870 protein-coding genes, 13 tRNA genes, 3 rRNA genes, 1 other RNA gene, 10 pseudogenes, 1 riboswitch and 2 other annotated features (2 of these 900 only partly in view) are annotated in these 922,746 nt (G+C 55.8%); of the genes and pseudogenes, 505 read left to right on the top strand and 392 right to left on the bottom strand.

Features of this window, described 5'->3' with window-relative positions:
- From metH to rluF, 5 genes and pseudogenes are all read left to right on the top strand, one after another.
- Positions 1–499, top strand: the end of a protein-coding gene (gene metH / locus ACT3IC_RS08375) for a methionine synthase (RefSeq protein ID WP_473477117.1). It extends 3,185 nt beyond the left edge of the window; the window shows 499 of its 3,684 coding nt (coding positions 3,186–3,684); its start codon lies off the left edge, out of view; its stop codon occupies positions 497–499.
- A gap of 228 nt (positions 500–727) precedes the next feature.
- Positions 728–2,359: a Na/Pi cotransporter family protein gene (locus ACT3IC_RS08370; RefSeq protein ID WP_156653716.1), complete on the top strand. Its 1,632-nt coding sequence runs from the start codon at positions 728–730 to the stop codon at positions 2,357–2,359.
- Between the two features lie 168 nt (positions 2,360–2,527).
- Positions 2,528–2,825: pseudogene (locus tag ACT3IC_RS08365) on the top strand (type II toxin-antitoxin system RelE/ParE family toxin).
- Positions 2,822–3,160: a helix-turn-helix domain-containing protein gene (locus tag ACT3IC_RS08360; RefSeq protein WP_103177826.1), complete on the top strand. Its 339-nt coding sequence runs from the start codon at positions 2,822–2,824 to the stop codon at positions 3,158–3,160. Before ACT3IC_RS08365 ends, ACT3IC_RS08360 begins: the two are co-directional and overlap by 4 nt.
- Before the next feature lie 51 nt (positions 3,161–3,211).
- Entirely contained in the window at positions 3,212–4,087 is an 876-nt protein-coding gene (gene rluF, locus ACT3IC_RS08355; protein WP_103177827.1) for a 23S rRNA pseudouridine(2604) synthase RluF, read from the top strand.
- Here the strand turns inward: rluF and ACT3IC_RS08350 are convergent, their stop codons facing one another.
- The 3 genes from ACT3IC_RS08350 to rtcR all read right to left on the bottom strand — a co-directional run bounded on the left by ACT3IC_RS08350 (position 4,088) and on the right by rtcR (position 7,059).
- Positions 4,088–4,360 carry a YjbD family protein gene (locus ACT3IC_RS08350; RefSeq protein ID WP_103177828.1) on the bottom strand — a complete coding sequence of 91 codons (273 nt, stop codon included), beginning with the start codon at positions 4,358–4,360 and terminating at the stop codon, positions 4,088–4,090. It lies immediately after the preceding gene.
- A gap of 62 nt (positions 4,361–4,422) precedes the next feature.
- Positions 4,423–5,367 (bottom strand): ketopantoate/pantoate/pantothenate transporter PanS, encoded by a 945-nt coding sequence (panS, locus tag ACT3IC_RS08345; RefSeq protein WP_159340276.1) that lies wholly within the window; start codon positions 5,365–5,367, stop codon positions 4,423–4,425.
- A 111-nt stretch (positions 5,368–5,478) separates the two neighbouring features.
- A complete protein-coding gene (rtcR, locus tag ACT3IC_RS08340) occupies positions 5,479–7,059 on the bottom strand; it encodes an RNA repair transcriptional activator RtcR (protein WP_103177830.1) in 1,581 nt (526 codons plus the stop codon).
- A 221-nt stretch (positions 7,060–7,280) separates the two neighbouring features.
- On the opposite strand from rtcR, the gene ACT3IC_RS08335 reads away from it, so the two are divergent.
- Positions 7,281–8,507 (top strand): RtcB family protein, encoded by a 1,227-nt coding sequence (locus ACT3IC_RS08335; RefSeq protein WP_103177831.1) that lies wholly within the window; start codon positions 7,281–7,283, stop codon positions 8,505–8,507.
- A 5-nt stretch (positions 8,508–8,512) separates the two neighbouring features.
- Positions 8,513–9,301: a nucleotidyltransferase domain-containing protein gene (locus tag ACT3IC_RS08330; RefSeq protein ID WP_473477111.1), complete on the top strand. Its 789-nt coding sequence runs from the start codon at positions 8,513–8,515 to the stop codon at positions 9,299–9,301.
- A gap of 32 nt (positions 9,302–9,333) precedes the next feature.
- Here the strand turns inward: ACT3IC_RS08330 and lysC are convergent, their stop codons facing one another.
- Positions 9,334–10,683 (bottom strand): lysine-sensitive aspartokinase 3, encoded by a 1,350-nt coding sequence (lysC, locus tag ACT3IC_RS08325; RefSeq protein ID WP_114388200.1) that lies wholly within the window; start codon positions 10,681–10,683, stop codon positions 9,334–9,336.
- 304 nt (positions 10,684–10,987) lie between these two features.
- Between lysC and pgi the strand changes: the two genes are divergently transcribed.
- Positions 10,988–12,637: a glucose-6-phosphate isomerase gene (pgi, locus tag ACT3IC_RS08320; RefSeq protein ID WP_156653718.1), complete on the top strand. Its 1,650-nt coding sequence runs from the start codon at positions 10,988–10,990 to the stop codon at positions 12,635–12,637.
- 176 nt (positions 12,638–12,813) lie between these two features.
- Complete coding sequence (gene psiE, locus ACT3IC_RS08315; protein ID WP_103825384.1) at positions 12,814–13,224, top strand: phosphate-starvation-inducible protein PsiE; 411 nt, start codon at positions 12,814–12,816, stop codon at positions 13,222–13,224.
- Between the two features lie 94 nt (positions 13,225–13,318).
- Here psiE and malG read toward each other — a convergent pair whose 3' ends face one another.
- The 3 genes from malG to malE form a co-directional block, all read right to left on the bottom strand.
- Positions 13,319–14,209, bottom strand: a complete 891-nt coding sequence (gene malG, locus ACT3IC_RS08310) for a maltose ABC transporter permease MalG (protein WP_032615951.1) — start codon at positions 14,207–14,209, stop codon at positions 13,319–13,321.
- Positions 14,210–14,223: 14 nt separating this feature from the next.
- Positions 14,224–15,768 (bottom strand): maltose ABC transporter permease MalF, encoded by a 1,545-nt coding sequence (gene malF / locus ACT3IC_RS08305; RefSeq protein ID WP_103177836.1) that lies wholly within the window; start codon positions 15,766–15,768, stop codon positions 14,224–14,226.
- Between the two features lie 117 nt (positions 15,769–15,885).
- Positions 15,886–17,076: a maltose/maltodextrin ABC transporter substrate-binding protein MalE gene (gene malE, locus ACT3IC_RS08300; RefSeq protein WP_139156313.1), complete on the bottom strand. Its 1,191-nt coding sequence runs from the start codon at positions 17,074–17,076 to the stop codon at positions 15,886–15,888.
- Positions 17,077–17,446: 370 nt separating this feature from the next.
- Here malE and malK point away from each other — a divergent pair, with 370 nt between their 5' ends.
- The 5 genes from malK to ubiA all read left to right on the top strand — a co-directional run bounded on the left by malK (position 17,447) and on the right by ubiA (position 22,573).
- The gene (gene malK / locus ACT3IC_RS08295; RefSeq protein WP_103825387.1) at positions 17,447–18,556 is read left to right on the top strand and encodes a maltose/maltodextrin ABC transporter ATP-binding protein MalK; all 1,110 of its coding nucleotides are present in this window, start codon (positions 17,447–17,449) and stop codon (positions 18,554–18,556) included.
- 71 nt (positions 18,557–18,627) lie between these two features.
- Positions 18,628–19,935, top strand: coding sequence for a maltoporin (locus ACT3IC_RS08290; RefSeq protein ID WP_103181013.1), 1,308 nt, complete (start codon positions 18,628–18,630; stop codon positions 19,933–19,935).
- A 113-nt stretch (positions 19,936–20,048) separates the two neighbouring features.
- Positions 20,049–21,011: a maltose operon protein MalM gene (gene malM / locus ACT3IC_RS08285; protein WP_159340272.1), complete on the top strand. Its 963-nt coding sequence runs from the start codon at positions 20,049–20,051 to the stop codon at positions 21,009–21,011.
- A 182-nt stretch (positions 21,012–21,193) separates the two neighbouring features.
- Positions 21,194–21,691, top strand: coding sequence for a chorismate lyase (ubiC, locus tag ACT3IC_RS08280; protein WP_156653720.1), 498 nt, complete (start codon positions 21,194–21,196; stop codon positions 21,689–21,691).
- A gap of 12 nt (positions 21,692–21,703) precedes the next feature.
- Positions 21,704–22,573: a 4-hydroxybenzoate octaprenyltransferase gene (ubiA, locus tag ACT3IC_RS08275; RefSeq protein WP_159340271.1), complete on the top strand. Its 870-nt coding sequence runs from the start codon at positions 21,704–21,706 to the stop codon at positions 22,571–22,573.
- A gap of 93 nt (positions 22,574–22,666) precedes the next feature.
- Here the strand turns inward: ubiA and plsB are convergent, their stop codons facing one another.
- Positions 22,667–25,087, bottom strand: a complete 2,421-nt coding sequence (gene plsB, locus ACT3IC_RS08270; protein ID WP_103177842.1) for a glycerol-3-phosphate 1-O-acyltransferase PlsB — start codon at positions 25,085–25,087, stop codon at positions 22,667–22,669.
- 155 nt (positions 25,088–25,242) lie between these two features.
- On the opposite strand from plsB, the gene ACT3IC_RS08265 reads away from it, so the two are divergent.
- The 4 genes from ACT3IC_RS08265 (at position 25,243) to ACT3IC_RS08250 (ending at position 28,063) form a co-directional block, all read left to right on the top strand.
- Entirely contained in the window at positions 25,243–25,611 is a 369-nt protein-coding gene (locus ACT3IC_RS08265; RefSeq protein WP_103177843.1) for a diacylglycerol kinase, read from the top strand.
- Positions 25,612–25,720: 109 nt separating this feature from the next.
- Complete coding sequence (gene lexA, locus ACT3IC_RS08260; RefSeq protein WP_103825393.1) at positions 25,721–26,329, top strand: transcriptional repressor LexA; 609 nt, start codon at positions 25,721–25,723, stop codon at positions 26,327–26,329.
- A 63-nt stretch (positions 26,330–26,392) separates the two neighbouring features.
- The gene (gene dinF, locus ACT3IC_RS08255; RefSeq protein WP_420193180.1) at positions 26,393–27,712 is read left to right on the top strand and encodes an MATE family efflux transporter DinF; all 1,320 of its coding nucleotides are present in this window, start codon (positions 26,393–26,395) and stop codon (positions 27,710–27,712) included.
- Positions 27,713–27,853: 141 nt separating this feature from the next.
- Entirely contained in the window at positions 27,854–28,063 is a 210-nt protein-coding gene (locus ACT3IC_RS08250) for a CsbD family protein (RefSeq protein ID WP_103177846.1), read from the top strand.
- A gap of 68 nt (positions 28,064–28,131) precedes the next feature.
- Here the strand turns inward: ACT3IC_RS08250 and zur are convergent, their stop codons facing one another.
- The gene (zur, locus tag ACT3IC_RS08245; protein ID WP_039031935.1) at positions 28,132–28,647 is read right to left on the bottom strand and encodes a zinc uptake transcriptional repressor Zur; all 516 of its coding nucleotides are present in this window, start codon (positions 28,645–28,647) and stop codon (positions 28,132–28,134) included.
- 112 nt (positions 28,648–28,759) lie between these two features.
- On the opposite strand from zur, the gene ACT3IC_RS08240 reads away from it, so the two are divergent.
- The 4 genes from ACT3IC_RS08240 to pspG all read left to right on the top strand — a co-directional run bounded on the left by ACT3IC_RS08240 (position 28,760) and on the right by pspG (position 32,183).
- Positions 28,760–29,248: a cupin domain-containing protein gene (locus ACT3IC_RS08240; protein ID WP_180209705.1), complete on the top strand. Its 489-nt coding sequence runs from the start codon at positions 28,760–28,762 to the stop codon at positions 29,246–29,248.
- Positions 29,249–29,412: 164 nt separating this feature from the next.
- A complete protein-coding gene (locus tag ACT3IC_RS08235) occupies positions 29,413–30,723 on the top strand; it encodes a conjugal transfer protein TraF (RefSeq protein WP_159340269.1) in 1,311 nt (436 codons plus the stop codon).
- An 80-nt stretch (positions 30,724–30,803) separates the two neighbouring features.
- Positions 30,804–31,799: a tRNA dihydrouridine(20/20a) synthase DusA gene (gene dusA / locus ACT3IC_RS08230; RefSeq protein WP_103177849.1), complete on the top strand. Its 996-nt coding sequence runs from the start codon at positions 30,804–30,806 to the stop codon at positions 31,797–31,799.
- Positions 31,800–31,940: 141 nt separating this feature from the next.
- A complete protein-coding gene (gene pspG / locus ACT3IC_RS08225) occupies positions 31,941–32,183 on the top strand; it encodes an envelope stress response protein PspG (RefSeq protein ID WP_039031939.1) in 243 nt (80 codons plus the stop codon).
- A gap of 187 nt (positions 32,184–32,370) precedes the next feature.
- On the opposite strand, the gene ACT3IC_RS08220 is transcribed toward pspG, so the two are convergent.
- Positions 32,371–33,354 (bottom strand): quinone oxidoreductase, encoded by a 984-nt coding sequence (locus ACT3IC_RS08220; RefSeq protein WP_103177850.1) that lies wholly within the window; start codon positions 33,352–33,354, stop codon positions 32,371–32,373.
- A 71-nt stretch (positions 33,355–33,425) separates the two neighbouring features.
- On the opposite strand from ACT3IC_RS08220, the gene dnaB reads away from it, so the two are divergent.
- From dnaB to ACT3IC_RS08190, 6 genes are all read left to right on the top strand, one after another.
- Complete coding sequence (dnaB, locus tag ACT3IC_RS08215) at positions 33,426–34,838, top strand: replicative DNA helicase (RefSeq protein WP_103177851.1); 1,413 nt, start codon at positions 33,426–33,428, stop codon at positions 34,836–34,838.
- Positions 34,839–34,869: 31 nt separating this feature from the next.
- Positions 34,870–35,949 (top strand): alanine racemase, encoded by a 1,080-nt coding sequence (gene alr / locus ACT3IC_RS08210; RefSeq protein WP_473477100.1) that lies wholly within the window; start codon positions 34,870–34,872, stop codon positions 35,947–35,949.
- A 328-nt stretch (positions 35,950–36,277) separates the two neighbouring features.
- Positions 36,278–37,471, top strand: a complete 1,194-nt coding sequence (tyrB, locus tag ACT3IC_RS08205; protein ID WP_473477097.1) for an aromatic amino acid transaminase — start codon at positions 36,278–36,280, stop codon at positions 37,469–37,471.
- A gap of 194 nt (positions 37,472–37,665) precedes the next feature.
- A complete protein-coding gene (aphA, locus tag ACT3IC_RS08200; protein ID WP_420193182.1) occupies positions 37,666–38,376 on the top strand; it encodes an acid phosphatase AphA in 711 nt (236 codons plus the stop codon).
- A gap of 114 nt (positions 38,377–38,490) precedes the next feature.
- Positions 38,491–38,907: a secondary thiamine-phosphate synthase enzyme YjbQ gene (locus ACT3IC_RS08195; RefSeq protein ID WP_473477095.1), complete on the top strand. Its 417-nt coding sequence runs from the start codon at positions 38,491–38,493 to the stop codon at positions 38,905–38,907.
- A 2-nt stretch (positions 38,908–38,909) separates the two neighbouring features.
- Positions 38,910–39,263 carry an MmcQ/YjbR family DNA-binding protein gene (locus ACT3IC_RS08190; protein ID WP_103177856.1) on the top strand — a complete coding sequence of 118 codons (354 nt, stop codon included), beginning with the start codon at positions 38,910–38,912 and terminating at the stop codon, positions 39,261–39,263.
- On the opposite strand, the gene uvrA is transcribed toward ACT3IC_RS08190, so the two are convergent.
- Entirely contained in the window at positions 39,264–42,089 is a 2,826-nt protein-coding gene (gene uvrA, locus ACT3IC_RS08185; protein ID WP_159340265.1) for an excinuclease ABC subunit UvrA, read from the bottom strand.
- Between the two features lie 251 nt (positions 42,090–42,340).
- Here uvrA and ssb1 point away from each other — a divergent pair, with 251 nt between their 5' ends.
- Positions 42,341–42,868, top strand: coding sequence for a single-stranded DNA-binding protein SSB1 (gene ssb1, locus ACT3IC_RS08180; protein WP_103177858.1), 528 nt, complete (start codon positions 42,341–42,343; stop codon positions 42,866–42,868).
- Between the two features lie 71 nt (positions 42,869–42,939).
- On the opposite strand, the gene ACT3IC_RS08175 is transcribed toward ssb1, so the two are convergent.
- The gene (locus ACT3IC_RS08175; protein ID WP_159340264.1) at positions 42,940–43,833 is read right to left on the bottom strand and encodes a LysR family transcriptional regulator; all 894 of its coding nucleotides are present in this window, start codon (positions 43,831–43,833) and stop codon (positions 42,940–42,942) included.
- Positions 43,834–43,931: 98 nt separating this feature from the next.
- On the opposite strand from ACT3IC_RS08175, the gene ACT3IC_RS08170 reads away from it, so the two are divergent.
- Positions 43,932–44,654, top strand: a complete 723-nt coding sequence (locus ACT3IC_RS08170) for an SDR family oxidoreductase (RefSeq protein WP_159340263.1) — start codon at positions 43,932–43,934, stop codon at positions 44,652–44,654.
- Between the two features lie 210 nt (positions 44,655–44,864).
- Positions 44,865–45,074 (top strand): YdgH/BhsA/McbA family protein, encoded by a 210-nt coding sequence (locus ACT3IC_RS08165; protein WP_159340262.1) that lies wholly within the window; start codon positions 44,865–44,867, stop codon positions 45,072–45,074.
- Positions 45,075–45,126: 52 nt separating this feature from the next.
- On the opposite strand, the gene ACT3IC_RS08160 is transcribed toward ACT3IC_RS08165, so the two are convergent.
- From ACT3IC_RS08160 to ACT3IC_RS08150, 3 genes are all read right to left on the bottom strand, one after another.
- Positions 45,127–45,873 carry an SDR family oxidoreductase gene (locus ACT3IC_RS08160; protein ID WP_156653728.1) on the bottom strand — a complete coding sequence of 249 codons (747 nt, stop codon included), beginning with the start codon at positions 45,871–45,873 and terminating at the stop codon, positions 45,127–45,129.
- 101 nt (positions 45,874–45,974) lie between these two features.
- On the bottom strand, positions 45,975–46,856 hold the full coding sequence (locus ACT3IC_RS08155) for a helix-turn-helix domain-containing protein (RefSeq protein WP_103177863.1): 882 nt from the start codon (positions 46,854–46,856) through the stop codon (positions 45,975–45,977).
- Positions 46,857–46,865: 9 nt separating this feature from the next.
- Complete coding sequence (locus tag ACT3IC_RS08150; RefSeq protein WP_259935564.1) at positions 46,866–47,510, bottom strand: NADPH-dependent F420 reductase; 645 nt, start codon at positions 47,508–47,510, stop codon at positions 46,866–46,868.
- A gap of 69 nt (positions 47,511–47,579) precedes the next feature.
- Here ACT3IC_RS08150 and ACT3IC_RS08145 point away from each other — a divergent pair, with 69 nt between their 5' ends.
- Positions 47,580–48,479: a LysR family transcriptional regulator gene (locus ACT3IC_RS08145; RefSeq protein WP_156653731.1), complete on the top strand. Its 900-nt coding sequence runs from the start codon at positions 47,580–47,582 to the stop codon at positions 48,477–48,479.
- 78 nt (positions 48,480–48,557) lie between these two features.
- On the opposite strand, the gene ACT3IC_RS08140 is transcribed toward ACT3IC_RS08145, so the two are convergent.
- A complete protein-coding gene (locus tag ACT3IC_RS08140) occupies positions 48,558–48,839 on the bottom strand; it encodes a YjcB family protein (RefSeq protein ID WP_103177866.1) in 282 nt (93 codons plus the stop codon).
- A 549-nt stretch (positions 48,840–49,388) separates the two neighbouring features.
- On the opposite strand from ACT3IC_RS08140, the gene ACT3IC_RS08135 reads away from it, so the two are divergent.
- Together ACT3IC_RS08135 and ACT3IC_RS08130 are read left to right on the top strand one after the other, a co-directional pair.
- Positions 49,389–50,792, top strand: a complete 1,404-nt coding sequence (locus ACT3IC_RS08135) for a sensor domain-containing diguanylate cyclase (protein ID WP_103177867.1) — start codon at positions 49,389–49,391, stop codon at positions 50,790–50,792.
- 339 nt (positions 50,793–51,131) lie between these two features.
- On the top strand, positions 51,132–52,718 hold the full coding sequence (locus tag ACT3IC_RS08130) for an EAL domain-containing protein (RefSeq protein ID WP_159340261.1): 1,587 nt from the start codon (positions 51,132–51,134) through the stop codon (positions 52,716–52,718).
- On the opposite strand, the gene soxS is transcribed toward ACT3IC_RS08130, so the two are convergent.
- The gene (gene soxS / locus ACT3IC_RS08125; RefSeq protein ID WP_103177869.1) at positions 52,715–53,041 is read right to left on the bottom strand and encodes a superoxide response transcriptional regulator SoxS; all 327 of its coding nucleotides are present in this window, start codon (positions 53,039–53,041) and stop codon (positions 52,715–52,717) included. The two genes, ACT3IC_RS08130 and soxS, sit on opposite strands and share 4 nt — an antisense overlap.
- A 98-nt stretch (positions 53,042–53,139) precedes the next feature.
- Here soxS and soxR point away from each other — a divergent pair, with 98 nt between their 5' ends.
- From soxR to ACT3IC_RS08105, 4 genes are all read left to right on the top strand, one after another.
- A complete protein-coding gene (gene soxR / locus ACT3IC_RS08120) occupies positions 53,140–53,598 on the top strand; it encodes a redox-sensitive transcriptional activator SoxR (RefSeq protein ID WP_103177870.1) in 459 nt (152 codons plus the stop codon).
- 274 nt (positions 53,599–53,872) lie between these two features.
- Positions 53,873–54,544 (top strand): glutathione S-transferase family protein, encoded by a 672-nt coding sequence (locus tag ACT3IC_RS08115; RefSeq protein WP_159340260.1) that lies wholly within the window; start codon positions 53,873–53,875, stop codon positions 54,542–54,544.
- 298 nt (positions 54,545–54,842) lie between these two features.
- A complete protein-coding gene (gene ghxP / locus ACT3IC_RS08110) occupies positions 54,843–56,192 on the top strand; it encodes a guanine/hypoxanthine transporter GhxP (protein WP_103177872.1) in 1,350 nt (449 codons plus the stop codon).
- Positions 56,193–56,343: 151 nt separating this feature from the next.
- The gene (locus tag ACT3IC_RS08105; protein WP_156653734.1) at positions 56,344–57,990 is read left to right on the top strand and encodes a Na+/H+ antiporter; all 1,647 of its coding nucleotides are present in this window, start codon (positions 56,344–56,346) and stop codon (positions 57,988–57,990) included.
- A 78-nt stretch (positions 57,991–58,068) separates the two neighbouring features.
- Here the strand turns inward: ACT3IC_RS08105 and ACT3IC_RS08100 are convergent, their stop codons facing one another.
- Positions 58,069–58,953, bottom strand: a complete 885-nt coding sequence (locus tag ACT3IC_RS08100) for a LysR family transcriptional regulator (protein WP_103177874.1) — start codon at positions 58,951–58,953, stop codon at positions 58,069–58,071.
- Positions 58,954–59,054: 101 nt separating this feature from the next.
- Here ACT3IC_RS08100 and ACT3IC_RS08095 point away from each other — a divergent pair, with 101 nt between their 5' ends.
- Both ACT3IC_RS08095 and ACT3IC_RS08090 read left to right on the top strand, forming a co-directional pair.
- Entirely contained in the window at positions 59,055–59,465 is a 411-nt protein-coding gene (locus ACT3IC_RS08095) for a CidA/LrgA family protein (protein ID WP_103177875.1), read from the top strand.
- On the top strand, positions 59,458–60,147 hold the full coding sequence (locus ACT3IC_RS08090; RefSeq protein ID WP_114316142.1) for an LrgB family protein: 690 nt from the start codon (positions 59,458–59,460) through the stop codon (positions 60,145–60,147). The genes ACT3IC_RS08095 and ACT3IC_RS08090 overlap by 8 nt, the downstream gene beginning before the upstream one ends.
- 52 nt (positions 60,148–60,199) lie before the next feature.
- On the opposite strand, the gene ACT3IC_RS08085 is transcribed toward ACT3IC_RS08090, so the two are convergent.
- Positions 60,200–61,477 carry an ABC transporter substrate-binding protein gene (locus tag ACT3IC_RS08085; protein ID WP_420193184.1) on the bottom strand — a complete coding sequence of 426 codons (1,278 nt, stop codon included), beginning with the start codon at positions 61,475–61,477 and terminating at the stop codon, positions 60,200–60,202.
- A 107-nt stretch (positions 61,478–61,584) separates the two neighbouring features.
- On the bottom strand, positions 61,585–62,880 hold the full coding sequence (locus ACT3IC_RS08080) for a Gfo/Idh/MocA family protein (protein WP_473477084.1): 1,296 nt from the start codon (positions 62,878–62,880) through the stop codon (positions 61,585–61,587).
- A gap of 45 nt (positions 62,881–62,925) precedes the next feature.
- On the opposite strand from ACT3IC_RS08080, the gene ACT3IC_RS08075 reads away from it, so the two are divergent.
- Positions 62,926–64,503: a hypothetical protein gene (locus ACT3IC_RS08075; RefSeq protein WP_156653736.1), complete on the top strand. Its 1,578-nt coding sequence runs from the start codon at positions 62,926–62,928 to the stop codon at positions 64,501–64,503.
- Between the two features lie 210 nt (positions 64,504–64,713).
- On the opposite strand, the gene actP is transcribed toward ACT3IC_RS08075, so the two are convergent.
- The 3 genes from actP to acs form a co-directional block, all read right to left on the bottom strand.
- Entirely contained in the window at positions 64,714–66,363 is a 1,650-nt protein-coding gene (actP, locus tag ACT3IC_RS08070) for a cation/acetate symporter ActP (protein ID WP_103177880.1), read from the bottom strand.
- Entirely contained in the window at positions 66,360–66,674 is a 315-nt protein-coding gene (locus tag ACT3IC_RS08065) for a DUF485 domain-containing protein (RefSeq protein WP_103177881.1), read from the bottom strand. The genes actP and ACT3IC_RS08065 overlap by 4 nt, the downstream gene beginning before the upstream one ends.
- A 132-nt stretch (positions 66,675–66,806) precedes the next feature.
- Positions 66,807–68,765, bottom strand: coding sequence for an acetate--CoA ligase (gene acs / locus ACT3IC_RS08060; RefSeq protein ID WP_103177882.1), 1,959 nt, complete (start codon positions 68,763–68,765; stop codon positions 66,807–66,809).
- 420 nt (positions 68,766–69,185) lie between these two features.
- Between acs and gltP the strand changes: the two genes are divergently transcribed.
- Positions 69,186–70,499 carry a glutamate/aspartate:proton symporter GltP gene (gene gltP, locus ACT3IC_RS08055; RefSeq protein WP_103177883.1) on the top strand — a complete coding sequence of 438 codons (1,314 nt, stop codon included), beginning with the start codon at positions 69,186–69,188 and terminating at the stop codon, positions 70,497–70,499.
- Between the two features lie 76 nt (positions 70,500–70,575).
- On the opposite strand, the gene ACT3IC_RS08050 is transcribed toward gltP, so the two are convergent.
- From ACT3IC_RS08050 to fdhF, 3 genes are all read right to left on the bottom strand, one after another.
- Entirely contained in the window at positions 70,576–71,250 is a 675-nt protein-coding gene (locus ACT3IC_RS08050) for a tetratricopeptide repeat protein (RefSeq protein WP_159340258.1), read from the bottom strand.
- Between the two features lie 117 nt (positions 71,251–71,367).
- Positions 71,368–71,520, bottom strand: a complete 153-nt coding sequence (locus ACT3IC_RS08045) for a Hok/Gef family protein (RefSeq protein ID WP_103177885.1) — start codon at positions 71,518–71,520, stop codon at positions 71,368–71,370.
- A gap of 323 nt (positions 71,521–71,843) precedes the next feature.
- Positions 71,844–73,991 (bottom strand): formate dehydrogenase subunit alpha, encoded by a 2,148-nt coding sequence (gene fdhF, locus ACT3IC_RS08040; RefSeq protein ID WP_473477078.1) that lies wholly within the window; start codon positions 73,989–73,991, stop codon positions 71,844–71,846.
- Here fdhF and ACT3IC_RS08035 point away from each other — a divergent pair.
- Together ACT3IC_RS08035 and ACT3IC_RS08030 are read left to right on the top strand one after the other, a co-directional pair.
- Positions 73,975–74,181 (top strand): hypothetical protein, encoded by a 207-nt coding sequence (locus tag ACT3IC_RS08035; RefSeq protein WP_269775963.1) that lies wholly within the window; start codon positions 73,975–73,977, stop codon positions 74,179–74,181. The two genes, fdhF and ACT3IC_RS08035, sit on opposite strands and share 17 nt — an antisense overlap.
- Before the next feature lie 75 nt (positions 74,182–74,256).
- Complete coding sequence (locus ACT3IC_RS08030; protein ID WP_103177887.1) at positions 74,257–74,991, top strand: response regulator; 735 nt, start codon at positions 74,257–74,259, stop codon at positions 74,989–74,991.
- Here the strand turns inward: ACT3IC_RS08030 and ACT3IC_RS08025 are convergent.
- From ACT3IC_RS08025 to ACT3IC_RS08000, 6 genes are read right to left on the bottom strand one after another with little or no spacing between them, the layout of a single operon-like run.
- Entirely contained in the window at positions 74,988–76,001 is a 1,014-nt protein-coding gene (locus ACT3IC_RS08025) for a carbohydrate kinase family protein (protein ID WP_473478896.1), read from the bottom strand. The genes ACT3IC_RS08030 and ACT3IC_RS08025 overlap by 4 nt on opposite strands.
- Positions 75,998–76,858, bottom strand: coding sequence for a ketose 1,6-bisphosphate aldolase (locus ACT3IC_RS08020; protein ID WP_103825421.1), 861 nt, complete (start codon positions 76,856–76,858; stop codon positions 75,998–76,000). Before ACT3IC_RS08020 ends, ACT3IC_RS08025 begins: the two co-directional genes overlap by 4 nt.
- Positions 76,859–76,867: 9 nt before the next feature.
- Positions 76,868–77,554: a D-lyxose/D-mannose isomerase gene (locus tag ACT3IC_RS08015; RefSeq protein ID WP_103177890.1), complete on the bottom strand. Its 687-nt coding sequence runs from the start codon at positions 77,552–77,554 to the stop codon at positions 76,868–76,870.
- 54 nt (positions 77,555–77,608) lie between these two features.
- Positions 77,609–78,550 carry an ABC transporter substrate-binding protein gene (locus tag ACT3IC_RS08010; RefSeq protein ID WP_103177891.1) on the bottom strand — a complete coding sequence of 314 codons (942 nt, stop codon included), beginning with the start codon at positions 78,548–78,550 and terminating at the stop codon, positions 77,609–77,611.
- Between the two features lie 32 nt (positions 78,551–78,582).
- Positions 78,583–79,578 carry an ABC transporter permease subunit gene (locus ACT3IC_RS08005; RefSeq protein WP_103177892.1) on the bottom strand — a complete coding sequence of 332 codons (996 nt, stop codon included), beginning with the start codon at positions 79,576–79,578 and terminating at the stop codon, positions 78,583–78,585.
- Complete coding sequence (locus tag ACT3IC_RS08000; RefSeq protein ID WP_156653742.1) at positions 79,575–81,095, bottom strand: sugar ABC transporter ATP-binding protein; 1,521 nt, start codon at positions 81,093–81,095, stop codon at positions 79,575–79,577. The genes ACT3IC_RS08005 and ACT3IC_RS08000 overlap by 4 nt, the downstream gene beginning before the upstream one ends.
- Before the next feature lie 130 nt (positions 81,096–81,225).
- Here ACT3IC_RS08000 and ACT3IC_RS07995 point away from each other — a divergent pair, with 130 nt between their 5' ends.
- The 3 genes from ACT3IC_RS07995 to yjdP all read left to right on the top strand — a co-directional run bounded on the left by ACT3IC_RS07995 (position 81,226) and on the right by yjdP (position 84,643).
- Positions 81,226–83,517, top strand: coding sequence for an ATP-binding protein (locus ACT3IC_RS07995; RefSeq protein ID WP_156653743.1), 2,292 nt, complete (start codon positions 81,226–81,228; stop codon positions 83,515–83,517).
- Between the two features lie 100 nt (positions 83,518–83,617).
- A complete protein-coding gene (locus ACT3IC_RS07990) occupies positions 83,618–84,250 on the top strand; it encodes a GNAT family N-acetyltransferase (protein WP_156653744.1) in 633 nt (210 codons plus the stop codon).
- 69 nt (positions 84,251–84,319) lie between these two features.
- A complete protein-coding gene (gene yjdP, locus ACT3IC_RS07985; protein ID WP_103177896.1) occupies positions 84,320–84,643 on the top strand; it encodes a DDRRRQL repeat protein YjdP in 324 nt (107 codons plus the stop codon).
- An 87-nt stretch (positions 84,644–84,730) separates the two neighbouring features.
- Here yjdP and phnP read toward each other — a convergent pair whose 3' ends face one another.
- The 15 genes from phnP to ACT3IC_RS07910 all read right to left on the bottom strand — a co-directional run bounded on the left by phnP (position 84,731) and on the right by ACT3IC_RS07910 (position 96,085).
- Positions 84,731–85,489 carry a phosphonate metabolism protein PhnP gene (gene phnP, locus ACT3IC_RS07980; protein ID WP_159340254.1) on the bottom strand — a complete coding sequence of 253 codons (759 nt, stop codon included), beginning with the start codon at positions 85,487–85,489 and terminating at the stop codon, positions 84,731–84,733.
- Between the two features lie 9 nt (positions 85,490–85,498).
- The gene (gene phnO, locus ACT3IC_RS07975) at positions 85,499–85,933 is read right to left on the bottom strand and encodes an aminoalkylphosphonate N-acetyltransferase (RefSeq protein ID WP_473477072.1); all 435 of its coding nucleotides are present in this window, start codon (positions 85,931–85,933) and stop codon (positions 85,499–85,501) included.
- Entirely contained in the window at positions 85,920–86,477 is a 558-nt protein-coding gene (gene phnN / locus ACT3IC_RS07970) for a ribose 1,5-bisphosphokinase (protein ID WP_103177899.1), read from the bottom strand. The genes phnO and phnN overlap by 14 nt, the downstream gene beginning before the upstream one ends.
- On the bottom strand, positions 86,474–87,610 hold the full coding sequence (gene phnM, locus ACT3IC_RS07965) for an alpha-D-ribose 1-methylphosphonate 5-triphosphate diphosphatase (protein WP_473477070.1): 1,137 nt from the start codon (positions 87,608–87,610) through the stop codon (positions 86,474–86,476). The genes phnN and phnM overlap by 4 nt, the downstream gene beginning before the upstream one ends.
- Entirely contained in the window at positions 87,607–88,287 is a 681-nt protein-coding gene (phnL, locus tag ACT3IC_RS07960) for a phosphonate C-P lyase system protein PhnL (protein ID WP_420193188.1), read from the bottom strand. Before phnL ends, phnM begins: the two co-directional genes overlap by 4 nt.
- Positions 88,288–88,442: 155 nt before the next feature.
- Positions 88,443–89,198 (bottom strand): phosphonate C-P lyase system protein PhnK, encoded by a 756-nt coding sequence (gene phnK / locus ACT3IC_RS07955; protein WP_156653748.1) that lies wholly within the window; start codon positions 89,196–89,198, stop codon positions 88,443–88,445.
- Entirely contained in the window at positions 89,195–90,040 is an 846-nt protein-coding gene (phnJ, locus tag ACT3IC_RS07950; RefSeq protein WP_103177903.1) for an alpha-D-ribose 1-methylphosphonate 5-phosphate C-P-lyase PhnJ, read from the bottom strand. The genes phnK and phnJ overlap by 4 nt, the downstream gene beginning before the upstream one ends.
- Complete coding sequence (locus tag ACT3IC_RS07945) at positions 90,033–91,097, bottom strand: carbon-phosphorus lyase complex subunit (RefSeq protein WP_473477066.1); 1,065 nt, start codon at positions 91,095–91,097, stop codon at positions 90,033–90,035. The genes phnJ and ACT3IC_RS07945 overlap by 8 nt, the downstream gene beginning before the upstream one ends.
- On the bottom strand, positions 91,097–91,681 hold the full coding sequence (gene phnH, locus ACT3IC_RS07940; protein WP_103177905.1) for a phosphonate C-P lyase system protein PhnH: 585 nt from the start codon (positions 91,679–91,681) through the stop codon (positions 91,097–91,099). The genes ACT3IC_RS07945 and phnH overlap by 1 nt, the downstream gene beginning before the upstream one ends.
- Positions 91,678–92,130 (bottom strand): phosphonate C-P lyase system protein PhnG, encoded by a 453-nt coding sequence (phnG, locus tag ACT3IC_RS07935; protein WP_103177906.1) that lies wholly within the window; start codon positions 92,128–92,130, stop codon positions 91,678–91,680. Before phnG ends, phnH begins: the two co-directional genes overlap by 4 nt.
- Positions 92,131–92,856 carry a phosphonate metabolism transcriptional regulator PhnF gene (phnF, locus tag ACT3IC_RS07930; RefSeq protein WP_103177907.1) on the bottom strand — a complete coding sequence of 242 codons (726 nt, stop codon included), beginning with the start codon at positions 92,854–92,856 and terminating at the stop codon, positions 92,131–92,133.
- 20 nt (positions 92,857–92,876) lie between these two features.
- A complete protein-coding gene (gene phnE, locus ACT3IC_RS07925; protein ID WP_473477062.1) occupies positions 92,877–93,656 on the bottom strand; it encodes a phosphonate ABC transporter, permease protein PhnE in 780 nt (259 codons plus the stop codon).
- Positions 93,657–93,706: 50 nt separating this feature from the next.
- Positions 93,707–94,723 carry a phosphonate ABC transporter substrate-binding protein gene (gene phnD, locus ACT3IC_RS07920; RefSeq protein WP_159340248.1) on the bottom strand — a complete coding sequence of 339 codons (1,017 nt, stop codon included), beginning with the start codon at positions 94,721–94,723 and terminating at the stop codon, positions 93,707–93,709.
- Between the two features lie 23 nt (positions 94,724–94,746).
- Positions 94,747–95,535, bottom strand: coding sequence for a phosphonate ABC transporter ATP-binding protein (gene phnC / locus ACT3IC_RS07915; protein WP_103177910.1), 789 nt, complete (start codon positions 95,533–95,535; stop codon positions 94,747–94,749).
- Between the two features lie 214 nt (positions 95,536–95,749).
- Positions 95,750–96,085, bottom strand: a complete 336-nt coding sequence (locus ACT3IC_RS07910; RefSeq protein ID WP_156653751.1) for a zinc ribbon domain-containing protein YjdM — start codon at positions 96,083–96,085, stop codon at positions 95,750–95,752.
- 591 nt (positions 96,086–96,676) lie between these two features.
- Here ACT3IC_RS07910 and crfC point away from each other — a divergent pair.
- Positions 96,677–99,034 (top strand): clamp-binding protein CrfC, encoded by a 2,358-nt coding sequence (gene crfC / locus ACT3IC_RS07905; protein WP_156653752.1) that lies wholly within the window; start codon positions 96,677–96,679, stop codon positions 99,032–99,034.
- Complete coding sequence (locus tag ACT3IC_RS07900) at positions 99,031–99,909, top strand: diguanylate cyclase regulator RdcB family protein (protein ID WP_473477057.1); 879 nt, start codon at positions 99,031–99,033, stop codon at positions 99,907–99,909. Before crfC ends, ACT3IC_RS07900 begins: the two co-directional genes overlap by 4 nt.
- Before the next feature lie 433 nt (positions 99,910–100,342).
- Here ACT3IC_RS07900 and kdgT read toward each other — a convergent pair whose 3' ends face one another.
- A complete protein-coding gene (kdgT, locus tag ACT3IC_RS07895) occupies positions 100,343–101,338 on the bottom strand; it encodes a 2-keto-3-deoxygluconate transporter (RefSeq protein WP_156655428.1) in 996 nt (331 codons plus the stop codon).
- Positions 101,339–101,995: 657 nt separating this feature from the next.
- Between kdgT and proP the strand changes: the two genes are divergently transcribed.
- The 11 genes from proP (at position 101,996) to ACT3IC_RS07840 (ending at position 115,593) form a co-directional block, all read left to right on the top strand.
- Entirely contained in the window at positions 101,996–103,498 is a 1,503-nt protein-coding gene (gene proP / locus ACT3IC_RS07890) for a glycine betaine/L-proline transporter ProP (protein ID WP_103177915.1), read from the top strand.
- 404 nt (positions 103,499–103,902) lie between these two features.
- Complete coding sequence (locus ACT3IC_RS07885; RefSeq protein ID WP_159340247.1) at positions 103,903–105,318, top strand: undecaprenyl-phosphate glucose phosphotransferase; 1,416 nt, start codon at positions 103,903–103,905, stop codon at positions 105,316–105,318.
- Positions 105,308–106,594, top strand: a complete 1,287-nt coding sequence (locus ACT3IC_RS07880; RefSeq protein WP_473477053.1) for an outer membrane beta-barrel protein — start codon at positions 105,308–105,310, stop codon at positions 106,592–106,594. Before ACT3IC_RS07885 ends, ACT3IC_RS07880 begins: the two co-directional genes overlap by 11 nt.
- A 1-nt stretch (position 106,595) precedes the next feature.
- Complete coding sequence (locus ACT3IC_RS07875) at positions 106,596–107,153, top strand: polysaccharide biosynthesis/export family protein (RefSeq protein WP_103825453.1); 558 nt, start codon at positions 106,596–106,598, stop codon at positions 107,151–107,153.
- Between the two features lie 2 nt (positions 107,154–107,155).
- Positions 107,156–109,282, top strand: coding sequence for a GumC family protein (locus ACT3IC_RS07870; protein ID WP_159340245.1), 2,127 nt, complete (start codon positions 107,156–107,158; stop codon positions 109,280–109,282).
- Entirely contained in the window at positions 109,279–110,490 is a 1,212-nt protein-coding gene (locus tag ACT3IC_RS07865) for a lipopolysaccharide biosynthesis protein (protein ID WP_473477048.1), read from the top strand. Before ACT3IC_RS07870 ends, ACT3IC_RS07865 begins: the two co-directional genes overlap by 4 nt.
- Positions 110,487–111,863 carry a capsular biosynthesis protein gene (locus ACT3IC_RS07860; protein WP_473477045.1) on the top strand — a complete coding sequence of 459 codons (1,377 nt, stop codon included), beginning with the start codon at positions 110,487–110,489 and terminating at the stop codon, positions 111,861–111,863. Before ACT3IC_RS07865 ends, ACT3IC_RS07860 begins: the two co-directional genes overlap by 4 nt.
- A complete protein-coding gene (locus ACT3IC_RS07855; protein ID WP_103177922.1) occupies positions 111,860–112,858 on the top strand; it encodes a glycosyltransferase family 2 protein in 999 nt (332 codons plus the stop codon). Before ACT3IC_RS07860 ends, ACT3IC_RS07855 begins: the two co-directional genes overlap by 4 nt.
- Positions 112,858–114,069, top strand: coding sequence for a glycosyltransferase family 4 protein (locus ACT3IC_RS07850; protein WP_473477042.1), 1,212 nt, complete (start codon positions 112,858–112,860; stop codon positions 114,067–114,069). Before ACT3IC_RS07855 ends, ACT3IC_RS07850 begins: the two co-directional genes overlap by 1 nt.
- A 1-nt stretch (position 114,070) precedes the next feature.
- Positions 114,071–115,183: a glycosyltransferase family 4 protein gene (locus tag ACT3IC_RS07845; protein ID WP_103177924.1), complete on the top strand. Its 1,113-nt coding sequence runs from the start codon at positions 114,071–114,073 to the stop codon at positions 115,181–115,183.
- A 2-nt stretch (positions 115,184–115,185) separates the two neighbouring features.
- Positions 115,186–115,593, top strand: a complete 408-nt coding sequence (locus ACT3IC_RS07840; RefSeq protein WP_103177925.1) for a hypothetical protein — start codon at positions 115,186–115,188, stop codon at positions 115,591–115,593.
- A 40-nt stretch (positions 115,594–115,633) separates the two neighbouring features.
- Here the strand turns inward: ACT3IC_RS07840 and galE are convergent, their stop codons facing one another.
- A complete protein-coding gene (galE, locus tag ACT3IC_RS07835; protein WP_214421521.1) occupies positions 115,634–116,650 on the bottom strand; it encodes a UDP-glucose 4-epimerase GalE in 1,017 nt (338 codons plus the stop codon).
- A gap of 120 nt (positions 116,651–116,770) precedes the next feature.
- Positions 116,771–117,697: a glucosamine inositolphosphorylceramide transferase family protein gene (locus ACT3IC_RS07830; RefSeq protein ID WP_103177927.1), complete on the bottom strand. Its 927-nt coding sequence runs from the start codon at positions 117,695–117,697 to the stop codon at positions 116,771–116,773.
- 230 nt (positions 117,698–117,927) lie between these two features.
- Here ACT3IC_RS07830 and ACT3IC_RS07825 point away from each other — a divergent pair, with 230 nt between their 5' ends.
- Positions 117,928–119,352 carry a DUF4832 domain-containing protein gene (locus ACT3IC_RS07825; RefSeq protein ID WP_473477038.1) on the top strand — a complete coding sequence of 475 codons (1,425 nt, stop codon included), beginning with the start codon at positions 117,928–117,930 and terminating at the stop codon, positions 119,350–119,352.
- A gap of 231 nt (positions 119,353–119,583) precedes the next feature.
- Here the strand turns inward: ACT3IC_RS07825 and ACT3IC_RS07820 are convergent.
- Positions 119,584–119,659 (bottom strand) — tRNA-Phe (locus ACT3IC_RS07820).
- 172 nt (positions 119,660–119,831) lie between these two features.
- Between ACT3IC_RS07820 and ACT3IC_RS07815 the strand changes: the two genes are divergently transcribed.
- On the top strand, positions 119,832–120,674 hold the full coding sequence (locus tag ACT3IC_RS07815; protein WP_103177929.1) for an AraC family transcriptional regulator: 843 nt from the start codon (positions 119,832–119,834) through the stop codon (positions 120,672–120,674).
- Positions 120,675–120,710: 36 nt separating this feature from the next.
- Positions 120,711–121,301: a LysE family translocator gene (locus tag ACT3IC_RS07810; protein WP_473477034.1), complete on the top strand. Its 591-nt coding sequence runs from the start codon at positions 120,711–120,713 to the stop codon at positions 121,299–121,301.
- On the opposite strand, the gene ACT3IC_RS07805 is transcribed toward ACT3IC_RS07810, so the two are convergent.
- The 5 genes from ACT3IC_RS07805 to aspA form a co-directional block, all read right to left on the bottom strand.
- Entirely contained in the window at positions 121,298–121,873 is a 576-nt protein-coding gene (locus ACT3IC_RS07805; protein ID WP_103177931.1) for a transcriptional regulator, read from the bottom strand. The two genes, ACT3IC_RS07810 and ACT3IC_RS07805, sit on opposite strands and share 4 nt — an antisense overlap.
- Before the next feature lie 47 nt (positions 121,874–121,920).
- Entirely contained in the window at positions 121,921–123,624 is a 1,704-nt protein-coding gene (locus ACT3IC_RS07800) for a protein-disulfide reductase DsbD (RefSeq protein WP_473477031.1), read from the bottom strand.
- Positions 123,600–123,923: a divalent cation tolerance protein CutA gene (cutA, locus tag ACT3IC_RS07795; protein WP_103177933.1), complete on the bottom strand. Its 324-nt coding sequence runs from the start codon at positions 123,921–123,923 to the stop codon at positions 123,600–123,602. Before cutA ends, ACT3IC_RS07800 begins: the two co-directional genes overlap by 25 nt.
- A 112-nt stretch (positions 123,924–124,035) precedes the next feature.
- Entirely contained in the window at positions 124,036–125,337 is a 1,302-nt protein-coding gene (locus ACT3IC_RS07790) for an anaerobic C4-dicarboxylate transporter (RefSeq protein WP_103791334.1), read from the bottom strand.
- Between the two features lie 114 nt (positions 125,338–125,451).
- Positions 125,452–126,888, bottom strand: a complete 1,437-nt coding sequence (aspA, locus tag ACT3IC_RS07785; protein ID WP_103177934.1) for an aspartate ammonia-lyase — start codon at positions 126,886–126,888, stop codon at positions 125,452–125,454.
- A gap of 335 nt (positions 126,889–127,223) precedes the next feature.
- Between aspA and ACT3IC_RS07780 the strand changes: the two genes are divergently transcribed.
- Entirely contained in the window at positions 127,224–127,694 is a 471-nt protein-coding gene (locus ACT3IC_RS07780) for an FxsA family protein (RefSeq protein ID WP_103177935.1), read from the top strand.
- A gap of 89 nt (positions 127,695–127,783) precedes the next feature.
- Here ACT3IC_RS07780 and yjeH read toward each other — a convergent pair whose 3' ends face one another.
- Complete coding sequence (gene yjeH / locus ACT3IC_RS07775; RefSeq protein WP_103177936.1) at positions 127,784–129,022, bottom strand: L-methionine/branched-chain amino acid transporter; 1,239 nt, start codon at positions 129,020–129,022, stop codon at positions 127,784–127,786.
- Positions 129,023–129,199: 177 nt separating this feature from the next.
- Here yjeH and ACT3IC_RS07770 point away from each other — a divergent pair, with 177 nt between their 5' ends.
- From ACT3IC_RS07770 to ACT3IC_RS07760, 3 genes are all read left to right on the top strand, one after another.
- Entirely contained in the window at positions 129,200–129,493 is a 294-nt protein-coding gene (locus ACT3IC_RS07770) for a co-chaperone GroES (protein ID WP_032616151.1), read from the top strand.
- A 44-nt stretch (positions 129,494–129,537) separates the two neighbouring features.
- Positions 129,538–131,184, top strand: a complete 1,647-nt coding sequence (gene groL, locus ACT3IC_RS07765; protein ID WP_156653763.1) for a chaperonin GroEL — start codon at positions 129,538–129,540, stop codon at positions 131,182–131,184.
- 137 nt (positions 131,185–131,321) lie between these two features.
- A complete protein-coding gene (locus tag ACT3IC_RS07760) occupies positions 131,322–131,675 on the top strand; it encodes a DUF4156 domain-containing protein (RefSeq protein ID WP_103177938.1) in 354 nt (117 codons plus the stop codon).
- Between the two features lie 51 nt (positions 131,676–131,726).
- On the opposite strand, the gene yjeJ is transcribed toward ACT3IC_RS07760, so the two are convergent.
- The 8 genes from yjeJ to ACT3IC_RS07720 all read right to left on the bottom strand — a co-directional run bounded on the left by yjeJ (position 131,727) and on the right by ACT3IC_RS07720 (position 141,608).
- Positions 131,727–132,590 carry a YjeJ family protein gene (gene yjeJ / locus ACT3IC_RS07755; RefSeq protein ID WP_103177939.1) on the bottom strand — a complete coding sequence of 288 codons (864 nt, stop codon included), beginning with the start codon at positions 132,588–132,590 and terminating at the stop codon, positions 131,727–131,729.
- 20 nt (positions 132,591–132,610) lie between these two features.
- Entirely contained in the window at positions 132,611–134,734 is a 2,124-nt protein-coding gene (locus ACT3IC_RS07750) for a peptidase domain-containing ABC transporter (RefSeq protein WP_473477025.1), read from the bottom strand.
- Positions 134,727–136,013 (bottom strand): HlyD family secretion protein, encoded by a 1,287-nt coding sequence (locus ACT3IC_RS07745; protein WP_156655429.1) that lies wholly within the window; start codon positions 136,011–136,013, stop codon positions 134,727–134,729. Before ACT3IC_RS07745 ends, ACT3IC_RS07750 begins: the two co-directional genes overlap by 8 nt.
- A 105-nt stretch (positions 136,014–136,118) precedes the next feature.
- Positions 136,119–136,484, bottom strand: coding sequence for a hypothetical protein (locus tag ACT3IC_RS07740; protein WP_103177942.1), 366 nt, complete (start codon positions 136,482–136,484; stop codon positions 136,119–136,121).
- A 191-nt stretch (positions 136,485–136,675) separates the two neighbouring features.
- Positions 136,676–137,692: a fimbrial protein gene (locus ACT3IC_RS07735; protein ID WP_103181015.1), complete on the bottom strand. Its 1,017-nt coding sequence runs from the start codon at positions 137,690–137,692 to the stop codon at positions 136,676–136,678.
- A 23-nt stretch (positions 137,693–137,715) separates the two neighbouring features.
- Positions 137,716–140,265 (bottom strand): fimbria/pilus outer membrane usher protein, encoded by a 2,550-nt coding sequence (locus tag ACT3IC_RS07730; protein WP_159340238.1) that lies wholly within the window; start codon positions 140,263–140,265, stop codon positions 137,716–137,718.
- A gap of 30 nt (positions 140,266–140,295) precedes the next feature.
- Complete coding sequence (locus ACT3IC_RS07725; RefSeq protein ID WP_159340237.1) at positions 140,296–140,982, bottom strand: fimbrial biogenesis chaperone; 687 nt, start codon at positions 140,980–140,982, stop codon at positions 140,296–140,298.
- Between the two features lie 56 nt (positions 140,983–141,038).
- Positions 141,039–141,608 carry a fimbrial protein gene (locus tag ACT3IC_RS07720; RefSeq protein WP_103177945.1) on the bottom strand — a complete coding sequence of 190 codons (570 nt, stop codon included), beginning with the start codon at positions 141,606–141,608 and terminating at the stop codon, positions 141,039–141,041.
- 485 nt (positions 141,609–142,093) lie between these two features.
- Here ACT3IC_RS07720 and ACT3IC_RS07715 point away from each other — a divergent pair, with 485 nt between their 5' ends.
- Positions 142,094–142,657 carry a winged helix-turn-helix domain-containing protein gene (locus ACT3IC_RS07715; RefSeq protein ID WP_159340235.1) on the top strand — a complete coding sequence of 188 codons (564 nt, stop codon included), beginning with the start codon at positions 142,094–142,096 and terminating at the stop codon, positions 142,655–142,657.
- Positions 142,658–143,019: 362 nt separating this feature from the next.
- Here ACT3IC_RS07715 and epmB read toward each other — a convergent pair whose 3' ends face one another.
- Positions 143,020–144,051 carry an EF-P beta-lysylation protein EpmB gene (epmB, locus tag ACT3IC_RS07710; protein WP_103177947.1) on the bottom strand — a complete coding sequence of 344 codons (1,032 nt, stop codon included), beginning with the start codon at positions 144,049–144,051 and terminating at the stop codon, positions 143,020–143,022.
- 40 nt (positions 144,052–144,091) lie between these two features.
- Between epmB and efp the strand changes: the two genes are divergently transcribed.
- From efp to ecnB, 3 genes are all read left to right on the top strand, one after another.
- Entirely contained in the window at positions 144,092–144,658 is a 567-nt protein-coding gene (gene efp, locus ACT3IC_RS07705) for an elongation factor P (RefSeq protein WP_103822981.1), read from the top strand.
- A gap of 93 nt (positions 144,659–144,751) precedes the next feature.
- Entirely contained in the window at positions 144,752–144,856 is a 105-nt protein-coding gene (locus ACT3IC_RS07700; protein WP_371816544.1) for an entericidin A/B family lipoprotein, read from the top strand.
- Positions 144,857–144,962: 106 nt separating this feature from the next.
- Positions 144,963–145,109, top strand: a complete 147-nt coding sequence (gene ecnB / locus ACT3IC_RS07695) for a lipoprotein toxin entericidin B (protein ID WP_103177950.1) — start codon at positions 144,963–144,965, stop codon at positions 145,107–145,109.
- A 65-nt stretch (positions 145,110–145,174) separates the two neighbouring features.
- Here ecnB and ACT3IC_RS07690 read toward each other — a convergent pair whose 3' ends face one another.
- A complete protein-coding gene (locus ACT3IC_RS07690) occupies positions 145,175–145,762 on the bottom strand; it encodes a helix-turn-helix transcriptional regulator (protein ID WP_159340233.1) in 588 nt (195 codons plus the stop codon).
- 271 nt (positions 145,763–146,033) lie between these two features.
- Between ACT3IC_RS07690 and sugE the strand changes: the two genes are divergently transcribed.
- Positions 146,034–146,351 carry a quaternary ammonium compound efflux SMR transporter SugE gene (sugE, locus tag ACT3IC_RS07685; RefSeq protein WP_014882209.1) on the top strand — a complete coding sequence of 106 codons (318 nt, stop codon included), beginning with the start codon at positions 146,034–146,036 and terminating at the stop codon, positions 146,349–146,351.
- Here the strand turns inward: sugE and ACT3IC_RS07680 are convergent.
- The 5 genes from ACT3IC_RS07680 to frdA form a co-directional block, all read right to left on the bottom strand.
- Positions 146,348–146,878 (bottom strand): lipocalin family protein, encoded by a 531-nt coding sequence (locus ACT3IC_RS07680; RefSeq protein ID WP_103177952.1) that lies wholly within the window; start codon positions 146,876–146,878, stop codon positions 146,348–146,350. The two genes, sugE and ACT3IC_RS07680, sit on opposite strands and share 4 nt — an antisense overlap.
- Before the next feature lie 87 nt (positions 146,879–146,965).
- Entirely contained in the window at positions 146,966–147,325 is a 360-nt protein-coding gene (frdD, locus tag ACT3IC_RS07675) for a fumarate reductase subunit FrdD (protein WP_103177953.1), read from the bottom strand.
- Positions 147,326–147,335: 10 nt separating this feature from the next.
- Positions 147,336–147,731, bottom strand: a complete 396-nt coding sequence (gene frdC, locus ACT3IC_RS07670; RefSeq protein ID WP_103177954.1) for a fumarate reductase subunit FrdC — start codon at positions 147,729–147,731, stop codon at positions 147,336–147,338.
- Positions 147,732–147,741: 10 nt separating this feature from the next.
- A complete protein-coding gene (locus tag ACT3IC_RS07665) occupies positions 147,742–148,476 on the bottom strand; it encodes a succinate dehydrogenase/fumarate reductase iron-sulfur subunit (protein WP_103177955.1) in 735 nt (244 codons plus the stop codon).
- Positions 148,469–150,259, bottom strand: coding sequence for a fumarate reductase (quinol) flavoprotein subunit (frdA, locus tag ACT3IC_RS07660; RefSeq protein ID WP_103177956.1), 1,791 nt, complete (start codon positions 150,257–150,259; stop codon positions 148,469–148,471). Before frdA ends, ACT3IC_RS07665 begins: the two co-directional genes overlap by 8 nt.
- Positions 150,260–150,568: 309 nt before the next feature.
- Between frdA and epmA the strand changes: the two genes are divergently transcribed.
- Positions 150,569–151,546, top strand: coding sequence for an elongation factor P--(R)-beta-lysine ligase (gene epmA / locus ACT3IC_RS07655; protein ID WP_103177957.1), 978 nt, complete (start codon positions 150,569–150,571; stop codon positions 151,544–151,546).
- Positions 151,547–151,631: 85 nt separating this feature from the next.
- On the opposite strand, the gene mscM is transcribed toward epmA, so the two are convergent.
- From mscM to rsgA, 3 genes are all read right to left on the bottom strand, one after another.
- Positions 151,632–154,955, bottom strand: coding sequence for a miniconductance mechanosensitive channel MscM (gene mscM / locus ACT3IC_RS07650; protein ID WP_103177958.1), 3,324 nt, complete (start codon positions 154,953–154,955; stop codon positions 151,632–151,634).
- 17 nt (positions 154,956–154,972) lie between these two features.
- Positions 154,973–155,941, bottom strand: coding sequence for an archaetidylserine decarboxylase (asd, locus tag ACT3IC_RS07645; protein ID WP_220435207.1), 969 nt, complete (start codon positions 155,939–155,941; stop codon positions 154,973–154,975).
- A 98-nt stretch (positions 155,942–156,039) separates the two neighbouring features.
- Complete coding sequence (rsgA, locus tag ACT3IC_RS07640; protein WP_168191995.1) at positions 156,040–157,092, bottom strand: small ribosomal subunit biogenesis GTPase RsgA; 1,053 nt, start codon at positions 157,090–157,092, stop codon at positions 156,040–156,042.
- Between the two features lie 107 nt (positions 157,093–157,199).
- Between rsgA and orn the strand changes: the two genes are divergently transcribed.
- The 4 genes from orn (at position 157,200) to ACT3IC_RS07620 (ending at position 158,345) form a co-directional block, all read left to right on the top strand.
- Complete coding sequence (gene orn / locus ACT3IC_RS07635) at positions 157,200–157,745, top strand: oligoribonuclease (RefSeq protein WP_039028434.1); 546 nt, start codon at positions 157,200–157,202, stop codon at positions 157,743–157,745.
- A gap of 189 nt (positions 157,746–157,934) precedes the next feature.
- Positions 157,935–158,010: transfer RNA gene (locus ACT3IC_RS07630), tRNA-Gly, on the top strand.
- A 151-nt stretch (positions 158,011–158,161) separates the two neighbouring features.
- Positions 158,162–158,237 (top strand) — tRNA-Gly (locus ACT3IC_RS07625).
- A 32-nt stretch (positions 158,238–158,269) separates the two neighbouring features.
- A tRNA-Gly gene (locus ACT3IC_RS07620) sits at positions 158,270–158,345 on the top strand.
- Positions 158,346–158,615: 270 nt separating this feature from the next.
- Here ACT3IC_RS07620 and queG read toward each other — a convergent pair.
- Positions 158,616–159,755, bottom strand: coding sequence for a tRNA epoxyqueuosine(34) reductase QueG (queG, locus tag ACT3IC_RS07615; protein ID WP_103177961.1), 1,140 nt, complete (start codon positions 159,753–159,755; stop codon positions 158,616–158,618).
- Here queG and nnr point away from each other — a divergent pair.
- The 9 genes from nnr to hflC all read left to right on the top strand — a co-directional run bounded on the left by nnr (position 159,754) and on the right by hflC (position 170,014).
- Complete coding sequence (nnr, locus tag ACT3IC_RS07610; RefSeq protein WP_420193194.1) at positions 159,754–161,280, top strand: bifunctional ADP-dependent NAD(P)H-hydrate dehydratase/NAD(P)H-hydrate epimerase; 1,527 nt, start codon at positions 159,754–159,756, stop codon at positions 161,278–161,280. The two genes, queG and nnr, sit on opposite strands and share 2 nt — an antisense overlap.
- Positions 161,273–161,734, top strand: a complete 462-nt coding sequence (gene tsaE / locus ACT3IC_RS07605) for a tRNA (adenosine(37)-N6)-threonylcarbamoyltransferase complex ATPase subunit type 1 TsaE (protein WP_103177963.1) — start codon at positions 161,273–161,275, stop codon at positions 161,732–161,734. Before nnr ends, tsaE begins: the two co-directional genes overlap by 8 nt.
- 16 nt (positions 161,735–161,750) lie before the next feature.
- A complete protein-coding gene (gene amiB / locus ACT3IC_RS07600) occupies positions 161,751–163,085 on the top strand; it encodes an N-acetylmuramoyl-L-alanine amidase AmiB (RefSeq protein ID WP_263951581.1) in 1,335 nt (444 codons plus the stop codon).
- 9 nt (positions 163,086–163,094) lie between these two features.
- Entirely contained in the window at positions 163,095–164,942 is a 1,848-nt protein-coding gene (mutL, locus tag ACT3IC_RS07595; RefSeq protein ID WP_473477013.1) for a DNA mismatch repair endonuclease MutL, read from the top strand.
- Positions 164,935–165,885 carry a tRNA (adenosine(37)-N6)-dimethylallyltransferase MiaA gene (gene miaA / locus ACT3IC_RS07590; protein WP_103177966.1) on the top strand — a complete coding sequence of 317 codons (951 nt, stop codon included), beginning with the start codon at positions 164,935–164,937 and terminating at the stop codon, positions 165,883–165,885. The genes mutL and miaA overlap by 8 nt, the downstream gene beginning before the upstream one ends.
- Positions 165,886–165,970: 85 nt before the next feature.
- Positions 165,971–166,279: an RNA chaperone Hfq gene (gene hfq / locus ACT3IC_RS07585; RefSeq protein ID WP_032616179.1), complete on the top strand. Its 309-nt coding sequence runs from the start codon at positions 165,971–165,973 to the stop codon at positions 166,277–166,279.
- A gap of 77 nt (positions 166,280–166,356) precedes the next feature.
- On the top strand, positions 166,357–167,637 hold the full coding sequence (gene hflX, locus ACT3IC_RS07580) for a ribosome rescue GTPase HflX (protein WP_103177967.1): 1,281 nt from the start codon (positions 166,357–166,359) through the stop codon (positions 167,635–167,637).
- 116 nt (positions 167,638–167,753) lie between these two features.
- Positions 167,754–169,010: an FtsH protease activity modulator HflK gene (hflK, locus tag ACT3IC_RS07575; protein WP_103177968.1), complete on the top strand. Its 1,257-nt coding sequence runs from the start codon at positions 167,754–167,756 to the stop codon at positions 169,008–169,010.
- Between the two features lie 2 nt (positions 169,011–169,012).
- Complete coding sequence (gene hflC, locus ACT3IC_RS07570; RefSeq protein ID WP_103177969.1) at positions 169,013–170,014, top strand: protease modulator HflC; 1,002 nt, start codon at positions 169,013–169,015, stop codon at positions 170,012–170,014.
- Positions 170,015–170,055: 41 nt separating this feature from the next.
- On the opposite strand, the gene ACT3IC_RS07565 is transcribed toward hflC, so the two are convergent.
- Positions 170,056–170,346, bottom strand: a complete 291-nt coding sequence (locus ACT3IC_RS07565; protein ID WP_103177970.1) for a hypothetical protein — start codon at positions 170,344–170,346, stop codon at positions 170,056–170,058.
- A 360-nt stretch (positions 170,347–170,706) separates the two neighbouring features.
- On the opposite strand from ACT3IC_RS07565, the gene ACT3IC_RS07560 reads away from it, so the two are divergent.
- The 4 genes from ACT3IC_RS07560 (at position 170,707) to rlmB (ending at position 175,908) form a co-directional block, all read left to right on the top strand.
- A complete protein-coding gene (locus ACT3IC_RS07560) occupies positions 170,707–172,005 on the top strand; it encodes an adenylosuccinate synthase (RefSeq protein WP_039028486.1) in 1,299 nt (432 codons plus the stop codon).
- 201 nt (positions 172,006–172,206) lie between these two features.
- Positions 172,207–172,632 carry a nitric oxide-sensing transcriptional repressor NsrR gene (gene nsrR, locus ACT3IC_RS07555; protein ID WP_032616184.1) on the top strand — a complete coding sequence of 142 codons (426 nt, stop codon included), beginning with the start codon at positions 172,207–172,209 and terminating at the stop codon, positions 172,630–172,632.
- A gap of 38 nt (positions 172,633–172,670) precedes the next feature.
- Positions 172,671–175,112, top strand: a complete 2,442-nt coding sequence (gene rnr / locus ACT3IC_RS07550; RefSeq protein ID WP_156653768.1) for a ribonuclease R — start codon at positions 172,671–172,673, stop codon at positions 175,110–175,112.
- A 64-nt stretch (positions 175,113–175,176) separates the two neighbouring features.
- Positions 175,177–175,908: a 23S rRNA (guanosine(2251)-2'-O)-methyltransferase RlmB gene (gene rlmB / locus ACT3IC_RS07545; RefSeq protein WP_039028446.1), complete on the top strand. Its 732-nt coding sequence runs from the start codon at positions 175,177–175,179 to the stop codon at positions 175,906–175,908.
- 87 nt (positions 175,909–175,995) lie between these two features.
- Here rlmB and ACT3IC_RS07540 read toward each other — a convergent pair whose 3' ends face one another.
- Positions 175,996–177,285: an MFS transporter gene (locus ACT3IC_RS07540; RefSeq protein ID WP_103177972.1), complete on the bottom strand. Its 1,290-nt coding sequence runs from the start codon at positions 177,283–177,285 to the stop codon at positions 175,996–175,998.
- Positions 177,286–177,467: 182 nt separating this feature from the next.
- On the opposite strand from ACT3IC_RS07540, the gene ACT3IC_RS07535 reads away from it, so the two are divergent.
- Complete coding sequence (locus ACT3IC_RS07535) at positions 177,468–179,090, top strand: isovaleryl-CoA dehydrogenase (RefSeq protein WP_159340438.1); 1,623 nt, start codon at positions 177,468–177,470, stop codon at positions 179,088–179,090.
- Between the two features lie 3 nt (positions 179,091–179,093).
- On the opposite strand, the gene ACT3IC_RS07530 is transcribed toward ACT3IC_RS07535, so the two are convergent.
- From ACT3IC_RS07530 to bsmA, 3 genes are all read right to left on the bottom strand, one after another.
- Complete coding sequence (locus ACT3IC_RS07530) at positions 179,094–181,019, bottom strand: methyl-accepting chemotaxis protein (protein WP_159340439.1); 1,926 nt, start codon at positions 181,017–181,019, stop codon at positions 179,094–179,096.
- Between the two features lie 171 nt (positions 181,020–181,190).
- Positions 181,191–181,478 carry a DUF1471 family protease activator YjfN gene (gene yjfN, locus ACT3IC_RS07525; RefSeq protein ID WP_103177975.1) on the bottom strand — a complete coding sequence of 96 codons (288 nt, stop codon included), beginning with the start codon at positions 181,476–181,478 and terminating at the stop codon, positions 181,191–181,193.
- 134 nt (positions 181,479–181,612) lie between these two features.
- A complete protein-coding gene (bsmA, locus tag ACT3IC_RS07520) occupies positions 181,613–181,942 on the bottom strand; it encodes a biofilm peroxide resistance protein BsmA (RefSeq protein ID WP_159340440.1) in 330 nt (109 codons plus the stop codon).
- A 138-nt stretch (positions 181,943–182,080) separates the two neighbouring features.
- On the opposite strand from bsmA, the gene yjfP reads away from it, so the two are divergent.
- A complete protein-coding gene (gene yjfP / locus ACT3IC_RS07515; RefSeq protein WP_103177976.1) occupies positions 182,081–182,812 on the top strand; it encodes an esterase in 732 nt (243 codons plus the stop codon).
- Here the strand turns inward: yjfP and ulaR are convergent.
- Together ulaR and ulaG are read right to left on the bottom strand one after the other, a co-directional pair.
- Positions 182,809–183,564, bottom strand: a complete 756-nt coding sequence (gene ulaR, locus ACT3IC_RS07510) for an HTH-type transcriptional regulator UlaR (protein WP_103177977.1) — start codon at positions 183,562–183,564, stop codon at positions 182,809–182,811. The two genes, yjfP and ulaR, sit on opposite strands and share 4 nt — an antisense overlap.
- A gap of 108 nt (positions 183,565–183,672) precedes the next feature.
- Entirely contained in the window at positions 183,673–184,737 is a 1,065-nt protein-coding gene (ulaG, locus tag ACT3IC_RS07505) for an L-ascorbate 6-phosphate lactonase (protein WP_159340441.1), read from the bottom strand.
- Between the two features lie 354 nt (positions 184,738–185,091).
- Here ulaG and ulaA point away from each other — a divergent pair, with 354 nt between their 5' ends.
- Genes ulaA through ACT3IC_RS07475 form a run of 6 tightly spaced genes read left to right on the top strand, consistent with a single transcriptional unit; the run spans position 185,092 to position 189,501 of the window.
- Positions 185,092–186,492, top strand: a complete 1,401-nt coding sequence (gene ulaA, locus ACT3IC_RS07500) for a PTS ascorbate transporter subunit IIC (protein ID WP_103177979.1) — start codon at positions 185,092–185,094, stop codon at positions 186,490–186,492.
- Positions 186,493–186,504: 12 nt separating this feature from the next.
- Positions 186,505–186,810 (top strand): PTS ascorbate transporter subunit IIB, encoded by a 306-nt coding sequence (ulaB, locus tag ACT3IC_RS07495; RefSeq protein ID WP_103177980.1) that lies wholly within the window; start codon positions 186,505–186,507, stop codon positions 186,808–186,810.
- Positions 186,811–186,820: 10 nt separating this feature from the next.
- Complete coding sequence (ulaC, locus tag ACT3IC_RS07490; RefSeq protein ID WP_159340442.1) at positions 186,821–187,288, top strand: PTS ascorbate transporter subunit IIA; 468 nt, start codon at positions 186,821–186,823, stop codon at positions 187,286–187,288.
- 13 nt (positions 187,289–187,301) lie between these two features.
- On the top strand, positions 187,302–187,952 hold the full coding sequence (locus ACT3IC_RS07485; RefSeq protein WP_103177982.1) for a 3-keto-L-gulonate-6-phosphate decarboxylase UlaD: 651 nt from the start codon (positions 187,302–187,304) through the stop codon (positions 187,950–187,952).
- A gap of 9 nt (positions 187,953–187,961) precedes the next feature.
- The gene (locus ACT3IC_RS07480) at positions 187,962–188,828 is read left to right on the top strand and encodes an L-ribulose-5-phosphate 3-epimerase (RefSeq protein ID WP_159340443.1); all 867 of its coding nucleotides are present in this window, start codon (positions 187,962–187,964) and stop codon (positions 188,826–188,828) included.
- Positions 188,815–189,501, top strand: coding sequence for an L-ribulose-5-phosphate 4-epimerase (locus ACT3IC_RS07475; RefSeq protein WP_103177984.1), 687 nt, complete (start codon positions 188,815–188,817; stop codon positions 189,499–189,501). Before ACT3IC_RS07480 ends, ACT3IC_RS07475 begins: the two co-directional genes overlap by 14 nt.
- Before the next feature lie 85 nt (positions 189,502–189,586).
- On the opposite strand, the gene yjfY is transcribed toward ACT3IC_RS07475, so the two are convergent.
- On the bottom strand, positions 189,587–189,862 hold the full coding sequence (gene yjfY, locus ACT3IC_RS07470) for a DUF1471 family protein YjfY (protein WP_103177985.1): 276 nt from the start codon (positions 189,860–189,862) through the stop codon (positions 189,587–189,589).
- 344 nt (positions 189,863–190,206) lie between these two features.
- Here yjfY and rpsF point away from each other — a divergent pair, with 344 nt between their 5' ends.
- The 5 genes from rpsF to ACT3IC_RS07445 all read left to right on the top strand — a co-directional run bounded on the left by rpsF (position 190,207) and on the right by ACT3IC_RS07445 (position 192,741).
- Positions 190,207–190,602, top strand: a complete 396-nt coding sequence (rpsF, locus tag ACT3IC_RS07465; RefSeq protein ID WP_103177986.1) for a 30S ribosomal protein S6 — start codon at positions 190,207–190,209, stop codon at positions 190,600–190,602.
- A gap of 6 nt (positions 190,603–190,608) precedes the next feature.
- Entirely contained in the window at positions 190,609–190,923 is a 315-nt protein-coding gene (gene priB / locus ACT3IC_RS07460; RefSeq protein ID WP_103177987.1) for a primosomal replication protein N, read from the top strand.
- A 4-nt stretch (positions 190,924–190,927) separates the two neighbouring features.
- Positions 190,928–191,155: a 30S ribosomal protein S18 gene (gene rpsR / locus ACT3IC_RS07455; protein ID WP_000135199.1), complete on the top strand. Its 228-nt coding sequence runs from the start codon at positions 190,928–190,930 to the stop codon at positions 191,153–191,155.
- A gap of 41 nt (positions 191,156–191,196) precedes the next feature.
- Positions 191,197–191,646 (top strand): 50S ribosomal protein L9, encoded by a 450-nt coding sequence (gene rplI, locus ACT3IC_RS07450; protein WP_103177988.1) that lies wholly within the window; start codon positions 191,197–191,199, stop codon positions 191,644–191,646.
- 153 nt (positions 191,647–191,799) lie between these two features.
- Positions 191,800–192,741, top strand: coding sequence for a DMT family transporter (locus ACT3IC_RS07445; RefSeq protein ID WP_159340444.1), 942 nt, complete (start codon positions 191,800–191,802; stop codon positions 192,739–192,741).
- Positions 192,742–192,764: 23 nt separating this feature from the next.
- Here the strand turns inward: ACT3IC_RS07445 and ACT3IC_RS07440 are convergent, their stop codons facing one another.
- Positions 192,765–193,406, bottom strand: a complete 642-nt coding sequence (locus ACT3IC_RS07440; protein WP_473477000.1) for a LysM-like peptidoglycan-binding domain-containing protein — start codon at positions 193,404–193,406, stop codon at positions 192,765–192,767.
- A 231-nt stretch (positions 193,407–193,637) separates the two neighbouring features.
- Between ACT3IC_RS07440 and fklB the strand changes: the two genes are divergently transcribed.
- Complete coding sequence (gene fklB / locus ACT3IC_RS07435) at positions 193,638–194,258, top strand: FKBP-type peptidyl-prolyl cis-trans isomerase (protein WP_168191996.1); 621 nt, start codon at positions 193,638–193,640, stop codon at positions 194,256–194,258.
- Between the two features lie 308 nt (positions 194,259–194,566).
- Positions 194,567–195,976, top strand: coding sequence for a D-serine/D-alanine/glycine transporter (gene cycA, locus ACT3IC_RS07430; RefSeq protein WP_103177992.1), 1,410 nt, complete (start codon positions 194,567–194,569; stop codon positions 195,974–195,976).
- A 90-nt stretch (positions 195,977–196,066) separates the two neighbouring features.
- Here cycA and ytfE read toward each other — a convergent pair whose 3' ends face one another.
- On the bottom strand, positions 196,067–196,729 hold the full coding sequence (ytfE, locus tag ACT3IC_RS07425) for an iron-sulfur cluster repair protein YtfE (protein ID WP_103177993.1): 663 nt from the start codon (positions 196,727–196,729) through the stop codon (positions 196,067–196,069).
- Between the two features lie 244 nt (positions 196,730–196,973).
- Between ytfE and ACT3IC_RS07420 the strand changes: the two genes are divergently transcribed.
- On the top strand, positions 196,974–198,623 hold the full coding sequence (locus ACT3IC_RS07420) for a methyl-accepting chemotaxis protein (protein WP_473476997.1): 1,650 nt from the start codon (positions 196,974–196,976) through the stop codon (positions 198,621–198,623).
- A gap of 86 nt (positions 198,624–198,709) precedes the next feature.
- Here the strand turns inward: ACT3IC_RS07420 and ACT3IC_RS07415 are convergent, their stop codons facing one another.
- The 3 genes from ACT3IC_RS07415 to ACT3IC_RS07405 form a co-directional block, all read right to left on the bottom strand.
- On the bottom strand, positions 198,710–199,675 hold the full coding sequence (locus tag ACT3IC_RS07415) for a DMT family transporter (RefSeq protein WP_159340446.1): 966 nt from the start codon (positions 199,673–199,675) through the stop codon (positions 198,710–198,712).
- Between the two features lie 75 nt (positions 199,676–199,750).
- Positions 199,751–200,575, bottom strand: a complete 825-nt coding sequence (locus tag ACT3IC_RS07410; protein ID WP_103177996.1) for an AraC family transcriptional regulator — start codon at positions 200,573–200,575, stop codon at positions 199,751–199,753.
- Between the two features lie 81 nt (positions 200,576–200,656).
- The gene (locus ACT3IC_RS07405) at positions 200,657–201,505 is read right to left on the bottom strand and encodes an SDR family oxidoreductase (protein ID WP_159340447.1); all 849 of its coding nucleotides are present in this window, start codon (positions 201,503–201,505) and stop codon (positions 200,657–200,659) included.
- 89 nt (positions 201,506–201,594) lie between these two features.
- Here ACT3IC_RS07405 and ACT3IC_RS07400 point away from each other — a divergent pair, with 89 nt between their 5' ends.
- Positions 201,595–201,975, top strand: a complete 381-nt coding sequence (locus tag ACT3IC_RS07400) for a winged helix-turn-helix transcriptional regulator (RefSeq protein WP_201304753.1) — start codon at positions 201,595–201,597, stop codon at positions 201,973–201,975.
- 118 nt (positions 201,976–202,093) lie between these two features.
- Here ACT3IC_RS07400 and ACT3IC_RS07395 read toward each other — a convergent pair whose 3' ends face one another.
- Positions 202,094–204,037: a bifunctional 2',3'-cyclic-nucleotide 2'-phosphodiesterase/3'-nucleotidase gene (locus ACT3IC_RS07395; RefSeq protein ID WP_103177999.1), complete on the bottom strand. Its 1,944-nt coding sequence runs from the start codon at positions 204,035–204,037 to the stop codon at positions 202,094–202,096.
- A gap of 191 nt (positions 204,038–204,228) precedes the next feature.
- Here ACT3IC_RS07395 and cysQ point away from each other — a divergent pair, with 191 nt between their 5' ends.
- Positions 204,229–204,969, top strand: coding sequence for a 3'(2'),5'-bisphosphate nucleotidase CysQ (gene cysQ, locus ACT3IC_RS07390; RefSeq protein WP_103178000.1), 741 nt, complete (start codon positions 204,229–204,231; stop codon positions 204,967–204,969).
- On the opposite strand, the gene ACT3IC_RS07385 is transcribed toward cysQ, so the two are convergent.
- Positions 204,963–205,520: a YtfJ family protein gene (locus ACT3IC_RS07385; protein ID WP_103178001.1), complete on the bottom strand. Its 558-nt coding sequence runs from the start codon at positions 205,518–205,520 to the stop codon at positions 204,963–204,965. The two genes, cysQ and ACT3IC_RS07385, sit on opposite strands and share 7 nt — an antisense overlap.
- 329 nt (positions 205,521–205,849) lie before the next feature.
- On the opposite strand from ACT3IC_RS07385, the gene ACT3IC_RS07380 reads away from it, so the two are divergent.
- Positions 205,850–206,056 carry a DUF1107 domain-containing protein gene (locus ACT3IC_RS07380; RefSeq protein WP_032616223.1) on the top strand — a complete coding sequence of 69 codons (207 nt, stop codon included), beginning with the start codon at positions 205,850–205,852 and terminating at the stop codon, positions 206,054–206,056.
- A gap of 58 nt (positions 206,057–206,114) precedes the next feature.
- On the opposite strand, the gene paeA is transcribed toward ACT3IC_RS07380, so the two are convergent.
- Both paeA and msrA read right to left on the bottom strand, forming a co-directional pair.
- Positions 206,115–207,452 (bottom strand): polyamine export protein PaeA, encoded by a 1,338-nt coding sequence (gene paeA / locus ACT3IC_RS07375; RefSeq protein WP_103178002.1) that lies wholly within the window; start codon positions 207,450–207,452, stop codon positions 206,115–206,117.
- Positions 207,453–207,640: 188 nt separating this feature from the next.
- Positions 207,641–208,282 carry a peptide-methionine (S)-S-oxide reductase MsrA gene (gene msrA / locus ACT3IC_RS07370; protein ID WP_103178003.1) on the bottom strand — a complete coding sequence of 214 codons (642 nt, stop codon included), beginning with the start codon at positions 208,280–208,282 and terminating at the stop codon, positions 207,641–207,643.
- 223 nt (positions 208,283–208,505) lie between these two features.
- Here msrA and tamA point away from each other — a divergent pair, with 223 nt between their 5' ends.
- From tamA to ACT3IC_RS07355, 3 genes are read left to right on the top strand one after another with little or no spacing between them, the layout of a single operon-like run.
- Positions 208,506–210,239: an autotransporter assembly complex protein TamA gene (tamA, locus tag ACT3IC_RS07365; RefSeq protein ID WP_103178004.1), complete on the top strand. Its 1,734-nt coding sequence runs from the start codon at positions 208,506–208,508 to the stop codon at positions 210,237–210,239.
- Complete coding sequence (gene tamB, locus ACT3IC_RS07360; RefSeq protein WP_473476987.1) at positions 210,236–214,012, top strand: autotransporter assembly complex protein TamB; 3,777 nt, start codon at positions 210,236–210,238, stop codon at positions 214,010–214,012. Before tamA ends, tamB begins: the two co-directional genes overlap by 4 nt.
- Positions 214,013–214,014: 2 nt before the next feature.
- The gene (locus ACT3IC_RS07355; RefSeq protein ID WP_039028479.1) at positions 214,015–214,359 is read left to right on the top strand and encodes a gamma-glutamylcyclotransferase family protein; all 345 of its coding nucleotides are present in this window, start codon (positions 214,015–214,017) and stop codon (positions 214,357–214,359) included.
- Positions 214,360–214,505: 146 nt separating this feature from the next.
- On the opposite strand, the gene ppa is transcribed toward ACT3IC_RS07355, so the two are convergent.
- Positions 214,506–215,033 carry an inorganic diphosphatase gene (ppa, locus tag ACT3IC_RS07350; RefSeq protein ID WP_103178006.1) on the bottom strand — a complete coding sequence of 176 codons (528 nt, stop codon included), beginning with the start codon at positions 215,031–215,033 and terminating at the stop codon, positions 214,506–214,508.
- Positions 215,034–215,341: 308 nt separating this feature from the next.
- Between ppa and ytfQ the strand changes: the two genes are divergently transcribed.
- From ytfQ to ACT3IC_RS07325, 5 genes are all read left to right on the top strand, one after another.
- Positions 215,342–216,298, top strand: a complete 957-nt coding sequence (gene ytfQ / locus ACT3IC_RS07345) for a galactofuranose ABC transporter, galactofuranose-binding protein YtfQ (RefSeq protein WP_103178007.1) — start codon at positions 215,342–215,344, stop codon at positions 216,296–216,298.
- A gap of 103 nt (positions 216,299–216,401) precedes the next feature.
- A complete protein-coding gene (gene ytfR / locus ACT3IC_RS07340) occupies positions 216,402–217,904 on the top strand; it encodes a galactofuranose ABC transporter, ATP-binding protein YtfR (RefSeq protein WP_473476983.1) in 1,503 nt (500 codons plus the stop codon).
- Between the two features lie 10 nt (positions 217,905–217,914).
- Positions 217,915–218,940, top strand: coding sequence for a galactofuranose ABC transporter, ATP-binding protein YtfT (gene ytfT / locus ACT3IC_RS07335; protein ID WP_168191997.1), 1,026 nt, complete (start codon positions 217,915–217,917; stop codon positions 218,938–218,940).
- On the top strand, positions 218,927–219,925 hold the full coding sequence (yjfF, locus tag ACT3IC_RS07330; RefSeq protein WP_103178010.1) for a galactofuranose ABC transporter, permease protein YjfF: 999 nt from the start codon (positions 218,927–218,929) through the stop codon (positions 219,923–219,925). The genes ytfT and yjfF overlap by 14 nt, the downstream gene beginning before the upstream one ends.
- A gap of 93 nt (positions 219,926–220,018) precedes the next feature.
- Positions 220,019–221,587, top strand: coding sequence for a methyl-accepting chemotaxis protein (locus ACT3IC_RS07325; RefSeq protein ID WP_159340450.1), 1,569 nt, complete (start codon positions 220,019–220,021; stop codon positions 221,585–221,587).
- Here the strand turns inward: ACT3IC_RS07325 and ACT3IC_RS07320 are convergent.
- Both ACT3IC_RS07320 and fbp read right to left on the bottom strand, forming a co-directional pair.
- Positions 221,562–221,915, bottom strand: coding sequence for a helix-turn-helix domain-containing protein (locus ACT3IC_RS07320; RefSeq protein WP_103178012.1), 354 nt, complete (start codon positions 221,913–221,915; stop codon positions 221,562–221,564). The two genes, ACT3IC_RS07325 and ACT3IC_RS07320, sit on opposite strands and share 26 nt — an antisense overlap.
- 159 nt (positions 221,916–222,074) lie before the next feature.
- Entirely contained in the window at positions 222,075–223,073 is a 999-nt protein-coding gene (gene fbp / locus ACT3IC_RS07315; protein ID WP_103178013.1) for a class 1 fructose-bisphosphatase, read from the bottom strand.
- Between the two features lie 179 nt (positions 223,074–223,252).
- Here fbp and mpl point away from each other — a divergent pair, with 179 nt between their 5' ends.
- Entirely contained in the window at positions 223,253–224,626 is a 1,374-nt protein-coding gene (gene mpl, locus ACT3IC_RS07310; protein WP_103178014.1) for a UDP-N-acetylmuramate:L-alanyl-gamma-D-glutamyl-meso-diaminopimelate ligase, read from the top strand.
- Between the two features lie 90 nt (positions 224,627–224,716).
- Here mpl and yjgA read toward each other — a convergent pair whose 3' ends face one another.
- A complete protein-coding gene (gene yjgA, locus ACT3IC_RS07305; protein ID WP_103178015.1) occupies positions 224,717–225,268 on the bottom strand; it encodes a ribosome biogenesis factor YjgA in 552 nt (183 codons plus the stop codon).
- A gap of 95 nt (positions 225,269–225,363) precedes the next feature.
- Here yjgA and pmbA point away from each other — a divergent pair, with 95 nt between their 5' ends.
- Complete coding sequence (gene pmbA / locus ACT3IC_RS07300) at positions 225,364–226,716, top strand: metalloprotease PmbA (protein ID WP_159340451.1); 1,353 nt, start codon at positions 225,364–225,366, stop codon at positions 226,714–226,716.
- Positions 226,717–226,941: 225 nt separating this feature from the next.
- Entirely contained in the window at positions 226,942–227,325 is a 384-nt protein-coding gene (cybC, locus tag ACT3IC_RS07295; RefSeq protein ID WP_103178017.1) for a cytochrome b562, read from the top strand.
- Positions 227,326–227,393: 68 nt separating this feature from the next.
- Here cybC and ACT3IC_RS07290 read toward each other — a convergent pair whose 3' ends face one another.
- Positions 227,394–227,480 (bottom strand): Hok/Gef family protein, encoded by an 87-nt coding sequence (locus ACT3IC_RS07290; RefSeq protein ID WP_236570691.1) that lies wholly within the window; start codon positions 227,478–227,480, stop codon positions 227,394–227,396.
- Positions 227,481–227,681: 201 nt separating this feature from the next.
- Here ACT3IC_RS07290 and ACT3IC_RS07285 point away from each other — a divergent pair.
- From ACT3IC_RS07285 to ACT3IC_RS07235, 11 genes are all read left to right on the top strand, one after another.
- A protein-coding gene (locus ACT3IC_RS07285) for an IS3 family transposase (protein ID WP_159340452.1) occupies positions 227,682–229,051 on the top strand; the annotation gives its coding sequence in 2 pieces (ribosomal slippage) (positions 227,682–228,165 and positions 228,165–229,051; 1,371 coding nt in all).
- Positions 229,052–229,989: 938 nt separating this feature from the next.
- On the top strand, positions 229,990–230,220 hold the full coding sequence (locus ACT3IC_RS07280; protein WP_159340453.1) for a hypothetical protein: 231 nt from the start codon (positions 229,990–229,992) through the stop codon (positions 230,218–230,220).
- A 66-nt stretch (positions 230,221–230,286) separates the two neighbouring features.
- Positions 230,287–232,947, top strand: a complete 2,661-nt coding sequence (locus ACT3IC_RS07275; protein ID WP_473476973.1) for a YadA C-terminal domain-containing protein — start codon at positions 230,287–230,289, stop codon at positions 232,945–232,947.
- A 95-nt stretch (positions 232,948–233,042) separates the two neighbouring features.
- Entirely contained in the window at positions 233,043–233,423 is a 381-nt protein-coding gene (locus tag ACT3IC_RS07270) for a hypothetical protein (RefSeq protein WP_159340455.1), read from the top strand.
- Positions 233,424–233,435: 12 nt separating this feature from the next.
- Entirely contained in the window at positions 233,436–233,687 is a 252-nt protein-coding gene (locus tag ACT3IC_RS07265) for a membrane lipoprotein lipid attachment site-containing protein (protein WP_473476970.1), read from the top strand.
- A gap of 6 nt (positions 233,688–233,693) precedes the next feature.
- Positions 233,694–234,137 carry a hypothetical protein gene (locus tag ACT3IC_RS07260; protein WP_473476967.1) on the top strand — a complete coding sequence of 148 codons (444 nt, stop codon included), beginning with the start codon at positions 233,694–233,696 and terminating at the stop codon, positions 234,135–234,137.
- 175 nt (positions 234,138–234,312) lie between these two features.
- Complete coding sequence (locus ACT3IC_RS07255; protein WP_263951561.1) at positions 234,313–234,654, top strand: hypothetical protein; 342 nt, start codon at positions 234,313–234,315, stop codon at positions 234,652–234,654.
- A gap of 75 nt (positions 234,655–234,729) precedes the next feature.
- Positions 234,730–235,158, top strand: a complete 429-nt coding sequence (locus ACT3IC_RS07250) for a hypothetical protein (protein ID WP_159340459.1) — start codon at positions 234,730–234,732, stop codon at positions 235,156–235,158.
- A gap of 197 nt (positions 235,159–235,355) precedes the next feature.
- Complete coding sequence (locus ACT3IC_RS07245) at positions 235,356–235,616, top strand: hypothetical protein (RefSeq protein WP_159340460.1); 261 nt, start codon at positions 235,356–235,358, stop codon at positions 235,614–235,616.
- A gap of 118 nt (positions 235,617–235,734) precedes the next feature.
- Positions 235,735–236,121 (top strand): hypothetical protein, encoded by a 387-nt coding sequence (locus ACT3IC_RS07240; protein ID WP_159340461.1) that lies wholly within the window; start codon positions 235,735–235,737, stop codon positions 236,119–236,121.
- A gap of 9 nt (positions 236,122–236,130) precedes the next feature.
- Entirely contained in the window at positions 236,131–236,565 is a 435-nt protein-coding gene (locus ACT3IC_RS07235; RefSeq protein ID WP_159340462.1) for a hypothetical protein, read from the top strand.
- Positions 236,566–236,710: 145 nt separating this feature from the next.
- On the opposite strand, the gene ACT3IC_RS07230 is transcribed toward ACT3IC_RS07235, so the two are convergent.
- Together ACT3IC_RS07230 and vapB are read right to left on the bottom strand one after the other, a co-directional pair.
- Complete coding sequence (locus tag ACT3IC_RS07230; protein WP_103178020.1) at positions 236,711–237,127, bottom strand: PIN domain-containing protein; 417 nt, start codon at positions 237,125–237,127, stop codon at positions 236,711–236,713.
- Positions 237,124–237,354, bottom strand: coding sequence for a type II toxin-antitoxin system VapB family antitoxin (gene vapB, locus ACT3IC_RS07225; protein ID WP_021314452.1), 231 nt, complete (start codon positions 237,352–237,354; stop codon positions 237,124–237,126). Before vapB ends, ACT3IC_RS07230 begins: the two co-directional genes overlap by 4 nt.
- 110 nt (positions 237,355–237,464) lie before the next feature.
- Here vapB and ACT3IC_RS07220 point away from each other — a divergent pair.
- Positions 237,465–237,694 (top strand): annotated as a pseudogene (locus ACT3IC_RS07220) (IS3 family transposase); the annotation flags it as partial.
- Positions 237,695–238,266: 572 nt separating this feature from the next.
- On the opposite strand, the gene ACT3IC_RS07215 reads toward ACT3IC_RS07220, so the two are convergent.
- Positions 238,267–238,782: a hypothetical protein gene (locus ACT3IC_RS07215; protein ID WP_032664851.1), complete on the bottom strand. Its 516-nt coding sequence runs from the start codon at positions 238,780–238,782 to the stop codon at positions 238,267–238,269.
- A 145-nt stretch (positions 238,783–238,927) separates the two neighbouring features.
- Between ACT3IC_RS07215 and ACT3IC_RS07210 the strand changes: the two are divergent.
- The 14 genes and pseudogenes from ACT3IC_RS07210 to ACT3IC_RS07145 all read left to right on the top strand — a co-directional run.
- Positions 238,928–239,974 (top strand): annotated as a pseudogene (locus ACT3IC_RS07210) (arsenic transporter); the annotation flags it as partial.
- Positions 239,975–239,986: 12 nt separating this feature from the next.
- On the top strand, positions 239,987–240,412 hold the full coding sequence (gene arsC, locus ACT3IC_RS07205; protein ID WP_103178021.1) for a glutaredoxin-dependent arsenate reductase: 426 nt from the start codon (positions 239,987–239,989) through the stop codon (positions 240,410–240,412).
- A gap of 466 nt (positions 240,413–240,878) precedes the next feature.
- Positions 240,879–241,217: a glycine dehydrogenase gene (locus tag ACT3IC_RS07200; protein WP_103178022.1), complete on the top strand. Its 339-nt coding sequence runs from the start codon at positions 240,879–240,881 to the stop codon at positions 241,215–241,217.
- 10 nt (positions 241,218–241,227) lie between these two features.
- Positions 241,228–241,590 (top strand): SFCGS family glycine-rich protein, encoded by a 363-nt coding sequence (locus ACT3IC_RS07195; protein ID WP_006179053.1) that lies wholly within the window; start codon positions 241,228–241,230, stop codon positions 241,588–241,590.
- Between the two features lie 2 nt (positions 241,591–241,592).
- Positions 241,593–241,892 carry a DUF4312 family protein gene (locus ACT3IC_RS07190; RefSeq protein ID WP_006810338.1) on the top strand — a complete coding sequence of 100 codons (300 nt, stop codon included), beginning with the start codon at positions 241,593–241,595 and terminating at the stop codon, positions 241,890–241,892.
- Between the two features lie 22 nt (positions 241,893–241,914).
- The gene (locus ACT3IC_RS07185) at positions 241,915–242,691 is read left to right on the top strand and encodes a DUF4311 domain-containing protein (protein WP_039030609.1); all 777 of its coding nucleotides are present in this window, start codon (positions 241,915–241,917) and stop codon (positions 242,689–242,691) included.
- Positions 242,692–242,704: 13 nt separating this feature from the next.
- Positions 242,705–243,346, top strand: coding sequence for a DUF4310 family protein (locus ACT3IC_RS07180; RefSeq protein ID WP_103178023.1), 642 nt, complete (start codon positions 242,705–242,707; stop codon positions 243,344–243,346).
- Positions 243,347–243,388: 42 nt separating this feature from the next.
- Positions 243,389–244,522, top strand: a complete 1,134-nt coding sequence (locus ACT3IC_RS07175; protein WP_159340186.1) for an amidohydrolase/deacetylase family metallohydrolase — start codon at positions 243,389–243,391, stop codon at positions 244,520–244,522.
- Positions 244,506–245,624 carry a DgaE family pyridoxal phosphate-dependent ammonia lyase gene (locus ACT3IC_RS07170; RefSeq protein ID WP_159340185.1) on the top strand — a complete coding sequence of 373 codons (1,119 nt, stop codon included), beginning with the start codon at positions 244,506–244,508 and terminating at the stop codon, positions 245,622–245,624. The genes ACT3IC_RS07175 and ACT3IC_RS07170 overlap by 17 nt, the downstream gene beginning before the upstream one ends.
- The gene (gene dagF, locus ACT3IC_RS07165) at positions 245,621–246,361 is read left to right on the top strand and encodes a 2-dehydro-3-deoxy-phosphogluconate aldolase (RefSeq protein ID WP_103178026.1); all 741 of its coding nucleotides are present in this window, start codon (positions 245,621–245,623) and stop codon (positions 246,359–246,361) included. The genes ACT3IC_RS07170 and dagF overlap by 4 nt, the downstream gene beginning before the upstream one ends.
- A 54-nt stretch (positions 246,362–246,415) precedes the next feature.
- Positions 246,416–247,552, top strand: coding sequence for a lactonase family protein (locus ACT3IC_RS07160; protein WP_325941315.1), 1,137 nt, complete (start codon positions 246,416–246,418; stop codon positions 247,550–247,552).
- Between the two features lie 19 nt (positions 247,553–247,571).
- Positions 247,572–249,482, top strand: a complete 1,911-nt coding sequence (locus ACT3IC_RS07155) for a BglG family transcription antiterminator (protein ID WP_473476948.1) — start codon at positions 247,572–247,574, stop codon at positions 249,480–249,482.
- A gap of 77 nt (positions 249,483–249,559) precedes the next feature.
- Entirely contained in the window at positions 249,560–249,802 is a 243-nt protein-coding gene (locus ACT3IC_RS07150) for a type II toxin-antitoxin system RelB/DinJ family antitoxin (RefSeq protein ID WP_103178029.1), read from the top strand.
- Entirely contained in the window at positions 249,792–250,076 is a 285-nt protein-coding gene (locus ACT3IC_RS07145; protein WP_103178030.1) for a type II toxin-antitoxin system RelE family toxin, read from the top strand. Before ACT3IC_RS07150 ends, ACT3IC_RS07145 begins: the two co-directional genes overlap by 11 nt.
- Before the next feature lie 3 nt (positions 250,077–250,079).
- Here the strand turns inward: ACT3IC_RS07145 and nrdG are convergent, their stop codons facing one another.
- From nrdG to treR, 5 genes are all read right to left on the bottom strand, one after another.
- On the bottom strand, positions 250,080–250,544 hold the full coding sequence (gene nrdG / locus ACT3IC_RS07140) for an anaerobic ribonucleoside-triphosphate reductase-activating protein (RefSeq protein WP_180210231.1): 465 nt from the start codon (positions 250,542–250,544) through the stop codon (positions 250,080–250,082).
- A gap of 106 nt (positions 250,545–250,650) precedes the next feature.
- Positions 250,651–252,789 (bottom strand): anaerobic ribonucleoside-triphosphate reductase, encoded by a 2,139-nt coding sequence (gene nrdD, locus ACT3IC_RS07135; protein ID WP_473476943.1) that lies wholly within the window; start codon positions 252,787–252,789, stop codon positions 250,651–250,653.
- A 370-nt stretch (positions 252,790–253,159) separates the two neighbouring features.
- Positions 253,160–254,815: an alpha,alpha-phosphotrehalase gene (treC, locus tag ACT3IC_RS07130; RefSeq protein ID WP_159340181.1), complete on the bottom strand. Its 1,656-nt coding sequence runs from the start codon at positions 254,813–254,815 to the stop codon at positions 253,160–253,162.
- 50 nt (positions 254,816–254,865) lie between these two features.
- Positions 254,866–256,284 (bottom strand): PTS trehalose transporter subunit IIBC, encoded by a 1,419-nt coding sequence (treB, locus tag ACT3IC_RS07125; protein WP_473478890.1) that lies wholly within the window; start codon positions 256,282–256,284, stop codon positions 254,866–254,868.
- Between the two features lie 129 nt (positions 256,285–256,413).
- Positions 256,414–257,361: a trehalose operon repressor TreR gene (gene treR, locus ACT3IC_RS07120; protein WP_159340180.1), complete on the bottom strand. Its 948-nt coding sequence runs from the start codon at positions 257,359–257,361 to the stop codon at positions 256,414–256,416.
- Positions 257,362–257,749: 388 nt separating this feature from the next.
- Here treR and mgtA point away from each other — a divergent pair, with 388 nt between their 5' ends.
- Both mgtA and ACT3IC_RS07110 read left to right on the top strand, forming a co-directional pair.
- A complete protein-coding gene (gene mgtA, locus ACT3IC_RS07115; protein WP_159340179.1) occupies positions 257,750–260,452 on the top strand; it encodes a magnesium-translocating P-type ATPase in 2,703 nt (900 codons plus the stop codon).
- A gap of 155 nt (positions 260,453–260,607) precedes the next feature.
- On the top strand, positions 260,608–262,992 hold the full coding sequence (locus tag ACT3IC_RS07110; protein WP_473476938.1) for a beta-N-acetylhexosaminidase: 2,385 nt from the start codon (positions 260,608–260,610) through the stop codon (positions 262,990–262,992).
- A 142-nt stretch (positions 262,993–263,134) separates the two neighbouring features.
- Here the strand turns inward: ACT3IC_RS07110 and gbpA are convergent, their stop codons facing one another.
- The 5 genes from gbpA to ACT3IC_RS07085 all read right to left on the bottom strand — a co-directional run bounded on the left by gbpA (position 263,135) and on the right by ACT3IC_RS07085 (position 266,768).
- Positions 263,135–264,583 carry an N-acetylglucosamine-binding protein GbpA gene (gbpA, locus tag ACT3IC_RS07105; RefSeq protein WP_159340177.1) on the bottom strand — a complete coding sequence of 483 codons (1,449 nt, stop codon included), beginning with the start codon at positions 264,581–264,583 and terminating at the stop codon, positions 263,135–263,137.
- 184 nt (positions 264,584–264,767) lie between these two features.
- The gene (gene ridA, locus ACT3IC_RS07100; RefSeq protein WP_103178039.1) at positions 264,768–265,154 is read right to left on the bottom strand and encodes a 2-iminobutanoate/2-iminopropanoate deaminase; all 387 of its coding nucleotides are present in this window, start codon (positions 265,152–265,154) and stop codon (positions 264,768–264,770) included.
- 68 nt (positions 265,155–265,222) lie between these two features.
- The gene (pyrI, locus tag ACT3IC_RS07095; RefSeq protein WP_039030593.1) at positions 265,223–265,684 is read right to left on the bottom strand and encodes an aspartate carbamoyltransferase regulatory subunit; all 462 of its coding nucleotides are present in this window, start codon (positions 265,682–265,684) and stop codon (positions 265,223–265,225) included.
- A 12-nt stretch (positions 265,685–265,696) separates the two neighbouring features.
- Positions 265,697–266,629 (bottom strand): aspartate carbamoyltransferase, encoded by a 933-nt coding sequence (gene pyrB, locus ACT3IC_RS07090; protein WP_473476933.1) that lies wholly within the window; start codon positions 266,627–266,629, stop codon positions 265,697–265,699.
- A gap of 34 nt (positions 266,630–266,663) precedes the next feature.
- Entirely contained in the window at positions 266,664–266,768 is a 105-nt protein-coding gene (locus tag ACT3IC_RS07085; RefSeq protein ID WP_103178041.1) for a pyrBI operon leader peptide, read from the bottom strand.
- A 203-nt stretch (positions 266,769–266,971) separates the two neighbouring features.
- Here ACT3IC_RS07085 and ACT3IC_RS07080 point away from each other — a divergent pair, with 203 nt between their 5' ends.
- From ACT3IC_RS07080 to ACT3IC_RS07060, 5 genes are all read left to right on the top strand, one after another.
- Positions 266,972–267,424: a YhcH/YjgK/YiaL family protein gene (locus ACT3IC_RS07080; protein ID WP_103178042.1), complete on the top strand. Its 453-nt coding sequence runs from the start codon at positions 266,972–266,974 to the stop codon at positions 267,422–267,424.
- 188 nt (positions 267,425–267,612) lie between these two features.
- The gene (locus ACT3IC_RS07075) at positions 267,613–268,521 is read left to right on the top strand and encodes a dihydrodipicolinate synthase family protein (RefSeq protein WP_473476929.1); all 909 of its coding nucleotides are present in this window, start codon (positions 267,613–267,615) and stop codon (positions 268,519–268,521) included.
- Positions 268,522–268,535: 14 nt separating this feature from the next.
- The gene (locus tag ACT3IC_RS07070; RefSeq protein ID WP_473476925.1) at positions 268,536–270,503 is read left to right on the top strand and encodes a YjhG/YagF family D-xylonate dehydratase; all 1,968 of its coding nucleotides are present in this window, start codon (positions 268,536–268,538) and stop codon (positions 270,501–270,503) included.
- A 239-nt stretch (positions 270,504–270,742) separates the two neighbouring features.
- Positions 270,743–272,125 carry a glycoside-pentoside-hexuronide (GPH):cation symporter gene (locus ACT3IC_RS07065; protein ID WP_473476922.1) on the top strand — a complete coding sequence of 461 codons (1,383 nt, stop codon included), beginning with the start codon at positions 270,743–270,745 and terminating at the stop codon, positions 272,123–272,125.
- Positions 272,126–272,137: 12 nt separating this feature from the next.
- Entirely contained in the window at positions 272,138–273,751 is a 1,614-nt protein-coding gene (locus ACT3IC_RS07060) for a glycoside hydrolase family 43 protein (RefSeq protein ID WP_473476918.1), read from the top strand.
- A gap of 4 nt (positions 273,752–273,755) precedes the next feature.
- Here ACT3IC_RS07060 and ACT3IC_RS07055 read toward each other — a convergent pair whose 3' ends face one another.
- Positions 273,756–274,514, bottom strand: a complete 759-nt coding sequence (locus tag ACT3IC_RS07055; protein WP_473476914.1) for an IclR family transcriptional regulator — start codon at positions 274,512–274,514, stop codon at positions 273,756–273,758.
- Positions 274,515–274,767: 253 nt separating this feature from the next.
- Here ACT3IC_RS07055 and ACT3IC_RS07050 point away from each other — a divergent pair, with 253 nt between their 5' ends.
- Positions 274,768–275,127: a hypothetical protein gene (locus ACT3IC_RS07050; protein ID WP_473476911.1), complete on the top strand. Its 360-nt coding sequence runs from the start codon at positions 274,768–274,770 to the stop codon at positions 275,125–275,127.
- Between the two features lie 64 nt (positions 275,128–275,191).
- On the opposite strand, the gene argF is transcribed toward ACT3IC_RS07050, so the two are convergent.
- Together argF and argL are read right to left on the bottom strand one after the other, a co-directional pair.
- Positions 275,192–276,196 (bottom strand): ornithine carbamoyltransferase, encoded by a 1,005-nt coding sequence (gene argF, locus ACT3IC_RS07045; RefSeq protein ID WP_473476908.1) that lies wholly within the window; start codon positions 276,194–276,196, stop codon positions 275,192–275,194.
- The gene (gene argL, locus ACT3IC_RS07040; protein WP_473476905.1) at positions 276,166–276,471 is read right to left on the bottom strand and encodes a putative translational regulatory protein ArgL; all 306 of its coding nucleotides are present in this window, start codon (positions 276,469–276,471) and stop codon (positions 276,166–276,168) included. Before argL ends, argF begins: the two co-directional genes overlap by 31 nt.
- Here argL and rraB point away from each other — a divergent pair.
- The 5 genes from rraB to ACT3IC_RS07015 all read left to right on the top strand — a co-directional run bounded on the left by rraB (position 276,361) and on the right by ACT3IC_RS07015 (position 280,003).
- Complete coding sequence (gene rraB / locus ACT3IC_RS07035) at positions 276,361–276,783, top strand: ribonuclease E inhibitor RraB (protein ID WP_103178050.1); 423 nt, start codon at positions 276,361–276,363, stop codon at positions 276,781–276,783. The genes argL and rraB overlap by 111 nt on opposite strands.
- Positions 276,784–276,825: 42 nt before the next feature.
- Entirely contained in the window at positions 276,826–277,584 is a 759-nt protein-coding gene (gene miaE / locus ACT3IC_RS07030; RefSeq protein WP_473476900.1) for a tRNA isopentenyl-2-thiomethyl-A-37 hydroxylase MiaE, read from the top strand.
- A 34-nt stretch (positions 277,585–277,618) separates the two neighbouring features.
- On the top strand, positions 277,619–278,350 hold the full coding sequence (locus ACT3IC_RS07025; protein ID WP_473476897.1) for a topoisomerase II: 732 nt from the start codon (positions 277,619–277,621) through the stop codon (positions 278,348–278,350).
- Between the two features lie 104 nt (positions 278,351–278,454).
- A tRNA-Leu gene (locus ACT3IC_RS07020) sits at positions 278,455–278,539 on the top strand.
- Positions 278,540–278,737: 198 nt separating this feature from the next.
- Positions 278,738–280,003 carry a tyrosine-type recombinase/integrase gene (locus ACT3IC_RS07015; protein ID WP_473476894.1) on the top strand — a complete coding sequence of 422 codons (1,266 nt, stop codon included), beginning with the start codon at positions 278,738–278,740 and terminating at the stop codon, positions 280,001–280,003.
- A gap of 309 nt (positions 280,004–280,312) precedes the next feature.
- On the opposite strand, the gene ACT3IC_RS07010 is transcribed toward ACT3IC_RS07015, so the two are convergent.
- From ACT3IC_RS07010 to ACT3IC_RS07000, 3 genes are read right to left on the bottom strand one after another with little or no spacing between them, the layout of a single operon-like run.
- Complete coding sequence (locus ACT3IC_RS07010; protein WP_473476891.1) at positions 280,313–281,578, bottom strand: restriction endonuclease subunit S; 1,266 nt, start codon at positions 281,576–281,578, stop codon at positions 280,313–280,315.
- Entirely contained in the window at positions 281,571–283,205 is a 1,635-nt protein-coding gene (locus tag ACT3IC_RS07005) for an HsdM family class I SAM-dependent methyltransferase (RefSeq protein WP_473476888.1), read from the bottom strand. The genes ACT3IC_RS07010 and ACT3IC_RS07005 overlap by 8 nt, the downstream gene beginning before the upstream one ends.
- Positions 283,199–286,297, bottom strand: coding sequence for a type I restriction endonuclease subunit R (locus ACT3IC_RS07000; RefSeq protein ID WP_473476885.1), 3,099 nt, complete (start codon positions 286,295–286,297; stop codon positions 283,199–283,201). The genes ACT3IC_RS07005 and ACT3IC_RS07000 overlap by 7 nt, the downstream gene beginning before the upstream one ends.
- A gap of 482 nt (positions 286,298–286,779) precedes the next feature.
- Here ACT3IC_RS07000 and ACT3IC_RS06995 point away from each other — a divergent pair.
- The 3 genes and pseudogenes from ACT3IC_RS06995 (at position 286,780) to ACT3IC_RS06985 (ending at position 288,739) form a co-directional block, all read left to right on the top strand.
- Positions 286,780–286,971 (top strand): annotated as a pseudogene (locus ACT3IC_RS06995) (DUF987 family protein).
- A gap of 25 nt (positions 286,972–286,996) precedes the next feature.
- A pseudogene (locus tag ACT3IC_RS06990) lies at positions 286,997–287,335 on the top strand (type IV toxin-antitoxin system YeeU family antitoxin).
- Positions 287,336–287,671: 336 nt separating this feature from the next.
- On the top strand, positions 287,672–288,739 hold the full coding sequence (locus ACT3IC_RS06985) for a beta family protein (RefSeq protein ID WP_473476881.1): 1,068 nt from the start codon (positions 287,672–287,674) through the stop codon (positions 288,737–288,739).
- On the opposite strand, the gene ACT3IC_RS06980 is transcribed toward ACT3IC_RS06985, so the two are convergent.
- A complete protein-coding gene (locus tag ACT3IC_RS06980) occupies positions 288,729–289,301 on the bottom strand; it encodes a sce7726 family protein (protein ID WP_473476878.1) in 573 nt (190 codons plus the stop codon). The genes ACT3IC_RS06985 and ACT3IC_RS06980 overlap by 11 nt on opposite strands.
- A 377-nt stretch (positions 289,302–289,678) precedes the next feature.
- Complete coding sequence (locus ACT3IC_RS06975) at positions 289,679–290,551, bottom strand: phosphorothioated DNA-binding restriction endonuclease (protein ID WP_473478887.1); 873 nt, start codon at positions 290,549–290,551, stop codon at positions 289,679–289,681.
- Between the two features lie 527 nt (positions 290,552–291,078).
- Between ACT3IC_RS06975 and ACT3IC_RS06970 the strand changes: the two genes are divergently transcribed.
- Positions 291,079–292,749 (top strand): DnaJ-like cysteine-rich domain-containing protein, encoded by a 1,671-nt coding sequence (locus tag ACT3IC_RS06970; protein ID WP_473476875.1) that lies wholly within the window; start codon positions 291,079–291,081, stop codon positions 292,747–292,749.
- Positions 292,750–292,824: 75 nt separating this feature from the next.
- Here the strand turns inward: ACT3IC_RS06970 and symE are convergent, their stop codons facing one another.
- Entirely contained in the window at positions 292,825–293,157 is a 333-nt protein-coding gene (gene symE / locus ACT3IC_RS06965) for an endoribonuclease SymE (protein ID WP_473476873.1), read from the bottom strand.
- Positions 293,158–293,376: 219 nt separating this feature from the next.
- Between symE and ACT3IC_RS06960 the strand changes: the two genes are divergently transcribed.
- Positions 293,377–293,709, top strand: a complete 333-nt coding sequence (locus ACT3IC_RS06960; protein WP_473476870.1) for a DUF1493 family protein — start codon at positions 293,377–293,379, stop codon at positions 293,707–293,709.
- A gap of 150 nt (positions 293,710–293,859) precedes the next feature.
- Positions 293,860–294,198: a helix-turn-helix domain-containing protein gene (locus ACT3IC_RS06955; protein ID WP_473476867.1), complete on the top strand. Its 339-nt coding sequence runs from the start codon at positions 293,860–293,862 to the stop codon at positions 294,196–294,198.
- 92 nt (positions 294,199–294,290) lie between these two features.
- Here ACT3IC_RS06955 and csiR read toward each other — a convergent pair whose 3' ends face one another.
- From csiR to glaH, 5 genes are read right to left on the bottom strand one after another with little or no spacing between them, the layout of a single operon-like run.
- On the bottom strand, positions 294,291–294,959 hold the full coding sequence (csiR, locus tag ACT3IC_RS06950) for a DNA-binding transcriptional regulator CsiR (RefSeq protein ID WP_473476864.1): 669 nt from the start codon (positions 294,957–294,959) through the stop codon (positions 294,291–294,293).
- A gap of 45 nt (positions 294,960–295,004) precedes the next feature.
- A complete protein-coding gene (gabT, locus tag ACT3IC_RS06945) occupies positions 295,005–296,288 on the bottom strand; it encodes a 4-aminobutyrate--2-oxoglutarate transaminase (protein ID WP_473476862.1) in 1,284 nt (427 codons plus the stop codon).
- A 17-nt stretch (positions 296,289–296,305) separates the two neighbouring features.
- Positions 296,306–297,754 carry an NADP-dependent succinate-semialdehyde dehydrogenase gene (gabD, locus tag ACT3IC_RS06940; protein ID WP_473476859.1) on the bottom strand — a complete coding sequence of 483 codons (1,449 nt, stop codon included), beginning with the start codon at positions 297,752–297,754 and terminating at the stop codon, positions 296,306–296,308.
- A gap of 23 nt (positions 297,755–297,777) precedes the next feature.
- The gene (gene lhgO / locus ACT3IC_RS06935; RefSeq protein ID WP_325941350.1) at positions 297,778–299,046 is read right to left on the bottom strand and encodes an L-2-hydroxyglutarate oxidase; all 1,269 of its coding nucleotides are present in this window, start codon (positions 299,044–299,046) and stop codon (positions 297,778–297,780) included.
- Positions 299,047–299,057: 11 nt separating this feature from the next.
- On the bottom strand, positions 299,058–300,035 hold the full coding sequence (gene glaH, locus ACT3IC_RS06930; protein ID WP_473476856.1) for a glutarate dioxygenase GlaH: 978 nt from the start codon (positions 300,033–300,035) through the stop codon (positions 299,058–299,060).
- Between the two features lie 347 nt (positions 300,036–300,382).
- Between glaH and ACT3IC_RS06925 the strand changes: the two genes are divergently transcribed.
- On the top strand, positions 300,383–301,864 hold the full coding sequence (locus ACT3IC_RS06925; RefSeq protein ID WP_473476854.1) for an APC family permease: 1,482 nt from the start codon (positions 300,383–300,385) through the stop codon (positions 301,862–301,864).
- 33 nt (positions 301,865–301,897) lie between these two features.
- Positions 301,898–303,322, top strand: a complete 1,425-nt coding sequence (patD, locus tag ACT3IC_RS06920; RefSeq protein WP_473476851.1) for an aminobutyraldehyde dehydrogenase — start codon at positions 301,898–301,900, stop codon at positions 303,320–303,322.
- 96 nt (positions 303,323–303,418) lie between these two features.
- Here the strand turns inward: patD and mcrC are convergent, their stop codons facing one another.
- Positions 303,419–304,522, bottom strand: a complete 1,104-nt coding sequence (mcrC, locus tag ACT3IC_RS06915) for a 5-methylcytosine-specific restriction endonuclease system specificity protein McrC (protein ID WP_473476848.1) — start codon at positions 304,520–304,522, stop codon at positions 303,419–303,421.
- Positions 304,519–306,414, bottom strand: coding sequence for an AAA family ATPase (locus ACT3IC_RS06910; protein WP_159340146.1), 1,896 nt, complete (start codon positions 306,412–306,414; stop codon positions 304,519–304,521). The genes mcrC and ACT3IC_RS06910 overlap by 4 nt, the downstream gene beginning before the upstream one ends.
- 180 nt (positions 306,415–306,594) lie before the next feature.
- Between ACT3IC_RS06910 and ACT3IC_RS06905 the strand changes: the two genes are divergently transcribed.
- The 5 genes from ACT3IC_RS06905 to ACT3IC_RS06885 all read left to right on the top strand — a co-directional run bounded on the left by ACT3IC_RS06905 (position 306,595) and on the right by ACT3IC_RS06885 (position 309,073).
- On the top strand, positions 306,595–306,879 hold the full coding sequence (locus ACT3IC_RS06905) for a hypothetical protein (RefSeq protein ID WP_103178076.1): 285 nt from the start codon (positions 306,595–306,597) through the stop codon (positions 306,877–306,879).
- Positions 306,880–306,890: 11 nt separating this feature from the next.
- Positions 306,891–307,286, top strand: a complete 396-nt coding sequence (locus tag ACT3IC_RS06900; protein ID WP_103178077.1) for a hypothetical protein — start codon at positions 306,891–306,893, stop codon at positions 307,284–307,286.
- A 232-nt stretch (positions 307,287–307,518) separates the two neighbouring features.
- Entirely contained in the window at positions 307,519–308,217 is a 699-nt protein-coding gene (locus tag ACT3IC_RS06895; RefSeq protein WP_159340145.1) for a hypothetical protein, read from the top strand.
- Complete coding sequence (locus tag ACT3IC_RS06890) at positions 308,214–308,642, top strand: hypothetical protein (protein ID WP_233210514.1); 429 nt, start codon at positions 308,214–308,216, stop codon at positions 308,640–308,642. Before ACT3IC_RS06895 ends, ACT3IC_RS06890 begins: the two co-directional genes overlap by 4 nt.
- Positions 308,643–308,647: 5 nt before the next feature.
- On the top strand, positions 308,648–309,073 hold the full coding sequence (locus ACT3IC_RS06885; RefSeq protein WP_473476843.1) for a FosA8 family fosfomycin resistance glutathione transferase: 426 nt from the start codon (positions 308,648–308,650) through the stop codon (positions 309,071–309,073).
- 45 nt (positions 309,074–309,118) lie between these two features.
- Here the strand turns inward: ACT3IC_RS06885 and ACT3IC_RS06880 are convergent, their stop codons facing one another.
- Genes ACT3IC_RS06880 through ACT3IC_RS06865 form a run of 4 tightly spaced genes read right to left on the bottom strand, consistent with a single transcriptional unit; the run spans position 309,119 to position 313,865 of the window.
- Positions 309,119–309,940, bottom strand: a complete 822-nt coding sequence (locus ACT3IC_RS06880) for an alpha/beta fold hydrolase (RefSeq protein ID WP_473476841.1) — start codon at positions 309,938–309,940, stop codon at positions 309,119–309,121.
- 30 nt (positions 309,941–309,970) lie between these two features.
- Entirely contained in the window at positions 309,971–311,581 is a 1,611-nt protein-coding gene (locus ACT3IC_RS06875) for an MFS transporter (protein ID WP_473476839.1), read from the bottom strand.
- Positions 311,578–311,988, bottom strand: a complete 411-nt coding sequence (locus ACT3IC_RS06870; protein ID WP_114317152.1) for a DoxX family protein — start codon at positions 311,986–311,988, stop codon at positions 311,578–311,580. Before ACT3IC_RS06870 ends, ACT3IC_RS06875 begins: the two co-directional genes overlap by 4 nt.
- Positions 311,989–311,993: 5 nt before the next feature.
- Positions 311,994–313,865, bottom strand: coding sequence for an amidohydrolase (locus tag ACT3IC_RS06865; protein WP_336998115.1), 1,872 nt, complete (start codon positions 313,863–313,865; stop codon positions 311,994–311,996).
- A gap of 234 nt (positions 313,866–314,099) precedes the next feature.
- Between ACT3IC_RS06865 and ACT3IC_RS06860 the strand changes: the two genes are divergently transcribed.
- The 5 genes from ACT3IC_RS06860 to ACT3IC_RS06840 are packed head-to-tail and all read left to right on the top strand — an operon-like array spanning position 314,100 to position 321,372.
- Positions 314,100–314,792: a hydrolase gene (locus ACT3IC_RS06860; protein ID WP_103823317.1), complete on the top strand. Its 693-nt coding sequence runs from the start codon at positions 314,100–314,102 to the stop codon at positions 314,790–314,792.
- A gap of 59 nt (positions 314,793–314,851) precedes the next feature.
- Complete coding sequence (locus ACT3IC_RS06855) at positions 314,852–315,061, top strand: DUF1427 family protein (RefSeq protein ID WP_032616311.1); 210 nt, start codon at positions 314,852–314,854, stop codon at positions 315,059–315,061.
- Positions 315,058–315,315, top strand: a complete 258-nt coding sequence (locus ACT3IC_RS06850; protein WP_159340140.1) for a DUF1427 family protein — start codon at positions 315,058–315,060, stop codon at positions 315,313–315,315. The genes ACT3IC_RS06855 and ACT3IC_RS06850 overlap by 4 nt, the downstream gene beginning before the upstream one ends.
- A gap of 26 nt (positions 315,316–315,341) precedes the next feature.
- Positions 315,342–315,710, top strand: coding sequence for a response regulator (locus ACT3IC_RS06845; RefSeq protein WP_159340139.1), 369 nt, complete (start codon positions 315,342–315,344; stop codon positions 315,708–315,710).
- A 58-nt stretch (positions 315,711–315,768) separates the two neighbouring features.
- Positions 315,769–321,372 carry a trifunctional serine/threonine-protein kinase/ATP-binding protein/sensor histidine kinase gene (locus tag ACT3IC_RS06840; protein WP_473476833.1) on the top strand — a complete coding sequence of 1,868 codons (5,604 nt, stop codon included), beginning with the start codon at positions 315,769–315,771 and terminating at the stop codon, positions 321,370–321,372.
- On the opposite strand, the gene ACT3IC_RS06835 is transcribed toward ACT3IC_RS06840, so the two are convergent.
- The 4 genes from ACT3IC_RS06835 to ACT3IC_RS06820 all read right to left on the bottom strand — a co-directional run bounded on the left by ACT3IC_RS06835 (position 321,364) and on the right by ACT3IC_RS06820 (position 324,068).
- Complete coding sequence (locus ACT3IC_RS06835) at positions 321,364–321,981, bottom strand: response regulator transcription factor (protein WP_039030554.1); 618 nt, start codon at positions 321,979–321,981, stop codon at positions 321,364–321,366. The genes ACT3IC_RS06840 and ACT3IC_RS06835 overlap by 9 nt on opposite strands.
- A 386-nt stretch (positions 321,982–322,367) precedes the next feature.
- The gene (locus ACT3IC_RS06830) at positions 322,368–322,754 is read right to left on the bottom strand and encodes a VOC family protein (protein ID WP_103178083.1); all 387 of its coding nucleotides are present in this window, start codon (positions 322,752–322,754) and stop codon (positions 322,368–322,370) included.
- Between the two features lies 1 nt (position 322,755).
- Positions 322,756–323,913: an MFS transporter gene (locus tag ACT3IC_RS06825; RefSeq protein WP_473476829.1), complete on the bottom strand. Its 1,158-nt coding sequence runs from the start codon at positions 323,911–323,913 to the stop codon at positions 322,756–322,758.
- Complete coding sequence (locus ACT3IC_RS06820) at positions 323,910–324,068, bottom strand: hypothetical protein (protein ID WP_473476825.1); 159 nt, start codon at positions 324,066–324,068, stop codon at positions 323,910–323,912. Before ACT3IC_RS06820 ends, ACT3IC_RS06825 begins: the two co-directional genes overlap by 4 nt.
- 98 nt (positions 324,069–324,166) lie before the next feature.
- On the opposite strand from ACT3IC_RS06820, the gene ACT3IC_RS06815 reads away from it, so the two are divergent.
- On the top strand, positions 324,167–324,937 hold the full coding sequence (locus ACT3IC_RS06815; RefSeq protein ID WP_473476823.1) for a DeoR/GlpR family DNA-binding transcription regulator: 771 nt from the start codon (positions 324,167–324,169) through the stop codon (positions 324,935–324,937).
- Here the strand turns inward: ACT3IC_RS06815 and ACT3IC_RS06810 are convergent.
- Positions 324,934–325,230, bottom strand: coding sequence for a hypothetical protein (locus ACT3IC_RS06810; protein WP_103178086.1), 297 nt, complete (start codon positions 325,228–325,230; stop codon positions 324,934–324,936). The genes ACT3IC_RS06815 and ACT3IC_RS06810 overlap by 4 nt on opposite strands.
- A gap of 208 nt (positions 325,231–325,438) precedes the next feature.
- Between ACT3IC_RS06810 and ACT3IC_RS06805 the strand changes: the two genes are divergently transcribed.
- Positions 325,439–326,560 carry a ribosomal protein uL16 3-hydroxylase gene (locus tag ACT3IC_RS06805; RefSeq protein ID WP_473476820.1) on the top strand — a complete coding sequence of 374 codons (1,122 nt, stop codon included), beginning with the start codon at positions 325,439–325,441 and terminating at the stop codon, positions 326,558–326,560.
- A 41-nt stretch (positions 326,561–326,601) separates the two neighbouring features.
- On the opposite strand, the gene ACT3IC_RS06800 is transcribed toward ACT3IC_RS06805, so the two are convergent.
- A complete protein-coding gene (locus ACT3IC_RS06800) occupies positions 326,602–326,787 on the bottom strand; it encodes a DUF2767 domain-containing protein (RefSeq protein ID WP_103181021.1) in 186 nt (61 codons plus the stop codon).
- Positions 326,788–326,997: 210 nt separating this feature from the next.
- Here ACT3IC_RS06800 and ACT3IC_RS06795 point away from each other — a divergent pair, with 210 nt between their 5' ends.
- From ACT3IC_RS06795 to foxA, 3 genes are all read left to right on the top strand, one after another.
- On the top strand, positions 326,998–327,231 hold the full coding sequence (locus tag ACT3IC_RS06795; protein ID WP_103178088.1) for a DUF2171 domain-containing protein: 234 nt from the start codon (positions 326,998–327,000) through the stop codon (positions 327,229–327,231).
- A 137-nt stretch (positions 327,232–327,368) separates the two neighbouring features.
- Positions 327,369–328,349, top strand: coding sequence for a helix-turn-helix domain-containing protein (locus tag ACT3IC_RS06790; RefSeq protein WP_473476815.1), 981 nt, complete (start codon positions 327,369–327,371; stop codon positions 328,347–328,349).
- A 120-nt stretch (positions 328,350–328,469) separates the two neighbouring features.
- Positions 328,470–330,578 (top strand): ferrioxamine B receptor FoxA, encoded by a 2,109-nt coding sequence (gene foxA, locus ACT3IC_RS06785; protein WP_103178090.1) that lies wholly within the window; start codon positions 328,470–328,472, stop codon positions 330,576–330,578.
- Between the two features lie 102 nt (positions 330,579–330,680).
- Here foxA and ACT3IC_RS06780 read toward each other — a convergent pair whose 3' ends face one another.
- Positions 330,681–332,096 (bottom strand): aminotransferase-like domain-containing protein, encoded by a 1,416-nt coding sequence (locus ACT3IC_RS06780; protein WP_156653831.1) that lies wholly within the window; start codon positions 332,094–332,096, stop codon positions 330,681–330,683.
- A 176-nt stretch (positions 332,097–332,272) separates the two neighbouring features.
- Here ACT3IC_RS06780 and ACT3IC_RS06775 point away from each other — a divergent pair, with 176 nt between their 5' ends.
- Positions 332,273–332,434: a DUF1127 domain-containing protein gene (locus tag ACT3IC_RS06775; protein WP_103178092.1), complete on the top strand. Its 162-nt coding sequence runs from the start codon at positions 332,273–332,275 to the stop codon at positions 332,432–332,434.
- A gap of 94 nt (positions 332,435–332,528) precedes the next feature.
- On the opposite strand, the gene pdxR is transcribed toward ACT3IC_RS06775, so the two are convergent.
- Entirely contained in the window at positions 332,529–333,920 is a 1,392-nt protein-coding gene (gene pdxR / locus ACT3IC_RS06770; RefSeq protein WP_473476811.1) for a MocR-like pyridoxine biosynthesis transcription factor PdxR, read from the bottom strand.
- Between the two features lie 100 nt (positions 333,921–334,020).
- Here pdxR and ACT3IC_RS06765 point away from each other — a divergent pair, with 100 nt between their 5' ends.
- Positions 334,021–334,500 (top strand): carboxymuconolactone decarboxylase family protein, encoded by a 480-nt coding sequence (locus tag ACT3IC_RS06765; protein ID WP_103178094.1) that lies wholly within the window; start codon positions 334,021–334,023, stop codon positions 334,498–334,500.
- Here ACT3IC_RS06765 and ACT3IC_RS06760 read toward each other — a convergent pair.
- Positions 334,487–335,389 (bottom strand): LysR family transcriptional regulator, encoded by a 903-nt coding sequence (locus tag ACT3IC_RS06760; protein ID WP_263951505.1) that lies wholly within the window; start codon positions 335,387–335,389, stop codon positions 334,487–334,489. The two genes, ACT3IC_RS06765 and ACT3IC_RS06760, sit on opposite strands and share 14 nt — an antisense overlap.
- Before the next feature lie 100 nt (positions 335,390–335,489).
- Between ACT3IC_RS06760 and ACT3IC_RS06755 the strand changes: the two genes are divergently transcribed.
- From ACT3IC_RS06755 to ACT3IC_RS06740, 4 genes are all read left to right on the top strand, one after another.
- On the top strand, positions 335,490–336,905 hold the full coding sequence (locus ACT3IC_RS06755) for an aldehyde dehydrogenase family protein (protein ID WP_473476807.1): 1,416 nt from the start codon (positions 335,490–335,492) through the stop codon (positions 336,903–336,905).
- 237 nt (positions 336,906–337,142) lie between these two features.
- Positions 337,143–337,466, top strand: a complete 324-nt coding sequence (locus tag ACT3IC_RS06750) for an antibiotic biosynthesis monooxygenase family protein (protein ID WP_290503554.1) — start codon at positions 337,143–337,145, stop codon at positions 337,464–337,466.
- Positions 337,459–337,854, top strand: a complete 396-nt coding sequence (locus ACT3IC_RS06745) for an amino acid-binding protein (protein WP_473476804.1) — start codon at positions 337,459–337,461, stop codon at positions 337,852–337,854. Before ACT3IC_RS06750 ends, ACT3IC_RS06745 begins: the two co-directional genes overlap by 8 nt.
- Positions 337,829–338,524 carry an ArsR/SmtB family transcription factor gene (locus tag ACT3IC_RS06740; protein ID WP_473476802.1) on the top strand — a complete coding sequence of 232 codons (696 nt, stop codon included), beginning with the start codon at positions 337,829–337,831 and terminating at the stop codon, positions 338,522–338,524. Before ACT3IC_RS06745 ends, ACT3IC_RS06740 begins: the two co-directional genes overlap by 26 nt.
- A gap of 74 nt (positions 338,525–338,598) precedes the next feature.
- Here ACT3IC_RS06740 and ACT3IC_RS06735 read toward each other — a convergent pair whose 3' ends face one another.
- Entirely contained in the window at positions 338,599–342,711 is a 4,113-nt protein-coding gene (locus ACT3IC_RS06735; protein WP_473476799.1) for an autotransporter outer membrane beta-barrel domain-containing protein, read from the bottom strand.
- Positions 342,712–343,101: 390 nt separating this feature from the next.
- Between ACT3IC_RS06735 and ACT3IC_RS06730 the strand changes: the two genes are divergently transcribed.
- From ACT3IC_RS06730 to bglB, 7 genes are all read left to right on the top strand, one after another.
- Positions 343,102–343,665: a helix-turn-helix transcriptional regulator gene (locus ACT3IC_RS06730; RefSeq protein ID WP_180209908.1), complete on the top strand. Its 564-nt coding sequence runs from the start codon at positions 343,102–343,104 to the stop codon at positions 343,663–343,665.
- Between the two features lie 190 nt (positions 343,666–343,855).
- Positions 343,856–344,323: a MarR family winged helix-turn-helix transcriptional regulator gene (locus ACT3IC_RS06725; RefSeq protein ID WP_103178102.1), complete on the top strand. Its 468-nt coding sequence runs from the start codon at positions 343,856–343,858 to the stop codon at positions 344,321–344,323.
- On the top strand, positions 344,323–345,390 hold the full coding sequence (locus ACT3IC_RS06720; RefSeq protein WP_473478884.1) for an HlyD family secretion protein: 1,068 nt from the start codon (positions 344,323–344,325) through the stop codon (positions 345,388–345,390). Before ACT3IC_RS06725 ends, ACT3IC_RS06720 begins: the two co-directional genes overlap by 1 nt.
- Positions 345,391–345,392: 2 nt before the next feature.
- Complete coding sequence (locus ACT3IC_RS06715; protein WP_103823107.1) at positions 345,393–346,472, top strand: DUF2955 domain-containing protein; 1,080 nt, start codon at positions 345,393–345,395, stop codon at positions 346,470–346,472.
- Between the two features lie 84 nt (positions 346,473–346,556).
- The gene (locus tag ACT3IC_RS06710; RefSeq protein WP_473476795.1) at positions 346,557–348,230 is read left to right on the top strand and encodes a hypothetical protein; all 1,674 of its coding nucleotides are present in this window, start codon (positions 346,557–346,559) and stop codon (positions 348,228–348,230) included.
- A gap of 230 nt (positions 348,231–348,460) precedes the next feature.
- On the top strand, positions 348,461–349,537 hold the full coding sequence (locus ACT3IC_RS06705; protein WP_473476793.1) for a PA14 domain-containing protein: 1,077 nt from the start codon (positions 348,461–348,463) through the stop codon (positions 349,535–349,537).
- Positions 349,534–350,607 carry a beta-galactosidase BglB gene (gene bglB / locus ACT3IC_RS06700; protein WP_473476790.1) on the top strand — a complete coding sequence of 358 codons (1,074 nt, stop codon included), beginning with the start codon at positions 349,534–349,536 and terminating at the stop codon, positions 350,605–350,607. Before ACT3IC_RS06705 ends, bglB begins: the two co-directional genes overlap by 4 nt.
- Positions 350,608–350,637: 30 nt before the next feature.
- On the opposite strand, the gene ACT3IC_RS06695 is transcribed toward bglB, so the two are convergent.
- The 3 genes from ACT3IC_RS06695 to ACT3IC_RS06685 form a co-directional block, all read right to left on the bottom strand.
- The gene (locus ACT3IC_RS06695; RefSeq protein ID WP_263951496.1) at positions 350,638–351,918 is read right to left on the bottom strand and encodes a DUF445 domain-containing protein; all 1,281 of its coding nucleotides are present in this window, start codon (positions 351,916–351,918) and stop codon (positions 350,638–350,640) included.
- 145 nt (positions 351,919–352,063) lie between these two features.
- Positions 352,064–352,708 (bottom strand): LysE family translocator, encoded by a 645-nt coding sequence (locus ACT3IC_RS06690; RefSeq protein ID WP_103178109.1) that lies wholly within the window; start codon positions 352,706–352,708, stop codon positions 352,064–352,066.
- A gap of 47 nt (positions 352,709–352,755) precedes the next feature.
- On the bottom strand, positions 352,756–353,499 hold the full coding sequence (locus ACT3IC_RS06685) for an AraC family transcriptional regulator (protein WP_263951494.1): 744 nt from the start codon (positions 353,497–353,499) through the stop codon (positions 352,756–352,758).
- A 185-nt stretch (positions 353,500–353,684) separates the two neighbouring features.
- Here ACT3IC_RS06685 and ACT3IC_RS06680 point away from each other — a divergent pair, with 185 nt between their 5' ends.
- From ACT3IC_RS06680 to ACT3IC_RS06665, 4 genes are all read left to right on the top strand, one after another.
- Positions 353,685–354,077, top strand: a complete 393-nt coding sequence (locus ACT3IC_RS06680; RefSeq protein WP_103178111.1) for a polymorphic toxin type 44 domain-containing protein — start codon at positions 353,685–353,687, stop codon at positions 354,075–354,077.
- The gene (locus ACT3IC_RS06675) at positions 354,055–354,477 is read left to right on the top strand and encodes a hypothetical protein (protein WP_103178112.1); all 423 of its coding nucleotides are present in this window, start codon (positions 354,055–354,057) and stop codon (positions 354,475–354,477) included. The genes ACT3IC_RS06680 and ACT3IC_RS06675 overlap by 23 nt, the downstream gene beginning before the upstream one ends.
- Before the next feature lie 11 nt (positions 354,478–354,488).
- A complete protein-coding gene (locus ACT3IC_RS06670; RefSeq protein ID WP_473476784.1) occupies positions 354,489–354,662 on the top strand; it encodes a hypothetical protein in 174 nt (57 codons plus the stop codon).
- A 564-nt stretch (positions 354,663–355,226) separates the two neighbouring features.
- Positions 355,227–356,597, top strand: a complete 1,371-nt coding sequence (locus ACT3IC_RS06665) for an NAD-dependent succinate-semialdehyde dehydrogenase (protein ID WP_290503546.1) — start codon at positions 355,227–355,229, stop codon at positions 356,595–356,597.
- Between the two features lie 63 nt (positions 356,598–356,660).
- Here ACT3IC_RS06665 and ACT3IC_RS06660 read toward each other — a convergent pair whose 3' ends face one another.
- A complete protein-coding gene (locus tag ACT3IC_RS06660) occupies positions 356,661–357,206 on the bottom strand; it encodes a YfaZ family outer membrane protein (protein WP_103823123.1) in 546 nt (181 codons plus the stop codon).
- Positions 357,207–357,690: 484 nt separating this feature from the next.
- On the opposite strand from ACT3IC_RS06660, the gene ACT3IC_RS06655 reads away from it, so the two are divergent.
- Positions 357,691–358,455, top strand: a complete 765-nt coding sequence (locus ACT3IC_RS06655; RefSeq protein WP_214421591.1) for a hypothetical protein — start codon at positions 357,691–357,693, stop codon at positions 358,453–358,455.
- Between the two features lie 35 nt (positions 358,456–358,490).
- Here the strand turns inward: ACT3IC_RS06655 and yjiA are convergent, their stop codons facing one another.
- The 37 genes and pseudogenes from yjiA to hpaG all read right to left on the bottom strand — a co-directional run bounded on the left by yjiA (position 358,491) and on the right by hpaG (position 401,929).
- On the bottom strand, positions 358,491–359,444 hold the full coding sequence (yjiA, locus tag ACT3IC_RS06650) for a GTPase (RefSeq protein WP_103178117.1): 954 nt from the start codon (positions 359,442–359,444) through the stop codon (positions 358,491–358,493).
- Positions 359,445–359,454: 10 nt separating this feature from the next.
- Positions 359,455–359,658: a YbdD/YjiX family protein gene (locus ACT3IC_RS06645; RefSeq protein WP_032616354.1), complete on the bottom strand. Its 204-nt coding sequence runs from the start codon at positions 359,656–359,658 to the stop codon at positions 359,455–359,457.
- Positions 359,659–359,754: 96 nt separating this feature from the next.
- On the bottom strand, positions 359,755–361,908 hold the full coding sequence (locus ACT3IC_RS06640) for a carbon starvation CstA family protein (protein ID WP_473476779.1): 2,154 nt from the start codon (positions 361,906–361,908) through the stop codon (positions 359,755–359,757).
- 212 nt (positions 361,909–362,120) lie between these two features.
- Positions 362,121–362,390, bottom strand: coding sequence for a YkgJ family cysteine cluster protein (locus tag ACT3IC_RS06635; protein ID WP_473476776.1), 270 nt, complete (start codon positions 362,388–362,390; stop codon positions 362,121–362,123).
- Positions 362,387–363,958, bottom strand: a complete 1,572-nt coding sequence (locus ACT3IC_RS06630; protein WP_473476774.1) for a cobalamin adenosyltransferase — start codon at positions 363,956–363,958, stop codon at positions 362,387–362,389. Before ACT3IC_RS06630 ends, ACT3IC_RS06635 begins: the two co-directional genes overlap by 4 nt.
- 46 nt (positions 363,959–364,004) lie before the next feature.
- Complete coding sequence (locus ACT3IC_RS06625) at positions 364,005–365,087, bottom strand: chemotaxis protein (RefSeq protein WP_103823129.1); 1,083 nt, start codon at positions 365,085–365,087, stop codon at positions 364,005–364,007.
- A 43-nt stretch (positions 365,088–365,130) separates the two neighbouring features.
- Positions 365,131–366,030, bottom strand: coding sequence for a helix-turn-helix transcriptional regulator (locus tag ACT3IC_RS06620; protein ID WP_290503544.1), 900 nt, complete (start codon positions 366,028–366,030; stop codon positions 365,131–365,133).
- Positions 366,031–366,234: 204 nt separating this feature from the next.
- Positions 366,235–367,482 (bottom strand): capsule biosynthesis protein, encoded by a 1,248-nt coding sequence (locus ACT3IC_RS06615; protein ID WP_313228236.1) that lies wholly within the window; start codon positions 367,480–367,482, stop codon positions 366,235–366,237.
- 85 nt (positions 367,483–367,567) lie between these two features.
- Positions 367,568–369,571, bottom strand: coding sequence for a capsular polysaccharide biosynthesis protein (locus ACT3IC_RS06610; protein ID WP_290503542.1), 2,004 nt, complete (start codon positions 369,569–369,571; stop codon positions 367,568–367,570).
- A 50-nt stretch (positions 369,572–369,621) separates the two neighbouring features.
- The gene (gene rfbC, locus ACT3IC_RS06605; RefSeq protein WP_032175613.1) at positions 369,622–370,170 is read right to left on the bottom strand and encodes a dTDP-4-dehydrorhamnose 3,5-epimerase; all 549 of its coding nucleotides are present in this window, start codon (positions 370,168–370,170) and stop codon (positions 369,622–369,624) included.
- A 52-nt stretch (positions 370,171–370,222) separates the two neighbouring features.
- Positions 370,223–371,095: a glucose-1-phosphate thymidylyltransferase RfbA gene (rfbA, locus tag ACT3IC_RS06600; protein ID WP_059308801.1), complete on the bottom strand. Its 873-nt coding sequence runs from the start codon at positions 371,093–371,095 to the stop codon at positions 370,223–370,225.
- A gap of 147 nt (positions 371,096–371,242) precedes the next feature.
- Positions 371,243–372,130: a dTDP-4-dehydrorhamnose reductase gene (rfbD, locus tag ACT3IC_RS06595; protein WP_313228238.1), complete on the bottom strand. Its 888-nt coding sequence runs from the start codon at positions 372,128–372,130 to the stop codon at positions 371,243–371,245.
- Positions 372,130–373,215 (bottom strand): dTDP-glucose 4,6-dehydratase, encoded by a 1,086-nt coding sequence (gene rfbB / locus ACT3IC_RS06590; protein WP_313228240.1) that lies wholly within the window; start codon positions 373,213–373,215, stop codon positions 372,130–372,132. Before rfbB ends, rfbD begins: the two co-directional genes overlap by 1 nt.
- Before the next feature lie 145 nt (positions 373,216–373,360).
- A complete protein-coding gene (locus ACT3IC_RS06585) occupies positions 373,361–374,383 on the bottom strand; it encodes a glycosyltransferase family protein (protein WP_420193249.1) in 1,023 nt (340 codons plus the stop codon).
- Complete coding sequence (locus ACT3IC_RS06580) at positions 374,371–376,380, bottom strand: glycosyltransferase family 2 protein (protein ID WP_473476765.1); 2,010 nt, start codon at positions 376,378–376,380, stop codon at positions 374,371–374,373. The genes ACT3IC_RS06585 and ACT3IC_RS06580 overlap by 13 nt, the downstream gene beginning before the upstream one ends.
- A 67-nt stretch (positions 376,381–376,447) precedes the next feature.
- Positions 376,448–377,356 carry a glycosyltransferase family 2 protein gene (locus ACT3IC_RS06575; RefSeq protein WP_473476762.1) on the bottom strand — a complete coding sequence of 303 codons (909 nt, stop codon included), beginning with the start codon at positions 377,354–377,356 and terminating at the stop codon, positions 376,448–376,450.
- Positions 377,357–377,442: 86 nt separating this feature from the next.
- Positions 377,443–378,609 (bottom strand): nucleotide sugar dehydrogenase, encoded by a 1,167-nt coding sequence (locus tag ACT3IC_RS06570; RefSeq protein WP_473476759.1) that lies wholly within the window; start codon positions 378,607–378,609, stop codon positions 377,443–377,445.
- Positions 378,606–379,430, bottom strand: a complete 825-nt coding sequence (locus ACT3IC_RS06565) for a glycosyltransferase family 2 protein (RefSeq protein ID WP_473476757.1) — start codon at positions 379,428–379,430, stop codon at positions 378,606–378,608. Before ACT3IC_RS06565 ends, ACT3IC_RS06570 begins: the two co-directional genes overlap by 4 nt.
- Before the next feature lie 67 nt (positions 379,431–379,497).
- Positions 379,498–382,794, bottom strand: a complete 3,297-nt coding sequence (locus ACT3IC_RS06560) for a glycosyltransferase (RefSeq protein WP_473476754.1) — start codon at positions 382,792–382,794, stop codon at positions 379,498–379,500.
- Between the two features lie 15 nt (positions 382,795–382,809).
- Positions 382,810–384,162: a hypothetical protein gene (locus tag ACT3IC_RS06555; RefSeq protein WP_473476751.1), complete on the bottom strand. Its 1,353-nt coding sequence runs from the start codon at positions 384,160–384,162 to the stop codon at positions 382,810–382,812.
- Positions 384,163–384,388: 226 nt separating this feature from the next.
- A complete protein-coding gene (locus tag ACT3IC_RS06550) occupies positions 384,389–385,591 on the bottom strand; it encodes a sugar transporter (RefSeq protein ID WP_473476749.1) in 1,203 nt (400 codons plus the stop codon).
- 12 nt (positions 385,592–385,603) lie between these two features.
- The gene (locus ACT3IC_RS06545; RefSeq protein WP_180209934.1) at positions 385,604–386,254 is read right to left on the bottom strand and encodes an ATP-binding cassette domain-containing protein; all 651 of its coding nucleotides are present in this window, start codon (positions 386,252–386,254) and stop codon (positions 385,604–385,606) included.
- 11 nt (positions 386,255–386,265) lie between these two features.
- Positions 386,266–387,009, bottom strand: coding sequence for an ABC transporter permease (locus tag ACT3IC_RS06540; RefSeq protein WP_473476745.1), 744 nt, complete (start codon positions 387,007–387,009; stop codon positions 386,266–386,268).
- Between the two features lie 111 nt (positions 387,010–387,120).
- The gene (locus ACT3IC_RS06535; protein WP_016240555.1) at positions 387,121–388,884 is read right to left on the bottom strand and encodes a polysaccharide biosynthesis/export family protein; all 1,764 of its coding nucleotides are present in this window, start codon (positions 388,882–388,884) and stop codon (positions 387,121–387,123) included.
- Between the two features lie 17 nt (positions 388,885–388,901).
- The gene (locus ACT3IC_RS06530) at positions 388,902–389,276 is read right to left on the bottom strand and encodes a hypothetical protein (RefSeq protein ID WP_032180729.1); all 375 of its coding nucleotides are present in this window, start codon (positions 389,274–389,276) and stop codon (positions 388,902–388,904) included.
- Between the two features lie 483 nt (positions 389,277–389,759).
- Positions 389,760–390,272: a 4-hydroxyphenylacetate 3-monooxygenase reductase subunit gene (locus ACT3IC_RS06525; protein ID WP_103178136.1), complete on the bottom strand. Its 513-nt coding sequence runs from the start codon at positions 390,270–390,272 to the stop codon at positions 389,760–389,762.
- A 17-nt stretch (positions 390,273–390,289) separates the two neighbouring features.
- Positions 390,290–391,852 (bottom strand): 4-hydroxyphenylacetate 3-monooxygenase, oxygenase component, encoded by a 1,563-nt coding sequence (hpaB, locus tag ACT3IC_RS06520; RefSeq protein ID WP_039030502.1) that lies wholly within the window; start codon positions 391,850–391,852, stop codon positions 390,290–390,292.
- Positions 391,853–392,083: 231 nt separating this feature from the next.
- Positions 392,084–393,002, bottom strand: a pseudogene (locus ACT3IC_RS06515) (nucleotidyl transferase AbiEii/AbiGii toxin family protein).
- A complete protein-coding gene (locus ACT3IC_RS06510; RefSeq protein WP_103178139.1) occupies positions 392,995–393,768 on the bottom strand; it encodes a type IV toxin-antitoxin system AbiEi family antitoxin in 774 nt (257 codons plus the stop codon). Before ACT3IC_RS06510 ends, ACT3IC_RS06515 begins: the two are co-directional and overlap by 8 nt.
- A gap of 101 nt (positions 393,769–393,869) precedes the next feature.
- On the bottom strand, positions 393,870–394,760 hold the full coding sequence (hpaA, locus tag ACT3IC_RS06505; protein WP_473476740.1) for a 4-hydroxyphenylacetate catabolism regulatory protein HpaA: 891 nt from the start codon (positions 394,758–394,760) through the stop codon (positions 393,870–393,872).
- 9 nt (positions 394,761–394,769) lie between these two features.
- Positions 394,770–396,116, bottom strand: coding sequence for a 4-hydroxyphenylacetate permease (gene hpaX, locus ACT3IC_RS06500; RefSeq protein ID WP_473476738.1), 1,347 nt, complete (start codon positions 396,114–396,116; stop codon positions 394,770–394,772).
- Between the two features lie 17 nt (positions 396,117–396,133).
- Positions 396,134–396,931 (bottom strand): 4-hydroxy-2-oxoheptanedioate aldolase, encoded by a 798-nt coding sequence (gene hpaI, locus ACT3IC_RS06495; protein WP_313228264.1) that lies wholly within the window; start codon positions 396,929–396,931, stop codon positions 396,134–396,136.
- Between the two features lie 10 nt (positions 396,932–396,941).
- Positions 396,942–397,745 (bottom strand): 2-oxo-hept-4-ene-1,7-dioate hydratase, encoded by an 804-nt coding sequence (gene hpaH, locus ACT3IC_RS06490; RefSeq protein WP_313228286.1) that lies wholly within the window; start codon positions 397,743–397,745, stop codon positions 396,942–396,944.
- Between the two features lie 200 nt (positions 397,746–397,945).
- Complete coding sequence (locus ACT3IC_RS06485; RefSeq protein WP_269776061.1) at positions 397,946–398,326, bottom strand: 5-carboxymethyl-2-hydroxymuconate Delta-isomerase; 381 nt, start codon at positions 398,324–398,326, stop codon at positions 397,946–397,948.
- 9 nt (positions 398,327–398,335) lie between these two features.
- Complete coding sequence (hpaD, locus tag ACT3IC_RS06480; RefSeq protein WP_180209944.1) at positions 398,336–399,187, bottom strand: 3,4-dihydroxyphenylacetate 2,3-dioxygenase; 852 nt, start codon at positions 399,185–399,187, stop codon at positions 398,336–398,338.
- Position 399,188: 1 nt separating this feature from the next.
- Positions 399,189–400,655 (bottom strand): 5-carboxymethyl-2-hydroxymuconate semialdehyde dehydrogenase, encoded by a 1,467-nt coding sequence (gene hpaE, locus ACT3IC_RS06475; protein ID WP_290503530.1) that lies wholly within the window; start codon positions 400,653–400,655, stop codon positions 399,189–399,191.
- Complete coding sequence (gene hpaG / locus ACT3IC_RS06470; protein ID WP_473476732.1) at positions 400,655–401,929, bottom strand: 4-hydroxyphenylacetate degradation bifunctional isomerase/decarboxylase; 1,275 nt, start codon at positions 401,927–401,929, stop codon at positions 400,655–400,657. The genes hpaE and hpaG overlap by 1 nt, the downstream gene beginning before the upstream one ends.
- 272 nt (positions 401,930–402,201) lie before the next feature.
- Between hpaG and hpaR the strand changes: the two genes are divergently transcribed.
- Complete coding sequence (hpaR, locus tag ACT3IC_RS06465) at positions 402,202–402,642, top strand: homoprotocatechuate degradation operon regulator HpaR (RefSeq protein WP_473476729.1); 441 nt, start codon at positions 402,202–402,204, stop codon at positions 402,640–402,642.
- Between the two features lie 85 nt (positions 402,643–402,727).
- Entirely contained in the window at positions 402,728–404,392 is a 1,665-nt protein-coding gene (gene tsr, locus ACT3IC_RS06460; protein ID WP_473476726.1) for a methyl-accepting chemotaxis protein, read from the top strand.
- Positions 404,393–404,504: 112 nt separating this feature from the next.
- Here tsr and ACT3IC_RS06455 read toward each other — a convergent pair whose 3' ends face one another.
- Together ACT3IC_RS06455 and ACT3IC_RS06450 are read right to left on the bottom strand one after the other, a co-directional pair.
- On the bottom strand, positions 404,505–405,866 hold the full coding sequence (locus tag ACT3IC_RS06455; protein WP_473476724.1) for an MFS transporter: 1,362 nt from the start codon (positions 405,864–405,866) through the stop codon (positions 404,505–404,507).
- A 207-nt stretch (positions 405,867–406,073) separates the two neighbouring features.
- The gene (locus tag ACT3IC_RS06450) at positions 406,074–406,988 is read right to left on the bottom strand and encodes a GntR family transcriptional regulator (protein ID WP_103178151.1); all 915 of its coding nucleotides are present in this window, start codon (positions 406,986–406,988) and stop codon (positions 406,074–406,076) included.
- 148 nt (positions 406,989–407,136) lie between these two features.
- Here ACT3IC_RS06450 and ACT3IC_RS06445 point away from each other — a divergent pair, with 148 nt between their 5' ends.
- Positions 407,137–408,159, top strand: coding sequence for a zinc-binding alcohol dehydrogenase family protein (locus ACT3IC_RS06445; protein ID WP_156653882.1), 1,023 nt, complete (start codon positions 407,137–407,139; stop codon positions 408,157–408,159).
- Positions 408,160–408,238: 79 nt separating this feature from the next.
- On the opposite strand, the gene opgB is transcribed toward ACT3IC_RS06445, so the two are convergent.
- The 8 genes from opgB to ACT3IC_RS06405 all read right to left on the bottom strand — a co-directional run bounded on the left by opgB (position 408,239) and on the right by ACT3IC_RS06405 (position 415,131).
- Entirely contained in the window at positions 408,239–410,530 is a 2,292-nt protein-coding gene (opgB, locus tag ACT3IC_RS06440) for a phosphatidylglycerol--membrane-oligosaccharide glycerophosphotransferase (protein ID WP_103181024.1), read from the bottom strand.
- Positions 410,531–410,745: 215 nt separating this feature from the next.
- Positions 410,746–411,255: a YjjA family protein gene (locus ACT3IC_RS06435; protein WP_263951463.1), complete on the bottom strand. Its 510-nt coding sequence runs from the start codon at positions 411,253–411,255 to the stop codon at positions 410,746–410,748.
- A gap of 83 nt (positions 411,256–411,338) precedes the next feature.
- Positions 411,339–412,076: a DNA replication protein DnaC gene (dnaC, locus tag ACT3IC_RS06430; RefSeq protein WP_103178153.1), complete on the bottom strand. Its 738-nt coding sequence runs from the start codon at positions 412,074–412,076 to the stop codon at positions 411,339–411,341.
- Complete coding sequence (gene dnaT, locus ACT3IC_RS06425) at positions 412,073–412,618, bottom strand: primosomal protein DnaT (RefSeq protein WP_103178154.1); 546 nt, start codon at positions 412,616–412,618, stop codon at positions 412,073–412,075. The genes dnaC and dnaT overlap by 4 nt, the downstream gene beginning before the upstream one ends.
- Positions 412,619–412,723: 105 nt before the next feature.
- The gene (locus ACT3IC_RS06420; protein ID WP_103178155.1) at positions 412,724–413,152 is read right to left on the bottom strand and encodes an organic hydroperoxide resistance protein; all 429 of its coding nucleotides are present in this window, start codon (positions 413,150–413,152) and stop codon (positions 412,724–412,726) included.
- A 30-nt stretch (positions 413,153–413,182) separates the two neighbouring features.
- The gene (locus tag ACT3IC_RS06415; protein ID WP_156653884.1) at positions 413,183–413,824 is read right to left on the bottom strand and encodes a TetR family transcriptional regulator; all 642 of its coding nucleotides are present in this window, start codon (positions 413,822–413,824) and stop codon (positions 413,183–413,185) included.
- 66 nt (positions 413,825–413,890) lie between these two features.
- Positions 413,891–414,364, bottom strand: a complete 474-nt coding sequence (locus tag ACT3IC_RS06410) for a threonine/serine exporter (protein ID WP_103178157.1) — start codon at positions 414,362–414,364, stop codon at positions 413,891–413,893.
- Positions 414,355–415,131: a threonine/serine exporter family protein gene (locus ACT3IC_RS06405; RefSeq protein ID WP_103178158.1), complete on the bottom strand. Its 777-nt coding sequence runs from the start codon at positions 415,129–415,131 to the stop codon at positions 414,355–414,357. The genes ACT3IC_RS06410 and ACT3IC_RS06405 overlap by 10 nt, the downstream gene beginning before the upstream one ends.
- 435 nt (positions 415,132–415,566) lie before the next feature.
- Here ACT3IC_RS06405 and ACT3IC_RS06400 point away from each other — a divergent pair, with 435 nt between their 5' ends.
- Positions 415,567–416,298, top strand: coding sequence for a helix-turn-helix transcriptional regulator (locus tag ACT3IC_RS06400; protein WP_103181025.1), 732 nt, complete (start codon positions 415,567–415,569; stop codon positions 416,296–416,298).
- Positions 416,298–416,933, top strand: coding sequence for a DNA-binding transcriptional activator BglJ (gene bglJ / locus ACT3IC_RS06395; protein WP_103178159.1), 636 nt, complete (start codon positions 416,298–416,300; stop codon positions 416,931–416,933). The genes ACT3IC_RS06400 and bglJ overlap by 1 nt, the downstream gene beginning before the upstream one ends.
- 41 nt (positions 416,934–416,974) lie before the next feature.
- Here bglJ and ACT3IC_RS06390 read toward each other — a convergent pair whose 3' ends face one another.
- Positions 416,975–417,433, bottom strand: a complete 459-nt coding sequence (locus tag ACT3IC_RS06390; RefSeq protein WP_156653886.1) for a YbaK/EbsC family protein — start codon at positions 417,431–417,433, stop codon at positions 416,975–416,977.
- Between the two features lie 328 nt (positions 417,434–417,761).
- Between ACT3IC_RS06390 and ACT3IC_RS06385 the strand changes: the two genes are divergently transcribed.
- Positions 417,762–419,105 (top strand): PTS sugar transporter subunit IIC, encoded by a 1,344-nt coding sequence (locus ACT3IC_RS06385; protein WP_103178161.1) that lies wholly within the window; start codon positions 417,762–417,764, stop codon positions 419,103–419,105.
- A 55-nt stretch (positions 419,106–419,160) separates the two neighbouring features.
- On the opposite strand, the gene fhuF is transcribed toward ACT3IC_RS06385, so the two are convergent.
- The gene (gene fhuF, locus ACT3IC_RS06380) at positions 419,161–419,949 is read right to left on the bottom strand and encodes a siderophore-iron reductase FhuF (RefSeq protein ID WP_313228273.1); all 789 of its coding nucleotides are present in this window, start codon (positions 419,947–419,949) and stop codon (positions 419,161–419,163) included.
- 156 nt (positions 419,950–420,105) lie between these two features.
- On the opposite strand from fhuF, the gene ACT3IC_RS06375 reads away from it, so the two are divergent.
- Complete coding sequence (locus tag ACT3IC_RS06375) at positions 420,106–420,336, top strand: DUF1435 domain-containing protein (RefSeq protein ID WP_103178163.1); 231 nt, start codon at positions 420,106–420,108, stop codon at positions 420,334–420,336.
- Between the two features lie 39 nt (positions 420,337–420,375).
- On the opposite strand, the gene ACT3IC_RS06370 is transcribed toward ACT3IC_RS06375, so the two are convergent.
- The 4 genes from ACT3IC_RS06370 to rsmC all read right to left on the bottom strand — a co-directional run bounded on the left by ACT3IC_RS06370 (position 420,376) and on the right by rsmC (position 421,865).
- Positions 420,376–420,461, bottom strand: a tRNA-Leu gene (locus ACT3IC_RS06370).
- Between the two features lie 31 nt (positions 420,462–420,492).
- A tRNA-Leu gene (locus ACT3IC_RS06365) sits at positions 420,493–420,579 on the bottom strand.
- Between the two features lie 29 nt (positions 420,580–420,608).
- Positions 420,609–420,695: transfer RNA gene (locus ACT3IC_RS06360), tRNA-Leu, on the bottom strand.
- Positions 420,696–420,836: 141 nt separating this feature from the next.
- The gene (gene rsmC / locus ACT3IC_RS06355; protein WP_103178164.1) at positions 420,837–421,865 is read right to left on the bottom strand and encodes a 16S rRNA (guanine(1207)-N(2))-methyltransferase RsmC; all 1,029 of its coding nucleotides are present in this window, start codon (positions 421,863–421,865) and stop codon (positions 420,837–420,839) included.
- Between the two features lie 102 nt (positions 421,866–421,967).
- Here rsmC and ACT3IC_RS06350 point away from each other — a divergent pair, with 102 nt between their 5' ends.
- The 8 genes from ACT3IC_RS06350 (at position 421,968) to ACT3IC_RS06315 (ending at position 428,376) form a co-directional block, all read left to right on the top strand.
- On the top strand, positions 421,968–422,381 hold the full coding sequence (locus tag ACT3IC_RS06350) for a DNA polymerase III subunit psi (RefSeq protein WP_103178165.1): 414 nt from the start codon (positions 421,968–421,970) through the stop codon (positions 422,379–422,381).
- Positions 422,350–422,793 carry a ribosomal protein S18-alanine N-acetyltransferase gene (gene rimI / locus ACT3IC_RS06345; RefSeq protein ID WP_313228274.1) on the top strand — a complete coding sequence of 148 codons (444 nt, stop codon included), beginning with the start codon at positions 422,350–422,352 and terminating at the stop codon, positions 422,791–422,793. The genes ACT3IC_RS06350 and rimI overlap by 32 nt, the downstream gene beginning before the upstream one ends.
- Before the next feature lie 18 nt (positions 422,794–422,811).
- Complete coding sequence (gene yjjG / locus ACT3IC_RS06340) at positions 422,812–423,489, top strand: pyrimidine 5'-nucleotidase (protein ID WP_103178167.1); 678 nt, start codon at positions 422,812–422,814, stop codon at positions 423,487–423,489.
- Positions 423,490–423,579: 90 nt separating this feature from the next.
- On the top strand, positions 423,580–425,169 hold the full coding sequence (prfC, locus tag ACT3IC_RS06335) for a peptide chain release factor 3 (RefSeq protein WP_103178168.1): 1,590 nt from the start codon (positions 423,580–423,582) through the stop codon (positions 425,167–425,169).
- A gap of 304 nt (positions 425,170–425,473) precedes the next feature.
- Positions 425,474–426,091: a molecular chaperone OsmY gene (gene osmY, locus ACT3IC_RS06330; RefSeq protein WP_103178169.1), complete on the top strand. Its 618-nt coding sequence runs from the start codon at positions 425,474–425,476 to the stop codon at positions 426,089–426,091.
- 126 nt (positions 426,092–426,217) lie between these two features.
- A complete protein-coding gene (locus tag ACT3IC_RS06325; RefSeq protein ID WP_002887716.1) occupies positions 426,218–426,379 on the top strand; it encodes a DUF1328 domain-containing protein in 162 nt (53 codons plus the stop codon).
- A gap of 147 nt (positions 426,380–426,526) precedes the next feature.
- A complete protein-coding gene (locus tag ACT3IC_RS06320) occupies positions 426,527–427,597 on the top strand; it encodes a patatin-like phospholipase family protein (protein WP_103178171.1) in 1,071 nt (356 codons plus the stop codon).
- Positions 427,594–428,376, top strand: a complete 783-nt coding sequence (locus tag ACT3IC_RS06315) for a TatD family hydrolase (protein ID WP_103178172.1) — start codon at positions 427,594–427,596, stop codon at positions 428,374–428,376. Before ACT3IC_RS06320 ends, ACT3IC_RS06315 begins: the two co-directional genes overlap by 4 nt.
- Here ACT3IC_RS06315 and ACT3IC_RS06310 read toward each other — a convergent pair.
- Together ACT3IC_RS06310 and ACT3IC_RS06305 are read right to left on the bottom strand one after the other, a co-directional pair.
- Positions 428,371–429,231 carry a YjjW family glycine radical enzyme activase gene (locus ACT3IC_RS06310; RefSeq protein ID WP_473476710.1) on the bottom strand — a complete coding sequence of 287 codons (861 nt, stop codon included), beginning with the start codon at positions 429,229–429,231 and terminating at the stop codon, positions 428,371–428,373. The two genes, ACT3IC_RS06315 and ACT3IC_RS06310, sit on opposite strands and share 6 nt — an antisense overlap.
- Entirely contained in the window at positions 429,203–430,753 is a 1,551-nt protein-coding gene (locus tag ACT3IC_RS06305; protein WP_180209058.1) for a YjjI family glycine radical enzyme, read from the bottom strand. Before ACT3IC_RS06305 ends, ACT3IC_RS06310 begins: the two co-directional genes overlap by 29 nt.
- A 261-nt stretch (positions 430,754–431,014) precedes the next feature.
- Between ACT3IC_RS06305 and deoC the strand changes: the two genes are divergently transcribed.
- From deoC to yjjJ, 5 genes are all read left to right on the top strand, one after another.
- Complete coding sequence (deoC, locus tag ACT3IC_RS06300) at positions 431,015–431,794, top strand: deoxyribose-phosphate aldolase (RefSeq protein ID WP_168192000.1); 780 nt, start codon at positions 431,015–431,017, stop codon at positions 431,792–431,794.
- 124 nt (positions 431,795–431,918) lie between these two features.
- Positions 431,919–433,241, top strand: a complete 1,323-nt coding sequence (gene deoA / locus ACT3IC_RS06295; RefSeq protein ID WP_473476707.1) for a thymidine phosphorylase — start codon at positions 431,919–431,921, stop codon at positions 433,239–433,241.
- A 51-nt stretch (positions 433,242–433,292) separates the two neighbouring features.
- A complete protein-coding gene (deoB, locus tag ACT3IC_RS06290; protein WP_473476704.1) occupies positions 433,293–434,516 on the top strand; it encodes a phosphopentomutase in 1,224 nt (407 codons plus the stop codon).
- A gap of 105 nt (positions 434,517–434,621) precedes the next feature.
- Positions 434,622–435,344, top strand: a complete 723-nt coding sequence (gene deoD, locus ACT3IC_RS06285; RefSeq protein ID WP_103178178.1) for a purine-nucleoside phosphorylase — start codon at positions 434,622–434,624, stop codon at positions 435,342–435,344.
- A 135-nt stretch (positions 435,345–435,479) separates the two neighbouring features.
- Positions 435,480–436,808, top strand: coding sequence for a type II toxin-antitoxin system HipA family toxin YjjJ (gene yjjJ / locus ACT3IC_RS06280; protein ID WP_473476701.1), 1,329 nt, complete (start codon positions 435,480–435,482; stop codon positions 436,806–436,808).
- Positions 436,809–436,878: 70 nt separating this feature from the next.
- Here yjjJ and lplA read toward each other — a convergent pair whose 3' ends face one another.
- Together lplA and ACT3IC_RS06270 are read right to left on the bottom strand one after the other, a co-directional pair.
- Positions 436,879–437,895: a lipoate--protein ligase LplA gene (lplA, locus tag ACT3IC_RS06275; RefSeq protein WP_103178180.1), complete on the bottom strand. Its 1,017-nt coding sequence runs from the start codon at positions 437,893–437,895 to the stop codon at positions 436,879–436,881.
- Between the two features lie 35 nt (positions 437,896–437,930).
- Positions 437,931–438,578, bottom strand: coding sequence for a YtjB family periplasmic protein (locus ACT3IC_RS06270; protein WP_103178181.1), 648 nt, complete (start codon positions 438,576–438,578; stop codon positions 437,931–437,933).
- Between the two features lie 122 nt (positions 438,579–438,700).
- On the opposite strand from ACT3IC_RS06270, the gene serB reads away from it, so the two are divergent.
- From serB to nadR, 3 genes are read left to right on the top strand one after another with little or no spacing between them, the layout of a single operon-like run.
- Positions 438,701–439,669: a phosphoserine phosphatase gene (serB, locus tag ACT3IC_RS06265; RefSeq protein WP_103178182.1), complete on the top strand. Its 969-nt coding sequence runs from the start codon at positions 438,701–438,703 to the stop codon at positions 439,667–439,669.
- An 11-nt stretch (positions 439,670–439,680) separates the two neighbouring features.
- Positions 439,681–441,066, top strand: a complete 1,386-nt coding sequence (radA, locus tag ACT3IC_RS06260) for a DNA repair protein RadA (protein ID WP_103823183.1) — start codon at positions 439,681–439,683, stop codon at positions 441,064–441,066.
- A 35-nt stretch (positions 441,067–441,101) separates the two neighbouring features.
- Positions 441,102–442,334: a multifunctional transcriptional regulator/nicotinamide-nucleotide adenylyltransferase/ribosylnicotinamide kinase NadR gene (nadR, locus tag ACT3IC_RS06255; protein WP_103178184.1), complete on the top strand. Its 1,233-nt coding sequence runs from the start codon at positions 441,102–441,104 to the stop codon at positions 442,332–442,334.
- Between the two features lie 107 nt (positions 442,335–442,441).
- Here nadR and ettA read toward each other — a convergent pair whose 3' ends face one another.
- Entirely contained in the window at positions 442,442–444,109 is a 1,668-nt protein-coding gene (gene ettA, locus ACT3IC_RS06250) for an energy-dependent translational throttle protein EttA (protein ID WP_103178185.1), read from the bottom strand.
- Positions 444,110–444,329: 220 nt separating this feature from the next.
- Here ettA and sltY point away from each other — a divergent pair, with 220 nt between their 5' ends.
- Both sltY and trpR read left to right on the top strand, forming a co-directional pair.
- Positions 444,330–446,267, top strand: coding sequence for a murein transglycosylase (gene sltY / locus ACT3IC_RS06245; RefSeq protein WP_473476697.1), 1,938 nt, complete (start codon positions 444,330–444,332; stop codon positions 446,265–446,267).
- A gap of 55 nt (positions 446,268–446,322) precedes the next feature.
- On the top strand, positions 446,323–446,649 hold the full coding sequence (gene trpR, locus ACT3IC_RS06240; protein WP_103178187.1) for a trp operon repressor: 327 nt from the start codon (positions 446,323–446,325) through the stop codon (positions 446,647–446,649).
- Between the two features lie 60 nt (positions 446,650–446,709).
- On the opposite strand, the gene yjjX is transcribed toward trpR, so the two are convergent.
- Entirely contained in the window at positions 446,710–447,225 is a 516-nt protein-coding gene (gene yjjX / locus ACT3IC_RS06235) for an inosine/xanthosine triphosphatase (RefSeq protein ID WP_263951372.1), read from the bottom strand.
- 49 nt (positions 447,226–447,274) lie between these two features.
- On the opposite strand from yjjX, the gene gpmB reads away from it, so the two are divergent.
- Positions 447,275–447,922: a 2,3-diphosphoglycerate-dependent phosphoglycerate mutase GpmB gene (gene gpmB, locus ACT3IC_RS06230; protein ID WP_103178188.1), complete on the top strand. Its 648-nt coding sequence runs from the start codon at positions 447,275–447,277 to the stop codon at positions 447,920–447,922.
- Here gpmB and robA read toward each other — a convergent pair.
- Positions 447,919–448,788: an MDR efflux pump AcrAB transcriptional activator RobA gene (gene robA / locus ACT3IC_RS06225; RefSeq protein ID WP_103178189.1), complete on the bottom strand. Its 870-nt coding sequence runs from the start codon at positions 448,786–448,788 to the stop codon at positions 447,919–447,921. The two genes, gpmB and robA, sit on opposite strands and share 4 nt — an antisense overlap.
- 212 nt (positions 448,789–449,000) lie before the next feature.
- On the opposite strand from robA, the gene creA reads away from it, so the two are divergent.
- The 4 genes from creA to creD are packed head-to-tail and all read left to right on the top strand — an operon-like array spanning position 449,001 to position 453,007.
- Positions 449,001–449,471: a protein CreA gene (gene creA / locus ACT3IC_RS06220; RefSeq protein ID WP_103178190.1), complete on the top strand. Its 471-nt coding sequence runs from the start codon at positions 449,001–449,003 to the stop codon at positions 449,469–449,471.
- A gap of 14 nt (positions 449,472–449,485) precedes the next feature.
- Positions 449,486–450,175, top strand: a complete 690-nt coding sequence (creB, locus tag ACT3IC_RS06215) for a two-component system response regulator CreB (RefSeq protein WP_420193261.1) — start codon at positions 449,486–449,488, stop codon at positions 450,173–450,175.
- The gene (creC, locus tag ACT3IC_RS06210) at positions 450,175–451,599 is read left to right on the top strand and encodes a two-component system sensor histidine kinase CreC (RefSeq protein WP_103178192.1); all 1,425 of its coding nucleotides are present in this window, start codon (positions 450,175–450,177) and stop codon (positions 451,597–451,599) included. Before creB ends, creC begins: the two co-directional genes overlap by 1 nt.
- A 58-nt stretch (positions 451,600–451,657) precedes the next feature.
- Positions 451,658–453,007: a cell envelope integrity protein CreD gene (creD, locus tag ACT3IC_RS06205; RefSeq protein WP_103178193.1), complete on the top strand. Its 1,350-nt coding sequence runs from the start codon at positions 451,658–451,660 to the stop codon at positions 453,005–453,007.
- A gap of 45 nt (positions 453,008–453,052) precedes the next feature.
- Here creD and arcA read toward each other — a convergent pair whose 3' ends face one another.
- The gene (gene arcA, locus ACT3IC_RS06200; protein WP_039030451.1) at positions 453,053–453,769 is read right to left on the bottom strand and encodes a two-component system response regulator ArcA; all 717 of its coding nucleotides are present in this window, start codon (positions 453,767–453,769) and stop codon (positions 453,053–453,055) included.
- A gap of 95 nt (positions 453,770–453,864) precedes the next feature.
- On the opposite strand from arcA, the gene yjjY reads away from it, so the two are divergent.
- The 7 genes from yjjY to ACT3IC_RS06165 all read left to right on the top strand — a co-directional run bounded on the left by yjjY (position 453,865) and on the right by ACT3IC_RS06165 (position 460,720).
- Complete coding sequence (yjjY, locus tag ACT3IC_RS06195; RefSeq protein WP_001541509.1) at positions 453,865–454,005, top strand: YjjY family protein; 141 nt, start codon at positions 453,865–453,867, stop codon at positions 454,003–454,005.
- A gap of 399 nt (positions 454,006–454,404) precedes the next feature.
- Positions 454,405–455,091, top strand: a complete 687-nt coding sequence (locus ACT3IC_RS06190; RefSeq protein WP_103178194.1) for a tRNA/rRNA methyltransferase — start codon at positions 454,405–454,407, stop codon at positions 455,089–455,091.
- A 212-nt stretch (positions 455,092–455,303) separates the two neighbouring features.
- Positions 455,304–455,372 carry a thr operon leader peptide gene (gene thrL / locus ACT3IC_RS06185; RefSeq protein WP_103181027.1) on the top strand — a complete coding sequence of 23 codons (69 nt, stop codon included), beginning with the start codon at positions 455,304–455,306 and terminating at the stop codon, positions 455,370–455,372.
- Positions 455,311–455,429, top strand: a sequence feature (Thr leader region). (Overlaps the previous gene by 62 nt.)
- 25 nt (positions 455,430–455,454) lie before the next feature.
- Positions 455,455–457,917 carry a bifunctional aspartate kinase/homoserine dehydrogenase I gene (gene thrA, locus ACT3IC_RS06180; RefSeq protein ID WP_156653894.1) on the top strand — a complete coding sequence of 821 codons (2,463 nt, stop codon included), beginning with the start codon at positions 455,455–455,457 and terminating at the stop codon, positions 457,915–457,917.
- A gap of 1 nt (position 457,918) precedes the next feature.
- Positions 457,919–458,848, top strand: a complete 930-nt coding sequence (gene thrB, locus ACT3IC_RS06175) for a homoserine kinase (protein ID WP_103178196.1) — start codon at positions 457,919–457,921, stop codon at positions 458,846–458,848.
- A 3-nt stretch (positions 458,849–458,851) separates the two neighbouring features.
- Complete coding sequence (gene thrC, locus ACT3IC_RS06170; protein WP_103178197.1) at positions 458,852–460,138, top strand: threonine synthase; 1,287 nt, start codon at positions 458,852–458,854, stop codon at positions 460,136–460,138.
- Between the two features lie 294 nt (positions 460,139–460,432).
- Positions 460,433–460,720, top strand: a complete 288-nt coding sequence (locus ACT3IC_RS06165) for a DUF2502 domain-containing protein (RefSeq protein ID WP_103178198.1) — start codon at positions 460,433–460,435, stop codon at positions 460,718–460,720.
- A 30-nt stretch (positions 460,721–460,750) separates the two neighbouring features.
- Here ACT3IC_RS06165 and yaaA read toward each other — a convergent pair whose 3' ends face one another.
- Positions 460,751–461,524, bottom strand: a complete 774-nt coding sequence (gene yaaA, locus ACT3IC_RS06160; protein WP_103178199.1) for a peroxide stress protein YaaA — start codon at positions 461,522–461,524, stop codon at positions 460,751–460,753.
- Positions 461,525–461,590: 66 nt separating this feature from the next.
- On the bottom strand, positions 461,591–463,021 hold the full coding sequence (locus ACT3IC_RS06155; protein ID WP_103178200.1) for an alanine/glycine:cation symporter family protein: 1,431 nt from the start codon (positions 463,019–463,021) through the stop codon (positions 461,591–461,593).
- Positions 463,022–463,282: 261 nt separating this feature from the next.
- Here ACT3IC_RS06155 and tal point away from each other — a divergent pair, with 261 nt between their 5' ends.
- The 3 genes from tal (at position 463,283) to ACT3IC_RS06140 (ending at position 466,348) form a co-directional block, all read left to right on the top strand.
- Positions 463,283–464,236 carry a transaldolase gene (gene tal / locus ACT3IC_RS06150; RefSeq protein ID WP_103178201.1) on the top strand — a complete coding sequence of 318 codons (954 nt, stop codon included), beginning with the start codon at positions 463,283–463,285 and terminating at the stop codon, positions 464,234–464,236.
- A 111-nt stretch (positions 464,237–464,347) separates the two neighbouring features.
- Positions 464,348–464,935 carry a molybdopterin adenylyltransferase gene (gene mog, locus ACT3IC_RS06145; protein ID WP_103178202.1) on the top strand — a complete coding sequence of 196 codons (588 nt, stop codon included), beginning with the start codon at positions 464,348–464,350 and terminating at the stop codon, positions 464,933–464,935.
- A 123-nt stretch (positions 464,936–465,058) separates the two neighbouring features.
- Entirely contained in the window at positions 465,059–466,348 is a 1,290-nt protein-coding gene (locus ACT3IC_RS06140) for an MFS transporter (protein ID WP_156653895.1), read from the top strand.
- 27 nt (positions 466,349–466,375) lie between these two features.
- Here the strand turns inward: ACT3IC_RS06140 and ACT3IC_RS06135 are convergent, their stop codons facing one another.
- The 4 genes from ACT3IC_RS06135 to satP form a co-directional block, all read right to left on the bottom strand.
- Positions 466,376–467,512, bottom strand: coding sequence for an ABC transporter substrate-binding protein (locus tag ACT3IC_RS06135; RefSeq protein ID WP_159340005.1), 1,137 nt, complete (start codon positions 467,510–467,512; stop codon positions 466,376–466,378).
- Positions 467,513–467,529: 17 nt separating this feature from the next.
- A complete protein-coding gene (locus ACT3IC_RS06130; protein ID WP_103178205.1) occupies positions 467,530–468,306 on the bottom strand; it encodes an ABC transporter ATP-binding protein in 777 nt (258 codons plus the stop codon).
- Positions 468,303–469,376, bottom strand: coding sequence for a FecCD family ABC transporter permease (locus tag ACT3IC_RS06125; protein WP_103178206.1), 1,074 nt, complete (start codon positions 469,374–469,376; stop codon positions 468,303–468,305). Before ACT3IC_RS06125 ends, ACT3IC_RS06130 begins: the two co-directional genes overlap by 4 nt.
- A gap of 249 nt (positions 469,377–469,625) precedes the next feature.
- Entirely contained in the window at positions 469,626–470,195 is a 570-nt protein-coding gene (gene satP, locus ACT3IC_RS06120; RefSeq protein ID WP_103178207.1) for an acetate uptake transporter, read from the bottom strand.
- 296 nt (positions 470,196–470,491) lie between these two features.
- Here satP and dnaK point away from each other — a divergent pair, with 296 nt between their 5' ends.
- From dnaK to nhaR, 4 genes are all read left to right on the top strand, one after another.
- A complete protein-coding gene (dnaK, locus tag ACT3IC_RS06115) occupies positions 470,492–472,411 on the top strand; it encodes a molecular chaperone DnaK (RefSeq protein WP_103178208.1) in 1,920 nt (639 codons plus the stop codon).
- An 86-nt stretch (positions 472,412–472,497) separates the two neighbouring features.
- Positions 472,498–473,631, top strand: coding sequence for a molecular chaperone DnaJ (dnaJ, locus tag ACT3IC_RS06110; protein ID WP_103178209.1), 1,134 nt, complete (start codon positions 472,498–472,500; stop codon positions 473,629–473,631).
- 172 nt (positions 473,632–473,803) lie between these two features.
- Positions 473,804–474,979, top strand: coding sequence for a Na+/H+ antiporter NhaA (gene nhaA / locus ACT3IC_RS06105; RefSeq protein ID WP_159340004.1), 1,176 nt, complete (start codon positions 473,804–473,806; stop codon positions 474,977–474,979).
- A gap of 59 nt (positions 474,980–475,038) precedes the next feature.
- Positions 475,039–475,938 (top strand): transcriptional activator NhaR, encoded by a 900-nt coding sequence (gene nhaR / locus ACT3IC_RS06100; protein WP_103178211.1) that lies wholly within the window; start codon positions 475,039–475,041, stop codon positions 475,936–475,938.
- Positions 475,939–475,997: 59 nt separating this feature from the next.
- Here the strand turns inward: nhaR and rpsT are convergent, their stop codons facing one another.
- Positions 475,998–476,261, bottom strand: a complete 264-nt coding sequence (gene rpsT / locus ACT3IC_RS06095; protein ID WP_008502037.1) for a 30S ribosomal protein S20 — start codon at positions 476,259–476,261, stop codon at positions 475,998–476,000.
- Between the two features lie 154 nt (positions 476,262–476,415).
- On the opposite strand from rpsT, the pseudogene ACT3IC_RS06090 reads away from it, so the two are divergent.
- The 6 genes and pseudogenes from ACT3IC_RS06090 to ispH all read left to right on the top strand — a co-directional run bounded on the left by ACT3IC_RS06090 (position 476,416) and on the right by ispH (position 482,374).
- A pseudogene (locus ACT3IC_RS06090) lies at positions 476,416–476,583 on the top strand (DUF2575 domain-containing protein).
- A 7-nt stretch (positions 476,584–476,590) separates the two neighbouring features.
- Positions 476,591–477,529 carry a bifunctional riboflavin kinase/FAD synthetase gene (ribF, locus tag ACT3IC_RS06085; RefSeq protein WP_103823205.1) on the top strand — a complete coding sequence of 313 codons (939 nt, stop codon included), beginning with the start codon at positions 476,591–476,593 and terminating at the stop codon, positions 477,527–477,529.
- 33 nt (positions 477,530–477,562) lie between these two features.
- Complete coding sequence (gene ileS, locus ACT3IC_RS06080; protein WP_473476673.1) at positions 477,563–480,379, top strand: isoleucine--tRNA ligase; 2,817 nt, start codon at positions 477,563–477,565, stop codon at positions 480,377–480,379.
- A complete protein-coding gene (lspA, locus tag ACT3IC_RS06075; protein WP_420193265.1) occupies positions 480,379–480,879 on the top strand; it encodes a signal peptidase II in 501 nt (166 codons plus the stop codon). Before ileS ends, lspA begins: the two co-directional genes overlap by 1 nt.
- 93 nt (positions 480,880–480,972) lie before the next feature.
- Positions 480,973–481,422, top strand: a complete 450-nt coding sequence (gene fkpB / locus ACT3IC_RS06070; RefSeq protein ID WP_103178216.1) for an FKBP-type peptidyl-prolyl cis-trans isomerase — start codon at positions 480,973–480,975, stop codon at positions 481,420–481,422.
- Between the two features lies 1 nt (position 481,423).
- Entirely contained in the window at positions 481,424–482,374 is a 951-nt protein-coding gene (gene ispH, locus ACT3IC_RS06065) for a 4-hydroxy-3-methylbut-2-enyl diphosphate reductase (RefSeq protein WP_028015471.1), read from the top strand.
- A 19-nt stretch (positions 482,375–482,393) separates the two neighbouring features.
- Here ispH and ACT3IC_RS06060 read toward each other — a convergent pair whose 3' ends face one another.
- Entirely contained in the window at positions 482,394–483,296 is a 903-nt protein-coding gene (locus ACT3IC_RS06060; RefSeq protein WP_156653899.1) for a LysR family transcriptional regulator, read from the bottom strand.
- A gap of 92 nt (positions 483,297–483,388) precedes the next feature.
- On the opposite strand from ACT3IC_RS06060, the gene ACT3IC_RS06055 reads away from it, so the two are divergent.
- A complete protein-coding gene (locus ACT3IC_RS06055; RefSeq protein ID WP_473476668.1) occupies positions 483,389–484,030 on the top strand; it encodes an alanyl-tRNA editing protein in 642 nt (213 codons plus the stop codon).
- Between the two features lie 203 nt (positions 484,031–484,233).
- A complete protein-coding gene (locus ACT3IC_RS06050; protein ID WP_103178219.1) occupies positions 484,234–485,004 on the top strand; it encodes a glucose-6-phosphate isomerase family protein in 771 nt (256 codons plus the stop codon).
- Positions 485,005–485,032: 28 nt separating this feature from the next.
- On the opposite strand, the gene ACT3IC_RS06045 is transcribed toward ACT3IC_RS06050, so the two are convergent.
- Genes ACT3IC_RS06045 through ACT3IC_RS06025 form a run of 5 tightly spaced genes read right to left on the bottom strand, consistent with a single transcriptional unit; the run spans position 485,033 to position 489,334 of the window.
- Positions 485,033–485,851, bottom strand: a complete 819-nt coding sequence (locus ACT3IC_RS06045) for a PTS system mannose/fructose/sorbose family transporter subunit IID (protein ID WP_103178220.1) — start codon at positions 485,849–485,851, stop codon at positions 485,033–485,035.
- The gene (locus ACT3IC_RS06040) at positions 485,851–486,648 is read right to left on the bottom strand and encodes a PTS mannose/fructose/sorbose/N-acetylgalactosamine transporter subunit IIC (protein WP_460645972.1); all 798 of its coding nucleotides are present in this window, start codon (positions 486,646–486,648) and stop codon (positions 485,851–485,853) included. Before ACT3IC_RS06040 ends, ACT3IC_RS06045 begins: the two co-directional genes overlap by 1 nt.
- Positions 486,649–486,658: 10 nt before the next feature.
- The gene (locus ACT3IC_RS06035; protein ID WP_103178222.1) at positions 486,659–487,153 is read right to left on the bottom strand and encodes a PTS sugar transporter subunit IIB; all 495 of its coding nucleotides are present in this window, start codon (positions 487,151–487,153) and stop codon (positions 486,659–486,661) included.
- 10 nt (positions 487,154–487,163) lie between these two features.
- On the bottom strand, positions 487,164–487,592 hold the full coding sequence (locus tag ACT3IC_RS06030; protein WP_103178223.1) for a PTS sugar transporter subunit IIA: 429 nt from the start codon (positions 487,590–487,592) through the stop codon (positions 487,164–487,166).
- A 2-nt stretch (positions 487,593–487,594) separates the two neighbouring features.
- Complete coding sequence (locus ACT3IC_RS06025; RefSeq protein WP_473476664.1) at positions 487,595–489,334, bottom strand: class I mannose-6-phosphate isomerase; 1,740 nt, start codon at positions 489,332–489,334, stop codon at positions 487,595–487,597.
- A 183-nt stretch (positions 489,335–489,517) separates the two neighbouring features.
- Here ACT3IC_RS06025 and ACT3IC_RS06020 point away from each other — a divergent pair, with 183 nt between their 5' ends.
- From ACT3IC_RS06020 to ACT3IC_RS06000, 5 genes are all read left to right on the top strand, one after another.
- A complete protein-coding gene (locus ACT3IC_RS06020) occupies positions 489,518–490,525 on the top strand; it encodes a LacI family DNA-binding transcriptional regulator (protein ID WP_159339997.1) in 1,008 nt (335 codons plus the stop codon).
- A 133-nt stretch (positions 490,526–490,658) separates the two neighbouring features.
- A complete protein-coding gene (dapB, locus tag ACT3IC_RS06015; protein WP_103178226.1) occupies positions 490,659–491,480 on the top strand; it encodes a 4-hydroxy-tetrahydrodipicolinate reductase in 822 nt (273 codons plus the stop codon).
- A gap of 455 nt (positions 491,481–491,935) precedes the next feature.
- Positions 491,936–493,084: a glutamine-hydrolyzing carbamoyl-phosphate synthase small subunit gene (carA, locus tag ACT3IC_RS06010; protein WP_103178227.1), complete on the top strand. Its 1,149-nt coding sequence runs from the start codon at positions 491,936–491,938 to the stop codon at positions 493,082–493,084.
- A gap of 18 nt (positions 493,085–493,102) precedes the next feature.
- A complete protein-coding gene (gene carB / locus ACT3IC_RS06005; protein WP_159339996.1) occupies positions 493,103–496,327 on the top strand; it encodes a carbamoyl-phosphate synthase large subunit in 3,225 nt (1,074 codons plus the stop codon).
- Positions 496,328–496,515: 188 nt separating this feature from the next.
- Complete coding sequence (locus ACT3IC_RS06000; RefSeq protein ID WP_103178229.1) at positions 496,516–496,749, top strand: YgdI/YgdR family lipoprotein; 234 nt, start codon at positions 496,516–496,518, stop codon at positions 496,747–496,749.
- Between the two features lie 51 nt (positions 496,750–496,800).
- Here ACT3IC_RS06000 and ACT3IC_RS05995 read toward each other — a convergent pair whose 3' ends face one another.
- A complete protein-coding gene (locus tag ACT3IC_RS05995) occupies positions 496,801–499,278 on the bottom strand; it encodes an autotransporter family protein (protein ID WP_236560481.1) in 2,478 nt (825 codons plus the stop codon).
- 190 nt (positions 499,279–499,468) lie between these two features.
- Here ACT3IC_RS05995 and ACT3IC_RS05990 point away from each other — a divergent pair, with 190 nt between their 5' ends.
- The 4 genes from ACT3IC_RS05990 (at position 499,469) to folA (ending at position 503,018) form a co-directional block, all read left to right on the top strand.
- Positions 499,469–499,639, top strand: a complete 171-nt coding sequence (locus ACT3IC_RS05990; protein ID WP_231736585.1) for a hypothetical protein — start codon at positions 499,469–499,471, stop codon at positions 499,637–499,639.
- Between the two features lie 396 nt (positions 499,640–500,035).
- The gene (gene kefF / locus ACT3IC_RS05985; protein ID WP_103178231.1) at positions 500,036–500,566 is read left to right on the top strand and encodes a glutathione-regulated potassium-efflux system oxidoreductase KefF; all 531 of its coding nucleotides are present in this window, start codon (positions 500,036–500,038) and stop codon (positions 500,564–500,566) included.
- Positions 500,559–502,424, top strand: coding sequence for a glutathione-regulated potassium-efflux system protein KefC (gene kefC, locus ACT3IC_RS05980; RefSeq protein ID WP_103178232.1), 1,866 nt, complete (start codon positions 500,559–500,561; stop codon positions 502,422–502,424). Before kefF ends, kefC begins: the two co-directional genes overlap by 8 nt.
- A gap of 114 nt (positions 502,425–502,538) precedes the next feature.
- Positions 502,539–503,018 carry a type 3 dihydrofolate reductase gene (gene folA, locus ACT3IC_RS05975; protein WP_103178233.1) on the top strand — a complete coding sequence of 160 codons (480 nt, stop codon included), beginning with the start codon at positions 502,539–502,541 and terminating at the stop codon, positions 503,016–503,018.
- A gap of 44 nt (positions 503,019–503,062) precedes the next feature.
- On the opposite strand, the gene apaH is transcribed toward folA, so the two are convergent.
- The 6 genes from apaH to lptD are packed head-to-tail and all read right to left on the bottom strand — an operon-like array spanning position 503,063 to position 509,793.
- Positions 503,063–503,911, bottom strand: coding sequence for a bis(5'-nucleosyl)-tetraphosphatase (symmetrical) ApaH (apaH, locus tag ACT3IC_RS05970; protein ID WP_156653904.1), 849 nt, complete (start codon positions 503,909–503,911; stop codon positions 503,063–503,065).
- A gap of 2 nt (positions 503,912–503,913) precedes the next feature.
- Positions 503,914–504,291, bottom strand: a complete 378-nt coding sequence (apaG, locus tag ACT3IC_RS05965) for a Co2+/Mg2+ efflux protein ApaG (RefSeq protein WP_103178235.1) — start codon at positions 504,289–504,291, stop codon at positions 503,914–503,916.
- 3 nt (positions 504,292–504,294) lie between these two features.
- The gene (gene rsmA, locus ACT3IC_RS05960; protein ID WP_103178236.1) at positions 504,295–505,116 is read right to left on the bottom strand and encodes a 16S rRNA (adenine(1518)-N(6)/adenine(1519)-N(6))-dimethyltransferase RsmA; all 822 of its coding nucleotides are present in this window, start codon (positions 505,114–505,116) and stop codon (positions 504,295–504,297) included.
- Positions 505,113–506,099 carry a 4-hydroxythreonine-4-phosphate dehydrogenase PdxA gene (gene pdxA, locus ACT3IC_RS05955; protein WP_156653905.1) on the bottom strand — a complete coding sequence of 329 codons (987 nt, stop codon included), beginning with the start codon at positions 506,097–506,099 and terminating at the stop codon, positions 505,113–505,115. Before pdxA ends, rsmA begins: the two co-directional genes overlap by 4 nt.
- The gene (gene surA / locus ACT3IC_RS05950; RefSeq protein ID WP_103178238.1) at positions 506,099–507,385 is read right to left on the bottom strand and encodes a peptidylprolyl isomerase SurA; all 1,287 of its coding nucleotides are present in this window, start codon (positions 507,383–507,385) and stop codon (positions 506,099–506,101) included. Before surA ends, pdxA begins: the two co-directional genes overlap by 1 nt.
- A gap of 53 nt (positions 507,386–507,438) precedes the next feature.
- Positions 507,439–509,793, bottom strand: coding sequence for an LPS assembly protein LptD (gene lptD / locus ACT3IC_RS05945; protein WP_103178239.1), 2,355 nt, complete (start codon positions 509,791–509,793; stop codon positions 507,439–507,441).
- Positions 509,794–510,033: 240 nt separating this feature from the next.
- On the opposite strand from lptD, the gene djlA reads away from it, so the two are divergent.
- Positions 510,034–510,852, top strand: coding sequence for a co-chaperone DjlA (djlA, locus tag ACT3IC_RS05940; RefSeq protein WP_103178240.1), 819 nt, complete (start codon positions 510,034–510,036; stop codon positions 510,850–510,852).
- Positions 510,853–510,896: 44 nt separating this feature from the next.
- Here djlA and rluA read toward each other — a convergent pair whose 3' ends face one another.
- The 6 genes from rluA to araB form a co-directional block, all read right to left on the bottom strand.
- Entirely contained in the window at positions 510,897–511,556 is a 660-nt protein-coding gene (gene rluA / locus ACT3IC_RS05935) for a bifunctional tRNA pseudouridine(32) synthase/23S rRNA pseudouridine(746) synthase RluA (protein WP_156653907.1), read from the bottom strand.
- A gap of 12 nt (positions 511,557–511,568) precedes the next feature.
- Positions 511,569–514,475 (bottom strand): RNA polymerase-associated protein RapA, encoded by a 2,907-nt coding sequence (gene rapA / locus ACT3IC_RS05930; protein ID WP_114387961.1) that lies wholly within the window; start codon positions 514,473–514,475, stop codon positions 511,569–511,571.
- Between the two features lie 129 nt (positions 514,476–514,604).
- Entirely contained in the window at positions 514,605–516,962 is a 2,358-nt protein-coding gene (gene polB, locus ACT3IC_RS05925; RefSeq protein WP_159339994.1) for a DNA polymerase II, read from the bottom strand.
- 154 nt (positions 516,963–517,116) lie between these two features.
- Positions 517,117–517,812 carry an L-ribulose-5-phosphate 4-epimerase gene (araD, locus tag ACT3IC_RS05920; RefSeq protein WP_114315908.1) on the bottom strand — a complete coding sequence of 232 codons (696 nt, stop codon included), beginning with the start codon at positions 517,810–517,812 and terminating at the stop codon, positions 517,117–517,119.
- A 51-nt stretch (positions 517,813–517,863) separates the two neighbouring features.
- Positions 517,864–519,366, bottom strand: a complete 1,503-nt coding sequence (araA, locus tag ACT3IC_RS05915) for an L-arabinose isomerase (RefSeq protein WP_159339993.1) — start codon at positions 519,364–519,366, stop codon at positions 517,864–517,866.
- A gap of 10 nt (positions 519,367–519,376) precedes the next feature.
- Positions 519,377–521,086 carry a ribulokinase gene (gene araB / locus ACT3IC_RS05910; protein WP_159339992.1) on the bottom strand — a complete coding sequence of 570 codons (1,710 nt, stop codon included), beginning with the start codon at positions 521,084–521,086 and terminating at the stop codon, positions 519,377–519,379.
- A 335-nt stretch (positions 521,087–521,421) separates the two neighbouring features.
- Here araB and araC point away from each other — a divergent pair, with 335 nt between their 5' ends.
- Both araC and ACT3IC_RS05900 read left to right on the top strand, forming a co-directional pair.
- Positions 521,422–522,267, top strand: a complete 846-nt coding sequence (gene araC / locus ACT3IC_RS05905; protein ID WP_103823228.1) for an arabinose operon transcriptional regulator AraC — start codon at positions 521,422–521,424, stop codon at positions 522,265–522,267.
- Positions 522,268–522,396: 129 nt separating this feature from the next.
- Complete coding sequence (locus tag ACT3IC_RS05900; protein WP_103178247.1) at positions 522,397–523,164, top strand: DedA family protein; 768 nt, start codon at positions 522,397–522,399, stop codon at positions 523,162–523,164.
- Positions 523,165–523,170: 6 nt separating this feature from the next.
- Here the strand turns inward: ACT3IC_RS05900 and thiQ are convergent, their stop codons facing one another.
- From thiQ to sgrR, 4 genes are all read right to left on the bottom strand, one after another.
- Positions 523,171–523,866 carry a thiamine ABC transporter ATP-binding protein ThiQ gene (gene thiQ, locus ACT3IC_RS05895; protein ID WP_180209032.1) on the bottom strand — a complete coding sequence of 232 codons (696 nt, stop codon included), beginning with the start codon at positions 523,864–523,866 and terminating at the stop codon, positions 523,171–523,173.
- Entirely contained in the window at positions 523,850–525,460 is a 1,611-nt protein-coding gene (thiP, locus tag ACT3IC_RS05890; protein ID WP_180209031.1) for a thiamine/thiamine pyrophosphate ABC transporter permease ThiP, read from the bottom strand. Before thiP ends, thiQ begins: the two co-directional genes overlap by 17 nt.
- Positions 525,436–526,419, bottom strand: a complete 984-nt coding sequence (gene thiB / locus ACT3IC_RS05885) for a thiamine ABC transporter substrate binding subunit (protein ID WP_103178250.1) — start codon at positions 526,417–526,419, stop codon at positions 525,436–525,438. Before thiB ends, thiP begins: the two co-directional genes overlap by 25 nt.
- A 34-nt stretch (positions 526,420–526,453) precedes the next feature.
- Positions 526,454–526,553, bottom strand: a riboswitch (TPP riboswitch).
- Between the two features lie 36 nt (positions 526,554–526,589).
- A complete protein-coding gene (gene sgrR, locus ACT3IC_RS05880) occupies positions 526,590–528,245 on the bottom strand; it encodes an HTH-type transcriptional regulator SgrR (RefSeq protein WP_103178251.1) in 1,656 nt (551 codons plus the stop codon).
- Between the two features lie 87 nt (positions 528,246–528,332).
- On the opposite strand from sgrR, the gene sgrT reads away from it, so the two are divergent.
- Positions 528,333–528,485, top strand: coding sequence for a glucose uptake inhibitor SgrT (gene sgrT, locus ACT3IC_RS05875; RefSeq protein WP_103178252.1), 153 nt, complete (start codon positions 528,333–528,335; stop codon positions 528,483–528,485).
- 101 nt (positions 528,486–528,586) lie between these two features.
- Positions 528,587–529,765 (top strand): sugar efflux transporter, encoded by a 1,179-nt coding sequence (locus ACT3IC_RS05870; RefSeq protein WP_103178253.1) that lies wholly within the window; start codon positions 528,587–528,589, stop codon positions 529,763–529,765.
- Between the two features lie 45 nt (positions 529,766–529,810).
- Here the strand turns inward: ACT3IC_RS05870 and leuD are convergent, their stop codons facing one another.
- The 5 genes from leuD to leuL all read right to left on the bottom strand — a co-directional run bounded on the left by leuD (position 529,811) and on the right by leuL (position 534,672).
- Positions 529,811–530,416, bottom strand: a complete 606-nt coding sequence (gene leuD / locus ACT3IC_RS05865) for a 3-isopropylmalate dehydratase small subunit (RefSeq protein ID WP_103178254.1) — start codon at positions 530,414–530,416, stop codon at positions 529,811–529,813.
- A gap of 10 nt (positions 530,417–530,426) precedes the next feature.
- A complete protein-coding gene (gene leuC, locus ACT3IC_RS05860; protein WP_103823236.1) occupies positions 530,427–531,827 on the bottom strand; it encodes a 3-isopropylmalate dehydratase large subunit in 1,401 nt (466 codons plus the stop codon).
- Between the two features lie 2 nt (positions 531,828–531,829).
- On the bottom strand, positions 531,830–532,921 hold the full coding sequence (gene leuB, locus ACT3IC_RS05855) for a 3-isopropylmalate dehydrogenase (RefSeq protein WP_103178256.1): 1,092 nt from the start codon (positions 532,919–532,921) through the stop codon (positions 531,830–531,832).
- Entirely contained in the window at positions 532,921–534,492 is a 1,572-nt protein-coding gene (leuA, locus tag ACT3IC_RS05850; protein ID WP_103178257.1) for a 2-isopropylmalate synthase, read from the bottom strand. The genes leuB and leuA overlap by 1 nt, the downstream gene beginning before the upstream one ends.
- 93 nt (positions 534,493–534,585) lie before the next feature.
- Entirely contained in the window at positions 534,586–534,672 is an 87-nt protein-coding gene (gene leuL / locus ACT3IC_RS05845) for a leu operon leader peptide (protein WP_103178258.1), read from the bottom strand.
- 635 nt (positions 534,673–535,307) lie between these two features.
- On the opposite strand from leuL, the gene leuO reads away from it, so the two are divergent.
- The 23 genes from leuO to mutT all read left to right on the top strand — a co-directional run bounded on the left by leuO (position 535,308) and on the right by mutT (position 562,455).
- Positions 535,308–536,252: a transcriptional regulator LeuO gene (gene leuO / locus ACT3IC_RS05840; RefSeq protein WP_103178259.1), complete on the top strand. Its 945-nt coding sequence runs from the start codon at positions 535,308–535,310 to the stop codon at positions 536,250–536,252.
- Positions 536,253–536,637: 385 nt separating this feature from the next.
- A complete protein-coding gene (gene ilvI / locus ACT3IC_RS05835; RefSeq protein ID WP_180209026.1) occupies positions 536,638–538,362 on the top strand; it encodes an acetolactate synthase 3 large subunit in 1,725 nt (574 codons plus the stop codon).
- Positions 538,362–538,853, top strand: coding sequence for an acetolactate synthase small subunit (gene ilvN, locus ACT3IC_RS05830; protein ID WP_032616525.1), 492 nt, complete (start codon positions 538,362–538,364; stop codon positions 538,851–538,853). The genes ilvI and ilvN overlap by 1 nt, the downstream gene beginning before the upstream one ends.
- 179 nt (positions 538,854–539,032) lie before the next feature.
- Entirely contained in the window at positions 539,033–540,037 is a 1,005-nt protein-coding gene (cra, locus tag ACT3IC_RS05825) for a catabolite repressor/activator (protein ID WP_103178261.1), read from the top strand.
- A gap of 598 nt (positions 540,038–540,635) precedes the next feature.
- Entirely contained in the window at positions 540,636–541,094 is a 459-nt protein-coding gene (gene mraZ, locus ACT3IC_RS05820; protein WP_103178262.1) for a division/cell wall cluster transcriptional repressor MraZ, read from the top strand.
- Between the two features lie 2 nt (positions 541,095–541,096).
- Positions 541,097–542,038 carry a 16S rRNA (cytosine(1402)-N(4))-methyltransferase RsmH gene (rsmH, locus tag ACT3IC_RS05815; protein WP_103178263.1) on the top strand — a complete coding sequence of 314 codons (942 nt, stop codon included), beginning with the start codon at positions 541,097–541,099 and terminating at the stop codon, positions 542,036–542,038.
- Positions 542,035–542,400: a cell division protein FtsL gene (ftsL, locus tag ACT3IC_RS05810; RefSeq protein WP_103178264.1), complete on the top strand. Its 366-nt coding sequence runs from the start codon at positions 542,035–542,037 to the stop codon at positions 542,398–542,400. Before rsmH ends, ftsL begins: the two co-directional genes overlap by 4 nt.
- Before the next feature lie 15 nt (positions 542,401–542,415).
- Positions 542,416–544,182, top strand: coding sequence for a peptidoglycan glycosyltransferase FtsI (locus ACT3IC_RS05805; RefSeq protein WP_473476650.1), 1,767 nt, complete (start codon positions 542,416–542,418; stop codon positions 544,180–544,182).
- On the top strand, positions 544,169–545,656 hold the full coding sequence (gene murE, locus ACT3IC_RS05800; RefSeq protein WP_103178266.1) for a UDP-N-acetylmuramoyl-L-alanyl-D-glutamate--2,6-diaminopimelate ligase: 1,488 nt from the start codon (positions 544,169–544,171) through the stop codon (positions 545,654–545,656). Before ACT3IC_RS05805 ends, murE begins: the two co-directional genes overlap by 14 nt.
- On the top strand, positions 545,653–547,011 hold the full coding sequence (gene murF, locus ACT3IC_RS05795) for a UDP-N-acetylmuramoyl-tripeptide--D-alanyl-D-alanine ligase (RefSeq protein WP_156653914.1): 1,359 nt from the start codon (positions 545,653–545,655) through the stop codon (positions 547,009–547,011). Before murE ends, murF begins: the two co-directional genes overlap by 4 nt.
- Positions 547,005–548,087, top strand: coding sequence for a phospho-N-acetylmuramoyl-pentapeptide-transferase (gene mraY / locus ACT3IC_RS05790; protein WP_103178268.1), 1,083 nt, complete (start codon positions 547,005–547,007; stop codon positions 548,085–548,087). The genes murF and mraY overlap by 7 nt, the downstream gene beginning before the upstream one ends.
- A 2-nt stretch (positions 548,088–548,089) precedes the next feature.
- Positions 548,090–549,406: a UDP-N-acetylmuramoyl-L-alanine--D-glutamate ligase gene (murD, locus tag ACT3IC_RS05785; protein WP_103178269.1), complete on the top strand. Its 1,317-nt coding sequence runs from the start codon at positions 548,090–548,092 to the stop codon at positions 549,404–549,406.
- A complete protein-coding gene (ftsW, locus tag ACT3IC_RS05780; RefSeq protein ID WP_039030375.1) occupies positions 549,406–550,650 on the top strand; it encodes a cell division protein FtsW in 1,245 nt (414 codons plus the stop codon). Before murD ends, ftsW begins: the two co-directional genes overlap by 1 nt.
- The gene (gene murG, locus ACT3IC_RS05775; protein WP_103823248.1) at positions 550,647–551,711 is read left to right on the top strand and encodes an undecaprenyldiphospho-muramoylpentapeptide beta-N-acetylglucosaminyltransferase; all 1,065 of its coding nucleotides are present in this window, start codon (positions 550,647–550,649) and stop codon (positions 551,709–551,711) included. The genes ftsW and murG overlap by 4 nt, the downstream gene beginning before the upstream one ends.
- Positions 551,712–551,770: 59 nt before the next feature.
- Positions 551,771–553,246, top strand: a complete 1,476-nt coding sequence (gene murC, locus ACT3IC_RS05770) for a UDP-N-acetylmuramate--L-alanine ligase (protein ID WP_214421618.1) — start codon at positions 551,771–551,773, stop codon at positions 553,244–553,246.
- Positions 553,239–554,159, top strand: coding sequence for a D-alanine--D-alanine ligase (locus tag ACT3IC_RS05765; protein ID WP_103178272.1), 921 nt, complete (start codon positions 553,239–553,241; stop codon positions 554,157–554,159). Before murC ends, ACT3IC_RS05765 begins: the two co-directional genes overlap by 8 nt.
- Position 554,160: 1 nt before the next feature.
- Complete coding sequence (ftsQ, locus tag ACT3IC_RS05760; RefSeq protein ID WP_103178273.1) at positions 554,161–554,994, top strand: cell division protein FtsQ; 834 nt, start codon at positions 554,161–554,163, stop codon at positions 554,992–554,994.
- Positions 554,995–554,996: 2 nt separating this feature from the next.
- Entirely contained in the window at positions 554,997–556,253 is a 1,257-nt protein-coding gene (gene ftsA / locus ACT3IC_RS05755; RefSeq protein ID WP_103178274.1) for a cell division protein FtsA, read from the top strand.
- A gap of 63 nt (positions 556,254–556,316) precedes the next feature.
- Positions 556,317–557,468, top strand: a complete 1,152-nt coding sequence (gene ftsZ / locus ACT3IC_RS05750; RefSeq protein ID WP_103178275.1) for a cell division protein FtsZ — start codon at positions 556,317–556,319, stop codon at positions 557,466–557,468.
- Between the two features lie 101 nt (positions 557,469–557,569).
- Positions 557,570–558,487 carry a UDP-3-O-acyl-N-acetylglucosamine deacetylase gene (gene lpxC / locus ACT3IC_RS05745; RefSeq protein ID WP_103178276.1) on the top strand — a complete coding sequence of 306 codons (918 nt, stop codon included), beginning with the start codon at positions 557,570–557,572 and terminating at the stop codon, positions 558,485–558,487.
- A 251-nt stretch (positions 558,488–558,738) separates the two neighbouring features.
- Complete coding sequence (secM, locus tag ACT3IC_RS05740; RefSeq protein WP_139156317.1) at positions 558,739–559,242, top strand: secA translation cis-regulator SecM; 504 nt, start codon at positions 558,739–558,741, stop codon at positions 559,240–559,242.
- Positions 559,243–559,302: 60 nt separating this feature from the next.
- On the top strand, positions 559,303–562,008 hold the full coding sequence (gene secA / locus ACT3IC_RS05735) for a preprotein translocase subunit SecA (RefSeq protein ID WP_103178277.1): 2,706 nt from the start codon (positions 559,303–559,305) through the stop codon (positions 562,006–562,008).
- 57 nt (positions 562,009–562,065) lie between these two features.
- Positions 562,066–562,455 (top strand): 8-oxo-dGTP diphosphatase MutT, encoded by a 390-nt coding sequence (gene mutT, locus ACT3IC_RS05730; RefSeq protein ID WP_103178278.1) that lies wholly within the window; start codon positions 562,066–562,068, stop codon positions 562,453–562,455.
- A gap of 38 nt (positions 562,456–562,493) precedes the next feature.
- On the opposite strand, the gene yacG is transcribed toward mutT, so the two are convergent.
- From yacG to coaE, 3 genes are read right to left on the bottom strand one after another with little or no spacing between them, the layout of a single operon-like run.
- Positions 562,494–562,688: a DNA gyrase inhibitor YacG gene (gene yacG / locus ACT3IC_RS05725; protein WP_103178279.1), complete on the bottom strand. Its 195-nt coding sequence runs from the start codon at positions 562,686–562,688 to the stop codon at positions 562,494–562,496.
- A gap of 9 nt (positions 562,689–562,697) precedes the next feature.
- Entirely contained in the window at positions 562,698–563,441 is a 744-nt protein-coding gene (gene zapD, locus ACT3IC_RS05720) for a cell division protein ZapD (RefSeq protein WP_103178280.1), read from the bottom strand.
- Positions 563,441–564,052: a dephospho-CoA kinase gene (coaE, locus tag ACT3IC_RS05715; RefSeq protein WP_103178281.1), complete on the bottom strand. Its 612-nt coding sequence runs from the start codon at positions 564,050–564,052 to the stop codon at positions 563,441–563,443. Before coaE ends, zapD begins: the two co-directional genes overlap by 1 nt.
- A 235-nt stretch (positions 564,053–564,287) precedes the next feature.
- Here coaE and ACT3IC_RS05710 point away from each other — a divergent pair, with 235 nt between their 5' ends.
- Positions 564,288–565,331, top strand: coding sequence for a GMP reductase (locus ACT3IC_RS05710; RefSeq protein ID WP_103178282.1), 1,044 nt, complete (start codon positions 564,288–564,290; stop codon positions 565,329–565,331).
- Positions 565,332–565,362: 31 nt separating this feature from the next.
- Here ACT3IC_RS05710 and hofC read toward each other — a convergent pair whose 3' ends face one another.
- The 4 genes from hofC to nadC form a co-directional block, all read right to left on the bottom strand.
- Complete coding sequence (gene hofC / locus ACT3IC_RS05705) at positions 565,363–566,559, bottom strand: protein transport protein HofC (protein ID WP_103178283.1); 1,197 nt, start codon at positions 566,557–566,559, stop codon at positions 565,363–565,365.
- Positions 566,549–567,934, bottom strand: a complete 1,386-nt coding sequence (gene gspE / locus ACT3IC_RS05700; RefSeq protein WP_103178284.1) for a type II secretion system protein GspE — start codon at positions 567,932–567,934, stop codon at positions 566,549–566,551. The genes hofC and gspE overlap by 11 nt, the downstream gene beginning before the upstream one ends.
- Positions 567,931–568,383: a prepilin peptidase-dependent pilin gene (gene ppdD, locus ACT3IC_RS05695; protein WP_156653917.1), complete on the bottom strand. Its 453-nt coding sequence runs from the start codon at positions 568,381–568,383 to the stop codon at positions 567,931–567,933. Before ppdD ends, gspE begins: the two co-directional genes overlap by 4 nt.
- 183 nt (positions 568,384–568,566) lie before the next feature.
- Positions 568,567–569,460, bottom strand: a complete 894-nt coding sequence (gene nadC, locus ACT3IC_RS05690; protein ID WP_103823262.1) for a carboxylating nicotinate-nucleotide diphosphorylase — start codon at positions 569,458–569,460, stop codon at positions 568,567–568,569.
- 87 nt (positions 569,461–569,547) lie between these two features.
- Between nadC and ampD the strand changes: the two genes are divergently transcribed.
- Together ampD and ampE are read left to right on the top strand one after the other, a co-directional pair.
- The gene (ampD, locus tag ACT3IC_RS05685) at positions 569,548–570,111 is read left to right on the top strand and encodes a 1,6-anhydro-N-acetylmuramyl-L-alanine amidase AmpD (protein ID WP_103178287.1); all 564 of its coding nucleotides are present in this window, start codon (positions 569,548–569,550) and stop codon (positions 570,109–570,111) included.
- Positions 570,108–570,962, top strand: coding sequence for a beta-lactamase regulator AmpE (ampE, locus tag ACT3IC_RS05680; protein WP_420193281.1), 855 nt, complete (start codon positions 570,108–570,110; stop codon positions 570,960–570,962). The genes ampD and ampE overlap by 4 nt, the downstream gene beginning before the upstream one ends.
- Before the next feature lie 18 nt (positions 570,963–570,980).
- Here ampE and ACT3IC_RS05675 read toward each other — a convergent pair whose 3' ends face one another.
- From ACT3IC_RS05675 to aroP, 3 genes are all read right to left on the bottom strand, one after another.
- Positions 570,981–571,931, bottom strand: a complete 951-nt coding sequence (locus tag ACT3IC_RS05675) for a glycoside hydrolase family 43 protein (protein WP_103178289.1) — start codon at positions 571,929–571,931, stop codon at positions 570,981–570,983.
- Positions 571,932–571,941: 10 nt separating this feature from the next.
- Positions 571,942–573,339: a glycoside-pentoside-hexuronide (GPH):cation symporter gene (locus tag ACT3IC_RS05670; RefSeq protein WP_103178290.1), complete on the bottom strand. Its 1,398-nt coding sequence runs from the start codon at positions 573,337–573,339 to the stop codon at positions 571,942–571,944.
- Between the two features lie 160 nt (positions 573,340–573,499).
- Complete coding sequence (gene aroP / locus ACT3IC_RS05665) at positions 573,500–574,870, bottom strand: aromatic amino acid transporter AroP (protein ID WP_139156318.1); 1,371 nt, start codon at positions 574,868–574,870, stop codon at positions 573,500–573,502.
- Positions 574,871–575,408: 538 nt separating this feature from the next.
- Between aroP and pdhR the strand changes: the two genes are divergently transcribed.
- The 5 genes from pdhR to ACT3IC_RS05640 all read left to right on the top strand — a co-directional run bounded on the left by pdhR (position 575,409) and on the right by ACT3IC_RS05640 (position 583,006).
- Positions 575,409–576,173, top strand: coding sequence for a pyruvate dehydrogenase complex transcriptional repressor PdhR (gene pdhR, locus ACT3IC_RS05660; RefSeq protein ID WP_039030352.1), 765 nt, complete (start codon positions 575,409–575,411; stop codon positions 576,171–576,173).
- 121 nt (positions 576,174–576,294) lie between these two features.
- The gene (aceE, locus tag ACT3IC_RS05655) at positions 576,295–578,958 is read left to right on the top strand and encodes a pyruvate dehydrogenase (acetyl-transferring), homodimeric type (protein WP_473476637.1); all 2,664 of its coding nucleotides are present in this window, start codon (positions 576,295–576,297) and stop codon (positions 578,956–578,958) included.
- Between the two features lie 14 nt (positions 578,959–578,972).
- Positions 578,973–580,871: a pyruvate dehydrogenase complex dihydrolipoyllysine-residue acetyltransferase gene (aceF, locus tag ACT3IC_RS05650; RefSeq protein ID WP_473476634.1), complete on the top strand. Its 1,899-nt coding sequence runs from the start codon at positions 578,973–578,975 to the stop codon at positions 580,869–580,871.
- A 199-nt stretch (positions 580,872–581,070) separates the two neighbouring features.
- Positions 581,071–582,495: a dihydrolipoyl dehydrogenase gene (gene lpdA, locus ACT3IC_RS05645; protein ID WP_103178294.1), complete on the top strand. Its 1,425-nt coding sequence runs from the start codon at positions 581,071–581,073 to the stop codon at positions 582,493–582,495.
- Positions 582,496–582,721: 226 nt separating this feature from the next.
- On the top strand, positions 582,722–583,006 hold the full coding sequence (locus ACT3IC_RS05640; protein ID WP_103178295.1) for a hypothetical protein: 285 nt from the start codon (positions 582,722–582,724) through the stop codon (positions 583,004–583,006).
- Between the two features lie 87 nt (positions 583,007–583,093).
- Here the strand turns inward: ACT3IC_RS05640 and ACT3IC_RS05635 are convergent.
- A pseudogene (locus tag ACT3IC_RS05635) lies at positions 583,094–583,885 on the bottom strand (DUF2950 family protein).
- A 10-nt stretch (positions 583,886–583,895) separates the two neighbouring features.
- The gene (locus tag ACT3IC_RS05630) at positions 583,896–585,401 is read right to left on the bottom strand and encodes a DUF3300 domain-containing protein (RefSeq protein ID WP_473476631.1); all 1,506 of its coding nucleotides are present in this window, start codon (positions 585,399–585,401) and stop codon (positions 583,896–583,898) included.
- Between the two features lie 314 nt (positions 585,402–585,715).
- Between ACT3IC_RS05630 and acnB the strand changes: the two genes are divergently transcribed.
- Positions 585,716–588,313 (top strand): bifunctional aconitate hydratase 2/2-methylisocitrate dehydratase, encoded by a 2,598-nt coding sequence (gene acnB, locus ACT3IC_RS05625; protein ID WP_473476628.1) that lies wholly within the window; start codon positions 585,716–585,718, stop codon positions 588,311–588,313.
- A gap of 157 nt (positions 588,314–588,470) precedes the next feature.
- Positions 588,471–588,833 carry a protein YacL gene (gene yacL, locus ACT3IC_RS05620; RefSeq protein ID WP_103178299.1) on the top strand — a complete coding sequence of 121 codons (363 nt, stop codon included), beginning with the start codon at positions 588,471–588,473 and terminating at the stop codon, positions 588,831–588,833.
- A 30-nt stretch (positions 588,834–588,863) separates the two neighbouring features.
- On the opposite strand, the gene speD is transcribed toward yacL, so the two are convergent.
- The 3 genes from speD to ACT3IC_RS05605 all read right to left on the bottom strand — a co-directional run bounded on the left by speD (position 588,864) and on the right by ACT3IC_RS05605 (position 590,979).
- Complete coding sequence (speD, locus tag ACT3IC_RS05615; RefSeq protein WP_103181029.1) at positions 588,864–589,658, bottom strand: adenosylmethionine decarboxylase; 795 nt, start codon at positions 589,656–589,658, stop codon at positions 588,864–588,866.
- Positions 589,659–589,663: 5 nt separating this feature from the next.
- A complete protein-coding gene (gene speE, locus ACT3IC_RS05610) occupies positions 589,664–590,521 on the bottom strand; it encodes a polyamine aminopropyltransferase (RefSeq protein ID WP_103178300.1) in 858 nt (285 codons plus the stop codon).
- 110 nt (positions 590,522–590,631) lie between these two features.
- On the bottom strand, positions 590,632–590,979 hold the full coding sequence (locus ACT3IC_RS05605) for a YacC family pilotin-like protein (protein ID WP_103178301.1): 348 nt from the start codon (positions 590,977–590,979) through the stop codon (positions 590,632–590,634).
- A gap of 145 nt (positions 590,980–591,124) precedes the next feature.
- Here ACT3IC_RS05605 and cueO point away from each other — a divergent pair, with 145 nt between their 5' ends.
- Positions 591,125–592,678: a multicopper oxidase CueO gene (gene cueO, locus ACT3IC_RS05600; protein ID WP_420193285.1), complete on the top strand. Its 1,554-nt coding sequence runs from the start codon at positions 591,125–591,127 to the stop codon at positions 592,676–592,678.
- 91 nt (positions 592,679–592,769) lie between these two features.
- Here the strand turns inward: cueO and ACT3IC_RS05595 are convergent, their stop codons facing one another.
- Complete coding sequence (locus tag ACT3IC_RS05595) at positions 592,770–595,157, bottom strand: glucose/quinate/shikimate family membrane-bound PQQ-dependent dehydrogenase (RefSeq protein ID WP_103178303.1); 2,388 nt, start codon at positions 595,155–595,157, stop codon at positions 592,770–592,772.
- A gap of 205 nt (positions 595,158–595,362) precedes the next feature.
- Here ACT3IC_RS05595 and hpt point away from each other — a divergent pair, with 205 nt between their 5' ends.
- Positions 595,363–595,899 (top strand): hypoxanthine phosphoribosyltransferase, encoded by a 537-nt coding sequence (gene hpt / locus ACT3IC_RS05590; RefSeq protein ID WP_103178304.1) that lies wholly within the window; start codon positions 595,363–595,365, stop codon positions 595,897–595,899.
- 76 nt (positions 595,900–595,975) lie between these two features.
- On the opposite strand, the gene can is transcribed toward hpt, so the two are convergent.
- Positions 595,976–596,638, bottom strand: coding sequence for a carbonate dehydratase (gene can, locus ACT3IC_RS05585; protein WP_103178305.1), 663 nt, complete (start codon positions 596,636–596,638; stop codon positions 595,976–595,978).
- A 107-nt stretch (positions 596,639–596,745) separates the two neighbouring features.
- Between can and ACT3IC_RS05580 the strand changes: the two genes are divergently transcribed.
- From ACT3IC_RS05580 to ACT3IC_RS05565, 4 genes are all read left to right on the top strand, one after another.
- Positions 596,746–597,672, top strand: coding sequence for an ABC transporter ATP-binding protein (locus tag ACT3IC_RS05580; RefSeq protein ID WP_103178306.1), 927 nt, complete (start codon positions 596,746–596,748; stop codon positions 597,670–597,672).
- The gene (locus ACT3IC_RS05575) at positions 597,669–598,439 is read left to right on the top strand and encodes an ABC transporter permease (protein WP_103178307.1); all 771 of its coding nucleotides are present in this window, start codon (positions 597,669–597,671) and stop codon (positions 598,437–598,439) included. The genes ACT3IC_RS05580 and ACT3IC_RS05575 overlap by 4 nt, the downstream gene beginning before the upstream one ends.
- Positions 598,440–598,544: 105 nt before the next feature.
- A complete protein-coding gene (locus ACT3IC_RS05570) occupies positions 598,545–598,985 on the top strand; it encodes a PTS sugar transporter subunit IIA (RefSeq protein WP_473476622.1) in 441 nt (146 codons plus the stop codon).
- Positions 598,986–599,047: 62 nt separating this feature from the next.
- The gene (locus ACT3IC_RS05565; protein WP_473476619.1) at positions 599,048–600,295 is read left to right on the top strand and encodes a polysaccharide deacetylase family protein; all 1,248 of its coding nucleotides are present in this window, start codon (positions 599,048–599,050) and stop codon (positions 600,293–600,295) included.
- Positions 600,296–600,297: 2 nt separating this feature from the next.
- Here ACT3IC_RS05565 and panD read toward each other — a convergent pair whose 3' ends face one another.
- From panD to thpR, 9 genes are all read right to left on the bottom strand, one after another.
- A complete protein-coding gene (panD, locus tag ACT3IC_RS05560) occupies positions 600,298–600,678 on the bottom strand; it encodes an aspartate 1-decarboxylase (RefSeq protein WP_032616579.1) in 381 nt (126 codons plus the stop codon).
- 85 nt (positions 600,679–600,763) lie between these two features.
- Entirely contained in the window at positions 600,764–601,618 is an 855-nt protein-coding gene (panC, locus tag ACT3IC_RS05555; protein ID WP_103823278.1) for a pantoate--beta-alanine ligase, read from the bottom strand.
- An 11-nt stretch (positions 601,619–601,629) separates the two neighbouring features.
- A complete protein-coding gene (panB, locus tag ACT3IC_RS05550) occupies positions 601,630–602,421 on the bottom strand; it encodes a 3-methyl-2-oxobutanoate hydroxymethyltransferase (RefSeq protein WP_159339975.1) in 792 nt (263 codons plus the stop codon).
- A gap of 122 nt (positions 602,422–602,543) precedes the next feature.
- Entirely contained in the window at positions 602,544–603,023 is a 480-nt protein-coding gene (gene folK / locus ACT3IC_RS05545) for a 2-amino-4-hydroxy-6-hydroxymethyldihydropteridine diphosphokinase (RefSeq protein WP_159339974.1), read from the bottom strand.
- A complete protein-coding gene (pcnB, locus tag ACT3IC_RS05540; RefSeq protein WP_210405546.1) occupies positions 603,020–604,417 on the bottom strand; it encodes a polynucleotide adenylyltransferase PcnB in 1,398 nt (465 codons plus the stop codon). The genes folK and pcnB overlap by 4 nt, the downstream gene beginning before the upstream one ends.
- A 53-nt stretch (positions 604,418–604,470) precedes the next feature.
- Positions 604,471–605,358 (bottom strand): tRNA glutamyl-Q(34) synthetase GluQRS, encoded by an 888-nt coding sequence (gene gluQRS / locus ACT3IC_RS05535; protein WP_103178314.1) that lies wholly within the window; start codon positions 605,356–605,358, stop codon positions 604,471–604,473.
- A gap of 72 nt (positions 605,359–605,430) precedes the next feature.
- On the bottom strand, positions 605,431–605,886 hold the full coding sequence (gene dksA, locus ACT3IC_RS05530; RefSeq protein ID WP_012016093.1) for an RNA polymerase-binding protein DksA: 456 nt from the start codon (positions 605,884–605,886) through the stop codon (positions 605,431–605,433).
- Between the two features lie 177 nt (positions 605,887–606,063).
- Complete coding sequence (sfsA, locus tag ACT3IC_RS05525) at positions 606,064–606,768, bottom strand: DNA/RNA nuclease SfsA (protein ID WP_159339972.1); 705 nt, start codon at positions 606,766–606,768, stop codon at positions 606,064–606,066.
- A 12-nt stretch (positions 606,769–606,780) separates the two neighbouring features.
- Entirely contained in the window at positions 606,781–607,311 is a 531-nt protein-coding gene (gene thpR, locus ACT3IC_RS05520; protein WP_103178316.1) for an RNA 2',3'-cyclic phosphodiesterase, read from the bottom strand.
- Between the two features lie 73 nt (positions 607,312–607,384).
- On the opposite strand from thpR, the gene hrpB reads away from it, so the two are divergent.
- The 6 genes from hrpB to fhuB all read left to right on the top strand — a co-directional run bounded on the left by hrpB (position 607,385) and on the right by fhuB (position 618,650).
- Entirely contained in the window at positions 607,385–609,814 is a 2,430-nt protein-coding gene (hrpB, locus tag ACT3IC_RS05515) for an ATP-dependent helicase HrpB (RefSeq protein WP_473476614.1), read from the top strand.
- Between the two features lie 112 nt (positions 609,815–609,926).
- Complete coding sequence (gene mrcB, locus ACT3IC_RS05510) at positions 609,927–612,446, top strand: bifunctional glycosyl transferase/transpeptidase (protein WP_473476611.1); 2,520 nt, start codon at positions 609,927–609,929, stop codon at positions 612,444–612,446.
- Positions 612,447–612,682: 236 nt separating this feature from the next.
- Positions 612,683–614,932 (top strand): ferrichrome porin FhuA, encoded by a 2,250-nt coding sequence (gene fhuA, locus ACT3IC_RS05505; RefSeq protein ID WP_103178319.1) that lies wholly within the window; start codon positions 612,683–612,685, stop codon positions 614,930–614,932.
- A gap of 54 nt (positions 614,933–614,986) precedes the next feature.
- Positions 614,987–615,784: a Fe3+-hydroxamate ABC transporter ATP-binding protein FhuC gene (gene fhuC, locus ACT3IC_RS05500; protein WP_103823288.1), complete on the top strand. Its 798-nt coding sequence runs from the start codon at positions 614,987–614,989 to the stop codon at positions 615,782–615,784.
- Positions 615,784–616,671: a Fe(3+)-hydroxamate ABC transporter substrate-binding protein FhuD gene (gene fhuD / locus ACT3IC_RS05495; protein ID WP_409201130.1), complete on the top strand. Its 888-nt coding sequence runs from the start codon at positions 615,784–615,786 to the stop codon at positions 616,669–616,671. Before fhuC ends, fhuD begins: the two co-directional genes overlap by 1 nt.
- Positions 616,668–618,650 (top strand): Fe(3+)-hydroxamate ABC transporter permease FhuB, encoded by a 1,983-nt coding sequence (fhuB, locus tag ACT3IC_RS05490; RefSeq protein WP_473476608.1) that lies wholly within the window; start codon positions 616,668–616,670, stop codon positions 618,648–618,650. Before fhuD ends, fhuB begins: the two co-directional genes overlap by 4 nt.
- A 94-nt stretch (positions 618,651–618,744) precedes the next feature.
- On the opposite strand, the gene hemL is transcribed toward fhuB, so the two are convergent.
- A complete protein-coding gene (gene hemL / locus ACT3IC_RS05485; protein WP_156653932.1) occupies positions 618,745–620,025 on the bottom strand; it encodes a glutamate-1-semialdehyde 2,1-aminomutase in 1,281 nt (426 codons plus the stop codon).
- Between the two features lie 177 nt (positions 620,026–620,202).
- Here hemL and clcA point away from each other — a divergent pair, with 177 nt between their 5' ends.
- Together clcA and erpA are read left to right on the top strand one after the other, a co-directional pair.
- Positions 620,203–621,579, top strand: coding sequence for a H(+)/Cl(-) exchange transporter ClcA (clcA, locus tag ACT3IC_RS05480; RefSeq protein WP_103178324.1), 1,377 nt, complete (start codon positions 620,203–620,205; stop codon positions 621,577–621,579).
- Positions 621,580–621,658: 79 nt separating this feature from the next.
- Positions 621,659–622,003 (top strand): iron-sulfur cluster insertion protein ErpA, encoded by a 345-nt coding sequence (erpA, locus tag ACT3IC_RS05475; protein WP_039030319.1) that lies wholly within the window; start codon positions 621,659–621,661, stop codon positions 622,001–622,003.
- 40 nt (positions 622,004–622,043) lie between these two features.
- On the opposite strand, the gene ACT3IC_RS05470 is transcribed toward erpA, so the two are convergent.
- The 3 genes from ACT3IC_RS05470 to mtnN are packed head-to-tail and all read right to left on the bottom strand — an operon-like array spanning position 622,044 to position 624,175.
- Entirely contained in the window at positions 622,044–622,667 is a 624-nt protein-coding gene (locus tag ACT3IC_RS05470; protein WP_103178325.1) for a TRIC cation channel family protein, read from the bottom strand.
- A 16-nt stretch (positions 622,668–622,683) separates the two neighbouring features.
- Positions 622,684–623,484 carry a vitamin B12 ABC transporter substrate-binding protein BtuF gene (btuF, locus tag ACT3IC_RS05465; RefSeq protein ID WP_336997809.1) on the bottom strand — a complete coding sequence of 267 codons (801 nt, stop codon included), beginning with the start codon at positions 623,482–623,484 and terminating at the stop codon, positions 622,684–622,686.
- Positions 623,477–624,175 (bottom strand): 5'-methylthioadenosine/S-adenosylhomocysteine nucleosidase, encoded by a 699-nt coding sequence (mtnN, locus tag ACT3IC_RS05460; protein ID WP_473476603.1) that lies wholly within the window; start codon positions 624,173–624,175, stop codon positions 623,477–623,479. The genes btuF and mtnN overlap by 8 nt, the downstream gene beginning before the upstream one ends.
- An 82-nt stretch (positions 624,176–624,257) precedes the next feature.
- Here mtnN and dgt point away from each other — a divergent pair, with 82 nt between their 5' ends.
- From dgt to cdaR, 3 genes are all read left to right on the top strand, one after another.
- A complete protein-coding gene (gene dgt / locus ACT3IC_RS05455; protein ID WP_103178328.1) occupies positions 624,258–625,772 on the top strand; it encodes a dGTPase in 1,515 nt (504 codons plus the stop codon).
- 130 nt (positions 625,773–625,902) lie between these two features.
- Positions 625,903–627,330, top strand: a complete 1,428-nt coding sequence (degP, locus tag ACT3IC_RS05450; RefSeq protein WP_103178329.1) for a serine endoprotease DegP — start codon at positions 625,903–625,905, stop codon at positions 627,328–627,330.
- A gap of 159 nt (positions 627,331–627,489) precedes the next feature.
- Entirely contained in the window at positions 627,490–628,647 is a 1,158-nt protein-coding gene (gene cdaR / locus ACT3IC_RS05445) for a DNA-binding transcriptional regulator CdaR (protein ID WP_103178330.1), read from the top strand.
- Between the two features lie 91 nt (positions 628,648–628,738).
- On the opposite strand, the gene ACT3IC_RS05440 is transcribed toward cdaR, so the two are convergent.
- From ACT3IC_RS05440 to map, 4 genes are all read right to left on the bottom strand, one after another.
- Complete coding sequence (locus tag ACT3IC_RS05440; RefSeq protein WP_032616607.1) at positions 628,739–629,128, bottom strand: DUF3461 family protein; 390 nt, start codon at positions 629,126–629,128, stop codon at positions 628,739–628,741.
- 111 nt (positions 629,129–629,239) lie between these two features.
- Positions 629,240–630,064, bottom strand: a complete 825-nt coding sequence (dapD, locus tag ACT3IC_RS05435) for a 2,3,4,5-tetrahydropyridine-2,6-dicarboxylate N-succinyltransferase (protein WP_008501915.1) — start codon at positions 630,062–630,064, stop codon at positions 629,240–629,242.
- A gap of 30 nt (positions 630,065–630,094) precedes the next feature.
- Complete coding sequence (gene glnD / locus ACT3IC_RS05430) at positions 630,095–632,770, bottom strand: bifunctional uridylyltransferase/uridylyl-removing protein GlnD (RefSeq protein ID WP_156653936.1); 2,676 nt, start codon at positions 632,768–632,770, stop codon at positions 630,095–630,097.
- 62 nt (positions 632,771–632,832) lie between these two features.
- Positions 632,833–633,627 carry a type I methionyl aminopeptidase gene (gene map / locus ACT3IC_RS05425; RefSeq protein WP_103178331.1) on the bottom strand — a complete coding sequence of 265 codons (795 nt, stop codon included), beginning with the start codon at positions 633,625–633,627 and terminating at the stop codon, positions 632,833–632,835.
- A 321-nt stretch (positions 633,628–633,948) separates the two neighbouring features.
- Here map and rpsB point away from each other — a divergent pair, with 321 nt between their 5' ends.
- The 20 genes from rpsB (at position 633,949) to tilS (ending at position 657,426) form a co-directional block, all read left to right on the top strand.
- A complete protein-coding gene (gene rpsB / locus ACT3IC_RS05420) occupies positions 633,949–634,674 on the top strand; it encodes a 30S ribosomal protein S2 (protein ID WP_103178332.1) in 726 nt (241 codons plus the stop codon).
- Between the two features lie 117 nt (positions 634,675–634,791).
- Positions 634,792–635,643 (top strand): translation elongation factor Ts, encoded by an 852-nt coding sequence (gene tsf / locus ACT3IC_RS05415; protein WP_103178333.1) that lies wholly within the window; start codon positions 634,792–634,794, stop codon positions 635,641–635,643.
- 149 nt (positions 635,644–635,792) lie between these two features.
- Complete coding sequence (gene pyrH, locus ACT3IC_RS05410) at positions 635,793–636,518, top strand: UMP kinase (RefSeq protein ID WP_032616613.1); 726 nt, start codon at positions 635,793–635,795, stop codon at positions 636,516–636,518.
- Between the two features lie 168 nt (positions 636,519–636,686).
- The gene (frr, locus tag ACT3IC_RS05405) at positions 636,687–637,244 is read left to right on the top strand and encodes a ribosome recycling factor (protein ID WP_103178334.1); all 558 of its coding nucleotides are present in this window, start codon (positions 636,687–636,689) and stop codon (positions 637,242–637,244) included.
- Positions 637,245–637,336: 92 nt separating this feature from the next.
- Positions 637,337–638,536, top strand: coding sequence for a 1-deoxy-D-xylulose-5-phosphate reductoisomerase (gene ispC / locus ACT3IC_RS05400; protein ID WP_103178335.1), 1,200 nt, complete (start codon positions 637,337–637,339; stop codon positions 638,534–638,536).
- Positions 638,537–638,721: 185 nt separating this feature from the next.
- On the top strand, positions 638,722–639,480 hold the full coding sequence (gene ispU, locus ACT3IC_RS05395; RefSeq protein ID WP_159339965.1) for a (2E,6E)-farnesyl-diphosphate-specific ditrans,polycis-undecaprenyl-diphosphate synthase: 759 nt from the start codon (positions 638,722–638,724) through the stop codon (positions 639,478–639,480).
- Positions 639,481–639,492: 12 nt separating this feature from the next.
- Complete coding sequence (gene cdsA / locus ACT3IC_RS05390; protein ID WP_039030306.1) at positions 639,493–640,350, top strand: phosphatidate cytidylyltransferase; 858 nt, start codon at positions 639,493–639,495, stop codon at positions 640,348–640,350.
- An 11-nt stretch (positions 640,351–640,361) separates the two neighbouring features.
- A complete protein-coding gene (rseP, locus tag ACT3IC_RS05385; RefSeq protein ID WP_103178338.1) occupies positions 640,362–641,714 on the top strand; it encodes a sigma E protease regulator RseP in 1,353 nt (450 codons plus the stop codon).
- A gap of 29 nt (positions 641,715–641,743) precedes the next feature.
- Entirely contained in the window at positions 641,744–644,161 is a 2,418-nt protein-coding gene (bamA, locus tag ACT3IC_RS05380; protein WP_103178339.1) for an outer membrane protein assembly factor BamA, read from the top strand.
- A 118-nt stretch (positions 644,162–644,279) separates the two neighbouring features.
- A complete protein-coding gene (gene skp / locus ACT3IC_RS05375) occupies positions 644,280–644,774 on the top strand; it encodes a molecular chaperone Skp (protein ID WP_103178340.1) in 495 nt (164 codons plus the stop codon).
- A gap of 3 nt (positions 644,775–644,777) precedes the next feature.
- The gene (lpxD, locus tag ACT3IC_RS05370) at positions 644,778–645,803 is read left to right on the top strand and encodes a UDP-3-O-(3-hydroxymyristoyl)glucosamine N-acyltransferase (RefSeq protein ID WP_103823301.1); all 1,026 of its coding nucleotides are present in this window, start codon (positions 644,778–644,780) and stop codon (positions 645,801–645,803) included.
- Between the two features lie 102 nt (positions 645,804–645,905).
- Positions 645,906–646,361, top strand: a complete 456-nt coding sequence (gene fabZ, locus ACT3IC_RS05365; protein WP_007373234.1) for a 3-hydroxyacyl-ACP dehydratase FabZ — start codon at positions 645,906–645,908, stop codon at positions 646,359–646,361.
- Between the two features lie 3 nt (positions 646,362–646,364).
- Complete coding sequence (gene lpxA / locus ACT3IC_RS05360) at positions 646,365–647,153, top strand: acyl-ACP--UDP-N-acetylglucosamine O-acyltransferase (RefSeq protein ID WP_103178342.1); 789 nt, start codon at positions 646,365–646,367, stop codon at positions 647,151–647,153.
- Positions 647,153–648,301, top strand: coding sequence for a lipid-A-disaccharide synthase (lpxB, locus tag ACT3IC_RS05355; RefSeq protein WP_103178343.1), 1,149 nt, complete (start codon positions 647,153–647,155; stop codon positions 648,299–648,301). The genes lpxA and lpxB overlap by 1 nt, the downstream gene beginning before the upstream one ends.
- A complete protein-coding gene (gene rnhB / locus ACT3IC_RS05350) occupies positions 648,298–648,894 on the top strand; it encodes a ribonuclease HII (protein ID WP_103178344.1) in 597 nt (198 codons plus the stop codon). The genes lpxB and rnhB overlap by 4 nt, the downstream gene beginning before the upstream one ends.
- 34 nt (positions 648,895–648,928) lie before the next feature.
- Entirely contained in the window at positions 648,929–652,411 is a 3,483-nt protein-coding gene (gene dnaE, locus ACT3IC_RS05345; protein WP_159339964.1) for a DNA polymerase III subunit alpha, read from the top strand.
- Between the two features lie 12 nt (positions 652,412–652,423).
- Complete coding sequence (gene accA, locus ACT3IC_RS05340; RefSeq protein ID WP_103178346.1) at positions 652,424–653,383, top strand: acetyl-CoA carboxylase carboxyl transferase subunit alpha; 960 nt, start codon at positions 652,424–652,426, stop codon at positions 653,381–653,383.
- Between the two features lie 100 nt (positions 653,384–653,483).
- Entirely contained in the window at positions 653,484–655,622 is a 2,139-nt protein-coding gene (locus ACT3IC_RS05335; RefSeq protein ID WP_103178347.1) for a lysine decarboxylase LdcC, read from the top strand.
- A gap of 59 nt (positions 655,623–655,681) precedes the next feature.
- Complete coding sequence (locus ACT3IC_RS05330) at positions 655,682–656,071, top strand: VOC family protein (protein ID WP_103178348.1); 390 nt, start codon at positions 655,682–655,684, stop codon at positions 656,069–656,071.
- A 62-nt stretch (positions 656,072–656,133) separates the two neighbouring features.
- Positions 656,134–657,426, top strand: a complete 1,293-nt coding sequence (tilS, locus tag ACT3IC_RS05325; protein WP_473476591.1) for a tRNA lysidine(34) synthetase TilS — start codon at positions 656,134–656,136, stop codon at positions 657,424–657,426.
- 28 nt (positions 657,427–657,454) lie between these two features.
- Here tilS and rof read toward each other — a convergent pair whose 3' ends face one another.
- Together rof and ACT3IC_RS05315 are read right to left on the bottom strand one after the other, a co-directional pair.
- Entirely contained in the window at positions 657,455–657,715 is a 261-nt protein-coding gene (rof, locus tag ACT3IC_RS05320; RefSeq protein WP_103178350.1) for a Rho-binding antiterminator, read from the bottom strand.
- Complete coding sequence (locus tag ACT3IC_RS05315; RefSeq protein ID WP_103178351.1) at positions 657,702–657,902, bottom strand: YaeP family protein; 201 nt, start codon at positions 657,900–657,902, stop codon at positions 657,702–657,704. The genes rof and ACT3IC_RS05315 overlap by 14 nt, the downstream gene beginning before the upstream one ends.
- A 198-nt stretch (positions 657,903–658,100) precedes the next feature.
- Between ACT3IC_RS05315 and ACT3IC_RS05310 the strand changes: the two genes are divergently transcribed.
- Genes ACT3IC_RS05310 through nlpE form a run of 3 tightly spaced genes read left to right on the top strand, consistent with a single transcriptional unit; the run spans position 658,101 to position 659,798 of the window.
- On the top strand, positions 658,101–658,646 hold the full coding sequence (locus tag ACT3IC_RS05310; RefSeq protein WP_473476587.1) for a YaeQ family protein: 546 nt from the start codon (positions 658,101–658,103) through the stop codon (positions 658,644–658,646).
- Entirely contained in the window at positions 658,643–659,065 is a 423-nt protein-coding gene (gene arfB / locus ACT3IC_RS05305; protein ID WP_159339962.1) for an alternative ribosome rescue aminoacyl-tRNA hydrolase ArfB, read from the top strand. The genes ACT3IC_RS05310 and arfB overlap by 4 nt, the downstream gene beginning before the upstream one ends.
- 34 nt (positions 659,066–659,099) lie before the next feature.
- Positions 659,100–659,798, top strand: a complete 699-nt coding sequence (nlpE, locus tag ACT3IC_RS05300; RefSeq protein WP_156653939.1) for an envelope stress response activation lipoprotein NlpE — start codon at positions 659,100–659,102, stop codon at positions 659,796–659,798.
- Between the two features lie 34 nt (positions 659,799–659,832).
- On the opposite strand, the gene ACT3IC_RS05295 is transcribed toward nlpE, so the two are convergent.
- The 7 genes from ACT3IC_RS05295 to metN form a co-directional block, all read right to left on the bottom strand.
- Entirely contained in the window at positions 659,833–660,657 is an 825-nt protein-coding gene (locus ACT3IC_RS05295; RefSeq protein ID WP_263951323.1) for a YaeF family permuted papain-like enzyme, read from the bottom strand.
- Positions 660,658–660,713: 56 nt separating this feature from the next.
- Positions 660,714–662,432: a proline--tRNA ligase gene (gene proS / locus ACT3IC_RS05290; RefSeq protein WP_103178356.1), complete on the bottom strand. Its 1,719-nt coding sequence runs from the start codon at positions 662,430–662,432 to the stop codon at positions 660,714–660,716.
- Between the two features lie 111 nt (positions 662,433–662,543).
- Positions 662,544–663,251, bottom strand: coding sequence for a tRNA (N6-threonylcarbamoyladenosine(37)-N6)-methyltransferase TrmO (gene tsaA, locus ACT3IC_RS05285; protein ID WP_103178357.1), 708 nt, complete (start codon positions 663,249–663,251; stop codon positions 662,544–662,546).
- Positions 663,248–663,652, bottom strand: coding sequence for an Rcs stress response system protein RcsF (rcsF, locus tag ACT3IC_RS05280; protein WP_103178358.1), 405 nt, complete (start codon positions 663,650–663,652; stop codon positions 663,248–663,250). Before rcsF ends, tsaA begins: the two co-directional genes overlap by 4 nt.
- A 107-nt stretch (positions 663,653–663,759) precedes the next feature.
- Positions 663,760–664,575 (bottom strand): methionine ABC transporter substrate-binding lipoprotein MetQ, encoded by an 816-nt coding sequence (gene metQ, locus ACT3IC_RS05275; protein ID WP_039030286.1) that lies wholly within the window; start codon positions 664,573–664,575, stop codon positions 663,760–663,762.
- A gap of 39 nt (positions 664,576–664,614) precedes the next feature.
- Positions 664,615–665,268 carry a methionine ABC transporter permease MetI gene (locus tag ACT3IC_RS05270; protein ID WP_039030285.1) on the bottom strand — a complete coding sequence of 218 codons (654 nt, stop codon included), beginning with the start codon at positions 665,266–665,268 and terminating at the stop codon, positions 664,615–664,617.
- Positions 665,261–666,292 carry a methionine ABC transporter ATP-binding protein MetN gene (gene metN / locus ACT3IC_RS05265; protein ID WP_103178359.1) on the bottom strand — a complete coding sequence of 344 codons (1,032 nt, stop codon included), beginning with the start codon at positions 666,290–666,292 and terminating at the stop codon, positions 665,261–665,263. Before metN ends, ACT3IC_RS05270 begins: the two co-directional genes overlap by 8 nt.
- A gap of 187 nt (positions 666,293–666,479) precedes the next feature.
- On the opposite strand from metN, the gene gmhB reads away from it, so the two are divergent.
- From gmhB to dkgB, 8 genes are all read left to right on the top strand, one after another.
- Entirely contained in the window at positions 666,480–667,046 is a 567-nt protein-coding gene (gmhB, locus tag ACT3IC_RS05260; protein ID WP_473476579.1) for a D-glycero-beta-D-manno-heptose 1,7-bisphosphate 7-phosphatase, read from the top strand.
- 365 nt (positions 667,047–667,411) lie between these two features.
- A 16S ribosomal RNA gene (locus ACT3IC_RS05255) occupies positions 667,412–668,951 on the top strand.
- Positions 668,952–669,021: 70 nt separating this feature from the next.
- Positions 669,022–669,098, top strand: a tRNA-Ile gene (locus ACT3IC_RS05250).
- 105 nt (positions 669,099–669,203) lie between these two features.
- Positions 669,204–669,279, top strand: a tRNA-Ala gene (locus ACT3IC_RS05245).
- A gap of 196 nt (positions 669,280–669,475) precedes the next feature.
- Positions 669,476–672,379: ribosomal RNA gene (locus ACT3IC_RS05240) — 23S ribosomal RNA — on the top strand.
- Between the two features lie 196 nt (positions 672,380–672,575).
- Positions 672,576–672,691 (top strand): 5S ribosomal RNA (rrf, locus tag ACT3IC_RS05235).
- The 16S, 23S and 5S rRNA genes sit together here with 3 tRNA genes alongside, the layout of an rRNA operon.
- Before the next feature lie 55 nt (positions 672,692–672,746).
- Positions 672,747–672,823, top strand: a tRNA-Asp gene (locus tag ACT3IC_RS05230).
- A 164-nt stretch (positions 672,824–672,987) separates the two neighbouring features.
- Positions 672,988–673,791 (top strand): 2,5-didehydrogluconate reductase DkgB, encoded by an 804-nt coding sequence (dkgB, locus tag ACT3IC_RS05225; RefSeq protein WP_103178361.1) that lies wholly within the window; start codon positions 672,988–672,990, stop codon positions 673,789–673,791.
- A gap of 1 nt (position 673,792) precedes the next feature.
- Here the strand turns inward: dkgB and yafC are convergent.
- Positions 673,793–674,724, bottom strand: a pseudogene (gene yafC, locus ACT3IC_RS05220) (DNA-binding transcriptional regulator YafC).
- 104 nt (positions 674,725–674,828) lie between these two features.
- Here yafC and ACT3IC_RS05215 point away from each other — a divergent pair.
- The 3 genes from ACT3IC_RS05215 (at position 674,829) to ACT3IC_RS05205 (ending at position 677,810) form a co-directional block, all read left to right on the top strand.
- Positions 674,829–676,004, top strand: a complete 1,176-nt coding sequence (locus ACT3IC_RS05215; RefSeq protein WP_159339669.1) for an MFS transporter — start codon at positions 674,829–674,831, stop codon at positions 676,002–676,004.
- A 158-nt stretch (positions 676,005–676,162) separates the two neighbouring features.
- Complete coding sequence (locus ACT3IC_RS05210; RefSeq protein ID WP_039032074.1) at positions 676,163–676,963, top strand: endonuclease/exonuclease/phosphatase family protein; 801 nt, start codon at positions 676,163–676,165, stop codon at positions 676,961–676,963.
- A 76-nt stretch (positions 676,964–677,039) separates the two neighbouring features.
- Complete coding sequence (locus tag ACT3IC_RS05205; protein WP_159339670.1) at positions 677,040–677,810, top strand: class I SAM-dependent methyltransferase; 771 nt, start codon at positions 677,040–677,042, stop codon at positions 677,808–677,810.
- A 52-nt stretch (positions 677,811–677,862) separates the two neighbouring features.
- On the opposite strand, the gene mltD is transcribed toward ACT3IC_RS05205, so the two are convergent.
- Together mltD and gloB are read right to left on the bottom strand one after the other, a co-directional pair.
- Complete coding sequence (mltD, locus tag ACT3IC_RS05200; RefSeq protein ID WP_103178365.1) at positions 677,863–679,230, bottom strand: murein transglycosylase D; 1,368 nt, start codon at positions 679,228–679,230, stop codon at positions 677,863–677,865.
- Positions 679,231–679,301: 71 nt separating this feature from the next.
- Entirely contained in the window at positions 679,302–680,057 is a 756-nt protein-coding gene (gloB, locus tag ACT3IC_RS05195) for a hydroxyacylglutathione hydrolase (RefSeq protein ID WP_159339671.1), read from the bottom strand.
- Positions 680,058–680,089: 32 nt separating this feature from the next.
- Here gloB and ACT3IC_RS05190 point away from each other — a divergent pair, with 32 nt between their 5' ends.
- Positions 680,090–680,806, top strand: coding sequence for a class I SAM-dependent methyltransferase (locus ACT3IC_RS05190; protein ID WP_159339672.1), 717 nt, complete (start codon positions 680,090–680,092; stop codon positions 680,804–680,806).
- Here ACT3IC_RS05190 and rnhA read toward each other — a convergent pair whose 3' ends face one another.
- Entirely contained in the window at positions 680,807–681,274 is a 468-nt protein-coding gene (rnhA, locus tag ACT3IC_RS05185) for a ribonuclease HI (RefSeq protein WP_473476573.1), read from the bottom strand.
- 145 nt (positions 681,275–681,419) lie between these two features.
- On the opposite strand from rnhA, the gene dnaQ reads away from it, so the two are divergent.
- The 3 genes from dnaQ (at position 681,420) to ACT3IC_RS05170 (ending at position 683,304) form a co-directional block, all read left to right on the top strand.
- Positions 681,420–682,163 (top strand): DNA polymerase III subunit epsilon, encoded by a 744-nt coding sequence (gene dnaQ / locus ACT3IC_RS05180; RefSeq protein WP_156653947.1) that lies wholly within the window; start codon positions 681,420–681,422, stop codon positions 682,161–682,163.
- A gap of 130 nt (positions 682,164–682,293) precedes the next feature.
- Positions 682,294–682,370 (top strand) — tRNA-Asp (locus tag ACT3IC_RS05175).
- Between the two features lie 406 nt (positions 682,371–682,776).
- Positions 682,777–683,304, top strand: a complete 528-nt coding sequence (locus ACT3IC_RS05170) for a cytochrome b (protein ID WP_156653948.1) — start codon at positions 682,777–682,779, stop codon at positions 683,302–683,304.
- A gap of 110 nt (positions 683,305–683,414) precedes the next feature.
- Here ACT3IC_RS05170 and ACT3IC_RS05165 read toward each other — a convergent pair whose 3' ends face one another.
- Positions 683,415–684,185 (bottom strand): amidohydrolase, encoded by a 771-nt coding sequence (locus ACT3IC_RS05165; protein ID WP_103178371.1) that lies wholly within the window; start codon positions 684,183–684,185, stop codon positions 683,415–683,417.
- A 110-nt stretch (positions 684,186–684,295) separates the two neighbouring features.
- Positions 684,296–686,740, bottom strand: coding sequence for an acyl-CoA dehydrogenase FadE (fadE, locus tag ACT3IC_RS05160; RefSeq protein ID WP_156653949.1), 2,445 nt, complete (start codon positions 686,738–686,740; stop codon positions 684,296–684,298).
- Positions 686,741–686,978: 238 nt separating this feature from the next.
- On the opposite strand from fadE, the gene lpcA reads away from it, so the two are divergent.
- On the top strand, positions 686,979–687,557 hold the full coding sequence (gene lpcA, locus ACT3IC_RS05155; protein ID WP_103178373.1) for a D-sedoheptulose 7-phosphate isomerase: 579 nt from the start codon (positions 686,979–686,981) through the stop codon (positions 687,555–687,557).
- A 46-nt stretch (positions 687,558–687,603) separates the two neighbouring features.
- On the top strand, positions 687,604–688,371 hold the full coding sequence (locus ACT3IC_RS05150) for a class II glutamine amidotransferase (protein ID WP_103178374.1): 768 nt from the start codon (positions 687,604–687,606) through the stop codon (positions 688,369–688,371).
- On the opposite strand, the gene dpaA is transcribed toward ACT3IC_RS05150, so the two are convergent.
- The gene (dpaA, locus tag ACT3IC_RS05145) at positions 688,342–689,082 is read right to left on the bottom strand and encodes a peptidoglycan meso-diaminopimelic acid protein amidase (RefSeq protein ID WP_103178375.1); all 741 of its coding nucleotides are present in this window, start codon (positions 689,080–689,082) and stop codon (positions 688,342–688,344) included. The genes ACT3IC_RS05150 and dpaA overlap by 30 nt on opposite strands.
- A 424-nt stretch (positions 689,083–689,506) precedes the next feature.
- Between dpaA and ACT3IC_RS05140 the strand changes: the two genes are divergently transcribed.
- The 7 genes from ACT3IC_RS05140 to nqrM are packed head-to-tail and all read left to right on the top strand — an operon-like array spanning position 689,507 to position 695,563.
- A complete protein-coding gene (locus ACT3IC_RS05140; RefSeq protein WP_159339673.1) occupies positions 689,507–690,850 on the top strand; it encodes a Na(+)-translocating NADH-quinone reductase subunit A in 1,344 nt (447 codons plus the stop codon).
- A 3-nt stretch (positions 690,851–690,853) separates the two neighbouring features.
- Positions 690,854–692,092, top strand: coding sequence for an NADH:ubiquinone reductase (Na(+)-transporting) subunit B (locus ACT3IC_RS05135; RefSeq protein WP_156653952.1), 1,239 nt, complete (start codon positions 690,854–690,856; stop codon positions 692,090–692,092).
- Positions 692,085–692,879: a Na(+)-translocating NADH-quinone reductase subunit C gene (locus ACT3IC_RS05130; RefSeq protein WP_159339674.1), complete on the top strand. Its 795-nt coding sequence runs from the start codon at positions 692,085–692,087 to the stop codon at positions 692,877–692,879. The genes ACT3IC_RS05135 and ACT3IC_RS05130 overlap by 8 nt, the downstream gene beginning before the upstream one ends.
- The gene (locus ACT3IC_RS05125; protein WP_103178379.1) at positions 692,872–693,510 is read left to right on the top strand and encodes an NADH:ubiquinone reductase (Na(+)-transporting) subunit D; all 639 of its coding nucleotides are present in this window, start codon (positions 692,872–692,874) and stop codon (positions 693,508–693,510) included. Before ACT3IC_RS05130 ends, ACT3IC_RS05125 begins: the two co-directional genes overlap by 8 nt.
- Before the next feature lie 6 nt (positions 693,511–693,516).
- A complete protein-coding gene (gene nqrE / locus ACT3IC_RS05120; protein ID WP_103178380.1) occupies positions 693,517–694,113 on the top strand; it encodes an NADH:ubiquinone reductase (Na(+)-transporting) subunit E in 597 nt (198 codons plus the stop codon).
- Between the two features lie 11 nt (positions 694,114–694,124).
- Positions 694,125–695,348 (top strand): NADH:ubiquinone reductase (Na(+)-transporting) subunit F, encoded by a 1,224-nt coding sequence (nqrF, locus tag ACT3IC_RS05115; protein WP_103178381.1) that lies wholly within the window; start codon positions 694,125–694,127, stop codon positions 695,346–695,348.
- The gene (gene nqrM / locus ACT3IC_RS05110) at positions 695,348–695,563 is read left to right on the top strand and encodes a (Na+)-NQR maturation NqrM (RefSeq protein ID WP_168192001.1); all 216 of its coding nucleotides are present in this window, start codon (positions 695,348–695,350) and stop codon (positions 695,561–695,563) included. The genes nqrF and nqrM overlap by 1 nt, the downstream gene beginning before the upstream one ends.
- A 32-nt stretch (positions 695,564–695,595) precedes the next feature.
- Here nqrM and ACT3IC_RS05105 read toward each other — a convergent pair whose 3' ends face one another.
- Positions 695,596–696,441: a glycerophosphodiester phosphodiesterase family protein gene (locus ACT3IC_RS05105; RefSeq protein ID WP_159339675.1), complete on the bottom strand. Its 846-nt coding sequence runs from the start codon at positions 696,439–696,441 to the stop codon at positions 695,596–695,598.
- 159 nt (positions 696,442–696,600) lie between these two features.
- On the opposite strand from ACT3IC_RS05105, the gene dinB reads away from it, so the two are divergent.
- Entirely contained in the window at positions 696,601–697,659 is a 1,059-nt protein-coding gene (gene dinB, locus ACT3IC_RS05100) for a DNA polymerase IV (RefSeq protein WP_156653954.1), read from the top strand.
- A 139-nt stretch (positions 697,660–697,798) separates the two neighbouring features.
- On the opposite strand, the gene pepD is transcribed toward dinB, so the two are convergent.
- Positions 697,799–699,256 (bottom strand): cytosol nonspecific dipeptidase, encoded by a 1,458-nt coding sequence (gene pepD / locus ACT3IC_RS05095; protein ID WP_473476558.1) that lies wholly within the window; start codon positions 699,254–699,256, stop codon positions 697,799–697,801.
- Positions 699,257–699,516: 260 nt separating this feature from the next.
- On the opposite strand from pepD, the gene gpt reads away from it, so the two are divergent.
- From gpt to crl, 3 genes are all read left to right on the top strand, one after another.
- On the top strand, positions 699,517–699,975 hold the full coding sequence (gene gpt, locus ACT3IC_RS05090; protein ID WP_032616685.1) for a xanthine phosphoribosyltransferase: 459 nt from the start codon (positions 699,517–699,519) through the stop codon (positions 699,973–699,975).
- A 97-nt stretch (positions 699,976–700,072) separates the two neighbouring features.
- Positions 700,073–701,317 (top strand): esterase FrsA, encoded by a 1,245-nt coding sequence (frsA, locus tag ACT3IC_RS05085; protein WP_103178386.1) that lies wholly within the window; start codon positions 700,073–700,075, stop codon positions 701,315–701,317.
- A 57-nt stretch (positions 701,318–701,374) separates the two neighbouring features.
- Positions 701,375–701,776 carry a sigma factor-binding protein Crl gene (gene crl, locus ACT3IC_RS05080; RefSeq protein ID WP_103178387.1) on the top strand — a complete coding sequence of 134 codons (402 nt, stop codon included), beginning with the start codon at positions 701,375–701,377 and terminating at the stop codon, positions 701,774–701,776.
- Between the two features lie 62 nt (positions 701,777–701,838).
- Here the strand turns inward: crl and phoE are convergent, their stop codons facing one another.
- Positions 701,839–702,891, bottom strand: a complete 1,053-nt coding sequence (phoE, locus tag ACT3IC_RS05075) for a phosphoporin PhoE (RefSeq protein ID WP_156653956.1) — start codon at positions 702,889–702,891, stop codon at positions 701,839–701,841.
- A 302-nt stretch (positions 702,892–703,193) separates the two neighbouring features.
- On the opposite strand from phoE, the gene proB reads away from it, so the two are divergent.
- Complete coding sequence (proB, locus tag ACT3IC_RS05070; RefSeq protein WP_103178389.1) at positions 703,194–704,297, top strand: glutamate 5-kinase; 1,104 nt, start codon at positions 703,194–703,196, stop codon at positions 704,295–704,297.
- Between the two features lie 10 nt (positions 704,298–704,307).
- Complete coding sequence (gene proA, locus ACT3IC_RS05065; RefSeq protein ID WP_420193615.1) at positions 704,308–705,561, top strand: glutamate-5-semialdehyde dehydrogenase; 1,254 nt, start codon at positions 704,308–704,310, stop codon at positions 705,559–705,561.
- A gap of 18 nt (positions 705,562–705,579) precedes the next feature.
- Here the strand turns inward: proA and ACT3IC_RS05060 are convergent, their stop codons facing one another.
- The gene (locus ACT3IC_RS05060; protein ID WP_290554660.1) at positions 705,580–708,228 is read right to left on the bottom strand and encodes a bifunctional diguanylate cyclase/phosphodiesterase; all 2,649 of its coding nucleotides are present in this window, start codon (positions 708,226–708,228) and stop codon (positions 705,580–705,582) included.
- Positions 708,229–708,523: 295 nt separating this feature from the next.
- On the opposite strand from ACT3IC_RS05060, the gene ACT3IC_RS05055 reads away from it, so the two are divergent.
- Positions 708,524–708,599: transfer RNA gene (locus ACT3IC_RS05055), tRNA-Thr, on the top strand.
- A 14-nt stretch (positions 708,600–708,613) separates the two neighbouring features.
- On the opposite strand, the gene ACT3IC_RS05050 is transcribed toward ACT3IC_RS05055, so the two are convergent.
- The 23 genes from ACT3IC_RS05050 to ACT3IC_RS04940 form a co-directional block, all read right to left on the bottom strand.
- On the bottom strand, positions 708,614–709,732 hold the full coding sequence (locus tag ACT3IC_RS05050) for a tyrosine-type recombinase/integrase (protein WP_230431521.1): 1,119 nt from the start codon (positions 709,730–709,732) through the stop codon (positions 708,614–708,616).
- A complete protein-coding gene (locus ACT3IC_RS05045) occupies positions 709,654–710,004 on the bottom strand; it encodes a helix-turn-helix domain-containing protein (protein ID WP_072204100.1) in 351 nt (116 codons plus the stop codon). Before ACT3IC_RS05045 ends, ACT3IC_RS05050 begins: the two co-directional genes overlap by 79 nt.
- 11 nt (positions 710,005–710,015) lie before the next feature.
- Positions 710,016–710,258: a hypothetical protein gene (locus ACT3IC_RS05040; RefSeq protein WP_473476551.1), complete on the bottom strand. Its 243-nt coding sequence runs from the start codon at positions 710,256–710,258 to the stop codon at positions 710,016–710,018.
- Positions 710,259–710,365: 107 nt separating this feature from the next.
- Positions 710,366–710,557, bottom strand: coding sequence for a DUF551 domain-containing protein (locus ACT3IC_RS05035; protein ID WP_439903993.1), 192 nt, complete (start codon positions 710,555–710,557; stop codon positions 710,366–710,368).
- 9 nt (positions 710,558–710,566) lie between these two features.
- On the bottom strand, positions 710,567–710,806 hold the full coding sequence (locus ACT3IC_RS05030; RefSeq protein ID WP_473476548.1) for a DUF4222 domain-containing protein: 240 nt from the start codon (positions 710,804–710,806) through the stop codon (positions 710,567–710,569).
- Positions 710,769–711,161 (bottom strand): hypothetical protein, encoded by a 393-nt coding sequence (locus ACT3IC_RS05025; protein WP_473476546.1) that lies wholly within the window; start codon positions 711,159–711,161, stop codon positions 710,769–710,771. Before ACT3IC_RS05025 ends, ACT3IC_RS05030 begins: the two co-directional genes overlap by 38 nt.
- A complete protein-coding gene (locus tag ACT3IC_RS05020) occupies positions 711,161–711,379 on the bottom strand; it encodes a TraR/DksA family transcriptional regulator (protein ID WP_473476543.1) in 219 nt (72 codons plus the stop codon). Before ACT3IC_RS05020 ends, ACT3IC_RS05025 begins: the two co-directional genes overlap by 1 nt.
- A 270-nt stretch (positions 711,380–711,649) precedes the next feature.
- Entirely contained in the window at positions 711,650–712,771 is a 1,122-nt protein-coding gene (locus ACT3IC_RS05015) for a DNA-methyltransferase (RefSeq protein ID WP_473476540.1), read from the bottom strand.
- Positions 712,768–712,947, bottom strand: coding sequence for a hypothetical protein (locus tag ACT3IC_RS05010; RefSeq protein WP_473476538.1), 180 nt, complete (start codon positions 712,945–712,947; stop codon positions 712,768–712,770). Before ACT3IC_RS05010 ends, ACT3IC_RS05015 begins: the two co-directional genes overlap by 4 nt.
- Positions 712,944–713,273 (bottom strand): hypothetical protein, encoded by a 330-nt coding sequence (locus ACT3IC_RS05005; protein ID WP_473476535.1) that lies wholly within the window; start codon positions 713,271–713,273, stop codon positions 712,944–712,946. The genes ACT3IC_RS05010 and ACT3IC_RS05005 overlap by 4 nt, the downstream gene beginning before the upstream one ends.
- A 61-nt stretch (positions 713,274–713,334) precedes the next feature.
- Positions 713,335–713,886 carry a 3'-5' exonuclease gene (locus tag ACT3IC_RS05000; RefSeq protein WP_473476533.1) on the bottom strand — a complete coding sequence of 184 codons (552 nt, stop codon included), beginning with the start codon at positions 713,884–713,886 and terminating at the stop codon, positions 713,335–713,337.
- 76 nt (positions 713,887–713,962) lie between these two features.
- On the bottom strand, positions 713,963–714,556 hold the full coding sequence (locus tag ACT3IC_RS04995) for a DUF669 domain-containing protein (protein WP_473476530.1): 594 nt from the start codon (positions 714,554–714,556) through the stop codon (positions 713,963–713,965).
- On the bottom strand, positions 714,553–715,233 hold the full coding sequence (locus ACT3IC_RS04990; protein ID WP_473476527.1) for a DEAD/DEAH box helicase family protein: 681 nt from the start codon (positions 715,231–715,233) through the stop codon (positions 714,553–714,555). Before ACT3IC_RS04990 ends, ACT3IC_RS04995 begins: the two co-directional genes overlap by 4 nt.
- A complete protein-coding gene (locus tag ACT3IC_RS04985) occupies positions 715,215–715,385 on the bottom strand; it encodes a hypothetical protein (protein ID WP_473476524.1) in 171 nt (56 codons plus the stop codon). The genes ACT3IC_RS04990 and ACT3IC_RS04985 overlap by 19 nt, the downstream gene beginning before the upstream one ends.
- Entirely contained in the window at positions 715,382–715,567 is a 186-nt protein-coding gene (locus tag ACT3IC_RS04980) for a hypothetical protein (protein WP_150870685.1), read from the bottom strand. The genes ACT3IC_RS04985 and ACT3IC_RS04980 overlap by 4 nt, the downstream gene beginning before the upstream one ends.
- A 73-nt stretch (positions 715,568–715,640) precedes the next feature.
- A complete protein-coding gene (locus tag ACT3IC_RS04975; protein ID WP_473476520.1) occupies positions 715,641–715,952 on the bottom strand; it encodes a hypothetical protein in 312 nt (103 codons plus the stop codon).
- Between the two features lie 10 nt (positions 715,953–715,962).
- A complete protein-coding gene (locus ACT3IC_RS04970) occupies positions 715,963–716,169 on the bottom strand; it encodes a cell division inhibitor protein (RefSeq protein WP_310825376.1) in 207 nt (68 codons plus the stop codon).
- Entirely contained in the window at positions 716,166–716,393 is a 228-nt protein-coding gene (locus tag ACT3IC_RS04965) for a hypothetical protein (protein ID WP_473476517.1), read from the bottom strand. The genes ACT3IC_RS04970 and ACT3IC_RS04965 overlap by 4 nt, the downstream gene beginning before the upstream one ends.
- Positions 716,394–716,547: 154 nt before the next feature.
- Positions 716,548–716,862, bottom strand: a complete 315-nt coding sequence (locus ACT3IC_RS04960; protein WP_473476514.1) for a hypothetical protein — start codon at positions 716,860–716,862, stop codon at positions 716,548–716,550.
- A 49-nt stretch (positions 716,863–716,911) separates the two neighbouring features.
- Positions 716,912–717,235, bottom strand: a complete 324-nt coding sequence (locus ACT3IC_RS04955) for a hypothetical protein (RefSeq protein WP_473476512.1) — start codon at positions 717,233–717,235, stop codon at positions 716,912–716,914.
- Between the two features lie 117 nt (positions 717,236–717,352).
- Positions 717,353–717,517, bottom strand: a complete 165-nt coding sequence (locus ACT3IC_RS04950; RefSeq protein WP_473476509.1) for a hypothetical protein — start codon at positions 717,515–717,517, stop codon at positions 717,353–717,355.
- An 8-nt stretch (positions 717,518–717,525) separates the two neighbouring features.
- Positions 717,526–717,852 (bottom strand): antitermination protein N, encoded by a 327-nt coding sequence (locus tag ACT3IC_RS04945; protein ID WP_473476507.1) that lies wholly within the window; start codon positions 717,850–717,852, stop codon positions 717,526–717,528.
- A 379-nt stretch (positions 717,853–718,231) separates the two neighbouring features.
- Positions 718,232–718,894: a LexA family protein gene (locus ACT3IC_RS04940; RefSeq protein ID WP_312077159.1), complete on the bottom strand. Its 663-nt coding sequence runs from the start codon at positions 718,892–718,894 to the stop codon at positions 718,232–718,234.
- Between the two features lie 118 nt (positions 718,895–719,012).
- On the opposite strand from ACT3IC_RS04940, the gene ACT3IC_RS04935 reads away from it, so the two are divergent.
- The 29 genes and pseudogenes from ACT3IC_RS04935 to ACT3IC_RS04795 all read left to right on the top strand — a co-directional run bounded on the left by ACT3IC_RS04935 (position 719,013) and on the right by ACT3IC_RS04795 (position 735,826).
- A complete protein-coding gene (locus ACT3IC_RS04935) occupies positions 719,013–719,228 on the top strand; it encodes a helix-turn-helix transcriptional regulator (protein WP_312077158.1) in 216 nt (71 codons plus the stop codon).
- A 120-nt stretch (positions 719,229–719,348) separates the two neighbouring features.
- Positions 719,349–719,888 (top strand): toxin YdaT domain-containing protein, encoded by a 540-nt coding sequence (locus ACT3IC_RS04930; protein WP_473476503.1) that lies wholly within the window; start codon positions 719,349–719,351, stop codon positions 719,886–719,888.
- Between the two features lie 88 nt (positions 719,889–719,976).
- Positions 719,977–720,144: a hypothetical protein gene (locus ACT3IC_RS04925; RefSeq protein ID WP_247866714.1), complete on the top strand. Its 168-nt coding sequence runs from the start codon at positions 719,977–719,979 to the stop codon at positions 720,142–720,144.
- A pseudogene (locus ACT3IC_RS04920) lies at positions 720,131–720,460 on the top strand (replication protein); the annotation flags it as partial. The gene ACT3IC_RS04925 and the pseudogene ACT3IC_RS04920, both read left to right, overlap by 14 nt.
- Entirely contained in the window at positions 720,449–721,255 is an 807-nt protein-coding gene (locus tag ACT3IC_RS04915; RefSeq protein ID WP_473478878.1) for a GIY-YIG nuclease family protein, read from the top strand. The pseudogene ACT3IC_RS04920 and the gene ACT3IC_RS04915, both read left to right, overlap by 12 nt.
- Entirely contained in the window at positions 721,252–722,616 is a 1,365-nt protein-coding gene (locus tag ACT3IC_RS04910) for a replicative DNA helicase (RefSeq protein ID WP_473476500.1), read from the top strand. Before ACT3IC_RS04915 ends, ACT3IC_RS04910 begins: the two co-directional genes overlap by 4 nt.
- A complete protein-coding gene (locus ACT3IC_RS04905; RefSeq protein ID WP_473476498.1) occupies positions 722,613–722,945 on the top strand; it encodes a DUF7740 domain-containing protein in 333 nt (110 codons plus the stop codon). The genes ACT3IC_RS04910 and ACT3IC_RS04905 overlap by 4 nt, the downstream gene beginning before the upstream one ends.
- The gene (locus ACT3IC_RS04900; protein WP_473476496.1) at positions 722,942–723,139 is read left to right on the top strand and encodes a hypothetical protein; all 198 of its coding nucleotides are present in this window, start codon (positions 722,942–722,944) and stop codon (positions 723,137–723,139) included. The genes ACT3IC_RS04905 and ACT3IC_RS04900 overlap by 4 nt, the downstream gene beginning before the upstream one ends.
- An 11-nt stretch (positions 723,140–723,150) precedes the next feature.
- Complete coding sequence (locus ACT3IC_RS04895; RefSeq protein WP_473476495.1) at positions 723,151–723,591, top strand: hypothetical protein; 441 nt, start codon at positions 723,151–723,153, stop codon at positions 723,589–723,591.
- A 4-nt stretch (positions 723,592–723,595) separates the two neighbouring features.
- Positions 723,596–723,946, top strand: a complete 351-nt coding sequence (locus tag ACT3IC_RS04890) for a hypothetical protein (RefSeq protein ID WP_473476493.1) — start codon at positions 723,596–723,598, stop codon at positions 723,944–723,946.
- Between the two features lie 3 nt (positions 723,947–723,949).
- A complete protein-coding gene (locus tag ACT3IC_RS04885) occupies positions 723,950–724,816 on the top strand; it encodes a DUF551 domain-containing protein (RefSeq protein ID WP_473476490.1) in 867 nt (288 codons plus the stop codon).
- A 742-nt stretch (positions 724,817–725,558) separates the two neighbouring features.
- The gene (locus ACT3IC_RS04880; protein WP_156238563.1) at positions 725,559–726,014 is read left to right on the top strand and encodes a YbcN family protein; all 456 of its coding nucleotides are present in this window, start codon (positions 725,559–725,561) and stop codon (positions 726,012–726,014) included.
- Positions 726,015–726,023: 9 nt separating this feature from the next.
- Entirely contained in the window at positions 726,024–726,485 is a 462-nt protein-coding gene (locus ACT3IC_RS04875) for a hypothetical protein (RefSeq protein WP_310825362.1), read from the top strand.
- The gene (locus tag ACT3IC_RS04870; RefSeq protein WP_164539916.1) at positions 726,482–726,592 is read left to right on the top strand and encodes a hypothetical protein; all 111 of its coding nucleotides are present in this window, start codon (positions 726,482–726,484) and stop codon (positions 726,590–726,592) included. The genes ACT3IC_RS04875 and ACT3IC_RS04870 overlap by 4 nt, the downstream gene beginning before the upstream one ends.
- A complete protein-coding gene (locus tag ACT3IC_RS04865; protein ID WP_473476486.1) occupies positions 726,592–727,281 on the top strand; it encodes a bacteriophage antitermination protein Q in 690 nt (229 codons plus the stop codon). The genes ACT3IC_RS04870 and ACT3IC_RS04865 overlap by 1 nt, the downstream gene beginning before the upstream one ends.
- A gap of 251 nt (positions 727,282–727,532) precedes the next feature.
- Positions 727,533–727,913, top strand: coding sequence for a hypothetical protein (locus tag ACT3IC_RS04860; protein WP_032612193.1), 381 nt, complete (start codon positions 727,533–727,535; stop codon positions 727,911–727,913).
- The gene (locus ACT3IC_RS04855) at positions 727,903–728,187 is read left to right on the top strand and encodes a hypothetical protein (RefSeq protein ID WP_473476482.1); all 285 of its coding nucleotides are present in this window, start codon (positions 727,903–727,905) and stop codon (positions 728,185–728,187) included. Before ACT3IC_RS04860 ends, ACT3IC_RS04855 begins: the two co-directional genes overlap by 11 nt.
- Positions 728,184–728,651, top strand: a complete 468-nt coding sequence (locus tag ACT3IC_RS04850) for a lysozyme (RefSeq protein WP_473476479.1) — start codon at positions 728,184–728,186, stop codon at positions 728,649–728,651. The genes ACT3IC_RS04855 and ACT3IC_RS04850 overlap by 4 nt, the downstream gene beginning before the upstream one ends.
- Entirely contained in the window at positions 728,651–728,905 is a 255-nt protein-coding gene (locus ACT3IC_RS04845; protein WP_250366121.1) for a hypothetical protein, read from the top strand. The genes ACT3IC_RS04850 and ACT3IC_RS04845 overlap by 1 nt, the downstream gene beginning before the upstream one ends.
- The gene (locus ACT3IC_RS04840; RefSeq protein ID WP_473476475.1) at positions 728,902–729,171 is read left to right on the top strand and encodes a hypothetical protein; all 270 of its coding nucleotides are present in this window, start codon (positions 728,902–728,904) and stop codon (positions 729,169–729,171) included. The genes ACT3IC_RS04845 and ACT3IC_RS04840 overlap by 4 nt, the downstream gene beginning before the upstream one ends.
- Positions 729,172–729,318: 147 nt before the next feature.
- Entirely contained in the window at positions 729,319–729,492 is a 174-nt protein-coding gene (locus tag ACT3IC_RS04835; protein WP_156107301.1) for a hypothetical protein, read from the top strand.
- Between the two features lie 328 nt (positions 729,493–729,820).
- A complete protein-coding gene (locus ACT3IC_RS04830; RefSeq protein WP_473476470.1) occupies positions 729,821–730,345 on the top strand; it encodes a Rha family transcriptional regulator in 525 nt (174 codons plus the stop codon).
- Positions 730,346–730,486: 141 nt separating this feature from the next.
- The gene (locus tag ACT3IC_RS04825) at positions 730,487–730,765 is read left to right on the top strand and encodes a PP2C family serine/threonine-protein phosphatase (protein ID WP_182014230.1); all 279 of its coding nucleotides are present in this window, start codon (positions 730,487–730,489) and stop codon (positions 730,763–730,765) included.
- A gap of 97 nt (positions 730,766–730,862) precedes the next feature.
- Positions 730,863–731,042, top strand: coding sequence for a hypothetical protein (locus ACT3IC_RS04820; RefSeq protein WP_023294176.1), 180 nt, complete (start codon positions 730,863–730,865; stop codon positions 731,040–731,042).
- 11 nt (positions 731,043–731,053) lie between these two features.
- On the top strand, positions 731,054–731,692 hold the full coding sequence (locus ACT3IC_RS04815; protein ID WP_473476464.1) for a putative metallopeptidase: 639 nt from the start codon (positions 731,054–731,056) through the stop codon (positions 731,690–731,692).
- A 30-nt stretch (positions 731,693–731,722) separates the two neighbouring features.
- The gene (locus tag ACT3IC_RS04810) at positions 731,723–732,178 is read left to right on the top strand and encodes a DUF2280 domain-containing protein (protein WP_058647147.1); all 456 of its coding nucleotides are present in this window, start codon (positions 731,723–731,725) and stop codon (positions 732,176–732,178) included.
- Positions 732,175–733,407, top strand: a complete 1,233-nt coding sequence (locus ACT3IC_RS04805) for a PBSX family phage terminase large subunit (protein ID WP_473476460.1) — start codon at positions 732,175–732,177, stop codon at positions 733,405–733,407. The genes ACT3IC_RS04810 and ACT3IC_RS04805 overlap by 4 nt, the downstream gene beginning before the upstream one ends.
- Before the next feature lie 12 nt (positions 733,408–733,419).
- On the top strand, positions 733,420–734,889 hold the full coding sequence (locus ACT3IC_RS04800) for a DUF1073 domain-containing protein (protein ID WP_473476458.1): 1,470 nt from the start codon (positions 733,420–733,422) through the stop codon (positions 734,887–734,889).
- Positions 734,816–735,826 carry a phage minor head protein gene (locus ACT3IC_RS04795; RefSeq protein ID WP_473476455.1) on the top strand — a complete coding sequence of 337 codons (1,011 nt, stop codon included), beginning with the start codon at positions 734,816–734,818 and terminating at the stop codon, positions 735,824–735,826. The genes ACT3IC_RS04800 and ACT3IC_RS04795 overlap by 74 nt, the downstream gene beginning before the upstream one ends.
- On the opposite strand, the gene ACT3IC_RS04790 is transcribed toward ACT3IC_RS04795, so the two are convergent.
- Entirely contained in the window at positions 735,827–736,171 is a 345-nt protein-coding gene (locus ACT3IC_RS04790; protein ID WP_273946219.1) for a Rap1a/Tai family immunity protein, read from the bottom strand.
- 23 nt (positions 736,172–736,194) lie between these two features.
- Here ACT3IC_RS04790 and ACT3IC_RS04785 point away from each other — a divergent pair, with 23 nt between their 5' ends.
- From ACT3IC_RS04785 to ACT3IC_RS04735, 11 genes are all read left to right on the top strand, one after another.
- A complete protein-coding gene (locus tag ACT3IC_RS04785; RefSeq protein ID WP_473476450.1) occupies positions 736,195–737,556 on the top strand; it encodes a DUF2213 domain-containing protein in 1,362 nt (453 codons plus the stop codon).
- The gene (locus ACT3IC_RS04780; protein WP_085451680.1) at positions 737,556–738,017 is read left to right on the top strand and encodes a hypothetical protein; all 462 of its coding nucleotides are present in this window, start codon (positions 737,556–737,558) and stop codon (positions 738,015–738,017) included. The genes ACT3IC_RS04785 and ACT3IC_RS04780 overlap by 1 nt, the downstream gene beginning before the upstream one ends.
- Positions 738,014–739,069 carry a major capsid protein gene (locus ACT3IC_RS04775; protein WP_307762950.1) on the top strand — a complete coding sequence of 352 codons (1,056 nt, stop codon included), beginning with the start codon at positions 738,014–738,016 and terminating at the stop codon, positions 739,067–739,069. Before ACT3IC_RS04780 ends, ACT3IC_RS04775 begins: the two co-directional genes overlap by 4 nt.
- A 32-nt stretch (positions 739,070–739,101) precedes the next feature.
- Positions 739,102–739,335, top strand: coding sequence for a hypothetical protein (locus tag ACT3IC_RS04770; protein WP_473476445.1), 234 nt, complete (start codon positions 739,102–739,104; stop codon positions 739,333–739,335).
- Positions 739,336–739,411: 76 nt separating this feature from the next.
- Positions 739,412–739,792, top strand: a complete 381-nt coding sequence (locus ACT3IC_RS04765) for a DUF7370 family protein (protein ID WP_404347168.1) — start codon at positions 739,412–739,414, stop codon at positions 739,790–739,792.
- 166 nt (positions 739,793–739,958) lie between these two features.
- Positions 739,959–740,465, top strand: a complete 507-nt coding sequence (locus tag ACT3IC_RS04760) for an HNH endonuclease signature motif containing protein (RefSeq protein WP_473476441.1) — start codon at positions 739,959–739,961, stop codon at positions 740,463–740,465.
- Positions 740,462–740,818, top strand: a complete 357-nt coding sequence (locus tag ACT3IC_RS04755; RefSeq protein ID WP_473476438.1) for a hypothetical protein — start codon at positions 740,462–740,464, stop codon at positions 740,816–740,818. The genes ACT3IC_RS04760 and ACT3IC_RS04755 overlap by 4 nt, the downstream gene beginning before the upstream one ends.
- A 1-nt stretch (position 740,819) precedes the next feature.
- On the top strand, positions 740,820–741,188 hold the full coding sequence (locus ACT3IC_RS04750; RefSeq protein ID WP_473476435.1) for an HK97 gp10 family phage protein: 369 nt from the start codon (positions 740,820–740,822) through the stop codon (positions 741,186–741,188).
- A complete protein-coding gene (locus ACT3IC_RS04745) occupies positions 741,185–741,568 on the top strand; it encodes a phage tail termination protein (RefSeq protein ID WP_088902282.1) in 384 nt (127 codons plus the stop codon). The genes ACT3IC_RS04750 and ACT3IC_RS04745 overlap by 4 nt, the downstream gene beginning before the upstream one ends.
- A gap of 65 nt (positions 741,569–741,633) precedes the next feature.
- A complete protein-coding gene (locus ACT3IC_RS04740) occupies positions 741,634–742,377 on the top strand; it encodes an Ig-like domain-containing protein (RefSeq protein ID WP_473476431.1) in 744 nt (247 codons plus the stop codon).
- Between the two features lie 73 nt (positions 742,378–742,450).
- On the top strand, positions 742,451–743,122 hold the full coding sequence (locus ACT3IC_RS04735; RefSeq protein WP_473476428.1) for a DUF6246 family protein: 672 nt from the start codon (positions 742,451–742,453) through the stop codon (positions 743,120–743,122).
- Here the strand turns inward: ACT3IC_RS04735 and ACT3IC_RS04730 are convergent, their stop codons facing one another.
- Positions 743,123–743,548 (bottom strand): Arc family DNA-binding protein, encoded by a 426-nt coding sequence (locus ACT3IC_RS04730; protein WP_473476424.1) that lies wholly within the window; start codon positions 743,546–743,548, stop codon positions 743,123–743,125. It lies immediately after the preceding gene.
- Between the two features lie 105 nt (positions 743,549–743,653).
- Between ACT3IC_RS04730 and ACT3IC_RS04725 the strand changes: the two genes are divergently transcribed.
- The 14 genes from ACT3IC_RS04725 to ACT3IC_RS04660 all read left to right on the top strand — a co-directional run bounded on the left by ACT3IC_RS04725 (position 743,654) and on the right by ACT3IC_RS04660 (position 756,393).
- A complete protein-coding gene (locus tag ACT3IC_RS04725; RefSeq protein ID WP_174209129.1) occupies positions 743,654–743,812 on the top strand; it encodes a hypothetical protein in 159 nt (52 codons plus the stop codon).
- Positions 743,802–744,527 (top strand): P22AR C-terminal domain-containing protein, encoded by a 726-nt coding sequence (locus ACT3IC_RS04720; RefSeq protein WP_473476420.1) that lies wholly within the window; start codon positions 743,802–743,804, stop codon positions 744,525–744,527. The genes ACT3IC_RS04725 and ACT3IC_RS04720 overlap by 11 nt, the downstream gene beginning before the upstream one ends.
- An 80-nt stretch (positions 744,528–744,607) precedes the next feature.
- Positions 744,608–745,360, top strand: coding sequence for a Rha family transcriptional regulator (locus ACT3IC_RS04715; protein WP_473476417.1), 753 nt, complete (start codon positions 744,608–744,610; stop codon positions 745,358–745,360).
- 10 nt (positions 745,361–745,370) lie between these two features.
- Positions 745,371–745,625: a hypothetical protein gene (locus ACT3IC_RS04710; protein WP_473476413.1), complete on the top strand. Its 255-nt coding sequence runs from the start codon at positions 745,371–745,373 to the stop codon at positions 745,623–745,625.
- A gap of 144 nt (positions 745,626–745,769) precedes the next feature.
- Positions 745,770–746,132, top strand: a complete 363-nt coding sequence (locus ACT3IC_RS04705; RefSeq protein ID WP_473476410.1) for a hypothetical protein — start codon at positions 745,770–745,772, stop codon at positions 746,130–746,132.
- A gap of 56 nt (positions 746,133–746,188) precedes the next feature.
- Positions 746,189–748,588, top strand: a complete 2,400-nt coding sequence (locus ACT3IC_RS04700; protein ID WP_473476409.1) for a tape measure protein — start codon at positions 746,189–746,191, stop codon at positions 748,586–748,588.
- A gap of 9 nt (positions 748,589–748,597) precedes the next feature.
- A complete protein-coding gene (locus ACT3IC_RS04695) occupies positions 748,598–749,068 on the top strand; it encodes a hypothetical protein (protein WP_032612143.1) in 471 nt (156 codons plus the stop codon).
- Positions 749,065–749,553, top strand: coding sequence for a DUF1833 family protein (locus ACT3IC_RS04690; RefSeq protein WP_473476406.1), 489 nt, complete (start codon positions 749,065–749,067; stop codon positions 749,551–749,553). Before ACT3IC_RS04695 ends, ACT3IC_RS04690 begins: the two co-directional genes overlap by 4 nt.
- Positions 749,554–749,562: 9 nt before the next feature.
- The gene (locus ACT3IC_RS04685; RefSeq protein WP_473476403.1) at positions 749,563–749,943 is read left to right on the top strand and encodes a nitrite transporter; all 381 of its coding nucleotides are present in this window, start codon (positions 749,563–749,565) and stop codon (positions 749,941–749,943) included.
- Positions 749,940–753,023: a host specificity factor TipJ family phage tail protein gene (locus ACT3IC_RS04680; RefSeq protein ID WP_473476400.1), complete on the top strand. Its 3,084-nt coding sequence runs from the start codon at positions 749,940–749,942 to the stop codon at positions 753,021–753,023. The genes ACT3IC_RS04685 and ACT3IC_RS04680 overlap by 4 nt, the downstream gene beginning before the upstream one ends.
- Before the next feature lie 57 nt (positions 753,024–753,080).
- Positions 753,081–755,459: a tail fiber domain-containing protein gene (locus tag ACT3IC_RS04675; protein WP_473476397.1), complete on the top strand. Its 2,379-nt coding sequence runs from the start codon at positions 753,081–753,083 to the stop codon at positions 755,457–755,459.
- Positions 755,452–755,745 (top strand): hypothetical protein, encoded by a 294-nt coding sequence (locus ACT3IC_RS04670; RefSeq protein ID WP_473476394.1) that lies wholly within the window; start codon positions 755,452–755,454, stop codon positions 755,743–755,745. The genes ACT3IC_RS04675 and ACT3IC_RS04670 overlap by 8 nt, the downstream gene beginning before the upstream one ends.
- Before the next feature lie 91 nt (positions 755,746–755,836).
- Entirely contained in the window at positions 755,837–756,076 is a 240-nt protein-coding gene (locus ACT3IC_RS04665) for a hypothetical protein (RefSeq protein ID WP_103179173.1), read from the top strand.
- Positions 756,076–756,393 carry a hypothetical protein gene (locus ACT3IC_RS04660; protein WP_473476391.1) on the top strand — a complete coding sequence of 106 codons (318 nt, stop codon included), beginning with the start codon at positions 756,076–756,078 and terminating at the stop codon, positions 756,391–756,393. Before ACT3IC_RS04665 ends, ACT3IC_RS04660 begins: the two co-directional genes overlap by 1 nt.
- A 373-nt stretch (positions 756,394–756,766) precedes the next feature.
- Here the strand turns inward: ACT3IC_RS04660 and ACT3IC_RS04655 are convergent, their stop codons facing one another.
- The 7 genes from ACT3IC_RS04655 to ACT3IC_RS04625 form a co-directional block, all read right to left on the bottom strand.
- Entirely contained in the window at positions 756,767–757,873 is a 1,107-nt protein-coding gene (locus ACT3IC_RS04655; RefSeq protein ID WP_103178391.1) for a PTS fructose transporter subunit IIC, read from the bottom strand.
- A 41-nt stretch (positions 757,874–757,914) separates the two neighbouring features.
- On the bottom strand, positions 757,915–758,226 hold the full coding sequence (locus ACT3IC_RS04650; RefSeq protein WP_103178392.1) for a PTS fructose transporter subunit IIB: 312 nt from the start codon (positions 758,224–758,226) through the stop codon (positions 757,915–757,917).
- Between the two features lie 71 nt (positions 758,227–758,297).
- Complete coding sequence (locus ACT3IC_RS04645; RefSeq protein ID WP_214421643.1) at positions 758,298–758,768, bottom strand: PTS sugar transporter subunit IIA; 471 nt, start codon at positions 758,766–758,768, stop codon at positions 758,298–758,300.
- A gap of 190 nt (positions 758,769–758,958) precedes the next feature.
- Entirely contained in the window at positions 758,959–759,636 is a 678-nt protein-coding gene (gene alsE, locus ACT3IC_RS04640; RefSeq protein ID WP_103178394.1) for a D-allulose 6-phosphate 3-epimerase, read from the bottom strand.
- Positions 759,637–759,657: 21 nt separating this feature from the next.
- Positions 759,658–760,920, bottom strand: a complete 1,263-nt coding sequence (locus ACT3IC_RS04635) for a PTS ascorbate transporter subunit IIC (RefSeq protein ID WP_103178395.1) — start codon at positions 760,918–760,920, stop codon at positions 759,658–759,660.
- Between the two features lie 31 nt (positions 760,921–760,951).
- The gene (locus ACT3IC_RS04630) at positions 760,952–761,218 is read right to left on the bottom strand and encodes a PTS sugar transporter subunit IIB (RefSeq protein WP_103178396.1); all 267 of its coding nucleotides are present in this window, start codon (positions 761,216–761,218) and stop codon (positions 760,952–760,954) included.
- Between the two features lie 10 nt (positions 761,219–761,228).
- On the bottom strand, positions 761,229–761,669 hold the full coding sequence (locus tag ACT3IC_RS04625) for a PTS sugar transporter subunit IIA (RefSeq protein ID WP_103178397.1): 441 nt from the start codon (positions 761,667–761,669) through the stop codon (positions 761,229–761,231).
- Positions 761,670–761,891: 222 nt separating this feature from the next.
- On the opposite strand from ACT3IC_RS04625, the gene ACT3IC_RS04620 reads away from it, so the two are divergent.
- On the top strand, positions 761,892–762,944 hold the full coding sequence (locus ACT3IC_RS04620; protein WP_103178398.1) for a LacI family DNA-binding transcriptional regulator: 1,053 nt from the start codon (positions 761,892–761,894) through the stop codon (positions 762,942–762,944).
- A 116-nt stretch (positions 762,945–763,060) separates the two neighbouring features.
- On the opposite strand, the gene ACT3IC_RS04615 is transcribed toward ACT3IC_RS04620, so the two are convergent.
- The 6 genes from ACT3IC_RS04615 to uxaC form a co-directional block, all read right to left on the bottom strand.
- Positions 763,061–763,972, bottom strand: a complete 912-nt coding sequence (locus tag ACT3IC_RS04615) for an XdhC family protein (RefSeq protein WP_103178399.1) — start codon at positions 763,970–763,972, stop codon at positions 763,061–763,063.
- A gap of 9 nt (positions 763,973–763,981) precedes the next feature.
- Positions 763,982–766,180, bottom strand: coding sequence for an aldehyde oxidoreductase molybdenum-binding subunit PaoC (paoC, locus tag ACT3IC_RS04610; RefSeq protein ID WP_420193618.1), 2,199 nt, complete (start codon positions 766,178–766,180; stop codon positions 763,982–763,984).
- Complete coding sequence (locus tag ACT3IC_RS04605) at positions 766,177–767,133, bottom strand: FAD binding domain-containing protein (protein ID WP_156653962.1); 957 nt, start codon at positions 767,131–767,133, stop codon at positions 766,177–766,179. Before ACT3IC_RS04605 ends, paoC begins: the two co-directional genes overlap by 4 nt.
- Positions 767,130–767,819: an aldehyde dehydrogenase iron-sulfur subunit PaoA gene (paoA, locus tag ACT3IC_RS04600; protein ID WP_159339683.1), complete on the bottom strand. Its 690-nt coding sequence runs from the start codon at positions 767,817–767,819 to the stop codon at positions 767,130–767,132. Before paoA ends, ACT3IC_RS04605 begins: the two co-directional genes overlap by 4 nt.
- A gap of 180 nt (positions 767,820–767,999) precedes the next feature.
- Positions 768,000–769,547, bottom strand: coding sequence for an MFS transporter (locus ACT3IC_RS04595; protein WP_159339684.1), 1,548 nt, complete (start codon positions 769,545–769,547; stop codon positions 768,000–768,002).
- A gap of 14 nt (positions 769,548–769,561) precedes the next feature.
- Positions 769,562–770,977, bottom strand: coding sequence for a glucuronate isomerase (gene uxaC, locus ACT3IC_RS04590; protein ID WP_473476379.1), 1,416 nt, complete (start codon positions 770,975–770,977; stop codon positions 769,562–769,564).
- Between the two features lie 463 nt (positions 770,978–771,440).
- On the opposite strand from uxaC, the gene uxuA reads away from it, so the two are divergent.
- On the top strand, positions 771,441–772,514 hold the full coding sequence (uxuA, locus tag ACT3IC_RS04585; protein ID WP_473476376.1) for a mannonate dehydratase: 1,074 nt from the start codon (positions 771,441–771,443) through the stop codon (positions 772,512–772,514).
- 110 nt (positions 772,515–772,624) lie between these two features.
- Here the strand turns inward: uxuA and ACT3IC_RS04580 are convergent, their stop codons facing one another.
- Entirely contained in the window at positions 772,625–774,448 is a 1,824-nt protein-coding gene (locus ACT3IC_RS04580) for a glycoside hydrolase family 15 protein (RefSeq protein WP_420193620.1), read from the bottom strand.
- Between the two features lie 150 nt (positions 774,449–774,598).
- Positions 774,599–774,937 (bottom strand): DUF1294 domain-containing protein, encoded by a 339-nt coding sequence (locus ACT3IC_RS04575; protein ID WP_103178406.1) that lies wholly within the window; start codon positions 774,935–774,937, stop codon positions 774,599–774,601.
- 446 nt (positions 774,938–775,383) lie between these two features.
- On the opposite strand from ACT3IC_RS04575, the gene ACT3IC_RS04570 reads away from it, so the two are divergent.
- Positions 775,384–775,656: a hypothetical protein gene (locus ACT3IC_RS04570; RefSeq protein ID WP_103181033.1), complete on the top strand. Its 273-nt coding sequence runs from the start codon at positions 775,384–775,386 to the stop codon at positions 775,654–775,656.
- A 110-nt stretch (positions 775,657–775,766) separates the two neighbouring features.
- Here ACT3IC_RS04570 and ACT3IC_RS04565 read toward each other — a convergent pair whose 3' ends face one another.
- The 3 genes from ACT3IC_RS04565 to ACT3IC_RS04555 all read right to left on the bottom strand — a co-directional run bounded on the left by ACT3IC_RS04565 (position 775,767) and on the right by ACT3IC_RS04555 (position 780,532).
- Positions 775,767–777,452 carry a DUF262 domain-containing protein gene (locus ACT3IC_RS04565; RefSeq protein ID WP_156653967.1) on the bottom strand — a complete coding sequence of 562 codons (1,686 nt, stop codon included), beginning with the start codon at positions 777,450–777,452 and terminating at the stop codon, positions 775,767–775,769.
- Between the two features lie 171 nt (positions 777,453–777,623).
- Positions 777,624–779,408, bottom strand: coding sequence for a diguanylate cyclase (locus ACT3IC_RS04560; protein ID WP_103178408.1), 1,785 nt, complete (start codon positions 779,406–779,408; stop codon positions 777,624–777,626).
- 14 nt (positions 779,409–779,422) lie between these two features.
- Complete coding sequence (locus ACT3IC_RS04555; RefSeq protein ID WP_103178409.1) at positions 779,423–780,532, bottom strand: AI-2E family transporter; 1,110 nt, start codon at positions 780,530–780,532, stop codon at positions 779,423–779,425.
- 475 nt (positions 780,533–781,007) lie between these two features.
- Here ACT3IC_RS04555 and mmuP point away from each other — a divergent pair, with 475 nt between their 5' ends.
- Positions 781,008–782,405 (top strand): S-methylmethionine permease, encoded by a 1,398-nt coding sequence (mmuP, locus tag ACT3IC_RS04550; RefSeq protein WP_473476370.1) that lies wholly within the window; start codon positions 781,008–781,010, stop codon positions 782,403–782,405.
- Positions 782,392–783,324: a homocysteine S-methyltransferase gene (gene mmuM, locus ACT3IC_RS04545; protein WP_420193622.1), complete on the top strand. Its 933-nt coding sequence runs from the start codon at positions 782,392–782,394 to the stop codon at positions 783,322–783,324. The genes mmuP and mmuM overlap by 14 nt, the downstream gene beginning before the upstream one ends.
- 274 nt (positions 783,325–783,598) lie before the next feature.
- Here mmuM and ACT3IC_RS04540 read toward each other — a convergent pair whose 3' ends face one another.
- From ACT3IC_RS04540 to ACT3IC_RS04495, 10 genes are all read right to left on the bottom strand, one after another.
- Complete coding sequence (locus tag ACT3IC_RS04540) at positions 783,599–784,099, bottom strand: Hcp family type VI secretion system effector (protein ID WP_103178412.1); 501 nt, start codon at positions 784,097–784,099, stop codon at positions 783,599–783,601.
- A gap of 2 nt (positions 784,100–784,101) precedes the next feature.
- A complete protein-coding gene (locus ACT3IC_RS04535; protein ID WP_159339691.1) occupies positions 784,102–784,434 on the bottom strand; it encodes a putative T6SS immunity periplasmic lipoprotein in 333 nt (110 codons plus the stop codon).
- The gene (locus ACT3IC_RS04530) at positions 784,431–784,994 is read right to left on the bottom strand and encodes a type IV secretion protein Rhs (protein WP_103178413.1); all 564 of its coding nucleotides are present in this window, start codon (positions 784,992–784,994) and stop codon (positions 784,431–784,433) included. Before ACT3IC_RS04530 ends, ACT3IC_RS04535 begins: the two co-directional genes overlap by 4 nt.
- Positions 784,995–785,160: 166 nt before the next feature.
- On the bottom strand, positions 785,161–785,475 hold the full coding sequence (locus ACT3IC_RS04525; RefSeq protein WP_139156320.1) for a hypothetical protein: 315 nt from the start codon (positions 785,473–785,475) through the stop codon (positions 785,161–785,163).
- 11 nt (positions 785,476–785,486) lie between these two features.
- On the bottom strand, positions 785,487–786,533 hold the full coding sequence (gene fbpC, locus ACT3IC_RS04520; RefSeq protein ID WP_103178415.1) for a ferric ABC transporter ATP-binding protein: 1,047 nt from the start codon (positions 786,531–786,533) through the stop codon (positions 785,487–785,489).
- A 4-nt stretch (positions 786,534–786,537) separates the two neighbouring features.
- Positions 786,538–788,616, bottom strand: coding sequence for an ABC transporter permease (locus ACT3IC_RS04515; RefSeq protein WP_473476361.1), 2,079 nt, complete (start codon positions 788,614–788,616; stop codon positions 786,538–786,540).
- 63 nt (positions 788,617–788,679) lie between these two features.
- The gene (locus ACT3IC_RS04510) at positions 788,680–789,711 is read right to left on the bottom strand and encodes an ABC transporter substrate-binding protein (protein ID WP_032616757.1); all 1,032 of its coding nucleotides are present in this window, start codon (positions 789,709–789,711) and stop codon (positions 788,680–788,682) included.
- Positions 789,712–789,724: 13 nt separating this feature from the next.
- Entirely contained in the window at positions 789,725–791,026 is a 1,302-nt protein-coding gene (gene uhpC, locus ACT3IC_RS04505; RefSeq protein ID WP_156653971.1) for an MFS transporter family glucose-6-phosphate receptor UhpC, read from the bottom strand.
- 85 nt (positions 791,027–791,111) lie between these two features.
- Positions 791,112–792,653: an MASE1 domain-containing sensor histidine kinase gene (locus ACT3IC_RS04500; RefSeq protein WP_156653972.1), complete on the bottom strand. Its 1,542-nt coding sequence runs from the start codon at positions 792,651–792,653 to the stop codon at positions 791,112–791,114.
- On the bottom strand, positions 792,653–793,282 hold the full coding sequence (locus ACT3IC_RS04495; protein ID WP_156653973.1) for a response regulator transcription factor: 630 nt from the start codon (positions 793,280–793,282) through the stop codon (positions 792,653–792,655). Before ACT3IC_RS04495 ends, ACT3IC_RS04500 begins: the two co-directional genes overlap by 1 nt.
- A 395-nt stretch (positions 793,283–793,677) precedes the next feature.
- Between ACT3IC_RS04495 and tauA the strand changes: the two genes are divergently transcribed.
- The 4 genes from tauA to tauD are packed head-to-tail and all read left to right on the top strand — an operon-like array spanning position 793,678 to position 797,072.
- Positions 793,678–794,640, top strand: a complete 963-nt coding sequence (gene tauA / locus ACT3IC_RS04490; RefSeq protein ID WP_180210286.1) for a taurine ABC transporter substrate-binding protein — start codon at positions 793,678–793,680, stop codon at positions 794,638–794,640.
- 10 nt (positions 794,641–794,650) lie between these two features.
- Entirely contained in the window at positions 794,651–795,418 is a 768-nt protein-coding gene (gene tauB / locus ACT3IC_RS04485) for a taurine ABC transporter ATP-binding subunit (protein ID WP_156653975.1), read from the top strand.
- Positions 795,415–796,242, top strand: coding sequence for a taurine ABC transporter permease TauC (gene tauC / locus ACT3IC_RS04480; protein WP_103178422.1), 828 nt, complete (start codon positions 795,415–795,417; stop codon positions 796,240–796,242). The genes tauB and tauC overlap by 4 nt, the downstream gene beginning before the upstream one ends.
- Positions 796,239–797,072, top strand: coding sequence for a taurine dioxygenase (gene tauD, locus ACT3IC_RS04475; protein ID WP_473476353.1), 834 nt, complete (start codon positions 796,239–796,241; stop codon positions 797,070–797,072). Before tauC ends, tauD begins: the two co-directional genes overlap by 4 nt.
- Positions 797,073–797,116: 44 nt before the next feature.
- Here tauD and olsF read toward each other — a convergent pair whose 3' ends face one another.
- Together olsF and hemB are read right to left on the bottom strand one after the other, a co-directional pair.
- On the bottom strand, positions 797,117–798,805 hold the full coding sequence (olsF, locus tag ACT3IC_RS04470) for a bifunctional ornithine lipid synthase OlsF (RefSeq protein ID WP_473476351.1): 1,689 nt from the start codon (positions 798,803–798,805) through the stop codon (positions 797,117–797,119).
- A 127-nt stretch (positions 798,806–798,932) separates the two neighbouring features.
- Complete coding sequence (hemB, locus tag ACT3IC_RS04465; RefSeq protein WP_103178425.1) at positions 798,933–799,907, bottom strand: porphobilinogen synthase; 975 nt, start codon at positions 799,905–799,907, stop codon at positions 798,933–798,935.
- A 525-nt stretch (positions 799,908–800,432) separates the two neighbouring features.
- Here hemB and ACT3IC_RS04460 point away from each other — a divergent pair.
- Positions 800,433–803,207 carry an autotransporter outer membrane beta-barrel domain-containing protein gene (locus ACT3IC_RS04460; protein WP_420193632.1) on the top strand — a complete coding sequence of 925 codons (2,775 nt, stop codon included), beginning with the start codon at positions 800,433–800,435 and terminating at the stop codon, positions 803,205–803,207.
- A gap of 67 nt (positions 803,208–803,274) precedes the next feature.
- Entirely contained in the window at positions 803,275–803,901 is a 627-nt protein-coding gene (locus ACT3IC_RS04455) for a helix-turn-helix domain-containing protein (protein WP_156653979.1), read from the top strand.
- A 2-nt stretch (positions 803,902–803,903) separates the two neighbouring features.
- On the opposite strand, the gene ampH is transcribed toward ACT3IC_RS04455, so the two are convergent.
- A complete protein-coding gene (gene ampH, locus ACT3IC_RS04450) occupies positions 803,904–805,061 on the bottom strand; it encodes a D-alanyl-D-alanine-carboxypeptidase/endopeptidase AmpH (protein ID WP_473476347.1) in 1,158 nt (385 codons plus the stop codon).
- Positions 805,062–805,347: 286 nt separating this feature from the next.
- Between ampH and sbmA the strand changes: the two genes are divergently transcribed.
- Positions 805,348–806,568, top strand: a complete 1,221-nt coding sequence (gene sbmA, locus ACT3IC_RS04445; protein ID WP_159339700.1) for a peptide antibiotic transporter SbmA — start codon at positions 805,348–805,350, stop codon at positions 806,566–806,568.
- A gap of 14 nt (positions 806,569–806,582) precedes the next feature.
- Positions 806,583–807,683: a DUF1615 domain-containing protein gene (locus ACT3IC_RS04440; RefSeq protein WP_103178430.1), complete on the top strand. Its 1,101-nt coding sequence runs from the start codon at positions 806,583–806,585 to the stop codon at positions 807,681–807,683.
- On the opposite strand, the gene ACT3IC_RS04435 is transcribed toward ACT3IC_RS04440, so the two are convergent.
- Positions 807,680–807,982: a DUF2755 family protein gene (locus tag ACT3IC_RS04435; protein ID WP_103824002.1), complete on the bottom strand. Its 303-nt coding sequence runs from the start codon at positions 807,980–807,982 to the stop codon at positions 807,680–807,682. The genes ACT3IC_RS04440 and ACT3IC_RS04435 overlap by 4 nt on opposite strands.
- A gap of 246 nt (positions 807,983–808,228) precedes the next feature.
- Here ACT3IC_RS04435 and ACT3IC_RS04430 point away from each other — a divergent pair, with 246 nt between their 5' ends.
- Complete coding sequence (locus ACT3IC_RS04430; RefSeq protein WP_039031465.1) at positions 808,229–808,447, top strand: DUF2754 domain-containing protein; 219 nt, start codon at positions 808,229–808,231, stop codon at positions 808,445–808,447.
- Here ACT3IC_RS04430 and ddlA read toward each other — a convergent pair.
- Positions 808,444–809,544 (bottom strand): D-alanine--D-alanine ligase, encoded by a 1,101-nt coding sequence (ddlA, locus tag ACT3IC_RS04425; RefSeq protein WP_156655435.1) that lies wholly within the window; start codon positions 809,542–809,544, stop codon positions 808,444–808,446. The two genes, ACT3IC_RS04430 and ddlA, sit on opposite strands and share 4 nt — an antisense overlap.
- Positions 809,545–809,650: 106 nt before the next feature.
- Here ddlA and ACT3IC_RS04420 point away from each other — a divergent pair, with 106 nt between their 5' ends.
- From ACT3IC_RS04420 to adrA, 5 genes are all read left to right on the top strand, one after another.
- Entirely contained in the window at positions 809,651–810,370 is a 720-nt protein-coding gene (locus ACT3IC_RS04420) for an extensin-like domain-containing protein (RefSeq protein WP_159339701.1), read from the top strand.
- Between the two features lie 133 nt (positions 810,371–810,503).
- A complete protein-coding gene (locus ACT3IC_RS04415) occupies positions 810,504–811,712 on the top strand; it encodes a multidrug efflux MFS transporter (RefSeq protein WP_103178434.1) in 1,209 nt (402 codons plus the stop codon).
- 243 nt (positions 811,713–811,955) lie between these two features.
- Entirely contained in the window at positions 811,956–812,216 is a 261-nt protein-coding gene (gene iraP, locus ACT3IC_RS04410; RefSeq protein WP_103178435.1) for an anti-adapter protein IraP, read from the top strand.
- Positions 812,217–812,563: 347 nt separating this feature from the next.
- Entirely contained in the window at positions 812,564–812,884 is a 321-nt protein-coding gene (psiF, locus tag ACT3IC_RS04405; protein WP_103178436.1) for a phosphate starvation-inducible protein PsiF, read from the top strand.
- Between the two features lie 90 nt (positions 812,885–812,974).
- A complete protein-coding gene (gene adrA, locus ACT3IC_RS04400; protein ID WP_290554741.1) occupies positions 812,975–814,090 on the top strand; it encodes a diguanylate cyclase AdrA in 1,116 nt (371 codons plus the stop codon).
- 14 nt (positions 814,091–814,104) lie between these two features.
- Here adrA and proC read toward each other — a convergent pair whose 3' ends face one another.
- Complete coding sequence (gene proC / locus ACT3IC_RS04395) at positions 814,105–814,914, bottom strand: pyrroline-5-carboxylate reductase (RefSeq protein WP_103178437.1); 810 nt, start codon at positions 814,912–814,914, stop codon at positions 814,105–814,107.
- A gap of 86 nt (positions 814,915–815,000) precedes the next feature.
- On the opposite strand from proC, the gene ACT3IC_RS04390 reads away from it, so the two are divergent.
- The 5 genes from ACT3IC_RS04390 to ppnP all read left to right on the top strand — a co-directional run bounded on the left by ACT3IC_RS04390 (position 815,001) and on the right by ppnP (position 817,761).
- Positions 815,001–815,459, top strand: a complete 459-nt coding sequence (locus ACT3IC_RS04390) for a YaiI/YqxD family protein (protein WP_103178438.1) — start codon at positions 815,001–815,003, stop codon at positions 815,457–815,459.
- A gap of 273 nt (positions 815,460–815,732) precedes the next feature.
- The gene (gene aroL / locus ACT3IC_RS04385) at positions 815,733–816,257 is read left to right on the top strand and encodes a shikimate kinase AroL (protein WP_473476335.1); all 525 of its coding nucleotides are present in this window, start codon (positions 815,733–815,735) and stop codon (positions 816,255–816,257) included.
- A 51-nt stretch (positions 816,258–816,308) separates the two neighbouring features.
- Positions 816,309–816,500: a protein YaiA gene (gene yaiA, locus ACT3IC_RS04380; protein ID WP_103178440.1), complete on the top strand. Its 192-nt coding sequence runs from the start codon at positions 816,309–816,311 to the stop codon at positions 816,498–816,500.
- Between the two features lie 226 nt (positions 816,501–816,726).
- Positions 816,727–817,404, top strand: a complete 678-nt coding sequence (locus ACT3IC_RS04375; RefSeq protein ID WP_103178441.1) for an AroM family protein — start codon at positions 816,727–816,729, stop codon at positions 817,402–817,404.
- A gap of 72 nt (positions 817,405–817,476) precedes the next feature.
- A complete protein-coding gene (gene ppnP, locus ACT3IC_RS04370; protein WP_103178442.1) occupies positions 817,477–817,761 on the top strand; it encodes a pyrimidine/purine nucleoside phosphorylase in 285 nt (94 codons plus the stop codon).
- Between the two features lie 45 nt (positions 817,762–817,806).
- Here ppnP and rdgC read toward each other — a convergent pair whose 3' ends face one another.
- Entirely contained in the window at positions 817,807–818,718 is a 912-nt protein-coding gene (rdgC, locus tag ACT3IC_RS04365) for a recombination-associated protein RdgC (protein WP_156653981.1), read from the bottom strand.
- A 124-nt stretch (positions 818,719–818,842) separates the two neighbouring features.
- Between rdgC and mak the strand changes: the two genes are divergently transcribed.
- Positions 818,843–819,748, top strand: coding sequence for a fructokinase (mak, locus tag ACT3IC_RS04360; RefSeq protein ID WP_168192002.1), 906 nt, complete (start codon positions 818,843–818,845; stop codon positions 819,746–819,748).
- A gap of 36 nt (positions 819,749–819,784) precedes the next feature.
- Here the strand turns inward: mak and sbcC are convergent, their stop codons facing one another.
- Both sbcC and sbcD read right to left on the bottom strand, forming a co-directional pair.
- The gene (gene sbcC, locus ACT3IC_RS04355; protein WP_473476330.1) at positions 819,785–822,916 is read right to left on the bottom strand and encodes an exonuclease subunit SbcC; all 3,132 of its coding nucleotides are present in this window, start codon (positions 822,914–822,916) and stop codon (positions 819,785–819,787) included.
- Positions 822,913–824,118 (bottom strand): exonuclease subunit SbcD, encoded by a 1,206-nt coding sequence (gene sbcD / locus ACT3IC_RS04350; RefSeq protein WP_103178445.1) that lies wholly within the window; start codon positions 824,116–824,118, stop codon positions 822,913–822,915. The genes sbcC and sbcD overlap by 4 nt, the downstream gene beginning before the upstream one ends.
- Positions 824,119–824,312: 194 nt before the next feature.
- Here sbcD and phoB point away from each other — a divergent pair, with 194 nt between their 5' ends.
- The 7 genes from phoB to ACT3IC_RS04315 all read left to right on the top strand — a co-directional run bounded on the left by phoB (position 824,313) and on the right by ACT3IC_RS04315 (position 835,544).
- Entirely contained in the window at positions 824,313–825,002 is a 690-nt protein-coding gene (gene phoB, locus ACT3IC_RS04345; protein ID WP_039031479.1) for a phosphate response regulator transcription factor PhoB, read from the top strand.
- A gap of 21 nt (positions 825,003–825,023) precedes the next feature.
- Entirely contained in the window at positions 825,024–826,319 is a 1,296-nt protein-coding gene (gene phoR, locus ACT3IC_RS04340) for a phosphate regulon sensor histidine kinase PhoR (protein WP_103178446.1), read from the top strand.
- Positions 826,320–826,728: 409 nt separating this feature from the next.
- Positions 826,729–828,048 (top strand): branched-chain amino acid transporter carrier protein BrnQ, encoded by a 1,320-nt coding sequence (gene brnQ / locus ACT3IC_RS04335; RefSeq protein WP_103178447.1) that lies wholly within the window; start codon positions 826,729–826,731, stop codon positions 828,046–828,048.
- 78 nt (positions 828,049–828,126) lie between these two features.
- Complete coding sequence (gene proY / locus ACT3IC_RS04330) at positions 828,127–829,500, top strand: proline-specific permease ProY (RefSeq protein WP_103178448.1); 1,374 nt, start codon at positions 828,127–828,129, stop codon at positions 829,498–829,500.
- Positions 829,501–829,631: 131 nt separating this feature from the next.
- Entirely contained in the window at positions 829,632–831,449 is a 1,818-nt protein-coding gene (malZ, locus tag ACT3IC_RS04325) for a maltodextrin glucosidase (protein ID WP_103178449.1), read from the top strand.
- 91 nt (positions 831,450–831,540) lie between these two features.
- Positions 831,541–834,162, top strand: a complete 2,622-nt coding sequence (locus ACT3IC_RS04320; protein ID WP_420193635.1) for a DUF2339 domain-containing protein — start codon at positions 831,541–831,543, stop codon at positions 834,160–834,162.
- Positions 834,159–835,544, top strand: a complete 1,386-nt coding sequence (locus ACT3IC_RS04315) for a DUF3999 family protein (RefSeq protein ID WP_473476324.1) — start codon at positions 834,159–834,161, stop codon at positions 835,542–835,544. Before ACT3IC_RS04320 ends, ACT3IC_RS04315 begins: the two co-directional genes overlap by 4 nt.
- 43 nt (positions 835,545–835,587) lie before the next feature.
- Here the strand turns inward: ACT3IC_RS04315 and ACT3IC_RS04310 are convergent, their stop codons facing one another.
- Both ACT3IC_RS04310 and acpH read right to left on the bottom strand, forming a co-directional pair.
- Entirely contained in the window at positions 835,588–836,190 is a 603-nt protein-coding gene (locus ACT3IC_RS04310; protein WP_040076949.1) for a peroxiredoxin, read from the bottom strand.
- Between the two features lie 127 nt (positions 836,191–836,317).
- Complete coding sequence (gene acpH / locus ACT3IC_RS04305) at positions 836,318–836,899, bottom strand: ACP phosphodiesterase (protein ID WP_103178453.1); 582 nt, start codon at positions 836,897–836,899, stop codon at positions 836,318–836,320.
- Between the two features lie 92 nt (positions 836,900–836,991).
- Here acpH and queA point away from each other — a divergent pair, with 92 nt between their 5' ends.
- The 7 genes from queA (at position 836,992) to ACT3IC_RS04270 (ending at position 843,656) form a co-directional block, all read left to right on the top strand.
- The gene (queA, locus tag ACT3IC_RS04300; RefSeq protein WP_156653987.1) at positions 836,992–838,062 is read left to right on the top strand and encodes a tRNA preQ1(34) S-adenosylmethionine ribosyltransferase-isomerase QueA; all 1,071 of its coding nucleotides are present in this window, start codon (positions 836,992–836,994) and stop codon (positions 838,060–838,062) included.
- Positions 838,063–838,115: 53 nt separating this feature from the next.
- The gene (gene tgt / locus ACT3IC_RS04295; protein ID WP_103178455.1) at positions 838,116–839,243 is read left to right on the top strand and encodes a tRNA guanosine(34) transglycosylase Tgt; all 1,128 of its coding nucleotides are present in this window, start codon (positions 838,116–838,118) and stop codon (positions 839,241–839,243) included.
- Positions 839,244–839,265: 22 nt separating this feature from the next.
- The gene (gene yajC, locus ACT3IC_RS04290; RefSeq protein WP_032616800.1) at positions 839,266–839,598 is read left to right on the top strand and encodes a preprotein translocase subunit YajC; all 333 of its coding nucleotides are present in this window, start codon (positions 839,266–839,268) and stop codon (positions 839,596–839,598) included.
- Between the two features lie 25 nt (positions 839,599–839,623).
- On the top strand, positions 839,624–841,471 hold the full coding sequence (secD, locus tag ACT3IC_RS04285) for a protein translocase subunit SecD (RefSeq protein ID WP_103178456.1): 1,848 nt from the start codon (positions 839,624–839,626) through the stop codon (positions 841,469–841,471).
- A 10-nt stretch (positions 841,472–841,481) separates the two neighbouring features.
- Complete coding sequence (gene secF / locus ACT3IC_RS04280) at positions 841,482–842,453, top strand: protein translocase subunit SecF (RefSeq protein ID WP_156653988.1); 972 nt, start codon at positions 841,482–841,484, stop codon at positions 842,451–842,453.
- Positions 842,454–842,595: 142 nt separating this feature from the next.
- Positions 842,596–842,961 (top strand): VOC family protein, encoded by a 366-nt coding sequence (locus ACT3IC_RS04275; RefSeq protein WP_156653989.1) that lies wholly within the window; start codon positions 842,596–842,598, stop codon positions 842,959–842,961.
- 14 nt (positions 842,962–842,975) lie between these two features.
- Complete coding sequence (locus ACT3IC_RS04270; protein ID WP_156653990.1) at positions 842,976–843,656, top strand: helix-turn-helix transcriptional regulator; 681 nt, start codon at positions 842,976–842,978, stop codon at positions 843,654–843,656.
- A gap of 123 nt (positions 843,657–843,779) precedes the next feature.
- Here ACT3IC_RS04270 and ACT3IC_RS04265 read toward each other — a convergent pair whose 3' ends face one another.
- Entirely contained in the window at positions 843,780–844,664 is an 885-nt protein-coding gene (locus ACT3IC_RS04265) for a nucleoside-specific channel-forming protein Tsx (RefSeq protein ID WP_103178460.1), read from the bottom strand.
- A gap of 261 nt (positions 844,665–844,925) precedes the next feature.
- Positions 844,926–845,465 (bottom strand): SadB/YajI family lipoprotein, encoded by a 540-nt coding sequence (locus tag ACT3IC_RS04260; protein ID WP_103178461.1) that lies wholly within the window; start codon positions 845,463–845,465, stop codon positions 844,926–844,928.
- Between the two features lie 153 nt (positions 845,466–845,618).
- Here ACT3IC_RS04260 and nrdR point away from each other — a divergent pair, with 153 nt between their 5' ends.
- The 5 genes from nrdR (at position 845,619) to thiL (ending at position 849,228) form a co-directional block, all read left to right on the top strand.
- Entirely contained in the window at positions 845,619–846,068 is a 450-nt protein-coding gene (gene nrdR / locus ACT3IC_RS04255) for a transcriptional regulator NrdR (protein ID WP_103178462.1), read from the top strand.
- Positions 846,069–846,072: 4 nt separating this feature from the next.
- The gene (ribD, locus tag ACT3IC_RS04250; RefSeq protein ID WP_156653991.1) at positions 846,073–847,176 is read left to right on the top strand and encodes a bifunctional diaminohydroxyphosphoribosylaminopyrimidine deaminase/5-amino-6-(5-phosphoribosylamino)uracil reductase RibD; all 1,104 of its coding nucleotides are present in this window, start codon (positions 846,073–846,075) and stop codon (positions 847,174–847,176) included.
- Positions 847,177–847,266: 90 nt separating this feature from the next.
- Positions 847,267–847,737, top strand: coding sequence for a 6,7-dimethyl-8-ribityllumazine synthase (gene ribH, locus ACT3IC_RS04245; RefSeq protein ID WP_039032362.1), 471 nt, complete (start codon positions 847,267–847,269; stop codon positions 847,735–847,737).
- Positions 847,738–847,758: 21 nt separating this feature from the next.
- Complete coding sequence (gene nusB / locus ACT3IC_RS04240; protein ID WP_032616814.1) at positions 847,759–848,178, top strand: transcription antitermination factor NusB; 420 nt, start codon at positions 847,759–847,761, stop codon at positions 848,176–848,178.
- 78 nt (positions 848,179–848,256) lie between these two features.
- Positions 848,257–849,228, top strand: a complete 972-nt coding sequence (gene thiL, locus ACT3IC_RS04235; protein ID WP_103178464.1) for a thiamine-phosphate kinase — start codon at positions 848,257–848,259, stop codon at positions 849,226–849,228.
- A 62-nt stretch (positions 849,229–849,290) separates the two neighbouring features.
- Here the strand turns inward: thiL and ACT3IC_RS04230 are convergent, their stop codons facing one another.
- The 4 genes from ACT3IC_RS04230 to xseB form a co-directional block, all read right to left on the bottom strand.
- Positions 849,291–850,265, bottom strand: a complete 975-nt coding sequence (locus tag ACT3IC_RS04230; RefSeq protein ID WP_156653993.1) for an aldo/keto reductase — start codon at positions 850,263–850,265, stop codon at positions 849,291–849,293.
- Between the two features lie 65 nt (positions 850,266–850,330).
- Positions 850,331–852,193 carry a 1-deoxy-D-xylulose-5-phosphate synthase gene (dxs, locus tag ACT3IC_RS04225; protein WP_103178466.1) on the bottom strand — a complete coding sequence of 621 codons (1,863 nt, stop codon included), beginning with the start codon at positions 852,191–852,193 and terminating at the stop codon, positions 850,331–850,333.
- Between the two features lie 24 nt (positions 852,194–852,217).
- On the bottom strand, positions 852,218–853,117 hold the full coding sequence (ispA, locus tag ACT3IC_RS04220; protein WP_263951277.1) for a (2E,6E)-farnesyl diphosphate synthase: 900 nt from the start codon (positions 853,115–853,117) through the stop codon (positions 852,218–852,220).
- Positions 853,118–853,360, bottom strand: a complete 243-nt coding sequence (gene xseB, locus ACT3IC_RS04215; protein WP_032616819.1) for an exodeoxyribonuclease VII small subunit — start codon at positions 853,358–853,360, stop codon at positions 853,118–853,120.
- A gap of 193 nt (positions 853,361–853,553) precedes the next feature.
- On the opposite strand from xseB, the gene thiI reads away from it, so the two are divergent.
- Positions 853,554–855,002 carry a tRNA uracil 4-sulfurtransferase ThiI gene (gene thiI / locus ACT3IC_RS04210; protein ID WP_103178468.1) on the top strand — a complete coding sequence of 483 codons (1,449 nt, stop codon included), beginning with the start codon at positions 853,554–853,556 and terminating at the stop codon, positions 855,000–855,002.
- Between the two features lie 83 nt (positions 855,003–855,085).
- On the opposite strand, the gene yajL is transcribed toward thiI, so the two are convergent.
- Together yajL and panE are read right to left on the bottom strand one after the other, a co-directional pair.
- Complete coding sequence (yajL, locus tag ACT3IC_RS04205; protein WP_103178469.1) at positions 855,086–855,679, bottom strand: protein deglycase YajL; 594 nt, start codon at positions 855,677–855,679, stop codon at positions 855,086–855,088.
- Positions 855,642–856,553 carry a 2-dehydropantoate 2-reductase gene (panE, locus tag ACT3IC_RS04200; RefSeq protein WP_263951275.1) on the bottom strand — a complete coding sequence of 304 codons (912 nt, stop codon included), beginning with the start codon at positions 856,551–856,553 and terminating at the stop codon, positions 855,642–855,644. Before panE ends, yajL begins: the two co-directional genes overlap by 38 nt.
- A 129-nt stretch (positions 856,554–856,682) precedes the next feature.
- Here panE and ACT3IC_RS04195 point away from each other — a divergent pair, with 129 nt between their 5' ends.
- Positions 856,683–857,174, top strand: coding sequence for a YajQ family cyclic di-GMP-binding protein (locus tag ACT3IC_RS04195; protein ID WP_103178471.1), 492 nt, complete (start codon positions 856,683–856,685; stop codon positions 857,172–857,174).
- Between the two features lie 29 nt (positions 857,175–857,203).
- Here ACT3IC_RS04195 and ACT3IC_RS04190 read toward each other — a convergent pair whose 3' ends face one another.
- From ACT3IC_RS04190 to ACT3IC_RS04150, 9 genes are all read right to left on the bottom strand, one after another.
- Positions 857,204–858,565: an MFS transporter gene (locus ACT3IC_RS04190; protein WP_103178472.1), complete on the bottom strand. Its 1,362-nt coding sequence runs from the start codon at positions 858,563–858,565 to the stop codon at positions 857,204–857,206.
- A 226-nt stretch (positions 858,566–858,791) separates the two neighbouring features.
- Positions 858,792–859,124 (bottom strand): hypothetical protein, encoded by a 333-nt coding sequence (locus ACT3IC_RS04185; protein WP_473476303.1) that lies wholly within the window; start codon positions 859,122–859,124, stop codon positions 858,792–858,794.
- Positions 859,125–859,366: 242 nt separating this feature from the next.
- Positions 859,367–860,254, bottom strand: coding sequence for a heme o synthase (cyoE, locus tag ACT3IC_RS04180; protein WP_103178474.1), 888 nt, complete (start codon positions 860,252–860,254; stop codon positions 859,367–859,369).
- Positions 860,255–860,265: 11 nt separating this feature from the next.
- Positions 860,266–860,592, bottom strand: a complete 327-nt coding sequence (locus tag ACT3IC_RS04175) for a cytochrome o ubiquinol oxidase subunit IV (RefSeq protein WP_103178475.1) — start codon at positions 860,590–860,592, stop codon at positions 860,266–860,268.
- Positions 860,592–861,206: a cytochrome o ubiquinol oxidase subunit III gene (locus ACT3IC_RS04170; protein WP_103178476.1), complete on the bottom strand. Its 615-nt coding sequence runs from the start codon at positions 861,204–861,206 to the stop codon at positions 860,592–860,594. The genes ACT3IC_RS04175 and ACT3IC_RS04170 overlap by 1 nt, the downstream gene beginning before the upstream one ends.
- Positions 861,196–863,187: a cytochrome o ubiquinol oxidase subunit I gene (gene cyoB / locus ACT3IC_RS04165; RefSeq protein WP_156653998.1), complete on the bottom strand. Its 1,992-nt coding sequence runs from the start codon at positions 863,185–863,187 to the stop codon at positions 861,196–861,198. Before cyoB ends, ACT3IC_RS04170 begins: the two co-directional genes overlap by 11 nt.
- A gap of 16 nt (positions 863,188–863,203) precedes the next feature.
- Positions 863,204–864,151: a cytochrome o ubiquinol oxidase subunit II gene (gene cyoA, locus ACT3IC_RS04160; RefSeq protein ID WP_103178478.1), complete on the bottom strand. Its 948-nt coding sequence runs from the start codon at positions 864,149–864,151 to the stop codon at positions 863,204–863,206.
- Between the two features lie 477 nt (positions 864,152–864,628).
- A complete protein-coding gene (ampG, locus tag ACT3IC_RS04155; protein ID WP_214421672.1) occupies positions 864,629–866,104 on the bottom strand; it encodes a muropeptide MFS transporter AmpG in 1,476 nt (491 codons plus the stop codon).
- 43 nt (positions 866,105–866,147) lie between these two features.
- Positions 866,148–866,726, bottom strand: a complete 579-nt coding sequence (locus tag ACT3IC_RS04150; protein WP_103178480.1) for a lipoprotein — start codon at positions 866,724–866,726, stop codon at positions 866,148–866,150.
- A 304-nt stretch (positions 866,727–867,030) separates the two neighbouring features.
- Here ACT3IC_RS04150 and bolA point away from each other — a divergent pair, with 304 nt between their 5' ends.
- The 9 genes from bolA (at position 867,031) to fadM (ending at position 877,388) form a co-directional block, all read left to right on the top strand.
- Positions 867,031–867,348: a transcriptional regulator BolA gene (gene bolA, locus ACT3IC_RS04145; RefSeq protein WP_039032378.1), complete on the top strand. Its 318-nt coding sequence runs from the start codon at positions 867,031–867,033 to the stop codon at positions 867,346–867,348.
- Between the two features lie 331 nt (positions 867,349–867,679).
- Positions 867,680–868,978: a trigger factor gene (gene tig / locus ACT3IC_RS04140; RefSeq protein WP_103178481.1), complete on the top strand. Its 1,299-nt coding sequence runs from the start codon at positions 867,680–867,682 to the stop codon at positions 868,976–868,978.
- A gap of 260 nt (positions 868,979–869,238) precedes the next feature.
- A complete protein-coding gene (clpP, locus tag ACT3IC_RS04135; protein WP_032616835.1) occupies positions 869,239–869,862 on the top strand; it encodes an ATP-dependent Clp endopeptidase proteolytic subunit ClpP in 624 nt (207 codons plus the stop codon).
- A gap of 127 nt (positions 869,863–869,989) precedes the next feature.
- Positions 869,990–871,264, top strand: coding sequence for an ATP-dependent protease ATP-binding subunit ClpX (gene clpX / locus ACT3IC_RS04130; protein ID WP_103178482.1), 1,275 nt, complete (start codon positions 869,990–869,992; stop codon positions 871,262–871,264).
- Between the two features lie 184 nt (positions 871,265–871,448).
- Positions 871,449–873,803 carry an endopeptidase La gene (gene lon, locus ACT3IC_RS04125; RefSeq protein ID WP_103178483.1) on the top strand — a complete coding sequence of 785 codons (2,355 nt, stop codon included), beginning with the start codon at positions 871,449–871,451 and terminating at the stop codon, positions 873,801–873,803.
- Positions 873,804–874,013: 210 nt separating this feature from the next.
- A complete protein-coding gene (gene hupB, locus ACT3IC_RS04120; protein ID WP_002444653.1) occupies positions 874,014–874,286 on the top strand; it encodes a nucleoid-associated protein HU-beta in 273 nt (90 codons plus the stop codon).
- A gap of 200 nt (positions 874,287–874,486) precedes the next feature.
- Complete coding sequence (gene ppiD, locus ACT3IC_RS04115) at positions 874,487–876,358, top strand: peptidylprolyl isomerase (protein WP_156654000.1); 1,872 nt, start codon at positions 874,487–874,489, stop codon at positions 876,356–876,358.
- Between the two features lie 148 nt (positions 876,359–876,506).
- Positions 876,507–876,893, top strand: coding sequence for a helix-hairpin-helix domain-containing protein (locus ACT3IC_RS04110; RefSeq protein ID WP_103178485.1), 387 nt, complete (start codon positions 876,507–876,509; stop codon positions 876,891–876,893).
- A gap of 96 nt (positions 876,894–876,989) precedes the next feature.
- A complete protein-coding gene (fadM, locus tag ACT3IC_RS04105) occupies positions 876,990–877,388 on the top strand; it encodes a long-chain acyl-CoA thioesterase FadM (protein ID WP_103178486.1) in 399 nt (132 codons plus the stop codon).
- A gap of 52 nt (positions 877,389–877,440) precedes the next feature.
- On the opposite strand, the gene queC is transcribed toward fadM, so the two are convergent.
- Positions 877,441–878,136 carry a 7-cyano-7-deazaguanine synthase QueC gene (queC, locus tag ACT3IC_RS04100; protein ID WP_103178487.1) on the bottom strand — a complete coding sequence of 232 codons (696 nt, stop codon included), beginning with the start codon at positions 878,134–878,136 and terminating at the stop codon, positions 877,441–877,443.
- A gap of 66 nt (positions 878,137–878,202) precedes the next feature.
- The gene (locus ACT3IC_RS04095; protein WP_156654001.1) at positions 878,203–879,903 is read right to left on the bottom strand and encodes an SgrR family transcriptional regulator; all 1,701 of its coding nucleotides are present in this window, start codon (positions 879,901–879,903) and stop codon (positions 878,203–878,205) included.
- A 100-nt stretch (positions 879,904–880,003) separates the two neighbouring features.
- On the opposite strand from ACT3IC_RS04095, the gene cof reads away from it, so the two are divergent.
- Positions 880,004–880,822, top strand: a complete 819-nt coding sequence (gene cof, locus ACT3IC_RS04090) for an HMP-PP phosphatase (protein WP_473476294.1) — start codon at positions 880,004–880,006, stop codon at positions 880,820–880,822.
- 40 nt (positions 880,823–880,862) lie between these two features.
- Here cof and ACT3IC_RS04085 read toward each other — a convergent pair whose 3' ends face one another.
- Positions 880,863–881,909: a PLP-dependent cysteine synthase family protein gene (locus tag ACT3IC_RS04085; protein ID WP_103178490.1), complete on the bottom strand. Its 1,047-nt coding sequence runs from the start codon at positions 881,907–881,909 to the stop codon at positions 880,863–880,865.
- 115 nt (positions 881,910–882,024) lie between these two features.
- Here ACT3IC_RS04085 and ACT3IC_RS04080 point away from each other — a divergent pair, with 115 nt between their 5' ends.
- The 5 genes from ACT3IC_RS04080 to amtB all read left to right on the top strand — a co-directional run bounded on the left by ACT3IC_RS04080 (position 882,025) and on the right by amtB (position 887,912).
- Positions 882,025–882,483 carry an Lrp/AsnC family transcriptional regulator gene (locus ACT3IC_RS04080; protein ID WP_168192003.1) on the top strand — a complete coding sequence of 153 codons (459 nt, stop codon included), beginning with the start codon at positions 882,025–882,027 and terminating at the stop codon, positions 882,481–882,483.
- A 30-nt stretch (positions 882,484–882,513) separates the two neighbouring features.
- Positions 882,514–884,286 carry a SmdA family multidrug ABC transporter permease/ATP-binding protein gene (locus ACT3IC_RS04075; protein WP_473476290.1) on the top strand — a complete coding sequence of 591 codons (1,773 nt, stop codon included), beginning with the start codon at positions 882,514–882,516 and terminating at the stop codon, positions 884,284–884,286.
- Positions 884,279–886,057, top strand: coding sequence for a SmdB family multidrug efflux ABC transporter permease/ATP-binding protein (locus tag ACT3IC_RS04070; protein WP_159339715.1), 1,779 nt, complete (start codon positions 884,279–884,281; stop codon positions 886,055–886,057). Before ACT3IC_RS04075 ends, ACT3IC_RS04070 begins: the two co-directional genes overlap by 8 nt.
- A 196-nt stretch (positions 886,058–886,253) precedes the next feature.
- Complete coding sequence (gene glnK, locus ACT3IC_RS04065) at positions 886,254–886,592, top strand: P-II family nitrogen regulator (RefSeq protein ID WP_103178493.1); 339 nt, start codon at positions 886,254–886,256, stop codon at positions 886,590–886,592.
- Positions 886,593–886,625: 33 nt separating this feature from the next.
- A complete protein-coding gene (gene amtB, locus ACT3IC_RS04060) occupies positions 886,626–887,912 on the top strand; it encodes an ammonium transporter AmtB (protein WP_032616850.1) in 1,287 nt (428 codons plus the stop codon).
- A gap of 96 nt (positions 887,913–888,008) precedes the next feature.
- Here the strand turns inward: amtB and tesB are convergent, their stop codons facing one another.
- The gene (tesB, locus tag ACT3IC_RS04055; protein ID WP_103178494.1) at positions 888,009–888,869 is read right to left on the bottom strand and encodes an acyl-CoA thioesterase II; all 861 of its coding nucleotides are present in this window, start codon (positions 888,867–888,869) and stop codon (positions 888,009–888,011) included.
- A 208-nt stretch (positions 888,870–889,077) separates the two neighbouring features.
- Here tesB and ACT3IC_RS04050 point away from each other — a divergent pair, with 208 nt between their 5' ends.
- On the top strand, positions 889,078–889,647 hold the full coding sequence (locus ACT3IC_RS04050) for a YbaY family lipoprotein (RefSeq protein WP_103178495.1): 570 nt from the start codon (positions 889,078–889,080) through the stop codon (positions 889,645–889,647).
- A 33-nt stretch (positions 889,648–889,680) separates the two neighbouring features.
- Here the strand turns inward: ACT3IC_RS04050 and ACT3IC_RS04045 are convergent, their stop codons facing one another.
- Positions 889,681–889,992 (bottom strand): MGMT family protein, encoded by a 312-nt coding sequence (locus ACT3IC_RS04045; RefSeq protein ID WP_103824055.1) that lies wholly within the window; start codon positions 889,990–889,992, stop codon positions 889,681–889,683.
- 178 nt (positions 889,993–890,170) lie between these two features.
- Here ACT3IC_RS04045 and ffs point away from each other — a divergent pair.
- The 3 genes from ffs to ACT3IC_RS04030 all read left to right on the top strand — a co-directional run bounded on the left by ffs (position 890,171) and on the right by ACT3IC_RS04030 (position 891,004).
- An RNA gene (gene ffs / locus ACT3IC_RS04040) (signal recognition particle sRNA small type) lies at positions 890,171–890,267 on the top strand.
- 270 nt (positions 890,268–890,537) lie between these two features.
- Positions 890,538–890,789, top strand: a complete 252-nt coding sequence (locus tag ACT3IC_RS04035; RefSeq protein WP_039032396.1) for a hypothetical protein — start codon at positions 890,538–890,540, stop codon at positions 890,787–890,789.
- Positions 890,786–891,004 carry a hypothetical protein gene (locus ACT3IC_RS04030; protein WP_032616855.1) on the top strand — a complete coding sequence of 73 codons (219 nt, stop codon included), beginning with the start codon at positions 890,786–890,788 and terminating at the stop codon, positions 891,002–891,004. Before ACT3IC_RS04035 ends, ACT3IC_RS04030 begins: the two co-directional genes overlap by 4 nt.
- Positions 891,005–891,146: 142 nt before the next feature.
- On the opposite strand, the gene yczR is transcribed toward ACT3IC_RS04030, so the two are convergent.
- Positions 891,147–892,568, bottom strand: coding sequence for a MocR-like transcription factor YczR (gene yczR, locus ACT3IC_RS04025; protein ID WP_325941686.1), 1,422 nt, complete (start codon positions 892,566–892,568; stop codon positions 891,147–891,149).
- 84 nt (positions 892,569–892,652) lie between these two features.
- On the opposite strand from yczR, the gene yczE reads away from it, so the two are divergent.
- From yczE to ACT3IC_RS04005, 4 genes are all read left to right on the top strand, one after another.
- Entirely contained in the window at positions 892,653–893,261 is a 609-nt protein-coding gene (gene yczE, locus ACT3IC_RS04020; RefSeq protein ID WP_103178497.1) for a membrane protein YczE, read from the top strand.
- 76 nt (positions 893,262–893,337) lie between these two features.
- Positions 893,338–894,411, top strand: coding sequence for a LacI family DNA-binding transcriptional regulator (locus ACT3IC_RS04015; RefSeq protein WP_159339719.1), 1,074 nt, complete (start codon positions 893,338–893,340; stop codon positions 894,409–894,411).
- A 104-nt stretch (positions 894,412–894,515) separates the two neighbouring features.
- Positions 894,516–897,602: a beta-galactosidase gene (locus ACT3IC_RS04010; RefSeq protein WP_420193642.1), complete on the top strand. Its 3,087-nt coding sequence runs from the start codon at positions 894,516–894,518 to the stop codon at positions 897,600–897,602.
- Between the two features lie 59 nt (positions 897,603–897,661).
- A complete protein-coding gene (locus tag ACT3IC_RS04005) occupies positions 897,662–898,015 on the top strand; it encodes a DUF1428 domain-containing protein (protein WP_103178500.1) in 354 nt (117 codons plus the stop codon).
- A gap of 32 nt (positions 898,016–898,047) precedes the next feature.
- Here ACT3IC_RS04005 and ACT3IC_RS04000 read toward each other — a convergent pair whose 3' ends face one another.
- Positions 898,048–899,616 carry an EAL domain-containing protein gene (locus ACT3IC_RS04000; RefSeq protein ID WP_473476284.1) on the bottom strand — a complete coding sequence of 523 codons (1,569 nt, stop codon included), beginning with the start codon at positions 899,614–899,616 and terminating at the stop codon, positions 898,048–898,050.
- Positions 899,617–899,873: 257 nt separating this feature from the next.
- Between ACT3IC_RS04000 and ykgO the strand changes: the two genes are divergently transcribed.
- Complete coding sequence (ykgO, locus tag ACT3IC_RS03995; RefSeq protein WP_003859006.1) at positions 899,874–900,014, top strand: type B 50S ribosomal protein L36; 141 nt, start codon at positions 899,874–899,876, stop codon at positions 900,012–900,014.
- Between the two features lie 49 nt (positions 900,015–900,063).
- Here ykgO and ACT3IC_RS03990 read toward each other — a convergent pair whose 3' ends face one another.
- From ACT3IC_RS03990 to acrA, 5 genes are all read right to left on the bottom strand, one after another.
- Entirely contained in the window at positions 900,064–900,528 is a 465-nt protein-coding gene (locus ACT3IC_RS03990; RefSeq protein ID WP_156654006.1) for a YlaC family protein, read from the bottom strand.
- A gap of 263 nt (positions 900,529–900,791) precedes the next feature.
- A complete protein-coding gene (locus ACT3IC_RS03985) occupies positions 900,792–901,010 on the bottom strand; it encodes an HHA domain-containing protein (protein ID WP_032616864.1) in 219 nt (72 codons plus the stop codon).
- An 8-nt stretch (positions 901,011–901,018) separates the two neighbouring features.
- Positions 901,019–901,411 (bottom strand): Hha toxicity modulator TomB, encoded by a 393-nt coding sequence (gene tomB, locus ACT3IC_RS03980; protein WP_180208997.1) that lies wholly within the window; start codon positions 901,409–901,411, stop codon positions 901,019–901,021.
- A gap of 489 nt (positions 901,412–901,900) precedes the next feature.
- The gene (gene acrB, locus ACT3IC_RS03975; RefSeq protein WP_103178504.1) at positions 901,901–905,041 is read right to left on the bottom strand and encodes a multidrug efflux RND transporter permease subunit AcrB; all 3,141 of its coding nucleotides are present in this window, start codon (positions 905,039–905,041) and stop codon (positions 901,901–901,903) included.
- Positions 905,042–905,063: 22 nt separating this feature from the next.
- Complete coding sequence (gene acrA / locus ACT3IC_RS03970) at positions 905,064–906,257, bottom strand: multidrug efflux RND transporter periplasmic adaptor subunit AcrA (RefSeq protein ID WP_156654007.1); 1,194 nt, start codon at positions 906,255–906,257, stop codon at positions 905,064–905,066.
- Between the two features lie 142 nt (positions 906,258–906,399).
- Between acrA and acrR the strand changes: the two genes are divergently transcribed.
- Together acrR and mscK are read left to right on the top strand one after the other, a co-directional pair.
- Positions 906,400–907,053, top strand: coding sequence for a multidrug efflux transporter transcriptional repressor AcrR (gene acrR, locus ACT3IC_RS03965; protein WP_103178506.1), 654 nt, complete (start codon positions 906,400–906,402; stop codon positions 907,051–907,053).
- Between the two features lie 110 nt (positions 907,054–907,163).
- A complete protein-coding gene (gene mscK, locus ACT3IC_RS03960; RefSeq protein WP_473476279.1) occupies positions 907,164–910,511 on the top strand; it encodes a mechanosensitive channel MscK in 3,348 nt (1,115 codons plus the stop codon).
- Positions 910,512–910,540: 29 nt separating this feature from the next.
- On the opposite strand, the gene rsmS is transcribed toward mscK, so the two are convergent.
- Together rsmS and priC are read right to left on the bottom strand one after the other, a co-directional pair.
- Complete coding sequence (gene rsmS, locus ACT3IC_RS03955) at positions 910,541–910,699, bottom strand: pleiotropic regulatory protein RsmS (RefSeq protein WP_103178508.1); 159 nt, start codon at positions 910,697–910,699, stop codon at positions 910,541–910,543.
- Between the two features lie 12 nt (positions 910,700–910,711).
- On the bottom strand, positions 910,712–911,239 hold the full coding sequence (priC, locus tag ACT3IC_RS03950; protein WP_473476276.1) for a primosomal replication protein N'': 528 nt from the start codon (positions 911,237–911,239) through the stop codon (positions 910,712–910,714).
- A 50-nt stretch (positions 911,240–911,289) separates the two neighbouring features.
- On the opposite strand from priC, the gene ACT3IC_RS03945 reads away from it, so the two are divergent.
- The 9 genes from ACT3IC_RS03945 to ACT3IC_RS03905 all read left to right on the top strand — a co-directional run bounded on the left by ACT3IC_RS03945 (position 911,290) and on the right by ACT3IC_RS03905 (position 920,648).
- The gene (locus ACT3IC_RS03945; RefSeq protein WP_103178510.1) at positions 911,290–911,658 is read left to right on the top strand and encodes a DUF454 family protein; all 369 of its coding nucleotides are present in this window, start codon (positions 911,290–911,292) and stop codon (positions 911,656–911,658) included.
- Between the two features lie 152 nt (positions 911,659–911,810).
- Positions 911,811–912,362: an adenine phosphoribosyltransferase gene (gene apt / locus ACT3IC_RS03940; RefSeq protein WP_010428187.1), complete on the top strand. Its 552-nt coding sequence runs from the start codon at positions 911,811–911,813 to the stop codon at positions 912,360–912,362.
- A gap of 89 nt (positions 912,363–912,451) precedes the next feature.
- Positions 912,452–914,380 carry a DNA polymerase III subunit gamma/tau gene (gene dnaX, locus ACT3IC_RS03935; RefSeq protein ID WP_103178511.1) on the top strand — a complete coding sequence of 643 codons (1,929 nt, stop codon included), beginning with the start codon at positions 912,452–912,454 and terminating at the stop codon, positions 914,378–914,380.
- Positions 913,710–913,774, top strand: a sequence feature (DnaX frameshifting element). (Overlaps the previous gene by 65 nt.)
- Before the next feature lie 53 nt (positions 914,381–914,433).
- On the top strand, positions 914,434–914,766 hold the full coding sequence (locus tag ACT3IC_RS03930; protein ID WP_014882811.1) for a YbaB/EbfC family nucleoid-associated protein: 333 nt from the start codon (positions 914,434–914,436) through the stop codon (positions 914,764–914,766).
- Positions 914,766–915,371 (top strand): recombination mediator RecR, encoded by a 606-nt coding sequence (gene recR, locus ACT3IC_RS03925; RefSeq protein WP_103178512.1) that lies wholly within the window; start codon positions 914,766–914,768, stop codon positions 915,369–915,371. The genes ACT3IC_RS03930 and recR overlap by 1 nt, the downstream gene beginning before the upstream one ends.
- Positions 915,372–915,482: 111 nt before the next feature.
- Complete coding sequence (gene htpG / locus ACT3IC_RS03920) at positions 915,483–917,357, top strand: molecular chaperone HtpG (protein WP_103178513.1); 1,875 nt, start codon at positions 915,483–915,485, stop codon at positions 917,355–917,357.
- 179 nt (positions 917,358–917,536) lie between these two features.
- Entirely contained in the window at positions 917,537–918,181 is a 645-nt protein-coding gene (gene adk, locus ACT3IC_RS03915; protein WP_103178514.1) for an adenylate kinase, read from the top strand.
- Positions 918,182–918,318: 137 nt separating this feature from the next.
- A complete protein-coding gene (hemH, locus tag ACT3IC_RS03910) occupies positions 918,319–919,281 on the top strand; it encodes a ferrochelatase (RefSeq protein WP_103178515.1) in 963 nt (320 codons plus the stop codon).
- A gap of 62 nt (positions 919,282–919,343) precedes the next feature.
- Positions 919,344–920,648, top strand: coding sequence for an inosine/guanosine kinase (locus ACT3IC_RS03905; protein ID WP_103178516.1), 1,305 nt, complete (start codon positions 919,344–919,346; stop codon positions 920,646–920,648).
- 76 nt (positions 920,649–920,724) lie between these two features.
- Here ACT3IC_RS03905 and ybaL read toward each other — a convergent pair whose 3' ends face one another.
- Entirely contained in the window at positions 920,725–922,389 is a 1,665-nt protein-coding gene (gene ybaL / locus ACT3IC_RS03900) for a YbaL family putative K(+) efflux transporter (RefSeq protein WP_103178517.1), read from the bottom strand.
- 233 nt (positions 922,390–922,622) lie between these two features.
- Positions 922,623–922,746, bottom strand: partial view of an MFS transporter gene (locus ACT3IC_RS03895; RefSeq protein ID WP_159339724.1) — the end only. It continues 1,082 nt past the right edge of the window; only the last 124 of its 1,206 coding nucleotides appear in the window; its start codon lies beyond the right edge, outside the window; its stop codon occupies positions 922,623–922,625.

The following is a 922,746-nucleotide window of genomic DNA, read 5'->3' as shown; positions in this document are numbered from 1 at the left end:
CGTGACCGGCGGGCTGGAGGAGGACGCGCTGGCGGATGCCTACGAAGCGCAGCATGATGATTACAACAAAATCATGATCAAAGCGATTGCCGACCGTCTGGCAGAGGCTTTTGCGGAATACCTGCACGAGCGGGTGCGTAAGGTGCACTGGGGTTACGCGCCTACTGAGAATCTCAGCAATGAGGATCTGATCCGCGAGAACTACCAGGGGATCCGTCCGGCGCCAGGCTACCCGGCCTGCCCGGAGCATACCGAGAAAGGCACTATCTGGCAGCTTCTGGATGTCGAAACCCATACCGGCATGAAGCTCACCGAGTCCTTCGCCATGTGGCCGGGTGCATCGGTTTCCGGCTGGTACTTCAGTCACCCTGACAGCAAATACTTCGCCGTGGCGCAGATCCAGCGTGACCAGGTGGAAGATTATGCCCTGCGTAAAGGGATGAGCGTGGCGGAGGTGGAGCGCTGGTTAGCGCCAAACCTCGGCTACGACGCCGACTGACCTGACTGCGCCGCCGACGGTCAGGGCCCGGCTCACGTCACGTTTCCTTACAACAAACAGGGCACCCAATGGGTGCCCTGTCTCTTTCTTACATTTAAGCCCTTATACTGGAAGAAGGCTCAGCGATCCGCGCCACAACGTAGGCCGGATAAGGCGTAGCCGCCATCCGGCAATACCGCGCGCAATGAGCCTCAGGACAACGCATAACGAAAAGGAGAACCTGTATCCGTGCTGACTCTGCTACATCTGCTTTCTGCCGTGGCGTTGCTGGTCTGGGGCACCCATATTGTCCGTACCGGCGTAATGCGCGTTTTTGGCGCCCGCTTACGTACCGTTCTCAGCCGCAGCGTTGAGAAAAAGCCGCTCGCGTTCTGCGCAGGCATTGGCGTCACCGCGCTGGTGCAAAGCAGTAATGCCACCACCATGCTGGTCACCTCGTTTGTGGCCCAGGATCTGGTGGCGCTGACGCCTGCGCTGGTGATTGTTCTCGGTGCCGATGTAGGGACCGCGCTGATGGCGCGGGTATTGACCTTTGATCTCTCCTGGCTGTCGCCGCTGCTGATCTTTATCGGCGTGATATTTTTCCTTGGCCGTAAGCAGACCCGGGCCGGACAGCTGGGGCGCGTGGGGATCGGCCTTGGGCTGATTCTGCTGGCCCTGGAGCTGATCGTTCAGGCCGTCACCCCCATTACGCAGGCGAGCGGCGTCCAGGTTATCTTCGCTTCGCTGACCGGCGACATCATGCTGGATGCGTTGATTGGTGCGGTGTTTGCGCTTATCAGCTACTCCAGCCTGGCGGCGGTACTGTTAACCGCGACCCTGACCGCGGCGGGGATCATCTCCTTCCCGGTCGCCCTCTGTCTGGTGATTGGTGCGAACCTTGGCTCCGGCCTGCTGGCGGTACTAAACAACAGCGCCGCCAATGCCGCAGCGCGCCGCGTAGCGCTTGGCAGTCTGCTGTTTAAGCTGGTGGGAAGCCTGATTATTCTGCCGTTCGTTAAGCCGCTGGCGGACCTGATGGATAACCTGTCGCTGCCGGAATCGGAGATGGTCATCTACTTCCACGTCTTCTATAACCTGGTGCGCTGCGTGGCGATGGTGCCCTTTGCTGGGCCAATGGCGCGCTTCTGTGAACGTATCATCCGTGATGAACCGGAGCTTGATACCCGTCTGAAACCGAAACATCTTGATACCAGCGCGCTGGATACCCCGGCGCTGGCACTGGCCAATGCCGCCCGCGAAACGCTGCGCATGGGCGATGCAATGGAGTTAATGCTGGAGGGGCTGAAAAAGGTGGTGCATGGCGAGCCGCGGGAAGAGAAAGCGCTGCGTAAACTCGCCGACGATATCAACGTGCTCTATACCGCCATCAAACTCTATCTGGCGCGGATGCCAAAAGATGAGCTGGCGGAAGAGGAGTCCCGCCGCTGGGCGGAGATCATCGAAATGTCGCTCAACCTGGAGCAGGCCTCCGATATCGTCGAGCGCATGGGGAGCGAAATCGCCGACAAATCGCTGGCGGCCCGCCGGGCATTCTCCCTGGAAGGGGTTAAAGAGCTGGATGCACTGCACGATCAGCTGCTCGCTAACCTTAAGCTGGCGATGTCGGTCTTTTTCTCCGGCGACGTACCCAGCGCCCGCCGTCTGCGCCGTAATAAACACCGGTTCCGTATTCTCAACCGTCGCTATTCCCACGCGCACGTTGACCGTCTGCACCAGCAGAACGTGCAAAGCATTGAGACCAGCTCCCTGCACCTGGGGCTGCTTGGCGACATGAAGCGCCTTAACTCCCTGTTCTGCGCGGTGGCTTACAGCGTCATGGAGCAGCCGGATGAGGACGATGATCGGGATGAGTATTGATCTGGAAAGCGCCTCGCAGAACGGAGCGGCGAGGCGTGAGTAAACACATCGCCTGGTTTAATGTTATGCCATGGATGATATGTATAAAATTTTATACAGGGATGTGTTATGCTGCCAGAAAGACCGACCCTGCGCCCGATAGCCTAGGTAGGGAGTGCGTTCGATGATTTGCTCTGTTTTCCCGAAGAGGTCCGCCGGGAGGCTGGCTATCAGTTGCACCGCCTGCAGGCAGGGTTAGAGGCGGCAGACTGGAAGCCAATGACAGAGATTGGCAGAGGCGTGGAAGAAGTCAGATTGCGCAGTAGTTCAGGGGCTTACCGTATCCTCTACCTGGCCCGTTTTGAAGAGGCTGTTTATATCCTGCACTGTTTTATAAAAAAAAATCCGACGTACATCCGAGCACGATAAGCGTATCGCGAAAGCGCGTTTTCAGAGCGTAATGGAGGAGCTAAGGAGTGGAAAATGAGTCAGGCCATTGATTGTAAAATTCGCCATATCACCCCTACAGAGGCAAATATTTTTGCCGAACTCGGCTTTAACGAGCATGAATCTAAACATCTGCAGGAGGATGCCCAGAAAGAAGTCGAACAACTGTTGCTGCTTAAACGACAGCTGATGCAAGAAATTTCAGCATGGATTGCTGAGCATAACCTTCGTCAGGCGGACGCCGCGGAGAAGCTCAATGTCTCACGACCGCGTGTGTCAGATGTCGTGAATCTTAAAACCAGCAAGTTTACTCTTGATACCCTGGTGATGATGCTCAGCAAACTTGGGAAACCTGTCTCAGTGACGGTAGGCTGATCTTTTTACCAGCCGAAACCTAAGGTATATTTCGCCTCTACAGGAGAAATTATGCTGCCAACTCAATCCACCCGATTAAACAAATACATTAGCGAGAGCGGGATCTGCTCGCGCCGCGAGGCTGATCGTTACATCGAACAGGGCAACGTGTTTATCAACGGTAAACGCGCCACCATTGGCGATCAGGTCGTTCCTGGCGATGTGGTCAAAGTGAATGGTCAAACGATCGAGCCCCGTAACGCAGAAGACCTGGTGTTTATCGCGCTGAATAAACCGGTTGGCATTGTCAGTACCACGGAAGATGGCGAGCGTGACAACATCGTGGATTTCGTCAACCACAGCAGCCGTATCTTCCCGATTGGCCGCCTGGACAAAGACTCCCAGGGGTTGATTTTCCTCACCAACCACGGCGATCTGGTGAACAAGATCCTGCGTGCCGGTAACGACCACGAAAAAGAGTACATCGTCACGGTTAACAAACCGGTGACGGACGACTTTATCCGCGGCATGGGGGCAGGCGTTCCGATCCTCGGCACGGTGACGAAAAAGTGCAAGGTGAAGAAAGAGGCGCCGTTCGCGTTCCGCATTACCCTGGTTCAGGGGTTAAACCGGCAGATCCGCCGCATGTGCGAATATTTCGGTTACGACGTGACGAAGCTGGAACGTACGCGCATCATGAACGTCAGCCTCTCCGGCATCCCGCTGGGCGAGTGGCGCGATCTGACCGATGATGAACTGATTGAGCTCTTTAAGCTGATTGAGAATTCATCCTCGGAAGCAAAACCCAAAGCCAAAGCCAAACCGAAAACCCAGGGCATCAAACGCCCGGTGGTTAAGGCTCCGCAATCGGAAGAGAAAAGCCGGGCGAAGCCTGCCGGAAACGGAAAGCGCTTTACGTCGCCAGGCCGTAAAAAGAAAGGGCGCTAATCAGCGCCTTCCACGGGTTGGGGTATTCGCCGACCAGGAAAACGTCGCCTCTTTATCTACTTTATAAGCCTGCTCTTTTCGAAGTTTGCGGGCTTTTTTGGCATCCAGCTCACGCTGCGCCATCAGTTTGTCGATGTACTCTTTTTTGAGGTGATTGGTTTCGGCGTTGGTCAGCAGACGGCCATGGGCGATACGCGCGCGGTCGAGCAGAGTTTTCAGTTCGCGCTGCTCGCTTTCCGTCATCTCTTTCTGGGTCAATCTTGGTGTGGACATACCTGAAGCCTCCTGTGAAAGAGGCTTCAGTGTAAAGCATGCCTTCGCTGCGGCGAAGTGAATTAACCTTCCTTCACCACATCGCTTTTCTTTTGTCCCTCGAGCGGCTTACCCGACCAGTAACCCGCCAGCAGCGAGCCGGAAAGGTTATGCCATACCGAGAAGAGCGCGCCCGGCAGCGCAGCCAGCGGCGAGAAGTAAATTTTGCCGAGGGCCGCGGCCAGGCCGGAGTTCTGCATCCCCACTTCAATCGCCAGCGTGCGGCAGGTGGATTCGTCAAAGCCGAACAGCTTCCCGCCCCAGTAGCCGCCCATCAGGCCAATAATGTTGTGCAGCACCACGGCGATAATCACCACAAAACCGACAGAGGCAATATGCGCCGCAGAACCGGCGACCACGGCGCTGATGATCGCCAGAATGCAGACCATGGAAAACGCCGGCAGGTACGGCTCAACGGCTTTCACCAGCCGTGGGAACAGATGATGAATCACCAGCCCCAGCGCAATCGGGATCACCACGATTTGCAGAATGCTCAGCAGCATTCCCATCACATCCACCTGAATGTGGGCATCCACATACAGACGGGTCAGCAGTGGAGTGGCGACCACGCCAACCAGGGTGGAGACGGAGGAGATAGTCACCGACAGCGCCACATCTCCTTTCGCCAGATAGATCATCACGTTGGAGGCGGTACCGCTGGCCACGCTGCCCACCAGCACCATCCCGGCGGAGAGGTCTGGCGGCATCTTAAAGGCGATAGCGAGCGCCCATGCTGCCAGGGGCATCACCAGATAGTGCAGAAAGATCCCCGCCGCGACCGGGGCGGGACGTGACAGGACGCGTTTAAAATCGTCGATTTTCAGGTGCACGCCCATGCCGAACATAATCAGCATCAGCAACGTAGTGACCCACGGGCCGACAGGGGTAAACGTGGTGGGCGTATAATAGGCTATAACAGAGAGCAGCAGCGCCCATAGCGGGAACAGCCGGGTGATGGCGGATAACATACAGATTCCTTGCGATTTGTTGTGTTGTGTCGTTATTAAAAAAGCCGGGATCGAGCCCGGCTTAGAGGTATTGTTTATCGTGCTAAGTAATTTTGTTCAATCAAATAATATTCATGATCGCTGACGTACGCTCTCCCAGCTCAGGCCAAAGCGGGCCAGATATTTGCGGAGCCTGTCGGCATCGTTAGGATTCGCTTTTTTCAAACGCGAGACGGCAAAAAGTTCGCGTCCGGCCTCAGACAAGGAGGCACTGCGGCGACATACCTCCAGCACGGTTTCCAGTTGACGCAAATCGAAAAGGTCGATCGCCATTTCTGCCGTAGCCGGTAGCGAAACAGCCTGCCAGTCACTAAGCAGACGGGCAATTTCCTCCTCAACCAATGCCAGCGTGATGCGACCCTGCTCGGCAAGCGTGGCCATTCGCGCCACAGAAGAGCCCAGTTCACGAAAGTTACCGCGCCATAACGCCTGCGGAGAGTCAGCAAAACGCAGATAGCGCTCGCGCGCCTCTTTGTCGAAGCGAACCTGAGATTGTGCTTCGGTCGCAAAGCGTTGCAGTTCGTACTCCACGTTGGGGGCGATATCTTCCCGGCGCTGCGCCAGGCCGGGCAGGGCAAAACTCCACATATTGATACGGGCGTAGAGATCTTCGCGAAAACGACCTTCCGCCACCCACTGGCGCATATCCCGGTGCGTGCCGGCAATCAGCTGAAAATCGCTCCTGACCTCTTTATCGGAGCCAAACGGGAAGAAGGTTTTTTCTTCGATAGCTTTTAACAGCATGGCCTGTTCATCGAGACCCAGTTCGGCAATCTCATCTAAGAACAGCACGCCGCCGTCGGCCTCACGCAGCAGCCCGGCGCGGGCGGCGACTGCCCCGGTAAATGCCCCTTTAACATGGCCAAAAAGAGTCGACATGGCGTTGTCGCCCCGCAGCGTAGCGCAGTTTACCGCCACCAGCCTGCCGGAAAGCTGATGACGAGATTGCTTAAGCTGGTAAATACGATTGGCGAGAAACGATTTTCCGGCCCCCGTTGGGCCAGTCAGCAGGAGAGGAGCGGTTGAGCGCAGCGCCACACGCTCAATCTGATCGATCAGGGCGTTGAAGGTGGCATTGCGGGTATCAATCCCGGCTTTCAGGAACGAAACGGATTCCTGCTGTTCACGCTGAAAGCGGCTGGTCAATGTGGCATAACGGCTTAAATCCAGGTCGATGATCGAATAACGTCCGACGGGGACGGCCTCTTCTGGCGCCTCCCTGCTGGCAGGGCCGGTCTGGATCAGGCTGGCGGGGAGATACCGCGCTTCGGTCAGCAAAAACCAGCAAATCTGCGCCACGTGCGTGCCGGTGGTGATATGGACCAGGTACTCTTCATGTTCGGTGTCAAACTGATAGTGTGTGGCGAAGTCGAGGAAGGCGGCGTAGACCTCTTCAAAATCCCAGGGATCGGCTATGGTGACGGGACATGCGCGCACGGTGGTATGTGGGGAAAGCTGGCTGATATCTTCCGTTATCTGTTCCGCCATCCCCCGGTCCTGCGGCTGGTGGAGTAGTTCAAGCCTGTCGACGGGGAGATCGGGCTGCAGACAAAGTGCGACCGTTGGGCGCCATTTACGTAAGCGGTTAGCCCGCTTGCCGCGCTTATCCATCACCGTACCCAGTACCCCAATAACCACTCGCCGCTTTTTCATGTTTATCCTGAAAGATAAAAACTGATATTGAAAGATAAAAATATTCTGTGGATTAAGCAATGTCCGTGAAGGGCTTCTAAGTTAATTTCAGTTTAATCAATGAGATATATTTAATCGGTGCTGGCTGTACCTTTTGGCACGCTTCTGGCAATACCTGTTACTAACAGACAAAGTAAATGGGTTGGCCGTGAAAGTTTCAGGCGACCCTGAGGGTGAGTACCATGAAACAGACTGATTTTGATGTTTTAAGCGCGCAGCACAGCGCACCGGTAAAAATGTGGACGCACGGGGTGCCCGTTGAGCCAGAGGCGCGCGAACAGTTGCTCAATACCGCAAAGATGCCGTTTATTTTTAAGCATCTGGCGGTGATGCCGGATGTGCATCTCGGAAAAGGCTCCACCATTGGCAGCGTAATCCCCACTAAAGGGGCGATCATTCCCGCGGCGGTGGGGGTGGATATTGGTTGCGGGATGATTGCCGTGCGGACATCTCTGCTGGCAGGCGATCTGCCGGATAACCTTCACGGACTGCGCAGCGCCATTGAACAGGCGGTGCCGCACGGGCGGACCAACACTCGCTCCCGTCGCGACAAGGGAGCATGGGCAAAGACGCCGGATGAGGTGGATAACCACTGGGCCCGGCTGGCGCCGCGCTTCAAACGGCTGACGGATAAATATCCGCAACTGCTGAAAACCAATAACCATCAGCATCTGGGGACGCTGGGCACCGGGAACCACTTTATCGAGATCTGCCTGGATGAGCAGCAACGCGTCTGGGTCATGCTGCACAGCGGTTCGCGTGGCGTGGGCAATGCCATCGGCAACGTGTTTATCACGCTGGCGCAGAAGGATATGCAGCAGCATATTGCCAACCTGCCTGACAGAAACCTGGCCTATTTCCAGGAGGGGAGCCGGCACTATAACGACTACATCGAAGCCGTGGAGTGGGCACAGGATTTTGCGCGCCATAACCGCGAGGTGATGATGTCCCGCGTGCTGGCCGCGCTCTCGCGCATTGTGCCAAAGCCTTTCCTCACGCAGCAGGAGGCGGTGAATTGCCATCACAACTATGTCCAGAAAGAGCGTCATTTTGGTGAAGAGGTTCTGGTGACGCGCAAAGGGGCGGTGTCGGCGCAGAAGGGCGAGATGGGGATCATCCCCGGGTCGATGGGGGCGAAAAGCTTTATCGTGCGCGGCCTGGGCAATGAAGAGAGCTTCTGCTCCTGCAGTCATGGGGCAGGGCGGGTGATGAGCCGCACGGCGGCCAAAAAACGCTTCACCGTTGCCGATCAGGTTCGTGCCACGGCCCACGTCGAGTGCAGAAAAGACAGCGAGGTCATCGATGAGATCCCGATGGCCTATAAAGATATCGATGCCGTCATGGCGGCGCAGGCGTCGCTGGTCGAAATCGTCCATACCTTGCGCCAGGTGGTCTGTGTAAAAGGATAAAAGAGATGGCTGATAACGATGTAGATGCCGCCATGCGCGAGCGCGTGCGGCAGCAACTTAACGAGATAGAGCAACGGTTCAATGTGTCCGTGCTGTACGCCTGTGAGTCGGGCAGCCGGGGCTGGGGCTTTGCGTCGCCGGACAGCGATTATGACGTGCGCTTCCTGTATGTGCATAAACCTGACTGGTATTTGCGCGTCGAACCGCAGCGGGATGTGATCGAGCTGCCCATAGACGACGAACTGGACATAAGCGGCTGGGAGTGGCGCAAGGCGCTGGGTTTGCTGAAAGCGGCCAACCCCACGCTTATCGAGTGGCTGGATTCGCCGGTGGTCTATCAGCAGAGCGATACGGTAATCACGGAGCTGCGCGCGCAGGTACCCGCCTGGTTTTCACCCGTGCGTGCGCGCTGGCACTACTACTCTATGGCGCGTAAAAACTTCCGCGGTTATTTACAGAGCGAAGAGGTGCGGCTGAAGAAGTACTTTTACGTCCTGCGTCCGCTGCTGGCAGTGCGGTGGGTGGAGGCCGGAAAAGGGATGCCGCCGATGCGTTTCGCTGAACTGCTGGCGGGAAGCGAGCTTGATGCGCCATTACGTCAGGAAATCGATGCCCTGCTGGCAATAAAACAGCGTGCCGGGGAAGCGCAATATGGCTCCAGACGCCCTTTACTGCACGCTTTCATCACCCAGGAGCTGGCGCGGGGCGAAAACCCGCCCACGCTGCCGGACAGCCGTCATGGCAAGGTAGCCTCGCTGGATGCGCTGCTGATGAGAACGGTGCTGGCAGGATAAAAAAAGGGCCCGGTTGTCCGGGCCCTTTTTTGTTATTCAAACAAGTTATGATGCAGTTTCTGCACGACCTGCTCGGCTTCATGGCCTGGTACCAGGAAGCAGAGGTTGTAGCTGGATGCGCCATAGCAAATCATGCGGATGTTAAACGGATCCAGCACGCCAAACACCTCTTTGCCCACGCCGCTGGCGCGGGACAGCTCGTTACCGATGATCGCCACCAGGGCGAGATCTTCTTCCACCTCGACGCGGCACAGCTCAGAGAGCTCCATCAGCAGAGATTGCGTCAGCAGGGTATCGCCGGTGGAGGTTGAGCCGGTGGTGTCCAGCGTCAGGGCGATGTTCACCTCTGAGGTGGTGACCAGATCAACCGAGATGCTGTGGCGCGCCAGAATGCTGAATACCTCGGCCAGGAAGCCGCGGGAGTGCAGCATGCTCAGGCTGTGCAGGGTCAGCAGGGTCTGTTTGCGACGCAGGGCGATGGCGCGGAACAGCGGTGGGTTTTCGGTGGTGTTGCACACCATGGTGCCGCCCGCTTTTGGATCCTTGCTGGAGCCGACGAACACAGGAATATCGCTGCGCACTGCCGGCAGTAATGTCGCCGGGTGCAGCACTTTCGCGCCGAAGGTCGCCATCTCGGCGGCCTCTTCAAAGGCAATCTCGTCAATACGTTTTGCCGCCGGCACCACGCGCGGGTCGGTGGTGTAAATGCCCGGCACGTCCGTCCAGATATCCACGCGGGAGGCGCGCAGCGCCTCGCCCAGCAGGGCTGCGGTGTAGTCGCTGCCGCCACGGCCCAGCGTGGTGGTGCGGCCTTTGGCTTCGCTACCGATAAAGCCCTGGGTAATGACAATCCCCTCCGCCAGGCGCGGCGCCAGCTGTTGGGTGGTTAGCTCGGCAATGGCCTCAATATCCGGCTCGGCACGGCCAAAGCGATCGCTGGTGCGCAGCACTTTACGCACGTCAAACCACTGCGACTGAACGTTACGCTCGCGCAGCACTTCGACAAACAGCAGGGTCGACATCAGCTCACCGTGGCTGACCAGCTCGTCGGTCAGGGCGGTGGAGGTGGCCAGAGAGGCGGCTTCGGCCAGGGTGATGATATTTTCCAGCAGGCGCTCAATCTCTTCGCTGATGACGCTCGGATCGCGCAGACGGCTAAGGATATCGAACTGAATTTTGTGCAGCGCTTCCAGCTTCGCCTGGCGCTCGCTCGCTTCCAGCCCTTCTGCCAGGGCTACCAGCAGATTAGTGACGCCCGCCGAAGCGGACAACACCACCAGCCGGGTATTCGGATCGGCCAGCACCACATCGGCGCTGCGGTTCATGGCATCAAAATCGGCCACGCTGGTACCGCCAAACTTGGCGACAACAAAACTCGTCATAACAACCTCGTGTCAGGGAAGGAAAAAAGCGACCATGGCACAAGGACAAAATAGTTTTATCGGTGCAGGCGCAAATACCGTGTGTATAAATAAAATGTGCAGGGGATCCTGTCAACGCTGGGATTATGCGGATTTTTCATGCTGCATTCCATATGAGAAACAGGACTTATAACAGCTATACTTTTGGAGCTTTTGCACTGCACTTGATGCAAGCCAGGCCAATGGCATAAAAACCATCACAATTTTTAGCGGCAGAGGCTACAATCGACCGAGGTCACAATTCTCAATTCAGAAGAGTATTGCTATGAAAAATATCAACCCAACGCAGACTGCAGCCTGGCAGGCATTACAGAAACACTTTGATGAGATGAAAGACGTTACTATCGCGGAGCTGTTCGCGAAAGACGGCGATCGTTTCAATAAGTTCTCCGCGACGTTTGACGATCAGATGCTGGTCGATTTTTCCAAAAACCGCATCACTGAAGAGACGCTGGCAAAACTGCAGGATCTGGCGAAAGAGACCGATCTGAGCGGTGCCATCAAGTCCATGTTCTCTGGCGAGAAGATCAACCGTACTGAAGATCGCGCCGTACTGCATGTTGCACTGCGTAACCGTAGCAATACTCCAATCATCGTTGACGGCAAAGATGTGATGCCTGAAGTGAACGCCGTGCTGGAAAAGATGAAAACCTTCTCGGAAGCAATCATCTCAGGTCAGTGGAAAGGCTACACCGGCAAACCGATCACCGATGTGGTGAATATTGGTATCGGCGGCTCCGACCTTGGCCCATTCATGGTGACCGAAGCGCTGCGCCCGTACAAAAACCACCTCAACATGCACTTTGTCTCTAACGTCGATGGTACTCACATCGCCGAAGTGCTGAAAAAAGTGAACCCGGAAAGCACCCTGTTCCTGGTGGCGTCCAAAACCTTCACCACCCAGGAAACCATGACCAACGCCCACAGCGCGCGCGACTGGTTCCTGCAGAGTGCCGGTGACGAGCAGCACGTGGCGAAACACTTCGCGGCGCTCTCCACCAACGCTAAAGCGGTCGGCGAGTTCGGCATCGACACTGCCAACATGTTCGAGTTCTGGGACTGGGTTGGCGGTCGTTACTCCCTGTGGTCCGCTATCGGTCTGTCCATCATCCTCTCCGTGGGCTACGACAACTTTGTTGAGCTGCTCTCCGGCGCGCATGCGATGGACAAACATTTCTCTACCACTCCGGCGGAGAAAAACCTGCCGGTACTGCTGGCGCTGATCGGTATCTGGTACAACAACTTCTTTGGTGCAGAAACCGAAGCGATCCTGCCGTACGACCAGTACATGCACCGTTTCGCAGCCTACTTCCAGCAGGGCAACATGGAATCCAACGGTAAATACGTTGACCGTAACGGCAACGCCGTGGATTACCAGACCGGCCCAATCATCTGGGGTGAGCCAGGCACCAACGGCCAGCACGCGTTCTACCAGCTGATCCACCAGGGCACCAAAATGGTACCGTGCGATTTCATCGCCCCGGCTATCACTCATAACCCGCTGTCTGACCACCATCCGAAGCTGCTGTCGAACTTCTTCGCGCAGACCGAAGCGCTGGCGTTCGGTAAAGCGCGTGACGTGGTTGAGCAGGAGTATCGCGATCAGGGTAAAGATCCGGCGACCCTGGATCACGTGGTGCCGTTCAAAGTGTTCGAAGGCAACCGTCCAACTAACTCCATCCTGCTGCGTGAGATCACCCCGTTCAGCCTGGGCGCGCTGATTGCCCTGTATGAGCACAAAATCTTCACCCAGGGCGCGATCCTGAACATCTTCACCTTTGACCAGTGGGGCGTTGAGCTGGGCAAACAGCTGGCTAACCGCATCCTGCCTGAGCTGGGTGACAATCAGGATATTAGCAGCCACGACAGCTCTACCAACGGTCTGATTAACCGTTATAAAGCCTGGCGCGCATAATTCTGCTGCGGTCTGTCTGCCCGGTGGCGCTACGCTTACCGGGCCTACAAAACCCCCGTAGGCCGGGCAAACGGAGTGCCGCCCGGCAGATCTGCACAAAATATAAACAAAAAATATAGATCCCCGTCACATTTTTGCGTTATACAGGAATCTCGTCCCGGAGAATGAGGTGCTGTATGACATCCCTGACTCGCCCGCGTGTTGAGTTTATCTCAACCATTCTGCAGACCGTGCTGAACCTGGGTCTGCTGAGCCTTGGCCTGATCCTGGTCGTCTTCCTCGGTAAAGAGACGGTGCATCTGGCTGATGTGCTTTTCGCCCCTGAGCAAACCAGCAAATACGAGCTGGTTGAAGGGCTGGTGGTTTACTTTCTCTACTTCGAATTTATCGCCCTGATCGTCAAGTACTTTCAGTCTGGCTTTCACTTCCCGCTGCGCTACTTTGTCTACATTGGTATCACCGCGATTGTGCGACTGATCATCGTCGATCATAAATCGCCCCTCGACGTGCTGCTCTACTCGGCGGCTATCCTGCTGCTGGTGGTCACCCTCTGGCTGTGCAACTCGAAGCGACTGAAGCGGGAATAAAAAAAGGGCGGCCCGAGGGCCGCCGAAAACAGTCACAAGTTTGGATCAAGACATCAAGGCAAAGTTGAGGGTTGCAGTGGAATAACAATGAAACTTAACCTTTCACGCCTCCCGCGGTCAGGCCGTTCACCAGCCAGCGCTGGGCCAGCAGGAAGACGACGGTGATCGGGATAGCGGAGAGGACAGCGGCTGCGGCAAAGTCGCCCCACAGATAGTTTTGCGGGTTGAGGTATTGCTGCATCCCTACCGCCAGGGTGTAGCTGTTCACATCACGCAGCAGCAGTGAGGCGACCGGCACTTCGGTGATGGCGGCGATAAACGACAGAATAAAGACCACCGCCAGAATCGGCACGGAGAGCGGCAGCAGCACCAGACGGAACGCCTGCCACGGGGTGGCGCCATCCAGCGACGCGGCCTCTTCCAGCGAGTTGTCGATGGTTTCGAAATAGCCTTTGATGGTCCAGACGTGCAGCGCGATCCCGCCGAGGTAGGCGAAAATCACCCCACCGTGGGTGTTCAGACCGATAAACGGCACATACTGGCCGAGGCGGTCAAACAAGGCGTACAGCGCCACCAGGGACAGGACCGCCGGGAACATCTGGAAAATCAGCATCCCTTTCAGCAGCGTCGCTTTCCCTTTGAAGCGCATACGGGCAAAGGCGTAGGCGCAGGTGGTGGAGAGCGTCACGATACCGATCGCGGTGATGGTGGCGACTTTCACCGAGTTCCACAGCCACAGCAGCACCGGGAACGGCGGCGGGGTGACGCGGCCATCAGCATGTTCCACGCTGAAGCCCAACGCTAACTTCCAGTGCTCCCAGGAGATTTGCTCCGGGATCAGGCTACCGGTGGCGAAGTTACCCGAACGCAGGGAGATGGCGATAACCATCAGCAGCGGGAACATGATTGCCGCGATAAAAATCAGCAGACCCAGGTGGGTGATCAGTAAACGTAATTTCTGCGATTTGGGTTGGACCATAGCCATTTTCAGTACCCTCCTTAGTCAAACTTCATGCGGGTTGCTTTCAGGTTCACGATTGCCAGCGCGCCCACCAGCAGGAAGATCAGGGTGGCAATCGCTGCCGCCAGACCGAAGTCCTGACCACCGCCGCCTTCGAAGGCGATGCGGTAGGTGTAGCTCACGAGCAGGTCGGTATAACCGGCTGGCGTAGTGGTGCCGAGACGGTCCGGGCCACCGTTGGTCAACAGCTGAATCAACACGAAGTTGTTAAAGTTAAAGGCGAAGCTGGCAATCATCAGCGGCGTCAGCGGCTTGATCAGCAGCGGGAGCGTAATCTTAAAGAAGTTCTGGAACGGGGTGGCTCCGTCCATGGCCGACGCTTCATACAGGTCATCCGGGATCGCCTTCAGCAGCCCCATGCACAGGATCATCATGTACGGATAGCCGAGCCAGGTGTTGACGATGATGATCATGCTGCGGGCGGTAGTCGGGTCGCTGAACCACGCCGGTTTGATACCAAACAGGCTGCTCAGCATCATGTTGATTTCACCAAAGCTCTGGTTGAACAGCCCTTTGAAAATCAGAATCGAAATGAACGACGGTACGGCGTAGGGCAGGATCAGCAGGACGCGGTAAATCGCTTTGCCTTTCAGGGCTTCCCACTGCACCAGGCAGGCCAGCACCATGCCAACGGCCACGGTCAGGATCACGGTCAGTATCGAGAAGACCACGGTCCAGACAAAGATGGCGAAGAACGGTTTCTGAATGCCTTCGTCGGTAAAGACGCGGGTAAAGTTATCCCAGCCGATGGTGACGGTATAGCCCGGGCTGAGCTTATCGTCGCCCCAGGTGCCGTCAGCATTCACGGACTGGTAGAAGCCGACGTCGTTATTCGGGCGGTACTTCACGCCGGTCTGGTTGTTGGTGAGCGTGCTGTCATCGCCCAGCGTGTACAGCGGGCGGGTGCCGGAGAACTGGCGCAGCGAGCTCATAATGACTTTGCTTTCGTCCGGCAGCTCAGCGGTAATCTGGGTCAGCGCCTGACGGTTCTGGGTGATGACGCGCAGGTTGGCGCGTTCCCCTTCCGGCAGGGCATCAGCTTCTTTCAGGGCCAGTTTCTGCTCGCCGCCAAATTTAAAGGCGTCGGAGACGTAATATTTGCCTGCGGCATCGTCGGTCAGCGCCAGCTTCCATTCGTCACCTGCGGGATAGAGACCAAAGTTAAAGGTCTTACCGGCCTGATAGGAACGATCCATCAGTACCTGCTGGGCGCGCTCCTGGGCGAGCTGGTTGGTGCTGCTGTAGTTGGTGAAAGCGATGGCGATGGTGCAAATAAGCGGGAACAGGACAAACAGCCCCATCCCGGCAACGCCTGGATAGACATAGCGCCAGGCGTAGGCTTTGCGGTTAGCAAAAATATAGAGGCCGACCGAGCTTAAAATCAGCGTCATGGCGGCAAACAGGTACTCCCCCTGGGCGTACATCAAAACAATAAGGTAACCCACCAGCAAACCCAGCAGACCAATCACTGACCATTTCAGCGTGTCGCTTTGCCACCAGTGTTTCTTTTTAACGACATCCATGGGGATCTTCCTCTACAACTGTGAAAACTTATTGTCAGGTGGCGCTCCGCTTACCTGACCTACGGCTCAAACCGTAGTTGTAGGGCGGGTAAGCGAAGCGCCACCCGCCGCTTTTACTTACTTAGTGATACGACCCTGAGCATCTTTCAGCGCAGCATCCACAGTCTGACGACCGCTGGCGGCGTTGATCACCGCGGTACGGGTGGCGTACCAGAAGGCAGCCATCTGCGGGATGTTAGGCATGATTTCGCCCTTCTCGGCGTTGCTCATGGTGGCGGCGATACGTGGATCTTTCGCCAGCTGCTCCTGGAAGGATTTCAGCGCGACGGCGCCCAGCGGTTTGTCCTTGTTCACTTCGTCCAGACCCTGATCGGTCAGCAGGTAGTTTTCGAGGAACTCTTTCGCCAGCTCTTTGTTCGGGCTGGCGGCGTTGATACCGGCACTCAGCACGCCAACGAACGGTTTAGACGGCTTGCCTTTGAAGGTTGGCAGCACCGCGACGCCGTAGTTGATTTTGCTCTTGTCGATGTTGGACCACGCCCACGGACCGTTGATGGTCATCGCGGTTTCACCCTTGTTGAAGGCCGCTTCGGCGATGGAGTAATCGGTATCCGCGTTCATCTGTTTGTTCTTGATCAGGTCAACCAGGAAGGTCAGACCCGCTTTCGCGCCCGCGTTGTCCACGCCGACGTCTTTCACGTCGTATTTGCCGTTTTCAAACTTGAACGCATAACCGCCGTCGGCTGCAATCAGCGGCCAGGTGAAGTACGGCTCTTGCAGGTTGAACATCAGCGCGCTCTTACCTTTCGCCTTCAGCTCTTTATCCAGCGCCGGGATCTCTTCCCAGGTTTTTGGCGGGTTCGGTACGAGGTCTTTGTTGTAGATCAGGGAGAGCGATTCAACCGCAACCGGGTAAGCGATCAGCTTGCCGTTGTAGCGCACGGCGTCCCAGGTGAACGGGAACAGCTTGTCCTGGAAGGCTTTATCCGGGGAGATCTCGGCCAGCAGGCCAGACTGAGCATAGCCGCCGAAACGGTCATGGGCCCAGAAGATAATGTCAGGGCCGTCGCCGGTTGCAGCAACCTGTGGGAATTTCTCTTCCAGCTTGTCCGGGTGTTCAACGGTGACTTTAATGCCGGTATCTTTCTCGAATTTTTTACCCACTTCAGCCAGGCCGTTATAGCCTTTGTCGCCGTTAATCCAGATTACCAGCTTACCTTCTTCAATTTTGGCGAGCGCAGGTGCGGAAATCATCATTGCTGCAAGGGCGGACAATGCGAAAACGCGTGCGCCAGTCTTGATATTCATATCTGCCATCCTTTTTGGTGATGTGCTGTGGATACATTGAGGTGGTTCAACGTCGCTCAGTCTCCTTATTTGACATCCTCTTTCCATCCTCCTGGCCCCTACGCCCCACCCCCTCTTTATGTGATCTGCGTTGCATAAATTTCAGTTATGTGTCCTGGCGCACACAAAAGAGCGATGAATTTTGCCGGTGACATCACGAATTTTGCCTCCGCCCCCGGGGGGCGCTGGCGGAGTCCACTCTCTCATCCTCCCGCCTCCTCCCCCATAAAAAAGGCTGGGGGTGGAGGATTCGCGAAATGCCCCGATACCGCATAGTCAGCCCATATTGAATGTTTCTGTTGATGACAGGCTGTAACGAAGGGAGTAGGGCATGGCGAGCGTAGAACTGCGTAACGTAACGAAAGCCTGGGGTGACGTGGTGGTATCGAAAGATATCAATCTCGATATCCAGGAAGGTGAATTCGTGGTTTTTGTTGGCCCGTCAGGCTGCGGTAAATCCACGCTGCTGCGTATGATTGCCGGTCTGGAAACCATCACCAGCGGCGATCTGATGATTGGCGATACCCGCATGAACGATATTCCGCCTGCGGAGCGTGGCGTCGGGATGGTCTTCCAGTCCTATGCGCTTTATCCCCACCTCTCCGTTGCCGAGAACATGTCGTTCGGCCTCAAGCTGGCGGGCGCCAAAAAAGAGACCATCAACCAGCGCGTGACCCAGGTTGCAGAAGTGTTGCAACTGGCGCATCTGCTGGACCGTAAGCCGAAGGCCCTGTCCGGTGGTCAGCGCCAGCGCGTGGCGATTGGCCGTACGCTGGTGGCAGAGCCGCGCGTGTTCCTGCTCGATGAGCCGCTGTCGAACCTCGACGCCGCGCTGCGCGTGCAGATGCGTATTGAGATTTCCCGTCTGCACAAGCGTCTTGGTCGCACCATGATTTACGTCACCCACGATCAGGTCGAAGCGATGACTCTCGCCGACAAGATTGTGGTGCTGGATGCCGGTCGCGTGGCGCAGGTGGGTAAACCGCTGGAGCTCTATCACTACCCGGCAGACCGCTTTGTTGCGGGCTTTATTGGCTCGCCAAAGATGAACTTCTTGCCGGTAAAAGTCACCGCCACTGCCATCGATCAGGTTCAGGTTGAGCTGCCGAACCGCCAGCAGGTGTGGCTGCCGGTAGACAGCGTAAACGTCAACGTGGGGGCCAACATGTCCCTCGGGATCCGTCCTGAACATCTGCTGCCAAGCCACATCGCTGATGTGACCCTGGAGGGCGAGGTTCAGGTGGTTGAGCAGTTAGGTCACGAAACACAGATTCATATCCAGATCCCAGCCATTCGTCAGAACCTGGTCTACCGCCAGAACGACGTGGTGTTGGTAAAAGAGGGTGCCACATTCGCTATCGGCTTGCCGCCAGAGCGCTGCCATCTGTTCCGTGAGGATGGCACCGCATGTCGTCGGCTGCATCAAGAGCCCGGCGTTTAAGCAATCCCAATAATAAGCACGAAACCATCAGGTGAAGTGTTCAAAGAAAAGCAATGATCTCAGGAGATAGAATAATGATTACTCTGCGCAAAGTCCCTCTGGCACTCGCCATTGCGGCAGGCATCCTGTCTGCCCAGGCCGGCGCTGTAGACTTCAAAGGTTATGCTCGTTCTGGCATTGGCTGGACCGGGAGTGGTGGCGAACAACAGTGTTTCCAGGCAACAGGTGCACAGAGCAAATACCGTCTTGGTAACGAATGTGAAACCTATGCCGAACTGAAACTGGGTCAGGAAGTGTGGAAAGAGGGCGACAAGAGCTTCTACTTCGACACCAACGTAGCCTACTCTGTTTCTCAGCAGAACGACTGGGAATCAACCAGCCCGGCCTTCCGCGAAGCTAACGTGCAGGGTAAAAACCTGATTGAATGGCTGCCAGGTTCCACTATCTGGGCCGGTAAGCGCTTCTATCAGCGTCATGACGTTCACATGATCGACTTCTACTACTGGGATATCTCCGGTCCTGGTGCAGGTATCGAAAACATCGATCTGGGCTTCGGTAAACTCTCTCTGGCAGCGACCCGTTCTTCTGAGTCCGGCGGCTCTTCTGCATTTGCCGACTTCGATGCAAATGGCGACCGTATTTACGACAATATCGTACCAAACGATGTCTTTGACGTTCGTTTAGCCGGTATGGAAATCAACCCAGGCGGTACGCTGGAGCTGGGCGTTGACTACGGTCACACCAACATTCCTGACGACTACTACCTGCAGCCTGGCGCCTCTAAAGATGGCTGGATGTTCACCGCTGAACATACTCAGAGCATGCTGAAAGGCTTTAACAAGTTTGTTGTTCAGTACGCAACAGACTCCATGACTTCTAACGGTAAAGGTATTCCGCAGGGTGCGAGCCTGAACAACGACGGCTCCATGATCCGCGTTCTTGACCACGGTGCTGTCACCCTGGCTGACCAGTGGGATCTGATGTACGTCGGTATGTACCAGAACATCGACCTGGACAATAACAACGGTACCGAGTGGTGGACCGTCGGTGTTCGTCCGATGTTCAAATGGACGCCAATCATGTCCACCTTGCTGGAAGTGGGCTACGACAACGTCAAATCTCAGAAAACTGACGACACCAACAGCCAGTACAAAATCACCCTGGCCCAACAGTGGCAGGCTGGCGACAGCATCTGGTCCCGTCCGGCTATCCGCGTCTTCGCAACCTACGCCAAGTGGGATGAGAAATGGGGTTACGCGAACAATGGCGATGCAGGCTACACCTCTGGCGTAGCGTACAACGACACCTCCGCGAAAACCTTCAGCCGTGGCGACAACGATGAGTGGACCTTCGGTGCCCAGATGGAGATCTGGTGGTAAGTCGTAACACCTGATGTATTGACCTAAAAGAGGGGCGCAAGCCCCTCTCTTCATAGGGTGCTGCGCGCTATTGCCTGGCCACCGCAGTGCTAACGCAATCTGAGGTAAACATAATGAAAATGAAAAAAAGTCTCGTCGCGCTGTGCCTCTCCGCAGGTCTGCTGGCAGGAGCTCCTGCCATCACGCTTGCGAACGTCAATTTCGTCCCACAAAACACCAGCGCTGCGCCTGCGGTTCCGGCAGCCGCGCTGCAACAGCTGGTCTGGACGCCTGTCGATCAGTCCAAAACCCAGACCACCCAACTTTCTACCGGCGGCCAGACCTTAAACGTGGCGGGGATCGCCGGCCCGGTGGCGGCGTACAGTGTGCCGGCTAATATCGGCGAAATCACCCTGACGCTGACAAGCGTGGTGGAGAAACAGACCAGCGTATTTGCACCGAACGTGCTGATTCTGGATCAGAACCTGACGCCGTCTGCCTACTTCCCAAGCGAATACTTCACCTACCAGGAGCCGGGCGTAATGAGCGCCGATCGTCTGGAAGGGGTCATGCGCCTGACGCCAGCCCTGGGTCAGCAGAAACTGTACGTCCTGGTCTTTACCACCGACAAAGATCTGCAGCAAACCACCAAACTGATCGATCCGGCGAAAGCCTATGCCAAAGGCACCGGCAACGCCGTACCGGATATTCCGGACCCGATTGCCCGTCATGTGACGGATGGCCAGCTGAAGCTGAAAGTCTCCACTAACAGCACCTCCAGCGTGCTGGTCGGTCCGCTGTTTGGCTCCTCCGGTCCTGGCCCGGTCACCGTAGGCAATACCGCGGCACCGGTCTATGCTGCGCCAGCGGTTGCACCTGCTGCGGCTCCGGCTGCCGCGCCAGCCGTTGCCCCGGCCCCGGCGAAGAAGAGCGAGCCGGTACTGACCGATACCGAAGCCTATTTTAATCAGGCCATTAAGCAGGCAGTCGCAAAAGGTGATGTCGATAAAGCGCTGAAACTGCTGGATGAAGCAGAGCGTTTAGGCTCGACCACTGCCCGTTCCACCTTTATCAGCAGTGTAAAAGGCAAGGGGTGACCGTCTCCCCACAATGCTGATTTTGTCAGTAGTTTGGTGCGCCCCTGTGGGCGCACTTTTTTTTGTGATTTACACCGCTGTTGCATCTCTGTTGCGATAATGTTCGCTAACTCACGTTTGCCCGCCCCCAGTAGGCGTTTCTGCGATACAATAGCTTTACGTTATGTATCGGAGAGACTGGCATGTCACACCCCGCGCTTTTGCTCCTGCGTGCGCTGCGTTATTTTGACGAAATCCCTGCGCTGGAACCGGAGCAGCTCGACTGGCTGCTGCTGGAAGATTCCATGACTAAACGTTTTGAGCAGCAGGGCAAGAACGTCACCGTTACCCTCATTCAGGAGGGATTCGTCACGCCTGACGCGGTGGCGGATGAGCTGCCATTATTGCCGAAAGAGGCGCGCTACTGGCTGCGGGAGATCCTGCTCTGTGCCGACGGCGAGCCGTGGCTGGCCGGACGCACGGTGGTGCCAGAGTCCACCCTTACCGGGCCGGAGATGGCGCTGCAGCAGATGGGCAAAACCCCGCTGGGACGCTATCTGTTCACCTCCTCCGAGCTGACCCGCGATTTTATTGAAATTGGACGCGATGCCGGATTATGGGGACGCCGTTCCCGCTTGCGCTTAAGTGGAAAACCCTTAATGCTGACCGAGCTGTTTTTACCGGCGTCACCGTTGTACTAAGAGGAAGAGAAAATGGAGTGGAGTCTGACGCAGAACAAGCTGCTGGCGTACCACCGCCTGATGCGAACGGATAAGCCGATCGGTGCGCTACTGCTGCTGTGGCCGACCCTGTGGGCGCTGTGGGTTGCAACCCCCGGGCTGCCGCCGCTGTGGATCCTGGCGGTATTTGTGGCGGGTGTCTGGCTGATGCGAGCCGCGGGCTGTGTGGTTAACGATTATGCCGATCGCAAATTTGACGGCCACGTGAAACGCACCGCGAATCGTCCGCTGCCGAGCGGTGATGTCACGGAGAAAGAGGCGCGGACGCTGTTTGTGGTGCTGGTCCTGCTCTCGTTCCTGCTGGTGTTGACCCTCAACACCATGACCATCCTGCTCTCCGTGGCAGCGCTGGCCCTGGCCTGGGTCTACCCGTTTATGAAGCGCTATACCCATCTGCCCCAGGTGGTGCTGGGCGCCGCCTTTGGCTGGTCGATCCCCATGGCCTTTGCCGCCGTCAGCGAAAGTGTGCCGCTGAGCTGCTGGCTGATGTTCCTGGCCAATATCCTCTGGGCGGTGGCCTACGATACCCAGTACGCGATGGTTGACCGCGACGATGATCTGAAGATTGGCATTAAATCGACGGCCATTCTGTTTGGTCGTCAGGACAAGCTGATCATTGGGATTTTGCAGGTCGCGGTGTTGGCACTGATGATGGCAATTGGTTACCTGAACCAGCTGAACGGGGCATTTTACGGGGCGGTTGCGGCGGCGGGTGTGCTCTTTATCTACCAGCAAAAGCTCATTGCCAACCGCGAACGCGAGGCCTGTTTTAAAGCGTTTCTGAACAATAACTACGTTGGTCTGGTGTTGTTTGTCGGGTTAGCGATTAGCTATTGGGCATAAAAAAGCCGGGTGGTGGCTTCGCCTTACCCGGCCTACGATTTGGCAGAATATGTAGGCCGGGTAAGCGTTAGCGCCACCCGGCTTTTTTACGCACTATTCTCCCTGCGTCGCGCTCTCAATCGTTAAGCGCACGTCAGAGGTGATCAGCTCTGCCAGCATCTGGTAAACCTTCATCGTCTCTTCCGGCTCGGCATCACCGCTGTCACTGATATAACCCTCATCACGTAGCGTCAATACCAGCGAACTGAAGACCGCTTTGTCGAAGAACTCCGGCGCGTTGATACCGTGCAGCATCGACAGACGCTGGGCCAGAGTACGGCTCTCTTTCTCCAGCGTACCGCGGTTGATCGACGGGTTGGCGCTCAGCAGCCAGAAGGTGATGGCGTAGCGCTGCACAGTCTCGCGCGCACCCGCCGCCAGCAGCTGTAGCGTGCGTGAGCGGGACGGGTTGATCACCAGAACGTCCTCTTTCTGCGTCATCAGCCCCTGGCGGACCAGCTCTTCAGTATGCTTATCCAGCACCTCTGCCAGCTCGTCGCTGTTCCAGCGCAGGAACAACTCGGCTTTCAGCATCGGGTAGAGAGCGGTGACATGCTCCAGCAGCGCCTGACGGCTGATCTGGCGATGCTGGGTCACGATGGCGGCCATCAGCGAAGGCAGCATCAGCATATGCGCGATGTTATTGCGGTAGTAGGTCATCAGCACCGCCTGCTCGCGCGGCAGAATGATGATATCGCCGATCGTGTCTTTCTCGACCTCGAACTTGTTCATCTGCAATGCGTGATCGATGAGCTCGCTGGCGCTGGCCGTCGGCACCGTGGCATCGGCGGCGTAGGGCACGTTGCGCATCAGGTTCAGGTAGCAGTCGATCTGCTCGGTCAACTGCTCGCGGGTGAGCGAGCGCTGGCGTGAGGCAAGCAGGGCGGTACAGCACAGGTTCATAGCGTTCGCCGCCCCGGCGTTGTTAATGCGCACCATCAGATCGGCAGCAATGGCGTTCACCGTCGGCGTCAGCCAGGCCGGACGCACCGCTTCGATCGGATCGATGGACTCACGCCACTCCGGTACACGGTGGTTGAGGTAGGTCATCAGCGGCATCGGCTCGCCGAAGTTAACATACCCCTGGCCGAGGTTACGCAGCTTGCTCAAACCACGCAGCATCTGCAGCAGGCTCTCTTTCTCTTTGGTGGCGCCGCGCAGCTCTTTGGCGTAGGTGCCCACTTCCATCACGTGCTCGTAACCGATGTAGATCGGCACCAGGGTGATAGGACGCGTACCGCCGCGCAGCATCGCCTGGATAGTCATCGACAGGGTGCCGGTCTTCGGATCGAGCAAACGCCCGGTACGGGAACGGCCACCCTCCACAAAGTACTCGACGGAATAGCCGCGGCTGAACAGCTCGCCCAGATATTCACGGAAGACGGTGGAGTAGAGCTTGTTGCCTTTAAAGGTACGGCGAATAAAGAACGCACCCAGACGGCGGAAGATCGGCCCTGCCGGCCAGAAGTTGAGGTTAATGCCCGCCGCAATGTGCGGTGGCACCAGCCCCTGGTGATAGAGCACGTACGAGAGCAGCAGGTAGTCCATGTGGCTGCGGTGGCAGGGGACGTAGACAATTTCATGGCCGTCATGGGCCAGCTGGCGCACACGCTCGGCGTTGTGCACGTTAATCCCCTGATAGAGACGGTTCCAGGTAAAGCTCAGGATACGGTCGCTGAGGCGGATCATCTCGTAGGAGAAGTTGGCGGCAATCTCTTCCATCAGGGCGATGGCGTTTTGCTGCGCCTTCTCATGGGAGATCTTTTTGCTGCGCGCTTCGTCTTCGACGGCACGGGCAATGGCTTTCGACGCCAGCAGCTTATTGAACAGATCCTGGCGAGCAGGCAGGCGCGGGCCTACCGCGGCAAGACGCTGGCGGGCAAAGTGCATACGCGCCACGCGGGCCAGCTTCTGGGCGATGGTTTTATCCGTGCCGTGCTCATCGGCCATGCGGCGCAGGGAGACGGAAGGTGAAAAACGGACAAAGCTGTCGCGGCCCAGCCAGTTGACGGCGAAAAACTTCTGCACCCCGTTGAGCATGCGCAACGGCGGATTCTCTTCGCCTTTATCGCGCCCCGGACGACGGCCAAACATCACCGATACCGGCACCATCTGCACATCCAGCAGCGGGTTGCTGCGGTGCAGGTCGAGGTAATCATGGAACAGCTTAATGGACTCTTCTTTCGGCGTGTACCAGGTGAATACGCGAGGTCCGCCGTGGATAAAGATGTAGCGTGGCAGTTGGGTGCCGTCGATCTCCAGCGGCTCCAGCGGATCCGGGAGATCGTGCGCCAGGCATTGGGCGCGGAGCGTCAGCAAGTCGGCCTTCGAGTTGTAAGGCAAAACGTACATAATAGGACGCGAGGTATCGAGTCCCAATTCCAGCGTGGGAACCGCCGGAATAGACTTGCTTTTTACCAGGACGCTTAATGGTAAATTAAGTAATTTGTAGTAAATTCGTGGCCAGCCAGACATAAACGATGTAAAGCCTCTGGTTAAAAATGCAATTGCGGCGCAAGGATAACAGAAAGCGCGCAAAATTTCTGTTGTTACCCGTCATACTTCCGGCGGCAGCGCAGCGCGCTTAAGCCACCGTTTCTGACGCTATTTTCGAAGAAAGGTTTCTTTTAATGGCCAACAATACCACTGGGTTAACCCGAATCATTAAAGCTGCCGGCTATTCCTGGAAAGGCATTCGTGCTGCCTGGATCAATGAAGCCGCTTTTCGCCAGGAGGGGGTAGCAGTCATCGCGGCGATTATTATTGCCTGCTGGCTGGATGTTGATCCCATCACCCGCGTACTCCTGATTGGATCGGTAATGTTGGTGATGATAGTCGAAATTCTGAACAGTGCGATCGAGGCGGTGGTCGACCGCATTGGCAGCGACTTCCATGAGCTTTCGGGCCGGGCGAAAGATATGGGCTCTGCCGCTGTGCTGATGGCGATTATCGTTGCTCTGTTTACCTGGGTCACGCTGCTTTGGGGGCATTTGCGATAAGCCTTCAGAAACCGAACAAGTCTCTGGTTTTTTATGCGGTTTGTGGTTCCAAAATCGCCTTTAGCTGTATATACTCACAGCATAACTGTATATACACCCAGGGGGCGGAATGAAAGCGTTAACGACCAGGCAGCAAGAGGTGTTTGATCTCATTCGGGATCATATCGGCCAGACGGGTATGCCGCCGACGCGTGCAGAAATCGCGCAGCGTCTGGGCTTCCGTTCTCCAAACGCCGCTGAAGAGCACCTTAAAGCCCTGGCGCGTAAGGGTGTGCTTGAGATTGTCTCCGGCGCGTCTCGTGGTATTCGTCTGCTCGTTGAAGCAGAAGAGGGCCTTCCGCTTGTCGGTCGTGTCGCCGCCGGGGAACCGCTGCTGGCGCAACAGCATATTGAAGGCCACTATCAGGTCGATCCGGGCATGTTCAAACCGAGCGCGGACTTCTTGCTGCGCGTCAGCGGGATGTCCATGAAGGATATCGGCATTCTCGACGGCGATCTGCTGGCGGTACATAAAACGCAGGATGTGCGCAACGGCCAGGTCGTTGTGGCGCGCATAGATGATGAAGTGACCGTTAAGCGTCTGAAAAAACAGGGCAACACGGTACAGCTGCTGCCGGAAAACAGCGAGTTTTCCCCGATTGTTGTCGATCTGCGTGAACATAACTTTTCCATCGAAGGGCTGGCGGTAGGCGTCATCCGCAACGGTGAATGGTTATAACCTCTTTCTGACAGACTGCGGCAACCCCGCAGTCTGCTTTTCTTTTTTCTCCCGGTCATACACATGTCTCTGCTGACTGCTTCAGACAAGGCGTTGTGGCGTCTTGCCCTCCCGATGATCGTCTCCAATATCAGCGTCCCGCTGCTGGGGCTGGTGGATACCGCCGTTATCGGCCATCTCGACTCTCCGGTCTATCTGGGCGGTGTCGCCATCGGCGCCACGGCAACCAGTTTCCTGTTTATGCTGCTGCTCTTTTTGCGTATGAGCACCACCGGTCTCACCGCTCAGGCCTATGGCGCGAAAGATCCGCTGCGTCTGGCCCGGGCGCTGGTGCAGCCGCTGATCCTCGCGCTCGGCGCCGGTCTGCTGATTGTGCTGCTGCGCACACCGCTTATCGATCTGGCGCTACATATCGTGGGTGGCAGCGAGGATGTCCTGCATCAGGCGCGGCGCTTCCTTGAGATCCGCTGGCTCAGCGCCCCGGCATCGCTGGCTAATCTGGTGCTGCTCGGCTGGCTGCTGGGGGTGCAGTATGCCCGGGCACCGGTGATCCTGCTGGTGGTGGGTAATCTGCTCAATATCGTGCTGGATCTATGGCTGGTGATCGGGCTGAAAATGAACGTGCAGGGGGCCGCCCTGGCGACTGCTGCCGCCGAATACGCCACCCTGTTGCTCGGCTTGTGGATGGTCTGGCGGGTGCTGGCTCTGCGCGGCATTTCCCTGGCGCTGCTGAAAGCGAGCTGGCGCGGCAATATCCGCAAGCTGCTGGCCCTGAACCGGGACATTATGCTGCGCTCGCTGCTGCTGCAACTCTGTTTCGGCGCGCTGACGGTGCTGGGCGCGCGTTTGGGGCCGGAGATTATCGCCGTTAACGCCGTGCTGATGACGCTCCTCACCTTTACCGCCTACGCGCTGGATGGTTTTGCCTATGCGGTTGAAGCGCACTCCGGGCAGGCCTATGGCGCCCGGGAAAGCGGCCAGCTGCGCGAAGTATGGCGGGCAGCCTGCCGTCAGTCTGGCATGGTGGCGCTGGCCTTCGCGCTTGTCTATGCCCTGGCGGGTAACCCGATCGTGGCGCTGCTGACTTCGCTGCCAGAGCTGCGCGCGCTGGCGAGCCATTATCTTGTCTGGCAGGTGATTTTGCCGGTGGTGGGGGTCTGGTGCTATTTGCTCGACGGCATGTTTATCGGCGCAACCCGTGGCGCAGAGATGCGCAACAGTATGGCCGTCGCGGCCGCCGGGTTTGGTCTGACGCTGTTCACCTTGCCCTGGCTGGGTAATCACGGCCTGTGGCTGGCCCTGAGCGTTTTCCTGGCGCTGCGGGGGCTCTCTCTGGGCTGGATCTGGCGCCGGCACTGGCGCAACGGCACCTGGTTTCAATAACGGCTTCACCTTACTGAATGGTAAAAGATTCCGAATAACAAACCCAACGCCGCACGCTTATCTATAATTATTATCACGTCCAGCACGAAATCTATTTCAGGACGAACTTATCCTTAACGACCGAGCGAAGAGGAATCGATGATGAATAAAGACCAAGTCGGCGGTAACTGGAAGCAGATCAAAGGTAAAGTAAAAGAACAGTGGGGCGACCTGACTGACGATGACATGACCGTTATCGAAGGTAAACGTGACCAGCTGGTGGGGAAAATTCAGGAACGCTATGGTTATGAGAAAGACCAGGCGGAGAAAGAAGTTGGTGACTGGGAAACCCGTAACAACTATCGCTGGTAATTCAGCTCTACCCGCAGGTACACGGATGTACGCCCAGGGCGACCTTCAGGTCGCCCCTTTTTTTGTGCTCAACGCGGCTTCTTTTTCAACTGGATAGAGTGGTCATGCTGGCAATTTTCCTGATGGCGGCAGGCCTCGACTTCTACGCAGTTGCGGCACAGACCGTGCGCTTCAATCACGTTGTGACGCAGGGCAAATCCCATCTTCGCCGCCAGAGTATGCATGATGTCTTCCACCCCTTCCGCGCCTTCTTCCTTCACGCTGCCGCAGCGATCGCAAATAAACATCGCTGAGGTGTGGGTAGGCTGATCGAAAAGGTGGCACAGCACATAGCTGTTGGTCGATTCCACTTTATGCACAAAACCCTGCTCAAGCAGAAAATCGAGCGCCCGGTATACGGTAGGGGGCTTCGCCTGCGGCTCGCTTTCGCGCAGCAGATCGAGCAGGTCGTAAGCGCTGATGGCCCCGTTTTGCAGGCTCAGCAGGCGCAACACTTCAAGGCGCTGCGGAGTCAGGCGCACATTGCGTTGCGCACAGAGCTTTTCGGCTTGCGCTAACAGTGCCTGCATTGTGGTCGTTTCCATTTTGCACCTCGAATAACGTGGAATAACAAACCGCCAGTTTACCATGTTCTGGCCTAAACGCCGAGATCCAGCAGGTGTGCTACCCTGACGAAAAACCACGGGGGACCAAAAGATGAAAAGACCGGACTGTATTCGACACTGGCGTGAGGTAGAAGGGGCCGACAATTCAACCTATCCCGATAGCACAGAGCGTTTCTCCATTGGCGCGCCCCTGGCTCGAGCGCTTGGCTTAGGCCGCCTCGGTATTCACCATGAACGCCTGCCGCCTGGGCGTCGTACCTCCTATCCACATGCCGAAAGCGATGAAGAGGAGTTTATCTTTGTGCTGGAGGGTTATCCCGAAGCCTGGATCAACGGGTATTTATGGAAGCTGGAGCCGGGGGACAGCGTAGGATTTCCGGCCGGGACGGGGGTTTGCCACACCTTTATTAATAACACCACTGAAGAAGTGCGGTTATTAGTGGTGGGCGAAGCCAATAAAAAATATAACCGAATTTATTATCCGCTAAATGCAGTATATGCCGCCACCCGTGAAGATCGCTGGATCGATCACCCGCCACAATTTTTTGGTCCGCATGATGGAAAACCCGGGCGAAAATAAATTCTTGTTCTATACCTATTTAAAGCCATAAGGAAATCAATAGCTTATCTAATACTAAAGTTTAAGACATATTTAGCTTCTAATACTTTTTTCACAGAGGACGTATTTCCCTGCGCGGCGTATAGCCGCCGGGGTTAATTTACCCAAAATAAGTCAGGTGTCCTGTGAAAATAAAACTCAAACTTTCTGTGGCGGGAATTGCCACCGGTATTCTTTTGTCTCATCAGGCTGGAGCCGCAAATACCTGGACGGAAGCACGCGGCGATGCAATGGGCGGAACAGGCGTTGCATCGGCCCATTATGGCAGCGGGGTGTTAATTAACCCGGCGCTGTTGGCAAAATCAAAAGAAGAGGATGACGTCGCCATCATTTTCCCCTCCGTGGGAGCGCAAATTAGCGATAAAGACAATTTGCAGGATAAGATCGATGAAATCAGCGATGAGATCACCGACGATCGGCAGATGATCGACGATCTGACCGTGGCGCAGATCGCCGCCGATCCGCAAGGCACGCTTAGTGAGCTGCAGAGAGCCGCCGGCAGCCTTGCCGATCAGCTGGAATTTCTTGATGGCAAAACGGCGCATGCCAACGCCGGCGGCGGGATAGCCGTGAGCATCCCGGGTTCCGGCCTGTCGCTGGCGTTTGTCGCCAAAGCTAATGCCCATGCCCGCGTCAGCTCAGAAATCGATCCTCAGGACATCGATTTTTTACGCCGATTGCAGGGTAGCCCGGGAATGACCAACCAGATGGCGCTGAGCGCGGCGCGCAACGGCAGCGACGTGATTACCCGCAATCTTAACTCTGTTGCCATGGGCAGAGGGGCCATCGTCTCCGATTATGGCGTGGCGATTGCCCGTCAGTTTACGGTAAGCGACCTGCCGGTTTCGGTGGGCGTCACGCCGAAACTGCAGCAAACCTGGCTCTATAACTACACCACCTCCATTTATACCTACGACAGCGGCGACTTTAACAGCAGCCGCTACCGTAACGACGATACCAGTTTTAACGTCGATGTCGGCGTGGCGGTGGACTTTGGTGAGAACTGGACGGTGGGCCTGAGCGGGCAGAACCTCTTATCACGTGATATTGATACCAATGACATCCGCATTCTCAACGGGCGTACCGGGCAGGTGGTGAGCTATCAGGACACATACCAGATCCGCCCCCTGGTAACGGCGGGTGTCGCCTGGCATACCGGCCTGCTTACCCTCAGCGCCGATGGCGATCTGACCGAAACCCGCGGCTTTAAGAGTGAAGAAAACGCGCAGTATGTCGGCGTGGGGGCAGAAGTGACCCCTCTGAGCTGGCTGGCGGTACGCGCAGGCTTTCGCGGTGACGTGAGGGGCACCGACAGCAACGTCTTCACGGGCGGGTTAGGCTTTGCGCCGTTTAATACCGTGCATATCGATTTGACCGGTATTTACGGGGAAGATGAAACCTGGGGGGCCGGGGCCCAGTTGAGCCTGACCTTCTGAAGGCATCCGGAGGCGCTCGGCCTCCGGCGAATATGTGCTATAGTAGCGCCCCATTTTCACCAGATGCTTAAAACTTCGCCATGTCGTCAGAAAACTCGTCCCGCTATCCTGCCCACCGTTTTTCCATCGCGCCGATGCTCGACTGGACAGACAGACATTGCCGCTACTTCCTGCGTCTGCTGTCGCGCCACACCCTGCTCTATACCGAGATGGTGACCACCGGGGCGATCATTCACGGCAAGGGTGACTATCTCGCCTACAGCGAAGAGGAGCATCCGGTGGCGTTGCAGCTGGGCGGCAGCGATCCGGCGGCGCTGGCGCACTGCGCGAAGCTGGCTGAGGCGCGTGGCTACGACGAGATTAACCTCAACGTCGGCTGCCCTTCCGATCGCGTGCAGAACGGCATGTTTGGCGCCTGCCTGATGGGTAATGCGCAGCTGGTGGCCGACTGCGTGAAAGCGATGCGCGACGTGGTCTCCATTCCGGTGACGGTAAAAACCCGCATCGGCATCGACGATCAGGATAGCTACGAATTTCTCTGTGATTTCATCGGTACGGTGGCTGGCAAGGGGGAGTGCGAGATGTTTATCATCCATGCCCGCAAAGCCTGGCTCTCTGGCCTGAGCCCGAAAGAGAACCGTGAGATCCCGCCGCTGGATTACCCGCGCGTGTATCAGCTAAAGCGCGATTTCCCTCAGCTGACCATGTCCATTAACGGCGGCATCAAGTCCCTTGAAGAGGCGAAAGGGCATCTGCAGCATATGGACGGCGTTATGGTGGGCCGTGAGGCGTACCAGAACCCGGGCGTGCTGGCGGCGGTAGATCGCGAAATCTTTGGTGTGGACGTTGCCGATCGTGACCCGGTGGCGGTGGTGCGGGCGATGTACCCTTACATTGAGCGCGAGCTGAGCAACGGCACCTATCTGGGCCACATCACCCGTCATATGCTGGGGCTGTTCCAGGGTATTCCGGGGGCGCGCCAGTGGCGCCGTTACCTGAGTGAAAACGCCCATAAAGCGGGTGCCGATATCGAGGTGCTGGAGCAGGCGCTGCGTCTGGTGGCAGACAAACGATAATTTTCACCAATACTTCGTCAAATTCACCACGCCCGGCACCGCATTGCCGGGCGTTTGGTTTCATTATCAAGAGGTTATTTTTGGCACGGATCTTGTAACTATCACATCAGCGTATCGTTGTGATGCATTTGGGAGAGAGCCATGCTGGAACTACTTTTTGTGATTGGATTTTTTGTCATGCTGCTGGCAACCGGCGTCTCGTTGCTGGGGATCATCGCCGCACTGGTGGTTGCGACAGTGGTGATGTTTATCGGGGGACTGTTTGCCCTGATGTTGAAACTGTTGCCGTGGTTGCTGTTAGCCGTGGCGGTGGTGTGGGCAATACGGGCGATTAAATCGCCAAAACTTCCACGCTATCAGCGCAATAACCGTTTTCGTTACTAAGGTATTGAGCGGTTCGTCACATCCTTGCAACTTTTACGGCATCATCACTTAGAACAGAATAGGATTTAGTTATCGAATCTGTCACTATGACCGCCGTTAAAGAATTCATCGTGCTGTACCCTACATACAGCCGAACTAAAAAAAAGCAAAGCAAGAAAGGGCTTCCCAAGGGAAGCCCAATTTTTTATCAAGGGATAAGCAAACTCGATCCCTGCGTCGCCCGGCTCTCCAGCGCTTCATGCGCGCGTTGCGCATCACTCAGCGGATACTTCTGCGCCTCGGCCACATCCACCTTAATGACCCCGCTGGCAATCAACGAGAACAGTTCGTTGCTGGCCTCGACCAGTTCGTCATGGTTGGTGATATAGCCCTGCAGCGAAGGACGGGTGGCAAACAGCGACCCCTTCTGGTTAAGAATGCCGAGGTTAACGCCGGTCACCGGGCCGGAAGCATTGCCGAAGCTAACCATCAGACCGCGACGTTGCAGGCAGTCCAGCGAAGCTTCCCAGGTATCTTTCCCCACCGAGTCATACACCACACGCACCTTCTTGCCGCCGGTGATCTCTTTCACCCGCTCAACAATGCTCTCTTCACGGTAGTTAATCACCTGCCAGGCACCCGCCTGTAGCGCGCGCTGCGCCTTTTGCGCATTACCCACCGTGCCGATGAGTTTAGCCCCCAGCGCTTTTGCCCACTGGCAGGCGATCAGGCCCACACCGCCGGCGGCAGCGTGGAACAGAAACTGTTCGTCAGGTTTGATTTCGTAGGTTTTACGCAACAGGTAGAAGACCGTCAGCCCCTTCAGGAAGGAGGCGGCTGCCTGCTCATAGGAGATGGCGCCGGGCAGAATCGCTGCTTTATCTGCCGGGACGTTATGGACCGAGCTGTAGGCACCGAGAGCCGATTGCGCATACACCACGCGATCGCCCTCTTTAATATGTTTTACCGCACTACCGACTTTCACCACCACGCCCGCCGCCTCGGTACCCAGACCGCTCGGCAGAGCAGGGGGCGGATAGAGCCCGCTGCGGATGTAGGTGTCGATGTAGTTAATACCAATGGCTTTGTTTTCGACCTGGACTTCGTTCTCCCCAGGCGCGGTGGGAGTGAACTCTACCGCCCTGAGAACGTCCGGGCCGCCGTGTTTATGAAATTCAATACGCGTTGCCATGCTCCCTCCATTAGAATTAGAAAATATGGTAATCTTTCGACCCACTCTCTATCTCGGTAACTCCATTCACTATGGCAGGAAACAAACCCTTCAACAAACAGACTGAACCCCGGGAACGCGATCCCCAGTTAGCCGGATTAAAGGTCCCGCCTCACTCGATCGAAGCGGAACAGTCGGTGTTGGGCGGTTTAATGCTGGATAACGAACGCTGGGACGATGTCGCCGAGCGCGTGGTCACTGACGATTTCTACACCCGCCCGCACCGCCATATCTTTACCGAAATGGCGCGTTTGCAGGAGTCAGGCAGCCCTATCGACCTGATCACGCTCGCGGAATCGCTGGAGCGTCAGGGGCAGCTGGAGTCGGTAGGCGGCTTCGCTTATCTGGCTGAACTGTCAAAAAACACCCCAAGCGCGGCGAACATCAGCGCCTATGCGGACATCGTGCGTGAACGTGCGGTGGTACGTGACATGATTTCCGTTGCCAACGAAATCGCCGAAGCTGGTTTCGATCCGCAGGGGCGTAACAGTGATGAACTGCTCGACCTGGCCGAATCCCGGGTCTTTAAAATTGCCGAAAGCCGGGCCAATAAAGACGAAGGGCCGAAGAACATCGCCGACGTGCTTGATGCCACCGTGTCGCGTATTGAGCAGCTGTTCCAGCAGCCGCACGATGGGGTGACGGGCGTTAACACGGGTTATGACGATCTGAATAAAAAGACCGCCGGTTTGCAGCCGTCGGATCTGATTATCGTCGCCGCCCGTCCGTCGATGGGTAAGACGACCTTTGCGATGAACCTCGTCGAAAACGCGGCGATGTTGCAGGATAAACCGGTTTTAATCTTCAGTCTGGAGATGCCCTCCGAGCAGATCATGATGCGTTCTCTGGCCTCGCTGTCCCGCGTGGACCAGACCCGGATTCGTACCGGTCAGCTGGACGATGAGGACTGGGCGCGGATCTCCGGCACCATGGGTATTCTGCTGGAAAAACGTAATATCTATATTGATGACTCCTCCGGCCTGACGCCAACGGAAGTGCGCTCCCGTGCGCGCCGTATCGCCCGCGAGCACGGCGGCATTGGCCTGATCATGATCGACTACCTCCAGCTGATGCGCGTCCCGTCGCTCTCTGATAACCGAACGCTTGAGATCGCCGAAATCTCCCGCTCGCTGAAAGCGCTGGCGAAAGAGTTGCAGGTGCCAGTGGTTGCGCTGTCGCAGCTTAACCGCTCCCTGGAACAGCGTGCCGACAAACGTCCGGTTAACTCCGACCTGCGTGAATCCGGCTCTATCGAGCAGGATGCTGACTTAATCATGTTCATCTATCGTGACGAGGTTTATCACGAGAACAGCGACCTGAAAGGGATCGCGGAAATTATTATCGGTAAGCAGCGTAACGGCCCCATCGGTACGGTGCGGCTTACCTTTAACGGCCAGTGGTCGCGTTTCGACAACTATGCTGGCCCGCAATACGATGACGAATAACTCTCCGACCTTCTTTTAACAAGGATTTGCAATGCAAGCGGCAACAGTTGTCATTAACCGCCGCGCTCTGCGACACAACCTGCAACGCCTGCGTGAACTGGTGCCCGCCAGCAAGCTCGTTGCAGTCGTGAAAGCGAACGCTTACGGACACGGTCTTATTGAGACCGCGCGAACGCTCCCTGATGCCGACGCCTTTGGCGTCGCCCGTCTCGAAGAAGCCCTGCGTCTGCGCGAAGGGGGGATCACCCAGCCGATTCTGCTGCTCGAAGGCTTCTTTAACGCCGCCGATCTCCCGACTATCACCACGCAACGGCTGCATACCGCCGTACACAATCTTGAGCAGCTCGAAGCGCTGGAAAACACGGTGCTCAGCGAGCCCGTCACCGTTTGGATGAAGCTCGACACCGGCATGCACCGTCTGGGCGTGCGTCCGGAGCAGGCGGAGGCGTTTTACCAGCGCTTAAGCCAGTGCAGGAATGTACGTCAGCCGGTCAATATCGTCAGCCATTTTGCCCGCGCCGATGAGCCTGAGTGTGGTGCCACCGAGCAGCAGCTCGATATCTTCAACACCTTCTGCGAAGGCAAGCCGGGCATGCGCTCGATTGCGGCATCCGGCGGTATTTTGCTCTGGCCGCAGTCTCATTTCGACTGGGCACGTCCAGGCATAATCCTGTACGGCGTCTCGCCGCTGGAGGGTAAGCCCTGGGGGCCGGACCTCGGTTTTCAGCCGGTAATGTCGCTCACCTCCAGCCTGATTGCGGTGCGTGAGCACAAAGCCGGGGAGCCGGTCGGCTACGGCGGGACCTGGATCAGCGAGCGCGACACCCGTTTAGGCGTGGTGGCGATGGGCTACGGCGACGGCTATCCGCGCGCGGCGCCATCCGGGACGCCAGTGCTGGTGAATGGCCGGGAAGTGACCATCGTTGGCCGTGTGGCGATGGATATGATCTGCGTCGACCTCGGGCCAGAGGCCCTGGAGAAAGCGGGCGATCCGGTGACGCTGTGGGGTGAAGGTTTGCCCGTGGAACGGATCGCGGAAATCACGAAAGTAAGTGCTTACGAACTTATCACGCGACTGACGTCGCGCCTGGCGATGCGGTACCTGGATTGAGCGTGACTTTGCTTGTAGGGATGAGAGAGCGCCAGTAATTTTCTTGTCGGTAGCCCGGGTCGCCAGGGTGGTGGCGATGGAGCCACCCTGGCACGTTCACCGGTTCAGATGTATCAGAGAAGCAAGGAACGTAAGGTGAACGGAACCACCACCTGAGTCGCAGGTTCCCCCTCATCCTCAGGTTGAAGAAGCCGACTGTGCCCGTTTTTTATGAAGTGCCACGCAACGTGTCGACCATACCCCATCTTCATTAACATCCTCTCGATCTTCTTCCACTTCCGGTTTATTGTTGAATTCCCTGCCTCATTATTATCCGGAGAACCATCGCGTGTTCCAGAAAGTCGACGCCTATGCTGGCGACCCTATCCTCTCCTTAATGGAGCGTTTCAAAGACGATCCGCGTGGCGATAAAGTTAACCTCAGTATCGGTCTTTACTACAACGAAGCGGGCATCATCCCGCAGCTGCAGGCCGTTGCCAAAGCCGAAGCGCGTCTGAACGTCACGCCACACGGTGCGTCGCTCTATCTGCCGATGGAAGGACTCAACAGCTACCGTCACACCATCGCCCCACTGCTGTTTGGCGCAGACCATCCGGTGCTGGCACAGAAGCGTGTTGCAACCATCCAGACGCTGGGCGGGTCAGGCGCGCTGAAGGTCGGCGCCGACTTCCTGCACAAATATTTTCCGGAGTCGGGTGTCTGGGTGAGCGATCCGACCTGGGAAAATCATGTCGCCATCTTTGAAGGCGCGGGCTTCACGGTGAATACCTATCCGTGGTTCGACGACCAGACTAACGGCGTACGCGTTGGCGCCTTGCTGGAAAAACTGAGCACCCTGCCGGAACGCAGCATCGTGCTGCTGCATCCGTGCTGCCATAACCCGACCGGTGCCGATCTGACGAATGCGCAGTGGGATGCGGTTATCGAGGTGCTGAAAGCCCGCAACCTGATCCCGTTCCTCGACATCGCCTACCAGGGCTTTGGCGCCGGGATGGAAGAGGATGCTTACGCCATCCGCGCCATTGCCAGCGCAGGTCTGCCGGCGCTGGTCAGCAACTCCTTCTCCAAAATCTTCTCGCTGTATGGCGAACGTGTCGGCGGTCTGTCTGTGGTCTGCGAAGATCAGGACGCCGCCGGGCGCGTGCTGGGCCAGCTGAAGGCGACCGTGCGTCGTATCTACTCCAGCCCACCAAACTTCGGGGCGCAGGTGGTGGCGACCGTGCTCGGCGATGACGAACTCAAAGCCGAGTGGCTGGCAGAGGTGGAAGCGATGCGTACCCGCATTCTCGCCATGCGTCAGACGCTGGTGGATGTGCTGAAGGATGCCGTTCCGGGGCACAACTTCGACTACCTGCTACAGCAGCGCGGCATGTTCAGCTATACCGGCCTCAGCGCACAGCAGGTGGACCGCCTGCGCGACGAGTTCGGCGTCTATCTGATTGCCAGTGGACGCATGTGCGTTGCAGGCCTGAATAGCGGCAACGTTCAGCGTGTGGCGAAGGCCTTTGCCGCTGTAATGTAAGCACTTACTCACGACCTCCTTCTTTAGCGAAGGGGGTCGTTAAGAAGTACAGCCGCGCTTTGTGATATCCCTCTTTCTATTGCGACAGAGAGAGAAATTCTCCTTTCCTTCCCCTCCCGCTGCGGTTATTTTCGATGGGGCTTTTGACCATCCGCTCAAAAATAAAACAACAATCTGAATATTCTGGGTAAAAAATGCGCAAGATCATACTGGCGCTCAGCGCTGCCTGCTTATTGCTCTCGCTCAGCAACCCAGCCGTGGCTCGCCCCTCTTCACCTCCACCGTTATATCCGGGCACAACCGCCGCCAGATTGGCTGAGCAGGCGCCCGTCCACTGGGTTTCCGTCGCGCAAATTGAAAAAAGTCTGCTCGGGCGTCCACCCATGTCGGTGGGGTTTGATATTGATGACACCGTCCTGTTTTCCAGCCCTGGTTTCTGGCGGGGTAAAAAAACCTGGTCTCCGGAGAGCGATGAGTACCTGAAAAATCCGGCATTCTGGGAGCAGATGAATAACGGCTGGGATGCGTTCAGCATTCCCAAAGAGGTGGCGCGGGCGCTGATCGCCATGCACCTGAAGCGCGGCGACAACATCTGGTTTATTACCGGGCGTCATTTCACTAAAACCGAAACGGTCACGAAAACCTTGCAGGACGCCTTTCTGATACCCGCCGTATCTATGAATCCGGTGATTTTTATTGGCGGAAAGGGGGAGAGGACCAAAACGCCGTGCATTGCCCAGAAACAGATTAAGATTTACTACGGCGACGCGGATAGCGACATCAACGCGGCGCGTGAAGCGGGTGCCAGGGGGATTCGGGTTTTGCGGGCGTCGAACTCCACCCAAAAACCGCTGCCTCAGGCGGGAGACTTTGGGGAAGAGGTGATCGTTAACTCAGAATATTGAGTCTCTTTTGGCGCAGGAAAGAACACTTTTTAAGCAGATTTACCTGCTGCGGGTTTTACCTTTCGTCGTATTGCTGCACACTTAGAGGGATCAACCTGTAAAACGGAGCAGCACATGTGGTATCAGCAAACCCTGACCCTGCGCGCCAGGTCTCGCGGTTTTCACCTGGTGACGGATGAGGTCATCGGTCAGATTCGCGATCTTCCCCGCATCAACGTGGGTTTACTTCATCTGTTGCTGCAACACACGTCAGCCTCTCTCACTCTTAACGAGAACTGCAATCCCACCGTCCGTTCCGATATGGAGCAGCATTTTCTCAAATCCATTCCCGATAATGCCCGCTGGGAACACGATGACGAGGGGCCAGACGACATGCCTTCCCATATTAAATCCTCCACGCTAGGCGTCTCTTTACTGCTGCCGGTCAATCATGGCCGTCTGCAGCTGGGTACCTGGCAGGGGATCTGGCTGGGAGAACATCGTATCCACGGCGGTTCGCGCAAAATCATCGCCACGCTACAAGGGGAATAAAGATGACAATTTCGGAGATACTTCAGTACTGCATGAATAAGCCGGGTGCGGAGCAAAGCGTGCACAGCGACTGGAAGGCAACCCAGATCAAAGTCGCCGACGTGCTGTTTGCGATGGTGAAAGATGTGGAGGGGCGTCCGGCGGCCTCGTTAAAAACCAGCCCTGAACTGGCGGAACTGTTGCGCCAGCAGCACAGCGACGTGCGTCCCAGCAAGCACCTGAATAAAGCGCACTGGAGCACGGTCTATCTGGACGGGTCGATTCCTGATTCGCAGATTTATTACCTGGTGGATGCCTCTTACACGCAGGCGGTGGAACTGCTGCCGGAGATGACCCGGCAGCAGCTGTCAGTATAACTACTTCAGAAGCGGTTTAAGGAAGCGGGCGGTGTGCGAGGCTTCGCACTCCGCGACGGTTTCCGGGGTGCCGGAAACCAGTATTTCACCGCCGCCGCTACCGCCTTCCGGACCGAGATCGACAATCCAGTCCGCGGTTTTAATCACGTCCAGGTTGTGCTCAATCACCACGATGGTGTTGCCCTGATCTCTGAGCTGGTGCAGCACGTCGAGAAGCTGCTGGATATCGGCAAAGTGCAGACCGGTGGTCGGCTCATCCAGAATGTAGAGCGTCTGTCCGGTGCCGCGTTTGGAGAGTTCACGCGCCAGCTTCACGCGCTGCGCCTCCCCGCCCGAGAGGGTAGTTGCTGACTGGCCCAGACGAATGTAGGTCAGACCAACATCCATCAGGGTCTGGAGCTTACGCGCCAGCGCCGGAACGGCATCAAAGAACTCGCGCGCCTCTTCGATGGTCATATCCAGCACTTCGTGGATGGTCTTGCCTTTATATTTGATCTCCAGCGTTTCGCGGTTATAGCGTTTGCCTTTGCACTGGTCGCACGGCACGTAGATATCCGGCAGGAAGTGCATCTCAACTTTGATCACCCCATCGCCCTGACAGGCTTCGCAGCGCCCGCCGCGCACGTTAAAGCTGAAGCGGCCCGGCGTGTAGCCGCGTGAGCGCGATTCCGGCACGCCGGCAAAGAGTTCACGTACCGGCGTGAAGACACCGGTATAGGTCGCCGGGTTAGAGCGCGGGGTACGACCAATCGGGCTCTGGTCGATATCGATCACCTTGTCGAAGTGCTCAAGCCCGGTGATGTCACGGTACGGCGCGGGCTCTGCCAGCGTTGCACCGTTCAGCTGAGTCTGCGCAATCGGGAACAGCGTGTCGTTAATCAGCGTCGATTTACCGGAACCTGACACCCCGGTAATGCAGGTGAACAGGCCGACCGGCAGGGTGAGCGTCACGTCTTTCAGGTTGTTGCCGCGAGCGCCGGTGAGCTTCAGTACTTTTTCCGGGTTGGCAGGCACGCGCTGTTTTGGCACCTCAATCTTGCGTTGACCGCTCATGTACTGGCCGGTCAGGGACTCCGGCACCGCCATGATGGCGTCCAGCGGCCCTTCCGCCACTACCTGGCCGCCGTGGACACCCGCGCCCGGCCCGATGTCGATCACGTGGTCGGCGGCGCGGATGGCATCTTCATCATGCTCGACCACAATCACCGTGTTGCCGAGGTTACGCAGGTGGATCAGGGTGCCAAGCAGACGTTCGTTGTCACGCTGGTGCAGGCCGATAGAGGGCTCATCCAGTACGTACATGACGCCCACTAAGCCCGCACCAATCTGGCTCGCCAGACGGATACGCTGGGCCTCGCCGCCGGAGAGCGTCTCTGCGGAGCGGGAAAGCGTCAGGTAGTTGAGGCCAACGTTCACCAGGAATTTCAGACGATCGCCAATCTCTTTCAGCACTTTCTCGGCGATTTTCGCCCGCTGGCCGGAGAGCTTCAGGTTGGTGAAGAAGTCCATCGCATGACCGATGCTCATGTCTGAGATGGCCGGCAGCGGCGTGTTTTCCACATACACATGGCGCGCTTCACGACGCAGACGGGTGCCGTCACAGGTGGCGCAGGAGCGGTTGCTGATGAACTTCGCCAGCTCTTCACGCACGGCGCTGGATTCGGTCTCTTTGTAGCGGCGCTCCATATTGTGCAGCACGCCTTCAAACGGATGGCGACGCACCGAGGTATCGCCGCGATCGTTCATGTATTTGAACTCGATGTTCTCTTTACCGGAACCGAACAGGATCACTTTGTGCACGTTCGGGCTCAGGCTGCCCCACGGCGCTTCAACGTCAAATTTATAGTGCTCTGCCAGCGACTTCAGCATCTGGAAATAGTAGAAGTTACGCTTATCCCAGCCGCGGATGGCGCCGCCAGCCAGCGACAGTTCGGGATTCTGGATCACCCGATCGGGATCGAAGTACTGCTGTACGCCCAGGCCATCACAGGTCGGGCAGGCGCCCGCCGGGTTGTTGAACGAGAACAGACGCGGTTCCAGCTCGCGCATGCTATAGCCGCACACCGGGCAGGCGAAATTGGCGGAGAAGAGCAGCTCCTCCGCTTTCGGGTCGTCCATATCGGCAACTACCGCCGTACCGCCGGAGAGATCCAGTGCGGTCTCGAACGACTCCGCCAGGCGCTGGGTCATATCGTCACGCACCTTAAAGCGGTCGATCACCACCTCTATAGTGTGTTTCTTTTGCAGTTCCAGCTTCGGTGGATCGGAGAGATCGCACACTTCCCCGTCGATACGGGCGCGGATATAGCCCTGGCTTGCCAGGTTTTCCAGCGTTTTGGTGTGTTCGCCCTTACGCTCTTTAATGATTGGCGCAAGCAGCATCAGGCGTCTGCCTTCCGGCTGCGCCAGCACGTTGTCCACCATCTGGCTGACGGTCTGCGCCGCCAGCGGGACATCGTGATCCGGACAACGCGGCTCGCCTACGCGGGCATAGAGCAGACGCAGGTAGTCATGGATTTCGGTGATGGTCCCGACGGTGGAACGCGGGTTGTGGGAGGTCGACTTCTGCTCAATAGAGATGGCAGGCGACAACCCTTCAATATGGTCGACGTCCGGTTTTTCCATCAGCGACAGGAACTGACGCGCATAGGCAGAGAGCGACTCAACGTAACGACGCTGACCTTCGGCATACAGGGTGTCGAAAGCCAGAGAGGATTTGCCTGAGCCTGAAAGCCCGGTGACGACAATCAGCTTGTCGCGAGGGATGACGAGGTTGATATTCTTGAGATTGTGGGTGCGGGCGCCCCGTACTTCGATCTTATCCATTCACCTTTCCCGGTAGGTAGATACACGGAATGCCTGGTTTGTTTGAAGGACAACCGGCATAAACGATTAATTATGACACAAATTGACCTGGCTGGATATACAGTATTGAGATGCAAATTCAGATTCGTTGTGCAAAAATAGACCACGAAAAGAGTTGGGTGGAATCCGCCTCGCAGCTATGAACATGCGGCATGGAAATGGTACACTCGCGCGTTTACACTATTTAGAAATTGTTTTCAGGAGACACGATCATGGCCAGCAGAGGCGTAAACAAGGTGATTCTCGTCGGTAATCTGGGCCAGGACCCGGAAGTACGCTATATGCCGAGTGGTGGTGCAGTGGCCAACATTACGCTGGCTACCTCCGAATCCTGGCGTGATAAAGCGACCGGTGAGATGAAAGAGCAGACCGAATGGCACCGCGTCGTGCTGTTTGGCAAACTGGCCGAGGTGGCCGGTGAGTATCTGCGTAAAGGTTCTCAGGTCTATATCGAAGGCCAGCTGCGTACCCGCAAATGGACCGATCAGTCTGGCCAGGAAAAATACACCACTGAAGTGGTGGTGAACGTTGGCGGTACCATGCAGATGCTGGGTGGCCGTCAGGGCGGTGGCGCGCCAGCAGGCGGCGGCCAGCAGCAGCAGGGCGGTTGGGGTCAGCCTCAGCAGCCGCAGGGCGGCAACCAGTTCAGCGGCGGCGCACAGTCCCGTCCGCAGCAGCCATCTGCGCCAGCGCAGTCCAACGAACCGCCAATGGACTTCGATGACGACATCCCGTTCTGATCTCTTGCAGAACGAAATAAAAACCCTGCCTGGCAGGGTTTTTTTATACCTGAGGGTCAGGAAAGGGTGAGTTACGGCTGTCGCCACTGCCTGATATGCTCGATCAGGGCACGCAGTTTTGGCGCCATATTGCGACGTTGCGGAAAATAAAGATAAAACCCTGCAAATTCAGGCAGGTAATCATCCAGTATGGATACAAGCTGCCCACTTTCAATATAGGGCCTGAATGTCTCCTGAGGAGCAAAAGTGATGCCGCCGCCGGCAAGGGCGATGTTCAGCATAAGACGCAGATCGTTAGTGGTGATCTGCGGATCGATGGCCACATCGAAAGGGACGCCTGCCTCCTCAAATTCCCAGCGATAGGGTGCTACATCCGGGGAAGGGCGCCAGCCGATACAGCGATGGCGAACCAGCTCCCGGGGATGTCGGGGGGCGCTGTTGGCCGCCAGCCAGGAGGGCGATGCAACCACCATTTCCCGCTGCGGCCCCGTCAGAGGCACGGCGATCATATCTTTTTCGATAACCTCTCCCAGCCTCACGCCGGCATCATAGCCCGCCGCCACGATATCGAACTCCTCATCCGACACCAGAATATCAATAGTCACACCCGGATTCGCTGCCGCAAAGGAGGCGAGCAAGGGGCCAGAAAGAAACTCTTCGGCTATTGATGTTACCGCAATCCGCAGAAGCCCGCGCGGCGCGCTGTCCGGGGCGATCTCTTCAAAGGCCGCTTCGATATTTGCTAAAGGCAAAGATAAGGCGTTACGCAGCCGCTCGCCTGCTTCGGTCAGGTTTACCGAACGCGTTGTGCGCATGACAAGCAGGGTTTCGAAAGCATCCTCAAGACGCCTTATACCCTGGCTGACTGCCGACCGGGTGACGCCAAGGCGTGCGGCGGCCGCGCTGAAGCTGTGCTCCTCGGCGACCGCGAGAAAAAGAGGCAGGAGATTAAGATCGACCTTCATTGTTTAGATCTGCTAACCAGTGAGTCAAGTGATAGCAGGATACAAGAAACAATCTAAGGGTTCTATTATCTTCCTGAACTCAACTGAAGGAGCACATCATGAATAAAGTTATCTTAATCACGGGCGCATCCAGCGGTATTGGTGAAGGTATTGCCAGAGAGCTTGGGTATGCTGGCGGGAAGGTATTGCTGGGGGCACGCAGGCTGGATCGCATAGAAGCCATTGCGGCAGAGATCCGCAATACGGGCGGCCAGGCTGAAGCCCATGAGCTGGATGTTACCAGCCGTCAGTCGATGGCTGGCTTCGTCCAGGCGGCAGTCGAAAAGTGGGGGCGCGTTGACGTTTTAATCAACAACGCAGGCATTATGCCGCTTTCACCCCTTGCGGCGGGGAAACAGGATGAATGGGAACGTACCGTTGACGTTAATATTAAAGGTGTTCTCTGGGGAATTGGGGCGGTACTTCCCATTATGGAGGCGCAGGGCAGCGGTCAGATTATCAATATTGGCTCTATCGGTGCCCTTTCCGTTGTGCCAACGGCCGCCGTCTATTGCGCCACAAAATTTGCAGTACGGGCAATTTCGGATGGTTTACGCCAGGAAAGCTCGAATATCCGCGTAACCTGCGTTAATCCCGGCGTGGTAGAAAGCGAACTGGCTTCGACCATCACCCACAAAGAAACCATGGCGGCGATGGACGCCTATCGTGCCATTTCGCTCAAACCCGCTGATATTGCCCGCGCCGTGCGGCAGGTTATTGAGGCACCCGAAAATGTTGATACCACCGAAATAACCATCAGGCCTACTGCGTCAGCAAATTAAAGCTGAATATTGTACGCGTTTCGCTATTAACAGGGCCTGATAAATAAGCGTGATGAAAAAATAACGCTGGTCTTGAGTAAATTCGTCCCATTTGTTTACGGCAGATTTAATTCTGTTAAAAAACGTTCGCTGAAATCAGGTGGGGATAGTATTTCCGTTTCGCTGGAAAGCTATCCAGCCGTATACCGATCCGATTAAAGGAGATCAGACATGAAAAATATGACTGGCTTAATGGCAGGTATTGCTTTATCTGTGATGTCATTCTGTAGTGTGGCACAGACGGTAAGCGCAGTTGACTCCACTCTGGATGGCGCGGAAGCAAAAATAGCGGTCCAGGCGCAAAAGGCTGGTGCGTCATATAAAATCACCAGTGCGCGCTTTAATAATAAGGCTTACGTAACGGCTGAACTGACCAAATAAATTTGCATAAGCATTGCAAAAAAAAGCTGCCCGGCGGGCAGCTTTTTTTGTTTTACCATGGCTGTTCGGTGGGCATAATAAATAGCTCTGCCACGTCCACATGGTCCGGCGCCTGTAACGCGTAGAGAATAGCGTCAGCGATATCGGCAGACTTCAGAAATGTCATCTGCTCTTTTAACTGCTCCATCCGGGCGCGGTAATTCTCGTCACTGATATGCTCAAATAACTCGCTTTCAACCGCGCCAGGCTGTAGCGAGGTAACACGGATATTGAATTCAGGCGATATCTCCATGCGCAAAATATCGCTGAAGGCCGCTACCGCGTGTTTGGTCGCACAGTAGACACCCAGTCCCGGAAAAGTTTTACGCCCGGCGATCGAGGAGGTATTGATAATATGTCCTGATTTCTGGGCCTGCATAACAGGGAGTACCGCTGCGACGGTATTAAACAGGCCCTTAATGTTGACGTCTACCATACGATGCCATTCTTCAAGTTTAAGGCTGGCGATGTCCGAAATGGGCATCAGCCCGGCATTGTTAAAGGCGATATCAATGCGGCCATAGGTTTTGTGCAACGTCGCCACGCCTGCAGATACGGAGGCCTGGTCTGTCACATCCATTTCCAGCGCGATGGCTTTACCGCCAGCAGCCTCAATTTCGCTGACCAGAGCCTGCAGGCGATCCAGGCGGCGCGCGGCGAGGCCAACTTTAACGCCATGTGCGGCTAATTTTTTGGCGGTAGCAGCACCGATGCCGCTTGATGCCCCGGTCACGATGGCGGTTTTACCGTTGAGTTCCATAATTGATCCTCTTGTGAATGGATTTCAGCGCTTCAGAAAGAACCTCTGAAGTACGGAACAATCATGTCTCTTTCACCCGGTCTCTTCGCGCGGCGGATTGCTCAAACTGTCGTGATTTTGCTACGACGATAATCGCTACGATATTTTGAAGGCGATATGCCGGTTACCCGGCGAAATGCTGAGGCAAAATGGCTGGGGCTGTTGTAACCCACGGTCAGGGAGATACTGATAATGGAATCATCTGTTTCGGAAAGCAGGCGACGCGCCTCTTCCATCCGCAGTCGGATAAAATAGTGGGAAGGCGAAAGCCCGGTAGACTGCTTAAAGACGCGGCTGAAGTGGAATTCGCTCAGTCCGGTCAGACAGGCCAACCGCGCCAGGTCAAAGGGCTGAGCCAGATCGTCACGCATCGCCTTAAAGACCCGGTGTAATTTAAACGCCTGCAGGCCGCCGCGATGCCGCTTCGCATCGGTCCGGTAAGTACGTGCCAGATGGACCGCCAGCGCCTGGGCGATACCCTGAATAAACGGGCCGCTGGGTTGATTTTGCTGGTAAAGCTCCGCGCGTATATGTTCCAGCAAAGCGGACAGCGTTTCGTCCCGCTCTCCGGAGACTTCGCGCAATTCAACGCCCTGCATCATGGCTACGCCAATATAGACGTGCATTACGATGAACGGCGCGCCTGGCTCGGCTCGCCATCTCATTTCGGTGGGCGAATCTGCCGTAGTGAGAAAAAAATCCCCTGCGACAACGGGGTTTGCTATCCACCCTTCTCCCGGGGAGCGTTCTTCAACCAGGGCACAGCCTGAAAGTATCCACACAATGAAGGGCTCCGGCACGGCGGGAATAATAATCTTTTCCTGGACCTGGCGACGCGTCAGGATTTGGACAAATACATCCCGGGAGGAGAGCGCCCGGTGTTCCTTCTGCAACTCCCCGGGAATGTATTCTTCGAATGTCTCTGCGGAAGTACGCTGGGTCATGTTAATCGACTAGGCCAGTTTTACCAGGTTCAGGGCTGGCAGAGGACCGCCAGGGAACTGTTGCAGATGACCACCCGTTTCAAGGCTGCCTAAATCTATAGTGGCGAAGCCCATTCGCGCGGCCAATGCTTCCACTTCGGATTTCGCCCCGGCATCGTCTCCAGAGATAAACACGACGCGGCGTCCGCCCGCCTGGGCCGGATCCTGCGCCAGCACGCTGGCCAGAAGCGTGTTGAAGGCTTTGACGACGCGGGCGCCGGGTGCCCACTGCGTCATCACCTGGCTGGAATTTTTTCCACCCAGTTCGGCCAGGGTAAAGCCGGGTAAAATCACCGGATTGGTGGCATCAATCAGGATACGTCCACTCCAGTTTAGACCGCTTAGCGCGGCTTCGGTGCTGCTCCAGTTGGTGCTTACAAAAACTATCCCGGCTTCAGCCGCTTGCTGCACGGTACCCGCGCGAGCCCTGTCGCCTAACGCGTTCACCACTTCCGCCAGGCTGTCGGGGCCACGGCTATTGCTCAGAATAACGTTCAGCCCGGAATTGACAAGCTGTCTGGCAAAAGCCTGCCCGATGGCGCCAGCGCCAATAATACCCACGGTTTCTGTTTTCATCGCTTGTTTCCTTAAATGTATGGTTGAGAAGCTGACCAAATAGTAATCATCGCCATTCCATCTGTGTAGCCTATATAATTAGATGGATCCCATCTAACGGAGCGATACATGCTTGACGGTATGTCTATCGATCAACTGCGTACGTTTATTGCCGCAGTTGATGAGGGCAGTTTCTCGGCCGCTGGGCGCAAATTACGGCGGGCGCAGTCGGTCGTCAGCGCGACGCTGGCGAACCTTGAGTCTCAGGTTGGCTTTCCGTTGTTTGAGCGAACGGGGCGCTATCCCAGACTGACGGAGGCGGGGCTTGCCCTGCTGGAGTCAGCGCGTATTGCAACGGCGGGAATGGACGCGTTCAAGGCTAAGGCACGCACCCTGGCTGAAGGGCTGGAGCCTGAACTTGTGGTATCCGTGGATGTGATGTTTCCTGTTGAAAAATTGACTGCCGCGGTGCAAGCCTTTCAGCAGGCCTTTCCTGCTACGCCCTTGCGTCTGTACGTGGAGGCGTTGGGTGGGGTACTTCAGCCTTTACTGGCCGGTAGCTGCCGGGTGGCGGTAATCGGCTCGCTACCCGATTTACCTGCGGGTTGTGCAGCTGAGTATCTTCTCAGCGTAGGCGCCGTAGCCGTGGTATCGCCAGATCATCCGCTGGCTAAAATAGCCGGCCCTCTCCTTCGTTCGGTTGTGCAGGAGCAGGTGCAACTGGTGTTGGCCGATCGTTCCACGCTCACTGCGGGGCGCAACTTCGGCGTTATGTCGGGCAAGACATGGCGTATAGGGGACATGGGAGCGAAGCATGCATTCTTACGCGCGGGGCTGGGTTGGGGCTATATGCCTTTGCCAATGGTTGAGGAAGATCTTGCCAGCGGTCGGCTGGTCGCTTTGAATTTACAGATGCAGCCTGACGTTGGCGCGGGATTTTCAATGTACGCCGTACATTTGAGGGAATACCCTCCAGGCCCGGCCGGACGCTGGTTTATCAATAAGCTCAAAGCGCATGCAAATGAATAAGGTGAATTAGCGATCTGACAACCAGGCCGGCGATGGTCATAAAAAAACCAGACCCTGGTCTGGTTTTTATCGCTGGAACTAGGTGTACATCATTGGCCAGTCCGGCGGCGTATGGCTCATTGCCTCAACCATGATCGTTTTAACGTTATTCCAGACCGCGGCCATATCCAGCAGGGTGATGCCCAGCAGGCCGGTGGCAAACCAGCATGCCGCCGCCAGACCCAGACAGGTGCTGATCACCGCCAGTACTGCGTAATCCGACTTTTTAAACTGAACGTTCAGGGTGCTGGCCAGAAACATCAGCACCGCGCTCAACAATTCCCAGCGTGCAAAGACAACACCGGTGGTAATAGCTGCCATAAGACCGATCCTCAAAGATATCCGCCGCCGGGTATAGCGCGACGTTGCCCGGACGTGGCAAACTGGCTATCGGCAAGCTCAGACTGACAAAATGAAACGATGTTTTGCGTTACATCATATGTGTGAACTATATCACATTTGTTCTTTTATTCGCCAGTGGGCAAATGCATGAAAATGGCCTTTTTTAACCCTTTATTTAATATGGTTATAGGGCCGCAGGAATATATCTTTAATCAGCTAATTGCTCGGGTTGCGGTAACTTTATCGATAATTCATTGAGATAAGAAAACGTGTACAGGTAACCTGTGGTTGTACAATATTTACAGCCTCAGACCTATGGATTATGCTTCATCCGGTTACGTAATTAGCCCGTAATAAATAAATCAGGCTTTTACTGGTTATTATTTGCTGTACTTTTAATTTTACACACACATCTTTTTTCGACAGGGTCAGACAGCCGTAATAATAGATGCTGGCTGCGTATCCTTTCACTCCTGATTTATTCGTTGCGACATTTTTTATCTCGTTAAATGAGCGACGAATAAAACGATGAAGCAAGCAAATCGAGAGAATATAAATGACAGTACGCGGGCTCTGCACGCATTAGCTAAATTAATGCCAAAATTATCGTCGCAGCAAACCTTAACGGATCTTCTGCAGACGATTAATCATACCTTTGGCGCCCAGACCAGCTGGGTAATGGTGGAGGACGATGCGGGTCAGCAGCAGGTAGTCAGCGTCGGTGAATTAACCTGCCATTCCTCAGAAATTAAAGCCTTTCTTTCCAGCACGTTATTGCAGCGTCACCACCGCGCATGGCGGGTCATCTGTTGGAAAGAGAAGACCGGTACGCTTTTATTTCCTGCCATGCATCCGGGACACAGGCAACTACAGTGTGGCGTGCTGTATAAATTGTCGCTGCAACAGGATCGCTGCAACGGCTACTTCTTCCTCGGCTTTGCGCAACCGCAAAGCAGCATCACCGTGCTGAAACAGGTGGTGGTGATCCTGGTCGAAAAACTGAAGGACTATTTGACCGGTCTCGTTGCCCGTGAGCGCACGGCAAAAGAGATGCAGCGGGTGATCACCCAGTATAAAACCCTGTTTGAGCGGGCGCCGGTACTGATGAACTCCTTTGACCGCCATAGCCGCTGCGTATTGTGGAATGCCGAGTGCGAAAAGGTGTTTGGCTGGACGATGGTGGAGATCAACGCCCATGCCGATCCGCTGGCGCTCTTTTATCCAGACCCGGAGGAGCGCCGCCGGGTGCACGAGTCGGTGAATACCACCCCGCTGAACGATATGTACGAATGGCATCCGCTACGTCGGGACGGGGTTCAGCTGACCATCCTGTGGTCGAATATCTCTCTGCCGGACGGCTCAATCCTCAATATCGGGCTCGATATTACCGCGCGTAAAAAAGCGGAGCAGCAGCTGGAGATGAAGGCGACCACCGACGATCTGACACGCTGTCTGAATCGCTCTGCCATCCTGCAGCAGATTGGCGCTGCGCTGGAGGCCTGCCAGCGCGAAGAGGCGGATAGCCACTTCTCTGTCATGATGCTCGACCTGGATTTCTTTAAACAGATTAATGATAAGTGGGGGCATCTGGTGGGCGATGCTGCGCTGATGCATTTTTGCGACTGCCTGCGGAGGGTGATCCCCTCGGGGGCAGCGCTGGGCCGGGTAGGGGGAGAGGAGTTTTTACTGCTGCTGCCAAAGACCCGCAGTGACGCGGCGGTGCAGCTCTCCATGGTACTCCGTCAGGCGCTCTCTCTCACGCCGCTCAAGGTCGGCAGCCGCACCTTAACACTCTCTTTCAGTGCGGGCGTGGTGGAGGTGAATGGAAAACCACGCGATACCTCATCGCTACTCATTAGCGCAGATAAGGCACTTTACGATGCCAAGCGCGGCGGAAGAGGTAAAACAATCGTCGCGGTTGATTATTTATAAATCACTTCAATCATCCTGACGGGTTAAATAGCACAAAATTTCATGATGAAGTTGCGCTTTTTTCATTCTGTAGGTAGTTTGGCTTAATCGACGATTTTCTGTTGAGTTATCCGGGAGCCTGGCTTCCTGGAACGGTAATTATTTAACTTAATAAACACGAAACGAATACTTTCAGTTTGGCTTACGGACAAATATTATCGGCATAACTCAATATTAGGTTATTGGCGTTAAAAGTCAGTTGCTAACTTCGCATGATTCATGCAACGTAATCACCTGTTTAGCAAAGCATCCGGCCTTCATGACTACAGGCACATAAAAAGCAGGGATAATAGGGCGGAAATGAATCGTAACGCACGGGACAAGGTGCTGAGGATAGTCGGGGTTATCATGGTAGTTTTGCTACCTGTGATGCTTGCGCTATGGTTTGCTCAGCAACGCGCGGTCAACGAAACAAGCAGTCAACTTCGCTCATTTGCCGCACTCGCTTTAGACAAAACCGAACTGGTTATTCAGCAGGTTGAGCTGGCACGTCAGGCGGCTGAAAAATACTCGGGTGATATTTGTACACCGGATCACCGACAATATATGTTAAATATTGTCCGGGGCCGACTCTACATTGCCGACCTGCTGTACGCCGAAGGTAAAGCGTTTCTCTGCTCAACAACCAGCACGCCTGAAAACCCCTATTTAATTTCTGCTGCCAATTACCAACGCGCGCCTGACGTCTCTATCTATTATTACCGCGATACGCCATTTTATGCGGGATATAAAATGACCTATATGCAGGTCGGTAATTATGTGGTGGTGGTTAATCCTCTGACCTATAGCGAAGTCATGTCATCCGACCGCTCCCTGGCGTGGGGGGTATTTGATACGGTGAACAACGACTTTTTCTCCATTAGTGAACAGGCAAAAGAAAATGCCTTAAAAAAGCTGATTGGCGATAACGAAGCTATATTCCAGAAAGAAGGTCGTTTTTACACTATTGTTCGCTCCGAGAAACGCCCGATTGCCGCGATTGTTTCGACCACCAATCAGCGTTTTTATGAAGTTCTCTATTATCAGGCAACGTTAACCCTGCCGCTGGGCATGATCAGCAGTATTATCATTTTACTGATGTGGTCGCGGACGCGACGCGAATTTAATTCACCAGGCCGCTTATTGCACCGGGCATTAAATAAAAGACAACTATGCCTGCATTACCAGCCGATTATCGACATAAAAACAAATGCGTGTGTCGGCGCAGAAGCGCTGTTGCGTTGGCCTGGTTTTAACGGTCCGGTAATGAGCCCGGTAGAGTTTATCCCGCTGGCAGAAAAAGAGGGGATGAGCGAACGCATCACCGATTATGTGGTAGAAGAAGTCTTCAGCGATCTGGGCCATTTCCTGGCCTGTAACCCGCATCTCTATATCTCCATTAACCTCTCGGCAACGGACTTCCACTCTTCACGCCTGATTGCGATGATCACCGATAAAGCCCGACACTATAATGTGCGGGCCCAGCAGATCAAAATTGAAGTGACGGAGCGCGGTTTCATTGATGTTCCCAGGACCACGCCGGTGATCCAGGCATTTCGCCAGGCGGGATATGAAGTGGCGATTGACGATTTTGGTACCGGCTATTCCAACCTGCACAACCTCTACTCGCTGAACGTGGATATCCTCAAAATCGACAAGACCTTCATCGATACGTTGACCACCAACAGCACCAGCCATCTCATCGTCGAGCACATTATCGAAATGGCCCAAAGCCTGCGCCTGAAAACCATCGCGGAAGGGGTAGAAACCGTGGAGCAGGTGATGTGGTTGAACAAGCGCGGCGTTCAGTATTGCCAGGGCTGGCACTTTGCCAAGGCGATGTCACCGCAGGATTTCATGACCTGGCAACATCAGCCCGTCGCGGCAGCCCTTGCTCATAGCCACTAGTTAAGCTGATGGCGATAGTCGCTGGGGGTGCGATCAAATTCGCGGCGGAAGACGCGGGAGAACGTCTGCTGGGAGACATATCCCAGATCCATGGCGATATCAAAAATGGGCCGCTGGGTGGTGCGTAACGCCTGGGCAGCCAGCAATAATCTGCGTTGACGAATGTATTCGCCCAGCGTCTGGTGCGTGACGGCGCGGAACATTCTCTGTAAGTACCACTTCGAGTAACCCGACTTCTTCGCCACCACATCAATACTCAAAGGTTGATCGATATGGTCATCCATCCATTCAATAAGTGTCTGAATAATTTGTTGATGTGACATAGAGCAGCCTCTCTCTGGATACACCTGTATCGGTTGATTCGTCGTTTTGTCTGCGGGCGAGTATAATTCCTCAAGTTAACTTGAGGTAAAGAGGTTTTATGGAAAAGAAATTACCGCGGATTAAACCGCTGCTGTCGCCGGGCGAGGTGGCAAGGCGTAGCGGTGTGGCGGTCTCTGCACTGCACTTCTATGAAAGCAAAGGGTTAATTAAAAGCATCCGCAACGCCGGCAACCAGCGCCGCTATACCCGTGACGTGCTGCGCTATGTGGCGATCATTAAGATTGCCCAGCGTATTGGCATCCCGCTGGCCACCATTGGCGAGGCGTTTGGCATCCTGCCGGAAGGGCATACCCTGAGCGCAAAGGAGTGGAAGGCCCTCTCTTCCCAGTGGCGCGATGAGCTGGACCGGCGCATTCACACTCTGGTGGCGCTGCGCGATGAGCTGGATGGATGTATTGGTTGCGGATGCCTGTCGCGCAGCGACTGCCCGCTGCGTAACCCTGGCGATAAGCTGGGCGAACAGGGTACCGGCGCGCGGCTGCTGGAAGAGGATTAGCCGGACATATAAAAAACTAAAGCGCCACAACAGGGCGCTTTAGTTATTCCCGGTCTTTGTCTTTCTCTCTATCCCGCTGGTTCACAGGAGGGTTTCCCCCGACATCAACACCCCTCAGTCGAGCATCTGGTGGAGGTTCCGGCTTGTGCTGACACTTTAAGTCTAGGCCGCAGCCTTAGCTTTGCCAGCCTCATCGCGCAAAAACTCGGCAAAATTTTTTCGCCAGGTTGTGCAATTTTCTATAGTTAGTGGATACGCCTGACTGGAGATAACAATGATAACGGTCCACCACCTCAATCAGTCCCGATCGCAGCGCGTGCTCTGGGCGCTGGAAGAGCTCTCGCTGCCTTACCAGATCGTTCGTTATCAGCGGGATAAGACCATGATGGCCCCCGCCACGCTGCGTAAAATCCACCCGCTGGGAAAATCTCCGGTGCTGGAGGACAACGGCCTGATCCTGGCGGAATCGGGCGCTATCCTCGAATATTTGCAGGAAACTTACGATCCCGGGGGACAGATGAAGCCGCAGGAGCGTGAGCTAAAACTGCAATACCGTTTCTGGCTCCATTACGCAGAAGGCTCGTTAATGCCGCTGCTGCTGATGAAGCTGGTCTTCGCCAGCCTCGGTAAACCGCCCGTCCCGTTTGGCCTGCGAACGCTCGGCAAGGTGCTGGGGCAGGGGGTAGAGAAGGCCTATCTTAACCGCCAGCTGGAAACGCATGCCCGCTTTCTGGAGTCCTCGCTGGAGAAGCATCGTTGGTTCGCCGGGGATCATCTCAGCATGGCGGACGTGCAGATGAGCTTTCCGGTCTTCGCCCTGCTGGAACGCGGCGGCATAGATAATCTTCCCCGCCTGCAAAACTGGAAGAAAAATGTCGAAATGCGTCCGGCCTGGCAGCGGGCGATCCAGCAGGGCGGGCCGTTCGAGATCCCTGGCGGGTCCTGAAATTGTTATCAAATTGCGCATTCACGATAACGTTTGCGCATACTCTGTTCACTTCTTCACCGCCTCGCACGCATTTTAGCGAAAAACGTCAAAGTTAAGTTGAAAATGCCCGCATTGAGGACGGATAATCGTTTGCCTTCATTTCGACACCCGTTTTGTCAGCGCAAAGCTAAACGTTTGCTTTTTTTATGACTCCCCTTTTTGTCATAAACGCAGCACAAGGATATGACGTTTAGCGGGTCGTGGAGTGTCCGTCACGCTGACAGACGACAATTATAATTTTCAGGGGATGTTTTCTATGTCTACGCCATCTGCGCGTACCGGCGGTTCACTCGACGCCTTTTTTAAAATTTCTGCCCGCGGCAGCACCGCGCGTCAGGAGATCGTTGCCGGTCTGACGACTTTCCTGGCGATGGTCTACTCGGTGATCGTGGTGCCGGGCATGCTGGGTAAAGCTGGTTTCCCACCGGCGGCGGTCTTTGTCGCCACCTGTCTGGTTGCCGGTGTCGGCTCCATCGTGATGGGCCTGTGGGCTAACCTGCCGCTGGCGATCGGCTGTGCCATCTCGCTGACCGCTTTTACCGCGTTCAGCCTGGTGCTGGGTCAGCAGATCAGCGTGCCGGTTGCGCTGGGCGCCGTGTTCCTGATGGGTGTGCTGTTTACCATTATCTCTGCCACCGGTATCCGTAGCTGGATCCTGCGCAACCTGCCGCAGGGCATCGCCCACGGGACGGGGATTGGTATCGGTCTGTTCCTGCTGCTGATTGCCGCCAACGGCGTGGGTCTGGTGATCAAAAACCCGCTGGACGGTCTGCCGGTTGCGCTGGGTAATTTTGCCAGCTTCCCGGTGATCATGTCGCTGATTGGCCTGGCGGTGATCATTGGTCTGGAAAAACTGAAAGTGCCGGGCGGCATCCTGCTGACCATCATCGGCGTCTCCATTGTCGGCCTGATTTTCGATCCTGCCGTACACTTCTCCGGCGTATTCGCCATGCCATCCCTGAGTGACGAAAACGGCAACTCGTTGATTGGCAGCCTGGATATCGTAGGGGCGCTCAACCCTGTCGTGCTGCCAAGCGTACTGGCGCTGGTGATGACCGCGGTCTTCGATGCCACCGGTACCATCCGCGCGGTAGCCGGTCAGGCGAACCTGCTGGATAAAGATGGCCAGATTATCGACGGCGGCAAAGCGCTGACCACCGACTCCCTGAGCAGCGTCTTCTCGGGTCTGGTCGGGGCGGCACCTGCTGCGGTGTATATCGAATCGGCGGCGGGTACGGCGGCAGGCGGTAAAACCGGTCTGACGGCGATTACCATCGGCGTGCTGTTCCTGCTGATCCTGTTCCTCGCGCCGCTCTCGTATCTGGTGCCGGCTTACGCCACCGCCCCTGCGCTGATGTATGTGGGTCTGCTGATGCTGAGCAACGTGGCGAAGATTGATTTTGCCGATTTCGTCGACGCAATGTCCGGCCTTATCACCGCGGTATTTATTGTGCTGACCTGTAACATTGTTACCGGCATCATGATTGGTTTTGCCTCGCTGGTGATTGGCCGTATCGTCTCAGGCGAATGGCGTAAACTGAACATCGGTACGGTGGTGATTGCCGTCGCGCTGGTGGTCTTCTACGCGGGCGGCTGGGCTATCTAAGCCATATGCGGCGTAAAAAGACGGGTGGCTCAGGCCGCCCGTTTTTATTTTCAGGACACATCTCGTTGTCTTATGCGTTACTCTGGGAAAGGTACATTAAGGCACGATGCCAGTGGCCTAAACGAACAGAATTATCGCAAACAGGGAACGCATGGAAATTTTCTTCACAATACTCATCATGACCCTTGTGGTCTCACTTTCCGGGGTAGTTACCCGCGTACTGCCCTTTCAGCTACCGCTGCCGCTCATGCAGATTGCCATCGGTGCTCTGCTGGCCTGGCCGACGTTCGGATTGCATGTCGAGTTTGATCCGGAACTGTTTCTGGTGCTGTTTATTCCTCCTTTGCTTTTTGCCGACGGCTGGAAAACGCCCACGCGCGAGTTTCTTGAGCACGGGCGCGAGATCCTGGGTCTGGCGCTGGCGCTGGTGGTTATCACCGTCATGGGGATCGGTTTTCTCATCTACTGGGTGGTGCCGGGGATCCCGCTGATACCAGCCTTTGCACTGGCGGCGGTGCTGTCGCCAACGGATGCCGTGGCGCTCTCCGGCATCGTCGGTGAAGGGCGCATGCCGAAAAAAATCATGGGCATCCTGCAGGGTGAGGCGCTAATGAACGACGCCTCCGGTCTGGTGGCCCTGAAGTTTGCCGTTGCCGTGGCGATGGGTACCATGATTTTTACCGTCGGCGGCGCCACCGTAGAGTTCTTGAAAGTGGCGATTGGCGGTATCCTCGCCGGGTTTGTGGTGAGCTGGCTGTATGGCCGTTCGCTGCGCTTCCTCAGCCGCTGGGGCGGTGATGAACCCGCCACGCAGATCGTACTGCTGTTCCTGCTGCCATTCGCCTCTTATCTGATTGCCGAGCACATTGGCGTGTCGGGCATTCTGGCGGCGGTGGCGGCGGGGATGACCATCACCCGTTCCGGCGTGATGCGTACCGCGCCGCTGGCGATGCGCCTGCGTGCCAACAGCACCTGGTCGATGCTGGAGTTTGTCTTTAACGGCATGGTCTTCCTGCTGTTGGGCCTGCAGCTGCCGGGCATTCTTGAGTCTTCGCTGGTGGCGGCAGAGGCTGACCCGAACGTCGACACCTGGATGCTCTTTACCGATATCGTGCTGATTTATGCCGCGCTGATGCTGGTGCGTTTCGGCTGGCTGTGGACGATGAAAAAATTCAGCGTCCGCTTCCTGAAAAATAAACCGATGGAGTTTGGCTCCTGGACGACCCGTGAACTGCTGATTTCCACCTTTGCGGGCGTGCGCGGGGCGATCACCCTGGCCGGTGTGCTCTCCATTCCGCTGCTGTTGCCGACCGGCGATGTCTTCCCGGCCCGCTACGAGCTGGTGTTCCTGGCCGCCGGGGTGATCTTGTTCTCGCTGTTTGTCGGCGTGGTGATGCTGCCCATCCTGCTGCAACATATGGAGGTGGGCGATCACGTCCAGCAGCATAAAGAGGCGCGTATCGCCCGGGCGGCCACCGCGGAAGTGGCGATTGTCACCATCCAGAAGATGGAAGAGCGCCTGGCGGCCGATACCGAAGAGAACCTCGATACGCAGCTGCTGAAAGAGGTGAGCTCGCGGGTCATTGGTAACCTGCGCCGCCGTGCGGATGGCCGAAATGACGTAGAGAGCTCGCTGCAGGAAGAGAACCTGGAGCGTCGCTTCCGCCTGGCCGCGCTGCGCGCCGAACGTGCGGAGCTTTATCATCTGCGCGCCACCCGGGAGATCAGCAACGAGACGCTGCAAAAACTGCTGCACGATCTCGATCTGATGGAAGCCCTGTTGGTTGAGAAGCCGTAATGGTTGATTGCCCGGTGGCGCTGCGCTTACCGGGCCTGGTAAACCGTAGGCCGGGTAAGGCGACGCCGCCACCCGGCGCTATTCTCCCACCCAAAACCCTTCACAACATTTCAACCACGCCTGAGCGCTGTGCGACAGATAGACCCCTTCCCGCCAGATCATCCCCAGCTGCCAGTGCAGATCGCTCTGGAGCGGGATCCAGCGCAGGGTCTTTTTATCCAGCCGTTCGCAGATGGGCTGCGGCAGGATGGCAATTCCCACCCCCGCCTGCACCATGGCGGCCAGAAAGTCCCACTGCCCGCTGCGCACCGCGATACGCGGCTTAACGCCGTGCTGGTTGAACAGCTGCATCAGCTGGCGGCTGAGGGCAAAATCTTCGTTGTAGATCAGCAGCGGATGCTCGGCGAGGAGTTCAGGGTTGATGGCGTCGAGCGACAGCCAGCTGCCGGAGCGCGGCACCAGCACACAGAGCGGATGGCTGAACAGCGGCAGCGCTGTCAGACCGCTATCCTCTTCCACCGGCAGGGCGGTCATGGCCAGATCCAGCTCGCCGTTGATCACCGCCTGCTGGACGGTTAAGCCGCCAAATTCAGAAATTTTTAGCTCCACGCCGGGATAACGCTGGCGAAACAGGCCGATGGGTCCCGCCATCATCATTCCCACCATTGGCGGGATGCCGAGGCGCAGTATGCCCTTGTTCAGGTGGTTGATGTCGCCAAGCTCGGCCTCCAGCTGGCGAAACTCCGCCAGGATCGCCAGCCCGCGCTCAAACACCACGCGGCCTGTGTCGGTCAGCAGCAGCTTGCGCCCGTCGCGGATCAGCAGGGTACAGTTGAGTTCATCTTCGAGGTTTTTCAGCATTTTGCTGATGGTGGGCTGGGTAACAAAGAGCTTCTCCGCGGCGCGGGTAAAACTCTGCTGGCGGACCACTTCGACAAAGTAACGCAGCGTGCGTATGTCCATGACTATTCCTCGAAACTATACCTTTGATGATTTTAATTCATTTCAGTCAATTACGGGCGCTGACTATACTGGCGCTCCGTCTCATTTTGAGGAAATCCCCCATGACCGTGGCGTTAGGTCGCGTTACGCCTGCCGTCGTGCAACGACTCCAGGTACCGGTTCAGGTCCTGCTCTATGCCGCTCTTTTTGTCTTCGCTGAATACCTTGTTCGCTGGCTCCATCTGCCGCTGCCGGCCAATCTGGTCGGCATGGTGCTGATGTTCAGCCTGATCCTCTGTCGCGTTATTCCTCTCAGCTGGGTGCGGGCGGGGTCGCGCTGGCTGCTGGCGGAGATGCTGCTCTTTTTCGTTCCGGCAGTGGTGGCGGTAGTCAATTACGTCCAACTGCTGATGGTGGACGGCTGGCGTATCTTTGCGGTGATCGCCCTGAGCACGCTGATGGTGCTGGGCGCGACCGCGTGGGTGGTGGATAAAGTCTACCGCTTTGAAATCAGCAGGCAGAAACATGACTAACTTTCAGGTCAGCGTCCTCTGCCTGGTGGTGACGCTGATTATCTATTTTGCCAACAAGCGCCTCTACCGCCGCTTTCGTAAACTGCCCCTGATGCCGCTGGTTTTCACCCCGATCCTGCTGGTGATGATGCTGGTGTGGGGGCATATCTCGTGGCAGAACTATATTGGCGAAGCGCACTGGCTGCTGTGGCTGCTGGGTCCGGCGACCATCGCCTTTGCGGTGCCAGTCTACGACAACCTCGCGGTGATAAAACGCCACTGGATGTCGCTCTCCGCCGGGGTGATCACCGCCACGGTGGTGGCCGTCACCAGCTCGGTCTGGCTGGCGCGGTTGTTTACCCTGTCGGACGAGATCCAGCGCAGCCTGGCGGTACGCTCCGTCACCACGCCCTTTGCCCTGGCGGCGGCAAAACCGCTCGGCGGACAGCCGGATCTGGTGGCGCTGTTCGTGGTGGTCACCGGGGTGTTTGGTATGGCGGTAGGGGACATGCTTTTTCTGCGCCTCTCCATTCGCGAAGGGATGGCGAAAGGGGCCGGGTTTGGCGCGGCCTCCCACGGGGCGGGCACCGCGCGCTCCTACGAGCTGGGCCAGCAGGAGGGCGTGGTGGCAAGCCTGGTGATGATGCTCTCCGGCGTGTTGATGGTGCTGGTGGCCCCGCTGGTGGGCTGGCTGATGTTCTGATAAATGCCGGGTGGCGCTGCGCTTACCCGGCCTACCGATTCTGAATGCGGCGCTAACGGTTCAACCGCCGCACAATTCGCTCCACCTTCTGGCGGAAATCCGCCGCGACCTGAGCGGGTGCCTGACCCTGCTCCAGTTTTTCCCGCGCCGAGGTGAACTGGTCGATCACCTGTAAATCCTCGATATAGGGCGTGGCGACGACCGTGGTATGCAGCGATTGCGCCTGGCGTAGCCCGGCAATCACCGGATCCTGCGGGTCAATCACCCCTTTCTCCGTCAGCTGCGCCTCCGCCGCCTTGTTGAGCGGAATGCCGCGCTCCAGCCCAAGAGCCTCCACCGACTGCGGATCGTTAAGCAGGTAATTCACCAGAATCGCCGCCTCTTTCGGATGTTTAGTGGATTTTGCCACCGACAGCATCTGTGCCGTTTTGAAGTAGACCCCGGACTCCTCTGTGCCGGGCTGCATCACGTAATCGCCCAGCACCAGTTTCGCCGGTGGCGTCATGTTGTTGGCAAACATGCGAATGGTGATGTTCCAGGTGAAGAGCCCGCCCCACTCACCGTTAATCCACGGCTTCATCTCATAGAGGTTGCCCTTGCCGTAGGAGGAGAGGGTTTTGGGCGACGGCAGAACGTGGTCGTCGCTCAGACGTTTCACAAAATCGAAGGCCTCGACCCACTGCGCGTCGTTCCAGGCGAAGGTGCCATCACTGTTGAACATCGACTTCTGGTGGGTCTGCATCATGTACGCATTGAGCAGCAAAATGACATCCTGATCGACCATGGCGTAGGGGTAGTAGTTGTTGCCCAGCGTCTGCTGGAACACTTTCCCGGCGGCAAAAAAGTCGTCCCAGGTTTTCGGATACGCCAGCCCGGCTTTCTGCCAGGTGACGTCGTTGTAGTAAAAGACCGGGGCGTTGACCGAAATCGGCAGGCCATTGAGCTTGCCTTTCACCGTGGTCGATTGCAGATCCTGCGCCTGGTACTGGCTTAAATCGAGCTCCGCTTTCAGCTTATTCAGGTCGTAATACCCTTCACCATTTTTGGAAAAGAGGATTAGCCAGGGCCAGTTGGTCTGCATTACGTCCGGCTCGGTGCCGCTCGCCATCTGGGTGGTCAGGCGCGAAAGATGCCCGTCCCAGCCGGTATATTCGGGCTTCACCTTAATCTCCGGATGCGCTTTTTCGAAGGCTTCCAGCGCTTTCAGCGTCGCCTGGTGGCGGCTGTTGCCACCCCACCACGACATGCGTAGTTCAACGGGCGCTTGTGCCCAGACAGAGGTACAGGAAAATAACAGCGATGCGATAACACCTGAAACGAGTTTTTTCATTATTGTCTCCGGAACAGAGGCATAAATATTGTTATTAAACAGGTGAGTAACTGCACAATACTACCGGCGGTTCCGGCGCGGTAGCGGGCCGCGCCGGCGTGAGACGCTTAGCGTTTCGTCAGACGGGATACCAGCTCAAACTCCTTAAAGTTGACCGGACGCTGCTGCTGCATGGAGATATTGCCCGCAATGCCGGTGAGGATAGACATGGCCCCGGCACGGTGGTCGGCTGCGCGCTGCAGCGGATCGTGGCGTGGCGCGCCGAACAGGTCGGCCAGCATCGCGTTGTCGCCGCCGCCGTGCCCCCCTTCACCGAGGCTGAATTCCGCTTTCCAGGGTTCGGCAAACATCGGGAAGACGGTGAGGTCGCACTGCTCCAGGCTGCCCTCATGTTCCCGCTCCCCCCCGGCATTGACGTAGGACTTCTCGACGATCTTCATCTCCAGACGCCCTTCAGTGCCGTTAAAGACCACGTTCAGCCCTTCCCACGGCAGGTAGGCATTGAGGGAGTAGGTGAGCTGGACCTGGTTCTGGTATTTCACCAGCACCGACATCGTATCTTCGATGGTGATCCCGTCGCTGAAGACGCTCTGATCGCGGAAGTAGCGATCCTCGTGTTCGGCGTCCAGATAGAGCGCCTTAAGTTGCGCATTCTCTTCCATATGCAGCGCAAACGGGTCGTCTTTCGCGTCGGCAAAGCCGTGGGCGCGCGGGTAGAACCGGGTCACGCCGCGCTTCTCCGCATTCTCCCTGCCGTAGAACTGCAGGCTGCCTTCGGCGTAAACCCGTTCCGGGTAGCTGCCCAGCCAGAAGTTCATCAGATCGAAGTGGTGGGTGGATTTATGCACCAGCAGGCCACCGCTGTTGCGCTTTTCCCGATGCCAGCGGCGGAAGTAGTCCGCGCCGTGTTCGGTGTTAAGCAGCCACTCGAAATGGACCGAGGTGACCTTGCCGATCGTCCCCTGCATCAGCAGTTCGCGCACTTTACTGTGGTGCGGCGCGTAGCGGTAGTTGAAGGCCACGCGCACGCTACGGCCCGTCTCTTCAATGGTATCGAGTATGCGCAGGGCGCGCTGTTCGTCGATGGTCATCGGCTTTTCGGTGATCACATCGCAGCCGGCGTGCAGGGCACCCACGATGTAGTCATCATGGGTGCGGTCCATGGTGGTGACAATGACGATATCGGGCTGCGTCTCGCGGATCATCTCTTCAAACTGCGCCGCCTGCCAGGTAGAAACCGGATCCGCCCCTTCGTTTTTTAATAACTGATTGGCGTACTGCATGCGCGTCTTGTTAGTATCACAGAACGCGACCAGTCTGGCATTTTCCCGCCAGGCGCCACCGATGGCGGAAATATATAAACCCGCGCGACCGCCGGTTCCGACCAGAGCATATTTTTTCATGGCATCCTCGATTAAATAACAGAATTAATATCAGCAGGTGACGCAATGAAACGTATTCCCCATCAACTGATGGAGCTGAACAGCACGTTTATCTGGCACTGGCCCTGGTTTATTCAGGGGGTGAAAAGCGCGAAACAGCACGGTTTCACTGGCATCATCCTGCACCAACAGGAACTGCTTTCAATACTTGCGACGCCCTCGCCGTTAAGCCAGAAACTCAACGTCGAGAACCTTATTCATCAGCAAAATTACGCCCTGCACTATTTAAAACGCGTCGACCGTTATCTGGCGGAAAATAATTTATCGTTCTGGCTTCAGGGTGAGGCCGCGCCCAATGACGACATTATTAAGCGTAAATTTCCGGAACTGACGTTCGACGAAAAGCACGCGCCCGATTTCTGGCACCCTTTTTATGCCGCGATACTGCATCCGCTTTTACAGGCGCTGCCCCATCTCGGCGGGCTTATTCTCAGCCTGACGACGCCAGACTTTCAGACCAGCCGCTGGCAGCAAAGCCTGCATGATGTCTGGAGCCTGCTGCGCGCCCAGGGAAAAAAGCTCATCCTGCGCGACTTCATTGACAACAGCTGGCCGCGGCAGCAGCTCTCCGGCATTCTGGCGACGCTCCCGGACGACGTGCGCGCCTCGGTAAAAGCCACCGAGCTGGATTACCACCCCGGTTTTGCCAACCATCCCAACATCGCCACCCTGCCGGGGCATAAAAAGTGGATCGAGTACGATCTCTTCGGTATCGGCTACGGCTGGAGCGCACTGCCGTGCTATCTGGCCGATGAGATTGGTGGCCGCTTAAGCTGGGCGCTCAGCGCCACAGAAAACGAAATCGAAGCGATTACCTCCCGCGTGAGCTGGCAGTGGTTGCCCGACAGCCGGGTGATGGACTCCGTCAATGCCATCAACCTGTTTGGCCTCTCTGCCGCCAACCATGCCGCAGATGCCGCGCTGCCCGCTACCTTCGAGCGCTGGGCGGAACACCATCAGTTCGGCTTTCGCGCTTTGGCGGACAAACATCAGCTTTCGGCCATCCTCCACGCCAGCTACGACTGGCTGTGCAAAACGCCAAACTTCCTCGGACGGCGGTTGCACTACCAGAGCCAGATCCCGGAGAGCATCGCCCAGGCGCAGCAATTGCTCCATACGGACACCCGTAGCGCTAACTGGCTGCACGCCTGGCAGCCGCTGATGCCCGCCGACGATCCCGCCCTTGGCAAAGAGCAGCGTGAGCGGGTAGCGCTGGAAAAAGAGGCCGCCTGCTTCCTGGCGTCACGTACGCTGCACAACCTGCGTGAACTGATGCCGCGTATGACCTGCCCGGACGACACCCTGGCGATCCTGCTGGCCGCCTGGCGCAGCGCGGAGATCTACAGCCAGATGTTCTCTCACGTCGCCGCCGCCGTGACCGACGTCGTGTGGCTGGATCACTACGGTCCGCAAAGTCTGCCTGCCGACATCCTGAAGCAGCATCAGCAGCGGCTACTGCACTTCAGCGACACCCTGGATCGCTGGCTGACAGATCCGCCCGCCAGCAGCCCGCTCTTCCTGCCGCTGTTGCTGAGCCCGGCGCGGCTGGAGCGCTTTGCCAGAAGCCTCGGCGAGTCGCTGTAACTAAAGAATAAAAACTGCGGTCGGGGTTGTCTGTATACCGCGGGTAGGGAAAGCGGGGGATCGGCGTGGAATAGGGAAAAGTGTGATGGACGTTGCGGATTGCAGATAAAGCCTGTGATCCGCATCGGCTTTTTCTGTTCTGGCGACGTGATAAACGTCACCAGAAGGGGAAAAAAATGTGATCCCCGACCAGTGGCCGGGGAGGGGGTTTTAGTGCGCGCGGCCCTGTTCGACACCCAGGCCGGTTTGGGAGCGGATAAACTGGGCGCGGAACTTCTCGCGCTCCAGGTTGCCTTCCGGCGAGTTGTCGGTTGCCGAGAAGACCCAGATGCCGATAAAGGCCACGGCGATGGAGAAGAGCGCCGGGTACTCATACGGGAAGATGGCGCTTTCGTGGCCGAGGATCTGCACCCAGATGGTCGGACCGAGGATCATCAGGATCACCGCCGTCAGCAGGCCGAGCCAGCCGCCAATCATCGCTCCGCGGGTGGTCAGCTTCGACCAGTACATAGAGAGCAGAATGATCGGGAAGTTGCAGCTTGCCGCAATGGAGAAGGCCAGCCCCACCATAAAGGCGATGTTCTGATTTTCGAACAGGATCCCCAACAGAATGGCGACGACCCCCAGGACCAGAACGGTGATTTTGGAGACCTTCAGTTCGTCGCGTTCAGAGGCGCCTTTACGCCAGACGTTGGCATAGAGGTCGTGGGAGACCGCAGAAGCACCCGCCAGGGTCAGGCCAGCCACCACCGCCAGAATTGTGGCGAAGGCCACGGCGGAGATAAAGCCGAGGAACAGGTTGCCGCCCACCGCGTCAGCCAGATGGACTGCCGCCATGTTGTTGCCGCCAATCAGCGCGCCCGCCGCATCCTTGAAGGCCGGGTTTGCACCCACCAGCATGATGGCGCCGAAGCCGATGATAAAGGTCAGGATGTAGAAGTAACCCATAAAGCCGGTGGCGTAGAAGACGCTTTTCCGCGCTTCGCGCGCATCTGACACCGTGAAGAAACGCATCAGAATGTGCGGCAGGCCCGCGGTACCAAACATCAGGCCCAGCCCTAACGACAGCGCCGAGATCGGATCTTTCACCAGCCCGCCGGGGCTCATGATCGCTTCCCCTTTCGGGTGTACCGCCATCGCTTCGGTAAAGAGGTTATTAAAGCTGAAGCCGACATGCTTCATCACCATAAAGGCCATAAAGCTGGCGCCGAACAGCAGCAGTACCGCTTTGATGATCTGCACCCAGGTGGTGGCGAGCATGCCGCCAAACAGGACATACATCACCATCAGCACCCCCACCAGCACCACCGCGACATGGTAGTTCAGCCCGAACAGCAGCTGGATCAGCTTGCCGGCCCCCACCATCTGGGCAATCAGGTAGAGGGCTACCACCACCAGCGAGCCGCAGGCGGAAAGGGTACGAATCGGCCCCTGTTTCAGGCGATAGGATGCCACGTCGGCAAAGGTATAACGCCCCAAGTTACGCAGGCGTTCGGCGATCAGGAACAGGATGATCGGCCAGCCGACGAGGAAGCCCAGAGAGTAGATCAGCCCGTCGTAGCCGGAGGTATAGACCAGCGCGGAGATGCCGAGGAAAGAGGCCGCCGACATAAAGTCACCGGCGATGGCCAGCCCGTTCTGGAAACCGGTAATGTTGCCGCCCGCGGTGTAGTAATCGTTACGGGAACGCACGCGTTTCGACGCCCAGTAGGTGATGTACAGCGTCAGCACCACGAAGATCAGGAACATCACAATCGCCTGCCAGTTGGTCGGCTGGCGTTCAACCGCGCCGCCAATGGCATCGGCGGCATTTGCCGCGAGGGGGAGGGCGGCGGCAAGCGCCGTCAGGACTCTCTTCATGATGCTTTCACCTCGCGCAGTACCGCTTTGTTCAGACGGTCGAACTCACCGTTAGCGCGCCAGACGTAGACGCCGGTCAGCACAAACGAAACGACGATCACACCGATACCGATAGGGATGCCGCGCGTGACGTTGGTGCCCGCATGCAGCGGCGTGCCCAGCCAGTGCGGCGCAAAAGCGATCAGCAGGATAAAGCCCACGTAGATGATCAGCATGATAATAGAGAGAATGAAGGCAAACCGTTGCCGTTTATCCACCAGCTCCCTGTAGTGCGCACTGTTCTCTATCTGCTGACAAATATTGTCATTCATCACAGAATCTCCAGAGGTATCCCCCTTCGGTTTTCACGCAGCCTGAGCAGTCACGTGCCTGCAACGCGAAATCCTTTGGGGTGGTTTTTATATTCCCCTCTCCCTTTAAGGGAGAGGGCTAAGGTGAGGGTATTACGATGGCATTGCGATGGCCTGCTTCTCTTCGAGCAGTTTGTCCACCACGCCAGGATCGGCGAGCGTAGAGGTGTCGCCTAAATTGCTGGTATCCCCCGCCGCAATCTTGCGCAGAATACGGCGCATGATTTTGCCGGAGCGGGTTTTCGGCAGCGAGTCGGTCCAGTGCAGCACGTCCGGGGTGGCAAGCGGGCCAATCTCTTTCCGCACCCAGTTACGCACTTCGGTATAGAGCTCGGGTGACGGCTCTTCGCCATGGTTTAAGGTGACGTAGGCATAGATCGCCTGGCCTTTGATGTTGTGTGGAATACCGACCACCGCCGCTTCGGCGATTTTCGGATGCGACACGAGGGCTGATTCGATCTCGGCGGTCCCCAGACGGTGGCCGGAGACGTTCAGCACGTCGTCCACGCGGCCGGTGATCCAGTAGTAGCCATCTTCATCACGACGCGCGCCGTCGCCGCTGAAGTACATATTTTTGAAGGTGGAGAAGTAGGTCTGCTCAAAGCGATCGTGATCGCCAAACAGGGTGCGCGCCTGACCCGGCCAGGAGTCGGTGATGACCAGGTTGCCTTCGGTGGCCCCTTCCAGCGGCGTGCCTTCGTTATCCACCAGCGCAGGCTGAACGCCAAAGAACGGACGGGTCGCGGAACCGGCTTTCAGCTGAGTGGCGCCCGGCAGCGGGGTGATCATGAACCCGCCGGTTTCGGTCTGCCACCAGGTATCGACCACCGGACATTTCTCGTTGCCGATCTTCTTCCAGTACCACTCCCAGGCTTCCGGGTTGATGGGCTCACCCACGGAACCGAGGATACGCAGGGAGGAGCGGTCGGTGCCTTCAATCGCCTTATCGCCTTCCGCCATCAGGGCGCGGATTGCGGTCGGGGCGGTGTAGAGAATATTGACCTGGTGTTTGTCCACCACCTGGCTCATGCGCGCCGGCGTCGGCCAGTTTGGCACCCCTTCAAACATCAGGGTGGTGGCGCCGCAGGCCAGCGGACCATACAGCAGGTAGCTGTGGCCGGTGACCCAGCCCACATCGGCGGTGCACCAGTAGATATCGCCCTGATGATAATCAAAGACATACTTAAAGGTGGTGGCCGCATAGACCAGATAGCCGCCGGTGGTGTGCAGGACGCCCTTCGGCTTGCCGGTGGAGCCGGAGGTATAGAGGATAAACAGCGGATCTTCCGCATTCATCGCTTCCGGCTGGTGCTGGTCGCTGGCCTGTTCAATCAGGTCGCTCCACCAGAGGTCGCGCCCCTCATGCCATTCAATGGCGTTGCCGGTGCGCTTGAGCACAATCACACTGTTGACGCTGTTTACATTGGGGTTTTTCAGCGCGTCATCGACGTTCTTTTTCAGCGGAACGGCACGGCCAGCACGCACGCCTTCGTCGGCGGTGATCACCAGTTTGGAGCTGGAGTCGATAATGCGCCCGGCCACCGCTTCCGGCGAGAAGCCGCCAAAGATCACGGAGTGCACGGCGCCGATGCGGGCGCAGGCCAGCATCGCCACGGCCGCTTCCGGCACCATCGGCATATAGATGGCAACCACGTCGCCTTTCTTGATGCCCTGCGCCAGCAGCACGTTAGCAAAGCGGCAGACATCGCGGTGCAGTTCACGGTAGGTGATATTTTTGCTCTGGGTGGCGTCGTCGCCCTCCCAGATGATCGCCGTCTGGTCACCGCGCTCGGCGAGATGGCGATCCAGACAGTTGGCGGCCAGGTTCAGCGTACCGTCTTCATACCATTTAATAGAGACGTTACCTGGGGCAAAAGAGGTGTTCTTGACCGTCTGATAGGGCGTGATCCAGTCAAGGATTTTGCCCTGCTCGCCCCAGAAGGCGTCAGGGTTGGTGATGGAGTGTTGATACTTCTCCTGGTACTGCTCAGGGTTAATCAGGCAGCGGTCCGCAATATTTGCGGGAATGTCGTGTTTATGGACTTGGCTCATGGTTTTTGTTCTCCTTGTAGGATGTTAATAATATGTCGCAAAAACGTTAATTGTAGGGGCTTTGGCAGCTTTGTTTACTATTTGGGCGACAGATCACGCAAATGTTAAAGAGAACAAAAAACGCGCAAATGACACTTTGAAGGAAAATAATTGCTCTTGTAGATTATTTGCTTTTATGGATAAAAAAGCGTTTTCATTACAAAAGGTTATTTATCATCACCAATATAAATTAGCGTAATGACCTTTTTTGTCAGTCAAATGCCTCGTTCTTAAAGGCTTGCGCAGCATGCCGTGCAAATGGTACTGATACCGCGCGTTAAAAAACCCCATAAATGAACGCAACACAATTCATACCCTTTCAGTATGTGTCGTCCCCTTCGTTTTACGAGTACGAACACTTCGTTGAGGAAGTCTCTTGTTATGAAAAATTTGAAAGTCAGCCTGGCCTGGCAAATTTTGCTGGCCCTTGTGCTGGGTATCTTGCTGGGTAGTTATCTGCATTATCACAGTGACAGCCGCGAATGGCTGATCGCCAACTTACTGTCACCGGCCGGCGATATCTTTATTCATCTGATCAAGATGATTGTGGTGCCGATTGTCATCTCGACGCTGGTGGTGGGGATTGCCGGGGTGGGTGACGCGAAGCAACTGGGCCGCATCGGCGCGAAAACTATCCTTTATTTCGAAGTGATCACTACGGTGGCCATTGTTCTCGGCATCACGCTGGCGAATCTGTTCCAGCCGGGGGCGGGCATTGATATGTCGCAGCTGGCGACGGTGGATATTTCGAAATACCAGAGCACAACCGCCGATGTGCAGAGCCACTCTCATGGCCTGATGGGGACGATCCTGTCGCTGGTGCCAACGAATATCGTGGCGTCGATGGCGAAGGGCGAAATGCTGCCGATTATCTTCTTCTCGGTGCTGTTTGGTCTGGGGCTGGCGTCGCTGCCCTCCGCCCACCGCGAGCCGCTGGTGACCGTGTTCCGCTCCATCTCTGAAACCATGTTTAAAGTGACCCACATGGTGATGCGCTATGCGCCGGTAGGGGTGTTTGCGCTGATCTCGGTGACGGTGGCGAACTTCGGTTTTGCCTCCCTGTGGCCGCTGGCGAAGCTGGTGCTGCTGGTGCATTTCGCCATCATCTTCTTCGCGCTGGTGGTGCTGGGCTTAGTGGCGCGCATGTGCGGGCTGAGCATCTGGATCCTGATCCGCATCCTGAAGGACGAGCTAATTCTGGCGTACTCCACCGCCAGCTCTGAAAGCGTGCTGCCGCGCATCATCCAGAAGATGGAGGCTTACGGCGCGCCGGCGTCGATCACCAGCTTCGTGGTGCCGACCGGCTACTCCTTTAACCTTGATGGCTCCACGCTGTACCAGAGTATCGCCGCGATCTTTATTGCCCAGCTGTACGGCATTGACCTCTCCCTGTGGCAGGAGATCGTTCTGGTGCTGACGCTGATGGTGACCTCGAAAGGCATTGCCGGCGTGCCGGGCGTGTCGTTTGTGGTGCTGCTTGCGACCCTGGGCAGTGTGGGTATTCCGCTGGAAGGACTGGCGTTTATCGCCGGTGTTGACCGTATCCTCGACATGGCGCGTACCGCGCTGAACGTGGTGGGTAACGCGCTGGCGGTGCTGGTGATTGCCAAGTGGGAACATAAGTTCGACCGTAAAAAAGCGCTGGCCTATGAGCGCGAGGTGCTGGGGCGGTTTGATAAGACGGCTGACCAGTAAAGTGAAAAGCCGGGTGACGCTTCGCTTACCCGGCCTACATGACCTTAGGCCCGGCAAACATAGTGCCGCCGGGCATTTACTCCCCGCTTAACGCATCAAACTCCTCACATCCGGTATCAAACCCTTCGCTACAGCTCAGATTCAACCAGTAGAGCGCCTTCTGTTTATTGGGGGTGATAAATCCCTCCTCGCCCTGCTTAAAGATCTGGCCCGCCCAGTACTCCGCATAGCCTGTGCGTGACAGCGTGGAGCTTTGCTTAAACCACCGCGCGGCCTGCACATCATCCTGCGCCACTTCCACGCCGTTGGCGTAGATCAGCCCCAGCAACTGCTGGGCATCAACGGCGGCGTCGTCTTCGGTATTCTCAGCGACCTTGTGCAGTAAGCTCAGCGCCTGCGGATAGTCGGTCTTCCCGGCCCGGGTGTTTACCAGCAAACGCGCCAGCATCACCGCGCCCGGCGAGCTGCCCGCCACCGTGGCCTGCTGCGCCAGCCCTTTGGCCTGAGCGAAATCGCCGTGCTTTAACTTGATTTGGGACAGCAGGGCCATGGCATCGATATCGCCGTTTTTCGCTGCTTTTTCGGCCCAGGTTTCGGCCTGCTTATCATCACCCGAGCTGTAATATGTTTCGGCAAGGTAATACTGGGCACGGCTGTCGCCCGCCTCAGCCTGCTTCCGGTACTGGCCGCCAATCTCCTCGGCGCTCGCCAGAGAAGTAAAAAGGATCAACAACAGATAAAGAGGTTTCATGCGTTATTTTCGTAGGAGTAGATACCGGGCAGTATAAGCGCGTGATGTGAAGAAAAAAATGGGTGCATTAAGACCTCAACCTCCCACAAGCCGGGCGGGTCTCCCCGCCCGCTGAAGTTAGCCTGCTGCGCAGGCTAATTTAGCCGCCACTTCGTGTTGTTCACTCTTTATTGTGAGTTCGCATAACTTACCGCGATTAATAAAGGCGAATATCACGATAGTCAGACAAATAATAACTATTATGCCTGCGACATATTTTAATGGCGTCATGCCCTTTACTCCTTGCTAACAAAAGAAGAAGGGGCTATCCTCAACTTGTTGGGTAGTTGAGGGATAGCCCCGGTTAATGGAAACATTTCCGGGGTTTTTCACTTTCTGTCCCTCAATACGGCTTAAGACAGAAAGCCTTAAGCACCCGCCGATAATCTTATCCCTCTGAAGTAAAAAGAAAAGATGTAATTTTCTTTGTGCGAAATTACATTTCTCTGGAATACTGCTCGCAAAATAATATTCGGTTTTTAAATTTATATTTCATAAATAAAAGAGGGGTGAATAATTCATCCCTCTTTATTCGCTGTTCCGTTAATTACAGGTTATCCCATCGCGGTTTCCCGTAAACGCTTTTTCAACGCATTATATTCATCGATAACATAGCGCTCGGCGGCAACCTGATCCGCTATCGGCTCGAGGCGCACGGCACAATATTTATATTCCGGCGTTTTGGTTATCGGGCTCAGGTTTTCCGTTACCAGCTCGTTGCAGGCGCCAATCCACCACTGGTAGGTCATGTATACCGCACCTTTGTTTGGCCGATCGCTCACCTGGGCCCGGGTGATGACCCGGCCTTTACGTGAGGTGATCCACACCAGGGCGTCATCCTCAATGCCCAGCTGTTTGGCATCCCCGGTGTTGATTTGTACATAGCCGGGCTCATCCGCCAGCGCCGACAGCGCCGCACAGTTGCCGGTCATGGAGCGGCAGGAGTAGTGACCCACTTCGCGCACGGTGGAGAGCACCATCGGATACTCTGGCGACAGCGTATCCATCGGCGCCATCCAGTCGCAGGTGAAGAACTGCGCCAGCCCGTTCGGGGTATCGAATTTCTCGGCGAACAGGTACGAGGTGCCCCGATCTTCCGGCGACTCGTCCCGGCAGGGCCACTGGATATAGCCCAGCTCGCCCATCTTCTCGTAGGTTGCCCCCTTAAAGGCCGGGCAGAGCTGGCGCAGCTCGTCCCAGATTTGCTGGGTGTTGTCGTAGTGCATCGGATAACCCATCCGGGTGGCAATCTCGCTGATAATCTGCCAGTCGGTTTTCAGGTCCCACTTTGGCTCCACGGCTTTGAAGAAGCGCTGGAAGCCGCGATCGGCTGCGGTGTAGACCCCTTCATGCTCGCCCCAGGAGGTGGAGGGGAGGATCACGTCCGCCGCCGCCGCGGTTTTGGTCATAAAGATATCCTGGACAATCACCAGCTCCAGATCGTCAAAAGCTTTGCGCACCGCCGAGAGCTCAGCATCGGTTTGCAGCGGGTCTTCGCCCATGATGTACGCCGCCCGCACCTCGCCGTGGGCCGCGCGGTGCGGCAGCTCGCTGATACGGTAGCCGGGGTTCGCCGGCAGGCTCTCCACGCCCCAGGCTTTGGCAAATTTCTCGCGGTTTTCCGGAAACTTAACGTACTGGTAGCCCGGATAGGTATCCGGCAGTGCCCCCATGTCGCATGCCCCCTGCACGTTATTCTGGCCACGCACCGGGTTGACCCCCACATGGGCTTTGCCGAGATTGCCGGTCAGCATGGCAAGGCTGGTGAGCGCACGCACGGTTTCCACCCCCTGCCAGAACTGGGTCACCCCCATGCCCCACAGCAGGGTAGCGGTGTTGGCCCCGGCATACAGACGTGCCGCCTGACGGATCTCCCCCGCACTTACGCCGGTAATGCTCTCCACCGACTCCGGCGTATAGCGTTCAACGATCTCACGGTACTCATCAAAGCCCTCCGTGCGGCTGGCAACGAAGGCCCGATCGTAGAGCTGCTCGGTAATAATCACGTGGCCGATGGCGTTGAGCAGGGCGATGTTCGAGCCGTTTCGCAATGCGATATGCATATCGGCAATGCGGGCGGTTTCGATGCGCCGCGGATCGCAGACGATGATTTTTGCCCCGTTCTGTTTCGCGCGCAGAATATGGTTGGCGACAATCGGGTGCGAATCCGCCGGGTTATAGCCAAAAATAAAGACTAACGCAGTGTTATCAATCTCGTTGATGGCATTGCTCATGGCGCCATTGCCGACCGACTGGTGCAGACCTGCAACCGAGGGGCCGTGTCAGACGCGGGCGCAGCAGTCGACGTTATTGGTGCCGATAACGGCGCGCGCAAACTTCTGCATCAGATAGTTGGTTTCATTCCCGGTGCCGCGTGACGAGCCGGTGGTCTGGATCGCATCCGGGCCGTGCTTTTTCTTGATGGCGGTGAGGCGACTGGCCACATAATCCAGCGCCTCTTCCCACGAAACGGGCGTCAGCTTGCCGCCGCGCGTTCTGCGGATCATCGGGCTTTTCAGCCGCGGGGTGAGGATTTGGGTATCGTTAATAAAATCCCAGCCGAAGTAGCCCTTCAGGCACAGCGTGCCCTGGTTGGTTTTGCCGTTGGCCGCCTCCGCCCGGACGATTGTGCCGTTATCGACCACCAGGTTGATCTTGCAACCTGATGCGCAATAGGGGCAAACCGTGATGACGTTTTTCATCGATCTCGCTCCAGTTTCATATGATGCTGATATGTCGGTTGAGTATGCCGCCTCTAAGCCGCATTCTTGTTGTGGTTTTCCCCTGACTTTACGGGTGAATCCTGGGCAATACCCTGACGAAAAACAGGCCTGCGGCAAAAATTGCGGCGGCGGAAGTGACGGGGATGTGACGGCGGTTGAAGATTCGTGATGGAAAAGGCGTTTGGGCTGGAGCCTTGCACAGAATGGGCCAGACTGATCTTTATCTTCTCTATGGGGTCCCGTAATGAAACCAGCAATTCTGGTGGTCGATGACGACACCGCGGTCTGCGAACTGTTGCAGGACGTTCTCAACGAGCACGTCTTTACCGTCCATGTCTGCCACAACGGGCAGGATGCGCTGCGTCTGGCCAGCCAGATGCCGGATATTGCACTGGTTTTGCTCGATATGATGCTGCCGGATATCAACGGCCTGCAGGTGTTACAGCAGCTGCAAAAACAGCGTCCTGAGCTGCCGGTCATTATGCTCACGGGTCTTGGTAGCGAGTCGGATGTGGTGGTGGGGCTGGAGATGGGGGCGGACGATTATATCGGCAAACCCTTTAACCCCCGGGTGGTGGTGGCGCGCGTTAAAGCTGTGCTCCGCCGCACCGGCGCGCTGGCGGCAGAGCCTGCGGCGGTCCCGCGGGCGGGCGGGATCGGCTTCAACGGCTGGACGCTGGACACCGCCCGCTGTGAGCTCATTGACGCAGCGCGCAACGTGGTCTCCCTGACCCAGGGCGAATACGGTCTGCTGCTGGCGCTTACCCAGAATGCCCGGCGGGTGTTGAGCCGGGAACAGCTGCTGGAGCTGACCCACAGCGAAAGCGCGGAGGTGTTTGACCGCACCATCGACGTGCTAATCATGCGCCTGCGACGCAAAATCGAAATCAATCCCCATCAGCCGCTGCTGATTAAAACCATCCGCGGGCTGGGCTACGTCTTTGCCGCCGACGTGCAGCATGGCGACAGGGCGGCCTAGACCAGGGGGTTCTCCTCAATAAACAGCTGTAGCTCCTGCAACGTTTTTGCCCCGTCGATGGCGTTGGCGGCCAGCAGGCTGGCCCGGGCGCAGGCGTGCGCCATCTGAATACTCTCCGTCAGCGACAGCGATTCGTGGCAGCCATACAAAAATCCGGCGCAGAAGGCATCGCCAGCCCCGACGCTGCCGACAATCTCCTCCTGCGTAAGCCGCCACGAGGGGAGCCAGCTTCCCGCCTGACCCGGCTCCTGACCCCACGCCCCCTCCGGGCAGTGGATCACCACCCGTGACGTCACCCCCGCCGCCAGCAGATCTGCCGCCGCTGCGGCAATATTAGCGATCACCGGCGTATCCTGGTCATCGCGCATCGGCAGGCCGCTGAACTCGCCCGCCTCCAGCTCGTTGATCACCAGATAGTCGAGATGGCGCAGGGCAGGGAGCACCAGCGGCTGATAGCGCGGATCGCCCTTACGCGACACCAGATCGAGGGACGTTTTAAACCCCAGATCGCGCATCTGCGCCAGCAGCCGCGCGCTGCGGGTGCCATATTCTTCGTCCGGCATATCCAGGCTGTCGAGCAGCAGGAGGTAACCCAGATGGAAGATCTTCATGCTGTAATCGAGCCGGTCAAAGGCGGGCAGATCCAGCAGGCGGTTCGCCCCCGGTGAGTGGAAAAAGGTGCGCTGGCCGCTGGGGTCGGTCATTACCTGCGACATGGAGGTGGGGGCAAAGGTGGTGCGCTGTACCCGCTGGCGGTTGACGTGATACTGGTCGAGCATGGCGAGAATGTAATCCCCGTCGTTATCCTCCCCCACCAGCCCGACCGCCTGTAGCGGGATCCCGGTATGCATTTTTGCCACGGTTAACAGCACGTTGAGCGGTGCGCCGCCGGTGGCGCGCTCGCTGTGGGTGATCTCCGCCAGCCAGCCGCGCTCCGGCCACTGCACAATCTGGTGGACATGGTCCACCAGCATATTACCCGCCGCGATAATGCCCCGGCGTTCCATTATGCTTGCCCCGCGCTGCCGAAGATGCGCATCTGCGCGGCGACGGTGTCGGTAATCGCCTCTTCGATGCCCAGCAGCAGCTCAGCAAACTCGTCATACAGCGGCTGCCGGTTGGCCATGCGCTGCTCCACGGCCCCCAGCGCCGCCTGGGACATGCCGGTATAGAAGTTAATTTTGTGGATCCCAAGCTCAATGGCGCGGCGAAAATCGGCGTCACTGATCCCAGAGCCGCCGTGCAGCACCAGCGGCAGGCCGGTTTGCTGGCGGATGGCGTCAAGACGGGCAAAATCGAGCTTCGGCTCCCCCTTGTACTTGCCGTGGGCATTGCCGATGGCCACCGCCAGGGCATCAATGCCGGTCTGGTCGACAAATTCCCGCGCCAGGGCTGGATCGGTGAAAAAGGCTTCGTCGGCGTGACCGTACAGGGCGCCGCCCTCATCGCCCCCCACCGCGCCCAGCTCCGCCTCCACCGACACGCCCACCGCGTGGCACATCTTCACCACTTCCCGCGTCTGGCGGATGTTCTCCTCGTAGCTCAGCGTGGAACCATCGAACATCACCGAGCTGAACCCCAGACGCAGCGCCCGCACCACCGCCTCGAAATGCAGACCGTGATCGAGGTTCAGCACCACCGGGATGTCATGCCGGGCGGCTTCGAACTTCACCGCCTCCACCAGGGAATCGAGCGACACGTACTTAAAGTGCACTTCGGCAATGTTGATGATAAAGGGCGAGCTCTCCTGGCGGGCCGCGGCAAAGAGCGCCCGCAGGAAGTGAGAGTCGAGGACGTTAAACGCCCCCAGCGCGTAACGCTGTTCCCGGGCGTGCGCCAGCCCGTCGGCGAGAGAGATAAGCGGCATGTTCACTCCTTACAGACGAAACAGGCTGTACTCGTTACACAGCACCAGCACGGCCGGTTCGTCTTCATCAATGTTGTTATAGCGGGCGGTGGGGTGCAGGAAGTGGTTGTCGGTGTCGTCATCATTCACCGAGGAGACCTCGCCCACCAGCACATCCCCAAAACCCGCCTCACTCCAGAAGCTGTGGTACAAACCGGGCGGCAGACAGATGCTCTCTCCCGGCGCGAGACGGATATGGCTGCCTGCCGCGTGGGTCTGCTGGCACCCGTCGATGGAGACCGTAATATCGCCATCCTCTTTCTGCTCATTTTCATCGGCGTTCCACAGCTCCAGAATCAGATTGCCGCCGCCGCGGTTAATGATGTCCTCGCGTTTGCGCCAGTGGAAATGCAGCGGCGTGACCTGCCCGTCGCGCACGTGCATGATCTTTTCCGCATAGCATCTGGCCCACGGCTTGCCGCCGGGCGAGCCGTTGCGCAGGGTAAAAAGGGTCAGCCCCTGGGCGGCGAAGTTATCGCCGCCGAAGGCGGTCACGTCCCAGCCGAGGCGAAGATCGAACACCTCGCGCCAGGCCTGTGCGTCGAGCTGCTGCCAGCGGGCAGGGGGAAAGCTGGCAAAGGGGGGCAAATGCACATCGTGCATGGAGAAAAACTGCCGCGTGTGGCCGAGGATTTCGTTAATTTCGGAGCGTTTCATGGTAACTCCTTACGTGATATGCAGAGCCCCTGATAAAGAGGCTCTGCACCGATCTCACTTAACCGTCCAGCCCTTATAGGTGCCGACGTTGTTCTTATCGATCATCGTCACCGGGATCAGCACCGGCTCTTTCGGCGCCGGTTTACCCTGCAGAATGCCATAGCCAATCTCCACCGCTTTCGCCGCCATCACCTGCGGGTCCTGCGCCGGGGTGGCGATAAAGAGGGAGTTTTCGCGCTTCAGCGCCTCTTCCGCATCCGGGGAACCATCCACGCCAACGATAAAGAACTCGTTACGTTGCGCCTGTTTCGCCGCCAGATCGGCCCCGATCGCCGTCGGATCGTTGATGGCGAACACGCCGTCGATCTTCGGATTGGCGGCCAGCAGCGAGGTCATCACCTCCAGCCCGCCTTCACGGCTGCCCTTGGCGTTCTGGTTATCCGAGAGCACCTTGATATCCGGATGTTTTTTAAATTCGGTCTGGCACCCTTCCACGCGGTTCTGTACCGCAGAGACCGGCGGTCCGTTGATGATGACCACGTTGCCTTTGCCTTTCAGACGGTCGGTAATCAACTTACAGGCCATCTCGCCCGCCTGGGTGTTGTTGGAGGTGATGGTCGCATCGGCACCCTCTGCCGCCACGTCAACCGCCACCACCACGATCCCGGCATCTTTCGCGCGCTTCACCGCCGGGCCGATCCCCTTCGAGTCTGCGGCGTTAAGAATGATCATATCGACCTTAGCGGCGATAAAGTTATCAATCTGCGACACCTGCTGGCCGAGATCGTAACCGCTGGAGACCAGCGTCACTTTCACGTTATCTCCCGCCAGTTTGCGTGCTTCCAGCTCCGCCCCTTTGGTGATCTGCACAAAGAACGGGTTGGCCAGGTCACCCACCGTCACGCCGATGGACTTCAGCTCTTTGGCCTGGACAAACGGGGTTGCTGCAAGCAGTGCGCCAGCACAGAGCGCGGTAACAAGAGGTTTTAAACGCATATTTTTCGTCCTCGTTATGTAGGGTATTGTTGTTATGCACTTTGATGGTGTCGGGTACGGTATTTGTCGATCAGTACCGCAATGATGATCACCGCCCCTTTGATCACCAGTTGCCAGAAGTAGGAAACGCCCATCAGCGTCATGCCGTTGTTAAGGGTGGCAATAATCAGCGCCCCCACCAGCGTGCCGGTGATGGTGCCGATGCCGCCGACAAAGCTGGTGCCGCCGAGGATCACCGCCGCAATCGCATCCAGCTCATAGCCGGTGCCGAGGTTGCCGTTGGCGCTGTAGAGTCGCGAGGCGCTCATCACCCCGCCCAGACCCGAGAGCAGGCCGCTCATGCCGTAGACAAACAGCAGTACCATCCAGACCTTGATGCCCGTTAAGCGCGCCGCCTGCATGTTGCCGCCCACCGCATAAATGTGTACCCCGAGGGTGGTGCGGCGCAGGATGAACCAGCAGATGACGATGACCGCGAGGGCGATCACCACCAGCCACGGCACCGGCCCGAGGTAGTTATTGCCGATCCACTCAAAGCTGATGCTGGAGTTAATCACCGTGGTGCCGTCCGCCAGCAGATAGGCCGCCCCGCGCAGCGCCGTGTAGGTGCCGAGCGTGACGATAAAGGGGGGCAATCCGGCAAAGGCCACCAGCGCCCCGTTGATGGTGCCCAGCACCAGCCCGAGCATCAGGGCCGCCGGGACCGAGAGCATGGAGAGCTCCGGCATCAGCGAGACCACCATCGCCGCCACTGCGGTGGTGCCCAGAATCGAGCCTACCGAGAGGTCGATGCCGCCGGTCAGAATGATGAAGGTCATCCCCGCCGCCAGCACGATATTGATGGAGGCCTGACGGGTGATGTTCAGCAGGTTGCTTTCGGTAAAGAAGTTCGGGGCGATAAAGCCAAAGACGGCGACAATCAGGATCAATATCGGCAGGATCCCGATGGTTTGCATCAGATCGCCCATCAGCATTTTTTTGGCGGAGGCCGCTTTGGCCACCTGTTGCGGACTATTTTGTTGGCTCATGATTTTACCGCCTGGTGATGAGAGTCGTTAACGCCGGTTGCCAGTGTCATAATGTTTTCTTGTGTGATATCGGCCCGATGCAGCTCGCCGGCGATGCTCCCTTCGCGCATCACATAGACGCGATCGCTCATGCCCACCACTTCCGGCAGTTCGCTGGAGATCATCAGGATCGCCACCCCTTTGCGCGCCATCTGGTTCATGATCCGGTAGATCTCGCTTTTGGCCCCGACATCCACGCCGCGGGTCGGCTCGTCGAGGATCAGAATGCGCGGGCCAATCGCCACCCAGCGGGAGATGAGCAGCTTCTGCTGATTGCCGCCGGAGAGGCCGCCCGCCCGCACCTGGGAATGCGGCACGCGAATGTTAAGCAGGGCGATGGCATCATCGGAGATCGACTGCGCTTTTTTGCGGTTAAGCATGCCGAAGGTGGCGTCGCGCTCCAGCGTCGCCATGGTGATGTTCTCCTGCGCCGCCAGCTCAAGGAACAGCCCCTGCTCCTTGCGGTTCTCGGTTAAAAAACCGATGCCGTGCTCAATGGCGGCACGCGGGGAGTGGATCACCACCGGCTCGCCATCCACCTCAATCATGCCGCCGGTGGCCTTGCGCACGCCAAAAATCAGCTGGGCCAGCTCTGAGCGTCCGGCCCCCACCAGCCCGGCGAGCCCGACGATTTCACCGGAGCGCACCAGCAGGCTACACGGCTGCACTTTGCCACCGTCGGTCAGATGGTGGACATTCAGGCGCGGGCTGCCGAGAGGGATATCGCGCTCTTTATTGAATAGATCGCTCAACGGACGCCCGACCATCATCCGCACCAGTTCAGCGGCGTTGAGCTTGTCGCGGGTCAGGCTGCCGACGTACTGGCCGTCACGCAGTACGCTGACGCGATCCGACAGCTCATATACCTCCGCCATGCGGTGGCTGATGTAGATGATCGCCATCCCTTCATCGCGCAGGCGCAAAATCAGTTCAAACAGACGATGGGTCTCGCGAGAGGAGAGGGCGGCGGTGGGTTCATCCATCACCAGAATGCGACTGTTGCGGTGCAGCGCGCGGGCAATCTCCACCTGCTGCTGCTCGGCGATGGTCAGCTTCATCACCAGATCGGTGGCCTTAAACTGGGCGCCAAGCCGGTCAATTACCGCCTGGGCCTGGGCCGCCATCTCTTTACGCTGCACCAGCCCGCCGCGCGACAGCTCGCTGCCGAGGAAGATGTTTTCGGCCACGGTAAGGTTTGGTGCCAGCTGCATCTCCTGATAAATCAGGGTGATGCCTGCCGCCAGGGCATCTTTTGGGCCTTTGATGTGAAACGGCTTGCCGTCGATCAGGATCTCGCCGCTGGTGGCGATATAAGCCCCGGCGAGAATTTTCATCAGCGTACTTTTTCCGGCGCCGTTTTCACCCATTAGCGCGTGGATCTCACCGGGGAAGACCGTCAGATCCACACCCTTCAGCGCGTGAAAGCTGCCAAAGGTTTTGGCAATGCTGCGCATCTCTAAAACCGGGGTCCTGCTCATGGCGGATCTCCTGTGACGTTCGATATCCGCACTTCATCACAGCCCGGTAAATGCAAAATGTCAGAAGTCGTTCATATTTGTCATAGTTATGAATAGTTAATGTGGATCACAGTTACGCCACGGAGCCAACATGCCTTCACGCCGTCCTCCCTTTTTCGCCAGCGCCCGTGGCCGCCTGCTGATCTTCAATCTGCTGGTGGTGGCGGTGACGTTAATGGTCAGCGGCGTGGCGGTGCTGGGCTTTCGCCACGCCAGCCATATCCAGGAGCAGGTGCAGCGCCAGACGCTGGACGACATGACCGGCAGCATGAATTTGTCGCGGGAAACCGCCAACGTGGCGACGGCGGCGGTACGTTTGTCGCAGGTGGTGGGGGCGCTGGAATATAAAGACGAAGCCAACCGGCTGAAACAGACCCAGACGGCGCTGGGCCATTCACTGGCGCAGCTTGCCGATGCGCCGCTGGCGCAGCAGGAGCCGGCGCTGGTGGCGCGGATCATCCGGCGCAGCAACGAGCTGCAACAAAGCGTGACCGGGATGCTGGAACGCGGACAACGACGCCACCTGGAGCGTAATGCCCTGCTCAGCGCGCTCTACCAGAGCCAGAGCTATCTCCGCCATCTCCAGGAGATCAACCGCCGCTACGCCAGTAACGTGCCCGATGCCCGCCTGCTCAGCGAGATGGACCGGCTGATCGTCGCCGCCATCGAAACCCCTTCGCCGCGGGCGACCATCCAGCAGCTTGATACGGTGACGGCGATGCTGCCCCCTGGGGCCACTCAGCCGGTGGTGGGCTTTGTGCTGCCCGATTTTAACGCCGAGCTGAACAAGCTCGGCCCGCTCTCCCGGCAGCTGGAAGAGAGCGATCTGTCGATCAGCTGGTATATGTTTCACATCAAAGCGCTGGTGGCGATCCTCAACAGCGATATCAATCAGTATGTGGAGCAGGTGGCGCAGGCATCCCAGCTGCGTACCGCCCAGAGCCATCAGGAGCTGCGCTCCATCAGCGTCTTTATCACCCTTTCCGCCGTGCTGGCGCTGATCATTACCGCCTTTGCCTGCTGGTACATCTACCGCAACCTGGGCACCAACCTGACCGCCATCTCCCGGGCGATGTCGCGGCTGGCCCACGGGGAACAGGATGTCTCGGTGCCTGCGCTGCAACGGCGGGATGAGCTGGGCGAGCTGGCGCGGGCATTTAACGTCTTTGCCCGCAATACCGCTTCGCTGGAGCACACCACCCGGCTGCTGAAAGAGAAAACCTCCCAGATGGAGGTGGATCGCATTGAACGCCAGGGGCTGGAGGAGGCGCTGCTCCACAGCCAGAAGATGAAGGCGGTGGGTCAGCTGACGGGCGGGCTGGCGCATGATTTCAATAACCTGCTGGCGGTGATCATCGGCAGCCTGGAGCTGGCCGACCCCCATTCACCGGATGCGCCGCGCATCAGCCGCGCGCTGAAGGCCGCCGAGCGCGGGGCGCTGTTGACCCAGCGCCTGCTGGCCTTCTCCCGCAAACAGTCCCTGAACCCGCACGCGGTGGAGATGAAACCCCTGCTGGAAAACCTGGCCGAGCTGATGCGCCACTCCCTGCCCGCCACCCTTTCACTGGAGATCGAAGCGCAGACCCCGGCCTGGCCGGCGTGGATTGATATCAGCCAGCTGGAAAACGCCATTATTAACCTGGTGATGAACGCCCGGGATGCGATGGAAGGGCAAAGTGGAGTGATAAAAATCCGCACCTGGAACCAGCGCGTCACCCGCAGCGACGGACGCAGGCAGGATATGGTGGCGCTGGAGGTGATCGACCACGGCTGCGGGATGTCGCAGGCCATTAAATCCCGGGTCTTCGAACCCTTCTTCACCACCAAGCAGACCGGCAGCGGCAGCGGGCTGGGGCTGTCGATGGTGTATGGCTTTGTGCGCCAGTCCGGCGGGCGGGTGGAGATCGAAAGCGCGCCCGGGCAAGGCACCACCGTGCGGCTGCATCTGCCCCGCGCCACCCAGCCAGCACTTCCCCAGCCAGAGACGCTGGCGGCCGCCGCAGCGGTACAAAGCGACCGGCTGGTACTGGTGCTGGACGACCAGAGCGATGTTCGCCAGACCCTGTGCGAACAGCTGCACCAGCTGGGCTACCTGACGCTGGAGGCGGAAACCGGCGAGCAGGCGCTGCAGATGCTGAACGCATCGTCGGATATCGAGATGTTTATCAGCGACTTAATGCTTCCCGGTACCCTGAGCGGCGCGGAGGTGATCCAGCAGGTTCGCCAGCAGTTCCCGCATCTCCCCGTGCTATTGATGAGCGGCCAGGATCTGCGCCCGGCACATAACCCACAGCTGCCGGATGTGGAGCTGCTACGTAAGCCTTTTACCCGTGCGCAGCTGGCGCAGGCGCTGCAAAAAATCGGTGCCATGTTTAAGAATTAATCAATCGTGTCCGCTGCATGGGTGATGTTAATCTGCGCAAAAATGAGCGGATTAGGATATAAAAGGACTTATGCCGGTACTGACGAGAGGGGACTCACATATGATCGTGATGCCTACAACCTATAGCCCGATGACAGTCGCACGCGCCTTTACGCGGGTGGAAGAGATTGAACTCTCAGGGCGATTGCTGCATGTCATCTATGATCCCCAGACGCCTCGCGCGGCAATCATTGAAGCGGATATTGAAATCTTTGAAGGCATACCGCGACATCGGGTTGTGGCAGCGCTGGATTTACAGCGCAAACCTGCACTCGGTAAAGATATCGTTGCTGTTGAACGCTGCTGGGAAGATGCCCACATCCTTCAGGTTGAAGGCGTCTGTGTTGATCCTGGCGAGCGGGATAAAGGGCTGGCAACCCGACTTTATGAGGCATTAATCCTCCAGTGCGGTATTACGCTAATAAGCGATTTTGATCAGTACGAAGGCGGTAAAATGCTTTGGCAAAAGATTGCCCGTGAATCGGATCAAATCGCTGTGTTCGTACTGGATACCGAGCAAGGCGCATTTTGGCCTTATGATGGCAGTAAAGTGATTTACGATGGCGGCTGTATTCCTGAGGAGCGTATCTGGAGTGTTTCGCCTGACCAAAAATGCCATCGCGTTGTTTTAGTGGCCGAGAACAGGCAACGTGCGAATCACCTTATGGAAGAAACTTCCCCTTACAGAATTTGAGATTCCTCCGCTACTCGCTCCACCCGCTGTTTATTACCGTAAAGCCAGCTCACCTGCGAGACTGGCTTTATGAAACATTACTCTACCGCCCTGTTATTGGGTCTGCTCTCATTAACCAGCCATCTGGCTCACGCTGATATTGTTGACGACACCATCGGCAATATTCAGCAGGCGATTAACGACGCCTACAACCCCAACAGCGACCGCAGTAACGATGACGATGACCGTTACGATCGGCGTCGCAGCAGCGATAACCGACAGTATGAAGAGCGCCAGCGCCAGCTGGACGATCGCCGTCGTCGCCTGGATGAACGTCAGCGCCAGCTGGATGAAGACCGGCGTCGTTTAGAAGATGACGAGCGCAGGCTGGAAGAGGATTACGATCGGCGGTAATGCCAATGCCCGGCGGCGCGCCGCTTGCACGGGCCTACGGTTTCCCAGGCCGGGTAAGGCGAAGCCGCCACCCGGCATTGCGATACCTCAGTCCAGCGCCAGTACCATCCCGTCATACCCCGCTTCAAACCCCACAGGGAGCGGGTTGTCCATCATCCACACGTCAAACTCATGGCTGATATGGGTCAGGATCACCTGCGGGCAGACAATTACCTGATTGAGCGCAATAACCGTATTTAAATCGCAGTGGTTGCGCGGGGGCTCGTCCTGCGGCGCATGGCTACAGTCAATCACGATCGCCTGCGGCTGGTTGTTGAGCAGAAACTTCACCGTTTTCTCCGGCAGTCCGGCGGTATCGGAGAGCCAGGCCACGCGGCTGTGGGCGCTCTCCAGCAGATAGCCAAAAGTCAGCTTCGAATGGTTGAGCGGCAGCGGCGTCACCCGCAGGCCCTGGAGTTCAAAGACCACAAACGGCTCGAGAGTATGGCTAAAGTCGAGAAGGCCGGGATGTTTAAAGAGATCGTCGCACCCGGCTTCATCTGGCGGGCCGTAGACCGGAATGGTCGCCCCCACGCCCCAGCGCAGCGGAAACAGCCCCTGGACATGATCCATGTGGTAATGGGTGAGTAAAATCTGCTGAAAACTGCCCGCAGGCCAGTCGTCCATCAGGTGCGGGATCCCGGCATCCAGCAGCGTCACCGCATCATTGAATTTGACCACCGCGCTACAGGGGCGACGGCGATAATCTTCCTGCAAACGCGCCCGGCGGCAGGCCGGACAGTCGCAGCCAAAAGCGGGCACCAGCTGGGCGCCACCGGTTCCCGTTAACGTAATGGTCAGACTCATGGCGCCTCCTTACAGAGGTTTAGTGAAGCGGAAGTGGCTCTGGGTATACCCTTCACGAAGATAAAAGCGGTGCGCATCGAGACGCTTTACGCTGGTGGAGAGCTCGGTCGTCTCCGCCCCGGCGTGACGGGCCTCTTCTTCCGCCCAGGCCAGCAGCCGGCTGCCGACCTTCAGACCGCGCGCCTGCGGCATCACCACCAGCTCCTGGATCTCGCCGATCCAGTTGGCGTGATGCAGGTGAAACTGCATGTGCAGGCCGATCATCCCGATGATATGTCCATCCTGTTCCGCCAGCTGGTAACGCATATTGTGATCCTGCAGATTGGCCGCGAACCCCGCATGGAACGCCGAACGGTCAAGCTCCGCCTGTTTTAACTCACAGATCAGGCCATAGACCGCGTCAACGTCCTCCGCGGTGGCGGGGCGCAACTCACACTCGGGCATGGTTTTTCTCCTTCTGGCTAATGAGTGAAAGGAAGTTGTCGACAGACTGATGCAAACTGCCGTCATTGTTAAGGATCGGGCAGTCGGACGGCGTATAACGGGCGGCGCGCGCCAGCCGCTGGTCGATCTCTTTAGCGCTCTCCCGCCCACGCGCCTGCAGCCGGCTACGCAGGATCTCCGGCGACACCTGCAGGCAGATCGGCAGCAATGCCCCGGCGTAACGCGCCTGCGCCTGGGGCAGATGGGCGCGCGAGCCGTTTACCACCACGTCGAACCCGGCGTGCAGCCAGAGATCGATCTCCAGACCCACCCCATAATAATAGCCATTAGCGTGCCAGCTCAGGGCAAACAGATGCTGCCCGGCGCGGGTAAAAAACTCCGGCTCGCTGAGGGCGATGTGGTTTTCGCTCCCGGCAGTAGCGGCGCGCGTGATATAGCGGTGCGCCACCAGCAGTTGTGGATGAGGCTGCTCGCGCAACGCCGCCAGCAGGCTATCTTTTCCGGAGCCGGAAGGCCCCATTAACCAGATTAGTCTTCCCATCAGAACACCCGTTTTCCCTGACGCCAGACGTGGTCGATATGAATGTGCTCGCCTTTACGGTGCGCCAGCACCAGGTCCGCCCGCTTGCCTTCGCCAATCACCCCGCGATCGTGCAGGTTGAGCGCCTGCGCCGGGTTGCGGGTCACCAGGCGGATCGCCTCCGGCAGGGTAAAACGATTCTCCTCGTCGTCCGCCACCCGGAACGCCGCATCCAGCAGGCTGGCGGGGTAGTAATCGGAGGAGAGGATATCCAGCAGGCCGAGGGAAGCGAGCTGGCTTGCCGCTACGTTGCCGGAGTGCGAGCCGCCGCGCACGATGTTCGGGGCGCCCATCAGCACGTTCATTCCGTGCTGGCGGGAGGCCTCTGCGGCTTCGAACGTGGTAGGAAATTCGGCGATCACACTGCCAAGCTGCCGGGATTCAAGCACATGATTCGCGGTGGCGTCGTCATGGCTGGCGAGGGCGATATTGCGCGCCCGGCACAGCGCAGCAATGGCCTGGCGGTTGGGCTGCGACCAGCGGGCAGCAAGCGCCAGCTGCTCCTCTTCGTAGCGCGCCATCTGCGCGTCGTTGAGGGCATATTTACCCTGATAATATTCACGATACTTTTCGATATTAGCGAACTGGCGCTGGCCCGGAGAGTGATCCATCAGCGACACCAGAGTGACCGGCTCACGGTCCACCAGCTTCTCGAACAGCGGCAGGGTGGTGTGATGGGGTAGCTCGCAGCGCAGGTGCAGGCGGTGCTCGGCGCGGTTGAGGCCGCGCTTCTGCGTCTCTTCCACGGCGTTGATCATCTTCTCCAGATTCTCCAGACGATCGCCGCCGTCGCGCACGTCGCCAATCGCCACCGCATCCAGCACCGTGGTGATGCCGCTGGCGACCATCATCCCGTCGTGGCTGCTCATTGCCGAATGGGCGGGCCAGTCCACTTTGGGCCGCGGGGTGAAGAACTTATCCATGTTGTCGGTGTGCAGCTCAATCAGCCCTGGCAGCAGCCAGCCGCCTTCACCGTCCATCGCTTCCGGCAGGCGGCTTTGGGTTTCGGCAAAGGCGCGAATGATGCCGTCCTGAATGTCGATGGAGCCGTCAACGACCTCGTTTTCCAGCACCAGTTTTACGTTATTGACGATCATGCGGTGATCCCCATCGGGTGCAGACGATCCGCCACGCGATCCCGCACCGCGTCGTCGTGGAAGATCCCGACGATCGCTGCGCCGCGCGCTTTGGCCTCTTCGATCAGTTCAATAACCGCTGCGCTGTTTTTGGCATCCAGCGAGGCGGTCGGTTCATCGAGCAGTAAAATCGGGTAATCGACGATAAAGCCGCGGGCTATATTCACCCGCTGCTGCTCGCCGCCGGAGAAGGTGGAGGGGGCGAGATGCCACAGGCGCTCCGGCACGTTAAGGCGCGTCAGCAGGCTGGCGGCTTTGGCGGCGCAGATGTTGCGCGGTACGCCCAGATCCAGCAGCGGCTGCATCACCACCTCCAGCGCCGGAACGCGCGGGATCACCCGTAAAAACTGGCTGACCCAGCCAATGGTGGTGCGCCTGACGTCCCGCACCTTACGCGCCGGGGCCTGCACCAGATCGACCCATTCATCGCCGTGACGCACATGGATATGGCCTTCGTCCGGCAGGTAGTTGGCATACAGCGAGCGCAGCAGGGTCGATTTGCCGCTGCCGGAGTGGCCGTGCAGCACCACGCATTCGCCATTTTTTACCTCAAGGGAGGCGTTTTGCAGCACCGGCAGGCGCACGCCGTTTTGCTGGTGGAGTACAAAGGTCTTACTTACGTTTTGTACGTGGATCATTTTGGCCTCGTGGCGTTTTCTTGCCGGGTGGCGCTGCGCTTACCCGGCCTACAAGGTGCTGGATTCATTGCCGGGTGGCGCTTCGCTTACCCGGCCTACAAAGAGCGCGGTTCGTAGGCCGGGTCAGGCGAAGCCGCCACCCGGCAACAGCAACCTCAATTCTGCAATACGGACGACACCAGCAACTGGGTGTAAGGATGGTGGGGATCGTCGAGTACCCGGTCGGTCAGCCCACTTTCCACCACTTCGCCGCTCTTCATCACCAGCAGACGGTCCGCCAGCAGGCGGGCAACGCCCAGGTCGTGGGTGACAATCACCACCGCCAGGTTCAGCTCCACCACCAGACCGCGGAGCAGATCCAGCAGGCGGGCCTGCACCGACACGTCCAGCCCACCGGTAGGTTCATCCATAAAGACCAGTTTCGGATGGGTAACCAGGTTGCGGGCGATCTGCAGGCGCTGCTGCATCCCGCCGGAGAAGGTGGTGGGCAGGTCGTCGATGCGCGACGCCGGGATCTCCACCTCCTCCAGCCACTGTTTCGCCGTCGCGCGGATGTCGCCGTAGTGGCGCGCGCCGGTGGCCATCAGCCGTTCGCCGATGTTGCCCCCCGCCGAGACCTGGCGGCGCAGGCCATCCATCGGATGCTGATGCACCACGCCCCACTCGGTGCGCAGCAGGCGACGTCGCTCGGCCTCGCTCATGCCATACAGCGAGTGGCCGTCATAGAGAATGTCGCCGTTCTGCGGCGTCAGGCGCGCCGAGAGGGATTTCAGCAGGGTGGTTTTGCCGGAGCCGGACTCGCCGACAATCCCCAGCACTTCCCCCGGCCACAGGTCAAACGACACGTCGCTGAAGCCTTTGCCCGGCGCATAAAGATGGGTCAGGTTAGTGACCGAAAGCAGCGGTTTCATTGGCTGTTGGCCTCGCTCTGTTGGCGGCAAAAATCGGTATCGGAGCAGACAAACATCCGTTTGCCGGTGTCATCCAGAACCACTTCGTCGAGATAGCTGTGCTTCGACCCACAGATGGCGCACGGCTCATCCCACTCCTGCACCGTAAACGGGTGATCGTCAAAGTCGAGGCTCTCAACCCGCGTGTAGGGCGGCACGGCGTAGATGCGTTTTTCGCGCCCGGCGCCAAAGAGTTGCAGGGCGGGCATCATGTCCATCTTCGGGTTATCGAACTTCGGGATTGGTGACGGGTCCATCACGTAGCGCCCGTTCACCTTCACCGGGTAGGCGTAGGTGGTGGCGATGTGGCCGAAGCGGGCGATATCCTCATACAGCTTCACCTGCATTACGCCGTACTCTTCCAGGGCGTGCATGGTGCGGGTTTCGGTTTCGCGCGGCTCGATAAAGCGCAGCGGTTCGGGGATCGGCACCTGGAAAATCAAAATCTGATCTTCAACGAGCGGGGTCTCCGGGATGCGGTGGCGGGTCTGGATCAGCGTGGCGTCTTCGGTGCGCTCGGTGGTGTTCACCCCCGTCACGCGCGTAAAGAACTGGCGGATCGAGACGGCGTTGGTAGTGTCGTCCGCCCCCTGGTCAATCACCTTCAGCACGTCCGCTTCGCCAATCACGCTGGCGGTGATCTGAATCCCGCCGGTGCCCCAGCCGTAGGGCATGGGCATTTCACGGCCACCGAACGGCACCTGATAGCCGGGGATGGCGACCGCTTTTAAAATGGCGCGGCGGATCATGCGTTTGGTTTGCTCATCCAGATAAGCAAAGTTGTAGCCGCTGAGGTTAGCCATTGTCGCGCTCCTGTTGCAGACGTTTAAGCAGCTCCAGTTCAGCCTGGAAATCGACGTAGTGCGGCAGCTTGAGGTGCGAGACAAAGCCTGCGGCCTCAACGTTATCCGCATGGGCCAGCACAAACTCCTCGTCCTGCGCCGGGCCAGTAATGTTCTCGTCGTAGTCGGGAGCCTGAAGGGCGCGGTCAACCAGCGCCATCGCCATCGCCTTGCGCTCGCCCATGCCGAACACCAGGCCGTAGCCGCGGGTGAAGTGCGGCGCGTCGTTATCCGGGGTGACGAAGCCGTTCACCATTTCGCATTCGGTCATCAGCATTTCACCGACGTTCACCGCAAATCCCAGCTCTTCCGGCACAATATTGATGTCGATATAGCCGCTGCGGATCTCCCCCGCGAAGGGGTGGTTACGGCCATAGCCACGCTGAGTGGAGTAGGCCAGCGCCAGCAGGTAGCCCTCGTCGCCGCGCATCAGCTGCTGCAGGCGCGATGAACGTGAACAGGGGTAAACCGGCGGCGTGCGGGTGATGTCGTCTGGCTCATCGCCATAATCTTCTTCCGCTTTCGCCAGCCCCTGATTGGCCAGCAGGCTAAAGACGTGCGGCGCGGCGTCCTGCTTGGTGTTTGAGGGGGTAAGGCGAGGGGCTTCGCCGTTTGCCAGCAGGGTGAAATCGAGCAGGCGGTGAGTGTAATCGTAGGTCGGGCCAAGCAGCTGGCCGCCGGGAATGTCTTTATAGACCGCCGAAATACGGCGCTCCAGGCGCATCTCTGCGGTGTTGATGGGCTCGCTCACCGCCAGCTTCGCCAGCGTAGTGCGGTAGGCGCGCAGCAGGAAGATGGCCTCGACGTTATCGCCGCTGGCCTGCTTCAGCGCCAGGGCCGCCAGCTCGCGATCGGCGATGCCGCCTTCGGTCATTACCCGGTCAACGGCCAGGTTCAACTGCTGTTCAATCTGGGCGACGCTCAGCTCGGGGATCTGCTCATCGCCCCGGCGTCTGTGCTCCTGCAACGCGTGGGCGGCGGCGATCGCCTTCTCGCCCCCTTTGACGGCAACGTACATCAGCACACCTCCACGTGGGTGGTTCGCGGGATCGCCAGCAGGCGCTCGCCGCAGGTCAGCAGCAGGTCGATGCCCAGCGGAAACGGGTGCGGGCGCTCGGTCAGCTCGTGAATGATGCACTCCGGCAGCTGCGGGGCGACCATCCGCTCCTCGGCGATGCCGGCCCCGGTCAGGCGCAGCATGCGTCCGCCACTCAGGCTGGAGACCTGCAAAATCAGGGTGGCGCTGGTCTCCGGCGCCACAGCGGTGCCTTCGCTCAGGGCGTTGAGCTGCTCGTGGCCGATCTGCTCGTCGGCGACGGCGAACACCGCCTGCTGCGGCTGCTCCACCAGCGGGGCGCTGGTATGAAAACGCAGGTTGCTGCTGACGATATCGTTGCTGACGGAGCCCGACAGCCAGACCGGGGTGTCGTTATCGGCCAGGGTCAGCAGCACGCTGGTGGTGGCGAGGTTCAGCGGCTGCCAGCCATGCTTAAGCTGATGCAGCGAGACGATGACGCCCGGCTCGCTCATCGCTTTCAGCAGACGACGAAAGCTGTGCTGGGCATCCTGCACGGCAAGGGTAAAAGCGGGGTGAAGTGTCATGCGTTGTCTCCGCGAACGAGCGTAAAGAAGTCGACCCGGCTGGTGTTCACTTCGGCCTGACGGGCGGCAAGGCGTGCGGCGCGGTCGGCTTCCAGCGGGGCAATAACGGTTTCCATCAGGGCCTGAAAATGGGGCGCTTCCTGCAGCAGGGCGTCCACAACGGCGCACTGCTCGGCGTGGGGTTTGTTACGCCCGAGCAGGTAGCTGTAGCCGAGGGTGCCGCTGGCAAGACGCACCACGGCGCGGGTCAGGGTGGCATCGCCAGCAAAGTAACGTGCCCCGGTACCGCCCATCCGCGCCTGGATCTGCACCAGTCCGGTTTCAGGCGCGCGGATCAGTTCATAAGCGGGCGACAGGCTCAGCGCCGACATCCGCGCGGCAAGCGCCGCAGGCTGGCTGTGGGCGAGCACCGCCATCCAGTGCTGACGGGTGGAGGTATCGAAATGCATTCAGTGCTCCATGGTGAATTCAATCATGTCGGCGCGGGTCAGGCTGACGGAGTACTCCGTCGCGTTCACCTCGCCGTCACGGTGGTTAAGGGTGCGCACGCAGAGCAGAGGCGCCATATTGGGGATCTCCAGCACCTTGCTCTCTTTGGCCTGGGCGCGGCGGGCGCTGATGCGCGTCTGGGTGCGTTTGAGCGCAACCCCCGTGGCATCCTGCAGAAAGTCATGCAGCGAGCCGCTGGTGAAATGTTGCAGCACCGGCCAGAGGGCCAGGTCCGCGAAGTAGTGATCGATCTGGCACACCGCCACGCCATTGACCCGGCGCAGGGTACGCAGGTGGATGACGTTGTCCCCCTCCTGGATCCCCAGCGCATCCGCCACGTGGCTGGAGGCCGGACGCAGCACCGAGAGCAGCTTTTCGCTGGTGGGGTGGCTGCCCTGATCCAGCAGGTTCTGGCTGAAGCGCGCCTGGGCGTTGAGCGGGTAGTCGAACGGGCGCATCAGCACCAGCACGCCGACGCCCTGGCGGCGCTGCACCCAGCCGCGCTCCACCAACTGGTCAATGGCCCGGCGCAGGGTGTGACGGTTGACTTCATAGCGGTCGGCAAGCTGCTGTTCCGCAGGTAGATAGTCCCCGCAGCGGTAGTGCGTGCGCAGCTCCACTTCGAGCTTCGCCGCAATCTCTTGCCAGCGGGTGGGGTAACTGGTCGGATGTCTGGATAAGTGCATACAAATCAAAGCCTCGCTTCTCAGATGAAGTGCTTACGCAAACGTTGAGAGAGGAAGTCCAGCAGGCTGACGGTGATGATGATGAGCACCATCAGGGCGCAGGTTTGCTGGAACTGGAAACCGCGAATCGCTTCCCACAGGGTGACGCCAATTCCGCCTGCGCCCACCATGCCAACAACGGTGGCGGAGCGGACGTTGGACTCAAAGCGGTAGAGGGAGTAGGAGATGAGCAGCGGCATCACCTGGGGCAGCACGCCGTAAAGGATCTCTTCAATTTTGTTGGCACCGGTGGCGCGAATGCCTTCGACCGGGCCGGGCTCAATGGCTTCTACCGCTTCCGAAAGCAGCTTGGAGAGTACGCCGGTGGTGTGAATAAAAAGCGCCAGCACCCCGGCGAAGGGACCGAGACCGACGGCGACCACGAACAGCATCGCAAAGACCATTTCGTTGATGGCGCGGCAGGCGTCCATCAGGCGGCGCACCGGCTGGTAAACCCACCACGGCACAATGTTGTCGGCACTCATCAGGCCGAAGGGAATGGAGAGCACCACGGCCAGGGCGGTGCCCCAGACGGCAATTTGCAGCGTGACGGTCATTTCGCTGAGGTAGTCCTGCCACTGGCTGAAGTCCGGCGGGAAGAAGTCGGCGGCGAAGGTCGCCATGTTGCCCGAGTCCTGGATCAGCGTCAGCGGGGCCATTTCCGCGCCCTTCCAGGAGATAACCAGCACCGCCAGCAGGATGGCCCAGCTTATTAGCGAGAACCAGCTGCGTTTTGGCGGTGGGAGGGTGATGGTTTGCATGTGTGCTCCTTAATCTGTTCTCCCTCTCCCTTAAGGGAGAGGGGACTTAATCACTGCACCGCTTTGGTCACGCTGGTCATCGCGCCCAGCGCGGCGGTCAGGCGGTCGAGATCGTCCAGCTGCGCCTGAATTTCAGACAGCTTGCTGTTCTTCTCTTCCTCTTTCAGCGTCTTGTTGTCCTTCACGCCCTGGATCTGTTTGAACAGCGCCAGCTGGCGAATCGGCACCAGCTGCAGGTCGCTGGAGGCGCGGAACGGCGCCCAGCCCAGGCGTTCCAGCACGGTTTTCTCTTCCGCGGTTTTGCCGTAGTTCATAAAGAAGTCGTACACCTTCTCCTTGGTGCTTTCGGAGAGGTTCTTACGCCACACAATCGGGTCGCCCGGGATCAGCGGGGATTTCCAGATCACCTTCAGTTGTTTCAGCTTGTCTGGCGCGGAGGTCTTCAGCTTGTCGAGGTTTTCGGTGTTGTTGGTGGCAACATCCACCTGTTTGTTGGCGACGGCCAGGGCGTTGGTTTCATGCCCGGCGTTGACCGTGCGTTTGAATTCGCTGGTGGAGACATTGTTTTTGGCAAAGACGTAATAGCCCGGCACCAGGAAGCCCGACGTGGAGTTGGGATCGCCGTTGCCAAAGGTGAGCTCTTTACGTTTGGCGAGCATGTCGTTGAGGTTGTTAATTGGACTGTCTTTATTGACGATCAGCACGCTCCAGTAACCCGGGGAGCCGTCGGCGGCCACGGTTTGCGCAAAGACCTGACCGTTGGCACGATCCACCGCTTCCATCGCCGAGAGGTTGCCGTACCAGGCGATATCCACTTTATTGAAGCGCATCCCCTGGATGATGCCCGCGTAGTCCGGGGCGAAGAAGGCGTTCACTTTGATCCCCAGTTTGGTTTCCATATCTTTCAGGAACGGTTCCCACTGAGGCTTCAGGTTCTGCTGTGATTCCGTCGAAATAATGCCGAAATTCAGCGCTTTTTCCTGCTCCTCTGCAAACGCAGGGCTGAACAGGGTGCTGATGCTGAACATGCTGGTGAAGGCCAGCGCGGCAACCGTCTTATAGCTCATTTCCATTCCTCATTGTGGAGACGTTAAGCAGCCTGCGCGCGCTCTTCGACGCGGTTAATGCTGCGGTAGAGATGATCAAAGCGTTCGTTATCAAACTGATGGCTGGCGCCATCGAAGAAGACGTGCCCCTGACGCAGGGCGACGATGCGCTCGCAGTAGCGCAGGGCGTAATCCACCTGGTGCAGCGTGACCACCACGGTGATGCCGTCCTTGCGGTTAATGTCGCGCAGGGTTTCCATGACGATGCGGGCCGACTCCGGGTCCAGCGAGGCGATCGGCTCATCGGCGAGAATGATTTTGGCTTTCTGCATCAGCGCCCGGGCAATGGCCACGCGCTGCTGCTGACCGCCAGAAAGGGTGGAGACGCGCTGGTGGGCGAAGTGGGCCATGCCGACGCGGGTGAGCGCCTGCAGCGCCTCCTGCTTCTGAGCTGGCGAGAACCAGCGCAGACAGGTGCGCCAGAACGGGGTGCTGCCGAGCGCACCAATCAGCACGTTCTCCAGCACCGTCAGGCGGTTTACCAGGTTGAACTGCTGGAAGATGTAGCCGGTCTGGGCGCGGCTTTTGCGGATATCACTCGCCAGACGGCCCGCGCGCTGCACGGTATTACCCAGCAGCTCAACGTGGCTTTCTGAGGTTTTGTCGCAGGTGATGAGGCCGCTTAAGTGGCGCAGAAGAGTGGATTTACCTGAACCGGATGGCCCGAGCAGCGCTACCATTTCGCCCTGCTGGACGGTCAGATCAACGGCATGCAGAGCCTTGTTGTGATGGAAGGTCTTGCTGAGTTTCTCGACACGGATGACAGTGTGCATGGGTAAGGCCTCAATTCAAATGTGGCCTCATGCTGGCGGATCAATGTGACATTTAGGTTAAGTGTTGGTTGCGAGAGTTTGAAGAGTTGAGGTGAAAGCGATGACAGGCGATCAACGAGAAGGGGGAGGTATTTGTAGGCCTGATAAGCGAAGCGCATCCGGCAAAAGTGCCCGGCGGCGCTGCGCTTGCCGGGCCTCAAAAGACAACGACAAATCAGTTCTTCTTCACGAACTCGGATTTGAGCTTCATCGGGCCGAAGCCGTCAATTTTACAGTCGATATTGTGGTCGCCCTCGACCAGACGGATGCCCTTCACTTTGGTGCCGATCTTCAGCATTGAAGAGCTGCCTTTGACCTTCAGATCTTTAATGACGGTGACGTTGTCGCCATCCGCCAGCAGGTTGCCGTTGGCATCTTTAACGATCAGCTCATCGCTCTCGGCTACGGGTTCTGCGTTGTTCCATTCGTAAGCGCATTCCGGGCAGATGAACATACCGTTATCTTCATAGGTGTATTCAGAGTTGCATTTAGGACAGTGTGGAAGCTGCATGGTGTTCTCCTCAAAATAGTGCGAACCGGCGGCAATGAGGCCCGCCAAAAATCGACAGGTTGTCGAAAAAGGCGGCAAGTATAGCGCATGTCCTTACTTTTGTCGGTGATATTATTTTTCGCTTTTGGCTAAAAAAAGCGTTTCTGATGACAGGGTCTGTCAGTGACTCAGGTAATGATAAGTACCCGGCGCGAGAATGAAACGCTTGCGAATGAAAGCAATAATATTTTATTGCGGCAAATTGATACGCCGTGTCATTTCGGATAAGGTTAAGGTGCTAATGATATTCACCGTAAATGTTTTTATAGCCATCCCCGGGCTTGCAGGGATGATTACCCCCTCATTTTTGGTGGGCGATTAAAGATGGTTTATCCTGAAATTTATTAAATTTGAGCTACGCTCTTAGTCTTTCGGTTTCCCTGACCGAAGGAGCGCGCTCCGCTGCTTTCAGCGCTTAAAGAATATATTTGATTGTCATCAGGCAATTATTTTGCGTCGAACATATTTGCTACACGGAATCATATAAGCCGATCCTTCATTCTTAAAATAATTCGGTTATATAAAATTTGTGTTAAGGGAAGGCTTTTTACTATGCATACACAAACAATATTTGAGTTAAGCCAGGAAGCTGAAAGACTGCTGCAACTCTCATTGCAGAATCTCGAGTCACTAAGCGCCATGCCTGTTGCGATGCTGGACAATGCAACATCGGCCATTACCGGCGAAACCAGCAACGTTTTACCTCTACATTTTAGTACCCGTGGTTTAGAAGCGCAGCAGTCCATGCTGAATAATGAACTGCGCAAAATTACCCGTCTGGAGATGGTGCTGGCGATTGTGGGCACCATGAAAGCCGGTAAATCGACGACGATTAACGCCATTGTGGGAACGGAGGTGTTGCCCAATCGCAACCGTCCCATGACCGCCTTGCCGACGCTGATCCGTCATACGCCTGGTCAGAAGGAGCCGGTGCTGCATTTTTCTCACGTGGCGCCGATCGATACATTAATAAAACAAATGCAAAAGAAGCTGGCCAATTACGATCGCGGCAAGCTGGCCCAGCAACTTGAAATTGATAAAGATATGAATGCGTTGCTGGGGCGCATTGAAACTGGCGAAGCGTTTGAAAAACATTATTTAGGCGCGCAGCCGATATTTAATTGTTTAAAAAACCTGAATGATTTAGTGCGACTTTCTCAGGCGCTTGGAACAGATTTTCCCTTCTCCGCCTATGCAGCGATTGAGAATATCCCGGTTATTGAGGTGGAGTTTGTCCATCTGGCCGGGCTGGATGGTCATTTGGGGCAATTAACCCTGCTGGATACCCCCGGGCCGAATGAGGCCGGGCAACCGCATCTGCAAAAAATGCTTACTGAGCAGCTCGCCCGCGCTTCGGCGGTGCTGGCGGTAATGGACTATACGCAACTGAAGTCGATTTCGGACGCCGAAGTGCGGCTGGCTATTTCTGCCGTCAGCAAATCGGTACCGCTCTACGCGCTGGTCAACAAATTCGATCAGAAAGACCGCAACAGCGATGATGAAGAGCAGGTGCGGGCGATGATCTCCGGCACCCTGATGAAAGGCCATATCTCTCCGGGGCAGATCTTCCCGGTCTCCTCGATGTGGGGATACCTGGCGAATCGGGCGCGTCATGAACTGAATCAGCACGGCAAGCTGCCGGATCACCAGGAGCAGCGCTGGGTACAGGATTTTGCCGAAGCTGCGCTGGGCCGCCGCTGGCGGACTGCCGATCTGGACGATATTGAGCACGTTCGCCACTCCGCCGATCTGCTGTGGGAGGATTCCCTCTTTGAGCAGCCGATCCGTAAGCTGATTTATGCTGCCTACGCCAATGCCTCGCTGTATGCGTTACGCTCGGCGTCGCATAAGCTGTTGAACTATGCCCAGAACGCCCGGGAGTATCTCGATTTCCGCTATCAGGGGCTGACGGTCGCCTTCGACGAGCTGGAGCTGAATATCGCCCGCCTGGAAGAGGATATGGCGCTGTTGCAGTCCCGCCAGGCGTCGGTAAGCAATGAGGTGCGGCATGAAGTTGGACAGGCGCTGGCGGCGACCGACCTGTTTATCAGCACGCAGCAGAACGATATCAAACATGCGGTCGCGCACATCTTCAACCCGGATAATTTGCTCGATCTGGCCGGGTTTAAGCCGCACACGCTCCATGCCGAGGCGTTAGCTACCCCGGGACAACTGGTGCTGGATGATGAAGGTCAGGCGCAAATCCTGCTGAGCAAAATCCGCTCCTCCTGTGAAATGATCCTGCTGGATGCACAGGCAAAAATCGGTCGCGAGCTGTCGCTGCGGTTTGACCAGCTGGAAACCACGCTGGCCCGCTCCCTGAACGACGCCATGCGGCCCATTGAAACGCGGATTAAAGAGGAGCTAAGCCATGCCGGATTCCGCGCGCGGATCAGCTTCCCGGCGTTTCAGGCAAACCAGCTTAACTTCAATACCCGGGGGCTGTTCAGCGATGCTATCGCTCAGGAGAGCCTGCCGGCTGGCCAGGGGCAGGGAACCAGCAGTGCGCTGCGCGACACGGTCTCCCGCTGGTTGAATAATCCGGGCTGGGGCTGGGAAGATTATGTAATGACGCGGACGCGCTATGTTATTAACGTGTCAGAGCTTCATGAAAAATTTAAACAGCATATAGATCACTTTTGTGAACAAATTCGTAAAGCTTTGGCTGCGCAGGTCGATGTCTCTGTTACAGCGGGTATGGCGACATTCTTTGCGGAATTCTCGTTATGCCTTGCAGGGTTACAGGAAAGCTTGCGTGATAGCCTCGCAGTGCGTCAGCAAAATGAGCATGCCACACGGGCGCTCAGCCAGCTGTTGCAGCAATGCATTACGACTGCGACGTGGATTCAGGAAGATACCCGACTGTTACGCGATGATATTCAAACGTTATTCGCGGCAGAGCAACCATGACAAAACAATTACTGGACGGTCCCGGACGGACGCTGGAATGTATCCATCCTAAATTTATGGTCGACCTGGTGCAGGGGGCTGACGCGCAGCGTCACACCTCTGTGGTGTCGCAACAGCAGCACTTTCGTGAGCGTTTAACCCAGGAGATCATGGCGCAGTCTCATCTTCGTCAGTGGGCCATGGGGGGAATGTTCAGCGAAAATGCTGTGCTGCGACTCGGGCTGGCAGAGAAGCTGGCGGGCATGTTCGACCCCGGCCATCTGGCGCTGACCCGGATGACGCACATTCTCTCCACGCTGCGCCAGCAGGCCAGCCTGCGTAATCAGCCGCCGATTGGCGTGGTGCATCAATACGAAACCCTCTCCGCCCATTTTCATCAACGTGCGCAGTTCAAAGAGAAGGCGTTAACCCAGCGCGGATTAACGGTGCAGGCAGGCGTTCACAGCGAGCAGATTTTTACCCGCTGGCGCGCCGGGCACTACGACGGCTGGTCGCTGGCCGGTCGCGGTTATGTGGCGCTGGAGGAGCTGCGCTGGGGGGCGTTCGGTGATGCCTGTCGGCTGGCGAATGCGGACGTCAGCGCCATGTTGAAAGATAACCTGTGCAGCATGGTGGCTAACTATCTGGCGCAGGGGATCAACGCTGCACCTAATACCCGCCATTTTTATCACCAGTGGCTCACCACGCCCAGTACGCCGGGGATTATCGACCATAAAGATATGCTGGGCTGGCTGGGTGACTGGTGTGATGTGGAGAGGCATCCGGTGTGCTGGTCGGTGACGCAAAGCTGGCAGAATGTGGCGCTGGGGATGCCGAGATTGTGTTCGGCGGCGAGGCTGGCGAAAGCGATGGTGGAGGAGGTTTTTGGGGAGTAGGGGATTCCCTCTCCCGTGAGGGGCTGAGGAACCCTCAGTCATTTTCTTATGCTTAACGCAATGAAATAATTAGAGAGTAATAAAAGACTTACAGCGACTCCCTGGTCCGGCTGAAAATCGCTGAGGCGTTGACCGTAGGCCGGGGCGAGGCGCAGGGATGCGCCGAGAGGGCGTGACCTACATGGATGTAGGATCACGCCCGACCCGATAGCCGAAGGGAATAAGCCGAAGGAACCGCGAAGCGGCGATTTTCTTTGCCGGGAGCCGGGGTAGCCAGGGGGGAGGCGGCGAGCCCCCCTGGCACGTTCACCGGTTCAGGTGTGACAGAGAGGCAAAGAACGTAAGGTGAACGGAACCAACAACGGAGTTGCATGTTCCCCCTCACCCTAACCCTCTCTCAAGGGAGAGAATAGTCCGGGCGAGGGCTTATATCTCAGTGGTGCAGTGATTCAACCGGGCGCTGTTCTTCGGTCGTGGTTGGGACGTTGCCAAAGCGTTTGGCGTACAGCGCGGTAATAATCGGCACCAGAATCGCGGTGACGATGACGCTTGCAGCAACCAGCGCGGTAGCGGAGGCGGCAACCGGTTCGAACGCCGGGTTAATCTGGGCGATAATCACCGGGTTTGCCACCGCAGCGCCTGCTGCGGAAGAGGCGGCGACACCCGCAGTACCATTCCCGCCGCCGATAACGCGGTCGGCAATAATCAGTGGGATACCGGTGATAATAATAACCGCCACACCCAGCACGATACCCAGCAGACCCGTATCGAGGATAACGTTCAGGTTGATGGTGTTACCCAGCGCGAAGCCGAAGAACGGGATCAGAACCGGAGTCGCTTTGCTGAAGAAGTCGCGCAGATCGTGGTCCAGGTTGCCGAGGGCAAAACCGATCAGGAACGGCAGGACGGCGCCGACAAAGTGGTGCGGTTCAAAGGAGGCCAGACCGGCGGAGCCGAGGATCAGCATGGTCATCAGCGGGCCAGATTCCAGAGACATCAGCACGAACGCGCCGGACTCCTCTTTGGTGCCGTACTGGTTCATCAGGCTGGCATACAGGCCACCGTTGGTCATGTCCATTGCAGAAACAATGGCCAGCACCGAGAGGCCTGCGAAGAAGCCGGTCTGAATACCGTTTTCCGGAATAAACATGGCACAAACCATCGCCACAATCCACGCCACGGCAATTTTGGTTATTACCAGCGTACCGGATTTACGTAATACCGTACCCGTTGCACGTAAATTTATGGAAGCGCCAATACAGAAGAACCAGACCGCAAGGATCGGTACTGTGCCGGTAATCATGCCTTTGGTGAATCCACCAAAATAGGCTCCAGTATTAGGCGCTAAGGTATTTAAAATTGCACCCAGAACCAGCGGAACCAGCATCATCCCTCCGGGGATGCGTTCTATCGCGGCTTTAATCTTCATCATCAACCCTCACATCTCATCGCGCATCGCCAGCGGACAAGTGATATTTAATAATCTAATGAATTCAACGAATTGTGACCTAGTGGCGTCAGCGGATTCGTCATTCATACAGCAGATATAACCAGTTTGGTTTTTTTAAGCCTTCACTCAAAGGCCACCAGACTCGTTGTAACGGGCTTATGATGCGATCGTTGGAATTGTGATTCAATCAAAATAAAACACTGTTTTAGTTATCTTCGTCACATATTTTAAGGAAACACGATACTTGCCTCTTGATTATTAAAACCGCTGTAAATGCATTGTAAAATAATGTCGTTCTTTTTTAATTTCACAGCAAATAATAACGTTCGAAAGGGTATTTACAGAACCAGACATAAGAAACAACTGATGGGCATGTATTTACAGTTTTGACACTTCTGGTGATAACCATAAAAAAATATGTGAAGTTGATCACACATATAAACGCTGGTAGGGTAAAGGCTGTCATTCACAGCCCAGACAGGCGTCAACAGGTTCGGTTGTACCGGTCCGAAAGGTCAGTGTAAGTAAACCTGCTACGCTTGAGAGACGAGAATGCGCATGAAGCGCTTCCCGGGTTCCATAAAGCGCATTTTTCAGCGCTGTGGTGAGGACTGGGCTTAGTCTATGAGGATAGCAATGCTTAAAAGGAAAAAAGTTAAACCGATCACCCTGCGCGACGTCACCATTATTGACGACGGCAAACTGCGTAAAGCGATCACCGCCGCCTCGCTCGGTAATGCGATGGAATGGTTCGATTTTGGTGTGTATGGCTTCGTGGCCTATGCGCTAGGTAAAGTCTTCTTCCCCGATGCCGATCCCAGCGTGCAGATGATTGCCGCCCTCGGGACCTTCTCTGTTCCTTTCCTTATCCGACCGCTGGGTGGCCTGTTCTTCGGGATGCTGGGGGACAAGTATGGCCGTCAGAAAATCCTCGCCATCACGATTGTGATTATGTCGGTCAGCACCTTCTGTATTGGTCTGATCCCGTCGTACGCCAGTATTGGCATCTGGGCGCCGATCCTGCTGCTGCTCTGTAAGATGGCACAGGGCTTCTCGGTCGGGGGTGAATATACTGGGGCGTCGATCTTCGTCGCCGAATACTCCCCGGACCGTAAGCGCGGCTTCATGGGCAGTTGGCTCGACTTTGGCTCCATTGCCGGGTTCGTGCTGGGCGCGGGCGTAGTGGTGCTGCTCTCCACCGTGGTGGGCGAAGAGAACTTCCTCTCCTGGGGCTGGCGTATTCCGTTCTTCCTGGCGTTGCCGTTGGGCATTATCGGCCTCTACTTGCGTCACGCCTTAGAAGAGACCCCGGCGTTCCAGCAGCATGTTGATAAGCTGGAGCAGGGCGATCGCGAAGGGCTGCAGGATGGACCGAAAGTCTCGTTCAGAGAAATTGCCACCAAACACTGGCGCAGCCTGCTGACCTGTATCGGTATGGTGATCTCCACCAACGTGACCTATTACATGCTGCTGACCTATATGCCGAGCTATCTGTCGCATAACCTGCACTACTCGGAAGATCACGGCGTGTTGATTATCATCGCCATTATGGTGGGCATGCTGTTTGTCCAGCCGATCATGGGTCTGCTGAGCGACCGCTTTGGCCGTCGCCCCTTCATTATTTTTGGCAGTGTCGCGCTGTTCGCGCTGGCTATCCCTGCCTTCATTATGATTAACAGCAATGTGATCGGGCTGATTTTTGCCGGCCTGCTGATGCTGGCGGTGATCCTTAACTGCTTTATCGGCGTGATGGCCTCCACCCTGCCGGCGATGTTCCCGACGCACATTCGTTACAGCGCACTGGCGGCGGCGTTTAATATCTCGGTGCTGATCGCCGGTCTGACCCCTACGCTGGCGGCGTCGCTGGTGGAGAGTACCCAGAACCTGATGATGCCAGCGTACTACCTGATGGTGATAGCGGTCATCGGTCTGGTAACCGGCATTTATATGAAAGAGACGGCGAACCTGCCGCTGAAAGGGGCGACGCCTGCTGCGTCTGACCTTCAGGAAGCGAAAGAGATCCTGCGTGAGCACCACGACAACATTGAGCAGAAGATAGAAGATATCGATGCTGAAATTGCGCAACTGCAGGCGAAGCGTTCCCGACTGGTCGATCAACATCCCCGCATCAATGAGTAAATAACAAAACCCGGCTTCGGCCGGGTTTTGCGTCTTTTGTCACCATAACGTCACAGCATATAAGGTAGATCATATTTTCTATGGTTTTCCTGATTTTGCCTGCGTAATCGTTTTTTTTCATACCGAAAAGGAATACGACTAAAGTTTATTGGCGCTTTGATTGAATAGTGCTTACGCTGTATACAAGCAGATGCCTCTAAAAAATCGACGCTTTGAGCGCTATGAGAGAAGTGTATGCCGGGTTCAACACCAATGTAGTTGTGAATGCAGACAGACCCTGAGATGCTGAATCTTTTCGGTAACGTATCCTTGCGCGAAACAGCATTTTATTATTTTTATTACGCTTACTAGTGCAATTAGCACAAAAAAATAATACCGATGCTTAATTATAAGTAGGTCAGGACATGCTGAGAAATTCGCAGAAGATCATCCATGGAGGTTACTCAGTATTCATTAAATTAATTGATTTCTTCTCAATTAATTTAATTTTGATGCTGAGTGGTTGGTGGTTGAAAATGGAGTCTTTCGACACTGTGATTTTGATCAGCTTGTTGTACTCCATCTCGTTTTTACTGTTTGGTGAGTACACAGAGTGTTATCTGTATCGGCCTAAAAACAACAAATTACGCAACCAGCGGCGTCTTCTTCTGACGGCGTTTCTGGCCATCCTGTTTATCGGCATGGTGCGCCTTTTAGTCGCGAAATTATATTCTTTAGGTTATCTGAGCTTTATTGATGTGCGCAATATCCCGGCAATGCCGCTCTGGTATGCCTCGCCGATCCCTTTTCTTTACGTGAGCCGGCTGATTATCTTTAAGCTGTCGACTAAAAAACGTATCAGAGTGGCGATTATCGGTATCACCGATAACGGCCTGGCGGCGGAAAAGGCCCTGCGGCTGGAATATGCGGACGTGCAGCTGGAGCTGGCCTTCTATGATGAACGTGGCCCGGAGCGGCTGGGTGAACTGGCGAAAAGAATTACCAGTCCTTATAACGGGCCGGTGATCAAGCTGGTAGAGGAGGCGAAGGCGGGCAGAGTGGATGAAATCTACATCGCCCTGCCGATGGTGGCGCTGCAGCGTATACGCCATTTTTTAGCCATGATGTCTGATACCACTGTCAATACCTACATCGTGCCAGACTTTTACGCTTACAGTACCAATACATCGCAGATACGCTCTATCCATAACTTACAAACGATCGGTATTTTCACTTCGCCGCTGGATGGCGGAGGTTCGTTTATTAAACGCGCAGAAGATCTGGTGCTGGGCAGCGCGATTATGGTAATGATTGTCTCGTTAATGATCGTCATTGCCATCGGCATCAAGCTCACCTCGCGCGGCCCGGTTTTCTTTAAACAGGATCGTTATGGTCTGAGCGGGCAGAAGATCAAAGTCTGGAAGTTCCGGACCATGAAAGTCATGGAAAATACCGACACGGTGATACAGGCGACACGAGATGACCCCCGGGTCACGCGCTTTGGAGCATTCTTACGTCGGACGTCTCTGGATGAACTACCGCAGTTCATCAATGTTATTCAAGGAAATATGTCGATTGTCGGCCCGCGGCCTCATGCTGTGGCGCACAACGAGCTTTACCGTAAGCAGGTCGAAAACTACATGATTCGCCATAAAGTAAAGCCTGGGATCACAGGTTTAGCGCAAATTAATGGCTATCGTGGCGAAATTGATGCGCTATATAAAATGGAAAAGCGAGTCCAGTACGACATTGAATATATTCAGAACTGGTCCTTTTGGTTAGATATAAAAATCATCATTAAAACCATTTTTAAGGGATTTGTCGGTAAGAATGCATACTAAAATAATTATTATCGCTGGGATGATAGCGTCTCCGGTCGCGTTAGCAGAATTAACGCCAAAATCACACATCGGCTGGGCGGGCATCGACTTTCAGAGCAACGTCGCTGTGGATTATGGGCATAACGATAACGTGACTTTCCAGCCTCACGACAGCGACGAAAAAGGCTCCGACTTCCAGGGGCTCAAGCCGGTCCTGAGCATGAACGGGGAGCGGGGCCAGGATAAGTACCTGCTGATGTACTCCGGGGATTATCGCCACTACTCGAGCGATTCTGCGGATGATTATGACGATCACTTTTTTCGCTTTAAAGGCGACTGGCGATTTGGGCTGATGCATGGCCTGACCCTGAATCTGGAAGATTCCCTTGGCCATGAGGAGCGCGGGCGCGGCGTGACGGAAGGGTTCCTGCCCGAACAGTTCCGGCAATTTGGCGTGAGGTCACCGTTAACCACCAATTTGTTCAACGGTGAGCTGCGCTATAGTTACGGTGCGCCAGATGGCCGTGGAAGAGCAGACCTGGCGTTGATACACCGCAAGTGGACCTTCGGCAATACCGGCCAGGTTGAAAGCAAGGATGAGGACTTTGCACAGTATATCCGCGAACAGGAGTGGGACGAAAATACGCTGATCGCAGAAATTTTCGATCAATACACATCTAAGACGCGTTTTCGCTATAGTTTTATTACCAACCAGTTTCGCTATGGCCATGCGTCAGAAAAAGACAGTAATGAATACTATTTGCGTTATGGCATTCAGTCGCAGCTGACGGGCAAAACGAACGTTGATATGAACGTGTCGTGGCTTTATAAAACCTTTGAAAATAACCCTGGATCGAAGGATTTTAACGGGATTAACTGGGATATTCTGGGTGAATGGCGACCTCTCCAACAGTCGCTTTTTACCTTAAGAACATCCCAAAGTATTAAAGACCCTTCCGAAGCGGGAGGATATAATTTAGTCACGGAGTACGGCGTTTCATACAAACATTTTTGGATGAATAACCGGTTAACGACGTTGCTTGATTACGCATACATTACAGAAGACTACAAAGATCAGGACAAGGACCGTCACGATAAGAATGGCGTGTTTTCATTTATTGTAGGTTATGACCTCACACCATCGATTAACTTTGGTGTGCAATATCATCTAGATACGCTTAAGTCTAATAAAGATACCGATACGTTTACCATCGGCCCTAACGACGATCGCGTGGTGACTGAAACGTTGGGCTACGATCAATCTTTGATTATGCTTACAGCTAAGGTTCAGATTTAAAATGAAAATAATGAAACTGTGCGCGTTTTTACTTCTCAGTGTCCTTTTTGCTGGCTGCAAATCACCGCAGCCGACGTTAAAGGACAATAGTGTGGTCGATACAGCAAATTATTTACTGGGCTCAGGGGATATCGTCAACATTAACGTTGCCGGTCAACCTGACCTGACCATGAAAGTAGTACTTGATAATAGTGGGGCTATTAATTACCCCTATATTGGCAAGCTGGAATTAAAGGGCAAAACCGCAAGCCAGGTCGATGCAGAGATTACGCAACGCCTGCGTAATGGCTTTGTGCTTAATCCCATGGTGACCGTAAATATCGCCGAATTCCGTAAGTTCTATATCTCTGGTGAAGTTGAGAACCCCAATGGCTATTCCTATGAGCCGGGTATGACCGTGGAAAAAGCCATCGCGCTGGCGGGGGGTTATACCGACCGGGCAGACCGTACGGATCTCAGCATTCGTCAATCATCCTCCGGTGAGTTACTCGAAAATGTTGATGTTACCCACTCCGTTCTCCCGGGCGATCTCGTAATTATTGGCATAGGGTTCTTCTGACCATGAAACTATCAATAGTGGAAAATGGCAAAAAGCGAGAAAGCGCTATCGATATCGCCAGATTTGCCAGAGAAATTAAAAAGAACTCCTGGAAAATCGTTCTCTCCGGCGTGATTGCCGGGGCGATTGCCTGGCCATTAATGAGTTTGATGTCATCGAAGTATGTTTCCACTGCCACGGTACTGATTAAAGCTCAGCCGGACAATGTTTCACCTTTCCAGAAAGTGGAAGGCTATGACTCCACCCGTAACGGGTACTACGAAACGCAAAACGCGCTGATGCAATCGCGCGTGGTGCTTGAGCAAGCCATCCGCACGCTAAAACTCGATCAAAACCCGGCGTTTAACGGTGAGGGGTCTGGCAGTAGCGCAACGCCTGCAAATGAACAGCAGCGGGTTGATCATGCCCTGAAAACGCTGCAGAAGGATCTGACGATCAGCAACGTGCGTACGACCCATTTGTCTACCGTCTCCTATGAATCCACCTCGCCACAGCTGGCGGCGGATATCGCCAATGGCGTGGCGGAGTCGTTTATTAATTACACCCTTGCGCTCAAGCAGCAAAAAACAGCGAAGGCGAGAGAAGATAACCAGCAGAAGCTGCAGGAACTCCAGCAGCAAATGGTGCAGCAAAAGAGTGCGCTGGATAGCTATCTGGCAAAAGAGGGGCTGCTAACCTTCCGTGGCGTTGATGGCTTTGAAACGGAGCAGATGGGCATTATCACCAACCGCCTGGCAAACGCGACCGAGCGCCGGGTAGCGGCGGAGTCTGTTTATAACGAAATCCGCTCCGGTGGCTCGCGGGGGCAGGTCATTTCACTGCCATCTATCTCAAATCACGCCCAGATCCAGGATCTACGCATTGCCCTGATCCAGGCCAACAGCGAGCTTTCCCAACTGGAGAAATCCTACGGTCCCCAGCATGACAAAGTGATCCAGGCCCGGGCGCGTATCAGTGCCATTCAGGCGCAAACGGCGATGACGCTCAGGGAGCAGGAGGCAGGAATACGCCAGACCTACGAGGCGGCGCTGGCGGACGAAAAAAATTACCAGAAGCAGCTGGAAGAGCAGAAAGCGAACTTCCAGAAGCTCTCCCTGAAGCGTGACGGCTACAACGATCTCAAGCTGGCGCTGGATAAAACGGAAGAGATGTACAAGATGGCCTATCAGCGCACGCAGGAGCTGGCACTACCCGGCTCTTATTCCGATGCGGATGCGGAGATCTACGATCCTGCCGTGCCCGCAGCGCAGCCGGCTAAACCGAACAAGCCGCTGCTGATGCTGATGATTGTGCTGCTGGTGATGCTCTTCTACGTGATGTACATCATGGTGAAAACGGCCACGGACAAGTCGGTGAACAGCCTGAGCCAGATGCAAAAACGGCTGAATCTGATGCCGCTGGGTGAGATCCGCCGCTTCAAGGGGGTGGGAGGACGCAGCAAAATCCGCGATCTGATGATGAGCGATCCGCTGAACGCGGACGTTATTCACAGTATGCGCACTCAGATCATGCTCAGCAGCCATCCGCTGCAGGTGATTACCGTGACGTCGGCGGAGGGTGGAGAGGGACGGACGCTGCTGGCGAATCTGCTGGCGAGCTCCTTCAGCTTCGACCAGAAAACGCTGCTAATCGATATGGACTTCTTTAACAGCGACGGGCTGTCGGGCGAGCTGGGCTCACCGAAGGCGCCTGGCGTGGCAGAAGTACTGCGCGGCGACAACGCGACCGACAACGTGCTGGTGAAAATAAACGATAATCTCGATTTCCTGCCGCGCGGCAATACGCCGGTCTCGGCGCTGCTGCTGCTGTCGCCTGAACGGTTAAAACCGCTGATTGATTCGCTGCGTAGCCGCTACCAGCGCATCATTGTCGATGTCGCCGCAGTGAATCAGAGCCAGGAAGTGCAACTGGTTAACCAGGTAACGGACGGCCTGATCTTTGTCCTCAAAGCGGGTCTGAACACTGCCGACACCACTGGACCGGCGATTGAGAAAGCGACCCACCACCACAATGTGATTATCGGCGGCGTGCTGAACCAGGTCGTGGATAAAAATCTGGAGAGTAAAGAGGGACTGCGTTCACTTAACTACCATACGCATGAACTGATGAATAACACAGGCCGGGCATGAGTCTTCTCAAGAGCGCCTCCACGATCGCAGGGTCATCAGTTATTTCACAGCTGATTGGTGCCCTGTCGATCTGGCTCATTTCGCATAAGTACGATCTTGGCGAAGTGGGGCTCTACGCGCTCAACTACAGTATTGCCCTGATTGGGGCGCAGGTCTGCACCTTTGCCTCGCAGCTGTTGATCCCCAGACAACAGGATGACGAGCTGGCCCAGAATGTGGTGTTTTGTCTCCTGCAAAGCCTGACCATCGCCATTCCTTATGCGGTGCTGACGGGCTGGCTGTTTCACCAGAATATGCTCTTTCTTTACCTGCTCACGCTCTCGAATACCTGGGTGCTGGTCGCCGAGAACCTGTCGCTGCGTACGGCAAACTTTCGCTTTCTGGTGGTGCAACGCATCTCCGTCTCGGTGGTGGTGGTGGTCTCCGTGCTGCTCACCCACCAGGTGATGGCGTTTTACTGGATGTGGGCGATCCTGATGATGGCGCTGACCAGCGCCTGCATTCTGCGGGCGTTTGATATTCGCACCGTCACCCTGCGTCACCTGTGGCCCTCCAGTAACCTGGCGTTCCTGAAAAAAAATATCCACCACATTACCAAAGTGGGCAGTGCCGAAGTGCTGGCGATGGCTAATAACAACCTGCCGATTATGCTCATCAACTTCTGGTTCTCGGCCTTAACGGCGGGCTATTTCTCGGTGGTGAGCCGCTTCTGTCTGGCCCCGGTGGTGATTGTCGGCAATGCGGTGCGGAACACCATTTTCTCGAAATGGTCGATAGATTTCAGAAACAACGTCTTCAACTACGAAGAGTACACAAAGGTCCGTCTGCTGCTGTTGGTGCTGGGGGTGATCTGCACGCTGGGGGTCTTCATCTTCTATCCGATTGTGATGAATCTGGGCTTCAGCGAGGAGTGGATCGCCTCCGTCCCGACCTCGCGCTATATGCTGCCCTACCTCTTCCCGGCGCTGGCGGTCTGTCCGCTGACGGTGATTGAACTGATTTTCGGCTCGCACCGCTACTTCCTGCGGATCCAGCTTGAACAACTGGCGATTGTGGTTATCGCGTTCCTCGTTGTGCCCTATTTTTACAATGACTATGCGACCTCCATCATCTTATTTTCGATTCTGACGTTCATTCGCTACGCCTTCATCTACCTGAAGGTGAATAAGCGCGCCGACATTCTGAAAAACGGGTCAGTGGCATCATGAATCTTAATACCGGACATTACTTACAAACCTTCACCCTGCTGACCCTCATCTTCATCGGGCTGGTGCAGTACTTCACCGGTGAGTTGGCGGTGCTGTGGCTCCCCTTCTTCATGACGATGCTGATGGCCGGTTTCCTCGTGCTGCAAACCCGCCATGAACCCGTGCGGCTGGATGCGCAGGAAGCGATTGTTCTGACGTTGTATCTCTCGTTTATCGTGCTGGCGGGGATTTCGACCCTGTTCCAGGGCGGGGCGCTGATTACCCTTATCGGGTTTAAGAATGAGATTGCGCTCTCGCTGGTGATGCTCTGCCTTCTGCTGGGCTTCTGCCGGGAATCGCAGATCTATCAGGTGACGCGCGGCCTGTACTGGATTTTTTATATCCAGTTCCCGGTTGCGCTCTACCAGCTCCTCTTTGTGGTGCCGCAGCGCGTGGCGTTACACGGCGAAGAGGAAAAATGGGACTCCGTGGTGGGGACGTTCGGTGGTGACCCGATGGGTGGCGGCAACACCGCGGCGATGGGGCTGTTCTGTCTGCTGATCATGCTGCTGAAGGTCTCGGAGTATAAGCATGGGCTGACCAGCTTTAAAAACATGGCGTTGCATATCGCGCTGGGGTTTGTGATGTGCATTATTGGTGAAGTGAAATTCGTGATCCTGCTGTCGCCGTTGCTGCTGGGCTGGGTGTGGCTTATGCCCTCCTGGGTCAAAGAGGCGAGTCGGGTGAATTTAGCCGTGCTGCTCTCCATTCTGGTGGCGATGGTGTTGTTAATCGGGCTGGCCATTGTCATTCTCGCCTACAGCTATACCGCCGCTTATGGCATCGATATGTCGGAGAACCCGTTCACGGTTTTCTTTGGTTCACTCAGCTATATTTTCGACCCGAATTTCATCTTGCCAGGCGGGGAGATCGGGCGTTTTACTACCCTGACGTTCTGGCTCCAGCATAACGACCTGTCGGGGCTGCCGGGCACGCTGTTCGGCTACGGGCTGAATGCCACCAACAGCGGTAGCTTCCTCTCGCCAGGTTTCCTGAATCAGGTCTATAACCTGATCCTCGACAGTACCGCCATGAGTATGCTGCTCTGGGAAGTGGGCGTGGTGGGCACGCTTATATTTATTGGGCTATTTGTTTATATACTGAAAGTGGTTCAGCCTGAACCTCTGTTATCCGTTGACCAAATTGATAAACAAGATCTCCACCTTCTGAGCTTTGCACCGGCATTTAATGTTTTTGCCATCGCCTGTCTGCTTAGTCTGCCCTACAGTCAGATACTGATGATCGTGCCAATGCTGCAATTCTTATTCTATTTATCTTTAGGTTCCAGCTTGATTATCCGCCGGACCGTACGCCGTTATACGGGGCTCTATTGATGTACAAACCGTTTATTACCGTAAGTATTAAAACGTTTAACGAAGCCGAGTGTATTGAGAAAACCATCGACAGTATTCGCAGCCAGATCGTTGAGTATCCGCATAAAATTATCGTTGCCGACAGTCTTTCTACGGATAACACCCAGCAGCTGGCCAGCGATAAAGGGGTGATGGTGGTGTCGTTAACCGAACCGGCAGACCGCTGTTGCGGTGTCGGGCATCAGCTGGGCTACCTTCACAGCGAAGGGGAGTTCATTCTGCTGATGGATGGCGATATGGAGCTGGAGCCGGGCTTTATCGATCGGGCGGTGGCGTTTCTGCAGGAAAATCCTGGCTATGCTGGCGTGGCCGGCACGGTGGAGATGGACGACGCCTCAAACTATGAGTTTACCTCCCGCAAACAGCGCATCAATAAGATCTATCCGCTGGGCGACTGCGACCATTTAGGTGGTGGCGGCCTGTATCGCCTGTCGGCGATTGCCGACATCGGTTATCTGACCAACCGCAGCCTGCACGCCTATGAAGAGGCGGAGCTGGGCATTCGCCTGCTGACCGCGGGCTACAAACTGCATCGCCTGAACGTGCCCTATTTCCGCCATACCTCCTACACCATGCCGACCTTTAAAATGCTGCGCTATCGCTGGAAAAGCGGGTTTCATCAGGCGCCGGGAGAACTGCTGCGCAGCGCATGGGGCAAGCCCTGGTTTCGCGATGCGCTGATGCTGGTGAAAAACGAAGTGATTTTCGCAAGTTACATCTTTATCGTTCTGATTGTGTTCTTCACTTTCGACGTCAGCCTGATCGACATTGCGCTGCTGCCGTTGCTGGCCTTCATCCTGCTGAAAACCATTCGCAACCGCTCATTAAAAAACGGCCTCAACAGCGTGATTAATCTGGCGGTGCTCTCTGCCGGGCTGGTTAAAGGCCTTTTCCACCCCCTTCGCGATCCCAGGGTGCCACCGGGCAATAAAGTTATTCATGAGCAGGTAGAGTAATGAAAGTCTTACTGGTGAATAAGTTCTTCTTTATTAAAGGAGGAGCTGAAACGGTCTATTTTCAGGAACGTAACATGCTGAAAGAGGCCGGGGTGGAGGTAATTGATTTCTCAATGCAGCACGAGAAAAATTTTCCCTCTGACTATGCGGACTACTTCGTCACTAATGTGGATTATCACAAAGAGGGCGGCCTGCTGGCGGGGGCAAAAACCGCCATCAGCTTTATTCACAACCGGGAGGCGTGCAAAAAAATGGTGGCGCTGCTGCAACAGACGCGCCCGGAGATCGTCCATTTCCACAATATTTATCATCAGCTGACGCCTGCGCTGATTAAAGTCGCCCGGGATTTCGGCTGTAAGACGGTGCTAACCGCTCACGACTATAAAATTATGTGTCCCTCCTACTCTATGCTGCGTGACGGCAAGGTATGTGATGCCTGCGTGACGGGCAGCGTGTTTAATGCGTTTCGCTATCGCTGCCAGGAGGGCTCGGCGGCGAAGAGTTTGCTGCTGTCCTTAGAAGCGACCTGGCAGTACATCGCGCAAAATTATCAGGCGCTGGACGTGATTGTCTCCCCGAGCGAATTTCTGCGTAACGAGCTGAGGCGCTCGCTGCCGGACTCCCGTATCGATGTCATCGTGAACGGTATTGACGATAGTCAGCAGTCGGAAGAGGGCCCGGACGAAGGCTATCTGCTCTACGTTGGCCGCCTGAGCCGTGAAAAAGGGGTGCCGACGCTGACCCAGGCGCATCAGCTTATGCGGAATAAAATGCCGTTAAAGTTGGTCGGCCACGGGCCGCTGTATGACGACATGGTAAAAACCTTCCCCCATGCGGAGTTCCTCGGCTATGTGCAGCAAGGGCCGGAGCTGGATGCGCTGATTAAACATGCCCGGGCGGTGGTGCTGCCTTCTGAATGTTATGAGAACTGCTCCATGGCGGTACTGGAGGCGATGTCGTTCGCCCGCCCGGTGGTGGGGGCCCGAATTGGCGGCATCCCGGAGCAGATACGACACGGTATTGAAGGATTGCTGTTTGAACCTGGCAACGCTCAGGATCTGGCCGATGCGCTGGACGAGATCGCGGAAAACCCGCAGCAGGCCCGGGAGATGGGGCAGAAAGGCCGCGAAAGACTTTGCCAGAAATACTCACTGCGTAAGCACATGGAGACGTTGCAGGCGCTCTACCGCGAGCTGCTCGACGGGCGATAACATGGCAAAAAAAATCACGGTGTTGGGTACCCGCGGCATCCCGGATGTCTTAGGCGGCGTCGAAACCCATTGTCAGAATCTCTACCCGGCTATCCGCCAGCAGTATGAGGTGGAGATTTGCGTCATTGCCCGGTCACCCTACGTACCCTACCGGCGCTCACGCTACAAAAACGTGGAGACCCTGGCGCTGTGGGCGCCCAAAAAACGCAGTTTTGAGGCCATTGTGCACTCTGTTATTGCTGCGTTGAGGACATTCGTCGATCGATCCGATATTGTTCATGTTCACGCCATCGGGCCGGGTCTCGTGGTGCCGCTGTTACGCCTGCTGGGTAAACGCGTGGTCTTTACCCATCACGGGCCGGATTACGATCGCCAGAAGTGGGGCAAGATGGCGAAAAAAATCCTGATGCTCGGCGAGAAAGTGGCGGTGAAGTATGCCCACGAAGTGATTGTGATCTCCGAGGTGATCAACCAGCTGATCCAGCAGAAATACCACCGTTATGATGCACATCTGATCTACAACGGGGTTAACGTGCCGGGCCCGCTGGATAAAGAGACGATCGATAAGATCCTCGGGCGCTACGAGCTGCAGCCCGAGCGCTATATCGTGATGGTCGGGCGCTTTGTGGAAGAGAAGGGGATGCATGATGCCATCGCCGCATACCAACAGTCAGGCCTGACGCTGCCGCTGGTGCTGGTGGGAGATGCGGATCATCCCTCGGAATACAGTTTGCGTTTGAAACAGCTCGCGTTTGACACGCCTGGCGTGGTGATGACGGGGTTTTTAAAGGGCGAGGCGTTGCAGGTTGTCTTCTCTCAGGCGTCGCTCTTTGTGATGCCATCGTACCATGAGGGTTTACCCATTGCGCTACTTGAGGCGATGTCCTATTCCCTGCCAGTGGTGGTGAGCGATATCCTGCCGAACCTTGAGGTCGGTTTGCCGGATGAGACCAGTTTTAAGCTGGGAAACGTTGCTGATTTAGCAGCAAAAATGGCAAGCCAGGCGCATTTGCCCCGCGTTGATTACGGCGATTTTCTGAAGCGTTACAACTGGGATGAAATCGCCAGGAAAACCGTCTCCATTTACCACAAATTAGACAAATCAATAGGTTAAAATTGACCAGTAAGCCCAGAAACCCGATCGTTATCGATCGTTTTTACGAAGTGCTTGATAAGAACGTGACCGCTCAGCTGACGCCTGAGCAAAAAGAGGAGATCGAGAGCGCGATCGTCTCGATCACCCTGGCGTCGCGGCACCGGATCGATATCCGTAAAAGTTTCCCTTTCTTCGGCAAACGCCTCTATATGGTGTTTTTACTGGGGCGGGATCTCCGCACGCGGTCGCGCCCGGAGTCAAAGCTGTCGCGTATCGTGGTCACTTTTCTCATTCTGTTTGCCACGCTGTTCCTGCTGTGTTGCGTGCTGCTGACGCTCTATATGATCAAATCAGCCCTGGGGATAGACCTGTTCCAGCACTTTCACGTCGGGATCTGGGACTGGTGGCTCAACCTGAAATATCAGTAATTAACAGGAGCCATATGGCCCCTGTTTACCCTGCCGGTAGTCAGGCGTTATAGCCGTCGGGGTTGTTCTTCTGCCAGTTCCAGGCGTCGCGCATCATCTCATCTAAATTGCGCGTCGCCTGCCATCCGAGAAGCTGGCGCGCCAGCGATGAATCTGACCAGCACTCTGCCACATCGCCGGATCGCCTGCCAACGATGCGGTAATTGATTCTGGTCTGCGCCGCTTTTTCGAATGCTTTGATCAGGTCAATCACCGAATAACCGACGCCGGTACCGAGGTTGATGACCTTGAAGGCGTCCCCTTCGTCTTTATGATCCAACGCCGCCAGGTGGCCGTGGGCCAGGTCCATCACATGAATATAATCACGGATGCCCGTTCCATCAGGCGTGGGATAGTCATCGCCAAAGACGGTCAGACACGCCAGCTTGCCGATAGCGACCTGAGAAATATAGGGTACAAGATTATTGGGGATCCCGTTTGGATCTTCTCCCAGGCGTCCGGAAGGATGCGCCCCCACCGGATTAAAATAGCGCAGGCAAGTGATCCTGAATTGCGGTTGCGCCGCCGCGAAATCTCGCAAAATCTGCTCCACCATCAGCTTGGAAGTGCCGTATGGATTAGTTGTACCGCCGGTAGGGGACTTTTCGCTTAAGGGAACGGTATCGGGATTGCCATAAACCGTGGCCGAGGAGCTGAAAATAAGGCTGGCGACACCCGCCTGCTGCATTTCCTGTAGAAGCACCATCGTCCCGGCCACATTATTTTCATAATAGGCGAGAGGATGTGCAATAGATTCAGATACCGATTTAAGGCCAGCGAAGTGAATGACGTCGGTGATGCTGTGTTGAGTGAAAAGGCTTTTTAAAGAGTCGCGATCCAGAATGTCAGCAATACAGACTATTGGCCGTTTGCCCGTTAATTCTGCGACCCGGATTAATGACTCCTGCGAGGCATTTGAAAGGTTATCAATGACAACGACCTCTTCTCCCCGCTCGAGTAATGCCAGTACCGTATGTGAACCAATATAGCCTGCACCGCCCGTAACCAGAATCGCCATATTAACGCCCTCAAAAAGCCAGCAGTGGCCCGCGCACTGACGTGGCGGAGCAGGGGAGCTCTTTTACAGTGTTTATCCTGTCACTCTGGTTAGATTAGTTCTGAATACCGCTATTGTCACTTAGCTAAAAAGACGCTTGCGGTGATTCACCATCACTTTATAGGCCAGCTTTTTAAGGGTGGAAAGTAGGCTGAAAGTCAGGTGTTTTGTATCGTAGACAATATAGTTATCGGTAAAGTTTAACGTGTGGATACCGTCACTGTTATTAATCGACGGGCTTATTTTACCGACCAACTTTTCTTCATATTTATGCGGCGTCAGATTGGTCAATTCCTTGATGAATATGGATTTTCCATAAAACCCAGCACTGCACTCCTGGGTAAAGAGGTAGGTTTTATCGTTGATCGAGTAGGGCTTTCCGGCGCCTCTGGCATGCATATTACAGATATCCAGGTCAGGAGAAATTTGCTGCCAGTCACCGAGAATAGCGTCTGAGGTGTGGATCACTAGCTCATTGTCCATGGTGGTGGAGGCCATGAAATTCACGCCATTCAGCTCAAAGATTACGTTATCCGTCACGGCCATATCGGAAACCAGGACTTTCACCTTTTCCCAGCGCGCGGGAAAATCAACCGACTGGAACAAAATGACCTCTTTCCGCTCTGCCGATTCCGGGATCATAAACAGTTTGCCGTCGAGTTCGAACAGGAAGGGAAAGGAGAGATGACATTTTAAGTCGTCAAACCCCTCGAGCTTAACGTCTTCTATCTCCTCCAGGTCTTTATTAAGGACACGGCAGCGCAGTACCCCCTTTGAGGTGAGGAAGGAGAAAGCTTCATAAAAAACATACAGCCGTTCACCTTTATCGATAATAAAAGGATCGGCCTGGAAAATATATTTTTTATCAAGCTGCCGTGCTTTTGCATTACAGAGAATATCCAGCGTGTTTTCCGGGAAAACATGCTGGCCGTGGCTGTTGATGACCATAATGTCCCAAGACTCATGGAAGAACAGCTTCTTGATTATTCTGTTATTTTTATTGAACATTTTACCATGGTACTCATGAGTAAATATGAATAAACTCAGAAATAAGCGGTGTCTTTAGTCCCAGAAGTATGAAAGGTGAATCATAACACTCGCTCTTCCCGCGCAGTAACATATCAACATTAGCCCAGCGTTTACGCATGGAAATAGTAATATTGGGTGAGTCCGGGAATATATCGTGTGAAATAAAATCTTCTCTGTTGGATGTAACACTCTGGGGAAAGGAGTATTTAATGTGCATTTACAAACTGCCACGCCATAAAAATCGGTTGTTACTTCTGGTCGCCGGAGCACTGCTATTCCTTTCAGATGGCGCCTGGGCGGAGAGCGCAGACAGGTTACAAACGGTGAATCCGGCCGCCCTTAGCGGTCCTCTGGCAAACCCGGGAAACGGTGTTGCCCGTTTTCACGATCAGGACTTAAGCATTGCCGACTATCCGGCGACGGGTCTTGAGTATCGACGCTACTACTGGCGCGAAGTGGAACCGCGAGAAGGAGAGTACAATTTTGCGCTGGTGGATGAGGGGTTTGCTGCTGCGGCCGCGCATCAGCCGGCCATGAATGTCGGTCTGCGGTTTATGATCCTCGATGGGCCGGAGTCTGGCTCAGAGATCCCCCAGTGGCTTATCGATAAAGGGATCAAAGGCACCTGGACGCCGGATCACAAAACCTTTGCCCCCGATCTGGACGACCCCACCTATATGGCTTATGCCCGGCGCCTGCTGCAGGCATTTGGCGCGCGCTATAACAATAACCCGGAACTGGCGTTCATTGATATCGGGATGGTCGGCGCATGGGGAGAGTGGCACAACAGCAATTTCCCGAACCTGCCGCCGTTACAGGAGCGCTATCCGCCCGCGCTGCTCAACCAATACGTTGATATGCATTTCAGCGCCTTTCCTGACACACCCAAAATCATGTTGATTAACGGCTATGATTCCGTGGCCTATGCGGCAAAAAAAGGGGCTGGCTGGCGGGCGGACTGCTGGGGAGACTGGCGTAACTTCAGCCCCACATGGAGCCACATGGCCAAAGATTACCCGGAACGTATCGCGGCGACGCAGTCAGCCTGGCCGGGGTTCAACGAGGCATGGAAAAAAGCGCCGGTCAGTCTGGAGATTTGCGGTCATATGGCGGAATGGCTGACCGAGCAGAAGTATACGCGCGAAGAGGTACAGGCCACCTTTGACTGGGCGCTGGCGCAGCATGCCAGCACCCTGAACATTAAATCTACCGAAATACCGAAGGTCTATCGCGATATCGTCGACAAGGCGCTGGCCAAAATAGGCTATCGCTTCCGGGTGGTATCGCTGACCCATCCGGCGAGCGTGCATGCAGGAGAGGCCCTGTCGCTCAATAGCCAATGGTCAAATGAGGGTGTGGCGCCCGTTTATCTGCGTTATACGCTGGCCTGGCGGCTGCAGGACAATCAGGGGAGCACGGTTGCCCAGGGCTGCGCCGGGGATGATATCCGTCAGTGGCTGCCGGGCAGGCACAGTTCGGCTTATCAGCTGGCTACCCCGCGTAACCTTGCGGCAGGACGCTATCAGTTGGATGTGGCATTGGTGGATAAACACAACAAAGCGCGTATTCAGCTGGCTAACGAGGGGAAACGCAATGATGGCTGGTACCGGCTGTCGACGGTGATGATTGAGTGAGGGGCGGTTTGGGTTAGCCAGAACACAGGAAAGCAAAAACCCGCCTTTTGGGCGGTTTCTTTAAAGAGTGGTGCCCGGACCCGGACTAACGCCGGAGGCGTTGAACAGCGCGCTTGTCGCGCTGGCCCCGAAGGGGTGAGCCGCTTGCGGCGAATAATCGAACGTAGTTCGATGAAGAGTCCAGCTCTCCAGAAAGCAAAAACCCGCCTTTTGGGCGGGTTCTTTAAATAGTGGTGCCCGGACTCGGAATCGAACCAAGGACACGGGGATTTTCAATCCCCTGCTCTACCGACTGAGCTATCCGGGCAACGAGGCGCATTAAACCGTAATCACATACAATCGTCAACCTTATTTCGGGAATTGCTGTTCAACTGCTTAAGTTTGCGGCAATCTGTCGGTTTGCGCGTCGATTTTGCACAAATCTTCCAGACAGAAAAACTATCTCAGGCAATGCTGACAGCGAAAAAGGGGGCGCGACGGTGAAAGACTGGCTTGAGCTGCGACAGCATGCGGATACGGGAATAGAAACGATCAAGGCGCACTTTGAAGGGCATGCCTTTGATCCTCACTGGCACGACAGCTATCTGGTTGGTATCACCCTCAGCGGTACCCAGCAGTTCCATTGCCGTCGTGAACGTCATCGTAGCCATCCGGGTGATGCGTTTCTGCTTGAGCCGGGCGAGATCCACGACGGTGATGCCCCTGTTGCGGGGGGCTTCACCTATCTGACGTTCTATCTCGATGAGCGCTGGTTGACCCAGACCCTGCATGGCCTGTATGACTCGACACCCGGAAGCTATTCGCTGCATTTCACGCAGACCTTGACCCGCGAGCCGCAACTGGTCCGCGCCATTGGCGACACCTTTGCGACGCTGCACACTGACGAGATGAAGATCGTCCAGCAAAGCACGATGGATAATCTGCTCTCTCAACTGACCTCCCATTGCTACTGGCGCAGAAAATTGCCCTCACAGTTGCAGAGCGCGGCGGTGGCGCACCGGGCGCGGGACTATCTCTATGCCCACCTGGGCGACAATATTGGCCTCTCCGATCTGGCACGGGAGACCGGCACCGATCGCTTCACACTCACCCGTTGCTTTAAGCGCGAGTTTCACCTGGCACCCCATGCCTGGCTGATTCAGCTGCGGCTGGCGAAAGCGCGGCAGTTTCTGGCGCGTGGGGATCAGCCCGTCGATGTAGCGGCAGCGCTGGGGTTTGCCGATCAAAGCCATTTAGGGCGCTGGTTCCAGCGCGCCTATCGCATTACGCCTGCCCACTACCGTAGGTTGTGCACAAACCTTCCAGACGTTTCCAGAAAATAACGGCAATGTCAGGGCTCTTATAAAAAGGAGCCACCTGTGAATATGTTGCCGTTTCTGTTGTTTGCTTTTGTCGCCTCGATAACCCCAGGCCCCACCAATATCCTTATTCTGACCAACAGTCAGCACTACGGCGTGAAGGCGACCCTGCCTGCGCTGGTGAGCGCCTGCGCGGCAGCGAGCACCATTGTGCTGATTTCGAGGGCCGGAGCGGGCGAGATACTGAGGCAGTATCCACTGGTGCGCCAGGTGATGAGCTGGGCCGGGGTGTTGTGGTTAAGCTGGATGAGCTGGCAGCTTTTTTGCGCGCCTGCGGCAAATTTATCCGGGCATAATTATACCCGCTTCACCGCGCGTGCCGCGGCGCTATTGCAGGTTATCAATCCCAAAACCTGGATGATGGCGCTGGCGGTAGTCAGCCTGTTTGCGCCAGCGGGAGAGGGGACATTACGGGAGATCGCGCTGATGGCGCTCTGCTTTTTACTGATTTCGGTGGCCTGCCTGCTGTGCTGGGCATGGCTGGGGCAGGCGGTAAACAGGCTGTTTCGCACCCCTGCCGCCATGGTGCGTTTTCAGCGCCTGATGGCGCTCTGTCTCTTCATTTCCGCCTGGGCGGGGATGCTGGCTTAGGTCAGCGCCCCACCTTTGCGACATTGCGCGAAGTGCAGGATATCTTCCGCCAGTCGCTGGGCAGTATCGACATCGGCCTGGCTTCGATTCACCAGCATCCGGCTAAGACAGCCTTCTATGATCAGATCCATCTGCTTTGCCACCATTGCCGGGTCGTCCACTTCGAGGGTGGTCAGCAGCTCATGCGTAAAGTCATGTGAGGCGCGTTTTTGCTGATCGGCCAACTGGTGGATCGGGTGGCCGGGATCCGGGTAAAAGGTGCAGGCGGCAATAAACAGACAGCCCGGATAGCGGTGATTACGCACGCATTCGGTGAGCGCGGAATAGCGCGCCAGGAGCTTTTGCTCCGCCGAGAGCTCCGTGTTAAGCATCAGTTGCCTGCGCCAGGTGTCCACCTGCTGGCTAAGGTAGCGCAGGGCATCGTACAGGAGCGCTTCTTTATCGGGCCAGAAACGACGTAGTTCATCCAGAGGATAATTGACACGTTCAGCAACCATCTCTAGCGAGGTGCTGGCTATCCCTTGTATTTCAAGCAACTGTAGGGTTGCGCCCAGAACATCTTCACGTTGCACGGTTTATTCCTCCGTCTACTTTCGTACTTTCCCGCTTAAAGTGTCGTTTACGGTTGGCGATTGCGCAAATGCGCACTGAACGCGGCGGCATTCATAAAGCCCGTTACCCGTTGAGCAGGCTGCTCTTCACCCTGAGCGTTGAAAAACAGGATGGTGGGCAGACCGAGCACGTTGAGCGCCTTCAGCAGGACCTTGTCCTCTGGACCGTTCGCCGTGACGTTGGCCTGCAAAAGGACGGTATCGTTCAGGGCGTTTTGCACCTGCGGGTCGCTGAAGGTGTATTTTTCAAACTCCTTGCAGGCGACGCACCAGTCGGCGTAGAGGTCGAGCATCACCGGCTTTCCTTGCGCCTGAGCCAGCGCGCGGTGTAAGTCGTCGACGTTCTTAACCGGCATAAAATTCAGGTGGGCCTGGCTTTGCGCGGCCGGCGCGCCAAATGCCCAGTCCTGTAGCGGACGCACGCTGACCAGCGCGGCGGCCAGCAGCAGAATTTGCACAATGCGGACCCAGGGCTTGCGGGCACTAAGGCTGCTGATAAAGGCCCAGCTAAAGAAGGCCACGCCCAGCATTGCCCACAGGCGCTGACCCCACACATCGCCAATGACGCGCTCGAGCAGGAAGACCGGCAGCGCCAGGATGACAAAGCCAAACGCGGTTTTGACCGTCTCCATCCAGGGGCCGCTTTTCGGCAGCAGACGGTTACCGAATACCGTCACCAGAATTAGCGGCAGACCCATTCCCAGGGCATAGAGATAGAGCGTGCCACCGCCGAGCCACATATTGCCGCTCTGGGCGATGTAGAGCAGGATCGCGCTGAGTGGCGCCGTGGTGCAGGGCGAGCAGATCAGCCCGGCGATGGCGCCCATGGCAAACACGCCCCCCACGGAGCCGCCCTGCTGACGGTTGCTCATCAGCGTTAAGCGGGTTTGTAGAGACGAGGGCAACTGCAGGCTGAAGAGACCAAACATCGACAGCGCCAGCAGGATAAAGACGATCGACAGCCCGATGAGCACCCAAGGATGCTGGAGCGCCGCCTGAAACTGCAGCCCAGCCGCCGCGACGATCAGGCCGAGAGCGGTATAGGTGAGCGCCATCCCCTGCACGTAGATAAACGCCAGCAGCAGCGCGCGGGCAGTAGAGAGGCGCTGCTTACCGCCGAGCACGATGCCGGAGATAAGCGGGTACATAGGCAACACGCAGGGCGTGAAGGCGATGCCAATGCCGATCAGCAAGGCCCAGAAGGCGGAGAAGGGCAGTTCACTGCCGCTATTGTGTGGGGCCGTTTTCCCCTTCTCAGGAGAGACGGGAGCGTATACAGCAGCCGCTTTGACTTCGCTCAGCGGCACCACTTTCGTCTCTGGTGGATAGCATAGCCCGGCGTCGGCACAGCCCTGATAAGTGACCGTCAGGGTGGCGCCTTTGGCGGCCTGATCCACCGTCACGGGAACTGACAGCTGGCCCCGGTAGATTTCGCTTTTGCCGTAGAATTCGTCTTCGTGGGCGACGCCAGCAGGCAACTGGAGTTTGCCGACCTGCGCCTGAGCGGGGGTGATGCTGATCTGCTTGCGATAGAGGTAATATCCCTCCTTCACATTCCAGTTGAGAGTCAGTTCGTGCTGGTTTTGCTGAAAATCGAAGACGAAAGCCCGATCGGCAGGGATGAAGTTCGAGCGGCCGGGTGCATCAAACAACCCGGCAAAGACTGATGTGCTGCACAGCAGCAGGATTAGCGTAAGGAAGCGTTGAGCCATGAGAGATAGTCGTTATCGCCGTGAAGCACTGGCAGCACCAGCAGCTCCGGAGTCTGGTAAGGGTGATGCGATTTGAGGCAGTCGAGGAGCGCTTGCTGTTTCGCCACGCTCGATTTGAGCAGCATCTGCACTTCATACTCCTGTTCCAGTTTGCCTTCCCAGTAGTAAAGGGAGGTGGCGCCGGGGAGGATGGTCACACAGGCGGCGAGCTTTTCTGCCAGGACTTTGGCCGCCAGATCCTGAGCGGTCGCTTCATCGGGGGCGGTACAGAGTACAACAACAGTGTCAGGCGTGTTCACAGGTCGACCTCGTTATCGCAAAAAAATCACTATACCACGACGGGACGCTGCTCATTAATGAATCGGGCCGCTAAGCGGCCCGACTTTAACTCTTTTTACAACCAAAAAGGATTTACAGCACAATCCCGCCGATGATGAAGCCGAGGATCACGCACAGGGTAATGGCGATCACGCCCGGGATCAGGAAGGCGTGGTTAAAGACATATTTACCGATGCGGGTTGAGCCGGTGTCATCCATCTCGACGGCTGCCAGCAGCGTCGGGTAGGTAGGCAGCACAAACAGCGCGGAGACGGCAGCAAAAGAGGCAATGGCGGTGAGCGGTGAAACGCCCAGCATCAGCGCCGCAGGCATCAGCGCCTTGGTGGTGGCCGCCTGAGAGTAGAGCAGGGTCGCGGCAAAGAAGAGCACCACCGCCAGCAACCACGGATAGTTATGCAGCAGGTCGCCCGCCACGGTCTGGATGTCGGTGATGTGCGCTTTCACGAAGGTATCGCCCAGCCAGGCCACGCCCAGTACACACACGCAGGCGCTCATACCGGATTTAAAGGTGCTGGCGTTGAGCACTTCGCTGGTGTCGATTTTACAGGTGATACTAATGAGCGTGGCGATGGTCAGCATGAACACCACGATCGCTTCGTTACGCGGCAGGACCGGGTTCTTGATCAGCCCAACGGTATCGCTGATGGCGGTGGCGTAGAACATCACCGCGACAATGCCGATCAGGAACAGCAGCACGGAGCGTTTCGCGTGTGGCTTCAGGATAAACGCCTGGCTGCCGCGCAGCTTCACTTCGCCTTTTGCCAGACGCTCCTGATAGACCGGGTCGTCTTTCAGCTCGGCGCCGAGGAAGTTACAGAACACCGCGGTGATCATCACAGCAATCAGGGTCACCGGAATACAGATCGCCAGCAGCGTCAGGTAGCTCACGCCCAGCGGCTCAAGGATACCGGCAAAGAACACCACTGCCGCCGAAATGGGCGAGGCGGTGATGGCAATCTGCGAGGCGACAACGGCAATAGAGAGCGGACGGGAGGGACGGATGCCCTGCTCTTTTGCCACTTCGGTTATCACCGGCAGGGTGGAGAATGCGGTATGGCCAGTACCGGCCAGAATGGTCATAAACCAGGTGACCAGCGGAGCAAGGAAGGTAATGTATTTTGGATGACGGCGCAGCATACGCTCCGCCAGGCTCACCAGGTAGTCCATACCGCCTGCAACCTGCATGGCTGCGATAGCGGCGATAACGGCCATGATGATTTCAATTACATCAAACGGAATAGCGCCGGGTTTAATCTGGAGAAAGAGAGTGAGGACAAGTACGCCGAGACCACCGGCGAAACCGATGCCGATCCCCCCGAGTCTTGCGCCTAAGTATATCGCCAACAGGACGATGACGAGTTCTGCTCCGAACATAAGTGCCTACCTTGCTCATTAACAAGTTGATATTAAATTGTTGTGTTTTGGTAACGCCTAAAAACAAAAAAGGCACGTCATCTGACGTGCCTTCATGAAGTTTAACCTGAACTGTTATTGTTCACTTTCATCCGTATATCTTTTTGCTTTATAGGCCGGGTGCATTAAGTTTTGCGCCGAGAAGATATCATCCAGCTCGGCTTCTGTCAGCAAGCCACGTTCAAGTACGACCTCTCGCACGCTCTTACCGGTTTCTGCACAGATCTTACCGACGATGTCGCCGTTGTGGTGACCGATGAACGGGTTGAGGTAAGTGACGATACCGATGGAGTTATAGACGTAGCTTTCACATACCGCTTTGTTGGCGGTGATGCCGTTGATGCATTTTTCCAGCAGGTTGTAGCAGGCGTTGGTCAGGATATGAATGGATTCAAACATCGCCTGGCCAATCACCGGTTCCATAACGTTCAGCTGCAGCTGACCCGCCTCGGAAGCCATGGTAACGGTAATGTCGTTGCCGATGACCTTGAAGCAGACCTGGTTAACCACTTCTGGCACTACCGGGTTCACTTTGGCTGGCATGATGGAGGAGCCCGCCTGCAGTTCCGGCAGGTTGATTTCATTCAGACCGGCACGCGGCCCGGAAGAGAGCAGGCGCAGGTCGTTACAGATCTTGGAGAGTTTCACCGCCAGGCGTTTCAGCGCACTGTGCACCATCACGTAGGCGCCGCAGTCTGATGTGGCTTCAATCAGGTCTTCTGCTGGCACCACCGCCAGGTTAGAGACTTCGGCCAGCTTCTGCACCGCCAGCTGCTGATAGCCGTCCGGGGTATTCAGGCGCGTACCGATGGCCGTTGCGCCCAGGTTCACCTCAAGCAGCAGCTCAGAGGAGCGCATCAGGTTTTTGGTCTCTTCATTGAGCAGCACGTTAAATGCGTGGAACTCCTGACCAAGGGTCATTGGTACCGCGTCCTGCAGCTGGGTACGGCCCATTTTCAGGATGTCCTGGAATTCGACGGCCTTGTTCTGGAAACCTTCGCCCAGCTGGTTAATGGCATCAACCAGCTTCACGATGGAAGCGTATACGGCGATACGGAAACCGGTCGGATAGGCGTCGTTGGTAGACTGGCATTTATTGACGTGATCGTTCGGGTTCAGGTACTGGTACTCACCTTTCTGGTGGCCCATCAGCTCAAGGCCGATGTTTGCCAGTACCTCGTTGGTATTCATATTCACTGACGTACCCGCGCCGCCCTGATAGACGTCCACCGGGAATTGATCCATGCACTTGCCGTTGTTCAGCACTTCATCGCAGGCGGCGATGATGGTATTGGCGATACTTTTCGGAATGGTTTGCAGCTCTTTGTTTGCCATTGCTGCCGCTTTCTTCACCATTACCATGCCACGCACAAACTCAGGGATATCACTGATTTTGCTGTTGCTGATGTAGAAGTTTTCAATCGCTCTCAGAGTGTGAATACCATAGTAGGCATCCGCTGGAACTTCCCTGGTACCCAACAAATCTTCTTCGATACGAATGTTGTTTAACATGTGAACCTTCTTTTCAAGCTGCCGATTGATGTACTAAACGCACAGTACATATGTGGTTATGTCTATTTTCTGACCGACGATTATCCCCTGAATCGACCAGATACCCGGAATGATATGCTGATGATAGCGAATTGCCGTAACCTGGATCACTTATTATGGACCCGGTGACATGATATTTATCAATCTGTGAAATGAATCACCGCTTTAATATTTCCAGAAAAAATATCCGTGCAAACCGATTGAATTTTGACTAAACGCCTCCATTTCTGACAGACGCGAATCGCAAATTGTTACCGACAGGGGCCATAACGGCGTCTGCCACACAGGAGAAGCCAGTGCGCTGGATACCGTTAGCTGCAATCTTTCTTTATGTTTATATAGAGATTTCTATTTTTATTCAGGTCGCCCACGTGTTTGGCGTCCTGCTGACCCTGGTTCTGGTCATTTTTACATCGGTGATTGGCATGTCACTGGTGCGCAACCAGGGTTTCAAAAATTTCCTGTTAATGCAGCAGAAGATGGCCGCCGGGGAGAGTCCGGCAGCGGAGATGGTCAAAAGCGTGTCGCTGATTATCGCCGGCCTGCTGCTGTTGCTTCCGGGTTTCTTTACCGATTTCCTGGGGCTGCTGTTGCTGTTACCGCCGGTGCAGAAACACCTGACCCTGAAGCTACTGCCGCATCTGCGTTTTAACCGGATGCCGGGCGGCGGGTTTAGCGCCGGAACGGGCGGTGGGGAGACCTTTGACGGGGAGTATCAGCGTAAGGATGAGCAGCGCGATCGCCTGGACCATAAAGACGACCGTTGATATCAGTAGCCCGGCGGCGCTGCGCTTGCACGGGCCTACGAAACCGTAGATTCTGTAGGCCCGGTAAGCGAAGCGCCACCGGGCGTTAATTAAACCGCACCACGCTTCGGCAAGAACCACCACAATCCCGCCAGCATCACAATGGCGTACAGACTCTTCCATCCCACCATCGCCAGCAGCAGTAAACAGAGTACCCCACCAATCATCGCCAGCACTTTATAGCGTCCTTTTAGCAGGCGACATCCCGCCAGCATGCACAGCAGATAGATCATAATGAAGATGCCGTTGGCATAGACGATAAGCGCGTCGAGGTTGATATCCAGCCAGTAGATTGCCAGGGTGCTTATCACACAGCAGCCCAGCACCGCGTTCAGGGCGTTAAGCGGGAGCTGGCGTCTGGACAGGCGGGCGAGAGGGCTTTTGGGTTTGTACAGCGCCTGGGACCACACTAGCCGGGCAAAGCTCTGAATGTAGATATTCAGGCTGGCGAAGCAGGCGAGGTAACCAATCACGCAGGCAACCCACAGCGCTTTCACGCCAAATAGCTGGACCACGATGGCGGGAAGCGAGGCTGCCGCAGCCATATCGGCACCATAGGCAGTGAAATGAAGCACCAGCACCGTACAGGCCCAGTAGACCGTACCTGCCAGCAGCAGCCCTATCATCAGCGCCCGCGGGAAATCACGTTCCGGCTGTTTAAACTCTGAGGCCAGATGCGCAAAGGCTTCAAGACCGACGAAACACCAGAACATGACGGAAAGGGCTGCGAATAGCTGCAAATGATCGAGATCGGTTAAGGCAGGGAAGGGGATCTGTGTCACCTGAAGATCCCCTGCCCACCAGATAGCGGCAATCAGCGCCACAATCAGCACCGCCACCAGGGTTTGCAGGTTGGCGCTGGAACTGGCGCCGCGTGAGCCGACCCACCAGACGATGGCCAATGTACCCAGCTCAGCCAGTAAGAGCTGCGCGTCATGCCAGCCAAACAGCGCCTGGCCAAACCCCGTCGCAATATGCAGGGCGGCAGGTAAGCCCACGGGGATAACAGAAAGGAACAGCCAGCCGGTGACGCGCTCCAGACGCGGGCCAAATGCCATCCCGACAAAGTGAGCCACCCCACCGGCGCTCGGGAAGTGTCGCCCGAGAAGCGCAAAAACAATCGCCACCGGGAAGACCAGCACGATGAGCACCGGCCACGCCCAGAGACTGTTATCACCCGCCACCAGGGCCGCCAGCGCCGGTACGGCAAACACCCCCGTGCCTAATAAAGAGGTTGAAAGTAAGCCAACACCCTGCGCGAGTCCCAGCTCCTGTTTAAGTCCACTCATTCCATTGTCCTGCCGCCATCAAAAGAGAGGCGATGGTAACACTTTCACAAATTTTTTTTCGACTACCCCTTGAAGGGGTAAAACCCCATCCCCATCTCTCAGGGCACTAGCCGGAAAACCGCTTACGGCCCGGCGTCACCCATAACTGATAATGACTTTCTCAAAGGAGAGCTATCAATGAGTATTCGTCCGTTACATGATCGTGTGATCGTCAAACGTAAAGAAGTTGAAACCAAATCTGCGGGCGGCATCGTTCTGACCGGTTCTGCAGCAGCAAAATCAACGCGTGGCGAAATCATCGCTGTCGGTAAAGGTCGCATTCTGGAAAACGGAAATGTGCAGCCGCTGGACGTTAAAGTTGGTGACATCGTCATTTTCAACGATGGCTACGGTGTGAAATCCGAGAAGATCGACAATGAAGAAGTGCTGATCATGTCCGAAAGCGACATTCTGGCAATTGTTGAAGCGTAATCCGCGAACGACACTGAACATACGAATTTAAGGGAAAGATTAAAATGGCAGCTAAAGACGTAAAATTCGGTAACGACGCTCGTGTGAAAATGCTGCGCGGCGTAAACGTACTGGCAGACGCAGTTAAAGTGACCCTGGGCCCGAAAGGCCGTAACGTGGTTCTGGACAAATCCTTCGGCGCACCAACCATCACCAAAGATGGTGTTTCCGTAGCGCGTGAGATCGAGCTGGAAGACAAGTTCGAAAACATGGGTGCCCAGATGGTGAAAGAAGTTGCCTCTAAAGCGAACGACGCTGCAGGCGACGGCACCACCACCGCAACTGTACTGGCGCAGGCTATCATCACTGAAGGTCTGAAAGCCGTTGCTGCGGGTATGAACCCGATGGATCTGAAACGTGGTATCGACAAAGCTGTCGCTTCCGCTGTTGAAGAGCTGAAAGCGCTCTCCGTACCGTGCTCTGACTCTAAAGCTATTGCTCAGGTTGGTACCATCTCCGCTAACTCCGACGAAACCGTAGGTAAACTGATCGCTGAAGCGATGGATAAAGTCGGTAAAGAAGGCGTGATCACCGTTGAAGACGGTACCGGTCTGGAAGACGAACTGGACGTGGTTGAAGGTATGCAGTTTGACCGCGGTTACCTCTCCCCATACTTCATCAACAAGCCAGAAACTGGCGCTGTTGAGCTGGAAAGCCCGTTCATCCTGCTGGCTGATAAGAAAATCTCCAACATCCGTGAAATGCTGCCAGTTCTGGAAGCCGTTGCGAAAGCAGGCAAGCCGCTGGTTATCATCGCTGAAGACGTTGAAGGCGAAGCGCTGGCAACGCTGGTGGTTAACACCATGCGTGGCATCGTGAAAGTGGCTGCGGTTAAAGCACCTGGCTTCGGCGATCGCCGTAAAGCGATGCTGCAGGATATCGCTACCCTGACTGGCGGTACCGTTATCTCTGAAGAGATCGGTATGGAGCTGGAAAAAGCGACGCTGGAAGACCTGGGTCAGGCGAAACGCGTTGTTATCAACAAAGACACCACCACCATCATCGATGGCGTGGGTGAAGAAGATGCCATCCAGGGCCGTGTTACTCAGATCCGTAAGCAGATCGAAGAAGCGACCTCTGACTACGATCGTGAAAAACTGCAGGAGCGCGTTGCTAAACTGGCAGGCGGCGTAGCCGTTATCAAAGTGGGTGCCGCTACCGAAGTTGAGATGAAAGAGAAGAAAGCCCGCGTTGACGATGCCCTGCACGCGACCCGTGCTGCGGTAGAAGAAGGCGTGGTTGCCGGTGGTGGTGTTGCTCTGGTTCGCGTTGCAGCGAAACTGGCTGGCCTGACCGCTCAGAACGAAGATCAGAACGTGGGTATCAAAGTTGCGCTGCGCGCAATGGAAGCGCCACTGCGTCAGATCGTTTCCAACGCCGGTGAAGAGCCGTCTGTTGTGGCGAACATGGTGAAAGCGGGCGAAGGTAACTACGGTTACAACGCTGCTACCGAAGAGTACGGCAACATGATCGACTTCGGTATCCTGGACCCAACTAAAGTGACCCGTTCTGCGCTGCAGTACGCGGCCTCTGTTGCTGGCCTGATGATCACCACCGAGTGCATGGTCACTGACCTGCCAAAAGGCGATGCCCCTGATTTAGGTGCTGCTGGTGGTATGGGCGGCATGGGTGGTATGGGCGGCATGATGTAATCATGTTGTTCTGCACCTCGCAGAAATGAACAAACCCCCGGTCAGAAATGATCGGGGGTTTTTCTTTTGGTCATCTTTTAGGTATAAGGTTTAGACGCGGGCAGCACGTGCCCAGCTTATTGAAAACGAGGAATAACATGCGCGTTAAAGTGGGTGCAGGGATCGTAGCGGCAGCGTTGCTGCTGGCGGGGTGTAGTTCCGGTAACGAACTCTCTACTGGTGGGCAGAGCGTTCGCTTTGTAGAAGATAAGCCGGGCAGTGAATGTCAGCTGGTCGGTACCGCAACCGGTAAACAAAGTAACTGGCTTTCAGGGCAGCATGGCGAAGAGGGCGGTTCAATGCGCGGTGCGGCAAACGCTCTGCGTAATCATGCAGCGGAGATGGGCGGGAACGTGATTTATGGCGTAAGCAGCCCAACCCAGGGTTTACTGTCGAGTTTTGTCCCGACCGCCAGCGAAATGCAGGGCCAGGTTTATAAGTGCCCGAACTGATTTGATTGGTGCCTTTTTCAGTGATGAGAGGCACCTTTTTTATAAAAGCTATCAGGCGCTAATTTGTGCATTTATTTCTGAATAAAAAGACTTTAGATACTGCATGCACTCCTCCAGCGTCATCATTTTACCCGGCTCAGAAGGGAAGTATTTGCTAAATATCTGGCTGGGCTGGCACTGGGTATGAACTTCTATAAGTTTTGGATTTCTTTCAGCCATGCGCATTATAACGCTGTTTTCATGTTCTGATGGATGTGGGGCGCTGGTTTTAATTAAAGCACCAGAAATAATTTTCTTACCCTCGTCCGTATCGCAACAAAAAAGTATGGCCAAAGAGTGCGTAAAAAGATTAAGTTTCCACTCATCTGGAGAATAATATTGGTAGTCGACACCATGAGCTTTTGTCAAATCTACAGCACAAAGCATCAGAAAATCCATCGTTGAACTCAAATAATGAGTTACATCACTATCATCACAATTTTTTAACGTCTGCTGAATTCCTACTAAAAGCGCCTCTACCTGCATATCATCAATACGCAACGAGACTATCTGTTCATTCTGAAGTACCAGGATCAGCGTTGACCAGCTCTCTCCTGGTTTTAATGTAATCGACATTACGCGTTTTTCCGGGTTTGGTTGCTGTATTTCCGAAAGGTCGATCATTGGGGTATTAGATATTAAGCGCTCATTAAAAGCAGTAAGTTCTGTTTTATAAGCCTCGCCTTCATTATTGAGACGCTGCAGTACTGCTACCATTCTGTTCTGAAGGACTAATAGTAAATCAGCCAGCATCTGAACTTGAAAATAATATGTATGGCAAATTTCATTTTGCAGTTTGGTTTTAAGCATGAGAGCCATAAAACGTCCTTCATATTTAATCCCTGCAGTATTGAAACCAATAAATGAACCTTGCATGCGACTCTCCTTGTGTGCTGTTACGCTGAAATTAGTGTATTGGGTTGCGATAAATCAATAATGCGATCGGCTGAAGCAATAGTGGACGGCCGATGAGCAACAATAATTCGGGTAATACTTAAACCAGATATAGACTGGTTAATAGCAGATTCGTTTTTAAGGTCGAGATGGCTGGTTGCTTCATCCATAAATAAAATGCTGGGCTTACGATAAAGTGCACGTGCTATCAAAATACGTTGCTTTTGGCCGCCAGAAATACCTAAGCCAAGCTCACCCACAATGGTTTCATATCCCATCGGCATTTTCATTATTTCGTCATGGATGTTACAGCGACGTGCGCATTCGATAACAAAATCCATATCTGCGTTATCTTCAAAACCGCTGATATTTTCAATAAGCGATCCTGAGAATAGTCTGTCTTCCTGGAGTACGCAGGCCGTTCCCTGGCGAAAATTATTAAGCCCAATTTTCTGAATATCGAGGTTGTCCGCCAGAACATCACCAGTTGTCGGAGACAGCAGGCCACACATAACTTTTAACAGCGTAGTTTTTCCCACGCCGGAAGGGCCAACCAGAGCCACTGATTCACCGGGTTCGACGATGATATTTAAATTTGAGAAAATTGGCTGTGAGAACGGATCGTACTGATAGCTAAGGTTTTTTACCTCTAACTTAACGCCGGAATTTTCTGTAAAGATACGCCGCGAAGGCAACTCTTTTTCTGGTTCACTAAAAACAATCTCAGAAAGACGCTCATTATGTAATGACAGCATACGCAACTGCATGACCAGATCGACCAAACTGGATGCTCGCTGGGAGAATTGCCCACGATAGGCATTAAATGCCATAAACATACCGAGCGTCATATTATTTTCAATCACCATAATAGCGCCAAGCCAAAGCACTGCAACCTGATCGATAGAGGTAATTAAAGTATTGATACCGCCAAACATCATGTCGAAACGAGTCTGTTTTATACCAGCATTACAAGCATCGATATTAATGTTCAACCAGTGCTGTGAACGACGGTCTTTTAAATTCAATGCCTTGATAGTCGAAATACCATATAGTGACTCCATGAAGTGTGAACTGGAGCGAGCACCCTTTATAACCTGCTCTTCAGAAACTCGACGATAGAAACTATAGGTAGCGAATCGCATAATGGCATAGCACAATGTGAAACCTACAACCACCCAAACCAGCCAGCCGCCATAAAGCGTTAACATCACCAACAGGCCAATGGTCATTATTGTGTCGATAATGCCTGTCACAATACTATTAGTAAAAGTTGCACGAATAGTATCCAGCGATGAGAAACGAGACTGAATGTCACCTAAATGCCGTTTTTCAAAAAAGGATAACGGTAAACTCGCCAGATGATCAAAGAGCGTTGTTTTCCACTGAATATTGGTGAGGGTATTCAGCGTCAATGAAGTCCATGCCCGAAGCATGCTGATAAACATGCGGAATAGAGTAAAGAACACCAGACCAATACAGATAACTGACAGTAAGCTCTGACCGTGCGCCATAATAACATGGTCAGTGACCAGCTGTGTTCCAATCGGTAATAATAAACTGATAGCTTCAACCACTACCGAAAAAGCGAAGATTTTTAGCAGGACGGATTTCAAGCCTACAATATTACGCATAAGATCCAGCAGGCGTAGACGAGACTTAGCATGCTCTTGCTGGAAATTTTTGTCCGGCCAAAGCTCCAACGCAACGCCAGTGAAGTTGTTGGACATCTCCTGAATGCCAATAATTCTTTTGCCCAAAGCAGGATCATGCACTATGAAGCTATTCTTACGCACTTTAGTCAGTACAACGTAATGGTTCATACCCCAGTGGATAATGCAGGGGAGCTTTAGTTGTTTTATTTCATCGAGATCGAGAGAAAGCGCCCGGCTTTTCAGTCCAGTATGCTCAGCTGTTTTACTCAGAGACATTAGTGTTACGCCCTGAGAAGGACTGCCGTAACGGTGGCGGAAATTAAATAGATCAATATTGAGTCCGTAGAAGCCGCAAATCATAGCCAGGCAGGCAATCCCGCATTCTGATGCCTCTGACTGTAAAATAACGGGTGTTTTATGACGGATTGAAAAGTTAAGTTTATTTATAATCGTTTTAAAAATCTCTTTATTCATCAATCGGCCCGCTCACGCTTTGCATAATTTTATAGAAAGGGGTAAACATCCACATATAAAGAGGACGTTCCTCCAGGAAAACCACAGCCTGCGCCTTCAAACCATTTGAAAGCGTAAGTACTTTCCCATTATAATTAAATTCTTTATTTTTAATTTTTATAATGGCTTTATAAAGCGCTAAATCTTGCTGGTTAGAACCATTACTTACGTTGGTATATTCAGCCATCTCCTGTCTCGAGGCAGGAACTGATGAAAGCGTAAGAACTTCACCAGGGAACTGACCAAACTTATCCGCCGGGAATGCATCGTAGCGTATATTAATAATATCCCCTTTCTTAATGTAGGGGATTGCGTTATTTGGCAACCAAATTATTAGGTAATATTCAATGTTTCCTGTCGGTTTAATTTGCGCAAGACTGCTGCCATTTTCAACCATCTGGCCTTTAGTAACGGCCAAAGATTCTATTTTACCATCGATTGTTGCTTTGATAATAATATTGCCATTTGCATTTGACTCTACTAATTGGTTTTTAAAATCATTTATTTGATTGTTCTGGCCAGAAATTTGATTGTCAAAGTCGGCCGCTTTAGTAACTTTATCACTGTTCGCTTGTGTAAGCTGAGTTTCAAGCTGCATTTTTTGACTAACAAGAGACTGATAAGCGCTTTGTTGCTGAAAGTATAACGAATGTTGATAGTTATATTGGTCTTTTGTAATCAATCCATCTTTAAGATACTTATCGTAGCTGGCCAGGTTAGTATGCATTTTATTTAACCCTGCCTGAGTGTTTATCAACATGCGGCTAGTTTCTTCCAGTGAATCTTTTATAGTTGCAATTTGTTTTTCGATGGCACGCAATGTTTCTGATTTGTTATGCGAAAGTTTGCTAATTATATTTTCCGCATTCGCTATTTTTTGATCAATAACTTCGATCTGCGCAGTATTTACGTTACCATTAATGGTGCTACGCGAAATGTCCAGTTTATAAAGCGGCTGTCCTTTATTTACAATTTCGCCCACTTTGACATACTGATTAACAACAAAACCTTGCTGAGGAGCAAAGACGTTAACAGAGTGAGGGAGAGTGATAACTTCACCTCGAACATCAATACGTTGGGTAAAGGAGCAAAAAATAAGTGACAAAACAAGTACAGCAATAAAAGTAAAAGCCAGTAGAGTGACTATCCAGGCTGGCATTCCTGCTAATAGTAATGCCTTTCCTTTCCAGTGATTTTTTTTATATTCAATCGCTTCCCTGCGATAAATTTTTCTCAGCATAACTACCACTTATTTCTGCTTTAGTAATAAAGGCCTGAATTATCAGGCCTTATTTAAGTATAAAAGGATTTATACTATTTTTTTATATAACCATTCGGTTATACATTAGCTCCATGGAGCGAAGGTTCCACTAAAGAAACCGTTAGCGCCCGCAGAAGATTGCTCTAAAGCAAAATCCCAACCGCCCATGGCGCCATAAATAGCGCCGCCAATGGCACCGACTACCAGACCCCAAATCATCCCAACACCCTGACCAGCTGCGCCAACGCCAAGCAGACCACCGCCGTTACCGCCCTGGGAGCCGCCAATGATTGAGCCATACATAGCAAATGCTGCTCCAGTAATTAAACCGGAGGCAACCGCTTCAAAACCGTTGCTCACAACACTGGTAATTGCTGAGCCGAGAGAAGAAAAATCCCAGGAATAGCCACCAGAGATAGCTTCCATTTCAAATGTAGTTAAATTTTGCATGTTTAATCCTTTAAGTGGTATGTCAAAATATATTTCTTTTAGGCCATTCACTAATAACTGACCTGCTGAAAATATAACTTTTACTATGAGGTTGAGCAACTAAATTAAATATTAAGATATAATTAAATGGTCGTTTGTTTTCTAAAAAAAAAGAGATTTTCACAATCTCTTTTTTTTAATTTTGGATCTGTTTACTCTTCTTGAATGACAACTTCTAGTATAGCTTTTACATTTCCTGTGGTGATTTCGTTGATATTGCTGCTCGATCTATAATAGTCTGCTGTAAAGGCAAAGGATTGAGATGTTGTTACATTATTAATATAGTATTTATCCATATCATAAAAAACGATTGGTTTGTTATCTTTTTTGAAAATAATGCCTACATTACTTGCTGCATTGGCACCAGTTAACATATTATCAATGATGCCATCACCATATGCGCTGGTTCCTGTTATGGGGTTGAACCAATAGGTTACTTTGTTACCCAGCGCGTTTGCTGGACAAAGTATATTCATAGTAATCGTTTTTTGAGCCGGAGTTATTCCTCCTCTTGATACTGATAGAAGTGTATTTTTTTCAATTCTATTTAGTGTTACCTGACTTGAGCCTGCAACTGATATATCACATGAGCTATCTTTAAAAGTGATATTACTGATTTTAACATTTGCGTTGACTAAAGTCCTCTCTGCAGGTTTTGGGTTAGTGACTAAATTGCCAACAGAGAAATTGATTGATGCATCAGCACTTGTTCCAGATATGTCAATAACAGATTTGGTTTTTATCAACCAAATCGTTATAAATTCATAATCATTATTAGACTTTTCGATCGGTACTATCGTTGATCCCACAACTGCAGGTTTTACCGAACCATTTTTGCTGGCTAAAATATCTGAAACCTGAAAACCGATGCCGTCAATACCGGTCGCATATACGGGCTTCCCTTGTAATCCAGTAACGCCCGGCACTTCAGGGGCGGTAGATGAAATTATATACTGATCACCCAAGACCTTACTACACGAGAAAGTTTTATAATGTCCAGTACCAAATTTCTTGCTGAATAATACCGAACCAACCGGAATAGATGGGTCGGTCGCTATTTTAGGCGATATGGAAAGGGTTAATAATTTGCTGCTGCCGTCATAAGTACACTTTGCCATAGCATCGCTATAACAAAATATAATTCCCAAAAAAAATAATACTTTCTTCATAAATTCAACTCCCTTGAAAGTCATTAGCGGCATATGGCATCAATTTGATTAACTCCACTGACACCCTCTTCCCTTGCCGATAAATCAAATGATGCACGGCATTGCTGAGCGGTGCTTTCTCCCCACTTGACATCGAGAATACCGGTTTGCTTAAGGCCAGAAAAGTAAACCATGCCAGCATCACCCACTATGTTAGTTTGCTTGCTAATATCATTTAACAACAATGCAATGGCACCAAAAGGAACGTTTTTACCATCATTTGTTTTAAGATGGATAAAAGCACGCTGCCCAATTTTTCCTGAATAATTTGTGCGCACTATAGCTCCGCGGGTGGGTACCACCGTTTGAGTTGTTTCCGGTAATTCCATATTATCAGCCAACGTTGAGCTATCCAGCGTAATATCAGTCCGGCGGTAAGGCGTTACATATGGAACAATTGCATAGCCGCGATAATCTGTAGAAATGGTGGCATCGTTAGTCAGTTTTACATCATTTAACCCAGGTGCTTTTACCAGAACTGCAGCGTCGGTTATATCCTGACCAAAAGTGAGGCCATCAGCATGGGCAATAACGCTTCCGCTGGCACCATAATCAATACGCTGACTATTACGATTATAGCTATAACCCGCGTTAATACTACCTCGTGAGCCGTTATAGGTTGCGCGCATATCGCCGCTATAGTAATCCTCTCGGTTGCTGTACCCCTGCTGAATACTCCACTCCAGGCTATCATTTTCGAGCCCGATACCACCGATAGCGACAGATTGATCAGTTGAGCCGGGATTACTGTTGGTTAACTGATAGCTGGTATAGGTGCCAGGCAGCCAGTTACTCAGAGGAACAGTTACTGTCAGATTTACCCGCTGGTCGTCCTGAGCATCTTTGCCTGAACTGTTGCCATTCCAGGTATAGCGGTTATAACTGTAACCGAGATAATAAGTAATGCTGTTCCAGCCACCGTTATAGCCGATGCTTATCGATTTGTTGGTGCGCTTATTATCCCAATAATCTTCAATAAGTCCGCTGATTGATAAACTTCCCAGGCCTTTTCCTAAGTTTTGGTTTACTGTCAAATTTGTTCTGTTGCGCAGTGCGCGGCCAGCTGAGTAGCTACCGTCATTAGAATAGGTATCCAGCACATCAGTTAATGTATTGAAACCTTTTGTAGAGTAACGATAACCCGCAATGGTAATGTTAGTCCCTGTTTCAATAATGTTTTTACCGTAGCGTACCCGCCAAGATTGCCCGGATGTTTTTTCCTGGTCGCGTTTTTTTGACCATGCCTGGATAACATCCACAGAGATGGCACCGAGATCGCCAAGATTATAACCAAGGCCTGCTGAAATGGACTGGTAATGTGAAGAGAACTGGGTTCCCCCATAAACTGTTGTACTACTGGTCGCCCCATAGCTGGCCGTGGCTTGGGTAAACGGTGTTTCATCAACACTGTTATCGTAGGGACGGTATTTACCTGAGGTAATTTCATACTCAACTTGTTTTTCACGAAGCATCAGCGGGAGCGTCGCAAATGGCACGACAAAGTTTTGTGTTGTACCATCGGATTCTTCGACAGTGACATAGAGATCGCCGCTACCACCGCTGGGGTACATGTCGGTAATCTCGAAAGCTCCAGGTGCGACGTAAGTCTGATACACCTGGTAGCCGTTCTGTTTAATCACCACACGGGCATTGGTTTTTGCGATACCGCGTACGATCGGCGCATAACCACGCATACTTTCTGGTAGCATGCTGGTATCTGTCGCTAATTGCAGGCCTGTAAAGGGAACGCTATCAAAAATGTTAGACAGTGAAGAGCTTTCCCCGATTACCAGATTACTGTTAAGTGAACGGATACTGCGTTGCATATAAAGATAGGCAGAATCCCATGCTCCCTCATCACTACGGGTTTTATTCCAGGTACTGAGATTGCGGATACGCCATGCCCCTACATTCAGCCCGGACTGTAGGTTCAGGCTATAATATTCATCCTTGGACTCAAGATCCTCTGAACCGCTGAACTGATAATTCACCAGCAGCGCATTGATGCCGTCATCAAATTGCTCTGGAGGTATATATCCCTGAGCGGTTGTAGACATCGCAGCCTGGGGGATCGAAATATTAAGCCGCTGTGTTGCAAAGTCGAATACGGTTTCAGTATCAGGAATTACATTAAGGTTGGCGCACCCTTGCTTATTTTCCTGTAAAGCGGGAAATGAACTCACTTTGACGCCATACCTGGATAACATCTCCAGGCTTAAACAAGGGGCAAGTTTAAGTTGGTCGTCATTAGCGTTGGCATTGCTGTCAATAACAAAATTAATGCTTTTTGTCTCAAGGTAACGACCATTAAAGATGATATCTACACGGTACTCCCCTGGTGCCTGGGCATGTCTGTTCTGAAAAACTGATAAATCTGGAATATCTAAGGGACTGCCATTATTTGCAGAGTTAATAAATGCGGGATCAAAGAAATCGCGTGCATATGCCTTATTGTTTAATTCGTGGTACAACGCACAAAGCATTGCCAAACACAGAGTTGATAACTTTAATAGCCCTTTATTTTTATTTTTCATAGACACATCCCTTTTTATTGCTAACATCTATCACAAAGGTGAAGAGTATAAAGATCCTGCTCCGCCATAATCATTTACTATCTTCCAGCTAATACTGGATGCATTGATGTCTTTAATATCAATTTTCTTAGTCGAGAATGGCGATATTGTTCTCACATCAAGGTTTATATCTGTATTTCCAAGATTAACCATATTAAAGTAGTAAAAAAATGGAGTAGGATTCTTAAGCGTTATGGTTTTACCGGACTTACGCCATTCCAGTTTTTTTGCTTCAGTGTTCGGCGATAAACTATTTATTGATTTCGGCCGATAAATGAGGCGCATACGATGACGAACTGCAAGCTGAATGGTGTTATTATTAGCATAGGTATTATCAGAAGGGGGAATCGCCATCACGTTGAAAAAGAATAAAGATTCGCGGTCATCTGGTGCATCAACTTTAGTTGTAGCAAAAAGACGTACCGTATTTTGCTGTTTAGCTTCCAGACGAAACAACGGAGGAGTGGCTAGAAATGAAGGTGATTTCCCTGCCGGAGTCTCAACCCATGATTTAATTAAATAAGGCATGTCATCTTTGTTTTCAATTTGTGCGGTGATTTCACGCGAACCTTCTTTGTAAAGATAGCGAGTTGACTCAATTACAATGCCAGCATGAGCGAGATTACTTACTAATAATGTGCACGCCAGGTTAACGATAAATAGAATAGTTCTGAGCATACGGATTTCTCAAACAGAGAGAGCCTGAGCGCATACGCCCAAGCTCTAAAAGGATATTACTTGGTGGTGTAATCGATAGTAAAGGTTGCTACACCTTTAACCGGACCTTCAGTGACAGAAGTTGTTGAGTTAACTTTTACATAACCGGTGGTATAGTTCAAATAGGTCACTTTACCAGCCGTGTAAGATTCATTCATAACATTACCATCGAAGGATACGCGGGAACCATCGCTAACCTTCTGAATACCAATGCCGATACCAGCAGCGCCGTTTTCTGCAATATTGTCCAGGATGTCAGCGCTTGAACTGGTAGTACCGGTTACGGCAACGGTCAGGCCATTTACGTTGGAAGCATTCGAGCTGCCCAGAGCACAGTCTTTAACTTCAAAACCGAACTTCTGTGCTTTAAACAGAGTATTTGCTGCCTGTCCATTTGCTTCACTTGTGGTGACAGTAGCCAGACGAACAATACCGTTGTTCAGGGTACCAGTCGGAGTCACGACGCAAGAAGTAGAGGAGTCAGAAACTTCACCAAGAACAGTCACTTCTGCATTGTTAATTGCCAGAGCCTGTGCGCTTACAACTGCAGAAGCAGCAACCATTACAGCTACGATTGTTTTTTTCATTTGTTTAATCCATTTAAAAGTACTAGGGTCCTAAATAGTTGCCAGCCTTACGGTTATCGTTATTAAGATAATAACTAATACTAATAACAATTTTTATTAATACTAACGTGGTTGACACTATAGTTACTTGCTTGCCATTCCATAAAGCACAAATCGTGTTCGAAACACGTATACTGTTGCCCGGTGGAAGCTACATAAATTAAAAATGTTCTCTCCAAAAAAAGCATGTGAATGTTTCATCATTTTACTTTCGCAATGGTGATTCATATTGTGTTTAGCCAAGGTGAAGAAGGAGATGGTTAATGTGAAATCAGAATTATCATTTTTATCTGGATGTGATAATCTTCATTCATATAAGCCAAAGCACATGCACCTGGTGTTTAAAGTATCTTTTTTCAAAGAGTTATGTATCTATCATGGTTTATGTTTATGGTTTTTGGTGATGTATTGTTATTTTGCATAAATAAAGGGTAGGGAGATTCTTTATGTTATTCAATTCTTACATGATAAATGATAAAGTTATATTTAATGTGAATAAGAGTGAACTTCAGTCATTAACGGATAATGGTGTTACGGTGACCTTAAATGCGCCTACAGCGCGATGTTTGCAGCTATTACTTGATAGTTCCGGAAAAGTGATTTCGCGTGAGAAATTTTTGGATGAGGTTTGGAATGCGAGAGGAGTGGTGGTTTCAGAAAATACGTTTTACCAAAACATTTCACTCCTCAGGAAATCTTTAATCAGAGCCGGGCTCAATAACGAAATAATTATAACGGTAAGAAGACGTGGTTTTGTTATTTCTGAAGGAACGGTAATCAAAATGCTTCCTCCAGACGAGAAGGCAAGTTCTGGGGATCAAATTCTTCATAAGAGAATTATTCAGGATGTAAATAAAAGTCAGTTGCTAGCAATACAAACGGGACTACCAAAGAAAAAAATGGAGGGTTATTCATATAATATATCAAAGCTTTCAGTAAAACTGTCATTTTTAACACTTGTATTAATGGGGTTTATGACAGTAGCTAATATAATAATATGTTTCATTTAAATGAAGGGGGAATGATTTTATAGAAGCTTGTGAGGATCTTTTTTATTATTTATCCCAAGTGTTAATGTGACTGTTTTAAAAACCCAAAGCATGAGATCCCGCTTTTTAACGGGGTGGAGCGTGCGTCGGATGGTGTTACGTTTGAGGCTGCAGGTTGTGGGAGTGCACTTTCTTACTATTGCCTATTAGTGCAAACCCCAATTCCGAACCTTTCATAAACTTTTTTGCTGAAGTGAAGATAGCATCAACGGATATTGCCCACTGTTTCATATGATGGGTCCTTTTTAATAATATTCAGCCAGCCCCCATACTTCTGAAAGGAGATAGGGGGCTACCGGTATTTGTTACGGCCGAAAGAAGGCTCAGGAACGCTGCTTCAGGCCCAAATCCAGCGGCGTCTTACTGGGCTCCCCCCCAATCTCACGCGCCAGCTTAGGCACCATATAACCGGACACCAGGGTTAACAATTCACGCATTATGGCGCGCGCTTCTTCATCATCGACCATAAAGTGCGCCGCACCCTGCACCTTATCCAGTACATGGATGTAATAGGGCATTACCCCGGCATCAAACAGGGCATTACTCAGGTCGGCCAGCGTTGCCGCACTGTTATTCACACCACGCAGGAGAACGCTTTGATTGAGTAATGTCACGCCAGCACGTCGCAGTTTTGCCATTGCAGCCCGAAACGTATCGTCAATCTCGTTGGCATGGTTGATATGGTTGACCAGCAAGATTTGCAGCGAAGAACGCGCCAGCCGGTGAGTCAGCTCATCGGTAATACGTGCCGGGATCACAATGGGTAAACGGCTGTGAATGCGTAGCCGCTTGATGTGCGGGATCGCTTCCAGCTGCGTAATTAACCACTCCAGCTCATGATCTTTCGCCATCAGTGGGTCACCGCCAGAAAAGATGATCTCATCCAGCTCCGGATGAGCGGCGATGTAATCAAGCGCCGTCTGCCAGTTACGCTTGTTCCCCTGGTTATCGGCATAGGGGAAGTGGCGACGGAAACAGTACCGGCAATTTACCGCGCAGCCGCCCTTAACCAGTAACAGTGCGCGATTACGGTACTTGTGCAGTAAACCGGGCACCACGCTGTTCTGCTCTTCAAGGGGATCGGTGCTGAAGCCGGGGGCGGCGATAAACTCATCCTGCGCGGTCAGCACCTGTTTTAAAAGCGGATCGTCAGGGTTGCCTTTTTCCATTCGCGCAACAAAAGCGCGGGGAACACGCAGCGCAAACAGACGTTTTGCGTCACGCCCGGCAAGGAGTTTTTCGTCAGCGTCTACATTCAAAAGACGGAGTAGTTCATCAGGACTGGTGATTACATCGGCAAGTTGCAATAACCAATCTTCTCTGGACGGGGTATTTAGGGTTACAATATGCGCCATTTTGTGGCTTAGCTACCAGTTAACAATTTCAGAGGGCCTTATGGCGACTTACTATAGCAACGATTTTCGTGCCGGTCTTAAAATCATGATGGATGGCGAACCGTACGCGGTTGAAGCCAGCGAATTCGTTAAACCAGGTAAAGGTCAGGCATTCGCACGCGTTAAGCTGCGCCGCCTGCTGACCGGTACCCGTATCGAGAAAACCTTCAAATCCACCGACTCTGCCGAAGGCGCAGACGTTGTTGATATGAACCTCACCTACCTCTACAACGACGGTGAATTCTATCACTTCATGAATAACTCTACTTTCGAACAGCTCTCTGCTGACGAGAAAGCCGTTGGCGACAGCGCGAAATGGCTGCTGGATCAGGCGGAGTGCATCGTGACCCTGTGGAACGGCCAGCCTATCGCTGTGACCCCACCAAACTTCGTTGAGCTGGAAATCGTTGAAACCGATCCAGGTCTGAAGGGTGACACCGCAGGTACTGGCGGCAAGCCAGCTAAACTCTCTACCGGTGCTGTGGTTAAAGTTCCACTGTTCGTCCAGACTGGCGAAGTGATCAAAGTTGACACTCGCTCTGGTGAATACGTTTCTCGCGTGAAGTAATTCATTTCGGGATGTTGGGCGCAGCACTCTGCTGCGCCTTACCATTCTAAAGAAGGGTCATGGAAGATGTCGCGTCCACTCAAAATTATCCTGATGACAATGATTGCCAGCGCTCTGCTTTCCGGCTGCAACACCGCCCGTGGTGTTGGGGAAGATATCAAAAGCCTGGGTAACGCAATTTCGCACGCCGCCTCCTGATACTTTCTACTTTTCCTAAAAATTCTTCCTTTTCCGTCACTCGTCGGGATCCTGGCTATGCTTATGTTGCTGTACACAATAACTTTGCCTAAAAAAGGAAGACATTATGCTTAAGAAAACATGTGTAGCGATCTTTTCTGTCCTGGTGCTTTCATCTGTATTAACCGCCTGTAATACCACTCGCGGCGTCGGTGAGGATATCTCCTCTGGCGGCAGCGCGATTTCTGGCGCAGCAACTAAAGCACAGAACTAAAGCACAGGCGTAATTTTGGGCGGTACGGTGCTGAATATCCAATCGCCGTACCCTCAGTTTACCGCTCAGGGCAGTGACAGAAACGGCGAGTACCGGGTATCCATGTGCAATTTCATCCGAATATTGCGCTTGTAGGTATAAACCGTTTTTCCATGAATCCTCAGTTTGCTGGCAATGATGTGGTTGCTGGCACCCTCCATCCATAGCATTAACACCTTCTCCTCCTGGCGCGTTAATAGTGGCGTCGCGACGGGCCCTTGCTCACTGACTTCCTGCGCGGCTAAGGCTTTATTAACCGTCTGTGCCAGCATCTCCAGCCGGACCGTTTTAGACAACGATGCCCATAATGGGAACGTATCTAAAAATGCTGACATTTCAGGATGTTCTTCGGAATGCAGCAAAATGAAAGGTATGGTTTCACTGGCGCTCATCACCGAAGAAAGCTGCTGGATGTGCTGAATATCTGACATAAAGCCTTGAAAATCAGCGATGACTAGCGCCGGTTTCCACTGCAGAATATGCTCTCTGGCAAGATAGAGATTGTTAAGGCCCGTCACCAACACGGGTGAAGGAAACAGCCCTGAATGATTGATCCACATTTCCAGGCCCTTACGGGTGTAATGACACCGGTCAATCAAGAGAATTTTGAACATTTTATTTCGCAATTGGCAAAGTAGGGTCGCTTCCTGCTATCAGGAAGAGCCTCATCATAAAGAAGTCGGATGAGTAATAAATGACTGAATTTCGCAGCGAATTGCGTCTATTTCCTGGCTTTAATATCTCAACTATTGAATAAAACAAACGAGTTGAAAAATGAATTCAGGCTCTTCACAATAGGAAATTCCTATCCCTTACAGGACGACCTGTAAGTGTTTCTTTCATCGGGGACGGCCCCAGACTGTTATTTAAGTTAAGGAGCCTCATATGTCCTGGATCATTCTTTTTATTGCCGGTTTACTCGAAGTGGTATGGGCCATCGGCCTGAAATATACCCACGGCTTTACGCGCCTCACCCCCAGCGTGATTACCGTTTCCGCCATGATTGTGAGCATCGTGCTGCTCTCCTGGGCCATGCGTTCGCTGCCGGTGGGCACGGCTTATGCCGTATGGACGGGGATTGGTGCGGTAGGGGCAGCTATAACCGGGATTTTACTGCTGGGCGAGTCCGCGAGCCTGGCGCGTATCGCCAGTCTCGCATTGATTGTTGCCGGTATTATCGGGCTGAAGCTCAGCACCCATTAATGGGTCTGCTCAACCCAGATAAACTTACTGACATCAAATCCCTGACGCGTTGCGGAATTCAGTAACGCTTGTTTCACCTCATCTGAAATCGTCGGTGTGCGGGAGAGGATCCACAGGTAGTCACGATCTGGCCCGCACACCAGCGCATGCCGGTAATCTTTATCCAGCGCAATCACGTTATAGCCGCCATAAAAGGGGCCTATGAAGGAGACTTTCAGCGCTGCGGTATCAGACGCGCCGGTAAAGTACGCCTTGCCCGTCACCTTCTGCCACATGCCGCGTGCAGGATTGTAGCCCCGGTTGATCACCTGAATTCCCCCGTCTTGCATCAGGCTGTAATTCGCCGTCACTTTTTCCAGTCCACGTTCAAAACGGTGGTCAAAGCGGGCAATTTCATACCAGGTACCAAGGAATCGCTGGACTTCAAAAGGACGAACGACCGTCACGCCCCGGGGTGGGGTAGGGGAGCTACAGGCAACAACCAGAAACGCAACGGTAACTGCGGCGATGACAGGCAGGATGCGCATAGGAATATCCTTACAGGATTTTTGTTAAGTGTAGAACCTGTCAGGAATTTTGCTCTCCCACCGGCAGGCGGGAGAGCGGGGGAGAGATCACATAAAGACGACGGCAACCAGCGTGACGACGCTCAGAATAGCCGCCAGACCGTAGAACACCCATTTACCGTTAGGCACGTGGATCTTCAGGTCATGCATGGCGTGATGGATACGGTGCAAACCGCACCACAGCGGCAGAACAATCATCAGGAAGATGAATACCCGACCAATAAAGCTGTGGGCAAAGGCCAGCACCCGCTCGTAGCTCAGCGCATCGCCAGGATAGAGCCCCAGCGGCAGCATAATGCCTACCAGCAGAATAATGACCGGCGCGATAATGGCGCACCACATGCCGCCTGCGCCAAAAAGCCCCCAGAAGAGGGGTTCATCGGAGCGTTTTGGATTTGGATTAATCACGGTGCTCTCCTTACCAGAACAGGGCTACGCCAAGAATCACCACGGTTACTACCGCAGTCACCACCCAGAGTCCTTTAATGACTGGCTCTGGCCCAAGTTTTTCGTTTTTCACGATAATATTTGCTGCTTTTGGCGCCAGTTCAAACCAGGTTTTGGTATGCAACAGCGCCGCCGCCAGTACGATGATATTGAGGATCACCACAATCGGATTCTGCAGGAATCCGACGAAACCGGCCCAGCTTTCCGGACCGTGTTTAAGGGCAAACAGGCCGTACATCAACTCAATACTGAACCACACCGCCGGTACTGCCGTGCCTTCACGCAGCATATAGAAGCGATAAAACGGCAGATTTTTCCACCAGGTGGACGGCATCGGCCGTACATAGGCTTTGCGTTTAGTCGTCATCATGCACTCCTTAGCGTGGTTTCAGGGTGGCAATAAGAAAGTCTTTCGAACTTTCCACCTTACCCTGTTGGATCGCGGCGGCCGGATCGACATGCTTCGGACAGACTTCCGAGCAGTAGCCGACAAAGGTACAGGTCCATACGCCGTTCTGGCCGTTCAGCTGCGTCATACGTTCCTTCTTGCCGTGATCGCGGCTGTCTTCGTTGTAGCGGTGCGCCAGGGTAATGGCTGCTGGCCCGATAAACTCCGGATTCAGGCCAAACTGCGGGCAGGCGGCATAACACAGACCGCAGTTGATACAGCCGGAGAACTGGTGGTATTTGGCCATCTGCGCCGGGGTCTGTTTGTTCGGCCCTTGGTCTGGCGTGCGCGGGTTACCAATGATGTACGGCTTAATGGCTTCCAGGCTTTCGATAAAGTGGGTCATGTCGACCACCAGATCGCGCTCAATCGGGAAGTTCCCCAGAGCTTCGACTTTCATGCCCTTCGGGTATTCACGCAGGAAGGTTTTACAGGCCAGCTTCGGCACCTTGTTGACCATCATGCCGCAGGAGCCGCAAATGGCCATACGGCAGGACCAGCGATAGCTCAGGTCCGGCGCCAGATTGTCTTTGATGTAGCCCAGCGCATCCAGCAGGGAGGTCTGTTCATCGTAAGGCACTTCATAGAAAGCACTGTGCGGGGCGCTATCCACTTCCGGGTTATAGCGCACCACTTCGACTTTCAGGGTTTGCATCTCAGCCATTCGCCGTCTCCTTCTTATCGGCTGCTTCCGCTTCTGCCCCGTAAACGCGTTTCGCCGGTGGCAGCGTGGTGATTTTCACGTCGCTGTAGTCCAGACGGGTCGTGCCGTCCGCATCGCGATAAGCGAGGGTGTGCTTGAGGAAGTTCACGTCGTCACGCTCGGTGCAGCCTTCGTCCAGACGCTGATGCGCGCCGCGCGACTCTTTACGCGCCATGGCGGAGTGCGCCATACATTCGGCCACATTCAGCCCGTGGCCCAGCTCAATGGTGTAGAGCAGATCGGTGTTGAAGACGCTGGAGGTATCCGTCACCCGCACGCGTTTGAAGCGCTCCTGCAACTCAGCCAGCTTATCGATGGTTTTCTGCATCAGCTCCGGCGTACGGTAAATTCCGCAGCCCTCTTCCATAGAGAGTCCCATCTCATCGCGGATCTTCGCCCAGTTTTCGCTGCCTTCCTGATTCACCAGATTTTTCAGGCGCTGCTCGACATCGGCTGCCTGCGCATCAAGCGCGGCGCCGTTCGCCTCACCAGCAGCAGCGGCGCGCGCAACGGCCTGCTCCCCGGCCAGACGGCCAAACACCACCAGTTCCGCCAGCGAGTTTGAACCCAGGCGGTTAGCCCCGTGCAGGCCAACGGAGGAGCATTCGCCCACTGCAAACAGGCCCTGAATGCGGGTTTCACACTGCTGATCGGTTTCAATACCGCCCATGGTGTAGTGTGCGGTGGGACGCACAGGAATCGGATCTTTAACCGGGTCGACGCCGACATAGGCTTTGGACAGTTCGCAGATGAACGGCAGACGTTCCAGCAGTTTTTTCTCACCCAGGTGGCGCAGATCGAGGTAGACCACATCCCCGCGCGGGGTAGAGATGGTGTTGCCTTTGCGCCACTCATGCCAGAAGGCCTGAGAGACTTTATCGCGCGGGCCAAGCTCCATATATTTGTTCTTCGGCTCGCCAAGCGGGGTTTCCGGGCCCATGCCATAATCCTGCAGATAGCGATAGCCGTTTTTATTGACCAGAATACCGCCTTCACCGCGGCAGCCCTCGGTCATCAGGATCCCGGAACCCGGCAGGCCGGTCGGGTGATACTGTACAAACTCCATGTCGCGCAGCGGAACGCCGTGCTGCAACGCCATGCCCATCCCGTCGCCGGTCACGATGCCACCGTTGGTGTTATAGCGGTAGACACGCCCGGCCCCGCCGGTCGCCATCACCACGGCATTGGCGCGGATCTGGACCAGCGTACCTTCCATCATGTTCATCGCCACCAGGCCGCGAGCCTGGCCGTCATCGACCAGAATATCGAGGACGAAATGTTCGTCGAAGCGCTGGATCTGGGGGTACTGGAGTGACGTCTGGAACAGGGTGTGGAGCATGTGGAAGCCGGTCTTATCGGCGGCAAACCAGGTACGCTCAATTTTCATACCGCCGAAGCGCCGCACGTTGACGCTGCCGTCATCCCGGCGGCTCCACGGACAACCCCACTGCTCAAGCTGGGTCATTTCCGTCGGACAATGATGAACGAAATAATCAACGACATCCTGCTCGCATAGCCAGTCGCCGCCGGCCACCGTGTCGTGGAAGTGATAATCAAAGCTGTCATGATCCTGCGCGACGGCGGCGGATCCCCCCTCGGCGGCAACCGTATGGCTGCGCATAGGATATACTTTTGAAATCAGGGCGATTTTAGCGTTCGGATTAGCCTGGGCTGCAGCTATCGCTGCGCGTAATCCTGCTCCGCCAGCGCCTATAATGGCAAGATCGGCTTGAAAGGTATGCACGACATTCCTCCAGATTTTTGATATTCGCATCACGACTACCCTTGGGTAGTGCAGGGCCCAGGAGGGCAAATGCGAAGGCGATTCCACTGCTCCTTTATGGGTAACGCAGTATAGCCGCAGGGAAAGAAGGGAAATTTGACGTGTTCGATTTTTTTGCGGTTATTTCCCTTCATTTATCACTGCAATTGATGAATTGCGTCACGTAATTATTGGAGGTTATGAAAACCCTAAAATTCATTGGGCAAAATTTGTCTCCGCCCTGGGTTGCGAGTAGACTTCGTCCCCTTGTCTGAAATCGGAGAAATTCTCATGAGCGAAACGGCCACCTGGCAGCCGAGCGCATCCATCCCCAATCTGTTAAAACGCGCTGCAATTATGGCGGAGATCCGCCGCTTCTTTGCCGACCGCGGAGTGCTGGAGGTGGAAACGCCCTGCATGAGTCAGGCGACGGTCACGGATATTCATCTGGTGCCGTTTGAAACCCGTTTTGTTGGCCCTGGTCACTCTCAGGGGATGAATCTCTATCTGATGACCAGCCCGGAATACCATATGAAACGCCTGCTGGCAGCCGGGTGTGGCCCGGTGTACCAACTGTGCCGCAGTTTCCGCAACGAAGAGATGGGGCGTCATCACAATCCGGAATTCACCATGCTGGAGTGGTACCGTCCGCACTATGACATGTACCGCCTGATGAACGAGGTGGACGACCTACTGCAACAGGTGCTGGAGTGCCCGGAAGCGGAAACGCTCTCTTATCAGCAGGCTTTCCAGCGTCATCTGGAGATTGATCCGCTCTCGGCTGACAAAACGCAACTGCGTGAAGCGGCAGCGAAACTGGATCTCAGCAATATTGCCGATACCGAAGAAGATCGCGACACGCTGCTGCAGATGCTCTTTACCTTTGGTGTTGAGCCGCAGATTGGCAAAGATCGTCCGACCTTCGTCTATCACTTCCCGGCAAGCCAGGCGTCACTGGCGCAAATCAGCACGGAAGATCACCGCGTGGCGGAGCGCTTCGAGGTTTACTTTAAAGGTATTGAACTGGCGAATGGTTTCCATGAGCTGACCGATGCCCGGGAGCAGCAACAGCGTTTCGAACAGGATAACCGCAAGCGTGCCGCACGCGGCCTGCCGCAACAGCCTATCGACCACAACTTACTGGGTGCGTTAAAAGCGGGCCTGCCGGACTGCTCCGGTGTGGCGCTGGGTGTCGATCGTCTGGTGATGCTGGCGCTGGGCGCCGAGCAACTGGGTGATGTGATTGCGTTTACCGTAGATCGCGCCTGAGATGTTGTTTGCCCGGCGGCGCTGCGCTTGCACGGGCCTACGGATTTTGTAGGCCGGGTAAGCGTAGCGCCACCCGGCATTTGCACTACAAACTCCCCGCCGGGCGCTGCTTCGCCGCCGACGTCAAGGTTCTTCCCGTCTTACGTCCATCCAGCGTTTCCAGGCGCATCTGGAACGGTGGGAACGGCATATCGATGCCGTGTTCACGGAAGCCCGCCAGAATCAGCTGGTGGATCTCATGACGCAGCGGCATACGATGGCCCATCTCCGCCGCGTAAATACGCAGTTCGAAAATCTGGATCCCCTGCTGTAAATCCACCAGGAACACTTCCGGCTCCGGGGTGCTGATCACCAGCGAGCAGCGCTCGGCCGCCGTGTAGAGGATCTGCGTTACCTCTTCGCTGTTGGCATCCGACGGTGCCGGCACGGTCAGGACCACACGCGTGACGGAGTCAGACAGCGACCAGTTAATAAACTGCTCGGTGATAAACGCCTTGTTTGGCACGATGATCTCTTTGCGGTCCCAGTCGCTGATGGTGGTAGCGCGGGTGTTGATTTTGGTGATGCTCCCGGTCAAATCGCGGATCGTCACGGTATCGCCAATACGAATCGGCTTTTCAAACAGGATGATCAGGCCGGAGATAAAGTTGGCGAAGATCTCCTGCAAACCAAACCCGAGCCCCACCCCGAGCGCAGCCACCAGCCACTGCAACTTCGACCACTCAATGCCGATCATCGAGAAGCCCACCAGCCCGCCAAAGAGCATCAGCAGGTATTTGGTGATGGTGGTGATGGCGTATCCGGTTCCTGGGGTCAAATCCAGATGCTGCAACAGGGCCAGCTCCAGCAGCGCCGGGAAGTTCCGGATCAGCTGGGTGGTGATGATGAAGACCAGAATGGCAATCAGGACTGCGCCGAGCGTAATCGGCTCCAGACTCTCCACGCCCTGTACCGTCGAGGTTACATCCCAGAGGGTGATGTTCTCCAGGAAGCCAAACGCCGAATGAATTTCCGACCACAGGAAGATAACGGAGAGCAGGGCGATCAGCATCAGGATGGATCGTACCAGCCGCAGTGACTGGGTACTGATGGCATCCAGATCCAGCTCGGTTTCATCTACCTCTACTGCCCCCTCGGTACTGAGCATGTGAGGTGGCTCCTCTTCACCGCGCGCACGCTGGGCGAGGATTTCGGCCCGGCGGTTTTTCGCCCGGTCGAAGGCCAGGCGACGGCGCTGGATCAGCATCCAGCGGCGGATCACGTGGTAGACCACCAGCAGCAGGAACCAGATCGCTACCGAGGTCTCAAGACGCGCCAGCAACGCCTGAGCGGTGGCCAGATAGCCGACGGCCGCCGCGAGGATCGCCGCCAGCGGGGCGCCGAGCAGCAGATTCCACAGCATATGGTTGACCATGTTATCGCCGCTACCCTCTTTGTCGAGATAGAGCGGGATCCCGGCCTTCTTCAGGCTCAGCGTCACCACCGCAAGCGCACCGCAAATCAGCATAAAGCAGAGGCGACCCAGCGAGCCGGAAAACTCCCGATCGTTGAGGTTATCAAACATGATCAGCGCCATAATCAGCGGCACGATAAGCCCGATGCTCATCAGGTAGTAGCGCATGGCCCGCGCCACGCGATTACGCGGCCAGCCAAAGTGGGCGACAAACAGCCCGTTCGGACGCGCGAAGGTGGCGCAGATCATCACCACCCACAGCAGCGGCACGGTAGCCGTTACCCCGAAACCTATCGCCACCGCCAGCGGGTAAGGCCAGGCTTCGCGCAGGCCATAACCCAGGGTCATCCACAGCACCGGCAGCGGTGAGGCAACCAGAATCGACCAGAAAACCGTGCGCAGCGTGAGCCAGAAATGATCCTGCGTCACCTTGCCTACACGGGCGCTGGAGCGGTCAAGGAAGCGGGTGAAATGGCGACGCGAATAAATGCTGAATCCGACCAGGATCAGCGCCCCCAGCAGCGGGAAAATCGTCTCCTTGCTGGTGAGCATCATAATGCTGGCTTTGCCAAGCTGGCTGAAGGTATCCAGCGAAATCAAGCGGCGCAGGTCCTGAACAATATCAATCGGCCAGGAGAAGGAGACGGGGCGCACGTCCGAGGTCCAGAACAGATAGCGGTGGGTCGCCTCGTTGACCTCTTTTAACGCATCTTCCAGCTGGCTGTTCGATACTTTCAGTTTGGTCAGTTCAAGCAGCAGCGTATCGCCGCCCTGCAACAGAGAGTTCAGCAGCTCGCGCTGCGTTCTCAGCTGGGCTTCCAGAATCCGGTTTTGTTCGGCGGTCAACGGCTTGCCATCCGGCTGGTGGATCTGGCGCAACTGGGGCTGCTTATTCAGTTGATCCTCAAAGCGCAGTCGCTGTACGCGCAGCTGTGCCATTTCGGTATCCAGCTGCTGCGGTTTTGGCATCTCGGGCAGACGCGCAACCTGAGCGCGCAGCGCCTCGCCCAGCAGATTCGACGAACCCAGCCACTGGGACTGTTCGCGAAGGGTATTCAGCGCCTGGCGCACCTGCAGGGTCTGACTGGTTGCCTGACGTTGCTGCGAGGCCACCAGATCCATACGCTGCGCCTGCTGGTTAAGCGCGGCCGAAAGCTCCCGGTTGACTTTGAATTGCTCCACGATGCCGGACGGCAGGTTCTCGCTATTCTCCGCCAGCATCTCGGTGCTTTCCAGCGCCCGCTCAGCTTCACGCTGGCGCTGGCTGTTCAGCTGATTGCGCAGCGCCTGAAGATAAGCGTCCAGCTGCTCACCCTGCTTTTTCGCCAGCTCAGAGCGCATACGGGCCAGCTCCTGACGGTTGTTAGCCGAGAGTTGCGCCAGCTCCAGTTCATCCACCAGGGCTTTTAATCTGGCGGACTCCGCCTGCATGCCGAGATTCTGTGCCTGGTTAAGGGGGGTATTGCCGGTTTGCGCCCCGGCCCGGCGTTCAACCTCATTGAGCTGGCGGCGGGCGTCGGTTTGCTGCTGTGGTAGCTGATTCAGCGAGTCGGCGATATCCCGGGCACGCTCCTGCTCCTGCTGCGCCTGGCGGGTTTTTTCCAGTAGCTGGCTGCTGACCTGTAGGATCTCCTGGTTGAGCGCGTCAGAGGTTAAGCCCGCGGGCACCTGACGTGGCTCTTCACGGATATCGCTCAGCTGCGCGCGGAGGGTTTGCGAAAGTTTGGGGAAATTATCGATAACCTGCTGATACTGCGTGGCACGCTCAAGGGAGCCTTTACGCTCCTCAAGGGCGTTCAGCGCAGCCTGGAGCACCTCTACGGTTTCTGGCTGGGCGGGTTTTGCCGCCTTTGCCTGCTCCAGTTCTTGCGTGATTTGTTTGGTATCGGGGGCCGTCGCTGCGTAGGCCCCCATACTGAGGCACCAGGCCATCAGAAAAGTGATAATCAGGCGCACGTCAGTTTACCTTTTGCTTAGCTTACGTCTTTTTTATCGTCGACCAGTGGGCTGGCTTCGTGTTCGGCGGCAATCTCTTCTGCTGGCAGTGGCGCAGGCTCTGCATCCGTGGTGACGAAGGGCTCTGTTGATACCGCCAGCGGCTGGCCGAGCTTGGTCACGGACAGACTTTCAAGCTGCTCTACCAGCTTCACTTTACCCGGCGCAAACAGGTTGATAACGGTGGAGCCGAGCTTGAAGCGGCCCATTTCCTGACCTTTAAGCAGCGCCACGGAACCTTCGCTTTCGCCCGCAGGCCACGTCCAGCGTTTGATGATCCCTTCACGCGGCGGCGTAATGGTGCCCGCCCAGACCGTTTCGATGCTGCCGACAATGGTCGCACCCACCAGAATTTGCGCCATTGGGCCAAACTCGGTGTCGAACAGGCAGATAACGCGCTCGTTACGGGCAAACAGGTTCGGTACGTTTTGCGCGGTGAGGTGGTTAACCGAGAAGAGATCGCCCGGTACGTAGATCATCTCGCGCAGGATACCGTTGCACGGCATATGCACGCGGTGGTAGTCACGTGGCGACAGGTAGGTGGTAGCAAAGGTCCCGTTGCGGAACAGATCCGCCATCAGGTAGTTACCGGCCAGCAGGGCTTCCAGGCTGTAGTTGTGGCCTTTAGCCTGCAAAATTTTGTCGTTTTCGATAGCACCCAACTGGCTGATCACGCCGTCGGCAGGCATTACCAGCACGTTCGGGTCAGTGTTCAGGGGGCGTACTTCATCGCGCAGTGGGCGGACGAAGAAATCGTTGAAGGTGCGGTAGCTTGCCGTATCCGGCTTCTGCGCTTCCTGCATATCGACCTTGTAATATTTCACGAACAGATCGATTACCAGCTTAGTCAGCCAGCCCGCTCGTTTGCTTGCGCCCCAGCCCGCCAGGCGAGTGAGCCACAGTTTCGGCAGAATGTATTGAAGCGAAAGTTTAAATGAGTTTAACAAGGTAGCCTCCAGGCCATTGTTTTGTCGTTCCTGAGCCGGCTGTTAAACAGCCGGAACCTGAAAAAAGGGGACGATTTTAGCGACGCTTAGCTTAGTTGTCAGTCATCAGATTCAGAAAAGCTTTTACGCGTTTTTACCTGAGCCATGCTTTCGAGAATGCGGTGGTAGTTTTCAAAACGGGTTTCCGCAATTTCACCGTTTTCGACCGCTTCACGAATGGCGCAGCCCGGGTCGTTGTCATGCTTACAGTCGCGATATTTGCACGCGCCTAGGTAGTCGTGGAATTCGACAAAACCGTTAAAGATTTGTTCCGGTTCAAGATGCCAAAGACCAAATTCACGCACTCCAGGGGAGTCGATCACATCGCCGCCGTGCGGGAAGTGATAGAGGCGTGAAGCGGTAGTCGTGTGCTGGCCAAGACCGGAGGTGTCGGAGACATCGTTAGTCAGGATCTCCTGCGGCAAGCCAAGCAGATTATTCAGCAGGCTGGATTTGCCCACCCCGGACTGGCCCGCAAAAATGCTGATGCGGTCGGTCAACGCCTCTTCAAGCGGCTTCAGGCCATCCTGAGTGCGGCTTGAGACCATCAGTACGCGATAGCCAATCTTGCGATAGATATCCATCTGCTCGTTAACAAATGCGGTGCCTTCGGCGTCGAGCAGATCAATCTTATTCAGGACGATCAGCGGCTCAACCTGCAGGGTTTCACACGCGACGAGATAACGGTCGATAATGTTCAGCGACAGTTCGGGCAGAATGGCCGAGACAATGACAATCTGATCGATATTGGCGGCAATCGGTTTTACGCCGTCATAAAAGTCGGGGCGGGTTAATACCGACGAGCGCTCGTGCACGGCTTCGACGATACCTTTCACCGTCACGCCTTCAGCAGCGGCTTTACCGGGGCGCCATACCACGCGGTCACCGGTTACCAGCGAGCGGATGGTGCGACGAATATTGCAGCGGTGAACGTCGCCGTCGGCAGACTCTACATCAGCATGCATACCGAAGCGGCTAATCACGATGCCTTCCGCGGGCTCGCCAAACAGGTTGTCGTCGTAGTCGACCTTCTCTGAAGTGGTTTTAAGGCGGCGCTGATGGTTGGCTTTAACGCGGCGCTGCTGCCCTTTGGAGAGTTTATTTTTACTCAATCGTGCTGGCTCCTGGTCGCCCATATTGGGCAAAACCTCTATGATACACACTAATTAATAGTAGTTAACCTGCCACGGCCGGTTATGCGAGAAGGGTGGAAAATAACATGAGTGCAGATGAAAACAATCTGATTTGGATCGATCTGGAGATGACCGGGCTCGATCCTGAGCGCGATCGCATTATTGAGATCGCCACGCTGGTCACTGACGCGAACCTGAATATCCTGGCGGAAGGGCCGACCATTGCCGTGCACCAGTCCGACGAACAGCTGGCGCTGATGGATGACTGGAACGTGCGCACCCACACCGGCAGCGGGCTGGTGGATCGTGTGAAAGCCAGCACCCAGGGCGACCGCGAAGCCGAGCTGGCGACAATCGAATTTCTGAAGCAGTGGGTACCGCAGGGAAAATCACCGATTTGTGGCAACAGCATCGGCCAGGATCGCCGCTTCCTGTTTAAGTACATGCCGGAGCTCGAAGCGTATTTCCACTACCGTTACCTGGACGTCAGCACCCTGAAAGAGCTGGCGCGTCGCTGGAAGCCGGAAATTCTCGACGGCTTTAAGAAGCAGGGCACCCACCAGGCCATGGATGATATCCGTGAGTCGGTGGCGGAGCTGGCCTACTACCGCGAACATTTTATTAATTTATAAGCGATCTTTCCGGCAGGCGTGCGCCTGCCGGGGTATAACGCTTTAAATCTGCACAATGTGACGAATATTGCAGCACTTGAACTAAATTTATAAAAAAACGCTTTTTGGGGGGTTGCAGCAGAAAGGATTTCTCGTATAATGCGCCTCCCGTAACGACAGAGAATTCATCGTTACGACAGCACAGATTTTGCGGGAATAGCTCAGTTGGTAGAGCACGACCTTGCCAAGGTCGGGGTCGCGAGTTCGAGTCTCGTTTCCCGCTCCAAATCTGTTTGCTGAGAAGTAAGACCACCAATCGCAGGATTTCAGGTTGCAACAAGGCGGCAACTGAACGAATCCTTAGAAGCTTACTAAAGTAAGTGACTAAGGTGAGTGAAGGCAGCCAACGCAGTGGCGGCTTGAAAGACGAAGATTAAGCGGGAATAGCTCAGTTGGTAGAGCACGACCTTGCCAAGGTCGGGGTCGCGAGTTCGAGTCTCGTTTCCCGCTCCAAAATTTGTTCGCAAAGAAGTAACACCACCCAAGCGGGAATAGCTCAGTTGGTAGAGCACGACCTTGCCAAGGTCGGGGTCGCGAGTTCGAGTCTCGTTTCCCGCTCCAAATTTTTTCTCCTCCTCCAGATATCCACCGCGGAAAGCCCCGCCGGGGACGACTTGTTTCATTTCTGACAAACTCTTCTTAACAGACTTATCCACAGGTTAATCTCTTTTTACCGAATATTCAGAAACTTCGCCTGATGAATAGTAACGTTTTAATGTATTGAAATTTATAAAGAAAATTTCATTTCAAAATGTTAGCTCGATCACTTGACCAATAGCCAGAACCAGACTCTCTCTGCCTTTTAATTTTTATTCACAGGCTGTGGAAACATCATGCATCTCTCGGAAGCCCTTTTTCGACGACCCTTACCAGCCTGAGTTTCTGCGGAGATTGCACCTCAACCACGCAGGCATTTCGTTTGGCGATTTGCTGCGCAACCGCCCACTCTATGTGTTCATCGAGAAGTGGGTGCTCACCTCGGCGACTTTCCAGCGCCCGGAGATTGGCTTCATCCCAGGGGGCATTTCCCAGCGCAACGGCGATATTACGCAACCAGCGCAGGTGACCAATACGGCGAATCGCCGATCCTTCCGTCACTTTCAAGAACCAGGCTTCGCTCCAGGCAAACAGCTCTGTCAGCGGCGGCGCGTGTAACGCCTTGCGCGGGCTGAAGTCGTCCTCTTCCGTTAGCTGTGAATAACGATTCCACGGGCAGATCAGCTGACAATCATCGCAGCCGTAAATGCGATTGCCGATTAACGGCCGAAACTCTTCCGGGATCGCCCCTTCCAGTTCAATGGTCAGGTAGGAGATGCAGCGGCGGGCATCGACGGTATAAGGCTCGACAATGGCACCGGTAGGGCAGATGGTCATACAGGCCACACAGCGGCCACAGCCTTCTTCGACCGGCTTATCCACCGGCAGGGGAAGATCAATCAGCAGTTCTCCGAGGAAGAAGAACGACCCGGCGTCGCGGCTGAGGATAAGTGAGTGCTTACCTGTCCAGCCGAGCCCGGCTTTTTCCGCCAGCGGGCGCTCAAGAACAGGCGCAGAATCGACAAAAGGTCTAAAATTCAGCGTGGCGCACTGCTCCTGAATCATTTCCCCAAGCTTTTTGAGCCGGTTACGCAACAGTTTATGATAGTCACGCCCCAGGGCATAACGGCTGACATACCCCAGAGAGGGGTTCTTCAGCGTACTGGCAAAAGCGGCTCCGGTGGGAAGGTAGTTCATACGCACGCTGATCACGCGCAGGGTTCCCGGCAACAGTTCATGCGGGCGGGCGCGCATCATGCCGTGACGCGCCATCCACTCCATCTCGCCGTGGTATTGATTATCCAGCCATGCCTGCAGTTTGGGCTCGCTGGCAGAGAGATCGGTATCGGTGATACCCACGTGTTGAAAACCAAGCTCAGCGCCCCACTGTTTAATGTTTTGCGCTAACTGATTGAGATCGAGGGGCTGTGACATGACGGACCATACTGTGAAGAAAAACCCCGCAAGTATACCACACTCTGTCTGGCCCGCGGACGACCTGCGGCGCGCCGAAAAAGAGGCGGCAGACAGTCTGGGCATTACCCTTTATGAACTGATGCGGCGTGCGGGTGAGGCAGCGTTCACCGTTGCCCGTACCGCTTACCCGCAATCCCGCCACTGGCTCATCCTGTGCGGTCATGGCAATAACGGCGGTGATGGCTATGTTGTCGCCCGGCTGGCGATTGCCGCAGGCATTACCGTTACGCTGCTGGCGACAGAGAGCGACAAACCGCTTCCGGAAGAGGCCACAGACGCGCGGCAAGCCTGGCTGGATGCGGCAGGGATTATCCACGCTGCGGATACCCCCTGGCCGGAAGGCATCGACCTCATCGTTGACGGCCTTCTGGGAACAGTTTTGCGCAGCGCGCCTCGCGACGAGGTCGCCGGATTGATCGCCCACGCTAACCAGCATGCGGCCCCCATCGTTGCGCTGGATATTCCCTCCGGGCTGGTTGCTCAGACGGGCACCACGCCAGGCGCGGTCATAAATGCCGACCATACGGTGACGTTTATTGCCCTTAAACCGGGCCTGTTGACCGGTAAAGCGCGCGATGTGGTGGGCACGTTGCATCATCACGCGCTTGGGCTGGAGGGCTGGCTCGCCGGGCAGGAGACCGCCATCACCCGCTTTGATGCCTCGCATCTGGCGCAGTGGTTGCCGCCACGCCGTCCAACTTCCCATAAGGGCGATCATGGCCGGCTGGTGATTATCGGCGGCGACCATGGCACAGCGGGCGCTATTCGCATGACCGGCGAAGCGGCACTGCGCACGGGGGCTGGGCTGGTGCGCGTCCTGACCCGCCGCGAAAATATTGCCCCGATCGTTACCGCCCGGCCTGAACTGATGGTGCATGAACTGACGCCGAAGGCGCTGGATGACAGTCTGCAATGGGCCGATGTGGTGGTGATTGGCCCCGGTCTCGGTCAGGAGCCGTGGGGGAAGGAGGCACTACGCAAGGTCGAAAACTTTCGCCATGCGATGCTATGGGACGCTGACGCGCTGAACCTTCTGGCAATCAATCCGGATAAACGTCACAATCGCATCCTGACGCCGCACCCCGGCGAGGCCGCGCGGCTGCTTAACTGTAGCGTTGCAGAAATTGAAAGCGATCGCTTACATTCTGCCCAGCGTCTGGTAAAACGTTACGGTGGTGTTGTGGTGTTGAAAGGCGCCGGTACCGTCGTCGCCAGCGAGAGCGGAGAGACAGGCATCGTGGATGTCGGCAATGCCGGAATGGCGAGCGGCGGCATGGGCGACGTGCTTTCCGGTATTATTGGCGCGTTGCTTGGACAGAAACTGGCGCTTTATGATGCCGCCTGCGCAGGCTGCGTCGCGCATGGTGCAGCTGCCGATCGGCTGGCTGGCCACTATGGTACGCGCGGCATGCTGGCAACCGATCTTTTTGACACGCTAAGGCGTGTCGTTAACCCGAAAATAACTGACGTAGAAAATGATTAATCGCGTGATCCCTTTACCCGACGAACAAGCAACTTTAGATCTCGGCCAGCGCGTGGCGCAGGCCTGCGAGGGCGCAACAGTCATCTATCTGTATGGCGACCTTGGCGCGGGTAAGACCACCTTTAGCCGGGGCTTCTTACAGGCGCTGGGACATCAGGGTAATGTGAAAAGCCCGACCTACACGCTGGTCGAGCCCTACACCCTGGAAAACCTGATGGTCTACCACTTCGATCTCTATCGCCTTGCCGATCCTGAAGAGCTGGAATTTATGGGGATCCGTGACTACTTTGCCAACGATGCCATTTGCCTGGTCGAGTGGCCGCAGCAGGGGACCGGTGTTTTACCTGAACCCGATGTTGAAATTCACCTGGAGTATCAGGCGCAAGGGCGTGAAGCCCGCGTGACTGCTCTCTCCGCATCAGGAAATTCGATACTGGCGCGTTTAGCCGGTTAAGTTAAGAGATAACGGGATGATTAATCGCGTTAAAAGTTGGCTGATAGCTGCAACGGTGCTGTTTTGCGCACAGGCCGGGGCGGCAACCTTGTCCGATATTCAGGTTTCCAACGGAGACACTCAGGCCCGGATCACCTTCAGCTTTATGGGCGATCCTGAGTATGCGTTTTCGCAGGACGATAGGCGCAGCGTCGCGCTGGATATTAAACAGACCGGCGTTATCAAGGGGCTGCCGTTACAGTTCAGCGGCAACAACCTGGTGCGCAGCATTCGTTCCGGTACGCCAAAAGATGCGCAATCCCTGCGTCTGGTGGTGGATTTAACGCAAAACGGCAAGACCCGGGCGGTGAAGCAACAAAACGGGGCGAACTATATGGTGGTCTTTACCATCAACGCCGATGCACCACCGCCGCCTCCGCCGCCACCGGTCGTGGTCAAGCGGGTGGAAGAGCCTGTCGTTGCACCGCGCCCTTCGGAGCCCGCACGAAATCCGTTTAAATCCGGCAGCGATCGTATTACCAGCGTCACCAGTAGCAACACGGTGACCCGTCCCGCGGTGCAGGCGCGCCCGGCAAGCGGCGATAAAGTTATTATCGCCATCGATGCTGGACACGGTGGCGATGATCCTGGCGCCATCGGGCCGGGGGGAACGCGTGAGAAAAACGTGACCATCGCCATTGCCCGTAAGCTGCGGACCTTGCTGAACGACGACCCGATGTTTAAAGGCGTGTTAACCCGTGACGGTGACTATTTTATCTCGGTCATGGGCCGTTCTGACGTGGCGCGTCAGCAGAATGCCAATTTCCTGGTCTCAGTGCATGCCGATGCAGCTCCCAACCGCAACGCGACGGGGGCGTCCGTATGGGTACTTTCCAACCGTCGCGCCAACAGCGAAATGGCAAACTGGCTTGAGGAACATGAAAAGCAATCCGAGCTGTTAGGCGGGGCGGGCGACGTGCTGGCGAACAGCCAGTCGGATCCCTACCTGAGCCAGGCGGTACTGGATTTACAGTTCGGCCATTCCCAGCGTGTCGGGTATGATGTAGCGACTAACGTCCTGAATCAGCTGCAAAGTGTCGGTTCCCTGCATAAGCGCCGCCCGGAACATGCCAGCCTCGGCGTGCTGCGTTCGCCGGATATTCCGTCCATTCTCGTGGAGACGGGCTTCATCAGTAATAACGGTGAAGAGCGCCTGCTGGCCAGTGACAGCTACCAGCAGCAGATTGCCGAAGCGATTTATAAAGGCCTGCGTAAGTACTTTGATGCGCATCCGCTCCAGTCTGCCCCACAGGGTGTCGCGGGGCAGACCGCCAGCGCCATGTTACCGGGCGAGTCAACCTCGACCAATTAAGGAGCTATCATGCCGATTCAGGTTCTGCCGCCGCAGCTTGCGAACCAAATCGCCGCCGGTGAGGTGGTAGAACGACCTGCGTCGGTAGTGAAAGAGCTGGTGGAAAACAGCCTTGATGCGGGCGCCACCCGCATCGATATCGATATCGAACGCGGCGGAGCGAAGCTCATCCGGATCCGTGATAACGGCTGCGGCATCAAAAAAGAGGAGCTGGCGCTGGCGCTGGCTCGTCACGCAACCAGCAAAATCGCCTCCCTTGACGATCTCGAAGCCATTATCAGCCTCGGTTTCCGCGGCGAAGCGCTGGCCAGTATCAGCTCCGTCTCCCGCTTAACGCTCACCTCCCGCACGGCGGAACAGCCGGAGGCCTGGCAGGCTTATGCCGAAGGCCGGGATATGGACGTGACGGTCAAACCTGCTGCGCATCCGGTGGGAACGACGCTGGAGGTGCTGGATCTCTTCTACAACACCCCCGCGCGGCGCAAGTTTATGCGCACCGAGAAAACCGAATTTGGCCATATCGACGAGATTATTCGCCGCATCGCCCTGGCGCGCTTCGATGTCACCATCAATCTGAGCCATAACGGCAAGATGATGCGCCAGTATCGCGCCGTGGCGCAGGGCGGGCAGAAAGAGCGCCGGTTGGGTGCCATCTGCGGTACGCCGTTTTTGGAAAAGGCGCTGGCCATTGAGTGGCAGCATGGCGATCTGACCCTGCGTGGTTGGGTGGCCGATCCGAAAGCGAGCAGCGCGGCTTTTGCAGAGATCCAGTATTGCTACGTGAACGGACGCATGATGCGTGACCGTCTTATCAACCATGCGATCCGCCAGGCGTGCGAGGATAAACTCGGTGCCGGTGAGCAGCCCGCTTTTGTGCTCTATCTGGAGATCGACCCGCACCAGGTGGATGTCAATGTCCATCCGGCGAAACATGAGGTGCGTTTTCACCAGTCCCGGCTGGTGCATGACTTCATCTACCAGGGGGTGCTGAGCGTATTGCAGCAGCAGGCCGAACCGAGCCTGCCGTTGAGCAAAGAGGTGCCTGCGCCGCGTCAAATCCCGGAGAACCGCATCGCGGCGGGTAGAAACCAGTTCGCTGAGCCCGCTGTGGCGCGGGAACCTGCCGCACCGCGTTTCTCGTCTGGCGGATCAGCTTCCCGGGCGTCCGGGGCGAATTATCCACATGCCCAGCCAGGCTACCAGAAGCAGGCAGGCGCGGTGTATCGCACCTTGCTGGACACCCCGGCTCCGGCACAAAAAACGGCTGAGGCTGCTCCCACAGCACCTGCCCTGATGGGCCATAACCAGAGTTTTGGTCGGGTGCTGACCATCATAGCACCCGATGCCGCGCTGCTTGAGCAGGACGGTCATCTGGCGCTGTTATCCCTGCCGGTCGCCGAACGCTGGCTGAAACAGGCGCAGCTGGCGCCCGGTCCCCATCAGGCCTGCGCCCAGCCGCTGTTGATCCCGGTGCGGATTAAAATCTCGCCGCAGGAGACGCAGGTGGTGCAGCGTCATCAGGCTGCCCTTGCTGAAATGGGTATCGAAATGGTGCTCGAATCGCATCATGTGACGCTTCGTGCCGTGCCTTTACCCTTACGCCAACAAAATTTACAAAACTTGATTCCTGAACTGATAGGCTACCTGGCGCAGCAGACAACGTTTGATGCCGCCAATACTGCACAGTGGATCGCCCGCCAGCTGGCCAGCGATCACCCAGCGTGGAGTATGGCGCAGGCTATCACCGTGCTGGCGGAGGTTGAACGCCTCTGCCCGCAGCTGGTGAAGGCTCCGCCGGGTGGTTTATTACAACCTGTTGATTTACAAACGGCTAAGGCCGCCCTGAAAAATGAGTGATGTAAGCAATACCCGCCTGCCTAAGGCGATATTTTTGATGGGGCCAACGGCCTCGGGTAAAACCGCGTTAGCCATTGAGTTACGTAAAGTTTTGCCAGTAGAGTTGATTAGCGTTGATTCCGCCCTTATTTATCAGGGGATGGATATTGGTACGGCAAAGCCTAACGCAGACGAGTTGCGCGCGGCGCCGCACCGATTGCTGGACATCCTTGACCCGGCGCAGGCTTATTCGGCGGCTGATTTTCGTCGCGATGCGCTGGCGCATATGGCTGAGATCACAGCAGCAGGGCGTATCCCGCTGCTGGTGGGCGGAACAATGCTCTATTTCAAAGCGTTACTGGAAGGGTTGTCGCCGTTACCTTCGGCAGACCCGGCCATTAGAGCAAAGATTGAGCATCAGGCAGCAGAGCAGGGATGGGGCGCACTGCATGCGCAGCTGGCAGAAATTGATCCGGTTGCGGCAGCACGTATTCATCCAAATGATCCGCAAAGGCTTTCCCGGGCACTGGAAGTTTTTTTCATTTCGGGTAAAACTTTAACGGAACTGACGCAAACGTCAGGAGAGGCTCTGCCGTATCAGGTGCATCAGTTCGCCATCGCCCCGGCGAGCCGTGAACTGCTCCATCAGCGAATTGAGCAGCGTTTTCATCAGATGTTGGCTTCAGATTTTGAAGCAGAAGTGCGGGCGCTATTTGCCCGTGGAGATTTGCATACGGATATGCCTTCCATTCGTTGTGTGGGTTATCGCCAGATGTGGTCATACATTGAAGGTGAGATTTCGCATGATGAAATGGTTTATCGAGGTATTTGCGCCACGAGACAGTTAGCGAAGCGCCAGATTACCTGGTTGCGCGGTTGGGAGGGAGTTCACTGGTTAGACAGTGAAAAACCGCAACAGGCGTTACACGATGTATTACAGGTTGTTGGTGATATCGCAGACTGAATGTGTACAATTAAGCCGTATCGTGCGCAATTTTTCAGAATCGCAAGGTTCTAAGTACAAAACAAGCATATAAGGAAAAGATAGAATGGCTAAGGGGCAATCTTTACAAGATCCGTTCTTGAACGCACTGCGTCGGGAACGTGTTCCAGTTTCTATTTATTTGGTGAATGGTATTAAGCTGCAAGGTCAGATTGAATCTTTCGATCAGTTCGTGATCCTGTTGAAAAACACGGTCAGCCAGATGGTTTATAAGCACGCGATTTCTACTGTTGTTCCGTCTCGCCCGGTATCTCATCACAGCAATAACGCTGGCGGCGGTTCCAGTAACTACCATCATGGCAGCAACGCGCAGGGTTCTTCTGCGCCTGCGCAGGACAGCGAAGAGACCGAATAAGGTTACTGGCTGTTATTTCCATATCGGGGAGCCAGGTTTTCTGCGTTCCCCGCTGATCTTTTTTGAGAGGTTTACGCTTGTTTGACCGTTACGATGCCGGTGAGCAGGCGGTGCTGGTACACATCTATTTTTCGCAAGACAAAGATATGGAAGATCTCCAGGAGTTTGAATCTCTGGTCTCTTCCGCCGGTGTCGAAGCAATGCAGGTGATTACCGGTAGCCGTAAAGCGCCGCACCCAAAGTTTTTTGTTGGTGAAGGTAAAGCAGTAGAGATTGCGGATGCCGTAAAAGCGACTGGCGCATCGGTCGTGCTGTTTGATCACGCCCTGACACCGGCCCAGGAACGCAACCTGGAACGTCTGTGCGAATGTCGTGTTATCGATCGGACGGGTTTGATTTTAGACATTTTTGCCCAACGTGCACGTACCCATGAAGGGAAATTGCAGGTTGAGCTGGCGCAGTTGCGCCATCTGGCGACGCGCCTGGTGCGTGGCTGGACACACCTTGAACGGCAAAAGGGCGGGATTGGTTTGCGCGGCCCGGGTGAAACCCAGCTTGAAACCGACCGTCGCTTGCTGCGTGGCCGTATTACCCAAATCCTCTCTCGGCTGGAAAAAGTTGAGAAGCAACGTGAGCAGGGGCGCCGCTCCCGACAGAAAGCAGACATCCCGACGGTGTCGCTGGTCGGTTATACCAACGCCGGTAAATCCACCCTGTTTAACCAGATTACTGAGGCCCAGGTTTACGCCGCAGACCAGCTGTTTGCGACCCTGGATCCGACGCTGCGCCGCATTGATGTGACGGATGTCGGAGAAACCGTGCTGGCGGATACCGTTGGGTTTATCCGTCATCTGCCGCACGATCTGGTGGCCGCGTTTAAAGCCACCCTGCAGGAGACCCGTCAGGCGACGTTGCTGTTGCACGTTATCGACGCCGCGGATGTACGCGTTCAGGAAAATATTGATGCAGTGAATATCGTGCTGGAAGAGATTGATGCCCACGAGATCCCGACGCTGCTGGTGATGAACAAGATCGATATGCTGGACAATTTCGAACCGCGTATCGACAGAGATGAAGAGAACATACCGATTCGGGTCTGGCTTTCTGCGCAGACCGGTGTCGGTGTACCACTGCTTTTCCAGGCTTTAACAGAACGTCTTTCCGGTGAAGTGGCTCAGCACACGCTGCGTCTGCCACCCGAGGAAGGCCGACTGCGCAGCCGTTTTTATCAGCTTCAGGCGATAGAAAAAGAGTGGATGGAGGATGACGGCAGCGTGGGGTTGCAGGTGCGTATGCCAATCGTCGACTGGCGTCGCCTCTGTAAACAAGAACCTGCGCTGGTCGACTACGTCGTCTGACCGGAAAGGAGATGCCTGAAGGATTTTGCCCTTTGGGATACCCGAACCGCTGCGAATGCTCCGGCATGCCAGGCGTTTGAGGGTATATCACCGCATAACAAATATGGAGCACATACATGGCGTGGAATCAGCCCGGTAATAACGGACAAGACCGCGACCCGTGGGGGAGCAGCAATAATCAAGGCGGCAACTCCGGGGGAAATGGCAACAAAGGTGGTCGCGAGCAGGGGCCACCCGATCTGGATGATATCTTCCGCAAGCTGAGCAAAAAGCTGGGCGGACTCGGCGGTGGTAAAGGCACTGGCGGCGGTACTGGCCAGGGGCCGCGTCCTCATATGGGCGGTCGTGTGGTGGGCATTGTTGCCGCAGCGGCGGTGATTATCTGGGCTGCCAGCGGGTTCTACACAATCAAAGAAGCCGAGCGCGGTGTTGTCACCCGTTTTGGCAAATTCAGCCATCTGGTTGAGCCGGGCCTGAACTGGAAGCCGACCTTTATCGATGACGTCACGGCGGTGAACGTTGAATCGGTACGCGAACTGGCGGCATCCGGCGTGATGCTGACGTCAGACGAAAACGTGGTTCGCGTTGAGATGAACGTGCAGTATCGTGTGACCGATCCTGAACGTTACCTCTTTAGCGTGACCAGCGCCGATGACAGTCTGCGTCAGGCGACCGACAGCGCCCTGCGTGGCGTGATCGGTAAATACACCATGGACCGCATTCTGACCGAAGGTCGTACCGTTATTCGTAGCGATACCCAGCGTGAGCTGGAAGAGACCATTCGTCCGTATAACATGGGTATCACCCTGCTGGACGTCAACTTCCAGGCTGCTCGTCCGCCGGAAGAGGTCAAAGCGGCGTTTGACGATGCGATTGCTGCCCGTGAAAACGAACAGCAGTACATCCGTGAGGCTGAAGCTTACACCAACGAAGTTCAGCCGCGTGCGAACGGTCAGGCACAGCGTATTCTGGAAGAGGCGCGAGCCTATAAGACCCAGACCGTGCTGGAAGCCCAGGGTGAGGTGGCTCGCTTTGCGAAAATCCTGCCGGAATATAAAGCCGCGCCGGAAATTACCCGTGAGCGTCTCTATATCGAAACCATGGAGAAAGTGCTGAGCCATACCCGTAAGGTGCTGGTCAATGACAGCAAAGGTGGCAACCTGATGGTTCTGCCGCTGGATCAGATGCTGAAAGGCGGTAACGCGCCGGCGACAAAAAATGACAACAGTGGTGCCAACAACCTGCTGCGTCTGCCACCTGCGTCTTCCGGAAACGCCAGCGCAAACACCCGCTCTTCTTCAAGCGATGGTGACATCATGGACCAACGCCGCGCCAACGCGCAGCGTAACGACTACCAGCGTCAGGGGGAATAACGATGCGTAAGTCAGTAATTGCGATCATTATTATCGTGCTGGTTGTGCTTTACACCTCAATTTTTGTGGTTAAAGAGGGCGAGCGTGGGATTAAATTCCAGTTCAGCAGCGTCGTGCGTGACGGCGACAAGCGTCCGGTTATTTATGAGCCAGGCCTGCACTTCAAAGTGCCGTTTATTCAGTCTGTGAAAACGCTTGATGCGCGTATCCAGACGATGGATAACCAGGCCGACCGTTTCGTGACTAAAGAGAAAAAAGACCTGATCGTTGACTCCTATATCAAGTGGCGTATCAGCGACTTCAGCCGTTACTTCCTGGCAACCGGCGGCGGCGACGTCTCTCAGGCCGAAGTGCTGCTGAAACGTAAGTTCTCTGACCGTCTGCGTTCTGAGATTGGTCGTCTGGATGTCCGGGACATCGTAACCGACTCCCGCGGTCGTCTGACCTCTGAAGTACGCGATGCGCTGAACTCCGGTTCTGCCGGCACGGAAGATGAAGTGACAACCCCAGCGGCTGACGATGCCATCGCCAAAGCGGCTGAACGCGTTCAGGCTGAAACCAACGGTAAAGTGGCGGTTATCAACCCGAACAGTATGGCGGCATTGGGTATCGAAGTGGTTGACGTGCGTATCAAGCAGATCAACCTGCCAACGGAAGTCTCTGAGGCGATCTACAACCGTATGCGTGCCGAGCGTGAAGCGGTAGCCCGTCGTCATCGTTCACAGGGTCAGGAAGAGGCTGAAAAGCTGCGTGCAACCGCAGACTATGAAGTGACCAAAACCCTGGCAGAAGCGGAGCGTCAGGGCCGTATCCTGCGCGGTGAAGGCGATGCCGAAGCGGCGAAGCTGTTTGCGGATGCCTTCAGCCAGGATCCAGACTTCTATGCCTTTATCCGTAGCCTGCGTGCCTACGAGAGCAGCTTCCAGAGCAATCAGGACGTTATGGTTCTCAGCCCGGATAGCGATTTCTTCCGCTATATGCGCTCGCCTACGACACCACGATAAGCAGCGTTAAAAATGGCGCCATAAGGCGCCATTTTTTTATCTTAATTACCCAGCAGCTTGCTAAACAGCCCGCCGATAACAGGCAGCGATCCCAGCGTAGACTCAATGGTATAGCCGACAGTCGAACCCACCGATTGACCTAATTTTTCGCCCAGAGTGGGAGCAATTTGCCCAAGGTTAATGTTACCGATCAGGGGAACATCCACGCTCAGCAGATCGCCTGCGGTGGTCCAGGCAAAGTTACCGATCTTGCCACCCAGCGAAGCGATGCCATCCTGCAACCAGCCCGCGCCGCTTACAGCTTCAATTTCTAAAAGAGTCAATTCTTTCATTTTCATCATCCTAATTAGTGTAATTACAACAACAACTCATATTTGAGATGCGGGCAAAGGGTGACAATTTTTAAAATAAGCGGCAAGGCCAGAATTTATGAATTTTTAACTTCACATACGGAATCATATAACCGCTCCGCCGGTAACCCGATAAAAGGCCTTTGTTAAAAAACTCACATCAATTTGCCAGGTGCTTCGCCATGATTAGTGATGTGATTCGTCTCGCTCCACAACATATTGAGGTAATCGTTTAACTGCGCATAAAGCAGTCCGTTTCGCCGAAATTTGTATACAAAAAAAGCTGAACATCATCAAAACCGATGGTAGAATCCATTTTTAAGCAATCGGTGATTTTGAAAAATGGGTAACAACGTCGTCGTACTGGGCACCCAATGGGGTGACGAAGGTAAAGGGAAGATCGTCGATCTTCTGACTGAACGTGCTAAGTTTGTTGTACGTTATCAGGGTGGTCACAACGCAGGCCATACTCTCGTAATCAACGGTGAAAAAACCGTCCTCCATCTTATTCCATCAGGCATTCTTCGTGACAATGTGACCAGCATCATCGGTAACGGTGTTGTGCTGTCTCCTGCTGCGCTGATGAAAGAGATGAAAGGTCTGGAAGACCGTGGCATCCCGGTTCGCGAGCGTCTGCTGCTCTCTGAAGCCTGTCCGCTGATCCTCGACTACCACGTTGCGCTGGATCTGGCGCGTGAAAAAGCACGCGGCGCGAAAGCGATCGGTACCACCGGCCGTGGTATCGGCCCGGCTTACGAAGATAAAGTCGCCCGTCGCGGTCTGCGTGTTGGCGATCTGTTCGATAAAGCCACCTTTGCTGAAAAACTGAAAGAGGTGATGGAATATCACAACTTCCAGCTGGTGAACTTCTACAAAGTTGACGCCGTTGACTACCAGAAAGTGCTGGATGACGTCATGGCGATCGCTGACATCCTGACCGGTATGGTTGTTGATGTATCCGATCTGCTGGACCAGGCGCGCAAGCGTGGCGATTTCGTCATGTTCGAAGGTGCGCAGGGTACGCTGCTGGATATCGACCACGGTACCTATCCGTATGTAACCTCTTCCAACACCACCGCAGGTGGCGTGGCAACCGGTTCTGGCCTGGGTCCGCGTTATGTGGATTACGTTCTGGGCATCATCAAAGCTTACTCCACTCGCGTGGGTGCGGGTCCGTTCCCGACCGAACTGTTTGATGAAACCGGCGAGTTCCTGTGCAAGCAAGGTAACGAGTTTGGCGCGACCACCGGTCGTCGTCGTCGTACCGGCTGGCTGGATGCGGTTGCTGTGCGCCGTGCGGTGCAGATCAACTCCCTGTCTGGCTTCTGCCTGACCAAGCTGGACGTCCTGGATGGTCTGAAAGAGGTGAAAATCTGTGTTGCCTACCGTATGCCGGATGGCCGTGAAGTGACCACCACTCCACTGGCCGCTGACGACTGGCAGGGCATTGAGCCGATCTACGAAACCATGCCAGGCTGGTCTGAAACCACCTTTGGCGTGAAAGAGCGTAGCGGTCTGCCGCAGGCAGCGCTGGATTACATCCAGCGTATTGAAGAGCTGACCGGCGTGCCGATTGATATCATCTCTACCGGCCCGGATCGTTCTGAAACCATGATCCTGCGCGACCCGTTCGACGCATAATGAGGGTTTCGCCCGGCGGCGCTACGCTTGCCGGGCCTACAACACCCATCACAGGCCGGAAAGCGATGCGCATCCGGCTTTTTCGTTCTCCTTTCCCCCTTTCAGTTTAAATAAATTCGCCGTTGACTATCTGGCTGGTTTATCATCATTAATGAATATCTCTGCGGATATACCGCGTTTTACCCTTTTCCTGAGGTTGATGTGCAGTTAACAAGTTTCACCGATTACGGATTGCGTGCGCTGATTTACATGGCGTCGTTACCCGCTGGACAGATGACCAGTATCTCTGAGGTGACAGAGGTCTACGGTGTGTCCCGTAATCATATGGTCAAAATAATCAATCAACTTAGCCGAGCCGGATATGTTGCTGCCGTCCGCGGGAAAAATGGCGGCATCCGCCTCGGTAAACCGGCACAGAGTATTCGTGTTGGTGATGTGGTGCGCGAACTGGAGCCATTGTCTCTGGTGAACTGCAGCAGTGCGTTCTGCCACATTACCCCCGCCTGTCGACTGAAACAGGCGCTTTCAAAGGCTGTGCAAAGTTTTCTCATGGAACTGGATAACTACACGCTGGCCGATTTGGTTGAAGAGAATCAACCGCTATATAAATTATTGCTGGTGGAATGAAGAAAACGTCCACCGGAGATGACAACGGAGGAACCGCTATGTCACAAGATCCTTTCCAGGAACGCGAAGCCGAAAAATACGCGAACCCTATCCCCAGCCGCGAGTTCATCATTGAACACCTCACAAAACGTGAAAAACCTGCCAACCGTGAAGAACTTGCCGCTGAACTGAACATTGAAGGCGAAGAGCAAATTGAAGCCCTTCGCCGCCGCCTTCGCGCAATGGAGCGCGACGGACAACTCGTCTTTACCCGCCGTCAATGCTATGCCCTGCCGGAGCGTCTCGATCTGCTGAAAGGCATGGTAATTGGCCACCGTGATGGTTACGGCTTCCTGCGCGTCGAAGGCCGCAAGGACGACCTCTACCTCTCATCTGAACAGATGAAAATGTGCATTCACGGCGACCAGATCCTGGCCCAGCCGCTGGGTGCAGACCGCAAAGGGCGTCGTGAAGCGCGCGTTGTGCGTGTGCTGGTGCCAAAAACCAGCCAGATCGTAGGCCGCTACTTCACGGATGCCGGCGTGGGTTTTGTGGTGCCGGATGATAGCCGCCTGAGCTTTGACATCCTCATTCCGCCTGAAGAGGTGATGGGCGCGCGGATGGGCTTTGTGGTGGTGGTTGAGCTGACTCAGCGTCCAACCCGTCGTACCAAAGCGGTCGGTAAGATTGTGGAAGTGCTGGGCGATAACATGGGCACCGGCATGGCCGTGGATATGGCACTGCGCACCCATGAAATCCCCCACGTCTGGCCAAAAGCCGTTGAAGAGCAGGTTGAAGGGCTGAAAGAGCAGGTACCGGAGTCGGCAAAAGCGGGCCGCGTGGATCTGCGCAGCCTGCCGCTGGTCACCATTGATGGCGAAGACGCCCGTGACTTTGATGACGCCGTCTACTGTGAGAAAAAACGCGGCGGCGGCTGGCGTCTGTGGGTAGCGATTGCCGATGTGAGCTATTACGTCCGGACCGGTACGCCGCTGGATGGCGAAGCGCGTAACCGCGGCACCTCGGTCTACTTCCCGTCCCAGGTGGTACCGATGCTGCCGGAAGTGCTCTCCAACGGCCTGTGCTCGCTTAACCCGCAGGTTGACCGTCTCTGCATGGTTTGTGAAATGACCATCTCCAGCAAGGGGCGTTTAACCGGCTACAAATTCTATGAAGCGGTGATGAGTTCACATGCGCGCCTGACCTATACCAAAGTGTGGCATATGCTGCAGGGGGATCGGGATCTGCGTGAACAGTACGCTCCGCTGGTGAAGCACATCGAAGAGCTGCATAACCTCTATAAAGTGCTGGAGCAGGCGCGTGAAGAGCGCGGCGGGATCTCATTTGAGAGTGAAGAGGCGAAGTTCATCTTTAACGCTGAGCGTCGCATTGAGCGTATCGAACAGACCCAGCGTAACGATGCCCACAAGCTGATTGAAGAGTGCATGATCCTGGCGAACATCTCCGCGGCACGCTTCGTTGAGAAAGCCAAAGAGCCTGCGCTGTTCCGTATCCACGACAAACCGACCACCGAAGCTATTACCTCTTTCCGTACCGTACTGGCGGAGCTGGGTCTTGAGCTGCCGGGGGGCAACAAGCCGGAGCCGCGCGATTACGCCGAGCTGCTGGAATCGATTAGCGATCGCCCTGACGCGGAAATGCTGCAAACCATGCTGCTGCGTTCCATGAAGCAGGCAATTTACGATCCTGAGAACCGCGGCCACTTTGGTCTGGCGTTGCAGTCTTATGCGCACTTTACCTCGCCGATCCGCCGTTATCCGGATCTGTCACTGCACCGTGCCATTAAGTATCTGCTGGCACATGAGCAGGGCCACAAAGGCAACACGACCGAAACCGGGGGTTATCACTACTCCATGGAAGAGGTCCTGCAGCTGGGCCAACACTGTTCCATGACCGAACGCCGCGCTGATGAAGCGACGCGCGACGTGGCGGACTGGCTGAAGTGTGACTTTATGCTGGATCAGGTCGGGAACATCTTTAAGGGCGTGATTGCCAGCGTCACCGGTTTTGGCTTCTTTGTACGCCTTGATGAACTCTTTATCGATGGTCTGGTGCATGTCTCATCCCTGGATAACGACTACTACCGTTACGATCAGGTTGGGCAGCGCCTGACCGGCGAGTCCAGCGGCCAGACCTACCGTCTGGGCGATCGCGTGGAAGTGAAGGTCGAAGCCGTCAACATGGACGAGCGTAAGATTGATTTCAGCCTGATCTCCAGCGAACGCGCGCCACGTAACGTAGGTAAAACCGCGCGGGATAATGCGAAGAGAGGGGCCGCCGGAAAAACCAGCGGCAAACGCCGTCAGGCCGGTAAGCGGGTAAACTTCGAGCCGGACAGCGCCTTCCGTGGTGAGAAAAAACAAAAGCCGAAGGCCGCGAAGAAAGAAGCCAGAGCCGCCAAAAAACCGTCGGCCAAAACCCAAAAAATAGCTGCGGCGACCAAAGCGAAGCGCGCGGCAAAGAAAAAAGTGGCGGAGTAATTCTCCCCTGACCTTGATCCTCTCCCGGCAGGGAGAGGTGAACAGTAATTAATGAGAACCATCAATGAGTGAAATGATTTACGGCATCCACGCGGTGCAGGCCCTGCTGGAGCGCGCACCGGAGCGTTTTCAGGAAGTCTTTATTCTGAAAGGGCGTGAAGATAAACGCCTGATGCCGCTGATCCATGCCCTGGAAGCGCAGGGCGTGGTGATCCAGCTGGCGAACCGTCAGTACCTGGATGAGAAAAGCGAAGGGGCAGTACACCAGGGCATCATCGCCCGCGTGAAGCCGGGCCGCCAGTATCAGGAGAACGATCTGCCGGATCTGATCGCCGCGCTGGATAACCCGTTCTTCCTGATCCTCGACGGCGTGACCGATCCGCACAACCTCGGTGCCTGCCTGCGTAGCGCCGATGCGGCGGGCGTCCATGCGGTGATTGTGCCAAAAGATCGCTCCGCGCAGCTCAACGCGACGGCCAAAAAAGTGGCCTGCGGCGCGGCGGAGAACGTACCGTTGATCCGCGTGACCAACCTGGCGCGCACCATGCGTCAGTTACAGGAAGAGAACATCTGGATCGTCGGTACTGCGGGTGAGGCAGACCATACCCTGTTCCAGAGCAAAATGACCGGTCGTCTGGCGCTGGTGATGGGGGCGGAAGGTGAAGGCATGCGCCGTCTGACGCGGGAGCATTGCGACGAACTGATCAGCATTCCGATGGCGGGCAGCGTCTCGTCCCTGAACGTTTCCGTAGCAACCGGCATCTGCCTGTTCGAAGCGGTACGCCAGCGCGGGTAGTCTGTTGTGCCCGGTGGCGCTGCGCTTACCGGGCCCACGGTCCGTGCTGTTGTAGGCCGGGTAAGGCGAAGCCGCCACCCGGCACTATCACTCCTCCAGCGACCGCAAATGGTCATCCTTCTTAAGCGTCATCAGCGCCACAATACTCACCACCGCCGTGACCATCACGTAATAGGCCGGAATATCCAGGTTCCCCGTCTCTTTTATCAGCCCGGTAATGATTAGCCCCGCACAGCCCGAGAAGATGGCGTTCGACAGCGAATAGGCCAGCCCCAGTCCGGTATAGCGCACCCTGGTCGGGAACATCTCTGACAGCATGGCCGGGCCTGGCCCTGCCAGCATCCCCACCAGGCCACCGGCAATCAGCACCACTATCGCTTTCACCGCCAGGGTGCTGGACTCCGCCTGCAAAATTTTCAGCAGCGGCAGGGCAAGAATCAGCAGCAGCGCGGCGGCGATAACCATCACCGTGCGGCGTCCGATGCGGTCGCTGAGGATCCCCGATGGGATAATGGTCAGCGCAAAACCGATATTGGAGATGACCGCAATCAGCAGCGCCTGGTTAAAGCCCGTATGCAGGGCCGATTGCAGGTAGGCGGGCATGATCACCAGATAGGTATAGCCGGCGGCAGACCACACCATCACCCGGCCAATTCCCATCCCGATGGCTTTCAGCGTGTCGCTGGTGCGCGCCTTCACGGCCACCGGTTTGGTTTGTTGCTTCACGAAGCTGGGCGTCTCTTCCATGCTCACCCGCAGCCACAGGGCCACCGCCCCCAGCGGCAGGGCGATAAAGAAGGGAATGCGCCAGCCCCAGTCGTGCAGGGCGTCTGGCGTCAGCAGCGCGGAGAGCAGCGCCACAATGCCCGCGCCGGCCAGCAGACCCAGCGCGACGGTAAAGGACTGCCATGCGCCGTAGAGCCCACGTTTACCGCGCGGGGCGAACTCGGTCATCAGCGACACCGCACCGCCATACTCTCCCCCGGCGAAAAGCCCCTGCAGGATCCGCAGACCGGTGATGATGAGCGGGGCGGCAATGCCGATGCTGGCATAGACCGGCACGATGCCGATTGCCGCGGTTGCCAGGGTCATCATCACCAGCACGATAATCAGTGTGGGTTTGCGGCCGATGCGATCGCCAATCCGGCCAAATATGATGGCCCCCAGCGGACGAAAGAAGAAGGCGATGGCGAAAGAGGCGTAGGTGAGGATCAGGCTGGTCAGTCCCGCCTCACCGCTGAGCTGAAAGAAGTTCTTCGCGATCACGGTGGCGAGAAAGCCGTACACCGCAAATTCGTACCATTCGATGAAATTACCAATTGAGCCAGCAATTAAAGCGCGTTTATGGGCATCCGGCGCCCGTTGAGTGGTTTGCATCGTCATCTCTCCATGAGGGTAAGAATAAATTATTCACCATAACAAACGATAAGAAATTTATTATTCGTTCATTGTGTGACCAGATTCACGCTTGAGCGTGGCGATATTGTGCGCCCGCTGCTGTGCAGCGCCTGCCCGGTTTGTCCATACTTATTCCATTGCCATAGAAGGAGGGATACGTTATGCACTGGCAGACGCACACTGTTTTTAATCAGCCTGCGCCACTCACCAACAGCAACCTGTTTCTTTCCGATCGCGCGCTGTGTGAAGCGGTCAATCGTGAAGGTGCCGACTGGGACGCCGGGCTGCTCGCCAGCATCGGTCAACAGCTGGGTACGGCAGAATCCCTGGAGCTTGGCCGCCTGGCCAACGCCAATCCCCCTGAACTGCTGCGCTATGATGCCAGCGGAACCCGGCTGGATGATGTGCGCTTCCATCCCGCCTGGCACCTGCTGATGCAGGGGCTTTGTGCCAACCGGGTACATAACCTGGCGTGGGAGGAGGAGGCGCGAAAAGGGGCCTTCGTGGCCCGGGCGGCACGTTTTATCCTCCATGCGCAGGTTGAGGCCGGCACGCTTTGCCCCATCACCATGACCCACGCCGCTACGCCGCTTTTGCAGCAGGCGCTACCGCGCGCGTTTCACGACTGGCTGGCGCCGTTACTGAGCGACCGGTATGACTCGCATCTGGCGCCGGGTAACCAGAAGCGCGGCCTGCTTATCGGGATGGGAATGACGGAAAAGCAGGGCGGATCGGATGTTCTCAGCAACACCACCCGGGCAGAACGCTGCGGCGACGGGAGTTATCGGCTGGTGGGGCATAAGTGGTTTTTCTCGGTGCCGCAAAGCGATGCCCACCTGGTGCTGGCGCAGGCCAAAGGCGGCCTGTCGTGCTTCTTCGTCCCCCGTTTTCTGCCCGACGGTCTGCGCAATGCCGTGCATCTGGAGCGCCTGAAAGAGAAGCTGGGTAACCGCTCGAACGCCAGCAGCGAAGCCGAGTTCCTCGATGCCACCGGCTGGCTGCTGGGCGAAGAGGGGGAAGGGGTGCGCCAGATCCTGAAGATGGGCGGCCTCACCCGTTTCGACTGCGCGCTCGGCAGCCACGGCCTGATGCGCCGGGCCTTCTCGGTGGCGTTGTACCATGCCCACCAGCGGCAGACTTTTGGCAAAAACCTGATCGACCAGCCGCTGATGCGCGATGTGTTAAGCCGCATGGCGCTCCAGCTGGAGGGGCAGACGGCGCTCTTGTTCCGCCTCGCGCGGGCCTGGGATCGCCGGGACAATGAACACGAAGCCCTGTGGGCGAGGCTGTTTACTCCGGCCGCGAAACTGGCGATCTGCAAAGCGGGGATACCCTTCGTCGCCGAAGCGATGGAGGTTCTTGGCGGCATTGGCTATTGCGAAGAGAGCGAGCTGCCGCGCCTGTACCGTGAGATGCCGGTTAACAGCATCTGGGAAGGCTCGGGCAATATCATGGGGCTGGACGTGCTGCGGGTGCTGGCGAAGCAGCCTGGCGTGATCGATCTGCTCTTGGCAGATTTTGCCGAGGTTAAAGGTCAGGATCGTCATTTCGATCGCAGCTGGCGGCAGCTTCAGCAAAAACTGCGTAAACCGCAGGAGGCGCAGGGCAGAGAGATCGCCCGGCAGATTTACCTGCTGGGCGCAGGGGCGCAGATGCTGCGCCACGCTTCTCCGCCACTGGCGCAGGCCTGGTGCCGTGAAATGCTCGACGCCCGTGGCCGATCGTTGCTCAGCGAGCAGGTCCAGGACGACCTGCTGCTGCGCGCCACGGGCGGCGTGGCCTGATCCTTACAGGCGGAACAGGCTGACCAGCTCGGTCAGGTGTGAACCCTTCTCCCGCAGGGTTTGCGCCGTCTGTTCGCTGCGTGAGACGCGGTCGGCGTTGATATGCGACGCTTCGCCGATATGGGTCATCGCCAGATTCACCTGACCGATACCCGCCGACTGCTCGTGGGAGGCATGGTTAATCTCGGTTACCAGCGCCTTGATGTTATCGATGTGCGCGATGATGCTCTCCATCGCCTGGCGGGTCTGCTCCGACAGGGCGTGGCCTTCGCTCACCTTGCTGAGCGTATCGCCAATCAGCTGCTCAATCTCCTTCACCGCGTTGGCGCTGCGCGCTGCGAGGGCGCGGACCTCCTGGGCTACCACGGCGAAGCCTTTACCGTGCTCGCCCGCCCGGGCGGCTTCGACGGCGGCGTTGAGCGCCAGAATATTGGTCTGGAAGGCGATCCCCTCAATCACCCGGGTAATGGCTTCGATACGTTTCGATGCCTCGCGAATATCATCCATGGTGGAGACAGCATTGCTGACGGTCTTCCCGCCCTGGTGCACCGCCCGGGAGGTTTCGCCGACCAGATGCTGGGTCTGCTCCATATTGGCGGCGTTCTGCTGCACGGTGGCCGCCAGCTGCTCCATACTGGCGGATGTCTCCTCCACGCTGCTGGCCTGCTTATTGATCTGCTCGGAGATCTCGCCGGTATCCGCCGCCAGGGCGTTGGTCCCCAGATGAATATCGCCCGCAGCTTCCCGCACCTGGAGCACGATTTTTTGCAGCCCGCCGCCAATGCCGTTGATGGCGCCGATCAACTGACCTACCTCATCCTGACGGGTGGCGGGCAGGGTGGCGCGCAGATCGCCTGCGGCATACTGTTCGGCCAGGCCAATCACATCGCGCAGCGGGCGCGTGAGCCAGCGGCGGATAATAAACACGAACAGCATGGCAAAGAGCGCGGAAAGCGCCACGCCCGCCAGCAGGAAGCGGTCGCGCATGTTGGTCACATCAGCCAGCAGTACGGTTTTATCCACCTCGCCCACAATCGTCCAGTTCCAGCCCGGTAGCGGTGTCCAGGCCATGATCAACGTGCGGCCATCAGCGCTCTGGCGTTCCAGAGTGCCGGATTGATCCCCCAGCAGCTGTTGCTGAACGGCGTTATCCCACTTCGGCAGCTCTCCCTCCTCTGCGCTATGGAACAGGTACTGGCCGTGGTTCTTGCCGTTACTGCGGTTCAGTACAAAGAAGTGACCGCTCTCGCCCAGACGGCGGCTAAGGATCTTCTCGCGCATGACGTTCCAGGAGTGGGTAATGTCGACCCCAACGAAGATAATGGCGATCACCTGCCCGCCCGCATCTTTTACCGGCTGGTACTGGGTGATATAGCGCTTACCGAACAGCAGGGCGAGGCCGCGATATACCTCGCCTTTGTTGACCACTTCCCATGCCGGGCTGGCATGGTCGAGTACCGTACCGATGGCCCGGTCGCCGTTCTCTTTACGCAGCGAGGTCGCCACGCGGACAAAATCGTCGCCGCTACGGACAAAGAGCGTAGAGATCGCGCCGGTGCGATTCAGAAAATCATCGGGGGTGGTGTTGTTCTCATGCAGTTCCGTATCGCCGCCTTTCAGCAGGGGGACGCTCTGGTCGTTGATGACGCGGGTCTGGCTGGCATCAATACTCAGCGGCTGCGGTAAAAAGGTGGTGAACAGGCGGGTGTAACTTTCTACCTCTTCGGTGAGGCTGGTATTGAACATCTGCACCATATCCACCACGCCGGTAGACTGGTTATGCAGGTCTTCTACGGCCAGCGATTCAAGTTTTTGACTGGCGTTGTAGCTCAGGAGAAAGGTGAAAAGTAAAAAGAGAGTGGCAACACTCAAGCCGGTAAGCAGCGATAGCTTTGTGCCCAGACCTGCACGGCGGAAAAAGTTGATCATAAATTGCTCATTGTTAAAAAGGTATCGCTTTTCAACGGCAGAGCGGGGATAACATTTATTGGCTTTATGTAACAAAATGTTACAAAGTTATCTCGGAGGAGTTATGGCAAGGATAATAGAATTGTAAAGATTAAAAAGCCACTCTTTTTTAGTGGCTTTTATTGACGATTTTCAGACATAAAGTATGGCCTGCGCCCGCCAGCGATCGGCATGGCTCTCTTCCTGCATTTTTATGATGCGATACCATGAGGCACCCTGCTCATCGGCCTTCAGCGCGATCATGCGCTCTACGTCCTGCGGGCTCCCTGAGATATCACTCACAGAGATCAATCCAATTTCGTTTAAACCCGTCACACAATCAGCGCTGGCAAATTCAGCTGACTGTGCTGCCGTACTCACCAGACCGGCTGAGAGTAGCAGTGTGGTCAAAGCAAGAGATCGTTTCATCGTCAGCTCCATTTTACGTGTCCCCGGTATCCGCCGGGCAATCCTTCGCTAATAAACTCATTCCATTGTCACTGGCTGGAGTTTATTGTGGACAGGAAAACGTCTATGGACGCAAAGCAGTGTAAATGTCGTTTAAATACCGCGCGTTATTTACGGTATAAAATGGCTTGCGAATACCATTGTCCCGTCACGATGGTTTCATCGATAAGGACAATGACGTAATAATCTGCTTTCGCGGCGACAGCTTTTGCTTTAATGGCCTCTGCCGCATCATCGGGAGAGCCTCGCTCGAGTGCGGTCACGGTACCCATTCGCTGTAATCCTTCCGTTTGATTACGACGTATCTCCTGGGGGTGATCGGCGACCGGTGGCGCAGGCTGCGGCGTACCTTGCAATACGCTACATCCGCCCAACAACACCATCAGCGTTAAAGCAGCAAACTTTCGCATAAACCTGTCTCGTTTCCTGATAGCCATAGTGTAGATCTCTGTTGATTTGACATTGGGGGAATGTTCCCAAATTGTTAGCTATAGCGTAAATTTCGAATGAAAATTGTGTGAAAGCGTAAGCCAGTTCTCAACATTATGATTCACCCATAAGTATGAGGCCCAATAATGATTGAACTTGAAGTACGGCAGCTTGGCGACCATGAGATTGTACATGCTGTTCCGGCAGGAAAAGGGGCTAAACCGCTTCCGGTTGTTATTTTTTATCATGGTTTTACCTCATCAAAACTGGTCTACAGCTATTTTGCGGTGGCGCTGGCGCAGGCAGGTTTTCGGGTGGTAATGCCGGATGCCCCCGATCACGGGGCCCGTTTTAGCGGTGATGAGCAAGCCCGCCTGGGACAGTTCTGGCCGATCCTGCATGGCAACCTCACCGAGTTTGCCCCGCTGCGGGATGCGCTATATCAGGCCGGGCTGGTGGCCGATGAACGGCTCGCGGTGGCCGGGGCTTCAATGGGGGGAATGACCGCGCTGGGCATTATGGCGCGCTATCCGGAGGTCAAATGTGTGGCAAGCCTGATGGGCTCGGGCTACTTTACCTCGCTGGCCCGCACGCTGTTTCCGCCGCAGCAACCCGGGTCATTCGCGTCGATGGTCGCACCGCTTGCTGACTGGGAGGTAACGACCGCGCTACCGCGTCTGGCTGACCGCCCGCTGCTGCTGTGGCACGGTGAGGAGGATGATGTGGTGCCCGCCGGGGAGACGTTCCGCCTGCAACAGGCGTTGCAGCAGGAAGGGCTGGATAAAAATCTGACCTGTCTGTGGGAGGCGGGAGTCAAACACCGTATTACGCCGGGTGCGCTCGACGCCACGGTCGCGTTTTTCCGCCAGCACCTTTAAACGCGCAGGATCTTCACACCCTGATCTTCCAGTTTCTGGAGGATCTGTGGATTAGCGTTTTTACCCGTGATCACCATGTCTATCTGCTCGGCACGGCTGAAGAGCATGCCCGCACGTTCCCCAACCTTGCTGCTGTCGACCAGGACCACCAGCTTGCCGACCACGTTCAGCATCTTCTGCTCCGCCATCGCCGTCAGCATGTCGGTTTTATACAGCCCTTCGGCGGTGAGCCCCTTGCCGCTGGTAAACATCCAGTGGCCGGCATAGAGCGTGTTCTCGCTGTCCTGCGGGCTTAGGGTGATGGACTGGCTCTTGTTGTACTGCCCGCCCATGATCACCACGCTTTCGTGCTCCTGGTCGATCAGGTAGTTGGCCAGCGGCAGGTAGTTGGTGATGATCTGCACCGGTTTGCCGCACATCTCACGACCCAACAGAAAGGCGGTGGAACCGCAGTTGATCACCACGCTTTCGCCAGGATTAACCAGCTGGGAGGCGGCTCTGGCAATACGCACTTTCTCGTCGTGGTTCTGCGCCTGATGGATATTCATCGGCGACCAGCGTGGGCGCTGCTGGCTGATCCCTTCCGCGCCGTTACGCACCTTTTTCAGCTTGCCGCTCTCATCAAGTTTGTTGATATCCCGGCGTGCCGTGGCGGGAGAAACGCCCAGCCGGGCAATCACCTGCTCAACGGTAACAAACCCCGTTTGCGCCAGGAGTTCCAGTAAGATTTGATGACGTTGTGCTTCTGTCATGAGCTATTCCGAAATAAATTGATTTTAAAAGATGATATTTGAAATAGCCTGAAATTACTAAGCAAAAGTTGGAATCGCCAGGCACAGCGCCTGGCGATGAGGGGACAATTACAGGAAAGATTTGAACGGCAGATCCGGCTCAATGGTAAAGCAGTCGTCAAAGCCGCGCGGGTAGTGATATTCGAAATTATCTTTATCCAGCGGCCAGGTAAACTTGCCGCCCACCTGCCAGATAAAGGGCTTAAAGCCATATTTCAGACGATCTTTTTTCATCTCCCACAGCACGCGGATCTCCTGCGGATCGGCCTGGAAGTTTGACCAGATATCATGGTGGAACGGGATCACCACCCGGGTATTCAACGCTTCAGCCATGCGCAGAATGTCAGCGCTGGTCATCTTATCGGTGATGCCGCGCGGGTTTTCGCCATAGGAGCCCAGCGCCACGTCGATATGGTGCTCGTTACCGTGTTTGGCATAGTAGTTGGAGTAGTGTGAGTCACCGCTGTGGTACAGCGTACCGCCCGGGGTTTTGAACAGGTAGTTTACCGCACGTAGGTCCATGCCGTCCGGTAACACACCCGCGGCCTTCTGATCGGCTGGCAGAGTAATCAGCGCTGTACGGTCAAACGCGTCGAGGGCATGAATTTCAATGTCTTTGATTTTCACCACATCGCCCGGTTTCACCACAATGCAGCGCTCTTTTGGCACGCCCCAACCGATCCACAAATCGACGCAGGTCTGCGGTCCAATGAAAGGCACGTCATCTGCGCAGTTCTGCATGACTGCCGCCGCGACGTTAACGTCGATATGATCGTTGTGATCGTGGGTCGAGAGGACGGCATCTATCTGACGAATCGCAAAGGGATCAAGGACAAATGGTGTGGTACGCAGGTTTGGCTGCAGCTTCTCGACGCCCGCCATACGCTGCATCTGATGGCCTTTTTTCATCAGTGGGTTGCCGTGGCTCTGTTTGCCGGTGCCGCACCAGAAATCGACGCAAACATTAGCCCCGCCCTGAGATTTCAGCCAGATGCCGGTACAACCCAGCCACCACATTGCAAATGTGCCCGGCGCGACCTGCTCCTGCTCGATCTCCTCATTCAGCCAGCTTCCCCATTCCGGGAAGGTGCTGAGGATCCATGATTCGCGGGTAATAGTGTTCACTTTACTCATAGTCAGACTCCCTCTCTATCACAAGTAATCATTTGATGACATGTTTTGATTGATATTGTCACCAATGAATCAGCATTGCAATGGTGTTCTGCGAGCGTTACGCCAATATAAAGCTGCTCTGATTAAAAATAATATACGTGATTTTTATGCTTTTTATTATATAACTTATTGAAATAAATGATTTTTATTGGTGTTTTGCAGATGCAGATAAAGACATTGCACTTAGGGTGGAAATAATTTGCGTGATACGTCACAAATAATCAAATTCAATCTTGTCGTGATTATTTGTGATTACTAGAGTGGGGGCCTGTTGTACGAACACCAGGCATCGTATTGCCTTTACCGGAGAGTGTTATGGAGATCCTCTACAGCGTCTTTACCGTCTTTTTTAATCAGGTCATGACCAACGCCCCGTTGCTGTTGGGTATCGTGACGTGCCTGGGTTATATCCTGCTGCGTAAAAGCGTGAGCGTGATAATCAAAGGCACCATTAAAACCATCATCGGTTTTATGCTGCTTCAGGCGGGTTCAGGCATTTTAACCAGCACCTTTAAACCCGTTGTTGCCAAAATGTCGGAAGTCTATGGCATCAACGGCGCCATATCAGACACCTACGCCTCAATGATGGCCACTATCGAACGTATGGGAGATGCCTATAGCTGGGTAGGGTACGCCGTCCTGCTCGCACTGGCGCTGAACATCATTTACGTTCTGCTGCGTCGGATTACCGGCATCCGCACCATCATGCTCACCGGCCACATCATGTTCCAGCAGGCTGGATTGATTGCGGTTTCCCTCTATATCTTCGGCTACCCGATGTGGACCACCATTATCTGCACGGCGATCCTGGTCTCGCTCTATTGGGGCATCACCTCCAATATGATGTACAAGCCGACGCAGGAAGTGACCGACGGCTGCGGTTTCTCTATCGGCCACCAACAGCAGTTTGCCTCATGGATTGCCTATAAAGTCGCCCCCTATCTGGGGAAAAAAGAGGAGAGTGTTGAAGATCTGAAGCTGCCCGGCTGGCTGAATATCTTCCACGACAATATCGTCTCTACTGCCATCGTGATGACCATTTTCTTCGGTGCGATCCTGCTCTCATTCGGTATTGATACGGTGCAGGCGATGGCCGGTAAAACGCACTGGTCTATCTATATCCTGCAAACCGGCTTCTCCTTCGCGGTAGCGATTTTCATCATCACCCAGGGCGTGCGCATGTTCGTGGCCGAACTGTCTGAGGCCTTCAACGGTATTTCTCAACGCCTGATCCCTGGCGCCGTACTGGCAATTGACTGCGCGGCGATCTATAGCTTCGCGCCGAACGCCGTCGTCTGGGGCTTTATGTGGGGCACCATCGGCCAGCTGATTGCGGTGGGCATCCTGGTGGGCTGCGGCTCCTCCATCCTGATCATTCCTGGCTTTATCCCGATGTTCTTCTCCAACGCCACTATCGGCGTGTTCGCTAACCACTTTGGCGGCTGGCGCGCGGCGCTCAAGATCTGCCTGGTAATGGGCATGGTTGAAATCTTCGGCTGCGTGTGGGCGGTCAAACTGACCGGTATGAGCGCCTGGATGGGCATGGCGGACTGGTCGATTCTGGCACCGCCGATGATGCAGGGCTTCGCCTCTGTCGGCCTTGCCTTTATGGGCGTCATCATTCTGATTGCACTGGCGTATATGTTCTTCGCCGGCCGTACGCTGCGGGCGGAAGAAGATGCGGAAAAACAAACAGCAGAAGTTTCTGCTCACTAAGGAGTTTTGATTATGACCGTACGTATCCTGGCTGTGTGTGGCAATGGGCAAGGGAGCTCCATGATCATGAAGATGAAAGTGGACCAGTTTTTAACCCAGTCAAACATTGACCACACGGTAAACAGCTGCGCGGTGGGTGAATACAAAAGTGAACTGAACGGCGCGGACATCATCATCGCTTCTACCCACATCGCCGGTGAGATTAGCGTCGCAGGCAATAAATACGTGGTAGGGGTGCGCAACATGCTGTCGCCTGCGGACTTCGGCCCAAAATTGCTGGAAGTGATCAAAGCGCACTTTCCGCAAGATGTGAAGTAAGGAGAGGCATATGAAACTACGTGATTCGCTGGCGGAGAATAACTCCATCCTTCTCCAGGCCGAAGCCAGCACCTGGCAGGAGGCGGTAAAGCTGGGCGTTGATCTGCTGGTTAAGGCGGATGTCGTTGAGCCGCGCTATTACCAGGCCATTCTTGATGGCGTTGAGCAGTTCGGGCCCTATTTTGTGATTGCGCCAGGGCTGGCGATGCCGCATGGCCGCCCGGAAGAGGGGGTCAAAAAAACCGGTTTCGCCCTGGTCACCCTGAAAACGCCGCTGGTGTTTAACCACGAAGATAACGATCCGGTAGACATCCTGATCACCATGGCGGCCGTTGATGCCAATACTCACCAGGAGGTGGGCATTATGCAGATCGTCAACCTGTTTGAAGATGAAGCCAATTTTGACCGTTTACGCGCCTGCCGTACCGCGCAGGACGTGCTGGATTTAATCGACAATGCCACTGCGGCGGCAGCTTAAAAGGGAGTTGAACATGTCATTACCAATGTTGCAGGTTGCGCTGGATAACCAGACTCTGGCCCACGCTTACGAAACCACGCGTCTGATTGCGGAAGAGGTGGACATTATCGAAGTGGGCACCATTCTGTGCGTAGGGGAGGGGGTCCGTGCCGTCCGCGATCTGAAAGCCCTCTATCCGCATAAGATTGTGCTGGCCGACGCCAAAATTGCCGATGCGGGCAAAATCCTGTCGCGGATGTGTTTCGAAGCCAATGCCGACTGGGTGACGGTCATCTGCTGTGCAGATATCAACACCGCGAAAGGCGCGCTGGAGGTCGCGAAGGAATTTAACGGTGACGTGCAGATCGAACTCACGGGCTTCTGGACCTGGGAGCAGGCAGAAGCGTGGCGCGCTGCAGGTATTCAGCAGGTGGTCTATCACCGCAGCCGCGATGCGCAGGCTGCGGGGGTTGCGTGGGGCGAGGCGGATATCAGCGCCGTTAAGCGTCTGGCGGATATGGGCTTTAAGGTTACGGTGACGGGCGGGCTGGCGCTGGAGGATTTGCCGCTGTTTGCCGGTATTCCAATCCACGTCTTTATCGCCGGTCGCAGCATTCGCGATGCCGCCTCGCCGGTGGAAGCGGCGCGTCAGTTTAAACGTTCCATCGCCCAGCTGTGGGGATAAGGAGCGGTTATGTTAAGCAAACAGGTTCCGCTTGGCATCTATGAGAAGGCGCTCCCCACCGGGGAGTGCTGGCTTGAGCGGCTGCAGCTGGCGAAACGGCTGGGATTCGATTTCGTTGAAATATCGGTGGATGAGACGGATGCGCGCCTCTCCCGTCTCGACTGGAGCCGCGAGCAGCGTCTGGCGCTGGTGGACGCTGTCGCCGAAACCGGCGTAAGAGTTCCCTCGATGTGCCTGAGCGCCCACCGTCGTTTCCCGCTCGGCAGTGAAGATGACGCGGTGCGGGCGCAGGGCCTTGAGATCATGCGTAAAGCGATTCGCTTTGCGCAGGACGTCGGGATCCGCGTAATCCAGCTTGCCGGTTATGACGTTTACTATCAGGAAGCCAATGATGAGACGCGTCGTCGTTTCCGTGATGGCCTGAAAGAGAGCGTTGAAATGGCCAGCCGCGCGCAGGTCACCCTGGCGATGGAGATCATGGATTATCCGTTGATGAACTCCATCAGCAAGGCATTGGGTTATGCCCATTACCTGAATAATCCGTGGTTCCAGCTCTATCCCGACATCGGCAATCTCTCTGCGTGGGATAACGACGTGCAGATGGAGCTACAGGCCGGCATTGGGCATATCGTGGCGGTACATGTGAAGGATACCCGCCCCGGCGTCTTCAAAAACGTACCGTTTGGCAGCGGAGTCGTCGATTTTGAACGCTGTTTCCAGACGTTAAAACAGAGTGGCTATTGTGGGCCTTACCTGATCGAGATGTGGAGTGAAACGTCGGACGATCCCGAGCGCGACGTGGCGCAGGCGCGCGACTGGATACTTGAACGTATGGCGCGAGCCGGGCTTGGGGAGGAAGATCATGCAGCAGCTTAAACAGCAGGTGTTTGAGGCAAACATGGATTTGCCGCGCTACGGTCTGGTGACCTTTACCTGGGGAAATGTCAGCGCGATTGACCGTCAGCGCGGGCTGGTGGCGATCAAACCCAGCGGAGTGGCCTACGAGACCATGCGCGTGGATGACATGGTGGTGGTGGATCTCAGCGGCAATGTGGTGGAGGGGCAATGGCGACCCTCATCTGATACCGCGACCCACCTGGCGCTCTATCGGCGTTATCCCTCCCTTGGCGGGATAGTGCATACCCACTCGACCCATGCGACCGCCTGGGCGCAGGCAGGGCTGGCGATCCCCGCGCTCGGCACCACCCATGCAGACTACTTCTTTGGCGATATCCCCTGCACGCGCGCGCTCACCGAAGAGGAGGTGCTCGGCGAGTACGAACTCAATACCGGCAAGGTGATCATTGAAACGCTGGGTGACGGCGAACCGCTGCACAGGCCGGGGATTGTGGTCTTTCAGCATGGCCCTTTTGCCTGGGGAAGTGATGCTCACGACGCCGTACACAATGCCGTGGTAATGGAAGAGGTGGCGAAAATGGCGTGGATAGCGCGAGGAATTAATCCACACCTGAAGCCTGTCGACAGCTATCTGATGAACAAACACTTTATGCGCAAGCATGGTGAAAATGCTTATTACGGGCAGAAATGAAAGTAAAAAAAGCCCCCGGGCAGGGGGCTAATGAGACTATGACAATTTTTTCGTTGTTGGCTTTCCTGGTGCTAGCGTCAAAGCGTTACCGATAGATATCTGCGCTGACGTGCATATTGCCGTTGCTGCCCGGTTCACGGGTGAGCATGACGTGATAGTAGCGGGCATCCCGCGCATCGGCTTCTGCATTAATGGCTTCAGTCGCTTCACTTTCCGTGGCGAAGTTATGGTTGATATAAATGACGCCCAGACTTTGCACATCATCCATATTTCTGGCCTGTCGGCCATCAACCTGAATGGCTGCTGTCGCGTTTGCACAAAGCAAAAGCGCAGCCAGAACGGCAAGGGTGATTTTTTTCATGATATGCGCTCCACGACTCACTACGGTGCGACGATATTCACGGCTGTCTTTTGTCCAGAGACAGGGTCTGATTAAAGTGTAAGCACGATTCTTACAGGCTATGGCGACCATTTCTGATGCAGTTGTTCAAAAAATCGCCGCGATCGGCCGTGAGTAATGGTAAATCACCCACTTAGACCCGCTTTGCGCTTTGTGCGAATTATTTGCGCAATCAGCTTGAGTTTCGGGGGGCGCGCAAGTATTATGACGCGTCAATTTTTCAGCCGACCTTTAACACGTTCCTTGCCTCCCCGGGCCTCGGCTGACCCAGACAGGAGGCTGAATAATCCGTAAGGAGCAATTCGATGCGTCATTACGAAATCGTTTTTATGGTCCATCCTGACCAGAGCGAACAGGTTCCGGGTATGATCGAGCGCTACACTGGTGCAATCACTGCAGCAGAAGGCACGATCCACCGTCTGGAAGACTGGGGCCGTCGTCAGCTGGCTTATCCGATCAACAAACTGCACAAAGCTCACTACGTTCTGATGAACGTTGAAGCTCCGCAGGAAGCGATCGATGAGCTGGAAACTAACTTCCGCTTCAACGATGCCGTTATCCGCAGCATGGTTATGCGTACCAAAAACGCAGTGACCGAAGCATCTCCGATGGTTAAAGCGAAAGACGAGCGCCGTGAGCGTCGCGATGATTTCGCAAACGAAACCGCAGATGATTCTGATGCTGGGGATTCTGAAGAGTAATTTCTGATGACCAACCGTCTGGTGTTGTCCGGTACCGTGTGCAGGACCCCACTTCGCAAGGTCAGCCCATCAGGAATTCCTCACTGCCAGTTCGTGCTTGAGCATCGTTCAGTGCAGGAGGAAGCCGGGTTTAACCGGCAGGCGTGGTGCCAAATGCCCGTTATTATTAGCGGTCACGAAAACCAGGCCATTACTCACAGTATAACGGTCGGTAGCGCAGTAACGGTTCAGGGGTTCATCTCTTGCCACAAGGCAAAGAACGGCCTGAGCAAACTTGTTCTGCATGCCGAGCAGATTGATTTGATAGATTCTGGAGACTAGCCAAATGGCACGTTATTTCCGTCGTCGCAAGTTCTGCCGTTTCACCGCGGAAGGCGTTCAAGAGATCGACTATAAAGATATCGCAACGCTGAAAAACTACATCACCGAAAGCGGTAAGATTGTCCCAAGCCGTATCACCGGTACTCGTGCAAAATACCAGCGTCAGCTGGCTCGCGCTATCAAACGCGCTCGCTACCTGTCTCTGCTGCCGTACACTGATCGTCATCAGTAATCGGGCACGGTCCATTAATACGACTTTAAGAGGATAAGGTAATGCAAGTTATTCTGCTTGATAAAGTAGCAAACCTGGGCAGCCTGGGTGATCAGGTAAACGTTAAAGCGGGCTACGCTCGTAACTTCCTGGTTCCACAGGGTAAAGCTGTTCCTGCTACCAAGAAAAACGTAGAGTTTTTCGAAGCACGTCGTGCTGAACTGGAAGCCAAACTGGCTGACGTTCTGGCGGCTGCTAACGCTCGCGCTGAGAAAATCAACGCACTGGGCACCGTTACCATCGCGTCTAAATCTGGCGACGAAGGTAAACTGTTCGGTTCCATCGGTACTCGCGACATCGCTGACGCTGTAACTGCAGCTGGCGTTGACGTTGCTAAGAGCGAAGTTCGTCTGCCGAACGGCGTTCTGCGTACCACCGGTGAGCACGAAGTGGACTTCCAGGTTCACAGCGAAGTCTTCGCGAAACTGGTTGTTAACGTTGTTGCTGAGTAAGTAATTACTCTTCACCACGTCGAAGCGCCGGCCTTGTGCCGGCGTTTTGCTTTTTAACGGCTCCTGTTACCTTCTTTGTGACTTGTATGGTGGCTATTCCTTGCGCATTCCCTGATAATAAAATGAAACGCTATTTTATCTTTGGGATTTGTCATGGATACCGCTCTGCCTGCACCGCTTTTCTCCCGTAAAAACATCGTGTTCGCCAGCGCTACGCTGTGCTGTCTGCTATGGGGTAGCTCCTATCCCGCGATCAAGAGTGGCTACGAACTCTTTCATATCGCCACCAACGACATTCCATCAAAAGTGGTCTTTGCGGGTTATCGCTTTGTTTTTGCTGGCCTGCTATTGCTGCTGCTCGCTTTGGCCCAGCGCAAGCCGATTGGTCGGCTCAGCCCGCGCCAGTTCGGGCAACTGACGATACTGGGCCTGACGCAGACGACGATCCAGTACACGTTCTTTTATATCGGTCTGGCATACACAACGGGCGCCAAAGGGTCGATCATGAACGCGACCGCCACCTTCTTCAGCGTCATGCTGGCGCACTTTATCTATCAGAACGACAGGATCAGCTACAACAAAGCCCTCGGTTGTATCCTCGGGTTTGCCGGGGTGATGATCGTGAACTTTAACAGCGGTTTGCAGGACTTCCACTTCGTCTGGAACGGGGATGGTTTTGTGGTGCTGGCGGCGTTTATCCTCTCTGCCGCCACGCTGTACGGCAAACGCATCTCGCAGACGGTGGATCCGATGGTGATGACCGGCTGGCAGCTGGCGATAGGTGGGGTGATGCTGGTGGCAGGCGGCTATATCACCGGCGGAACGCTGGCCGTTCCCAGCGTCAAAGCGGCGGCCATCCTGGGCTACCTGACTCTGCTCTCCTCGGTGGCGTTTGCACTGTGGAGTTTGCTGCTGAAACACAACCGCGTCAGTATGATCGCCCCGTTCAACTTCTTAGTGCCGGTGGCCGGAACCGTCCTCTCGGCCATTTTCCTCGGTGAAAATATCCTGGAGATCAAATATGTCGTGGCGCTGGTGCTGGTCTGCTCTGGGATCTGGTGGGTGAATAAAGTCAGTGGAAAAGAGGCCCGGTAAGCGTTACGCCACCGGGCGAAGCGCTATCTGGCGCGGATGAAGCTGCCGTCAGACTGACGGGTAAACAGCACCTGCTGGCCGTTGCCGCTGTCAATGGTCAGCCCTGTCACCACGCCGCTCGCATTCTGGCGAATCTGCACCATCTGGCCGTTTTGCAGGTTACTCAGCGGCTTGCCTGGTCCCTCAACCTGCGCCATGGCATAGACGTCGGTCGGCGGCAGGTTGTGATCGCGGAACAGCTGCGCCATCGTTTTGCCCGACTCTACACGGTAGGAACGCCACTGCTGTTCAATACCGGGAGGGGATTGCTGGGATTGCACCGGCGCGGCGACCTGCTCCTGGGGCTGCTCTTCCTGAATCGGCTCCGGCTCAACAGGCGCGACCTGGCCGGGATCGTTAGAGGGTGACACCAGCTGCGTTTGCATCGGCTGTGAATCTGGCTGCGGCTGCGTCTGCGAACGGAAATCCAGTTCGGCATCACGACGCACGGGCGCTGTGGCGCTGTCGTCCGCGCCGCCTGGCAGCAGAAAACCGACAATGACCATCAGCGCACCGATAATAATGCCTCTGCGGTGCAGCGGCGGCAGCGGGTCCATGATGCGAAAGTTATCTGGCGCATGCCAGATTTTCTTCAGGGTAGGTTTTAGTTCAAATGGCCCGGGCATGGCTCTCCTCCTGCTCCGCGTCTTTTTTCCTGTCCCGAGAAGTATAGTTTGCTAACTGCCTGATGAGCGTAACAAAGCCAGCTTCCGTGACACGCATTCGGGAAAAATCCAGATAGCCTCTATTGTTTCCGTTTCGTCGTAATTTGTCATCTTTCCATAAGACAAAGTTTTACCGGATGGAAGGTGGCTGTTATGCTGCCCGCTACTTTAAATGTGATGGAAGGAAATCCCATGACCACCCCGACTTTTGACACAATCGAAGCGCAGGCAAGCTACGGCATTGGTTTGCAGGTAGGACAGCAGCTGAGCGAATCAGGTCTGCAGGGTCTGTTACCTGAAGCGCTGGTGGCGGGTATCGCCGATGCGCTGGAAGGTAAACAACCAGCGGTTCCGGTAGATGTGGTTCACCGCGCGCTGCGTGAAATCCACGAACGTGCAGACGCTGTGCGTCGCGCCCGTTTCGAAGAGATGGCTGCGGCAGGCGAGAAATTCCTTGAAGAGAACCGTGAGCGTGAAGGCGTGAACAGCACCGAAACCGGTCTGCAGTTCCGCGTTATCACCCAGGGTGAAGGTCCAATCCCGGCGCGTACCGACCACGTTCGCGTGCACTACACCGGTAAACTGATTGACGGCACCGTGTTCGACAGCTCTGTTGCCCGCGGCGAACCGGCAGAATTCCCGGTAAACGGCGTGATCCCAGGCTGGATCGAAGCCCTGACCCTGATGCCGGTGGGTTCTAAATGGGAGCTGACTATCCCACAGAACCTGGCCTACGGCGAGCGTGGCGCTGGCGCCTCTATTCCGCCATTCAGCACCCTGGTCTTTGAAGTTGAGCTGCTGGAAATCCTGTAAGCGGCCTCTCCTCTTCCTCTCCCCGGCAGGGGAGGGGAAATTAGTTAAAAAACCTATAGTTACGCCCCAATCAACAGATTATCTTGCAAAAGGTCACAGTAAGTGTATTTTTGTGAGCTGTTTTGCGTGGCTTAAGTGATATGTCACTCAATTTCAACATATTGTTAACATAATATTTAAATCAAAGTATTCATCCCGCCGATTCTTACCTAATATCGATGTGTCCTTAACCGGGGCATCGCTTTTCGACGTAATAAAGGGCCAGAAGAGCCTAAACAACACAGGCAGTAACAACAGGAAAACATCACATGGTAGATCAGGTAAAAGTCGTTGCCGACGAAGAGGCACCGTCTGAACAATCGCTACGGCGAAATCTCACAAACCGTCATATTCAGCTTATCGCCATCGGCGGCGCTATCGGTACCGGGCTGTTTATGGGGTCAGGCAAAACCATCAGTCTTGCCGGGCCGTCGATCATTTTTGTCTATATGATCATCGGCTTTATGCTCTTTTTCGTGATGCGGGCAATGGGCGAGCTGCTGCTCTCGAATCTCGAATACAAATCCTTTAGCGACTTTGCCTCCGACCTTCTCGGGCCGTGGGCGGGCTATTTCACCGGCTGGACCTACTGGTTCTGCTGGGTGGTGACCGGAATGGCCGACGTCGTCGCCATTACGGCTTACGCGCAGTTCTGGTTCCCGGGACTGTCGGACTGGGTGGCCTCGCTGGCGGTCATCATTCTGCTGCTGAGCCTTAACCTCGCCACCGTAAAAATGTTCGGTGAGATGGAATTCTGGTTCGCGATGATCAAAATCGTCGCCATTGTCGGCCTGATTGTGGTCGGCCTGGTGATGATCATGACCCACTTTACCTCCCCGAGCGGCGTGCAGGCCTCGTTCACCCATCTGTGGAACGACGGGGGCTGGTTCCCGAAAGGGCTGAGCGGATTCTTTGCCGGCTTCCAGATTGCGGTCTTCGCCTTTGTGGGGATTGAGCTGGTGGGAACCACTGCCGCAGAAACCAAAGATCCTGAGAAGTCTCTGCCGCGGGCGATTAACTCCATTCCCGTGCGTATCATCATGTTCTATGTCTTCGCGCTAATCGTCATTATGTCGGTCACGCCGTGGAGCTCCGTGGTACCCAGCAAGAGCCCGTTCGTTGAGCTGTTTGTGCTGGTCGGTTTACCGGCGGCGGCAAGCCTGATTAACTTCGTGGTGCTGACCTCCGCGGCCTCTTCGGCTAACAGCGGCGTCTTCTCCACCAGCCGTATGCTGTTTGGTCTGGCGCAGGAAGGGGTGGCCCCGAGTGCGTTCGCCAAGCTCTCTAAACGTGCGGTACCGGCGAAAGGGCTGACCTTCTCCTGTATCTGTCTGCTGGGCGGCGTGGTGATGCTCTACGTGAACCCAAGCGTGATTGGCGCGTTCACCATGATCACCACGGTTTCAGCGATCCTGTTCATGTTCGTCTGGACCATCATCCTCTGCTCGTACCTGGTGTACCGCAAACAGCGTCCGCACCTGCATGAAAAATCCATCTATAAGATGCCGTGGGGCAAGCTGATGTGCTGGGTCTGCATGGCGTTCTTCGTGTTTGTGCTGGTACTGCTGACCCTGGAAGAGGATACCCGTCAGGCGCTGATGGTCACGCCGCTGTGGTTTATCGCGCTGGGGCTGGGCTGGCTGTTTATCGGTAAGAAGCGGATGGCTGGCATGCGTTAATTGTGTTGTGCCGGGTGGCGGCTGCGCCTTACCCGGCCTACGGTTCGTTGCTTTTGTAAGCCCGGTAAGCGCTAACGCTACCGGGCTTTTTTATTCCCCGGCCAGCGCCCGTGGGAACAGGACGTTATTCTCCAGACTGATGTGCTCCATCAGATCATCGATCATCTCGTTAATGCCGTTATACATCGCGCGCCAGGTGGTGCAGGCATCCGCAGGTGGGGTCACGTTATGGGTGATGTGCTTGATCACCTCAATCAGTTCACCGGCGTCGTCGTGCTCGCTTTCCATCACGCTGATCGGCCCCATCGCCTGGCTGCCCATTCCCTGTTTGATCATCGGGAACAGGATCTGCTCCTCTTTCATCATGTGGCTGGAGAGCTCTTCATGCAGCAGGGTCAGGTTTTTCGCCAGGCCGCGCGGAACAGAGGCTTTATCAGCATGGACGCGCTCAACTTTGGTGGCCTGCAGGATCAGCTCCGGCAGCTGTTCGCGGTGGCGATCGTGAAAGCGCACGATGATGTGATCGATGATTTCGGCCAGCGCCACGCTGCGCCACTCTTTTTCCAGCGGCTGCTCGGCCAGCTTCGCCAGTTCTGCTTCGATGAGGTCCAGATCCAGTTCCTTACGCGTCGCGGCACGCGCCAGGGTTTGCTTACCGCCGCAGCAGTAATCCATATCGTATTTACGAAACAGCGCGGAAGCGCGTGGGATGGAGAGCGCCAGCTCGCCTAAAGGTTGGTCGCGGAAGGCCATGGTCGTTACCTCATCGTTATTTGATAAGATGTATTTTAAATGCATCTTTTAGGCGAAGCTATAACCCTTTATAGGCAGGGGTAAAAAAAGCGATACAGATCACAAAAAAATGCCGATTTAACTCTATGAATGGATTTAAAAAACGGGTTTAGAAACTTTTTAAAGGCACAGAGACGGTAAACAACCCGCTGCGCCTGCCGATAGATACAGGTCAGACAATACCTGCATATAAAAAAGGCAACGCATGTTTAAACGTATAAAAGTGATAACCCTTCTGATTTCGGTGCTGCTGGCGCTCGGGATCATGCAACTGATCTCCGCCGGCATTTTCATCAATGCGCTTAATAACGACAAAGAGAACTTCACCGTTTCCCAGGTCTCCAGCCAGAATGTGGCCGAGTTCACCGACGCCTGGATCAGCCTTAACCAGGCGCGCGTCACCCTCAACCGCGGCATGCTGCGCCTGCAAAGCAGCATGGCTTCGCAGATCAACGGCGGGCAGCTGAACGAGCTGGTCAACACGGCAAAAAATCTGCTGGCAGACGCCCAGTCCCATTACGACAAATACTACGCGCTGCCGGAAACGCCGGGCCTGGATGAAAAACTCTCCAGCCAGCTGGAAGAGCAGTACCGCATCTACTCGGCCACCCTGACCCAGATGAACCTTCTGCTCTCCCAGGGCAACCTCGAAGATATGTTTAAGCAGAACGCCGAGCAGAAGCAGACCGCAATGCAGAAAGTCTATCGTGAATGGCGCCAGGCTCAGGCAGCCCTTACCGATAAAGGCATCGAAGATAACGAGAGCGACTACAAACGCATCCTGTGGATCCTTTCCGGGATGATGCTTCTGGTGATCGCCGTGATTGTCTCCAGTTGGATCGCCATGCGCCGTGTGCTGCTGCTGCCGCTGCAGGAGGTCATCGATCATATTCGCGCTATCGCCGCGGGTGACCTGACGCAGCCTGTTGACGTTCAGGGCAAAAACGAAATGGCGGTGCTGGCCTATAACGTTCACGAGATGCAGAAGGCGCTGGCGAACACCGTAGGTGTGGTGCGTGAGGGCTCCGACACCATTTATACCGGCGCGGGTGAAATCTCCGCAGGCAGCAACGATCTCTCTTCCCGTACCGAGCAGCAGGCTGCCTCGCTGGAAGAGACCGCCGCCAGCATGGAACAGCTGACCGCCACCGTGAAGCAGAACGCCGATAATGCCCGTCAGGCGTCACGCCTGGCGCTGGATGCCTCAAGCACCGCGAAAAAAGGCGGAAACGTGGTGGAAGGGGTGGTGCGCACCATGGACGAGATCGCCAACAGTTCCAGCAAAATCGCCCAGATCACCAACGTGATTGACGGCATCGCCTTCCAGACCAACATCCTGGCGCTGAATGCGGCGGTAGAAGCGGCGCGTGCCGGGGAGCAGGGACGCGGATTTGCGGTGGTGGCAGGAGAAGTTCGCACCCTGGCCCAGCGCAGCGCCCAGGCGGCGAAAGAGATCAAAGGGCTGATTGACGACTCGGGTGCCCGGGTCAGCGCCGGTTCCGCGCTGGTGAATGAGGCCGGGGAGACGATGGCGGAGATCGTCAGCGCCGTAACCCGCGTCACCGACATTATGGGCGAAATTGCGTCCGCCTCTGATGAGCAAAGCCGGGGTATCGATCAGGTCGGCCAGGCGGTGGCCGAGATGGATCGCGTGACCCAACAGAACGCCTCGCTGGTGGAGGAGTCTGCGGCGGCAGCGGCAGCGCTGGAAGAGCAGGCGGCACGCCTGAACGAGGCGGTGGCGGTATTTAAGATTGCGAAGGGCCCGGTGGCTAAGGCTGTGCCGGTGAAAACCTATGCTGCAAAAGCCAAACCGGTACAGGCGACCACCGACGCCAACTGGGAAACCTTCTGACAGAGGCCGGGTGGCGCTAACGCTTACCCGGCCTATGGAACGCATGACTTTGTAGGCCCGGCAAGCGCAGCGCCGCCGGGCAATAATTACAGCTCCGAAGCCGGAACGACCGAAATTTTTTCCGGCTTTGCTTTTACCGCAATCACCACCCCCACCACCAGCAACACAATTCCCGTGCCGGTTAACAGCGGCGGCAGGCTCTGGCGCATCAGGAAGGTATAGAGCAGACCGGCCAGGGTTTCGAAGACAATCAGCGGCCCTAAGATCACCGTCGGTAATTTCTGGCTGGCGACGTTCCAGCACAGGGCGCCCACCCATGAGCAGCAGACGGCAATCGCCAGCATCAGACCGAGAAAGACCCATGGCCGTGGCCCCAGCGGCAGGGCAAAGTCCGGCTGCTGCACGTTCAGCCATGCGCAGGCGGCAAGGTAGCCCAGTAACGAGACCGGCAGTGTCACCAGCGCCTGGGCGGTGGCCCACATCATCGGATGTTTGTCGGGGTTTTCCCGCAGCCAGCGGGCGTTACGCAGGGCGTACCATGCCCAGCAGACCACCGACACCGACGCCAGCAGGATCCCCGAAACATAGCGCCAGCCACTGCTTCCGGCCATGCCGTGACGCAGCTCGGCGATATTTACGCACACCAGCCCCAGCGCAATGGCAAACAGCCCCGGGAGCATCTTCGACCACGCCAGCTTACCATCGCGCTGGCTGTAGAGCAGATTGGCGAACACCGGGATCACCACCGGCAGCGTGCCGATGATCATGGTCGACACCGGGGCCCCGGTACGCTGGATCGCGCTTGCCAGGCAGACGTAATAGATCAGGTTGCCCATCATCGTCAGCGACAGGGCGGTGAGCCAGTCCCGGCCTTTCAGCTGGCGTAACCGCGCCCGGCCGAGCCAGGCGATCGGCAGGGCGATCAGCCCCAGCGCCAGATAGCGCCCCATCGACTGTAGCGCCGCCGGGTATTCCGGGACGATCAGCGGCCCGACAAAAATCAGTCCCCACATTAACCCTGCAAGCAGGGCATACAACACGCCGCTAATCATTTTTTCCTTCCTCTGCTCTGAACCTGCTGGCAGTGTAGAAAGGCAACAGAGGGCGGTATTGTATGAGATTGCGCATTAGCGCTGCGTTACCTGTTTCTGGTAGCGCACCGGCGTAATGCCATAGCGACGGGTAAAGGCCCGGGTCAGGTGCGACTGATCGGTCAGGCCCGTCGCGGCGGCCACCTCTGCCGCCGGGAGTCCCTGGGTGAGAAAGGCTTTGGCGCGCCACAGGCGGATCGCCATCAGCATCTGATGCGGCGTGACGTGAAAATGGGCTTTGAACTGGCGCTGGAAATGGTACGGGCTGAGCGACACCACCTGCGCCAGCTCATCGAGGGTCAGGGAGTGCATATAGTTGTCATGGAGATAGTCGCGCACGCGCTCGAAGCGATGCGCCCCTTCTTTTGCGACCGGCGCATGGCGCGCCAGCGGCTGGAAGGTATCAATCAGATCCAGCAGCAGGCCCTTTTGCGCCAGCGGATCGTCGGTGTGCCACAGGCCGTAGATCAGCTGACAGATCTGCTGCGAACGGCGGGGATCGTGGCGGGTGACGTCGCTGAACCACCAGTGGCGAATGCCTGTCACCTCCTCCAGCAGATCCGGTTCGAGATAGATCATCCGGTAGCGCCAGCCGTCAGCGGTTTCGGCCTCGCCGGTGTGCAGCTCGTCGGGATTCATGGTGACGACGGAGTGAACGGGGGCGACATACTGCGTGCCGCGATAGCGGAAGCGTTCGGCACCGGCCTCTATGGCACCGATGCCGAAGGCCTCATGGGTGTGGGGTTCAAAGGCGTAGCGGGAGATATGGGCGTGATACAGCTCCACGCCCGGCACCTGCGCCAGATGGCGAAAGCGCGCGCTGTCTCTCTCATCGAAAAACTGTTCAGGTACGCCTTGCACGGTGAGCCTCCTCGCGGGTCAGAGTCTCATTATCAGAGATGACTCGCAGGGATGCCACACTAATTAACCATGTTTTAACAATTACAGGATGTGCTTCACGCTCTCCGCAAGCGTGGTGGTCGGGCGGCCCAGCAGGGTGCTCAGGGTGCGGCTGTCATCAAACAGACCGCCTTTCGAGGCACCGACATCGGAATCGGCCAGCATCTCCGCCAGACCTGCCGGCAGACCCACTCCCTTCAGCGCGGCGGCAAAATCCGCTTCGCTCAGGTTCTGATAGACCACGTTTTTACCGCTCTGGCGGCTCAGCTCGGCAGCAAGCTCGCTTAACGTCCACGCCTGGTCACCTGCCAGCTCATAAACTTTACCGGCATGACCCTCTTCGCTGATAACGCGGGCCGCAGCGGCGGCATAGTCGGCGCGGGTGGCGGAGGCAATTTTGCCTTCACCGGCAGCACCAATAAACACGCCGTGTTCCAGCGCAGGCGGGGCGCTGGCGAGGTAGTTTTCGGTGTACCAGCCGTTACGCAGCAGAGCGTAAGGAATGCCCGATTCGGCCAGCGCTTTTTCGGTGGCGACGTGCTCCACATGCAGGCCCAGCGGGGAGGTGTCGGCATGCAGCAGGCTGGTGTAGGCGATAAATTTCACGCCCGCCGCCTTCGCCGCGTTAATGACGTTCTGGTGCTGCGGCGTACGCTGGCCCACTTCGCTGGAGGAGATCAGCAGCAGTTTATCCACGCCCGCGAGTGCGGCGGTGAAGGCGGTCTGGTCGGTATAATCGGCCTGACGCACGGTCACGCCCTGCTGGCTCAGCGCCTCAGCTTTCGCCGGGTTACGTACAATGGCGACCAGCTGGCTCGCCGGAACGGTTTTCAGCAGCTGTTCAATAACGCGTTGGCCAAGCTGGCCGGTAGCGCCTGTAATCGCGATCATGATGAATATCCTTCGTATCGGGTGAATGTTGTGGCACACTATCACTCAAACTAACTTTTAGTAAGTACGTACAAAAAGGTAAGTATCTCATGGCAAACCCAACCCTCAGCGAGCAAATGCGCGACGGCAATCTCTTTGCCGAGCAGTGCCCTTCCCGGGATGTGCTCAAGCATGTGACCAGCCGCTGGGGCGTGCTGATTCTGGTGGCGTTGCGTCAGGGAACACATCGCTTTAGCGATCTGCGGCGCAAGATGGGCGGGGTGAGCGAGAAGATGCTGGCCCAGTCGCTACAGGCGCTGGAGCAGGATGGCTTTGTCAATCGTGTGTCGTATCCGGTAGTGCCCCCGCACGTGGAGTACAGCCTGACCCTGCTGGGGGAAGAGGTGAGTGAGAAGGTGGCGGCGCTGGCCGACTGGATCGAGCTGAATTTGCCCCAGGTGATGAGTCACCGGGATGAACGTGCGGCCTGATGCCGGGTGGCGGCTACGAGTTTGTAGGCCCGGCAAGCGCAGCGCCGCCGGGCATTGTGCGGTCTGTTTGCCGGGTGGCGGCTGCGCCTTACCCGGGCTGGGAAACGGCAACGTTCTTTTACCTGCTTAAATCTAACTGATAGATCGCAAATCCAATCTCATCGGTCGCGACCTGCTGCATCGGGTACTGCGCTTTCTCTTTAATAAACGCCGCCGCTTTTTCCGTTGGCGCGGTCTCAAAGCGGATATCCAGCTTCACATCGCTGTGAACAGGGGCCAGACGCCAGTTGTTATCCGCTGCCGGATGGATTTCGCCGCTCTTCTTCGACTGCTCGCCAATCCACGTTGCCAGCACCGAACGGTTCTCATCCGGTGAGGCGAAGGCGATATGGCTGTCGCCGGTCCCGGCAAACTTACCGCCGTAGGCGCGGTAGTTGTTGGTCGCCACCAGGAAGGTCGCTTTCGGATCGATTGGCTTGCCGTTAAAGGTCAGGTTTTTAATGCGTTCGGCCTGGGCATTCACCACCTGGCACTCGCCGTCATATTTCGCCGGCTGGGAGACATCAATCTGGTACTCCACCCCGTCGATCACATCGAAGTTATAGGTGCGGAAACCGTCCCAGTTAATCAGCGACTGTGGTTTGGTGCTGGTCGGGTCGATCTGGTTAAACTGGCCCGCAGAACACTCCAGCCACTCCTTCACCTCCTGGCCCGTGGCTTTGACCACCACCAGGGTGTTCGGATAGAGATAGAGATCGGCGGCGTTCCGGAAGGTCAGTTGGCCTTTTTCAACTTCAACATAGCTGGCCGGATCGTTCTTGCGACCACCCACTTTAAACGGCGCCGCAGCGGAGAGGACCGGCAGTTTCGCCAGATCCGGATCGCCCTGAATATAGCGCTCCACGTAGGCTTTCTGCGCCATGTTCACCACCTGCACGGTAGGATCGTCCTGCACCAGCGCCAGGTAGCTGTACATGTTGTCGGCGGATTTGCCGATGGGTTTGCTGACAAACTCGCGGGTGGCGTCGTGATCGTGCTTCAGCACCTCGACGATATTTTTATCTTCGCCCACCAGCGCTTTTTTAGCGGCCAGATCGTAAATCGGTCGCGCTTCGGCTTTCGACTGGGTGACCTGCCATTTGCCGCCGTCATTATTGAGCACCAGATCGACCACCCCAAGGTGATCCCCCCACATGCCCGGCATCACCGCGGGCACGCCGTTCAGGGTGCCTTTGGCAATGTCCGCCCCTTTAATGCTGGCGAAGTCTTTACCCGGGAAAACCGCGTGGGCGTGGCCGAAGAGAATAGCATCCACCCCTTTCACTTCGCTGAGGTAGTAGACCGAGTTTTCCGCCATCGCCTGGTATGGGTCGGCAGAGAGCCCCGAGTGGGCTACCACCACCACCAGATCGGCGCCTTTTTCGCGCATCTCCGGCACATACTTGCGGGCGGTTTCGGTGATGTCATTAACCGTCACTTTGCCGCTCAGGTTGGCCTTATCCCAGGTCATGATCTGCGGCGGGACAAAGCCGATATAGCCGATCCTCAGGGTCTGCGGTTTCCCGTCCTGATCGACCACGGTGGTCTCTTTGATCAGATAAGGTGTAAAGAGCGGCTTCTGGGTCTTAACGTCGATGATATTGGCGTTAACGTACGGGAATTTGGCCCCTGAAAGCGCCATATGCAGATAGTCCAGCCCGTAGTTAAACTCATGGTTACCCAGGTTACCCACCGCGTAATCCAGGGTATTTAGCGCCTTGTAGACCGGATGCACATCGCCCTTTTTCAGACCTTTCGCCGCCATGTAATCGCCAAGAGGACTACCCTGAATTAAGTCCCCGTTATCGACCAGGACGCTGTTTTTCACTTCGCTACGGGCTGCGTTAATCAGGCTTGCGGTACGCACCAGACCAAATTTTTCCGTCGGGGCGTCTTTGTAGTAGTCGAAGTCCATCATATTGCTGTGCAGGTCGGTGGTTTCCAGAATGCGGAGATCAACCGTCGCTGCCTGTACGCTCGCCGCAATCAGCGTCGCCAGGAGCGTTGCGCTAAACTTAATCATCAGAGGAGTCCTTTTATTCGATCCAGGCCACAAAAGAATATGTATCTATATTTTTTTGCTTACAGAATTGTGAATCCTGCCAGAAAAAAGGGCCCTGAAACCGGAATTGCTTCACAGATAGCGGATTTATTCACAATGCGATATAAATAAAACAAAGAGTTATACCCACTGTGATAACAAAGAGGTGGAGAATGTTAGATAAAATTTGTCAGCTCGCACGGGAAGCGGGCGAGGCCATTATGCAGGTCTACGATGGTAAGATCCCGATGGATACGATCCGTAAAATCGACGACTCCCCGGTGACCGCAGCCGATCTTGCGGCGCACGGCGTGATCCTGAAAGGCTTGCAGGCGTTAACGCCCGATATCCCTGTACTTTCCGAAGAAGATCCCCAGCCCTGGGAGGAGCGCCAGCACTGGCAGCGTTACTGGCTGGTTGATCCGCTGGACGGCACCAAAGAGTTCCTCAAGCGTAACGGTGAATTTACGGTAAATATTGCCCTGATTGATAAAGGCAAAGCGGTGCTGGGGGTAGTCTACGCCCCGGTGCTGAAGGTGATGTACAGCGCCGCCGAAGGCAAAGCGTGGAAAGAGGAGTGCGGGGTGCGCAACCCGATCCAGGTGCGTGACGCCCGGCCACCGCTGGTGGTGATCAGCCGCTCTCACTCGGATAACGAACTTGAGGAGTATCTGCATCAGCTGGGCGAGCACCAGACAACGTCGATCGGGTCATCGCTGAAGTTCTGCCTGGTGGCAGAAGGGCAGGCGCAGCTCTATCCCCGCTTTGGGCCAACCAACGTCTGGGATACGGCGGCAGGCCATGCCGTTGCCGCCGCCGCGGGCGCCCATGTTCACGACTGGCAGGGCAAGCCGCTCGACTATACCCCGCGGGAATCTTTCCTTAATCCAGGCTTCCGGGTCTCGCTTTACTGACCGACCAACTTATGCAGCAGGGCGACCACCTGCTGCACCTCCTCCTGGGTCAGCGCCCCATCTTTCGCCCACTGCACTTTACCTTGCTTGTCCAGCACGACGGCGGCTGAGCTCTCTTCTTCCAGCTGCCAGGCGCCGCGCGCCGCGCCGTTACTGTCGACGATGAACTGTGACCATGGGTAGAGCTTTTTATTGCTCTCCAGGCTGCTGCGCACGAACATGCCGGAACCCGGTATCGCATCATCGGTATTCACTATGGTAGTGGTCTGATAAGTATCTTTTGGTAAATGTGCCGACTTGATCGCTTCAATCAGGGTTGCGTTTTTCTCTTTTGCCGAAGTGCGACCGGCAATATGTAGCACCACTCGCACTTTGCCAGGAAGCTGCGCGCTATTCCAGGTTTTGTAGCTAAACTCATTATTGTCGAGGATCAATTCTCCCCGGTCGGCAATGCCCACCGGTGGCACTCGTTGTCCCTTCTCAAAATTATGTGCGGAAGCCATCAGTGGCAGCATCAGGCAGGCAGTTGCCAGGATGTTACGTATGGTCATGGTGTTTTCCTTTTTGTTTTATTAGCAGGTGATCCGACCACTTGGTCTGATGTTTTAATCATAAGTGCGATCGCAGCGCTTTACCCGCAATCCCGGTGCCAGAGTGAGGGGGAACGCACATATCTGCACAAAAACGATGGCTTATACTGCCCAAAAGTTACGATTGCAAAGAATATTCTGATTATTTGTCATCAAAAGGTAAATAAACTTATGCAGACTGGGTATCACCATTTTTCTCGTCTATAGTCATTGGGCAACAAAATTTGCGCTCCAGAGGGTCGGCCCGATTGTGGTGCCGCAAGAGCGTATGATTCGCAGGAGATAATAGAATGAAAATTTTTCAACGCTACAATCCGCTTCAGGTAGCTAAATACGTAAAAATCCTGTTCCGTGGACGGTTGTATATCAAGGACGTTGGCGCTTTTGAGTTTGATAAGGGCAAAATCCTTGTCCCAAAAGTGAAGGATAAACAGCACTTTTCTGTGATGTCCGAAGTCAACCGTCAGGTTATGCGTCTGCAAACTGAGATGGCTTAACCAACGTGCTATGCAGTAAAAGAAACGGCTCCCGATGGGAGCCGTTGATGTTTCTGGTTTAGGCCGAGGCGTTCTCTTCAGCATCCGGCATTTTTGGCACCAGCACCGTCGGTTTGTTGTCGATGCGCGTCACCAGCAGCTGGTCGATGCGGTAGTTGTCGATATCCACCACCTCGAACTTATATCCCGAGAACTTCACCGAGTCGGTGCGTTTCGGGATTTTACGCAGCATAAACATCATAAAGCCGCCAATGGTCTCGTAGTTGCCCGACTGCGGGAACTCGTCGATGTCCAGCACGCGCATCACGTCGTCGATAGGCGTACCGCCGTCCACCAGCCATGAGTTCTCATCGCGCGCCACAATCTGCTCTTCCAGACCCTGGCCCACCAGATCGCCCATCAGGGTGGTCATGACATCATTCAGGGTGATGATCCCCACCACCAGCGCGTATTCGTTCATGATCACCGCAAAGTCTTCCCCGGCGGTTTTGAAGCTTTCCAGCGCTTCGGAGAGCGTCAGGGTGTCCGGGACAATCAGGGTATTGCGGATCTGCACCCCGCTGTTCAGCGTCAGGCTCTGGTTCGCCAGCACGCGGTTCAGCAGGTCTTTGGAGTCGACATAACCGATGATGTGATCGATATCTTCATTACAGACCAGGAACTTGGAGTGCGGATGTTCCGCCACCTTTTTCTTCAGGCTCTGCTCATCTTCGTGCAGATCGAACCAGATCACGTTCTCACGCCCGGTCATGGAGGACGGCACGGTACGGGACTCCAGCTCAAACACGTTCTCGATCAGCTCATGCTCCTGCTTACGCAGCACCCCCGCCAGCGCGCCAGCTTCAAATACCGCGTAGACATCGTCAGAGGTGATGTCATCTTTACGCACCATCGGCAGCTTAAACAGACGGAAAATGGTATTGGCCAGGCCGTTAAAGAACCACACCAGCGGGCGGAACACGAAGAGACAGAAGCGCATCGGGTTGATGATGCGCAAAGCCACAGCTTCTGGCGCAATCATACCGATGCGTTTCGGGGTCAAATCGGCAAACAGAATGAACAGGCCAGTCACCAGTGAGAAGGAGAGAATGAAGCTCAGCTGCTCGGAAAGCTCAGGGGAGAAGTATCGGGAGAAAACGCTATGGAATGCGGGCGAGAATGCAGCATCACCCACAATACCGCCAAGAATGGCGACCGCATTGAGGCCGATTTGCACCACGGTAAAGAACATCCCCGGGTTTTCCTGCATTTTCAGGACGCGTTGGGCATTGAGATCGCCATCATCGGCGAGCAGTTTAAGTTTAATTTTACGGGATGCGGCCAGAGAGATTTCTGAAATAGAGAAAAATGCACTGACAGCGATGAGACAAAGTATTACTAAAATACTGTTTAACATATCTTATCCGGCTTCTCGCCAGATCCTCGGAGGGAAGTTGGTCATACAGGTGTGTAGATATTTTGAACACCGGTCCGAAGCGGTAGGCCGGTTATTTCGAGGGGTAGTATAGCGTAAACGGCTGTAAAGTCGCCAGAGATCGCTTTTTGAGCCGGTTTTGCTCGTCAACAGGCAAAACCGGCTTACTGTTATGCCAGCTGAGGCGGCAGGCAGACACCAATGCCACCGATACCGCAGTAGCCGTACGGATTTTTATGCAGATACTGCTGGTGGTCATCTTCCGCATAATAGAACGGTAAGGCGTTGGTGATTTCGGTCGTCACCGGGCGATCGTCGCCGGCGGCGTGCATCGCCTGCTGGAAGCGCGCCAGACTGTCGCGGGCGGCGGCATCCTGTTCCGGCGTGAGCGGATAGATCGCCGAGCGGTACTGGGTACCGTGGTCATTGCCCTGACGCATACCCTGCGCAGGATCGTGGTTTTCCCAGAATACCTGCAGCAGCTGTTCGTAGCTGACGACGTTCGGATCATATACTACCCGTACCGCTTCGGCGTGACCGGTCTGCCCGGAGCAGACTTCGCGGTAGGTTGGGTTCGGGGTATAGCCCCCGGTATAGCCTGCCGCGGTGCTGTAGACGCCCGGCAGTTGCCAGAAGAGGCGCTCCACGCCCCAGAAACAGCCCATCGCGAACAGGGCAATTTCCATCCCCTCCGGGACGTTAGTCATGGAGTGGCCGTTAACGGCATGGAGAGTGGCGACAGGCATAGGGGTGTTACGTCCCGGTAATGCGTCCGCCTGAGCAACCAGGTGCTTTTTATCGAATAAACTCACGGTGTGGCCTCCGGGTGGGTGATGTTTGGGTTAAGGTTGTCACGACGCGTTTAATTGAACACAATAAATGCGGTGAATGAGTCTAGATTTAAACATAAGAAATATTAGGGTGTTTAACCATTTTTCAACCCGCGTATTGGGTTTTGGGCTTTTGCCGTGATTTGCTGCGGAGCGGCACTTCATATGCTTCCAGGGGTGGAAACAAGGATATTCAGGAGAAAACGTGCCAAAAATCCGCCAGTTATGTTTAGCCAGTCTCTTGCTGACAAGCGGAGTCGCCAGCGCGGCGAACGTTCGTTTACAGGTTGAGGGGCTATCCGGGGCGCTGGAAAAAAACGTACGCGCGCAGCTCTCCACTATTGAGAGCGACGAAGTGACGCCCGATCGTCGCTTTCGCGCCCGCGTGGACGACGCCATCCGCGGCGGTTTAAAAGCGCTCGGCTACTATGAGCCGACCATCGACTTCGAGCTGCGTCCACCTCCGGCCAAAGGGCGGCAGGTGTTGATTGCCCGCGTCAAGCCAGGGGTTCCGGTGCTCATCGGCGGCACGGACGTGGTGCTGCGCGGCGGCGCGCGTACCGATCAGGACTACCTTGAACTGTTGAACACGCGGCCAAAGAATGGCACCGTGCTCAATCACAGCGACTATGACGGCTTCAAAAAAGATCTGACGAAGGTGGCGCTGCGCAAAGGCTACTTTGACAGCCAGTTCAATAAAAGTCAGCTCGGCATCGCCCTCGATCGGCATCAGGCGTTCTGGGACATCGACTATGACAGCGGGGAACGCTACCGCTTTGGCGATGTCACCTTCGAAGGGTCGCAGATCCGTGATGAGTATTTGCAGAATCTGATCCCCTTTAAAGAGGGCGACTATTATCAGTCGAAAGATCTGGCCGAGCTTAACCGCCGTCTGTCAGCCACCGGCTGGTTTAACTCCGTGGTGGTGGCACCGGAGTTTGATAAAGCGCGACAGACCAAAGTGCTGCCGCTGCACGGCGTGGTATCGCCACGCACCGAGAACACCATTGAGACCGGGGTGGGCTATTCCACCGACGTCGGCCCGCGCGTAAAAGCGACCTGGAAAAAGCCGTGGATGAACTCCTACGGCCACAGCCTGACCAGCAACGTCAGCCTCTCAGCTCCGGAGCAACAGCTCGATTTCAGCTATAAAATGCCGCTGCTAAAAAATCCGCTTGAGCAATATTACCTGGTGCAGGGCGGCTTTAAGCGCACCGATCTGAACGACACCGAAGCGGATTCTACGACCCTCGCCGTGTCGCGCTACTGGGATCTCTCCAGCGGCTGGCAGCGCGCCATCAACCTGCGCTGGAGCCTCGACCACTTTACCCAGGCCAATGTTACCAATACCACCATGCTGCTCTATCCGGGGGTGATGATCAGCCGGACCCGTTCCCGCGGCGGCCTGATGCCGGACTGGGGGGATTCCCAGCGCTATTCGATAGACTACTCCAATACCGCCTGGGGCTCGGATGTAGATTTCTCCGTGGTACAGGCGCAAAACGTCTGGATCCGCACCTTTTATGACCGCCATCGCTTTGTGGTGCGTGGCAACCTGGGCTGGATTGAAACCGGCGACTTTGAAAAAGTGCCGCCGGATCTGCGCTTCTTCGCCGGGGGCGATCGCAGCATTCGTGGCTACAAATACAAATCCATCGCGCCAAAAGATGACGACGGCAAGCTGATCGGGGCCTCGAAGCTGGCTACCGGCTCGCTGGAGTATCAGTACAACGTCACTGGAAAATGGTGGGGCGCGACCTTTATCGACAGCGGAGAAGCAGTAAGCGATATCCGCCGCAGCGACTTTAAAACCGGCGCAGGCGTCGGGGTGCGCTGGGAGTCACCGGTCGGGCCGATCAAGCTCGATTTCGCCGTGCCGGTGGGCGATAAAGATGAACACGGTTTACAGTTTTACATCGGTCTGGGGCCTGAATTATGAGTTTATGGAAGAAAATCAGCCTCGGCGTGTTGCTGTTTATCCTGCTGCTGCTGGCTGCGGTGGCCTTTCTGGTGGGCACCACCAGCGGGCTGCATCTGCTGTTTAAGGCGGCAGACCGCTGGGTGCCGGGGCTGGAGATTGGTCAGGTCACCGGCGGCTGGCGCGACTTACATCTGAAAAACGTTCGCTACGACCAGCCGGGCGTGGCGGTCAACGCCGGGGATCTGCATCTGGCGGTGAAGCTCGGCTGCCTGCGTGACAGCAGCCTGTGCATTAACGATCTGTCGTTAAAAGATCTCTTCGTAACGATAGATTCCAAAAAAATGGAGCAAACGGAGCCCGTTGCCGAAGAGGAGAGCGGGCCGCTGGATCTCTCCACGCCATACCCGATATCACTTAACCGGGTGGCGCTGAATAACATCAACGTCAAAATCGACGACACCACCGTGTCGGTGATGGACTTCACCTCCGGCCTGCGCTGGCAGGAGAAAAACCTGACCCTGACTCCGACCTCTCTGCAAGGGCTACTGATTGCCCTGCCGAAAGTGGCGGAGGTGGCCCAGGAAGAGATTGTCGAGCCTAAAATTCAGAACCCGCAGCCGGAAGAGAAGCCGCTGGGCGAAACCCTGAAAGATCTCTTCTCGAAACCGGTCCTGCCGGAGATGACCGACGTTCACCTGCCGCTGAACCTTAATATTGAAGAGTTTAAGGGCGAGCAGCTGCGCCTCACCGGCGATACCGATCTGACGGTCTTCAACATGCTGCTGAAAGTGAGCAGCATCGACGGCAACATGAAGCTCGACGCGCTGGATATCGACACCAACCAGGGCAGCGTCAACGCCACCGGCAACGCCCTGTTACGGGATAACTGGCCGGTGGATATCACCCTCAACAGCACCCTGAACATCGATCCGATTAAAGGCGAGAAGGTGAAGCTGAAGGTGGGCGGCGCCATGCGCGAACAGCTGGAGTTTGGCGTGAACCTCTCCGGCCCGGTAGATATGGTGCTGCGCGGCCAGACCCGGCTTGCAGAGGCGGGCCTGCCGCTCAACCTTGAAGTGGTGAGTGAGCAGCTCTACTGGCCATTTACCGGCGAGAAGCAGTACCAGGCCGATGACGTGAAGCTGAAGCTCACCGGCAAAATGACCGACTACACCCTGTCGTTCCGCACCGCGGTGAAAGGGGAGGGGCTGCCGCCTGCCGGCATCACTCTGGATGCGAAGGGCAACGAACAGCAGATCAACCTCGACAAGCTGACGGTGGCCGCGCTGGAGGGCAAAACCGAGCTGACGGCGCTGCTCGACTGGCAGAAGGCGATCAGCTGGCGCGGGGAGCTGAAGCTCACCGGGATCAACACCGCCAAAGAGGTGCCGGACTGGCCCTCGAAGCTCGACGGGCTGATTAAAACCCGCGGCAGTCTCTACGGCGGTAGCTGGCAGATGGAGGTGCCGGAGCTGAAAATCACCGGCAACGTGAAGCAGAACAAAGTGGATGTGAACGGCTCGCTGAAGGGCAACAGCTACCTGCAGTGGGTCATCCCGGGCCTGCACGTCGCGCTGGGGCGCAACACCGCCGATATTAAGGGCGAGCTGGGGGTGAAAGATCTCGATCTGGATGCCACTATCGACGCGCCGAACCTGGATAATGCCCTGCCAGGGCTGGGCGGAACCGCGAAAGGGCTGCTGAAGGTGCGCGGCACGGTAGAAGCCCCGCAGCTGCTGGCGGATATCACCGCCAACGGCCTGCGCTGGCAGGATCTTACCATCGCCCGGGTGCGGGTAGATGGCGACGTGAAATCCACCGATCAGATCGCCGGGCACCTGAACCTGCGCGTCGATCGTATCTCGCAGCCGGGCCTCAACCTCAACCAGGTCACCCTTGAAGCCAAAGGTAGCGAGAAACAGCATGACCTCCAGCTGCGCATTCAGGGTGAACCGGTCTCCGGCCAGCTGCACCTGGCGGGCAGCTTTGACCGCCAGGAGACCCGCTGGAAAGGCACCCTGGATAACACCCGCTTCGCCACCCCGGTGGGACCGTGGTCGTTATCGCGCGCTATTGCCCTGGATTACCGCAACGCGGAGCAGAAGATCAGCATCGGGCCGCACTGCTGGACCAACCCGAATGCCGAACTGTGCGTGCCGCAGACCATTGACGCAGGCGCCGAAGGGCGGGCAGTGGTCAACCTTAACCGCTTCGATCTGGCGATGCTCAAGCCGTTCATGCCGGACACTACGCAAGCAAGCGGCGTGTTCAGCGGCAAGGCGGATGTCTCCTGGGATACCACCAAACCGGGGCTGCCGGAGGGCAACGTCACGCTCGCCGGGCGTAACGTGAAGGTGACGCAGGTGGTGAACGATGCGCCGCTGCCGCTGGCCTTCAGCACCCTCAATCTCACCGCCGATCTGCATAACAACCGCGCCGAGCTGGGCTGGCTGATCCGCCTCACCAACAACGGGCAGCTGGACGGCCAGATCCAGGTGACCGATCCGCAAGGACGGCGCAACCTGGGCGGCAACGTCAACATTCGCAATCTTAACCTGGCGATGGCGAATGCCATTTTCTCCCGCGGCGAGAAGGCGGCAGGTATGCTGAATGCCAACCTGCGGCTGGCGGGCAGCGCCCAGAGCCCGCAGCTGTTCGGCCAGATGCAGCTCAACGGGGTAGATATCGACGGCAACTTTATGCCGTTTGATATGCTGCCGAGCCAGCTGGCGATGAACTTTAACGGCATGAGCTCGACGCTTACGGGCACCGTACGTACCCAGCAGGGGCAGATCAACCTCAGCGGCGATGCCGACTGGAGCCAGCTCGATAACTGGCGCGCCCGGGTGGCGGCCAAAGGCAGCAAGGTGCGGATCACCGTGCCGCCGATGGTGCGTTTAGACGTCTCGCCGGATGTGGTCTTTGAGGCCACGCCGCAGCTCTTCACCCTTGATGGCCGCGTCGATGTACCGTGGGCTCGTATCGTGGTGCATGAACTGCCGGAAAGCGCGGTGGGCGTCTCCAGCGATGAGGTCATGCTCAACAACAACCTCCAGCCGGAGGAGCCACAGAGCGCCTCTATCCCGATCAACAGCAACCTGATCGTACACGTGGGTAACAACGTGCGCCTGGATGCGTTTGGGCTGAAGGCCAGACTGACCGGCGATCTGAAAGTCGCGCAGGATAAACAGGGGCTGGGCCTCAACGGGCAGATCAACATTCCGGAAGGGCGCTTCCACGCCTACGGCCAGGATTTGATGGTGCGTAAAGGCGAACTGCTCTTCTCCGGCCCGCCGGATCAGCCGCTGCTGAATATCGAAGCGATCCGTAATCCGGAGGCCACCGAAAATGATGTGATCGCCGGGGTGCGCGTGACGGGCACCGCGGACGAACCGAAAGCGGAAATTTTCTCCGACCCGGCAATGTCCCAGCAGGAAGCGCTCTCATACCTGCTGCGCGGGCAGGGGCTGGACAGCAATCAGAGCGACAGCGCGGCGATGACCTCAATGTTAGTCGGTCTGGGGGTTGCACAAAGTGGTCAGGTTGTGGGTAAAATCGGCGAGACGTTTGGCGTAAGCAATCTGGCGCTGGACACCCAGGGGGTCGGCGACTCCTCTCAGGTGGTGGTCAGCGGCTATGTACTGCCGGGTCTGCAGGTGAAATATGGTGTGGGGATCTTTGACTCATTAGCAACTCTCACGTTACGCTATCGCCTGATGCCTAAGCTATATCTGGAAGCGGTGTCTGGCGTAGACCAGGCACTCGATCTGCTCTATCAGTTTGAGTTTTAGCAATGCGAATATTTGTCTACGGCAGTTTAAGAACCAAGCAAGGCAACAGCCACTGGATGACTAACGCCCAGTTGCTGGGGGATTACAGTATCGAGAACTACCAGCTGTACAGCCTGGGCCACTATCCAGGCGCCGTTCCGGGAGAAGGAGCAGTACAGGGTGAGGTTTATCGTATTGATAATGCCACGCTGGCCGAACTTGATGCCTTGCGCACCAAAGGCGGGGAATACGCTCGCCGGTTAATCCAGACACCCTACGGCAGTGCATGGATGTACGTGTACCAACGTTCGGTGGAAGGTCTGACGCTGATTGAAAGCGGTAACTGGTTAGACCGTGACCAGTACTGATATGAATAACGCCACCTTCGGGTGGCGTTGTTTTTTCAGGCCGCACAGATTTTGTAGGCCGGGTAAGGCGCAGCCGCCACCCGGCAACAGGCCGCACAGATAAAAAAAGCCCCGACAAGTCGGGGCTTTTTTTCACACGTTAAGCATTACTTCTTCGCGCGTTCGAAGGAGGCAACGATTTCCGCTTTCGCGGCTTCTGCGTTGTCCCAGCCTTCCACTTTCACCCATTTGCCTTTCTCGAGATCTTTGTAGTGCTCGAAGAAGTGGGCGATCTGCGCTTTCAGCAGCTCTGGCAGGTCGTTCACATCTTTAATGTGATCGTACTCTTTGCTCAGCTTGGTGTGCGGTACCGCAACCAGCTTCGCATCTTCACCCGCTTCGTCGGTCATTTTCAGCACGCCAACTGGACGGCAGCGGATCACGGAGCCCGGCTGCAGTGGGTATGGCGTTGGGACCAGCACGTCTACCGGATCACCGTCCAGAGAGAGGGTGTGGTTGATGTAACCGTAGTTGCACGGATAGAACATCGCGGTAGACATGAAACGGTCAACGAACAGTGCGCCGGTGTCTTTGTCGATTTCGTATTTGATAGGATCAGCGTTCGCCGGGATTTCGATAACTACGTAGATGTCTTCCGGCAGTTCTTTACCCGCTGGGACGTTGAGTAAGCTCATGTCTGTGTCCTTTAAATGATTGGTAATCAAGTGGCGAGTATTATAGCCAACTGGCGCGGAATGTCTCCGCCTGTTTTCGCCGCTCCCTGTTCCTGAAAACCATTATCAGCACTTTCTCATGACAAGATAATCCATAAACTCAGCCGCTTTTTTAATGGCTCAGTGAAAGCGATTACAAAGTTGTGATTAACGTTTTATTCACTTTTCTGAAGTGTGATGTAACACACTCCGTTACATCTCGCATTGTCTATAGTCTCTTCGCAGAACATTTTTTACCCAACAATAAACTCCCCTACGAGGACGCACTTATGTGGAAGCGCTTACTTCTTGTCACAGCAGTTTCGGCAGCCATGTCGTCTATGGCGATGGCCGCCCCCTTAACCGTAGGATTTGCCCAGGTCGGCTCAGAGTCCGGCTGGCGCGCCGCTGAGACCAACGTCGCGAAGAGTGAGGCCGAAAAACGCGGCATCACGCTGAAGATCGCCGATGGCCAGCAAAAACAGGAAAACCAGATCAAAGCGGTACGCTCTTTTATCGCTCAGGGCGTTGACGCCATCTTCATTGCGCCGGTCGTAGCGACGGGTTGGGAGCCGGTTCTGAAAGAAGCGAAAGATGCCGAAATTCCGGTCTTCCTGCTCGATCGTTCCATCGATGTAAAAGACAAATCTCTCTATATGACCACCGTTACCGCCGACAACGTGCTGGAAGGCAAATTGATTGGTGAATGGCTGGTGAAACAGGTGGATGGTAAGCCGTGTAATGTGGTTGAGCTGCAGGGCACCGTGGGCGCCAGCGTGGCCATCGACCGTAAGAAAGGCTTTGCTGATGCCATCTCCAAAGCGTCAAACATCAAGATTATCCGTTCTCAGTCCGGCGACTTCACCCGCAGTAAAGGGAAAGAGGTCATGGAGAGCTTTATCAAAGCCGAGAACAACGGCAAGAACATCTGCATGGTTTACGCCCATAACGATGACATGGTGATCGGCGCTATCCAGGCGATCAAAGAGGCGGGCCTGAAGCCGGGCACCGACATCCTGACCGGCTCTATCGACGGCGTACCGGATATCTATAAAGCGATGATCGACAAAGAGGCCAACGCCAGCGTGGAGCTGACGCCAAACATGGCAGGTCCGGCCTTTGACGCGCTGGAGAAATTCAAGAAAGACGGCACCATGCCGGAGAAAGTCACGATCACCAAGTCCACGCTCTATCTGCCTGATACCGCTGCAGAAGAGTTAGAGAAAAAGAAAAATATGGGCTACTAAGCTCGACTGAAAATGCCGGGCGACGCTGCGCTTGCCCGGCCTTCGGCTCGCTTTTTGTAGGCCGGGTAAGCGTAGCGCCATCCGACATGATGCAGGGGGAACCATGATCACAGACCAACACCAGGAAATCCTCCGCACAGAAGGATTGAGCAAATATTTTCCCGGCGTAAAAGCGCTGGATAACGTCGATTTCAGCCTGCGGCGTGGTGAGATCATGGCCCTGCTGGGCGAAAACGGCGCCGGAAAATCGACCCTGATTAAAGCCCTGACCGGTGTCTATCATGCCGATCGCGGCACCATCTGGCTGGAAGGCCACGCTATATCGCCTAAAAATACCGCCCATGCCCAGCAGCTGGGTATCGGGACGGTCTATCAGGAAGTGAACCTGCTGCCGAATATGTCGGTGGCGGATAATCTGTTTATCGGCCGCGAGCCACGACGCTTTGGCCTGCTGCGCCGTAAAGAGATGGAAGACCGCGCCACCAAACTGATGGCGTCATACGGTTTCTCTCTCGACGTCCGCGAGCCGCTCAACCGCTTCTCGGTGGCGATGCAGCAGATCGTGGCCATCTGCCGGGCTATCGATCTCTCGGCAAAAGTGCTGATCCTCGATGAACCTACCGCCAGCCTGGATACCCAGGAGGTCGAGATGCTCTTCACCCTGATGCGCCAGCTGCGCGACCAGGGGGTGAGCCTGATTTTCGTCACCCACTTCCTCGATCAGGTGTATGAGGTGAGCGACCGCATTACCGTCCTGCGTAACGGCGGCTTCGTCGGCTGTCGCGAAACCCGCGAGCTGCCGCAAATCGAGCTGGTCAAAATGATGCTGGGCCGCGAGCTGGAGAGCAATGCCCTGCAGCGTGCGGGCCGGACGCTGCTCAGCGAGAAGCCGGTAGCGGCGTTTAAAGGGTACGGCAAGAAAGGCACCATTGCGCCCTTTGATCTCGAGGTGCGCCCGGGCGAAATCGTCGGACTGGCGGGGCTGTTAGGGTCGGGACGTACCGAAACGGCAGAGGTGATCTTCGGGATTAAACCTGCCGACAGCGGCACTGCGCTGATCAAAGGTAAACCGCAGACGCTGCGCTCCCCGCATCAGGCCTCCAGCCTGGGGATCGGTTTCTGCCCGGAAGATCGCAAGACCGACGGCATTATCGCCGCCGCCTCGGTGCGCGAGAACATCATTCTGGCCCTGCAGGCCCAGCGCGGCTGGCTGCGTCCCATTCCCCGTAAAGAGCAAAATGTGATTGCCGAGCGCTTTATTCGCCAGCTCGGCATCCGCACCCCGAGCGCGGAACAGCCGATCGAATTTCTCTCCGGCGGTAACCAGCAGAAGGTGCTGCTGTCACGCTGGCTGCTGACCAAACCGCAGTTCCTGATCCTCGACGAGCCGACCCGCGGTATCGACGTGGGGGCGCACGCGGAAATTATCCGCCTGATCGAAACCCTCTGCGCCGACGGTCTGGCGCTGCTGGTGATCTCCTCGGAGCTGGAGGAGCTGGTGGGGTATGCGGATCGGGTGATCATCATGCGCGACCGTCAGCAGGTGGCCGAGATCCCGCTGGACGCGCTCTCCGTTCCGGCAATCATGAACGCCATTGCGGCATAAGGAGTAGATCGTGATGTCACGTTCACTTTCTCAGACCGGCGAGACGAAGCGCCGCTTCAGCTGGCCCACCGGCACGCCGCAAATCATTGCGCTGATCCTGGTGTTACTGGTGGATAGCCTCGTTTCGCCGCATTTTTATCAAATTATCCTTCAGGATGGCCGCCTGTTCGGCAGTCCGATTGATATCTTAAACCGCGCCGCGCCGGTCGCCCTGCTGGCGATCGGCATGACGCTGGTGATTGCCACCGGCGGTATCGATCTGTCGGTCGGGGCGGTGATGGCGATTGCGGGGGCGACGGCGGCTTCGATGACCGTGGCCGGACACAGCCTGCCGGTGGTGCTGCTGGCGACGCTGGGCACCGGCGTGCTCGCGGGATTGTGGAATGGCATCCTGGTGGCGATCCTCAAAATCCAGCCCTTTGTCGCCACCCTCATTTTAATGGTGGCCGGACGCGGGGTGGCGCAGCTGATCACCTCCGGGCAGATCGTCACCTTCAACGCCCCGAATCTGGCGTGGATTGGCAGCGGATCGCTGCTCTTCTTCCCGACGCCGGTGATTATTGTGGTGGTCACCCTGATCGCCTTCTGGCTGTTCACCCGTAAAACCGCCCTCGGGATGTTTATCGAAGCGGTGGGAATTAACATTCGCGCCGCGAAAAACGCCGGGGTCAGCACCCGTCTGATGGTGATGCTCACCTACGTATTGAGCGGAGTATGCGCCGCCATTGCCGGGATTATCGTCGCGGCCGATATTCGCGGGGCCGATGCCAATAACGCCGGGCTCTGGCTGGAGCTGGATGCGATCCTCGCGGTGGTGATTGGCGGCGGCTCGCTGATGGGCGGGCGCTTCAACCTGCTGCTGTCGGTGATTGGCGCGCTGATTATCCAGGGGATGAACACCGGGATCCTGCTGTCGGGTTTCCCGCCGGAACTCAACCAGGTGGTGAAAGCGGTGGTGGTGCTCTGCGTGCTCATCGTGCAGTCGCCGCGCTTTATCAGTCTCATTAAGGGGATGCGTGGTCATGATAAAACGTAATTTACCGCTCATGATTACCCTGGGCGTGTTTGTGCTGGGGTATCTCTACTGCCTGACGCAGTTCCCCGGTTTTGCTTCGACGCGGGTGATCTGCAACATCCTGACCGACAACGCCTTCCTTGGGATCATCGCCGTCGGCATGACCTTCGTGATCCTCTCCGGCGGGATCGACCTCTCCGTCGGGTCGGTGATCGCCTTTACCGGCGTCTTTCTGGCTAAGGCGATTGGCTACTGGGGGATCTCCCCGCTGCTGGCCTTCCCGCTGGTGCTGGTGATGGGCTGCGCCTTTGGCGCCTTTATGGGATTGCTGATCGACGCCCTGAAGATCCCGGCGTTTATTATCACCCTCGCCGGGATGTTCTTCCTGCGCGGCGTCAGCTATCTGGTGTCGGAGGAGTCGATCCCGATTAACCATCCGGTCTACGACACCCTCTCAAGCCTGGCGTGGAAAATCCCCGGCGGCGGCCGTCTGAGTATTCTCGGTCTGGTGATGCTGGGCGTGGTGGTGATCGGCATTTTCCTCGCCCACCGCACCCGCTTTGGCAACGAAGTGTATGCCATCGGCGGTAACGCCACCTCGGCGAACCTGATGGGGATCTCCACCCGCAGCACCACCATTCGTATCTACATGCTCTCCACCGGGCTGGCGACGCTGGCGGGGATCGTCTTCTCCATCTACACCCAGGCGGGCTATGCGCTGGCGGGGGTAGGGGTGGAGCTGGACGCGATTGCCTCGGTGGTGATTGGCGGCACGCTGCTCAGCGGCGGCGTCGGCACGGTGCTGGGCACGCTGTTTGGGGTGGCGATCCAGGGGCTGATCCAGACCTATATTAACTTCGACGGCACCCTCAGCTCGTGGTGGACCAAGATTGCGATTGGCATTCTGCTGTTCATCTTTATCGCCCTGCAGCGCGGCCTGACGGTGCTCTGGGAGAACCGCCAGAACTCGCCTGTCACACGGGTGAGCACCACCAGCAAGCTATAAGCGCCTGAATTTACGTCAAGTCTAAATCTTTTCCGGTAGCGGCCGATAACCCTTAATTCTGTCCAGATTTATCTCGCTACCGGAAATTACATCATGCTTAAAACGCTATCGATTCGTACCGGCTTGCTTTCGTTACTGGCCGTTATGACCCTTCTGCTGCTGCTTGTCAGCGGTATCGGCATTTATGCCCTCACCCAGAGCTCCTCCTCTTTACAGCGCATTAACCATCTTCAGGGCGAACAGCTGGTGCAGCTCAACTCGGGCTACACCCTGATCCTGCGCGCGCGCAACGAGGCGGGGCAGGCCGTCCGCATGATGGAGGTGGGACTGCTGGATGACGCCACAAAATCGGTGAAAAACATCAATGACGAACTCAAACAGGCGCAAACCACGCTGAAAAGCGTGATCGATAGTGGGATAAACGATCCAGAAGGCGATCGGTTGCTGAAGCAGCTCGCCGGGAGCCTGGCGGCGTATAACGCCCAGGGGATCGTGCCGATGCAGAACGCCCTGAATGCGCAGAATGCGGATGATTATTACGATCTGCTGGAGAACCGTCTGGTGCCGGTAGCGCGTCAGTTTGATAACGATATGCAGGCCTTCCAGGCCTGGAGCGACAGCCGGGGCAAAGCTGAAGTCGCCGCGGTACAGGCGAGTAAAAATCGGGTGATGCTGCTGATCATCGTCGCCGCGCTGCTGACCGCGGGCATTATCGTGCTGGCGTGGCTGGCACTGCGCCATATGCTGCTGAAGCCGCTCTCCTCCTCTATTGCCCAGCTTGAGCACGTGGCTGCCGGGGATCTGACCCACGCCCTGACCACCCCCGCAAGCCAGGAGTTTAACCGCCTCAACGCCGCCATTGAGGAGATGCGCCAGTCGCTGATGGGCTCGGTGCTGCGGGTGCGTGACGCCAGCTCGCAGATTGATACCGGCAGCCGGGAGCTGACCGCAGGCAATATGCACCTTGCCCAGCGTACAGAATCCACCGCCACCTCGCTGGAGCAGACCGCGGCCAGCATGGAAGAGATCACCGCCACGGTGAAGCAGAACGCCCACAACGCCGAGCAGGCGCATCAGGTGGCGAAGACGATGTCAGATACCGCTGACCGCGGCAGCGAGATGGTCTGTTATGTCATTGAGAAGATGCGCGATATCTCCGGCAGCGCCGACCGTATCGCCGATATCCTCAGCGTGATCGACGGTATCGCCTTCCAGACCAATATTCTGGCGCTGAATGCCTCGGTGGAAGCCGCCCGCGCGGGCGAGCAGGGGCGCGGCTTTGCGGTGGTGGCCGGAGAGGTGCGTAACCTCGCCAGCCGTAGCGCCGATGCGGCAAAAGAGATCCGCACGCTCATCAGCGATTCCCAGGCGCACGTCAGCGAAGGTAGCGAACTGGCGCAGCAGGCGGGGGAAACCATGGACGAGATCGCCAACGAGGTGATGCGCATGACCCGCCTGATGCGTGAGATCGCCAATGCGTCGCACGAGCAGAGCCGTGGTATTGAGCAGGTGAATATTGCGGTCAACCAGATGGACGAAACCGCGCAGCAAAACGCGGCGCTGGTCCAGCAATCTTCCGCCGCGACGCGCTCGCTGGAAGAGCAATCCCGCGAGCTCATCGAGGCGATGTCACTCTTCAGGCTGTCGTCGCAACAGGCGTAGCCTTATCGCCTTCCGGCGCCGCTGGCGTCGGGAGGCTTTCCGCGCCAGCCGGGGTGTGGGCGATATAGTCATGAATGGCGCCCAGCAGCTTTTCCATCTCGGCGGACAGCTTCAGCGCGTATGGCGTTGGCTCCAGGAACAACCCCTTACGGGTAAACAGCGGCTCATTAAACAGCATGCCAAAGCGTTTCAGGGCCAGGCTGACTGCTGGCCTGGACATCTCCAGACGTAAAGAGGCTTTGGCCATGCTCCCGCACCTGACGACTTCAATAAATATCGGGATCAGATTGAGGTCGATGCCAGTGGATGAGCGAGAGAGGTTTTTCATATCGGCTGATTCCCATTGAACACTATTTGAACGCCGTCATGATGACGCAAGGATTCACTGGGTTACAGCAGGATTTTTATATAGTTTTATACCAACAAAGATATAAATATCTGGAAAAACAAAAGGGGCCAACTGGCCCCTTTTGGTCAAACTCAACAATCAGGCATCCGGGAATTCACGGATAAAGCGTTCCACGTCGTCAACCATATGATCGTTGCCAACGAAGAACGAACGGCGCTGGTGCAGGCTTTCAGGAATGATATCCATAATCCGCTCTTTGCCGTCGCTGGCTTTACCGCCCGCCTGTTCGGCGAGGAAGGCCATCGGGTTGCACTCATACAGCAGGCGCAGCTTGCCTTCAGGGTGGCTGGCGGTGCTTGGGTAGAGGTAGATGCCGCCCTTCAGCAGGTTACGGTGGAAATCCGCCACCAGGGAGCCGATATAACGCGAGGTATAAGGGCGCTGGGTCGATTTATCCTCTTCCTGGCAGAATTTGATGTACTTCTTCACCCCCGCCGGGAATTTAATGTAGTTCCCTTCGTTGATGGAGTAAGTGCTGCCTTTCTGCGGGAAGCGCATACGCTCCTGGCACAGGCAGAATACGCCCAGCGACGGATCGTAGGTAAAGGCGTGCACGCCGCAGCCGGTGGTGTAGACCAGCATGGTGGAGGAGCCATATACCACATAACCCGCTGCAACCTGTTTATTGCCCGGCTGCAGGAAATCTTCTTCGGTGACCGGCGTGCCGACAGGGGTGACGCGACGGTAAATGGAGAAAATGGTGCCGACAGAGACGTTAACGTCGATGTTGGAGGAGCCATCCAGCGGATCCATCAGGACGACATACTTGGCGTGTTCACACCCTTCAAAGACGACGATTTCATCTTCTTCCTCGGAGGCGATCCCCGCAACGATGTCGCGCGCGCGCAGTGCAGCTTTCAGTTTTTCATTCGCGAACAGATCGAGTTTCTGTTGAACTTCGCCCTGCACGTTTTCAGCACCGCTGGCACCCAGGATATCGACCAGTCCGGCTTTGTTGATATCGCGATGGATGATCTTGGCGCCCAGCTTTATTGCCGACAACAAAGCAGTGAGCTCACCGGTAGCATGCGAGAACTCGTGCTGCTTTTCGACAATAAATTCACCTAACGTTTTCATAACACTTTCCCTGCATTGGATGTTGAGTAAAGTTGTTGATGCCCAACAATCTTAACAAACTTTCAAATTGTCGCGCAGAGGTGAATCGCGCCAGCTTGCTACAGATTTTCCTGAAATGCGTTTCTCTGCTGCTGACATATGCGTAAAATGTGCGCCACATTGAAGAAGGATAGTGACGTATGCGCATTCATATATTGGGGATTTGTGGCACTTTCATGGGCGGCCTGGCTATGCTGGCGCGCGCTCTTGGCCATGAGGTGACAGGTTCGGACGCCAATGTGTATCCGCCGATGAGCACGCTGCTGGAAAACCAGGGCATCGATCTGATTCAGGGCTACGACGCCAGCCAACTGGAGCCGCAGCCGGATCTGGTGATTATCGGAAACGCCATGACCCGGGGTAATCCCTGCGTAGAAGCCGTGCTGGAAAGGAATATTCCCTACATGTCAGGGCCGCAGTGGCTGCATGATTTCGTTCTGCGCGATCGCTGGGTGCTGGCGGTGGCGGGAACCCACGGCAAAACCACCACCGCCGGCATGGCGACGTGGATCCTCGAAGCCTGCGGCTACAAGCCGGGCTTTGTGATTGGTGGCGTGCCGGGGAACTTTGACGTTTCTGCCCGCCTGGGCGAGAGCCCGTTCTTTGTTATTGAGGCGGACGAATATGACTGCGCGTTCTTTGATAAACGCTCCAAGTTTGTTCATTACTGCCCGCGCACGCTGATCCTCAACAACCTTGAGTTTGACCACGCGGACATTTTCGACGACCTGAAAGCGATTCAGAAGCAGTTCCACCACCTGGTGCGCATCGTGCCGGGCCAGGGACGCATCATCCTGCCGGAGAACGACATTAACCTGAAGCAGACCCTGGCGATGGGGTGCTGGAGCGAGCAAGAGTTGGTGGGCGAGCAGGGCCACTGGCAGGCGAAAAAGCTCACCAACGATGCCTCCCGCTGGGAAGTGTTGCTGGATGGCGAAAAAGTCGGGGAAGTGCAGTGGGCGCTGGTGGGCGAGCACAACATGCATAACGGCCTGATGGCGATCGCCGCGGCCCGTCATGTGGGCGTCTTGCCTGCCGATGCGGCCAACGCGCTGGGCTCCTTTATCAATGCCCGTCGTCGTCTTGAGCTGCGCGGCGAAGCCAATGGCGTGACGGTGTATGACGATTTTGCCCATCACCCGACCGCGATCCTCGCGACGCTGGCTGCCCTGCGCGGCAAAGTGGGCGGCACGGCACGCATTCTGGCCGTACTGGAACCGCGCTCCAACACCATGAAGATGGGGATTTGCAAAGACGATTTAGCCCCCTCTTTAGGTCGCGCGGACGAGGTCTTCCTCCTGCAACCGCAGCACATTCCGTGGCAGGTGGCGGAAGTAGCCGAAGCCTGCGTCCAGCCTGCGCACTGGAGTGCCGACGTGGATACGCTGGCGGAGATGGTGGTGAAAACCGCGCAGCCGGGGGATCACATTCTGGTGATGAGCAACGGCGGGTTTGGTGGGATCCATCAGAAACTGCTGGACGGTCTGGCGAAGAAAGCAGAAGCAGTGGCGTAAAAAAAAGCCCGGTAGCGCTAACGCTGACCGGGTTTTTTGTAGGCCGGAGAAGGCGTTTACGCCGCCATCCGGCAAACAGCAGGCAGGGAATTAACCTTCGGCTTCCGCCAGCTCGCGCAGATACTGGAAAATCAGACGTGCAGACTTCGGCGGTTTGTTCGCCTCTTTCTCTTTCTTCGCGTTACGGATCAGAGAGCGCAGCTGCTGGCGATCGGCGTCCGGCCACAGGTTCAGCACTTCCGGTACGGCGTCATCGCCCTGTTCAATCAGACGATCGCGGATCTGCTCCAGCTTATGGAACAGCGCAACCTGCTGGTTGTGGCGGTTTTTCAGCTTATCCAGCGCCTGGCGAATCGGCTCTACGTCGCGCTGGCGCAATAATTTACCAATCAACTGAAGCTGGCGGCGACGGCCCTCTTTCTTGATGCGCTGTGCCAGTTCGATGGCGGCACGCAGATCCGGGTCGAGCGGGATTTTATCCAGCGCGTTTTTACCCAGCTCTACCATCTCCGCACCAAGCTGTTTTAACTCTTCGGCGTCGCGTTTAATTTCACTTTTGCTGACCCAGATGATCTCATCATCTTCGTCTTCGATGTCATCACCGGGAACGTCGTCGAGCCAGTCTTCGGGCTGCTTAGTCATGTCAGGCTCCTTAAAAAAAGAGGCTAATGTTACCAGTTTAGACGCGTACTGAGAAACGGTTCTCTGTTAGACTTCAGCTAACTACACCTTACATTATGGCATTTACGATGAAAGTGATCTCACAAGTTGCAGCGCAGCGTAAAGCACTGGAAGAGGCCGTCTCTATGGCCCTGGAGCTGGCGTCAGCGAAATCGGACGGGGCAGAAGTCGCCGTCAGCAAAACCACTGGCCTGAGCGTCAGCACCCGCTATGGCGAAGTGGAAACCGTTGAATTTAATAGCGATGGCGCATTAGGGATTACTGTTTATCACCAGAACCGTAAAGGCAGCGCCTCCTCTACCGATTTAAGCCCTGACGCCATTGCGCGGACCGTGCAGGCGGCGCTGGATATCGCCTCCTATACCTCCCCGGACCCCTATGCCGGGGTGGCTGACAAAGAGCTGCTGGCCTTTGAGGCCCCGGATCTGGATCTCTTCCATCCGGCGGAAGTGACCCCGGACGAAGCCATTGAGTTCGCCGCTCGCGCGGAGCAGGCCTCCCTTAATGCCGATAAGCGCATCACCAATACCGAAGGCGGCAGCTTTAACAGCCACTACGGCATTAAAGTCTTTGGCAACAGCCACGGCATGTTGCAGGGCTATTGCTCCACCCGTCACTCTCTTTCCAGCTGCGTGATTGCCGAAGAGAACGGCGACATGGAGCGCGATTACGCCTATACCATTGGCCGCGCGATGGGCGATCTGCAGTCGCCGGAGTGGGTTGGGGCGGAGTGCGCAAAACGCACCTTATCCCGCCTGGCTCCGCGTAAACTCTCTACCATGAAAGCACCGGTTATCTTTGCCAATGAAGTGGCAACCGGTCTGTTTGGGCATCTGGTCGGCGCGATTGCCGGCGGCGCGGTCTACCGTAAATCCACCTTCCTGCTTGATGCGCTGGGTACGCAAATCCTGCCGGAGTGGCTGACCATTGAAGAGCACCCGCACCTGCTGAAAGGACTGGCCTCCACGCCGTTCGACAGCGAAGGTGTGCGCACCGAGCGTCGCGATATCGTCAAAGAGGGCATCCTGACCCAGTGGCTGCTGACCAACTACTCCGCACGCAAACTGGGGCTGAAAAGCACGGGTCATGCGGGCGGCATCCACAACTGGCGCATTGCGGGCCAGGGCCTGGGCTTTGAGCAGATGCTGAAAGAGATGGGCACCGGGCTGGTGGTCACCGAGCTGATGGGGCAGGGCGTGAGCGGCGTCACTGGCGACTACTCGCGCGGGGCGTCCGGCTTCTGGGTGGAAAACGGTGAGATTCAGTATCCGGTGAGCGAAATTACCATCGCCGGTAACCTGAAAGATATGTGGCGTAATATCGTGACGGTGGGGAACGATATCGAGACGCGCAGCAATATCCAGTGCGGATCTGTTCTGTTACCGGAAATGAAGATCGCCGGTCAGTAATACCCGTCATACTTCACGCCGCAGATGCGTTGGCTGCGCGCGCTCACCCCGGTCACTTACTTATGTAAGCTCCCGGGGATTCACGCGCTTGCCGCGTTACTCGGCCTATGGCCTCGCCCCTTTGGGGCCAGCGCAAGCGCTGTTCAAGGCACATGTGCCTTGTTCTGCAACGCGAATTATTTAGGGTATTAGTCGGTTTTTTTAATAATAAAAAGGAAGTGAGCAATGCGTAAAACTCTGTTAGCTATCCTCGCAGCGTCATCGCTGGTCATGAGCACCTCGGTCCTGGCCGACCTGGAAGACAATATGGACACCCTCAGCGAAAATCTGAAGGTGGTGCAAAAAACCGATAACGCGGCGGAGATGAAAGAGGCGTTAACCAAAATGCGTACCGCGGCGGTAGACGCGCAAAAAGAGACCCCGCCAAAGCTGGAAGGCAAAGCGGAAGACAGCCCGGAGATGAAAGATTTCCGTCACGGCCTTGAGACGCTGGTGGGGCAGATTGACGGCGCGCTGAAGCTGGCGAACGAAGGCAAAGTGAAAGAGGCCCAGGCGGCAGCCGATGGGTTTGTTACCACACGAAATACTTATCACAAAAAATACCGTTAATGGGTGCCTGAGCCTTACGTCCTCTCCCCGTGTGCGGAGGCGCACTAAACGCCTCCGCCGGTTTGCTCCTACAATCCGGAGCGACAATCCATCTTCGCAATCACTTCAAGCGAACCGTTTCGAAAACTGATCTCGCACAGTGTTTTCCGCGTCACCAGCGTTAAGATGATTATTGTCAAAGCAATAATATCAAAACTCCGATGCCTGGGTTTTGGCGATTCATGGATGCCTCCTTGCTTTTAAAGCGGGCGAGGTAGCGAACTCCACGGTTGCGACGTGTCGTTTCGAGCCCCCGCCCTGATTTTTCGTCAGGTGCACTGCACCCATTTAGTTGGACTCTCAAACTGGAGAGTCCTATGCCCGGACGTAAATATACCCTCGAAGAACGCCTTGAAGTCGTTATGCACTATCTTGCTAGCGATGAAGGTTATCGGTTAACTTCAGCCCGTTTCAACATTCCCAGAACCCAGGTGAGAATCTGGGTTGCAGCCTATGATGCTTATGGAGAAGAGGGATTAAGGCCCAGAGATAAGGGCGTATCAATTGATCCTGAGATCAGAATTGAAGCTGTAAAAGCCGTGCTTTCAGGTCAGATATCCCAGACTCAGGCCGCGACTAAATTCAATATTGCAGGTGCATCATCTGTGGCCAAATGGCTGAAAGTGTATAAAGAGCATGGTGAAGAAGGGCTTCGCTCACTCAAGGTAGGCACAAAAAGGGTATCTTACATGGCTGAACACCCTGAACTTATTGAAGCCGCAGAGGAACGATCAAAAGAACCACGGATTCATGAACTTGAAAGGAAGGTCAAACGTCTTGAATTACGGATACTTTATCTACAAAAGCTGAAAGCCTTAGTTCGGTAAGAGAAAAGGTTCGTGTTGTTGACGAACTAAGGCAGCATTATCCCCTTGACCAGCTGCTGAGTATTGCCCGGATACCCAGGAGCACGTTTTACTATCACCTCAGGGCGCTCCGCTCTCCGGGTAAATACGATGAAATAAATCGTCGAATCAGCGAGATATATGATGAAAACCAGGGCCGCTATGGCTATCGACGGGTAACGCTGGCACTCAGAAGAGAGGGGGAAGTAATCAACCATAAGGTGGTTCAACGCCTGATGAATGCTCTTGAACTTAAAGCAGCAATCAAAGTAAAGCGCTACACCTCCTGGCGTGGCGAACGTGGTTGTGCTGCTGACAATCTCCTGCAACGAAACTTCAAAGCCAGCCGGCCCAATGAAAAATGGGTCACAGATGTCACCGAATTCGCTGTCAACGGCCGCAAACTCTATCTTTCTCCCATCATCGATCTCTTCAATAATGAAGTGATTTCCTACAGTATTTCAGAACGCCCGACAATGCCGATGATTGACGACATGTTGATTAAGGCATTCGCCAGAATGGACGCAAACAGCACGCCAGTCCTTCACTCAGACCAGGGCTGGCAATACCGGCATCAATGGTATCAATATCAGTTGCGGGAGTTTGGGGTTCTGCAAAGTATGTCCCGCAAAGGAAACTGTCTGGATAATGCCTGTGCGGAATGTTTTTTCGGGACGCTAAAATCAGAATGCTATTACACCCGTAAATTCAACGATGTCGACGAACTGAAGGTCGTTCTTGAGGATTATATTCATTACTACAACAATCGCCGCATCAGCCTTAAATTTAACGGACTCAGCCCGGTTGAATATCGCCTGAAAACCTATCCGCTACGAATTTGACGTGGTGATTTTCATCAAGGAAGCATCATAAAGAAAATCATGATAATGCGTAATCAGCTTGCGCAGGATTTTTACTTTTTTGATGATGGTGTTAAGGATGTCATCCAGTTCTCAGGCTTGCATAACGTCTGAAATGAATAGGTTATCGGTCCGCTATGAGCGAGAAGTAGACATTCTCAGTTTATTCTGAACAAATAAATCTGTCTTATTCTTGTCACTATCAACTCTTTCAGAGATGTATGAAGTTGTGAATTTTTGTCGTCAATGATTCAAGGGAAATGTTTCTTTCTATAACACTATGGATTGACTAATAATTCTTCTTATCCAGAAAGTTCCATCAGACTAATGCCAGTAAACAATCACCCTAATTGATGATTTTTTCGTTTTACCCTGTCGCCATTCTCATCGCATTAGTAAGCAATTGTTATATTATACCCTCGCTTAAAATTGACTAAAATCAAACTTTTTAGTGTTTTTTTTGTGCTTCGAATAAAGTTTGTTATCGCGCATTTTTACATCAATTTTAAAAAATTAACCAGATTAAAACAAAGTCCGGCAATTAATGGGGAACGCATTGTTGCTGGCTAAAGTTATGGTGCCAGGGGCCCAGGGATGGGGGAGGTGAAGGGTTTGTGTTGGTAAGTAGATGTTGCGAAGTGTTGCCGCGCGCGGCATTACGCAGACTTTATGACATACAAAAGACTAATTAATCACTTTTTAATTTCAATTTGAATGAATAATAGTCACCAACATTACTATTAATGACGTGACTGGTATGTGACTTTCAATTGAAAATACATAAGCATTTAAAATGAATTCTATTCATGACTAATGCAACAATTCTTAAACACTTATTACGTGTTGACATGTTTCCACCAAAGCCTCAATTTCCACTCCCGATACGCTAATACGGTTCAACAGCAGCACCATGAGGCTCTATGAATACCGAACATAATCAATCAATCCAAAAAGGAAAAGGGAATAAGGACAAGCCAGCGTCAAAGCTGGTTATGTTCAGTACCAGGCTTGACGAGTCGCTTTATGAAGCAGTCAGGGTGTTGTCGTTCCAACACCGGAAATCACGACAGGAAATTGTCGGAGAGGCGATCGAGTTACTCAAAGTGAAGTACGGCGAGGTTTCCCTCGCCGCAGATATAGCAAAGCAATAACCCCCTCGTCGCCAAACTAGACGGGTTATCGCAAACACCAATCAACAGAATGATAGCAGGATTAAAGTGAAAAAAACGTTACTTGCAACAGTAGTATTGACCGCCATCACATCCAATGCTCAGGCGGTTGCAACCCCTCCTACTCCAGTTGTCACTGCTCCTGGGCAATCTGCTTATGACGCAACCCAGGATGGCCGTATCGGCGCACTCGAAGGTCAGGTTGCTGGCATCGGTTCTGACATCATCCGTGGTGATGCCAAAGACACTCAGCAGGATTCCGTTATCCAGAAGAACCGCGCCGACCTGCAATCCCAGATTGACCGAAACCATCAGGTCATCAGCGGTATGAATACCAAAAACAAAGGTCAGGACACGCTGATCCAGCAGAACGCCGCAAGCGTGCAGGCTCTCCAGTCCCAAGCCTCTGGTTTGGCCACCAAAGCCGATTTCGACAAAGACCAGCAGCGCCAGGATGACGCGGCAAAAGCTGAAACCAGCCGCGTAAACAATGCGCTGGCTAAGAAAGCCAGCCAGGCAGATCTGCTGACCGTTGGCGGTAAGGTGAACGACGAGATTAAACGCTCCACTGATGCGGATACCCAGCACGACGCAGCGATTGCCAAGGCTCAGGGCGTGGCTGATGCCGCCAAGACAAAGGCTGACAGCACCGCCGCCAGCGTAAACCAGCTGGCGTTGAGCACCCAGAAGAAAATCGACGATGAAGCAACGCACCGCGTTGATGCCGATAACCTGCTGCGTGACAAAATCAAACAGCAAGCCGCCACTCAGGCCACTACTGATAAAGCACAGGATGTCGAGATCGCCAAAAAGGCGAGCAACGCTGACTTGCTGGCAACTGGCAACGCCCTGGCTGGCCGCATTGATACCAATAAGGCAGACATCACCAAGGTCGGTAAAGATCTGACTGACTTTCAGAACGCACAGGGTACGAAAGACGCCGCGCAGGATTCAGCACTGGCTGCTGAGGTTAGTCGAGCAAAAGCTGCTGAAACGGCAAACTCTGGCCTGATCACCGCTAACACCGCAGCCATTGCTCTTAAGGCAGACCAGCTTGCTCTGGATGCCGCCAATAACCGCATTGATACCAACGAAACCGCCATTAAGGGTATTCAGGCTAAAGATACCGCGCAGGATGGTCTGATCAGCGGCAACACCGCCAAAATCACCACTCTGGAAGGTGCTGTTCAGTCCAATACAACAGCACTGGCTGGCAAAGTTGACCAGGCAGCATATAACGCTGACCAGGCGAACATTCAGCAGACGCTGGCCGATAAAGCAGACAAAGCGGATCTGACTCCACTGAAAAGCGGTATCACGAAGAACGCCGCCGACATCGCCAACAAGGCCGACAAAACCGACCTGTATCCGCTGAAAACTGACATTCAGAAAAACAGCAATGAGATCTCCGGCGTTAAATTCGACCTCGCCAATAAAGCTGACAAAGCCGATCTGACTCCTATCGCCCAAAAGGCAGATAAGAATGAGCAGGACATTCAGGGTATCAATACCTCTCTGTCGCAGAAAGTTGACCAAGGCGCATTCAAAACCGACCAGGATCGCCAGGATGCCGCGCTTAAAGCTGAGCAGACACGCGCCGAAGGTGCAGAGAAAGCGAATACCGCACTTATCGGCACCAAAGCGGATCAGGCTGCACTGGCTACCGAAACCTCCCGCGCACAGGGTGAAGAATCACGCATCGCTGGGCTGGTAACGTCCAACACCAACGCGATTGCCAACAAAGCAGACAAAGCCGCTGTTACCAAAAACTCCGGTGGCGTGCAGCAGCTGGCGCAGGGCGAAGTGTACCTGGCTAACGGTGTTCAGCAGAACCACGCTGATATCGCCAGCAATACCGCTGCTGTTGCGACTAACACTGCCGCGCTGGCTACCAAAGCTGACCAGACCTCGTTTACCGCCCTCCAGCAGCGCGTATCACTGGATGAGCAGTACGACGGCCAGGCTATCAGCAAAAACCGTCAGGATATCGGGGACGAAGCAAGCCGCGCTACGCAGGCTGAGCAGCAACTGGAACAGACCAAAGCTGATAAAACGCAGGTGCAGCAGAATGCTACCAGCATTCTGCAGAACACTACTGCGCTGGCTGGCAAAGCGGATACCTCAGCACTGACCGCTGAAACCTCCCGCGCTCAGAGTGCAGAGCAGCAGAACGCCGACGGCGTTGCAACGAACAAAGCTGAGCTGGCTAAACACTCTCAGACATTCACTACCCTGCAACGTGAAGTGGATCAGAAGGTTGATACCAGCACCTACCAGCAGCGTGCCCGCTCTGTAGATACCCGCTTTGCCGATACCGACGCGCGTATCCAGCAGCAGCATGACGAACAGGTGAAAACCAACCAGAAAGTAGCGGCTAATAGCAAACAGCTGGCGAACCATGAAGCGCGTATCACGGATCTGGAAGCCAACAACAAAACCAACTTTAACAAACTGCAAAACCAGCAGAACAAAGACCGTAAAGAATTCCGCGCGGGCGTGGCTGGTGCTATCGCACTGACCCAGATCCCTCAGACTCCGCAGGATCACACCGCTGGTTTCGGTATGGCTGTCGGTACGTTCAACGGTGAAAACGCGCTCGCCGCTGGTGTTAGTGCCCGTGTTTCTCAGAACGTGACCGTTAAATCCGGCCTGAGCTGGGACACCCAAGGCAACGTAGGTGCTGGCGCTGGCTTCCTGGTGAGCTACTAAGCATGTGCGTGAACCACTACGACAACGCCCGGCGCTACGCTGACGGCAAAAAGTAAAACAATGGGCAGCGAAAGCTGGCCGTTTAAAGGACTAATATGAAACGTTACGTAATCGCCGCGCTGGTGGCCGCAACCCTGGTAGGCTGCGCTGTTAAGCAACATGACACCCTGGGCGATGAGCTGTCCCAGTTTCGCACCACTCGCTCGCTCTATAACAAAGCACTCCTACGCTGTAACTACCTGGTCACAGAGAAGTACCAGGGCAGTCTCTATGGCCTCACATCTCTTGAGGGGGCTGAGCGCCGGGAGGTTGAGGCCGCAGCACGCGCTGACCATGCTACTTGCGAGTCCAATTTCCAGCGCAAATCCGCCGCTTTATGGGAAGAGCAATCCCCGGAGGTACACGCCTTTTATGAACAACGCCGCGCCGAGCTCAACAAAGAGTTTGAGCAGGTAAAAGCCGAAGCAGCACGATAAGAAGAAAGACCGATGAAAAAAATGATGTTAGCACTCACCATGACCGCAGCCCTGGCTGGTTGCGCCGAGCACCCTGTGCTGTCAGCTGCGGCTGTTGGTATTGGTGCGGCAGCGGTCGCCACCGCCGTCGCCAAAAATAAGTATAAAGACGACAAGAAGAAGGATGATCACAAGCACAAAGACGATCACCACCGCTACCACCATGATGACGACAACGACAACGGTCGCCACCATGACAAAGACCATCACCACCGCCACGGGTAACAGCACATGAAAAAGATTATCACTTTCCTGGCTATGTCCGTCGCGATCGCTGCACCAACCGCGCACGCTATCAACGCCCATTACCGTGACCAGCTGATCCGCTCCGGTTGTACTCAGGTGACTGAGGCTCAGGGGTGTGACATCCACAAAACCAAAGCGCAGAACGAGGCCGCAGGCTTCAGCAGCGGAGTGGCTCCTACGGCGAAATCTGACGTAAAAAAGTTCGACGGGGACTACGTGGCACGCCGTCCAAACGGCCAGCGCATTGCAAACATTCATATTGGTGCGGGAAAGGCAACGGTCGGCGGAAAACCAGTAAAGGCTACCATTTCGAACGATATGCTTATTATTAACGGCAGAAACAATCGTACTTTCGTGATTTACACGACGGGCGGTAGCTTCTGGGAAAATGCCGACACACATGATCGCGGAATCATTGAGCGCGACTAATAATGAGTTCACGCTTTTTATTACAAAGAAATGGGGCAGTGAGATTTCTTTAACTCTTACCATATCTGAAGTGCTGTTTCTTTTGAAGATTATCATCCTGTAATTCGCACGATAGTTGAGCCTTAATTTGAGCTGAAATTATGGAAAAAAAACTTTATTTGCTACAGCAGTGGCAGTGATGATGCTGTCCGGTTGCGTCCAAAAAAACACTGCGCGTAATTGTGATCAGGCGGTTGAAGTGGCCTACAGATTCACTGAGCACGCTATTTCAATGCGCCCGGAACTGGCTTACACCCCGGTACGAAATGAGGCTGATAGCGCTTTATTCTGGCTCGCCTGTCGTGATGGTCTGCAAAAGGGGGCCGCACACGACACTACCCGTCTAATGGCAATGCAGAATTATATTTCGAATGCCGTAGTACAGCCGGGTATATCTGCCGAAGATGGCCGTTATCTGGTTAACGACATGGCAATATTTTTAGCGCATCAATACGGTTTTGAATCTGCGAGCAGTTAATTATTAGCCGTTATTCGTAGTGAGGACTGTTAACAGCAATCCATCTCAATCAGGTGGCGAGCTAAGGAAACAAATATGAAAACATATAAATCGATAATTCTGGCCGTCTGGCTTTGTTTATCCGTTATTCCCTTGTTGGCTATGGTAGGGGCGTATAGCGACGGTTATCTGGTTGTCCTACTGTTGCTGGCTGGCGTTGGCTTATGGTTCAACTGGAAATATGCCGAAGGTGAATGGCCGGAAATGAGTTACTGGAAAGCGTGCTGCATCGCGCTGGGGCTGGCAGCTGTTGGTCTGTATATCAGCCTTACTTGCATGGCTGAACAGTACCAGCGGAGTGTTGGCGTAATTGCGGAAATGCTCCTGGATTACTCGCCGCAGGTCTATTTCCAGCCGCTGATCATTACGCCGATTTCGCTGTTGATCTGGCGCTGGTTATTCAAAGAGCCACGCACCGCACGTCTCGCGGAGGCTTCCATGCCTACAGTCGTCGAGAGCGCGTAAAAGATTCGTCCTCTTCTGTACGGGAGGTCAAAGGTTCGCCACCGATGACGGCGAAAAAAGAGTGTTGATTGAGTTGATAGCGCGTTGCGCACCCTCCCCAGAACTGAGGCTGGGGAGGGCATTTTTTTAAGGATTCGCACTATGCGTCCTGGACTTTACGACAGCGTACTTCGTTACGCCGACGAGAAAAATGGCAAATGAAAAGAGTTAAAACCTGGGCAATCCGTGCCGGAATAACTCTGTTCATGGCGATTGGCGGCATGGGCGCAGGTCAGATATTTTCGACCGATCATCCTGATGAGATGCCATATGCCTACGCCGCGGGTTGTGCGCTGGGCCTTGTTCTTTGTTATTTCATGTTTTGGCAGGTAACCCCGGTAAATCTGGAGTTGCAACCAACTCTTGAGGAACTGATTGAGGACGGAATTCCCGACCTTCACGAAGAGAATTGGGATTGAGATATCAACGATTAAGTGAGTTCCTGGTGAACCGTGTCCTGACTTTTTGGGAATGGCTGTCAATGGCTCACAAATACGATCAGAGTCATTAGGACGCTGTATCAAGTGGAAAGACTACATGATTAAAGTGATCACACCCGCCGCGCTGTTGGTGGCTTTTGCCCTGACTGGCTGCACCGCACCGCAGGAAGATACGCCGATCTCGCAGCTGAATCAGTTTCGTGAAATCCGCACCCTCTATAACGGTGCTTATCTGCGCTGTCATGAAAAGGTGCGCGAGAAGTATTACTCCCGGCTTGTTGGTGACAAACTTGTGGAAGGTGCAGAGCGCGAGGCCGTTTCACATGCGTACTACGCTGAGCGCCGCGTTTGCACTGACAATTACAACCGCAAGATGCAATCCCTTGTTGATGCTCAATCACCGGAAGTTAAGGCGTATTTCGAGCAGCGCCAGACTGAGCAGCACAACCAAATTATTGCTATTGAAAAAGAAGCTAACCGCTAAGGCCTGACTATGAAAAAAATGATTTTATCGACGCTGGTACTGGCAGTTATCGCAGCTGCACCAGTCCACGCTATTAATGCCAAGTACCGCGAGCAACTGGAGCGCTCAGGCTGCACCCAGATGAACGCCGGATCCACCTGCGATATCAATAAAACCCCGGCCCAGAATGCCGCAGCGGAGAAAAAGAGCAAGGACTTCACCAAATTCAAAGGCACTTACTCGGTGTTTGCCGCGAACGGCCAGCGTCTCGGTAATCGGGTCATTGTCGTTAAGCCGCGCGAGGTTCGTTACAAAGGTCAACTGGTAGAGCTTCCGCGCGTGATTAATGGCGTGCTGTTGTTCAGTGTCGACCTGACGCAATACTCAATCGCGGGTACACGCGGAAGCGAACTGGGTACCTGGCTGGATGACCGCACTAATACTGGCGGCACCATTGGCCATTAATCATGAATCAGTATCCTGAGATGCATATATTTGTTTATTGGTGGATTATGCGTTTGTGATTGTTCGGTTGCTGTATAATGAAAAATCTGAATGTCAGCTTCTGGCACAAAGCGGACATTACAGTTTTTCAGGGCTCTTTCTGCCGTCAGTTAGCCCAGTCTTCCAGAACCAGGCCAGGCACACGCTCAAACTCTCGCACGTTGTTCGTCACCAGCACGGCGCCGGCGGCGATGGCATGCCCGGCGATCGCCGTATCGTTCGGACCGATTGGCGTCCCGGCCGCAGTCAGTGCTGCCTTAATCTCCGTAGTTGCGTCCACCGCGGCGCGGTCCCAGGCGAGGATTGCATCAAGGCGGGCGCAGAATGCTTCGACAAGCATGCCGTGGCGGGGGGATGCCTTTTTTCCGATTGCACCGAAACGCATTTCGGCATAGGTAATGGCCGAAACCACGATTCGGTTATTCCGCAGCACTGCCTGCTCCAGCCGTTTAATGACAGCTTCGGGCTGCTCACGCATGATGAACGAGCAAATGTTGGTGTCCAGCATATAGGTCTTGATCACAGGTCAAACCTTCCTTCATCGCTGACGACGTCCCCACGCTCGGCCATAAAGTCCGAATCGGCTTTTTCGAGCTGAGTAAACGAACCCCATGTTGGGCGAACGGGACGAAGGATGATGCTGTCACCTTCCCGGACGATCTCCAGTTCGCTAACTCCCTCAAAATCCAGGTCACGGGGCAGACGAATGGCGCGATTATTGCCATTTTTGAAAATCGATACGGTTCTCATAATATTTCTCCTGATTGGCTGTCTTTTAAGCATATGCTAAGTATATGCAGAGGTGAAGCATATGTATAGATGTGGCATCTTCTGAGTTATGAGGTGTGCATATATGAGACACGCAAAGCACGTCCCGCAAAGGAAACTGTCTGGAGAATGCCTGCGCTGAGTGTTTTTCGGGACGTTAAAATCAGAATGCTTCTACATCCGTAAACTCAACGATGTTGACTAGCTGAAGGTCATTCTTGAGGATTACATTCGGTACTACAACACGCGACGAATCAGCCTTAAATTTAACGGCCTCAGCCCGGTTGAATACCTCCTGAAGACCTACCCGCTGCGGCTTTAGCCACGTTATCCTGATTTCACCTAGACGGTCTGATGTTGGCAAGGGCATTACGAGGCCTGACGGCCCTCAGCAGTATTGATACCAGCCCTGTTGTTGCGGGGCGTTTCTGATGTTCCGGACACGGCCAGGCTGAAATGAACAGCATTCAAAATGAGCAAAAAGTGCTTCTCGTAAAAAATTTACAAATCTTTTTTGCAGGAAAACATGCCTCTAATTCGCAACAGGAAGCCCGGAGAGCGATTCTTCGTTACGCATAAGGCCAATTGTGTTTCAACAGTAAAAACTGTTTCTGAGGCCTTTGGTTGCGAATAGTGGGCTATTAACGCGTATTCCCGTAACGCTGAAAAGTCATGAATAGCTATGAATAGCAGTGACCTTGCAGGTAAACGTCAGGTTTATTACTATTCAGGCATCGATACTGACCGGAACCACTCAACACTGGTATGTTGATGGGGTATTGATGTCGGAGAGTAATCTCCCCCAGCCTAAGAGCGGGATATCCAAAGACACAGACCGGAACCCAACAAGAGTGGATAACATCGATGATCTACTCTGGTGAAAAGGCGCTGATATCAGCGCCTTTTTGCTTTTCTGGACGTGTAAACCGTCTGTCCATTCAGTCGCAGATGTGCGACATATGCAAATTTCATGGGCCTACTCTTTGGTATGGAGTGTCGTCCCCACTGATTGACTTCATAAGCTGATACAACATAAAGCTTTAAGCCGTTCGGGTGACCGTTGTCCTTACGCAAGTCAAAGAAGATCGCATAGTCATTAACCTCCATATAATGATACATCTCATTGTTTCCCTTATTGATATGGGGAACAACGTAGGAGGTCAGCAGATTTGTTGAAAGCATCTGCGGCAGGTTAAGGCTGGCAGCATATCTGTCAGCACAGAAAAATCGATCCGGTGGAATTTCCGGTCCGTTTCCTTTCTGGTCAGAAAAGACATGATTGCTGTAGTTGATTGTTATCTGTACGGGGTCAGGGATATTGGCGATTTCTGCCATAAACGTCAAAGGCGCGAGGTGCTTCATACAGTAGCTTTTTCCATTAAAGGAAAGATTTTTATGTGCGCCTTTCACTGTTATCCCTTACGAATCCAATGGAGCGGGAATTGTATCACAACCCCATGCGGGGCAGATGCGCCCGAGATGTAAAAGATGTGCATAGAGTACGCGCATGGCCGGCCTCACTGGCTGGTATCCTGAAGAGGCCAACCATGGTTACTATGTCTCCCGCTGGGGTAACGGACGTGGCCGCCTGCTGTTCACCTGGATAGTCTTGCTCGGTGCCGCTGTCGCTGCGTTGTTTGCCAATGACGGCACCGCGCTGATCCTGACGCCGATTGTGATTGCGATGCTGCTCGCACTGGGGTTCAGCCAGGGCACGACACTGGCCTTTGTCATGGCCGCAGGATTTATTGCAGATACGGCCAGCCTGCCACTCATTGTGTCTAACCTGGTTAATATCGTCTCGGCGGACTTCTTCGGTCTGGGCTTTACGCAGTACGCCTCCGTTATGATCCCCGTGGATGCGGCAGCGATTGCGGCCACGCTGACCATGCTGCATCTCTTCTTCCGCAGGGATATTCCGGCAACGTATGACGTTTCGCTGCTGAAGACGCCTGCCAGCGCGATCAAGGATCCGGCAACCTTCAGGGCGGGCTGGATTGTCCTGTTATTGCTGCTTGTCGGTTTCTTTGTTCTGGAGCCGCTGGGGATCCCGGTCAGTGCGATAGCGGCGGCTGGAGCAGCAGTGCTGTTTGTGGTGGCGAAAAGAGGCCATGCCATCAACACCGGGAAAGTCCTGCGCGGTGCGCCATGGCAGATCGTTATTTTCTCGCTGGGCATGTATCTCGTGGTCTATGGCCTGCGCAATGCAGGGCTCACGGAGTACCTGTCTGGCGTGCTGAATCTGCTGGCAGACAAGGGGTTATGGGCAGCGACGTTCGGCACCGGCTTCCTGACGGCATTTCTCTCATCAGTGATGAATAATATGCCGACGGTGCTGATTGGTGCGCTGTCGATTGACGGGAGTACGGCGACTGGCGTAGTGAAAGAGGCAATGATTTATGCCAATGTGATTGGCTGCGATTTAGGCCCGAAAATCACCCCGATTGGCAGTCTGGCAACCCTGCTGTGGCTGCATGTGCTTGCCCAGAAAAATATGACGATCACCTGGGGATATTATTTCCGTACCGGCATTGTCATGACTGTGCCGGTGCTGTTTGTCACTCTGGCCGCGCTGGCGTGGCGGCTCTCTGTCACTTTGTAATGAGATACTGATATGAGCAACATTACCATCTATCACAACCCGGCCTGTGGCACTTCACGCAACACGCTGGAGATGATCCGTAACAGCGGCAACGAACCGACGATAATTTATTATCTTGATACGCCCCCGACCCGCGATGAGCTTATTAAACTTATTTCAGATATGGGAATTACGGTACGTGCATTGCTGCGTAAGAATGTTGAGCGTTATGAGCAACTGGGACTTGCAGAAGACAGGTTTACCGATGAGCAATTGATAGAATTAATGCTGCAGCATCCAATTCTTATCAACCGGCCAATTGTTGTCACACCTGCAGTAACGCGCCTGTGCAGACCTTCAGAGGTGGTGCTGGAAATTATTCCGGAACCTCAGCAGGGTGCATTCACGAAAGAAGATGGCGAAAAGGTTATTGATGAAGCAGGGAAGCGGGTGAAGTAATAAGCAACGAAATGGATAATTCGATTGTGGAACACGTTATTTAGCTTTAACAGCAAACAAAAAAGAGCCCATGTATTCCATGGACTCTTTCTGAGATGCCTCGATTATTCTGTCCAACTTTTGGGGGTCAGTACAAGGCGGGGCTTTCCACTTCCCGTCCCATGCATGAGACGGTCAGTCTCAAGCACCCACGGCCACTCTAACGAACCCTCATAAGAAAACCTTATCCAGCTCACACTTCTACGAGTCTGCTCGTAAACTTTTTCACTTCTGCAATGCCCCTTTTCCCGCTCAGGAGCGTGATATTCATCACGTTAGGCCAGCGGAAAATCGTTATTCAGCGCAATTATGTGGCACAGATCACTGGTGCCGCTCTCCTTTCCACTTCGAAGTGGAAAACAACTCGCTACAAACCCCTGACACCCGGCGTTAGTTTTATCCCAGAGCCAATAACGGGGTAAGACGAGTGATTAACGGAACGGTAATAAACGACACTGGAGACCAGGCGGCGCAAACTGAACAGTTGGCCGACACCATGCTCAGGCAGACTTTCGCCCTGCTTAGTCATCACCACATTATCCCCAATGCCGTTCAGGAGCAGATGCTGACCTCCCACGTTCGTGCCATGGCGCACCGGTCGGTAACCGGCGAGCCGTTGCCGGAGGTCGAGGCTGACCTGTTTGACGAAATTTCACCAGAATCCATGCGGCTTGCCCGTGAAGTGGTGGCGCAGTTTGGCAATCTTCCTGATGAAGAAGCCTGGCTGCTCTCCGTTCACTTCGAAGTCGCCAAAGACAACCTTTAAGGAGCACATCATGGAACAAATTACAGTGGTCATCGGCGATCGCCTGGGTAAAGGCCAGAAGGTTGCAGCAGGCGTTGAAAAAGCGGGTGGCCGCGCGGTCGTAGTACCGGGCATGGCGGCAGATATGAAGCTGGGCGACGTGATGAAGGCGGAGAACGCCACCTTCGGTATCTCCTTCTGCGGCAGCGGCGGCGCGGGTGCTATCACCGCCCAGACCAAATATGGCTATAAAGCGAAGTACGGCATGCGCTCGGTCGATGAAGGCGTTACCGCCATCAACGAAGGCTGCAACGTGCTCGGCTTTGGCTTTATGGATAAAGAAGAGCTGGGCGAGCGTCTGGTTCAGGCGTGGCAGAAGAAGCACGGCGCATAAGCATGAAAGAACAGTTCACCACCACGGTGAGAGTGAAGGGCAAAGGCGACGCCAAAGCGCGCGCCTTTGCCGACGCGCTGAACCATGTTCAGGCCGCGGTGATGAAAGCATCGCCGCATATCTTACTGCGTATTGAGCCACAGGATGTGCAGGTTGTTCAGGCGCAAGAAGCGGTGCGTAAAGAGGCGTTTCTGTTCTTCTTTTTGCGCCGGGAAAGACGCACCTACAGCGTGGAGCTGGACGTGACCGTCAACGTGACTGCCATCAATCTGGACCAGGTGGACTTTGTCACGCAACGCTGATTCTTACTAATAGGGCAGACGAATGTTCCTGATAATTTTAATAAAATCGCTCATCATCGGCGGCCTGGTTGGCGTCGGCGTTGGGGCCGGGGCTGCACGCATGTTTCATGCGCCTACCACACAGGGTATGGGCGCGTTTCGTACGTTGGGGGAGCTGAACTCCTGCGAGGGGGATCCCGCGTCCCACTTCTCCTTTGGGTTAGGCTTCTTCTTTAACGCCTGGGCCTCGTCGGTTGCGGCGGGTTCCTTCACCCAGGACGTTGACCACCGCATCATCCCGAACTGGGGTGCCGCAGCGCTGATGATCAAAAACCGCAACGTCGGCGAGACGCTGCACGATCCCCGCAAAATGGCGATCGCCTGCGGCGTGATCGGCATGATTGTCGTCACCTTCCTGAACCTCACCGCCTCCTCCGTTCCGGCTGCGTTGCAGGTCACCGCCGTTAAGGTGCTGGTACCGGCGGCAAACCTGCTGGTCAACACCGTGATGCCGGTGATCTTCTGGCTGGCGGCCATCGACGCGGGTAAAAAATCGGGCTTCTGGGCCACCGTCTTTGGCGGCGCGGCGCAGTTGATTATGGGTAACGCCGTGCCGGGTCTGGTGCTGGGGATCCTGATCGGTAAAGGGGTGGAAGAGAGCGGCTGGAACCACGTCACCAAAGTGATGATGGCGGCCATCGTTCTGCTCTTCGTGCTGAGCGGCTTCTTCCGCGGCTTCGACATGAAGATGATCGAATCCTTCCATCTGACCGTGCCGAACTGGCTCGACATGATCCACAACTCGCTCAGCGGCAAGTAACAGGAGCCTCTAAATGGAACAGAATAAAGGTTTTTGGTATGCCGACTGGTCGTTCCCGATCTTTGTTGGCCTGCTCTCCTCCGGCGTCTTCGCCGGGACGCACATGTACTACCTCTACGGCATCGGCGCCTTTAACGAAGTGGCCTTCGTGGCGATGCTGAAAGCGGGCATCGATACCGGTGCCTACGGCGCGGTGGCGGCGTTCGGCGCCAGCTTCCTGTTCGCCCGTATTATCGAAGGCTCCCTGGTGGGGATTCTGGATATCGGCGGGGCGATCCAGACCGGCGTCGGCTTAGGCGTGCCGGCGCTGCTGCTGGGGGCGGGCATCATGTTCCCGGTGACCAACTTTATCGCCTCGCTGGCAACCGGCCTGGTGATTGGCCTGGCGATTGGCTACGTCATCATCCTGGCGCGTAAATTCACCATCAATCAGAGCAACTCCACCTATGGGGCAGACGTGATGATGGGCGCGGGTAACGCCTCCGGCCGCTTCCTCGGGCCGTTGATTATCCTCAGCGCGATGACCGCCTCGATCCCGATCGGCATCGGTTCCCTGCTGGGCGCGCTGCTGTTCTATATCTGGCAGAAGCCGATTACCGGTGGCGCCATCCTCGGCGCAATGCTTTTGGGCTGGCTGTTCCCGGTCGCCCTTTAATACCCGCGGGCGCTCCGGCGCCCGTCTTCTCAGGAGAACCCCATGTTTGATTTACTCCTGCGCCGTGCGCGCCTCACCGACGATACCCTGACCGATATCGCCATTCAGGACGGGAAGATCGCGGCGGTTGGCGACATCACCGACCCCGCACAGCACACCGTTGAGCTCAACGGTGACACCTGGGTCAGCGCAGGCTGGATTGACTCCCACGTTCACTGCTACCCGAACTCGCCGATTTATCACGACGAGCCGGACAGTGTCGGCATCGCCACCGGCGTCACCACCGTGGTGGATGCGGGCAGCACCGGGGCGAACGACGTGGACGATTTCTACGCCATCACCCGCAAGGCCACAACCGAGGTCTTTGCCCTGCTGAACATCTCCCGCGTGGGGCTGATTGCCCAGAACGAGCTGGCGAACATGGCCAATATCGACGCCGACGCGGTGAAGCAGGCGGTGAAGCGCCACCCTGATTTTATCGTCGGCCTGAAAGCGCGCATGAGCAGCAGCGTGGTGGGCGAGAATGGCATTACGCCGCTGGAACGTGCGAAGGCCATCCAGAGAGAGAACGGCGATCTGCCGCTGATGGTGCACATTGGCAACAACCCGCCAAATCTCGACGAAATCGCCGAACTGCTGAGTTCAGGCGACATCATCACCCACTGCTACAACGGCAAACCGAACCGCATTCTGACCCCCTCCGGGGAGCTGCGCGCCTCCATCACCTCCGCCCTGAAGCGCGGCGTGCGCCTCGACGTGGGCCACGGCACCGCGAGCTTCAGCTTTGAGGTGGCAAAACGCGCCATCGCGATGGGCATTCTGCCGCACACCATCAGCTCGGATATCTACTGCCGCAACCGCCTTAACGGCCCGGTCGGCTCGCTGGCGAGCGTAATGTCAAAATTCCTCGCCATCGGCATGTCGCTGCCGCAGGTGATTGAGTGCGTCACCGCCAACGCCGCCGACGGCCTGCGCCTGACGCGCAAAGGCCGCATTCAGCCGGGTCTCGACGCCGACCTGACGCTCTTCACCCTTAAGCGCCAGCCAACGCTGCTGGTGGATGCCGAAAACGACAGCCTGCAGGCTGAACACATTCTGGTGCCGCTTGCCGCGATCCGCGCGGGCAAGGGCTACATGACCGAACAAGGGAGCACGGAACATGCCTTCAATTTTTGAGAAATACAATTTAAAACAGGTGATTAACACCTCCGGGCGCATGACGGCGCTCGGCGTCTCCACCCCGCGCCCGGAAGTGGTGCAGGCGGCAATGGCGGGGATGAACCAGTACTTCGAGATGAAGGATCTGGTGAACAAAACCGGCGAATACATCGCGAAGCTGCTGGATGTGGAAGGGGCAACCGTCGTCTCCTGCGCCTCGGCGGGCATCGCCCAGTCGGTGGCGGCGGTGCTGGTAAAGGATAGCGACTGGCTGCTGGAGAACCTCCACGTTACCCCGATTGAGAACAATGAGATCGTCCTGCCGAAAGGCCACAACGTCAACTTTGGCGCCCCGGTGGGCACCATGGTGGCGCTGGGCGGCGGCAAGCTAGTGGAAGCGGGCTACGCCAACGAATGTTCCGCCGATCAGCTGGCGGCGGCGATCACCCCGCGCACCGCGGCGATCCTTTACATCAAATCGCACCACTGCGTGCAGAAGAGCATGCTCAGCGTGGAGCAGGCGGCAGTGGTGGCGCGTAAACACGACCTGCCGCTGATCGTCGATGCCGCAGCGGAAGAGGATCTGCACACTTACTATCGCGCCGGGGCCTCTCTTGTTATCTACAGCGGCGCGAAGGCGATCGAAGGGCCAACCAGCGGGCTGGTGATTGGCAGAACCCAGTATGTGGAGTGGGTCAAACGCCAGACGGCGGGCATTGGCCGGGCGATGAAGGTGGGTAAAGAGGGCATTCTGGGCCTCACCTGCGCCATCGAACACTACCTGACGGCGACCAAAGAGAGCGGGGCGGAGATGGTGGCGAAGATGACGCCGTTTATCGACGCCCTCAACACCCTGAACGGCGTGACCGCCCGCGTGGTGTGGGACAGCGCGGGCCGCGATATCGCCCGCACCGAGATTAAGTTCGACGAAGCCACCACCGGCGTCGGCACCGGCGATCTGGTGCACGCGCTGAAGCAGGGCGAATACGCCATCTACTTCCGCGGCTATAAAGCGAACGAAGGGATTATCGAAGCGGACGTGCGCAGCGTCACCGTTGACCAGCTCAACATTGTCTATCGCCGCATCAGCGAAGTATTAGGCCAGGAGAAAACCGCATGAAACTGACCCCCAACTTTTACCGCGACCGCGTCTGCCTGAATGTGCTGGCCGGCTCGAAAGCCAACGCCAGCGCTATCTACGAAGCCGCAGAGGGTCATGTGCTGGTGGGCGTGCTCTCCAAAAACTACCCGGACGTGGCAAGCGCGGTGGCGGATATGCGCGAGTACGCTCAGCTTATCGATAACGCCCTCTCCGTAGGGCTGGGAGCAGGTGACCCTAACCAGTCGGCGATGGTGAGCGAGATCGCCCGTCAGGTGCAGCCGCAGCACGTCAACCAGGTCTTTACCGGCGTGGCGACCAGCCGCGCGCTGCTGGGGCAGAGCGAGTCCGTGGTCAACGGCCTGGTCTCCCCCACCGGCACCGTCGGGATGGTCAAGATCTCCACCGGCCCGCTGAGCAGCGCGGCACCAGATGGGATCGTCCCGGTGGAAACGGCCATTGCCCTGCTGAAAGATTTCGGCGGCAGCTCAATCAAATACTTCCCGATGGGCGGCCTGAAGTGCCGGGACGAATACCAGGCGGTGGCGGAAGCCTGCGCCCGTCACGACTTCTGGCTGGAGCCGACCGGGGGAATCGATCTGGACAACTTTGAGGCGATCCTGCAGATCGCTCTCGATGCAGGCGTGAGCAAGATCATCCCGCATATCTACAGCTCGATTATCGACAAAGCCAGCGGGGATACGCGTCCGGAAGATGTGCGTACGCTGCTGGAGATGACGAAAAAACAGGTTAAGTAGTCCCTCACCCTAACCCTCTCCCGCCGGGGGAGGGATACACGATCAGGAGCCACCATGCATACCCGTAACCTGCTTGTCGCTTCACTCTCAATGCTTGCCACCGCCGCTGTCGCCCAGACGCAGTACGCCTGGGTGGGGACCTACAACCCCAACGGCGAAGGGCTCTACCGCTTTACCGTCGATCCGCAATCCGGCGCGCTCGCCAACAAAACGCTGGTGAGTAAACTGCCGAACGCTGCGCAGTTAACCGCCTCCCACGACGGCAAAACGCTCTATCTGGCAAGCGAAGTGGAGCAGGGGGTGGTGCAGGCGCTGCGGGTGGGCGATAACGGCGAGCTGAGCGAACTGAATCAGGTGGCCTCCGGCGGTGCGGGACCGGTCTATCTCTCGCTGACGCCGAACGGCAAGCACCTGCTGGTGGCCAACTATGTCAGCGGCTCCATTGCGGTGCTGCCGATCAACGCTGACGGCAGCCTGGGTAATGCCACGGATACCCACCAGGATCAAGGCGAACCGGGTGCCGCGAAACCCCAAGCCGCCGTAGAGGGCAGTTTTGCCATCAGCGATCACAATGGCCCCCATGCGCACATGATCGCCGCCGATCCGAGCGGAAAGTACGTCTTTTCCACCGATCTGGGGCTGGATCGTATCTACCAGTACCGTTTTGACGATCGCACCGGGAAGCTCACCCCGAACGATCCGCCGTTTATCAGCGCCTCTTCGAAAGGGGCCGGACCGCGCCATTTCGTCTTTACGCCAAAAGGTGATGCCCTGTGGCTGATTAACGAAGAGGCGTCTACGCTGACCCATTATGCCGTAGAGGCCAACGGCACGCTGAAAGAGGGCAAGAGTGTCTCTGCGCTGCCAGCCGGCTACAAGGGCACCAGTTTTGCCGCCGGGCTGGCGTTAAGTGGTGATGGTAAACAGTTGTATGTTGCTAACCGTTTGCATAACAGCATCGGCCACTTTACCGTAACGGCGGAGGGTACGCTGACGCATCAGGACGATGTCTGGACGCGTGGCGATTACCCGCGCACCCTGACGCTCGATAAACAGGGGCGCTGGCTCTATGTCATGAACCAGCGCAGCGACAACATCACCCGGTTTCGCGTGGCGCAGGACGGCAAGCTGAGCGTCGAGCCAGACTATACCCCGGTCGGCAGCCCATCCCAGATGGTCATTTCACCCTAAGCTGTAAGAGGACAACCCCGTGCGATTTCCCAACCAACGTTTAGCGCAACTGTTCGAGATGTTGCAAAACGAGACGCTGCCGCAGGACGAACTGGCGCAACGGTTGTCGGTCTCCACGCGTACCGTCCGGGCTGATATCACCGCGCTGAACGCGCTGCTGGCGGGGAACGGGGCGCAGTTTATCCTCAGCCGCGGTAACGGCTATCAACTGAAAATTGACGATCCGGCGCGCTATCAGCTGTTGCAGGCTTCGCATCCGCGGACGTTGCGTATTCCGCGCACCGGCCCCGAGCGGGTGCACTACCTGGTGGTGCGCTTTCTCACCTCGGCATTCTCCCTCAAGCTGGAGGATCTGGCCGACGAGTGGTTTGTCAGCCGCGCCACGCTACAGAGCGATATGGCGGAGGTGCGCGAGTGGTTTCATCGCTATCGCCTGACCCTGGAGACCCGCCCGCGTCACGGCATGAAGCTGTTTGGCAGCGAGATGGCGATCCGCGCATGCCTCACCGATCTGCTGTGGCAGCTGGCGCAGCAGGACAACCTTAATCCGCTGGTGACGGAAGTGGCACTCAATGCCGGCGTGCCGGAGCAGCTCGCCGCCGTCCTGCATGAGACCTTTACCCGTCACCATATCCGTCTGACTGATGAGGGGGAGCTGTTTTTACGGCTCTACGGCGCGGTAACGGTGCGACGCATCAGCGAAGGCTATCCGCTGCCGGAGTTTAACGCCGAAGAGGTGGCCGAGAACGTGCGCGACGCCGCGCGGGATATCGCCAGCGCCATCGCCCGGCTGGCCGATAAAACGCTGTCTCCCTCGGAGGTGACCTGGCTGGGGGTGCATATCGCCGCCCGTCAGGTGCAGGAGATCTCACCCAGCGCCATCAACGCCGATGATGAAGAGGCGCTGGTGAACTACATCCTGGGCTATATCAACACCCACTATAACTACAACCTCCTCGCGGACGCTCAGCTCCACGCGGATCTGCTGACCCACATTAAAACCATGATCACCCGGGTGCGCTACCAGATCATGATCCCCAATCCGCTGCTGGATAACATCAAGCAGCACTATCCGATGGCGTGGGACATGACCCTCGCGGCGGTCTCGAGCTGGGGCAAGTACACCCCGTATGCGATCAGCGAAAACGAGATTGGCTTCCTGGTGCTGCATATCGGCGTCGGCCTGGAGCGCCACTACAACATTGGCTATCAGCGCCAGCCGCGGGTGATGCTGGTGTGCGACGCGGGCAACGCGATGGTGCGGATGATCGAGGCCGTTTTGCAGCGCAAGTATCCGCAAATCGAGGTGACGCGTGTGCTGACGTTGCGGGAGTATGAGCAGTGCGAGAACATCAGCGAAGATTTCGTCATCTCCACCGCGCGGATCGGCGAAAAAGCCAAGCCGGTGGTGATGATCGCCCCGTTCCCGACCGACTATCAGCTCGAGCAGATCGGCAAGCTGGTGCTGGTGGACAGAACGCGCCCCTGGATGCTGGAAAAGTACTTTGATGCCAGCCACTTCCGCGTGATCAATGAACCCATCGATCAGCAGACGCTGTTTCGTGAGCTGTGCGGCCAGCTACAGGAGGAGGGGTTTGTAGATGCAGAGTTTCTCGACTCGGTGGTGGAGCGTGAGGCCATCGTCAGCACCCTGCTCGGTGACGGTATCGCCCTGCCGCACTCCCTCGGTTTGCTGGCGCAAAAAACCGTGGTCTACACCGTGCTGGCCCCGCAGGGAATTCAGTGGGGGGATGAAACCGCGCACGTCATCTTCCTGCTGGCGATCAGTAAAAGCGAGTATGAAGAGGCGATGGCCATCTACGATATCTTCGTCACCTTCCTGCGCGAACGGGCGATGACGCGGCTCTGTCAATGTCACGACTTCGCGGAGTTTAAAACCGTGGCGATGGAGAGTTTGAGCCGGTTTTGAGAGGCGCTATCCAGAATTCGATGTAATGCGAATGTAATGCTAAACTGCATTACAGATTCGTTTTTACCGGAGGCATAATGGCCACGCTTAACGTCCGTCTGGATGACAAACTCAAAAACGAGGCATATGCCGTGCTGGAAAAACTGAACATTACCCCGACGGAAGCCGTTCGGCTTCTGTTCCAGTATGTCGCGGAAAATGGCCGCATGCCGGTCAAAACCGTGACGGTAAGTGACAGCGAAGATGAACTGATCAGGACGGTCAGGGAACGGCTGGCGAATCCGCAAAAAGGGATCAAGGTTAGTCTGGATGACCTATGAGCTGGAATTCGATCCACGTGCGCTAAAGGAGTGGCAGAAACTGGGTGATACGGTTAAGAGTCAGTTTAAGAAGAAGCTGGCAGTCGTCCTGTCAAACCCGCGAAGAGAGTCTGCCAGGCTACATGGCTTACCGGACTGCTACAAAATTAAACTCAGTTCGTCCGGTTATCGGCTGGTATATCAGGTCAGGGATAAGGTCATTACGGTATTTGTGGTCGCAGTGGGAAAACGCGAAAAATCAGCCGTCTATCACGACGCAAATCAACGGCTTTAAGACTCAACGCAGATGATGCACCACCTGGTTACTGCTGCCGCGCCAGATCAGCATCGGATCTTTCAGATCCTGCACAAATTTGCCGTCGATCAGCACGTTGATCAGATCCACCACCTGCATCTGCTCCTCGTTCAGTTCGTCCAGCTTATAACCCGTCCACACCCAGATATCTTTGCCCGGGCACTCGGCGCGAATGCGCTGCACCAGCTTCAGGATATCCGGCACGTTTTGCGGGTGCAGCGGATCGCCGCCGGATAACGAAATCCCCTGGCGTTTGATGCGCGTGTCGTTGAGATCGTCGATGATCCGCTGCTCCATCTCCGCGGTAAACGGCATGCCGGAATTCAGTCGCCAGGTGCTTTTGTTGTAGCAGCCGGGGCATTCATGAACGCAGCCGGAGACAAACAGCGTGCAGCGGGTGCCAGGGCCGTTGACGATGTCGACAGGATAATATTGATGATACTTCATAGCGTATAACCACGCCGGGTGTCGCGTAGCGATCCCGGCCTACAGTGTGAATGCGAATTGTAGGCCCGGATCGCTGCGCGCCACCGGGCATAAATCTGGCAGAGGGTTACCCGATCTGCCCATACCCTAAATGCTTCACCCGGCGCTTCACCTCTTCCTGCTTGCCGGCGTTGAACGGACGGGCGTCCGGGCTGCCGAGGTAGCCGCACACGCGGCGGGTCACGGAGACGCGGGCGGCGTCGTGGTTACCGCATTTCGGACAGGTGAAGCCTTTGCTGGTGCACTCGAACTCACCGGTAAAGCCGCACTCGTAGCACTCATCTATTGGCGTGTTGGTGCCGTAATAGGGCACGTGCTGATAGCTGTAATCCCACACGTCTTCCAGCGCCTTCAGGTTGTGCTGAATGTTCGGGTACTCGCCGTAGCAGATGAAGCCGCCGTTGGCGATCGGTGGGTAGGCCGCTTCAAAATCGATCTTGTCGTACGGGTTCACCTTCTTCTCCACGTCGAGGTGGAAGCTGTTGGTGTAGTAGCCCTTATCGGTAACACCTTCCACCACGCCAAACTCGGCGGTATCCAGGCGGCAGAAGCGGTCGCACAGGTTTTCGCTCGGGGTGCTGTAGAGGCTGAAGCCGTAGCCGGTCTCCTCTTTCCAGCGATCCACCGCGTCGCGCAGGCGTTGGACGATAGCGATACCTTTCTCACGCAGGGCTTCGCTGTCGTAGATGTGCTGGTCGCCAAACAGCGCATTGATGGTTTCGTGGATGCCGATATAGCCCAGCGAAATGGAGGCCCGGCCATTCTTGAAGATCTCCGCCACATCATCGTCGGCCTTCAGGCGTACCCCGCAGGCCCCTTCCATATAGAGGATCGGGGCGACGCGGGCTTTGACCCCTTCCAGACGGGCGATACGGGTCATCAGCGCCTTACGCGCCAGCACCAGGCGCTCGTCCAGCAGTTTCCAGAATGTTGCTTCGTTGCCTTTGGCTTCCAGCGCGATGCGCGGCAGGTTCAGGCTGATCACGCCCAGATTGTTACGCCCGTCGTGGATCTGCTCGCCGTTCTCATCTTCGTACACGCCGAGGAAGCTGCGGCAGCCCATGGGGGTTTTGAACGAGCCGGTGACCTTCACCACCTGGTCATAGTTCAGAATGTCCGGATACATGCGCTTGCTCGCGCACTCCAGCGCCAGCTGTTTGATGTCGTAGTTCGGATCGCCAAACTTGTGGTTCAGGCCGTCGCGGATGGCGAACACCAGCTTCGGGAAGACCGCGGTTTTGCGGTTTTTGCCGAGGCCGGAAATGCGGTTGCGCAGAATGGACTGCTGGATCAGGCGCGATTCCCAACTGGTGCCCAGACCAAAGCCAAAGGTGACAAACGGCGTCTGACCGTTAGCGGTGTGCAGGGTGTTCACCTCATATTCCAGCGACTGGAAGGCGTCGTAGCACTCTTTCTCGGTGCGGGAGCGGGCATATCCATCCGCATCCGGGATCTGCCACTCTTCCGCCACCTGGCGATGCTTGTTGAAGCTGGCGGTCACAAACGGGGCCAGCACTTCGTCGATCCGGTTGATGGTGGTGCCGCCATAAATGTGGCTGGCGACCTGGGCGATAATCTGCGCCGTCACTGCGGTGGCGGTGGAGATCGATTTTGGCGGTTCGATCTCGGCGTTGCCCATCTTGAAGCCGTGGGTCAGCATGCCCTTCAGGTCGATCAGCATGCAGTTGAACATCGGGAAGAATGGCGAATAGTCGAGATCGTGATAGTGAATATCCCCGCGCTCATGGGCCTGCACCACGTCGCGTGGCAGCAGGTGCTGACGGGCGTAGTGTTTAGCCACAATACCGGCCAGCAGGTCGCGCTGGGTGGGGATCACTTTGCTGTCTTTGTTGGCATTTTCGTTGAGCAGCGCGGAGTTGGTCTGTTCCACCAGGCCGCGGATCTCCTGGTTCAGGCGGCCGCGTTTTTCACGTTCAATATCACGGTCGTGACGGTATTCAATGTAGGCGCGCGCCAGCTGCTTGTAGGGGCCGGACATCAGCTGGTTTTCCACCGCGGTCTGGATCTCGTTAATGTCGACCTTGCTGCGGCCCATCATCTGGTTGCTGACCACCTCTGCGACGGTGGCGCAGTAATCTGCGTCATCGACTCCCGCTGCTTTAGCTGCACGCAGAATCGCTTCCTGAATGCGCTCTGATTTGAAAGGCACGTTACAGCCATCTCGTTTCATCACATGCGGTGTCATGATCACTCCATTTAAGAACAGGTTATCCACAGAGGCAGGAAAAAGGCGCGGGAGCGTAACTCTCGACGCGTGCGCGATTTCTCCTGATTTCGACCCTTTTTATCCACAATTTTATGTTGTGTGGTTTTCGTGGTCTTGTGGCAATAATAGACCATGGATACAACATCTTGGGTCGGCGAGCATTCTAAGTTCTATATGTAGTGATTTGCATCAAACAAGTTTGCGATTTATTTGATTCAGGACAAGGTAAAAAACGAAGTGTACAGATGACGCGCGATAGAGGATTTGTAAATTTTTCAAGCCAAAACCGGGCTGATTTTCCAGCCATAAAGCGTGCGCCGGGCAACCGTGCGGCGCCCGGCGCAGAAGGTTATGCCTGTAGCCACCAGACCGCTTCAAAGGGTCGCAGGGTCATGGCGCCTGGCTGCGGCGAGACCTCGGCATAGTTGCTCATCACCACCTGCCAGTTGCCGTCCACCGCCTGCGGTTGCCACGGCTGGCAGGCGCGGCTCAGGTTAGCCACCACCATCAGCGTCTGGCCCTGCCACTGACGGCGGTAGCACCACAGCGACGGGTGATCCGCAAGCAGATCCTGATAATCCCCCCAGGTCAGCACCGGCAGGGTTTTACGCAGCGTAATCAGTGCCTGGTAGGTGTAAAACACCGAGTCGGGATCGGCCAGCGCCGCGGCAACGTTGATCGTCTCTGCGTTATCGCCCAGGGCAATCCACGGCTCACCGGTGGTGAAGCCGGCGTTGGGGGAGGCGTCCCACTGCATCGGCGTGCGGCTGTTGTCGCGGGATTTACTCGCGAGGATCGCCAGCAGTTCATCGGCGTCCCGTCCCTGCGCGCGCAGCCCGGCGAACATGTTGTGGCTCTCCACGTCCCGGTAGTCGGTGATGCGGCTGAAGTGCGGGTTGGTCATGCCGATCTCTTCACCCTGATAGATGTAAGGGGTACCCTGCATGCCGTGCAGCACCATCGCCAGCATTTTCGCCGCCGGGACGCGGTACTCTCCCTCATCGCCAAAGCGCGAGACGATGCGCGGCTGATCGTGGTTACACCAGAACAGCGCGTTCCATGCCCGGTTGTGCATCCCCTGCTGCCAGTGGCTGAACAAAGCCTTCAGCGCCACGAAATCGGGCTTCGCCAGCGTCCACTTTTCGCCGTTGGGATAATCCACCTTCAGGTGGTGGAAGTTAAAGGTCATCGACAGCTCACGCCCATCAAGCGCCGCGTACTGCTGGCAGTGCGCCAGGCTGGTGGAGGACATCTCGCCCACCGTCATCAGGTTGCGCGGGGTAAAGACCTCCCGGCTCATCTCCTGCAAAAACGCGTGTATGCGCGGCCCATCGGTGTAGAAGCGGCGGCCATCACCGATCGCATCGTCGGGGAAGTCCTGCTCTTTCGACACCAGGTTAATCACGTCGAGACGCAGGCCGTCCACGCCGCGATCGGCCCAGAACTCGCACACCTTTTTCAACTCGGCGCGCACCTGCGGGTTCTCCCAGTTGAGATCGGCCTGCTCCGGGGCAAAGAGGTGCAGATAGTACTGCTCGCTTTCGGCGTGCCAGCGCCAGGCGTTGCCGCCAAACTTGGAGCGCCAGTTGTTGGGCGTCTGCTCCGGGGTGCCGTCGCGCCAGATATAGAACTCCCGGTACGGGCTGGCTTTATTGAGCGACTCGCGGAACCAGGGGTGCTGGGTGGAGGTATGGTTAAACACCATATCCAGCACGATGCGTATCCCACGCGCATGAGCCTGGGCCACCAGCGCGTCGAAATCATCCAGCGTGCCGTAGGCCGGATCGATGCTGAGGTAGTTTGCCACGTCGTAGCCGTTATCCACCTGGGGGGAGATGTAGAACGGCGTCAGCCAGAGGGCGTCAACGCCGAGGGTTTTGAGGTAATCGAGACGCGACGTCACGCCGCGCAGATCGCCGGTGCCGCGCCCGGTGGTGTCCTGGAAGCTCTTCGGGTAGATCTGATAGATGACGCCGTTTTGCCACCAGTGAGGAAGGGTATTCATAATGCGTTCCTGCAAATGCGAAGGGGCGCGCAACTGCGCCCCGAAGAAGATTAAACCGCCTGCAACGTGCCCTGACGATACTTGCGCTGATAGACAACGGTCGTGAGCGCCATCGGCACGACGATCGCCACGGCCATCGCCAGCGCGAAGACCTGCCAGAAGGCGGTCTGGATGGAGAGGATGCCCGGCAGACCGCCGACGCCGATGCCGTTGGCCATCACGCCGTTCAGGCCGCACAGCAGGCCCGCCAGCCCGGAGCCGATCATCGCGCAGAGCATCGGGAATCGGTATTTCAGGTTGATGCCGTACATCGCCGGTTCGGTGACGCCGAGATAGGCGGAGATGGCTGCCGGCACCGAGATCTCACGTTCGTTATGCTTACGGCTGACGATGATGATGCCGGTTACCGCCGAGGCCTGAGCAATGTTCGACAGGGCAATCAGCGGCCACACCGGGGTGCCGCCGAGGCTCTGGATCATCTGCATATCAATCGCCAGGGTGGTCTGATGCACGCCAGTGATCACCAGCGGGGCATAGAGGAAGCCGAACAGCGCGGCGCCAATCGGGGCGAAGCTGCCGGTCATCAGGTGACGCACCGCGAAGGCTACGCCGTCGCCAATCATGCGGCCAAACGGACCGATAAAGGCGTGGGCGAGGAACACCGCGAGGATCAGGGAGCAGACCGGCACCACCACCAGGTAGAGGTAGTCCGGCACCATGCGCTTAAGACGAGTTTCAATCATCCCCAGCGCCAGGCCGGCGAGCAGGGCCGGGATCACCTGCGCCTGGTAGCCCACTTTGGCGATGGTGAACAGGCCGAAGTTCCACACCTCCGGGACCTGCTGCCCAAGTAAGTAAGCGTTCATTAACTGCGGAGAGACCAGCGTTACGCCCAGTACGATGCCGAGGATTGGCGTACCGCCCATTTTGCGCACCGCCGACCAGCAGATCCCCACCGGCAGGTAGAAGAAGATCGCCTCGCCAATCAGCCACAGGAAGTCATAGATGCTCTGCAACGCCGGGTAGATCTGCGCCAGGGTTTTGCCGCCGCTCATCGGCACATCGCCAATCACGTTACGGAAGCCGAGGATCAAGCCGCCGCTGATCAGCGCCGGCAGCAGCGGGAAGAAAATCTCCGCAAAATGTGAAATGAGCTGTTCATGCCACTTCATATTCTGGCGTGCCGCTTTCTTGGCCTGCTCTTTATCCGCCGATGAATGACCGGTGGTCGCCAGCAGCGCCTTGTAGTAGTCGCCCACCTCGGTGCCGATAACTACCTGGAACTGCCCGGCGTTGGTGAAGCAGCCTTTCACCATCGACAGCTCTTCGATCGCTTTCGGGTTGGCTTTGGCCGGGTCGTTCAGCACAAAACGCAGGCGGGTAATGCAGTGGCTGACTGTGGCGATGTTGTCACGTCCGCCAACCAGCACGATCAGCTGGTCGATATCCGCTTGTTTTACTTTGCTCATCATGAATCCTCATGATACGGGTTCAGGGGAAGGAGATAACTGGCGGCAAGCCTACTCTTTCGTCTTCACAACGGAAATGGGAACGTTCCCGAAACCGGGCGAGGATCACAATAAAGCCTTTTTTGAGGCTCAGGAGAGGATGGCGGGAATAACGATCTGACGCGGTTTGCTGCGGCCGTTGATCTGCTCAATCAGCTGCATGGCAGCCTGGCGACCAGAGTCGGCGTAGCCGGGATCGACAGTGATGATCTCCGGGTGGAGGAACTTCATCAGCGGCGTATTGCCCACGCTCGCCAGTTGCAGGCTATCGATTCGCTGTTCTTGTAAGTACTTACTTGCGCCCAGAGCCAGAGTATCCGTGGCACAGAGCAGGGCGGTAGTCTGTGGGGTCAGCACGTCGGCCACCTTTTCATAACCCTGCTTCATGCCAAGGCCGGGGAGTGCGGCCACGGCGGGGAGCGCGTGCTGTTTACAAAACGCGAGGTAGGCAGCATGACGGCGCTGACCGGTGGTAACGTCGCTGTGCGGCACGCCAAGATAGCTGATATGGCGATGGCCGCTCTCATACAGGCGCTGCATCAGGGTAAGGATCGCCCCTTCGTCGTCATAGCATACGGAGGCAAACCCGCGGGCATCCCGCGCCATCAGCACCAGCGACGGCTTCCAGGGGATAAGCATCTCTTCGCTGATGCCGGTAAAGCCAAACAGCACCACGCCGTCAATGTTGCGGCGTTTCAGCATCCCGAGATGCTCCTCGACCATCTGCGGCGAGAACTTGCTCTCCATCATGATCGGATCGTAACCCTGCTCGTAGAAGACGGGCAGCATGGTCTGTACGGCCAGGTTTTCCGACAGTGAATCCAGACGGGTGACGATGATCGCCACCACTTTGTCGCTCTGTCCACGCATGGCGCGCGCCGAGCGAGACGGGGAGAAGCCGTGCTGATTCATTACCGCCTCGACGCGTTCGCGCGTGCGCTGGCTGACACCACTTTCGTTGTTCAGCACCCGTGAGACGGTGGATTTACCCACGCCGCTCAGACGCGCAATATCTTTAATGGTGAGGCGGTTCTGCATGCTTTATATCCTGTTATGCATCAATGAAATAATCACTAATCCTAAGCCGGGTCCCGGGTTGTGCAATGGGCAATGTCTGGTTTACGTTTGGTTTAATACCCGGGCGTTATCATACCGCCCGAATTGCCGTACGCGGTATGGCTAAAACGCTATAGTGCGCACCGACTTACCTTTTTTTCTTACCGGAGGCTGTATGGATCCCGATCCCACCCCTCTCCCGACAGGGAGATCCCTCTCTCTCCGGTAAGCCTCTTCACTGCCTTACCGGATGCGTAGGGCAGTGGCGTATTCCCGCGTCCCTGCATAACTGATATCGCCGCTCAGGCGTGGCTCTGTCACGTCTGAAGGCAAAACTGCGCCCGTTTTTTGCGGGTGCGGGGGACTTGTTATGTTCAAAAATTTCACACAGCAGCTGTTTATCCGGCTGAGCCGTCACCTGCCGCGCCGTCTGGTGCAGCGCACCCCTATGGCAACCGGCAAAAGCGATGCCGCTATTCCCGCCACCCTTGCCGCCCACTGCCTGCAGGTTGCCGCCATGGATGAGCCCGCCCTGTGGCGGACCTTTGGCAGCCACCCGGAAGGGCTCACTGCCGCCGAGGTTCAGGCTACCCGCGCCCTTCACGGCAAAAATACCCTCCCGGCGCAACAGCCGGCCCGCTGGTGGATACACCTGTGGGCCTGCTACCGCAACCCTTTTAACCTGCTGCTGACGGTGCTGGGAGCGATCTCCTATGCCACCGAAGACCTGTTTGCCGCCGGGGTGATCGCCCTGATGGTGGGCATCTCCACGCTGCTGAACTTTATTCAGGAGGCCCGCTCCACCCGCGCGGCGGATGCCCTGAAGGCGATGGTCAGCAATACCGCCACCGTCCTGCGCACCCTGAACGACAAAGGGGAAAGCGGCTGGCAGGAGATCCCCATTGACCAACTGGTGCCGGGGGATCTGGTTAAGCTGGCGGCCGGGGATATGATCCCGGCAGATTTACGCATTATCCAGGCCCGCGACCTGTTCGTGGCCCAGGCATCGTTGACCGGCGAATCCCTGCCCGTGGAGAAAGTCGCCCACAGCCGCGATCCGCAGCAGAACAACCCGCTGGAGTGCGACACCCTCTGTTTTATGGGCACCACGGTGGTGAGCGGTACGGCGCAGGCGATGGTGATTGCCACCGGGGGCAACACCTGGTTTGGGCAGCTGGCCGGGCGCGTCAGCGAGCAGGAGAGCGAACCCAACGCCTTCCAGCAGGGGATTGGCCGCGTCAGCATGCTGCTGATCCGCTTTATGCTGGCGATGACCCCCATCGTGCTGCTGATTAACGGCTACACCAAAGGCGACTGGTGGGAGGCGGCACTGTTTGCCCTCTCGGTGGCGGTAGGCCTCACCCCGGAGATGCTGCCGATGATTGTCACCTCGACCCTGGCGCGCGGGGCGGTAAAACTCTCGAAGCAGAAGGTGATCGTCAAACACCTCGACGCCATCCAGAACTTTGGCGCCATGGATATCCTCTGCACCGACAAAACCGGCACCCTGACCCAGGACAAGATCGTGCTGGAGCACCACACTGACATCGCAGGCAAGATCTGCGAGCGGGTGCTGGAAACCGCCTGGCTGAACAGCCACTACCAGACCGGGCTGAAAAACCTGCTCGACGTCGCGGTGCTGGAAGGGGTGGATGAAGCCGCCGCCCGCGCCCTTTCATCCCGCTGGCAGAAGGTGGATGAGATCCCCTTCGATTTCGAGCGCCGCCGGATGTCGGTGGTGGTGAGTGAAGAGCAGGGCGTGCATCAGCTGATCTGCAAAGGGGCATTGCAGGAGATCCTCAATGTGACTACCCAGGTGCGGTATCACGGCGAGATTGTCCCGCTGGATGAGACCATGCTGCGACGCATCAAACGCGTCACCGACAACCTGAACCGCCAGGGGCTGCGCGTGGTGGCGGTCGCCAGCAAGCTACTGCCCGCGCGGGAGGGGGACTATCAGCGTATCGATGAATCTGATTTGATCCTCGAAGGGTACATCGCCTTCCTCGATCCGCCGAAAGAGACCACCGCACCGGCGTTAAAGGCGCTGAAAGAGAGCGGCATCACGGTGAAAATTCTCACCGGCGACAGCGAGCTGGTGGCGGCGAAAGTGTGCCGCGACGTCGGGCTGGATGCGGGTGAGGTGGTGACTGGCGGCGATATCGAACACCTTAGTGACGACGCGCTGGCTCTGCTGGCCCAACGCACTACGCTCTTTGCCCGCCTGACCCCAATGCACAAAGAGCGCATTGTCACCCTGCTGAAGCGCGAGGGGCATGTGGTGGGCTTTATGGGCGACGGCATTAACGATGCGCCCGCGCTGCGTGCCGCGGATATCGGCATCTCGGTCGACGGGGCGGTGGACATCGCCCGGGAGGCGGCGGATATCATTCTGCTGGAGAAGAGCCTGATGGTGCTGGAGGAGGGAGTGATCGAAGGCCGCCGCACCTTCGCCAACATGCTCAAGTACATCAAAATGACCGCCAGCTCCAACTTTGGCAACGTCTTCAGCGTGCTGGTGGCGAGCGCGTTTCTGCCGTTCCTGCCGATGCTGCCGCTGCATCTGCTGATCCAGAACCTGATGTACGACATCTCCCAGGTGGCGATCCCGTTTGATAACGTTGACGACGATCAGATCCAGAAGCCGCAGCGCTGGGAGCCGGCAGAACTGGGCCGTTTTATGCTCTTTTTTGGCCCGATCAGCTCCATCTTCGACATCCTGACCTTCTGCCTGATGTGGTTTGTGTTCCACGCTAACACCCCGGAACAGCAGACCCTGTTCCAGTCCGGCTGGTTCGTGGTGGGGCTGCTGTCGCAAACGCTGATTGTGCATATGATCCGCACCCGGCGTATCCCGTTCCTCCAGAGCCGCGCCGCCTGGCCGCTGATCGTGATGACGGGGATTGTGATGGTGCTCGGTATCGCGCTGCCGTTCTCGGGGCTTGCGGGCTATCTGCAACTGCAGGCGCTGCCGCTCAGCTACTTCCCATGGCTGGTGGCGATCCTCGCCGGGTATATGACGCTGACGCAGCTGGTGAAAGGGTTCTATAGCCGCCGGTACGGGTGGCAGTGATTTTTGCCGGGTAAGGCGAAGCCGCCGCCCGGCAAATGGCTTTCTTCCCAAATTCAACAACCTGTGATCGCCGTCATCCGCCGCGCTTGACGACAAATTGAGCGCATGTTAACAGAATGTTTTGCCTTTTTCGGCCCGTCAAATAAGGAACATTCATGTTACGGTACAGCCTCTTAACCGCCGGGCTTATGCTCGGCTTTTCTGCGTTTGCGGCCCCCGCAGGCGATCTCCCCCTGATGCCCTGGCCTGCAAAGGTCGAACGCCCCGCCACCCAGGGCACGCTGGTCATTAACAATAACTTCCAGGTGAGCGTCTCCGGGGACGATCTCGGCGACGCGGTGGCACGTCTGCGCCAGCGGGTGGCGCTGCAAACCGGCTGGACGCTCCAGCCGCAGGCCGATAAGCCGGAAAAACCGACCGTCACCATCGCTATCGCCCGCAAGGTGGCGCCCGTGCCGAAACCGGACAGCGATGAAAGCTACAGACTCACCGTCGATGACCGCGGGGTGAACATCACCGCCAACACCCGCTTCGGCGCGCTGCGTGCCATGGAAACGCTGCTCCAGCTGGTGCAAAACGGCCCGGAAAACACCTCTGTACCGTGGGTGACCATTGAAGATGCCCCGCGCTTCCCGTGGCGCGGCCTGCTGCTTGATTCGGCCCGCCACTTTATTCCGTTGGAGGATATCAAACGCCAGATCGACGGCATGGCAGCGGCGAAACTCAACGTGCTGCACTGGCACTTAACCGACGATCAGGGGTGGCGGTTTGCCTCGAAGCGTTATCCGAAACTGACCGAACTCGCCAGTGACGGACTCTTCTACACCCAGGATCAGATGCGCGACGTGGTGCGCTACGCCGCCGCGCGTGGTGTTCGCGTGGTGCCGGAGATTGATATGCCCGGCCACGCGTCGGCCATTGCGGTGGCCTATCCGGAGCTGATGAGTGCCCCGGGGCCCTATGAGATGGAGCGCCAGTGGGGTGTGCTCAAGCCGGTGATGGATCCGACCAAAGAGGCCACTTACGCCTTCGCCGGCGCGATGATCGCTGAACTGGCGGCGATCTTCCCGGATCCCTATCTGCATATCGGCGGCGATGAGGTGGACGACACCCAGTGGAAAAACAACCCCGCCATCCAGCAGTTTATGCGCGACAACAAGCTGGCGGACAGCCACGCGTTGCAGGCCTATTTCAACCGCAAGCTGGAGACGATCCTCGAGAAAAACCAGCGCCAGATGGTGGGCTGGGATGAGATCTTCCACCCGGATCTGCCCAAAAGCATTCTGATCCAGTCCTGGCAGGGACAGGACGCGCTGGGGGAGGTGGCGAAGCAGGGCTACAGGGGAATTCTCTCCACCGGCTTCTATCTCGATCAGCCCCAGTACACCGCCTATCACTACCGCAATGAGATCGTACCCCAGGGGCTGAACAAGGTGGATGTCATCACCGACAGCGACAGCGCCCAGAGCTGGTCCTTCACCCTGCCGCGCCTGAAGGGCAAGCCGCTGGAGGGCAGCTTTACCCTGATAAAAGGCGAGGCGGGCTGGCGCGGGTTTATCGATTTCAGCGGCAAATCCCGGCGTGCGGTGCAGGATATCGTCTGGCGCAGCGACAATCAGGTAACCTTCACCGTCGATACCTGGATGGGGGAGACCCGCCCGGTGGTGAACGTCTCTGACGACAAGATTGACGGCTATTTCCTGCTGGGCAACAGCCGTTATCCGGTGACAGGCCAGCGGCTGGATGCGGTGCCGGAGGGGATCGCTCCGGCGGTGCCGGATGCCAGCCAGCAGGCGAATCTGCTGGGCGGCGAGGCGGCGTTGTGGGCAGAAAACGTGGCGGCGCCAGTGCTGGATATCAAGCTGTGGCCGCGGGCCTTCGCAGTGGCGGAGCGCCTGTGGTCGGCGCAGGAGGTGAACGATATCGACAACATGTATACCCGCCTACAGGCGATGGATAGCTGGTCGACGGTGTCGGTAGGGTTGCAGCAGCATGCCCGCCAGCAGGTGCAGTTCACGCGTCTGGGGAACACCACCGACACCCTGCCGCTGACGATCCTCGCCCAGGCGCTGGAGCCTGCGCACTATTACACCCGTAACCATCTTAAGTTCCAGGCCGGGAACTACGATCTGTTTGAGCCGTTAAACCGCCTGGCCGACGCGCTGGCGCCGGAGAGCAGCCAGGTGCGGCAGATGAATCGCTGGGTTGAGCGGCTGGTGAGCGATGCTGAGGATAGCGAAAGCGCGGAGTCGTTGCGCCATCTCTTTACCCGCTGGCAGACCAACACTCCGGATGCGCTGGCGCTGGCCGAGAACAGCTATCAGCTGAAGGCGCTGAAGCCGGTGATCCAGACGGTGGACAAACTGGCGGCGATTGGGCTGCGCTTAACGGATCTGGTGGCGCGCCAGGGGACGCTGGATGATACGGAGATTGCGTCGATTCAGGGCGAGCTGGATAAGGCGGCGCAGATAGAGGATGAAGTGGTGATTGCGGCGGTCTATCCGCTGGAGAAACTGCTGCGCGCGACGCGCAATCAGTAGTCGGTGAAAATGCCCGGTGGCGCTACGCTTACCGGGCCTACAGAACCCGCACCATTCTGCGGTCACGCAGGCCGGGTAAGGCGAAGCCGCCACCCGGCAAACAGATCGCACAGACCTGTTCACCGGGCATCAGGAGAGCCTATTACTTCAGGGTCCACGCCATCTGCCAGTGGGAACCTACGCCCGGTTCGAACTGGTTAGCCGTCGGAGCGTACTGCACGCAGTAGCCGCTGTAAGGCGCTTTCTTACACTGGTACGTTTTGCCATCTTTCGGCTGCAGTACCACGGTGCCCGCTTTGTAGGAGGCGATGTTCTGCGGGAAGGTGTAGTCATATTTACCCGTCGTACCGGATGACTCCTCGTTCTCCAGCATCATGTCGATCACATCCTGCGCGAACAGTACGCCATCTTTGTTGGTGGCGAAGTATTTCAGCATGTGGTGGCCAGGCGTCACGTCAGTCAGGTTCATGGTCACGTCCTGGTTGGCGTTATTCATATCCTGCTTCAGGTAACCTTTTTCCGCCCCTGCGTGGTTCATCGCACGCGCTTCCAGGCTCACATCGCCCTGGGTATTCACGTGGAAGGTCACGGTTGCTGCGCCGTTCTTGATTTTGGAGAACCGCACGTTGGTGACGGCGATGTCTTCACTCACCTGAGCCTGCTGCTCTTCATAGGAGATCGCGACAGATTTCAGGGTGCTGCCATCTTTCACATAGACGTTGTTCGCGCCGTGAACCGGGTTCACCACGCCGCTCTCATCTTTAACACCGACGCGAACATCGCTGTGCGCGGCGTTGATTGCCTGCGCCAGGTCATAAGACCATTGGCTTGCCTGACCCTGGGAAGCAGAAGAGATGGTCAGCTGGGTGCGCATGGAGACCACTTCGCCATTGGCATCAAAGAAGCGGGCAATCACTTTATCGCCTGCATTGACGTTATTACCGGCGATCTGGCCGCTCAGGGTTTTCGTCCACTCGGAGACCTGAGCCGGGGTTTCGTCAGGGGTCACATTGCCGCCGTTACCGAAATCAACGTCGATAGCCTGGTAGAAGCTGTTAGTGGTATCGGCAATTTCCCATACCGCGTAAATAACCTGGTAGCCGGTACGCTGTGGCACATTACAGGTCATTTCCTGACGCTGAGCCGGAGCCTGGCCATTACCATTTACGGTACAGAATGGGGTGGATTCAAATTGATCGCGGGTCAGCGGTTTATTTGGATTCCAGTCTTGTTTGGTAATATACCAACGCCAGTTGGTGGTTTTATGCGGAGCAGTATGATACCAGGTGAAGGTATTTTTACCGGCGGTAATTGGGGTCTTAGTCCAGGCGTTCAGGCTCTGGCGATCGAGCTGAGAATATTGAGCAATACCGGCGCTGGCCAGCTGTCCATCCGGTGGCAGAGCGCCAGTCGGGAAGCCGGAGGTGCGTTCAACACTCTGTGGTTCCCATTGTACGGAACCACAATCAATATTTTTACCAAGCTTACACATATAAGCGCGGCTGGCCGGAGATTCAACATATCCATGCGCTAAAGCCGATGAAGCAACCGTGAGTGTGGCAAGTGCCAACGCAATTTTAGACAGTTTCATTTTTTATTCCATTAAAAGGGATCAATAATTTCGGGGCAGGGTTAGTTTCCCCAGGAATAAAAAATTAATCATTTCAATCGGCGATGAAAAATAATGGTGAAAATACTTGAAGTCTATTTCCGGCTGTGTATTAAGAAAATAAAAAAGGCAGCCCAGGCTGCCTTTTGCATATCAAAATCAACTATTAGCGGCGCACGGCAATCGCTTCGATTTCGATTTTCACATCTTTTGGCAGACGTGCCACTTCCACGCATGAGCGCGCCGGGAAACTGGCGTTATGCTCGGTGAAGAAGGCTTCGTAGGTGGCGTTGACGGTGGCGAAGTCGTTGAGATCTTTTACGAATACCGTTGTCTTAACGATATCGCCCACTTTCAGGCCAGCGGATTCAACGATCGCTTTGACGTTTTCCAGCGACTGGCGCGCCTGAGCGGAGACATCTTCTGGCACATCACCGGTTTTTGGGTTCACCGGGATCTGGCCGGAGGTGATGATCATGCTGCCAAGATCAACGCCCTGAACGTAAGGGCCAATAGCTGCAGGTGCATTTTCCGTCGCGAGTTCTTTGGTCATGATTTCTCCTGAATAAAAACAAATAGTCCCGGCCATTATAGAAAGCCAGACATGCATTGCCACCTCAATTAGTTGGCCAGCACCACATTATGCGAAAACTCTTTTTCACAATATTTGCATTTAAGTGCGATATCATCCGCGCGTTTTTTCACTGCAAAACTGGAGTTTACCGGCTCAGCATGGCTGATGCAGTTGCTGTTCGGGCAGACCAGCACGCTTTCAATGCGCTCCGGCAGGCTGGGGCGGGATTTGCCCACCACTTCGTAGTCGTCAATGCGGTTAACGGTCGCTTCCGGGGCATAGAGGGAGAGCTGGTTTACCTGCTCGTCGGTCAGGAAGGTGTTCTCAATTTTAATCAGATCTTTGCGGCCCATCTCGCCGGAGGGCAGGTTCAGGCCGATGGTGATGCGCTGGTCGGTTTCGGTCAGTTTGAACAGGGTCAGCAGCTTAAAGCCCACCTGCGCAGGGATGTGGTCAATTACGGTGCCGCGCTTGATGGCTTCGACCTGGAGTTTGTTATCGTGTGTCATTGTCATTTCCCCTTACAGAGCTAAATCGCGATTCAGAACCAGTGCCAGTAACGCCTGACGGGCGAAGATGCCGTTTCCGGCCTGCTGGAAGTACCAGGCGTGCGGCGTCTTATCCACATCGGTGGTGATCTCATCGATGCGCGGCAGCGGGTGCAGCACCTTCATGTTGCTGCGAGCGCCTTCGAGGTCGCTGGTGCGCAGGACGAACTGCGCCTTCACGTTGGCGTACTCCGACGGATCCAGACGCTCTTTCTGCACGCGGGTCATATAGAGAATATCCACCTCGCCCATCACCTCTTCGATGCTGGCGTGCAGGCTCCACTGAATCTTTTTCTCATCGAGCATATCGAGGATGTACTGCGGCATCGCCAGCGCGTCCGGGGCGATAAAGTAGAAGCGGTTGCCGTTGAACTTCGCCAGCGCCTGGGTCAGGGAGTGGACGGTACGGCCATATTTCAGGTCGCCGACCATGGCGATGTTCAGCTTCTCCAGGCGGCCCTGGGTCTCCTGAATGGTGAACAGATCCAGCAGGGTCTGGGTGGGATGCTGGTTGGCGCCATCACCGGCGTTTAGCACCGGAATGCCGCCGGAAAACTCGGTCGCCAGGCGGGCTGCACCCTCCTGAGGATGGCGCATGACGATGGCGTCAACGTAGGTGCTGATGACCGAGATAGTGTCCGCCAGGGTTTCGCCTTTTTTGCCGAGGGAGGTGTTGCTGCTGTCGGAGAAGCCCACCACGCTGGCGCCCAGGCGGTGGATAGAGGTCTCAAACGACAGGCGGGTACGGGTGGAGGCTTCGAAGAAGCAGCTGGCGATCACCTTGTGCTTCAGCAGCTCCGGTTGTGGATTGGCTTTCAGTTTTGCCGCGGTTGCCAGAACCAGCTCCAGCTCTTCACGGCTGAGGTCGTTGATGGAAATGATGTGTTTTTGATAAAGCGGATTCATTTTTATCTCCTGACGCCGGGCAAAAAAAAGCCCCTCAAATGAGGGGCTTCTGGAATAGGGATCGCAACGGGAAGAAAAACAGCAGGCCAGCGTCTGCTTTAAGACGCGCTGGGGCACTCTGTCGAACATGTTTGAGCATGCTTCCTCCTGGCAAATTGTGGGGCATTATACGCAGCCTGACCCGCGGATCAAGCGAATAATGCACACTTTACGCAGCGAAAACGGTTGGGCGTGCATGGTTATGCGCAAGTGCAAATCCCGGGCAAAAAGTGGTGGTATGGCAGCTAAAATTCTCGTATAAAAGTTTAAAATGAAACGTTGTTTTATATTGAGGATTAAATCATGATCGTTGGCAACATCCATAACCTCCAGACCTGGCTGCCGCAAGAGCTGCGCCAGGCGATCGAACACGTTAAAACCCATGTGTCCGATGCTACCCCGACCGGTAAACATGATATCGACGGCAACAACCTGTTCTATCTGGTTTCCGAAGATATGACCCAGCCCTTCGCCGAGCGTCGCGCCGAGTACCACGCCCGTTATCTGGACATCCAGATCGTCCTGAAAGGCCAGGAAGGGATGACCTTCAGCACCCTGCCAAACGGCACGCCGGAGACCGACTGGCTGGCGGATAAAGATATCGCTTTCCTGCCGGAAGGCGAGCAGGAGAAAACCGTGGTGCTGAGCGAAGGCGATTTCGTGGTCTTCTACCCGGGCGAAGTCCACAAGCCGCTGTGCGCGGTGGGCAACCCGGCGCAGGTGCGCAAAGTGGTTGTGAAGATGCTGGTGGCCTGACGCCTTTCCCCTCTCCCGTCGGGAGAGGGAGTTTCATCCTTTCATTCCGTTCTGTGATCAAGCTTAAAAAACAGACACACCCTCGTGTTACCTGATTGTCCTTCGCTTTCTTCGCGTTCTAGTATAAAAGTTAAATAAACGAACGCTGTTCTATAATGTAGAACAAAATGAGTCAGCAAGGAGTTCTCATGCAGCAGACCGTGCAGTTCTCAGGCATTATTCCCCCTGTCTCCACTCTCTTCACCGCCAGCGGCAGGCTGGATGAGCAGGGCAGCGCCGCGCTTATCGACCACATGATCGATGCCGGGGTCGATGGCCTGTTCTTTTTAGGCAGCGGCGGGGAGTTTTCCCAGCTCAACACCGCAGAGCGCAAAGCGATCGCCGAATTCGCCATCGCCCACGTGAACGGTCGTGTGCCGGTGCTGATCGGTACCGGGGGCACCAACGCCCGGGAAACCATCGAGCTGAGCCAGCATGCCCAGCAGGCCGGTGCCGACGGCATCGTGGTGATCAATCCCTATTACTGGAAAGTATCGGAAGCGAACCTGATCCGCTACTTTGAGCAGGTGGCCGACAGCGTTACGCTGCCGGTGATCCTCTATAACTTCCCGGCCCTGACCGGGCAAGATCTGACCCCGCAGTTGGTCAAAACCCTGGTGGACTCCCGGGCCAATATCGTGGGCATTAAAGACACCATCGACTCGGTGGCCCATCTGCGCAGCATGGTCCTCACCGTCAAAGCGGCGCACCCGCACTTTGTGGTGCTGTGCGGTTACGACGATCACCTCTTCAACACCCTGCTGCTGGGGGGCGACGGGGCGATCTCCGCCAGCGGTAACTTTGCCCCGCAGGTGTCAGTCAACCTGTTGCAGGCCTTCCGCGACGGCGACCTGGCCCGGGCAGCGCAGTATCATCAGACTCTGCTGCAAATTCCGCAGATGTATCAGCTGGATACGCCGTTTGTGAACGTGATCAAAGAGGCGATCTCCCTGTGCGTACGCCCGGTCTCCACCCACGTGCTGCCGCCTGCCGGGCCGCTGGATGAGGCGCGCAAGGCGCAGCTGAAAACGCTGCTGCAACAGCTCAAGCTCTGCTGAACCGGAAGGCCACGATGTCGATAGAAACCATTTTTACCCCGCAGGATGACGCCTTCTATTCGGTGATCACCCACGCGGCGGGGCCGCAGGGGGCGCTGCCCCTGACCCCGCAGATGCTGATGGAATCCCCCAGCGGCAATCTGTTTGGCATGACGCAGAACGCCGGGATGGGCTGGGATGCCAATAAACTCACCGGCAAAGAGGTGCTGATTATCGGCACTCAGGGCGGGATCCGCGCCGGGGATGGCCGCCCGGTGGCGCTGGGTTACCACACCGGTCACTGGGAGATTGGCCTGCAGATGCAGGCGGCGGCAAAAGAGATCACCCGCAACGGCGGAATACCCTTTGCCGCCTTTGTCAGCGACCCGTGTGATGGCCGCTCCCAGGGCACCCACGGGATGTTTGACTCCCTGCCGTACCGCAACGATGCCGCCATCGTGTTTCGTCGTCTGATCCGCTCCCTGCCCACGCGCCGGGCGGTGATTGGCGTCGCCACCTGCGACAAAGGGCTGCCAGCCACCATGATCGCCCTGGCCGCGATGCATACTCTGCCGACGATTCTGGTGCCGGGCGGGGCCACGCTGCCGCCAACCTTCGGCGAGGATGCCGGCAAGGTGCAGACCATCGGGGCGCGTTACGCCAACCATGAACTCTCGTTGCAGGAGGCTGCCGAGCTGGGCTGCCGCGCCTGCGCCACACCGGGAGGCGGCTGTCAGTTTCTCGGCACGGCGGGCACCTCCCAGGTGGTGGCCGAAGCCTTAGGTCTTGCGCTGCCCCATTCGGCGCTGGCCCCGTCGGGGCAGGACGTGTGGCTGGAGGTCTCCCGCCAGTCCGCGCGGGCGGTGATCGAACTGGATAATCGCGGCATCACCACCCGCGATATCCTCACCGATAAAGCGATTGAAAACGCGATGGTGATCCACGCCGCGTTCGGCGGCTCCACCAACCTGCTGCTGCATATCCCCGCCATTGCCCACGCGGCGGGCTGCACTATTCCTGACGTGGAGCACTGGACGCGCATCAACCGCAAGGTGCCGCGGCTGGTGAGCGTATTGCCGAACGGGCCAGATTACCACCCAACGGTGCGGGCGTTCCTCGCGGGCGGCGTGCCGGAAGTGATGCTCCATCTGCGCGAGCTCGGTCTGCTGCATCTGGATGCCATGACCGTCACCGGCCAGACCGTCGGGGAAAACCTCGACTGGTGGCAGAGCTCTGAGCGGCGGGAACGCTTCCGCCAGTGCCTGCGCGAGCAGGACGGCGTTGATCCGGATGAGGTGATCCTGCCGCCGGCGCGCGCGAAAGCCCGCGGACTGACCTCCACGGTGGCCTTCCCGGTGGGCAACATCGCGCCGGAGGGATCGGTGATCAAAGCCACGGCCATCGACCCGTCGGTGGTGGGTGAGGATGGCGTTTACCGTCATACCGGCCGGGCGCGGGTGTTCGTCTCGGAAGCCCGGGCGATCAAGGCGATCAAAAACGGCGAGATTGAGCAGGGCGACATCATGGTGGTGATCGGCGGCGGGCCGTCCGGCACCGGCATGGAGGAGACCTACCAGCTCACCTCGGCGCTGAAGCATGTTTCCTGGGGTAAAACGGTCTCGCTGATCACCGATGCCCGCTTCTCTGGCGTCTCCACCGGGGCCTGTTTTGGGCATGTGGCGCCCGAAGCGCTGGCCGGTGGGCCGATTGGTAAGCTGCGCGATAACGACATCATTGAGATTGTGGTGGACCGCCTTACCCTGACCGGCAGCGTGAACTTTATCGGCACGCCACTGGCGCCGCTCACCCCGGAAGAGGGGGCCATTGAACTGGCACGTCGCCAGCCGCATCCGGACCTGCATGCCCATGAATTTTTACCCGACGATACGCGCCTGTGGGCGGCATTACAGTCGGTGAGCGGCGGCACCTGGAAAGGGTGTATTTACGATACGGATAAAATTATCGAGGTTATTAACGCCGGTAAAAAAGCGCTCGGTCTTTAATTATATTTATCGCTCTTGTCGTCTACGGAAAATATTCCGTGGACGGCTTTTTCATGCCTGCTATTTATTTATTTTTACGCTTTTAAAACAGCCATTTGATATATATCGAGCAGTGTCACAAAAGCAAAATAACGTAATTCAGAAATAAGATATGGCCATTGCTGATAAATTAATCAGCTTATTACACTCTATTAACACGTTGTTGTGAATTCAGCACACTAAATAAGGGTGTATTTCTGATGATGCCATTAACCATGAAAGATAAAATTGGCTACGGGCTGGGTGACACCGCCTGCGGCTTTGTCTGGCAGGCGACCATGTTCCTGCTCGCCTATTTCTACACCGATGTGTTTGGTTTATCCGCCGGGATTATGGGCACGCTGTTTCTCGTCTCCCGCGTGCTGGACGCGGTGACCGACCCGCTGATGGGGCTGCTGGTGGACCGCACCCGCACCCGTTACGGCCAGTTCCGCCCGTTCCTGCTGTGGGGCGCGATCCCGTTTGGCCTCGTCTGCATGCTCACCTTCTACACCCCGGATTTCTCGGCCAACGGCAAAGTGATTTACGCCTGCGTCACCTACATCCTGTTGACCCTGGTCTACACCTTCGTCAACGTGCCCTATTGCGCCATGCCGGGGGTGATCACCGCCGATCCGAAGGAGCGCCATGCCATGCAGTCCTGGCGTTTCTTCCTCGCCGCGGCGGGATCGCTGGCGATCAGCGGCATTGCCCTGCCGCTGGTGGGGATCATCGGGAAAGGCAACGAGCAGCTGGGGTACTTCGGCGCGATGTGCGTGCTGGGGCTTTGCGGCGTGGTGCTGCTTTTGGTCTGCTTCTTCACCACCAAAGAGCGCTACACCTTTGAGGTGCAGCCGGGATCGTCGGTGGCGAAAGATCTCAAGCTGCTGCTGGGCAATAGCCAGTGGCGGATCATGTGCGCCTTCAAAATGATGGCCACCTGTTCCAACGTGGTGCGCGGCGGGGCGACGCTCTACTTTGTGAAATATGTGATGGATCATCCGGAGCTGGCGACCCAGTTCCTGCTCTACGGCAGCATCGCCACCATGTTTGGCTCGCTCTGTTCTTCCCGTCTGCTGGGCCGTTTCGACCGGGTGAAGGCCTTCAAGTGGATCATCGTCGCTTACTCCCTCATCAGCCTGCTGATCTTCGTCACCCCGGCCGAGCATATCGCCCTGATCTTTGCCCTCAACATCGTATTCCTGTTTGTCTTTAACACCACCACGCCGCTGCAGTGGCTGATGGCCTCCGACGTGGTGGATTACGAGGAGAGCCGCAGCGGCCGCCGTCTGGACGGGCTGGTCTTCTCCACCTACCTGTTCAGCCTGAAGATCGGCCTGGCGATTGGCGGCGCGGTGGTGGGCTGGATCCTGGCATACGTGAACTACTCCGCCAGCAGCAGCGTGCAGCCGGTAGAGGTGCTCACCACCATCAAAATTCTGTTCTGCGTGGTGCCGGTGGCGCTCTACGTGGGCATGTTCATCATGCTGTCGTTTTACAAACTCACCGATGCGCGAGTGGAGGCCATCAGCCAGCAGTTACTCAAGCATCGCGCGGCGCAGGGCGAAGCCATTCCCGCCGCGGCAACGGCAGCATCTCATTAAGGAGGAGGCTCTATGTACACCATTACCAACCCGATTCTGACCGGCTTTAACCCCGACCCGTCGATGTGTCGCCAGGGCGAGGATTACTACATTGCCACCTCCACCTTCGAGTGGTTCCCGGGCGTGCGCATCTACCACTCCCGGGATCTGAAGAACTGGCGGCTGGTAAGCACCCCGCTGGATCGCGTGTCGATGCTGGACATGAAGGGCAACCCGGACTCCGGCGGCATCTGGGCGCCGTGCCTGAGCTACGCCGACGGGCAGTTCTGGCTGCTCTATACCGATGTGAAGATTGTCGACTCCCCGTGGAAAAACGGGCGCAACTTCCTGGTCACCGCCCCCTCCATCGAAGGGCCATGGAGCGAGCCGATCCCGATGGGTAATGGCGGGTTCGATCCCTCCCTGTTCCACGATGACGATGGCCGCAAATACTATATCTACCGCCCGTGGGGGCCGCGCCACCACAGCAACCCGCATAACACCATCGTGATGCAGGAGTACGATCCGCACACCTGCACGCTGTCGCCGGAGCGCAAAACCCTCTTCACCGGCACGCCGCTCTGCTACACCGAAGGGGCGCATATCTACCGTAAGGAGGGCTGGTACTATCTGGTGGTCGCCGAAGGCGGCACCAGCTACGAGCACGCCGTCGTGGTGCTGCGCTCAAAAACCATCGACGGGCCCTACGAGCTGCACCCGGAGGTGACGATGATGACCAGCTGGCACCTGCCGGAGAACCCGCTGCAAAAAAGCGGCCACGGCTCGCTGCTGCAGACCCACACCGGGGAGTGGTACATGGCCTTTCTCACCAGCCGCCCGCAGCGCCTGCCGGGCATTCCGCTGCTGGGCTCCGGCGGGCGGGGATATTGCTCCCTGGGGCGTGAGACGGGGATCGCGCGCATTGAATGGCGCGACGGCTGGCCATACGTGGAGGGCGGCAAGCATGTCCAACTGACGGTGCCTGGCCCGCAGATGACCGAGAGCCCCGCCGTGGCGCAGACCAACTGGCGAGACGATTTCGACGGCGAGCGCCTCGACCCGGAGCTACAGACCCTGCGCATACCATTTGACGACTCCCTCGGCTCCCTGCGGGCCCGTAAAGGCTTCCTGCGGCTGTATGGCAACGACTCACTTAACTCAACCTTCACCCAGTCCACGGTGGCGCGCCGCTGGCAGCACTTCACCTTCCGCGCGGAAACGCGGATGGAGTTTGCCCCGCGTCACTTCCAGCAGAGCGCGGGCTTGACCTGCTACTACAACAGCAAAAACTGGAGCTACTGCTTTGTCGATTACGAGGAGGGGCAGGGCAGAACCCTCAAGGTGATCCAGCTCGACCACAATGTGCCGTCATGGCCGCTGCACGAGCAGCCCATCCCGGTGCCGGAGAGCGCAGAGAGCATCTGGTTGCGGGTGGATGTCGATCGTCTGGTCTACCGCTACAGCTATTCGTTTGACGGGGAGCAGTGGCACACCGTGCCGGTGACGTACGAGGCGTGGAAGCTGTCAGATGACTATATCGGCGGGCGCGGCTTCTTTACCGGCGCGTTTGTGGGGCTGCACTGCGAGGACATCAGCGGTGACGGCTGCCACGCCGACTTCGACTACTTCACTTACGAGCCGGTATAACGGCTCAGGCCGGGTAGCCCAGCGCGTGAGAGAGCTGGCGCCCGGCCTCCTGCAACTGCTCGCGGAAGCGGGCCAGCTCCTCGTCGTTCACCCGGGAGGTTAAGGTGGAGAGGCTCAGGGCGGCAATGACCCGGGACTCGTGGTTACGCACCGGGACCGACACGCAGCGCACCCCCTGTTCGTTCTCTTCGCTGTCCAGGGCATAACCCTGCTCGCGGGTCTGCGCCAGCGCGGCCAGCAGCGCCTCGCGGGAGGCCAGGGTCGCCGGGGTAAAGGTGGTGTAGTGATAGCCTTCCAGCAGGGTATTCAGCTCGGCCTCGCTCAGCCAGGCGATCAGCACTTTGCCAATAGCGGTAGCATGCACCGGCAGGCGACGGCCAATGCGCGAGTAGGCGATGGCCGCCAGCTTGCCTTCGATCTTCTCGATATAGACCCCTTCGCGCCCGTCCAGAATGCCCAGATGGGTGGTCTGCCCGGTACGCTCCGACAGCGCCGTCAGGAAGTGCTTCGCTTTCTGGCGGATATCCATGGTGCTCACCACGAAGTGGCCGCGCTCAACCAGCTTCATGCCGGGACGATACTTACCGTTCTCCGGGTTCTGATCGATATAGCCGTGCAGTTGCAGGGTTTTGAGGAGCGAGTGGAGCGTGCTTTTGCTCAGGCCCATCTGTTTACTGATGTCGGTAATTTTAAGTTCCGTCGCCTGTTCATTAAACAGATCGAGGATCTGTAAGGCACGTTCAACAGATTGAATAATAGGCATAAGATCGGCATATCCGTGCTGGAATTAAGGCAAAAAAGTACCCTGTTTACGCTGAAAAATCAATCGACCGGGGAGGCGGGAGCGCTATTCCTCTCACTATTCGTGGCGGTTAAATTTGACTTAAGGGAATATTGAGGCTTATTAACCATCTTTGAAAGAATAGGCTGTACCTATTATCGCATTTTAATTGTTCTTTTACACTTATTGATCGTATGGCTTTCCGCTTTTCGCATAGTTCGTTAAAGGTATTTTGATGACCGCATCTAAAACATGGATCACTTTGGGTACGATTGCCAGTCCGGCCACAGGAACATTATTTTCAAAAATTCTTACGCAGCATAATCATAAATATATTCTCTGGTATAACGGAGAGCGGCTTTTTAAACCTGGCGATCAAATAAAAGTATTATATAACCGTCTATTCGTGAATGACGAGCTATGCGATATCAATATTCTGCAAATTGATAAATACAGCCACACCCTGTGGCGCGTGATGCACAATATGTCCAGATGCCCCGGCCATCGCGACCCGGAGAGCAAACAGTGCGATGCCCCGGTAAAATGTATTTTTAAAAAGTGCCCTTACGGTAAGGTGCGGGTAACAGCAAATTAATATCCCTAACGGATAATTTGAAAAGCAGGAGGGCCAAAACCCTCCCGTTATTTAAACGCAGACGTTATTCACCCAGGGTCGCGACCATCACCGCTTTAATGGTATGCATCCGGTTTTCTGCCTGGTCAAATACAATACTTGCCGCCGATTCAAATACCTCGTCCGTCACTTCCATCCCGCCTTGCAGATCGAACTCTTTTGCCATCTGCTGACCCAGCGTGGTCTGATCGTCGTGGAACGCCGGCAGACAGTGCAGGAACTTCACATTCGGGTTACCCGTCAGCGCCATCATCTGCGCATTCACCTGATAGCCACGCAGCAGGGCGATACGCTCGGCCCACTTCTCTTTGGCTTCGCCCATCGACACCCACACGTCGGTGTAGATAAAGTCTGCACCCTTCACCCCCGCCGCGACATCTTCGGTGAGAGTGATTTTGCCGCCGTGCTTTTCTGCCAGCGCGCTGCACTCCGCCACCAGGCTCTCTTCCGGCCAGCAGGCTTTGGGGGCCACCAGACGCAGATCCAGCCCGGTCAGCGCGGCTGCTTCCAGCATCGAGTTACCCATGTTGTTACGCGCATCGCCGGTATAGACCAGCACCATCTCGTTGAACGCCTTGCCCGGCAGATGCTCCTGCATGGTGAGCAGGTCCGCCAGCAGCTGGGTGGGATGGAACTCGTTGGTCAGCCCGTTCCACACCGGCACCCCGGCAAATTCCGCCAGGGTTTCAACAACCTCCTGGCCGTGGCCGCGATACTGAATGCCGTCGTACATCCGGCCCAGCACCCGCGCGGTATCTTTAATTGACTCTTTATGCCCAATCTGGCTGCCGCTCGGCCCGAGATAAGTAACGCGAGCGCCCTGGTCAAATGCGGCAACTTCGAAAGAGCATCGGGTACGGGTCGAGTCTTTTTCGAAGATGAGCGCGATGTTTTTGCCAGTAAGTTTCTGTACTTCAGCCCCTTTTTTCTTATCGGACTTCAGCTGTGCTGACAGGGCAAGCAGGGAGGTGAGCTGTGCAGGGGTAAAATCGAGCAATTTCAGGAAATGTTTTTTATACAGTTCAGACATTTTATCCTCACATGGCAAAGGCCACTTATTGAATTAAAATTCACTTTATCTGTATCAATATTCACTTGCAACCCCGTTGCACAAATCTTTCTTACAAAGGTGGAGGCAAACACATCCGTGTGTGAAAATAGAAGTATCTGCCGCACTTTAAAGAGGAACGAGCCATGGCAAACCCAGAACTGCTGGAAGAACAGCGCGAAGAGACGCGACTGATTATTGAAGAACTGCTGGAAGACGGCAGCGATCCGGATGCGCTCTACACCATCGAACACCATTTCTCTGCGGATGATTTCGAAGCGCTGGAGAAACTGGCGGTGGAAGCGTTCCGTCTGGGTTATGAAGTGACCGAGCCGGAAGAGCTGGAAGTGGAAGAGGGCGACACCGTCATCTGCTGCGATATCCTGAGCGAAGGCGCGCTGAAGGCAGAGCTGATCGACGCCCAGGTTGAACAGCTGATGAACCTGGCCGAGAAGTTTGAAGTGGAATATGACGGCTGGGGCACCTACTTCGAAGATCCGAACGGCGAAGAGGGTGACGAAGACGACGAAGATTTCATCGACGAAGATGACGACGGCGTGCGTCACTAAGTGTTATTTGCGGCAGCTTCGGCTGCCGCTTCAGGAAAAATAATGGATTACCCGCAGATACTTGCCCCTGTTTTAAACTTCCTCCAGTGCCCGACCCCGCAAGCATGGATTGATAAAGCCCGCGACCCGGCGAACCTGCCGGTGCTGCTCACCGACCATATGGTGTGCGAGCTCAAAGCCGCCCAGACCGCGCTGTTATTAGTGCGCAAATACGTCGCCGACGAGAGCGGTGCCGACGCGCTGCTCGAGTGGCTCAAGCCCTACGAAGCTTTTACCTTCCGCGAAGGCCCGGAACCGGACTTTGTCGGCCTGCACAAGCAGATTGGCAAAAGCGTGATGCCCAAAACCGACGACCCCTGGGGTCAGGCGCTCATCGACAGCATGGTGCTGCTGATCAAAGAGGAGCTGCACCACTTCTGGCAGGTGCGCGAGGCGATGCTGGCCCGCAACATCCCCTACGTCAAAATCACCGCCAGCCGCTACGCCAAAGGGATGCTGAAAGCCGTGCGCACCCACGAGCCGCTGACGCTGATCGACAAGCTCATCTGCGGTGCCTATATCGAAGCGCGCTCCTGCGAACGTTTCGCCGCGCTGGCACCCTTCCTCGACGACGATCTGCAGAAGTTTTACCTGTCGCTGCTGCGCTCTGAAGCGCGGCATTATCAGGACTATCTGACCCTTGCCCAACAGGTCAGCGACGAGGATATCTCTTCCCGGATACAGCTTTTTGGTGAAATTGAAGCCACACTTATCTCAACACCGGATAACGAGTTTCGCTTCCATAGCGGCGTGCCGGTGTAAACCGGCATAGCTAAAGGATTAAGGATGCGTAACGATGAGAAGAGCGTGGACACCTATAGTCGCAGTGGCAGTTATCTCCGCAGCAGTAGCCTTCTGGGTTTATTACGACAAGCAACGCCTGCAGAACACCCCCGAACACCGGCTTGATACCACCCTTAACGCCATGCCCGCCTGGCAGGTGCTAAAAGAGCAGGACCCCCGATTTGTGACACGTATTCGCGAGCAGATCCTCACTATGCAAAAGGCGGGCGATTCTGAGCAGGACATTATCGACGTGGTCCAGCCGCAGATCCTGAGCCTGCAGATGTCGCGCCTGCAATACGCCCCCGACGCGAATGCGGTGGCGTATATGAAGATCAACATGGAGCAGACGGCCGCCATTCAGAAGGTGAGTGACGACGCCTGTTTTCGTTTCCTGTTCCCGGGCGTGAAGGGGGGTATCAACCCGATGCGGGTGCTGGATAAAGACCTGATGCAGCGCCGCATGCAGGCCGACGCCGACATGATGCGCGCGGGCTGGAGTAACGATCGCCACACCGTTTCCCCGGAAGAACACGCCGCCGCGGTGGAGGATGTGCGGCCGATTATGCAGGAACTCACTGTTCAATACGGCAAGGATATCCAGCTGCTGGTGATGCCGGAGAACGCGGTGGGCAAAGAGAAGCTTACCTGCGAGATGGTGCAGGCGATGTGGGGCAAGGTGCTGAAGCTGCCGGAACAGAAGGCAGCGAGGGTGATTCGAATGGCGGTGACGGAGCTGGATTGACGGAGGCGCTGGTTTTTTGGGCACTTAACGCGGTTTAGCGCGTCGCCGCTTGCATGGCGGCGCGCGACAGGTATAATCCACAACGTTTCCGCATCCCCTTCAGTGCCGAAGTGGCGAAATCGGTAGACGCAGTTGATTCAAAATCAACCGTAGAAATACGTGCCGGTTCGAGTCCGGCCTTCGGCACCATCGGAACATCAATAGACGTCAACGGACGTCTTTTTTTGTGCCTGAAATCCAGTATCCGCAAGGCTCTCCTCGCTTTTTCACTCAACCTAAGTCAACCTGATTCAATCTACATCAACTTACTGATGCGGGTACAACTGCGGGTATATCCCGGTTCGATAATGTTTGTACCCACACAGAACCCTTGAAAGGATACTCATCATGGCTCTGAGTGATGTGAAGGTTCGTTCGGCTAAGCCGGAAGCAAAAGCCTACAAACTGACTGACGGTGATGGCATGGTTTTGCTGGTTCACCCTAACGGCTCCAAATACTGGCGACTGCGTTATCGCTTTGGCGGTAAGGAGAAGATGCTGGCCCTGGGGAAATATCCTGAAGTGTCGCTGGCGGATGCCCGGGCACGCAGGGATGAGGCCCGTAAACTATTAGCTAATGGCGTCGATCCTAGTGAGAACAAGAAAGCCGTTAAGGTAGAGCAGGAACAAGAAGCGATAACGTTTGAAGTGATAGCCAGAGAGTGGCACGCCAGCAATCAGAAATGGTCTGCATCGCACAGTGCCCGTGTTTTGAAAAGCCTTGAAGATAATCTCTTTGCTGCTATCGGTAAGCGGAACATTGCGGAACTGAAGACACGAGATTTGCTTGTACCCATTAAGGCTGTGGAATCATCTGGACGACTCGAAGTTGCGGCTCGTTTGCAACAGCGAACTACTGCGATTATGCGGTTTGCCGTTCAGAGCGGCTTAATCGATTACAACCCAGCACAAGAGATTGCCGGTGCAGTTGCTACGGCGAAAAGACAGCACCGTGCTGCTCTGGAGCTTAACCGCATTCCTGAATTGCTTCACCGCATTGATCACTATTCCGGCAGGCCTTTAACTCGATTAGCTGTCGAACTTACTTTATTAGTATTTATCCGCTCAAGTGAACTACGTTTTGCACGCTGGTCAGAAGTGGATTTTGAAACGGCTATATGGACGATTCCAGGAGAGCGTGCACCGTTGGACGGTGTTAAACATTCGCAGCGTGGTTCAAAGATGCGGACGCCTCATCTTGTTCCCCTGTCACGTCAGGCCTTAGCTATTTTGGAAAAGATCAAGAGCATGAATGGGAATCGAGAGCTGATTTTTGTGGGTGATCACGATCCGCGTAAGCCTATGAGTGAGAACACGGTGAACAAGGCTTTGCGAGTGATGGGCTATGATACAAAAACGGAAGTATGTGGGCATGGTTTCAGGACGATGGCTTGTAGTTCACTGATTGAGTCAGGATTGTGGTCGAGGGATGCAGTGGAGCGGCAGATGAGCCATCAGGAGCGTAGTTCTGTTCGGGCAGCTTACATCCATAAGGCGGAGCATCTGGGGGAGCGTAGATTGATGTTGCAGTGGTGGGCGGATTATCTGGATGCGAATATGCAAGAAGGTATCTCTCCCTTTGACTATGCCAAAACTAACAATCCATTGAGATAAGTTGGAACGAACCACTTCATCAATATTCATTTTAAATAAGACAATTCCAGCAAGGAGCAAAAATATACCCTAAATCGCTGGGAGATTCTCAATAATGCATATTCCGGCGATTTACTGAACTGGATTGACTGTCTAATCATAGTGAAAATTCAGATCTTTTATGACAATTATAGGTTGATTAGGTGTTGTAATAATTAATACCAGTAAAATTGAAATATACCACATCCATTAATGGATGGCATGGTATTTGGATACAGTGAGCGAGGCGCAGTCCAGATCAGTACTGTGCCCCGAAAAACACGCAGGGGATTATTTAGCCATGATCTGTCCGTTCATAAGCAGAGGGAGGAGCCAGTCGCGGAGTGCAGTGAGTTGCTGATTTTCCTGTTCAAGTTTGTCCTGACGGGAAAATATTTCAGCCACCGGTTTTGTAAAATTATCAGCAATAGGAAATGCCGGAAGCATAACCTCGATACTCTTCAAAACAGCGCCAGAAACTTCTTTAAACGTTGATCCCGAGGCATTTTTCATGATAACGGGTAGGCTATTTTTCACCGCATAGTACACATATTCCGTTGAGTAATTTTTTGACGGAATAAAGGATTTGAAACCCTGATTTGTAGTCAATTCATTTCGTGCGATCGCCATATAGCCAATTGGTGCTCGTGAACTTAATAACACAGTTCCGGCAGGGTAAGTCTTTAGTGATGCACTTTTAATCCCTTCAACAGAAACGTCCTGAGCACCACGAGAGATAAATTTATTGTTCTGATAGTCAGACAAATCGTTTGGTGTGATCCACGGAGTACCATTTGTTGTAAAATTCTCTGGTCTACTGGTAGTGGGAGTACTGCCACCCACAATCTGGCCTAAATCCTCTAATGTTCCAGATGCCCACCCCGCCGGAATTTCCCGTTTCAGCATAGCGTTATACTCCATCTTCCCGCCGGAGGTTTTATACGGTTTTCCGTTGGCATCAGGGAAATCAAACTGTACAAACCAGTAGTCATACAGCGTTTTCGCCATCGCTTCCAGTTCGGCGTTGATGCGGTTGTTGATGGAGATTTTTTCGTCAATGGATGACAATACATCGACTATTGATTTCTGAATCTCTATTGAATAATGTGGAATCATGACATTACCAAGAATATCTTGATTCAAATTATTAATATTTGTCCCCGCCACACCCGTGATAGCAGATTTAAAAAAATTAGTTCGTGTATAGTAAGCCAAAAACAGGGGGAGAAAATCATCTTTTTTTAATCTGGCTCGAATGCAGAAACCAGAGTACAGCGATTTTTCATTACGATCTATATAAAGGCTTCGCCCTACTAAGGATTTATTACCGTTAGAACGGACAAAAATAATATCGCCTGACTCAAGGTAGTCTTCCTTTCTGGCAACTCCTGATGGATTAATTTCACCCAATAATTCCCATTGAGGAGTGAAATTATCTTTGAAATCAGCGACACCAATGAACTTGCACCCTTTACCGTGGCTATCTTTGCTGAAATTTAAACCATTACGAAATTCGGCTACATCACCATATTTCAGAAAAGAAACAGCATTACTCATATTTCAGCCCCGCCATCTGCTTCTTAATCTCCGCTTCCAGTTCGCGCGACTGGCTAAACAAACTTTCCAGATTCTCCGTAAACCCTTTCATCTTCACGGCAAACTGTTCCGGCGTCATAACGGTGTATTCAATTTTCACATCAAAATACTGCCCGGCGCTGAACGAATAATTTTTCGCGGTGATCTCGTCATAACTGACCACCACTGAGAAATCCTCTTCGCTCCACTTATTGTTGAACGCTTCGCAGATACGCTGCTCTTCTTCTTCCGTCAGCACCGTTTTCTGGTTTTTGCCGTCTTTGACCTTTTCACCTAAATTCGAGGCGTCGATCAGCACCACTTTCTCTTTGTTGCTGGCGTCAATAAACAGGATCGACACGTTGGTGCCGGTAGTAGCGAAGATATTGGACGGCATGGAGACCACGCCCGCCAGCATCTTATTTTTCACCAGATGTTCGCGAATCCCTTTATCAATACCCGACTGCGCGGTGATAAAGCCGGTCGGCACCACGACCGCCGCCTTGCCACCCGGTTTCAGCGAGAAAATGATGTGTTGCAGGAACAACTGGTAAATCGCCATTTTGTCTTTGGCGGCTTTGGGTACTTTCGGTATCCCGGCAAAGAAACGTTGCTGGTTTTCCTTACTGTCCAGCGCATCGCGGAAGTCGCTGAAATCCATCTTAAACGGTGGGTTTGAGACGATGTAGTCAAAGCGTTTCAGTGCGCTGCCGTCCTTGTGGAACGGATGCAGAATGGTATTACCCTGGATAACGTTGGGGATCGAATGCACCAGATTATTGAGGATCAGGTTCAGACGCAGCAGGCTGGAGGATTTCTGCGAGATATCCTGCGCAAAGATGCTGCAACGATCTTCTCCGATGGCATGCGCCACGTTCATCAGCAGCGTGCCGGAACCGGCGGACGGATCGTAACAGCTCACGTTACGCACCACGCCCTGCTGCGCTTTTGGCACCAGGATTTCCGCCATGATGCGCGCCACGGCGTGGGGGGTGTAGTATTCCGCGTATTTACCGCCGGAGTTGCTGTTGTAGTCTTTGATCAGGTATTCAAAGATGGTGGCGTAGAAGTCGAATTTTTGCGTGAAGATGCGTTCAAAGCTGAAATCGGCAAGTTTGTTGATAATGGCGCGGCAGAAGTCGTCGCGCTTTGATTCGTCGGCGATGTACTGGCTGAGGCGTTCAAACAGCACCACTTTCGCGCCGCCGTCGGTTTTGACCGCGAAGACGTCGTTGTTGGTGGCGGCGATGTCCATCAGGGTGTCGTCAAAGGTGGTGGCGAAACTGGCCTCATTTTGACGGTTGTATAAATACTGAATGAAGTGATGCGGTTTCAGACGGGCTGTGTCGGCGCTCATCTTCAGTTGCAGCTTGTCACGCTGTTCCTCACTCATCTGATTAAGCGCGACTTCCCATTTTTCGGCGCTGGCGATGCTTTTATCTACCTTTTTGGCTTCAAAGGCGAATTTGTCGTTCAGGAATTTGTACAGGAATGCCTGCGTGATGATTTTGAATTCGTTACCGTCGTTACCCAGACCGTAGTTCGCACAGATGCTTTTTAGGCTGTCGATCAGGGTTTTGGTTTTGTCTCTAAATTCCAGTTCTACCACGTACGTGCTCCGGTATTAAATTCGTTCAGATATTCCGCCACAATTAGGCGGTTAATGTCGCCAGCCGCTTTCGCACTGAGAGTGATGTTCTGCTGTTGTTCAAAGTGGTCAAGTACACATGACACAATCTGGCGCTCAAAGTAGCTTTCATTGTTCAGTATCTGACTGTTGTTCAGCACTTTTTCATCCGCATCCAGCTTAACGCCAAGCAGTGCTTCGAAGATTTTACGCTCTGGTTCGCTCAGGCCGCCGCGCTCGCGCAGGCGTTTGTGGGTACGCGCGTATTTCACGTCGCCCCGGTATTTCTGGCGCAGCAGGTTGTTCTGGCGGTTCAGCTCTTTGATGCGGTCATGAATTTTATTGAGTGTGCCGATATTCGCAACCATTTCTTCCTGGGTGACTTCGCTGAGTTTCTTTTTCTTAAACAGTCGCTCCAGTTCGTCTTTCAGGCTGACGAACTGCGGGTCCTGCTGGTCGAAGTTGGCGGCCAGCGCTTCACGGGTACGGCGCAGCGTCTCTTTCAATTCGTCAGCCAGCACCAGTTCTTCTTCGCCCACTTTGTGGAATTCAAAGATCACCTCTTCCAGCGCACGGTTCAACAGACCGGAGAGGTCAACACCCTGCTCCAGATCCGCCTTCAGGTTGAGTAAGTCGAGGCGGTGGCTGGCTTCGCGGTAGAGGATGTTGAGTTTGTTGAAGTCCAGCGCCTGGAGAAACTCAGTGTTGCCCTGGAGGCGGATCAGGTTGTACAGGCTGCGGGCATCGGCCAGCGCGTTTTTTAGCGCCAGCGCGGTTTCCCGGTCCTGGATCTGGTTTATCTGGTCAGTGAAAATTTCTGCGTTTTCCGTATCGAAACTGAACAAAACATCTTTAATGTGTTCTATTTCTTCGCGGATCTCTTCCGCCGATTTAAACAGGCGGGAATAGTGCTCCATTTCGTCGCCCAGTTCGGCCTGTAGCTCTTCGAAGTAGGCTTTGTTGGTGGCGTCAAATTCCTGGCGGATATCGGCGAAGTCCACCACGTAGCCGTAGCGGAAGTGGTTGTAGGTTCGGTTGACGCGGGTCAGCGCTTGGAGCAGGTTGTGCTTTCTGATCACCCGCCCGAGGTAGAGTTTTTTCAGCCGTTTGGCATCAAAGCCGGTGAGCAGCATATTGTAGACGAACAGCAGGTCAATCTCACCCGCCTTGAATTGTTCCACCCATTCTTTACGTTCCTGCTTGCTGCCGATGTCGTGCAGGATCAGAGCGGCGCGTTTGATTTTCCGTGTTTCTTTGGCGTGGATCTGGTAAACGGCAGCGGGTTCTGCGGCCTGTAATATAGACATTTCGTCGGTAACTTCATCGGCAACGGTGGGCGATTCGGCGTAGTCGGCGTTGAACAATTCAAACATCTGTTTGGCCTGTTCAGAGCTGTCACATATCACCATGCCGCCGATGGTGCCATCATTCAGCGCGCCCCGGCTTTTGGCAAAGTCGGTGATGATGTAGTCCAGCATCGGTTTGACGAAGCTGGGATGGGCGTAGATGTATTTGCGATCTACATCGCCCATTCTGACTTCTACGTCTTTTAGCGCCTGTTGCAGGATCATCCGGTAGTTGGTGGCGATCTCTTCACGGATCAGGCGCAGCGTGTAGCCGTCGGCAATGGAGGCGTTGTAGTAGTATTTGTGGATGTAGTCGCCGAAGAGGTCGCGGGAGTTGTAGTCCGTTCCCAGCAGAGGTGTACCGGTCAGGCCAATTTTGATGGCGTTGGTGTCCGACTGGCTTAAGTTCGCCAGGAAGCTCCCTTTGGGGTTGTAGCTGCGGTGGACTTCATCGAGGAAATACACGCGCTGGATGTTGATGTCGTAGTCTTTGATGGTGACGACGTCCGGGTCATCGTGGAATTTCTGGATGTTGACGACGGTGATTTCCGCTTTGCCGTGGTGATTGTGCAGCGCCTGCGCCGCTTTGATGTCGCGGGTGAAGGCTTCGCGTGAGTCAATAAGGTGAACAATTAAGCCACGGGCGGTGAACTCGCGCTGCGCCTGCTGGAGCAGATCCAGACGGTCAACAATAAAGTAGAATTTTGGGATCACCTGCTGGCTCTGGAAGTAATCCGTCAGGAAGCGCACGTTGTAGTAAGCCAGTGCGGTTTTTCCACTGCCCTGGGTGTGCCAGATAATGCCTTTTTTCACGCCAGCGTTCAGTTTGCGCTCGATTGCTTTGGTGGCGAAGAGCTGCGGGTAACGCATGATGTGCTTCTGGATGCCGCCCGGTTCGGCGACGTACACCAGCGCATAGCGCAGGATAAATGCCAGCCGATCGCGGCTCAACAGCGCGGTGCAAAGGCGGTTGGTCGGGCGGTTGTGATCTTTGTTAGTCTGAAATTCCGGGTTGGTACGAATGACTTCCAGGTTGTTGTCTTTCAGAACGGCGATTTCGGTTTCTTCTGACAGCGGTTTCAGTAAGTTGGTCAGGTTGAAGAGTTCTTCTTCTCGGAAGTAGTTGAATACCGGGTTGCTGTATGAGCTGCTGGCGTAGAATGCCCCCTGAATCGGCTCCGGGTCACTGTCGTCATACTCCATGTTGTTGGAGAAGATCATGAACTGGGTGATATTGGCGAAGCGTTTGAATTTGGGGTTCTTAAAGCGTTCGTTGATGCGGTTGCGTTCTGCGACGATACCTTCGCGGTTGTTGGGCTTTTTCACTTCGATAAAGATCAGTGGCATGCCATTGATCAGCAGCGTGATGTCTGGGCGGAACTCTTCATCGCCGTTTTCGCAGGTCAGTTCGGTGACGACATGGAAGCTGTTGTTGTTGAAGTTATCGAAGTCTATCAGTTTGATGCCGGAACGGTCGCTGAGTTTTTCGAAGAAGGCGCGGCCCAGGTCGTCGTTGTCGAGAAGCAGCGTGAGATCTTTTAACTGGCGCCCGATGTCGTCGGGCGCAATTCCGGGGTTAATTCTGCCAACTGCAGCGGTGAAAAGGTCAGGAAAGATGTTGGTTTCTTTGTCCCAGTGTTGTTCTTTCAGAGACAGGTAGCGGTAGCCCAGCCGTATCAGGTGGAGGATGACGGGGATTTTTACCCGGGTATCTTCGGTGAATTTCATCGTGTTCCCTGTTTTGATTTTTATCACGTCTCAGACCATGCAGCGCCCCATAATCCCAGAACGGCTGGCAGTATAATGTATGTTCAATTGATATCTATGTTACACGTTCTCTGTTAACTGCCCGAGTACATTTGTCGCGCTTTACTCGAAATGATAACCGCCGCGCCAGACTTTGAAATTTTTCGTGAAAATCATGGATTCAGGAATAGTTGCAAAGTTGCGTATCCTGCTCTGGTGGATCATGTTTTCGCCTGGTATCACCATTCATGTCAGGCCAGAATATTCGGCTAAGGCAGAACAGTAGCCAGCTCTAGTTTTGCACCATTCGCTCAGATCACTGGTGAAATCACAGATGGCGCAGACTAAAGCTTTGCATGGCATAAACCACAAGTTCGATGTAACCATCCGGTTATTGGCTCAGAGGGCATTGTGTCATTCGCGGAGCGAAGCTGGATATGAAAATCATCAGTAAACGTTAGGTAATGACCCTGTACCGGCAATATCCTGGCTCCCGACTGTTTCGCTTCTGTACGGGCGAATAAATGGTCAGCTAATATCTGCCATTATCTGGCTGCGAGGTAGAAGATATATGCGGCGTTCTGGCTGAATTTGCTGAACGTCGTCAGGGCCGCAATGGTCTCTATGTCATTCTTCGAAGCGTTACTCTCAATTAATCCTTCTCTTTAATCAGAATCATTAATGAACAATCACTCCGGATCCGGTACCAAGCCGGAGAATCCCGGCTGCCAGCTGTGGGGACTAAAACGCACGATCACACCCTGTTTGGCGCTCGTCTGGTGCAGGAAAACAACCGCCTGCATTTTCTAACAGATTGAGCCGGGTTGAACGGTGCTTTCAGTGACAACGAGGCATGGCCTTTCCGTTGATACTCAAGCAACTGGAGCTGATACTCTCCAGCGGAGAATTCTCCCCCGGCATCAGCAATGCGTCACGCTATTTCACAAAGGGGTTACTTGTGAAGCCGACACACTTGGCAGTTGCGGTTACGTTTACATCCCTATTTATCCAACCCAGTAACTCCTTCTTTTCTTTTATCAGGACCTAACTTATGCACATTTCATCTGTGACGGCACTGTGCCTGTTTCATCATGCCCGCATCTCCCAGCAGGCGTGTAGGCTTGTCTTGATATACAGCTACTGCTTGATGCCTCAGGGGGACAGTTTCAATGAATGTATATAATGAGCATAGTTAATTACTAATCTCAAATCCCAGTTCAAAACTAATAGTCATTATCAAAATTTAGATGCGGTTCAATTTTTTATATTATTTTCATGAGCATACTGTTTAGACACCTAGTGCCATTCGCCCCATGTACTTGTAAAGTACTTTGATAAATCTGATAAGGAATGTTAATGAGTCTTCATCACTATTATCCCCAGTTAAAATGGAAACCTGCCGAATATGAATCTTTGATGCTGCTAGAGCAGACAACAATTGATGGTTTAACTCCAATTATCACAATGCCTGACATTGACTGGGATCATGAAAATGAATGCTATAAAAAAAACCTCAATACTTATTTGTCTAGCTTCGGATCTAACTTAGCATCTTCATGGTCAACGAGTCGCCCCATTTTTCTTGATTTGAAATACTTAGATGTGCACGGAACAAATCGCCATCATCCATTAGATATGTGTATTCAAGATGCAAGATCTTTTGGTAAAGAAATTATACCTGTCGTCTCGCCTGTATCGTCTCTAAATTACATTCATGCAGTGCAACGTAACTTAACAAACGGAATTGCAATTTCAATCACCCCGCAAACATGGCACCTCTTCGGTCAGTTGATTAGTCAGTTTAATCTTCATCCATCTTTTATTGATATAATTATTGATTTCGGTGATATTCAAAATGCGGATGATAATCTTAAACAATTAGCTTTGAATGTGTTTAATTTACTTGTTGGTCAAGCACATTGGAGATCGTTGATCATTTCATCTACAGCTTATCCAGCTTCTCAGGCAGGTATACCGCAGCAACAAATTCATTCTATTCCAAGGCACGAATACGATCTTTGGTCTTATGTTGTGCAGAATACAAACTTAAATAGAACACCAAGTTTTAGTGATTACCCTACCGCGAGTTCAACTATTACAAGTGTGGATCCTCGCTTTATGTCGCAATATGTGGCAGTGAGATATTCAAATGACACATCGTGGATCTTTGTCAAAGGAACAGCTGTAAAGGGAAATGGTTGGGGGCAAACTAAGAATCTTTGCGACATTTTAGTTAAATCACCCATTTATAGTGTCTATGGGCCGCAATTTAGTTGGGGAGATGATTACATCAACCAGAGAGCGCTTGGTATAAATAAGTCAGGTGGTTCGAAAGAATGGAGAAAAGTTGCACATACACACCATTTGAAGCTAGTCGTTACGCAACTAACTAGATTGGCTCAAAGTTTACCTGCTAGGCCTTAATTTTCCAGTCAACACGTTTTTTTAAGGCTGTTCTGACTTCATGCCTTAAATCATTAATTGGAATCTTTTCTGCAACTACATCCCATAGTTCAAAACGGGGCTTGCTTTTATAACCTTTAGAACAGCCCCATCGTTCAAGTATTTCAAGACACTCTTCTTTCCAAAGGAGTTGAGCAAGTATCAAAGAATTATGCTGACGGTTTAACTTTTCACCACGCGTATGTTTTATATGGATTGCACCTTTTGGTCCAACTGTAACTGTTTTTACCCCCCACCAATCAGGTATTAATGCCAAAGCTCCAGGCAAATGTTTTTCTGCTACAACAAGTGTAACTTTGTCCATAACAGATGAGTAATGTTTAATTTGAAACGGTAAACGTTCAAGAGAATCGCACTCACTCTTTAGCTCATAGCCATGCAAGATCCCATTGATTACAGCAATGTCTGCCCTACTAGCTCCAAGAGATATGGAAAACTCATCAACAACAAGACAGTCAGGGTCTGAATGTATACCTTTCAAGAGCTTACGATGGATGGCCGCTCTAACGTCTTGATCTTTCATGAATTTACCTCCCGAAATCTCCTAAAAATTATAGCGCACAGCATTCTACTGTATTTACAAAATTTGGCTAGGGCAATTCCACGTAGCAGAACTGGGCTATTCATTTTCCGAGGGTACTTGCTTCCTGTTAGGTCATGCAATCTCCCTCTGCTCATATCAGATCATGATACCGTTGTTGACAATGTAAAGGCAGTGGCTTAAATCTTGCTTTGATAGCCATATCGGTGTTCTACTGATACGACTTAATACCGAGTCGCAATGTCTGTTTTTATATGGATTTTAACTTGTGGGTACAAGTGCGGGAATAACTAATTATTCTTGTTTATAAACCACTTTGATATCAGTCTGTTGGGTGTAAAATTCGAATCCGGCTTTCCTCATTCTCTAAACACTTCTCGCCTATGCCATTCCACAAACCCCTCCCGTGGAAGATCCCCCTTCATCATCGGCAGTGCAATCTGCTTCCCAGCAAAATCCCAGAACAGTTTTCCAACGATCCCATTCCCATTCACTCCTTTCGACACCTTTATCCGCATCTCCTCATCCAACCCAATCGAGCCTTTATCAAACGCCTTATGGTGAATCGCACACAGCGCCAGCCCGTTCGAGACTTCACACGGCCCACCGTGCTGCTTCCATTTGATATGCGCAGCCTCAAGCGCAACGGAAGAATGATCGTGCCGCATGTTGAACCCACAGATCGCACATTGGTAGTTATAAGCACGGAGCACTTGCTGACGGAACTGAGGATCGCGAACCTTGCGGATCTGCCTGACATCAAAACCCATCTCGTCAGCGATCTCTTCCTGGATGCTTTCCGGAAAGTGGGCTTCCAGAATTTGTTGCGCCAGCGAACCGATAAGATTTTTGTTCTTACTCAGCAGCGCATAGTGTTGTTCATCAAACCCGCCCGCGACGTTATGTTTTACCAGCTCTCCAGCGGGTGGCTGCCTGCTGCTACCTGTCGTGGAGCAAAATTCGTCATTCCGTAGCTCCCAGAAGCCATCACCTTTAAGCCGCCAGAACGGCATATCAGGGCGGTACTGCGCGCGTTGCGGACCAAAACGTTCCAGCAGGCTATGCAGCTGATCGCGGATTTCTGTGCCGTAATCAAACAGACGAGCATGCCCCTGCTGATAGTTCGCCAGCACATAAAGCAGTAATAACGGCTTATGCGGCGCACGCTGATCGCCTTTGCGCCAGATAGTGATGTCGGCAATTGCCTGTTCAAGAGTTTTGCTGGAAGCCATCGCGTTACGCAAGAAGGTAAATAATTGCGATGATGCTCGCAAAACCTTACCCGATCAACCTACCAGCATCTCACAAGTAACAAAAAATCTGCCCATCGAGGCCTTCACATCAATTTTTATTCCGGTACTGAAGCCGGTTCCGTTCATCACTGGTCTTTCATGAGGAACGTCAGGATGGAGGTGAAATCCCCATAACCCGTCACTTAGCTTTCGGTAAATGCAGGATTATCAGTAGGCCTTATACAAAATTAGCAAACTTTTTAACCGCATCATGAGATAGCCGAAGGTATCAGAATTCAATTAAACTATTTAAAAGTAGGAGGCTTTTTTATCCTACCCAAACACCACACTAAATAAAAAATTAACTATTAACGCTAAACAAGTAATTACGTCAGGCTCATTACATCGCATTTTATATACGCCAAATACTCCACCATCACCCCCCAAACTCCGTTTATTAGTAGTTGCCTAACCTATGCAAAGCCATATCATTCTGCCGATAACAACTCTCAATTCAGGGAATAAAGATGAAAGACGCGTGGCTGGATACGTGCTCTACCACCATTCAAAACTTCGTGGAGCGTTCTACGAGGCTACAGCCAGATAATCTTGACCTGGAACTGGTCGAAAAAATTGATTTCGACTACCAGATTAACTTAAGTCTCCATTTTCGCATTGAGACGACAGATCACACGCAGGTAGGAAGAGTCAGTGCCGGGAACGGAACCCGCGTTTTTACCAGTACTTTCCAGTACGCCGAGGCGCTTCAGGCTGAAACCAGCGCGGTCTTGTCCCGGGCAGAAACACTGCGTGAAGCTCAGGCGCTGGTGCTTTCCCAGCCTTACGGGGCACTTGAAAAAGAGCAAGAAATCTATTCCCACCCAACGCGTCTCTGTTTAACTGAAAACTGCACTAACTGTAATGGACGCGGGCAGGTCAACTGCTCCTGGTGCTATGGTACTGGACGCGTGAGCTGCACAACCTGTGGAGGAAGTGGGCAGGTACTGGAACAGCGCAGCCATTTCGATCACTACACCAATCAGTATCGCACGGAGAGCCATTACCGGATGTGCTCGACCTGCACAGGCGGCAGGGTGAACTGCAACCACTGTAGCGGCTCGGGAAACCAGCGCTGTTCACCCTGTGAAGGAACAGGCGAAACAACCCGCATTACCCGGCTTTCCAGCGTTGCCGTGCCCCAATACCAGCTGATCTACCATCGTGAGGATGTGCCGAGGTTCATTAAAGATGGCCTCTACAAAGCGGGCATCCCGGAACTGGCGAATTATGGTGCCGTTGAGCTGGCAGATTCCAGTATTGATGAGGGGTTGCGTAACGTTAATTTTATCTACAACGCCAGCGTACCCTTTGCCCGGTTTACGAGCCAGCTACGCCAGGCTCAGCTTGCTGCGCAGCCTGTTAACTGGATCGTTTACGGTCGTCGTCCGCAGATACTGGATGCGGGACATGTCGTTGAGTTGATGCTAAAAAACGATCTTAATGAGCTTGTCTATCGAACCACCAGAGGGAAACTGCTGAATCCGCTTGTTGCGACGTGCAGCCGTAAAACGGTGGCCACCTTTATGGAATCGGAAGCCCACCAGGAGATGCTGGATGCGAACCGCAAGGGTAAATCCGGGGATATGCTCCGCGAAGCGATGAATCGTGGGGTCACGACGACCTATATTGATGAAGCCCTGACCAGCCTGCAGGCTATTACGAAGGCTGTGCAAAACTGGTCGGTGGTGAAGTGGGCAATCTTCAGCGCTGTCATTATCTATCTGTTGATGCCGCTTTATACCGCTTATGGCGATATCTGGTTCAGCGACATTGCGACAGGACGGGTCTATCTTACGCCGTTCCTGCGCTGGGATAATCAGCATAATTTACTCGCATCCCTGGAGGTACTGGCGCGTTACTGCGGCCTGTTTATTGCCATCGCTGCCATTGTTATCTCTTTCCTGGGGTATTTATGGCGCAGGGGCTGGGTCCGCTGGCGAATGGGCCAGCATCTGGCTAAGTGGGCGGTTAATCAGAAGATTTTACGTAGCGGTTGGTTTGTGAGTCTTCTTCTCACCAGCCTGCTTACTGTTTGCCTGCTGCTGTTTTTCCCGATCTGGGTGACAAATGAGGGAGAACTCTTTGGGCAGTACTCCTTAATTGAATTACTTCGCTGGGTTGCTCAGTTCTTAAGATAATACATCCAGGGCTCCCGGTATGTTTTCAGGGAGCCTTTCGTTTTATCTGTCAGCCTTTTTTATTCATTCGCTGTATCAAGCCTTTCGCAGCTTCCCGGAGATCACTCCAACAAAGTCCATCACCTGCTGTTGCTTCTGGTCCGACAGTTGGCTCACCTCGCGCATCAGCGTCTCTATCTCAGGCTCTCCCTGCCGGGACGTCAGGATCATGCAGCCCTTCATCACCTTCACGTCCACCTTCGTTCCGGTGCTGAACCCCGCTTCATTGAGCCACAGGCCTTTCATGATAAACGCAGGGATGCGGGTGTAATCTCCATAGCGCGTCGCATAACATACGGTAAATACCCGGTCGTTAGCTTCAAATACTTCTGGTTGCAGTGATTCTGCAATACAATCGATATCAGTCATGGTTACTATTCTCTCTTAATAGTGATTGTGATGAGCGATACGGGCATGTTGGCGCATGCCCGTATTGCGTTAAATAACACCTGTAAATCTAACCAGTGAATAAAAATAAGTCCAGATTAATATAAAACGTAATAAGCGTTATTCGGCTGCTTTCGAATATCCATTAAATATATAAATTCGCTGTGATTTATAATTTTACGCATAAGGAAATGATAAGTTATGACCGGGAATATCGAACAACGTATCTATGCGCTTGCCAGACATTATAACGGCGTGTACCTCATCAATAACGAGAAAAACCAGGAATTACTCAATGCCAGTACAGACCTCGATACGGATATGTTGCTGGATGTCGACGAAGCAGAAGAACTCATGGAGGAATTTTTTAGAGAATTTAACGTTGATAGAGGAAGCTTTAATATAAAGATCTATTATCCCGACGAGTCTTTTTCCTGGAATCCATTCAAAAAATCCATGCCTATTCCTGTGCCCGATTTCACTATTGGCATGTTAATCGAATCAGCAAAAGCCGGGAAATGGTTGTACGACTAATTACAACCCACATTGTCGTTATTATGCGTTTCGACTAAAACCGCTTATGGGGCAAACCAAAGGTTACCGTGGAGGCTAAGAATTTTTAAAGTTCTATAAACGAGTTGTAATCATATCAAATGACCGGTTAATGAAACAAAGAGGCCTAAAATGGCAAAACCTTCCACCCGAACCTACTCTCGCTATAGCCGCGACGCTGCACGACTGCTGGGGTTAATGCTTCGTACTGCGCGTATTGAACGTCAACTTACCGTTGAAGAGCTGGCTGAGCGTGCGGGTGTTTCACGCGGGCTTGTTTATCGTGCTGAAGAGGGAGACATGGGGTGTGCAATTGGCGCGGTATTTGAACTGGCTACCATTTTAGGCGTTCCACTTTTTACCCCTGACCCGGCATCAATGGCATTACATACCGCAAACGCGGAGAAAACCTTATCGCTGATGCCGCGTTTAGTGCATCGTTCCAGAAAGGTGATAAATGATGACTTCTAAACAAACATGATCAGGCAAACGTGTGGATCTGGTTGCCTGGTGATTGGTGGGCAAAAAGGGAAAATCTGGATTTAGAGTCGACAGCAAAATCTTCAGCCCATCGCCCCCCGAATAATCGGAATCGGCGTCAACAAGTGCTGATACATCAGCTCCCCCGCCTTATCCGCATCCCGCGCCAGCACCGCGTCCATCAGCTTCTGATGCTCCACATGCTTCTCTTCCAGCATCGCAACAGACAAAACAGTCTTGCGCAGCCACACATACCGGTACCGCGCCGCCAGGTCGAACAGCCGCTCCCGCATCTGCATCAAATAGCGCGACCCACACCCGGCCACAATCGCAGTATGAAACGCCTGATGCCGCTGGTCCCACTCGTCCAGCATCGTCTCGCTGGCGTCGCGGGATTCCAGCTTGTTCAGCAGGTGTGCCCGGGCGAGCAGCTCCGCTTCCCACTCTTCGCCGCCGCGCTCGATGGCGAGGCGGACCAGCATCGCCTCCATGTTGGCGCGAGCATCAAAGATATCGAGCAGCTCCTGTTCGGACATGGGTGCCACCCGGTAGCCCTTCTGGTTAATGACCGTCACCAGCCCCTCGGCAACCAGCTGCGACAGCGCTTCGCGCAGCGGGCCGACGCCCAGCTCATACCGGGAGGTCAGCAGGCTCATGCGCAGCTTCTCATCCGGGTGATAAACGCCGCGGATGATATCGTTCTTCAGCCAGCGGTAGCCGTCGATGGCCGTCGCCTGGGAAATGATGGTCATGGTCCTGCTCCTTGAAGACTGCCCGGCCTGCACCGGGCATAAAGATTAACCCTGTTTCGCCTCGTCAAAACACTCGGCGATAATCGCCAGCCCCTGCTGAAGCTGCGCCTCTTCCACGGTCAGCGGTACCAGGATGCGCAGCACGTTATGGTACGGGCCGCAGGAGAGCAGGATCAACCCCTTGTCCCGCGCCCGGGCCACAATCTGCGCCGTCAGCGCAGCGTCCGGTTTATGGTGGTCGCCCTCTTCAAATAGCTCGATGGCGATCATCGCCCCCAGGCCGCGAACGTCGCCGATCTCCCGGTGTTTTTCAGCGATAGCCAGCAACCCTTCACGCAGGGTGTTGCCCAGCTTATTGGCTTTGCCCAGCAGATCTTCCTGCTCAAACACCTTCATCACCGCCAGCGCGGCGGCGCAGGCGATGGGGCTTCCGGCGTAGGTGCCGCCCAGCCCGCCCGGGGCAATGGCGTCCATCACCTCAGCGCGGCCGGTAACGCCCGCCAGCGGAAAGCCGCCGGCAATGGATTTGGCGAAGGTGGTGATATCCGCCGCCACGCCCATCTGCTCCATGGCGAAGAAGGTGCCGGTGCGGCCTGCGCCGCTCTGCACTTCATCGGCAATCAGCATGATGCCGTGCTCGTCGCACAAGGTGCGCAGGCGCTGCATAAAGGCAGGGGAGGCGGCATAGAAGCCGCCTTCACCCTGGACGGGTTCGATCACGATGGCGGCGATATCTTCCGGGGCGGCATCGTTCTTGAAGATGCGATGGATGCTGGCGATGGCGTCGTCATCGCTCACGCCGTGCAGGGCGCAGGGATAGAGGGCGCGGTAGACGTGGCCCGGCATCAGCCCCATGCCCGCCGAGTAAGGGTTCACTTTCCCGGTCAGCGACAGGGTGTAGTGGGTGCGGCCATGATAGGCCCCGGTAAAGGCGATGGTGCCGTTGCGCTTCGTGGCGGCGCGGGCGATTTTCACCGCGTTCTCCACCGCTTCGGAGCCGGTGGTCACCAGCAGGGTCTTTTTCGGGAAATCCCCCGGCACTTTCTGGTTCAGGGTTTCGCAAAGCTCCAGATAGGGTTCATAAGCCAGCACCTGGAAGCAGGTGTGCGACAGCTTTTTCAGCTGCGCTTCTACGGCGCTGACCACCTCCGGGTGCAGATGTCCGGTGTTCAGCACCGCAATCCCTCCGGCGAAATCAAGATACTCACGGCCTTCGACGTCCCACACCCGGCAGTTCTCGGCGCGGGCGGCAAAGATCGGGTGGATCTGGCCCACGCCGCGGGGGATGGCATTGCTACGACGCTGCATTAACGCTTTATTGCTGCTCATTGAAATCTCCTGAAAGATTAAAGGCCGATGCACATATATTTGATTTCTAGGTAATCTTCGATGCCGTATTTGGAACCTTCCCGACCCAGGCCGGAGGCTTTAATGCCGCCGAACGGGGCCACTTCGTTAGAGATAATGCCGGTGTTGATCCCGACGATGCCGTACTCCAGCGCCTCGCCGACGCGGAACACGCGGCTTAAATCGCGGGCGTAGAAGTAGGCGGCGAGGCCGAACTCGGTGTCGTTAGCCATATGGATCACGTCCGCCTCATCCTTAAAGCGGAACAGCGGGGCCAGCGGGCCGAAGGTCTCCTCTCTGGCGACTTTCGCATCACCGGACACATCTACAAGAATAGTCGGCTGGAAGAAGTTGCCGCCGAGTTTATGCTGCGATCCGCCGGTGATAATCCGCGCGCCTTTCTCCACCGCGTCGGCGATGTGTTCTTCGACTTTCTCCACCGCCTTGCCGTCAATCAGCGGCCCGATGGTGACGCCCTGGGTCAGGCCGTCGCCAATCTGCATTTTTTCCACCGCCTGCTGGAGTTTTTCGGCAAAGCGGTCGTAAATGCCCTCCTGCACGTACAGGCGGTTGGCGCAGACGCAGGTCTGCCCGGCGTTGCGGAACTTGGAGGCCAGCGCCCCTTCCACGGCCTTATCCAGGTCGGCATCGTCAAAGACAATAAAGGGGGCGTTGCCGCCCAGCTCCAGCGAGACCTTTTTGATGTCCTTCGCGCACTGGGCCATCAGCTGGCGGCCAATCTCGGTCGAGCCGGTAAAGGAGAGCTTGCGCACCAGCGGGTTGCCGGTCAGCTCGTTGCCGATGTCGGATGCCGAACCGGTGACGACGTTAAACACACCCGCCGGAATGCCCGCGCGGCTCGCCAGTTCGGCCAGCGCCAGGGCGGAGTAGGGGGTCTGGCTGGCGGGTTTGAGGACCATGGTGCAGCCTGCCGCCAGCGCCGGGCCCGCCTTGCGGGTGATCATCGCCGCCGGGAAGTTCCACGGGGTGATGGCCGCCGTCACGCCAATCGGCTGCTTAATCACAATCAACCGCTTGTCCGCCTGATGGCCCGGAATGGTGTCGCCGTACACGCGTTTCCCCTCTTCGGCGAACCACTCTATAAAGGAGGCGGCATAGCCGATCTCGCCTTTGGCTTCCGCCAGCGGTTTGCCCTGCTCGAGGGTCATCAGCTGAGCCAGGTCGTCCTGGTTCGCCATCATCAAATCGAACCAGCGGCGCAGAATGTTGGCACGCTCTTTGGCGGTGAGCGCGCACCAGGCGGGCAGGGCGCGGTTCGCCGCCTCAATCGCCTCGCGGGTCTCACCGGCGCCCATTTTTGGCATGCTGCCCAGGGTCTGGCCGTTCGCCGGGTTGGTCACGGCAATCGTCTCGCCGCTGTGGGCGTCGCACCACTCTCCTTCTATATATGCCTGCTGGCGGAATAAGCTGGGATCGTTGAGTTGCATGATGGCTTCCTGTCTCAGAATGATTAACGGGTATACGCGGCGTGTAGTGGCTCTGCGCGACTGGCCGCCCGCAGCGCACGGCCGGGGTTGTGCTGGCTGGCGAGCAGGGTCTGCACCTTGCTGACAATATGCGCGCCAATGGGGATCGCCGAGGTCGCCGCCGGTGAGGGCGCATTACAGGTATGGATGGTGCGCGGCGTGGTGACAAATAAAAAGTCGTCGATCAGCTTCCCTTCTGGCGAAACTGCCTGCGCCCTCACACCCGCAGGCCAGGGATGCAGATCCTTCAGGGTCAGGCTCGGGCAGTATTTTTGCACCTGGCGCAGGTAGCCGCTTCTGCACAGGGAGTTTTTCATCTCGCTTAAACCCGAGAGAAGGTTGTTTTGCAGCACCCGGCGGATGCCCGTTGAACCCAGAATTTCCAGCATATCGGTGAGGGAGAGATCGCTCTTGCGATAGCCCTCGCGCTTAAAGGCGAGCACTGCGTTGGGCCCCACCGTGACGCTGCCGTCGATCATCCGGGTGAGGTGCACGCCCAGGAACGGCATGGCCGGATCCGGGATCGGGTAGATAAGGTGGTTCACGATCTGATTGTGCTCCGGCGCCAGGCGGAAATATTCTCCGCGGAACGGACAGATAATAAAGCCGGGATCGATGCCAAGCATTTTCACCAGCCGATCGGCCATCAGCCCGGCGCAGGCAATCAGGGTAAGGGCTTCAAACTCGCGCCCGTCGCGGGTATGAATGACAACGCCGCTGGCGTGCTCCTTCAGGGCGCTGACCTCGGCGTTGAAAATCACCTCCCCGCCTTGTTGCTGGAAGCGTTTTGCCATCGCCGCTGCCACCTCGCGATAGCTGACGATCCCGCTGGAGGGGACAAAAATCCCGCCCAGCCCGATGATATTGGGTTCGCGCTCGCGCAGTTCGGCACCGCTCAGCCACTCGCGCTCGATCCCGTTGGCGGCGGTGCGATCCCACAGGGCCTGCATCCGTTCCATCTCCAGCGGGGAGGTGGCGACCAGCATCTTGCCGCAGGTGTCATAGCGAATAGCGTTCTCATCGCAGAAGGCTTTGGTGGCCCGGTTCCCCGCCAGGCAGAACTGCGCCTTCAGGCTGCCGGGGGTGTAATAGACCCCGGCGTGGATCACCCCGCTGTTGCGTCCGGTCTGGTGGCAGGCCGGGCCCGCCTCCTTCTCCAGCAGGGCGATGCGGGCATCCGGGTAGAGCGCAATCAGCTGCATGGCGGTCGACATGCCGATAATGCCGCCGCCGGTAATCACGAAGTCATACATCCGCGCCATCCCTACTGATGAGTCTGATAGTGGGTGGTGGCATAGCTGATATACCCGCGCTGACGCATCAGCTCCCGACGCAGATCCGGGTGCGGGGTAAAGCGATCCCGGCCATGCAGCCAGAACATATTGTTAATCAGCAGGAACTTACCCACCGGGACCGGAATGGAGATGATGTGCCTGCTGCTCTCCAGCGCGTCTGAAAGTTCGCTCAGCCAGACGCCCTCTTCAAAATCTTTCGGCTGGACGAACTGGTCGATATAGCGCATCACCGGACGGCCCTGCTGGTCAACATCGAACACCGGGTGGAAGACATCCTGAGAGACGTTTTTGCTCGGCGGCGCCGTCCAGCGCAGCGGGCGACGGGCCAGCGGATGGCTGAAGAATTTATCCAGCGCTTCCCAGTCGTCGAGGTGCAGCAGCAGGGAGTTGCCGCCCTGCATGTTCTGCTCGTCGATCTTCATCATCAGCACGTAGTCGGTCACTTCATCCACGAAGGTGCCGTCGTTGTGCAACTCCAGCGCGCGGTGGGGCTGACGCAGGTAGCTGTCTGAGTTATCGACGTTTTTCACCGTAAAGCGGGCGTAGTACTGGCCGCTCATGGCGTCGTAATTGGAGCGGCCGATCAGGTGCGCCACGGCGGTGGCGATCTTCACCATCTCGTCGGCCTGGGCGACGTTATCCACCCCGTCGGCGGAGATCAGCAGGGCACCCTGGTCACGGCTGAGAAGGGTGTTCAGCAGCAGAGGCTGAAGCTGGTTGCCGCACAGGTCGTCGAGGATCTTCGCCACCCGAAAGCGCAGGAAGGATTTGTACTCCAGGGCCTGGATGGGCCACTGCTCCACCTCCCGCAGGAACTGCTGCGTGACCTCCGCGGAGAACGTCAGCTCCAGCAGGCGCGGAGACTGCGCGGAGGGCGCAATGCTAAAACCGGTGATGGTCCGGGCTAACGCCTCGTCGGGCTGTTGTACGGCGGTCAGTGCATTCATCAGAATCAATCCTCTCAGAAAGTATTCAGGGAACGGGGTGTTTCGTAGCCATAAATTAAAAATATCTACGTTTTGGCAAAATGGATTTATTCATGGGGGATTGTTTGAATTCTGTGATGCAGGCAGGAAAAACAGGCGAAATAGTCGGCAAAAAGCGCGCTCAGGTCGCGATCTCACCGCGCAGGCGTGATGCGCCTCACGGAAAATGCGGGTTAACCATAACAAAAACGTGACATATCCATACAAATCTTAACAAATCGCGAGAGTGGTGCTGTACGGCTTTCAGGCGCTCTTCTATACCTTGATTCGTGTTACCTGCGGCCTAATCACTACACAGAGAAAAACGTATGGAACAGACTTCTGGCAAGAAAAGTGAAGCAATTCATAGCGATAATACACAGCAATTTCACCGCTCCATCGGCCTTATCTCTAACTTTTCGCTCGGATTCACCTACCTCTCGCCGCTGACGGCGGTCTACTCCCTCTTTGCCCTGGCGGTGACGCTGGCGGGGCCACCGGCTATCTGGTGGATCCCAATTGTCGCCTGCGGACAGCTGCTGGTGGCGCTGGTATTTGGCGAGGTGGCGTCGCAGTATCCCATTACTGGCGGGCTGTACCCGTGGGCCAGACGCCTGTGGGGCAAAAAATATGCGTGGATCGCCGCCTGGATCTACCTCTGGGCACTGGTGGTGACCATCACCTCGGTAGCGGAATATACCGCCACCTTCGTCGGGTCACTGTTCGGCTTTGCGATCTCCGCCGGCAACATGCTGATCACCTCGGTGGTGCTGCTCCTGATGATGATGGCGGTGAACATGTCGGGCACCAAAAATCTCGCCCGGGTGGCCCGAATTGGCTTCTGGTGCGAGATCGTCAGCGTGATTGCGCTCGGGATCTACCTGCTGATATTCCATCGCGCGCAGCCCTTCTCGGTGGTCTTCGACTCGATGGGCGTGATCGCCAAAGATGGCAGCTACCAGCCGGCGTTTATGGCGGCGGCGCTGATCGGCCTGTTTATGTTCTTCGGCTTTGAAGCCTGCGGCAACGTGGCGGAAGAGGTGAAAAACCCGAGCAAGAAGATCCCGGTGGCGATGATCCTCAGCATCGTCTTTGGTGCCATCTCGGCGCTGATCTCGATCCTCGGCTACCTGCTCGCCTCCCCGAATCTGATGAACATCGTCAACGGCCAGATTGCCGATCCGATCCCGGCGATCCTCAACGAAGCCCTGGGGGAAACCGGCGCCACGGTATTTATCATCATCGCGGTGATCGCCATGCTGTCGTGCATCCTGTCGCTACAGGCCGCCCTGAGCCGCCTGATCTTCTCCTTCTCCCGCGACCAGATGCTACCGGGTAGCGCCTGGATGTCGAAGCTGTCGAAAAACAGCGTCCCGGACAACGCGATGATCGTCAGCTGCCTGCTGCCGGTGCTCATCTGCGTGTGGGTTTACTTCCAGCCGGATAACCTGGCGCGCATCACCGCCTTTGCGGTTATCGGTATCTACATTTCGTTCCAGATGGTGGTGCTGGCGGCGCTGCGCCAGCGGCTGAAAGGCTGGAAACCCGCCGGGGAGTGGAGCGTCGGCGGCTGGGGAATGCTGGTCAATATCCTGGCGCTGGCCTACGGCCTGTGCGGTATCTGGCTGCTGGCCCAGCCTGCCGAGAGCAGTGATTTTATCGATCGCTGGACGGTGCTGGTGGGGCTGTCGGTGGTGGTGATTTCTGGGCTGGTGTACATGGCGCTGGCCCGACCGTTTGGCCGCTCAAACGCGCCGGAAAACGACGCGATCGAGCATGCAAAACGCCTTAACGCGGGACAATCTCTGTAATTCACTCAGACCATAAAAACAATGGAGTCGGCTATGCAACACAACTTACTGATTAATGGCGAACTGGTTGCGGGTTCAGGTGAGATGCAACCCGTGTACAACCCGGCCACCGGCGAGGTCCTGCTGGAGATAGCCGAAGCCAGCCCGGAGCAGGTGGATGCCGCAGTGCAGGCGGCCGATCGTGCCTTCCGTACCTGGGGCCAGACCACGCCGAAAGCGCGCGCTGAATGTTTGCTGAAGCTGGCGGAGGTGATTGAGCAGAACGCCGACACCTTTGCCCGTCTGGAGTCGCAGAACTGCGGCAAGCCGCTGCACTGCGTGCTGAACGACGAGATCCCGGCCATTGTCGACGTGTTCCGCTTCTTTGCGGGTGCCACCCGCTGCCTGAATGGCCTGGCCGCCGGGGAGTATATGGAGGGGCACACCTCGATGATCCGTCGCGATCCGGTGGGCGTTGTCGCCTCCATCGCCCCGTGGAACTATCCTCTGATGATGGCGGCCTGGAAGCTGGGCCCGGCGCTGGCGGCGGGCAACTGCGTGGTGCTTAAACCCTCTGAGATCACCCCGCTCACCGCCCTGAAGCTGGCCGAGCTGGCAAAAGATATCTTCCCGGCCGGGGTGATTAACGTCCTGTTTGGCCGGGGGAAAACCGTGGGCGACCCGCTGACCGGCCACGACAAGGTGCGCATGGTCTCCCTGACCGGCTCCATCGCCACCGGGGAGCACATTATTTCCCATACCGCGCCGTCGATTAAGCGCACCCATATGGAGCTGGGCGGCAAAGCGCCGGTGATCGTCTTTAACGACGCCGATATCGACGCGGTGGTGGAGGGGGTACGCACCTTCGGGTTCTACAACGCCGGGCAGGACTGCACCGCCGCCTGCCGTATCTATGCGCAAAAAGAGGTCTATAACACGCTGGTGGAAAAACTGGGCGTCGCCGTCGCCAGCCTGAAAATGGGGGCCCCGGAGGATGAGACCACCGAGCTGGGTCCGGTCAGCTCCGCCGCCCATCTGGCCCGCGTCAGCGAGGCGGTAGAGCGCGCCAAAGCCCTGCCGCACATTCACGTGGTCACCGGCGGCAATGTGGCGGGCGGCAGCGGGTATTACTACCAGCCCACCCTGCTGGCCGGCGCGAAACAGGAGGATGAGATCGTCCAGCGCGAGGTCTTCGGCCCGGTGGTGAGCGTGAGCATGTTTGACGACGAAGAGCAGGTGCTGGAGTGGGCCAATGACTCCCGGTATGGGCTGGCCTCGTCAGTCTGGACCCAGGACGTGGGTCGCGCGCACCGCATGAGCGCCCGCCTGCAATACGGCTGCACCTGGGTGAACACCCATTTTATGCTGGTCAGCGAGATGCCGCACGGCGGGCAGAAGCTCTCCGGTTACGGCAAGGATATGTCGATGTACGGGCTGGAAGATTACACCGTGGTGCGGCACGTAATGGTGAAGCACTAACCGGCATTGCCCGGCGGCGCTGCGCTTGTACGGGCCTGGTGTGTTGTAGGCCGGGTAAGCGCAGCGCCACCCGGCGTAAATGTGCCCACGCTTGCTTTATGGCTGCGCGCAGTCGTAAGCCAAATCCAGGAGCTGATTTTTTATCGATCGTGCATCCGCCGCCATATCGACTGTCGCAAAATGGATCTTATGCCCTTGGGTGACAATGTATTCATTCATCATGTACCCAACAGCAGGGTGCAACAGCATGCCTGCGGCGTGAAGGGATAACGGATCGGCATCGCTCTCCTGCGTGCGCAGATAGGTATACAGCTGATAAATATAGCCGCTGCGCAGAGTCGTATCACGATGCCAGCCCTTAGTGACGATCGCATTAAATTTAGTATCAATAATGATGCGCTTCGCATTCACCCGATGTTCAAGAATGATATCTGACTGCATCGTCGGGAAGATATCAGCACTGCCTGGGCTTTGATCGCTCAATGCCCATTTCAGCTCTTTCCCGGCAGATACCTGCCAGATCCCTTTTTTGAGGTGGACGCGATAAAAACCGGCAATGCCTTTCTCAAACAGCTTTCGCATCCAGGAGAGATTATCTGAAGGGGCGGGTAACAGATGATGACCTTTATCCTGAGTGGGTAACAGCAACTGAAAGGCCAGTTGCGCAGCATCCACCATCGGTTTATCGGCCGCATCATGGCGGCCAAAGCGTGTCACCGAGGGCAGTTCGCGGTTGTCAGGGAACTCGCCGTTAATGCCCTCACGACGCAGCGCCATTGCCGCATAGCGGCACTCTGCGGCCAGTGCAGGTTTAGTGATGAGCGAGGTGAGGCGTTCTAACGCACAGCGAACGTAGCGATTTCGCGGCGTATCGAGAGTCATCTCCTGGAACTGGCAGGCAACCCGGCCCCGATCCAGCAGCTGATGGCTGGCGGTATGCAGAATATCAATTCTTCCCCGTACCCGGTTCAGACTGGCATGCCGGGTTTGATAGCCCATGCTTAAATTGCGACGGCGGCGCAGCGCAATCTCATGGAGCAGGATCTTCGCCACCAGATCGGGGATCTCATCCGGATTATCTTCCACGGCAACGTAGCTCCGCCCCAGCTCGCGAAACAGATCGGAAGCGTACAGCATCAATAACCAGAGATTGCGCACGGGAATGCGCGACGTCTTAAGTTGCTCTTCGCCGGAAATCATTGTGCTAATAACACTTTTCTTGCGTCGTTGACTTTGTTCGGGGCATCGAACCAGTATTCGGCGAGCAGCGGACAAATTTCCGTTTCGACAACCTGTTCATACCAGGCAATAGCCTCGCCAATCTGCTGGCCGGCTGCTGGGGTGACATAGCTGTGCCCGACGCAGAACTGCGGCCCCAGGGCGAGGTCATTTGCCAGCATCTCATTCAGTGCCGTCAGACGCGATTCGATTAAATTCAGAACATCCGGATCGACCGCAAATTTTTGGTTCACCCAGTTTTTCCACGCCTCATTAAATACCGGCTTCAGGTCGATAAACGCGAAACGGCGGCGCAGGGCTAAGTCGAGGAGCGCCAGGGAACGGTCGGCAATATTCATGGTGCCGATGATGTATAAGTTCTCGGGGATATAGATTTTTTCATCCGGAGCCGTGCGATAGGAGAGTTCCAGCGCCTCAGTCGGGGTGCGTTTATCAGCTTCCATCAGCGTAAGCGTTTCACCAAAAATTTGCGCCGGATTGCCACGGTTGATCTCTTCAATAATCACCACATATTTCGCGGCGGGGTTATTAAGCGCTTTGTTGATGGCATTTACGAATGGCCCGTCGATAAGCTCTAAACGTCCCTCTTTGCCGGGGCGCCAGCCACGAATAAAGTCTTCATAAGAGAGGTTCGGGTGGAACTGTACCGCGCTGATCCGCTCAGGGGCTTTTTCACCCGTCAGGCAGTAAGCCAGACGGCGCGCCAGCCAGGTTTTGCCGGTGCCGGGGGGGCCCTGAAGGATCAGGTTCTTTTTGTCTTTTAGCCGCTGAAGGATGAAGTGAATCTTCTCTTCATCCAGGAAGCAGCCTTCTTCAATCAGATGGCTAAGAGTGTAAGAGGCGTTATTTTTGCCGGGCACGGCAGCATTATTGAAGTGAATATATTGATATTTTCCATTACCATGGAACGTTAGCTCTCCATCCTTACGTAATTTCTGCAGGTAATGAGAAATGGTATGTTCAATCGTATTATTATCAGGATGCTCGGCCTGAATTTCTTCCCGGTAGGTTTCAATAAACTCAGTGCGTGTTAAGTGAGGACTGTTTTTCGCCAGACATAATTTTTTTACTTTGTCCAAAAGGGATACTTTCCACCCCTTTTGTTCCTTATCATCGGCCCTGTTCCATGCCATCAGAGAAAGTTCAGGAAAAGAATGAACAGGGCAGTCTGGTTGACTGAATAGATTATTAATATCGGATCTGATATTCAGGTAGTTTCGCCCACTGCTGCGACCTTTTTTTCCATCCCGTAGAATCGTAATATTGAGCACATTCTGAATATAAGATTTCGACTGGCTATCCAGGGTGGGGTAAAACCACGGGCAACACCAGTACAGCCCGATGGTCAGATTCCAGCCTACATTACGCACACCAGATGCGTTATCGTAGCTATAAATGAAATTTGCCGAATTTGTTGGGTTATCCGCATAATTCAGGGCCTGAGCGAACATCTCCCACAGCTTATCGATGTCAGCGGTATGACGTTTTCCTTCACTACTAAAAAACCATGATTTCTGGTTGTTAAGAACTGGAACTCCGGCAAACGAATCGGGCACGGTTTCGCTAACGCCTATTAATTTCGCCAGATGACCGGCGATATTGCTCCGATTGGCGTCCGTGAGAGTGCGATTGAATAAACCTATTGTCGTAAATGGACAAATATCTTTTAACGGGTAAGGCTCGCCCTGGGCTGGTTTGTCTTGCAGATGAGACATCCCGGCGACCTCGGTGGTGATCTGATGAATACCTGCGACCAGTTCATCTCGCCTGCTTCGCCATGTTAGTAGCTGTTTGGCAAAAGCCTGATAAAAATTCGCCCACGCAAATCTGCCATCTTTTTCAGCCGCGTCCATATGTTCTCCAGTCAAGATTTTCAGTTAGTTATCCTTCTTTTGCTGGCATTTTACGGGAACATCAAGTGCAATGCCTAACTACCTAAAACAAGGATCACCGAAAGGTGTATATACTTTCTATATGGATCATATTTATCTCTCCCTATATACTTTGCATATAGTTTTATAGAGAGGTTAATCATGCCCACCCCAACACGTACTCCTCCGAAAAAATTCCTGTTCCAGCTTCGTTCTGTCGATAACGAATTTGGCGTCAGCGAGGAGACTTTTGCCCGTCTGATGGCGGAGCTCTCGCTGAATCAGACCGAGTTAGTCCATAAGGCGTTACGCAACCTTGCTAAAGAGGTGCTTCCCGCTTACGAACAGGACGACGGCCCGCTGACCGACGCGCAACATGCCGCCGTTAAGAAACTGTCAGGCCTCGACATCTCAGAGGACGATCTGGACTCTCCATTATTTAAATAAGCAGGATGCTTATGGCTAATAATTACAACCCGTTACCTGCAATCGGTGACATTATCTGGTGCAAGTTTCCTCAACATGAGGATCTGGGCCATCCGGGGCCGAAAGCGCGTCCCGGGCTGATTCTGAACGTCTTCCCGGATCTTCATGCCGTCCTGATCGTCTATGGAACCTCACGGACGGACCACGTTTATCAGGGCGAGTTCGTCATCGACGATCAGCTTGATACGGCAGGGCTAAGCTGGCCGACAAAGTTTGATCTTAATCGCCTGCAAAAATTGCCGTTTAATACGGAGTGGTTCGCGGTTGCGCCGGGCGTGGAGATCAATACGCCGTTACCCAAAATGGGGGTAATTCCACCAGTGTTTATTCCTGTGATGCGTGCCGCCTGGGCTAAAAGAGAACAGTAGGCATTGCCCGGCGGCGCTGCGCTTGCACGGGCCTACAACACCGTAAGCCGGGTAAGCGCAGCGCCACCCGGCGTAAAGGTTGATGAGTAGGGAAAATATATTCCATCCCCTTCTTAATTCCAGAACAATTAAGTAATACATTACAATAAATTCCGAATAATTAAGTCTGATATAGACAACGATAAAATATCTTACTTACTATCAGAGCTTTACTCATATAAGGATATATATTGTGAGCTCAAGACAAGATATCAGGGATGGTGCTGACTTCGAACATTCATTAAGAGGGCTTATTTATACCGATGTGCTGGGTTGGATAGATATGGGCCATGCCCGTGGCGATGATGTCGAAGAACTCAGAAGACAGTTTGTGCAGGGTGAGGGAAGTGGGCGGAATTACTATGTCGTTATGTATCGTCAGGATATGAGCGTAGCAAAAGTTAGCTCTCGACTGGGTATTGGACGGTTTGCCAAATGGGAAATCAGACGTGGCCGTGATACGCACGAAATTAATCGTATGATGTTGGCGATGATGATGAGTACCGCATTCAATTTCGAAGATTTACAAAGCCTTCGGCTATTTACCTGGTATACAGATAGCGGCTTTAGCGGAGAAGATTTAGTTTCTGATTTGTTTGGATTCTATCGTGCTATCAGACCCGGCTTCTATGCTGACCTGGTGAAGCCTGTAAGCTATGAATCTGCATTACGGCGATGGGATTATTATGGAGCTATTGGCTCTTTTAAAAATCGTGGCTTTAAACCCATCATTTTTCCTGATCCAGACGACCCTTGTATTAAGCATGAGCCTTACATCGCTGAGCTTCCCATGTTTATGAGATGGTTGTATCCCTGGGATGATTTTACTTCTGGCGTCGTTAATGTTCTTACCGAAAATGGCACAGCATTTGGATATACAGGGGTTAGATGATGCGCTTTACCTTTATCAGATACCTCATTGTTTTTTTCCTCACAGTCTTAATTCTCTGCTCGCTGTTTATCTACCTCATCGCATCTGACATAAACGAGATGACGGTCTACAAAGAAACCGATCGCTATCGTTATTACACTCTCACCTATAATAAAATTCAAAACGCGCCGAGAATTTCCCAAAGTTACTACTTTGAATCTCAACCCGGTGACGGATATCCTCCTTCGAATGCCATCATTTTCAAAGATACGACTAATGCCGAACCGCTTCGGGTCTACCTCGCCGATTTAGGCTATATCAAAGAAAAGCGAACACAGCGTGAAATGGAAATGTGGTGCCAGCCCAAAAAAGCGTGCAAGGATCGCTTCTATTTATACGTCGATAAACATGCTAAAGAAGTGAGGTTAACCTCTATCCAGGAGTGAACCTCATGATCAACGCCCTCAACCATCTGACCCTCGCCGTCAGCAACCTGCCTGCCAGCATCACCTTCTGGCGCGATCTCCTTGGCCTGCGCCTGCACGCCGAATGGCACACCGGGGCGTATCTCACCTGCGGCGATCTCTGGCTCTGTCTGTCCTATGACGATACGCGCAAATTTATTCCGCCGCAGGAGAGCGACTACACCCACTACGCGTTCTCTGTCGCACCAGAACAATTCGGCACCTTCACGCAAAAGCTTAAAGACGCAGGCGTTACCGTCTGGAAAGAGAACAAAAGCGAAGGGGCGTCGTTCTATTTTCTCGACCCGGACGGGCACAAGCTGGAACTGCACGTGGGGGATCTGGCCGCGCGGCTGGCGGCGTGTCGGGCGAAGCCTTACGCGGGAATGGTTTTTACGTCAGATGGGGTTTAACAGATGCCGGGTAAGCGAAGCGCCACCCGGCAACAAACTTAACTCTTACAGCGATTTCACAAACGTCAGCAGATCTTCGTTCAGCTGGTCCTGATGCGTCAGCGCAAAGCCGTGCGGTGCATTGTCATACACCTTCAGTTCCGCATTGCTAATCAGCTCCGCTGCCACTTTGCCGGTGGTTTCGAACGGCACGATCTGGTCGTTGCTGCCGTGGATCACCAGCGTCGGCACGTCGACTTTCGCCATATCCGGGCGGAAATCGGTCTCGGCAAAGGCGGTCACGCAGTCCAGGGTGCCTTTCAGCGAGGCCAGCAGAGCGATGTTCAGGGTCTGGGTCAGGCCGCCTTCAGAGACTTTCTGCCCGGCGTTGAGGCCGTAGAACGGGGTGGCGAAATCGCTGATGAACTGGGCGCGATCTTTCAGCAGCCCGTCACGAATACCCGCGAAGACTGACTGATCCACACCCTGCGGATAAGAATCAGACTTACCAAAGATCGGCGTTACCGCTCCCAGCAGCGCCAGGCCCGCCACGCGATCGGTGCCGTAGGTGCCGATATAGCGGCTCACGTCGCCGCCGCCCATGGAGAAGCCCACCAGGGTCACGTCGCGCAGATCCAGCGCGGTGATCAGGTCGTTGATGTCGGAGGCAAAGGTGTCGTAGTCGTAGCCATTCCACGGCTGATCCGAACGGCCAAAGCCGCGACGGTCGAAGGCGATGGCGCGAAAACCGCGCTCGGACAGATAGTTAAGCTGGCTGTCCCACATGTCGGCATCCAGCGGCCAGCCGTGGCTGAACAGCACCGGCTTACCTGCACCCCAGTCTTTGTAGTAAATCTGCGTGCCGTCTTTCGCTTTGATCGTAGCCATAGTCTCTTCCTCAAAAGGTTGTTTTAGGTTTTAAACCGGCGCCACCAGATAGCGGGTTGCCGGGGGTGCATCGCCCTGATGAAAAGCCAGGACGCGGCTTTGCAGCAGGTGGTCATTCATGGTGTGCCGCTCCTGCAGGCGCAGGTGTTCCACCCACGATCCCAGCAGGAAGGTCTCGATATACAGGCCCGGCTGGTCGATATCTTCATACACCGCCCAGCTCATGGCTCCCGCCCGGCGACGTACCCGGCGCAGCTCGTGTACCGCCTGCAGAAAATCGGGTACCGCTTCGGGATCGACAAGGTACTCGCAGGAGACCAGCACCGGCCCGCGTTCGTTGGGGATGTTCTCCCGGGCGTCGTCGGCGATAAGCCCGCTGGTGTCGAGGTTCAGATTGGGATCTTTCTCAAGCCGCCAGCGCAGCACCGTGGCGCTCGCCAGCAGCATCCCCACCGTTGCCACGCAGAGCGAGGTGGCGGTGTTGACGTGCGAGGCGATCTGCCCCCACAGGGCGCTGCCCGCGGTCATCGAGCCGAAGAAGACCGTCAGATAGACCGCCAGCGCCCGGGCCTTCACCCAGCGTGCGGCGCTGCGTTGCGCCCCCAGGTTGAGGGTGGAGAGCACCGCGATCCACGCAAAGCCGGTGAAAAACTCAAACAGGTTCAGCAGCCAGAAGTGACGCACAAAGGCCAGGGCCAGCATGGTGATGGCGAAGACCAGGCTTGCCGCCACCATCAGCCGATCGGCATTGAGGCGCTGACGCAGACGCGGCAGCAGCACCGCCCCGGCAATCGCCCCCAGCCCGATGCAGGCCAGCATGATGCCGTACCCCGCCGGGCCGAGGCCCAGCTCCCGGCGCGCCACCAGCGGCAGCAGCGCCCAGCCCGCGCTTGCGAAGAGAAAGAACGCCACGGTGCGAATTAAGACGTTACGCAGCACCGGGGCGGCGTGCACATAGCGCACCCCGGCACGTACCGCTGAGAAGAAGTGCTCCGGCGGCAGGCGCTGCACCGATGCCGCAGGTTTCCAGCGCCACAGCACCCAGGCCACGCCCAGCACCGACAGGGCGTTGAGCAGGAATACCATCCACGGCCCCGCCAGCGAGAGCAAAAAGCCCCCCAGCGCCGGACCGATGGCGCGGCTGATGTTCACCCCCAGCGAGTTCAGCGCAATCGCCGGGCCCAGCTCCGCCTTGCTCACCAGGTCCGGCACCACCGCCTGGAACGGCGGCGAGCTCATGGCGCTGCCCACGCTCAGCAGAAAGGCCGCCACCAGCAGCACCGTCGGGGTCACCTGGCCGGTAAACGACAGCACCGTCAGCCCCGCCGCGGCAATAAACACCCACAGCTGGGAGAAGAGCAGGTACTTGCGACGATCGACGATGTCCGCCATCACCCCGGAGGGCAGGGCGAAGAGGAACATCGGCAGGCTGCTTGCCGCCTGCACCAGGGCGATATCCAGCGGATCGGCGCTCAGGGTCAGCATGCTCCAGTTCACGCCGACGTCGCTCATCCACGAGCCGACGTTGGAGACCACCGTGGCGATCCACAGCATGCGGAACACCCGCTGGTGCAGCGGCTGCCACGTTGAGATCGCCGGGGCAGGGGGGTGTTCGATGTGCGCGTCGGTCACCTGGGTCATGCGAATCTCTCCGTAGCACGTGTACGCAGCCGCCAGCCACCGGGGCCGGTGATGGCCAGGGTGGTGAAGATGATCAGCAGCAGCCAGCCAAACTGGCCTTCGGCGATCGACCAGCCCGGATGCACTACCAGCATCGCCACCAGCAGCACGGCGATGATTGGCACGCAGGCCAGCCGGGTCGCCACGCCGAACAGGATCAGGATCGGGCAGATCACCTCGGCGACGATCGCCGGGATCAGGCTGAAGTACGGCCCGAAGCCAAAGGGATCTTCGATCCGCGTCAGCTCTTCGCTGAAGTGCAGCACTTTCGGCAGGCCATGCACGTAGAGCAACAGCAGGCTGCCGGTGATGCGCAGGAAGAACAGCCCCAGGTCAATCCGGGGCAGGTTGGGTTGCGTTGAGTTCATCATGATCAGAACGCGAAGCAGCTGCAGCCCAGCGCTCCCCAGAAGGCGTTATCGTCGGCCACCGGCATCTCTGCGGTGCGGGCAAAGTCGTGCGAGTGGTTGTGCACCCCGCACGGACCGCTACAGTGGTGCGCAGGCTGCATCCCTACGCGGGCGGCCTGCGGTGGCGCGCTGCGGTAGTGACCTGGCACCTTGACCACCGGGGACCACTCCGGCAGAACCGGGATGGCAGGCGGCGCCAGCGGACCGAAGCTGCCTGCGGCGTAGACGATATCGCCATCCACCACCGTCAGCACCGACTCGATGCCCTTGATCTCCTCTTCCGGCACGCGGAAGTAGTCTTTGCTCAGCACCGCCAGATCCGCCAGCTGGCCCTTTTTGATCTGGCCTTTCTGGTTCTGCTCGTTCGAGAACCACGCGCTGCCCTGGGTCCAGAGCATCAGGGCGGTGTCGCGATCCAGACGGGCGCTGTGATCGTACATCTGCATTCCGCCGACGGTACGGCCAGAGACCAGCCAGTAGAGGGCGGTCCACGGGTTGTAGCTCGCCACGCGGGTGGCGTCGGTCCCGAGTCCTACCGGCACGCCGGTCTCAAGCATACGGGTGACCGGCGGGGTGTGGCGCACCGCCTCCATCCCGTAACGCTCGGCGAAGTACTCGCCCTGGAAGGCCATGCGGTGCTGCACAGCGATGCCGCCGCCCAGCGCCTTGATGCGGTCGATGTTTCGCTGGGTCACCGTCTCGGCGTGGTCAAAGAACCAGTGCAGGCCGTCGAACGGGATCTCGCGGTTCACCTTCTCAAAGACATCCAGCATCCGGCTGATGGACTCGTCGTAGGTGGCGTGCAGGCGGAACGGCCAGCGGTGCTCCACCAGATGGCGCACCACGCGCTCCAGTTCGTCCTCCATGCCGGGGGCCAGATCCGGGCGCGGCTCAAGGAAATCTTCAAAGTCGGCGGCGGAGAAGACCAGCATCTCCCCCGCGCCGTTATGGCGGAAGAAGTCGGTGCCCTGGCCCGGCTTGAGCATATCGGTCCACTTCTCGAAATCTTCCAGCTCGTGGCCAGGGCGCTGGGTGAAGAGGTTGTAGGCGATGCGGATGGTCATCTGCTTTTTCTCGTGCAGCTCGGCGATCACCTCGTAGTCTTCCGGGTAGTTCTGGAAACCGCCGCCGGCGTCGATGGCGCTGGTTAAGCCCAGGCGGTTCAGCTCGCGCATAAACTGGCGGGTGGAGTTCACCTGCTGCTCCAGAGGCAGCTTTGGCCCTTTGGCGAGGGTGGCGTAGAGGATCATGGCGTTCGGACGGGCGATCAGCATCCCGGTCGGGTTACCGTTGGCATCGCGCTGGATCTCACCGCCCGGCGGGTTCGGGGTCTCTTTGGTGTACCCCACCACCTTCAGCGCCGCGCGGTTGAGCAGGGCGCGGTCATACAGGTGCAGGATAAAGACCGGGGTGTCCGGTGCGGCCTCGTTGATCTCGTCCAGGGTCGGCATGCGGCGCTCGGCAAACTGGAACTCGCTCCAGCCGCCCACCACGCGCACCCACTGCGGTGACGGGGTGCGCAGGGCCTGCTCTTTGAGCATCCGCAGGGCGTCAGCCAGCGAGGGCACCCCCTCCCAGCGCAGCTCGAGGTTGTAGTTCAGCCCGCCGCGGATCAGGTGCAGGTGCGAGTCATTAAGACCGGGAATGGCGGTGTGGCCTTTCAGATCCACCACTTTGGTAGCGTCGTCGTGGTACTGCATTACCTCGGCAGCGGTGCCCACCGCAAGGAATTTACCGTCACGCACGGCCACCGCTTCGGCGAGGGGATTTTCACGATCGACGGTGTGAAACTGGCCATTCACCAGAATCAGATCTGCTTTGGCAGAGGAAGTCATAATTGCTCCTGACTGAGAGGGGGAATGGTCAGGATTATTGGAACCGGTTACTGAAAAAAACCAGTTATACAAAGGGATAGGTATACCAAAGTATAACTATACCTGCGTATACCTATACGAAAGGTTAATTATACAAAGAGATAATTACCGCCGGGGCCAGAGAGGCATAGGATGCACTCAACGCATCGTCAACGCGTGGTGCGATTTCACCTGTTAACCTCACTGGATACCATTATGTCTAACTCAAAGCTCGAAGTGTTAACCCCGGATAACTGTCAGATTATCTTCATCGACCAGCAGCCGCAGATGGCGTTTGGCGTGCAGTCTATCGACCGTCAGGTGCTGAAAAACAACGTGGTAGCGCTGGCGAAATCGGCCAAAGTGTTCAATATCCCGACCACCATCACCACCGTTGAAACCGAAAGCTTCTCCGGCAACACCTTCCCGGAACTGCTGGATGTTTTCCCGGGCAAAGAGATCCTTGAGCGTACCTCCATGAACTCCTGGGATGACCAGAAAGTGCGTGACGCGCTGGAAGCCAATGGCAAGAAGAAAGTGGTGGTCTCCGGTCTGTGGACCGAAGTGTGCAACAACACCTTCGCCCTGTGCGCGATGCTGGAAGGCGACTACGAGATCTACATGGTGGCGGACGCTTCTGGCGGCACCTCAAAAGAGGCCCACGACTTCGCCATGCAGCGCATGATCCAGGCGGGCGTGATCCCGGTAACCTGGCAGCAGGTGATGCTGGAGTGGCAGCGTGACTGGGCGCGCAAAGAGACCTACAACGCGGTAATGGATATCGTGCGTGAGCACTCCGGTGCCTACGGCATGGGCGTGGATTACGCCTACACCATGGTGCACAAAGCACCGTCTCGCCAGAAGAGCGAGCACGAAACCCTGGCGCCGGTTCCGGCCCCGGTCCGCTAAGTTAACAGCGGCAGGCTGGGCCCTCATCCGGCCTGCCGCTGACCTCTCTGGAGTGCATCATGAGTACTGGGTTAATTTCCCTCGCGGCAGGCGTGCTTATCGGCCTGCTCTACGCGCTGTTGAAAGTCCGCTCTCCGGCGCCGCCCGCGCTGGCGCTGATTGGTCTGCTGGGCATGCTGGCAGGCGAACAGGCCACCCGCCATTTTTTGCATGCTGACGACACCGCGCAAAAGGCGCCCGTCACCCTCTCCACAGGAGCCTCGTCATGAAAGCCTGGGTCGTTTCGCTGAGCTGCGGAATTCTGGCAGGGGTTATTTATGCCGCAATTGATGTACACTCGCCCGCGCCGCCCGTTGTTGCGCTGATGGGGCTGTTTGGCATGCTGGTGGGGGAGCAGTTGATCCCGATTGGCCGCCGCCTGTTCAGCCGTCAGCTGACGATGACCTGGTTTCGCCACGAATGCGTACCCAAAATCAGCGGTACTCCGCCTCCACCCCGTCCCGGCGACGGCAGCGAGGTTTAATCACGTCCATATTGAGGAAAGAGAGCATGCCGCAGCGCATAGCCATCATTGATGATGAACGGTCTGTTCGCAGCGGGTTAAGCAACCTGCTGCAGTCGGAGGGGTATGCCACAGAAGCCTTCGACTCGGCGGAGGGGTTTCTCAGCCACCCCACCGCGCTGACAGACGCGGCGCTGGTGATTGCCGACATCCGCCTGCAGGGGATGAACGGTCTGGAGATGCTCGACAGGCTGCACCTTATCGCCAGTTCACCGCCGCCGCTCATTTTTATCTCAGGTCATGCGGATGACAACATAGAGCGCTACGCTGTTGAGAATGGCGCCGTTGCTTTTTTGCGCAAGCCGATAAACGTCGATGTGCTGCTGGCGCACATTCAGCGCGCGCTCGCCACCTGACACCACCTGCACCGTTATCCCACGAGAACCATTAATGAAGAAAAATAAGGAAACGTGGATGAACACCCCATCGCTGCCTGCACTCTGGCCCGCCCCCGGAAATTTATCCGAAGGGCGGGCTTTTGTGCTTAAAGAAGATGTCATTTTTACCCCGCTGGGCCAGGAGGGGAGCCTCTGCTGGCTGAATGCCCGCCTGCCCAGCTCCGGCGGGTCGTTTATTATCGCCACCGCCGTGAGCGATGAAGAAGAGGCCAACGCAACGCGCCTGCTGCGTAATGAGTTTGCCCTGCGGGAGTACCTGAGCGACGACTGGGCTATCCGTCCGGTCGCCACCACGCAGTACCACGGGCGATTTGCGCTGGTTTACGCCCCTTTTTCCTTTGTGCTGCTGACGCGCATCGTTGGTGCGCCGATGGCCTGTATCCAGAGCTTCCTGGAGCTGGCGATCCGCATCAGCCTGCCTCTGCGTCTGATGCATCTGCGCAACCTGGTACACGGGGATATCAAGCCCGGCAATATCTTTATTCATGACGACAACAGCTGTCGGCTGGGGGGCTTTGGCCTGTCGTCCGGCGCCTCGGAAGAGCTACAGCAGTCGCGACTGGCCATCGTGGGCGGCACACCTGCTTACATGTCGCCGGAGCACACCACCCGCACCCACCGCTCGGTGGACAGCCGCAGCGATCTCTACAGTCTCGGGGTGGTGCTCTACGAGCTGCTCACCGGCAGCCTGCCGTTTGAGCTGGGCGGCCAGGATCAGGGCAAGTGGGCGCATTACCACATCGCCTCGGAGCCGCGCTCCCCGGGAGCGGTCTGCCCCGGCGTGCCCGCCATGATCTCGGCCATCATCCTGAAGATGCTGGCGAAAAAACCGGAGAACCGTTACCAGACCATCGATGGCCTGATTGCCGACCTGCGCCGCTGCCAGGCTACCCTGAGCGACGAGGGCGATATTGCCGCCTTTACCCCCGGCTTGCAGGATCGCTCCCCGGCGTTTCATCTCACCGATACCCTCTACACCGCCCATCCCCAGGCAACGGATCTGATCCACGCCTTTGACCGGGTATGCCGCGACAACCTTGCCGGATTTGTGGCGATCAGCGGCCCGTCGGGGATCGGCAAATCGTCCCTTATCGCCTCGGCGCTAAAGGCGCTACAGCACCGCAACGTGCTGCTGGCGGTAGGCAAGGTGGATCAGTTTTCCCCCACGCTGCCCTATGCCGCCCTGAGCTCAGCCTTTCGCACCCTGGTGCTGCACCTGCTGGGACTGTCGGCAACGGAGGTAGCGCAGTGGAAGATCCGCCTGTCGCGGGAGCTGGAGGGGTATGACGAGCTGGCCGTCAGCCTGGTGCCGGAGCTGCGGCTGCTGCTGGAGAACAAGCCGCGCTTCTCCAGCGACAGCTTCTCCCTTGACGCCCGGGCGCGCTTCAGCCATATGGTGCTGGCGCTGGTGAAAACCTTCGCCAGCGCGGGCTGCCCGCTGGTGTTGCTGCTGGATGATATCCACTGGATCGACGCCGCCAGCCTGCAAATTCTGGCGTACCTGCTGACCAACGCCAGTAACGTGCCGCTGCTGCTGGTGGTGGCGCACCGGGATGTCTGCCCGGTGCCGGACAGCACCCTGCATCAGCAGCTGGCGAACCTGCACCGGATCTCGCGCAATACCACCGAGCTGTGCCCGGAGCCGCTGTCGGTGAAGGCGGTGTCGCGCTGGCTGGCGAGCATCTTCCATACCCGATCCGCCAGCACGGCGGATCTGGCCGGGCTGATCCACGAGAAAACCGGCGGCAATCCGCTGTTTGTCCATGAGTTCTTCCGCCGTATCGTCGATGACGGGCTGGTGACGCACAACAAATATCAGGATAAGTGGCACTACGATCTGCACGCTATCCGCACCCGGCACTACACCGAAAACGTGGTCACGCTGGTGCTCCAGCAGCTGGAGGAGATGCCCGAAGAGACCCGTCGGCTGCTGGGCAGCATCGCCTGTCTGGGCGGCAGCGGCGAGCTGGAGATGGTCTGCCGGGTGGTATCAATGTCGGTGGCGGAGATCCGCTACGCCCTGCATCCGGCGGTGACGGCGCAGCTGATCACCCTCAGCGAGGAAGGCTATGCCTTTACCCACGACCGGGTTCAGGAGGCGGCCTTCGCCCTGCTGGATAACGCCGAGCGCAGCCGCCTGCACCTTACCACCGCCAGCCTGCTGGCGGAGTCGGCCCGTCAGGCGGCGGGTAACGAGATCCTGTTCCGCGCCGTGCATCACGTGACGGCGGCGCTGGACAGCATTCAGCCTGCGCCCCAGCGCCAGATGTTCCGCGAGCTGAGCCTGCTGGCCGCCCGCCGCGCCCGGCGCTCGGGGGATTATCTGTCGGCCCTGAGCTATATCCAGACCGCCCGGGCGCTGGGCAACGCCGGATCGGCGCCCGAGAGCGCCAGCGACTTTATTCTCGACAGCGAAGAGGCGGGCTGCGAGTTTGCGCTGGGCAATCTTGAGGCCACCCGCTGGCTGTGCGACCGCATTCTCGGCTCCCCCGGCGGGCTGGCGGAGAAAGCGCTGGCGGCCAACCTGCTGGCCGAAGTCTACATGCGCCAGTCCGACAACCGGCTGGCGCTGGAGGCAGCCCTCTGCTGGCTGGCGGTGTTTGGCATTCACGTCAGCCGCTTCCCGGAGAACGCCGAGTGCGACGAGGCCTGGCAGAGCCTGTGCAACCGCGTTGGCGAGAACCCGCAGGACCATTTTAGCCGCCTGCCGCTGATGAAAGATGGCGACACCGAGGCGGTGATGAACCTGCTCAACAGCGCCAGCCTCTTCGCCAGCTTCACCAGCTCGCGCCTGCATTTCATTCTGCTGTGCCGGATGATGCACCTGACCCTGGATCACGGCATCACCGGCGCCTCCACCTCCGCGATGGCGTGGTTCGGGGTGCTGATTGGGCACCGCTACGCCGAATATCGGCTCGGCTTCCAGTACGGCACCCTGGCCCGGGAGCTGGTCAACCGCCACGGCTACGACGCCTTCGAAGCCAAAACCCTGCTGGCGCTGGATCAGCTTAGCGTCTGGACCCAGCCGCTGGGCTACACCATTGAGTGCGCCAGGGCCTGCTTCACCTCCGCCGTGACCCACGGCGATATGACGGTGGCCTGCTTCGCCGCCTGTCACCAGGTGATCAACTTCCTCACCCGGGGCGATCATCTCGACGCGGTGCTGATGAGCATCGAGCGCGGACTGGCCTTCGTGCGTAAAACCCATTTTCAGGACATAGAGACGATCCTGCTGATGCAGCGCCACTACGTGGAGCACCTGCGCACCCCGGTGAACGGTCAGTGGAGCGCCAGCGAGGCGCTGTCGCAATCCCTGCTGCCTGCCGCCCCGGAGCAGGCGCCGGAGCAGACCTCCACCATGCTGTTCTGGTTCTGGCTCTACCGCGGCATGGCCCACTTCGCCTGCGGCGAGTTTCCCCAGGCGGCAGATAATCTGGCCCAGGCCGGGCGCTTTGCCTGGTCCGCGCCGGGCCATATCCACCTGCTGGACTACCACCTTTACAGCGCGCTCACCCTCTCGCAGCAGCTGACCCCGGAGACGTTTTCCGCCGATCTGCGCCGTCAGATCCACCTTCATTACGACAAGATCGCCCTCTGGGCGCGGGTTAACCCCGGCACCTTTGCCGATAAAGAGGCGTTGATCTACGCCGAGATCGTGCGCCTCGACGGCATGAACAGCATCGCCCTCGAACAGTACGAGAAGGCGGTGCGCCTGTCGCGCGAAGGGGGCTTCAACCCCTTCAACGCCCTGGCCCACGAGCTGGCGGGGCGCTTCGCCCACGCCTGCGGCTACACCACCGCCGCCGAGGCCCACTTCCGCGGGGCGATGACCGCCTGGGGTCGGGCCGGGGCGCAGTCCAAAGTGCGCCAGCTGGAGCGGGATTTCCCCTATCTGCTGGCCCCCGGCCAGGCCAACGCCTGGGACACGGTGGCCTTTGCCCGCAACGAGGAGATCCGCGATCTCCAGAGCGTAATCAAAGCCTCGCGCGCCCTGTCGGAAGAGATCAACCTCGAGCGGCTGATCGAAACCCTGATGACCATCCTGCTGGAGCGGGCCGGGGCGCAGCGCGGCTTTTTAATCCGGGTGAATGACAACAACATCCCGGAGATCGAGGCCAGCGCCAGCACCACCACCGACGGCGTGAAGGTGCAGATCCGCAAAGAGGTGCCGATGGCTACCGAGATGCCGCTGACGGTACTGGCGGCGGTGATCCGCACCGGGCAGGAGATCCATACCGGCAAGCCGGAGGAGTTTCACCCCTTCAGCCAGGACCCGTATCTGGTCACCTCCGGCGCGGCGGTGATGTGCGTGCCGATGTTCAAGCAGGCGCGGCTGGTGGGGGTGCTCTACCTGGAGAACCGCCTGATGCCGGAGGTCTTTACCGTCGAGCACTCCCGGGTGGTGAGCCTGCTGGGGGCGCACGCCGCCATCTCACTGGAGACCGCCCGGCTCTATGCCGAGCTGCTGGAGGAGAACCAGCAGCGGCGTCGGGTGGAGAAAGAGCTGCGGGCCAGCCAGACCTCGCTGATGCTGGGGGAGCAGATCAGCCATACCGGCAGCTGGCGCTGGGAGCTGCAACAGGATCTGATGTTTATGTCGGAGGAGTATGCCCGCATTCTGGGCCTGCCGGAGAAGCAGAAGATGATCTCGATGGCGGAGTTTCTCACCTTTGTGCACCAGGATGACTATCCGCGCATCAGCACTCTGGTGACCGAGAGCGTGCGCGATGGCCTGACCATGCGCGCCGAGTTCCGCATTATCCGCGCCGACGGCGCCGTGCGCACCATTCTGGGGATTGGCGATCCGGTCGGCGTGGGCAGCGAAGTGAACGAGTATTACGGCATCATCACCGACATCACCACCCAGCGGACGGCGGAAGATGCCATGCGGGTGGCGCAGGCCGAGCTGGCCCGCGTCTCCCGGGCGACCACCGTCGGCCAGTTAACCTCGTCCATCGCCCACGAGATCAACCAGCCGCTGATGTCGATTGTCGCGAATGCCGGGGCCAGCCTGCGCTGGCTGAACCGCGATCCGGCCCGGCTGGATAAGGCCAGGCTCGGGCTGGAGGAGATTGTCTCCGAGGGGGAGCGGGCAGGGGAGATCATTCGCAGCCTGCAGTCCCTCACCCGCAAACAGGATCCGGCCTTTGCCCGTATCGATCTGCACTATCTGGTGCGGCACATCATCACTCTTTCGCGCAGCGAGCTGGAGCGGCGGAACATCAGCGTCAGCTATGCCCTGGCGGCGGCGAACAGTTTTATTGTGGCTGATAGCGTACAGATCCAGCAGGTGCTGCTGAATCTGGTGATGAACGCGGTGGAGGCGATGGCCGAGATCAAAACGCGGCCCGGTACGCTGCTACTCTCCACCTCGAACCCGGAAGGGGGCGGGATCACATTTGAAATCGCCGACAGCGGTACCGGCATCGCCCAGGGGCAGACCGAGCGTATCTTTGACTCGTTCTACTCCACTAAAGCCCAGGGGATGGGGGTGGGGCTGACCATCAGCTACAGCATTATCGAGCGCCATCGCGGCAAGCTGACGGCCCGCAACCGCGAGCCGCACGGCTCTGTCTTTGCCTTTACCCTGCCGCTGGCGGAGGGCGAGACGTCACTCTGAGGGCTGGCTTCTGGTCAGGCGCTCCGCGGCCCTGACCAGATCCGCCAGCGAGCGGGCCTGCATCTTCTCCATTACCCGTCGGCGGTGGACTTTGACGGTAATTTCACTTACCCCCAGTTCGGCGGCGATCTGCTTGTTCAGCATCCCGCTGATCGCCAGCTGCAACACCTCCTGCTCCCGCGGCGTCAGCGAGAGATGGCGCTGCTTCAGAGAGTACTGCTCCCGCAACTGCAGGGCGTTCTCTTCCGCCAGCTTCAGCGCGTCGCCAATGGAGTTCAGCAGATCGTTCGACGCCACCGGCTTGGTGAGAAACTCATACGCACCGCCCTTCATCGCCTTCACCGTCATCGGAATGGTGCCGTGGCCGGTAAGATAGATTATCGGGATCTCGCGCCCGCTGGCCTTCAGGGAGTCCGCCACTTCAAACCCGCTGATGGTGGGCATCTGCATATCGAGGATCACGCAGGAGGGCACATCTTCAAAGGTGTGTTGCAGAAAAGATTCTGCCGAGGAGAAGTCGAGGGCGTTCAGCCCGGCAGACTCCAGCAGCCCGACCACGGACCGCCTGACAGCGTGATCATCATCAACGACATAGACAATGTGTTCCATTAATAGCCCCAATGTTTCAGCCTGACAAAGATGAGAGGATTTTCGCTCAGCGTAAAAACCGCCCCCTCTGTTCATGCGTTTCAGGTGGCAGTTTTATGAACATGTCAATTTTAACACATTAATTATCATTATCATTTAACAATATGATAACTATATGAAAGGTGCATAGCGGAATAGGTGAATCTGCGTTTCTTATCGGGTAAGCGTAGGCCAGAATGGATTACATTGTCGTCATGGGACAGCGGGCCAGAGTAGCAATCGATATTTTTTCCAGCTCAGTCACGGTTTTCGGCAGTCCCAGCCTACGGGTTTTGTAGGCCGGGTAAGGCGTAGCCGCCACCCGGCAATGCCTGATGCTCTCTCACGAGGGGTAAAATATTGGCAGATTATTCCCCCACCAGCTCAATACGGTTCCCGTCCGGGTCCGCAATTACCGCTTCATAATAGCCATCTCCCGTCATCCTTGGAGCGCTCAGCAGCGTATTGCTCAACCGCGCCTGCTCCGCCATCCGATCCACATCCGCCCTGCTACCCACGTTCAGGGCGATATGCGCCCAGCCGACAAACTCCGGGTGCGAAGGGCGATCGGGCAGATCCGGCACCGTCATTAGCTCGATAGTCGGTCCGTCGGACAGCGTGATAAAGTGCGATTCAAAGCCCGGACGGTTTTTGCTGAGGTAGCGTTCGTTACGCTGGCCGCCAAAAACCGTCTGCCAGAAGTGGACCTGCGCGTCCAGGTTACGGGTCCAGAGTGCCACATGTGCAATATTCATCTTATCCCTCGCTGCGGGCGGGTTGAGAGGCGGTGACGGTCACGGAGAGCAGGGCGACGACCAGCATCAGCACCATAATGACCATAAACGCCTGGGTTAAAGAGGTGGCGTGCGCCACGAAACCGATAATTGCGGGCCCGGCGAGCACGCCGAGATAGCCCAGGGTGGTGATAGCCGGGACGGCAACTGCCTGCGGCATGCGGGTCTGGCGGCCAACGGCGGAGAACATCACCGGCACGATATTGGCGCAACCGGCGCCCACCAGCACGTAGCCCAGCAATGACAGCTGCCACTGCGGGACAAAGGTCACCAGCGCAAACCCTGCGGCGGCCACGATGGCGCCCCCCACCACGGCGCGCAGGGCACCGGTGCGGGCGATCAGTTTATCGCCGGTTAAGCGGAAAAAGGTCATCGCCACCGAGAAGCAGGTGAAGCCCAGCCCACCCAGGGATTCAGGCACGCCGCGCACCTCGGTCAGGAACACCGCGCTCCAGTCCAGCACCGTGCCTTCGGCGAGAAACACCGCAAAGCAGATGAGGCCGATCAGCAGCACCACGCCGCGCGGCACGGCAAAGGCCGGGCCAGAGGCGGGATTGGCCCAGGGCAGCAGCCCTTTCAGGCTGAAAGCGAGCATCAGGATAACGCTCAGGATGATGATCAGGCAGGCGACAAAGGCGCTGGCCCCGAGGGTCAATAGCAGGGTCATCGCCCCGGCGCCGGCAATGCCGCCCACGCTGTACATGCCGTGAAAACCAGACATCACCGGCCCGGGGGCGTCGCGCTCAACGATGATCGCCTGAATATTCATGGCGCAGTCCGTCACGCCGACCCCCACGCCGAACAGCAGCAATGCGGCGGCGAGCAGGCGCGGATCCGGGATGATGGCAAGCAGCGGGGTAGTGAGCAGGACGATCGCCATCGCGGTGATAATCACCCGGCGGCAGCCGTAGCGGCTGGTAAGCATCCCGGTGAGCGGCATCGCAATCAGCGCCCCCATCCCCAGACAGAGCAGCAGCGAACCGAGCGTGGCCTCGTTAACGCCGGTATTGGCTTTGGCGAAAGGCACCAGCACCGCCCAGGTGGCGGTGACATAACCGGCAATGAAAAAGACGATCCGGGTGGCAAGCCGCTGGACGGCTCCGGTGGTCTGAGAGGTCATTTCACATCCTTATCAGGTTTCAGTAACGGGGAGGCAGGCGTCTTGCGCTGCACCTTTTCCCCGGCGCGCGCATCTGCGTTCACAGGTTCAAACAGGAAGCCGTCATGGGGCTGTGTGGCGGGCACCTGCTGACGGTAATCATCATAGCGCTTCATTGTGATACTCCGGTTTCGGGCCAGGTGGATTGACAGAGCGCGTCGTCATGCAACATTATGCGCATTGTTGCTCGATTCAAATCCAGAGAAGATAATTTATGCTCGATTATGCAGCTTTCCCGGAACAACGACAAGATCGGATCCGCCAGATCCTGCAAGAAAATGGCCGGGTGGTCTGCGCTGACCTGGCGATCCGCATGCAGGTATCGGAACACACGATTCGCCGTGATTTACATGAGCTTAGCAAAGAAGGATTCTGTAAGAAGGTCTATGGCGGGGCGGTGCTACAGCTGGCCGATGCCGGGAACTTCTACAGCCGCGAGCAGCAAAACCACGCAAAAAAAGCCACGATCGCGCAGAAAGCGGCAACCCTGATCAAGCCGGGCAGCTGTATCTTTATCGATACCGGCACCACCAACCTCGCGCTGGCGAAAGCCCTGCCGCCGGATCTGGCCGTCACCGTGGTGACCAACTCCCCGGCCATCGCCGCGGAACTGCTGCGTCACCCGCTGTGTGAGGTGATTATCACCGGCGGGCAGATCCAGCGCGGCTCCGGCGGTGCGGTGGGTGCCACGGCGGCGAGTCAGATCCAGGGGATGATTTTCGATCAGGCCTTTATCGGTGGCTGCGCGATGGATCCAGGGATGGGGCTGACCGGGTTCGACTTTGCCGACTGCGAGTTCAAAAAAGCGGTGATCGGCCAGAGCAGCCAGACCATTGTGGCGCTCACCACCGATAAAATCCCCGGCGTGGCGCGCTTTGTGGTGGCGAAAAGCCGCGATATCGACGTGCTGGTGGTGGAGGCGAGCCTGGATCAGGAGGCGATTGCGGCGTTTACGGCAGAGGATGTGCGGGTTATCAGCGCCTAACGTACCGCAAACACCACCGCCGTCCAGTTAACGCGCGTAGCAGGCGGAAATTCGGGACAGGGCTGGATCGGCGTGCAGGCGCCCGCCCAGATAAAGGTCTCTTCATCAATCCGGTACCAGTGAGGATTTCCCTGCACCGCATCACCCACCACCGCCGCCTGAATGCGAACCACGCTTCCTTCAGGCAGCTCACCGGCCACAGGTGCGAAAACGGACGGGTTCTCCTTACGGGTATATACCCCCATCAGGGTCTTTACGCTGGCGGAAACCGGCAGTTCAATAAACGGGCTCATCGCAGGCCTCATGACAATACGCTCTTAGTGATTAACGATATAAGTCGCTCTGTAACTTGCGCTCACGATAAAGCGTGAAACTGTCACCCTGTGTCATGCGAATGGCTGAATGCGGCAGGTTTTCATTCCCCCTTGACCCACGACAAGGCAGCGCGGCCCCACCTCTTCCTATAATCACACCCGTTTGTCTTTTTAACTGGTGCTAACCATGGCGTATCAACTCAACCTGAACTGGCCGGAATTTTTAGAAAAATACTGGCAAAAGAAACCCGTTGTCCTCAAAAACGCACTGCCAAATTTTGTCGATCCTATCAGCCCCGATGAGCTGGCAGGGCTGGCGATGGAGCCGGAGGTGGACAGTCGCCTGGTGAGCCATAAAGAGGGCAAATGGCACGCCAGTAACGGTCCGTTCGAGCACTTCGATGGCTTAGGCGAAACCGGCTGGTCGCTGCTGGCGCAGGCGGTTAACCACTGGCACGCCCCTGCCGCCGAGCTGGTGCGTCCGTTCCGCGTGCTGCCGGACTGGCGTCTGGACGATCTGATGATCTCCTTCTCGGTGCCGGGCGGCGGCGTGGGTCCGCATATCGATCAGTACGATGTGTTTATCATCCAGGGGATGGGCAGCCGTCGCTGGCGCGTGGGTGACAAGCTGCCGATGCGTCAGTTCTGCCCGCATCCGGCGCTGCTTCATGTCGATCCTTTTGAGCCGATCATCGACGAAGATCTGGCCCCGGGCGACATTCTCTATATTCCGCCTGGATTCCCCCACGATGGCTTCACCCACGAGACGGCGCTCAACTACTCCGTAGGTTTCCGCGGGCCGAATGGCCGGGATCTGATCAGCAGCTTTGCCGATTACGCGCTGGAAAACGATCTGGGCGGGGAGCACTACAGCGATCCGGATCTCACCTGCCGGGAGCATCCGGGCCGGGTTGAGGCCTATGAGCTTGAGCGTCTGCGCAAGATGATGATCGACATGATCAGCAAACCAGACGATTTTACGCAGTGGTTTGGCAGCTTCATCTCCACGCCGCGCCACGAGCTGGATATTGCCCCGGCGGAACCGGAGTACACCCCGGAAGAGGTGCTCGACGCGCTGACGGGCGGCGAAACGCTGACTCGCCTGAGCGGGTTGCGGGTCCTGAATGTCGGGGGCAGCTTCTTTATCAACAGCGAGCGGCTGGAGGTGTCGGATGCAAACGCAGCAGATGCACTGTGTCGCTACACCGAGCTTAGCCGTGCGGAGCTGGGCGATGCCCTGCGAAATCCGGCATTTGTGGACGAACTGACCGGGCTGATTAACCAGGGTTACTGGTACTTCGACGAGTGATCGCAAAGGCGGCGCGGGGCACAGGCTCCACGCCGCCACCTTTAAGCGGCAAGGATATGACAGGCTTTCCAGTAATCAAGAAGGCGCTCGTCATCAGGTTCTCGCTCCGCTTTACTTTTCATGGCCCGTGCCAGATTCTCTCTCGACACCTCCTGGCCTTTTTGGACGATATCTAAAACCGCTTCACCAAGAGCCAGGGATATTTCGGTACGATTGGTTTCTACCATATATGCCTCCATGTTGAGTGCGTGAAGATAATTATGCGACATAATAACGTGCCTGGAATATTTCTCAGTCGATTCTTATATATTTCGTGCGAACCTAAAACGCGGCGGGAAATAATGTTTCGAAATGCTAATGAGGCGGTCGAAACGTTATTTATGGACTACAGTTAGTTTCGTGTCACACCCGTAGAAACCAAATGAGGAGAATTAATTATGGTAAACCAGAGTGAAATCAAGGACCATGCTCAGGTAATGGCAAGCTGCGGTACCCACGTTGGCACCGTTGACCATCTTGACGGCAACCGCATTAAGCTCGCAAAAAATGACTCCGAGTCTGGCGGTAAACACCATTATATTCCGCTTGAGTGGGTCGATAAAATCGACGGGAATAATGTGGTTCTGACCAAAGACCATAAAGAAGTGTTTGCTGGCTGGCAAGAAGCGTAATAATCGCCAGCACCAGGCGGATATATTTGAGCTCCGGCATTTTGTCGGAGCTTAATATTTATTAAATTTGCCTGCATTGCCGCCGCGTTAAAGGAGTGATACTGTTTTATTTTTAATATGCTTTTCCAGGCGCAGGTATGTCCGACTCAATGCTCCCTCACCCGACCCCCACAGCGAAAAAAACCTTTTCCGTTGCTGACTTTAAGGTCTTTGGCGAGCGCTACGGCATTGACTACCGTTTTCCGCTGCTCACTGATACATGCGCCAGCAGCAGCCCGGTTCTGCACGGCGATGTCGAAGAGATGATTCTGCCGTCCGGCATCTCATTAACCCACTCCGATGTCCGCGTTCTGCAACCCTATGAAACCACCTCCCGCCACAGCAGCCCGCTCTATGTGCTGGTGGTGCTGGAAGGCTGCGTGACCCTGACCCTCAGCGGCAACGTTTATGTGGTGCGCCCGGGCATGGCTTTCAGCGCCAGGCTGAGCGAACAGCAGGCGATGTCTGCCCGTCATGACGCTGATATCGCATTGAAAACTCTCTCTTTTGGGGTTTACCCTGACGATGCCCGTCGTGAAAGCCTGCTCGCCTCTCTGCTGGCGCAGTGGGAGAAGCTTAACGCGCCCACCTTTGTCTGGCAGGTACCGGATTTTGTGCTGGCCGGGATCCAGCATGCCCGCCAGCGCGAGCGCAGCAGCCTGTCGCGGCAGCTGCTGCTGGAAGGAGTCATGTATCAACTGCTGGGCCACGGCCTGCACCTGCGGGAGCAGGAGGGCGCGGCGCGGGTAAGCGCTGCCGGCGGTGAGCATGCCCGGCTGGAGCAGATCCGTCATCTGCTGGCGCAGGCTCCGGAGCAGGAGTACACCCTCGCCCAGCTGGCGGCCCGGGCCGCAATGAGCCCGAGCAGTCTGCGCAGCAAATTCCGTCAGGCCTATGGCTGCACGGTATTCGACTACCTGCGCGACTGCCGCCTCGCGCTGGCGCGCCGCTATCTGCTGGAAGGCCACAGCGTGCAGCAGGCGGCGTGGATGTCGGGCTACCAGCACGCCACCAACTTTGCCACCGCCTTTCGCCGTCGCTACGGCATCTGCCCCGGCGCGGTCCGTAACGGCTGCTAATCCGTTTTTTCCCCATCGCCAACGCCATTCGTGCGGTTTGGCATTGCGCATACGTACTCTGGCAGCGCGCATAGCTATCTTCTAAATGAAAAAGGTAATAATTCTCATTAATAATTAGAAATAGCTCTGGAGATTTTCATGTTCGCTAAATCGCGGCTGGCACTGCTGGTGGGATGGGTTACCGGGAGCGTCGCGCTCCCCCTGATGGCGCAGGAGACGCCAAAAACCGAAACGGTTGTTGTCACCTCGCAGATGCAGAGTGGCGCCACCAAGCTGGCGACGCCGGATATCGAGACCCCGCAGGCGGTGTCGATTGTTACCCGCGAGCAGTTTGAGGAGCAGGGCGCCACCAGCGTCCGCCAGGCGGTGAGCTACACCCCGGGCGTCTACAGCAACCAGATCGGCGCCTCGAACCGCTTCGACTACATCGTGCTGCGCGGCTTCTCCGACGGCAGCCTGGATAACGTCTATCTCGACGGCCTGAAGATGATGGGCGACACCAACTCCCACAGCTCGCTGGTGGTTGACCCGTGGTTCCTGGAAAATATCGAAGTGGTGCGCGGCCCGGCCTCGGTGCTGTATGGCCGCTCGTCGCCGGGGGGGATCGTAGCGCTCACCTCGCGCAAACCGTCGTTCGATCCGGGCGGAGAAATTAAGCTGTTCGCCGGGAACAACGATCAGCGCGGGGCGATGTTTGACGTTACCGGCGCGCTGGACGACGACGACCGCGTGGCGGCCCGTCTGAGCGGTATGACCCGCTATGCCGATTCCCAGTTTGATCCACTCAAAGAGGAGCGTTACGCCCTGATGCCGAGCCTGACCTGGCGCATCACCGATAACACGCGCCTGGATCTGATGGCCTACCTGCACCGCGATCCCGAGGGCGGGAGCCACTCCGGCCTGCCCTATGACGGAACCGTGGTGCCGCACAACGGGAAGATGATCTCTAACACCTTCTTCGAAGGCGAGGACGATTATGACAAGTACGATCGCCGCGAGGATATGGTCGGCTATAACATCGAGCACCTGTTCGACAGCGGCTGGTCGGTGCGCCAGAAGCTGCGCTATCTGCACACCAAAGTGGAGCTGAACCAGGTCTATGCCGCGGGTTGGCTGAACGACACCGAACTCAACCGCGGTTACTCCGGCTCGGACGAGAAGATGAACGCTATCACCCTGGACAACCAGATCGACGGCAGCTTTGATACCTGGGCGGTGAACCACCGGGTGCTGATTGGCCTCGATTACCAGGATCGCAGCAACCACACCACCGGCTATTACGGCAGCTTCCCGCCGATTGACGCTTTTAACCCGGTCTATGGTGCCGGGCCGGAGAGCATCACGATGTACAGCAAGGAGAAGCACAAGCTGCGCCAGACCGGCTACTACCTGCAGGATCAGCTCTCCCTGGACCGCTGGCGCCTGACCCTGGGTGGACGCTATGACCAGGTGAGCGTCTCCAATGTCGACAAGCTGAACGATACCCGCAGCGATCTGGACAAGAATAACTTCAGCAGCCGCGCGGCGCTGCTCTACCTGTTCGATAACGGCATCGCGCCGTATATCAGCTACTCCACCGCCTTTACCCCGACCAGCTTTGCGGATGAGAACGGCGATCTGCTGGACCCGATGAAAGGCAAACAGTGGGAAGCGGGGGTGAAGTTTGAGCCGGAGGGGATGAACAGCCAGTTCAGCGCCTCGGTGTTCCGCATCAACCAGAAAAACATCGCCACCAAAGAGGAGCCGACCGATCCGTACCGCTCCATCGGCGAAATTGAATCGGAAGGGGTGGAGCTGGAAGCGGTAGGGCAACTGACCGACAGCCTGCGCCTGCAGGCGGCGTACACCTATACCGACATCCGCTACAAGAAGAGCAGCCCGGAGGAAGAGGGCAAGCGTGCGGTTTATGCCCCGCGTAATATGGCCAGCGGCTGGCTCAGCTATGACGTGAAAACCGGGCCGCTGGATGGCCTGACGGTGGGCTCCGGTGTGCGTTACGTCAACGGCGTGACCAGTGACCGCATGAATACCCACACCCTGCCGTCATACACCCTGGTGGATCTGGCGGTGGGCTATGACCTGTCGAAGGTGGGGCTGACCGGGGTAAGCGCCCAGCTGAACGTCAACAACCTGACGGACGAAAGCTACGTGGCGGCCTGTAACTCGCTCTCCTACTGCTACTTTGGCGCCGAGCGCAGCATTGTCGGCAGCGTGTCGTGGACGTTCTGATGTGAAAATGCCCGGTGGCGCTGCGCTTACCGGGCCTACAAAAGAGTCGAACCGTAGGCCGGGTCAGGCGCAGCCGCCACCCGGCGAACAGGCCGCACCGCGCTACTCCGCCATCGCAATATTCACCGCTTCCCCCATCTGCTCTACCGCCGCGCGGTGCTTCTCGTTTGGCGGCAGGGCGCAGTTGATCCGCAAACAGTTCCGGTACTTGCCGGAGGCCGAGAAGAGCGATCCGGCGGCGATCTGGATGTTAAACCGCGTCAGCTCCCGCGACACGCAGACCATATCCACATGTTCCGGCAGCTCCACCCACAGCATGTAGCCGCCCATCGGGCGGGTCACACAGATGCCGCAGGGGAAGAACTGCCTGACCCAGCAGGTGTAGGTCTCGATATTCTGCTGGTAGATCTGGCGCATCCGCCGCACGTGGCGGTGGTAATACCCTTCCCGGATAAAGGTAGCCAGTGCCAGCTGGCTGGCGGGCACGTTGGTGCCGCTGGCGGCATACTTCATGTGCATAATCCGGTCGTGATAGCGGCCCGGGGCAATCCACCCCACCCGCAGCCCGGGGGCGACAGTTTTGGTAAAGGAGTTGCACAGCAGCACCCGGCCATCAATGTCCAGCGAGTGAATGGTGGAGGGGCGGGGATATTCGAACGCCAGCTCGCCATAAATATCATCTTCAAAAATGACGATATCGTGCCGCTGGGCCAGCGCCAGCAGCTGACGTTTGCGGGACTCGGGCATGATAAACCCCAGCGGGTTATTGCAGTTGGGCACCACAATCACCCCTTTGATCGGCCACTGCTCCAGCGCCAGCTCCAGGGCTTCGACGCTGATCCCCGTCACCGGATCGGTGGGGATCTCGATCGCCTTGATCCCCAGGCCGCGCAGCATCTGCATGGTGCCGTAGAAAGAGGGGGATTCCAGCGCCACGATGTCGCCGGGCTTACAGATGGTCAGCAGCGCCAGAGAGAGGGCACTGTGGCAGCCGCTGGTGACGATCAGATCGTCGGCGGTGACCACCGATCCGGCGTCCAGCATCAGGCGGGCGATCTGCTCACGCAGTTCGCGTCGCCCGGCGAGTTCGTCATAGCTGAGCACCTCTTTAACGCTATGCTGCACCACCCGGCTCAGCTCTTTCCACAGGGGCTTGAGGCTTGGCTGGGTCAGGTCGGGCTGGCCGCCGCCAAAGGCCGTGATGTCGGTTTTATTGCGCCCCTCCATCAGGGTCAGCACCTCATCCCACTGGGTTACCTCCACCGGGCGCTGCACCGGGCGCGACATCGCCGGCACCGGCGGCTGCGCCTTTCGCGGCGCGACAAAATAGCCCGAGCGCGGCTGGGGGGTGATCAGCTGTAAGTTTTCGAGGATCTGATAGGCCTGCTGTATGGTGCTGATGCTGACCCCGTGCTCCTGGCTCAGGGCACGCACCGAGGGTAAACGCTCCCCGCTGCGATAGAGCCCTTGTTCAATGCGTTCCGCCAGAAGATTGGCCAGATGTTGGTAGCGCGTCATGCTGTATCCCTTATTCTCACCATACAGAAAAGCAAACCGGTACAGATGGCGGTAAAAACTGCCATGCAGTTCCTGTTTTAGACGATCTGTATGTTAAAAAAAAGTAATTTTTGAATCTGTATTGGAAGGTGTGGGATCCGTGATGATAACCCCTCAGACCCCCCGAGGAGAGCATCATGGAATTCCACGAAAATCGAGCCAAACGCCCCTTTGCGATCTTTATCTGGATGGGAAAAGCCCTCGTCCGCTGGTATCGCATCAACCGCACGCGCCGGATTTTGAGCAAGTTAAGTGATGAACATTTAAAAGACATCGGGCTGTCACGGTATGATTTGTAGCCTGCGCAGTTATCGCCGGGTGACGCTGCGCTTACCGGGCCTACAAGGGCACGAACCGTAGGCCGGGTAAGGCGTAGCCGCCACCCGGCGCTTGTCAGCGCAACAGTGCCAGCGTCTGCTGTTTCGGTTTTTCCAGCAAAGCCACCGCCTCCTGATACGACCGCACGTTGTTATACCCCATCACCAGCCCGTAGCGTTTGCCCGACCCGCTGTACCACGCCGACAGGGCGTTCACCTGGAGCTGATGCTGTTGCCAGCAGTGGGCGATCTCCTGGTCACAGCTGCCTTTGGTTAAGAACGCCACGATATGCATTCCCCCATCGTTCTGTTCGGTGAAGAAGCGGTCGCCATAGACTGCGTGCAGGGCGGCAATCATCCAGTCGCGTCGCTGTTGATAGAGGGCGCGCATCTTTTTCAGATGGCGGAAGAAGTGGCCCTCGTTGAGGAAAGTGGTGAGGATCTTTTGCGTCAGCACCGGCTGGCCGCTGGCGAGCAGATCGGCGCAGTCGTTAAAAGCCGTTACCGTGCTGGCGGGCATCACCACATAGCCAAGGCGCAGGGACGGCATCACGGTTTTGCTGAAGGTGCCCATGTAGATCACCCGATCCTGTCGATCGAGGCTTTTCAGCGACGGCAGCACCTTGCGGGTGTAGTGAAACTCGCCGTCATAGTCATCCTCAATGATCCACGCCTCGTTGCGGGTGGCCCAGTCGAGCAGTTGCTGACGGCGCGGCAGCGAGAGAGTGACCGCCAGCGGGCTCTGGTGCGACGGGGTGACGATGGCAAACCGGGCGTCGGCGTGGTGGCGCAGCAGGTAGTCTGTGTCCATCCCCGCGCGATCTACCGGCACCGTATAGAGGCGGGGCACGATGCGCCGCAGCAGTTGCTGGCCCATAAAATAGCCCGGATCTTCAAACACCACCTTGTCGTTGCGGCTGGCGAGGGTATCGAGGATCAGGCGCAGGCTGCCGCTGTAGCCGCTGGTGATCAGCACCTGATCCGGCGTGCAGGTCAGCCCGCGAGAGATGTTCAGGTAGCGGGCAATCGCCTGGCGCAGGGGAGCCCAGCCCATCACCGGCGGGTTGAGCATCTCCTCCTGGCGCATGGCGCGCACCGCCTGGCCCGCCAGCAGCAGCCATTTTTTGTAGGGAAAGCTGTCCAGCGCCGGGATGCCGGGGCGTAAAAAGCCGGCCCGTTCGCGCTGGCTGACCAGGGACTCCGGTAACGTGCCGGTGACGGGATCGTCGGGCGGCGGTGGCGCGGCGGGGAGGTTTAAGTCCGGGTTCACCCGGGTGCCACGCGCCCCCTGGCTCACCAGATACCCCTCGCCGATGAGAATGGCATAGGCGGTTTCCACCGTTTTGCGCGCGACCTTCAGCTCCTCCGCCAGCACGCGAATGGCGGGCACCTTGTCGCCGGGCTTCAGTATGCCGCGGGTGATATTGTCCCGGTAGCGGGTATAGATCTGGTGATAGCCCGGTTTCATGTCCTACCTCGTTTCGCGGTTTTTGTATCTTTTTACTATGTCATGAACGGCGTAAATTTGCCCCATCGCATGACCTGTACCGCACAAAAGAGGAAAGACCATGAGCACTCGCGTTAACCACCATAAAGCCACACCTGCCCTCGCTAAAGCGCTCTCCGACCTGAGCATGGCAGTGAGCCAGACCTCCATCGACCCGGCGCTGAAGCACCTGATCGACATTCGTGTCTCCCAGCTCAACGGCTGTACCTTCTGTCTGGATATGCACGCGAAAGAGGCGAAAATTGCGGGCGAGCGTGAGCTGCGCCTCTACCATCTGGCCGCATGGCGCGAATCCCCGCTGTTCAGCGCCCGGGAAAAAGCGGCGCTGGCCTTCGCCGAAGCGCTGACGCAGATTGGCCCGCACGGGATCAGCGATGTCCTCTACCGCAGCGTGGCGGAACACTACTCGGAAAAGGAGATTTCAGAGCTGAACTTTGCCATTGTGGCGATCAACGCCTGGAACCGCTTAGGCATCACCTCCCGTATGGAACCGGGCTCCCTCGACGGTGCCTACGGCCTCAACAAGGCTAACCTCGAGTAAGACCCCGCTCGCGGATCATCGCCACCAGCGCCTGCAACCCAGGCGGGACGTGACGATGGCCAGGGTAATAGAGACGCAGTCCGGCAAAGGGCTGCGTCCACTCCTCCAGCACGCTCACCAGTTCCCCGCTTTGCAGCTCCTGTTGAATATAGAGTTCCGGTAAAAATCCTACCCCCAGTCCGGCTTTTACCGCCCGGATCGAGGCAAACAGATCCGAGGTGGCAAAACGGGGCACCACCGCCAGGGCAATCTGCTCTCCGCGCCGCTCCAGCTCCCAGCGGTAGATCCCGCCGTGCGCCATCCGCATGCCGATCCCCTGATGTTGCAGCAGATCGTCCGGCGTAAGCGGAATGCCGTGACGGGCAAAATAGTCTGGCGTGGCGGTGATGAGCTGGCGGATATCGGGGGTAAGCGGCACGGCGATCATATCCTGCGGGACCGATTCCGCGAGGCGGATCCCGGCGTCGTACCCTTCCGCCACGATATCGATCATCCGCGCTTCGCTTACCGCTTCGACGCGCATTTTCGGGTAGCGGATCATGTAGTCGATCAGCAGCGCGTCCAGGAACAGGGCGCCGACGTTGTTCGGCACGTTCAGGCGCAGGATGCCGGCGGGCTCGTCGGGATCGCTGTGGATCTCCAGGCTGGCCTGGCGGATCTCCTGCAAGGCAGGCCCCACGCGCGCGACAAAGCGTTGCCCCGCCTCGGTGAGGGCCACGCTGCGGGTCGTGCGATTGAACAGGCGCGTTTGCAGGCGGCTTTCGAGCCCGGCAATGGCGTTACTCGCGGCGGTGGCCGACATCCCCAGCTCCTGGGCGGCGGCGCGAAAGCTGCCGCGACGCACTACGGCCATGACCACTTCCAGCTCTGTCAGTCCTGAACGGTGCATAGATTATCCTGAAAATCGAAACAACCTTTGCAGCATAGCGTGGATTATCGTCACAGAGAAGGCGTGTCAGACTCGCTTTATCCAGTCTGGGGAGGTCGCTATGCATCACATCGAACAGGTTTATATCAACGGGGAGTTTGTCACTCCACACGGCACCGAGCGCTTCGATTTGTATAACCCGGCGACGGCGCGCGTCATCGGTCAGGTGCGTCTGGCCGACGCGGTGGATGGCGAACGTGCCATTGCCGCGGCCAGAGCCGCGTTTCCGGCGTGGTCGAAAACCACAAAGCAGGTGCGCATTGCCGCCCTGCAACGGATGCACGCGGCGGTGGCCGCCCGCCACGACGATCTGCTGGAGGCGGTGGTTGAGGAGTACGGTGCCCCCGCATCACGCTCGGCCTGGATGGCGAGCTATCCGGCGGAGGTGATTGCCCAGGCCATTGCGGCGCTGGAGGCGTTCGAATTTACGACCGTCGCGGGTGCGGCCAGAGTAGAGATGACCCCGCTGGGCGTCGCCGGGCTTATCACCCCGTGGAACAGCGATGCGGGCTTTATCTGCGGCAAACTGGCGGCGGCGCTGGCCGCAGGCTGCACCGCGGTGATCAAGCCCAGCGAGATGAGCGCCCTGCAGACGCAGATTGTGACCGAGGCGCTGCACGCCGCAGATCTACCGCCGGGGGTGTTTAACATCGTTACCGGGCGCGGCGATACGGTGGGGGAGACGATTAGCCGTCACCCCCATGTGGCAAAAATCTCCTTTACCGGATCGACCCGGACCGGCAAAGCGATCCTGCGCAACGCGGCGGAGAACTTTACCCGCGTCACCCTCGAGTTAGGCGGTAAATCGCCGACGCTGATTCTCGACGATGCCGATATCAAACAGGCGATCCCGCTGGCGGTCCAGGCCGGGCTGATGAACAGCGGCCAGGCGTGTGTGGCCGGTACGCGTATTCTGGTACCGCAGTCGCGTAAGGCTGAATTCGAGCAGGCGCTGGCGCTGGCTGTCGCGGCGGTGGCGTCGGGCGATCCGCGCGATGCGAAGACCGTGGTCGGTCCGATGGTGAGCGAGAGACAGTGGCAGCGGGTGCAGGGCTATATTCAGAAAGGGCTGGCTGAGGGGGCGCGTTTGCTGGCGGGCGGGGTAGGGCGGCCGGAGGGCACCCGGGATGGCTGGTTTGTCCGGCCAACGCTGTTCACCGATGTGCATAACCAGATGGCTATCGCCCGGGATGAGATTTTTGGTCCGGTGCTGTGCGTGATCGCCTACCGCGATGAGGCGGAGGCCATCGCCATTGCCAACGACACCGACTATGGCCTGAGCGCGCTGGTGCTCGGCGGCGACAGCGGGCGTGCCCGCCGCGTGGCGCAGCAGATCCAGGCGGGTCGCGTGCTGGTCAATACCCTCACACACGAGCCCAAAGCGCCGTTTGGCGGATTTAAGCACTCCGGCGTGGGGCGCGAGATGGGGGCCTGGGGCATCAGCGCGTTTATGGAGCCGAAGTCGATCCTCAGCTAAAAAACGCCCGGCGGCGCAAGCTTGCCGGGCCTACGGTTCGTGCCTGGGTAGGCCGGGTAAGCGCAGCGCCACCCGGCGGTTCCAGCGTATCGATGCCACAACCGCCATTCCGTAGGCCGGGTAAGCGCAGCGCCACCCGGCAACCCCCGGCGCACGAAAGCGACATTTCGCTCTTCACCGAAGCATCACGTTTTTGTTTCCTGCACTCTCTCCTTAACCTCACAACGGAGAGAGATCATGATTGCAGTCCTGTTTGAAGCCAAAGCCGCACCCGCGCACCAGGCGCGTTACCTGCAGCTGGCCGCCGAGCTAAAACCGCTGCTGGCGGATATCGACGGTTTTATCGATATTGAACGTTTTCAGAGCCTGACCACCGAGGGCAAAATCCTCTCCCTCTCCTGGTGGCGGGACGAGGAGGCGATTTGCCGCTGGAGACAAAACCTGTTTCACCAGGCCGCACAGGCCGAAGGGCGGGCGTCGATTTTTACCCACTACCGTATTCGCGTGGCGCAGGTGGTGCGGGAGTACAGTTCAGCAACCGGAGGGCATGCCGATGTATGACGTTCATGTGAGGTTCAACGACACCCCTGGCGAGCTGGCACGTTTTGGTCAACTGCTGGGGCGCAACGGCGTAGGGCTGGAGGGCGGCGGCGTGTTTGGCGTGGAGGCGCATTTCCTGGTGGAGGAGGGCGAAAAAGCCCGCCTCCTCCTCCTTGCCGCGGGTTTTAATGTGAAAGCGGTGCGAAAACCACTGATCCGTAAGCTGAAACAGGCGCGCCCTGGTGAGCTGGGCGAGATTGCCGCCGCGCTGGCCGCGCAGGGGGTCTCCATCCTGACCCAGTACAGCGATCATGCGAATCACCTTATTCTGCTGACGGATAATGATAAGCTGGCCGCAGAGATCACCGGGCCGTGGGCTGCCAATGTTAAAGACGCGTTTACCTCCTGATAATAGCGCTGCGCTGGAGCTGGCCGTTGCGGCTGTTGCGACGGCGATGGCCGATCCGTCACGGGTCAAAATGCTCTGTGCGCTGATGGACGGGCGGGCGTGGACCGCCACGGAGCTCAGCGCGGTGGCGGATGTGGCCCCTTCAACCGCCAGCGGCCATCTCGCCCGGCTGGTGGAGGGCAGGCTGATTACCTGCCTTTCTCAGGGGCGGCATCGCTACTATCGTCTGGCGGGGCACGACGTTGCGGAGCTGGTAGAGCAGATGATGGGGCTGTCGTGGAGCCGCATCACGCCGCCGGAAACCACCGCGCCAGCGTCGATGCGTTATGCCCGCACCTGTTACGACCATCTCGCGGGCACGGTCGCCGTGCAGATCTATAATTTTATGCAGGCCGAAGGCTGGCTGGTGGCCGACGGGTCTGCCCTCACCGGAAAAGGCCGCGAGGCGTTCCTGGCGCTGGGGATCGTGCTTAAGGCTAATACCCGGCGCAAAGCGTGTAGCGCCTGCCTGGACTGGAGCGAACGCCGTTTCCACCTGGGCGGTGAGGCGGGCGCAGCGCTGCTGGTTTTCCTGGAAACCAAAGGCTGGATCCAGCGGGTGGAAGGGTTTCGCGAGGTGACGGTGACGGCATCAGGGCTGCGGGCCATTCAGCAGCGTTTTAGCCGTTGAGGAAACGCCCGGCGGCGCCAGCTTGCCGGGCCTACAAAAAAGCAGCCGCATACGCTGTATGCGGCTTGTTTGTTTTAGAAGTTGAGCGACCAGGTGGCGCTCATTGTCTGATCGGTGTCGTGATGAGAGGCATTCACGTTATAGCCCACGCCGAAGGTCATATTGCCTTTCTGCATTTTCACCCCCAGCTGGCCGTTAAAGGCGGTGTCATCCATGATCTCTGCGCGGAGAGTATCGCTGGCGCTGATGCCCACGGTGTGCAGGGTGTTTTGACTCTCCCGGTCGCCGGTGACAGCAACCACGCCGACATCGGCCTGGGTACTCATCTTCCAGCCGGAATCCAGCGCGAAGGTTTTCGCGACTTTCACCCCTACCGGGAACTGCCAGATGTTCTGCGTGCCTTTATCGGTATGGAAGACGCGTTCATCCTGATCGTTTTTGGTATCAAAGGCCTCGGTCTTGAGCTGGTTATAACGCACATCCGCATGAGGAATGATATCCAGCACATCGGTTTCGATCAGGTACTCGCCCCGCACGCCCGCGCTGAACAGCATCCCGTCGACGTTTGCCTTCAGCTTGTTGCCTGCTTCCATCCAACCCGGCTGTTTCTGGTAAACATCGTTGCTGGTCTGGGTCAGGCTGACGTCGCCCGTCAGGTTCCAGCGATCCTGGTTCCAGTTCTGGTACAGGGTAACGCCCCAGAAGCTGAAATCATTGTGGGTGGCGTTGGTATCGCCGCGTGAATCACTGTCGCCATTACCGGCATGGAACGCCGCGCCGCTGCGCAGGGTGCCGTGTTCGGTCTGCCAGGCTTTGTCTCCTCCCATCATCAGGCCGTAGAATTTGCTGTTCTGGCCGTAGCTCAGATTTCCGGCGCTCAGGTCGCTGCTGCGCGGGTTACCGTACAGGGCGTGAACCCAGACGCTGGCGTCAGTGTCAGCGGGTTGCAGGCCCGCGTTGGCAATGGAGTTACGCTCCAGAACGGCATCCACCGCCGCGTTGCCTGCCGCCCAGGTATTGTGCTGCACGCCGCCCGCAGTGGCGATTTGCGCCGCGCTGTTGATGGTTCTTACTACCTCATCCACGCTCGCCTGGGGCGTATCGATAGCAACCGACAGATAACGTGCGCCCGCCTGGCTGGCAGAGCGTGAGTTCTCTCCGCTGGCGATAAGCTGATCCAGCGCATGGGTAGTGACCACGCCCGGCAGGACGTCCTGTGCCGCACGAGCCTGGGTGGTGACCCGCACCTCGCCGTCACGCTCCTGGGTCGTGGCCGTCAACAGTTTATTCAACAGCAGATTCTCGTTCTGCCAGCCGTTGCCGGCGATGTTGACGTCGCTAAAGCCTCTGGCAACCGAGTAAGTCTGGTTGGCCTTCGCATCCGCGACGTAAAGTACGGCGCTGTCCGCTACGTTCAGGCTACCCTCGGTCGCATTCAGCGCGGCCTGGCCATTGGTCATCTCCTTCGTGCTGACCATCAGCAAAGAGTGGTCGGCAAAGTCAACGGTATTAAAGGCGGCGTCACGGTCGGCTGAGCTGCCGGTCAGTGAACCGTCGACCCGCAGCCCGCCCTGGGTGGCGTTAAGGTATTGCGGGGTATGGACAGAGACCGCCGCCGTGATGGCGTTTTCACCCCAGGTTAAGCCGCTGTTGGCGAAACGGGCTTCTGCCGCAGCGGTAGAGGTATCACCCAGCACCAGCAGGGCGTTATGACCCACGGTGACGCGCCCGTTAATCTCACTGCCACCGCTTGCCACATGGGAGGCGTTAGCCAGCGTCCCGCCATCCGTCCAGGCCGGGTCGATAAACAACCGGGCCCCCTGCAGATCCAAACGTTCTGCGACCAGCGTGCCCGCGGCGGCGATATCGCCGACGGTAATTTGTGCCTCCTGGCTGGCCGAGAGCTGCCCTGCCAGCAGGGAACCGTTAACCGCCATCTGGGCGCTATCCTGAAGCGCGACATCGCTGTGCAGAGTGGCTTGTTGTTCAACCCTGACCAGGCCGCTGCTGACTACCCCGGCAGCAGATCCGCCGGAAACCAGCGTGTGATCGCCTGCCACAATGTTCAGCGCGCCTTCAGGGGCCACGGTGACGGTACCGGTGAGATGACCGGTCACATCCTGCATGGCCGCGATGCCTAAGTTCAGCGTCCCGTTATTAACCGCTACCGCAACAGGCGCATCGGGTGCGCCGGCCACGTCGATCAACGCGCCAGCGGCCCCGGTCAGAGTCAGCGTCTGGCCGCCGACAATATCCACCGCTGGCTGGCCTTCACCTTCAAACCGCAGCTGCGATGCGCCGAAGCCGTTCCGCACGAAAATGGTGTCATCGGTGATCGCATCTTTCTCGCCGATAATGAGCCGGTTTTTGTCAGAGGTAACCTGGGTGTTGGCCAGCACCGCCTGGGTCATGGCGGCTTCGATTACGCTGGCGGTGCCCGCCACGCTATCGGCATTCTGCAGCGTGCCGAGCATCACCAGGCTGTTGCCTTCTGTGGAGCCCAGCAGCTCATTGACCGCCTTCACATAGTCCAGATGGTAGGTGTCATCGGTCAGGATCAGCGTGCTGTCAGTAAAGCCTACGTTCGCGCCGGTCTCGTTATAGCCCTCTGGCAGCAGGGATGAGGCCGCCAGGTTGAACAGCTGGTCAGAACGGGTTTGCAGCTGGCTATGGTTGATCATATTCAACGATGCGCCGCTGCTCAGCGCCAGGGTATCGGCGATAAGTTTGGTGTTATCAAAGGTTAAATTGCCGCTGCTCAGCTGCACCGGCGCGGTCACGGTAGTGCCGTTCACGGTGAGGGCGCTGCCCACGCTGGTGTCGGTAAAGCCGTCGGTGAGGACCACATCGTCCGCGATAGCCAGCTTGCCGAAGTTGCTGAACTTCGTCCCGCTAAACTCAGGCATGTTCGCCAGGTGCAGGGTGCTCGCAGCGCCGCTGCCGTACAGATTACCCGCCACCTCAGCGTTATCCAGCCAGATGTCGGAGCGGAGCACTTTGGCACCGTTGAGGTTGATATCCCCGGAGAGGGTGCTGTCGGTCAGATGCAGATCCACGCTGCCCTGGCCGGCGCTGGCATCGACGTTGCCTGTCAGCACGGAGCGGGTGATATCCATGGCAATCTGCGCGGCTTTGTTGGCAATCAGGTTGCCGTTAAGGGAGGAGTCCGCCAGCGAGGCGGTAACGCTCTCCGAGCCGGAAAGCACCGTATGACCGACAATCTCGCTATTATCCAGGCTCAGCTGAGCGGCTTTGCCATTTGACAGGCTAATGGCGTTACCGTTTTTCTGGGTGGTTTTGGTGATGGTGGAATCGGTAACCGACAGCGCGCTGGTGCTGCCTGAGGTAGAGAGGGCCACCGAGCCCGTCAGCTGGCTGTGGTCAACTACAATCGTATGCGTTTTATCTGCAGCGGTGAGGTTTGTGATTTCTATCGCATTGGCTGTTTTGGAGACGGCGTTAGTGGTATCGATGAGGCTGTTCTGCACCGTAATGGCGTTATTATTTGTCGCGTTGTACAGCAAAATGCTGCCCGCCTGAATACGGCTGTCCTGCACGGTGACGTCGTGTGTCCCCGCGCCGCCCACGTAGATGCGGCCTGTAATCAAGCTATTGTTCTGGATATCAATATCGGCATCACCGCTGTCAGCGACGTCCAGATGAATGGCGTTTCCGTCAAGATAGTACTTCGAGTTTGGGGCGTTTTTTATATCATAATCTCCCCCCTTAGCGGCACCGTTCAGGGTAGAGTTATCGACAACGATATGGGTATTGGTGTTAGAACTCTTCGCGCCCGCCTCGATGAAGTCCACCGCGGCCTTATTATTCAGGACAACGGTAGCTGAGCCCTCTTTACTGACGTTGATATAATGGCCACTCAGATTCGCGCCATCAACAAGAAGCTGTTGGATATCAGAAGAGGTTCGGGAAGAGGTGCCGCTGGCAAAATAGATATTCTGGGCCCTGGCCGTGCCGTCAATGGCCGCATCCTGGGTTTTCTGAGTGAAATACCACGCGGTAGGCTTTGGCGTTATCGGTGACGTCATGTCATATTGCGTTAATCCGCAGGTTCCGGTAAATGCAGTGCCCGCGCAGGTATTTGCCAGTGCTGGAGACAAAAGAAAACTGCTGCCCAGAATCATGCTCATGCTAATAGCCAGCTGATTCAGGCGAAATGATTTATTCATAAGGTGTCCCTCTCTTATTACGTAATGATTTTATTTCGCGATAGCGAATATAAAAATACATACACCGTTTAATCCTTCGTTACATTTTGCAGCATAACAAAAGAAAATAATATTGAGGGTGGGATTGTTCTTTCCTTGCCTGGAAAAGTCTTAAGTGGTCGGATATCTTGCTGTTATAACTGATTAAACTTTTCTTTAAATATCATTTTTTGTGCGCGATAGCACGAAATGCTGCTAATTACTTGAGAATATTCCTACAATCCCCCGGAAAACTGTTAATTGCAAGTTAATACATTCTCACTGATTATTAATAAATCCGCAGTGATGGTGAGGGTAAAGGGAATGGTAATAGTTTTAACATCCTGTAGATATTTCCAGCAGGGGTTTGCCATGCTGGTTGAACAGTTAATGTTCGACGCGCCGTCGTTTCAGCAGGTGCATTATCTTGATGACATCAAAAAAGCGACAAAAGAGGATCTTTCTCGCACCAAAGCGATTGTAGTGGATTATGGTGAGTCTGATATCAAAGTTCTGCATGCCCTACTGGATCTAAAAAACCGGTACGAGCAGAGCTATTTTATTTTTATCACCCGGGATGTGTGCTACGAAAGCACGATTGAAAATATTCTCATTAATACTATTGCCGATTATACCATCGACTGTAAAAGTGCCGTGCGAAAGTTAAGCGCATGTCTTGCCCATCTTGCCCAGGAAGATCAGCCGGTCACTATTTTTAAAAATGCCCGCTGGCACCATCTTGAAAAAGAACAACGGTTAACCCGTATGGAAACCATGCTGCTGCCCTATATTGTGTCGGGGAAAAAGAATAAAGAAATTACCCGCTATCTGGACGTAACGGGAAAAACAGTAAGCCATCATCGACGCAATATTTATCGTAAATTCGCTGTGACCAATCTGACCGGGTTGTTTAAAAAATTTGATCAACGCGCTTGATTCTGCAAGCGACCTCTATTGAACGAAGGATGACGGCACAAAAAAGCCTGGAAAAAGCGCTGTTGATTTTGATACCTGCCAGGGGATGAACGCTCTGCCCGCTTTCGCAATTCCTGCGCTTAACATCCTCGTTTCTTGATACTTACCCTGATAACTATTATCTTCTCAGCGTGTGAAGCGAGGACCTCCCATGCGTGAAGAAGATCTGTTCTGCCGCAGGCCGATGGGCATGCGGATGGCAATGATTGTGCGTCAGTGGCGCGCAGTGATTGACGATGCCATTCTCGACACCGGGTTAACCCAGTCGAGCTGGACGGTGATGATGCAGTTAAAGCAGTTGGGGGATAACGTCTCGGTGAGCGAACTGGCGGAGGTGCAGGGCATTGAACTGCCGCCGCTGATGCGCACCCTTTCACAGCTGGAAAAGCAGGGCTACCTGCTGCGCACCACATCGCCTTATGACAAGCGTATCCGGCTGCTGACGCTCACACCCGAGGGTAACGCGGTGCTGAAAACCCTGACCCGGATTATCGAGACGTTTCAGGAGCGGGTATCGCAGAATATCGCCCCGGAACATCTCGAGATTTTCAGCGCCACACTCAATCAAATCGCCTGCAACTTGCGGACTATCCGCGAAGAAGATAACAAGACCGAATAATCATGACCCCTGAACAAAAGTTTGCCCGCTGGGTAAGGGTAAGTATTGCCTCTTTCCTGCTGATGTTTGTCTATTTCATTATCGCCGATATCTGGATCCCGCTGACGCCGGACTCCACGGTGATGCGCGTGGTGACGCCCGTTTCCGCGCGCGTCTCCGGCTATGTGGCGGCGGTGCACGTGCATAACAACAGCCAGGTGAAGCGGGGCGATCTGCTGTTTGAACTCGATCCAACGCCATTCCGTAATAAAGTGGAAGCGGCGCAGATTGCGCTGGAACAGGCGCGTCTCGCCAATCAGCAGCTGGACGCGCAAATTGTGGCGACCCAGGCGAGCCTGAAAACCGCCCAGCTCACCGCCCGTAACGACAGAGTCACCTTCGATCGCTATCAGAAACTCAGCACGTTGCAGAACGTCTCCCAGGCGGATCTGGATAAAGTCCGCACCACCTGGCAGGGCAGCGAGCAGGCGGTGGCGAATCTGGAAGCCACCATCCATCAGCTGCGTATTGAGCGCGGCGAGCGCGACGAAAAGCGTAACGTGACCCTGCAAAAATACCGTAATGCGCTGGACGAGGCGGAACTCAATCTCCGCTGGACGAAAATCTACGCCGGGGCGGATGGGAGCGTCAGTAACGTGCAGCTGAGCCCCGGTTTTTATGCCACCTCCGGTTCGGCGGCGCTGGCGCTGGTGAATAACCAGAGCGATATCGTCGCCGATTTCCGGGAAAAGAGCCTGCGCCATACCCGTCAGGGGACCGATGCCGCCGTGGTGTTTGACGCCTTCCCGGGCCACGTTTTCCGCGCTCACGTCACCAGCAGCGACGCCGGTATTCTGGCCGGGCAGGAGGCCGTCAACGGCCAGCTCTCTGAGCCGGAAACCTCCAACCGCTGGGTGCGTGACGCGCAGCGCATGCGCATTCACGTGGCGCTGGAAGAGCCGCTGCCAAAGCACCTGCCGACCGGGGCGCGCGCCACCGTGCAGCTCTATAACAGCGAAGGTCCGTTTGCCCGCTTCTTCTCCGGGATGCAGATCCACCTCGTCAGCCTGCTGCACTATGTGTACTGATTATGTCTATTAATACCCTGGCACGGGTCTTTACCCCGCACGGCAACATTGTCTATACCGCCAACGACTTTCGCCAGACCCTGCGCATCGTCTTTGCCGGGATGATCGCCCTGAGCGTGTCGAGCTTCTACAACACCAGCTATGGCGTCTTCTTCGTCATCTACCCGATCATGCTGCTGTCGTTGGTGCCGGTCTTTAACCGCCACGTGGCAAAACAGTTTGTGTTCAGCTCAGCGCTGAACTGCATTGAAATGGTGTTTATCATCGGTTATCTGGCGCAATGGCCAGTGATCATGACCCTGGTGGTGTTTGGCCTCTACGTGATGCGTTTTCGCTTTATGAGCCAGGGGCCGCTGTTCCTCTTTGGCTCGATGGGGGTGGTGTGCCAGAGCACCATGCTCAACTTTATGAGCTATCCCACCACCAACTGGCACACGCTGCTCTTTTCCAACCTCGAAGCCAGTGTGATGGCGGTTTGCCTGAGCGCGCTGATGCACTATCTGCTGCCGGATGTCGAACCACGCACGCCACCGCCGCGGCTGGAGAAAGATGCCGCCCGCGTGCGCCATGAATCGCTGCTCTCCGGGACCGTGGCGACGCTGATCTTTGTGGTGTTCCAGATAAGCGATCTCAGCGATTCACTGTCGGCGCTGATGGCGGGTATTCTGATCCTCTTCCCGATGCACTATCGCGGCGCGGTGATGAGCTCCCTGTGGCGCGTGGTGGGGGTGGTGCTCGGCTGCCTCTATATTCTGCTGGTGCAGATGGTGCTCTACGATCACAGCAGCCACATGCTGCTGATGATGCCGCTGATTGGGCTCGGGCTGGCGTTTGGCGCCCGCCTGCACGTGATGGAGAAGGTGGGAGCCGGGGTCGGTTTTGCCAGCATCACCACCATCGGCATCATGTTCGGCCAGAACATGCACCCGGACGGCGACCTGGTGTTCAGCGATCTCTACCGTATCGTCTCGGTGACGGTGGCGCTGGTGGCGACCCTGACGATCGTGTTCCTTATGCATCTGTTTCTTAACTGTTTCGCGCCGACGCGCTATATCATCACGCCGCCCGCCGGGGATAAATGATAATGTGCGGTAGTCTGCACATTACTTCGCCCTTCTGTGGTAGTAATGCCGGTTGGCTAACCGGATGACAAAGGGAAGGGATCTATGTGGCAGACGCGGGCGCTGGAGCTGAATAATCAGGCTTACTGGAACTGGGAAAAGGCTTGCGAACTGGTGGACTGGGCCGTCGCGCATGACTTTAACACCGTGGTTGTCGGGCAGGCGGATCTGTTCGACAAGCTGGTCTCCCCGAAAGGCTACACGCCGCATCTCGACAACGACCGCCTCTCCAGCCAGCAGCGTGCCCGCTGCGTCTACCTCAACCGGCTGGGCCAACTCTGCCAGCAAAAGGGGCTGCGTTTTTACCTGCAGGCCAAAGAGTTCAGCTTCCCTACCGAACTGCTGCTGGCGCACCCGCACCTGTTTGAGCCGGGCCACGGCGTGCGCCTCGACGTTGATTTCTGGTGCGGGTTCCTGACCCGTAAAATCGCCCTGATCTGCCAGCGGATTCCTGCCATTAGCGGCCTGCTGGTCGCTATCTCCAGCACCGACGGCCTGCTGCCCGTGTCGCGCCCTAACTGGGAGTTACAGGCAGAGGGCGAGGTCAATCAGGTCCAGCGCGACGCCCGGAGCCTGGCCATCTATAGCTGCTGCTTTAATGCCATGTCCCGCACCATGCAGGCTGAAAATAAACACCTGGTGCTGCGGGTGTTTCCGGCGGGCAATCACGATCTGCACAACGTGCTGGAAGCGATCCGCCCGCTGCCCCAGAGCGTCAGCGTCTCCATTAAACTCACCCCGGAACGTTTCTGGCCGTCGTTTCCCAATAACCCGGCCCTGCTGGCGGTGGAGGAGCGTGAAGTGTGGGCGGATATCGATCTGGTGGGCGAAGAGGTGGGCTGGGGCGTCTTTCCCTGGCTGCGCATCGACGAACTGCAGGGGCGCCTGCTGTGGTGCCGCTCGAATCCGGCGATCCGCGGCGTGGTGTGCAAAGCCAGCTGGGAAGGGGTGGATAACCACTGGGTGATGGGCACCCTGAGCGAGTGCAATCTGGTGGCCTGTAGCCGGATGTTAGCCAGCGATGGCAGCCACCTTAGCGTGGCGCAACTGCTGAATAGCTGGCTGGATGAGCGCTATGGCTGGCAGCCGGATGCCGACACTTTTGCCACCTTCCACGCCCTGCTGGAGCAGGCCGGGCAGGTGCTCTATGGCGCCATCTACGTGCGCGATCACGTTTTTCATCGCCACAGTCAGGTGCCGGAAAGCTATGGCCAGGCAGTGTGGAGCCTTTACGGGCAGCTCAACCGCAACCACTGGCTACCGGGTTCGGAGCGCGATATTTTCTTCAGCGCCAGCGACGTTGAAGCCTCTGCCGCGTCGCTGGCGCGCATTGCCCGCGAAAAAGACGAGGCTTGGGACGCCTCGCAGACCTTACAGGAAGCGGCCCTGCGCTTTACCGAGACCGCCGCCTTCCCGTATGCGCTGAAACGCCGCTGGCTGGAGGAGTGGCAGGGCTTTGCCCTCTACTGCCATCTGTTTGTCCATGCCCAGAAGGCGTTCTTTACCCTGCGCTTTGCCCGCGAGGTGGAGAACAGCTGGAGCATGCGCGAAATCTGCCAGATCAACATCCAGGAGCTCTATCGCAGCGCCGCCGAACTGGACGATTTCTGCTTAAAGCACGCCGATGCTTCTCCCGGCATGCACGTGCTGTTCGATGCCTCCCGCGTGCGCGCCCTGGCGGACAGCCTGAGCGAAGAGCTGAAGGCACTAAAGTCTTAGTGTGATCAACATCACGTCAGGTGGAGAGGGTTAAAAACCTGACGTGATCGCCCTCATCATTCTCCTTCCTTGCCGGTTACGTGGTGTGATCGGCATCACGCTGTATCGCTGCCTGTTATCCGGTTTGTGAGTTGCCAGGCATATCCCGTCAATCTTCCTCCTGGGCTGCTCGCCCCGCAAGGCCAATCTGCTGATGATAGCGGCGTAATGGACGGGCTGATGAGGAAGATATGTCACAAGGTGACTGGCAGTTAACACAGGGTGACGCACTCACGCGTTTTCTGGGGTCAGCGGCAAAAGCGGAGCGCTTCGCCGAGTTTTATACCGGTGAAACGACAGAGCCCACCTGTGAGGTGGGACCGGATGCGCCGTCGTTTTGCCGTCGGGTGTTCCTGAAGACCCACGCCCGGCGGCGGGTGGAGCCCGCCCAGGCCCTGCCGTGCCGGGAAGGGATTTTTAGCGACGACAACAACATTCTCTCCTTTTCGGGCTTTTATCCGCTGGCGTACCATCTGCAGCGCTGGCTGCGGGTGGATCTTTTTGCGCCCCATAGCGGCACCTTTACCTTTCGTCTGACGACCTGCGGCGGCGTGCGGCTCTGGCGTGACGACGAGCCGCTGGTCTGCTTTACGCCCTTCACCCGCAACCGCATGCAGCACACCGAGGTCGCGCTGGCGCTGAGCGCCGGTAAAAACCGCCTGCTGATCCATCTGGATGAACTGTTTGAACGCGATACGACATTTGCCCTGCAAATGGTCTACCTCGACGCTATCCCGCTTGATTATGGGCTGCCGGACGCGTGCCCGCAGCTCATCGCCCCACGGCAGTACACGCCGCCTGCGCACAGCACGACGGCCCACGACGATAGCGGTCAACGCCTGTTGACGCTGATGGCGCAGCGGGAATATGGCCCGGAACTCGACGCGCTGCTGTACAGCACCCTGACGCGCGTCAGCGCCCGGGAGGCGGGCTCGGTGTTTTCACTCCTGTCGCTGCTTGTCCTCTGGCATCGCCATCGGGGAGAGCACTTCCCGGCGGTGCTGTGGCGGCGGGTAAAATCCACGCTGCTGGGTTATCGCTACTGGCACGATGAGCGGGGCTGCGACGTGATGGCGTTCTGGGGCGAGGAGAATGTGCTCGCCTTCCAGACGGCGCAGTATCTGGCGGGGAAATTGTTCCCGGATGCGCTGTTTATCGCCTCTGGCCGCCGGGGGCATCAGCAGCAACGCCTGGCGCTCGCGCGTGCCGCCGATACCGGGGCATTACTGGCCCATGCAGAAACATTTGTAGAAGGGGCGACAGCATGAACAGCGCGCAGCAGAGGAAAATAGTGGATCGCGTGGTGCGCGGTTTCTGCCGACTGAAAAATCTTGATGAAGTGGGGGCTGGAGACGGGTTCTCCATCAACTTCGAAGAGTGGGAGTGGGAGATTGGCGTCGGGCTGTATGGCTTCTGGCGCTTTGCGGAACACCAGCAGGATGCGGTACTGCAGCAGTCGATTCTGGCGTGGTACGAAACGCAGATTGCGAAAGGGCTGCCGGAGATGCAGATCAACACCACCGCGCCGATGATCGCCCTGGCGCTGGTGGCCGGGCATCATCACCGCCAGGATCTGCTTAAGACGGTCAACGACTGGGCCGATGCCCTGCTGCGCGACCTGCCAAAAACCGAAGAGGGCGGTTTCCAGCACGTGGTAAAAGAGCAGGCGAACACCGGCCAGCTGTGGGATGACACGCTGTTTATGACCTGTCTGTTTCTCGGCGTGGCGGGGATCGTGCTCAAACGCCGGGATCTGATCGACGAGGCGAGCTACCAGTTCCTGCTCCACACCCGCTATCTCAGCGATCCGGTAAGCGGGCTGTGGTATCACGGCTGGACCTTTGTCGATAAGCACCATTTCGCCGGGGCGTTCTGGGCGCGCGGCAACGCATGGATCACCGTCGCCATTCCGGAATTTATCGCGCTGATGGGCGAGCATCTGGACGCCAGCGTGCGTCGCTATCTGGCGCAGATGGTGACGCGTCAGGTGCGCACGCTGTGCGAGCTACAGGCGGAGAACGGCATGTGGCACACGGTGCTGGACGATCCGCTCTCGCCCCAGGAGTCCTCCGCCACGGCGGGTATCGCCTGGGGGATGCTGCGCGGCGTGCGGATGGGTATTCTGGATGCGTCGGTGAGCAGACATGCCCTGCGGGCGTTCGACGCGGTGATGGCGCGCATTGACGAGGAGGGGATTGTGCGGGAAGCCTCCCGCGGCACCATGCTGGGCTGGGATATTCAGTATTACTGCGATATCGCGATGGCCCCGGTGCCCTACGCCCAGGCGTTAACCATCCTGCTGCTGCTGGAGATCGATCAGGGCGGCTGGCTGGCGTAATGCGCATAAGGCCGGCGCGAACCGGCTTTGTTAGCGGCTGAGTAGGGGCATGACTTCCGGCAGTTGCGAGAGTAAAAACAAAATCAGCCCAATCGTGCCGCCCACCAGCGTGCCGTTGACGCGGATAAACTGTAGGTCCTTGCCGATGTTGAGCTCAATCTGGCGGGACATATCTTTGGCATCCCAGCCTTTTACCGTGTCGCTGATATGGCGGGTGAGGAAGCGGGCAAAATCGGGCGCCACGCGATGTGCGGCCTGCTCCAGATGTTCGTTCAGCGAGGCGCGCAGGTTGCTGTCTGCCACCAGGGTTTCACCAAACCACAGCCCGGCATTGGCGAGACGCTGCTTCACGCGGGAGTCGTCGCGCTGCATATCGGCCTTCAGCCACTGGCGCAGGTCGGCCCACATCTCGCCCAGATAGCGGTTAAACGCCTCGTCATTCTTCAGATACGTTTTGATGTTCTCGGCTTTGGCCGCGGTTTCCGGGTCGTTTTTCAGGTTATCGACCAGCTTATGCACCGCGCGGTCGAAGGCCTGACGGATCTGATGGGTACGATCGTGGCTGACATCATCCAGGATGGCGTTCACCGCGTTTGAAACCACCTCGGCGCTCTGATCCCCCAGCCACTCGGTGGGCAGCACCATCGATTTGCGCGGATGTTCGGTCTTCAGCCAGTGGACGATCTGCGCGGCGATAAAATCGCGCGTGCTGTCGCGCTGCAGCAGGGTAATCAGGCGATTAATGACCGCGTCCAGCAGCACCTGATGACGCCCGTTTTTTGTCATGCTCTCCAGCATGGCGGCGCTGGTTTCGCTGAAATCGACCTTATCCAGCGCCTTATGTACCGCCCGCTTCAGCATCCGCTGAATGCGCCCGTCGTCGGTCAGCTCCAGAAAACCGCTCATCACCTGCATGATATGCTGCCCGACGCGCTCGGCGTTGTCCGGCTTGCTGAACCAGTTGCCGATAAGCAGCGCCGGTTCATGCTTGCGGATGAGCGCCACCAGCGATTGAGTATCGAGGAATTTCTCCTGCACGAACTGGCCGAGATTGTCGCCAATCCGGTCCTTATTACGCGGGATAATCGCCGTATGCTTCGAAATAAAGGGGATCGGCACCCGGCGAAACAGGGCCACCACGGCAAACCAGTCCGCCAGCGCGCCAACCATCGCCGCTTCGGCAATGGCTTTTACGCCGCGCACCCAGAAGGTTTGCGGCAGGAAGAGGGTGGCGATAAAGGTCGCGGCGGCAATCAGCAGCAGCGATAGCGCCAGCAGCTTGGCGCGTTTGAGTTCAGCGAGTTTTTCCATAGGGTTAAGGATAGAGGGAGAAAAGGCGAAGGGGCAAGGGAGCGGGCATTTTCCCCGGTGGCGCTGCGCTTACCGGGGCTAAGAGGAGTGCGCGGGGGGGTTGTAGGCCTGATAAGCGTAGCGCCATCAGGCGTTTTCTCTGCATTCACAAGGGTAAGAAGAATCGCCATAAAATCCCTGTGCCAAACGCAATCAGCACCATCCCCGCCACGCGCTCCATCTTCCAGATGTGGTCGCTCAGCCGACGTTGAACGGCGGGCAGGGCGATGAACGACACCACCGCCAGATCCCACGCCAGCACCACCGTGACCATCCAGATGCCGCTCACCGACTGCTGGAGCAGCGTCACATTCGGCCCGAGCAGGGCGGTCATCAGCGCCAGATAAAAGAGGGCATTTTTCGGATTTAGTACCGCCGACCCCAGGCCGAGCAGAAGCTGCCTGCGCCAGCCTGGGCGTTCCGGCTCCGCATTATCCAGCTTCAGGGTGCGGGCGCGACTGTGGAGCAGATGCCAGCCTATCCACAGCAGATACAGCCCGCCCAGGAGTTCAATGGCGTTAAACAATAGCGTGTACTGGCGCAGCGCGCTGGCGCCAACGATCACCAGCAGGATATAAAGCCCGTTGCCCAGGGCTATCCCCACGCACAGCCCGGCGCTGCCGCGCAGGCGATGACGGGCGGCGAAACCCATCAGCAAAAAGAAATCCGGACCGGGGCTGAGCAGGGCGACGAAGTGCGCCAGCGCGAGCGCCAGAAAAGCGGGCGGGAAGAGAGCGGGAGTCAGTTCCATAGTGACCTCATCAACAAAACTGAGGTCAGGCTACAGGGGATGGCGCGCTAATTATTGTCGGATATTGATCGCCCGGTGGCGTACTGGCGCGGCGTGGCGGCGGTATAGCTGACGAAGGTTTTATGGAAGTGGCTCTGATCGGCAAAGCCGCTCTGGTAGCTGACGTCGGCGATGTTGTCCCCGGCGCGCAGCCGGGCTTTGGCGAACTCTACCCTGGAGATGGCCAGAAAGGTGCCGGGCGTCAGGCCGGTATCCTGCTTAAAGGTTCTGATAAGGGTCTCTTTGCGCAGCGAAAAGCGCCGGGCTAAAACATCCAGCGAGGGCGGTGCCTGCAGGCTTTGGCGTAAGGTCTGTAACAGTGCAAGGCTGGAGGGGCGTAGCGTTTCAGGCGGAGAGGGGTTTTCTTTCAACGCTGCCAGTAGGGCATCGATAGCTTCGGGCGACAGCGTGTCAACCACAGCCAGATACTGGCAGAAAAGCGCTTCGCTGCGGATCACCTGCATGGCGGGCTGAAGGTCAGTCTCCAGATAGAGCATGTGGTAGCTGCGGGGTTGTCCCGCAACGGGGTTACAGCTGTGCGGCAGATGCGCGGGGATGACAATCAGGTCGCCAGGATAAAGCGTAAACGGCTCGCCGTTGCAGGTACAGCAGGTTTGCCCCTCGAGGATGGCGCCAATAGAGAGCTGAGCATGGCTGTGACGCTTATAGGCTTGCGTGCTCTGCCAGGTGCTGCGCAGCTCCACGCCGGGCTGGCGTATGAAGGTCTGATTGACTTGGCGGGTATGGGGCATGGCGGTCACCGGTGTGAGGGATAAAGGGGGTTCGGTGCTTATAGCATGAGCGGACAAAGGTGTCGCCTGGAATAATTTGGGAGAGGTCGTTATGTGATTAGAATAGTGGTATAAAATTCAGGGTTAAATAAAATAGCGACGACGCATCATGGACTTATAGGTGAAATTATCAAAGGAATGAATATATGGCCGTTATACCATTATTACCCAAAGAGGGTTTGGATCTTATTCATAAGAATATGCGCGAGGCGCGTATAAATGGAATGTCGAGAAATATGGCCTTGCCGCAAACTTATTACTGGTTCTATCAAAAAGTCCGGAATCGAGGGCCCTGGGATTACAAACAGCAAGACAGAAAACTGGCAAATTTTGGCAATTTTAATTATGGTGCAACAGGATTTGCCGCGGGTATACCTGAGAAAACGCTCTATATGGGAGCGGGTTTTGCGCAGTCACATGCTAAGACGTCGCGTCCACAATGGGGTGCATGGCATGGCGAATTTCCCTATGGTGACGACCCGCGCGATCAGTTTTGGATTAAACAGGGAATAAACTATGCACGTCAGCACGGCTATTAAATGGTTACATCGGCTGATCACCATCCTGTTACTTATTATCGTTGCAGGCTATTTTTCTTATGAATACTTCATGGAGAGTCGAAGCGACGATCGTTTAGTGATGCAAAAGGAGATTTCAGAAAACGTGACGCTTTACGTCACGCAGTATGGGGGTGGGGCAACCGTGCCTGATGTCTATCGTTATTACCTGGATAAAAAAAATCAGACGATAGAGCAGCTCAGGGAAAGTGAGCCTTTTCTTGTTTCAGATAATGGCAGTGCCATAATTAGCGGCTACGGAAATACTATCAATGTTAAGTTATCAGGGCGTATCTACTCTTTCAGTAATCTTACAATGTTCTACGCTCAGGAAAATCTGGTTATCCCTGTGATTAATCTTACTGCTACAGGAGTACGTTAATTCATATGGACATGAAAAAGCATGCAGTGGTGAGACTCAAACGCGATGATATGCCACTACATATTATCCTGCATACTAATGAACTGTTAGCATTGGCAGAAAAGTCTGATAAGGAAATCGATTATAGCGATATTCCAGAAACTACCGATGAACAGTGGGGTAATGAGGTTCGCGGGAAATTTTAGTGATCTAAAATAACAGATGCCACCTGAAGGTGGCGCGCTCGATATAATTGGCTTCACCCTCGTAAAACCCTTTGTGGAAGCGGTTTTTATAGCAAGCCAACGATGGTGGCTCTATTTAGAAAAATAGAAATCGTGACAGTAAATTAAATGAAAAATAGCAATTTTTTCTCCTGTATGTATAAGCATATTTTAAAGGCTTTGATATTCTTGACGGTTCAGATCTGGAGTTTGTTTGAAGCCGTATTATTTGTAGGCGGGTTTATAGTTTGCCTTATGTTGCCTGTCGTGTGGCCAATGAAGTTCGTTTATGCCGCGTTATGGCTTGTTGTATTCTACGTATGTTTAAACGTTATTGGTGTATTAGAAAAATCTCTTGCCAGAAAAAAAAGCGAATAGGAAAAGATTGTCTTCAAAGACAGCTGGAACGAACGCTGCGTCGCCTGAATGGAGCAATTATATCTCACGCCACCCGCCGGGTGGCACACCCTGTATACCTAACTTTACCTGCGAAACCAGCTATTTTGACTACTCTTAATACCCCAAGCGGTAAAAAAGGAGGCAACAATGGCCTATCAGACAGTGAATCCTGCCAACAACAAACTCATCAAAGAATATCCTTCTCATACTGATGCTGACGTCGAAGCGGCGCTGAATACGGCTGATGCGCTCTACCATTCCGACTGGTCAAAGGGCAGTATCGACAAGCGCCTGGCGGTGCTGCATAAGCTGGCGGACCTTATTGATTCCCGCACTGAAGAGCTGGCAAAAATCGCCAGCGAGGAGATGGGTAAACTCATAGCCCAGAGCCGTGGCGAGGTAAAACTCTGCGCCCAGATAGCCCGCTACTACGCCGACAATGCGAAGCAGTTTCTTGCGCCGGTGAAGTATCCGTCGGAGCTTGGCGAAGCGTGGGTGGAGCATCACCCCATCGGCGTGGTGATGGCCGTAGAGCCGTGGAACTTCCCTTACTACCAGCTGATGCGCGTGCTGGCGCCGAACCTGGCGGCGGGTAACCCGGTTATCGCCAAACATGCCAGCATCGTGCCGCACTGTGCCGAGACCTTCGCCCATCTGGTGCGCGAAGCCGGCGCTCCGGACGGGGCGTGGACTAACCTGTTTATCTCTTCAGATCAGGTGGCCAATATCATCGCTGACGATCGCGTGCAGGGCGCGGCGCTGACCGGGTCTGAGAAGGCCGGTAGCGTTGTGGCGGCCCAGGCGGCGAAGCACATCAAAAAATCGACCCTTGAGCTGGGCGGTAACGACGTCTTTGTGGTGCTGGACGATGCCGATCTGGAGAAGGCGGTAAAAATTGGCGTCAATGCGCGCCTGGCCAATGCCGGACAGGTCTGTACCGCAGCCAAACGCTTTATTATCCACGAGAAAGTGGCGGAGGAGTTCCTGGCGAAGTACACCGAAGCCTTTAAGCAGGTGAAGATTGGCGATCCGCTGGACGAGAGCACCACGCTTGGGCCGCTCTCCTCTAAAGACGCGCTGGAAACCCTGACAAAGCAGGTCGATGAGGCGGTGAAAAATGGTGCCACGCTGCATTACGGCGGCAAACCGGTGCAGCGCGAGGGCAGCTTCTTTGAGCCGACCATCCTGACCAATATCACCCGCGATAACCCGGCGTACTTCGAAGAGTTCTTCGGCCCGGTGGCGCAGATTTATGTGGTGAAAAATGATGAGGAGGCGGTAAAGCTCGCCAACGACTCGCACTACGGTCTGGGCGGCGCGATCTTCAGTAAAGATACCGATCGTGCCAGAAAGATGGCCTCGAAGATCGAAACCGGGATGGTGTGGATCAACTGGCTCACCGATACCGCGGCAGAGCTGCCGTTTGGCGGGGTGAAGCGTTCTGGTTACGGGCGTGAGCTGTCGGATCTGGGGATCAAAGAGTTTGTGAACCAGAAGCTGGTGGTGATCCGCCGGTAAAAGTCTTTACCGGAACAAAGGCGGCAGCGGATGCCGCCTTTTTTATGCTTCGGCCTGGTTTTATCAGAAGGTGACGCCGCCGCCAACGTAGGCGCCGTCAATCAGGGTGTGGCCCGGACGGCCATCTTTGCCGTCAACGCTGACGTGACGGTAACCCACCTTCAGGGTTACGGGGGTAACCGGCGTCCAGCTCACGCCGCCGTTGGCTTCAACGTAGTTTTTCACGCTGTTGTTCAGTCCTTCCGGCGCGACATAGCCTTCACCATAAACGTGGATGCTGTCGGTCAGGGCCAGGTTGACGCCACCACCGATAGGGAATGCCACGCCGTTATCGCCTTTCTTCGGTCCGAGGTAGATGGCTTTCGCACCGGCATTGAGCATCACCGGCCCCACTTCCAGGTTATAACCCGCGCCAACACCGCCGGTCTGGGTGCCGTCATCGGTGTTTTTCAGCCAGTTACCTTCGGCATACAGACCTGAGGAGGATTTACCCATCTCAAGGTTCAGATTGGTGAAGTTTTTGCTCTGCTCAATGCTGCCGCCCATGGCCATCGCGGAGCCGGAAATCGCGGTCAGTGCAGCAAGGATGAAGATATTAAGCTTTTTCATGTTTTATGCCTCGTCATCTAATTTGTCTGCGCACACCCTAACAGGCGAGGTTTATGGCTGCAAATGTGCTCATGAGCGCGGTTTTATGCTGATTTTGTTTGAAATTTGTTCGATTGATGTGGGCGAAAAGTTTAAATAGCATCGGGTCAATCGTTAAATTTTTCACGTTGAGCGGAGGTTTAGATGAGCGCCTAAACAGAAACTGAACGGGGCGGGAAAAGTAATTAGTTAAGTATTAATTGAATTTCTTATAATTTCCGAAAATGTTTCTGATGTAACAGATAAATATGTGAATTTACATTTTTGCAGATAAGCTGAAATCCTGAACAGGCGATTTTGCCGGCGGGAAAAAGCGGCCGGGATAAATTGCCCCTTGTTCCTGGCCGGCAGGCGGCCGAAAATGTCGCAGGGGAGAAGGTAATCTCCTTAAAAGAGCCAGAACGGAAGTAGGAATATTTTGAGTGGTAATAAAAAAGGAAAAAAAATGAGCGCCCTGATTACGCGCGCACGATGTTTATTCGCAACGAAAAAGACGCGGATTATTGCCTTCTGCATCGTTACGGCCGGCGTCGTTGGCTTCGCAAACGATCTGTTTGGCCTCTGGGATATGATAGGCCCAAAGCCGCAGGAGAAGTTGGCTGTGATTCAGGCGCGACTGCAGCCGTTTCGTACCAGCCCGCTCGTAACCCACTCGGTGAACGATCTTTTTTTAATGATGGAGGTGAGGAATTATGGTGAAAAGACCATGATGTTGACGTCCGCTGAGATTGATATCAAAAAGAGCCGGGTGGCATCAAAGGGTAAGGCCGGTTCCTTTTCCCGCTGCGCATTAACCGACGATGCGAATCGCAACACGCCCATTTTGCTTCGGCCCGGAGAGACTTCATGGATAATGGTGTCACAGGCGGTAACGCTGCCCGGGCTGACCGACTGGTTAAATAACGATGAGCTGAAGAATATTTTTGTCGCCACGCCTGAAAATGCTTTTACCATCGCGCAGCACGATTATCTGCCCGTCTTTAATAAAAAAATGGCCGAGCATTATGGCGCTGATGCGGAAATTGAGGCAGTTGTGCATTTTGGGCAAGACAGCGGCTCTCAGGTTTTCCATTTTCCTCTGGCTAACGGGAAAGATATATATGATAAAAGCGGCGGTTTGCAGCACGACTGGTTTATCGCAAATTGGCTTTATCCCCAGCCGAGCAGGTTACGGGCAGAGGGCGACATCTGTCATTTCCGTAGCGGATAGCAGACCCTCTCCGCAGGAGAGGGCGCCATCAGGCGTTACTTCCGCAATCCCGCAAACCCTGCGCGAATCTCTTCTTCTGGCAGTTCAATGCCAATAAACACCATGACGCTGTGCGGCTGCTCGTCGCCCCAGGGGCGATCCCAGTCGGCGCTGTAGAGACGCTGTACGCCCTGGAACAGCAGGCGGTTCGGTTCGCCGTCGATCCAGAGCATCCCTTTGTAGCGCAGCAGTTTGTCGGCAAACGACAGCAGCAGGTTCTCCATTACCCGGGAGACTTCGCTGATATCCACCGGGTAATCCAGCTCCACCACAATCGACGCCACGTCGTTCTGCTTGTCCGCCATAAAGTGGAAGCGCGGTTTAGTGGTGACATTCTCTTCCAGCATAAAGCCGTTGGTGTTGAACAGCTGAGACAGGTCGATATCGCCATGGGTGACGGTATAGATGGGGGCCCGGGAGTTGATGCGCATCAGGCGCTCGCGCAGTTTTTCACTCTCGCCCGCCACATCGGTTTTGGTCAGCAGGATGCGGTCGGCGTAGCCCACCTGTGACTGGGCGATGGTGAACTGGTTCATCTGGTCGTCGGCGTGTACCGCATCGACCAGGGCGATCACGCCGTCCAGCAGATAGCGCTGGCAGAGGATCTCATGGGAGAAAAAGGTCTGAATAATCGGGCCGGGGTCGGCCATGCCGGTGCACTCAATCACCAGGCGGTCGAAGTCGATCTCACCCCGATCGCGGCTGTCGAGCAGGTCGAGCAGGGCATCTTCGAGTTCGTTGGAGCGGGTGCAGCAGATGCAGCCATTGGTCAGGGTTTTGATCTGTGTGGCGCGATCGCCAATCAGCTGGTCGTCCACCGAGACTTCACCGAACTCATTTTCGATGACGGCGATTTTAAAGCCGTGCTGTTCGTTAAGGATGTGACGCAACAGGGTGGTTTTGCCCGCGCCGAGAAAGCCGGTGAGTAGGGTAACTGCAATCGGTGTCATGGTTTCTCCTTCAGCAGCAGCGTACGCCGCCTTCTCCTCCTCCGCCATAGCGCGCTTCCTGACGCTCGCGGAAGAATTCGTTGTAGGTCATGTACGGCTTATCCGGATGGTTGGTCTTCATATGCTCAACGTAGTTGTCATAGTCCGGAATGCCAATCAGCATTTTCGCCGCCTGACCGAGGTATTTTTTTGCTTCGCCTAAGTTACCAAACATTGTGCCATCCAGATAGAAAAAGCCCGGTGGCGCGCAGCGATCCGGGCCTACAGTACCGTTGTAGGGCGGGTCAGCGCAGCGCCACCCGCCATTGTTTTAGTGGTGTGAAGAGGTCTTCACGCCGCCTTCCGGCACCGGTACGTACGGCGTCTCTTTATCGGTACGACCCTCGGCGTTACGCACTTTCATCCAGGTTTTGATGCCGTAGAAGATGATGCTGTAGACCACCACCAGGAACAGAATGCTCAGACCCGCGTTGGTGTAGTTGTTCACCACGATATGGTTCATGTTGGCAATCTGCTGGGCAGTCAGCTCACCGCCGCCTGCGGCAATCTTCTCTTTGTACTGGTTAGCCATAAAGAAGAAGCCTTCCAGCTGCGGGTTGGAGCTGAACAGTTTCAGACCCAGCGCCCAGGTGGTGCAGAGCAGCAGCCACAGAGCAGGTACCACGGTCACCCAGATATATTTGGTGCGCTTCATCTTCACCAGTACCACGGTGCCGAGCACCAGGGCGACAGCCGCCAGCATCTGGTTAGAGATACCGAACAGCGGCCACAGGCTCTTCACGCCGCCCAGGGGGTCGACTACGCCCTGATACAGCAGATAGCCCCACAGACCTACGCAGCCCGCGGTACCCAGGATGCCCGCCACCAGCGAGTCGGTCTTCTTCAGGAACGGCACGAAGTTACCCAGCAGATCCTGGAGCATAAAGCGGCCTGCACGGGTACCGGCATCCAGCGCGGTAAGGATGAACAGCGCTTCGAACAGAATACCGAAGTGGTACCAGAAGCCCATGTCCGCCCACGGCAGCACTTTGTGGAACACGTGGGCGATACCGACCGCCAGGGTTGGTGCGCCACCGGCACGGTTCAGCACCGACGGTTCGCCGATGTCTTTGGCTGTCTGCATGATCTGCTCAGGGGAGATCACAAAGCCCCAGGAGCTGACGGTCGCCGCCGCGTGGGCGCTTACGTCTTTCAGCTGCGCCATGATCAGCGCCGCGTTGTCACCGCCCATCTCATGCAGGTTCGGCATGGTAATGCCCAGGCCCGCTGGTGGGGTGTTCATCGCGAAGTAGAGACCCGGCTCGATGATGGAGGCCGCCACCAGGGCCATGACCGCCACGAAGGACTCCATCAGCATTGCGCCGTAACCGATAAAGCGCGCGTCGGTTTCGTTCGCCAGCAGTTTCGGCGTGGTGCCGGAGGCGATCAGGGCGTGGAAGCCAGAGACCGCACCACAGGCAATGGTGATAAACAGGAACGGGAACAGCGCGCCTTTCCACAGTGGACCGGTACCGTCGATGTACTGGGTCACCGCAGGCATTTTCAGCTCAGGGTTGATGATCACGATGCCGATCGCCAGACCGACGATCACGCCGATTTTCAGGAATGTCGCCAGGTAATCGCGTGGCGCCAGAATCAGCCATACCGGCAGCAGGGCGGAGATAAAGGCGTAACCAATCAGCGCAAAGGTGATGGTGGTGTCTTTAAAGGTCAGCGCCGGGCCCCAGTACGGGTCGTGGGCAATCACGCCGCCGAAGTAGATGGAGGCCAGCAGCAGCACGATACCAATCACCGACACTTCACCCACGCGGCCCGGACGCAGGAATCGCATATAGATCCCCATGAACAGCGCAATCGGCACGGTAGAGCAGACGGTGAAGACGCCCCACGGACTTTCCGCCAGCGCTTTCACCACGATCAGCGCCAGCACCGCAAGGATGATGATCATGATCAGGAAGCAGCCGAACAGGGCGATGGTGCCTGGGACGCGGCCCATCTCTTCTTTGATCATCTCACCCAGAGAAGCGCCGTTACGGCGAGAAGAGATAAACAGCACCATAAAGTCCTGCACCGCACCCGCCAGCACCACGCCCGCCAGCAGCCACAGGGTACCCGGCAGGTAGCCCATCTGCGCCGCCAGGACCGGCCCAACCAGCGGACCCGCGCCTGCGATAGCCGCAAAGTGGTGACCAAACAGCACGTAGCGGTTGGTTGGCACGTAGTTCAGGCCGTCATTGTTAATGACCGCCGGGGTGGCGCGCGTCGGGTCGAGCTTCATGACCTTTTGCGCGATGTAGAGGCTGTAGTAGCGGTACGCCACCAGATAGACCGACACGGAGGCCACGACGATCCACAGGGCGCTGATGTGCTCGCCGCGACGCAGGGCGACGACGGCAAGGCAACATGCCCCGAGTATCCCAAGCAGCAGCCAGGGGACGTGCTTAAGTAGTTTTTTGATATCCATAATAAGACCTGGTTTTTAGATGAAAAAAGCGTCAGGGTTCGCTGTAGAGAGAGTGATTAATGCTACGGCGATCTTGCCAGAGCCTTGCGCGTGTAAAGGAAGGTAAATCGGTGAGTGGTTGTATGGCGGGATGAGCGGTCAACTGCGAGGGCGAGTGGTTCAGGCTCGCCGTCAGAGGAGGGAATTGTGTGAAGGGGATCACGAACCAGGGGTTAGTCCAGGGTTTCCAGTACCTTGCAGGCGATCTGGTTCAGGGCAATGAACTCGCTCCAGCTGTATTGCTGCTGATAATTCAGCACAAACTGTTTTTCCACCTGGCAAATAAGGGGGCGGGTTTCATAGATGCTGCACAATTTTGTCTCTATGCAGTAGTGGCGGCAAACGCCGTCGCCACGGTCGAGAAATCGGGTCTCATCAGCCTGGTTCACGTGGCGGCAGCAGGCGCCGCACTGATTGCAGGGAAACGCCGGGGCCAGAATCATAGTGATTTTAGCCAGTCGTTGACCGAGGCAAGGTTCCCTGCCTCGAAGGGCAGTTCGATGTTGCGTTTTTCGATCTCCTGACGCAGCAAGAACTCCCGTTCCAGCTCGGTGTTGACCAGCGTCAGGTGGTGGGAGAAAGACGCAAGCTCATCGGCATTCATCGAAAACTCAAGGGCTGCCAGCTCTTTCAGGTAGCGATCCAGTTCGACGTTTACTTTCTCGTAATAGGCTACCCCGCGCTGGAACTTATCCTGGAAACGGTCCAGAAACGCCCAGACGCTTTTCATCATGCTGCTATGCTCCAGAAAATAGTGCATCACCAGCGTGAGCAGGCCGGTCGCCAGCGCGCCGCAAAATGCTGCCAGCTCCGGGCCGAAGGGGAAGGCGAAGAGAGTTGAAAGATGTTCATTGATAACGACGCCCGCAGCAACTGCCACGCCAGCGGAAATGATTTTACTGACGGCTTTCATCAGCTCACCTGACGCCAGGTTTTGCGGGTTAAAGACCATCACTTTCCACGCCTGCACCAGGTTATTCCACATCTCACGGATCAACCTCACCGCCATTTTTTGCGTAGTGAAGACGATATTCATCAGCGTGGTAGTCACGGTAGAGAGCACGCCGCCGATAGCCCCCTCTTTAAAGGCGATAAGGAATTCGCTAAACCTGACACGGATACGCTCCCATACGGCGCGAAGTGCCTCGCCAAGATCGCCCGCAAAATCGCTGGCCTGGAAGCGCTCGCGATGGCGTTGATAAATGGCCGGAATGCGGTCGCGAAATTCGAACCACACCTCTGCCAGCACCAGGCCAAGCATCTGGCGAGTGCCCATTTTGAAGCCGTTAGCCAGGGATGCCTGTGAAATATTCAGGGCAAATTTACTGCTGGTGTAGTACGCCTGGTTTAACGTGGCATTGTAGCGAGCGCGGGCCTTCTCATCCGCCTCGCGCATCTTATCAAAATCGGCGCTGGCTTTATTTTCCAGCTTTTTCAGGCGCTTTTGTTCCTGCTCCGTAAGCGCCGGTTTGCTTTTCAGTTCGGCAATCTCGGTTGTCGTCGCCTGATATTGCTCCTGTAACACCTTAATGAACTCGCTCATCGGTTTGGCTTTTTTGGCTTTGTTGAGCGATTCGTTGGTGAAGGTCAGGTTGCTGGCATCATTCGCAAGGTCAGCGCCGTCCATCTCCGATAAAATGCGTCCGGCATCGTGGTGAATTTCATTGGCCGCAATGATGTGGTCAAGGTTAGTTACTCCATCGGCGGCGAAGGTTGCGCCGGTATAGCTGTCTTGTAGATCTCCCGCCTGGCGCTGTTTTTTGCCCTCGCGGTTGGTATCTATGTAGTTTTTATGATGATGATAGAGGGTGGAGTTATAGGCTTCGCGTTGTTCATAGCGCTGGCGCTCTGCTTCGGTGCCATAAATGTTTTGCCGGACATTATGGAGAGTATTTACATCGCCACCGGTTTTGTCTTCAAAGAGTAAAAAATCGAGTCCGAAAGAGGTGGTCAGGCTTTTCACGACCGTGGTGTGTAACTCTGATCCCCAGTCGAAGGTTGTTGTGCTCATGATAACGTTCCCTGAATAAGTTCGCCGGGCGGAGCCCGGCAGTAAGTTAGGCTTTCGCTAAAAAGCGAACATACTCCTGGTCTGAGGTTTCCAGGGCCTTATCCAGCGCCTGTTTGTTCAACACGTTGATGCCGTTTTCATCAACTTCCAGCTCAATAACGCCCTCGTCATTGATAACCGCCTCGTTCTGGGCGTTGGTCACCGGTTTGAACAGTGGGGTGGTGATGACATCGGTCATGATGGCGGCGAGCATGTACCCGTTTTGAATCGCCCGCAGGACGGATTCCGGTTCATTAATCTCTTTCTGACCTGCCGTGATTTTTTGATGGGTTGCTTTCAGGATGTCAAAATAGTCAGCGAAGGTGTCGTGCATGCGTACCAACGCGTGGTAAATGTTATCGACGTAGTGGTTCACATTTGCCAGATGCGCTTCGGCCTGATCCATCTGCGTGATGGCCTTGCGCACCTTACGCGCCATCTCCTGGGCATTTTCCAGCGCCTTCTCAGCATGATTGTTGTAGGCCCAGCCCATAATAGCTATCAGCGGGGCTACTACAGCGCCTCCCAGCACCATTGCACCGCCGGCCATTCCCCAGCCGCCAGCCGCCAGCGATCCGCCACCGATCGCAGCCATCGTGGCATTATAGGCAGCGGCGCCAGAGAGGGCGGCAATCGGCGTTCCGGTAGAGGCCGCCGCAAATGCCATCACCCCGCTGTAGACGGCAAACCCCGCTGCGGCACCAGAAGTACCTGCCCCAATGACAGTACCCAAAAACTCCGTCGCGGAAATAGAGAGTTTTTCAATCTGATTCAGACGATGCTGGGGAACCTGTACATTCAGATCTGTTTGTCCCTCTCTGGCCATTTTCTCTAACAACGCTTTAGCGATGGTATTGAATTCCTTAAATTCAGTACCAATTTGCAGTTCTTTCTCGCCCAGGCGTTCAAGCTTCTGTGAAGAGAGAGTATTAGCCGCCTCGAAAGTCTCCTTACGATTATCAAACCGTTCCTGTGCGCCATCGAAAATATCGTTAGCTTCGGATTTTTTTTGGTAGCCGTCGTACGCTTTTTTCCCGCCAAAGGCGGTCGCCGCTGCCGCAACGCCCAGAATGATAAAAGGTAATGCCATCTGTATTTCTCCGTTGTGTGTCGTCTGTAATGCAACGTCCGTCTTAATCCACAGACTCAGGGGTCGCTGCCAGGTAATCATGTAAAGTTTTTAAGAACGTGGCCTTCAGCCATGCCGGTTCCAGCACCTCGATGTTAGGCAGCCAGTAGAAGAGCAGCGGCAGGATCTGATTTTCATGTGCGGCATGGCAGCGCAGGGTGATGCCGTTTTTATCTTCCGCCAGAATTTCCTGGCCGGGCAGCAGATTGCGGCGTTTAAAATAGTGCGCAATAGTGGCGGGAATAAGCACATCCACTTCGAATGTCTCTTCGCTGACCCACGGGTCGGGATTTTTTTCCAGCAATTCGAGGGTGTCATTATCTGGCGAGAAGGTTTCGCTGCGAATATCCAGCCACTGAATAAGGCTTAAAGAAAACGATTTCAATCTGCCATCTTCGGTGGCTTGTAAATACCATATATTTTTTTTGTTAATTATTTTATAAGGGTTAACCTGGCGCGATTTTCCTTTATAGAGGATCTGGCAAATCTGCTGGCCCTTAATCGCCTTCTCAAAGGCCGCAAGCTGCGCGTGAATATCCCATTTTTCTTTCCGCTCGGCCTCGTTGCCGAGGATCATAATATGGTTTTCCTCCACCCGTGACTCCAGTTTCTGCCAGAATTCACGCCCTTTATCAGGAAAATAGTCATCCACATTCAGGAAGTTAGCAATGACGTGATGCAGCCCCGGTCCGGTGTGTCCTTGCGGGGAATGAATAAGCCGGTACAGCCCGTTTCCGGTGTACTCCACAATTGGCGAGAGTGCATTCAGATCGCGATAGACGGTGCGCTCAGTAATATTAAATTTATGCATCAATGCCTGGCGGTTAACCACGCCGTGTAAATGAAGCTCCAGCAGAATATCTACCAACCTTTCAGCCGAGCGACTCCTGGTCGGAATTGTCATATAGCTTTCCCGTGATTTAAAACATTGCTGTGAATTACGCCGGTGCGTGCTGACAAAATATGTCAGTGCAAAAAGCGGCGTGAAAATTTGTCTTAGGTTATAACGGCCAGATTAGGGGTAAACATTAGTTATTTTTACAACGAGGGGATAAAAGCGAGGGGCAGATCGGATCCGCCGGGGCAATCTCCCCGGCGTAGGGGTGAATTAGCGTTCGAGTTCGGAATCGGTAATGGAACCCGGCAGGGGGAGTTCGGTCGGAACGTTAAGCCAGTCGGACTTACCGTAAAACACGGCGTTGATCTGCGTGTTGTAGAGCAGGTGGGTACGAAAACGCTGGAACAGCTGCTTGTCAGGCGCGAAATCCGCTCGCCAGAACTGGTTCAACGGCCCCTGCCAGGTTAAGCCTTCGATGTCGTACAGCGCTTTGCCCATCACCTTGAGCGGCTTGTTGTGGATAAGCGCCGACAGCCCTGCAGTGCTGTTAACGGTGATCACACCCCGGGTGTGGGTCAGCAGGGCGGGCAGGGAGAGATCGTGGATATAGATCACCCGGTCAGCCGTAATGCCGTACTTCTCGCACAGCGTATTAATCAGCACGCCATAATAGCGATGACCGCGATCCATAGGGTGGTGCTTGAACACCAGATGGCGTTCTTTTGGCGCATGGCGGGCGAACGAGCGGATCACGGTTTCGATATAGTCACGCACGTCTTTATACGGGCTGTGATGAATGATCTGGCTGTCGTTGTAGACCTGCAAAATCGCCAGGTAGTAAGCGTTGTCCAGCGTTTCGGTGATATGCCGCAGCATGTGGCGCTCCTTCCAGCGATACCACAGCTTACGGCGGCCGGCACGGAACCAGCAGCGCATCTCATACCACGGGGAGAACGACTTGTGGTGGCGGTAGCCGCGATAGCGATGGCGACCAAACCAGCCCGCCGCGTAGTAGAGCATGGCGTGGGCGGCACGGTTAAAGGCGCTGGGCTTCCACGGCGTCGGGGTTTTCAGCTCCGGCAGCGGCTGCTCGCGATAATATTTCGCATCGATGGGCATTGAGGAGAAGGCGTTCACGCCCCCTTTTTCCAGGGTGATATAAAATGGCCGGAAATACCCCTCCTCAAAGGCGAGAAAGTCGATGGCTTTGCCGCGCGCCCACTTCTTCGCTTCGACATGCATCGGGCGGCAATCCCCGAAGCAGACGATGGTGTCGAAGGGGTAGATTTTATGCAGGTCGCGCAGCCAGAAGGCAAAATTTTTCACCGGACCGGTGTAGTGCAGCGACGTCTCTTTCGCGGCATACCAGGCGTCTCCGGCGTTAAAGCAGACCTGCTTTACTTCGCGGTGGCTGTGCTGCAGCCAGATCGCCAGACGTGAAAAGCAGGGGCCCATCGGTCCTTGTAGTAAAAGATATCGACGGCCATTTAGCAGGTGGCGGATAGCTTGCTCTTCCATTATTTTTCCCAGATCGGTCCGTTGATGAAGAGTGAGTAACGGCTTGATGACCGCTTTTCTTTAATAAATCAGGATAAATAGTTTGCTAGCGAAGTGTCTGAACGAGATAGCTCAGTTTGAGCTGCCAGCGCTGCCAGCGGCTGGCTTTTTGCGATAAGGAGTGACCCTGCGCGGCCAGCTGGCGGATCAACTGCTCCGGGCTCATCCACAGCCCGCTCTGCCAGTCGATATAGCGCGGGTAGGCCACCAGCGTCAGATAGACCAGCGCCGCCAGCGAAAGAGGGCGCTGACGACGCGGGGCGGGATGCCTGTCTTCGGTGAGCCCCCAGCCGCTGTAGAACGGCTGGCCCCAGGTGGTGACCTTCACCCCCTGCACCAGTGCTTCAAAGCCGCTCAGCGAGGTCATGGTGTGCAGCTCATCCACATGGGGATAGAGACTGGTGAGGCCCAGATCCAGCACCTGGCTGTCGACGCAGCTTGCCAGGCATTTGGCAGAGATAGCCCCGGCCCGGTTGCCTGCCACCACGTCCGGGTGCGGTTTAAACAGGATATGCGCCTCTGGTCTGGCGTCACGTACCGCCCACAGCAGCGCTTCGTTGCTGCGGATGACCGGGCTGCCGGTGAGGATCGAGGCATCGCCATCCACCTGGCCCACCACCAGCACCAGAGAACGGCCATCACCGGGTGGGGTGAAGGGCTGTACGGTGCCGACGTTATATTTGCTCACCCCGTGCTGGCGGAGCAGATCCACCAGCGTCTCGCCGCGAGCCAGCTCCTGGTCGGTAAGCTCATGCTGATTTAGCAACTGCTCCAGCCCGCTTGGACGGCGACTGTCGAAGTAGATCCCCACCGGGTCGATGGAGAGCGACGAAGGGCGGCACAGATTCGAGCCCAACCCCCGGGAGCGGATAAAACCATCTTCCACCCGGATGGCGCTGTTGAGTTCAGGATGACGGCTGCCCCACACCAGCACCTGTTCGTCGGCGGCCAGCGTTTCAGGCAGTTTGCGCACAAAGCGCAGCTCTTCGGCCAGCGGCTGGCAGAAGGCGCGCATAAAGGCGCGCTTCCACAGCGAGAAGCCCACCATATAGAGACGGCGATAGCGCGGGGCGGGATTCTGCTGACCGGCAATAATGTCGAGTACCTGCTCCACTTCGCAGCGCTGGCCCAGGATCGGGTCCAGATAGCGCGGGTAGAGGATCAGCGCCGCCGCCACCAGCTGGGGCAGGGCGATCGGCCCCTGGCGACGCGGGCAGGTTTTGCTGTCGTGGGTCAGCCCCCAGCCCGCATAAAACGGCATGCCGAAGCAGTAGACCGTTTTCCCGAGCAGCAGCGCTTCAAAGCCCATCTGGGAGGAGACGGTATAAACCGCCTCTACGCTGTTCAGCAGGGCATGGGGATGGCAGTGTTCGGCCACCACCTCCACATCGTCCAGCGCCAGCCGCGCCAGCACGCCGCTTTTTTTACCCAGCCGGGTATCCGGGTGGGTGCGCAGCAGCAGGCGGGCATCGGGGTGGTTACGTCGGGCCGCCGCCACCATTGCGACAAAATCGTCTTCGCTTGCCAGCGCACCAGGAATGGAGAGATCCCCCGCCACCTGGTCAATCAGCAGCACTTTCGGGCGCGGGTCGTTATGCAGACGGGCCGCCAGCGTATCCGGCAGGCCGCTGCCTGCGGCATAGCAGTTGTACTTGGTGATGCCAAGACGCAGCAGTTCAGCTGTGAGCGCTTCGGCACGCGCCAGCATCTTGTCATCGCAGGGGGTCGCGATCAGCTCTTCAAGGCGGCTCGGCTGGCGGGCATCGTAGTAAATTCCCACAGGATCGGCGATCAGGGAGACGGCTTTGCCCCCCCTGGCGGGATGGCCAATATACCCGATAAAGCCATCCTCAAGCTGCCAGTACGGCAGGCCTAGATCGTGGGCTTTTTGTCTGATTTGGCGGGTATTGGCTTTTTGGCCCCAGCCGACCAGGACATCGTCTTGCGCCAGTGCTGTGTTGGTTTTAAAGGCGTGTAACGGGTGGCCCAGCATCGGCTCAAGCTGCGCTTTTCGCGCCAGGATCCCGGCTGAACCTGTATAGAATGTCATGTGCGCTCTGTGCATCAGAAAACGCCCCGCGTCACTGCGGGGCGTAGGACTCAGAAGTACTCTGCGTCAGGGAAGGATTTGGCAACGCTGTCTTTGGCGGAGGTGAGGATCTCGCTGTCGATTTCTGGCCAGGTAATACCAATGGTCTCATCGTTCCAGCGGATGCCGCGGTCGCTCTCCGGCGCGTAGTAGTTGGTGGTTTTATACAGGAACTCTGCGGAGTCGCTCAGGGTCATAAAGCCGTGGGCGAAACCTTCCGGGATCCACAGCTGGCGCTTGTTCTCGCCAGACAGATGCACACCCACCCACTGACCGAAGGTCGGGGAGCTTTTACGGATATCCACCGCCACGTCGAAGACTTCACCCGCCACGCAACGCACCAGTTTGCCCTGCGCATGTGGCGCCAGCTGGTAGTGCAGGCCACGCAGAACGCCTTTTGAGGATTTAGAGTGGTTGTCCTGCACGAAGTTGACGCTGCGGCCAATGGCAGCTTCGAACTGCTGGTGGTTAAAGCTTTCGAAGAAAAAGCCACGGTCATCGCCAAACACTTTTGGCTCAAAGATAAAGACGTCGGGGATTGCGGTCTGAATTACGTTCATGATTACGGCCTGATTGATAAATGGGGCATGACGCCCCAGGTGTTAATGGTGACTACTTGAGCATTTTCAGCAGATATTGCCCGTAAGCATTCTTCGCCAGCGGTGCAGCTAACTTGCGCACCTGGTCGGCATCGATAAACTTCAGACGATAGGCAATCTCTTCAGGACAGGCCACTTTCAGCCCCTGACGGGTTTCAATGGTCTGGATGAAGTTGCTGGCCTCAATCAGGCTCTCGTGGGTGCCGGTATCAAGCCAGGCATAACCACGACCCATCATGGCGACCGACAGATCGCCCTGCTCAAGGTAGATACGGTTCACGTCAGTGATTTCCAGCTCGCCGCGCGGGGATGGTTTCAGGCTTTTGGCAATCTCAACCACGCGGTTGTCATAGAAGTAGAGACCGGTTACCGCATAGTTGCTCTTCGGTTCCAGCGGTTTCTCTTCCAGAGAGATGGCGGTGCCCTCATGGTCGAACTCCACCACGCCATAACGCTCAGGATCGTGTACATGATAGGCAAAGACGGTAGCGCCCGCAGGTTTGGCGGCGGCGGCTTCCAGCTGTTTTTGCAGGTCGTGGCCGTAGAAGATGTTGTCGCCCAGCACCAGCGCACAGTCGTCGCCGCCGATAAACTCTTCGCCGAGGATAAAGGCCTGCGCCAGGCCGTCCGGGCTTGGCTGCACTTTGTACTGCAGGTTCAGGCCCCACTGGCTGCCGTCGCCCAGCAGCTGCTCAAAGCGCGGTGTATCCTGCGGGGTGCTGATGATCAGGATGTCGCGGATACCGGCCAGCATCAGGGTGCTCAGCGGGTAGTAGATCATCGGCTTGTCGTAGATTGGCAGCAGCTGTTTGCTCACCGCCATGGTGACCGGATAGAGGCGAGTCCCTGACCCACCGGCCAGAATAATACCTTTACGCTTGTTCATAATCCTTCATTTCTTCTGTTTTGCTCGGGAGGGCGGCGAACCGCCATCCGGCATCTGTTTGATTGCTGTAGAGGGAGCTAAACGAGCCGCTCCCTGACAAAGGTCCGTGTCGATAAAACAAGGCATGCATAGCATACCCTGTTGCATTTACTTTCCAAGAATTTCGGCAAGCATGCGATCGACGCCGAGGGTCCAGTCCGGCAGCGTCAGCCCGAAGGTGCGCTGGAACTTGCTGGTATCGAGGCGTGAGTTATGCGGACGTTTTGCCGGCGTCGGGAACGCGCTGGTCGGCACTGCGTTCACCTGGGTGACCGCCAGCTCAACGCCTGCCGCCCGTGCAGTCGCGAAGACCCGCTGGGCATACTCGAACCAGGTGGTGGTGCCGGAGGCGATCAGGTGATAAAGGCCGGCGACCTCCGGCTTATCCTGGGCGATACGGATCGCATGCGCCGTGCAGTCAGCCAGCAGCTCTGCCCCGGTCGGCGCGCCAAACTGATCGTTGATCACCGACATTTCGCTGCGCTCTTTGCCAAAGCGCAGCATGGTTTTGGCGAAGTTAGCGCCACGGGCGGCATAGACCCAGCTGGTGCGGAACACCAGATGACGGGAGCAGAGCGCAGCAGCCTGCTCGCCCGCCAGCTTGGTTTCACCGTAGACGTTCAGCGGTGCAGTCTGGTCTGTCTCGACCCAGGGTTTTTCACCGCTGCCATCGAAGACGTAGTCGGTGGAGTAGTGCACCAGCCAGGCGCCCAGCGCCTCGGCTTCTTCAGCGATGGCGGCTACGCTTGTGGCGTTGAGCAGCTCGGCAAAGTCGCGCTCGCTCTCGGCTTTATCCACCGCGGTATGGGCGGCGGCATTGACGATCACGTCCGGCTTCAGCAGACGCACGGTCTCAGCCACGCCTTCAGGGTTACTGAAGTCGCCGCAGTAGTCGGTGGAGTCAAAATCCACCGCGGTGATGCGACCCAGCGGCAACAGCGCGCGCTGCAGCTCCCAGCCCACCTGGCCATTTTTGCCGAACAGCAGAATATGCATCAGTTACGCTCCTGATAGTTCTTCGCGATCCAGTCCTGATAACTGCCGCTTTTCACGTTGTTGACCCACTGCTGGTTATCCAGATACCACTGCACGGTTTTGCGGATACCGGACTCGAAAGTTTCCTGCGGCTGCCAGTTCAGCTCATGGCTCATTTTGCTGGCATCGATGGCGTAGCGACGGTCGTGGCCCGGGCGGTCAGTCACGTAGGTGATCTGGTCGCGGTAGGAACCGGTTTTCGGCACCATCTCGTCGAGCAGGCCGCAGATGGTGTGGACCACCTCCAGGTTCTGCTTCTCGTTATGGCCGCCGATATTGTAAGTCTCGCCCACCACGCCGGTAGTGACCACGGTGTAGAGCGCACGGGCGTGATCTTCCACATACAGCCAGTCGCGGATCTGATCGCCTTTGCCGTAGATGGGCAGCGCTTTGCCATCCAGCGCATTGAGGATCACCAGCGGGATCAGCTTCTCAGGGAAGTGATACGGGCCGTAGTTGTTGGAGCAGTTGGTGACGATGGTCGGTAGACCATAGGTACGACGCCACGCGCGCACCAGGTGATCGCTGGAGGCTTTCGACGCTGAGTACGGGCTGCTTGGCGCGTACGGCGTGGTCTCGGTAAAGAGCGGCAGCTCACTACCCGCACTCACTTCATCCGGGTGCGGCAGGTCGCCATACACTTCGTCGGTGGAGATGTGGTGGAAACGGAACGCCTGCTTGCGGGTTTCATCCAGCTCGCTCCAGTAAGCGCGAGCCGCTTCCAGCAGCGTGTAAGTGCCAACGATATTGGTTTCGATAAAATCAGCCGGGCCGGTAATGGAGCGATCCACGTGGCTCTCGGCGGCCAGATGCATCACCGCATCCGGTTTATGGGTGGCAAAGACCCGATCCAGCTCTGCACGATTGCAGATATCCACCTGTTCGAAGGCGTAACGGTCGCTCGCTGCAACCTCGGCCAGCGATTCCAGATTGCCCGCGTAGGTAAGCTTATCAAGGTTGATCACCGCATCCTGCGTATCCCGGATGATATGGCGAACAACAGCAGAACCGATAAAACCGGCTCCACCGGTTACAAGGATTTTCATAAGCGATTTTTACTTTTCTATTGAATGAAATGGTCACCAGAACACAATCTCTGCTATCCGTTCAGACCGTGTTTTAGCGGCAGGCAGTCTGAAATACAACGCCTGTTACAGGGTGGAAATCATTATTTCCCTTGCCGTCCCGTTTTTAACTGATTAACGAGTACGAGTATTCCTTCGCATTTTTCGCCAGCGTCTGACGTTTTTGCCCGGAATTCACCAGCAGTGCCAGGGTATCGATCCACTTCTGTGGATCGTTATTCAGCAGCACGCCATTGATATTTTGCTCTATAAAGTCACTGTAGGGCGCGCAGTTGCTGTAAACCCCCACTGCGCCCATGCGAACGAAATCATAAAATTTTACCGGCCCGCGCGCCATATTAAATTCTGACGCCAGTAACGGCGCCAGACCAATATCGATTCGGTGATGCTGGGTGTAATCCAGATAGTTCTGCCAGCTCATGGGATGCAGTACCGTCACGCGCGGCAGATCGCGATAGAGCTTATAGATTTCGTGTTCGCCAAAGATTTCGAAGCTGGCCTGCGGGCACTGGGCCAGCACCCCGTCCATCACCTCACGCAGCCAGTACTTTTCGGCCTGGTGCGAGCTGGAGCCGTGGTAAGCAATTTTTACCGGTTGCTTAACGGCCAGCAGCGGCGGCGTGGGCTGCGCGGGCACCACATCGGGGTTGAGGTGGGCATATTTACTGGCCAGGTAGGGCGTCGACACCCAGATACTGTCGCAGTGCGAGGTGATCCAGCGATGCTGGGCCGCAGAACGACGAATGATCTTCGTCCGGTAGGCTTTGGGTAGCGCCCCTAACGCGGACGGGTCAAACAGATCGTCATCCATGAAGTAGACCACCTGGGAGAGATCGTCGATGTTGCGCGCAATTTCGCGCTGCCACTCGGCGGAGATAAAGCGGATAACCACAATGGCCGCCCCTTTATCCACGTCGATAGTGGGCGTGGTTAAGGTATCCACCAGCTGACAGACCGCGCCGGGAAAGCGACGCCGGATGGCCGCTTCAAAATAGGCCAGCGTGGGTGAATTCCCTTCATGCAGAATCAACAGAGAGCGGCACGCCCAGTTGTCAGCAGGCGTCTCGCTGCTTTGCTTATTCAACTTCAGATATGGTTTAAAGAGTGCCTTTCTGATCAGTTCGTCCATGGCAGCACCACATTAGGAGCATGACTTAATGAGAAATCGGGTCGGTCATAGCTCAGGTTGGGATTGTATGCGGGATCGTGTGTGAGCCGCTGCGCCCAGCGTTTTTTCATATAGCGCAGCTCACCCTGGGAGCGCGCCAGCTGTTCTGGCGTGACATCTTTGCCGCGGGAGACCGACTCGTGGTGATACAGCTCGGCAAAGGGCGTCCAGACGATACGCCAGCCAGCCTCGCCGACCCGCAGACAGTAATCCACATCGTTAAAGGCCACCGGCAGGTTAACTTCATCTAAGCCGTTAAGGGATAAAAAGAGCTGGCGATGGGTGAGCAGACAGGCCGCCGTTACGGCGGAGAGCTCCTGGGCGCTCACCGCCCTGCGCTGGTAGCCGGGTTCATCGGCGGCCAGCCCACTGTGAAAATGGTCGGCGCAGCCACCCGGCCCGACGGCATCGCCCGCATGCTGGACCCGGCCATCGCCGTAGAAGAGCCTTGCCCCCACGATGCCGACGCCCGTGCGCAGCAGGTGGGAGACCATCTCATCCAGCCACTGCGGGTTAATCACCTCGGTGTCGTTATTAAGCAGGCAGATAAGCTCGCCCGTGGCCTCGCGCACCCCCGCATTGTTGATCGCAGAGTAGTTAAACGGATGATCCCAGGCGATAACCCGCACCCCGTACTCCCGGGTAATGTAGCCAAAATAAGCCAGCGTGTCGGGATCGTCGCTCTGGTTATCCATCACCATGATTTCAATGTTCGGGTAGCGGGTGTGCTGCACCAGGCTTTCGATACACGGCCTGAGATGCGCCAGTCCGTTGCGGGTGGGGATGATCACCGACACCCGGGGAAGCTGTTCCGGCAGCGGCCAGCGCCAGCGGCAGATGCCGTGCGGAGCCGACTCCAGCGTTACCCCGACGGGTAAATCTTGCAGCTGGTTTGCCAGGGTTTCGTAGCCATCGTGCTGCACCAGCGCGTCCGGGACGTGCATCAGCAGGGCGGGGATATGCGCGATATCTTTGGGCGCGAGCTGCCGGGCCAGCTGCAACCAGCCGCGGTAGTTTTCACCCCCGTCCTGCGGGATGGCGAAGGTACCCTGTTCCCGCCAGAGGCCACTCCAGCCGATATAGTTCTGGCTGTGCAGCAGGGTTTCGTTCCAGTCCGGTTTGAAGTCCGGCGAGTGGCGTTTTCCTTTTTCATCCAGCAGATCGTGATCGCCGTAGATCCATTTTGCCTCTGGCGTCTGGCGCAGCTGGTGCGCCAGCCACACTAATGCGGCCGGAGCGAGTTCCGCCCCAACCGGAATGGCCCACTGCCATTCTCCCTCTGGCCTGACACTGTCAGAGGGGTGCTCCAGCACTGTGATATGCGTGGCCGGGTAACAGAGCGCCGCGATGCTGTCGAGCGTGCGCTGGCGTGATGCCTCATCGCCGCCGTTCACCAGATGCAGGCAGACGCGGGGCAGGTTGCCCCAGCGGGCCAGCAGGCGATCGATCAGACGCCGTTCACCGGGCTGCACGATATCGAAATTCGCCAGCCAGTGTTCATAGGCGTGCAGCGGCCTGTCGTCGCGGATTTTGCCCACCAGCGTGTAAGCCTGCTGTAAATCGGTAAACCACAGGTGCCACGACAGCCCCAGACGCTTGCGCTTTTGTGCATTCAGGCGCTGATAAAAAGGCCACACCCGGCGCAGACGGCGCCAGAGGCTGTTTGCTGCCGACACCTGGGCAAAACGGGCAATGTTAAGCTCACATTCCGCCCCTTCGCTGCTGGCGAGCAGCCCCACCTGAGTGGCGCCCACCGGCAACCAGACCAGCTCCTGCAGGGTACCGCGGCGGGTGATGGGCAGGATCTGCTCATGCCAGATGCCCTGACACTGCCAGCGCAGGCGGGTTTCACCCCGCGGCTGACGGGCACGCAGGGTGCCCTGGATCAGGAACCAGCCCGCACGGGATAAAGAAGAATCTGGCAGCGCCAGAGGGTGCCAATGGTAATCGCTTTGCATGAGTGGATTCACTACCCGGAAGCGGGTGAAGCCCGCTTCTGACTCCTGTCGAAATAAAAAACGTAGATTAGCCGATTAACTTTTTAACGCGGGTCGCCAGCCAGGAGTCGCTTTTCTGTGGACTCTCTTCTGCGGGTAAGGCATCCAGTTGCGCCTGTATTGCTGCCATTTCTGCTTTGACTTTAGGGGCCAGAGCCGCCGCCAGCAGGCAGGTTTCGTCGTTGCGATCGTGGGCTTTGAAATAGGCTTTGTGTTTTACGCGCCTGGCCGTGGCGGCACTGCCGCGTAGATGCTTACCGAGCAGGAACTCTTCCAGGGATTTGACCACATAGTGGTTAACCCGCATCTCTCCCCAGATGACTTCCTCGCTGACGCCGCTGCCGTGTTTTGGATGTAAGACCAGATCGTTGCCCTGTGTATCGATATAGCGACCATAGCGCAGTTCTGCGTGATGAGGATTGTTAAAGTGAATCGCGCTGTTGGGCCTGACGATGCTCTTGAAATTCTTATTGGCATTAAACTGCTGAGGGGCACGCTGGGTGAAGCGTTCGGTCACTAAACCCTCTTCAGCAAACAATTCCCCGTTTGAGCCAAAGTTCGACCAGTTCAGAGCGACAGCAGTGACAGAGGGATCGCTAAACCATTTGTCCAGACTGGCGGCAATGCTTTGTTCAGGATCGAGTGGTACCAGGAATTCGTCGGCATCAATAAAGGCCAGTAAATCGATATCTGTGCTGCAAGTGCGTAAAATACGTTCGTAAGCGGGTAACTGCGGCTTTTGCCCCTCGACATCAGGAAAATCCAGCACGGTTACGATGCCCAGTTTTTCCAGCCCATCAAGAAAAGCACGCGAACCATCATTACTGCCATTATCCGCAATAATAAATCCGCTTACCCCTACGACCCTGTGGTATGCAATCCACTCAAGCAGGGCATCCATTTCGTTTTTAATAATTGCGGCGACAAATAATTTCAAAATGCATTCTCAGTCAAATAACGGGAACAGTATTGCCTGTGTCCATTGCTAATAAAGAGGGGATTACCCCTCTTTCCTTGTGCATTTTAATCTGAACCAAACAGATCGCGTGTGTAGACTTTGTCTTCCACATCCGCTAGCTCGCGAGCCATCCGGTTGCAAAGAATCACATCGCTGATGGCCTTAAATTCACCGAGGTCACGAATAACCCGGGAATGAAAGAAGCTATCCTCTTTGATGGTTGGTTCAAAGACGACGACTTCGATCCCTTTAGCTTTAATCCGCTTCATGATCCCCTGGATAGCGGAGGAGCGGAAGTTATCGGAACCGGCCTTCATGACCAGACGGTGAATACCTACAACCTTAGGCTTGCGGGCAATCACGCTGTCGGCAATAAAATCCTTACGGGTGGTATTCGCATCGACGATAGCGCGGATCAGATTGTTTGGCACTTCTTGATAGTTGGCTAACAGCTGTTTGGTGTCTTTAGGCAGACAGTAACCGCCATAGCCAAACGAAGGATTGTTATAGTGCGTGCCAATACGCGGGTCCAGACCAATGCCTTCGATAATCTGACGGCTATCTAACCCATGCGACTGAGCGTAGGTATCAAGCTCGTTGAAATAGGCAACGCGCATGGCGAGGTAGGTATTAGCAAAAAGCTTGATCGCCTCGGCTTCGGTACTGCCGGTTAACAGCACCTGCACATCCTGCTTAATGGCACCTTCTTTCAGCAGATCGGCAAAACGCTGCGCGCGTTCGCTGCACTCACCCACGACAATACGTGATGGATACAGGTTGTCATACAGAGCACGGCCTTCACGCAGGAACTCAGGAGAGAAGATCAAATTTTCGGTGCCAAACTCCTGGCGCATGCGTTCGGTAAAGCCCACCGGGATGGTGGACTTGATGACCATGACTGCCTGCGGGTTAATGCTCATCACATCGCGAATGACGGCTTCGACGGTACTGGTATTGAAGTAATTCGTCTTAGGATCGTAATCAGTCGGCGTAGCGATAATGACAAACTCGGCATCCTGATAGGCTTCGACTTTGTCCAGCGTAGCCCGCAGATTAAGAGACTTGTTGGCTAAGTAGTCTTCGAGTTCTTTATCTGCTATTGGGGATTGGCGTTGATTAATCCTTACAACTTTTTCTGCAATAACATCCAAAGCTACAACATTATGTTGTTGGGCCAGAAGAACAGCATTAGAAAGACCAACATAGCCAGTACCAGAAATGGCTATTTTCATATAATAGCGTGACCTCTTGCTCTCGCGACAGCACTTTCAAACTCATTTAACAATTTTAATCTTTCTGAATCATCGCGCCAAGGATGCCTGTATGTAGTATCTGCTTTACACTCATCCATTACTTTTCGGTTAGCTTCTTTGTTAGATTTATCACTGGAAGAAATAATGTCTTTAGCCGTGATACCACCTGATATCATAATGTTGGCCTTTATACTCTGATCATTTAAATAAGAAGTTTTGAATCCCATTCCAATACGTCTGAAACGTAATGTCCATTCAGAATGTTCATGTCCATATCCTTTAAATCTGGTATCAAGGTATCCGACCTGATTAAGAGCATCTCTTCTTGAACCTATACAAATCCCACTGATCTTCAGGGACAAATAAGGATTGAAAACGCTACCTGAACCAGAAATTATATCTTTGGAACAGTTGTTTTGTAATAGTTCTTGATAGGTCGAAGGATGAAGGCAGTTGATGTGACCCCATTGTTCAATCGCAGAAGCCCATGTCGAAATCCACTGATCATCAACTATTAAACAATCATTCTCTATCAAGAGAATATTATTGGAAGTTGACATGTTAAGAAGATAATAAAGTGCTCTGTTTTTATTCCAAGCGATTCCGGAATTAACCCCGGTAATATAGTTAACGCCGAGTTTTTTACATACATCAATAGATGAGTCTGTGCTTCCATCATCAGCAACAATTAAATCAACTTCTGAAAGGTCACTTTCCTTTATAGATTCCAAAAGTTGTTCAAGGATATCCGATCTATTAAAGTTAATTATTCCAATGGCTAATTTCTTTATGTTTTTCATGCTAATTTCACTATTTTGTATTATCATGTTGCAATTAAATATATATTTGAGGCTTCAGTGTATAGGTTTAATTAAGGAATTCATATGAAGCTGGTGTTTTACAGATATTTGTAAGGTGTTCATAATTTTTAGTGTGTATTTTCTTTCTAAGTAGTTCGTCGTCTATGAGTTTAGAAAGGGCATGCGTCCATGCAGAGGTTTCATTTTCAACAAATATTAGACCATCTTGATATTTATGTAAGTTTGGATGATTCTCGTTCTTAGAAATTACTGTTGTTAAGCCTAATGCTGAATATTCAAAAATTTTTAAAAAAAGGTCGCCCTTAGATTCTTTAGTAAGTGGTAATAGTCCTATATCCCAATTGACTCTGCGGTGTAACCAGTCGACAAAATTTGGATAATCATTACGTTTTGGTAAACCCACTCTTTTTCCGAATAATGGTTTTGTAAGTTGAGCTGCGCCAATAATTTCGATTTCAACTTTATCACCATATTTTTTTTGTATCTCCAGCATAGCATCGGAAATTAGAGATAGTTCTTCGATGTTATGAGGTTTACCTATATAACCAATTTTAACCGGTCCCTGAGGGTTTTTTTGAAAAACACCTTTTCCAGTTAAACGTGGTTTTCCTATTCGCCATAAGTCATTATCCAGACGAGTCGGGGAAAGATATGTATGTTGGTTATATTCCTTAAATATACTTTCTAATTCAACTGTTGGTACAATGACTCTATCGGCATTTTTTGCAAGCCAGCGAACTTTATTTATTAATGAAGTAACGTCACAGTTATTTTCAAGAGCATTTAATACATTTTCATCCAGTAAATTATCATCAATATCATAGATTAATTTTCCTCCTGCGGCGCGCCACCGAACCAACCAGTTTTCGAGTTGAGAAATAGTAAGTTTACCAGCATGACGCTGGATAACCACAGAGGAAGAGACAATTGGTTCTGGTAATTGATTATCTTTTATTTCTACTATTGACCAATTACGTAAAACTGTTTTATGCGCATAAGGCAATATAATACGCATATAACCGCTATCAGTAGGAGTTCCATCAACTCGTTTCTCGGGCATTATAAACAGCGTCGGTTTATTTTTTTTAGGGTTTTCGGTTCTATGCTTAGATAATGCATTATTAAATAAACACAACTCAGTAATTGCGGCTTGATGAACTGAATAATTCGCAGCAGTCAGAAGGCTTCGTGACTGCATTGCTTTAATATTATTAGCATCTCTTACTAAAGCATCTAGCTTTGCGAAACATAATTCTTCATCAAAGCTATCTACGACGAGAGCGTTGATGTCATTCAGGGCATATTCATCAGTTCCACCATGAATGGGTACCATAGCGGTCGCACCACATGCCATTGCTTCTAATGCTGTACGACCGAAGGCTTGATAATCAGAAAGATCTACAAAAATATCGCTTTTCGACAATAATGCCGCTACGTCAGGTCTGCTTAATATCCCGCTATTATTAAAATTGAAATCCTGGACAAGGGATTTAAAACGTTCATCATCGCTTTCACACCCAAAAATATCAAAAGCAAGTTTACCTGGGTGTGATTTAGCTAATCGAGAGAATAATCGCATGGTTCTTTCTGCACCACGACGGGGCGTTTGTGGCCTAATCATTGCGGATATATGGATTAGGCCATCATCGATTTTAACGGCTGGTTTATATGTTTCGTGATCGATACTAGGAGATACTTTGTGTACTTTAATTCCATGTTCATGTTGAATCTTATCAGCAATCCAATGAGTTTTGGCAAAGACAAGAGCATTAGGAATTAATGAATATGAATCACAAGCGATTTTCCAATTGTCACTGTTTTTTGGGAAAAACATTGGTTCATAATCCTGCGCATAGTAAGCAGGTAAAATATGAGGATTAATGTCAATGATTTTCTGAAGCAGATGTACAGAATTAAAAATGGTAGCCACTACTACATCATAGTTTTCACTAACTTTAATAATGTTATCATTATTAAAGCCTACGAAAATTTCATTAGCATACTTAATATCTTTATATAATTCTATTAGATTAGCCAAATCATTTTCACGAACAGCAATCTTGGCATCGATACCTAATCTAATCATTTCAGTAACTTCTTGAACTACCGAATGAGCACCACCGCTCCCGCCTTTTACTGGTAAAAGGAAGAGTATTTTCATGGACATCATGCCAGTTTGATTACGAACGATGGGCGATTTATTTTCTAATAATAGATCTGAAATATGTTGCCTGACACGATCAAGCGATTTCGTATCTTTTATTTTTTCAACCAAAGATTTAAATTTTTCAGCGCCATGTTTTTTATTTAAATTTTCGCTGCCTTGCTTTGAAAGCTTAGATCTTCGAGTATGACCAAAACTTTTTGATTTGGCGTGGAATACATAAGTATCATCTGCAATTGCTAACTCATAGCCAGCATCTGCTGCACGAATGCAAAAATCGTTTTCCTCCCCATATCCAATAGGGAAATTTTCCTCGTCCATAAAACCTATTTTATCAATAACCTCCCTTTTTATCATAAAGCAGAAGCCGTTGACGAATGGTAGTCTTGGGTAATATTTTTTTGAAGCTTTAGCAACTATTGTTGCCATTTCATCTGGTGATAAATTATTAGGTATTTCGTTTATCGCAAACTGTCTGTTTTCATCATATAGCTCAGGAACATTTTGCCAGCTTGCAGCATTAGAAAGAGGACCAGCAATGCCAATTTTATGAGAAGAATTTATACAACGAATAAGCCCACGTAACCAACCATTCGTAGCGATCGTATCACTATTTTGAGTAATTACATAGGGAGCATTTGAAACGCGTAAGCCCGTGTTAACAGCTTGTGTATAACCACGATTTACAGGATGTTCATGTAATTCAAAATCATTATTTTCTCTACAGAATTCTCTTAACCAAAGTGTTGTCTCTTCATCAGAACCATCGTTAACGACAATAGTTCTGACAGCATAACCGTCCTGTTTTTCTTTCAATGACTTAAGGCATTGCTTAACATCGCTTAATGCATTATATACAGGAACAATTATATCAATCCTTATAGCGCAATCAGTTGCACTGAGAGTGAATTGTATAGGGGTCCTTCCTTCATCAATCCCATACTTGATATAGTGAACTAATGGATGTACTCCGGCTTTTTTTACATCAGGATTTTGGCCTAAATAAAAATCATTATCGAAGTTAGGTCCTGGGTTTCTACCGAGATAAAGTCCGTATTTTACAAAGTGCTCAAGCGGAGATAACCCAGTTATCGCAACATCTGGGTATTCGTTTCTGTACCAGTCAGAATCGAATAATCCTGAACCTTGGATTAAATTTATATGTTCTTGTACTAACATATTATGCCCATTCCATTAATTTTTAAGATATTTTCCGCTTTTTATGCTTCTTTGTTCACTCTCGCCAAAGCGAATATAATGCTCAAGAGGATTCATTCCGCTTTCTCTAACATCCGAATATAAATCTAAATAACCTTGGCTAGAAAAGCGAGATGACGGGTCTCTATTTTCAAATCCACCAAATAAATAATAATGGCGGGCAGGATCGATTTTCGATTCCTGAACATCTAAGTTTTGTTCCAGATACCATTTTTCATCAAAAAAAGGAGACTGCTTAATTAGTTCAATTGATTTTTTAATTAGTTGAGCTTTTTTCTTTTTAGACCCAAATGTATTACGAATACCTTTCAAAGGAGATCTCATTTTCCATGAAAGATTATCTTTATTGCTTAGGGCTTTATACGTATGCAACTTCAAATCTTCTTTATGTTTCAGATTCTCCCTTTTAGTTTGCTCTAACATACCTGTTATCACAGCTAGTTCATTGTATCGATTATTAAGGGATTGTTTGCACTCATTAAGTTCTTTTGTCAAGGTGTCAATTTTTTTATTGGAGTTTTGAATTGTCTCTTTTAGTAGAGAGATTTCCTTACTTAATGAATCAATATGATTATTTTTTTCTTCTATTTCTATGTTTAATGTTTGTTCTTGAGTTAGATTTAAGTCGCTATTTTTTGATTCCTTTTGTGATTTTAGTTCATTAATTTCATCGTTTAGTCTATTTAATTCAAGTTCATAAACTTTGGCTTTTTCTTCTTGAAATGTCGTTAACTTTGCTAATTCAATAAATCTTTTGTTCAAATCTTTTTTTAGAATTTTAACGCTTGTTTGATTCTCAAGCGATTCTTTAATAAATTGCAACCATAATTCTAGTTGTTCACTACTTGATGAAATTTTGTTTTTGTTCTGTACTATCTTTTTATTGAAATTTAAAGGAGACTTATCGAGTCGCTCTAAAGTATTAAGATATTTTTTACCCCATACAGATAATAACCCAGTATATAGTGCGTCCAATTCATTTTGAGTTGACTGCGCACCTTCTTCAAATTGCTCGTTACAGTTTTGATCTGATATGCTACTCAGGATGTATGTAGAAGGTAACCGATTCTCATCAAATAATATAACATTCTTTTTTAATTTCTTAACAATTGAAAGAATAGCGAGTTGATCATTATTCCACTTATTTAACTTATCCAGACTCATATCACCTTTATTTCCCCAAGGTGCCTGATAAGCCCATATGAAAAAATCATTTCCATTAGAATTTCCTAAAGAAGCTATGAACTCTTCATTCGGAATATAATTTGCATTATAATTTGCGCAATCAGGAATACTGTTATCCTGGATGCCAGATATGTATATTCTCACCCAAAATCCTTATTTTCATTATTAATGATGGCTTATTGACATTAATAACATTGATATCATTACCGCTTTAGCTTTTAAGGCTATGGTTATAAACGCATCTAATTATATCAACATGCTCATATTGATTGATATTTTATGTAATTCAGCGGCTACAGATAAATGTGTTACAGCGTATTTTACTGGATGCAAATAATTAACCTGAATTTGTCTCGTGAATTATTATATTTTAATCTTGATGTTCTCGTAAGGTAGCAACGCCCATCACGATAAGGCCATATAAGAGGCAAAGAAGAACGCCTATCGTCGCCAGGTTATATAGACGACGCGGGTATTCAGCATCTTCTGCCAGAGTAGGCTGGCTTACTACTAGTAAGTGCTTAAGTTTACGATATGCTTCAACTCTGGCCTGCTCTAAGCTGATAAGACCACTTTTGTAGAGGTCTGCCGCCAGAGTTGCTTGGGTCTGCACGTCCATGTAACGAGCAGTAACTTCATTCATTGCATCTTTGTCCGTGCCGGTAAGCCGTCTTTGCTCTTGAGCTAATTGCTCGGTTAATGCATCCACTCTAGCCTGCACAGAAACAACCGCAGGTGCGGTTACTTTCATATAGCTTTGTAATTGTTTTAACTGAGCCTGCTGCTGTGCCAGTTGAGCCTCTATCTGGCTGACAACGCCAAGGCGGGCACTGCTGGTTGATTCAGGGCTAATAAGGTGATGATTGTTCTGGAATTCTAAGACTTTCGCTTTTTCATTCTGTACTCGTTGATAGGCGCGGTCGACCTCTTTTTCAACAAATGATAGCTGTTCCAGAGCAACCTGATGCCCCAGCTTGTTGATGAATCCTTCTGACTCCTTCAGCATCAGGCCGACCACACGCTGACCATAGACTGGATCAAACGCTTGCAACTCAATTGTTAACACACCGGATAAATCGTCCAAACGTAACGCCAGATGCTCACGGTAATATTTCAGAAAATCTTCACGACTCACATTAGTTGGTAGCCGGGAAAAATAGTCTATTTTATGACCTTGATAATGAGCTTTCAGGCCCAGTTGTTTATCTAATTTATCAAGTAAATCCGGAGACTTAAGATAATCCTGGATTAAGAGCACGTCCTCATGATTACTGCCACCCAGTCCTAGCATCGAAAGGGTATCGGGCAGCATTTTTATTTGGTCAGCTTGTTTGACTACTAACTCTGCCCGGCTGACATAGCGATCTGAAGCAATGACACAAAAATAAAACGCTGCGATAATAAAACATGCTACGACCCATAAAAAGCTACCGAGTCGAAGACTCTTTTTCCAGGAGCGATGAGCAAGCTTGAAACCGCTCGAATCAACAATAAAATGCTTGGGCTTAGTTTTTAGTTTGTTCAGTTTGCGCATTAAACCGGAGGGTTTATTAGAGCGGATTGGTTGGGTCATAATTTTTGCTTGTTATAAGTTTTGATAAATACGGATGGCATCTTCAATATTGTCGAACATCTCAAGGGTGCTGTTGCGAAGTACTAGCCCCATATCGCATTGTTGACGTAAATTCTTCATATCGTGCGATACCATTATCAAGCTCGCGGTCTCGCGTTTTTGCGTAAATACATCGATGCATTTTTGTTTAAAGCGGGCGTCCCCCACCGAAGTGATCTCATCAGTAAGGTAGATATCAAAGTCAAAAGCCATACTCACGGCAAAAGAGAATTTTGATTTCATACCGCTGGAATAGGCTTTAATGGGTAATTCGAAGTGTTGGCCTATCTCGGAAAACTCTTTCACCCACTCTTCAACAGCATGAGTGTCTCGCACACCATGGATACGGCAAACAAAGCGAGTATTTTCTCGTCCGGTCATGCTTCCCTGGAACCCTCCGCCAAGGGCAAGGGGCCAGGAGACACGACAATGACGCGTCACCGTTCCTTTGCTGGGCATATCCATACCTCCTAACAGGCGCAGTAAAGTAGATTTACCTGCCCCATTGGCACCTAAAATACCAATATTGCGATCCCGAGGAAGAGTAATGCTCACATCACGCAACACATAATTGCGGCCAAACTTGGTGGGATAATACTTCGAGACGTTATCTAGAATAATCATGATCTTTCGTTCTAGCTGGCTATCAGACGACGATGGCTCAGACGGTAGCAACTCATCGCAAATGTTAGCAGCACTAACGTTAAACTGGATAAATAGACCCAACTAACGTCTGGACTAATATAACCAGCTATCCAGCCTGAACGAATTAATTCCACAGCATGCACTAATGGATTCCACATGAACCAATGCTGAAATTGTGCTGGCACCGTTGCAAGAGGATACATGACGCATGAGATGAACATTAACGGCATCATCATCAGGCTAAGGAACTTATCTGCTTCTTTAAACAGATTGATTGCTACGCAAAAAATAATGCCTAGCGAAAATGAGAACGTCATTAACAGGAAATAGATCATAATGACTTGTAAGGGGTCATTTGGGATAGCATCAAAACCTAACCACAGTAATCCCATTACCAGGACGCAACCGACTACAAGGCCAATGATGGCTTCAAGAATAAAGCGAGCAATAAATGTTGCAAAGGGCGTTACCTGGCGATAGCAAAAAAGCCCCATATTGGCATTAACAGCCGATTGCAGTTTGCTGACCACATTCCTGAAAAAGAGGAAAGGCAGATAACTTGCAGTAATAAACAGTGGTGCCGGAGCTCCACCAAATCCGCTATGCCCGCGCATGCCAAAAATCAAACTAAACGCGCTAATCATCAACAGCGGATCCAACAGCGCCCAGGCATACCCCAGCCGGTAGCTGCCAAATCTCGTTTTCAGTTCACGAATAAGCAGGCCAAACGTCACATCCCTCAGCACCTGAAACGAGCTGCGGGGCGTCTGGTTGAGAACAGGTTTAAGCATAAGAAGGCCGATATCACAGAACGGGCCCGCGAGGGGGCGAGCCCGCATTGAGGGTTAGTTCAGGACCACGTTGGCCGCCACAGCAACCTGATAGATGACCTGGGTGATGTCCTTGATGGACTGCATCATTTTGCTGTCCACTTTCGGCATGACCAGAATCTGATCGCCCGGCATCACATCACCGCCGTCTTTAAACTCCATCAGCCCGTTGGCATGTACCACGGCAATGCGCTTGTCGTTCGCACGGTCGGTATAGCCGCCCGCCCAGGCTACGTAGTCTTCCAGACTGGCGTTTTTGTTGTAGACCACCGCCTGCGGCATCATCACTTCGCCACCCACCTGAATCAGGTCGGTTTTGTTCGGGATCACAATCTGGTCGCCCTGTTCCAGCAGGATGTTGGCGATCACGCCCTTATCGGACACCACCACTTTACCCAGCGGCTGGATCTTGCGGGCTTTTTCCACAAAGCGCATCACCAGCTCGGCCTCTTTGGTGCGGATGGAGGCCTCACCGTCTGAACTGGCAGGCGCGGTAAAGACGCTGCGCTCCAGGCGGTTGAGGGAGTCTTCCAGCATCTCTTTCTGCCGCGCGGCCACGCTCTTACGCATGATGTAGATCGAGCCGTAATCCGCCATGTTCGGGTCAATCGGGATGTGGTTCAGCAGATCGTGCAGACGGGTCTCTTTACGCACGGTGAAGTAGGATGGCCCGCGATAGCTGCCCATCACCTGCACATCGTACACCTGCGCATGCATGTCGTCGTTGAACAGCACTTTATCGCCGTCGCTCAGCTGAATGCGGTCGAAATCTTTATAGGGCATATAGACCGAGAACGGGCCACTGGCGCGATCGCCAATCACGCCCACGTGGCTCACCTTGGCGAGGGGCAGGGCGTAGTCGATCAGCTCTGAGCCGAGCGCGGTGCTGTTCTTCAGCTCGAAGCGGAACGGGTTACGCACTTTACCCGCCACGTTGATCATCGGCCCCTGGGGTTCAACCAGAATCACATCCTGATCTTTAAGGGACAGCTTCGGCATTTTGCCCTGCTGCATAAACTCATACAGGTCGATCTGCTGGATCACGCGGTTCTGGCGCAATACTTTAATATGACGATAGCTGCCGCGGTCGGAGTCGATGCCGCCAGCGCGTTTCAGGAAATATAAAACGCTGTCGGAAGATTGTCCGGCATATTGTCCCGGACGAATGACGGGTCCGGTGACATATACACTGACCGGCGTCGCGGTAAGTAAATTAACGTAAACATTAACGTTATTGGTGAAAACTTCGCTGATATGGCTGGTAACCAGGTTATTAACCTTACTGGCCGCCACATTCTTGACATTAATCGGCCCGACATCGGGAATAAAAATATTGCCCTGATTATCGACGGTCACGACGTTGGAAAAATTGACTGCGCCCCAGATCCAGATATTCAGCTTATCGCCGGGGGCGATCAGGTAATTATCGTTTAAGCCGTCGCTGCGCTCGGTTTCATAACCACCGGCAAACAGGTTGGCACCGTATGGAGGGGGGAGGCCGGACTCGGACTGCGGCAGTAATTTACGCACATCAGACTCGCCCGGCAGTAACATGCCCTGGCGGTTTTGCTGTGCGAAAGTCCCGGTGGTGGAGGAGGTGTTTGCCTGGCCGCTCATCGCTTGCTCGCCGCCAAGCTGCAGTCGGCCATCGCCGTTGTCTGCCGGGGTGTTCATCCCAAATGCCTGGGCTTCTTGCTGGGTGGGGGCGGCGAAAGAGGCGCAGGAGACGCAGGCCAGTAACAGGACGGCACTCAATTGCCGAAAATTCGTTATCTTCACAACATTTCTCTTCAAAATTATTGCACGGCAAGCAGGTTACTGGCGGAAGCCTGTTCCAGCTGTGGTACCAGATACCAGGTATCACCGTTCTTACAGGTCACACCGTGCTGCGACTGGTTGTAGTTGCGATTACGCAGCAGTTCTATGCATTCCAGCCCCAGGGCGGAGACATAACGCTGGCCCAGAATATAGGTATTGCCATTGGCGCTGAGCGCGGCGCCCTGCGGCAGGGTGTTCAGAGGTTGTTGCAGATTGGCTGCCATAGCCTGGAGGTCGGTAGAAGCAGTCTGATTCACAAGCGGTCGGGATGCTTCAACCTGCTTCGGGGAATATGCACAGCCGCTCAACATGAGGGCGAGCGAAATCACCAGAAGGCGAGTTGCGTTCTTCATAGATCAATATTTTCCAACAATGCAATAACTGGAATGTGAAATAAAACTTTGATGGTATTTAACTGATTTTAATAGCGAAGCAGTTGAGAAATCTTGCAGGTGCAGGAGCAACAAAAACGCAGGTGTTAAGTAAGAAAATCCAAAAAAAGGGTAGGCTACCGCACGGAAATGGACAATTCCGGTTAAAATGTGTGCGATTTGCTTTAGGGCGCTGCCATAAAAAAACTATTCAGTAAACAACTAAATCGTTTTTTATTATTCATGAAAGTGTTTTTATGTGGCGAAGATTACATAAGTTTGCAGTTTGTGTCATTTCAAATTTAAGAATTTTGCCCGGAAAAAGGGGAAAAGTCTGAAAGCCTATTAACTCTGGTGGGTTGATCCAAAACTTATATTCAGCATTAGTTTCTGGCAGTGATTGTTTCATATTTCAGTGAATAGAAACAAATAAGCGCCAGCCGGTAGTTCGGCTGGCGAAGGGGATTAAACGGTCATTTCTTGTTCAATTAACACCGGATGAAATCTGCGCTTAAAGTAAATCAGGCCGTGTCCCTCCTGGCTCAGGTGGATATTCTTAATCTCCACCAGGTAGACCAGATGGGTGCCGATGGCCTGTACCTGGCTGATCTCACCTTCCAGGCTTGCCAGCGCCTCTTTTAATACCGGCTGGGCCAGCACACCTTTTTGCCAGCAGGAGAGGGTGAACCGCTCCTCCATGCTCATGCCGGTCATGCCGGCAAAATGGCGCGCCATCAGCTCCTGTTCGTGATTGAGTACGTTGATGCACAGCTTGCCGTTACCCTGGAAAACCGGGTTCATGGCGCTGCTGGCATTCAGGCAGACCATCACCGAGGGGGGCGTATCCGTTACCGAGCAGACGGCGGTAGCGGTGATGCCGCAGCGTCCGGCTTCGCCATCGGTGGTAATCACATTGACCGCCGCAGAGAGGCTGGCCATCGCGTCGCGAAAACGCAGGCGTTGTTCATCATGTTGCATCTTGAGCTCCCGCTGCCCTATTTCAGCAGCTTGTCCAGCAGGTTGATATCGGTGTTGTTGTGCAGGTGCGGAACCGTCCAGCCGTTCTGGTCATATTCAGACAGGCAGCGGTCGACCATCGCCATCATCTTGTCCATGTTGCCGGAGGTCTGCGCCTGGCGCAGGCACTGCAGGCGGATTTCATCCTGGCTACCGGAGTAGTTGATCTCGTACAGCTCATGGCGACCGCCAAACTCGCTGCCGATGGCATCCCACATCAGTTTTAAAATCTTGATGCGCTCCACGTGGTCCATACCGTTGGAGCCACGCACATATTTCGCCAGGTATTTGTCGATCTGCGGGTTGTTCAGGTCGCGGGCGCTGGACGGCAGGTAGATCAGGCCGCTGGTGACGTTACGCTCAATGATATTTTTGATCTTCGCGTAGGCCATCGGCGCCATCACGCGGTAGGTTTGCAGCGCCGCGTGGTCCGGCAGGTACGCGCCATTCACCCACGGTGTGGCCTCCGAGCACATGGAGTCGCTCAGCGCCCAGAACATGTTGCGCCAGGCCACCACCTCGCCGAGGTCGGCCTGCACGCCGCGGAACTCGGCGGTGCCGGTACATTCAAGTGACTTCTTCAGCAGCCCGGTGATGAAGTCGAGCTTCACCGCCAGACGTACACACGCCTGTAGCGGATACATGCGGGCGAAACCGCCTTCCATGGTCCAGCGACGGCAGCGGTCAAAGTCGCGGTAGATGAGCACGTTTTCCCACGGGATCAGCACATTATCCATCACCAGGATCGCATCGTTCTCGTCGAAACGGCTGGTGAGCGGGTAGTCGTAAGGGGAGCCGGTCGCGCCTGCCACCAGTTCGTATGACGCGCGGGAGATCAGCTTCACCCCTTCGGCATCCATCGGGGCGACAAACATCAGGGCAAAGTCGGGGTTATCCCCCATCACCTGGGCCGAGCCAAAACCGATCATGTTGTAGTGGGTCAGCGCCGAGTTGGTGGCAACCACCTTCGCGCCGCTGACGATGATCCCGGCGTCGGTCTCTTTCTCCAGCTTGATGTAGACATCTTTAACCTCGTCCGCCGGTTTGTGGCGATCGATCGGTGGGTTGACGATGGCGTGGTTAAAGTAGAGGCCGGTTTCCTGAATACGGGTGTACCAGTTGCGGGCGTTCTGTTCGAACTGACCATAAAACGCCGGGTTCGCCCCCAGCGCGCAGCCGAAGGCGGCTTTATAGTCCGGGGTGCGTCCCATCCAGCCGTAGCTCAGGCGCGACCACTCGGCAATGGCGTCGCGCTGCTGGCGCAGGTCGCTGGCACTTTTCGCCACGCGGAAAAACTTATGGGTGTATCCGCCGCTGCCGGTATCGGTATTCCAGCAGAGCGTGTCCTGCATGTCAGGTTTGTGCAGCGCATCGTAGAGCTGCGCGACCGAGGCCGCCGCATTGCGAAACGCCGGATGGGTGGTCACATCTTTCACGCGCTCGCCATAGATGTAGATCTCACGGCCATCCTGCAGGCTTTTCAGATACTCTTCGCCGGTTAACGGACGCTGGGTGCTTGCGCGGAAATCTTCAGGTTTCATAGGGACCTCGTATCGGAAGATGGTTGTTAAATTTATGTGTTGTTTTTGTTGTTTAATTGAAGCGTGAGAGAGGTGGGTCGTGAAGGGACGAATGGGTCAACGACGGGTACTTTTCAGACAGGTGCAAGATTTGTGATCGGGGTGGATTTTGCCGGGTGGTGCTGCGCTTACCCGGCCTACAATCCGTAGCCCCGGTAAGCGCAGCGCAAGCGGGAGAAGGCGCTTAATAAATTAGCTTATCCACTTTTCCAGAACCCTTTCCAGTTTCTTCAGTGACTGAGCGCGTTTTTCTTCTGACATCCTGCTGATATTGCGCAATTTCCATTGAACGGCTGGCAAATGTTGAATTGGGCTTTCAGGCGCTAAATTCCAGTCAGGAGCACCACGTTTAAAGGACATAAGAAAATCGAAATCCTGATGAGTGAAATGTTCTTTCAACGCGTTTAACATTCTTTCCGGAACGTTAACCAGCTCCTTAAGGGATACATCCTGAATAGTCATGCCGTTAAATTCGTTTTGAAAGGGCCCGGTAATATCCTTCCAGCGCGGGCTAAGAACCTCGGATAGAGGACGATTATGGCTGAGCAGGTAAGCGATAAAACCATTGAAAATAGCGCGGTCGATACCTTGTGTATCAAGAAGCATTTTTACATCGTAAAAGTCTCTGGGATGCTGACGATCCAGCGCGGCGCATAACTTGCCGCCATACAAATCAGGGAGTGAGACGACCGGGATCGCGGCAAACCCAAATTCATCTTCTACGGTTTCCATGACATCCCGTTCTTGCGGGGGATACAACGTTCCCCCGGGCGACAGGTGAAACTTCAATTTTAATTTGTGCATCGTCAGTGGTGACAATGATGCGCATCTCGTCGGGATTATTCGTTTGCAGCACTGCGCTGATCCCCGATTGAGCCTCCAGTTCATTAGCGATGCGGGTGAGTGCATCGCGTACATTGGGCAGAGCCACCTCCCTGCTTTCCAGGGGTATGTAGGCAAGATCGATATCAACTGACAATCGGGGAAAATTGTGAATAAACAGATTGATCGCAGTTCCACCTTTGAGCGCAAAACAGGACTCGTTGGCAACATAGGGTAGTGCGCGCACCAGCAAAGCGACCTGGCGGTGGTAGGGGGAGGTTCTATCCATAGTTTCTTCCCTTCAGATTGAAATTTTCGGGTACGGTGATCTGGTATTGCGTGTTCAGCTTGCCATTGGCAACGATTTGTCGGTTGCCCGATCCCAGGTCAATTTTGCTGATATCAATGCGTTTGAGCCAAGCATGCTCATAGAAACTGGCGAAAAATAGATACAGACGCTTGGTTTGAACTGCCTGGCTGAGCACAAGCAAACTCTCTATTTTACGTGGGTTAAGATTAACCAGCCCCTGAAAAAGCTCGGCTGCGTGTTCAAATGAGATGTCCTGAGGCACTGCGCTTAACAGTTCGTAAGTTGCTAGTTCTGGCCCGCTGGCTGTTAATTTTTTTCCTTTTATCTCAAGCTCAGTACGGTACTTTTCGTCCAGTTGAGGAAGCTTCAGACCTGATACCACTCGCCAGTCAACATCGGGAAATTCTTTGAACCATTTTGGAAGCAGCGTTTTGTTTTCAGCGCTAAGCCAGCATTGACTCTGGTTAAGCTGTAGATAATGAGAACGGCCTTGCCAGGACAAGCTGGTTAGTCCGGCCAGATAAACAGGGGCAGCAAGCTGGTTCTGTAGACATTCCAGTGCATCGCTCCAGTCCGGTTCACGCCCCGCGCGTGCATAAACGCCGGCACGCAGTTTATTTAACCAACCATTTTGCGCATATTTGAATGCCAGAGAGGGTGAGATGTCGTTTCGTGTCAGCCAGGACTGCAAAACCAGGCTGCCAGGAGAGGTGTTTTGCAGTAGCCAGTTTAATTTTGATGACATAGATTCACTCAGGGTGTCACTATAATTAAAAAAGTAAACTACCCGCTGCGTGAGATGTCAAGGCCATCTGTTTTCAACCTCCACCGTCCCCCTGGCAAAACTCACGACACTGGCACTTTCTGTGCCCGATACTTGCTTGGCGAACACCCTACTAAGCGGTTAAAAAACCGCGCGAAATAGGCCGGGTCTTTGAATCCCAGCTGCCAGGCAATCTCATTCACGGCGCTGTCGGAGAAGACCAGCAGCCGCCTGGCTTCGCGCAACTGGCGGTCGAAGATGAGCCGTTTCGGCGGCCGGTTGGCGAAACGGCGGCAGATGTCAGTCAGCCGCGATTCGGTGAGGTGCAGTTCGCTGGCATATTCCGGCACCGTCCAGTGCTGGTGGAAGTGCGCGTCAACCAGCTGAGTAAAGCGCTGAAATAATTTCAGTTCGCCGCGCATGCCGAAGGCCTCGTGATCGTCCAGCGGGGCGTTGCGCAGCAGCAGGGTAAACACCGCCTGCGCCAGCAGCGCCAGGGTGTGCTCCCGCCCGGGAAGCTGGGCGGTGGATTCGCGTTCAATCAGCCGCCAGTAATGAGAAAGCGCCGCCAGCTCATCGGGTTTATCGGCCAGCGACAGGCAGATGCCCGGCAGCCCGAAGGTCTCCCGGGTGCCGGGGTAGAGCACTTCCAGCAGCGGCCAGATCAGATCTTCATGCACCGTCAGCACGTGTCCGTCGCTGTCCGATTCGGTGAAAAACGCGTGCGGCACCGAGGGCGGCGTCAGGACAAACAGCGGGGCCTGCACCGAGTAACGGTGATCGTCCAGCTGCAGCTCAATCTGCCCGGTATCCAGAAAGTGCATCTGAAAATAGCGGTCGTGGCGATGGGCCTGCATATCGCGGCCAAAAAAGGCCGCCATACGCGCAAAGGACTGGTAATGCACATCGTCCGTACCCAGGCTCTCGTCGTACTCTTTGCTGATGTCGATGTTGGCAATCGGGCTCTGGCACATAACCGCTCCTCAATGGATCTTCTGCGTCGCCATGTCCGGCACGTTTGCACGGCTCTCCTGCCGGGTCATCGGAATACGCGTCAGCACCAGCGCACCCACCACCAGCAACCCGGCCACGAACCACAGCCCGGAGCTGAAGCTGCCGGTGGCATCGCGCAGAATGCCAATCAGCAGCGGACTGACGGCGGAGCCGACGTTGCCGATGGCGTTGATCACCGCCAGCGCCACCGCCCGGGACTGCAGGCTAATAACCTGATCTGGCGTGGTCCAGAAGATCGCCATGGCGGTAAACGATCCGGTTGAGGCCATGATGATGCCAAGCAGCTGGATCAGGCTGTGATCGGTGGCCGAGGCCAGCATCCATCCCGCCGCTGCGAAGAGATACGGCAGGATGGTGTGCTTTTTTCGCTCTTTCAGCCTGTCGGAGCGACGGCTCCACCAGATCATCCCGAGGATGGTACAAAACTGCGGGATCGCCGCCAGCAGGCCAATCACGATATTGCTGCTGCCGGTATTAAAGCTTTGCAGGATCTGCGGCGTCCAGATGTTGATCGCGCTCAGCGTATTGGTCAGGCAGAAGTAGGCCAGGGTGTAGAGCAGCACCGCCGGGGTCAGCACTTCGCGCAGCGTCGAGCGCGGCGTGGCGGCGTGTGCAATGGCGTTTTCCTGCTCGCGGGCGATCATCGCTTTCAGGGTCTGCTTCTCTTCGTCGTCCAGCCAGGTCGCCTGATCCGGCGTATCGTTCAGAAAGAACCAGGTCACCACGCCGAGGACCACGGAAGGCAGCCCCTCCAGCAGGAACAGCCACTGCCAGCCCTTCAGGTTCCACAGGCCGTCCATCGCCAGAATGTAGCCGGAAAGAATAGAGCCGAGCATCATGGTTACCGGCATGGCGATCATAAACAGCGCGTTGGCGCGGGCGCGGTGATAGGCCGGGAACCACCAGGTGAGATAGACCAGAATGCCCGGCAGGAAGCCAGCCTCGGCAATGCCCACCAGCATGCGCAGGACATAAAGGGTTTCGGGGCTGGTGGCGAACATGGTGCAGGTGGAGGCGATCCCCCACACCACCATGATCCCGGCGATCCAGCGCCGGGCGCCGATCTTCGCCAGCATGATATTGCTCGGGATCCCGCACAGCACGTAGGTGACGTAAAAGAGCGTCGCGGCCAGGCCAAACATGGTGGAGGTGAGGCCCAGATCTTTGCCCATCGTCAGCCCGGCAAAGCCAATGTTAATGCGATCGAGAAACGAGAAGACAAAGAGAATAAAGAGAAACACGATCAAACGACGGAACAGCTTATTGATGACGCGATGTTCAACGGCTTTATTATCTTGCAGGGTAGAGGTCGTCATGGTGCGCTCCAGATCGTTCAGTAGACGGATTTATTGTTATTAACTGACGTAACCGGGTTATCGATAAAGCGGGCTGCCAGCGCTTCGGCGCTGCGGGCGAGCAGGGTGGTGTCGACGCCGACGGCGACAAACAGCGCCCCGAGTTCGAGATAGCGACGGGCCAGCTGCTCGTTCGCCATCAGGATGCCGGGCGCTTTGCCCGCCGCCCGGATCTGCGCGATGGCCTGTTCAATGGCGGCCTGTACTTCCGGATGCTGCGGATTACCGGCAAAGCCCATGTCGGCGCTGAGATCCGCCGGGCCGATAAACACCCCGTCGACGCCCTCCACATCCAGGATCTGCGGCAGGTTTTTTAGCGCTTCGCGGGTTTCAATCTGTACCAGCACGCACATAGCGTCGTTGGCCTGGTGCAGGTAATCCGGGATGCGGTTCCAGCGTGATGCCCGGGCCAGGGCGCTGCCGACGCCGCGAATACCCGCAGGCGGGTAGCGGGTTGCGCGCACCGCTAGCCGCGCCTCGTCGGCGTTTTGTACCATCGGCACCAGCAGGGTTTGCGCCCCCACATCCAGCAGCTGTTTGATCTGCACCGGATCGTTCCACGATGGGCGCACCACCGGCTGGCTGGGGTAGGGGGCGATGGCCTGGAGCTGGGCGAGAACGGTCTGCACGCTGTTAGGGGCGTGCTCACCGTCGATCAGCAGCCAGTCGAAGCCTGCCCCCGCCAGCAGTTCGGCGCTGTAGCTGCTGGTCAGCCCCAGCCATAAGCCGATCTGGGGTTTGCCCGCTTGCAGTGCCGCTTTGAATGCGTTTTCCATGGTCGTCTCCTCACACAAAGCGGCAGCTGATGGAGCCCATGTTGCCGTAGTCCACGTGGAAGGTATCGCCTCTGCTGGCGGGCACCGGACGGGTAAACGAACCGCCGAGGATGATCTGGCCGGGTTCCAGCTGTACGTCGTAGGGGGCCAGCTTGTTCGCCAGCCATGCCACGCCGTTGGCCGGGTGGTTGAGCACGCCCGCGGCAACGCCGGTCTCTTCGATCACGCCGTTGCGATAGAGCAGGGCAGAGATCCAGCGCAGATCCAGCTCGTCCGGGCGGATCGGGCGCCCGCCGAGGATCACGCCCGCGTTGGCGGCGTTATCGGAGATGGTGTCGAACACCTTGCGCGGGCGCTGGGTTTCCGGATCGATGTTGTGGCAGCGGGCGTCGATCAGCTCCAGCGCGGGGATGACGTAATCCGTGGCGTTGTAGACATCGAATATCGTGCAGTTCGGGCCGCGCAGCGGTTTCGCCAGCACGAAGGCCAGCTCCACCTCAATGCGCGGAACGATAAAGCGATCGGTGGGGATATCGCTGCCGTCATGGAAGAACATATCGTCCAGCAGGGCGCCGTAATCTGGCTCGCTGATCTGCGAGCTGGCCTGCATCGCCTTCGAAGTAAGGCCGATCTTGTGGCCTTTCAGGGTGCGGCCTTCGGCGATTTTCAGGCTTACCCATTCGCGCTGGACGGCGTAGGCGTCGTCAATGGTGATCTGCGGGTAATCCAGCGAGATCGCACGGATCTGCTCCCGGGTCTGTTCCGCCTGATGCAGGCGATGGGCAATCAGGGTGTGGGTCTGTTTGTCGAGCATGCGATATCCTGTGGCATTGCATTGCCGGGTGGCGCTACGCTTACCCGGCCTACGGTTGATGCTGCTGTTTGCCGGGTGGCGCTGTGCTTACCCGGCCTACGATTGATGCTGCTGTTTGCCGGGTGGCGCTGCGCTTACCCGGCCTACGTTCGGGGCCGTTGTAGGCCCGGTAAGCGCAGCGCCACCGGGCGAGAAGACGGCTACGTAAACAACGCGTGTACGTTGTTTTGTTTGTAATTGAGCGTCGGGTGCAGTTCATCGAGCTCAAACGACAGCGCCAGATAGCGGGCGGCCATGAGGTCGGCAAAATGCGCTTTGATCAGCGCAAACAGCATTTCACCCACCTCTTCCCGGCTTTCCAGGCTGCGCCCGGCGCCGATCTTCAGCGTCATATGCACAAAGGCGTAATCCTGCTTGCCGTCTGCCATCTGCCAGGTATCCAGCCAGTGGGCGCGGCTGCGGATCCCGCCGAGGGGGAAGATGCCCGTAGCGGCCAGCGCCTCGTTGACTTTGGCGAACAGGCCCGGCAGGTCGGCCTGCTCGCGGATGTTGTCGGTACATTCAGCGATAAAATGCGGCATGGTGGCTCCTTACGCGGGCAGAGGGAAAACGGCGTTAACCTGACCGGTGCCGGAGCTGGGGAATAGCTCGGTGAGAAACTCCACCTTGCCGTCGTATCTGTCCCAGCCGAGCATGCCCAGCAGCATCACCGTGTCGTGCATATTGCCCTCGCCGTAGCAGTAGTCGGCGTACTCCGGCAGCATGCTGCAGAACTCTTTGAACTGGCCTTCGCGCCACAGCTTCACCACCCGCTCATCCATCTGGCGATCAAACTCGCGGGTGTAGCTGTTCATCCCCTCTTCGGCGCGCTGGTCGTCAATAAAGCGGTGTGAGAGCGAGCCGCTGGCAAGCACCGCCACGGTGCCGTCATATTTCTCGATGGCGCTCAGGATGGCTTCGCCCAGCCTGCGGCTGTCGGCAAAGTCATGTACCGTGCAGAAGGCCGAGATGGAGACCACTTTGAAGTGCTTGTCGGCGTTCATGTAGCGCATCGGCACCAGGGTGCCGTACTCCAGCTTCAGGCTCGGAATGTTGTGCGCTTTGGCGCGCACACCAAGCTTCACCGCCTCGTCGGCAATCAGCTGGCCCAGCGCCGGGTTGCCGTCGTAGTCGTAGGTCATGTCGCGGATAAAGTGCGGCAGCTCATTGCTGGTGTAGACGCCCGAAAAATGGTCCGCACAGTTGATGTGATAGGCGCTGTTCACCAGCCAGTGGGTGTCGAAGACGATAATGGTATCGACGCCCATCTCGCGGCAGCGTCTGCCGATCTCTTTATGCCCCTCGATGGCCCCCTGACGGCAGCCAAAGTTTTTACCGGGGATCTCAGAGAGATACATCGACGGAACGTGGGTGATTTTTGCTGCTAACGCTAACTTGCCCATTTCATACTCCCCACTTCGGGATCGGATGGTCGCCCATCGAGATACAGACGTTTTTCATCTCGGCGAAGACTTCAAAGCTGTACTCGCCGCCTTCGCGTCCGGTGCCGGAGGCCTTCACGCCGCCAAACGGCTGGCGCAGGTCGCGCACGTTCTGGGTGTTCACAAACACCATGCCCGCCTCGATATTGCGCGCCAGACGCAGCACCTTGCTGACGTCCTGGGTCCAGATGTAGGACGCCAGGCCGTACTCCACGTCGTTCGCCAGGCGCAGCCCTTCCGCTTCGTCCTTAAACGGCAGCAGGCAGGCCACCGGGCCGAAGATCTCCTCCTGCGCCACGCGCATGCGGTTGTCGACATCCGCCAGCACCGTTGGGCGCAGGAAGTTGCCGCCTTTCAGATGGGCAGGCAGATCCGCCGGTTTATCCGGGCCGCCCGCCAGCAGGGTCGCCCCCTCCTCAATGCCCAGGCGGATATAGCCGGAGACTTTCTCCCAGTGCTGTTGGCTGATAAGGGCCCCGATCTGGGTATTCGGATCGGTCGGATCGCCCACCCGCAGGCGGTTGGCGCGCTCGGCGAAGCGTTTGACGAATTCCGGGTAGATGCTCTGCTGGATGAAGATGCGCGAGCCCGCGGTGCAGCGTTCGCCGTTGATGGAGAAGATGGTGAACAGGGCGGCATCCAGGGCGCGTTCGATATCGGCATCTTCAAACACCAGCACCGGCGATTTGCCCCCCAGCTCCATGGAGTATTTTTTCAGCCCGGCGCTCTGCATGATGCGCCGTCCGGTGGCGGTGCCGCCGGTAAAGGAGACGGCCCGCACGTCGTGATGACGCACCAGCGCGTCGCCTGCCGTGGCGCCATAGCCCTGCACCACGTTCAGCACCCCCGCCGGAATACCCGCCTCCAGCGCCAGCTCGCCTAAGCGGTCAGCGGTGAGCGGCGACAGCTCGGACATCTTCAGCACCGCGGTGTTACCCAGCGCCAGGCAGGGGGCGACCTTCCAGGTGGCGGTCATAAAGGGCACGTTCCATGGCGAGACCAGGGCGCAGACCCCCACCGGTTGCACCAGGGTGTAGTTCAGCATCTTGTCGTCGACCGGATAGGTCTTGCCGTTCATCTGCTGGCACACTTCGGCGAAGAACTCGAAGTTGTGCGAGGCGCGCGGGATCAGCACGTTTTTGGTCTGGTGGATCGGCAGACCGGTGTCCGCGGTCTCCATCGCGGCGATCTCCGGCACGTTCTGGTCAATCAGCTCGCCCAGGCGACGCATCAGGCGCGCGCGCTCTTTCATCGGCAGGTTGGCCCATTTCGGGAACGCCGCTTTAGCTGCTTCGACGGCCTGGTTGATCTCATCTGCGCCGCCGGAAGCCACCTCCGCCAGCACCTCGCCGGTAGCCGGGTTGGTAGTGTGGAAGGTGTCGCTACCCGCCACGTTTTTACCGTTTATCCAGTGGTTAATCTTTTTCATTATTTGGCCTCCTCGCTGACAATCCGGTTGACCAGACGGCCAACGCCTTCCACTTCCACGACCACTTCATCTCCCGGGCGCACGTCGGCGAGCCCTTTCGGCGTGCCGGTGGCGATCATGTCCCCCGGTTGCAGGGTCATAAATTCACTTAAGTAAGCAATCAGGAACGGGATGCTGAAGATCAGATCCGCCGTGGTCCCTTCCTGACGTAATTCACCGTTGACGAAAGTGCGCAGGGTGAGATTATGCGGATCGGGAATGGCTGCTTTTGGCACGATGTTGGGGCTGATGGGGGTTAACCCGTCGCGGCTTTTGACCCGCAGATTCGGGCGGTAGTAGTTTTCGAGATAGTCGCGGATGGCGTAGTCGTTACAGACCGTGTAGCCCGCAACAAAATCCATCGCCTCAGCTTCGCTGACCTTACGCGCGGTTTTGCCGATCACCACCACCAGCTCCGCTTCGTAGTGCATGTAGTCGACGTTGTCCGGGCGCACCGAAGTCTGGTTGTCACCGTTGAAGGTGTTGGGCGCTTTGATAAAGACCAGCGGTTCGGTGGGGGGCTTAAAGTCCAGCTCGCTGGCGTGATCGGCGTAGTTCAGGCCGAGGGCAAACAGCGTGGGGTGAGGATTTACACCCTGAGCGATGGCGACGTCGCGTTCATCGACAACCGGGTTTTCCAGCGCCGGAAAGCCTTCTGCCAGAATGCGCACGCGGTCGCCTGGCTGGAGCGGCACGCGCGAGTGCGGGGTGCCGAGCAGAATCGCGTCGCCGGGGTTGAGCGTTGCAAACTCACTCAGGGCGCTCAGCAGTTCAGCGGCGTTACGCTGCAAATCGGCGGTGTTCCAGTGGTCTGCTTCGCGACCGTTGATCTCGGTGATGATGTTCAGGTTATCCACGTTGTCGACGGCGGCGAGTTCACCCAGCGGGCAAAATCCATCCCGGCATTTGGCTTTGATTGCCGGGCGGTAGAAGCTCTCTTCCGGCAGGCTCACCTCGTTTGCCAGCGCGTACCCGGCAATGTAGTCGGCGGCCTCTTCCGGGCTGACTTTGCTCGCGGTTTTGCCGACAATCAGCGCCACCGTCGCGCCGCTCAGCACCTGTTCCCCTTCAGGATGCGGAATAGCATCGCCGGCGCGGATCAGAGTGTTGCGCGGTTTGATAAACCAGACGGCGGTTTTCGGTGGCGTGTTGTACGGGGGCTGGTTAAACGCGTCGCGCCAGGCGTCGACCTGGCTGCGGTGATTGAGTGCCACCGCAAAAACAGTACCTTTCATTACTTTCTCCTCGGGCCCGGGTCGCGGGTTTTGAGTTCATTAATATGTTAATGATTACTTTTTAGTCCCTCGCTGTCTGTTTGGCAAACAAAAGTGAATATTTTGTGATAGTGATAACAATAAATTTACATTTACGTTTTATTTATTATATATATCAGTGAGTTAATATTTTAATGTGATATCTGTTAGACTTTTCAGTCGCGCCGCTGGTGCGCAGAGAGAGCGTTATGCATTGATTGTTTCGTTATTAATGATGTTGAGGTGGGAGCGCCATGCACGATTCGTTAACTATCGCACTACTCCAGGCGCGGGAAACCGCGATGACCTTTTTTCGCCCGATTATCAAGCAGCAGAATCTGACGGAGCAGCAGTGGCGGATCGTGCGCGTGCTGGCGGAGCATCCGTCGATGGATTTTCATGACCTGGCCTTCCGCACCTGTATTCTGCGCCCGAGCCTGACCGGGATCCTGACGCGTATGGAGCGCGACGGGCTGGTGCTGCGCTTAAAGCCGCTCAACGACCAGCGCAAGCTCTATGTCTCCCTCACCAAAGAGGGGAACGCCCTGTATGAACGCGCCCAGGCGCGGGTGGAAGAGGCCTATCAGCAGATTGAGGCGCGGTACACGCCGGAAAAAATGCAGCAGCTGACGGCGCTGCTACAGGAGTTTATTGCGCTGGGCGATGGGCAGGCTAACAGCCAGGAAGAGGAGTAGATCGCTTCGGTCATCAACACAATTTCCGTAAAGTTTTCCCATTCCAGGCCGAAAATTCTGTACCTGTCTGGTGGAATGAGAAATCATGTTAAATCGTATCAAGATTGTTACCAGCTTATTGCTGGTTTTGGTTATTTTTGGCCTATTACAGCTCACATCCGGTGGTCTTTTCTTTAATGCCCTGAAGCATGACAAAGAAAACTTCACCGTCCTGCAAACCATTCGTCAGCAACAATCCACGCTTAACAGCAGCTGGGTAGCGTTGCTGCAAACCCGTAACACCCTGAACCGCGCGGGCATCCGCTACATGATGGATCAGAACAACATCGGTAGCGGTGCCACCGTGAACGATCTGATGCAGATTGCTGCTGCTTCACTGAAGCAGGCGGAAAAAAGCTGGGCGGAGTACGAAGCCCTGCCGCGTGACCCGCGTCAGAGTGAAGGCGCCGCGCTGGAAATTAAACGTAACTACGATATCTATCATGGTGCGCTGGCCGAACTGATCCAGCTGCTGGGCGCAGGCAAGATCAATGAGTTCTTCGATCAGCCGACCCAGAGCTACCAGGATGGCTTTGAGAAGCAGTACGTTAACTATCTGCAGCAGAACGATCATCTGTATCAGACCGCCGTGGACGACAGCAACAGCTCTTACAGCCAGGCCCTCTGGATCCTGCTCAGCGTGCTGATCCTGGTGCTGGTGGTGATTGTCGGCGTGTGGCTGGGTATCCGTCACGCCCTGATCTCTCCGCTGAACCGTCTGACTGACAGCATTCGTCATATCGCCGGCGGCGATCTGGTGAAACGCATCGAAGTGGAAGGTTCTAACGAGATGGGGCAGCTGGCCGATACGCTGCGTCACATGCAGGCTGAACTGATGCGTACCGTCGGCGACGTGCGTAATGGCGCTAATGCCATCTACAGCGGCGCGAGCGAAATCTCCATGGGTAACAACGATCTCTCCTCCCGTACCGAGCAGCAGGCGGCCTCGCTGGAAGAGACCGCAGCCAGCATGGAAGAGCTGACCGCCACCGTGAAGCAGAACGCCGAGAACGCCCGTCAGGCGAGCCATCTGGCGCTGAGCGCATCCGAAACCGCGCAGAAAGGCGGCAAAGTGGTGGATAACGTGGTGCAAACCATGCGTGACATCGCCGGAAGTTCGCAGAAGATTGCTGACATCATCAGCGTCATCGACGGTATTGCCTTCCAGACCAACATCCTGGCGCTGAACGCGGCGGTAGAAGCGGCGCGTGCCGGTGAGCAGGGGCGTGGTTTTGCGGTGGTCGCGGGTGAAGTCCGTAACCTGGCCCAGCGCAGCGCCCAGGCCGCACGCGAGATCAAGAGCCTGATTGAGGACTCCGTGGGTCGCGTCGAAGTGGGTTCCACGCTGGTGGAAAGCGCCGGTGAGACCATGGGTGAAATCGTCAGCGCGGTGACCCGCGTAACCGACATTATGGGTGAGATCGCCTCTGCCTCTGATGAGCAGAGCCGCGGGATCGACCAGGTGGGTCTGGCGGTGGCCGAGATGGATCGCGTCACCCAGCAGAACGCCTCGCTGGTGCAGGAATCTGCGGCTGCGGCAGCGGCACTGGAAGAGCAGGCGAGCCGTCTGACTCAGGCAGTGGCGGTGTTCCGCATTCAGCAGGAGCAGCAGAAAGCCCATGCACACGCGGCGGTGAAAACCGTGACGTCGCCGGTAACGACGCGCAAAGCGGCGGTTACCGACAGCGGTGACAACTGGGAAACCTTCTGATGTGAATAGCGCCCTGTTCAGGCAGGGCGCTGTTTTTGTGCCCGGCGGCGCTGCGCTTGCACGGGCCTACGATTTTGTAGGCCGGGTAAGGCGAAGCCGCCACCCGGCACTATTACTGCTGACGCGGATCGCTGATCGGCTGACGCACCAGGAAGATATAGGCTAACGCCCCCAGCGCCGTGACGCAGCCGCAGATGATCAGCGCCAGGCGGAACGAGTGGGTGGTGTCGACGATAAACCCGGTGACAATCGGGGCAAACGAGGCGCAGATGAAACTGGCGAAGTTTTGAATGCTGCCTACCGAGGCGGTCATCCGTGATGCCACGGCCACATGAATCAATCCCCAGCACGATGTGCCCGCAAAGTGGATGCAGAACAGCGCCATCCCAATCAGCAGTACCGCACTCATCGCCGTGGTCGCTTCCGGTACCACGAAGGTGAAGGCCGCCGAACAGAGCATCCCGCTGATAATGCACAGCTTACGGCTGCGTACCGGCGCCATGCCGCGTTTCACCAGCGCATCGGTGGTGAAGCCATTGACTAACATCCCCGCCGCACCAAACAGAAACGGAATGGCCGCCATCAGGCCGGTGCTTTTCAGATCCAGGTTATAGGCCGTTTGCAGATAGCCCGGCAGCCAGGCCAGATAGAGCCAGGCGGTATAGTTGATGCCGCTAAAGCCCAGCATCATTCCCCACATGGTGCGGTTGCGGAACAGGCTGCGCCATTCAGCAAAGCTTAAGGGATCGCGACGGGTGTTAACGCTACTGGCGTTGAGGTACGCCTGCTCGACGCCGCTCAGCTCAAGCTCCTCGCGGTTGCGATAGAGCATGTACCAGCCAATAGCGAGGAAAATACCCAATACGCCGATGGTGATAAACATCCCGCGCCAGCCCATCACCAGCATCATTGCCGCCAGCAGCGGCGGGCTGATGGCCACGCCGATGGTCGAGGCGGCGTTGAAAAAGCCCATCGGACGGCCACGCTCTTTGATGTTGAACCAGTCGTTAATTACTTTTACGCCACAGGGGTTCATCGGCGCTTCGCCAATCCCCATCCCGATGCGCACCAGCACGAACTGGGTAAAGCTGTGAACCATTCCGGACATCGCCTGGAACAGCGACCAGAAGAACATTCCCAGCCCCAGCATCAGGCGCGGGCCTTTGCGGTCCAGCAGCGGGCCGCAGGGCAGCTGGGCGATACCATACGCCAGCGAGAACACCGATAGCAGGGCGCCGATCTCGGTGGCGCTGAGACCCAGCTCCTCGCGAATGGTAAGATTTGCCACCGACAGCGAGCTGCGATCGAGATAATTAATGACCGCGGCAAAAAACAATAACAGCATCGCTGTCGTCTGGATGCGCTTTATTCGCGCGCTACGCTGAATAGCACCTGTTGGCGGCAGAGAAATATCTGTTGTCTTTTCTTTGTCAAAGGTGGTCTGCGGGTCGAGAGTTATATTGCTTTTTTCCACGCCGGACTCCTGAATTATTGTAGGGGTATTCTCTGATCTTTTATTAGAGAAATATCTATAACGATAAGTGATGGAATATCCGCATTCCTCACCGCGCAATAAAAAATTAAGTCGACTCCCGGTGAGCATAGGCAGCCGTTATTTTCCCGCGTGTGTCCGATCGCGGAAGCGTGCTGTCCGTAAAGATTTGCTGTTTTTAATCGGTACTTAATAAAAGACCGTCGCGCTCTGGTTAATGGAGCGGATCATCGACTGCTTCGCGGTATGCAGGTGATTACGCATCGCCAGATTGGCATCCAGATCGTTGCGGCAGATAAGCGCGCTAAGGATGGTCATATGCTCATCGATGGCGATGATATTGCGCTGCTTCAGGTCGCTCTCGTCCCACTGGTAGTGGAAATGGAAGATGAATGAGATGATCTCCAGCGACTGGTTGAAAAAGATGTTGTTGGCGGCGGAGAGCAGCAGGGAGTGGAAGTCGCGATCCAGCCGGGAGAACTGGCGGAAGCTGTCGCCGATGCTGTCGCGCAGGGCGCGGTGCTCCTCCAGCAGGGTGCGGGCCTGGAGCCAGCGCGGGTCGCTGTCGGGCAGATTGAGGAAATGCTGCAGGGCGTGGGTTTCGAGCATTTCGCGCAGCTCGAATAGCTGCTCAGCCCACGACTGGTCAAACTGCTTCATTCGCCACTGGCCGCGCTTTTCGCTCTCGATCAGGTTGTAGCGGCTAAATTTAAGTAAGTACTCCCTTACCACCACCGGGCTGACGCCTGCGCTACGCGCCAGCGCCAGCTCCGAAAAGGCCTCTCCGGCACGCAGAATGCGCTGGTTGATCATCGACAAAAAGCTCTGCTCAAAAAGCCGGGTCTGCTCGGCCAGCGGCGCGATCTCGCAGCTGAAGCCATCGCTGGCGTCGGGCTTGCGGGCAATCACGTAGTCATTGTTCACCCGCGTCAGTACGCCGCAGTCGCAGAGATGGGCCTGGATGTGGCGCACGGTGGTGCGACTGATGTTGTACATCTCCGCCAGCGCGCTTTGTGAGGGCAGCGGTGACGGAATGTGGCCCCTCGCCATGTCGTCGATCACCTGGTTAATCACGTTATGACGCAAATTTTGCGAACGGCTCATGAAAGATTCCTTCTGGCAGAAAAGGGGGCATTAAAACCCTATTTAAAACGGCTTTATGCGCGGCAATTCACAAATCCCTTTATTGCCCACCCGTTATTTTGCGTTTTCATCAATATCTGAAACCACGACAGAACGGGAGAAACAAAAAATGATGACGATGAATACGCTGGTATGTCAGGAACCGAAAAAATTACTCTGGACGCAGCGGGAAGTGCCCGTTCCCGGCGATGATGAGGCGCTGATAAAAATAAAAACGGTGGGCATTTGCGGGACCGATATACATGCCTGGGGCGGCAATCAACCCTTTTTTAATTATCCCCGCGTGCTTGGGCATGAAATATGTGGCGAGGTGGTAGGGATCGGCAAAAATATTCGCACGCTGCATCAAGGCCAGCAGGTAGCCGTCATTCCTTACGTCGCCTGCCAGCAGTGTCCGGCCTGCCTGAGCGGCAAAACCAACTGCTGCGAAGCTATCTCGGTGATCGGCGTACATCAGGACGGCGGTTTTAGCGAGTATCTGTCGGTGCCGGTGAGCAACCTGCTGCCCGCAGACGGGATCGACCCCGAGGCGGCGGCCCTGATCGAGCCGTTTGCGATAAGCGCCCATGCGGTACGCCGCGCAGCCATTCAGCCGGGAGAGCACCTGCTGGTTGTGGGGGCCGGACCGATTGGCCTGGGGGCGGCGGCGATTGCGCATGCGGATGGCGCGCAGGTGGTGGTCGCCGATACCAGTCCCGCCCGGCGAGAACATGTGCAGCGCTCTCTGGGCGTAGCGGCGCTCGATCCCTCGGCAGCCGATTTTACCGATCGGCTGCGGGCGCAATACGACGGGGCCCTGGCGCAGAAGGTGATTGACGCTACCGGTAATCCGCAGGCGATGAACAATACCGTCAATTTGATCCGCCACGGCGGCACCATCGTCTTTGTCGGGCTGCACAAGGGCGATCTGCAATTCTCCGATCCGGAGTTTCATAAGAAAGAGACCACCATGATGGGGAGCCGCAACGCCACCGGGGAGGATTTCGCCAAAGTGGGACGGCTGATGGCTGAAGGCAAATTGACGGCAGAGATGATGCTGACCCACCGCTACGCGTTTCGTGAGCTGGCGGAAGTGTATGAGGCGGAGGTGATTAATAATCGCGGTCTGATTAAGGGCGTGATTGGCTTTTAACGGTTGCCATGCAGCGCCCGGGGAGGTGTTGGGCGCTGTTTTTTTCTTGCGAAGCGGGAGAGGCGAGCCTCTCCCGGGGTTACCCTTCCGCGTTAACCACTTTGATCTCCACCATCCCGATCCCCAGCTGGCGCGGAGAGTGGCCGAGAATATTCCCCTCGTTAGTGGACTCCGGTGCAGGCGGAACAATCACCAGCGTGCTGCTGTGCGACGGGTTGTCGAAATGCAGCGTCGTGGTGGTGACCTCGTTCCCCAGCGTCAGGGTCTGCTCTTTATCGCCAATACGTACCGGGATCGGTTTGTTAGCGTTTGGTCCCCAGGCTTTGGCGGTGATCACCAGGTCGAATTTCGCCGGCAGCGGCTGGTTATATTCGATCTTCACCTCATCACCCAGTTGGGCGTTAGACCAGCGTCCCCAGGATTCCGGACGCGAGATCCCGCTGAACTGCTTCACCTCTTCGGGTGCCCCGGCCACGTTAAAGACAAAGCTGTCAGCCTTGTAGCGGATGTCGTTGTCGGACACCTTGAGCATGTCGACGTTGCGCTGATAGCGATCGGTGCTGATCACTGTATCTTTAAACGCCGTCTTGCCCTTCCACTGCGCTTTATCGACATGCTGCACGGTCTGCTCGCCGCCTAACTGGCCCTGAGAAACACACCAGTCGGTAGAGAGCGCCAGCGGCTGCGACCAGAGCTGACCCATCTTGTAGCAGCGATCGACCCAGACGAAGTTATCCCGCGGGGCGAAATCCGCCAGCTGGTAGCGCAGCGGAGCCGAGTATTCGCTTTCCGGCAGCGGTTCCACTCGCTTATCGGAAACGCGCAGCAGCAGCGGCAGGCGGAAGTGGCTGTCGGAGAAGGCCATCATGTTTTTCTGGCTGTCGATGGTGAATTCTTTCAGCTCTTTCGGGAAGTTCCACAGGCGAATGACGTCCGGTTTCCACGCCAGCACTTTTTCCTTCATGTTGAGGAACACTTCAGATAGCGACTGCCCGGAGAGGCTACTGCGGCCCAGGCCGATAAAGTTATCCCCGCCGAGGATATCCAGCACCGTCGCGCCGTTATCCATGGTGTTGCGCTTCACGGCCATCACCTCCTGCTGCGGCTTATCGCCACGCAGGATAAAGAACAGGTTGCTGCGATCGTGCTTGTTCAGCGCATCCCAGGCGGTGTTTTTCATCGCCAGATGGTCGGAAGAGACCACAATCACCGTGTTTTTGAAGTACGGCGAGGCTTTGATTTTTTCGATCAGCGCCGCAATGTGCTCCTGACTACAGCCCACCGCGCTAAAGGATTGATTGGGCTTGCCGTCAAGGGCATAGCGCTTGCGCTGGCAGGTGCGGGAGATAAAGCCGTCCGGGTGGTGCGTATCCACCGTCAGGGCAAACAGCGAGAAGCGTTTGCCGGACTGTGACAGCGCCTCGAATTTTTTCCAGGTTTCATCCAGCACCGTATCGTCATAGAAGCCCCAGTCGTTACGGTAGGTCGGATCCGCGACGGTGGTTTTTAACTCTTCTGCACCGTAGAGATGGTCAAAACCGTGGGACTTCAGGAACACATCTTTCCCGGCGAAACGCAGGTTGGCGCCCTGCATGAAGTAGTTCTCGTACCCGGAGTTTTTCAGGATATCGCCGAGACAGATATTCTGCGGGAAGAAGCTCGACACCGATGCGGAAGCGTTACCTTCAAACGGGGCGAACAGCGGAATGCCACACTGGGAGGCGACCATGCCGGCGATGGTGTAATCGGTGCCAGGCAGCTGCGCGGTGTGGCTGAAATCGATCCCCTCATTTTTGATAGCACCCAGCTCCGGCGCGAGATCCGGGAAGGCGTCATTATCAAAGTAGGTGCGCTCCAGGCTTTCGCCATAGATATAGACCAGGTTGAGTTTCGGGTTCGGAATGGTTTTACCCGGCTCTTTGTAATACGCCGCAAAGTCGGGATCGCCATCGCGGGACTGGGATTTCACCAGCTCGGTGATCTGGTGAAACGCCGGGCTGGCATCCACCGAGGCGAGGGCCAGTACCAGCGCCAGCAGGCTATAACCGAGATGATGCGGATGATGACGGCGGCGGCGCAGGATCCAGCCCAGCAGGCCGAATACCGCCACCAGGGCAACCACCACACCAATACCTGGAAGTATGTACTTACTAACCCCGGCACCGGTCAGACTGTTGGTCAGGGTATAGAGAACAGCATCGTTAATGCCGTCGCCGGTAAAGTAGTCACTGGCGTAGAGGGTAATGTTCAGTACGACAAAAAGCCCCAGCACCAGCAGGGTGACAGCAAACCACCAGGTGTTACGACCCGCTTTGCGGGAATAGATAACCACCGAGGCGATAAACAGGGCAACAGAAATAAACTCTGACAACAGCTTATCCTCAACAAAGGCATCCGCCGATTGGCGGATTAACTGTTTAATTTTTGGGTGATCCAATGTAATGGCGATGCCATCAAGCTGCAATTGTAGTGTCACGCAATTGTGCTGTTGTTAGGATTTGGTTTAGAAAATCGAATGTTTGACGGGCGTCGCTTTCTGCGGGGTAGGGGAGAAACGCCGCGGCAGCCGTCGCGGCGTGTCGGGGATCAGGAGATAAAGCTCATTCCCTGTTTCAGGACAAAATCACAGGCCTGGGCTTTGACCTTCTTCGCCAGCGGAGAGTTGCCGATGGTTTCCAGATTCAGCTGTTCGCCGTTATTGGCATTCAGCAGACCCTGGATCCCTTCCAGATAGTTAGTGTCCTGCTGCTGCTCTTCCTGGGTGTCGAGACCCAGCTTACCCAGCACCTGATTTTTAATGTTGGTGGCGTCGGTCATCGAGGCCAGCTTCTCTTTGGCGCAGTACTCGAGGATCCCGGCTGCGTTATTCATGTTGCTGGCAGAGAGCGACTGGGTGCCGTTGTTGAGCAGACCGGTGAGCGAGGAGAGGGAGAGGCCTCCGCTCTGGGAGGTTGTAGTGGTGGTGTTGCTGCTACTGCCCGCGCTGAGCTGGCTGGCGGCGCTGTTGAGCGTATCCTGCCAGGAGGAGGCCGCCTGGGCTGTACCCGTCATCAGGAGGGCGCTGACTGCGGCGCTAAGAAGAAAATGTGTTTTCATAAGACCTACTCTGTCGATTGCCCGCCGGGGCGGAATGGCAGCCAGTATAAACCTCGCGACGGTGCAGGACTTGGGTAAATATCCTAATACTCTTTACCGGTAACGCGGCTGCGATAGCTTTCCCAGTCAAAAATCACATACAGACTGTTACCCAGTTTCATGCGATCCATCACCCGCTCGCCCAGCAGACGGGTCATCTCTTCAACGTTATGGTTGGTCAGCATGCCGGTCGGGCGTTTGGAGGAGGAGCGGCGATCGACAATCTGGTTAATGATCACCTTTTCATAGCGCGATTCGGTCTGCACGCCGATTTCATCAATCACCAGCAGATCCACGTTACTCAGATCGTTCAACAGCTGTTCTTCGCTGGTCTCCCGGTTGCTGAAGGTATCTTTCATGGCGGACATGATGTCAGCCACGGTGATGATCAGCACCGATTTACCGCGCAGCAGCAGCTCGTTGCAGATGGCCGCCGCGAGATGATTTTTGCCGGTGCCCGGCTTGCCGCTGAAGATAAAGCTGGCGATGTTGCCGTCAAACTCTTCTACGTACTGGCGCGCCTGTTGCAGAGCCTGGAGTTGTCCCTGGGTCTCCACCTTGTAGTTGTCGAAGGAGCAGTTCTGATGCAGAGGACGAATGCCGGAGCGGTTAAAGGTGCGCTGCATCTTCATGGCGCGGTTCTCCCGCGCCAGCGCCGCCGCGCGGATCTTACCCTGCTCTTTTTGCCACGCCAGCAGCTCTTCACCGGTGGTAAAGGCCGGTTTGACGTTAGCGGGCATGATCTTCTGCAGACGTTTCATCAGTTCGCCGAACTCTTTCATTTGGCACCTCGGAATCCGTGGGGGATCTGTTTATCCGGTTCTGAAAAGGTATTCACATCGCGTCTGGCCTGGTTGCCGCTGCTGGCCCGGTTGATCTGCACGCTGCGCGCCAGCTTCTGCTGCCACTGGATATGGTGAAAGACTTTCCCTTCCGCCTGCCAGTAGGCGGTAAAGGCGGCCAGCTCCTCAGGGGCGACGGGCTGGGTGAGGGCAATGCCCCACAGCGCCGCCTGACGCTGGAAATCGGGGTCCGGCTGCCAGCCACTGTACATGGCGAATTTGCCCATCGGCACCGCAACCGGCGCGCTGGTAGGCTCCTCGAAGAATTGAGTATCCAGAGTGACGTCACTGGCCGGGCGCGCCAGGCGCGCTTCCAGCTCCAGCAGCTCGGCCAGACGCTGCGGCGTAATGGCGTAAAAAGCCGGTGCGTTATCGGCGAAAACGGCGACAGTACCGCCTTGCGCCCTGGACAGCACGCCGCGGGGATCGTGCATAAAGGCATCAATGCCAGTGACGCTGGTGGTCAGGATTCTGGAGGACATAATACTTCTCTACTGAGTTACTGCGGACGAGATATGGGCTTATGGTAGCACAGAGAGGAGGGGGCAGGCAGGGGTCTGAAACCCGCTCCCTGACCCCCTGAAAAATCAGGAGATAATATTCAGCGTCACATCGATATTGTTGCGGGTGGCGTTAGAGTACGGGCAGACAATGTGCGCCGCATCCACCAGCTTTTTCGCCTCACTGGCGTCCATCCCTGGCAGGTGAATATTCAGTTTCGCTTCGATGCCAAACCCGGTTGGCAGCGGCCCGATCCCCACTTCGCCCTCAATAAAGGCATCCTGCGGCATGGTGATTTTGTCGCGGTTAGCCACAAATTTCATGGCGCCGAGAAAACAGGCTGAGTAGCCCGCCGCGAACAGTTGTTCCGGGTTGGTGACTTCACCGCCCGCGCCGCCCATCTCTTTGGGGACGCCCAGTTTGACATCCAGCACGCCGTCGGACGAGGTGGCGCGACCATCACGGCCGCCGGTAGCTTTGGCTTTGGCGGTATAGACAACTTTTTCTAAAGACATGGTAGGTTCCTTATCTCAGGGGTGAAAGCGCTAAGGACAGGTATAACGCAAGGCAACCTGAACCGCCATTTTTCGATAGTGTTGCCGCTGGGCCTGTTCATCAGCGCCATCCTCAAACAGCAGGGTGAAGGTGTAGCTGTTGGCCACATAGTGAAAGCTGAAGCTGCTGATGAGGCGATGCAAATCCCGGGCGTTCACCGTCTGGTTAAAGAGTTGCTTCTCTTTGCCGCGTTTGAGGATGGTTTCCAGCAGATCCAGCGCGCTGCGGTTCACCTGGCGCAGCAAGGCCGACTGCTGCATAAACCGGCCCCGCTGCATGTTCTCCATACAGATAATGCGGATGTAGTCCGGATGGTCAGCGTGATAGTCAAAGGTGGTTTCCACCAGCTCCACCAGCGCCTCTACCGGCGGCATTGCATCCAGGCTGAGCTGCATCTCACTGGCGCGGATCTGCGTGTAGACATATTCCAGCACCAGCAGGTAGAGGTTCTCTTTGGTCTTAAAGTGATACACCACCATCCGTTTGGTGGTGCCCGCTTTCTCGGCGATCTGCTCCATGCGTGCGCCGTTAAGCCCGTACTCGGCAAACAGCGAGAGGGCGCTGAGGAAGATTTTGTCTTTCAGGCGGGAGCCGTCGCCGTTTTCCGCGTTTTCGCTGCCGGGGTTAGACACATCTGCTCCTTACTTAGCCACATGAGAGCAGAGGATTATCACCACGGCAGCGGGAGAACACAACTCTCAAACCCGGGGGCGTTTGCGGTAGAGCCATAGCCCGGGGATCGACAGCCCGATTGAGAGGGCGCCGACGATTGACGAGGCTTTCAGGAAGTTAGTCAGCAGCATGATCATCTGCGCTTCGCTGTAGCCAAAGTGGCTAATTTTCACCGCCGAGATCATCGCGGTATAGGCAGAGATGCCCGGAAACATGGGGATCACCGCCGCGACGGTAAAGACTTTCGGATGCGCCAGATACCAGCGTGACCACTGGATCCCAATGCTGCCCACCAGCATCGAGGCCATAAAGGTCGACCATTCGATATTCATCCCGGCGGTCATCATCGTCATACGCGAGCCGTGGCCGATCGCCCCCAACAGCGCACACCACGGCAGGGCGCGATGGGGTACGTTAAATACCATGGCAAAACCCACCGCCGGAATGGCCGACAACATCATGTCCTGGGCCAGCGCCCAGAGAAAATCGATTACGCCCATCCGCGAAGTCCCCATAACGTCATGGCCATCACCACCCCAATACAGGTGGCGAGGGTGAGTAAACTGGCTATCGCCCAGCGGGCAAGACCGGTATTGATGTGACCTTTGAACATATCGGCCACGGCATTAATCAGCGGAAAGCCCGGCACCAGCAGCAGCACGCTGGCGGCCATGGCGATGGTCGGGGTGGTGGCAAAACCCGGCAGCCGCAGCAGCAGGCCGGAAACCGTGGTGGCGACAAAGGCGGTGATGCAGAAGTTAATTTGCGGGTGCAGATGCCGGCCCGTCAGCACCTGACGCACGTACATGGCGAGGGTGCTGGCGATAAAGGTCACCATAGCGCCATCCCAGCCGCCGTTGTTAAGTTTACAGAAGCAGGCGCAGGAGAGGCCCACCATCAGCACTACCAGCCAGCGTGGATAGCGCAACGGCTTGATCTGGCTGAAGCGTTTTTCGACCCCCTGCGCATCCAGCAGCTTGTGTTCCGCCATGATCACGATGTGTTGCACCTCGGTGACGACGTGCATGTTGATCCCGCGATCGTGGTTTTTACGCGTTGAGGTCAGACACTGGCCCGCTTTAATGGTGGTCAGCACAATCGCGTTAGAGGAGATGGCGCTCTCTACGCTGTCCATACCCAGAGCCAGCCCCAGTCGGGTAGAGAGCTCCTCCACCAGGGCGCTTTCGGCACCGTGTTGCAATAAAAAAAGGCCGCACTGAATACACAGTCGCGTGACGGCGCGTTGTGAGGATTGATCTGCCTGCATCTTTTGCCCTGAGGAGAGAGTGACGGGTGGATAGCCGGAATGTCTACTTTTAGCACACAAGCCGGTAGCGTTTGCTCTGGGCCAGATCAAGGTTTGAGCAGATTGATGCGGTAAATATACTTTTCGTTGAGCGAATTAATTATTAATTTCTATGGTTTTTATATTTACATATTTATTAAATCTATATTTAGAATATCTAACTTTCTCTTTTTAAAAATATAATGCACTGCAGGTTAACATTGAAGAGTTATTTTGCGATATTAATGCTGTTTTGGCGGTGTATATATTTGTGATGCTGGTTCTTATCGCACTCTCATTTCGCTCAGCTAATGAAAAAGGAAAGACATTACATTTTTACGTCGCCCTGTTAAACAAACAGGTAATTAAGTTAGATGAACGACGTGGAATGAACGTATGAATGGATTCGGAGCGCAAATGCCGTCATTGATCTGTAAAAGTGTAATAATAATTGGAAAATCACCCATAATGCAGACCGGCCTCGGTAGCATTATGTCACGCTATTTCCCGGACTACGATCGTTCTTACTGTCGGACCCATGAAGAACTGACGCTTCTCCAATTGCGTCGCGCAGTTGTGGTCATCGTTGATATTTCAGATGAACAGCGTAATCCGCTTAATATATGCAATCAGTATCACGCATTACAAAATCAGTATCGGGATATTCACTGGATATTTTTGGTTTCTCGGGCAATTTATCCCCTCGCTGTTGAGCACTTGATGCGTCCAGAAAGTACGTTGCTATCCAACATGGAGCCCGTCGAAAGTGTGGTTAAGGCTATCCAGGCGGGTAGCGAAAACGCTGAACGTATTAGCCAGACGCTATTAATACCCGATCCAGATGATTTATATGACAACCAGGATGAAGTCATGTTGACCTTCTCGGAGCGCAAAGTATTACGCTTACTGGGAAAAGGATGGGGAATTAATCAAATCGCCGCATTGCTGAAAAAGAGTAATAAAACGGTAAGTGCGCAAAAAAACAGTGCCATGAGAAGACTTGCTTTAACGAGTAATGCCGAAATGTACGCGTGGATTAACAGCACTAAGGGAATGAAAGAGCTGAGTTTATTCTCTGCCTATGGAGAGCAAGACGAATGGAAAAGAACGCGAACAAAAGACATATCGCTATCGTCGAAAAGTGCATGATGAGTGGTATGGGGCTTAAGCATCTTTTTGCCAGCCCCGCACTTAAAAATTATGAAGTCCACCTGTTTAATAACATTAATAGTTTCCAGTCCTCACTTAGTTTTGTTCCATACACGTCGTTAATTTACTCCCTCTCGGATGAGCGGGAAGAGCGGCGTAATTGCCTGGTCTGTATTAAGGAAGTGGCTGCCACATACGGCATGATTCAGCGAATCGTACTGGCATCAGATGAGGCAGAAGCGAGCCTGATTAATCAGCTTTCGCCGTCACGCCTGCATGGGGTGATTCTCAAATCTGAGCCGCTCGCCGACCTGCAGGAGCACCTGAGCAAAATATTGAGCGAGAACCGACGGGTTAATGACGGGCATAATAACCACTGGAATATTCATCGTGGAAGACTGCTTAGCCCAACCGAGCGCGCCATTTTGCAGTTTATGTCGTGCGGCTTCTCCATCCCGGAAATTGCCACCCGGCTCGATCGCAACATCAAAACCATTCGTGCGCATAAATTCAATGCCATGATTAAGCTCGGGGTGCGTTCCGACGTGGGATTACTGCACGCAGCGGATATCCTGACCCATTTTCCCGTCCCGGATCCCCGCAACTCGCGCTTCATTTCCCAACACTTTTCATAACCCATGCAAAAGTCTGCGCCAGAACGGTTCTGGCGCGGGACTTACAGACAAACGTCTACCCATGTTGCCTGAGTGAGCTCGGCCATTCTTTCCGGAGAAATACGCACCGCGCTGTGGATCGCACCGGCAGCGGGCAGCACTTCCGCATACTGTCTGAGAGAGATGTCGCAATAGACCGCCAGCGGCGTTTCCAGTCCGAAAGGGCAGACGCCACCCACAGGATGCCCTGTGATTGTCACCACCTCGTCACTACTCAGCATTCGGGCCTTTGCGCCAAACGTCTGCTTCAGCTTTTTGTTATCAAGACGCGCATCGCCTTTGGCAACCACGAGGATCACCTCATCTTTAATTTTTAGCGACAGCGTTTTCGCTATCTGACCCGGCGCGACGTTGTGGGCCTCGGCAGCCAGCGCAACGGTAGCGGTACTTTGACCCAGTTCGATGACTTCAACATCCGGGGCGTGGTCAGCGAAAAACTGGCGCACAGACTGCAAACTCATTGTTTCCTCCAGAAAAATATTCTGCGTAGTCGTTCATAAGAGATGATGCCCTTTAAATATTTACCAGGTCACACGCTTCTGATATCAGCGATTTCTGGATCATCTTCACAATCACGGAAACCGGTTACAGTAACCGGTTGCAGACCATGATGCGGAGATTAATACTGATTACGTCACTTCCCCTGTATCCAATAATAAGAGTCGATTATGAAACCTATCCGTTTGAGCAGTCCCGCTGGTAAGCGAGCCAGCAAGGTGGTGAAAGTGGTATATGGAACACCGTGCGGCGTCACAACGCCCGAAACGATCGTCTGACAGGAGAGCCGTTATGTCTGCCAACCATGCTGCGTTTAACCTGATATTCCGATTTGTTGAAAACTATGTCAGCCCCATTGCCGGACGCATCTCCTCCCAGCGTCACGTGATGGCGATCCGCGACGGTTTTATCTCCGCGATGCCGTTTATGATTGTGGGCTCGTTCTTATTAGTGTTTGCTTACCCGCCGTTTTCGCCGGACACCACATGGGGCTTTGCCCGCGCCTGGCTGGATATGGCAAAACAGTTTGAAGGCCAGATCCTCACCCCCTTCGATATGACGATGGGCGTGATGTCCCTCTATATCTGTGCCGCTATCGCCTACAACCTGGGCAAGCATTATGTAAAAGCGTATCAGCTCGATCCCTTCATGTGCGCCATGCTGTCGCTGATGGCCTTCCTGCTGATCGCCGCGCCAAAAACCAAAGGCGCATTGCCGGTGGACAGCCTCGGCGGGACGGGGATCTTCACCGCCATTCTGGTGGCGATCTACTGCGTGGAGATGATGCGTTTTCTGAAGGCGCACAATATCGGTATTCGCCTGCCCGACCAGGTGCCGCCGATGATCAAGAACTCCTTCGACCTGCTGATCCCGGTGCTGGTGGTGGTGCTAACCCTCTATCCACTGAGCCTGCTTATTCAGTCGCAGTTTGGCATGCTGATCCCGCAGGCGATCATGGCCATCTTTAAACCGCTGGTGGCGGCGGCGGACTCGCTGCCGGCAATCCTGCTGGCGGTGCTGATTGGTCACCTGCTGTGGTTTGCGGGCATCCACGGGGCGGCGATTGTCTCCGGTATGCTGCAGATGTTCTGGCTCACCAACCTGGGGATGAACCAGACCGCGCTGGCGCAAAGCGCGCCGCTGCCACACATCTTTATGGAGGCGTTCTGGACTTTCTTCATTGTGATTGGCGGCTCCGGGGCCACGATGGGGCTGGTGTTCTGCTATCTGCGTAGCCGTTCGGCGCACCTGCGTTCCATTGGACGGCTGAGCGTGGTGCCGAGTATTTTCAACATCAACGAACCGGTGATCTTCGGTACGCCTATCGTGATGAACCCGGTGTTCTTTATCCCGTTCCTGCTGGCGCCAATGGTCAACGCGGTGCTGGCGTGGGCGGCGATGAAGCTGGATCTGATTGGCCGCGTGATTTCGGTGGTTCCCTGGACCGCTCCTGCGCCGGTGGGGGCTGCCTGGGCGCTGGGCTGGGACTTCAGGGCGGCGATCCTGGTCCTGCTGTTAGCGATGGTCTCCGCCATCATCTACTACCCGTTCTTTAAGGTGTACGAGAAGCAGCTGCTGGCGCAGGAGGCCGAAGAGGCCCAGCGTGCAGAAGAAGAGAGTCAGCAGGTCGCGTAATAAAAGCAAAACGGCAACCCTTGGGTTGCCGTTTTCATCTATTGGACCTGATAAACTATTTCAGCGTGCAATCGCCGCACTGCTGAACGTCCGGCAGGCGATAGCGCTGACAGCAGGTACGACGCACCAGCAGGCCGTCGCGCGGGACGACGGTGCGATAAAGCGGGTTGTCACGCCCATCGGAGAGCTGGCGGGCAAAGAAAATCGCCTGACGCAGCGCGTCCACTTTCTCATCCCCCAGCAGGGGTTTCATTTCGGTCAAATACCAGTGAATTAAATAGCCGGTATTGCTCCAGATAAGTTTGCCGTTGATCTCACCCGTCGCTTCCAGGACGTCAACCACCGGGACCAGCGCGCGTGTCACCAGCATTTCCATACGCTGCCGGGCCGAAAGGGAGGTTGCCTGGCTGTCTTCCTGAACGTCGATCCAGAAGCAGGCTGCGCGCCCGGTTTCGTGAAACTCAACGTGGAAATGTTCCGGGGAAATATCCAGCGCCACATCCTGGGTCAGCAGGGCCAGCATCATCGGTGGGACCATCAGCCCGATATACCACTGTGCCCACAGCGACAGCAGCGGCTTGTTTTCCCGCGCCATCGTGGGCTGGTTGCGGTAGATATGATCGGAGTAGGTCGCCAGCAAAGACTGCAGTTCGGCAGGACGCTGCCACTGCGCCAGCGTCATGGCGTGATGAGGATGGGGTTCATCCAGCTTGATGACATCCAGCAGATAGGCACGCGTCTGACCGATAGCCTCACGCATCGCGTCCGCAAGCCCTGAAGGCCCGGCCGACAGTGGTGTTTGCCAGATAATATTCTCAACAGCGTGTGCGGAACGTGTGGCCATAAGTTAGCTGGATAAAAATCTAAATGATAATGATTGCCAATCCTAACTATAGATAAATCCGTGCGCAAGGCTTTTTACACATTCAGGTTTAACGCTGACAAATGAGAAAATCTATCATATGATATTGGTTATCATTATCGGTTTGAGAGATGAATCATGTTGAGCAGAGCGTTGGGAAGTGGCTGGGGCGTGATACTGCCGGGAATGGTCATGGCCGGGCTGGCGTGTACCGATCTGTCGTTAGCGGTCTGGAAAGTGATTATCGCGTCGGGCTTGCTGATTTCATCCGCCATGATCTGGCATAAACAACTGCGGCATTTCGTGCTGCTGCCATCATGTGTTGCGCTGATTGCGGGAATGTGGGTGCTGGTAATGAATCTGAACTAACGGGAGAAAAAGAGAGAAAATCAGGAGAGATAAGATAATTGGTGCGAGGGGGGGGACTCGAACCCCCACATCCTAAGGACACTAACACCTGAAGCTAGCGCGTCTACCAATTCCGCCACCTTCGCACAGTCATCTTATTTTTTGATATCGCCTCGTTGGTGCGAGGGGGGGGACTCGAACCCCCACATCCGTAAGGACACTAACACCTGAAGCTAGCGCGTCTACCAATTCCGCCACCTTCGCCCAGTGCGAGCAATATCAATCATGGTTATTGGTGCGAGGGGGGGGACTCGAACCCCCACATCCGTAAGGACACTAACACCTGAAGCTAGCGCGTCTACCAATTCCGCCACCTTCGCAGACCATCGATACAGTAAAAGTATCGTAACCACGGAGGCGCATTCTAGATGTTTTCAGCTTTTCGTCAACAGATAATTGTGCGGGAGATATTATTTGCTGCAAAAATGGCCTGAACGGGCGGCTCAGGCCAGCGGGAGACGTTACTTCTTCGCCTGGCGAGTCATGATGGCGCGGTAGATCTTAAAGCGGCCAGTTTGCGCCAGCACTTCGTGGAAGCCGAAGACTTCATCCAGCACTTTCGGGTACGGCAGGAAGGCGTTCGCCACGATTCGCAGCTCACCGCCGCTGTTCAGATGGCGTACCGCGGTACGAATCAAGGTCTGTGCTGCTTCGAGGCTGGTTTCCACACCGTCATGGAATGGCGGATTAGAGATAATCATATCGAAACGGCCGGTCACGTCGGAGAGGACGTTGGAGGCAAAAACTTCGCCTTCAATGTTGTTGGCCGCCAGGGTCGCGCGGCTGGCTTCGATAGCGGATGCACCCACATCGGTGAGGGTTAAACGCACTTTCGGCGAGTGGCTTGCCAGCACAGCGGAGAGCACGCCTGCGCCACAGCCGACATCCAGCACTTTGCCTTTGGTGTGCGGCGTAAAGGTGGAGAGCAGCAGCTGGCTGCCCACGTCCAGACCATCACGGCTGAAGACGCCCGGCAGGGTTTTGATGGTCAGGCCATCCAGCTGATATTCGCCCCAGTATTTTTCTGCGTCGAAGGTCGGTTTTTTGTCCAGGCGGCCATGGTAGAGGCCGCAGCGGCGGGCGCTGTCGACTTTGTTCAGCGTGACGTACTCCGCCAGCATCTGCTCAGCGCTGCGCACGCCGCTGCGGTTTTCACCGATCACGAAGATATCGCAACCCACCGGCAGGAGGGAGAGCAGGTTCATCAGCTGGAACTGGGCTTCGGGTTTGTTCTTCGGCCAGTAGTAGATCAGCGTATCGCAGTCGGCCACGTCGGCCTGTTCCGCCACCAGGCTGAAACGGGCGCGCTCGCCCATCTGACGGCTCAGGACCTGCCAGTGGTGATACTGCTGGGTGTGCGCACGGCTGTCGGCGCACTCGAAACGGGCAGGCAGGTCATCCTGCATATCTCCGGCAAACAGAATACGGCTTTGTTCGAAATCATCACTGTGACGCAGCAAGACTTCACTTGCCGGGGTAAATGCAGACATGAATTGTTCCTCAATAAACACAGGCGGGGATTATAGTAGGTAGATGGCGCAGATTCGACACATTTGGTATATTTGCGCGCCTGACAAACAGGAGTTTTTGCAATGGCATCCCGACGAGACAGGCAACTACAGCAACTGGGCATCACCCAGTGGGCGCTGCGCCGCCCGGCGGCATTGCAGGGCGAAATCGCCATCTCGCTACCGGCGCATATTCGTCTGGTGATGGTGGCGCAAAGCCTGCCCGCCCTGAGCGAGCCGGTGATCGCCGACGTACTTCGGGCGCTGAGGCTGGGTGCCGATCAGGTGCTACAACTGACGCCCGATCGCGTGGCCATGCTGCCCGAGGGCAGCCGCTGCAACAGCTGGCAGCTTGGCGTAAGAGAAGAGATTGCTCTGGAGGGGGCGAGTATGGCCTCTCCGGCGCTGGACGAACTTAACGTAAACCCGGCGGCACGTCGCGCGCTGTGGCAACAAATCTGCGAACATGAACACAATTTCTTCCCTCACGACGACTGATTTAGCGCAAGCTTTTGAGATCGAAAAACGCGCCCACGCCTTTCCGTGGAGTGAAAAAACCTTTGCCAGCAACCAGGGTGAGCGTTACCTGAACTATCGGCTGGATGCCGATAATCAGCTGGCGGCATTTGCCATCACGCAGGTCGTTCTGGATGAAGCGACGCTGTTTAACATCGCTGTGGATCCTGCTTTCCAGCGCCGTGGGCTGGGCAGAGAACTGCTGGAACATTTAATTCGCGAGCTGGAAGCACGAGACGTGTTCACGCTGTGGCTGGAAGTACGGGCGTCGAACGTCGCCGCCATCGCACTCTATGAGAGCCTGGGCTTTAACGAGGCGACGATCCGCCGTAACTATTACCCCACCGCAGAAGGACGTGAAGACGCCATCATCATGGCTCTGCCGCTTGGATAACTAAAAAAGGTTGTAACAATGAACTGGGACTGGATTTTCTTTGACGCCGATGAAACGCTGTTTACCTTCGATTCGTACGGCGGCTTACAGCGGATGTTTCTCGACTACAGCGTGACCTTTACTGCTGAAGATTTCCAGGCTTACCAGACGGTGAATAAACCGTTGTGGGTGGATTACCAGAACGGCGCAATCACCGCGTTACAGCTGCAACACCAGCGTTTTCAGGGGTGGTCGGAGCGCCTGAACGTTCCGCCAGGCGATCTGAACGACGCCTTCCTTAATGCAATGGCTGAAATCTGCGCCCCGCTGCCGGGCGCCGCGTCGCTGCTCGCCTCCCTGAAAGGCAAGGCGAAGCTCGGGATCATCACCAACGGCTTTACCGCGCTCCAGCAGATCCGCCTTGAGCGGACCGGTTTCCGTGACTACTTTGATTTATTAGTAATTTCAGAACAGGTGGGCGTGGCGAAACCGGCCCCGCAAATCTTTGATTATGCGCTGGCCCAGGCCGGAAACCCTGACCGGGCGAAAGTGCTGATGGTGGGGGACACGGCGGAGTCGGATATCCTTGGTGGAATGAACGCCGGGCTCTCCACCTGCTGGCTGAACGCGCACAACCGCACCCTGCCGGAGGGGATCACACCGACCTGGACCGTGACCTCCCTGAGCGAACTGGAGCAACTCCTGTGTAAACATTGATTGCCTGCCCCCCATTGATGGGTAAAATAGCCGCATTTTCGTATTCATGATGCGCGGCCCGCTGCCGCGCTTTTTAAAGAAGATTGAATTATGACGTTGTCTCCTTATCTGCAAGAGGTGGCGAAACGCCGTACTTTTGCCATTATCTCTCACCCGGATGCCGGTAAAACCACCATCACCGAAAAGGTGCTGCTGTTCGGACAGGCGATCCAGACCGCCGGTACGGTAAAAGGCCGTGGCTCCAGCCAGCATGCAAAATCGGACTGGATGGAGATGGAAAAGCAGCGTGGGATCTCGATTACCACCTCCGTAATGCAGTTCCCGTATCACGACTGCCTGGTGAACCTGCTGGATACCCCGGGGCACGAAGACTTCTCCGAAGATACTTACCGTACCCTGACGGCGGTGGACTGCTGTCTGATGGTGATCGATGCCGCAAAAGGCGTTGAGGATCGTACCCGTAAGCTGATGGAAGTTACCCGTCTGCGTGACACGCCGATCCTGACCTTCATGAACAAACTCGACCGTGACATCCGCGATCCGATGGAGGTGATGGATGAGGTAGAGCGTGAGCTGAAGATCGCCTGTGCGCCAATCACCTGGCCAATTGGCTGCGGTAAGCTGTTTAAAGGCGTTTACCATCTCTACAAAGACGAAACCTACCTCTACCAGAGCGGTAAAGGTCACACCATTCAGGAAGTGCGCGTCGTTAAAGGGCTGGATAACCCTGATCTGGACGCGGCTGTCGGCGAAGAGCTGGCAGAACAGCTGCGTGAAGAGCTGGAGCTGGTCAAAGGCGCTTCCCACGAATTTGATAAAGAGCTGTTCCTGAGCGGTGAAATCACGCCGGTCTTCTTTGGTACCGCGCTGGGTAACTTTGGCGTGGACCATATGCTGGACGGTCTGGTGGAGTGGGCGCCGCAGCCGATGCCGCGTAATACCGACTCCCGTGAAGTAGTTGCCAGCGAAGAGAAGTTCACCGGCTTCGTCTTCAAGATTCAGGCCAACATGGACCCGAAACACCGCGACCGCGTGGCGTTTATGCGTGTGGTATCCGGCAAATATGAAAAGGGCATGAAGCTGCGCCAGGTGCGTACCGGTAAAGATGTGGTGATCTCCGACGCGCTGACCTTTATGGCCGGTGACCGTTCCCACGTGGAAGAGGCGTATCCGGGCGACATCATTGGCCTGCATAACCACGGCACCATCCAGATTGGCGACACCTTTACTCAGGGTGAGATGATGAAGTTCACCGGTATTCCGAACTTCGCACCGGAGCTGTTCCGCCGTATCCGCCTGAAAGATCCGCTGAAGCAGAAACAGCTGCTGAAAGGGCTGGTTCAGCTGTCGGAAGAGGGGGCGGTGCAGGTATTCCGTCCTATCGCCAATAACGATCTGATTGTCGGCGCCGTGGGCGTGCTGCAGTTTGACGTGGTGGTTGCCCGTCTGAAGAGCGAGTACAACGTTGAAGCGATTTACGAATCGGTCAACGTGGCGACGGCGCGCTGGGTAGAGTGTTCTGACGTGAAGAAATTCGAAGAGTTCAAGCGTAAGAACGAAGTTCAGCTGGCGCTCGATGGCGGTGATAATCTCACCTATATCGCCCCAACCATGGTTAACCTGAACCTGGCGCACGAGCGTTATCCCGATATTCAGTTCCGCAAAACCCGCGAGCATTAATCCCTTCCCGGAGCACGGCAGCCGCCGTGCTCTGCTTAAATCCCTGCCTTATTAATCCCTTGCGGAATGTTCTTAATTCAACGGCTTTTACTGCTTATTGCTCATTTTTTGCCCAATTCTGAAAGCGGACCTGTGAGAGTGATCTATATTTAACTCAGTGTTTAACACCGGGCGCAGATGAAAGTTTCATTCAATGCGTGTTGATAAGGTTCTCATCTCGCCCGAGTGTTGATTGGTAGTACTAAAGACTACTTGCACGTGATGTTTGACGCTCGAATTCGGAGCAAACCACAGGAATACATCGATGAATACTAAAAAACTGAAGATTTCGAAAACTCTGCTGGCGGTAATGATGGGTAGCGCTCTGGTATGCGGTTCTGCAATGGCAGAAACCACTGCAACCGACAAAGCGCAATCCACCGCGAACACCGCAGGGGAAAAAATCGATAACTCTATGAATAAAGTCGGTAACTTCATGGATGACAGCTCTATCACAGCAAAAGTAAAAGCTGCGCTGGTAGACGCTGATGACATTAAAAGCACCGATATCTCTGTAGAAACCGATAAAAACGTCGTCACGCTGAGTGGCTTCGTTGAAAGCCAGGCGCAGGCTGAAAAAGCGGTCTCCGTGGCGAAAGGCATTGAGGGCGTAAAATCTGTCAGCGACAAACTGCATGTTCGCGACGGCAAGGAACAGTCTGCTAAAGGCTATGCCGGTGACGCTGCTACTACCAGCGAAATCAAAGCGAAACTGCTTGCCGATGACATCGTCCCTTCACGTAATGTGAAAGTGGAAACCACCGACGGCGTGGTACAGCTCAGCGGTGAAGTCGAGTCTAAGGCACAGAGCGACCGTGCTGAAAGTATCGCTAAAGCCATTGATGGCGTGAAAAGCGTTAAAAACGATCTGAAAGTGAAATAAAACTCCAAAATTCGTCCTTCTGGCTGAGGCCAGAAGGCGAGATAAGAATTACACATGTAGATATCGCCGTGAGCAACCTGAGCGCTCACCATGCGGTCGACATTAACTATGGTAAAGGAGAGTCATATGTTTCGTTGGGGCATCATTTTTCTGGTTATCGCGTTAATTGCCGCCGCTCTGGGTTTTGGTGGTCTGGCGGGTACCGCGGCGGGCGCGGCGAAAATTGTCTTCGTCGTCGGTATTATCCTGTTCCTGGTAAGCCTGTTCACCGGACGTCGTCGTCCATAGCTCAGGTAACCGTATGTTGATGAAAAGGCCCATGTTAAGCATGGGCCTTTTTCTTTGGCTGACCTTTTCGCATACATCCTGTTTGGGAAACCCGCCGGTGTAGGCTACTGTGTAGTGACATAACAAATAAAAAACAGGAAAGCAGAGGTGGGGCAGCGAATTCCGGTTACGCTCGGCAATATTGCGCCGTTAGCACTGAAACCCTTTCGGCCAGGCCAGATTGCGCTGGTTTGCGAAGGGGGTGGGCAGCGAGGGATCTTCACGGCTGGCGTGCTGGATGAGTTTATGCGCGCGCAATTTAACCCGTTCGATCTCTATTTTGGCACCTCCGCCGGGGCGCAGAACCTCTCGGCCTACGTCTGTAATCAGCCGGGCTACGCCCGCAAAGTGATCATGCGTTACACCACCTCCCGCGACTTCTTCGATCCGTTGCGCTTTGTGCGTGGCGGCAACCTTATCGATCTCGACTGGCTGCTGGATGCTACCGCAAGCAAAATGCCGCTGGCGATGGACAACGCCTCGCGCCTGTTCGATACCGGCAAAGCCTTCTGGATGTGCGCCTGCCGCGGCGACGACTACTCGGCGAGCTATTTTTCGCCGCAAAAAGAGACCTGGCTCGATATTCTTCGCGCCACCAGCGCCATCCCCGGCTTCTACCGGACGGGGGCGCTGCTGGATGGGATAAGCTATCTCGATGGTGGTGTCAGCGATGCGGTCCCGGTGCAGGAAGCGGCCCGGCGGGGGGCAAACACCATTGTGGTGATCCGCACCGTGCCCTCGCAGATGTACTATACGCCGCAGTGGTTTAAGCGGATGGAACGCTGGCTGGGTGAAAGCAGTCTGCAACCGATGCTCAATCTGGTGTCGCACCATGAGGCGAGCTATCACGCCATCCAGCAGTTTATTGAAAAACCACCGGGTAAACTGAGGATCTTTGAAATCTATCCGCCAAAGCCGCTCAACAGCATGGCGCTGGGCAGCCGCGTACCGGCCCTGCGGGACGATTACAAAACCGGGCGTCTGTGCGGACGCTATTTCCTGGCGACGGTGGGCAAAATGCTGGCCGAGCGTCCACCGCTGCGCCGCCATCAGCGGATCATCGCCCCTGCTACGGTGGTGGTTCCCCCGGCAAGCGTGGCCAACGATGTTGTTGCCACACCGTTAATCGATGCCCCGCAGGCGAACGACACTCTGTTTGATAATGAGGATCTGGCGTGACTTACCGCTTTATTGATACCCATTGCCACTTTGATTTTTCTCCCTTCACCGGCGATGAGCCCGCCAGCATCCAGCGTGCCGCCGGAGCGGGGGTTATGGCGATCGTGGTGCCGGCCATTGATGCGGCGAGCATCGATCGCGTGCTGGATCTCGGCGCGCGCTACCCGGCGCTCTATATGGCGCTGGGTCTGCATCCGATTGTGATCGAAAACCATCAGGATGCCGATCTGGAAAAGCTGGAGGCGGCGCTCGCGGCACGTCCGGAAAGGCTGGTGGCGGTGGGGGAGATCGGCCTCGATCTCTATCGCGAGGATCCTCACTTCGAGCGGCAGGAGACGATCCTCGATGCGCAGCTGAAGCTGGCCAAACGCTACGATCTGCCGGTGATCCTCCACTCCCGGCGCACCCATGACAAGCTGGCGATGCACCTTAAGCGCCACAATCTGCCGCGTACCGGGGTGGTACACGGCTTTGCCGGCAGCCTGCAACAGGCGCAGCGCTTTGTGGCGTTGGGCTATAACATTGGCGTCGGCGGCACCATTACCTATCCCCGCGCCAACAAAACCCGTGAGGTGATGGCGCAGCTCCCCCTCTCCGCGCTGGTGCTGGAAACCGATGCCCCGGATATGCCGCTCAACGGGTTTCAGGGGCAGCCGAACCGCCCGGAGCAGGCGGCAAGGGTCTTTACCACCCTGTGTGAACTGCGCCCGGAGCCCGCGGAGGAGATCGCCCAGGCGCTGCTGGACAATACCCGCGCGCTGTTCGGCCTGTCGCTATAGATAGAGCGCCGGGCGGATCACGCTGATCTGCTCGCGCTCCAGCAGCTGCGCCAGGGGCTCAACATCCTCAGCCGTTGCGCTGCGCCAGTGCCGGGCTTCGCCATAGACGCCGTGCGCGTGAAAGGCGTTGATCCTGACGGGAACATCCCCCAACTGGCGGATAAATTTGATCAGTTCGCGACGGTGCGTCAGGTAATCACAGCGATCCGGGATCACCAGCAGGCGCAGTTCGCTCAGCCGGCTGTGCGCTGCCAGCCAGCGGATGCTGTGCTTGATGAGGGGGGGTTCGCGTCCGGTCAGATAGCGGTGGTGTTCATTACCCCAGGCCTTGAGATCCACCATCGCGCCATCAAACACCGGGAGCAGTTTCTGCCAGCCGGTTTCGCTTAGCAGGCCGTTGCTGTCCACCAGGCAGGTCAGATGCAGTAGCTGCGGATCGGCTTTTAGCCTCGAAAACAGCGCCACCAGAAACGGCAGCTGAGTGGTGGCCTCCCCGCCGCTGACGGTAATGCCGGAGATAAACGGCGCGACCTTGCGGATCTGCGCCACCATCTCTTCCACACTATAGCGCTGCGCCATAGGCGTCGCCTGCTGCGGGCACATTTGCAGGCAGGTGTCGCACTGCTGGCAATGCGCCTCATCCCACCAGACGCGCCCGGCCTGAACGTTCAGCGCCTCATGCGGGCAGTGCGGCACGCAGGCGGCGCAGTCGTTGCAACGTCCTATTGTCCACGGGTTGTGGCAGGTTTTGCAGCGCAGGTTACATCCCTGCAGAAACAGGGCCAGGCGGCTGCCGGGCCCGTCGACGCAGGAGAACGGGATAACCTTACTGACTAAAGCGCATCTGTTGTTCATGGCTTATCACGCGCGGCTGGCGCTCCAGAATGCGGGTGTTGCGGGCGGCCTCTTCTCCCAGCCAGGTGGTGTTGGTGCGGGAACCTTCTGCGCGATATTTTTCCAGCTCGGACAGCCGCACCATATAGCCCGTCACGCGAACCAGATCGTTGCCCGACACGTTGGCACTGAATTCACGCATTCCGGCGCGGAAGGCACCCAGACAGAGTTCCACCACCGCCTGCGGATTGCGTTTCACGGTTTCATCCAGCGTCAGGATGTCGCTGATCCCGGCGTGATAGTGACGGTGATGCGGGGCCACCGCCAGCAGGTGGTTGATGGGGTCGGGCTCGTCCCCATACGGCAGACGCGCCCCCGGCGTGGTGCCCACATCGGAACTGATCCCCGACTGGGCATGCAGCATGGCGCGTTTTTTCCAGCCATGTTTAACCGGGGTCGCTTCCACGAACGCTGCCAGCTGTTCGCTGATGCGATATCCCAGCGCATTAGCCTGGTCATCCTGGCCGTAGCGCCCGTTGATCCCGGCCTTTTCACACAGCACGTTCACCGCCTCAGCCAGGCCATACATACCGAACATCGGCACAAAGCTGTCGGGATCGATCAGCCCTTCTTTAACCAGGAAGCTATGCTCAAAGAAGCCGGAACGCTGGTACAGGAAGTCGCAGCGCGCATCGATAATGGCTATCTGCTGCTGGCAGTAGTGCGGCAGGGTGCAGGTAAAGAACGCCTCCACCGTCTCGCTCTGTTCGGCGATGGCTTTCAGGTTGAGGCGCACCAGGGTGCTGCCTCCGCCCGCCAGCGGCAGCGAGTTGTAACAGCTAACCACACCGTAGCCCTTTTTTGTGAAAATTTTATCATTCACCGGACCGTTGGCAATGTGCGGCTTGCTGCATTCGCAGATGTTTTTCGCCACCTCCAGCAGCAGGGAATCCGGGGTGATATCCGGATCATAAATAAAGGTAAGGTTGGGTGAAACCTGCTTAAGCTCTGCATCGGCACGTAAGATGGCGCGCGTGACTGGCCCCTCTGCCGGGCCGATATTGGCATGGACGAAGGCATCAGGCAGGGTGCGATCGAGGTAGCGCCAGAAACGTTTTATTCGAATATCGATTTCTTCTTGTGTTAGAATTTTAACATACGGCTGCAACAGCGTATCGAGATGGCCGAGAAAGACCGGCATGCCGGTGACGGAGGGAACATGGTGATAAAGGATTGTCAGCAGCGACAGCGCATCATCCAGATCCTGAGCGCCCTCCAGCTCCAGCCACGCCGAACCCTGTTTCAGGAACAGCGCATAGTCGGGCAACACGTAGCGCGGTTTGTAAGGCGCGTGGCCTTCAAACATATCGCAGATAAACCCCCCGGCCAGCGCCAGGCGCGCATCGTTATCCAGCGCGGGATAGGGCAGGTTGTTTTCCGCCTCCAGCGCCAGAAAATGGCGTTTTTGTTCGGGGCTTAACATCGGGCTTGTCACAATTTTCTGGCAACGTTGTTGCAGGGCGGCGGGTGTGGAGAGGGACATTGTCGCTTCCTTATTGTTCTGCATGGACAGAGGAGGAGTGTAAAAAGAGTCCCGCCTGCTGCCTTTGATCCTGCGCGGGTGCCTGACGCTTTAATCCGCAGTTGCAGCTTAATAATTTGAAGTTGATCGCATTACGGTAATGCAAATTTGTATGCATTTTTCATTAACTGTGATGAATGTCGAAGTGAGAATGCGGGTGAATGTTAGAATACTCACAGACCCGCAAGGTGAAATTTTACGGCTATACGCCCGGAGAATGTTATGACCGATTTAACCGCCAGCAGCCTGCGCGCACTGAAACTGATGGATCTGACCACCCTGAATGACGACGACACCAACGAAAAAGTGATCGCGCTGTGTCATCAGGCGAAAACCCCGGTGGGCACCACCGCGGCTGTCTGTATCTACCCGCGTTTCATTCCCATCGCGCGTAAGACCCTGAAAGAGCAGGGCACGCCGGAGGTGCGTATTGCCACGGTGACGAACTTCCCGCACGGCAACGACGACATCGAGATCGCGCTGGCCGAAACCCGCGCCGCCATTGCCTATGGCGCTGATGAAGTGGATGTGGTCTTCCCGTACCGCGCGCTGATCGCGGGTAACGAGCAGGTTGGTTTCGATCTGGTGAAAGCCTGTAAAGAGGCCTGCGCCGCGGCAAACGTACTGCTGAAAGTGATCATCGAAACCGGCGAACTGAAAGAAGAGGCGCTGATTCGCAAAGCGTCTGAAATCTCCATCAAAGCCGGGGCAGACTTCATTAAAACCTCCACCGGTAAAGTGCCGGTGAACGCCACTCCGGAAAGCGCACGCATCATGATGGAAGTGATCCGCGACATGGGCGTGGAAAAAACCGTGGGCTTCAAACCGGCGGGCGGCGTGCGTACCGCAGAAGATGCGCAGCAGTTCCTGGCGATTGCCGATGAGCTGTTCGGTGCCGACTGGGCCGATGCCCGTCACTACCGTTTTGGCGCATCCAGCCTGCTGGCGAGCCTGCTGAAAGCGCTGGGTCACGGCGACGGTAAGAGCGCAAGCAGCTACTAATAGCACTACTCGTTGTAAGCCGGATAAGGCGTAGCCGCCCTCCGGCGTTATTCCGCTTCGCCGGGTGGCGCTACGCTTACCCGGCCTACGGTTAGCCTTCGACTCACTTCCTCAGGGGGTTATTTTGTTTCTCGCACAAGAAATTATTCGTAAAAAACGTGATGGTCATGCTTTAAGCGACGAAGAGATCCGTTTCTTTATCAACGGCATCCGCGACAATACCATCTCTGAAGGGCAGATTGCCGCCCTGGCGATGACCATTTTCTTCCACGATATGGCGATGTCGGAGCGCGTGTCGCTGACCATGGCAATGCGGGATTCAGGAACCGTTCTGGACTGGAAAGGCCTTAACCTTAATGGCCCAATCGTGGACAAACACTCCACCGGTGGCGTGGGTGATGTCACCTCGCTGATGCTGGGGCCAATGGTCGCTGCCTGCGGCGGCTACATTCCTATGATTTCCGGGCGCGGCCTCGGTCATACCGGCGGCACGCTCGACAAACTGGAAGCCATTCCGGGCTTCGATATCTTCCCGGATGACAATCGCTTCCGCGACATTATTAAAGATGTGGGTGTGGCGATTATCGGCCAGACCAGCTCCCTTGCCCCGGCGGATAAGCGTTTTTACGCCACGCGTGACATTACCGCGACCGTCGATTCCATCCCACTGATCACCGCCTCGATCCTTGCCAAGAAGCTGGCCGAAGGGCTGGATGCGCTGGTGATGGACGTCAAAGTGGGCAGCGGCGCCTTTATGCCGACTTACGAACTCTCTGCCCAGCTTGCCGAAGCGATTGTTGGCGTGGCTAACGGCGCAGGGGTGCGCACCACCGCGCTGCTTACCGATATGAACCAGGTGCTCGCCTCCAGCGCGGGTAACGCGGTCGAAGTCCGCGAAGCGGTGCAGTTCCTGACCGGTGAGTACCGTAACCCGCGTCTGTTTGACGTCACCATGGCGCTGTGCGTCGAGATGTTGATCTCCGGTAAGCTGGCGAAAGATGACGCCGACGCCCGCGCGAAGCTTCAGGCGGTGCTGGACAACGGCAAAGCGGCGGAGATCTTTGGCCGCATGGTGGCGGCGCAAAAAGGCCCGACCGACTTCGTGGAAAACTACGCCAAATACCTGCCTACCGCGATGCTCAGCAAAGCGGTTTATGCGGATACCGAAGGCTTTGTCTCGGCAATGGACACCCGCGCGCTGGGGATGGCGGTGGTGTCGATGGGCGGCGGTCGTCGTCAGGCTTCCGACAGCATTGATTACAGCGTCGGCTTCACCGATATGGCCCGTCTGGGCGACAGCGTTGACGGTCAACGTCCGCTGGCGGTGATCCATGCGAAGGATGAAAACAGCTGGCAGGAGGCGGCGAAAGCGGTGAAAGCGGCCATTACCCTGGCAGATAATGCCCCAGAAAGCTCGCCTTCGGTCTATCGTCGTATTACCGAATAGCGGTATACTGATCTGATCGCTTTTTTATGAAGCACTGAGTACGGAGAACATATGAAACGTGCATTTATTATGGTGCTGGACTCTTTCGGCATCGGCGCTACAGAAGATGCAGATCGCTTTGGTGACAACGGTGCAGACACCATGGGTCACATTGCTGAAGCCTGTGCAAAAGGCGAAGCGAACAACGGTCGTCAGGGCCCTCTGAATCTGCCAAACCTGACCCGCCTGGGTCTGGTTAAGGCCCACGAAGGTTCTACCGGCAACGTTGCCGCCGGTATGGACGCTAACGCGGAAGTGGTGGGCGCGTACGCCTGGGCGCACGAGCTCTCTTCCGGGAAAGACACCCCGTCAGGTCACTGGGAAATCGCCGGTGTGCCGGTTCTGTTTGACTGGGGCTATTTCTCCGATCACGAAAACAGCTTCCCGCAGGAGCTGCTGGATAAACTGGTTGAGCGTGCGAACCTGCCGGGTTACCTCGGCAACTGCCACTCTTCCGGTACCGTCATTCTGGATCAGCTCGGCGAAGAGCACATGAAAACCGGCAAGCCGATTTTCTACACCTCCGCTGACTCCGTGTTCCAGATTGCCTGCCACGAAGAGACCTTTGGTCTGGATCGCCTGTACGAGCTGTGCGAAATCGCTCGTGAAGAGCTGACCGAAGGCGGCTACAACATTGGCCGCGTGATCGCGCGTCCGTTTGTGGGCGACAAAGCGGGTAACTTCCAGCGTACCGGTAACCGTCACGACCTGGCCGTTGAACCACCAGCGCCGACCGTGCTGCAGAAACTGGTTGATGAGAAAGGAGGCCAGGTGGTCTCTGTCGGTAAGATCGCCGATATCTACGCTAACTGCGGCATTACCAAAAAAGTGAAAGCCACCGGTCTGGACGCGCTGTTTGACGCCACCGTCAAAGAGATGAAAGAGGCGGGTGATAACACCATCGTCTTTACCAACTTCGTGGACTTCGACTCCTCCTGGGGCCACCGTCGCGACGTTGCGGGTTATGCTGCCGGTCTGGAGCTGTTCGACCGCCGTCTGCCGGAGCTGATGGAGCTGGTGGGTGAAGATGACATTCTGATCCTGACCGCCGACCACGGCTGCGACCCAACCTGGACCGGTACCGACCACACCCGCGAGCACATTCCGGTGCTGGTCTACGGTCCGAAAGTGAAACCAGGCTCTCTGGGCCATCGTGAAACTTTCGCGGATATCGGCCAGACGATTGCAAAATACTTTGGTACGTCTGACATGGAATATGGCAAAGCCATGTTCTGATGACGCTGCCCGGCGGCGCGTGGCTTGCCGGGCCTACGTTTTTTGTAGGCCGGGTAAGGCGCAGCCGCCGCCCGGCAAAACAACATACTAATAAGGGAACTGAAGATGGCAACTCCTCACATTAATGCAGAGATGGGTGATTTCGCTGACGTCGTATTGATGCCGGGCGACCCGCTGCGCGCGAAGCACATCGCCGAAACCTTCCTCGAAGATGTGCGTGAAGTGAACAACGTTCGCGGCATGCTGGGCTTCACCGGTACCTACAAAGGCCGCAAAATTTCCGTTATGGGTCACGGCATGGGTATCCCATCCTGCTCCATCTACACCAAAGAGCTGATCACCGATTTCGGCGTGAAGAAAATCATCCGCGTCGGCTCCTGTGGTGCCGTGCGCATGGACGTTAAGCTGCGTGACATCGTGATCGGCATGGGCGCCTGCACCGACTCCAAAGTTAACCGCATGCGTTTCAAAGATCATGACTTCGCGGCGATTGCCGACTTTGATATGGTGCGTAACGCCGTTGACGCCGCCAAAGCGCTGGGCGTGGACGCGCGCGTGGGCAACATCTTCTCTGCGGACCTCTTCTACGCGCCAGACGGCGGCGAGATGTTCGACGTGATGGAGAAATATGGCATCCTGGGCGTGGAGATGGAAGCGGCGGGTATCTACGGTGTGGCGGCTGAGTTCGGTGCGAAAGCCCTGACCATCTGCACCGTGTCTGACCACATCCGTACTCACGAGCAGACCACTGCCGCTGAGCGTCAGACCACTTTCAACGACATGATCAAGATCGCGCTGGAATCCGTTCTGCTGGGCGATAAAGAGTAAGATTTACTGCGGGGGCGTTCTGCCCCCGTTTTTTATCTATTCACCTTTCACATCCAACCTCCGCATTTTTCTTTACATTTCATCTGAATATGCTATGAAATTTATTCAAGTATCTATTCATGAAACCATTCACTGATGACAGCGATTAATGATCTGCTGCTACAGGGCCCGCGTGGAGCGCCTGAGCTTCGCCAGCATCTGGGCATCAGCCAGGCGACATTTTCGCGTCTGGTGGCTACCCAGCAACAGGTGATCCAGTTTGGAAAAGCGCGCGCCACGCGCTACGCCCTGCTGCGCCCTGTGCGGGGCATCAGCGTATTTCCTTTCTGGCAAGTGAATGCTGAGGGTCGGGCCATCAAAGGCGGGGAGATTTACCCCACCTGGCCGCAGGGAAGCTGCCTTGTGCTACAGGCTGATGGGCAATGGCAATGGTTTGATAGTCTTCCCTGGTATCTGACCGACCTTCGCCCTCAGGGTTTTTTAGGACGGGCGTGGGGCCGCCGCCTGGCACAGCAATTCTCGCTGCCGGAAGATATTCGTCTCTGGCAGGAAAGCGATGTGCTTTATGCCCTTAGCCAGTTTCCTGGTGAGCATTCCGGTGGTTGGCTGGTGGGTGAGAAGAACTACCAACGTTGGCTCTGTGCAACCCCTCCGCAGCCCATTACCGACTTTCAAAAAAACCGGGTCTATGCGCAGCTCTCCCGGGAGGCGCTGGCAGGGGAGATCGTAGGTTCTTCTGCGGGTGGGGAACAACCCAAGTTCTCCTGCTTTGTCCAAACGGCAACGGGTGACGCGCATGTGCAGGTCAAGTTTACTGCGCCACAAAGTAGCGCAGTCTCTGTACGATGGGGCGATCTGCTGTTTGCCGAGGCTATCGCGCACAGCACGCTTACCCGGGCAGGGCTCGCGGCAAGCGATGCCATCGCGCTACAAGGGGAAAGCGGCCAGGTTTTTCTTGAGGCTAAACGCTTTGACTGCGAAGGCGTCACGGGCAGACGTGCCATCCTCTCCCTTGAGGCGGTACAAAGTGAATTTGTCACTGCGAGCGGAGCATGGCCGCACACGGTTGAGAAGCTCGTGCAGGCTGGCATCGTAGAGGCAACCGCTGCGGGACAGGTCGAAAAGATATCGGCGTTTGGGCGCCTTATCGCTAACAGCGATATGCACGCGGGGAACCTCTCTTTTTACTATTCCGCGTTCCCGTTATCCCTTGCCCCGGTTTATGACATGTTGCCCATGGCGTTTGCGCCTTCCAGCGCGGGTATGATGCGGGAAGAAGCGTGCGAGTTGCGTTTCGATAGCACAATATCGCGTCAGGCATGGGAATTTGCCCTGCCACTGGCAGCACAATTCTGGCAGCAGGTGATGGATGAAAAGCGGATAAGTGAAAATTTCCGCACGATCGCCGCGGGAATGAAAACGCGGTTAAGCGATATTGCGGTAATGGTCCAGAGAATGGCGTGAATGTTCTGCCGGGTGGCGGCTTCGCCTTACCCGGCCTACGGTTACAGGCCCGCGCAAGCGGGCATTTTTGTTAGCGTACCGCCCGCGCAATCCAGGCTGACAGCTCCCGCAGCTCTTTTTCCTGTTCCGGGAAATCGCCGATCAGGGCATCGCACTCTTGTTGCAGCCTATCCGCACGGTACAAACAGCCCTGCAGACGCGCCGCCAGCGCCTCTAACGGCGCCGGGTTCAGGCTGTCGGTAAAGACCTGGGTACGCGAGATATGGCCCTTCTCGACGTCGAAGTGCAGCTCCACGCCGCCCCACGTAAAGCGCTCATCCAGCAGGTGCGAGAAGGCAGGCGCCTGACCGAAGTTCCACTCCCAGCTGCTCTGGCGGGCAAAGGTTTCGGCAAAGTTCGGCAGATCCGGCGTCTTGTCAGGTGAAATGAGTTCGGCTTCAACCCGCTCGCCGTAATGGGCAAAAAACGCCTCGCGGATAGCATCGCAGATCCGCTCATGGGTGATGCCCGGCAGCAGATCCACCAGATTGGCAACCCGCCCGCGCACGGAGGTAATGCCCTTGGCCTGCAACTTTTTCTGGTCGGGATTGAGGTAGTTCGCCAGGCGGCTGAGATCGGCATTTAATAACAGGGTGCCGTGATGGAAACCCCGGTCCATCGTTTCGCGATAGGCCGAGCCGGAGACCTTCCGGTCACCTTCATCTGTTTTTACCACCAGGTCGTTGCGCCCGGAGGCTTCCGCCGTGGCCCCCAGCGCCTGCAGCGCGTTCAGTACGATGCTGGTGGAGATGGTTTTGTCGTACTCCGGCTTTCCGGCCATAAAGGTAAAGCAGGTGTTGCCGAGGTCGTGGAATACCGCGCCGCCGCCGCTGCTGCGACGGGCCAGGCGCACGTTGTCCTCTTCCATGCGTCGTGTGTTGCACTCTTTCCACGGGTTTTGCGCCCGGCCAATGACCACCGTGTCGGCGTTGCGCCACAGGAACAGCACCCGCTGCGTGGCGGGCATCTGGCGGAAGATGCACTCTTCTACCGCAAGGTTAAACCAGGGATCGTATGAATCTGAGATAAGCAGACGCAATGTAGACATGCAGATTTCCTTTCCTGAAACGGTTATCGACTCAATCACTCGCTTTTCTTTTCGCTCTCTTCCTCTTCAGGCACCGATTTACTGGCGGTGAGCAGGAATGGCGACTGCTGCCAGCGGGTGCGTTTGCCCTGCAGCAGCGTGCGGGTCAGCACCACGCCGATCGCCAGCGACAACAGCAGCATCAGGCGCAGAATATTGGTGGTGTTATCCACCTGCTTGGCCTCGGTGGCCAGGGTATGGGTGTCGAGCGTCAGACGCAGATAGCCGAGCGGGCCGTTTTTACCCTGAATCGGCTCCACCAGCTGCTGGTTAAAGTAGCCGCCCGCTTTTTTACCATCCAGCGCCAGCCTGTCGCGCACGTCGACATGCTCGCCGGAGCGGGCAATGAGGGCTCCTTCTTCATCGTAAACGCTGGCATCCAGGATGCGGCTCTCTTCCGTCAGAAGATGCAGCACCTGGGTGATGCGCTTTTCATCCGGCGTTTCGGTGCGCATCAGCGGGGCGATGTTGAGCGACACCTGACGCGCAAGGGTGTGCGCCAGCTCTTCAAGCTGCGGATTACGCTGCCGTTGATGATTCTGGCTGAACCACGATGCGCCCTGCATCAGCGCCACTAACAGGGCGAGACAGGAGAGGACAATCACGGCACGATGAAGCCGGAATTTCAGTTTTGCACGAGCCATATTCCACCTGCTGAAAATTTTCGGGGTTAATGTTGCCAGAAGTGATGGTTACAAGGTAGCCTCATGCGTTATTTTCCCTCCCCTGGATGATTCCCGGCGCGAACGATTTTACAGGAGCTTTAATGCCAAACATTACCTGGTGCGACCTGCCCAATGATCTCTCTCTCTGGCCAGGATTGCCGCTCTCATTAAGTGGTGATGAGGTAATGCCACTGGATTACCATGCTGGTCGTAGCGGCTGGCTGCTGTATGGACGCGGCCTGGATAAACAGCAGTTAACGACGTATCAGCGCAAGCTGGGCGCGGCAATGGTGATCGTGGCAGCCTGGTGTGTGGAAGATTATCAGGTGATCCGTCTGGCCGGTTCTCTGACCCAGCGTGCCACCCGTCTGGCGCATGATGCGGGTCTCGATGTCGCGCCGCTGGGTAAAATCCCGCATCTGAAAACGCCGGGCTTGCTGGTGATGGACATGGATTCAACCGCCATCCAGATCGAGTGCATCGACGAAATTGCTAAACTGGCGGGTACTGGCGAGATGGTGGCCGAAGTGACCGAACGGGCCATGCGCGGCGAACTGGACTTCACCGCCAGCCTGAAACAGCGCGTGGCGACCCTGAAAGATGCCGACGCAAATATCCTGATGCAGGTCCGGGAAAAGCTCCCCCTGATGCCGGGGCTGGTGCAGCTGGTGCTGAAGCTGGAAACCCTGGGCTGGAAAGTGGCCATCGCCTCCGGCGGGTTCACCTTCTTTGCCGAGTATCTGCGTGACAAGCTGCGCCTGGACGCGGTGGTCGCCAACGAGCTTGAGATCCGCGACGGCAAACTGACCGGAAACGTGGTTGGCGATATCGTTGATGCCCAGTTCAAGGCCAACACCCTGACGCGTCTGGCGGAAAAATATGAGATCCCGGTTGCCCAGACGGTGGCCATTGGCGACGGCGCGAACGATCTGCCGATGATTAAAGTGGCCGGGCTTGGTATCGCCTACCATGCCAAACCGACCGTGAACGAAAAGACGGAAGTCACTATCCGTCATGCTGACCTGATGGGGGTGTTCTGCATTCTCTCTGGCAGCGTAAACCAGAAATAAAGAGGTAAAACGTGGCGAAAGCTCCAAAACGCGCATTTGTCTGTAATGAATGCGGTGCGGATTATCCGCGCTGGCAGGGGCAGTGCAGCGCCTGTCATGCCTGGAACACCATCACCGAAGTGCGCGGAGTTGCCGCTTCACCCACCGTTGCCCGTAACGAGCGTCTGAGCGGTTATGCGGGCAACGCAGGTGTATCGAAAGTCCAGAAGCTCTCCGACATCAGCCTTGAAGCCCTGCCGCGCTTCTCAACCGGTTTTAAAGAGTTTGACCGGGTGCTGGGCGGCGGCGTGGTGCCGGGCAGCGCCATTCTGATTGGCGGGAACCCGGGCGCCGGGAAATCGACCCTGCTGCTGCAAACCCTCTGCAAGCTGGCGGCGCAGATGAAAACACTCTACGTCACCGGGGAGGAGTCGCTGCAGCAGGTGGCGATGCGTGCCCACCGACTGGGGCTGCCCACCAGCGAGCTGAATATGCTCTCTGAAACCAGCATCGAGCAGATCTGCATGATTGCTGAAGAAGAGCAGCCGAAGCTGATGGTGATCGACTCCATTCAGGTGATGCACATGGCCGATATCCAGTCGTCGCCGGGGAGCGTCGCCCAGGTGCGCGAAACTGCCGCCTACCTGACGCGCTTTGCGAAAACGCGCGGCGTGGCGATCATCATGGTCGGCCACGTCACCAAAGATGGTGCCCTGGCGGGGCCGAAAGTGCTGGAGCACTGTATCGACTGCTCCGTGATGCTGGATGGTGACGCCGATACCCGTTTCCGTACTCTGCGCAGCCATAAGAACCGCTTTGGCGCGGTGAATGAGCTGGGCGTCTTTGCCATGACCGAGCAGGGGCTGCGTGAAGTGAGCAACCCGTCCGCCATCTTCCTGAGCCGCGGCGACGAAGTCACCTCCGGCAGCTCGGTAATGGTGGTCTGGGAAGGGACGCGCCCGCTGCTGGTGGAGATCCAGGCCCTGGTCGATCACTCGATGATGGGCAATCCCCGTCGCGTGGCGGTGGGGCTGGAGCAAAACCGTCTGGCAATTTTGCTGGCGGTGCTGCACCGTCACGGCGGCCTGCAGATGGCGGATCAGGATGTGTTTGTCAACGTGGTCGGCGGCGTCAAGGTCACCGAAACCAGCGCCGACCTGGCGCTGCTGCTGGCGATGGTCTCCAGCCTGCGTGACCGTCCGTTGCCCCAGGATCTGGTGGTCTTTGGCGAGGTCGGTCTGGCCGGCGAAATCCGCCCGGTGCCGAGTGGTCAGGAGCGCATCTCCGAGGCGGCAAAACATGGCTTCCGCCGGGCGATTGTGCCTGCCGCCAACGTGCCGAAAAAGGTGCCGGAAGGGATGAAGGTCTTTGGCGTGAAAAAACTTGCTGATGCGTTAAATGTCTTTGACGACTTATAATTACCTGATCGATGTTGCAGGAGGCACCATAATTTATGTCGTCATTTGACTATATCAAGACCGCGATCCGCCAGAAAGGCTGCACCTTGCAGCAGGTGGCGGAAGCCAGCGGTATGACCAAGGGCTATTTAAGCCAGCTGCTGAATGCCAAAATCAAAAGCCCCAGCGCGCAGAAGCTGGAAGCGCTGCACCGCTTTCTGGGGCTTGAGTTTCCACGTATGCAGAAGAACATCGGCGTGGTGTTCGGCAAGTTTTATCCGCTGCATACCGGGCATATCTACCTCATCCAGCGCGCCTGTAGCCAGGTGGACGAGCTGCACATCATCATGGGCTACGACGACAAGCGCGACCGCGAGCTGTTTGAAGCGAGCGCCATGTCCCAGCAGCCCACCGTCCCGGACCGCCTGCGCTGGCTGCTTCAGACCTTCAAGTACCAGAAAAACATCCGCATTCATGCCTTTAACGAAGAGGGGATGGAGCCCTATCCCCACGGCTGGGATGTCTGGAGCAACGGTATAAAAGCCTTTATGGAAGAGAAAGGGATCCAGCCAAACTGGATCTACACCTCTGAAGAGTCTGACGCCTCGCAATATCCCGAACATCTGGGCACGGAAACGGTGCTGATCGACCCTAAACGTACCTTTATGAATATCAGTGGCGCCCAGATCCGCGAAAACCCGTTCCGCTACTGGGAATACATCCCGACGGAAGTGAAGCCGTTCTTCGTGCGCACCGTGGCGATCCTCGGTGGTGAGTCCAGCGGTAAGTCCACGCTGGTCAACAAGCTGGCGAACATCTTCAACACCACCAGCGCCTGGGAGTATGGCCGGGATTACGTCTTCTCGCACCTCGGCGGCGACGAGATGGCGCTGCAATATTCCGACTACGACAAGATTGCACTGGGGCACGCCCAGTACATTGATTTTGCGGTGAAATACGCCAATAAAGTGGCGTTTGTCGATACCGATTTCGTCACTACCCAGGCGTTCTGTAAAAAATATGAAGGGCGCGAGCACCCGTTTGTGCAGGCGCTGATCGACGAGTACCGCTTCGACTTAGTGATCCTGCTGGAGAACAACACCCCCTGGGTGGCGGACGGGATGCGCAGCCTGGGCAGCTCGGTGGACAGGAGAGAGTTCCAGACCATGCTGGTGGAGATGCTTGAAGCGAATAATATCGACTTTGTGCATGTGGAAGAGGCGGACTATGACAACCGATTCCTGCGCTGCGTGGAGCTGGTGAAAGAGATGATGGGCGAGAAGGGGTAAGCCCTCTGCCGCTCTGCTTGCCGGGACTACGTTTTTGTAGGCCGGGTAAGGCGAAGCCGCCACCCGGCACACATAAAAACGTCAACCCGTGGGTTGCCGTTTTGCCTTTACTTGGCGATACGCTTGTACTTGATACGCTTTGGCTCCAGCGCGTCAGCGCCCAGCGTGCGTTTCTTGTACTCTTCGTATTCGGTGAAGTTACCTTCGAAGAACTCCACTTTACCCTCATCCTGATAATCCAGAATGTGGGTTGCGATACGGTCGAGGAACCAACGGTCGTGGGAGATCACCATGGCGCAGCCCGGGAACTCCAGCAGGGCGTTTTCCAGCGCGCGCAGGGTTTCGATGTCGAGGTCGTTGGTCGGTTCATCGAGCAGCAGCATGTTACCGCCAACCTGCAGCAGTTTTGCCAGATGCAGACGACCACGCTCACCGCCGGACAGCTCGCCCACGCGTTTACCCTGATCAACCCCTTTAAAGTTAAAGCGGCCCACATAGGCGCGGCTTGGCATTTCGGTGTTGCCGATACGCATGATATCCAGGCCGCCCGAAACTTCTTCCCAGACGGTTTTGCTGTTATCCATTGCGTCGCGGAACTGATCCACGGAGGCCAGCTTCACGGTTTCGCCGAGGGTGATGGTGCCGCTGTCAGGCTGTTCCTGACCGGACATCATGCGGAACAGGGTCGATTTACCCGCGCCGTTCGGACCGATGATGCCGACGATCGCGCCTTTCGGTACCGAGAAGCTCAGATCGTCGATCAGCACGCGATCGCCGTAGGATTTACGCAGGTTGCTGACTTCAACCACTTTGTCACCCAGACGGGCTCCAGGTGGAATAAACAGTTCGTTGGTTTCGTTACGTTTCTGGTATTCGGTGTTGTTCAGCTCTTCGAAGCGCGCCAGACGGGCTTTGCCCTTAGACTGACGGCCTTTAGTGCCCTGACGAACCCACTCCAGCTCTTTCTCAATGGATTTGCGACGGGCCGCTTCCTGAGAGGCTTCCTGCGCCAGACGCTGGTCTTTCTGCTCCAGCCAGGAGGAGTAGTTACCTTCCCACGGAATACCTTCCCCGCGGTCCAGCTCCAGGATCCAGCCGGCAACGTTATCAAGGAAGTAACGGTCGTGGGTGATCGCCACCACGGTGCCTTCGAAGTCGTGCAGGAAGCGTTCCAGCCACGCCACAGATTCCGCATCCAGGTGGTTGGTGGGTTCGTCGAGCAGCAGCATGTCTGGCTTTTCCAGCAGCAGACGGCACAGCGCCACGCGGCGGCGCTCACCACCGGAGAGGTTGGCGATTTTTGCATCCCAGTCTGGCAGGCGCAGGGCATCGGCCGCACGCTCCAGCTGCACGTTCAGGTTATGACCGTCGTGTGCCTGGATGATCTCTTCATATTTACCCTGCTGGGCCGCGAGCTTATCGAAGTCTGCATCCGGCTCTGCGTACTTCGCGTACACCTCGTCCAGACCTTTCAGCGCGTTAACCACTTCGGAAACGGCTTCTTCAACAGATTCACGAACGGTGTGCTCCGGGTTCAGCTGCGGTTCCTGGGGCAGGTAACCGATTTTAAGGCCAGGCTGCGGACGGGCTTCACCTTCGATCTCTGTATCGATGCCCGCCATGATGCGCAGCAAGGTGGACTTACCGGCACCGTTGAGACCCAGCACACCAATTTTTGCGCCCGGGAAGAAGCTCAGCGAGATATTTTTAAGAATATGACGTTTCGGCGGTACCACTTTGCCGACACGATGCATGGTATAAACGAATTGAGCCACGTTGGACTTCGCCTCTTTTATCGTGATGAGAATAGTGGCGAAGTGTAGCCTTTTTCCCCGCCTAATCCCAGCCATCGACGGCAGGAGTGTTAAAACGCGCAAGAAAGGTAAAAATGTGTCGGTAACGTGGCGCGTTGCGGGATGCCTGGTTAGCATAAGTTAATTACGTTTTTGCGCGGCACGATGCTGCATTTAATGACGATTAACAGAGGATGAGCGTGTGGTAAAAGCCAAACAAGTGGGCTGGCGACTGTTGGCTGCCAGCGTCTGCGTGCTGACCATCAGCAGCGCGGCGCGAGCCGATTCACTGGATGAACAACGTAACCGCTATGCCCAGATCAAACAGGCATGGGATCAGCGACAGATGGAGACGGTGCAGGCCCTGATGCCGACGCTGAAAGAGTACCCGCTCTACCCCTATCTGGAATACCGCCAGCTCACCGACGATCTGATGAACCAGCCGACGATCACCGTCCAAAACTTTATCCAGGCCAACCCGACGCTGCCTCCGGCGCGTACCCTACAGTCGCGCTTTGTCAACGAGCTGGCCCGCCGTGAAGACTGGCGCGGCCTGCTGGCCTTTAGCCCTGAAAAACCCGGTACCACCGAAGCGCAGTGTAACTACTACTACGCGAAGTGGGCGACAGGCCAGCAGGAAGAGGCCTGGAACGGCGCCAAAGCGCTATGGCTCACCGGTAAAAGCCAGCCCAACGCCTGCGACTCGCTGTTCGGCGCCTGGCGCGCCTCCGGCAAGCAGGATCCTTTAGCGTATCTGGAGCGCATCCGTCTGGCGATGAAAGCGGGCAACACCCGTCTGGTGACCGCGCTCGCCGGACAGATGCCGCCGGAGTATCAGACCATCTCCAGCGCGCTGATCCAGCTGGCGAACGATCCGAAGACGGTGATGGACTTTGCCCGCACCACGGGCGCCACCGATTTTACCCGCCAGATGGCGACAGTGGCGTTCACCAGCGTGGCGCGGGACGACGTGGAAAACGCCCGGTTGATGATCCCATCCCTTGCCCAGGCGCAGCAGCTCAATGAGGATCAGACCCAGGAGCTGCGCGATATCGTGGCGTGGCGACTGATGGGCAGCGATGTCACCGATGAACAGGCGCGCTGGCGCGATGACGCCATCATGCGTTCCCAGTCCACCTCGCTGGTGGAGCGCCGCGTGCGCATGGCGCTGGGCAACGGCGATCGCCGCGGCCTGAATACCTGGCTGGCGCGCTTGCCGATGGAGGCGAAAGAGAAGGATGAATGGCGCTACTGGCAGGCGGATCTTCTGCTGGAGCGGGGGCGTGAGGAGGAGGCGAAATCCATTCTGCACAGCCTGATGCAGCAGCGCGGTTTCTATCCGATGGTCGCGGCCCAGCGACTCGGCGAGGAGTACACCTTAAAGATTGATAAAGCGCCGTCCGGCGTCAACGCGGCTCTGGTAAATGGGCCGGAGATGGCGCGGGTGCGCGAACTGATGTACTGGAATCTGGACAACACCGCCCGCAGCGAATGGGCGAACCTGGTCACCAGCCGCACCGTCGACGAAAAAGCGCAGCTGGCGCGCTATGCCTTTGATAATCACTGGTGGGATCTCAGCGTCCAGGCGACGATCGCCGGTAAGCTGTGGGATCATCTTGAGGAGCGTTTCCCGCTGGCCTATAAGGATCTGTTCGAACGCTATACCCGCGGCAAAACTATCCCGCAGAGCTATGCGATGGCGATTGCCCGTCAGGAGAGCGCCTGGAACCCGAAAGTGCGCTCGCCGGTGGGGGCCAGCGGTCTGATGCAGGTGATGCCCGCCACCGCCGCCCATACGGTGAAGAAGTTTAGTATCCCGGGTTACACCAGCCCGTCGCAGCTGCTGGATCCGGAGACCAATATCAATATTGGCACCACCTATCTGCAGAGCGTCTACGATCAGTTCGGCGATAACCGTATCTTCGCCTCGGCGGCCTATAACGCCGGTCCGGGCCGCGTGCGCACCTGGCTTGGCAACAGTGCCGGCCGCATTGACGCGGTGGCGTTTGTCGAGAGCATTCCGTTCTCAGAAACCCGCGGCTATGTGAAGAACGTCCTGGCGTATGATGCTTACTATCGCTACTTCATGGGAGAGAAAGATACCCTGATGAGCGACAGTGAGTGGCAGCGACGTTACTGATCGGTGGGGTTATGTTATGCTTGTACTCGTTTAAGAGTACGAAAGGCGGCATAACATGACCCAGCATTCCCCTTATTCATCGGCGATGGCCGAGCAACGTCATCAGGAGTGGCTTCGTTTTGTGGAGCTGCTTCGTCAGTCTTATGAACAGGATCTGCATCTGCCGCTGCTGCAGCTGATGCTGACCCCCGACGAGCGCGAGGCGCTGGGCACCCGGGTGCGGATCATCGAGGAGCTGCTGCGCGGTGAGATGAGCCAGCGCGAGCTGAAAAGCGAGCTGGGGGCGGGGATCGCCACCATCACCCGCGGATCGAACAGCCTGAAATCGGCGCCGGTTGAATTGCGCCAGTGGCTGGAGCAGGTGCTGCTGAAAAACGCCTGATGGCGCTGCGCTTATCAGGCCTACACAAGACGTGTGTACCGTAGGCCGGATAAGGCGTAATTACCTGTATATCGCGTTATGAAACGGACTTAACGCCAGGATCACCGCCTGATGGTAAACGCTTGAGCGCGTCAGCGCCCCGGCGGTAAAGACCCCAATCGCCCCCTCTTTGCGCCCAATCTCATCAATGCCGGTGTATTTCGACATCACCGGCCCAAGGGCTTCCCCTTCGCGCACTTTATCCAGAATCACCTCCGGGAGCGGCAGGGTGGCGGAGCGGGCTTCGCCGCGCTGCTCCCGGCTCTCGATAACCACCCAGCTAAAAGTTGCGCCTTCGTCAATGCCCGCTTCAATCGCCACCCAAAAGTCCGCATCTGGACAGGCGGCCTTCGCATTGGCTACGCGGTTCCGTGCGCCAGCGCGGGTTTCTTCGCTGCCGATTGGCTGTTCCGGGACGCCGCTCTCGACGTTGAGGGATTCAATATGGCAGGATCCTTCGCCGAAGATCTCGTCAAATGCCCTTAGAATTGCCTGAATTTTGGCAGGATTAGTGGTAGCAGAGACAACCTGGTGCATAATTAAGCCTAACTCTAAAAATATCATCGCAGTATAACGGAAAAAAAGCATGTTACAGGTATACCTTGTTCGCCACGGTGAAACGCAGTGGAACGCCGAGCGACGTATTCAAGGCCAGTCAGACAGTCCACTCACTGCCAAGGGCGAACATCAGGCCTGGCAGGTTGGCGAACGTGCCAAAACATTGGGCATCACCCACATCATCGCCAGCGATTTAGGTCGCACGCGACGCACAGCGGAGATTATCGCGCAGGCCTGCGGCTGCGATGTCACCGTGGATGCCCGCCTGCGTGAGCTGGATATGGGCGTGCTGGAACAGCGTCTTATCGATACCCTGACGGAAGAAGAAGAGTCCTGGCGTCGTACGCTGGTCAACGGCAGCGAAGATGGCCGAATTCCACAAGGCGAATCCATGCTGGAGCTGAGCGAGCGGATGCATGCGGCGCTGGCAGCCTGTCTGGATCTTCCCGAGGGCAGTCGGCCATTGCTGGTGAGTCACGGGATGGCGTTGGGTTGTCTGGTCAGCACCATCCTTGGGCTTCCGGCCTGGGCTGAACGCCGCCTGCGTCTGCGTAACTGCTCGCTTTCCCGCATCGACTATCAGCAAAGTCCGTGGCTGGCTTCAGGCTGGATTGTGGAGATGGCAGGGGATATCTCGCATCTCGATGCCCCTGCGTTAGATGAGCTACAGCGTTAACGGCGGATAGGAATCAGGTATTCGCAGCGCAGGTCGATTGGGCGTTCTTCCGGTCTCACATCCGTTGACGGATAGTAACGCTCAATATCCTGCCCCTTTCTGCGGTTCAGGTTCAGCATCGGCATACAGGTGCCGTACACCGTCATGATAAAGTCCTGCACGCCGGTACCCAGCCCTTCATAGGTGAACATCACATATTCGCCGCCTTCCAGCACGACCGGTTTCGACCCCTGAATATAGCCATTGGCCATTTCCGGCGTTAATGCGGTGGTATAGAACACTTCCTGCTCGTCATCTTTTTCCAGGCTTGGACGCGTCTCGTTCAGGCCATACAGCAGCGGCGGAATGGCCGGCGCATGGCTGAGGAAATCACGCCAGAACTGAACCCGCATCTGATGACGGAATTCGGAGATCTGTTCCAGCGAGCAGGAGTAGCTTTGCGTCGTGCCGACCAGATGCGTCTCTGGCAGAGTGACGAACTCATGCTGAGGCAGGGTGAACTCGCCAAGGCGCAGCGGCGGGCACATACCGAATGAACTCCAGTCCGGTGAGCGGCGGTAGAGCGCAGGGGTCAACGAGAACTGTTTTTTGAACGCGCGGGTAAAGGTCTGCTGTGAATCAAAGCGGTACTGTAAGGCGATATCCAGAATTGGACGCGCAGTCAGGCGAAGCGCCACGGCGGACTTGGAGAGGCGACGTGCGCGGATATAGGCGCCAATGGCATGACCTGTGACATCCTTAAACATCCGCTGTAAATGCCACTTAGAATATCCCGCTTTTGCCGACACATTATCGAGTGACAACGGCTGATCCAGATGGCCTTCCAGCCAGGTAAGAAGATCGCGAATAATTCCAGCCTGATCCATATACTATCCTCATCCTTTAAACAGCAGATACCCTGCTAACAGGTTAGCGGATAATAGCATTTTTTGATGTTTTAGCATTCAGTGTTTTTTTTGCGCTTAAATGCGATTTTCCTTGTTATCCAGGGAGATATTTTCTAATGCTGTGATCTTGCTGCTTTTTTTATATCATTGTTGAATAATTACGCAGTTCAATCTTCAAATATGGTAACAATATGAAATACAAGACATTGATCGTTATGACGCTGCTGTTATTAGTGGGGCGCGCCGTGCAGGCCGAGGAGATTGGCTCTGTCGATACCGTATTCAAAGTTTTCGGGCCGGACCATAAAATTGTTGTCGAAGCTTTTGACGATCCCGATGTAAAGAACGTGACCTGCTATATCAGCCGGGCAAAAACGGGCGGGATAAAAGGGGGCCTTGGGCTGGCGGAAGACACCTCCGACGCGGCGATCTCTTGTCAGCAGGTGGGGCCAGTTGAGCTGAGCGACAAGATCAAAAACGGTAAGGCACAGGGCGATGTAGTATTCCAGAAACGCACCTCGCTGGTGTTCAAAAAACTGCAGGTGGTGCGTTTCTATGATGCGAAACGTAACGCGCTGGCTTACCTGGCCTACTCGGATAAGGTCGTTGAAGGTTCACCTAAGAACGCGCTGAGCGCGGTGCCCATTATGCCGTGGCATTAATTCAGGGACACGCCATGCAGCAACCTGTGGTCTGGCTGGTTGAAGACGAAATCAGCATCGCCGATACGCTGATCTACATGCTCCAGCAGGAGGGATTTGCGGTAAAGGCCTTTGAACGTGGCCTTCCGGTGCTGGAGGAAGCGCGCCGACAAAGCCCGGCGCTCGCCATCCTGGACGTGGGGCTGCCGGATATCAGCGGTTTTGAGCTCTGCCGTCAGCTGCTGGCCCGGCATCCTTCGCTACCGGTGCTGTTCCTGACGGCCCGCAGCGATGAAGTGGACAAGCTGCTCGGTCTGGAGATTGGCGCAGATGATTACGTCGCCAAACCCTTCTCGCCCCGGGAGGTATGCGCCCGGGTGCGGACCATTTTACGGCGCATGCAAAAGTCCGCTGCGCCTTCAGAGATTGTCCGTATCAGCGAGTTTGAACTGAATGAACCTGCCGCCAGGATCAGCTGGTTTGGTGAGCCATTACCCCTGACACGCTACGAGTTCCTGCTGCTTAAAACGCTGCTGAACGCGCCGGGCCGCGTCTATTCCCGCCAGCAATTGATGGATAAAGTCTGGGGAGAGGAGGGCGACAGCTTCGATCGCACTGTGGATACCCATATTAAAACCCTGCGCGCCAAACTGCGGGCCGTGAATGACCAGCTTTCCCCTATCAGCACCCACCGCGGCATGGGTTATAGCCTGGGATTATATTAATGCGCATAGGCATGCGGCTGTTGCTGGGATACTTCCTGATTGTGGCCATCGCCGCGTGGTTTGTGCTGTCGATCTTTGTTCAGGAGATCAAGCCCGGCGTGCGCAGGGCAACCGAAGGCACGCTGATTGACACCGCGACGCTGCTGGCGGAAGTGGGGCGAGACGATCTGCTCGCAGGCAACCCGCAGGAGGGCAAGCTGGCGCAGGCCTTTTCCCGGCTCCACCAGCGCCCGTTTCGCGCCAATATTGGCGGCATTCATAAAGTGCGTAACGAATATCACGTCTACATGACCGATGCCCGCGGCCGGGTGGTATTTGATTCCACCGGCCTGGCCGTGGGGAAGGATTACGCGCGCTGGAATGACGTCTGGCTGACGCTGCGCGGGGAGTATGGCGCCCGCAGTACGCCGAGCGATCCGCAGGATCCGGAGAGTACGGTCATGTACGTTGCCGCGCCGGTGGTCGATCGGGGCAAGATTATCGGCGTATTGTCGGTAGGAAAGCCCAATAGCGCGATGGCGCCGGTGATCCAGCGCAGCGAGCGACGGATCCTGTGGGCCGGCGGCGCGCTGCTGGGGATTGCGTTGCTCATTGGTCTGGCGGTGGCCTGGTGGATCAACCGCTCGATTAACACCCTGTCGCGCTATGCCGACTCGGTGACCAATGATACCCCGCTGCCGTTGCCCGATCCGGGCAGCAGTGAACTGCGCAAACTGGCGCAGGCGCTGGAGAACATGCGTGTTCGTCTGGAGGGAAAAAATGATATCGAAAATTATGTGCATGCGCTCACCCACGAACTGAAAAGCCCGCTGGCCGCGATCCGCGGTGCGGCCGAGATCCTGGCAGAGCAGCCCCCGCCGCAGGTGGCGGCGCGGTTTATTGATAATATTCTGGCGCAAAACGCGCGCATGCAGTCGCTGGTTGAAAAACTTCTCGCTCAGGCCAGGCTGGAAAACAGGGTCGAGATCGTTCCGGTCAGTGTCAGCATTGATGAGCTGTTCACACGCCTTGCCGATGCGCGCGCGGCGACGCTCGCCTCCCGAAACATCACTCTGAACTGGCAAAGGAGCGGGTGCTGCGTGGAGGGCGATGCCGATCTGCTTGAGCAGGCGCTGGGCAATTTACTGGATAACGCTATCGACTTTACCCCGCCGGGTGGGGCGATCCAGCTTGCCGCTACGCAGGCGTTCAGGCAGGTCACCATCACCGTGACGGATAACGGAAGCGGCATCCCGGATTATGCGCAGGCGCGAATCTTTGAGCGCTTCTACTCCCTCCCGCGCGAGAACGGGTTGAAAAGTAGCGGGCTGGGGCTGGCCTTTGTGCTGGAGGTGGCGCGTCTGCATCAGGGGAGCATCGATCTGCGAAACCGGACTGACGGCGGCGTGACGGCCACCCTGATACTTCACCGTCCCTTCACATAACTTCAAACTGACCCCACATAGCCTGGTTAGGCTCTCCTCATCACAAAGGAGACCTGATATGAAATCCCCCCTGTTCTGGAAAGTCAGCACCCTGTTAGGGTGCATTCTGCTGTTACTCATCCCACTGATGCTGGTGGGCAATCTGATTTCGGAGCGTGAGAGCTATCGCAACGAGGTCGAAAACACCCTTCGCCAGAGTACCAGCGGCCCGCAGCAGCTGGTGGGCCCGCTGATCGCCATTCCGGTAACGGAGATCTATTACAAACAGGAAGAGGCGAAAAAGGTGGAGTATAAGAAGCGTTATATGCACTTCATTCTGCCGGAGACGCTACTGGTTGAGGGCAATCAGCACGTGCAAACGCGCAATATCGGCATCTATGACGGACAAATCTGGAATACCGATCTCAACATTAAGGCGCAGTTTACGACGGAAAAACTGGCGGAGTTGCAGGGTGAGACGATGACGCTCGGCAAGCCGTTTATCGTGGTCGGCGTCGGGGATGCGCGCGGGATAGGGGCAGTGAGCATCTCAAAAATCAATGGTGAGACGTTAAGCATCGAGCCTGGCGCCGGGGTGTACGGGGCGTTATCCGGCATTCACATCCCACTGACCGACAACGCGCTGGCGGCAAAAACCGTCTCGCTGGAGATGTCGCTCAATCTGGCCGGTACCGGCAGCTTTGCCGTGGTTCCAGTGGGACGTAACAGCGAAATGACCCTGAACAGTAACTGGCCGCACCCGAGCTTTATGGGCAATTACCTGCCGGTTAAGCACGAGATTAGCGCGTCTGGTTTCCAGGCAAACTGGAAAAGTAGCTGGTTTGCGAACAATCTTGCGGGCTGGTTCAACGACAACGAGATCCCTGAATGGAGTGCGATCCCGGCGTTTAGCGTCACGGTGGCGACCCCCGCGGATCAGTATCAGCTGACCGACCGCGCGATTAAGTACGCCATTTTACTGATTGCTTTGACGTTTATGGCCTTCTTCGTCTTTGAAACTTTAACCGGATTGCGGCTGCACCCGATGCAGTACCTGCTGGTGGGACTGGCGCTGGTGCTGTTCTATCTGGTGCTACTGGCGTTGTCTGAGCATGTGGGCTTTACACCCGCATGGATTATCGCCAGCCTGGTAGGGGCGCTAATGAACGGCGTCTATCTGCAGGCAGTGCTGAAAAGCTGGAAACGCAGTGGCCTGTTTGTGCTGGCGCTGCTGGGGCTGGACGTGGTGATGTGGTTCCTGCTGCGTTCAGAAGAGAGTGCGTTGCTGCTGGGCTCTGCGGTGCTGGTGCTGGCCCTGTTCGCGGTAATGTATCTCACGCGCCACTTTGACTGGTACTCGCTCTCCCAGCCGAAGCGCACGGCGCCATCCGGGTCATCGGATAAAGATACGATGCGGTTATGGAAATAAAAAAAACGGCGCCAGGGCGCCGTTTTTTATGACTTATGTGCAGAATTATTCCTGCAGGTCGCCGCAGAAACGATAGCCTTCACCATGAATGGTGGCGATAATTTCTGGTGTATCCGGCGTGGATTCGAAATGTTTACGAATACGGCGGATAGTCACGTCAACGGTACGGTCGTGTGGCTTCAGCTCACGGCCGGTCATTTTTTTCAGCAGTTCTGCACGGGACTGGATCTTGCCCGGGTTTTCGCAGAAGTGCAGCATGGCGCGGAATTCGCTGCGCGGCAGTTTGTACTGGTCGCCCTGCGGGCTCACCAGAGAACGGCTATTAATATCCAGTTCCCAGCCGTTGAATTTGTAGCTCTCTACGCTACGACGCTCTTCGCTGACCGTGCCCAGGTTCATGGTGCGGGACAGCAGATTGCGTGCACGAATGGTTAACTCGCGTGGGTTAAACGGTTTGGTGATATAGTCATCCGCGCCGATTTCCAGGCCAAGAATTTTATCAACTTCGTTGTCGCGGCCGGTCAGGAACATTAACGCAACGTTCGCCTGTTCACGCAGTTCACGTGCCAGCAGAAGGCCGTTTTTACCCGGCAGGTTGATGTCCATGATAACCAGGTTGATATCATTTTCAGAAAGGATCTGATGCATCTCTGCGCCATCGGTCGCTTCAAAGACATCGTAGCCTTCTGCTTCGAAAATGCTCTTTAACGTGTTGCGTGTTACCAACTCGTCTTCAACGATAAGAATGTGCGGGGTCTGCATGTTTGCTACCTAAATTGCCAACTAAATCGAAACAGGAAGTACAAAAGTCCCTGACCTGCCTGATACATGCCACAAATTAACATGACCGGCGTAACGTGACTAAAGTACGTAATTGCGTTCTTGATGCACTTTCCATCAACGTCAACAACATCATTAGCTTGGTCGTGGGTACTTTCCCTCTGGACCCGACAGTGTCAAAAACGGCTGTCATCCTAACCATTTTAACAGCAACATAACAGGCTAAGTGACACCAGACACCCAATAAAACTACGCTTCGTTGACATATATCAAGTTCAATTGTAGCACGTTAACAGTTTGATGAAATCATCGTAGCGGATCGCTAGCCTTTGTCACAAATTTTCAACAAACCAACTAGTTGCGACCGTTAATTAATAAACAAGGTGAATCCAATGTCAACATTGAACCTGAGAAATCATTATCATTATTAAACATAGGGATAAGTATTGTTCATTAACATTATCGCTTAAAGTTCATTCACGAAATAGTTTAGTATTTTTAATTTGTAGTGAAATGCTATTTCAGTGATTTCTGTTACGAATTTGTAAATTCGTGATGCGTAATATGATGATGTGTATCACATTTTTATCGGCTAACTGCCTAAAAAGAGAGCATAAATGCATTTGTCTATCGTACTGGTATCCCCAGCAAGAGCAGAAAATATCGGTGCCGCCGCACGGGCAATGAAGACCATGGGGTTTACCGATTTACGAATCGTTGCCAGCGACGCGCACAACGAACCTGCGGCGCGTTGGGTTGCCCATGGATCTGGAGATATCTTAGATAATTTAACGACTTACGAAACGCTGGCCGACGCGCTGCACGATATCTCTTATACCGTCGCTACCACCGCACGCAGCCGATCTAAGTTTCATTACTACGCCACGCCCGCTGAACTGGTGCCGTTACTGGCAGAAAAAAGCCAGTGGCTGCCCAACATGGCGCTGGTTTTTGGCCGGGAAGATTCCGGCCTGACGAACGAGGAACTGGCACTCGCAGACGTGCTGACCGGCGTGCCGATGGTGGCAGATTATCCGTCGCTAAATTTAGGTCAGGCCGTGATGGTGTACTGCTATCAATTAGCATCCTTGATGCAAAATCCTGCTCCACCTCCGGCTGAGGTGGATGAAAACCAGCTTTCTGCTCTGCGTGCGCGTACCGAACGCCTGCTGACCTCGCTGAATGTCGCCGACGATCAAAAAATGGCGGAGTGGCTACAACAGCGGTTAGGTCTGTTAGGTCAGCGAGACACGGCAATGTTGCACCGATTACTGCACGATATCGAAAAAAAACTGGCAGAGTAAAATGCTGTCATACTTTTTTGTTATGGTTGAATGCCCCAAAAAGCGTACTGCGCACGGTCCGATCCGGACGGAAATAAAAACTCAGGCAGAGATACGTGAAAGGGCCGGAAAATGTGATCAAATTAGAAATTCGTTGACTTACCGGCACGTATGCTTTAACCAATAGGGTCAGACAGCACAGACAGATAATAATGACAGAGTACACAACATCCATGAAACGCATCAGCATCACCACCATTACCACCACCATCATCATTACCACAGGTAACGGTGCGGGCTGACGCGTACAGGAAAGAAAAGAAAAAAGCCCGCACCTGAACAGTGCGGGCTTTTTTTTCGGCTAAAGATCACGAGGTAACAACCATGCGAGTGTTGAAGTTCGGCGGTACATCAGTGGCAAATGCAGAACGATTTCTGCGTGTTGCCGACATCCTGGAGAGTAATGCCAGGCAGGGGCAGGTGGCGACGGTTCTCTCTGCCCCGGCTAAAATTACCAATCACCTGGTGGCGATGATTGAAAAAACCATCGGGGGTCAGGATGCACTGGTGAACATCAGCGACGCTGAGCAGATCTTTGCCAACCTGCTGCAGGGCCTGGCGGATGCACAGCCTGGCTTTCCTCACGCCCAGCTGAAAGCCTTCGTTGAGCAAGAATTCGCTCAGATTAAACACGTTCTGCATGGTATCAGCCTGTTGGGGCAGTGCCCGGACAGCATTAACGCGGCGCTGATTTGCCGCGGTGAGAAACTCTCTATCGCCATTATGGCGGGTCTGCTGGAAGCCCGTGGTCATAACGTCACGGTGATCGATCCCGTCGAAAAACTGCTCGCTGTTGGCCATTACCTCGAATCAACTGTAGATATCGCCGAATCTACCCGACGCATTGCGGCAGGCAAAATTCCTGCCGACCACATGATCCTGATGGCGGGCTTCACCGCCGGGAATGAAAAAGGGGAGCTGGTGGTGCTGGGCCGTAACGGCTCCGACTATTCCGCTGCCGTGCTGGCCGCCTGCCTGCGCGCCGACTGTTGTGAGATCTGGACTGACGTCGACGGCGTCTATACCTGCGACCCGCGCCAGGTGCCCGATGCCCGCCTGCTGAAGTCGATGTCTTATCAGGAGGCGATGGAGCTGTCCTACTTCGGGGCCAAAGTGCTTCACCCGCGTACTATCGCCCCTATCGCCCAGTTCCAGATCCCCTGCCTGATTAAAAACACCGGTAATCCACAGGCGCCAGGCACGCTGATTGGCGCCAGCAGCAATGAAGATGGCCTGCCGGTAAAAGGTATCTCCAACCTCAATAATATGGCGATGTTCAGCGTCTCCGGGCCAGGCATGAAAGGGATGGTTGGCATGGCGGCGCGCGTGTTTGCGGCCATGTCGCGCAACGGCATCTCGGTGGTGTTAATCACCCAGTCCTCTTCTGAATACAGCATCAGCTTCTGCGTCCCGCAGGTGGACTGCCTGCGCGCCCGCCGTGCGCTGGAAGAGGAGTTCTATCTTGAGCTGAAAGAGGAGCTGCTGGAGCCGATGGCGATTCAGGAGCATCTGGCGATCATCTCCGTGGTCGGTGACGGTATGCGCACCCTGCGTGGTATCTCCGCGAAGTTCTTTGCGGCGCTGGCGCGGGCGAACATCAATATTGTCGCCATTGCCCAGGGCTCATCGGAGCGCTCCATCTCCGTGGTAGTGAATAATGATGATGCGACCACCGGCGTGCGCGTCACCCACCAGATGCTGTTTAACACTGACCAGGTGATCGAGGTGTTCCTGATTGGCGTCGGCGGCGTCGGCGGTGCGTTACTGGAGCAGCTGAAGCGCCAGCAGGAGTGGCTGAAGAAAAAGCATATCGATCTGCGCGTCTGCGGCATCGCTAACTCAAAAGCCCTGCTGACTAACGTCCACGGACTGAATCTGGAGAACTGGCAGGCAGAGCTGGCGGAAGCGAAAGAGCCGTTTAACCTTGGCCGCCTGATCCGCCTGGTCAAAGAGTACCATCTGCTGAACCCGGTGATCGTCGACTGTACCTCCCACCAGGCGGTGGCCGATCAGTATGCCGACTTCCTGCGTGAAGGCTTCCACGTGGTGACGCCAAATAAAAAGGCCAATACCTCGTCGATGGATTACTACCATCAGATGCGCCACGCGGCGGCAAAATCCCGCCGTAAGTTCCTGTACGACACCAACGTCGGCGCCGGGCTGCCGGTTATCGAAAACCTGCAAAACCTGCTCAATGCCGGGGATGAACTGCAGCGTTTCTCCGGCATCCTGTCGGGCTCGCTCTCCTTTATCTTTGGCAAGCTGGACGAAGGCATGAGCCTGTCGGAAGCGACCAAAATGGCGCGTGAGCTGGGCTACACCGAGCCCGATCCGCGTGACGATCTCTCCGGCATGGATGTGGCGCGCAAGCTGCTCATCCTCGCCCGCGAAACGGGGCGTGAACTGGAGCTGTCGGATATCGTCATCGAACCGGTGCTGCCGGAGAGTTTTGACCACGCTGGCGATGTCGCCACCTTTATGGCGAATCTGCCGCAGCTGGATGACGCTTTCGCCTCCCGGGTGGCAAAAGCCCGTGATGAAGGCAAGGTATTGCGCTATGTTGGCAACATTGAAGAAGATGGCGTCTGCCGTGTCAAAGTGGCGGCGGTAGACGGTAACGATCCGCTCTTCAAAGTGAAAAACGGCGAAAACGCCCTCGCGTTTTACAGCCACTATTATCAGCCTCTGCCGTTGGTCCTGCGCGGCTATGGCGCGGGAAATGATGTGACGGCGGCGGGCGTGTTTGCCGACCTGCTGCGTACCCTGTCATGGAAGTTAGGAGTTTAATATGGTCAAAGTTTATGCCCCGGCTTCCAGCGCCAATATGAGCGTCGGGTTTGATGTGCTGGGTGCGGCGGTGACGCCAGTGAATGGCGCATTGCTGGGTGATACGGTTACGGTAGAAGCGGCGGATAGCTTCAGTCTGAACAACGTCGGGCGTTTCGCCAGCAAGCTGCCGAGCGAACCGCGCGAAAATATTGTCTATCAGTGCTGGGAGCGTTTTTGTCAGGAGATCGGTAAAAACGTCCCGGTCGCCATGACGCTGGAAAAAAGCATGCCGATTGGCTCCGGGCTGGGCTCCAGCGCCTGTTCCGTCGTCGCTGCGCTGGTGGCGATGAACGAACATTGCGGCAAGCCGCTGAATAACACCCGCCTGCTGGCCCTGATGGGCGAGCTGGAAGGACGCATCTCCGGCAGCATTCATTATGATAATGTCGCCCCCTGTTTCCTGGGCGGCATGCAGTTGATGATCGAAGAGAACGGCATTATCAGCCAGCAGGTGCCAGGCTTTGATGAGTGGCTATGGGTGCTGGCCTATCCGGGCATCAAAGTGTCGACCGCTGAAGCGCGCGCTATTCTGCCGGCGCAGTATCGCCGTCAGGACTGCATCGCCCATGGCCGTCATCTGGCAGGCTTTATTCATGCCTGCTATACCCGTCAGCCAGGGCTTGCAGCAAAACTGATGAAAGATGTTATTGCCGAGCCGTACCGCACTAAACTGCTGCCTGGCTTTGACGAGGCACGCAGTGCCGCACTGGATATTGGCGCACTGGCCTGCGGCATCTCCGGTTCCGGACCGACCCTGTTTGCGCTGTGCGACAAACCGGATACGGCTGAGCGGGTGGCAGGTTGGCTGGAGAAAAATTACCTGCAAAATCAGGAAGGCTTTGTTCATATTTGCCGTCTGGATACGGCGGGCGCACGAGTACTGGGATAAACGATGAAACTCTACAATCTTAAAGATCATAACGAGCAGGTAAGCTTTGCACAGGCAGTAACGCAGGGGCTGGGCAAAAACCAGGGGCTGTTCTTCCCGCACGATCTGCCGGAATTCGGTTTGACCGAAATTGACGAGATGCTGAAGCAGGATTTCGTCACCCGCAGCACCAAAATTCTCTCGGCGTTTATCGGCGACGAGATCCCACCAGAGCTGCTCGAAGAGCGCGTTCGTGCGGCCTTTGCCTTCCCGGCACCGGTAAGCCAGGTCGAGCCGGATGTCGGCTGCCTTGAGCTGTTCCACGGTCCGACGCTGGCGTTTAAAGATTTTGGCGGCCGCTTTATGGCGCAGATGCTGACTCATATCAGCGGCGATAAGCCAGTAACCATCCTGACGGCTACCTCTGGCGATACCGGGGCGGCGGTCGCGCATGCCTTCTACGGCCTGAAAAACGTCCGCGTCGTGATCCTCTACCCGCAGGGTAAAATCAGCCCGCTGCAGGAAAAACTCTTCTGTACGCTCGGCGGCAACATTGAAACCGTCGCTATCGACGGGGATTTCGATGCCTGTCAGGCGCTGGTTAAGCAGGCCTTCGATGATGAAGAGCTGAAAGTGGCATTGGGTCTGAACTCCGCCAACTCCATCAACATTAGCCGCCTGCTGGCGCAGATCTGCTATTACTTCGAAGCGGTGGCGCAACTGCCGCAGGAAGCGCGTAATCAGCTGGTGATCTCGGTGCCGAGCGGCAACTTTGGCGATCTGACAGCCGGCCTGCTGGCGAAGTCTCTGGGCCTGCCGGTGAAACGCTTTATCGCGGCCACCAACGCCAACGACACCGTTCCCCGCTTCCTGAAAGAGGGCAAGTGGACGCCAAATGCGACGCAGGCCACCCTGTCTAACGCGATGGATGTGTCACAGCCTAATAACTGGCCGCGTGTGGAGGAGCTGTTCCGCCGTAAAATCTGGCGTCTGAATGAGCTGGGCTACGCTGCGGTGACTGACGAAACCACCAAAGAGACAATGCGTGAGCTGAAGCAGCTGGGCTACGTCTCTGAACCGCATGCCGCGGTGGCGTATCGCGCCCTGCGCGATCAGCTGAACCCGGGCGAGTACGGCCTGTTCCTCGGCACCGCGCACCCGGCGAAGTTCAAAGAGAGCGTGGACGCGATCCTGGGCGATTCCCTGCCGCTGCCGAAAGAGCTGGCCGAACGTGCCGATCTGCCGCTGCTGTCGCACAACCTGCCGGCCGATTTTGCGGCGCTGCGTAAGTTGATGATGACGCGCGGATAAGCGCAATTTGCCGGGTGGCGGCTTCGCCTTACCCGGCCTACGACAGCAATGCGTTGTAGGCCCGGCAGGCACAGCGCCGCCGGGCATCAGGCCGCACAATCCAGCCGGGGACGCCTCTGCGTTACCCGGCTTTTTTATGGAGAAATTAAGGAGAGAAATAGCAGGGAAAAAGTAGAAATTCCCAATAAATGCGGATACTTACAGAATAGGATTGCAGAGAATAACATCCTGCCTATCCCTCACGTAATCTCCTTACATCGGCCCACAACGGGCAGGATGAATAAGGAGTAACCTATGTCGAAACTGAAACCTGTGCTGATCGCGCTTTCTCTGATGCTGGTGGCTCCGATGGCGGCTCAGGCCTCTGAAATCACTCTGGTACCGGCGGTCAAACTGCAAATTGGCGATCGGGATAATCGTGGACACTACTGGGATGGCGGTCACTGGCGCGACCATGACTGGTGGAAATCTCACTACGAGTGGCGGGATAACCGCTGGCATCCGCATGGCGAGCATCACGATAATCGCCATCACGATCGCCATGATGACCACCGTCCGGGACCGGGCTGGAAGCATCACTAAGATTTCCCCGCCGGGCGGCGGGGAAGGTGATTACTGCTCGTGACGCTTAAACACCAGCTCACCTTTCCCTGACGCTTCCTCATCAAAGAAATAGCCTTCGCTGTCGAATGCTTTCAGCTGCTCTGGCTGGGTCAGACGGTTTTCAATGATGTAGCGGCTCATCAACCCGCGGGCTTTTTTGGCGTAGAAGCTGATGACTTTGAATTTGCCATTCTTCTCGTCCAGGAAGACCGGCTTGACGATCTCCGCGTTCAGCTTTTTCGGTTTGACCGCTTTGTAGTACTCATCTGATGCCAGGTTAATGATAACGTTATCACCCTGGGCCGCCAGCGCCGCGTTCAGCGTGTCGGTGATGGTCTCTCCCCAGAACTGATAGAGATCTTTCCCTCTCGCGTTTTCCAGGCGGATCCCCATCTCCAGGCGGTAAGGCTGCATCAGATCCAGCGGGCGCAACACCCCGTACAGGCCGGAGAGCATGCGCAAATGCTGCTGGGCAAAATCAAAATCCGCTTCGCTAAAGGTTTCTGCCTGCAGGCCGGTATAAACATCGCCTTTAAAGGCCAGAATCGCCTGACGCGCGTTGAATGGGGTGAAATCGGGCTGCCAGTCGTGAAAACGGGTGGCATTCAGATCCGCCAGCTTGTCGCTGATGCTCATCAGGGTCGCAATTTGCGGAGCCGAAAGCTTACGCGCCTCGCGGATCAGCTGTTGCGAGTGATCCAGCAGTTCCGGCTGGGTATAGCGCTCGGTGGCAAGCGGGCTCTGGTAGTCGAGCGTTTTGGCAGGTGAAATCAGAATCAGCATATCCAGTCCTTGCAGAAGAATGAGTGCGACTTTAGCAAAAAAAACGCCCTGGGTGATCGATGGCTGTTATTGACGCGGCAAATCATCCCAGGCGCCGGGGGCGAGCTGTGCTTCAATCTCGGGATAACGCGAGACATCAAAGACCGGCTGGACACCCAGCTTGCGCTGACGCAGATAGTCCCGGGCAATCAGGGTCACCACCGGGGAGAGCAGCAGGATAGCCGTCAGGTTGGCGATGGCCATCAGGGCCATGATGATATCCGCCAGCTGCCAGACCGTCGGCAGGCTTAACAGCGATCCGAGCAGCACCATCAGCACAACGCCGCCCCGTAATACCCAGCGCGATCGCCGGGCATCGGGATGCAGAAAGATCAGGTTATTTTCGGCATAGATGTAATTCACCACGATGGAGCTGAACGCGAACAGGATGAGGATAAACCCGACGAATCCCGCTCCCCAGCCCCCGGTCAGGTTTATCAGGGCCTGTTGCAGCAGCTGTATGCCTGCGGTATCTGCTGGCAGATCCATAGGCCCTGCCAGCAGCACAATCATGGCGCTGGCGGTACCGATAATGATGGTATCAACGAAGACGCCGATCATCTGCACCAGTCCCTGAGAGGCCGGGTGAGGGGGACAGGAGGCGGCGGCTGCGGCGGCATTCGGGGTTGAACCCATGCCCGCTTCGTTGGAAAACATGCCGCGCTGGAAACCTGCCGTCAGGGCCTGGCTCAGGGTGTAGCCCAGCGCCCCGGCGGCCGCTTCGCGCCAGCCAAAGGCGCTTTTGACGATCAGGCTGAAGACGGCGGGTAACTGTCCGGCATGCCAGACGCAAATGACCAGGCTGCTCATGACCCACAGCAGCGCCATCGTCGGCACCATCCACTGCATCAGCCGGGCGACGCCTTTGATGCCGGTGACGATCGCCAGCAGCGTGAACGCGGCCAGCATGCCGCCGGTGATGATTTCCGGGCAGTCGAAGGCGAAGCGCAGCGCATGGGCCACCGAGTGGGCCTCGACGGTGTTAAAAATAAGACCGTAGGCGACGAGCAAAAAGAGTGAAAAGAGCACGCCCATCCAGCGCATGCCGAGGCCCCGGGCCATGTACCAGGCCGGGCCACCGCGAAATTGCCCCTGTTTATCCGCTTCCTTATAAAGCTGCGCCAGCGAGCACTCTGCGAAGGAGGTCGCCATGCCGATAATGGCGGTCATCCACATCCAGAATATCGCCCCCGGGCCGCCAGCGGAGATGGCCAGCGCGACTCCGGCCAGGTTACCGCTGCCGAGCCGGGCCGCCAGGCTGGTGCAGAGCGCCTGGAATGAGGTTAAGCCTCCCGGCTGCGGGCTCAGGCTATTTTTCAGATTAATGCGCAGTTGAGGAAGGGAGCTAAATTGAATAAACCCGCTGCGAACAGTGAACCAAAGACCTGCCGCAAAAAGCAGGTATATCATCACCGAACCCCACAGAATTTCATTAATAAACGACAGATAATCAGGCACTAACGTCCCTCGTGTTGATGCCAAAGTGCATAGGTAATCGCTTCGAGCGATTGAACAAACAGTGAATGGGTAATCTGTTAATTTGCTGAGTTTATCACAGTATCTTTCAGCGCATTGTCTGCGGTTGCGCTGACCTTCCGTCGTGTTATCATCAGGGCAGACCGGTTACATCCCCCTAACAAGTAAACCTGTCATTTTTCCGTTTCTGGCATCTTGCTGGTAACGCGAATTATCCAGGGCAAGTTAAAGAGAAACACTATCATGACGGATAAATTAACCTCCCTTCGTCAGTTCACGACTGTTGTCGCTGACACCGGAGATATCGCGGCAATGAAGTTGTACCAGCCGCAGGATGCCACAACGAACCCTTCTCTGATCCTTAACGCTGCACAGATCCCTGAATACCGTAAACTGATCGACGATGCCGTTGCCTGGGCGAAAAGCCAGAGCAGCGATCGCGCACAGCAGGTAGTGGATGCTACCGACAAACTGGCAGTGAACATCGGTCTGGAGATCCTGAAACTGGTTCCGGGCCGCATCTCCACTGAAGTGGATGCGCGTCTCTCTTACGACACCGAAGCGTCCATCGCGAAAGCCAAACGCCTGATCAAGCTGTACAACGATGCGGGTATCAGCAACGACCGTATCCTGATCAAACTGGCTTCCACCTGGCAGGGCATTCGCGCTGCAGAGCAGCTGGAAAAAGAGGGCATCAACTGTAACCTGACCCTGCTGTTCTCCTTCGCGCAGGCGCGTGCGTGTGCAGAAGCGGGCGTCTACCTGATCTCGCCATTCGTGGGCCGTATTCTGGACTGGTACAAAGCCAACACCGATAAGAAAGAGTACGCGGCAGCGGAAGATCCGGGTGTGGTTTCCGTTACCGAGATCTACGAGTACTACAAACAGCACGGTTATGAAACCGTGGTGATGGGCGCAAGCTTCCGTAACGTGGGCGAGATCCTGGAACTGGCTGGCTGTGACCGTCTGACCATCGCCCCTGCGCTGCTGAAAGAGCTGGCAGAAAGCGAAGGCGCAATCGAGCGTAAGCTGAGCTTCAGCGGTGAAGTGAAAGCCCGTCCAGAGCGCATCACTGAATCTGAGTTCCTGTGGCAGCACAACCAGGATCCAATGGCGGTAGACAAACTGGCGGACGGTATCCGTAAGTTTGCCATCGACCAGGAAAAACTGGAAAAAATGATCGGCGACCTGCTGTAATCATTCCAGCGTGACCGGGCTCCCGGTCACGCTACCTTTCTCATACCCTGTCTGAATCGCCTTCCTGCGTGTATCATTCCCCTCAATCTGTATTGTTTGAATGGAATGGATATGAATACCTTACGCATTGGCTTAGTTTCCGTCTCAGATCGCGCCTCCAGCGGTGTCTATGAAGATAAAGGCATCCCCGCGCTGGAAGCCTGGCTGGCGTCTGCCCTGACTACGCCGTTTGAAGTACAAACCCGTCTGATCCCCGACGAGCAGGCCGTGATTGAGCAAACCCTGTGTGAACTGGTGGATGAAATGAGCTGTCACCTGGTGCTGACAACCGGCGGTACCGGTCCGGCACGACGCGATGTGACCCCGGACGCAACGCTTGCCGTCGCCGACCGTGAAATGCCGGGCTTTGGCGAACAGATGCGCCAGATCAGCCTACACTTTGTGCCAACGGCCATCCTGTCACGCCAGGTCGGTGTGATCCGCAAGCAGGCTCTGATTCTCAATTTACCGGGCCAGCCAAAGTCGATTAAAGAGACGCTGGAAGGCGTTAAAGAGGCTGACGGCAAAGTGGTGGTGGCGGGAATCTTTGCAAGTGTACCGTATTGTGTACAGCTTCTGGAAGGACCTTACGTCGAAACCGATCCGCAGGTAGTAGCAGCTTTTCGTCCTAAAAGCGCGAGACGTGAAACAATATCCTGAAATTAACCAGAATGTGACATAAGCTGTAACGGCAGTAGCGTGCTGATTGATTTACGGTATAGTAATTTTTTCTTTACGATAGCTGTAAATATTACTCAACAATTCAGCCCAGAATGGTTCGCTATGTCACATTACAACCGGCCCCTCAATCGACAGGATTATAAAACCCTCACGCTTGCCGCACTCGGCGGCGCGCTGGAGTTTTATGACTTCATCATTTTCGTCTTCTTCGCCGCTGTCGTCGGGGAGCTGTTCTTCCCGGCTGATATTCCCGAATGGCTGCGTCAGGTTCAGACCTTTGGCATTTTTGCCGCCGGTTATCTGGCGCGCCCGCTGGGCGGCATCGTGATGGCCCACTTCGGCGATCTGGTCGGGCGCAAGAAGATGTTCACCCTCAGCATCCTGCTGATGGCGGTACCTACCCTGGCGATTGGCCTGCTGCCTACCTATGCCTCCATGGGCATTCTCGCGCCGGTCCTGCTGCTGCTGATGCGTATTCTGCAGGGGGCGGCGATCGGCGGTGAAGTACCAGGGGCATGGGTATTTGTGGCGGAACATGTTCCGGCCCGGCGGATCGGCATTGCCTGCGGCACACTGACCGCAGGACTGACCGTCGGCATTCTGCTGGGCTCGGTGGTGGCGACGCTGGTGAATACCAGCATGACCCAACAGGCGGTACACGACTGGGGCTGGCGTATTCCATTCCTGCTGGGCGGCGCGTTTGGTCTGGTCGCCATGTATCTGCGCCGCTGGCTGCAGGAGACACCGGTATTCCTTGAGATGCAGCAGCGTAAGACGCTGGCGCAGGAGCTGCCGGTGAAAGCGGTGGTGGTGCGGCACAGAAAGGCGGTGGTGGTGTCAATGCTGCTCACCTGGCTGCTCTCGGCGGGTATCGTGGTGGTGATTTTGATGTCGCCGGTCTGGCTGCAAAAACAGTATGGCTTTGCGCCGGCGGTGACGCTGCAGGCTAACAGCATCGCCACCATCATGCTGTGCTTTGGTTGCCTGATTGCCGGGCTGGCGGTGGATCGTATCGGCTCCAGCCTGACCTTTATTATTGGCAGCCTGCTGCTGGCCGGGTCGAGCTGGGCGTTTTACCATCTTGCGGGTAGCCATCCTGAACAGCTGTTCCTGCTGTATGGCACCGTGGGGCTTTGCGTAGGTGTGGTTGGGGCGGTGCCGTATGTGATGGTCCGCGCCTTCCCGCCTGAGGTGCGCTTCACCGGTATTTCGTTCTCCTATAACGTCTCGTACGCCATCTTCGGCGGCCTGACGCCGGTTGCCGTAACCCTGCTGATGGGGATATCGCCGATGGCGCCCGCCTGGTATGTGCTGGCGCTCTCGTTGATGGGACTGGCGCTGGGGATCTGGCTGCGCCAGAAACCGGTAGAAGTACCGGTCCTCGCGGGATAGCAAAATGCCGGGCTGGGCCCGGCATTTTTATGAGTGCGAAGGGGTGTAGCTCAGGATGATGTTCTCATCCGGGATATGGGTGAAGTCAGCGATAATCGCGTGGTAATCCGCCTGTGGATCCATGTCGTTAAAGAGTGCTGGATAGAAAATTTTACTCAACGCCTCGATGGCGACGATGTTGTATGGGTTGTTATAGAAGTGGTGATACAGCGCCCCGGTATGACCCTGCGCCACCGCCGGAATAGCGGCAACCCCCTGACGCGCCACAAGCGCATTGAACGCTGCGGTGACCTTCTCTGCCGGGACGTTATAGCCAAACGGGATAATGGCCGAGCCTTTGCCCGGACGCTTAGAGCCGGTCATCAGGTAGTAGTCCGGGTTGAGGGAGATGATTTTTTCCACCGAAACATTCCCGCTCGCCCCAGGCAGCAGCTGTGAGCCTATGTTGGTGCCACCCGCCGCTTCAACCAGTCCCCCCCAGCCGTTACGCGCATGGGTAAAACAGCAGCCATTATCCAGCCCGCCAACACCGGCGATCGGTTCGATAAAGACCAGCGGTTTTTTGCTGACGGTCGCCAGACGCTGGTGGATTTTATCCAGACGCTGTTGATAGAAATCGATGTAGGCTTGCGCGCGTTCGGTCTGACCCAGCACCTGGCCCAACAGGGCGATACTCGGCAGGGTATTCTTTACCGGATGCAGCTCGTAATCCACGAAGAGGACCGGAATGTGCAGGGCCTCGAGCTTCGTCAGTACGCCAGATTGCACCAGCGACGGTTTAGCGCGAAGCTGGGCGATCATCAGGTCCGGCTGGCGGGAGAGCACCGTTTCGAGATCGACATTGCCCTGGTCGGAAAACTTCATGTCGAGGATCTTCTCCGCTTCTGGCCATTTCCGCTTCAGCACGTTCCAGGTTTCGGTATCCTGCTTTTTCGGCAGATTGTTCCACGCCACCACCCTGGCGAACGGGTTCTCGCGCACCAACAGCGCCAGCGCGAAGATGTCCCGCCCGTCCTGCAAAATGATGCGCTGCGGTTCGTGTTCCACCGTCACCGTGCGGTTATCCATATCCTTGACCGTCACGGGCCAGCTTTGCGCCTGGGCGATAAGCGGGGTAATGAAGAGGACCAGCCCCCCGGCGGCTGCGATGAGTTTTTTTAGCATCCTGTTTTCCATCTCTTTTAGGGTGTTAATCCGTCGACCACCACATGGGGCAGCCTGCGGGAACAGTATTCGACTCGTCCCTCCACGCCATATACCGTCGCCAGATTAGCAGGGGTAACAACCTCTCCCGGCAGGCCGCTGGCAATCAGTTCGCCGCCTTTCAGCATCAGGGCATAGTTAGCGTGGCGCAGGGCAATGTTGATGTCGTGGATCACCACGACAGTGACGATGTTGCGCAGCCGCGTTTCGCGGGCGACGATATCCATCACATGGAACTGATAGTTGAGGTCGAGGGCACTCAGGGGCTCGTCCAGCAACAGCAAATCGGGCTGGCGGATCAGGGACTGAGCGAGGCCAATCAACTGCTTTTGCCCGCCGGAGAGCCGGTCGAGAAAACGCATCGCCAGATGAGCAACACCCAGTTTTTCAAGGATGGCGTACGCCTCCTGTTCAACATTTTGCGTATCGACGCTGCCGCTGGCCCGACGGGCGACAATCACCGATTCCAGCGCATGCAGGTGCACACCCTGAGGCAGGGATTGCGGGAGATAAACCACCTTCTGCGCCCGCGTTGCCGAGGGCAGCATCATCAGATCCTCGCCATTCAGCCGTAACTCGCCCTGCGCAGGATTCAGGTCCGCCAGGGCGCGCAGCAGGGTCGATTTACCGGAGCCGTTCGGCCCCAGCAGGGCGGTGATCTCGCCGCGGGGGAGCAGGGGCGTGGTGAGCCCGCTGATGATCTTTGTCTTGCGATAGCCGGTGTGCAGTTCCCGGACGCGAAGGCCGTCGGTCATACGTTCCCCCGGTTGCGAATAATGATGCTCAGGAAGAACGGCACGCCCACCAGCGAGGTGACAATCCCTACAGGAATAATGACGCCGGGAACGATGTTCTTGGAAAAAACGGAGGCCAGCGAAAGCACCAGGGCGCCAACCAGCATGCTGCCGGGGAGATAAAAACGGTGATCCTCGCCAAACATCATGCGGGAGATATGCGGCGCCACCAGGCCTATAAAACCCACTGGCCCGACAAAGGCGACCGTCAGCGACGAGATAATACTGATGCGTAAGAGCGTCGCCAGACGCAGCTTTTTTACGTTAATGCCGAAGCTGACGGCACGATCTTCGCCCAGACGCAGCGCCGTGAGTTTCCATGCATTTTTCAGCGACAGCGGCACGATAATCAGCAGGGCTACGGCCAGGATCGCCAGCTTATCCCATGAGGCTCTTGCCAGGCTGCCCATCGTCCAGAATACCAGTCCCTGCAGCGTATCTTCGCTGGCGACAAACTGCAGGATGGAGATTAGCGCGTTAAAGGTAAAGACCAGCGCGATACCGAATAACACCACGCCGGAGGTGGCCACGCGGGTCCAGCGGCTGATGCCATCCAGAATAAAGCAGGCCAGCAGGGCAAAGATAAAGGCGTTTGCCGGAATAAACCACTTATCGTCAATGCCGGGAACGCCCAGCCCGAGCACTATCGCCAGCGCGGCACCGAAGGAGGCGGCAGACGACACGCCCAGCGTAAATGGACTGGCGAGCGGGTTATTCAGGATGGTTTGCATCTCTGCCCCGGCAAGCCCCAGGGCCATGCCAACGGCGACAGCCATCAGCGCGAACGGCAGCCGCAGTTCCCAGACGATAACGCGCGTGCCGGCATCGACAGAAGCGGCATCCATTAAGGTGTGCCAGAGCGTGGAAACGGAGATGCCCGACGGGCCGAGGATAAAATCGAGGATCAGGGAGCAGATAATGAAGAAGAGCAGTACGCCTGCCAGAGTAAAACGCCTGACCAGGACTTTACGGTAATGCGACGCGATAATGGCTTCGCCAGTTTGCTCGCGAGCGGCAAGGCTGGAGTTCATCAGATAACCCTATGCAACACAAAAGAATCATTTATCCCCTGCGCGTTCCATTTTGGCGGCCGTCTGATATCCATTATCCGGGATGCCCGGGCAACACTATTCGCAATGATAATGCTTATCAATTGAATATGAGGATTATTGCCGTTCTGTTTACGTATCGTTTCTGAAGCGGGCAAAAAACAAGCAGATTAGAAGGGGAAGGTGTAACCGGAGAGGGGAGTCGTGCCCGCGGAGCGGGCACGAAGGGGATCAGTGTTTTTCACCAATCGGCAGAACGGTGCGACCGAACTGCTCGTTCAGGACTTCACCCATTGCCAGGTAGATGGCGCTGGCACCGCAGACCAGGCCAACCCAGCCCGCCACGTGGATAATGGCTTCGCCGTTATCCACCAGGTGACCCACTGCCAGCAGGGCGAACAGCACGGTCAGGCTCAGGAAGACGAACTGCAGCGCGCGGTTACCCACCAGCGTGCCGAAGAACATGAACAGCGTGAAGACGCCCCACAGGCCCAGATAGACACCCAGGAACGGCGTATTAGCCGCATCGGTCAGGCCCATTTTCGGCATCAGCAGAATGGCGACCAGGGTCAGCCAGAATGAACCGTAAGAGGTAAATGCGGTTAAACCGAAGGTATTGCCTTTCTTATATTCCAGCAGGCCCGCGAAGATCTGTGCGATACCGCCATAAAAAATGCCCATCGCCAGGATAATGCCATCCATCGGGAACATCCCGATATTATGCAGGTTCAGCAGAATGGTGGTCATGCCAAAACCCATCAGGCCCAGCGGAGCCGGATTAGCCAACTTAGTGTTGCCCATAAGTCCTCAAAAAAATCATCATTAATATGGTGAAATAGTGGTTCCCACGCCAATACTCCCTGGCGGGGCGCGGCATCATAATGGGCGCCATCGATGCCGTCTATGATCTAATCAGGGTGAAATTAAAAAATTTTTTATCCGTCCCCCTTGATGGATGCCGTTGCGACCCCATCTTGTAGTCAACCGCAGTGTGTGGACCTGAAAAAATTCAAATCTGGGCAGTTGAAAAAGCACCTTTTGCCCTTATTACAGGTACACAACCACATGTTGACCGAATTTATAGTGGAGACGTTTAGATGGGTAAAATTATTGGTATCGACCTGGGTACTACCAACTCTTGTGTAGCGATTATGGACGGCACAACTGCACGTGTGCTGGAGAATGCCGAGGGCGATCGCACCACGCCTTCTATCATTGCCTATACCCAGGATGGTGAAACTCTGGTTGGTCAGCCGGCTAAACGTCAGGCAGTGACAAACCCGCAAAACACGCTGTTTGCGATTAAGCGCCTGATTGGCCGTCGCTTCCAGGACGAAGAAGTTCAGCGTGATGAAGCCATCATGCCTTACAAAATCATCGGCGCTGAAAACGGCGACGCCTGGATTGATGTTAAAGGCCAGAAAATGGCACCGCCGCAGATCTCTGCTGAAGTGCTGAAAAAAATGAAGAAAACGGCGGAAGATTACCTGGGTGAGCCGGTAACTGAAGCGGTTATCACCGTACCAGCCTACTTCAACGATGCACAGCGTCAGGCGACCAAAGACGCGGGCCGTATCGCGGGCCTGGAAGTCAAACGTATCATCAACGAACCAACCGCAGCGGCACTGGCTTACGGTCTGGATAAAGAAGTTGGCAACCGCACCATCGCGGTATACGACCTTGGTGGTGGTACTTTCGATATCTCTATTATCGAAATCGACGAAGTTGACGGCGAAAAAACCTTCGAAGTACTGGCAACCAACGGTGATACCCACCTGGGTGGTGAAGACTTCGACAGCCGTATGATCAACTACCTCGTTGACGAATTTAAGAAAGATCAGGGCATTGACCTGCGTAACGATCCGCTGGCGATGCAGCGCCTGAAAGAAGCCGCAGAAAAAGCGAAAATCGAGCTCTCTTCTGCGCAGCAGACCGACGTGAACCTGCCGTACATCACTGCAGACGCCACCGGTCCAAAACACATGAACATCAAAGTGACTCGCGCGAAACTGGAAAGCCTGGTAGAAGACCTGGTTAACCGTTCCATCGAGCCGCTGAAAGTTGCGCTGCAGGATGCGGGCCTGTCCGTATCTGAAATCCAGGACGTTATCCTGGTAGGTGGTCAGACTCGTATGCCAATGGTTCAGAAGAAAGTCGCTGAATTCTTTGGTAAAGAGCCGCGTAAAGACGTTAACCCGGACGAAGCCGTTGCTATCGGTGCTGCTGTTCAGGGCGGCGTACTGACCGGTGATGTTAAAGACGTACTGCTGCTGGACGTTACCCCGCTGTCTCTGGGTATCGAAACCATGGGCGGTGTGATGACTCCGCTGATCGCCAAAAACACCACCATCCCGACCAAGCACAGCCAGGTGTTCTCTACCGCTGAAGACAACCAGTCTGCGGTAACCATCCATGTGCTGCAGGGTGAGCGTAAACGTGCCGCAGATAACAAAGATCTGGGCCAGTTTAACCTCGACGGTATCAGCCCGGCGCCGCGCGGTATGCCTCAGATCGAAGTCACCTTCGACATCGATGCTGACGGTATCCTGCACGTTTCCGCGAAGGACAAAAACAGCGGTAAAGAGCAGAAGATCACCATCAAGGCCTCTTCTGGTCTGAACGAAGAAGAGATCCAGAAAATGGTTCGCGAAGCAGAAGCGAATGCCGAGTCTGACCGTAAGTTCGAAGAGCTGGTTCAGACCCGCAACCAGGGTGACCATCTGCTGCACAGCACCCGTAAGCAGGTTGAAGAAGCGGGCGATAAACTGCCTGCTGACGACAAAACGGCTATCGAGTCTGCACTGAGCGCGCTGGAAACTTCCCTGAAAGGTGAAGACAAAGCCGATATCGAAGCGAAAATGCAGGCACTGGCGCAGGTTTCCGAGAAGCTGATGGAGATCGCACAGCAGCAGCACGCACAGCAGCAGGCTGGCGCAGGCGCTGACGCTTCTGCGAACAACGCGAAAGATGACGATGTTGTCGACGCAGAGTTTGAAGAAGTGAAAGACAAAAAATAATCGCCCTTTGAACGGGTAATACACTGGCACGGGCGAAGAGGTTTCCTCTCCGCCCGTGCACGCATGTTAGGGGCAGATAAAACAAGATGGCAAAGCAAGACTATTACGAGATTTTAGGCGTTTCCAAAACAGCGGAAGAGCGTGAAATCAAAAAGGCGTACAAGCGCCTGGCCATGAAATATCACCCGGACCGCAACCAGGGTGACAAAGAGGCCGAAGCCAAATTTAAAGAGATCAAAGAAGCCTACGAAGTCCTGACCGATGCGCAGAAACGTGCGGCTTACGATCAGTACGGTCATGCCGCGTTTGAACAGGGCGGTATGGGCGGCGGCGGATTTGGCGGCGGCGGCGCAGATTTCAGCGATATCTTTGGTGACGTGTTCGGCGATATCTTCGGCGGCGGCCGCGGTCGCCAGCGTGCAGCCCGTGGTGCAGACCTGCGTTACAACATGGAGCTGACGCTGGAAGAGGCGGTCCGTGGCGTGACGAAAGAGATCCGCATCCCGACGCTGGAAGAGTGTGATGTTTGCCACGGCAGCGGCGCGAAGGTGGGCACCAAGCCGCAGACCTGTCCAACCTGTCATGGCTCCGGTCAGGTGCAGATGCGTCAGGGCTTCTTCGCGGTGCAGCAGAGCTGTCCGCACTGTCAGGGTCGCGGTACGCTGATCAAGGATCCGTGCAACAAATGTCACGGTCACGGTCGCGTCGAGAAGACCAAAACCCTCTCCGTTAAAATCCCGGCGGGCGTGGATACCGGCGATCGTATTCGTCTCTCTGGCGAAGGCGAAGCAGGCGAGCATGGCGCACCGGCAGGCGATCTGTACGTTCAGGTACAGGTGAAGCAGCACGCGATTTTTGAACGTGAAGGTAACAACCTGTACTGCGAAGTGCCGATCAACTTTGCGATGGCGGCGATGGGCGGTGAGATTGAAGTGCCAACGCTGGACGGTCGTGTAAACCTGAAAGTGCCTGGCGAAACCCAGACCGGCAAGCTGTTCCGTATGCGCGGCAAAGGGGTGAAATCCGTCCGTGGCGGCGCGCAGGGCGACCTGCTTTGCCGCGTGGTGGTAGAAACCCCGGTTGGCCTGAACGAAAAACAGAAGCAACTGCTGAGAGAATTGCAGGATAGCTTTGGTGGCCCAACAGGTGAAAACAACAGCCCGCGCTCCAAAAGCTTCTTTGATGGCGTGAAAAAATTCTTTGACGATTTGACTCGCTAATGCTGAGCTAACGTTGTCCCCGAAGCCCGGAAGCGATTCCGGGCTTTTTTATCCCTGAAGTAATCAGATCGAAAAAACTGAGTCTATAGTTAACATTAACCTGCTTTTGCCGATGAATATCCGTGCGTATGATGGTTTTAACGAAGGATTGTCGTAAAAAGAGAGAGTAATAGTGAAACTTTTGAATCGTTTTTTCCGCAATGAGGCCTCTGGAGGCATCATACTCATGCTGGCTGCAGCCATCGCTATGCTGCTGGCAAACCTGGGCCCAACCCGCGGCCTGTATCACGCTTTTCTGGAAACACCCGTTGAGTTACGTGTCGGCGTGCTGGAAATCAACAAGAACATGCTGCTGTGGATCAACGATGCACTGATGGCGGTCTTTTTCCTGCTGGTGGGGCTGGAGGTCAAGCGTGAGCTGGTCCAGGGCTCCCTGGCAAGCCGTCAGCGCGCGGCGTTTCCGGTGATTGCCGCCATCGGCGGGATGGTGGTTCCGGCCCTCATCTTTCTGGCTTTTAACTATCAGGATCCCATTGCCCGGGATGGCTGGGCGATCCCGGCAGCAACGGACATCGCCTTTGCGTTGGGCGTTCTCGCGCTGTTAGGTAATCGCGTGCCGATGGAGTTAAAAATCTTCCTGATGGCCCTGGCGATCATCGATGACCTGGGCGCAATCGTCATTATTGCCCTGTTCTATACCAGCGAGCTGTCGGTGCTGTCGCTGGCGGTTGCGGCGGCGGCCATCGCGGTACTGGCGCTGCTCAATATCTGCAATGTCCGTCGTATTGGTATCTATCTCCTGGTGGGTATGGTGCTGTGGACGGCTGTACTGAAATCGGGCGTGCATGCCACTCTGGCCGGCGTGATTATCGGTTTCTTCGTGCCGCTGAAGGCGCAAGAGGGTGAATCGCCGGCGAAGCAGCTCGAGCACGTGCTGCATCCGTGGGTCGCCTTTATGATCCTGCCGCTCTTCGCCTTCGCAAACGCGGGTGTTTCCCTTGAGGGCGTCACGCTGGATGGATTGATGTCGATGCTGCCGCTGGGGATCATCGCCGGGCTGTTTATCGGTAAGCCGCTGGGGATTGGCCTCTTCTGCTGGATGGCGCTGAAACTGAAGCTTGCCACCCTGCCGCACGGAACCACCTGCCGGCAGATCATGGCCGTCGGCGTGCTGTGCGGGATCGGCTTTACTATGTCGATCTTTATCTCAACACTGGCGTTTGGCGCGAATGCCCCTGAGCTTATCATCTGGGCTAAGCTGGCTATCTTAACCGGATCGCTGTTGGCTGCGTTTGTAGGTTATATGTTGCTGAAGACGAAATTGCCCTCGCAGGCGCATCCGGCGTAACGGGACTCCGGGAGGGACAGGCAGCCCTCCCGTTAACACAATCAGGGAGCGAGGATCATATGTCTCATCTTAACTACAACCATCTTTACTACTTCTGGCATGTCTACAAAGAGGGGTCGGTTGTCGGCGCTGCAGAGGCGCTCTACCTGACGCCGCAGACGATTACCGGGCAGATAAAAGCGCTGGAGGAGCGCCTGCAGGGCAAGCTCTTCAAGCGTAAGGGGCGCGGTATTGAGCCAAGCGAACTGGGTGAACTGGTGTTTCGCTACGCCGACAAAATGTTCACCCTGAGCCAGGAGATGCTCGATATTGTGAATTACCGTAAGGAGTCGAACCTGCTTTTTGATGTGGGCATTGCAGATGCGCTGTCAAAGCGGCTGGTCAGCGGGGTGCTGGATGCGGCAGTCGTGAAGGATGAGCAGATCCACCTGCGCTGTTTTGAATCGACGCACGAGATGCTGCTGGAGCAGCTGAGCCAGCATAAGCTGGATATGATTATCTCTGACTGCCCCATCGACTCCACGCAGCAGGAAGGCCTTTTTTCGGTGAAGATTGGCGAATGCGGCGTCAGCTTCTGGTGCAGCAATCCGCCGCCAGAAAAACCGTTCCCCGCCTGTCTGGAAGAGCGCCGTTTACTGGTTCCCGGGCGTCGTTCGATGCTGGGACGCAAGCTGCTGAACTGGTTTAACTCCCAGGGGCTGAACGTTGAAATTCTGGGTGAGTTTGACGATGCCGCATTGATGAAAGCGTTCGGGGAAGCGCATAACGCCATTTTTGTCGCCCCGACGCTCTATGCGCAGGATCTCTATGCGGATGAGAAGATTACCGAGATAGGCCGGGTGGACAACGTGATGGAAGAGTATCACGCCATTTTTGCCGAAAGGATGATCCAGCATCCGGCGGTGCAGCGTATCTGTAATCAGGATTACGCTGCGCTGTTTACGCCACCGGTACTCTGAAGGCATAAAAAAACCCGCATTAAGCGGGTTCTTTTAAAACAAGCAACAACAAATAGCGATTAAGCCAGTTTGTTGATCTGCGCGGTCAGGTTAGCCTTATGACGCGCTGCTTTGTTTTTGTGGATCAGACCTTTAGCAGCCTGACGATCCACGATTGGTTGCATTTCGTTAAATGCGTTCTGCGCAGCAGCTTTGTCGCCAGCTTCGATAGCTGCGTATACTTTCTTGATGAAAGTACGCATCATAGAGCGACGGCTTGCATTGTGCTTACGAGCCTTTTCAGACTGGATAGCACGTTTCTTAGCTGATTTGATATTAGCCAAGGTCCAACTCCCAAATATGATCTATGTGGACAATTCAAAGGCCGAGGAATATGCCCTCTATACCTTCTTTTGTCAATGGATTTGTGCAAATAAGCGCCGTTAATGTGGCGACGCTACGTTACGTAGTGATGGCGCAGGATTCTACCAGCTTGTCGTGTCTGAATACAGCTTTTCGGCACAAAAAACGTTATCTGCCGACAGTTTTTTTCGCTCTGAAAGGTCAGCATGATGAAATCATTACAGCTTTCTGTTTTGCGGCAACAATCGCCGGTTAACCTTAACCGCTGTACAAGGTATACTCTGGCGATTTTCACTGTTTTGAGCCAGTCATGAAGCTGATACGCGGCATACATAATCTCAGTCAGGCCCCGCACGGGTGTGTGCTGACTATTGGTAATTTCGACGGCGTGCATCGTGGGCATCAGGTGCTGTTGCAGGGATTGCGTGAAGAGGGACGGGCACGGGGTCTGCCGGTCGTCGTAATGATTTTTGAACCGCAGCCGCTGGAGCTCTTCGCCAGCGAAAAGGCGCCTGCGCGACTGACCCGTCTGCGTGAAAAATTACGCTATCTGGCGCAGTGTGGCGTGGACTATGTCCTGTGCGTCCGGTTCGACCGACGCTTTGCCGCCCTGACGGCACAAAATTTTGTTGGCGACCTGCTGGTCGATCGCCTCGGGGTACAGTTTTTGGCGGTGGGTGATGATTTCCGCTTTGGCGCTGGTCGTCAGGGGGATTTCTTGCTATTACAGAAGGCTGGTCTGGAGTATGGCTTTGACGTCACCAGCACCCAGACCTTTTGCGAAGGCGGCGTGCGCATCAGCAGCACGGCGGTTCGCCAGGCTCTAGCCGATGACGATCTGGATACCGCCGCAAAACTGCTCGGACGCCCGTTCTCCATTTCCGGACGCGTCGTGCACGGCGATGAACTGGGTCGCACCATTGGTTTCCCTACGGCGAATGTACCGCTGCGCCGTCAGGTTTCCCCGGTTAAAGGGGTTTATGCGGTAGAAGTGACGGGGCTGGGTGATAAGCCTTTACCGGGTGTTGCCAATATTGGTACCCGTCCGACAGTTGCTGGCGTGCGCCAGCAGCTCGAAGTGCATTTGCTGGACGTTGTAATGGACCTCTACGGTCGCCATATAGATGTAATCCTGCGTAAAAAAATACGCAATGAGCAGCGATTCGCCTCGCTTGATGAGCTGAAAGCGCAAATCGCGAGAGATGAATTAACAGCCCGCGAAATATTTGGGCTATCGAACCCGGCTTAATGCCTGAGATATAAATACGGAACCGAGAATCTGATGAGTGACTATAAATCAACCCTGAATTTGCCGGAAACAGGGTTCCCGATGCGCGGCGATCTCGCCAAGCGCGAACCGGGAATGCTGGCGCGTTGGACCGATGATGACCTGTACGGCATCATCCGTGCAGCCAAAAAAGGTAAAAAAACTTTCATTCTGCATGATGGCCCTCCCTATGCGAATGGCAGCATTCATATTGGTCACTCTGTAAACAAGATTCTGAAAGATATTATCGTTAAGTCCAAAGGCTTAATGGGCTATGACTCGCCTTACGTTCCAGGCTGGGACTGCCACGGTCTGCCGATCGAGCTGAAAGTGGAGCAGGAGTTTGGCAAGCCGGGTGAAAAATTCACCGCTGCTGAATTCCGTGCTAAATGCCGCGAATATGCCGCCACGCAGGTGGATGGTCAGCGTAAAGACTTTATCCGTCTGGGCGTACTGGGCGACTGGTCGCATCCGTACCTGACCATGGACTTCAAAACCGAAGCCAACATCATCCGTGCGCTGGGTAAAATCATCGGCAACGGCCACCTGCATAAAGGTGCTAAGCCGGTGCACTGGTGTGTGGACTGCCGCTCTGCGCTGGCAGAGGCAGAGGTTGAGTATTACGACAAAACCTCTCCGTCCATCGACGTAGCCTTTGAAGGCGTCGATCAGGATGCGCTGCAGGGCAAATTTGGTCTGCCGGGCGTCAACGGCCCAATCTCGCTGGTCATCTGGACCACCACGCCGTGGACCCTACCTGCCAACCGCGCGATCTCCCTCTCTGCGGAGTTCGAATATGCGCTGGTGCAGGTTGAAGGCCGCGCGCTGATTCTGGCGAAAGATCTGGTTGAGAGCGTGCTGAAGCGCGCGAATATCACCGACTATAAGGTACTCGGCACCGTGAAGGGCGCTGAGCTGGAGCTGATGCGCTTTAAGCATCCGTTCCTCGATTTCGATGTTCCGGCGATCCTGGGCGAGCACGTTACCCTGGAAGCGGGTACCGGTGCGGTACATACCGCCGGTGGCCACGGCCCGGACGACTACAACATCAGCCTGCAGTACGGTCTGGAAATCGCTAACCCGGTTGGCCCGGATGGCGCGTACCTGCCTGGCACATACCCGACGCTGGACGGTGTTAACGTCTTTAAAGCCAACGATATCATCGTCAACATGCTGCGCGACAACGGCTCGCTGCTGCACGTTGAAAAAATGCAGCACAGCTATCCATGCTGCTGGCGCCACAAAACGCCAATCATCTTCCGTGCGACCCCGCAGTGGTTCGTGAGCATGGACCAGAAAGGGCTGCGCGCGCAGTCATTGAAAGAGATCAAAGGCGTGCAGTGGATCCCGGACTGGGGCCAGGCGCGTATCGAGTCCATGGTGGCGAACCGTCCTGACTGGTGTATCTCCCGTCAGCGTACCTGGGGCGTACCGATGTCTCTGTTCGTGCATAAAGAGACGCAGGAGCTGCACCCGCGCACGCTGGAGCTGATGGAAGAAGTGGCTAAGCGCGTTGAAGTGGACGGCATTCAGGCGTGGTGGGATCTCGATTCCCGTGACATCCTGGGCGCAGATGCGGATAGCTACGAGAAGGTGCCGGATACGCTGGACGTCTGGTTCGACTCCGGATCTACCCACGCCTCCGTGGTTGACGTGCGTCCTGAGTTTGCCGGTCACGCTGCCGACATGTATCTGGAAGGTTCTGACCAACACCGCGGCTGGTTCATGTCATCCCTGATGATCTCCACCGCCATGAAGGGCAAAGCGCCTTACCGTCAGGTACTGACCCACGGTTTCACCGTCGATGGTCAGGGCCGCAAGATGTCTAAATCTATCGGTAACACCGTTTCTCCGCAGGACGTGATGAACAAGCTGGGCGCGGATATTCTGCGTCTCTGGGTGGCATCTACCGACTACACCGGCGAAATGGCGGTTTCTGACGAGATCCTGAAGCGTGCTGCCGACAGCTATCGTCGTATCCGTAACACCGCGCGTTTCCTGCTGGCGAACCTGAATGGTTTCGATCCGGCAAAAGATATGGTGAAACCGGAAGAGATGGTGGTGCTGGATCGCTGGGCGGTAGGCTGTGCCCAGGCGGCGCAGGAAGATATCGTCAAGGCGTACGACTCCTACGACTTCCACGAAGTAGTGCAGCGCCTGATGCGCTTCTGCTCCATCGAGATGGGCTCGTTCTATCTCGACATCATCAAAGACCGTCAGTACACCGCCAAAGCGGACAGCGTGGCGCGTCGTAGCTGCCAGACTGCGCTGTACCACATCGCGGAAGCGCTGGTGCGCTGGATGGCGCCGATCATGTCCTTCACCGCAGATGAGATCTGGGGCTACCTGCCAGGCGACCGTGAGAAGTATGTCTTCACCGGCGAGTGGTATGAAGGTCTGTTTGGTCTGGGCGAAACCGAAGCCATGAACGATGCCTTCTGGGACGAGCTGCTGAAAGTGCGCGGCGAAGTGAACAAAGTCATCGAGCAGGCGCGTACCGACAAGAAAGTGGGCGGCTCTCTGGAAGCGGCAGTAACCCTGTTCGTTGAACCAGAGCTGGCGGCGAAGCTGACGGCGCTGGGTGATGAATTACGATTTGTCCTGTTGACCTCCGGTGCAAAAGTTGCGGATTATGCCGATGCGAGCGCTGATGCCCAGCAGAGCGAACTGCTCAAAGGGCTGAAAGTGGCGCTGGCAAAAGCCGACGGCGAGAAGTGCCCGCGCTGCTGGCACTACACGACCGATGTCGGTCAGGTGGCGGAACACGCAGAGATCTGCGGACGCTGTGTCAGCAACGTCGCCGGTGATGGCGAAAAACGTAAGTTTGCCTGATGAGTAAATCACTCTCTTCAACAGGGCTGCGCTGGCTGTGGCTGGTGGTGGTCGTGCTGATTATTGATTTGGGCAGCAAGTTCCTGATCCTCCAGAACTTTGCTCTGGGGGATACGGTTCCGCTGTTCCCGTCGCTTAATCTGCACTATGCGCGTAACTATGGCGCAGCGTTTAGCTTCCTTGCGGACAGCGGCGGCTGGCAGCGCTGGTTCTTTGCCGGTATCGCCCTCGGTATCTGCGTGGTACTGGCCGTGCTGATGTACCGTTCGAAAGCCACGCAAAAGCTGAACAACATCGCCTACGCGCTGATCATTGGCGGCGCGCTGGGTAACCTGTTCGACCGTCTGTGGCACGGCTTTGTGGTCGATATGATCGACTTCTACGTCGGCAACTGGCACTTCGCCACCTTCAATCTGGCCGATACGGCGATTTGTATCGGTGCGGCGCTGATTGTGCTGGAAGGCTTCTTGCCGAAGCCCGCAGCGAAAGAGCAGGCGTAACAAACCCGCCGGGCGGCGCTGCGCTTGCACCGGCCTACGATGAGTAGGCCCGGTAAGCGCAGCGCCACCGGGCAAAATGAGTGAGCACTCTGCATGTCTAAATCCGTACAGTCCAACAGCGCGATGCTGGTTCATTTCACGCTGAAACTCGATGATGGCTCCACGGCGGAGTCCACCCGCAATAACGGCAAACCGGCGCTGTTCCGTCTGGGTGATACCTCTCTGTCTGAAGGTCTTGAGCAACAGCTGCTGGGGCTGAAAGAGGGGGATAAAAAAAGCTTTTCACTGGAGCCGGATGCAGCGTTTGGCGTGCCGTCCCCGGACCTGATCCAGTACTTCTCGCGTCGTGAATTTATGGATGCAGGAGAGCCTGAGATCGGGGCGATTATGCTCTTTACCGCTATGGATGGCAGCGAAATGCCAGGTGTGATCCGTGAAATCAACGGCGACTCGATTACCGTTGACTTCAACCATCCGCTTGCCGGGCGTACCGTTCATTTTGATGTAGAAGTGCTGGAAATCGATCCGGCACTGGAGGCCTGAAATGCAGATCCTGTTGGCTAACCCGCGCGGCTTCTGCGCCGGTGTAGACCGCGCTATCAGCATTGTTGAAAACGCGCTGGAGATCTACGGCGCGCCGATTTACGTGCGCCATGAAGTGGTACACAACCGCTACGTGGTCGACAGTCTGCGCGAGCGTGGGGCGATCTTTATCGAGCAAATCAGCGAAGTGCCGGACGGCGCTATTCTGATCTTCTCCGCGCATGGCGTTTCCCAGGCCGTGCGTAACGAAGCCAAAAGCCGCGATCTGACCGTATTCGACGCTACCTGTCCGCTGGTGACGAAAGTGCATATGGAAGTGGCCCGCGCCAGCCGTCGTGGTGAAGAGTCGATCCTGATTGGCCACGCCGGTCATCCGGAAGTCGAAGGTACCATGGGCCAGTACAGCAACCCGGAAGGAGGGATGTATCTGGTTGAGTCCCCAGAAGATGTCCTGACGCTGAACGTGAAAAACGAAGCCCGTCTGTCGTTTATGACGCAGACCACGCTTTCGGTTGATGATACGTCGGATGTGATTGACGCCCTGCGCCAGCGCTTCCCGAAAATCGTCGGGCCGCGTAAAGATGATATCTGCTATGCAACCACTAACCGTCAGGAAGCGGTGCGTGCCCTGGCTGAACAGGCGGATGTGGTGCTGGTAGTCGGCTCGAAAAACTCTTCTAACTCCAACCGTCTGGCCGAACTGGCGCAGCGAATGGGCAAGGCGGCGTTCCTGATCGACGACGCGACGGACATCCAGGAAGCGTGGGTTAAAAACGCGGCCTGTGTCGGTGTCACCGCCGGGGCTTCCGCGCCGGATATTCTGGTGCAGAATGTGATTGCTCGCCTTCAGGAGTTGGGTGGGGGTGAAGCCGTTCCGCTGGAAGGGCGCGAAGAGAACATCGTCTTCGAAGTCCCGAAAGAGCTGCGAATCGACGCCCGCGAAGTAGAATAAGGTTTAAAAATGCCAGTCATCAGGTGACTGGCATTTTTTCATTCAGATAGTTGATCATGGCTCGCATTCTGGCTGGCATATGCTTGTTACGCGTCCAGAGCAGCCATAAATCGCCCGAATAGCTGCTGATAAACGTCCACTCCGGCAGAACCTGTACTATTTCCCCTTTTTCAAGCGCCTCACGCGCCGTAAACAGCGGTAAACTCCCGATACCTACATGGTGTTTGACCGCATCCAGCCGCACGCCCGTGTGGTTAGCCGCGTAGCGGCCGTGTGTCTGTACCATCTCCGTTTTTCCCTGCGAGGTAAATTTCCAGCGTGAATCGGCCGGGGTTTCACCGAGCGAAATACAACTATGCCCCCGGAGGTCGTGCGGATGCTGAGGCGTGCCTGCGCGACGAAGGTATTCTGGCGTCGCGCAAATAATATGAGTTACCGGCATCAGCGGTTTTCCGTACAGGCCTGGCGAAGGGGTATCGGTGATCCGCAATGCCAGATCGACACCGTCATCGATCAGATCCATGTAGCGATCTTCCAGGCGCAGGCAGACATCTATTTGCGGATAGCGCGCCAGGAATGCTGGCATCAGCGGATGGATCACGAACCGTCCCACGGCTTTCGGTACGCTTATCGTGAGCTTTCCCTGCGCAATAGTTTGCAGACTGCTGCCGGAATCCATTGCCTGTTGGGCCGCGTCCAGCATATCCAGGGCATGTTCATAGACCGATTTTCCGGTTTCGGTAAGCGCCAGTTTGCGCGTGGTACGGTTCAGTAACTTACACCCCATCTCCTTCTCCAGGCGTGAAACACAACGGCTGATCGCTGAGGGGGTCGCGCCCGTAATACGGGCTACGGTTGAAAAATTGCCATGTTCGACAATGGTAACGAAGGTCGCGAGATCGGGAAGCAGTGCAGGTTTCATTTGTGCATACCAGGCAAGAGTGCATTGTTTGAAAGCCAGATTATCGATGCTTAAGTGATGAATATACTGTCAGGGTACAGAGGAGAACAACCATGACAGAACGACTTTATTACATCAGTGAAGCGACGGAAGGCCGCGCGAAAGTCATCCGTTGCACTGAAGAGGCGGATGGCCGTTACGCCGTCGAGCTGGATCAAACCCTTTTCCATCCGCAGGGTGGCGGACAACCAGCAGATCGGGGCTTCATCGCTGGGATCGCGGTGGAGAGCGTGAACCTGCGTGGAGAGCAGGTCATTCACATTCTGGCCCGGCCGCTTATGCCTGGTGAGGTGGACATTCAGGTGGATAAAAGTGCGCGGGTGCGACATTCCCGCTGGCACAGCGCAGGCCATTTGATCGGTTATGCCGGCGAGCGATGTGGTTGGGAACCGGTAAAAGCCCACCACTGGCCCGGTGAAGGACGGATTACCTTTACGGCCCGGGACCTTAATAGCGCAATGCCTGATGCCAGCGCGCTGACAGTTCTTATTAACGGCTGGAAAGCGGACAATCTGCCCCGTCATACAGCAATGGAAGCGGGCAGACGCCAGGTTCGCTTTGGCGATCTTCCTGCTTATGCCTGTGGCGGAACGCATGTTAGCCAGCTGGCGGAAATAGGTGAGATGGAGATCCTGGAGATGAAAATAAAAAAAGGGCAGTTGGTCGTCACTTATGCCCTTCACGAGCAGGCGTAACTGGAGCGTGATTAACCCGACAGAGCGGAAGGCTTCGCGGGAGGGGGACAGGTTAATCTGGTAAGCTTGTTGTGTTGTTCTCCTCGGGCCGGAGATAAACATGAATCCTGATATTACCCCGCCACCCCAGGTGGCATCGGCCGGCGGTTATGCGCTTCGCGTATTTGCCGCTGAACTTCACCCACAGGGATGGGAGGTCAGCCATGCTTAACGTTGGGCTGGATATGACCATTACACACCGTCCATTGGGTTTTAGCTACGGAGGCGACGTCACTGGCCCGATGCCGGAGATCCGAACGCTGGATCAGATCCGTCCGTCGCTGCGCAATCCGGACTGCGAAGGGCCAGAGCAGGTGTATGCCATCGCGATGGACGTGGCGAGGCTTGCAGACAGAGAGGAGCTGGAAAAGCGGAAACTGCTGTTTGGCGTGGTCACCTATGCCGCGGGTACGCTCGGCGATGAGCCGGTGCGTAGCCAGGGGCATGTTCACCGTATCAGCCAACACAGTGGATGGTCACCGCCCGAACTGTATGAGATCTGGCAGGGGAAAGCGATCGTCTACATGCAAGAGTATGTTGATGACGATCCCGGCCGCTGCTTTGCGGTGCTGGCGGGGCCGGGTGAAAAGGTACTGGTGCCGCCGGGGTGGGGCCATGCCACTATTTCCGCCTCGCCGGAGGAGCCCTTAACCTTTGGCGCCTGGTGCGACAGAGAATATGGCTTTGAGTATGAGGCCATTCGCGCCCGCAGGGGGCTCGCCTGGTATCCGCTGGTGCAGGGGAGGCATATCGTCTGGCAACATAATAAGCATTATATGGCAGGCAGGCTGCAGATGATTACGCCGCGCTGCTACAGCGAGTTTGGCATCACCGATGCGCCTGTCTACCAGCAGTTTATTGACGATCCCGCCCGCTTTCAGTTTATCTCCCGCCCGGATAAAACGGCGGAGCTATGGCGCAACTTCCATCCGTAACGTAAGCCGGGGCATCGCCCCGGCTCGTTTAACCGGCAAACAGACCGGATGCCACGCCAAGCGCGGCCAGCACCAGCAGTAGCAGCATGGCTTTTACCGGCGAGACCCCTTTTTTTGCCATCAGATACCAGGTGCCGAGCACGACCGCCAGCGGCAGCAACTGCGGGAAGATCCCATCGAGCATCTGCTGAACGTGGATATTCACCCCATCTTTAGTGATGAACTCCAGCCCGGTGCCCAGCTTCACGTAGCTTGCCGCCACGCCGCCCATGACGAAAACCCCTAGCAGCGAGAGCGCCTCACGCAGGCGTGCGGATTTGCTGCTTACCAGCATCTCCACCGAGCCGGAACCCATCCGGTAGCCCTTAAGAAACAGGAACCAGGAGCCAGGGAGCACGATCGCCAGCCAGGCGATAGCATAAAAAAGCGGCCCGAGAATATTCCCCCCCGCCGCCAGCGCCATTCCGATACTCAGCAGAATGGGGATCAGCATGCCGGGGATCATTGAGTCGCCGATGCCGGCGATCGGCCCCATCAGGCCCACCTTCAGGGTATTGATGGTGTCGCCGTCAATGGGTTCACCGTTGGCTTTTTTCTCTTCCAGGCCCAGCACCATGCCGTTAACTATCGCGCCAATCTGCGGTTCTGTGTTGTAGAACGAGGCATGACGGCGCAGCATTTCGGTGCGCTGCGTTGCGTCCGGATAGAGCTTTTTTGCCACCGGCAGCATGCTCAGGCAAAAGCCGAAGGATTCCAGGCGTTCAAAGCTCATCGACGACAGGTTATGCATCATCCATGCCCGCCAGCAGCGGCGCAGATCCTTACGGGTGAGTTTACGTTCTTCCATCAGAATTCATCCTCGTCGTCGTGCGTCGGTCTTGCGGCAACGGGTTGCGGTGCCTCCGGCTTGTAGTTGTAATGGATCAGCGCCAGCAGCGCGCCGACAATCACCAGCGCCACCATGTTCAGCTTCAGAAAGACAATGCAGACGAAACCGACCAGGAAGTAGATGAGCATGGTATAGCTTTTGATGATCTGCTTTAACAGAATGGCGATGCCCACGGCAGGCAGGATGCCGCCCAGCACGTTCATCGTGGAGAGCACGATGTGTGGCAGGCTATCCATAAAGCTGCTGATGTACTGGGCACCAAAATAGACCGCGATGAAGGCCGGAACAAAGCGCAGTACAAAGTTCATCGCCTGCGGCCAGATCGCGCTGTTGAGAAAGAGTCCCCGTTCGTCGCCGCGTTCCAGCGCAACATCCGCCCGGTGGTTCCAGTACGAATTCAGGACCATCATGGCGTTAAAGAGGATGGTGCCGGCGATGCCAATGGTGGCCGCCAGGGCAACGGCGACTTCGGGACCTTTACCGGAGAGAATGCCAAGGGCTATCGCAGGCCAGGCGACGAAGTTTAAATCCGCTGGCATCGAGCCGCCCGGGGTGACCATGGCGATATAGACAGCCTGAACCGCCACGCCAATCATGATACCGGTTTTTACGTCGCCAAGGATAAGCCCTACCAGCATGCCCGAAATCAACGGCCTGGAGATGAGATACCAGCCGCCTGTCAGGCCGAACAGCCAGGGACTGCTGAGCGCCCCGAGATAGCAAAACAGGCCGATTAATGATGCTTCGACAATCATTTCTGGCTCCTTATTTTATTTTTTGTTTAGCGTCCTGCCAGCTAAAGAAGCTGGCATCCGGCACCAGGCGAAACTCAATCACATGGCCCCGTTCGGCAAGCCACTCAAAGGCTGCGGCCTCCTCAGCGCTGACGGACTGGTTAGGCCCGATGGTCGTGGTGTTGGCGCGGGCGCTCATTGGCCCGACATTAATTTTCCCGTTGCTGTTTTTCAGGCTAATGCCCGCCTGTTCAATGCGCTGCAGCGTGACCGGTGATTTGCCGATCACGAAATAGCGTTTCTCGCTGGCAATGACCTTCGGCAGCTTCTCAATGGCCGTAGCGGTATCAAATAGCCACACTTTGGTATCGGATACCGCCCCTTTCATGACCGACGAGAGCAGTGGGTCGGCCGCGACGGCATCGTCAATGGCGACGATGCCGTCGCAGGGCAGCTCTTTTGCCCAGCGTGTGACCAGCTGGCCGTGGATTACCCTGTCATCAATGCGTACGAAAGAAATCGTCATAGCTCTCTCCTTAAAAATCGTCTGTCTGTTCGGTCACCACGTGCCTGGCCTGGATGAGCGTGGGGAAAGTCAGTTCAAGAAGCTGTGCGGCGGCGTGTTGCACATCGTCCAGCTCAGTGACCTCATCGGTTTGCAGCAGCATCGGGAAATTCACCCCCGCTACCACGGCGATGGGCGGCTGGGTTAAGGGGTTAAACGCGGCTTCGCAGGCCACGTTCCAGGGCGTGCCGCTCTGCATATCGCACAGCACCAAAATGCCGCTGGCCCCCTCGCTGGCCTGCGCCAGAGCGGTAGTGAAATCATGGCGAAATCCTTCAATGCCTCTCTCTCCGGTGAGGCATACGGCGCGTAGATTTGGCAGTTCGCCATAGACCATCTCCCCGCTTTCCAGCAGCGCGGCGGCCAGGGGGCCGTGTGTGGCAACGATAAACTGAATCATGCTTACCCCCTTACCCAGGCTTTAACGGTGGCCAGTTGCTGGCCGATGCCTTTACCCCAGGGAGAGATGCGGTATTCGCCCACGGCAGCAGGGACGATAAAGGTTTCGGCGTAATGCACCACGAAGGGTTCAAAGGCGTTGTCAGGACTGTCCACTCGCGCTTCTACCCCCTCCACCAGGTTCAGCACGTTTACGCCGCCTTCCGTGTTGTGCAGGACTGGTTCGCTGAACCAGTGACGGCGGGTTTCAATAAATTCGCGTTCGTGCAGGCCGGTGCGCTCTTCGCGCCAGCCCTTTCCTTCGCTGACAGGCTCAAACTGGTTCACGAGATGCTTCTGTACCCAGCGGGTGTCACGCTGCCAGTCAATGACCTGCTCGCCATGCTCGAGGTGAACAGGGCGGGGCAGACCGTCCATGCCGAGACGGCCCCAGTCCCAGAGTTTGAAGGTGAAAATGTAAGGCGTGGCGCTGATCTCCAGCACCATCGTGCCGGAACCTGAGCAGTGAACCGTGCCGGCGGGGATCAGGAAGTGATCGTGTTTATGCGCCGGGATCTTGTTCACAAAGCGGGCGTCATCGAAGGCTTTTTCACCCTGAGCGGCGCGTTTGAGATCGTCCATCATTGCCTGTGGGTGGGTGCCGCTCACGGTGCCCAGGTAAACCACCGCGCCGGGCTCCGCCTCCAGAATGTAGTAACTCTCATCCTGGGTGTAGTGCATACCGAACTGCTGCTGGATGTACTCCGTTACCGGGTGCACCTGAAAGCTCAGGTTCTGCCCGCCGATGGTATCGAGAAAGTCGAAGCGGATTGGGAATTCTGCGCCAAACCGGGCGTGAACCTTTTCCCCCAGCAGCGAGCGGGGCTGAAGCAGAACCAGGTCCTGGGAGGGGATCTCGATCCGCACCGCGCCAAAACGCAGTAACAGGCTGTTTTCCTCGGGCACGCAATCAAAACACCACGCGTAGTTGGGCGCGGCGGGATCGAGATCGAACTGTTGTTTCATCCACTGGCCGCCCCAGACGCCGGGATCGAAGAAGGGCACCACGCGGAAAGGACGCCGGGTGGTGTGCGCCAGGCCCGCGCGCAGGGCGTCTCCGCAGACCATCGCCGGTGCGTTAGCGAGGGTGGTATCCAGCAGGAAATCAGCGCGTTTAAGGAGCGGTGTTTTGTGGCGATCGAACACCCGCCACTCAATAAAGAAGGCGCGCTTATAACGGCGGAGCATATCTTCAGTCTGGTTTTCGACGCCCCAGTTGCCCAGCTCGCCTTTGCGCATACGCTGCTGAATTTCCCAGCGCGGCAGATCGGCGTAGACCAGCACGTCGCCCGGATGGACCAGGGCAGCGCCGGAGCCATAAATCACCACCAGCCCCTCTTCACAAGCGGTGACCTGCTCTTGCAGAGCCTTTAGCTTCTCCCTGTCCATAAATTCCACTAGCTGGTGGCATGAAAGCACGCCAAAAACGCGGTCATCGGTGAGGTTACGCGCCAGCATCGCATGCAGCGCATCCTCATCGCGGCGGGCCCGTTCGGCATTAATCGTCAGCGCCGGACGGAGCGATGAGAACAACATCTGCTCCAGTTCGTCGAGACGTACGCCGGGATAGCAGTCGATAACCAGCACGGTGCGTTTCGGGAGCTGTTGCTGTGCAAGCGAACGTCCAATCGCCTCCCAGCCCTGCCAGGCGCGGTGGTCGAAGCCGCTTATGTTGACTTCAGGGTGTTTATCGTAGGTGGTCATAGTCTCTCTCCTTCAATATTGATTAGGTTATTCGATTAACCGGCTTTGAAAAGAGTGGTTAACGCGATTAACCCGGCATTCCGCGGCATTTACGGGTAATCTGCGGCGGTTCTGTGAAGGAGGTCACAGGGAAAAATGCAAAAATTAGGTTATTCGATTAATCTAAAGAAAAAAGGAGTCACCATGACGGGAATAACGCTGGCGGACGTGGCAAAACGGGCAGGCGTATCAACTGCAACGGTATCAATGGTGCTGTGCAACAAGGGGCGGATCTCCCAGGCCACGCGGGAGAAAGTACGCCGGGCGCTGGACGAGACGGGCTACGTCTATAACCAGACGGCGGCTAATCTGCGCAACCGGCGAAGTAACCAGGTCGGGCTGCTGCTTCACGATATTACCAACCCCTTCTACGGCGAAATGACGGCGGGGCTGAGCCACGAGATGGAGCGCCACGACCTGCTGCTGTTCCTGGCCAACAGCGAAGAGTCTTCATCGCGCCAGCAGAAGTTTGTTGATTCACTGATGCGCAACAACGTCTGCGGCATGGTGCTGTGTGCCGCGCGCGAAACGCCGCAGGCCTTTTTTGATGGCCTGAAGCGCCGCACTATTCCGGCGATTATGGTGGTGCGCCCGCTGAACGATCCAGATTTTGATTTCGTTGGCACTGATAACTTCCTCGGCACCCAGTTAGCCACGGAGCATCTGTTGCGGATGGGCCATCGCCATATCGCCTTTATCGGAGGAAGCGCGCGCTCCGGCTCGCGGGCGCAGCGCCTCGGGGGATTTACCAGCAAGCTGCTGGAGTATGGCGTAACGCCGAATCCGGAGTGGATCGTCACCGCCCAAGCCAGCCAAAGTGACGGGGCGCGCGTTGCGCTGGCTCTGCTGTCGCGCCATCCGCAGATCACAGCGGCTATCTGTTACCAGGACATCGTGGCGCTGGGCGTTATGCAGAGTTTACGCAAGCTGGGGCGCGAGCCGGGCAGTGATTTTGCGCTGGTCGGGTTCGATGACATTACCGAAGCGGGACTGGTTCAGCCTGCGTTAACCACGGTCTCCGTGGCCGCCAAAGAGATCGGTCGTAAGGCGGGCGAGCTGCTCTTTAGCCGCATTCAGGGGAATGACGAGCCGCCAAAGCGGATCATCCTGCCCCCTACGCTGGTGGTGCGTGAATCGTGCGGTTTTCGCTGACACCTATGTTTTTTACTGATATCTGACCCGTTTTATCATTAAATTCTAATTATCGGCGTTTTCAGATGGCGGCAATCTTGCTGGCTGGTTACTCTGGAAACGATTTACATCATTTTAACGTAAGAGAATAACTATGCATGATGCACAGGTCCGTGTCGCAATTGCGGGCGCGGGTGGCCGTATGGGCCGTCAGTTAATTCAGGCTACGCTGCAGATGGATGGCGTTGCGCTTGGCGCCGCGCTGGAGCGCGAAGGCTCTTCTTTATTAGGCGCGGATGCCGGTGAGCTGGCAGGCGTGGCTAAGACGGGCGTTACCGTGCAGAGCAGCCTTGATGCAGTAAAAGATGACTTTGACGTGTTTATCGATTTTACGCGCCCGGAAGGCACGCTGCATCACCTGGCGTTTTGCCGCCAGCACGGCAAGGGCATGGTGATCGGCACCACCGGTTTTGACGATGCGGGCAAACAGGCGATTCAGGATGCGGCGAAAGTCATCCCTGTCGTATTTGCGGCCAACTTCAGCGTGGGCGTGAACGTGATGCTCAAGCTGCTGGAGAAAGCGGCGAAGGTGATGGGCGACTATACCGATATCGAGATCGTTGAAGCGCACCATCGCTACAAAGTGGATGCACCGTCAGGTACGGCCCTGGCGATGGGCGAGGCGATTGCCCAGGCGATGGATAAGGATCTGAAAACGTGTGCCGTCTACACCCGTGAAGGTCATACCGGCGAACGCGTTCCGGGCACCATTGGTTTTGCCACGGTGCGTGCCGGTGACATTGTAGGCGAACATACCGCGATGTTTGCCGATATTGGTGAGCGCGTTGAAATCACCCATAAGGCTTCCAGTCGTATGACTTTTGCAAATGGGGCTGTACGTTCTGCTATTTGGTTGAAAGGCAAAAAAGATGGTCTTTTTGACATGCGAGATGTGCTTGATCTTAACAACTTGTAATCATAGTTACCCTTCGTGATGTGGTTATTGCAGTCGTAATTAATTGATTGCACAGGGCAATATTTTATTGCCCTTTAATTTTGAAGTCTTTGGCATAGTTTTTATATTAACTTCCCATAAATCTTCTTTTTCACCTCTATTTTTGTTTCAAACTTGTGAATTTTGACCAAATGGTCCACTTTTTTGGACCGCAACGGCAGTTCTAACAATAAAATGGGTTAGCAAGCGTTTTCCCAGGTGATTTAGTTGGTCTTTTTGCCCGTTAACAACTCTCTTTCCCACCAGTGGCATAAAAATGACAGACAAAACCCACTTTTTGAGTTGACTTTCCCCTGCTTAATCTCCAGAATGCCGCCGTTTGCCGAAAATCCACTGGCAGCAGATTTGCATTGATTTGAACCCTGGTTATGAATTAATATGCAAATAAAGTGAGTGAATATTCTCTGGAGGGTGTTTTGATTAAGTCAGCGCTATTGGTTCTGGAAGACGGAACCCAGTTTATCGGTCGGGCCATTGGGGCAACAGGTTCGGCGGTTGGGGAAGTCGTTTTCAATACTTCAATGACCGGTTATCAAGAAATCCTCACTGATCCTTCCTATTCCCGCCAAATCGTCACTTTAACTTATCCCCATATTGGTAATGTCGGCTCCAACGCCGCTGATGAAGAGTCCTCCCAGGTCCACGCACAAGGTCTGATCATTCGTGACCTGCCGCTGATTGCCAGTAACTACCGCAGTACTGAAGACCTCTCTTCCTACCTGAAACGCCATAACATCGTGGCGATTGCCGATATCGATACCCGTAAGCTGACGCGTCTGCTGCGTGAAAAAGGTGCCCAGAACGGCTGCATCATCGCTGGCGACAACCTGGATGCGGCTCTGGCGCAGGAAAAAGCCAAAGCCTTCCCGGGTCTGAACGGTATGGATCTGGCAAAAGAAGTGACCACCGCTGAGTCCTACAGCTGGACGCAGGGTAGCTGGACGCTGGCTGGCGAACTGCCGGAAGCGAAAAAAGAGGAAGAGCTGCCGTTCCACGTGGTGGCCTACGACTACGGCGCCAAGCGCAACATCCTGCGTATGCTGGTGGATCGCGGCTGCCGCCTGACCGTTGTGCCGGCCAAAACCCCGGCAGACGAAGTACTGAAGATGAACCCGGACGGGATCTTCCTCTCTAACGGCCCGGGTGACCCGGCACCGTGCGATTACGCTATCGACGCGATTAAAACTTTCCTTGAAACCGACATTCCGGTATTCGGCATCTGCCTCGGCCATCAGCTGCTGGCGCTGGCGAGCGGTGCGAAAACCGTGAAGATGAAGTTCGGTCACCACGGTGGCAACCACCCGGTGAAAGATATCGACAACAACACGGTAATGATTACCGCACAGAACCACGGTTTTGCTGTCGATGAAGCCTCCATGCCTGCCAACCTGCGCGTCACGCACAAGTCGCTGTTCGATGGCACCTTGCAGGGCATTCATCGTACCGACAAACCGGCGTTCAGCTTCCAGGGACACCCGGAGGCAAGCCCAGGCCCGCACGATGCCGCGCCGCTGTTCGATCACTTCATCGAACTTATCGAGCAATACCGTAAGACCGCTAAATAATCAGGAGCCGAGAAGACCATGCCAAAACGTACAGACATAAAAAGCATCCTGATCCTTGGCGCTGGCCCGATCGTTATCGGCCAGGCCTGTGAATTTGACTACTCTGGCGCTCAGGCGTGTAAAGCCCTGCGTGAAGAGGGTTACCGCGTTATTCTGGTGAACTCCAACCCGGCCACCATCATGACCGACCCGGAAATGGCCGATGCGACCTACATCGAGCCGATTCACTGGGAAGTGGTACGCAAAATCATCGAAAAAGAGCGTCCGGATGCCGTACTGCCAACCATGGGCGGCCAGACGGCGCTGAACTGTGCGCTGGAGCTGGAGCGTCAGGGCGTGCTGGAAGAGTTCGGCGTGACCATGATTGGTGCCACCGCCGACGCGATTGATAAAGCGGAAGACCGCCGTCGCTTCGACGTGGCAATGAAAAAAATCGGCCTCGACACCGCGCGTTCCGGTATTGCACACAATATGGAAGAGGCGCTGGCGGTTGCCGCTGACGTGGGTTATCCGTGCATCATCCGTCCTTCCTTCACCATGGGCGGCACCGGCGGCGGTATCGCTTACAACCGTGAAGAGTTCGAAGAGATTTGTGCCCGCGGTCTGGATCTTTCTCCAACCAACGAGCTGCTGATTGATGAATCACTGATCGGCTGGAAAGAGTATGAGATGGAAGTGGTGCGTGATAAAAACGACAACTGCATCATCGTCTGCTCTATTGAAAACTTCGACGCCATGGGCATCCACACCGGTGACTCCATCACCGTGGCACCCGCCCAGACCCTGACCGACAAAGAGTACCAAATCATGCGTAACGCCTCGATGGCGGTACTGCGTGAGATTGGCGTCGAAACCGGCGGCTCTAACGTGCAGTTCTCGGTTAACCCGAAGAACGGTCGTCTGATTGTTATCGAGATGAACCCGCGTGTATCCCGCTCCTCTGCGCTGGCATCGAAAGCCACCGGCTTCCCGATTGCCAAAGTGGCGGCGAAACTGGCGGTGGGTTATACCCTCGACGAGCTGATGAACGACATCACCGGCGGTCGTACTCCGGCCTCGTTCGAGCCGTCTATCGACTACGTTGTAACCAAAATTCCTCGCTTCAACTTCGAGAAATTTGCCGGCGCTAACGACCGTCTGACCACCCAGATGAAATCTGTCGGCGAAGTGATGGCCATTGGCCGCACCCAGCAGGAGTCCCTGCAGAAAGCGCTGCGCGGTCTGGAAGTGGGCGCCACCGGTTTCGACCCGAAAGTAAGCCTGGATGATCCGGAAGCCCTGACCAAAATCCGTCGTGAGCTGAAAGACGCGGGCGCCGAGCGTATCTGGTATATCGCCGACGCCTTCCGTGCGGGCATGTCCGTCGATGGCGTCTTCAACCTGACCAACATTGACCGCTGGTTCCTGGTGCAGATTGAAGAGCTGGTGCGTCTGGAAGAGAAGGTGGCAGAGCTGGGCATCAACGGCCTCGACGCTGACTTCCTGCGCATGCTCAAGCGTAAAGGCTTTGCCGACGCGCGTCTGGCTAAACTGGCGGGCGTACGCGAAGCGGAGATCCGCAAGCTGCGTGACCAGTACGACCTGCACCCGGTCTACAAGCGTGTGGATACCTGTGCGGCAGAGTTTGCGACCGACACCGCCTACATGTACTCCACCTATGAAGACGAGTGCGAAGCGAACCCGTCCGTTGACCGCGACAAAATCATGGTGCTGGGCGGCGGTCCAAACCGTATCGGCCAGGGCATCGAGTTCGACTACTGCTGCGTACATGCCTCCCTGGCGCTGCGCGAAGACGGTTACGAGACCATTATGGTCAACTGTAACCCGGAAACCGTCTCGACCGACTACGACACCTCCGACCGCCTCTACTTCGAGCCGGTAACGCTGGAAGATGTGCTGGAAATCGTGCGTATCGAGAAGCCAAAAGGGGTTATCGTGCAGTACGGCGGCCAGACTCCGCTGAAGCTGGCCCGCGCGCTCGAAGCGGCAGGTGTACCGGTTATCGGTACCAGCCCGGATGCGATTGACCGTGCGGAAGACCGCGAACGTTTCCAGCACGCCGTTGACCGTCTGAAGCTGAAACAGCCGGCTAACGCCACCGTTACCACCATTGAGCAGGCGGTTGAGAAGGCCAAAGAGATCACCTACCCGCTGGTGGTGCGCCCCTCCTACGTGCTGGGTGGCCGCGCAATGGAGATCGTCTACGACGAAGCCGACCTGCGCCGTTACTTCCAGACGGCGGTCAGCGTCTCTAACGATGCGCCAGTCCTGCTGGACCGCTTCCTGGACGATGCGGTAGAAGTGGATGTGGATGCTATCTGCGACGGCGAAAGAGTGCTGATTGGCGGCATCATGGAGCACATCGAGCAGGCGGGCGTGCACTCCGGCGACTCCGCATGTTCTCTGCCAGCCTATACGCTGAGCAAAGAGATTCAGGACGTGATGCGCGAGCAGGTGCAGAAACTGGCCTTCGAGCTGCAGGTACGCGGTCTGATGAACGTGCAGTTTGCGGTGAAAGACAATGAAGTCTACCTGATTGAAGTGAACCCACGTGCGGCACGTACCGTCCCGTTCGTCTCCAAAGCCACCGGTATCCCGCTGGCGAAAGTGGCGGCGCGCGTGATGGCTGGCCAGACGCTGGCGCAGCAGGGCGTAACCAAAGAGATTATCCCGCCGTACTACTCGGTGAAAGAGGTGGTGCTGCCGTTCAACAAGTTCCCGGGCGTTGACCCGCTGTTAGGGCCAGAGATGCGCTCAACCGGTGAAGTCATGGGCGTGGGCCGTACCTTCGCGGAAGCGTTCGCCAAGGCGCAGTTGGGCAGTAACTCCACCATGAAGAAACAGGGCCGTGCGCTGCTCTCCGTGCGAGAAGGCGACAAAGAGCGCGTGGTGGACCTGGCGGCGAAGCTGCTGAAGTATGGCTTTGAGCTGGATGCGACCCACGGCACCGCGATTGTGCTGGGTGAAGCGGGTATCAACCCGCGTCTGGTGAACAAGGTGCATGAAGGTCGTCCGCACATTCAGGACCGTATCAAGAATGGCGAATATACCTACATCATCAACACCACCGAAGGGCGCCAGGCGATTGAAGACTCCAAGCTGATTCGCCGCAGCGCGCTGCAGTACAAAGTGCACTATGACACTACCCTGAACGGCGGTTTTGCGACAGCGATGGCGCTGAACGCGGATGCCACCGAGAAGGTGATTTCTGTGCAGGAGATGCACGCGCAGATTAGCAAGTAACAAGCCTGTTATCGTAGGGCGGGTAAGCGAAAGCGACGCCGGGCAAATGGCGGGTGGCGCTTCGCTTACCCGCCCTACGATGGCTGCCTCCCTCTTCAGAACCTTCTGCTTTCTCATCTCCCATCAGTCAGTTAGCCTAAAATTATCAGGTCGATAATTAAATCCAACTGAAAAGCAGGGAGAACACCATGCGTAAGAATCTTTTGCTGACTTCAATTTTTACTGCCGCAGCACTATTTACCGTTGCAGGTTGTTCCTCTAACCAGGCGGTGAAAACTACTGACGGTAAAACCATCGTCACCGACGGAAAACCGCAGGTAGATGACGATACTGGAATGATGTCTATTGATAATGCCGAAACCGGTCAGACGGAACAGATTAACCGCGATCAGGTGAAATCCATGGGTGAACTGGATAACTGATAAAAAAATGCAGTGGCCTGCGCCACTGCATCGGTTGTTGCGGTAACAGGATTACCAGCGGTGATTTAACAGGATATGACCGCCATAGGCGTCGTAGCTGTTTTCGCCCCATTCGCCGCTGGCGCGCAGCGAGATCAGGGTGGTCTCGTTCAGCTTGCCCGTTACGCCCAGCTCCAGCTGTGCGCGGTCGTCCGGGGTATCGTTGCTGAAGGTTTCGCCGTTGAAAGCGATGTCGTTCTGTCCTGCCCCTTTCAGCCAGTTAACTGCCACATAAGGCTGCCAAGCCTGAACATCTTTCTGGTCAAAGTAGCTGGATTTCACCCCTACGCGGCCAAGTACGCTGTCGTTATCAAGGGTAGAGATCCGTACGCCGTCGGCATCCTTATGATTTTCCTGGTCCAGGTAGCTGTAAATCGCCTGAATTTGCGGCTCGATTTTCCAGGTTCTCTCGTTTTCTGAGTCAACAATCCAGGCATGGCCCGCTTCCAGCGACACGGCAAAACCGTGGCTGTTGTAAGATTCATTGTCGCGCCCATCGCTTCTCAGGCCGTTGTGATACCAGCCGTAAGAGGCCCAGCTGTCGATATAGCTGCCTTTACGCAGCTTCTGATCTTCCTGCCAGGTGGCGTAGACGCCAACGTTCACACCATCGACCTTGCCGTGCGCGGAACGGTGGCTGCCGGTAGAGGTGGAGTCGGTTTTCGCCTGGCCTGCGCCAAACATCATCCCACTATGCAGAACACCAGTATCCATCTGCTTGCTGATGAAATCGCTGCCAACCTGCATGACGTACTGGGTCGTGTCATAGTTTACTTTTCCGCCTGCCACGTCATTGTCGTGATAGCGGCCTTTGACATACATCCAGGTATTGAGATCCTCACCATCGCGCAGCGTCAGCTGATCGCGATCGTCACGTTTGTGCAGGAACATCCCCTGGGCTGCCAGGTAGTTACCCATATAGGCGCCGACTTCAGGGGCCATGTTAGACGGTGCTGGTGGGGTATAGCCACCATCATCAGGGTTGGTATTGTTGCCGTTATCATCCGGCTCTGGTGCCGGCTGAGGGGCTGGCGTCGGGTCTGGCGTTGGATCGGGTGTTGGCTCGGGCGCAGGGGAAGGCGAAGTGTTCGCAGATTCCAGGTACCAGTTACCGTCGGTGTGCTTGTTCAGGCTGTATTCCCAGGCACCGGCAACAACAGGTCGGGAAAGGGAGAATGCGGCGTCGGAGTTACCACTAACTTTGACAACCTGCATACCGTTAACGGTTTGCGCACCCAGACCACCGATATTCGAGATGCGGATACCGGACTGGCCGGCGCTATCACCGGTAATGGTCAGGTGATCGGTAGCAGAATCATCCTCTCCCAACACGCTGTTCATCAGGATCTGGCTACCGCTCGTCCCGGTATAGTTGCCGTTAATGACGAATCTGTTGCCGACGTGGTCATTAAGACCATTGACCTGCAGCGTACCGCTGTTGGTCACATTACCGTTGATGGTATTCGCAGTTGAAGGCGTTACGCTATTGCCAGAGATGGCATTCCAGGAGGCGAGGGTACCGCCGTTAAGAATATTGATGTTGTTATTAACGGTTCCGGCGCTGGCAAAGGTTGCTCTATTGCCAACGGTGACGGTAGCGGTATTGCCGCTGGTGCCCAGGGTTGCGCCTTCTGCGATCAGGGTGGTACCGCTATTCAGTAGGGTATTGCCGGTATAGCTGTTATTGCCGGTCAGGGTTAACAGATTAGCATCGATTTTTTTAACGTTGCCGCTGCCGGTAATATCCCCTGCGAAAACAGAGTCGGAGCCCTGGTTGAACGTGAAGGTGCCGTTATTGGTCAGGGTGCCGGTCAGAAAGCCTGTTTGGTCACCATTACCCAGCTGAAGATGGCCTGCCTCTGAAATCAGGGTATTACCGGCGTCGTTTTTTACGATGCCCGCCAGAGTCAGTTTACCTGAGTTGATCTTAATTGAGTCACCCGCGCCGATAATATCGATGTTGCCGGTCAGTGACCAGTCAGTACCGTCCATAGACAGCGAAGCAAAGCCATCACCTGCGTTCAGGCCGCGGAAATTGCTGTCTTCTGAGCCGCTATCCAGTAACGCTAAGGTGTTTGTTGTGGAATTGGTGGAGATGACATCGCCATCAAGCACAGATCCTTGCCCCAAAGTCAGCGTATTAGCCTGGGTACTCTCAAAGGTAATTGCACTTTCTGAACCTTTTATCAGGCCATTATTTCCTATATTAAGTCTGTGATTACCCGTGACGACAACACCGTTAACATCAGCCTCGATCTGCCCCCGATTATTAAGATTACTTTTGCCTGAAGCATCAAGCAGGATACCGTTATCGGTGCCGCCTTTTAACATTCCATCATTATCAATGATGACACTGGCACCGGAGGTGAACGCGGTTTTACCTTGGATCGTACCGGTATTTGCGATGTTGACGTTACTTGAATCTTCATGAATTTTAATACCGTATTCTGCCCCCAGAATTTTACCGGCGTTGTTTATGTCCCCACCCATATTTTCGACATAAATTCCGGTGGCACCCGTGGATTCGATTAATCCACTTTGCTGGTTATTTATGATTACTTTTTGTGAGCCAGTAGCGATAAGCATTCCATCGCCTACGCCAGACACTTTCCCATAGTTCGTGACACCGTCAATTACCTGCCCTTTGACCGTAACAGTGGGCATGTCAGTGGAATTGGTAATGCTGACATCTTCAGGAATGATGTATGTATTATCTGATGAAAAAGTCTGTGGGGCATCCGTGTTGTCATTAATTATGATTTCTGCGGATACCATTAACGGGGTAAATACTATTAATGCTGATAAAGCTGGAAAAATATTTTTCAACGATGCCGTTGTCTTATTTAATTGAGGGGTTTTGCTTGTCATTGTCACATCCGTTTTGTGATTTAAGAAAGCGTATTTTAGTAATGAGGTGATTTTTTGTAAATCACTGCTTTTTAATGGTGTATTATTAATATTAAGTTAACCAATTGAGTTGTCAGCGGTTTTTTTATGAATGGTGTTTTTAAATTATGGATTAAATTCATTTTATTGATAATGTTTTTGCATTAATCCAAAGAGAATAATCTTAATGCTAAATATGATGTTTATTTTTTATGGAATTAATAAAAATAATAGATTTCCAAGCAAAGCCATTTACCAATCTTTGCGGTTAATGCCAGCAAGGCCAGAGACCCCTTCAAACGCCTCGCTTTCCTGACTACACTGACAGTCACAACAAGAAAGCCGTTTACCCAGGTTAATCATGATACTCATTATCTACGCCCATCCTTATCCGCACCATTCGCATGCGAATAAGCGAATGCTCGATCAGGTAAAGACGCTGGAGGGTGTAGAAATCCGCTCGCTCTATCAGCTCTATCCTGACTTTAATATTGATATCGCCGCAGAGCAGGAGGCGATTTCCAGAGCCGATCTCATCGTCTGGCAGCACCCGATGCAGTGGTACAGCACGCCTCCGTTGCTGAAACTGTGGATCGATAAAGTCTTCTCGCACGGCTGGGCGTACGGTCATAACGGGAGAGCGCTCAAGGGTAAAAGCCTGCTGTGGGCGGTGACCACCGGTGGCGGCGAAAGCCATTTCGATATCGGTTCCTTCCCCGGCTTTGAGGTGCTGGCGCAGCCGCTGCAGGCGACCGCGCTCTACTGCGGGCTCAACTGGCTCCCGCCATTTGCTATGCACTGCACCTTCGTTTGCGACGACGAAACCCTTCAGGCGCAGGCGCGCCACTACAAACAACGTTTACTCGACTGGCAGGAGGCGCACCATGGATAGCCATACGCTGATTCAGGCGCTGATCTATTTGGGGGCCGCGGCGCTGATTGTGCCGGTTGCGGTTCGTCTGGGGCTGGGGTCGGTGCTGGGCTATCTGATTGCCGGCTGCGTCATTGGTCCGTGGGGTTTCCGGCTGGTCACCGATGCCGAGTCGATTCTGCACTTTGCGGAAATTGGCGTGGTGCTGATGCTGTTCGTGATTGGTCTGGAGCTGGATCCGCGTCGCCTGTGGAAACTGCGCGCCTCGGTATTTGGCGGCGGGGCATTGCAGATGCTGGCCTGCGGTCTGCTGCTGGGCGGATTCTGCATCCTGCTGGGCATGGACTGGAAAGTGGCGGAGCTGATCGGTATGACGCTGGCGCTCTCATCCACGGCGATCGCCATGCAGGCCATGAATGAACGTAACCTGACGGTTTCGCAGATGGGTCGCAGCGCCTTCTCAGTGCTGCTTTTTCAGGACATCGCCGCCATTCCGCTGGTGGCGATGATCCCGCTGCTGGCCGCTTCCGGGGCGTCAACTACCCTGGGCGCCTTTGCCCTTTCGGCCCTGAAAGTTGTCGGGGCGCTGGCGCTGGTGGTCCTGCTCGGGCGGTACGTCAGCCGACCGTTGCTGCGTTTTGTCGCCCGCTCCGGCCTGCGTGAAGTCTTCAGTGCCGTGGCCTTATTCCTGGTCTTCGGCTTTGGTCTGATGCTGGAAGAGGCCGGGCTCTCTATGGCGATGGGGGCGTTTCTGGCAGGCGTTCTGCTGGCGAGCTCCGAGTACCGCCACGCCCTGGAAAGCGATATCGAGCCCTTTAAGGGGCTGCTGCTGGGGCTGTTCTTTATTGGCGTGGGGATGTCGGTTGATTTCGGGACGTTAGTCACCCATCCGCTGCGCATCGCGATCCTGCTGGTGGGCTTCCTGGCCATTAAAATGCTCATGCTCTGGCTGGTAGCTCGCCCGTTGAAGGTTCCCGCGAAACAGCGGCGCTGGTTTGCGGTGCTGCTGGGGCAGGGGAGTGAGTTTGCCTTTGTGGTGTTTGGCGCGGCAAACATGGCAAACGTGCTCGATCCCGAATGGGCGAAGGCGCTGACGCTGGCGGTGGCGCTGTCAATGGCGGTAACCCCGCTGCTGCTGGTGGTGCTGACCCGTCTCGACGCTGCCAACAGTGGTCAACAGCACGAGGCTGATGAAATTGATGAAGAGCAACCGCGGGTCATCATCGCCGGGTTTGGTCGCTTCGGTCAGATTGCGGGCCGTTTGCTGCTCTCCAGTGGGGTAAAAATGGTCATCCTCGATCACGATCCCGATCATATTGAAACCTTGCGTAAGTTTGATATGAAGGTCTTTTATGGCGATGCCACCCGCGTGGACCTGCTGGAATCCGCCGGGGCGCACAAGGCCGAAGTGTTGATCAACGCGATAGACGATCCGAAGAACAGCCTGCAGCTGGTTGAGCTGGCGAAGACGCACTTCCCGCATCTGAAAATCATCTCCCGCGCGCGCGATATCGATCACTACATCAAACTGCGTCAGACAGGTGTCGATGCCCCGGAGCGTGAAACCTTTGAAGGCGCGCTCAAATCCGGACGGCTGGCGCTGGAGAGCCTTGGCCTCGGGGCATATGAAGCCCGGGAGCGGGCCGATCTGTTCCGTCGCTTTAATATTGAGATGCTGGAGGAGATGGCGGAAATGGCGGAGAACGATGCCAAATCCCGCGCGGCAGTGGTTAAACGCACCAGCGCCATGCTGACCGAGATCATCAATGAGGATCGTAATCACCTCTCACTGACCCAGCGTCATGGCTGGCAGGGAACGGAAGAGGGTAAGCATACCGGCGATCCGCACGATGAGCCGGAGAGCAAACCTGTAGCGTGAAGAGGGGTTGCCAGCAAATATAAAAAATTTCCTGTTCTTTACTCTGCCGCCAGTCGACGAAAGATTAAGCTTTCCGTATAGTGGCGGCAATTTTTTGCATCCGGGAAATAATCAATGATCAGTCTGATTGCGGCGCTTGCGGTAGATCGCGTGATTGGTATGGAAAACGCCATGCCGTGGAATCTGCCTGCCGATCTCGCGTGGTTTAAACGTACAACGTTGAACAAGCCGGTAGTAATGGGCCGCCTGACCTGGGAGTCAATCGGGCGCCCGTTGCCGGGCCGTAAAAACATCGTAATAAGCAGCCAACCCGGCACGGACGATCGTGTTGAGTGGGTTAAATCCATCGACGAAGCCATTGCTGCCTGCGGCGATGCTGAAGAGATCATGGTGATTGGCGGGGGGCGTATCTATGAGCAATTCCTGCCGAAAGCGCAGAAATTATATCTGACCCACATTGATGCTGAAGTGGAAGGGGATACCCATTTCCCGGACTACGATCCTGACGAGTGGGAATCGGTGTTCAGCGAATTCCACGACGCGGATGCGCAAAACTCGCATAGCTACTGCTTCGAGATCCTTGAACGCCGCTAATGTGGTTACTGCACCTTTCCCGCCGGGAGAGGTGCAGCGCTCTTCTACGACGCTACGGCTTCATTTTCATCCAAATCCAGATGCCGGTTCGAAGGCTGCATAAACCAGGCTTTATCTTCCCAGCGCAGACAGGTGAGTTCTCCCCCCCAGCAGCAACCCGTATCCAGCCCATAAATGCCTTCAGGCGTGCCTTTCCCTTCCAGCGATGCCCAGTGGCCGAAGACGACACTGTACTGCTCCGTTACCGGGCCAGGGATTGCAAACCACGGCTTGAGCGGCGTCGGCGCGTTTTCCGGCACATCCTTGCAATACATATCCAGCTGACCATTCGGGAAGCAGTAACGCATGCGGGTGAAGGCGTTCGTGATAAAACGCAGGCGCGCAACGCCGCTGAGCTCCATGCTCCAGTTGTTGGGCATGTCGCCATACATCGCATCGAGGAAGAACGGGTAAGAGTCGCTGGCGAGCACCGCTTCGACGTCCCGGGCACACTCTTTGGCGGTTTGCAGATCCCACTGCGGGGTAATGCCCGCGTGCGCCATCACCACTTTTTTCTCTTCGTCGATCTGCAGCAGCGGCTGGCGACGCAGCCAGTTAATCAGCTCATCGGCGTCGGGCGCTTCCAGCAACGGCGTGATCCTGTCTTTCGGTTTATTGCGGCTGATCCCGGCGTAGACCGCCAGGAGATGAAGGTCGTGGTTGCCGAGGACGATCCGCACGCTGTCGCCCAGCGATTTGACATAGCGCAGGACTTCCAGCGAGCCAGGGCCGCGGGCAACGAGATCGCCCGTAAGCCACAGCGTGTCTGTACCTGGGGTAAAATCCACCTGCTTTAGCAAGGCGATCAGTTCATCGTAGCAACCGTGAACGTCGCCAATGAGATATGTAGACATGTTTAGTGAATGAGTGTTGGTACAGCCAGACGGAAAACAGGAATGGCAACGCGGAATGCATTGCCCTCGGTATCGACCATTTCATAATGGCCCTGCATGGTTCCCAGCGGCGTCTCGATTACTGCACCGCTGGTATACTGATACTCTTCGCCGGGCGCAATGTGCGGCTGTTCACCCACCACACCTTCGCCCTGCACTTCAATTTCACGGCCATTGCCGTTAGTGATAAGCCAGTAACGCCCCAGCAGCTGGACAGGGGTTCGCCCGAGATTGCGAATGGTCACGGTGTAAGCAAAAACAAAACGTTCTTCATCCGGTGTGGATTGAGACTCGATGTAAAGGCTTTGCACCTGAACACATACGCGGGGCGAATTAATCATGGCTTAGCTCTCCTTCGGCGGCGCATTTTCGCTGATGTAGTTAGCCAGCTTGCAGTACTGCTCTACGGAAATGTTTTCCGCGCGCATCGCCGGGTCGATACCCAACTGAGCTAACACGTCAACAGTAAACAGATTGCCAAGGCTGTTACGAATCGTTTTACGACGCTGGTTAAAGGCTTCGGTGGTGATGCGGCTCAGCACGCGCAGATCCTTCACCGGATACGGCTTCGTTTTATGCGGCACCAGGCGCACAACCGCTGAGTCAACTTTTGGCGGCGGCGTAAATGCCGATGGCGGTACTTCGAGTACCGGGATCACGTTACAGTAGTACTGTGCCATCACGCTTAAACGACCATACGCTTTACTGTTCGGCCCTGCAACCAGTCGATTAACGACCTCTTTTTGCAACATGAAGTGCATGTCAGCAATGGCATCAGTATAGCTAAACAGGTGGAACATCAGCGGCGTGGAGATGTTATACGGCAGGTTGCCGAATACGCGCAGCGGCTGGCCCATTTTCTCCGACAGTTCGCCGAAGTTCATGGTCATGGCATCCTGCTGATAAATGGTCAGTTTCGGCCCGAGGAACGGGTGCGTCTGCAGGCGCGCTGCCAGATCGCGGTCCAGCTCGATGACGGTAAGTTCATCCAGACGCTCGCCAACCGGTTCGGTCAGAGCGGCGAGGCCCGGCCCGATTTCGACCATTGCCTGGCCTTTCTGTGGATTGATAGCCGAAACAATACTTTCGATCACGAACTGATCGTTGAGGAAGTTTTGCCCGAAACGTTTACGGGCTAAATGGCCCTGGTGGACGCGATTATTCATTGAGTATTAACAATCATTTTGATGGCGAGATTAAGCGCCGTAATAAAACTGCCGACATCTGCTTTTCCCTGGCCTGCTAAATCGAGCGCAGTACCATGGTCAACAGAAGTACGAATAAAGGGTAAACCGAGGGTAATATTCACCCCGCGGCCAAATCCCTGGTATTTTAGCACGGGAAGGCCCTGATCGTGGTACATCGCCAGCACGGCGTCTGCATGATCCAGGTATTTCGGTTGAAACAGGGTATCGGCAGGCAGCGGCCCGCTGAGATTCATGCCTTTCGCGCGCATCTCTTCCAGCACCGGAATGATGGTGTCGATCTCTTCCATACCCATATGCCCACCTTCACCCGCATGTGGGTTCAGGCCGCATACCAGCACGTGCGGATCGGCAATACCGAATTTGGTGCGTAAATCGTGGTGCAGGATGGTAATGACGTCGCGCAGCAGATCCGGCGTAATGGCGTCGGAAATGGCTTTGATGGGCAGGTGCGTCGTCGCCAGGGCGACCCGCAGCTCCTCGGTTGCCAGCATCATCACCACTTTTGCGCTGTGCGACCGCTCTTCAAAAAACTCGGTATGACCGGTAAAGGCCACGCCGGCATCGTTGATCACCCCTTTATGGACCGGGCCGGTGATCAGCGCGGCAAATTCCCCGCTCAGACAGCCATCGCAGGCGCGCGCCAGCGTCTCCACCACATAATGACCATTTTCAGTGCTCAACTGGCCGGGGATAACCGGCGCGCGTAGCGGGACAGGTAGCAGCGTTAAGGTGCCTGCTTGCTGGGGAAGGGGAGCGTTTTCTGCCTGATACGGCAGGAGCGTGAGCGGGAGATTAAGCTGTTTCGCTCGCGCTTCGAGCACGCTGGCATCGGCGCAGATCACCAGTTCGACCGGCCAGCTGCGCTGGGCAAGCTGGACGACCAGGTCGGGACCAATCCCGGCGGGTTCGCCGGGAGTGATGACAACACGATGTTGTTTCATTAGTTGCTCAGGACTTTGACGTAGGCGCTGGCGCGTTGTTCCTGCATCCAGGTCGCTGCTTCTTCAGAGAACTTACGGTTGAACAGCATACGGTATGCACGATCTTTTTGCGCCGCATCGGTTTTATCCACATTGCGGGTATCCAGCAGCTCGATGAGGTGCCAGCCGAAGGTGGAGTGAACCGGTTCGCTCATCTGACCTTTGTTCATTCTCATCAGCGCATCGCGGAAGGCCGGATCGTAAATATCCGCAGCCGCCCAGCCCAGATCGCCGCCCTGATTCGCGGAACCTGGATCCTGAGAGAACTCTTTCGCGGCGTTGGCGAAGGAGGTTTTACCGCTGCGAATATCGGCGGCAATTTGCTCCAGCTTGGTACGCGCCTGCGTATCAGACATGATCGGCGAGGTTTTCAGCAGAATGTGGCGGGCGTGCACTTCCGTCACGGAGATGCTCTGGCTCTGGCCGCGCAGATCGTTCACTTTCAGAATATGGAAGCCCACGCCGGAACGGATTGGACCCACGATGTCGCCTTTCTTCGCCGTGCTCAGCGCCTGGGCAAAGATAGAAGGCAGCTCCTGAATACGACCCCAGCCCATCTGGCCGCCTTTCAGCGCCTGCTGGTCAGCGGAATAGGTGATCGCCAGTTTGCCGAAATCACCGCCATTACGCGCCTGATCGACGATGGAACGTGCCTGGCTTTCCGCCTCGGCCACCTGGTCAGAAGATGGGTTTTCTGCCAGGGGGATCAGGATGTGGCTCAGGTTCAGTTCGGTGCTGGCATCGTTCTGGTTGCCCACCTGTTTCGCCAGGGCATCCACTTCCTGCGGCAGGATGGTAACGCGGCGACGCACTTCGTTATTGCGCACTTCTGAAATCAGCATCTCTTTGCGGATCTGATTACGGTAGGTCGAATAGCTGATGCCGTCATAGGCCAGACGGCTGCGCATCTGGTCCGGGGACATATTGTTCTGCTTCGCAATGTTGGCGATAGCCTGATCGAGCTGCTCATCAGAGATCTTCACACCCATCTTCTGACCCATCTGCAGAACGATTTGATCCATGATCAAACGTTCAAGGATCTGATGACGCAGCGTGGAATCGTCCGGAAGTTGCTGACCTGCCTGACCCGCGTTGAGCTTCACAGACTGCATTAAACCATCAACGTCGCTCTCAAGTACCACACCGTTGTTCACAACGGCAGCGACTTTGTCGACAACCTGTGGGGCCGCGAAGCTGGTATTCGCGACCATAGCGATACCGAGCAGCAGCGTTTTCCAGTTCTTCATACTTTTTCCATATCAATTAACCGCAAAGCGGATTACGTGTTAAATCAAGTACATCACAATGAACTACGGTACGGCAGAATCGGTGAGCGCAGCATCTGCTGAGTACCCAGACCATAGTTGGAACTCAGGCCACGGAGTTCGATGTTAAAGCCGATGACGTTATCGTACTCGCTCTGATTTTTGTCTGGATCCCAGCCGTTAAGCTTACGTTCGTATCCAACGCGAATCGCATAGCAGCAGGAGTTGTACTGCACACCCAGCATCTGATCTGCAGACTTATTCTGGTTGGTATCGAAGTAGTAGGCTCCCACCACCGACCAACGATCGGCAATTGGCCAGCTTGCGATGCCTCCCACCTGCGAAATGCCCTCTTTCGTTTGTTCGGACGTGGCAAAGTTAGGTAACGTCGCCTGGATATATTCCGGGCTGGCGTAACGATAGCTGAGCTGTACCATTCGGTCTGCATCACGACGGTACTCGATTGAACCGCTACCGGTGGCAACATTGTTCAGCCGCGTGTCATATTGCACGCCGCTGCGCAGACCCCAACGATCGGTTATGCGCCAGTAAGTATCTCCGGCCCATACCAGCGATCCTTTTTTGTCGTCCTTCTCCCACTGGATATTGTCATCACCGGTACGTGCTTCGGTGAAGTAGTAGATTTGACCCACAGAAGCATTAAAACGTTCAACTGCAGCATCATCATAAATACGCGTTGTGACCCCGGTGGTCACCTGGTTGGCCGATGCAATACGGTCCAGACCACCGTAAGTACGGTCGCGGAACAGGCCGCTGTAATCAGATTGCAGGAATGAAGAGTCATAGTTCTGGATATTGCTCTGATCGCGGTACGGCACATAGAGATACTGGGCGCGCGGCTCCAGCGTCTGGGTATAGCCCTCGCTCCAGTTCATGTCGCGCTCGAAGACGAGCTTGCCGTCCACTTTAAACTGCGGCAGCACGCGGTTAACGGAATCTTCCAGACGCGTGCCATGATTGGCATTGTACATTTCCAGATTATCCTGCTGATAGTGGGTCGCCATCAGCTTCACTTCGGTATCGAGGCTGGCCCAGTCGTTTGAAACAGGCAGGTTAATCGTTGGCTCAAGGTGCAGACGCGTTGCTTCAGGCATGTCAGAGTCAGTATTGACGAAATGCACCGCCTGGGCGTAGACCCGGGTGTCAAAAGGACCCACATTATTCTGGTACCAGTTAACATCAAGCTGTGGCTCTGCAGCATAGGTGCTCTGCGTTTGGTCGCTAAAGACCTGGAACTGTTTGGTGGAAACGGTCGCGTCAAAATTCTGTACTACATAGCCCGCGCTGAATTTCTGCGTGGCGTAGCCATCGGTACTTGAGCCGTATTTAGAGGTAAAGTCGTTAAAATAGCTCGAGTCGCTGACTTTGGTGTAGTCGACGTTAAAACGCCACACCTGATCCATTACGCCCGAGTGCTGCCAGTAGTACAACCAGCGATGGCGATTATCCCCGGAGGTGTTTCTTGGATCATCCTCATACACTTTATCCGATGGCAGATAGTCCAGCTCCATCAGACCCGAACCCGCATGCGTCAGATAGCGGAACTCGTTCTCCCACATGATGTTGCCGCGCTTGTGGATATAGTGCGGCGTGATCGTCGCATCCATGTTGGGCGCGATATTCCAGTAGTACGGCAGGTAGAACTCAAAGTAGTTTGAGGTGCTGTACTTGGCGTTCGGGATCAGGAAGCCGGAGCGACGTTTGTCACCCACGGGCAGTTGCAGATACGGGCTATAGAAGACCGGTACCGGGCCGAGCTTAAAGCGGGCGTTCCAGATCTCCGCAACCTGCTCTTCGCGGTCGTGGATCACTTCGCTACCTACCACGCTCCAGGTATCCGAGCCTGGCAGACAGGAGGTAAAGGTCCCGTTTTCCAGAATGGTGTAGCGGTTTTCACCGCGCTGTTTCATCAGGTCCGCTTTACCGCGACCCTGGCGGCCAACCATCTGGTAATCACCTTCCCAGACGTTAGTGTCTTTGGTATTCAGGTTCGACCAGGCTTTCGGACCTTTCAGGATGACCTGATTATCGTCATAGTGCACATTACCCAGCGCATCGACCGTACGTACCGGTTCGGCTGCGCCTTCTGGCTGTTTCTGGTGCAACTGCACTTCATCGGCCTGCAAACGGCTGTTGCCCTGGTTAATATCCACATTCCCGCTAAACAGGGCGTCGTCAGGATAGTTCCCTTTTGCGTTGTCAGCGGTGATGGTAACCGGTAGCGTGTTCGTATCACCCTGTACCAGCGGGCGATCATAGCTGGGGATACCCAGCATACATTGCGAGGCGAGATCGGCTGCCAGACCCTGTTGACTGTACAGAGCCGTAGCTATCATCGTGGCCAGAAGGGTGGGGATACGTTTTTTCATACGTTTTATTTATTGTTCCGTCATCAGTGGCTTATCGCTGGCAAACGGTCAGAGACTATCTTACTCATCATCACAGTGCCAGCGTTAATCCTGCCCGTAAACGAGCCATGGTGATAGGCTCGTTATTGAATGACGAGTATGATAATGCAAATTATAGGCGATGTCCTTCACTTGACCGTGGCCAGGCCACCGGAATGATGGCGTTGCGCTGGATCAAATCGATCACCATTTGGGGAGTATATGCAGTATTGGGGAAAAATTATCGGCGTAGCGTTCGCTTTACTGATGGGCGCGGGCTTCTGGGGTATCGTTCTGGGGCTGCTTATCGGCCATATGTTTGATAAAGCGCGCAGTCGCAAGATGGCCTGGTTCGCTAACCAGCGTGAACGCCAGGCGCTTTTTTTTGCGACAACCTTCGAGGTAATGGGCCATCTGACCAAATCGAAAGGGCGTGTCACCGAGGCCGACATCCATGTCGCCAGCCAGTTTATGGATCGCATGAACCTGCACGGTGACTCCCGGGCGGCCGCGCAAAACGCATTTCGTATCGGTAAGGCGGATAACTATCCCCTGCGCGAAAAAATGCGTCAGTTCCGCAGCATCTGCTTCGGGCGCTTCGACTTAATTCGGATGTTTCTGGAGATTCAGATCCAGGCGGCGTTTGCCGATGGGTCGCTCCACCCGAACGAACGTGAAGTGCTGTATGTTATCGCCGAAGAGTTGGGCATTTCCCGCACCCAGTTCGATCAGTTCCTGCGCATGATGCAGGGCGGCGCACAGTTTGGCGGCGGCTATCAGCAACAGCAGGCGGGCGGTGGCGGCTGGCAGCAGGCGCAGCGTGGTCCTACCCTGGAAGATGCCTGTAATGTGCTGGGCGTGAAGCCAACCGATGAACCGACAACCATCAAGCGGGCCTACCGTAAGCTGATGAGCGAGCATCACCCGGATAAGCTGGTGGCCAAAGGTTTACCGCCAGAGATGATGGAGATGGCGAAGCAAAAAGCGCAGGAAATTCAGAAAGCCTACGAGCTTATCAAAGAGCAGAAGGGCTTTAAGTAAGGAAGCGGTTGGCCCGGCGGCAAGGGGTGCTGCCGGGCAACGGATCAAAAGTCTGCCGGTGCCTTAAAGGTCATCGGCGTACCGTATTCCGGGTGGGTGATGGTGAGCATCTGTGCATGCAGTTGCAGACGCGGCGCCATCGCCCGGGCTTCCGGCGTGGCATAAAAGCGATCCCCCAGAATCGGGTGACCCAGCGCCAGCATATGCACACGCAGCTGGTGCGAGCGGCCGGTAATCGGTTTTAGCAGCACGCGGGCGCTGTTGTCCGCCGCGTACTCCAGCACTTCATACTCGGTTTGCGCCGCCTTGCCGGTCTCGTAGCAGACCTTCTGCTTCGGGCGGTTAGGCCAGTCGCAGATCAGCGGCAGATCAACCAGCCCTTCCGCCGGTTGTGGATGACCCCAGACGCGCGCCAGGTACTGCTTCTTCGGCTCACGCTCTCGAAACTGACGTTTCAGCTCGCGCTCTGCCGCCTTGGTCAGCGCCACTACAATCACTCCGCTGGTGGCCATGTCCAGACGGTGGACGGACTCCGCCTGCGGAAAATCACGCTGAACGCGCGTCATCACGCTGTCTTTGTGCTCATCCAGCCTGCCCGGCACGGACAACAAGCCGCTTGGCTTGTTGACCACCATAATATGCTCATCCTGATAGAGAATGACCAGCCACGGATCCTGCGGCGGATTGTAGGGTTCCATCAACATGTTTCGCTCCGCTTACTGATGCGTCACAACGATAAGGCGCAGCGCATCCAGACGCCATCCCGCCTGATTCAGGCTCTCAAGCACCTGCTGACGATTGGTTTCAATCGCCGCCAGTTCATCGTCACGAATATTGGGGTTCACCGCACGCAGGGCCTCGAGACGAGAGAGCTCCGCAGACAGTTTTTCATCCGCCTCGCTGCGCGCCGCGTCAATCAGGGCGCGCGCTGCTTTCTCAACCTGAGACTCACCCTGCTGGAGGATGGCGTAGACATCCTGCTGCACCGCATTCACCAGCTTGCTGCCGGTATGGCGATTCACCGCGCTCAGCTGGCGGTTAAAGCTCTCAAACTCGACCTGCGCCGCCAGGTTGGTACCGTTTTTGTCCAGCAGCAGACGCACCGGCGTGGCAGGCAGGAAACGGTTGAGCTGCAGCTGTTTCGGTGCCTGGGCCTCTACCACGTAGATCAGCTCCAGCAGCAGGGTACCCACCGGCAGCGCCTTGTTCTTCAGCAGCGAAATGGTGCTGCTGCCGGTGTCGCCGGAGAGGATCAGATCCAGACCGTTGCGGATCAGTGGGTGTTCCCAGGTGATGAACTGCGCATCCTCGCGGGACAGCGCCACATCACGTTCAAAGGTGATGGTGCAACCATCTTCCGGCAGGCCCGGGAAGTCCGGCACCAGCATGTGATCGGACGGGGTCAGCACAATCAAGTTCTCGCCGCGATCGTCCTGGTTGATACCGACGATATCAAACAGGTTCATGGCGAAGCTGATCAGGCTGGTATCGTCATCCTGCTCTTCAATGCTCTCTGCCAGCCGCTGGGCCTTTTCACCGCCGTTGGAGTGGATCTCCAGCAGACGGTCACGACCCTGCTCCAGCTGCGCTTTCAGGGCGTCATGCTGTTCACGGCAAGTTTTGATCAGCTCGTCAAAGCCCTCGGTATTTTCCGGCGCCGCCAGATAGCCCGTCAGCTCGTTATGCACGCTATCGTAAATGGTACGACCGGTCGGGCAGGTATGTTCAAACGCATCCAGCCCTTCGTGGAACCAGCGCACCAGCACCGACTGGGCGGTTTTTTCCAGATACGGAACGTGGATCTGAATGTCGTGCGCCTGACCGATACGGTCCAGACGACCGATACGCTGCTCCAGCAGATCCGGGTTGAACGGCAGATCGAACATCACCAGACGGCTGGCGAACTGGAAGTTACGCCCCTCGGAGCCGATTTCGGAGCAGAGCAGCACCTGGGCGCCGCTGTCCTCTTCGGAGAACCATGCCGCCGCGCGGTCGCGCTCGATAATGGACATGCCTTCATGGAACACCGCCGCGCGAATACCTTCCCGCTCGCGCAGAACCTGCTCAAGCTGAAGCGCGGTGGTAGCTTTGGCGCAGATGACCAGCACTTTCTGGGAACGGTTGGCGGTCAGATAGCCCATCAGCCATTCAACGCGCGGGTCGAAGTTCCACCAGGTGCCGGTATCGCCTTCAAACTCCTGATAAATCTGTTCCGGATAGAGCATGTCCCGGGCGCGCTCTTCCGCTGTTTTACGCGCGCCCATGATGCCGGAGACCTTGATCGCCGTCTGATACTGGGTGGGCAGCGGCAGGCGAACGGTATGCAGCTCGCGTTTCGGGAAGCCTTTCACCCCGTTACGGGTATTACGGAACAGCACGCGGCTGGTGCCGTGCCTGTCCATCAGCATGGAGACCAGCTCCTGGCGTGCGGCGTCGGCGCCTTCACGATCGCTGTTGGCCGCCTGGAGTAACGGCTCGATATCCTGCTCGCCAATCAGATCGCTCAGGGTGTTGAGCTCGTCGTTGGAGAGGTGCTTGCCCGCCAGCAGCAGGGCAACGGCATCCGCCACCGGGCGATAATTTTTCTGCTCTTCGACAAAGAGGTCAAAGTCATGGAAACGGTTTGGATCCAGCAGGCGCAGACGCGCGAAGTGGCTCTCCAGACCCAGCTGTTCCGGCGTAGCGGTGAGCAGCAGTACGCCAGGTACGCGCTCGGCCAGCTGTTCAATCGCCATATATTCACGGCTCGGCGCGTCGACATTCCACACCAGATGGTGCGCTTCATCGACCACCATGATGTCCCACTCGGCATCACAGAGGTGCTCAAGACGCTGCTTGCTGCGGCGCACGAAGTCCAGGGAGCAGATCACCAGCTGTTCGGTTTCGAACGGGTTATCGGCGTCGTGCTGGGCTTCGGCGTAGCGCTCGTCATCAAACAGGGAGAAACGCAGGTTGAAGCGGCGCAGCATCTCCACCAGCCACTGGTGCTGCAGGGTTTCTGGCACCACAATCAGCACGCGCTCGGCCGCGCCGGAGAGCAGCTGCTGGTGCAGGATCATGCCCGCTTCGATGGTTTTACCTAAACCGACTTCATCCGCCAGCAGGACGCGCGGCGCATGGCGGCGGCCAACGTCATGGGCGATGTTGAGCTGATGGGGAATCAGGCTGGTGCGCTGGCCGCGCAGACCGCTCCACGGCATGCGGTACTGCTCGCTCTGGAACTTGCGCGCACGGTAGCGCAGCGAGAAGCGATCCATACGGTCGATCTGACCGGCGAACAGGCGATCCTGAGGTTTGCTGAAGACCAGTTTGCTGTCGAGCAGCACTTCGCGCAGCATGACACCCGTCTCTTCGGTATCCAGTCGGGTTCCGATATAGGCGAGCAGTCCATTCTCTTCTTTTACGTCTTCAATCTTCAGCTGCCAGCCTTCATGGCTGGTAACGGTGTCGCCCGGGTTAAACATCACGCGGGTGACAGGGGAATCATTGCGAGCATACAGACGGTTTTCACCGGTGGCGGGGAAAAGGAGAGTCACCATACGCGCATCCAGCGCCACTACAGTTCCTAACCCAAGTTCGCTTTCTGTGTCGCTGATCCAGCGTTGACCAAGTGTAAAAGGCATATTTGTTCGGCTCTAATCTTTAATTGCAGGCAATAGTTCAACCACCGTTCAGGAATGACGGTCGTCGAATAATGGGTCCGGGAATGGAAAGGGCGCTATGGTACTGGATGGCAGCGATTTCGTCACCTGTCAAAATAGCCCCAACTGACCTGTCATCAGTGTAGCAAAGTCGTCGTCCATGAACGGTAAAATTCCCTCTGCGACGGGCTGTAGCTGGCGCGTGAGGTAGTGCTCATAGTCAAGGGGCGAACGCTGATAATCCACCGGCTCCGGGCCGCTGGTGGTCCAGACATACTTGATGGTGCCTCGGTTCTGGTATTGCGGCGCGCGCCCAAGACGGACGTTCTCTTCATCGGCAAGCCGGGCGGCACGAACGTGGGGCGGCACGTTGCGCTGATACTCCGCCAGCGGGCGACGCAGGCGCTTGCGGTAGACCAGCTGGTCATCCAGTTCGCCCGCCATCAGGCTGGCGATGGTCTCGCGCACAAACTCCTGGTAGGGTTCGCGCCGAAAAATTTTCAGATAAAGCTCCTGCTGGAAACGCTGCGCCAGCGGGGTCCAGTCGGTACGGACGGTTTCCAGCCCTTTAAATACCATCCGCTGCTTTTCCCCCTCCTGGATAAGCCCGGCATAGCGCTTCTTGCTGCCCTGATCGGTTCCCCGAATGGTGGGCATTAGAAAACGGCAGAAGTGGGTCTCATACTCCAGCTCCAGAGCGCTGGTCAGGCCAGCCTGTTGCAGATGCGTTCGCCACCAGCTGTTAACAAATTCCACCAGCGACTGGCCAATGGCGGCAGCCTCCGCTTCGGCGTGGGCGCCCCTGAGCCAGACGAAGGTCGAATCGGTATCGCCATAAATCACATCATAGCCCTGGGATTCCACCAGCACTTTGGTCTGGCGCATGATCTCGTGGCCGCGCATGGTAATCGACGAGGCCAGGCGCGGGTCGAAGAAACGGCAGGCGCTGGTGCCGAGCACGCCATAAAAGGCATTCATGATGATCTTCAGCGCCTGGGAAAGCGGCTTATTGCCGTGGCGCTTGGCCTCTTCGCGCCCGTACCAGATCTGGCTGACGATCTCCGGCAGGCAGTGTTTTTCCCGGGAGAAACGCGCCCCGAGGAAGCCCTCAGTGCTGTGCTGCTCATCCGGCTGGGCGAGCCCTTCCACCAGGCCGACCGGATCGATAAGAAAGGTGCGAATGATCGACGGATAGAGGCTTTTGTAATCCAGCACCAGCACCGAGTCGTACAGGCCGGGGCGGGAGTCCATCACATAGCCGCCGGGGCTGGCCTGGGGCGGCACGTCACCGAGATTGGGGGCTACATAGCCCGCCCGGTGCATGCGCGGAAAGTAGAGATGGCTGAAGGCGGCCACGGAGCCGCCGTGGCGGTCGGCCGCCAGGCCATTGACCGTGGCGCGCTCCAGCAGAAACGGCATGATCTCGGTTTTGTGGAAAATCCGCGTCACCAGCTCGCAGTCTTTCAGGTTATAGGTCGCCAGGGCCGGTTTATCTTCGGCGAAGCGGCGGTCAATTTCGTCCATCCTGTCCCAGGGATTGTCGATGGATTTACCTTCCCCGAGCAGCTCCTGCGATACCGATTCCAGCGAGAATGACGAGAAGCTCCAGAAGGCAGATTTCAGCGCCTCGATGCCGTCGATAATTAAGCGCCCGTTCGCCTGGGCAAAGAAGACGCCGTTTTTAAAGCCGTGCTCGCGCCACTCCAGCTCGCTGTTGCCGCGTCCGAGCAGCAGAGGGATGCGGTAGCGCTCGGCATGTTTTTGCAGAATGCGCAAATCAAACTGCACTACGTTCCAGCCGATGATGACGTCCGGGTCGTGCCGGGCAAACCAGGCATTCAATTTTTCGATCAGCTGCGGGCGGCTGTTGACGTACTCCAGCTGGAAATCGAGCCCCGAGGCATCGCCGTTGGCCGGGCCCAGCATATAGACAACCCGCTGGCCGCAGCCTTCGATGCCGATGCAGTACAGCTCCCCGTGCCGGGTGGTTTCAATGTCCAGCGACGCCCATTTCAGGGGCGGGCGATAGTGCGGATTGGGTTTGAGACGGGCGTTGATCAGCCGTTCGCCCTGGGGCGTACCGTCCACCCAGACCGGGGCGGTGATAAAGCGCTCCATCAGAAAGCGCTCCGGGGGACGAACATCGGCCTCAAAGAGGGTCACGCCCGCCTCGCGCAGCAGCTTTTCATAACGCATCAGCTGGCGGTGGGCACGGCAGTAAAGGCCGTAAACCGGACGACGGTGGAAATCTTTCAGCTCAAGGGGCGTCAGCCGCCAGCCGTTTTCACCCTGCAGCAGCTGGCGGGCTTTTTCGACGTCAGGCTCGGGAATAAAGGCAACGGACTCCTGGACAGGCAGGGTGACGTTTAGCGGGCCGGTATCTGTCGCCAGCCAGAATTCAACTTCGGTACCCTGGGGCGTATCTCGCCAGTGCCGGGTGAGTAAAAAGCCTTGTTGCGCCTGCGCCACGCCGTTCTCTCATAAAACAAAACCAGGCCTGATTATAGCCTGGTTAAGGGGGTTTTGCTGGGGTTTTATACAGGTATGCTTTGCCGGATGGCGCTGCGCTTATCCGGCCTGGGAGACCTGTAGGCCCGGTAAGCGTAGCGCCACCGGGCGGGTTTTACTGCCCGTAATAGGCCTTCGCGCCGTGCTTACGCAGATAGTGTTTATCCAGCAACGTCTGCTGCATATCCGGCAGCTGCGGCGCCAGCTGGCGGCAGAAGATGCCCATATAGGCCACCTCTTCCAGCACGATAGCGTTATGCACCGCATCTTCAGCATTTTTACCCCACGCAAACGGGCCGTGAGAGTGAACCAACACCCCCGGCATCTGCGCGGCGTCGATACCCTGTTTCTCGAAGGTTTCAACAATCACGTTGCCGGTTTCCCACTCATACTCGCCGTTGATCTCGGCATCGGTCATCTTGCGGGTGCAGGGGATGGTGCCATAGAAGTAGTCGGCGTGGGTGGTGCCGGTCGCCGGGATCGGCTGGCCTGCCTGCGCCCAGATAGTGGCGTGGCGGGAGTGAGTGTGGACGATGCCGCCGATGGACGGGAAGGCCTGATAGAGCAGGCGATGCGTTGGCGTATCGGAGGAGGGCTTTTTCTTCCCCTCAACCACTTCACCGGTGGCGATGCTCACCACCACCATATCCTCGGCAGTCATTACCCGGTAGTCGACGCCGGACGGTTTAATGACGAACACGCCTGCTTCGCGGTCCACGGCACTGACGTTGCCCCAGGTCAGGGTAACGAGATTATGTTCCGGCAGGGCGAGGTTGGCTTCAAGCACCTGACGTTTGAGATCTTCCAGCATGTATCCTCCAGGAAAAAAGGCCCGCCCTGCGGCAGGCCAAAGGTTCCCCTGTTAACGTTTTGAACCGTAGTAGACTTCGTTCCAGCGCAGCGCATCTTTAAAGGCTGGCAGACGGGTGTCGTTATCAATGACCGTCAGTTCGATATCGTGCAGTTCCGCGAACTGACGCATGTCGTTGAGATCCAGCGCATGGCTGAAGACGGTATGGTGCGCGCCACCTGCTACGATCCAGGCTTCGGAAGCGGTTGCCAGATCCGGCTGGGCTTTCCACAGGGCGTTCGCCACCGGCAGTTTCGGCAGGGAATGCGGCGTTTCAACGGCGTCGACGCAGTTCACCAGCAGGCGGAAACGATCGCCCAGATCGATCAGGCTGGCGTTAATGGCCGGACCGGTACGGGTGTTGAAGATCAGACGCGCTGGATCGGCTTTGCCGCCGATGCCGAGATGCTGAACGTCGAGGATCGGTTTTTCATCCACGGCGATCGACGGGCAGACTTCCAGCATGTGCGAACCCAGCACCAGATCGTTGCCGTCCTCGAAGTGGTAGGTGTAATCCTCCATAAAGGAGGTGCCGCCCTGCAGACCGGTCGACATCACTTTCATGATGCGTAGCAGAGCGGCAGTTTTCCAGTCGCCTTCACCGGCAAAGCCGTAGCCCTGCTGCATCAGACGTTGTACCGCCAGGCCCGGAAGCTGCTTCAGGCCGTGAAGATCTTCAAAGGTGGTGGTAAAGGCATGGAAGCCGCCCTGTTCCAGGAAGCGTTTCATGCCCAGCTCAATACGGGCTGCATCCAGCACGTTCTGGCGCTTATCACCATTCACCTGTGCCGCCGCCGTCAGGCGATAGCTGCTTTCGTACTCATCCACCAGCGCATTAACGTCGCCATCGCTGATTTCATTGACGACCTGCACCAGATCGCCCACCGCCCAGGTGTTGACGGAAAAACCAAATTTGATCTGCGCGGCCACTTTATCGCCGTCCGTTACCGCCACTTCACGCATGTTGTCGCCGAAGCGCACCACTTTCAGCTGGCGGGTATCCTGCTTCGATACGGCCTGGCGCATCCAGGAACCAATCCGCTGGTGCGCCTGCTTGTCCTGCCAGTGGCCAGTGACGACAGCATGCTGCTGGCGCATACGCGCGCCGATGAAGCCGAACTCACGGCCGCCGTGCGCGGTCTGGTTCAGGTTCATAAAGTCCATATCAATGCTGTCCCACGGCAGCGCCGCGTTGAACTGGGTATGGAACTGCAGCAGCGGTTTGTTGAGGATGGAGAGGCCGTTGATCCACATCTTGGCCGGAGAGAAGGTGTGCAGCCACACCACCAGACCCGCGCATTTATCGTCGTAGTTAGCATCGCGACAGATATGGGTAATTTCATCCGGGGAGGTGCCCAGCGGCTTCAGCACCAGCTTGCACGGCAATTTTGCTTCCGCATTCAGGGCGTTTACGACATGTTCTGCGTGTTGAGTCACCTGGCGCAGGGCTTCCGGCCCATAAAGATGCTGGCTACCAATCACAAACCACACTTCATAATTATTAAAAATCGTCATTATCGTGTCCTTAATGTGTCAGGGTTGCCGTAGATTCCGGGATGTTCTTAACCGGGGCGGCGACAGGGAGATAGTGCTGCTCAGCGCTCTTCGCCCACTGCTGGTAGCGCTGATAAAGCTGTTCAAAACGTTGCGCCTGCTGCGCGCGCGGCTGCAGGGTACTTTCCACCTTGCTCGCCATATGCTGCTGCGCTGTCGGAATGTCGGTGTGTACGCCCGCCGCCACCGCCGCGAAGATCGCCGCGCCCAGGGCACAGCACTGATCCGAGGCGACAATCTGCAGCGGACGGTTCAGCACGTCGCAGCAGGCCTGCATGATCACCGGGTTCTTACGGGCGATACCGCCCAGCGCCATCACCTCATTGACGGCGATCCCCTGTTCGGTAAAGCACTCCATAATGGCGCGCGCGCCAAAGGCGGTAGCCGCTACCAGCCCGCCAAACAGCGCCGGGGCGTCGGTGGCGAGATTCAGATCGGTAATCACCCCTTTCAGGCGCTGGTTGGCATTCGGCGTACGGCGGCCGTTAAACCAGTCGAGAACGACCGGAAGATGATCGAGGGAAGGATTCTTCGCCCAGGCGTCGGTCAGCTGCGGCAGGAGCTGTTTTTTGCTCTCTGCGATCTGGGTTTTCAGTTCCGGATGGGCGGCGGCCAGTTGATCCAGCGGCCAGCCCAGCACGCGGCCAAACCAGGCGTAGATGTCGCCAAAGGCGGACTGACCCGCTTCCAATCCGATAAAGTCCGGTACCACGCTGCCGTCAACCTGGCCGCAGATACCTTTTACGGCGCGATCCCCGACGCTGGCTTTATCCGCTGTCAGGATGTCGCAGGTGGAGGTGCCGATCACTTTCACCAGTGTGTTGGGCTGTGCGCCCGCGCCGACTGCGCCCATGTGGCAGTCAAAAGCGCCGCCGGAAATGGCCACCGTCTGGGGCAGGCCCAGGCGTTCCGCCCACTCGGCGCAGAGCGTGCCGACCGGGATATCAGCGGTCCAGGTATCGGTAAAGAGCGGGTAGTCGAGGTTCTGGTTGATGATCGGGTCGAGTTCGTCAAAGAAGGCGGCAGGCGGCAGGCCACCCCAGCTTTCATGCCAGAGGGATTTGTGCCCGGCGCTACAGCGACCGCGACGGATATCCTGCGGACGGGTAGTGCCGGAGAGCAGGGCCGGAACCCAGTCACACAGCTCAATCCAGGAGACTGCCGCTTTTGCCACCTGCGGATCCTGACGGGTAACGTGCAGGATCTTCGCCCAGAACCACTCGCTGGAGTAAATGCCGCCGATGTAGCGGGAGTAGTCGTTTTTGCCTGGCTGATGGCACAAACGGGTGATGGCTTCGGCTTCTTCCACCGCGGTATGGTCTTTCCACAGCACAAACATGGCGTTCGGGTTATCGGCGAATGCCGGATGCAGTGCCAGAACGTGACCATCGGCGTCAATCGGCGCCGGGGTAGAGCCGGTGCTGTCCACGCCAATCCCGACGATCTGAGCGCGCTGCGCCTCGCTTAACTCTGCCAGCACGGTTTTGATTGCCGCTTCCATCGACTCGATATAGTCACGTGGATGATGGCGGAACTGATTGTTTGGCGCATCGCAATAGCGCCCCTCTTGCCAGCGCGGATACCACTCGACGCTGGTTGCTATCTCCTGACCCGTAGTGCATTCCACTGCCAGGGCGCGTACTGAGTCACTGCCAAAATCGAGGCCAATCGCAATTGCCATGGTGTTGCTCCATCAAAAAACAGATATGAATGAACATTAGAGAGTGAGGGGGAAAATCGTCAGGCGGGATCCGCTAATCTTATGGATGATTTTGCTGTGACATGGGAAAGTGTGACGCCGAGCAAATAATCCATGTGGACATTTCTGCCGTGGTTATAGACACTTTTGTTACCGCCGACCCGCTCGATGTTACGGATAAATCGCAACGGAAGCGTTATGATGGCGGATCTGAAAGCGGGCTGATACCTTTTCGATCTTTGTGTAGCCCGTTTTTATGCCGCTTTTGATGATATGGACAAATGGTTTCCTTCAGGACTGCCAGGAGGACTGAAAATATGGCTGAAACGCAAAGCGATCCGCTGCTGCCGGGCTACTCGTTTAACGCGCATCTGGTGGCGGGACTGACGCCCATTGAGGCTGACGGCTATCTCGATTTTTACGTTGACCGACCGCTGGGGATGAAGGGCTATATCCTCAACCTGACCGTGCGCGGAGAGGGGGTGATCAAGAATGGCGATCAGACCTTCGTCTGCCGTCCGGGCGATATTCTGCTCTTCCCGCCGGGTGAAATTCATCACTATGGCCGTCATCCCGATGCCCGGGAGTGGTATCACCAGTGGGTCTACTTCCGCCCGCGCGCTTACTGGCAGGAGTGGCTGGCCTGGCCGTCGATGTTTGCCCATACCGGTTTTTATCGCCCGGATGAAGCGCATCAGCCGCAGTTTCGGGAACTGTTTGCCCAGATCATCGAGGCCGGGCAGGGCGGGGGGCGCTATGCCGAGCTGCTGGCCATCAACCTGCTGGAACAGCTGCTGCTGCGCCGGATGGAGGCGATCAATGAATCGCTCAACCCGCCGCTGGATCACCGGGTGCGCGAAGCCTGCCAGTACATCAGCGACCACCTGGCGGACAGCCAGTTTGATATCGCCAGCGTCGCCCAGCATGTCTGCCTGTCGCCGTCGCGTCTGTCGCACCTGTTCCGCCAGCAGCTGGGGGTGAGCGTACTGAGCTGGCGCGAGGATCAGCGCATCAGCCAGGCCAAGCTGCTGCTCAGCACCACCCGCATGCCAATTGCCACCGTCGGGCGCAACGTGGGCTTTGAGGATCAGCTCTACTTTTCCCGGGTCTTTAAAAAATGCACCGGCGCCAGCCCCAGCGAATTTCGCGCAGGGTGTGAATAGAAAGTAAATAAAACTAAACAAGTTCGCTGGATCCTGTTCACACCCGGTAAACTATTCAGACAATTGTTGTCTTGACGCAGCAGGGCGCTCTTCGCAGAATCCCTGCTTCGTCACCTGACCGGAACTGTTATGCAGGCATTGCTGGAACATTTTATTACCCAGTCCGTTACCTATTCGCTCGTCGCCGTCGCGCTCGTGGCCTTCCTGGAATCTCTGGCGCTGGTTGGACTGATCCTGCCCGGCACGGTGATGATGGCCGGGCTCGGCGCGCTGATTGGCAGTGGCGAGGTTAACTTCTGGCAGGCGTGGCTGGCGGGGATCGTCGGCTGTCTGCTGGGCGACTGGATCTCATTCTGGCTGGGCTGGCGCTTTAAAAAGCCGCTGCACCGCTGGTCATTCATGAAAAAGAACAAAGCCCTGCTCGATAAAACCGAGCATGCCCTGCATCAACACAGCATGTTCACCATTCTGGTGGGGCGATTTGTTGGCCCGACGCGCCCCCTGGTGCCGATGGTGGCGGGGATGCTGGATCTGCCGGTGGCGAAATTTATCGTGCCGAACCTGATTGGCTGTCTGTTCTGGCCGCCAATTTACTTCCTGCCGGGCATCCTGGCCGGCGCGGCAATCGATATTCCTGCCGGTGTACAGAGCGGGGGCTTCCGCTGGCTGCTGCTGGCGACCGCGCTGCTGCTGTGGCTGGCGGCCTGGCTCTGCTGGCGGCTGTGGCGCAGCGGGAAAGCGTCCTCGGATCGCCTCAGCCGCTATCTGCCGCGTGGACGCTTATTCTGGCTGGCTCCCGTCACCCTGGGCGTGGCGCTGGTGGCACTGGTAATGCTGGTCCGTCACCCGATGATGCCGGTGTATGGCGAGATCCTGCTTAAGGTTGTCAGCCGCTGATCGGCATCAGTGGATCCCCAGCAGGCGCGACGCGCTCGCGTTTCCGCTTGCCAGCTGTTCCGTATCGCCATCCCAGGCGATACGGCCATCGGCAATCACCACCGACCGGGGGGCGATCCTGAGCGCATCTTCCACACTGTGCGATACCATCAGCATCGTCAGCTGCTGGCGCTCGCACACCTCTTTGACCAGCAGCAGCATCTCCTGGCGTAAGGCGGGATCGAGTGCCGAAAAGGGCTCGTCCAGCAGCAGGACAGGCTGCTCACGCACCAGACAGCGCGCCAGCGCGACGCGCTGACGCTGACCGCCCGAAAGCTCACCCGGCAGGCGTTCCAGCAGATCGCCGATCCCCATCTGCAGCGCGATGTCGCTTAGCTTCTGCTGTTGCACAGCATTCAGTCTGAGGCCGGGATGCATGCCCAGGCCAATGTTCTGGCGCACGTTCAGATGAGTGAAGAGATTGTTTTCCTGAAACAGCATCGACACCGGGCGCGCAGCAGGCGGCGTGCGGGTGTGATCGTGACCATTAAGGATGATGCTGCCGTTGGCCGGTTGCAGAAAACCGGCGATCAGATTGAGAAGGGTGCTTTTCCCGGCGCCGCTGGGGCCGAGCACGGCGATAAGTTCGCCCCGGCGCACGGACAAGTTGAAGCGCATCGGCAGGTGCTGATAAAGCCAGGTTACATCAGTCAGTTTTAACATCACGCCCCGGTAGTTTTTCGATAACGGTAAATAACGCAAAGCAGAGCAGCAGCAGCAGTAGCGCCGTGACGGCCCCGTCCTGGCTGCGATACGAGCCGATCTGCTGATAGAGCCAGAACGGCAGGGTGCGGAAATCATCATTGCCAAACAGCGCCACCACGCCGAAATCGCCGATCGACAGTACGCAGGCAAAGGCCAGCGCCTGGGCCAGCGGGCGCTTCAGGGCGCGCAGCTCTACCACCTTCAGCCGCTGCCAGCCGTGCATCCCCAGCGAGTCGCAAAGCAGGGTATAGCGGGCGCTGAGGTCGCGCATCGGATTTTCCAGCACTTTCAGCGCGTAGGGGATCGCCATCAGGGCGTTGGTGAAGATGACAATGCCATCGGCCGATTCGGGCAGGCCAATGGTGCTGTTGAACAGCAGGAAAAAGCCGCTCGCCAGCACGATGCCGGGCATCGCCAGGATCAGCATGCCGCTGAGATCCAGCGCCTGTCCGGCCACAATCGCCTGACGGGCATAGAGCTCCCGGCTGCTCCACAGCAACATCATGGTCAGCAGGACGCAAAGCAGCCCGGCGCCCAGGGCAATGCGCAGCGAAGTGCCCAGCGCCTGCCACAGCACCGGCTGTTGCAGCACCGACAGCAAATTCAGGTTCAGACCATCGACCACCACCGCCAGCAGCGGCGGGAGCAACAGCAGCAGGGCGAGGGTGATGAGCAGGCCATCGGTCAGACGGCTGCGCAGGCTATCCTGCGGATCGCGCCAGCCGGCAAGCTGGCTGGCGCCGATGGGGATAGCTTTTCCCAACCGCTGGCTCAGCATCACCAGCCCCAGACAGCAGACCATCTGCACCATCGCCAGCAGGGCCGCGCGGCCCGGATCGTAGTCGTAACTCAGGGCCTGATAGATGGCGAGCTCGATGGTGGTGGCCTGCGGCCCGCCGCCGAGCGAGAGCACGGTGGCGAAGCTGGCAAAGCAGAGCATAAAGATCAGGGCGGCGACGGGGGGGATCTGGCGGCGCAGCCATGGCCATTCGACAAAACGGAAAAATGACCCGCCACGCATCCCAAGCTGGGCGGCAAGCTGGCGCTGTTCGCCGGGGATATTTTCCAGCGCCTGTAAGAGCAGGCGCGTTGCCATCGGCATGTTGAAAAAGAGGTGCGCCAGCAGGATCCCCTGCAGGCCATAGGGCGAGAAGCGCCACTCAAGCCCGAGTGCCTGGAATAGCGCGGCCAGCCAGCCCTGACGCCCGTAAACGCTGAGAATGCCAAATACCGCCACCAGTACCGGCAGGATCAGGGTCATGGCGCACAGGCGTAGCAGCGCCTGCCTGCCAGGGAAGCGACGCCGGTAGAGCGCGCGGGCAAGAAATATCGCGGGCACGACGGAGAGCAGGGCGGAGAGAAACGCCTGCCAGAACGAGAAGCGGATAACGTGCCACAGATAGCTGTCGTGCAGAAGCGCCGCGACGTCGGTGGCTGGCGCGTTAAACCACAGCGCCAGAAATGCGCCCAGGGCGACGGCCACCATCAGCGTGGCGGCCAGCAGCCCCGGCAGCAACCAGCCGGCGATTAACGGCTGACGGCGCGTTGCCATTCACTGACCCATGCTGCACGTTTCCCGGCCACTTCCTGCGGGGTAAATTCCAGCGTGGTTTGCGGTTTCACCAGGGTATCAAAACCTGCCGGTAACGTCACATTGGTCACCGGATACATCCAGTTGCCGGTCGGGATGGCGTTCTGGAACGACGGAGAAACCATAAATTTCAGGAACTTCTCAGCCAGCTCCGGCTGCTTGCTGGCTGCGGTCCGGGCGGCGACCTCAACCTGCAGATAGTGACCTTCAGCAAAGTCAGCGGCGGCATAGTTCTCTTTTTTCTCGGCGATGATGTGGTACGCCGGGGAGGTGGTATAGCTCAGCACCAGATCGCTTTCCCCTTTCAGGAACAGACCATAGGCTTCGCTCCAGCCTTTGGTCACGGTGACCGTTTTGGCGGCCAGTTTCTGCCAGGCTTCCGGGGTCTTGTCGCCGTAGACCTTTTGCATCCACAGCAGCAGACCCAGCCCCGGGGTGCTGGTGCGGGGATCTTCGTAGATCACCCGCCACTTCTGGTCGCTCTCAACCAGCTCTTTCAGGCTCTTTGGCGGATTTTTCAGCTTGTTTTTGTCGTAGACGAAGGCGAAGTAGCCGTAATCGAAAGGCACAAAGGTGTCGTTCTTCCAGCCGCCAGGGACGTTAACCGCCTCGGCCGCCACACCGCTTTTGGCGAACAGCCCGGTCTGGGTGGCTGCTTCCAGCAGATTGTTATCCAGCCCCAGCACCACGTCGGCTTTGCTGTTTTTGCCTTCCATGCGCAGGCGGTTCAGCAGCGAGACGCCATCCTCCAGCGCCACGAACTTCAGCTCGCACTTGCAGTCGGCCTCAAAGGCTTTTTTGACCGCCGGGCCCGGGCCCCAGTCGGCAGCGAAAGAGTCATAGGTGTAGACCGTCAGGACAGGACTGGCAACGGCAGGCAGCGCAACCAGCGCCAACAGGGGAAGAACAGTTTTGAACACTTTGCACCTCATTGTTTGAGAGTGGCAAAGGATTTTGAGCAACAGCCTCAAATCCCTTCGCCGGCGTTATCCGGATCAGGTTCGACGGGTATTTTCTCAGCACACGCTTTCACGCAGCACCCCGTTGAGAACGGCAGTATTGTAATGATTTGGTGAATATTACGAAAGTGTTATGGTTCCGGCGGCGCAAACCACGCCGATTTAAAATCAAACCACCCCAGCGTATTCATACGCAAGCCGCGCATACTGCGCTGCCCCTGGATCATCAGCCAGTGGTGGATCAGCGGGACGATCGCCTGCTGGGCGAGCAGCTGCTGGCACCAGACCGCAAGATTCATCTCACCCGCGCGCCACTCGGCGGCGTCCTGTTGCCAGTCCCGCTCAATACAGTTTTGCAGAAGCGGCACCTCATAGAGATGTGAGAACAGCGAGAAATCCAGCGGCAGGGTGAAGTTGACGCTGTTGAGCCAGATGTCGCTCACGATCTCGCCGCGATGCCACTCCTCATAGCTGACCTCCTGAATGTTCAGCGTCACCTGCTCGGCGGCGAGCAGCTCGCTCATCATTCTGGCGATCACCCGATGTTCGATATGTTCGCGGTAGAAGGTCAGGGTGAGGCTCTCCAGCCCGGCCGGTTGGTCGCCGCGTCCCGGACGGGCATGGTGCCAGCGCGGCAGCAGGCCATACGCCGGGAACCAGTAGGACTGATATACTTCCTCAGCCTGATAGATCAGGTTCGCCGGGGAGAGGATCCGGCTTACCCACTGGCGCACCTCGGCGCTGGCCCCGAGGTGGGAGCGGGCGTCAAACAGCAGATAGTAACAGCCCTCTTCGAGGCGGCTCTCCACTGCCTTTTCCCCCTCGGTTGGCCCCTCCAGGGTCAGGCCGACGCTCAGCTCTTCGTTGATATCCGGCAACACCCAGACGTTCACCTCGTCAATCAGCGCCCGGTAGCCGAAGTAATCATCGAAGGCGCGGATCTTCAGCTGGTTATTGTTATTACGGGAAACCGCATACGGCCCGGTGCCCACCGGCAGGCTGGCAAAGTTGTGCATGGTTTCCCACTCCCGCGGCAGGATCATAGATGGCACATACCCCAGCAGCCACGGCAGCCAGCGGTCGGGCTGCGTAAGCTGAATATCGAGCGTCCAGGCGGTGGGCGACTGGACCCGGCTGATGTGTGAATAGAGGGGCAATTCGCGGGCGCGCTGCAGCGAGGCGATAACATCAGCCATCTCCAGCTCGCGGCCATGATGGAAATGGATACCAGGCCGCAAAAAAAATCGCCAGTGCAGAGGAGAAAGCTGCTGCCAGTGGTGGGCAATGTCGGCTTCCAGTTCCCCATTTTCCTCATTTATGCGCGTCAGCCCGCTAAAGATTTGCCGCGCCATATGGGTTTCGGAGCGCCGTAATGCGCTACCCGGCAACAGGTTTTTCATCGGGCGATAATAGAGTACCCGCAGGATGTGCTTGCCCTGGCGGAAGCTGCGCCCGAGGTGGGAGACCAGCATCTGGCGCACCGCGGCTTTATCGCCGACCAGCTGCACCAGCTGCTCGATGCGATCCTGCTCCAGCAGATCCTCCGCCCGCTGCTGCTGAAGCGCCAGGCCGGTATACAAAAAGGTGAGACGCGAGCGCTTGCCGCGCCCGGCCTCCGCTTCCCAGCTCAGCCACCCCTGCTGCTGCATGGTGTTGAGCAGGGTGCGCATATGGCGGCGTGAACAGCTGAGCAGGTCGGCCAGTTCGCTGAGCGTGGTCTCCCGGGTCTGGCCGTCACAGCACTGCCAGAGGCGAATGAATTGTTGTTGCAGACGACCAGAGGGCATAAAAGAGGAACTCCTGACAAAAAATCAGCAATTTATTAATCCCTATATTAAGCCAATAATTCACTTCGATGAAGCGAGGAGGTAAATATGAAGAGGTCTGCCACAAATCAGTTTTACCAACAGTATTTCTCAGCGACAAAGGGAGTGTCCTGGCTGGCCCGCCGGTGCGCAGAGCAGCGGCTGAAAATACTGGAAGAGCTGATGCAGTGGGAGGTGACAACGTCGACCTCGGAACGCTGAATTGCTTCGATCATGTGTGACTGAGTATTGGTGCTAATCACCACGCCAGCAGGTATCATCTGCTGGCTTTTTTCGTTTTCTCGTGCGCTAAAGGAACAGTGATGCTCTGGTTAATGACGATGGGACGCCGTCTCAACGGTGTGTATGCCGCTTTTTTGATGGTGGCGTTTATGATGGGCGTAGCCGGGGCACTGCAGGCGCCGACCCTGAGTCTGTTCCTGAGCCGCGAGGTGGGCGCCCAACCGTTCTGGGTGGGGCTGTTCTATACCGTCAACGCCGTCGCCGGGATCCTGGTCAGCCTGTGGCTGGCGAAGCGTTCAGACAGCCAGGGCGATCGCCGCAAGCTGATCCTCTTTTGCTGCGCGATGGCGATTGGCAACGCGCTGCTGTTTGCTTTTAACCGCCACTATCTGACCTTATTAACCTGCGGTGTGCTGTTGGCCTCGATTGCCAACACCGCCATGCCGCAGCTGTTTGCTCTGGCGCGGGAATATGCCGACAGCTCTGCGCGTGAGGTGGTGATGTTCAGCTCGGTGATGCGTGCGCAGCTTTCGCTGGCGTGGGTCATCGGTCCGCCGCTGGCGTTTATGCTGGCGCTGAATTACGGCTTTACCACCATGTTCTCTATTGCGGCGGCCATTTTTGCCATCAGCCTGGCGCTGATCGCCTTCGCGCTGCCCTCTGTGGCCAGGGTGGATTCAGCGGCCGCCGTTCCGGTGACGGAGGTCAGCGGCTGGAAAGATAAAAATGTCCGCAGGCTGTTTATCGCGTCCACGCTAATGTGGACCTGCAACACCATGTATATCATCGATATGCCGTTATGGATCAGCAGCGATCTGGGGCTGCCGGACAAGCTGGCCGGGATCTTAATGGGGACTGCCGCCGGGCTGGAGATCCCGGCAATGATCCTTGCGGGATATTACGTCAAACACGTTGGTAAACGGCGGATGATGGTGATGGCGGTGGCGGCAGGGGTGCTCTTTTATCTGGGGCTGATCCTCTTCCATAGCCGCGAGGCCTTGCTTGGCCTGCAACTCTTTAACGCGATTTTTATTGGCATCATCGCCGGGATTGGGATGCTCTGGTTCCAGGATTTGATGCCGGGCAGGGCAGGATCGGCGACCACGCTCTTTACCAACAGTATCTCTACCGGCGTGATCCTGGCGGGGGTGATTCAGGGCGCGCTGGCACAAAGCTACGGCCACTCTGCGGTTTACATGGCTATTGCGGGGATTTCGCTGGTGACGCTGGTGCTCACCTGGCGGGTTAAAGATGTCTGAATAAAAAAAGAGTCCATTGACTGTGCAATGGACTCTTTAGCGTGATTAGCCCATAAAGGCTGGCTGCTTGCTCTCGTAGGCGGCAATGGCCTCTTCGTGCTGCAGGGTCAGTCCGATGCTGTCAAGGCCGTTAATCATGCAGTGGCGGCGGAACGCGTCGATGTTAAAGCTGTAGATTTTATCCCCGGCTTTTACGACCTGCGCTTCCAGATCCACTTCAAAGGTCATGCCCGGGTTGCCCTGCACCAGGGTAAACAGCTCGTCGACCTGTTCATCACTCAGCGTGACCGGCAGCAGCTGGTTGTTGAAGCTGTTGCCGTAGAAGATGTCGGCAAAGCTCGGGGCAATTACCACTTTGAAACCGTAATCGGTCAGCGCCCACGGCGCATGCTCGCGCGATGAGCCACAGCCGAAGTTTTCCCGCGCCAGCAGGATAGATGCGCCTTTGTACTCAGGAAAGTTCAGCACGAACTCCGGGTTCGGCTGCTGGCCTTTGTCATCCAGAAAACGCCAGTCGTTAAACAGGTGCGCGCCAAAACCGGTGCGGGTTACCTTCTGCAAAAACTGCTTTGGAATGATGGCGTCGGTGTCGACGTTAGCCGCGTCCAGAGGGACCACCAGGCCAGTATGTTGGGTAAATTTCTCTGCCATGATGGTCTCCTTATTTCAGGCTGCGAATATCGGCGAAGTGGCCGGTCACTGCGGCTGCCGCGGCCATCGCCGGGCTGACCAGATGCGTGCGTCCACCGCGCCCCTGACGACCTTCAAAGTTACGGTTGCTGGTGGAAGCGCAGCGTTCGCCCGGGTTCAGGCGGTCGTTGTTCATCGCCAGACACATGGAGCAGCCCGGCAGACGCCATTCAAAGCCTGCTTCAATGAAAATCTTATCCAGACCTTCAGCTTCCGCCTGCGCTTTGACCGGGCCGGAGCCTGGGACCACCAGCGCCTGCACACCCGGCGCCACTTTACGGCCTTTCGCCACTTCTGCCGCGGCGCGCAGATCTTCGATGCGCGAGTTGGTGCAGGAACCAATAAACACTTTATCAATGCTCACGTCGGTCAACGGTACGCCCGGCTTCAGTCCCATATAGGCCAGCGCTTTCTCTGCGCTGGCGCGCTCAACCGGATCGGCGAACGAGGCCGGATCGGGAACGCTGTCGTTAACGGAGATGACCTGCCCCGGATTCGTGCCCCAGGTGACCTGCGGCGCAATCGCTTCGGCCTGCAGGGTGACCACGGTGTCGAATACCGCACCCTCGTCGGTTTTCAGGGTTTTCCAGTACGCGACCGCGTCGTCAAAATCCTGGCCTTTCGGGGCGTGCAAACGCCCCTTCACATAGTTGAAAGTCGTTTCGTCAGGCGCAACCAGACCAGCTTTCGCACCCATTTCAATCGCCATGTTGCACAGGGTCATACGGCCTTCCATGCTCAGGGCCTGGATTGCGCTGCCGCAGAACTCCACCACATGTCCGGTGCCGCCTGCGCTACCGGTTTTACCGATGATCGCCAGCACGATGTCTTTGGCAGTGATGCCCGGTGCGGCCTCGCCGGTCACCTCAATTTTCATGGTCTTCGCACGGCCCTGTTTCAGGGTCTGGGTCGCCAGCACATGTTCCACTTCGGAGGTGCCGATACCAAAGGCCAGGGCACCAAACGCGCCGTGGGTCGCGGTGTGGGAGTCGCCGCAAACGATGGTCATGCCCGGCAGGGTGATACCCTGTTCAGGGCCCATCACATGGACGATGCCCTGGTAAGGGTGGTTCAGATCGTACAGCTCAACGCCAAACTCGTTGCAGTTCTTGATCAGCTCCTGCATCTGAATGCGCGCCATCTCACCGGAGGCGTTGATGTCTTTAGTCTGGGTTGAGACGTTATGGTCCATCGTCGCGAAGGTTTTGCCCGGCTGGCGCACCGGACGCTTGTGCGCGCGCAGGCCATCGAACGCCTGTGGCGAGGTCACTTCGTGCACCAGATGGCGATCGATATAGAGCAGCGGGGTTTCGTTCTGCGCTTCATAGACCACGTGAGCATCATAAATTTTTTCGTACAACGTCTTCGCCATGATTACACCCCTTCAGCGACATAGCGGGCAATGATATCGCCCATTTCTTCAGTACTGACCGCCGCGTTGCCGCGGGCTAAATCGCCGGTGCGCACACCCTCTTCCAGGGCGCGGTTGATGGCGTTTTCGATCGCGGTAGCTGCCTCGTTAGCATCCAGGCTGTAGCGCAAAAGCAGCGCCAGAGAGAGGATCTGCGCGATCGGGTTGGCGATGTTTTTACCCGCGATATCCGGTGCGGATCCGCCAGCCGGTTCGTACAGGCCAAAACCTTCTTCGTTCAGGCTGGCGGACGGCAGCATCCCCATGGAGCCGGTGATCATCGCGCACTCGTCAGAGAGAATGTCCCCGAACAGGTTGGAACAGAGCAGGACGTCAAACTGGGACGGATCTTTAATCAGCTGCATGGTGGCATTGTCGATGTACATATGCGCCAGCTGAACGTCCGGATACGCCTGAGCAATCTCGTTAACGATTTCGCGCCACAGGATGGAGGATTGCAGCACGTTAGCTTTATCAATCGAGGTCACTTTATGGCCGCGTTTGCGGGCAGATTCGAACGCGATACGGGCGATACGTTCAATCTCAAAACGGTGATACACCTCGGTATCGAACGCTTTTTCGTGCTGGCCGCTGCCTTCGCGGCCTTTCGGCTGACCAAAGTAGATACCGCCGGTCAACTCACGGACGCACAGAATGTCGAAGCCGTTGGCGGCGATATCGGCGCGCAGCGGACAGAACTCTTCCAGCCCCTGATAGAGTTTGGCCGGACGCAGGTTGCTGAACAGCTTGAAGTGTTTACGCAGTGGCAGCAGCGCCCCGCGCTCTGGCTGCTCGGCCGGTGGCAGATGTTCCCATTTCGGGCCGCCTACGGAGCCGAACAGGACCGCGTCGGCATTCTCACAGCCGGTCACGGTTGCCTGCGGCAACGGCGTACCGTGGTTATCGATCGCGATACCGCCTACATCGTAGTGGCTGGTGGTAATTTTCATCGCAAAACGGGTGCGGACAGCGTCCAGCACCTTCAGCGCCTGTGCCATAACTTCGGGACCAATTCCGTCGCCCGGTAACACAGCAATATGGTAATTCTTCGACATTACACGGTTTCCTTATTGTTCTCTTTATTCTGAGCTTTGCGTTGCAACTCTTTTTCGACTTCCGCGGCGCGCCAGATATTGTTCAGGACGTGAACCATCGCTTTGGCGGAGGATTCGACGATATCGGTCGCCAGGCCCACGCCGTGGAAGCGGCGGCCGTTATAGTTGACCACGATGTCTACCTGGCCCAGCGCGTTTTTGCCCTGGCCTTTCGCCGTCAGGTCATATTTCACCAGCTCAACGTCATATTCCGTGACGCGGTTAATGGCCTGGTAGATGGCATCTACCGGACCGTTGCCGTTGGCCGCTTCGGCTTTGATCTCGTCGCCGCAGGCCAGCTTGACGGAGGCGGTCGCGATGTCGCTTGAACCCGACTGCACGCTGAAGTAGTCCAGACGGAAATGCTCTGGCTCTTCCTGCTGCTTGTTGATAAACGCCAGCGCTTCCAGGTCGTAGTCAAATACCTGGCCTTTTTTATCGGCCAGCTTCAGGAAGGCGTCATACAGATGATCCATGTTGTAGTCGGTCTCTTTATAGCCCATCTCTTCCATGCGGTGTTTAACCGCCGCGCGGCCAGAGCGGGAGGTCAGGTTCAGCTGCACCTGATTCAGACCGATCGATTCCGGGGTCATGATTTCGTAGTTTTCGCGGTTCTTCAGCACGCCGTCCTGGTGAATACCGGAGGAGTGAGCGAAGGCACCGGTGCCGACAATCGCTTTGTTCGCTGGGATCGGCATGTTGCAGATCTGGCTCACGGTCTGGCTGGTGCGCCAGATCTCCTGGTGATTGATGCGGGTATGCACATCCATGATGTCCTTGCGCACCTTGATCGCCATGATCACCTCTTCCAGTGAACAGTTGCCGGCGCGCTCACCGATACCGTTCATGGCACCTTCAACCTGACGCGCCCCGGCGTGGACCGCGGCAATGGCATTGCCGACAGCCAGGCCTAAATCGTCGTGGGTGTGAACGGAGATAATCGCTTTATCAATATTCGGCACACGCTCATACAGGCCAGTAATGATCCTGGAGAACTCGAACGGCATGGTGTAGCCGACGGTGTCCGGGATGTTGATAGTGGTGGCACCGGCACGGATGGCCGCTTCAACCACACGGGCCAGATCCTCAATCGGCGTGCGGCCTGCATCTTCACAGGAGAACTCAACGTCGTCAGTATAATTGCGGGCGCGTTTCACCATATAGATGGCGCGCTCGATCACCTCATCCAGGGTGCTGCGCAGCTTGGTGGCGATATGCATCGGCGAGGTAGCAATAAAGGTGTGAATACGGAAGGCTTCGGCGACCTTCAGCGACTCGGCGGCCACATCAATATCTTTCTCGACGCAGCGAGCCAGGGCGCACACACGGCTGTTTTTTACGCTGCGGGCGATGGTCTGAACGGATTCAAAATCCCCCGGGGAAGAGACCGGGAAGCCTACTTCCATTACGTCTACGCCCATACGTTCAAGGGCCAGAGCAATCTGCAATTTCTCTTTAACGCTCAGGCTTGCCTGTAATGCTTGTTCACCGTCACGTAAGGTCGTATCGAAAATAATGACTTGCTGGCTCATGGGTTAGGTCCTTGTCTGAATTTGGGCGCCTTGCTACGAGCATAAAAAAACCCGCGCAGTGGCGCGGGTTTTTTGTCTTAACCAGAGAACGATTCAACGCTGAATTTCGCCCGCCAGTCTACCGCGCACAGTGGATGCGTTTAGTAGTAGTAGACCGGTGAAACGAATGCTGCGAATCATGAATCAAGCTCCAGATAAATAAGATATGCTTTTAGTGGTACTGGATACGCGGAATGATGTCAACCCCTGCCAGGCGAAAACGCCTCTTCGCCTTCGCGACCCGGGCAGAAAGAATTAGCTTATTGTGCTGGTTTTTCCCTTTTTTGCCATTTTCTTATTCTGAGTTATGTGTGCGAATTTATCAGTTGAATCGTTTGCATATACTTTATTGCAATTGTTTAAAATCCAGGAATAATAAGCCAGCGTTTTGAATTCCTTAACTTTCATCACGTTACCATAATAATTTGGGTGTTGCAGGTTAGAAGGTGATTGGTCTGATAAGAGAATGTTAACTAATTTAATTAAGTCACTGTTAATATTTCATTAAAACTTAAATAGGCCTTAACGAAATGCCATATTGTTTATTTGTGAGATCTATGGTTTCATTCGCAATATAAACTAATCGATATGCTTTCTCGCTTTTTTAAGCATGTTTTCTTATCTTATGCCTGAGCCCTGTCACGGCTGGCGGGTATTTATATATTCCTAATTTGTAACATTTCTCTTTAGCTTGTTTTATATGCGTGATAAATCATATTTTCTAAATTTATTGTTACACACGAGGAAAGGAGTTCAGCGTGACAGTGGAGCAGGGTATGTGTGAAGAAAGTAGCGAAAAATCGTCTGTGTCAGAGGGGGCAAAACCACAGCTCCGTACGGTGGACCTGAATCTTTTAACGGTTTTCGATGCGGTCATGCAGGAACAAAATATTACGCGTGCCGCCCAGTCGCTGGGAATGTCTCAGCCCGCTGTCAGTAATGCCGTTGCAAGACTCAAGGTTATGTTTAATGACGAGTTATTCGTTCGTTATGGCCGCGGTATCCAGCCTACTGCCCGTGCCTATCAGCTGTTTGCATCGGTACGTCAGGCGCTTCAGCTTGTGCAGAATGAACTTCCGGGCTCCGGGTTTGATTCAAGCAGCAGCGAGCGTGTTTTCCATCTGTGCGTTTGCAGCCCTCTGGATAATTATCTGACCTCACTTATTTATAATAAAGTCGAGGAAGTTGCGCCCAATATACATTTGGTTTTCAAGTCATCCCTTAACCAGAATACGGAACATCAGCTGCGATATCAGGAGACGGAGTTTGTTATTGGCTACGAAGAATTTCGTCGCCCCGAATTTTCTTGCGTACCATTATTTAAGGACGAAATGGTACTGGTTACCAGCAAAGCGCATCCGCGCCTTAATGGTATGTTGCAGGAGAGCGATATTTATCGCGAACAGCATGCGGTTGTTGCCCTCGATCGCTACGCCTCTTTTAGCCAGCCGTGGTACGACACGCCAGATAAGCAGGCCTGTGTAGCCTATCAGGGGATGGCAATGGTCAGCGTATTAAATGTTGTCTCGCAAACTCACCTGGTTGCCATCGCCCCGCGCTGGCTGGCTGAAGAGTTTGCCGATCCGTTGAACCTGCGAATTATGGTGTTGCCGCTGAACCTTAACTCACGCACCTGCTATCTCTCATGGCATGAAGCAGCCGGTCGCGATAAAGGCCATCAGTGGATGGAAGAGCTGCTGGTTAACGTCTGCCGGCGATAAATGCGGTCAGGATAAATTTCAGTGTTATTGCTATTTATCCTGACTTTCTTATCGTTTCTGAAATATTATTCTGCTGAAGATATTTTCATTGCCTTTTCCTGGCCGTAAAAATGGATGAATTACTGTGGCGCCGCCTTTTTAAATGATGAACGCTCACTCCCTCCCGTTCTCGCAGTAGATTTATCCATAACAATTATTAATACCTTATCTTTCTTCTTTTGGGATCCCGCGCCAGCCGAGGTTTGCTAATTGCCTGCCTCACGGCTAGCGGTTATGGTAACTGTCACTCTGCACAATAAAAATCGCCAGGGGTAACCCTGACAAAAAAGACGGCGCAGTGCATATTTCTCCTGTCCGTCTGAAACGATAAGCCTGGAGGCAAATCATGGAGATGTTGTCTGGCGCCGAAATGGTCGTCCGATCGTTAATCGATCAGGGCGTGAAGCAAGTGTTCGGTTACCCGGGAGGCGCGGTCCTCGATATTTATGACGCACTACATACCGTTGGCGGTATCGATCACGTCCTGGTGCGTCATGAGCAAGCTGCCGTGCATATGGCTGATGGACTGGCACGCGCGACAGGTGAGGTGGGGGTCGTGCTGGTAACATCCGGTCCTGGCGCGACGAACGCCATTACGGGTATCGCCACCGCCTATATGGACTCCATTCCAATGGTGGTGCTCTCCGGTCAGGTTGCAACCTCGCTGATTGGCTATGATGCCTTTCAGGAGTGTGACATGGTCGGCATCTCCCGTCCGGTAGTGAAACACAGTTTCCTGGTCAAGCAGACGGAAGATATTCCGGGCGTGCTCAAAAAGGCCTTCTGGCTGGCGGCCAGCGGGCGTCCCGGGCCGGTGGTAGTTGACCTTCCGAAAGATATTCTCAACCCGGCCAATAAATTGCCTTATGTCTGGCCGGAGTCGGTCAGCATGCGTTCGTATAACCCCACGACCCAGGGACATAAGGGACAGATTAAGCGCGCCCTGCAAACCCTGATGGCGGCTAAAAAGCCGGTGGTCTATGTTGGCGGCGGGGCGGTGAACGCCCAGTGTGAAGCACAGCTGCGCGCGCTTATCGAAAAGCTGAACCTGCCGGTGGCCTCTTCATTAATGGGGCTCGGGGCGTTTCCAGCCACCCATCGACAGGCGCTTGGCATGCTCGGTATGCACGGCACATATGAAGCCAATATGACGATGCATAACTCCGATGTCATTTTTGCCGTTGGGGTGCGCTTTGACGATCGCACCACCAATAACCTGGCGAAATATTGCCCTGATGCCACGGTGCTGCACATTGATATCGATCCCACCTCGATTTCCAAAACCGTGCCGGCGGATGTGCCCATTGTGGGCGATGCGCGTCAGGTGCTGGATCAGATGCTGGAGCTGCTGGCGCAGGAAAATTATGCTCAGCCGCTGGATGAGATTCGTGACTGGTGGCTGCAGATTGAGCAGTGGCGTGCGCGTCAGTGCCTGAAATACGATACCCAAAGTGAGAACATTAAGCCGCAGGCGGTGATCGAAACGCTCTGGCAGCTGACCAAAGGCGACGCTTATGTGACCTCGGATGTCGGCCAGCACCAGATGTTTGCCGCCCTCTATTACCCGTTTGATAAGCCACGTCGTTGGATCAACTCCGGTGGTCTGGGCACAATGGGCTTTGGCCTGCCTGCCGCGCTGGGCGTGAAGCTGGCATTACCGGAAGAGACAGTGGTTTGCGTGACCGGCGATGGCAGTATCCAGATGAATATTCAGGAACTCTCCACCGCGCTGCAGTACGAACTGCCGGTGCTGGTGCTCAATCTGAATAACGGCTATCTGGGGATGGTGAAGCAGTGGCAGGATATGATCTATTCCGGTCGCCATTCGCAATCCTATATGAATTCATTGCCGGATTTTGTGCGTCTGGCAGAGGCTTACGGCCACATTGGTATGCGTATCAGTCATCCGGCAGAGCTGGAAGCGAAGCTCAGTGAAGCCCTTGAGCACGTTAAAAATAACCGCCTGGTCTTTGTCGATGTGGTTGTGGATGGCACCGAGCATGTTTATCCGATGCATATTCGCGGCGGCGGTATGGATGAAATGTGGTTAAGCAAAACGGAGAGAACCTGATGCGCCGGATATTATCTGTATTACTGGAAAACGAGTCCGGTGCGCTGTCGCGCGTGATTGGGCTCTTTGCACAGCGTGGCTACAATATTGAAAGCCTGACGGTAGCGCCGACGGACGATCCCACGCTTTCCCGCATGACCATCCAGACGGTGGGCGATGCCAAGGTGCTGGAGCAGATCGAAAAGCAGCTGCATAAACTGGTGGATGTCTTGCGCGTCAGCGAGCTGGGGCAGGGAGCCTATGTTGAACGTGAGATTATGCTGGTGAAAATTCAGGCCACCGGTTATGGGCGTGAAGAGGTGAAACGCAATGCGGATATCTTCCGCGGGCAGATCATTGATGTCACCCCCTCTATCTACACCGTTCAACTTGCTGGCACCAGCGATAAGCTGGATGCTTTCCTCGCCTCGGTGCGGGATGTGGCAAAAATTGTCGAAGTGGCGCGTTCAGGCGTTGTGGGACTTTCCCGCGGTGACAAAGTGATGCGTTAAAGATAAAAAGTTCGCCTCTCTATTGCCCGGTGCGATTTACCGGGCTTTTTTTTGCGCACCGATGCCGGAGTCGCGACAAAAGCGGTTGCCGCACAGACTATTCTGCGTTTAGATGTTACAAGATTAAGTCATAACCCTGACAAGGTCATGGACTCTTTTATATTTTTTAAGGGGCAATTGTGAAACTGGATGAAATCGCCAGGCTCGCCGGCGTGTCACGAACTACGGCAAGCTATGTGATTAACGGTAAAGCGAAGCAGTATCGGGTCAGCGACAAGACCGTTGAGAAAGTCATGGCAGTGGTTCGTGAACATAACTACCATCCGAATGCTGTCGCCGCGGGCCTGCGTGCCGGACGCACCCGTTCGATCGGCCTGGTGATCCCGGATCTGGAAAACACCAGTTACACCCGGATCGCAAACTATCTTGAGCGCCAGGCGCGTCAGCGCGGCTATCAACTGTTGATCGCCTGCTCAGAAGATCAGCCCGATAACGAAATGCGTTGCATTGAACATCTGCTCCAGCGTCAGGTCGATGCCATTATCGTTTCAACCTCGTTACCCCCGGAGCATCCTTTCTATCAGCGCTGGGCCAATGATTCATTCCCGATTGTCGCCCTCGACCGTGCGTTAGATCGCGAGCATTTCACTAGCGTAGTCGGTGCCGATCAGGACGATGCTGAAATGCTGGCGGCGGAGCTGCGCACTTTCCCGGCGGAAAATGTCCTTTACCTGGGGGCGTTGCCGGAACTCTCCGTGAGCTTCCTGCGCGAGCAGGGTTTCCGCACCGCCTGGAAAGACGATCCCCGTAAAGTGGATTTCCTCTATGCCAATAGCTACGAGCGCGAAGCCTCGGCGCAGCTGTTTGAGAAGTGGCTGGAAACTCATCCGATGCCGCAGGCGCTGTTCACCACCTCTTTTGCCCTGTTGCAGGGCGTGATGGACGTGACGCTGCGCCGCGAAGGTAAGCTGCCTTCCAATTTGGCAATTGCGACCTTTGGCGATCACGAACTGCTCGATTTCCTGCAGTGTCCGGTGCTGGCAGTCGCCCAGCGTCATCGTGACGTGGCAGAGCGGGTGCTGGAGATTGTGCTGGCGAGTCTCGATGAGCCGCGTAAGCCTAAACCGGGGCTGACGCGCATCCGTCGTAACCTCTATCGTCGCGGCATATTGAGCCGGTCATAAGGGACGCAGGGCAGTGGAAACTGCCCTGAATTTATTGCATTTATCCACTCAGCAATTCCCCTACTCTTTTTAAGATAATTCTTTAAAAAGTATCGCCTGAGCGCCTTTTTATTTCACTTTGCTATTTAAAACTTCTTTTCATGTTTATTTAATTGTCATTAATGAGATTATTTGTATTATTTTGTTACATAACCGATCATCATTGCTGAATTATCAGCCATTTTTACCCCGCAAATTTGCCGCCATCCGCTTGCCAGCGTTCGACGCGGCGTCAGCGTTGAATCTGGCGCTGTTCACCCCTGACGATATGGCTTAAAATGCCGCCCGCGTCGCAAACTGACACTTTATATTTGGTTGCGGCGAGATGAGTGATTTTTAACGCTGGTCTGCATATTCGAGTTTTTTCTCACAAATATTCATCACGTTAATTTTGCCTCGCCAGTTGTACGGTTAATAGCCTGATTAACTTCCGTTCGTAAATCAGTAACATTTAGACTGATGTCGCGGAAGTCCTGGCTTGACAAGCTTTTCCATCGCTCCGTAAACTCCCTTAAGTGGGAATTTGTGGGTAAAAGTGGTGAGGAGGGGTGAGACTGGCATGTTCCGTGGAGCGACGTTAGTCAATCTCGACAGCAAAGGGCGTTTGTCGGTACCAACCCGATATCGCGACCAGCTGAACGAGAGCGCTTCTGGTCAAATGGTCTGCACCATTGACATCAACCACGCCTGCCTGCTGCTTTACCCCTTGCCTGAATGGGAAATCATTGAGCAAAAGCTGTCTCGACTGTCGAGCATGAACCCGCAGGAGCGTCGCGTACAGCGGCTGTTATTGGGTCATGCCAGTGAATGTCAGATGGATAGCGCGGGGCGTTTATTGATTGCGCCAGTGCTGCGGCAGCATGCGGGTCTGACAAAAGAAGTGATGCTGGTCGGACAGTTCAATAAGTTTGAACTGTGGGATGAAACGGCCTGGTATCAACGGGTCAAGGAAGATATCGACGCTGAGCAGTCTGATTCCGCGACATTGTCGGAACGATTGCAGGATTTGTCTCTATAAATATGATGGAAAATTATAAACATACGACGGTGCTACTGGATGAGGCCGTCAATGGCCTGAATATTCGTCCTGATGGCATCTATATTGATGGCACTTTTGGCCGGGGTGGCCACTCACGTTTAATCCTCTCCCAACTGGGCGCGGAAGGCCGTTTGCTGGCGATCGATCGCGATCCGCAGGCGATTGCGGTGGCAAAAACTATTGATGACCCACGCTTTTCTATCGTTCATGGTCCTTTCTCCGCGCTGGCTGATTACGTCAGCGAGCGCGATTTAACCGGCAAGATCGACGGCATTCTTCTCGATCTTGGCGTCTCCTCACCGCAGCTTGATGATGCTGAACGTGGCTTCTCCTTTATGCGCGACGGTCCGCTGGATATGCGTATGGATCCGACGCGCGGCCAGTCCGCCGCCGAGTGGCTGCAAACGGCTGATGAAGCGGATATCGCCTGGGTGATCAAAACCTTCGGCGAAGAGCGTTTTGGCAAGCGTATCGCGCGCGCCATCGTTGAGCGCAACCGCATTGAGCCGATGACCCGTACCAAAGAGCTGGCTGAAGTGATCGCGGCGGCAACGCCGGTGAAGGATAAGTACAAACATCCCGCCACCCGTACTTTCCAGGCAATTCGCATCTGGGTGAACAGCGAGCTCGAGGAGATCGAGCAGGCGCTGAAAAGTTCGCTTGGCGTACTCGCGCCGGGTGGTCGCCTGTCGATTATCAGCTTCCACTCGCTGGAAGATCGCATCGTGAAGCGTTTTATGCGCGAGCAAAGCCGTGGTCCGCAGGTGCCGGCCGGGTTACCGATGACGGAAGAGCAGCTCAAAAAGCTGGGGGGCCGTCAGCTGCGCGCATTGGGCAAGTTAATGCCGGGCGAGGCAGAAGTGGAAGAGAATCCCCGCGCCCGTAGTTCAGTGCTGCGCATTGCAGAAAGGACGAGTGCATGATCGGCAAAGTGGCAGGCACCTTAAGCAAGGTCAAAGAGACGTTAGGCAGCAACGAGCGTCATGCGTTGCCGGGCGTGATCTGGGACGATCTGTTGCGTTTCGGCAAGCTGCCACTGTGCCTGTTTATTTGCATCATTGTGTCGGCGGTCACCGTTGTGACCACCGCTCACCATACCCGTTTGTTAACGGCGCAGCGCGAACAGCTGGTGCTGGAGCGTGATGCGCTGGATATCGAGTGGCGAAATCTGATCCTCGAAGAAAATGCGCTCGGCGATCACAGCCGGGTGGAACGGATCGCAACGGAAAAGCTGCAGATGCAGCATGTTGATCCCTCTCAGGAAAATATCGTAGTACAAAAATAAGGAAAAACGCGACGCATGAAATCCGCGGCGAAGGCGCTAAAACCAAAACGTCAGGAAGAACAGACCAGCTTTATCAGCTGGCGTTTTGCGTTGCTGTGCGGCTGCATTTTACTGGCGCTGGGTTTCCTGCTGGGACGCGTGGCGTGGCTGCAGATCATTGCCCCCGACATGCTGGTGCGCCAGGGCGATATGCGCTCTCTGCGCGTTCAGGAAGTCTCGACATCGCGTGGCCTGATTACCGACCGTTCTGGTCGTCCGCTGGCGGTCAGCGTACCGGTAAAAGCGATCTGGGCGGATCCTAAAGAGCTGCATGACGCTGGCGGGATCTCACTGGATAACCGCTGGAAGGCGCTATCGGATGCGCTGAAAATGCCGCTCGATCAGCTGGCCGCTCGCGTCAATGCTAACCCGAAAGGGCGCTTTATCTATCTGGCGCGTCAGGTAAACCCTGACATGGCCGACTACATCAAAAAGCTGAAGCTGCCCGGCATTCACCTGCGTGAAGAGTCGCGTCGCTACTACCCGTCCGGGGAAGTGACCGCCCACCTGATTGGCTTTACCAACGTCGACAGCCAGGGGATTGAAGGCGTTGAGAAGAGTTTCGATAAATGGCTGACCGGTCAACCGGGCGAGCGCGTGGTGCGTAAAGACCGTTATGGTCGCGTGATTGAAGATATCTCTTCAACCGACAGCCAGGCGGCGCACAATCTGGCGTTGAGTATTGACGAGCGTTTACAGGCGCTGGTCTACCGTGAGCTGAATAACGCCGTCGCCTTTAACAAAGCGGAATCCGGCAGCGCCGTGCTGGTGGATGTCAGCACCGGTGAAGTGCTGGCGATGGCCAACAGCCCGTCTTACAACCCGAACAATTTTACCGGCACGGCCAAAGACGCCATGCGTAACCGTGCCATCACCGACGTCTTCGAGCCGGGTTCCACGGTGAAACCGATGGTGGTGATGACCGCCCTGCAGCGCGGTATCGTCAATGAAAATACCGTGCTGAATACCGTGCCTTACCGCATCAACGGTCACGAGATCAAAGACGTGGCGCGTTACAGCGAATTGACCCTCACCGGGGTTTTACAGAAGTCGAGTAACGTTGGTGTTTCTAAGCTGGCGTTAGCGATGCCGTCCTCAGCGTTAGTAGAAACTTACTCACGTTTTGGGCTGGGAAAGGCGACCAATTTGGGGTTGGTCGGAGAACGCAGTGGCTTATATCCTCAAAAACAACGGTGGTCTGACATAGAGAGGGCCACCTTCTCTTTCGGCTACGGGCTAATGGTAACGCCGTTACAGTTGGCGCGTGTCTATGCAACGATTGGCAGCTATGGCGTCTATCGCCCGCTCTCAATTACCAAAGTTGATCCCCCGGTTCCCGGTGAGCGTATCTTCCCGGAATCGATCGTCCGTACCGTCGTTCACATGATGGAAAGCGTGGCGCTGCCCGGCGGCGGCGGCGTGAAGGCGGCGATCAAAGGCTATCGCATCGCCATCAAAACCGGTACGGCGAAAAAAGTCGGGCCAGATGGCCGCTACATCAATAAATACATTGCATATACCGCAGGCGTTGCGCCTGCGAGTAATCCGCGTTTTGCGCTGGTGGTCGTCATCAACGATCCACAGGCGGGTAAATACTACGGTGGCGCCGTTTCCGCGCCGGTCTTCGGTGCCATCATGGGCGGCGTACTGCGCACCATGAACATCGAGCCGGATGCGCTGGCAACGGGCGAGAAAAGTGAATTTGTAATTAATCAAGGCGAGGGAACAGGTGGCAGATCGTAATTTGCGCGACCTTCTTGCTCCGTGGGTAACAGGCTTACCTGCGAGAGAACTGCGAGAGATGGTACTCGACAGCCGTGTGGCTGCCTCGGGCGATCTTTTTGTGGCAGTCGTAGGTCATCAGGCGGACGGGCGTCGCTATATCCCGCAGGCGATAGCGCAAGGTGTTGCTGCCATTATTGCTGAGGCAAAAGATGAGGCCACTGACGGTGAAATCCGTGAAATTCACGGCGTGCCGGTCATCTATCTCAGCCAGCTGAATGAACGTCTCTCTGCGCTGGCGGGACGTTTTTATAACGAACCTTCTGACCGGTTGCGTCTGGTTGGCGTGACCGGCACTAACGGTAAAACCACCACCACGCAGCTGATGGCGCAGTGGGCGCAACTGCTGGGTGAAACCAGCGCGGTAATGGGTACCGTGGGCAATGGTCTGCTGGGCAAAGTGAACCCAACGGAAAATACCACCGGCTCTGCCGTTGACGTACAGCACGTGCTGGCCGGTCTGGCGGGGCAGGGTGCGACCTTTGCGGCGATGGAAGTCTCTTCTCACGGGCTGGTACAGCACCGTGTCGCGGCGCTGAAATTTGCCGCCTCTGTGTTCACTAACCTGAGCCGGGATCACCTCGACTACCATGGCGACATGGAGAACTACGAAGCGGCGAAATGGCAGCTCTATGCCACGCATCACTGCGGTCAGGCGATTATCAACGCCGATGACGAAGTGGGTCGCCGCTGGCTGGCTAAACTGCCGGATGCCGTTGCGGTCTCCATGGCCGATCGTATCAACCCGAACTGCCACGGCCGCTGGCTGAAGGCCACCGACGTGACCTATCACGATAGCGGCGCGACCATTCGCTTTGCCTCGAGCTGGGGCGAGGGCGAAATCGAAAGCCGTCTGATGGGGGCGTTCAACGTCAGCAATCTTCTGCTGGCCCTCGCGACCCTGCTGGCGCTCGGCTATCCACTGGCGGAACTGCTCCGTACCTCCGCGCGCCTGCAGCCGGTTTGTGGCCGCATGGAAGTCTTCACCGCCCCAGGCAAACCGACGGTGGTGGTGGATTATGCCCACACGCCGGATGCGCTGGAGAAAGCGCTGGAAGCCGCGCGCCTGCACTGCGCCGGTAAACTGTGGTGCGTCTTTGGCTGCGGCGGCGATCGTGATAAAGGCAAACGTCCGCTGATGGGTGCCATTGCTGAACAGTTCGCGGATATCGCGGTCGTGACCGATGACAACCCGCGCACCGAAGAGCCGCGCGCCATCATCAACGACATTCTGGCCGGTATGCTGGATGCGGGCCGTGCCCGTGTGGTGGAAGGCCGCGCAGAAGCGGTGACCAACGCCATCATGCAGGCTAACGAGAACGATGTGGTGCTGCTGGCCGGTAAAGGCCACGAAGATTATCAGATTGTCGGCACCAACCGTCTGGATTACTCCGACCGTGTAACCGCGGCGCGTCTGCTGGGAGTGGTGGCATGATCAGCGTAACGCTAAGCCAGCTTGCGACGATCCTGCGCGCAGACGTCAGCGGCGATGAGATGAGTTTCGATGCGGTGACCACCGACACGCGTAAAATCACTCCCGGCTGCCTGTTTGTGGCGCTTAAGGGTGAGCGTTTCGATGCCCACGATTTCGCCGAACAGGCGAAAGCCGCCGGGGCAGGTGCGCTGCTGGTAAGCCGTAAACTGGATATCGACCTGCCGCAGGCGGTGGTAAAAGATACCCGTCTGGCGTTTGGTGAACTGGCGGCATGGGTTCGCCAGCAGGTTCCGACGCGCGTTGTGGCGCTGACCGGCTCCTCTGGTAAAACGTCCGTTAAAGAGATGACGGCCGCCATCCTCACCCAGTGTGGCAATACCCTCTATACCGCAGGCAATCTGAACAACGATATTGGCGTACCGATGACGCTGCTGCGTCTGACCCGCGAGCATGAGTTTGCGGTAATCGAACTCGGTGCCAATCACCAGGGTGAAATCGCCTGGACCGTTAGCCTGACGCAACCGGAAGCGGCGCTGGTGAATAACCTGGCGGCGGCGCACCTCGAAGGCTTCGGCTCGCTCGAAGGCGTGGCAAAAGCGAAGGGCGAGATCTACACCGGCCTGCCGGCCAACGGTATCGCCATTATGAATGCCGATAATAACGACTGGCTGAACTGGCAAAGTGTTATCGGGGATCGCAAAACCTGGCGCTTTTCGCCTAATGCCGCGAACAGCGACTTCACCGCCAACAACATTCACGTGACCTCTCACGGCACCGAATTTACGTTGCAGACCCCAACGGGGAATGTGGAGGTGCTGCTGCCTCTGCCGGGTCGCCACAACATCGCCAATGCCCTGGCGGCGAGTGCACTGGCGATGGCCGTCGGCGCGCCGCTGTCTGCTATCAAAAGCGGGCTGGCAAACCTGAAAGCCGTTCCCGGACGCCTGTTCCCGATCCCGCTGGCGGAAAACAAACTGCTGCTGGACGACTCCTACAACGCCAACGTCGGCTCCATGACTGCCGCCGTACAGGTGCTGTCTGAGATGCCTGGCTATCGCGTGATGGTGGTTGGCGATATGGCCGAGCTGGGCGATGAAAGCGAAGCCTGCCACCAGCAAGTGGGTGAGGCGGCAAAAGCCTCCGGTATCGATCGCGTGTTAAGCGCGGGACATCTCAGCAATTTTATCAGCCAGGCCAGCGGCGTCGGTGAGCATTTTGCCGATAAAGCGGCGTTGATCGCTCGCCTTAAGGCACTGGTTGCAGAACAACAAATTGTGACAGTTTTAGTGAAAGGTTCACGCAGTGCCGCCATGGAAGAGGTCGTGCACGCTTTACAGGAGAACGGGACATGTTAGTTTGGCTGGCCGAGCATTTGGTCAAATATTATTCCGGCTTTAACGTCTTTTCCTATCTGACGTTTCGCGCCATCGTCAGCCTGCTGACTGCGCTGTTCATCTCATTGTGGATGGGTCCGCGCATGATTGCCCGTCTGCAAAAACTCTCTTTCGGCCAGGTCGTGCGTAACGACGGTCCGGAATCACACTTCAGTAAACGCGGTACGCCGACCATGGGCGGCATTATGATCCTCACCGCGATTGTGGTGTCGGTGCTGCTGTGGGCTTACCCGTCAAACCCGTACGTCTGGTGCGTGCTGGTGGTACTGGTGGGGTACGGGATTATCGGTTTTGTTGATGACTACCGCAAAGTGGTGCGTAAAGACACCAAAGGTCTGATCGCCCGCTGGAAATATTTCTGGATGTCGGTGATTGCACTGGGCGTGGCCTTCGCGCTCTATCTGGCAGGAAAAGACACCCCGGCCACCGAGCTGGTGGTGCCGTTCTTTAAAGATGTCATGCCGCAGCTGGGCCTGTTCTACATCCTCTTGTCCTACTTTGTGATTGTCGGTACCGGCAATGCCGTCAACCTGACCGACGGCCTGGATGGCCTGGCCATTATGCCAACCGTCTTTGTCGCAGCGGGCTTTGCTCTGGTGGCGTGGGCGAGCGGCAACATGAACTTCGCCAGCTATCTGCATATTCCTTATCTGCGTCACGCCGGTGAGCTGGTGATCGTCTGCACGGCGATTGTCGGCGCAGGTTTAGGCTTCCTGTGGTTCAACACCTACCCGGCGCAGGTCTTTATGGGGGACGTCGGTTCTCTGGCACTGGGCGGCGCGCTGGGCATTATCGCCGTGCTGCTGCGCCAGGAGTTCCTGCTGGTGATCATGGGCGGTGTGTTCGTGGTTGAAACCCTGTCGGTGATCCTGCAGGTAGGCTCCTTCAAGCTGCGCGGTCAGCGCATCTTCCGGATGGCACCTATCCATCACCACTATGAACTGAAAGGCTGGCCGGAACCGCGCGTCATCGTGCGCTTCTGGATTATTTCGCTGATGCTGGTGCTGATTGGCCTGGCAACGCTGAAGGTACGTTAATCATGGCAGATTACCAGGGTAAAAAAGTCGTTATCATCGGGTTAGGCTTAACCGGCCTCTCCTGCGTGGACTTTTTCCTCGCGCGGGGCGTGACGCCGCGTGTGATGGACACGCGTGTCTCTCCGCCTGGTCTGGATAAACTGCCGGAACAGGTTGAACGCCACCTTGGTGGTCTGAATGATGACTGGCTGCTGGCAGCCGATCTGATTGTGGCCAGCCCCGGTATGGCGCTGGCGCACCCTTCACTGAGCGCCGCGGCCGATGCGGGCGTTGAGATTGTCGGTGATATCGAGCTGTTCTGCCGTGAAGCGCAGGCGCCTGTTATCGCCATTACCGGCTCTAACGGAAAAAGCACCGTCACCACCCTGGTGGGTGAGATGGCGAAAGCGGCGGGCAAAAATGTCGGCGTTGGCGGCAACATTGGTTTGCCGGCGCTGATGCTGCTGGACAAAGGCTGCGAGCTGTACGTACTGGAACTCTCCAGCTTCCAGCTGGAGACCACCTCCAGCCTGCATGCAGCCGCGGCCACGATCCTGAACGTGACCGAAGATCATATGGACAGGTATCCGTTTGGTCTGCAGCAGTATCGCGCAGCCAAACTGCGTATTTACGAAAATGCGAAAGTCTGCGTCGTTAACGCCGATGATGCCCTGACCATGCCAGTACGCGGCGCTGATGACCGCTGCATCAGTTTTGGTATCACCATGGGTGATTATCATCTGAACCGGCAGTTGGGTGAAACCTGGCTGCGGGTGAAAGGTGAGAAAGTGCTGAACGTGAAGGAGATGAAGCTTTCCGGTCAGCATAACTACACCAATGCGCTGGCGGCGCTGGCGCTGGCGGATGCCGTCGGTCTTCCACGTTCCTCCAGCCTGCAGGCGTTAACCACCTTTACCGGACTGGCGCACCGTTTCCAGCTGGCGCTGGAGAATAACGGGGTACGCTGGATCAATGATTCCAAAGCCACCAACGTCGGCAGCACCGAAGCGGCGCTGAACGGCCTGCACGTCGACGGCACTCTGCATCTGCTGCTGGGTGGCGACGGTAAATCTGCCGATTTCACCTCCCTGAAGCAGTATCTCTCCGGCGATAACATCCGTCTCTACTGCTTTGGTCGTGACGGCAGGGAACTGGCTGAACTGCGTCCTGAGATTGCCGAGCAGACCGAAACCATGGAACAGGCAATGCGCCTGATTGCCCCTCGCGTGAAGCCGGGCGATATGGTGCTGCTCTCTCCGGCCTGCGCCAGCCTCGATCAGTTTAAGAATTTCGAACAGCGGGGCGATCTCTTTACCCGCCTGGCGAAGGAGTTAGGCTGATGCGTTTCTCTCTCCCTCGCCCAAAAATGCCGCGCCTGCCAGGATTTGGCATCCTGGTCTGGATCTCGTCGGCATTAAAAGGCTGGGTCATGGGCTCCCGGGATAAAGACTCCGATAGCCTGGTGATGTACGACCGCATGCTGCTCTGGCTCACGCTGGGGCTGGCGGCGATTGGTTTTATTATGGTGACCTCGGCATCGATGCCTGTCGGGCAACGACTGGCGAACGATCCTTTCCTGTTTGCCAAGCGTGACGGGCTCTACATCATCCTGGCGTTCTGTCTGGCGATGGTGACCCTACGCCTGCCAATGGCGTTCTGGCAGCGCCACAGTACCGCCATGCTCATCGCCTCGATCGTGATGCTGCTGATCGTGCTGGTGGTCGGGAGCTCGGTGAACGGGGCATCGCGCTGGATTGCTTTTGGCCCGCTGCGTATTCAGCCGGCGGAATTTACCAAGCTGTCGCTCTTCTGCTATCTCGCCAACTACCTGGTGCGTAAGGTGGATGAGGTGCGTAACAACCTGCGCGGCTTCTTAAAACCGATGGGCGTAATTCTGGTGCTGGCGGTACTGCTGCTGGCCCAGCCGGACCTCGGTACCGTGGTGGTACTGTTCGTCACCACGCTGGCGATGCTGTTCCTGGCGGGGGCGAAACTGTGGCAGTTCATCGCCATCATCGGGATGGGGATCTCCGCGGTCGTGCTGCTGATCCTCGCCGAGCCGTATCGTATCCGCCGCGTGACCTCTTTCTGGAACCCCTGGGAAGATCCGTTCGGCAGCGGTTATCAGCTGACACAGTCGCTGATGGCGTTTGGCCGCGGTGAAATGTGGGGCCAGGGGCTGGGGAACTCGGTCCAGAAACTGGAATATTTACCCGAAGCGCATACCGACTTCATCTTCTCCATTATTGGGGAAGAACTGGGTTATATCGGTGTGGTATTAGCGCTATTAATGGTATTCTTCGTCGCTTTCCGTGCGATGTCGATTGGCCGAAAAGCGCTGGTTATCGATCACCGTTTTTCAGGCTTTTTAGCCTGCTCAATCGGGATCTGGTTTAGCTTCCAGGCGCTGGTTAACGTAGGTGCCGCAGCAGGTATGCTGCCAACCAAAGGTCTGACGTTGCCGTTAATCAGTTACGGTGGTTCGAGTCTGTTGATCATGTCGACCGCCATTATGTTCTTGTTACGCATAGATTATGAAACGCGTCTGGAAAATGCCCAGGCGTTTACACGAGGTTCACGATGAATCAACCGAAGCGGTTAATGGTGATGGCGGGCGGTACTGGCGGGCATGTGTTCCCCGGGCTCGCGGTTGCGCACCATTTAATGGATCAGGGCTGGCAGGTACGCTGGCTGGGAACCGCCGACCGCATGGAGGCCGATCTGGTGCCGAAGCACGGGATTGAGATCGACTTTATTCGTATTTCTGGCCTGCGCGGCAAGGGGATCAAAGCGTTGCTGCTGGCGCCGGTGCGTATTTTCAACGCCTGGCGTCAGGCGCGGGCGATCATGAAGCGTTTTAAGCCGGACGTGGTGCTGGGGATGGGCGGTTATGTCTCCGGCCCAGGCGGACTGGCGGCGTGGTCGCTCGGTATTCCGGTTGTGCTTCACGAGCAGAACGGTATCGCGGGCCTCACCAATAAATGGCTGGCGAAAATTGCCAGCAAAGTGATGCAGGCTTTTCCAGGGGCATTCCCGAAAGCCGACGTGGTAGGCAACCCGGTGCGTGTTGACGTGCTGGCCCTGCCGTTGCCGCAGGAGCGACTCGTTGGCCGTGAAGGGCCGGTGCGGGTGCTGGTCGTGGGCGGCTCACAGGGCGCGCGCGTGCTGAACCAGACCCTGCCGCAGGTGGCGGCGAAGCTCGGCAGCGCGGTGACCATCTGGCATCAAAGCGGAAAAGGCGCGCAGCAAACGGTAGAGCAAGCTTATGCCGAAGCCGGACAGCCGCAGCATAAAGTGACCGAATTTATCGACGACATGGCGGCGGCGTATGCCTGGGCCGATGTCGTGGTCTGCCGCTCCGGCGCGCTGACGGTGAGCGAGATCGCCGCCGCTGGCTTGCCGGCGCTGTTTGTGCCGTTCCAGCACAAAGACCGTCAGCAGTACTGGAATGCGCTGCCGCTTGAAAAAGCCGGTGCCGCGAAAATTTTTGAACAGCCGCAGTTTACCGCCGACGCGGTCGCCACCACCCTGGCGGGCTGGGACCGGGAGACATTGCTGGCGATGGCGCAGCACGCACGTGCCGCCGCGATCCCGGATGCAACGGAGCGGGTGGCGAAAGAAGTGAGCCTGGCAGCCCAGGCGTAACCCTCGCAGCGCGTGTTGCGCTGCACGATTTTTTTGAAGTAGTCGATGGCGTTTAGAGAATGAATACACAACAACTGGCGAAACTGCGTTCAATCGTGCCCGAGATGCGTCGCGTCCGGCACATTCACTTTGTTGGCATCGGCGGCGCCGGTATGGGCGGTATTGCCGAGGTGCTGGCGAATGAAGGCTACCAGATCAGCGGGTCCGATCTGGCGCCGAACCCTGTTACGCAACAGTTGGCGTCGCTGGGTGCGACCATCTATTTTAATCACCGTCCGGAAAATGTGCTGGATGCGAGCGTGGTCGTGGTCTCCAGCGCCATTCCCGCCGATAACCCGGAAATCGTTGCCGCACATGAAGCGCGTATCCCGGTGATCCGCCGCGCGGAGATGCTGGCCGAGCTGATGCGTTTTCGTCACGGTATTGCCATTGCCGGTACGCACGGTAAAACCACCACCACGGCGATGGTCTCCAGTATTTATGCCGAAGCGGGTCTCGATCCGACCTTCGTGAACGGCGGCCTGGTCAAAGCGGCGGGCGTTCACGCTCGCCTCGGCAACAGCCGTTATCTCATCGCGGAAGCGGATGAGAGTGACGCCTCGTTCCTGCATTTGCAGCCGATGGTGGCGATTGTGACCAACATCGAAGCCGACCATATGGATACCTACCAGGGCGACTTCGAAAATTTAAAGCAAACCTTTATAAACTTTTTGCACAACCTGCCGTTTTATGGACGTGCGGTCATGTGCGTTGACGATCCGGTGATCCGCGAGCTGCTGCCGCGTGTCGGACGTCAGATCACCACATACGGTTTCAGCGAAGATGCTGATGTCCGCATAGAGAGCTTCAAACAGATTGGTGCGCAGGGTCATTTCACCCTGGCACGTCAGGATAAAGAGCTGCTGCATGTGACGCTTAACGCGCCAGGACGTCATAACGCCCTTAACGCTGCGGCAGCCGTTGCGGTCGCCACAGAGGAAGGCATTGACGACGAGGCGATTCTGCGGGCCCTGGAAAGCTTCCAGGGAACCGGGCGCCGTTTTGATTTCCTCGGCGAGTTTCCGCTGGAGGGGGTTAACGGCAAAAGCGGCACCGCGATGCTGGTGGATGACTACGGACACCACCCGACAGAAGTGGATGCCACGATCAAAGCGGCGCGCGCGGGCTGGCCGGACAAAAATCTGGTTATGCTGTTCCAGCCACACCGTTACACCCGTACCCGTGACCTGTACGATGATTTCGCGAATGTGCTCTCGCAGGTTGATACGTTGCTGATGCTCGAAGTGTACTCAGCGGGTGAGGCGGCCATTCCGGGTGCCGACAGCCGTTCGCTGTGCCGTACCATTCGTGGGCGCGGCAAGGTCGACCCGATTCTGGTCTCCGATCATGCACAGGCGGCAGCCATGCTTGCCCCAGTGTTGACCGGCAATGATTTGATTCTGGTGCAGGGGGCAGGAAATATCGGCAAAATCGCCCGTACACTGGCCGAAATCAAACTTAAGCCGCAAATTTCGGAGGAAGAGCATCATGGCTGATAAGATTGCGGTCCTCGCTGGCGGCACCTCGGCTGAGCGCGAGGTCTCCCTGAACTCTGGCGCCGCGGTGTTGGCCGGGTTGCGGGAAGGCGACGTTGATGCGCACCTGGTCGATCCGAAAGAGATCGACGTGACGCGCCTGAAAGAGATGGGTTTTGACAAAGTGTTTATCGCGCTGCACGGTCGCGGCGGTGAAGACGGCACGTTGCAGGGCTTGCTGGATATCATTGGCCTGCCTTATACCGGCAGCGGCGTGATGGCGTCGGCCATCTCTATGGACAAACTGCGCAGCAAGCTGCTCTGGCAGGGCGCCGGGTTACCGGTTGCGCCTTGGGTGGCACTGACACGCCGTGAATTTGAGCAGGGCCTTGACGCCAGCGTCACTGAACGTATTGCAGCGCTGGGATTGCCAGTGATTGTGAAACCCAGCCGTGAAGGCTCAAGCGTAGGAATGTCTAAAGTAGACGAAGCAGGCGATATATCATCTGCATTAGCGCTGGCATTTCAACATGATGAAGAAGTTCTGGTTGAAAAATGGCTAAGCGGACCGGAATTTACCGTTGCGATGCTCGGGGAAGAAATTTTACCGTCAATTCGTATCCAACCTGCCGGAACCTTCTATGATTATGAGGCGAAGTATCTCTCTGATGAGACGCAATATTTCTGCCCAAGTGGTCTGGATGCCGGGCGTGAAGCATTATTAAGCGCTCTGGTGCTAAAAGCCTGGCATGTTCTTGGCTGCCGTGGTTGGGGAAGAATCGACGTCATGCAGGATAGCGACGGGCAATTTTATCTGCTGGAAGCCAATACCTCACCGGGTATGACCAGCCACAGTCTGGTGCCGATGGCGGCTCGCCAGGCGGGAATGAGCTTCTCGCAGCTGGTGGTCCGCATTCTGGATCAGGCGGGCTGATATGTCTCAGGCTGCGCTGAACACGCGAAACCGCGACGAGGAAGAAGAATATACTTCCCGGCGGAGTAATGGAACGCGTCTTGCAGGGATTACCTTCCTGCTCGCCGTGCTGTGTACTGTGTTTGTTAGCGGCTGGATGGTGCTCGGCTGGATGGAAGATGCACAACGTCTGCCTCTGTCGAAACTGGTGGTAACGGGTGACCGTCACTACACGCGTAATGATGATATCCGTCAGTCGATCCTGGCATTGGGATCGCCTGGCACCTTCATGACGCAGGATGTGAACATTATTCAGAGTCAGATTGAGCGCCTGCCGTGGATTAAACAGGCAAGCGTCAGAAAGCAATGGCCTGATGAATTGAAGATTCATCTGGTTGAATATGTACCCATTGCGCGTTGGAATGATCAGCATATGGTTGACGTAGAGGGAGTTTCTTTCAGCGTCCCGGCCGATCGTGTCAGCAAGCAAAATTTACCTATGTTATATGGGCCGGAAGGCAGCGAAAACGAAGTGCTGGAAGGTTTTCGTAGCATGGGGAAGGTGCTGGCTAAGGATCGTTTTACCCTGAAACAGGCTGCAATGACGGCGCGTCGTTCCTGGCAGTTGACGCTGACGAACGATATTAAGCTGAACCTGGGGCGGGGTGACACGATGAAGCGTCTGGAACGTTTTGTAGAACTCTATCCCGTTCTGCAGCAGCAGGCGCAGGCTGAAGGCAAAAGGATTAGCTACGTTGATTTGCGCTATGACTCAGGCGCATCGGTCGGGTGGACCCCGGCCCCGGTTGAGGAACCTAATCAGCAACAGAATCAGGCTCAGGTACAGGCAGAATAACAATGATCAAGGCGACGGACAGAAAACTGGTAGTAGGACTGGAGATTGGCACTGCGAAGGTTGCTGCTTTAGTAGGGGAAGTTCTGCCCGACGGTATGGTCAATATCATTGGTGTGGGTAGCTGCCCCTCCCGTGGTATGGATAAAGGTGGGGTAAACGACCTCGAGTCGGTGGTGAAATGCGTACAGCGCGCCATCGATCAGGCCGAACTGATGGCAGATTGCCAGATTTCCTCCGTGTATCTGGCACTCTCTGGCAAACATATCAGCTGCCAGAACGAGATCGGTATGGTGCCGATCTCAGAAGAAGAAGTCTCGCAGGAAGACGTCGAGAACGTAGTGCATACTGCGAAGTCGGTGCGTGTCCGCGATGAACATCGCGTACTGCATGTGATCCCGCAGGAATACGCCATCGATTATCAGGAAGGCATTAAAAATCCGGTGGGGCTTTCAGGCGTGCGTATGCAGGCAAAAGTGCACTTGATCACATGTCACAACGATATGGCGAAGAACATTGTTAAAGCCGTGGAACGTTGTGGCCTGAAAGTTGACCAACTTATTTTCGCCGGTCTGGCGGCAAGTTATTCGGTGCTGACTGAAGACGAACGTGAGCTGGGCGTCTGTGTCGTCGATATCGGCGGTGGTACTATGGACATGGCCGTCTACACCGGCGGAGCGCTGCGCCACACCAAAGTTATCCCTTATGCAGGGAATGTGGTCACCAGCGATATCGCGTATGCCTTTGGTACGCCACCGAGCGATGCTGAGGCGATTAAAGTGCGCCACGGGTGTGCGCTGGGCTCTATCGTTGGTAAAGATGAGAGCGTCGAAGTGCCGAGCGTCGGTGGTCGTCCGCCGCGCAGCCTGCAGCGCCAGACGTTGGCCGAGGTCATTGAGCCGCGTTATACCGAGCTGCTCAACCTCGTGAACGAAGAGATTTTGCAATTACAGGAACAGCTTCGCCAGCAGGGGGTTAAACATCATCTTGCGGCGGGGATTGTATTAACCGGCGGCGCGGCGCAAATTGAAGGTCTTGCGGCTTGCGCTCAGCGCGTGTTCCATACGCAGGTGCGCATTGGGGCACCGCTGAACATCACCGGTCTGACGGATTATGCTCAGGAGCCGTATTACTCAACGGCAGTGGGCTTGCTTCATTACGGGAAGGAAACCCATCTTAGTGGCGAAGCAGAAGTAGAAAAACGCACGTCGGTGGGTTCGTGGTTTAAACGAATCAACACCTGGCTGCGAAAAGAGTTTTAATTTTTGTAAGAGACCGGAGAGAATTAACGGTTTCAGGCGACAGGCACAAAACGGAGAGAAACTATGTTTGAACCTATGGAACTGACCAACGACGCGGTGATTAAAGTCATCGGCGTCGGTGGCGGCGGCGGTAATGCTGTAGAGCACATGGTGCGCGAGCGCATCGAAGGCGTTGAATTCTTCGCGGTGAACACCGATGCGCAGGCACTGCGTAAGACGGCTGTTGGCCAGACAATTCAGATCGGCGGCGGCATCACCAAAGGGCTGGGCGCTGGGGCAAACCCGGAAGTCGGCCGTAACGCTGCAGAAGAAGATCGTGAAGCACTGCGTGCGGCACTTGATGGTGCAGACATGGTGTTTATTGCCGCAGGCATGGGCGGTGGTACCGGAACCGGTGCTGCGCCAGTTGTTGCTGAAGTGGCTAAAGATTTAGGTATCCTGACTGTTGCCGTTGTGACCAAGCCTTTCAACTTTGAAGGCAAGAAGCGTATGGCGTTTGCAGAGCAGGGTATCACCGAGCTGTCCAAGCATGTGGACTCGCTGATCACTATTCCAAACGACAAACTGCTGAAAGTGCTGGGTCGTGGCATCTCTCTGCTGGACGCTTTTGGCGCGGCGAACGATGTTTTGAAAGGCGCTGTCCAGGGTATCGCCGAGCTGATCACCCGTCCAGGCCTGATGAACGTCGACTTTGCTGACGTGCGCACCGTGATGTCCGAAATGGGCTACGCGATGATGGGTTCCGGCGTGGCGAAAGGTGAAGACCGTGCAGAAGAAGCCGCTGAAATGGCGATCTCTTCTCCGCTGCTGGAAGATATCGATCTGTCTGGCGCGCGCGGCGTGCTGGTTAACATCACTGCGGGCTTCGACCTGCGTCTGGATGAGTTCGAAACCGTGGGTAACACCATTCGTGCGTTCGCCTCTGATAACGCAACCGTGGTAATCGGTACTTCCCTTGATCCGGAAATGAACGATGAGCTGCGCGTAACGGTTGTTGCGACCGGTATCGGTATGGACAAACGTCCTGAGATCACCCTGGTGACCAACAAAACTGCACAGCAGCCGGTGATGGATCGCTACCAGCCGCACGGCATGGCACCATTGACCCAGGAGCAGAAACCCGCAGCTAAGGTGGTGAATGACAATACGCCACAAACGCAGAAAGAGCCGGATTATCTGGACATTCCAGCATTCCTGCGTAAACAAGCTGATTAAGAATTAGCTGGAATTAGGGAATTTACGCTCTTTGTGCTAAACTGGCCGCCCGATAGTGATGTACACTCTCGGTTGGATAAGTAACTTGGCGAGATTATACGATGATCAAACAAAGGACATTAAAACGTATCGTTCAGGCGACAGGTGTCGGTTTACATACCGGCAAGAAAGTCACCCTGACGTTGCGCCCTGCGCCGGCCAATACCGGGGTCATCTATCGTCGCACCGACTTGAATCCACCGGTAGATTTCCCGGCTGATGCCAAATCTGTGCGTGATACCATGCTCTGTACTTGCCTGGTGAATGAGCATGACGTGCGGATCTCTACCGTAGAGCACCTGAATGCCGCCCTGGCGGGTCTGGGTATCGACAACATTATTGTTGAAGTCGATGCGCCGGAAATCCCGATTATGGATGGCAGTGCTGCACCGTTCGTCTACCTGTTGTTGGACGCCGGCATCGAAGAACTGAACAGTGCGAAGAAATTCGTACGTATCAAAGAGACCGTTCGTGTCCAGGATGGCGACAAATGGGCTGAATTCAAGCCGTTTAATGGTTTTTCGTTGGATTTCACCATCGACTTCAACCATCCGGCGATTGATTCCAGCACCCAGCGCTATGCGATGAACTTCTCTGCTGATGCGTTTATGCGTCAGATCAGTCGAGCGCGTACGTTTGGTTTCATGCGTGATATCGAATATCTGCAGTCCCGCGGCCTGTGCCTGGGCGGCAGCTTCGATTGTGCCATCGTTGTTGACGATTATCGCGTACTGAACGAAGACGGCCTGCGTTTTGAAGACGAATTCGTTCGTCACAAAATGCTGGATGCGATCGGCGACCTGTTCATGTGTGGTCACAACATCATTGGTGCGTTTACCGCGTATAAATCCGGTCACGCACTGAACAACAAATTGTTGCAGGCTGTTCTGGCAAAACAGGAAGCCTGGGAATATGTGACCTTCGAAGACGAAGCTGAACTGCCTCTGGCATTCAAAGCACCGAGCACGGTTCTGGCGTAACGGTAAATTCCGTTATGTAAATTCGACTGGTTGACCTGGCACTCTCTCCGGCCAGGAAGACCAGTCGTTTTTGTTTTTATCTTCCCCGTATTGCTGTAGTCAATGGCTCGTTTGCTGATTTCATCACCATTTTTAACCTCCTCTGTGGCGCATTACTGCTGCTGCAACCCGGCTTTAGTGTTACTATCTGGGCGCGAAAATATAAAAATCATACGGTGAGCCTGAAGGTTCACTTACTTGTGGTGGGGCAATTGAGCGGAATTCTGACGCGCTGGCGACAATTTGGCAGACGTTACTTCTGGCCGCATCTCCTTCTGGGGATGGTCGCGGCGAGTCTTGGCCTGCCCGCGCTCAGCAGTAACACCGAAACCGCAAATCCGGCAAAGACCACCACCACCCGCCACGATCTGAGCACGCGGGTCAATTTCACGAATCTCGCCCTGCTGGAAGCGAACCGCCGACCCAATTTCACGGTGGATTACTGGCATCAGCATGCGATTCGTACCGTCATCCGGCATCTCTCCTTTGCCATGGCGCCGCAGGCGTTACCTGTTGTCGAAGAGCCTTTACCGGTACAGGCGCACCATCTGGCGCTGCTCGATACACTCACCACGCTGCTTACGCAGCAAAGCAAGCCGCCGGTTATTGTCCGTCAGGTCGCGCTTGCCACACTTTATCCACAAACCGCTTTCTCTGTGTCCGCCTGGATTAGCCAGGTGCAGGGCATCCGCGCCGGACCTCAACGCCTCAGCTAAATTAACCGTTGTTCAATACCTTAATTTAACTGCCCATCATGGGGCGTTTGAGAATTTATTATGTTAATCAAATTACTAACAAAAGTTTTCGGTAGTCGTAACGATCGTACCCTGCGCCGCATGCGCAAAGCCGTCAGCGTCATCAACAGCCTTGAGCCGGCGATGGAAAAACTCTCTGATGAAGAGCTGAAAGCCAAAACCGCTGAATTCCGTGCCCGCCTTGAAAAAGGTGAAACCGTTGAAAGCCTGATCCCGGAAGCGTTCGCCGTGGTGCGTGAAGCGAGTAAGCGCGTGTTTGGCATGCGTCATTTCGACGTGCAGCTGCTGGGCGGGATGGTGCTGAACGACCGCTGCATCGCTGAGATGCGTACCGGTGAAGGTAAAACCCTGACCGCAACCCTGCCTGCCTACCTTAACGCCCTGTCGGGTAAAGGTGTGCACGTGGTTACCGTCAACGACTATCTGGCGCAGCGTGATGCCGAAAACAACCGTCCACTGTTCGAATTCCTCGGTATGACCGTCGGGATCAACATGTCTGGTTTGCCGGCCCCTGCGAAACGCGAAGCCTATAACGCCGACATCACCTACGGGACCAACAACGAATACGGCTTTGACTACCTGCGTGACAACATGGCCTTCAGCCCGGAAGAGCGCGTACAGCGTAAGCTGCACTATGCGCTGGTGGATGAGGTGGACTCCATTCTGATCGACGAAGCGCGTACGCCGCTGATCATCTCTGGTCCGGCTGAAGACAGCTCCGAGATGTATCGCAAAGTCGATAAAATCATTCCGCACCTGATCCGTCAGGAAAAAGAGGACTCCGACACCTTCCAGGGTGAAGGTCACTTCTCCGTTGATGAAAAAGCCCGCCAGGTGAACCTGACCGAGCGCGGTCTGGTGCAGATCGAAGAGCTGCTGGTTGCCCAGGGCATTATGGAAGAGGGCGAGTCACTCTATTCCCCAGGCAATATCATGCTGATGCACCACGTCACTGCCGCCCTGCGCGCCCACGTGTTGTTTACCCGTGACGTGGACTACATCGTTAAGGATGGCGAAGTTATTATCGTCGACGAACATACCGGCCGTACCATGCAGGGTCGTCGCTGGTCCGACGGTCTGCATCAGGCCGTTGAAGCCAAAGAAAATGTCGATATCCAGAACGAGAACCAGACGCTGGCATCCATTACCTTCCAGAACTACTTCCGTCTGTACGAGAAGCTGGCAGGGATGACCGGTACGGCGGATACCGAAGCCTTCGAATTCAGCTCCATCTATAAGCTGGATACCGTAGTCGTTCCAACCAACCGTCCAATGATCCGTAAGGATATGCCGGACCTGGTCTACATGACCGAAGCGGAAAAAATTCAGGCCATCATCGAAGATATTCGCGACCGTACCGCCGCAGGCCAGCCGGTTCTGGTGGGGACTATCTCCATCGAAAAATCGGAAGTGGTCTCCAATGAGCTGACCAAAGCCGGGATCAAACACAACGTCCTGAACGCCAAGTTCCACGCTAAAGAGGCCGATATCGTTGCCCAGGCGGGCTATCCGGCAGCCGTGACCATCGCCACCAACATGGCGGGTCGTGGTACCGACATCATGCTGGGCGGTAGCTGGCAGGCTGAAGTGGCTGCGCTGGAAAACCCAACCCCGGAACAGATCGCGCAGATCAAAGCCGACTGGCAGGTTCGTCACGATGCGGTTCTGGCTGCGGGCGGTCTGCACATCATCGGTACGGAACGTCACGAATCCCGTCGTATTGACAACCAGCTGCGTGGCCGTGCGGGTCGTCAGGGTGATGCCGGTTCTTCACGCTTCTATCTGTCGATGGAAGATGCGTTGATGCGTATTTTCGCCTCTGACCGTGTGTCGGGCATGATGCGTAAACTGGGTATGAAACCGGGCGAAGCGATTGAACACCCGTGGGTGACCAAAGCCATCGCCAACGCCCAGCGTAAAGTGGAAAGCCGTAACTTCGATATTCGTAAGCAGCTGCTTGAGTATGATGATGTGGCCAACGACCAGCGTCGCGCTATCTACACCCAGCGTAACGAACTGCTGGACGTTTCCGACGTGAGCGAAACCATTAACAGCATTCGCGAAGATGTCTTCAAAGCGACTATCGATAACCATATTCCACCGCAATCTCTGGAAGAGATGTGGGATGTTGAAGGTCTGCAGGCGCGTCTGAAAAACGACTTCGACCTGGATCTGCCGATTCAGGAGTGGCTGGATAAAGAGCCGGAGCTGCATGAAGAGACCCTGCGCGAGCGTATTTTCGCTAACGCCCTTGAGGTCTATAAGCGTAAGGAAGAGGTGGTTGGCGCTGAGATGATGCGTCATTTCGAAAAAGGCGTGATGCTGCAAACCCTGGACTCCCTGTGGAAAGAGCACCTGGCAGCGATGGACTATCTGCGTCAGGGTATTCACCTGCGTGGCTATGCGCAAAAAGATCCGAAGCAGGAGTACAAGCGTGAATCCTTTGCGATGTTTGCCTCTATGCTTGAATCACTGAAGTACGAAGTGATCAGCACCCTGAGCAAAGTCCAGGTGCGCATGCCGGAAGAAGTGGAAGAGATGGAACAGCAGCGTCGTGAAGAAGCGGAGCGTCTGGCTCAGATGCAGCAGCTTAGCCATCAGGACGACGAAGAAGCCGCCGCCGCCGCAATTGCCGCGCAGTCCGGTGATCGTAAGGTCGGTCGTAACGATCCGTGCCCGTGCGGTTCCGGTAAAAAATACAAACAGTGCCATGGCCGTCTGAGCTAAGCCTGTAAAACACGTAAAAGGCGCAGATATCTGCGCCTTTTTTATGGATGCAAGACAATGAAAATACTGCAAATCGCTGTCGGGATCATTCGTAATTCCGATAACCAAATCTTTATTACCCAGCGTGCGGCCGATGCGCACATGGCGAATAAGTGGGAGTTTCCTGGCGGTAAGATTGAGTCCGGCGAGACGCCGGAACAGGCGCTTATCCGCGAGCTTCAGGAAGAGGTGGGCATCACGCCGCGCGGTGCGACCCTGTTCGATAAACTGGAATATACCTTTCCCGATCGCCATATCACGCTGTGGTTCTGGCTGGTGGAAAACTGGGAGGGGGAACCCTGGGGCAAAGAGGGACAGCCTGGAAACTGGGTGACGCTGAACGCGCTGGATGCCGATAAATTCCCACCGGCAAATGCGCCTGTCATTGCGCGTTTAGTGGCGGACTGACTGGCCTGCGAGCGAGGTGCCGGCAGGCCATGGGGACATTACTGCTGCTCTTCGCTCCAGTCATCGCTGTCGGACATATCGCCTGAGCTTGGAATGCGTTTCTCTTCCGCAGCCCACTCGCCCAGATCGATTAGCTGGCAGCGCTTGCTGCAAAAAGGGCGGAACGGGCTCTGTTCGCCCCAGACAACGGGCTTGCCACAGGTGGGGCAGTTCACGGTGGTGACTTCAGACATCTTAACTCCTTAGCAGCACGCCAGTTCAAAGTCGAGGCGTTCCGGCACCAGACCATGTTCACTGTCGAGCGGCATGAAACGGATCGCAAAGCGGCTCTTATGGCCTGAAATTTGCGGGTAAAGCTGATCGGCAAGGGAGAGCTGCAGGCGCAGGAGATCCGCATCTTCACCGTTATCCTGATAAAAACCATTCAGGCTGGTTTGCTTGCGGAATGGCGCTGAATTGCGGATTAAATCCAGGATCAGCGACAGCGCCTGGTTCAGCGGCTCAAGGCTGTTCAGCCAGCTTTGCACCTGCATATCGCGCTGTTCCTGCGGCATATGCAGCCAGATATGCAAGGTCGGTAAATCGAAACTGCAGCAGCCGCCGGGAATGCTCAGACGCTGACGCACCAGGGCGACCAGGCGGTCTTCACGCAAAAACTGGCCGATACGCGGCGCCGCCATTAATACGCCGCTGCTGTTTTTCAGCTGCTGGCGCAGGCTGTCGATGCGGCTGTTATCCACCCCCGGCACTTCTGCCCAGGCCTGCAGTTTACGCTGCTGGCGCTCCAGCTCTTTCAGTAATTCTGTGCGGACTTCGCCACGCTCTAACACATCCAGCAGATCGCTCACGTTGCGGAAAAAGTGCAGCGCCGTGGTGTGGTCATGAACCGGAAGCAGGCCGGAAAGCTGCTGGATCAAAAATTCGATGCGCAGCCAGGTGCGCATTTTTTCATTGAGGGGATGCTCGAAAAGAACATGGGTGTGCATTAGGCTTTTTCCTGTAAAACGGCCTGCGCCAGATATTGCTGATGCAGGCGAGCCACATCCGATGCAATGGCATCCGGTGAGCCGTTATTATCAATCACATCATCCGCGACGGCCAGGCGCGCTTCACGCGTGGCCTGCGCGGCAAGAATTTGTTCCGCATGTTCACGCCCGACGTTATCACGGGCGATGGTGCGCTGAATTTGTGTTGCCGGAGAGACATCCACAACCAGTACCCGGTCCGCTTTGTCATGGAGATTATTTTCCACAAGAAGCGGGACAACCCAGAGCACATAGGGTGAAGTCGCGTGTGCTATCTGTTTCTGCGTCTCCTGCTGGATAAGCGGGTGAAGCAGGGCGTTAAGCCAGGCTTTCTCTTCAGGATGCGTGAAAATGCGTTCGCGCAGCATTCGACGATTAAGGGTGCCGTCAGGCTCGATAATGTCGCTGCCGAAATGGTCTGCAATAGCGCGTAGTGCGGGTGTACCTGGCTCTACCACCTGGCGGGCAAGGATGTCGGCATCAATTATCGTGATACCCAGACGAGAGAAGGCGTCAGCCACAGTGCTTTTGCCACTGCCAATGCCTCCCGTTAATGCAACGATGTACCCCATTAAATAAAATCCTGGGAAATATTCATTATTGATATCAATTGCTTAAGATTTAATCTTTTATCAGCGAAGATTAAGCCCTGCTTACGTACTTTTTACCAGGTAAATTTATAGGATTGTAGCGTAAAAAAAGTGATTTTCGCAGTCTTGCGCAACAGGTATTAGTGCGTATGATAGCGTCACTGGAGTTGTGTGTTACGTTTTTCGACATTTACCCCAGTACCCCAGGAATCCGCAAATGCGTATCGAAGAAGATTTGAAGTTAGGTTTCAAAGACGTTCTTATCCGCCCTAAACGTTCTACTCTGAAAAGTCGCTCCGACGTTGAACTTGAACGTCAATTCACCTTTAAGCATTCCGGTCAGACCTGGTCTGGCGTACCTGTTATCGCCGCTAACATGGATACCGTCGGAACGTTTGCGATGGCAAAAGCGCTGGCTTCCTTCGACATTCTGACCGCTGTACACAAGCACTACAGCGTGGAAGAGTGGAATGCGTTTGCAGGCTCCGTATCTGAAAACGTGCTGAAGCACGTGATGGTCTCTACCGGCACCTCTGATGCCGATTTCGAAAAAACGAAACAGATCCTGATTGCTAACCCAAACCTTAACTTCATCTGTATTGATGTTGCGAATGGTTATTCTGAACACTTCGTTCAGTTCGTCAGCAAGGCGCGTCAGGCCTGGCCGACCAAAACCATTATTGCAGGTAACGTGGTTACCGGTGAAATGTGTGAAGAGCTGATCCTCTCCGGGGCAGATATCGTGAAAGTGGGGATTGGTCCGGGTTCTGTCTGCACCACGCGCGTTAAAACCGGCGTTGGTTATCCGCAGCTGTCAGCAGTGATCGAGTGTGCTGACGCAGCCCACGGTCTGGGTGGTCAGATCATCAGTGACGGTGGATGCACCATGCCGGGCGACGTGGCAAAAGCATTCGGCGGCGGCGCAGACTTCGTGATGCTGGGCGGTATGCTGGCTGGCCACGAAGAGAGCGGCGGTACCGTTGTTGAAGAAAACGGTGAAAAATTCATGCTGTTCTACGGCATGAGCTCTGAATCGGCCATGAACCGCCACGTGGGTGGTGTTGCGCAGTATCGTGCCGCTGAAGGTAAAACCGTTAAGCTGCCTCTGCGTGGCCCGGTTGAAAATACCGCGCGTGATATCCTGGGTGGCCTGCGTTCAGCATGTACCTATGTGGGGGCGTCCCGCCTGAAAGAGCTGACCAAGCGCACGACCTTTATCCGCGTTCAGGAGCAGGAAAACCGCGTTTTCAACAGCCTGTAATGCTTCTCGCTGGCGCGTTTTCGCGCCAGCGTTATCCCGCACTCATCGCATCCCCCAGATGGAAAATCGGTAGATACATCGCGACCACCAGCGTGCCGATAATCAATCCCGTCACAATCAGCAGTACTGGCTCCAGCAGTGAGGCTAAATTGTCGGCCTGCTGAAAGGTCTGCTCATTATGATGCTGCGCCAGGTTGCTCAGCATGGTGTCCAGCGCGCCCGATGCTTCGCCTGTGCGTACCAGCTGAATGCAGAGTGGCGTAAAAATTTCTGCCTCATTCAGGGCTGACCAGATGGGCAACCCCTGCATAATGCGATGCCGTATCGCCTGTAATTTCTCCTGCCAGAAGGGGCACTCCAGCGTCTCCTCCGTACTTTCCAGCCCTTGTATAAAGGCGATGCCCGCCTGTTGCGTGAGCGAGAGAACGGTGAATATCTGGCTGAGCTTTTGCCCCCGTACCAGCGGACCAATCACCGGGCTATTCAGCAGCAGACGCTGGGTGGCATATCGCCATCGTCGTTTGCGGCGAAGAAACAGCAGGCCGGATGTTATCGCTATAAGACTGAACAGTAGCGCCGCCCCCCGCTCCTGAAGCACGTTTGCCAGCCCCATCACTGCCCGCGTCAGGGCAGGTAACGGGGTGTTAAAGGTTTTATAGATAGCGGCAAACTCCGGCAGCACGAGCGTCACCATCGCCAGCACTACGGCGAAAGCCAGACCGAGAATGATTACCGGATAACGCAGCGCTTTTATTACCTTTGCGCTGAGTTGTTGCTGGGTTTTTTGCTGCTGCGCGAGCTGGCGACAACATTCGTCCAGCTTGCCGGTCAGCTCCCCGGTTTTGATCATCGAAACATAAAGCGGCGGAAAAACATGCGGCCATTTTTTCAGGGCGTCAGAGAAGGCACACCCGGCACTGAGATCGTCGGCGACGCTTTGCAACAACGCCTGCCATTGTCTGGCCGGGTGCTGCTGCGCCAGAAGCGCCAGCCCTGCCGACAGGGTTAACCCCGCCTGTAGCAATGTCGCCAGCTGATGGATAATGTCGTAGCGATGCTGCGCCTGCCACCGTGTCTGTTGCACGCATCGCCTGAGTTCCAGGGGAACGAGCGCTTTGCCATGCAGGATAGCCCATGCCGTTTGTTTGTCGGGTGCCCAAAGCGCGCCCGCCTGCCGCTCCCCCTGCGGGCTGAGTGCCCGCCAGCGCCAGAGTTGATTACCTGCCATCGGGCGCGCCCAGCATCTGCACCAGCTCTTCGAGGGTGGTGTGCCCCTGTTCTACCGCCATGCAGCCATGCTCAAACAGCGTGGTCATACCCGTCTGTCGGGCCAGCTTTTCGATCTCTTCCACCGACGCTCCGCTGGCAATGGCGGTGCGCAGCTCGCGGGTGATTACCATCACCTCGAAGATTGCCACCCGGCCATAAAAACCGTGGTAGCAGCGGTCGCAACCCACCGGCAGCCAGTGCGGCAAAGGGCGAGGCCACAACGCCTGGGGCAGGGGGGCATCCCGGCGGGCCTCCTGACGACAGTGCGGGCACAGCCGACGTACCAGCCGCTGGGCGATCACCAGAGACAATGCCGAAGAGATCATCCAGCGCGCCACGCCCATCTGCTGCAGGCGAACCAGCGTTTCGGCGGTAGAGTTGGTATGCAGCGTCGACAGCACAAGATGGCCAGTCTGGGCGGCATTGATCGCGATCCCGGCCGTTTCGCCATCACGTATTTCGCCCACCATGATGATGTCTGGATCCTGGCGTAGAAATGCACGCAATACGCTCTGGAAGGTTAACCCCGCCCGGGGGTTTATGGGGGTCTGGTTTAGCCCCTCGAGCGGGATTTCGACAGGATCTTCTACGCTGCAGATGTTCACAGCGGGCGTATTCCGGGCCTGTAACGCGCTGTAAAGGGTAACGGTTTTACCGCTGCCGGTGGGGCCCGTCACCAGAATCAGCCCCTGGGATTTATGCAGCGCTTCGGCGAATAATCGCTGCTGGATGGTGCTCATGCCCAGCTGATCCAGCAGGAGCGCCTGCTGCTCCTGCTGCAAAAGCCGCAGCACGATTTTTTCTCCATTGCGACAGGGAAGCGTGGCAATTCGAAACGAGACGGGGGCGCCGGAGAGCTCAACCGTAAATTGTCCATCCTGGGGTAAGCGCCGCTCGGCGATATCCAGATTGCCCAGCACCTTCAGCCTGGCGATCAGCGTAGTGCCCAGTTCGGACGAAAGAGGCTGTTGCGGATACAACACGCCGTCGATGCGTAACCGGATCTGCCAGCTCTCGTCGGCGGGCTCGATGTGAATATCCGATGCCCGCTGGCTCATCGCCTGCATCAGGGTGCGGTTGAGGATCTCAATGGCGGAGCGGGTTGAGATGGCGGCCACAGGCAGATGCGAGTCTGACGCGGTTTGCCGGTGCTTTTCCATTCTCTCGCTGGTCCAGCATTCGATATCTATCCTTTTCTGCGTCGCGAAACGTAACGCCTCCAGCAGCCCAACAGGCGGGTTACCCACCACGGCAATCGTGATGCTGTCCGGGGCGCTGGTCAGCAACAAAGCGTTGTGACGCTGACACAGCGCGGTGAGCTGGTCAGAATTCATTGCACGTTCTCCTCGCCAGCCGTAAAGCGGAACACCTCTTCACAGGCCTGCTTCAGCGCGCTGTCGTTGGCAATGGTGCAAACGCGCGTCCAGCCGGTGATGCCGTTGCCGTTATTCCATTGCGGCGTCATCACGACCTCCAGACCGTTCAGGCTCTCCTGACCCGTCAGGGTAACGGTACCCTTGACAATGCTCATGGCTGAGACATAGCGGGAGGTGGCAGGGGAGGGAACGCCGTTGACGCCCGCGTCGCAGCTTTCTGTCCCGCCATGATCGAGCGCGCAGAGTTCGACGGCGGTACGGTAGGGCAGGAAGGTTTGCAGCATGTCAGTGAGGGCGGCTTTTCGCAGGTAGTTCTGATAGGCCGGAATGCCGATGGCGCTAAGAATGGCGACGATGCCGATGACAACCATTAGCTCGATGAGGGTAAATCCTTTTTGTCTTTCCATGAGTCGCTCCTTGTGTGAACTGGCGCTACTGTGGCAGCACGGCAGAGCAGGGGCGAGCGGCAAAAATCATTTTGGGAAGCAGGATTCAGCGAGGAGTGTTGATGTTACAGCGTGATACAAGGGGGTTGCGAGAAGGGTCGGAAATCGGGGGAGCCCGGCCTCGGCAGACCGGGCTGAAGTCAGCTAGCGAAAGCGCATCGACAGATCGAGGGCGCGAATGTGTTTAGTCAGTGCGCCAACGGAGATGAAATCGACGCCGGTTTCGGCAAATTCACGTAAGGTTTCACGCGTCACGTTGCCAGAGACCTCGAGACGGGCCTGACCATTGGTACGCTTCACGGCTTCACGCATCTGCTCAGTTTCGAAGTTATCCAGCATGATGATGTCGGCACCCGCTTTCAGGGCGTCTTCCAGTTCCTGCAGGCTTTCTACTTCTACTTCGACCGGCACATCCGGGTGCAGCCAGAAGGCTTTTTCTACCGCCTGGCGAACGGAGCCGGAGGCGATAATGTGGTTCTCTTTAATCAGGAAGGCATCGGACAACCCCAGGCGATGGTTGGCGCCGCCGCCGCACAGCACGGCATATTTCAGCGCGGTACGCAGGCCGGGCAGGGTTTTGCGCGTATCCAACAGCTGGGTGTTTGTGCCTTCCAGCAGGTTGACGTAGCGGCGCACTTCGCTTGCCACGCCCGAGAGCGTCTGGACAAAGTTCAGCGCGGTGCGTTCACCGGTGAGCAGGACGCGCGATGGCCCTTCCAGTTCAAAGAGCGGCTGGTTAGCCACAATGCTGTCGCCATCTTCGACATGCCACGTCACCTGAACGCCATCCCCGGCCAGTTGCGTAAAGACCTCTTCCACCCAACGTTTGCCACAGAAAACGCCATCCTCACGGGTGATGACAACCGCATGGGAACGGGCATCCTCCGCCAGCAGCTGGGCGGTAATGTCGTTGTCTGCGTTGACGTCTCCACCCAGATCTTCGCGCAGCGCATTGGCGACGCTTGCCGGAATATCCATATTTATACGTTCCAGCAGTACGTTACGTCTGTGGTCGGGGTTGTAGCGGCGTGGCGGCATGTTAAAACTCCAAATTGGTAACGAATCATAAGATTGAAACATGCTACTCTGAACCGGGAATCAGCACCATATATAAGGAGATCCTGCATGCACTCAGAACATGGCTGGCTGGTGGAGGCTCGGCGTGTTCCTTCGCCACACCATGATTGCCGTCCAGAGGATGAAATCCCGTCGCTGCTGGTTGTGCATAACATCAGCCTGCCGCCCGGCGAGTTCGGCGGCCCGTGGATTGACGCGTTATTCACCGGGACAATCGATCCCGATGCTCACCCCTTTTTCGCAGAAATTGCCCACCTGCGCGTTTCTGCCCATTGTCTGATTCGTCGTGACGGCGAGATCGTCCAGTATGTTCCTTTCGATAAACGCGCCTGGCATGCGGGCGTTTCTCAGTATCAGGGGCGTGAACGCTGCAACGATTTTTCCATCGGTATTGAGCTCGAAGGGACAGATACGCTGCCCTACACCGATGCCCAATATCAGCAACTGGCTGCGGTAACGCGCACGCTGATTTCACTCTACCCGGGTATCGCCCACAACGTGACTGGGCACAGCGATATTGCGCCGCAGCGCAAGACCGATCCCGGCCCGGCGTTTGACTGGGAACGATTCAAAACCCTGCTTACCGCCCTGTCAGAAAAGGAGATGACATGACGTTATTTACCATGCTGCTGGTGTTGATTGCCGAGCGTTTGTTTAAGCTGGGCGAGCACTGGCATCTGGATCATCGGATGGAAGTGCTGTTTCGTCGCATCCGCCACTTTTCCATGATTCGCACACTGCTGATGACGGCGGGCGTGATGGTGGTGGTATTCCTGCTGCTGCGGTCGCTGTATGGCCTCTTCTTCAACGTGCCGCTGCTGGTGGTGTGGATCCTGCTCGGTGTACTCTGTATTGGCGCAGGTAAGGTTCGTCTGCACTACCATGCCTACCTGAAGGCGGCCACTAACGGTGACCTGCATGCCCGTGGGGCGATGGCCAGCGAGCTGACCTTAATTCACGGTATTCCGCCGGAGTGCGATGAACGCGAGTTTTTACGCGAACTGCAGAATGCGCTGCTGTGGATTAACTACCGCTTCTATCTGGCGCCGTTGTTCTGGTTTGTGGTGGGCGGCGCGTGGGGCCCGGTTCTGCTGATGGGCTATGCGTTTTTACGCGCCTGGCAGAGCTGGCTGGCACGTTATCTGACCCCGCACGAGCGGTTGCAGTCTGGTATCGATGCGATCCTGCACGTGGTGGACTGGCTGCCGGTGCGGCTGTTCGGCGTGGTGTATGCCCTGATCGGCCACGGCGAGAAAGCCCTGCCGGCATGGTTCGCCTCGCTGGGCGATCGCCACACCTCGCAATATCTGGTGTTAACACGTCTGGCCCAGTTCTCCCTGGCCCTCGAGCCGCACACGGATAAGATCGCAACGCCGAAAGCGGCGGTCTCGATGGCTAAGAAAACCTCTTTTGTGGTGGTGGTGATTGTGGCGCTGCTGACCATCTACGGCACGCTGATCTAAACCAGCGCGCCGCAGGCTTCAGAGTGTATCAGCTGACGGGATGCCGAAATCGGGCATCCCGTTTTCGTTCCAGTTTACGGTTTTCAGGCGGGTGTGGCGGTTTGGATCGTACAGCGGATCGCCTTCGATTTCGGTGTAGTTGCGCGCATGGTAAACCAGCACGTCTTCCCCCTCCGGCGTTTGGGTAAAGCTGTTATGTCCCGGTCCGTACTGGCGATTCTCGTAGCTGGTGGTGAACACCGGCTGCGGGGATTTATGCCAGTTCGCCGGGTTACGTGGGTCAGCATTGAGGTCGATCCAGAGCAGTCCCATGCAGTAGTTTTCATCGGTGGCGCTGGCGGAGTAGCTGATAAATAGCCGATCGCCGTGGAACAGCACCGCCGGACCTTCGTTGACCCAGAAACCGCGGCACTCCCAGTCATATTCCGGTTTGCTGAGCATCACCGGATCGCCTTTGAGCGTCCATGGGTTTTCCATTTCGCACAGATAAAGGTTCGAGTTACCGGTGATATCCGGGGCTTTTTGCGCCCAGAGATACCAGCGTTTACCCTGATGGACAAAGGTGGTGGCATCCAGCGCAAAGGTATCAAAGTGCGTTTTGATCTGCCCCTTCTCTACCCATTTGCCGGTGAGCGGGTCGCTGTCGGCGCACTCCAGGGCATACATCCGGTGCTGGAACATGCCCAGCTCGTCCAGCGCCTGGGTGTGGGCCGCCGCGAAGTAGATGTACCATTTGCCGTCGATAGCATGCAGTTCCGGGGCCCAGATCAGATTACCCATCGGGCCGCTGTCGGGCTTATGCCAGACCACGACCTCTTGTGCGCTGCGCAGCCCTTCCAGCGAGTCGGCGCGGCGGATTGCCAGCCGGTCATACTCCGGAACCGAGGCAATAAAGTAGTACTGCCCTTCATGATGAAGAATGTACGGATCGGCGCGTTGTTCAATAAACGGGTTTGGCCAGGTTTGCATTCGGCTCTCCTTATTTCGTCTCAGCGGCGCTGAGTTCCTGATACTCGTTCAGCTCGCGGTAGTTATTGCGACGCTTCTCCAGGTCTTCCTGGATCCGCTTCATCGTTTCGCGGTCGACCTTCAGCAGACGCACCACGCCTGCGGTAATGAGGTATCCGATGCCAGGGATAACGGTGAAGAGCAGGACGATACCGTTGATGGCGTCAGCGCTTTGCGCTTTTGCGCCGGCATCATAACCGTACCAGGAGAGCAGGAAGCCCACCATGGCACCGGCAATGGCCAGACCCAGCTTGAGGAAGAAGATATTGCCGGAGAAGCTGATCCCGGTGATACGTTTCCCGGTTTTCCATTCGCCGTAGTCATCCACGTCGGCCATCAGGGACCAGTGCAGCGGGGATGGGATCTGGTGCAGGATGTTCAGCAGGAAGTAGAGCACCACAATGGTCACGGTGGCTTTTGGATCGAAGAAATAGAAGGCGCAGGAGAAGATCGCCAGCGCAATGTTGGTCCAGAAGAAGACCTTCAGTTTACACCAGCGGTCGGTCAGCACTTTTGCCATAACGCTGCCGAGCATCATGCCCACCACACCCAGGCTGATAAACAGGGTCGCAAAGTGGGTGCTTTGGCCCATCACCCAGGTGACGTAATACATGGTGGCCGCCATGCGGATAAAGCCAGGGCAGACGTTACACAGGGTCAGCAGCAGGATGCGCACCCACTGGTCGTTCTTCCAGACATCTTTCAGATCGTTTTTCAGTTCGTCATGGGTCTGTACCGCCGGGCGCACACGTTCGCGCACCGTGGCGAAGCAGAACAGGAACATGCAGGTGCCAATCAGCGCCAGCACGGTCATGGCCATCTGATAACCTTTGGCTTTGTCCTCGCCGCCGAACCAGTCGGCCATCGGCAGCAGCGTCAGCGACAGCAGCAGCGTGGCAATACCCACCAGCACAAAGCGGTAGGACTGGCAGGCAACACGCTCTTTAGGATCGTTGGTGATCACCCCGCCCAACGAGCAGTAGGGAATGTTAATCGCCGTATAGGTCAGAGAGAGCAGGAAGTAGGTGACGAAGGCATAGATAACTTTGCTGTTGTAGGTCCAGTCCGGGGTGGTGAACATCAGGATGCTGAAGAGCGCATAGGGGAAGGCGATCCACAGCAGCCATGGACGAAATCGCCCATACTTACTGCGGGTACGGTCGGCAATAGCCCCCATAATCGGGTCGGTAACGGCATCAATTACGCGTACCGAGAGCAGCAGTACGCCCACCAGGGCCGGTGCCAGGCCAAAAATATCCGTATAAAAATAATTCACAAACAACATGATGGCGCCAAAGATGATGTTGCACCCGGCATCACCCATCCCATAGCCGATCTTTTCTTTCACTGATAATTTATTGTTATCCATCGACGTTTCTCCGAGTAGCGGTATGGAGAGAATTATTCGCTGGCAAAGGAAAATATGCGTTGCAATATAACGTCGCTGATATGGATAAAATTGCTGTTGAAGGGAAAGTGTGAGGAAGGTAACAACCCTCTGCGTCCGGGAGGACGCAGAGGGGAGAGGATTAGTGCGCTTTTACCGTTTTAGCATTTTTCTGCTTACACATGTAGCCCACCCCGAGGATCACAATCCATACCGGGATCAGGTAGACCGAAATGGCCATGCCTGGGGTCATCAGCATAATAACCAGTACGGCGGCCATGAACAGCAGGCAAACCCAGTTACCCAGCGGGTAGAGCAGGGCAGGGAAACGTGTTTTCACGCCCTGCTGCTGCTTGGCACGACGGAACTTCATGTGCGCCAGGCTAATCATCGCCCAGTTGATCACCAGGGCAGAGACCACCAGCGCCATCAGCAGGCCGAAGGCCGATTCCGGCGCCAGGTAGTTGATGAGCACGCAGAGTGCGGTCACCACAGCCGACACCAGGATGGTGTTCACCGGTACGCCACGTTTATCCACAGAGAGCAGCGCTTTCGGGGCGTTACCCTGCTGGGCCAGGCCGAACAGCATACGGCTGTTGCAGTAGACGCAGCTGTTGTAAACCGACAGCGCCGCGGTCAGTACTACTACGTTCAGCGCGTTCGCTACTAAAGTGTCGCCCAGCTCGTGGAAGATGAGGACAAACGGGCTGGTATCTGCGGTGACGCGGGTCCATGGCAGCAGGGAGAGCAGCACGGCCAGCGAGCCCACATAGAAGATCAGGATACGGTAGATAACCTGGTTGGTCGCTTTCGGGATGCTCTGCTCCGGGTTGTCTGCTTCCGCGGCGGTGATACCCACCAGCTCCAGCCCCCCGAAGGAGAACATGATGATCGCCATCATCATCACCAGTCCGGTCATGCCGTGCGGCAGGAAGCCGCCCTGATCCCACAGGTTGCTGACGCTTGCCTGCGGGCCGCCATTGCCGCTGAAGAGCAGCCAGCCGCCGAACAGGATCATCGCCACAACGGCGATAACTTTAATAATGGCAAACCAGAACTCCATCTCGCCGAACACTTTCACGTTGGTCAGGTTAATGGCGTTGATGACCACAAAGAAGACTGCCGCTGAGGCCCAGGTTGGGATTTCAGGCCACCAGAACTGGATATATTTACCGACCGCGGTCAGTTCCGCCATCGCGACAAGAACATAGAGGACCCAGTAGTTCCAGCCGGACGCGAAGCCGGCAAAACTGCCCCAATATTTATAAGCAAAATGGCTGAAGGAACCGGCTACCGGTTCTTCAACCACCATCTCGCCCAACTGACGCATAATAAGGAATGCGATAAAACCGGCAATGGCATAGCCCAGAATAATACCCGGCCCGGCAGACTGAATAACCGATGCGCTACCCAGAAACAGGCCGGTACCGATCGCACCACCGAGGGCAATAAGCTGGATATGGCGGTTTTTAAGGCCGCGCTTTAGCTGATCGCCGTGCTGTTGACCTTCCATTATAAAACCTCGTGTGTGGTTGTTATGTTCACGCTCTGGCGTGTGTAATTATGAAATTCCATTTCATGTATTTATTAGTTTACGGTTCAATTGGCTGAAATAACCGGCTGTGTCTTCCGTATTCGGAAGAATAGTGGTAAGCGACGGCGAATGCACCTGCTTTATGCGAGGAGAAAGCGAGTTCGAATAAAAAGAAAGCATTTGTAAATCGTCCCGTTTAATTCCCTTTATCAACCTATAGAATAAAAATGCGCCATAAGTGGGCAGAATTTCATTTTTTACTCCGCTAAATCGGTTCAGATCGCACTTTTCACCGTTTCAATAAAGTTAAAACTGCCTCTTTCGGGGTAATCAATTCATTTGTGCAGAGTTACATTTTTGAAACGTTATTTCTGTAAGGTTGTTAAAATAAGCAGGGTTTAATGATTTCAATCAAAACCAATATGGACACAAGGTGAATACTTTGTTACTTTAGCGATACGAACATGAAATTGGTAAGACCAATTGACTCCGGGCAAAAAGGCGTAAGACAGGGAATATGGCCTACAGCAAAATTCGCCAACCAAAATTATCCGATGTGATTGAGCAGCAGCTGGAGTTTTTGATCCTTGAGGGGACCCTGCGCCCCGGTGAAAAACTACCACCTGAACGCGAACTGGCTAAACAGTTCGACGTTTCCCGTCCCTCGCTGCGTGAGGCGATCCAACGCCTTGAAGCCAAGGGCCTGCTGCTTCGTCGCCAGGGTGGCGGAACCTTTGTGCAAAACAGCCTGTGGCAGAGTTTCAGCGACCCGTTAGTGGAGCTGCTCTCCGACCACCCAGAATCCCAGTTTGATCTGCTTGAGACCCGTCACGCGCTTGAAGGCATCGCGGCTTATTACGCGGCGCTGCGCAGCAATGATGCCGATCGCGAGCGCATCCGCGAACTGCATCAGGCCATCGAACGGGCTCAGGAATCCGGCGATCTCGACGCCGAGTCCGACGCCGTCGTCCAGTATCAAATCGCCGTCACTGAAGCGGCCCACAACGTGGTGCTCCTCCATCTGCTACGCTGCATGGAGCCAATGCTTGCCCAGAACGTTCGTCAGAATTTTGAATTGTTGTATGCCCGCCGGGAGATGCTTCCGCTGGTCAGCAACCATCGCACCCGAATATTCGAGGCGATAATGGCCGGGGAGCCGGAGCAGGCGCGTGAAGCGTCGCACCGTCACCTGGCTTTCATTGAGGAAATCTTGCTGGACCGCAGCCGTGAACAGTCGCGTCGCGAACGTTCATTACGCCGCATACAGCAACGAAAGGATTAAGCGCCAGTTTTTTAGAGCGCGGCAACTAAACGCAGAACCTGTCTTATTGCGTTTTCTGGCGAAAATGCAATGGGACAGGTTCCAGACAAATCAACGTATTAGATAGATAAGGAATACCCCCATGTCAGAACGTCTCCAAAATGACGTGGATCCGATCGAAACTCGCGACTGGCAACAGGCGATCGAATCGGTCATCCGTGAAGAAGGTGTTGAGCGCGCTCAGTATCTGATTGAACAGATGCTTTCTGAAGCCCGCAAAGGCGGCGTGAAAGTAGCTGCAGGTGCAGGGGCTAACAACTACGTAAACACGATTGCCGTTGAAGACGAACCGGAATACCCGGGCAATCTGGATCTGGAACGCCGTATCCGTTCTGCAATCCGCTGGAACGCCATCATGACCGTTCTGCGCGCATCCAAAAAAGATCTGGAGCTGGGTGGCCACATGGCATCCTTCCAGTCCTCTGCAACCGTTTATGAAGTGTGCTTTAACCACTTCTTCCGCGCGCGCACCGAGAAAGACGGCGGCGACCTGGTCTACTTCCAGGGCCACATCTCTCCGGGCGTCTACGCACGTGCGTTCCTGGAAGGTCGTCTGACTGAAGAGCAGATGAACAACTTCCGTCAGGAAGTTCACGGTAAAGGTCTCTCCTCCTATCCGCACCCGAAACTGATGCCAGAATTCTGGCAGTTCCCGACCGTTTCCATGGGTCTGGGCCCAATCGGTGCGATCTACCAGGCTAAATTCCTGAAATATCTGGAACACCGTGGCCTGAAAGATACCTCTCAGCAGACCGTTTACGCCTTCCTGGGCGACGGCGAGATGGATGAGCCAGAATCCAAAGGCGCGATCACCATCGCGACCCGTGAGAAGCTGGACAACCTCTGCTTCATCATCAACTGTAACCTGCAGCGTCTGGATGGTCCGGTAACCGGTAACGGCAAGATCATCAACGAACTGGAAGGCATCTTCGCAGGTGCTGGCTGGAACGTGATTAAAGTGATGTGGGGCGGTCGTTGGGACGAGCTGCTGCGTAAAGATACCAGCGGTAAGCTGATCCAGCTGATGAACGAAACCGTTGACGGCGACTACCAGACCTTCAAATCCAAAGACGGTGCCTATGTTCGTGAGCACTTCTTCGGTAAATATCCTGAAACCGCAGCCCTGGTTGCAGACTGGACTGACGAGCAGATCTGGGCCCTGAACCGTGGTGGTCACGATCCGAAGAAAGTCTACGCTGCACTGAAAAAAGCGCAGGAAACCAAAGGCAAAGCAACCGTCATCCTGGCGCATACCGTTAAAGGTTATGGCATGGGTGACACTGCCGAAGGTAAAAACATCGCGCACCAGGTTAAGAAAATGAACATGGACGGCGTGCGTTATATCCGCGACCGTTTCAACGTTCCAGTGACCGACGAGCAGGTTGAAAACCTCTCTTACATCACCTTCCCGGAAGGTTCTGAAGAGCACACCTATCTGCACGCGCAGCGTCAGAAACTGAACGGCTACCTGCCGTCCCGTCAGGTGAACTTCACTGAGAAACTGGAACTCCCAGCGCTGGAAGACTTCTCTCAGCTGCTGGAAGAGCAGAACAAAGAGATCTCTACCACTATCGCCTTCGTGCGTGCCCTGAACGTGATGCTGAAGAACAAGTCGATCAAAGATCGTCTGGTGCCAATCATCGCGGACGAAGCGCGTACCTTCGGTATGGAAGGTCTGTTCCGTCAGATCGGTATCTACAGCCCGAACGGCCAGCAGTACACCCCGCAGGACCGTGAGCAGGTTGCATACTACAAAGAAGACGAGAAAGGCCAGATCCTGCAGGAAGGTATCAACGAGCTGGGCGCAGGCGCATCCTGGCTGGCTGCTGCGACCTCCTACAGCACCAACAACCTGCCGATGATCCCGTTCTACATCTACTACTCCATGTTCGGGTTCCAGCGTATCGGCGACCTGTGCTGGCAGGCAGGCGACCAGCAGGCTCGCGGCTTCCTGATCGGTGGTACTTCCGGTCGTACGACCCTGAACGGCGAAGGTCTGCAGCACGAAGATGGTCACAGCCACATTCAGTCTCTGACTATCCCGAACTGTATCTCTTACGATCCGTCTTACGCGTACGAAGTGGCAGTCATCATGCATGACGGTCTGCAGCGCATGTACGGTGAAGCGCAAGAGAACATTTACTACTACATCACCACCCTGAACGAAAACTACCACATGCCGGCCATACCGGAAGGTGCCGAGGAAGGTATCCGTAAAGGTATCTACAAACTCGAAACCGTTGAAGGTAGCAAAGGTAAAGTTCAGCTGCTGGGCTCCGGTTCTATCCTGCGTCACGTCCGTGAAGCAGCGCAGATCCTGGCGAAAGACTACGGTGTGGGCTCCGACGTGTACAGCGTAACCTCCTTCACTGAACTGGCGCGTGATGGCCAGGATTGTGAGCGCTGGAACATGCTGCACCCGCTGGAAACTCCGCGCGTTCCGTACATCGCTCAGGTGATGAACGACGCTCCGGCCGTAGCATCTACTGACTACATGAAACTGTTCGCAGAGCAGGTTCGTACTTACGTTCCAGCTGATGATTATCGCGTACTGGGTACTGACGGCTTCGGTCGTTCTGACAGCCGCGAAAACCTGCGTCACCACTTCGAAGTTGATGCTTCTTACGTGGTTGTAGCAGCCCTGGGCGAACTGGCTAAACGTGGCGAAATCGATAAGAAAGTGGTTGCGGACGCAATTACCAAATTCAACATCGATGCAGAAAAAGTTAACCCGCGTCTGGCGTAAGAGGTAAAAGAATAATGGCTATCGAAATCAATGTACCGGACATCGGGGCTGATGAAGTTGAAATCACCGAGATCCTGGTCAAAGTAGGCGACAAAGTTGAAGCTGAACAGTCGCTGATCACCGTAGAAGGCGACAAAGCCTCTATGGAAGTCCCGTCTCCTCAGGCTGGCATCGTTAAAGAGATCAAAGTCTCTGTTGGCGATAAAACCGAGACTGGCAAACTGATCATGATTTTCGATTCCGCCGATGGTGCAGCCGCTGCTGCACCTGCGCAGGAAGAGAAGAAAGAAGCCGCTCCAGCCGCCGCTGCTCCAGCAGCTGCTGCGGCAGCGAAAGAAGTTAACGTGCCTGACATCGGTGGTGACGAAGTTGAAGTCACTGAGATCCTGGTGAAAGTGGGCGATACCGTTGCGGCTGAGCAGTCCCTGATCACCGTAGAAGGCGATAAAGCTTCTATGGAAGTGCCAGCACCGTTCGCGGGCACCGTTAAAGAGATCAAGATCAACACCGGTGACAAAGTCTCTACTGGCTCCCTGATCATGGTCTTCGAAGTGGCGGGTGCTGAAGGCGCTGCGGCTCCAGCGAAAGCGGAAGCTGCTCCGGCTCAGGCTGCTGCTGCGGCTGGCGGTGCGAAAGAGGTTAACGTTCCTGACATCGGTGGTGACGAAGTTGAAGTCACCGAAGTGATGGTGAAAGTGGGCGATAAAGTTGCCGCTGAACAGTCACTGATCACCGTTGAAGGCGACAAGGCTTCTATGGAAGTGCCTGCGCCGTTCGCCGGTACCGTTAAAGAGATCAAAATCAGCACCGGCGACAAAGTTTCTACTGGCTCCCTGATCATGGTCTTCGAAGTGGAAGGCGCTGCGCCTGCAGCCGCTCCGGCCGCTGCTGCTGCGCCAGCACCTGCTGCTGCACCGGCTCAGGCTGCTAAACCAGCTGCCGCTCCGGCTGCGAAAGCGGAAGGCAAATCTGAGTTCGCTGAAAACGACGCATACGTCCACGCGACCCCGCTGATTCGTCGCCTGGCGCGCGAATTCGGTGTGAACCTGGCGAAAGTGAAAGGGACTGGCCGTAAAGGTCGTATCCTGCGTGAAGACGTTCAGGCTTACGTGAAAGAGGCGGTTAAACGCGCTGAAGCGGCACCTGCTGCTGCCACCGGTGGCGGTATCCCGGGCATGCTGCCTTGGCCGAAAGTGGACTTCAGCAAGTTCGGCGAAATCGAAGAAGTGGAACTGGGCCGTATCCAGAAAATCTCTGGTGCTAACCTGAGCCGTAACTGGGTGATGATCCCGCACGTTACCCACTTCGACAAAACCGATATCACCGATCTGGAAGCGTTCCGTAAACAGCAGAACGCCGAAGCTGAGAAGCGTAAACTGGACGTGAAATTCACCCCAGTGGTCTTCATCATGAAGGCAGTTGCTGCGGCTCTGGAACAGATGCCACGCTTCAACAGCTCCCTGTCCGAAGATGGCCAGAAGCTGACGCTGAAGAAATACATCAACATCGGTGTTGCGGTTGATACGCCAAACGGTCTGGTTGTTCCGGTCTTTAAAGACGTGAACAAGAAGAGCGTTACCGAGCTGTCTCGTGAACTGACCACCATCTCCAAGAAAGCGCGTGATGGTAAGCTGACTGCCGGCGAAATGCAGGGCGGCTGCTTCACTATCTCCAGCATCGGCGGCCTGGGTACTACCCACTTCGCGCCGATTGTTAACGCGCCGGAAGTGGCGATCCTTGGTGTCTCCAAGTCTGCGATGGAGCCGGTGTGGAATGGTAAAGAGTTTGTGCCGCGTCTGATGATGCCAATCTCTCTCTCCTTCGACCACCGCGTGATCGACGGTGCTGATGGTGCGCGCTTTATCACCATCATCAACAACATGCTGAGCGACATTCGCCGCCTGGTGATGTAAGTAAAAAAGCCGGCCTGACGGCCGGCTTTTTTCTGTTAATCTCATGTGGTTCGTGAGGTTATTGGCGAAAGCGGAAATTCGTGAGCCGTTTGTTGTTTCAAAATTGTTAACAATTTTGTAAACTGCGGGCGGATAGAACGTCCCGGTGGATGAAGGGCGACAAAGTACCTGGACCGCCGGAAATCAATAAGAGGTCATGATGAGTACTGAAATCAAAACTCAGGTCGTGGTACTTGGGGCAGGCCCGGCAGGTTATTCTGCTGCCTTCCGTTGCGCTGATTTAGGTCTGGAAACCGTCATCGTAGAACGCTACAACACCCTGGGTGGTGTTTGTCTGAACGTCGGCTGTATCCCTTCTAAAGCGCTGCTGCACGTAGCGAAAGTTATCGAAGAAGCCAAAGCGCTGGCTGAACACGGTATCGTCTTCGGCGAGCCGAAAACCGATATCGATAAAATTCGTACCTGGAAAGAGAAAGTCATCAATCAGCTGACCGGCGGTCTGGCTGGTATGGCTAAAGGCCGTAAAGTAAAAGTAGTTAACGGTCTGGGTAAATTCACCGGGGCCAACACCCTGGAAGTGGAAGGCGAAAACGGCAAAACCGTAATCAACTTCGACAACGCGATCATCGCGGCGGGCTCCCGTCCGATCGAACTGCCATTCATTCCACATGAAGATCCGCGCGTATGGGACTCCACCGATGCGCTGGAGCTGAAAGAAGTACCAAAACGCCTGCTGGTTATGGGCGGTGGTATTATCGGTCTGGAAATGGGTACCGTTTACCATGCGCTGGGTTCAGACATTGACGTGGTTGAGATGTTCGACCAGGTTATCCCGGCTGCTGACAAAGACATCGTTAAAGTCTTCACCAAACGCATCAGCAAGAAATTCAATCTAATGCTGGAAACCAAAGTGACTGCCGTTGAAGCGAAAGAAGACGGTATTTACGTTTCCATGGAAGGCAAAAAAGCCCCTGCTGAAGCGCAGCGTTACGACGCCGTGCTGGTGGCGATCGGTCGTGTGCCGAACGGTAAAAACCTCAATGCAGGTGCAGCGGGCGTGGAAGTGGACGACCGTGGTTTCATCCGCGTTGACAAACAGCTGCGCACTAACGTGCCGCACATCTTTGCTATCGGCGATATCGTCGGTCAGCCAATGCTGGCGCACAAAGGTGTTCACGAAGGCCACGTTGCCGCAGAAGTTATCGCCGGGATGAAGCACTACTTCGACCCGAAAGTGATCCCATCTATCGCCTACACCGAGCCAGAAGTGGCATGGGTCGGTCTGACCGAGAAAGAAGCGAAAGAGAAAGGCATCAGCTACGAAACTGCCACCTTCCCGTGGGCTGCTTCTGGCCGTGCTATCGCTTCCGACTGCGCAGACGGTATGACCAAACTGATCTTCGACAAAGAGACTCACCGTGTGATCGGTGGTGCGATTGTCGGCACCAACGGCGGCGAGCTGCTGGGCGAGATCGGTCTGGCGATCGAAATGGGTTGCGACGCTGAAGACATCGCGCTGACCATCCACGCTCACCCGACTCTGCACGAGTCTGTTGGCCTGGCGGCAGAAGTGTTTGAAGGCAGCATCACCGACCTGCCAAACGCGAAAGCGAAGAAGAAGTAAGCTTACGCTGACCAGCCAGAAGGCGCTCTCTGCTTTCTGGCTCTTAATCAGGCGGCCTGTGGCCGCTTTTTTTGTGCCTGCCAACCTGCCGGTGTGTTAACAATTTTGACAATTGATTATCTAAACAACACCTTGTTTCACAAGAAATAATTCCCAGTAACTTGTCATTCCCTGACACTGGTAACGTAGTAAACTAGTAGCAAGGTAATTAAATTGAGGGAATGTAATGAAACGCTTTTTAAAGCCTGCTCTGTTAATGACTGTTCTGGTATCCGGTATGGCCTGCGCCAGCGATCCGGTGATTCCGTGGGCCGCTAACAGCGGGGTAACCGAAAGTACGCACATTGCTGCGATGGGGCAGGATCTGAATGCGCGGCACCAACAGATCACCCATACTCAGGAAGGCGTCTGGGCAGCGAACTCTGGCAGTATTCATGATGATGAGGCGGCCTTAACCAGCACGAAATCGGCTTTTAAAGGCTATCCTGAGCTGATGCCGCATCAGGGATAATGCTGATTCCCGGATGCGGAGCAAACACCTTATCCGGGCTTGTTTATAATCGCCCGGGTAAGGCGAAGCCGCATCCGGGCCCATTCCTTAGCGGGCCACCGGCTGCCAGCCTGGCGCCGTCGTAAAGGCGCTCATCGCCTGCGCCTGTTGCTGTGAATCCGCGCCGAGATTGCGCTGATACACCTTGTCATCTTGATCGATGATAAAGCTCATTATCCCTGTCTGACCGTAGCTTACGGGCCAGGCGACCATCGCAAATCCCTCCTGAGCGGGTAAGATGCGGAAATGATAGCCGTGGTAGCCTTCGCCCGGTTGCGGCGGGTTGAATGCCGGACCCAGCGGGCTTGGCGCTTCGCCTGGGACTGTGGGCCAGTAAAGACCCTCTTTTTTCCCCGGAGTGCTGACGATGCTTTGTGCATACCGATGATTCAGCGCGTAGTAACTCTGCTGGGCATCAACATACGCATGCAGCGCTTCCATGGCCGCCAGTTCATTTCGACCGATTTCCCGGGTCTGAATTTCCTCTGCGCCAGCCTTCATATCAAAGCGCCAGCCTTCGGCGGTTTTAACCAACGGGACAGGTAGCTGCTAGCCGCTGCTGCCAACGGCCAGATGGGCAACCTCTCCGTCGAGGACTATCTCATGCTTAACCTGCCAGTCGCGCAGAAAACGATCCACCGCGTCAGGATCGACCCCTTCCGGCGGTAGCGCATCGTGCCAGTTATCACCCAGCAGATCCTGCATGGCGCGTTGATCTTGCTCGCTAATGGCTTTGGTCAGCGCGCTGGCAGCCCCGTCGGGCGTAGGAAAATGCGCCTGGGCGACGGCAAATGATGAAACCATCAGCAATAAGACGCCCGCGATCGGTTTACTTTTCATGACGGCTTCCTTAACGATGGCGTAATTCACGGTGTTCAACATGGCGTTCGAACCGCTGCTCTCGCAGTTCCGCACGCTGCTCGCCGTTAAGCGAAGCGCGTTGGCGGCTTTCCAGCCCGCGTTGCTGCTGGGCCCGCCAGTTAGCTGAGCGGCTGTCGTTACCGCTCAGCGCATTGGCGCGTAGTGGTCGGGAGTCATGCTCCACAGGGCGCGCAGCCTGTTTGTGCTCAGTATGCGGCTGGCTAAGGCGATGCTGCATCCGGGGCGGTGGGCTGTCGTAACCACGGAAATTGTTCCGCTGTGAGATCTGTTTAAGCTGCTGGCTGGAGGTCGGATGCTGTCCATGCAGGGTTGCAGGTTGCCTGAGCTGGGTCAGTGATTTGCCCGTCGACTGCTGCACCTGCGCCATCGCCGCCTGACGCTGGCTGTCGCGGTTGACCGACTGATGCTCTGTCGCGCTCAGCCCCTGGGAAACATGGGTCTGGTGAAAGTGGCTGGCGAGCTGGCTATTGGTGTAGGGAACGCCGTTGCGATAAGCCGGGTTATGCTGCCAGGCCATGTGGTTATCTGTGCGGTGCTCTCCGGTTATCTTGTTGTAATTGTTAACGTTGATATTGATATTATCGCCATTATGCGAATAACCATCATGATGATGGTCGTCGTGGTGATCGTCATCGTGATGATGGTGGTCATCGTCGTGATGATCCCAGTCGATACTGCTAAAGAGCGCGTAGGTGGTGGCGACACCCAGGCTATAGCCAAACCCTTTCACAAAGCTGCTGGTAAATTGCTGACCGGGAGAAGGGGGCAGATATACCGGCGGATAGCTGGCGTTGGGCCAGGTTCCATACACCACAGATGGGTTATAGGATGGTACATAGACCACCTGCGGGTCGGCAGGCTCTATTTTGATCACCGTCTGGCTGGGCGTGGAGGCTGTTTTCACCGTAGCGGTTGACGTTGGTGTTGTCGCTACCGTCACTTTTTGCTGCGGCGTCGATGTTAACGCCCCGGTTTGCTGCGCCAGCGCGCGCAGGCGTTGCACGGCGTCCATCACATCTTTTGGCTGCGCCAGGAAAGCGTCTCCCAGATTTTGTACCCATTCGGGGTTGCCGCCCAGCAACGACATAAGCTGCGGGAAGGCGACCAGGGATTTCACGCTGGCGTCCCAGGGCTGACCGGAGACGGCCTGAATGGCGGCATCACCCTCCATTTTGGGATTATCCTGCGACCACTGCGCCGCCTGGATAACGCTGGAAGGGTAGGTCGAGGCCATCAGAATCTGTGACAGGAGGGGGTCGGGATAGAGCTCGATGGGCGCAACCCACTGGTCAATTTGTGCGGCGCTATAGACTGGGGCGGCAACGGGCGCTGGTGGAGTGGCAGCCGTTGTAGCTGGCGCAGCTTCGCTTACGGTTTCTGGCGCGCGGCTTTTAACATACATCACCCCGGAGGCGGCAAATAGCCCGACGCTACAGAGAAGGGCGAGCAACGTTGGGGAAAAGGGCAGCTTCATAAAGACTCCGAAGAGAAGAGTGATGCCGGGAGTATAATCTTCCCGTCCCTCGCTTTTTGACTTTACGGGTGGAACCGTGGGCCTTCATCGGGCAAAGAGTGTGACTATTTATTACACAGCAGCGTGCCGCTACACCATGCTTAACGATTCAGCAAACAATTTAATGTTGCTTTTTTGTAAACGGATTAACACTGTCTGAAAATCCTGCTATGCTGCCCGACGCGGTATCGGGCATATACCCTACAAACTGCTGTCTCACAGGAGCGTGAAGAGAACGCCCGCCGCATATGACAATGAGAGCGAGGAGAACCGTCGTGCTAGAAGAATACCGTAAGCACGTAGCAGAACGTGCCGCCGAGGGGATTGTACCCAAACCGTTAGATGCAACCCAAATGGCCGCGCTCGTCGAGCTGCTGAAGAATCCGCCAAAAGGCGAAGAAGAATTCCTGTTAGATCTGTTGATCAACCGCGTACCGCCAGGCGTAGATGAAGCTGCCTACGTAAAAGCCGGTTTCCTTGCTGCGATTGCCAAAGGCGACGCAACCTCCCCACTGGTTACCCCTGAAAAAGCGATTGAACTGCTCGGCACCATGCAGGGTGGTTATAACATTCATCCGCTGATCGATGCCCTGGACAGCGACACGCTGGCGCCTGGCGCCGCCAAAGCCCTGTCCCATACGCTGCTCATGTTCGATAACTTCTACGACGTAGAAGAGAAAGCCAAAGCGGGCAACAGCTACGCGAAGCAGGTGATGCAGTCCTGGGCTGATGCCGAGTGGTTCCTGAGCCGCCCTGCGCTGGCGGAAAAAATGACCGTTACCGTCTTCAAGGTGACGGGCGAAACTAACACCGATGACCTCTCTCCGGCGCCGGATGCGTGGTCACGCCCGGATATCCCACTGCACGCCCTGGCGATGCTGAAAAACGCCCGCGAAGGCATTGAGCCGGATCAGCCAGGCGCTGTCGGCCCGATCAAACAGATCGAAGCCCTGCAGAAAAAAGGCTTCCCGCTGGCGTACGTCGGTGACGTAGTCGGTACCGGCTCTTCCCGTAAATCCGCGACCAACTCCGTGCTGTGGTTCATGGGTGATGATATCCCACACGTGCCGAACAAACGTGGCGGTGGCCTGTGCCTCGGCGGCAAAATTGCGCCAATCTTCTTCAACACCATGGAAGATGCGGGTGCACTGCCAATTGAAGTGGATGTCTCTAACCTGAACATGGGCGACGTGATTGACGTTTACCCGTTAAAAGGCGAAGTGCGTAACCACGAAACCAACGAGCTGCTGGCGAGCTTTGAACTGAAAACCGACGTGCTGATTGACGAAGTGCGTGCCGGTGGCCGTATCCCGCTGATCATCGGTCGTGGCCTGACTACCAAAGCGCGTGAAGCGCTGGGTCTGCCGCACTCAGACGTATTCCGTCAGGCAAAAGACGTGGCGGAAAGCAACCGTGGTTACTCTCTGGCGCAGAAAATGGTTGGCCGTGCATGCGGCGTAGCCGGTATCCGTCCGGGTGCGTACTGCGAGCCGAAGATGACCTCCGTGGGCTCTCAGGATACCACCGGTCCGATGACCCGTGACGAACTGAAAGACCTGGCGTGCCTGGGCTTCTCCTCAGACCTGGTGATGCAGTCCTTCTGCCACACCGCGGCCTATCCGAAGCCGGTTGACGTCACCACGCACCACACGCTGCCAGACTTCATCATGAACCGCGGCGGTGTCTCCCTGCGTCCGGGCGACGGCGTGATCCACTCCTGGCTGAACCGCATGCTGCTGCCGGATACCGTCGGTACCGGTGGTGACTCCCACACCCGCTTCCCGATTGGCATCTCCTTCCCGGCGGGCTCCGGCCTGGTGGCCTTTGCTGCCGCGACCGGCGTCATGCCGCTGGACATGCCGGAATCGGTGCTGGTGCGTTTCAAAGGTAAAATGCAGCCGGGCATCACCCTGCGCGACCTGGTGCATGCGATCCCGCTGTACGCCATCAAACAGGGCCTGCTGACCGTTGAGAAGAAAGGTAAAAAGAACATCTTCTCTGGCCGTATCCTGGAGATCGAAGGTCTGCCGGAGCTGAAAGTGGAGCAGGCGTTCGAGCTGACCGATGCCTCCGCCGAGCGTTCCGCTGCGGGCTGTACCATCAAGCTCAACAAAGAGCCGATTATCGAGTACCTGACCTCCAACATCGTGCTGCTGAAGTGGATGATTGCTGAAGGCTACGGCGACCGCCGTACCCTGGAGCGTCGTATTCAGGGCATGGAGAAATGGCTGGCAGATCCACAGCTGCTGGAAGCCGACGCCGATGCAGAATATGCCGCGGTGATCGAGATCGACCTGGCTGACATCAAAGAGCCAATCCTCTGTGCGCCGAACGATCCGGATGACGCGCGTCTGCTCTCTGACGTTCAGGGCGACAAGATCGACGAAGTGTTCATCGGCTCCTGCATGACCAACATCGGTCACTTCCGCGCTGCCGGTAAACTGCTGGATACCCACAAAGGCCAGCTGCCAACCCGTCTGTGGGTGGCGCCGCCAACCCGTATGGATGCGGCTCAGCTGACGGAAGAGGGCTACTACAGCGTGTTTGGTAAGAGCGGGGCGCGTATCGAAATCCCTGGCTGTTCCCTCTGTATGGGTAACCAGGCGCGCGTGGCTGACGGTGCGACGGTGGTTTCCACCTCTACCCGTAACTTCCCGAACCGTTTAGGTACTGGTGCAAATGTCTACCTGGCCTCTGCGGAGCTGGCGGCGGTTGCAGCGCTGATTGGTAAACTGCCAACGCCGGAAGAGTACCAGACCTTCGTGTCGCAGGTAGATAAGACCGCGGTGGATACCTATCGCTATCTGAACTTCGACCAGCTCTCTCAGTACACCGAGAAAGCGGACGGGGTGATCTTCCAGACGGCGGTGTAATCAACGCCTCATTGCCCGGTGGCTCGACGCTTACCGGGCCTGTCAAACCCATCGCACACGCGGTGGGTTTTTTATTTTCATTCCTTCCACCCGTTCGGCTTTTTTTCTTCCCCGCTGCTGCGATAATTACTGCAAGAGCTTTGCAGAGGAAAATACTATGGATTACGAATTTCTGCGTGATATCACCGGTGTGGTGAAAGTGCGGATGTCGATGGGCCACGAGGTGGTCGGTCACTGGTTCAACGAGGAAGTAAAAGAGAACCTGGGCCTGCTCGATGAAGTGGAACAGGCTGCGCGCACGGTCAAAGGCAGTGAACGATCCTGGCAACGCGCCGGGCATGAATACACGCTGTGGATGGATGGCGAAGAGGTCATGGTTCGTGCCAATCAGCTGGAGTTTTCCGGCGACGAGATGGAAGAGGGGATGAGCTACTACGACGAAGAGAGTCTGTCGCTGTGCGGCGTAGAGGATTTTCTGCAGGTGGTGGCGGCCTACCGCGAGTTTGTGAAGCAGAAATAGTATCAGGAGCATCCCTGCTCCTGACGCATCTTATACGGTCGCGATATTGCGGCCGTAGTAAATTTCGCGCATCTCTTTCCACAGCAGGTCAGTAATGACCTTGCGCTCATCTTCGCTTAAATCTTCCGGCCGGGTATGGAACATGTAGTGCTTCAGGTCGAACTCCTTAAGCAGCATCTTGGTATGGAAGATATTCTCCTGATAAACATTCACATCCATCATGTCATACAGCGCTTTCATGTCTTCGGACATGAAGTTCTGAATGGAGTTAATTTCATGGTCGATAAAGTGCTTCATACCATTGATATCGCGGGTAAAACCGCGCACACGGTAGTCAATGGTCACGATATCGGACTCAAGCTGATGAATTAAGTAATTGAGCGCGTTAAGCGGGGAGATCACGCCGCAGGTGGACACTTCAATATCGGCGCGGAAAGTACACAGCCCACCTTCCGGATGGCTCTCCGGGTAGGTATGTACGCAGATATGGCTTTTATCGAGATGGGCAACCACCGCTTCCGGCAGCGGACCGGGATGCTCCGTATGGTCGATAAGGGTGGGATCGACGGGCTCCTCGCTGACCAGAATGGTGACGCTGGCACCCTGGGGTTCATAATCCTGACGCGCAATGTTCAGGATATTGGCGCCAATGATAGAGCAGGTTTCTGACAGGATCTCAGTCAGTCGGTTGGCGTTATAGAGTTCATCGATATAGGCGATATAACCATCGCGCTCTTCCGCCGTTTTTACATAGCAGATATCGTAAATACAAAAACTCAGGCTTTTGGTCAGGTTGTTAAAGCCATGCAGTTTCAGCTTTTTCAATTCGTTCACCCCCTCAGAGCATCGTGCAAATATTGCGGTAAGGCAAAGGCTGCGGTATGGACGGCCGGATTGTAATAGCGGCAGGTCAGATTCGCCTGCTGGAAGCGCGCCTGAATGATGCCGGTGGAGAGATGGCGCAGGGCATCGTTGTCCGTGGCCCAGGCAAAGGTCATGACACCGCCGTAATAGGTCGGGATTGCCGCCTGGTAGAAGCTGACGTCGGTAAAGTAGTGGCTCAGCTTGCGGTGGCTGTCGATGGCCTCGTCCTGCTGCAGGAAGCAGACGCCGTTCTGGGCAACGAAGATACCGCCAGGGTTCAGGCAGCGTTTGCAGCCTTCATAGAAGGCCGAGGTAAAGAGACTCTCACCGGGACCAATCGGATCGGTGCAATCGGAGATGATCACATCGAAGGTCTGCGTCGTCTGGTTAACAAAATTGACGCCGTCGTCGATCACAAGCGTAAAGCGCGGATCGTCGTAGCTGCCAGCATTATGGTTCGGCAGGTACTGGCGGCAGAAAGAGACGACGCCCGCGTCAATCTCGACCATGGTGATGCTTTCAATGGATTTATGGCGGGAGACTTCGCGCAGCATAGCGCCGTCGCCGCCGCCGATGATCAGCACATGTTTCGCATTGCCGTGTGCCAGCAGCGGGACGTGGGTCATCATTTCATGATAAATGAACTCGTCACGCTCGGTGGTTTGCACTACGCCATCCAGCGCCATCACCCGGCCAAAGGCCGCGTTTTCGAAAATGATCAGATCCTGATGATCGGTTTTCTCATGATAGAGCACGTTATCAATGGCAAAGTACTGTCCAAAATGGTCATGCAGCGTTTCATGCCACATATTTTTTTCGGCCATGGGATGATACCTCCTTTGTTAACACCCGCATAAAACGGGGGCAACATCATAGCTAACTATGACCGTGGTTGCACGGTCATAAATTCAGCAAAGGGGCATCGGATGAGGATTTACTTAACGTAGGCAAGAAGGCTCAGCGAGTCGCGAGCCAGGGCTTTACATTTTTTTGCCGTGGGAATGCCGATGCCGCTGAGATCGCGGTAGCTGTCTTCACCGAGGGTTTTCATGTCAAAACTGTCGTAGTTGCTCAGATCCCACTGGTTCTGTTGAGCAAAAAAGACCAGGGCGCGGCGAATCTGACCGTTGGGTAAATTCTGGTAGCCGCAGTCGTTTTTCAGGAACACGAACACCGCCGTTAAATCCGCCATATCTTCGGCTTCATTTTCACTCAGCGCATAGCTGTTTGCGCAACTAATCATCAGGGTGCTGAACAGAATTGTTCGGAAAAACGTCTTCATTGCTTCTACCAATACGTCACGGAAATTCAACGTTAGCACACTTCCCGCCGGTGCGACGATCTTTATTATTGCGGCTTTTCTTGACCTTCCGGCAAGGGGAGGGTTTATGCTCAGAACATTGACTGCTGCGAATAAGGAGATGAACATGCAACGCCGTGATTTTTTAAAATATTCTGCCGCACTGGGCGTCGCCAGTGCGCTGCCCCTCTGGAGCCGCGCGGCCTTTGCCGCCGAGCGGCCTGTTTTGCCGATCCCGAATTTACTCGCTCCCGATGCACGCAATCAGGTGAATCTGGTGGTGCAGGCGGGGAAAACCGCCTTTGGTGCGCATCACGCTACCACCTGGGGTTACAACGGCAACCTGCTGGGCCCGGCCATTCAGCTACGCAAGGGAAAAGCGCTGACCGTTAACATTCATAATACCCTGAACGAAGAGACCACCGTCCACTGGCACGGTCTGGAGGTGCCGGGTGAGGTAGACGGCGGACCGCACGGTATCATTAAGCCCGGCGGCCAGCGGACGGTGACCTTTACTCCGGAGCAGCGAGCGGCGACCTGCTGGTTTCATCCCCATCAGCACGGTAAAACCGGCCATCAGGTGGCGATGGGGTTAGCCGGGCTGGTACTGATTGAAGATGACGAAAGCCGTCTGCTGCGCCTGCCAAAGCAGTGGGGCATTGACGATGTACCGGTGATCGTGCAGGACAAGAAATTTACCGCCGACGGGCAAATTGACTATCAGCTGGATGTGATGAGCGCCGCGGTGGGCTGGTTTGGCGACACGCTGCTGACCAACGGGGCGATCTACCCGCAGCACAATGCGCCGAAAGGGTGGCTGCGCCTGCGTCTGCTCAACGGCTGTAATGCCCGCTCGCTCAATTTCGCCGCCAGCGATAAGCGTCCACTCTATGTCGTCGCCAGCGACGGCGGGCTGCTGGCTGAGCCGGTAAAAGTGACCGAACTGCCGATGCTGATGGGGGAGCGTTTCGAGGTGCTGGTGGACATCAGCGACGGCAAGCCCTTTGACCTGATAACCCTGCCGGTAAGCCAGATGGGGATGGCGGTGGCGCCGTTCGATAAACCGCAGCCGGTGCTGCGCATTCAGCCGCTGCTGGTGACCGCCTCGGGCGCACTGCCGGACACCCTGACCACGCTGCCCGCACTGCCGTCGCTGGAGGGGCTGACCCAGCGCAAGCTCCAGCTCTCCATGGACCCGATGCTCGACATGATGGGCATGCAGGCGTTGATGAAGAAGTATGGCGACCAGGCGATGGCGGGGATGCATCACGGCCAGATGAAGGGTCATATGAATCATGGCCAGATGGGGGGAATGGATCACAGCATGCATGGGTTCGATTTCCACAACGGCAACCGGATCAATGGCAAAGCCTTCGATATGCACACGCCGCAGTTTGCCGCCGCTAAAGGGCAGTATGAACGTTGGACGATCTCCGGGGAAGGGGACATGATGCTGCATCCGTTCCATATTCACGGCACCCAGTTCCGCATCCTGACGGAAAACGGCAAAGCGCCAGCGGTGCATCGCGCAGGCTGGAAGGATACGGTGCGCGTTGAAGGCGGAGTGAGCGAGGTGTTAGTGAAGTTCGATCATGACGCGCCGAAGGAGTATGCCTATATGGCGCACTGCCATCTGTTAGAGCATGAAGATACCGGGATGATGCTGGGGTTCACGGTATAAAAAAAGCCCGGTGGCGCTACGCTTACCGGGCCTACGTGAGCTCGAACTGTAGGCCGGGTAAGGCGAAGCCGCCACCCGGCTTTTTAGTCACTTATTTTTCATCAGGCAACGCATAGGCAACAATATAGTCGCCCATCTTCGTCCCAAACGAACCATGACCCCCCGCAGAGATGACAACATACTGCTTGCCATTCACTTCATAGGTCATCGGTGTAGCCTGTCCACCCGCAGGCAGACGGCCCTGCCACAGTTTCTCACCGTTGGTCATGTTGTACGCGCGCAGGTAGTTATCTGCGGTTGCCGCGATGAACAGCACGTTACCAGCGGTGGAGATTGGACCACCCAGCATCGGCATACCCATATTGAACGGCACCGGGATCGGCATCGGGAACGGCATGCTGTCCTGTGGCGTACCAATACGTTTTTTCCAGACGACCTGGTTAGTTTTCAGATCCAGCGCAGAGATATAACCCCAGGCAGGCTGTTTACACGGCAGGCCAAACGGAGAGAGGAACGGGTTCAGCGTCACGCCATACGGCACGCCGTACTGCGGCTGAATACCGGATTCCGTACCGGTGCCCTGGGCATCTTTCGGCTGTTCCATCGGGTTGCCCGGGCCGCGTGGGATCAGTTTAGAGACAAACGGCAGCGCCATCGGGTTGGCAATCGCCACCTGACGGTTCGGGTCAACGGAGATACCGCCCCATTCGAACATCCCCAGGTTACCCGGGAACACCAGCGTGCCCTGCTCGGATGGTGGAGTGAAGATGCCTTCATAGCGCAACTGGTGGAACATCACGCGGCACACCAGCTGGTCGAACATGGTGGCGCCCCACATGTCCGCGCCGCTGAGATCTTTCTTCGGACGGAAGCTCAGATCGGAGAACGGCTGGGTTTTGGTGACATAGTCGCCTTTCGCCGCGCCCTGCGGAACCGGTTTTTCCGGTGCCGGCACGACCAGCTCGCCGTTACGACGGTCCAGCACGAAGATGTTGCCTGTTTTCGCCGGGGCGTAGATCACCGGTACGGTTTTACCGTTGACGGTAATGTCTGCCAGCGTCGGCTGGGACGGCATGTCCATATCCCACAGATCGTGGTGAACGGTCTGGTAGCTCCATGCCAGTTTACCGGTGGTCGCATTCAGCGCCAGAACAGAGCTGGCATAACGCTCCTGCTCTGGCGTGCGGTTGCCACCCCAGATATCCGGCGTGGTCACACCCATCGGCAGGTAGACCAGGTCCAGCTTCGCGTCATAGGCGGCTGGCGCCCAGGAGTTTGGCGAGTTGAAGGTAAAGGTGTGTTCATCCGACGGGATAGCGTTTGGATCTTTCGCACCCGGATCGAAGGCCCACAGCAGTTTACCGGTGTTAACGTCAAAACCGCGGATCACGCCAGAGGTTTCGCGAACGGAGAAGTTATCCGTTACCGAACCGGCAATCACGATGGTTTTATCGGTGATGATCGGGGGTGAAGTAGGTTCATACAGACCCGGGGTCTGATCCGGCATGTTGGTCTGTAGGTTCAGCACACCTTTGTTGGCAAAGGTTTCGCACAGCTTGCCGGTTTCGGCGTTAATGGCAAACAGACGACCGTCATTCACCGGCAGCATGATGCGGCGCGGACAGTCGGCGATCACCTCCGGGCTGGCGTTATCGGCACGCGCTTCGTGGTAAGAGACGCCACGGCAGGTCACGTGCTGGAACTGGTTGTTGGTTTTCAGCTGCGGATCGAAGTGCCATTTCTCTTTACCGGTGGCCGCATCAAGCGCGAACAGACGCTGGTGCGCCGTACAGAGGTAAAGCATGTTGCCCACTTTAATCGGGGTCACTTCGTTGGTCAGTTCACCCGGATCGTTCGGCATCTTAAGATCGCCGGTACGGAATACCCAGGCTTCTTTCAGGTTTTTCACGTTGTCCGCGTTGATCTGCTTCAGCGGGGAGTAACGCTGACCTTCCTGGTTACGGCCATAGGCAGGCCAGTCACCATCTGCCACGTCGGAGATCGCCGCCGCAGGCGTAGATTCCGCATTCAGGGTGCCTTTCACCTCCTGCGGATCGTTAAAGCCAGCCCAGGTCAGGATGCCACCGCTAATCAGCAGCGCCACGACCAGGGCGGCAACCGCACCGCTGGAGCGCACAAGCAGACGACGCCAGACGAAAGGCAGGATCAGCCAGATACCGAAGAAGACCAGAATGTCGCTACGCGGGGTCAGGGCCCAGAAGTCGAAGCCGACCTCCCATACGCCCCAGATCATCGTAGCCAGCAGCAGGGCCGCGTAGAGCCACAGTGCCGATTGTTTACTGCGCCAGAGAAGCAGGGTGACGCCGAGCATAACCACACCTGCTACCGGGTAGTACCAGGAGCCGCCAATGGCTACCAGCCAGACCCCGCCGATTAACAGATACAGTCCGCAAAATGCAGCGAACAGGGCTGTTAGCCTCACGAGTAAACGTGAATGTTGATTTTTTGTTTCCGCCATAAAAGACACTCGATAAGTTTGTTAATTATTTAGTAGCAATTAATTATAGGACTTAACAAGTGTGATCGGAATCACAAATATGGCTTTTGTGAACTCATGCGCCAGGAGGATCCATTTGCTGGTATACTTCAGGGCTTATGAAGCGATGCCGGACGCGAATCCATAGGCATTGAGAAATTCGTTATAAAATCATACGGTTAGTAAAATGAAACATACTGTTGAAGTGATGATCCCTGAAGCGGAGATCAAAACGCGTATCGCCGAACTTGGTCGTCAGATCACCGAACATTATAAAGACAGCGGCAGTGAGATGGTGCTGGTGGGTCTGTTACGCGGTTCCTTCATGTTTATGGCCGATCTCTGCCGCGAAGTGCAGGTCTCCCATGAAGTCGATTTTATGACCGCCTCCAGCTATGGCAGCGGCATGTCGACCACCCGTGATGTTAAAATTCTCAAAGATCTGGATGAAGACATTCGTGGCAAAGATGTTCTGATTGTGGAAGACATCATCGATTCCGGGAACACCCTGTCAAAAGTACGCGAAATTCTCAGCCTGCGCGGCCCAAAATCGCTGGCGATTTGTACCCTGCTGGATAAACCGACCCGCCGTGAAGTGGACGTTCCCGTGGAGTTTGTCGGTTTCTCGATCCCGGACGAATTTGTGGTGGGCTACGGGATTGACTACGCGCAGCGCTATCGCCATCTGCCGTATGTCGGCAAAGTGGTGCTGCTGGACGAGTAAGGCGGATATTACCCGTTGGCGCTACGCTTAACGGGCCTGCGGACTAAAAACGGCAACTTGCGTTGCCGTTTTGCGTTTACTTGTGGTTAACGTGCTTCTGGGTCAGGTTAGAGACACCCTGACGGTAGCGCTGCTCCAGCGTCTCTCGGTTGGTTGCGGTCACTTCCAGATCGCGCAGCAGGCCATCGTGAATGCCATACGCCCAGCCGTGGATCGTCACCTTCTGCCCACGTTTCCACGCCGACTGCATAATGGTGGAGTGGCCGAGGTTGTAGACCTGTTCCATCACGTTCAGCTCGCACAGGGTGTCCAGGCGGCGCTCCTGCGGCATTTGACCCAACAGTGAGCTATGTTTGAACCAGATATCACGAATGTGCAGTAGCCAGTTGTCGATAAGGCCCAGTTCCGGATTTTCAACCGCTGCCTGCACGCCGCCGCAGCCGTAGTGACCACAAATGATGATGTGTTCGACTTCCAGAACATCTACTGCATACTGCACCACAGAGAGACAGTTCAGGTCAGTGTGGATCACCAGGTTCGCAACGTTGCGGTGAACAAAGAGTTCGCCAGGTTCAAGGCCGGTAAGACGTTCAGCCGGAACGCGGCTGTCGGAGCATCCAATCCAGAGAAAGCGTGGTTTCTGAGACTGAGACAGTTTCTCAAAAAATCCGGAATCTTCTTCCAGCAGCATCTTTGACCATAGTGCGTTATTGCTGATGAGTGTATCTATGTCGTTCATGGAGGCTAACGGCCTGTAACCGAGTGATTGCGTTGCGCTACTATAGGGTAACCCGACTTTTAATGAAACCACACAACGTGTGTCAGAACTATAGGTAAGTTTATTTCATGGCGATTGCACTTGAGCTTGAGCAACTTAAAAAAACCTATCCGGGCGGCGTCCAGGCGCTGCGCGGGATAGATCTCAAAGTAGAAGCCGGTGATTTTTATGCGCTTCTGGGGCCTAACGGGGCAGGTAAATCCACCACCATCGGTATCATCAGCTCGCTGGTGAACAAATCCTCCGGCCGGGTGAGCGTGTTTGGCTATGACCTGGAGAAAGATGTGGTCAACGCCAAACGCCAGCTGGGGCTGGTGCCGCAGGAGTTTAACTTCAATCCGTTTGAGACCGTACAGCAGATTGTGGTGAACCAGGCGGGTTACTACGGCGTCGAGCGCAAAGAGGCGGTCGCGCGCAGCGAAAAGTATCTTAAGCAGCTCGATCTGTGGGAGAAACGCAACGAACGTGCGCGGATGTTGTCCGGCGGCATGAAGCGTCGTCTGATGATTGCCCGCGCCCTGATGCACGAGCCAAAGCTGCTGATCCTCGATGAGCCCACCGCCGGGGTGGATATCGAGCTTCGCCGCTCAATGTGGAGCTTTTTGAAGGATTTAAACGACAAAGGCACCACCATTATCCTCACCACCCACTATCTGGAAGAGGCTGAGATGCTCTGTCGCAATATCGGCATCATTCAGCACGGCGAGCTGGTGGAAAACACCTCAATGAAAGATCTGCTCTCCAAGCTGAAGTCAGAGACGTTCATTCTCGACCTGGCGGCAAAAAGTCCGCTGCCGAAGCTGGTCGGCTATCAGTACCGTCTGGTGGATACCTCCACGCTTGAAGTGGAAGTGCTGCGCGAGCAGGGGATCAACAGCGTCTTCAGCCAGCTGAGCGAGCAGGGGATTCAGGTATTAAGTATGCGTAACAAAGCAAACCGACTGGAAGAGCTCTTCGTCTCGCTGGTCCATGAGAAACAAGGAGATCGCGCATGATGCAGCTTTACTGGGTGGCGCTGAAAAGTATCTGGGCCAAAGAGATCAACCGTTTCATGCGTATCTGGATCCAGACCCTGGTTCCGCCGGTGATCACCATGACCCTCTACTTTATTATCTTCGGCAACCTGATTGGCTCGCGCATCGGCGAGATGCACGGCTTTACCTATATGCAGTTTATTGTGCCGGGCCTGATCATGATGGCGGTCATCACCAACGCCTACGCCAACGTGGCGTCGTCGTTCTTCAGCGCCAAGTTCCAGCGCAACATTGAAGAGCTGCTGGTGGCGCCGGTGCCTACCCACGTCATCATCGCCGGTTACGTCGGGGGCGGGGTCGCGCGCGGCCTGTGCGTCGGCATTCTGGTCACCGCCGTTTCGCTGTTCTTTGTGCCATTCCAGGTGCACTCCTGGCTGTTTGTCGGCCTGACGCTGCTGCTGACGGCGATACTGTTCTCTCTGGCGGGGCTGCTGAACGCGGTATTCGCTAAAACCTTTGACGATATCAGCCTGATCCCGACCTTCGTTCTGACGCCGCTCACCTACCTCGGTGGGGTCTTCTACTCCCTGACGCTGCTGCCGCCGTTCTGGCAGGGGCTGTCACACCTGAACCCTATCGTCTATATGATCAGCGGCTTCCGCTTTGGTTTCCTCGGCATTTCCGATGTGCCGCTGGTGACGACCGTTGGCGTGCTGGTGATCTTTATCGTTGCCTTCTATCTGCTGTGCTGGAATCTGATCCAGCGCGGACGTGGGCTGCGTAGCTAACCATCAGGCCCGGCGGCGTTCTGTTGCCGGGCCGCTTTATTGACCACCGTCACCCCCATACCTTATCTCTCCCGCTACACTACCCCTTTCTGATGAGAGGCGACGATGCTGGGTTGGGTAATAACGTGCCATGAAGAACACGCGCAGCTGATGGCGGATCGGCTTGCCGCTCGCTTTGGGCCGCTGGAGCAATGCCAGGTGGTCAATTTCTGGCGCGGCTTAAGCTGCAATATGCTCAGCCGTATGTTGTGTGATGCCCAGCATCAAGCCGACAGCGGTGACGGGGTGATCTTTCTGACCGACATCTCCGGCGCTGCGCCGTATCGCGCAGCCGCCCTGCTCAGCCATAAGCATGAGAATTGCGAAGTGATCTCCGGGATAAGCTATCCGCTGCTGGAGATGATGTACCCCCTGCGTGAAACGACCGACAGCGTCAGCTTTCGTAACACCATCGTGGCCCACGGCGCGCCGGACGTCAGCAGCCTGTGGCACCAGCAGCAGAAAAACCCGCCCTTCATTCTGCTGCATGGACCGGAGAAATATTAAACATTGGTATTACCGGTGCTTTTGCTACAATGTCGTCCGATTTTCGTACTGAATAATTCTCTATGTTCTCGCGTATTTTTCTTCTGCTTCTTCTGCTGGTTTCCGGCGGCGCTTCTGCCAGTCTGCTAAGCCCGCAAGGGGCTCCGGCCCGTTATATGCAAACCACCGAAGATGCCACCATCTGGGCGCAGGTAGGTAACCGCGTCGTGACCGTCGGCAATGTGCGCGCCGGGCAGATCATCGCCGTTTCTCCCACCCCGACGGATTACTATGAGTTCCGGTTTGGCTTTGGCACCGGTTTTATCGACAAAGGGCATCTGGGCGAAGTGCAGGGCAAACAGCGGGTGGAGGATAGCCTGGGCGATCTGAACAAGCCTCTCAGCAACCAGAATTTAATTACGTGGAAGGATACGCCGATCTACAACGCGCCCAGCGCCGGTAGCGCCCCGTTCGGTACGCTGGCAGATAATCTGCGCTATCCGATCCTCAATAAACTCAAGGATCGCCTGAATCAGACGTGGTATCAGATCCGCATCGCTAACCGTCTGGCCTGGGTCAGCAGCCTGGATGCGCAGGAAGATAATGGCCTGCCGGTGCTCACTTATCACCATATCCTGCGCGATGAAGAGAACACCCGTTTCCGCCATACCTCAACCACCACCAGCGTACGTGCCTTCAATAACCAGATGACCTGGCTGCGCGACCAGGGCTATACCACGCTGACCCTGTATCAGCTCGAAGGTTATGTGCGTAACAAAATGAACCTGCCCGCCAGGGCAGTGGTGATCACCTTTGACGACGGCCTGAAATCGGTCAGCCGCTACGCCTGGCCAATCCTCAGGCAGTACGGCTTTCACGCCACGGCCTTTATTATCTCGTCGCGCATCAAAGCGCATCCGCAGAAGTGGGATCCAAAGACGCTGCAGTTTATGAGCATTTCCGAGCTGCGGGAGATCCAGGATGTTTTTGACGTGCAGTCGCACACCCATTTCCTGCACCGGGTGGACAATAACCGCCATCCGATCCTGCTCAGCCGCAGTTACCACAACATCGTGATGGATTTCAAACACTCCCGCCGCGCGCTGGCGCAGTTTAACCCGCACGTGCTCTATCTTTCGTACCCCTTTGGCGGTTACAACGATAATGCGGTAAAAGCGGCGAATGACGCCGGTTTTCATCTGGCGGTGACGACGGTAAAAGGCAAGGTAAAGCCGGGAGATAATCCGTTCTTGTTAAAGCGTTTGTACGTTCTCAGAACGGATTCTTTAGAGACCATGTCGCGGCTGATCAGCAATCAGCCGCAGGGGTAGCATCAGGCAACCTGAACGGGGATCGCTTTCGCGGTGCGTTTCATGTCGTTGTCGCCTTCGAAATAGGCCACTTTCGGCTGCCAGCGGCGGGCTTCCTCGTCGGACATCATAACGAAGCTGGCGATGATGACGATATCGCCCACGTTGGCACAGTGCGCGGCTGCACCGTTCACGGAGATGATTTTAGAACCCCGTTCAGCCGCGATAGCATAGGTTGAGAAACGATTGCCGTTACTCACGTTCCAGATATCAATGGCTTCGTTTTCAAGAATACCCGCCGCGTCGAGAAAATCCTGATCGATCGCGCAGGAGCCTTCATAGTGCAGATCGGCCTGAGTGACCTTCACACGGTGAAGCTTACCTTGCAACATTTTGCGAATCATGATGTTACCTTTACTCTTCTTCGTAACCCACTTGCCCGCAAGTGGGAAGGGAAACTAATCCATTAGCTATCTATCAGCTCAGTCATTACTGAGCCAGTTCAACGACACTGTTGTCGATCAGGCGCGCCTGACCGAGCCACGCAGCAACCAGGATCACCGCGCGTTTGCTGGTGGCAGAGAGCTCCAGCAGCGTATCGGCATCGCGGATCTGAATATCATCAGCCCGGAAGCCTTTGTCATTCAGCTCCTGTTCGGCAATGGCGATAATCTCTTCACTGCTCAGCGCCTTCTGTTGCAGCTTTTCAACCATCGCGCTCATCACCTTATACAGACCCGGCGCGATTTTACGCTGGTCAGCGGTGAGGTAGCCGTTGCGGGAGCTCAGCGCCAGGCCATCTTTGGCACGCACGATCGGTACGCCAACGATGTCGATGTCGTAGCCCATGTCGGCTACCATCTTGCGGATAAGCGCCAGTTGCTGGAAATCTTTCTCGCCGAAACAGGCGATATCCGGCTGCACAAGGTTAAACAGCTTACTGACGATGGTAGAAACACCGCGGAAATGACCCGGACGGCTGGCGCCTTCCAGCATGGTGGAGATACCCGGTACGTCCACATAGGTCGTCTCTTCCGTACCCTTAGGATAGACATCATTCGGTGCCGGGGCGAAGACGAAATCGACCTGATGCTTTTTCAGCTTCTCGCAATCTTCCTGCAGCGTGCGCGGGTAGCGGGCCAGGTCGTCGGCACGGTCAAATTGCATCGGGTTAACAAAAATGCTCACCACTACCACATCGGCACGGGCTTTGGCTTCGTCCACCAGCTTCATGTGGCCGTCATGCAGGTTGCCCATGGTGGGCACCAGCGCGATACGTTTACCTTCCTGGCGCAGGCGACGAATATGCTGGCGCAGCAGCGGCAGGGTTTCAATGATTAGCACAACAAGACTCCTTACTGGAAACTGTGTTCTTCACCCGGGTAAACACCCGATTCAACGTCGGCAATATACTGCCTGACTGCGCCGCGCATGTCGCCTGCGTCGATAAGGAAATTCTTCGCAAATTTTGGGATATGCCCGCCGGTAATGCCAAACGCATCGTGCATCACCAGAATTTGTCCGTCGGTGACGTTACCGGCGCCAATGCCGATCACCGGAATAGAAAGCGCCTCGGTAATGCGTTTCGCCAGCGACACCGGCACGCACTCCAGCACCAGCAGCTGTGCTCCTGCGGCTTCTAACGCCTGCGCATCATCAAACAGGGTCTGGGCAGCGTCACCGCGGCCCTGCACCTTATAGCCACCGAAGATATTGACCGACTGCGGGGTTAACCCCAGATGGCCGCATACCGGCACCGCGCGCTCGGTGAGCATGCCTACGGTCTCAACCAGCCAGGCGCCGCCTTCCACTTTGACCATGTTGGCCCCGGCGCGCATCACCGTGGCGGCATTTTCAAACGCCTGCTCCGGTGTGGCGTAGGCCATAAACGGCAGATCGGCGAGCAGCAGAGAAGCTGGGGCTCCGCGGCGAACCGCCCGGGTATGATAAGCAATATCTTCTACCGTCACCGGCAGAGTGGAGTCATGTCCCTGGACCGTCATCCCTAACGAGTCGCCGACCAGCATGACGTTAATCCCCTCTTCGGCAAAGAGTTTGGCGAAGCTGTAGTCATAGGCGGTAATGGTGGCGAAGCGCTGCTTGTCCTGTTTGCATTTCTGCAGGGTGGCGATGGTGGTTGGTTTCATACTGTTTCCTGATAGCCCAAAGCGAATCTTTGCGCATTCTAACAGTAACATTCGGGGGAACAATGATTTTACGTAACCGATTAACCATAAATATTTCATGGTTAATCAATGGAAATTTACTGTTACCAGCGGGCCGGTTTTTCGGCGTTAAGCTGCGTCAACAGGGCGCTTAAACTTTCGCCGTCGGGGAAGATCAGGTCGGGGGCAATTTCAAACAGCGGCCAGAGCATAAAGCCGCGGCGTTTCATGTCGTAATGCGGTACGGTCAGGCGTTCGGTGTTAATCACCGCATCACCAAACAGCATGATATCCAAATCGAGGGTGCGCGGTCCCCAGCGCTCTTCTTTACGCACGCGCCCCTGCTGCAGCTCAATGCGCTGGGTGTTGTCCAGCAGCGCGTCGGCGCTAAGGGCGGTTTCCAGCGCAATGGCGGCGTTGAGGTAGTCGGGCTGATCCTGCGGGCCCAGCGGGGGCGTGCGATAGAAAGAGGAGAGGGCGACAACGCGGCTCTGCGGAATGTCGCCCAGCGCCTGGACGGCAGCATTGACCTGCTCCAGCGGAGAGGCCAGATTACTGCCGATGGCGATATAGGTCAGCGTCATGCGGCCCCTTCGCGGCGTGGAGCACGCTTACGTGGACGACGATGGCGGCGACGCGGCGCCGGCTCTTCATCGAGACCGGTCAGCATGTCCTTCTGCGCCGGTGGCGCAGAAACCTGGAACTCACCCCACCACTGCACCAGCGCCTGCAGCTCGCGGTTGTTCTCCGCTTCGGCACGCAGGGCCATCAGATCGTAAGCCGCACGGAATTTTGGATGCTCCATTAACTTCCATGCGCGTTTACCCTGACGACGGGACATCCGCAGCTGAAGCTGCCAGATATCACGCACCAGCGTGGTGATGCGTTTCGGGATCGCCAGCGAACGGCAGGCTTCATCCAGCACATCGTTAGCGGCCAGGGCGAAGGCATCGTAGTAGGCCAGACCGCTCTCCTGAGCAATCTTCTGTGCCGTCTCCAGCAGCGGATACCAGAACATCGCCGCAAAGAGGAATGCCGGGTTAACGCGCATATCGTTCTGAATGCGGTTATCGGTATTCTTCAACACCTGGTCGATGATACGTTCCATCGCGCTGTCACCTTTTTCGGTGAAGTTGCGCGTAATGGTCGGGAACAGGGGCTGGAACAGGCTGTATTCGCGCAGCAGCTGATAGGTGGCAAAACCGTGACCAGCCTGCAGCAGCTTCAGCGCCTCTTCAAACAGACGCGCCGGGGGCACATCGTTGATCAGCGTCGCCAGGCGCGGGATCGGCTCGGCGGTTTCCGGGCTGATGTGCATACCCAGCTTGGCGGCAAAACGCACGGCACGCAGCATCCGCACCGGATCTTCGCGGTAGCGGGTTTCCGGGTTGCCGATCAGGCGAATCAGACCCGCTTTAAGATCCGGCACCCCACCCACGAAATCGCGGACGGTAAAGTCAGCCACGCTGTAATACAGGCTGTTGATAGTGAAATCGCGACGCTGGGCATCTTCTTCGATAGAACCGAAGATATTGTCACGCAGCAGCATACCGTTCTGGCCGCGCTGGGAAGTGGTGCGATCGGTTGGCGTGCCTTCGTGATGACCACGGAAGGTGGCCACTTCGATGATCTCCGGCCCAAACATGACGTGAGCAAGACGGAAGCGGCGGCCAACCAGACGGCAGTTGCGGAATAATTTCCGCACCTGCTCAGGCGTGGCGCTGGTGGTCACGTCAAAATCTTTCGGCTTTTTGCCCAGCAACAGGTCACGCACCCCGCCACCAACGAGATACGCCTCATAGCCAGCTTTATTCAGGCGATAAAGCACCTTAAGGGCGTTTTCACTGATATCTTTGCGGGAAATAGCATGCTGTTCGCGCGGAATAACCGACATCGTATTTTGAACAATGACGTCATCCGCCATGCTCTCATCGCGGCTCAGCACCTTACGGCAAAAATTAGCGACTCGGGTAAAAATAGTACACCTCGGTAGTGTGTGTTTCAGAATTCAGGACAAAAAATAGCGGCTAATCATAGCTCAGCGAGACGCATTTGAGAATGCTGGATTTTCGGCACGCGAATGAGCGACCAGTTGGCCACCGCTTTTTCCAGCAATTCTTCGGTGCGCAGATCCTGCCACTCATTTGTTACATCCTGGTTTAGAAATTGTAAAGCATTGATAAGAACAGGGCGAGGATCGCCGGTCGGTAATGCGGGGGCATGATTCTGTTTCGAGAGTTTCATCCCTTTTTCATTCACCACCAGCGGCAGGTGAATGTAGTCCGGAACCGGCCAGCCAAACAGCCGGTAGAGCGAAATCTGCCGGACGGTAGGTTCAATCAGGTCGGCTCCGCGCACAATTTCGTTTACGCCCTGGAAATGGTCATCCACCACCACCGCCAGGTTATAAGCAAACAGCCCGTCCCGCCGATGGATAATGAAATCCTCGCCCGCCAGGCGCGCATCGGCGTGGAGTTCACCCTGTAACCGGTCGGTAAAGCAGGTGACGGGATGCTGTTGCATCACCCGCACCGCCGCATTTTCCGGGCCGTGATGCAGGGTGCGGCAGTGGCCGTCATAGACGCCGCCGACGCGCTGAATGCGGGCGCGGGTGCAGGTGCAGTAGTACGAAAGACCCTCGGCATGCAGCCAGGCCAGGCGTTCGCGGTAGGCTTCGTGGCGTTGGGATTGCCAGAGAACATCGCCGTCCCAGTGCAGGCCGTAATGTTCCAGCTGTCGCAGAATGGACTCTGCCGCACCGGGAACTTCACGCGGAGGGTCGATATCTTCAATACGCACGCGCCAGATACCCTGTCGGGCACGGGCTTGCAGATAGCTGCCAAGGGCGGCAATAAGCGAGCCGAAATGCAGTTCGCCAGAGGGGGATGGCGCGAAGCGCCCAATATAGTCAGCAGGCATAATTACACAGCGCAGAAAGTAATCAGGCGGGAGAGAACTCCCGCCTGTGGTAGCGTCATAACAGGGCTGGCATTAACCGGCCATCTGTTTTTCGCGGATTTCTGCCAGCGTTTTACAGTCGATGCACAGGTCGGCTGTCGGACGGGCTTCCAGACGACGAATGCCGATTTCGACACCGCAGGACTCGCAGAAGCCGAAATCTTCGTCTTCGACTTTTTTCAGCGTTTTCTCAATCTTTTTGATCAGCTTGCGCTCGCGGTCACGGTTACGCAGTTCGAGGCTGAATTCTTCTTCCTGGGCGGCACGGTCTACCGGATCCGGGAAGTTAGCCGCTTCGTCCTGCATATGTGTAACGGTGCGATCGACTTCATCCCGGAGTTGATTACGCCATGCTTCAAGGATTCGCTTGAAGTGTGATAGCTGGGCTTCATTCATATACTCTTCGCCCGGCTTCTCTTGATACGGCTCCACCCCAGCGATGGCGAGAATACTCAGGGACGATGTTTTACGGTTTTGCCCTTCTTGCATGTTGCTTCTCCTTAACACGCACTATCGATCCCCGTGTTGGGGGAAAAATCAGGCCGCTATAAATAGCAGATGCTTTTCCGTAAGGCAATTATCTAAACGTAACACTTGACAAGCCTGTGAGGAAAAGCGTATTTGCGCACACGACCAGAATACTTATTAGCCAACGCTCAACCCCTTTCATAACGTGGCGGGGAGAGCGGATCTCAGAGTGATATTATCGGCAGAAAGTTCAGCTTTATACACCAAAACCTCTACCCCCTGCTTTTGTGCCTCATTCAACAGTTGCGCGTACTTAAGGTCAATATGGCGGGCGGGTGAAAATCGCCCAATTGCGCTGTGCAATACCGCAAATAACAGCACGGCGCGTTTGCCCGCCGCCGCTACACTCATAAGCTCCCGGAGGTGCTTCTGCCCTCGCAGCGTCACCGCATCCGGGAAATAACCGTTATCGTTCTCAGCTAACGTCACTGATTTCACTTCAATATAGCACTCGGGGCGATCGTCTGCCTGCAACATAAAGTCGATTCTGCTGCTTTCGCTGCCATATTTTACCTCGCTTTTTAGCGTGTTATAGCCGCGCAGTTCCGGAATAAAATCCAGACTAATCGCCTCTTTGACCAGCTGGTTCGCTCGCAGCGTATTGACGCAAATATATTCTCCGTCCGCGGTCTGGGTTATTTCCCAGGTGTGAGGATATTTACGTTTGATATTACTGGAGGTGGAGTACCAGACGGTATCCCCCGGCGTGGCGCAGCCGGTCATCGCCCCGGTATTGGGGCAGTGCAGGGTCAGGGTTTCACCGTTAGGCGTTACCACGTCGGCAAGAAAACGTTTATAGCGTTGTACCAGCGTGGCGGGTTGTAGGGCAGGGGTAAACTGCATGCAAATTCCTTGTTATTCGGTAAGCGTCCAGCGCTGGAGCGGCGTGTAGCGCGTGCGCCCGCCTGCGAAACGGCTCTCGTAGAGGACAAAATCTTTCACCGCAAACGACCAGTGAAAACCCGGTGGCGGAATGGCCACGGCGTGGCTGGCATCGCGCAGCAGGGTGATATGCGGATGAAACGGCTGGGGGCTTTGATAGCAGCCGCTGCGCGCCGCCTGGGCCCGCAGCATGTTGGCCAGCTGTAATAAACCCCGCGGCGGCTGGCGGGTACCCAGCCAGACGACGCGGGAGCGCAGCCACTGTCCGGCATCGTCCAGCGTCAGGGTAAACTCCGGCTGACGGATGCGTCCGGCCATTGCCGCCAGCGCCTGCTGTTTCTCAGGGCTGACATCCCCTAAAAACGCCAGCGTCAGGTGCAGGTTGCCGCCCGCCACCGGACGGCCCGCTTCCGGCGCAAAGTGGTCGGCGCGCCAGCGGACGATCTGCCGCTGGAGCGAGGCAGGCATTTCAATGGCAAAAAACAACCTTTTTGACTCGGACATACGGCGCACTCGGTAATGAATTGTGGCGATGCTACAATGTACGCCGTCTAAAGTTAACCCTCTGGAGCCATTCGTGTCCTTGTTGCCGGTCGCCGCTGTCCTTCCCGATCTCCTTCACGCCTTACAACATGCCCCCCAGGTGCTGCTGAACGCGCCAACCGGTGCGGGCAAATCGACCTGGCTGCCGCTGCAGATCCTGGCGCAGGGGGCGATCAACGGCAAAATCATCCTGCTCGAACCGCGCAGGCTCGCGGCCCGCAACGTGGCGCAGCGCCTGGCGGAGCTGCTGGGGGAAAAGCCCGGCGAGACGGTCGGCTACCGGATGCGCGCCGAAACCTGCGTGGGGGCCAACACCCGGCTGGAGGTGGTCACCGAGGGGATCCTCACCCGGATGCTGCAGCAGGATCCCGAGCTTAACGGCACAGGGCTGGTGATCCTTGATGAGTTCCACGAGCGCAGCCTGCAGGCGGATCTGGCGCTGGCGCTGCTGCTGGATGTCCAGCAGGGACTGCGGGACGATCTCAAACTGCTGATCATGTCCGCGACCCTGGACAACGAGCGGCTCCAGCGCCTGCTGCCGGAGGCGCCCACCATCGTGTCTGAGGGCCGTACTTTTCCGGTGGAGCGGCGCTATAAGTCGCTCTCCACCCATCTGCGTTTCGACGAAGCGGTGGCGGTCGCCACCGCCGAGCTGCTGCGCCAGGAGCCGGGCTCGCTGCTGTTGTTCTTACCCGGCGTGATTGAGATCCAGCGGGTACAGGAGCAGCTGTCACGTCGCGTAAGTGATGACGTGGTGCTCTGCCCGCTGTATGGCGCGCTGCCGCTGGCCGAGCAGCGTAAAGCGATCCTGCCAGCCCCGCCAGGGCAGCGCAAAGTGGTGCTGGCGACCAATATTGCCGAAACCAGCCTGACCATCGAGGGCATCCGGCTGGTGGTGGACTCCGCCCAGGAGCGGGTGGCGAATTTCGACCCGCGCACCGGCCTGACCCGCCTGCTGACCCAGCGCGTGAGCCAGGCTTCCATGACCCAGCGCGCCGGGCGCGCCGGGCGACTGGAGCCGGGAATCTGCCTGCATCTTACGCCGTTTGAGCAGGCAGAACGCGCCGCGGCGCAGGGCACGCCCGAAATTATGCAAAGCGATCTCAGCGGCCTGCTGATGGAACTGTTGCAGTGGGGCTGCCGGGAACCCTCGCAATTAAACTGGCTGGATCTGCCGCCTGCGACTAACCTTGCGGCGGCCCGGCGCTTATTAACGCAGCTTGGGGCGCTGGCGGGAGAGAAGCTCACCGCCTTTGGTCAGAAGATGGCGAAGTCTGGCAACGATCCGCGGCTGGCGGCCATGCTGGCCAGCGCGACGGATGACGACGATATTGCGACGGCGGCAAAGCTGGCCGCTATCCTTGAACAGCCGCCGCGTGGCACCAGTAGCGATCTGGCTCAGGCCTTCTCCCGCAATCAGCCGGAGTGGCAGCAGCGTGCCCGGCAGTTGAGTGCGCGCCTGAACAGCCGGGGCGGGGCGCCGGAGAGCGACCGGGTGCCCGTGCTGCTGGCGAAGGCGTTTCCCGACCGGATCGCCCGCCGCCGTGGGCTTGATGGACGCTATCAACTGGCAAATGGCATGGGCGCGATGCTACAGAGCGACGACGCCATGACCCGCCACGAGTGGCTGATTGCCCCGCTACTGTTGCAGGGCAGCCAGTCGCCGGATGCCCGTATTCTGCAGGCTATAGCAGTGGATATTGATACTCTGATCGCCGCTTCTCCGGGCCTGGTGGAACAGTCTGACACCGTGGAGTGGGATGAAGCGCAGGGCACGCTGAAGGCGCTGCGGCGTTCGCAGATTGGCCGCCTGACGGTGAGCGTTAAGCCGCTGGCAAAGCCCTCGGAAGAGGAGCTGCATCAGGCGATGCTTAACGGCATCCGCGATAAAGGGCTCAGCGTGCTGAACTGGACCCCGGAGGCGGAGCAGTACCGGCTTCGCCTGCACTGCGCGGCGCAGTGGCTGCCGGAGTACGCGTGGCCCGCGGTAGACGAAGCCTCGCTGCTGGCAAATCTGGAAAACTGGTTACTGCCGCAAATGAGTGGCGTACACTCCCTGCGCGCGCTAAAAGCGCTGGATGTTAAGGCGGCATTACAGAACTTAACCGACTGGTCGTTACGCCAACGTCTGGATACCGAGCTTCCAGGGCATTACACTGTGCCCACCGGCAGCCGGATAGCCATTCGTTATCATGAAGATAATCCTCCGGCGCTGGCGGTACGCATGCAGGAGATGTTTGGCGAGGCGACCACGCCTGCCATTGCGCAGGGGCGGGTGCCGCTGGTGCTGGAGCTGTTGTCACCGGCCCAGCGTCCGCTGCAGATCACCCGGGATTTGGGTGCATTCTGGGCTGGCAGCTACCGCGAGGTGCAAAAAGAGATGAAAGGGCGTTATCCCAAACATGTCTGGCCGGACGACCCGGCAAATACCGCGCCGACCCGGCGCACGAAGAAGTATTCGTAGCGCCACCCGGCAATACCCTCTGAGAGGGTAAATTTGAGAGATTTCTTCTTCCTCCATCAGGGGGAAGACCAGAGAATCGGGCCTTTGCGCCTGATAGTTGCGGAGAGAAAGCATGGCGGGGAATGACCGCGAGCCAATTGGACGTAAAGGAAGACCTGCCCGTCCGGCAAAAGAAAAGGCAGGCCGTCGACGCCTCAGAGATGAAGAGTACGACGATGTTGATAATGAGTATGACGATGACGCACCTGCGCCACGTAAAGGAAAAGGCAAAAAAGGTAAACCTCGTGGCAAGCGCGGCTGGTTCTGGCTGCTGCTGAAGCTGTTTATTGTTTTCCTCATCCTGCTGGCGATCTATGGCGTCTATCTGGATCAAAAGATCCGCAGCCGCATTGACGGCAAAGTCTGGCAGCTGCCGGCGGCGGTCTATGGCCGGATGGTTAACCTTGAGCCGGATATGTCCATCAGCAAGAATGAGATGGTCAAGCTGCTGGAGGCGACCCAGTACCGCCAGGTGACGAAGATGACCCGTCCCGGCGAGTTTACGGTGCAGGCGAAGAGCATTGAGATGATCCGCCGTCCGTTTGACTTCCCGGACAGTAAAGAGGGGCAGGTGCGCGCGCGTCTGACCTTCGACGGCGATCATCTGGAAACCATTGAGAACATGGAGAACAACCGTCAGTTCGGTTTCTTCCGTCTCGATCCGCGGCTGATCACCATGCTCTCCTCGCCAAACGGCGAGCAGCGCCTGTTTGTGGCGCGTAATGGCTTCCCGGATCTGCTGGTGGATACCCTGCTGGCGACCGAGGACCGTCACTTCTATGAGCACGATGGCGTCAGCCTCTACTCCATCGGTCGTGCGGTGCTGGCGAACCTCACCGCAGGACGCACGGTGCAGGGGGCAAGTACCCTGACCCAGCAGCTGGTGAAGAACCTGTTCCTCTCCAGCGAACGCTCCTACTGGCGTAAGGCCAACGAAGCCTACATGGCCGTGCTGATGGATGCGCGCTACAGCAAAGACCGCATTCTTGAGCTCTATATGAACGAGGTCTATCTCGGTCAGAGCGGCGACAATGAAATTCGCGGCTTCCCGCTGGCGAGCCTCTACTACTTTGGCCGTCCGGTGGAAGAGCTGAGCCTCGACCAGCAGGCGTTGCTGGTGGGCATGGTTAAGGGTGCCTCCATCTACAACCCGTGGCGTAACCCGAAACTGGCTCTGGAGCGGCGTAATCTGGTGCTGCGTCTGCTGCAACAGCAGCAGGTGATCGACCAGGAGCTGTATGACATGCTCAGCGCACGTCCGTTGGGCGTACAGCCGCGCGGCGGCGTCATCTCCCCGCAGCCTGCATTTATGCAGATGGTGCGTCAGGAGCTGCAGGCCAAACTGGGCGATAAAGTTAAAGATCTCTCCGGCGTGAAGATCTTCACCACCTTTGACTCCGTGGCGCAGGATGCCGCAGAGAAGGCGGCGGTAGAAGGCATTCCGGCGCTGAAAAAACAGCGCAAGCTGAACGATCTGGAGACCGCGATGGTGGTAGTCGATCGCACCACCGGCGAAGTGCGGGCGATGGTCGGCGGGGCAGAGCCGCAGTTTGCGGGCTATAACCGCGCCATGCAGGCACGCCGTTCGATCGGCTCTCTGGCTAAACCGGCGACCTATCTCACCGCTTTGAGCCAGCCGAACCAGTATCGTCTCAACACCTGGATCGCCGATGCCCCGATTGCCCTGCGCCAGCCGAATGGCCAGGTCTGGTCGCCGCAGAACGACGATAAGCAGTACAGCGGCCAGGTGATGCTGGTGGACGCCCTGACGCGTTCCATGAACGTGCCGACGGTTAACCTTGGGATGGCGCTTGGCCTGCCAGCAGTCACCGATACCTGGCTAAAACTGGGCGTGCCGAAAGATCAGCTGCATCCGGTTCCGGCCATGCTGCTGGGGGCCCTGAACCTGACGCCAATTGAAGTGGCGCAGGCGTTCCAGACCATCGCCAGCGGCGGGAACCGTGCTCCGCTCTCTGCGCTGCGTTCAGTGATTGCCGAAGACGGCACCCCGCTGTACCAGAGCTTCCCGCAGGCTGAGCGTGCCGTACCGGCGCAGGCTGCCTATATGACCCTCTGGACCATGCAGCAGGTTGTGCAGCGCGGTACCGGGCGTCAGCTGGGGGCGAAGTACCCTGGCCTGCACCTGGCGGGTAAAACCGGGACCACCAACAACAACGTCGACACCTGGTTTGCGGGTATCGACGGACGTGAAGTGGTGATCACCTGGGTAGGGCGCGATAACAACCAGCCAACCAAGCTGTATGGCGCCAGCGGGGCGATGTCTATCTACCAGCGCTATCTGGCTAACCAGTCGCCAGTGCCGTTAACCCTGACGCCACCGGAAGATATCGTCGATATGGGCGTGGATGAGTCGGGCAACTTTGTGTGTGGCGGCGGGATGCGTCGCCTGCCGGTCTGGACCAGCAACCCGGACTCCCTGTGTCAGCAGGCTGCCCCGGAACCATCGGGTAATCCGTTTGACCAGTCTTCACAGCCGCAGTCGCAGCCGCAACAACAGCAGCCGCAGCAGCAGCCCGAGAAGAAGGAGAGCGACGGTGTCGCGGGCTGGATCAAGGATATGTTCGGCGGTTAACTCACCACTATTCCCTCTCCTGCGGGAGAGGGAATTTTCACCTCAATTAAACATCCCTCCAACACTCAAATCTCCATTTATTAACCCTCTATTTTCCATTGTTTAATTCTTATACCCTCATTTCCTGTAGGGGCGCATATCACTTGCTATGCCGTGAATGTTTCGCATAATATGCTGCGGTCATAATAATAATTCTCGTTTACGTTATCATTCACGCTTTCATCAGAGATATACCAATGGCGCTTTCAAAAACTGCTCAGCCAATGCAATCTTCACTGCGTAAAATCGCAGTTGTTGTAGCCACAGCGGTTAGCGGCATGTCTGCTTACGCTCACGCTGCCGAAACCCCTAAAAAAGAAGAAACCATCACCGTCACCGCAGCGCCTGCTCCGCAGGAGAGCGCCTGGGGACCAGCGGCGACCATTGCGGCACGCCAGTCCGCTACCGGCACCAAGACGGATACCTCCATTGAGAAGGTGCCGCAGTCGATTTCCGTGGTGACCGCGGAAGAGATGGCGCTGCACCAGCCGCGCTCGGTGAAAGAAGCACTGAGCTATACGCCAGGGGTGGCAGTCGGTACGCGTGGCGCGTCCAATACTTACGATTACCTGATTATTCGTGGCTTTGCTGCCGATGGCCAAAGCCAGAACAACTACCTCGACGGCATGAAGATGCAGGGCAACTTCTATAACGACGCGGTAATTGACCCTTATATGATCGAGCGCGCGGAAGTGATGCGCGGCCCGACCTCCGTTCTCTACGGCAAAAGCAGCCCGGGAGGTTTGCTGAATATGGTCAGCAAGCGTCCACTGACCGAGCCGCTGAAAGAGGTGCAGTTTAAGGTCGGGACGGATAGTCTGTTCCAGACCGGGTTTGACTTCAGCGATGCGCTGGACGACGACGGGGTTTACTCTTATCGCCTGACCGGTCTGGCGCGTTCTAACAACGCCCAGCAGGAGCGTGCGGAAGAGCAGCGTTACACCATTGCGCCATCCTTCTCCTGGCGTCCGTCTGATAAAACCAACTTCACCTTCCTCTCCTATTTCCAGAACGAACCGGAGACCGGTTACTACGGTTGGTTGCCGAAAGAGGGCACGGTTGATCCATTGCCAAACGGCGATCGCCTGCCGACCGACTTCAACGAAGGGGCGAAAAACAATACCTACTCCCGTAACCAGAAGATGGTCGGGTATAGCTTCGATCACGAATTCAACGACACCTTCACCGTGCGTCAGAACCTGCGTTTTGCCGAGAATAAAACCTCGCAGAACAGCGTCTATGGTTACGGCGTCTGCTCCGATGCGGCGAACAGTGGCAACGCCCTCTGTAACGCGTTATCACCTGCGGACAAAGGCCATTACCTGGCGCGTAAATATGTGGTTGACGACGAGAAGCTGCAAAACTTCACCGTTGATACCCAGCTGCAGAGCAAATTCGCCACCGGCGACGTTGACCATATCCTCCTGACCGGCGTTGACTATATGCGTATGCGTAACGATATCAACGCCTGGTTTGGCTATGACGCTTCCGTTCCGCTGCTGGATCTCTACAACCCGGTGTACAGCGATTTCGATTTCGACTCAAAAAACCCGGCGAACTCCGGTCCGTATCAGATCCTGAACAAGCAGCAGCAGACCGGTCTCTACGTGCAGGATCAGGCGCAGTGGAACAAGGTGCTGGTCACCCTGGGTGGCCGTTACGACTGGGCAGAGCAGGATTCGTTTAACCGCGTCGCGGGCACCACCGCATCACGTGATGACAACCAGTTCACCTGGCGCGGCGGGGTGAACTACCTGTTCGATAACGGCGTGACGCCATACTTCAGCTACAGCGAATCTTTCGAGCCCTCTTCCCAGACCGACGCGCAGGGTAAGCCGTTTGCGCCTTCTAAAGGCAAGCAGTACGAAGTGGGCGTGAAGTACGTGCCGAGCGATCGTCCGATCGTTCTGACCGGGGCCCTGTATCAACTGACCAAAACCAACAACCTGATGGCCGATCCTGCGGGCTCGTTCTTCTCGGTTGAAGGCGGCGAGATCCGCGCCCGCGGCGTGGAGATCGAAGCCAAAGCAGCGCTGTCTGCCAGCGTGAACGTGGTGGGGTCTTACACCTACACCGACGTGGAGTACACCACCGACACCAACTACAAAGGCAACACCCCGGCGCAGGTGCCTGAGCATATGGCTTCCCTGTGGGGGGATTACACCTTCTATGATGGCGCACTCTCTGGCCTGACCCTGGGCACCGGCGGTCGCTTCTCCAGCTCCAGCTATGGCGATCCGGCGAACTCCTTTAAGGTGGGCAGTTACGCAGTGATGGATGCGCTGGTGCGCTACGATCTGGCGCGCTTTGGCATGGCGGGCTCGAACGTGGCGCTGCACGTGAACAACCTGCTGGATCGTGAATACGTCGCCAGCTGCTTCAACACCTATGGCTGCTTCTGGGGAGCAGAACGCCAGGTTGTTGCGACTGCGACCTTCCGCTTCTAACCTTTAAATTTGGGCACGTTTTTCGTGCCCTTTTCTTTACTTAAGTTGGCTGACATGCAGGAAAACAACCCGCAATCCGATACCACTTTTGCACTCGATGGCGTCTCCTTTCGCGTTCCCGGACGCACGCTGCTGCATCCCCTTTCGCTGACCTTCCCCGCAGGCCAGGTGACCGGCCTTATCGGCCATAACGGCTCCGGCAAATCCACCTTACTGAAAATGCTCGGCCGCCATCAGCCGCCGTCTGAGGGCGATATCCTGCTGGATGGACAGCCGCTGGAGAGCTGGAACAGCAAGGCCTTTGCCCGCAAGGTGGCCTATCTGCCGCAGCAACTGCCGCAGGCGGAAGGGATGACCGTCCGCGAGCTGGTGGCGATTGGCCGTTATCCCTGGCATGGCGCGCTGGGGCGTTTTGGCGTGGCCGACCGCGAGAAAGTGGAAGAGGCGATTGCGCTGGTGGGGTTAAAACCGCTGGCCCATCGTCTGGTGGATAGCCTCTCCGGCGGCGAACGCCAGCGGGCCTGGATCGCCATGCTGGTGGCGCAGGATAGCCGTTGTTTACTGCTGGATGAGCCGACATCGGCCCTCGATATCGCCCATCAGGTGGATGTGCTGGCGCTGGTGCATCGCTTAAGCCAGCAGCGCGGGCTGACGGTGATTGCGGTGCTGCACGACATCAACATGGCGGCGCGTTACTGCGATTACCTGGTGGCGCTGCGCGGCGGGGAGATGATCGCCCAGGGCACGCCTGCCGAGCTGATGCGCAGCGAGACGCTGGAAAACATTTACGGCATTCCTATGGGTATTCTGCCGCATCCTGCGGGAGCGGCACCGGTGAGCTTTGTCTACTGATGCCTGATTTTATGATTAGCCGTCGCCGCCTGCTGACGGCCATGGCCCTCTCGCCGCTGCTGTGGAAAATGAACACGGCGCAGGCTGCCGCAATCGATCCGCAGCGCATTGTGGCCCTGGAGTGGCTCCCCGTTGAGCTGCTGCTGGCGCTCGGCGTGACCCCTTACGGCGTGGCCGATATTCCTAACTACACCCTGTGGGTGAACGAGCCCCGGCTGCCAGAGTCGGTTATCGACATCGGCCTGCGTACCGAGCCCAACCTCGAACTGCTCACCCAGATGAAACCCTCGTACCTGGTCTGGTCGGCCGGGTATGGCCCGTCAGAAGAGAAGCTGGCGCGCATTGCGCCGGGGCGGGGTTTTGCCTTTAGCGACGGGAAAAAGCCGCTGGCTAACGCCCGCAAATCGTTAACCGAGATGGCGCAGCTTCTGAATCTGGAGAGTGCGGCCCGCCAGCATCTCGACCATTTCGACAGCGTGATTGACAGTTTCAAACCGCGCTTCGCCGGTCGTGGAGATCGCCCGCTACTGATGGTGACGCTGCTCGATGCCCGTCATATGCTGGTGTTTGGCAATAACTGCCTGTTCCAGGAAGTGCTGGATCGCTATGGGATTAAAAACGCCTGGGAAGGGGAGATGACCTTCTGGGGGAGTACCGCCGTCGGCATCGACCGTCTGGCGGCGTTTAAGGATGTGGATGTGCTCTGCTTCGATCACGGCAATGAACGGGAAATGCAGACCCTAATGGCGACGCCGCTGTGGCAGGCGATGCCGTTTGTCCGCCAGCAGCGCGTGAAGCGCGTTCCCGCGGTGTGGTTCTACGGCGCGACGCTGTCGGCAATGCACTTTGCCCGCGTGCTGGATAGCGCCCTGGGAGGCCAGGCATGAGGTCACGGATTGCCCTTTTCCCGGCGCTGTTTATGGCGCTGCTGCTGACCGTTGCGCTGGGCTTAACCTGGTGGAACCTGAGCATTGCGCTGCCGCGCAGCGAGTGGGGCAGCGCGCTGGCCGCCCCGGATATCGACAATATTCAACAGATGCTGTTCCACTACAGCCTGCTGCCGCGGCTGGCGATCTCGCTGCTGGTGGGGGCCGGGCTTGGGCTGGTGGGCGTACTGTTCCAGCAGGTGCTGCGTAACCCGCTCGCCGAGCCAACCACTCTGGGGGTGGCAACCGGTGCCCAGCTGGGGATGACCATCATCACCCTGTGGGCGCTACCGGGCGTACTGGCGGCGCAGTTCGCCGCGCTGGTGGGCGCTTGCGTCGTCGGGGCGATTGTCTTTGGCGTGGCCTGGGGTAAACGCCTCTCGCCGGTCACCCTGATCCTGGCAGGCCTGGTGGTGAGCCTTTACTGCGGCGCGGTTAACCAACTGCTGGTGATTTTCCATCACGACCAGCTGCAAAGCATGTTCCTCTGGAGCACCGGGACGCTGACGCAAACCGACTGGAGCATCGTCCAACGCCTGTGGCCGCAGCTGCTCGGCGGCGTGGTGCTGACTCTGCTGCTGCTGCGCCCGCTTACCCTGATGGGGCTGGATGATGGCGTGGCGCGTAACCTCGGGCTGGCGCTCTCTCTGGCGCGTCTGGCAGCGCTGACGCTGGCGATTGTTATCAGTGCTCTGCTGGTGAATGCCGTGGGCATCATCGGCTTTATCGGCCTGTTCGCGCCGCTGCTGGCGAAAATGCTGGGGGCGCGACGCTTGCTCTCCCGACTGATACTGGCCTCGCTGATTGGGGCGCTGATCCTCTGGCTCTCTGACCAGGTGATCCTCTGGCTGACGCGGGTGTGGATGGAGGTCTCCACCGGTTCTGTAACCGCCCTGATCGGCGCGCCGCTGCTGCTGTGGCTGCTGCCGCGTCTGCGCAGCATGAGCGCCCCGGCGATGAACGCGGGCGATAAAGTGCAGGCCGAGCGCCACCACGTGGTGTGGTTTGCCCTGGCAGGCGGCGCGGTACTGCTGCTGGCGGTGATAGCGGCGATGGCGTTTGGCCGGGATGCGCAGGGATGGCACTGGGCGAGCGGAGCGATGCTTGACGAACTGTTGCCGTGGCGCGCGCCGCGTATTTTTGCCGCCCTGATGGCCGGGGTGATGCTGGCGGTGGCGGGTTGCATTATTCAGCGTCTTACCGGTAATCCGATGGCGAGCCCGGAAGTGCTGGGGATCAGCTCCGGTGCGGCGTTCGGCGTGGTGCTGATGCTCTTCTTTGTACCGGGTAATGCCTTCGGCTGGCTGATGCCTGCGGGTAGCCTTGGTGCCGCAGCGACGCTGCTGATTATCCTGGTCTCTGCCGGGCGCGGCGGCTTCTCGCCGCACCGGATGCTGCTGGCGGGGATGGCGCTGAGCACCGCCTTCACCATGCTGCTGATGATGCTGCAGGCCAGCGGCGATCCGCGTATGGCGCAGATCCTGACCTGGATTTCCGGCTCAACCTATAATGCGACGACCGAACAGGTTATGAGCACCGGGATAGCAATGCTCCTCCTGCTGGCGCTGGTGCCGCTCTGCCGTCGCTGGCTGACGGTGCTGCCGCTGGGTGGCGACACGGCCCGTTCGGTGGGCATGGCGTTGAACCGCTCGCGAATCGGCCTGCTGCTGCTGGCGGCAGCGCTGACGGCGACGGCGACCCTGACGATTGGCCCGCTGAGTTTTATCGGGCTGATGGCGCCGCACATCGCGCGGATGATGGGCTTCCGTCGGACGATGCCGCACATTGTGATGTCGGCGTTAATCGGAGGGATACTGCTGGTGTTCGCCGACTGGTGCGGCCGGATGGTGCTGTTCCCGTATCAGATCCCGGCGGGGCTGCTCTCCACCTTTATCGGTGCGCCGTACTTTATCTATCTGCTGCGCAAGCAGAGCCGGTAAAAAAATGCCGGGTGGCGGTTTCGCCTTACCCGGCCTACGGTTCGAGGGTTTTGTAGGCCGGGTAAGCGTTAGCGCCACCCGGCAAACAACATCATCAGAGCTTCGCAAACACCCGGCGCGCCGCCTCGATGGTTTTGTTGATGTCCTCTTCGCTGTGCGCAACCGACATAAAGCCCGCCTCAAACGCCGACGGCGCCAGGTAAACGCCCTCGTCCAGCATCAGATGGAAGAAGCGCTTGAAGCGCTCAACGTCGCACTGCACCACATCCTGATAGCAGGTGACGGTTTTAGCCGTGGTGAAGAAGAGGCCGAACATGCCGCCCACGTGGTTTACCACCAGCGGAATACCCGCATCTTCCGCCGCGTCCAGCAGACCGTTTGCCAGTTGGGTAGTGCGATCGGTCAGGGTGGTGTGGATCCCCGGCTGGGCCACTTCGGTCAGACAGGCGAAACCGGCGGCCATGGCAATTGGGTTCCCGGAGAGGGTGCCCGCCTGGTAGACCGGACCGGTTGGGGCCAGCGCATCCATCACCTCTTTGCGACCGCCGAAGGCGCCCACCGGCATGCCGCCGCCGATGATTTTGCCCAGACAGGTGAGATCCGGCACCACGTCGTAATAAGACTGGGCGCCCGCCAGCGCCACGCGGAAGCCGGTCATCACTTCGTCGATAATCAGCAGCGCGCCGAACTCGTCACACAGCGCACGCAGGCCCTGCAGGAAGCCCGGCTGCGGTGGAATGCAGTTCATGTTGCCCGCCACCGGCTCAACGATGATGCAGGCGATCTCCTGCGGATACTGTTCAAAGGCGGCACGCACCGAATCGAGATCGTTATAGGTACAGGTCAGGGTGTGCTTCGCGAAATCCGCCGGCACGCCTGGAGAGTTCGGCTGGCCGAGGGTCAGGGCGCCGGAACCGGCTTTCACCAGCAGACAGTCGGCATGACCGTGGTAGCAACCTTCAAATTTGATGATTTTGTCACGGCCGGTAAAGCCACGGGCCAGACGGATGGCGCTCATGGTCGCTTCGGTACCGGAGTTCACCATGCGCACCATATCCATGGTCGGGACCAGTTCAGTCACCAGCGCCGCCATTTTGACTTCCATCTCGGTTGGCGCGCCGAAACTTAAACCGCGCTCCGCCGCTTCGATGACCGCGTTACGGATAGCCGGGTGGTTATGTCCCAGTACCATCGGGCCCCATGAGCCGACATAGTCGATATAGGCTTTGCCATCCACATCATACAGATAGGCGCCATCGGCACGTTCAATAAACAGCGGTGTACCGCCCACGCCGGTAAAGGCACGGACCGGGGAGTTAACACCGCCAGGGATTAGCTCGCGGGCAGCGCTGTAAAGCGTTTCAGACTTACTCATGGCGTGATTCCTGGCTCGTATAAAATGGTTAAGCGCACTATTCTAAGTGATTCGTGGAAGGTTATGAAATTTTTACCCTGGTAATGCATTAACAATTGTTAAGCAATTTTCAGGAGACGGCTGGACGGTCTCTGGTAAAATCCCTGCGGCGATTTGTATGACGAAACTTAACAGGCAATGAAATCAGATTCCCCCTCATTTGAAGAACAACAATTTGCGCGTGCGCAACATCGTATCAGCATCCGTCGGCTGCTCAACCGCGACAAGACGCCGCTGGCAATTTTGCTGGGCGCAGCCGTTGTCGGCACGCTGGCAGGGCTGGTGGGCGTCGCGTTTGAAAGGGCCGTTAATGGCGTGCTGAACTGGCGCATTGGCACCGTTGCGGGTTATGCCGATCGTGAAGGGGTAGTCTGGATCCTGGCGTTCGGCTTATCTGCCCTGCTTGCGATGGTCGGTTATTTTCTGGTGCGTAAATTCGCCCCGGAAGCGGGCGGCTCGGGGATCCCTGAGATAGAAGGGGCGCTCGAAGAGCTGCGTCCGGTCCGCTGGTGGCGTGTACTGCCCGTTAAGTTTATCGGCGGAATGGGGACGCTTGGAGCGGGGATGGTGCTCGGACGGGAAGGGCCGACCGTACAGCTGGGCGGTAATGTTGGCCGTATGGTCAGCGATCTGTTCAGAATGCGCAGCGCTGAAGCACGCCATACGTTGCTGGCAACCGGTGCCGCCGCGGGGCTTTCCGCTGCGTTTAATGCCCCGCTGGCGGGGATCCTCTTTATCATTGAAGAGATGCGCGCCCAGTTTCGCTATAACCTGATCTCGATTAAAGCGGTCTTTACCGGCGTGATTATGTCGAGCATTGTCTTTCGGCTTTTCAATGGCGAAGGGGCGGTCATTGAGGTCGGTAAGTTGACCAACGCCCCGGTCAATACGCTCTGGCTCTATCTGATCCTCGGCATGATTTTTGGCATTGTTGGCCCGCTGTTTAATGCCCTTATTATTCGCGCTCAGGATATGTTCCAGCGGATCCACGGCGGCAATACAACCCGATGGGTGCTGGTGGGTGGCCTGCTGGGGGGCGTGTGCGGAGTGCTGGGCTTTATCGAACCCAACGCGGCTGGGGGTGGCTTTGGGCTGATCCCTATTGCGGCTGCGGGTAACTTCAGCATTGGCCTGCTGCTGTTTATGTTTATCTCGCGGGTCATCACCACCGTACTCTGCTTCTCTTCCGGTGCCCCTGGCGGCATTTTTGCCCCGATGCTGGCGTTGGGTACGTTGCTGGGTACGGCCTTTGGCATGGCCGCCGCCGCAGGCTTCCCGGCGTATCATCTTGAGGCCGGTACCTTTGCCATCGCCGGAATGGGGGCGCTGCTGGCGGCATCGTTGCGCGCGCCGCTGACCGGCATTGTGCTGGTGCTGGAGATGACCGACAATTACCAGCTCATTTTGCCAATGATCATTACCTGCCTGGGGGCCACACTATTAGCCCAGTTCCTCGGCGGACAACCGCTATACTCCACCATTCTTGCCCGTACCCTGGCGAAGCAGAATACTTGAATGAATTACCAGGGTATTAGATAATGACAACAAGAATTGGGTGATTTTTACCCACTAGCAGTATTCATGGGAGCATAAGATGAGTGATGACGTAGCGCTGCCGTTGCAGTTTACCGAAGCAGCAGCCAAAAAAGTAAAAGACCTGATTTCCGATGAAGACAACCCGGAGCTGAAATTGCGTGTATACATTACTGGCGGCGGCTGCAGCGGCTTCCAGTATGGCTTCACCTTTGACGATCAGGTTAACGATGGCGACATGACCATTGAGAAGCAGGGCGTCGCGCTGGTCGTAGACCCGATGAGCCTGCAGTATCTGGTCGGTGGTTCTGTTGACTACACCGAAGGTCTGGAAGGTTCACGCTTTGTGGTAACCAACCCGAACGCAACCAGCACCTGCGGGTGTGGTTCTTCGTTCAGCATCTGACGGTAATGCCCGGTGGCGCTTCGCTTACCGGGCCTACTCGCTATCTTCCATTATCATCCAGCGCAAAGGTTGGCAGCTTCAGATGCCAGCGGATTGCCGCCAGTCTGATTGCCAGCGTTACCACCATCCCCAGCATCGCCGCCTGTTCCAGCGGAACATGAAAGGTATACCAGGCCGTGGCGTGAACGATCCCGCCCAGAATACAGGCCGTAGCGTAGATTTCCGTTCGCAGGATCATCGGCACTTCGCGCGCCAGAATATCGCGGATAATCCCGCCGCCCACGCCGGTCACCACCCCCATACAGATCGCCACCATCGGGCCGGTGCCAGCCATAAAGGCTTTGTTTACGCCAATCCCGACGAACACCGCGAGGCCCACCGCATCCAGCACCGGCAGCAGCCATTTCGGCAGGCGACGCGGCTGGCGGACGAGAATGATGGTTAACATACAGGTGACCATGGCGACCACCAGGTCGGTGGGATCCTTGACCCAGAATACCGGGCCATGATCCAGCGCCATGTCGCGGATCGTTCCCCCGCCGACGGCCGTGACCACGCCCAACACCAGCACGCCAAACGGATCCATGCGTAACTTACCGGCCAGCAGAACGCCGGAAATCGCAAAAACGGCTGTGCCAAGAATATCCAGCCAGTAAACGAGCATCGTAATCCTCGAGAAATTAGTGACTCTGCGACAGCGCAGAGCAGAGTTGTTTTGCGGCGAGGATAATACGCGGGCTCGCGCGCTCAAACCAGTCACTGTTCAGCGGAATCACGGGTATTTTTAGCTGACCTTGCCAGTACTGTTCTATTTTAGGAATATCGCCCGCCGAACCGCCCACCACAATCGCCTGAGGCTGGCGCGCCAGTACTTGCTCACGGCTCACCTGGGGCCAGGGAACCCGGCTGGCCGCGAAGATATTTTCTCCGCCACACAGCTCAACAACCTGATGTTGCAGGGAGCCCTGGCTGGTGGTGAACAGCGGCTGTTGACCGAACTGAATGAATACCCGCTTTTTCGGCAGTGTGCCGTAGGTGGCCTTGAGGGCGGCAAAATCAGCCATCATCTGCTGCGCGGCCTGTTGCGCCTGTCCCGGTGTCGGGCTCCAGCGGGCAAGATCGCGCAGGGCCCGGGCGATCTGTTCAATGCGGGTGGCATCGATCCACTGCACTTTTATGCCGAGCGAGGTGAGCTGGTTGACCTGACGCTCGGCATTGCCGCCGCGCCAGGCCAGCACCAGATCGGGCTTCAGCGCGACGATGCGTTCAACATTTATGCCTTGCCAGGTGGCGACCTGTTCAATGTTAGCGGCTTCGGGAGGATAGTCGGAATAACTGCTGACCCCGACGGGGGTGATCCCGGCGGCAAACGCCAGTTCGGTATTGGCAGGGGAGAGGGTAATTACACGCGGCGCGGCCAGAAGCCACGCCGGTGTCAGCAGAAGCAGCGCAAGCAGCGCCCTTTTGAGCGGCTTAGCCACGCGCCAGTTTCTGCACCAGCGTCTCAACCATCAGGCTGGACTGTTTGGCAGCAACCACGAGGAACTCGTCGAAGCTCAGGTGGGACTGCTGATCGGCAACGTCGGAGATGGCGCGAACCACGACAAACGGCACGCTGAAGTTATGGCAAACGTGCGCGATGGCGGTCGCTTCCATTTCCACGGCGATCGCCTGCGGGAAGTTGTGACGGATTTTCGCCAGGTTCACGGAGCCGTTGATAAAGGCGTCGCCGCTGACAATCAGGCCGCGCACGGCGTTAAGGTTCAGCTCTGCGATGCAACTTTCCGCAGCGGCAACCAGTTTTTCATCGGCCTTAAAGCCTGTCGGGCAGCCCGGAAGCTGGCCATACTCGTAACCAAAGGCGGTCACATCGGCGTCGTGGTAGCGCGCTTCGTCAGAGACCACGATATCGCCCACTTTCAGGGTTGATGCAAGACCGCCCGCAGAGCCGGTGTTAATAATCACGTCTGGCTTGCAGCGCTCCAGCAGCAGGGTGGCGCCCAGCGCGGCGGAAACTTTACCGATACCCGATTTCAGCAGAGCTACTTCAGTTCCGTTCAGCGTGCCAGTGTAAATTTCGCAACCGCCCAGAGAGAGGGTCTGACGGTTCTCAATTTTGTCACGCAGCAGCGTAACTTCTTCTTCCATTGCTCCAATAATACCGATTTTCATAGATTTACTCGCGATGTGCCTTGTTAAGATGCATAGTCTATCATGCGGTTAAGGGGAAACGCATTCTCACGCGGGGGAGCACATGGCACCAATCGATTTTCGCACCAAAATTAACTGGCAGCGTCGCTACCGCTCTCCGCAGGGGAACAAGAGCGAACACGAGATCCTGCGGATCTTTGAAAGCGACCGCGGGCGCATCATTAACTCTCCGGCGATCCGTCGGTTACAGCAAAAAACGCAGGTCTTCCCGCTCGAACGCAACGCCGCCGTGCGTACCCGGCTCACCCACTCGCTGGAGGTTCAGCAGGTGGGGCGCTACATCGCCAAAGAGATCCTGAGCCGCCTCAAAGAGCAGCGCCTGCTGGCAACCTACGGCCTGGACGAGCTGACGGGGCCGTTCGAAAGCATCGTTGAGATGGCGTGCCTGATGCACGATATCGGTAATCCCCCCTTTGGTCATTTTGGCGAAGCGGCGATCAATGACTGGTTCCGCCAGCGTCTGTACCCTGCCGATGCGGCAAGCCAGCCGCTGAGCGACGATCGCTGCGTGGTGCAGGATTTGCGGCTGCGTGAAGGCGAAGAGGCGCTGAACGCGCTTCGTCGCAAGGTGCGCCAGGATTTGTGTCACTTTGAGGGGAATGCACAGGGCATCCGGATGGTGCACTCCCTGATGCGCATGAACCTCACCTGGGCACAGGTGGGATGCATTCTGAAATATACCCGTCCCGCCTGGTGGCAGGGCGATCCCCCCGCGACGCACAATTATTTGATGAAAAAGCCGGGCTATTATTTCTCTGAAGAGGCGTATATAGAGCGGCTGCGTCAGGAGCTCTCTCTTCCGCAGTATGGTCGTTTTCCATTAACCTGGATTATGGAAGCGGCAGACGATATCTCCTATTGCGTTGCCGATCTGGAAGATGCCGTCGAAAAAAGAATATTCAGCGTCGAGGGGCTTTATCAGCATCTTTATGATGCCTGGGGTAACCATGAAAAAGGTTCATTGTTTTCGCAGGTTGTCGAAAACGCGTGGGAGAAATCACGTTCGAACACCCTCAGCCGCAGCACCGAAGATCAGTTCTTTATGTATTTACGCGTCAATACCCTTAATAAACTGGTGCCCTATGCGGCTGAGCGTTTTATAGACAATATTGAACAGATCTACCGAGGGGAATTTAACCATGCGCTGCTCGAGGATGATAGTGGATTCAGTCAACTCCTTGAGCTCTATAAGAATGTGGCGATGCGGCACGTGTTCAGCCATCCGGATGTCGAGCAGCTGGAATTACAGGGCTATCGCGTGATAACCGGCCTGCTGGAGATCTATCGCCCGCTGCTGCAATTATCGGTGGACGACTTTAGTGAGCTGGTTGAAAAGGAACGGGTACGCCGTTTTCCGATTGAAACGCGGCTATTTCATAAACTTTCGACGCGCCATCGGCTGGCATATGTGGAATCTATCGGTAAATTAAATCGCCAGCAGGCAGACTGGCCGGTGCTGGAGTTTTATTATCGCTGCCGGCTGATTCAGGACTATATCAGCGGAATGACGGACTTGTATGCATGGGATGAATACCGCAAGTTGATGGCGGTGGAATAAAGGAGAGTTTTGTAAAGACGGACAATAAATTTTTACTTTTTCCAGAAACTTAATACCGGAACTAAGCGCAGCAAAACGAATCTGATATACACAGCAATTGTGCGTGACCTGTAAATCGAGATTAAGAAACATGAAAAAAACCACTTTAGCAATGAGTGCACTGGCTCTGAGTTTAGGATTAGCGTTGTCTCCACTGTCTGCTAGCGCAGCGGAGACCGTATCGTCGGCCGCCACTGCACAGCAGATGCCAAGCCTGGCGCCGATGCTGGAAAAAGTGATGCCATCGGTGGTCAGTATCAATGTCGAGGGCAGCACCACCGTCAACACGCCACGCATGCCACGTAACTTCCAGCAGTTCTTCGGCGATAACTCGCCGTTCTGCCAGGACGGTTCACCGTTCCAGAGCTCTCCATTCTGCCAGGGCGATGGCGGCGGTAACGGCGGCGGCCAGCAGCAGAAGTTTATGGCGCTGGGCTCCGGTGTCATCATCGATGCCGCCAAAGGCTACGTCGTCACCAACAACCACGTGGTGGATAACGCCACCAGCATTAAGGTACAACTGAGCGACGGGCGTAAGCTCGACGCCAAAATCGTCGGGAAAGATCCTCGCTCTGATATCGCCCTGATTCAGATTCAGGATCCGAAAAACCTGACCGCGATTAAGCTCGCCGACTCTGACGCGCTGCGCGTGGGGGATTACACCGTGGCTATCGGTAACCCGTTCGGTCTGGGTGAGACGGTCACCTCTGGTATCGTTTCTGCCCTTGGCCGTAGCGGTCTGAACGCAGAAAACTACGAAAACTTTATCCAGACGGATGCGGCGATTAACCGCGGTAACTCCGGTGGTGCGCTGGTCAACCTGAACGGTGAGTTGATCGGGATTAACACCGCGATCCTCGCCCCGGACGGCGGCAACATCGGCATTGGCTTCGCTATCCCAAGTAACATGGTGAAAAACCTGACGGCGCAAATGGTTGAGTTTGGTCAGGTTAAGCGCGGTGAGCTGGGTATTCTGGGCACCGAGCTGAACTCCGAGCTGGCGAAAGCCATGAAGGTTGATGCCCAGCGCGGTGCCTTTGTCAGCCAGGTCATGCCAAACTCCTCCGCAGCGAAAGCGGGGATCAAGGCCGGTGACGTGATCACCACCCTGAACGGCAAACCGGTAAGCAGCTTCGCGGCACTGCGTGCGGAAGTGGGCTCCATGCCGGTAGGCAGCAAAGTGACCCTGGGTCTGCTGCGTGAAGGTAAACCGGTTAATGTGAACCTGGAACTGCAGCAGAGCAGCCAGAATCAGGTGGATGCCGGCACCATCTTCAGCGGCATCGAAGGTGCGGATATGAGCAACAAAGGCCAGGATAAAGGCGTGTCGGTGGACAACGTTAAAGCCAACAGCCCGGCTGCCCGTATCGGCCTGAAGAAAGGGGATGTGATTATCGGCGCCAACCAGCAGCCGGTTAAGAACATCGCTGAACTGCGCAAAATCCTCGACAGCAAACCGTCGGTACTGGCGCTGAATATCCAGCGTGGCGACACCTCTCTCTATCTGCTGATGCAGTAATCCGTTCAGCCCCTGCTTCCCTACGGAAACAGGGGCTTTTTTCTGCCTTTCTGTGAACCCTTCCACAAGTCCATACTTCTCCCTGTGAGTTTGTGCATTTGCACAATGCGGCACTGATTAATCTTCCTTATGCTTGAGCTCTGCTCAGAGGAGGGCGACATGGCTGGCTGGCATCTTGATACCAAAATGGCGCAGGATATTGTGGCGCGAACAATGCGCATCATCGACACCAATATCAACGTGATGGACGCACGTGGCCGGATCATCGGCAGTGGCGATCGCGAGCGTATTGGGGAATTGCACGAAGGTGCACTGCTGGTGCTCTCCCAGGGGCGCGTGGTGGATATTGATGACGCGGTGGCGCGACATCTGCACGGTGTGCGGCAGGGGATCAACCTGCCGCTGCGCCTTGAGGGCGAAATTGTCGGGGTTATCGGGCTGACCGGTGAGCCGGAATCTTTGCGCAAATATGGCGAGCTGGTCTGTATGACGGCGGAGATGATGCTGGAGCAATCCCGCCTGATGCACCTGCTGGCGCAGGACAGCCGCCTGCGTGAAGAGCTGGTCATGAACCTGATCCAGGCGGAAGAGCATACCCCGGCATTAACGGAGTGGGCTCAACGCCTGGGTATCGACCTTAACCAGCCCCGCGTTGTAGCGGTCATTGAGGTCGATAGCGGGCAGCTGGGCGTCGATAGCGCCATGGTGGAGCTGCAACAGCTGCAGAACGCGCTGGCCACGCCGGAGCGCAATAACCTGGTGGCGATCGTCTCGTTAACGGAAATGGTGGTGCTGAAACCGGCGTTAAACCAGTTTGGCCGCTGGGATGCAGAAGATCATCGTCGCCGCGTGGAGCAGCTGATTGCGCGGATGAAAGAGAACGGGCAGCTGCGTTTTCGTGTGGCATTAGGTAACTATTTTACCGGTCCGGGAAGCATCGCCCGCTCCTGGCGCACGGCCCGAACCACGATGATGGTCGGCAAGCAGCGTATGCCGGAAAGCCGCAGCTATTTTTACCAGGATTTGATGTTGCCGGTGCTCCTCGACAGCCTGCGCGGCGGCTGGCAGGCCAACGAACTGGCGCGTCCACTGGTGCGTCTGAAAGCGATGGATAACAACGGCCTGCTGCGGCGCACCTTACAGGCATGGTTCCGTCATAACGTACAGCCACTGGCGACCTCAAAAGCGCTCTTTATTCATCGTAATACGCTGGAGTACCGCCTGAACCGGATATCGGAGTTAACGGGGCTGGATCTGGGGAATTTTGACGACCGTCTGTTGCTGTATGTGGCCTTGCAGTTGGACGAGCAGCGGTGATTTTTGCCCGGTGGCGTTGCGCTTACCGGGCCTACAAAACCCGGGAGTAGGCCGGGTAAGGCGAAGCCGCCACCCGGCACACAGGAACGGCTTATTTGTTACGGGTCAGCTTCTCAAGATCCGCTTCGATTTCCGTGATCTTGTGGGCAACCACGCTTTCCAGATGACGCAGGTCATCCAGGATCTTACGCTTCAGATCCACTTCAGTGCGATCGCGCTGGCAAATCTGATCCAGTTCATCGATCACATAGCGCAGATTTGGGCTGATCTCCTGCACCTCTTTGTAACCCTGGCCGATGCCATCGGCAACGACAGTTTTACGCTGGCGCGGGTACTTGAACTTTACACTTTTGGCGAAGAACTCGCCCTTATCCTTGTGAAAATAGATTTTCAGGATATCGTTATTGGCTTCCTGACGGAGGCTGTAACGGTCAATTTCATCAGGATTAGTAATGCCCAGACTTTTCAGATTATCGTACATAGCGGTACCCTTGATCTCAACATAACCCATGAATAATTCACGAAAAAATCTATTTTCGCCACCCTCAGATATAAAAAAAGCGGGGTCGCCCCCGCTTTTTGTTATACCCGATTAATCGATGGTGCGCAGTAGTTCGTTGATACCAACTTTGCCGCGAGTTTTCGCATCGACTTTTTTAACGATCACCGCACAGTACAGGCTGTATTTGCCATCTTTAGAAGGCAGGTTGCCGGATACCACCACGGAGCCCGCCGGAACGCGACCGTAATGCACTTCACCGGTTTCACGATCGTAAATACGGGTGCTCTGGCCGATGTAGACGCCCATGGAGATCACGGAACCTTCTTCTACGATCACGCCTTCAACCACTTCGGAGCGTGCGCCGATGAAGCAGTTGTCTTCGATAATGGTCGGATTAGCCTGCAGCGGCTCAAGAACCCCACCGATACCCACGCCGCCAGAGAGGTGGACGTTTTTACCGATCTGCGCACAGGAGCCAACGGTCGCCCAGGTATCTACCATGGTACCTTCGTCAACGTAAGCACCGATGTTAACGTAAGAAGGCATCAACACGGTGTTGCGGGCAATGAATGCACCCTGACGAACGGCTGCTGGTGGCACCACGCGGAAGCCTTCTTTCTGGAAACGCGCTTCGTCGTAATCGGCGAATTTCATCGGGACTTTATCGAAGTAGCGGCTTTCCGCACCGTCGATAACCTGGTTATCGTTAATACGGAAAGAGAGCAGTACCGCTTTCTTCAGCCACTGGTGAGTGACCCACTGACCGTCGATCTTTTCGGCTACACGCAGCGCGCCGGAATCAAGCAGAGAAATAACCTGATTAACCGCCTCGCGGGTCACGGTATCCACATTTGCCGGAGTAATTTCGGCGCGACGCTCAAAAGCGGACTCAATAACGTTCTGTAACTGCTGCATAGTTCAACTCTTTCCAGGTAAAAAAAAACATCACCCTTTATCGTTTGGATTGAGGGCTGCTGTCAACCGTTGTTGCACTTCCTGTTGCAGGGCATTATTAAGCCCACGACGGTCGGCGGTGGCGATTATAAATAAATCTTCTACTCGCTCGCCAATGGTTGTAATTCTGGCGCCATGCAGCGAAATTCCCAGATCCGCAAAAACCTGCCCGACCCGGGCCAGCAGCCCCGGCTGGTCGAGGGCGATCAGCTCGAGAAACGATTTCCGGTCGGTATGGGTGGGCAGGAAATTGACCTCGGTATCGACGGTAAAGTGGCGCAGTTTTGCCGGTTGCCGACGGGGCTGCGGCGGCTGCCAGCTGCGCTGGGTGATCGCCTGCTCCAGCCCGAAGCGGATCGGCTCGTGACGATCTGCCGACAGCGGACTGCCGTCCGGCTCCAGCACAATAAAGGTATCCATCGCCATGCCGTCGCGGGTGGTGAAAATCTGCGCGTCATGCACGCTGAGGTTACGTCTGTCGAGTTCCGCACAGACGGCGGCGAACAGGTAAGGGCGGTCGGGGCTCCAGATGAAGATCTCTGTTCCCCCGCGGGTCGCCTGTGGGCTCAGCAGGATCAACGGTTTCGTCAGATCGTGCTGCAACAGATGGCGCGCATGCCAGGCCAGCTGGTTTGGGCTGTGGCGCACAAAATAGTTGGCGCGACAGCGGGCCCAAATCTGATGCAGCGCCTCTTCATTAATATTCTCCATCCGCAGCAGCGCCAGAGCCTGCATCTGATGATGTCGCACGCGTTCGCGCATGTCCGGGGTGCTCTGCATGCCGCGACGCAGCTGTTTCTCGGTGGCGAAATAGAGCTCGCGCAGCAGGCTCTGCTTCCAGCTGTTCCACAGCGTCTCGTTGGTGGCGCAAATATCGGCTACCGTCAGGCAGACCAGGAAGCGCAGGCGGTTTTCCGTCTGCACCTCTTCGGCAAACTGTTTGATCACCTCAGGATCCTGAATATCGCGCCGCTGGGCGGTGACCGACATCAGCAGATGATGACGGACCAGCCAGGCGACCAGCTGGGTTTCGCGCGAATTGAGCCCGTGTAGTTCGGCGAATTTCAGCACGTCCTCCGCACCCAGGATCGAGTGGTCGCCGCCGCGCCCTTTGGCGATATCGTGGAACAGGGCGGCAATCAGGATCAGCTCCGGGTTGGTGAGACGAGGCCAGAGTTCAACGCAGAGTGGGTGACGGCTGCGCACCTCCTCCTGGGCGAAGCTCTCCAGCTTCAGCATCACGCGGATGGTGTGTTCATCAACGGTATAGGCATGGAACAGGTCAAACTGCATCTGGCCGACGATATGCGACCACTGCGGCATATAGGCCCAGAGCACGCTGTGACGGTGCATTGGCAACAGCCCGCGGCTTACCGCACCCGGATGACGCAACATGCTCAGAAAAAGCGACCGCGCTTCCGGAATGTAGCACAGCGGCTGAGTGAGATGGCGGCGGGCATGGCGCAGATGGCGCAGGGTGGTGGAGTAGATCCCGGTGATGGTGCTGTTACGCACCATGGCGTAAAACATCCGCAGGATCGCTTCCGGCTTGCGGATGAACAGCGTCTCGTCACGCAGGTCGATCAGCGTGCCCCGCAGCTGAAACTCATCGTCGATCGGACGCGGTTTTTCATCGGCGGTCAGGGCGAGGATCGCCTCATCAAACAGCTGCAATAGCATCTGATTAAGCTCCCCCACGCGACGGGTAACGCGGAAGAAATCTTTCATCATCTGCTCGACCGGCTCGTTGCCTTCGCCGCTGTAGTGCAGGCGCTGGGCGACGCTTAACTGACGATCGAACAGCAGGCGGTTGTCGTAGCGGGTCACTTCGAGATGCAGGGCAAAACGGATGCGCCACAGCAGGTGCAGGCACTCATTTAGCTCGTTACGCTCCGCTTCGGTGAGAAAACCAAAACCGACCATCTCATCGAGCGAAGTGGCGCCGAAATGGCGACGGGCCACCCACTGCAGGGTATGAATATCGCGCAGGCCGCCGGGGCTGCTTTTGATGTCCGGCTCCAGGTTGTAGCTGGTACCGTGGTAGCGCTGGTGGCGCACCTGCTGTTCATCGACTTTGGCGGCGAAGAACTTCTCCGATGGCCAGAACCCCTCGCTGAAAATATGTTTTTGCAGCTCAAGAAACAGCGCCACGTCGCCAATCAGCAGACGCGATTCAATCAGGTTGGTGGCGACGGTGAGATCGGATAACCCCTCCAGCAGACACTCTTCCAGGGTACGTACGCTGTGGCCGACTTCCAGCTTGACGTCCCACAGCAGGGTCAACAGTTCGCCCACTTTTTGCGCCTGCTCGTCAGGCAGCTTTTTGCGGCTCAGGATCAGCAGATCGATATCCGACAGCGGGTGCAGCTCGCCACGACCATAGCCGCCAACGGCCACCAGCGCGACGTCGGCCAACTGGCCAAAACCGTAAGCAATCCACAAACGCTGCAGAAGCTGATCGATAAATTCCGTGCGCGCCTCAATCAGCGCTTCGGCGGAGATCCCGCTGTCAAAGGCCTCGCCCAGCCAGCGCTGGAAAGTGTCGATATGCGCTTTAATACCCGCGCACGTCAGCTCGGCCGTGGGCCAGACGCCGGGGTTATCCGGCTGACCAGGAAGGGTGGGGAGTGCCGTATTGGCATACTGTTCGGGTAAAAGGTTACTCATTGCGCGCCACCCATAAGAAAAAACGATAGCCATTAAAAAAGCCGGCATTTGCCGGCTTCTTATCATGCGTCTTGCGAGAGTATCGCCGGGATGGTGTCATCCTTGCGTAACGTCAGAATTTCGCAGCCGTTGTCTGTCACCACAATAGTATGCTCGTACTGGGCAGACAAGCTCCGGTCTTTGGTTTTAACCGTCCAGCCATCCTTCATGGTACGGATGCGGTAATCGCCGGAGTTGACCATCGGCTCGATGGTGAAGGTCATGCCCGCCTGCAGCACCACGCCGCCGTCATCAGCATCATAGTGCAGAACCTGCGGCTCTTCGTGGAAGACCCGGCCAATACCGTGACCGCAGTATTCGCGCACCACAGAGAAACCCTGGGCTTCAACGAATTTCTGAATCGCCGCACCGAGAGTACGCAGGCGAATGCCCGGCTTAACCATCTTCAGCGCCAGATAAAGGCTCTCCTGGGTCACCTTGCACAGGCGCTCACCCAGAATGGTTGGTTTGCCGACGATGAACATCTTAGAGGTGTCACCGTGGTAGTCATCTTTAATGACGGTCACGTCGATGTTAACGATGTCGCCATCTTTCAGCAGTTTTTCGTCATCCGGAATGCCGTGGCACACCACTTCATTAATAGAGATGCAGACGGATTTCGGGAAGCCGTGATAGCCGAGGCAGGCGGAGACCGCATGCTGCTCGTTCACGATATAGTCGTTACAGATGCGATCCAGTTCGCCTGTGCTAACGCCCGGCTTAACGAACGGCTCGATCATTTCCAGCACTTCAGCGGCCAGACGACCGGCGACGCGCATCTTTTCAATTTCTTCAGGTGTCTTAATAGAGATAGCCATGTAATCTGTCCATCGGTGTCGTTTTTTTCGACAATACTAGTCTAAGTGTTGTCAATGGTAACAGTCAGGCGCACATGCTGCCAAACTGAGATTCCTTTACCGCACACACCGCCAACAATTGTTGGTTTCGGGTAGCGATTTGTGATATAAAGCGCGCCGGACTTCCGATCCATTTCAGATACACAGGATGGACGGGAGCGACAAATCTCACTTTGTGTAACAACACACACGTATCGGCACATATTCCGGGGTGCCCTTTGGGGTCGGTAATATGGGATACGTGGAGGCATAACCCCAACTTTTAAATAGAGGTTTTAAAACATGGCAACTGTTTCCATGCGCGACATGCTCAAGGCTGGTGTTCACTTCGGTCACCAGACCCGTTACTGGAACCCGAAAATGAAGCCTTTCATCTTCGGCGCACGTAACAAAGTTCACATCATCAACCTTGAGAAAACTGTACCAATGTTCAACGAAGCCCTGGCTGAGCTGAACAAGATCTCTTCCCGTAAAGGTAAGATTCTGTTCGTTGGTACTAAGCGCGCTGCAAGCGAAGCTGTGAAAGAAGCTGCTAACAGCTGCGACCAGTTCTTCGTGAACCATCGCTGGCTGGGCGGTATGCTGACTAACTGGAAAACCGTTCGTCAGTCCATCAAGCGCCTGAAAGATCTGGAAACCCAGTCTCAGGACGGTACTTTCGAAAAGCTGACCAAAAAAGAAGCGCTGATGCGCACTCGTGAGCTGGACAAGCTGGAAAACAGCCTGGGCGGTATCAAAGACATGGGCGGCCTGCCGGACGCACTGTTCGTTATCGATGCTGACCACGAGCACATCGCAATCAAAGAAGCTAACAACCTGGGTATCCCAGTATTCGCAATCGTTGATACCAACTCCGATCCGGACGGTGTTGACTTCGTTATCCCGGGTAACGACGATGCAATCCGTGCTGTTAGCCTGTACCTGAGCGCTGTAGCTACTACCGTTCGTGAAGGCCGTTCCCAGGATCTGGCTTCTCAGGCGGAAGAAAGCTTCGTAGAAGCTGAATAATAAGGTTCTACCCCTTATTAGTACCGTGTATGAATAGGGGCCCATTACCGGCCCCTTTTTTCAATTTATACTGTTTGGCCGCAGGCCGGGCAGTTCACATCTCCCGAGGATTTTAGAATGGCTGAAATTACCGCATCCCTGGTAAAAGAGCTGCGTGAACGTACTAGCGCAGGCATGATGGAGTGTAAGAAAGCGCTGGTTGAAGCTAACGGCGACATCGAGCTGGCTATCGAAAACATGCGTAAATCCGGTGCGATCAAAGCAGCTAAGAAAGCAGGCAACGTTGCTGCTGACGGCGTGATCAAAACCAAAATCGAAGGCAACTTCGGCGTGATTCTGGAAGTTAACTGCCAGACTGACTTCGTTGCTAAAGATGGTGGTTTCCAGGCATTCGCTGACAAAGTACTGGACGCAGCTGTTGCAGGTAAAGTGACTGATGTTGAAGTCCTGAAAGCACAGTTCGAAGAAGAGCGCGTTGCGCTGGTAGCGAAAATCGGTGAGAACATCAACATCCGCCGTGTTGCTATCCTCGAAGGTGACGTTCTGAACAGCTACCAGCACGGTGCACGTATCGGTGTTCTGGTTGCGGCTAAAGGCGCTGACGAAGAGCTGGTTAAACAGCTGGCAATGCACGTTGCTGCAAGCAAGCCAGAATTCGTTAAGCCAGAAGACGTCTCTGCTGAAGTGGTAGAAAAAGAGTACCAGGTTCAGCTGGACATCGCCATGCAGTCTGGCAAGCCAAAAGAGATCGCAGAGAAAATGGTTGAAGGCCGCATGAAGAAATTCACCGGCGAAGTTTCTCTGACTGGTCAGCCATTCGTTATGGATCCAAGCAAATCTGTTGCGCAGCTGCTGAAAGAGCACAACGCTGACGTAACTGGCTTCATCCGCTTCGAAGTGGGCGAAGGCATCGAGAAAGTTGAGACTGACTTCGCAGCAGAAGTTGCTGCAATGTCCAAGCAGTCTTAATCAGCGAAAAGAAGCCGCCTGAGGGCGGCTTCTTTTTGTGTACGGCAGTGTAATTCAGCCAGACGCCTATAGAGTCTGTGTTGAGATGCGATATATCATGTCGCCAGAATTAACCTCATCTTAATCGTTGACAGTCCCAGGAAAGAAATATGGCTACCAATGCAAAACCTGTTTACAAACGTATTCTGCTTAAGCTGAGTGGCGAAGCGCTGCAGGGGTCGGAAGGCTTCGGTATTGACGCAAGCATCCTTGACCGCATGGCGCAGGAGATCAAAGAACTGGTTGAACTGGGCATCCAGGTTGGCGTAGTCATTGGCGGTGGTAACCTTTTCCGTGGTGCAGGGCTGGCAAAAGCTGGCATGAACCGCGTTGTGGGCGATCACATGGGTATGCTGGCAACGGTCATGAATGGCCTGGCAATGCGTGATGCCCTGCATCGTGCCTATGTGAATGCGCGCCTGATGTCCGCTATTCCTTTGAATGGCGTCTGTGATAACTACAGCTGGGCCGAAGCGATCAGCCTGCTGCGCAATAACCGCGTGGTGATCCTCTCCGCCGGTACGGGTAACCCGTTCTTTACGACCGATTCCGCAGCCTGCCTGCGCGGTATCGAAATCGAAGCCGATGTGGTGCTGAAAGCCACTAAAGTGGATGGCGTGTTTACTGCCGATCCGGCAAAAGATCCTGCGGCGACCATGTACGATCAGCTGACCTATAGCGAAGTACTGGATAAAGAGCTGAAAGTGATGGATCTTGCCGCCTTCACGCTGGCTCGCGACCACAAATTGCCGATTCGTGTCTTCAACATGAATAAGCCTGGCGCGCTGCGTCGCGTTGTAATGGGCGAAAAAGAAGGCACTTTGATCACGGAATAATTTCCGTCGACGATAAATACAGGTAAGATTCCGCTCTACTTTCTATGGGTTTCTTACCTGGACACGCCCCGGGCGTTGTCATGAATTAAACGGGACTATACTTAGCACATCATTAACGGTGGTGCTGGCGGATAGTCTGCCTGAGACAAGTTTTCAAGGATTCGTAACGTGATTAACGACATCAGAAAAGATGCTGAAGTACGCATGGATAAATGCGTCGAAGCGTTCAAAAACCAAATCAGCAAAATTCGTACAGGCCGTGCTTCCCCAAGCCTGCTGGACGGCATCGTGGTGGAATACTACGGCACGCCGACTCCACTGCGTCAGCTGGCTAACGTGACGGTCGAAGATACCCGTACGCTGAAAATCAACGTCTTTGACCGCTCTATGGGCCCGGCCGTTGAGAAAGCGATCATGGCCTCCGATCTGGGTCTGAACCCAAGCTCAGCCGGTACAGACATTCGCGTTCCACTGCCACCGCTGACCGAAGAGCGTCGTAAAGACCTGATCAAAGTGGTACGTGGCGAAGCCGAGCAGGGCCGTGTTTCCGTACGTAACGTTCGCCGCGACGCGAACGATAAAGTGAAGGCGCTGCTGAAAGAGAAAGAGATCAGCGAAGACGACGATCGCCGTTCCCAGGACGACGTTCAGAAACTGACCGACGCCGCTATCAAGAAAATTGACGCGGCGCTGGCAGAAAAAGAAGCAGAACTGATGCAGTTCTGATTTCTGTCGTAATCTGATAAAACGCCGTACAGAAGGCCTTTGGGCTTTGCTGGCGGCGTTTTGCTTTTCTGGTTCACTTTTCCGGGCATCTCATGAAGCAATTAACACTCCTTGGCTCAACCGGTTCAATTGGTTGCAGCACTCTCGATGTTGTTCGCCATAATCCAGACCACTATGCGGTGGCCGCCCTTGTCGCAGGCAAAAACGTTCATCGTATGGTGGAACAGTGTCTGGAGTTCACCCCGCGCTACGCGGTGATGGATGATGAAGCGAGCGCCCGGCAGGTTAAGGCGTTGCTGGCGGAGAAGGGCAGCCGTACCGAGGTGCTGAGCGGGCCAGAGGCCGCCTGTGAAATGGCCGCGCTGGACGACGTCGACCAGGTCATGGCCGCTATCGTCGGCGCGGCGGGGTTACTGCCTACGCTTGCAGCGATCGATGCCGGAAAATCCGTTTTGCTGGCCAATAAAGAGTCGTTGGTAACCTGTGGCCGCCTGTTTATGGACGCCGTGAAGCGCAATGGCGCGCGCCTTTTGCCGGTAGATAGCGAACATAACGCGATTTTTCAGAGTTTACCGCAACCCTTTCAGGAGAACCTGGGGTACGCTGATCTCGAGCAGAATGGCGTCTCTTCTATCCTGCTTACCGGGTCTGGTGGCCCGTTCCGTGACACGCCGCTGTCTGAACTGGTCTCAATGACTCCGGATCAGGCATGCCGTCATCCGAACTGGTCGATGGGGCGTAAAATCTCCGTTGATTCGGCCACCATGATGAATAAAGGTCTGGAATATATTGAAGCCCGCTGGTTATTTAACGCCTCGGCAGCGCAGATGGAAGTGTTGATTCATCCCCAGTCGGTGATCCACTCCATGGTGCGTTATCGTGATGGCAGCGTGATGGCGCAGTTAGGTGAACCTGATATGCGCACGCCTATCGCCCATACGATGGCCTGGCCAAACCGCGTAAGCTCAGGCGTTAAGCCACTCGATTTTTGCAAGCTGAGTGCGCTGACGTTTAGCGCGCCTGATTATCAGCGTTATCCATGTCTGAAGCTGGCAATGGAGGCCTTCGAGCAGGGGCAAGCGGCGACGACCGCACTTAACGCGGCGAACGAAATCGCTGTCGCCGCCTTCCTCGAAAAGCAGATCCGCTTTACGGATATCGCTGCGCTGAACCTGTCTGTGCTTGAGGCGATGGATCTACGCGAACCGCAAAGTGTGGATGACGTATTGACCGTCGACGCGAAAGCGAGGCTCACGGCGCAAAAAGCGGTGACGCACCTCGCAAGCTGGTGATAATCCACCCGCAGGTGGTCTTGCTATTTGTTAGCGTTGGGCTTCAGTGATATAGTCTGCGCCACCTGATTGCGGGTAGTTGACGTTCTGTGGTCAGGTAAGCCGTGGTATGACACGGCTTTTTTACGTAAAGGCTTCAGTATTCCTGAGTACCGTTAAATCCTTTCAGGGACCAAAAACGCGTTATGTTGTCTGCGAACCAACCAATAAGCGAAAACTTGCCGGCTCATGGCTGTCGTCATGTAGCAATCATCATGGATGGCAATGGCCGCTGGGCGAAAAGACAAGGGAAGATCCGAGCCTTTGGGCATAAAGCTGGGGCGAAATCTGTGCGCCGCGCGGTTTCTTTTGCCGCCAATAACGGCATTGACGCGTTAACGCTCTATGCTTTCAGCAGTGAAAACTGGAATCGACCTGCGCAGGAAGTTAGCGCGTTGATGGAATTGTTCGTGTGGGCGCTAGACAGCGAAGTAAAAAGCCTGCACCGCCACAACGTTCGCCTGCGTATTATCGGCGATACCAGTCGTTTTAACTCACGTCTGCAGGAACGCATTCGTAAAGCGGAGGCGTTGACCGGGCAAAATACCGGCTTAACGCTCAATATCGCTGCGAATTATGGCGGACGTTGGGATATTGTCCAGGGTGTGCGGCATTTGGCTGGACAGGTTCAGGAAGGGCTCTTAAGGCCGGACCAGATTGATGAAGAGGCGCTGAGCAAGCAAATCTGCATGAGTGAACTGACACCCGTGGATTTAGTAATTAGGACAGGGGGAGAACATCGCATCAGTAACTTTTTGCTGTGGCAAATTGCCTATGCCGAACTTTACTTTACAGATGTTCTTTGGCCCGATTTTGATGAACAAGACTTTGAAGGTGCGCTGCATGCCTTTGCCAATCGAGAGCGTCGTTTCGGTGGTACCGAGCCTGGTGGCGAAAACGCCTGATGGGGGTAGCTTTTGCTGAAGTATCGCCTGATTTCTGCGTTTGTTTTAATACCTGTTGTCATCGCGGCGCTGTTTTTACTGCCTCCGGTGGGATTTGCGATTGTCACACTGGTCGTTTGCATGCTGGCGGCGTGGGAATGGGGACAGCTTAGCGGCTTTACCTCGCGTTCCCAGCGGGTATGGCTGGCGGTGCTGTGCGGCCTGATGCTGGCGCTGATGCTCTTCATGCTGCCAGAGTACCATCACAATATCCATCAACCGATCATTGCAGGTTCGCTCTGGCTTTCGCTGGGATGGTGGCTGGCAGCGTTGCTGCTGGTGCTCTTCTATCCGGGCTCGGCCTCGCTGTGGCGTAACTCGAAAGTGCTGCGCCTCTGCTTTGGGCTATTTACCATCGTTCCTTTCTTCTGGGGAATGCTTGCCCTCCGCACCTGGCATTATGACGATAACCCATACAGCGGCGCGTTATGGCTGCTTTATGTCATGATTCTCGTCTGGGGGGCTGACTCTGGCGCCTATATGTTTGGTAAACTGTTTGGCAAACATAAGCTGGCCCCGAAAGTCTCTCCGGGTAAAACCTGGCAGGGCTTTATCGGTGGTCTGTTTACGGCGGCGATTATCTCCTGGGGTTACGGCGTATGGGCCAACCTCGAGGTCGCACCGGCAACATTATTGGTCTGTTCAATTGTCGCAGCGCTGGCTTCCGTGCTGGGTGATTTGACCGAGAGTATGTTTAAGCGTGAAGCAGGGATCAAAGACAGTGGCAATCTCATTCCAGGGCACGGTGGTATCCTGGATCGCATAGACAGCCTGACGGCGGCAGTACCCGTGTTTGCCTGCCTGTTTTTGCTGGTGTTTGGGACGATTTAACGGAAGGTTTTATGCTTAGCATTCTCTGGAATCTGGCGGCATTCATTGTTGCACTGGGTGTACTTATCACGGTGCATGAATTTGGCCATTTCTGGGTTGCTCGGCGCTGTGGCGTGCGTGTTGAGCGCTTTTCCATTGGCTTTGGTAAAGCGCTCTGGCGTCGTACCGATCGCCACGGCACAGAATTTGTTATTGCCCTCATCCCCTTAGGCGGCTACGTCAAGATGCTGGATGAACGCGTAGAGTCGGTTGCTCCTGAAATGCGCCACTACGCGTTCAACAACAAAACTGTTGGTCAGCGCGCCGCTATCATTGCTGCCGGTCCGGTTGCAAATTTCATCTTTGCCGTCTTTGCTTACTGGCTGGTGTTTATTATCGGTGTCCCTGGCGTTCGTCCGGTTGTTGGTGAAATTACACCCAACTCCATCGCGGCAAGCGCGCAAATTAATCCGGGGATGGAACTTAAAGCAATTGATGGCATCGAAACCCCTGACTGGGATGCCGTTCGGTTACAACTGGTCGCCAAAATTGGCGATGAGAGAACCACCGTCAGCGTGTCATCTTTCGGTTCAGAGCAACGTCAGAATAAAATTCTGGATTTGCGCCACTGGACCTTTGAGCCGGACAAGGAAGATCCTGTTGCGGCATTAGGTATCCGGCCGCGCAGCGCGCAGATTGAACCGGTACTGGCTGAAGTCCAGGCTGATTCAGCAGCGCGTAAAGCAGGTTTGCAAGCTGGCGACAGGATCGTTAAAGTCGATGGTCAGCCTTTAACGCAATGGATGACCTTTGTTACTCTGGTGCGTGATAATCCAGGAACGCCGCTGGCGCTGGAGATAGAAAGGCAGGGGAGTCCGCTCTCCTTAACGTTGATTCCGGATACCAAGCCGGGCGGCGGAAAGGCTGAAGGGTTCGCAGGCGTGGTGCCTAAAGTGATCCCGCTGCCTGATGAGTACAAGACAATACGCCAGTATGGGCCGTTCAGCGCCATCCTTGAAGCCACGGATAAAACATGGCAATTGATGAAGCTGACCGTGCAGATGCTGGGGAAATTGATTACCGGTGATGTAAAACTGAACAACCTCAGTGGGCCGATCTCGATCGCTCAGGGGGCTGGGATGTCAGCAGAGTTCGGGGTGATTTACTATCTGATGTTTCTTGCGCTCATTAGCGTGAACCTCGGGATAATCAACCTGTTCCCACTTCCCGTTTTAGACGGGGGCCATCTGCTGTTTTTAGCGATAGAGAAGCTAAAAGGCGGGCCGGTATCCGAGCGAGTTCAAGACTTTAGTTATCGCATTGGTTCGATTTTACTGGTGCTGTTAATGGGGCTTGCACTTTTCAATGATTTCTCTCGGTTGTAAGAGAGTGTTAGGAAGAACGCATAATAACGATGGCGATGAAAAAGTTGCTCATAGCGTCGCTGCTGTTTAGCAGCGCGACCGTATACGGTGCTGACGGGTTCGTAGTGAGAGATATTCATTTCGAAGGCCTTCAGCGAGTCGCCGTTGGTGCGGCCCTCCTCAGTATGCCAGTGCGCCCAGGCGACACGGTTAATGATGAAGACATTAGTAATACCATTCGCGCCCTGTTTGCCACTGGCAACTTTGAGGACGTTCGCGTTTTGCGCGATGGTGATACGCTACTGGTTCAGGTGAAAGAGCGCCCGACAATTGCGAGCATCACCTTCTCCGGCAACAAGTCGGTGAAAGACGATATGCTCAAGCAGAACCTTGAGGCCTCTGGCGTTCGCGTTGGCGAATCCCTGGATCGCACCACCCTCTCTGATATTGAGAAAGGGCTGGAAGATTTCTACTACAGCGTCGGTAAATACAGCGCCAGCGTGAAAGCGGTTGTCACGCCGCTGCCGCGTAACCGTGTCGATCTGAAACTGGTCTTCCAGGAAGGTGTTTCCGCGAAGATTCAGCAGATCAACATCGTTGGTAACCATGCATTCAGCACCGATGAACTGATCTCAACGTTCCAGCTGCGTGATGAAGTGCCGTGGTGGAACGTTGTTGGCGACCGTAAGTATCAGAAACAGAAACTGGCGGGCGATCTCGAAACCCTGCGCAGCTACTACCTGGATCGCGGTTACGCCCGTTTCAACATTGACTCGACCCAGGTCAGTCTGACTCCGGACAAGAAAGGCATCTACATTACCGTTAACATCACTGAAGGCGATAAGTATACGCTTTCGGGCGTTGAAGTAAGCGGTAACCTCGCGGGCCATTCTGCAGAGATTGAGAGCCTGACCAAACTGCAGCCGGGTGAACTCTATAGCGGTTCCAAAGTCACCAAAATGGAAGACGGCATTAAGAAGCTGCTCGGCCGTTATGGTTACGCTTACCCGCGCGTTCAGACCCAGCCTGAAATCAACGATGCGGATAAAACCGTTAAGCTACACGTCAACGTCGATGCGGGTAACCGTTTCTACGTGCGTAAGATCCGCTTTGAGGGTAACGATACCTCCAAAGATTCTGTCCTGCGCCGCGAAATGCGCCAGATGGAAGGGGCGTGGCTGGGCAGCGACCTGGTTGATCAGGGTAAAGAGCGTCTGAACCGTCTGGGTTACTTCGAAACGGTGGATACCGACACCCAGCGTGTGCCAGGTAAACCGGATCAGGTTGATGTCGTTTACAAGGTTAAAGAGCGTAACACCGGTAGCTTTAACTTTGGTGTCGGTTACGGCACAGAAAGTGGCGTTAGCTTCCAGGTGGGTGTACAGCAGGATAACTGGTTAGGTACGGGCTACTCCGTGGGTATCAACGGTACCAAGAACGACTACCAGACTTACTCTGAGCTCTCCGTGACTAACCCTTACTTCACCGTTGATGGTGTGAGTCTGGGCGGCCGTATCTTCTATAACGACTTTAAAGCGGATGATGCGGACCTGTCTTCGTATACCAACAAAAGCTACGGCGTTGATGGTACGCTCGGTTTCCCGGTTAACGAATATAACACCCTGCGTGCGGGCTTAGGTTACGTCCATAACGACCTGTCGAACATGCAACCGCAGGTGGCAATGTGGCGTTATCTGGACTCTATCGGACAGTCTGCCAGCACCTCGAATGATGATAACGGTTTTGCCGCAGATGACTTCACCTTCAACTATGGCTGGACGTACAACCGCCTCGACCGTGGTTTCTTCCCGACCGAAGGTTCGCGCGTCAACCTGAACGGTAAAGTGACCATTCCGGGCTCGGATAACGAGTTCTACAAGGTTACGCTGGATACCGCCTCCTACTTCCCGATCGATGAAGACCATAAATGGGTGGTTCTGGGTCGTACACGCTGGGGCTACGGCGATGGTTTAGGTGGCAAAGAGCTGCCATTCTATGAAAACTTCTATGCGGGTGGCTCAAGTACCGTACGTGGCTTCCAGTCCAATAACATTGGTCCGAAAGCAGCCTACTACGGCGGTAACGACGAAGATAACTGCGATAAGTCTTCATCAAGCGAAGTATGTAGCTCCGACGATGCAGTAGGCGGTAACGCCATGGGTGTTGCCAGCCTGGAGTTTATTACCCCTACGCCGTTTATCAGCGATAAGTATGCCAACTCCGTTCGTACCTCCTTCTTCGTGGATGCGGGTACCGTATGGGATACTAACTGGGAAAATACCAGTGCGACCAGGGCTGCAGGTATTCCGGACTACAGCGATCCGAGCAATATTCGTATGTCTGCGGGTCTCGCACTACAATGGATGTCACCGCTGGGGCCGTTGGTCTTCTCTTACGCCCAGCCGTTTAAGAAATATGATGGAGACAAGGCGGAGCAGTTCCAGTTTAACATTGGTAAAACCTGGTAATTGTCCGTCGCAAAGGAATGCGTTGGCAGTGTAGCGCTGACAACTGGCGATCGCAGGATCGCCTTGCCACGCAAAGAACGGTACCTTCGGGTGCCAATGGGATGGTAAGGAGTTAATTGTGAAAAAGTGGTTATTAGCTGCAGGTCTCGGTTTAGCGATGGCAACTTCTGCTCAGGCAGCGGACAAAATTGCAATCGTCAATATGGGTAACTTGTTCCAGCAGGTTGCGCAGAAAACAGGTGTTTCTGCCAAGCTGGAGAGCGAGTTCAAAGGCCGTGCAAGCGAACTGCAGGGTATGGAAAACGATCTGCAATCCAAAATGCAGCGTCTGCAGCGCGATGGTTCTACCATGAAAGCGAGCGAACGTAGCAAACTGGAAAAAGACGTAATGGCTCAGCGTCAGACTTTCTCTCAGAAAGCGCAAGCTTTTGAGCAGGATCGTCAACGTCGTTCTAACGAAGAGCGCGGCAAGCTGGTTACCCGTATCCAGTCCGCTGTGAAAGCTGTAGCTGCCGATCAGAGCATCGATCTGGTTGTTGATGCCAACGCCGTTGCATTCAACAGCAGCGATGTTAAAGACATCACCGCTGATGTCCTGAAACAGGTTAAATAAGTAATGCCTTCAATTCGACTCGCTGATTTAGCTCAGCAGTTGGATGCAGAATTACACGGTGATGGCGATATCGTCATCACCGCTGTTGCGTCCATGCAATCTGCTAAAGCAGGCAATATCACCTTCATGGTAAGCCCTAAGTACCGTGAACATCTGGCGCTTTGCCAGGCGTCTGCTGTCGTCATGACGCAGGACGATTTGCCGTTTGCCGCAGGTGCTGCGCTGGTAGTGAAGAACCCCTACCTGACGTATGCCCGTATGGCACAAATTCTGGATACCACGCCGCAGCCGGCGCAAAACATCGCACCCAGTGCGGTGATTGACCCAACGGCGCAGCTGGGTAACAACGTATCAATTGGTGCAAATGCGGTTATCGAATCAGACGTCGTGCTGGGCGATAACGTGGTCATCGGTGCCGGTTGCTTCGTCGGTAAAAAAACAAAAATTGGTGCAGGCTCTCGCCTGTGGGCCAATGTCTCTGTTTATCATGAGATCGAAATTGGCGAAAACTGCCTGATCCAGTCCAGTACTGTTATCGGTTCGGATGGTTTCGGTTACGCCAACGATCGTGGTAACTGGGTTAAGATCCCGCAGCTTGGCCGGGTGATCATCGGCGATCGCGTCGAAATCGGTGCATGCACGACTATTGACCGTGGTGCGCTTGATGACACGATCATCGGTAATGGTGTTATCATCGATAACCAGTGCCAGATTGCACATAACGTTGTGATTGGCGACAATACTGCCGTTGCCGGTGGCGTTATTATGGCGGGCAGCCTGAAGATTGGCCGTTACTGTATGATTGGCGGCGCCAGCGTCATTAACGGGCATATGGAAATATGCGATAAGGTTACGGTTACCGGTATGGGCATGGTTATGCGTCCAATCACCGAACCGGGCGTCTACTCTTCAGGCATTCCGTTGCAGCCTAACAAAGTGTGGCGTAAGACTGCAGCCCTGGTGATGAATATTGATGATATGAGCAAGCGCCTCAAGGCCATTGAGCGCAAAATCGATCAACAAGACTAAGCGTTCACCCGTTTAACGCACACTTCCCGGCCTGTCGGCTTTCTTATAAACCGGCAGGCCGTGTTATTATTGCCATTCAGATATTTTGACAGGAAGAGTATTTTGACTACTGACACTCATACTCTGCATATTGAAGAGATTTTAGAACTTCTGCCGCACCGCTATCCGTTTTTGCTGGTAGACCGTGTGCTGGATTTTGAAGAAGGTCGTTTTCTGCGCGCAGTGAAAAATGTTTCTGTAAACGAGCCATTCTTCCAGGGGCATTTCCCTGGGAAGCCTATCTTCCCGGGCGTATTGATCCTGGAAGCGATGGCTCAGGCTACCGGTATTCTGGCGTTTAAAAGCGTTGGGAAGCTGGAGCCAGGTGAGCTCTATTACTTCGCAGGTATCGACGAAGCGCGCTTCAAGCGCCCGGTCGTGCCTGGTGATCAGATGATCATGGAAGTGACTTTTGAAAAAACGCGTCGCGGCCTGACTCGCTTCAAAGGCGTAGCTCTGGTTGACGGCAAGGTTGTTTGCGAAGCTACCATGATGTGTGCGCGTAGCCGGGAGGCCTGATACGTGATTGATAAAACCGCCTTTATTCATCCAACCGCCATTGTGGAAGAGGGTGCCGTTATCGGTGCTAACGTCCACATTGGTCCATTCTGTATTGTTGGACCCCATGTCGAAATTGGTGAGGGTACCGTACTGAAATCTCATGTCGTGGTGAATGGTCATACGACTATTGGCCGCGACAACGTGATCTATCAGTTCGCCTCCATCGGTGAAGTTAACCAGGATCTGAAATATGCTGGCGAACCAACCCGTGTGGAAATTGGCGATCGTAACCGCATTCGCGAAAGCGTCACCATTCATCGTGGCACAGTACAGGGCGGTGAGTTGACGAAGGTGGGCAGCGATAACCTGTTTATGGTCAACGCGCATATCGCGCATGACTGTACCGTGGGTGACCGCTGCATTCTCGCCAACAACGCAACGCTGGCGGGACACGTATCAGTTGATGATTATGCAATCATTGGCGGCATGACCGCTGTCCATCAGTTCTGCATCATTGGTGCGCATGTGATGGTTGGCGGCTGCTCCGGCGTGGCGCAGGACGTTCCGCCATATGTGATTGCACAGGGTAACCATGCGACGCCGTTTGGCGTCAACATCGAAGGCCTTAAGCGTCGCGGTTTTAGCCGTGAAGCGATTATGGCTATCCGCAACGCTTACAAGCAGTTGTACCGTAACGGTAAAACGCTGGAAGAGGCTAAGCCGGAAATTGCCGAACTGGCGAAGCAGCATCCTGAGGTGAACGCGTTTGTGGAGTTCTTCGCACGCTCAACCCGTGGTCTGATTCGTTAATGGTCGATAGTCGTCCGCTTACGATCGCCCTCGTCGCCGGAGAAACCTCCGGCGATATTCTTGGTGCTGGTCTGATTCGAGCGCTCAAAGCGCGCGTTCCCAACGCGCGCTTTGTCGGCGTTGCTGGCCCATTGATGCAGGCTGAAGGCTGCGAAGCCTGGTACGAAATGGAAGAGCTGGCGGTGATGGGCATCGTCGAGGTACTGGGTCGCCTGCGCCGGTTGCTGCACATCCGCGCCGATCTGACGCGTCGTTTTACCGAACTTAAGCCCGATGTGTTCGTGGGTATTGATGCGCCTGACTTCAACATTACCCTTGAAGGTAATCTGAAAAAACAGGGGATCAAAACCATCCATTATGTCAGTCCGTCCGTCTGGGCGTGGCGACAGAAACGCGTTTTCAAAATAGGCAGATCGACGAATCTGGTATTGGCCTTCCTGCCTTTCGAAAAAGCGTTTTACGATAAATTCAACGTGCCGTGCCGCTTTATCGGCCATACCATGGCCGACGCCATGCCGCTGGATCCCGATAAAAATGGTGCACGTGACCTGCTGGGTATTTCACATGATGCCCACTGCCTGGCGCTGTTGCCAGGGAGCCGCGGCGCAGAAGTCGAAATGCTCAGCGCTGATTTTCTGAAAACCGCGCAAATCCTGCGTCAGACTTACCCTGACCTGGAAGTGGTCGTGCCGCTGGTGAATGCCAAACGCCGGGAGCAGTTCGAGCGTATTAAAGCGGAAGTCGCCCCCGATCTGCATGTCCATCTGTTAGATGGCAAAGGGCGTGAGGCGATGGTGGCCAGCGATGCCGCGTTGCTGGCATCGGGTACCGCTGCGCTGGAGTGCATGCTGGCAAAATGCCCGATGGTCGTGGGTTATCGTATGAAGCCGTTTACCTTCTGGCTGGCAAAACGGCTGGTGAAGACGGATTACGTCTCCCTGCCGAACCTGCTTGCCCGACGTGAGCTGGTGAAAGAGTTGCTGCAGGATGAGTGCCAGCCGCAGGCATTAGCCGCTGCGTTGCTGCCGCTGCTGGCTAACGGCAAAACCAGCCATGAAATGCATGACACATTCCGGGAACTGCATCAGCAAATCCGCTGTAATGCCGACGAGCAGGCAGCTGACGCGGTGCTGGAGTTAGCGAAATGATGGAATTTGTTTACCCTCACGCCCATCTGGTGGCGGGAGTGGATGAAGTAGGGCGTGGGCCGCTGGTGGGCGCAGTGGTGACTGCCGCAGTGATCCTCGATCCTGCTCGTCCGATTATCGGTCTGAATGACTCGAAGAAATTATCCGAGAAGCGCCGCCTGGCCTTATACGATGAAATTAAAGAGAAAGCGCTGGCCTGGAGTGTCGGGCGGGCGGAACCGCATGAGATCGACGAACTGAATATTCTGCATGCCACCATGCTGGCGATGCAGCGTGCCGTCGCAGGGCTGAGCGTGGTGCCGGAGTATGTGCTGATCGACGGTAATCGTTGCCCGGCGCTGCCCATGCCGTCGCTGGCGGTGGTAAAGGGCGACAGCCGGGTGGCGGAAATTAGTGCCGCCTCGATCGTGGCTAAAGTCACGCGCGATGCTGAAATGGCCGCGCTGGATCTCACATTTCCCCAGTATGGTTTTGCCCAGCATAAGGGGTATCCTACCGCTTTCCATCTGGAAAGACTGGCTGAACACGGCGCAACTGAGCACCACCGCCGCAGTTTTGGACCGGTAAAACGCGCACTGGGACTGATGTCCTGAATCAAGACGCCAATAAGTAACGCGGAATCTGAAGATGGCTGAACCACGTTTCGTACACCTGCGGGTGCACAGCGACTATTCCATGATTGATGGGCTGGCGAAGACCGGGCCGCTGGTGAAAAAGGCGGCCTCGCTTGGCATGCCTGCGCTGGCGATCACCGACTTCACTAACCTGTGCGGTCTGGTGAAGTTCTACGGAACGGCGCACGGTGCCGGAATGAAGCCGGTAATTGGGGCTGATTTTCATGTACAGAGCGAGCTTCTCGCCGATGAAATGACGCAAATTACCGTCCTGGCGCTGAACAATACCGGCTATCAGAACCTGACGCTGCTCATCTCCCGTGCCTATCAGCGCGGCTACGGCCCGCAGGGCCCGTGGATCGATCGCGCGTGGCTGGCGGAGCTGAATGAGGGGCTGCTGCTCATCTCCGGCGGGCGCATGGGCGACGTAGGCCGATGCCTGCTGCGCGGCAACACTGCCCTGGTGGAGCAGTGCGTCGATTTTTATAAAGAGTATTTCCCGGATCGCTTCTACCTGGAGCTGATCCGCACCGGTCGCCCTGATGAAGAGAGCTATCTGCATTCCGCGGTGGCGCTGGCGGAAGAGCAGGGCCTGCCGGTAGTTGCCACCAACGATGTGCGCTTCATCAACGCCGACGATTTTGACGCCCATGAAATTCGCGTCGCTATCCACGATGGTTTTACCCTCGACGATCCGAAACGCCCCCGCAACTATTCGCCGCAGCAATATATGCGCAGCGAAGAGGAGATGTGCGAGCTGTTTTCCGATATCCCGGAAGCGCTGGAGAACAGCGTAGAGATCGCCAAGCGCTGTAACGTCACCGTCCGTCTGGGTGAATACTTCCTGCCGCAGTTCCCGACCGGCGACATGACCACCGAAGACTTCCTGGTCATGAAATCAAAAGAAGGTCTGGAAGAGCGCCTTGAGTTTCTGTTCCCGGATCCGGCCGTTCGCGCCGAGAAGCGCCCGGAGTATGACGAGCGTCTGGACGTTGAACTCCAGGTTATTAACCAGATGGGGTTCCCCGGCTACTTCCTGATCGTTATGGAGTTTATCCAGTGGTCGAAAGACAACGGCGTACCGGTAGGGCCGGGCCGTGGTTCGGGTGCCGGATCGCTGGTGGCCTATGCGCTGAAAATTACCGATCTCGATCCGCTGGAATTTGACCTGCTGTTCGAACGCTTCCTCAACCCGGAACGTGTCTCCATGCCCGACTTCGACGTTGACTTCTGTATGGAGAAACGCGACCAGGTCATTGAACACGTGGCAGACATGTACGGTCGTGACGCGGTATCGCAGATCATTACCTTCGGTACCATGGCGGCAAAAGCAGTTATCCGCGACGTGGGCCGCGTACTGGGGCATCCGTACGGCTTTGTTGACCGCATCTCGAAGCTGGTGCCGCCTGACCCGGGCATGACCCTGGCGAAAGCGTTCGAAGCGGAGCCGCAGCTGCCGGAAATCTACGAGGCGGATGAAGAGGTCAAAGCGCTGATCGACATGGCGCGCAAGCTGGAAGGTGTCACCCGAAACGCCGGTAAACACGCCGGTGGGGTGGTCATTGCACCGACCAAAATTACCGACTTTGCGCCGCTCTACTGCGATGAATCGGGCCTGCATCCGGTCACCCAGTTTGACAAGAACGACGTGGAATACGCCGGGCTGGTGAAGTTTGACTTCCTCGGCTTGCGTACGCTCACCATCATCGACTGGGCGTTGAAGATGATCAACCCGCGCCGGGCCAAGCAGGGCCTGGAGCCGATTGATATCGCCGCGATCCCGCTCGATGACAAGAAAAGTTTCGACATGCTGCAACGCTCGGAGACCACGGCGGTCTTCCAGCTTGAATCCCGCGGCATGAAAGATTTGATCAAGCGTCTGCAGCCTGACTGCTTCGAAGATATGATCGCGCTGGTGGCGCTGTTCCGTCCGGGGCCGCTGCAGTCCGGGATGGTAGATAACTTTATCGACCGTAAGCATGGCCGCGAGGAACTCTCCTATCCGGATGTTCAGTGGCAGCATGAAAGCCTGAAGCCGGTGCTGGAGCCAACCTACGGCATCATCCTGTATCAGGAACAGGTCATGCAGATCGCCCAGGTGCTCTCCGGCTACACCCTCGGCGGCGCGGATATGCTGCGTCGAGCAATGGGTAAGAAAAAGCCGGAAGAGATGGCCAAGCAGCGCTCTATATTTGAAGATGGGGCGAAGAAAAACGGCATCGACGGCGAACTGGCGATGAAAATCTTCGATCTGGTGGAGAAATTTGCCGGATACGGATTTAACAAATCGCACTCTGCTGCCTACGCGCTGGTCTCCTATCAGACGCTGTGGCTGAAGGCGCACTACCCGGCCGAGTTTATGGCCGCGGTAATGACCGCCGATATGGACAACACCGAGAAGGTGGTCGGTCTGGTGGATGAGTGCTGGCGCATGGGGCTGAAAATCCTGCCGCCTGACATCAACTCCGGTCAGTACCACTTCCACGTCAATGACGACGGGGAGATTGTCTACGGCATCGGCGCGATTAAAGGGGTGGGTGAAGGGCCGATCGAAGCGATCATCGAAGCCCGTAACCAGGGCGGCTACTTCCGCGAGCTGTTTGACCTCTGTGCGCGTACCGATATTAAAAAGCTCAACCGCCGGGTGCTGGAAAAGCTGATTATGTCCGGGGCGTTCGATCGTCTCGGGCCGCATCGCGCGGCGCTGATGAACTCGCTGGGGGACGCCCTGAAGGCCGCCGACCAGCACTCAAAAGCCGAGGCCATTGGGCAGGCGGATATGTTCGGCGTGCTGGCAGAAGAGCCGGAGCAGATTGAACAATCCTATGCCAGCTGTCAGCCGTGGCCGGAACAGACCGTGCTGGATGGTGAGCGCGAGACGTTAGGCCTGTATCTGACCGGGCATCCGATCAATCAGTATATTAAAGAAATTGAGCGCTATGTCGGAGGCTACCGGCTGAAAGACATGCATCCGACAGAACGTGGTAAGATTACTACGGCTGCGGGGCTCGTCATTGCTGCGAGGGTTATGGTCACCAAACGCGGCAATCGTATCGGCATCTGTACGCTGGATGACCGTTCCGGGCGGCTGGAGGTGATGTTATTCACCGACGCGCTGGATAAATACCAGCAGCTGCTGGAAAAAGACCGCATACTTATCGTCAGCGGACAGGTCAGCTTTGATGACTTCAGCGGGGGACTTAAAATGACCGCCCGCGAAGTGATGGACATTGACGAAGCCCGGGAAAAATATGCTCGCGGGCTTGCTATCTCGCTGACGGACAGGCAAATTGATGACCAGCTTTTAAACCGACTCCGTCAGTCTCTGGAACCCCACCGCTCGGGGACCATTCCAGTACATCTCTACTATCAGAGGGCGGATGCGCGTGCACGGTTGCGCTTTGGTGCGTCGTGGCGTGTCTCTCCGAGCGATCGTTTACTGAACGATCTACGTGGCCTCATTGGTTCGGAGCAGGTGGAACTGGAGTTTGACTAATACAGGAATACTATGAGTCTGAATTTCCTTGATTTCGAACAGCCGATTGCAGAGCTGGAAGCGAAAATCGATTCTCTGACTGCCGTGGGCCGTCAGGATGAAAAACTGGATATTAACATCGACGAAGAAGTGCATCGTCTGCGTGAAAAAAGCGTAGAACTGACGCGTAAAATCTTTGCCGATCTCGGCGCATGGCAGGTTGCTCAACTGGCTCGCCATCCTCAGCGTCCGTACACCCTGGATTATGTCCGCCTGGCGTTTGATGAATTCGACGAACTGGCTGGTGACCGCGCATACGCTGACGATAAAGCTATCGTTGGTGGGATTGCGCGTCTCGACGGCCGTCCGGTGATGATTATTGGCCACCAGAAGGGGCGCGAAACCAAAGAAAAAATTCGCCGCAATTTCGGGATGCCAGCACCAGAAGGTTATCGTAAAGCCCTGCGTCTGATGGAGATGGCCGAGCGTTTTAACATGCCGATCATCACCTTCATCGACACCCCGGGAGCCTATCCTGGTGTCGGCGCGGAAGAGCGCGGTCAGTCTGAAGCGATTGCCCGTAACCTGCGTGAAATGTCACGTTTAAGCGTGCCGGTTATCTGCACCGTTATCGGTGAAGGTGGTTCCGGTGGCGCGCTGGCCATTGGTGTGGGCGATAAAGTGAATATGCTGCAGTACAGCACCTATTCCGTTATCTCCCCGGAAGGGTGTGCCTCCATTCTGTGGAAAAGCGCCGATAAAGCCCCGATGGCTGCGGAAGCGATGGGCATTATCGCTCCTCGCCTGAAAGAGCTGAAGCTGATCGATACCGTTATCCCGGAACCGCTGGGTGGCGCGCATCGTAAGCCAGAAGTGATGGCCGCCTCCCTGAAGGCGCAGCTGCTGGCTGATCTCGCAGACCTCGACGTGCTGAGCAAAGAAGATCTGCTGAACCGCCGTTACCAGCGTCTGATGAGCTACGGCTACGCATAAGCTACGCAATAATCTTAAAAGCCGCACCCTGTTGCGGCTTTTTTTATGTCCATGGTTTACCTCAACTATGCTTAGCTAATGTTTTTTAAGGAGGTAAACCGTGAACATCATTGCCATTATGGGGCCGCACGGCGTCTTTTATAAAGACGAACCCATCAAGGAGCTGGAGCAGGCGCTGGCATCGCGCGGGTTTCAACTAATCTGGCCGCAGAACAGCGCCGATCTACTGAAGTTTATTGAACATAACCCCCGTATCTGCGGCGTCATCTTCGACTGGGACGAGTACGATATGGAGTTGTGCGGCGACATCAACCAACTCAATGAATACCTGCCGCTCTACGCCTTTATCAATACCCACTCCACGATGGATATCAGCGCCCAGGATATGCGCATGGCGCTGTGGTTCTTCGAGTACTCGCTGGGGGTGGCCGAGGATATCGCTACCCGCATTCAGCAATATACCGGCGAGTACCTCGATACCATAACCCCGCCGTTTACCCGCGCCCTTTTCACCTACGTAAAAGAGGGGAAGTACACCTTCTGTACCCCCGGTCATATGGCGGGAACCGCGTATCAGAAAAGCCCGGTGGGCTGTCTGTTCTATGACTTCTTTGGCGGGAACACCCTGAAGGCGGATGTGTCGATCTCGGTGACGGAGCTGGGATCGCTGCTGGATCATACCGGCCCGCATCTCGAAGCTGAAGAGTATATCGCCCGTACATTCGGTGCCGAGCAGAGCTATATGGTGACCAACGGCACCTCGACGTCGAACAAGATCGTTGGCATGTACGCCGCGCCGGGCGGCAGCACTTTACTGATCGACCGCAACTGCCATAAATCTCTGGCGCACCTGCTGATGATGAGTGACGTGGTGCCGCTCTGGCTGTCGCCGACCCGCAACGCGCTGGGCATTCTGGGCGGGATCCCGCGCCGGGAATTTTCTCATGCGGCAATAGAGCGCAAAGTGGCAGCCGTGCCGGGCGCAAGCTGGCCGGTTCACGCGGTGATCACCAACTCCACCTACGACGGCCTGCTGTACAACACCAACTGGGTGAAACAGACCCTCGATGTGCCCTCCATCCATTTTGATTCTGCCTGGGTCCCCTATACCAATTTCCATCCCATCTATGCCGGAAAGAGCGGGATGAGCGGTGAACGCCTGCCGGGTAAAGTGTTCTTCGAAACCCAGTCCACGCACAAAATGCTGGCTGCGTTTTCTCAGGCTTCGCTGATTCACATTAAGGGCGAGTACGATGAAGATACCTTCAACGAAGCCTTTATGATGCACACCACCACATCGCCCAGCTATCCGCTGGTGGCCTCCATTGAAACTGCGGCAGCGATGCTGCGTGGTAATCCCGGTAAGCGCCTGATCAACCGCTCCGTTGAGCGCGCCCTGCACTTCCGCAAAGAGGTTCAGCGCCTTAAAGATGAAGCCGACGGCTGGTTCTTCGATATCTGGCAGCCGGACGACATTGACGAAGCTGAATGCTGGCCGGTGGCGCCGGGCGAGAGCTGGCATGGTTTCCGCGATGCCGATGAGGATCATATGTTCCTCGATCCGGTCAAAGTCACCATTCTGACGCCAGGTATGGACGAGCAGGGAGTGATGAGTGAAGAGGGGATCCCGGCGGCGCTGGTAGCGAAATTCCTCGACGAGCGCGGCGTGGTGGTCGAAAAAACCGGGCCGTACAATCTGCTTTTCCTGTTCAGTATCGGTATCGACAAAACCCGGGCGATGGGTTTGCTGCGCGGATTGATGGAGTTTAAGCGCGCCTACGATCTGAATTTGCGGGTCAAGAACATGCTGCCGGATCTCTATGCCGAAGATCCCGACTTCTACCGCAACATGCGTATTCAGGATCTGGCTAAAGGCATTCACAAGCTCATTCGTCAGCACGACTTGCCGCGACTGATGCTGCAGGCGTTTGATGTCCTGCCAGAAATGAAGCTCACCCCGCATCACGCCTGGCAGCGTCAGGTGAAGGGGGAGGTAGAGACGGTCGATCTGGAGGATCTGGTTGGCCGGGTGTCGGCCAATATGATCCTCCCTTATCCTCCTGGTGTGCCGCTGCTTATGCCCGGTGAGATGATCACCGAGAAGAGCAGGGCGGTTCTCGATTTCCTGTTAATGCTCTGCTCGATTGGCCGCCACTATCCCGGCTTTGAAACCGACATCCACGGTGCCAAACGGGATGAAAACGGCATCTATCGGGTACGGGTCTTAAAAGCGTCATGACCCCTTGCACGGCAAGGGGGTTCGGATATAACGTTCAGGCACACCAATAAGGAGAGGCTATGCTGGGTTTAAAGCAGGTTCATCACATTGCAATCATTGCCACCGACTATGCCGCCAGTAAGGCGTTTTACTGCGATACGCTGGGATTTACCCTGCAAAGTGAGTTTTACCGCGAAGAGCGTGATTCCTGGAAAGGCGACCTGGCGCTGAATGGTCAGTATGTCATTGAGCTCTTTTCGTTCCCCTTCCCGCCGGCGCGTCCGTCCCGGCCCGAAGCCTGCGGTTTACGTCATCTGGCGTTCAGTGTGGATGACATTGACCAGGCGGTAGAGCATCTTGAATCCCACGGTGTTAAGTGCGAAGCCATCCGTATCGATCCCTTCACCGGAAAGCGCTTCACCTTTTTCAACGATCCTGATGGCCTGCCGCTGGAGCTCTACCAGCAGTAACGCTTGCCTCGCCAGGGAATGCCCGGTAACGTGCCGGGCACCTTTCTGGATAAATGACGACGATGACCACAGCCGACCTTCAGCAAGCTCTTCACCCGTACCGCCGACTGCTGGTGGGCTTTAGTGGTGGCCTGGATTCCACGGTATTGCTGCATCAGCTAATGCTGTGGCGGGAACAGGAGCCGGACCTTGAGCTGCGCGCTATCCATATTCACCATGGCCTGAGCCCCCACGCCGACAGCTGGGTCGCCCATTGCCAGCACCTGTGCCAGCAGTGGAATATCCCGCTGATCGTGGCGCGGGTAACGCTGGCGGAGGAGGGGCTGGGGCTGGAGGCGCAGGCGCGTAAAGCGCGTTATGCCGCCTTTCGTGAGGCCCTGTTACCGGATGAAGCGCTGGTCACGGCGCAACATCTGGACGATCAGTGTGAAACTTTTCTGCTGGCGCTAAAGCGCGGCAGTGGCCCGGCGGGGCTGTCGGCCATGCCCGCGCGGGCGCGTTTTGCCGGTACCGAACAAATTCGTCCCCTCATTGGTGAAACGCGAGACTCGCTGCTGGCCTGGGCGCAGCGTTGGGATCTGCGCTGGATTGAGGATGAAAGCAACCAGGACGACAGCTATGACCGCAATTTTTTGCGTCTGCGCGTCCTGCCGCTGCTGGCAGAGCGTTGGCCGCATTTTGCTCAGGCCACCTCCCGCAGCGCCACGCTGTGCGCGGAGCAGGAGCACCTGCTGGATGAACTGCTGGCAGACGAGCTTTCAACATTAGTCTCCCCAGACGGGGCGCTGGCTATCGCGCCGCTACAGGCGATGAGTGCGGTACGCCGGGCCGCGTTGCTGCGCCGATGGCTGGCGCTGCACGGGGCGTTAATGCCGTCACGCGACATGCTTAATCGCATCTGGGATGAGGTGGTGCTGGCCCGGGAAGACGCGGCACCGCGGCTGCGTTCCGGCGAAGGTGAAATTCGTCGCTTTCGCGGTCAGCTATGGTGGGTGAAAGTCCACGCCTCGCTGGCCGATCGGGTTATCGACTGGCCGTTGCTGGAGCGGCCCCTCTCTCTGCCGGAAGGGCTGGGTACGCTTCATCTCAAGACGGGGCGCGCTCTTCGACTGCCGCGGGCAGATGAGCCCGTGACGGTGCGCTTTCGCGCCAGCGGTACGCTGCACATTGTCGGGCGAAACGGCGGACGCAAGATCAAAAAAATCTGGCAGGAACTTAACGTTGCCCCCTGGCGTCGGGACAGCACGCCGCTTCTATTCTACGGAGAAACGTTGGTGGCAGCGGCGGGGGTGTTTGTAACGCATGAAGGGGCGGCTGAAGCGGAGCGGGGCGTAGAGCTGGAGTGGAAAACGTAACGGGCAGCAGGCTGCCCGTTACACGGGATCAGGACTCGCTCACCACAACGGTGCCGATTTCGGGATGACTGAAGCTGGCTATTTTATCGAGACGCAGTTCGCGCGTTGCGCCGCCTTCTTCCACAACCAGATACTCCACGTTCTTACGGGAAACCAGATCGTTCGCCCTGGCCTTCAGCACTTCGCCATCTTTTAACGCCAGCGTAAGAAGCAGGTGATGCTGGCAGGCGAGTTCGAGATTGTCGTAATCATCGCAGTTAATAGGTTGATAGGTATCATTCATTGACATAATCGCTCACCAGTAAATTCGCAGCAGCATATGCTGCTTTTTCTCTGACCGATTCTGAAAGCGTGTCATCCGACGCCATTTCATTCAGAACTTTCAATACACAGCCCAACGCATCGGGGATATACCCCAGATCGCCGCTGGCAATCTCCGCATACCGTTTGCGAATTAGCTCACAATAATTATCCACATCCCCTCCTGCCAGCGCACTGACTTTACTGTGAGATACCATTAAGCCTACGAAGATAAACTCGGTTTAGCAAGGTGACTATACCATACTCATTTAAGCAATATCAGCAGGTTGATGTCGCAGACATTCTCAAGCCTGTAACAGCCTTTTGGCGGAGATTTCGCTACAATGCGCACCTGATTCGAAAGGAGTTCTCTCATGGCGCTTAAAGCGACAATTTACAAAGCCGCGGTCAATGTGGCGGATTTAGACCGCAATCAGTTTCTGGATACGACCTTGACGCTAGCGCGTCATCCCTCCGAAACGCAAGAGCGCATGATGCTGCGCCTGCTGGCGTGGATTAAGTACGCCAATGAGCGCCTGCAATTTACCCGCGGGTTAAGCGCGGAAGACGAGCCGGAAGCCTGGCTGCTCAACGATCATCTGGGTATCGATCTCTGGATTGAGCTGGGCCTGCCGGATGAGCGTCGCATCAAGAAAGCCTGCACGCAATCTGCTGAAGTGGCGCTCTTTACCTACAACAGCCGCGCAGCGGAGATCTGGTGGCAGCAGAACAAGAATAAGTGCGCCCAGTTTGCCAACCTGTCTGTCTGGTATCTGGATGATGATCAACTGGCTAAGCTGAGCGCATTTGCCGGTCGAACCATGATTCTGCAGGCAACCATTCAGGATGGCGCCATCTGGCTGTCGGATGCTGAGAATAATCTGGAAATTCATCCGGAAGCCTGGCAGTCCCGTTCATGATCGTAGTCTCCCGAACCGTCGCCCTGCCCGATCATGAAGTGGAGATCACCGCGATCCGCGCCCAGGGAGCAGGGGGCCAGCATGTGAACAAAACCTCAACGGCTATTCATCTGCGCTTTGACATTCGGGCATCCAGCCTGCCAGAGTATTATAAAGAGCGCCTGCTCGCCGCCAGCCATCATCTGATCACCTCTGACGGCATGATTATTATCAAGGCGCAGGAGTACCGCAGCCAGGAGATGAACCGGGAAGCCGCGCTTGCCCGGCTGGTGGCGGTAATACAAGAGTTAACGGCAGTGCAAAAAAGCCGGCGGGCAACCCGCCCGACACGCGCATCGAAAGAGCGCCGTCTGGCTTCTAAATCACAAAAATCGACCGTCAAAGCACTGCGTGGCAAAGTTCGAGGCCCCCAGGATTAACGGGGAGCAGGCGGGTTGAGAAAAGGAATCTGATGTGAAAACAGCAATATTTTCAGTGGTGGCTGCAGGCGCGCTGGCCATCCTGATGGGATGTCATAACCGGGCAGAGGTGCAGGCGCTGGAGCCAGCCCATGAAGAGGCGCTAAAACCGATGCAGCAGAGCTGGCGGGGCGTTTTACCCTGCGCCGACTGCGAAGGTATCGAAACCTCACTGTTTCTGGAAAAAGATGGCACCTGGGTAATGAACCAACATTATCAGGGGGCAAAGGCGCCTTCCTCTTTCGCCAGCTATGGCAGCTGGGCGCGAACAGCGGATAAGCTGGTGCTGACGGACACGCAGGGCGAAAAGCACTATTTCCGGGCGAAAGGCGAAGGGCTGGAGATGCTCGATCGGGAAGGAAATCCGATCGAGTCGCAGTTTAACTACACCCTGGCGCCCGTTAACGCTGCCCTGCCATCAACACCAATGGCGATGCGCGGCATGTATTTCTATATGGCTGATGCGGCGAGCTTCACCGACTGTGCCACCGGCAAAAAGGTGAGCGTAGCGAATAACGCGCAGCTGGAGCGGGATTACGCGGCGGCGCGCGGAAATGATACTAAACCGGTGCTGCTCACCGTGAACGGGCATTTTACTCTTGAGGCCAACCCGGACAGTGGTCAAAGCGTTAAAACGCTGATAGTCGATAAAGATGCAGCCTTCCAGGCTGGCAAAGATTGTCAGTCTCGTTGAGAAGCTGGGCCGGAGGGGGTTGCCGGCCCAATTATCAGGGCCTGAGTCCTACAAAGCGACGCGTTTTGATGTAAATTCCGGGTTTGAGATGGCCAATGTACCGTAGCTCTGTTTCAGGTTTATAGGTGGAGATATCGCCTTCACGCATATGCATCAAATCGGCAGGGCTTATCCAGCCTGATTCTGCCATCGTCAGCGGGTGACCCGCTTTCAGGAAGGCATCGCTAACAAATTCCGAACAAAACCACGCCTTTTTTTCATCTTCGCTTGTTCTGCTTAATTGTGCAGTGGCAAAGCCGCTAACGCACTGCTGGCGAAAAGTTTCTGAGAAGGGATTCAGCGAACATAACTGTTTTGTCACCATGAAGGGAACAAACTCAATAATTCCCCGATAGTTATAGCGGCTATGTTGCGCCTGTTCGGCAAATACTTTAATGGTTGCCGCTTGCTCGGGTGTCAGGTTGGGCACCCTTAAAGCGAATAATTTGTCGCTGTGCTGCATGGCATCTTCCAGGCTTATAATTTGCACCCCGTTGCCTGTCGCTTCTGCCACATCATGATTGCCGAGATAAACTGCAACGTGACTGACGGAAGAGGTACTGAGCAGGCGAATGCCAAGGGACGTAATCCCGATGCTGGATGAGAAGAGAAGATCGCCAGCTTTAAGCTCTTTTTCGGTGATTTCGAGCAGCTTTTTTTCTGAAAGAGAACTCTGGCGCTGCAGTTTGATTGCCCATTTTTTCGACTGAGCCTCTACTGCATTTGCTGCGCTTTCCTGTCTGCTGACATCAAGCGTACAGCCGGAAAATAAAAAGAGAGAGGGAACGAGCAGGCGATGCAACGCCCTGTGCATTTTCATATCTTTTACAATCCTTGTAAAAAAAGAGGCCCTGAAAATCAGGGCCTCTTACGACATCAACCTTTGATGTTTTTGATTAAATACTCAAGCACGTCACCGGTTTTAATCATCTGCTTCTCACCGTTACGACGATACTTATACTCGATTTCGTCATTATCGAGGTTACGATCGCCGATCACGATGGTGTGCGGAATGCCGATCAGTTCCATATCCGCAAACATCACGCCTGGGCGCTCTTTACGATCGTCCATCAGCACTTCGATACCCTGCGCACGCAGCTCGCTGTAGAGTTTTTCCGCCAGCTCCTGCACACGGTAGGACTTATGCATGTTCATTGGCAGGATCGCCACCTGGAACGGAGCGATGTTGTCCGGCCAGACGATGCCACGCTCGTCGTAGTTCTGCTCGATAGCGGCAGCAACCACACGGGTTACACCAATACCGTAGCAGCCCATGGTCAGGACCTGGTTGCGGCCATCTTCACCCTGAACGGCGGCGTTCAGCGCGCGGGAGTATTTATCACCCAGCTGGAAGATATGACCGACTTCGATACCGCGTTTGATCATCAGGGTGCCGTTGCCGTCCGGGCTTGGATCGCCTGCCACCACGTTACGAATATCCGCCACTTCTGGCGTCGCGACGTCGCGATCCCAGTTAATGCCGAAATAGTGTTTGCCGTCGATGTTCGCGCCAGCGGAGAAGTCGCTCATCGCGGCGACCGTGCGGTCAACCACAACAGGAACAGGCATATTCACCGGACCCAGAGAACCTGGACCCGCGTTGACGACGGCGCGAATTTCCGCTTCCGTTGCGAAGGTTAACGGGCTTGCAACCTGTGGCAGCTTCTCGGCTTTCACTTCGTTCAACTCGTGATCGCCACGGACCAGCAGAGCAACCAGCGGGTAGGCGCTGCCTTCGGTGGATTTCACCAGCAGGGTTTTGACCGTTTTTTCGATCGGCAGATTGAACTGCTCAACCAGCTCGGCGATGGTTTTCGCGTTTGGTGTATCAACCAGCTTCATCTCTTCGGTTGCCGCAGCACGTGGCGCTTTTGGCGCCAGAGCTTCTGCAAACTCAATGTTCGCGGCGTAATCAGAGGAGTCAGAGAAGATCACATCGTCTTCACCGCTCTGTGCCAGTACCTGGAACTCATGGGATGCGCTACCGCCGATAGAACCGGTATCAGCCTGAACGGCGCGGAAATCCAGCCCCATGCGGGAGAAGATTTTGCTGTACGCTTCGTACATCTTGTCATAGGTCTCCTGCAGCGATTCCTGAGAAGTGTGGAAAGAGTAAGCATCTTTCATCAGGAATTCGCGAGAGCGCATGACGCCAAAACGTGGACGCACTTCATCACGGAATTTGGTCTGGATCTGGAAGAAGTTCAGCGGCAACTGCTTGTATGAGCTCAGCTCGTTGCGGATCAGATCGGTAATGACCTCTTCATGCGTTGGGCCGAGAACGAATGGACGATCGCCACGATCGGCAATACGCAGCAGTTCCGGACCATACTGCTCCCAGCGACCACTCTCCTGCCACAGTTCAGAGGGCTGAACTACCGGCATTAACACCTCGATAGCACCGGCGTTATTCATCTCTTCACGCACGATGTTTTCGACTTTTTTCAGGACGCGCACGCCGGTCGGCAACCAGGTGTATAACCCGGAGGCCAGCTTGCGGATCATCCCGGCGCGCAGCATCAGCTGGTGGCTGATCACCTCGGCGTCGGCAGGTGTCTCCTTCAGAGTGGAGAGCAGATATTGGCTAGTACGCATGTTGTTACGGTTCCATTTCGAAGAGTGGAACAGGCTGACCGGCAGCCTGACACAAAAAAAGTGGTTTAGTTTACCAGTGTGGCAAAGATGCCAAAAGAGAAGAGGATAAAATTACTGCGGCTCGAGGGCAAACACTTCAAAGCCCGCCGCGGTAACGCGCCAGCGAACGTTAAAATCCAGCAACAGGACGGCGTAGGTTTTCCCTGCCTCTTCCTCTTTACGGTAGGCCGGACGGGGATCCTGGGCCAGCACGTCGATGATAAATTCCCGCAGTCGAGGATAGCGCTTCTCCAGCTGGATCAACTGGGGGGTGAGCGCATCGGTAAACCAGACCGGCGTATCTGCCTGGGGGGCCTGCTGGGCGTAGCTGGCACGCGCATCCGGCAAGGCTTCTGCAAAGGGCAGGTAAGGTTTGATATCCACTACGGGCGTACCGTCCACCAGATCCAGGCTGCCAAGCTCCAGAATCACCTGATCCTTCTGGCAGCGAATGCCTTTCAGTTCGATGAGCGACATACCGACAGGGTTTGGACGAAAGGTCGAGCGCGTGGCAAACACTCCCATTCGGGCGTTACCGCCGAGACGAGGTGGGCGCACGGTAGGGCGCCAGCCGCCAGCCATGGTCTGATGAAAGATAAACAGCACCCACAGGTGGCTGAACGCTTCCAGTCCGCGCACGGCATCGGCCTGATTATAGGGCGCGAGCAAGTGAAGTTCGCCGCTACAGCTTTTCACCAGACCAGGCTGGCGTGGCACGGCAAACTTCTCTTTATAGGGTGAGCGAATAACGCCTATCTGCTCGAACTGGAATGCACTCATTTCGCCGAGACGTTAAGGGCAGAACCTACGCAAACGGCCTGACGATAGCAGCCAGGTGTGCCGCTGGTAACTTCGCAGCTGTGCAGCAGAACCGCATTGGCCTTCATTTTAGAGGCATTGATCTGCATGCGTTTACGTGCAGTAGGGATATTTGGAGGAGAATCCTGGTTGGTGGCCTGGCAAGATTCGCCCGAGACTTCACCCAGATCGCGGAACGGTTTACCCACTAAATCTTCAGCCTTGGTATAGATTCTGACCGGCGCAGGACGTGGTGCTTTTGGCTTTTCAGGCTCCACTTTCGGCGGGGTTGCTGTGCTTTTAACAGGTTCAACAGGAGATCTGCTTAGCATAGAACAACCGCTCAGCATCAGTGCTAAAAGACAGATCGGTAAAGCACGCATATTGTTTCCTCAATGAATAATCAAATCGTCAGATATTGAATCAGTTGCCTGCATAAATGACAAGACGGGCTTACGCCCGTCCTGAATGATATTACACAAAGGTAAGATTACCAGCCTTTAACTGCACCACCGTTAAAGACTTTGTTTGCTTCCTGGTAAACTTCATCAGACTGGTAAGCCTGGACGAACTTCTTCACGTTTTCCGCATCTTTGTTATCTTCGCGGGTAACGATCAGGTTAACGTACGGAGAGTCTTTATCTTCCACGAAGATACCGTCTTTCGCTGGCGTCAGGTTAATCTGGCTGGCGTAAGTGGTGTTGATAACCGCCAGGGCGATCTGCGCATCATCCAGAGAACGTGGCAGCTGTGGCGCTTCCAGCTCAACAATTTTCAGGTTTTTTGGATTCTCGGTCACGTCCAGAACGGTCGGCAGCAGGCCAACACCATCTTTCAGTTTAATCAGACCCACTTTCTGCAGCAGCAGCAGGGAACGGCCAAGGTTGGTTGGATCGTTAGGTACTGCTACCTGAGAACCGTCCTGCAGTTCTTCTAATGATTTGATTTTTTTGGAGTAGCCCGCGATTGGGTAAACGAAAGTATTGCCCACCGCAACCAGCTTGTAGCCACGATCTTTGATCTGCTGATCCAGGTACGGTTTGTGCTGGAAGGCGTTAGCATCGATATCGCCTTTGCTCAGCGCTTCGTTAGGCAGTACATAATCGTTAAACGTCACCAGCTCCACGTCCAGGCCATACTTCTCTTTCGCCACTTTCGCTGCCGTCTCTGCAACCTGCTGCTCCGCACCGACGATAACACCCACTTTGATGTGGTTTGGATCTTTTTCGTCCTGGCCACAACCTACCAGTGCCAGAGAGCCGATCAGCGCGCCTACCGCAGCAAAGGTCTTAAATTTAAACGCCATGTTTTTATCCTTAACTCGTCGAGTTTGTGTTGTGTAACGTTATTTGTGCGTAACAGCCCGGACGATGCGATCGCCAGAGAATTGAATGAGATAAACCAGTACAACCAGCAGAACCAGCACGGTATTCATAACGGTAGCATTGTAGCCAATGTAACCATACTGATAGCCGATCTGTCCCAGACCGCCGGCGCCTACCGCACCACCCATCGCTGAGTAACCCACCAGAGTAATGAGCGTGATGGTGGCCGCGTTGACCAGACCTGGTAATGCTTCTGGCAGTAAGACCTTGCGAACGATCTGCATCGGCGTCGCACCCATGGCGCGGGACGCTTCAATCAGGCCCGATGGGATCTCTAACAGCGCGTTCTCAACCATACGGGCGATAAACGGTGCCGCGCCCACGGTCAGGGGGACGATGGCAGCCTGCAGGCCAATGGACGTGCCCACAATAACGCGAGTGAAGGGGATCATCCATACCAACAGAATGATGAAGGGAATGGAACGGAAGATGTTCACCAGCGCGGAGAGCGTGCGGTAAAGTTTTGCGTTCTCAATTATCTGGCCCGGACGGGTAACGTACAGCAGCACGCCCACCGGCAGACCAATGACAAAACCGAAGAAGCCCGATACGAAGGTCATCGCCAGCGTTTCCCATACGCCGCGTGCCAGCAACCACATCATTGCCTCAGACATAACCCAGTACCTCAACTTTTACATGATGCTCTTGCAGCCAGGCGATCGCCGCCTGCGTATCTTCTTGCGTACCGTGCATTTCAGTCAGCATGATGCCGAACTTCACGCCACCGGCGTAATCCATCTGCGCGCTAATAATGTTGTTGTTCACATTGAAGCGGCGGGCAGTTTCTGACAGCAGCGGGGCATCCACTGACTTGCCGGTAAACTCCATCCGCAGCATTGGAACGCTGTTTGCTTCTGGTTGTGCCTTTAAACGTGCCAGATAGTCTTCCGGAATATCCAGATGCAGCGTGGCCTGAATAAACTGCTGCGCCAGTGGGGTTTTCGGATGCGAGAACACTTCGCTGACGGTGTCTTGTTCAATCAGTTCACCCTGGCTTATCACCGCCACACAGTCGCAGATGCGCTTAACCACATCCATCTCGTGCGTAATAAGGAGGATGGTCAGCCCCAGGCGACGGTTAATGTCCTTTAAGAGCTCCAGAATCGAGCGGGTCGTTGCCGGATCCAGGGCGCTGGTGGCTTCGTCACAGAGCAATACTTTAGGATTACTGGCCAGCGCACGCGCAATCGCCACGCGCTGTTTTTGTCCGCCGGACAAGTTGGCCGGGAAGGTGTCGTGCTTCTCGCTCAGACCGACCAGATCCAGCAGTTCGGTGACGCGACGTTTGATTTCGTCTTTGGGCGTGTTATCCAGCTCCAGCGGCAGGGCAACGTTGCCAAACACGGTGCGCGAAGAGAGCAGGTTAAAGTGCTGGAAGATCATGCCAATCTGGCGGCGGGCTTTAGTCAGTTCTGCTTCTGAAAGCGTAGTCAGTTCCGTACCATCAACCTGAACGTGGCCTTCAGTCGGGCGTTCAAGCAGGTTAACGCAACGAATGAGCGTACTTTTACCTGCACCTGAGGCGCCAATGACGCCATAAATCTGTCCAGCCGGAACATGCAGGCTAACGTTGTTCAACGCCTGAATGGTACGGTTCCCTTGCTGGAACACTTTGGTGATATTCGAAAGTTTAATCATTAGATTATTTTTATCGTATGTAAGTTAGCCGTGGCATTTTCTGCTGCCTGATACGGGCGATGACCGTCAACAAAACGGATGTTAAGGCATCCAGACGTCTAAATCAATCCAACTCTGCGCGATGAGCACTTTCTTGCGCAGTGAAACATGAGATACTACGCAGACATCCCTATTCAGGAGCAAACCGGTGGCAAAATCAGTACCCGCAATTTTTCTCGATCGTGACGGCACAATTAATGTCGATCATGGTTATGTGCATGAGATAGACGAATTTGAATTCATCGATGGCGTTATTGAAGCCATGCGTGAATTAAAAGAGATGGGATTTGCGCTGGTGATCGTCACCAACCAGTCAGGTATCGCGCGCGGTAAATTCACCGAAGCACAGTTTGAGACCTTAACGGAATGGATGGACTGGTCACTGGCGGATCGCGGCGTTGATCTGGACGGTATCTATTATTGTCCGCATCACCCACAGGGGACCGTAGACGAGTATCGCCAGACCTGTGATTGCCGAAAACCACACCCGGGTATGCTCACTTCCGCACAAGAGTTCCTTCATATAGATATGAGCGCTTCATATATGGTGGGCGATAAACTGGAAGATATGCAGGCAGCTGCCGCGGCAGGCGTGGGTCATAAAATTCTGGTGCGTACTGGCAAGCCTGTCACGCCTGAAGCGGAAAATGCAGCGGATTGCGTGATTAACAGCCTGGCAGTGCTGCCGGAAACCATCAAAAAGCAGCAAAAATAGGCGTTGTGGCGAAAAGGTGAGCGGTTGAAATAAAATTGTCTTTTTCCGCTTGTCAGCGCCGAAGAACTCCCTATAATGCGCCTCCATCGACACGGCGGATGTGAATCAATTCACACAGACAGCCGGGCCGGTTGAGGAGAAAAGCGAAAATAATCGCTTGACTCTGAAAGAGGAAAGCGTAATATACGCCACCTCGCAACGGTGAGCGAAAGCCGCGTTGCACTGCTCTTTAACAATTTATCAGACAATCTGTGTGGGCACTCAAAGTGACATGGATTCTTAACGTCCTCGGACGAAAAATGAATACCAAGTCTCTGAGTGAACACGTAATTCATTACGAAGTTTAATTCACGAGCATCAAACTTAAATTGAAGAGTTTGATCATGGCTCAGATTGAACGCTGGCGGCAGGCCTAACACATGCAAGTCGAACGGTAGCACAGAGAGCTTGCTCTCGGGTGACGAGTGGCGGACGGGTGAGTAATGTCTGGGAAACTGCCTGATGGAGGGGGATAACTACTGGAAACGGTAGCTAATACCGCATAACGTCGCAAGACCAAAGAGGGGGACCTTCGGGCCTCTTGCCATCGGATGTGCCCAGATGGGATTAGCTAGTAGGTGGGGTAATGGCTCACCTAGGCGACGATCCCTAGCTGGTCTGAGAGGATGACCAGCCACACTGGAACTGAGACACGGTCCAGACTCCTACGGGAGGCAGCAGTGGGGAATATTGCACAATGGGCGCAAGCCTGATGCAGCCATGCCGCGTGTATGAAGAAGGCCTTCGGGTTGTAAAGTACTTTCAGCGAGGAGGAAGGCATTGTGGTTAATAACCACAGTGATTGACGTTACTCGCAGAAGAAGCACCGGCTAACTCCGTGCCAGCAGCCGCGGTAATACGGAGGGTGCAAGCGTTAATCGGAATTACTGGGCGTAAAGCGCACGCAGGCGGTCTGTTAAGTCAGATGTGAAATCCCCGGGCTCAACCTGGGAACTGCATTTGAAACTGGCAGGCTTGAGTCTTGTAGAGGGGGGTAGAATTCCAGGTGTAGCGGTGAAATGCGTAGAGATCTGGAGGAATACCGGTGGCGAAGGCGGCCCCCTGGACAAAGACTGACGCTCAGGTGCGAAAGCGTGGGGAGCAAACAGGATTAGATACCCTGGTAGTCCACGCCGTAAACGATGTCGACTTGGAGGTTGTGCCCTTGAGGCGTGGCTTCCGGAGCTAACGCGTTAAGTCGACCGCCTGGGGAGTACGGCCGCAAGGTTAAAACTCAAATGAATTGACGGGGGCCCGCACAAGCGGTGGAGCATGTGGTTTAATTCGATGCAACGCGAAGAACCTTACCTACTCTTGACATCCAGAGAACTTGCCAGAGATGGCTTGGTGCCTTCGGGAACTCTGAGACAGGTGCTGCATGGCTGTCGTCAGCTCGTGTTGTGAAATGTTGGGTTAAGTCCCGCAACGAGCGCAACCCTTATCCTTTGTTGCCAGCGGTCCGGCCGGGAACTCAAAGGAGACTGCCAGTGATAAACTGGAGGAAGGTGGGGATGACGTCAAGTCATCATGGCCCTTACGAGTAGGGCTACACACGTGCTACAATGGCGCATACAAAGAGAAGCGACCTCGCGAGAGCAAGCGGACCTCATAAAGTGCGTCGTAGTCCGGATTGGAGTCTGCAACTCGACTCCATGAAGTCGGAATCGCTAGTAATCGTAGATCAGAATGCTACGGTGAATACGTTCCCGGGCCTTGTACACACCGCCCGTCACACCATGGGAGTGGGTTGCAAAAGAAGTAGGTAGCTTAACCTTCGGGAGGGCGCTTACCACTTTGTGATTCATGACTGGGGTGAAGTCGTAACAAGGTAACCGTAGGGGAACCTGCGGTTGGATCACCTCCTTACCTTAAAGAACCTGCCTTTGCAGTGCTCACACAGATTGTCTGATGAAAATTAGCAGTAAAAAATCTCTGCAGGCTTGTAGCTCAGGTGGTTAGAGCGCACCCCTGATAAGGGTGAGGTCGGTGGTTCAAGTCCACTCAGGCCTACCAAATTTTTACTGATGCTGCGTTGCGGCGACACTCACATACTTCAGTATGCTTCGTGTCACCACGCCTTGCCTCAGAAAAAATTGGCGGTACAGAGAAGACCACGATGGGGCTATAGCTCAGCTGGGAGAGCGCCTGCCTTGCACGCAGGAGGTCTGCGGTTCGATCCCGCATAGCTCCACCATCTTTACTGCGAAAACCTGAAAACTTCAGAGTGTACCTGAAAAGGTGCGCTGCGAAGTTTTGCTCTTTAAAAATCTGGATCAAGCTGAAAATTGAAACGACACGCTGTGTCTGTTCCCCGTAATAAGAACAGAAATGCGGTGTGTTCGAGTCTCTCAAATTTTCACAACGCGAAGTGAAACAGCTTCGGGTTGTGAGGTTAAGCGACTAAGCGTACACGGTGGATGCCCTGGCAGTCAGAGGCGATGAAGGACGTGCTAATCTGCGAAAAGCGCCGGCGAGGTGATATGAACCCTTGACCCGGCGATGTCCGAATGGGGAAACCCAGTGTGATTCGTCACACTATCGTTAGCTGAATACATAGGCTAACGAGGCGAACCGGGGGAACTGAAACATCTAAGTACCCCGAGGAAAAGAAATCAACCGAGATTCCCCCAGTAGCGGCGAGCGAACGGGGAGCAGCCCGGAGTCTGAATCAGCTTGTGTGTTAGTGGAAGCGTCTGGAAAGTCGCAGGGTACAGGGTGATACTCCCGTACACGAAAGCACACTTGCTGTGAACTCGAAGAGTAGGGCGGGACACGTGGTATCCTGTCTGAATATGGGGGGACCATCCTCCAAGGCTAAATACTCCTGACTGACCGATAGTGAACCAGTACCGTGAGGGAAAGGCGAAAAGAACCCCGGCGAGGGGAGTGAAAAAGAACCTGAAACCGTGTACGTACAAGCAGTGGGAGCACCTTCGGGTGTGACTGCGTACCTTTTGTATAATGGGTCAGCGACTTATATTCTGTAGCAAGGTTAACCGTATAGGGGAGCCGAAGGGAAACCGAGTCTTAACTGGGCGTTAAGTTGCAGGGTATAGACCCGAAACCCGGTGATCTAGCCATGGGCAGGTTGAAGGTTGGGTAACACTAACTGGAGGACCGAACCGACTAATGTTGAAAAATTAGCGGATGACCTGTGGCTGGGGGTGAAAGGCCAATCAAACCGGGAGATAGCTGGTTCTCCCCGAAAGCTATTTAGGTAGCGCCTCGTGAATTCATCTCCGGGGGTAGAGCACTGTTTCGGCTAGGGGGCCATCCCGGCTTACCAACCCGATGCAAACTGCGAATACCGGAGAATGTTATCACGGGAGACACACGGCGGGTGCTAACGTCCGTCGTGAAGAGGGAAACAACCCATACCGCCAGCTAAGGTCCCAAAGTCATGGTTAAGTGGGAAACGATGTGGGAAGGCACAGACAGCCAGGATGTTGGCTTAGAAGCAGCCATCATTTAAAGAAAGCGTAATAGCTCACTGGTCGAGTCGGCCTGCGCGGAAGATGTAACGGGGCTAAACCATGCACCGAAGCTGCGGCAGCGACACTATGTGTTGTTGGGTAGGGGAGCGTTCTGTAAGCCTGCGAAGGTGTGCTGTGAGGCATGCTGGAGGTATCAGAAGTGCGAATGCTGACATAAGTAACGATAAAGCGGGTGAAAAGCCCGCTCGCCGGAAGACCAAGGGTTCCTGTCCAACGTTAATCGGGGCAGGGTGAGTCGACCCCTAAGGCGAGGCCGAAAGGCGTAGTCGATGGGAAACAGGTTAATATTCCTGTACTCGGTGTTACTGCGAAGGGGGGACGGAGAAGGCTATGTTGGCCGGGCGACGGTTGTCCCGGTTTAAGCATGTAGGCGGAGGTTCCAGGTAAATCCGGTACCTTGTTAACGCTGAGGTGTGATGACGAGGCACTACGGTGCTGAAGCAACAAATGCCCTGCTTCCAGGAAAAGCCTCTAAGCATCAGGTAACACCAAATCGTACCCCAAACCGACACAGGTGGTCAGGTAGAGAATACCAAGGCGCTTGAGAGAACTCGGGTGAAGGAACTAGGCAAAATGGTGCCGTAACTTCGGGAGAAGGCACGCTGATATGTAGGTGAAGCCCCTGCGGGTGGAGCTGAAATCAGTCGAAGATACCAGCTGGCTGCAACTGTTTATTAAAAACACAGCACTGTGCAAACACGAAAGTGGACGTATACGGTGTGACGCCTGCCCGGTGCCGGAAGGTTAATTGATGGGGTTAGCTGTAAGGCGAAGCTCTTGATCGAAGCCCCGGTAAACGGCGGCCGTAACTATAACGGTCCTAAGGTAGCGAAATTCCTTGTCGGGTAAGTTCCGACCTGCACGAATGGCGTAATGATGGCCAGGCTGTCTCCACCCGAGACTCAGTGAAATTGAAATCGCTGTGAAGATGCAGTGTACCCGCGGCAAGACGGAAAGACCCCGTGAACCTTTACTATAGCTTGACACTGAACACTGGTCCTTGATGTGTAGGATAGGTGGGAGGCTTTGAAGCGTGGACGCCAGTCTGCGTGGAGCCGTCCTTGAAATACCACCCTTTAATGGCTGGTGTTCTAACGTAGACCCGTAATCCGGGTTGCGGACAGTGTCTGGTGGGTAGTTTGACTGGGGCGGTCTCCTCCTAAAGAGTAACGGAGGAGCACGAAGGTCAGCTAATCCTGGTCGGACATCAGGAGGTTAGTGCAATGGCATAAGCTGGCTTGACTGCGAGAGTGACGGCTCGAGCAGGTGCGAAAGCAGGTCATAGTGATCCGGTGGTTCTGTATGGAAGGGCCATCGCTCAACGGATAAAAGGTACTCCGGGGATAACAGGCTGATACCGCCCAAGAGTTCATATCGACGGCGGTGTTTGGCACCTCGATGTCGGCTCATCACATCCTGGGGCTGAAGTAGGTCCCAAGGGTATGGCTGTTCGCCATTTAAAGTGGTACGCGAGCTGGGTTTAGAACGTCGTGAGACAGTTCGGTCCCTATCTGCCGTGGGCGCTGGAGAATTGAGGGGGGCTGCTCCTAGTACGAGAGGACCGGAGTGGACGCATCACTGGTGTTCGGGTTGTCATGCCAATGGCACTGCCCGGTAGCTAAATGCGGAAGAGATAAGTGCTGAAAGCATCTAAGCACGAAACTTGCCCCGAGATGAGTTCTCCCTGACCCTTTAAGGGGCCTGAAGGAACGTTGAAGACGACGACGTTGATAGGCCGGGTGTGTAAGCGCAGCGATGCGTTGAGCTAACCGGTACTAATGAACCGTGAGGCTTAACCTTACAACGCCGAAGCTGTTTCGGTGGGTTTGAGAAAATTTTCAGCATTGATTCAGAGTTAAGTACACAATAGTTTGCGCAGCAGCAAGGCGGCAAGCGAAGGAAAGAAAGGAGCATACTGAAGTATGTGACTGACTTTACGAGCGCAGCCAACGCGGCTGATGCGATAAAGTATTGCGTACAGAGCACCAAGAATTTGCCTGGCGGCTGTAGCGCGGTGGTCCCACCTGACCCCATGCCGAACTCAGAAGTGAAACGCCGTAGCGCCGATGGTAGTGTGGGGTCTCCCCATGCGAGAGTAGGGAACTGCCAGGCATCAAATTACGTAGTAAACCGGGGCAATAAACCGGTAGTTGTAGAAGTATTCGGTGGAGCGGTAGTTCAGTCGGTTAGAATACCTGCCTGTCACGCAGGGGGTCGCGGGTTCGAGTCCCGTCCGTTCCGCCACTTATTAAGAAGCCCTGAGCTCACGCTCAGGGCTTTTTTCTTGCCTGCTGTTTGATTATTGCTGTAAACGCAAAAATCCTCTGCTTAATACGATCTTTTTTCACATATCCCCGCCAGAGATAATCCTCTTTATTAACAAACATGATGAAGAAAAGAGGAATTTCATGTCTATCCCTGCATTCGGTCTTGGCACTTTCCGCCTGAAAGACGACGTTGTTATCGCATCCGTTAAAACTGCCCTCGAACTGGGTTATCGCACGATTGATACCGCCCAAATCTACGACAACGAAGCCGCTGTGGGTCAGGCGATCGCAGAGAGCGGCGTACCGCGTAACGAACTTTTTATTACCACCAAGATCTGGATTGAGAACCTCAGCAAAGAGAAATTAATCCCAAGCCTGAAAGAGAGCCTGAAAAAGCTGCGCACCGATTATGTGGATCTGACCCTGATTCACTGGCCATCGCCGAACGATGCGGTGTCCGTTGAAGAATTTATGCAGGCTTTGCTGGAAGCTAAAACGCAGGGACTGACGCGCGAAATTGGTATCTCCAACTTCACTATCCCGTTGATGGAAAGGGCAGTTGCCGCAGTTGGCGCAGAAAATATCGCCACCAATCAGATCGAACTATCCCCTTATCTGCAAAACCGGCAGGTGGTGGAGTGGGCGAAGCAGCATGGCATCCATATCACTTCTTACATGACGCTGGCTTACGGTAAGGCTCTGAAAGACGAAACCATTCTGCGCATTGCTACCAGGCATAATGCCACCGCAGCACAGGTTATCCTGGCATGGGCGATGGGCGAAGGTTATGCAGTGATCCCGTCTTCAACCAAGCGTGAAAACCTGGCGAGCAATCTGCTGGCACAGGATCTGAAGCTGGATCTGGATGATAAAAAAGCGATCGCGGCGCTTGACTGCAACGATCGTCTGGTTAGCCCGGAAGGTCTGGCGCCGAAGTGGGACTAATCTAGCCCGCCCTCTGTACCCTGAACCCTCTCACAGCTCCTTCGGGAGCTGTTTTACATGCTCGCTCAGAAAATCAATAAAGGCCCGGATGCGGGTGCTTACCGCTCTGTCACTGTAATAAACCGCACTGAAGGGCATCTCTACCGGCAGGCGCTTGTCTGCCATCAGCTCGACTAACTCCCCCCGCGCAATCTCTTTATCAATCATATAATCCGACAGGCAGGCAATCCCATTTCCTTCAAGGCATAACTGTTTGAGCGTCTCGCCGCTGTTGGATGATAAACCGCAAACCACTTCATGCAGCTGGCCATCATGGCAGGCGAGAGGCCATGTATTAAGGGATACCGGCTCCGTAAAGCCCAGGCAGAGATGCTGCTTCAGTTCCTCTATCGTCTCAGGCTTGCCGAAGCGGGCAATATAGGCCGGGGAGGCGATGATTTTGCGATAACTGGTGAACAGAGGGCGTGCCCGCAGGCTGGAATCGGTCAGCGTCCCCGCGCGGATCGCCACATCCACCTTGCGCTCAATCAGGTTGATAAACGTTTCTGAAGAAACCAGAGAGAGCGTCATTTCCGGATAACGTTCGCGGAAAGGTTTAATTAAAGGCATCAGGAAATGCAGCACCACGGGCGTCGCCGCATCGATACGCAGAAGCCCGCGTGGCGTGCTGCGCGTCTCCATGATCTCTGTTTCTGCGGCGGCCATCTCCTGCAGAATAGACTGCACGCGGCGAAAATAGCGTTCGCCTTCTTCGGTCAGGCTCAGTTGCCGGGTCGTCCGGTTAAGCAGGCTGACGCCCAGCTTCATCTCCAGCTTTTTCACCGAGCGGCTGACGGCTGAATTAGCCTGTCCCAGCTGTTCTGCGGCACGGCTAAAACTGCCGCTCTCAACGACGGCGACAAATATCGCCAGCTCCTCAGACGTTGCTTTCATTGTTGCTTTATCCGCAAAATTGTATTGATACTTTGAGCATTTTTGTTATTTAAACACTGGCGCATACTCCGTGTCATCTTAATCCTGATGAGACGGAGTTATTTATGCCTCTGGCGCTACTTGCCCTGACGATCAGTGCCTTTGCAATCGGCACGACTGAATTTGTTATTGTAGGTCTGGTTCCTACCATTGCTGACCAACTTGCCATCTCGCTGCCTTCGGCGGGTTTACTGGTCTCTATCTATGCCCTCGGTGTGGCTATCGGCGCACCGGTACTGACCGCACTCACAGGCCGTCTGCTGCGTAAACAGCTGCTGATGGCGTTGATGGTGCTGTTTACCGCAGGCAACATCCTTGCCTGGCAGGCACCTGATTATACAACCCTGGTCATTGCCCGCCTCCTGACGGGGCTGGCTCATGGTGTCTTCTTCTCCATCGGCTCGACAATTGCGACGAGCCTGGTGCCGAAAGAGAAAGCGGCCTCTGCTATTGCCATTATGTTTGGCGGTTTAACCGTAGCCCTGGTGACAGGTGTACCGCTGGGCACCTTTATTGGGCAACATTTTGGCTGGCGTGAAACCTTCCTCGCGGTCTCTCTGCTGGGCGTGATTGCGCTGATTAGCAGTCTGGTGCTGATCCCGTCCACTATTCCGGGACGCGCGGCAGCGACGCTGCGCGATCAGCTGAAAGTGCTGACTCATCCTCGTCTGCTGATGATCTATGCCATTACGGCGCTGGGCTATGGCGGTGTGTTTACCGCATTTACCTTCCTGGCGCCAATGATGCAGGATCTGGCAGGGTTCTCACCGAGCGCAGTAAGCTGGATCCTGCTGGGCTATGGCGTTTCGGTGGCGATCGGCAATATCTGGGGCGGAAAGCTGGCCGATAAGCATGGCGCAGTCCCGGCGCTGAAAATTATCTTTGCTGCCCTGGTAGTGCTTTTACTGGTCTTCCAGTTCACCGCTTCCATACAGTATGCCGCGCTGGGTACGGTACTGGTAATGGGGATCTTCGCCTTCGGTAACGTACCGGGTTTACAGGTCTATGTCGTGCAGAAAGCCGAACACTATACACCCAACGCCGTGGATGTTGCTTCCGGTCTTAATATCGCCGCGTTTAATGTCGGTATCGCCCTGGGTTCCATTATTGGTGGGCAGACGGTCGAGCATTTTGGTCTGTCGCAAACGCCGTGGATTGGGGCGGTCATTGTTCTCGTGGCGTTTCTGTTGATTGGCCTGAGTGGTCGTCTGGATAAGCCCGCGCGCGTTACTCTCGGATAACTTTATGTAAGTACTTACCGACAAAACAGCTCAGCGGAATCTGAGTAACTCAGTAGTTTCTTAGTAATAGCGTTGAAAGTGTGAGCTGAAAACCCTATAACATTAGAACCCGCTCCTGTTTCTGGACGGGTTCAAGTTGATAGGGGTCGTTTCACACCGTGCGAAAAAATACCTATGCCATGCGTTATGTTGCCGGACAGCCAGCGGAGCGAATTTTACCTCCGGGGTCGTTTGCGAGCATTGGCCAGGCATTGCCTGCGGGTGCGCCTTTAAGCAGCGACGAAAAAATTCGGGTGCTGGTATGGAATATCTTTAAACAGCAACGCGCCGAATGGTTATCCGTCCTGCAGAATTTTGGTAAAGATGCTCATCTGGTGCTGCTGCAGGAGGCGCAAACCACACCTGAACTGGTCAGGTTTGCGACCACTAACTATCTCGCTGCTGACCAGGTGCCGGCATTTGTCTTACCCCAGCATCCGTCAGGGGTGATGACGCTCTCTGCCGCTCATCCCGTCTATTGCTGCCCACTGCGCGAGCGCGAACCGCTTCTGCGCCTGGCGAAATCCGCCCTGGTCACCGTGTATCCGCTGCCGGATACCCGGCTGCTGATGGTGGTCAATATCCACGCGGTTAACTTCAGCCTTGGCGTGGATGTCTACAGCAAGCAGCTGCTGCCTATCGGCGATCAGATTGCCCATCACAGCGGCCCGGTGGTTATGGCTGGCGATTTCAATGCCTGGAGCCGTCCGCGAATGAATGCGCTTTATCGCTTTGCGCGTGAGATGTCGCTGCGCGAAGTACGTTTTACCGATGACCAGCGGCGCAAGGCCTTTGGTCGTCCGCTCGATTTTGTCTTCTATCGTGGTCTGAACGTGAGTGAAGCCTCTGTGCTGGTCACTCGCGCATCCGATCACAATCCGCTACTCGTTGAATTCAGTCCCGGCAAACCTGAGAGATAGAGGTGCGTCAGGTCTGCCGTGGGGCAGGCCTGTACGGGTGCTGCCCTTTATTTTTCATCAACCGAAGGACAGCAAAATGACAACACAGTCCCATCATGACAACGTAGAAAAACAGTTTGGCTCTCAGGCTAAGGCCTACCTCACCAGCGCGGTTCACGCATCCGGGCGCGATTTGCAGCGTCTGGCTGAACGTCTGGCTGATTTTCCGAAAGCCAGCATCCTTGATTTAGGCTGCGGGGCAGGTCATGCCAGCTTTGTAGCAGCGCAGCAGGTGGCTCAGGTGACGGCATATGACTTATCCAGCCAGATGCTGGAGGTGGTTGCCGCCGCAGCCAGCGAGAAGGGGCTGAATAATATTGCCACCCGTCAGGGCTATGCAGAATCATTACCCTTTGACGATGAAATGTTTGATATTGTGATCAGCCGCTACTCGGCGCACCACTGGCATGACGTCGGCCAGGCGTTGCGCGAAGTTAAGCGGGTGCTGAAGCCGGGTGGGCTGGTTATTATCATGGATATCATGTCGCCGGGTCATCCGGTACGTGATATCTGGTTACAGACGGTGGAAGCGTTGCGGGATACCTCGCATGTCCGGAACTACTCCAGCGGCGAGTGGTTGTCCATGTTCACCGATGCCGGGCTGATTGCACAATCGCTGCAGACTGACAGATTAAGGCTGGAGTTTTCTTCGTGGATTGCGCGTATGCGCACCCCAGAGGCATTGAGTCAGGCGATCCGGTTGTACCAGGAAAGTGCCTCGGCCGAGGTCAAAGCCTACTTTGAGCTGCAGGAAGAGGGCTCCTTTACCAGCGATACCCTCCTGGCTGAAGCCCAAAAGGCGGGATAAACAAAAAAGGCACCGAGGGGAATCGGTGCCTTTTTACATCAGGTCTCTGAAATCAGGAATCCGGTGTGGCGTTGTTTTTTACAAACAACGTTATCCGGTCGCCAGGCTGCAGATTATCCGTATCGCTGTTCCAGCGCATCACATCTTTGATGTTTACGCCGTGACGCTTGGCAATACTGGAAAGCGAATCGCCTTTTTGTACGCGATAGGTAATGCTATCGCTATTATTGGCGAGACGCTGCGCGCTGTTACCCGCGCCAATCGTCAGGTTCTGACCCACTTTCAGGGTAGAGCCACGCAGCTTGTTCCACTGCTGCAGATCTTTCGTGCTCACGCCAAGACGTGAAGCAATGCCTGAAAGCGTATCGCCTGTACGTACCCGATAGCTACGGCTATTTAACGGTGTGTTATCCGCAATCAGCGTAGACTGAACCGCTGCAATCTCACCCGACGCTAACGATACCCGTAACTGTTCAGCGTGTTTCTGCGGCACCAGAACGTATTTTGGTCCGCTGGTACCTAACGTAGAGCCCTTCACACCTGCGTTGAAGGCTTTCAGTTTGGTCACCGAGATACCTGCCATATCCGCAACCTGTTTCAGTTCAACAGGGTTGTTGATACGCACTTTCGCCAGCGCACGACTTTCGTCGGAGGTTGGCAGCTGCACGCCGTACTGTTTGCTGTTTTTGAAGATTTCACTCAAAGCCAGCATTTTAGGTACGTATAATTTGGTTTCCCGTGGCAGTGGAAGCGACCAAAAGTCGGTAGGTTTACCCCGTGCTTTATTCGCTTTCATTGCCTTCAGTACACGACCCTCACCGCTGTTGTACGCAGCGACAGTCAGCAGCCAGTCACCGTCGAACATCTTGTTCAGACGTTGCATCATATCGAGAGCGGCAGTCGTCGAGGCGACCACATCACGACGCGCATCGTAGTTGCGGGTCTGTTTTAAACCATAATTGCGCCCTGTGCTCGGTATGATCTGCCAAAGACCTGCGGCCTTGGCGCCAGACGTTGCGTGTGGGTCAAAAGCGCTCTCCACTATGGGTAGTAGTACCAGTTCCATGGGCATGTTACGTTTCTTAACTTGCCCTGCTATCCAGTACATATACGGCTCTGCCCGTAAAGTTACATCGTGGAGATAGCTCTTATTGCTTAAATACTTCTGTTTCTGTTCGCGAATCCGGCTGTTTTCCGGAATTCCCATCTTTAGCTCGTCACCAATAGAGACCCACAAGTCTTGATCCTGTGCGAAGGACGTCCCATCGTCTGCCCATCGCGATTGACTTGTGAACTTCCCTGCTTCCCCTTGACCAGCTGCAGAAAGGCTCTGTGCGTGCTGTTGTACGTTGCCAGTGTTCTGTGACGACTGGCAACCCACAAGCAGGACAGAGGCGAGTAATATCGCTTTTGCCTTCATGTGTGTGTCAATAGTTGCTTAAAAGACGAGCGATGATAACGACGAATAGTTAAAAAGGCAACATGCAATTGTCAGAAGTCATCTTTCTTTGCCCTTAACCACGCGAAACAATCCTCAGGTTGTAACATATTTGTTTCTTCTTTAATTTTATTAACTAAATCAATGTCATTTGTTCTAAGAAATAAATTAATTTTACGTTCATTTTTCAGAATTACGGGCAGTGTTTTTTGGTTTTTTGCACGTAACTCATTCACTTTGCGGTAATAATCCTGAATCGCACTATCCTCAGGCAGAACGTGCATCGCAAACTTCATATTCGCTAAAGTGTATTCATGTGCGCAACAAATAAGGGTATCGTCGGGGAGAGCGTTAATTTTCTGGAAGGACTGGTACATCTGGGCTGGAGTGCCTTCGAAGAGTCGTCCGCAGCCACCAGAGAACATTGTGTCCCCACAGAAAAGATAAGGGAAGCTAAAGTACGAAATATGTCCAGAAGTGTGACCCGGCGTGGCAATTACAGAAAATTCCAACGTAAGAATGAGGATCTTTTCGCCATCTTTTACTACGCGCGTAGCCCCCTTATCTTGTGTCTCAGCAGGACCGTATACCACAAGATGCGGAAATTTTGCGCAGAGTGCCGCCACGCCGCCCACATGGTCATGGTGATGATGCGTGAGCAGAATGGCTTCCGGCTGCCACTGGTTTTGCTCGATGGCGTTTAACACCGGCTCCGCCTCGCCAGGATCGACAATCACGCAACGACCCTCATCATTGCTTAAAACCCAGATGTAATTGTCCTGAAAAGCAGAAATACTGTTAAGATTCATACATTACCTCTCATAGCGTGGCGGGTGTTTTGATGAAACCGGCAAGGATACCTCAGATTGTTACCGCACCGAAACACTGGGCGGAGTTGCCCTGGGGTGAATACTATCGTGAAGCGCTCGAGTTACAGCTTAAGCCCTGGTTTGCGAAAATGTATGGTTTTCACCTGCTTAAGATTGGCAATCTGAGCGCGGAAATCAACTCTGAAAGCTGCGCCATCTCGCATCAGGTCAATGTTTCGCTGGGCGGGGAACCCGTTCAGGTGAAGGCCAATCCGCTGCAGCTCCCTTTTGCCGAGAAGTCCGTTGATGCGTGCCTGTTGGCACATTTGCTGCCCTGGTGCGATGACCCGCACCGTCTGCTGCGGGAAGCCGATCGGGTTTTGATTGATGATGGCTGGCTGGTGATTAGCGGCTTTAACCCGATGAGTCTGATGGGGCTGAGAAAGCTGGTGCCGGTGCTGCGTCGCACGCCACCCTATAACAGCCGCATGTTCACGCTGATGCGCCAGCTGGACTGGCTCTCGCTGCTCAATTTTGAGGTGATGCACCAGAGCGGTTTTCAGGTGATACCCTGGACGCGGCAGGGCGGGAAGTTACTCAGCACCCATTTTCCGGCGCTGGGCTGTATGCAGCTAATTGTGGCGCGCAAGAGAACCATCCCCCTGACGCTCAATCCGATGAAATCAGGCAAAGCCAAGACCCAATTGCGCCCCGCTGTAGGTGCCACGCGGCAGTACCGGAAGCCCTGATCAGGCTTCCGGTTTATACCCCACATCGTCATGCTGCGGATTGAGCGCAGCAGCGCGCGCCAGTTCGTCGCAGCGTTCGTTTTCGGGATGTCCGGCGTGGCCTTTCACCCATTCCCACTGGATTTTATGCTGGCTGAGCGCCGCATCCAGGCGTTGCCAGAGATCGACATTCTTCACCGGTTTTTTGTCCGCGGTTTTCCAGCCGCGTTTTTTCCAGTTGTAGATCCACTGGGTGATCCCCTGGCGTACATACTGGCTGTCGGTACTCAGCACAATATCGCAATGCTCTTTCAGTGCCTCAAGAGCCACAATCGCGGCCATCAACTCCATGCGGTTGTTGGTGGTCAGGCGAAAGCCTTCATTGAAAGTTTTTTCGTGCTGTCGATACCGCAAAATGGCGCCGTAACCCCCTGGGCCCGGATTGCCGAGGCACGAGCCATCGGTGTAAATCTCTACCTGTTTACGCATCCTGGCAGACATCCTGTAATAAAAACGGTAAGTCTGACATAAATGGTCTTCCTCGGCACGGCAAAATAAAGTCCGCGTGAATTAGCCTTTGAACGCCAGGTCAGGTTGATTACAATGTCATCGTTAATAAGAACAGGCTGACAGAATGAGTATTGCAGACACACATAACGCCGACAGGATCATCGTTCTCGATACCGAAACGACGGGTATGAACCAGATCGGTGCTCACTATGAAGGGCATAAGATCATCGAGATCGGTGCGGTAGAGGTGGTTAACCGCCGTCTTACCGGCAATAACTTTCACGTTTACCTGAAGCCAGACCGGCTGGTGGACCCGGAAGCCTTTGGCGTTCACGGTATTGCAGATGAGTTTCTGCTCGATAAACCTACCTTTGCCGACGTTGCCGATGAATTCATCGACTACATTAAAGGCGCCGAGCTTGTCATTCATAACGCCTCGTTCGATATCGGCTTTATGGATTACGAATTCAGCAAGCTCAACCGCGGCCTGCCGAAAACAGACGCCTTCTGCAAGGTCACTGATAGCCTGGCGATGGCAAGGAAGATGTTCCCCGGCAAGCGGAACAGCCTTGACGCGTTGTGCTCGCGCTATGAGATAGATAACAGCAAACGAACGCTACACGGGGCACTGCTCGATGCCCAGATCCTGGCGGATGTTTATCTGATCATGACGGGTGGCCAGACCGCCCTGGCGTTTAATGCCGATAACGAGGCGCAGCAAGAGTCCGGCGAGAGCGAAATTCAGCGCATTATTCGTAAGTCCAGCGCGCTGCGCGTTATACTTGCGAGTGATGAAGAGTTAATGGCGCATGAATCCCGTCTGGATCTGGTGCAGAAGAAGGGCGGAAGCTGCCTCTGGCGAGGCTAAAAGCCGCTGAAATGCTGGTAAAATAACCGTTTGGATCGTTTTTGCAGCAAACGATTCAAAAGCAGAGAAAAAGCATTGACGGGATCGAGGGTAAACCGTAATATCTGCCTCGTTCCCAAGGGAACACAGCGGAGCGGTAGTTCAGTCGGTTAGAATACCTGCCTGTCACGCAGGGGGTCGCGGGTTCGAGTCCCGTCCGTTCCGCCACATTCAGGCCCATGTTAGCAATAACATGGGCCTTTTTTCGATCTCTGTTTTTGTGCAACTTTCCCCAGCAACATCTTCCGTCTGGCTTATGCCGTTGAGCCTGAAAATGCCCAGGTTCCGTTATCCTCATTCAGCGTATTCGCAACGATAGACTCCTCCTTATCTTTTTCCGGCCTGCATAAATAATAAATTCAACAACGCTCCAGTCGCCCAACCGGTTAACGGGAAAAAAGAAGAGGTTAAAAATGGTCTGCGTTCTTCTATTAAGGGGCAGGGCAATATCCTATTTTGCGGAGAAGAATTTCATTGTTAAACCCGGCGCAGGATTAAAGCAGGGCAGGGCGAATGATTTCTGGACGCATGGCTTCAAAGGACGCCAGGTTATTACGTTTTAGAGGACAAGGATATGCAAACTTCTTCCGTTATTCCCACACGTTACGATCGCTTTTCTCGCCTTTTACACTGGGTGGTTGCAGCCGTCATTATCTACGCCATGTGCATGGGCTACATTCTTCACGCGCTGGAAGGGACCCGTTGGTTTACCTTTTTTTCTGTGTTGAATATGTCGCTTGGCACCATTGCAACGCCAATCATGCTGGTGCGTTTTGTCTGGCGCTTCTTTCGTCCTTCAGTGCCTTATCCGGCAACGGTGGCGGGGCGGAAAAAGCAGATGGTGGTTTTTATCCATGAGCTGTTTTATCTGACCATTATGTTGGTGCTGGCCAGCGGCTTCCTGATGCTGCACAAAGATTACAGCCTGTTTGGGCTGCTGCCGATTACTCATCCGATTAACACGATTGAAGTTAATGAATTCTTCTTTAAAGTGCATCGCGTTAGCTGCATTTTACTGGGCCTGATTCTGCTTGGGCATGTCGCGGCGGTAATCAAATATACCTTCAAGGGACAGCGCGAAATCCTGCAACGCATGCTGTAAGAAAAAGACTGACGCCTTTCATTAGATGAAGTAACAAACAGCAGAGCCGCACCGCTCCTGTCCCTTTATGCCGATGAGGTGAGGGGACAGGGACAGTGCGGCTTTACCCTTCAGTCAATACTAAACGGATCCGCATCCTGCCAGGCAGGAAACTTCTCCCGGTACTCCCTCAGCGCGGTCAGCGACAGCTCGGCATCAATCCGGGTTGCATGATGCGGCTCAGCGGTGGCAATAATCTCACCCTGCGGGTTGATCACCCGGCTGTCGCCCCGGTAGTGATGCCCGTTGCCGTCAGTACCGACCCGGTTGCAGCCAGCGATATAGGCCTGGTTCTCAATCGCACGTGCCGTCAGCAGCGCCTGCCAGTGGAGAGAGCGGGGCGCCGGCCAATTGGCCACGTAGATCGCCAGGTCGTAATCATCGCGGTTACGGGACCACACCGGGAAACGCAGGTCGTAACAGACCAACGGCAGAATGCGCCAGCCGCGCCACTCAAAGACAACCCGCTCGTTACCCGCTTCATAGTGCTGGTGCTCGTCCGCCATGCGGAACAGATGGCGCTTATCGTAGAAGTGCACCTTGCCCTCGGGCTCCACCAGCAGAAAACGGTTCACCGGTCCGCGTTCGGTCTGCAACGCTGCGCTGCCAGCGATTAACGCCTGGGTTTGTTGCGCTCTGGCCTGCATCCAGGCAACCAGCTCGTCCTGCGGCAGGGACTGCTTAGCCGCCTCCATGGCGAAGCCAGTGGTGAACATCTCGGGCAGGATAATAATATCCCGTCCGGCGATCCCTTCCAGCTGACGATCAAAATGGCGCAGGTTGGCCGGACCATCCATCCACACCAGCGGTTGTTGCAAAAGCGTAATCTTCAGACCAGGCACAGTTAAGACTCCTCGAATAACCCCATTTTGACACTGTAGCACGACAAACAGAGAAACGGGTGGCAATAAAAAACCCCGCACGAGGCGGGGTTTTGGCGGGCTGAAATGGCTTACGCAGCTTCAGGTTTACGCACGATCTCTTTCAGCTTTACCGGCTGTGTCGCCAGCTCTTCAGCGTCAAAATCATCAACGTTAATACTGCGCAGACGGCTCTCTTCGGCTTTAATCAGCAGGTCCGCTTCATCTTTGGTGATGATGCCGCCCGCCAGCGCCTCTTTAGCCAGCTCGTTCAGGCGGGTGAAGGGCAGGTTTTTACCCAGTTGCTTGCAGATCTTTTGGTGAATCGGGTCGGCCGCCATCACATCCAGCAGCGCCTCTTCCAGCAGACCGACCGGGTTATGCTCGCTTGGGGTCAGATACTGACCGCGGCCAATACGGGAGCGGGTTGCGCTCGGTACCTGCAGGATCTTCGCCACTTTATGATCCAGCTTATCGGACGGGGCCAGATAGTGACGACCGGTCGGGAAGATCACCACGCGCAGGGCGCCTGCCACAAAGCGGTTCGGGAAGTTGGCCAGCAGATCGTCGATGGCTTGTTCCGCCTGATACAGCGCATCCTGCACGCCCCAGTGGACCAGCGGCAGGTCCGCTTCATGACGGCCTTCATCGTCATAGCGTTTCAGTACCGCCGAGGCGAGGAAGATCTGGCTCAGCACATCACCCAGTCGGGCGGAGATGCGTTCCCGGCGTTTCAGGCTACCGCCCAGCACCGCCATTGACACGTCAGAGAGCAGCGCAAGGTTGGCACTCAGACGGTTCAGGTGCTGGTAGTAACGACGGGTCGCGTCGCCGGTTGGCGTGGCGCTGGTCAGGCCGCGGGTCAGGCCCAGCCACAGGCTGCGCATTTTATTGCTACCGACATGGCCGATGTGTTTAAACAGCAGTTTATCGAAGGCATCCACGTCGTTGTTCTGCGCGGCGGCCATCTCTTCCAGCACGTATGGATGGCAGCGGATTGCCCCCTGACCGAAGATCATCATGCTGCGGGTCAGAATATTCGCCCCTTCAACGGTGATGGCAATCGGTGCGCCCTGATAGCCACGTGCCAGGAAGTTACCTTCACCCAGCATAATGCCTTTACCGCCGGCAATATCCATCGCATCAATGATCGACTGCTGGGCACGGTGGGTACAGTGGTACTTCACGATGGCGGACAGCACGGCCGGTTTTTCACCCAGCATGATGCCATAGGTAATTAAGGAAGCGGCGGCATCCATCACATAGGCGTTACCTGCGATACGGGCCAGCGGCTCCTCAATCCCTTCCATCTTACCGATAGAGATTTTGAACTGACGGCGGATGTGGGCGTAAGCGCCAATCCCCATTGCCACCGATTTCAGACCGCCGGTTGAGTTCGACGGCAGGGTAATACCACGGCCAACAGACAGACACTCAACCAGCATACGCCAGCCCTGACCGGCCATTTTCGGGCCGCCGATGATGTAATCGATCGGCACAAAGATATCCTGACCGCGGGTCGGACCGTTCTGGAACGGTACGTTCAGCGGGAAGTGGCGACGACCAATCTCCACGCCAGGTGTGGTGGTCGGGATCAGCGCGCAGGTGATACCCAGATCCTCTTCGCCGCCTAACAGCTTGTCCGGGTCGGAGAGTTTAAAGGCCAGACCGAGCACGGTGGCGATAGGTGCCAGCGTAATGTAGCGTTTGTTCCAGGTCAGACGCATACCCAGAACTTGCTCACCCTGCCAATCGCCCATGCAGACCACACCCGTATCGGGGATAGCGCCCGCATCGGAACCCGCTTCCGGGCTGGTGAGTGCGAAGCAAGGGATTTCCAGACCACGGGCCAGGCGCGGCAGGTAGTGATTTTTTTGCTCTTCAGTACCGTAATGTTGCAGCAGTTCGCCTGGGCCTAATGAGTTAGGTACACCGACGGTGATCGCCAGGATCCCGGAGACGCCGGACAGTTTTTGCAGCACCCGAGCCTGGGCATACGCAGAGAACTCCAGCCCGCCGTACTCTTTCTTGATGATCATCGCGAAGAAGCGATGCTCTTTTAAAAATGCCCACAGCTCCGGCGGCAGATCGGCCATCTCATGGGTGATCTGGAAGTCGTTCGCCATCCGGCAGGCTTCTTCAACCGGACCGTCAATAAACGCCTGCTCTTCAGCAGTCAGGCGCGGCTGCGGATAGTTATGCAGCTTTTTCCAGTCAGGGTTGCCCTGGAACAGCTCGCCTTCCCACCAGGTGGTGCCCGCGTCGATCGCCTCTTTTTCGGTACGCGACATCGGCGGCATCACCTTACGGAAACCACGGAAGACCGGGGCAGAAATCAGGGATTTACGCATCGAGCGCACGTTGAACGGCACCAGGATAATTGCCAGCGGAACCAGCACCCAGATGTTCCAGATGCCGGTCACGCCAAGGGCAGCGGTCCAGGCCAGTAAGATAAGACTGCTCAGCATTAAGCTGACCCGGTGATAGAACAACACCCCGAGCAGAACAACGGTTAACAGAATACTTAAAATCATCATAAAGAATTGCTCCCTGTCTTGTAGGAGGTCTGACCACTTGTGATGATATGGTTGTAGTGGATGTTATTTCTTTTAGCAATGCATTCACAAAATAATTACAACCTGGTTCACATTGTTCAGGTTTTACCCGGCACAAAAACGCAAAACGCCCGACGATTCCCATGGCTTTAGCTTCTCGCTTTTACCGCTATCCGGTAAACTTGCTCTGTTATTTCATCAATACTGAAGGATTATCCTCATGTACCAGGATCTTATTCGTAACGAACTGAACGAAGCGGCGGAAACGCTGGCCAACTTTCTGAAAGATGAAGCCAATATCCACGCTATTCAGCGCGCGGCGGTCCTGCTGGCCGACAGCTTTAAAGCGGGCGGTAAAGTGCTCTCCTGCGGCAATGGTGGTTCACATTGTGATGCCATGCACTTTGCCGAAGAGCTGACGGGGCGTTATCGTGAAAACCGTCCGGGCTACCCGGCGATCGCGATCTCTGACGTCAGCCACATCTCCTGCGTGAGCAACGACTTTGGTTACGATTATGTCTTCTCCCGCTATGTTGAAGCGGTAGGGCGTGAAGGGGATGTCCTGCTGGGGATCTCCACCTCCGGCAACTCCGGCAACGTCATCAAAGCCATTGAAGCGGCTCGTGAGAAGGGGATGAAAGTTATCACCCTTACTGGCAAAGATGGCGGCAAAATGGCAGGCACCGCAGATATCGAAATTCGTGTGCCTCACTTCGGTTACGCTGACCGTATTCAGGAAATTCATATCAAAGTGATCCACATCCTGATCCAGCTGATTGAAAAAGAGATGGTTAAGTAAGACTTCGCTGGGGGGTGAGTGCCCCCCGCTGTTGTGGAGGTGAGATATGTGCGAACTGCTCGGGATGAGCGCCAATGTGCCAACCGATATCTGCTTTAGTTTCACCGGGCTGGTGCAGCGCGGTGGAGGAACCGGGCCGCATAAAGACGGCTGGGGTATCACCTTCTATGAAGGAAAAGGCTGTCGCACGTTCAAGGACCCACAACCCAGCTTCAACTCCCCCATTGCCAAACTGGTGCAGGACTATCCGATTAAATCCTGCTCGGTGGTGGCGCATATTCGCCAGGCCAACCGCGGTGAAGTGGCGCTGGAAAATACCCATCCGTTTACCCGTGAGCTGTGGGGCCGTAACTGGACTTACGCCCATAACGGGCAACTTACGGGCTATAAGTCGCTGGAGACCGGTAATTTTCGCCCGGTTGGTGAAACCGACAGCGAAAAGGCCTTTTGCTGGCTGCTGCATAAGCTGACCGAGCGCTATCCGCGCACGCCGGGCAACATGACCGCGGTCTTTAAATACGTGGCCTCGCTGGCGACGGAGCTGCGGGAGAAAGGGGTCTTTAATATGCTGCTGTCGGACGGGCGGTATGTGATGGCGTTCTGCTCGACGAACCTGTTCTGGATCACCCGGCGGGCGCCGTTCGGCGTGGCAAAACTGCTGGATCAGGATGTGGAAATCGATTTTCAGACCGAAACCACACCCAACGATGTGGTCACGGTGATCGCCACTCAGCCGCTGACGGGCAATGAAGCCTGGCAAAGAATCATGCCAGGCGAGTGGATCTTATTTTGTCTGGGGGAGCGCGTAGTTTGACGCCAGCTGTGGCTGGACGACTTCGTGGCTCAGCGGCTTGCTGACCACATAACGTCCATCCACCACCGAAACGGTCGGCGGCTTGTGCGTCTGCTGGAAGTAGTCATAACCCGGCTTCAGCTGTTTCCAGAAATCGGCGTAGTATGAGCTCTTGTGACGCTGCATATTGGCATCGGTCATGCGGAACGGATAGATGCTGACCTGCACCGCAGACTGGCCAAAGACCAACGCGCCAGTTACAAACTGGAAGATCTCATCAATACCGCTGTCGGTCATGGCGTAGCAACCCACTGACACACAGGCACCATGAATCATCAGATATTTACCGTCATAGCCGTGCGCACGGTCAAAGGCATTGGGGAAACCAATGTTGATCGCTTTATAGAAGCGACTGTCAGGTTTTAGCTGGTTACGCTGAACGCTGTAGAACCCCTCCGGGCTTTTGAAATCGCCCTGACGCTGTTTCGGGCCAAGGCCACCGGAGTAGTTGCAGATTTTATAGCTGTCGAGCAGCTGATACGTCTCACCCATCTTCACGAACAGGTCTAACGTGCGCTCTTCCTTATAGATCTGGATATAGACCGGAGAGCCCATCAACTGCTGTTTGTATTCTTTGCTAATCGGCGTTGTTGAGCTGTTGCTGCTGAGCAGCCCGGCAAACGAAACGCACGGAATAAGAAGCATCGCAATGAACAATGCGATTTTACGCATACTACATGTTCCTTGATAAAACCTAACCAACTTGCCAGGACGGCAAAAGAGACCCGAAATCAGATTAATCTGCATTAGGAGCGCTCACATTAGCACCACTGCATTTTTTCGCAAGCGTCAGCGCGTCGGTTTACAAAATAGTTCTCCTTATAACCTGGATTGGCCGTGCTGGCATTGAGAACTTTGCGTAATCGGTCGCATTTTAGCACCCGCCGCTGCGTTATCGCTGCCGCCTGATTGGCAGAAATGGTACACTCCCCGCGTCTTACGACCGAAGGTGAAGAAAGGATGCTTTTCTCAGGGTCAGCCACGATCCTGCATGTAACATGAGTGAGCGTTCACCGCCTTTCTTCTCCTGTGAAACGACTTCTGACTCGTCCGGCTATCTGGCCGGAACGATTTTTCATGGATAACAACTAACACTATGATTAGAATCAGAAAAGGACTTGATTTGCCGATTTCTGGCATTCCCGATCAGCAGATTTCGCCCTGTCCGATGCCTCGCCATGTTGCGCTTCTGGGGGACGATTACGTGGGCATGCGCCCCACGATGCTGGTACAGGAAGGCGACAGCGTCATCAAGGGGCAGCCGCTATTCGAGGATAAAAAAAATCCTGGGGTCTTCTTTACCGCACCCGCCAGCGGGACGGTAGTCGCTATTCATCGTGGCGAACGCCGGGTACTACAGTCGGTGGTGATCCGCATCGAAGGTGAGGGTGAGCGCGAGTTTACCCGTCACGATGCGACGGCGCTCGCCACCCTTACCCGTGAGGCTGTGCAATCCCAACTGCTGGAGTCGGGACTGTGGACGGCATTTCGTACCCGCCCCTTCAGCAAAACCCCGGTGCCCGGCACCGTCCCGGCAGCCATTTTTGTCACCGCCATGGACACCAACCCGCTCTGCGCCGACCCGCAGCCGCTCATTCTGGCGCAGCGTCAGGCATTTGATGCCGGGCTAACCCTGCTCACGCGTCTGACGGAGGGCAAAGTGCATGTCTGCCAGGCAAGCGGCGGCAAACTGGGCGGACACCCGCAGGGGCAAGTCACCTTTAATACCTTCGCCGGGCCGCATCCGGCAGGGCTTGTGGGTACGCACATCCATTTCCTGGAGGCGGTGAGCCTGACCAAACAGGTCTGGCATCTGAACTATCAGGACGTTATCGCTATCGGCAAGCTGTTCACTACCGGCCAGCTTTGCACCGAGCGGGTTATCGCCCTGGGCGGCCCGCAGATGCGCCATCCGCGCCTGGTACGCACCTGCCTTGGCGCAGACATCAACGAGCTGCTGGTGGACGAAACCCTGGAAGGTGAAAACCGTCATATTTCGGGTTCTGTACTGAGCGGCAGACATGCCGTCGGGGTGCAGGCGTACCTCGGGCGCTTCCATTTGCAGGTCAGCGTGGTGAAGGAAGGGCGTGAGAAAGAGCTCTTTGGCTGGGTGATGCCGGGCAAAGAGAAGTTCTCTATCACCCGTACGACGCTGGGCCATTTCCTGCGCAACAAGCTGTTCAACTTCTCCACCGATACCAACGGCGGCGAGCGGGCGATGGTGCCTATCGGCAACTACGAACGGGTGATGCCGCTCGACATCCTGCCGACCGTGCTGCTGCGCGATCTGCTGGCGGGTGATACTGACGGTGCTCAGGCGCTGGGCTGTCTGGAGCTGGATGAAGAAGATCTGGCGCTCTGCACCTACGTTTGCCCCGGCAAATATGAATACGGACCGGTGTTGCGCGAGGTGTTAACCCGCATTGAGCAGGAAGGATAACTGATGGGCCTGAAACATCTCATTGAAAAACTGGAGCCGCATTTTACTCACGGCGGCAAGCTGGAAAAGTACTACCCGCTTTTTGAAGCGACCGCGACGCTCCTGTATACGCAAGGGCAGGTGACGAAAGGGGCCGCGCACGTGCGCGACGCCATCGATCTCAAACGTATGATGATCCTCGTCTGGTTCGCTGTGTTCCCGGCGATGTTCTGGGGCATGTACAACGTCGGTCTGCAAACCATCCCCGCGCTTAACCATCTGTACGATGCGCAGCAACTTCAGCAGGTTATCGCTGGCGACTGGCACTACCGGCTGGCGCAGACGCTGGGCGTGAGCTTTGCGCCTGATGCCGGCTGGATCAGCATGATGACGCTGGGGGCGGTCTACTTCCTGCCCATTTACATGACGGTCTTTCTGGTCGGCGGCTTCTGGGAAGTGCTGTTTGCCATCGTGCGTAAGCATGAAATCAACGAAGGCTTCTTTGTCACCTCCATTCTGTTTGCCCTGATTGTGCCACCGACGTTGCCACTGTGGCAGGCGGCGCTGGGGATCACCTTTGGTGTGGTGATGGCGAAGGAGATCTTCGGCGGTACCGGACGTAACTTCCTTAACCCGGCCCTCGCCGGGCGCGCGTTCCTGTTCTTTGCTTATCCGGCGCAAATCTCCGGCGATCTGGTCTGGACCGCTGCCGACGGGTTTTCCGGCGCAACGCCACTCTCCCAGTGGGCCGCTCGCGGCGGTGAGGCGCTGGTCAACAACGCCACCGGACAGCCGGTTAGCTGGTTCGATGCCTTTATCGGTACCATTCCTGGGTCAGTCGGCGAAGTTTCCACGCTGATGATCCTGATTGGCGGAGCCATCATTCTCTTTGGCCGTGTCGCCTCCTGGCGCATTGTGGCAGGCGTCATGCTCGGCATGATCCTCACCGCGACGCTGTTTAACCTGATCGGTTCGGCGACGAATCCGATGTTCGCCATGCCGTGGTACTGGCATCTGGTGCTGGGCGGGTTCGCCTTCGGCATGATGTTTATGGCGACAGATCCGGTTTCAGCATCCTTTACCAATAAAGGAAAATGGTATTACGGGGCGCTTATTGGTGCGATGTGCGTCCTTATCCGCGTGGTGAACCCGGCCTATCCGGAAGGGATGATGCTGGCGATCCTGTTCGCTAACCTGTTTGCGCCGCTGTTCGATTACCTGGTGGTGCGTGCCAACATCAAACGGAGGAAGGCGCGTGGCTGAGATTAGAAATAATGACACTATCGGCAAGACGCTGATGGTGGTGGTGGTGCTTTGCCTGGTCTGCTCCATTGTGGTAGCAGGATCTGCGGTGGGTCTTAAATCCCGTCAGCAGGAGCAACGCGCCCTGGATAAACAACGTAACATCCTGGCCGTCGCCGGGCTGATGAACGGCGAAATGAGGGCTGAGGATGTGGCGCAGACCTTTGCTTCACGCATCACGCCACGTCTGGTGGATCTCAATACTGGCGAGCTGCTGGAGACCGATCCATCCACTTACAATCAGGCCCAGGCGCTGAAAGATCCGCAGCGCAGCACGGTACTGGAGGCCAGTCAGGATCCGGCAGGCATCAAACGCCGCAGCAATACGGCGGAGATTTATCTGGTACGCGATGAACAAAACCGTGTCCAGGAGCTGGTTCTGCCGGTCTATGGCAATGGTCTGTGGTCGATGATGTATGCCTTCGTGGCGCTCAACACCGATGGACGCACCGTCAAGGGCATCACTTACTACGATCAGGGCGAAACCCCGGGGCTGGGCGGCGAAGTCGAAAACCCAGCCTGGCGGGCGCAGTTTGTCGGCAAAAAAGTGCTGGATGATAACGGCCAGCCGGCGCTTAAAGTGGTGAAAGGCGGGGCGCGTCCGGGTGATGAGTACGCCATCGATGGCCTGTCGGGCGCCACGCTGACCTCAAACGGTGTGCAGCATAGCTTTGATTTCTGGATGGGCGAGATGGGTTTTGGTCCTTTTCTCAAAAAGGTACGTGAAGGAGAGCTGAACAATGGCTGATGTGGGCGAACTGAAAGAAGTTAAACGGGTGCTTATTGGGCCGCTCATCGCCAACAACCCGATTACCCTGCAGGTACTGGGCGTCTGTTCGGCGCTGGCGGTCACCACAAAACTGGAGACCGCCGTGGTGATGACCCTGGCGGTAACGCTGGTGACGGCGTTTTCCAGCTTGTTTATCTCAATGATCCGCCACCACATCCCGAACAGCGTGCGCATTATCGTGCAGATGGCGATCATCGCCTCGCTGGTCATTGTGGTGGATCAGCTGCTGCGGGCATTTGCCTACGAAATCTCAAAACAGCTGTCGGTCTTTGTTGGCCTGATCATCACCAACTGCATCGTGATGGGACGTGCAGAAGCCTATGCGATGAAAATGCCGCCGCTGGCCAGCTTTATGGACGGTATCGGCAACGGTCTTGGCTATGGCGTGATCCTGCTGACGGTCGGTTTCCTGCGCGAGCTTCTTGGCAGCGGCAAACTGTTTGGTATTCCTGTCCTTGAAACCGTACAAAACGGTGGCTGGTATCTGCCAAACGGCTTGTTCCTGCTGGCGCCCAGCGCGTTCTTCATTATCGGTTTGTTGATCTGGGCGGTGAGAACCTGGCGCCCTGAACAGCAGGAAAAGGAGTAACCGACAATGGCTCATTACATTAGCTTGTTTGTGCGCGCGGTGTTTGTCGAAAACATGGCGCTCGCGTTTTTCCTCGGGATGTGTACTTTCCTCGCGGTCTCCAAAAAGGTATCGACCGCCTTCGGGCTGGGCATTGCCGTCACGGTGGTGCTGGGGCTGTCGGTCCCGATCAACAACCTGGTATTTAACCTGGTGCTACGCGACAGCGCGCTGGTTGAGGGGATTGACCTGAGCTTCCTCAACTTTATCACCTTCATTGGGGTGATTGCGGCACTGGTTCAGATCCTCGAGATGATCCTCGATAAATACTTCCCGTCACTGTATACGGCGCTGGGCATCTTCCTGCCGCTGATTGCGGTGAACTGCGCCATCTTCGGTGGCGTATCGTTTATGGTTCAGCGTGATTACAACTTTACCGAGTCGATAGTGTACGGTTTCGGCTCTGGTATTGGCTGGATGCTGGCTATCGTGGCGTTGGCGGGTCTGCGTGAAAAAATGAAGTATGCCAACGTGCCGGCCGGTCTGCGCGGCTTAGGGATCACCTTTATCACCACTGGTCTGATGGCGCTGGGCTTTATGTCCTTCTCCGGTGTGCAGCTGTAAGGGCAAAATCTATGGAAATTATTCTTGGCGTAGTGATGTTCACGCTGATCGTGCTGGTGCTCTCGGGGCTGATTCTGGTGGCGCGCTCAAAGCTGGTCAATTCCGGCGATGTGATCATTGAGATAAACGATGAGGCAGATAAGCAGATCCTGACGCCTGCGGGCGACAAGCTGCTGAACACCCTCTCTGGCAATGGCATTTTTATCTCCTCTGCCTGCGGTGGCGGCGGTTCATGCGGACAATGCCGCGTGACCGTCAAAGAGGGCGGCGGCGATATTCTGCCAACGGAACTGTCGCACATCAGCAAGCGCGAAGCGAAAGAGGGCTGTCGTCTGGCTTGCCAGGTGGCGGTTCGCCAGAACATGAAGATCGAACTGCCGGAGGAGATCTTCGGCATTAAGAAGTGGCAGTGTGAAGTTATCTCCAATGATAACAAAGCCACCTTCATTAAAGAGCTGAAGCTGCGGGTTCCCGACGGGGAAGACGTGCCGTTCCGTGCGGGCGGATACATTCAGATTGAATGCCCGGAACATACTGTCGCGTATAAAGATTTTGATGTGCCTGAGAAGTACCGCGGTGACTGGGATAAATTCAACCTGTTCCGTTTTGTCTCTGAGGTAAAAGAGCCGACGCTGCGCGCCTATTCAATGGCTAACTACCCGGAAGAGAAGGGCATTATCATGCTCAACGTGCGTATTGCCACGCCGCCACCAAACGTGCCGGACGCACCGCCGGGGATCATGTCTTCTTATATCTGGTCGCTGAAAGCGGGAGATAAAGTTACTATCTCCGGTCCATTTGGTGAGTTCTTTGCTAAAGATACCGACGCCGAAATGGTCTTTATCGGCGGGGGCGCCGGCATGGCGCCGATGCGCTCGCACATTTTTGACCAGCTTAAGCGCCTCGGCAGTAAGCGTAAAATCAGCTTCTGGTATGGTGCCCGTTCGCTGCGCGAAATGTTCTATCAGGATGAGTTTGAACAGCTTGCGCGGGACAACCCGAACTTTACCTTCCACATTGCGCTTTCCGATCCGCAGCCGGAAGACAACTGGACCGGCTATACCGGCTTTATTCATAACGTCCTGTATGAAAACTATCTGAAGCACCATGCCGCGCCGGAAGACTGTGAGTTCTATATGTGTGGTCCGCCGATGATGAACGCCGCAGTCATTAAAATGCTGCAGGATCTGGGCGTGGAAGATGAGAACATCATGCTGGATGATTTTGGAGGCTGATGATGATGACCTTCGTGCTGACCTTTGCCGTTTTTGTGCTGGTGATCTTCGGCATGTCCCTCGGCTGGCTGATTAAGCGCAAAAGCATTCAGGGCAGCTGTGGTGGCATCTCTTCCCTGGGGATGGAGAAAGTTTGCGATTGCCCTGAGCCGTGCGATGCGCGTAAAAAGCGTATGGCGCGTGAGGCGCAGCGCCAGCAAAACCGGATCCTCTGAAATAAACAGGCCGCATCAAGCGGCCTGTTTTTTTACTTAAGCCACTCCCGCGCCTGGGCTGGGGAATCGACCATCACCCCATCGGCCCCCAGCGCTTTTGCTTTCTGGTAATCCTCCGCGGAATTTACCCCCAGCAGGATAATGTGACCATTACCCTGCGAGCGGAAACAGTCCATCGCCTCTTTGTCCCATGTCAGGGTTGCCGGAGAGATCCCCTCGCCCAGGGTAAACTTCTCCACCACCTCGACCTTGCGGTTCAGCTCCAGCCCGTACCAGTATGCGTCCATTGTCTTTGCTGGTGCCTGGCACACGTGGTTCAGCGAGATATTTGCCAGCCGGGTACGCGTTTCACTGCGGGTGACAAAACGCGGTATTTCTGCGGGCAGCGCATCCAGATAGCGATCTTCGGTAGAGTACACGCGCACGCGGTTCAGGCTGTTGGTCTCTTTCAGCACGGTCAGCAGCTGCTTGCCCATCCCGACTGCATCAGCATCCGGGGATTTGATATCAATATAGAAGCGGGTCTCAGGCCAGCGTTCAAGCACGGCTTTCAGCGTTGGAATAGTGGCGCCGGTAACGCTCTCTTTCCATTTCGCACCTGCGTTAAATGTCGCCAGCTCTGCCTGGGTGTACTGGGACACTTTTCCCTGAGCGGGGGTTAACGCACTCAAATCGCTGGGACGATACAGAACGGGAACGCCGTCACGGCTGAGCTGCACGGTTATCCAGATAGCCTGAGCATGATTTTCCAGCGCCAGGGCAATGGCAGGCAGCGTATTCTCCGGCGCATCGGCGGTTCCGCCGCGGTGAGCAATAATTTGCGGGTCAGCCCAGGCGTTTGAGGCGATCAGCAGTGAAGCGATAATCATCTTTTTCATGAATAAATTTCCATTTTAAATGCATTAACTTGATGAATTTAAAGCGTTTATCTGCTCTATCTTGTACCACGATTTAATGACAGAAGTGAGACAGTAAAACTGCTGACGCATTTTTTGTACTTTGTTATACTGGATGTAATTACAGGTGTGGTGAAGACGATGCGCAAAATCATCCATGTCGATATGGACTGTTTTTTTGCTGCGGTGGAGATGCGGGATAACCCGGCGCTGCGGGATATCCCCATTGCCATTGGCGGCAGTCGCGAGCGGCGTGGCGTGATCAGTACCGCTAACTATCCGGCGCGTAAGTTCGGGGTGCGCAGCGCCATGCCAACCGCCATGGCGTTAAAACTCTGCCCGCATCTCACCTTACTGCCGGGGCGTTTCGATGCCTACAAAGAAGCCTCCAGCCATATCCGCGACATCTTTTCCCGCTACACCTCCCTGATTGAACCGCTGTCGCTGGATGAAGCCTATCTGGATGTCACCGACAGCCTGCACTGTCACGGCTCCGCCACGCTGATGGCGCAGGAGATCCGCCAGACGATTTTCAATGAGCTGCAGCTCACCGCCTCGGCGGGCGTCGCCCCGGTTAAATTTCTCGCCAAAATTGCCTCGGATCTCAATAAGCCCAACGGTCAGTATGTGATCACCCCCGACGAGGTCCCGGCATTTATCAAAACGTTGCCGCTCAGCAAGATCCCCGGCGTGGGTAAAGTCTCTGCGGCAAAGCTGGAGAAGATGGGACTGCGCACCTGCGAGGATGTGCAGAACAGCGATCTGGGCATGTTACTTAAGCGCTTTGGTAAGTTTGGCCGGGTGCTCTGGGAGCGAAGCCAGGGCATTGACGAGCGCAACGTTAACAGCGAGCGGCTGCGTAAATCGGTCGGTGTGGAACGGACCCTGGCTGAGGATATCCACGAGTGGGCAGCCTGTGAAACCATTATTGTCGAACAGCTTTATCCGGAACTGGAACGGCGGCTGGCGAAGGTCAAACCGGATCTGCTGATTGCCCGGCAGGGGGTAAAACTGAAGTTCAACGACTTTCAGCAAACTACGCAGGAGCACGTCTGGCCGCGGCTTAACAAGGAAGATCTGATCGCCACCGCGAAGAAAACCTGGGAAGAGCGTCGGGCAGGGCGCGGGGTGCGGCTGGTGGGATTACATGTCACGCTGCTGGATCCGCAGCTTGAGCGGCAGCTGGTGCTGGGGCTGTAAAAAAGCCCGGTGGCGCTCACGCTTACCGGGCCTACAAACTACTGCCCGGTGGCGCTTTGCTTACCGGGCCTACAAATGACAAACGATGTTGACCTTGTAGGCCCGGCAAACGCAGTGCCGCGGGGCAACAGTCGGCTGATTACTTCGCCGGGATCGCTTTCAGCAGTTCCGTCAGCAGGGTCCAGTAATGGCCCACGCTTTCAATATGAACCTGCTCATCCGGCGAGTGCGGACCGGTAATGGTTGGCCCGATAGACACCATATCCATATCCGGGTACGGTTTTTTGAACAGACCGCACTCCAGACCAGCGTGGATCACCTGAATGTTCGGCGTGCTGTTGAACAGACGCTGATAGGTTTCACGCACCAGCGCCATCACCGGCGAGCTCGCATCTGGCTGCCAGCCCGGGTAGCTGCCCTTGGCGACGGTCTGCGCGCCAGAGAGTTTGCCCAGAGATTCCAGCATGCTCACCACGTAATCTTTCCCGCTGTCGATCAGGGAGCGGATCAGGCAGATGATCTCTGCGCTGTCGTCAGCCATGGTCACCACGCCGACGTTCAGAGAGGTTTCCACCACGCCTTTCGCCACGTCAGAGTTGCGGATCACGCCGTTTGGCGTGGCGTTCAGCAGCTGAACAAAGCGGTCGCGGGACTGTTCAGTCAGCGCCGCTTTATCGCTGGTGCTCGCTTCCAGAACCACGGTCAGGTTCTTCTCTTTGGCGTCCAGTTCGTTTTTCAGGATATCCAGATAAACGGAGGAGAGCTTTTTCAGCGCATCGGCTTTGTCTGCGGCAACCGCCACGGTCGCGAACGCTTCACGCGGGATAGCGTTACGCAGCGTACCGCCATTGAAATCCACCAGACGCAGATCCAGCTCGGCAGCATGACCGGCCAGGAAACGGGCCAGCAGTTTGTTGGCGTTGCCTAACCCTAAGTGGATGTCACCGCCGGAGTGGCCGCCTTTCAGACCTTTCAGCGTCAGCTTAAAGGTCTGGAACCCTGCCGGGATCGCTTCACGGGTCAGTGGCAGCGTGGAGATAAAATCGATACCGCCTGCGCAACCCATATAGATTTCGCCTTCCTCTTCGGAGTCGGTATTGATCAGAATATCCGCCTGCAGCCAGTTCGGTTGCAGACCAAACGCGCCATCCATACCGGCTTCTTCGGTCATGGTCAGCAGCACTTCCAGCGGACCATGCTCAACGCTATCGTCGGCCAGCACCGCCAGCGCAGAGGCCATACCGATGCCGTTATCCGCACCCAGGGTGGTGCCGCGGGCTTTAACCCACTCGCCGTCGATGTACGGCTGAATCGGATCTTTGGTGAAGTCGTGAACGGTGTCGTTGTTCTTCTGTGGCACCATGTCCAGGTGCGCCTGCAGCACAACCAGTTTACGGTTTTCCATGCCTGCGGTGGCGGGTTTACGGATCAGAATGTTGCCAACCTGGTCGCGTTCGGCGTGCAGCCCTTTTTCCTTCGCCCAGCCCATGATGTGTTCGGCAAGCTGTTCTTCGTGATAGGACGGGTGAGGAATGGAGCAAATTTTGGCAAAAATATCCCACAGCGGCTGTGGCGATAGTTGAGACAGTTCAGACACAGTAAGTCTCCTTGTCGATCTCCTGCAGACAATCTTGCAGGTCACGGGGTTAGCAGGTTTAGAGTTACCACAAGTCAGACTTGCGAGGTGGGTTTGAGAATACCACTTTCTCTGTCGGCTGGTAGGGGTAAGCAAGTAAAAACTCCCGCTGTAACCGCTTAGCACTGGTTTTTAGTGCTTCAGATCTCTATAATCTCGCGCAACCATTTTCCCCCTCGAACACTTTTTAAGCCGTATAAACACAGGCTGGGACAATTCACATGAGCGAAAAATACATCGTCACCTGGGACATGTTGCAGATTCATGCACGTAAACTGGCTGCGCGCCTGATGCCATCCGAACAGTGGAAAGGCATCATCGCTGTCAGCCGCGGCGGCCTGGTACCAGGGGCACTGCTGGCACGTGAGCTGGGTATTCGTCATGTCGATACCGTGTGCATCTCCAGCTACGACCATGACAACCAGCGTGAGCTGAAAGTGCTGAAACGCGCTGAAGGCGATGGTGAAGGTTTCATCGTGATTGACGATCTGGTTGATACCGGCGGTACGGCAGTGGCTATCCGCGAAATGTATCCAAAAGCGCATTTCGTCACTATCTTCGCGAAACCGGCCGGCAAGCCGCTGGTTGACGATTATGTCATTGATATCCCACAGGATACCTGGATCGAGCAGCCATGGGATATGGGTGTTGTATTCGTCCCACCTATTTCTGGTCGCTAATCCATATTTTTTAACGCCCGGTGATGCCGGGCGTTATTTTTTCGCCACTGGCGCGTTACAATGACCCTCTCTGACGTATCTATAGAGGCAGCGCGCAATGTCCCAGGCGAATCTCAGTGAAATTCTCTTCAAGCCCAAGTTCAAGCACCCGGAAACGTCGACGCTGGTTCGTCGTTTTAACGGCAGTACACAGCCGTCAGTGCAGTCCGCGCTCGATGGCAAAAATATCCCGCACTGGTATCGCATGGTTAACCGCCTGATGTGGATCTGGCGTGGTGTCGATCCCCGCGAAATTCTCGACGTGCAGGCGCGTATTGTCATGAGCCAGGCCGAGCGCACCGACGGTGAACTGTACGACACGGTGGTGGGCTATCGCGGCGGCAACTGGATCTATGAATGGGCAAAACAGGCGATGATCTGGCAGCAGAAGGCCAGCCAGGAGGAGGATCCTCTGTTAAGCGGCCAGCACTGGCTGCACGCCTCTAACCTCTACAGCATTGCGGCTTACCCGCACCTGAAAGGCGACGAGCTGGCAGAGCAGGCCCAGGCGCTGGCAAACCGCGCCTACCAGGAGGCGGCCCAGCACCTGCCTGGCCGGATGCGCGAAATCAGCTTTACCATCCCCGGTGGTCCGGCGGTCACCGGCTTCCTCCATATGCCCGCGGGCGACGGCCCCTTCCCGACGGTGATGATGTGCGGCGGCCTCGACTCCCTGCAGACCGATTACTACAGCCTGTATGAGCGCTACCTGGCGCCGAAAGGGCTGGCGATGCTGACCCTCGACATGCCCTCTATTGGCTTTTCGTCAAAATGGAAACTGACCCAGGATTCCAGCTTGCTCCACCAGCATGCGCTGAGAGCGCTGGAGCAAAACCCGTGGGTGGATCACACCCGCGTAGCGGCGTTTGGTTTCCGCTTTGGCGCCAATGTCGCTGTCCGTCTGGCTTATCTCGAATCTTCGCGTCTGAAGGCGGTGGCCTGTCTGGGGCCGGTGGTTCACGCCCTGTTAAGCGAACCTGCCCGCCAGAGCAGCGTGCCAGAGATGTACCTTGATGTGCTGGCCAGCCGGCTGGGTATGCACGATGCCTCGGACGAGGCGCTGCGCGTAGAGCTCAACCGCTACTCTTTGAAAATGCAGGGGCTGCTGGGGCGTCGTTGCCCTACGCCAATGCTCTCTGGTTTCTGGAAAAACGATCCCTTCAGCCCGGAAGAGGAGTCCCGCTTAATCACCTCGTCATCTGTGGATGGCAAGCTGCTGGAGGTGCCGTTCAGCCCGGTGTATGAAAATTTTGACAAAGCACTGCAGCAGATCACGCGCTGGATCCATCAGAGATTGAGTTAAGAGATTGCTAATTTTTTTGGGTTTGGTAAAACAGTGGCTTCACAAAAGGAGATCGCAATGACGTTACCGAGTGGACATCCGAAAAGTAGGATGATCAAGAAGTTTATGGCTCTTGGCCCCTACATCCGCGAAGAGCAGTGCGAAGAGAATCGCTTCTTTTTCGATTGCCTGGCAGTTTGCGTTAACGTAAAGCCAGCGCCGGAGAAGCGCGAATTCTGGGGATGGTGGATGGAAATGGAAGCAGAAGCGTCACGCTTCACCTACAACTATCAGTTTGGCCTGTTCAATAAAGAGGGTCACTGGCAGGAGATGGCCATTAAGGATCCCGAAGTGATCCAGCGCCTTGAGCATACCTTGCGTGAATTCCACGAAAAAGCCCGTACGCTGCTGGCAACGTTCGATCTGAAACTCGAGCCTGCTGATGATTTCACCAATGAACCGGTGAAGCTGACAGCATAAGCCCGGCATCAAAAAAACAATAAAAAAACCCGGCGCTTAGCCGGGTTTTTTATCGGCATAAATCAGAACTGGTAGGTCATACCCAGCGCAACGATGTCATCGCTGCTCACACCCAGTTTATTGTTGTCATCAATCTGGTTGATTTTATAATCAACAAACGCGGACATATTTTTGTTGAAATAGTAGGTCGCGCCGACGTCGATATATTTCACGATATCTTCATCACCGATGCCTTCAATATCCTTGCCTTTTGACTGGACATAACCCAGGGATGGACGCAGACCAAAGTCAAACTGATATTGCGCAACGGCTTCGAAGTTTTGCGCCTTATTGGCAAAGCCACCGGAGATTGGCGTCATATTACGCGTTTCGGTGTACATGGTTGCCAGATAAATGTTGTTGGCGTCATATTTCAGGCCGGTACCCCAGGCTTCGGCTTTTTTACCTTCGCCGCGCGCCAGCAGGTTCTGGGCATTGGTTCGGTCAGAGTTGGTGTAGGCGCCGCTGATGGCGAAGTCGCTGCCGCCGAAATCATAGGTCAGAGCGGTACCAAAGCCGTCGCCGTTCTGTTTTTTAGCTTCGCGGCCTTCGTTTTTACCCTGATATTGCAGCGTCAGATCCAGGCCATCGATGGCGCCGAAGAAGTCACTATTACGGTAAGTTGCCAGGCCGCTGGAGCGCTTGGTCATGAAGTTGTCGGTCTGCGCAGAAGAGTCACCGCCGAATTCCGGGAACATATCGGTCCAGGCTTCAACGTCATACAGCGCACCGAGGTTACGACCGTAATCGAATGAGCCGAAATCCTTCAGCTTAATACCGGCAAAGGCCAGACGGGTTTTCTGTGAAGAGTCGCTTTCAGCTTTATTGCCGGAGAACTCAGCTTCCCAGCGGCCATAACCGGTGAGCTGATCGTTAATCTGGGTTTCGCCCTTAAAGCCGAAACGCACATAAGTCTGGTCACCATCTTTGGCATCATCATCGCTGATATAACGCATCGCTTTCACTTTTCCGTAAACGTCCAGTTTATTGCCGTTTTTATTAAACACTTCGGCTGCCTGTACAGATGCGGAAGCAACAACGCCCATTACCACTAATGCCAGAGTACTCTTTTTCATTTTCAATCCTGGTTTTATATACGCGCTAATATTCGCTGAACAGTAAGCTCATGCTTTTGTTCCGTGAAAAAACAGGAAGGGTTTTAACGTTCTGTAATGAACGTTTTATGACAATCTCAGAATAATTTTAAATAATTGTATTTTTCTGTTTCAGTAATAAAACCGTCAAATTCTGCCGCTACGCTTCCTGATCCCGCGCAACAAAGTGGTTGCCTCTGCGTTATGGCGGTTGGCAACGGACCCCAGTCCTGATAAAAAGTCTGATTAATATCATTTCCCTTATTGTTGAACGGCAGAGAACTATGAGTGACAGCCAGACGCTGGTGGTAAAACTCGGTACCAGTGTGTTAACAGGCGGATCGCGCCGCCTTAATCGCGCCCATATTGTTGAGCTGGTGCGCCAGTGCGCGCAGTTGCACGCCGCAGGGCACCGTATTGTGATTGTCACCTCCGGGGCGATTGCTGCCGGGCGTGAACACCTGGGCTACCCCGAACTTCCGGCCACTATTGCCTCCAAGCAGCTGCTGGCGGCGGTGGGGCAAAGCCGTCTGATTCAGCTCTGGGAACAGCTGTTCTCCATCTATGGCATCCATGTCGGGCAGATGCTGTTGACCCGCGCCGATATGGAAGACCGGGAGCGTTTCCTGAACGCCCGCGACACCCTGCGCGCGCTGCTGGATAACAACATCGTTCCGGTCATTAACGAAAACGACGCGGTCGCCACCGCAGAAATCAAAGTCGGCGATAACGATAACCTTTCGGCGCTGGCCGCCATTCTGGCGGGCGCAGACAAGCTGCTGCTGCTGACCGACCAGCAAGGTCTCTTCACCGCCGATCCGCGTACCAACCCGCAGGCTGAACTTATCACCGATGTAAAAGGTATCGACGATGCGTTGCGCGCCATCGCGGGCGATAGCGTCTCTGGCCTCGGCACCGGCGGCATGGGGACCAAACTGCAGGCCGCCGATGTGGCCTGCCGCGCCGGGATCGACACCATCATCGCCGCGGGCAGCCGTCCGGGGGTTATCGGCGATGTCATGGAAGGCATCTCGGTGGGCACTCGTTTCCATGCCGAAGCGACCCCGCTGGAAAATCGCAAACGCTGGATCTTCGGCGCGCCACCCGCCGGACAGCTCACCGTGGATGAGGGCGCCACCGCCGCTATTCTGGAAAGAGGCAGTTCATTGCTTCCAAAAGGAATTAAAAGCGTGACAGGTAACTTCTCCCGTGGTGAAGTGATTCGTATCTGTAATCTGGAAGGGCGCGACATTGCCCACGGCGTCTCCCGCTACAACAGCGATGCGCTGCGCCGCATTGCAGGCCACCATTCACAGCAGATCGATGCCATTCTCGGCTATGAGTACGGCCCGGTTGCTGTCCATCGCGACGATATGATCACCCGTTAAGGAGCAGGACATGCTGGAACAAATGGGCGCCGCTGCCAAAGCCGCCTCGTACAAACTGGCGCTCCTTTCCAGCCGCGAGAAAAACCGCGTGCTGGAAAAAATCGCTGACTATCTGGAAGCCCAGTCCCACGAGATTTTGCTCGCTAACGAGCAGGATCTGCTGGAAGCCCGCCGCAACGGTCTGAGCGAGGCGATGCTCGATCGCCTGGCATTAAACCCCGCGCGTCTGAAAAGCATTGCTGACGATGTGCGTCAGGTATGCAGTCTGGCCGATCCGGTAGGGCAGGTGATTGACGGCGGACTGCTGGACAGCGGCCTGCGCATCGAACGTCGCCGCGTGCCGCTGGGGGTGATTGGCGTGATCTACGAAGCCCGCCCGAACGTCACCGTTGATGTCGCCTCGCTGTGCCTGAAAACCGGCAATGCCGCCATCCTGCGCGGTGGAAAAGAGACCTGGCGCACCAACGCCGCCACGGTAAAGGTGATCCAGCAGGCGCTGGAAGAGTGCGGCCTGCCAGCTGGTGCGGTACAGGCGATTGAAAGCCCGGATCGTGCCCTGGTCAACGAGATGCTGCGCATGGACAAATATATCGACATGCTGATCCCACGCGGTGGCGCAGGCTTACATAAGCTGTGCCGCGAGCAGTCGACGATCCCGGTGATCACCGGTGGTATCGGCGTGTGCCATATTTTTGTAGATGACACTGCCGAGCTCGAACCGGCCCTGAAGATCATCGTCAACGCCAAAACCCAGCGCCCAAGCACCTGTAACACGGTGGAGACGCTGCTGGTACACCAGGGCATCGCCGGGACCTTCCTGCCGGCACTGAGCAAGCAGATGGCGGAAAGCGGCGTGACTCTGCATGCCGATGCCAACGCGCTGACGCAGCTGCAGAACGGCCCGGCGAAGGTTGAGCCGGTGAAAGCGGAGCAGTACGACGACGAGTTTCTGTCGCTGGATCTGAACGTGAAGGTGGTGGCCGATCTCGACGATGCTATCGCGCACATTCGTGAACACGGCACCCAGCATTCAGATGCGATCCTCACCCGCACCCTGAGCAATGCCGGTCGCTTTATCAACGAGGTGGACTCATCTGCGGTTTACGTCAACGCCTCCACCCGCTTCACCGACGGCGGCCAGTTTGGTCTGGGCGCAGAAGTGGCGGTCAGCACCCAGAAGCTGCATGCCCGCGGCCCGATGGGTCTTGAAGCGCTCACCACCTACAAATGGATTGGCTTCGGCGACGATACCATTCGCGCCTGATTGCCTGCGTGGGCAGCCTCAGCGGTTGCCCGCGCTCGCTCTGGTGTTGAGACCTGCCCGATTCTGCGCCGCCAGGTCCAGCACGGCGATTTGCTGTTTTAGCGCTGTCAGGCTGAGTGGCCTGCTGATGTAATAGCCCTGGGTTTCATCGCACTCCATCATCATCAGTTTTTGCAGTTGTCCTTCGTTCTCTACGCCTTCAGCCGTAATACTCAGCGAGAACGCTTTACCCAGGCCGATAATATTTTCGACGATGGTATTGGCGCTGTCGCTCTCTGGCATACCGTCGATAAACGATTTATCCAGCTTGATGCCATCGAACGGGAAATTGCGCAGGTAGCTCAGGGAGGAGTAGCCGGTGCCGAAGTCGTCCATCAGCAGCTTCACGCCCAGTTTCTTGAGCGCCAGCATGATTTCGAGACTGTTTTCAGGATTCCACAGGGTGGCGTTTTCGGTGATTTCAATCTCCAGCCGGGATGGATCTAACTGCGATATCTCTAGCGCCTCTTTGATGCGCTCCACGACCTGCCAGGACTGGAACTCGACGGCAGAGATATTCACCGACACGGAGAGGCCGTGCAGCGACTGCTGCGCGTCCCGACAGGCGGTTTTCAGCACCCAGTCGCTCAGCGGAACGATCAGCCCGGTCTCTTCGGCCAGGGAGATAAACTGATCCGGCATGATCAGGCCGAGCTCAGGGTGATCCCAGCGAACCAGCGCCTCCACGGCGATAATGCGCGAGGAGTCATGACCATAGCGCGGCTGATAGACCAGATGGAACTGCTCTTTTTTAATCCCGTCGCGCAGGCTCTCTTCCATCTCGCGACGCTGCACCATCTGTTCAGCCATTTCAGGCGTATAAAATACCCACTTGTTACGGCCGGTGCTTTTGGCTTTGTACAAGGCGATGTCTGAGAAGCGCAGGAGCTCGCTCGCGTCGACCCCATCATGCGGTGCGATAGCCACGCCGATACTGGCACCGATTACGATCTCATTCCCGTTGATCAGGAAGGGGCGCGTAAGTTCGGCAATGATACGTTCGCACAGGGTATCAACGTACTTCCTGTCATGAATGTCGGAGATAATCAGGATAAATTCGTCCCCGCCCTGGCGCGCCACCAGATCGTAATCGCGGATACAGTCTCGTAGCCTGGTCGAAACTTCATGCAGTACGCTATCGCCGGCACTGTGACCAAACAGATCGTTGACCGGTTTGAACTTATCGAGATCGAGGCTGAGCATCGCCAGCGGATGCATCTGCGTAGGCTGCGCCCGCAGCTTGCCCTCAAGGAACTCGCGCATCCGCACCCGGTTGGGCAGCCCGGTGAGATCGTCGTGCCGGGAGAGATACTCCACGCGCGCCTGGGCCTCCACTTCAAGAGTGACATCCGTGGCGGTGCCACGGTAGCCGGTGATCCCCTCCGGCGCGATAACCGGTTTAATCGCAATATGGCAGTAGCGCTGGTGGCCCATCGCCGAAAGATAACGGCAGTGCAGCAAGCGGCGATGACCCGTCTGGCCGGGAAGGGTGATCCACTCCGCCAGCGACTGGTTTTCGGCCTCCATCAGCTCGCTGAGCGGACGGCCAATCCAGGCCGATATGCTGTGCCCGGTGATCCCGGGAAAACGCTCCGAAAGCCAGGTAAAACGCAGCTCGGTGTCCGTCTCCCAGATCCAGTCCGTGGTCGCCTCGGCAACGTCACGAAAACGCCGTTCGCTGGCGGTGAGCGCCAGACGGTTCTGCGCCAGCAGCCAGGTATTTTCATCATACATGCGCGCCTTTTTCAGCGCGTTACGCCCCAGCATCACGCCGGGAATAGCGGTGCACAGCGCCAGCAGGATCAGCAGCGGCAGGATATAGCGCAGCAGCTCCCGACCCGGATTTTCGCTTTTCCATTCGAACGTAACCTGCTGACCATCAACGGGAAGGGTGGCTACCCCGCGTCGTCCTGCCAGCGTTGAGGTGCCCGTATGCTGCACGCGAGTCTGGGCGATACCATACTCTTCACCCAGCGCGGCGAGTTTACGCTCATCCAGCACGTCCACAAACACCAGCACCGAGGCTGGGCCGGGGGCAGCTGTAATGCTTGAGTCATCGCCCGTAGTGATGTTGGCTGCTGCTACCAGTGCCGGATGACCTCCCTTCAGTACCACCGTGTTAGATACGGGGACGGCGTCCGGTTTGCTTATTTTCTGAATCAGGTCGGGCATGGGATCGTCGCCCAGCCAGGCTTGCAGAGAGCGTGTCACCAGCTTGCCGTTGATGACGCTATAACGGGTCTGCCCGTTGACATCCAGCACGAAGACCCCTTCGTACTCAAAATCGCGCCAGAGGGTCGCGCCCATATTCTGGCGGGTATAGGCCCAGTCGATATCCACCTTCGGATGCAGGTGCTGGTAGGCTTCTCCCCACCAGGCATAGTCTTTAATGTGGGTCGCGAGGGTATCGACACGGTTATGAATGGCCTTTTGCAGCAGCATGGCGCTGTGCTTATCGCTGTCTTCATTGATATTTCGCACAATCGTCAGCAGCGCGATGATGGCGATAATAAACAGCACCATTAGCAGAGAGACCATCAGCAGCAGGGCGCGTTTGATAAAGCTGGCGGTTCTTTTTGGCTCAAGGTCCGTGCCAGCTATGTCATCGGTGACAAAAAATTTATTCATTATGTACCCACTCTCTCAGGCATTTCTGTGTTCCGATTAGAATTGTTATCGACCTGTTCTGGCGGGGCTTGATGCCAAAATGAAAACTGAAGATAGCCGATCCTGTTGGGAAATGGGGTAAGATGGCATCGCCGATGCAGGCAAATAACCACAAAATGTGAAGAAAGGCGAAAATAGCCCTTTTTTCTGCATGGTTTTTGCGCGAGTTGGTGTAAAAATCAACGACTAAAAGAGGAGGGGTTGACGAGGTGGGCTCTTTTTCTTACCCTTTTACACCGCAGTACCTCTCCTGAAAGCCGATATAGCTCAGTTGGTAGAGCAGCGCATTCGTAATGCGAAGGTCGTAGGTTCGACTCCTATTATCGGCACCAGAAAATTCAATCAGTTACGTGTTATTCGTACCCTCCTTGCTTTCCATGTGGGACAGATTTGGGACACAATCGCCAAAAATCGAGTCGATTTGCTTGGCATGTTCGGTCAGGTGATTTGGTGCCAGGTGTGCATACCGGCGTACCATTTCGATAGACTCCCACCCGCCCATTTCCTGCAGCACCGATATCGGAACCCCGGCCTGAACTAACCAGCTTGCCCAGGTGTGTCTCAGATCGTGAAATCTGAAATCCTCAATACCAGCTCGCTTTAGTGCTGCCCGCCAGGCGGTGTTGGCGTCATACCGCATTTTCCTCACGGCTGGCGCTTTCGTTCCGTCCGGCTTAGTGCAGCTCTCCTTATAGACGAACACCCATTTGTGGTGACTTCCTATTTGTCTTTTCAGCACGCGACATGCAGTATCATTCAGTGCCACGCCAATGGCCTGATTCGATTTGCTCTGCTCCGGGTGTATCCACGCTACCCGGCGCTGCATGTCTATCTGCTGCCACTCCAGATTGATGATGTTCGACCGACGAAGTCCTGTAGCCAGCGCAAACTCGACAACAGACTTCAACGGCTCCGGGCATTCATCAATCAGCCTTTTAGCCTCGTGAGGTTCCAGCCACCGGATACGCTTATTCTTCGGCTGGGGAACCTTGACGATCGGGGCCTTATCGAGCATCTTCCATTCACGCTCTGCTGCCCGGAGAAGCGCCTTGATAAATGAAAGGTGCGTGGCCTTTGTCGCCACAGAAGCCGGACGCGGAACGTAGTCAGGTGTTTCCTTGCCTTTCTTCGTCTGCGCCGCGTTCATCAGCTTCCAGTTTTCCTCATGCCTGCGGTTGGTCATCTTCTGTATGGCGGCGTAGATCCGCGATTCAGTGATGTCCTTCAGCTGCATGCCGGCGAAGTGCTGGAGCCAGAATCCGATCCGGCTCTTGTCATCATCCAGCGACTTCTTGTGCGCCTTCTCCTCAAGCCACCTCACACAGGCATCCTCAAATGTCATGTCAGGCACTTCACCGAGCTTGCTCACCCGCCAGGCTTCGGCCTTTAGCTTGTCATGGAGTTCCGTGGCCTGCCTTTTGTCCTTTGTCCCAAGAGACTGCTTAAATCTTTTGCCGTCCGGCAATGTGAAGCTGGCGTACCAGGTTTCACCTCTGCGGAAGAGTGACATATTAATTCCTCTCGTATGCCATCACCCGCGCTCACCTGGACAGTATGCAGCGGTGACTTGAGCGCCGCAATGCAGGCCTGTCTGGTAGTGAGGTAAGGGGATTTTGGTTTGGATGGGTCTTTGCGGGTTGCCTGCAGTCTGCCGGTGCGGATCCAGTTCGCAGCTGTCGGTCTGGATATGCCCAGCATTGCGCAGGCCTGATTGAGAGTGATGCTGTATTGTTCCACTGCTACCTCCGTCACTCGAAGCGAATCGTTGATCCCTTCCATGCACCGGCACAGATGACGCCATTAACACGTTTGCCAGCCGGGCTGGTCGCTGAAAATTCGGTTGCGTACATGTCATCCCGACCGCAGCCTGTCCAGGAATAGCCGCCCACACTGATATCGGTGAATCCGTTATCCGTCAGAACCTTTGTAGCCCCAGCGGGGTCGGTACATGCAGTCACTGCCAGTACGACAAGCAGCAGAATTTTTCTCATCTATATCTCCAGGCAAAAAGAAGCCCTCGCAATGGAGGGCTGAAAGGGGGATAACGTGGCAGTGCATTCGCACCCAATAGCCAGCTCATAACTGGCTATCAGTTGCGTCATGGGGCAGGCGGGGAAGGAAGCGGCATCCAGTGAGTGGCTTGCAACTCCCTGCCGGTGATAATCGACGTGAAGAATCGGAAGTTGACACCTGAGCGCTCGCTCTCACCTACATTAACGCTCTCTCCATCGGACGTTATGACAACCTCACCAACTTCAGGCATCCTTTCGCTGCACTTAATCCAGTCCATATTTTCTCCTCATGCCGCACGCATAGCGCGAAGCCGTTTAATGTGCTCGCTCGTCTCCAGCTCGGCGCGGATCTGCTCCGCCTCCCGATGGTCGAGCGGCTCAAAATCGTTAATAAATCGGTCGATTGACGCGGTGTTGATCCGGCCCTGTCGCCAGTAGCGGACCACTTCTGATGTGCTGCTGTGGATAATGACGGGCCAGCCTGCTGAGTCAGCAAATATCTGGCCGCGCTGGATTAGCTTGAACATTGGCTTGCTCCATCCGCAACACTTTGCGGATTTTGTTTTCGTCCACACCCAGCTCACTGGCGAAACTTTTTACCAATTCATCACCGTTAAATTCCCGGCATGAGTAGCCCATGAACCATTCGCGTAACCCGGTAAACGCCGGGCCCTCTTCTGGATCATCAACTGATGCGGCGGCAGCGCTTGATACCTCTGCGCAATCGAGGCATTGCTTGAAGCTCTGACCGCTTCCATCCCACACTCCGTGGGAATAGATGTAGGCCTCGCCAGGTTTAATGATGACGGCGCACTCACAGCACTTATGCTCTTTGCGGGCTTTACGCTGCTCTTGTCCAAATACTGCTGGCATATCACACATCACATCCCCCTCTGCTTATCCCGTAACTCCATCTCACCCTGGCAATCAACGCACATCGTGCATCCCGGATACGCTTTCCGGCGAGCCTCCGGCAAACGGTCGCCGCATTCCTCGCACTTAACCGCCGATACCGCATCACGGTTAATCCGGTGAGCACTCAACGCAGCATTACGCTGCAACTCTTCGACGGCTGATGCGTCGTCTGCAAAATCTGCCATTAGCGTGCTCTCCTGCGTTTTTTGGCTGCCCGACGTGATGCCGCGACTCCGGTTTTGCCACGGCCAACCGGGTGGCGGTTATCTACAAAAAGCAGAGGTGATATTTCGCTCGGTCCCCACGGTTTAACTGGCGCCGCCAGCGCGCACATGGATGCTGCTATAGCGAGCATTGTTCTTTTCATCAGTGCTCCCTGAACTGTTCATTGATGCGGCTGACGGCAAACGCCAGCAAATGGAGGGGCCGCATTAGCGACCCGGTGATTTGTGCTGTCATGCGGCCTCTGTCGATTTCTTGAATGAGTGGGCGATGCGCGCTGAGGCGATCGTCACGTAATCCGGGTTCAGGTCTATGCCAATGAAGTTGAAGCCCTCCTCAATGGCCGCCCGACCGGTACTCCCGCTACCCATCCACGGATCCAGCACGGTACCGCCTGGCGGAGTAATCAGCCTGCAGAGGTAGCTCATCAGGGCGATCGGCTTAACGGTGGGGTGATTGTTCTTCGCGCCATTCGTGCGACCAGCCCCGGCGCGCGGATCGTTAATTCCCACGCTTCCCTCTTTGCGTCCTCCAGTCATATCGCTGGCTGATGTCGCAATGAATCGCTCGAGGCCTTCATCGCGTTCTTTCGGTTTGACCTTGGCGCAGTAGAAGAACCGCGCCGCGCTGCCCTTGTCGCCGTGATGGACGGTGGCAACACGCTTCCGCAATCCCAGCACCTGGCCGGTTGAAGCTGCAGAAGGTTCGTTCCCGGTTACCGGTGCTGCTGCGCCAGCATTGGCAGGAAAGCAGGCGATCACCTCATCACTACCGTCGTGAATGATGTTTGCCGGCCATCGGCCTTCTGGTGCCTGTTCGTAATCACCTACCGGATCGGTACCGTCACGCTGGTGCGAAAGCAGGCCGCCAGAGCCACCGCTCAGTGACTCTTCTGTAGGTATCCGGCAGGCGTCGATATTGATTGCTCCGGTACCATGCTCAGTCATGTTGGCTGATACGGTCTGCTTAAATGGCTTGCGCGCCATGACTATCGGCTCATGCGCAGGCTTAAGGGCGGTACCCCAGCCGTCAAACTCTCCATCGAGGTTGTGTGACTTTGGGAAGCCGCTGCCGTAAATCCAGAGGATTTGGTCGCGGATCTCGAAACCGGCATCCTCTGCATTTACTACCAGCCGGTGATAAGTACGGGATCCGCCGAAGGCCAACAGGTGACCGCCAGGCTTTAGCACTCGCAGACACTCCTGCCACTGCTCAACCGTGGGTACTTCGTAATCCCATTTATGGTTCTGGAATGACAGGCCGTAGGGTGGGTCGGTTACGATCGCGTCTACTGAGTTATCCGGCATGGTCTTGAGTACCTCTTCGCAGCGTCCTACGTGCAGCTGATAGGTCATGCCGCCTCCCACTTAGTCACCGCCTCGGGGTCTTTCTTATTCCACCCATTGCGCTCCAGATTTGCCTGCAGGCGGCGGTCGCCAACCTCTTTGATGCTGCGCCCGGTCATTGCCGCGACCTGGTTATTGTTATGACGCCACAGGAGCGCCAACTCTTCAGTGGTCCACGCTTTCATTGCGTCACCCTCATTTCAGGTTTAAGTCTGTATTCCGTCCCGCCCAGGCACTTCCCGCCGAACTCCTGACCCCACGGCGTCGCATCACACATCTCCTTCACCATCTCCAGTTCAGCAGCAGTGATGTACTCGCTTTTCTCTTCCAGTGAGCCGCCCCAGCCTGCATAGAACGACTCGTGCGTCACCAGGTTAATCCCGGCGTGAAAGCATCCGTCGCCCGGGTTAACGCCTGTCCAGTAAGTAGCGATGAAGTTTTTGCTGTCCTTGCTCAGCAGTCGGACAAGCGTCTCTTTCGAGTAAAGGCGTCTGCCAGATATGTGGTGCATAGCGAATTGCGGGTGTGGTTAACCCGCCTCCGTGAGGTGAATAAGGGTGGTAAGAAGGGGGTTACTTCTGGACTAACTTCTGCCAGATAGCAGAGACATACTTGGCCTGATGAATGGCATCATCCAGCGCGCTGTGGCGGGTTCCTTCGAATGGCATATCGCGCTTAGGGTCGAAGCCGATCGCTTTACCCATCTCAACGACAGTGCGCACATCGCGGTCATTCCACCATTGCCATGGTGCTTCCTGCCCGGTAAGCGCGTAGCTGTTGCGGAGAATGACGCAGTCGAACGATGCGCCGTTGCCCCACACCTGAACGAATCGCGGCTTGGCATGTTTGGCGATGAAATCAGACAGCCAGCACAGGGCGGTTGAAAGGTCATGCGTGTCAGTGGTTAGCGATTTGCGAGCATCTTCGCCTTGCTCCATCCACCACAGGATTGTTGAGGCGTCAGGCCGTGCGCGGAACCGCATTGATGATTCAAGTGATACGTTCACCTGGAAGTCATCTCCAGTTGCGCCAGTGTTTGGATCAAAGAACACAGCGCCAATGGAGATGATCGGCGCGTACGGCCCGTTACCCATCGTTTCTAGGTCAATCATTAAGTGGTTCATGTTCATCCTTAAATGGAGTTAGGCGGGGCATGGCTAGCCCGCCAAAGATAGGTGAGAGATGGAGTCCGGAATCAGATTAGAAGTCCTGATTTGCGTAGTCGGCATATTCATTAGCGCCGCCATGCTGAGCTGTGCCGTTATATTTGGCGCGGCTATCACGGTCTTTCAGGGTTGACGCCAGGCGATCTACTGTTTCAGGTTTTACTCCGTCCTTTTTCTCCTGAAGAGTCTGGCGGGTGCTGGCGATGAACGGGAGTCGAATATCCATGCCGTAGGTGTCGGCCCCGGTCGTCTTATTGGTGCGCAGCTCTTTCTGAAGAACCAGGCCCACACGCTTACCTTCGAACTCTGGTGCCACATGCTTACTGGCTGAAATCATTTTCTGAGTAAGCTGACCTACGCCAGCGCAGCCCATGATCGCGTTGAGCATGTTCACGCCAAAATTGCTTGGCTGGCCATCAGCTTTTACGAGGCACAGGCTGAGGTACTGAACCTTGCGACCATCATCAGCCTCGCCGGAAAACTCAATGAAGCGTGCCTGTGAGGACTGAGACTGTTTCAATTCAGCTTCAGCAATGGTGAGGACGTAAGCTCCGTTCTCGTTGATGTATCCGCCCATACCGGCGGCCAGGGCTGATTCTTCGCTATAGGTGAAAATTACGTTGCTCATGCGGCAGATCCCTTAATGTGGTGAACGTTATTGATGCCGTAGTATTCGCAGATGGTCGCGTCTACATGGGCGAGGTCATTGTCGATTTCATTAGCCTCAAACATCCCCATGGGGGATTTAACAGTGTCTGAGCCGTTGTTTTTGGTGGTGAAGAAGAACTTGTCATCGCGGGTGAGGGTGCGGAGAACGATGGTGAACATGCCTTCAACGGTGATTTTCTCGTCCAGCATCTTCCCGATCGTTTTCATCTTCGTGCGGCCCATCGCCGTTTCTTCGGTGTGGGCAAGGAAGTACACGCGCAGGTCATCAGGCGCATCCTGAGCGGCTTTAATCACCTCCCAGGCATGACGGCCTATCTCTGTGAACTTGTCGAAAGACTTCTCCTCAGAGCGGCGCATAAACTCGTTGCTCATCACGTACTGGAAGTCATCGACGATGATGATTTTCTTCCCGTATGCAGGCGCTTTTTTGATGATTGTCAGGATGTGATTCCATTCGTCAGATACGACTACGCTACCGGTCTTTGTTTTGGAATCCCACGGCGTCCAGTCTTTCGACCGGAACGGAAGGGGCTTGCCTACAGCCTTAATCAGGATCGCATCGGCTGGGTCAACGTTCCGCAGGCTGGTTGACTTGCCGGTGCCGGATTCACCGAGGATCAGTGTTGCTGTGCCCATAGCGCGCCCTCCATTCTCATTTCCTGCTGCTCCGAGCGGTAATCGGCGATCGCTTCCTGCGCCGCCTGTTCGTGGGTCATTGGCTGCTCTGGCAGTACATCCGCCATCAGCTTGACGAAAGCATCGTCATCCCAGCGCTCCATAGCACTCATGCTGCACGCTCCTCAATCTGGATGCAGACGCGCGTAAGTGAGGCGCTGCGCAGTGCATAAGCCGCTTCTCGTTTCCATCCGAGCAAGCGGGATTCTCTCGCCTGAACAATCAACGCGTGATGATTTGCCAGCATTGCCGGGCGAGTTCTCGGCACCCGTGGATGTTGATAGGGTTGTTTCATGGGTTACTCCTGAAATCTGCTTTTTGCGTCACCCGGCCCCGATTGGCTGCCAGATGTGAAATGGGGTGGGGGATTACTTGCCGAGGGCTTTGGCGATGGCTGCTTTGGCTTTATCGAATCGGCAAACGCATTCGAATGAATGCCCGCAGGACTTTTCATCGCCTGCAGCGTTAGCCATAAAGTCTTGCAGCGCATCCAGCAACTCTGGGGCGGCGGCGATCAGGTGCATATCATCAACCTTCACCGACAACGACGTTTGGCCGTCGCTCATTTTGAATGAGTCGATGACATCCCCATCCTTGCCGGTCGATTTACTGGACAGGCGCAAGAATGAGTTGCTAGTCCACCATTCCCATGGCCCAGGCGTTCCTCTGAATTTTTCCATGCTTATCCCCTCAGTGACTCAAGCCGCGACCCAGCCCGTCGAGATACACCTCGACCAGCAGATCCGTTGTGTAAGTGCGTTCATACCCGCGATGCAGGTAGAGTCGACCGCGCTTATGCGCTGACGCTGTCCAGGTGCTGTCTTTGTGCTTTACGAGCATGCCTGGCTGAACAGCGCCGCGGTTAACTTCCTGGGTGCCGTAGTGCTGATGAATCATGAGTCCTCCCGGGCGCTGAGCATTGCGTCAGCCATTGCAAATGCATCAGCTGCGGTACGCTCATCACTGCACAGCCAATCTGGATTCGATAACCGAGCCTGCATCGCCTTCGCCGCGAAGTAGTCGCGCAGCGTCATGCCCTGACTATCAACGATGATGTTTTCTGCCTTGCCCTTATGCACTCCTGAGTAAGGGAATGCGGTACCGCCTGTTTCTTTGCTCATAATCATCTCCGCGCTTAAGCCGCGCCGCTGAACGTTACCCCTACGCATATATGCGAAGGCCAAAAATATTGGCGGTGGATGGCCGCCGTCTCATAACTGGCCGCACTCGTAAATGCGGCGAGGTATGAGCAATAAAAAACCCGCCGGAGCGGGTCTATTGTTTCTTTCTGAACCACACGCAGAGCGGCCCGTCTTCGGTGTCATGGATAGAGCCGATAAACCAGCCATCGCCTTCTGGCTTGCTCGGCTCCCACTTACTGATGTCGGCGCTACCCTCTTCGAAATACGAGAAATTAACCTCTTCGTTGTCGTCATTCTCCAACTCGACAACTGATGACTCGATGCCGTGCGTTTCGCAGAAAGCCTGGAATTCATCACGTGAAACTAGCTCTCGATCACCGAACAAAGCCGCGTAGACTGGATGTGTCCAGTGACCATCTTCATTTCGTTCAACTGCCAATGCTTCCATACCCTTACCCTCTGTAGTTACCCGCGTAAAAAAGGCCGCCGGAGCGACCTCACAAATCATCAGCTGCCAGAATTTGCGCCTTACGTTTCTGCGCTGAGATCAGCCTGTCTTCAGCCCTCTTGATATCAGGCTCGAGCACTGTGGCCACCCACGCAGCCCTGGCTGAGATGAAATCAGCGAAATATCGCCAATCGCTTTCCCGCAATGTGTATTCATAGTTCGCACCCCACGACTGGGTCTGGACTTTCTTGGCCTTAACCTGCTTGTTTGTTGCCTTGATCGCCTGGTACTTTAAAAATTCCGGGAAATCACCTCCTGACTTAACGCCGTAGAAAATCATTCCCTCAGTAATTTGTGCCGGAGTTATCTCCATACCCTCACCCCTTTGTTTATTCACCGCAGGCCACTCGACCCGCCCACTATTTGAAGAAAAATAAAACGTAAACCCATAAGCAGAGCACCATGAACTGAGCGATGATTTCGCTATCCATCATCTGGCTCCGCTCGCTGCCGGGTTGAAATATTGCCGCCGTGCATCGCGTATCTTCTCCAGTTCGCAGTTCTTCGCTGCCGGGTGATACTTGCTGATGTGGCAGACCGGCGTTCTCGGGTCGAAGTCACGACCGCATACCGGGCACTTGATGCTGTTCTTCATGGGCCACCTCAGATTAATGCGATGGATTTGCCTTTCGTTTTCTGGCGACCGGTACAGGTCACGCCCATTTCTCTGCTCGGCTTGCTGTACCAGGTGCGGTGATTCTTGCGCTCAACGACCGCAGCGCGGTTTTCTAACTCTTCCCGGTACTGAGCCAGCATTGTCAAATCAATCGGGTTCAGAGCGCTTTCTACGCGTGATTTAGGCTTGCGAGTCAACGACAGTACAGGGCGGTTATCTGGCTTGGCGCTGATCCCAACTAACAGGGGATTTGCAGCTTTCCATTCGGCCTGTTTCTCTGCGCGGCGTTCGCGGCGGCGTGCTTGTGCATCCATTGTGGATCTCCTGTCAGTTAGCTTTGGTGGTGTGGTGAATGCGACGTTGCAGCCCTATCACAGTTGTGCTCACCGCCATCCCGATTCGTTTCACGCCTGTGAGCGTTACTACCGATTACTTTTTGGTTCGGTCACCACACCCCAAAGCTTTCTGCTTTGAATGCTGCGCTTTTTCAGCGCCAGATTTTTAAGAGCATCACCGTCCTGGTGAGTAGTGCGTCCTGCTGATGGGTTAACAATACAAAATGTACTAAATAACGTCAATACATATTGTACTTAAAAACCCGAGAAAAATACAAAGGGTATGAAAATGAAGGGAAATTATTTTACGCAGGTAATAAAAAACCCGCCGTAGCGGGTTTGATTGGGGAGGGGGATTTTACAGGCCCTGCCACTTTGCTTCGATAACAACGCCGATGATTCTGCAATTCCCATTGACTGGGATCATGTGATAGCTGGGGTTCAGTGGCTTCAGGTACTTTTGACCGGCATCGACTATGTACTTCTTGAAAGTGGCTTCATTCTCAGAATCCAGCTTCGCGACGACCAATCTTCCACTGGTAGGCTCAACTTCTGGATCAACCAGGATAAGCATACCTTCTGGAATGCTCAGCCCAGTTGGCGCCGTCATAGAGTCACCGCGCACTGTTAGCCAGAAGGAGTGTCCACCCGCATGGGCGGTGGTTTCCGGCCATACATCAATCTCTTCCAGACGATAAGGCTCAACGGCCTCACACCAGTTCCCGGCGCTAACCCAACTTATAAGTGGGAAGCTTTTCACCTCAGCATGAGGTCGCGGGTTGGTAACGTTGGCCATCGACCCTTCCGGATAATCAACCATTCCGTCAGAAGACAGGATCAGCTCCTTTAACCCCAGCTGCTTCATCACCGCGGCGATATCTTCAATGCTTGGCTCGCGGCGGCCGTTAAGCCAATGGCCGATCGCGCCCTGGGTTTTCCCAAGCGCCTCCGCCAGTTTGTCCTGGGTTATGCCGACCTGCTTCATTCTGGCTTTTGCCAGTTCGTTCCACGGAGTTTTCATCCCACGATTATTACGCTGTGTATTAACTGTGACAACACACAAAATGTATTACCCCTCTTGCTTTTATTCAGTACACTTTGTATTATTAGTCTGAATTAACACCCAAGGAGGTATCCCGATGAGCAATCTTCGGACTAAACGGGAAGCCGCTAAGGTATCCCAGACAGATTTAGCGAAGCTGGTTGGCTGCACGCAGGGTGCAATCGGCCATTACGAGTCTGGCCGCAGACAGCCAGACCTTAAAACCTGTCGCAAGCTGGTAGCTGCTCTTAATGCCTTTGGCGCCAACGTAAAACTGGATGACGTGTTTCCGCCAGAACAACACGCAGCCTAAGCAACACCGCTCTTAATACATCTCTGCCCTGGAAAAGGGCGCATCAAACGAAAAATCAAACCGGCTTTGCGTGTTTGGCGCATGGCCTATCTGTCATTTTTTCAATTTAAGGGACTTCACATGCAATCACTTACTTATCAACAGAGTATCGCATTTTCGCCCGGCGTGATGATAAATCGCGCTCAGCAAAAACAAGAAGATAACCACGATGCGATCCGCAATGCGATTCGCTCCTGGGCAGCAATTCAAGGTCAGGACGTGGTGACGATGCTGATCGTCAATGAGTACCGGGAGCAGGGCGGGGTGGATATCACTTTCCCGAAGGATGTAAGCAGGCAGCGCCAGAAGTTGTTCCGTTTCCTCGATAACCGCTTCGACTCTGAACAGTACCGCGAGAACGTGCGCCAGCTGACACCGGCAATCATGGCCGTTCTGCCTATCGAGTACCGCACAAAGCTGATTGGCGCTGACTGCAAACTGGTCAGGCTGGCAGAAGCAGAGAAGGAGGTCTCGGAAGCTAAGCAGGCGGTCATGTTGGACGCACCAGAGCATCAGAAGCTGAAAGAGGTAAGCGAGGGTATCGCTGCCATGTTCCGCCTCATGCCGGACCAGGTAGGCCCACTGATGACGATGGTCACTTCAATGCTGGGAGTTATGTGATGGGAAGTATCAAAAAGACGAAAGCCCTTGAAGCGGTCACTTCAAAGGCTCTCAACACACTGTGTTACGTCAGGTAACTGGAGTAATTATGACAAAAGCTCGCAGAAAGTACCAGGAAAAAGAGGAGCGGCGCCATCCAGATTCACCCGACGGTCTTATCGTCGCAGCGTCCAAGAACCAGGCATTCGCAGAGCGCCTGATTGGAGTTATCCGCATCGCAATGGCTAAGTCAGGGGTGAAGCATGGGCGTCGTTAAGTTAGCAGATTTTCGTAAACCTCAGCCAGAGGTTGTGGAGCGTCACGTGGCAGACATTGAGGATGGCTATACCCGCATCGCCAATGACTTGCTCGACGCCATGATGTCCAGCAACTTCACGTCGCGGCAGATAAAGCTGCTGCTAGCTGTAATCCGTAAAACCTACGGGTTTAACAAGAAGTTCGACTGGATTAGTGGCGAGCAATTCTCTGAGATGACTGGAATGCCTAGAACCAGATGCAGCTCTACAAAAACAGAGTTGCTGAACATGAAGGTTTTAGTAACAGAAGGAAGAAAGGTAGGGATCAATAAGGTCATTTCTGACTGGTCTATTGAACGTCCAGAACGCAGAAGAGAATACGGTTCAACCAAGCATAAGGCTGGTTATATCTATGTTTTCGCAGAAGATGAATTCGGCCCTGTGAAAATTGGATTCACAACCAGAAATGCAGAAGAGCGCCTCAAAGAGGTCCGTTATTACTTTGAAAATAACGATCCAAAGGTCTTCTATGTCTCGCCATTCCATCTCAATGCAGGGGCCATAGAACCTCTAATCCATGAGGCCATGAAGGATGAAATGATCCGCGGCGAGATGTTTGAAACCACCGTAAAACAGGCCGTGAATAAGATTCATGCCGTCATGGAAAGTTTTACACCGTCTGTGACACAAAATGTCACACCAGTAGGGAATGACGATTTGCAGCGGGAGGTACACACAAAAGACACTGTTAAAAAGACATTAAATACAAATACCCCCTTACCCCCTGGCGGGGGCGACGCTGGAAGTGAAAAACTTACAGCCAGAACCAAAGTCAGCATCGATTACGAATCCTTCCTGGCAGCCTACAACACCGAAGTGGGCGAAAGGCTCCCACACGCAGTGGCTGTCAACGAGAAGCGCAAGCGCCGCCTGAAGAAAATCATTCCCCAGCTCAAGACGCCAAACGTCGAAGGGTTCAGGGCGTACGTCCGGGCGTTCGTGCATCAGGCCAAGCCATTTTACTTCGGCGATAACAACACTGGCTGGACAGCAGACTTCGATTTTCTGCTGAGAGACGACACGCTGACCGGAGTGCGGGAAGCAAAATTCGCTGACAGGGGGATGGCATGAGACAGGATATCGAAGCAAGTGTGATCGGCGGGCTGCTGCTCGGCGGCCTGACCCCGTCCGCAAGTGACGTTCTCGCCCGGATGGAAGCGGACGCTTTCACAATACCGGTCTACCGGAAAGCCTTTGAGGTGATCCGCAAGCAGGCCCGGAACCGCAAACTGATTGACGCCCTGATGGTTGCCGAAGAGTGCGGTGACGCGCATTTCGCTGACATCATGGAAACTGCCAGAGCATGCCCCAGCGCCGCCAACCTGCGTGGATACGCCGGGATGCTTAGCGATCAGCATCAGCGCCGCATGTTCCTCCAGGCAATGGACGAGCTGCGCGGCGATGTAAGCAACGGAACGCTGGATAACGCAGCCTCGGCAATGGACGAGCTTATGCGCCGCCTGAGCACCATCAGGAAGCCCAAAACTGAGGTTGCCCCGGTACGGCTCGGTGATGTGCTGGACGACTACACCGACACGCTGGAGAACCGGCTGAAGAACGGCGATGAGTCCGACACTCTGAAAACCGGGATCGACGAGCTGGACGCCATCACTGGCGGCATGAACGCGGAAGATCTGGTGATTATCGCGGCTCGCCCTGGCATGGGTAAGACGGAACTGGCGCTTAAGATTGCCGAAGGCGTGGCAAGCCGCCCGATGCCTGGCACTGACAACCTGCGCGGTGTGCTGATTTTCAGCATGGAGATGAGCAACCTGCAGATCGCAGAGCGAAGCATTGCCGGGCGAGAAAACATGTCCGTCAGCGTTCTGCGTAACCCGGCAAACATGGATGACGAAGGCTGGGCGCGGGTTTACAACGCCATCTGCCACCTGAAAGACCTCGATGTCTGGATGGTCGATGCGTCGAAACTGACCGTCGAAGAGATCCGCAGTATCGCCGAACGGCACAAGCAGGAGCATCCAGCGCTGTCTCTGATCCTGGTTGACTACCTCGGCCTGATATCCAAGCCGAAAGCCGACCGTAACGACCTGGCGATCGCCCATATCTCCGGCAGCCTGAAAGCAATGGCGAAGGATTTAAAGTGCCCGGTCATCTCCCTGAGCCAGCTTTCTCGTGACGTTGAGAAGCGCCCAAACAAGCGCCCGACCAACGCCGACCTGCGCGACTCCGGCAGCATCGAGCAGGACGCAGACAGCATCATCATGCTCTACCGCGAAGCTGTGTACGACGAGCATTCCCCGGCAGCGCCATATGCCGAGGTCATCGTGACCAAAAACCGCTTCGGCACTCTCGGCACCGTTTACCAGAAATTCGTGAACGGTCACTTCATGCCATGCGATCAGGACGAAGTTCGCCGCATCTCAACCAGCAAACCATCAACCGGGCGCCATCACAGAGGGGCTGATGTATGAACACCGCAATGCAAATCATCATGAACTCAGATTATCGCGAGTTCCCTGAAACCCTCCTGACGCTGGAGTTATGCCGCGCCACCGCCCGGGCTGACGGTCGCAAGATTGGCGAATCACTCCGGGCCTGCGCAAAGGTGAAGGCTCGCCAGGCGAAGAACCGGAACCTGTTCAACACGCTCACCGAGATGTCACGCAGCCAGTTCCCGGAAGTGCAGATGACCCGCATCCGTGGTTGCGTAGAGCGAATGGAGAAGGCGCTGGGGCGCGAGATGCGCGTTCTGGATATCACAGCAGAAGACATTATCGAATTTAGTGAGGAAGCAGCATGAGCAGCGTAAAAGCAGAATGGACCATTGAGCTAAATGTTAATTGCCCTGAATGCAATCACCTTTTTGACCTCACAGAAACCGATGATTTCTGGGATTCGGCTGCGGCTGGCGAGCATGAGACTCTGCGCACAACAGATTATTGGTGCTGCTGCCCGGAGTGTGACCACGAATTTACTTGCGATTTCTCGTTCTAAGGAACCGCCAAATGAAAATTAATACCTACGCAGTGAATTGCAATGACGCATGGCTAAACACCGAAGGTGATGACATCTCCGGCTCATACGTTAAGTACAAAGACCATCAGGACGTGATGGCCGAACTTGAGGCCAAGTGCGCGGCTCTGGCTGCTGAAAAAGAGAAATTCGCTGTCGAATGTGCAGCCACAAAGATAGCCATTGCATACCTAAAATCAGGCCAACAGGATTTTACGCTTAACACCCCATCCACCGACGCCTTCCTGGCTGAAGTGCGGGCTCAGGGCGTTGAGATGTACGCCGAGCATTTGACCCGCAAAGCCATCGCAAGCGGAGAGAATAAAAATCATGCCTACGCATACTTAGCAGCTAACTTCGCCGCCCAACTTCGCCAGGAGACCAACACCGCAGAACTGGTAGTCGCTGGCATCATCACTAAGGTGGGGGAGTAGGGATATGCGCGAAATCGGAGAGCAAATCACAGCAGCGAGGGCCGCGGCAGTAATACACGAAACATTCGGGCACCTCGACGCGAAGCCGGGTGAGCGGCACAAGGGGTATTTCATTTTCATCAACGGGCAGCATGGTGATATGGATGTGGTTTACAGCGACTTTCCGACATTTGGCGAAGGGCCAGGTTATTTCAACGACCGCGGAGACTTCATCTGGGAATTAATTCGTGATGATGGTCCATGTGCCGCTGTCGGCATCTACCGGTTCGACGGTGAATATCACCTACCAAAAAGAAAAGGACCGGCCCGGTTCGTCGGTAAAACCACCTGCATTCAGAAATTCGGGGAGGACTAATCCATGACCAAATTCACCAAAGAACGCTTGGAAGAAATCGCAGAGCTTGCAAGAAAGGCGGCGTACAGGCCGTGTGCAATGCATATGACAAATTTATTGGCAGTATGCGATAGCGAAGCTATCGAGGAAATGGCCCGCCAGCTGCTTGCCGGGCTGGAGCAGGAGCCGGTCATTTTGTATCGCGAGCGCAACCCATACAACGGTATGTCTACGGGCTGGATTGAACTGACCCCGGATGAGTATGAGTTTGTCAAAGACAATGCCAGCGACAATGCTGATTTCAAAACGGTCTACGCATCACCACAGTTACCGCAGCCAGCGGTGATAGCGCCTGAATTGAAGCCGGTTGGTTTTTTATTCATTTCCGACAAAGGTGAGGTCGCTTACTCGCCAACAAACTGGCCTACCAATGGCTTTAATATGGTTGGTCAGATTTATGGTGATTTAAACGACTGCCGCGCCGCCATGCTTCAGGGTGCCGAACCTGTAAGCCAGCCTGATGAGTTGCCGCTTGATTACCTGCAAGGTCACAAAGACGGTCTGGAGTGGGCCGCACGACTTGCAGAAGCTAATCACCCACAAACCGGCGACTGGCTTTACGATGACCCACTGGAGCTGGCTAAGGCGATCCGCAAAGGGCCTGATATGCCAACTGCGTCTGTGCAGGGGTGGATTCCGTGCAGTGAGCGGATGCCTGAATTTTACTTTTCCGTGCTAGCTACTGATGAGCACGAAGATATGGTAATTGCGTTGCCAGTTTACTTGGATGCAGGGGATAGATGCGCATTCCAGTTGAGCAACGGCGATATCTTTATCGCTACCCACTGGATGCCGCTGCCAGCAGCACCGCAGCAGGAGGTGAAACCATGAGGCACTTGCGATATGACTGCATGGGTGCTGCATATGCAGGTGTGAACAAGCACCCTGAGGTGGTAATGCGAGAGATTGGTATTACGTATGAGCTTGCCATCCCTCAAAGCATGGGTGACCAGTGGTGGTTGTTTAACTGCAACCACGAGGATTTGCCTTGCTTCATCACAGAAATGGAATGCGATAACTGGCTCGCTAATCGGTATCGACTACCTGCTCATTACATTAACAGCGGTAAGTCGGAAGCGCTGAGTAAGGAGGTGAAGTGATGGGCAGAATGACATTCGTAGTTGAGTTCGAAGATGGGAAAGAGCCTCCTGTTCACGCTCACATGGAAGTGCTTGGCGGTAAAGTGGTCACTGTCTCATTCCGTGATGAGATGGCGCGGCTACCGCTAGTTGATGGCGGTAATTCAGACCCGATACCGTACAACGGCATGAGATGCTTTATCTGCAATGGTAAGCACCCAATCGGAGTTCCTTGCCCGCTATCGCTATTCACTGGCGGCACGATAAGAAGCGAGCAGCAGTAATAATCAGGCCTCTCCGGAGGCCTTTTTCTCGCGTTGATAATTCAATATCACTGAGCGATAATAACAACGCACCGGCCTGAACACCCGGTGTCCCCTGCGCATATAATGGGGACGTTATATGCGACCACAATCTGAACATCTTCACCTGTCACCGATGCAGAAATGCACCGGCGATTTTCTGCATTCTGCGTTACCTCTCGGAGGTGGCGTATGATTCTCCCAAAAGACGGCATAAAGCTACATCGTGGCAACCTGAATGCTATCACCCAGCACCTTCACCCACTCCTGAACGATGGGCAATGCTTCCGGCTTCAGCTCAAGCCGTGGCGTGAGAAACGCAGCCTTTCGCAAAATAGCCTTAGCCACGTTTGGTACGAGGAGATCAGCGCATACCTGATCGCCTCCGGTCGCACTGATGCCACCAAGGAATGGGTAAAGCGCAACCTCAAAAAAACCTTTCTCGGGTACGAAGACGTTGAATACACCGACTTCACTACCGGGGAGAAAACGGTAGAACGCCAACTCCGCCACACCTCCGATCTTGATACCGGCGATATGCACCACTTCATGTGTCAGGTGGAGCGGTGGTGTGCGCAATTCGGCCTCGTCCTGACCATCCCTCAAAGCAGCGAATTCCAGGTGCTGCGCGAAAAACAAGACCAGTAAGGAAAGCACATGGCACTCAAAAGAGATAAACACGACTCCATTTTTTCTGAGCTGGTTCGCGAACGCGCCAACTGGTGCTGCGAAAGTTGCGGGCGTGATTTCAGCACTAACCGCGCATCACTCCATTGCTCACACATCAACGGACGCCGCCATACCTCTACCCGCTGGCACCCCCTCAATGCGCTGGCTCACTGCGTTGGCTGCCATCGCCGCCTTGGAGAGGAGCCGATCCAGTTCACCCGGCACGCTGAGTACGAATACGGCGTGATGACTGTCGAGCAGGTGGCTCGCGCCGCGCTGCACCCGATGAAGATAAAGCCGTGGCAGAAAGAGGAAATGTATCAGCACTACAAGCAGGAGCTGGCAAGGATTAAAGCGCTCCGCATCACCGGCATGCTTGGTCGCATCGAGTTCACCGCGCCTGACTGGTACCAGCAGGGCATCACTTTGCGCATGGGTGAAGCAGCATGACCCGCGACCAGATAGCCAGATACCAGGCAGAAAGCGTCATGCGCGCCAGGATGCCGCCAGTAGCAAAGCACAGCCAGACCAAACAACCTCAGAAGGAAGCCGCTTAATGAACGTTCAATATTTGCAGTATGTGCGTGAGCAGCTGATCGTTGCGACGGCTGATCTGAGTGGAGCCACTAAAGGACAGCTGGTCGCCTTTGCTGAAAACGCCATGTTCACCGCCACACCGCGCAGCCGTTCCCGCGTGAAAGTGATTAACCCGGCGAACGGGAAACTGGTTAACCCGAGCAATCCGCCGATCCCCGGGCAGCAGTCGCGCGCTAAAGGTTCGCATATTCCTCTGGTTCAGCCGGTCGAATACTCCACCGCGTCGTGGCGACGGGCGGTCTTGTCGCTCGAAGAACACCAGAAGGCGTGGCTGCTCTGGAACTACAGCGAGAACGTGCGCTGGGAGAATCAGGTGGCGATCACTCAGTGGGCATGGGCCGAGTTCAGGGAGCAACTGGGAACCCGGAAGGTGGCCGGCAAGACCATGGACAGGCTGAAGGCTTTAATCTGGCTGGCGGCGCAGGATGTGAAAGCTGAGTTGGCTGGGCGTGAAGTTTACGAGTACAAGGCGCTGGCTGAACTGGTAGGCGTGACCGCAAAGAACTGGTCTGAGACGTTTACCGATCGCTGGGTGGAGATGAAGCGCATCTTCCTGCGTTTGGATAGCGGCGCTTTATTGCAAGCAACGCGATCACGTTCACAACAAAAGGCAGCAAATTACGACACAAGTCTTGCAAAACTGGATTGAAACGCATATATTTCATGTAAATCTGATATCGTCGCCATAGCTTTGGTTGTCGACTGAATTACACAAAAGAGCCTCGGTTAACCGCCGGGGCTTTTTCGTATCTGAATCCCGCTACCTGGGACCTTTAGGCCGAAGAGCCGATATTGCCATTCCCTCACATACGCCTACGGGCGATTTAAGCGCCGTTGGAACCCCCCATCTCCAGATGTACGGCGCTCTTTTATTTTTCAATGCGCAGCTGGGATTACCCAATGGAGAACAGCCTAATCACAAGCATTGCTGCCGTCTTATTCGGTGGCGGTGCGCTCGCGCTTTTCTGGAAGCCATTAAGCGCGGTCATTGCTTCAGCCGTTACGAATAACAGAGCCGGCGGCGAGGTAATCACACATTACAAAGAGCAGGTTGTTCTTCTCAAAGCCACTAACGACGAGCTGCGTCAAGAGAACAACGAATTGAGAGAGCGAAGAGAAAAGGATCTGCAGCGTATTTCTCATCTCGAGAGTGACATACGCATCATCAAAAGCTCGCTTCGCATACTGATAGCAATGACCCAGTCCGGAGGCGATGAACAATTCCGGGGCCAGGTGAGCTCTATGCTCGCGAAGCTGGAGGAAGATCGCCATGAAAGTTAATGCGTTTATTGAGAGCCACAAAGGGCGTCTCATGATAGGCGCCATGTTTCTTCTGTTCTGCGCTACGTGCAGCGTAATGACAATTGCCTTCAACTACTCCAACAGCAAAATACGCGCGGAATACCGCAGCATTGCTGACGAAAGAGACAAGAAGGTTGAATTGCTTGCGGTGCAGGTAAGCGAAATGAAGACAAAGCTCGACTCCATCCCGGAGCGAACTGCAGAAAAGACGGCTGATAAAGTAAAACCGCTGGTTGAGGAGGAGAAGAAGTGAGCCAGATTATCTCCATCCTCAACTTTGAGGAAGGCTATCGGGAAAAGCCATACCGCGACACTCTTGGATATCCCACTATTGCAGGCGGCATCAAGATCGGCCCCAAAGGCGCTGCGTTGTCAAATTACACCTTCACCGTACCGCGCCGCGTTGGCGATGTGTGGAAAGAGGTATTTGTCGAGAACACTATCACCGAGATGCAGCTGCGACCGGCAATCATCAGCGCGCTGAAAAGCTGCAATGATGCCCGCAGGGATGTGCTGATTAGCATGGCGTATCAAATGGGCGTTCCTGGCCTCGCTGGTTTCAAAAACACTCTCGCCATGATCTCCGAAGGAAACTTTGATGGTGCGTCGCGCGGGATGCTCAACAGCCTATGGGCGAAGCAAACGCCAGAACGCGCTCAGCGGCATGCTGAAGTGATGCGAACTGGTAGCTATGACATCTACAAAGGCCTCATCTGATGGATGCTCTGAACATGCTCCGCGGGATGTCCGGGAATATTTCACTCAGTCGCACACAGGCCGCTCTCGGCTTCCTGGTGAGTAGCTGTGTGGTTGCATGGCAGGCCTATCAGGGAACGCTGTCAGAAGTCGTATTTGGCTTGTATTTCGGTTTCTGCACTGCAGGCTACCTTGGCGCCAAAAAGCTGTCCGGAGATAAAGATATCAAAGAACAGCAAATCGACGCCGGTATGAACCCAGGAGAGAAACCATGAGCATCATCGAAATGCTGATCGCCGGATTCTTCGCTGTAGTGGCTATCGCCGCGGGAGCATTTGGCTTCGGCCACTCGAAAGGGAAGGGGAAAGCTGAGCAGGCCGCTACCGAACGAGAGACGAAAGCCAAAATAGAACAGGCCACCGCCGCAACTAAGCGTCAGACGCAAACAAGCAAAGAGGCTTCAGATGTTCAGGAAACCGTTACTCGCATGCCTGGCAACAATGTTGATGACGAGCTGCGCAGAGACTGGCTCAACAAATAGCACTGTCGTGGTGGACACGGCCTGTAACTGGGTGAAGCCGATCCTCGTTACTGAGGCCGACATCCTGTCAATGGACGAGCGCACTAAGCGGGCGATCCTGACCCACAACAAAACGTGGAAAGCTAACTGCGATACGGAACCCGCAAAATGAGTGCGTACTCGATCTACAACATCATCTCCGGCGGCGCGATAGCCGCACTGCTAATGACATGGGTGTTCTTCTGGATTTACTGGAAGCAGGAGCGCCGGCACCGCGATGAAGTCAGGAAGATGCAGCGTGAGGTTGTGATGGAGATAAAGAACGCGCACAAGTTGAGTTAGCTCAGGGAAAAGAACCTCATCCCTGAGACCCTGACACAGTCTCTCCTCTGGACTTTAAGCATAGAGAAATAACGGAGCCTCGCATTAGCGGGGCTTTTCTATTGGGCATGACAAACCCCAAGAAGAACTGCCACCCGAAATGGCAGAGCATGGTTGAAATGCGAAATGCCCGTTCCTGAATGGCTATCGCATGGCTATGCAAACTTAAATACACCGAACCCTAACCTGTGAAATGAGCCTTTGGAGACGTCAGTTTAGTGCTGGCGAGCCTTCGGTGGGCTGGCGTTTCATTTCGGCAAAGGTTCATCTCACAGATGAGGTAAACGCTATGAATAATCCGTCAGTTATTCCGGCCTTCGACTTCCGAGAAATGGTTCAAGCCAGAAACGGAGATGTGGTCACTACATCCAGAAAAGTAGCTGAGTACTTCGGCAAACGACATGGCGATGTACTCAGGAAGATTGAGCAGGTTAAGGCCGACTGCTCGGGCGAATTTAGCCAACGCAATTTTGCGTCGGCTGATTATATCGATGAGCAGGGCAAGGTTCGCCCGATGTACAGCCTGACAAAAGATGGCTGGATCATGGTTGTGATGGGATTCACCGGCAAGGCTGCGGCGGCAATCAAAGAGAGCTACATCGCAGCGTTTAACTGGATGGCCGATCGCCTGAACCGTCACATGGCGATGGGTGAAGAAATGCAGCACCGCTACGCCATCAAAGAAACCAGGTCAAAGCTGAAAGGTACGATCGGCAGCCGACTGATGAACGAGCGGAAGAAAGAGAAACGCGTTCTGGCTGTTGAGCATGAACACATCATGCAGGTAACACAGCCGGATCTGCTGATCGGGTAGGCCATTCCAAAGCGTCCTGTCCCGGGCGCTTGATAATGGTGACGAATATCTCAAATTTTATTGTGGTTGACATAAATCGATGATTTGAAATGATTATTTCTCTATTGATATAATTACCGCTCTACTACGAGAGGGGTGATTATGCTGACGATAATTTTGTTTGGTGCTGGCTGGAAAGGCGATGTTTGGTATCTTGAGGGTTACAGCCCCGTTATTAAGGCTCCTGATCAGACATTTCGACTTCTTAAAAGCTCTGGGGGTACCCCGATCTTCGAGGATGCCGAGTTTGACGTCTTTGAGTATCAGCTGGGTGATGAAATTTATCTGGTTGGCTTTCATGGGAATAAGCCAAGCGACAATGTGATTAAATCCCACATCCAGCATGGCGACCCTAAGCCTAAGCCATACAAAACACTGTAACCGCCTCCGGGCGGTTTTTTATTGCCGAAAGTCTGGCTATCCCCCTGAGAGGATAAATCAAAAATAACCCCTGCAACGGATAATGACGGAGCGACCAATGGCAATTTGCAAGCTGTCAGTCGAGCTTAAAGCCAAGTGGTGGTTGCCGGTCTACATCAAAACGCTGACCCTGTTCTGCCTGATGATGGGCCGAGAGCCTGATTACGAAAAGGTGTCTGCGTTCATCGTGAAGCATGGCATCAGTCAGCAGGTGAAGGTACAGCCTGTAAAGAGATAACGGAGTGACACATGGCGAACGATGACGAGCGCAGGCCATGCCCGCCAGTTAACTTCATCACCTCCGACAACTGGCAGCCATACACCAGACTGATCCCCGCCAATGAAGTGCATGAGTGGATAAATCGCCAAATCCTGAGCGATATCGGAAGCATCCATAACCCCGATCATGGGCACCTTTTAGAGGCTGACCTCTGCTTTATGTGGGCGTCTGACTCATTCACGAAAAAAGGGCGCTATGTGCTTGGCCAGGCTGAACAAGTAATGCTGCGGGCAGGTGGTTGGCAGAAGGCCCGGATGGAACAGCAGATGCATGAATGGTTCGGGCGCATCCCGAAGTTCATCATCACGCTGGCTGCCGATTACTGCTCACAATGCAGTGACCTCGAATTCTGCGCATTGGTAGAGCATGAGCTTTACCACATCGCCCAGGACACCGATGATTTCGGCGCGCCGAAGTTCAACAAAGAGACCGGGCAGCCAGTGCTTACACTGCGTGGCCACGACGTCGAAGAATTCGTTGGTGTCGTACGCCGTTACGGTGCCAGCAAAGAAGTGCAGAAACTGGTGGACGCGGCCAATGCGCCAGCGGAAGTAGCTCACATTGATATAGCCAGGTCATGCGGGACGTGCATGTTAAAGCTGGCATAGGCTTTATTAGGATTGTCATGGAGGTAACCGATGGCAGCATTATCGACAGAGGTTAAAGCCTTCATCGTTCAATCGCTCGCCTGCTACGAGACCCCGGTAAAAGTCATTGAGCTTGTAAAGGCTGAATATGGCATCGATGTATCACGGCAGCAGGTGTCGCAGTATACGCCCGGTAACGCAATGGCGGCCAAGTTGAGCCAGAAGTGGATTGACCTGTTCAACGCTACCCGTAAACGATTCCAGAATGAGATCGGTGACATCCCGATCGCAAATAAAGCGTACCGGTTGCGCGTTCTCGACCGAATGGCGACCAATGCTGAAAAGATGAAGAACTACGGAATGACCTCGCAGCTTATCGAGCAGGCCGCAAAAGAAATGGGCGATGCCTACACCAATCGCCAAAAAGTCGAGCATACAAGCCCTGATGGCAGCATGACTCCGCAGCCGACAATCATCCAGCTACTACCCGTTGAGCCGAAAGCATGAATAATGCCGTTCAACTTCCTATCCCCGCTAAGCTCGCGCCATTATTCACGGCTGTGAATAAGCGTTACCGGTGCTCGCACGGTGGACGCGGTAGCGCCAAGACGCGCACATTCGCACTGATGACCGCAGTGAAGGCGTATCAGTCGATGATGAACGGTGAAAGCGGGGTGGTGCTCTGCGCGCGTGAATTCATGAACTCGCTGGAAGAGTCGAGCATGCAGGAAGTGAAACAGGCGATCCTGTCTGTTCCCTGGCTGGCTTCCAACTTTGATATCGGCGAGAAGTACATCCGCACCATCGACAAGAGCGTTAACTACGTGTTCTGCGGTCTGCGGCATAACCTCGACAGCATCAAGTCGAAAGCGCGCATCCTGCTGTGCTGGGTCGATGAGGCTGAATCAGTCAGCGAAATAGCCTGGCAGAAGCTGAGCCCGACCGTTCGTGAGGAAGGTTCAGAGATTTGGGTGACGTGGAACCCGGAGCGCGACGGTAGCGCCACGGATAAGAGGTTCCGCAAAGAAGCCGGCGACGACTGCATTACCGTTGAGATGAACTATACGGATAACCCGTGGTTCCCTGACGTGCTTGAAGGTGAGCGACAGAACGATCAGCGCCGCCTAGACCCGGCAACATACGCGTGGGTGTGGGAAGGGGCCTATCTCGAAAACTCCGATAAGCAGGTCCTGGCCGGAAAATACCGGATCGCTGAGTTCTCGGACAATCTCTGGAAAGAGGCTGAACGTTTGTTCTTTGGCGCTGACTTCGGTTTCGCTAAAGATCCTAACACGCTGGTGCGCTCGTTCATCCTGCACAACCGACTGTACATCGAATACGAGGCATACGGGCAGCAGACTGAGCTCGACCACATGCCAGAGCTTTACGACACGATTCCAGGTGCGCGAGACTGGCCCATCAAGGCCGATTCCGCTCGACCCGAGACTATCAGCTATCTCAAGCGGCAGGGCTTCAATATCTCCGCTGCCGAGAAATGGCAGGGGAGCGTTGAGGACGGGATCGCACACCTTCGCGGCTTTGACGAGATAATAATCCATCCCCGCTGCAAGAACGTAGCTCGTGAGGCCCGCATGTGGTCTTACAAAACGGACCGCATCACCGGCGAGGTATTGCCGAAGCTAGCGGATGGTTTCGAGCACTGCTGGGACGGGATTCGCTACAGCCTTGACGGTCATATCAAGCGCAAAGCGCAAGTCGGCACAGTATTCTTCTAAGGAGCATCGCCAGTGAGCGAACAGCATAACGGCCTTGAACTGGCTGTGAACCACCTCGCCACTGAAATGAGGCGAGCGAATTACCTGAATGCCATTGGCATCGGTGGCGGCAACACGAAGCGCCCGACGCTTTACCAGGAATTTGGCTACCCGCGCACGATCACCTTCAACGACTTCTACAACATGTACCGCCGCAACGCTGCCGGTTTCGCTGTTGTGCATCGCCTACTTGATGGGTGCTGGCAGGATTACCCTGTCATCATCGACGGTGATCAGGCGGAAGAGGCGAAGGCGACCAATCCGTGGGAAAAGAAAGTCACCAAATTCATGAAAAAGCTGTGGTCGAAGGTTAAAGACGCCGATCGCCGCAATATGGTGGGCCGTTATTCCGCGCTGCTGCTGCAGGTGAAAGACAATAAGCCCTGGAGCGAACCAGTCGACATCAAGCTGGTGAAGTCGCTTGGTGAGTCTGCGCTGGTGAAGCTGATCCCGGTATGGGAGCCGCAACTAACCGTAGCTGAATGGGACAATGACCGGCTGTCGGCAACCTTTGGCCAGCCGCTGATGTTCAATTTCAACGAGCAGCCGGTTGGCGATGAGCAATTCGTCGGGCCGATGCGCGGCGAACCGGTGCACCCAAGCCGGGTGATCCTGTTCTGTGAAGGATCAGAGGACGAAAATGTCCTTTCAGGTATCCCGCTACTTGAGGCTGGCTACAACAAAGGACTGGACCTTGAAAAGGTCTCAGGCGGTGGTGCTGAAGGCTTCCTGAAGAACGCCAGCCGCCAGATCGCGGTCGAGTTCAGCAAAGAAACCGACATGGCTACGCTTGCTGACCAGGCTAAAGCAGCTGGCTATAGCGATCTCGGCGAGGCGATGGGCGATAAGGTCAACAAACTGAACCGCGGTACCGACGCAGCAGCCGTAATGCAGGCCGGGCAGATGCACGTTCTCAGCGTTACGCCGGGCGACCCGGGGCCGACGTGGGAAGTTACCGCGAACGAACTGGCCGCATCCGTGCAGATCCCGTTCACCATCCTGTTCGGGCAGCAGACCGGACGCCTGGCGAGCGACGAGGACAAAACCGACTGGGCCATTCGGCGCAACACGCGCCGCAACACCTTCCTGACTGACCGAATTACCGCGCTACTCGAGCGCTTCTGGACGCTGGGCATCATTGACCCGCCCACCAATGGCGAAGTAACTATCCAGTGGAGCGATCTACTGGCACCAGGTGAAAAAGAGAAGATCGAGAACATGTCCAAGCTGGCCGATGTGGTCCAGAAAACGACTGGCATGTACGGCGGTGAAGCGCCGGTGACCATCAACGAACTGCGACAGGTAATCGGGCTTGAGCCATTACCTGAGCCCAAAGAGCCGCCGAACCCGGACGATAAGGTGACAACCGATGATCCACTGGCCGATGACACCCGAACAGAAGGAGAAGGTGGGCCTGCCGATAGTTCCGCGCAGCAAGGTTGACCCGACGCGCTCGGCAAAGCAGGTCACCGCGATGTTCCGGGATATCGAAGAGCGGTATCTCGGCATCAAGCGCGCGCTGAAATCCCTGTTCGACCAGCGCATGACCGGGCGGGAGCGAGAGGTCAACAGCCACCGCTGGCACTTCCTGTGCCACGTCAACGGTGATGACCACAGGCTCTACCAGGTCAACGCCGGGAAGTTCATCTACGACATGTCGCCGCAGGAGCTGGCGGAGCTGCTGGAGGCGGTGCAGGGCATCCTGGATGACTACCTGCTTGACGGTGGCGAGAACCACCAGTGGGCGATGGATTACATCGTCGCTGAGGCGCAGCGCGGCACGCTGGAGGCGTTCAATAACCTCTCGCAGCAATCGCCTTATTACGCCAGCCAGACAACGTTACAGCAGCTTTTAAGCAGTCCCGGTTATCAAAACCAGATCGCCTCAGCCAGGCTGACAACGTTCAGTGACTGGAAGGCGATCAGCGATGCCGCACGGGCAGACCTGACAGGCATTATCACTGATGCAGTGGCGCGCGGGGTTAACCCGAGAGAAACGGCCAGCGTTATCAGTAAGCGCCTTGACGTGAGCATGTCCAGAGCCAAGGCGATTGCCCAGACTGAGCAGGTCGGTGCGCTGCGGCAGGCGCAATGGAACGAAACGGACTGGGCTTCTGACAGACTGGGGCTGAATACCGGCCTGCTGTGGCTGTCAGCGCTCAAGCCAACGACGCGCAGCTGGCACGCCAGCCGTCACGGCAGGGTCTACACCACCGAAGAGGTGCGCGACTTCTACGCCGTGAACGGCAACCGGTACAACTGCTACTGCAGCCAGATACCGGTGCTGCTAAACGACGACGGCAGCATATTCAATGAAGGGCTGGCGGATAAGCTGGCGAAAGAGCGTAAGGGGTGGGGGCCAGACAAAAAGGCAGCATAATTATTTTTTGCAGGGGTACTTATTACTCATGTAAAACATGATTATTGAGCTGGCAGGTTTATCTCTAAAGGCTGCATTGGCTTTGAGGTACTCGCCAACCATGTCTCCTATTTGCCCTCTGGTTACGTTGTCATTAGTGCAAGCAATGGTCCCATCAATAGCATCCCAAACCCCTGTTACGTAGCCTAAGTATTCGTTCGCTTCGCGAAAGTCTCTATCGGTTGCCGATGCTTGCTCCGCACGGCTCGAAGCCTTGTAGAGCTCATACAAATCATTACCTGTCATGAATTCAGCGTGAACAGGGAGCGTCACAGTAAACGTTAAAGCCAATAGCCATATTTTCATTTTATTAATCCAAAGGGTTAAACATGAACCTCACCAGTATTCATGTTAAATCCCTCGCCATCAATGCCTCCAACATTTCAACGACCACCATCAACGGCCAGGAGCACTACGTCATTCGTGGTGCGGTTCCGATCGTCGATGACATCGTGATGAATGGTGGCCTGTATCCGGCGGAGGAAATTAACAACAGCTACCAGACGATGGAAGGCAAGCTGATGCCGCTTCCGCACCCGATGGTAGATGGCAAGTATGTCAGCGCCAATGATCCGCGCGCCATTAACGCTTATCACGTTGGTGCTTGGGCGCAAAACGTCAGCAAATCCGGCGATCAGGTCGTCATGGACGTTTACATCAACAAGGCTGTTGCTGAGACGAAGCCTGATGGCAAGCGCCTGATTAACCGCCTCGACGAGATGATCGCCGGCACCAACACCGACCCGATTCACCTCTCAACCGGGCTGCTCACCAACAAAGAGAAGAAGTCGGGCGAGTCGAAGGAGAAAAAGTACACCTGGATCGCCCGCAACATGCAGTTCGACCACATTGCCATCCTGCTGGATGAACCGGGAGCCGGAACGCCGGAAGAGGGCGTCGGCATGTTCGTGAACGCTGACGGTCAGGAAGGTGAGGTCGAAACTGCCAGCCTCATCGACGCGGCAAACAGCCTCAAAGACGGACTGGTGAATAAGGTGAAGTTCTTCCTCACCCACAACTCCGACGCCTCCTTCGACGAAATCTACCAGATGCTGCGTGAGGCCATCCGCGCGCCGTCCGGCAGTGATGTTTATCGCTATGTGGTGACCGTCTGGCCGGACAAATTCATTTACGAAGAGGGGTCGAAACTCTTCCAGCAAAAATACCTCATCGACGACAGCACAGTGACGCTGGTCGGCGATGCAGTCGAAGTCGTGCGCAAACCCACTGAGTACGAAGTCAAAACCAACGGAGAACAAAACCCGATGAAACAGAAGATGATCGCCGCGCTCAATGCCGCAGGCGTAACAACCGAGGGGCTGACCGACGATCAGGTCTGGGATGCCTACAACCAGCAGATGCACAAGAAAGCCGGTGGCGGCGATCCGGCTGGCGCTCAGGTGAATACTGATGCCATTACCGCAGCGGTAAACGCTGCTCTCACTCCGCTGACCGACAAAATCAGCCACCTGGAAACGCAGCTGCAGGCCAATGCGGAAAAAGATATCACCGCGAAGCGCCAGGCGGTGAAAGCCAAGTTCCCGTTCATGACCGAAGCGGCGATCAACTCTCTGGCTCCCGAAGCGCTGAACGATATGTTCTCGCAGTGCCAGACCAGTACCGGGCTGAACCCTGCATTCCAGGGTAACGGCGCACAAAGCGAAATCCTTACTATGGAGGCACCTGAATAATGGCACTCGCTCCTCGTTTCCATACCGTAATCGCGGGCCCGGCCCGCAAGAATGACCCGCAGGTCATTGAGGCGCTCTGCAAGGTAGCCATCCTGCCGGGCTCACTCGTTGAACTTGACGCTACCGGGCAGTGGATTTACCACGCAACGGCAGGTGGCACTGGCGTTCCCCTGACTATGCAGCACAACTATATCGGCGGCGGTGACATCCGTGATGCAGTGCCAGCAGGTGACACAGGCGCGGCCATCATGTGCGAAGACGATGTCGACTACCACATGCGCGTCAAGGCCGGGCAAGTGCTGCTGGAGAACGAAGGTCTGATCTCCAACGGTGACGGCACCCTGGCGAAATCGACCACCCCGGCAACCGACCACATCCTCTTCTACTCACGCGAGAAAATCACTGTCGGCGCGGAAGCGCAGCTCGTGAAAGTTCGCAAATCAGGGAAAGCAACCGCATGAGCATGATCGTTTTCAACAAAAAGCTGGTTACCGAACATAACCAGATTAAGCAGGCGTGGAATCAGCTGCTGATGCAGCGTGAAGCGTTCAACATCAATCAGAACACCATCACCGCCCAGTACAACGGCGCGCTGGAAGTTAACCAGGCCGCGCTGATCTCCAAAGACTACTGGCGCGAAGTGGACAACATCACCACCCGCGTTTTCCGCAATGACGAAGGTAACGGTCTGCTGGATGACCTGCTGGGGCTTGGTACGCCGATCTCTATCGGCAAAACCGCCGCTCTGTATCGCGTTGCCAGCGATGCTGGCAAGGTACATCGCACCCTGACCGGCCATGTGCCGGAAGAACTGGATAAAGTCATCTACGACGAAGCTGGCGATCCGATCCCTATCTTCAACACCGGCTACAGCCGTGAATGGCGTGAATGGAACGGCATGCAGTCGGAAAATCTCGACGCGATGGCCGACGACCAGGAAGCGCACGTTGCGGCCATCCGTGAAGACATGGCTGACTACATGCTGTCTGGTGACGCGAAGGTGAAGGTGAAGGGCTACGTCGGTGCAGGCATCACCAACCACGCCAACACCAATCAGGTGGATCTGAGCGCATCCGGTCTGAACATCGACCTGACGACCTCGACCCCAGATGAGTCGGTAGCGTTCTTCACCGGCCCGTTCGCGAAGCTCCTGGACGATAACTACGTGCAGGAGAAGGTGAAGGTGTGGGTGTCGCCAGACATCATGCGCAACCTGAGCAAGCCGTATTCCTCCGCTGCCGGCTTCAAAGAAGGCACCGTGCTGGAGTACATCCTGCGCTACGGCCGCATCGAGTCTGTTAACCAGACCTTTAAGCTGACCGGTAACCACTTCATCGCGTACGTGCGCAACTCGCAGTACATCAAGACGCGTATCGCCGCGCCGGTGGGTACCTTCATGATCCCGCGCCAGAATCCGTTCGACAACTACAACACTCTGGTATGGAGTGCTGTAGGTCTGCAGATCAAACGCGATTTCAACGGTCGCTCAAAAGTGTTTAACGCACAGGGTTAAGGGGCTTCGGCCCCTTTTCTTCAGGAGAGAGCATGCAAAAGTTAAGAATCGAAAAATCGGGCTGCTGGGGCACGATTGATGGCGTATTCCAGCAACTGCCTGTAGGTCACGAGTTCATTGCGGAATCCGTTCCGCCAGCGTTCGCAGGCCGGGTATCAGTCGTCGGTGAAGTCGGTGAGCAGGAGCTTGAGGTCGCCACGCCGGGCGATACTCCTGCAGAGCAGGCAGAGCAGGCAGAGCAGGCCTCCAAGAAGAAGGGAAAATAACCATGGCGCTTCGTGAGTTCGATAACCCGTCCAAATCCCGCGATGAGCTGGATGAGCAAACCAAAGGTAATTAACCATGGCTGACCCAATCACGGCGGCTGACGTGCAGGCGTTCCTCGGTGAATTGGGTTACTCCATCCCGGGCGCGCTGCTGGAGCCGATCCTCTGCGTGGTGAACAAAATCATCCCGTGTCTCGATGGGGCCGGGTATGACGACTGCACCGCGAAGCTGATCCTGATGTACGCTGCCGCGCTGATGGCGACATCATCCGGCGCGCGCCGCATCAAATCGCAGGGGGCGCCGTCTGGCGCGTCACGATCGTTTGAGTATGGCGACGACAGCATTACCTGGCTGCGTGACTCGCTGGCCCGGCTCGATACCAGCGGTTGCACCAGTGAGTTGCCGATCAGCGCCGGTAATAGCGTCGGCCTGTTCATGGTGGTCGGGGGCTGCTGATGACCTGGACATCCGTAAGCGTCCGGCTGCCGCGTTCATTCGTTCGCGTCTGGGTGCTGACAGACACCGGGCGGGAGACCACCGGCTACGTTAAATCGGACGGCGAGTGGTTCATTCTTTGCGAGCGGATAAGGAATTCCGGCGCAAAGGTTATCAGGTGGAGAGGATGAGTAAACTCATGAATGCTGAAACTCTCAGAAGTTTAATAACCTACGATGCCAAAACGGGCTTGATTAGCTGCAATAAAGGGCGAAGAGGCGTCAAGGATAATGCGCTTAGTAAATGTGTTGATAGTTGCGGTTATCTTCACATGACAATCTTCGGTAAGAGCTACAGATTGCACCGTCTGGCGTGGCTATATGCTCATGGGCAATGGCCAAAAGGCAGAATTGATCATATCAATGGCATCAAAACTGATAACCGTCTTTGCAACTTGCGAGAGTGTATCGATGGCGAAAATGCTCGAAATGTTCGCAGGCGAAAAGATAACACCACTGGAGTGACTGGTGTTACGTGGTGCAAGCAAACTGGTAAGTTTCGAGCCCAGATACATTACATGGGTAAGACCAGGCCGCTTGGCAGATTTGACTCATTCATCAAAGCATGGGAAGCCCGCCTGGTTGCAGAGGTTTCGTCAGGCTTGTTCACCGTAAGGCATGGGGCAGAAAATTGAGCAGCGTAGCTTCGTGGTCCTACACCGCCAAAGCCACTATCTGGCGCAAGGGTGCTGGCGGCAGGGACGAGAACGGTGATCCAATAAACGGCTATGACGCGCCGGTAGTCATCATGGTCGATTATGAGGGCGGGCTGTCTAAGCGCATTGGCAGCCTGGGCGCTGAAATCGTCGTGAAGAACACGGTCTGGACCGAGTACGCGCTGGCCGACGCCGGTGATTACCTGCTGATTGGTGAGTCTACCGAAGCAGATCCGGTTGCTGCTGGCGCTGATGAGGTGCGGCAGGTTATCCGCTACGCCGACACGTTCGAGCGGGTGGCGGATGATTATGCAATTTTGACTGGAGTCTGATATGGCCGGGAAAGTAAGAGGCATCACTCAGGCGAAAGCCAACCTCGACAAGATCATCAATGACGTGCAGGGGCGAAAGGTTGTCAGGGCCATCCAGTCAGCGCTAATCATCGGTAGCTCCCAAGCAGCGCTTTATACGCCTATCGACACTTCCACGCTGCTGAATAGCCAGTTTCGTGAGATGGACGCCAACGGTACGAGGGTTACTGGAAGAGTGGGCTACTCTGCAGCATATGCTACATACGTTCACGATCCAAGTGTGCCGCAGACTTTCCGTCGGTCCACTGCACGAAAAGAGTTCCTGACTAAAGGGTTTGAGGATATGCGTAGTCAGATTGATGCGGTGATGCGCAAGGAGCTTTCGCTATGACACCCATGATGCATGAGCGGGTGCGCAACATGTTCGGTGATGCTGGCCTTACAGCCGGATTCACGGTGCAGAAGTTGATGTATGACGACCCGGAGGATCTGACGCAGGCCGTGATGGTATTCCGGCCAAACGGTGGTTCGAACATCCGTCACGACCTTGGATCTGAACATCACGTCCTCGTTGATGTGATCGGTGCGAAGGATAAGCGCGGCGACGCCGCCGATGCCGTGCAGCGCATCGTCGATTACGTCCAGGCCAACCCTATGGCTGATGAGTGTGTCGGCTACATCCAGAACATGGGCGCAATCCCTGCGCCGGTACTCACGGCTGAAGGTCGGATAGTCTTTCGCCTCCAGTTCGCCTGCACCTACGGCGAATAGCCATACCAACCAAATAGACCCGCTCCGGCGGGTTTTCTTTTTTATACGTCAAAGAGGAAGTTTCTATGGCTAATTGCCAGAACTCGAACGAACGCCTGTTCGGTGGTGCAGTCGTACTGGAAGTCGCCGATGGTTGCCCGGACGTCAAACCACTCGAAGCTGAGTGGAAGGCGCTGGCGGCCGGTACGTCGAAAGGCTTCGACTTCAACCCGAACTCGGTAACCTCAGATGCGGATGACGGCGGCGGCTATGTCGAAACCATCATCACCAACAGTGATTTTACCCTGAGCTTCGAGGGCGAGGTCCGCAAGAAGGATAAACTGGATCAGTACGGTGTCGGCAAATTCATAAAGTATTTCGCTGACGAGCTGAAGGCCAAGCGCCAGCCTGGGATCTGGGTGCGCATGGACTACGGCCCGGTAGAATTTATCGGCTACATGAACATCACGGCGCTGAGTTCTGACGGCGGTACCAACGATATCGTCACGTTCTCTACCGAGTTCAAAGTGGGCGATGCCAGCACCATCGAAGTTAACGAAGTGACGGCAGTGGCGGTGACCGGCGTAACGGTGTCTCCAGCTACCAGCACCGGCGCGGCAGGCGGTACCAGCACCTTTACGGTGAATATCGCTCCTACCGGCGCAACCAACAAAGACTTCACCGTGGCATCAACCGATCCAACCAAGGCCACTGCTACATCTTCCGGTACCACCGTCACGGTGAACCGCGTCGCCGCCGGCAGCGCGCAGATCATCATCAACACCGAAGATGGAAACTTTGTGGCCGTGCACACGGTTACCGTTACCTAACGGACATTCCAAAGGGCGGCGTGCTGCCCTTGATAATGATCGTTACCCTGGGTGAAACATGACAGTAGTAGCCATGAAAGAAATTGGCGAGGTAGCCATTAGTGACAGCCGGGAGGGCGGGAAGGACTACCTGCTGCGGCCATCGCTATCAGCAATGATGGGGCTTGGTGACCCTGGAGAGATTGTGAACATCTATGCGCAAGTTCATGGAGGCGAGGTCCAGAAACTCTTGGCCACCTGCGAAACCGGATTTAAGGTGATACCTGACTGGATTGCGCCATCTTTCAACGCAGCAAGTGACAACATGCTCTTAGCGTCAATGCTGGTATTGCAGGCGTGCTGCGAAGATGACCTTACCGATGCTATTGGTGAATGGGTCGGAGAAGATGGCAGAATCGCATATCAGCCCGGCCTGATGCCAAAAGACGAAATCATTATCTTTGCCCGGCACCTGATGCAGCATGGAGTGATCGGCAAAGCGAAGGTTCGCCAGCTGCAGCGCAACGAAACTAACGAGGCCACCAACGAATTTCGTGCGATCGATTACATCGTGGCCGCACAAGCGCACTTTGGTATGAGTGAAACGGAGGCGGCTGGCCTGACAATGACGAAATTTCAGCTGCTACTCGCCGCTAAATACCCTGATCAGAAAGGTTTTACCCGGGAAGAGTACGACGCGGTTGCTGATGACTACCTGGCGAAGCAGGCGGCGAGAAGGGCGCGGGAAACTAAACGCCCTGTCTGACTATTTATTGCTCTTATTCTTAAGTTTCATGTCCCTTTCATTTGCTCTTTTTGCTGCATCCTTATCGAAATAGAGAGGTTTGCTCATGATTTTTTCGAGTTCTTCTTCAGATATTGGGGCGTCTTTATTGGCTAAAAGCTCGAGGTTTTCATCAATGTCCTGCATTGCCTTGGCAATCTGAGCCCTAGCTATAATTGTTCGTTTTGCAATTAGACCAAGCCGGACATCAATTGGTAAATTCTTCAGCGATTCTTTGGATGCTATCGAATCAAATGAATGGTGCGTAAGTGCATCTTTAAGAATTTGCACAATTTCCGCATTCATCGATCTCCCATTTGACTTGGCAAGATCAGCAATGGCCTCTCTCATTCCTTCTGGAAGACGAAGAACAAACTTATCGTAATCTTTGACCTGCTTCTCGGTCATGTGGCACCCCCTCAAAAAAATGAATGATGGCATATTGCTATTCATAATCAATAGTGGCATTCTGCTTTCAAGGCATAATGCCATCATCGGCAGGAGGAATAATCAGTGGAAAAGAATGAAGCAAAAACCACTCTGCGTTATCCGCAGAAGGTTAAGGAAGAGTTTAAGCGTATTGCAGATGAAGAGGGATTGTCAGAAAACGCAGCATTAGTGCAGGCCCTTGTTTGGGCGCTGAAGTTCAGGGATCAGATGCATGCACAGTAAAAACAGCGAAGCCCGGAAGTGCGTCAACACTAACCGGGCCTCTATCGAAAATAACCGCATAGGAAATATCGACGTGAATATTGTAGCAAAACCAGATCTGAACTTCCACGGCATGAATCTTGCGCCTGTGCAGAATGTTAACGGCATTTGGCTGACATCGGCGGACGTCGCTAAGGCGTTAGGGTACAAAAGCACCAAGTCTATCTCAAACCTGTTTGCACAGTATGAAGACGAGTTTTCACCAGGAATGACAATGGTCATTGAATCAGTGACCAATGGTATTAACGGCTCGTCTCGCAGAATGAAAGTGCGCGTATTCTCCCTTCGCGGAGCACACCTGATCGCAATGTTCGCCCGCACTCCGGTAGCCAAAGAATTCCGCCGCTGGGTATTGGATGTGCTGGATCGCGAGGTGCAGCATTCACCGATCGCTAAGCAATTCTCCGATGAGGAACTGGTGAGCCTATGTTATCTGCAGCTGTGGATGGAAAGGAGCCAGGTGGTCAGCAAGAATCTTTATCCCGCGATGAAGCAGGCAAAATCTGAGTATGCGGGGGCGCTGTACGATATTGCCCATGATATTCACTACATGACTGTAGAGACCAAAAAGATTTTACTCCGAGAAGCACAAAATCTGGATGACAAGAATTTTGTCGTAAGTCGCGCTCAGCCGATGCTGGCAAAGCTTCGCGGCGAAGACGGATGGATCCACTGATGGGCGCATGGGATGGCGCAAAAAAGAAAAACCGCCAGTTGCAGCTGGCGGCTTACATCAACTACTGATTGGAGTCTTATATGCAACAATCTTCATCAACTGTTGTAAATGTAGCAAATCATCATCACGCTGTCACCATGTCAAGCCGCGAGATCGCAGAGCTGACTGGAAAGCGTCATCCTGACGTTAAGCGTGACATTGAGGTCATGCTTGAACAGCTCAGTGAAGATGCGAGCAATTTTGCTCACATCTATTTCGACACGATGAACAGACAGCAGACTGAGTACCATCTCGATCGCCGCCACGTTGAGTGTCTGCTTACTGGTTACAACGCCGTTCTCCGCATGAAAGTTATCGATCGCATGCATGAACTGGAGTCAGGCTCTTCCCAGGCGGCGACCCCAGCCCTTGCCGATAGCCTTCTGTTTATTGAGGTGACAACGCGGCTTCTTCATCTTTCACCATCAGGCACACTCGGCATGCTTCGCAAGGCCGAGGATGCGCATCACTTGCCAGACCTGCTTCCCGCCTACACAGTGGATTCAGTGGACGGTGGTGGTTCTAGTGACGCTACATTTGCACTGACCACGCTCTTGAAAATGACCGGGATCACCCGTTCAGCAGCAAGCGTGAACAAGATGCTTGAAAAGGCAGGGATCATCCAAAAAATGAAACGCCCAAGCAGCAAAGGCGGGGAGAAGGAGTTCTGGAACGTGACCGATTCAGGGCTCCGCTTCGGCAAGAACGTAACGAGTGATCGCAACCCGCGTGAGACTCAACCGCATTTTTATAAATCTCAGTTCGGCAAAATGCTGGCCGCTATCGGAATTTAAGGGGATCGTAATGACACTTTGCGTAATCGGCGAGCAAAAGCTATCTGATTTTAAATTTGGTGTTGATAAGAGCATCCTAACAGCGACTTTGTCCTGCTTGGTTTGTGAAGGCGAGAACGGAACAGATGAGTACGCTTACTCTGTTGTGGTAACTGACAGCGAAGGAAATCCAGTCATGAAAGAGATTTCTAACGATTTCCAAGAGTCATGTGATGTGTTCGATCGCTTAACTGTCGTGCTTGGTGGATCCGTTCTGAAAAACTAAAGGCCCACGTCATGTAAATTCAACCCGCTTAACTGCGGGTTTTCCCGTTTCCGGTCGATTGAGATCAATAAATCAGCGTTTGCCGTTGCGCCTGTGCTATTCCTGGGTAGGATGTTTCCACTTTTACCAATGGGGAATAGAAAGATGCGTACATTAATTTTATTGGGAACGCTGCTCGCTGCACCTTGTGTTATGGCGGCTACTGATGCAGAAATTGTCAATGCTGTGAAACAAAGAGCAGAAAGCGGTTTCTTTCCAAAAGACGTAAAAGTCGTTTCATTAAAGGAAGTTAATTTCTTCCCTGACGACAGAGACACAGTGTACGCCAGATTTGGAAACGTATGCGGCAAGGCTGAAGTGACCAAAGGTGATAATAAAGCCTCATTGGTATTTATTGCCCCTGTGGTTGAAAAGGCAAGCCAGATTTCTATAGACAATCCGACAATTTACGATCTCACAAAGCAAGGCGAGATTGCAGAAAAAGACATCCCAAATAGATGTAAGTAATAAACACTGAACATTAAAACCCGCTTCGGCGGGTTTTTTTATGCCAGGAGACAAGAATGGCTAGCAATGAACAGGTTGGGAATATTGTTTACCAAGTTCAAATGGATGTAGCAGAGCTTATTGAAGCTCAGAGAAAAGTAAATGATCGTCTCGATAAGATGGGGAACAATTTTGACCGGGCCTCGACGTCAGCTAGTCGTTTTGAAGGGGCGCTAAATAAGGTCGGGGTCGCAATTGCATCTGCCATTACTATTGATACAGCAAAGAAGTTGATTGCTATCGGTGATGAAATGGCAACTCTCCAGGCGAGAGTTACACGATTAAGCCCAAGTGTTGATGCGGCAAAAGAGAGTATGTCTTCCTTGTCTGCGATTGCATCGGAGACGGGTGGCAGCTTGGCAGAAACTGAGAAGTTATGGGAATCATTAACCACCTCCCTGAAAAGCACTGGGGCCACAAATGCGCAGATCCTGCAATTAACTTCAACACTTCAAAAGATAGGAACTATTGGCGGTTCTTCTACTGAAGAAATGTCTAATGCTTTACGTCAGTTCGGACAGTCCATGTCAAGAGGGACGATCCAAGCCGAAGAGTTTAACTCAATTGTTGAGCAAATGCCTGAACTGGCTAGACAAATGGCTGCGGGGCTTGGTATTTCTACCGATCAGTTACGTCAACGAATGCTCGACGGAAAGCTGACGGCACAGGACGCTCTTAACGCAATTCAAAAACAATCTGAGTATGTAAATGCTGAGTTTGAGAAAATGCCTGTCAACGTTGAACGGGCAAAAAATAGTCTGGATGTAGCATTTAGAAACGCAATTAATGACCTGAACCAAGCGATCGGCCTTACATCTACGCTTGCTGGCTTAATGCAGAACGTCGCTGACAACCTTAACTATTACAACAATAATGTTGGCGATTCATCCCGTATGCCGAAGCTAATAAAGCTTCAGCAAGAGTTGAATGATGAAATTAAAGACGGCCAGCGCTGGTATGAATCTGACACTATATTTCAACAGCGCCGAGCGCAGGCTGCATTTCAACTTAAACAAGTTGAAGGCGAGATTGCTCATATTCGTGCCAAAGCTGCAAAAGATGGAGGCAATAATCAATTTAGCAGCCCAAGCACGAAAGGGGATGATGCGGCAACAAGCAAGTTAGTTAAAAACTCAGAGCGCCGCTTAGCGCTAGCCAAGCTGGAAGGCGAAGCCAGAGCCAGGCTGCAGGCTCAATATGATGCAGCAGACGCTGGCATCACAGATCAGAAGCGCATCAAAGATCTGCAGGATGAATACGCAGAAACCTATCGGGTTACCGAGGCGCGGAAAGAGAGCAACAAAGAGGGCAAGACCTCCGCCTCGCAGGCTGAATCCATTGCTCAGAAACTGGCGAGCCTCAAACAGCAATCCGAACTCGCTGCAGAGTCGACCAGTGAGCTTAGCCGTGAACAGGCTATGCTAAGGGCCGAACAGTCACTCGGTAGCGCCGCCACCCAAGCCCAGATTAAGGAGGCAAGGGAGTACGCAGCCCGTACATGGGATGTCGCCAACGCCCTGAAGATGCGTCAGCAGGCGGAGCAGGCCTCGCGGTTTATTAACCAAGAGGTGGCAGCCTCAAAAGTACAACGCGATCCTTACACAGGCGAAGCGCAGGATCCAGCCGCGCAGGTAAACGAGGAAGAGCAGCGCAAGCTCGAGGCTCTGGCTAAATACCGGGATCTGGGTGTGATTAACGCTCAGCAGTATGAGGACGGAAAGACAGCCATCGCGAGGCAGGCTTCTAACGACCGCATCAGCATTGCCCAGCAGGAGGCAAAGCGTCAGGTTGACGTGATGAACATGCTGCTTGGCGGGATCGGTGAGGGATTCTCCGGCCTGGCTGAAATCGTGTCTAAAAGCGCCGGCGAAAGCAATGCCGCTTACAAGACACTGTTCGCTATCAGTAAAGCCTTTGCTGTTGCACAGTCCACTCTGAACCTTCAGCTTGCGCTATCAAACGCCATGGCCTCCGGACCATTCCCATGGAACATGGCAGCAATGGCACAGGTTGCCGCAGCTGGCGGCCAGGTGATCTCATCTATTGGCGCAATGTCATATGGTGGCGGGCGCGAACACGGCGGCCCAGTATCGGCCAGCTCCATGTACCGTGTGGGCGAGGGTGGCAAGCCTGAGATTTTCAAAGCCAGCAATGGCAGCCAGTACATGATCCCCGGCGATAACGGTCGCGTCATCAGTAACCGCGATATGGGCGGTGGTGGCGGGGCGTTCAGTTACAGCCCGGTCATTCAGGTTAACGGGGATCCGACTGAGCAGCAGTTGGCCATGCTCGAGGCCGCAGTCAAGCGCGGGGCGCAGCAGGGCTATGCCATGGCAGTCAGTGACGTCGCCAGCGGCAAAGGAAAGCTCTCCAACGCACTGACCACCAACTTCAATACCAGTCAACGCCTCACATAAGGAGTTCCCATGGGGATCAGCAGCACCATTGATTTCCCGCACCAGTACCTGCCAATGCCCCAGCGTTCCGGGCATGGATTCACTCCGGTAAGCCCTCTCCAGCGTTCCACCATGACATCCGGCCGCACGCGCCAGCGCCGCAAATACACCTCGGTTCCAACTGAGGCGGGGGTTTCGTGGGTGTTTAATGATGCCCAGGCGCAGCTGTTTGAGGTGTGGTTCAGAGACGTGATCACTGACGGCGCAGCGTGGTTCAACATGCGCATGCGCACGCCGATGGGCGTCGGTGACTACGTCTGCCGGTTCAAGGATATCTACGACGGGCCAGTTCTGTTCGGGTTGGGGTTCTGGAAATTCACGGCAACACTGGAGCTGTGGGAGCGTCCGATTCTGCCGCCTGGCTGGGGTAATTTCCCTGAGTTCATCGTGGGGCAGAGCATTATAGATTACGCGCTCAACAGGGAGTGGCCGGAAGCATGACCAGTCCAACCCTGAACAGGCTTTACGCCAGCGGCGGCAGCGAGGCGCTACTGAATACGTTGCAGATTACCGTCGGTGGGCAGGATTACTGGCTGGTCGAGAACTTCGAAGATATCACCGCTGTCACGGAAACTGGCGCATCGGTGAAGTTCGAAGCCGCTGCTATGGCCGTCGCGCTGCCAGCCAGGAACAAAGACGGCACGCAGGATCTGCAGTTCGCCATCAGCAACATTGACGGCATTGTTTCCACTGCGATACGCAATGCCCTGGCTAACCTGAACAACGGCACGCTGGTAATGCGGCAGTACATATCGACCGACCTCAGCTACCCGGCGGCACCACCGATCGTCCTGCAGATTAAGGACGGGTACTGGAAGGCGACCGAGGTGCAAATTACTGCCGGATTCCTGAATATCCTGAAAACCGCGTGGCCGCGCTATCGATACACGCTTCCTGTCTTCCCGGGACTCCGCTACCTCCAGTAGGAAATCACCATGTTCAATCCTGATAAATACCGTTCTGTCGAGTGGCATAAGGGCGGGCGAATTTACCCCGCGCTCGACTGCTTTGGCATCGTCAACGAAATCAGGCGAGATCTGGGCCTGGCTCCGTGGCCTGATTTTGCAGGAGTCACGAAGGATGATAACGGCCTCGACCGCGAGGCACGCGGGCTGATGACTGGCCTGACTCGATGTGAACCGGTCCCGGGCGCGGGTATCGCCTGTTATTCCGGTTCAGTGGTGACACACGTTGCCATCGTGGTCGAGATTGACGGCCAGCTGCGTGCCGCAGAGTGCAATCCCCGCACCAACGTAACTTTTCTGCCGCTGGCGCGGTTTGCGCGCCGCTTTGTCCGCGTGGAGTATTACCAGTGACGATCCGAATCTATCCGTCCCGCCTGCCGGGCGAACCGCTGGAAAAGCACGAACATGAAACGATGACCCTCAGCACCTGGTTTGTGCAGAACGTGAAGGGCTGGGCACCGGATCAGCAGCACCCGGTTGCGGTTGAAATCGACGGTGTTCCCGTCCCGGCGTCAGAGTGGCCACTGTGCGTTATCAAGCGAGAAACCGACATCAGGATGTATCCGGTACCATACGGTACCGGCGCAGAAATCGCGATCTGGGTTGCCGTCAGCGTAGCCGTTGCCTCCGCTGCGTACAGCATCTACATGATGAGCACAATGTCTCAGGCTGGCGGCGGCGGTTCCCAGGCGGCCAGCGGTGATCAGATTGACCTCAACCCGGCCAAAGCGAATGCGGCAAAACTAGGTGAACCCATTCGGGAAATCTTCGGCAAATATCGCGTCTGGCCTGATTACGTCGTGCAGCCGGTGAGCCGGTTCGTCAACGAGACCAGCATGGAAACCAGCATGTTCCTGTGCGTCGGTGTCGGCGACATGGTGATTAACCAGTCCGATATCCGGATCGGTAATACGCCAATCTCTGCTTTCGGTACAGACGTGCGTTACACTCTCTATCCGCCTGGCGCCACGGTATCCGGCGACACGCGCACTGAAAACTGGTTCAACTCACCAGAGGTCGGCAATACCGGCTCCGGTACCGCCGGTCTGGACCTGGGCTCAAGCGGCCCGGAGACGGTCAGCATTATCGCTGATGCGCTAGTGGTATCCGGGAACTCCATCACGCTGGTTGACGTATCGTCGTCTGGGGATGAGGAAATCCCGCCGTCGTGGACTGTTGGCACGGTGATCACCGTACTGGCGCCAAACTCTTATACCGTGGTGTCGTCCGGCGGTTACAGCGTGATTTATGGCGGAGTAGAGGAACTGGCACCAGTGGTCGGAATGCCGGTGTCCCTGGACTATAACGGCAACGAATACGACCTGGTGATCGCCAGTTACGCTCCGGGCATCCCGCCAGTACCAGGGGTGGGTGGCAGCGCCGCCAGCATCACCGCTAACGCCGCGCCGACGACCTACGATTTCAGCAGCACGCCTGTGACTTTCAGCATCAGCTGGCAGGGAACGACCTATCCGGTATCGCTGGTTACCAACTACGTCACCATGTCGGGACTGGTTTCCTCGATCACCTCGCAACTCTCCGGCTCCGGCCTGGTCGCGCGCGATAACAGCGGTCGGCTTGAAATCGGCGAGGCCAGCAGCCCGTTTGCTGGCGGGTCAATTACGAATAGCCCGTTACCTGTTGCTGCGTTTGGTGATGCTCCGGTTAATACGGCAGGCGTGAAATCTACGGGCGGCACGGCGGAGGTAAGGGCGCACATCACCCTGGCCTACAACAGCGCCACCGGCACGCCGTTTACCGGACTGCCGGAGGGCATTCAGCGCTTCTCGCTGGGTTTAGCTGGCAATCAGTTCCGGATCACCGATGTGGATAGCCAAACGGTTACGGTTGAGCGGGTAACGGTCACCACAGGCCCAGAAGGTGAGACAATCACAACGCCAGACCCGTCATGGCCTGGCTTCACTGAGCGCACGCTACTGGATGCGACCGTGACGGGTGTCAGCGACGATTACGAATGGGTTGGCCCGTTCCTGGCCTGCCCGGACGGCGAAACGCTGGACGCATTCGAGGTTAACATCAACTTCCAGAGCGGCCTTGTGCGTTACACAGACCAGGGGAATAAGCGTTCCATGCCGGTGCGTCTGGTGATCCAGTATCGCAAGGTTGGCACCACTGCCTGGCAGCAGCAGTCTCCGTTCTATTCACGCAGCACCGAAAACCAGATCGGGTTTACGCATCGCTACAGCGTATCGCCTGGCCAGTACGAGATCCGGATGCGCCGCACCGAACCGGTTAAGGGTGGCAGCACACGTGACCAGGTATTCTGGCAGGCGCTGCGCTCCCGGTTGAGCAAACGCCCTACGAAGTACGACGGTGTCACTACCATGGCGCTGACCGTGCGCACAGGTAACCGCCTGGCGGCGATGTCCGATCGCCGGATTAGCGTCACGCCAACCCGTATTTACAGCGGCGGCAGAACGGCGCGGAGCATCAGCGGCGCGCTTTACCACGTCCTGGAGTCGCTTGGGTTCACGGCCAGCCAGATTGACACGGCGGCGATTGACGCGCTGGAGCAAACCTACTGGACGCCCCGTGGTGAGAAGTTCGACTGGGCGAGCGGTGAGAGCAAGTCCGCACTTGAGGTGCTACAGAAAATCACCAATGCCGGGATGGGCTATTTTCTGCTGTCTGACGGGCTGGCATCTGCCGGCAGGGAAGGGATTAAACCCTGGGTAGGCATGATCACCCCGCAGGAAACCACCGAGGAACTGCAGACCGCGTTTAAGGCCCCGTCTCAGGACGATTACGACGGTGTGGACGTGACCTATATCAACGGCACCACCTGGGCAGAGGAAACCGTGCAGTGCCGCCAGCCTGACAATCCAACACCGCAGAAAATCGAGAGCTACACGCTGGATGGTGTACTGGACGAGGACCGAGCCTACCGCATCGGCATGCGCCGGTTGCTGGGCTACCAGCTGCAACGCCTACAGCACACCACCTCGACTGAAATGGATGCACTCTGCTATGAGTTCATGGATCGTATTGTACTGGCTGACGACATCCCTGGTGGTCAGCAGCTGAGTTGCCTGATAACCGATATGACATATGACAGCAGCAAAATCATTCTGACGCTCAGCGAGTCACCGGACTGGTCGTTCCAAAGCCCGCGCGTGATTATCCGCCATCAGGATGGACGGGCATCAGCAATGGTTGTTCCGACACGCATTGACGACTTCACCATTTCGGTGCCGTACAGCGCCGCGCTGGAGCCGGAGTTGTGGGCGATGAACGACGCGTACATCGAACCGCCGCGCCTGCTGTTCTGCTCATCAGTTCGTGTGCCGTATGACGCACTGGTGGGGGAAATATCTCCGGGCAATGACGGGATCAGCCAGGTGACGGCTATTCAGTATCACCCCGGTAAATACGCCTACGATGATGCCACTTACCCCGGCGACGCCGCTTAATACCAAATCAAAATTATCTGACCCGCTTCGGCGGGTTTTTTTATGCCCGGAGCGAGCATGACCAAATACGCCACTAACAATCCGATTGGATCAATGGATCCGAAGGACCTTTTCGATAACGCCCAGAATCTGGACTTTGCGGTTAACGACATTACCAAAGCCATCTGGAAGGATCGCTTTGGCAGAAACCGCCCGACAATGTGGGGCATGGAACAGACGTTTTCAGCGCAGTTAATCAGTCAGCAACAGCGTTTTAATGATTTTATCCAGAGTTCTGGATACCAGGTTATTGGTGAATATACGGATGGCCCGCTTACCATTACTGACTATAACCAGCTGATTAGGTATCAGAATGAGCTCTGGAAGCTGACCGCTGCAACAAATCTGCCGTTCACTACTACCGGCAATGATGCTGCATCCTGGGTAAGTGATTCTACGCATTTCGTAAGCGTAGGAGATGCGTCACTTCGTCAGGAGTTGGGCGATCCAGGGGGGGCTGGACTTGTCGGGGGGATGGCTAAACCGGTTACATGGTCTGGTTTTGCAGGGGGCGCAGATTCAACCGGGATCGCGACAGCAGATGCTGCGTTTGCAGCTGCCGATAAAGGAGCCATGTATATTCCATATGGCACTTATAAGCTGGCGACAGAATGGAACCCGACAGATGACCAGGCGTCCATTGAGGCAGCGGGCAATGTATCTTTTACAGGGGCCAAACCTAACTTTGCTGGCTTGATTCCATTCCAGGGCGGACCGATCTGGTCGCAGAAGGTAATAAAGCGCACTTACCGAAGCGATAAATGGGCAGGCTATGGCAATATTTTCCAGTCCGCTCATTATGCAACATCTGAGATCCCCTCGTACGATAACGGCGGGGGTAACGTAGTGGCGCTTTATGCCGGAGCCGATGGTAAGGGTGCCAATTCTGCAGTATGGGCTGCTAACCTTGTTGCATATGCGAATAATGCGTCCGCCACTGCAATGGGCATCGAGTTGAATTACGGCGTGTTAGTAAATGGTGGGCTCGCTTATGGTTTGGTGGTTGCTTCCGCTGGCAGCTATGAAACGCAGGCAGGCGTTCAGCTTCAGGCTAACAATGTCAATTCAAAAATGCGAAACGGCCTGCGATTTAATAACCGAAGCTGGGGACTCGCAACTGATTACCTTATCGGGTGTAGCGGGGATACTGCAACTTCACCGGCCGGGGTGGGCATTAACTTCCAGGGGTTCAGGTTCACGGGCGCGGAAATCTCTACCAGCTCATTCCTCGTGAAAGCCACCAAGCTTAATACAGTAAGCAGGGTATCCATTGATGGGGCGGTTTCCGGCGGCACACCTGGCATTGGCATAGACAGCACTGATGCCAACGTGAACCTTGCTATCAGCACGAAAGGCAATGGCCAGATTCTGTTTAACACCAACGGCGGAGAGGGTTTCCGCATCAGCGCTTCGGGTCAGCCTGATTCATTGCTGGTGAACCAGGGGACTGGAAATGCAATCTTGGGGGCCCGCGGCGGGTCTGCTGACGTGTCAATTTATCTGGCACCTAAGGGTGCTGGAAACGTCAGGCTTCAATCTAATCTTGCGTTGCAAAGCGCTAACAACTACATCTGCGCAACAAGCGCATTGCCCTGGGCTGGGGGCAATACCCAGACTGCGTTCACTATAACGTCTGACGAGAGGCACAAAACTAAACCGTTGGTGATCACCGATGCAATGCTGGATGCGGCTGCTGAAGTGGACTGGGTGCAGTATCAGTATCTTGATCGAGTAGAAGAGAAGGGGGCCGATGGTGCCAGGTGGCACTTCGGTGCTGTTGCTCAGCGATACGTTGAGGCTTTTGAGAGACACGGACTGGACGCTCACCGCTTCGGTTTTCTGTGCTATGACGAGTGGGAAGACCAGTACGTTAAAGTTCAGACCAACGAAGGTGCTGTTGTCGTAAAAACCAGAACTGTGGAAAAAGCCGTTTCGGTCACCAAAACGCGAATGGTAAGTAAGCCGATTATGGTTACTGCTTACCGCGAAGTGCTGGTTGATGCAGAGATGGAAGACGGTACGAAAATCAAGAAACTGGTCAAGCAGGAGTATCAGGAGCCAAAGCTTACCCAGATCTTTATCTTCAATGAGGATGGTTCTCCGCACCTGAATGACGAAGGCGCTCACGTATTCGTACTGGCCCCTGAAACGGAAGAGGTCAGCGAAGAATACGAAGATGAAGAAATGGTGGAAGTTGAGGAGGAATACGAAGAGGCGGCCGTTCCTGAATTTATAGATGTTCTGGATACTCCAGCCGGTTCGCGCTACGGCATTCGCTATGAAGAAGCACTGGCTCTGGAAGCTGCATTACAGCGCCGCAATTATGAGAGATTGCTGGATCAGCACGTAAATCTCACGGCACGTGTTGAAGCGCTGGAGGGGGTCAGCCATGGGTGACCTTTCTCCATTGGCCCACGCAGCCATTGCTGTCTTCGTGCAATGCGCTGTCGGTCTGGTTTCAGAGATGTGGGGCGCGGGCGGTGCGACAGGCTGTATCTGGTTTATCGCTCGCGAGCACACCCAGGCCGAGTATCGCTGGATTGCCCAGTTTGGCGCAGGGAAGCGTGCCAATATGCCGTGGTGGGGCGGATTCGACTGGAGCGCATGGAATCTGCCCAGCCTGCTCGACTGGATTGTTCCAGTGCTGGCGTGCGCTGTCGTTTATTTCGTAGCCACACTTTAACTCCTGGCGGGGGTATTGATAGGTATCGCCTCATTGATCTGCACCGCCTTCAAAACTACTGTATATAAAAACAGTAAAAGGAGTGCAGATCATGCCCCGCCGTTCCGACATTCACGCCGCATTTGTGGCCGCAATACAACTAAACCCTAAGGGCTACCGGTGCTTACGCACAGAAGACTTTATCCGCGAGCTGGCAAAGGTCCACTGGCATTTCAGCCGGGCCGACGCCAACGAGTGGATAGAGCGCTACCAGCCCGACTTCACGGATAAGACAACTGACGGAACCGACAATCACTACTGGATCCTGCGCAACATGGGGAGGGTTCACTGATGGGATTTCCTTCACCGGCGGGCGACTATGTAGAGCAGCGGTTAACGCCGGAGCGTATCTGCGGGATCGGCATGGACAGCCGCATCCTGGAAACGTCGAGTGGGTTTGCAGTCATCGAGCCGTGCACCAGGCTGGTACAGAATCAGGTTCTGCTTATTTTATCGGGCGGCCGGACTCAATTTGCCAGGGTAATGGGTAGGGCGCTGATTTGTGATGACGGCGAAGCGATAGAAGGGGAAGCGGCGGAAGAGGTGGAAGTGTTGGGGCGGGTGACGTACTTCATCAACAGTGCGATCGAAGACGACAGGGTAGTGTGAGACAAATGTGGGACACGCATGGCTTTTCTGGCTTTGTCGTGTCTTCACATCTTTTGGCATCATGGGACGTGTGAGCGCAGGGATGATGCGGTAAGTTACTGTGTTAAAACGCAGTTCTTATAATTCGTAATGCGAAGGTCGTAGGTTCGACTCCTATTATCGGCACCATCTAAGTCAACGCGTTACCTCTGATATTCACCAGTCAGGAATGTGAGTCCCAGGTATTATCAACAGAACATATTCTTTGCATAATTTTTAGCCTGCACCGTTTACATAAGCCTGAGAAGGTGTTCGGGCAGCACCAGTAGCCTGGATACCGCCCAGCGAAACATAGAATGTTGCCAATCTACCCTGCGTGTTTTTACGTCCAGGCTTAGCTTATTTTGATGTCATCCAGATTAATATCTTCCTCTTCATCATCGTGGTTTATAACCACGTCGCGAGGAACATCCTTTTTGATGACGGCATAGACAGTAGCCGTGACAACGATATTCACCAGTAACGCCATAATACCCGCCATGGGGTGTGACATGGTTGGAATCATCAACACGCCGCCGAAAGGTACGGTTGCGTCAGCACCATATACCATGGTAACGGCACCACCACAGGCGCCACCGATTGCCGCAGCGGTGATACCACGAATGATATCGTTCATCACGATAGGTATAGAGCCTTCGACGATATTCACCACTCCCATCGGCACCGCCGATTTCAACATCTCGATCTCTTCGTTGTTATAGATGTTTTTGCGCAGAAGTTTGGCGATAAAAAATGCCAGCCCCAGGCCGATAGGGGTTGCCGTATTCACTAGCTGAAGTGCAGTAATGGGTTCATTTATGCCCTGCGCCTGAAGCGTTAAGACGAATGCGAAGCAGGTTTTATTGATCGGCCCGCCGAAATCAACAATACACAACGCGCCAATCACAGCCCCTAAGACTAAATTGGAAGAGGTACCCATACTTCTCAGGAAAGAGGTAAGCGCATCGGTAAAAATACCGATAGGCGTACCGATGATGTAGACCATGATCAGGGCGCTGATGATAGAGGCAAAAAATGGCACAATCAGTGTAGGCATTAAGCCCCGAGCCCAGCCAGGTACCTTCACATTTTTAATGATAGCAAGCGCAATATACCCAGAAATGTAGCCGCCGATCATGCCGCCGATGAAACCTGCACCAATAGCATTAGCCGCCAGGCCCACAATAAAACCCGGCGCAATACCGGGTTTGCCAGCGATCGAGCCGGAAATCCCGATAGCGATTACGACGGGCAAAAGTCCAAGGGCCTTTGCGCCCATCGTTGCTAAGGCCTGCCACAGATCAAACTGGCCCGGCACTAACGCGTCCTGAACCGTACCCCCCAGGCCCATGCCGATGGCAATAATAAATCCAGCACCACAGACAATGGGAATTAAGAACGAGATAGCAGTAAGCAGATGACCTTTAGGGTTGGCTGCTTTCCATATTTCTTTTATATTCATAAATTACGCCCTTTAATTTATAGGATACGCACAGGTAAAAGTTATGAATTCACTAATTCACTGAGCTTTTCAATAAGCTTATTAGGAGATTTAACCGCCATTTCTGTTGGAACTTTAACTACTCGCTTTCCGGCGAACCGTTCTTCTCCAGATACCTTTACATCAGCGGCCAGCAGAACAATATCGGCCTGTGCAATTTCTTCAGCGGTTAAGGCGTTCTCGATACCAATTGTGCCTTGCGTTTCAATTTTGACATTGTGACCTGCTTTTTTTGCTGCTGTTTCAATTTTCTTCTGCGCAATGTATGTATGTGCAATACCTACAGTACAGGCTGTAATTCCAACGATATTCATGGGTATTCTCCATAATTTGCTTTGAGATGTTCAAACTTATCAGATAATGGCAGAGGTAATAATTTCCGGAATTAAACGGTCTGGTCTTCAGCTTCTGAATTTAATAGCTCAATGAGCTTCTGAGGATCAGTTTCTACCAGCAACTTAGCGATAATATCCTCGTCGGCTAATGAGCCTGAGACATGTGATAATAAACGGATGTGAGTGGTATTCTGATCTGCCAGACGAACAGCAAATAAAATAATACAGCGGACATCGCTCCCATCCATCGTTTCCCAGGGAATGTCGTGTTGGGTACGCCCAATAGCCAATGCCGTATGGGCGACAGCCGAGGATTTACCGTGCGGGATCGCAATATGATTTTCGAATCCCGTTGATCCCTGCTCCTCGCGCAGCCAGACATCCCGAATAAATTCATCTTTATTAATGACCGCGCCATCCTGCACCAGTAAATCCGTTAATTCTTCAATGGCATCTTCCTTACTTCTCGCACTCATGCTTAACTTGATATTTTTGACGTTAAGAACTTCCGAAATATCCATAATTCACCTTCGATAATAAAAAAGCATTGATATAAGTGGGGATACAAAATGCTTCTTGCTTTGGCAACTATGTGCTAAAAGGTACAGCGCCCTCAACCGTACTAATCAGGAGCGCGGATAAAGAGACAGACCGGTTAAAAAGACCTTTATCCTGCGCGATGGCTTAATACGGCTGAGCGCACTGCAATTTTCAGGCAGCGACTTCGCGCTGGTAAATATCGACCATTTTATCCCAGGCATCACTCACATTATCCGCCAGGGAGAACAGGCCAGAGGTCCCGACAATAAAGACGTCAACACCGGACTGAGCAATTACATTAAAGGTTTTCTCGTTGCAGGAGCCGTCAATCTCGGTCAGATAGTGGTAACCATGTGCTTCACGCATCGCAATCAATTCTCTGATTTTGTTGAGTGATTCCGGAATAAACTTCTGCCCGGCGTAGCCTGGATCAACCGACATGACGGTCACTTTGTCCAGCAGATGCGCGTACTCTTTAATGGCATCAGCCGGGGTAGCCGGGTTCAACACCACGCCACAGCGACGGCCCGCATCTTTAATCTGGTTCAGCAGACGGAATATTTTGTTATTCGCCGTCTCCGGATGGAAGCTGATAATATCGGCCCCTGCATCAATACACATCGGAATAATATCTTCCGGGTGGTTCACCATCAGGTGCACATCGATTGGCACATCGGTGATTTTCTTCAGGTTTTCGATAAAGAACGGTGACAGCGTAATATTTTTCACATAGCTGCCATCCATAATATCAACGTGATAAAAATCCGCCCGCCCGTTCATTGCCGTAATTTGTTCTCTGAATTGCGTTAAATCCATACACATTAACGAGGGCGAAAATTTAGCCGCCATACTTACCTCCAAAAGAATCAATTAGTTAAACAGTGATACGACATGCCCAAGAATGATGCCAACCACCCCGAAGTCCGCATCGCCAAAGGTGGTGGATGCAAAGCCAAGGTCGCCCATCAAAGGCAGCAAAATCGCCGGCAAAAATGAAATCAGCAGACCGTGAGCAAATGCACCCACCACCGCGCCGCGGCGACCTCCGCAGATGTTGCCGTAAACGCCCGCCGTCGCGCCGCAGAAGAAGTGCGGCACCAGGCCAGGAACGATGACGCTTAAACCAAAGAGCGGGCACAGGAACATACTCACCAGACCGGCGGCAAAGCTTGACAGGAATCCGACGATCACCGCGTTTGGAGCGAATGGAAAGACGGTAGGGCAGTCGAGAGCCGGTTTGGCGTCTTTCACCAGTTTGTCGGCGATGCCTTTAAAGGCCGGAACAATTTCGGCAATAATCATGCGCACGCCCGCCAGGATGATCCACACGCCTGCCGCGAAGGTCAGCGACTGGATAATGGCGAAGATGATAAAGTTCTGACCACCGCTGATACTGGTTTCGACAAACTCTTTGCCTGCTACCAGCACCAGAATCACGAACAGGATCATCATCGTCAGCGAGATGGCGACCGAGGAGTCACGCAGGAAGTTCAGTGATTTCGGTACCTTCAGCTCTTCAATCGACGGGCTGCCCTTACCGATCGCTTTTCCCACCAGCGCCGACAGCAGATAGCCAGTTGAACCAAAGTGTCCCAGTGCCAGGTCATCAGTACCAGTTATTTTGCGTGTGAACGGCTGCAGAATGGCCGGCGAGACCACCATCATGATGCCGAGGATCACCGCTCCCACCAGCACCACCCACAGGGGTGACAGACCGCCGACTGAGAGGATAACGGCCAGCATCGCCGACATATAGAGCGTGTGGTGTCCCGTCAGGAAGATGTACTTCAGCGGTGTAATACGGGCCAGGACAATGTTAAACAACATCCCCAGGACCATGATCATTGCCGTTGCGGTACCGTAGTTTTTCTGGGCCAGCGCCGCCATAGCATCCGTATTGGGCACTACTCCCTGAATATGGAATGAGTGCTCAAACAGCTGGCTAAAGGTCGTTAATGTCGTGGCGATAATCGCCGCTCCGGATGTTAATATCACAAAACCCATAATGGTTTTGAGGGTTCCGGAAATAACATCGGAAAAAGCTTTTTTCTGCAATAATAAGCCGATCAGGGAAAAGAGACCGACCAGGATTGCTGGTGTGCCCAACACATCATGAATAATAAACTGCAGCATAGAATAACTCCGTAAGGCCGCAAATAATTAATCAGAGATTTTCGGAAAGAATTTCTTTGATTTTATTGTTATCCAGCAGGTTAGATAAGCCAAAGACCTGGGCAGAATGGCTGGAAAGATGTTCGGCAATATCCTTAGCGCTAAGAATAATATCGGCAGTTTCACTTTTTGCCGAAGTCAGATCGGTATGAGAAACCTCTGCTTCTTTATTCAGCTCTTTAATTATTTTTTTTACGTTCATTTCGACGATAAAACTGCTGCCTAAACCGTTACCGCAAACAATCAGAACCTTTTTCATCTTCACCTCTTTATCCGTTGATAACAGTTTGAATTGTTTCCAATGTTGATGCTTTCAGCAGTGCTGAGAGTCGTTCATCATTGCTAAAAATCTCCGCCAGGGCGGTAATCATATTGATATGCTCATCTCCTGAAAGTGCACACAACATAATCACAACATAAATAGGGTCATTCTCGTCGGCGTTAAAAGAAACCCCTTGTTTAATATGTAAAAGCGACAGTCCGTTTTTAATCGCCCCTTGCTCCGGGCGAGCATGTGGCATCGCCAGGCCGGGAGCTAATACATAATAAGGACCCAGCTCCTGATGGCTCTTAAAAATGGCTTCAACATATTCTTCGGTAATCGTCTCTTTCGCTAATAAGGGCTGAGCCGATAACCTAATGGCCTGTTTCCAGTCGCTGACTGAATCCACGATCTGGATATTTTCTACAGGTAGCCAGGTTGTAATCATAAATACCCCGATAGCGTTGAAAGTGAACTTACTATAGTGGAATGACTTCGCGGCTTACCGTGATCTGTATCGCAAAGTTAGCGCTAACATGGCAATAATGTTAAAATCCTTGTTACCGCTAACTTTATTATCGATACTTGTAATTACTTTGCAGTTGGGCAATGCGAAAAACGCTAAACATCATTTACAATGGTTGCCCAGTCAGGCGAAAGGAGGAGATCAGTGCAGACGTTAGAAGCGGACGATAGCGCGAGAGAAAAACGCAGGAAAAACACCGGTAAAATTACGCTCGCTGAAGTTGCAAAACTGGTCGGCGTTAGCACGATGACCGTGTCGCGCGCGTTACGTATGCCTGAAAAAGTGAATCCTGAACTCCGTAACCGCATCGAAGCGGCAGTGAGTGAGCTGGGCTATGTGCCCAATCTCCAGGCCCGTAGCCTCGCCTCCGCTGACTCCAGCCTGGTGATGGGCGTGGTGCCCTCATTTTCTTCTCCGGGCTTTCTTGCCGTCTCCGAAACCCTGCAGACCGTGCTCGCGACTCAGGGCTATAGCATGATGTTTATTGAGTCCAGTCAGGGAGGGCAGAGCGAAGAGCGCGCTTTTGCGCAAATGCTCGCCTATAACCCGGCGGCGATTGTTCAGTTCAACATTGATAACATCAGCAGTTGTTCGCAAATGATCAGTAACACCGGCGTGCCGGTGGTTGAAATTGGTGCCATCAATCGCGATGCGAGCTGGGTCAGTATTGGCGTTGACTATGCTGCTGCCATCAAAAAGCTGGTCACATCGCTTGTGCAGGCCGGATATAAGAATATCGGCCTGCTTTGCACGGCGTCCAATAACATTATGTTTCGCCAGGTACTGAGCGGCTGGAACAGCGCCATGCTCTCCGTTAACCACTCGCCCCACCGTGTGGTGACTTCTCATCTGCCCGCAGGTATTACGACCGGTTTAAACCTGCTGGGCGATATTCGTATTACCTGGCCAGAGCTGGATGCGCTGATTTGCACCTCTGATGAAATTGCCTGCGGCTGCATTATGGCCTGCCACGGTGCAGGGCAAAAAGTGCCTGACGCCCTGGCTCTGGCAAGCCTGAGCGGGGGGACCCTTGCCGCAGTCTGTTCCCCGGCGCTGACGGCGGTTGAATTCCCATGGAGTGAGACGGGAACGGTCGCAGGGAAAACGTTGCTTGATCTACTGGCTGGCAAATCGACAGATAAAGCCATCGAATTACCCTCAACGTTACAAGTTCGCGCCAGCACCAGAAAGCAGTAAGGCCGGTACCCTGGTTATGCCGCCGCATACGACAGGATGACGGGTGGTCACTGGCATTCCCGCCATGCTTATTCGCCGCTCACGACCAGCAGCATTTGACGCCAGATCCTGGTGGATCACCGCGTGTGGGCCCTTACCGCCGCCACGTCCGCCACCACCGACAGCGCCAGCGTGTTAGCATCCCGCGCCTGGGGGAAGATGCCAATCGGGGCCTTAATCCGCGCGATATCCGCATCTTTCCAGCCCAGCTCACGCAGTTTGCCCACCCGCCGCTGGTGGGTGCGCTGGCTGCCAAGGGCACCGATATAAAACGGCGCCGCTCCCAGCGCGGCCTGTAACACCGGCAGCTCCTTGTGCTGATCGTGCCAGAGCAAAATCACCGCCGTGTCCGCATCCATCAGCTCAACCGTGGGGGGATTGCAATACACCTCGTATCCCGCCGCCTGCGCCACATTGGCTGTCGCCTGCGCCTCCACCGACCCGCCATAGATCAGTAGCCGCGGGCAGGGGCGATAGCCCTGCTCGAAGCGATCGTCCTTCCAGCCTGTCCTGGGTGTCCAGGGCGCCGACTGCAATGATTGGGAAGAGGGGAGGTAATGCAGTCCCACCGGTTTACGCTGGGCGAGGCTGTTCAGCACCGCCAGCAGCGGCTGTACCGTGCGCACTTTATGGATGTTCAGCGTGATCCCGCCGCCGCAGGGGAGCACAATATCGAACCACGGCGATCCCTCGCCATACTTCACCTGACGGTCCGTGCCGCAGGCGAGGGTCTCCAGTGCCTCGTACGCGGCAGCGGCCTCCACGCAGCCGCCGGAGACATAGCCGCAATAGAGCCCGTCCTCGCGAACGGCCATCTGCGCCCCCAGCGGCCTTGCTGCGCCGCCGCGGATCTCCACCAGGGTCACCAGCGCCACCGCCATGCCTGCCGTAAACGCCTCCGCCGCGAAGCGCAGCACCGCCACGCTGTCGTCGGTAGCAAAAGCCTGCTCGGGGATAATCTGTTCACTCAGCGCAGCGCCTTGCAGCATGCTCTCTCCTTACACCACATCGGGTAGCGCATCGATCAGTTTATCCAGGGTGATGGGATACTCCCGCACCCGCACCCCCGTGGCGTTATAGATCGCATTGGCGATGGCCGCCCCGACGCCACACAGCCCCAGTTCACCCACCCCTTTGGCCTTCATCGGCGAGGAGATGGGGTCGGTATCGTCGAGGAAAATCACCTTCTGTTCCGGGATATCGGCATGGACCGGGACTTCATACGCCGCCATATCGTGATTAACGAAGTAGCCAAGACGGGTATCCACCGCCAGCTCTTCCATCAGCGCCGCGCCGAGCCCCATGGTCATCGCGCCAATTACCTGGCTGCGGGCGGTTTTCGGGTTGAGGATCCGGCCTGCGGCACAGACCGCCAGCATGCGGCGGACCCGGACTTCACCTGTCGCCATATCGACCGCCACTTCGATAAAGTGACCGGCAAAGGTCGACTGCTGATACTGTTTATCCAGATCGCCAAACTCGATATTGTCTTCGGCGGTCAGCGTGCCGTTGGCTGCGGCCTCGCGAATGTCCGCGCTGCGGGTATCAAGAACGATCTTCCCGTCGCTGAACTGCGCCTGGTCCGGATCAAAACCGAGGTTCGTGGCAATGGTATGGCGTAACTTCACGCAGGCGGCGTAAACCCCCGAAGTGGAGGTGTTCGCCCCCCACTGGCCGCCTGAACCGGCCGATACCGGGAAGTTCGAATCACCGAGATGCACCGTCACCTTGTCCAGCGGCACGCCCAGCATCTCTGCCGCCGTCTGGGCAATGATGGTATAGCTCCCGGTGCCGATGTCCGTCATGTCGGTTTCCACCGTCACGTTTCCGTCCGCGTCCAGATGTACCCGGGCACCCGATTTTTCTAACAGGTTATTGCGAAAACCGGCCGCCATGCCGTAGCCCACCAGCCAGCGTCCGTCGCGGACCTGGCCGGGCTTTGCGTTGCGCTGCTTCCAGCCGAACTCTTCGGCGCCGGTACGCAGGCACTCGATAAGCTGACGGCGGGAGAAAGGGCGGTTGGGATCGGCCGGATCGACCTGAGTATCATTGAGAATGCGAAATTCGACAGGATCGATGCCCGCTTTCTCCGCCATCTCATCAATGGCGATCTCAAGCGCCATCATGCCCGGCGCTTCGCCGGGGGCGCGCATGGCGTTGCCCTCGGGCAGATCCAGTTTTGCCAGCCGCAGGCCGGTATGACGATTGGCGCCCGCATAAAGCAGTTCGGTCTGCTGCACCGCCGTCTCCGGCGTGCCGCCGGGCAGATTGCCGGACCAGCTGTCATGGGCGATGGCGGTAATCTTGCCCGCCTTGTCGGTCCCGATGCGAATATGCTGGATGGTCGCCGGGCGGTGAGTGGTGTTGTTGGGAATTGTCGGGCGCGACAGCATGACCTTTACAGGGCGCTTCAGGGTGCGGGCCGCCAGCGCGGCCAGCAGCGCATCGCTCCTAAGGAACAGCTTGCCGCCAAAGCCTCCGCCGATATAGGGGGAGATGATGCGCACGTTCTCCTCGGGGATCTTCAGCGTCGCCGCCAGATCGGTGCGGCACCAGGCGACCATCTGATTGGAGGTCCAGACGGTCACCTTGTCGCCGTCCCAGACCGCCATAGAGGCATGCGGCTCCATCGCCATATGGCTCTGATCGGGGGTGGTATAGGTCACATCTATCTTCACCTCGGCGGCGGCAAAGGCGGCGTCAACATCGCCGACGTTTTTGTCAGGGGTCTTCTCCGGGGGCTCGTTGACGGCGGGTTTTTCCTCTGCCAGCGACCAGGCGCCCTTTTCACGGCGGTACTGGACCTGCACCAGCGACGCCGCGGCCCGGGCCTGCTCGAACGTCTCTGCCACCACCAGCGCAACGGCCTGATGGTAGTGCTCTATTTTCGGGCCGCCCAGCAGAGTGGCCGTATTTCTCTCGCCTTTGCCGAGCTCGCCAGCACTGCTGGCCGTGACGACCGTCAGCACGCCTGGCGCGTTTTTCGCGGCCAGGGTGTCGATGGCGGCAATCTCGCCTTTGGCAATCGCCGATCCGACCACATAGCCATAGGCCGCATTGGGCGCGGTGTCGTGCCATTCGTAGGCATAGTGCGCCTTGCCGGTGGTTTTTAGCGGGCCGTCGATACGGTCATGGGGCTGTCCAACCACCTGTAACCGATCGATTGGGTTTTCCCCTGCCGGTTTCTCAAATTTCATACCTGAGCCCTCGCTTCTGTCAGCACGGAGGCAAGCGTTCGCTTCGCCAGGGTAAGTTTGAACCTGTTTTCAGCCGTCGGATGCGCGTCGGCAAACAGCGCGTCATACACCGCCTGTGCCCCCTGGGGGAGTTGCGCATCGGCCTGCGCCATCCGCCAGGGTTTATGGGCGACACCGCCCAGCGCGACGCGGCCGGTGCCATCGGGCTGGACAATCGCAGCCACCGAGACCAGCGCAAAGGCGTAGGAGGCGCGATCGCGAACCTTACGGTAGATGTGTTGCCCGCCCACGGGCGGCGGCAGGGTGACGGCGGTAATCAGCTCGCCGGGCGTCAGCACGGTCTCAATATGGGGCGTTTTTCCCGGCGCACGATAGAAATCGGCGAGGGGGATGTTGCGCGTTTTTCCATCTGCATTGATGGTTTCTACCACCGCGTCCAGCAGGCGCATCGCGACGGGCATATCGCCGGGATGGGTGGCAATGCAGGCTTCGCTCCCCCCGACGACCGCATGCTGACGACTAAAACCTTCCAGCGCCGCGCAACCGCTGCCGGGAAGGCGTTTATTGCAGGGTTGGTTCGTATCGTAAAAGTAGGGGCATCGCGTGCGCTGCAGAAGATTGCCCGCCGTGGTGGCCTGGTTGCGCAACTGACCAGATGCCCCGGCCAGCAGCGCTCTGGAGAGCACGGCATAGTCGCGGCGCACGCGCTCATCTGCAGCCAGATCGGTGTTACGCACCAGGGCGCCGATGCGCAGCCCCCCCTCGTCAGTGGCATCAATCTTATCCAGCCCCAGGCCGTTTACGTCGATCAGATGCCCAGGGGTCTCGATTTCCAGCTTCATCAGATCCAGCAGATTGGTGCCGCCCGCGATAAATTTGGCGCCAGGTGTGCGCTGGGCGCTGGCGGCGGCTTCAGCTGGGGTTTTTACCCGCTCATAGGTGAAGGCTTTCATGATTTTTCCCCTCCGGCGACATCCTCAATGGCAGCGAGTATGTTGGCGTATGCGCCGCAGCGGCAGATGTTGCCGCTCATGCGCTCGCGGATCTCCTGGGCATTCATTTCGGGAGGAGAGACCAGATCGAGGGTCACATGGCTGGGGATGCCCTCTTCAATCTCTTTCAGCACCGCCACCGAAGAGCAAATTTGCCCCGGCGTACAGTAGCCGCACTGATAGCTATCGTGTTTAACAAACGCCGCCTGCATAGGGTGCAGATTGTCAGGAGTGCCCAGCCCCTCGATGGTAGTGATATCGGCGTTCTGGTGCATCACGGCCAGGGTGAGGCAGGAATTGATCCTGCGCCCGTCAACGATGACGGTGCAGGCGCCGCACTGTCCGTGATCGCAGCCTTTTTTGGTGCCGGTCAGGTGCAGGTTCTCGCGCAGGGCATCCAGCAGGGTGGTGCGGGTATCCACCTCCAGCTGCTGCGCCTCGCCATTGACGCGAAACGTTACCGGCATTTTCTCCGGTGCGGGTGTGACGGCGGGTTCGCCCTCGGCCAGGGCGGAACAGGGATAGACCGCCGCGGTCGCCGCTGCTGCGGCGCTGGCTTTTAAAAGGTCCCGTCGGGACAGGCTAAAATCGTGTTGTTCGTGCTTCCCGAACTCACCATCTTCGGGGTATTCGCCTTGGTTGCTCATGCCAGGCCTCCGGTATGCAAAGGGGAAATAACGGTCAAAGAGGGCGCGACGTTGTCGTCTTTTTTTAAACGTTAAGCATAGACGGCGATGTTGGTGGGATTATTCTTAAATCCAGCAGGGGGTTAAACAGGGCAGGAAAGGGTCGGCAGCGGGCGGGGCAAAGCCTGCTGCCGACGGGGGTTAGCCGTTCAGCGCGGAACCGGGCGTCGCAGGGGCTACATACTCTGCGGACACGGGATTCCACAGCTCGTCATAGGAATAGCCCGTGAGGTCTTCCACGACATGGCGAGCCTCGGGCGTGACATCCTGTTTGCGGCCATGTGCCTTCAGGCGTTCAATTTCATCTACAAAGATCTTGTGCGTGCGCTTGTTCAGATGGAAGGTGAGCGCCTGCCACAGGGCAATAATCAGCAGACCGGCGGTACCCACAAACAGCAGCAGGGCGATGGTATTGATGGCTTCCTGTGGCTGAACCTGGCTCCCTTTCACGAAGCCGCCGCTCTGCAGGAACAGACCCACCGCAAAGGTCGCAATGGCGACCGTAGTCTTACGGGAGAAGGTCATTACCGCCGCAAACAGCCCTTCACGACGCTGACGCGTGATCATTTCGTCGATATCCGGAATAAACGGGAAGACGTTCCACGGGGTAAATTCCAGCACGCAGCGGCCCACCTGATAAACCCCGGCGAGGATCACCAGCAGCATCACTTTGTGGTCTGTCGGGAACTGATAGACCAGAAAGAACCCGCCGAGACAGAGCAGCATGACAGAGTAAGCAAAGACATAAAGACGTGACGGGCCATATTTGATGATTGCCACGCCTGCCGCCAGCGTAACCGGCAACCCGACGATGCTCATGGAGAGCAGGGAGCCCGCCAGCGAGGAGGAAACGCTCAGACAGTATACGCAGAAGAAGACGAAAACCGTGTTGTAAACATCCTTGGCGGTAAAGGAGAAAAGATAGATGGCGAGGTGTTTACGGAACGCGCGAACCTTCAGCGTTGAAGCGTACTCCTTAAACAGGTTGCCTACGGCGGCGAGTTGCTCAGCGGCTGTTTTTGCCTGTGGCGCTTTTTCCATTTCTGCCAGCATTTCTGGGGTTAATTCTCGTTCCCATGTAACTTTCCAGGAGATAAACACGCAGACGGTGAACAGCACGGCAAACACCACGCCGTTGATCAGATAAGCATCGGCATTGTGATCGCCCAGCCAGCCAATCAGCAGGCCTGGAATAAAGGTCGCGAGGAACGTTCCGGAGGCTGACAGGAACATACGGCAGGTGGAAAGTTTGGTACGGTCGTTGAAGTCTTTAGTCATTTCCGACGGCAGCGTTTCCCATGGGATCAGCACCATTGCAGCAATGATTTCAAAGGCCAGATAGACGGCGAGATAGAACCAGAAATTCATCCCGTTCAGCCAGAGCAGAATATAAACCAGCATCAGCGGCGCACCGATCAGCAGAAAGAACCGCCGGCGACCAAATTTTTTGCCCAGGTAATTTTTATAAAAATGATCCGTAAAACTGCCCATAAACAGGCTGACGATCGCGTCGACAATACGGGCGATAGCGACGATAGAGGCTGCTTCAATCGGCGACAGACCGACAAAGGTGGTATAGAAGAAAAGCAGCCAGGCACCAATAACGGTAAAAGCCCCGCCACCCATGATATCTGTCAGACCATAGCCGATACTGACAGGAATAGTGACTTTTCTCTTCTTAAGCGACATAGGTTATTCCTGCCTCAGGCTTGAGCAAAACAAAAATAGCGGCGTGCGTTTTCAACACAGATGCCGCGAATCATGGAAGCAAGGATCGCTTCATCTTTCGGGACTTCCCCTCTCTCTACCCAGCCGCCAATCAGATTGCAGAGGATCCGGCGGAAGTAATCGTGACGGGTATAGGAGACGAAGCTGCGGGAGTCGGTGAGCATGCCGATAAAATTGGCCAGTAAACCCTGATCGGCCAGGGTGTTAAGCTGGCTAACCATGCCGCGGCGCGTATCGTTAAACCACCAGCCGGAACCAAATTGCAGCGGGGACTTCACGCCCTCTTCACCGCTCTGGAAATTGGCGAGGGTGGAGGCGACCACGTCGTTGTAGCTGGCGTTAAGGTTATAGAGGATCGTTTTTGGCAGACCGTCGTTTTCAGCCATGGCATTGAGCAGGGCGTTCAGGCTCCCGGCGAGATGGGGCTGATCGCCAATTGAATCAAAACCGCTGTTAATGCCGACTTTGCGGAACATCGGCATGTTGTTGTTACGGATCGCACCGAAGTGAATCTGCATCGCCCAGCCGCGCTGTTTGTACATTCTGGCAAGCGCGACAAAAATGAGGCTATCCCACGCCTGGCGTTCATTTTCCGTCAGCGTTTCACCCGCCAGTCGGCGTTGGAACAGCGCGGCTTGCGCGGTTTCATCGAGACAGCAATAGTGCACTGCCAGCGGCCCGTGATCGGAAATTCGGCAGCCCACGGAGTGGAAGAAATCAATGCGTGACGCCAGTGCAGCCAGGAAGTGTTCGAGTGACGCGATCGATATGTCTGTTTTCTGCGCCAGCCGTTCGACAAAGGTCAGGAAGCGATCCGGGTCCGTATCGAACAGTTCATCCGGGCGGAAGGTGGGCAGGACGAGAGTGGCAAAATCGCTCTGCGCTGCCAGTTGCTGATGGTAGTGCAGATCGTCAAGCGGGCCATCGGTAGTGCACAGCGCTTCAACGTTAGAGCGGCGAATTAATGCCTGGGGTAAAAAATCACTGCCACGTAACTGTTCATTACAGCGGCGCATAATTTCATGCCAGTTTTTGCTGTTGAGGGTGTCGTCGATATTAAAATAGTGCTTCAGTTCGAGATGGGTCCAGTGGTAAAGCGGATTGCCAAAACTGGCTTCAACGGTTTGCGCCCAGGCTTCGAATTTTTCTTCCGCACTGGCATTACCGGTAATTTTCCGTTCAGGGATCCCATTCGCGCGCATGGCACGCCATTTGTAATGATCGCCCTCCAGCCATAGCTGAGTCATATCGGTAAAGGGTTTATTTTCCCATATCGCTTTTGCATCAAGATGACAATGATAATCAATAATGGGTAGCGATTTTGCCAGTTCAGAATATAGCTTCTGCCCTGTGATGTTGTTGATCATAAAGATATTATTAATCAGTGACATAAAGTCTCCGTGAGCGCAGTTTTTTATAACCTAAACACCGCCCTTTTTGGCCGAAGCAGGCCAACGGCGCATGTTTTATGCCATAAACATTAAACCTCTCACGGATTACAAGTCTACTACCATACAAGTATAAATAAAAAAGTGTGACTCATATCATAGTCATCAAATGTTATTTATTTGTTCTTTTTGGAGAGGGTTGTGTTTATTTGTGCATTTCTGAATGTAAATAGCAGAATATATATTACATAATGCTTTTCTTATTAAAATCTTTCACAAAATAACAACCTTTCCTGCAAGGGTTATTTCTTCTAACGGGGAGGCAGGCTTCCACCGCGTTGCAGGGTAAAAGAGACGTTATTTTTCCGGCGAGGCTTGATCTCATAAAAATTACTGAATATGCTTTTTCATACTAGTATGGTACTTATTCAGAACGCGAAAACGTAACGACAAAGGTGGAAGCAAAATGCAGATGACAATGCGCTGGTTTGGGCCTCAGGAGGATAAAATTCCCCTTGAGTATATTCGACAGGTGCCCGGGGTTGAGGGTGTCGTGGGGGCATTGTATGACGTTGCGCCCGGAGAGATCTGGCCGGTGGAAAAAATTAAGGCTCTGGTAGAGCAGGCTCATGCCGCAGGGTTAACGATGGAGGTGATCGAAAGTGTCAACATCCACGATGACATCAAAATCGGCACCCCCGAGCGCGACCGTTACATTGAGAACTACAAACAAACCATCCGTAATCTGGCGGGTTTTGGCGTAAAGGTTATCTGTTATAACTTCATGCCGGTCTTTGACTGGATGAAAACAGACATGAACTACCGCCTTCCGGATGGCTCCCTGACCATGGCATTCGAAAAACAGGGGATAGATAAGACCCTGGAGGAGGTGGTGAAGGAGGTTCTGGATAATTCGAATGGTTTCGCGTTGCCAGGATGGGAACCGGAGCGTCTGGCAAAAGTGCAGGAATTATTTGCTCGCTATAACGGCGTGGATGACGACAAGCTGCGTGAAAACCTGTTTTACTTTCTGCGTGAAATTATTCCTGTTTGTGAAGAAGTTGGCGTGAAAATGGCGATCCATCCCGATGATCCTCCGTACTCTATTTTCGGACTGCCGCGAGTGGTGAAAAATTACACCGATCTGGCAATGATTTGCGATGCGGTTGACTCCCCCTCTAATGGGATAACGCTGTGTACCGGCTCTATTGCTGAAGATCCGGACAATGACGTGTACGAAATTCTGGCCGAATTCACCCGCCGTAAGCGTCTCCATTTTGCCCATGTGCGTAATATGAAGTTAATTAAGGATAAAGACTTCTACGAGTCTGCTCATCCTTCCCGGTATGGTTCACTGGATATGTATCGCGTTATGCAGGCTCTGCATGATAACGGTTTCGATGGCTATATCCGTCCGGATCATGGCCGCTTTATCTGGGGTGAAGAGGGCCGCCCGGGCTACGGTCTGTACGATCGTGCATTGGGTGTCACTTACCTGATGGGGCTGTGGGAAGCGCTGGAAAAGAAAAACAAAAATTAACTGAAAAGCGTGCTCACCTGGTGACGGCATTTCATGCTTGTCTGTTTTTGAACAGACAAGCATGATGACAGACTGTTATCCAGCGCGCTGGCGTACCACTTCCGCTCTCGCTATTTATCCTTCCGGTGATCGCTGATGGCCTGCGCCGCGCAGATCAGCGCCAGATGGCTTAACCCCTGGGGCATGTTGCCAACCCATTCGCCGGTGCGGGTATCGAACATCTCATTAAAGGTTTCGACATTGCCGCGATGGCACAGGGTATTGAGAATTTCATCCATGTTCGCTTCCGCCAGCGCCGGTTCACCCATGGAGGCCCAGGCTTCAGCCAGCCAGAAGGCGCAGGCGATAAAGGTGCTCTCCTCCTGCTCAACGCCGCTGTAGCGGTAGATCATTGCGCTGTTATGGCCCAGTTCGCGATAGATCGCCTCATAGGTGAGCTTCATGCGCTTCGGGTTGACCTTCACACCGTAGCGTGACACCAGGGTGAGTGACGCATCAAGCAGTCCACCATCGCCGCTGTAAAAGCAGTAAGACTGATGGGTTTCGGACCAGCAGTGCTCTTCAATCCAGTCGCGGATCCTGTCCCGCTCCCGCGCCCAGCGCGCTTTCCATGTGGGTTCGATATGGCTGCCCTCCGCCAGTACTACGGCGCAGTCCAGCGCCAGCCAGCAGGACATTTTTGAGTGGGTATAGTGCCGCTCTTCCGGCAGTTCCCAGATCCCCGAATCCTTCATGCGCCAGCGATCGGCGCACTGATTGGCAAGATGCCCTAAAAAGCGCGACGTGCCCGTATCCAGAATATGGCCCGCCTCGACGAACAGTTTTGCCACCCCCAGCATATCGCCATACATGCTCAGCTGGCGCTGGGTTCGGGCATTATTGCCCAGGCGTACCGGCTGCGAATCCCGGTAGCCCTGGAGCTCCGCGTACTTCTCTTCCGGCACCAGCTCGCCGTCGAGGGTGTAGCAGGCCCGCATCTCCGGGCCGTGTTTGATGATGGTTTTCGACAGCCAGGAGAAGGCCGCCTTACACTCTTCAAGGGTGCCAAGATAGGTAAAGGCTTTGATGATCAGGCAGGCATCGCGCACCCAGGCAAAACGGTAATCATAGTTTTTACTGCCACCGGGCCCCTCCGGCAGAGAGGTGGTGGCCGCCGCCGCCAGCGCGCCGGTAGGAGAGTACCAGAGGAACTTCAGCGCCAGCGCGGAGCGGATAACGTGATCTTTGTACAGGCCATCATATTTCAGCCCCTTCACCCAGTCCTGCCAGGCAGTGTGGCTGGTCTCAATGCGATTATCAATCGCCTGGATGTCCGGCACCGCCAGCGGCTCATTCAGGGTCACCAGCAGGGCGACCACCTCCCGGCTCCCTTTCTTCAGGACGATTTCCGCCTCGATCTCTTCATCATCGGCATGGGTAATGACCACGTTTTCACTGGTGTGCAGCATCGCCATCAGGTCGCCAATATGATAAACGCTGCCCTTAAAGGTATCGGAGCGCCAGGGCGAGCGGGTTTCGATCATCGTTCCGAACCGCAGATGAAGCCTGAACGTCACGGTGCCGCGCAGGCCTTCCAGACGGCGCGCCAGCTCACTCCAGGGCAGGCGGCCCGCCAGAGTACTGTTAATGGATTCGGTTAACAGAACCGTGCCGCCTTTCGTCTTATAGCGAGTTTCCAGAATGTTGCTGTCATCGCGATAGGCGCGCGAGACGGTGTATTCATCCGCAGGTGTCAGGCTGAAAAAACCACCGATGTTGGGATCCAGTAACCGGTCGAAGAGAGGCGGGGAATCGAGATTGGGCGCGCCCCACCAGTCGATCGAGCCATCCGGGGCGATGAGCGCTACCGAGCGTCCTTCGCCGATAGCAGCATAGTCCCCGAGGCCAACGAACCCGTTATCACGTTGGGGCATGTCGTATTTCGCATTTTTCAAATGAGCGATCCCTTTTCTTTGATGAACATAAAGCCTGGCATAATGCGATGAAAATCGCGCTTTCACCGATGCAGTATGTCCCTCTTCGCGTACACCTCTTTCACCAAGGCACTCCGCCATGATCTCAGGCCGTTAGCATTCATCGTCCTCTCAATAATAGTGGAGTCGCCATGCCGCCAGGACCAGCACCACGAGGTTGAGGATCACGCTTAACATAAACCAGGTTTTGAAAGGCTGCTTTTGGGTTTTATGGCGAAACAGCTGCTGGCCAAAGATCGCTCCCGGCCACCCTCCGACTACCCCGCAGATCAGCAAGGTCGACTCCGGAACCCGGCGCCAGGCTTTGCGGGCCGCGATTTTGTCGGCGCCGTAGATCATAAACGTCAGCGCGCTGGCGAGCAGAAACCACATCGCAAAAGGGTGAGGGGACAAGGCGCTGCCCGCAGCGACCAGGGCCAAAAGGAGATAACAGAGGACATTGAGGTTCATGGGAGGCAGTATCAGTCATCAATCCGAAGGGCGATGATACGCGATCCTGCCGGGAGTGTAACCGGGCTAGCCGGTTAACCGTTTGGCAAAACAGATGGCCTCGTCGCGCCCGATATAGGGGCCAAAGTGGCTTTTCCACTGCTGCCGGTATCGCTGCAAGCTCCGCGGAGAGCTGTTCAATAAGCGTCTGAGAGTCGGTAGAGGCGTACAGGATTTTTCTTTTGTTATCATTTTGCAGTAGCGGCAACAGGCTCGGCGAATAACCGTCAAACTATGTTTGAGCGCAGGTAAATTTAATTTGTGATGAGAATATCTTATTTGCAATAAATTCATTTTATTTATACATAACCTTGTTTTATATCAAACTCTTTGAAATATGCGTGAATTATTTTAGCTAAATACATAATCGCAACTTGAATAATATGAAAAATAAAAAATTACTAATAATGATGTTTACTGCATGTGCTTTTTTTATGGCGGGTAATGCAGTAGCAAAAGGTAATGCGATCTCTGATACTTCGGTTAAAAAAAAGATTATTGCTGAATCAATCGCTTCGTATCCTGGGGTATGTGCCTGTCCTTTTAATCAGGCGAGAAATGGAAGTGCATGCGGCAGACGCAGTGCGTGGAGCAAAGCAGGAGGGTATTCACCGATTTGCTACGAAAAAGAAGTCACTGCCGATATGGTTAAGCGTTGGCGTGAACAAAATCAGATCTAACGTTGCTTCCTGAATTTAAATCACTGTTCTTGATACGCTTAGACATTCGAATGCCTGTTTCCCCTTAAACTGAAATGGCGGCGGCATTATGCCACCGCCTTCCACACTGCTTACTCTTCGTCCTCCAGTAATCCCATTTCGGCGATACGTTCCTGGATCAACTGTTTGCGTTTCTCAATAAAGCGCCGGTAATTTTCCAGCTTCCATAAGGTCCTGGGGCTGCGGGGGATACAGTGCAGATCCAAAAATTCCGGGGATTGATCTTTTAGCCATGTATCGAGGGACTGGGCTCCTTTGTCGCCTGCGCCATTCTGATGGGCAGGTAACAGCATACAGTTCGCCAACTGGTCGATTTCCCAGTTTTCGTAGACACGTACCATACGGCCAGTTTCTTCATTTAAAATCTTCTCTTCTTTTAGCAGGCTACGGGCAAAAATGTGGTCAATCTGCGGTTCATGCTGAAAGCCTGAAGATTTGTATTCTCCGCCATACCACAAGTTAAACAGCAGGTGGATGTGCCCGCTACCGTAGCCGCACCAACCGAAGAGGCGCTCTTCGGTTAAATGCAGGCTACGATTGGCCGAAACGATCGCCGCACGGATCTTTTTCAGATCGAAGCTCTCCTGGTCGTCGATCACTTTTACCAGCTTATCTATAATGCCATCTGGCTGACCAGAAAAAACGCCATTCAGCAGAGCAGGCACCAGATACTGCTTTAATGCTTGCGATCTCGCTAATTTCCCCGGGAAGTGATATTGCAGATATACTAAGGGAATCAGTGCATTATAAGAGGTGAGTGCTTTGCCGGATCGAATATAGGTTTTACTGACAATCTCATCTTTCACAAACATAAGCGCTTTGGCGATAGCTGGCCAGTTTTCACTGATCTGGTTACGCACATTATCATCACGCAGTTTATCCACATCATATTTGGCACCAAAGCCCAGCAGCGTGGTGCTAAGTTTAATCAGAAAATCGCGGGAGAAGTTGAAGCGGCCGTTATCATTAATCTTCTCCAGAAAGTCTTCAAAGATAACGTCAGCGTCAGACCACTCGGTGGAGAGCAGCGTAAACATTAGATCTGATTTGCTTAACCTTGTACCGCCTGAGTTCGCCCGAATAAAGACCTCAACCACATCGTCAAAATCAAGTTCGCTGTCGTCTTCGCTGCTGTCAATCACGTGATAAAGCAACTTACCTTCATTACTAAACTCTTTACCTGCACGACTAATATTGATTGTCGCCTGTTCTCGCTCTTTCGCGCTTAGTTCCAGCTTTTCTTCTTCAATGCGCTGGCTGAGAATCTGTTCGGGTAATTTTTTGGTGTAGACAATGTCTGACATGACCATCCATGGCCAGGAGCTTGTGGCGGCATCCTGAAACTCAAACTGATAGCGAATTTCTTCATTGCTTGTCGATGTACCACTCAGCACATTGAAATGGAGTACTTTACCGTCAATGCTACCTTTCAACGCCAGATAAAAACTTTGTAAGCGCTGCTGGCCGTCCAGAACCAGCCATTTCGACTTCGTTTTGCCGTGATGATAGTGATCTTTTAAATCGACCTTGCCGTCGTTGAAATTCTCTATAAATTTACGGTGCTTAATTTCTTCGCGGGTTTTCCAGAACAGCAGGGAGGAGAGGGGATATTGCCGCATGACAGAGTCGAACAGGCGGGCTATTTGATCGGTATTCCAGACAAACTGTCGCTGAATATTTGGCAACCAAAGCCCGCCACCATCGGCTTCGTTATTATTAATTTCCTGAATCATCGCCTTGATTGATTTACTGGGCATTGCACTCTTCCTTGTCGTTGCGCACACGAATGCGGCATTGAATTTGGCTTAAGGGTATCAAGGGGCATTATCGGCAACGGGAAGATAATATTTAGCGTGAAGGCAGAAAAACGTTCTCAGTGTCAGAGGGCAAGCAATAATTTATCTGCATCTTTTACTTTGAGCAAACCGTTAACCCCCCTCCAGCATCCCAAAGCTGACGATCCTTGAACGCCCCAGCTCTTTCGCCCGGTAGAGCGCCACGTCGGCGGCACGCAGCAGGTTATCGCCCTGAGCGTGCTGCGGATAGCTGGCAATACCGATCGATACATCAACCGGGCCGATCTCCGAGAGCTCATAACGCAGCGTCAGGTTATGCACAGCGGTATGAATTTCACTGGCGCAGGTAAACGCCGTCTCTTCATCCGCGCCCGGCAGCAGGGCCAGAAACTCCTCGCCGCCATAGCGGAACGCCATGCCTTTGTCGCTTACTGCACGCTGGACAATGGTCGCCACGCTTTTAATCACCAGGTCTCCCGCGTCGTGGCCCAGTCTGTCGTTGATGGCTTTAAAGTAATCGATATCGATCATCAGGCAGCTTAATGGCGTACCGCTGTGCATCGCCTGGTTTATCTGGGTGCGCAGAGCATCTTCCAGATGGTGGCGGTTACGCAAGCCAGTCAGCGGGTCGAACAACGCTTTCTCCAGCAGGGCATCACGCAGGCGCTGGTTGGCCAGCGCCAGACCGAGCGCCTCGGCCATCAGCTCCAGATAGGCGCGGGATGGAGCCATCGCCGGGGTCACGTTCTGGAACGAGAGCAGGCCGATGGTCTCGCCCTGGGCAATCAGGGGAACGCAGAGCGCATGGCTGGCACAGGCGTCGGGGAGGTGGTAACAGGTAATATCCGGCTCGCCGGTTACTGGCGGATGACTCTGCCCGCGGCGCACGGCCCAGCACTGGTCCGGATGGAAGGGATCGGACTCACCCTGCGGGTCGAGCCATTCGGCGGCACAGTGCATCTGCCACGGCTCCCTTTCGAGAAGCCAGAGCTGTCCGGGAATGCCCGGCGCTATGCCGGGCGCGAACAGTTGCGCCACGTTCAGGACATCCTCGACGGACTCGCACCCTTGCAGCCGCTGCGTCATTCGCGCCAGCAGCTCGCGGATCGCCCAGTCGGCATCACGCTCTTTTTCCAGCCGCTGCCGTACCAGACCGTTTTCACGAAAGATACGGATCGCCTGGGCCATATCGCCAATCTCGTCGATCTGCCGGTAATCCGGGGCTTCGACCCCATAATCCTGAGACGCCAGTCGGTTGACCACATCACTCAGGCGCACCACCGGGCGCAGCACCCGGCGTTTGAGGATAAAACCGAGCACAAACAAAAACATTAGTGCGGTCAGGCCGACCATCACCTCGGAGAGGGTACGCAGCGCGCGGGATTTTGCCGTGGCATCCTCAATTGCCACATTGGTGCGGCGGTCCAGCATCTGACGAAAATGATCGAGCTGATTCTGGACCTGCTCCAGCTCGCTCTCGTAACGCTCGTTATAAAGCAGTTCAATGGCCTGAGGCTGCTGCCCGCGCCCGACGCTGGCGATAGCACTCTGTTGCTCATCCTGCAGCGCATCGGCCATCTGCAAACCTTCGTGCAGCAGCGCCAGCTCTTCATCACTGGCACCCGCATCTTTCAGCTTTTGCAGGCGATGCTCAATTCTGACCATCGTTTCCGCTTTCTGGCGGTACTCCTCTGCCACCGCGGGATCCTGTTTAATGACGTACAACCGCGCCAGGTCGGAGAGCGCCCAGGCGTCAACTTCCACCTCTTCGGTGAGCTGATCGAAGACGTAGCGCTGTTCAACGGCCTGCCGCTCAACGCTTTCGGCGCTGGAGGCCATCAACATAGCCACGCCGGAAGCGATAGTCAGACAAACCGTGGCACCGTATGCCCAGTTAGTGATAGTGGCGATACGCACGTCTTATTCCTTCTTCATAAATCAGGCGAATTTTTCCCTTCCTCGATAATCGCATCGTCAATCTCTTCGGCATTACCGGCATGATCGCGACCCGAAAGCAGGTTCCAGCAGGCGATAAACAGGGCGGCGATTAACGGACCAATCACAAAACCGTTGATGCCGTAAATCTCCATCCCGCCGAGGGTAGTGATGAGGATAAGATAATCGGGCATTTTGGTGTCTTTTCCCACCAGCAGCGGGCGCAGCAGGTTATCCACCAGCCCCACCACCAGCACAAAGAAGCCGACGATAAACAGGCCCTGCCATAGCTGATGGGTGGCGAAGAGGAAAATAGCTGCCGGTACCCAGACGATGGCCGAGCCGACCGCCGGGATCAGCGACAGGAACGCAATCAGCGCCCCCCACAAGATACTGCCATTAATACCGACTATCCAGAAGGCGATACCGCCCAGCACACCCTGGACCAGGGCCACCACGGCCGTGCCTTTTACCGTCGCTCGGGCAACCCCGGCAAATTTGGCAAACAGATGGTGTTTGGCGAAATTCGACAGCGGCAGGCTGTCGAGGATCTGGCGCACCAGCCACGGGCCATCTTTCAACAGGAAAAAGAGCAGATAGACCATCACGCCAAAGCTGATGGCGAAGCCAAAGGTGCCTTTACCAATCAGGAAGGCGCTGCCGGCAAGATATTGCCCGCCGCGTAACGCCGCTTCAGAGAGCTTTTGCTGGATCTGCGCGGCAGTGTCGAGATCATGCTCGATCATCAGCGCGCGCAGCCAGTCTGGCAGGTGAGAGAAGAGACCAGCGAACACCCCGGAAAATTGGGTGTCGTTCTGCTGCAGGCGCGTGTAAACAATATTGAGTTCAAAGGCTAATGAGGAAAAGATCACCATCAGCGGAATAAAGACGATGAGGCAGATAAGCAGCACGCTCAGCAGCGCCGCCAGCCCGTTGCGATCCCCCAGTTTGATACGCAGGGTGTTTTTGACCGGGTAGAAAATCACCGCCAGGATAGCAGCCCACAGAATGGCCGAGAAGTAGGGCGACAGCACATCAAAAAACGCCCATGAGACCATCAGCAGTATCAGTATGAAGAAACCTTTGGTCAGTCCGTTAAATCGCATCAGCTCATCCTTTTTTAATGAAACACTACGACTATAGAGTGTTTTACGTAATTTAACATATTGCGATCTTCTGCCGGGTGGCGGCTGCGCCTTACCCGGCCTACGTGAATGAGTAGGCCCGCGCAAGCGCAGCGCCGCCGGGCAAGGCCCGCACACCCGCCAGTCCGTAGGCCCGTGCAAGCGCAGCGCCGCCGGGCGACAGGCCGCACCACTCGCCAGTTTAGCGGCTAATAAACAGATACCACTTTCGCCTGACCGACGTGGGGCCCGGTGCGGTACATGCTGTAAGTAGCGATTTGCAGGAGGTGTCCTATGGCATGGCGACCCTATCTCTACGTGATTTATACGGTGCGGCCCCGTTTAAGCGCCCGTCGCGCGCGTCTTCGTCTGGTGCATGGCTAGCAATTTGTTAAGAATCGCGGTATAAACACACCTTCTTTTGGATGTTTAGATGTCCATACGTATAGAAGGTGATATGCAAACAGAACAAAACGGACAGCTACAGCGCACCATGAAGACTCGCCACCTGATCATGCTGTCGCTTGGCGGCGTGATTGGCACCGGGCTCTTTTTTAATACGGGTTACATTATTTCCACCACCGGAGCGGCGGGCACGCTGCTGGCCTATCTGATTGGCGCGCTGGTGGTCTGGCTGGTGATGCAGTGCCTCGGCGAACTCTCCGTGGCGATGCCGGAGACCGGCGCCTTTCACGTCTATGCCGCACGCTATCTCGGCCCGGCAACCGGCTACACCGTGGCGTGGCTCTACTGGCTCACCTGGACGGTAGCGCTGGGATCGAGCTTTACCGCCGCCGGATTCTGCATGCAGTACTGGTTCCCGCAGGTGCCGGTCTGGGTGTGGTGCGTACTCTTCTGCACGGTCATTTTTGCCCTCAACGTCATCTCGACCCGCTTCTTTGCCGAAGGGGAGTTCTGGTTCTCGCTGGTCAAAGTGATCACCATCATCGCCTTTATTGTTCTGGGCGGCGCGGCCATCTTTGGCTTTATCCCGATGCAGGACGGTTCTCCCGCGCCGGGGCTCAGCAACCTTACCGCCGAAGGCTGGTTCCCGCACGGCGGCCTGCCGATCCTGATGACCATGGTGGCGGTTAACTTTGCCTTCTCCGGCACCGAGCTAATCGGCATTGCGGCGGGTGAAACCGAAAACCCGCACAAGGTGATTCCTGTCGCCATTCGCACCACCATTGCGCGGCTGATCATCTTCTTTATTGGCACCGTATTTGTGCTGGCGGCGCTGATCCCGATGCAGCAGGCCGGGGTGGAAAAAAGCCCGTTCGTGCTGGTGTTTGAGAAGGTGGGCATTCCGTATGCCGCAGATATTGTTAACTTTGTCATCCTGACGGCGATCCTCTCGGCGGCCAACTCTGGCCTGTATGCTTCCGGGCGGATGCTGTGGTCCCTGTCGAATGAAAATACCCTGCCGCGCTGCTTTGCCCGGGTGAATAAAAATGGCGTGCCGCTGACGGCGCTGTCGGTGTCGATGCTCGGCGGCGTGCTGGCGCTCTTCTCAAGCGTAGTGGCCCCGGATACGGTGTTTGTCGCGCTGTCGGCGATTTCCGGTTTTGCGGTGGTGGCAGTGTGGATCAGCATCTGCGCCTCGCACTTTGTCTTCCGCCGTCGCCATCTGCAGGCGGGCAAACCGCTTGGCGATCTGCACTACCGCGCCCCGTGGTATCCGCTGGTGCCGGTGCTGGGCTTTATCCTCTGCCTGGTGGCCTGCGTCGGCCTGGCCTTTGACCCGAGCCAGCGCATTGCCCTTTACTGTGGTTTGCCGTTTGTGGCGCTCTGCTATGGCGCATACTACCTTACTCAAAATCTGAAAACCCAGGAGCCTGAACATGTCGCAGAATAATCCGCTTACCGCCCTCCTTGAAAGCCAGCCCTTTGTGGTGCTGGACGGTGCGATGGCAACGGAGCTGGAAGCGCGCGGCTGTAACCTGGCCGACAGCCTGTGGTCGGCGAAAGTATTAATGGAGAACCCGGAGCTGATCCGCGACGTACACCTCGACTACTTCCGTGCCGGGGCGCAGGTGGCGATCACCGCCAGCTATCAGGCCACGCCGGAGGGGTTTGCCGCCCGCGGGCTGGACGAGGCGCACTCCCGGGCGCTGATTAGCAAAAGCGTTGAGCTGGCGCGCAAGGCGCGGGAAGCGTATCTGGCGGAAAACCCGCAGGCCGGCACGCGGCTGGTGGCCGGTTCGGTCGGGCCCTATGGCGCATTCCTGGCGGACGGGTCGGAATACCGCGGCGATTATGTACGCAGCGCAGAGGTCTTTACCGCCTTTCATCGTCCGCGGGTAGAGGCGTTGCTGGATGCCGGGGCGGATCTGCTGGCCTGCGAAACCCTGCCATCGTTTGCTGAAATTAAGGCTCTGGCGGATCTGCTGACGGCCTACCCGCGCGCCCGGGCGTGGTTCTCGTTTACGCTGCGCGACAGCGAGCACCTGAGCGACGGCACGCCGCTGCGCGAGGTGGTGTCGGTGCTGGCGACTTATCCGCAGGTGATTGCGCTGGGGATTAACTGTATCGCGCTGGAGAAGACCACTAGCGCGCTGCAACACCTGCAAAGCCTGACCGCGTTACCGCTGGTGGTCTATCCGAACTCGGGCGAGCATTACGATGCGGTGAGCAAAACCTGGCATCATCACGGGGAAGCGTGCGAGACGCTGGCGGGGTATTTGCCGCAGTGGTTAGCGGCAGGGGCGAAGCTGATTGGGGGGTGTTGCAGGACGACGCCGAAGGATATTGCTGAGATTACTGCCCGGCGCTGAGAATAGCGCTGCACTATCGGTTTCGGTTGAAGAACTTTCGTTAAAAATTCATTGCTCGGGCGGCTCTCTCTTCATTGATGGAGAGGGCTGGAGTGATGAGGGAACGTTCGACTGAAGAGGGGGCCTTTCACCATACGTTGCTTGCTTTAAGGACCTAAGAAATATTGTGGAGCCTTTGTCCCTATGGGAGAGGCAGCAAATACGAAAACGGCAACCAAATTTGTAATGCCAGTCATTTAAGCCACTGACTGGCTCTACGATTGCCCCATTTACTTTATTTTTGCGTCTCATTCGGTTTTGCTGGCTTCATCCATGCATCATCATATTTAATATTTCCTCTTACATAATTCCATTCAATACCTCGGAATCTAAGTCCCACTACTTCATGCATGTTCGGGGTAGTACTACCAGGATAATAAACATGAGTGAAATCTACAGAAGAAACGACAACACCCTCTAGCTTAATATTATAAATCTCCGTCTCTATTCCTGCTTCTACGATTTCATAATATTTAAGCACCGCTTTTTGAAATCTCTTTTGCTCACACACAGCGATAGCAAAGAAAGGGCTGGTTTTATCAAGTTGTTTATGAATTACTACAGGACTATGTTGTCTACATCCTGTCATGTTTCCTGTATTGCTGTCTACTGGCTGCCTTACGCCGTAACTACTATTCATAACTTCTATTGCACCCTCACGGCCTAAAGCCATGCAATCTCCTGGAATTTGCATTCCATTTTCATCATACAGAAATAAATAAGCTGGTAGTGACATAATTATCTGTTCCCATCGTTGTCGATAAAGAATGAATCAGAATAACTGACTCCATTTAAATTATATGCAATATTGTAGTTATATCCCTTTGGCAATTTAACGTTTACACATGTGTCAGGATAGGATAAAGATATATTATCTTTTGCTTCTATAACTGTGTATTTTTTATTTGGCCAATAGTAAATGCTATAACGTTTTAGAATATCACTCTTGTTTATAGTAAAGCAGATGGTGTTATCTTGCATATACACGCTACGATGTATTGATGCTGGTTTTCCTCCACCAGGGCAACCCGTAAGGATAACAATAAAAGGTAATGTGAGTAATCTCTTCATCCCGGAAATCCTTTCAGGACTGATTTGTATTTTCTAATGAGTTCATAAGTGGATACATTCGGATGATAATCTCTATATTCTGTTAAATATAACGTATCACTATTAAATCCATAGGTAAGAAGTAGCCAATAATCGCTGGCAATTGATGCTTGTTGTTCTAGCCCATAATGGAGGAAATCAGCTTTGTCTAAACTGTAACTATAATCAGCCAGGCGAGAGAATAACCCTCTGGTTCTCACAAACATTCCCTTTTGTGCTTGCCATGCATGAACCATTTCATGCATAAATCTGTGTTTCTTCTGCAGGTCTCTTTCTAAAGAAAAATCCGGTGAATAGGTTCCCTCTCTAAACCATAATTCGCCGTCAGGAGCCATTGCAACATCTACAGGTTGCAGGTTGAATGGTAAATACCCTTCACGATGTACCCAAATGCGGCTATAGATCAGACTTCCACCAAATAAAGTCCTGGCTAATGCAATTTCACCTATCGTTAGTTGTCTGACGCCACCAGGTACAATCGGTGTTCCTGATGTGGGTTTTATACTTTCATCAACTGGCATTTAGTATCCCTCTAATTGCTGTTGGTTTTGTATGTTAATCGTACAGTATGCGACAGGCGAGAGGAAGCGTGGTTTACAGAAAAGTGCTTAAAATTAAAAGGCTTTAAGTGAAACAGGTAATGGCAACCGTAGGCCCGGCAAGCGCAGCGCCGCCGGGCATTAATCATTACGCCAGGAGTTCAATTACCCCCTCATCGGTTCTGAGCCAGCGCGGCATCTTGAGCGTATCGGCGTAGAAACTGACCCGTTCTCCGGGCAGATTCTGGATGACTCTTTCCACGTCCGTGGTGAGCGAGCCACTGATCAACTGCTGGGTCAGTACCTGGCAGTAGCGCCCGAGGTGATCGGCCTCGGGCTCAAACACAGGGAGACGGGTCGGGAAATCCTTTACCGTCAGGCTTTCTTTTAACGCCTCCGGAACCACCACCGGAGCCGCACGCTCCCCCTCACCCCAGCCCTCTCCCACAGGAAGAGGGAACAAAACGGTGCCGTTTACGCCGCATCTGCCAGCACAAACATCCCATACGGATGGATCTCCAGGAAATACGCTTCCCCCACGTCCGGCTGCAGCCTTGTCGCGTTCACCTGCAACAAAATCTCCTGGCCGTGCCACTCCACAATTACCTCATACTGCGGCCCCATATAGGCGACGTGGCGGATCACGCAGCGCTGACTCGTCTCGCCGTGCTGGCTCAGGGTGATCGCCTCCGGACGCACCCCAACGGTGCCAGCCCCCTGGGCGGCAAAGTGGAGCGGGCGGGGCAGGCGATAGCCGTGGATCGCCACGTAATCCTGGGTGAAGGTGGCCGGGAAAAGGTTGGCATCGCCCATAAAGCTCGCCATAAAGCGCGACGCGGGCTGGCGATAGAGATCCTGCGGGGAGCCAATCTGCATGATGTTGCCCTTGTTCATCACCAGCACGGTGTCCGAGACCGCAAACGCCTCGCTCTGGTCGTGGGTCACATACAGCGAGGTGATGTTGAACTGCTTTTGCAGCTCGCGGATCTTATCCCGCATGCTGCGCCGCAGGTTGGCGTCGAGGTTACTCAGCGGCTCATCAAACAGCAGCACTTTCGGTTTGAGGATCAGGGCGCGGGCGAGCGCCACGCGCTGCTGCTGGCCGCCGGAGATCTGATCCACATAGCGGTCTTCGAAGCCCTCCAGATCCACCATCGCCAGCGCCTCTTTGACGCGGGATTTGATCTCCGCGCGCGACACGCCGAGCATCTTCAGGCCGTAGCCGACGTTCTCTCCCAGCGACATGTGCGGGAAGAGGGCGTAAGACTGGAATACCATGCAGATATCACGCTGCTGAATGGAGCGGTGGGTCACGTCTTCGCCGTCGATGAGGATCTGTCCGTCGGTGGGTTTTTCCAGCCCCGCCACCAGACGCAGCACCGTGGTTTTGCCGCAGCCGGAGGGGCCGAGCAGGGTCACCATCTGCCCCTGGGGGATCGCCAGGTTGATGTTTTCAATCACCGTGTTGGCGCCAAAGCGCTTGGTCACGTTACGCAGTTCAACGAAATGTTTCTGAGTCATAGTGTTACGCCTGGTTTTTGGCTTTTGATCGGGAGATACGCGCCTCACCGATGAGCCAGTCAAAGAGGAAAATGATCGCCAGCATGACCACAATCAGGATCGAGCCGTAGGCAATCGCCACGCCGTATTCACCGTCTTCCACGCGGTTCAGAATGTAGGCCGTTGCCACCCGGGTATCCGGCGTGACGAGGAACACAATGGCGCTGACGGTGGTAATGGCGCGCACAAAGCTGTAGATCAGCGCCGACAGAATGGCCGGGCGCAGCAGCGGCAGCAGAATATGCGTAATGGTGCGCAGGCTCCCGGCGCGCAGGCTCAGCGAGGCTTCGTCCAGCGATTTATCGATCTGGCCCAAACCCGCGATCCCGGCGCGAATGCCCACCGGCACGTTACGCATCACCATGGAGATAATGACGATGGCGGCGGTGCCGGTCAGGTAGACCGGGGCGCTGTTAAAGGCGAGGATGTATGACACCCCCGCCACGGTACCCGGTACCGCAAAGCAGAGCATGGTAGTGAACTCGATGGTCTTTTTACCCCTGAACTGCTGGCGCACCACCACCCAGGCGATCAGCAGACCGAAGGCGGCGGTGATCGGTGCCGCAATCCCGGCGTAGAGCAGGGTATCGAGCAGTGAAGGCCATGCCCCGTCGCTAATCCCTTGGCCGAAGAGCTTGATAAAGTTATCCAGCGTCAGGGTGTAATCCACCCCCCAGTTGACGGTAAAGCTGCCGTAGAAAATGCTGCCGTAAAGCAGGGCGTTAAAGGCGATCCACACCGCCAGCAGGGCAACCACGCTCCACACCAGGGTGACCGGCAGGGGCTGGACGTCGCCGCGGTAGGACTTGCCGGAGACGGTGACGTAGGAGCGCTTGCCGATCCACATATACTGAATGCAGAACACCAGCAGGGAGAAGAGCAGCAGAAAGGCGCCGAGGGTGCTGGCGGCCTGATAGTCGAGCTGAGAGCCGGTGATGTAGAAGTAGATCTGCGTCGCCAGCACGTCGAAGTTACCCCCCAGCACCAGCGGGTTACTGAAGTCGGCCAGCGACTGGACGATGACAATCAAAAAGGCGTTGGCCAGCGCGGGCTTGAGCAGCGGGACAAAGACGCCGTTAAAGGTCTGCCAGCGGCTGGCGCGCAGGGTGTACGACGCCTCCTCCAGCGACGGATGAATGGTCTTGATCGCCCCGTCGAGGATCATAAAGGCCATCGGCGTAAAGGCCAGCACTTGCGCCAGCCAGATACCGGTGAAGCCATACAGCCAGTTGGTATTGGTCAGCCCAAACCAGTCCACCATCAGCTCCGTAATATAGCCGGAGCGACCCATCATCAGCGTCACGCCGAGACCTACCACGAACGGCGGGGTAACAATCGGCAGGATGGAGAAAATACGGCCAATAATGGCGCTGCGTCTGGCGATGCGGGTGGTGTAGATCGCCAGCACCAGGCCGAAGAAGGTGCAGCCGATGCCGACGGCGATCGAGAGCAGGATCGAGTTGATGATCACCTGGATGATATGCGCCTGGGAGAGCACATTCATAAACGCCAGCGGCGCGAACTCCCCGGCGTCGTTGGTGAACATCGGAATAAAGATGGCGATGCTCGGCCAGACGATAAAGATGCCGATCAGGGCGACGATGGTAATCAGCGAGCCGATGACAAAGCGGTCGCCGCCCAGCCACTCGAGGCGGGTCAGGGCCAGGGTCATGATCGCCCCCAGCGCTACAAACAGCACGATGATGGCGTAGCCCAGGCCGCGTCCTTCGAGGGTGGCGCTGATGACCACAAAGGCCATGCACAGCAGCGCCCAGCCGGCGTCGAGGTAGTGGCGGCTACGCTGCTCGCGCTTCGCCTCGGTGAACGGGCGCACCAGCAGCAGGGTGGGGAGCAGATACCACAGCCAGCTGATGTTGAAGTGAGACCAACTGTAGGCGTCGAGGATCTCGTCGCCGGTGGACTCCAGCAGGCCGTAATCCAGGCTCCAGCTCGGCAGAAGGGCAAACGCCAGCCAGCTAACAAAAACCCAAAGGAAGACCGCATCCCGTTTTTTTACGGGATGGAGAGCGAGTGTCTGTGACATAGGTATTCCGGTGTTGTAGGCCGGGTAAGCGTAGCGCCACCCGGCAAAGGAGCAATAGCGGGCTTATTTACCCATCTTCACGTCGCTGACCCACTTGTTGATCAACGCTTTACGCACGTCCGTCGATCCGTACTTATCCATGTCGTAGCTGATGAGCTTCAGGTCATCGAGCTTCAGCGAGTTCGGCGAGGTCTCTGCGGTGGTGTTGGTCAGGATCTGATAGGACTTGCCCTGCTTCCACGCCAGCTCCTGGGCCTCTTTCGACAGCACCCAATCCACGAAGAGCTTCGCGTTCTCTTCGTTGCGCGCCCCTTTCAGGATGCTGACGCCGCCAATCTCATACCCGGTGCCTTCGCAGGGGGAGATCAGCTCCAGCGGTGCGCCCTGCTCTTTTTCCAGCGAGTAGTCGTGCAGGAAGCCGATGCCGATGGCCGTTTCACCGCGGGCGGCGTTACGCGCCGGGGCGATGCCCGATTTGGTGTACTGGGAGACGTTGCCGTTCAGCTGTTTGAGGTAGTCGAAAGCCTGGTCTTCCCCCCACAGCTGGACGAAGGTCGCCAGCGCGGTATAGGCGGTGCCGGAGCTTTGCGGATCGGCAATCTGGATCTCGCCCTTGTACTCCGGTTTGGTCAGATCTTTCCAGCACTGCGGTACCGGCAGGTTTTTCTCTTTCAGGCGCTGGGTGTTGACGCCAAAGCCCAGAATGCCCACGTACACCGCAGAGGAGAGGTTGCCTTTCACCTTGGCCGGATCGCGGAATTTCTCCATGATCTGCTCCAGGTTTTTCGATTTGTACGGCTGCAGCAGCCCCATCTCACCGGCCTGAGACTGCGGGTCCAGGGTGCCGCCGTACCAGACGTCAGCCTGCGGGTTTTTCTTCTCGGCATCCACTTTCGCCAGCGTACTGCCGGAGCCGTTGCGGATAAACGAGGTTTTGACGTCGTACTTGTCGCCAAACGCTTTGGTTTCGGCCTCGCACATTTCGTTGGTGGCGCTGCAGTAGACCACCAGGCGGCCTTTGGCCTGTGCGGCACCGGTTAAGGTTGCCAGCGCGATCCCGGAAGCAATGAGGGTAGAGAGAAGCGTTGTTTTCATTATTCAGCCCTTTTTATGACGTTATGTGACTGCGAGAAGCGGTGATGCCCGCCATCAGCAGCGGCATCAGGAGTAAACCCATCAGTACGGCGGCGATGGAGAGCAAACTGAACATCCCCGACCAGCCGTAGCGTTCGATAACCTGCGACAGCGGCCACCCGGCCAGCGCCGCCCCCAGATAGGCAAACACGCCAAGAAAACCGGTAATCGAGCCTGCTGCCTGCTTGTGCCCGCACTCCACGGCGGCAAGGCCGATGAGCATCTGCGGACCAAAGACAAAAAATCCCACCGTAAAAAAGCACATCGCCAGCAGGGCGTAGTGGTGAACCGGGGCCAGCCACAGGGCGGCGACCGACACCATCAGCCCCAGCGTAAACAGTAAAATCATCGGCGCCCGCTGGCCGCTGAACAGCAGATCCGACCCCCATCCGGCGAAGAGTGCCCCCAGCAGGCCGCCCACCTCGAACAGCATCACCGTGGCGTTGGCGCTCAGCAGGTTCACCCCGTGGCTCTCCGCCAGCCAGATGTTGCCCCAGTCGTTGAGGGCAATGCGGATCAGATAGACCAGCACATAGGAGGCCCCGAGCAGCCAGATCATCGGGTTTTGCAGCATGGTGGTGCGTAACATCTGCCACAGCCCCATCGGCGGGCTCTGCTGCTCCTGGCGCAACTCCAGCGGATCGTTGCGCCACTCCCCGACCGTCGGCAGACCCTCTTCCTGCGGTGTGCCCCGCAGTTGTGTGGTCAGCCACAGGCCGAGCACGATACTGATGATCCCCGGTGTCAGCATCGCCGCCTGCCAGCCCCAGCGATGGGCGGCGAAGGCGCAGATCAGCGGAATAATCGCCCCGCCGATGTTGATGGAGGTGTTCCAGCACCCCCACCAGAAGCCGCGCTCGTTGCGCGAATACCAGTGGGTGAGCAACCTGGCGCAGGGCGGCCATCCCCATCCCTGAAAGAAGCCGTTCAGCGTCCAGATAAACAGCAGCAGGGGCAGGGAGTCGCCGAAGGCGAACAGCACGTTCAGTACCCCGGTCGCCATCAGGCCGATGCCCATAAACGCCCGCTGGCCCTTGCTGTCGTGCCACAGTCCGGCGGCAAATTTCGACAGGCCGTAGCTGAGGTAGAACAGCGATCCGATCAGGCCGATATCGCTCTTGCTTAACCCCAGATCCAACTGCAATGCGGGCAGCACGTAGTTGAGGCTTTTACGCGTCAGGTAAAACGCGGCGTAGCCAGTGACCATGCAGAGCAGCAGTCGCGGGCGCAGCCGGCGGTAGCGTTGTGTAACCTGTTCAGCTGACAGTGCGGGCATGGCGTTCTCCATTTGCAATGACTGTATGAAAGCGCGACGAAAAAGGGATGAGAGAAAGTCTGGCGTGACTAAGACTTTTTCCTGGTTAGCGGTGTGTTTGTTGCAAAACTGTGGGCAGGTTAACAATTACGCGTGTGCCGCCCTGGGACTCCAGGGTGAACTCGCCGCCCAGGGCATGCACCCGCTCGCGCATCCCCTGGATGCCGAAGCCGGGGATCTGCTGCATGCTGATACCGTTGCCGTTATCCTTAACCTCCAGCCGCAGCTGGTTATCCTGCTCACAGAGCAGGACGCTGACCTCGCTGGCATCGGCATGTTTGCTGACGTTATTCAGCAGCTCCTGGAGTAAGCGATAGAGGGTGAAGACCAGGGTTTCACTCTGCGGCGGAGCGGTGAGCCGGTAGTCAAACCGACACTGAATGCCGCGCTCGGCAAAGGCGAACTCGTTCACCAGGTGGTGCAGCGCCTCGTTCAGGGAGAGCTCGTCCAGCACCGGGGGGCGAAGCTGGCGCAGCAGCTGGCGGGTGGAGTGGTGAATGCGGCGGGCCAGCTCGTTGATCTGCCCGGCGGCCTCTAACGCCTGCGGATTATCCCCCGCCCGTTTTACCAACTGGGACTGGATCTGAATGGCGGTGATGTTCTGCCCAATCTCGTCGTGCAGCTCCCGGGCCAGGTGCTTGCGGGTATCTTCTTCGGTATGGATCAGCTTTTCGGTCAGCTCGCGTCGGGCCTGCAATTCTGCCTCCAGCCGACGACGATAGTGATCGAGGTTCATCGCCAGATGTTGCTGGCGGCTGATAGCGATCCCCAGCCCAATCCCCAGCAGCGACTGGGTGGCGAGAAAAATTTCCAGCTCCAGCAGATCGCTGAACCCTACGCCGACCTGACGGGCAATAGTGATCATCATGCTGCCCAGCAGCCCGGAGAGCACGCCCCCCTGCCAGCCAAACTTCCACGCCATCACCACGTTGGGCAGAAACACCACAATCAGCAGCAGCCGCTCCAGGGAGGGGGAGAGCACCATCTGGGTGCCGATACCGATGATAAAAAAGAGGCTACACCAGATGATAAGCGAGGTGCGCAGCGGCGGGTTGCTGGTATCGAGCCCCAGCAGATGGTAGCGATGCTGCTGGCGCAAAAACTCAAACACGAGGTAGACGAACGGCGTCAGCAGCACCCCGCCGGTAAAGGAGGCCAGCACCAGCAGGGTGGCCGGGCTTTCAAGGAACGGCGCCAGGATCAGGGTCTGGAGCAGGGCATTGAGGGTCACTGCCGCGATCAGCAGCGACAGACGCTGCCAGTAGAGGGGATAGCGGTGCCAGTAGCGCTGCGCCAGCCACGCGCAGACGGTGCCTGCCAGGGGCACCACCAGAATCAGGTGATGAGTCAGCAGCTGTTCGCCGTGCAGCCAGAACATCGCCGACAGCGGAGGGAGGATCAGCGCCGGCCAGAAGCGGCGCGAAAGCACAATCAGCAGCGCCAGATAGACGCCCTGAGGCAAAAACAGGGCCGCCTGCTGCCCGTTGCGGGTGAGGTAAAAGCTCAGCGTCCACAGCATCAGCCAGCCGGTGCCCCAGGCCAGCATAATAAACAGCGAGAGGATGATGTGCCGCAGGGCGCGCCGCATTAGTGGCCCGTCAGCAGCTGGTGATCGAGGGCAAAGTGCACCAGCTCAATGGTGCTGCTGCACTGCAGTTTGCCCAGCACGTTGGCGCGATGAACATGGACAGTTTTGTGGCTGAGCTCAAGCTGGAAGGCAATCTCCTTCACGCTTTTGCCCTGGACCAGCAGCTCGAACACCTCTTTCTCGCGCGGGGTCAGTACCGCCAGCGCCTGTGATACCGGCTCACCGCCGCGCAGGGCTTTAACCGCATCGGCACACAGATAGTGGCCGCCCATGCCGACGGATCGGACCGCCTGGACCAGCTCCTCCGGGCCGCAGCGCTTGGTGAGATAGCCGCTAGCCCCGGCGTCCAGCGCGCTCTGCACAAAGGCGGGGGTGTCGTAGATGCTGAGGATAATGGCGCGAAATCCCGGGCGCTGCTGGCGCAGGCGTTTGAGCAGGCTCAGGCCGTTCTCATCGGGCATGGCGACGTCGAGCACCGCCACATCGATGGCCTCGCGGCTAAGGGCGGCCCAGGCCTCTGCGGCGCTGCTGTACTGGCCTTCCACCACCAGATCGTCTTCCAGATTTAACAGCTGGGCGAACCCGGAACGCACCACCACATGGTCGTCCACCAGCACCACTTTGATCATCTCAGATACCTTTACGAAGTCATTCGCCTATGATGCCTGTCAATGGTTGGCTGGCAATTGTGCAGCTGCGGTTATGTAACGGATGTAACAAAATTGCAATAAAGGTTTGGGTAGTAAAGTAGACCGGGTAAGGCGTAGTCGCCACCCCCTGGCACGTTCACCGGTTCTGGTATACCAGAGCAGCACGGACCGTGAAGTGAACGGAACTACCTCTACCGTTACATATTTCTTTGCCCACACGAGTCAAATAGCCCTCACCCCAATCCCTAAAATCCAACTATCTATTGCCGCTTTTTTTCTAAAAACGATTCGGCATTAACGATGCTTTTTAATTCCTTTATCAAAATTCTCGCCGCGGAAATACTGCCTCCATAACAACTACGGGAGCAGACACCATGGCAATTTCATCGCGTATCACCTTACTCGGCGCCCTGGCGCTGTGGGTATTCCAGGCGCAGGCGGTAGATGTCACCGTTGCGTATCAAACTTCCGCTGAGCCCGCGAAAGTGGCCCAGGCGGATAAAACCTTTGAGAAAACGAGCGGCGCCAACGTGGACTGGCGTAAGTTCGACAGCGGCGCGGCCATCGTGCGGGCGCTGGCTTCCGGCGACGTGCAGATTGGCAATCTCGGCTCCAGCCCGCTGGCGGTGGCCGCCAGTCAGCAGGTGCCGATTGAAGTTTTCCTGCTGGCCTCGCAGCTCGGTAATTCCGAAGCGCTGGTGGTGAAGAAAAACATCACGAAGCCAGACGATCTGATCGGCAAACGCATCGCGGTGCCCTTTATCTCCACCACCCATTACAGCCTGCTCGCCGCCCTGAAACACTGGGGGATCAAACCGGGCCAGGTGGAGATCATCAACCTGCAACCTCCGGCGATCATCGCCGCCTGGCAGCGTGGCGATATCGACGGGGCTTATGTCTGGTCCCCGGCGGTAAACGAACTGCAAAAGGACGGCAGCGTGCTGACCGACTCCGCCCAGGTGGGCCAGTGGGGATCGCCAACCCTCGACGTGTGGGTGGTGCGTAAAGACTTTGCCGGGAAACACCCGGAGGTGGTGAAAGCCTTCGCCAGAAGCGCCATCGACGCTCAGCAGCCCTACATTGCCAACCCGGATGAATGGCTGAAACAGCCCGCCAATATCGAAAAACTGGCCCGCCTGAGCGGGGTGCCGGAAGCCGACGTGCCGGGTCTGGTAAAAGGCAATACCTACCTGACGCCTGCCCAGCAGTTGCAGCAGCTGTCAGGCCCGGTGAATAAAGCGATTGTTGATACCGCAGGGTTCCTGAAAGAGCAGGGCAAAGTGCCCGCGGTGGCGGCGGACTACAGCCAGTACGTCACCGATCGCTTTGTGAAGTAAGGAGGGCCGGATGCTGAATATTACAAATCTCTACGCCGATTACGCTGGCAAGCCTGCGCTGGAGGATATCAACCTGACGCTGGACAGCGGCGAGCTGCTGGTGGTGCTCGGTCCGTCCGGCTGCGGGAAGACCACGCTGCTGAATCTGATCGCCGGGTTTGTACCTTATCAGCATGGCGCTATCCAGCTGGCAGGGAAAAAGGTGGTCGGACCCGGTGCCGAGCGCGGTGTGGTCTTTCAGAACGAAGGGTTGCTGCCCTGGCGTAACGTGCAGGAGAACGTCGCCTTCGGGCTACAACTGGCGGGCACGTCGCGTGATGAGCGGCTGGCAACCGCACGGGAGATGCTGAAAAAAGTCGGGCTGGAAGGGGCGGAAAAACGCTTTATCTGGCAGCTCTCCGGCGGCCAGCGTCAGCGCGTCGGCATCGCCCGGGCGCTGGCGGCCAATCCGCAGCTGTTGCTGCTGGATGAACCTTTCGGTGCGCTGGACGCCTTTACCCGCGAGCAGATGCAAACTCTGCTGCTACGCCTGTGGCATGAGACCGGCAAGCAGGTGCTACTCATCACTCACGACATCGAAGAAGCGGTGTTTATGGCCACCGGGCTGGTGCTGCTCTCGCCGGGGCCTGGGCGGGTGCTGGAGCGTCTGCCGCTCAACTTTGCCCGCCGCTTCGTGGCGGGCGAGCCGGTGCGCAGCATCAAGTCCGACCCCGATTTTATTGCCCGGCGCGAATATGTGCTGAGCCGCGTGTTTGAACAGCGGGAGGCCTTCTCATGAGCATTGTGGTCAATGACAAAACGGCGCGCAAACGGCTGACCCTGCGCTGGCCCTTTTCCCGTTCGTTGACGCTCAGCGTCACCACCCTGTTGGTGCTGCTTGCGGTGTGGTGGGCAGTGGCGGCGGCGCAGTGGATAAGCCCGCTCTTCCTGCCGCCGCCGGGCCAGGTGCTGGTGAAACTCTTTACCATCGCCGGTCCGCAGGGGTTTATGGATGCCACCCTGTGGCAGCATCTGGCGGCCAGCCTGGGGCGCATTCTGGTGGCGCTGCTGGCGGCGACGATCGTCGGGATCCCGGTGGGCATTGCGATGGGCTTGAGCCCGACGGTGCGGGGCATTCTCGATCCGCTGATCGAACTTTATCGTCCGGTGCCGCCGCTGGCGTATCTGCCCCTGATGGTGATCTGGTTTGGCATCGGCGAGACCTCGAAGATCCTGCTGATCTACCTGGCGATTTTCGCCCCGGTGGCAATGTCTGCGCTGGCGGGGGTCAAAAGCGCCCAGCAGGTGCGGATCCGCGCGGCGCAGTCGCTGGGCGCCAGCCGTGCGCAGGTGCTGTGGTTTGTGATTTTGCCCGGCGCGCTGCCGGAGATCCTGACCGGGCTGCGCATCGGCCTCGGCGTCGGCTGGTCAACGCTGGTGGCGGCTGAGCTCATCGCCGCCACGCGCGGATTAGGCTTTATGGTCCAGTCGGCGGGGGAGTTCCTGGCGACGGACGTGGTACTGGCAGGGATCGCGGCGATCGCCGTGATCGCCTTCGGATTAGAACTGGGGCTGCGCGCGCTACAGCGCCGCCTGACGCCCTGGCATGGAGAGATACAATGAGTGAACGTCTGACCATTACCCCGCTGGGGCCGTATATCGGCGCGCAAATTTCCGGGCTGGATGTGACCCGCCCATTAAGCGATAACCAGTTTGAGCAGCTCTATCACGCGGTGTTGCGCCATCAGGTGGTATTCCTGCGCGAGCAGGCGGTGACGCCCCAGCAGCAGCGCGCCCTGGCGCTGCGGTTCGGCGATCTGCATATCCACCCGGTCTATCCCCATGCCGAGGGGGTAGAGGAGATCATCGTGCTGGATACCCATAACGATAATCCACCGGATAACGACAACTGGCACACCGATGTCACCTTTATCGAGACCCCGCCCGCCGGGGCGATCCTCGCGGCGAAACAGCTGCCGCAGAGCGGGGGAGATACGCTGTGGGCCAGTGGAATTGCCGCCTTTGAGGCGTTATCCACCCCGTTCCAGCAGCTGCTGAGCGGCCTGCGGGCGGAGCACGATTTCAAAAAATCGTTCCCGGAGTATAAGTACCGTAAAACGGAAGAGGAGCACCAGCGCTGGCGGGAGGCGGTGGCAAAGCATCCGCCGCTGCTGCACCCGGTGAGCGGCAAGCAGGCGCTGTTCGTCAACGAAGGCTTTACCACGCGAATTGTTGACCTGAGCGAGAAAGAGAGCGAGGCGCTGTTAGGTTTCCTCTTCGCCCATATCACCAAACCGGAGTTTCAGGTGCGCTGGCGCTGGCAGGAGAACGATCTGGCGATCTGGGATAACCGGGTGACGCAGCATTACGCCAATGCCGATTACCTGCCGCAGCGGCGGATAATGCATCGGGCAACGATTTTAGGGGATAAGCCATTTTATCGTGCCCCATGACAGAGGCACCCGTAGGCCCGGTAAGGCGAAGCCGCCACCGGGCGCTACAAATGTGCCTCGATATACCGCTGATAACGGCTGGCTTTCAGATAACACAAATCCACCAGCACCAGCCCGTCCACGCAGTTGTTGAACGCCGGGTCGCTGCCAAAATCGATAAACTGCACGCCGCCGGGCTCGCACAGCTCGGAATACTGCTTGTACAGCGGCGGGATGCCGCATCCCAGATTGCCAAGCAGTGATTTCAGCCGGGTCAGATCCTCCACATAATCTTCGCCCCCAAACTGCGACAGCACGTCGGGCAATGAGGCGGGGTACGGGCGGCGCGAGGTCGCCAGCGGATGAGTGGCCGGGAACCAGAGCCGGTAAAAGGCCACCAGCAGATCCCGCGCCGCGGGCGGTAATCCCCCGGAGATGGAGACCGGTCCGAACAGGTAACGATAGTGCGGGTAACGCGCCAGATAAGCACCAATGCCGGACCACAGGTAGTCGAGCCCGCGGCGTCCCCAGTAGCGCGGCTGAATAAAGCTGCGCCCCAGTTCAATCCCGTGCTCCAGGATCTCATCCATGTCGTCGCCGTAGTGAAACAGGCTGTGGCTGTAGAGGGCATCCCGTCCCTGGAAGGCGGTCGGCATAAAGCGGTAGGCGCCTACAATCTCCAGATCGTCGTCATCCCATAAAATCAGGTGCAGATAGTCATCGTCATAGCGATCGGTATCGCGCCGTTTACCGCTGCCTTCGCCCACGGCGCGAAAAGCAATCTCCCGCAGGCGGCTCAGCTCGCGCAGGATCGGCACCTCTTCCTGGCCGTTGCGCTGCCACAGATAGATGCTTTTGCCATCGGCGGTAATGCCCAGACGCTCCGCCTGCGCCAGGGCGCGCTTCAGGGTGGCACGATCTTCCGGGCGGGCAATGGCGGACTCGGTTTTGAACACACCCGGCAGTCCCTTGCCGAGGCGCAGCACGTGCTGGCGGCACTGCTCGGCCATCTCCCGGGCGGAGAGCGTGGGGCTGTACCAGTGGTGCCAGCCGATCTGCTGGCCGATTTTCACCGGCAGGCGGCTGTGGCGACGGCGAAACATCTGCTGCATCAGCAGCAGCATCGACAGCTGCGGCGAGAGCAGGGTGGTGGCATAAAACAGCAGGCTGTTGCGGGCGGGGATATTAACCGGCAGCAGCGGGGCGCGGAATTTGCCCGCCAGTTTGATAAAGCCGGGGTGCCACTTTTTATCGTGGATCCCGGTGCGCGTGGGGCGGGAGACCTCCCCCGCCGGGAAGAAGATCAGCACCCCACCATTTTGCAGCTGCTGCTCCATCAGGGCGAACGACGATTTCCCTGTCCGTCCGCCCATGTTATCCACCGGAATAAACAGCGCACTCAACGGTGCCAGATGCGTCAGCATGCGGTTGGTCACCACTTTCACGTCCCGGCGCACGCGGGAGAGGGCATACAGCAGCGCCAGTCCGTCCAGCGTACCGGTGGGGTGATTCGCGATAACAATCAGCGGGCCGTGGGCGGGGATCTGTTCGAGGTCGTGAGCCGGAAGGGTACAGAGGATATCAAGATGCTCCAGAATCTGTTCCACCATATCGAGCCCTTTCAGGTGACGGTGGTCGGCGGCAAATTGCTGAAATTCCGCTTCGTATAAGAGCTTCTTTAACACGCTTTTTTGCCAGGGTGCAGGTTTTGCCTGCGGCCAAAGGTCATCGAGAACGCTGTCGAGACTAAACATGGTGGCTCCTCCTCCTGTTCTGCTGAGACAGTAGAAGCGCCAGATGTCGATTGTATTGCAGGGGGGTGAAGCTTGTGTTCCAGGTCCGTAGGCCGGGTAAGGCGAAGCCGCCACCCGGCAATAGGGATTAACGCAGAATTTTCTTCTCGGCCAGATCCAGCGCGAAGTAGCTGAAGATCAGATCCGCACCGGCGCGCTTGATCGCCCCCAGGCTTTCGAGGATCACTTTCTCTTCGTCGATCGCCCCCGCCTGGGCGGCGAATTTGATCATCGCGTACTCGCCGCTCACCTGATAGGCGCCCAGCGGCAGTTCGGTGCGCTCGCGGATGTCGCGCAGGATATCCAGATAGGCGCCCGCCGGTTTCACCATCAGGCAGTCAGCGCCCTGCGCTTCGTCGAGCAGCGACTCACGGATCGCTTCGCGGCGGTTGAGCGGGTTCATCTGGTAGGTTTTGCGATCGCCCTTCAGGGCGGTACCGGCCGCTTCACGGAACGGACCGTAGAAGGAGGAGGCGAACTTGGTGGAGTAGGACATGATCGCAGTATCAGTGAAGCCAGCGGCATCCAGCGCCTGGCGAATGGCCTGCACCTGGCCATCCATAGCAGCAGACGGAGCGATAAAGTCCGCGCCTGCGGCGGCAGCCACCACCGCCTGTTTGCCCAGGTTCTCCAGAGTGGCATCGTTATCCACGCCGTGATCGCACAGCACGCCGCAGTGGCCGTGGGAGGTATATTCGCAGAAGCAGGTGTCGGACATGACGACCATCTCTGGCACCGTCTGTTTGGCGATGCGCGACATACGCGCCACCAGACCATCCTCTTTCCAGGCATCGCTGCCGGTGGCGTCGGTATGGTGGGAGATGCCGAAGGTCATGATTGAGCGGATGCCTGCGTTGGCAATGCGTTCAATTTCGCGCGCCAGATGCTTCTCAGGAATGCGCATCACGCCCGGCATGGCGTCGATGGCTTTGTAGTCGTCGATCTCTTCTTCAACAAAAATCGGCAACACCAGATCGTTCAGGGACAGGGTTGTCTCTTCAAATAATGCGCGCAACGCCGGGGTTTTGCGCAGGCGACGGGGACGAGCAATTAAATCGGTCATGATATGCCTGAGGTAGTGAATCGAAGAGGGACAGTGTACCTGAAATGCAGCCGGACTGTTTTACTAAAGTTGTCGTTTAGGTTGAGAATGCAGGGCGGTGGGAGCGGTATTATTTATGGTTTTATATTTTACTTCCTGAAATAAGTTTACATTATAATATCGCGCGAAAATTATCTGAATCTGGATATAGCTAGCCCTGGTAATATCCTAATCCTTCTCATTGTTTTTTTAAAATTGCTATTATTATTTATATGTTATATTTCTCATTCGCTTTTATTTAATAATTTCTGATGATCTTTCGCCTTGTGTTTCTTTTGTTTCGATTGAATGCAACTCTTTGTTATTTGTGCTTTTTATTATTATTTTTTATATTTTAAAAAGTGCCTGTATTATATTGTCTGTTTTCGGACATAATTACTACATTCATTGAACTATTTTCTTTAGCGACTGCATAATTCTCCTCGCAATATATTTGCACTGTATTTACGGACAAACTTGCTTACGTCCCTGAGGAGGGATGACCCAATGCAAACATGGAAAAAGAAATTTGTTGTATCTCAACTTGCATTAGCCTGTACGCTGGCTATCGCTTCTCAGGCCAATGCAAAAGATATTTCTGGTAGCACTTATAACACTTTTGGATATGATAATACGTCTACCTCTGCCTGGTATAACGGCTACTCCGACTGGAATTACTCCAGCGCGACCCACGACAACGATATCTATCCTGTCATTAACAAGTCGACGGTAAACGGCGTTATCTCAACGTATTACCTTGATGATGGCGCGGGCGGGCATGCCAATTCGCTGTCAATCTCCAACAGCACCGTCAACGGTATGATCACCTCCGGTTGCATGACCACCGAATGTGATGGCGGTTTGAATGCGGATGGTACAACGCATAACCAGTACGATCGTTTTAGCCTGAATGTCGACAATTCCACCATCAACGATACCTACGAGCACTACGCTTATGACGTCGTTGACGGCACCAGCACGACCACCCGTTACTGGGATACTTACGCGCTGGGCAATGCCATTACCCTCGACGTAGAATCGGACATCGTTATTCAAAACAACTCCCACGTGGCCGGTATCACTCTGACTCAGGGCTATCAGCAGCTGGATAACACGCCGTATGATGCTGTGACCGGCATTGAAGACAACAGCCATGTCTTTACCAATACCCTGCAGGTTAACGATTCGGTTGTCACCTCCGGCGCCTACAGCGATCTGGGCACCAACGGTTTTTACGGTCAGTCGGCGAAACCGAGCGATTACGGCGAGAGCAACGCCACGGCTGCGGATGATGCAGCGCTGATCGTCAGTGCCAGCAGCGCGGATAACGCCATGCAGACCACGGCTAACTTCGATCACTCCACGCTGAGCGGCGATGTACTGTTCACCAGCACCTTCGACAACAACTTCTATCCAAATGGCGATCCGGCTACCGATACCACCGCTGACGGCGTCTACAACCCGACCACCAACGGCTGGGATGGCACTGACAAACTGGATCTGACCCTTACCAACGGCAGTAAGTGGGTCGGCGCAGCCGTCTCCAGCGTCGAGGCGATTGGGCCTTCTCAGATGTATGGTCTGGGCTACAGCAGCGTCGACTGGCGTAGCCTGGAGCCAAACAGCATCTGGCCTGAATCCACCTTCAACAGCAATGGTCATCTGGTGGGCAACCAGGTTTATCAGAGCGGTCTGTTCAACGTCGCGCTGGATAACGGTTCCGAATGGGATACCCGTAAGCAATCCAACATTGACAAGCTGACCGTCAATAACCGTTCGCAGGTCAACGTAGAAAGCTCTGGCTTACTGGCGGACAGCATCACTCTGACCAACGCGTCGACCATGAACATTGGCGATTCCGGTGATGTGGCAACCGACAGCCTCTATCTCGACAGCGCAAGCCGGACCACCCTGACTCAGGAAACGGCGGCGCTGTATGCCAACACCATTACCGTGGATAACCATGCTGAACTGGCGCTGGGTCTGGGCCAGGTCGATACCCACAAAATGGTGCTGACCGATGGCGGCGTGCTGAATGTTGCCAGCCGTGATTATGTGTTCAATTCCGATCTGAACAATGCTCGCTATATCACCAATGATATCCACCAGGCTGATTACGATTACGGGGTGATCGCCCTGAACTCTGACGGTCATCTGGCGGTGAACGGTGAAGTGTCCGGTAACTATAAAGTGCGTCTGGATAACGCAACCGGCGCGGGTTCTGTCGCTGACTACAAGAATAAGGAAATTATTCGCGTTTACGACAATAACGCCGATACGCAGGCCAGCTTCACCGCAGCCAATAAAGCGGATCTCGGTGCTTACACCTATCAGGTACAGCAGCAGGGCGATACCGTGGTGCTGCGTCAGGAGCGTCTGACTGATTACGCCAACATGGCGCTGAGCATTCCTTCTGCCAACACCAACATCTGGCATCTGCAGCAGGATGCGCTCGCTAACCGTCTGACCAACAGCCGTCATGGCCTGGCAGACAACGGTGGCGCATGGGTGAACATCTTCGGCGGTAATTTTGACGGCGATAATGGCACTATCCATTACGATCAGGACGTTAGCGGCATCATGGTGGGCCTCGATACCCATATTGATGGTAATAACGCTGACTGGATCGTCGGTGCGGCAGCGGGCTTTGCGAAAGGCGATATGAATGACCGCAGCGGCCAGGTGGATCAGGACAGCCAGACCGCAATGCTCTATTCCGCGGCGCGCTTTGCTAACGATCTCTTCATCGATAGCTCCCTGAGCTATTCGCGCTTCAATAACGATCTCTCAGCGAACATGAGCAATGGTGAATATGTCGATGGCAATACCACGACTGACGCCTGGGGCTTTGGGCTGAAACTGGGTTACGACTGGAAACCGAACACTGCCGGTTACCTGACCCCCTATGCAGCCATTTCCGGTCTGTTCCAGTCCGGGGACGACTACCGCCTGAGCAACGACCTGCGTGTGGGAAGCCAGTCTTACGACAGCATGCGTTATGAAGCCGGTATTGATGCAGGTTATACCTTCGGTTATGGCGACGACCAGGCGCTGACGCCGTTCTTCAAACTGGCCTACGTTTATGACGATGCCGGTGAAGATGCCAAAGTTAACGGCAACAACATCGATAACGGTGTGAAAGGCTCTGCGGTGCGCGTAGGCCTGGGGACCCAGTTCAGCTTCACCAAAAACTTCAGTGCGTACACTGATGCCACCTATTTGGGTGGGGGGGATGTCGATCAAAACTGGGGCGCTAATCTGGGTGTGAAATACACCTGGTAATATGTCTGATGCGGGGAGGCCTGCCTCCCCGTTGTTATAGCGTCAGTTAAGGATGACCTGAGATCTCATGAACCGTTATGCAAAACCCATTTCTGAGTTCTCCCGACTTGAACAGTGCCTGGCGGCGCACAGCACACCATTTACGCTTCCTGCAATGCATCCTGTCTTCGGGGATTGCGATAAAGAAAATGAAAACGCAGTAGTGCTGCAGTCGGGCACGCTCAGTATCCACCGTCAGCAGGACGATCTGCTGATAGAGATTGTCACCGCACCTTATATCTTCGGGCTGAATGCCGGCATGATGGGCTGCAGCACCGAATACCTGCTGGTGACGCAATCCCCCTGTACCGGTTTCTGGCTGCCTGCATCCGGGGCCCGCCAGCTGATCCAGCAGGCCGGTTTATGGTCCGATGCCTTCTGCTGGCTCTCCTGGCACCACCGGGTAATGGAGATCCGCGACAAACAGCTGGTGGGCAACAATTCGTACAGTCAAATCCGTTCCACGTTGCTGGATATGGCCCAGTGGGATGAGACGCTGCGTATGCGGGTGGGGGTCATGAACTACATTCAGCGCCGCACACGTATTTCGCGTTCCGTGGTGGCAGAAGTGCTGGCGGCGCTACGTCAGGGGAACTACATCACTATGGACAGGGGCAAGCTGGTCAGAATCAACCACTTGCCCGCTGAATATTAGCGTCAGGAGGCCGGGATAACCCGCGGTTTGTCCTCGCTCAGCTCCACCACCAGCTGGTTAACGCCGTCGCTCATGTTGACGAAACGCGTGAGCGGCGAGCGCGTTACCACCACAAATACGCCCACGTTAGATTGCGGGATCATCGCCATATAGGTGATGAATCCGCCGCCACCGCCGGTTTTCTGAATAATGCCAGGCCGTCCATTTTTAGGTGCCATATAGACCCAGCCAAGGCCCAGCGCGTCCGCACGGCCTGGTACATCCATCCCGATCACCCGGCTTAACTGGCTGCGTTGATAGATCAGAGTCTGCATTCTGTCGGCCTGGTTGCTGCGCGCGTAGAAATCAGAGGAGAGGAACTGCTGCATCCAGCGCATCATGTCGCCAGGAGTGGAGTAAACCCCGCCGCTACCGACCGCCGCCAGGGTGTTATTACACGGGCTGGCCCCTTTCTCTGCCACCATCAGGCGTTTGCACTGATCGGGTGACGGAGTAAAGGTAGTATCTTTCATCCCCAGCGGACGGGTGATCTGCTCTTCGAACAGCTGGGCGTAGGGCTTGCCCGCGGCGTTGCCCAGCGCATCGGCCAGCAGATCGAACGCCAGGTTCGAATAGGCGGCCTGGGAGCCCGGGGATGATTTCAGGGTGGCTGTCGACAGCCAGTTCCAGCGCTGATCGCGGGTTGGCCAGACGAAGACCGGACGGTGGGCCGCGCCGCCTGGCTGTTCGCGCGGCAGGGCGCTGGTGTGGGTAGCCAGGTTGACGAGCGTAATCGGCGCGCCCTGATATGTCGGCACCCGGGCGCCCGGTGGCGCATATTTACTTAACGGATCGTTGAGCTTAACCACGCCCTGATCGAGCAGTTTCACCAGCATCTCACTGGTCATTAACTTGGTCAGGGAGGCGATGCGCACTACAGAATCAAGCTGCGGATGGATATTATTGCCCGGGCGCGTTTCGCCAAAGCTGCGGAATACGCGCTGGTTGCCGTCAATCGCCACCAGAGCCATCCCCGTTGCGCCACTGCCGTAAAAAATATGATTCGCGTAGCGATCAACCACATCGGAGGCAAAAGCCGGGTCGGTAATCGGCTCGACAGCCTGCGCGCTGGTGAGGCTGGCCGCATACAGCGCGGCGGAGAGGAACAGACAACGTTTCAACGAAAGTATCCATGAAGTGAATGAAAAAGTATGCGTATTTATACTACTAAAGACCATAATGCAAAGGCCTGAACAGCATAACGATAGCGTGAAAAACGTAACCGCGGGTAAATACGAACAATTTCGTTATTACCGATCTCATGTTTTGTGACATTGCGCTTATGATACCTGCCTGGTTCATTGGCTTTTCCGCTCGGGTGGCGGTTGACGGCGAACTAATACAGGGCCCACAGGTCTGATAATCCGTCGTCCACAGCAGTATCGATAACTACAAGAAGGAAGCGTTATGTTTAAGTCGTTTTTCCCAAAACCGGGACCCTTTTTTCTCTCGGCCTTTATTTGGGCTCTGATCGCGGTCATTTTCTGGCAGGCGGGTGGCGGGGCCTGGTTTGAGCGTCTGGTTGGCGCTACGGGTGATGTGCCGATCAGCGCGGCACGTTTCTGGTCACGCAGCTATCTGATCTTCTACGCCTATTATGCGTTCTGCGTTGGGGTGTTTGCCCTGTTCTGGTTTGTCTGGTCGCCGCACCGCTGGCAGTACTGGTCGATTCTCGGCACCGCGCTGATTATTTTCGTCACCTGGTTTCTGGTGGAGGTGGGCGTGGCGGTCAACGCCTGGTATGCCCCGTTCTATGACCTGATCCAGACCGCCCTCAGCGCGCCGCACAAAGTCTCTATCAATCAGTTTTATCATGAAGTGGGCGTGTTCCTCGGTATCGCGCTCATCGCCGTTGTTATTGGCGTAATGAATAACTTCTTCGTCAGCCACTACGTCTTCCGCTGGCGTACCGCGATGAACGAACACTATATGGCCCACTGGCAGCAGCTGCGCCATATTGAAGGTGCCGCCCAGCGTGTGCAGGAAGACACCATGCGCTTTGCCTCCACGCTTGAGGATATGGGGGTCAGCTTTATCAACGCTATTATGACCCTGATCGCCTTCCTGCCGGTGCTGGTCACGCTGTCGGCGCACGTGCCGGACCTGCCGATTGTCGGTCATCTGCCCTATGGCCTGGTGATCGCCGCGATTGTCTGGTCGCTGATGGGCACCGGCCTGCTGGCGGTGGTGGGGATCAAACTGCCGGGGCTGGAGTTCAAAAACCAGCGCGTTGAGGCCGCCTACCGTAAAGAGCTGGTCTACGGCGAAGACGATGCCAGCCGCGCCTCGCCGCCAACGGTGCGTGAGCTGTTTGGCGCGGTGCGCCGGAACTACTTCCGCCTCTATTTCCACTACATGTATTTCAACATTGCCCGCATTCTCTATCTGCAGGTGGATAACGTTTTCGGTTTGTTCCTGCTGTTCCCGTCGATTGTAGCCGGTACGATTACGCTGGGTCTGATGACGCAAATTACTAACGTCTTCGGTCAGGTACGCGGGTCGTTCCAGTATCTGATCAGTTCATGGACCACGCTGGTGGAGCTGATGTCCATCTATAAACGTTTGCGCAGTTTTGAACGTGAGCTGGATGGTCAGGATCTTCAGGAAGTTACCCATACGTTGAGTTGATACAGGGAGCTGTTATGTCTTTTACCGTACCGCGCGCGTTACCCTTATCCCTGCTTGCCGCCCTGGTGTTGGCCGGGTGTGCTGAGCAAGGGGCTGCGCCGCTGAAAAAGGGCGAAAAGCCCGTCGACGTGGCAAGCGTGGTGCGGCAAAAAATGCCCGCCACGGTAAAAGACCGGGACCAGTGGGCCTCGGCGCTGGCGAAAACCTTTGAGAGCCAGAAGATTGCCCCTACCGAGGAGAATATCTGCTCGGTGCTGGCGGTGGCACAGCAGGAGTCGCTGTATCAGTCCGATCCGGCGGTGCCGGGGCTGAATAAAATCGCCTGGAAGGAGATTGACCGTCGCGCCGAAAAACTCCACATCCCGGTGTTTCTGGTCCACACGGCACTGAAAATCAAATCGCCAAACGGCAAGAGCTACAGCGAGCGGCTGGATACGGTGAAAACCGAGAAGCAGCTCAGCGCCATCTTCGATGACTTTATCAATATGGTGCCGATGGGACAGACGCTGTTTGGCTCTCTCAATCCGGTACATACCGGTGGTCCAATGCAGGTCAGTATCGCCTTTGCCGAAAAGCATACCGACGGCTATCCGTGGAAAATCGAGAACACGGTTCGCCAGGAGGTCTTCTCCCTGCGCGGCGGACTCTGGTTCGGCACTTACCATCTGCTGAACTACCCCGCCAGCTATACGGTGCCGCTCTACCGCTTTGCTGACTTTAACGCGGGCTGGTATGCGAGCCGCAATGCGGCGTTCCAGAATGCCGTCAGCCGCGCCAGCGGGGTGAAGCTGGCTCTGGATGGCGATCTGATCGCCTATGGCAGCAGTAACGCAGGGAAGACAGAGCTGGCGGTGCGCAAGCTTTCAGGCAAGCTGGACATGAGCGACAGTGAGATCCGTCGGCAGCTGGAGAAGGGCGACAGCTTTGCATTTGAGAAAACCGAGCTCTATCAGCAGGTCTTTAAACTGGCGGAGCAGAAGAGTGGCAAGGCGTTACCGAGAGCGATGCTGCCGGGGATCCAGCTTGAGAGCCCGAAAATCACCCGCAATCTGACGACAGCCTGGTTTGCCCAGCGCGTTGACGATCGCCGGGCGAAGTGCATGGCGCTCAACTAGCGATAACGGCGCCAGCGCACGTAGAGGGCAACGGCGCCCAACACCATGAGCCCGACAAGGAAGGGGATCAACCCGAAGACGGTGCTGACACCGAGCCCAATCTCAACGCGCGGACGGCCGCTCTCTTCGACCTGCATCAGGTGCTCATAGACGCCGGGAGCATGCACCAGAATATTGAGCAGCTGTGAGCCAGCCCAGAAGCAGAAAAGCACAAACAGCGCGTATGCAATATTTCCTGCCGTGGAGGTTTTTGGTTGCCTGGTGTTGAAGATGGGCTTTGACATCGTAAAATCTGCCATACATACCTCCGAGTGTTCTGACTGGCTATGTGCCTGTTGTACACGTCAAGTTTGACAGCTCATGGCTGTTGTCAATATCGGAATGTTGGTAAATTGGCCTGGAGAATTCTCCTGGTTTGTCGAATTTTGCCGCACATCACAGATTTTTTACTTAAGTGAAATCCCCGCACATTTCAGATTTTCCGCACAGGCCGCAGACCTGAAGACAAATCTGTGCGAGGATAGATTTTTTCTTCTGGAGCGACCATGAAACTGCCTGCCAAAATTCGCCGTGACTGGCATTTCTACGCCTTTGCTATTGGGCTTATCTTTATTCTGAATGGGGTGGTGGGGCTGCTGGGCTTCGAAGCGAAAGGCTGGCAGACCTATGCGGTAGGGCTGGTGACCTGGGTTGTCAGCTTCTGGCTGGCGGGGTTTATTATTCGCCGTCGCCCGGAAGAGACGACGGCGAACGACGCGGATTAACCGTTTACTGAAATCTGCAGGGCGCTGTCAGCGGCATGTCGCTCCAGCGCCAGCTCAATCAGGCGGGTGATCAGATCCGGGTAGCTGAGACCGCTGGCCTGCCACAGTTTCGGGTACATGCTGATGTTGGTGAAGCCGGGCAGGGTGTTGATCTCATTGATCACCACGCGGTTGTCCGCCGTTAAGAAGACGTCGACGCGCGCCATACCGCGACAGCCCAGCGCCTGATAGGCTTCGATGGCAATTCCACGGATCGCGTCGTTAACGTCAGCCTCCAGCGCCGCGGGTACCACCACCTGCGCGCCCTTGTCATCAATGTATTTGGTGTCGTAGGAATAGAAGTCGCTGTTCAGCACCACTTCGCCACAGGTACTGGCCTGCGGGAAATCATTGCCCAGCACCGCGCATTCAATCTCACGCCCTTTAATTCCCTGCTCAACCACCACTTTATGATCGAAGGTGAACGCCAGACGTACCGCTTCGCTGAACTGCGCTTCGCTGTTCACTTTGCTGACGCCCACGGAGGAGCCCTGGTTAGCCGGTTTGACGAACAGCGGCAGGCCGAAGCGGGCGCTGAGATCGGCAAAGGTGTGTTGCTCGCGGTTGGCGCGGGTCAGGGTAACAAAGGGCGCCACGTTCAGGCCAGCGTCACGCAGCAGGCGTTTAGTGACATCTTTATCCATGCAGGCGGCAGAACCGAGGACATCGGAGCCGACGAACGGCAGGTTCGCCATGCGCAGCATCCCCTGCAGGGAGCCATCTTCACCCAGCGTGCCGTGGACAATCGGGAAAATGACGTCGAGCTGTGAAAGCGTCTGTCCGGTACCGGCATCGATAAGCTGGCCCTGCGTCACGCCCGGCACGGTAGCAACGCTGACCTCAGACGGATTCAGCGCAATATGCGCCGGATCGTCGGCGTTAAGCAGATAGCCCTGCTCGTCGTTAATGTGCCATTGACCCTGTTTATCAATGCCCAGCAGCACGACCTCAAAGCGGCTCTTATCAATCGCGTTAACGATATTTTTGGCCGATTGCAGCGACACTTCGTGCTCTGCTGATTTTCCCCCAAAGACAATACCTACCCGCAACTTCGCCATCACGTACACTCATCCACTCAGACTCAAAACCCCTACCATATCACGATGCCCGGCGGGATTCGCCGCCTTCTGCCATAATGTTTTGACACATTGCGAAGGGGGGTGAGTGAAAGGAAAAAGCCTGATTATCTGTCTAATCCTCATTGCTGCGGCTATTGCGGGCTACCGCTGGCTGCCGTCTTATTACAATCCGTTTGCACCGCTCACGCTTGACGATCCCCCCGGTACCCTGACCCAGTTTAAGCTCCGTCGCCTGACGCCTGAGCATTGTGATGTGCTGCTGGCGCAGGCTAATGCGCGTCAGCTGATCCGCACCCAGGCGGTGGCCGACAGCACGGGAGAGTGTCCGCTGAGTGATGTGGTGCGCGTGCGTAGTTTTGGCTCCGTCAGTCTTAGCAGCAGTTTTCTTGCCAGCTGCCCGCTGGCGCTCAGCTCGGCGTTGTTCGTCAACCAGCAGGCCCGGCCCATCACCGAAACCATGATGGGCAGCGGTCTGTCGCGCATTGACCATTTCGGCAGCTTTGCCTGCCGCAATATCTATCACCGCGCCAACGCCCGACGCAGCGAGCATGCCACCGCCGAGGCGCTGGATATCAGCGGCTTTACCCTGGAAAACGGTCAGCGAATTTCGGTTCTGCGCGGCTGGAAGAGTGCCTCCACCGAACCCTGGCTGCGTGCGCTACTCAGTGCCAGCTGCGGCTATTTCGGTAACGCGCTGGGCCCGGACTATAACGCCGCCCACGCCAACCATTTTCACCTTGGGATGCGGGGGGTTGGCTACTGCCCGCAAAGCATAAATCACCAGCAAAAAGGGGAAAATATGTGACATATTTCACAAATATGATGACTGGGAAGATAAAACCCCAAAGAGACGCCGGGCGCATCTCTGACAACGTCCGGTGAAAGGTAACTTGCTAATCTGATAACGAATTTACGTAATATGAAGACAGTGCTCGCCTATGGAATCGTGGAAGGTTAACCTTATTTCGGTCTGGTTTGGTTGTTTTTTCACCGGCCTTGCCATCAGCCAGATTTTGCCGTTTTTGCCGCTGTATGTCTCCCAGCTTGGCGTCTCGTCGCACGAAGCGTTGTCGATGTGGTCAGGGCTCACCTTCAGCGTCACGTTTCTGGTTTCGGCCATCGTCTCGCCCATGTGGGGCAGCCTTGCGGACCGTAAAGGGCGCAAGCTGATGCTGCTGCGCGCCTCGCTCGGCATGGCGATTGCGATCCTGCTCCAGGCCTTTGCCACCAACGTCTGGCAGCTTTTTCTGCTGCGCGCGCTGATGGGGCTGACCTCCGGTTATATTCCTAACGCGATGGCGCTGGTGGCGTCGCAGGTTCCCCGGGAGCGCAGCGGCTGGGCCATCAGTACTCTGTCGACGGCGCAAATCAGCGGCGTGATCGGCGGCCCGCTGATGGGCGGCTTTCTGGCAGACCATGTGGGTCTGCGCGCGGTATTTCTGATCACAGCGATCCTGCTGGTGGTAAGTTTTCTGGTAACGCTGTTTCTGATCAAAGAGGGGGTTCGCCCCACCGTCAGCAAGGCGGAGCGGCTGAGCGGCAGGGCGGTCTTTGCCTCGCTCCCTTATCCGGGCCTGATGATCAGCCTGTTCATCACCACCATGGTTATCCAGCTTTGCAACGGCTCGGTGGGGCCGATCCTCGCGCTGTTTATTCAGTCGATGGCACCCGAGAGCAATAATATCGCCTTCCTCAGCGGGATGATTGCCGCGGTGCCGGGGATCTCCGCGTTGATGTCCGCCCCACGTCTGGGCAAGCTCGGGGACCGCATCGGCACCGGGCGTATTTTGATGGCGACGCTTATTGTGGCGGTGGTGCTCTTTTTCGCCATGTCCTTTGTCACCACCCCTTTGCAGTTGGGCGTGCTGCGCTTTCTACTCGGCTTTGCGGATGGCGCCATGCTGCCCGCCGTACAGACCCTGCTGATTAAGTACTCCAGCGATCGGGTCACCGGACGGATCTTCGGTTATAACCAGTCGTTTATGTATCTTGGGAATGTTGCCGGTCCGTTGATGGGGGCCGCGGTCTCGGCGATGGCCGGTTTCCGCTGGGTATTTGCCGCCACCGCTGTGGTGGTGCTGGTAAACATTCTGCAACTGGCGTGGGCGATGCGCCAGCGCCGCCTGCAGGAAGTCCGCCGTTCTTAATGTAGCTATATAATATATTGATATCTGGCCGCCATTATCATTCCTGTGAAATGGCGGTTCTTGTATTTAATTCAGGTTACGCAGAAAAAAAGAAAAATTTAATTTAAGTCGCATTTTTACCGGCCGTACAGAAACGCATTTATGCGCCATGTGGGATTTCCTTAAAAATAGTACTTTTACCCACTTTGCAAGTCTCAATCATAATGATAACGTCGCAAAAAAACGTGATAAGGAAATAGCGCTGTGAAAAATCTAATTGCAGAGTTGTTAGTTAAGCTGGCAGAAAAGGAAGAAGAGTCAAAAGAGCTTGTGGTTCAGGTTGAAGCGCTGGAAATAGTGGTTACCGCCCTGCTACGACAGATGGCGCAAAGCGATCAACAGGCGCTGATCGAAAGCGTGGAAGGCGCGCTGGATGAGGCCAGGCCAGATGCACAGGTTCCGGCCCAGGACAGCGAAATGCTGCAGCAATACGTAAAAAAGCTGCTACGGCACCCGCGCAGCTGACCCATTATTTGACCTGAGTTGTTGTCAAAAACCGTCACCCCGGTTGCCTGTCGTCGCTCTGTTTTATTTTTATCTTTCCTCAATGGGAAAAATAAGTGAAACAGAGCGCACGTTATATTCCATAGCTTACCTCGCGACATTATCCCCACAATTTATGCTGTAAATGTTCTCTCTATCCTGGTACCGGGCATATGACGCTGCCGCCGGCCCAACATATTATTCTGCTTATTAGCGACGGCATGAGCCACGCCGAAATAACCACTGTGCGAAATTATCCCGATGGCGCGGGTGGTTTTTTTAGCAGTACGAACCAGACTTAAGGAGATCATTCACAGAAGGAAAGTGCTATGAAAATCACACTACTGGCGACCCTGCTCCTTGGCCTGTTCTCTCTTACTCCCGCGGGGGCGCAAGATCAGCCGCTCACACCGCAACAGCAACGTATGACCACCTGCAATCAGCAGGCGACCGCCCAGGACCTGAAGGGCGACTCCCGTAAGAGCTATATGAGCGATTGCCTGAAAAACGCCTCCTCTAAACCCAACGAAAAAAGCCTGACGCCGCAACAACAAAGGATGCGTGAATGTAACTCCCAGGCGACCCAACAATCCCTTAAAGGGGACGACCGGAGTAAGTTCATGAGCGCCTGCCTGAAGAAAACTGGCTAGTTCAAAAGGGTGAGCGTTCCGTTTGGCTCACCCGAAATATCATACTTAGCGCCAGATAACCCTTTCTATAATTTGGGAAAATGCTTTTGAGTGTTCCCAATGACCATGAATGATGAAAACATTTACAGCAAAGTCTATGCCCGGGAAGGGATAAATCTGGCGCTTTCGGCGGATGAGCATCATCGCTCAGGAATTCGTCTGGCCCGTCGTTTACGGCTCCCGCGTGCGGCGGGCCTGGCTTTTCTGTTTTTCCCTGTTGCCAGCGTGCTGACCGCGCAATCGGTTAACGGCGTCTGGTGGCTTTTGCTGGTTGGATGGGCCTTTGTCTGGCCCCATCTGGCCTGGCAACTGGCGATGCGCTCTGCCAATCCCCATCACAATGAGATGTTTAACCTCAAAGTCGATGCCATTATGGCCGGGGTATGGATTGGACTGATGGGCGTTAACGCCATGCCCACCGCGGCGCTGGTCATGATGATGAGCATGAACCTGATGGGCGTGGGGGGGATTAGGCTGTGTGGTACAGGATCATTGATGACCGCGCTGGCGGCGCTGGTTACCCAGCAGCTGATGCACATTCCGGCAGGCTTTATCAGTACCCCGCTTGAGGTCTGGCTCGCCCTGCCGGGGATTGTTGGTTATCCGATGCTATTTGCCTGGGTAAGCTTCCGTACAACCAGCCGTCTGGTGGAACATAAGCGCCGTCTTGAGTTGATGAGTACTCTGGATGGGATGACAGGGGTATACAACCGTCGTCACTGGGAAGTGTTGCTGCGTACAGAATTTGAAAACTGCCGTCGCTATCACCGGAGCGCCACGATCCTGCTGATCGATATCGATCACTTCAAAGGCATTAATGATACCTGGGGCCATGACGTAGGCGATCAGGCGATTCTCGCCGTGACCCGTCAGCTACAACTGACGTTACGCGCCAGCGATATGATTGGTCGCTTTGGCGGCGATGAGTTCGCGGTAATCATGAGCGGAACGCCAGCGGAAAACGCTATTGCGGCAATGTCGCGGGTCCATGAACGGCTGGCGGAACTGCGCCTGCCGGGCGCTCCGCAGGTAAAGCTCTGCATCAGCGTCGGTGTCGCGCCGCTCACGACGTCGATGGTGCATTATCAGGAATGGTTAAAAGCGGCGGATATTGCACTTTATAAGGCGAAAAATGCCGGACGTAACCGTACCGAAGTGGCCGCCTGACGTCCGGCTGTCGGTCAGGATTTGCTTAGCAGCTCTGACTTTTCCATGCACTTGTTCATGGCTTCAATGACCGCTGCCCGGAAACCGCGCTCCTCCAGCACCCGCACCGCTTCAATGGTTGTGCCGCCCGGAGAGCAGACCATATCTTTCAGTTCGCCCGGATGTTTGCCGGTTTCCAGCACCATTTTGGCGGAGCCCATTACCGCCTGCGCCGCAAATTTATAGGCCTGCGCGCGCGGCATCCCGCCCAGCACCGCGGCATCTGCCATCGCTTCGATAAACATAAACACGTAGGCGGGCGCTGAACCGCTGACGCCTACCACCGGGTGGATCATCGCCTCGGCAATCACTTCGGCCTCTCCGAAGCAGCGGAAAATATTGACGACATCGGCAACCTCTTCGGGGGTCACCAGCGCGTTAGGGGTGATAGAGGTCATGCCCGCTTTTACCAGCGACGGCGTGTTGGGCATGGCGCGGACGATTTTACGGTCGTGGCCCAGCGCGCGCGCCAGCTGATCGAGGGTGATGCCTGCCGCGATAGAGACCACCAGCGTCTCTTTATTGAGGCTGGAGGTGATATCGCTCAGGACTTTCACCATCATGTTCGGCTTCACCGCGCCGAAGACGATATCGGCCACCTGGGCCACTTCCTGGGCGCTTTGCGCGGCGTTAATCCCGTACCGATCGTGCAGGGCGGCGACCTTGTCCGGTGATGGGGTGTAGACCCAAATCTGGCCAGGCTGCACCTGACCGCTGGCAATCAGACCGCCGAGAATGGCTTTGCCCATATTACCGCAGCCGATAAAACCGATTTTCTTCTCCATCACGTCTCCCTCTCAAACTTTGTTATGATTGTGGCACTTTAGCCTATCAGGTTTTGTTACGCAGCATTATATGCCGGAGAGAGAAGATGGCGATTTGGGTGGATGCCGATGCGTGTCCCAATGTGATTAAAGAGATCCTGTTTCGTGCTGCCGAGCGCGTACAGATGCCGCTGACGCTGGTGGCGAACCAGAACCTGCGCGTGCCGCCGTCCCGATTTATCCGTTCCTTGCGCGTACCGGCCGGCTTTGATGTGGCCGATAACGAAATTGTACGCCTGTGCAGCGCGGACGATCTGGTGATCACCGCCGATATTCCACTGGCGGCGGAGGTGCTGGAGAAAGGGGCCGCAGCGCTCAATCCGCGCGGCGAGCGTTATTCGCCAGCTACTATCCGTGAAAAGCTGACGATGCGTGATTTTATGGACACGATGCGCGCCAGCGGCGTGCAGACCGGCGGGCCGGACAGCCTCTCCCAGCGCGACAGGCAGCAGTTCGCCGCCGAGCTGGACAAATGGCTGCTGGAAGTGAAGCGCCGCCAGGGGTAATCATCGCTGCGTGAGCGGTTTTGGTCATTATTACCGCAATCCGGGGTTGTCAACGGCGGGTGGGTTCAGGTAAGGTGAGCGCACCGTTTAGTGCAATGTTTTCTTTACAGGATAACCCTCGCTATCTCTTGGGTTGACTTAACTGTCAGTTTAACATCACGCCTGATGTAATAATTATTTTACGGTTAACGTGTGTACTAGCTTAATGGTATCATTGTACTCTTTTCGACTTCACGCACCGCATGCGCGCGGCATCAAAGGGAACACCTGGTCATGACCCAGCCTATTTTTTTAATTGGCCCCCGCGGCTGTGGCAAAACCACCGTCGGTCTTGAACTGGCTCGTCTGTGTCAGAGTGAATTTGTCGATACCGATCACTGGCTACAGACCCATGCCGGGCAAAGCATCGCTGAGATTGTTGAGCAGGAAGGGTGGGAGAGTTTTCGCGCCCGCGAAACGGCGACCCTCGAGGCGGTGACCGCAGGCTCCGGCATTATCGCCACCGGCGGCGGCATTATTTTGTCCGCTTACAACCGTCAGTTTATGCGTGAAAAGGGCCGGGTGATCTATCTTTGTGCCCCGGTGCCGGTGCTGGTCGGGCGTCTCGAAGCCTCGCCAGAAGAGGGACAGCGCCCAACCCTGACCGGCAAACCTATCAGCGAAGAGGTGAGCGCAGTGCTGGCGGAGCGTGATGCGCTCTATCGCGAAGCCGCTCACCACGTGGTGGACGCCTCCCTTCCTCCTGCGCAAGTGGTGCTAAATATCGTCGCTGCGCTTCATCTGGCATGCGCCAGCTAACTGATGTCTATACTGATAGTTCAGCCAACCTAATAAAATAAAGGATGAACTATGCCAACCAGACCTCCCTATCCGCGTGAAGCCCGTATTGTTGCCGTTGAGAAAGGCGCAACGGGCAAGACTGTCACCTGGTATCAGCTGCGTGCTGACCACCCGAAACCGGATTCACTGATCAGTGAACATGAAACGGAGCAGGAAGCGAAGGATGCGAAAGTGCGTTACGAAGATCCCGATAAAGCCTGAATTAAATCTGAATACGGTCAAAACCGTACCGTAATCACACTATTCAAAAAGCGTAAACATTAAACGGAGGGTAATGTTCAGGTTTAACAGACACATTCTGTCAGGCACGTGGATCTTTACATTCCAGCGGTTGAATCTGCTGCTACGCTTTTCAGCACTTTTTCCTGAACAGCGAAGTGTGCCTGTATCTGTGTCACGGTAGTGGTTGTATAGAAAGGCGAGAACGATGAAGGCAACATTGGCGATCCTCACGATTGGGGTAGTCCCGGTAAGCGAAGTACTACCGCTCTTAACGGAGCATATTTCTGCGCAACAAATTACGCATCACAGTTTGCTCGGTACGCTGAGCCGGGAAGAGGTCATGGAAGACTACGCCCCTGAACCGGGCGAGGCGCAGCTGCCTACCCTGCTCAGCGACGGCGAGCTGGGAAACGTCTCGTTGCCGAAGATCGCGTGCGCCCTGCAAGGCGTGATCGAAGTGCTCGATAACCAGGGCTATGAGGTGATCCTGCTGATGAGCACCGCGCCCATCACTGGCCTCGTCGCCCGCAATGCAATTTTGCTTGAGCCGACGCGGATCATCCCGCCGCTGGTCGGATCGATTGTCGATGGCCATCAGGTGGGGGTGATCGTGCCGATCCCTGAGCTGATGGAGAACCAGTCCCGCAAATGGCAGTGCCTGGTTAAGGCGCCGCTGCTTGCTGTAGCCAATCCTTTCTGGGACAGCGAAGAGAAACTGATCGACGCCGGGCGCGATCTGCTGGCCCGCGGCGCAGATGTCCTGATGCTCGATTGTCTTGGTTTTCATCAACATCACCGTGATTTACTGCAAAAACACCTGGACGTGCCGGTGCTGTTATCAAACGTGCTGGTGGCCCGGCTGGCCTCGGAATTGCTGGTCTGATGATTTTGCGTGACAGGTACGGAGTGTCACCCCTATATTGGGTTGACAACCAACGACAATAAGGACCAGTCCATGCTTCAGACTAATGAATACTTTTCCGGTAAAGTGAAGTCCATCGGTTTTACCAGCAGCATTACTGGCCGCGCCAGTGTTGGCGTAATGGAAGAGGGGGAGTACGCCTTCGGTACCGCGCAGCCAGAAGAGATGACCGTGGTGAGCGGCTCGCTCAAAGTGTTACTGCCGGGGGAAACGGAGTGGAAAGTCTATAACCCGGGCGATGTTTTCAACGTGCCAGGCCACAGCGAATTCCATCTGCAGGTTGCGGAACCTGCCTCTTATCTGTGTCGTTATCTGTAAAAAAAAGAGCCGGGTTAACCCGGCTCCGATCTCTGGTATGAAGCATTAACGCTGTGCTTCGCCGCCCAATCCTTCTACTACGCTCTTAATCAACGCCGCCAGTTCACCCGTCATCAGAATGAAGTCAGCATCAAAACGCTGGGCATAGTCGTCCCGGTCGATATCGTCGTTCTGATCGCGCAGCTCGTCGGAAAACTTCAGACGCTTGATCGAGCCATCGTCACACATCATGAACTGAATGCGCTGCTGCCAGTCGAGGGCCAGCTTGGTCACCAGTTTGCCAGCTTCGATATGCACGGCGATCTCATCGCTGATCAGCTCCTGCTTCTTGGCGCGGATCACGCCCCCATCTTCCAGGATCGCTTTCAGCTCGGCTTCGTCCAGCAGTTGGAAGCCCTGCGGGACATTGTTGCCCCGTACCCACTCGGTGAGGGTCAGCTCGATCGGGTTTTCCATCGTCAGCGGCACCACCGGCAGCGAACCGAGGCTTTTACGCAGTAACGCCAGAGTATCTTCTGCTTTTTTGGCGCTGGCGCAGTCGACCATAATCAGGCCGTTAACCGTGTCGATCCACATCATTGTCTGGCTGAAGCGGCTAAAGGCGCGCGGCAGCAGGGAGTGCAGCACTTCGTCTTTCAGCGAATCTTTCTCAGTTTTTTTCAGCTTACGGCCCTGTTCGGCTTCCAGCTTAAAAATTTTGGCTTCCAGCGCCTGCTTCACCACTGGCGTCGGCAGGATCTTCTCTTCCTTACGCGCGCAGATGATGATTTGACCATTGGTAGTGTGGGTCAGCGCATCGCTCTGTGATCCCATAGGCGGAACCCATCCGGTTTTGGCCATATCCTGGCTGCCACACGGGGTAAATGCGTAAAGGTCTAACTGTTTTTCCATCTCGTCTGCACGCAGTTCGATATCGCGGCTGAGACGGTAAACCATCAAATTTTTGAACCACAGCATGATAATTTCCACGGTCTTGTCGTTTAATTCAGCGGGCATGATAGCGAATTGTCGCATCGCTTGCATTGCTAATCGGGTAGCAGGCTTCTACTCTGTTGATAATCAAAATAATGAGGAACGTTCTGTGCGAATTGGTATTGATCTCGGCGGCACGAAAACAGAAGTCATTGCCCTTGGCGAGCAGGGGGAGCAGCTGTTCCGCCATCGCCTCCCTACCCCGCGTGACGACTACCGGCAGACCATTGAAACCATCGCTACTCTGGTGGAGATGGCCGAAAAGGCCACCGGCCAGACCGGCACGGTCGGTATGGGGATCCCGGGGTCGATTTCGCCCTATACCGGGGTGGTGAAAAACGCCAACTCGACCTGGCTTAACGGCCAGCCTTTTGACCGCGATTTAAGCCAGCGCCTGAACCGTGAAGTCCGGCTGGCCAACGACGCCAACTGCCTGGCGGTGTCAGAGGCCATCGACGGCGCCGCGGCGGGGGCACAGACCGTATTTGCGGTGATCATCGGTACCGGCTGCGGCGCAGGCGTGGCCTTTGGCGGGCGCGCCCATATTGGCGGCAACGGCACGGCTGGCGAGTGGGGACACAATCCGCTGCCGTGGATGGATGAAGACGAACTGAAGTACCGCGCTGAAGTGCCGTGCTACTGCGGCAAACAGGGCTGTATCGAGACCTTTATCTCCGGCACCGGCTTCGCCACCGATTACCGTCGTCTGAGCGGGCATCCGCTAAAAGGCAACGAGATCATGCGTCTGGTGGAAGAGCAGGATGCCGTCGCGGAGCTGGCGCTCAGCCGCTATGAAATGCGGCTGGCGAAGTCGCTGGCGCACGTGGTGAACATTCTCGACCCGGATGTGATCGTCCTGGGCGGCGGCATGAGCAACGTTGACCGTCTCTATAGCACCGTTCCCCAGCTGGTGAAGCAGTGGGTGTTTGGCGGCGAATGCGAAACCCCGATCCGTAAAGCGGTGCACGGCGACTCCAGCGGCGTACGCGGCGCAGCCTGGCTGTGGCCAAACTGACAGGGCAAAAGCCGGGTGACGCGTAGCGCTCCCGGCTTACAAAACAGCAAACTCTTTATCCAGCCTGCTGTACCCCAGCCCGTTAATCTTCTTCACTTTGATCTGCACCGGGATGCGCTCCTTCATCGCCTCGACGTGGCTGATCACCCCAATGGTTTTGCCGCTGGCATTCAGCGCATCCAGCGCGTCCAGGGCGGTATCCAGCGTTTCGCTGTCCAGGGTGCCGAAGCCCTCGTCGAGGAACAGCGAATCAATTTGCGTTTTGTGGCTCACCAGGTCGGAAAGCGCCAGCGCCAGCGCCAGGCTTACCAGAAAACTTTCGCCGCCGGAGAGGGTGCGGGTATCGCGCACGGCATCCGCCTGCCAGGTATCCATCACCTCCAGCTCCAGCGCGTCGCTGGCCTTGCGTTGCAGCAGGTAGCGGCCATGCAGACGCATCAGCTGCTGGTTGGCGAGCCATACCAGGTTGTCGAGAGTTAAGCCCTGGGCAAACTTACGGAAGCGATCCCCCTCTTTGGAACCGATCAGCGCATTAAGATAACCCCAGTCATCCGCCAGGCGGGCCGCCTCCTCAATTTGTTGCATCAGTGCCTGCTGGTGCTGGCGATTGTCGCTGTCCTGTTTAAGCTGCTGGCGGATCTCCCCCTGGCGGGTGGTGTTTTCCCGCAGTTTCAGGCCGAGCTGCTGAAGCTGTTCCTGCAGGGCCGGCGCGTCCGTCGTCAGGCCCGCCGGACGTTGTTCCAGATGTTCGTTCAGTCGTTGACCGGCCTGCTGAAGCAGGGCCGTGGTCTGCTGGATCTGATTCTCCAGAGTCTGTTTCAACTGCTCCAGACGCCGAACCGTATCGCCATCCAGCAGGGCCGCCAGAAATGTCTCCCGATCGCTAAAGATGCTGGCAGCCAGCGCGGCGGCAAACTGCGCCTGCGATTGTTGTAAACGTTCGCTTTCCAGCGTGTACTGCTGCTGCAGCGTGGCGAGCTGGCTTTGCAGGGAGACGCACTCGGTATGGATTTCGCGCCAGTTATCCGGGATCGCACTTTCCACCTGCGTGGAATCCGTTGCCGGAAGGGTCTCCAGCAGCGGTGCCAGGGCGGTGATGCGCTCCCGCAGGGCGCTGTGCTGAGTCTGCCGCTCCTGCCAGGCCAGCGACTCTTTTTCCCGTTCCGCAAGCCAGGCCGACTCGGTACCGTCCTCCGGTGCCGCCAGCGACAGGGCATGAAGCGTTTGCGCCATAGCCGTGCGCGTCGCCAGAAGCTGCTGCTGGTAAAGCTGAAGCTGGGCTTCCTCTTCACTCAGCTGGCTTTGCAGGGTCAGGCGTTGGCTCAGCTGGTAAAGCTGCTGTTCGTACTGCTCCTGTTTAGCCAGCCATGGGGCGATGTCGTCCTGAATGTTCAACTGCACAGAGAGGGTTTCACACACCGCATTCCACTCTTTAGTGAGCGCTTGCTCATCCTGAAAGAGCGTCTGCGCTTCGCTTGTTTCGCGCTGAAGCTGGCTGTTTAGCGCATTTACCTGCCCCAGAACCAGCAGGCCTTCCTCTTTGAGTGCGGCGACCTCCTTTTCCATCGCATCCCGGCGGCGCTGGTTTCCGGTGAGCGCCAGGGCCTGGTATTGGGCAATGGCCGGATGTTCGGTAGAGCCGCAGAGCAGGCAGGGCTTTCCGGCCTCCAGTTCCGCCCGGTAGCTCTCCAGCTTCTTAATCTTCTCTTCCTGCTCACATAAGGTTTTGAGATCGAGATAGTGCTGGTTTTTCTCTTTGTACTGCTGGCGGCGTAGCGTCAGGGTTTCGTTCAGTTTTGCCAGCTCGGCCTGGGCCTTTTGCACGCTTTCGCGAGTCTGCCGCGATCGCTGTTGCAGAGGCTGATAGCGGGCATGCAGGGTAGTCAGGCGCTGGCGTGCCGCGCGGGACTGCGTCTGGAGTGCCATCTCGCTGGCGGTCTGTTCTGCGGTAAGCGTCAGAGCGCTCTCCGGTAATCCCGCCAGCTTCTGGCGTAACGCCGTGATACGCCCGGTCAGCGTCGCGATCTGGGTTTTATCGCGATTAAGCTGGGCGAAGTGGGCGCGCCAGCCTGCAATCTCCTGGCCCCACTGGCGGAAGCGGTCGTGGTTGGTAAGCCACTGGGTGAGTGCAGCCAGCTCGGTTTGCAGCCTGTCGTGCGTGCGCAGCGCCCCGTTACGAATGCCTGAACGCAGCGCCGTACTGGACTGTAAGCGAGTATTCACATCCAGCATCTGCTGTTCCGTCTGCGAAAGCTGGGCAAGCTGCTCCTGCTGCCGCTCCCAGTGCGGGCGCAGCAGGGCCGCAGGCTGGGCGAGATGCAGTTTTTCCAGCTCCGGCGTGGCGTCCGTCAGGGCCTGCTGCGCCTGTTGCTGCGCGGCCTTCGATCGCTGTTGCTCCCGCACCAGCTCATCGTGGCGGGTAAGCCACTGATAATCTTTCTGGAGTCCCTGCTGCTGCGCCAGCAGTTGCGCTTCTTCGTCAGTAAGTACCTGCAAACCTTGCTGAAGCTGCTGTAGCTGCTCTTCGCTGAGCAACACCACGCCGGCCGCCTGGGCCTGGCGCTTCTCCAGCTCGCTGCGTGCCGCCTTATGTTTTTCAAACACCATGGCGGAGATCTGGCCGTAGATTTCCGTGCCGGTCAGCTCCTCGAGCAGTTCGGCGCGCTCTTTCGGTTTGGCGTTCAGAAAGGCGGCGAATTGCCCCTGGGATAAGAGCATCGAGCGGGTAAAGCGGTCATAGTCCAGCCCGGTCAGAGAGGCAACCAGCTCCAGCTTGTCCTTCACTTTATCTGCGAGGATCTTCCCGTCCTTGCACTGGGCGAGCTCCACGCGGGGCACCTGCAGGTTGCCGTCCGGCTGGTTGCGCGCCCGGTTCTGGCTCCAGAACGCACGATAAGCTACCCCTTTGACTTCAAACTCGACCTCGGCGAGGCACTCAGCGGTGTCGCGGGTCATCAGATCGTTTTGCGATTGCGAGACCGTATTCAGGCGCGGCGTCTCGTGGTAAAGCGCCAGGCAGATGGCATCCAGCAGGGTGGTTTTCCCGGCGCCGGTTGGGCCGGTGATAGCAAACAGGCCATTGCTGAGGAAGGGTTCGGCGGTAAAGTCGATTTTCCATTCGCCCTTGAGCGAGTTAAGGTTTTTCAGGCGCAGGCTAAGAATTTTCATGCCTCATCCTCTTCATTGCTGAGGGCGTGGATCGTGTGGCTGAACAGCTCGTTTAGCCGGGCCCGCTGGGTATCATCCAGGGTTTCCTGGGCGAGTCGGCGCTCAAAAACCTCCTCAACCCGCAGCTCGCTGAGGGTTTCACGCAGGTTGCTGGCAAGGCTTCTCTCGCGCTGCTCGCGACTGCGCCGCACCAGCAGGACCTCTACCGGCAGATCGTCCGTCAGCTGCTGGATCTTACGCTGCATATCGTGCAGGTACTCCTCGGTGGTGAGTTCGATATCCAGCCAGACGGGAGGCGTCTGCTCCACGCCGCGCCACTGCTCAAGCTGGGCGGTGATCGCCGCCAGATCGCCCTTCAGCACCGCCAGCGGCTGGGTAATGGGCACCTCAAGCGATTCGACGCTGCTGAGCTTGCCCTGGTCGAAACTCACCAGATGAACGCATTTGCTTTTGCCGGTTTCATCAAAGCTGAGGGGAATAGGGGAGCCGCAGTAGCGGATATGTTCGCAACCGCCAATCATCTGCGCCCGGTGGATATGGCCCAGCGCTATATAGTCAGCGGCCGGGAAGTGCTGCGCGGGAAACGCATCCAGCGTACCGATATAGATGTCACGTACCGCGTCACTTTTACTGGCGCCGACGGTGGTGAGATGCCCGGTGGCGATAATCGGCAGTACGCTGTCGCCGCGAAGCGCGCAGGCCTGGGTATATTGCTCGGCATAATAGTGGGTAATGGCCTGCAACAGCTGCTGCTGTTTCTCAAGCCCGGAGAGGCCCGCCTGGCTTCGCACCACGTCCCGGGGACGTAAAAACGGGATCGGGCAGAGTACCGCGCCGGGGGTGCCGTCGCGTCGGGTCAGAATTTGCGGCCCATGTCCGGCGCTGGCGACCACGGTGGTGTTGAGAAACGCCAGAATCTCACGGGATTCGTTCAGCGTGGCGACGGAATCATGGTTGCCGGCCACAATCACCAGATGGCAGCCGGTTTTTTGCAGATTGACCACGAAACGGTTATAGAGCTCGCGCGCGTAGCTGGGCGGCGAGCCGGTATCAAAAATATCCCCGGCCACGAGGATGGCATCCACGTCATGCGATTGCGCCATCTCAAGCAGCCAGTTGAGAAACGCTTCATGTTCGGTGGCGCGGCTTTTACTGTAAAAATTTTGTCCCAGGTGCCAGTCCGAGGTGTGAAGTATGCGCATAACAGATCCGTGGCAAAAAATGGTTAGCGGGATTATAAACTTTCAGGGGGAGGAAGATAACCGCTACAATCGGGGCTGCCATAAAACAACGGCTTGCCTTTATGAGCGGGCGCGTTTTTCATAAATCTGTCATAAATCTGACGCATAATGACGCCGTATTACAAACATGTAACCTTAATAAGACAGGGCTAAGTATGGCGAGACGTATTCTGGTCGTAGAAGATGAAGCACCCATTCGCGAAATGGTCTGTTTCGTGCTCGAACAAAATGGCTTTCAACCGATAGAGGCCGAAGATTACGACAGCGCGGTGAACCAGCTCAACGAACCCTGGCCCGATCTGATCCTGCTCGACTGGATGCTGCCTGGCGGCTCTGGCCTGCAATTCATCAAACATATTAAACGTGAAGCGTTAACCCGCGATATTCCGGTGATGATGTTAACGGCCCGCGGCGAAGAGGAAGATCGCGTTCGCGGTCTGGAGACCGGCGCGGATGACTACATTACCAAACCGTTTTCCCCGAAAGAGCTGGTGGCGCGCATTAAAGCCGTAATGCGCCGTATTTCACCGATGGCGGTGGAAGAGGTGATTGAGATGCAGGGGCTGAGTCTGGACCCTACCTCGCACCGCGTGATGACCGGTGAAAATCCCCTCGATATGGGACCAACGGAATTCAAACTGTTGCACTTTTTCATGACCCACCCGGAACGCGTCTATAGCCGCGAGCAGTTGCTCAACAATGTCTGGGGCACTAACGTCTATGTGGAAGATCGCACGGTTGATGTTCATATCCGCCGTTTGCGCAAGGCACTTGAAACCAGCGGTCACGATCGCATGGTGCAGACCGTCCGCGGCACGGGTTATCGTTTCTCAACCCGTTTCTGAACAATGACAGGAGTGTGACGCGTGCTGGAACGGCTGTCATGGAAAAGGCTCTGTTTTGAACTGATACTCTGCTGTATTCCGGCCCTGATCCTCGGGGCCGTAATCGGTTATTTACCCTGGTTTTTGCTGGCGGCAGTCACGGGATTGCTGATCTGGCACTTCTGGAATTTGCTCCGCCTCTCATGGTGGCTATGGGTTGACAGAAGTATGACCCCGCCGCCAGGAAGCGGCAGCTGGGAACCCCTCCTGTATGGCCTGCACCAGATGCAGATGCGTAATAAAAAACGCCGACGCGAGCTGGGCAGCCTGATCAAACGCTTTCGCAGCGGCGCCGAATCGCTGCCGGATGCGGTGGTATTGACCACCGAAGAGGGGGCGATGTTCTGGTGTAACGGACTGGCGCAGCAGTTGCTGGGCCTGCGCTGGCCGGATGATAACGGGCAGAATATCCTCAACCTCCTGCGTTATCCGGAGTTCGCCCAGTATCTGAAAAAACGCGATTTTACCCGCCCGCACAATCTGGTCATGAACAACGGTCGCCATCTGGAGATCCGCGTGATGCCCTACAGCGACCAGCAGTGGCTGATGGTGGCGCGGGATGTGACGCAAATGCACCAGCTTGAAGGGGCGCGGCGCAATTTCTTCGCCAACGTCAGCCACGAGCTGCGCACCCCGCTGACGGTATTGCAGGGCTATCTGGAGATGATGCAGGAGCAGACGCTGGAAGGCGCGCCGCGGGAAAAAGCGCTGCACACCATGCGCGAGCAGACGCAGCGCATGGAAGGGCTGGTGAAGCAGCTGCTGACCCTCTCCCGCATTGAAGCGGCGCCAACCCTGGCGCTGAATGAAACCATCGATGTGCCGATGATGCTGCGGATGCTGGAGCGCGAAGCGCAGACCTTAAGCCAGCAGCAGCACCAGCTTACCTTCGAGGTGGATAACAGCCTCAAAGTACGCGGCAGTACCGACGAGCTGCGCAGCGCCATCTCTAACCTGGTCTATAACGCGGTGAATCATACCCCGCCCGGCACCCACATCACCGTGCGCTGGCAGCATGCGCCAACGGGAGCGGAGTTCAGCGTGGAAGACGATGGTCCCGGTATCGGCCCGGAGCATATTCCGCGTCTTACCGAGCGTTTTTACCGGGTGGATAAGGCGCGCTCCCGGCAGACGGGGGGCAGTGGCCTGGGGCTGGCGATTGTTAAACACGCCATTAATCACCACGACAGCCGCCTGGATATCGTCAGTACGCCGGGGAAAAGTACGCGTTTTAGCTTTGTGATCCCGGAACGTTTGATTGCCAGTAACAGCGCCTGACAGCGTCACTGTAATCAGAAATTGCCACAGGCCAGCCAATGCTGGCCTGTTTGCTTTGCAGTTCAGCGAAGCGCGAATAAATATTATACGCCTGTTGCTTTTTTGTTCGCATGATTAGCCATGAGTTTTTCTTATAAATGGTTTATTATCCCACTTCTAACTTTCGAGTTGGCATATTGTTCTGGTTTTGAGATCCCATATTGCCTTTAAACGTTATAAGCGTTTAAATTGCCACCCTGATATCGTCGGACAGACTGTATTTGCGTGGTAAATCGAAAAACTATTCTTCTCCACGCCGGTAGGGAAGCATTTCCCGCTGAGGTTGCACATTTTTTCCGCTGTTTTGTTCCGCAACGGATAGCGAAAAATTCAACGTTTTCAACACCACATCCACAGGCAGTAAGGTTTTATGACCCATCAATTGAAATCGCGCGACATCATCGCGCTGGGCTTTATGACATTTGCGCTGTTCGTTGGCGCTGGCAACATCATCTTTCCTCCAATGGTTGGCTTACAGGCGGGTGAACACGTCTGGACGGCGGCTATTGGTTTCCTGATTACTGCCGTGGGTCTACCGGTGTTGACCGTGGTTGCGCTGGCGAAAGTCGGCGGCGGTGTCGATAGCCTGAGCACCCCTATCGGGAAAGTCGCAGGTATTCTGCTGGCAACCGTCTGCTATCTGGCCGTCGGCCCGCTGTTTGCCACCCCGCGTACCGCGACCGTCTCCTTTGAAGTGGGTATCGCTCCGCTGACCGGCGACGGCGCTATGCCGCTGTTGATCTATAGCCTCATCTACTTTGCTCTGGTGATTCTGGTCTCCCTCTATCCGGGCAAGCTGCTGGATACCGTGGGTAACTTCCTCGCGCCGCTGAAAATCGTGGCCCTGATTGTGCTGGCCGTGGCTGCCGTTATCTGGCCTGCCGGCCCGATCAGCGATGCAATGGACGCCTACAAAAATGCCGCGTTCTCTAACGGCTTTGTGAACGGCTACCTGACCATGGATACCCTGGGCGCGATGGTGTTTGGTATCGTCATTGTGAACGCCGCCCGTTCCCGCGGCGTGACCGAAGCGCGTCTGCTGACCCGCTACACCATCTGGGCGGGTCTGATTGCGGGCGTAGGCCTGACATTGCTCTATCTGGCGTTGTTCCGTCTGGGTTCTGACAGCGCGGCCCTGGTAGACCAGAGCGCAAACGGCGCGGCTATCCTGCATGCCTATGTTCAGAACACCTTCGGCGGTTCGGGGAGCTTCCTGCTGGCGATCCTGATCTTCCTGGCCTGTCTGGTGACGGCGGTGGGCCTGACCTGCGCCTGCGCCGAGTTCTTTGCCCAGTATCTGCCGCTCTCTTATCGTACGCTGGTGTTCATCCTCGGTATCTTCTCCATGGCGGTCTCTAACCTCGGTCTGAGCCACCTGATCCAGGTCTCCATTCCGGTACTGACGGCCATCTACCCGCCGTGTATCGTGCTGGTGGTGCTGAGCTTCACCCGTGGTTGGTGGAATAATTCTTCCCGAATTATTGCCCCGGCCATGTTTATTAGCCTGCTTTTTGGTATCCTTGACGGCATCAAAGCATCGGCTATTGGCGATACGCTCCCTGCCTGGACACAGCGTCTGCCGCTGTCCGAACAGGGCCTGGCCTGGTTGATGCCTACCGTTGTTGCACTGGTTCTGGCCGTAATCTGGGATCGTGCTGCGGGGCGTCGGGTAACGTCGAACGCGCACTAATCAACGGATAAATGTTCAACCACGGGGCTTATGGCCCCGTGGTTTTTTGTTTTTTTTGTGTTGAATGGCAAGACGTAAATGGAAAGCTCTAACAAACTGAAGCGGGGCCTTACCGCCCGCCACATCCGCTTTATGGCGCTGGGTTCTGCGATCGGTACTGGTCTTTTTTATGGCTCGGCAGATGCCATCAAAATGGCCGGTCCCAGCGTTTTGCTGGCGTATCTTATCGGCGGTGTTGCCGCCTACATCATCATGCGCGCGCTGGGGGAGATGTCCGTTCATAACCCCTCAGCCAGCTCCTTCTCCCGCTATGCGCAAGACAACTTAGGCCCACTGGCGGGCTATATCACCGGCTGGACCTACTGTTTCGAAATCCTGATTGTCGCCATTGCCGACGTAACGGCCTTCGGCATCTATATGGGCGTCTGGTTCCCGGCGGTCCCGCACTGGATCTGGGTGCTCAGCGTGGTGCTGATCATCTGCGCCATCAACCTGATGAGCGTGAAGGTGTTTGGCGAACTGGAGTTCTGGTTCTCCTTCTTTAAAGTGGCCACCATCATCATCATGATTGCCGCCGGTATTGGCATCATTATCTGGGGTATCGGCAACGGCGGCGAACCAACCGGCATCCATAACCTGTGGAGTAACGGCGGCTTCTTCAGTAACGGCTGGATAGGCATGGTGATGTCGCTGCAGATGGTGATGTTTGCCTACGGCGGGATCGAAATTATCGGTATCACCGCCGGGGAAGCGAAAGATCCGGAGAAGTCTATTCCGCGCGCCATTAATTCGGTACCGATGCGTATCCTGGTCTTCTACGTGGGCACGCTGTTTGTGATCATGTCCATCTATCCGTGGAACCAGGTGGGCACGAACGGTAGCCCGTTTGTGCTGACCTTCCAGCATCTGGGGATCACCTTCGCCGCCAGTATTCTGAACTTCGTGGTGCTCACCGCATCGCTCTCCGCTATCAATGCCGACGTGTTCGGCGTGGGGCGTATGCTGCATGGTATGGCCGAGCAGGGCAGTGCGCCGAAGGCCTTCGCCAAAACCTCCAGCCGCGGTACGCCGTGGGTGACGGTGCTGGTGATGACCGTGGCGCTGCTGCTGTCGGTCTATCTCAACTACATCATGCCGGAGAATGTCTTCCTGGTGATCGCGTCGCTGGCGACCTTTGCCACCGTCTGGGTCTGGATGATGATTCTGATGTCGCAGATTGGCTTCCGTCGCCGTCTGTCGCCTGAAGAGGTAAAAGCGTTGAAGTTTAAAGTGCCGGGCGGCGTGGCAACTACCGTTGCTGGCCTGATCTTCCTGGTCTTTATTATCGGCCTGATTGGTTACCACCCGGAAACCCGCATCTCGTTGTATGTCGGCTTTGCGTGGATTGCGCTATTGCTGGTGGGGTGGGTCTTTAAACGCCGCCGCGAGCGCCAGTTAGCAGAAGCTCAGTAACCGAAATGCCCGGCAAACGCCGGGCATTTTTCTCCTCCCCCTTTCTCCTCCCCCAATAAATCTCTCCATGAGGAGGGAACATCAACTACCCTGTGGCAAGGTGGCCTCATTTCTGGGAAAGGGGATAAAAGATGTTGAATGCATGGCACCTGCCGGTTGCCCCATTTGTTAAACAAAACAACGACAAACTTGTCATTACCCTGTGGCTGACAGGGGAAAACCTGCCTGAGCGGGTGACGCTACGCGCTGAATTCGATAACGAAGAGACCTCGCTGCCGATGCATAAGCAGCGCAGCCAGCCGCAGCCCGGCGTGACGGCCTGGCGGGCGACCATTGACACGACGAAAGGGCAGCCGCGGCACCGCTACAGCTTCAAAATGCTCTGGCATAACCGCCAGCTGTGGTTCACCCCGCAGGGCTTTAGCCGCTTTCCTCCCGCCCGGCTGGAGCAGTTCGCCATTGATTACCCGGATGCCGGGCCGCAGTGGGTGGTGGAGCAGGTCTTCTATCAGATCTTCCCGGACCGCTTTGCCCGCAGCCAGCGGCGCAACCCAGAGCTGGACAAAACGTATTATCACCATGCCGCAGGCCATGAGACGATTTTCCGCGCGTGGGACGAACCGGTCACCGCCCAGGCGGGGGGCTCCACCTTTTACGGCGGGGATCTCGACGGCATTAGCGAAAAGCTGCCCTGGCTGAAAAAACTCGGCGTCACGGCACTCTATCTCAATCCGGTGTTTGTCGCCCCCAGTGTGCATAAATACGACACCGAAGATTACCGCCACGTGGATGAGCGGTTTGGCGGCGACGAGGCGCTGTTACGCCTGCGGGAAAATACCCAACGGGAGGGGATGCGCCTGATTCTGGACGGGGTGTTTAACCACAGCGGGGACTCCCACGCCTGGTTTGATCGCCACAACCGCGGAACCGGCGGCGCCTGCCATAACCCGGACTCGCCCCACCGCGACTGGTACAGCTTTGACGACGAGGGCCGCGCCCTCGACTGGCTGGGCTATGCCAGCCTGCCGAAGCTCGATTATCAGTCGTCAGGGGTGGTGAACGAGATCTACGGCGGCGAGGAGAGTATTGTTCGTCACTGGCTGAAAGCGCCGTGGAGTATGGACGGCTGGCGGCTGGATGTGGTGCATATGCTCGGGGAAGAGGGTGGGGCGCGCCATAATCTACAGCATGTCACCGGGATCACCCGTTCGGCGAAGCTGGCCAATCCGGAGGCCTTCGTCTTTGGCGAGCATTTTGGCGACGCTCGCCAGTGGTTGCAGGCCGACGCGGAAGATTCGGCGATGAACTACCGCGGCTTCACCTTCCCGCTGTGGGGCTTCCTTGCCAACACCGACATCTCCTACGATCCGCAGCACATCGACGCTGAAACCTGCGTGAAATGGATGGATAACTACCGCGCCAGCCTGTCCCATCAGCAGCAGCTACGCATGTTTAACCAGCTCGACAGCCATGACACCGCCCGCTTTAAGTCGCTGCTCGGTAAGGATGTCGCCCGCCTGCCGCTGGCGGTCACCTGGCTGTTTACCTGGCCTGGGGTGCCCTGTATCTATTACGGCGATGAGGTGGGGCTCGACGGCAACAATGACCCCTTCTGCCGTAAGACCTTCCCATGGGAGGCTGAAAAGCAGGACCAGACGCTACTGGCGCTCTATCAGCGGCTGATTAAGCTGCGCAAGCAGAGCCAGGCCCTGCGCTACGGCGGCTGTCAGGTGGTCTACGCCCACGACAACGTGGTGGTGTTTATGCGCGTCTACAACCAGCAGCGGGTGCTGGTGGCGATTAACCGGGGCGATGCCTGCGAAGTGGTGATAGATGACTCGCCGCTGCTCAACGTCAAACAGTGGCAGCTGAAAGAGGGGAAAGGGGTGGCGCAGGAGGGCGTACTGTCGCTACCGGCGATCTCCGCCTCGGTCTGGTTCGGCAGTTAATGTCGGGCGGGACGGTTTCCACCTTTTAAGATGGCGTAAATGCAACGATTTGTGTCAATCTTAACGGATCGTTAACGGTGAAGGTGGAAACATGGACGAGCTTTACATCTTTGGCTGTATATTCCTGATTTTTGCGCTGGTGGTTGCGCCCGTGCTTGCGGTTATCGGCTTTAATCGAAGCACGGCGGCGAAACAGGAGATCGCCAGGCTTCGCCAGCGCATTGAGGCACTTGAGCAGCGCGGCGTGGCGGAGAAAGCGCCGGAGCCTGAACAGGCCGCTGCGCCGGTGGTCGTGGCTGAGCCGGTGGTTGATGACGCGCCCGCGCCTGTCGACCTCTGGCGCCCGGATATTCCCGCTGCCGCGGCAGAACCCGCAACCGCTCCGGCTCCTGCGCCCGCGGCAAAACAGCCTTCTGCCTTTGGCGGCATACTGACGTCGCTGGTGCGCTGGTTTATGCAGGGGAACCCGCTGGCGAAGCTTGGCATCCTGCTGCTCTTTCTCGGTCTTTCATTCCTCCTGCGCTATACCGTAGAGCACTCCCTGTTCCCGCTTGAGCTTCGCCTGGCCGCGACGGCGCTGTTTGCCATGGTTCTGCTGGCTCTCGGGTGGCGACTGCGGCACAGACAGCGCATCTATTCGCTGATCCTCCAGGGAGGGGCGGCAGGCATCCTCTATCTGACCGTCTTTGGCGCCTTCCGGCTCTGGCAGATGTTACCGATGACGCTGACCTTTGCGCTGCTGGTGGTCATTTGCGCGGCGAGCGTCGGGCTGGCGGTGCTGCAGAGGGCGCTGAGCCTCGCTATGCTGGCGAGTCTCGGTGGATATCTTGCGCCGCTGCTGTTGTCTACCGGAGGCGGCAGCTTTGTGGCGCTCTTCTCTTTCTACCTCCTGCTTTCCATCGGCATTCTCGCTATCAGCATCTGGCAGCACTGGCGCGAGCTGAATCTGCTCGGGCTGCTGTTTACATTCGGCGTGGGCGGCCTTTGGGGACTGAACGACTACCGGCCTGAAGACTATGGGGTCTGCCAGCTGTTCCTGATTGCCAATACGCTGATATTCGGCGTGCTGAGCGTGGCGCTGTCGCTGCGGGCGCAGGAGAAAGGGAAGCAAATTATTGACGGCGTGCTGCTGTTTGCTCCGCCGCTGGTTGGTTTTGGAATGCAGTACGGCATGACTCAGCACTGGACCTACGGCCCGGCGCTCAGCGCGCTGGGGTACGGTGCCTTTTACCTCTCGCTGGCGTTCCTCGCCCTGCGGCGCTATCCCTCCCTCGGACGGCCGCTGGTCATGGCGGCGCTGGCGATCGGCGGCGGGTTTGCCACGCTCGCTATTCCGCTGGCGCTGTCGGCGCGCTGGACGGCGATGGCCTGGGCGCTGGAGGGGCTGGGCATCCTCTGGCTGGGCGTGCAACAGCAGCAGCGACGTATGAGCTATAGTGGGACGGCGCTGCTGGTGCTGGCGCTGGGTAGCGCGCTGTGGGCGCAAACGAACGGTGTGACATCGCTGAGCCTGCTGCTTATCTTCGCCGTCCTCAGCCTTTGCTGGCTGGCTGCGGCCTGGCTGTGGCGGGAAATCGTTCTGCCCGTCAGTTGGGTACTGCTGGCAGGCGGGCTGCTGTTCTGGATAGTGGCGCTGCTGGGGGCGTCACAGCTGATGCTGAAGCAGGAATTATCTGTTCTGGCAGGCGTGCTGGCGCTCTCGGCCGTCTCGGTCTGGGGCTGGCGGCAGGCTGCCGCTCATCTGGCGTGGCCAGAGCTGGATGCCAGCAAATGGCTGCTGTGGCCGCTGATGCTGCTGATGGTGGGGTATCAGCTCTGGCATCAGCAGGTCTTTGCCGCCGGCTGGTCAAACCTGGCCTGGTGCGTTGCGCTTCCTGCCGCGCTGATGCTGCTGCGGCGTGACGGTGAAAGGCTCCTGCCGCGCATCGCGATGGGGCTGCATCTGTCGCTGTTCTGGATGATTTTACTGGCGCTGGCCGCCGAGCTTTACTGGTTTGCCCGGTCGCTGCCGTGGGGAATGGCGGCCTGGGGCAGTGGACTGGCGATGGCAGCAGGTGGCGGTTTGATTATGGCGCTCTCTGCGGCGGTACGGCGTCGCGGGTGGCCGTTCCGGGAATGGCCTGCGCTTTACACCTGCCTGGCGCCGATCCCTGTTGTCGTGGCGCTGTTGGTGTTGTTGGTCGTGACCAATTTCCAGGACGGCGTGGTCTATCGCCAGACCTGGCTACCGCTGGTGAACCCGCTTGAGGAAGGTGCCGCGTTCGCGTTGCTGGGGCTGGTGGTCTTTTATCGCGCGGTGGATCGCTACTACCCCGCGTTGCTTTCGCAGGCCCGCCCGTGGCCTGCCGTCGCGCTTATGGCGTTTGGCTTCTGGTGGCTTAACGGTGCGCTAATGCGCGCGCTGGCCTGGTATGGCGACGTGGCCTGGAATATGGCATCGCTGTGGGATTCCCGGCTTGTCCAGACCTGTTTTGCCCTGTTCTGGATGCTGAGCGCGCTGGTGGTCATGATCCATGCTACCCGTCGGGCTTCCCGGCAGGAGTGGCTCTGCGGCGCTGTGCTGCTGGGTGTCGTGATGGTTAAACTGATGCTGGTAGATAGCGAGGGCGGAGGCGGGCTGTCGCGCGCGGTGGCGTTTATCGGCGTGGCGATCCTGGTACTGATCGTAGGTTATTTCTCACCGCTGCCGCCCAAAACAGGAGATGAAAAATGAAATGGATGAAAGCGGTAGCGTGTAGCGCGCTGCTGGTGCTTTCCGGCCCGGCGTTTTGCGACGGGGTACAAACGGAATCGCCCCGGGACTATGCCTTTGGTCGTTCACTGGATACCTCCGTCCCTTCCCAGTGGTATCGGGTGATGCTGCCGCTTGCCGTCTATGAGCAGAGCACGTCACCCGATCTGCATGATGTCCGCGTCTTTAACCAGTCAGGCGAGCCGGTTCCCTTCAGCCTGGTCACCGCGACGCCTCCCAAGGCGTCAGTGCAATCCACACCACTTCGCTTCTTTCATCTGGACGCCTCGCCGCTTGCACCTGCGCGAGGGGATGAGGATAGCGATAAAATCCTGCTCCGCTCCCGAAACGGCGTAGAGATTGTGCTCGAGGGGCAAAAAGCCGCCGCAGCCGGGCAACATTATCTGCTGACCTTGCCGGAGCAGGCTACGGGCGAGATAAGCCTGTCCCAGTTGCAGCTGCTCTGGAATACCCCCCAGACGTCCTGGCAGGGAACGGCGTCGGTTTATTACAGCGAGGATCTTAAGCAGTGGTATACCCTGCGCGAAGAGATGCCCTTGCTGGACGTGGTCAGCGGCCAGGATCGCCTTAAGCTCGACCGGATCGATACCGATATGGTTTTATCTCCCGATGCGAATCGCTATCTCATGGTGGTGCTGAATACGCAGAGCCAGGAGATAACCCTGACCGGCGTAAACGCAATTCGCGCACCTGCGCAGGCGGCCCCGGAAGAGATCAGCCTGGAGGGGGAAGGGGAGCAGTTATCGACAAGTGAAGTCCAGTGGCACTGGTCGCGACCGCAGCCGCTGAGTGCTGTCACTATCTCACTGAATGGCGACGGCGTCCTACCCGTAGAGATAGCGTGGCGGAGTACGGAGAAGGACAAATGGCACCCGCTGAAAAAAGAGATCCTTTACCGTCTGGAAGGGAAAATGTCTCCACCGGTTTCGCTTAACGGGGGCCTGGTGCAGGCGGTAAAAATCACGACGCTGAATGCGCGTTTGCCAGAATACCTGCCGAGCGTCATGGGGCATCGCGACCGCTATGACCTGGTGTTCAACGCACAGGGGAAAGCGCCGTATGTGCTCGCCTGGGGCAATGGGGCGGCAAAGCCTGCCAGCGTGGAGCCCGACATGCTGATCCCTGCTGACCTGCGTAAAACCTATGATATGGCAAACCTGCCGCAGGCTGACATTCAGGATAATGTCGCGTTAGGCGGCGAGGAGCGTCTGACCGCTACCTCCGCGGCCGAGCGGGAGAGCAGGATGAATACGCTGCTGGTGTGGGGCGTGCTGATTGCGGGCGTGATTTTGCTGGCAGGTATGGCCTGGCGCATCTGGCGGGAGACACAGCGTAAGGCATAAAAAAAGGCCCGCATAAGCGGGCCTTTTTCGTAAACCGTGCCAATTACAGGCTGGATACGTTCTCAGACAGGTATTTAGCAACGCCGTCTGGAGACGCGTTCATACCTTCTTTACCTTTTTCCCACTGAGCCGGGCACACTTCACCGTGCTCTTCGTGGAACTGCAGCGCATCAACCATACGCAGCATTTCGTCGATGTTACGACCCAGCGGCAGATCGTTCACGACCTGGTGACGCACGATGCCGTTCGCGTCGATCAGGAAGGAGCCACGCAGGGCAACGCCCGCGTCCGGATGTTCGATACCGTAAGCCTGCTGAATCTCACGTTTGATGTCCGCAACCATCGCGTATTTCACTGGACCGATGCCGCCGTTGTCGACAGGGGTATTACGCCATGCGTTGTGTACAAACTCAGAGTCGAAGGAGACGCCAACCACTTCTACGCCACGCTTCTGGAACTCTTCGTAACGCTTGTCGAACGCGATCAGCTCAGACGGGCAAACGAAGGTGAAGTCCATTGGCCAGAAGAACAGAACGGTGGCTTTACCGTTGGTATGCTGTTTGAAGTTGAAGTTCTCAACGATTTCACCGTTGCCCAGAACTGCTGCAGCTGTAAAATCCGGAGCCGGACGAGTTACCAGAACCATATGATTCTCCTGTAGATACTAAGGTTATTTAGAACGCAACGCGGGCCAGTATAGAGAGTGTTTGTCCTAAAGACAAAGAGGCGTTGACAATCGTTAACCCAGCTTTTACCTATCAATCACATTTATATTAAAGCTGCTTATGTTTCGCCTGTTCCATCATGCGGGGATAAAACTGCCAGAAGCGCTGCTCCAGGGCCTCATAATGGGCATCCAGATCCTGCCAGGAGTCGCGCAGGGCATCGAGACGCGGACGTCGGCTGGCCATGCCGTTGAGCACCCGCTGGATGAAGTCCATTTCGCTATAGCGTTCGAGCCAGCGCTCTGACCACAGGTAATCATTCAGATTAACAAAGCGCGGCGGGGCGTCCGGCAGAATGATCGTCACCTGGGCGTGGGCATAGCGCACGAACGCTGGCAGCGGCATCTCGGGTGAGAGCTGTTCCCAGTGGCGGGAGACAAAGTGATCCCACATCACATCCAGCGTAATGGGCGCCACGCGGCGGGTCTCCGGGCGGAACCACTCCTTTGCCTCTTTGACCTCGGGCAGGTTGTCAGTGAGGACATCAATCCGGCGGTGCATGAAGATGCCTTCCACCACGTCGGCGGGATACGCCTCGGCGGGGTTACCGCGGACGAAGTCGGCCAGCAAGTTGCCGGAAAGGGAGCTGTCAGCGAGATGAGCGAGGTGCAGGTGAGCGAGAAAATTCATGCGATTCGTTATCCGAAGCGAGGCTAGTTGTTGCAGCAAAGAGGTGTGAGCACTAGACTAAGCCGCCTGTTTTTAAGTCACGAGTATATGCCATGCGCGTCGCCGATTTCTCTTTTGATTTACCCGAGTCCCTGATTGCCCACTATCCTGTGCCGGAGCGCAGTAGCTGCCGCTTATTGTCGCTGGATGGGCCGACGGGTGCGCTGACGCACGGAACCTTCACCGATCTGCTCGACAAGCTCAACCCGGGCGACCTGCTGGTGTTCAACAACACCCGCGTGATCCCGGCCCGTCTGTTTGGCCGTAAAGCCAGCGGCGGCAAAATTGAAGTGCTGGTCGAAAGAATGCTCGATGATAAACGTATTCTGGCACATATTCGCGCTTCCAAGGCACCGAAGCCGGGTACGGAGCTGCTGCTGGGGGATGACGAGAGCATCAATGCCACCATGGTGGCGCGCCACGATGCGCTCTTTGAAGTGCAGTTCAACGATGAGCGTCCGGTACTGGATATCCTCAACAGCATCGGCCACATGCCGCTGCCGCCGTACATTGAGCGGCCGGACGAAGAGGCCGACCGCGAGCTCTATCAGACCGTCTATAGCCAGAAGCCTGGCGCAGTCGCGGCACCGACCGCGGGCCTGCACTTTGATGAACCGCTGCTGGAAAAACTGCGCGCAAAAGGCATTGAGATGGCGTTTGTCACGCTGCACGTCGGCGCGGGTACTTTCCAGCCGGTGCGCGTGGACAGTATCGAAGATCACATCATGCACTCCGAATATGCCGAGGTGCCGCAGGAGGTTGTGGACGCGGTGATGGCGGCCAAAGCGCGCGGTAACCGCGTCGTAGCTGTGGGCACCACCTCGGTTCGCTCGCTGGAAAGCGCAGCCCAGGCCGCGAAAGATGCGCTGATCGCCCCTTTCTTCGACGATACCCAAATCTTCATCTATCCGGGTTATCAATATCAGGTGATCGACGCGCTGGTGACCAACTTCCATCTGCCGGAGTCGACCCTGATCATGCTGGTTTCAGCCTTTGCGGGTTATCAAAACACCATGAACGCCTACAAGGCTGCGGTAGAACAAAAATATCGCTTTTTTAGTTACGGTGACGCGATGTTTATCACGTACAATCCGCAGGCTTTGAATGAACGTGTCGGGGAATAAGTCCGCGGCACTGGTTTAACGCGCCGGACTGTTTTTCTGGTGCAGGAGAAAAAATGAAATTTGAACTCGATACCACCGACGGTCGCGCTCGCCGTGGCCGCCTGGTGTTTGATCGCGGCGTAGTAGAAACGCCCGCTTTTATGCCTGTGGGCACTTACGGCACCGTAAAAGGGATGACGCCGGAAGAAGTCGAAGCCACTGGCGCGCAAATTATCCTCGGTAACACCTTCCACCTGTGGCTGCGTCCTGGTCAGGAGATCATGAAGCTGCACGGGGATCTGCATGACTTTATGCAGTGGAAAGGACCGATCCTGACCGACTCCGGCGGTTTCCAGGTCTTCAGCCTGGGTGATATCCGCAAGATCACCGAAGAGGGTGTGCATTTCCGCAACCCGATTAACGGCGACCCGATTTTCCTCGATCCTGAAAAATCAATGGAGATTCAGTACGATCTCGGCTCCGATATCGTGATGATCTTCGACGAATGTACGCCATACCCGGCGGACTGGGACTACGCCAAGCGCTCGATGGAGATGTCGCTGCGTTGGGCGAAGCGCAGCCGCGACCGTTTTGATAGCCTGGGCAATAAAAATGCGCTGTTTGGCATTATTCAGGGCAGCGTTTACGAAGATTTACGCGATATCTCTGTTAAAGGTCTGGTAGAGATAGGTTTTGATGGCTACGCTGTCGGCGGTCTGGCTGTAGGGGAGCCGAAGGAAGATATGCACCGTATTCTGGAGCATGTTTGCCCGCAAATTCCAACAGATAAACCTCGATACCTGATGGGCGTCGGTAAACCAGAAGATCTGGTTGAAGGCGTACGTCGCGGCATTGATATGTTCGACTGCGTTATGCCGACCCGCAACGCCCGTAATGGTCACCTGTTTGTGACCGATGGCGTGGTAAAAATCCGTAATGCGAAGCATAAAAGCGACACCAGCCCACTCGATGCCGAGTGCGATTGCTATACCTGTCGCAATTATTCTCGTGCCTATTTGCATCATCTTGATCGTTGTAATGAAATATTAGGCGCGCGTCTCAACACGATTCATAACCTTCGCTATTACCAGCGCTTAATGGCTGGTTTACGCAAGGCTATTGAAGAGGGTAAATTAGAGAGCTTCGTGACCGATTTTTACCAACGACAGGGTCGGGATGTTCCACCTTTGAACGTTGATTAATTTATTTAATGAGGGAAATTTAATGAGCTTTTTTATTTCTGATGCGGTAGCGGCAACAGGTGCACCGGCGCAGGGCAGCCCGATGTCTCTGATTCTGATGCTGGTGGTGTTCGGTCTGATCTTCTATTTCATGATCCTGCGTCCACAGCAGAAGCGCACCAAAGAGCACAAAAAGCTGATGGACTCCATCGCGAAAGGCGATGAAGTTCTGACTAACGGTGGTCTGGTAGGTCGCGTAAGCAAAGTCGCTGATAACGGCTATATCGTTATCGCACTGAACGATACCACTGAAGTGGTTATCAAACGTGACTTCGTTGCTGCCGTTCTGCCGAAAGGCACCATGAAGGCGCTGTAATTAACTTTTCCCAAAGGGAACTGCCGTGTTAAACCGTTATCCTTTGTGGAAGTACGTCATGCTGGTCGTCGTCATTGTCGTCGGCCTGCTGTATGCGCTTCCCAACCTGTATGGTGAGGATCCGGCTGTTCAAATCACTGGCGCGCGCGGTGTCGCCGCCAGTGAGCAAACGCTGATCCAGGTCCAGAAAACTTTACAAGAAGAAAAAATTACCGCTAAGTCTGTGGCACTGGAAGAGGGCGCAATTCTTGCTCGCTTCGACTCCACCGACACGCAGCTCCGCGCTCGTGAAGCGCTGATGGGCGTGATGGGTGATAAATATGTCGTGGCGTTGAACCTTGCTCCTGCAACTCCGCGTTGGTTAGCTGCTATCAACGCTGAGCCGATGAAACTCGGTCTCGACCTACGTGGCGGCGTTCACTTCCTGATGGAAGTGGATATGGAAACCGCACTCGGAAAACTTCAGGAACAAAACATTGATAGCCTGCGTAGCGATCTGCGTGATAAAGGCATCCCTTACACCACCGTGCGTAAGGAAGATAAATACGGGATGAGCATCACGTTTCGTGACAGCAACGCCCGCGACCAGGCGATGGATTATCTGACCCAGCGTCACCGCGATCTGGTGCTCTCTTCTCAGGGCAGCAACCAGTTGCGTGCGGTCATGACCGATGAACGTCTGAAAGAAGCGCGTGAATACGCGGTGCAGCAGAACATCAACATCCTGCGTAACCGTGTAAACCAGCTCGGCGTGGCTGAACCGCTGGTACAGCGTCAGGGTGCTGACCGTATCGTGGTTGAACTGCCGGGTATCCAGGATACCGCCCGTGCCAAAGAGATTCTCGGCGCAACCGCGACCCTGGAATTCCGTCTGGTGAACACCAACGTCGATCAGTCTGCTGTCGCATCTGGCCGCGTTCCGGGCGACTCTGAAGTGAAACAGACCCGTGAAGGTCAGCCGGTTGTGATGTACAAGCGTGTGATCCTGACCGGTGACCACATCACTGACTCCACCTCCAGCCAGGATGAGTACAACCAGCCGCAGGTTAACATCTCGCTTGATAGCGCAGGTGGTAACATCATGTCTAACTTCACTAAGGACAATATCGGTAAACCGATGGCGACCCTGTTCGTGGAGTACAAAGACAGCGGTAAAAAAGATGCCAACGGTCGTGCGGTTCTGGTGAAAGAGGAAGAGGTGATTAACATCGCCAATATCCAGTCTCGCCTGGGTAACAGCTTCCGTATCACCGGTATCAACAACCCGAACGAAGCCCGTCAGCTGTCGCTGCTGCTGCGTGCCGGTGCGCTGATTGCGCCAATTCAGATTGTTGAAGAGCGTACCATCGGTCCAACGCTGGGTATGCAGAACATCCAGCAGGGTCTGGAAGCGTGTCTGGCGGGTCTGGCGATCTCCATCATCTTCATGGTCTTCTTCTACAAGAAGTTTGGTCTGATTGCGACCTCTGCGCTGATTGCAAACCTGGTGCTGATTGTCGGCATTATGTCCCTGCTGCCGGGGGCAACGCTGACCATGCCAGGGATTGCAGGTATCGTCTTAACCCTTGCGGTGGCGGTTGACGCCAACGTACTGATAAATGAACGTATCAAAGAAGAGCTAAGCAACGGTCGCTCCATCCAACAGGCGATCGACGAAGGCTACCGGGGCGCGTTCAGCTCCATCTTCGATGCGAACGTAACAACACTGATTAAGGTTCTTATCCTGTATGCAGTGGGTACCGGCGCGATCAAGGGCTTTGCTATCACCACCGGTATTGGTGTGGCGACGTCAATGTTTACCGCTATTGTCGGCACCCGTGCCATCGTGAACCTGCTGTACGGCGGCAAGCGCGTTAAAAAGCTGTCTATCTGAGGAGTGCGTTGTGGCACAGGAATATACTGTTGAACAATTGAACTACGGCCGTAAAGTCTGGGACTTTATGCGCTGGGACTACTGGGCCTTTGGCATTTCGGGTCTGCTGTTGGTTCTGTCCATCGCCATCATGGGCGTAAAAGGCTTTAACTGGGGGCTCGATTTCACCGGCGGTACGGTGATTGAAATCACCCTGGAAAAACCGGTCGATATGGATCAGATGCGCGAGTCGCTGCAGAAGGCGGGCTTTGAAGAGCCGCTGCTGCAGAACTTCGGCAGCAGCCGTGACATCATGGTGCGCATGCCGCCAGTGAAGGATGCCAACGGCAGCCAGGAGCTGGGCAGCAAAGTCGTACAGGTGATTAACGAATCGACCAGCCAGAATGCGACGGTAAAACGTATTGAATTCGTTGGCCCAAGCGTGGGTGCAGATCTGGCCCAGACAGGTGCGATGGCACTGCTGGTGGCGCTGCTCTGTATCCTGACGTATGTCGGTTTCCGCTTCGAATGGCGTCTGGCTGCCGGGGTGGTTATCGCCCTGGCGCACGACGTGGTGATCACCATGGGCGTTCTGTCGCTGTTCCATATCGAGATTGACCTGACCATTGTGGCCTCGTTGATGTCGGTTATTGGCTACTCGCTGAACGACAGTATCGTGGTATCGGACCGTATCCGTGAAAACTTCCGTAAGATCCGTCGCGGTACGCCGTACGAAATCTTTAACGTGTCGTTGACCCAGACGCTGCATCGTACCTTGATCACCTCCGGGACCACCCTGATGGTGATCCTGATGCTCTATCTCTTCGGCGGTCCGATTCTGGAAGGCTTCTCGCTGACCATGCTGATCGGTGTCTCCATTGGTACAGCATCTTCTATCTATGTAGCGTCCGCGCTGGCGCTGAAGCTGGGCATGAAGCGCGAGCACCTGCTCCAGCAGAAAGTCGAGAAAGAAGGGGCGGATCAGCCGTCTATTCTGCCGTAAGGCCACGTTTATCGTGTTATCAAAATCCCGGTCTGTTGACCGGGATTTTTTTTGCCTGTTCCTGACAAACACTCCTGACAGTATGCTGTCAGGAGGCCTGTCGTAGACTCCTTCTGAACCCAAACAAGAGTCAGGAGGATGTATGAAAAGTGTGATTAACTGGTTTGAAATTCCGGTCGCAGATATGGATCGCGCCATCAAATTTTATGAGCCGGTAATGCAGGTTTCACTGAGGCGCGAGAAAATGGACTGCGCCGAGCTGGCGGTATTTCCGCATGAGGACCCGGCTACTGGCGGCGCGCTGGCAAAATTTGAGGGGATTATTCCCTCGGTGCAGGGAGCCATTATCTATCTGCATACTGACAATCTGACGGCCACGCTTGACCGCGTTGCCTCTGCCGGTGGCGAGTGCGTATTTGGCCCGCTGACGTTGCCGCGCGGTATTGGTACTATCGCTTTATTTACCGACAGCGAAGGTAATCGCGTCGGCCTTCATCAACCTGCCTGAGAGCCTAAGAAAAAATGACCCGACGCGCTGACCGTTTGTTTCAGATTGTGCAGATCCTGCGGGGAAGACGTCTGACAACGGCAGCGCATCTGGCGGAAAGAGTGGGCGTCTCTGAACGCACGGTCTACCGCGATATCCGCGATCTGTCGCTTTCCGGCGTGCCGGTGGAAGGCGAAGCGGGGAGCGGTTACCGGCTGATGTCGGGTTTTGACCTGCCACCGCTGATGCTCACCAACAAGGAGTCGGAGGCGCTGATGGTGGCGATCCGCCTGCTCAAAACCTGGGGCGGGGAGTCGCTGTCGCGCGAACTGGAGTCGGCCCAGGAGAAAGTGCTGGCGATCCTGCCGGAAGAGAGCCGTCGCAAGGCAGAGCAGACGCGGATCTACGCCCCGGATATTGCCATGCAGCACCACTCCCGCAGCGGGTTTGATCTTATTCATCAGGCGATATCCAGCCAGCGGGTGCTGGCGCTGCATTATCGTGATGAAGCCGGGCAGCTCTCTTCTCGCGAAGTGCAGCCGCTGGGGTTGTTCTTCTGGGGAGAGCACTGGTTGCTGGCGGCGTGGTGCGAGCGACGTGATGACTATCGTTGCTTCCGGCTCGACAGGTGTCTGAATATCACCATGACGGAGAGACGCTTTAGCGAAAGCGCGAACAGGTCGCTGGCCGATTTTTTACGGAAGGTGAAGCAATAAAAAAGCCAGCTTTTAAGCAGGCTTTTTTGCCGGGTGGCGGCTGCGCCTTACCCGGCCTACGGTTTGTGCCGTTAACATGTTTTGTAGGCCGGGTAAGCGAAGCGCCACCCGGCACAAATCATCTTAGAAATTGTAACCCACAACCAGGTAACCACCCCAGCCGGTAGAACGAACGCTGAAGTCACCGTCGCCGAAGTTCAGGCTTGCGTCGTCGTTCCACTGACCACCGTTGTGCCAGTAACGGGCAACAACAGAGTAGTGCCAGTGATCGTAGTTCAGCGCCAGGATGTGGCTGGAGGCGATAGAGTCGTTGGTGCGCGCCTTCTTCCCGTTCAGGTCACGGAAATCGTTGTCGCCCAGATCAGAACCCCAGTCAAAGTTGGTGAAGCCGATATAGCTCAGGTTACCGCCCCACAGCTGGGTGATTGGCACGAAGTATTTCACTTTGAAACGGTAGCCATCCCACTCGTTTTCGTTCGCTGCGCCGTAGTTCTGCCACTGATATTTGGCATAGACGTTCATGGAGAGGCTCATCGGCAGACCGGTGTCGATGTCAGTACCCAGACCCATGTACCAGGTGCTCTGACGGCCAGACTTGTTGCGACCCATGTCGTAGATGTAGTTGTTCGCGAAGTACCACTCTTTGAACGGACCAAACGCCAGGCTGGTGCCGGTCAGCTTGTCGATGGAGAAGCGCGGTTCGATCTCCATGAACAGTGGGGAACCGTGGTTCCAGATACCTTTTGCATCCGTGTTACCACCGAAGAATACCGGCGCATCCATGTAACCATAGAAATCAAACCACTCTTTCTTGGCAAACGCTTCGTATTCCAGGTAAGTATCGTTGCGGATCTGCGGTCCAAAACGGGTGTGATAGCTGCCGACGACGTTAACGCTCTGGTGCCACCAGTCGGAGACGTACTCTGGTTTATCGTTTTCCGCTGCCTGCACAGAGAACGTAGAAGAGAGCGCCAGGAGTGCACCGGCTGCGAGTAATGTTTTTTTCATAATAATGCCACTGATTTGAAATCCCTTGCGGGCGTGAAAAAGGCGCGAATTGCGTTTCTAAATATTTCGTGTTTCTGGGGGCCTATTATAGGAATCCTTGCTCACAAAAATATGTGTTGTTTCACAGATCTCTCACATACGTAATCGATTGCGTTCACGTTTGCGTATTTTTAACGGAGCGGATTGTAATAGCAAACATTTCTGTTGCCAATGTTTGTAACCAAAGAAGGGAGCGGAACGTGAACACGTTCCGCAGGGGGATTATTGCGCGACGGGCTGAATATCGTGGATGCGGATAAAGCCGAGCTGATCGGGCGTCATGCCGTTTAGCTGCAGCGGGATGTCAACATCGCTGGGTGCCAGCACACTGGCCGGAGCATTAATGAGCTGGGTCTGAACGTTCAGCTCCTGGAAGCTGTCGGTCGTGCCCTGAATCTGGCCCCACTCTACGGTGGCGCTAAATGCCGGCAGCGGATCGTTGGATTCGCCCTGGATGCGCAGCGTGGCCCGGGTGCCATCGGCATTAGGCGCAACATTCATCAGCGACATACGCAGCGTGCCGATCTGGCTGTTCAGCCGGGCAGGGGTGTTTGACCCTGGCAGCAGATAGACGCCGCTGGTCGATTTGGCGTTCAGCGCATTCTGCTGGGTGATTTTGACGGTTTCCTGGTTCAGCTTGTTCATGGTTGTGTTCAGCGAACTGATGCTCTGGTTCATCTGACGAACTTCGCTTTGCTGCGCGCAGGCGCTAAGGCTAAAGAGGCTTCCCACCAGCAGGATCCTCAGGTAACGTCTTGTCATGGCACTTATTTCCCTGAAATATCGGATTCTGCTAAGGGTAGTCAACGATGCAGGCGTTCGTATAGATCCTTTATCTCAAAAACGCTCCTTCTTTGTTGTGGAGCCAGTTCGGGGTAAAATAGAGTTCAGTTAACCCGATAGTCAGGACACCGTATGCATTGCCCATTCTGTCTCGCCGTGGATACCAAAGTAATCGACTCCCGACTCGTGGGAGAGGGCTCGTCCGTACGCCGCCGTCGGCAGTGCCTGGTGTGTAACGAACGTTTCACGACTTTTGAAGTGGCTGAGCTGGTGATGCCGCGTGTGGTGAAAAGTAACGACATCCGCGAACCGTTCAACGAAGAAAAACTGCGCAGCGGGATGCTCAAGGCACTGGAAAAACGGCCAGTGAGCGCAGACGACGTTGAAATGGCGCTTAATCACATCAAAACCCAGCTGCGCGCCACCGGCGAACGCGAAGTGCCAAGTAAAATGATCGGTAACCTGGTGATGGAGCAGCTCAAAAAGCTCGATAAAGTTGCCTATATCCGCTTTGCTTCCGTGTATCGCAGTTTCGAAGATATCAAAGAGTTCGGCGAAGAGATCGCCCGCCTACAGGATTAAGCCCATGCTGGATGAGATTTACATGGCGCGAGCGCTCAAGCTGGCGCAACGCGGGCGTTTTACCACCCATCCCAATCCAAATGTCGGCTGCGTCATTGTGAAGGATGGCGAGATCGTCGGGGAGGGTTTTCACTACCGTGCCGGGGAGCCCCATGCCGAAGTGCATGCCCTGCGCATGGCCGGCGAGAAGGCGCGGGGCGCAACCGCCTACGTCACGCTGGAGCCTTGTAGCCATCATGGCCGAACCCCGCCCTGCTGCGATGCCCTGATTGCCGCTGGCGTTTCACGGGTTGTGGCGGCGATGCAGGACCCTAATCCGCAGGTAGCCGGGCGCGGTCTGTACCGCCTTCAGGAGGCTGGGATTGAGGTCAGTCACGGCCTGATGATGAGTGAAGCCGAACGCCTGAATAAAGGTTTTCTCAAGCGGATGCGGACCGGTTTCCCTTACGTGCAGTTGAAACTTGGCGCGTCGCTGGATGGCCGCACGGCAATGGCCAGCGGTGAAAGCCAGTGGATCACCTCCCCACAGGCAAGGCGCGATGTGCAACGTCTGCGCGCGCAAAGCCATGCTATTCTCACCACGCATGCCACCGTGCTGGCCGACGATCCTGCGCTGACCGTGCGCTGGGATGAGTTAAACGCGGATACTCAGGCACTCTACCCGCAAGAGAATTTACGCCAGCCGCTGCGGATTGTGGTCGACCGGCAGAATCTTGTTACCCCTGAGCACCGCATTGTGCAGCAGCCAGGCGAGACCTGGTTTGCCCGCACCCAGGAAGATGACCGCAGCTGGCCGGAAGGCGTGCGCACCATTCTGGTGCCGGAGCATAAAGGACATCTCGATTTAGTGGTGCTGATGATGCTGTTGGGCAAACAGCAGATCAACAGCATCTGGGTCGAAGCTGGCCCGACGCTCGCCGGGGCGCTGTTGCAGGCGGGGCTGGTGGATGAGCTGATCGTCTATCTTGCGCCTAAACTGTTAGGCAACGACGCGCGCGGCCTGTGCGCCTTGCCAGGGCTGGAAAAACTGGCGGATGCACCGGCATTTAGCTTCAGCGAAATACGTCCGGTAGGGCCGGATGTCTGTCTTCACCTGACCACCGCGTAAGGCTTGCCTAAATAGGGAAGCAGTGCGCAAAATATTATGATAAAATCCGCCCCCCTGCGGGGCCACCAAATGAACCCGTTAAGGAAGAGTATGAACATTATTGAAGCAGCCGTTGCTACCCCGGACGCTCGCGTCGCCATCACCATTGCGCGTTTCAACAACTTCATCAATGACAGCCTGCTGGATGGCGCGATTGACGCCCTGAAACGTATCGGCCAGGTGAAAGACGAAAACATTACCGTTGTCTGGGTTCCGGGTGCTTACGAACTGCCACTGGCAGCGGGCGCACTGGCGAAAACCGGCAAATACGATGCGGTAATCGCACTGGGTACGGTGATTCGTGGCGGTACCGCGCACTTTGAATATGTTGCGGGTGGCGCAAGCAACGGTCTGGCGCACGTGGCGCAGGATGCAGAAATTCCTGTCGCGTTCGGCGTACTCACCACTGAAAGTATTGAACAAGCCATCGAACGTGCTGGCACCAAAGCCGGTAACAAAGGTGCAGAAGCTGCACTGACCGCGCTTGAAATGATCAATGTATTGAAAGCCATCAAGGCCTGATTTTTTTGTAAGGGGAATTCCGTGAAACCTGCTGCTCGTCGCCGCGCCCGTGAATGTGCCGTTCAGGCACTTTACTCCTGGCAGTTGTCCCAGAACGACATCGCTGATGTTGAATACCAGTTCCTGGCGGAACAAGACGTCAAAGACGTTGACGTCGTGTACTTCCGTGAACTGCTGTCGGGAGTGGCGACTAATAGCGCGTATCTCGACGGTCTGATGAAGCCGTACCTCTCCCGTCTGCTCGAAGAGCTGGGTCAGGTTGAAAAAGCGGTGCTGCGTATCGCACTGTTTGAGTTGTCTAAACGTGACGATGTGCCTTACAAAGTGGCCATCAACGAAGCGATCGAACTGGCGAAAACCTTCGGTGCTGAAGACAGCCACAAATTTGTGAATGGCGTGCTGGACAAAGCTGCACCTGCGATCCGTCCCCGTAAAAAGTGATCCGCAAGCCGGAGTGTCGTACTGCCTTTGGGTGGTGCGGGCTCCGGTTTTTTTATTTTCTTTGCTGAGGCATAACGTATGGCATGCGGCGAATTTTCCCTGATTGCCCGTTATTTTGACCGAGTCAGAAGCTCGCGTCGCGATGTGGAAACCGGCATCGGCGACGACTGTGCACTTCTCAATATTCCCGAAAAACAGACGCTGGCGATCAGCACCGACACCCTGGTGTGCGGTAACCATTTCCTGCCGGATATTGATCCTGCCGATCTGGCGTACAAAGCGCTGGCGGTAAACGTGAGCGATCTGGCGGCAATGGGGGCCGATCCCGCGTGGTTAACCCTGGCGCTGACCCTGCCAGAGGTCGATGAAAGCTGGCTCGAGGCCTTCAGCGATGCGCTGTTTGAGCAGCTTAACTACTACGATATGCAGCTGATCGGCGGCGACACGACTGCCGGGCCGCTGTCGATGACTCTGGCGATCCACGGTTACGTACCAGCAGGCCGCGCGCTGAAACGCGCTGGCGCGAAGCCGGGCGACTGGATTTATGTCACCGGTACGCCGGGTGACAGCGCGGCCGGGCTGGCGATTTTGCAGAAGCGCCTGATGGTGGAAAACGCCGATGACGCGGCCTATTTCGTGCAGCGCCATCTGCGCCCGACGCCGCGTATTCTGCACGGTCAGGCGCTGCGCGATCGCGCCAGTTCAGCTATCGATCTCTCCGATGGCCTGATCTCCGATCTCGGCCACATTCTGAAAGCCAGCGGCGTGGGCGCGCGGATCGACCTCGATCACTTCCCGCTCTCTGAGGCGATGCGCAGGCATGTGGAGCCAGAGCAGGCGCTGCGTTGGGCGCTCTCCGGCGGGGAAGATTACGAGCTGTGCTTTACCGTACCCGAGCTGAACCGCGGCACGCTGGATGTGGCGTTAGCCAATCTGGGGGCAGGGTTTACCTGTATCGGCCAGATTATGCCGGAGAGCGAAGGGCTGCAATTTGTGCAGAACGGCGAGCCGGTGACGCTCGACTGGAAAGGTTACGACCACTTCGCATAGTTCTGTGCGGCTTGTATTGCCGGGTGGCGCTGCGCTTACCCGGCCTACAAATGCGTTCACATCTATTTAAACCCCACCACCGGATGCTCCTTGTACGGCGTCTCCAGCTCGGCAATCTGCTCCGGCGTCAGAGTGATGTCCACGGCGTTGATCAGCTCATCCAGCTGCTCTTCCCGCGAGGCACCGATAATCGGTGCGGCTACGCCCCGTTTGCTCAGCACCCATGCCAGCGCCACCTGAGCGCGCGTCACGCCAAGATCCTCGGCAACGCCCGTTAAGCGCTCGGCGATTTGCGCGTTGTTGGCCTCGGTTTCGTCATACAGCGTTTTGCCAAACTCGTCGGACACCGAGCGGGCAGTGGTTTCGCCCCACGGACGGGTTAAACGCCCGCGCGCCAGCGGACTCCACGGGATCACCGCCACGCCATGCTGGTAGCAGAGGGGCAGCATCTCCCGCTCCTCTTCGCGGTAGATAAGATTGTAGTGATCCTGCATGGTGACGAACGGTGCCCAGCCGTGCTGTTCCTGTAATGCCAGCGCGTCGGCAAACTGCGCGGCATGCATCGACGACGCGCCGATATAGCGCGCCTTACCTGCTCTGACCACGTCATTCAGCGCTTCCAGCGTCTCTTCAATCGGGGTGTTGTAATCCCAGCGGTGGATCTGCAGGAGATCGACATACTCCATATTCAGGCGGCGCAGGCTGTCATCAATGGAGCGCAGGATCTGCGCCCGGGAGAGGCCTTCCGGCAGATCGCCTACCTGATGGTAAACCTTGGTGGCGACCACTACCTCCTCGCGGCGGGCAAAATCGCGCAGCGCCCGGCCAACAATCTCTTCGCTGCTGCCGTCGGAGTAGCTGTTGGCGGTATCAAAGAAGTTAATGCCGCCTTCGAGGGCGTGTTTGATGATCGGACGGCTGCTCTCTTCCGGCAGCGTCCAGGCGTGTTTACCCCGGTCCGGTTCGCCAAAGGTCATGCAGCCCAGGCAAAGACGGGAAACCTTAAGATCCGTTTTTCCTAATGTATTGTATTGCATGGTTCCACTCCTGCTGTTTGCTTAAAACGTACCGTTAAGCATAGCAGGAGCGGAAAGGGGAGGGATTACGCCAGCCAGGCGGCGATGCGCGCTTCGATACCTGCGGCATCCAGGCCGATGTCGGCGCGCGCTTCGTCCTGGGTACCCTGCGGAATAAAGTGATCCGGCAGGCCGAGGTTCAGAACAGGCACAACTTTACGCTTCGCCATCAGCACTTCGTTCACGCCGCTGCCCGCGCCGCCCATAATCGCATTCTCTTCGAGCGTGATCAGCGCTTCGTGCTCAGATGCCATCTCCAGGATCAGCGCCTCATCGAGCGGCTTCACAAAGCGCATATCCACCAGCGTCGCGTTAAGAGATTCCGCCACTTTTGCCGCTTCCGGCATCAGCGTACCGAAATTGAGGATCGCCAGCTTTTCACCGCGACGCTTAACCACGCCTTTACCAATCGGCAGTTTTGCCAGCGGCTCAAGGGTAACGCCAACCGCGTTACCGCGCGGATAACGCACGGCCGTTGGGCCATCCTGATAGTGATAGCCGGTGAACAGCATCTGACGACATTCGTTCTCGTCGCTCGGGGTCATCACTACCATATCCGGGATACAGCGCAAGAAGGAGAGATCGAACGCCCCCTGGTGCGTCTGGCCGTCGGCACCGACAATACCCGCGCGGTCAATGGCAAACAGCACCGGCAGTTTCTGGATCGCGACGTCGTGGATCACCTGATCGTAGGCGCGCTGCAGGAAGGTGGAGTAGATCGCCACCACCGGTTTGTAACCGCCAATCGCCAGGCCCGCGGCAAAGGTCACCGCATGCTGCTCAGCGATGGCGACATCAAAATACTGGGTCGGGTATTTGCGGGAGAACTCGACCATCCCGGAGCCTTCGCGCATCGCCGGGGTCACGGCCATCAGCTTGCCGTCTTTGGCGGCGGTTTCACACAGCCAGTCACCGAAGATTTTTGAGTAGCTCGGCATGCCGCCGCTGCTTTTTGGCAGGCAGCCGCTGGTCGGATCGAATTTAGGTACCGCGTGGAAGGTGATGGGATCTTTTTCCGCCGGTTCATAGCCACGACCTTTTTTGGTCATGATATGCAGGAATTGCGGGCCTTTCAGGTCACGCATATTTTTCAGGGTGCTGACCAGGCCCAGAACGTCGTGACCATCCACCGGGCCGATGTAGTTAAAGCCCAGCTCTTCAAACAGCGTGCCGGGAACCACCATCCCTTTGATGTGCTCTTCGGTGCGTCGCAGCAGCTCTTTAATGGGCGGCACGCCGGAGAGCACTTTTTTGCCGCCTTCACGCAGGGTGGAGTAGAGCTTGCCGGAGAGTAGATTCGCCAGGTGGTTGTTCAGCGCCCCGACGTTTTCAGAAATCGACATCTCGTTGTCGTTGAGGACAACCAGCATGTCTGGCTTGATATCACCCGCGTGATTCATCGCTTCAAAGGCCATCCCGGCGGTGATCGCGCCATCGCCAATGACGCAGACGGTGCGGCGCTGTTTGTTCTCTTTAGCCGCCGCGACCGCTACCCCGATCCCGGCAGAAATCGAGGTGGAAGAGTGACCGACGCTCAGCACGTCGTACTCGCTTTCGCCACGCCACGGGAACGGATGCAGGCCGCCTTTCTGGCGAATGGTGTCAATTTTATCGCGGCGGCCGGTGAGAATTTTGTGCGGATAAGCCTGATGACCCACGTCCCAGATCAGCTGATCGAAGGGCGTGTTATAGACATAATGCAGCGCCACGGTGAGCTCCACCGTGCCAAGCCCGGAGGCGAAATGGCCGCTGGAGCGGCTTACGCTGTCGAGCAGATAGCGACGCAGCTCGTCGCACAGCTTCGGCAGGCTCTCTTTCGGCAACAGACGTAACTCCTGGGTGGAGTCAACCAACGCCAGTGTCGGGTATTTGGCAATATCAAAACTCATCAGAGACTCATCGTGGTGTTTTCGTTATTTATCACGCTGGATTATATAGTCCGCTAGCGCTTCCAGTGCCGAGGTGTCCAGTGACTGCGCAGCCAGTTGATTCAGCGACTGGCGGGCGTCATCAATCAGGTCCCGGGCTTTTTGTCGGGCTTGCTCAAGGCCCAGAAGGGCGGGATAGGTACTTTTGCCAAGCTGCTGATCGGCACCCTGACGTTTACCCAATGTTGCAGTATCGCCCACGACATCCAGAATGTCATCCTGAACCTGGAACGCTAAACCGATACTCTCTGCGTAGCGATCCAGAATCGGCAGGGCTTCGCGTCCCCGCTCACCCGCGCTCAGCGCCCCCAGACGAACGGCGGCGCGAATCAGTGCCCCGGTCTTGTGACGATGAATGCGCTCCAGCTGTTCCAGATTAACCTGACGGCCTTCTGCCTCCAGATCCAGCGCCTGGCCGCCGCACATACCGGCAACCCCGCTGGCCCTCGCCAGCTCAGAAACCATCGCCAGCCGGTCGTGATCCGCCACTTCCACCATCAGTGCATCGCTCAGGATCGAAAACGCCAGCGTTTGCAGAGCATCGCCAGCCAGAATGGCATTCGCTTCGCCAAACTTAATATGGCAGGTCGGTTGGCCGCGGCGCAGATCGTCGTCGTCCATTGCCGGGAGATCGTCATGGATCAGCGAATAGGCATGAACACATTCGACCGCAGCGGCCGGGGCATCCAGCGTATCCAGGCTGATACCGAACATTCTGCCAGTGGCATAGACCAGAAAAGGACGCAGGCGCTTACCGCCTAACAGTGCGCCATAATGCATGGCCTCAACCAGTGGAGTGTTCTGAAAAGGCTGCGGTTCTATAAAACGGCGCAGTGCGTCGTTAGCACGCTCGACACACGCCTGAAGCTGGTTCGAAAAATCCATCTACTCGGCATCCGGGGTGAAGGGGGTGGTGGCTGCGTCTTCGTTATCGGAGAGCAGGATCTGCACGCGCTGTTCCGCCTGTTGCAGCTTTACCTGGCCCTGGCGCGCCAGCTGCACACCGCGTTCGAATTCATTAAGCGCCTCTTCTAACGGCAGATCGCCGCTTTCCAGACGGGTAACGATTTGCTCCAGTTCACTCAGCGCAGTTTCGAAACTGGCAGGTGCATCGTTTTTCTTCGGCATAGTGAATGTCTGACTCTCAGTTTTTTATCCCTGATATGGTATCGGACTCAGGGTAATTATCAAATAACGCGCAATGTGCACAGGAGGCGCCTGATGGTGGTATACTTGCGCGCCTGGAAGCAGCCTTCGGTTATAGGGGCTGCTGTACTTTTCCATTACAAGCTTAAATGCTTGCCAAAGAAACATTGCCGCCATGAAGTTTATCATTAAATTGTTCCCGGAAATCACCATCAAAAGCCAATCTGTGCGTTTGCGCTTTATTAAAATTTTAACCGGGAACATTCGTAACGTTCTGAAGCACTACGACGAAACCCTTGCCGTCGTGCGTCACTGGGATCATGTTGAAGTCCGCGCTAAAGATGAAAATAAGCGCCTGGACATTCGTGATGCCTTAACCCGCATCCCGGGGATCCACCATATTCTGGAAGTGGAAGATGTTCCGTTCACTTCCCTGCACGACATCTTCGAAAAAGCGCTGGCGCAGTATCGCGATCAGATCGAAGGCAAAACTTTCTGCGTGCGCGCCAAGCGTCGCGGTAAACATGAATTTAGCTCGATTGAAGTAGAACGTTACGTGGGCGGCGGTCTGAATCAGCACGTTGAATCTGCGCGCGTGCGCCTGACCAACCCGGAAGTGACCGTGCATCTGGAAATCGAAAACGACCGTCTGCTGCTGATTAAAGGCCGCTATGAAGGGATTGGCGGTTTCCCTATTGGTACTCAGGAAGATGTGCTGTCGCTGATCTCCGGCGGTTTCGACTCCGGTGTCTCCAGCTATATGCTGATGCGTCGCGGCTGCCGCGTACACTACTGCTTCTTTAACCTTGGCGGCGCTGCCCATGAAATTGGCGTGCGTCAGGTTGCGCACTATCTCTGGAACCGCTTCGGCAGCTCCCACCGCGTCCGTTTTGTTGCCATTAACTTTGAACCTGTGGTGGGTGAAATCCTCGAAAAAGTGGACGACGGCCAGATGGGCGTGGTGCTGAAGCGTATGATGGTGCGTGCGGCCTCAAAAGTCGCTGAACGCTATGGCGTACAGGCGCTGGTGACCGGCGAAGCGCTGGGCCAGGTCTCCAGCCAGACTCTGACCAACCTGCGTCTTATCGACAATGTCTCCGACACGCTGATCCTGCGTCCGCTGATCTCTCACGACAAAGAGCACATCATCGATCTGGCGCGTGAGATCGGCACCGAAGACTTTGCCCGCACCATGCCAGAATACTGCGGCGTGATCTCAAAGAGCCCGACGGTCAAAGCGGTGAAGGCGAAGATCGAAGCGGAAGAGGAGAACTTCGACTTCTCCATTCTTGATAAAGTGGTGGAGGAAGCCTCTAACATCGATATCCGCGAAATCGCCCAGCAGACCGAGCAGGACGTCGTCGAAGTGGAGACCGTTAACGGTTTCGGCCCGGATGACGTACTGCTGGATATCCGCTCCGTTGATGAGCAGGATGCGAAGCCGTTTGAGCCGGAGGGAGTAGAAGTGGCCTCACTGCCGTTCTACAAGCTGAGCACCAAATTTGGCGATCTCGATAAGAGCAAAACCTATCTGCTGTGGTGCGAGCGCGGGGTGATGAGCCGTCTGCAGGCGCTCTATCTGCGCGAGCAGGGCTTTACCAATGTGAAGGTGTATCGCCCGTAGTGGTTGTGCCGGGTGGCGGCTACGCCTTACCCGGCCTGGTCGTGCTTTGTAGGCCCGGCAAGCGTAGCGCCGCCGGGCAATTTCTACGCTTCGTAATAATTATAAATTCCCGCCGCCATCACCAGCGATGAGGCCACTTCATACGCTTTTTCGCGCCCAACCAGCAGCTCAATAATCTTCAACGCAAAATCAATCGAGGTTCCTGGCCCCTGGCTGGTGAGCAGGTTGACGCGCGGATCCCAGACCATACGCTTATCCACCCATTGCTCTTCGGGGATCTTATCCTTCAGCGTCGGGAAACCGGTCATGTTGCCGATCGGGAAGATATTGTGCGGAACCAGCACCGTGGCCGCCGCCGCGCAAATAGCCGCGACGATCCGCCCGGAATGGTGGAACTGCCTGACCGTCTCGACCAGCAGCGGGCTGTCGCGGAAGCACTCGGCGCCTTTCAGGCCACCCGGCAGGACGATAACGTCGTAATCACCGTCGGCGACTTCCACCAGCGGTGCATCTGCCACGATTTTCACCCCACGGGAGCAGGTGATGACCAGGTTGCCATCGCTGGCGACACTTGCCGTTGTGACGCTAATCCCGGCGCGAACCAGCAGATCGATGGTGGTGACCGCTTCGGTCTCTTCGCTACCAGGGGCGAGGCATACCAGTGCCGACGCGCTCATACTCACTCTCCTTACGTTTAACCTGTTCATACAGCCGGACATTTTCTGGCACGCTGATACCGTGTGCCCGGGCGCGTTTTAGCAGGTAACCGGTAATATAGTCAATTTCAGTATGGCGCAGAGCGCGGATATCCTGCAGCATCGAGGAGATATTCTGCGCCGTACTCTCAATTACCTCTTCGACGTAATAGCGAATATCATCCATTGAGGTGTGAATGCCTTCCCGCTCCACCACGGCAGCCACCTCAGCGCACAGGGTTGCCACCTCCTCAGGGTGATGTTTAAGCTCGCCGTTCGGGCAATCCAGCAGGGCAGTCAGCGGATTGATCACGCAGTTTACCGCCAGCTTGCGCCACATCTGTGGACGAATGTTATCGTGCCAGGCGACATCCGGCAGCACCTGCTGAAAGCGATCCGCCAGATAGCTGTAGTCACCCTCCTGGTCACGTGCTGGGCCGATATGGGTCATGCCGCTGGCGACATGAACAATTACATTGCCATCCCGGCGGGCGGCATGGGTGGTGATTGCCATCAGCAGTGGCTGGTGGACGTGTCTGAGTTCTTCAATGGTGCCCATGCCGTTGTGTAGCAACATGATTGGGGAGGCGCGGGGGAGGGTGGTTGCCAGCGCCCGGACGGCATCGGAAACCTGCCAGGCTTTCAGGGTGACCAGTAGCAGATCGCTTTGCGCCAGAAAGTCAGGGTCGTTAGCGATCAGCGATTCGTTAAAGATACTTCCGTCTTCTTCAATTACGTTTACACTGCAATAGGGCTGTGGCACGCGCAGCCAGCCCTGTACTTCATGCCCATGTTTGCAAAGTGCGGTGAGCCAAAGTTGTCCCAATGCTCCGCATCCGAGCACGGTAATTTTCATCGTTCCTCCTCACCTGCAACTGCACCAGGTGTTTCAACATTTAGTATAGCGTCGACAACTAAGCTTCTGTTGAGTTATGCCCCGTAGCGGGTATTATGCAACGCAACAAAAGTGAAGGGAGAAGAAAAGATGCCATCTTTCGATATTGTTTCCGAAGTTGATATCCAGGAAGTACGTAACGGCGTGGACAACGCCAGCCGCGAGGTTGAGTCTCGCTTCGATTTTCGTGGCGTTGAGGCTTCATTTGAGCTGAATGACGCGAATAAGACAATTAAGGTGTTGAGCGAGTCTGACTTTCAGGTGAATCAGTTGCTCGATATTCTGCGCGCAAAACTGCTGAAGCGCGGCATCGAGGGGACATCCCTGGATGTGCCAGAAGATTTTGTTCACAGCGGTAAAACCTGGTTTGTTGAGGCCAAACTGAAGCAGGGCATTGAGAGCGCGGTTCAGAAGAAGATCGTTAAGCTCATCAAAGATAGCAAGCTGAAGGTACAGGCGCAGATTCAGGGCGAAGAGATTCGTGTAACCGGGAAATCCCGCGACGATCTGCAGAGCGTGATGGCGCTGGTACGCGGCGGCGATCTCGGCCAGCCGTTCCAGTTCAAGAACTTCCGCGATTAAGAAAATGCCCGGCTAAGCCGGGCATTTTTTCAGGCTTTCAGGGCCTGTTCAACTTCAAAGCGGTTTGTCACTTTACTGTCGATTTTGACATACAAACTGCGCTCCTCAGGTACCAGTAATACCTCACTGACTCCCTCTTTGGCTTCAAGGCGCTGTTTTAAGGCATCGCTGATATTCACATCAGACGGTATTTCCACCCGCAGGCTACTGACATACTTCGGTTCTTTCATGGTGCTGGCGACCAGCAGCCAGAGGGTTGCCAGCAGCGCACCCGCGAGGAAAACGGTTTGCGAATCAAACAGGCCATCAACCCAGCCGCCCAATGAACCGCCGATTGCCACGCCGATAAACTGGCTGGTGGAGTAGATCCCCATTGCCGTGCCTTTATAGCCTGCCGGCGACTCTTTACTGATCAAGGACGGCAGCAGGGCTTCCATCAGGTTGAACGCAAGGAAGAACAGCTGCACCCCGGCAACCAGCTCCCAGAAGTGCGGGCCTGAGCCCCACAACACAATTTCCGCAATCAACAACAGAGCGACGCAGGTGATGAAGACGCGCTTCATCCGGCGCTTCACTTCGGCATAAATAATAAATGGCACCACGGAGACAAACGAGATGAGCATGGTCACCAGGTAGATTTTCCAGTGCTCGGCCGCAGGAAAACCCGCTGCGGCAAGCTGGCCGGGCAGGGCGACGAAGGTAGACATCAACAAAATGTGCAGGCACATAATGCCAAAGTTGAGCTTCAGCAGGCGCGGCTCAACCAGTACTTTGCTGAAGCAGCCTTTCACCATTCCAGACTCGCGGTTCAGCACATGATTTTTGCTGTCCGGCACTACCCATATCGTCAGGGCGATACCCAGCGTCGCCAGCACGGCAATCATCCAGAACAAGGCGTGTAACCCAAGTGCATGCGTGATAATCGGACCCAGTACCATGGCGATGGCGAAGGTCACGCCGAAGCTGACGCCAATAAAGGCCATCGCTTTGGTGCGGTTCTGTTCACGGGTCAGATCGGAAAGCAGCGCCATCACGGCGGCGGCAATGGCACCGGAGCCCTGCAACGCGCGACCGAGAATAATGCCCCAGATAGAGTGGGAGAGGGCGGCAATCACGCTACCGGCGACAAACACCAGCAGCCCGCCGACGATTAACGGTTTACGGCCGACGCGATCGGAAAGCAGGCCAAAGGGGATCTGAAATATGGCCTGCGCCAGGCCATAAATGCCGATGGCAAGGCCAATCAGCGCCTCACTTGCGCCCTGTAACGCCATACCGTATGTCGTCAGGACCGGCAGGACCATGAACATGCCGAGCATGCGCAGTGAAAAAACTGTCCCCAACCCCCAGGTCGCGCGTAGCTCGCCTGGCGTCATTTTATAATCGTTCATTACCACCTCTGTCTAAAAAGCGCGTCCAGTGTAGTGCGAGCGAGCGTGCGGGTAAACAGAGCGATGGTGAGCAAATATAAATTACATGAATGATCTGTGCTATTAAGTAGAAAACAGGGTAAACGAAAGGGGAGGGGATAGGGTGTTTGCTGGATTCGGCGACTTACGTTAATTAATGATGAACCAGAAACAGGTTGAATAACCTGTTTCTGGTACGGTGCCTGTTTTACGCGTTGGCTTTTGCGAGGAAATTATTCCAGTCGCTGGCCGCGTTATTAACGAAGGTTGGCCAGCTATTTCCTGCTGTTGAGACAAAACCGTTCCAGTTATTTGAACCGGTATCAACAAAAGTTTGCCAGTTAGAATTTCCCAGCACGAATGAGCCAAAAGCGATAGCGCTGTCTACCACGAAGTCAGCAAAGGCGGCACCTGCGGTGCTAACGAAAGAGCCAAAGCCGACCCCGGAGTTACAGACAAACTGGGTGAAGCCGGTCGCAGCACCGAACAGATTAAAACCACCTGAGACATAGTGCATTTCATTTAGTGATAATTCTTTCACTTTTATTTCCTTATTAAATGAAAAAGAAGGTGAGCTAAATACTCACGGCGAGAGAGTACCACCAGATAATAACAATGCGACAGACAAAATGTAGCGAAAGGAGTTATATGTTCTTTTTTTAGCTTGATTAATATATTAAGGTGATCTGTCGTGCTGAAATAATTAATTTTTGATATGACATTAAAAAAAACAGCCCGCGACCATTACGGTGGCGGGCTGTTGAGTGACGCTGTCAGGCAAGCTTACCAGACGTAAGTCAGCAGGCTATGTGAGTCCGGGACCATAAAATCTACAGACATCATGACGCTCAGCGCGGTAATAGCGATGATCGAGAAGCCGAACAGCTTACGCGCCCAGACTTTATCATCTTCAACTTTATATCCGCGCAGCGCCATGCCGAGCCACCAGACGCTGACCGCTGCAGCCACCACCAGATATTTATATCCGGCGTAACCGCCCAGTGAAAGCATCAGCGTAGCCACCGCAAAAGCGATGATGTAGAGGGTGATATGGTTCTTGGCGACAGAGATGCCTTTCACCACCGGCAGGACCGGGATGTTCGCTGCCTGATAATCCTTAAAGCGGAAAATCGCAATGGCGTAGGAGTGCGGCATCTGCCACAGGCTAAAGATAGCCAGCAGGATGAGCGCACCGCTGTCGAACTCGTTGGTGACTGCGCAGTAGCCAATCACCGGCGGCGCAGCGCCGGAGAGAGAACCAATCAACGTACCGTAGACGGAGTGACGCTTCATATACAGGCTGTAGACGCCCACATAAACCACGAAACCCATTACCCCCAGCCAGCAGGCCAGAGGGTTGGCACCGAACCACAGCAGCATAAAGCCAGCAATACCCAGCAAGGTGGCGTACACCAGCGAGACGGCAGGAGACATCAGGCCTTTTACCAGCACCCGATTTTTCGTCCTTTCCATCTTCCTGTCGATATCCATGTCGATGTAGTTGTTAAATACACAACCGGACGCAACCACCAGTGACACCCCAATCAGCGTGGAGATAAAGAGGGCGTAATCGATGCTGCCTTTAGAAGCCAGCAGGAACCCTCCGATCACCGAGATCAGGTTGCCAAAGATGATGCCTGGTTTTGTTACTTGCAGGTATTGCTTAAACATACTCGCCGCTCTTAGTGAACCATCATGTTGTAGTTGAGGTTCCACATAATCCAGATGGATCCGACTACCAGGATTGCGATGATAATCACGGTAAAGATGAATGCTGTCATATTCCAGCCTTCATCAGACTTGGTGTTCATGTGCAGGAAGCAAACCAGATGCACCAGAATCTGCACTACCGCGGTAACCAGGATGGTACCCAGAATTGCCGCGTGAGAAGCAGTACCGCTCATCACCATCCAGAACGGAATGACCGTCAGGATGATCGACAGGATAAACCCTGTCATGTAGGTCTTTACGCTGCCGTGGGAAGCGCCATGATCGTTAGAATGACTCATTACATCGCCCCCATCAGATAGACTACAGAGAACACACAGATCCAAACCACATCCAGGAAGTGCCAGAACAGGCTCAGGCACATAATACGGGTGCGGTTAGTGCTGGTCAGGCCGCGACGGGAAATCTGGAACATCAGCACTGCCATCCAGATCAGACCGGAAGTCACGTGCAGACCGTGGGTACCGACCAGCGCGAAGAACGCTGACAGGAAGCCACTGCGATCCGGGCCGAAGCCTTCCATGATCAGGTGATGGAATTCATAGATTTCCATCCCGATAAATCCAGCACCAAACAACCAGGTTAACGCCAGCCAGGAGACAACCTGGCTCTTGTTGTTTTTGTACATGGCGATAGCCGCCATGCCGTAGGTGATGGAGCTGAACAGCAGCAGGGCAGTTTCAACCAGAACGAACGGCAGCTCAAAAATGTCCTTACCGGTCGGGCCGCCCGCTGTGCCGTTCACCAGAACGGCATAGGTCGCGAACAGACAGCAGAACAGAATGCAGTCGCTCATCAGGTAGATCCAGAAGCCGAAAACTTTCGTCGGCCCTGTATCGTGGTGCGCGTGGTCATGCGCGTGGGCAGTTGAGTGCGTCAAAGTATCAGTTGCCATTTTTCAGCCCCGCTTTAGAAATCTCATCGAAATGCTGGTTTTCCAGTTTTTCGACTTCACGGACTGGTACGTAGTAGTCCACGTCCTCGTCAAAGCTCTTCACAATCCAGCTAATTACGACGCCCGCAAAGCCAACAATCGCCAACCACCAGATGTGCCAGATCATTGCGAAACCAAATACCGTAGTGAATGCGGCGATGACAATGCCCGCACCGCTGTTTTTCGGCATGTGGATCTCTTCGTAATGCGTAGGTTGCTTGTACGCTTCGCCTTTTTCTTTCATTTCCCAGAATGCGTCACGCTCATGAATGTGCGGCACAACGGCAAAGTTATAGAACGGCGGTGGAGAAGAGGTCGCCCACTCCAGCGTACGGCCACCCCATGGGTCACCGGTCAGGTCGCGGTTCAGGTTACGGTCACGGATAGAGACGTAGTACTGAATCAGCTGACATGCGATACCGCAGGCAATCAGCGCCGCGCCGCCCGCTGCAATCAGCAGCATTGGGTGGAACTGCGGATCGATCTGCTGGCTCAGACGACGGGTCATACCCATGAAGCCCAGCACGTACAGCGGCATAAATGCCACGAAGAAGCCAATAATCCAGAACCAGAACGCGCGTTTACCCCAGGTTTCGTTCAGCGTGAAGCCGAACGCTTTTGGCCACCAGTAGGTTACGCCAGCGAAGCAACCGAAGACGACGCCGCCGATGATAACGTTGTGGAAGTGCGCGATCAGGAACAGGCTGTTGTGCAGAACGAAGTCAGCACCTGGAACAGCCAGCAGTACACCGGTCATCCCACCGACGGAGAAGGTCACGATGAAGCCGATGGTCCACAGCATTGCTGAGTGGAACTGGATACGGCCCTGGTACATGGTGAACAGCCAGTTGAAGATCTTAACCCCGGTAGGGATTGCGATAATCATGGTCGTAATACCGAAGAAGGCGTTTACGTTCGCGCCCGCACCCATGGTGAAGAAGTGGTGCAGCCAGACGATGAACGACAGAACGGTAATACATACGGTTGCCCACACCAGCGAGGTGTAACCAAACAGACGTTTACGCGAGAAGGTCGCCGCGATTTCGGAGAAGACACCGAACACCGGCAGAACCAGGATGTACACTTCCGGGTGACCCCAGGCCCAAATCAGGTTGATGTACATCATCATGTTGCCACCCATATCGTTGGTAAAGAAATGGGTACCCAGATAGCGATCCAGGGTCAGCAGCGCGATGGTGACGGTCAGAATTGGGAAAGAGGCGATAATCAGGACGTTGGCGCACAGAGATGCCCAGGTAAATACCGGCATCTTGAACATCGTCATGCCTGGGGCACGCATCTTCAGGATGGTCACGAAGAAGTTAATACCGGTCAGGGTAGTACCGATACCGGAGAGCTGCAGCGCCCAAATCCAGTAGTCAACACCTACGCCAGGACTGTATTCAATTCCCGATAGCGGCGGATAGGCCAGCCAACCGGTCTGCGCGAACTCACCGACGCCCAGAGAGAGGTTAACCAGAATCACACCGACAACCGTGAACCAGAAGCTCAGGTTGTTCAGGAACGGGAACGCAACGTCGCGCGCACCGATCTGCAGCGGCACAACTACGTTCATCAGACCGATAACCAGCGGCATCGCCACGAAGAAGATCATGATAACGCCGTGGGCGGTAAAGATCTGATCGTAGTGGTGCGGTGGCAGGAAGCCTGCTTCACCCGCCGAGGCGAGCGCCTGCTGGCTACGCATCATGATCGCATCCGCAAAGCCACGAATTAACATGACGATACCGACGATGCAGTACATGATGCCGAGTTTTTTGTGGTCAACCGAAGTCAGCCACTCATTCCACAGGTAGCTCCACTTACCGAAGTAAGTGATCAGGCCAACTAAGGCCGCGCCACCAATGATAATTGCAGCAATCGTAACCATGATAATGGGTTCATGGTACGGCACTGCATCCAGTGTCAATTTTCCGAACATTTTCTTCCTCGGCCCCTTAGTGAGCGGTTTCCGCGTGGCTCATGTCCATGCCTTCCATACCTTCGTGCGAGGTGTGCTCGCCTTCAGGCTGGGTCACGTCCATGCTCTTGCCATGTCCCATAAATTTGCCAATGACATCTTTGAACAAATTCGGTTTCACGTTAGAGAAGTACTCCACTTTGTTGTATTCGCTAGGCGTTGCCACTTTTTCGAACGCAGCCATGTCAGACATGGTGTTCGGGGACTGTTTCGCTTTAGCGACCCACTGGTCGAAAGCGGCACGGTCAGGTGTGGCAATGGCTTTGAACTTCATACCAGAGAAGCCCGGACCACTGTAGCTGGCGGAGATACCGTCATAGGTGCCTGCTTCGTTGGCAATCAGGTGCAGGTTAGTCTGCATACCGGCCATCGCGTAAATCTGGCTGCCCAGACGCGGAATAAAGAAGGAGTTCATCACGGAGTTAGAGGTCACTTTGAACTCTACCGGAGTGTTCGCCGGGAAGGCGATTTCATTCACGGTAGCAATGCCCTGTTCCGGGTAGATGAAGAACCATTTCCAGTCCATGGAGACCACTTCAATGGTGATAGGTTTCTCATCGTGAACCAGCGGTTTGCTCGGCTCGAGCGAGTGAGTGGTTTTCCAGGTCAGCACGGCAAGGAACAGGATGATCAGGATAGGCACCGTCCAGACCACAGCTTCCACTTTATTGGAGTGTGACCAGTTAGGGCTATACTTCGCATCTTTGTTGCTCGCACGATACTTCCAGGCAAAACCAATAGCCATCAAAATGGCAGGAATAACGACGATCATCATCAGGCCGAAAGCCGTCAGAATCAGGGAACGTTGTTCCAGTCCAATCTGTCCTTTGGGGTCCAGAAGCGCAGAATCACAGCCACTGAGTAATACAGTGCCTGCAATTAACGACAACCAGCCCAAACCTTTATTGTATTTCCTAAGTGTCATTTAACGACCTCAATTCCACGGGGACCTTGGTGGCGTTTAAAGTGTGGGGGCATTTTACGGGAAGGTTACATTACTGTAAACATGATTAGGACTGTGTCAGTAACGTGTTACCGGGTTCTGCCAGATAAGTCACACATGTTGCAAAGTATAGCCAATCCTGGACAGGAGTCCCGCCATTCGCGGCTTATAACGAATCCAGTCCTGTCGGGAGGGGAAAGGGGGTAATTGGTATAACCATTGCGGAAAAGACACAAATAATTAACAAATAATTTTCAATAAAAAGACAATTAAAAAACGGAAAATTAATCTTTCGGTTGCTGAATCGGTTAAAGGAAAATAGGGTTTATTACCGCTTCCAATAATTTCCGGAATTCTAAGAAGCACGAAACAACAAATATTATTTTGACCGGGACAGATTTATTCGCCGTTATAATTTCACAAGGTGATTACAACGGCAAATAACCGTTTTTTATCATTTTACGCCGTTTGGGTTTTACGCATGGCCAGATAATCGAGAAGCGCACCGGTTACGATCCCGACCATCGCCAGCAGCGCACCCACATCAAGCAGCAGCAGGGTAAACGGCAGATCGAGCGTGGTCGTGGCATTCACGATCGCCGCGACAAGCCACAGCGCCAGCATCAGAGATCCCGCCAGTAAGATTCTTAAGGCGAAGCGATAGGCGGACGAGTAGAGCGTTCTTTCCATAAAGTGTTCGGTTTGTTGGGTATATTCCAGCGAACGGCGGCATAGTAATAACAGGAGCAGCCCAGGAATGGCTGCAAACACAGAGAACAGATAGAACTCCGCCCAGCCGTGCGTTTCAACAAACCAGCCCGCGATAGGGCCAACATAGACCCGACCCACCGCAGAGAGGGCCGAGAGCAGGGCGAACTGCGTGGCGGAGAACGATTTATTGCACAAGGTCATCAGCAGCGCGACAAACGCGGCTGTCCCCATCCCACCACACAGATTCTCGAAGAACACCGCCGTCGCCATGCTGAGCATATGCTTATCGGTGATGGAGAGCAGCCAGTACCCGGCGTTTGAAACCCCCTGCAGAATGCCGAAAATCAGCAGGGCACGGAACAGGCTTAAGCGCTGCATCAGCACGCCGCCGTAGAGCGCGCCGATAATGGTGGCAATCAGCCCCAGCGTTTTGTTAACGACCCCCACTTCACCAGCATCGAAGCCCACACCACGTATCAGGAAGGTGGTGGTCAGGCTCATCGCAAACGCATCGCCAAGTTTGTACAACACAATCAACAGCAGAATGAGCCAGGCGTTGTTACGGCCAAAAAAGTCGCGCAACGGTTCAGCCACAGCCTGCTCAAGGGAGCGGGGGACCGGAATCACATCGCTCGGTTCCGGAGCAAGAATTGTGGCGATCATGCAGGGAATAAGCAGGATGGCCATCAGCCAGTACATTCCCTGCCAGCCGAGGTATCTGTCCGCCAGCCACAGGGCCAGCCCGCCTGAGACCAGCATGCCCAGACGGTAACCCAGCACGCTGATGGCGGCCCCGGCGCCGCGCTCTTCGGCTGAAAGCACGTCCGTTTTCCAGGCATCAAAAACGATATCCTGCGACGCAGAGCAAAACGCGATCACCACTGCCAGTGCAGCCATCCAGCGCAGCTGTGACGCAGGCTCAAGAAAGCCCATGGCGGCAATCGCCAGCAGCAGCATCGCCTGGGTCATCAGCAACCAGCCACGACGTCTGCCGAGGAAAGGCGGCGTGTAGCGGTCCATCATGGGTGACCATAAAAACTTAAAGACATAGGCCTGACCGACCAGCGAGAAGAAACCGATGGTTTTAAGATCGATATTTTCGACGGTCATCCACGCCTGTAGCGTGCCGGATGTCAGGGCAAGGGGTAAACCGGAGGCAAAACCGAGGATCAGCAAGATAGCTGATTTAGGCTGCTGGAAAATGCGTAAGTAGTGACTGGACATGAGGTAAAACTGACCCGACCGGAGGCCGGGTCAGCAGGCAGACTTAACGTGCGTTCTGCTTGATGAATTCGTGAATGCTGGTGTCCTGCGCCATATCGGCGATGGTGTCGGTCAGCACGCTGTTAACCGCGTTAGCAATATTCTGGTTAGAGGCCTGGAACGCACCTTCAACAGAGTAGCTTGCACGGTAGTTTTTGTTCATTTTGTTGCCGTTCTTCGCGGTAGCGATGATGGCGATATCGGCTTTGGTGGCGATGTTATAGCGCACGTTGCCCTGAGAGACGTCGGCGTACAGGTTGTTCACGATGATCTGCAGATCCACCGCACCGCTTGGGCCGACCATATAACCGCGAGCGGTCATCTGCTTCTCAAGCACTTCCTGCAGCAGGAAACGCAGATCGCGGGAGGCGGTCAGGGTTACGACCTGGTTGTCACGGGTAACTTTCGCCAGCGCCTGGTCGCGACGCTGGTCTGCGCCGTTAATGCTTACGGTCACGCCCATCAGGCTTGGATCCTGTTGTGGCAGGGTGATCTTTGGCGAAACATCAATGGTGGTTGGCGGGGTCGCGCAGCCAGCCAGCATAAACAGGGCGACTAAAGGGAAAAAGAGTTTTTTTAACATGTTCAGGCTCTCAACGAATCGTAAGCATATAGAGATAAAAATTGCCGCCATCATAACATCGCCAACGGCAAGGGGAAGTGGTCAACGCATGTAAATTCATCGCCTTGTCTGAAAACTAACCACCTGAAACGCTTTTCCGTTATTCGAACGACAAAACGACGCTTCCCTTATAGGACTTCATACGGTTGAATGAGAAAATCAGACGAAAGCTAAATTTTTGTTGTCTTGTTGTTATGCAAGCGGTAAAAGCGGCTAACATTTAAAGGGATGGGTGACATCTCAGCGTTGTCGGAGGAGTAATTTCATGATGATACGTGAACAGATTGAAGATAAGTTAAGGGCGGCGTTTGAACCTGTGTTCCTTGAAGTCGTCGACGAAAGCTATCGTCATAACGTACCGGCAGGCTCTGAGAGCCACTTTAAGGTGGTGCTGGTCAGTGACCGTTTCGCTGGCGAGCGTTTTCTCAACCGTCACCGTATGATCTACGGAACCTTGACGGAAGAGCTCTCGACCACGGTCCATGCGCTGGCGCTCCACACTTATACAATCAAAGAGTGGAAAGGGTTACAGGATACGATTTTCGCATCGCCACCGTGCCGGGGAGCCGGGACGATCGCCTAATAAATCCTGTTTGCAACAGCAGGAGCTTTTCCAGTATGTTGCATAAAGATTACGTCAAAGCGGCCTGCGGGCCGTTTTGTTTTGTCCGGGTTTTGAGCCGGTGGCGCGATTTTAAGGCTAAAAATAGCCTTAATTTGTGAAAAAAGCCGCAGCAACATACGCCAACCGTTCTCGACTCACTAAAGTGATGCCGCTATAATGCCGCGTCTTAATGAATGTCTTCGGGATGATTCTGGCGACAGGGAATGTGAATCTGCTACAAGAGAGCATCCCGGTATTGCGAGGCAAATTCAGAGTTGACCGAGCACTGTGATTTTTTTGAGGTAACAAGATGCAAGTTTCAGTTGAAACCACTCAAGGCCTTGGCCGCCGTGTAACGATTACAATCGCTGCTGACAGCATCGAAAACGCTGTAAAAAGCGAGCTGGTCAACGTAGCGAAGAAAGTCCGTATTGACGGCTTCCGTAAGGGCAAAGTACCGATGAATGTCGTTGCTCAGCGTTATGGCGCTTCTGTTCGCCAGGACGTGCTGGGTGACCTGATGAGCCGCAACTTTGTTGACGCGATCATCAAAGAAAAAATCAACCCAGCCGGTTCCCCGACCTATGTTCCGGGTGAATACAAACTGGGCGAAGACTTCACCTACGCAGTAGAGTTCGAAGTCTATCCTGAAGTTGAGCTGAAAGGCCTGGAAACGATTGAAGTTGAAAAACCTGTCGTTGAAGTGACTGAAGCTGACGTTGACGGCATGCTGGACACCCTGCGTAAGCAGCAGGCGACCTGGAAAGACAAAGACGGCGCTGCTGATGCAGAAGACCGTGTCACCATCGACTTCACCGGCTCTGTAGACGGCGAAGAGTTCGAAGGCGGTAAAGCGTCTGACTTCGTACTGGCGATGGGCCAGGGTCGTATGATCCCAGGCTTCGAAGACGGTATCAAAGGCCACAGCGCTGGCGAAGAGTTCACCATCGACGTGACCTTCCCGGAAGAGTACCACGCTGAAAACCTGAAAGGTAAAGCGGCTAAGTTCGCCATTACCCTGAAGAAAGTCGAAGACCGCGAGCTGCCAGAACTGACTGAAGATTTCATCAAGCGTTTCGGCGTTGAAGATGGTTCTGTTGAAGGTCTGCGTGCAGAAGTGCGTAAAAACATGGAGCGCGAGCTGAAAGGCGCCGTGCGTAACCGCGTGAAGTCTCAGGCTATCGAAGGTCTGGTTAAAGCTAACGAGATCGAGATCCCGTCTGCCCTGATCGACAGCGAAATCGACGTTCTGCGCCGTCAGGCTGCACAGCGTTTCGGTGGCAACGAGAAGCAAGCGCTGGAGCTGCCACGCGAGCTGTTCGAAGAGCAGGCTAAACGCCGCGTTGTCGTTGGTCTGCTGCTGGGCGAAGTGATTCGTACCCACGAGCTGAAAGCTGACGAAGAGCGTGTTAAAGGTCTGATCGAAGAGATGGCTTCTGCCTACGAAGATCCGTCAGAAGTTGTTGCTTTCTACGGCAGCAACAAAGAGCTGATGGAAAACATGCGCAATGTCGCCCTGGAAGAGCAGGCTGTTGAAGCGGTTCTGGCCAAAGCGAAAGTGTCCGAAAAAGCCACTTCTTTCAACGAACTGATGAACCAGCAGGCATAATTCTGCCCGCTTTGTTTAAAGTTTGAGCAAAAAACCCGTTGCCTTTCGGCGGCGGGTTTTTTTTATCACAGTTATAAATCACGAAGCGTGATAAAACGCCTTTTCAGTGTTAGCGTTACAACAAAAGATTGTTATGCTTGAAATAGGGCTGAGCCATCCCCATTAGTGGGGAAGCAGTATCAAAGAGACTGGCTGATAATCCGTCCGCAAGGTTACAATCAGTACAGCAGGTATTTTCATTTTTTATCCAGGAGACGGAAATGTCATACAGTGGCGAACGAGATAACTTTGCACCCCATATGGCGCTGGTGCCAATGGTTATTGAACAGACCTCTCGCGGTGAACGTTCTTTTGATATCTACTCCCGTCTGCTTAAAGAGCGCGTTATCTTCATGACCGGCCAGGTGGAAGACCACATGGCGAACCTGATCGTGGCGCAGATGCTGTTTCTGGAAGCGGAAAACCCGGAAAAAGACATTTACCTGTACATTAACTCCCCGGGTGGCGTTATCACCGCCGGGATGTCCATTTACGATACCATGCAGTTCATCAAGCCTGATGTGAGCACCATTTGTATGGGCCAGGCGGCATCGATGGGCGCATTCCTGCTGACCGCAGGGGCGAAAGGCAAGCGCTTCTGCCTGCCGAATTCGCGCGTTATGATCCACCAGCCGCTGGGCGGATACCAGGGCCAGGCGACAGACATTGAGATTCACGCCCGTGAAATTCTGAAAGTTAAAGGGCGTATGAATGAACTTATGGCTCACCACACGGGTCAATCACTTGAGCAGATCGAGCGTGATACCGAGCGCGATCGCTTCCTGTCCGCACCAGAGGCAGTTGAGTACGGCTTAGTCGACTCCATTTTGACCCATCGTAATTGATGCCCACGACGCGGGTGTGCCGCTATACTATGGTAGGGCGGCACTTTGCTTACGAGCAGCTTGCGTCTGAGAATGGCATTTGCGTCGTCATGTGCGGCACAAAGAACTTAAAAAGAGGTTTTGACTCATGACAGATAAACGCAAAGATGGATCGGGCAAACTGCTTTACTGCTCTTTTTGCGGCAAAAGCCAGCATGAAGTGCGCAAACTGATTGCCGGGCCATCCGTGTATATCTGCGACGAATGTGTCGACTTATGTAACGACATCATCCGCGAAGAGATTAAAGAAGTCGCACCACACCGCGAGCGCAGCGCGTTACCGACCCCGCATGAGATTCGTCATCATCTTGACGACTATGTCATCGGCCAGGAACAGGCGAAAAAAGTGCTGGCAGTGGCGGTGTACAACCACTACAAACGTCTGCGTAACGGGGATAACAGCAACGGCGTTGAGCTGGGCAAAAGTAACATTTTGCTGATCGGCCCAACCGGTTCCGGTAAAACCCTGCTGGCAGAAACGCTGGCACGTCTGCTGGATGTTCCATTCACCATGGCCGATGCCACCACCCTGACCGAAGCCGGTTATGTGGGTGAAGATGTGGAAAACATCATTCAGAAACTGCTGCAGAAATGTGATTACGATGTGCAGAAAGCACAGCGCGGTATCGTTTATATCGATGAGATCGATAAAATCTCGCGTAAATCCGATAACCCATCGATCACCCGTGACGTTTCCGGTGAAGGTGTGCAGCAGGCATTGCTGAAACTGATCGAAGGGACGGTTGCCGCGGTTCCACCGCAGGGCGGTCGTAAGCATCCTCAGCAGGAGTTCCTGCAGGTTGATACCTCCAAGATCCTCTTTATCTGTGGCGGTGCGTTTGCCGGTCTGGATAAAGTCATCGCTAACCGTGTTGAAACCGGCTCGGGTATTGGCTTTGGCGCCACCGTAAAAGCGAAGTCTGAAAAAGCGAAAGAGGGCGAACTGCTGATGCAGGTTGAGCCAGAAGATCTGATCAAGTTTGGTCTGATCCCTGAGTTCATCGGTCGTCTGCCGGTTGTCGCCACGCTGACAGAACTGAGCGAAGATGCGCTTATTCAAATTCTGAAAGAGCCGAAAAATGCCCTGACCAAGCAGTATCAGGCGTTGTTCAATCTGGAAGGTGTTGAGCTGGAATTCCGCGACGAAGCGCTTGATGCGATTGCTAAAAAAGCGATGGCACGTAAAACCGGTGCCCGTGGCCTGCGTTCCATCGTTGAAGCAGCCCTGCTTGATACCATGTACGACCTGCCTTCCCTGGAAGAGGTCGAGAAAGTGGTCATCGACGAGTCCGTGATTGCCGGTCAAAGCAAGCCGCTGCTGATTTACGGTACGCCGGAAGCGCAGCAGGCATCTGGCGAATAATTCACCAGAGCATACAAGCAGTTAATCAAAAAGGGGGGATTTAATCCCCCCTTTTATTTTTCCGTAAACATGACGTTGAATGTGTGGGAAACATCCCCATATACTGGATTACATGTTAATGGTTATGTGAAGCACAGTCTCATGACCAGCTTACCTGGCGGACACTAAACTAAGAGAGAGCTCTATGAATCCTGAGCGTTCTGAACGCATTGAAATCCCCGTATTGCCGTTGCGCGATGTGGTGGTTTATCCGCACATGGTCATACCCTTATTTGTAGGGCGGGAAAAATCTATCCGTTGCCTTGAAGCCGCCATGGATCATGATAAAAAAATCATGCTGGTTGCGCAGAAAGAAGCATCAACGGATGAGCCGGGTGTAAACGATCTTTTCACCGTCGGGACCGTGGCCTCTATTTTACAAATGCTGAAGCTGCCTGACGGCACCGTAAAGGTGCTGGTTGAGGGGCTACAGCGTGCGCGTATTACCACGCTATCTGACGATGGCGAACACTTTGCGGCAAAAGCGGAATACCTCGACTCGCCTCAGCTGGACGAGCGTGAGCAGGAGGTGCTGGTTCGCACCGCGATCAGTCAGTTTGAAGGCTACATCAAGCTGAACAAAAAAATCCCACCAGAAGTGCTGACGTCGCTCAACAGTATCGACGATCCTGCACGTCTGGCAGACACTATCGCTGCACACATGCCGCTGAAGCTGGCGGACAAACAGTCCGTGCTGGAGATGTCCGACGTTAACGAGCGTCTGGAATATCTGATGGCGATGATGGAGTCTGAAATCGATCTGCTGCAGGTTGAGAAACGCATTCGCAACCGCGTGAAGAAGCAGATGGAGAAATCTCAGCGCGAGTACTATCTGAACGAGCAGATGAAGGCTATTCAGAAAGAGCTCGGCGAGATGGATGACGCGCCGGATGAAAACGAAGCGCTGAAACGTAAGATCGACGCGGCGAAAATGCCGAAAGAGGCCAAAGAGAAAGCGGAAGCAGAACTGCAGAAGCTGAAAATGATGTCTCCGATGTCGGCTGAAGCGACCGTTGTACGCGGCTATATCGAGTGGATGGTTCAGGTTCCGTGGAACGCCCGCAGCAAGGTCAAAAAAGACCTGCGCCAGGCCCAGGAGATCCTGGATACCGACCACTACGGTCTTGAGCGTGTCAAAGACCGCATCCTTGAGTATCTTGCGGTTCAGAGCCGTGTGAATAAGCTCAAGGGGCCAATTCTCTGCCTGGTCGGGCCGCCGGGGGTGGGTAAAACCTCTCTGGGACAGTCCATCGCCAAAGCCACCGGTCGTAAATATATCCGTATGGCGCTGGGCGGGGTGCGTGACGAGGCGGAAATCCGCGGTCACCGCCGGACCTATATCGGCTCAATGCCGGGCAAACTGATCCAGAAGATGGCGAAAGTGGGCGTTAAAAACCCGCTGTTCCTGTTAGATGAGATCGACAAAATGTCGTCCGATATGCGCGGCGATCCAGCGTCTGCCCTGCTTGAAGTGCTGGATCCAGAGCAGAACGTGGCGTTTAGCGATCACTACCTGGAAGTGGACTACGATCTGAGCGATGTGATGTTCGTGGCGACCTCTAACTCCATGAACATCCCGGCACCGCTGCTGGATCGTATGGAAGTGATCCGTCTTTCTGGCTACACCGAAGACGAAAAGCTGAACATTGCCCGTCGTCACCTGCTGTCGAAGCAGATTGAACGTAACGCTCTGAAAGAGAGCGAACTGACCGTCGATGATAGCGCGATTATCGGCATCATTCGTTACTACACCCGTGAAGCGGGCGTGCGTAGCCTGGAGCGTGAAATTTCCAAGCTGTGTCGTAAAGCGGTTAAACAGTTGCTGCTCGATAAGTCGTTGAAGCACATTGAAATCACTGGCGACAACCTGCACGAATACCTCGGTGTTCAGCGCTACGACTATGGCCGCGCGGACAGCGAAAACCGCGTCGGACAGGTTACGGGTCTGGCATGGACTGAAGTAGGCGGCGATCTGCTGACCATTGAAACCGCCTGCGTACCGGGTAAAGGTAAGCTGACCTACACCGGATCGCTGGGTGAAGTGATGCAGGAGTCCATTCAGGCTGCGCTGACCGTGGTGCGCGCCCGCGCGGAAAAACTGGGTATTAATCCGGACTTCTACGAAAAACGCGACATTCACGTTCACGTGCCGGAAGGGGCAACGCCGAAAGATGGCCCAAGCGCCGGTATCGCCATGTGTACCGCGCTGGTCTCTTGCCTGACGGGTAACCCGGTTCGTGCCGATGTGGCAATGACCGGCGAAATCACCCTGCGTGGCCAGGTATTGCCGATTGGCGGTTTGAAAGAGAAACTGCTGGCGGCACACCGTGGTGGCATTAAAACGGTTCTCATTCCGTACGAGAACAAGCGCGATCTGGAAGAGATTCCGGATAACGTTATCGCCGATCTGGATATCCATCCGGTGAAACGTATTGAGGAAGTTCTGACACTTGCGCTGCAGAATGAGCCTTCAGGAATGCAGGTTGTGACCGCAAAATAGTGACCTCGCGCAAAGAGCGTCAATAAAAAAAAGGTTGGTAAGCTATTTCGGGCTTGCCAGCCTTTTTTTGTATAGCTAATTTAGATTGCTGATTGGGCCAGCCATCAACAACGGGTGTTGTAAGGTCATGGCAGGCCTGATATAACTGCTGCGCGGTCGCGTTGTGAAGGATTCAGACGCGATATAAATTATAAAGAGAGGAAGAGAAGAGTGAATAAATCTCAACTGATTGACAAAATTGCTGCGGGTGCTGACATCTCCAAAGCTGCGGCTGGACGTGCGTTAGATGCTTTGATTGCTTCTGTTACCGAATCTCTGCAGGCTGGGGACGACGTAGCGCTGGTAGGTTTTGGTACTTTTGCTGTTAAAGAGCGTGCTGCCCGTACTGGCCGCAACCCTCAGACCGGTAAAGAGATCACCATCGCTGCTGCTAAAGTTCCGGGCTTCCGTGCCGGCAAAGCGCTGAAAGACGCGGTAAACTGATCGCTTTCTTACTTCAGGGAAGTTGAAAAGTACAAGGGCGCATCATTTGATGTGCCTTTTTTGTTTGTCCAGGCCTGATTTATGCGAGTTGTGGGCTGACAATAGCCCCGGTTTCTTGTCACAATACGTCTTTACGCGCTGCGGTCAGGATTCCGCCAGCGTCAGGTCACCAGTCACCTACAGCGGAGTGTGGTTACACCATGATGGACAGCTTACGCACGGCTGCTAACAGTCTCGTGCTCAAGATTATTTTCGGTATCATTATCGTGTCGTTCATATTGACCGGCGTGAGCGGATACCTGATTGGCGGTAGTGCAAACTACGCCGCAAAAGTGAACGACCAGGAAATCAGCCGTGGGCAGTTTGAGAATGCATTTGCCGGTGAACGTAACCGCATGCAGCAACAGTTAGGCGATCGGTTCTCTGAACTGGCGGCGAACGAAGGGTACATGAAGAACCTGCGTCAGCAGACGCTGAACCGTCTTATCGACGAAGCCCTGCTGGATCAGTATGCACGTGAGCTGGGTCTGAGCATCAGCGATGATCAGGTGAAGAATGCGATTTTCGCTACCCCTGCTTTCCAGAATAACGGCAAATTTGATAACACCCGTTATACCGCCATCGTTAATCAGATGGGGATGACGCCGGATCAATACGCTCAGGCACTGCGCAATCAGCTCACCACTCAGCAGCTTATTAACGCTGTTGTAGGCACCGACTTCATGCTTAAGGGCGAAGCGGACGAGCTGGCGACGCTGGTTGCTCAGCAGCGCGTCGTGCGCGAAGCCACTTTCGACGTTAACGCCCTGGCGGCTAAACAGCAGGCGAGCGACGAAGAGGTGAAAAGCTACTACGAGCAGAACAAAAACAACTTCACCGCCCCGGAACAGTTCCGCGTGAGCTACATCAAGCTGGATGCGGCTGCGATGCAGGAGAACGCCACCGATGCGGAGATCCAGTCTTACTACGATCAGCATCAGGATCAGTTCACTCAGCCACAGCGTAACCGTTACAGCGTGATTCAGACCAAAACGGAAGCCGACGCTAAAGCGGCGCTGGATGAGCTGAACAAAGGCACCGACTTCGCGACGGTCGCAAAAGAGAAGTCCACCGATATCATCTCTGCGAAAAACGGCGGTGACATGGGTTGGCTGGAAGAGGCCACCACCCCGGACGAGCTGAAAAATGCCGGCCTGAAAGAGAAAGGTCAACTTTCTGGCGTGATTAAATCTTCCGTCGGTTTCCTGGTGGCACGTCTGGATGATATTACCCCTGCGACAACCAAACCGCTGGCGGACGTCCATGATGAGATTGCGGCGAAAGTGAAGCAGGAGAAAGCGCTGGATGGCTTCTATGCGTTGCAGCAGAAAGTGAGCGATGCGGCCAGCAACGACAACGAATCCCTGGCGGGCGCTGAGCAGGCTGCGGGCGCGAAAGCTGTCACCACCGGTTGGTTTGATCGTGACAACCTGCCGGAGGAGCTGAACTTCAAGCCAGTGGCGGATGCTATCTTTAGCGGTGGTCTGGTGGGCGAAAACGGCACCCCGGGCAGCAACTCCGACATCATCACCGTGGACGGCGACCGCGCCTTTGTCCTGCGTGTGAGTGAACACAAGCCGGAGGCTGTTAAGCCGCTGGACGAGGTGAAAGATCAGATCGCTGCGCTGGTGAAACATAACAAAGCCGTGCAGCAGGCGAAGCTGGATGCTGAAAAGCTGCTGGCTGAGCTGAAAGCCGGTAAAGGTGATGAGGCGCTGAAAGCGGCTGGCCTGAGCTTTGGCGAGGCGAAGACCCTGAGCCGTACCGGTCAGGATCCGATCAGCCAGGCGGCATTTACCCTGAGCCAGCCTGCGAAAGACAAACCGAGCTTTGGTATCGCCAACGATATGCAGGGCAACGTAGTGATTGTGGCGCTGGATGAAGTCAAAGCGGGCACCATGCCGGAAGCGCAGAAGAAAGCGATGGTTCAGGGTATCACCCAGAACAACGCCCAAATCGCTTTCGAAGCGTTGATGAGTAATCTGCGTAAAGAAGCCAAAATTAAGCTGGGCGATATCATTACTCAGCAGTAATTACGGCGCTGGTCGCAAACTTAAGCAACATACTGCAATACCAAAAGGCCGCTTTCGCGGCCTTTTCCATTTCTGCAATCTGCTGTTTGTGCCTGAAAAGCGGCCCGAATAAGGTAAGGGGGCTGTCAACAAACAAGGAGAAAACAGCATGAAACATGGAATCAAAGCCCTTTTCATCACGCTTGCCATCGTAACGGCGGGGTTGAGCCACAGCGCGCTGGCGGCACCCTCGGTCGCGAAAACGCCGGTCACGCAAAGCAAATCTGAGCCGTCGGTCTCCGTCACATCATCACCGCAGTCGAAAGCCGCCGCGAGCAGCAAAAACGGCGAAGAGGAAGGGGTGCGGGTCAGCATTAATTCTGCATCGGCAGAGGAGCTGGCAAAGGTGATGAATGGCGTGGGGATAAAAAAAGCCCAGGCGATCGTCAGTTACCGCGAAGAGTACGGTCCGTTTAAAACTCTGGACGATCTCCGGCAGGTTCCGGGTATGGGTGGGGCGCTGGTGGAACGTAATCTTGCGCACCTGATGCTGTAATAACTTGCACAGTGGTAAAAATTTGCCAGGATAAAGAGGTCGTACCAGTTATGACCTCTGAATCTTATAATTAACTACCCTGAAGGCTATTGCGCTATGCAGACCCAAATCAAAGTTCGCGGTTACCACCTTGATGTTTACCAACACGTTAATAACGCCCGTTATCTGGAGTTCCTCGAAGAGGCGCGCTGGGATGGACTGGAAAACAGCGACAGTTTTCAATGGATGACCGCGCACCGTATCGCTTTTGTGGTGGTGAACATCAATATCAACTATCGCCGGCCCGCAGTGCTCAGCGATCTACTCACCGTGACCAGCCAGCTACAGCAGTTGAACGGAAAAAGTGGGGTATTGAGCCAGGTGATCACCCTGGAGCCGGAAGGACAGGTGGTGGCAGATGCATTGATTACCTTTGTCTGCATCGATCTGAAAACGCAGAAAGCGCTGCCGCTGGAGGGGGAGTTACGTGAGAAGCTGGAGCTGTTAATCAAATAACCCCGCTTCTGATGCCGGGCGAAGCATCTTTTCACCCGGCAGACCGCTCCGGTCAGTTAAGACCGGTTTTTTTCTTCAGAGCCGCCATCACCCCGGCTTTATCCGCCAGATAGTGATTCAGGCCATTAGCGCGCAGATTACACGCCGCACACTGGCCGCAGCCATCGCCTTTGATGCCGTTGTAGCAGGTGAGCGTTTCGTTACGCACCAGATCCAGCTTGCCCCAGTAGTCGGCCAGCGCCCAGGTTTCGGCTTTATCGAGCCACATTAGCGGCGTTTCGAAACGGATATCTTTGGCCATGCCGAGGTTCACAGCGTGGTTAAGGGCTTTAACAAACTCATCGCGGCAGTCCGGATAGCCCGAGAAGTCGGTTTCGCACACGCCGGTGATGATTGCCTCGGCTTTTACCTGGTAAGCATAGATGGCCGTCAGGGTCAGGAAGAGGATATTACGCCCCGGTACGAAGGTATTCGGGATCCCCTCGGCATCCGGTTCGTAGTCCGGTACCGGAATGCTGTCCCGGGTGAGGCTGCTCACCGCCAGTTCGTTGAGCAGAGTGACATCCAGCACCTTATGCGCCCGTGCGCCGAGTTTCACCGCCAGTTTTTGCGCGACCTCAATCTCTTCGCTATGGCGCTGGCCATAGTCAAAAGTCACACAATGGACTTCATCATATTGCTGCAGAGCCTGAACCAGACAGGTCGTGGAGTCCTGACCTCCACTGAAGACGACAACGGCACGTTTCATTAATCTTCCCAACTTTGACGGTTAAAGACCTATGGTAGCGTCTGCCCGTGGCGGCGACCAGCTTCTTCACGTTTTCGGCGCTGGCAGCCAGGCCTCGGTAAAGTCAAACCAGCCGCGCGGATTCAGCCGGATACCATTTACCCCCGGCGGGGCGCTGATTTGATATTGATAGTTGAACAGCGGCGTCAGCACGGCACGCTTCATCAGGCGGGAGTAAACCTCTTTCAGCGCCAGATGGCGGGCAGAACCGTCGGGTTGGGTCTGAACGGCATCCAGGGTCGCCATCAGGTGCGCGAACTCCGGTGCGCTGAGCAGATAAGGCCACAGGGCATCACAGCGCAGCCACTGCTCCAGGGTGTATTCTGGCGCCTCGCCAATTAACCTGTCCCCCATCATGATATCCGCCTCCGCCAGGGCGGTGCAGCCGTCCCAGGTTTTGGCGTCATGAAACATCACTCTGAGCTGACACCCTTCCTGCGCCAGATAGCGTTTCAACTGTTCCGCCATGGTATGCAACTCCACCGGCAGGTGATAAAGCAGAGTGAGCGTTTCCGGCAGAACGGTCTCCTGTTCCCGCGTCCACTGCGGGATTGACCAGCCCGGCAGCAACTCCTGGGTCGGCGTGATGAGATTCTCGTCCAGCGGCAGCGTATGCAGCAGCGACGAGTGATGGATGATCTCGATCATCCGTCGGGCCTGCGCTTCGCTTAGGCGATCGCTCTGTTTCAGCGTGAGGTAGCAAAAACCGAGGCTGATGCTGTTACTGACCAGCCGCAGGCTGGCAAGCTCCTCCGGCTCACCGATGGCAATCTGCACCGGATGACGACAGCTGGTACCTAAATCCTGGTCAAAAAGTTGAGGCGTGATCCAGTATTCGATCGCTTTCAGCAGCGGATGCCCGAGGTGGTACTGCTCGTGGCTTTCCAGCCGGACCAGGTCAGGATCGAAGATTGCCAGGCGAAACGGCCCGCTCCCGGTCAGGGGCTGTTCAGGATGGGCAAGGTGGCTGCAATAGCTTGCCAGCCGGTGCGCCAGCCAGTAGTCGGGATGGTGTAATACAAAAGTCAGGCACTGAGGATGGGTGACCTCAATTTGCCTCACGCTGTTAAACAGCTTGCGCAGCGCGGGCAGGGTAAGCAGCTTCGCCAGCTGGCTCTGGAGCTGGGTTGCCTCGACTTTATCCCCGTTGTGCCAGTGCAGCGTGGAGCGAATGTAGAAATGCCAGCGCAGCCCGTCGGTCGAGATATCCCAGTGATGCGCCAGATCGCCCACAGGTTCGCTGCGGGTATCGTCGAACCGGGTCAGTCCGGAAAAGATCTGTCCCACGAGATGCTGTTCAGCGCGGCCCGGCAGAAAACCAGGCTGGAGCGGATCGAGTGGACGGTAATAGGGAATGCGCAGCGTCGGCGTATCATTCTGCCACTGCCCGCCCAGAAAAGGATGCAGCAGCGCGCGCAGCGCCTGGGGGGCCAGCTGTGCCAGCGCCAGGGCATTCTGCTGATGCCCGCTTTTCAGCGCCTCTTCCATCATCGCGTTACGTAACGATTCCGGCGTGACGTAAAAGCGTAGCTCACCGCGCTTTCCGCGTCCGGACTGCGCATGCCAGCTGAGCCAGCCCGCCTCCTGGGCCTGACGCAGCAGGGTGCGGACATGCCGTTCACTGCAAAAACAGCGGCTCGCCAGCTCTGCCACGCTGACCTGCTGTGGCGCACCGGCAGAGGGCTGCCACAGTCGCTGGTACTGATTAAGTCGATTAAGCTGGCGCATCGTAAACCCGGAACAATAATGTCCATCTATTCAGTATTACTTCCGTATATACCAGGCAATACTGTTGCACAAGTTACCTCTTCACATTTTTGGAGTTCTCATGGCGCGGCTGGCGGCATTTGATATGGACGGCACCTTGTTAATGCCGGATCACCGTTTAGGCGATAGGACGCTGAGCGTGCTTAAGCGGCTGCGTGAGCGTGATATCACGCTCACCTTCGCCACGGGTCGTCATGTGCTGGAGATGCGCCACTTAATGGGGGCGCTCTCCCTCGACGCCTTTTTGATTACCGGCAACGGCACGCGCATTCACTCTCTGGAAGGGGATGTGCTTTATCGCCAGGATCTCGCCCCGGATGTGGCAGAACAGGTGCTGCACAGCACATGGGATACGCAGGCCAGCATCCACGTTTTTAACGATACCGGCTGGCTGACAGGCAAGGAAATCCCGGCGCTGCTCGAAGCGCACGTCTATAGCGGCTTCCAGTATCAGGTGACCGATCTGCGCCGTATTCCGGCCCATGCGGTGACGAAAATCTGTTTTTGCGGCGATCATGACGATCTGTGCCGCCTGCGCATTCAGCTCAATGAGGCGCTGGGCAGCCGCGCGCATCTCACCTTCTCGGCCATCGATTGTCTGGAGGTGCTGCCGGTAGGGTGCAACAAAGGCTCCGCGCTGGCGGTGCTGAGCGAACATCTGGGCCTGAGCCTGCAGGAGTGTATGGCGTTTGGCGATGCGATGAACGATCGCGAGATGCTGGGCAGCGTGGGGTGCGGCCTGATTATGGGCAATGCGATGCCGCAGCTGATCGCCGAGCTGGCGCATTTACCGGTTATTGGACACTGCCGCAACGAGGCCGTGTCCCATTTCTTAACCCATTGGCTGGATACACCTGATCTTCCTTATTCCCCCGAATAGTGAGACCCTTCCAGCAAGCCAGACAAACGTCTGGCTTTTTTTATTTTACCAGCCGGGTGATTTCCGCAAGCCACGGCGCCACATCGCCAATATTCGCTTTTACCCATTCGGCGTTGTAATAGGTCTCCAGATAGCGCTCACCGCTGTCGCACAGCAGCGTCACGACAGAGCCGGTTTGCCCTGCCTCACGCATCCGCGCGGCCAGCTGTAACGCGCCCCACATATTGGTGCCGGTTGAGGCCCCCACCTTGCGGCCCAGCTGCGTTTCCAGCCAGAGGGCGGTGGCGACGCTCGCGGCATCCGGCACGCGGAGCATCTCGTCCACCACATCCGGAATAAACGATGGTTCGACGCGCGGGCGGCCAATCCCTTCTATTTTGCTCCCGACCGGGCTGCGCAGGGCAGGATCGCGCTGCTGCCAGTAATCCAGGAATACGGAGTTCTGCGGATCCACCACCATAAGACGGGTATCGTATCCCTGGCAGCGAATATAGCGGCCAATGGTGGCCGAGGTGCCGCCGGTGCCAGCGCTCATCACGATATGGGCCGGTACCGGGTTAGGCTCATTCTGCATCTGGCGGAAGATACTGTCGGCAATGTTGTTATTGCCGCGCCAGTCGGTGGCCCGCTCCGCGAAGGTAAACTGGTCCATATAGTGGCCGTTCAGCTCCCGGGCCAGCATCTCTGAGGCGGCATAAATTTCACAGGCGCTTTCCACAAAGTGACAGCGACCACCGTAAAATTCGATCTGTTCGATTTTACGTTTCGCCGTACAGGATGGCATAACGGCGATAAACGGCAGGCCGAGCAGGCGGGCAAAATAGGCCTCAGAGACGGCGGTGGAACCGGAGGAGGATTCAATAATGGTGGTGCCTTCATTGATCCAGCCATTACACAGCCCATACAGGAACAGCGAGCGCGCCAGACGGTGCTTCAGGCTGCCGGTGGGGTGGGTACTTTCGTCTTTCAGATAGAGCTGGATACCCGGAAAACCGGGCAGGGCAAGGCGAATAAGGTGTGTATCCGCCGACCGCTGATAATCGGCGTTAATTTCACTGATGGCATTTTTAACCCAGGTGCTATTCATCGAAGTTATCCATTTGTCATTTTGTGCCCAGCATAGCGAAAAGCACAGAAAAAATTGTTGCTATCTGACCTTTAAAATAGAATGTGAAGAGAAAAATTTTCTCTGCGGGGTGGTTATGCTAGATAAAATTGACCGTAAGCTGCTCTCCTTACTGCAAAGTGACTGCACCCTCTCTTTGCAGGCGCTGGCGGATGCCGTTAATCTGACCACCACGCCCTGCTGGAAACGCCTGAAACGACTGGAAGACGAAGGCATATTGCTGGGGCGTGTGGCGCTGCTCGATCCCGAAAAACTGGGGCTTGGCCTGACCGCGTTTGTGCTGATAAAAACGCAGCACCACAGCAGCGAATGGTACTGCGGATTCGTTAGCGTGGTTTCACAGATGCCGGAAGTGCTGGGCTTCTGGCGCATGGCGGGCGAATATGACTACCTGATGCGCGTACAGGTAGCTGACATGAAGCGCTATGATGACTTCTATAAACGGCTGGTCAACAGCGTGCCGGGTCTGACGAATGTCACCTCCAGCTTTGCGATGGAACAGATAAAATACACCACCGCCTTACCCATTGAATAACCCGGAATACAATCCTCAGGAAAAGACCGCGTGCGATTATTTGCTCAGTTAAGCTGGTACTTTCGCCGGGAGTGGCAACGCTACCTCGGTGCAGTCGCCCTGCTTATTATTATTGCCATTCTGCAGCTCATCCCACCAAAAGTGGTGGGCTACGTTGTGGATGGCGTTACGGAACAGCATTACACCACCGCACGGGTGATGATGTGGATCGGCACGCTGGTCCTGACGGCGGTGGTGGTCTACCTGCTGCGCTATGTCTGGCGCGTGCTGTTGTTCGGTGCGTCATACCAGCTTGCCGTCGAGCTGCGGGAAGATTTTTACCGCCAGCTCAGCCGCCAGCATCCGGAATTTTATCTGCGCCATCGCACCGGCGACCTGATTGCCCGCGCCACCAATGACGTGGATCGCGTAGTCTTTGCCGCCGGGGAAGGGGTATTAACCCTGGTGGACTCGCTGGTGATGGGCTGCGCGGTGCTGATCGTCATGTCGACCCAAATCAGCTGGCAGTTAACCCTGCTGGCGCTCCTGCCAATGCCTCTGATGGCCCTGGCGATCAAACGCTACGGCGATCAGCTTCACCAGCGCTTCAAGCTGGCGCAGGCGGCGTTCTCCACTCTTAACGACCGTACCCAGGAGAGCCTGACCAGTATCAGGATGATCAAAGCCTTTGGCCTGGAGGATCGTCAGTCGGCGCTGTTTGCCGCCGACGCGGCGGATACCGGGGCCAAAAACCTGCGCGTCGCCCGGATTGACGCCCGTTTTGATCCCACGATTTATATCGCCATCGGCACCGCTAACCTGCTGGCCATTGGCGGCGGAAGCTGGATGGTGATTAACGGCTCGCTGACGCTCGGACAGCTGACCAGCTTTGCCATGTATCTGGGGCTGATGATCTGGCCGATGCTGGCCCTGGCCTGGATGTTTAACATTGTCGAGCGCGGCAGCGCGGCCTACAGCCGGATCCGCGCCATGCTCGCCGAAGCGCCGGTGGTCAACGACGGTAGCGAGACGGTACCGAACGGACGCGGCGAGCTGAATGTCGCCGTCCGCGCCTTTAGCTATCCGCAGACGGAACAGGTCACGCTTGAAAACGTCCACTTTACGCTGCAACCGGGGCAGATGCTGGGCATCTGCGGCCCAACAGGCGCCGGCAAGAGCACCATTCTGTCTCTAATCCAGCGCCACTTCGATATCCCTCAGGGTGAGATCCGCTTCCACGATATTCCACTGCCGCAGCTGCGGCTGGATAGCTGGCGCAGCCGCCTTGCGGTGGTGAGCCAGACGCCGTTCCTCTTCTCCGATACCGTCGCGAATAATATTGCGCTGGGTTGTCCGCACGCCACACGCGAGGAGATCGAGCACGTTGCGCGTCTCGCCAGCGTCCATGACGATATCCTGCGCCTGCCCCAGGGCTATGAAACCGAAGTGGGCGAGCGCGGCGTGATGCTGTCGGGCGGGCAGAAGCAACGTATTTCCATCGCCCGTGCGCTGCTGCTGAATGCCGAAATCCTGATCCTCGACGATGCCCTTTCCGCCGTCGATGGCCGTACTGAACATCAGATCCTGCATAACCTGCGACAGTGGGGGGAGGGGCGCACGGTGATCATCAGCGCCCATCGTCTCTCGGCCCTGACCGAGGCGAGCGAAATTCTGGTGATGCAGCACGGGCACATTGCCCAGCGCGGGCAGCATGAGCAGCTGGCGGAACAGCCGGGCTGGTATCGCGATATGTACCGTTATCAACAACTGGAAGCGGCGCTGGATGAGGTGCCGGAGACGGGCGAGGAGGCCGCCGATGCGTAGTTTTTCCCAGCTCTGGCCTACCCTGAAGCGCCTGCTGGCCTATGGCTCGCCGTGGCGCAAACCGCTGTCGCTGGCGGTGGTATTGCTGTGGATTGCGGCGATAGCCGAAGTGACCGGCCCGCTGCTGATCAGCTATTTCATCGACAACATGGTGGCGAAAAACTATCTGCCGCTCGGTTTAGTCACCGGGCTGGCGGTGGCCTATGTCGGGCTACAGTTGCTGGCGGCGGGGCTGCACTACGCCCAGTCGCTGCTCTTTAACCAGGCCGCCGTGGGGGTGGTGCAGCAGTTGCGCACCGACGTGATGGACGCCGCGCTGCGCCAGCCGCTGAGCGCGTTCGATACCCAGCCTGTCGGGCAGATTATCTCCCGCGTGACTAACGATACGGAAGTGATCCGCGATCTCTATGTTACGGTGGTGGCGACGGTGCTGCGCAGCGCCGCGCTGGTCGGCGCTATGCTGGTGGCGATGTTCAGCCTGGAGTGGCGCATGGCGCTGGTGGCGATGGCGATTTTCCCGGCGGTGATGATTGTGATGATCATCTACCAGCGCTACAGCACACCGATTGTGCGCCGGGTGCGGACCTATCTGGCGGATATCAACGATGGCTTCAACGAGGTCATCAATGGCATGAGCGTGATTCAGCAGTTCCGTCAGCAGGCGCGCTTTGGCGAACGGATGGGCGAGGCCAGCCGCTCACACTACATGGCCCGCATGCAGACCCTGCGTCTGGACGGTTTCCTGCTGCGCCCGCTGTTAAGCCTCTTTTCGGCGCTGGTGCTGTGCGGGTTGCTGATGCAGTTTGGCTTTGCCGCCCGTGGCACCATCGAAGTGGGGGTGCTGTATGCCTTTATCAGCTATCTGGGCCGTCTTAATGAGCCGCTGATTGAACTCACCACCCAGCAGTCGATGTTGCAGCAGGCGGTGGTCGCCGGTGAGCGCGTTTTTGAGCTGATGGATCGCCCGCGCCAGGCCTATGGGGATGACGAGCGCGAACTGCAAAGCGGCGAGATTGAATTTGATCAGGTCTCCTTTGCCTATCGCGACGATCGCCTGGTATTGCAGGATATCAACCTGACGGTACCGTCCCGAAGCTTTGTCGCGCTGGTGGGGCATACCGGCAGCGGTAAAAGTACCCTCGCCAGCCTGCTGATGGGCTACTACCCGCTCACCGAAGGTGAAATTCGTCTGGATGGGCGCCCGCTGTCGACCCTGAGCCACGCCGTGTTGCGTAAAGGGGTGGCGATGGTGCAGCAGGATCCGGTGGTTCTGGCCGACACCTTCTATGCCAACGTGACGCTGGGGCGGCCGTTTAGCGAAGAGCAGGTGTGGGACGTGCTGGAAAAGGTGCAGCTGGCGGATCTGGCCCGCGGCCTGCACGACGGTATCCATACCCGGCTGGGCGAGCAGGGTAATAATCTGTCAGTCGGGCAAAAGCAGCTATTAGCGCTGGCCCGGGTGTTGATCGATACGCCGCAGGTGCTCATCCTCGATGAAGCCACCGCCAGCATCGATTCCGGCACCGAGCAGGCGATCCAGCAGGCGCTGGCGGCGGTACGCGAACAGACCACCCTGGTCGTGATTGCTCACCGCCTGTCGACCATTGTTGAGGCAGATACCATTCTGGTGCTTCATCGCGGCCAGGCGGTTGAGCGCGGTACCCATAAGCAACTGCTTGAGGCGAAAGGGCGTTACTGGCAAATGTATCAACTGCAGCTCGCTGGCGAAGAGCTGGCCGCCAGCGCGCGGGAGGAGTCCCTCAGCGCCTGATGCACTAAAATTAAGCAACCTGCCAGCCGCTGAATCGGTTGGTGCAAAAATGAAACGCACCCTGCACTGTCATGGTGCGTTTTTTTCGCCATCTTATCGCGATGCCTCGTATTCACGCCCTTTTCACTTTTGGCACACCCCTTGCAATACCACCTTCGTTAGCTCGCCAAAACCGAATTCTGACTGGAGGGGATATATGAAGCTGGTTACCGTGGTAATCAAACCATTCAAGCTCGAAGACGTGCGTGAAGCGCTCTCTTCAATGGGTATTCAGGGGCTGACCGTCACCGAGGTGAAAGGCTTTGGTCGACAGAAGGGGCATGCAGAGCTCTACCGTGGCGCGGAATATAGCGTCAACTTTCTGCCAAAGGTGAAGATTGACGTGGCGATCGCCGACGATCAGCTGGAAGAAGTCATCGACGTGATTAGCAAAGCAGCCTACACCGGCAAAATTGGCGACGGCAAAATTTTCGTTGCTGAGCTGCAACGCGTTATTCGCATTCGTACAGGCGAAGCCGACGAAGCGGCACTGTAAAACAGCAGGCACACAGTGATAGGGATCGAGAAAATGAACACAACAACACTTAAAGCAGGTCTGGGGTCTCTGGCGCTGTTGCCGGGGCTGGCAATGGCTGCACCCGCGGTAGCAGACAAAGCCGATAACGCCTTTATGATGATTTGCACCGCGCTGGTGCTGTTTATGACCATTCCGGGGATCGCGCTCTTCTACGGCGGCCTGATCCGCGGCAAAAACGTCCTCTCCATGCTCACCCAGGTGACGGTGACCTTCGCGCTGGTTTGTGTGCTGTGGGTGGTTTACGGCTACTCGCTGGCCTTCGGGGAGGGCAACGCCTTCTTCGGCAGCTTTAACTGGGCGATGCTGAAAAATATCGAGCTGACCGCGGTAATGGGCAGCTTCTATCAGTACATCCACGTGGCGTTCCAGGGCTCGTTCGCCTGTATCACCGTCGGGCTGATTGTCGGGGCGCTGGCGGAACGTATCCGCTTCTCCGCCGTGCTGATCTTCGTGGTGGTGTGGCTCACGCTCTCCTACGTGCCGGTGGCGCATATGGTGTGGGGCGGCGGCCTGCTGGCCTCTCATGGCGCGCTGGACTTTGCGGGCGGTACCGTTGTGCATATCAACGCCGCGGTAGCGGGGCTGGTGGGAGCATACCTGATCGGCAAACGCGTCGGTTTTGGCAAAGAGGCCTTCAAACCGCACAACCTGCCGATGGTCTTTACCGGCACGGCTATCCTCTACTTCGGCTGGTTTGGCTTTAACGCTGGCTCAGCAAGCGCAGCAAACGAAATCGCGGCGCTGGCCTTCGTGAATACCGTTGTGGCGACAGCGGGCGCAATCCTCTCCTGGATCTTTGGCGAGTGGGCGGTACGCGGCAAGCCTTCGCTGCTGGGTGCCTGTTCCGGTGCCATTGCCGGTCTGGTGGGCATCACCCCGGCCTGTGGCTTCGTCGGTGTCGGTGGCGCGCTGATCATTGGTATCGTGGCAGGTCTGGCCGGTCTGTGGGGCGTAACGGCGCTGAAACGTGTTCTGCGTGTGGACGACCCGTGTGATGTCTTTGGTGTGCACGGCGTGTGCGGCATCATCGGCTGTATCATGACCGGTTTCTTCGCCTCAACGTCCCTTGGCGGCGTGGGTTATGCGGAAGGCGTGACCATGGGTCACCAGGTTCTGGTTCAGCTGGAAAGTATCGCCATCACGGTGGTCTGGTCGGGTGTGGTGGCCTTTATCGGCTACAAGCTGGCAGACATGACGGTGGGGCTGCGCGTACCGGAAGAGCAGGAGCGCGAAGGTCTGGACGTCAACAGCCACGGCGAGAACGCATACAACGCGTAAAGTTAAAGTATTGCCCGGTGGCGCTACGCTTACCGGGCCTACGGATTGTGCTTTTGTAGGCCGGGTAAGGCAAAGACGCCGCCCGGCTTTTTCATATCATCCGCGGTTACGCATCACCCCTTCCTGCACGGTGGAGGCCACCAGCACGCCATCCTGGGTATAAAACTCACCACGAACAAAGCCGCGAGCGCTGGATGCCGAGGTACTCTCCACGCTGTACAGCAGCCACTCATTCATATTAAACGGACGGTGGAACCACATCGAATGGTCGATGGTGGCAACCTGCATCCCTTTCTCAAGGAAGCCCACACCATGTGGCTGCAGGGCAACCGGCAGGAAGTTGAAGTCGGAGGCATAACCCAGCAGATATTGATGCACGCGGAAATCTTCCGGCATCGCGCCGTTCGCGCGGATCCAGACCTGACGAGCCGGCTCCGCAATATGGCCCTTCATTGGGTTGTGGAACTCAACCGGGCGGATCTCCAGTGGTTTATCGCAAAGAAACTTCTCTTTAACCTGCGGAGGCAGCAGATGCGCCAGCGCACGGGCAATGTCCGTCTCGGAACGCAACGCGTCGGGTGCGGGGGCAGGGGGCATCGCTTTCTGATGCTCATAGCCCGGCTCCGGCGCCTGGAATGAGGCGGTCATGTAAAAGATTGGCTTGCCGTTTTGCACCGCCGCCACGCGGCGGGCGCTGAAACTGGTGCCGTCGCGCAGGACTTCAACGTCATACACGATGGGCTTCTGGCTGTCGCCAGGGCGCAGAAAATAGCTGTGAAAGGAGTGCACAAAGCGCTCCTGGGGTACGGTCTCTTTTGCAGCGTAGAGGGCTTGTCCCACAACCTGGCCGCCGAAAACCTGGCGTAGCCCCAGATCTTCGCTTTGTCCCCGAAAGAGTCCTTCTTCAATTTTTTCCAGGTTTAATAATGTCAGCAGATTGCTTAATGCCTGACTCATAGTCGTCCTCAATTAATACGCCGTGGCGAAAGATACGCAGAGTATAACGCAGAAATGCAAGTGGTCCGATGGGTGCAATAATCTGAATAACAGGGGGATTCCAGGCATAAATAATTGATCTGTGCCACACTTAGTCTCGTTATCTTTATGTTAACCACTCATCTGGCGGTATCGATCCCGCTGGTGCATTGATGATAAGGAGAACTCAATGAAACTCGTGCACATGTTAAGTGGTTTAGCGGTAGCGGTTGCTCTCTCTGCCTGCGCGGACAAAAGCGCAGACATTCAGACACCGGCGCCGAACCCTAACACTGCTGGCGTAGCGACGCAGCCGACCATTCAGCAGCCAAATGTCTCAGGTACAATCTGGATCCGCCAGAAGGTGGCTTTACCGCCGGATGCAGTGTTAACCGTTACCCTGTCTGATGCCTCGCTGGCGGATTCGCCATCGAAGGTTCTGGCGCAGCGGGCGACGCGTACCGAGGGTAAACAGGCGCCATTTAAATTTGAACTGCCGTTTAACCCGGCGGATGTTCAGCCTAACGCCCGCATCCTGCTGAGCGCAGCCATTACCATTGACGATAAGGTTGTCCTGATGACCGATATCGTTAAACCGGTGATCAACCAAGGCGGTACCAAAGCCGATCTGGTGCTGGTGCCGGTACAGCAGACCTCGCTGCCGTTGCAGCCTGGCGGCGGTGCGCCGACAACGGTGCCGTCAACGTCACCAACCCAGGTTAGCCCATCTACGGCTACGCCGGCGCCAACCCAGCTTTAATGCTTCATGCCCCTCTCGTCTGAGAGGGGCTATTCAATACCGCCAGCGATAACGCTGCATATCAATTTGCCCACTTCCCGACACCTGCACACCTTCGCTGAGTAAGGCCTGACGCTGGCGCTGTAAATCTGGCCCGGTTAAGGAGATTGCTCCGTGGCGGTTGACCACCCGATGCCAGGGCAGGGTGCTACCTTCAGGCAGCCTTCTCAGCACACCGCCTACCTGTCGCGCTGCACGGGGAGAACCCGCCAGCTGCGCCACCTCGCCATAGGTGGTGACCGTGCCTTCGGGAATCGAGGCCACTATCTGCCATACCCGCTGGGGAAAAGAGTCGTGCTCGTCCATTTTGTGCTCCTGTGTTAAGGGCATGATAAAGATTTACGGACAAGACAGGAAGAAAGTGCCCACTCTGTAAACGCTTTGCGCAATAAAACATCACCCGGACGCGGTTAACTTGCAATTGCTATCCCGTACAGTGATAATGCGCCAGCGCGTTGGTTAACAACGCTCTCAATGGGGGCTCTGTTGGTTCTCCCGCAACGCTACTCTGTTCACCAGGTCAGGTCCGGAAGGAAGCAGCCAGGGCAGACGACGTGTGTGCCGGGATGTAGCTGGCAGGGCCCCCACCCATTTCTGCTCTTCTCAGCATCGCTTCATATCCATTATCGCCATTATCCCCAACAATAGTGCGCGTATTATATATTTTTAAACCGACCTGTATATTTCGCAAATTGTCATCATACTGAAACATGGTTGTCATTATTCTGTCATAAATTTTCTGCAGGGTAAGTGTGACATTTTTATGATGTATAAGCAGAGAATATATATCTGGATAATAATGTTAACTTCGTGTATTAATTTAAGAAAAAATAGCCAGGGATGTAAAAACGATGACGACTGCAGTCCTGAATGTAAAAATTGACGAAGCGCTGAAAGAGAAACTTCGTCATTATGCCGAAGTGAATAATGAGAATCTCAGCGTTACCACTGAGAAGCTGCTGCAGATGGCATTTGCTGTAGCAGATGAGGCGGGAGTGACGGAGGAGGATATCGACAATCAGCATACGGAAGAAGAGAGTGTAGCTCCATTTACTCCTAAAGAAATCAAGGCACTAAGAAAAATTCTGAAGAAGAAAAAATGAAACAACATCAACAATCCACCGCCAGCAGCTACTCCGAAGCCTGCACGCTTCTGCGCTCTGGCTATGTCAAACATGTCCGCCTGGGCTGGGACGTTGGCAGTGATGAGTTCTTTCGAATTGCGTCTGACTGGTGTGATACCGGCGCAAAAATAAAGAAAGAAGGCGATAGTTTTGTTATTTCCCTGAAAGGTTTTCCTATTCCTGCTCAGCACTGACCTCCCATGCTGAAAATGTCTGACTGTAACAATTACAGTCAGACATTTTTAAATTGCCCGTTATGCGCGATTATTTGTGCGCCCGCTCACTTTTTTCCCGTAATTAATATCAACGTTGCAGTCGCCCACGGCGAAAAGGCGATTACACCAGGGTACGTTTTACGTTTTGCCCACCGTTAATCAGCGCCAGCCACAGCGGCTTGATCCGCACCAGGGCGTTTTCCAGCGCCATTGGCTCCAGAGAGAAGGGCATGCGCAGGTAGCGGTCAAACGCCCCGGAAAGCCCGAACCGCGTCCCGGTCCCCAGATGAATACCCGCCGCTTCGGCGCGGGTGGCGAGCTGAGTGGCCAACATATCCGGCAGTTCCACCCAGTAGGATAAGCCCCCTTCCGGCACCTGGAAACGCCAGTCGGGAAAATGTTCCCGCAGTAGCGCGGCGCAGCCATCTCGCCGCTCACGCAGCATCTGCCGTCGGGCAGGTAAAAAGGTTTCGCCCTGCTCAATCAACCACAGGGTCGCCAGCTGTTCCAGCAGCGGCGAGCCGAGATCGAGCGTATCGCGCGTTTGCGCCAGCGTGGCGATGGTGCGCGCCGGGGCGCGAACCCAGCCCAGACGCAGGCCGCCCCAGAAACTTTTTCCCGCCGAGCCGAGGGTAATGACATTGCCGTTCGGGCAGAAGGCAGCCAGCGGCGCTGGGGGAGGTGCATCGAACCAGAGATCCACCATGGTTTCATCGACGACCAGCAGAGTGCGGGCCCGGGCAGCCACGGCGGCGATAGCTTGCCGGCTCGTCGCATCCATGCAGCGGCCCGTGGGATTGTGGAAATCCGGCATCAGATAAGCCAGGCGCGGCGCGGTCTGGGCGAGGGTGGCGGCAAAGCCGTCAATATCCCAGCCGGTCTGCGGCAGCGAGACACCTACCGGTCGGCAGGAGGCGCCCTGGATGGCGGCAATAGCCAGCGGGTAAGTGGGGTGATCCACCACTACCCGATCGCCTGGCCCGGTGAACATGCGCAGTACCAGCGCCAGCCCGCTGACGGCACCGTTAACCACCATCACCTCTTCTGCCCGGGTCGGCAGGCCGCGCGCCGTATAGCGTGCGGCAATGGCTTCGCGCAGGGCCAGCAGTCCCAGTTGGTCATAGCCTGTTTGCGTCAGATGCGGCGTCATGGCGGTCAGGGCATGGGTATAGGCCTGATGGATCTCCGGCCCGGCTCCCAGCGCGGCGGTAGAGAGATCCAGCGCCGCACTGGCGTTGGCGCGGGTAGGGGGTGTGCGGCTGTTGGGCAGGATCACCCGCGAGCCGCTACCGTGTCGGCTTTCGAGGTAGCCCTCATCCCGCAGATGGGCAAGGGCGCTGCTGACGGTGGTCCGGCTGACTTCCAGCGTTAAAGCCAGCTCCCGCTCTCCCGGCAGGCGTGTATCCAGCGCCAGCCTGCCGTCCAGGATCAGCAGGCGCAGGGCATCGGCCAGCTGTCGCCACAGCGGGGTACGGGAGGGGCTCCCCTGCCAGTGACCCAGCAGACGCACTAATGACTGACTTCCAAATCGACGTGATGACACAGGCAGTCCACTTTTTGAAAACTGGTCATTAATCATAGGGCCATTTCAGGCAATGATAAAAGCAGAAACCATCGGAGAGCGATCATGTTACGTCGATTACTTCAGCTTTACGTCGGATTAAGCCTCTATGGCCTGTCAACGGCGATGTTTGTGCGCGCGGATCTGGGGGCCGATCCGTGGAATGTCTTCCACCTGGGGGTGGCAAAACTGCTGGGAATGGATATTGGCACCGTTATCATTCTGACCGGTGTGCTGGTGCTGCTGCTGTGGATCCCACTGCGCCAGCGCCCGGGGCTCGGCACCATCAGCAACGTGATTGCCATCGGTCTGGCGGCCGATGTCGCGCTGGCGTTTATTCCGGCTATCGATTCGCTGATGGCCCGCTGCGTATTGCTGGTCAGCGCGGTTATCGTAAATGCGCTGGCGACCGGCATGTACATCGGGGCCGGATTTGGCGCCGGGCCGCGCGATGGCCTGATGACTGGTATCAACGCCCGCACCGGCTGGTCGGTTCGCAGCGTGCGCACGGCGATTGAGATTTCAGTTTTGCTGACTGGCTGCCTGCTGGGGGGCACTTTTGGTGTCGGTACCGTGCTCTATGCGTTAAGCATCGGCCCGCTGATCCAGATCTGTCTGCCATGGTTTCGTCAGAGACCGCGCCCGCTAGTCCCGCAGCCTGAGCGCGTTGTCTGATTTTGCGAAGCGCTCACATGCTTTACGCCAGGCGTTATGACAGAATAGGTACCTCTGTCACTGCAACGCGAAGCGCATGAAAGCCATAACGCTCTATGATGTTGCCCGCCTCGCGGGCGTCTCTTATCAAACCGTCTCACGGGTCATTAATGATGCGGCCCACGTCTCGGCCCGGACCCGGGAGAAAGTGCTGCAGGCGATGGCCGAGCTGCACTATGTTCCCAATCGCGGCGCCCAGCAGTTGGCCGGTAAACGCACCCGCACCCTGGGGTTGATTACTACAGATCTGGCCCTGCATGCCCCCTCGCAGATTGCCTCAGCGGTGAAGACCCGCGCAGGCGAGCGCGGGGCGAGCGTGCTGATCTCGATGGTGGAAAATCCCCAGCAATGCATGGCGGCGCTGCAGGAGCTGCTGGCCCAGCGCGTGGAAGGGCTGCTGGTTAACGTGCCGCTCGAAGAGGCCCAGGCAGAAAGCCTGCAGGCGCAGGCCCTTCCGGTGCCGGTACTGTTTCTTGATGTCTCCCCTGACGCCCGGGTACACAGCCTGGTGTTTGATGCCGGACAGGGGGCCACTCTGGGGGCGCAACATCTGCTGGCGCTGGGCCATCAGCGGATCGCCCTGCTTGGCGGGCCACAAAGTTCCGTCTCTGCCCGGGCGCGTCTTGCCGGCTGGTTGTCTGCCTTAGGCGATGCGGGCCTGGAACCGTGTGCGGTTGCGGAGGGGGACTGGAGCGCGGCTTCAGGTTATGAAAAAGGCCATCAGCTGCTGGCGGGGGCGACCCTCCCGCAGGGGATCCTGGTGGCGAACGATCAGATGGCCCTTGGCGTGATGCGCGCCTGTGCCGAAAAGGGTATTGCTGTGCCGGGCCAGATCTCGGTGGTCGGTTTTGACGATACCACCGACAGCGCGTGGTTTACCCCGCCGCTGACCACGGTTCGTCAGGCGTTCCGTGAGGCGGGACTGCGCAGCGTGGAGTGGTTACTGGCGCAGCAGGGGACGAGTGAAGCAGCCCCGGCACAAACCCGGCTGCCGGTGACGCTTGTCGAGCGCCACTCCACCGCCCGGGAAGGGATCCCGCAGGGAAGTGAAGATCTGGCCCGTCAGCTTAAATCGCTGGCGCTGCTGGCCGAACAGCTGGCGCGTCGTTAACGCTTTTGTGATCGCCATCGCTTCATGACGCTCTCCCCCTTTACCCTGGCAACCTGACAGGGCATTGTAGCCATAAATTGTGAGCGCTTCGCAAAGAGGTAACTATGTCCCATCCTGCTTCGCTGACCCTCAGCACACTTCTTGCCCGTCGTGACTGGGAGAATCCCGGCGTCACCCAATGGAACCGACTTCCTGCCCACGTCCCGCTAAGCGGCTGGCGTGATGAGCACGCCGCGCGGGATGAGGAGCCAACCCCGGCCATCCGCTCGCTGAACGGTGACTGGCAGTTCAGCTTCTTTCCTGCACCCGAGCAGGTTCCCGACAGCTGGACGCAGGAGGATTGCGCGGATGCGGTGGTGATGCCCGTTCCCTCCAACTGGCAGATGCAGGGCTTTGATACGCCGATCTACACCAACGTCACCTATCCTATTGCGGTGGATCCGCCCTTTGTCCCGGCTGAGAACCCGACCGGTTGTTACTCGCTCACATTCGAGATGGACGCCAGCTGGCTGGAAAGCGGTCAGACGCGACTGGTCTTTGACGGCGTCAATTCCGCCTTTCACCTCTGGTGCAACGGGCAGTGGGTGGGCTACTCCCAGGATAGCCGTCTGCCTGCGGAGTTTGACGTGTCTGCGTTCCTGCGGGCAGGCAGCAACCGGCTGGCGGTAATGGTGCTGCGCTGGTGTGACGGCAGCTATCTTGAAGACCAGGATATGTGGCGGATGAGCGGTATCTTCCGCGACGTGACCCTGCTGCATAAGCCAGATACCCATATCGCCGACTATCACGTTGTGACGGAGCTGAACGCCGATTATGACCGCGCACAGCTTCAGCTGGGGCTGACCCTTGGCGGGAACGACTACGCAGGCTGTGAGGTGAGCGTAAACCTGTGGCGGGACGGAGAGCGTATCGCCAGCGCCATCGGCACACCGGGCTCTGCGGTTGTCGATGAGCGCGGAAGCTGGCAGGAGAGGGTAAATGTTGCACTGAAGGTGGAACACCCGGCGCTGTGGAGTGCGGAAATCCCCGCCCTTTACCGGCTGACTCTGGTGTTGCATGACGCGCAGGGCCAGATCCTGGACGTAGAAGCCTGCGATGTGGGATTCCGTCGTGTCGAGATCGCAAACGGGCTGTTGAAGCTCAACGGCAAGCCGCTGCTGATCCGTGGCGTAAACCGTCACGAGCATCACCCTGAGCGCGGACAGGTGATGGACGAAGCCACCATGCGCCGCGACATTGAGCTGATGAAGCAGCACAACTTTAACGCCGTGCGCTGCTCGCATTACCCTAACCACCCGCTCTGGTATCGCCTGTGCGATCGCTATGGGCTCTATGTGGTGGATGAGGCCAACATCGAAACTCACGGCATGGTGCCGATGAGCCGCCTGGCTGACGATCCGCGCTGGCTACCCGCCATGAGCGAACGCGTCACCCGCATGGTGCAGCGCGATCGTAACCACCCGTCGATCATCATCTGGTCTCTGGGCAACGAGTCTGGTCATGGCGCCAACCATGACGCCCTTTACCGCTGGGTGAAAACGACCGATCCTGGCCGTCCGGTGCAGTATGAGGGCGGTGGGGCGAATACGGCGGCGACCGACATCGTCTGTCCGATGTATGCCCGCGTCGATCAGGACCAACCCTTCCCGGCAGTACCGAAATGGTCCCTTAAAAAGTGGATCGGTATGCCGGATGAGACGCGTCCGCTGATCCTCTGCGAATACGCGCACGCGATGGGCAACAGCTTTGGCGGGTTCGCTAAATACTGGGAAGCCTTCCGCAAACATCCTCGTCTGCAGGGCGGTTTCGTCTGGGACTGGGTCGACCAGGCGCTGACGAAGCATGACGAACAGGGCAATCCTTTCTGGGCCTACGGTGGCGATTTTGGTGATAAACCGAATGACAGACAGTTTTGTCTGAACGGGCTGGTCTTCCCCGATCGCACGCCGCATCCGGCCCTCTATGAGGCCCAGCGCGCGCAGCAGTTCTTCACCTTTACCCTGCAAAGCCACTCCCCGCTGGTGGTGGAGGTGCAGAGCGATTATCTCTTCCGCACCACGGACAACGAGCAGTTACGCTGGTCGGTAATGCGGAATGGCGAGGTGCTGGCCACCGACGTTGTGGCGCTGGACATTCCGCCACAAGGGACGCAACGGCTGGAGCTCGCTCTGCCGCAGTGGGCATCTGCACCGGGTGAACTGTGGCTGAACGTTGAGGTTATTCAGCCTGCCGCCACGCCGTGGTCCGCTGAAAACCACCTTTGCGCCTGGGAACAATGGCCCTTGCCAGCGCCGTTATGCATCGCGACACCGAAGGCTGCCGGAGCCATTCCACAGCTGATCCATGAGGATGACGCGCTGGTCATAACCCATCAGCAGCAGCGCTGGCAGTTTGATCGCACCAGCGGCAATCTGACGCAATGGTGGCGCGACGGCGTGCCGACATTGCTTTCGCCGCTGACCGATAACTTTACCCGCGCCCCACTGGATAACGATATCGGCGTCAGCGAAGCGACCCGCATCGATCCGAATGCCTGGGTGGAACGCTGGAAGGCGGCAGGGATGTACAGCCTGACGCCGCGTTTGCTGCTGTGCGAGGGAGAGCAGCTGGCGCAGGGGGTAACGATCGCCACGCTCCAGGCCTGGGAGCACAACAATCAGGTGCTGTTCCTGAGCCGTAAATGCTGGCGCATCGATAGCCAGGGCGTGCTGCACGGCGACGTTGAGGTGCAGGTGGCGAGTGATATGCCAGAGCCCGCCCGAATCGGGCTGAGCTGTCAGCTGGCGCAGACGCCGCAGACCGTAAGCTGGCAGGGGCTCGGGCCGCATGAGAACTACCCGGATCGCAAGCTCGCTGCCCGTCAGGGACGCTGGGAACTGCCGCTTGCTGAGCTGCACACTCCCTACATTTTCCCGACCGACAACGGCCTGCGCTGCGATACGCGTCAACTGAATGTAGGGCAGCATCAGCTGGAGGGTGATTTTCACTTCTCGGTAAGCCGCTACAGCCAGACGCAGCTGCGCGAGACCTCGCATCACCATCTGTTACGTGAGGAGCCCGGCTGCTGGCTGAACCTTGACGCGTTCCATATGGGCGTTGGGGGCGATGATTCCTGGAGCCCAAGCGTCTCTCCGGAGTTTATCCTGCAGGTGAAAAAGGTGCGTTACGCCTTTAGCTGGCAACAGAACTAAACTTAATCGCTGATGCGGCCACACCGCGTGGCCGCACGTTCACTTCGGAGGTTTATCTGATGAAGTATGTCGACGGTTTTGTGGTTGCCGTGCCCGCAGATAATAAGGAGGCTTATCGCGAGCTGGCGGCGAAAGCCGCGCCGCTGTTTAAAGAGTTTGGCGCGCTGCGTATTGTTGAGTGTTGGGCAGATGACGTACCCGACGGCAAATTAACGGACTTTCGCATGGCGGTGAAGGCGGAAGAGAACGAAGAGGTGGTTTTCAGCTGGATCGAATATCCTTCAAAGGCGGTTCGCGACGAGGCGAATCAGAAGATGATGAACGATCCCAGAATGAAAGCGTTTGGCGAAGCCATGCCTTTTGATGGTAAGCGCATGATTTATGGCGGCTTCTCGCCGCTTCTGGACGAATAAGCGTGACGCCCGGCGGCGCTTCCCGCCGGGCGTTAAGCGTGGCTCTCGGGATCGAGATTCGTTTCCGCCCACTGGATAAACGCCTCTTTCGGCAGCGCCTTGCTGTAAAACCAGCCCTGGCCGTACTGCACACCGTGGCGACGAAGCCATGCCAGCTGGCCTTCGGTTTCAATACCTTCTGCTACCATGTCCAGATCGAGCGACCTGGCCATCTCTATGATGTGCGAGGTGACATTTTTATATTCCAGCACATCCACAAACGATTTATCAATTTTCAGCGTATCGACATCCAGATCCTGAAGGTAGCTGAGGCTGGAGTAACCCGTTCCGAAATCATCAATATAGACAGAGTGCCCGGCACGTCGGAATGCGGCAATGGCCGGGGCGCTGACCGCAGGATCGGCGAACCCGCGCTCGGTGAGCTCCAGTGCAATCTGCGAAGGGTGCAGTTGCCACTGATTCAGCAGGCGGCTCAGCAGCGGAAGCACGGTGCCCGAGATCAAATCCGCCGGCGCCAGGTTTATCGAGATATGGTGGCCCGGATGCTGGCGTAACCATTCGCCCATCTCCTCAAACACTTTTTCGATGATAAGTGTCGTCAGCGGGTTGGTCAGGCCCGTCTGTTCCGCCAGGGAGACAAAAATATCGGGTGACAGATAGCTGCCGTCCGGCTGCGGCCAGCGTGCGAGGGCTTCCGCACCGGTGAGTCTGCCGCTGTTCAGATTCACAATCGGCTGGAAATGAACCTGGAATTCCCTGGCATTAATCGCATCCATTAAACGATACCGGGGCGATTGCAAACGGCGTAACACGCGCAATATAAACCAGGCTGTCAGCAGACTGATCAGGACACCAAAAGGCAGCCAGAAAATAAGCTGGTGGTGCCAGCTCTTTTGCAAAGGGGTCAGAGAGGACCACGCCACAATAGTGAAGCCCAGGTCAGATACATCGTGCCGGTTGTACATCACGCCGTTATGCTGAAAATTCGCGCGGCCATTGCGCTGCATTTCCTGAAAGACCTGCATATCCAGCTTGTTGCTGCTGGCAAAAACGATATTGCGGCGAAGCCCCACCAGGGCGACATCGATCGGCCATGAGCCAAAGGGGATCACATCGATCAGCGAGGCCGGATCGATCATGACAATGTAGTGCTCTGTACCAATCGCGGCCATATAGCGGTCGAGGCCCAGATCGTTATGCGAGGTGACCCAGGCCCGGTAGCCATCGGAGGTGATGCGCATTGCTGGCGGAAACGGGGCGGCATGGCTCACTTGTTCCAGCGAGGAGCAGCGCGGTTTCAGATCCTCAACGTAAAGAACTTCCTGAATGTAGCGCCAGGAAAAGGAGGCGCGGCGCATCGCCATCGCATGTTCGTAACTGCATGGGGTTCCATTAAAAGCGTGCATCTCCTTCAGGGCGGATTCCGCCTGGCTAATGACTCTGTCGGTACGTATCTGTACGCGCGAAGAGTAGCTGTTCAGATCATCGACAAACTTATCTTCTGCATTGCGGTGCGCCAGCCAGACACTCAGGCAGACAGGAACAAGGACAGCAATGATGAGTACACAGGTAACCACACTGACCAGGTGTCGGGTTGTCATGCTCCTGTTTCCTTTTATAACGCCGTTGTTGGGCGCCCAAGCCGATGACATTAAAACGAAAACGCCGTTGACATGTAGTGTTATAGCACGCAGTTGATAGTGAGTTCATTTAGCAATTGAGACACTGAATTAAATACCATTTTAAGTGACTTTTTCACAGAGCGAAAACCTGACGAACGCTACAGGCGCAGGTTGTTTTTGCCTCGCTACTCAGATATGCTAATTGTTATGTTATAACAAATCATAATGAGGTAGGTATGCAGGTTCTGAATTCATTGCGCAGCGCTAAACAACGCCATCCAGATTGTCAGATTGTGAAGCGTAAAGGGCGGTTATACGTGATTTGTAAATCCAATCCGCGCTTTAAGGCGGTGCAGGGGCGTAAGAAGAGACGTTAAGCGGGATAAAGATGCCTGCCGCCGATATTGGCGGCAGGCCAGGAGAGGTTCAGGCGGTCACGCGGGAGAGGGTGAAAACATCGTAGAAAGAGAGCTCGCCTTTCGTGGCGATCATCTTCTGCAGTTTCTCTTTTTGCTGGGACTCGACGTTAGGGGAATGCAGAATGTTTTCGATCAGCTGAGGAGGCACAAAGCGCGTGTTGTACCACTCACCGTTGTAGCAGACCCGGAAATCAAGCACATCAATATCTTCATAGCGATAACGCGGATTGACATCAAAGAAGAAGAAGGCGTTAAAGACAATGAACAGGACAACCAGCAACCAGACGGAACCAATCAGCGTTTCGGATTGCAGCATCACTACCAGCGTAGCAAGCCACGCCGCATACATGGCGACAAACAGACCAGGATGTTTGCGAATAAAGCTGATGCTGAAGCGCGGCTTGTTGTCACGCTTTTCGCGAACATTGAGATCATCAATGGTTTCGGTAAGCAGGCGTTGTATCTCGGTCATCTTCTGCCCTTTCTGAATTCGACTCAATACGAAGGATCCGTATATTTTAAGTGACCACAATGTGTGTGGACAGTAACAGTTATGCTAAGAAACATCATAACAGTTACCAGAAAAGGGCGGGTGGGATGAGATGGCTGGCTGTTCAGTACAACGCAATCTTTCCCCTGGCGATAGCGCTAGCCCAGCAATGGAGAACTGCCTGTCACGCAAAGGATGAAACATCTGAACGTAGAATCTTTATCTCTGAGAGTAGTTAGACATAATCAGCGTACAAACTTCCATACAGCGGTCGGGATTTTATCGTACAGCTTATTCATCGTAAGTTCAGCCAGACGATGATCGGCTGCTGAATAGAATACCGCAAGCTCATTATCAGAAAGCTCGTATTTATTTTTTTCAATGACGCGTTCCAGGGTGTCAATGGACTGACAGCGTCGTAAACGCATCAAATAATCAGTCTTGGTTAATGGTTTATCAGACATAAATTCACCTAATTGTTTGTAATAATTTTAACCGGAGAAGCTAACGGGTTAGCTCTGCTTGCATTGACAAAACAACGAAAAAGCCGATTGCCCGATTTACGCCATTTTTGTAAATCCTGTGCGTTAATGCCGTAGCTGCTGAATAACATAAAAGTGTCATCCAGGTATTCGTCAATTTGCTCAATCAACTTATTATCTTCGTTATACTTAATTTTATAATTAAGCGCGAAGGTAGCAATATGTTCAATCAACTCGTTTAACTGCAAGTTAATGGCAGAAGTCGGGTCATTTACCCAGCCATGATTGCTTTCATCGAGATTGGTCAGGCAGTCATGGTACAGGGATTCACAAAGAAATTTCAACTGTGCAATATCTTGCCTTTTAGGCGAGTATTCGTCCATAGCGTATCCCCTTTTTGAGTGATTTTTTACTCACCGAACATCGTTGTCGGGAAGGGTACAACTGACTCAGCGTCAATGACTACTGTTATGCCTCTTGCTTTAACTATAATCTACTCTAATCAGGATTTCACCGCGCTATTACGAAAAATTACAATTACGCAGCATTTTACCGTCTCTGGCGGCCACTATGTTATATATTGTTTTATCCTGATACAGCTCTTTACTTATCACCCTGTGTGATTTCTTAACCAGTCTAAAAATCATTGGTAAGCGCGGGTGAAATCAAAAAACACCAGGAATACTCTTAATACCTAAGACGTGACGCAAAAATTTGGGAATTTCTGTAATAGAACCAGGTTAAATAGGATAAGCCGTTTAAGGGTGACATTAAATATATAAACCCTCAATAAGCTAATTTTATGATTTTTAATTGTTGAAAAAAAGGCCGCATATGCGGCCTTTTTAACGGTTAAACCCGAATGGGGGTCATCACACCGGATGATTGTGTTCGGTTTCGTCGTTCTTACGGCTGAAACGGCGACGTACGACCACGAAGAACACCGGCACGAAGAAGATTGCCAGGATGGTTGCGGTCACCATCCCGCCCATTACACCGGTACCTACGGCGTTCTGTGCACCGGAGCCTGCACCCGAGCTAATAACCAGCGGCATAACGCCGAGGATAAAGGCCAGCGAGGTCATCAGAATAGGACGCAGACGCATACGTACCGCCTCCAGCGTCGCTTCAATCAGGCCTTTCCCTTCTTTATCCATCAGATCCTTGGCGAATTCGACGATTAATATCGCGTTCTTCGCCGACAAGCCAATGGTTGTCAGCAGGCCCACCTGGAAGTAAACGTCGTTATTCAGGCTACGGAACGTGGCGGCCAGCAGGGCGCCGATAACGCCGAGCGGAACGACCAGCATAACCGAGAACGGAATCGACCAGCTCTCATACAGCGCCGCCAGACACAGGAAGACCACAATCAGCGAGATAGCATACAGGGCAGGGGCCTGGTTGCCGGACAGCCGTTCCTGGTAGGACATCCCCGTCCAGTCGTAGCCGATGCCCGCTGGCAGTTTACCTGCCAGTTCTTCCATCAGGTTCATGGCCTCACCGGTACTTCTGCCCGGTGCCGCCTGACCCAGGATCTCCATGGATGGCAGACCGTTGTAACGTTCCAGACGCGGCGAGCCGTATTCCCAGCGTGAAGTGGAGAAGGCTGAGAATGGCACCATCTGTCCGTTGCTGCCGCGCACATACCAGTTATTGATATCGCTCGGCAACATACGGTACTGCGCTTCAGACATCACGTAGACCTTCTTCACGCGACCGCGGTCGATGAAGTCGTTGACGTAGCTACCGCCCCAGGCTGCGCCCAGCGTGGTATTGATGTCACTGATAGAGACGCCCAGCGCCTGTGCTTTTTCCTGATCGATATCCACTTTGAACTGCGGTGTATCTTCCAGGCCGTTCGGACGAACGCCAACCAGCAGGTCAGGGTGCTTCGCAACTTCGCCAAACAGCTGGTTACGCGCCTGAGTCAGTTTCTCATGGCCCAGACCACCCTGGTCGATAAGCTGGAAGTCAAAGCCGGTTGCCGTACCCAGTTCAACAATCGCTGGCAGGTTAAAGGCGAAGACCATCGCATCTTTAATCTGCGAGAAAGTGCCCATCGCACGACCCGTAATGGCCTCAACTTTGTTCTCGTCGCCTGGACGCTCAGCCCAGTCTTTCAGAGAGACGAAGGCGATACCGGTGTTCTGGCCACGACCCGCAAAGCCAAAGCCGTTAACCGCAAACACCGATTCAACGTTGGCTTTCTCTTTGTTCAGGTAGTAATCCGTGACCTCATCCAGCACTTTCTGGGTACGTTCCTGGGAAGCACCTGCAGGCAGCTGAGCCATGGTCAGGAATACGCCCTGGTCTTCATCCGGCAGGAACGAGCTTGGCAGACGAACGAACAGGTAAGCCATGCCGACCACGATGATGATATAGAGCAGCAGATAACGACCGGTGCTGCGCAGGATGTTGCCCACGCTGTCGGTGTAGTGGTGCGTGCTCTTATCGAACATACGGTTAAACCAGCCGAAGAAGCCTTTTTTGTTCTCGCCGTGATCGCCTTTTGCCACCGGTTTCAGCATGGTGGCGCACAGGGCCGGCGTCAGGATCAGTGCCACCAGAACCGACAGGGCCATCGCGGAAACGATAGTGATCGAGAACTGACGATAGATCGCACCGGTAGAACCACCAAAGAAGGCCATCGGGATAAATACCGCCGACAGCACCATGGCGATACCGACCAGAGCGCCCTGGATCTGGCCCATGGATTTACGGGTCGCCTCTTTCGGCGGGAGTCCCTCTTCGGACATCACACGCTCGACGTTTTCGACCACCACGATGGCGTCATCCACGAGCAGGCCGATCGCCAGCACCATCCCGAACATCGTCAGGGTGTTTATCGAGAAACCAAAGGCCGCCAGGATCGCAAAGGTCCCGAGCAGAACCACCGGTACGGCGATGGTTGGAATCAGCGTCGCACGGAAGTTTTGCAGGAACAGATACATCACCAGGAAGACCAGGATGATCGCTTCTACCAGCGTTTTCACCACTTCGTGGATGGAGATTTTCACGAACGGCGTTGTGTCATACGGGTAAACGATTTTCAGGCCTGACGGGAAGAACGGTTCCATTTTCTTCAGTTCGGCACGGATCGCCGTCGCGGTATCCAGGGCGTTGGCGCCAGTCGCCAGTTTAATCCCCAGACCGGATGCCGGCTGGCCGTTAAACTTCGCGATCACGTCATAGTTTTCACCACCCAGTTCCACCTTTGCCACGTCGCGCAGGCGAACCTGGGAACCGTCCGGATTCACCTTCAACAGGATCTTACTGAACTCATCCGCAGAGGTCAGACGGGTCTGGGCGATGATCGAGGCGTTCAGCTGCTGGCCTTTAACCGGCGGCGTACCGCCTAACTGACCGGCTGCAACCTGGGCGTTCTGCGCTTTAATGGCGTTAATCACGTCTACCGGCGTCAGCTGGAAGTTGTTCAGTTTGTTCGGATCCATCCAGATACGCATCGCGTACTGAGAACCGAAGAGCTGAACGTCACCGACACCAGAAGTACGGCTAATAGCGTCCTTCATGTTGGCGCCCACGTAGTCGGAAATATCCTCCTGCGTCATGGTGCCGTTGGTGTTGATAACGCCGACAACCATCAGGAAGCTACTGGAGGATTTCTCCACGCTCACACCCTGCTGTTGTACTTCCTGCGGCAGCAGCGGCATCGCCAGCTGCAGTTTGTTCTGTACCTGAACCTGGGCAATGTCCGCATCCGTACCCGACTCGAAGGTCAGGGTGATCTGAACAGTACCGGTTGAGTCACTGTTGGAGGACATGTACATCAGGTTATCGATACCGTTCATGTTCTGTTCGATAACCTGCGTGACGGTGTCCTGCACCGTTTTTGCATCAGCCCCTGGGTAGGTTGCGGCGATTGAAATTGCTGGCGGCGCAATGGTTGGATATTGCGCGACAGGCAGCTTCAGGATCGCAAGTCCCCCGGCTAGCATGATGATGATGGCGATCACCCACGCGAAAATGGGGCGATCGATAAAGAAATTAGGCATGTCTTAACGGCTCCTGTTTAAGTTAAGACTTAGGTTGTTCTGACTGACCGCCTGCTGAGGCTTGCTGTTGATTGTCAGACGTGACCTCTTGCGCTTTTACCTTGGCGCCTGGGCGAACTTTTTGTAATCCGGTAATGATGACGCGATCGCCATCTTTCAGACCGTCAGTCACCAGCCATTTGTCACCAATCGCCTGGGTTGCCTTGATCTGACGAACTTCGACTTTGTCTTCAGCGCCAATCACCATCGCACTGGCATCGCCGCGCGGAGTACGGGTCACGCCCTGCTGTGGCACCAGCAGTGCGGTTGGGTTGGTCCCTTCTTCCAGGCTGGCGCGAACGAACATACCCGGTAACAGCGTATGGTTCGGGTTCGGGAAGATGGCGCGCAGGGTAATCGAACCGGTGGTCTGATCGACCGTTACGTCTGAGAACTCCAGGCTGCCGGTCTCCGGGAATTTGATGCCGTCGCTGGTGACCAGCTCAACTTTCGCTTTGCCGTTTTCCTGCTTCAGGGTGCCGTTTTCCAGCTCCTGTTTCAGACGCAGGAAATCGTTGCTCGACTGGGTGACATCGACATAGATCGGGTCCAGTTGCTGCACGGTTGCCAGCGCAGTGGTCTGGCCGTTCTGTACCAGCGCACCCTCGGTCACCGCGGATTTACCAATACGGCCGCTGATAGGGGAGGTCACTTTAGTATAGGCCAGGTTGATACGCGCGGTTTCAACGGCAGCCTTCGCAGCGACGACCGCAGCGTTAGCCTGCTGGGCATCCGCCTGCGCACTGTCATATTCCTGTTGGCTGATGTACTGCGTACCCAACAGTTTCTGATAACGGTTGACGGTCAGCTGGGCAATTTTTGCAGCAGCCTGCGCTTTGGCCAGATCGCCTTTCGCGCTTTCGTAGTTCGCCTGATAGGTTGCAGGATCAATCTGATACAGAGACTCGCCCGCTTTAACATCACCGCCTTCAGTAAAATTACGTTTCAGAATGATGCCACTCACCTGTGGACGCACTTCAGCAATACGGTAAGCGCTGGTTCGGCCGGGTAATTCTGTTGTCATCTGGAGAGGTTCGGTTTTGAGCGTCACGACACCAACTTCTGGCACCTGCTGCGCTCCTTGTTGAGCCTGTTTTTCGTCACATCCTGTAAGCGCTAAGCTGCCTGAGAGCATCAGAACGATCGCCAGAGGCGTTAACCCTCTGTTTTTGTTCATATGTAAACCTCGAGTTTCCGATTTCAAATTGATCAATGGATCAAGCGTCCACAAACCCATTGCTGCGTTTATATTATCGTCGTGCTATGGTACATACATTCATAAATGTATGTAAATCTGGCTCCTGTAAATTCACCTGCGCATGGCACGAAAAACCAAACAACAAGCACTTGCAACACGCCAACACATCCTTGATGTCGCTTTACGCTTGTTTTCGCAACAGGGGGTCTCCTCCACCTCTCTGGCTCAGATTGCTCAGGCGGCTGGGGTTACCCGGGGAGCGATTTACTGGCATTTCAAAAATAAGTCAGATTTATTTGGCGAAATTTGGGAGCTGTCAGAATCCAGTATTGGGGATCTTGAGACTGAGTATCGGGCAAAATTCCCTGGCGATCCACTCTCAGTTTTAAGAGAGATTCTGGTCTATATCCTTGAGGCGACGGTTATAGAAGAGCGACGCCGTCTGATGATGGAGATCATCTTCCATAAATGTGAATTTGTTGGGGAGATGGCGGTGGTGCAGCAGGCGCAGCGCAGCCTCTGTCTGGCCAGTTACGACCGAATCGAACAAACCCTGACGCACTGTATTAAAGCCAACATGCTCCCGGCTAATCTGCTGACCCGTCGCGCCGCCATTCTGATGCGCAGTTATATTTCCGGCATTATGGAAAACTGGCTGTTTGCTCCCCAGTCTTTTGATCTGCAACGTGAAGCCCGTGATTATGTCGCGATCCTGCTGGAGATGTACCAGCTCTGTCCCACGCTACGGGCGCAGCCTGAGCCGCTCCTGGCCTGACGCCCAGGAATTATCCGGGAGCCATCAGTTCACGCTATTTTGCTTTCGACGGCCGTGATATTCTTCACGCCGGTCATCCCGGTCATTCATCACACAAATTACACACTACTATGTCGCACTACACACGCCAATCGCATCCTGTTTTTGCCTTTATTTTGCTTCTCTTTTTTGCCTTACTGGCTTCCCCGGTTGCGTTTGCACGTGGTGATAACACCAGTGATACGCCAACCCGGGCAGATATTCAGAGCCAGCTTGATGTCCTGAACAAACAAAAAGAGCTCACTCCGCAGGACAAGCTGGTACAAAAAGACCTGACGGAAACCCTCGAGACTATTGATAAGCTTGAGCGGATCAAGGCCGAAACCACACAGTTACGCCAGAAAGTGGCCCAGGCGCCGGAAGCGATGCGTAAGGCGACCGAAAGCCTGAATGCGCTAAGTGATGTGGACAATGATGAAGAAACCCGCAAAACGCTGGCCACGCTCTCATTACGCCAGCTGGAACTGCGCGTATCGCAGTTGCTCGACGACCTACAAACCGCCCAGAGCGATCTCTCAACCTACAACAGCCAGCTGGTTTCCCTGCAAACTCAGCCGGAGCGCGTACAGAATGCAATGTATGCCGCCTCTCAGGAGCTGCAGCAGATCCGCAATCGCCTGAACGGCACCACGGTGGGCGAGGCGGCGTTACGCCCCACGCAGCAAACGTTGCTCATGACGCAGCAGCTTCTGCTGAATGCCCAGATCGAACAGCAGCGCAAGAGCCTGGAAGGCAATACCGTCCTGCAGGATACCCTGCAAAAACAGCGCGACTACGTCACCGCGAACATCAACCGTCTGGAGCACCAGCTGCAGCTGCTGCAGGAGGCGGTCAACAGCAAGCGACTGACCCTGACGGAGAAAACGGCTCAGGAAGCGGTAAACCCGGATGAAACCGCGCGTATCCAGGAAAATCCGCTGGTGAAGCAAGAGCTGGACGTTAACCACCAGCTCAGCCAGCGCCTGATTAAAGCCACTGAAAACGGCAACTCCCTGGTTCAGCAGAACATTAAAGTGAAAAACTGGCTGGATCGCGCCCTACAGTCCGAACGCAATATTAAAGAGCAGATTGCCGTCCTGAAAGGCAGCCTGCTGCTGTCGCGTATCCTTTATCAACAGCAGCAGACTTTACCTTCTGCCGATGAGCTGGAGGACATGACCAACCGCATTGCGGATCTGCGCCTGGAGCAGTTTGAGGTCAACCAACAGCGCGATGCCCTGTTCCAGAGCGATGCCTTCGTGGCGAAGCTGGAAGAGGGGCACAAGAGCGAGGTCAATGGAGAGGTTCACGATGCGCTGTTGCAGGTGGTGGATATGCGCCGCGAACTGCTTGACCAGATGAATAAACAGCTGGGTAATCAGCTCATGATGGCCATTAACCTGCAGATCAACCAGCAGCAACTGGTGAGCGTATCCAAAAGTCTGCAGGAGATCCTCACCCAGCAAATCTTCTGGGTGAACAGCAATAAACCGATGGACTGGGACTGGATCAAATCCTTCCCGGGCATGCTGAAAGATCAGATTAAGGGGATGAAAATCTCTGTTAACTGGGAAAAAGCAGGCCCTGCGGTGGCGTTTGCTTTCCTGGCGGGTCTGCCGCTGTTGTTGATTGCCGGCCTCATTCGCTGGCGTCTTGGCTGGCTGAAAAAGTATCAGGCGAAGCTGGCGCAGGAAGTGGGGCAGTTGCGTAATGACAGCCAGCTTCATACCCCAAAAGCGATTCTTATCGATCTGATCCGCGCCCTGCCGGTCTGTCTGCTGATCCTCGCCGCCGGCCTGATCCTGTTCACGATGCAGCTCAATATCAGCGATCTGCTGTGGGCCTTCAGCAAAAAGCTGGCGCTGTTCTGGCTGGTCTTTGGCCTGTGCTGGAAAGTGCTGGAGAAGGATGGCGTGGCGGTGAGCCACTTTAATATGCCTGCGCAACTGACCAGCCACTGGCGCCGCCAGATTGTGCGCATCAGCCTGGCGCTGTTGCCGCTGCACTTCTGGTCGGTGGTGGCGGAGCTCTCTCCGCTCCATCTGATGGATGATGTGCTGGGGCAGTTTGTTATCCTGCTTAACCTGCTGCTGATCAGCGTCCTGATGTGGCCGATATTCCGTGACAGCTGGCGTGACAAAGAGTCGCATACCATTCGTCTGGTGACGGTCACCGTACTCTCTATTATTCCTATCGCCCTGATGGTGCTGACGGCCACCGGCTATTTCTATACCACCCTGCGTCTGTCAGGTCGCTGGATTGAAACCGTCTATCTGGTGATCTTCTGGAACCTGCTCTATCAGACCGTGCTGCGCGGGCTGAGCGTTGCCGCCCGCCGTATTGCCTATCGCCGCGCGCTGGCGCGTCGGCAGAATATGGTGAAGGAGGGGGCCGAAGGCGCTGAACCGCAGGAAGAGCCGACCATTGCCCTGGAGCAGGTTAACCAGCAAACGCTGCGTATCACCATGCTGGTGATGATAGCCCTGTTCGGCGTGATGTTCTGGGCGATCTGGTCTGATTTAATCACCGTCTTTGCCTATCTCGACAGCATTACGCTGTGGCACTACAGCGGCACCGAAGCGGGTGCGGCGGTGATGAAAAATGTCACTATGGGCAGCCTGCTGTTTGCACTGGTCTCGTCGGTGGTGGCATGGGCCTTGATCCGCAACTTACCCGGCCTGCTGGAGGTACTGATCCTCTCGCGCCTGAATATGCGTCAGGGGGCCTCCTACGCCATTACCACCATCCTGAACTATGTGATTCTGGTGGTGGGCGCCATGACCGTCTTCGGTTCGCTCGGGGTGTCGTGGGACAAACTGCAGTGGCTGGCGGCGGCGTTGTCGGTGGGCCTTGGTTTCGGTTTGCAGGAGATCTTCGGTAACTTCGTCTCCGGCCTGATTATTCTGTTCGAACGTCCGGTGCGTATCGGCGATACCGTCACCATCGGTACCTTCTCGGGCACCGTCAGCAAGATCCGTATCCGCGCGACCACCATCACTGATTTCGATCGCAAAGAGGTGATCATCCCGAACAAAGCGTTCGTCACCGAGCGGTTGATCAACTGGTCGCTGTCGGACACCATCACCCGCGTGGTGATCCGCATTGGCGTGGCCTACGGTTCCGATCTGGAGATGGTGAAAAACGTCCTGCTGAAAGCGGCGATGGATCATCCAAAAGTGATGCACGATCCGGAGCCAGCCGTCTTCTTTACGACCTTCGGGCCGAGCACGTTAGATCATGAGCTGCGTCTGTACGTGCGTGAACTGCGCGATCGCAGCTACACGGTGGATGAACTGAACCGCACCATCGAACGTATGTGCCGCGAGAACAACATCAATATCGCCTTTAACCAGCTGGAAGTGCATCTGCGCAATGAAAAGGGCGACGAGCACACTGAAGTGAAACGTGACATTAAGGGTGACGATCCGACCCCGGCGTGATGTGCCCCCTCGCTCTGGCCTTCTCCCTTTCAGGGAGAGGGCAGGGGGGAGGGCAATTTCCCTTCAAAATCCCGCTTCACAATCTCCAGCGCTTTCAGCACTGTTTCAGTGGGGATGCCATGGTTCTCCAGCAACATGATGAGGTCGACGGCCAGCTTGACTTCGTCGGGGGCATTTTCCAGTGACACACACTACTCCTGTTAACGGGTCAGACGCGCGATAACGCGTTCAATATCATCCAGTGCCTTACGACAGCGTTCAAGCCGTCCTTCCAGGGCGGTGATTTCGCGCATCAGCATCTGCTGTTCTTCCAGCGTTTCGGCCTGATTCAGCCGCGCCGCGCGCGCCTTTTTCATTTCACATAGCCGACGTTCAAACTCCTGGTGTTCCAGACGCTTGCGCTGCCATTTTGTGGTGCCGGCAGAGGAACTGTCCCAGACGCGTAGCGGCCAGGCGGCAATCTCCCGATGCAGGGCGGCAATCTGTTCCGCCAGATGACCGGCGAGCCAGGCCACCTGCTCAGATTGCCCCTTTTCCACGGCGTGACACAGCTCATCCAGGTTGTGCTGGGCTTCATCCAGATAGGCATTCATCACCGTGCTGCGGGTGCGAAACAGCTGCCGGTCAAAGCGCGGCTTCAGCGTGGCGTGCTGCATCAGCGGTGCGGCCTGCGTGCGCAGGGCCGACAGCTGATTTTGCAGCGTTTGTAAAAGCAAGGCTGTTTTCAATCCGCACTCCAGTGGTACAGTAGCCGTTCAGTTTGATACCGATTCGCATTATGCAGCGTACTATTCTAATCATCATTGGCTGGCTTGCGGTAGTGCTCGGCACGCTGGGTGTCGTTTTACCCCTGCTGCCGACTACCCCTTTTATATTGCTGGCGGCGTGGTGCTTCGCCCGCTCCTCGCCGCGTTTTCACCACTGGCTGCTCTACCGCTCATGGTTTGGCGGCTATCTGCGTCACTGGCAACAGTACCGTGCAATGCCGCCCGGGGCTAAGCCGCGGGCCATTGCGCTGATCCTGGTGACCTTCGCCATTTCATTATGGCTGGTCAAAATGATGTGGGTACGGATCCTGCTGCTGGCGATCCTCACCTGCCTGCTCATTTTCATGTGGCGGATCCCCGTTGTTGATGAAAAGCAATAATCATCAGACTGGCTGTTGCATTTCTTGTGCGCAGCCAGTAAATTCGACCGTTTTCGAGCACGGGCGGGCCTGGTTAAAGGTTAAACAATTGTTACTTTGACCAACCCTTTATCCGCTCCGTGAGTAACACCGTTTTCATCAGGCATCCATTTATGACCGCAACTGCGCAGCAGCTTGAATTTCTTAAAAACAGCATCAAAAGCATCCAGGATTATCCAAAGCCTGGCATTCTTTTCCGTGATGTCACCAGCTTGCTGGAAGACCCAAAAGCGTACGCGCTCAGCATCGAACTGCTGGTTGAGCGTTATAAGAACGCTGGGATCACCAAAGTTGTAGGCACCGAGGCCCGTGGTTTCCTCTTTGGCGCCCCGGTTGCGCTGGCAATGGGCGTGGGTTTTGTACCGGTGCGTAAACCGCGTAAACTGCCTCGCGAAACCATCGCCGAGAGCTACGAGCTGGAGTACGGCACCGACCAGCTTGAGATCCACGTTGATGCGATAAAGCCAGGCGACAAAGTGCTGGTGGTTGACGATCTGCTGGCCACCGGCGGCACCATTGAAGCGACCGTGAAGCTGATCCGTCGCCTGGGTGGCGAAGTAACCGATGCGGCCTTTATCATCAACCTGTTCGATCTGGGCGGTGAACAGCGCCTCGAAAAACAGGGCATCACCAGCTACAGCCTCGTGCCATTCCCGGGACATTAATCCTCCCGCCCGCAACCTCGCCCAACGGGTGAGGTTGTGTTAGCATTACCCCCCTGAATATCCACCTTCCAGCGTTGCAGAGCCTGCCCATGAGTTATCAGGTGTTAGCCCGTAAATGGCGACCCCAAACCTTTGCTGACGTTGTCGGCCAGGAACATGTGCTGACCGCCCTGGCGAACAGCTTATCGCTAGGACGTATCCACCACGCCTGGCTTTTTTCCGGCACCCGTGGCGTCGGTAAAACCTCTATTGCCCGTTTGCTGGCGAAAGGCCTTAACTGCGAAACCGGGATCACCGCCACGCCGTGCGGCGTGTGTGATAACTGCCGTGAAATCGAGCAGGGGCGCTTTGTCGATCTGATTGAGATCGATGCCGCATCACGCACCAAAGTCGAAGATACCCGCGATCTGCTGGATAACGTCCAGTACGCCCCGGCGCGTGGCCGCTTCAAGGTCTATCTGATCGATGAAGTGCACATGCTGTCGCGCCACAGCTTTAACGCCCTGCTGAAAACGCTGGAAGAACCGCCTGCACACGTTAAATTCCTGCTGGCGACCACCGATCCGCAAAAGCTGCCGGTCACTATCTTGTCCCGCTGTCTGCAGTTCCATCTGAAGGCGCTGGACGTCACGCAGATCCGCGATCGGCTCGAATACATCCTGAACGAAGAGCAGGTTGCCCATGAACCGCGGGCGCTGCAGCTGCTGGCGCGTGCCGCAGATGGCAGCCTGCGCGATGCGCTCAGCCTCACCGATCAGGCGATTGCCAGCGGCGAAGGCAAGCTGACGACCCAGGCGGTGAGCACCATGCTCGGCACGCTGGATGACGATCAGGCGCTGTCGCTGATTGAAGCGGTTGTCGAGGCCAACGGCGAGCGGGTGATGGAGCTGGTCAACGCCTCAGCCTCACGCGGCGTGGAGTGGGAAGCCCTGCTGGTAGAGATGCTCAGCCTGCTGCACCGGATCGCGATGGTGCAGCTCTCCCCGGCGGCGCTGGGCCCGGATATGGCGGCCATTGAACAGCGGATGCGCGAGCTGGCCCGCACCATTCCGCCAACGGATGTACAGCTTTACTACCAAACCCTGTTAATTGGTCGTAAGGAACTGCCGTTCGCGCCCGACAGACGTATGGGGGTTGAGATGACCCTGCTGCGCGCGCTGGCGTTCCATCCGCGCATGCCGTTGCCGGAACCCGAGGTGCAGCCACAGTCTTTCGCACCGGCCGCGCCGACGGCGGTTATGTCACCGCAGCAGGTGCCTGTACAGCCGGCAGCGCCATCGCCGCAAAATGTGCCGCTGTCGGACGCCACCAGTTCGGTGCTTGCTGCCCGCAGCCAGCTACAGCGCGCGCAGGGAGCACCCAGACCAAAAAAGAGTGAACCGGCAGCGCCTGCAAGAGCGCGGCCGGTAAATAACGCCGCGCTTGAACGTCTGGCTTCGGTCACGGATCGTGTCCAGTCGCGTTCGGCATCGGTCACTTCTGAGCCTAAGGCGCCGGTTAAGCAAGAAGCCTATCGCTGGAAAGCCACCACCGTCACCGAAGAGGTGAAGGTGGAGATTGCCACGCCGAAGGCGCTGAAAAAGGCGCTGGAGCATGAGAAAACGCCGGAGCTCTCCGCGAAGCTTGCGGAAGAGTCGCTTGTGCGCGATGCCTGGGCAGCAGAGGTCAGTAAACTGAAGCTGCCGAAGCTGGTGGAGCAGGTCGCGCTCAACGCCTGGCGTGAGCAGGAGGGCAACCGCATCTGCCTGCATCTGCGTCCGGGCCAGCGTCACCTGAACTCGGCGAGCGCGCAGCAGGTGCTGAGTGAGGCGCTCTCCACATTACAGGGCGCGCCGGTTGAATTGACTATCATTGAAGATGATAATCCGGCGGTCCGTACCCCGCTGGAGTGGCGTCAGGCCATTTATGAAGAGAAGCTCGCGCAGGCGCGTGAGGCGATTATCGCGGATAATAACATTCAGACCCTGCAGCGTTACTTCGATGCAGAACTGGATGAAGAGAGTATTCGACCCATTTGATCGTGAGTCTGACTTACGGTTGTTATCTTTAACGTGAAAGAAGAGAGAAGCCTATGTTTGGTGGTAAAGGCGGTCTGGGTGGTCTGATGAAGCAGGCCCAGCAGATGCAGGAAAAAATGCAGAAGATGCAGGAAGAGATCGCACAGATGGAAGTCACTGGCGAATCGGGCGCAGGTCTGGTCAAAGTGACCATCAACGGCGCACACAACTGCCGTCGCGTGGAGATCGACCCAAGCCTGCTCGAAGACGACAAAGAGATGCTGGAAGATCTGGTCGCCGCTGCGTTTAACGATGCTGCGCGCCGTATCGACGAAACTCAGAAAGAAAAAATGGCCTCTGTATCCTCCGGAATGCAGCTGCCGCCGGGCTTTAAGATGCCATTCTGATGCAAACCAGTCCGCTGCTTACGCAGTTAATGGAAGCGCTACGCTGCCTGCCGGGCGTAGGCCCGAAGTCGGCGCAGCGCATGGCGTTTACCCTGCTGCAACGCGATCGTAGCGGCGGCATGCGTCTGGCGCAGGCCCTGACCCGCGCCATGTCAGAAATTGGCCACTGTGCCGACTGCCGCACCTTTACCGAGCAGGAGGTGTGTAACATCTGCGCCAATCCGCGTCGTCAGGAAAATGGTCAGATCTGCGTGGTGGAGAGTCCTGCGGACATCTACGCCATCGAGCAGACCGGGCAGTTTTCCGGCCGCTATTTTGTGCTGATGGGGCATCTCTCGCCGCTGGACGGCATTGGTCCGGATGATATCGGCCTGGACCGTCTTGAACAGCGCCTGAAATCGGAAACGATCAACGAGGTGATCCTCGCCACCAACCCAACGGTGGAAGGGGAGGCGACAGCCAACTATATCGCCGAGCTGTGTGCGGAGTCGGGCGTTGATGCCAGTCGAATTGCCCACGGCGTGCCGGTGGGCGGCGAGCTGGAAATGGTCGATGGCACCACGCTGTCCCACTCTCTGGCAGGTCGTCACAAGATTAATTTCTGACCAAACGGAGGCTGCAGTCGTGGCCTCCGCTTGAAAAAATTCTCCCCTGGCCCCATCTCTCCCTCAACGCTTTTAAACCCCATTAAATGGCATTGTTGAGGTCGACTTAGTATGAAAGGACAAGAAACCCGTGGTTTCCAGTCAGAGGTAAAACAGCTTCTGCACCTGATGATCCATTCTCTTTATTCCAATAAAGAAATTTTCCTGCGCGAGCTTATCTCTAACGCCTCTGATGCGGCAGACAAGCTGCGTTTTCGTGCGCTCTCGAAGCCAGAGCTGTATGAAGGTGACGGCGAACTGCGCGTGCGCGTCTCATTTGATAAAGAGAACCGCACCCTGACCATCGCCGACAACGGCATCGGTATGACCCGTGATGAAGCCATTGACCATCTCGGCACCATCGCCAAATCTGGCACCAAAGCGTTCCTGCAGTCGATGGGTTCCGATCAGGCCAAAGACAGCCAGCTGATCGGCCAGTTCGGTGTGGGCTTCTATTCCGCCTTCATCGTGGCGGATAAAGTTACCGTGCGCACGCGTGCGGCAGGCGAAAGCGCTGAAAGCGGCGTATTCTGGGAATCCCACGGCGAAGGTGAATACACCGTTGCCGACATCACCAAAGCCGATCGCGGCACCGAGATCACCCTGCACCTGCGCGAAGGGGAGGACGATTTCCTCAACGACTGGCGCGTACGCTCCATCATCAGCAAATATTCTGACCATATCGCCCTGCCGGTAGAGATCGAAAAACAGGAAGAGAAAGATGGCGAAACCGTCATCTCCTGGGAGAAGATCAACAAAGCGCAGGCGCTGTGGACGCGTAACAAGTCTGAAATCAAAGACGACGAATACAACGAATTCTACAAGCACATCGCCCACGACTTTACCGATCCGCTGACCTGGAGCCACAACCGCGTGGAAGGGAAGCAGGAGTACACCAGCCTGCTCTACATCCCGGCGCAGGCACCGTGGGATATGTGGAACCGCGATCACAAGCACGGCCTGAAGCTGTACGTGCAGCGCGTGTTCATCATGGATGAAGCTGAACAGTTCATGCCGAACTACCTGCGCTTTGTGCGCGGCCTGATTGACTCCAACGATCTGCCGCTGAACGTCTCCCGTGAGATCCTGCAGGACAGCACCGTCACCCGTAATCTGCGCACCGCGCTGAGCAAGCGTGCGCTGCAGATGCTGGATAAGCTGGCGAAAGACGACGCCGAAAAATACCAGACTTTCTGGAAACAGTTCGGCCTGGTGCTGAAAGAGGGCCCGGCGGAAGATCCCTCTAACGTTGAAGCCATTGCCAAACTGCTGCGCTTCGCCTCCACACACAACGACTCTTCCGAGCAGAATGTGTCGCTGGAAGAGTACATCTCCCGCATGAAAGAAGGGCAGGAGAAGATCTACTACATCACCGCCGACAGCTATGCCGCGGCGAAGAGCAGCCCGCACCTGGAGCTGCTGCGTAAGAAAGGCATCGAAGTGCTGCTGCTTTCCGATCGCATCGATGAGTGGATGATGAACTACCTGACCGAGTTCAGCGGCAAAGCGTTCCAGTCCGTTGCCAAAGCCGATGAGTCCATCGACAAGCTGGCAGATGAAGTGGACGATACCGCGAAAGAGGCGGAAAAAGCGCTGGAGCCGTTTGTTGAGCGCGTGAAAACCCATCTGGGCGATCGCGTGAAAGAGGTGCGTTTCACCCACCGTCTGACCGATACCCCTGCCATCGTCACCACTGATGCTGACGAGATGAGCACCCAGATGGCGAAGCTGTTCGCCGCTGCGGGTCAGGCAGTGCCGGAGGTGAAATACATCTTTGAACTGAACCCGGACCACGCGCTGGTGAAACGTGCAGCCGAGACCCAGGATGAAGCCCGCTTCGCCGAGTGGGTTGAACTGCTGCTGGATCAGTCCCTGCTGGCTGAACGCGGCACGCTGGAAGATCCAAACCAGTTCATCAAACGCGTGAATGCGTTGCTGCTGGCGTAAATCACTTCCCTCTCTTCGCTGAAGAGAGGATAAGGGTGCAGGTTATCTGCCTGCACCCACTAATAAATTCCCCTCATTAACCGTTTCAGCCTGCCCGCCTTTCTTGAGCGATACCCGTTCTGGTGGTATTGTTTAGCGCTTTTTGAAAAATTGAATCGACTTTTGAGGGGATTTTCGCAATGCGTATTATTCTGCTTGGCGCTCCGGGCGCGGGTAAAGGAACTCAGGCTCAGTTCATCATGGAGAAATACGGTATTCCGCAAATCTCTACGGGTGACATGCTGCGTGCCGCTGTTAAATCTGGCTCCGAGCTGGGTAAACAGGCGAAAGACATTATGGACGCCGGCAAACTGGTGACCGACGAGCTGGTTATCGCTCTGGTTAAAGAACGCATTTCTCAGGAAGATTGCCGTAACGGTTTCCTGCTGGACGGCTTCCCACGTACCATTCCGCAGGCGGATGCCATGAAAGACGCGGGCATCAACGTAGACTACGTGCTGGAGTTCGACGTACCGGACGAACTGATCGTTGACCGTATCATCGGTCGTCGCGTACACGCCGCTTCCGGCCGCGTTTACCACGTTAAGTTCAATCCGCCGCAGGTGGAAGGCAAAGACGACGTGACCGGCGAAGAGCTGACCACTCGTAAAGACGATCAGGAAGAGACCGTGCGTAAGCGCCTGGTGGAATACCATCAGATGACCGCGCCGCTGATCGGCTACTACTCTAAAGAAGCGCAGGCGGGTAACACCAAATACGCAAAAGTCGACGGTACTAAGCCTGTCGCTGACGTTCGTGCAGAGCTGGAAAAGATCCTCGGCTAATCGCACCACCACTTAACGTGGTTCTCACCCGGGACCCCGGGTGAGAAAAATTCTCATTTTACCTTTTGCTGCAATTGGTTCCGTTTACGCACTTTTCAGATACACTTATCAGCCTGTTAAAAGGTTATGAGGCGTGAATGAGTCAGGCGAAAACCGGCATCCTGCTTGCCAATCTGGGAACCCCCGAAGCACCTACTCCAGCGGCGGTAAAACGCTACCTGCGACAATTTTTAAGCGATACGCGCGTTGTGGATACCCCACGCCTGCTGTGGTGGCCTTTGCTGCGCGGCGTGATTCTGCCGATCCGTTCGCCGCGCGTGGCAAAGCTCTATCAGTCCGTCTGGATGGAAGAGGGCTCACCGCTGATGGTCTACAGCCGTCGTCAGGAGAAGGCGCTGGCCGCCCGTCTGCCGGATATGCCGGTGGCGCTGGGCATGAGCTACGGCAAACCTTCCTTGAAAAGCGCCGTCGATGAACTGCTGGCGCAGGGCGTTGAGCACATTGTGGTGCTGACGCTCTATCCGCAGTATTCCTGCTCCACTGTGGCAGCCGTCTGGGATGAGCTGGCGCGCATTCTGGCAACCCGTCGTCGCATACCCGGCGTGACCTTTATTCGCGACTACGCGGATAACGAGCTCTATATCAACGCCCTTGCCAGCAGCGCCCGCGCGTCGTTTGAGAAACACGGCGAGCCGGATCTGCTGCTGCTCTCCTATCACGGCATCCCGCAGCGATTCGCCAACGAAGGGGACGACTATCCGCAGCGCTGCCGCGATACCACCCGTGAGCTGGTATCCGCCCTCGGCCTGCCGCCCGAGAAGGTGATGATGACCTTCCAGTCGCGCTTTGGCCGCGAGCCGTGGCTGACCCCTTATACCGATGAGACCCTCAAAATGCTGGGTGAGAAGGGGGTGAAGCATATCCAGGTGATGTCGCCGGGCTTTGCGTCAGACTGTCTGGAAACCCTGGAAGAGATCGCGGTGCAAAACCGGGAGTTCTTCCTCGAAGCGGGCGGGACGAAGTACGAGTATATTCCGGCCCTTAACGACAATCCTGAGCACATCGAGATGATGGCATCACTGGTGACCCGCAGCCGCTGATCGCACTCTGCGCCGGGTTTGTGCTACCATTCCCGGCCCATCCGTCACTCATAGCTCAGAACATGAAATTTCCCGGTAAACGTAAATCCAAACACTACTTTCCCGTTAACGCCCGCGATCCGCTGCTGCAGCAAATTCAGCCGGAAAATGAGTCCAGTGCCGCCTGGGTGGTGGGTATCGACCAGACGCTGGTGGATATTGAAGCAAAAGTGGACGATGCGTTTGTCGAACGTTACGGCCTGAGCGCCGGGCACTCTCTGGTGATTGAAGACGATGTAGCGGAAGCGCTCTATCAGGAGCTGGTGCGGGATAACCTGATCACCCATCAATTTGCCGGGGGGACCATCGGCAACACCATGCACAACTACTCCGTGCTGGCGGACGACCGCTCCGTGCTGCTGGGCGTGATGTGCAGCAATGTCGAAATCGGCAGTTACGCCTACCGTTATCTCTGCAACACCTCCAGCCGGACCGATCTGAACTACCTCCAGGGCGTGGACGGGGCGATTGGCCGCTGTTTTACGCTGATCGGTGAATCCGGCGAGCGGACCTTCGCCATCAGCCCTGGCCATATGAACCAGCTGCGCGCCGACAGCATTCCTGAAGAGGTGATCGCCGGGGCATCGGCACTGGTGCTGACCTCCTATCTGGTGCGCTGCAAGCCCGGTGAGCCGATGCCGGAAGCGACCATGAAGGCCGTGGAATACGCGAAGAAATACAACGTGCCGGTGGTCCTTACCCTGGGCACCAAATTTGTCATCGCCGATAACCCGGAGTGGTGGCAGGCGTTCCTGAAGGAGCACGTCTCGATTCTGGCGATGAACGAAGAAGAGGCCGAAGCCCTGACCGGGGAGAGCGATCCGCTGCTGGCATCCGATAAAGCGCTGGACTGGGTCGATCTGGTGCTCTGCACCGCCGGGCCGGTAGGATTGTATATGGCTGGCTTCACCGAAGAAGAGGCAAAACGCAAGACCCAGCATCCGCTGTTGCCGGGGGCGATTGCCGAGTTCAACCAGTTTGAATTCAGCCGCGCCATGCGCCATAAGGACTGCGTAAATCCGCTGCGTATCTTCTCGCATATCGCCCCGTACATGGGTGGCCCGGAGAAGATCATGAACACCAACGGCGCAGGCGACGGCGCGCTGGCGGCGCTGCTGCACGATATCACTGCCAACGCGTTCCACCGTACCAACGTGCCGAACTCCAGCAAACACAAGTTTAACTGGCTGACCTATTCGTCGCTGGCGCAGGTATGTAAGTACGCAAACCGCGTGAGTTATCAGGTGTTGAACCAGCACTCACCGCGCTTAACGCGCGGCCTGCCGGAGCGGGAAGACAGTCTGGAAGAGTCCTACTGGGACAGATAAGTCCATTCCCCGGCAGCGCTGCGCTTGCCGGGGCGACGTCCAGGCCTGCTAAGCGAAGCGCCAGCAGGCTTTTTTTTTACCCCATCACCGGCGCCTTATCCAGCAGCGCCAGCATCGTATTGGCAATTTCACGCTCACCCATCACCACCTGATTCGCGCCACGCTCGGTGATGTAATCCACCTCGTCGTCGTAATGGGCGCGGGCAATAATTTCAATATCCGGACACTTTTCGCGCGCCGAGGCGACAATCTCACCCGCTTCATAGCCGTTGGGAATGGTCAGCAGCAGCCAGCGCGCGCAGTCCAGATGCGCCAGATTCATGATCTCTTCGTTCGCCGCATTCCCCAGCACCGCCCGGATCCCGCGTGCGCGCAACTCATCCACGCGGGTACGGGAGTTTTCAATCACCACCAGCGGAATGCCCTGGGCCATCAGCTTCTCACCCAGCAGGCTGCCGACGCGGCCAAAACCCACCAGCAGGGCGTGGTTACAGATATCCACCGGGATCTGCTTCTCATCCTCAATGGCCTCTTCCAGCGTCTGATCGTCCAGGATTTCGGTTTTATCGAGGTATTTTTCCAGCAGCGCGAACAGTATCGGGTTCAGCATAATTGAGAGGATCGCCCCCGCCAGCACCAGGTTTTGCCCGGCCTGCGGCAGCAGATCCAGCGCCATGCCCAGCCCGGCGAGAATAAAGGCAAATTCACCAATCTGGGCGAGACTGGCGGCAATAGTCAGCGCGGTACGCGGCGAGTGGCCGAACATGCGCACCAGGAAGAAAGCGGCGAGTGACTTACCGAAGATAATGATGGCCAGCGTGCCGAGCACCGCCAGCGGCTGTTCAATGAGGATCATCGGATTGAACAGCATCCCTACCGAGACGAAGAACAGCACCGCAAAGGCGTCGCGCAGGGGCAGGGTATCGTGGGCGGCACGGTGGCTCAGCTCCGATTCGTTCAGCACCATCCCGGCAAAGAAAGCCCCCAGCGCGAAGGAGACATCGAACAGCTCCACGGCCCCGAACGCAATACCTAACGCCAGCGCCAGCACCGAGAGGGTGAACAGTTCACGCGAGCCGGTCGCTGCGCTACGGGCGAGGATCCACGGCACCAGGCGGCGGCCCACCAGCATCATAATGGCAATAAACGCCACTACCTTACCGATGGTAATACTCATATCGAGCGCCAGCGAGGCTAAACCGACATTCTCTTTTTCCAGCATGCCGGCGATGGCAGGCAGCAGCACCAGGGTTAAGACCATCACCAGATCTTCAACAATCAGCCAGCCGATGGCGATCTGCCCCCGCTGGCTGTCAATCAGCTGTCTCTCTTCAAGCGCGCGCAGCAGTACCACGGTACTGGCGGTAGAAAGACAGAGCCCAAACACGATGCCGGTCATCAGCGGCCAGCCCAGCACCGCGGAAAGCGCCATACCCAACAACGTCGCCACGGCTATCTGGGCGATCGCGCCGGGAATGGCGATGGACTTTACCGCCATCAAATCCTTCAGGGAGAAATGCAAACCCACACCGAACATCAGCAGGATCACGCCAAGCTCTGCCAGCTCCGGGGCGAGTTTCGTATCAGCAACAAAACCTGGGGTAAAAGGTCCGGCTAACACGCCCGCCAATAAATAGCCCACCAGAGGGGAAATACGCAGTTTGTTGGCAATCATGCCGAGAATAAAAGCGAGTACAAGTCCACCAACAATGGTGGTGATAAGCGGTGTGGCGTGGTGCATTCCGTCTCCTTTCGTTGCTGTATGACGCCATTTTTGGTCGGGAAACCAAAAAGCTGTGTAATAGTTTATGACAAAATTAATGATTACGTTTATGAATAATCATTGAATTTTGGTAAAAACAGCAATAAAGGAGAAACGGAAGCCTGGGCGGGGAATTTTCAGAAGGAAAGTAAAGAAAGGCTGATGGTATAAGGAGAGGGCGCGGCCAAACCGGAAGTTTGACCGCCAATAAATCAGGCGTTATGCCGGTTATCAGGCAGGAATATAGTCAACATCCCGAGAAGCGGCAGGAAAGCGCAGATTTTGTAGACCAGGAAGATGCTGGTATGGTCTGCAATCAGGCCTAATACCGCTGCA

The organism is Leclercia sp. GHBNCSD, assembly GCF_055805075.1.
The sequence above is the reverse complement of the archived record's forward strand: the minus strand, read 5'-3'. Positions and strand labels throughout refer to the sequence as shown.

Bases quoted from the DNA above. Each gene is read 5' to 3' on its own strand.
- ACT3IC_RS08360 (WP_103177826.1), top strand. From the start codon at position 2,822: ATGAGTCAGGCCATTGATTGTAAAATTCGCCATATCACCCCTACAGAG.
- rluF (WP_103177827.1), top strand. From the start codon at position 3,212: ATGCTGCCAACTCAATCCACCCGATTAAACAAATACATTAGCGAGAGC.
- ACT3IC_RS08350 (WP_103177828.1), bottom strand. From the start codon at position 4,360: ATGTCCACACCAAGATTGACCCAGAAAGAGATGACGGAAAGCGAGCAG.
- panS (WP_159340276.1), bottom strand. From the start codon at position 5,367: ATGTTATCCGCCATCACCCGGCTGTTCCCGCTATGGGCGCTGCTGCTC.
- rtcR (WP_103177830.1), bottom strand. From the start codon at position 7,059: ATGAAAAAGCGGCGAGTGGTTATTGGGGTACTGGGTACGGTGATGGAT.
- ACT3IC_RS08335 (WP_103177831.1), top strand. From the start codon at position 7,281: ATGAAACAGACTGATTTTGATGTTTTAAGCGCGCAGCACAGCGCACCG.
- ACT3IC_RS08330 (WP_473477111.1), top strand. From the start codon at position 8,513: ATGGCTGATAACGATGTAGATGCCGCCATGCGCGAGCGCGTGCGGCAG.
- lysC (WP_114388200.1), bottom strand. From the start codon at position 10,683: ATGACGAGTTTTGTTGTCGCCAAGTTTGGCGGTACCAGCGTGGCCGAT.
- pgi (WP_156653718.1), top strand. From the start codon at position 10,988: ATGAAAAATATCAACCCAACGCAGACTGCAGCCTGGCAGGCATTACAG.
- psiE (WP_103825384.1), top strand. From the start codon at position 12,814: ATGACATCCCTGACTCGCCCGCGTGTTGAGTTTATCTCAACCATTCTG.
- malG (WP_032615951.1), bottom strand. From the start codon at position 14,209: ATGGCTATGGTCCAACCCAAATCGCAGAAATTACGTTTACTGATCACC.
- malF (WP_103177836.1), bottom strand. From the start codon at position 15,768: ATGGATGTCGTTAAAAAGAAACACTGGTGGCAAAGCGACACGCTGAAA.
- malE (WP_139156313.1), bottom strand. From the start codon at position 17,076: ATGAATATCAAGACTGGCGCACGCGTTTTCGCATTGTCCGCCCTTGCA.
- malK (WP_103825387.1), top strand. From the start codon at position 17,447: ATGGCGAGCGTAGAACTGCGTAACGTAACGAAAGCCTGGGGTGACGTG.
- malM (WP_159340272.1), top strand. From the start codon at position 20,049: ATGAAAATGAAAAAAAGTCTCGTCGCGCTGTGCCTCTCCGCAGGTCTG.
- ubiC (WP_156653720.1), top strand. From the start codon at position 21,194: ATGTCACACCCCGCGCTTTTGCTCCTGCGTGCGCTGCGTTATTTTGAC.
- ubiA (WP_159340271.1), top strand. From the start codon at position 21,704: ATGGAGTGGAGTCTGACGCAGAACAAGCTGCTGGCGTACCACCGCCTG.
- plsB (WP_103177842.1), bottom strand. From the start codon at position 25,087: ATGTCTGGCTGGCCACGAATTTACTACAAATTACTTAATTTACCATTA.
- ACT3IC_RS08265 (WP_103177843.1), top strand. From the start codon at position 25,243: ATGGCCAACAATACCACTGGGTTAACCCGAATCATTAAAGCTGCCGGC.
- lexA (WP_103825393.1), top strand. From the start codon at position 25,721: ATGAAAGCGTTAACGACCAGGCAGCAAGAGGTGTTTGATCTCATTCGG.
- dinF (WP_420193180.1), top strand. From the start codon at position 26,393: ATGTCTCTGCTGACTGCTTCAGACAAGGCGTTGTGGCGTCTTGCCCTC.
- ACT3IC_RS08250 (WP_103177846.1), top strand. From the start codon at position 27,854: ATGAATAAAGACCAAGTCGGCGGTAACTGGAAGCAGATCAAAGGTAAA.
- zur (WP_039031935.1), bottom strand. From the start codon at position 28,647: ATGGAAACGACCACAATGCAGGCACTGTTAGCGCAAGCCGAAAAGCTC.
- ACT3IC_RS08240 (WP_180209705.1), top strand. From the start codon at position 28,760: ATGAAAAGACCGGACTGTATTCGACACTGGCGTGAGGTAGAAGGGGCC.
- dusA (WP_103177849.1), top strand. From the start codon at position 30,804: ATGTCGTCAGAAAACTCGTCCCGCTATCCTGCCCACCGTTTTTCCATC.
- pspG (WP_039031939.1), top strand. From the start codon at position 31,941: ATGCTGGAACTACTTTTTGTGATTGGATTTTTTGTCATGCTGCTGGCA.
- ACT3IC_RS08220 (WP_103177850.1), bottom strand. From the start codon at position 33,354: ATGGCAACGCGTATTGAATTTCATAAACACGGCGGCCCGGACGTTCTC.
- dnaB (WP_103177851.1), top strand. From the start codon at position 33,426: ATGGCAGGAAACAAACCCTTCAACAAACAGACTGAACCCCGGGAACGC.
- alr (WP_473477100.1), top strand. From the start codon at position 34,870: ATGCAAGCGGCAACAGTTGTCATTAACCGCCGCGCTCTGCGACACAAC.
- aphA (WP_420193182.1), top strand. From the start codon at position 37,666: ATGCGCAAGATCATACTGGCGCTCAGCGCTGCCTGCTTATTGCTCTCG.
- ACT3IC_RS08195 (WP_473477095.1), top strand. From the start codon at position 38,491: ATGTGGTATCAGCAAACCCTGACCCTGCGCGCCAGGTCTCGCGGTTTT.
- ACT3IC_RS08190 (WP_103177856.1), top strand. From the start codon at position 38,910: ATGACAATTTCGGAGATACTTCAGTACTGCATGAATAAGCCGGGTGCG.
- uvrA (WP_159340265.1), bottom strand. From the start codon at position 42,089: ATGGATAAGATCGAAGTACGGGGCGCCCGCACCCACAATCTCAAGAAT.
- ssb1 (WP_103177858.1), top strand. From the start codon at position 42,341: ATGGCCAGCAGAGGCGTAAACAAGGTGATTCTCGTCGGTAATCTGGGC.
- ACT3IC_RS08175 (WP_159340264.1), bottom strand. From the start codon at position 43,833: ATGAAGGTCGATCTTAATCTCCTGCCTCTTTTTCTCGCGGTCGCCGAG.
- ACT3IC_RS08170 (WP_159340263.1), top strand. From the start codon at position 43,932: ATGAATAAAGTTATCTTAATCACGGGCGCATCCAGCGGTATTGGTGAA.
- ACT3IC_RS08165 (WP_159340262.1), top strand. From the start codon at position 44,865: ATGAAAAATATGACTGGCTTAATGGCAGGTATTGCTTTATCTGTGATG.
- ACT3IC_RS08160 (WP_156653728.1), bottom strand. From the start codon at position 45,873: ATGGAACTCAACGGTAAAACCGCCATCGTGACCGGGGCATCAAGCGGC.
- ACT3IC_RS08155 (WP_103177863.1), bottom strand. From the start codon at position 46,856: ATGACCCAGCGTACTTCCGCAGAGACATTCGAAGAATACATTCCCGGG.
- ACT3IC_RS08145 (WP_156653731.1), top strand. From the start codon at position 47,580: ATGCTTGACGGTATGTCTATCGATCAACTGCGTACGTTTATTGCCGCA.
- ACT3IC_RS08140 (WP_103177866.1), bottom strand. From the start codon at position 48,839: ATGGCAGCTATTACCACCGGTGTTGTCTTTGCACGCTGGGAATTGTTG.
- ACT3IC_RS08135 (WP_103177867.1), top strand. From the start codon at position 49,389: ATGAAGCAAGCAAATCGAGAGAATATAAATGACAGTACGCGGGCTCTG.
- ACT3IC_RS08130 (WP_159340261.1), top strand. From the start codon at position 51,132: ATGAATCGTAACGCACGGGACAAGGTGCTGAGGATAGTCGGGGTTATC.
- soxS (WP_103177869.1), bottom strand. From the start codon at position 53,041: ATGTCACATCAACAAATTATTCAGACACTTATTGAATGGATGGATGAC.
- soxR (WP_103177870.1), top strand. From the start codon at position 53,140: ATGGAAAAGAAATTACCGCGGATTAAACCGCTGCTGTCGCCGGGCGAG.
- ACT3IC_RS08115 (WP_159340260.1), top strand. From the start codon at position 53,873: ATGATAACGGTCCACCACCTCAATCAGTCCCGATCGCAGCGCGTGCTC.
- ghxP (WP_103177872.1), top strand. From the start codon at position 54,843: ATGTCTACGCCATCTGCGCGTACCGGCGGTTCACTCGACGCCTTTTTT.
- ACT3IC_RS08105 (WP_156653734.1), top strand. From the start codon at position 56,344: ATGGAAATTTTCTTCACAATACTCATCATGACCCTTGTGGTCTCACTT.
- ACT3IC_RS08100 (WP_103177874.1), bottom strand. From the start codon at position 58,953: ATGGACATACGCACGCTGCGTTACTTTGTCGAAGTGGTCCGCCAGCAG.
- ACT3IC_RS08095 (WP_103177875.1), top strand. From the start codon at position 59,055: ATGACCGTGGCGTTAGGTCGCGTTACGCCTGCCGTCGTGCAACGACTC.
- ACT3IC_RS08090 (WP_114316142.1), top strand. From the start codon at position 59,458: ATGACTAACTTTCAGGTCAGCGTCCTCTGCCTGGTGGTGACGCTGATT.
- ACT3IC_RS08085 (WP_420193184.1), bottom strand. From the start codon at position 61,477: ATGAAAAAACTCGTTTCAGGTGTTATCGCATCGCTGTTATTTTCCTGT.
- ACT3IC_RS08080 (WP_473477084.1), bottom strand. From the start codon at position 62,880: ATGAAAAAATATGCTCTGGTCGGAACCGGCGGTCGCGCGGGTTTATAT.
- ACT3IC_RS08075 (WP_156653736.1), top strand. From the start codon at position 62,926: ATGAAACGTATTCCCCATCAACTGATGGAGCTGAACAGCACGTTTATC.
- actP (WP_103177880.1), bottom strand. From the start codon at position 66,363: ATGAAGAGAGTCCTGACGGCGCTTGCCGCCGCCCTCCCCCTCGCGGCA.
- ACT3IC_RS08065 (WP_103177881.1), bottom strand. From the start codon at position 66,674: ATGAATGACAATATTTGTCAGCAGATAGAGAACAGTGCGCACTACAGG.
- acs (WP_103177882.1), bottom strand. From the start codon at position 68,765: ATGAGCCAAGTCCATAAACACGACATTCCCGCAAATATTGCGGACCGC.
- gltP (WP_103177883.1), top strand. From the start codon at position 69,186: ATGAAAAATTTGAAAGTCAGCCTGGCCTGGCAAATTTTGCTGGCCCTT.
- ACT3IC_RS08050 (WP_159340258.1), bottom strand. From the start codon at position 71,250: ATGAAACCTCTTTATCTGTTGTTGATCCTTTTTACTTCTCTGGCGAGC.
- ACT3IC_RS08045 (WP_103177885.1), bottom strand. From the start codon at position 71,520: ATGACGCCATTAAAATATGTCGCAGGCATAATAGTTATTATTTGTCTG.
- ACT3IC_RS08030 (WP_103177887.1), top strand. From the start codon at position 74,257: ATGAAACCAGCAATTCTGGTGGTCGATGACGACACCGCGGTCTGCGAA.
- ACT3IC_RS08020 (WP_103825421.1), bottom strand. From the start codon at position 76,858: ATGCCGCTTATCTCTCTCGCCGACGGGCTGGCGCACGCCCGGGAACAG.
- ACT3IC_RS08015 (WP_103177890.1), bottom strand. From the start codon at position 77,554: ATGAAACGCTCCGAAATTAACGAAATCCTCGGCCACACGCGGCAGTTT.
- ACT3IC_RS08010 (WP_103177891.1), bottom strand. From the start codon at position 78,550: ATGCGTTTAAAACCTCTTGTTACCGCGCTCTGTGCTGGCGCACTGCTT.
- ACT3IC_RS08005 (WP_103177892.1), bottom strand. From the start codon at position 79,578: ATGAGCCAACAAAATAGTCCGCAACAGGTGGCCAAAGCGGCCTCCGCC.
- ACT3IC_RS08000 (WP_156653742.1), bottom strand. From the start codon at position 81,095: ATGAGCAGGACCCCGGTTTTAGAGATGCGCAGCATTGCCAAAACCTTT.
- ACT3IC_RS07995 (WP_156653743.1), top strand. From the start codon at position 81,226: ATGCCTTCACGCCGTCCTCCCTTTTTCGCCAGCGCCCGTGGCCGCCTG.
- ACT3IC_RS07990 (WP_156653744.1), top strand. From the start codon at position 83,618: ATGATCGTGATGCCTACAACCTATAGCCCGATGACAGTCGCACGCGCC.
- yjdP (WP_103177896.1), top strand. From the start codon at position 84,320: ATGAAACATTACTCTACCGCCCTGTTATTGGGTCTGCTCTCATTAACC.
- phnP (WP_159340254.1), bottom strand. From the start codon at position 85,489: ATGAGTCTGACCATTACGTTAACGGGAACCGGTGGCGCCCAGCTGGTG.
- phnO (WP_473477072.1), bottom strand. From the start codon at position 85,933: ATGCCCGAGTGTGAGTTGCGCCCCGCCACCGCGGAGGACGTTGACGCG.
- phnM (WP_473477070.1), bottom strand. From the start codon at position 87,610: ATGATCGTCAATAACGTAAAACTGGTGCTGGAAAACGAGGTCGTTGAC.
- phnL (WP_420193188.1), bottom strand. From the start codon at position 88,287: ATGATCCACGTACAAAACGTAAGTAAGACCTTTGTACTCCACCAGCAA.
- phnK (WP_156653748.1), bottom strand. From the start codon at position 89,198: ATGAAACCGCTGCTTTCGGTCACTAACCTGACCCATCTTTATGCGCCG.
- phnJ (WP_103177903.1), bottom strand. From the start codon at position 90,040: ATGGCTAACCTCAGCGGCTACAACTTTGCTTATCTGGATGAGCAAACC.
- ACT3IC_RS07945 (WP_473477066.1), bottom strand. From the start codon at position 91,097: ATGTACGTTGCCGTCAAAGGGGGCGAGAAGGCGATCGCCGCCGCCCAC.
- phnH (WP_103177905.1), bottom strand. From the start codon at position 91,681: ATGACACTTCACCCCGCTTTTACCCTTGCCGTGCAGGATGCCCAGCAC.
- phnG (WP_103177906.1), bottom strand. From the start codon at position 92,130: ATGCATTTCGATACCTCCACCCGTCAGCACTGGATGGCGGTGCTCGCC.
- phnF (WP_103177907.1), bottom strand. From the start codon at position 92,856: ATGCACTTATCCAGACATCCGACCAGTTACCCCACCCGCTGGCAAGAG.
- phnE (WP_473477062.1), bottom strand. From the start codon at position 93,656: ATGCAAACCATCACCCTCCCACCGCCAAAACGCAGCTGGTTCTCGCTA.
- phnD (WP_159340248.1), bottom strand. From the start codon at position 94,723: ATGAGCTATAAGACGGTTGCCGCGCTGGCCTTCACCAGCATGTTCAGC.
- phnC (WP_103177910.1), bottom strand. From the start codon at position 95,535: ATGCACACTGTCATCCGTGTCGAGAAACTCAGCAAGACCTTCCATCAC.
- ACT3IC_RS07910 (WP_156653751.1), bottom strand. From the start codon at position 96,085: ATGCAGCTTCCACACTGTCCTAAATGCAACTCTGAATACACCTATGAA.
- crfC (WP_156653752.1), top strand. From the start codon at position 96,677: ATGCATACACAAACAATATTTGAGTTAAGCCAGGAAGCTGAAAGACTG.
- ACT3IC_RS07900 (WP_473477057.1), top strand. From the start codon at position 99,031: ATGACAAAACAATTACTGGACGGTCCCGGACGGACGCTGGAATGTATC.
- kdgT (WP_156655428.1), bottom strand. From the start codon at position 101,338: ATGAAGATTAAAGCCGCGATAGAACGCATCCCCGGAGGGATGATGCTG.
- proP (WP_103177915.1), top strand. From the start codon at position 101,996: ATGCTTAAAAGGAAAAAAGTTAAACCGATCACCCTGCGCGACGTCACC.
- ACT3IC_RS07885 (WP_159340247.1), top strand. From the start codon at position 103,903: ATGCTGAGAAATTCGCAGAAGATCATCCATGGAGGTTACTCAGTATTC.
- ACT3IC_RS07880 (WP_473477053.1), top strand. From the start codon at position 105,308: ATGCATACTAAAATAATTATTATCGCTGGGATGATAGCGTCTCCGGTC.
- ACT3IC_RS07875 (WP_103825453.1), top strand. From the start codon at position 106,596: ATGAAAATAATGAAACTGTGCGCGTTTTTACTTCTCAGTGTCCTTTTT.
- ACT3IC_RS07870 (WP_159340245.1), top strand. From the start codon at position 107,156: ATGAAACTATCAATAGTGGAAAATGGCAAAAAGCGAGAAAGCGCTATC.
- ACT3IC_RS07865 (WP_473477048.1), top strand. From the start codon at position 109,279: ATGAGTCTTCTCAAGAGCGCCTCCACGATCGCAGGGTCATCAGTTATT.
- ACT3IC_RS07860 (WP_473477045.1), top strand. From the start codon at position 110,487: ATGAATCTTAATACCGGACATTACTTACAAACCTTCACCCTGCTGACC.
- ACT3IC_RS07850 (WP_473477042.1), top strand. From the start codon at position 112,858: ATGAAAGTCTTACTGGTGAATAAGTTCTTCTTTATTAAAGGAGGAGCT.
- ACT3IC_RS07845 (WP_103177924.1), top strand. From the start codon at position 114,071: ATGGCAAAAAAAATCACGGTGTTGGGTACCCGCGGCATCCCGGATGTC.
- galE (WP_214421521.1), bottom strand. From the start codon at position 116,650: ATGGCGATTCTGGTTACGGGCGGTGCAGGCTATATTGGTTCACATACG.
- ACT3IC_RS07830 (WP_103177927.1), bottom strand. From the start codon at position 117,697: ATGTTCAATAAAAATAACAGAATAATCAAGAAGCTGTTCTTCCATGAG.
- ACT3IC_RS07825 (WP_473477038.1), top strand. From the start codon at position 117,928: ATGTGCATTTACAAACTGCCACGCCATAAAAATCGGTTGTTACTTCTG.
- ACT3IC_RS07800 (WP_473477031.1), bottom strand. From the start codon at position 123,624: ATGGCTCAACGCTTCCTTACGCTAATCCTGCTGCTGTGCAGCACATCA.
- ACT3IC_RS07790 (WP_103791334.1), bottom strand. From the start codon at position 125,337: ATGTTCGGAGCAGAACTCGTCATCGTCCTGTTGGCGATATACTTAGGC.
- aspA (WP_103177934.1), bottom strand. From the start codon at position 126,888: ATGTTAAACAACATTCGTATCGAAGAAGATTTGTTGGGTACCAGGGAA.
- yjeH (WP_103177936.1), bottom strand. From the start codon at position 129,022: ATGAGTGGACTTAAACAGGAGCTGGGACTCGCGCAGGGTGTTGGCTTA.
- ACT3IC_RS07770 (WP_032616151.1), top strand. From the start codon at position 129,200: ATGAGTATTCGTCCGTTACATGATCGTGTGATCGTCAAACGTAAAGAA.
- groL (WP_156653763.1), top strand. From the start codon at position 129,538: ATGGCAGCTAAAGACGTAAAATTCGGTAACGACGCTCGTGTGAAAATG.
- ACT3IC_RS07760 (WP_103177938.1), top strand. From the start codon at position 131,322: ATGCGCGTTAAAGTGGGTGCAGGGATCGTAGCGGCAGCGTTGCTGCTG.
- yjeJ (WP_103177939.1), bottom strand. From the start codon at position 132,590: ATGCAAGGTTCATTTATTGGTTTCAATACTGCAGGGATTAAATATGAA.
- ACT3IC_RS07750 (WP_473477025.1), bottom strand. From the start codon at position 134,734: ATGAATAAAGAGATTTTTAAAACGATTATAAATAAACTTAACTTTTCA.
- ACT3IC_RS07745 (WP_156655429.1), bottom strand. From the start codon at position 136,013: ATGCTGAGAAAAATTTATCGCAGGGAAGCGATTGAATATAAAAAAAAT.
- ACT3IC_RS07740 (WP_103177942.1), bottom strand. From the start codon at position 136,484: ATGCAAAATTTAACTACATTTGAAATGGAAGCTATCTCTGGTGGCTAT.
- ACT3IC_RS07735 (WP_103181015.1), bottom strand. From the start codon at position 137,692: ATGAAGAAAGTATTATTTTTTTTGGGAATTATATTTTGTTATAGCGAT.
- ACT3IC_RS07730 (WP_159340238.1), bottom strand. From the start codon at position 140,265: ATGAAAAATAAAAATAAAGGGCTATTAAAGTTATCAACTCTGTGTTTG.
- ACT3IC_RS07725 (WP_159340237.1), bottom strand. From the start codon at position 140,982: ATGCTCAGAACTATTCTATTTATCGTTAACCTGGCGTGCACATTATTA.
- ACT3IC_RS07720 (WP_103177945.1), bottom strand. From the start codon at position 141,608: ATGAAAAAAACAATCGTAGCTGTAATGGTTGCTGCTTCTGCAGTTGTA.
- ACT3IC_RS07715 (WP_159340235.1), top strand. From the start codon at position 142,094: ATGTTATTCAATTCTTACATGATAAATGATAAAGTTATATTTAATGTG.
- epmB (WP_103177947.1), bottom strand. From the start codon at position 144,051: ATGGCGCATATTGTAACCCTAAATACCCCGTCCAGAGAAGATTGGTTA.
- efp (WP_103822981.1), top strand. From the start codon at position 144,092: ATGGCGACTTACTATAGCAACGATTTTCGTGCCGGTCTTAAAATCATG.
- ACT3IC_RS07700 (WP_371816544.1), top strand. From the start codon at position 144,752: ATGACAATGATTGCCAGCGCTCTGCTTTCCGGCTGCAACACCGCCCGT.
- ecnB (WP_103177950.1), top strand. From the start codon at position 144,963: ATGCTTAAGAAAACATGTGTAGCGATCTTTTCTGTCCTGGTGCTTTCA.
- ACT3IC_RS07690 (WP_159340233.1), bottom strand. From the start codon at position 145,762: ATGTTCAAAATTCTCTTGATTGACCGGTGTCATTACACCCGTAAGGGC.
- sugE (WP_014882209.1), top strand. From the start codon at position 146,034: ATGTCCTGGATCATTCTTTTTATTGCCGGTTTACTCGAAGTGGTATGG.
- ACT3IC_RS07680 (WP_103177952.1), bottom strand. From the start codon at position 146,878: ATGCGCATCCTGCCTGTCATCGCCGCAGTTACCGTTGCGTTTCTGGTT.
- frdC (WP_103177954.1), bottom strand. From the start codon at position 147,731: ATGACGACTAAACGCAAAGCCTATGTACGGCCGATGCCGTCCACCTGG.
- ACT3IC_RS07665 (WP_103177955.1), bottom strand. From the start codon at position 148,476: ATGGCTGAGATGCAAACCCTGAAAGTCGAAGTGGTGCGCTATAACCCG.
- epmA (WP_103177957.1), top strand. From the start codon at position 150,569: ATGAGCGAAACGGCCACCTGGCAGCCGAGCGCATCCATCCCCAATCTG.
- orn (WP_039028434.1), top strand. From the start codon at position 157,200: ATGAGTGCAGATGAAAACAATCTGATTTGGATCGATCTGGAGATGACC.
- nnr (WP_420193194.1), top strand. From the start codon at position 159,754: ATGACGGACCATACTGTGAAGAAAAACCCCGCAAGTATACCACACTCT.
- queG (WP_103177961.1), bottom strand. From the start codon at position 159,755: ATGTCACAGCCCCTCGATCTCAATCAGTTAGCGCAAAACATTAAACAG.
- tsaE (WP_103177963.1), top strand. From the start codon at position 161,273: ATGATTAATCGCGTGATCCCTTTACCCGACGAACAAGCAACTTTAGAT.
- amiB (WP_263951581.1), top strand. From the start codon at position 161,751: ATGATTAATCGCGTTAAAAGTTGGCTGATAGCTGCAACGGTGCTGTTT.
- mutL (WP_473477013.1), top strand. From the start codon at position 163,095: ATGCCGATTCAGGTTCTGCCGCCGCAGCTTGCGAACCAAATCGCCGCC.
- miaA (WP_103177966.1), top strand. From the start codon at position 164,935: ATGAGTGATGTAAGCAATACCCGCCTGCCTAAGGCGATATTTTTGATG.
- hfq (WP_032616179.1), top strand. From the start codon at position 165,971: ATGGCTAAGGGGCAATCTTTACAAGATCCGTTCTTGAACGCACTGCGT.
- hflK (WP_103177968.1), top strand. From the start codon at position 167,754: ATGGCGTGGAATCAGCCCGGTAATAACGGACAAGACCGCGACCCGTGG.
- hflC (WP_103177969.1), top strand. From the start codon at position 169,013: ATGCGTAAGTCAGTAATTGCGATCATTATTATCGTGCTGGTTGTGCTT.
- ACT3IC_RS07565 (WP_103177970.1), bottom strand. From the start codon at position 170,346: ATGAAAGAATTGACTCTTTTAGAAATTGAAGCTGTAAGCGGCGCGGGC.
- ACT3IC_RS07560 (WP_039028486.1), top strand. From the start codon at position 170,707: ATGGGTAACAACGTCGTCGTACTGGGCACCCAATGGGGTGACGAAGGT.
- rnr (WP_156653768.1), top strand. From the start codon at position 172,671: ATGTCACAAGATCCTTTCCAGGAACGCGAAGCCGAAAAATACGCGAAC.
- rlmB (WP_039028446.1), top strand. From the start codon at position 175,177: ATGAGTGAAATGATTTACGGCATCCACGCGGTGCAGGCCCTGCTGGAG.
- ACT3IC_RS07540 (WP_103177972.1), bottom strand. From the start codon at position 177,285: ATGCAAACCACTCAACGGGCGCCGGATGCCCATAAACGCGCTTTAATT.
- ACT3IC_RS07535 (WP_159340438.1), top strand. From the start codon at position 177,468: ATGCACTGGCAGACGCACACTGTTTTTAATCAGCCTGCGCCACTCACC.
- ACT3IC_RS07530 (WP_159340439.1), bottom strand. From the start codon at position 181,019: ATGATCAACTTTTTCCGCCGTGCAGGTCTGGGCACAAAGCTATCGCTG.
- yjfN (WP_103177975.1), bottom strand. From the start codon at position 181,478: ATGGAGCTGACGATGAAACGATCTCTTGCTTTGACCACACTGCTACTC.
- bsmA (WP_159340440.1), bottom strand. From the start codon at position 181,942: ATGGCTATCAGGAAACGAGACAGGTTTATGCGAAAGTTTGCTGCTTTA.
- yjfP (WP_103177976.1), top strand. From the start codon at position 182,081: ATGATTGAACTTGAAGTACGGCAGCTTGGCGACCATGAGATTGTACAT.
- ulaR (WP_103177977.1), bottom strand. From the start codon at position 183,564: ATGACAGAAGCACAACGTCATCAAATCTTACTGGAACTCCTGGCGCAA.
- ulaG (WP_159340441.1), bottom strand. From the start codon at position 184,737: ATGAGTAAAGTGAACACTATTACCCGCGAATCATGGATCCTCAGCACC.
- ulaA (WP_103177979.1), top strand. From the start codon at position 185,092: ATGGAGATCCTCTACAGCGTCTTTACCGTCTTTTTTAATCAGGTCATG.
- ulaB (WP_103177980.1), top strand. From the start codon at position 186,505: ATGACCGTACGTATCCTGGCTGTGTGTGGCAATGGGCAAGGGAGCTCC.
- ulaC (WP_159340442.1), top strand. From the start codon at position 186,821: ATGAAACTACGTGATTCGCTGGCGGAGAATAACTCCATCCTTCTCCAG.
- ACT3IC_RS07485 (WP_103177982.1), top strand. From the start codon at position 187,302: ATGTCATTACCAATGTTGCAGGTTGCGCTGGATAACCAGACTCTGGCC.
- ACT3IC_RS07480 (WP_159340443.1), top strand. From the start codon at position 187,962: ATGTTAAGCAAACAGGTTCCGCTTGGCATCTATGAGAAGGCGCTCCCC.
- ACT3IC_RS07475 (WP_103177984.1), top strand. From the start codon at position 188,815: ATGCAGCAGCTTAAACAGCAGGTGTTTGAGGCAAACATGGATTTGCCG.
- yjfY (WP_103177985.1), bottom strand. From the start codon at position 189,862: ATGAAAAAAATCACCCTTGCCGTTCTGGCTGCGCTTTTGCTTTGTGCA.
- rpsF (WP_103177986.1), top strand. From the start codon at position 190,207: ATGCGTCATTACGAAATCGTTTTTATGGTCCATCCTGACCAGAGCGAA.
- priB (WP_103177987.1), top strand. From the start codon at position 190,609: ATGACCAACCGTCTGGTGTTGTCCGGTACCGTGTGCAGGACCCCACTT.
- rpsR (WP_000135199.1), top strand. From the start codon at position 190,928: ATGGCACGTTATTTCCGTCGTCGCAAGTTCTGCCGTTTCACCGCGGAA.
- rplI (WP_103177988.1), top strand. From the start codon at position 191,197: ATGCAAGTTATTCTGCTTGATAAAGTAGCAAACCTGGGCAGCCTGGGT.
- ACT3IC_RS07445 (WP_159340444.1), top strand. From the start codon at position 191,800: ATGGATACCGCTCTGCCTGCACCGCTTTTCTCCCGTAAAAACATCGTG.
- ACT3IC_RS07440 (WP_473477000.1), bottom strand. From the start codon at position 193,406: ATGCCCGGGCCATTTGAACTAAAACCTACCCTGAAGAAAATCTGGCAT.
- fklB (WP_168191996.1), top strand. From the start codon at position 193,638: ATGACCACCCCGACTTTTGACACAATCGAAGCGCAGGCAAGCTACGGC.
- cycA (WP_103177992.1), top strand. From the start codon at position 194,567: ATGGTAGATCAGGTAAAAGTCGTTGCCGACGAAGAGGCACCGTCTGAA.
- ytfE (WP_103177993.1), bottom strand. From the start codon at position 196,729: ATGGCCTTCCGCGACCAACCTTTAGGCGAGCTGGCGCTCTCCATCCCA.
- ACT3IC_RS07420 (WP_473476997.1), top strand. From the start codon at position 196,974: ATGTTTAAACGTATAAAAGTGATAACCCTTCTGATTTCGGTGCTGCTG.
- ACT3IC_RS07415 (WP_159340446.1), bottom strand. From the start codon at position 199,675: ATGATTAGCGGCGTGTTGTATGCCCTGCTTGCAGGGTTAATGTGGGGA.
- ACT3IC_RS07405 (WP_159340447.1), bottom strand. From the start codon at position 201,505: ATGATCGCGATTACAGGCGCTACCGGCCAGCTTGGCCAACGCGTTATT.
- ACT3IC_RS07400 (WP_201304753.1), top strand. From the start codon at position 201,595: ATGGCAAACCCAACCCTCAGCGAGCAAATGCGCGACGGCAATCTCTTT.
- ACT3IC_RS07395 (WP_103177999.1), bottom strand. From the start codon at position 204,037: ATGATTAAGTTTAGCGCAACGCTCCTGGCGACGCTGATTGCGGCGAGC.
- cysQ (WP_103178000.1), top strand. From the start codon at position 204,229: ATGTTAGATAAAATTTGTCAGCTCGCACGGGAAGCGGGCGAGGCCATT.
- ACT3IC_RS07385 (WP_103178001.1), bottom strand. From the start codon at position 205,520: ATGACCATACGTAACATCCTGGCAACTGCCTGCCTGATGCTGCCACTG.
- ACT3IC_RS07380 (WP_032616223.1), top strand. From the start codon at position 205,850: ATGAAAATTTTTCAACGCTACAATCCGCTTCAGGTAGCTAAATACGTA.
- paeA (WP_103178002.1), bottom strand. From the start codon at position 207,452: ATGTTAAACAGTATTTTAGTAATACTTTGTCTCATCGCTGTCAGTGCA.
- tamB (WP_473476987.1), top strand. From the start codon at position 210,236: ATGAGTTTATGGAAGAAAATCAGCCTCGGCGTGTTGCTGTTTATCCTG.
- ACT3IC_RS07355 (WP_039028479.1), top strand. From the start codon at position 214,015: ATGCGAATATTTGTCTACGGCAGTTTAAGAACCAAGCAAGGCAACAGC.
- ppa (WP_103178006.1), bottom strand. From the start codon at position 215,033: ATGAGCTTACTCAACGTCCCAGCGGGTAAAGAACTGCCGGAAGACATC.
- ytfQ (WP_103178007.1), top strand. From the start codon at position 215,342: ATGTGGAAGCGCTTACTTCTTGTCACAGCAGTTTCGGCAGCCATGTCG.
- ytfR (WP_473476983.1), top strand. From the start codon at position 216,402: ATGATCACAGACCAACACCAGGAAATCCTCCGCACAGAAGGATTGAGC.
- yjfF (WP_103178010.1), top strand. From the start codon at position 218,927: ATGATAAAACGTAATTTACCGCTCATGATTACCCTGGGCGTGTTTGTG.
- ACT3IC_RS07325 (WP_159340450.1), top strand. From the start codon at position 220,019: ATGCTTAAAACGCTATCGATTCGTACCGGCTTGCTTTCGTTACTGGCC.
- ACT3IC_RS07320 (WP_103178012.1), bottom strand. From the start codon at position 221,915: ATGAAAAACCTCTCTCGCTCATCCACTGGCATCGACCTCAATCTGATC.
- fbp (WP_103178013.1), bottom strand. From the start codon at position 223,073: ATGAAAACGTTAGGTGAATTTATTGTCGAAAAGCAGCACGAGTTCTCG.
- mpl (WP_103178014.1), top strand. From the start codon at position 223,253: ATGCGCATTCATATATTGGGGATTTGTGGCACTTTCATGGGCGGCCTG.
- yjgA (WP_103178015.1), bottom strand. From the start codon at position 225,268: ATGACTAAGCAGCCCGAAGACTGGCTCGACGACGTTCCCGGTGATGAC.
- pmbA (WP_159340451.1), top strand. From the start codon at position 225,364: ATGGCATTTACGATGAAAGTGATCTCACAAGTTGCAGCGCAGCGTAAA.
- cybC (WP_103178017.1), top strand. From the start codon at position 226,942: ATGCGTAAAACTCTGTTAGCTATCCTCGCAGCGTCATCGCTGGTCATG.
- ACT3IC_RS07280 (WP_159340453.1), top strand. From the start codon at position 229,990: ATGAATACCGAACATAATCAATCAATCCAAAAAGGAAAAGGGAATAAG.
- ACT3IC_RS07270 (WP_159340455.1), top strand. From the start codon at position 233,043: ATGAAACGTTACGTAATCGCCGCGCTGGTGGCCGCAACCCTGGTAGGC.
- ACT3IC_RS07265 (WP_473476970.1), top strand. From the start codon at position 233,436: ATGAAAAAAATGATGTTAGCACTCACCATGACCGCAGCCCTGGCTGGT.
- ACT3IC_RS07260 (WP_473476967.1), top strand. From the start codon at position 233,694: ATGAAAAAGATTATCACTTTCCTGGCTATGTCCGTCGCGATCGCTGCA.
- ACT3IC_RS07250 (WP_159340459.1), top strand. From the start codon at position 234,730: ATGAAAACATATAAATCGATAATTCTGGCCGTCTGGCTTTGTTTATCC.
- ACT3IC_RS07245 (WP_159340460.1), top strand. From the start codon at position 235,356: ATGAAAAGAGTTAAAACCTGGGCAATCCGTGCCGGAATAACTCTGTTC.
- ACT3IC_RS07240 (WP_159340461.1), top strand. From the start codon at position 235,735: ATGATTAAAGTGATCACACCCGCCGCGCTGTTGGTGGCTTTTGCCCTG.
- ACT3IC_RS07235 (WP_159340462.1), top strand. From the start codon at position 236,131: ATGAAAAAAATGATTTTATCGACGCTGGTACTGGCAGTTATCGCAGCT.
- vapB (WP_021314452.1), bottom strand. From the start codon at position 237,354: ATGAGAACCGTATCGATTTTCAAAAATGGCAATAATCGCGCCATTCGT.
- arsC (WP_103178021.1), top strand. From the start codon at position 239,987: ATGAGCAACATTACCATCTATCACAACCCGGCCTGTGGCACTTCACGC.
- ACT3IC_RS07195 (WP_006179053.1), top strand. From the start codon at position 241,228: ATGGAACAAATTACAGTGGTCATCGGCGATCGCCTGGGTAAAGGCCAG.
- ACT3IC_RS07190 (WP_006810338.1), top strand. From the start codon at position 241,593: ATGAAAGAACAGTTCACCACCACGGTGAGAGTGAAGGGCAAAGGCGAC.
- ACT3IC_RS07185 (WP_039030609.1), top strand. From the start codon at position 241,915: ATGTTCCTGATAATTTTAATAAAATCGCTCATCATCGGCGGCCTGGTT.
- ACT3IC_RS07180 (WP_103178023.1), top strand. From the start codon at position 242,705: ATGGAACAGAATAAAGGTTTTTGGTATGCCGACTGGTCGTTCCCGATC.
- ACT3IC_RS07175 (WP_159340186.1), top strand. From the start codon at position 243,389: ATGTTTGATTTACTCCTGCGCCGTGCGCGCCTCACCGACGATACCCTG.
- ACT3IC_RS07170 (WP_159340185.1), top strand. From the start codon at position 244,506: ATGCCTTCAATTTTTGAGAAATACAATTTAAAACAGGTGATTAACACC.
- dagF (WP_103178026.1), top strand. From the start codon at position 245,621: ATGAAACTGACCCCCAACTTTTACCGCGACCGCGTCTGCCTGAATGTG.
- ACT3IC_RS07160 (WP_325941315.1), top strand. From the start codon at position 246,416: ATGCATACCCGTAACCTGCTTGTCGCTTCACTCTCAATGCTTGCCACC.
- ACT3IC_RS07150 (WP_103178029.1), top strand. From the start codon at position 249,560: ATGGCCACGCTTAACGTCCGTCTGGATGACAAACTCAAAAACGAGGCA.
- ACT3IC_RS07145 (WP_103178030.1), top strand. From the start codon at position 249,792: ATGACCTATGAGCTGGAATTCGATCCACGTGCGCTAAAGGAGTGGCAG.
- nrdG (WP_180210231.1), bottom strand. From the start codon at position 250,544: ATGAAGTATCATCAATATTATCCTGTCGACATCGTCAACGGCCCTGGC.
- nrdD (WP_473476943.1), bottom strand. From the start codon at position 252,789: ATGACACCGCATGTGATGAAACGAGATGGCTGTAACGTGCCTTTCAAA.
- treC (WP_159340181.1), bottom strand. From the start codon at position 254,815: ATGAATACCCTTCCTCACTGGTGGCAAAACGGCGTCATCTATCAGATC.
- treB (WP_473478890.1), bottom strand. From the start codon at position 256,284: ATGAGCAAAGTAAAACAAGCGGATATCGACCAGCTGATCGTGCTGGTT.
- treR (WP_159340180.1), bottom strand. From the start codon at position 257,361: ATGCAGAACCGCCTCACCATTAAAGATATTGCGCGTCTGAGCGGCGTG.
- mgtA (WP_159340179.1), top strand. From the start codon at position 257,750: ATGTTCAAAAATTTCACACAGCAGCTGTTTATCCGGCTGAGCCGTCAC.
- ACT3IC_RS07110 (WP_473476938.1), top strand. From the start codon at position 260,608: ATGTTACGGTACAGCCTCTTAACCGCCGGGCTTATGCTCGGCTTTTCT.
- gbpA (WP_159340177.1), bottom strand. From the start codon at position 264,583: ATGAAACTGTCTAAAATTGCGTTGGCACTTGCCACACTCACGGTTGCT.
- ridA (WP_103178039.1), bottom strand. From the start codon at position 265,154: ATGACCAAAGAACTCGCGACGGAAAATGCACCTGCAGCTATTGGCCCT.
- pyrI (WP_039030593.1), bottom strand. From the start codon at position 265,684: ATGACACACGATAACAAACTCCAGGTCGAAGCCATCAAGCGCGGCACC.
- pyrB (WP_473476933.1), bottom strand. From the start codon at position 266,629: ATGAATCCGCTTTATCAAAAACACATCATTTCCATCAACGACCTCAGC.
- ACT3IC_RS07085 (WP_103178041.1), bottom strand. From the start codon at position 266,768: ATGCTCAAACATGTTCGACAGAGTGCCCCAGCGCGTCTTAAAGCAGAC.
- ACT3IC_RS07080 (WP_103178042.1), top strand. From the start codon at position 266,972: ATGATCGTTGGCAACATCCATAACCTCCAGACCTGGCTGCCGCAAGAG.
- ACT3IC_RS07075 (WP_473476929.1), top strand. From the start codon at position 267,613: ATGCAGCAGACCGTGCAGTTCTCAGGCATTATTCCCCCTGTCTCCACT.
- ACT3IC_RS07070 (WP_473476925.1), top strand. From the start codon at position 268,536: ATGTCGATAGAAACCATTTTTACCCCGCAGGATGACGCCTTCTATTCG.
- ACT3IC_RS07065 (WP_473476922.1), top strand. From the start codon at position 270,743: ATGATGCCATTAACCATGAAAGATAAAATTGGCTACGGGCTGGGTGAC.
- ACT3IC_RS07060 (WP_473476918.1), top strand. From the start codon at position 272,138: ATGTACACCATTACCAACCCGATTCTGACCGGCTTTAACCCCGACCCG.
- ACT3IC_RS07055 (WP_473476914.1), bottom strand. From the start codon at position 274,514: ATGCCTATTATTCAATCTGTTGAACGTGCCTTACAGATCCTCGATCTG.
- ACT3IC_RS07050 (WP_473476911.1), top strand. From the start codon at position 274,768: ATGACCGCATCTAAAACATGGATCACTTTGGGTACGATTGCCAGTCCG.
- argF (WP_473476908.1), bottom strand. From the start codon at position 276,196: ATGTCTGAACTGTATAAAAAACATTTCCTGAAATTGCTCGATTTTACC.
- rraB (WP_103178050.1), top strand. From the start codon at position 276,361: ATGGCAAACCCAGAACTGCTGGAAGAACAGCGCGAAGAGACGCGACTG.
- argL (WP_473476905.1), bottom strand. From the start codon at position 276,471: ATGGTGTTCGATGGTGTAGAGCGCATCCGGATCGCTGCCGTCTTCCAG.
- miaE (WP_473476900.1), top strand. From the start codon at position 276,826: ATGGATTACCCGCAGATACTTGCCCCTGTTTTAAACTTCCTCCAGTGC.
- ACT3IC_RS07025 (WP_473476897.1), top strand. From the start codon at position 277,619: ATGAGAAGAGCGTGGACACCTATAGTCGCAGTGGCAGTTATCTCCGCA.
- ACT3IC_RS07015 (WP_473476894.1), top strand. From the start codon at position 278,738: ATGGCTCTGAGTGATGTGAAGGTTCGTTCGGCTAAGCCGGAAGCAAAA.
- ACT3IC_RS07010 (WP_473476891.1), bottom strand. From the start codon at position 281,578: ATGAGTAATGCTGTTTCTTTTCTGAAATATGGTGATGTAGCCGAATTT.
- ACT3IC_RS07000 (WP_473476885.1), bottom strand. From the start codon at position 286,297: ATGAAATTCACCGAAGATACCCGGGTAAAAATCCCCGTCATCCTCCAC.
- ACT3IC_RS06985 (WP_473476881.1), top strand. From the start codon at position 287,672: ATGAGTCTTCATCACTATTATCCCCAGTTAAAATGGAAACCTGCCGAA.
- ACT3IC_RS06980 (WP_473476878.1), bottom strand. From the start codon at position 289,301: ATGAAAGATCAAGACGTTAGAGCGGCCATCCATCGTAAGCTCTTGAAA.
- ACT3IC_RS06975 (WP_473478887.1), bottom strand. From the start codon at position 290,551: ATGGCTTCCAGCAAAACTCTTGAACAGGCAATTGCCGACATCACTATC.
- ACT3IC_RS06970 (WP_473476875.1), top strand. From the start codon at position 291,079: ATGAAAGACGCGTGGCTGGATACGTGCTCTACCACCATTCAAAACTTC.
- symE (WP_473476873.1), bottom strand. From the start codon at position 293,157: ATGACTGATATCGATTGTATTGCAGAATCACTGCAACCAGAAGTATTT.
- ACT3IC_RS06960 (WP_473476870.1), top strand. From the start codon at position 293,377: ATGACCGGGAATATCGAACAACGTATCTATGCGCTTGCCAGACATTAT.
- ACT3IC_RS06955 (WP_473476867.1), top strand. From the start codon at position 293,860: ATGGCAAAACCTTCCACCCGAACCTACTCTCGCTATAGCCGCGACGCT.
- csiR (WP_473476864.1), bottom strand. From the start codon at position 294,959: ATGACCATCATTTCCCAGGCGACGGCCATCGACGGCTACCGCTGGCTG.
- gabT (WP_473476862.1), bottom strand. From the start codon at position 296,288: ATGAGCAGCAATAAAGCGTTAATGCAGCGTCGTAGCAATGCCATCCCC.
- gabD (WP_473476859.1), bottom strand. From the start codon at position 297,754: ATGCAACTCAACGATCCCAGCTTATTCCGCCAGCAGGCATATATAGAA.
- lhgO (WP_325941350.1), bottom strand. From the start codon at position 299,046: ATGTATGACTTCGTGATTACCGGCGGCGGCATTATCGGCATGTCGACC.
- glaH (WP_473476856.1), bottom strand. From the start codon at position 300,035: ATGAATGCACTGACCGCCGTACAACAGCCCGACGAGGCGTTAGCCCGG.
- ACT3IC_RS06925 (WP_473476854.1), top strand. From the start codon at position 300,383: ATGGAACAGACTTCTGGCAAGAAAAGTGAAGCAATTCATAGCGATAAT.
- patD (WP_473476851.1), top strand. From the start codon at position 301,898: ATGCAACACAACTTACTGATTAATGGCGAACTGGTTGCGGGTTCAGGT.
- mcrC (WP_473476848.1), bottom strand. From the start codon at position 304,522: ATGATTTCCGGCGAAGAGCAACTTAAGACGTCGCGCATTCCCGTGCGC.
- ACT3IC_RS06910 (WP_159340146.1), bottom strand. From the start codon at position 306,414: ATGGACGCGGCTGAAAAAGATGGCAGATTTGCGTGGGCGAATTTTTAT.
- ACT3IC_RS06905 (WP_103178076.1), top strand. From the start codon at position 306,595: ATGCCCACCCCAACACGTACTCCTCCGAAAAAATTCCTGTTCCAGCTT.
- ACT3IC_RS06900 (WP_103178077.1), top strand. From the start codon at position 306,891: ATGGCTAATAATTACAACCCGTTACCTGCAATCGGTGACATTATCTGG.
- ACT3IC_RS06890 (WP_233210514.1), top strand. From the start codon at position 308,214: ATGATGCGCTTTACCTTTATCAGATACCTCATTGTTTTTTTCCTCACA.
- ACT3IC_RS06885 (WP_473476843.1), top strand. From the start codon at position 308,648: ATGATCAACGCCCTCAACCATCTGACCCTCGCCGTCAGCAACCTGCCT.
- ACT3IC_RS06880 (WP_473476841.1), bottom strand. From the start codon at position 309,940: ATGGCTACGATCAAAGCGAAAGACGGCACGCAGATTTACTACAAAGAC.
- ACT3IC_RS06875 (WP_473476839.1), bottom strand. From the start codon at position 311,581: ATGACCCAGGTGACCGACGCGCACATCGAACACCCCCCTGCCCCGGCG.
- ACT3IC_RS06870 (WP_114317152.1), bottom strand. From the start codon at position 311,988: ATGAACTCAACGCAACCCAACCTGCCCCGGATTGACCTGGGGCTGTTC.
- ACT3IC_RS06865 (WP_336998115.1), bottom strand. From the start codon at position 313,865: ATGACTTCCTCTGCCAAAGCAGATCTGATTCTGGTGAATGGCCAGTTT.
- ACT3IC_RS06860 (WP_103823317.1), top strand. From the start codon at position 314,100: ATGTCTAACTCAAAGCTCGAAGTGTTAACCCCGGATAACTGTCAGATT.
- ACT3IC_RS06855 (WP_032616311.1), top strand. From the start codon at position 314,852: ATGAGTACTGGGTTAATTTCCCTCGCGGCAGGCGTGCTTATCGGCCTG.
- ACT3IC_RS06850 (WP_159340140.1), top strand. From the start codon at position 315,058: ATGAAAGCCTGGGTCGTTTCGCTGAGCTGCGGAATTCTGGCAGGGGTT.
- ACT3IC_RS06845 (WP_159340139.1), top strand. From the start codon at position 315,342: ATGCCGCAGCGCATAGCCATCATTGATGATGAACGGTCTGTTCGCAGC.
- ACT3IC_RS06840 (WP_473476833.1), top strand. From the start codon at position 315,769: ATGAACACCCCATCGCTGCCTGCACTCTGGCCCGCCCCCGGAAATTTA.
- ACT3IC_RS06835 (WP_039030554.1), bottom strand. From the start codon at position 321,981: ATGGAACACATTGTCTATGTCGTTGATGATGATCACGCTGTCAGGCGG.
- ACT3IC_RS06830 (WP_103178083.1), bottom strand. From the start codon at position 322,754: ATGAATATTGCACATGTGGCACTCTGGACCCGTAACCTGGACGCGCAG.
- ACT3IC_RS06825 (WP_473476829.1), bottom strand. From the start codon at position 323,913: ATGACCTCTCAGACCACCGGAGCCGTCCAGCGGCTTGCCACCCGGATC.
- ACT3IC_RS06820 (WP_473476825.1), bottom strand. From the start codon at position 324,068: ATGAAGCGCTATGATGATTACCGTCAGCAGGTGCCCGCCACACAGCCC.
- ACT3IC_RS06815 (WP_473476823.1), top strand. From the start codon at position 324,167: ATGCTCGATTATGCAGCTTTCCCGGAACAACGACAAGATCGGATCCGC.
- ACT3IC_RS06810 (WP_103178086.1), bottom strand. From the start codon at position 325,230: ATGAGCCCGTTTATTGAACTGCCGGTTTCCGCCAGCGTAAAGACCCTG.
- ACT3IC_RS06805 (WP_473476820.1), top strand. From the start codon at position 325,439: ATGGCGTATCAACTCAACCTGAACTGGCCGGAATTTTTAGAAAAATAC.
- ACT3IC_RS06800 (WP_103181021.1), bottom strand. From the start codon at position 326,787: ATGGTAGAAACCAATCGTACCGAAATATCCCTGGCTCTTGGTGAAGCG.
- ACT3IC_RS06795 (WP_103178088.1), top strand. From the start codon at position 326,998: ATGGTAAACCAGAGTGAAATCAAGGACCATGCTCAGGTAATGGCAAGC.
- ACT3IC_RS06790 (WP_473476815.1), top strand. From the start codon at position 327,369: ATGTCCGACTCAATGCTCCCTCACCCGACCCCCACAGCGAAAAAAACC.
- ACT3IC_RS06780 (WP_156653831.1), bottom strand. From the start codon at position 332,096: ATGACGCGCTACCAACATCTGGCCAATCTTCTGGCGGAACGCATTGAA.
- ACT3IC_RS06775 (WP_103178092.1), top strand. From the start codon at position 332,273: ATGGAATTCCACGAAAATCGAGCCAAACGCCCCTTTGCGATCTTTATC.
- pdxR (WP_473476811.1), bottom strand. From the start codon at position 333,920: ATGAAACCGGGCTATCACCAGATCTATACCCGCTACCGGGACAATATC.
- ACT3IC_RS06765 (WP_103178094.1), top strand. From the start codon at position 334,021: ATGAGCACTCGCGTTAACCACCATAAAGCCACACCTGCCCTCGCTAAA.
- ACT3IC_RS06760 (WP_263951505.1), bottom strand. From the start codon at position 335,389: ATGCACCGTTCAGGACTGACAGAGCTGGAAGTGGTCATGGCCGTAGTG.
- ACT3IC_RS06755 (WP_473476807.1), top strand. From the start codon at position 335,490: ATGCATCACATCGAACAGGTTTATATCAACGGGGAGTTTGTCACTCCA.
- ACT3IC_RS06750 (WP_290503554.1), top strand. From the start codon at position 337,143: ATGATTGCAGTCCTGTTTGAAGCCAAAGCCGCACCCGCGCACCAGGCG.
- ACT3IC_RS06745 (WP_473476804.1), top strand. From the start codon at position 337,459: ATGTATGACGTTCATGTGAGGTTCAACGACACCCCTGGCGAGCTGGCA.
- ACT3IC_RS06740 (WP_473476802.1), top strand. From the start codon at position 337,829: ATGTTAAAGACGCGTTTACCTCCTGATAATAGCGCTGCGCTGGAGCTG.
- ACT3IC_RS06735 (WP_473476799.1), bottom strand. From the start codon at position 342,711: ATGAATAAATCATTTCGCCTGAATCAGCTGGCTATTAGCATGAGCATG.
- ACT3IC_RS06730 (WP_180209908.1), top strand. From the start codon at position 343,102: ATGCTGGTTGAACAGTTAATGTTCGACGCGCCGTCGTTTCAGCAGGTG.
- ACT3IC_RS06725 (WP_103178102.1), top strand. From the start codon at position 343,856: ATGCGTGAAGAAGATCTGTTCTGCCGCAGGCCGATGGGCATGCGGATG.
- ACT3IC_RS06715 (WP_103823107.1), top strand. From the start codon at position 345,393: ATGTCTATTAATACCCTGGCACGGGTCTTTACCCCGCACGGCAACATT.
- ACT3IC_RS06710 (WP_473476795.1), top strand. From the start codon at position 346,557: ATGTGGCAGACGCGGGCGCTGGAGCTGAATAATCAGGCTTACTGGAAC.
- ACT3IC_RS06705 (WP_473476793.1), top strand. From the start codon at position 348,461: ATGTCACAAGGTGACTGGCAGTTAACACAGGGTGACGCACTCACGCGT.
- bglB (WP_473476790.1), top strand. From the start codon at position 349,534: ATGAACAGCGCGCAGCAGAGGAAAATAGTGGATCGCGTGGTGCGCGGT.
- ACT3IC_RS06695 (WP_263951496.1), bottom strand. From the start codon at position 351,918: ATGGAAAAACTCGCTGAACTCAAACGCGCCAAGCTGCTGGCGCTATCG.
- ACT3IC_RS06690 (WP_103178109.1), bottom strand. From the start codon at position 352,708: ATGGAACTGACTCCCGCTCTCTTCCCGCCCGCTTTTCTGGCGCTCGCG.
- ACT3IC_RS06685 (WP_263951494.1), bottom strand. From the start codon at position 353,499: ATGCCCCATACCCGCCAAGTCAATCAGACCTTCATACGCCAGCCCGGC.
- ACT3IC_RS06680 (WP_103178111.1), top strand. From the start codon at position 353,685: ATGGCCGTTATACCATTATTACCCAAAGAGGGTTTGGATCTTATTCAT.
- ACT3IC_RS06675 (WP_103178112.1), top strand. From the start codon at position 354,055: ATGCACGTCAGCACGGCTATTAAATGGTTACATCGGCTGATCACCATC.
- ACT3IC_RS06670 (WP_473476784.1), top strand. From the start codon at position 354,489: ATGAAAAAGCATGCAGTGGTGAGACTCAAACGCGATGATATGCCACTA.
- ACT3IC_RS06665 (WP_290503546.1), top strand. From the start codon at position 355,227: ATGGCCTATCAGACAGTGAATCCTGCCAACAACAAACTCATCAAAGAA.
- ACT3IC_RS06660 (WP_103823123.1), bottom strand. From the start codon at position 357,206: ATGAAAAAGCTTAATATCTTCATCCTTGCTGCACTGACCGCGATTTCC.
- ACT3IC_RS06655 (WP_214421591.1), top strand. From the start codon at position 357,691: ATGAGCGCCCTGATTACGCGCGCACGATGTTTATTCGCAACGAAAAAG.
- yjiA (WP_103178117.1), bottom strand. From the start codon at position 359,444: ATGACACCGATTGCAGTTACCCTACTCACCGGCTTTCTCGGCGCGGGC.
- ACT3IC_RS06645 (WP_032616354.1), bottom strand. From the start codon at position 359,658: ATGTTTGGTAACTTAGGCGAAGCAAAAAAATACCTCGGTCAGGCGGCG.
- ACT3IC_RS06640 (WP_473476779.1), bottom strand. From the start codon at position 361,908: ATGGATATCAAAAAACTACTTAAGCACGTCCCCTGGCTGCTGCTTGGG.
- ACT3IC_RS06635 (WP_473476776.1), bottom strand. From the start codon at position 362,390: ATGATTCTGGCCCCGGCGTTTCCCTGCAATCAGTGCGGCGCCTGCTGC.
- ACT3IC_RS06630 (WP_473476774.1), bottom strand. From the start codon at position 363,958: ATGAGCACAACAACCTTCGACTGGGGATCAGAGTTACACACCACGGTC.
- ACT3IC_RS06625 (WP_103823129.1), bottom strand. From the start codon at position 365,087: ATGGCATTACCTTTTATCATTCTGGGCGTTGCGGCAGCGGCGACCGCC.
- ACT3IC_RS06620 (WP_290503544.1), bottom strand. From the start codon at position 366,030: ATGACAATTCCGACCAGGAGTCGCTCGGCTGAAAGGTTGGTAGATATT.
- ACT3IC_RS06615 (WP_313228236.1), bottom strand. From the start codon at position 367,482: ATGGAAGAGCAAGCTATCCGCCACCTGCTAAATGGCCGTCGATATCTT.
- ACT3IC_RS06610 (WP_290503542.1), bottom strand. From the start codon at position 369,571: ATGACATTCTATACAGGTTCAGCCGGGATCCTGGCGCGAAAAGCGCAG.
- rfbC (WP_032175613.1), bottom strand. From the start codon at position 370,170: ATGAACGTAATTCAGACCGCAATCCCCGACGTCTTTATCTTTGAGCCA.
- rfbA (WP_059308801.1), bottom strand. From the start codon at position 371,095: ATGAACAAGCGTAAAGGTATTATTCTGGCCGGTGGGTCAGGGACTCGC.
- rfbD (WP_313228238.1), bottom strand. From the start codon at position 372,130: ATGCATATTCTGCTGTTCGGCAAAAATGGCCAGGTGGGCTGGGAGCTG.
- rfbB (WP_313228240.1), bottom strand. From the start codon at position 373,215: ATGAAAATCCTTGTAACCGGTGGAGCCGGTTTTATCGGTTCTGCTGTT.
- ACT3IC_RS06585 (WP_420193249.1), bottom strand. From the start codon at position 374,383: ATGGACGAACTGATCAGAAAGGCACTCTTTAAACCATATCTGAAGTTG.
- ACT3IC_RS06580 (WP_473476765.1), bottom strand. From the start codon at position 376,380: ATGCAAAGCGATTACCATTGGCACCCTCTGGCGCTGCCAGATTCTTCT.
- ACT3IC_RS06570 (WP_473476759.1), bottom strand. From the start codon at position 378,609: ATGAAAATAGCCATTTCTGGTACTGGCTATGTTGGTCTTTCTAATGCT.
- ACT3IC_RS06565 (WP_473476757.1), bottom strand. From the start codon at position 379,430: ATGAAAAACATAAAGAAATTAGCCATTGGAATAATTAACTTTAATAGA.
- ACT3IC_RS06560 (WP_473476754.1), bottom strand. From the start codon at position 382,794: ATGTTAGTACAAGAACATATAAATTTAATCCAAGGTTCAGGATTATTC.
- ACT3IC_RS06550 (WP_473476749.1), bottom strand. From the start codon at position 385,591: ATGACCCAACCAATCCGCTCTAATAAACCCTCCGGTTTAATGCGCAAA.
- ACT3IC_RS06545 (WP_180209934.1), bottom strand. From the start codon at position 386,254: ATGATTATTCTAGATAACGTCTCGAAGTATTATCCCACCAAGTTTGGC.
- ACT3IC_RS06530 (WP_032180729.1), bottom strand. From the start codon at position 389,276: ATGAAGAACGCAACTCGCCTTCTGGTGATTTCGCTCGCCCTCATGTTG.
- ACT3IC_RS06525 (WP_103178136.1), bottom strand. From the start codon at position 390,272: ATGCAACATGATGAACAACGCCTGCGTTTTCGCGACGCGATGGCCAGC.
- hpaB (WP_039030502.1), bottom strand. From the start codon at position 391,852: ATGAAACCTGAAGATTTCCGCGCAAGCACCCAGCGTCCGTTAACCGGC.
- ACT3IC_RS06510 (WP_103178139.1), bottom strand. From the start codon at position 393,768: ATGTCATCAAAATTAAACTGGCTACTGCAAAACACCTCTCCTGGCAGC.
- hpaA (WP_473476740.1), bottom strand. From the start codon at position 394,760: ATGTGCCAGAGCCCGATTGCCAACATCGACATCAGCAAAGAGTACGAC.
- hpaX (WP_473476738.1), bottom strand. From the start codon at position 396,116: ATGACGACCTCTACCCTGCAAGATAATAAAGCCGTTGAACATCGCGTC.
- hpaI (WP_313228264.1), bottom strand. From the start codon at position 396,931: ATGGAAAACGCATTCAAAGCGGCACTGCAAGCGGGCAAACCCCAGATC.
- hpaH (WP_313228286.1), bottom strand. From the start codon at position 397,745: ATGCTCGACAAACAGACCCACACCCTGATTGCCCATCGCCTGCATCAG.
- ACT3IC_RS06485 (WP_269776061.1), bottom strand. From the start codon at position 398,326: ATGCCGCATTTTATCGCTGAATGTACCGACAACATCCGCGAGCAGGCC.
- hpaD (WP_180209944.1), bottom strand. From the start codon at position 399,187: ATGGGCAAGTTAGCGTTAGCAGCAAAAATCACCCACGTTCCGTCGATG.
- hpaE (WP_290503530.1), bottom strand. From the start codon at position 400,655: ATGAAAAAGATTAACCACTGGATAAACGGTAAAAACGTGGCGGGTAGC.
- hpaG (WP_473476732.1), bottom strand. From the start codon at position 401,929: ATGAAAGGTACTGTTTTTGCGGTGGCACTCAATCACCGCAGCCAGGTC.
- hpaR (WP_473476729.1), top strand. From the start codon at position 402,202: ATGCACGATTCGTTAACTATCGCACTACTCCAGGCGCGGGAAACCGCG.
- tsr (WP_473476726.1), top strand. From the start codon at position 402,728: ATGTTAAATCGTATCAAGATTGTTACCAGCTTATTGCTGGTTTTGGTT.
- ACT3IC_RS06450 (WP_103178151.1), bottom strand. From the start codon at position 406,988: ATGAGCCGTTCGCAAAATTTGCGTCATAACGTGATTAACCAGGTGATC.
- ACT3IC_RS06445 (WP_156653882.1), top strand. From the start codon at position 407,137: ATGATGACGATGAATACGCTGGTATGTCAGGAACCGAAAAAATTACTC.
- ACT3IC_RS06435 (WP_263951463.1), bottom strand. From the start codon at position 411,255: ATGAAAACACATTTTCTTCTTAGCGCCGCAGTCAGCGCCCTCCTGATG.
- dnaC (WP_103178153.1), bottom strand. From the start codon at position 412,076: ATGAAAGAGTTCGGCGAACTGATGAAACGTCTGCAGAAGATCATGCCC.
- dnaT (WP_103178154.1), bottom strand. From the start codon at position 412,618: ATGTCCTCCAGAATCCTGACCACCAGCGTCACTGGCATTGATGCCTTT.
- ACT3IC_RS06420 (WP_103178155.1), bottom strand. From the start codon at position 413,152: ATGTCTTTAGAAAAAGTTGTCTATACCGCCAAAGCCAAAGCTACCGGC.
- ACT3IC_RS06410 (WP_103178157.1), bottom strand. From the start codon at position 414,364: ATGGGCGTAATCGATTTTCTCTGGGCGCTGGCCCAGGACATGATGTTG.
- ACT3IC_RS06405 (WP_103178158.1), bottom strand. From the start codon at position 415,131: ATGCAGGCAGATCAATCCTCACAACGCGCCGTCACGCGACTGTGTATT.
- ACT3IC_RS06400 (WP_103181025.1), top strand. From the start codon at position 415,567: ATGCCGTCATTGATCTGTAAAAGTGTAATAATAATTGGAAAATCACCC.
- bglJ (WP_103178159.1), top strand. From the start codon at position 416,298: ATGAGTGGTATGGGGCTTAAGCATCTTTTTGCCAGCCCCGCACTTAAA.
- ACT3IC_RS06390 (WP_156653886.1), bottom strand. From the start codon at position 417,433: ATGAGTTTGCAGTCTGTGCGCCAGTTTTTCGCTGACCACGCCCCGGAT.
- ACT3IC_RS06385 (WP_103178161.1), top strand. From the start codon at position 417,762: ATGTCTGCCAACCATGCTGCGTTTAACCTGATATTCCGATTTGTTGAA.
- fhuF (WP_313228273.1), bottom strand. From the start codon at position 419,949: ATGGCCACACGTTCCGCACACGCTGTTGAGAATATTATCTGGCAAACA.
- ACT3IC_RS06375 (WP_103178163.1), top strand. From the start codon at position 420,106: ATGTTGAGCAGAGCGTTGGGAAGTGGCTGGGGCGTGATACTGCCGGGA.
- rsmC (WP_103178164.1), bottom strand. From the start codon at position 421,865: ATGTCTGCATTTACCCCGGCAAGTGAAGTCTTGCTGCGTCACAGTGAT.
- ACT3IC_RS06350 (WP_103178165.1), top strand. From the start codon at position 421,968: ATGGCATCCCGACGAGACAGGCAACTACAGCAACTGGGCATCACCCAG.
- rimI (WP_313228274.1), top strand. From the start codon at position 422,350: ATGAACACAATTTCTTCCCTCACGACGACTGATTTAGCGCAAGCTTTT.
- yjjG (WP_103178167.1), top strand. From the start codon at position 422,812: ATGAACTGGGACTGGATTTTCTTTGACGCCGATGAAACGCTGTTTACC.
- prfC (WP_103178168.1), top strand. From the start codon at position 423,580: ATGACGTTGTCTCCTTATCTGCAAGAGGTGGCGAAACGCCGTACTTTT.
- osmY (WP_103178169.1), top strand. From the start codon at position 425,474: ATGAATACTAAAAAACTGAAGATTTCGAAAACTCTGCTGGCGGTAATG.
- ACT3IC_RS06325 (WP_002887716.1), top strand. From the start codon at position 426,218: ATGTTTCGTTGGGGCATCATTTTTCTGGTTATCGCGTTAATTGCCGCC.
- ACT3IC_RS06310 (WP_473476710.1), bottom strand. From the start codon at position 429,231: ATGAACAACAGATGCGCTTTAGTCAGTAAGGTTATCCCGTTCTCCTGC.
- ACT3IC_RS06305 (WP_180209058.1), bottom strand. From the start codon at position 430,753: ATGTCCCTCTCCACACCCGCCGCCCTGCAACAACGTTGCCAGAAAATT.
- deoC (WP_168192000.1), top strand. From the start codon at position 431,015: ATGACCGATTTAACCGCCAGCAGCCTGCGCGCACTGAAACTGATGGAT.
- deoB (WP_473476704.1), top strand. From the start codon at position 433,293: ATGAAACGTGCATTTATTATGGTGCTGGACTCTTTCGGCATCGGCGCT.
- deoD (WP_103178178.1), top strand. From the start codon at position 434,622: ATGGCAACTCCTCACATTAATGCAGAGATGGGTGATTTCGCTGACGTC.
- yjjJ (WP_473476701.1), top strand. From the start codon at position 435,480: ATGACAGCGATTAATGATCTGCTGCTACAGGGCCCGCGTGGAGCGCCT.
- lplA (WP_103178180.1), bottom strand. From the start codon at position 437,895: ATGTCTACATTGCGTCTGCTTATCTCAGATTCATACGATCCCTGGTTT.
- ACT3IC_RS06270 (WP_103178181.1), bottom strand. From the start codon at position 438,578: ATGGCTCGTGCAAAACTGAAATTCCGGCTTCATCGTGCCGTGATTGTC.
- serB (WP_103178182.1), top strand. From the start codon at position 438,701: ATGCCAAACATTACCTGGTGCGACCTGCCCAATGATCTCTCTCTCTGG.
- nadR (WP_103178184.1), top strand. From the start codon at position 441,102: ATGTCGTCATTTGACTATATCAAGACCGCGATCCGCCAGAAAGGCTGC.
- trpR (WP_103178187.1), top strand. From the start codon at position 446,323: ATGACCCAGCATTCCCCTTATTCATCGGCGATGGCCGAGCAACGTCAT.
- yjjX (WP_263951372.1), bottom strand. From the start codon at position 447,225: ATGCACCAGGTTGTCTCTGCTACCACTAATCCTGCCAAAATTCAGGCA.
- gpmB (WP_103178188.1), top strand. From the start codon at position 447,275: ATGTTACAGGTATACCTTGTTCGCCACGGTGAAACGCAGTGGAACGCC.
- robA (WP_103178189.1), bottom strand. From the start codon at position 448,788: ATGGATCAGGCTGGAATTATTCGCGATCTTCTTACCTGGCTGGAAGGC.
- creA (WP_103178190.1), top strand. From the start codon at position 449,001: ATGAAATACAAGACATTGATCGTTATGACGCTGCTGTTATTAGTGGGG.
- creB (WP_420193261.1), top strand. From the start codon at position 449,486: ATGCAGCAACCTGTGGTCTGGCTGGTTGAAGACGAAATCAGCATCGCC.
- creC (WP_103178192.1), top strand. From the start codon at position 450,175: ATGCGCATAGGCATGCGGCTGTTGCTGGGATACTTCCTGATTGTGGCC.
- creD (WP_103178193.1), top strand. From the start codon at position 451,658: ATGAAATCCCCCCTGTTCTGGAAAGTCAGCACCCTGTTAGGGTGCATT.
- arcA (WP_039030451.1), bottom strand. From the start codon at position 453,769: ATGCAGACCCCGCACATTCTTATCGTTGAAGACGAGTTGGTAACACGC.
- ACT3IC_RS06190 (WP_103178194.1), top strand. From the start codon at position 454,405: ATGCATTTGTCTATCGTACTGGTATCCCCAGCAAGAGCAGAAAATATC.
- thrA (WP_156653894.1), top strand. From the start codon at position 455,455: ATGCGAGTGTTGAAGTTCGGCGGTACATCAGTGGCAAATGCAGAACGA.
- thrB (WP_103178196.1), top strand. From the start codon at position 457,919: ATGGTCAAAGTTTATGCCCCGGCTTCCAGCGCCAATATGAGCGTCGGG.
- thrC (WP_103178197.1), top strand. From the start codon at position 458,852: ATGAAACTCTACAATCTTAAAGATCATAACGAGCAGGTAAGCTTTGCA.
- ACT3IC_RS06165 (WP_103178198.1), top strand. From the start codon at position 460,433: ATGTCGAAACTGAAACCTGTGCTGATCGCGCTTTCTCTGATGCTGGTG.
- yaaA (WP_103178199.1), bottom strand. From the start codon at position 461,524: ATGCTGATTCTGATTTCACCTGCCAAAACGCTCGACTACCAGAGCCCG.
- tal (WP_103178201.1), top strand. From the start codon at position 463,283: ATGACGGATAAATTAACCTCCCTTCGTCAGTTCACGACTGTTGTCGCT.
- mog (WP_103178202.1), top strand. From the start codon at position 464,348: ATGAATACCTTACGCATTGGCTTAGTTTCCGTCTCAGATCGCGCCTCC.
- ACT3IC_RS06140 (WP_156653895.1), top strand. From the start codon at position 465,059: ATGTCACATTACAACCGGCCCCTCAATCGACAGGATTATAAAACCCTC.
- ACT3IC_RS06135 (WP_159340005.1), bottom strand. From the start codon at position 467,512: ATGCTAAAAAAACTCATCGCAGCCGCCGGGGGGCTGGTCCTCTTCATT.
- ACT3IC_RS06130 (WP_103178205.1), bottom strand. From the start codon at position 468,306: ATGACCGACGGCCTTCGCGTCCGGGAACTGCACACCGGCTATCGCAAG.
- ACT3IC_RS06125 (WP_103178206.1), bottom strand. From the start codon at position 469,376: ATGAACTCCAGCCTTGCCGCTCGCGAGCAAACTGGCGAAGCCATTATC.
- satP (WP_103178207.1), bottom strand. From the start codon at position 470,195: ATGGGCAACACTAAGTTGGCTAATCCGGCTCCGCTGGGCCTGATGGGT.
- dnaK (WP_103178208.1), top strand. From the start codon at position 470,492: ATGGGTAAAATTATTGGTATCGACCTGGGTACTACCAACTCTTGTGTA.
- dnaJ (WP_103178209.1), top strand. From the start codon at position 472,498: ATGGCAAAGCAAGACTATTACGAGATTTTAGGCGTTTCCAAAACAGCG.
- nhaR (WP_103178211.1), top strand. From the start codon at position 475,039: ATGTCTCATCTTAACTACAACCATCTTTACTACTTCTGGCATGTCTAC.
- ribF (WP_103823205.1), top strand. From the start codon at position 476,591: ATGAAGCTGATACGCGGCATACATAATCTCAGTCAGGCCCCGCACGGG.
- ileS (WP_473476673.1), top strand. From the start codon at position 477,563: ATGAGTGACTATAAATCAACCCTGAATTTGCCGGAAACAGGGTTCCCG.
- lspA (WP_420193265.1), top strand. From the start codon at position 480,379: ATGAGTAAATCACTCTCTTCAACAGGGCTGCGCTGGCTGTGGCTGGTG.
- fkpB (WP_103178216.1), top strand. From the start codon at position 480,973: ATGTCTAAATCCGTACAGTCCAACAGCGCGATGCTGGTTCATTTCACG.
- ispH (WP_028015471.1), top strand. From the start codon at position 481,424: ATGCAGATCCTGTTGGCTAACCCGCGCGGCTTCTGCGCCGGTGTAGAC.
- ACT3IC_RS06060 (WP_156653899.1), bottom strand. From the start codon at position 483,296: ATGAAACCTGCACTGCTTCCCGATCTCGCGACCTTCGTTACCATTGTC.
- ACT3IC_RS06055 (WP_473476668.1), top strand. From the start codon at position 483,389: ATGACAGAACGACTTTATTACATCAGTGAAGCGACGGAAGGCCGCGCG.
- ACT3IC_RS06050 (WP_103178219.1), top strand. From the start codon at position 484,234: ATGCTTAACGTTGGGCTGGATATGACCATTACACACCGTCCATTGGGT.
- ACT3IC_RS06045 (WP_103178220.1), bottom strand. From the start codon at position 485,851: ATGGAAGAACGTAAACTCACCCGTAAGGATCTGCGCCGCTGCTGGCGG.
- ACT3IC_RS06040 (WP_460645972.1), bottom strand. From the start codon at position 486,648: ATGATTGTCGAAGCATCATTAATCGGCCTGTTTTGCTATCTCGGGGCG.
- ACT3IC_RS06035 (WP_103178222.1), bottom strand. From the start codon at position 487,153: ATGACGATTTCTTTCGTACGCATTGATGACAGGGTAATCCACGGCCAG.
- ACT3IC_RS06030 (WP_103178223.1), bottom strand. From the start codon at position 487,592: ATGATTCAGTTTATCGTTGCCACACACGGCCCCCTGGCCGCCGCGCTG.
- ACT3IC_RS06025 (WP_473476664.1), bottom strand. From the start codon at position 489,334: ATGACCACCTACGATAAACACCCTGAAGTCAACATAAGCGGCTTCGAC.
- ACT3IC_RS06020 (WP_159339997.1), top strand. From the start codon at position 489,518: ATGACGGGAATAACGCTGGCGGACGTGGCAAAACGGGCAGGCGTATCA.
- dapB (WP_103178226.1), top strand. From the start codon at position 490,659: ATGCATGATGCACAGGTCCGTGTCGCAATTGCGGGCGCGGGTGGCCGT.
- carB (WP_159339996.1), top strand. From the start codon at position 493,103: ATGCCAAAACGTACAGACATAAAAAGCATCCTGATCCTTGGCGCTGGC.
- ACT3IC_RS06000 (WP_103178229.1), top strand. From the start codon at position 496,516: ATGCGTAAGAATCTTTTGCTGACTTCAATTTTTACTGCCGCAGCACTA.
- ACT3IC_RS05995 (WP_236560481.1), bottom strand. From the start codon at position 499,278: ATGGGTGGGGACATAAACAACGCCGGTAAAATTCTGGGGGCAGAATAC.
- ACT3IC_RS05990 (WP_231736585.1), top strand. From the start codon at position 499,469: ATGCTGACATCTTCAGGAATGATGTATGTATTATCTGATGAAAAAGTC.
- kefF (WP_103178231.1), top strand. From the start codon at position 500,036: ATGATACTCATTATCTACGCCCATCCTTATCCGCACCATTCGCATGCG.
- kefC (WP_103178232.1), top strand. From the start codon at position 500,559: ATGGATAGCCATACGCTGATTCAGGCGCTGATCTATTTGGGGGCCGCG.
- folA (WP_103178233.1), top strand. From the start codon at position 502,539: ATGATCAGTCTGATTGCGGCGCTTGCGGTAGATCGCGTGATTGGTATG.
- apaH (WP_156653904.1), bottom strand. From the start codon at position 503,911: ATGTCTACATATCTCATTGGCGACGTTCACGGTTGCTACGATGAACTG.
- apaG (WP_103178235.1), bottom strand. From the start codon at position 504,291: ATGATTAATTCGCCCCGCGTATGTGTTCAGGTGCAAAGCCTTTACATC.
- rsmA (WP_103178236.1), bottom strand. From the start codon at position 505,116: ATGAATAATCGCGTCCACCAGGGCCATTTAGCCCGTAAACGTTTCGGG.
- pdxA (WP_156653905.1), bottom strand. From the start codon at position 506,099: ATGAAACAACATCGTGTTGTCATCACTCCCGGCGAACCCGCCGGGATT.
- surA (WP_103178238.1), bottom strand. From the start codon at position 507,385: ATGAAGAACTGGAAAACGCTGCTGCTCGGTATCGCTATGGTCGCGAAT.
- lptD (WP_103178239.1), bottom strand. From the start codon at position 509,793: ATGAAAAAACGTATCCCCACCCTTCTGGCCACGATGATAGCTACGGCT.
- djlA (WP_103178240.1), top strand. From the start codon at position 510,034: ATGCAGTATTGGGGAAAAATTATCGGCGTAGCGTTCGCTTTACTGATG.
- rluA (WP_156653907.1), bottom strand. From the start codon at position 511,556: ATGTTGATGGAACCCTACAATCCGCCGCAGGATCCGTGGCTGGTCATT.
- rapA (WP_114387961.1), bottom strand. From the start codon at position 514,475: ATGCCTTTTACACTTGGTCAACGCTGGATCAGCGACACAGAAAGCGAA.
- araD (WP_114315908.1), bottom strand. From the start codon at position 517,812: ATGCTGGAAGATCTCAAACGTCAGGTGCTTGAAGCCAACCTCGCCCTG.
- araA (WP_159339993.1), bottom strand. From the start codon at position 519,366: ATGACGATTTTTAATAATTATGAAGTGTGGTTTGTGATTGGTAGCCAG.
- araB (WP_159339992.1), bottom strand. From the start codon at position 521,086: ATGGCAATTGCGATTGGCCTCGATTTTGGCAGTGACTCAGTACGCGCC.
- araC (WP_103823228.1), top strand. From the start codon at position 521,422: ATGGCTGAAACGCAAAGCGATCCGCTGCTGCCGGGCTACTCGTTTAAC.
- ACT3IC_RS05900 (WP_103178247.1), top strand. From the start codon at position 522,397: ATGCAGGCATTGCTGGAACATTTTATTACCCAGTCCGTTACCTATTCG.
- thiQ (WP_180209032.1), bottom strand. From the start codon at position 523,866: ATGTTAAAACTGACTGATGTAACCTGGCTTTATCAGCACCTGCCGATG.
- thiP (WP_180209031.1), bottom strand. From the start codon at position 525,460: ATGGCAACGCGCCGTCAGCCGTTAATCGCCGGCTGGTTGCTGCCGGGG.
- sgrR (WP_103178251.1), bottom strand. From the start codon at position 528,245: ATGCCCTCTGGTCGTCTGCAACAACAATTCATTCGCCTCTGGCAGTGC.
- sgrT (WP_103178252.1), top strand. From the start codon at position 528,333: ATGAAGAGGTCTGCCACAAATCAGTTTTACCAACAGTATTTCTCAGCG.
- ACT3IC_RS05870 (WP_103178253.1), top strand. From the start codon at position 528,587: ATGCTCTGGTTAATGACGATGGGACGCCGTCTCAACGGTGTGTATGCC.
- leuD (WP_103178254.1), bottom strand. From the start codon at position 530,416: ATGGCAGAGAAATTTACCCAACATACTGGCCTGGTGGTCCCTCTGGAC.
- leuC (WP_103823236.1), bottom strand. From the start codon at position 531,827: ATGGCGAAGACGTTGTACGAAAAAATTTATGATGCTCACGTGGTCTAT.
- leuB (WP_103178256.1), bottom strand. From the start codon at position 532,921: ATGTCGAAGAATTACCATATTGCTGTGTTACCGGGCGACGGAATTGGT.
- leuA (WP_103178257.1), bottom strand. From the start codon at position 534,492: ATGAGCCAGCAAGTCATTATTTTCGATACGACCTTACGTGACGGTGAA.
- leuL (WP_103178258.1), bottom strand. From the start codon at position 534,672: ATGATTCGCAGCATTCGTTTCACCGGTCTACTACTACTAAACGCATCC.
- leuO (WP_103178259.1), top strand. From the start codon at position 535,308: ATGTGTGAAGAAAGTAGCGAAAAATCGTCTGTGTCAGAGGGGGCAAAA.
- ilvI (WP_180209026.1), top strand. From the start codon at position 536,638: ATGGAGATGTTGTCTGGCGCCGAAATGGTCGTCCGATCGTTAATCGAT.
- ilvN (WP_032616525.1), top strand. From the start codon at position 538,362: ATGCGCCGGATATTATCTGTATTACTGGAAAACGAGTCCGGTGCGCTG.
- mraZ (WP_103178262.1), top strand. From the start codon at position 540,636: ATGTTCCGTGGAGCGACGTTAGTCAATCTCGACAGCAAAGGGCGTTTG.
- rsmH (WP_103178263.1), top strand. From the start codon at position 541,097: ATGATGGAAAATTATAAACATACGACGGTGCTACTGGATGAGGCCGTC.
- ftsL (WP_103178264.1), top strand. From the start codon at position 542,035: ATGATCGGCAAAGTGGCAGGCACCTTAAGCAAGGTCAAAGAGACGTTA.
- ACT3IC_RS05805 (WP_473476650.1), top strand. From the start codon at position 542,416: ATGAAATCCGCGGCGAAGGCGCTAAAACCAAAACGTCAGGAAGAACAG.
- murF (WP_156653914.1), top strand. From the start codon at position 545,653: ATGATCAGCGTAACGCTAAGCCAGCTTGCGACGATCCTGCGCGCAGAC.
- mraY (WP_103178268.1), top strand. From the start codon at position 547,005: ATGTTAGTTTGGCTGGCCGAGCATTTGGTCAAATATTATTCCGGCTTT.
- murD (WP_103178269.1), top strand. From the start codon at position 548,090: ATGGCAGATTACCAGGGTAAAAAAGTCGTTATCATCGGGTTAGGCTTA.
- ftsW (WP_039030375.1), top strand. From the start codon at position 549,406: ATGCGTTTCTCTCTCCCTCGCCCAAAAATGCCGCGCCTGCCAGGATTT.
- murG (WP_103823248.1), top strand. From the start codon at position 550,647: ATGAATCAACCGAAGCGGTTAATGGTGATGGCGGGCGGTACTGGCGGG.
- murC (WP_214421618.1), top strand. From the start codon at position 551,771: ATGAATACACAACAACTGGCGAAACTGCGTTCAATCGTGCCCGAGATG.
- ACT3IC_RS05765 (WP_103178272.1), top strand. From the start codon at position 553,239: ATGGCTGATAAGATTGCGGTCCTCGCTGGCGGCACCTCGGCTGAGCGC.
- ftsQ (WP_103178273.1), top strand. From the start codon at position 554,161: ATGTCTCAGGCTGCGCTGAACACGCGAAACCGCGACGAGGAAGAAGAA.
- ftsA (WP_103178274.1), top strand. From the start codon at position 554,997: ATGATCAAGGCGACGGACAGAAAACTGGTAGTAGGACTGGAGATTGGC.
- ftsZ (WP_103178275.1), top strand. From the start codon at position 556,317: ATGTTTGAACCTATGGAACTGACCAACGACGCGGTGATTAAAGTCATC.
- lpxC (WP_103178276.1), top strand. From the start codon at position 557,570: ATGATCAAACAAAGGACATTAAAACGTATCGTTCAGGCGACAGGTGTC.
- secA (WP_103178277.1), top strand. From the start codon at position 559,303: ATGTTAATCAAATTACTAACAAAAGTTTTCGGTAGTCGTAACGATCGT.
- mutT (WP_103178278.1), top strand. From the start codon at position 562,066: ATGAAAATACTGCAAATCGCTGTCGGGATCATTCGTAATTCCGATAAC.
- yacG (WP_103178279.1), bottom strand. From the start codon at position 562,688: ATGTCTGAAGTCACCACCGTGAACTGCCCCACCTGTGGCAAGCCCGTT.
- zapD (WP_103178280.1), bottom strand. From the start codon at position 563,441: ATGCACACCCATGTTCTTTTCGAGCATCCCCTCAATGAAAAAATGCGC.
- coaE (WP_103178281.1), bottom strand. From the start codon at position 564,052: ATGGGGTACATCGTTGCATTAACGGGAGGCATTGGCAGTGGCAAAAGC.
- ACT3IC_RS05710 (WP_103178282.1), top strand. From the start codon at position 564,288: ATGCGTATCGAAGAAGATTTGAAGTTAGGTTTCAAAGACGTTCTTATC.
- hofC (WP_103178283.1), bottom strand. From the start codon at position 566,559: ATGGCAGGTAATCAACTCTGGCGCTGGCGGGCACTCAGCCCGCAGGGG.
- gspE (WP_103178284.1), bottom strand. From the start codon at position 567,934: ATGAATTCTGACCAGCTCACCGCGCTGTGTCAGCGTCACAACGCTTTG.
- ppdD (WP_156653917.1), bottom strand. From the start codon at position 568,383: ATGGAAAGACAAAAAGGATTTACCCTCATCGAGCTAATGGTTGTCATC.
- nadC (WP_103823262.1), bottom strand. From the start codon at position 569,460: ATGCCGCCACGCCGCTACAACCCCGACCACAGACGTAACGTACTGCTG.
- ampD (WP_103178287.1), top strand. From the start codon at position 569,548: ATGCACTCAGAACATGGCTGGCTGGTGGAGGCTCGGCGTGTTCCTTCG.
- ampE (WP_420193281.1), top strand. From the start codon at position 570,108: ATGACGTTATTTACCATGCTGCTGGTGTTGATTGCCGAGCGTTTGTTT.
- ACT3IC_RS05675 (WP_103178289.1), bottom strand. From the start codon at position 571,931: ATGCAAACCTGGCCAAACCCGTTTATTGAACAACGCGCCGATCCGTAC.
- ACT3IC_RS05670 (WP_103178290.1), bottom strand. From the start codon at position 573,339: ATGGATAACAATAAATTATCAGTGAAAGAAAAGATCGGCTATGGGATG.
- aroP (WP_139156318.1), bottom strand. From the start codon at position 574,870: ATGGAAGGTCAACAGCACGGCGATCAGCTAAAGCGCGGCCTTAAAAAC.
- pdhR (WP_039030352.1), top strand. From the start codon at position 575,409: ATGGCCTACAGCAAAATTCGCCAACCAAAATTATCCGATGTGATTGAG.
- aceE (WP_473476637.1), top strand. From the start codon at position 576,295: ATGTCAGAACGTCTCCAAAATGACGTGGATCCGATCGAAACTCGCGAC.
- aceF (WP_473476634.1), top strand. From the start codon at position 578,973: ATGGCTATCGAAATCAATGTACCGGACATCGGGGCTGATGAAGTTGAA.
- lpdA (WP_103178294.1), top strand. From the start codon at position 581,071: ATGAGTACTGAAATCAAAACTCAGGTCGTGGTACTTGGGGCAGGCCCG.
- ACT3IC_RS05640 (WP_103178295.1), top strand. From the start codon at position 582,722: ATGAAACGCTTTTTAAAGCCTGCTCTGTTAATGACTGTTCTGGTATCC.
- ACT3IC_RS05630 (WP_473476631.1), bottom strand. From the start codon at position 585,401: ATGAAGCTGCCCTTTTCCCCAACGTTGCTCGCCCTTCTCTGTAGCGTC.
- yacL (WP_103178299.1), top strand. From the start codon at position 588,471: ATGGATTACGAATTTCTGCGTGATATCACCGGTGTGGTGAAAGTGCGG.
- speE (WP_103178300.1), bottom strand. From the start codon at position 590,521: ATGGCCGAAAAAAATATGTGGCATGAAACGCTGCATGACCATTTTGGA.
- ACT3IC_RS05605 (WP_103178301.1), bottom strand. From the start codon at position 590,979: ATGAAGACGTTTTTCCGAACAATTCTGTTCAGCACCCTGATGATTAGT.
- cueO (WP_420193285.1), top strand. From the start codon at position 591,125: ATGCAACGCCGTGATTTTTTAAAATATTCTGCCGCACTGGGCGTCGCC.
- ACT3IC_RS05595 (WP_103178303.1), bottom strand. From the start codon at position 595,157: ATGGCGGAAACAAAAAATCAACATTCACGTTTACTCGTGAGGCTAACA.
- hpt (WP_103178304.1), top strand. From the start codon at position 595,363: ATGAAACATACTGTTGAAGTGATGATCCCTGAAGCGGAGATCAAAACG.
- can (WP_103178305.1), bottom strand. From the start codon at position 596,638: ATGAACGACATAGATACACTCATCAGCAATAACGCACTATGGTCAAAG.
- ACT3IC_RS05580 (WP_103178306.1), top strand. From the start codon at position 596,746: ATGGCGATTGCACTTGAGCTTGAGCAACTTAAAAAAACCTATCCGGGC.
- ACT3IC_RS05575 (WP_103178307.1), top strand. From the start codon at position 597,669: ATGATGCAGCTTTACTGGGTGGCGCTGAAAAGTATCTGGGCCAAAGAG.
- ACT3IC_RS05570 (WP_473476622.1), top strand. From the start codon at position 598,545: ATGCTGGGTTGGGTAATAACGTGCCATGAAGAACACGCGCAGCTGATG.
- ACT3IC_RS05565 (WP_473476619.1), top strand. From the start codon at position 599,048: ATGTTCTCGCGTATTTTTCTTCTGCTTCTTCTGCTGGTTTCCGGCGGC.
- panD (WP_032616579.1), bottom strand. From the start codon at position 600,678: ATGATTCGCAAAATGTTGCAAGGTAAGCTTCACCGTGTGAAGGTCACT.
- panB (WP_159339975.1), bottom strand. From the start codon at position 602,421: ATGAAACCAACCACCATCGCCACCCTGCAGAAATGCAAACAGGACAAG.
- folK (WP_159339974.1), bottom strand. From the start codon at position 603,023: ATGACGCTGACCTATATCGCCATCGGCAGTAATCTGGCCTCTCCGCTG.
- gluQRS (WP_103178314.1), bottom strand. From the start codon at position 605,358: ATGCCTGCTGACTATATTGGGCGCTTCGCGCCATCCCCCTCTGGCGAA.
- dksA (WP_012016093.1), bottom strand. From the start codon at position 605,886: ATGCAAGAAGGGCAAAACCGTAAAACATCGTCCCTGAGTATTCTCGCC.
- sfsA (WP_159339972.1), bottom strand. From the start codon at position 606,768: ATGCAGTTTACCCCTGCCCTACAACCCGCCACGCTGGTACAACGCTAT.
- thpR (WP_103178316.1), bottom strand. From the start codon at position 607,311: ATGTCCGAGTCAAAAAGGTTGTTTTTTGCCATTGAAATGCCTGCCTCG.
- mrcB (WP_473476611.1), top strand. From the start codon at position 609,927: ATGGCGGGGAATGACCGCGAGCCAATTGGACGTAAAGGAAGACCTGCC.
- fhuA (WP_103178319.1), top strand. From the start codon at position 612,683: ATGGCGCTTTCAAAAACTGCTCAGCCAATGCAATCTTCACTGCGTAAA.
- fhuC (WP_103823288.1), top strand. From the start codon at position 614,987: ATGCAGGAAAACAACCCGCAATCCGATACCACTTTTGCACTCGATGGC.
- fhuD (WP_409201130.1), top strand. From the start codon at position 615,784: ATGCCTGATTTTATGATTAGCCGTCGCCGCCTGCTGACGGCCATGGCC.
- fhuB (WP_473476608.1), top strand. From the start codon at position 616,668: ATGAGGTCACGGATTGCCCTTTTCCCGGCGCTGTTTATGGCGCTGCTG.
- hemL (WP_156653932.1), bottom strand. From the start codon at position 620,025: ATGAGTAAGTCTGAAACGCTTTACAGCGCTGCCCGCGAGCTAATCCCT.
- clcA (WP_103178324.1), top strand. From the start codon at position 620,203: ATGAAATCAGATTCCCCCTCATTTGAAGAACAACAATTTGCGCGTGCG.
- erpA (WP_039030319.1), top strand. From the start codon at position 621,659: ATGAGTGATGACGTAGCGCTGCCGTTGCAGTTTACCGAAGCAGCAGCC.
- ACT3IC_RS05470 (WP_103178325.1), bottom strand. From the start codon at position 622,667: ATGCTCGTTTACTGGCTGGATATTCTTGGCACAGCCGTTTTTGCGATT.
- mtnN (WP_473476603.1), bottom strand. From the start codon at position 624,175: ATGAAAATCGGTATTATTGGAGCAATGGAAGAAGAAGTTACGCTGCTG.
- dgt (WP_103178328.1), top strand. From the start codon at position 624,258: ATGGCACCAATCGATTTTCGCACCAAAATTAACTGGCAGCGTCGCTAC.
- degP (WP_103178329.1), top strand. From the start codon at position 625,903: ATGAAAAAAACCACTTTAGCAATGAGTGCACTGGCTCTGAGTTTAGGA.
- cdaR (WP_103178330.1), top strand. From the start codon at position 627,490: ATGGCTGGCTGGCATCTTGATACCAAAATGGCGCAGGATATTGTGGCG.
- ACT3IC_RS05440 (WP_032616607.1), bottom strand. From the start codon at position 629,128: ATGTACGATAATCTGAAAAGTCTGGGCATTACTAATCCTGATGAAATT.
- dapD (WP_008501915.1), bottom strand. From the start codon at position 630,064: ATGCAGCAGTTACAGAACGTTATTGAGTCCGCTTTTGAGCGTCGCGCC.
- glnD (WP_156653936.1), bottom strand. From the start codon at position 632,770: ATGAGTAACCTTTTACCCGAACAGTATGCCAATACGGCACTCCCCACC.
- map (WP_103178331.1), bottom strand. From the start codon at position 633,627: ATGGCTATCTCTATTAAGACACCTGAAGAAATTGAAAAGATGCGCGTC.
- rpsB (WP_103178332.1), top strand. From the start codon at position 633,949: ATGGCAACTGTTTCCATGCGCGACATGCTCAAGGCTGGTGTTCACTTC.
- tsf (WP_103178333.1), top strand. From the start codon at position 634,792: ATGGCTGAAATTACCGCATCCCTGGTAAAAGAGCTGCGTGAACGTACT.
- pyrH (WP_032616613.1), top strand. From the start codon at position 635,793: ATGGCTACCAATGCAAAACCTGTTTACAAACGTATTCTGCTTAAGCTG.
- ispC (WP_103178335.1), top strand. From the start codon at position 637,337: ATGAAGCAATTAACACTCCTTGGCTCAACCGGTTCAATTGGTTGCAGC.
- ispU (WP_159339965.1), top strand. From the start codon at position 638,722: ATGTTGTCTGCGAACCAACCAATAAGCGAAAACTTGCCGGCTCATGGC.
- rseP (WP_103178338.1), top strand. From the start codon at position 640,362: ATGCTTAGCATTCTCTGGAATCTGGCGGCATTCATTGTTGCACTGGGT.
- bamA (WP_103178339.1), top strand. From the start codon at position 641,744: ATGGCGATGAAAAAGTTGCTCATAGCGTCGCTGCTGTTTAGCAGCGCG.
- lpxD (WP_103823301.1), top strand. From the start codon at position 644,778: ATGCCTTCAATTCGACTCGCTGATTTAGCTCAGCAGTTGGATGCAGAA.
- lpxB (WP_103178343.1), top strand. From the start codon at position 647,153: ATGGTCGATAGTCGTCCGCTTACGATCGCCCTCGTCGCCGGAGAAACC.
- rnhB (WP_103178344.1), top strand. From the start codon at position 648,298: ATGATGGAATTTGTTTACCCTCACGCCCATCTGGTGGCGGGAGTGGAT.
- dnaE (WP_159339964.1), top strand. From the start codon at position 648,929: ATGGCTGAACCACGTTTCGTACACCTGCGGGTGCACAGCGACTATTCC.
- accA (WP_103178346.1), top strand. From the start codon at position 652,424: ATGAGTCTGAATTTCCTTGATTTCGAACAGCCGATTGCAGAGCTGGAA.
- ACT3IC_RS05330 (WP_103178348.1), top strand. From the start codon at position 655,682: ATGCTGGGTTTAAAGCAGGTTCATCACATTGCAATCATTGCCACCGAC.
- tilS (WP_473476591.1), top strand. From the start codon at position 656,134: ATGACCACAGCCGACCTTCAGCAAGCTCTTCACCCGTACCGCCGACTG.
- rof (WP_103178350.1), bottom strand. From the start codon at position 657,715: ATGTCAATGAATGATACCTATCAACCTATTAACTGCGATGATTACGAC.
- ACT3IC_RS05310 (WP_473476587.1), top strand. From the start codon at position 658,101: ATGGCGCTTAAAGCGACAATTTACAAAGCCGCGGTCAATGTGGCGGAT.
- arfB (WP_159339962.1), top strand. From the start codon at position 658,643: ATGATCGTAGTCTCCCGAACCGTCGCCCTGCCCGATCATGAAGTGGAG.
- ACT3IC_RS05295 (WP_263951323.1), bottom strand. From the start codon at position 660,657: ATGAAAATGCACAGGGCGTTGCATCGCCTGCTCGTTCCCTCTCTCTTT.
- proS (WP_103178356.1), bottom strand. From the start codon at position 662,432: ATGCGTACTAGCCAATATCTGCTCTCCACTCTGAAGGAGACACCTGCC.
- tsaA (WP_103178357.1), bottom strand. From the start codon at position 663,251: ATGAGTGCATTCCAGTTCGAGCAGATAGGCGTTATTCGCTCACCCTAT.
- rcsF (WP_103178358.1), bottom strand. From the start codon at position 663,652: ATGCGTGCTTTACCGATCTGTCTTTTAGCACTGATGCTGAGCGGTTGT.
- metQ (WP_039030286.1), bottom strand. From the start codon at position 664,575: ATGGCGTTTAAATTTAAGACCTTTGCTGCGGTAGGCGCGCTGATCGGC.
- ACT3IC_RS05270 (WP_039030285.1), bottom strand. From the start codon at position 665,268: ATGTCTGAGGCAATGATGTGGTTGCTGGCACGCGGCGTATGGGAAACG.
- metN (WP_103178359.1), bottom strand. From the start codon at position 666,292: ATGATTAAACTTTCGAATATCACCAAAGTGTTCCAGCAAGGGAACCGT.
- dkgB (WP_103178361.1), top strand. From the start codon at position 672,988: ATGTCTATCCCTGCATTCGGTCTTGGCACTTTCCGCCTGAAAGACGAC.
- ACT3IC_RS05215 (WP_159339669.1), top strand. From the start codon at position 674,829: ATGCCTCTGGCGCTACTTGCCCTGACGATCAGTGCCTTTGCAATCGGC.
- ACT3IC_RS05205 (WP_159339670.1), top strand. From the start codon at position 677,040: ATGACAACACAGTCCCATCATGACAACGTAGAAAAACAGTTTGGCTCT.
- mltD (WP_103178365.1), bottom strand. From the start codon at position 679,230: ATGAAGGCAAAAGCGATATTACTCGCCTCTGTCCTGCTTGTGGGTTGC.
- gloB (WP_159339671.1), bottom strand. From the start codon at position 680,057: ATGAATCTTAACAGTATTTCTGCTTTTCAGGACAATTACATCTGGGTT.
- ACT3IC_RS05190 (WP_159339672.1), top strand. From the start codon at position 680,090: ATGAAACCGGCAAGGATACCTCAGATTGTTACCGCACCGAAACACTGG.
- rnhA (WP_473476573.1), bottom strand. From the start codon at position 681,274: ATGCGTAAACAGGTAGAGATTTACACCGATGGCTCGTGCCTCGGCAAT.
- dnaQ (WP_156653947.1), top strand. From the start codon at position 681,420: ATGAGTATTGCAGACACACATAACGCCGACAGGATCATCGTTCTCGAT.
- ACT3IC_RS05170 (WP_156653948.1), top strand. From the start codon at position 682,777: ATGCAAACTTCTTCCGTTATTCCCACACGTTACGATCGCTTTTCTCGC.
- fadE (WP_156653949.1), bottom strand. From the start codon at position 686,740: ATGATGATTTTAAGTATTCTGTTAACCGTTGTTCTGCTCGGGGTGTTG.
- lpcA (WP_103178373.1), top strand. From the start codon at position 686,979: ATGTACCAGGATCTTATTCGTAACGAACTGAACGAAGCGGCGGAAACG.
- ACT3IC_RS05150 (WP_103178374.1), top strand. From the start codon at position 687,604: ATGTGCGAACTGCTCGGGATGAGCGCCAATGTGCCAACCGATATCTGC.
- dpaA (WP_103178375.1), bottom strand. From the start codon at position 689,082: ATGCGTAAAATCGCATTGTTCATTGCGATGCTTCTTATTCCGTGCGTT.
- ACT3IC_RS05140 (WP_159339673.1), top strand. From the start codon at position 689,507: ATGATTAGAATCAGAAAAGGACTTGATTTGCCGATTTCTGGCATTCCC.
- ACT3IC_RS05135 (WP_156653952.1), top strand. From the start codon at position 690,854: ATGGGCCTGAAACATCTCATTGAAAAACTGGAGCCGCATTTTACTCAC.
- ACT3IC_RS05125 (WP_103178379.1), top strand. From the start codon at position 692,872: ATGGCTGATGTGGGCGAACTGAAAGAAGTTAAACGGGTGCTTATTGGG.
- nqrE (WP_103178380.1), top strand. From the start codon at position 693,517: ATGGCTCATTACATTAGCTTGTTTGTGCGCGCGGTGTTTGTCGAAAAC.
- nqrF (WP_103178381.1), top strand. From the start codon at position 694,125: ATGGAAATTATTCTTGGCGTAGTGATGTTCACGCTGATCGTGCTGGTG.
- nqrM (WP_168192001.1), top strand. From the start codon at position 695,348: ATGATGATGACCTTCGTGCTGACCTTTGCCGTTTTTGTGCTGGTGATC.
- ACT3IC_RS05105 (WP_159339675.1), bottom strand. From the start codon at position 696,441: ATGAAAAAGATGATTATCGCTTCACTGCTGATCGCCTCAAACGCCTGG.
- dinB (WP_156653954.1), top strand. From the start codon at position 696,601: ATGCGCAAAATCATCCATGTCGATATGGACTGTTTTTTTGCTGCGGTG.
- gpt (WP_032616685.1), top strand. From the start codon at position 699,517: ATGAGCGAAAAATACATCGTCACCTGGGACATGTTGCAGATTCATGCA.
- frsA (WP_103178386.1), top strand. From the start codon at position 700,073: ATGTCCCAGGCGAATCTCAGTGAAATTCTCTTCAAGCCCAAGTTCAAG.
- crl (WP_103178387.1), top strand. From the start codon at position 701,375: ATGACGTTACCGAGTGGACATCCGAAAAGTAGGATGATCAAGAAGTTT.
- phoE (WP_156653956.1), bottom strand. From the start codon at position 702,891: ATGAAAAAGAGTACTCTGGCATTAGTGGTAATGGGCGTTGTTGCTTCC.
- proB (WP_103178389.1), top strand. From the start codon at position 703,194: ATGAGTGACAGCCAGACGCTGGTGGTAAAACTCGGTACCAGTGTGTTA.
- proA (WP_420193615.1), top strand. From the start codon at position 704,308: ATGCTGGAACAAATGGGCGCCGCTGCCAAAGCCGCCTCGTACAAACTG.
- ACT3IC_RS05060 (WP_290554660.1), bottom strand. From the start codon at position 708,228: ATGAATAAATTTTTTGTCACCGATGACATAGCTGGCACGGACCTTGAG.
- ACT3IC_RS05040 (WP_473476551.1), bottom strand. From the start codon at position 710,258: ATGAGAAAAATTCTGCTGCTTGTCGTACTGGCAGTGACTGCATGTACC.
- ACT3IC_RS05035 (WP_439903993.1), bottom strand. From the start codon at position 710,557: ATGGACTGGATTAAGTGCAGCGAAAGGATGCCTGAAGTTGGTGAGGTT.
- ACT3IC_RS05030 (WP_473476548.1), bottom strand. From the start codon at position 710,806: ATGTTCAAGCTAATCCAGCGCGGCCAGATATTTGCTGACTCAGCAGGC.
- ACT3IC_RS05025 (WP_473476546.1), bottom strand. From the start codon at position 711,161: ATGTGTGATATGCCAGCAGTATTTGGACAAGAGCAGCGTAAAGCCCGC.
- ACT3IC_RS05020 (WP_473476543.1), bottom strand. From the start codon at position 711,379: ATGGCAGATTTTGCAGACGACGCATCAGCCGTCGAAGAGTTGCAGCGT.
- ACT3IC_RS05015 (WP_473476540.1), bottom strand. From the start codon at position 712,771: ATGACCTATCAGCTGCACGTAGGACGCTGCGAAGAGGTACTCAAGACC.
- ACT3IC_RS05010 (WP_473476538.1), bottom strand. From the start codon at position 712,947: ATGAAAGCGTGGACCACTGAAGAGTTGGCGCTCCTGTGGCGTCATAAC.
- ACT3IC_RS05005 (WP_473476535.1), bottom strand. From the start codon at position 713,273: ATGCACCACATATCTGGCAGACGCCTTTACTCGAAAGAGACGCTTGTC.
- ACT3IC_RS05000 (WP_473476533.1), bottom strand. From the start codon at position 713,886: ATGAACCACTTAATGATTGACCTAGAAACGATGGGTAACGGGCCGTAC.
- ACT3IC_RS04995 (WP_473476530.1), bottom strand. From the start codon at position 714,556: ATGAGCAACGTAATTTTCACCTATAGCGAAGAATCAGCCCTGGCCGCC.
- ACT3IC_RS04990 (WP_473476527.1), bottom strand. From the start codon at position 715,233: ATGGGCACAGCAACACTGATCCTCGGTGAATCCGGCACCGGCAAGTCA.
- ACT3IC_RS04985 (WP_473476524.1), bottom strand. From the start codon at position 715,385: ATGAGTGCTATGGAGCGCTGGGATGACGATGCTTTCGTCAAGCTGATG.
- ACT3IC_RS04980 (WP_150870685.1), bottom strand. From the start codon at position 715,567: ATGAAACAACCCTATCAACATCCACGGGTGCCGAGAACTCGCCCGGCA.
- ACT3IC_RS04975 (WP_473476520.1), bottom strand. From the start codon at position 715,952: ATGGAAAAATTCAGAGGAACGCCTGGGCCATGGGAATGGTGGACTAGC.
- ACT3IC_RS04970 (WP_310825376.1), bottom strand. From the start codon at position 716,169: ATGATTCATCAGCACTACGGCACCCAGGAAGTTAACCGCGGCGCTGTT.
- ACT3IC_RS04965 (WP_473476517.1), bottom strand. From the start codon at position 716,393: ATGAGCAAAGAAACAGGCGGTACCGCATTCCCTTACTCAGGAGTGCAT.
- ACT3IC_RS04960 (WP_473476514.1), bottom strand. From the start codon at position 716,862: ATGGAAGCATTGGCAGTTGAACGAAATGAAGATGGTCACTGGACACAT.
- ACT3IC_RS04955 (WP_473476512.1), bottom strand. From the start codon at position 717,235: ATGGAGATAACTCCGGCACAAATTACTGAGGGAATGATTTTCTACGGC.
- ACT3IC_RS04950 (WP_473476509.1), bottom strand. From the start codon at position 717,517: ATGAAGAACAGCATCAAGTGCCCGGTATGCGGTCGTGACTTCGACCCG.
- ACT3IC_RS04945 (WP_473476507.1), bottom strand. From the start codon at position 717,852: ATGGATGCACAAGCACGCCGCCGCGAACGCCGCGCAGAGAAACAGGCC.
- ACT3IC_RS04940 (WP_312077159.1), bottom strand. From the start codon at position 718,894: ATGAAAACTCCGTGGAACGAACTGGCAAAAGCCAGAATGAAGCAGGTC.
- ACT3IC_RS04935 (WP_312077158.1), top strand. From the start codon at position 719,013: ATGAGCAATCTTCGGACTAAACGGGAAGCCGCTAAGGTATCCCAGACA.
- ACT3IC_RS04930 (WP_473476503.1), top strand. From the start codon at position 719,349: ATGCAATCACTTACTTATCAACAGAGTATCGCATTTTCGCCCGGCGTG.
- ACT3IC_RS04925 (WP_247866714.1), top strand. From the start codon at position 719,977: ATGACAAAAGCTCGCAGAAAGTACCAGGAAAAAGAGGAGCGGCGCCAT.
- ACT3IC_RS04910 (WP_473476500.1), top strand. From the start codon at position 721,252: ATGAGACAGGATATCGAAGCAAGTGTGATCGGCGGGCTGCTGCTCGGC.
- ACT3IC_RS04905 (WP_473476498.1), top strand. From the start codon at position 722,613: ATGAACACCGCAATGCAAATCATCATGAACTCAGATTATCGCGAGTTC.
- ACT3IC_RS04900 (WP_473476496.1), top strand. From the start codon at position 722,942: ATGAGCAGCGTAAAAGCAGAATGGACCATTGAGCTAAATGTTAATTGC.
- ACT3IC_RS04895 (WP_473476495.1), top strand. From the start codon at position 723,151: ATGAAAATTAATACCTACGCAGTGAATTGCAATGACGCATGGCTAAAC.
- ACT3IC_RS04890 (WP_473476493.1), top strand. From the start codon at position 723,596: ATGCGCGAAATCGGAGAGCAAATCACAGCAGCGAGGGCCGCGGCAGTA.
- ACT3IC_RS04885 (WP_473476490.1), top strand. From the start codon at position 723,950: ATGACCAAATTCACCAAAGAACGCTTGGAAGAAATCGCAGAGCTTGCA.
- ACT3IC_RS04880 (WP_156238563.1), top strand. From the start codon at position 725,559: ATGATTCTCCCAAAAGACGGCATAAAGCTACATCGTGGCAACCTGAAT.
- ACT3IC_RS04875 (WP_310825362.1), top strand. From the start codon at position 726,024: ATGGCACTCAAAAGAGATAAACACGACTCCATTTTTTCTGAGCTGGTT.
- ACT3IC_RS04870 (WP_164539916.1), top strand. From the start codon at position 726,482: ATGACCCGCGACCAGATAGCCAGATACCAGGCAGAAAGCGTCATGCGC.
- ACT3IC_RS04865 (WP_473476486.1), top strand. From the start codon at position 726,592: ATGAACGTTCAATATTTGCAGTATGTGCGTGAGCAGCTGATCGTTGCG.
- ACT3IC_RS04860 (WP_032612193.1), top strand. From the start codon at position 727,533: ATGGAGAACAGCCTAATCACAAGCATTGCTGCCGTCTTATTCGGTGGC.
- ACT3IC_RS04855 (WP_473476482.1), top strand. From the start codon at position 727,903: ATGAAAGTTAATGCGTTTATTGAGAGCCACAAAGGGCGTCTCATGATA.
- ACT3IC_RS04845 (WP_250366121.1), top strand. From the start codon at position 728,651: ATGGATGCTCTGAACATGCTCCGCGGGATGTCCGGGAATATTTCACTC.
- ACT3IC_RS04840 (WP_473476475.1), top strand. From the start codon at position 728,902: ATGAGCATCATCGAAATGCTGATCGCCGGATTCTTCGCTGTAGTGGCT.
- ACT3IC_RS04835 (WP_156107301.1), top strand. From the start codon at position 729,319: ATGAGTGCGTACTCGATCTACAACATCATCTCCGGCGGCGCGATAGCC.
- ACT3IC_RS04830 (WP_473476470.1), top strand. From the start codon at position 729,821: ATGAATAATCCGTCAGTTATTCCGGCCTTCGACTTCCGAGAAATGGTT.
- ACT3IC_RS04825 (WP_182014230.1), top strand. From the start codon at position 730,487: ATGCTGACGATAATTTTGTTTGGTGCTGGCTGGAAAGGCGATGTTTGG.
- ACT3IC_RS04820 (WP_023294176.1), top strand. From the start codon at position 730,863: ATGGCAATTTGCAAGCTGTCAGTCGAGCTTAAAGCCAAGTGGTGGTTG.
- ACT3IC_RS04815 (WP_473476464.1), top strand. From the start codon at position 731,054: ATGGCGAACGATGACGAGCGCAGGCCATGCCCGCCAGTTAACTTCATC.
- ACT3IC_RS04810 (WP_058647147.1), top strand. From the start codon at position 731,723: ATGGCAGCATTATCGACAGAGGTTAAAGCCTTCATCGTTCAATCGCTC.
- ACT3IC_RS04805 (WP_473476460.1), top strand. From the start codon at position 732,175: ATGAATAATGCCGTTCAACTTCCTATCCCCGCTAAGCTCGCGCCATTA.
- ACT3IC_RS04795 (WP_473476455.1), top strand. From the start codon at position 734,816: ATGATCCACTGGCCGATGACACCCGAACAGAAGGAGAAGGTGGGCCTG.
- ACT3IC_RS04790 (WP_273946219.1), bottom strand. From the start codon at position 736,171: ATGAAAATATGGCTATTGGCTTTAACGTTTACTGTGACGCTCCCTGTT.
- ACT3IC_RS04785 (WP_473476450.1), top strand. From the start codon at position 736,195: ATGAACCTCACCAGTATTCATGTTAAATCCCTCGCCATCAATGCCTCC.
- ACT3IC_RS04780 (WP_085451680.1), top strand. From the start codon at position 737,556: ATGGCACTCGCTCCTCGTTTCCATACCGTAATCGCGGGCCCGGCCCGC.
- ACT3IC_RS04775 (WP_307762950.1), top strand. From the start codon at position 738,014: ATGAGCATGATCGTTTTCAACAAAAAGCTGGTTACCGAACATAACCAG.
- ACT3IC_RS04770 (WP_473476445.1), top strand. From the start codon at position 739,102: ATGCAAAAGTTAAGAATCGAAAAATCGGGCTGCTGGGGCACGATTGAT.
- ACT3IC_RS04765 (WP_404347168.1), top strand. From the start codon at position 739,412: ATGGCTGACCCAATCACGGCGGCTGACGTGCAGGCGTTCCTCGGTGAA.
- ACT3IC_RS04760 (WP_473476441.1), top strand. From the start codon at position 739,959: ATGAGTAAACTCATGAATGCTGAAACTCTCAGAAGTTTAATAACCTAC.
- ACT3IC_RS04750 (WP_473476435.1), top strand. From the start codon at position 740,820: ATGGCCGGGAAAGTAAGAGGCATCACTCAGGCGAAAGCCAACCTCGAC.
- ACT3IC_RS04745 (WP_088902282.1), top strand. From the start codon at position 741,185: ATGACACCCATGATGCATGAGCGGGTGCGCAACATGTTCGGTGATGCT.
- ACT3IC_RS04740 (WP_473476431.1), top strand. From the start codon at position 741,634: ATGGCTAATTGCCAGAACTCGAACGAACGCCTGTTCGGTGGTGCAGTC.
- ACT3IC_RS04735 (WP_473476428.1), top strand. From the start codon at position 742,451: ATGAAAGAAATTGGCGAGGTAGCCATTAGTGACAGCCGGGAGGGCGGG.
- ACT3IC_RS04730 (WP_473476424.1), bottom strand. From the start codon at position 743,548: ATGACCGAGAAGCAGGTCAAAGATTACGATAAGTTTGTTCTTCGTCTT.
- ACT3IC_RS04720 (WP_473476420.1), top strand. From the start codon at position 743,802: ATGCACAGTAAAAACAGCGAAGCCCGGAAGTGCGTCAACACTAACCGG.
- ACT3IC_RS04715 (WP_473476417.1), top strand. From the start codon at position 744,608: ATGCAACAATCTTCATCAACTGTTGTAAATGTAGCAAATCATCATCAC.
- ACT3IC_RS04710 (WP_473476413.1), top strand. From the start codon at position 745,371: ATGACACTTTGCGTAATCGGCGAGCAAAAGCTATCTGATTTTAAATTT.
- ACT3IC_RS04705 (WP_473476410.1), top strand. From the start codon at position 745,770: ATGCGTACATTAATTTTATTGGGAACGCTGCTCGCTGCACCTTGTGTT.
- ACT3IC_RS04700 (WP_473476409.1), top strand. From the start codon at position 746,189: ATGGCTAGCAATGAACAGGTTGGGAATATTGTTTACCAAGTTCAAATG.
- ACT3IC_RS04695 (WP_032612143.1), top strand. From the start codon at position 748,598: ATGGGGATCAGCAGCACCATTGATTTCCCGCACCAGTACCTGCCAATG.
- ACT3IC_RS04690 (WP_473476406.1), top strand. From the start codon at position 749,065: ATGACCAGTCCAACCCTGAACAGGCTTTACGCCAGCGGCGGCAGCGAG.
- ACT3IC_RS04685 (WP_473476403.1), top strand. From the start codon at position 749,563: ATGTTCAATCCTGATAAATACCGTTCTGTCGAGTGGCATAAGGGCGGG.
- ACT3IC_RS04675 (WP_473476397.1), top strand. From the start codon at position 753,081: ATGACCAAATACGCCACTAACAATCCGATTGGATCAATGGATCCGAAG.
- ACT3IC_RS04670 (WP_473476394.1), top strand. From the start codon at position 755,452: ATGGGTGACCTTTCTCCATTGGCCCACGCAGCCATTGCTGTCTTCGTG.
- ACT3IC_RS04665 (WP_103179173.1), top strand. From the start codon at position 755,837: ATGCCCCGCCGTTCCGACATTCACGCCGCATTTGTGGCCGCAATACAA.
- ACT3IC_RS04660 (WP_473476391.1), top strand. From the start codon at position 756,076: ATGGGATTTCCTTCACCGGCGGGCGACTATGTAGAGCAGCGGTTAACG.
- ACT3IC_RS04655 (WP_103178391.1), bottom strand. From the start codon at position 757,873: ATGAATATAAAAGAAATATGGAAAGCAGCCAACCCTAAAGGTCATCTG.
- ACT3IC_RS04650 (WP_103178392.1), bottom strand. From the start codon at position 758,226: ATGAATATCGTTGGAATTACAGCCTGTACTGTAGGTATTGCACATACA.
- ACT3IC_RS04645 (WP_214421643.1), bottom strand. From the start codon at position 758,768: ATGGATATTTCGGAAGTTCTTAACGTCAAAAATATCAAGTTAAGCATG.
- alsE (WP_103178394.1), bottom strand. From the start codon at position 759,636: ATGGCGGCTAAATTTTCGCCCTCGTTAATGTGTATGGATTTAACGCAA.
- ACT3IC_RS04635 (WP_103178395.1), bottom strand. From the start codon at position 760,920: ATGCTGCAGTTTATTATTCATGATGTGTTGGGCACACCAGCAATCCTG.
- ACT3IC_RS04630 (WP_103178396.1), bottom strand. From the start codon at position 761,218: ATGAAAAAGGTTCTGATTGTTTGCGGTAACGGTTTAGGCAGCAGTTTT.
- ACT3IC_RS04625 (WP_103178397.1), bottom strand. From the start codon at position 761,669: ATGATTACAACCTGGCTACCTGTAGAAAATATCCAGATCGTGGATTCA.
- ACT3IC_RS04615 (WP_103178399.1), bottom strand. From the start codon at position 763,972: ATGCTGCAAGGCGCTGCGCTGAGTGAACAGATTATCCCCGAGCAGGCT.
- paoC (WP_420193618.1), bottom strand. From the start codon at position 766,180: ATGAAATTTGAGAAACCGGCAGGGGAAAACCCAATCGATCGGTTACAG.
- ACT3IC_RS04605 (WP_156653962.1), bottom strand. From the start codon at position 767,133: ATGAAAGCCTTCACCTATGAGCGGGTAAAAACCCCAGCTGAAGCCGCC.
- paoA (WP_159339683.1), bottom strand. From the start codon at position 767,819: ATGAGCAACCAAGGCGAATACCCCGAAGATGGTGAGTTCGGGAAGCAC.
- ACT3IC_RS04595 (WP_159339684.1), bottom strand. From the start codon at position 769,547: ATGTCGCTTAAGAAGAGAAAAGTCACTATTCCTGTCAGTATCGGCTAT.
- uxaC (WP_473476379.1), bottom strand. From the start codon at position 770,977: ATGTCACTGATTAATAATATCTTTATGATCAACAACATCACAGGGCAG.
- uxuA (WP_473476376.1), top strand. From the start codon at position 771,441: ATGCAGATGACAATGCGCTGGTTTGGGCCTCAGGAGGATAAAATTCCC.
- ACT3IC_RS04575 (WP_103178406.1), bottom strand. From the start codon at position 774,937: ATGAACCTCAATGTCCTCTGTTATCTCCTTTTGGCCCTGGTCGCTGCG.
- ACT3IC_RS04570 (WP_103181033.1), top strand. From the start codon at position 775,384: ATGATGTTTACTGCATGTGCTTTTTTTATGGCGGGTAATGCAGTAGCA.
- ACT3IC_RS04565 (WP_156653967.1), bottom strand. From the start codon at position 777,452: ATGCCCAGTAAATCAATCAAGGCGATGATTCAGGAAATTAATAATAAC.
- ACT3IC_RS04555 (WP_103178409.1), bottom strand. From the start codon at position 780,532: ATGCGATTTAACGGACTGACCAAAGGTTTCTTCATACTGATACTGCTG.
- mmuP (WP_473476370.1), top strand. From the start codon at position 781,008: ATGCAAACAGAACAAAACGGACAGCTACAGCGCACCATGAAGACTCGC.
- mmuM (WP_420193622.1), top strand. From the start codon at position 782,392: ATGTCGCAGAATAATCCGCTTACCGCCCTCCTTGAAAGCCAGCCCTTT.
- ACT3IC_RS04540 (WP_103178412.1), bottom strand. From the start codon at position 784,099: ATGTCACTACCAGCTTATTTATTTCTGTATGATGAAAATGGAATGCAA.
- ACT3IC_RS04535 (WP_159339691.1), bottom strand. From the start codon at position 784,434: ATGAAGAGATTACTCACATTACCTTTTATTGTTATCCTTACGGGTTGC.
- ACT3IC_RS04530 (WP_103178413.1), bottom strand. From the start codon at position 784,994: ATGCCAGTTGATGAAAGTATAAAACCCACATCAGGAACACCGATTGTA.
- fbpC (WP_103178415.1), bottom strand. From the start codon at position 786,533: ATGACTCAGAAACATTTCGTTGAACTGCGTAACGTGACCAAGCGCTTT.
- ACT3IC_RS04515 (WP_473476361.1), bottom strand. From the start codon at position 788,616: ATGTCACAGACACTCGCTCTCCATCCCGTAAAAAAACGGGATGCGGTC.
- ACT3IC_RS04510 (WP_032616757.1), bottom strand. From the start codon at position 789,711: ATGAAAACAACGCTTCTCTCTACCCTCATTGCTTCCGGGATCGCGCTG.
- uhpC (WP_156653971.1), bottom strand. From the start codon at position 791,026: ATGCCCGCACTGTCAGCTGAACAGGTTACACAACGCTACCGCCGGCTG.
- ACT3IC_RS04500 (WP_156653972.1), bottom strand. From the start codon at position 792,653: ATGCGGCGCGCCCTGCGGCACATCATCCTCTCGCTGTTTATTATGCTG.
- ACT3IC_RS04495 (WP_156653973.1), bottom strand. From the start codon at position 793,282: ATGATCAAAGTGGTGCTGGTGGACGACCATGTGGTGGTGCGTTCCGGG.
- tauA (WP_180210286.1), top strand. From the start codon at position 793,678: ATGGCAATTTCATCGCGTATCACCTTACTCGGCGCCCTGGCGCTGTGG.
- tauB (WP_156653975.1), top strand. From the start codon at position 794,651: ATGCTGAATATTACAAATCTCTACGCCGATTACGCTGGCAAGCCTGCG.
- tauC (WP_103178422.1), top strand. From the start codon at position 795,415: ATGAGCATTGTGGTCAATGACAAAACGGCGCGCAAACGGCTGACCCTG.
- tauD (WP_473476353.1), top strand. From the start codon at position 796,239: ATGAGTGAACGTCTGACCATTACCCCGCTGGGGCCGTATATCGGCGCG.
- olsF (WP_473476351.1), bottom strand. From the start codon at position 798,805: ATGTTTAGTCTCGACAGCGTTCTCGATGACCTTTGGCCGCAGGCAAAA.
- hemB (WP_103178425.1), bottom strand. From the start codon at position 799,907: ATGACCGATTTAATTGCTCGTCCCCGTCGCCTGCGCAAAACCCCGGCG.
- ACT3IC_RS04460 (WP_420193632.1), top strand. From the start codon at position 800,433: ATGCAAACATGGAAAAAGAAATTTGTTGTATCTCAACTTGCATTAGCC.
- ACT3IC_RS04455 (WP_156653979.1), top strand. From the start codon at position 803,275: ATGAACCGTTATGCAAAACCCATTTCTGAGTTCTCCCGACTTGAACAG.
- sbmA (WP_159339700.1), top strand. From the start codon at position 805,348: ATGTTTAAGTCGTTTTTCCCAAAACCGGGACCCTTTTTTCTCTCGGCC.
- ACT3IC_RS04440 (WP_103178430.1), top strand. From the start codon at position 806,583: ATGTCTTTTACCGTACCGCGCGCGTTACCCTTATCCCTGCTTGCCGCC.
- ACT3IC_RS04435 (WP_103824002.1), bottom strand. From the start codon at position 807,982: ATGGCAGATTTTACGATGTCAAAGCCCATCTTCAACACCAGGCAACCA.
- ACT3IC_RS04430 (WP_039031465.1), top strand. From the start codon at position 808,229: ATGAAACTGCCTGCCAAAATTCGCCGTGACTGGCATTTCTACGCCTTT.
- ddlA (WP_156655435.1), bottom strand. From the start codon at position 809,544: ATGGCGAAGTTGCGGGTAGGTATTGTCTTTGGGGGAAAATCAGCAGAG.
- ACT3IC_RS04415 (WP_103178434.1), top strand. From the start codon at position 810,504: ATGGAATCGTGGAAGGTTAACCTTATTTCGGTCTGGTTTGGTTGTTTT.
- psiF (WP_103178436.1), top strand. From the start codon at position 812,564: ATGAAAATCACACTACTGGCGACCCTGCTCCTTGGCCTGTTCTCTCTT.
- proC (WP_103178437.1), bottom strand. From the start codon at position 814,914: ATGGAGAAGAAAATCGGTTTTATCGGCTGCGGTAATATGGGCAAAGCC.
- ACT3IC_RS04390 (WP_103178438.1), top strand. From the start codon at position 815,001: ATGGCGATTTGGGTGGATGCCGATGCGTGTCCCAATGTGATTAAAGAG.
- aroL (WP_473476335.1), top strand. From the start codon at position 815,733: ATGACCCAGCCTATTTTTTTAATTGGCCCCCGCGGCTGTGGCAAAACC.
- yaiA (WP_103178440.1), top strand. From the start codon at position 816,309: ATGCCAACCAGACCTCCCTATCCGCGTGAAGCCCGTATTGTTGCCGTT.
- ACT3IC_RS04375 (WP_103178441.1), top strand. From the start codon at position 816,727: ATGAAGGCAACATTGGCGATCCTCACGATTGGGGTAGTCCCGGTAAGC.
- ppnP (WP_103178442.1), top strand. From the start codon at position 817,477: ATGCTTCAGACTAATGAATACTTTTCCGGTAAAGTGAAGTCCATCGGT.
- rdgC (WP_156653981.1), bottom strand. From the start codon at position 818,718: ATGCTGTGGTTCAAAAATTTGATGGTTTACCGTCTCAGCCGCGATATC.
- sbcC (WP_473476330.1), bottom strand. From the start codon at position 822,916: ATGAAAATTCTTAGCCTGCGCCTGAAAAACCTTAACTCGCTCAAGGGC.
- sbcD (WP_103178445.1), bottom strand. From the start codon at position 824,118: ATGCGCATACTTCACACCTCGGACTGGCACCTGGGACAAAATTTTTAC.
- phoB (WP_039031479.1), top strand. From the start codon at position 824,313: ATGGCGAGACGTATTCTGGTCGTAGAAGATGAAGCACCCATTCGCGAA.
- brnQ (WP_103178447.1), top strand. From the start codon at position 826,729: ATGACCCATCAATTGAAATCGCGCGACATCATCGCGCTGGGCTTTATG.
- proY (WP_103178448.1), top strand. From the start codon at position 828,127: ATGGAAAGCTCTAACAAACTGAAGCGGGGCCTTACCGCCCGCCACATC.
- malZ (WP_103178449.1), top strand. From the start codon at position 829,632: ATGTTGAATGCATGGCACCTGCCGGTTGCCCCATTTGTTAAACAAAAC.
- ACT3IC_RS04320 (WP_420193635.1), top strand. From the start codon at position 831,541: ATGGACGAGCTTTACATCTTTGGCTGTATATTCCTGATTTTTGCGCTG.
- ACT3IC_RS04315 (WP_473476324.1), top strand. From the start codon at position 834,159: ATGAAATGGATGAAAGCGGTAGCGTGTAGCGCGCTGCTGGTGCTTTCC.
- ACT3IC_RS04310 (WP_040076949.1), bottom strand. From the start codon at position 836,190: ATGGTTCTGGTAACTCGTCCGGCTCCGGATTTTACAGCTGCAGCAGTT.
- acpH (WP_103178453.1), bottom strand. From the start codon at position 836,899: ATGAATTTTCTCGCTCACCTGCACCTCGCTCATCTCGCTGACAGCTCC.
- queA (WP_156653987.1), top strand. From the start codon at position 836,992: ATGCGCGTCGCCGATTTCTCTTTTGATTTACCCGAGTCCCTGATTGCC.
- tgt (WP_103178455.1), top strand. From the start codon at position 838,116: ATGAAATTTGAACTCGATACCACCGACGGTCGCGCTCGCCGTGGCCGC.
- yajC (WP_032616800.1), top strand. From the start codon at position 839,266: ATGAGCTTTTTTATTTCTGATGCGGTAGCGGCAACAGGTGCACCGGCG.
- ACT3IC_RS04275 (WP_156653989.1), top strand. From the start codon at position 842,596: ATGAAAAGTGTGATTAACTGGTTTGAAATTCCGGTCGCAGATATGGAT.
- ACT3IC_RS04270 (WP_156653990.1), top strand. From the start codon at position 842,976: ATGACCCGACGCGCTGACCGTTTGTTTCAGATTGTGCAGATCCTGCGG.
- ACT3IC_RS04265 (WP_103178460.1), bottom strand. From the start codon at position 844,664: ATGAAAAAAACATTACTCGCAGCCGGTGCACTCCTGGCGCTCTCTTCT.
- ACT3IC_RS04260 (WP_103178461.1), bottom strand. From the start codon at position 845,465: ATGACAAGACGTTACCTGAGGATCCTGCTGGTGGGAAGCCTCTTTAGC.
- nrdR (WP_103178462.1), top strand. From the start codon at position 845,619: ATGCATTGCCCATTCTGTCTCGCCGTGGATACCAAAGTAATCGACTCC.
- ribD (WP_156653991.1), top strand. From the start codon at position 846,073: ATGCTGGATGAGATTTACATGGCGCGAGCGCTCAAGCTGGCGCAACGC.
- ribH (WP_039032362.1), top strand. From the start codon at position 847,267: ATGAACATTATTGAAGCAGCCGTTGCTACCCCGGACGCTCGCGTCGCC.
- thiL (WP_103178464.1), top strand. From the start codon at position 848,257: ATGGCATGCGGCGAATTTTCCCTGATTGCCCGTTATTTTGACCGAGTC.
- ACT3IC_RS04230 (WP_156653993.1), bottom strand. From the start codon at position 850,265: ATGCAATACAATACATTAGGAAAAACGGATCTTAAGGTTTCCCGTCTT.
- dxs (WP_103178466.1), bottom strand. From the start codon at position 852,193: ATGAGTTTTGATATTGCCAAATACCCGACACTGGCGTTGGTTGACTCC.
- ispA (WP_263951277.1), bottom strand. From the start codon at position 853,117: ATGGATTTTTCGAACCAGCTTCAGGCGTGTGTCGAGCGTGCTAACGAC.
- xseB (WP_032616819.1), bottom strand. From the start codon at position 853,360: ATGCCGAAGAAAAACGATGCACCTGCCAGTTTCGAAACTGCGCTGAGT.
- thiI (WP_103178468.1), top strand. From the start codon at position 853,554: ATGAAGTTTATCATTAAATTGTTCCCGGAAATCACCATCAAAAGCCAA.
- yajL (WP_103178469.1), bottom strand. From the start codon at position 855,679: ATGAGCGCGTCGGCACTGGTATGCCTCGCCCCTGGTAGCGAAGAGACC.
- panE (WP_263951275.1), bottom strand. From the start codon at position 856,553: ATGAAAATTACCGTGCTCGGATGCGGAGCATTGGGACAACTTTGGCTC.
- ACT3IC_RS04195 (WP_103178471.1), top strand. From the start codon at position 856,683: ATGCCATCTTTCGATATTGTTTCCGAAGTTGATATCCAGGAAGTACGT.
- ACT3IC_RS04190 (WP_103178472.1), bottom strand. From the start codon at position 858,565: ATGAACGATTATAAAATGACGCCAGGCGAGCTACGCGCGACCTGGGGG.
- cyoE (WP_103178474.1), bottom strand. From the start codon at position 860,254: ATGTTTAAGCAATACCTGCAAGTAACAAAACCAGGCATCATCTTTGGC.
- ACT3IC_RS04175 (WP_103178475.1), bottom strand. From the start codon at position 860,592: ATGAGTCATTCTAACGATCATGGCGCTTCCCACGGCAGCGTAAAGACC.
- ACT3IC_RS04170 (WP_103178476.1), bottom strand. From the start codon at position 861,206: ATGGCAACTGATACTTTGACGCACTCAACTGCCCACGCGCATGACCAC.
- cyoB (WP_156653998.1), bottom strand. From the start codon at position 863,187: ATGTTCGGAAAATTGACACTGGATGCAGTGCCGTACCATGAACCCATT.
- cyoA (WP_103178478.1), bottom strand. From the start codon at position 864,151: ATGACACTTAGGAAATACAATAAAGGTTTGGGCTGGTTGTCGTTAATT.
- ampG (WP_214421672.1), bottom strand. From the start codon at position 866,104: ATGTCCAGTCACTACTTACGCATTTTCCAGCAGCCTAAATCAGCTATC.
- ACT3IC_RS04150 (WP_103178480.1), bottom strand. From the start codon at position 866,726: ATGTTAAAAAAACTCTTTTTCCCTTTAGTCGCCCTGTTTATGCTGGCT.
- bolA (WP_039032378.1), top strand. From the start codon at position 867,031: ATGATGATACGTGAACAGATTGAAGATAAGTTAAGGGCGGCGTTTGAA.
- tig (WP_103178481.1), top strand. From the start codon at position 867,680: ATGCAAGTTTCAGTTGAAACCACTCAAGGCCTTGGCCGCCGTGTAACG.
- clpP (WP_032616835.1), top strand. From the start codon at position 869,239: ATGTCATACAGTGGCGAACGAGATAACTTTGCACCCCATATGGCGCTG.
- clpX (WP_103178482.1), top strand. From the start codon at position 869,990: ATGACAGATAAACGCAAAGATGGATCGGGCAAACTGCTTTACTGCTCT.
- lon (WP_103178483.1), top strand. From the start codon at position 871,449: ATGAATCCTGAGCGTTCTGAACGCATTGAAATCCCCGTATTGCCGTTG.
- ppiD (WP_156654000.1), top strand. From the start codon at position 874,487: ATGATGGACAGCTTACGCACGGCTGCTAACAGTCTCGTGCTCAAGATT.
- ACT3IC_RS04110 (WP_103178485.1), top strand. From the start codon at position 876,507: ATGAAACATGGAATCAAAGCCCTTTTCATCACGCTTGCCATCGTAACG.
- fadM (WP_103178486.1), top strand. From the start codon at position 876,990: ATGCAGACCCAAATCAAAGTTCGCGGTTACCACCTTGATGTTTACCAA.
- queC (WP_103178487.1), bottom strand. From the start codon at position 878,136: ATGAAACGTGCCGTTGTCGTCTTCAGTGGAGGTCAGGACTCCACGACC.
- ACT3IC_RS04095 (WP_156654001.1), bottom strand. From the start codon at position 879,903: ATGCGCCAGCTTAATCGACTTAATCAGTACCAGCGACTGTGGCAGCCC.
- cof (WP_473476294.1), top strand. From the start codon at position 880,004: ATGGCGCGGCTGGCGGCATTTGATATGGACGGCACCTTGTTAATGCCG.
- ACT3IC_RS04085 (WP_103178490.1), bottom strand. From the start codon at position 881,909: ATGAATAGCACCTGGGTTAAAAATGCCATCAGTGAAATTAACGCCGAT.
- ACT3IC_RS04080 (WP_168192003.1), top strand. From the start codon at position 882,025: ATGCTAGATAAAATTGACCGTAAGCTGCTCTCCTTACTGCAAAGTGAC.
- ACT3IC_RS04070 (WP_159339715.1), top strand. From the start codon at position 884,279: ATGCGTAGTTTTTCCCAGCTCTGGCCTACCCTGAAGCGCCTGCTGGCC.
- glnK (WP_103178493.1), top strand. From the start codon at position 886,254: ATGAAGCTGGTTACCGTGGTAATCAAACCATTCAAGCTCGAAGACGTG.
- amtB (WP_032616850.1), top strand. From the start codon at position 886,626: ATGAACACAACAACACTTAAAGCAGGTCTGGGGTCTCTGGCGCTGTTG.
- tesB (WP_103178494.1), bottom strand. From the start codon at position 888,869: ATGAGTCAGGCATTAAGCAATCTGCTGACATTATTAAACCTGGAAAAA.
- ACT3IC_RS04050 (WP_103178495.1), top strand. From the start codon at position 889,078: ATGAAACTCGTGCACATGTTAAGTGGTTTAGCGGTAGCGGTTGCTCTC.
- ACT3IC_RS04045 (WP_103824055.1), bottom strand. From the start codon at position 889,992: ATGGACGAGCACGACTCTTTTCCCCAGCGGGTATGGCAGATAGTGGCC.
- ACT3IC_RS04035 (WP_039032396.1), top strand. From the start codon at position 890,538: ATGACGACTGCAGTCCTGAATGTAAAAATTGACGAAGCGCTGAAAGAG.
- ACT3IC_RS04030 (WP_032616855.1), top strand. From the start codon at position 890,786: ATGAAACAACATCAACAATCCACCGCCAGCAGCTACTCCGAAGCCTGC.
- yczE (WP_103178497.1), top strand. From the start codon at position 892,653: ATGTTACGTCGATTACTTCAGCTTTACGTCGGATTAAGCCTCTATGGC.
- ACT3IC_RS04015 (WP_159339719.1), top strand. From the start codon at position 893,338: ATGAAAGCCATAACGCTCTATGATGTTGCCCGCCTCGCGGGCGTCTCT.
- ACT3IC_RS04010 (WP_420193642.1), top strand. From the start codon at position 894,516: ATGTCCCATCCTGCTTCGCTGACCCTCAGCACACTTCTTGCCCGTCGT.
- ACT3IC_RS04005 (WP_103178500.1), top strand. From the start codon at position 897,662: ATGAAGTATGTCGACGGTTTTGTGGTTGCCGTGCCCGCAGATAATAAG.
- ACT3IC_RS04000 (WP_473476284.1), bottom strand. From the start codon at position 899,616: ATGACAACCCGACACCTGGTCAGTGTGGTTACCTGTGTACTCATCATT.
- ykgO (WP_003859006.1), top strand. From the start codon at position 899,874: ATGCAGGTTCTGAATTCATTGCGCAGCGCTAAACAACGCCATCCAGAT.
- ACT3IC_RS03990 (WP_156654006.1), bottom strand. From the start codon at position 900,528: ATGACCGAGATACAACGCCTGCTTACCGAAACCATTGATGATCTCAAT.
- ACT3IC_RS03985 (WP_032616864.1), bottom strand. From the start codon at position 901,010: ATGTCTGATAAACCATTAACCAAGACTGATTATTTGATGCGTTTACGA.
- tomB (WP_180208997.1), bottom strand. From the start codon at position 901,411: ATGGACGAATACTCGCCTAAAAGGCAAGATATTGCACAGTTGAAATTT.
- acrB (WP_103178504.1), bottom strand. From the start codon at position 905,041: ATGCCTAATTTCTTTATCGATCGCCCCATTTTCGCGTGGGTGATCGCC.
- acrA (WP_156654007.1), bottom strand. From the start codon at position 906,257: ATGAACAAAAACAGAGGGTTAACGCCTCTGGCGATCGTTCTGATGCTC.
- acrR (WP_103178506.1), top strand. From the start codon at position 906,400: ATGGCACGAAAAACCAAACAACAAGCACTTGCAACACGCCAACACATC.
- mscK (WP_473476279.1), top strand. From the start codon at position 907,164: ATGTCGCACTACACACGCCAATCGCATCCTGTTTTTGCCTTTATTTTG.
- ACT3IC_RS03945 (WP_103178510.1), top strand. From the start codon at position 911,290: ATGCAGCGTACTATTCTAATCATCATTGGCTGGCTTGCGGTAGTGCTC.
- apt (WP_010428187.1), top strand. From the start codon at position 911,811: ATGACCGCAACTGCGCAGCAGCTTGAATTTCTTAAAAACAGCATCAAA.
- dnaX (WP_103178511.1), top strand. From the start codon at position 912,452: ATGAGTTATCAGGTGTTAGCCCGTAAATGGCGACCCCAAACCTTTGCT.
- ACT3IC_RS03930 (WP_014882811.1), top strand. From the start codon at position 914,434: ATGTTTGGTGGTAAAGGCGGTCTGGGTGGTCTGATGAAGCAGGCCCAG.
- recR (WP_103178512.1), top strand. From the start codon at position 914,766: ATGCAAACCAGTCCGCTGCTTACGCAGTTAATGGAAGCGCTACGCTGC.
- htpG (WP_103178513.1), top strand. From the start codon at position 915,483: ATGAAAGGACAAGAAACCCGTGGTTTCCAGTCAGAGGTAAAACAGCTT.
- adk (WP_103178514.1), top strand. From the start codon at position 917,537: ATGCGTATTATTCTGCTTGGCGCTCCGGGCGCGGGTAAAGGAACTCAG.
- hemH (WP_103178515.1), top strand. From the start codon at position 918,319: ATGAGTCAGGCGAAAACCGGCATCCTGCTTGCCAATCTGGGAACCCCC.
- ACT3IC_RS03905 (WP_103178516.1), top strand. From the start codon at position 919,344: ATGAAATTTCCCGGTAAACGTAAATCCAAACACTACTTTCCCGTTAAC.
- ybaL (WP_103178517.1), bottom strand. From the start codon at position 922,389: ATGCACCACGCCACACCGCTTATCACCACCATTGTTGGTGGACTTGTA.